The organism is Bacillus sp. AK128 (assembly GCF_053903075.1).
In genome coordinates, this window is record NZ_CP096379.1 from 461,370 (window position 1) to 1,384,115 (window position 922,746).

The 922,746-nt window shown below is 37.5% G+C and carries 860 protein-coding genes, 29 tRNA genes, 3 rRNA genes, 2 other RNA genes, 16 pseudogenes, 8 riboswitches and 9 other annotated features (2 of these 927 running past the window's edge); of the genes and pseudogenes, 733 read left to right on the plus strand and 177 right to left on the minus strand.

Going from position 1 to position 922,746, the window contains the following annotated elements; all coding sequences use genetic code 11:
* Window positions 1-2,111, plus strand: the 3' portion of a protein-coding gene (locus tag M1D60_RS02115; RefSeq protein ID WP_456277577.1) for an S-layer homology domain-containing protein. The gene continues 1,147 nt to the left of window position 1, outside the view; 2,111 of the gene's 3,258 nt are visible here — the last part of the coding sequence; its start codon lies beyond the left edge, outside the window; its stop codon occupies window positions 2,109-2,111.
* A 1,681-nt stretch (window positions 2,112-3,792) separates the two neighbouring features.
* Here M1D60_RS02115 and M1D60_RS02120 read toward each other — a convergent pair.
* Window positions 3,793-5,229: a DDE-type integrase/transposase/recombinase gene (locus M1D60_RS02120; protein ID WP_456277055.1), complete on the minus strand. Its 1,437-nt coding sequence runs from the start codon at window positions 5,227-5,229 to the stop codon at window positions 3,793-3,795.
* 165 nt (window positions 5,230-5,394) lie between these two features.
* Here M1D60_RS02120 and M1D60_RS02125 point away from each other — a divergent pair, with 165 nt between their 5' ends.
* From M1D60_RS02125 to M1D60_RS02135, 3 genes are all read left to right on the plus strand, one after another.
* Window positions 5,395-6,897 carry a YifB family Mg chelatase-like AAA ATPase gene (locus tag M1D60_RS02125; protein ID WP_456277578.1) on the plus strand — a complete coding sequence of 501 codons (1,503 nt, stop codon included), beginning with the start codon at window positions 5,395-5,397 and terminating at the stop codon, window positions 6,895-6,897.
* Window positions 6,857-7,483: a transposase gene (locus M1D60_RS02130; protein WP_456277579.1), complete on the plus strand. Its 627-nt coding sequence runs from the start codon at window positions 6,857-6,859 to the stop codon at window positions 7,481-7,483. Before M1D60_RS02125 ends, M1D60_RS02130 begins: the two co-directional genes overlap by 41 nt.
* A 127-nt stretch (window positions 7,484-7,610) precedes the next feature.
* Complete coding sequence (locus M1D60_RS02135) at window positions 7,611-8,687, plus strand: S-layer homology domain-containing protein (RefSeq protein WP_456277580.1); 1,077 nt, start codon at window positions 7,611-7,613, stop codon at window positions 8,685-8,687.
* 117 nt (window positions 8,688-8,804) lie between these two features.
* Here M1D60_RS02135 and M1D60_RS02140 read toward each other — a convergent pair whose 3' ends face one another.
* Entirely contained in the window at window positions 8,805-10,067 is a 1,263-nt protein-coding gene (locus tag M1D60_RS02140; protein ID WP_456277581.1) for a hypothetical protein, read from the minus strand.
* Between the two features lie 2 nt (window positions 10,068-10,069).
* Complete coding sequence (locus M1D60_RS02145) at window positions 10,070-11,272, minus strand: hypothetical protein (protein ID WP_456277582.1); 1,203 nt, start codon at window positions 11,270-11,272, stop codon at window positions 10,070-10,072.
* Between the two features lie 447 nt (window positions 11,273-11,719).
* Between M1D60_RS02145 and M1D60_RS02150 the strand changes: the two genes are divergently transcribed.
* On the plus strand, window positions 11,720-16,339 hold the full coding sequence (locus tag M1D60_RS02150) for an S-layer homology domain-containing protein (protein WP_456277583.1): 4,620 nt from the start codon (window positions 11,720-11,722) through the stop codon (window positions 16,337-16,339).
* Window positions 16,340-17,371: 1,032 nt separating this feature from the next.
* Here the strand turns inward: M1D60_RS02150 and M1D60_RS02155 are convergent.
* Window positions 17,372-18,976, minus strand: a complete 1,605-nt coding sequence (locus M1D60_RS02155) for an ankyrin repeat domain-containing protein (RefSeq protein ID WP_456277584.1) — start codon at window positions 18,974-18,976, stop codon at window positions 17,372-17,374.
* Window positions 18,977-19,241: 265 nt separating this feature from the next.
* A riboswitch (cyclic di-GMP riboswitch) is annotated at window positions 19,242-19,328 on the plus strand.
* A 135-nt stretch (window positions 19,329-19,463) separates the two neighbouring features.
* Between M1D60_RS02155 and M1D60_RS02160 the strand changes: the two genes are divergently transcribed.
* Together M1D60_RS02160 and M1D60_RS02165 are read left to right on the plus strand one after the other, a co-directional pair.
* Window positions 19,464-21,866: an S-layer homology domain-containing protein gene (locus M1D60_RS02160; RefSeq protein WP_456277585.1), complete on the plus strand. Its 2,403-nt coding sequence runs from the start codon at window positions 19,464-19,466 to the stop codon at window positions 21,864-21,866.
* Window positions 21,867-22,066: 200 nt separating this feature from the next.
* Window positions 22,067-22,157: riboswitch (cyclic di-GMP riboswitch) on the plus strand.
* 173 nt (window positions 22,158-22,330) lie between these two features.
* Window positions 22,331-23,263 carry a S8 family serine peptidase gene (locus M1D60_RS02165; protein ID WP_456277586.1) on the plus strand — a complete coding sequence of 311 codons (933 nt, stop codon included), beginning with the start codon at window positions 22,331-22,333 and terminating at the stop codon, window positions 23,261-23,263.
* Here the strand turns inward: M1D60_RS02165 and M1D60_RS02170 are convergent.
* On the minus strand, window positions 23,225-24,529 hold the full coding sequence (locus M1D60_RS02170) for an S-layer homology domain-containing protein (RefSeq protein ID WP_456277587.1): 1,305 nt from the start codon (window positions 24,527-24,529) through the stop codon (window positions 23,225-23,227). The two genes, M1D60_RS02165 and M1D60_RS02170, sit on opposite strands and share 39 nt — an antisense overlap.
* A gap of 247 nt (window positions 24,530-24,776) precedes the next feature.
* On the opposite strand from M1D60_RS02170, the gene M1D60_RS02175 reads away from it, so the two are divergent.
* The 3 genes from M1D60_RS02175 to M1D60_RS02185 all read left to right on the plus strand — a co-directional run bounded on the left by M1D60_RS02175 (window position 24,777) and on the right by M1D60_RS02185 (window position 29,633).
* Window positions 24,777-25,016: a hypothetical protein gene (locus M1D60_RS02175; RefSeq protein ID WP_456277588.1), complete on the plus strand. Its 240-nt coding sequence runs from the start codon at window positions 24,777-24,779 to the stop codon at window positions 25,014-25,016.
* 151 nt (window positions 25,017-25,167) lie between these two features.
* Entirely contained in the window at window positions 25,168-27,252 is a 2,085-nt protein-coding gene (locus tag M1D60_RS02180) for an Ig-like domain-containing protein (protein WP_456277589.1), read from the plus strand.
* Between the two features lie 200 nt (window positions 27,253-27,452).
* Window positions 27,453-29,633 (plus strand): S-layer homology domain-containing protein, encoded by a 2,181-nt coding sequence (locus tag M1D60_RS02185; RefSeq protein WP_456277590.1) that lies wholly within the window; start codon window positions 27,453-27,455, stop codon window positions 29,631-29,633.
* A gap of 330 nt (window positions 29,634-29,963) precedes the next feature.
* On the opposite strand, the gene M1D60_RS02190 is transcribed toward M1D60_RS02185, so the two are convergent.
* The gene (locus M1D60_RS02190) at window positions 29,964-30,158 is read right to left on the minus strand and encodes a hypothetical protein (RefSeq protein WP_456277591.1); all 195 of its coding nucleotides are present in this window, start codon (window positions 30,156-30,158) and stop codon (window positions 29,964-29,966) included.
* A 276-nt stretch (window positions 30,159-30,434) separates the two neighbouring features.
* Between M1D60_RS02190 and M1D60_RS02195 the strand changes: the two genes are divergently transcribed.
* The 4 genes from M1D60_RS02195 (at window position 30,435) to M1D60_RS02210 (ending at window position 43,377) form a co-directional block, all read left to right on the plus strand.
* Window positions 30,435-33,566: a M14 family zinc carboxypeptidase gene (locus M1D60_RS02195; RefSeq protein ID WP_456277592.1), complete on the plus strand. Its 3,132-nt coding sequence runs from the start codon at window positions 30,435-30,437 to the stop codon at window positions 33,564-33,566.
* A 224-nt stretch (window positions 33,567-33,790) separates the two neighbouring features.
* The gene (locus tag M1D60_RS02200; protein WP_456277593.1) at window positions 33,791-37,819 is read left to right on the plus strand and encodes an Ig-like domain-containing protein; all 4,029 of its coding nucleotides are present in this window, start codon (window positions 33,791-33,793) and stop codon (window positions 37,817-37,819) included.
* A gap of 54 nt (window positions 37,820-37,873) precedes the next feature.
* Window positions 37,874-41,428 carry an S-layer homology domain-containing protein gene (locus M1D60_RS02205; RefSeq protein ID WP_456277594.1) on the plus strand — a complete coding sequence of 1,185 codons (3,555 nt, stop codon included), beginning with the start codon at window positions 37,874-37,876 and terminating at the stop codon, window positions 41,426-41,428.
* 440 nt (window positions 41,429-41,868) lie between these two features.
* Window positions 41,869-43,377, plus strand: a complete 1,509-nt coding sequence (locus tag M1D60_RS02210) for an S-layer homology domain-containing protein (protein ID WP_456277595.1) — start codon at window positions 41,869-41,871, stop codon at window positions 43,375-43,377.
* Window positions 43,378-43,475: 98 nt separating this feature from the next.
* On the opposite strand, the gene M1D60_RS02215 is transcribed toward M1D60_RS02210, so the two are convergent.
* Window positions 43,476-44,345: a PIN domain-containing protein gene (locus M1D60_RS02215; protein ID WP_456277596.1), complete on the minus strand. Its 870-nt coding sequence runs from the start codon at window positions 44,343-44,345 to the stop codon at window positions 43,476-43,478.
* A gap of 76 nt (window positions 44,346-44,421) precedes the next feature.
* Window positions 44,422-44,757, minus strand: a complete 336-nt coding sequence (locus tag M1D60_RS02220) for a hypothetical protein (protein WP_456277597.1) — start codon at window positions 44,755-44,757, stop codon at window positions 44,422-44,424.
* A gap of 220 nt (window positions 44,758-44,977) precedes the next feature.
* Here M1D60_RS02220 and M1D60_RS02225 point away from each other — a divergent pair, with 220 nt between their 5' ends.
* On the plus strand, window positions 44,978-46,873 hold the full coding sequence (locus tag M1D60_RS02225) for an S-layer homology domain-containing protein (RefSeq protein WP_456277598.1): 1,896 nt from the start codon (window positions 44,978-44,980) through the stop codon (window positions 46,871-46,873).
* A gap of 587 nt (window positions 46,874-47,460) precedes the next feature.
* Here the strand turns inward: M1D60_RS02225 and M1D60_RS02230 are convergent.
* Window positions 47,461-49,917: an S-layer homology domain-containing protein gene (locus tag M1D60_RS02230; protein WP_456277599.1), complete on the minus strand. Its 2,457-nt coding sequence runs from the start codon at window positions 49,915-49,917 to the stop codon at window positions 47,461-47,463.
* Window positions 49,918-50,099: 182 nt separating this feature from the next.
* On the opposite strand from M1D60_RS02230, the gene M1D60_RS02235 reads away from it, so the two are divergent.
* Entirely contained in the window at window positions 50,100-52,391 is a 2,292-nt protein-coding gene (locus M1D60_RS02235; RefSeq protein WP_456277600.1) for an S-layer homology domain-containing protein, read from the plus strand.
* A 289-nt stretch (window positions 52,392-52,680) separates the two neighbouring features.
* Here the strand turns inward: M1D60_RS02235 and M1D60_RS02240 are convergent, their stop codons facing one another.
* Entirely contained in the window at window positions 52,681-55,632 is a 2,952-nt protein-coding gene (locus M1D60_RS02240; protein WP_456277601.1) for an SH3 domain-containing protein, read from the minus strand.
* A 160-nt stretch (window positions 55,633-55,792) separates the two neighbouring features.
* On the opposite strand from M1D60_RS02240, the gene galU reads away from it, so the two are divergent.
* Complete coding sequence (galU, locus tag M1D60_RS02245; RefSeq protein ID WP_456277602.1) at window positions 55,793-56,668, plus strand: UTP--glucose-1-phosphate uridylyltransferase GalU; 876 nt, start codon at window positions 55,793-55,795, stop codon at window positions 56,666-56,668.
* 29 nt (window positions 56,669-56,697) lie between these two features.
* Here galU and M1D60_RS02250 read toward each other — a convergent pair whose 3' ends face one another.
* Genes M1D60_RS02250 through M1D60_RS02265 form a run of 4 tightly spaced genes read right to left on the minus strand, consistent with a single transcriptional unit; the run spans window position 56,698 to window position 60,031 of the window.
* Window positions 56,698-57,027 carry an EamA family transporter gene (locus M1D60_RS02250; protein ID WP_456277603.1) on the minus strand — a complete coding sequence of 110 codons (330 nt, stop codon included), beginning with the start codon at window positions 57,025-57,027 and terminating at the stop codon, window positions 56,698-56,700.
* The gene (locus tag M1D60_RS02255) at window positions 57,020-57,367 is read right to left on the minus strand and encodes an EamA family transporter (RefSeq protein ID WP_456277604.1); all 348 of its coding nucleotides are present in this window, start codon (window positions 57,365-57,367) and stop codon (window positions 57,020-57,022) included. Before M1D60_RS02255 ends, M1D60_RS02250 begins: the two co-directional genes overlap by 8 nt.
* Window positions 57,364-59,097, minus strand: coding sequence for a DUF6020 family protein (locus M1D60_RS02260; protein ID WP_456277605.1), 1,734 nt, complete (start codon window positions 59,095-59,097; stop codon window positions 57,364-57,366). Before M1D60_RS02260 ends, M1D60_RS02255 begins: the two co-directional genes overlap by 4 nt.
* Window positions 59,090-60,031: a glycosyltransferase family 2 protein gene (locus M1D60_RS02265; protein ID WP_456277606.1), complete on the minus strand. Its 942-nt coding sequence runs from the start codon at window positions 60,029-60,031 to the stop codon at window positions 59,090-59,092. The genes M1D60_RS02260 and M1D60_RS02265 overlap by 8 nt, the downstream gene beginning before the upstream one ends.
* Before the next feature lie 389 nt (window positions 60,032-60,420).
* On the opposite strand from M1D60_RS02265, the gene M1D60_RS02270 reads away from it, so the two are divergent.
* The 8 genes from M1D60_RS02270 (at window position 60,421) to M1D60_RS02305 (ending at window position 71,132) form a co-directional block, all read left to right on the plus strand.
* Entirely contained in the window at window positions 60,421-62,784 is a 2,364-nt protein-coding gene (locus M1D60_RS02270) for a S8 family serine peptidase (protein ID WP_456277608.1), read from the plus strand.
* A gap of 224 nt (window positions 62,785-63,008) precedes the next feature.
* Complete coding sequence (locus M1D60_RS02275) at window positions 63,009-64,580, plus strand: N-acetylmuramoyl-L-alanine amidase (protein WP_456277610.1); 1,572 nt, start codon at window positions 63,009-63,011, stop codon at window positions 64,578-64,580.
* Window positions 64,581-64,856: 276 nt separating this feature from the next.
* Complete coding sequence (locus tag M1D60_RS02280; protein WP_456277611.1) at window positions 64,857-66,005, plus strand: polysaccharide pyruvyl transferase family protein; 1,149 nt, start codon at window positions 64,857-64,859, stop codon at window positions 66,003-66,005.
* A complete protein-coding gene (locus M1D60_RS02285) occupies window positions 66,002-67,096 on the plus strand; it encodes a glycosyltransferase (protein WP_456277612.1) in 1,095 nt (364 codons plus the stop codon). The genes M1D60_RS02280 and M1D60_RS02285 overlap by 4 nt, the downstream gene beginning before the upstream one ends.
* A gap of 5 nt (window positions 67,097-67,101) precedes the next feature.
* Complete coding sequence (pssD, locus tag M1D60_RS02290) at window positions 67,102-67,581, plus strand: PssD/Cps14F family polysaccharide biosynthesis glycosyltransferase (RefSeq protein ID WP_456277613.1); 480 nt, start codon at window positions 67,102-67,104, stop codon at window positions 67,579-67,581.
* Complete coding sequence (gene pssE, locus M1D60_RS02295; protein WP_456277614.1) at window positions 67,578-68,060, plus strand: PssE/Cps14G family polysaccharide biosynthesis glycosyltransferase; 483 nt, start codon at window positions 67,578-67,580, stop codon at window positions 68,058-68,060. The genes pssD and pssE overlap by 4 nt, the downstream gene beginning before the upstream one ends.
* 11 nt (window positions 68,061-68,071) lie before the next feature.
* On the plus strand, window positions 68,072-69,574 hold the full coding sequence (gene murJ / locus M1D60_RS02300; protein ID WP_456277615.1) for a murein biosynthesis integral membrane protein MurJ: 1,503 nt from the start codon (window positions 68,072-68,074) through the stop codon (window positions 69,572-69,574).
* A gap of 493 nt (window positions 69,575-70,067) precedes the next feature.
* Window positions 70,068-71,132: a glycosyltransferase family 4 protein gene (locus M1D60_RS02305; protein WP_456277616.1), complete on the plus strand. Its 1,065-nt coding sequence runs from the start codon at window positions 70,068-70,070 to the stop codon at window positions 71,130-71,132.
* Between the two features lie 109 nt (window positions 71,133-71,241).
* Here M1D60_RS02305 and M1D60_RS02310 read toward each other — a convergent pair whose 3' ends face one another.
* Both M1D60_RS02310 and M1D60_RS02315 read right to left on the minus strand, forming a co-directional pair.
* Window positions 71,242-72,258 (minus strand): LCP family protein, encoded by a 1,017-nt coding sequence (locus tag M1D60_RS02310; RefSeq protein WP_456277617.1) that lies wholly within the window; start codon window positions 72,256-72,258, stop codon window positions 71,242-71,244.
* A gap of 13 nt (window positions 72,259-72,271) precedes the next feature.
* Window positions 72,272-72,910, minus strand: a complete 639-nt coding sequence (locus M1D60_RS02315; RefSeq protein WP_456277618.1) for a YigZ family protein — start codon at window positions 72,908-72,910, stop codon at window positions 72,272-72,274.
* 312 nt (window positions 72,911-73,222) lie between these two features.
* On the opposite strand from M1D60_RS02315, the gene M1D60_RS02320 reads away from it, so the two are divergent.
* The 69 genes and pseudogenes from M1D60_RS02320 (at window position 73,223) to M1D60_RS02660 (ending at window position 145,256) form a co-directional block, all read left to right on the plus strand.
* A complete protein-coding gene (locus M1D60_RS02320; protein WP_456277619.1) occupies window positions 73,223-74,374 on the plus strand; it encodes a sensor histidine kinase in 1,152 nt (383 codons plus the stop codon).
* A 26-nt stretch (window positions 74,375-74,400) separates the two neighbouring features.
* The gene (locus M1D60_RS02325; RefSeq protein WP_456277620.1) at window positions 74,401-75,081 is read left to right on the plus strand and encodes a response regulator; all 681 of its coding nucleotides are present in this window, start codon (window positions 74,401-74,403) and stop codon (window positions 75,079-75,081) included.
* Between the two features lie 284 nt (window positions 75,082-75,365).
* Complete coding sequence (locus M1D60_RS02330; protein WP_456277621.1) at window positions 75,366-76,208, plus strand: DegV family protein; 843 nt, start codon at window positions 75,366-75,368, stop codon at window positions 76,206-76,208.
* A 43-nt stretch (window positions 76,209-76,251) separates the two neighbouring features.
* Window positions 76,252-77,685, plus strand: a complete 1,434-nt coding sequence (locus M1D60_RS02335; protein ID WP_456277622.1) for a DEAD/DEAH box helicase — start codon at window positions 76,252-76,254, stop codon at window positions 77,683-77,685.
* Window positions 77,686-77,825: 140 nt separating this feature from the next.
* A complete protein-coding gene (locus M1D60_RS02340) occupies window positions 77,826-78,365 on the plus strand; it encodes a ComF family protein (RefSeq protein WP_456277623.1) in 540 nt (179 codons plus the stop codon).
* Window positions 78,366-78,452: 87 nt separating this feature from the next.
* Window positions 78,453-78,848 carry a TIGR03826 family flagellar region protein gene (locus M1D60_RS02345; protein WP_456277624.1) on the plus strand — a complete coding sequence of 132 codons (396 nt, stop codon included), beginning with the start codon at window positions 78,453-78,455 and terminating at the stop codon, window positions 78,846-78,848.
* 92 nt (window positions 78,849-78,940) lie between these two features.
* Complete coding sequence (gene flgM, locus M1D60_RS02350) at window positions 78,941-79,204, plus strand: flagellar biosynthesis anti-sigma factor FlgM (protein ID WP_456277625.1); 264 nt, start codon at window positions 78,941-78,943, stop codon at window positions 79,202-79,204.
* A gap of 58 nt (window positions 79,205-79,262) precedes the next feature.
* Window positions 79,263-79,766 carry a flagellar protein FlgN gene (locus M1D60_RS02355; RefSeq protein ID WP_456277626.1) on the plus strand — a complete coding sequence of 168 codons (504 nt, stop codon included), beginning with the start codon at window positions 79,263-79,265 and terminating at the stop codon, window positions 79,764-79,766.
* Between the two features lie 16 nt (window positions 79,767-79,782).
* Window positions 79,783-81,393 carry a flagellar hook-associated protein FlgK gene (gene flgK / locus M1D60_RS02360; RefSeq protein ID WP_456277627.1) on the plus strand — a complete coding sequence of 537 codons (1,611 nt, stop codon included), beginning with the start codon at window positions 79,783-79,785 and terminating at the stop codon, window positions 81,391-81,393.
* An 11-nt stretch (window positions 81,394-81,404) separates the two neighbouring features.
* The gene (flgL, locus tag M1D60_RS02365; RefSeq protein WP_456277628.1) at window positions 81,405-82,520 is read left to right on the plus strand and encodes a flagellar hook-associated protein FlgL; all 1,116 of its coding nucleotides are present in this window, start codon (window positions 81,405-81,407) and stop codon (window positions 82,518-82,520) included.
* 51 nt (window positions 82,521-82,571) lie between these two features.
* On the plus strand, window positions 82,572-83,150 hold the full coding sequence (locus M1D60_RS02370; protein ID WP_456277629.1) for a DUF6470 family protein: 579 nt from the start codon (window positions 82,572-82,574) through the stop codon (window positions 83,148-83,150).
* A 17-nt stretch (window positions 83,151-83,167) separates the two neighbouring features.
* Entirely contained in the window at window positions 83,168-83,617 is a 450-nt protein-coding gene (gene fliW, locus M1D60_RS02375; protein WP_456277630.1) for a flagellar assembly protein FliW, read from the plus strand.
* Window positions 83,618-83,619: 2 nt separating this feature from the next.
* Window positions 83,620-83,841: a carbon storage regulator CsrA gene (gene csrA / locus M1D60_RS02380; RefSeq protein ID WP_456277631.1), complete on the plus strand. Its 222-nt coding sequence runs from the start codon at window positions 83,620-83,622 to the stop codon at window positions 83,839-83,841.
* A gap of 96 nt (window positions 83,842-83,937) precedes the next feature.
* Window positions 83,938-85,554, plus strand: a complete 1,617-nt coding sequence (locus M1D60_RS02385) for a flagellinolysin (RefSeq protein ID WP_456277632.1) — start codon at window positions 83,938-83,940, stop codon at window positions 85,552-85,554.
* Window positions 85,555-85,717: 163 nt separating this feature from the next.
* A pseudogene (locus M1D60_RS02390) lies at window positions 85,718-86,074 on the plus strand (flagellin N-terminal helical domain-containing protein); the annotation flags it as partial.
* 708 nt (window positions 86,075-86,782) lie between these two features.
* Window positions 86,783-87,028, plus strand: a pseudogene (locus M1D60_RS02395) (flagellin); the annotation flags it as partial.
* A gap of 170 nt (window positions 87,029-87,198) precedes the next feature.
* Window positions 87,199-87,753 carry a hypothetical protein gene (locus M1D60_RS02400; protein ID WP_456277633.1) on the plus strand — a complete coding sequence of 185 codons (555 nt, stop codon included), beginning with the start codon at window positions 87,199-87,201 and terminating at the stop codon, window positions 87,751-87,753.
* Window positions 87,754-87,784: 31 nt separating this feature from the next.
* Window positions 87,785-88,786: a polysaccharide biosynthesis protein gene (locus tag M1D60_RS02405; protein ID WP_456279333.1), complete on the plus strand. Its 1,002-nt coding sequence runs from the start codon at window positions 87,785-87,787 to the stop codon at window positions 88,784-88,786.
* 21 nt (window positions 88,787-88,807) lie between these two features.
* Window positions 88,808-91,717 (plus strand): motility associated factor glycosyltransferase family protein, encoded by a 2,910-nt coding sequence (locus tag M1D60_RS02410; RefSeq protein ID WP_456277634.1) that lies wholly within the window; start codon window positions 88,808-88,810, stop codon window positions 91,715-91,717.
* A gap of 15 nt (window positions 91,718-91,732) precedes the next feature.
* Complete coding sequence (gene neuB / locus M1D60_RS02415) at window positions 91,733-92,806, plus strand: N-acetylneuraminate synthase (protein ID WP_456277635.1); 1,074 nt, start codon at window positions 91,733-91,735, stop codon at window positions 92,804-92,806.
* A gap of 6 nt (window positions 92,807-92,812) precedes the next feature.
* A complete protein-coding gene (locus tag M1D60_RS02420) occupies window positions 92,813-93,451 on the plus strand; it encodes a NeuD/PglB/VioB family sugar acetyltransferase (protein ID WP_456277636.1) in 639 nt (212 codons plus the stop codon).
* A gap of 4 nt (window positions 93,452-93,455) precedes the next feature.
* Window positions 93,456-94,313, plus strand: coding sequence for a sugar phosphate isomerase/epimerase family protein (locus tag M1D60_RS02425; RefSeq protein ID WP_456277637.1), 858 nt, complete (start codon window positions 93,456-93,458; stop codon window positions 94,311-94,313).
* A gap of 20 nt (window positions 94,314-94,333) precedes the next feature.
* Window positions 94,334-95,755: an aminotransferase class I/II-fold pyridoxal phosphate-dependent enzyme gene (locus M1D60_RS02430; protein ID WP_456277638.1), complete on the plus strand. Its 1,422-nt coding sequence runs from the start codon at window positions 94,334-94,336 to the stop codon at window positions 95,753-95,755.
* Window positions 95,752-96,438 (plus strand): acylneuraminate cytidylyltransferase family protein, encoded by a 687-nt coding sequence (locus tag M1D60_RS02435; RefSeq protein WP_456277639.1) that lies wholly within the window; start codon window positions 95,752-95,754, stop codon window positions 96,436-96,438. Before M1D60_RS02430 ends, M1D60_RS02435 begins: the two co-directional genes overlap by 4 nt.
* A gap of 104 nt (window positions 96,439-96,542) precedes the next feature.
* Window positions 96,543-97,631, plus strand: a complete 1,089-nt coding sequence (locus tag M1D60_RS02440) for a methyltransferase domain-containing protein (protein WP_456277640.1) — start codon at window positions 96,543-96,545, stop codon at window positions 97,629-97,631.
* Window positions 97,632-97,764: 133 nt separating this feature from the next.
* Entirely contained in the window at window positions 97,765-99,975 is a 2,211-nt protein-coding gene (locus M1D60_RS02445) for a tetratricopeptide repeat protein (protein ID WP_456277641.1), read from the plus strand.
* A 24-nt stretch (window positions 99,976-99,999) separates the two neighbouring features.
* Window positions 100,000-100,218: pseudogene (locus M1D60_RS02450) on the plus strand (hypothetical protein); the annotation flags it as partial.
* 390 nt (window positions 100,219-100,608) lie between these two features.
* Window positions 100,609-100,762, plus strand: a pseudogene (locus M1D60_RS02455) (DapH/DapD/GlmU-related protein); the annotation flags it as partial.
* A gap of 409 nt (window positions 100,763-101,171) precedes the next feature.
* Window positions 101,172-102,656, plus strand: a complete 1,485-nt coding sequence (locus tag M1D60_RS02460) for a glycosyltransferase (protein ID WP_456277642.1) — start codon at window positions 101,172-101,174, stop codon at window positions 102,654-102,656.
* A 407-nt stretch (window positions 102,657-103,063) separates the two neighbouring features.
* Entirely contained in the window at window positions 103,064-103,411 is a 348-nt protein-coding gene (locus M1D60_RS02465) for a hypothetical protein (RefSeq protein ID WP_456279334.1), read from the plus strand.
* Between the two features lie 278 nt (window positions 103,412-103,689).
* Window positions 103,690-104,811, plus strand: coding sequence for a glycosyltransferase (locus M1D60_RS02470; RefSeq protein WP_456277643.1), 1,122 nt, complete (start codon window positions 103,690-103,692; stop codon window positions 104,809-104,811).
* 16 nt (window positions 104,812-104,827) lie between these two features.
* Window positions 104,828-106,471 carry a glycosyltransferase gene (locus tag M1D60_RS02475; RefSeq protein ID WP_456277644.1) on the plus strand — a complete coding sequence of 548 codons (1,644 nt, stop codon included), beginning with the start codon at window positions 104,828-104,830 and terminating at the stop codon, window positions 106,469-106,471.
* Window positions 106,472-106,500: 29 nt separating this feature from the next.
* Window positions 106,501-108,942, plus strand: a complete 2,442-nt coding sequence (locus M1D60_RS02480) for a hypothetical protein (protein WP_456277645.1) — start codon at window positions 106,501-106,503, stop codon at window positions 108,940-108,942.
* Window position 108,943: 1 nt separating this feature from the next.
* The gene (locus M1D60_RS02485; protein WP_456277646.1) at window positions 108,944-109,951 is read left to right on the plus strand and encodes a glycosyltransferase; all 1,008 of its coding nucleotides are present in this window, start codon (window positions 108,944-108,946) and stop codon (window positions 109,949-109,951) included.
* 15 nt (window positions 109,952-109,966) lie between these two features.
* The gene (locus M1D60_RS02490; protein WP_456277647.1) at window positions 109,967-111,319 is read left to right on the plus strand and encodes a glycosyltransferase family 2 protein; all 1,353 of its coding nucleotides are present in this window, start codon (window positions 109,967-109,969) and stop codon (window positions 111,317-111,319) included.
* Complete coding sequence (locus tag M1D60_RS02495) at window positions 111,316-112,218, plus strand: glycosyltransferase family 2 protein (protein WP_456277648.1); 903 nt, start codon at window positions 111,316-111,318, stop codon at window positions 112,216-112,218. Before M1D60_RS02490 ends, M1D60_RS02495 begins: the two co-directional genes overlap by 4 nt.
* Before the next feature lie 12 nt (window positions 112,219-112,230).
* Window positions 112,231-112,719 carry a glycosyltransferase family 9 protein gene (locus tag M1D60_RS02500; protein WP_456277649.1) on the plus strand — a complete coding sequence of 163 codons (489 nt, stop codon included), beginning with the start codon at window positions 112,231-112,233 and terminating at the stop codon, window positions 112,717-112,719.
* A 53-nt stretch (window positions 112,720-112,772) separates the two neighbouring features.
* A complete protein-coding gene (gene glf / locus M1D60_RS02505) occupies window positions 112,773-113,933 on the plus strand; it encodes a UDP-galactopyranose mutase (protein ID WP_456277650.1) in 1,161 nt (386 codons plus the stop codon).
* 168 nt (window positions 113,934-114,101) lie between these two features.
* Window positions 114,102-114,284 carry a hypothetical protein gene (locus M1D60_RS02510; RefSeq protein ID WP_456277651.1) on the plus strand — a complete coding sequence of 61 codons (183 nt, stop codon included), beginning with the start codon at window positions 114,102-114,104 and terminating at the stop codon, window positions 114,282-114,284.
* Between the two features lie 23 nt (window positions 114,285-114,307).
* Window positions 114,308-114,943 (plus strand): HAD family hydrolase, encoded by a 636-nt coding sequence (locus M1D60_RS02515; protein ID WP_456277652.1) that lies wholly within the window; start codon window positions 114,308-114,310, stop codon window positions 114,941-114,943.
* A 12-nt stretch (window positions 114,944-114,955) separates the two neighbouring features.
* A complete protein-coding gene (locus tag M1D60_RS02520; RefSeq protein WP_456277653.1) occupies window positions 114,956-115,921 on the plus strand; it encodes an ATP-grasp domain-containing protein in 966 nt (321 codons plus the stop codon).
* 17 nt (window positions 115,922-115,938) lie between these two features.
* On the plus strand, window positions 115,939-116,667 hold the full coding sequence (locus tag M1D60_RS02525) for a cytidylyltransferase domain-containing protein (protein ID WP_456277654.1): 729 nt from the start codon (window positions 115,939-115,941) through the stop codon (window positions 116,665-116,667).
* Between the two features lie 9 nt (window positions 116,668-116,676).
* A complete protein-coding gene (gene pseG / locus M1D60_RS02530; protein WP_456277655.1) occupies window positions 116,677-117,720 on the plus strand; it encodes a UDP-2,4-diacetamido-2,4,6-trideoxy-beta-L-altropyranose hydrolase in 1,044 nt (347 codons plus the stop codon).
* A complete protein-coding gene (gene pseI / locus M1D60_RS02535) occupies window positions 117,717-118,766 on the plus strand; it encodes a pseudaminic acid synthase (RefSeq protein ID WP_456277656.1) in 1,050 nt (349 codons plus the stop codon). Before pseG ends, pseI begins: the two co-directional genes overlap by 4 nt.
* Window positions 118,767-118,782: 16 nt before the next feature.
* Window positions 118,783-119,724, plus strand: a complete 942-nt coding sequence (locus tag M1D60_RS02540; RefSeq protein ID WP_456277657.1) for a GDP-mannose 4,6-dehydratase — start codon at window positions 118,783-118,785, stop codon at window positions 119,722-119,724.
* Window positions 119,725-119,749: 25 nt separating this feature from the next.
* Window positions 119,750-120,934, plus strand: coding sequence for a UDP-4-amino-4,6-dideoxy-N-acetyl-beta-L-altrosamine transaminase (gene pseC, locus M1D60_RS02545; RefSeq protein ID WP_456277658.1), 1,185 nt, complete (start codon window positions 119,750-119,752; stop codon window positions 120,932-120,934).
* A gap of 124 nt (window positions 120,935-121,058) precedes the next feature.
* Window positions 121,059-121,433 carry a flagellar protein FlaG gene (locus M1D60_RS02550; RefSeq protein ID WP_456277659.1) on the plus strand — a complete coding sequence of 125 codons (375 nt, stop codon included), beginning with the start codon at window positions 121,059-121,061 and terminating at the stop codon, window positions 121,431-121,433.
* Window positions 121,434-121,548: 115 nt separating this feature from the next.
* Complete coding sequence (locus tag M1D60_RS02555) at window positions 121,549-123,177, plus strand: flagellar hook-associated protein 2 (protein WP_456277660.1); 1,629 nt, start codon at window positions 121,549-121,551, stop codon at window positions 123,175-123,177.
* A 25-nt stretch (window positions 123,178-123,202) separates the two neighbouring features.
* Entirely contained in the window at window positions 123,203-123,607 is a 405-nt protein-coding gene (fliS, locus tag M1D60_RS02560) for a flagellar export chaperone FliS (protein ID WP_456277661.1), read from the plus strand.
* Window positions 123,607-123,960 (plus strand): hypothetical protein, encoded by a 354-nt coding sequence (locus M1D60_RS02565; RefSeq protein ID WP_456277662.1) that lies wholly within the window; start codon window positions 123,607-123,609, stop codon window positions 123,958-123,960. Before fliS ends, M1D60_RS02565 begins: the two co-directional genes overlap by 1 nt.
* Window positions 123,961-124,133: 173 nt before the next feature.
* Window positions 124,134-124,331, plus strand: coding sequence for a cold-shock protein CspD (cspD, locus tag M1D60_RS02570; RefSeq protein ID WP_246942731.1), 198 nt, complete (start codon window positions 124,134-124,136; stop codon window positions 124,329-124,331).
* A gap of 289 nt (window positions 124,332-124,620) precedes the next feature.
* Window positions 124,621-125,169: a ribosome hibernation-promoting factor, HPF/YfiA family gene (gene hpf / locus M1D60_RS02575; protein ID WP_456277663.1), complete on the plus strand. Its 549-nt coding sequence runs from the start codon at window positions 124,621-124,623 to the stop codon at window positions 125,167-125,169.
* Window positions 125,170-125,444: 275 nt separating this feature from the next.
* A complete protein-coding gene (gene secA / locus M1D60_RS02580; RefSeq protein WP_456277664.1) occupies window positions 125,445-127,955 on the plus strand; it encodes a preprotein translocase subunit SecA in 2,511 nt (836 codons plus the stop codon).
* 324 nt (window positions 127,956-128,279) lie between these two features.
* A protein-coding gene (gene prfB, locus M1D60_RS02585) for a peptide chain release factor 2 (RefSeq protein WP_456277665.1) occupies window positions 128,280-129,378 on the plus strand; the annotation gives its coding sequence in 2 pieces (ribosomal slippage) (window positions 128,280-128,342 and window positions 128,344-129,378; 1,098 coding nt in all).
* 270 nt (window positions 129,379-129,648) lie between these two features.
* On the plus strand, window positions 129,649-130,515 hold the full coding sequence (locus M1D60_RS02590) for a YitT family protein (protein WP_456277666.1): 867 nt from the start codon (window positions 129,649-129,651) through the stop codon (window positions 130,513-130,515).
* A gap of 52 nt (window positions 130,516-130,567) precedes the next feature.
* The gene (cccB, locus tag M1D60_RS02595) at window positions 130,568-130,912 is read left to right on the plus strand and encodes a cytochrome c551 (protein WP_456277667.1); all 345 of its coding nucleotides are present in this window, start codon (window positions 130,568-130,570) and stop codon (window positions 130,910-130,912) included.
* 868 nt (window positions 130,913-131,780) lie between these two features.
* Window positions 131,781-132,467: a cell division ATP-binding protein FtsE gene (gene ftsE / locus M1D60_RS02600; RefSeq protein ID WP_456277668.1), complete on the plus strand. Its 687-nt coding sequence runs from the start codon at window positions 131,781-131,783 to the stop codon at window positions 132,465-132,467.
* Window positions 132,457-133,350 (plus strand): permease-like cell division protein FtsX, encoded by an 894-nt coding sequence (ftsX, locus tag M1D60_RS02605; protein WP_456277669.1) that lies wholly within the window; start codon window positions 132,457-132,459, stop codon window positions 133,348-133,350. Before ftsE ends, ftsX begins: the two co-directional genes overlap by 11 nt.
* A 29-nt stretch (window positions 133,351-133,379) precedes the next feature.
* Window positions 133,380-134,624 (plus strand): murein hydrolase activator EnvC family protein, encoded by a 1,245-nt coding sequence (locus M1D60_RS02610; RefSeq protein WP_456277670.1) that lies wholly within the window; start codon window positions 133,380-133,382, stop codon window positions 134,622-134,624.
* Window positions 134,625-134,794: 170 nt separating this feature from the next.
* On the plus strand, window positions 134,795-135,454 hold the full coding sequence (locus M1D60_RS02615) for a cobalamin B12-binding domain-containing protein (protein ID WP_456277671.1): 660 nt from the start codon (window positions 134,795-134,797) through the stop codon (window positions 135,452-135,454).
* Window positions 135,441-136,547, plus strand: a complete 1,107-nt coding sequence (locus M1D60_RS02620; protein ID WP_456277672.1) for a two-component system sensor histidine kinase NtrB — start codon at window positions 135,441-135,443, stop codon at window positions 136,545-136,547. Before M1D60_RS02615 ends, M1D60_RS02620 begins: the two co-directional genes overlap by 14 nt.
* Window positions 136,548-136,564: 17 nt before the next feature.
* Complete coding sequence (locus M1D60_RS02625) at window positions 136,565-136,873, plus strand: antibiotic biosynthesis monooxygenase family protein (protein ID WP_456277673.1); 309 nt, start codon at window positions 136,565-136,567, stop codon at window positions 136,871-136,873.
* A complete protein-coding gene (locus M1D60_RS02630) occupies window positions 136,870-137,226 on the plus strand; it encodes a hypothetical protein (RefSeq protein WP_456277674.1) in 357 nt (118 codons plus the stop codon). The genes M1D60_RS02625 and M1D60_RS02630 overlap by 4 nt, the downstream gene beginning before the upstream one ends.
* Window positions 137,227-137,285: 59 nt before the next feature.
* On the plus strand, window positions 137,286-137,432 hold the full coding sequence (sda, locus tag M1D60_RS02635; RefSeq protein WP_456277675.1) for a sporulation histidine kinase inhibitor Sda: 147 nt from the start codon (window positions 137,286-137,288) through the stop codon (window positions 137,430-137,432).
* 853 nt (window positions 137,433-138,285) lie between these two features.
* On the plus strand, window positions 138,286-139,377 hold the full coding sequence (locus tag M1D60_RS02640; protein ID WP_456277676.1) for a GGDEF domain-containing protein: 1,092 nt from the start codon (window positions 138,286-138,288) through the stop codon (window positions 139,375-139,377).
* Between the two features lie 760 nt (window positions 139,378-140,137).
* Window positions 140,138-140,965, plus strand: a pseudogene (locus M1D60_RS02645) (cache domain-containing protein); the annotation flags it as partial.
* 225 nt (window positions 140,966-141,190) lie between these two features.
* Complete coding sequence (locus M1D60_RS02650) at window positions 141,191-141,961, plus strand: methyl-accepting chemotaxis protein (protein WP_456279335.1); 771 nt, start codon at window positions 141,191-141,193, stop codon at window positions 141,959-141,961.
* Window positions 141,962-142,202: 241 nt separating this feature from the next.
* Window positions 142,203-143,666 carry a S41 family peptidase gene (locus M1D60_RS02655; RefSeq protein WP_456277677.1) on the plus strand — a complete coding sequence of 488 codons (1,464 nt, stop codon included), beginning with the start codon at window positions 142,203-142,205 and terminating at the stop codon, window positions 143,664-143,666.
* A 390-nt stretch (window positions 143,667-144,056) separates the two neighbouring features.
* Window positions 144,057-145,256 carry a PDZ domain-containing protein gene (locus M1D60_RS02660; protein ID WP_456277678.1) on the plus strand — a complete coding sequence of 400 codons (1,200 nt, stop codon included), beginning with the start codon at window positions 144,057-144,059 and terminating at the stop codon, window positions 145,254-145,256.
* Here the strand turns inward: M1D60_RS02660 and M1D60_RS02665 are convergent.
* The gene (locus tag M1D60_RS02665) at window positions 145,253-145,453 is read right to left on the minus strand and encodes a hypothetical protein (RefSeq protein WP_456277679.1); all 201 of its coding nucleotides are present in this window, start codon (window positions 145,451-145,453) and stop codon (window positions 145,253-145,255) included. The two genes, M1D60_RS02660 and M1D60_RS02665, sit on opposite strands and share 4 nt — an antisense overlap.
* Before the next feature lie 62 nt (window positions 145,454-145,515).
* Between M1D60_RS02665 and M1D60_RS02670 the strand changes: the two genes are divergently transcribed.
* The 8 genes and pseudogenes from M1D60_RS02670 to M1D60_RS02705 all read left to right on the plus strand — a co-directional run bounded on the left by M1D60_RS02670 (window position 145,516) and on the right by M1D60_RS02705 (window position 155,943).
* Entirely contained in the window at window positions 145,516-147,636 is a 2,121-nt protein-coding gene (locus M1D60_RS02670) for a histidine kinase (protein ID WP_456277680.1), read from the plus strand.
* Window positions 147,633-148,370 (plus strand): LytR/AlgR family response regulator transcription factor, encoded by a 738-nt coding sequence (locus M1D60_RS02675; RefSeq protein WP_456277681.1) that lies wholly within the window; start codon window positions 147,633-147,635, stop codon window positions 148,368-148,370. Before M1D60_RS02670 ends, M1D60_RS02675 begins: the two co-directional genes overlap by 4 nt.
* A gap of 157 nt (window positions 148,371-148,527) precedes the next feature.
* Window positions 148,528-149,112 (plus strand): HD-GYP domain-containing protein, encoded by a 585-nt coding sequence (locus tag M1D60_RS02680; RefSeq protein WP_456277682.1) that lies wholly within the window; start codon window positions 148,528-148,530, stop codon window positions 149,110-149,112.
* 20 nt (window positions 149,113-149,132) lie between these two features.
* On the plus strand, window positions 149,133-149,603 hold the full coding sequence (locus tag M1D60_RS02685) for a chemotaxis protein CheW (protein WP_456277683.1): 471 nt from the start codon (window positions 149,133-149,135) through the stop codon (window positions 149,601-149,603).
* 142 nt (window positions 149,604-149,745) lie between these two features.
* A pseudogene (locus M1D60_RS02690) lies at window positions 149,746-150,123 on the plus strand (protoglobin family protein); the annotation flags it as partial.
* 345 nt (window positions 150,124-150,468) lie between these two features.
* Window positions 150,469-150,930, plus strand: a pseudogene (locus M1D60_RS02695) (methyl-accepting chemotaxis protein); the annotation flags it as partial.
* A 185-nt stretch (window positions 150,931-151,115) separates the two neighbouring features.
* Window positions 151,116-152,624, plus strand: a complete 1,509-nt coding sequence (locus M1D60_RS02700; RefSeq protein ID WP_456277684.1) for a hypothetical protein — start codon at window positions 151,116-151,118, stop codon at window positions 152,622-152,624.
* Window positions 152,625-152,679: 55 nt separating this feature from the next.
* A complete protein-coding gene (locus M1D60_RS02705) occupies window positions 152,680-155,943 on the plus strand; it encodes a hypothetical protein (RefSeq protein WP_456277685.1) in 3,264 nt (1,087 codons plus the stop codon).
* A gap of 201 nt (window positions 155,944-156,144) precedes the next feature.
* On the opposite strand, the gene M1D60_RS02710 is transcribed toward M1D60_RS02705, so the two are convergent.
* The 3 genes and pseudogenes from M1D60_RS02710 to M1D60_RS02720 form a co-directional block, all read right to left on the minus strand.
* Window positions 156,145-157,605, minus strand: coding sequence for an IS1182 family transposase (locus tag M1D60_RS02710; protein WP_456275424.1), 1,461 nt, complete (start codon window positions 157,603-157,605; stop codon window positions 156,145-156,147).
* Between the two features lie 171 nt (window positions 157,606-157,776).
* A pseudogene (locus M1D60_RS02715) lies at window positions 157,777-157,929 on the minus strand (YjcZ family sporulation protein); the annotation flags it as partial.
* Window positions 157,930-157,993: 64 nt separating this feature from the next.
* Entirely contained in the window at window positions 157,994-158,089 is a 96-nt protein-coding gene (locus tag M1D60_RS02720) for a YjcZ family sporulation protein (RefSeq protein ID WP_246942660.1), read from the minus strand.
* 349 nt (window positions 158,090-158,438) lie between these two features.
* On the opposite strand from M1D60_RS02720, the gene M1D60_RS02725 reads away from it, so the two are divergent.
* The 34 genes from M1D60_RS02725 (at window position 158,439) to M1D60_RS02890 (ending at window position 193,439) form a co-directional block, all read left to right on the plus strand.
* Window positions 158,439-159,188 (plus strand): glucose 1-dehydrogenase, encoded by a 750-nt coding sequence (locus tag M1D60_RS02725; RefSeq protein ID WP_456277686.1) that lies wholly within the window; start codon window positions 158,439-158,441, stop codon window positions 159,186-159,188.
* A gap of 149 nt (window positions 159,189-159,337) precedes the next feature.
* Window positions 159,338-160,438: an HD-GYP domain-containing protein gene (locus tag M1D60_RS02730; protein ID WP_456277687.1), complete on the plus strand. Its 1,101-nt coding sequence runs from the start codon at window positions 159,338-159,340 to the stop codon at window positions 160,436-160,438.
* Between the two features lie 203 nt (window positions 160,439-160,641).
* Entirely contained in the window at window positions 160,642-160,851 is a 210-nt protein-coding gene (locus M1D60_RS02735) for a hypothetical protein (RefSeq protein WP_456277688.1), read from the plus strand.
* A 75-nt stretch (window positions 160,852-160,926) separates the two neighbouring features.
* The gene (locus M1D60_RS02740) at window positions 160,927-162,405 is read left to right on the plus strand and encodes a bifunctional diguanylate cyclase/phosphodiesterase (protein WP_456277689.1); all 1,479 of its coding nucleotides are present in this window, start codon (window positions 160,927-160,929) and stop codon (window positions 162,403-162,405) included.
* Between the two features lie 142 nt (window positions 162,406-162,547).
* A complete protein-coding gene (locus M1D60_RS02745; RefSeq protein ID WP_456277690.1) occupies window positions 162,548-163,501 on the plus strand; it encodes a DMT family transporter in 954 nt (317 codons plus the stop codon).
* Window positions 163,502-163,615: 114 nt separating this feature from the next.
* Window positions 163,616-164,665, plus strand: coding sequence for a D-alanyl-D-alanine carboxypeptidase family protein (locus M1D60_RS02750; protein ID WP_456277691.1), 1,050 nt, complete (start codon window positions 163,616-163,618; stop codon window positions 164,663-164,665).
* A 234-nt stretch (window positions 164,666-164,899) separates the two neighbouring features.
* Complete coding sequence (gene uvrB / locus M1D60_RS02755; RefSeq protein WP_456277692.1) at window positions 164,900-166,882, plus strand: excinuclease ABC subunit UvrB; 1,983 nt, start codon at window positions 164,900-164,902, stop codon at window positions 166,880-166,882.
* Window positions 166,883-166,885: 3 nt separating this feature from the next.
* On the plus strand, window positions 166,886-169,765 hold the full coding sequence (uvrA, locus tag M1D60_RS02760; RefSeq protein WP_456277693.1) for an excinuclease ABC subunit UvrA: 2,880 nt from the start codon (window positions 166,886-166,888) through the stop codon (window positions 169,763-169,765).
* A gap of 517 nt (window positions 169,766-170,282) precedes the next feature.
* Window positions 170,283-170,600, plus strand: coding sequence for a DUF4870 domain-containing protein (locus M1D60_RS02765; protein WP_456277694.1), 318 nt, complete (start codon window positions 170,283-170,285; stop codon window positions 170,598-170,600).
* A 25-nt stretch (window positions 170,601-170,625) separates the two neighbouring features.
* Window positions 170,626-171,747 carry a DUF4097 family beta strand repeat-containing protein gene (locus tag M1D60_RS02770; protein ID WP_456277695.1) on the plus strand — a complete coding sequence of 374 codons (1,122 nt, stop codon included), beginning with the start codon at window positions 170,626-170,628 and terminating at the stop codon, window positions 171,745-171,747.
* Window positions 171,747-171,944 (plus strand): PspC domain-containing protein, encoded by a 198-nt coding sequence (locus tag M1D60_RS02775; RefSeq protein ID WP_456277696.1) that lies wholly within the window; start codon window positions 171,747-171,749, stop codon window positions 171,942-171,944. Before M1D60_RS02770 ends, M1D60_RS02775 begins: the two co-directional genes overlap by 1 nt.
* Window positions 171,944-172,303, plus strand: a complete 360-nt coding sequence (locus M1D60_RS02780; RefSeq protein WP_456277697.1) for a phage holin family protein — start codon at window positions 171,944-171,946, stop codon at window positions 172,301-172,303. Before M1D60_RS02775 ends, M1D60_RS02780 begins: the two co-directional genes overlap by 1 nt.
* Window positions 172,304-172,608: 305 nt before the next feature.
* On the plus strand, window positions 172,609-173,544 hold the full coding sequence (gene hprK / locus M1D60_RS02785; RefSeq protein WP_456277698.1) for an HPr(Ser) kinase/phosphatase: 936 nt from the start codon (window positions 172,609-172,611) through the stop codon (window positions 173,542-173,544).
* A gap of 275 nt (window positions 173,545-173,819) precedes the next feature.
* The gene (gene lgt, locus M1D60_RS02790) at window positions 173,820-174,632 is read left to right on the plus strand and encodes a prolipoprotein diacylglyceryl transferase (protein ID WP_456277699.1); all 813 of its coding nucleotides are present in this window, start codon (window positions 173,820-173,822) and stop codon (window positions 174,630-174,632) included.
* A gap of 20 nt (window positions 174,633-174,652) precedes the next feature.
* Window positions 174,653-175,597, plus strand: a complete 945-nt coding sequence (locus tag M1D60_RS02795) for a nucleoside recognition domain-containing protein (RefSeq protein WP_456277700.1) — start codon at window positions 174,653-174,655, stop codon at window positions 175,595-175,597.
* Window positions 175,587-176,228, plus strand: a complete 642-nt coding sequence (gene ppaX, locus M1D60_RS02800) for a pyrophosphatase PpaX (RefSeq protein WP_456277701.1) — start codon at window positions 175,587-175,589, stop codon at window positions 176,226-176,228. The genes M1D60_RS02795 and ppaX overlap by 11 nt, the downstream gene beginning before the upstream one ends.
* 1 nt (window position 176,229) lies before the next feature.
* Window positions 176,230-176,745 (plus strand): acyltransferase, encoded by a 516-nt coding sequence (locus M1D60_RS02805; protein ID WP_456277702.1) that lies wholly within the window; start codon window positions 176,230-176,232, stop codon window positions 176,743-176,745.
* A 412-nt stretch (window positions 176,746-177,157) separates the two neighbouring features.
* Complete coding sequence (locus M1D60_RS02810) at window positions 177,158-178,354, plus strand: ATP phosphoribosyltransferase regulatory subunit (RefSeq protein WP_456277703.1); 1,197 nt, start codon at window positions 177,158-177,160, stop codon at window positions 178,352-178,354.
* On the plus strand, window positions 178,351-178,977 hold the full coding sequence (gene hisG / locus M1D60_RS02815; protein WP_456277704.1) for an ATP phosphoribosyltransferase: 627 nt from the start codon (window positions 178,351-178,353) through the stop codon (window positions 178,975-178,977). The genes M1D60_RS02810 and hisG overlap by 4 nt, the downstream gene beginning before the upstream one ends.
* A gap of 12 nt (window positions 178,978-178,989) precedes the next feature.
* Entirely contained in the window at window positions 178,990-180,258 is a 1,269-nt protein-coding gene (hisD, locus tag M1D60_RS02820; protein WP_456277705.1) for a histidinol dehydrogenase, read from the plus strand.
* A gap of 3 nt (window positions 180,259-180,261) precedes the next feature.
* A complete protein-coding gene (gene hisB, locus M1D60_RS02825; RefSeq protein WP_456277706.1) occupies window positions 180,262-180,855 on the plus strand; it encodes an imidazoleglycerol-phosphate dehydratase HisB in 594 nt (197 codons plus the stop codon).
* Window positions 180,856-181,485 carry an imidazole glycerol phosphate synthase subunit HisH gene (gene hisH, locus M1D60_RS02830; protein ID WP_456277707.1) on the plus strand — a complete coding sequence of 210 codons (630 nt, stop codon included), beginning with the start codon at window positions 180,856-180,858 and terminating at the stop codon, window positions 181,483-181,485. It begins immediately after the preceding gene.
* The gene (hisA, locus tag M1D60_RS02835; protein WP_456277708.1) at window positions 181,486-182,229 is read left to right on the plus strand and encodes a 1-(5-phosphoribosyl)-5-[(5-phosphoribosylamino)methylideneamino]imidazole-4-carboxamide isomerase; all 744 of its coding nucleotides are present in this window, start codon (window positions 181,486-181,488) and stop codon (window positions 182,227-182,229) included.
* Entirely contained in the window at window positions 182,219-182,977 is a 759-nt protein-coding gene (gene hisF / locus M1D60_RS02840) for an imidazole glycerol phosphate synthase subunit HisF (RefSeq protein ID WP_456277709.1), read from the plus strand. The genes hisA and hisF overlap by 11 nt, the downstream gene beginning before the upstream one ends.
* The gene (hisIE, locus tag M1D60_RS02845) at window positions 182,974-183,603 is read left to right on the plus strand and encodes a bifunctional phosphoribosyl-AMP cyclohydrolase/phosphoribosyl-ATP diphosphatase HisIE (RefSeq protein WP_456277710.1); all 630 of its coding nucleotides are present in this window, start codon (window positions 182,974-182,976) and stop codon (window positions 183,601-183,603) included. The genes hisF and hisIE overlap by 4 nt, the downstream gene beginning before the upstream one ends.
* Before the next feature lie 189 nt (window positions 183,604-183,792).
* Window positions 183,793-185,157 carry a tetratricopeptide repeat protein gene (locus tag M1D60_RS02850; protein WP_456277711.1) on the plus strand — a complete coding sequence of 455 codons (1,365 nt, stop codon included), beginning with the start codon at window positions 183,793-183,795 and terminating at the stop codon, window positions 185,155-185,157.
* 759 nt (window positions 185,158-185,916) lie between these two features.
* Window positions 185,917-186,873 carry a thioredoxin-disulfide reductase gene (trxB, locus tag M1D60_RS02855; protein ID WP_456277712.1) on the plus strand — a complete coding sequence of 319 codons (957 nt, stop codon included), beginning with the start codon at window positions 185,917-185,919 and terminating at the stop codon, window positions 186,871-186,873.
* A 390-nt stretch (window positions 186,874-187,263) separates the two neighbouring features.
* Window positions 187,264-187,722 (plus strand): NUDIX hydrolase, encoded by a 459-nt coding sequence (locus tag M1D60_RS02860; protein WP_456277713.1) that lies wholly within the window; start codon window positions 187,264-187,266, stop codon window positions 187,720-187,722.
* A 62-nt stretch (window positions 187,723-187,784) separates the two neighbouring features.
* Window positions 187,785-188,645, plus strand: a complete 861-nt coding sequence (gene rapZ / locus M1D60_RS02865) for an RNase adapter RapZ (RefSeq protein ID WP_456279336.1) — start codon at window positions 187,785-187,787, stop codon at window positions 188,643-188,645.
* A gap of 1 nt (window position 188,646) precedes the next feature.
* Complete coding sequence (locus M1D60_RS02870) at window positions 188,647-189,621, plus strand: gluconeogenesis factor YvcK family protein (protein ID WP_456277714.1); 975 nt, start codon at window positions 188,647-188,649, stop codon at window positions 189,619-189,621.
* A gap of 183 nt (window positions 189,622-189,804) precedes the next feature.
* Window positions 189,805-190,752: a DNA-binding protein WhiA gene (gene whiA / locus M1D60_RS02875; RefSeq protein WP_456277715.1), complete on the plus strand. Its 948-nt coding sequence runs from the start codon at window positions 189,805-189,807 to the stop codon at window positions 190,750-190,752.
* A 26-nt stretch (window positions 190,753-190,778) separates the two neighbouring features.
* Entirely contained in the window at window positions 190,779-191,036 is a 258-nt protein-coding gene (locus M1D60_RS02880) for an HPr family phosphocarrier protein (RefSeq protein ID WP_456277716.1), read from the plus strand.
* Between the two features lie 290 nt (window positions 191,037-191,326).
* Entirely contained in the window at window positions 191,327-192,211 is an 885-nt protein-coding gene (locus M1D60_RS02885; protein ID WP_456277717.1) for an ABC transporter ATP-binding protein, read from the plus strand.
* Between the two features lies 1 nt (window position 192,212).
* The gene (locus M1D60_RS02890; protein WP_456277718.1) at window positions 192,213-193,439 is read left to right on the plus strand and encodes an ABC transporter permease; all 1,227 of its coding nucleotides are present in this window, start codon (window positions 192,213-192,215) and stop codon (window positions 193,437-193,439) included.
* A 324-nt stretch (window positions 193,440-193,763) separates the two neighbouring features.
* On the opposite strand, the gene clpP is transcribed toward M1D60_RS02890, so the two are convergent.
* Complete coding sequence (gene clpP / locus M1D60_RS02895; protein ID WP_456277719.1) at window positions 193,764-194,351, minus strand: ATP-dependent Clp endopeptidase proteolytic subunit ClpP; 588 nt, start codon at window positions 194,349-194,351, stop codon at window positions 193,764-193,766.
* Window positions 194,352-194,621: 270 nt separating this feature from the next.
* Between clpP and M1D60_RS02900 the strand changes: the two genes are divergently transcribed.
* Both M1D60_RS02900 and M1D60_RS02905 read left to right on the plus strand, forming a co-directional pair.
* Window positions 194,622-194,697: transfer RNA gene (locus M1D60_RS02900), tRNA-Arg, on the plus strand.
* Between the two features lie 142 nt (window positions 194,698-194,839).
* Window positions 194,840-196,399, plus strand: a complete 1,560-nt coding sequence (locus tag M1D60_RS02905; RefSeq protein WP_456277720.1) for a sensor domain-containing diguanylate cyclase — start codon at window positions 194,840-194,842, stop codon at window positions 196,397-196,399.
* A gap of 21 nt (window positions 196,400-196,420) precedes the next feature.
* On the opposite strand, the gene M1D60_RS02910 is transcribed toward M1D60_RS02905, so the two are convergent.
* A complete protein-coding gene (locus M1D60_RS02910; protein ID WP_456277721.1) occupies window positions 196,421-196,750 on the minus strand; it encodes a DUF3817 domain-containing protein in 330 nt (109 codons plus the stop codon).
* Window positions 196,751-196,821: 71 nt separating this feature from the next.
* Complete coding sequence (gene yvfG, locus M1D60_RS02915) at window positions 196,822-197,040, minus strand: protein YvfG (RefSeq protein WP_456277722.1); 219 nt, start codon at window positions 197,038-197,040, stop codon at window positions 196,822-196,824.
* Between the two features lie 118 nt (window positions 197,041-197,158).
* On the opposite strand from yvfG, the gene rpoN reads away from it, so the two are divergent.
* The 13 genes from rpoN to ssrA all read left to right on the plus strand — a co-directional run bounded on the left by rpoN (window position 197,159) and on the right by ssrA (window position 211,646).
* On the plus strand, window positions 197,159-198,457 hold the full coding sequence (gene rpoN, locus M1D60_RS02920) for an RNA polymerase factor sigma-54 (RefSeq protein WP_456277723.1): 1,299 nt from the start codon (window positions 197,159-197,161) through the stop codon (window positions 198,455-198,457).
* Between the two features lie 169 nt (window positions 198,458-198,626).
* Complete coding sequence (locus tag M1D60_RS02925; protein WP_456277724.1) at window positions 198,627-198,878, plus strand: glutaredoxin family protein; 252 nt, start codon at window positions 198,627-198,629, stop codon at window positions 198,876-198,878.
* A 144-nt stretch (window positions 198,879-199,022) separates the two neighbouring features.
* Window positions 199,023-200,042 (plus strand): sugar-binding transcriptional regulator, encoded by a 1,020-nt coding sequence (locus M1D60_RS02930; protein WP_456277725.1) that lies wholly within the window; start codon window positions 199,023-199,025, stop codon window positions 200,040-200,042.
* Window positions 200,043-200,092: 50 nt separating this feature from the next.
* On the plus strand, window positions 200,093-201,100 hold the full coding sequence (gene gap, locus M1D60_RS02935; RefSeq protein WP_456277726.1) for a type I glyceraldehyde-3-phosphate dehydrogenase: 1,008 nt from the start codon (window positions 200,093-200,095) through the stop codon (window positions 201,098-201,100).
* A 525-nt stretch (window positions 201,101-201,625) separates the two neighbouring features.
* On the plus strand, window positions 201,626-202,810 hold the full coding sequence (locus tag M1D60_RS02940) for a phosphoglycerate kinase (protein WP_456277727.1): 1,185 nt from the start codon (window positions 201,626-201,628) through the stop codon (window positions 202,808-202,810).
* Window positions 202,811-202,848: 38 nt separating this feature from the next.
* Window positions 202,849-203,610, plus strand: coding sequence for a triose-phosphate isomerase (tpiA, locus tag M1D60_RS02945; RefSeq protein ID WP_456277728.1), 762 nt, complete (start codon window positions 202,849-202,851; stop codon window positions 203,608-203,610).
* A complete protein-coding gene (gene gpmI, locus M1D60_RS02950) occupies window positions 203,603-205,135 on the plus strand; it encodes a 2,3-bisphosphoglycerate-independent phosphoglycerate mutase (RefSeq protein WP_456277729.1) in 1,533 nt (510 codons plus the stop codon). Before tpiA ends, gpmI begins: the two co-directional genes overlap by 8 nt.
* 22 nt (window positions 205,136-205,157) lie before the next feature.
* Window positions 205,158-206,450, plus strand: coding sequence for a phosphopyruvate hydratase (gene eno, locus M1D60_RS02955; RefSeq protein ID WP_456277730.1), 1,293 nt, complete (start codon window positions 205,158-205,160; stop codon window positions 206,448-206,450).
* A gap of 419 nt (window positions 206,451-206,869) precedes the next feature.
* Window positions 206,870-207,103 carry a preprotein translocase subunit SecG gene (secG, locus tag M1D60_RS02960; RefSeq protein WP_456277731.1) on the plus strand — a complete coding sequence of 78 codons (234 nt, stop codon included), beginning with the start codon at window positions 206,870-206,872 and terminating at the stop codon, window positions 207,101-207,103.
* Between the two features lie 343 nt (window positions 207,104-207,446).
* The gene (locus M1D60_RS02965; protein ID WP_456277732.1) at window positions 207,447-208,187 is read left to right on the plus strand and encodes an alpha/beta hydrolase; all 741 of its coding nucleotides are present in this window, start codon (window positions 207,447-207,449) and stop codon (window positions 208,185-208,187) included.
* A 25-nt stretch (window positions 208,188-208,212) separates the two neighbouring features.
* Entirely contained in the window at window positions 208,213-210,552 is a 2,340-nt protein-coding gene (gene rnr, locus M1D60_RS02970; RefSeq protein WP_456277733.1) for a ribonuclease R, read from the plus strand.
* Between the two features lie 120 nt (window positions 210,553-210,672).
* Window positions 210,673-211,140 (plus strand): SsrA-binding protein SmpB, encoded by a 468-nt coding sequence (smpB, locus tag M1D60_RS02975; protein WP_163179640.1) that lies wholly within the window; start codon window positions 210,673-210,675, stop codon window positions 211,138-211,140.
* 167 nt (window positions 211,141-211,307) lie between these two features.
* Window positions 211,308-211,646, plus strand: a transfer-messenger RNA (tmRNA) gene (ssrA, locus tag M1D60_RS02980).
* 526 nt (window positions 211,647-212,172) lie between these two features.
* On the opposite strand, the gene M1D60_RS02985 is transcribed toward ssrA, so the two are convergent.
* A complete protein-coding gene (locus tag M1D60_RS02985; protein WP_456277734.1) occupies window positions 212,173-212,580 on the minus strand; it encodes an LAGLIDADG family homing endonuclease in 408 nt (135 codons plus the stop codon).
* Between the two features lie 308 nt (window positions 212,581-212,888).
* Here M1D60_RS02985 and M1D60_RS02990 point away from each other — a divergent pair, with 308 nt between their 5' ends.
* Window positions 212,889-213,620 carry a hypothetical protein gene (locus tag M1D60_RS02990; protein WP_456277735.1) on the plus strand — a complete coding sequence of 244 codons (732 nt, stop codon included), beginning with the start codon at window positions 212,889-212,891 and terminating at the stop codon, window positions 213,618-213,620.
* A gap of 482 nt (window positions 213,621-214,102) precedes the next feature.
* Here M1D60_RS02990 and M1D60_RS02995 read toward each other — a convergent pair whose 3' ends face one another.
* On the minus strand, window positions 214,103-214,795 hold the full coding sequence (locus tag M1D60_RS02995; protein ID WP_456277736.1) for a DUF421 domain-containing protein: 693 nt from the start codon (window positions 214,793-214,795) through the stop codon (window positions 214,103-214,105).
* A 145-nt stretch (window positions 214,796-214,940) separates the two neighbouring features.
* Here M1D60_RS02995 and M1D60_RS03000 point away from each other — a divergent pair, with 145 nt between their 5' ends.
* The 4 genes from M1D60_RS03000 (at window position 214,941) to M1D60_RS03015 (ending at window position 219,204) form a co-directional block, all read left to right on the plus strand.
* Complete coding sequence (locus tag M1D60_RS03000) at window positions 214,941-215,855, plus strand: haloalkane dehalogenase (protein WP_456277737.1); 915 nt, start codon at window positions 214,941-214,943, stop codon at window positions 215,853-215,855.
* Window positions 215,856-215,964: 109 nt separating this feature from the next.
* Window positions 215,965-216,531 (plus strand): TVP38/TMEM64 family protein, encoded by a 567-nt coding sequence (locus M1D60_RS03005; RefSeq protein ID WP_456277738.1) that lies wholly within the window; start codon window positions 215,965-215,967, stop codon window positions 216,529-216,531.
* Between the two features lie 179 nt (window positions 216,532-216,710).
* Window positions 216,711-217,079, plus strand: coding sequence for an ArsR/SmtB family transcription factor (locus tag M1D60_RS03010; RefSeq protein ID WP_456277739.1), 369 nt, complete (start codon window positions 216,711-216,713; stop codon window positions 217,077-217,079).
* A gap of 16 nt (window positions 217,080-217,095) precedes the next feature.
* Complete coding sequence (locus tag M1D60_RS03015) at window positions 217,096-219,204, plus strand: heavy metal translocating P-type ATPase (RefSeq protein WP_456279337.1); 2,109 nt, start codon at window positions 217,096-217,098, stop codon at window positions 219,202-219,204.
* 28 nt (window positions 219,205-219,232) lie between these two features.
* On the opposite strand, the gene M1D60_RS03020 is transcribed toward M1D60_RS03015, so the two are convergent.
* Together M1D60_RS03020 and M1D60_RS03025 are read right to left on the minus strand one after the other, a co-directional pair.
* Complete coding sequence (locus tag M1D60_RS03020; RefSeq protein WP_456277740.1) at window positions 219,233-220,111, minus strand: manganese catalase family protein; 879 nt, start codon at window positions 220,109-220,111, stop codon at window positions 219,233-219,235.
* Window positions 220,112-220,252: 141 nt separating this feature from the next.
* The gene (locus tag M1D60_RS03025; protein ID WP_456277741.1) at window positions 220,253-220,771 is read right to left on the minus strand and encodes a DUF3231 family protein; all 519 of its coding nucleotides are present in this window, start codon (window positions 220,769-220,771) and stop codon (window positions 220,253-220,255) included.
* A gap of 219 nt (window positions 220,772-220,990) precedes the next feature.
* Between M1D60_RS03025 and M1D60_RS03030 the strand changes: the two genes are divergently transcribed.
* Together M1D60_RS03030 and M1D60_RS03035 are read left to right on the plus strand one after the other, a co-directional pair.
* Entirely contained in the window at window positions 220,991-221,191 is a 201-nt protein-coding gene (locus M1D60_RS03030; RefSeq protein ID WP_456277742.1) for a cold-shock protein, read from the plus strand.
* Window positions 221,192-221,411: 220 nt separating this feature from the next.
* Complete coding sequence (locus tag M1D60_RS03035; RefSeq protein WP_456277743.1) at window positions 221,412-221,669, plus strand: YciI family protein; 258 nt, start codon at window positions 221,412-221,414, stop codon at window positions 221,667-221,669.
* A 47-nt stretch (window positions 221,670-221,716) separates the two neighbouring features.
* Here the strand turns inward: M1D60_RS03035 and M1D60_RS03040 are convergent, their stop codons facing one another.
* Window positions 221,717-222,250, minus strand: coding sequence for a YceI family protein (locus tag M1D60_RS03040; protein WP_456277744.1), 534 nt, complete (start codon window positions 222,248-222,250; stop codon window positions 221,717-221,719).
* Window positions 222,251-222,387: 137 nt separating this feature from the next.
* On the opposite strand from M1D60_RS03040, the gene M1D60_RS03045 reads away from it, so the two are divergent.
* The 9 genes from M1D60_RS03045 to asnB all read left to right on the plus strand — a co-directional run bounded on the left by M1D60_RS03045 (window position 222,388) and on the right by asnB (window position 231,656).
* A complete protein-coding gene (locus tag M1D60_RS03045; RefSeq protein ID WP_456277745.1) occupies window positions 222,388-222,696 on the plus strand; it encodes a hypothetical protein in 309 nt (102 codons plus the stop codon).
* Between the two features lie 327 nt (window positions 222,697-223,023).
* The gene (locus tag M1D60_RS03050; protein WP_456277746.1) at window positions 223,024-224,190 is read left to right on the plus strand and encodes a M20 family metallopeptidase; all 1,167 of its coding nucleotides are present in this window, start codon (window positions 223,024-223,026) and stop codon (window positions 224,188-224,190) included.
* Window positions 224,191-224,339: 149 nt separating this feature from the next.
* Window positions 224,340-224,969, plus strand: coding sequence for a protein kinase family protein (locus M1D60_RS03055; RefSeq protein ID WP_456277747.1), 630 nt, complete (start codon window positions 224,340-224,342; stop codon window positions 224,967-224,969).
* A gap of 64 nt (window positions 224,970-225,033) precedes the next feature.
* Window positions 225,034-225,360, plus strand: a complete 327-nt coding sequence (locus tag M1D60_RS03060) for a YckD family protein (protein WP_456277748.1) — start codon at window positions 225,034-225,036, stop codon at window positions 225,358-225,360.
* Between the two features lie 209 nt (window positions 225,361-225,569).
* On the plus strand, window positions 225,570-226,322 hold the full coding sequence (locus tag M1D60_RS03065) for a DeoR/GlpR family DNA-binding transcription regulator (RefSeq protein WP_456277749.1): 753 nt from the start codon (window positions 225,570-225,572) through the stop codon (window positions 226,320-226,322).
* Complete coding sequence (pfkB, locus tag M1D60_RS03070) at window positions 226,319-227,230, plus strand: 1-phosphofructokinase (RefSeq protein ID WP_456277750.1); 912 nt, start codon at window positions 226,319-226,321, stop codon at window positions 227,228-227,230. The genes M1D60_RS03065 and pfkB overlap by 4 nt, the downstream gene beginning before the upstream one ends.
* Window positions 227,231-227,242: 12 nt before the next feature.
* Entirely contained in the window at window positions 227,243-229,108 is a 1,866-nt protein-coding gene (locus M1D60_RS03075) for a PTS fructose transporter subunit IIABC (protein ID WP_456277751.1), read from the plus strand.
* Between the two features lie 39 nt (window positions 229,109-229,147).
* Window positions 229,148-229,414: a phosphocarrier protein HPr gene (locus M1D60_RS03080; RefSeq protein WP_456277752.1), complete on the plus strand. Its 267-nt coding sequence runs from the start codon at window positions 229,148-229,150 to the stop codon at window positions 229,412-229,414.
* Between the two features lie 343 nt (window positions 229,415-229,757).
* The gene (gene asnB, locus M1D60_RS03085; RefSeq protein WP_456277753.1) at window positions 229,758-231,656 is read left to right on the plus strand and encodes an asparagine synthase (glutamine-hydrolyzing); all 1,899 of its coding nucleotides are present in this window, start codon (window positions 229,758-229,760) and stop codon (window positions 231,654-231,656) included.
* Window positions 231,657-231,960: 304 nt separating this feature from the next.
* On the opposite strand, the gene M1D60_RS03090 is transcribed toward asnB, so the two are convergent.
* Window positions 231,961-232,161, minus strand: coding sequence for a TM2 domain-containing protein (locus M1D60_RS03090; RefSeq protein ID WP_456277754.1), 201 nt, complete (start codon window positions 232,159-232,161; stop codon window positions 231,961-231,963).
* Window positions 232,162-232,287: 126 nt separating this feature from the next.
* Here M1D60_RS03090 and M1D60_RS03095 point away from each other — a divergent pair, with 126 nt between their 5' ends.
* On the plus strand, window positions 232,288-233,481 hold the full coding sequence (locus M1D60_RS03095; RefSeq protein ID WP_456277755.1) for an MFS transporter: 1,194 nt from the start codon (window positions 232,288-232,290) through the stop codon (window positions 233,479-233,481).
* Between the two features lie 199 nt (window positions 233,482-233,680).
* Here the strand turns inward: M1D60_RS03095 and M1D60_RS03100 are convergent, their stop codons facing one another.
* A complete protein-coding gene (locus M1D60_RS03100) occupies window positions 233,681-234,637 on the minus strand; it encodes an ABC transporter substrate-binding protein (protein ID WP_456277756.1) in 957 nt (318 codons plus the stop codon).
* Window positions 234,638-234,917: 280 nt separating this feature from the next.
* Here M1D60_RS03100 and M1D60_RS03105 point away from each other — a divergent pair, with 280 nt between their 5' ends.
* The 5 genes from M1D60_RS03105 (at window position 234,918) to M1D60_RS03125 (ending at window position 238,964) form a co-directional block, all read left to right on the plus strand.
* Window positions 234,918-235,757, plus strand: a complete 840-nt coding sequence (locus M1D60_RS03105) for an ABC transporter ATP-binding protein (RefSeq protein WP_456277757.1) — start codon at window positions 234,918-234,920, stop codon at window positions 235,755-235,757.
* Window positions 235,732-236,508: a siderophore-iron reductase FhuF gene (gene fhuF, locus M1D60_RS03110; protein ID WP_456277758.1), complete on the plus strand. Its 777-nt coding sequence runs from the start codon at window positions 235,732-235,734 to the stop codon at window positions 236,506-236,508. The genes M1D60_RS03105 and fhuF overlap by 26 nt, the downstream gene beginning before the upstream one ends.
* Window positions 236,509-236,754 (plus strand): YusU family protein, encoded by a 246-nt coding sequence (locus M1D60_RS03115; RefSeq protein WP_456277759.1) that lies wholly within the window; start codon window positions 236,509-236,511, stop codon window positions 236,752-236,754. It abuts the gene before it with no gap.
* 107 nt (window positions 236,755-236,861) lie between these two features.
* A complete protein-coding gene (trhO, locus tag M1D60_RS03120) occupies window positions 236,862-237,788 on the plus strand; it encodes an oxygen-dependent tRNA uridine(34) hydroxylase TrhO (protein ID WP_456277760.1) in 927 nt (308 codons plus the stop codon).
* Between the two features lie 258 nt (window positions 237,789-238,046).
* Entirely contained in the window at window positions 238,047-238,964 is a 918-nt protein-coding gene (locus tag M1D60_RS03125; protein WP_456277761.1) for a proline dehydrogenase family protein, read from the plus strand.
* Window positions 238,965-239,296: 332 nt separating this feature from the next.
* Here the strand turns inward: M1D60_RS03125 and M1D60_RS03130 are convergent, their stop codons facing one another.
* From M1D60_RS03130 to M1D60_RS03145, 4 genes are all read right to left on the minus strand, one after another.
* Window positions 239,297-239,533 carry a hypothetical protein gene (locus M1D60_RS03130; protein WP_456277762.1) on the minus strand — a complete coding sequence of 79 codons (237 nt, stop codon included), beginning with the start codon at window positions 239,531-239,533 and terminating at the stop codon, window positions 239,297-239,299.
* Window positions 239,534-239,629: 96 nt separating this feature from the next.
* Window positions 239,630-241,069: a carbon starvation CstA family protein gene (locus M1D60_RS03135; protein ID WP_456277763.1), complete on the minus strand. Its 1,440-nt coding sequence runs from the start codon at window positions 241,067-241,069 to the stop codon at window positions 239,630-239,632.
* Between the two features lie 130 nt (window positions 241,070-241,199).
* Window positions 241,200-241,937, minus strand: a complete 738-nt coding sequence (locus M1D60_RS03140) for a LytR/AlgR family response regulator transcription factor (RefSeq protein WP_456277764.1) — start codon at window positions 241,935-241,937, stop codon at window positions 241,200-241,202.
* Complete coding sequence (locus M1D60_RS03145) at window positions 241,934-243,676, minus strand: LytS/YhcK type 5TM receptor domain-containing protein (RefSeq protein ID WP_456277765.1); 1,743 nt, start codon at window positions 243,674-243,676, stop codon at window positions 241,934-241,936. Before M1D60_RS03145 ends, M1D60_RS03140 begins: the two co-directional genes overlap by 4 nt.
* A gap of 334 nt (window positions 243,677-244,010) precedes the next feature.
* Between M1D60_RS03145 and M1D60_RS03150 the strand changes: the two genes are divergently transcribed.
* Entirely contained in the window at window positions 244,011-246,173 is a 2,163-nt protein-coding gene (locus M1D60_RS03150) for a beta-propeller domain-containing protein (RefSeq protein WP_456277766.1), read from the plus strand.
* A gap of 59 nt (window positions 246,174-246,232) precedes the next feature.
* On the opposite strand, the gene M1D60_RS03155 is transcribed toward M1D60_RS03150, so the two are convergent.
* The gene (locus M1D60_RS03155) at window positions 246,233-246,382 is read right to left on the minus strand and encodes a YuzL family protein (RefSeq protein ID WP_456277767.1); all 150 of its coding nucleotides are present in this window, start codon (window positions 246,380-246,382) and stop codon (window positions 246,233-246,235) included.
* Window positions 246,383-246,616: 234 nt separating this feature from the next.
* Here M1D60_RS03155 and M1D60_RS03160 point away from each other — a divergent pair, with 234 nt between their 5' ends.
* From M1D60_RS03160 to M1D60_RS03195, 8 genes are all read left to right on the plus strand, one after another.
* Window positions 246,617-248,953: a 3-hydroxyacyl-CoA dehydrogenase/enoyl-CoA hydratase family protein gene (locus tag M1D60_RS03160; RefSeq protein ID WP_456279338.1), complete on the plus strand. Its 2,337-nt coding sequence runs from the start codon at window positions 246,617-246,619 to the stop codon at window positions 248,951-248,953.
* A gap of 261 nt (window positions 248,954-249,214) precedes the next feature.
* Window positions 249,215-250,390 (plus strand): acetyl-CoA C-acetyltransferase, encoded by a 1,176-nt coding sequence (locus M1D60_RS03165; RefSeq protein ID WP_456279339.1) that lies wholly within the window; start codon window positions 249,215-249,217, stop codon window positions 250,388-250,390.
* 27 nt (window positions 250,391-250,417) lie between these two features.
* Window positions 250,418-252,202: an acyl-CoA dehydrogenase family protein gene (locus M1D60_RS03170; protein WP_456277768.1), complete on the plus strand. Its 1,785-nt coding sequence runs from the start codon at window positions 250,418-250,420 to the stop codon at window positions 252,200-252,202.
* A 453-nt stretch (window positions 252,203-252,655) separates the two neighbouring features.
* Window positions 252,656-253,015, plus strand: coding sequence for an arsenate reductase family protein (locus M1D60_RS03175; RefSeq protein ID WP_456277769.1), 360 nt, complete (start codon window positions 252,656-252,658; stop codon window positions 253,013-253,015).
* Between the two features lie 84 nt (window positions 253,016-253,099).
* On the plus strand, window positions 253,100-253,483 hold the full coding sequence (gcvH, locus tag M1D60_RS03180; RefSeq protein WP_456277770.1) for a glycine cleavage system protein GcvH: 384 nt from the start codon (window positions 253,100-253,102) through the stop codon (window positions 253,481-253,483).
* A gap of 57 nt (window positions 253,484-253,540) precedes the next feature.
* Window positions 253,541-253,783 carry a YusG family protein gene (locus M1D60_RS03185; RefSeq protein WP_456277771.1) on the plus strand — a complete coding sequence of 81 codons (243 nt, stop codon included), beginning with the start codon at window positions 253,541-253,543 and terminating at the stop codon, window positions 253,781-253,783.
* Window positions 253,784-253,898: 115 nt separating this feature from the next.
* Window positions 253,899-254,252 (plus strand): toprim domain-containing protein, encoded by a 354-nt coding sequence (locus M1D60_RS03190; protein ID WP_456279340.1) that lies wholly within the window; start codon window positions 253,899-253,901, stop codon window positions 254,250-254,252.
* Between the two features lie 15 nt (window positions 254,253-254,267).
* Window positions 254,268-254,582, plus strand: coding sequence for a thioredoxin family protein (locus M1D60_RS03195; RefSeq protein WP_456277772.1), 315 nt, complete (start codon window positions 254,268-254,270; stop codon window positions 254,580-254,582).
* Between the two features lie 73 nt (window positions 254,583-254,655).
* Here the strand turns inward: M1D60_RS03195 and M1D60_RS03200 are convergent, their stop codons facing one another.
* Complete coding sequence (locus M1D60_RS03200) at window positions 254,656-255,384, minus strand: MerR family transcriptional regulator (RefSeq protein ID WP_456277773.1); 729 nt, start codon at window positions 255,382-255,384, stop codon at window positions 254,656-254,658.
* A 287-nt stretch (window positions 255,385-255,671) separates the two neighbouring features.
* Between M1D60_RS03200 and M1D60_RS03205 the strand changes: the two genes are divergently transcribed.
* The 27 genes from M1D60_RS03205 to yunB all read left to right on the plus strand — a co-directional run bounded on the left by M1D60_RS03205 (window position 255,672) and on the right by yunB (window position 285,178).
* A complete protein-coding gene (locus M1D60_RS03205) occupies window positions 255,672-256,061 on the plus strand; it encodes a GntR family transcriptional regulator (RefSeq protein ID WP_456277774.1) in 390 nt (129 codons plus the stop codon).
* Window positions 256,054-256,953, plus strand: coding sequence for an ABC transporter ATP-binding protein (locus M1D60_RS03210; RefSeq protein WP_456277775.1), 900 nt, complete (start codon window positions 256,054-256,056; stop codon window positions 256,951-256,953). The genes M1D60_RS03205 and M1D60_RS03210 overlap by 8 nt, the downstream gene beginning before the upstream one ends.
* Entirely contained in the window at window positions 256,928-258,880 is a 1,953-nt protein-coding gene (locus tag M1D60_RS03215) for a DUF6449 domain-containing protein (RefSeq protein WP_456277776.1), read from the plus strand. Before M1D60_RS03210 ends, M1D60_RS03215 begins: the two co-directional genes overlap by 26 nt.
* Before the next feature lie 40 nt (window positions 258,881-258,920).
* Window positions 258,921-259,424, plus strand: coding sequence for an RNA polymerase sigma factor (locus M1D60_RS03220; RefSeq protein ID WP_456277777.1), 504 nt, complete (start codon window positions 258,921-258,923; stop codon window positions 259,422-259,424).
* A 238-nt stretch (window positions 259,425-259,662) separates the two neighbouring features.
* The gene (locus tag M1D60_RS03225; RefSeq protein ID WP_456277778.1) at window positions 259,663-260,001 is read left to right on the plus strand and encodes a hypothetical protein; all 339 of its coding nucleotides are present in this window, start codon (window positions 259,663-259,665) and stop codon (window positions 259,999-260,001) included.
* 149 nt (window positions 260,002-260,150) lie between these two features.
* Window positions 260,151-260,263: riboswitch (SAM riboswitch) on the plus strand.
* A 104-nt stretch (window positions 260,264-260,367) separates the two neighbouring features.
* Window positions 260,368-261,450 (plus strand): homoserine O-acetyltransferase MetX, encoded by a 1,083-nt coding sequence (metX, locus tag M1D60_RS03230; protein WP_456277779.1) that lies wholly within the window; start codon window positions 260,368-260,370, stop codon window positions 261,448-261,450.
* Complete coding sequence (locus M1D60_RS03235; protein ID WP_456277780.1) at window positions 261,447-262,760, plus strand: homoserine dehydrogenase; 1,314 nt, start codon at window positions 261,447-261,449, stop codon at window positions 262,758-262,760. The genes metX and M1D60_RS03235 overlap by 4 nt, the downstream gene beginning before the upstream one ends.
* Window positions 262,761-262,762: 2 nt before the next feature.
* A riboswitch (SAM riboswitch) is annotated at window positions 262,763-262,856 on the plus strand.
* 66 nt (window positions 262,857-262,922) lie between these two features.
* Window positions 262,923-264,710, plus strand: coding sequence for a PLP-dependent aspartate aminotransferase family protein (locus M1D60_RS03240; protein ID WP_456277781.1), 1,788 nt, complete (start codon window positions 262,923-262,925; stop codon window positions 264,708-264,710).
* Window positions 264,711-265,019: 309 nt separating this feature from the next.
* Complete coding sequence (locus tag M1D60_RS03245) at window positions 265,020-266,039, plus strand: aliphatic sulfonate ABC transporter substrate-binding protein (RefSeq protein WP_456277782.1); 1,020 nt, start codon at window positions 265,020-265,022, stop codon at window positions 266,037-266,039.
* A gap of 16 nt (window positions 266,040-266,055) precedes the next feature.
* Window positions 266,056-266,910, plus strand: a complete 855-nt coding sequence (locus tag M1D60_RS03250) for an ABC transporter permease (RefSeq protein ID WP_456277783.1) — start codon at window positions 266,056-266,058, stop codon at window positions 266,908-266,910.
* A 22-nt stretch (window positions 266,911-266,932) separates the two neighbouring features.
* A complete protein-coding gene (locus M1D60_RS03255) occupies window positions 266,933-267,667 on the plus strand; it encodes an ABC transporter ATP-binding protein (RefSeq protein WP_456277784.1) in 735 nt (244 codons plus the stop codon).
* A 19-nt stretch (window positions 267,668-267,686) separates the two neighbouring features.
* The gene (gene acsA / locus M1D60_RS03260) at window positions 267,687-269,387 is read left to right on the plus strand and encodes an acetate--CoA ligase (RefSeq protein WP_456277785.1); all 1,701 of its coding nucleotides are present in this window, start codon (window positions 267,687-267,689) and stop codon (window positions 269,385-269,387) included.
* Between the two features lie 130 nt (window positions 269,388-269,517).
* Window positions 269,518-269,633: riboswitch (SAM riboswitch) on the plus strand.
* 164 nt (window positions 269,634-269,797) lie between these two features.
* Window positions 269,798-270,823 carry a methionine ABC transporter ATP-binding protein gene (locus tag M1D60_RS03265; RefSeq protein WP_456277786.1) on the plus strand — a complete coding sequence of 342 codons (1,026 nt, stop codon included), beginning with the start codon at window positions 269,798-269,800 and terminating at the stop codon, window positions 270,821-270,823.
* Window positions 270,816-271,484 (plus strand): methionine ABC transporter permease, encoded by a 669-nt coding sequence (locus M1D60_RS03270; RefSeq protein ID WP_456277787.1) that lies wholly within the window; start codon window positions 270,816-270,818, stop codon window positions 271,482-271,484. The genes M1D60_RS03265 and M1D60_RS03270 overlap by 8 nt, the downstream gene beginning before the upstream one ends.
* Before the next feature lie 27 nt (window positions 271,485-271,511).
* Window positions 271,512-272,387: a MetQ/NlpA family ABC transporter substrate-binding protein gene (locus M1D60_RS03275; protein WP_456277788.1), complete on the plus strand. Its 876-nt coding sequence runs from the start codon at window positions 271,512-271,514 to the stop codon at window positions 272,385-272,387.
* A 113-nt stretch (window positions 272,388-272,500) separates the two neighbouring features.
* Window positions 272,501-272,866: a carboxymuconolactone decarboxylase family protein gene (locus M1D60_RS03280; RefSeq protein ID WP_456277789.1), complete on the plus strand. Its 366-nt coding sequence runs from the start codon at window positions 272,501-272,503 to the stop codon at window positions 272,864-272,866.
* A gap of 1,012 nt (window positions 272,867-273,878) precedes the next feature.
* Window positions 273,879-274,655 carry a Fe-S cluster assembly ATPase SufC gene (gene sufC, locus M1D60_RS03285; protein WP_456277790.1) on the plus strand — a complete coding sequence of 259 codons (777 nt, stop codon included), beginning with the start codon at window positions 273,879-273,881 and terminating at the stop codon, window positions 274,653-274,655.
* Window positions 274,656-274,675: 20 nt separating this feature from the next.
* Complete coding sequence (gene sufD, locus M1D60_RS03290) at window positions 274,676-275,986, plus strand: Fe-S cluster assembly protein SufD (RefSeq protein WP_456277791.1); 1,311 nt, start codon at window positions 274,676-274,678, stop codon at window positions 275,984-275,986.
* Window positions 275,986-277,206, plus strand: a complete 1,221-nt coding sequence (locus M1D60_RS03295; protein WP_456277792.1) for a cysteine desulfurase — start codon at window positions 275,986-275,988, stop codon at window positions 277,204-277,206. Before sufD ends, M1D60_RS03295 begins: the two co-directional genes overlap by 1 nt.
* Window positions 277,196-277,636 (plus strand): Fe-S cluster assembly sulfur transfer protein SufU, encoded by a 441-nt coding sequence (gene sufU, locus M1D60_RS03300; protein ID WP_456277793.1) that lies wholly within the window; start codon window positions 277,196-277,198, stop codon window positions 277,634-277,636. Before M1D60_RS03295 ends, sufU begins: the two co-directional genes overlap by 11 nt.
* A gap of 184 nt (window positions 277,637-277,820) precedes the next feature.
* Window positions 277,821-279,218 (plus strand): Fe-S cluster assembly protein SufB, encoded by a 1,398-nt coding sequence (gene sufB, locus M1D60_RS03305; protein WP_456277794.1) that lies wholly within the window; start codon window positions 277,821-277,823, stop codon window positions 279,216-279,218.
* Window positions 279,219-279,555: 337 nt separating this feature from the next.
* Entirely contained in the window at window positions 279,556-280,401 is an 846-nt protein-coding gene (locus tag M1D60_RS03310) for a DUF72 domain-containing protein (RefSeq protein ID WP_456277795.1), read from the plus strand.
* 13 nt (window positions 280,402-280,414) lie between these two features.
* A complete protein-coding gene (locus M1D60_RS03315; RefSeq protein ID WP_456277796.1) occupies window positions 280,415-281,233 on the plus strand; it encodes a sulfite exporter TauE/SafE family protein in 819 nt (272 codons plus the stop codon).
* 18 nt (window positions 281,234-281,251) lie between these two features.
* Complete coding sequence (locus M1D60_RS03320; protein ID WP_456277797.1) at window positions 281,252-282,643, plus strand: bifunctional metallophosphatase/5'-nucleotidase; 1,392 nt, start codon at window positions 281,252-281,254, stop codon at window positions 282,641-282,643.
* A gap of 59 nt (window positions 282,644-282,702) precedes the next feature.
* The gene (locus tag M1D60_RS03325; protein ID WP_456277798.1) at window positions 282,703-283,005 is read left to right on the plus strand and encodes a YunC family protein; all 303 of its coding nucleotides are present in this window, start codon (window positions 282,703-282,705) and stop codon (window positions 283,003-283,005) included.
* 157 nt (window positions 283,006-283,162) lie between these two features.
* Window positions 283,163-284,278 (plus strand): HD-GYP domain-containing protein, encoded by a 1,116-nt coding sequence (locus tag M1D60_RS03330; protein WP_456277799.1) that lies wholly within the window; start codon window positions 283,163-283,165, stop codon window positions 284,276-284,278.
* A gap of 135 nt (window positions 284,279-284,413) precedes the next feature.
* Window positions 284,414-285,178, plus strand: a complete 765-nt coding sequence (yunB, locus tag M1D60_RS03335; protein WP_456277800.1) for a sporulation protein YunB — start codon at window positions 284,414-284,416, stop codon at window positions 285,176-285,178.
* Window positions 285,179-285,237: 59 nt separating this feature from the next.
* On the opposite strand, the gene M1D60_RS03340 is transcribed toward yunB, so the two are convergent.
* Entirely contained in the window at window positions 285,238-285,369 is a 132-nt protein-coding gene (locus tag M1D60_RS03340) for a hypothetical protein (protein ID WP_456277801.1), read from the minus strand.
* Between the two features lie 280 nt (window positions 285,370-285,649).
* Between M1D60_RS03340 and M1D60_RS03345 the strand changes: the two genes are divergently transcribed.
* Window positions 285,650-287,173 (plus strand): sodium-dependent transporter, encoded by a 1,524-nt coding sequence (locus tag M1D60_RS03345; protein WP_456277802.1) that lies wholly within the window; start codon window positions 285,650-285,652, stop codon window positions 287,171-287,173.
* Window positions 287,170-287,280: a methionine/alanine import family NSS transporter small subunit gene (locus M1D60_RS03350; protein WP_456277803.1), complete on the plus strand. Its 111-nt coding sequence runs from the start codon at window positions 287,170-287,172 to the stop codon at window positions 287,278-287,280. Before M1D60_RS03345 ends, M1D60_RS03350 begins: the two co-directional genes overlap by 4 nt.
* Window positions 287,281-287,661: 381 nt before the next feature.
* Here the strand turns inward: M1D60_RS03350 and M1D60_RS03355 are convergent, their stop codons facing one another.
* Entirely contained in the window at window positions 287,662-288,627 is a 966-nt protein-coding gene (locus M1D60_RS03355; RefSeq protein ID WP_456279341.1) for a M23 family metallopeptidase, read from the minus strand.
* A gap of 310 nt (window positions 288,628-288,937) precedes the next feature.
* Here M1D60_RS03355 and lipA point away from each other — a divergent pair, with 310 nt between their 5' ends.
* Window positions 288,938-289,825, plus strand: coding sequence for a lipoyl synthase (gene lipA, locus M1D60_RS03360; RefSeq protein WP_456277804.1), 888 nt, complete (start codon window positions 288,938-288,940; stop codon window positions 289,823-289,825).
* Between the two features lie 52 nt (window positions 289,826-289,877).
* Here the strand turns inward: lipA and M1D60_RS03365 are convergent, their stop codons facing one another.
* Complete coding sequence (locus tag M1D60_RS03365; RefSeq protein ID WP_456277805.1) at window positions 289,878-290,675, minus strand: YhcN/YlaJ family sporulation lipoprotein; 798 nt, start codon at window positions 290,673-290,675, stop codon at window positions 289,878-289,880.
* Between the two features lie 129 nt (window positions 290,676-290,804).
* Between M1D60_RS03365 and M1D60_RS03370 the strand changes: the two genes are divergently transcribed.
* Window positions 290,805-291,080 (plus strand): YutD family protein, encoded by a 276-nt coding sequence (locus M1D60_RS03370; protein ID WP_456277806.1) that lies wholly within the window; start codon window positions 290,805-290,807, stop codon window positions 291,078-291,080.
* Window positions 291,081-291,099: 19 nt separating this feature from the next.
* Here the strand turns inward: M1D60_RS03370 and M1D60_RS03375 are convergent, their stop codons facing one another.
* Together M1D60_RS03375 and M1D60_RS03380 are read right to left on the minus strand one after the other, a co-directional pair.
* Window positions 291,100-291,411, minus strand: coding sequence for a cytosolic protein (locus M1D60_RS03375; RefSeq protein WP_456277807.1), 312 nt, complete (start codon window positions 291,409-291,411; stop codon window positions 291,100-291,102).
* 52 nt (window positions 291,412-291,463) lie between these two features.
* On the minus strand, window positions 291,464-291,730 hold the full coding sequence (locus tag M1D60_RS03380; RefSeq protein ID WP_456277808.1) for a DUF3055 domain-containing protein: 267 nt from the start codon (window positions 291,728-291,730) through the stop codon (window positions 291,464-291,466).
* 352 nt (window positions 291,731-292,082) lie between these two features.
* On the opposite strand from M1D60_RS03380, the gene M1D60_RS03385 reads away from it, so the two are divergent.
* The 3 genes from M1D60_RS03385 (at window position 292,083) to M1D60_RS03395 (ending at window position 294,689) form a co-directional block, all read left to right on the plus strand.
* A complete protein-coding gene (locus M1D60_RS03385; protein ID WP_456277809.1) occupies window positions 292,083-293,390 on the plus strand; it encodes an EAL domain-containing protein in 1,308 nt (435 codons plus the stop codon).
* A gap of 24 nt (window positions 293,391-293,414) precedes the next feature.
* Window positions 293,415-293,852, plus strand: coding sequence for a type VII toxin-antitoxin system HepT family RNase toxin (gene hepT, locus M1D60_RS03390; RefSeq protein ID WP_456277810.1), 438 nt, complete (start codon window positions 293,415-293,417; stop codon window positions 293,850-293,852).
* Between the two features lie 66 nt (window positions 293,853-293,918).
* Window positions 293,919-294,689, plus strand: coding sequence for a TIGR01457 family HAD-type hydrolase (locus M1D60_RS03395; RefSeq protein ID WP_456277811.1), 771 nt, complete (start codon window positions 293,919-293,921; stop codon window positions 294,687-294,689).
* Between the two features lie 408 nt (window positions 294,690-295,097).
* Here M1D60_RS03395 and M1D60_RS03400 read toward each other — a convergent pair whose 3' ends face one another.
* Window positions 295,098-295,610 carry a phosphatidylglycerophosphatase A family protein gene (locus M1D60_RS03400; protein ID WP_456277812.1) on the minus strand — a complete coding sequence of 171 codons (513 nt, stop codon included), beginning with the start codon at window positions 295,608-295,610 and terminating at the stop codon, window positions 295,098-295,100.
* A 134-nt stretch (window positions 295,611-295,744) separates the two neighbouring features.
* Between M1D60_RS03400 and yutH the strand changes: the two genes are divergently transcribed.
* The gene (gene yutH / locus M1D60_RS03405) at window positions 295,745-296,749 is read left to right on the plus strand and encodes a spore coat putative kinase YutH (protein WP_456277813.1); all 1,005 of its coding nucleotides are present in this window, start codon (window positions 295,745-295,747) and stop codon (window positions 296,747-296,749) included.
* A 67-nt stretch (window positions 296,750-296,816) separates the two neighbouring features.
* Here the strand turns inward: yutH and M1D60_RS03410 are convergent, their stop codons facing one another.
* Window positions 296,817-297,044, minus strand: a complete 228-nt coding sequence (locus M1D60_RS03410) for a NifU family protein (protein ID WP_456277814.1) — start codon at window positions 297,042-297,044, stop codon at window positions 296,817-296,819.
* A gap of 134 nt (window positions 297,045-297,178) precedes the next feature.
* Here M1D60_RS03410 and M1D60_RS03415 point away from each other — a divergent pair, with 134 nt between their 5' ends.
* The gene (locus tag M1D60_RS03415; protein WP_456277815.1) at window positions 297,179-297,505 is read left to right on the plus strand and encodes a YuzD family protein; all 327 of its coding nucleotides are present in this window, start codon (window positions 297,179-297,181) and stop codon (window positions 297,503-297,505) included.
* Window positions 297,506-297,574: 69 nt separating this feature from the next.
* On the opposite strand, the pseudogene M1D60_RS03420 reads toward M1D60_RS03415, so the two are convergent.
* Together M1D60_RS03420 and M1D60_RS03425 are read right to left on the minus strand one after the other, a co-directional pair.
* A pseudogene (locus M1D60_RS03420) lies at window positions 297,575-297,895 on the minus strand (methyl-accepting chemotaxis protein); the annotation flags it as partial.
* 639 nt (window positions 297,896-298,534) lie between these two features.
* On the minus strand, window positions 298,535-299,602 hold the full coding sequence (locus M1D60_RS03425) for an NAD(P)/FAD-dependent oxidoreductase (protein WP_456277816.1): 1,068 nt from the start codon (window positions 299,600-299,602) through the stop codon (window positions 298,535-298,537).
* A 220-nt stretch (window positions 299,603-299,822) separates the two neighbouring features.
* On the opposite strand from M1D60_RS03425, the gene M1D60_RS03430 reads away from it, so the two are divergent.
* Window positions 299,823-300,059 carry a YuzB family protein gene (locus M1D60_RS03430; protein WP_456277817.1) on the plus strand — a complete coding sequence of 79 codons (237 nt, stop codon included), beginning with the start codon at window positions 299,823-299,825 and terminating at the stop codon, window positions 300,057-300,059.
* 62 nt (window positions 300,060-300,121) lie between these two features.
* On the opposite strand, the gene M1D60_RS03435 is transcribed toward M1D60_RS03430, so the two are convergent.
* Entirely contained in the window at window positions 300,122-300,799 is a 678-nt protein-coding gene (locus tag M1D60_RS03435) for a DUF2225 domain-containing protein (RefSeq protein WP_456279342.1), read from the minus strand.
* Window positions 300,800-300,988: 189 nt separating this feature from the next.
* On the opposite strand from M1D60_RS03435, the gene dapF reads away from it, so the two are divergent.
* From dapF to M1D60_RS03475, 8 genes are all read left to right on the plus strand, one after another.
* A complete protein-coding gene (gene dapF, locus M1D60_RS03440; RefSeq protein ID WP_456277818.1) occupies window positions 300,989-301,846 on the plus strand; it encodes a diaminopimelate epimerase in 858 nt (285 codons plus the stop codon).
* A gap of 72 nt (window positions 301,847-301,918) precedes the next feature.
* The gene (locus M1D60_RS03445) at window positions 301,919-302,269 is read left to right on the plus strand and encodes a HesB/IscA family protein (RefSeq protein WP_456277819.1); all 351 of its coding nucleotides are present in this window, start codon (window positions 301,919-301,921) and stop codon (window positions 302,267-302,269) included.
* A 200-nt stretch (window positions 302,270-302,469) separates the two neighbouring features.
* The gene (locus M1D60_RS03450) at window positions 302,470-302,601 is read left to right on the plus strand and encodes a hypothetical protein (RefSeq protein ID WP_456277820.1); all 132 of its coding nucleotides are present in this window, start codon (window positions 302,470-302,472) and stop codon (window positions 302,599-302,601) included.
* An 824-nt stretch (window positions 302,602-303,425) separates the two neighbouring features.
* A complete protein-coding gene (locus M1D60_RS03455) occupies window positions 303,426-304,655 on the plus strand; it encodes an NAD(P)/FAD-dependent oxidoreductase (protein WP_456277821.1) in 1,230 nt (409 codons plus the stop codon).
* Window positions 304,656-304,739: 84 nt separating this feature from the next.
* Entirely contained in the window at window positions 304,740-305,225 is a 486-nt protein-coding gene (locus tag M1D60_RS03460) for an NUDIX domain-containing protein (RefSeq protein ID WP_456277822.1), read from the plus strand.
* Between the two features lie 188 nt (window positions 305,226-305,413).
* Window positions 305,414-305,548: a YuiA family protein gene (locus tag M1D60_RS03465; protein WP_456277823.1), complete on the plus strand. Its 135-nt coding sequence runs from the start codon at window positions 305,414-305,416 to the stop codon at window positions 305,546-305,548.
* Between the two features lie 141 nt (window positions 305,549-305,689).
* Window positions 305,690-306,013 (plus strand): YuiB family protein, encoded by a 324-nt coding sequence (locus M1D60_RS03470; protein WP_456279343.1) that lies wholly within the window; start codon window positions 305,690-305,692, stop codon window positions 306,011-306,013.
* 295 nt (window positions 306,014-306,308) lie between these two features.
* A complete protein-coding gene (locus tag M1D60_RS03475) occupies window positions 306,309-307,034 on the plus strand; it encodes a 3D domain-containing protein (RefSeq protein ID WP_456277824.1) in 726 nt (241 codons plus the stop codon).
* A gap of 27 nt (window positions 307,035-307,061) precedes the next feature.
* Here M1D60_RS03475 and M1D60_RS03480 read toward each other — a convergent pair whose 3' ends face one another.
* The gene (locus M1D60_RS03480) at window positions 307,062-307,874 is read right to left on the minus strand and encodes a cobalamin-binding protein (RefSeq protein WP_456277825.1); all 813 of its coding nucleotides are present in this window, start codon (window positions 307,872-307,874) and stop codon (window positions 307,062-307,064) included.
* A gap of 10 nt (window positions 307,875-307,884) precedes the next feature.
* Window positions 307,885-308,361, minus strand: coding sequence for a divergent PAP2 family protein (locus M1D60_RS03485; RefSeq protein WP_456277826.1), 477 nt, complete (start codon window positions 308,359-308,361; stop codon window positions 307,885-307,887).
* 90 nt (window positions 308,362-308,451) lie between these two features.
* On the opposite strand from M1D60_RS03485, the gene M1D60_RS03490 reads away from it, so the two are divergent.
* From M1D60_RS03490 to M1D60_RS03585, 20 genes are all read left to right on the plus strand, one after another.
* Window positions 308,452-308,835 (plus strand): DUF309 domain-containing protein, encoded by a 384-nt coding sequence (locus tag M1D60_RS03490; protein WP_456277827.1) that lies wholly within the window; start codon window positions 308,452-308,454, stop codon window positions 308,833-308,835.
* A 68-nt stretch (window positions 308,836-308,903) separates the two neighbouring features.
* Entirely contained in the window at window positions 308,904-310,406 is a 1,503-nt protein-coding gene (locus M1D60_RS03495; RefSeq protein ID WP_456277828.1) for a leucyl aminopeptidase, read from the plus strand.
* A gap of 249 nt (window positions 310,407-310,655) precedes the next feature.
* Window positions 310,656-312,011 (plus strand): M20 family metallopeptidase, encoded by a 1,356-nt coding sequence (locus M1D60_RS03500; protein WP_456277829.1) that lies wholly within the window; start codon window positions 310,656-310,658, stop codon window positions 312,009-312,011.
* A gap of 58 nt (window positions 312,012-312,069) precedes the next feature.
* Window positions 312,070-313,284: a M20 metallopeptidase family protein gene (locus M1D60_RS03505; protein WP_456277830.1), complete on the plus strand. Its 1,215-nt coding sequence runs from the start codon at window positions 312,070-312,072 to the stop codon at window positions 313,282-313,284.
* Window positions 313,285-313,418: 134 nt separating this feature from the next.
* Entirely contained in the window at window positions 313,419-315,014 is a 1,596-nt protein-coding gene (locus M1D60_RS03510) for an ABC transporter substrate-binding protein (RefSeq protein ID WP_456277831.1), read from the plus strand.
* A 93-nt stretch (window positions 315,015-315,107) separates the two neighbouring features.
* Entirely contained in the window at window positions 315,108-316,025 is a 918-nt protein-coding gene (locus M1D60_RS03515) for an ABC transporter permease (RefSeq protein ID WP_456277832.1), read from the plus strand.
* Between the two features lie 15 nt (window positions 316,026-316,040).
* Entirely contained in the window at window positions 316,041-316,988 is a 948-nt protein-coding gene (locus M1D60_RS03520; RefSeq protein ID WP_456277833.1) for an ABC transporter permease, read from the plus strand.
* A gap of 14 nt (window positions 316,989-317,002) precedes the next feature.
* Entirely contained in the window at window positions 317,003-317,992 is a 990-nt protein-coding gene (locus tag M1D60_RS03525) for an ABC transporter ATP-binding protein (protein WP_456277834.1), read from the plus strand.
* Window positions 317,992-319,008, plus strand: a complete 1,017-nt coding sequence (locus M1D60_RS03530; protein ID WP_456277835.1) for an ABC transporter ATP-binding protein — start codon at window positions 317,992-317,994, stop codon at window positions 319,006-319,008. Before M1D60_RS03525 ends, M1D60_RS03530 begins: the two co-directional genes overlap by 1 nt.
* A gap of 153 nt (window positions 319,009-319,161) precedes the next feature.
* The gene (locus M1D60_RS03535) at window positions 319,162-320,292 is read left to right on the plus strand and encodes a M20 family metallopeptidase (RefSeq protein WP_456277836.1); all 1,131 of its coding nucleotides are present in this window, start codon (window positions 319,162-319,164) and stop codon (window positions 320,290-320,292) included.
* 43 nt (window positions 320,293-320,335) lie between these two features.
* Window positions 320,336-321,694, plus strand: a complete 1,359-nt coding sequence (locus M1D60_RS03540) for a hypothetical protein (RefSeq protein WP_456277837.1) — start codon at window positions 320,336-320,338, stop codon at window positions 321,692-321,694.
* A gap of 447 nt (window positions 321,695-322,141) precedes the next feature.
* On the plus strand, window positions 322,142-322,711 hold the full coding sequence (locus M1D60_RS03545; protein WP_456277838.1) for a biotin transporter BioY: 570 nt from the start codon (window positions 322,142-322,144) through the stop codon (window positions 322,709-322,711).
* Window positions 322,712-322,856: 145 nt separating this feature from the next.
* Complete coding sequence (locus tag M1D60_RS03550) at window positions 322,857-324,263, plus strand: AMP-binding protein (protein WP_456277839.1); 1,407 nt, start codon at window positions 322,857-322,859, stop codon at window positions 324,261-324,263.
* Window positions 324,264-324,277: 14 nt separating this feature from the next.
* Window positions 324,278-325,420: a thiolase family protein gene (locus M1D60_RS03555; RefSeq protein WP_456277840.1), complete on the plus strand. Its 1,143-nt coding sequence runs from the start codon at window positions 324,278-324,280 to the stop codon at window positions 325,418-325,420.
* 32 nt (window positions 325,421-325,452) lie between these two features.
* Entirely contained in the window at window positions 325,453-326,052 is a 600-nt protein-coding gene (locus M1D60_RS03560) for a sulfite oxidase-like oxidoreductase (protein ID WP_456277841.1), read from the plus strand.
* Window positions 326,053-326,102: 50 nt separating this feature from the next.
* Complete coding sequence (locus M1D60_RS03565) at window positions 326,103-326,258, plus strand: hypothetical protein (RefSeq protein WP_456277842.1); 156 nt, start codon at window positions 326,103-326,105, stop codon at window positions 326,256-326,258.
* A 644-nt stretch (window positions 326,259-326,902) separates the two neighbouring features.
* Window positions 326,903-327,865: an alpha/beta hydrolase gene (locus M1D60_RS03570; protein WP_456277843.1), complete on the plus strand. Its 963-nt coding sequence runs from the start codon at window positions 326,903-326,905 to the stop codon at window positions 327,863-327,865.
* 96 nt (window positions 327,866-327,961) lie between these two features.
* Window positions 327,962-328,231, plus strand: a complete 270-nt coding sequence (locus M1D60_RS03575) for a hypothetical protein (RefSeq protein WP_456277844.1) — start codon at window positions 327,962-327,964, stop codon at window positions 328,229-328,231.
* 44 nt (window positions 328,232-328,275) lie between these two features.
* Entirely contained in the window at window positions 328,276-328,848 is a 573-nt protein-coding gene (locus M1D60_RS03580; protein WP_456277846.1) for a GNAT family N-acetyltransferase, read from the plus strand.
* A 132-nt stretch (window positions 328,849-328,980) separates the two neighbouring features.
* The gene (locus tag M1D60_RS03585) at window positions 328,981-331,056 is read left to right on the plus strand and encodes a bifunctional diguanylate cyclase/phosphodiesterase (protein WP_456277847.1); all 2,076 of its coding nucleotides are present in this window, start codon (window positions 328,981-328,983) and stop codon (window positions 331,054-331,056) included.
* Window positions 331,057-331,293: 237 nt separating this feature from the next.
* On the opposite strand, the gene M1D60_RS03590 is transcribed toward M1D60_RS03585, so the two are convergent.
* Window positions 331,294-331,467: an asparagine synthase gene (locus M1D60_RS03590; RefSeq protein ID WP_456277848.1), complete on the minus strand. Its 174-nt coding sequence runs from the start codon at window positions 331,465-331,467 to the stop codon at window positions 331,294-331,296.
* Window positions 331,468-331,637: 170 nt separating this feature from the next.
* Between M1D60_RS03590 and M1D60_RS03595 the strand changes: the two genes are divergently transcribed.
* Window positions 331,638-332,024: a hotdog fold thioesterase gene (locus M1D60_RS03595; protein ID WP_456277849.1), complete on the plus strand. Its 387-nt coding sequence runs from the start codon at window positions 331,638-331,640 to the stop codon at window positions 332,022-332,024.
* Window positions 332,025-332,058: 34 nt separating this feature from the next.
* Here the strand turns inward: M1D60_RS03595 and M1D60_RS03600 are convergent, their stop codons facing one another.
* On the minus strand, window positions 332,059-333,279 hold the full coding sequence (locus tag M1D60_RS03600; protein WP_456277850.1) for an MFS transporter: 1,221 nt from the start codon (window positions 333,277-333,279) through the stop codon (window positions 332,059-332,061).
* Between the two features lie 101 nt (window positions 333,280-333,380).
* Window positions 333,381-333,761, minus strand: coding sequence for a kinase-associated lipoprotein B (locus M1D60_RS03605; protein WP_456277851.1), 381 nt, complete (start codon window positions 333,759-333,761; stop codon window positions 333,381-333,383).
* A 102-nt stretch (window positions 333,762-333,863) separates the two neighbouring features.
* On the opposite strand from M1D60_RS03605, the gene M1D60_RS03610 reads away from it, so the two are divergent.
* The 5 genes from M1D60_RS03610 (at window position 333,864) to M1D60_RS03630 (ending at window position 336,229) form a co-directional block, all read left to right on the plus strand.
* Window positions 333,864-334,613: a peptidylprolyl isomerase gene (locus M1D60_RS03610; RefSeq protein WP_456277852.1), complete on the plus strand. Its 750-nt coding sequence runs from the start codon at window positions 333,864-333,866 to the stop codon at window positions 334,611-334,613.
* A 30-nt stretch (window positions 334,614-334,643) separates the two neighbouring features.
* On the plus strand, window positions 334,644-334,850 hold the full coding sequence (locus M1D60_RS03615) for a hypothetical protein (protein WP_456277853.1): 207 nt from the start codon (window positions 334,644-334,646) through the stop codon (window positions 334,848-334,850).
* A 97-nt stretch (window positions 334,851-334,947) separates the two neighbouring features.
* Complete coding sequence (locus tag M1D60_RS03620) at window positions 334,948-335,532, plus strand: superoxide dismutase family protein (protein WP_456277854.1); 585 nt, start codon at window positions 334,948-334,950, stop codon at window positions 335,530-335,532.
* Between the two features lie 201 nt (window positions 335,533-335,733).
* On the plus strand, window positions 335,734-335,880 hold the full coding sequence (locus tag M1D60_RS03625; RefSeq protein ID WP_456277855.1) for a hypothetical protein: 147 nt from the start codon (window positions 335,734-335,736) through the stop codon (window positions 335,878-335,880).
* A 91-nt stretch (window positions 335,881-335,971) separates the two neighbouring features.
* Window positions 335,972-336,229: a DUF1871 family protein gene (locus M1D60_RS03630; protein WP_456277856.1), complete on the plus strand. Its 258-nt coding sequence runs from the start codon at window positions 335,972-335,974 to the stop codon at window positions 336,227-336,229.
* A 34-nt stretch (window positions 336,230-336,263) separates the two neighbouring features.
* Here M1D60_RS03630 and M1D60_RS03635 read toward each other — a convergent pair whose 3' ends face one another.
* On the minus strand, window positions 336,264-337,124 hold the full coding sequence (locus M1D60_RS03635; RefSeq protein WP_456277857.1) for an alpha/beta fold hydrolase: 861 nt from the start codon (window positions 337,122-337,124) through the stop codon (window positions 336,264-336,266).
* A gap of 358 nt (window positions 337,125-337,482) precedes the next feature.
* On the opposite strand from M1D60_RS03635, the gene M1D60_RS03640 reads away from it, so the two are divergent.
* The 3 genes from M1D60_RS03640 to yugI all read left to right on the plus strand — a co-directional run bounded on the left by M1D60_RS03640 (window position 337,483) and on the right by yugI (window position 339,708).
* Window positions 337,483-338,034, plus strand: a complete 552-nt coding sequence (locus M1D60_RS03640; protein WP_456277858.1) for an RNA polymerase sigma factor — start codon at window positions 337,483-337,485, stop codon at window positions 338,032-338,034.
* Window positions 338,031-339,224 (plus strand): hypothetical protein, encoded by a 1,194-nt coding sequence (locus M1D60_RS03645; protein WP_456277859.1) that lies wholly within the window; start codon window positions 338,031-338,033, stop codon window positions 339,222-339,224. Before M1D60_RS03640 ends, M1D60_RS03645 begins: the two co-directional genes overlap by 4 nt.
* 94 nt (window positions 339,225-339,318) lie before the next feature.
* Complete coding sequence (yugI, locus tag M1D60_RS03650; RefSeq protein ID WP_456277860.1) at window positions 339,319-339,708, plus strand: S1 domain-containing post-transcriptional regulator GSP13; 390 nt, start codon at window positions 339,319-339,321, stop codon at window positions 339,706-339,708.
* A 53-nt stretch (window positions 339,709-339,761) separates the two neighbouring features.
* Here the strand turns inward: yugI and M1D60_RS03655 are convergent, their stop codons facing one another.
* Entirely contained in the window at window positions 339,762-339,995 is a 234-nt protein-coding gene (locus M1D60_RS03655) for a DUF378 domain-containing protein (RefSeq protein ID WP_163179530.1), read from the minus strand.
* 154 nt (window positions 339,996-340,149) lie between these two features.
* Here M1D60_RS03655 and M1D60_RS03660 point away from each other — a divergent pair, with 154 nt between their 5' ends.
* From M1D60_RS03660 to M1D60_RS03670, 3 genes are all read left to right on the plus strand, one after another.
* On the plus strand, window positions 340,150-341,313 hold the full coding sequence (locus M1D60_RS03660) for an iron-containing alcohol dehydrogenase (protein ID WP_456277861.1): 1,164 nt from the start codon (window positions 340,150-340,152) through the stop codon (window positions 341,311-341,313).
* Between the two features lie 342 nt (window positions 341,314-341,655).
* Window positions 341,656-343,005, plus strand: coding sequence for a glucose-6-phosphate isomerase (locus tag M1D60_RS03665; protein WP_456277862.1), 1,350 nt, complete (start codon window positions 341,656-341,658; stop codon window positions 343,003-343,005).
* Window positions 343,006-343,187: 182 nt separating this feature from the next.
* Complete coding sequence (locus M1D60_RS03670) at window positions 343,188-343,595, plus strand: YugN-like family protein (RefSeq protein WP_456277863.1); 408 nt, start codon at window positions 343,188-343,190, stop codon at window positions 343,593-343,595.
* On the opposite strand, the gene M1D60_RS03675 is transcribed toward M1D60_RS03670, so the two are convergent.
* Window positions 343,592-344,587, minus strand: a complete 996-nt coding sequence (locus M1D60_RS03675; protein WP_456277864.1) for a potassium channel family protein — start codon at window positions 344,585-344,587, stop codon at window positions 343,592-343,594. The two genes, M1D60_RS03670 and M1D60_RS03675, sit on opposite strands and share 4 nt — an antisense overlap.
* A gap of 12 nt (window positions 344,588-344,599) precedes the next feature.
* Window positions 344,600-344,869, minus strand: coding sequence for an atypical membrane-integrating protein (Mistic protein) (locus tag M1D60_RS03680; protein ID WP_456277865.1), 270 nt, complete (start codon window positions 344,867-344,869; stop codon window positions 344,600-344,602).
* A gap of 169 nt (window positions 344,870-345,038) precedes the next feature.
* Between M1D60_RS03680 and M1D60_RS03685 the strand changes: the two genes are divergently transcribed.
* Together M1D60_RS03685 and M1D60_RS03690 are read left to right on the plus strand one after the other, a co-directional pair.
* Window positions 345,039-345,218 carry an H-type small acid-soluble spore protein gene (locus M1D60_RS03685; protein WP_456277866.1) on the plus strand — a complete coding sequence of 60 codons (180 nt, stop codon included), beginning with the start codon at window positions 345,039-345,041 and terminating at the stop codon, window positions 345,216-345,218.
* A gap of 378 nt (window positions 345,219-345,596) precedes the next feature.
* A complete protein-coding gene (locus M1D60_RS03690) occupies window positions 345,597-346,841 on the plus strand; it encodes an EAL and HDOD domain-containing protein (RefSeq protein ID WP_456277867.1) in 1,245 nt (414 codons plus the stop codon).
* Between the two features lie 66 nt (window positions 346,842-346,907).
* Here M1D60_RS03690 and M1D60_RS03695 read toward each other — a convergent pair whose 3' ends face one another.
* Complete coding sequence (locus M1D60_RS03695; RefSeq protein ID WP_456277868.1) at window positions 346,908-347,468, minus strand: hypothetical protein; 561 nt, start codon at window positions 347,466-347,468, stop codon at window positions 346,908-346,910.
* A gap of 127 nt (window positions 347,469-347,595) precedes the next feature.
* Here M1D60_RS03695 and M1D60_RS03700 point away from each other — a divergent pair, with 127 nt between their 5' ends.
* Window positions 347,596-348,474: a GNAT family N-acetyltransferase gene (locus M1D60_RS03700; protein ID WP_456277869.1), complete on the plus strand. Its 879-nt coding sequence runs from the start codon at window positions 347,596-347,598 to the stop codon at window positions 348,472-348,474.
* Between the two features lie 439 nt (window positions 348,475-348,913).
* Window positions 348,914-350,182 carry an ATP-binding protein gene (locus tag M1D60_RS03705; protein ID WP_456277870.1) on the plus strand — a complete coding sequence of 423 codons (1,269 nt, stop codon included), beginning with the start codon at window positions 348,914-348,916 and terminating at the stop codon, window positions 350,180-350,182.
* Between the two features lie 72 nt (window positions 350,183-350,254).
* On the opposite strand, the gene M1D60_RS03710 is transcribed toward M1D60_RS03705, so the two are convergent.
* The gene (locus M1D60_RS03710; RefSeq protein WP_456277871.1) at window positions 350,255-352,294 is read right to left on the minus strand and encodes a molybdopterin oxidoreductase family protein; all 2,040 of its coding nucleotides are present in this window, start codon (window positions 352,292-352,294) and stop codon (window positions 350,255-350,257) included.
* Between the two features lie 331 nt (window positions 352,295-352,625).
* On the opposite strand from M1D60_RS03710, the gene M1D60_RS03715 reads away from it, so the two are divergent.
* A complete protein-coding gene (locus M1D60_RS03715) occupies window positions 352,626-353,246 on the plus strand; it encodes a hypothetical protein (RefSeq protein ID WP_456277872.1) in 621 nt (206 codons plus the stop codon).
* 177 nt (window positions 353,247-353,423) lie between these two features.
* On the opposite strand, the gene M1D60_RS03720 is transcribed toward M1D60_RS03715, so the two are convergent.
* Both M1D60_RS03720 and M1D60_RS03725 read right to left on the minus strand, forming a co-directional pair.
* A complete protein-coding gene (locus M1D60_RS03720; protein WP_456277873.1) occupies window positions 353,424-353,996 on the minus strand; it encodes a hypothetical protein in 573 nt (190 codons plus the stop codon).
* A gap of 523 nt (window positions 353,997-354,519) precedes the next feature.
* Window positions 354,520-354,592 (minus strand) — tRNA-Ala (locus tag M1D60_RS03725).
* Between the two features lie 167 nt (window positions 354,593-354,759).
* On the opposite strand from M1D60_RS03725, the gene M1D60_RS03730 reads away from it, so the two are divergent.
* From M1D60_RS03730 to M1D60_RS03740, 3 genes are all read left to right on the plus strand, one after another.
* A complete protein-coding gene (locus tag M1D60_RS03730) occupies window positions 354,760-355,062 on the plus strand; it encodes a hypothetical protein (protein ID WP_456277874.1) in 303 nt (100 codons plus the stop codon).
* Between the two features lie 97 nt (window positions 355,063-355,159).
* Window positions 355,160-355,477, plus strand: coding sequence for a hypothetical protein (locus M1D60_RS03735; RefSeq protein WP_456277875.1), 318 nt, complete (start codon window positions 355,160-355,162; stop codon window positions 355,475-355,477).
* A 231-nt stretch (window positions 355,478-355,708) separates the two neighbouring features.
* A complete protein-coding gene (locus M1D60_RS03740) occupies window positions 355,709-356,611 on the plus strand; it encodes a DMT family transporter (protein WP_456277876.1) in 903 nt (300 codons plus the stop codon).
* 10 nt (window positions 356,612-356,621) lie between these two features.
* Here M1D60_RS03740 and M1D60_RS03745 read toward each other — a convergent pair whose 3' ends face one another.
* Window positions 356,622-356,810: a hypothetical protein gene (locus tag M1D60_RS03745; RefSeq protein ID WP_456277877.1), complete on the minus strand. Its 189-nt coding sequence runs from the start codon at window positions 356,808-356,810 to the stop codon at window positions 356,622-356,624.
* A 194-nt stretch (window positions 356,811-357,004) separates the two neighbouring features.
* Window positions 357,005-357,565: an energy-coupled thiamine transporter ThiT gene (gene thiT, locus M1D60_RS03750; protein ID WP_456277878.1), complete on the minus strand. Its 561-nt coding sequence runs from the start codon at window positions 357,563-357,565 to the stop codon at window positions 357,005-357,007.
* 480 nt (window positions 357,566-358,045) lie between these two features.
* Here thiT and M1D60_RS03755 point away from each other — a divergent pair.
* From M1D60_RS03755 to cspD (M1D60_RS03910), 32 genes are all read left to right on the plus strand, one after another.
* Window positions 358,046-359,584, plus strand: a 16S ribosomal RNA gene (locus tag M1D60_RS03755).
* Window positions 359,585-359,765: 181 nt separating this feature from the next.
* A 23S ribosomal RNA gene (locus tag M1D60_RS03760) occupies window positions 359,766-362,689 on the plus strand.
* A 125-nt stretch (window positions 362,690-362,814) separates the two neighbouring features.
* Window positions 362,815-362,930, plus strand: a 5S ribosomal RNA gene (gene rrf, locus M1D60_RS03765).
* The 16S, 23S and 5S rRNA genes sit together here with 24 tRNA genes alongside, the layout of an rRNA operon.
* Window positions 362,931-362,942: 12 nt before the next feature.
* Window positions 362,943-363,018, plus strand: a tRNA-Val gene (locus M1D60_RS03770).
* 63 nt (window positions 363,019-363,081) lie between these two features.
* Window positions 363,082-363,157 (plus strand) — tRNA-Thr (locus M1D60_RS03775).
* 8 nt (window positions 363,158-363,165) lie between these two features.
* A tRNA-Lys gene (locus tag M1D60_RS03780) sits at window positions 363,166-363,241 on the plus strand.
* Between the two features lie 8 nt (window positions 363,242-363,249).
* Window positions 363,250-363,334: transfer RNA gene (locus M1D60_RS03785), tRNA-Leu, on the plus strand.
* A 34-nt stretch (window positions 363,335-363,368) separates the two neighbouring features.
* Window positions 363,369-363,443: transfer RNA gene (locus M1D60_RS03790), tRNA-Gly, on the plus strand.
* 14 nt (window positions 363,444-363,457) lie between these two features.
* Window positions 363,458-363,546, plus strand: a tRNA-Leu gene (locus M1D60_RS03795).
* 26 nt (window positions 363,547-363,572) lie between these two features.
* Window positions 363,573-363,649, plus strand: a tRNA-Arg gene (locus M1D60_RS03800).
* Between the two features lie 10 nt (window positions 363,650-363,659).
* Window positions 363,660-363,736, plus strand: a tRNA-Pro gene (locus M1D60_RS03805).
* A gap of 16 nt (window positions 363,737-363,752) precedes the next feature.
* Window positions 363,753-363,828 (plus strand) — tRNA-Ala (locus M1D60_RS03810).
* 43 nt (window positions 363,829-363,871) lie between these two features.
* Window positions 363,872-363,945 (plus strand) — tRNA-Met (locus M1D60_RS03815).
* A 21-nt stretch (window positions 363,946-363,966) separates the two neighbouring features.
* Window positions 363,967-364,043, plus strand: a tRNA-Ile gene (locus M1D60_RS03820).
* 12 nt (window positions 364,044-364,055) lie between these two features.
* Window positions 364,056-364,148, plus strand: a tRNA-Ser gene (locus tag M1D60_RS03825).
* Window positions 364,149-364,343: 195 nt separating this feature from the next.
* Window positions 364,344-364,420, plus strand: a tRNA-Met gene (locus tag M1D60_RS03830).
* Between the two features lie 3 nt (window positions 364,421-364,423).
* A tRNA-Asp gene (locus M1D60_RS03835) sits at window positions 364,424-364,499 on the plus strand.
* Window positions 364,500-364,524: 25 nt separating this feature from the next.
* Window positions 364,525-364,600 (plus strand) — tRNA-Phe (locus M1D60_RS03840).
* A 177-nt stretch (window positions 364,601-364,777) separates the two neighbouring features.
* Window positions 364,778-364,853: transfer RNA gene (locus M1D60_RS03845), tRNA-Thr, on the plus strand.
* Between the two features lie 32 nt (window positions 364,854-364,885).
* Window positions 364,886-364,970, plus strand: a tRNA-Tyr gene (locus tag M1D60_RS03850).
* 34 nt (window positions 364,971-365,004) lie between these two features.
* Window positions 365,005-365,080 (plus strand) — tRNA-His (locus M1D60_RS03855).
* Between the two features lie 21 nt (window positions 365,081-365,101).
* A tRNA-Gln gene (locus tag M1D60_RS03860) sits at window positions 365,102-365,176 on the plus strand.
* Window positions 365,177-365,180: 4 nt separating this feature from the next.
* Window positions 365,181-365,254 (plus strand) — tRNA-Gly (locus M1D60_RS03865).
* Between the two features lie 18 nt (window positions 365,255-365,272).
* A tRNA-Ile gene (locus M1D60_RS03870) sits at window positions 365,273-365,349 on the plus strand.
* A 75-nt stretch (window positions 365,350-365,424) separates the two neighbouring features.
* Window positions 365,425-365,499: transfer RNA gene (locus M1D60_RS03875), tRNA-Asn, on the plus strand.
* Window positions 365,500-365,505: 6 nt separating this feature from the next.
* Window positions 365,506-365,596: transfer RNA gene (locus M1D60_RS03880), tRNA-Ser, on the plus strand.
* A gap of 17 nt (window positions 365,597-365,613) precedes the next feature.
* Window positions 365,614-365,685 (plus strand) — tRNA-Glu (locus tag M1D60_RS03885).
* A 451-nt stretch (window positions 365,686-366,136) separates the two neighbouring features.
* Entirely contained in the window at window positions 366,137-367,285 is a 1,149-nt protein-coding gene (locus tag M1D60_RS03890; RefSeq protein ID WP_456277879.1) for a glucose-1-phosphate adenylyltransferase, read from the plus strand.
* Window positions 367,286-367,306: 21 nt separating this feature from the next.
* Window positions 367,307-368,338, plus strand: coding sequence for a GlgC family sugar phosphate nucleotidyltransferase (locus tag M1D60_RS03895; RefSeq protein ID WP_456277881.1), 1,032 nt, complete (start codon window positions 367,307-367,309; stop codon window positions 368,336-368,338).
* On the plus strand, window positions 368,335-369,795 hold the full coding sequence (glgA, locus tag M1D60_RS03900; protein WP_456277882.1) for a glycogen synthase GlgA: 1,461 nt from the start codon (window positions 368,335-368,337) through the stop codon (window positions 369,793-369,795). Before M1D60_RS03895 ends, glgA begins: the two co-directional genes overlap by 4 nt.
* On the plus strand, window positions 369,782-372,184 hold the full coding sequence (locus M1D60_RS03905) for a glycogen/starch/alpha-glucan phosphorylase (RefSeq protein ID WP_456277883.1): 2,403 nt from the start codon (window positions 369,782-369,784) through the stop codon (window positions 372,182-372,184). The genes glgA and M1D60_RS03905 overlap by 14 nt, the downstream gene beginning before the upstream one ends.
* A 337-nt stretch (window positions 372,185-372,521) precedes the next feature.
* The gene (cspD, locus tag M1D60_RS03910; RefSeq protein ID WP_456277884.1) at window positions 372,522-372,722 is read left to right on the plus strand and encodes a cold-shock protein CspD; all 201 of its coding nucleotides are present in this window, start codon (window positions 372,522-372,524) and stop codon (window positions 372,720-372,722) included.
* Between the two features lie 50 nt (window positions 372,723-372,772).
* Here the strand turns inward: cspD (M1D60_RS03910) and M1D60_RS03915 are convergent, their stop codons facing one another.
* Together M1D60_RS03915 and M1D60_RS03920 are read right to left on the minus strand one after the other, a co-directional pair.
* On the minus strand, window positions 372,773-373,537 hold the full coding sequence (locus M1D60_RS03915; protein WP_456277885.1) for a TraR/DksA C4-type zinc finger protein: 765 nt from the start codon (window positions 373,535-373,537) through the stop codon (window positions 372,773-372,775).
* Window positions 373,538-373,687: 150 nt separating this feature from the next.
* Window positions 373,688-374,620 (minus strand): 1,4-dihydroxy-2-naphthoate polyprenyltransferase, encoded by a 933-nt coding sequence (locus tag M1D60_RS03920; protein WP_456277886.1) that lies wholly within the window; start codon window positions 374,618-374,620, stop codon window positions 373,688-373,690.
* 261 nt (window positions 374,621-374,881) lie between these two features.
* On the opposite strand from M1D60_RS03920, the gene M1D60_RS03925 reads away from it, so the two are divergent.
* The 5 genes from M1D60_RS03925 (at window position 374,882) to M1D60_RS03945 (ending at window position 381,304) form a co-directional block, all read left to right on the plus strand.
* Window positions 374,882-376,288, plus strand: a complete 1,407-nt coding sequence (locus M1D60_RS03925) for an isochorismate synthase (protein WP_456277887.1) — start codon at window positions 374,882-374,884, stop codon at window positions 376,286-376,288.
* The gene (gene menD / locus M1D60_RS03930; protein ID WP_456277888.1) at window positions 376,281-378,008 is read left to right on the plus strand and encodes a 2-succinyl-5-enolpyruvyl-6-hydroxy-3-cyclohexene-1-carboxylic-acid synthase; all 1,728 of its coding nucleotides are present in this window, start codon (window positions 376,281-376,283) and stop codon (window positions 378,006-378,008) included. Before M1D60_RS03925 ends, menD begins: the two co-directional genes overlap by 8 nt.
* A 10-nt stretch (window positions 378,009-378,018) precedes the next feature.
* Window positions 378,019-378,834 carry a 2-succinyl-6-hydroxy-2,4-cyclohexadiene-1-carboxylate synthase gene (menH, locus tag M1D60_RS03935; protein WP_456277889.1) on the plus strand — a complete coding sequence of 272 codons (816 nt, stop codon included), beginning with the start codon at window positions 378,019-378,021 and terminating at the stop codon, window positions 378,832-378,834.
* A gap of 11 nt (window positions 378,835-378,845) precedes the next feature.
* Window positions 378,846-379,664, plus strand: coding sequence for a 1,4-dihydroxy-2-naphthoyl-CoA synthase (gene menB / locus M1D60_RS03940; RefSeq protein WP_456277890.1), 819 nt, complete (start codon window positions 378,846-378,848; stop codon window positions 379,662-379,664).
* A gap of 155 nt (window positions 379,665-379,819) precedes the next feature.
* Entirely contained in the window at window positions 379,820-381,304 is a 1,485-nt protein-coding gene (locus tag M1D60_RS03945; RefSeq protein WP_456277891.1) for an o-succinylbenzoate--CoA ligase, read from the plus strand.
* Window positions 381,305-381,504: 200 nt separating this feature from the next.
* Here M1D60_RS03945 and M1D60_RS03950 read toward each other — a convergent pair whose 3' ends face one another.
* A complete protein-coding gene (locus tag M1D60_RS03950; RefSeq protein ID WP_456277892.1) occupies window positions 381,505-381,663 on the minus strand; it encodes a hypothetical protein in 159 nt (52 codons plus the stop codon).
* A gap of 172 nt (window positions 381,664-381,835) precedes the next feature.
* On the opposite strand from M1D60_RS03950, the gene M1D60_RS03955 reads away from it, so the two are divergent.
* The 3 genes from M1D60_RS03955 (at window position 381,836) to M1D60_RS03965 (ending at window position 383,040) form a co-directional block, all read left to right on the plus strand.
* Window positions 381,836-382,126, plus strand: coding sequence for a DUF2325 domain-containing protein (locus tag M1D60_RS03955; RefSeq protein WP_456277893.1), 291 nt, complete (start codon window positions 381,836-381,838; stop codon window positions 382,124-382,126).
* 2 nt (window positions 382,127-382,128) lie between these two features.
* Window positions 382,129-382,752, plus strand: coding sequence for a hypothetical protein (locus M1D60_RS03960; RefSeq protein WP_456277894.1), 624 nt, complete (start codon window positions 382,129-382,131; stop codon window positions 382,750-382,752).
* A gap of 126 nt (window positions 382,753-382,878) precedes the next feature.
* A complete protein-coding gene (locus M1D60_RS03965; protein WP_456277895.1) occupies window positions 382,879-383,040 on the plus strand; it encodes a DUF1540 domain-containing protein in 162 nt (53 codons plus the stop codon).
* A 139-nt stretch (window positions 383,041-383,179) separates the two neighbouring features.
* Here M1D60_RS03965 and M1D60_RS03970 read toward each other — a convergent pair whose 3' ends face one another.
* Together M1D60_RS03970 and yidD are read right to left on the minus strand one after the other, a co-directional pair.
* On the minus strand, window positions 383,180-384,310 hold the full coding sequence (locus tag M1D60_RS03970; protein ID WP_456277896.1) for a metal ABC transporter solute-binding protein, Zn/Mn family: 1,131 nt from the start codon (window positions 384,308-384,310) through the stop codon (window positions 383,180-383,182).
* 278 nt (window positions 384,311-384,588) lie between these two features.
* A complete protein-coding gene (gene yidD / locus M1D60_RS03975) occupies window positions 384,589-384,807 on the minus strand; it encodes a membrane protein insertion efficiency factor YidD (protein ID WP_456277897.1) in 219 nt (72 codons plus the stop codon).
* 120 nt (window positions 384,808-384,927) lie between these two features.
* On the opposite strand from yidD, the gene M1D60_RS03980 reads away from it, so the two are divergent.
* The 4 genes from M1D60_RS03980 (at window position 384,928) to M1D60_RS03995 (ending at window position 388,929) form a co-directional block, all read left to right on the plus strand.
* Complete coding sequence (locus tag M1D60_RS03980) at window positions 384,928-385,401, plus strand: S-ribosylhomocysteine lyase (RefSeq protein ID WP_456277898.1); 474 nt, start codon at window positions 384,928-384,930, stop codon at window positions 385,399-385,401.
* A gap of 477 nt (window positions 385,402-385,878) precedes the next feature.
* Window positions 385,879-386,895 (plus strand): permease, encoded by a 1,017-nt coding sequence (locus M1D60_RS03985; protein WP_456277899.1) that lies wholly within the window; start codon window positions 385,879-385,881, stop codon window positions 386,893-386,895.
* Between the two features lie 17 nt (window positions 386,896-386,912).
* The gene (locus M1D60_RS03990; protein WP_456277900.1) at window positions 386,913-387,854 is read left to right on the plus strand and encodes a TIGR03943 family putative permease subunit; all 942 of its coding nucleotides are present in this window, start codon (window positions 386,913-386,915) and stop codon (window positions 387,852-387,854) included.
* A gap of 223 nt (window positions 387,855-388,077) precedes the next feature.
* The gene (locus M1D60_RS03995) at window positions 388,078-388,929 is read left to right on the plus strand and encodes a pentapeptide repeat-containing protein (protein ID WP_456277901.1); all 852 of its coding nucleotides are present in this window, start codon (window positions 388,078-388,080) and stop codon (window positions 388,927-388,929) included.
* 88 nt (window positions 388,930-389,017) lie between these two features.
* On the opposite strand, the gene M1D60_RS04000 is transcribed toward M1D60_RS03995, so the two are convergent.
* Together M1D60_RS04000 and ytzI are read right to left on the minus strand one after the other, a co-directional pair.
* The gene (locus M1D60_RS04000; RefSeq protein ID WP_456277902.1) at window positions 389,018-390,487 is read right to left on the minus strand and encodes an amidase; all 1,470 of its coding nucleotides are present in this window, start codon (window positions 390,485-390,487) and stop codon (window positions 389,018-389,020) included.
* A complete protein-coding gene (gene ytzI, locus M1D60_RS04005) occupies window positions 390,484-390,669 on the minus strand; it encodes a YtzI protein (protein ID WP_456277903.1) in 186 nt (61 codons plus the stop codon). Before ytzI ends, M1D60_RS04000 begins: the two co-directional genes overlap by 4 nt.
* A 144-nt stretch (window positions 390,670-390,813) precedes the next feature.
* Here ytzI and M1D60_RS04010 point away from each other — a divergent pair, with 144 nt between their 5' ends.
* Both M1D60_RS04010 and ltaE read left to right on the plus strand, forming a co-directional pair.
* Window positions 390,814-391,254, plus strand: coding sequence for a Dps family protein (locus M1D60_RS04010; protein WP_456277904.1), 441 nt, complete (start codon window positions 390,814-390,816; stop codon window positions 391,252-391,254).
* A gap of 224 nt (window positions 391,255-391,478) precedes the next feature.
* Window positions 391,479-392,513, plus strand: a complete 1,035-nt coding sequence (ltaE, locus tag M1D60_RS04015; protein ID WP_456277905.1) for a low-specificity L-threonine aldolase — start codon at window positions 391,479-391,481, stop codon at window positions 392,511-392,513.
* A 293-nt stretch (window positions 392,514-392,806) separates the two neighbouring features.
* On the opposite strand, the gene M1D60_RS04020 is transcribed toward ltaE, so the two are convergent.
* On the minus strand, window positions 392,807-393,064 hold the full coding sequence (locus M1D60_RS04020) for a DUF6154 family protein (protein WP_456277906.1): 258 nt from the start codon (window positions 393,062-393,064) through the stop codon (window positions 392,807-392,809).
* A gap of 202 nt (window positions 393,065-393,266) precedes the next feature.
* Here M1D60_RS04020 and M1D60_RS04025 point away from each other — a divergent pair, with 202 nt between their 5' ends.
* The 3 genes from M1D60_RS04025 to ytkD all read left to right on the plus strand — a co-directional run bounded on the left by M1D60_RS04025 (window position 393,267) and on the right by ytkD (window position 394,743).
* Window positions 393,267-393,674, plus strand: coding sequence for a phage holin family protein (locus tag M1D60_RS04025; protein WP_456277907.1), 408 nt, complete (start codon window positions 393,267-393,269; stop codon window positions 393,672-393,674).
* A gap of 62 nt (window positions 393,675-393,736) precedes the next feature.
* Window positions 393,737-394,048, plus strand: coding sequence for a hydrolase (locus M1D60_RS04030; protein ID WP_456277908.1), 312 nt, complete (start codon window positions 393,737-393,739; stop codon window positions 394,046-394,048).
* 212 nt (window positions 394,049-394,260) lie between these two features.
* On the plus strand, window positions 394,261-394,743 hold the full coding sequence (ytkD, locus tag M1D60_RS04035) for an RNA deprotection pyrophosphohydrolase (protein WP_456277909.1): 483 nt from the start codon (window positions 394,261-394,263) through the stop codon (window positions 394,741-394,743).
* Window positions 394,744-394,804: 61 nt separating this feature from the next.
* Here the strand turns inward: ytkD and M1D60_RS04040 are convergent, their stop codons facing one another.
* From M1D60_RS04040 to M1D60_RS04050, 3 genes are read right to left on the minus strand one after another with little or no spacing between them, the layout of a single operon-like run.
* Window positions 394,805-395,605, minus strand: a complete 801-nt coding sequence (locus M1D60_RS04040) for an ABC transporter permease (RefSeq protein ID WP_456277910.1) — start codon at window positions 395,603-395,605, stop codon at window positions 394,805-394,807.
* A complete protein-coding gene (locus M1D60_RS04045) occupies window positions 395,595-396,368 on the minus strand; it encodes an ABC transporter ATP-binding protein (protein WP_456277911.1) in 774 nt (257 codons plus the stop codon). The genes M1D60_RS04040 and M1D60_RS04045 overlap by 11 nt, the downstream gene beginning before the upstream one ends.
* A 13-nt stretch (window positions 396,369-396,381) precedes the next feature.
* Entirely contained in the window at window positions 396,382-397,377 is a 996-nt protein-coding gene (locus M1D60_RS04050; protein WP_456277912.1) for an ABC transporter substrate-binding protein, read from the minus strand.
* 106 nt (window positions 397,378-397,483) lie between these two features.
* On the opposite strand from M1D60_RS04050, the gene M1D60_RS04055 reads away from it, so the two are divergent.
* Window positions 397,484-398,263, plus strand: a complete 780-nt coding sequence (locus M1D60_RS04055) for an alpha/beta hydrolase family protein (protein WP_456277913.1) — start codon at window positions 397,484-397,486, stop codon at window positions 398,261-398,263.
* A gap of 14 nt (window positions 398,264-398,277) precedes the next feature.
* Window positions 398,278-398,520, plus strand: coding sequence for a DUF2584 domain-containing protein (locus tag M1D60_RS04060; RefSeq protein WP_456277914.1), 243 nt, complete (start codon window positions 398,278-398,280; stop codon window positions 398,518-398,520).
* 38 nt (window positions 398,521-398,558) lie between these two features.
* Here M1D60_RS04060 and pckA read toward each other — a convergent pair whose 3' ends face one another.
* Window positions 398,559-400,148, minus strand: a complete 1,590-nt coding sequence (gene pckA / locus M1D60_RS04065; RefSeq protein WP_456277915.1) for a phosphoenolpyruvate carboxykinase (ATP) — start codon at window positions 400,146-400,148, stop codon at window positions 398,559-398,561.
* Between the two features lie 253 nt (window positions 400,149-400,401).
* Between pckA and M1D60_RS04070 the strand changes: the two genes are divergently transcribed.
* The 5 genes from M1D60_RS04070 to M1D60_RS04090 all read left to right on the plus strand — a co-directional run bounded on the left by M1D60_RS04070 (window position 400,402) and on the right by M1D60_RS04090 (window position 405,660).
* Window positions 400,402-400,722, plus strand: a complete 321-nt coding sequence (locus M1D60_RS04070; RefSeq protein ID WP_456277916.1) for a hypothetical protein — start codon at window positions 400,402-400,404, stop codon at window positions 400,720-400,722.
* A gap of 421 nt (window positions 400,723-401,143) precedes the next feature.
* Window positions 401,144-401,252, plus strand: a riboswitch (SAM riboswitch).
* Between the two features lie 254 nt (window positions 401,253-401,506).
* A complete protein-coding gene (metK, locus tag M1D60_RS04075; RefSeq protein ID WP_456277917.1) occupies window positions 401,507-402,706 on the plus strand; it encodes a methionine adenosyltransferase in 1,200 nt (399 codons plus the stop codon).
* 393 nt (window positions 402,707-403,099) lie between these two features.
* Window positions 403,100-404,434, plus strand: a complete 1,335-nt coding sequence (locus M1D60_RS04080) for an MATE family efflux transporter (protein WP_456277918.1) — start codon at window positions 403,100-403,102, stop codon at window positions 404,432-404,434.
* Window positions 404,435-404,607: 173 nt separating this feature from the next.
* Window positions 404,608-405,054: a hypothetical protein gene (locus tag M1D60_RS04085; protein WP_456277919.1), complete on the plus strand. Its 447-nt coding sequence runs from the start codon at window positions 404,608-404,610 to the stop codon at window positions 405,052-405,054.
* Between the two features lie 90 nt (window positions 405,055-405,144).
* Window positions 405,145-405,660 (plus strand): hypothetical protein, encoded by a 516-nt coding sequence (locus M1D60_RS04090; protein ID WP_456277920.1) that lies wholly within the window; start codon window positions 405,145-405,147, stop codon window positions 405,658-405,660.
* Window positions 405,661-405,970: 310 nt separating this feature from the next.
* Here M1D60_RS04090 and M1D60_RS04095 read toward each other — a convergent pair whose 3' ends face one another.
* The 3 genes from M1D60_RS04095 to M1D60_RS04105 form a co-directional block, all read right to left on the minus strand.
* Window positions 405,971-407,116: a glycosyltransferase family 4 protein gene (locus M1D60_RS04095; RefSeq protein WP_456277921.1), complete on the minus strand. Its 1,146-nt coding sequence runs from the start codon at window positions 407,114-407,116 to the stop codon at window positions 405,971-405,973.
* 19 nt (window positions 407,117-407,135) lie between these two features.
* A complete protein-coding gene (locus tag M1D60_RS04100; protein ID WP_456277922.1) occupies window positions 407,136-407,690 on the minus strand; it encodes a phosphatase PAP2 family protein in 555 nt (184 codons plus the stop codon).
* Between the two features lie 248 nt (window positions 407,691-407,938).
* Window positions 407,939-408,451 carry a gamma carbonic anhydrase gene (locus M1D60_RS04105; RefSeq protein ID WP_456277923.1) on the minus strand — a complete coding sequence of 171 codons (513 nt, stop codon included), beginning with the start codon at window positions 408,449-408,451 and terminating at the stop codon, window positions 407,939-407,941.
* Between the two features lie 82 nt (window positions 408,452-408,533).
* On the opposite strand from M1D60_RS04105, the gene M1D60_RS04110 reads away from it, so the two are divergent.
* Both M1D60_RS04110 and M1D60_RS04115 read left to right on the plus strand, forming a co-directional pair.
* Window positions 408,534-409,334 carry an alpha/beta hydrolase gene (locus M1D60_RS04110; RefSeq protein ID WP_456277924.1) on the plus strand — a complete coding sequence of 267 codons (801 nt, stop codon included), beginning with the start codon at window positions 408,534-408,536 and terminating at the stop codon, window positions 409,332-409,334.
* A 28-nt stretch (window positions 409,335-409,362) separates the two neighbouring features.
* Window positions 409,363-410,481, plus strand: coding sequence for a tetraprenyl-beta-curcumene synthase family protein (locus M1D60_RS04115; protein WP_456277925.1), 1,119 nt, complete (start codon window positions 409,363-409,365; stop codon window positions 410,479-410,481).
* A 43-nt stretch (window positions 410,482-410,524) separates the two neighbouring features.
* On the opposite strand, the gene M1D60_RS04120 is transcribed toward M1D60_RS04115, so the two are convergent.
* Together M1D60_RS04120 and M1D60_RS04125 are read right to left on the minus strand one after the other, a co-directional pair.
* Window positions 410,525-411,094 carry a class I SAM-dependent methyltransferase gene (locus tag M1D60_RS04120; RefSeq protein ID WP_456277926.1) on the minus strand — a complete coding sequence of 190 codons (570 nt, stop codon included), beginning with the start codon at window positions 411,092-411,094 and terminating at the stop codon, window positions 410,525-410,527.
* Entirely contained in the window at window positions 411,091-412,056 is a 966-nt protein-coding gene (locus tag M1D60_RS04125; protein WP_456277927.1) for a TIGR01212 family radical SAM protein, read from the minus strand. Before M1D60_RS04125 ends, M1D60_RS04120 begins: the two co-directional genes overlap by 4 nt.
* Before the next feature lie 198 nt (window positions 412,057-412,254).
* Between M1D60_RS04125 and M1D60_RS04130 the strand changes: the two genes are divergently transcribed.
* From M1D60_RS04130 to M1D60_RS04160, 7 genes are all read left to right on the plus strand, one after another.
* Window positions 412,255-412,521, plus strand: coding sequence for a YtzC family protein (locus M1D60_RS04130; RefSeq protein WP_456277928.1), 267 nt, complete (start codon window positions 412,255-412,257; stop codon window positions 412,519-412,521).
* Between the two features lie 18 nt (window positions 412,522-412,539).
* Entirely contained in the window at window positions 412,540-412,689 is a 150-nt protein-coding gene (locus M1D60_RS04135) for a glycogen biosynthesis protein GlgD (RefSeq protein WP_456277929.1), read from the plus strand.
* A 223-nt stretch (window positions 412,690-412,912) separates the two neighbouring features.
* Window positions 412,913-413,881 (plus strand): nuclease-related domain-containing protein, encoded by a 969-nt coding sequence (locus tag M1D60_RS04140; RefSeq protein WP_456277930.1) that lies wholly within the window; start codon window positions 412,913-412,915, stop codon window positions 413,879-413,881.
* A 231-nt stretch (window positions 413,882-414,112) separates the two neighbouring features.
* Window positions 414,113-415,300 (plus strand): MDR family MFS transporter, encoded by a 1,188-nt coding sequence (locus M1D60_RS04145; protein WP_456277931.1) that lies wholly within the window; start codon window positions 414,113-414,115, stop codon window positions 415,298-415,300.
* Window positions 415,301-415,373: 73 nt separating this feature from the next.
* Window positions 415,374-415,602: a binding site (T-box leader), on the plus strand.
* Window positions 415,603-415,853: 251 nt separating this feature from the next.
* A complete protein-coding gene (leuS, locus tag M1D60_RS04150) occupies window positions 415,854-418,268 on the plus strand; it encodes a leucine--tRNA ligase (protein WP_456277932.1) in 2,415 nt (804 codons plus the stop codon).
* Window positions 418,269-418,326: 58 nt separating this feature from the next.
* A complete protein-coding gene (locus M1D60_RS04155) occupies window positions 418,327-418,644 on the plus strand; it encodes a rhodanese-like domain-containing protein (RefSeq protein ID WP_456277933.1) in 318 nt (105 codons plus the stop codon).
* 248 nt (window positions 418,645-418,892) lie between these two features.
* Window positions 418,893-420,131, plus strand: a complete 1,239-nt coding sequence (locus M1D60_RS04160) for an MDR family MFS transporter (RefSeq protein ID WP_456277934.1) — start codon at window positions 418,893-418,895, stop codon at window positions 420,129-420,131.
* 111 nt (window positions 420,132-420,242) lie between these two features.
* Here the strand turns inward: M1D60_RS04160 and M1D60_RS04165 are convergent, their stop codons facing one another.
* A complete protein-coding gene (locus tag M1D60_RS04165) occupies window positions 420,243-421,520 on the minus strand; it encodes an NAD(P)/FAD-dependent oxidoreductase (RefSeq protein WP_456277935.1) in 1,278 nt (425 codons plus the stop codon).
* A gap of 114 nt (window positions 421,521-421,634) precedes the next feature.
* Between M1D60_RS04165 and M1D60_RS04170 the strand changes: the two genes are divergently transcribed.
* Together M1D60_RS04170 and M1D60_RS04175 are read left to right on the plus strand one after the other, a co-directional pair.
* Window positions 421,635-422,018 (plus strand): hypothetical protein, encoded by a 384-nt coding sequence (locus M1D60_RS04170; RefSeq protein WP_456277936.1) that lies wholly within the window; start codon window positions 421,635-421,637, stop codon window positions 422,016-422,018.
* A 73-nt stretch (window positions 422,019-422,091) separates the two neighbouring features.
* Entirely contained in the window at window positions 422,092-423,729 is a 1,638-nt protein-coding gene (locus M1D60_RS04175; RefSeq protein WP_456277937.1) for a putative polysaccharide biosynthesis protein, read from the plus strand.
* A gap of 27 nt (window positions 423,730-423,756) precedes the next feature.
* On the opposite strand, the gene M1D60_RS04180 is transcribed toward M1D60_RS04175, so the two are convergent.
* Window positions 423,757-423,969: a hypothetical protein gene (locus tag M1D60_RS04180; RefSeq protein WP_456277938.1), complete on the minus strand. Its 213-nt coding sequence runs from the start codon at window positions 423,967-423,969 to the stop codon at window positions 423,757-423,759.
* 113 nt (window positions 423,970-424,082) lie between these two features.
* Here M1D60_RS04180 and M1D60_RS04185 point away from each other — a divergent pair, with 113 nt between their 5' ends.
* Window positions 424,083-424,802 (plus strand): pseudouridine synthase, encoded by a 720-nt coding sequence (locus M1D60_RS04185; RefSeq protein ID WP_456277939.1) that lies wholly within the window; start codon window positions 424,083-424,085, stop codon window positions 424,800-424,802.
* Window positions 424,803-424,922: 120 nt separating this feature from the next.
* Here M1D60_RS04185 and M1D60_RS04190 read toward each other — a convergent pair whose 3' ends face one another.
* Window positions 424,923-425,144 (minus strand): DeoR family transcriptional regulator, encoded by a 222-nt coding sequence (locus tag M1D60_RS04190; protein ID WP_456277940.1) that lies wholly within the window; start codon window positions 425,142-425,144, stop codon window positions 424,923-424,925.
* A gap of 636 nt (window positions 425,145-425,780) precedes the next feature.
* On the opposite strand from M1D60_RS04190, the gene M1D60_RS04195 reads away from it, so the two are divergent.
* The 3 genes from M1D60_RS04195 to M1D60_RS04205 are packed head-to-tail and all read left to right on the plus strand — an operon-like array spanning window position 425,781 to window position 429,476.
* Complete coding sequence (locus M1D60_RS04195) at window positions 425,781-426,806, plus strand: potassium channel family protein (RefSeq protein ID WP_456277941.1); 1,026 nt, start codon at window positions 425,781-425,783, stop codon at window positions 426,804-426,806.
* Window positions 426,807-426,817: 11 nt separating this feature from the next.
* Window positions 426,818-428,227, plus strand: coding sequence for a dipeptidase PepV (gene pepV, locus M1D60_RS04200; protein ID WP_456277942.1), 1,410 nt, complete (start codon window positions 426,818-426,820; stop codon window positions 428,225-428,227).
* A gap of 37 nt (window positions 428,228-428,264) precedes the next feature.
* A complete protein-coding gene (locus tag M1D60_RS04205; RefSeq protein ID WP_456277943.1) occupies window positions 428,265-429,476 on the plus strand; it encodes an MFS transporter in 1,212 nt (403 codons plus the stop codon).
* A 128-nt stretch (window positions 429,477-429,604) separates the two neighbouring features.
* Here M1D60_RS04205 and M1D60_RS04210 read toward each other — a convergent pair whose 3' ends face one another.
* On the minus strand, window positions 429,605-429,754 hold the full coding sequence (locus M1D60_RS04210) for a hypothetical protein (RefSeq protein WP_456277944.1): 150 nt from the start codon (window positions 429,752-429,754) through the stop codon (window positions 429,605-429,607).
* Between the two features lie 110 nt (window positions 429,755-429,864).
* A complete protein-coding gene (gene cysK, locus M1D60_RS04215; protein ID WP_456277945.1) occupies window positions 429,865-430,812 on the minus strand; it encodes a cysteine synthase A in 948 nt (315 codons plus the stop codon).
* A gap of 92 nt (window positions 430,813-430,904) precedes the next feature.
* Between cysK and thpR the strand changes: the two genes are divergently transcribed.
* The 4 genes from thpR (at window position 430,905) to M1D60_RS04235 (ending at window position 435,849) form a co-directional block, all read left to right on the plus strand.
* Window positions 430,905-431,474 carry an RNA 2',3'-cyclic phosphodiesterase gene (thpR, locus tag M1D60_RS04220; RefSeq protein WP_456277946.1) on the plus strand — a complete coding sequence of 190 codons (570 nt, stop codon included), beginning with the start codon at window positions 430,905-430,907 and terminating at the stop codon, window positions 431,472-431,474.
* Window positions 431,475-431,560: 86 nt separating this feature from the next.
* Entirely contained in the window at window positions 431,561-432,526 is a 966-nt protein-coding gene (locus tag M1D60_RS04225) for a nuclease-related domain-containing protein (RefSeq protein ID WP_456277947.1), read from the plus strand.
* 29 nt (window positions 432,527-432,555) lie between these two features.
* Window positions 432,556-434,673 (plus strand): type I pullulanase, encoded by a 2,118-nt coding sequence (gene pulA, locus M1D60_RS04230; protein WP_456277948.1) that lies wholly within the window; start codon window positions 432,556-432,558, stop codon window positions 434,671-434,673.
* A 396-nt stretch (window positions 434,674-435,069) separates the two neighbouring features.
* A complete protein-coding gene (locus M1D60_RS04235) occupies window positions 435,070-435,849 on the plus strand; it encodes a phosphotransferase family protein (RefSeq protein ID WP_456277949.1) in 780 nt (259 codons plus the stop codon).
* On the opposite strand, the gene M1D60_RS04240 is transcribed toward M1D60_RS04235, so the two are convergent.
* Window positions 435,841-436,119 (minus strand): YtzH-like family protein, encoded by a 279-nt coding sequence (locus M1D60_RS04240; protein ID WP_456277950.1) that lies wholly within the window; start codon window positions 436,117-436,119, stop codon window positions 435,841-435,843. The genes M1D60_RS04235 and M1D60_RS04240 overlap by 9 nt on opposite strands.
* Window positions 436,120-436,297: 178 nt before the next feature.
* Between M1D60_RS04240 and trmB the strand changes: the two genes are divergently transcribed.
* Together trmB and M1D60_RS04250 are read left to right on the plus strand one after the other, a co-directional pair.
* The gene (gene trmB, locus M1D60_RS04245) at window positions 436,298-436,939 is read left to right on the plus strand and encodes a tRNA (guanosine(46)-N7)-methyltransferase TrmB (protein WP_456277951.1); all 642 of its coding nucleotides are present in this window, start codon (window positions 436,298-436,300) and stop codon (window positions 436,937-436,939) included.
* A 78-nt stretch (window positions 436,940-437,017) separates the two neighbouring features.
* On the plus strand, window positions 437,018-437,860 hold the full coding sequence (locus M1D60_RS04250) for a YtnP family quorum-quenching lactonase (RefSeq protein ID WP_456277952.1): 843 nt from the start codon (window positions 437,018-437,020) through the stop codon (window positions 437,858-437,860).
* Window positions 437,861-437,879: 19 nt separating this feature from the next.
* On the opposite strand, the gene M1D60_RS04255 is transcribed toward M1D60_RS04250, so the two are convergent.
* Window positions 437,880-438,191: a PepSY domain-containing protein gene (locus M1D60_RS04255; RefSeq protein ID WP_456277953.1), complete on the minus strand. Its 312-nt coding sequence runs from the start codon at window positions 438,189-438,191 to the stop codon at window positions 437,880-437,882.
* A gap of 180 nt (window positions 438,192-438,371) precedes the next feature.
* Between M1D60_RS04255 and M1D60_RS04260 the strand changes: the two genes are divergently transcribed.
* Together M1D60_RS04260 and M1D60_RS04265 are read left to right on the plus strand one after the other, a co-directional pair.
* Window positions 438,372-439,448, plus strand: coding sequence for a M42 family metallopeptidase (locus M1D60_RS04260; RefSeq protein WP_456277954.1), 1,077 nt, complete (start codon window positions 438,372-438,374; stop codon window positions 439,446-439,448).
* Window positions 439,449-439,725: 277 nt separating this feature from the next.
* Entirely contained in the window at window positions 439,726-440,232 is a 507-nt protein-coding gene (locus tag M1D60_RS04265; RefSeq protein WP_456279344.1) for a DUF84 family protein, read from the plus strand.
* Between the two features lie 106 nt (window positions 440,233-440,338).
* On the opposite strand, the gene M1D60_RS04270 is transcribed toward M1D60_RS04265, so the two are convergent.
* Together M1D60_RS04270 and M1D60_RS04275 are read right to left on the minus strand one after the other, a co-directional pair.
* Window positions 440,339-441,064: a bacteriorhodopsin gene (locus tag M1D60_RS04270; protein ID WP_456277955.1), complete on the minus strand. Its 726-nt coding sequence runs from the start codon at window positions 441,062-441,064 to the stop codon at window positions 440,339-440,341.
* 139 nt (window positions 441,065-441,203) lie between these two features.
* A complete protein-coding gene (locus M1D60_RS04275) occupies window positions 441,204-441,638 on the minus strand; it encodes a YtoQ family protein (protein WP_456277956.1) in 435 nt (144 codons plus the stop codon).
* Window positions 441,639-441,784: 146 nt separating this feature from the next.
* Here M1D60_RS04275 and M1D60_RS04280 point away from each other — a divergent pair, with 146 nt between their 5' ends.
* The 7 genes and pseudogenes from M1D60_RS04280 to murC all read left to right on the plus strand — a co-directional run bounded on the left by M1D60_RS04280 (window position 441,785) and on the right by murC (window position 449,571).
* On the plus strand, window positions 441,785-442,285 hold the full coding sequence (locus M1D60_RS04280; protein WP_456277957.1) for a hypothetical protein: 501 nt from the start codon (window positions 441,785-441,787) through the stop codon (window positions 442,283-442,285).
* 101 nt (window positions 442,286-442,386) lie between these two features.
* A complete protein-coding gene (locus M1D60_RS04285) occupies window positions 442,387-442,695 on the plus strand; it encodes a thioredoxin family protein (RefSeq protein WP_456277958.1) in 309 nt (102 codons plus the stop codon).
* A gap of 218 nt (window positions 442,696-442,913) precedes the next feature.
* Window positions 442,914-443,719: pseudogene (locus M1D60_RS04290) on the plus strand (DUF1444 domain-containing protein).
* 5 nt (window positions 443,720-443,724) lie between these two features.
* Window positions 443,725-444,330, plus strand: a complete 606-nt coding sequence (gene ytpR, locus M1D60_RS04295) for a YtpR family tRNA-binding protein (RefSeq protein WP_456277959.1) — start codon at window positions 443,725-443,727, stop codon at window positions 444,328-444,330.
* Window positions 444,331-444,470: 140 nt separating this feature from the next.
* Entirely contained in the window at window positions 444,471-446,768 is a 2,298-nt protein-coding gene (locus tag M1D60_RS04300; RefSeq protein ID WP_456277960.1) for a DNA translocase FtsK, read from the plus strand.
* A gap of 127 nt (window positions 446,769-446,895) precedes the next feature.
* Entirely contained in the window at window positions 446,896-447,993 is a 1,098-nt protein-coding gene (locus M1D60_RS04305; protein WP_456277961.1) for a nicotinate phosphoribosyltransferase, read from the plus strand.
* Window positions 447,994-448,272: 279 nt separating this feature from the next.
* Window positions 448,273-449,571, plus strand: a complete 1,299-nt coding sequence (gene murC, locus M1D60_RS04310; RefSeq protein WP_456277962.1) for a UDP-N-acetylmuramate--L-alanine ligase — start codon at window positions 448,273-448,275, stop codon at window positions 449,569-449,571.
* Between the two features lie 52 nt (window positions 449,572-449,623).
* Here the strand turns inward: murC and M1D60_RS04315 are convergent, their stop codons facing one another.
* Entirely contained in the window at window positions 449,624-450,739 is a 1,116-nt protein-coding gene (locus M1D60_RS04315) for an aminopeptidase (RefSeq protein WP_456277963.1), read from the minus strand.
* 230 nt (window positions 450,740-450,969) lie between these two features.
* Between M1D60_RS04315 and M1D60_RS04320 the strand changes: the two genes are divergently transcribed.
* The 5 genes from M1D60_RS04320 (at window position 450,970) to M1D60_RS04340 (ending at window position 454,247) form a co-directional block, all read left to right on the plus strand.
* Window positions 450,970-451,431, plus strand: a complete 462-nt coding sequence (locus M1D60_RS04320; RefSeq protein ID WP_456277964.1) for a DUF948 domain-containing protein — start codon at window positions 450,970-450,972, stop codon at window positions 451,429-451,431.
* A gap of 1 nt (window position 451,432) precedes the next feature.
* A complete protein-coding gene (locus M1D60_RS04325) occupies window positions 451,433-451,858 on the plus strand; it encodes a YtxH domain-containing protein (RefSeq protein WP_456277965.1) in 426 nt (141 codons plus the stop codon).
* A gap of 85 nt (window positions 451,859-451,943) precedes the next feature.
* On the plus strand, window positions 451,944-452,270 hold the full coding sequence (ytxJ, locus tag M1D60_RS04330) for a bacillithiol system redox-active protein YtxJ (protein WP_456277966.1): 327 nt from the start codon (window positions 451,944-451,946) through the stop codon (window positions 452,268-452,270).
* Window positions 452,271-452,484: 214 nt separating this feature from the next.
* Window positions 452,485-452,820, plus strand: coding sequence for a hypothetical protein (locus tag M1D60_RS04335; RefSeq protein WP_456277967.1), 336 nt, complete (start codon window positions 452,485-452,487; stop codon window positions 452,818-452,820).
* Between the two features lie 56 nt (window positions 452,821-452,876).
* Window positions 452,877-454,247 carry an amino acid permease gene (locus M1D60_RS04340; RefSeq protein ID WP_456277968.1) on the plus strand — a complete coding sequence of 457 codons (1,371 nt, stop codon included), beginning with the start codon at window positions 452,877-452,879 and terminating at the stop codon, window positions 454,245-454,247.
* A gap of 225 nt (window positions 454,248-454,472) precedes the next feature.
* Here the strand turns inward: M1D60_RS04340 and M1D60_RS04345 are convergent, their stop codons facing one another.
* Entirely contained in the window at window positions 454,473-456,611 is a 2,139-nt protein-coding gene (locus M1D60_RS04345; protein ID WP_456277969.1) for a cell division protein FtsA, read from the minus strand.
* Between the two features lie 172 nt (window positions 456,612-456,783).
* Here M1D60_RS04345 and M1D60_RS04350 point away from each other — a divergent pair, with 172 nt between their 5' ends.
* Complete coding sequence (locus M1D60_RS04350) at window positions 456,784-457,860, plus strand: bifunctional 3-deoxy-7-phosphoheptulonate synthase/chorismate mutase (protein ID WP_456277970.1); 1,077 nt, start codon at window positions 456,784-456,786, stop codon at window positions 457,858-457,860.
* Window positions 457,861-458,413: 553 nt separating this feature from the next.
* Window positions 458,414-459,367 (plus strand): catabolite control protein A, encoded by a 954-nt coding sequence (ccpA, locus tag M1D60_RS04355; protein ID WP_456279345.1) that lies wholly within the window; start codon window positions 458,414-458,416, stop codon window positions 459,365-459,367.
* A gap of 51 nt (window positions 459,368-459,418) precedes the next feature.
* Here ccpA and M1D60_RS04360 read toward each other — a convergent pair whose 3' ends face one another.
* From M1D60_RS04360 to M1D60_RS04370, 3 genes are all read right to left on the minus strand, one after another.
* Window positions 459,419-460,576: an acetoin utilization protein AcuC gene (locus M1D60_RS04360; RefSeq protein WP_456277971.1), complete on the minus strand. Its 1,158-nt coding sequence runs from the start codon at window positions 460,574-460,576 to the stop codon at window positions 459,419-459,421.
* Window positions 460,569-461,201 carry a CBS and ACT domain-containing protein gene (locus M1D60_RS04365; RefSeq protein ID WP_456277972.1) on the minus strand — a complete coding sequence of 211 codons (633 nt, stop codon included), beginning with the start codon at window positions 461,199-461,201 and terminating at the stop codon, window positions 460,569-460,571. The genes M1D60_RS04360 and M1D60_RS04365 overlap by 8 nt, the downstream gene beginning before the upstream one ends.
* A gap of 92 nt (window positions 461,202-461,293) precedes the next feature.
* A complete protein-coding gene (locus M1D60_RS04370) occupies window positions 461,294-461,926 on the minus strand; it encodes a GNAT family N-acetyltransferase (protein WP_456277973.1) in 633 nt (210 codons plus the stop codon).
* A gap of 199 nt (window positions 461,927-462,125) precedes the next feature.
* On the opposite strand from M1D60_RS04370, the gene acsA (M1D60_RS04375) reads away from it, so the two are divergent.
* A complete protein-coding gene (acsA, locus tag M1D60_RS04375) occupies window positions 462,126-463,844 on the plus strand; it encodes an acetate--CoA ligase (protein WP_456277974.1) in 1,719 nt (572 codons plus the stop codon).
* A gap of 41 nt (window positions 463,845-463,885) precedes the next feature.
* Here acsA (M1D60_RS04375) and M1D60_RS04380 read toward each other — a convergent pair whose 3' ends face one another.
* The 3 genes from M1D60_RS04380 to M1D60_RS04390 are packed head-to-tail and all read right to left on the minus strand — an operon-like array spanning window position 463,886 to window position 466,462.
* A complete protein-coding gene (locus M1D60_RS04380) occupies window positions 463,886-464,686 on the minus strand; it encodes an ATP-binding cassette domain-containing protein (protein ID WP_456277975.1) in 801 nt (266 codons plus the stop codon).
* A 15-nt stretch (window positions 464,687-464,701) separates the two neighbouring features.
* Entirely contained in the window at window positions 464,702-465,466 is a 765-nt protein-coding gene (gene ssuC, locus M1D60_RS04385) for an aliphatic sulfonate ABC transporter permease SsuC (protein ID WP_456277976.1), read from the minus strand.
* A gap of 15 nt (window positions 465,467-465,481) precedes the next feature.
* On the minus strand, window positions 465,482-466,462 hold the full coding sequence (locus tag M1D60_RS04390; RefSeq protein ID WP_456277977.1) for a sulfonate ABC transporter substrate-binding protein: 981 nt from the start codon (window positions 466,460-466,462) through the stop codon (window positions 465,482-465,484).
* A 150-nt stretch (window positions 466,463-466,612) separates the two neighbouring features.
* Here M1D60_RS04390 and M1D60_RS04395 point away from each other — a divergent pair, with 150 nt between their 5' ends.
* Window positions 466,613-467,113 carry a DUF3231 family protein gene (locus M1D60_RS04395; RefSeq protein WP_456277978.1) on the plus strand — a complete coding sequence of 167 codons (501 nt, stop codon included), beginning with the start codon at window positions 466,613-466,615 and terminating at the stop codon, window positions 467,111-467,113.
* Window positions 467,114-467,198: 85 nt separating this feature from the next.
* Window positions 467,199-468,413 carry an MFS transporter gene (locus M1D60_RS04400; RefSeq protein WP_456279346.1) on the plus strand — a complete coding sequence of 405 codons (1,215 nt, stop codon included), beginning with the start codon at window positions 467,199-467,201 and terminating at the stop codon, window positions 468,411-468,413.
* On the opposite strand, the gene M1D60_RS04405 is transcribed toward M1D60_RS04400, so the two are convergent.
* Both M1D60_RS04405 and M1D60_RS04410 read right to left on the minus strand, forming a co-directional pair.
* Window positions 468,410-469,024 (minus strand): YitT family protein, encoded by a 615-nt coding sequence (locus M1D60_RS04405; protein WP_456277979.1) that lies wholly within the window; start codon window positions 469,022-469,024, stop codon window positions 468,410-468,412. The two genes, M1D60_RS04400 and M1D60_RS04405, sit on opposite strands and share 4 nt — an antisense overlap.
* Before the next feature lie 161 nt (window positions 469,025-469,185).
* The gene (locus tag M1D60_RS04410; RefSeq protein ID WP_456277980.1) at window positions 469,186-472,131 is read right to left on the minus strand and encodes a transglycosylase domain-containing protein; all 2,946 of its coding nucleotides are present in this window, start codon (window positions 472,129-472,131) and stop codon (window positions 469,186-469,188) included.
* A 176-nt stretch (window positions 472,132-472,307) separates the two neighbouring features.
* Window positions 472,308-472,523, plus strand: a binding site (T-box leader).
* Between the two features lie 61 nt (window positions 472,524-472,584).
* Here M1D60_RS04410 and tyrS point away from each other — a divergent pair.
* Window positions 472,585-473,847 (plus strand): tyrosine--tRNA ligase, encoded by a 1,263-nt coding sequence (tyrS, locus tag M1D60_RS04415; protein ID WP_456277981.1) that lies wholly within the window; start codon window positions 472,585-472,587, stop codon window positions 473,845-473,847.
* A 333-nt stretch (window positions 473,848-474,180) separates the two neighbouring features.
* Here the strand turns inward: tyrS and rpsD are convergent, their stop codons facing one another.
* Complete coding sequence (gene rpsD / locus M1D60_RS04420) at window positions 474,181-474,783, minus strand: 30S ribosomal protein S4 (protein WP_456277982.1); 603 nt, start codon at window positions 474,781-474,783, stop codon at window positions 474,181-474,183.
* Window positions 474,784-475,163: 380 nt separating this feature from the next.
* Here rpsD and M1D60_RS04425 point away from each other — a divergent pair, with 380 nt between their 5' ends.
* Complete coding sequence (locus tag M1D60_RS04425; protein ID WP_456277983.1) at window positions 475,164-477,005, plus strand: diguanylate cyclase domain-containing protein; 1,842 nt, start codon at window positions 475,164-475,166, stop codon at window positions 477,003-477,005.
* A gap of 735 nt (window positions 477,006-477,740) precedes the next feature.
* On the plus strand, window positions 477,741-478,910 hold the full coding sequence (megL, locus tag M1D60_RS04430) for a methionine gamma-lyase (protein WP_456277984.1): 1,170 nt from the start codon (window positions 477,741-477,743) through the stop codon (window positions 478,908-478,910).
* A 233-nt stretch (window positions 478,911-479,143) separates the two neighbouring features.
* Here megL and M1D60_RS04435 read toward each other — a convergent pair whose 3' ends face one another.
* Window positions 479,144-479,623 (minus strand): GAF domain-containing protein, encoded by a 480-nt coding sequence (locus tag M1D60_RS04435; RefSeq protein WP_456277985.1) that lies wholly within the window; start codon window positions 479,621-479,623, stop codon window positions 479,144-479,146.
* Window positions 479,624-479,770: 147 nt separating this feature from the next.
* On the opposite strand from M1D60_RS04435, the gene refZ reads away from it, so the two are divergent.
* Window positions 479,771-480,412 carry a forespore capture DNA-binding protein RefZ gene (gene refZ / locus M1D60_RS04440; protein WP_456277986.1) on the plus strand — a complete coding sequence of 214 codons (642 nt, stop codon included), beginning with the start codon at window positions 479,771-479,773 and terminating at the stop codon, window positions 480,410-480,412.
* Here the strand turns inward: refZ and hisJ are convergent.
* Window positions 480,409-481,230, minus strand: a complete 822-nt coding sequence (gene hisJ / locus M1D60_RS04445; RefSeq protein WP_456277987.1) for a histidinol-phosphatase HisJ — start codon at window positions 481,228-481,230, stop codon at window positions 480,409-480,411. The genes refZ and hisJ overlap by 4 nt on opposite strands.
* Before the next feature lie 205 nt (window positions 481,231-481,435).
* Between hisJ and ezrA the strand changes: the two genes are divergently transcribed.
* The 6 genes from ezrA (at window position 481,436) to M1D60_RS04475 (ending at window position 489,411) form a co-directional block, all read left to right on the plus strand.
* Window positions 481,436-483,124, plus strand: coding sequence for a septation ring formation regulator EzrA (gene ezrA, locus M1D60_RS04450; RefSeq protein WP_456277988.1), 1,689 nt, complete (start codon window positions 481,436-481,438; stop codon window positions 483,122-483,124).
* Window positions 483,125-483,333: 209 nt separating this feature from the next.
* Window positions 483,334-484,476: a cysteine desulfurase family protein gene (locus M1D60_RS04455; RefSeq protein ID WP_456277989.1), complete on the plus strand. Its 1,143-nt coding sequence runs from the start codon at window positions 483,334-483,336 to the stop codon at window positions 484,474-484,476.
* Window position 484,477: 1 nt separating this feature from the next.
* Entirely contained in the window at window positions 484,478-485,689 is a 1,212-nt protein-coding gene (gene thiI, locus M1D60_RS04460) for a tRNA uracil 4-sulfurtransferase ThiI (protein WP_456279347.1), read from the plus strand.
* 91 nt (window positions 485,690-485,780) lie between these two features.
* Window positions 485,781-485,993, plus strand: a complete 213-nt coding sequence (locus M1D60_RS04465) for an alpha/beta-type small acid-soluble spore protein (RefSeq protein WP_163179342.1) — start codon at window positions 485,781-485,783, stop codon at window positions 485,991-485,993.
* A 158-nt stretch (window positions 485,994-486,151) separates the two neighbouring features.
* Complete coding sequence (gene mbcS / locus M1D60_RS04470) at window positions 486,152-487,726, plus strand: acyl-CoA synthetase MbcS (protein WP_456277990.1); 1,575 nt, start codon at window positions 486,152-486,154, stop codon at window positions 487,724-487,726.
* 83 nt (window positions 487,727-487,809) lie between these two features.
* Window positions 487,810-489,411, plus strand: a complete 1,602-nt coding sequence (locus M1D60_RS04475) for an amidohydrolase (RefSeq protein ID WP_456277991.1) — start codon at window positions 487,810-487,812, stop codon at window positions 489,409-489,411.
* A 42-nt stretch (window positions 489,412-489,453) separates the two neighbouring features.
* Here the strand turns inward: M1D60_RS04475 and M1D60_RS04480 are convergent, their stop codons facing one another.
* Window positions 489,454-490,263, minus strand: coding sequence for an NAD kinase (locus M1D60_RS04480; protein WP_456277992.1), 810 nt, complete (start codon window positions 490,261-490,263; stop codon window positions 489,454-489,456).
* Window positions 490,264-490,388: 125 nt separating this feature from the next.
* Between M1D60_RS04480 and sppA the strand changes: the two genes are divergently transcribed.
* From sppA to M1D60_RS04520, 8 genes are all read left to right on the plus strand, one after another.
* The gene (gene sppA, locus M1D60_RS04485) at window positions 490,389-491,396 is read left to right on the plus strand and encodes a signal peptide peptidase SppA (protein ID WP_456277993.1); all 1,008 of its coding nucleotides are present in this window, start codon (window positions 490,389-490,391) and stop codon (window positions 491,394-491,396) included.
* 11 nt (window positions 491,397-491,407) lie between these two features.
* Window positions 491,408-491,908, plus strand: a complete 501-nt coding sequence (locus M1D60_RS04490) for an RDD family protein (RefSeq protein WP_456277994.1) — start codon at window positions 491,408-491,410, stop codon at window positions 491,906-491,908.
* A 165-nt stretch (window positions 491,909-492,073) separates the two neighbouring features.
* Window positions 492,074-492,763, plus strand: a complete 690-nt coding sequence (locus M1D60_RS04495; RefSeq protein WP_456277995.1) for a DUF2953 domain-containing protein — start codon at window positions 492,074-492,076, stop codon at window positions 492,761-492,763.
* Window positions 492,764-492,778: 15 nt separating this feature from the next.
* Window positions 492,779-493,267, plus strand: a complete 489-nt coding sequence (gene ytfJ, locus M1D60_RS04500) for a GerW family sporulation protein (protein ID WP_456277996.1) — start codon at window positions 492,779-492,781, stop codon at window positions 493,265-493,267.
* Between the two features lie 430 nt (window positions 493,268-493,697).
* Window positions 493,698-494,198, plus strand: a complete 501-nt coding sequence (tpx, locus tag M1D60_RS04505; RefSeq protein ID WP_456277997.1) for a thiol peroxidase — start codon at window positions 493,698-493,700, stop codon at window positions 494,196-494,198.
* A gap of 211 nt (window positions 494,199-494,409) precedes the next feature.
* Window positions 494,410-495,393, plus strand: a complete 984-nt coding sequence (locus M1D60_RS04510) for a class I SAM-dependent methyltransferase (protein ID WP_456279348.1) — start codon at window positions 494,410-494,412, stop codon at window positions 495,391-495,393.
* 144 nt (window positions 495,394-495,537) lie between these two features.
* Complete coding sequence (locus M1D60_RS04515) at window positions 495,538-496,728, plus strand: acetate kinase (RefSeq protein WP_456277998.1); 1,191 nt, start codon at window positions 495,538-495,540, stop codon at window positions 496,726-496,728.
* Window positions 496,729-496,759: 31 nt separating this feature from the next.
* On the plus strand, window positions 496,760-497,266 hold the full coding sequence (locus M1D60_RS04520; protein ID WP_456277999.1) for a MogA/MoaB family molybdenum cofactor biosynthesis protein: 507 nt from the start codon (window positions 496,760-496,762) through the stop codon (window positions 497,264-497,266).
* A gap of 221 nt (window positions 497,267-497,487) precedes the next feature.
* Here the strand turns inward: M1D60_RS04520 and M1D60_RS04525 are convergent, their stop codons facing one another.
* Window positions 497,488-497,802 carry a hypothetical protein gene (locus tag M1D60_RS04525; protein WP_456278000.1) on the minus strand — a complete coding sequence of 105 codons (315 nt, stop codon included), beginning with the start codon at window positions 497,800-497,802 and terminating at the stop codon, window positions 497,488-497,490.
* Between the two features lie 135 nt (window positions 497,803-497,937).
* On the opposite strand from M1D60_RS04525, the gene M1D60_RS04530 reads away from it, so the two are divergent.
* On the plus strand, window positions 497,938-498,090 hold the full coding sequence (locus M1D60_RS04530) for a hypothetical protein (RefSeq protein WP_456278001.1): 153 nt from the start codon (window positions 497,938-497,940) through the stop codon (window positions 498,088-498,090).
* Window positions 498,091-498,138: 48 nt separating this feature from the next.
* On the opposite strand, the gene M1D60_RS04535 is transcribed toward M1D60_RS04530, so the two are convergent.
* Entirely contained in the window at window positions 498,139-499,521 is a 1,383-nt protein-coding gene (locus M1D60_RS04535) for a purine-cytosine permease family protein (RefSeq protein WP_456278002.1), read from the minus strand.
* 303 nt (window positions 499,522-499,824) lie between these two features.
* On the opposite strand from M1D60_RS04535, the gene M1D60_RS04540 reads away from it, so the two are divergent.
* From M1D60_RS04540 to ald, 3 genes are all read left to right on the plus strand, one after another.
* Window positions 499,825-500,592 carry an SDR family oxidoreductase gene (locus tag M1D60_RS04540; protein ID WP_456278003.1) on the plus strand — a complete coding sequence of 256 codons (768 nt, stop codon included), beginning with the start codon at window positions 499,825-499,827 and terminating at the stop codon, window positions 500,590-500,592.
* Between the two features lie 73 nt (window positions 500,593-500,665).
* Window positions 500,666-501,037, plus strand: a complete 372-nt coding sequence (locus tag M1D60_RS04545) for a hypothetical protein (protein WP_456278004.1) — start codon at window positions 500,666-500,668, stop codon at window positions 501,035-501,037.
* Window positions 501,038-501,126: 89 nt separating this feature from the next.
* Entirely contained in the window at window positions 501,127-502,248 is a 1,122-nt protein-coding gene (gene ald / locus M1D60_RS04550; RefSeq protein WP_456278005.1) for an alanine dehydrogenase, read from the plus strand.
* Window positions 502,249-502,621: 373 nt separating this feature from the next.
* Here the strand turns inward: ald and M1D60_RS04555 are convergent, their stop codons facing one another.
* On the minus strand, window positions 502,622-503,716 hold the full coding sequence (locus M1D60_RS04555; RefSeq protein ID WP_456278006.1) for a M24 family metallopeptidase: 1,095 nt from the start codon (window positions 503,714-503,716) through the stop codon (window positions 502,622-502,624).
* 169 nt (window positions 503,717-503,885) lie between these two features.
* Between M1D60_RS04555 and M1D60_RS04560 the strand changes: the two genes are divergently transcribed.
* The 8 genes from M1D60_RS04560 to M1D60_RS04595 all read left to right on the plus strand — a co-directional run bounded on the left by M1D60_RS04560 (window position 503,886) and on the right by M1D60_RS04595 (window position 510,523).
* Window positions 503,886-504,392: a DUF4178 domain-containing protein gene (locus M1D60_RS04560; protein WP_456278007.1), complete on the plus strand. Its 507-nt coding sequence runs from the start codon at window positions 503,886-503,888 to the stop codon at window positions 504,390-504,392.
* 14 nt (window positions 504,393-504,406) lie between these two features.
* Window positions 504,407-505,078 carry a PspA/IM30 family protein gene (locus M1D60_RS04565; protein ID WP_456278008.1) on the plus strand — a complete coding sequence of 224 codons (672 nt, stop codon included), beginning with the start codon at window positions 504,407-504,409 and terminating at the stop codon, window positions 505,076-505,078.
* Window positions 505,079-505,217: 139 nt separating this feature from the next.
* Window positions 505,218-505,853 (plus strand): DUF4247 domain-containing protein, encoded by a 636-nt coding sequence (locus tag M1D60_RS04570; RefSeq protein ID WP_456278009.1) that lies wholly within the window; start codon window positions 505,218-505,220, stop codon window positions 505,851-505,853.
* Between the two features lie 22 nt (window positions 505,854-505,875).
* Window positions 505,876-506,271 (plus strand): DUF350 domain-containing protein, encoded by a 396-nt coding sequence (locus M1D60_RS04575; protein WP_456278010.1) that lies wholly within the window; start codon window positions 505,876-505,878, stop codon window positions 506,269-506,271.
* Between the two features lie 26 nt (window positions 506,272-506,297).
* Window positions 506,298-507,848 (plus strand): polyamine aminopropyltransferase, encoded by a 1,551-nt coding sequence (locus tag M1D60_RS04580; RefSeq protein ID WP_456278011.1) that lies wholly within the window; start codon window positions 506,298-506,300, stop codon window positions 507,846-507,848.
* A 268-nt stretch (window positions 507,849-508,116) separates the two neighbouring features.
* A complete protein-coding gene (locus tag M1D60_RS04585; protein WP_456278012.1) occupies window positions 508,117-508,794 on the plus strand; it encodes a metal-dependent hydrolase in 678 nt (225 codons plus the stop codon).
* Between the two features lie 85 nt (window positions 508,795-508,879).
* Window positions 508,880-509,137 (plus strand): hypothetical protein, encoded by a 258-nt coding sequence (locus M1D60_RS04590; protein WP_456278013.1) that lies wholly within the window; start codon window positions 508,880-508,882, stop codon window positions 509,135-509,137.
* Between the two features lie 72 nt (window positions 509,138-509,209).
* Complete coding sequence (locus tag M1D60_RS04595; RefSeq protein WP_456278014.1) at window positions 509,210-510,523, plus strand: DRTGG domain-containing protein; 1,314 nt, start codon at window positions 509,210-509,212, stop codon at window positions 510,521-510,523.
* Between the two features lie 147 nt (window positions 510,524-510,670).
* On the opposite strand, the gene M1D60_RS04600 is transcribed toward M1D60_RS04595, so the two are convergent.
* Window positions 510,671-510,970: a YtpI family protein gene (locus M1D60_RS04600; RefSeq protein WP_456278015.1), complete on the minus strand. Its 300-nt coding sequence runs from the start codon at window positions 510,968-510,970 to the stop codon at window positions 510,671-510,673.
* Window positions 510,971-511,097: 127 nt separating this feature from the next.
* Here M1D60_RS04600 and M1D60_RS04605 point away from each other — a divergent pair, with 127 nt between their 5' ends.
* The gene (locus M1D60_RS04605) at window positions 511,098-512,036 is read left to right on the plus strand and encodes a DHH family phosphoesterase (protein WP_456278016.1); all 939 of its coding nucleotides are present in this window, start codon (window positions 511,098-511,100) and stop codon (window positions 512,034-512,036) included.
* 71 nt (window positions 512,037-512,107) lie between these two features.
* Here the strand turns inward: M1D60_RS04605 and M1D60_RS04610 are convergent, their stop codons facing one another.
* The 3 genes from M1D60_RS04610 to M1D60_RS04620 form a co-directional block, all read right to left on the minus strand.
* The gene (locus tag M1D60_RS04610; RefSeq protein WP_456278017.1) at window positions 512,108-512,302 is read right to left on the minus strand and encodes a hypothetical protein; all 195 of its coding nucleotides are present in this window, start codon (window positions 512,300-512,302) and stop codon (window positions 512,108-512,110) included.
* Between the two features lie 111 nt (window positions 512,303-512,413).
* Window positions 512,414-512,926 (minus strand): sporulation membrane protein YtrI, encoded by a 513-nt coding sequence (gene ytrI, locus M1D60_RS04615; protein WP_456278018.1) that lies wholly within the window; start codon window positions 512,924-512,926, stop codon window positions 512,414-512,416.
* Window positions 512,923-513,264, minus strand: a complete 342-nt coding sequence (locus M1D60_RS04620) for a YtrH family sporulation protein (protein WP_456278019.1) — start codon at window positions 513,262-513,264, stop codon at window positions 512,923-512,925. The genes ytrI and M1D60_RS04620 overlap by 4 nt, the downstream gene beginning before the upstream one ends.
* Window positions 513,265-513,385: 121 nt before the next feature.
* Here M1D60_RS04620 and dnaE point away from each other — a divergent pair, with 121 nt between their 5' ends.
* The 9 genes from dnaE (at window position 513,386) to M1D60_RS04665 (ending at window position 525,621) form a co-directional block, all read left to right on the plus strand.
* Window positions 513,386-516,736 carry a DNA polymerase III subunit alpha gene (gene dnaE / locus M1D60_RS04625; protein WP_456278020.1) on the plus strand — a complete coding sequence of 1,117 codons (3,351 nt, stop codon included), beginning with the start codon at window positions 513,386-513,388 and terminating at the stop codon, window positions 516,734-516,736.
* Window positions 516,737-516,831: 95 nt separating this feature from the next.
* Entirely contained in the window at window positions 516,832-518,073 is a 1,242-nt protein-coding gene (locus M1D60_RS04630; RefSeq protein WP_456278021.1) for an NAD(P)-dependent malic enzyme, read from the plus strand.
* 9 nt (window positions 518,074-518,082) lie between these two features.
* Window positions 518,083-518,700: a FadR/GntR family transcriptional regulator gene (locus M1D60_RS04635; protein WP_456278022.1), complete on the plus strand. Its 618-nt coding sequence runs from the start codon at window positions 518,083-518,085 to the stop codon at window positions 518,698-518,700.
* Window positions 518,701-518,781: 81 nt separating this feature from the next.
* Window positions 518,782-519,645 carry an acetyl-CoA carboxylase, carboxyltransferase subunit beta gene (gene accD / locus M1D60_RS04640; RefSeq protein ID WP_456278023.1) on the plus strand — a complete coding sequence of 288 codons (864 nt, stop codon included), beginning with the start codon at window positions 518,782-518,784 and terminating at the stop codon, window positions 519,643-519,645.
* Complete coding sequence (gene accA, locus M1D60_RS04645; RefSeq protein ID WP_456278024.1) at window positions 519,639-520,616, plus strand: acetyl-CoA carboxylase carboxyl transferase subunit alpha; 978 nt, start codon at window positions 519,639-519,641, stop codon at window positions 520,614-520,616. The genes accD and accA overlap by 7 nt, the downstream gene beginning before the upstream one ends.
* Before the next feature lie 321 nt (window positions 520,617-520,937).
* Window positions 520,938-521,897, plus strand: coding sequence for a 6-phosphofructokinase (gene pfkA, locus M1D60_RS04650; protein ID WP_456278025.1), 960 nt, complete (start codon window positions 520,938-520,940; stop codon window positions 521,895-521,897).
* A gap of 36 nt (window positions 521,898-521,933) precedes the next feature.
* Window positions 521,934-523,688, plus strand: coding sequence for a pyruvate kinase (gene pyk / locus M1D60_RS04655; protein ID WP_456278026.1), 1,755 nt, complete (start codon window positions 521,934-521,936; stop codon window positions 523,686-523,688).
* A 140-nt stretch (window positions 523,689-523,828) separates the two neighbouring features.
* On the plus strand, window positions 523,829-524,215 hold the full coding sequence (locus M1D60_RS04660) for an FxsA family protein (protein ID WP_456278027.1): 387 nt from the start codon (window positions 523,829-523,831) through the stop codon (window positions 524,213-524,215).
* Between the two features lie 440 nt (window positions 524,216-524,655).
* Entirely contained in the window at window positions 524,656-525,621 is a 966-nt protein-coding gene (locus M1D60_RS04665) for a nuclease-related domain-containing protein (protein WP_456278028.1), read from the plus strand.
* 28 nt (window positions 525,622-525,649) lie between these two features.
* Here M1D60_RS04665 and ytvI read toward each other — a convergent pair whose 3' ends face one another.
* The gene (gene ytvI, locus M1D60_RS04670; protein WP_456278029.1) at window positions 525,650-526,768 is read right to left on the minus strand and encodes a sporulation integral membrane protein YtvI; all 1,119 of its coding nucleotides are present in this window, start codon (window positions 526,766-526,768) and stop codon (window positions 525,650-525,652) included.
* A gap of 146 nt (window positions 526,769-526,914) precedes the next feature.
* Here ytvI and M1D60_RS04675 point away from each other — a divergent pair, with 146 nt between their 5' ends.
* The 28 genes from M1D60_RS04675 (at window position 526,915) to M1D60_RS04810 (ending at window position 554,496) form a co-directional block, all read left to right on the plus strand.
* Window positions 526,915-527,370, plus strand: a complete 456-nt coding sequence (locus tag M1D60_RS04675; RefSeq protein WP_456278030.1) for a DUF441 domain-containing protein — start codon at window positions 526,915-526,917, stop codon at window positions 527,368-527,370.
* Window positions 527,371-527,658: 288 nt separating this feature from the next.
* A complete protein-coding gene (gene citZ, locus M1D60_RS04680; RefSeq protein WP_456278031.1) occupies window positions 527,659-528,777 on the plus strand; it encodes a citrate synthase in 1,119 nt (372 codons plus the stop codon).
* Between the two features lie 80 nt (window positions 528,778-528,857).
* On the plus strand, window positions 528,858-530,129 hold the full coding sequence (gene icd, locus M1D60_RS04685) for an NADP-dependent isocitrate dehydrogenase (RefSeq protein ID WP_456278032.1): 1,272 nt from the start codon (window positions 528,858-528,860) through the stop codon (window positions 530,127-530,129).
* Between the two features lie 72 nt (window positions 530,130-530,201).
* Window positions 530,202-531,140 carry a malate dehydrogenase gene (gene mdh / locus M1D60_RS04690; RefSeq protein WP_456278033.1) on the plus strand — a complete coding sequence of 313 codons (939 nt, stop codon included), beginning with the start codon at window positions 530,202-530,204 and terminating at the stop codon, window positions 531,138-531,140.
* Between the two features lie 179 nt (window positions 531,141-531,319).
* A complete protein-coding gene (locus M1D60_RS04695) occupies window positions 531,320-531,796 on the plus strand; it encodes a MaoC family dehydratase (protein ID WP_456278034.1) in 477 nt (158 codons plus the stop codon).
* 125 nt (window positions 531,797-531,921) lie between these two features.
* On the plus strand, window positions 531,922-532,491 hold the full coding sequence (locus M1D60_RS04700; RefSeq protein WP_456278035.1) for a histidine phosphatase family protein: 570 nt from the start codon (window positions 531,922-531,924) through the stop codon (window positions 532,489-532,491).
* 204 nt (window positions 532,492-532,695) lie between these two features.
* The gene (locus M1D60_RS04705; protein WP_456278036.1) at window positions 532,696-533,415 is read left to right on the plus strand and encodes a winged helix-turn-helix domain-containing protein; all 720 of its coding nucleotides are present in this window, start codon (window positions 532,696-532,698) and stop codon (window positions 533,413-533,415) included.
* A complete protein-coding gene (gene pnpS / locus M1D60_RS04710) occupies window positions 533,408-535,168 on the plus strand; it encodes a two-component system histidine kinase PnpS (protein WP_456278037.1) in 1,761 nt (586 codons plus the stop codon). Before M1D60_RS04705 ends, pnpS begins: the two co-directional genes overlap by 8 nt.
* Before the next feature lie 255 nt (window positions 535,169-535,423).
* On the plus strand, window positions 535,424-538,054 hold the full coding sequence (polA, locus tag M1D60_RS04715) for a DNA polymerase I (protein WP_456278038.1): 2,631 nt from the start codon (window positions 535,424-535,426) through the stop codon (window positions 538,052-538,054).
* Window positions 538,055-538,084: 30 nt separating this feature from the next.
* Window positions 538,085-538,918, plus strand: coding sequence for a DNA-formamidopyrimidine glycosylase (gene mutM / locus M1D60_RS04720; RefSeq protein ID WP_456278039.1), 834 nt, complete (start codon window positions 538,085-538,087; stop codon window positions 538,916-538,918).
* 64 nt (window positions 538,919-538,982) lie between these two features.
* Complete coding sequence (gene ytaF / locus M1D60_RS04725) at window positions 538,983-539,618, plus strand: sporulation membrane protein YtaF (protein ID WP_456278040.1); 636 nt, start codon at window positions 538,983-538,985, stop codon at window positions 539,616-539,618.
* A gap of 11 nt (window positions 539,619-539,629) precedes the next feature.
* Window positions 539,630-540,229: a dephospho-CoA kinase gene (gene coaE, locus M1D60_RS04730; protein WP_456278041.1), complete on the plus strand. Its 600-nt coding sequence runs from the start codon at window positions 539,630-539,632 to the stop codon at window positions 540,227-540,229.
* A gap of 270 nt (window positions 540,230-540,499) precedes the next feature.
* Window positions 540,500-541,531 (plus strand): glyceraldehyde-3-phosphate dehydrogenase, encoded by a 1,032-nt coding sequence (locus M1D60_RS04735; RefSeq protein WP_456278042.1) that lies wholly within the window; start codon window positions 540,500-540,502, stop codon window positions 541,529-541,531.
* A 405-nt stretch (window positions 541,532-541,936) separates the two neighbouring features.
* A complete protein-coding gene (speD, locus tag M1D60_RS04740) occupies window positions 541,937-542,317 on the plus strand; it encodes an adenosylmethionine decarboxylase (RefSeq protein ID WP_456278043.1) in 381 nt (126 codons plus the stop codon).
* Window positions 542,318-542,400: 83 nt separating this feature from the next.
* A complete protein-coding gene (locus M1D60_RS04745) occupies window positions 542,401-542,778 on the plus strand; it encodes a cytosolic protein (protein ID WP_456278044.1) in 378 nt (125 codons plus the stop codon).
* 119 nt (window positions 542,779-542,897) lie between these two features.
* Window positions 542,898-543,356 carry a transcriptional regulator NrdR gene (nrdR, locus tag M1D60_RS04750; protein WP_456278045.1) on the plus strand — a complete coding sequence of 153 codons (459 nt, stop codon included), beginning with the start codon at window positions 542,898-542,900 and terminating at the stop codon, window positions 543,354-543,356.
* Between the two features lie 99 nt (window positions 543,357-543,455).
* Window positions 543,456-544,856, plus strand: a complete 1,401-nt coding sequence (locus tag M1D60_RS04755; protein WP_456278046.1) for a replication initiation and membrane attachment family protein — start codon at window positions 543,456-543,458, stop codon at window positions 544,854-544,856.
* A gap of 14 nt (window positions 544,857-544,870) precedes the next feature.
* Complete coding sequence (gene dnaI / locus M1D60_RS04760; protein WP_456278047.1) at window positions 544,871-545,809, plus strand: primosomal protein DnaI; 939 nt, start codon at window positions 544,871-544,873, stop codon at window positions 545,807-545,809.
* A 138-nt stretch (window positions 545,810-545,947) separates the two neighbouring features.
* A complete protein-coding gene (locus M1D60_RS04765; protein ID WP_456278048.1) occupies window positions 545,948-546,790 on the plus strand; it encodes a putative sporulation protein YtxC in 843 nt (280 codons plus the stop codon).
* Between the two features lie 97 nt (window positions 546,791-546,887).
* Window positions 546,888-547,118: a binding site (T-box leader), on the plus strand.
* Between the two features lie 359 nt (window positions 547,119-547,477).
* Window positions 547,478-549,415 carry a threonine--tRNA ligase gene (thrS, locus tag M1D60_RS04770; protein WP_456278049.1) on the plus strand — a complete coding sequence of 646 codons (1,938 nt, stop codon included), beginning with the start codon at window positions 547,478-547,480 and terminating at the stop codon, window positions 549,413-549,415.
* A 57-nt stretch (window positions 549,416-549,472) separates the two neighbouring features.
* Window positions 549,473-549,612, plus strand: a sequence feature (ribosomal protein L20 leader region).
* A gap of 19 nt (window positions 549,613-549,631) precedes the next feature.
* Window positions 549,632-550,162 (plus strand): translation initiation factor IF-3, encoded by a 531-nt coding sequence (gene infC / locus M1D60_RS04775; RefSeq protein ID WP_456279349.1) that lies wholly within the window; start codon window positions 549,632-549,634, stop codon window positions 550,160-550,162.
* A 20-nt stretch (window positions 550,163-550,182) separates the two neighbouring features.
* Complete coding sequence (gene rpmI / locus M1D60_RS04780) at window positions 550,183-550,380, plus strand: 50S ribosomal protein L35 (protein WP_149218201.1); 198 nt, start codon at window positions 550,183-550,185, stop codon at window positions 550,378-550,380.
* 106 nt (window positions 550,381-550,486) lie between these two features.
* The gene (gene rplT / locus M1D60_RS04785; protein WP_163179282.1) at window positions 550,487-550,846 is read left to right on the plus strand and encodes a 50S ribosomal protein L20; all 360 of its coding nucleotides are present in this window, start codon (window positions 550,487-550,489) and stop codon (window positions 550,844-550,846) included.
* Window positions 550,847-551,211: 365 nt separating this feature from the next.
* A complete protein-coding gene (locus tag M1D60_RS04790) occupies window positions 551,212-551,427 on the plus strand; it encodes a DUF1294 domain-containing protein (RefSeq protein ID WP_456279350.1) in 216 nt (71 codons plus the stop codon).
* A 67-nt stretch (window positions 551,428-551,494) separates the two neighbouring features.
* Window positions 551,495-552,070 (plus strand): TVP38/TMEM64 family protein, encoded by a 576-nt coding sequence (locus M1D60_RS04795; protein WP_456278050.1) that lies wholly within the window; start codon window positions 551,495-551,497, stop codon window positions 552,068-552,070.
* A gap of 169 nt (window positions 552,071-552,239) precedes the next feature.
* Window positions 552,240-552,731, plus strand: coding sequence for a dUTP diphosphatase (locus M1D60_RS04800; protein WP_456278051.1), 492 nt, complete (start codon window positions 552,240-552,242; stop codon window positions 552,729-552,731).
* Window positions 552,732-552,804: 73 nt separating this feature from the next.
* Window positions 552,805-553,893: a M42 family metallopeptidase gene (locus tag M1D60_RS04805; protein ID WP_456278052.1), complete on the plus strand. Its 1,089-nt coding sequence runs from the start codon at window positions 552,805-552,807 to the stop codon at window positions 553,891-553,893.
* Between the two features lie 114 nt (window positions 553,894-554,007).
* The gene (locus tag M1D60_RS04810; protein WP_456278053.1) at window positions 554,008-554,496 is read left to right on the plus strand and encodes a GNAT family N-acetyltransferase; all 489 of its coding nucleotides are present in this window, start codon (window positions 554,008-554,010) and stop codon (window positions 554,494-554,496) included.
* A 67-nt stretch (window positions 554,497-554,563) separates the two neighbouring features.
* Here M1D60_RS04810 and sspI read toward each other — a convergent pair whose 3' ends face one another.
* Entirely contained in the window at window positions 554,564-554,773 is a 210-nt protein-coding gene (sspI, locus tag M1D60_RS04815; protein WP_456278054.1) for a small acid-soluble spore protein SspI, read from the minus strand.
* A gap of 129 nt (window positions 554,774-554,902) precedes the next feature.
* Here sspI and M1D60_RS04820 point away from each other — a divergent pair, with 129 nt between their 5' ends.
* From M1D60_RS04820 to M1D60_RS04840, 5 genes are all read left to right on the plus strand, one after another.
* Window positions 554,903-555,655 (plus strand): TrmH family RNA methyltransferase, encoded by a 753-nt coding sequence (locus tag M1D60_RS04820; RefSeq protein ID WP_456278055.1) that lies wholly within the window; start codon window positions 554,903-554,905, stop codon window positions 555,653-555,655.
* A 42-nt stretch (window positions 555,656-555,697) separates the two neighbouring features.
* Entirely contained in the window at window positions 555,698-556,411 is a 714-nt protein-coding gene (locus tag M1D60_RS04825; protein WP_456278056.1) for a YwaF family protein, read from the plus strand.
* Window positions 556,412-556,474: 63 nt separating this feature from the next.
* Window positions 556,475-556,711, plus strand: a binding site (T-box leader).
* A 75-nt stretch (window positions 556,712-556,786) separates the two neighbouring features.
* The gene (gene pheS / locus M1D60_RS04830; RefSeq protein WP_456278057.1) at window positions 556,787-557,821 is read left to right on the plus strand and encodes a phenylalanine--tRNA ligase subunit alpha; all 1,035 of its coding nucleotides are present in this window, start codon (window positions 556,787-556,789) and stop codon (window positions 557,819-557,821) included.
* Between the two features lie 17 nt (window positions 557,822-557,838).
* Window positions 557,839-560,256, plus strand: coding sequence for a phenylalanine--tRNA ligase subunit beta (gene pheT / locus M1D60_RS04835; protein ID WP_456278058.1), 2,418 nt, complete (start codon window positions 557,839-557,841; stop codon window positions 560,254-560,256).
* Window positions 560,257-560,316: 60 nt separating this feature from the next.
* Complete coding sequence (locus tag M1D60_RS04840; protein WP_456278059.1) at window positions 560,317-560,850, plus strand: GNAT family N-acetyltransferase; 534 nt, start codon at window positions 560,317-560,319, stop codon at window positions 560,848-560,850.
* Between the two features lie 759 nt (window positions 560,851-561,609).
* Here M1D60_RS04840 and M1D60_RS04845 read toward each other — a convergent pair.
* Together M1D60_RS04845 and rnhC are read right to left on the minus strand one after the other, a co-directional pair.
* Window positions 561,610-562,514 (minus strand): annotated as a pseudogene (locus M1D60_RS04845) (nuclease-related domain-containing protein).
* 148 nt (window positions 562,515-562,662) lie between these two features.
* Window positions 562,663-563,604, minus strand: a complete 942-nt coding sequence (gene rnhC / locus M1D60_RS04850) for a ribonuclease HIII (protein WP_456278060.1) — start codon at window positions 563,602-563,604, stop codon at window positions 562,663-562,665.
* Window positions 563,605-563,746: 142 nt separating this feature from the next.
* Here rnhC and zapA point away from each other — a divergent pair, with 142 nt between their 5' ends.
* From zapA to M1D60_RS04915, 13 genes and pseudogenes are all read left to right on the plus strand, one after another.
* Window positions 563,747-564,007, plus strand: a complete 261-nt coding sequence (gene zapA / locus M1D60_RS04855; protein WP_456278061.1) for a cell division protein ZapA — start codon at window positions 563,747-563,749, stop codon at window positions 564,005-564,007.
* Window positions 564,008-564,013: 6 nt separating this feature from the next.
* Window positions 564,014-564,556 (plus strand): CvpA family protein, encoded by a 543-nt coding sequence (locus M1D60_RS04860; protein ID WP_456278062.1) that lies wholly within the window; start codon window positions 564,014-564,016, stop codon window positions 564,554-564,556.
* Between the two features lie 274 nt (window positions 564,557-564,830).
* Window positions 564,831-566,496, plus strand: a pseudogene (gene polX, locus M1D60_RS04865) (DNA polymerase/3'-5' exonuclease PolX).
* Window positions 566,497-566,523: 27 nt separating this feature from the next.
* Window positions 566,524-568,887, plus strand: coding sequence for an endonuclease MutS2 (locus M1D60_RS04870; protein WP_456278063.1), 2,364 nt, complete (start codon window positions 566,524-566,526; stop codon window positions 568,885-568,887).
* Between the two features lie 14 nt (window positions 568,888-568,901).
* A complete protein-coding gene (locus tag M1D60_RS04875; RefSeq protein ID WP_456278064.1) occupies window positions 568,902-569,312 on the plus strand; it encodes a DUF350 domain-containing protein in 411 nt (136 codons plus the stop codon).
* Between the two features lie 299 nt (window positions 569,313-569,611).
* Window positions 569,612-571,294 (plus strand): AMP-binding protein, encoded by a 1,683-nt coding sequence (locus M1D60_RS04880; RefSeq protein ID WP_456278065.1) that lies wholly within the window; start codon window positions 569,612-569,614, stop codon window positions 571,292-571,294.
* A gap of 391 nt (window positions 571,295-571,685) precedes the next feature.
* Window positions 571,686-572,279: a TetR/AcrR family transcriptional regulator gene (locus M1D60_RS04885; protein ID WP_456278066.1), complete on the plus strand. Its 594-nt coding sequence runs from the start codon at window positions 571,686-571,688 to the stop codon at window positions 572,277-572,279.
* A gap of 42 nt (window positions 572,280-572,321) precedes the next feature.
* Window positions 572,322-573,095, plus strand: coding sequence for an enoyl-CoA hydratase (locus M1D60_RS04890; protein WP_456278067.1), 774 nt, complete (start codon window positions 572,322-572,324; stop codon window positions 573,093-573,095).
* Window positions 573,096-573,367: 272 nt separating this feature from the next.
* Window positions 573,368-574,141 (plus strand): electron transfer flavoprotein subunit beta/FixA family protein, encoded by a 774-nt coding sequence (locus M1D60_RS04895; RefSeq protein ID WP_456278068.1) that lies wholly within the window; start codon window positions 573,368-573,370, stop codon window positions 574,139-574,141.
* A 47-nt stretch (window positions 574,142-574,188) separates the two neighbouring features.
* A complete protein-coding gene (locus M1D60_RS04900; protein WP_456278069.1) occupies window positions 574,189-575,166 on the plus strand; it encodes an electron transfer flavoprotein subunit alpha/FixB family protein in 978 nt (325 codons plus the stop codon).
* A 195-nt stretch (window positions 575,167-575,361) separates the two neighbouring features.
* A complete protein-coding gene (gene trxA / locus M1D60_RS04905) occupies window positions 575,362-575,676 on the plus strand; it encodes a thioredoxin (protein WP_456278070.1) in 315 nt (104 codons plus the stop codon).
* Between the two features lie 457 nt (window positions 575,677-576,133).
* Entirely contained in the window at window positions 576,134-577,909 is a 1,776-nt protein-coding gene (uvrC, locus tag M1D60_RS04910) for an excinuclease ABC subunit UvrC (RefSeq protein ID WP_456278071.1), read from the plus strand.
* A gap of 78 nt (window positions 577,910-577,987) precedes the next feature.
* Window positions 577,988-578,166, plus strand: a riboswitch (Lysine riboswitch).
* Between the two features lie 94 nt (window positions 578,167-578,260).
* Window positions 578,261-579,493 carry an aspartate kinase gene (locus M1D60_RS04915; RefSeq protein ID WP_456278072.1) on the plus strand — a complete coding sequence of 411 codons (1,233 nt, stop codon included), beginning with the start codon at window positions 578,261-578,263 and terminating at the stop codon, window positions 579,491-579,493.
* A 226-nt stretch (window positions 579,494-579,719) separates the two neighbouring features.
* On the opposite strand, the gene M1D60_RS04920 is transcribed toward M1D60_RS04915, so the two are convergent.
* Window positions 579,720-580,169, minus strand: a complete 450-nt coding sequence (locus M1D60_RS04920; protein ID WP_456278073.1) for a YslB family protein — start codon at window positions 580,167-580,169, stop codon at window positions 579,720-579,722.
* 326 nt (window positions 580,170-580,495) lie between these two features.
* Between M1D60_RS04920 and M1D60_RS04925 the strand changes: the two genes are divergently transcribed.
* The 19 genes and pseudogenes from M1D60_RS04925 (at window position 580,496) to yihA (ending at window position 600,118) form a co-directional block, all read left to right on the plus strand.
* Complete coding sequence (locus M1D60_RS04925) at window positions 580,496-581,104, plus strand: succinate dehydrogenase cytochrome b558 subunit (RefSeq protein WP_456278074.1); 609 nt, start codon at window positions 580,496-580,498, stop codon at window positions 581,102-581,104.
* A gap of 116 nt (window positions 581,105-581,220) precedes the next feature.
* A complete protein-coding gene (gene sdhA, locus M1D60_RS04930; RefSeq protein ID WP_456278075.1) occupies window positions 581,221-582,978 on the plus strand; it encodes a succinate dehydrogenase flavoprotein subunit in 1,758 nt (585 codons plus the stop codon).
* Window position 582,979: 1 nt separating this feature from the next.
* Window positions 582,980-583,741: a succinate dehydrogenase iron-sulfur subunit gene (gene sdhB, locus M1D60_RS04935; protein WP_456278076.1), complete on the plus strand. Its 762-nt coding sequence runs from the start codon at window positions 582,980-582,982 to the stop codon at window positions 583,739-583,741.
* Between the two features lie 443 nt (window positions 583,742-584,184).
* Entirely contained in the window at window positions 584,185-584,658 is a 474-nt protein-coding gene (locus M1D60_RS04940; RefSeq protein WP_456278077.1) for an acyl-CoA thioesterase, read from the plus strand.
* Between the two features lie 119 nt (window positions 584,659-584,777).
* A complete protein-coding gene (gene gerE, locus M1D60_RS04945; protein WP_149218241.1) occupies window positions 584,778-585,002 on the plus strand; it encodes a spore germination transcription factor GerE in 225 nt (74 codons plus the stop codon).
* 206 nt (window positions 585,003-585,208) lie between these two features.
* Complete coding sequence (locus M1D60_RS04950; RefSeq protein ID WP_456279351.1) at window positions 585,209-585,628, plus strand: MarR family winged helix-turn-helix transcriptional regulator; 420 nt, start codon at window positions 585,209-585,211, stop codon at window positions 585,626-585,628.
* Between the two features lie 9 nt (window positions 585,629-585,637).
* Window positions 585,638-586,438 (plus strand): glutamate racemase, encoded by an 801-nt coding sequence (gene racE, locus M1D60_RS04955; RefSeq protein ID WP_456278078.1) that lies wholly within the window; start codon window positions 585,638-585,640, stop codon window positions 586,436-586,438.
* A 310-nt stretch (window positions 586,439-586,748) separates the two neighbouring features.
* Window positions 586,749-587,828: a GerMN domain-containing protein gene (locus tag M1D60_RS04960; protein WP_456278079.1), complete on the plus strand. Its 1,080-nt coding sequence runs from the start codon at window positions 586,749-586,751 to the stop codon at window positions 587,826-587,828.
* 498 nt (window positions 587,829-588,326) lie between these two features.
* The gene (rph, locus tag M1D60_RS04965; protein WP_456278080.1) at window positions 588,327-589,073 is read left to right on the plus strand and encodes a ribonuclease PH; all 747 of its coding nucleotides are present in this window, start codon (window positions 588,327-588,329) and stop codon (window positions 589,071-589,073) included.
* Window positions 589,074-589,085: 12 nt separating this feature from the next.
* Entirely contained in the window at window positions 589,086-589,685 is a 600-nt protein-coding gene (locus M1D60_RS04970; protein WP_456278081.1) for an XTP/dITP diphosphatase, read from the plus strand.
* A gap of 9 nt (window positions 589,686-589,694) precedes the next feature.
* A pseudogene (locus M1D60_RS04975) lies at window positions 589,695-590,209 on the plus strand (metallophosphoesterase family protein).
* Between the two features lie 93 nt (window positions 590,210-590,302).
* A tRNA-Gly gene (locus tag M1D60_RS04980) sits at window positions 590,303-590,376 on the plus strand.
* A gap of 22 nt (window positions 590,377-590,398) precedes the next feature.
* Window positions 590,399-590,475 (plus strand) — tRNA-Arg (locus M1D60_RS04985).
* A gap of 210 nt (window positions 590,476-590,685) precedes the next feature.
* Entirely contained in the window at window positions 590,686-591,693 is a 1,008-nt protein-coding gene (locus M1D60_RS04990; RefSeq protein WP_456278082.1) for a tetratricopeptide repeat protein, read from the plus strand.
* A 198-nt stretch (window positions 591,694-591,891) separates the two neighbouring features.
* Window positions 591,892-593,178, plus strand: a complete 1,287-nt coding sequence (tig, locus tag M1D60_RS04995; protein WP_456278083.1) for a trigger factor — start codon at window positions 591,892-591,894, stop codon at window positions 593,176-593,178.
* A 565-nt stretch (window positions 593,179-593,743) separates the two neighbouring features.
* Window positions 593,744-595,012, plus strand: a complete 1,269-nt coding sequence (gene clpX, locus M1D60_RS05000; protein WP_456278084.1) for an ATP-dependent protease ATP-binding subunit ClpX — start codon at window positions 593,744-593,746, stop codon at window positions 595,010-595,012.
* Between the two features lie 224 nt (window positions 595,013-595,236).
* Entirely contained in the window at window positions 595,237-596,919 is a 1,683-nt protein-coding gene (gene lonB / locus M1D60_RS05005) for an ATP-dependent protease LonB (RefSeq protein ID WP_456278085.1), read from the plus strand.
* Window positions 596,920-597,215: 296 nt separating this feature from the next.
* Complete coding sequence (lon, locus tag M1D60_RS05010; RefSeq protein ID WP_456279352.1) at window positions 597,216-599,516, plus strand: endopeptidase La; 2,301 nt, start codon at window positions 597,216-597,218, stop codon at window positions 599,514-599,516.
* Between the two features lie 2 nt (window positions 599,517-599,518).
* Window positions 599,519-600,118 carry a ribosome biogenesis GTP-binding protein YihA/YsxC gene (gene yihA, locus M1D60_RS05015; RefSeq protein ID WP_456278086.1) on the plus strand — a complete coding sequence of 200 codons (600 nt, stop codon included), beginning with the start codon at window positions 599,519-599,521 and terminating at the stop codon, window positions 600,116-600,118.
* A gap of 429 nt (window positions 600,119-600,547) precedes the next feature.
* Here yihA and M1D60_RS05020 read toward each other — a convergent pair whose 3' ends face one another.
* A complete protein-coding gene (locus tag M1D60_RS05020) occupies window positions 600,548-601,033 on the minus strand; it encodes a LiaI-LiaF-like domain-containing protein (RefSeq protein ID WP_456278087.1) in 486 nt (161 codons plus the stop codon).
* Between the two features lie 237 nt (window positions 601,034-601,270).
* Here M1D60_RS05020 and hemA point away from each other — a divergent pair, with 237 nt between their 5' ends.
* From hemA to ysxE, 8 genes are all read left to right on the plus strand, one after another.
* Entirely contained in the window at window positions 601,271-602,635 is a 1,365-nt protein-coding gene (hemA, locus tag M1D60_RS05025) for a glutamyl-tRNA reductase (protein ID WP_456278088.1), read from the plus strand.
* Between the two features lie 28 nt (window positions 602,636-602,663).
* Entirely contained in the window at window positions 602,664-603,482 is an 819-nt protein-coding gene (locus tag M1D60_RS05030) for a cytochrome C assembly family protein (RefSeq protein WP_456278089.1), read from the plus strand.
* Window positions 603,483-603,531: 49 nt separating this feature from the next.
* The gene (gene hemC / locus M1D60_RS05035) at window positions 603,532-604,464 is read left to right on the plus strand and encodes a hydroxymethylbilane synthase (protein ID WP_456278090.1); all 933 of its coding nucleotides are present in this window, start codon (window positions 603,532-603,534) and stop codon (window positions 604,462-604,464) included.
* Window positions 604,464-605,258, plus strand: coding sequence for a uroporphyrinogen-III synthase (locus tag M1D60_RS05040; RefSeq protein ID WP_456278091.1), 795 nt, complete (start codon window positions 604,464-604,466; stop codon window positions 605,256-605,258). Before hemC ends, M1D60_RS05040 begins: the two co-directional genes overlap by 1 nt.
* Window positions 605,245-606,222, plus strand: a complete 978-nt coding sequence (hemB, locus tag M1D60_RS05045) for a porphobilinogen synthase (protein ID WP_456278092.1) — start codon at window positions 605,245-605,247, stop codon at window positions 606,220-606,222. Before M1D60_RS05040 ends, hemB begins: the two co-directional genes overlap by 14 nt.
* Before the next feature lie 15 nt (window positions 606,223-606,237).
* Window positions 606,238-607,527 (plus strand): glutamate-1-semialdehyde 2,1-aminomutase, encoded by a 1,290-nt coding sequence (gene hemL, locus M1D60_RS05050; RefSeq protein ID WP_456278093.1) that lies wholly within the window; start codon window positions 606,238-606,240, stop codon window positions 607,525-607,527.
* Between the two features lie 770 nt (window positions 607,528-608,297).
* Entirely contained in the window at window positions 608,298-609,416 is a 1,119-nt protein-coding gene (spoVID, locus tag M1D60_RS05055; RefSeq protein WP_456278094.1) for a stage VI sporulation protein D, read from the plus strand.
* A gap of 92 nt (window positions 609,417-609,508) precedes the next feature.
* Window positions 609,509-610,576, plus strand: coding sequence for a spore coat protein YsxE (gene ysxE, locus M1D60_RS05060; protein WP_456278095.1), 1,068 nt, complete (start codon window positions 609,509-609,511; stop codon window positions 610,574-610,576).
* A 67-nt stretch (window positions 610,577-610,643) separates the two neighbouring features.
* Here ysxE and M1D60_RS05065 read toward each other — a convergent pair whose 3' ends face one another.
* Window positions 610,644-610,835: a hypothetical protein gene (locus M1D60_RS05065; RefSeq protein WP_456279353.1), complete on the minus strand. Its 192-nt coding sequence runs from the start codon at window positions 610,833-610,835 to the stop codon at window positions 610,644-610,646.
* A gap of 198 nt (window positions 610,836-611,033) precedes the next feature.
* Window positions 611,034-611,295: a binding site (T-box leader), on the plus strand.
* A gap of 273 nt (window positions 611,296-611,568) precedes the next feature.
* Here M1D60_RS05065 and M1D60_RS05070 point away from each other — a divergent pair.
* The 5 genes from M1D60_RS05070 (at window position 611,569) to M1D60_RS05090 (ending at window position 622,501) form a co-directional block, all read left to right on the plus strand.
* Window positions 611,569-614,214: a valine--tRNA ligase gene (locus tag M1D60_RS05070; protein WP_456278096.1), complete on the plus strand. Its 2,646-nt coding sequence runs from the start codon at window positions 611,569-611,571 to the stop codon at window positions 614,212-614,214.
* A 63-nt stretch (window positions 614,215-614,277) separates the two neighbouring features.
* Window positions 614,278-615,579, plus strand: coding sequence for a bifunctional folylpolyglutamate synthase/dihydrofolate synthase (locus M1D60_RS05075; RefSeq protein WP_456278097.1), 1,302 nt, complete (start codon window positions 614,278-614,280; stop codon window positions 615,577-615,579).
* A gap of 87 nt (window positions 615,580-615,666) precedes the next feature.
* Window positions 615,667-617,388, plus strand: a complete 1,722-nt coding sequence (locus M1D60_RS05080) for a sensor domain-containing diguanylate cyclase (RefSeq protein WP_456278098.1) — start codon at window positions 615,667-615,669, stop codon at window positions 617,386-617,388.
* 149 nt (window positions 617,389-617,537) lie between these two features.
* Window positions 617,538-621,542, plus strand: a complete 4,005-nt coding sequence (locus tag M1D60_RS05085; protein ID WP_456278099.1) for a DUF5057 domain-containing protein — start codon at window positions 617,538-617,540, stop codon at window positions 621,540-621,542.
* A 68-nt stretch (window positions 621,543-621,610) separates the two neighbouring features.
* Window positions 621,611-622,501, plus strand: coding sequence for an ankyrin repeat domain-containing protein (locus M1D60_RS05090; RefSeq protein ID WP_456278100.1), 891 nt, complete (start codon window positions 621,611-621,613; stop codon window positions 622,499-622,501).
* A gap of 32 nt (window positions 622,502-622,533) precedes the next feature.
* On the opposite strand, the gene M1D60_RS05095 is transcribed toward M1D60_RS05090, so the two are convergent.
* Genes M1D60_RS05095 through M1D60_RS05105 form a run of 3 tightly spaced genes read right to left on the minus strand, consistent with a single transcriptional unit; the run spans window position 622,534 to window position 625,416 of the window.
* Window positions 622,534-624,186 (minus strand): hypothetical protein, encoded by a 1,653-nt coding sequence (locus tag M1D60_RS05095; protein ID WP_456278101.1) that lies wholly within the window; start codon window positions 624,184-624,186, stop codon window positions 622,534-622,536.
* A gap of 17 nt (window positions 624,187-624,203) precedes the next feature.
* On the minus strand, window positions 624,204-624,854 hold the full coding sequence (locus M1D60_RS05100; protein WP_456278102.1) for a prepilin-type N-terminal cleavage/methylation domain-containing protein: 651 nt from the start codon (window positions 624,852-624,854) through the stop codon (window positions 624,204-624,206).
* Window positions 624,841-625,416, minus strand: coding sequence for a type IV pilus modification PilV family protein (locus M1D60_RS05105; protein WP_456278103.1), 576 nt, complete (start codon window positions 625,414-625,416; stop codon window positions 624,841-624,843). The genes M1D60_RS05100 and M1D60_RS05105 overlap by 14 nt, the downstream gene beginning before the upstream one ends.
* Window positions 625,417-625,530: 114 nt before the next feature.
* On the opposite strand from M1D60_RS05105, the gene M1D60_RS05110 reads away from it, so the two are divergent.
* The 31 genes from M1D60_RS05110 (at window position 625,531) to M1D60_RS05260 (ending at window position 654,963) form a co-directional block, all read left to right on the plus strand.
* Entirely contained in the window at window positions 625,531-626,223 is a 693-nt protein-coding gene (locus M1D60_RS05110; RefSeq protein WP_456278104.1) for a hypothetical protein, read from the plus strand.
* A 28-nt stretch (window positions 626,224-626,251) separates the two neighbouring features.
* Window positions 626,252-627,535 (plus strand): hypothetical protein, encoded by a 1,284-nt coding sequence (locus tag M1D60_RS05115; RefSeq protein ID WP_456278105.1) that lies wholly within the window; start codon window positions 626,252-626,254, stop codon window positions 627,533-627,535.
* Between the two features lie 21 nt (window positions 627,536-627,556).
* Window positions 627,557-629,218 carry a GspE/PulE family protein gene (locus M1D60_RS05120; RefSeq protein WP_456278106.1) on the plus strand — a complete coding sequence of 554 codons (1,662 nt, stop codon included), beginning with the start codon at window positions 627,557-627,559 and terminating at the stop codon, window positions 629,216-629,218.
* A 9-nt stretch (window positions 629,219-629,227) separates the two neighbouring features.
* On the plus strand, window positions 629,228-630,274 hold the full coding sequence (locus M1D60_RS05125) for a type IV pilus twitching motility protein PilT (protein WP_456278107.1): 1,047 nt from the start codon (window positions 629,228-629,230) through the stop codon (window positions 630,272-630,274).
* Window positions 630,267-631,475 carry a type II secretion system F family protein gene (locus M1D60_RS05130; protein WP_456278108.1) on the plus strand — a complete coding sequence of 403 codons (1,209 nt, stop codon included), beginning with the start codon at window positions 630,267-630,269 and terminating at the stop codon, window positions 631,473-631,475. The genes M1D60_RS05125 and M1D60_RS05130 overlap by 8 nt, the downstream gene beginning before the upstream one ends.
* A 123-nt stretch (window positions 631,476-631,598) precedes the next feature.
* Entirely contained in the window at window positions 631,599-632,036 is a 438-nt protein-coding gene (locus M1D60_RS05135; protein WP_456278109.1) for a prepilin-type N-terminal cleavage/methylation domain-containing protein, read from the plus strand.
* Between the two features lie 65 nt (window positions 632,037-632,101).
* A complete protein-coding gene (locus M1D60_RS05140; RefSeq protein ID WP_456278110.1) occupies window positions 632,102-632,869 on the plus strand; it encodes a prepilin peptidase in 768 nt (255 codons plus the stop codon).
* A gap of 123 nt (window positions 632,870-632,992) precedes the next feature.
* Window positions 632,993-633,964 carry a type IV pilus biogenesis protein PilM gene (gene pilM, locus M1D60_RS05145; protein ID WP_456278111.1) on the plus strand — a complete coding sequence of 324 codons (972 nt, stop codon included), beginning with the start codon at window positions 632,993-632,995 and terminating at the stop codon, window positions 633,962-633,964.
* A gap of 5 nt (window positions 633,965-633,969) precedes the next feature.
* A complete protein-coding gene (locus M1D60_RS05150; protein WP_456278112.1) occupies window positions 633,970-634,584 on the plus strand; it encodes a hypothetical protein in 615 nt (204 codons plus the stop codon).
* The gene (locus tag M1D60_RS05155; RefSeq protein WP_456278113.1) at window positions 634,581-635,561 is read left to right on the plus strand and encodes a LysM peptidoglycan-binding domain-containing protein; all 981 of its coding nucleotides are present in this window, start codon (window positions 634,581-634,583) and stop codon (window positions 635,559-635,561) included. The genes M1D60_RS05150 and M1D60_RS05155 overlap by 4 nt, the downstream gene beginning before the upstream one ends.
* Before the next feature lie 125 nt (window positions 635,562-635,686).
* The gene (locus M1D60_RS05160; RefSeq protein ID WP_456278114.1) at window positions 635,687-636,820 is read left to right on the plus strand and encodes a hypothetical protein; all 1,134 of its coding nucleotides are present in this window, start codon (window positions 635,687-635,689) and stop codon (window positions 636,818-636,820) included.
* Window positions 636,821-637,026: 206 nt separating this feature from the next.
* Window positions 637,027-637,593: a Maf family protein gene (locus tag M1D60_RS05165; protein ID WP_456278115.1), complete on the plus strand. Its 567-nt coding sequence runs from the start codon at window positions 637,027-637,029 to the stop codon at window positions 637,591-637,593.
* Window positions 637,594-637,630: 37 nt separating this feature from the next.
* A complete protein-coding gene (radC, locus tag M1D60_RS05170) occupies window positions 637,631-638,302 on the plus strand; it encodes a RadC family protein (protein ID WP_456279354.1) in 672 nt (223 codons plus the stop codon).
* A 159-nt stretch (window positions 638,303-638,461) separates the two neighbouring features.
* A complete protein-coding gene (locus M1D60_RS05175) occupies window positions 638,462-639,487 on the plus strand; it encodes a rod shape-determining protein (protein ID WP_456278116.1) in 1,026 nt (341 codons plus the stop codon).
* A gap of 431 nt (window positions 639,488-639,918) precedes the next feature.
* A complete protein-coding gene (mreC, locus tag M1D60_RS05180; protein ID WP_456278117.1) occupies window positions 639,919-640,797 on the plus strand; it encodes a rod shape-determining protein MreC in 879 nt (292 codons plus the stop codon).
* Window positions 640,794-641,312, plus strand: a complete 519-nt coding sequence (gene mreD, locus M1D60_RS05185) for a rod shape-determining protein MreD (protein WP_456278118.1) — start codon at window positions 640,794-640,796, stop codon at window positions 641,310-641,312. Before mreC ends, mreD begins: the two co-directional genes overlap by 4 nt.
* A 220-nt stretch (window positions 641,313-641,532) precedes the next feature.
* Entirely contained in the window at window positions 641,533-642,213 is a 681-nt protein-coding gene (gene minC / locus M1D60_RS05190; protein ID WP_456278119.1) for a septum site-determining protein MinC, read from the plus strand.
* A gap of 1 nt (window position 642,214) precedes the next feature.
* Window positions 642,215-643,009, plus strand: coding sequence for a septum site-determining protein MinD (gene minD, locus M1D60_RS05195; protein WP_456278120.1), 795 nt, complete (start codon window positions 642,215-642,217; stop codon window positions 643,007-643,009).
* Between the two features lie 360 nt (window positions 643,010-643,369).
* On the plus strand, window positions 643,370-645,475 hold the full coding sequence (locus M1D60_RS05200; protein ID WP_456278121.1) for a hypothetical protein: 2,106 nt from the start codon (window positions 643,370-643,372) through the stop codon (window positions 645,473-645,475).
* 115 nt (window positions 645,476-645,590) lie between these two features.
* Window positions 645,591-646,382: a peptidoglycan DD-metalloendopeptidase family protein gene (locus M1D60_RS05205; protein WP_456278122.1), complete on the plus strand. Its 792-nt coding sequence runs from the start codon at window positions 645,591-645,593 to the stop codon at window positions 646,380-646,382.
* Window positions 646,375-647,241 (plus strand): site-2 protease family protein, encoded by an 867-nt coding sequence (locus M1D60_RS05210; RefSeq protein WP_456278123.1) that lies wholly within the window; start codon window positions 646,375-646,377, stop codon window positions 647,239-647,241. The genes M1D60_RS05205 and M1D60_RS05210 overlap by 8 nt, the downstream gene beginning before the upstream one ends.
* 286 nt (window positions 647,242-647,527) lie before the next feature.
* Window positions 647,528-649,006 carry an Rne/Rng family ribonuclease gene (locus M1D60_RS05215; protein WP_456278124.1) on the plus strand — a complete coding sequence of 493 codons (1,479 nt, stop codon included), beginning with the start codon at window positions 647,528-647,530 and terminating at the stop codon, window positions 649,004-649,006.
* Window positions 649,007-649,051: 45 nt separating this feature from the next.
* Window positions 649,052-649,137 (plus strand) — a sequence feature (ribosomal protein L21 leader region).
* A 13-nt stretch (window positions 649,138-649,150) separates the two neighbouring features.
* Window positions 649,151-649,459: a 50S ribosomal protein L21 gene (gene rplU / locus M1D60_RS05220; protein ID WP_456278125.1), complete on the plus strand. Its 309-nt coding sequence runs from the start codon at window positions 649,151-649,153 to the stop codon at window positions 649,457-649,459.
* Window positions 649,460-649,470: 11 nt separating this feature from the next.
* Window positions 649,471-649,806, plus strand: coding sequence for a ribosomal-processing cysteine protease Prp (locus M1D60_RS05225; protein WP_456278126.1), 336 nt, complete (start codon window positions 649,471-649,473; stop codon window positions 649,804-649,806).
* A 12-nt stretch (window positions 649,807-649,818) separates the two neighbouring features.
* Window positions 649,819-650,109, plus strand: a complete 291-nt coding sequence (rpmA, locus tag M1D60_RS05230; protein WP_163179212.1) for a 50S ribosomal protein L27 — start codon at window positions 649,819-649,821, stop codon at window positions 650,107-650,109.
* A gap of 315 nt (window positions 650,110-650,424) precedes the next feature.
* Window positions 650,425-650,970 (plus strand): Spo0B C-terminal domain-containing protein, encoded by a 546-nt coding sequence (locus tag M1D60_RS05235; protein ID WP_456278127.1) that lies wholly within the window; start codon window positions 650,425-650,427, stop codon window positions 650,968-650,970.
* A 47-nt stretch (window positions 650,971-651,017) separates the two neighbouring features.
* On the plus strand, window positions 651,018-652,304 hold the full coding sequence (gene obgE, locus M1D60_RS05240; RefSeq protein ID WP_456278128.1) for a GTPase ObgE: 1,287 nt from the start codon (window positions 651,018-651,020) through the stop codon (window positions 652,302-652,304).
* 107 nt (window positions 652,305-652,411) lie between these two features.
* Window positions 652,412-653,257, plus strand: coding sequence for a prephenate dehydratase (gene pheA, locus M1D60_RS05245; protein ID WP_456279355.1), 846 nt, complete (start codon window positions 652,412-652,414; stop codon window positions 653,255-653,257).
* Window positions 653,258-653,431: 174 nt separating this feature from the next.
* A complete protein-coding gene (locus tag M1D60_RS05250; protein WP_456278129.1) occupies window positions 653,432-653,914 on the plus strand; it encodes a DUF2975 domain-containing protein in 483 nt (160 codons plus the stop codon).
* Window positions 653,915-653,925: 11 nt separating this feature from the next.
* Window positions 653,926-654,138, plus strand: a complete 213-nt coding sequence (locus tag M1D60_RS05255; protein ID WP_193533972.1) for a helix-turn-helix domain-containing protein — start codon at window positions 653,926-653,928, stop codon at window positions 654,136-654,138.
* Window positions 654,139-654,171: 33 nt separating this feature from the next.
* A complete protein-coding gene (locus M1D60_RS05260) occupies window positions 654,172-654,963 on the plus strand; it encodes a DUF817 domain-containing protein (protein WP_456278130.1) in 792 nt (263 codons plus the stop codon).
* A gap of 75 nt (window positions 654,964-655,038) precedes the next feature.
* On the opposite strand, the gene M1D60_RS05265 is transcribed toward M1D60_RS05260, so the two are convergent.
* Both M1D60_RS05265 and M1D60_RS05270 read right to left on the minus strand, forming a co-directional pair.
* On the minus strand, window positions 655,039-655,578 hold the full coding sequence (locus M1D60_RS05265; RefSeq protein WP_456278131.1) for a 3H domain-containing protein: 540 nt from the start codon (window positions 655,576-655,578) through the stop codon (window positions 655,039-655,041).
* 9 nt (window positions 655,579-655,587) lie between these two features.
* Complete coding sequence (locus M1D60_RS05270) at window positions 655,588-656,724, minus strand: IscS subfamily cysteine desulfurase (protein WP_456278132.1); 1,137 nt, start codon at window positions 656,722-656,724, stop codon at window positions 655,588-655,590.
* 205 nt (window positions 656,725-656,929) lie between these two features.
* Between M1D60_RS05270 and nadB the strand changes: the two genes are divergently transcribed.
* From nadB to M1D60_RS05300, 6 genes are all read left to right on the plus strand, one after another.
* A complete protein-coding gene (gene nadB / locus M1D60_RS05275; protein ID WP_456278133.1) occupies window positions 656,930-658,465 on the plus strand; it encodes an L-aspartate oxidase in 1,536 nt (511 codons plus the stop codon).
* Window positions 658,466-658,474: 9 nt separating this feature from the next.
* Window positions 658,475-659,329, plus strand: a complete 855-nt coding sequence (gene nadC, locus M1D60_RS05280) for a carboxylating nicotinate-nucleotide diphosphorylase (protein WP_456278134.1) — start codon at window positions 658,475-658,477, stop codon at window positions 659,327-659,329.
* The gene (gene nadA / locus M1D60_RS05285; RefSeq protein WP_456278135.1) at window positions 659,326-660,435 is read left to right on the plus strand and encodes a quinolinate synthase NadA; all 1,110 of its coding nucleotides are present in this window, start codon (window positions 659,326-659,328) and stop codon (window positions 660,433-660,435) included. Before nadC ends, nadA begins: the two co-directional genes overlap by 4 nt.
* Before the next feature lie 162 nt (window positions 660,436-660,597).
* Window positions 660,598-662,166 carry a SafA/ExsA family spore coat assembly protein gene (safA, locus tag M1D60_RS05290; protein WP_456278136.1) on the plus strand — a complete coding sequence of 523 codons (1,569 nt, stop codon included), beginning with the start codon at window positions 660,598-660,600 and terminating at the stop codon, window positions 662,164-662,166.
* Window positions 662,167-662,317: 151 nt separating this feature from the next.
* Window positions 662,318-663,058 carry an NAD(+) synthase gene (gene nadE, locus M1D60_RS05295; protein WP_456278137.1) on the plus strand — a complete coding sequence of 247 codons (741 nt, stop codon included), beginning with the start codon at window positions 662,318-662,320 and terminating at the stop codon, window positions 663,056-663,058.
* A gap of 145 nt (window positions 663,059-663,203) precedes the next feature.
* Window positions 663,204-664,202, plus strand: a complete 999-nt coding sequence (locus M1D60_RS05300; protein ID WP_456278138.1) for a YhcN/YlaJ family sporulation lipoprotein — start codon at window positions 663,204-663,206, stop codon at window positions 664,200-664,202.
* 38 nt (window positions 664,203-664,240) lie between these two features.
* On the opposite strand, the gene M1D60_RS05305 is transcribed toward M1D60_RS05300, so the two are convergent.
* Window positions 664,241-664,621: a hypothetical protein gene (locus M1D60_RS05305; protein WP_456278139.1), complete on the minus strand. Its 381-nt coding sequence runs from the start codon at window positions 664,619-664,621 to the stop codon at window positions 664,241-664,243.
* Between the two features lie 183 nt (window positions 664,622-664,804).
* On the opposite strand from M1D60_RS05305, the gene M1D60_RS05310 reads away from it, so the two are divergent.
* The 7 genes from M1D60_RS05310 to yajC all read left to right on the plus strand — a co-directional run bounded on the left by M1D60_RS05310 (window position 664,805) and on the right by yajC (window position 670,069).
* Entirely contained in the window at window positions 664,805-665,350 is a 546-nt protein-coding gene (locus M1D60_RS05310) for a BofC C-terminal domain-containing protein (RefSeq protein WP_456278140.1), read from the plus strand.
* Between the two features lie 98 nt (window positions 665,351-665,448).
* Complete coding sequence (gene ruvA, locus M1D60_RS05315; protein WP_456278141.1) at window positions 665,449-666,054, plus strand: Holliday junction branch migration protein RuvA; 606 nt, start codon at window positions 665,449-665,451, stop codon at window positions 666,052-666,054.
* Between the two features lie 18 nt (window positions 666,055-666,072).
* A complete protein-coding gene (gene ruvB, locus M1D60_RS05320) occupies window positions 666,073-667,083 on the plus strand; it encodes a Holliday junction branch migration DNA helicase RuvB (RefSeq protein ID WP_456278142.1) in 1,011 nt (336 codons plus the stop codon).
* A complete protein-coding gene (locus M1D60_RS05325; protein WP_456278143.1) occupies window positions 667,070-667,267 on the plus strand; it encodes a DUF2905 domain-containing protein in 198 nt (65 codons plus the stop codon). Before ruvB ends, M1D60_RS05325 begins: the two co-directional genes overlap by 14 nt.
* Window positions 667,268-667,572: 305 nt before the next feature.
* Window positions 667,573-668,622: a tRNA preQ1(34) S-adenosylmethionine ribosyltransferase-isomerase QueA gene (queA, locus tag M1D60_RS05330; protein ID WP_456278144.1), complete on the plus strand. Its 1,050-nt coding sequence runs from the start codon at window positions 667,573-667,575 to the stop codon at window positions 668,620-668,622.
* Window positions 668,619-669,758: a tRNA guanosine(34) transglycosylase Tgt gene (gene tgt, locus M1D60_RS05335; protein ID WP_456278145.1), complete on the plus strand. Its 1,140-nt coding sequence runs from the start codon at window positions 668,619-668,621 to the stop codon at window positions 669,756-669,758. Before queA ends, tgt begins: the two co-directional genes overlap by 4 nt.
* Window positions 669,759-669,808: 50 nt before the next feature.
* Window positions 669,809-670,069 (plus strand): preprotein translocase subunit YajC, encoded by a 261-nt coding sequence (gene yajC, locus M1D60_RS05340; protein WP_456278146.1) that lies wholly within the window; start codon window positions 669,809-669,811, stop codon window positions 670,067-670,069.
* Between the two features lie 43 nt (window positions 670,070-670,112).
* On the opposite strand, the gene M1D60_RS05345 is transcribed toward yajC, so the two are convergent.
* A complete protein-coding gene (locus M1D60_RS05345) occupies window positions 670,113-670,502 on the minus strand; it encodes a TIGR04086 family membrane protein (RefSeq protein ID WP_456278147.1) in 390 nt (129 codons plus the stop codon).
* A gap of 204 nt (window positions 670,503-670,706) precedes the next feature.
* Between M1D60_RS05345 and M1D60_RS05350 the strand changes: the two genes are divergently transcribed.
* The gene (locus M1D60_RS05350) at window positions 670,707-671,996 is read left to right on the plus strand and encodes an ArsB/NhaD family transporter (RefSeq protein WP_456278148.1); all 1,290 of its coding nucleotides are present in this window, start codon (window positions 670,707-670,709) and stop codon (window positions 671,994-671,996) included.
* Window positions 671,997-672,090: 94 nt separating this feature from the next.
* Window positions 672,091-672,738 (plus strand): DUF421 domain-containing protein, encoded by a 648-nt coding sequence (locus M1D60_RS05355; RefSeq protein WP_456278149.1) that lies wholly within the window; start codon window positions 672,091-672,093, stop codon window positions 672,736-672,738.
* Window positions 672,739-672,920: 182 nt separating this feature from the next.
* On the opposite strand, the gene spoVB is transcribed toward M1D60_RS05355, so the two are convergent.
* Complete coding sequence (spoVB, locus tag M1D60_RS05360) at window positions 672,921-674,477, minus strand: stage V sporulation protein B (RefSeq protein WP_456278150.1); 1,557 nt, start codon at window positions 674,475-674,477, stop codon at window positions 672,921-672,923.
* Between the two features lie 168 nt (window positions 674,478-674,645).
* Here spoVB and M1D60_RS05365 point away from each other — a divergent pair, with 168 nt between their 5' ends.
* The 3 genes from M1D60_RS05365 to secDF all read left to right on the plus strand — a co-directional run bounded on the left by M1D60_RS05365 (window position 674,646) and on the right by secDF (window position 677,847).
* A complete protein-coding gene (locus M1D60_RS05365) occupies window positions 674,646-675,140 on the plus strand; it encodes a COG2426 family protein (protein WP_456278151.1) in 495 nt (164 codons plus the stop codon).
* A 68-nt stretch (window positions 675,141-675,208) separates the two neighbouring features.
* On the plus strand, window positions 675,209-675,469 hold the full coding sequence (locus M1D60_RS05370) for a post-transcriptional regulator (protein ID WP_456278152.1): 261 nt from the start codon (window positions 675,209-675,211) through the stop codon (window positions 675,467-675,469).
* Window positions 675,470-675,597: 128 nt separating this feature from the next.
* Window positions 675,598-677,847 (plus strand): protein translocase subunit SecDF, encoded by a 2,250-nt coding sequence (secDF, locus tag M1D60_RS05375; protein ID WP_456278153.1) that lies wholly within the window; start codon window positions 675,598-675,600, stop codon window positions 677,845-677,847.
* A 43-nt stretch (window positions 677,848-677,890) separates the two neighbouring features.
* Here the strand turns inward: secDF and M1D60_RS05380 are convergent, their stop codons facing one another.
* Window positions 677,891-678,760, minus strand: a complete 870-nt coding sequence (locus M1D60_RS05380) for a cation diffusion facilitator family transporter (RefSeq protein WP_456278154.1) — start codon at window positions 678,758-678,760, stop codon at window positions 677,891-677,893.
* A gap of 287 nt (window positions 678,761-679,047) precedes the next feature.
* On the opposite strand from M1D60_RS05380, the gene M1D60_RS05385 reads away from it, so the two are divergent.
* From M1D60_RS05385 to dtd, 6 genes are all read left to right on the plus strand, one after another.
* On the plus strand, window positions 679,048-679,947 hold the full coding sequence (locus tag M1D60_RS05385) for a cation diffusion facilitator family transporter (RefSeq protein ID WP_456278155.1): 900 nt from the start codon (window positions 679,048-679,050) through the stop codon (window positions 679,945-679,947).
* A gap of 14 nt (window positions 679,948-679,961) precedes the next feature.
* Window positions 679,962-680,333 carry a LapA family protein gene (locus M1D60_RS05390; RefSeq protein WP_456278156.1) on the plus strand — a complete coding sequence of 124 codons (372 nt, stop codon included), beginning with the start codon at window positions 679,962-679,964 and terminating at the stop codon, window positions 680,331-680,333.
* Window positions 680,334-680,393: 60 nt separating this feature from the next.
* Entirely contained in the window at window positions 680,394-682,736 is a 2,343-nt protein-coding gene (gene recJ / locus M1D60_RS05395) for a single-stranded-DNA-specific exonuclease RecJ (RefSeq protein WP_456278157.1), read from the plus strand.
* A 15-nt stretch (window positions 682,737-682,751) separates the two neighbouring features.
* The gene (locus tag M1D60_RS05400) at window positions 682,752-683,264 is read left to right on the plus strand and encodes an adenine phosphoribosyltransferase (protein ID WP_456278158.1); all 513 of its coding nucleotides are present in this window, start codon (window positions 682,752-682,754) and stop codon (window positions 683,262-683,264) included.
* 209 nt (window positions 683,265-683,473) lie between these two features.
* Window positions 683,474-685,672, plus strand: a complete 2,199-nt coding sequence (locus tag M1D60_RS05405) for a RelA/SpoT family protein (RefSeq protein ID WP_456278159.1) — start codon at window positions 683,474-683,476, stop codon at window positions 685,670-685,672.
* A 9-nt stretch (window positions 685,673-685,681) separates the two neighbouring features.
* Window positions 685,682-686,122, plus strand: coding sequence for a D-aminoacyl-tRNA deacylase (gene dtd / locus M1D60_RS05410; protein WP_456278160.1), 441 nt, complete (start codon window positions 685,682-685,684; stop codon window positions 686,120-686,122).
* A 286-nt stretch (window positions 686,123-686,408) separates the two neighbouring features.
* Here dtd and M1D60_RS05415 read toward each other — a convergent pair whose 3' ends face one another.
* The gene (locus M1D60_RS05415; RefSeq protein ID WP_456278161.1) at window positions 686,409-688,184 is read right to left on the minus strand and encodes an SH3 domain-containing protein; all 1,776 of its coding nucleotides are present in this window, start codon (window positions 688,182-688,184) and stop codon (window positions 686,409-686,411) included.
* Window positions 688,185-688,688: 504 nt separating this feature from the next.
* Here M1D60_RS05415 and M1D60_RS05420 point away from each other — a divergent pair.
* The 5 genes from M1D60_RS05420 to M1D60_RS05440 all read left to right on the plus strand — a co-directional run bounded on the left by M1D60_RS05420 (window position 688,689) and on the right by M1D60_RS05440 (window position 693,675).
* Entirely contained in the window at window positions 688,689-688,865 is a 177-nt protein-coding gene (locus M1D60_RS05420) for a hypothetical protein (protein WP_456278162.1), read from the plus strand.
* Between the two features lie 55 nt (window positions 688,866-688,920).
* Window positions 688,921-689,177 (plus strand) — a binding site (T-box leader).
* Between the two features lie 55 nt (window positions 689,178-689,232).
* Complete coding sequence (gene hisS / locus M1D60_RS05425) at window positions 689,233-690,507, plus strand: histidine--tRNA ligase (protein WP_456278163.1); 1,275 nt, start codon at window positions 689,233-689,235, stop codon at window positions 690,505-690,507.
* A gap of 14 nt (window positions 690,508-690,521) precedes the next feature.
* Window positions 690,522-692,291 carry an aspartate--tRNA ligase gene (aspS, locus tag M1D60_RS05430; protein WP_456278164.1) on the plus strand — a complete coding sequence of 590 codons (1,770 nt, stop codon included), beginning with the start codon at window positions 690,522-690,524 and terminating at the stop codon, window positions 692,289-692,291.
* A gap of 139 nt (window positions 692,292-692,430) precedes the next feature.
* Window positions 692,431-692,612: non-coding RNA, 6S RNA (gene ssrS / locus M1D60_RS05435), on the plus strand.
* A 301-nt stretch (window positions 692,613-692,913) separates the two neighbouring features.
* Complete coding sequence (locus M1D60_RS05440; protein WP_456278165.1) at window positions 692,914-693,675, plus strand: tRNA threonylcarbamoyladenosine dehydratase; 762 nt, start codon at window positions 692,914-692,916, stop codon at window positions 693,673-693,675.
* Between the two features lie 245 nt (window positions 693,676-693,920).
* Here the strand turns inward: M1D60_RS05440 and M1D60_RS05445 are convergent, their stop codons facing one another.
* Entirely contained in the window at window positions 693,921-694,655 is a 735-nt protein-coding gene (locus M1D60_RS05445) for an RsfA family transcriptional regulator (RefSeq protein WP_456278166.1), read from the minus strand.
* Window positions 694,656-694,908: 253 nt separating this feature from the next.
* On the opposite strand from M1D60_RS05445, the gene M1D60_RS05450 reads away from it, so the two are divergent.
* The 24 genes from M1D60_RS05450 to M1D60_RS05565 all read left to right on the plus strand — a co-directional run bounded on the left by M1D60_RS05450 (window position 694,909) and on the right by M1D60_RS05565 (window position 720,757).
* Complete coding sequence (locus tag M1D60_RS05450) at window positions 694,909-696,192, plus strand: replication-associated recombination protein A (RefSeq protein WP_456278167.1); 1,284 nt, start codon at window positions 694,909-694,911, stop codon at window positions 696,190-696,192.
* Window positions 696,193-696,604: 412 nt separating this feature from the next.
* Window positions 696,605-697,285, plus strand: a complete 681-nt coding sequence (locus M1D60_RS05455; protein ID WP_456278168.1) for a YczE/YyaS/YitT family protein — start codon at window positions 696,605-696,607, stop codon at window positions 697,283-697,285.
* 51 nt (window positions 697,286-697,336) lie between these two features.
* On the plus strand, window positions 697,337-697,753 hold the full coding sequence (gene cymR, locus M1D60_RS05460) for a cysteine metabolism transcriptional regulator CymR (protein ID WP_456278169.1): 417 nt from the start codon (window positions 697,337-697,339) through the stop codon (window positions 697,751-697,753).
* 43 nt (window positions 697,754-697,796) lie between these two features.
* The gene (locus tag M1D60_RS05465; RefSeq protein ID WP_456278170.1) at window positions 697,797-698,945 is read left to right on the plus strand and encodes a cysteine desulfurase family protein; all 1,149 of its coding nucleotides are present in this window, start codon (window positions 697,797-697,799) and stop codon (window positions 698,943-698,945) included.
* 5 nt (window positions 698,946-698,950) lie between these two features.
* Entirely contained in the window at window positions 698,951-700,069 is a 1,119-nt protein-coding gene (gene mnmA, locus M1D60_RS05470; protein WP_456278171.1) for a tRNA 2-thiouridine(34) synthase MnmA, read from the plus strand.
* Window positions 700,070-700,147: 78 nt separating this feature from the next.
* Window positions 700,148-700,810 (plus strand): tetratricopeptide repeat protein, encoded by a 663-nt coding sequence (locus M1D60_RS05475; RefSeq protein ID WP_456279356.1) that lies wholly within the window; start codon window positions 700,148-700,150, stop codon window positions 700,808-700,810.
* 31 nt (window positions 700,811-700,841) lie between these two features.
* A complete protein-coding gene (recD2, locus tag M1D60_RS05480; protein ID WP_456278172.1) occupies window positions 700,842-703,193 on the plus strand; it encodes an SF1B family DNA helicase RecD2 in 2,352 nt (783 codons plus the stop codon).
* A gap of 39 nt (window positions 703,194-703,232) precedes the next feature.
* Complete coding sequence (locus tag M1D60_RS05485; protein WP_456278173.1) at window positions 703,233-703,706, plus strand: PRC-barrel domain-containing protein; 474 nt, start codon at window positions 703,233-703,235, stop codon at window positions 703,704-703,706.
* A 23-nt stretch (window positions 703,707-703,729) separates the two neighbouring features.
* Window positions 703,730-703,918: a hypothetical protein gene (locus M1D60_RS05490; RefSeq protein ID WP_456278174.1), complete on the plus strand. Its 189-nt coding sequence runs from the start codon at window positions 703,730-703,732 to the stop codon at window positions 703,916-703,918.
* A 20-nt stretch (window positions 703,919-703,938) separates the two neighbouring features.
* Window positions 703,939-704,070, plus strand: a complete 132-nt coding sequence (locus M1D60_RS05495; RefSeq protein WP_456278175.1) for a YrzQ family protein — start codon at window positions 703,939-703,941, stop codon at window positions 704,068-704,070.
* Window positions 704,071-704,265: 195 nt separating this feature from the next.
* The gene (locus M1D60_RS05500) at window positions 704,266-705,327 is read left to right on the plus strand and encodes an AI-2E family transporter (RefSeq protein ID WP_456278176.1); all 1,062 of its coding nucleotides are present in this window, start codon (window positions 704,266-704,268) and stop codon (window positions 705,325-705,327) included.
* 46 nt (window positions 705,328-705,373) lie between these two features.
* Window positions 705,374-705,585 (plus strand) — a binding site (T-box leader).
* 70 nt (window positions 705,586-705,655) lie between these two features.
* Window positions 705,656-708,292 (plus strand): alanine--tRNA ligase, encoded by a 2,637-nt coding sequence (gene alaS, locus M1D60_RS05505; protein WP_456278177.1) that lies wholly within the window; start codon window positions 705,656-705,658, stop codon window positions 708,290-708,292.
* 153 nt (window positions 708,293-708,445) lie between these two features.
* The gene (locus M1D60_RS05510; RefSeq protein ID WP_456278178.1) at window positions 708,446-708,709 is read left to right on the plus strand and encodes an IreB family regulatory phosphoprotein; all 264 of its coding nucleotides are present in this window, start codon (window positions 708,446-708,448) and stop codon (window positions 708,707-708,709) included.
* Window positions 708,710-708,750: 41 nt separating this feature from the next.
* Window positions 708,751-709,167: a Holliday junction resolvase RuvX gene (gene ruvX / locus M1D60_RS05515; protein WP_456278179.1), complete on the plus strand. Its 417-nt coding sequence runs from the start codon at window positions 708,751-708,753 to the stop codon at window positions 709,165-709,167.
* A gap of 16 nt (window positions 709,168-709,183) precedes the next feature.
* Complete coding sequence (locus M1D60_RS05520) at window positions 709,184-709,465, plus strand: DUF1292 domain-containing protein (RefSeq protein ID WP_456278180.1); 282 nt, start codon at window positions 709,184-709,186, stop codon at window positions 709,463-709,465.
* A 469-nt stretch (window positions 709,466-709,934) separates the two neighbouring features.
* The gene (mltG, locus tag M1D60_RS05525; RefSeq protein WP_456278181.1) at window positions 709,935-711,077 is read left to right on the plus strand and encodes an endolytic transglycosylase MltG; all 1,143 of its coding nucleotides are present in this window, start codon (window positions 709,935-709,937) and stop codon (window positions 711,075-711,077) included.
* Window positions 711,078-711,218: 141 nt separating this feature from the next.
* Complete coding sequence (locus M1D60_RS05530) at window positions 711,219-711,848, plus strand: O-methyltransferase (RefSeq protein WP_456278182.1); 630 nt, start codon at window positions 711,219-711,221, stop codon at window positions 711,846-711,848.
* A gap of 4 nt (window positions 711,849-711,852) precedes the next feature.
* Window positions 711,853-712,782 (plus strand): peptidase U32 family protein, encoded by a 930-nt coding sequence (locus M1D60_RS05535; protein WP_456278183.1) that lies wholly within the window; start codon window positions 711,853-711,855, stop codon window positions 712,780-712,782.
* A gap of 253 nt (window positions 712,783-713,035) precedes the next feature.
* Window positions 713,036-714,301, plus strand: a complete 1,266-nt coding sequence (locus tag M1D60_RS05540; RefSeq protein WP_456278184.1) for a peptidase U32 family protein — start codon at window positions 713,036-713,038, stop codon at window positions 714,299-714,301.
* Between the two features lie 2 nt (window positions 714,302-714,303).
* Window positions 714,304-714,939 (plus strand): uridine kinase, encoded by a 636-nt coding sequence (udk, locus tag M1D60_RS05545; RefSeq protein WP_456278185.1) that lies wholly within the window; start codon window positions 714,304-714,306, stop codon window positions 714,937-714,939.
* 194 nt (window positions 714,940-715,133) lie between these two features.
* Window positions 715,134-715,610: a transcription elongation factor GreA gene (gene greA / locus M1D60_RS05550; RefSeq protein ID WP_456278186.1), complete on the plus strand. Its 477-nt coding sequence runs from the start codon at window positions 715,134-715,136 to the stop codon at window positions 715,608-715,610.
* 51 nt (window positions 715,611-715,661) lie between these two features.
* Window positions 715,662-717,419 (plus strand): peptidoglycan D,D-transpeptidase FtsI family protein, encoded by a 1,758-nt coding sequence (locus tag M1D60_RS05555; protein ID WP_456278187.1) that lies wholly within the window; start codon window positions 715,662-715,664, stop codon window positions 717,417-717,419.
* A 109-nt stretch (window positions 717,420-717,528) separates the two neighbouring features.
* Window positions 717,529-718,281 carry a YrrS family protein gene (locus M1D60_RS05560; protein WP_456278188.1) on the plus strand — a complete coding sequence of 251 codons (753 nt, stop codon included), beginning with the start codon at window positions 717,529-717,531 and terminating at the stop codon, window positions 718,279-718,281.
* 232 nt (window positions 718,282-718,513) lie between these two features.
* The gene (locus M1D60_RS05565) at window positions 718,514-720,757 is read left to right on the plus strand and encodes a DUF4084 domain-containing protein (RefSeq protein ID WP_456278189.1); all 2,244 of its coding nucleotides are present in this window, start codon (window positions 718,514-718,516) and stop codon (window positions 720,755-720,757) included.
* 51 nt (window positions 720,758-720,808) lie between these two features.
* Here M1D60_RS05565 and M1D60_RS05570 read toward each other — a convergent pair whose 3' ends face one another.
* Window positions 720,809-721,021: a YrzA family protein gene (locus tag M1D60_RS05570; RefSeq protein ID WP_456278190.1), complete on the minus strand. Its 213-nt coding sequence runs from the start codon at window positions 721,019-721,021 to the stop codon at window positions 720,809-720,811.
* Window positions 721,022-721,213: 192 nt separating this feature from the next.
* On the opposite strand from M1D60_RS05570, the gene M1D60_RS05575 reads away from it, so the two are divergent.
* The 5 genes from M1D60_RS05575 (at window position 721,214) to M1D60_RS05595 (ending at window position 725,108) form a co-directional block, all read left to right on the plus strand.
* Window positions 721,214-721,855 carry a class I SAM-dependent DNA methyltransferase gene (locus M1D60_RS05575; RefSeq protein ID WP_456278191.1) on the plus strand — a complete coding sequence of 214 codons (642 nt, stop codon included), beginning with the start codon at window positions 721,214-721,216 and terminating at the stop codon, window positions 721,853-721,855.
* 17 nt (window positions 721,856-721,872) lie between these two features.
* Window positions 721,873-722,577: a 5'-methylthioadenosine/S-adenosylhomocysteine nucleosidase gene (gene mtnN / locus M1D60_RS05580; protein ID WP_456278192.1), complete on the plus strand. Its 705-nt coding sequence runs from the start codon at window positions 721,873-721,875 to the stop codon at window positions 722,575-722,577.
* Window position 722,578: 1 nt separating this feature from the next.
* Window positions 722,579-723,502, plus strand: coding sequence for a PLP-dependent cysteine synthase family protein (locus M1D60_RS05585; protein WP_456278193.1), 924 nt, complete (start codon window positions 722,579-722,581; stop codon window positions 723,500-723,502).
* A 1-nt stretch (window position 723,503) separates the two neighbouring features.
* The gene (locus tag M1D60_RS05590; protein ID WP_456278194.1) at window positions 723,504-724,637 is read left to right on the plus strand and encodes a bifunctional cystathionine gamma-lyase/homocysteine desulfhydrase; all 1,134 of its coding nucleotides are present in this window, start codon (window positions 723,504-723,506) and stop codon (window positions 724,635-724,637) included.
* A gap of 234 nt (window positions 724,638-724,871) precedes the next feature.
* Complete coding sequence (locus M1D60_RS05595) at window positions 724,872-725,108, plus strand: YrhC family protein (RefSeq protein ID WP_456278195.1); 237 nt, start codon at window positions 724,872-724,874, stop codon at window positions 725,106-725,108.
* A 57-nt stretch (window positions 725,109-725,165) separates the two neighbouring features.
* Here M1D60_RS05595 and M1D60_RS05600 read toward each other — a convergent pair whose 3' ends face one another.
* A complete protein-coding gene (locus M1D60_RS05600; RefSeq protein ID WP_456278196.1) occupies window positions 725,166-725,864 on the minus strand; it encodes an OmpA/MotB family protein in 699 nt (232 codons plus the stop codon).
* 8 nt (window positions 725,865-725,872) lie between these two features.
* Complete coding sequence (locus tag M1D60_RS05605) at window positions 725,873-727,390, minus strand: hypothetical protein (protein ID WP_456278197.1); 1,518 nt, start codon at window positions 727,388-727,390, stop codon at window positions 725,873-725,875.
* Between the two features lie 379 nt (window positions 727,391-727,769).
* On the opposite strand from M1D60_RS05605, the gene M1D60_RS05610 reads away from it, so the two are divergent.
* The gene (locus M1D60_RS05610) at window positions 727,770-727,910 is read left to right on the plus strand and encodes a YrzI family small protein (protein ID WP_456278198.1); all 141 of its coding nucleotides are present in this window, start codon (window positions 727,770-727,772) and stop codon (window positions 727,908-727,910) included.
* 131 nt (window positions 727,911-728,041) lie between these two features.
* Window positions 728,042-728,191: a hypothetical protein gene (locus tag M1D60_RS05615; RefSeq protein ID WP_456278199.1), complete on the plus strand. Its 150-nt coding sequence runs from the start codon at window positions 728,042-728,044 to the stop codon at window positions 728,189-728,191.
* 40 nt (window positions 728,192-728,231) lie between these two features.
* Here M1D60_RS05615 and sigK read toward each other — a convergent pair whose 3' ends face one another.
* Together sigK and M1D60_RS05625 are read right to left on the minus strand one after the other, a co-directional pair.
* Entirely contained in the window at window positions 728,232-728,945 is a 714-nt protein-coding gene (sigK, locus tag M1D60_RS05620; RefSeq protein ID WP_456278200.1) for an RNA polymerase sporulation sigma factor SigK, read from the minus strand.
* Between the two features lie 191 nt (window positions 728,946-729,136).
* Complete coding sequence (locus M1D60_RS05625; protein WP_456278201.1) at window positions 729,137-730,873, minus strand: methyl-accepting chemotaxis protein; 1,737 nt, start codon at window positions 730,871-730,873, stop codon at window positions 729,137-729,139.
* A 201-nt stretch (window positions 730,874-731,074) separates the two neighbouring features.
* On the opposite strand from M1D60_RS05625, the gene M1D60_RS05630 reads away from it, so the two are divergent.
* From M1D60_RS05630 to M1D60_RS05640, 3 genes are all read left to right on the plus strand, one after another.
* Window positions 731,075-731,254, plus strand: coding sequence for a YjcZ family sporulation protein (locus M1D60_RS05630; RefSeq protein WP_456278202.1), 180 nt, complete (start codon window positions 731,075-731,077; stop codon window positions 731,252-731,254).
* Between the two features lie 127 nt (window positions 731,255-731,381).
* Window positions 731,382-733,151, plus strand: coding sequence for a M3 family oligoendopeptidase (locus M1D60_RS05635; RefSeq protein ID WP_456278203.1), 1,770 nt, complete (start codon window positions 731,382-731,384; stop codon window positions 733,149-733,151).
* A gap of 544 nt (window positions 733,152-733,695) precedes the next feature.
* Window positions 733,696-734,481, plus strand: coding sequence for a phosphatidylserine decarboxylase (locus M1D60_RS05640; protein WP_456278204.1), 786 nt, complete (start codon window positions 733,696-733,698; stop codon window positions 734,479-734,481).
* A 39-nt stretch (window positions 734,482-734,520) separates the two neighbouring features.
* Here M1D60_RS05640 and mnhG read toward each other — a convergent pair whose 3' ends face one another.
* From mnhG to M1D60_RS05670, 6 genes are read right to left on the minus strand one after another with little or no spacing between them, the layout of a single operon-like run.
* Window positions 734,521-734,910, minus strand: a complete 390-nt coding sequence (gene mnhG, locus M1D60_RS05645) for a monovalent cation/H(+) antiporter subunit G (protein WP_456279357.1) — start codon at window positions 734,908-734,910, stop codon at window positions 734,521-734,523.
* Window positions 734,891-735,199, minus strand: a complete 309-nt coding sequence (locus tag M1D60_RS05650; RefSeq protein WP_456278205.1) for a Na(+)/H(+) antiporter subunit F1 — start codon at window positions 735,197-735,199, stop codon at window positions 734,891-734,893. Before M1D60_RS05650 ends, mnhG begins: the two co-directional genes overlap by 20 nt.
* Window positions 735,199-735,675 (minus strand): Na+/H+ antiporter subunit E, encoded by a 477-nt coding sequence (locus M1D60_RS05655; protein WP_456278206.1) that lies wholly within the window; start codon window positions 735,673-735,675, stop codon window positions 735,199-735,201. The genes M1D60_RS05650 and M1D60_RS05655 overlap by 1 nt, the downstream gene beginning before the upstream one ends.
* A 5-nt stretch (window positions 735,676-735,680) precedes the next feature.
* The gene (locus tag M1D60_RS05660; protein WP_456278207.1) at window positions 735,681-737,174 is read right to left on the minus strand and encodes a Na+/H+ antiporter subunit D; all 1,494 of its coding nucleotides are present in this window, start codon (window positions 737,172-737,174) and stop codon (window positions 735,681-735,683) included.
* Window positions 737,167-737,505: a Na(+)/H(+) antiporter subunit C gene (locus M1D60_RS05665; RefSeq protein WP_456278208.1), complete on the minus strand. Its 339-nt coding sequence runs from the start codon at window positions 737,503-737,505 to the stop codon at window positions 737,167-737,169. Before M1D60_RS05665 ends, M1D60_RS05660 begins: the two co-directional genes overlap by 8 nt.
* Complete coding sequence (locus tag M1D60_RS05670) at window positions 737,506-739,845, minus strand: Na+/H+ antiporter subunit A (protein ID WP_456278209.1); 2,340 nt, start codon at window positions 739,843-739,845, stop codon at window positions 737,506-737,508.
* Window positions 739,846-740,044: 199 nt separating this feature from the next.
* Between M1D60_RS05670 and M1D60_RS05675 the strand changes: the two genes are divergently transcribed.
* Window positions 740,045-740,491, plus strand: a complete 447-nt coding sequence (locus M1D60_RS05675; protein WP_456278210.1) for a hypothetical protein — start codon at window positions 740,045-740,047, stop codon at window positions 740,489-740,491.
* Window positions 740,492-740,620: 129 nt separating this feature from the next.
* On the opposite strand, the gene M1D60_RS05680 is transcribed toward M1D60_RS05675, so the two are convergent.
* A complete protein-coding gene (locus tag M1D60_RS05680) occupies window positions 740,621-740,761 on the minus strand; it encodes a sporulation histidine kinase inhibitor Sda (protein WP_456279358.1) in 141 nt (46 codons plus the stop codon).
* A gap of 486 nt (window positions 740,762-741,247) precedes the next feature.
* Here M1D60_RS05680 and M1D60_RS05685 point away from each other — a divergent pair, with 486 nt between their 5' ends.
* The 8 genes from M1D60_RS05685 to M1D60_RS05720 all read left to right on the plus strand — a co-directional run bounded on the left by M1D60_RS05685 (window position 741,248) and on the right by M1D60_RS05720 (window position 746,313).
* A complete protein-coding gene (locus M1D60_RS05685; protein ID WP_456279359.1) occupies window positions 741,248-741,754 on the plus strand; it encodes a YqeG family HAD IIIA-type phosphatase in 507 nt (168 codons plus the stop codon).
* A 4-nt stretch (window positions 741,755-741,758) separates the two neighbouring features.
* The gene (gene yqeH / locus M1D60_RS05690) at window positions 741,759-742,862 is read left to right on the plus strand and encodes a ribosome biogenesis GTPase YqeH (protein WP_456278211.1); all 1,104 of its coding nucleotides are present in this window, start codon (window positions 741,759-741,761) and stop codon (window positions 742,860-742,862) included.
* 11 nt (window positions 742,863-742,873) lie between these two features.
* On the plus strand, window positions 742,874-743,713 hold the full coding sequence (gene aroE, locus M1D60_RS05695; RefSeq protein ID WP_456278212.1) for a shikimate dehydrogenase: 840 nt from the start codon (window positions 742,874-742,876) through the stop codon (window positions 743,711-743,713).
* A complete protein-coding gene (gene yhbY, locus M1D60_RS05700; RefSeq protein ID WP_456278213.1) occupies window positions 743,714-744,007 on the plus strand; it encodes a ribosome assembly RNA-binding protein YhbY in 294 nt (97 codons plus the stop codon).
* Between the two features lie 74 nt (window positions 744,008-744,081).
* Complete coding sequence (locus tag M1D60_RS05705; RefSeq protein ID WP_456279360.1) at window positions 744,082-744,648, plus strand: nicotinate-nucleotide adenylyltransferase; 567 nt, start codon at window positions 744,082-744,084, stop codon at window positions 744,646-744,648.
* The gene (yqeK, locus tag M1D60_RS05710) at window positions 744,641-745,219 is read left to right on the plus strand and encodes a bis(5'-nucleosyl)-tetraphosphatase (symmetrical) YqeK (protein ID WP_456278214.1); all 579 of its coding nucleotides are present in this window, start codon (window positions 744,641-744,643) and stop codon (window positions 745,217-745,219) included. Before M1D60_RS05705 ends, yqeK begins: the two co-directional genes overlap by 8 nt.
* On the plus strand, window positions 745,220-745,576 hold the full coding sequence (rsfS, locus tag M1D60_RS05715; protein ID WP_456278215.1) for a ribosome silencing factor: 357 nt from the start codon (window positions 745,220-745,222) through the stop codon (window positions 745,574-745,576). It begins immediately after the preceding gene.
* Window positions 745,573-746,313 carry a class I SAM-dependent DNA methyltransferase gene (locus M1D60_RS05720; protein WP_456278216.1) on the plus strand — a complete coding sequence of 247 codons (741 nt, stop codon included), beginning with the start codon at window positions 745,573-745,575 and terminating at the stop codon, window positions 746,311-746,313. Before rsfS ends, M1D60_RS05720 begins: the two co-directional genes overlap by 4 nt.
* A 117-nt stretch (window positions 746,314-746,430) precedes the next feature.
* Here the strand turns inward: M1D60_RS05720 and comER are convergent, their stop codons facing one another.
* On the minus strand, window positions 746,431-747,267 hold the full coding sequence (gene comER, locus M1D60_RS05725; RefSeq protein WP_456278217.1) for a late competence protein ComER: 837 nt from the start codon (window positions 747,265-747,267) through the stop codon (window positions 746,431-746,433).
* Between the two features lie 116 nt (window positions 747,268-747,383).
* On the opposite strand from comER, the gene M1D60_RS05730 reads away from it, so the two are divergent.
* The 3 genes from M1D60_RS05730 to M1D60_RS05740 all read left to right on the plus strand — a co-directional run bounded on the left by M1D60_RS05730 (window position 747,384) and on the right by M1D60_RS05740 (window position 750,950).
* Window positions 747,384-748,001, plus strand: a complete 618-nt coding sequence (locus M1D60_RS05730; protein ID WP_456278218.1) for a helix-hairpin-helix domain-containing protein — start codon at window positions 747,384-747,386, stop codon at window positions 747,999-748,001.
* Between the two features lie 62 nt (window positions 748,002-748,063).
* Window positions 748,064-748,633: a ComE operon protein 2 gene (locus M1D60_RS05735; protein WP_456278219.1), complete on the plus strand. Its 570-nt coding sequence runs from the start codon at window positions 748,064-748,066 to the stop codon at window positions 748,631-748,633.
* 16 nt (window positions 748,634-748,649) lie between these two features.
* On the plus strand, window positions 748,650-750,950 hold the full coding sequence (locus tag M1D60_RS05740) for a DNA internalization-related competence protein ComEC/Rec2 (protein WP_456278220.1): 2,301 nt from the start codon (window positions 748,650-748,652) through the stop codon (window positions 750,948-750,950).
* A 163-nt stretch (window positions 750,951-751,113) separates the two neighbouring features.
* On the opposite strand, the gene M1D60_RS05745 is transcribed toward M1D60_RS05740, so the two are convergent.
* Complete coding sequence (locus M1D60_RS05745; RefSeq protein WP_246940527.1) at window positions 751,114-751,248, minus strand: YqzM family protein; 135 nt, start codon at window positions 751,246-751,248, stop codon at window positions 751,114-751,116.
* A 286-nt stretch (window positions 751,249-751,534) separates the two neighbouring features.
* Between M1D60_RS05745 and holA the strand changes: the two genes are divergently transcribed.
* Window positions 751,535-752,557, plus strand: coding sequence for a DNA polymerase III subunit delta (holA, locus tag M1D60_RS05750; RefSeq protein WP_456278221.1), 1,023 nt, complete (start codon window positions 751,535-751,537; stop codon window positions 752,555-752,557).
* A 187-nt stretch (window positions 752,558-752,744) separates the two neighbouring features.
* Here the strand turns inward: holA and rpsT are convergent, their stop codons facing one another.
* Window positions 752,745-753,011, minus strand: coding sequence for a 30S ribosomal protein S20 (rpsT, locus tag M1D60_RS05755; protein WP_456278222.1), 267 nt, complete (start codon window positions 753,009-753,011; stop codon window positions 752,745-752,747).
* A 612-nt stretch (window positions 753,012-753,623) separates the two neighbouring features.
* On the opposite strand from rpsT, the gene gpr reads away from it, so the two are divergent.
* From gpr to ltrA, 14 genes are all read left to right on the plus strand, one after another.
* Window positions 753,624-754,739, plus strand: coding sequence for a GPR endopeptidase (gpr, locus tag M1D60_RS05760; protein WP_456278223.1), 1,116 nt, complete (start codon window positions 753,624-753,626; stop codon window positions 754,737-754,739).
* 81 nt (window positions 754,740-754,820) lie between these two features.
* Window positions 754,821-756,017: a stage II sporulation protein P gene (spoIIP, locus tag M1D60_RS05765; RefSeq protein ID WP_456278224.1), complete on the plus strand. Its 1,197-nt coding sequence runs from the start codon at window positions 754,821-754,823 to the stop codon at window positions 756,015-756,017.
* An 11-nt stretch (window positions 756,018-756,028) separates the two neighbouring features.
* On the plus strand, window positions 756,029-756,352 hold the full coding sequence (locus M1D60_RS05770; RefSeq protein ID WP_456278225.1) for a YqxA family protein: 324 nt from the start codon (window positions 756,029-756,031) through the stop codon (window positions 756,350-756,352).
* A 201-nt stretch (window positions 756,353-756,553) separates the two neighbouring features.
* Entirely contained in the window at window positions 756,554-758,389 is a 1,836-nt protein-coding gene (gene lepA, locus M1D60_RS05775; protein ID WP_456279361.1) for a translation elongation factor 4, read from the plus strand.
* 520 nt (window positions 758,390-758,909) lie between these two features.
* Entirely contained in the window at window positions 758,910-760,046 is a 1,137-nt protein-coding gene (gene hemW, locus M1D60_RS05780; RefSeq protein WP_456278226.1) for a radical SAM family heme chaperone HemW, read from the plus strand.
* A gap of 140 nt (window positions 760,047-760,186) precedes the next feature.
* Window positions 760,187-761,221 carry a heat-inducible transcriptional repressor HrcA gene (gene hrcA / locus M1D60_RS05785; protein ID WP_456278227.1) on the plus strand — a complete coding sequence of 345 codons (1,035 nt, stop codon included), beginning with the start codon at window positions 760,187-760,189 and terminating at the stop codon, window positions 761,219-761,221.
* A gap of 102 nt (window positions 761,222-761,323) precedes the next feature.
* Window positions 761,324-761,932 carry a nucleotide exchange factor GrpE gene (gene grpE / locus M1D60_RS05790; RefSeq protein ID WP_456278228.1) on the plus strand — a complete coding sequence of 203 codons (609 nt, stop codon included), beginning with the start codon at window positions 761,324-761,326 and terminating at the stop codon, window positions 761,930-761,932.
* Window positions 761,933-761,970: 38 nt separating this feature from the next.
* Window positions 761,971-763,794, plus strand: coding sequence for a molecular chaperone DnaK (gene dnaK / locus M1D60_RS05795; RefSeq protein ID WP_456278229.1), 1,824 nt, complete (start codon window positions 761,971-761,973; stop codon window positions 763,792-763,794).
* Window positions 763,795-763,958: 164 nt separating this feature from the next.
* On the plus strand, window positions 763,959-765,080 hold the full coding sequence (dnaJ, locus tag M1D60_RS05800; protein WP_456278230.1) for a molecular chaperone DnaJ: 1,122 nt from the start codon (window positions 763,959-763,961) through the stop codon (window positions 765,078-765,080).
* Window positions 765,081-765,102: 22 nt separating this feature from the next.
* The gene (gene prmA, locus M1D60_RS05805) at window positions 765,103-766,041 is read left to right on the plus strand and encodes a 50S ribosomal protein L11 methyltransferase (protein WP_456278231.1); all 939 of its coding nucleotides are present in this window, start codon (window positions 765,103-765,105) and stop codon (window positions 766,039-766,041) included.
* 105 nt (window positions 766,042-766,146) lie between these two features.
* Window positions 766,147-766,905: a 16S rRNA (uracil(1498)-N(3))-methyltransferase gene (locus tag M1D60_RS05810; RefSeq protein WP_456278232.1), complete on the plus strand. Its 759-nt coding sequence runs from the start codon at window positions 766,147-766,149 to the stop codon at window positions 766,903-766,905.
* A gap of 1 nt (window position 766,906) precedes the next feature.
* Window positions 766,907-768,271, plus strand: coding sequence for a tRNA (N(6)-L-threonylcarbamoyladenosine(37)-C(2))-methylthiotransferase MtaB (gene mtaB / locus M1D60_RS05815; protein WP_456278233.1), 1,365 nt, complete (start codon window positions 766,907-766,909; stop codon window positions 768,269-768,271).
* A 327-nt stretch (window positions 768,272-768,598) separates the two neighbouring features.
* Window positions 768,599-769,270 carry a deoxyribose-phosphate aldolase gene (gene deoC, locus M1D60_RS05820; protein ID WP_456278234.1) on the plus strand — a complete coding sequence of 224 codons (672 nt, stop codon included), beginning with the start codon at window positions 768,599-768,601 and terminating at the stop codon, window positions 769,268-769,270.
* Window positions 769,271-770,153: 883 nt separating this feature from the next.
* Complete coding sequence (ltrA, locus tag M1D60_RS05825) at window positions 770,154-771,482, plus strand: group II intron reverse transcriptase/maturase (protein WP_456275304.1); 1,329 nt, start codon at window positions 770,154-770,156, stop codon at window positions 771,480-771,482.
* Between the two features lie 323 nt (window positions 771,483-771,805).
* Here the strand turns inward: ltrA and M1D60_RS05830 are convergent, their stop codons facing one another.
* Entirely contained in the window at window positions 771,806-772,726 is a 921-nt protein-coding gene (locus tag M1D60_RS05830; RefSeq protein ID WP_456278235.1) for a Na/Pi symporter, read from the minus strand.
* A gap of 60 nt (window positions 772,727-772,786) precedes the next feature.
* Here M1D60_RS05830 and M1D60_RS05835 point away from each other — a divergent pair, with 60 nt between their 5' ends.
* The 26 genes from M1D60_RS05835 to M1D60_RS05960 all read left to right on the plus strand — a co-directional run bounded on the left by M1D60_RS05835 (window position 772,787) and on the right by M1D60_RS05960 (window position 795,696).
* Window positions 772,787-773,344: a flavin reductase family protein gene (locus tag M1D60_RS05835; RefSeq protein WP_456278236.1), complete on the plus strand. Its 558-nt coding sequence runs from the start codon at window positions 772,787-772,789 to the stop codon at window positions 773,342-773,344.
* Between the two features lie 111 nt (window positions 773,345-773,455).
* Window positions 773,456-773,629: a 30S ribosomal protein S21 gene (rpsU, locus tag M1D60_RS05840; RefSeq protein ID WP_149218444.1), complete on the plus strand. Its 174-nt coding sequence runs from the start codon at window positions 773,456-773,458 to the stop codon at window positions 773,627-773,629.
* A 15-nt stretch (window positions 773,630-773,644) separates the two neighbouring features.
* Window positions 773,645-774,091, plus strand: coding sequence for a GatB/YqeY domain-containing protein (locus M1D60_RS05845; RefSeq protein WP_456278237.1), 447 nt, complete (start codon window positions 773,645-773,647; stop codon window positions 774,089-774,091).
* 170 nt (window positions 774,092-774,261) lie between these two features.
* Window positions 774,262-775,617, plus strand: coding sequence for an NfeD family protein (locus M1D60_RS05850; protein ID WP_456278238.1), 1,356 nt, complete (start codon window positions 774,262-774,264; stop codon window positions 775,615-775,617).
* Entirely contained in the window at window positions 775,617-776,606 is a 990-nt protein-coding gene (gene floA, locus M1D60_RS05855) for a flotillin-like protein FloA (protein ID WP_456279362.1), read from the plus strand. Before M1D60_RS05850 ends, floA begins: the two co-directional genes overlap by 1 nt.
* A gap of 27 nt (window positions 776,607-776,633) precedes the next feature.
* Window positions 776,634-777,071: a hypothetical protein gene (locus M1D60_RS05860; protein ID WP_456278239.1), complete on the plus strand. Its 438-nt coding sequence runs from the start codon at window positions 776,634-776,636 to the stop codon at window positions 777,069-777,071.
* Window positions 777,072-777,217: 146 nt separating this feature from the next.
* Window positions 777,218-777,502 carry a sporulation protein YqfC gene (yqfC, locus tag M1D60_RS05865; RefSeq protein ID WP_456278240.1) on the plus strand — a complete coding sequence of 95 codons (285 nt, stop codon included), beginning with the start codon at window positions 777,218-777,220 and terminating at the stop codon, window positions 777,500-777,502.
* Window positions 777,503-777,527: 25 nt separating this feature from the next.
* Entirely contained in the window at window positions 777,528-778,715 is a 1,188-nt protein-coding gene (gene yqfD / locus M1D60_RS05870; RefSeq protein ID WP_456278241.1) for a sporulation protein YqfD, read from the plus strand.
* Window positions 778,716-778,717: 2 nt separating this feature from the next.
* Window positions 778,718-779,680: a PhoH family protein gene (locus M1D60_RS05875; protein WP_456278242.1), complete on the plus strand. Its 963-nt coding sequence runs from the start codon at window positions 778,718-778,720 to the stop codon at window positions 779,678-779,680.
* Window positions 779,681-779,958: 278 nt separating this feature from the next.
* Entirely contained in the window at window positions 779,959-782,151 is a 2,193-nt protein-coding gene (locus M1D60_RS05880) for an HD family phosphohydrolase (protein ID WP_456278243.1), read from the plus strand.
* On the plus strand, window positions 782,148-782,618 hold the full coding sequence (gene ybeY / locus M1D60_RS05885) for an rRNA maturation RNase YbeY (protein ID WP_456278244.1): 471 nt from the start codon (window positions 782,148-782,150) through the stop codon (window positions 782,616-782,618). Before M1D60_RS05880 ends, ybeY begins: the two co-directional genes overlap by 4 nt.
* On the plus strand, window positions 782,618-783,004 hold the full coding sequence (locus tag M1D60_RS05890) for a diacylglycerol kinase family protein (RefSeq protein ID WP_456278245.1): 387 nt from the start codon (window positions 782,618-782,620) through the stop codon (window positions 783,002-783,004). Before ybeY ends, M1D60_RS05890 begins: the two co-directional genes overlap by 1 nt.
* Before the next feature lie 71 nt (window positions 783,005-783,075).
* Complete coding sequence (locus M1D60_RS05895) at window positions 783,076-783,489, plus strand: cytidine deaminase (protein ID WP_456278246.1); 414 nt, start codon at window positions 783,076-783,078, stop codon at window positions 783,487-783,489.
* Window positions 783,470-784,378 (plus strand): GTPase Era, encoded by a 909-nt coding sequence (gene era, locus M1D60_RS05900; protein WP_456278247.1) that lies wholly within the window; start codon window positions 783,470-783,472, stop codon window positions 784,376-784,378. Before M1D60_RS05895 ends, era begins: the two co-directional genes overlap by 20 nt.
* A gap of 358 nt (window positions 784,379-784,736) precedes the next feature.
* Window positions 784,737-784,880 (plus strand): YqzL family protein, encoded by a 144-nt coding sequence (locus tag M1D60_RS05905; RefSeq protein WP_456278248.1) that lies wholly within the window; start codon window positions 784,737-784,739, stop codon window positions 784,878-784,880.
* Between the two features lie 31 nt (window positions 784,881-784,911).
* On the plus strand, window positions 784,912-785,664 hold the full coding sequence (gene recO, locus M1D60_RS05910) for a DNA repair protein RecO (protein ID WP_456278249.1): 753 nt from the start codon (window positions 784,912-784,914) through the stop codon (window positions 785,662-785,664).
* Window positions 785,665-785,817: 153 nt separating this feature from the next.
* Window positions 785,818-786,456, plus strand: a complete 639-nt coding sequence (locus M1D60_RS05915; RefSeq protein WP_456279363.1) for a helix-turn-helix transcriptional regulator — start codon at window positions 785,818-785,820, stop codon at window positions 786,454-786,456.
* 31 nt (window positions 786,457-786,487) lie between these two features.
* Window positions 786,488-787,300, plus strand: a complete 813-nt coding sequence (locus tag M1D60_RS05920) for a pyruvate, water dikinase regulatory protein (protein ID WP_456278250.1) — start codon at window positions 786,488-786,490, stop codon at window positions 787,298-787,300.
* Between the two features lie 468 nt (window positions 787,301-787,768).
* A complete protein-coding gene (locus M1D60_RS05925; RefSeq protein WP_456278251.1) occupies window positions 787,769-788,242 on the plus strand; it encodes a YaiI/YqxD family protein in 474 nt (157 codons plus the stop codon).
* Between the two features lie 28 nt (window positions 788,243-788,270).
* Window positions 788,271-790,070 carry a DNA primase gene (dnaG, locus tag M1D60_RS05930; protein WP_456278252.1) on the plus strand — a complete coding sequence of 600 codons (1,800 nt, stop codon included), beginning with the start codon at window positions 788,271-788,273 and terminating at the stop codon, window positions 790,068-790,070.
* 38 nt (window positions 790,071-790,108) lie between these two features.
* Window positions 790,109-791,242, plus strand: coding sequence for an RNA polymerase sigma factor RpoD (gene rpoD, locus M1D60_RS05935; protein ID WP_456278253.1), 1,134 nt, complete (start codon window positions 790,109-790,111; stop codon window positions 791,240-791,242).
* A gap of 72 nt (window positions 791,243-791,314) precedes the next feature.
* Window positions 791,315-791,866 carry a hypothetical protein gene (locus tag M1D60_RS05940; RefSeq protein WP_456278254.1) on the plus strand — a complete coding sequence of 184 codons (552 nt, stop codon included), beginning with the start codon at window positions 791,315-791,317 and terminating at the stop codon, window positions 791,864-791,866.
* A gap of 97 nt (window positions 791,867-791,963) precedes the next feature.
* Window positions 791,964-793,103 (plus strand): acyl-CoA dehydrogenase family protein, encoded by a 1,140-nt coding sequence (locus M1D60_RS05945; RefSeq protein WP_456278255.1) that lies wholly within the window; start codon window positions 791,964-791,966, stop codon window positions 793,101-793,103.
* A 250-nt stretch (window positions 793,104-793,353) separates the two neighbouring features.
* The gene (gene cccA / locus M1D60_RS05950; RefSeq protein WP_456278256.1) at window positions 793,354-793,707 is read left to right on the plus strand and encodes a cytochrome c550; all 354 of its coding nucleotides are present in this window, start codon (window positions 793,354-793,356) and stop codon (window positions 793,705-793,707) included.
* A 155-nt stretch (window positions 793,708-793,862) separates the two neighbouring features.
* Window positions 793,863-794,582, plus strand: coding sequence for a tRNA (adenine(22)-N(1))-methyltransferase (locus M1D60_RS05955; RefSeq protein ID WP_456278257.1), 720 nt, complete (start codon window positions 793,863-793,865; stop codon window positions 794,580-794,582).
* A complete protein-coding gene (locus tag M1D60_RS05960; protein WP_456278258.1) occupies window positions 794,575-795,696 on the plus strand; it encodes a Nif3-like dinuclear metal center hexameric protein in 1,122 nt (373 codons plus the stop codon). Before M1D60_RS05955 ends, M1D60_RS05960 begins: the two co-directional genes overlap by 8 nt.
* A gap of 52 nt (window positions 795,697-795,748) precedes the next feature.
* On the opposite strand, the gene M1D60_RS05965 is transcribed toward M1D60_RS05960, so the two are convergent.
* Together M1D60_RS05965 and vrrA are read right to left on the minus strand one after the other, a co-directional pair.
* Complete coding sequence (locus M1D60_RS05965) at window positions 795,749-796,690, minus strand: 4-hydroxy-3-methylbut-2-enyl diphosphate reductase (RefSeq protein ID WP_456278259.1); 942 nt, start codon at window positions 796,688-796,690, stop codon at window positions 795,749-795,751.
* Window positions 796,691-796,815: 125 nt separating this feature from the next.
* Complete coding sequence (gene vrrA / locus M1D60_RS05970) at window positions 796,816-797,289, minus strand: VrrA/YqfQ family protein (RefSeq protein ID WP_456278260.1); 474 nt, start codon at window positions 797,287-797,289, stop codon at window positions 796,816-796,818.
* 204 nt (window positions 797,290-797,493) lie between these two features.
* Here vrrA and M1D60_RS05975 point away from each other — a divergent pair, with 204 nt between their 5' ends.
* Together M1D60_RS05975 and M1D60_RS05980 are read left to right on the plus strand one after the other, a co-directional pair.
* Window positions 797,494-798,801, plus strand: a complete 1,308-nt coding sequence (locus M1D60_RS05975; RefSeq protein ID WP_456278261.1) for a DEAD/DEAH box helicase — start codon at window positions 797,494-797,496, stop codon at window positions 798,799-798,801.
* 29 nt (window positions 798,802-798,830) lie between these two features.
* Window positions 798,831-799,718 (plus strand): deoxyribonuclease IV, encoded by an 888-nt coding sequence (locus M1D60_RS05980; protein WP_456278262.1) that lies wholly within the window; start codon window positions 798,831-798,833, stop codon window positions 799,716-799,718.
* Between the two features lie 267 nt (window positions 799,719-799,985).
* Here the strand turns inward: M1D60_RS05980 and M1D60_RS05985 are convergent, their stop codons facing one another.
* Window positions 799,986-800,243 (minus strand): DUF2624 domain-containing protein, encoded by a 258-nt coding sequence (locus tag M1D60_RS05985; RefSeq protein WP_456278263.1) that lies wholly within the window; start codon window positions 800,241-800,243, stop codon window positions 799,986-799,988.
* 272 nt (window positions 800,244-800,515) lie between these two features.
* Here M1D60_RS05985 and M1D60_RS05990 point away from each other — a divergent pair, with 272 nt between their 5' ends.
* The 3 genes from M1D60_RS05990 to M1D60_RS06000 are packed head-to-tail and all read left to right on the plus strand — an operon-like array spanning window position 800,516 to window position 802,526.
* On the plus strand, window positions 800,516-801,289 hold the full coding sequence (locus M1D60_RS05990) for a metal ABC transporter ATP-binding protein (RefSeq protein WP_456278264.1): 774 nt from the start codon (window positions 800,516-800,518) through the stop codon (window positions 801,287-801,289).
* Complete coding sequence (locus M1D60_RS05995) at window positions 801,283-802,119, plus strand: metal ABC transporter permease (protein WP_456278265.1); 837 nt, start codon at window positions 801,283-801,285, stop codon at window positions 802,117-802,119. Before M1D60_RS05990 ends, M1D60_RS05995 begins: the two co-directional genes overlap by 7 nt.
* The gene (locus M1D60_RS06000) at window positions 802,116-802,526 is read left to right on the plus strand and encodes a Fur family transcriptional regulator (protein WP_456278266.1); all 411 of its coding nucleotides are present in this window, start codon (window positions 802,116-802,118) and stop codon (window positions 802,524-802,526) included. The genes M1D60_RS05995 and M1D60_RS06000 overlap by 4 nt, the downstream gene beginning before the upstream one ends.
* A 28-nt stretch (window positions 802,527-802,554) precedes the next feature.
* On the opposite strand, the gene M1D60_RS06005 is transcribed toward M1D60_RS06000, so the two are convergent.
* Window positions 802,555-803,133, minus strand: coding sequence for a hypothetical protein (locus M1D60_RS06005; RefSeq protein WP_456279364.1), 579 nt, complete (start codon window positions 803,131-803,133; stop codon window positions 802,555-802,557).
* A 157-nt stretch (window positions 803,134-803,290) separates the two neighbouring features.
* Here M1D60_RS06005 and M1D60_RS06010 point away from each other — a divergent pair, with 157 nt between their 5' ends.
* Window positions 803,291-803,737, plus strand: a complete 447-nt coding sequence (locus M1D60_RS06010) for a DUF4190 domain-containing protein (RefSeq protein WP_456278267.1) — start codon at window positions 803,291-803,293, stop codon at window positions 803,735-803,737.
* A gap of 35 nt (window positions 803,738-803,772) precedes the next feature.
* Here M1D60_RS06010 and ispG read toward each other — a convergent pair whose 3' ends face one another.
* Together ispG and M1D60_RS06020 are read right to left on the minus strand one after the other, a co-directional pair.
* A complete protein-coding gene (gene ispG / locus M1D60_RS06015) occupies window positions 803,773-804,861 on the minus strand; it encodes a flavodoxin-dependent (E)-4-hydroxy-3-methylbut-2-enyl-diphosphate synthase (protein WP_456278268.1) in 1,089 nt (362 codons plus the stop codon).
* A 115-nt stretch (window positions 804,862-804,976) separates the two neighbouring features.
* Complete coding sequence (locus M1D60_RS06020; RefSeq protein WP_456278269.1) at window positions 804,977-805,309, minus strand: hypothetical protein; 333 nt, start codon at window positions 805,307-805,309, stop codon at window positions 804,977-804,979.
* A 185-nt stretch (window positions 805,310-805,494) separates the two neighbouring features.
* On the opposite strand from M1D60_RS06020, the gene M1D60_RS06025 reads away from it, so the two are divergent.
* A complete protein-coding gene (locus tag M1D60_RS06025) occupies window positions 805,495-806,127 on the plus strand; it encodes an NfeD family protein (RefSeq protein WP_456278270.1) in 633 nt (210 codons plus the stop codon).
* A gap of 70 nt (window positions 806,128-806,197) precedes the next feature.
* On the opposite strand, the pseudogene M1D60_RS06030 reads toward M1D60_RS06025, so the two are convergent.
* Window positions 806,198-806,527 (minus strand): annotated as a pseudogene (locus M1D60_RS06030) (ArsR/SmtB family transcription factor); the annotation flags it as partial.
* Window positions 806,528-807,020: 493 nt separating this feature from the next.
* Window positions 807,021-807,785, minus strand: coding sequence for a DUF1189 domain-containing protein (locus tag M1D60_RS06035; protein WP_456278271.1), 765 nt, complete (start codon window positions 807,783-807,785; stop codon window positions 807,021-807,023).
* An 81-nt stretch (window positions 807,786-807,866) separates the two neighbouring features.
* Between M1D60_RS06035 and M1D60_RS06040 the strand changes: the two genes are divergently transcribed.
* The 3 genes from M1D60_RS06040 (at window position 807,867) to M1D60_RS06050 (ending at window position 811,152) form a co-directional block, all read left to right on the plus strand.
* Window positions 807,867-808,349, plus strand: a complete 483-nt coding sequence (locus M1D60_RS06040) for a DUF456 domain-containing protein (RefSeq protein WP_456278272.1) — start codon at window positions 807,867-807,869, stop codon at window positions 808,347-808,349.
* A gap of 472 nt (window positions 808,350-808,821) precedes the next feature.
* A complete protein-coding gene (gene sodA / locus M1D60_RS06045) occupies window positions 808,822-809,433 on the plus strand; it encodes a superoxide dismutase SodA (protein WP_456278273.1) in 612 nt (203 codons plus the stop codon).
* Between the two features lie 429 nt (window positions 809,434-809,862).
* Entirely contained in the window at window positions 809,863-811,152 is a 1,290-nt protein-coding gene (locus tag M1D60_RS06050; protein ID WP_456278274.1) for an MFS transporter, read from the plus strand.
* A 139-nt stretch (window positions 811,153-811,291) separates the two neighbouring features.
* On the opposite strand, the gene M1D60_RS06055 is transcribed toward M1D60_RS06050, so the two are convergent.
* Window positions 811,292-812,758, minus strand: coding sequence for an NADP-dependent isocitrate dehydrogenase (locus M1D60_RS06055; RefSeq protein ID WP_456278275.1), 1,467 nt, complete (start codon window positions 812,756-812,758; stop codon window positions 811,292-811,294).
* Window positions 812,759-813,042: 284 nt separating this feature from the next.
* On the opposite strand from M1D60_RS06055, the gene M1D60_RS06060 reads away from it, so the two are divergent.
* The 5 genes from M1D60_RS06060 to phoU all read left to right on the plus strand — a co-directional run bounded on the left by M1D60_RS06060 (window position 813,043) and on the right by phoU (window position 817,553).
* Window positions 813,043-814,053, plus strand: coding sequence for a PstS family phosphate ABC transporter substrate-binding protein (locus tag M1D60_RS06060; protein ID WP_456278276.1), 1,011 nt, complete (start codon window positions 813,043-813,045; stop codon window positions 814,051-814,053).
* 114 nt (window positions 814,054-814,167) lie between these two features.
* A complete protein-coding gene (gene pstC / locus M1D60_RS06065) occupies window positions 814,168-815,121 on the plus strand; it encodes a phosphate ABC transporter permease subunit PstC (protein ID WP_456278277.1) in 954 nt (317 codons plus the stop codon).
* Window position 815,122: 1 nt separating this feature from the next.
* The gene (pstA, locus tag M1D60_RS06070) at window positions 815,123-816,007 is read left to right on the plus strand and encodes a phosphate ABC transporter permease PstA (RefSeq protein WP_456278278.1); all 885 of its coding nucleotides are present in this window, start codon (window positions 815,123-815,125) and stop codon (window positions 816,005-816,007) included.
* A 49-nt stretch (window positions 816,008-816,056) separates the two neighbouring features.
* Window positions 816,057-816,860, plus strand: a complete 804-nt coding sequence (gene pstB / locus M1D60_RS06075; protein ID WP_456279365.1) for a phosphate ABC transporter ATP-binding protein PstB — start codon at window positions 816,057-816,059, stop codon at window positions 816,858-816,860.
* A 33-nt stretch (window positions 816,861-816,893) separates the two neighbouring features.
* Entirely contained in the window at window positions 816,894-817,553 is a 660-nt protein-coding gene (gene phoU / locus M1D60_RS06080) for a phosphate signaling complex protein PhoU (protein WP_456278279.1), read from the plus strand.
* A 24-nt stretch (window positions 817,554-817,577) separates the two neighbouring features.
* On the opposite strand, the gene M1D60_RS06085 is transcribed toward phoU, so the two are convergent.
* Both M1D60_RS06085 and M1D60_RS06090 read right to left on the minus strand, forming a co-directional pair.
* Window positions 817,578-818,096, minus strand: coding sequence for a hypothetical protein (locus tag M1D60_RS06085; protein WP_456278280.1), 519 nt, complete (start codon window positions 818,094-818,096; stop codon window positions 817,578-817,580).
* Window positions 818,097-818,114: 18 nt separating this feature from the next.
* Window positions 818,115-818,330 carry a hypothetical protein gene (locus M1D60_RS06090; RefSeq protein WP_456278281.1) on the minus strand — a complete coding sequence of 72 codons (216 nt, stop codon included), beginning with the start codon at window positions 818,328-818,330 and terminating at the stop codon, window positions 818,115-818,117.
* Between the two features lie 251 nt (window positions 818,331-818,581).
* Between M1D60_RS06090 and M1D60_RS06095 the strand changes: the two genes are divergently transcribed.
* From M1D60_RS06095 to M1D60_RS06125, 7 genes are all read left to right on the plus strand, one after another.
* Entirely contained in the window at window positions 818,582-818,779 is a 198-nt protein-coding gene (locus M1D60_RS06095) for a hypothetical protein (RefSeq protein WP_456278282.1), read from the plus strand.
* Between the two features lie 339 nt (window positions 818,780-819,118).
* On the plus strand, window positions 819,119-819,766 hold the full coding sequence (locus tag M1D60_RS06100) for a DUF4912 domain-containing protein (protein WP_456278283.1): 648 nt from the start codon (window positions 819,119-819,121) through the stop codon (window positions 819,764-819,766).
* A 12-nt stretch (window positions 819,767-819,778) separates the two neighbouring features.
* Window positions 819,779-822,553 carry a 1,4-alpha-glucan branching protein domain-containing protein gene (locus M1D60_RS06105; RefSeq protein WP_456278284.1) on the plus strand — a complete coding sequence of 925 codons (2,775 nt, stop codon included), beginning with the start codon at window positions 819,779-819,781 and terminating at the stop codon, window positions 822,551-822,553.
* A 320-nt stretch (window positions 822,554-822,873) separates the two neighbouring features.
* Window positions 822,874-823,023 carry a 50S ribosomal protein L33 gene (gene rpmG, locus M1D60_RS06110; RefSeq protein ID WP_149218494.1) on the plus strand — a complete coding sequence of 50 codons (150 nt, stop codon included), beginning with the start codon at window positions 822,874-822,876 and terminating at the stop codon, window positions 823,021-823,023.
* Between the two features lie 79 nt (window positions 823,024-823,102).
* Complete coding sequence (locus tag M1D60_RS06115; RefSeq protein WP_456278285.1) at window positions 823,103-823,675, plus strand: 5-formyltetrahydrofolate cyclo-ligase; 573 nt, start codon at window positions 823,103-823,105, stop codon at window positions 823,673-823,675.
* Window positions 823,668-824,456 (plus strand): DUF92 domain-containing protein, encoded by a 789-nt coding sequence (locus M1D60_RS06120; RefSeq protein WP_456279366.1) that lies wholly within the window; start codon window positions 823,668-823,670, stop codon window positions 824,454-824,456. Before M1D60_RS06115 ends, M1D60_RS06120 begins: the two co-directional genes overlap by 8 nt.
* Before the next feature lie 151 nt (window positions 824,457-824,607).
* Window positions 824,608-824,784 (plus strand): hypothetical protein, encoded by a 177-nt coding sequence (locus M1D60_RS06125; RefSeq protein ID WP_456278286.1) that lies wholly within the window; start codon window positions 824,608-824,610, stop codon window positions 824,782-824,784.
* A 442-nt stretch (window positions 824,785-825,226) separates the two neighbouring features.
* On the opposite strand, the gene M1D60_RS06130 is transcribed toward M1D60_RS06125, so the two are convergent.
* Window positions 825,227-826,099 (minus strand): hypothetical protein, encoded by an 873-nt coding sequence (locus M1D60_RS06130; protein WP_456278287.1) that lies wholly within the window; start codon window positions 826,097-826,099, stop codon window positions 825,227-825,229.
* Between the two features lie 153 nt (window positions 826,100-826,252).
* On the opposite strand from M1D60_RS06130, the gene M1D60_RS06135 reads away from it, so the two are divergent.
* The 7 genes from M1D60_RS06135 to M1D60_RS06165 all read left to right on the plus strand — a co-directional run bounded on the left by M1D60_RS06135 (window position 826,253) and on the right by M1D60_RS06165 (window position 834,481).
* Complete coding sequence (locus M1D60_RS06135) at window positions 826,253-827,731, plus strand: spore germination protein (RefSeq protein WP_456278288.1); 1,479 nt, start codon at window positions 826,253-826,255, stop codon at window positions 827,729-827,731.
* 242 nt (window positions 827,732-827,973) lie between these two features.
* Complete coding sequence (locus tag M1D60_RS06140) at window positions 827,974-828,195, plus strand: YqgQ family protein (RefSeq protein WP_456278289.1); 222 nt, start codon at window positions 827,974-827,976, stop codon at window positions 828,193-828,195.
* A complete protein-coding gene (locus M1D60_RS06145) occupies window positions 828,188-829,159 on the plus strand; it encodes an ROK family glucokinase (RefSeq protein WP_456278290.1) in 972 nt (323 codons plus the stop codon). Before M1D60_RS06140 ends, M1D60_RS06145 begins: the two co-directional genes overlap by 8 nt.
* Window positions 829,160-829,466: 307 nt before the next feature.
* Window positions 829,467-831,371 carry an LTA synthase family protein gene (locus M1D60_RS06150; protein WP_456278291.1) on the plus strand — a complete coding sequence of 635 codons (1,905 nt, stop codon included), beginning with the start codon at window positions 829,467-829,469 and terminating at the stop codon, window positions 831,369-831,371.
* Window positions 831,372-831,509: 138 nt separating this feature from the next.
* Window positions 831,510-832,706, plus strand: a complete 1,197-nt coding sequence (locus M1D60_RS06155) for a M14 family metallopeptidase (RefSeq protein WP_456278292.1) — start codon at window positions 831,510-831,512, stop codon at window positions 832,704-832,706.
* Between the two features lie 308 nt (window positions 832,707-833,014).
* On the plus strand, window positions 833,015-834,139 hold the full coding sequence (locus M1D60_RS06160; RefSeq protein WP_456278293.1) for a YqgU-like beta propeller domain-containing protein: 1,125 nt from the start codon (window positions 833,015-833,017) through the stop codon (window positions 834,137-834,139).
* A gap of 18 nt (window positions 834,140-834,157) precedes the next feature.
* On the plus strand, window positions 834,158-834,481 hold the full coding sequence (locus M1D60_RS06165; RefSeq protein ID WP_456278294.1) for an MTH1187 family thiamine-binding protein: 324 nt from the start codon (window positions 834,158-834,160) through the stop codon (window positions 834,479-834,481).
* Between the two features lie 112 nt (window positions 834,482-834,593).
* Here the strand turns inward: M1D60_RS06165 and M1D60_RS06170 are convergent, their stop codons facing one another.
* A complete protein-coding gene (locus M1D60_RS06170; protein ID WP_456278295.1) occupies window positions 834,594-834,767 on the minus strand; it encodes a DUF2759 domain-containing protein in 174 nt (57 codons plus the stop codon).
* Window positions 834,768-834,862: 95 nt separating this feature from the next.
* Window positions 834,863-835,339: a hypothetical protein gene (locus M1D60_RS06175; RefSeq protein ID WP_456278296.1), complete on the minus strand. Its 477-nt coding sequence runs from the start codon at window positions 835,337-835,339 to the stop codon at window positions 834,863-834,865.
* A gap of 87 nt (window positions 835,340-835,426) precedes the next feature.
* Here M1D60_RS06175 and M1D60_RS06180 point away from each other — a divergent pair, with 87 nt between their 5' ends.
* Together M1D60_RS06180 and M1D60_RS06185 are read left to right on the plus strand one after the other, a co-directional pair.
* The gene (locus tag M1D60_RS06180) at window positions 835,427-836,062 is read left to right on the plus strand and encodes an MBL fold metallo-hydrolase (protein WP_456278297.1); all 636 of its coding nucleotides are present in this window, start codon (window positions 835,427-835,429) and stop codon (window positions 836,060-836,062) included.
* Between the two features lies 1 nt (window position 836,063).
* Window positions 836,064-837,170 (plus strand): class I SAM-dependent methyltransferase, encoded by a 1,107-nt coding sequence (locus M1D60_RS06185; RefSeq protein WP_456278298.1) that lies wholly within the window; start codon window positions 836,064-836,066, stop codon window positions 837,168-837,170.
* A gap of 40 nt (window positions 837,171-837,210) precedes the next feature.
* Here the strand turns inward: M1D60_RS06185 and M1D60_RS06190 are convergent, their stop codons facing one another.
* The gene (locus tag M1D60_RS06190; protein ID WP_456278299.1) at window positions 837,211-837,456 is read right to left on the minus strand and encodes a DUF2626 domain-containing protein; all 246 of its coding nucleotides are present in this window, start codon (window positions 837,454-837,456) and stop codon (window positions 837,211-837,213) included.
* A 496-nt stretch (window positions 837,457-837,952) separates the two neighbouring features.
* Window positions 837,953-838,024, minus strand: a tRNA-Gln gene (locus M1D60_RS06195).
* Window positions 838,025-838,257: 233 nt separating this feature from the next.
* Here M1D60_RS06195 and comGA point away from each other — a divergent pair.
* From comGA to M1D60_RS06240, 9 genes are all read left to right on the plus strand, one after another.
* Window positions 838,258-839,325 carry a competence type IV pilus ATPase ComGA gene (gene comGA, locus M1D60_RS06200; protein ID WP_456278300.1) on the plus strand — a complete coding sequence of 356 codons (1,068 nt, stop codon included), beginning with the start codon at window positions 838,258-838,260 and terminating at the stop codon, window positions 839,323-839,325.
* Window positions 839,309-840,346 (plus strand): competence type IV pilus assembly protein ComGB, encoded by a 1,038-nt coding sequence (gene comGB / locus M1D60_RS06205; RefSeq protein ID WP_456278301.1) that lies wholly within the window; start codon window positions 839,309-839,311, stop codon window positions 840,344-840,346. The genes comGA and comGB overlap by 17 nt, the downstream gene beginning before the upstream one ends.
* A gap of 12 nt (window positions 840,347-840,358) precedes the next feature.
* A complete protein-coding gene (comGC, locus tag M1D60_RS06210; protein WP_456278302.1) occupies window positions 840,359-840,667 on the plus strand; it encodes a competence type IV pilus major pilin ComGC in 309 nt (102 codons plus the stop codon).
* A complete protein-coding gene (gene comGD / locus M1D60_RS06215; protein ID WP_456278303.1) occupies window positions 840,651-841,097 on the plus strand; it encodes a competence type IV pilus minor pilin ComGD in 447 nt (148 codons plus the stop codon). The genes comGC and comGD overlap by 17 nt, the downstream gene beginning before the upstream one ends.
* A complete protein-coding gene (locus M1D60_RS06220; RefSeq protein WP_456278304.1) occupies window positions 841,084-841,437 on the plus strand; it encodes a hypothetical protein in 354 nt (117 codons plus the stop codon). The genes comGD and M1D60_RS06220 overlap by 14 nt, the downstream gene beginning before the upstream one ends.
* Window positions 841,431-841,874 carry a competence type IV pilus minor pilin ComGF gene (gene comGF, locus M1D60_RS06225; protein ID WP_456278305.1) on the plus strand — a complete coding sequence of 148 codons (444 nt, stop codon included), beginning with the start codon at window positions 841,431-841,433 and terminating at the stop codon, window positions 841,872-841,874. Before M1D60_RS06220 ends, comGF begins: the two co-directional genes overlap by 7 nt.
* Entirely contained in the window at window positions 841,867-842,241 is a 375-nt protein-coding gene (gene comGG, locus M1D60_RS06230) for a competence type IV pilus minor pilin ComGG (RefSeq protein ID WP_456278306.1), read from the plus strand. Before comGF ends, comGG begins: the two co-directional genes overlap by 8 nt.
* A gap of 255 nt (window positions 842,242-842,496) precedes the next feature.
* Window positions 842,497-842,997 (plus strand): shikimate kinase, encoded by a 501-nt coding sequence (locus tag M1D60_RS06235; RefSeq protein ID WP_456278307.1) that lies wholly within the window; start codon window positions 842,497-842,499, stop codon window positions 842,995-842,997.
* A gap of 157 nt (window positions 842,998-843,154) precedes the next feature.
* Complete coding sequence (locus M1D60_RS06240; RefSeq protein ID WP_456278308.1) at window positions 843,155-843,346, plus strand: YqzE family protein; 192 nt, start codon at window positions 843,155-843,157, stop codon at window positions 843,344-843,346.
* Between the two features lie 29 nt (window positions 843,347-843,375).
* Here the strand turns inward: M1D60_RS06240 and M1D60_RS06245 are convergent, their stop codons facing one another.
* Together M1D60_RS06245 and M1D60_RS06250 are read right to left on the minus strand one after the other, a co-directional pair.
* Complete coding sequence (locus M1D60_RS06245; RefSeq protein ID WP_456278309.1) at window positions 843,376-844,197, minus strand: YqhG family protein; 822 nt, start codon at window positions 844,195-844,197, stop codon at window positions 843,376-843,378.
* Window positions 844,184-845,866 (minus strand): DEAD/DEAH box helicase, encoded by a 1,683-nt coding sequence (locus M1D60_RS06250; protein WP_456278310.1) that lies wholly within the window; start codon window positions 845,864-845,866, stop codon window positions 844,184-844,186. The genes M1D60_RS06245 and M1D60_RS06250 overlap by 14 nt, the downstream gene beginning before the upstream one ends.
* A gap of 310 nt (window positions 845,867-846,176) precedes the next feature.
* Window positions 846,177-846,313: riboswitch (glycine riboswitch) on the plus strand.
* A 222-nt stretch (window positions 846,314-846,535) separates the two neighbouring features.
* On the opposite strand from M1D60_RS06250, the gene gcvT reads away from it, so the two are divergent.
* From gcvT to gcvPB, 3 genes are read left to right on the plus strand one after another with little or no spacing between them, the layout of a single operon-like run.
* Complete coding sequence (gene gcvT, locus M1D60_RS06255) at window positions 846,536-847,639, plus strand: glycine cleavage system aminomethyltransferase GcvT (RefSeq protein ID WP_456278311.1); 1,104 nt, start codon at window positions 846,536-846,538, stop codon at window positions 847,637-847,639.
* A gap of 15 nt (window positions 847,640-847,654) precedes the next feature.
* Window positions 847,655-849,001, plus strand: coding sequence for an aminomethyl-transferring glycine dehydrogenase subunit GcvPA (gene gcvPA, locus M1D60_RS06260; RefSeq protein ID WP_456278312.1), 1,347 nt, complete (start codon window positions 847,655-847,657; stop codon window positions 848,999-849,001).
* The gene (gene gcvPB, locus M1D60_RS06265; protein WP_456278313.1) at window positions 848,994-850,454 is read left to right on the plus strand and encodes an aminomethyl-transferring glycine dehydrogenase subunit GcvPB; all 1,461 of its coding nucleotides are present in this window, start codon (window positions 848,994-848,996) and stop codon (window positions 850,452-850,454) included. The genes gcvPA and gcvPB overlap by 8 nt, the downstream gene beginning before the upstream one ends.
* Window positions 850,455-850,636: 182 nt before the next feature.
* On the opposite strand, the gene M1D60_RS06270 is transcribed toward gcvPB, so the two are convergent.
* Window positions 850,637-851,809: a histidine kinase N-terminal domain-containing protein gene (locus tag M1D60_RS06270; RefSeq protein WP_456278314.1), complete on the minus strand. Its 1,173-nt coding sequence runs from the start codon at window positions 851,807-851,809 to the stop codon at window positions 850,637-850,639.
* A 117-nt stretch (window positions 851,810-851,926) separates the two neighbouring features.
* Complete coding sequence (locus M1D60_RS06275) at window positions 851,927-852,304, minus strand: rhodanese-like domain-containing protein (protein WP_456278315.1); 378 nt, start codon at window positions 852,302-852,304, stop codon at window positions 851,927-851,929.
* 230 nt (window positions 852,305-852,534) lie between these two features.
* Between M1D60_RS06275 and M1D60_RS06280 the strand changes: the two genes are divergently transcribed.
* The 6 genes and pseudogenes from M1D60_RS06280 to M1D60_RS06305 all read left to right on the plus strand — a co-directional run bounded on the left by M1D60_RS06280 (window position 852,535) and on the right by M1D60_RS06305 (window position 859,613).
* Window positions 852,535-853,371 carry a lipoate--protein ligase family protein gene (locus M1D60_RS06280; protein ID WP_456278316.1) on the plus strand — a complete coding sequence of 279 codons (837 nt, stop codon included), beginning with the start codon at window positions 852,535-852,537 and terminating at the stop codon, window positions 853,369-853,371.
* Between the two features lie 341 nt (window positions 853,372-853,712).
* Window positions 853,713-854,501 (plus strand): annotated as a pseudogene (locus M1D60_RS06285) (ribonucleotide reductase N-terminal alpha domain-containing protein); the annotation flags it as partial.
* Window positions 854,502-854,720: 219 nt separating this feature from the next.
* The gene (locus M1D60_RS06290; protein ID WP_456278317.1) at window positions 854,721-855,593 is read left to right on the plus strand and encodes an LAGLIDADG family homing endonuclease; all 873 of its coding nucleotides are present in this window, start codon (window positions 854,721-854,723) and stop codon (window positions 855,591-855,593) included.
* A 73-nt stretch (window positions 855,594-855,666) separates the two neighbouring features.
* Window positions 855,667-857,445: pseudogene (locus M1D60_RS06295) on the plus strand (vitamin B12-dependent ribonucleotide reductase); the annotation flags it as partial.
* Between the two features lie 107 nt (window positions 857,446-857,552).
* Window positions 857,553-858,578: a spore photoproduct lyase gene (splB, locus tag M1D60_RS06300; protein ID WP_456278318.1), complete on the plus strand. Its 1,026-nt coding sequence runs from the start codon at window positions 857,553-857,555 to the stop codon at window positions 858,576-858,578.
* Between the two features lie 150 nt (window positions 858,579-858,728).
* Window positions 858,729-859,613: a patatin-like phospholipase family protein gene (locus M1D60_RS06305; RefSeq protein WP_456278319.1), complete on the plus strand. Its 885-nt coding sequence runs from the start codon at window positions 858,729-858,731 to the stop codon at window positions 859,611-859,613.
* 17 nt (window positions 859,614-859,630) lie between these two features.
* On the opposite strand, the gene M1D60_RS06310 is transcribed toward M1D60_RS06305, so the two are convergent.
* The gene (locus tag M1D60_RS06310) at window positions 859,631-859,984 is read right to left on the minus strand and encodes an SA1362 family protein (RefSeq protein WP_456278320.1); all 354 of its coding nucleotides are present in this window, start codon (window positions 859,982-859,984) and stop codon (window positions 859,631-859,633) included.
* 483 nt (window positions 859,985-860,467) lie between these two features.
* On the opposite strand from M1D60_RS06310, the gene M1D60_RS06315 reads away from it, so the two are divergent.
* The 14 genes from M1D60_RS06315 (at window position 860,468) to M1D60_RS06380 (ending at window position 869,165) form a co-directional block, all read left to right on the plus strand.
* Window positions 860,468-860,980, plus strand: a complete 513-nt coding sequence (locus M1D60_RS06315) for a YqhR family membrane protein (RefSeq protein WP_456278321.1) — start codon at window positions 860,468-860,470, stop codon at window positions 860,978-860,980.
* A gap of 76 nt (window positions 860,981-861,056) precedes the next feature.
* Window positions 861,057-861,515: a type II 3-dehydroquinate dehydratase gene (gene aroQ / locus M1D60_RS06320; RefSeq protein WP_456279367.1), complete on the plus strand. Its 459-nt coding sequence runs from the start codon at window positions 861,057-861,059 to the stop codon at window positions 861,513-861,515.
* Window positions 861,502-862,563, plus strand: a complete 1,062-nt coding sequence (locus tag M1D60_RS06325; RefSeq protein WP_456278322.1) for a M24 family metallopeptidase — start codon at window positions 861,502-861,504, stop codon at window positions 862,561-862,563. The genes aroQ and M1D60_RS06325 overlap by 14 nt, the downstream gene beginning before the upstream one ends.
* A gap of 43 nt (window positions 862,564-862,606) precedes the next feature.
* On the plus strand, window positions 862,607-863,164 hold the full coding sequence (efp, locus tag M1D60_RS06330) for an elongation factor P (protein WP_456278323.1): 558 nt from the start codon (window positions 862,607-862,609) through the stop codon (window positions 863,162-863,164).
* A gap of 409 nt (window positions 863,165-863,573) precedes the next feature.
* A complete protein-coding gene (locus M1D60_RS06335) occupies window positions 863,574-863,855 on the plus strand; it encodes a YqhV family protein (RefSeq protein ID WP_456278324.1) in 282 nt (93 codons plus the stop codon).
* A gap of 73 nt (window positions 863,856-863,928) precedes the next feature.
* Window positions 863,929-864,876, plus strand: a complete 948-nt coding sequence (spoIIIAA, locus tag M1D60_RS06340; protein WP_456278325.1) for a stage III sporulation protein AA — start codon at window positions 863,929-863,931, stop codon at window positions 864,874-864,876.
* Entirely contained in the window at window positions 864,870-865,385 is a 516-nt protein-coding gene (gene spoIIIAB, locus M1D60_RS06345) for a stage III sporulation protein SpoIIIAB (protein ID WP_456278326.1), read from the plus strand. Before spoIIIAA ends, spoIIIAB begins: the two co-directional genes overlap by 7 nt.
* A gap of 23 nt (window positions 865,386-865,408) precedes the next feature.
* Window positions 865,409-865,615, plus strand: coding sequence for a stage III sporulation protein AC (gene spoIIIAC / locus M1D60_RS06350; protein WP_163179007.1), 207 nt, complete (start codon window positions 865,409-865,411; stop codon window positions 865,613-865,615).
* A gap of 12 nt (window positions 865,616-865,627) precedes the next feature.
* Entirely contained in the window at window positions 865,628-866,017 is a 390-nt protein-coding gene (spoIIIAD, locus tag M1D60_RS06355) for a stage III sporulation protein AD (protein WP_456279368.1), read from the plus strand.
* Window positions 866,018-866,046: 29 nt separating this feature from the next.
* A complete protein-coding gene (gene spoIIIAE, locus M1D60_RS06360) occupies window positions 866,047-867,222 on the plus strand; it encodes a stage III sporulation protein AE (RefSeq protein WP_456278327.1) in 1,176 nt (391 codons plus the stop codon).
* A gap of 12 nt (window positions 867,223-867,234) precedes the next feature.
* On the plus strand, window positions 867,235-867,879 hold the full coding sequence (spoIIIAF, locus tag M1D60_RS06365) for a stage III sporulation protein AF (protein ID WP_456278328.1): 645 nt from the start codon (window positions 867,235-867,237) through the stop codon (window positions 867,877-867,879).
* Entirely contained in the window at window positions 867,863-868,285 is a 423-nt protein-coding gene (locus M1D60_RS06370; RefSeq protein WP_456278329.1) for a hypothetical protein, read from the plus strand. Before spoIIIAF ends, M1D60_RS06370 begins: the two co-directional genes overlap by 17 nt.
* Window positions 868,257-868,547 (plus strand): hypothetical protein, encoded by a 291-nt coding sequence (locus tag M1D60_RS06375; RefSeq protein ID WP_456278330.1) that lies wholly within the window; start codon window positions 868,257-868,259, stop codon window positions 868,545-868,547. The genes M1D60_RS06370 and M1D60_RS06375 overlap by 29 nt, the downstream gene beginning before the upstream one ends.
* Complete coding sequence (locus tag M1D60_RS06380) at window positions 868,548-869,165, plus strand: SpoIIIAH-like family protein (RefSeq protein ID WP_456278331.1); 618 nt, start codon at window positions 868,548-868,550, stop codon at window positions 869,163-869,165.
* Window positions 869,166-869,251: 86 nt separating this feature from the next.
* Here the strand turns inward: M1D60_RS06380 and M1D60_RS06385 are convergent, their stop codons facing one another.
* A complete protein-coding gene (locus M1D60_RS06385; protein WP_456278332.1) occupies window positions 869,252-869,950 on the minus strand; it encodes a YetF domain-containing protein in 699 nt (232 codons plus the stop codon).
* Between the two features lie 518 nt (window positions 869,951-870,468).
* Here M1D60_RS06385 and accB point away from each other — a divergent pair.
* The 14 genes from accB (at window position 870,469) to spo0A (ending at window position 885,411) form a co-directional block, all read left to right on the plus strand.
* Window positions 870,469-870,972 (plus strand): acetyl-CoA carboxylase biotin carboxyl carrier protein, encoded by a 504-nt coding sequence (gene accB, locus M1D60_RS06390; protein WP_456278333.1) that lies wholly within the window; start codon window positions 870,469-870,471, stop codon window positions 870,970-870,972.
* Between the two features lie 15 nt (window positions 870,973-870,987).
* The gene (accC, locus tag M1D60_RS06395) at window positions 870,988-872,337 is read left to right on the plus strand and encodes an acetyl-CoA carboxylase biotin carboxylase subunit (protein ID WP_456278334.1); all 1,350 of its coding nucleotides are present in this window, start codon (window positions 870,988-870,990) and stop codon (window positions 872,335-872,337) included.
* A 24-nt stretch (window positions 872,338-872,361) separates the two neighbouring features.
* Window positions 872,362-872,769 (plus strand): Asp23/Gls24 family envelope stress response protein, encoded by a 408-nt coding sequence (locus M1D60_RS06400; protein WP_456278335.1) that lies wholly within the window; start codon window positions 872,362-872,364, stop codon window positions 872,767-872,769.
* A 604-nt stretch (window positions 872,770-873,373) separates the two neighbouring features.
* A complete protein-coding gene (gene nusB / locus M1D60_RS06405) occupies window positions 873,374-873,769 on the plus strand; it encodes a transcription antitermination factor NusB (RefSeq protein WP_456278336.1) in 396 nt (131 codons plus the stop codon).
* Window positions 873,770-873,791: 22 nt separating this feature from the next.
* Window positions 873,792-875,147 carry an exodeoxyribonuclease VII large subunit gene (gene xseA / locus M1D60_RS06410; protein ID WP_456278337.1) on the plus strand — a complete coding sequence of 452 codons (1,356 nt, stop codon included), beginning with the start codon at window positions 873,792-873,794 and terminating at the stop codon, window positions 875,145-875,147.
* Window positions 875,140-875,373 carry an exodeoxyribonuclease VII small subunit gene (locus M1D60_RS06415; RefSeq protein WP_456278338.1) on the plus strand — a complete coding sequence of 78 codons (234 nt, stop codon included), beginning with the start codon at window positions 875,140-875,142 and terminating at the stop codon, window positions 875,371-875,373. Before xseA ends, M1D60_RS06415 begins: the two co-directional genes overlap by 8 nt.
* 47 nt (window positions 875,374-875,420) lie before the next feature.
* Window positions 875,421-876,269 carry a polyprenyl synthetase family protein gene (locus tag M1D60_RS06420; protein WP_456279369.1) on the plus strand — a complete coding sequence of 283 codons (849 nt, stop codon included), beginning with the start codon at window positions 875,421-875,423 and terminating at the stop codon, window positions 876,267-876,269.
* 728 nt (window positions 876,270-876,997) lie between these two features.
* Window positions 876,998-877,609 carry a hypothetical protein gene (locus M1D60_RS06425; protein ID WP_456278339.1) on the plus strand — a complete coding sequence of 204 codons (612 nt, stop codon included), beginning with the start codon at window positions 876,998-877,000 and terminating at the stop codon, window positions 877,607-877,609.
* Window positions 877,610-877,619: 10 nt separating this feature from the next.
* Entirely contained in the window at window positions 877,620-879,512 is a 1,893-nt protein-coding gene (gene dxs, locus M1D60_RS06430) for a 1-deoxy-D-xylulose-5-phosphate synthase (protein ID WP_456278340.1), read from the plus strand.
* Window positions 879,513-879,517: 5 nt separating this feature from the next.
* Window positions 879,518-880,369 (plus strand): TlyA family RNA methyltransferase, encoded by an 852-nt coding sequence (locus M1D60_RS06435; protein WP_456278341.1) that lies wholly within the window; start codon window positions 879,518-879,520, stop codon window positions 880,367-880,369.
* Between the two features lie 191 nt (window positions 880,370-880,560).
* The gene (gene ahrC / locus M1D60_RS06440; RefSeq protein WP_456278342.1) at window positions 880,561-881,010 is read left to right on the plus strand and encodes a transcriptional regulator AhrC/ArgR; all 450 of its coding nucleotides are present in this window, start codon (window positions 880,561-880,563) and stop codon (window positions 881,008-881,010) included.
* A gap of 87 nt (window positions 881,011-881,097) precedes the next feature.
* The gene (gene recN / locus M1D60_RS06445) at window positions 881,098-882,828 is read left to right on the plus strand and encodes a DNA repair protein RecN (protein WP_456278343.1); all 1,731 of its coding nucleotides are present in this window, start codon (window positions 881,098-881,100) and stop codon (window positions 882,826-882,828) included.
* A 125-nt stretch (window positions 882,829-882,953) separates the two neighbouring features.
* Entirely contained in the window at window positions 882,954-884,249 is a 1,296-nt protein-coding gene (gene spoIVB, locus M1D60_RS06450) for a SpoIVB peptidase (RefSeq protein ID WP_456278344.1), read from the plus strand.
* 370 nt (window positions 884,250-884,619) lie between these two features.
* Window positions 884,620-885,411 (plus strand): sporulation transcription factor Spo0A, encoded by a 792-nt coding sequence (gene spo0A / locus M1D60_RS06455; protein ID WP_456278345.1) that lies wholly within the window; start codon window positions 884,620-884,622, stop codon window positions 885,409-885,411.
* A 116-nt stretch (window positions 885,412-885,527) separates the two neighbouring features.
* Here the strand turns inward: spo0A and M1D60_RS06460 are convergent, their stop codons facing one another.
* Window positions 885,528-885,674, minus strand: a complete 147-nt coding sequence (locus M1D60_RS06460; protein ID WP_456278346.1) for a YycC family protein — start codon at window positions 885,672-885,674, stop codon at window positions 885,528-885,530.
* Window positions 885,675-885,952: 278 nt separating this feature from the next.
* On the opposite strand from M1D60_RS06460, the gene M1D60_RS06465 reads away from it, so the two are divergent.
* Window positions 885,953-886,681 (plus strand): glycerophosphodiester phosphodiesterase, encoded by a 729-nt coding sequence (locus M1D60_RS06465; RefSeq protein WP_456278347.1) that lies wholly within the window; start codon window positions 885,953-885,955, stop codon window positions 886,679-886,681.
* Between the two features lie 35 nt (window positions 886,682-886,716).
* On the opposite strand, the gene M1D60_RS06470 is transcribed toward M1D60_RS06465, so the two are convergent.
* A complete protein-coding gene (locus tag M1D60_RS06470; RefSeq protein ID WP_456278348.1) occupies window positions 886,717-886,956 on the minus strand; it encodes a DUF2627 domain-containing protein in 240 nt (79 codons plus the stop codon).
* 141 nt (window positions 886,957-887,097) lie between these two features.
* Here M1D60_RS06470 and M1D60_RS06475 point away from each other — a divergent pair, with 141 nt between their 5' ends.
* The 14 genes from M1D60_RS06475 to M1D60_RS06540 all read left to right on the plus strand — a co-directional run bounded on the left by M1D60_RS06475 (window position 887,098) and on the right by M1D60_RS06540 (window position 905,720).
* Window positions 887,098-889,149 carry a sigma 54-interacting transcriptional regulator gene (locus M1D60_RS06475; protein ID WP_456278349.1) on the plus strand — a complete coding sequence of 684 codons (2,052 nt, stop codon included), beginning with the start codon at window positions 887,098-887,100 and terminating at the stop codon, window positions 889,147-889,149.
* Window positions 889,150-889,333: 184 nt separating this feature from the next.
* The gene (gene yqiS, locus M1D60_RS06480) at window positions 889,334-890,236 is read left to right on the plus strand and encodes a phosphate butyryltransferase (protein WP_456278350.1); all 903 of its coding nucleotides are present in this window, start codon (window positions 889,334-889,336) and stop codon (window positions 890,234-890,236) included.
* A 371-nt stretch (window positions 890,237-890,607) separates the two neighbouring features.
* On the plus strand, window positions 890,608-891,711 hold the full coding sequence (gene bcd, locus M1D60_RS06485) for a branched-chain amino acid dehydrogenase (protein WP_456278351.1): 1,104 nt from the start codon (window positions 890,608-890,610) through the stop codon (window positions 891,709-891,711).
* An 86-nt stretch (window positions 891,712-891,797) separates the two neighbouring features.
* Window positions 891,798-892,913: a butyrate kinase gene (gene buk, locus M1D60_RS06490; RefSeq protein WP_456278352.1), complete on the plus strand. Its 1,116-nt coding sequence runs from the start codon at window positions 891,798-891,800 to the stop codon at window positions 892,911-892,913.
* 22 nt (window positions 892,914-892,935) lie between these two features.
* On the plus strand, window positions 892,936-894,357 hold the full coding sequence (gene lpdA, locus M1D60_RS06495) for a dihydrolipoyl dehydrogenase (protein WP_456278353.1): 1,422 nt from the start codon (window positions 892,936-892,938) through the stop codon (window positions 894,355-894,357).
* Between the two features lie 145 nt (window positions 894,358-894,502).
* Complete coding sequence (locus tag M1D60_RS06500; RefSeq protein WP_456278354.1) at window positions 894,503-895,495, plus strand: thiamine pyrophosphate-dependent dehydrogenase E1 component subunit alpha; 993 nt, start codon at window positions 894,503-894,505, stop codon at window positions 895,493-895,495.
* Between the two features lie 16 nt (window positions 895,496-895,511).
* A complete protein-coding gene (locus tag M1D60_RS06505; protein WP_456278355.1) occupies window positions 895,512-896,495 on the plus strand; it encodes an alpha-ketoacid dehydrogenase subunit beta in 984 nt (327 codons plus the stop codon).
* Between the two features lie 40 nt (window positions 896,496-896,535).
* Window positions 896,536-897,840, plus strand: coding sequence for a dihydrolipoamide acetyltransferase family protein (locus M1D60_RS06510; RefSeq protein ID WP_456278356.1), 1,305 nt, complete (start codon window positions 896,536-896,538; stop codon window positions 897,838-897,840).
* Between the two features lie 505 nt (window positions 897,841-898,345).
* Window positions 898,346-900,364, plus strand: coding sequence for a methylmalonyl-CoA mutase family protein (locus M1D60_RS06515; protein ID WP_456278357.1), 2,019 nt, complete (start codon window positions 898,346-898,348; stop codon window positions 900,362-900,364).
* Window positions 900,351-902,513, plus strand: coding sequence for a methylmalonyl-CoA mutase (gene scpA, locus M1D60_RS06520; RefSeq protein ID WP_456278358.1), 2,163 nt, complete (start codon window positions 900,351-900,353; stop codon window positions 902,511-902,513). Before M1D60_RS06515 ends, scpA begins: the two co-directional genes overlap by 14 nt.
* Entirely contained in the window at window positions 902,506-903,525 is a 1,020-nt protein-coding gene (gene meaB, locus M1D60_RS06525) for a methylmalonyl Co-A mutase-associated GTPase MeaB (RefSeq protein ID WP_456278359.1), read from the plus strand. Before scpA ends, meaB begins: the two co-directional genes overlap by 8 nt.
* Before the next feature lie 70 nt (window positions 903,526-903,595).
* Entirely contained in the window at window positions 903,596-904,033 is a 438-nt protein-coding gene (locus M1D60_RS06530; protein ID WP_456278360.1) for a BrxA/BrxB family bacilliredoxin, read from the plus strand.
* A gap of 180 nt (window positions 904,034-904,213) precedes the next feature.
* On the plus strand, window positions 904,214-905,167 hold the full coding sequence (locus tag M1D60_RS06535) for an aromatic acid exporter family protein (protein WP_456278361.1): 954 nt from the start codon (window positions 904,214-904,216) through the stop codon (window positions 905,165-905,167).
* A gap of 46 nt (window positions 905,168-905,213) precedes the next feature.
* Window positions 905,214-905,720 (plus strand): L,D-transpeptidase, encoded by a 507-nt coding sequence (locus M1D60_RS06540; protein ID WP_456278362.1) that lies wholly within the window; start codon window positions 905,214-905,216, stop codon window positions 905,718-905,720.
* Window positions 905,721-905,758: 38 nt separating this feature from the next.
* On the opposite strand, the gene M1D60_RS06545 is transcribed toward M1D60_RS06540, so the two are convergent.
* Together M1D60_RS06545 and M1D60_RS06550 are read right to left on the minus strand one after the other, a co-directional pair.
* Entirely contained in the window at window positions 905,759-906,580 is an 822-nt protein-coding gene (locus tag M1D60_RS06545; protein WP_456278363.1) for an alpha/beta fold hydrolase, read from the minus strand.
* A 134-nt stretch (window positions 906,581-906,714) separates the two neighbouring features.
* Complete coding sequence (locus tag M1D60_RS06550; RefSeq protein ID WP_456278364.1) at window positions 906,715-906,990, minus strand: hypothetical protein; 276 nt, start codon at window positions 906,988-906,990, stop codon at window positions 906,715-906,717.
* Window positions 906,991-907,263: 273 nt separating this feature from the next.
* Here M1D60_RS06550 and M1D60_RS06555 point away from each other — a divergent pair, with 273 nt between their 5' ends.
* The 3 genes from M1D60_RS06555 to M1D60_RS06565 all read left to right on the plus strand — a co-directional run bounded on the left by M1D60_RS06555 (window position 907,264) and on the right by M1D60_RS06565 (window position 907,902).
* Window positions 907,264-907,479, plus strand: a complete 216-nt coding sequence (locus tag M1D60_RS06555) for a spore germination protein (protein ID WP_456278365.1) — start codon at window positions 907,264-907,266, stop codon at window positions 907,477-907,479.
* 154 nt (window positions 907,480-907,633) lie between these two features.
* Window positions 907,634-907,729, plus strand: coding sequence for a YjcZ family sporulation protein (locus M1D60_RS06560; RefSeq protein WP_456278366.1), 96 nt, complete (start codon window positions 907,634-907,636; stop codon window positions 907,727-907,729).
* Window positions 907,730-907,761: 32 nt separating this feature from the next.
* Complete coding sequence (locus tag M1D60_RS06565; RefSeq protein WP_456278367.1) at window positions 907,762-907,902, plus strand: YjcZ family sporulation protein; 141 nt, start codon at window positions 907,762-907,764, stop codon at window positions 907,900-907,902.
* A gap of 66 nt (window positions 907,903-907,968) precedes the next feature.
* Here M1D60_RS06565 and M1D60_RS06570 read toward each other — a convergent pair whose 3' ends face one another.
* The gene (locus M1D60_RS06570; RefSeq protein WP_456278368.1) at window positions 907,969-908,130 is read right to left on the minus strand and encodes a hypothetical protein; all 162 of its coding nucleotides are present in this window, start codon (window positions 908,128-908,130) and stop codon (window positions 907,969-907,971) included.
* Window positions 908,131-908,314: 184 nt separating this feature from the next.
* Between M1D60_RS06570 and M1D60_RS06575 the strand changes: the two genes are divergently transcribed.
* Window positions 908,315-909,235 (plus strand): EamA family transporter, encoded by a 921-nt coding sequence (locus M1D60_RS06575; RefSeq protein ID WP_456278369.1) that lies wholly within the window; start codon window positions 908,315-908,317, stop codon window positions 909,233-909,235.
* 100 nt (window positions 909,236-909,335) lie between these two features.
* On the opposite strand, the gene M1D60_RS06580 is transcribed toward M1D60_RS06575, so the two are convergent.
* From M1D60_RS06580 to M1D60_RS06590, 3 genes are read right to left on the minus strand one after another with little or no spacing between them, the layout of a single operon-like run.
* Window positions 909,336-909,485 carry a hypothetical protein gene (locus M1D60_RS06580; RefSeq protein WP_456278370.1) on the minus strand — a complete coding sequence of 50 codons (150 nt, stop codon included), beginning with the start codon at window positions 909,483-909,485 and terminating at the stop codon, window positions 909,336-909,338.
* An 11-nt stretch (window positions 909,486-909,496) separates the two neighbouring features.
* A complete protein-coding gene (locus tag M1D60_RS06585; protein ID WP_456278371.1) occupies window positions 909,497-909,703 on the minus strand; it encodes a heavy-metal-associated domain-containing protein in 207 nt (68 codons plus the stop codon).
* A gap of 35 nt (window positions 909,704-909,738) precedes the next feature.
* The gene (locus M1D60_RS06590; RefSeq protein WP_456278372.1) at window positions 909,739-909,924 is read right to left on the minus strand and encodes a hypothetical protein; all 186 of its coding nucleotides are present in this window, start codon (window positions 909,922-909,924) and stop codon (window positions 909,739-909,741) included.
* A 169-nt stretch (window positions 909,925-910,093) separates the two neighbouring features.
* Here M1D60_RS06590 and M1D60_RS06595 point away from each other — a divergent pair, with 169 nt between their 5' ends.
* Complete coding sequence (locus M1D60_RS06595; RefSeq protein WP_456278373.1) at window positions 910,094-911,572, plus strand: SpoIIE family protein phosphatase; 1,479 nt, start codon at window positions 910,094-910,096, stop codon at window positions 911,570-911,572.
* Window positions 911,573-911,796: 224 nt separating this feature from the next.
* On the plus strand, window positions 911,797-912,516 hold the full coding sequence (locus M1D60_RS06600) for a YebC/PmpR family DNA-binding transcriptional regulator (protein ID WP_456278374.1): 720 nt from the start codon (window positions 911,797-911,799) through the stop codon (window positions 912,514-912,516).
* Window positions 912,517-912,583: 67 nt separating this feature from the next.
* Here M1D60_RS06600 and M1D60_RS06605 read toward each other — a convergent pair whose 3' ends face one another.
* Entirely contained in the window at window positions 912,584-912,856 is a 273-nt protein-coding gene (locus tag M1D60_RS06605; protein WP_456278375.1) for a hypothetical protein, read from the minus strand.
* A gap of 184 nt (window positions 912,857-913,040) precedes the next feature.
* Here M1D60_RS06605 and M1D60_RS06610 point away from each other — a divergent pair, with 184 nt between their 5' ends.
* A complete protein-coding gene (locus M1D60_RS06610; RefSeq protein ID WP_456278376.1) occupies window positions 913,041-914,135 on the plus strand; it encodes a threonine aldolase family protein in 1,095 nt (364 codons plus the stop codon).
* A gap of 87 nt (window positions 914,136-914,222) precedes the next feature.
* On the opposite strand, the gene M1D60_RS06615 is transcribed toward M1D60_RS06610, so the two are convergent.
* The 4 genes from M1D60_RS06615 to prli42 all read right to left on the minus strand — a co-directional run bounded on the left by M1D60_RS06615 (window position 914,223) and on the right by prli42 (window position 917,854).
* Window positions 914,223-915,725, minus strand: a complete 1,503-nt coding sequence (locus tag M1D60_RS06615) for a methyl-accepting chemotaxis protein (RefSeq protein WP_456278377.1) — start codon at window positions 915,723-915,725, stop codon at window positions 914,223-914,225.
* A 490-nt stretch (window positions 915,726-916,215) separates the two neighbouring features.
* Window positions 916,216-917,352 (minus strand): CAP domain-containing protein, encoded by a 1,137-nt coding sequence (locus M1D60_RS06620; RefSeq protein WP_456278378.1) that lies wholly within the window; start codon window positions 917,350-917,352, stop codon window positions 916,216-916,218.
* A 62-nt stretch (window positions 917,353-917,414) separates the two neighbouring features.
* Complete coding sequence (locus M1D60_RS06625; RefSeq protein WP_456278379.1) at window positions 917,415-917,609, minus strand: hypothetical protein; 195 nt, start codon at window positions 917,607-917,609, stop codon at window positions 917,415-917,417.
* Between the two features lie 152 nt (window positions 917,610-917,761).
* A complete protein-coding gene (gene prli42 / locus M1D60_RS06630; RefSeq protein WP_456278380.1) occupies window positions 917,762-917,854 on the minus strand; it encodes a stressosome-associated protein Prli42 in 93 nt (30 codons plus the stop codon).
* Window positions 917,855-918,034: 180 nt separating this feature from the next.
* On the opposite strand from prli42, the gene mce reads away from it, so the two are divergent.
* The 6 genes in view from mce to M1D60_RS06660 are tightly spaced (at most 60 nt apart) and all read left to right on the plus strand, a layout consistent with a single transcriptional unit that may run on beyond the window.
* Window positions 918,035-918,436, plus strand: coding sequence for a methylmalonyl-CoA epimerase (mce, locus tag M1D60_RS06635; RefSeq protein ID WP_456279370.1), 402 nt, complete (start codon window positions 918,035-918,037; stop codon window positions 918,434-918,436).
* A gap of 12 nt (window positions 918,437-918,448) precedes the next feature.
* Entirely contained in the window at window positions 918,449-919,996 is a 1,548-nt protein-coding gene (locus tag M1D60_RS06640; protein ID WP_456278381.1) for an acyl-CoA carboxylase subunit beta, read from the plus strand.
* Window positions 919,997-920,014: 18 nt separating this feature from the next.
* Complete coding sequence (locus M1D60_RS06645; RefSeq protein ID WP_456278382.1) at window positions 920,015-921,133, plus strand: tripeptidase T; 1,119 nt, start codon at window positions 920,015-920,017, stop codon at window positions 921,131-921,133.
* Between the two features lie 60 nt (window positions 921,134-921,193).
* Entirely contained in the window at window positions 921,194-921,553 is a 360-nt protein-coding gene (locus M1D60_RS06650; RefSeq protein ID WP_456278383.1) for a cupin domain-containing protein, read from the plus strand.
* 57 nt (window positions 921,554-921,610) lie between these two features.
* The gene (locus M1D60_RS06655; RefSeq protein ID WP_456278384.1) at window positions 921,611-922,261 is read left to right on the plus strand and encodes an HAD family hydrolase; all 651 of its coding nucleotides are present in this window, start codon (window positions 921,611-921,613) and stop codon (window positions 922,259-922,261) included.
* A 25-nt stretch (window positions 922,262-922,286) separates the two neighbouring features.
* Window positions 922,287-922,746 carry the 5' portion of a radical SAM protein gene (locus M1D60_RS06660; RefSeq protein WP_456279371.1) on the plus strand. Its footprint extends 368 nt past the window's final position, so only the first 460 of its 828 coding nucleotides appear in the window; it begins with the start codon at window positions 922,287-922,289; its stop codon lies beyond the right edge, outside the window.

Genomic DNA, 922,746 nt, shown 5'->3' on the forward strand with positions numbered 1-922,746 from the left:
CTACTTTCACTTTAATTCATGCTCAATCAGCTACTACAGCGTCAGCTACTGTAACTGCCGTTTCTGAAGCTAAAGTTTCTGAAGTAGAGATTAAAGGTCTTTATAATAAAGATGCTAAGACGTTAACTGAGACTACTAACCTTTCTGATGATCTTTTCTATGTAGAATTAGAACTTAAAGATCAGTATGGAAACGTTGTGACTGATGCTTCTAAGCTAGGGGAACTTTTAGTAACTGAATCAAACCCAACTGTTGCAGACGCTGCTGCAACTGCTACAGTAATTGAAGTTAATGGTCAAAAGAAAGTTGTTGTTGCACTTACAGGTGCACCTGTAAAAGGAAGTAACATCGTTACAGTTATCGCTAAAGCTTCTGGTAAATCAGACAGCTTCACTGTTGAAGTAGCAGAATCAACTCGTGCTTATAACGTAGACGTTGCAGCTCCTGCAATTGCAGTTGCTGGTGAGACAACTGATATCCCAGTTACAGTTACTGATAAAGAAGGCAACCTAATTACAGACATTAACCTAGTTAAAAATGCAACTCGTGGTATTAAAATCTCTGTTGACGGCATTGATAGAACTAGTTCTCTAGTTGTTAAAAATGGAGCTGTTGTTTTACCACAATCCTTAAATCAAGGTTATAGCTCAATCGTTGCAATTTCAAATGCAACTCAATCAGTTGACACTTTAACTCTTGAAGTTAAAGCTGCTGCTAAGCCAGTAATTGTTACAGGATTAAAGAGTTCTTATAGCACTACATTCAAAGCTGGCCAAACTAAGACAATCGCAGTTGGTGATTTAGTAATTGAAGACCAATATGGTCGTGTTATGAGTGCTACACAAGTGAATAACTGGTTAGATCTTTCAGCTGATAATAAGATTGTTATCACAGAAAATGAGACTTCAAACATTGTAGCAATTTCTAACACTCCTGCAGATACTGATATTGCTGCTACAAGCGAGACTGTTTCTGTTGTAGGTGGTACTACTAAAGGATCTGAAAAAATCACTGTTACACTTCATGACGCAACAGGTGCAATTGTAAGCAGTGCAAAAGAAGTATCTCTACGTGTTACTGATGGCTCCGAGTATGTATCTTACGAAGTAGGTGCAATTGGTACAGTTTATGATGAAGCCGCTGCTACTAAGACTGATAATGCTGCATACGATAAGACTGTAGTAGTTAAGGGAATACTTTCTGATGGAAGCAAAGTTACTCTAACAAATGGCACAGATTATGCTGTAACTTCTACAAATGCGACAACTCAAGCTGATGTAACTGATGGTGTACTAGATGTTTCTTCTGCTTATACAACTTATGGTAACAACTCTTCAATCACAGTTCCTGTGACAGTAACGATTAATGCTACTGGAGAGAAGTTTAACCAAGAAGTGACAGTTTCTAAATCTGCACCAACAGTTTCTTCATTAACAGTTGTTGAAGATGGTAAGGGTGCTGACTTTATTGCTGGTCTAGCTGTAGATACTTTAGATAAATTTAACTTTGATGCTGCTACAAATGGTGTGTTCACATTTGCTGATCTAGATGCGGCTGCTGATGTTGTTGCAACGGATCAATATGGAACATCTGTAATCCTTGATGGTACTGATCAGTTTGCTGATACTACAGCAATCGGAGATATCCTATTAACTTTTACTAAGGTGTCTGGAAATCTTACATTCACTGGTAATGGTACGGATTCTGCAACTGTAGCACAAATTCCAGCGAATTCTGAGTTTAATTTAGTACTTTCTACAGCGGGTGTAACACTTGCTACTAGCCCTGTAAAAGTAACTGCAACATCTCGTCAGCTTTCTGTTGCTTCTTATACACCAGTTACATTAAGTCAAACTGGTACAGTTACTGATGGAAATGTTCAATATGCAACTGCAGCAGCTGTAATTGCTGCTCTACCAACAACTATTTCTGTGAGATTAGCTGACGGTTCAACTGCTAACATCCCTGTAACTTGGGCTGATACAGACACTTATGACAACGGAACTGCTGCTGATTACACATTTACTGCTACATGGGGTACACTTCCAACTGGAGTTAATAATAGCAATAGCATTCTTGCTCCTACTGTAGAAGTAACAGTTGCTCCTTAATAAATTAAATTAAACTTTACTTTATAAGTTCTTTTCTGAATGGAAAAAGTAGAGAAAAAGGTAATTCTATTAAAAGATAACTATCTAAACTTGGTACAAAGAGAATGCCCTCTATTTCTAGAGGGCATTTTGTGTGAAAATAAAGAGACTTAATATTCGGTAAATAAGAAAGTGCATAATATATCATTACAATTATGAAGTTTTTTTAAAATTCTCAAGGAACAAGAGTGTCATGGGATCATTGGTGCCAGGCACCCTCCAGAAAACTGGAAATAGGTTCGGAAGAACCAAAAAAAGGATCAATAGAGATAATACTCTTTGGTCCTTTTTTAATAAATAAAATAGCATTTTCGTTTAAATATCAAAAAGGAAAATGCTAGTTTCCAACAGAAAAATTTAATTTTACATGTACAAACAATACGTAGTGTACTGTGCCAGGCACCCTCCAGAAAATTGGAAATAGGTTCGAGAGAACCAAAAAGAGGATCAATAGAGATAAAACTCTATTGATCCTCTTTTGCTTTATGCCTTCTATTCTGTGATGAAATTTCGGATATATACTGCACGAGGTTCCATACAGTAAATGCCAGCTACATGAGAGGAAGGTTATAGCTCTTACCCGAAAAAATACGGTGCCAGGCACCTTCCAGAAAAAATTGTTAAAGGATCATTAGAACTGAAGTTTTAAGACCACCTGTTTTTTGTTCTATACCGAGATCAAAAGGCACAAGAAAACCGAATTGCACTAGGTGTATCAGTAACGGTATTTATATCTTAATAGCTTTTTCTTGTGTGATATTCACAGTCAATAAGATATAGCAAAAAATCAATTACTCTTTGATCTTCGATGTTAATTTGGTTAAAATCAAAAAAATGCATTGTAGCTACTGATAAAGTAATTGCATGCCTCGTTTGCTTCTCAGTATGTACAACTACAATGTCACCAGGTTGACTTGTTATTTGTTCAATGGAAACCTGGTGCCAGGCACCCTCCAGAAAATTGGAAAAAAAATAAGGTGCCAGGCACCATCCAGAAAATTGGAAATAGGTTCGGAAGAACCAAAAAGAGGATTAATAGTGTAAAACTCTATTGGTCCTCTTTTATTTTGTGCTTCTTTTTAAGGGAAAATACGGTGTAAGGCACTATCCAAAAAAATTGATAAAGGTTCAATAGAACCGGAATAAACCGGTGCCAGGCACCCTCCAGTAAACTGGAAATAGATTCGGGAGAACCAAAAAAAGGATCAATAGAGATAATACTCTTTGGTCCTTTTTTTAATAAATAAAATAGCATTTTTAGTTAAAATACCAAAAAGGAAAATGCTAGTTTCCAATAGAAAATTGAATTTTACATGTACAAACAATACGAAATCTCAATTTTACTATTTTGCGCATAAATACACTAATAGAGTAAGATAAGGCAAGATGTTAGGTAGTGTCAAAAGTTCTATGAAAACTACCTGAAGATTTAAACCCTCTCCTAGTTATTGGGATGGAGGGCCACGCAACCGCTCTTGACAAACACGCCAATGGTTTGATGGTAGTTTAACAAGGGCGAAGGGGACAAAAAGATGGCAAGCCAAATAGCCCTTGGTTATTTCCATTTTAAACCATTGGTAAGTTCGGTTTGTCAAGAGTTCGCTCCGCCGATTGCTGAATTAGGGCTCTGCTAAACAAAAAGTTAGGCAGTCTGTTCTACAATCCAATGTTGTGCTAACTCAATCAATTTTGTCCACCGTGCAGGCATATTAGGAAGCCCTAATAGTTCTGGATTAACGACTGGCACCTTTCCTTCCAAAGAAGCATGTGGTCTTAGAAAGTTAAAATAAGCCACAAATAAGGTGACATAGGATACTGATCCATGTTCCGATCCAAACCCGTGAGTAGATCGATAATTGCTCTTAAAAGTGCGATTAAGTCTCTCAATAATTTGTTTCAATGGTCGGAACTCCTTTGATACTTCATCCTCATTGGTTAGCCCAATAACTTGTGTGACATCAAATGAGATTCCGTGCTGAGCGAAAAAGTGTTGTGCTAGTAGATAGATGGGATTACCATCTACCACGAATGTAAGGTTCTCAGGAATGTCTTTCATTTTTAACAACACTTCATCAATTGCACGAATGGCAGACGTTGTATCTCGGTTTGCTGACACTGGATAGGAAAGGATGATCTTTTTCACCGCGTCAAAGAAAAAGAAAAGGTAGTGCCATCGGCCGTTTACTCTGATGTAGGTTTCATCACCACAGAATTGATCAGATAGTTCATATGGATAATGATCCACATAAGGCTTAAGCATTAATGACACGCTGTTTTCGTAGTTCAATATGGTCTGGTGTGAAATAAGCACACCATGAACATCCTGCATAATGGCAGCTGTTTTACGGGCCGAAAGGCCATAGTTGACATGATAGGTTAATATCAGTCCTAATGTATGTGGCGAAGCATGAAGCCTAGATAAATCAACCTTTGGTCTCTTTGGAGAATCCTTCGACAGTGGTTGAAATTCAATGTGAAACTGACGGAAAATGTATCTTAATTTAAATGCCTGAGGATGTTTTTTAAATTGATTTCTCTCTTTAGATGAAATCGCGTTTAACTTTTTTTGATAATACGGACACTCATCGTTCTTGCATTTGAACACGTGAAAGTCTTTTCTTTCTTTGATCTTTTCAAGATTTTTGGAACAATGCGGGCACTTTAATACGGCTTCTTTTGAAAAACGGTTTTTATCACTGAACAGACAGGAACAGACCTTACACTGATACTGCCCTTTATCTCCATTATTGGTATAAAGGTAAGTAGATGGAGCACCACACTTTGGACAGATCGTAGATTTTGGTACCGTAACCTTTGTGTTCTTATGCCTGCGTACAGGTTTCAAGGGTTTACCATTTTTCTCTACGTATTCCCTGAGGAGAACTTGATAATCTTGTTTTTCTGGAATTTCAATGATCGGCAGATCATCAACCTGGAGTTTACGATAAGGTTTATTTATAGGCTGTTCAGTCGGTTTATCAAACATATTTTTTCCAATAAGTAAGGTTAGTAATGTTCGAATAATTTGTTCTTGGTAGTTTATAAAAGTTAATAAATAGGTTATAATTTGAGGGTACAAATTGTCGCTTCCTTTCTAAGGTTGTTGAGAGTGTCGTAACCTCAATTATCCTTAGAATTCAGGGGGTGGCAATTTTTTTGCTTATAAAGCCCTCTATCACAGTATTCTATAACCTATTTCTTATAAAAGTTTTGACAATACGAGATGTTATAAGGGGGGAGAAGTATGGAAACAAGGGTAATGACAGTCGGTTTAAATGGAATGGATGGTTTTAAGGTGACTGTCGAGGTCAGTGCCAGGACAGGATGGGAATCTTTCATCATTGTTGGATTACCAGATGCTTCTATTAAAGAGTCCAAGGAAAGAGTTTGCAGCACTTTATACTATCATAAGGCAGATATACATTCTAAAAAGATTATCGTAAACCTCTCCCCCTCTGAATTTAAGAAGTTTGGTCCAGGATTCGATGCGGCCATTGTTGTTGCTGTTTTGAAGGCAATTGGACATTTGAATGTAGAGATAAAAGAAGATGTATGTATCATTGGTGCAATATCCTTATCAGGGGAGCTAAAATCATTTGAAGGTTTGATTCCTACCATGACTAACGCAATGAAACTTGGCTTTAAGAAAATATATCATCCCATAATAGATACGAGTTTATTTCCTACCATAATAGGAACAGATCTCATTCCCATTAACTCGATTGATCATTTAATTTCCCATCTAAAAGGGCAAGAAACCTTTCAACTTTCACCCTCTCAAGTAATATCACCAATTAACCCTATTACCCATACTGAAACAAGTGTTGATTTCCATGATATCATTGGTCATGAACAAGCAAAGAGAGCACTGGAAATTGCAGCGGCTGGTGGACATCACATATTAATGACAGGTCCACCTGGATGTGGAAAAAGCATGCTCGCAGATGCTTTTAAAACAATCCTCCCCGATTTATCAGGGCAAGAATTACTAGATATATATGGACTTTATCAACTGGGAAGGGAAGCCTTACCTCAAGTAAACCGTCCCCCACTTCGTCATCCCCACCACTCGGCATCAGCAGTATCACTACTAGGAGGAGGAACCTATCCTAAACCAGGTGAAATTTCATTTGCTCATCATGGAGTGCTTTTTTTAGATGAATTAGCGGAGTTTTCAAGAAAAACAATTGATATGCTTAGGCAACCAATTGAAAATGGAGCAATTACGATTAGCCGTGCTAAGCAGTCTGTTACTTATCCTGCAAAGTTTATTCTTATTGCTGCAACGAACCCTTGCCCGTGTGGTTACTATGGTTCTAACCAAAAGTATTGCACATGTACGATGAAACAGGTGAAAGCATACCAACAAAGAATTTCAGGACCAGTCCTTGATCGCATGGATTTTATTCTTCCCTTAAAAAGTGTACCACTTCATTCAAAAGATAAACGTGGTGAGTACTCTAGAACTGTAAGAAAAAGGGTGGAAGAGGCGAGAAAAAGACAAATTAATCGGTTTGGAGTACTAAACAATCGAGTATCCTATCATTTAATTCAAGAAACCTCAAACCTAACAAATAATCAACTTCAAACTTTTCAAGAGGTTTGTAGAGAAAATGGATGGAGTAATCGTGCTCAAGTAAAAATATTAAGAGTTGCTAGGACAATTAGTGATCTTATGAATACACAAAACATTAATAATGAAGCGATTGAAGAAGCAATTAAATGGAAAAAGGAATCACTTCTTTAAATATATGGGAAGAAAAAGAAGAATCTGGATACCAGAAGCTTATCATCATGTGTATAATCGTGGTCACAATCGACAGAATATTTTCCATGACGAAACGGATATGAATGCCCTATTCACTATACTAGAAATGATTCATCAACAATACACACTCTCCATCTGTACTTACTGTATCATGACAAACCACTATCACTTACTTTTAAAAACGGAGAAAACCCATCTTTCAGCGATTATTCGGATTATGCAAAAGCATTATGCTGATTACTATAACAAGCGTTATAAAAGAAGTGGCGCCGTATTTGACCAACGCTTCAAAAGCAAGCCCTTCACTGACCCATATTCCCTACTCACCGTAAGCCGCTATATTCACCGGAACCCCATTCGTACCAAGATTCCTATGGTGAAACAGATGGAACACTATCCGTATAGTAGCTACAAGTTTTATAAAAATATTCAACCTATTAATTATTTTTTCTTTAATGATACAGATGTTATAAGATGCTTTAATTTACCAGAACAACAAACCCTAGAGCATTATTGCCTGTATATAGAAGAGAGAGGAGAAGAGGAGGACAATTACTTGGAGTGAGTTGGATTATTGCACTACTCTACGCAAAGGGACTTTTTGTTATATTTTAGGAGTAATTAAAGGATAATTCGTATGTATTATAGAATTACCTTTATTTGGTACAGATAAAAAGGAGGAGAATGATTATATGAAAAGATTTAGTTCGATTATACTAGCTCTAATTCTAGCGATTAGTATTTTTACACCAGAACATGCTGGTGCTGCTAAAAGTTTTCCTGATGTCACAGGAGACTTCTGGGCAAAATCAGAGATTGGTTATTTAACAGATTTAAAAGTTATTAATGGGTATGAAAATGGAAAATTTGGACCAAATGACCGAGTAAAGAGAGTCCAAGCAGCAGTAATGATTGTTCGTGCTTTAGAATTAGATACGAACAATAGACCTGATCCAGGCTATACAGATATTCCAAAGGACTATTTTGCTTATAAGGAAATTTCCGCGTTAGTAGATGAAGGTATTTTCCCGAAATCTAAATCTTTTTTTCCGAATGAAGGGTTAACTCGAGCTGATATGGCTATGGTTTTAGCAAAGGCATACAATTTAACTGGAACTTATACAGGTCCTATTGTTGATGTTCCAAAAAACACAGACACTTATACCCATGTTAGTGCGTTAGCTGCTAATGGCATTACAAAAATATATGATGATGGTACATATAAACCCAAAAACATTGTTAATCGTGCTCAGTTTGCAGTATTTTTTGCACGTGTTCTTGATCCTTCTTTTCGACCTCAACCTGAAAACTCAAGAACAATTCCTTCTACAAAAGGAGTAACTTGGACGGTATCAGTTGACGATGAATGGTTACATGGCGAGCATAAATACGAAATTGAATTAACAGATATTATTACGGATGGGAACACAGCATGGTCAATGATAGAAGATGCAAATATGTTTAATGATCCAGCACCTACAGGTAAAAAGTATATTCTTGCAAAATTCAGAGTGAAGTTATTAGAATTAGAGGGTCTAACATACGATTACTATGACGTTAATTTCACTAATTTTGATGCGGTGAGTAAAGATGGTAAAGTTTATGAGGATTATTTTAGTGTAGTAGAACCTGAACCAAGATTTGATGCAGATCTTTATGTTGGGGGAGAAACTGAAGGTTGGGTTGCATTCTTGGTTAACGAGGGAGATGAACCATTAATTGTGTGGAATCGTCAATGGGATGATGTTTTGTGGTTTGCCCTTAAATAATCAAATAGAGTTAGCCCAGGCTGTCGAGAAATTCTCCACAGCCTGGTTTTAGTTATATATTTTATAATAGTTCAAAAATTAGAAGGAAGGTGTCAGGCATTTTCATTCATCTTACATTTAGAACTGCTTTAATGCCAGGTCATATGCATGCTTTTGTCGAAGTTCGATGCACATAGTATAAGCTTGTTGATTTTGTTTAGAGTCATAATACTTCTTACCTAGTTTAAAGATACTATACCCAGCTCTTAGTGCGATTAAAATTCCTGTTGGATCTGGTATAAATGCATCAACGATAAGACCACCTAGTGCCTCAAAACCAATTTCTAATCCTACACCAAGGACGCTAAAAACAATGAGTTCAGCTGTTGCTGTCATAATGGAACTCATATATTTCTTTCGTGCTTCGTCCCTTGTTTCTCCATTTTGTCGATTTTTTATAAAATTTAATGTAGCCAGAGCTATGCTCATGACAAAGAATGTTCCATTGATTGTGCACATTTCTATAAACAGTTCTGAAGCACCAACGAGTGATAAATGAGTTAAACATATAGTTAGCGTTTCATTAGTTATAAAACTGAGAGTACCTAATCCAAGCCCTATAATGGTGTTGGCCTTTGCGGAAAGTAACGCATCAGCTTTCTTTTGTGCCCAAGGACGTGGATCTTTTTTGAGTCGATATAAATTCATTGCTTCGTTAATTGTTAGATACACGATTGTGGAGGAAGCTGAAGAGGCTGCCCCTTCTTCCCAGAAGTTTAGAGTGATTATATCTTCATTATAATCTAAAGTCATTGCGAACTTTTCATCATTTGTTTGTACATATTGTAAATATTCTTCTTGAGTTGGATTTTTTGTATCCCCACCATGAAGATGCTCTCTATGTCCTTCTTTAGTTGCCAATATTATATTATCTGGATCACTTGCTAACATTGTGTCGGTTGGATTTTCACGGACTGTTTCTACGTGATGCCCTTCAATATTTTGAACGGGCTTAGCTGCTCCATCCTCCCAGCTCCGTATATCCTCTATCTCTTTTTCAGTAAAATATGTGTTGTTTCCTTCATCATCAATATAATTAAACACTTCTCTAGGTGCGTTTAAATCTCCATTAGCAAAGAAACGATAGCTTTCCCATTCGTTTGTCACTCCATTAGAACGTGCTGTCTCCATTGAGATGTCTGGATTGTTAGTTTGTGATGCCTGGAATTCTTGATAGTATAAGGTTGCCCTTTCTTCATATTCTAAGTATTCTTCCTCTCGTGGCTCAATGAATAGTTCATCAGCCATCCATGTGCCAGAAATAACTCCTAATAGGGTACCATGGAATTTTGAAGTATCTGAATGAAAAGATCGACGTTGCTGGTGTCGGATTTGTTTCATAGTTAGTTCACCTTTTTAGTGCTTGTATCTAATATGAGTTCTGTCAGTTTTGGTTTTGCATTAGGTGATAGTTTAGCAAAAATATCAGAATAGACGCTTTGGAAATATATTTGAGTTGGGGTTGTGAATAATGAATGCTCCCAACCACCAAGCTCGTTGGATAATTCATTTAATCGTTCCCCCATTTTATAAGTGGATTCGAATTGGTTAAATTTTGAATGCACTCTTTTAAATGCTTGAATAGCACTTTTGTTATATGCCTTCAAACCTTCTTTAGAAGGTTCTTTATTGATATACTCCATTAGTTTAGTCGAGATTAACTGGTATCGGTTCTTTAAACTTGGATAGTGTTTCAGAATATTTTGGTCAATAGATTCATCGAGTTCTTCAACTTTGCTTAAGTCTATTTCTGTATTATTTTCTGAAACGAGCACTTCTAATTGGTTTAATATATGGGTTGTGCGTTTTATAAAAATATTCTCTTGTTCTTTCATAAATTGATTACCCATTCGAAGTGTTTCATCTTTAATAGCTTTAGCACTCAACCAATCTTCTGGCTTACAATTGTCTAAGTGAATCCTTGCAGCATGATTAAGTTTTTCAATGATTTTCTTTTTCATTTTGTCATCTGAGTCTTGGAAAAGGGATATTAAAGTTTCTCGGTAAGATGAGATAAAATGAGAAATCATTGGATACTTATTTATTGCTGTTTCTAATAGTTGAACTTTTTCATTCAATGATTCTGTAATTGTCACTTTCTCAATCCAATATTGAATTTCTTCCTCTTCTTCGTTTAAATATATATGTAATTTATCAACGAGAATTTTTTCAACTTCTTTAAAGTTTTGAGAGAGAATCTCTTTTGCCTCGATATTAAAGTGCGTTATTTCATTTATAAGATCTTCTGCATGTTTTTTTGTCTCTACCTTGCTCTGAGATATTGCACTCATTACAGTCTTATTTAATACTTCTGAAGATTCATAGATTGACTGTACTACTTCTAATTGGAATTCTTCCAGTTTAGCTTCGTTTCTTCTTCTAATTCCATTTAAGCGTTCCCTCTGTTTTTCTTCGTCAATCTTGAATTCATTAGTAAAATCTAAGATCGTTTGTTTAATCCATTTTTGTTGTTTAAGCTGTACATTAAGGATATAGACTAGTAGGAATATTGTAATAATGAGTAGCGTTAATAGTGCATAAGACATGTTAGATCCTCCTAAAATAGTAATTTATTACATAATTATAATGAAAAGATTCGAATATATCATTGTATAGTTATGGAAAACTTCTCTTATTTAATATAAATGCCTCGAATTTTAGACAACTATTTACCTAGTAATTTGATCTTTCTCTATGGATATAAGGAGTTTTATCTATTTATTAAAAAAAGTAATAATAAGTAAAAATATTAGAATAGTATATTACACCTTAATTTAACCCCAGTTCCGTGCAAATATTTACAAAATAATACAAATATATATAAAATTTATACTAACATTAAACATTATTTAAGGAAAAACCACATGTTTTTACAATTTTCTGTAAAAAAATTGTATTTCGGGTTTCAAAATAATAGTTTTACTGGTAAAATATCACTGGGATTGCTTTCCTTAAAAGTAATAAAATTGAACTACTACTAAAGGAGGAATTTGATGAGTTACAATCCAAAGTCTCATAAAAAGTTATTTACCGCTGCAATTTCAGCGACCATGATCACGGGTACATTTGTATCTTTAGCACCACTAGCTGCGAATGCAAACGAGGTAAAGAGTTTTGCTGATGTTAAGCCGAATGACTATTTTTACAATGCAATTACTAGCCTGACATCAAGAAACATTATTAAAGGATACGAGGATGGAACCTATCGTCCCTATGAGTCAGTGACTCGTGCTCAAGCAGCGAAAATCGTAGCTTTATCACTTGGACTTGATACAACGAATGTAAAGAATCCGGGTTTTAAAGATGCCAACCTTACAGATTGGTACTATGGGCCAGTTGCTGCCCTTGTGAATGCGGGGATTATGAGTGGATATGGAGATCAATTTAAACCAAATGAGCCATTAACTCGTGCACAAATGGCAAAGATTATTTCCTTAGGTTATAAATTAGAACAAGGAGAACTTAGCAATAATCCATTTAAAGATGTAAAGAGTACGGATTGGTTTGCACAGTATCTTCCTGGTCTAATTTCTAGTGAAATTACAACTGGAAAAACTCCAGATACATTTGCTCCAAACTTAGAAGTAACTCGTGGCCAAATTGCTGCATTTGTTTATAGAAGTGAGGTTGCAGTTAATCCAGTATCAGTAGAATCTAAGATTGTTAACATCACAAATACCACTCTTGAACTTTCTAGTGGAACATATTCCTTAAATGAGGATCTAAAGAAATGGTTAAACCCATCCAATCTTACAGTGCTTAAAGGGGCAAACGTTAAAATCTCTTTAAAAGATTCTAATATTGTTGGTATTGAATCTCTTGAGATTACAGCGAGTGGAACTTCGAGTGAAGACTCTTCTAACCCATTAAAAAATCATGTTGTATTTGATGGAAAAGGAGCTACTCTTAGTGGCGATTTAACAGTAAATGGTGACTTTGTAACAGTTAAGAACCTTACAATAAAGGGAGATTTAGAGATTGGTAGTGGAGTTAAGAACAGCTTCTATTCCGATAACATTTCTGTAGAAGGTAACACTTCTGTCTCTGATAGTGCTGTTGCAACTGTTAATGAAAGCTCAGGTTATTTCTACAAATCCCTTGCATATAAAGTATCGGCTGAAAATTTAAAGGCAGCCAAGATTCAAGCCTCATCTCCTGTCATTATTTTTGCTAATGCAAATATGAATTCAATTGAAGTATCTAAGAACGGTGTAGTAATTGAATCAAAGGGATCAACAAAAGTAACCGAATTCAATATTTCTTCTAATATCGTATTAAAAGCGGATGAGGGAGTAGTAATTCCTAAGGTAACAGTAAAAGAAGGTGCATCCCAAGTTACTATTGACGCATCAGTAACAGACCTTGCAGTTGCTACAAAAGAAGCACTAACTGTAAATGGTAAAGGGGACATCAAAAACCTAAAAATAGAATCAGGAAAAGAAGTTAAACTAGAAACTGAAGGAAAGATTGAAAAGCTAGAAACAACTTCAAAAGATTCAAAGATTTCTATAGGTGAAAATACTAAAGTCGTAGATTTAGTTGTCCCTGAAGGATCAAGTGCTGAAGATATCATCGAAGATTACGAACAAGTTAAAGAAAATATTGAAAAAGTGGGCGGAGAAGTTGTGACAACGCCGGCCCCTGCGCCTGCTCCAGCACCGTCACCGGTACCTGCTCCGGTGCCAAGTGTTCCGACACCACCAGTTGACACAACACCACCTACAGTAACAATAGCAACTAATACATCTGTAAATATCAGTGAAACAGTTGATATACAAAGTTCAGAAGCAGGTGTTGCTTACCTAATACCAAGTAGTGAAAATCCAACTTCAAATGATGAACTTGATCGATTACTTAACGATGGGGTTGCTAGATACGCAGTTGTGAGTGAAGCTAATACAGATATTCATATACCTACAACAGGTTTGACAGCAGGCGACTATAAAGTGATTGTGATCGACAGTGCTCACAATCTTTCACAGCCGCAATCTATAACTTTAAATGATGTATCTGCTCCTCTTATAATTAGAGTCCATGCTATTGATAATGACTTTAACAACGTATTCAGTAAATATGACCAAATTAATATTACATTTGATGAAGAACTAGCAACTGAATCAAAAGCCGCTGTTCTATCTGAACTCGAGCAAATGACTAACTTATTTGGGAATGGTGTTAGCGTACAATGGATTGAGCAGGATCCCAAAACAATAGCTGTAACCATCATGACAGACGTAGACTCTTCTATTGATCTAGGTGATTCACTGATACTATCTAGAGAAAATGTTTATGATGTATCAAATAACAAATATGACACTAATGTCACATTTACTGTGCCTTCTAAGTTTAAATTAACAGGAGGTGTAATTATTCCTGGAGGGTTATCAACTACTACTTTATTAAAAGTTAGATTTGCTGGAGAGTTACATGAAGATACAAAACTTTTAACAGAGGTTTCGGAGCTAATTGACAATAGTAGAGTTTCTAAGCTGAGTGGAGGTATAACTACTTCTTTAGAAGTAAGTAACGTAGAATGGAATGTTGAAAAGACTGAGTTGTTATTAACAATTCCTGAAACATCATTCGTAAATGGAGATATTGTTGATGTTCCATTTGTCAACGATGCTGTAAAAGATAAAAACTATAATAATGCAACTTTGGGTGGTATAGAAGGACACATTAGTTTAAGTGAAATTCCTGCACCAACTGATACGGAAGCACCACAATTAGGTCAGGTAACAGTAGATGGACCGGAAGGTGTAGAAGCACCCAACTTCGAAACCGGAACCACAGCAACATTGAATCTGACAAAAAGTCAGCTAACAGCAGTGACAGGTGGATCAGTAGTTGTAGATGACGTGAACCTAGATACATCGGAAGTCCGTGCAACTATAAAAAAGGGAACTCAAACACTGGTAACGAAGGATTTAACATATGTGGCCGATGGAAGTAAGTATGTGTTAAACCTAGCAGATGTAACAAGCTTCTTACAAAACGCTGAGGTTGGGACGTATACAATTGAAGCAACATTCAAGGATACGAAGAACAATAGTCAGTCGTATACATTGACCGTTGTTGTATCAGCAGATGATACGGAAGCACCACAATTAGGTCAGGTAACAGTAGATGGACCGGAAGGTGTAGAAGCACCCAACTTCGAAACCGGAACCACAGCAACATTAAATCTGACAAAAAGTCAGTTAGCAGCAGTGACAGGTGGATCAGTAGTTGTTGCTGATGCAAACCTAGATACATCGGAAGTCCGTGCAACTATTAAAAAGGATGCTCAAACACTGGTAACGAAGGATTTAACATATGTGGCCGATGGAAGTAAGTATGTGTTAAACCTAGCAGATGTAACAAGCTTCTTACAAAACGCTGAGGTTGGGACGTATACAATTGAAGCAACATTCAAGGATACGAAGAACAATAGTCAGTCGTATACATTGACCGTTGTTGTATCAGCAGATGATACGGAAGCACCACAATTAGGTCAGGTAACAGTAGATGGACCGGAAGGTGTAGAAGCACCCAACTTCGAAACCGGAACCACAGCAACATTAAATCTGACAAAAAGTCAGCTAACAGCAGTGACAGGTGGATCAGTAGTTGTAGATGACGTGAACCTAGATACATCGGAAGTCCGTGCAACTATAAAAAAGGGAACTCAAACACTGGTAACGAAGGATTTAACATATGTGGCCGATGGAAGTAAGTATGTGTTAAACCTAGCAGATGTAACAAGCTTCTTACAAAACGCTGAGGTTGGGACGTATACAATTGAAGCAACATTCAAGGATACGAAGAACAATAGTCAGTCGTATACATTGACCGTTGTTGTATCAGCAGATGATACGGAAGCACCACAATTAGGTCAGGTAACAGTAGATGGACCGGAAGGTGTAGAAGCACCCAACTTCGAAACCGGAACCACAGCAACATTAAATCTGACAAAAAGTCAGCTAACAGCAGTGACAGGTGGATCAGTAGTTGTAGATGACGTGAACCTAGATACATCGGAAGTCCGTGCAACTATAAAAAAGGGAACTCAAACACTGGTAACGAAGGATTTAACATATGTGGCCGATGGAAGTAAGTATGTGTTAAACCTAGCAGATGTAACAAGCTTCTTACAAAACGCTGAGGTTGGGACGTATACAATTGAAGCAACATTCAAGGATACGAAGAACAATAGTCAGTCGTATACATTGACCGTTGTTGTATCAGCAGATGATACGGAAGCACCACAATTAGGTCAGGTAACAGTAGATGGACCGGAAGGTGTAGAAGCACCCAACTTCGAAACCGGAACCACAGCAACATTAAATCTGACAAAAAGTCAGTTAGCAGCAGTGACAGGTGGATCAGTAGTTGTAGATGACGTGAACCTAGATACATCGGAAGTCCGTGCAACTATAAAAAAGGGAACTCAAACACTGGTAACGAAGGATTTAACATATGTGGCCGATGGAAGTAAGTATGTGTTAAACCTAGCAGATGTAACGAGTTTCTTACAAACTGCTGAGATTGGGACGTATACAATTGAAGCGACATTTAAGGATACGAAGAACAATAGTCAGCTGTATACATTGACAGTTGATATTACTTCCTAGAAAAATGCATAAGGTGAGGTCGACATCCCTCTAGAAGAAAGTTTTAGAAAAAAGCGTTGTGGAGGAGTCTCTACATCGCTTTTTTTCTAGGAAACATCTGTGCCAGGCACCTCCTAAAGTTATTATTGAAGGACTAGAGTATCAATTAATGGCAACATGGGTTGTGACAGATGGTCAAGGAGCCTGGACAGTGAATCCGGAGCAGCTTGTAATAGCAGAGGGAATTCATGCAGGTTCTAACGGGTAATTACAAATAACTGGCTGATTAAAAAGTGAAAAATCACTAAATTGCTCTGTGGAGAATAAATACTCTACAGGGCTTTTTAATCTAAAGCGAATATATCAACAATTCAACTATATATTATTTCATAGAATAGCTATTTTTTTGGGAGCATCGGAGCATCGGTGCCAGGCACCCTCCAGAAAACTGGTAATAGGTTTGAGAGAACCAAAAAAGGATCAGAAGAGGGGAATACCTCCTGATCTATTTTTGCTCTAGTTGGATGGCTCGTACAATTTATGAAAAAACCATTACAGGTCGCTTTCTTAAACTTTAGCATTCATCTTGAATAGCACTTTTTGGAACATTGGTGCAGGCACCATCCAGGAGAGAATCGGGTACCAGGCATCACCCAGAAAATTGGTAAAGGTACAATAGAACCAAGAGGAAAGTCTTTCAGAATATATTCTAAGGTTCAGATGTAATTTGCGTCGTCTAGTGTCATGATTATTCCACTGTTTCGCCTGGCACGATTCAGCTAGCTGGTAAAAGATTCGCAAAAATGAGAAGAAATACAAAGTGAAATATTTCATATAGATTCTCTTTCCTTTCCTCTACTTTTTTTATTAAATCATTTTATCCATAAGTTTTGAGGAAATTCCGGTGCTAGGCACCCAACAGAAAACTGGTAATAGATTTAAGAGAACAACTAAAGAAACAGGAGGAGGGTATCCTCTCCTGTTCCATTTTTACTTAGCTTGGTGTATGCACAATCTATAAAGAAAACCTATACAGGTCATTTTTCTTAAACTTTAATATTCATCCTGTATTGCACTTTCACATGTTCTACATTCACGGGGATAGGAATCCCATTCAACTTTCTGGGTTAATAAATTTACTACTTTAGCATTTTCAAACTGTGAAGCTACTTCTAATGCTTCAACTTTTGTGTCAAAATCACCTATAAATTGATCATTTTGATAAACGCGTGATGGTTTATTATCCCATATAGTAGAGTTTGGATACCAGACTTCCACATTTTCAAATTCTTTCGCAAAATCAATAGCTTCCTCTTCTGTATAGAATCTACCGATTATTTCTTTGTTTTGATAAACCGCAAACTCAGGAATATCATATATTTCATTTTCCTCATTATTTAAGGATGTGTCAGTATTTTGTTGATCTATCGGACTGGACTGATTTGTTTCCGATTTATATAGATTCCTCTCCTGGAGTAGATATTGCTCAATCAACTTAATGATTTCGTCATTATTTTCATCTTCTGCAACCATCAAAGGGGTCCAACCAGCATTGTTTGGTGTATTTTGAGCTCCATAGCTCAATAACAGCTCCACTATTTCACTATTGTTTTGTGAAACGGCAATCCATAGGGGGGTTATACCATTATGATAGGTTAATTCTATATCAGCCCCATGATCCAAAAGTAGTTTCATCATTTCAGCTTCATTAGTAAAAGCCAATTGGTAAAGAATACTATTACCAACCCAGGATTTTATGTTAGGATCAAATCCAGCTTGCAGGAACAACCTCACTGCACCAATTTCCCCAAATGAAATCGATTGTCTGAATGCGTCATCTGAGTTAATTTCTAGTAGATTCAGTGCTTCTAATGCATCCTCTTTCGTTTGGATGGCATCTTCAGCACCTAATTTTAGCAAATAATCAGTTACCTCTTGTTTACCTTCATAATAAGAGAGTAGTAGAGGTGATATTCCTCTATTATTTATAATGTTTAACTCTAGACCACCGATATTTAGTAGGTCAATCATCCGAATAAGATCTTGGGCAGTAGTATCCATCATTCCAAATATAAGCATAATGGGTGTATTACCGTCTTTATCCTTACTATTTGGTTCAAATCCCAGCTCTATTAAATGTTCTACCATATCAAATTTTCCATACCTTACTGCTGCATGTAACATAGTGTAATTATAGAATTTACTTCGTTGTTCTTTATCCAGAGTTGCACCTGATTTAATTAAAAAGTCAAATGTATCAACATGACCATTTTCAGCTGCTACAAATAACGGAGCAGTATTATCAGACGTTATCTTATTAAGTGAAACAGAAGCACCTTCCTCAATTAGTGTGTTTACAATATTAGTGTGCCCTTGATGTGCAGCTAAGAATAACGGTGTTTGTCCTTGATCATCAAAATAGTTAACATTTGCACCACTATTAATTAGCTCTGTTACTTCTTCAACATCACCATCCCACGAAGCCTGCATAAGTGATGTCCATCCATGTTCATCCTTTTGATTAATGCTATTATTATTGAATTTAGATAACAAGCCCTCAATTGTATTTTCATCAACCATATTAAATACTGTTTTCCAAATATAAATACAAATAATACTTATAGTGATTAAGATCCCTATCAATAATTTTTGGTTCATGATGTTATAACCTCCGCTGTAAAAAATACTGCTATATTTCTAGTCTTACTGAAGATATTTGTTAAAAGATCCACTATATTCGACATTATATACTATTAATCTACGTTTAGTAATAAAATGTCTAAAAGGGTATGACTATGGTTTTAATTGGAATAGATGGCTTACTGGACATACCACAATAAAATACTTTCTTCGACACTAAACGACAAAACTTCCGCATCATCTATAGTAGAATTGTAATATGAAATATCTCCTATAAACTAATAACATATAAAGGCAAACTTATTGAAAAATAAGGACGCAAAGCCACGAGTCTAAAGTCATAATAGACAATGATAGTCGGGTTGCCATAATTAAGAAATGATCACTTCTACTATTTTGGCTGCCTAAGGGTGGCTTTTTCAATTGGGATTGGGAAATTAAGGATATCTCGAAGCCTTGAAAGATTTTAATAAATAGGAATTAACAACTAGAGTGGAGGATTCATATGAGAATTAAATCAATTAGCTACAAGCAATTATTTTATCTATCATTAGCAGCAATCTTGGTAATTCATACACTTTTTTCAATTAGTCCAATAGCAGCAAAGGCAAACGGAATCAAAACGTTTCCAGACGTTAAATCAACAGATGTATTCTATGATGCCGTTACAAGCTTAGCATCTAGAGAGATTATTAAAGGGTACGGAGATGGAACCTACAGACCTAATAATTCTGTAAACCGTGCACAAGCAGCAAAAATTATTGCATTGGCATTAGGATTAGACACGAAAAATGTAAAGGATCCAGGATTTAAGGATGTTGATCCTACTAGTGAATACTATGGTCCGATTGCTGCGATTGCAAATAAGGGAATTATGAATGGATATGGTGATACTTTTAAACCTAACAATACGTTAACACGTGCTCAAATGTCTAAAATCATCTCATTAGGGTTTGGATTGGGAGAAACTAGTTTAGCTCACAACCCATTTATTGACGTGAATAAGGGTGACTGGTTTGCTATCTATTTGCCAGCACTTATTGAAAACAAGATCACAACAGGTAAGACGGCGAATACCTTTGATCCTAATGGGAAAGTGACTCGTGGTCAGCTTGCAGCATTTGTGTATAGAAGTGAAAATGCAGTGAGTACTAATGTAATAGAATCTGAGATTGTTAACATTACAAGCACATCTGTGGAATTAGAAAGTGGCACCTATACCTTAGCGGATGAATGGAAACAATGGTTAAGCCCAACGAACTTAGGTGCACTAAAAGGGGCAAAGGTAAAATTTCATGATGAGAACTCTGTTATTAAACATGTAGAGTCCATTGAAATGATTGCGAGTGGAAGTATTGATGCAACAAACCCAATATTTGATGGTAAAGGAGCTAGTTTTAGCGGGGATCTTATTATAAGCGGTGACTATATCACAGTTAAGAACCTTACTATATTGGGAGATTTAGTGATTGGGGTGGATGTTAAGAATAGTTTCTATGCAGATACAGTTATAGTAGAGGGAAACACATTACTATCTGATAGAGTGGCAACTATATCTACCATACACAGTGGTACAACAATCTCTAGTTCATTCGCTTATAATGTTTTATCTGAATCAATTTCACACACTACTATAACGTTTGTAAATACAAAATTAAAGGCATTAGAAGTAAAGAAAGAAGGAGCGGTTATTGAAACACTAGGAACCACTTCGGTTCAAGTTTTTAATGTGTATGCTAATACTGGAATAAAAGCTGATTCGAGTATAGTTATTCCAAAGGTTGTGATTCAAGAAGGAGCAAACGAAGTTACCATTGATGCTTCAGTAAATGAACTATCCGTTTCAACTAAAGAATCGTTTCTACTAAAAGGTAAGGGTAATATTCAGAAGGCAACAATCCTTTCTGATACTCAAATTAATATAGAAACAGCGGGAACGATTGACAAATTTGAAACACGTTCCATTAACTCTAAAATAACATTGGGTGATTTGGCTAAAATAGTGGATTTAATACTCCCAGAAGGAGCTAGAGCAGAAGAGGTTGTAGAAGATTACGAATTGGTTAAAGGTAATATTGAAAAAGTGGGTGGAGAAGCTAGCGCACCAACAATAGAAGTGGAGCCTGGCTCAGGTATATATATATTCAAAGGTGCAGATATCAAGGACGGATTCGTTCATATTCAACAATTCCCTTATACAGAAGAAGATGGCGTTTTTGGGTCCTCTATAAATCCAACCATTGACTATTCAATTAAAAATGGTGAGATTAGAATGGATTTTACTAACTTTGGTGAAGTAACTTTTGAGAAGTATTATTTTACAATTGAAAATTCTGGTGTCCTCTATATTGGAGAATTCACTGCAGATGAAATTCTTAACGGAACAGTAAAAGAAATGGACGTAAGAGGAATGCACACGGTCTTAGAAATATCACATCCTTATACTAATAATGAAATGGAACAAGAATTTATTTCATTACTCCCGGTTGATCGTAGTGGAAACAGTCTCTTTAGCATTCTGACTTATCCAAATACAAAAGTACCGAAGGGTTCTTATCATGTACAATATACAGCAAAGGGTAAGAATGCATCGTATAACTTCCTAGAGAGAAACAAGGATCTTAGTATAAACGGGTTAGTAGACTTTACCTCAAATGAAATTGCAAAGATTCAATTTAACATGTCAACAAGTGGTTATGCATTAGAATTTGTTGCTGCTATACATTCTAACCTGTATGCATTAGGTGCCATGAATGAGTTTGCACCAACTATTAATACTCTTTATTTAACAAAAGGTGAGTATGAGACGATTCGACGAACCTATATTAATCAGAGCGGAGAAAGAAAGGAGTACCTTGGCGAACAAACAACCATCTCTCAAGATTCGACTATTAGTGATAGTGAATGAACTTTAAACTGCTAATTTATACCAGATACTAACCTTTATAGGGCGGTATCTGGTATTTTACCTTTTTTACTAATATTTCTTTCCTTACTAGCTAGTTATTACCATTTTTTAGTCATTTACGAGTAATGCTAAAGTGTTGTTAAATAAAGTTATCTAGTAATTATGTAATAGGTTAATATAACTACAACTTCATATACTTATGTTTTTAATGGCAAACCTATCGAAAGGTAGGGACGCAAAGCTACGAGTCTACGGCTTTTTTTGAAAAGCTATGATCGTCTGGTTGCAAACGTTGAGGAATCTATTTTCTCATTGCAACCTTTATTTCAAGGGTTGCATTTTTTTATTTCGACGAAGGTGGGTAGATTACAACTCAAGAGAATCCCACCTGTTTTTTAAGTCATTTCTTCAATACCATGGTCTTATTCCATTAGTACCTATTAAAGATAGAAGGAGAATTCTTCATGAGCCTAACACATTTTAATGATTTACAACGAAACAAGAAGCTCAAAAAAAGACGGTTATATAGAAAAGTCATTTCATTGGGGTTACTATCTGCTTTACTAGTTTCAAATACTTCAGTATTAGCTAGTGAATTAGCACCAGATTATACAGTAGAAAAAGTAGTGGTGGTATACAAAAATGAGGATGGAAAACAAGCTGTTCTTCAGGAAGGGATAGGAGAAACGAATGAACTTGAAACAATCTCTGCAGTAACTACTACACTCACTGAAAGTGATATAAATAAATTAGAACAAGACCCTAACATTGCATATGTAGAAGAGGAAATAGTATTTAAAACAGTGGGGGATTTTCAAACACAAGCAATCACTAGTGAAGAGTCACAATGGAGTTTCCAAGCCGTAAACGAAAATTCTCAGGCATTTACAGATGGGTATACGGGAACAGGAGTGAAGATTGCTGTTATTGATACAGGTATCGCAGCCCATACCGACTTAACTATTGCTGGTGGTGTATCAACAGTTGATAATACGAGCTCTTATCATGATGATCAAGGGCATGGAACGCATGTAGCTGGAATTATTGGGGCAAAACACAATAATGTTGGTATTGTAGGGGTAGCACCAGATGCTCAAATCTATTCAGTAAAAGTACTCGGGGCAGATGGAACGGGTGTTTCAACTGATATAGTCGAAGGCATTGATTGGGCAATTACAAACAACATGGATATCATCAACCTTAGCTTAGGAACGGACACGGAATCATTGGCTATTAAAGATGCCGTAAATCGAGCAACTAATGAGGGGATTTTAGTAGTTGCAGCATCGGGTAACGATTCTATTCGCAATAAAGGTGCCAGGCACCATCCAATATTTGGGTGGTGCCTGGCACTCTTTTTATTCTACAATATAATTCGTATCCATCGATCTTACTAGAAACACAGCAAATTGTGATCGAGTTGTTTTTAAGTTTGGTCTAAACGTGTTGTCTACTGTATAACCAGTTGTTATGTTAGATGAAACTAATGCATCAATATAAGATTTAGCCCAATGATCATTAGTAATATCTTTAAATGTAGAAGGTGTAGTTCCATTTAATTTTAGAGCAAGCGTTAAAACTTTAGCCATCTGTGCTCTCGTTAAAGGAGCATCCGGATTAAACTTTTCTGCTTTAATGAAGATTCCTGCCTGAGTTAGTTTAGCAATTGCATAATAGGCATCATGTGATTCAGGTACATCAGAGAAACCTGGGTTAGGTGGCACGGATTGTTCTAAAGGAATAACGTTAAGTAGAGCTTTTGCTACATCTGACCTTTTAATCGGTTCAAAAGGAGCAAATTGATTAGCTGTTACTCCGGACATAATTCCTTGGCCAGCTAATAAAGAGATTTCATTATAAGCCCAGTTATCATTTAGAACATCATTAAATTTTGGAGCATTGTTAATAATCATGCTTTTTAAAAATGAATCTGCAATTAACACATACCCTTCCTCAGATGGATGAATATCCGCAGCATTTGGTAAATATGTTGACGGAGAATCATCAAAAAGCCCAAATAATGAAACGAATGTTGCGCCATTTTCTTCAGCAACCTTCTTAATGGCATTATTCAAAGCCATTGTTGCTTGATCGACTTTTCCTTGTTGTGCTTCAGGTAGATAAGGAAATGGATTATAATAACCTGACACATAAACTTCAACATCAGGATTTGCAGCTTTCACTTCAGTGAAAATTTCGTTGTAGTTATCTTGAACAGATTGAATGATCTTTAATACTTCTAATAGATTAAAAGAAATTGTCCCCTTTTCTCTATCAATATTTAAAGCCTTTATTACATCGTTTGCTCCTGCAGTTATTGTCACAACATTAGCATCCTGAAGAGCATCTTTTATTTTTTGCCCATCCACTACTTTGTTGTCCACAAGATCAGTTAATACATTTTCAGTCGTGTAACCTGAAACAGCAAACTTATTAGAATATAATTCTAGTGAACTTTGTGTTTCATAATAATCAGCAATAAAATCAGAAAAGCCCTTTCCAAACGATCTATAAGGAGTTTGCCCTGCTGCTAAGGAATCACCTAATGCTACATAACTAACCGTGTTGGTTTCTGCTTCTGTAGAAGTTGGTGATGCGAACCCACCTAATAATAAGGTGAATACCATGATAAATCCTAATAATTTCTTGCTAAACTTCTTCATCCAATCCCTCCGACTACTTTCTATTTTCTATTCATGTTTTTATTCGAGATAATTTATGGAAATTCCTCTTTAATGAAAAATAATTTTTACCATAATTTTCCTATAATGTATAAAAACATATTAGAAACATGGTGCCAGGCACCATCCATAAATTGTGAATGTAATCATTCCTAGAAGATTGATATAAATATAAGATAATAATAAGTCATAATGATAAAAGAAACTAAAGTGAGGAGGAATCATTTAATTGGACTGGAGACAAATTAGAAGTATGGGTAAACGTAGGTTTGTCATTTTGTCGGGAGTGGTTTTATCTATTCCTTTAGTACTTGATTACTTATTAATTAAGTTCTTAGTGAGTACATTTACAATCAAAATTACTTTGATTGAGTTACTGTTGGTTTGGATAGGTTGTATGTTGATTGGAACTTTATTTTCTTTTTTTAGCTGGAATAAGATGGAGGAAGGTTATTTTTTCAAGAACTAAATTAATGAGTCTGGGTGCCAGACACTATCCAAAAACTGGATGGTGCCTGGCACCTTGTTATATATGCATCCCATAAATTGGCCAACCCTCAGGTGCTGCTAATACGTTATAATCCTAAGGTGAAAAAGCATTATGAAGGGAAGGCAGATAAATGATATTACGAAAATACATTACTATTTTTCTTATATTTATGATTGTTAGTTCCATACTTCCTAGTAATCTTGTTTTTGCAAATACAGGAGCGGGGACAGAGGTACAAGATATTCAGGTTTTAAAACAACCAGAAACGCCTAGTACCCTAGAGGTTAGCGATCAGGACGAAATTATCTCTGGTACTTCGGATCCTGAATCATCTATCACCATAAAAAATGGCGAATTGGTGATTGGAGAAGGCAGTGCGGATGCTTCAGGAAAATATGAGGTACTAGTTACACCACAGCCAGCCAATTCTTTACTAGTTTTATATGCTACAAATTCATCAGGAATGAAAAGTTTTGAACGCACCATTAAAGTAGTAGATATAACAAGCCCTGCTCTTCCAGTAGTTGAGAAGGTTACAAATACTAAAACTACGTTATCTGGAACGGCAGAACCAGGATCGACCGTTCAAATCATAGAGAAAAATAGTTATTTTACTCAGGAAACAGTAGCAACGGAAGATGGGCATTTTTCAGTTGATATTGGTTTAAATCTTTCTGGTAGCGCTTTTGGTATAACTGCTACAGATCAAGCAGGTAATATGAGTGAAGAAATGATTGTAGAAGTAGAGGATGTTGTATCACCTGAATGGGAAACAAAATTAATAAACATTCAAGATATCACCGATCATTTTGTCTCTTTTACTAGTTCAAGTGCAACTGATTTTGAACGACCAGAAGAGGTTAGGTATAGAATTTATTTAAATAATAATCTTGTTATGGACAATATCAGATACCTGATGGAATTTAAACTAACTGGACTAGAACCTTCAACAGATTACTTGATTTCAGTCGAAGCTTTAGATACAGCGGGTAATACATCTGAGCCTTTAGAGGCTGCGTTTAGAACAATGAATCCACCGAAGCAATTTAATGATGTGCAATTGTACACGGAGGAGATTAGCTATTTAAATACCAAAGGTATTATAAATGGCTATCAAGAGGATGATACCTTTAGACCTTCCAATACAATCAAAAGGTTACAGGCAGTTCAAATGATTCTCCGTGAAAAAGGAATTAAAGTCACTTCTTCTGAGTTAAAAGACCCGAATCTTACTGATATGAGGCCGGGTAGCTATGGCTATGAAGAGGTTGCCTTAGCTGTTCAACTTGGGATTATATCTGGTAAAACTGATTCGAAAACAGGTGAAAAGTACTTTGATCCTTGGGGAACTTTAACAAGAGGTCAGATGGCGAAAATTTTGGCAACCGCGTATTCTCTTCATGGTTCGGTGAGTGAACAACCGTTTACTGATATTGAGTATGATTTTTGGGCACAAGATTATATTAATGCTCTACATTACTATCAAATCACAACAGGTTATACAGATGGTACCTTTAGATCCAATTTACCAATCTCTAGACAGCATTTTGCCGTTTTTCTTTCTCGTCACCTAAATGATGACTTCAAACCAAAGTCTTCATTTGATCTAGATAGTATGTTAAGTGATGTAACCGTTGACTCGAAAGCATACGCGAGGCATTCTCTAACACTAACCTATAAGCCTAAAAGAACTTACACTGCAAGTGGATATCAGGATTTATTTAGAGTGTTCTCCCCAATTTCAGGAATTATTTATTCACCTAGCCATTTTGGCTTACCGGGGTTCTATCCTCGAGGAAGGAACGACCATGGCTTTAGTGTTCTAAGTGATAAAAAGGACTTATTAATAATTGTTCGTGGATCCGGTGCAGTGGGAACAGAACAACCAATCCGTTATACACTTTTTCCTATCTGGAGTTTTAGTGGCATAGGTCCTTCTTTCCACTCAGGTGTAAGAATCTATCAAGAGCAGCATATTGCTTTAGCAAGACTGCATACTCTATCAGGAGAAACATATAGCACTGCTCTATCTGGCTCCTTGCAAGTTTATGTAGCAATTCGAGATTACAAAGCTGAATTAGAAGATGTGAATCAACAAAGAGAAAACTGGTTTAAACAAAACCCTGATTACGAAGTGCTAGGAATCAAGATGCCTACTTTCCAACCAGCGATGAAGTTTAAGTTTGTGGATGATATCAAAGAGTATCTTGAATAAAAATGATAATGCGGTGCCAGGCACTATCCATTTACTGGATGGTGCCTGGCACCTTTTCATTGTTTTTCATAACGTTTTAAAGATATTAATCAAACTTAAACCATAATTTTACATACTGTTTACATTGAAATAATAATAGAATGCTAGGGTTAATAATGTAGTTAAAATAATTCATAGTTTAATTTAAAGGAGAGAATTTAATGATTTTAAAAAATGCAAAGGGGATTGTGAGTGTTGCATTAGCTTCGGCTTTAACAATTGGTGCATTTGCAGCTCCATTTAGTCAAACATTTGTAAATGCTCAGACATCTAATATTAAAATCCAGTTAGTAAGTTTAAATGACTGGCACGGTCAAATTGATAAAACAACTACTGTTGATTTAGATGGAGATGGTGAAAAAGAAGCCACTGTAGGAAAAGCCTCTTACTTAGCTACTCATATTAAAAACCAAGAAGCAAAAAATGAAAACACACTAGTGATTCATGCTGGAGATATGATTGGTGGTTCTCCAATGATTTCTTCTACCTTCCAAGATGAGCCAACCGTAGAAATTATGGAAGCAATCGGAGTAGATATTGGGACAGCGGGAAATCATGAATTTGATGAAGGTATAGAAGAATATCTTCGTATGGTTAATGGTGGTGAACATCCAAAAGGTAAAGGTACTGCAGGGTATGATGGGATGAATTTTCCAAATATCATTGCAAATATTTATGATAAATCGACTGGTGAGCTTTTATTAGACCCATATCATATTCAAGAAATTGCTGGAACTAAAATTGGTTTCATTGGTGTTGTAACAACTTCAACTCCAGGCATGGTAAAGCCAGATGGAAATGAGAATTTAGAGGTTCGTGACGAATTAGAAGCAATTAACAAGTACTCAGAGGAATTAGTCGGAAAAGGTGTTGAAGCGATTATTGTTCTTGCGCATAACACGGCAGAAGTAGTAGACGGAGTTATGACTGGTGATGTTGCTGAATGGGAAGCAGACGGTTTACATGAAGAAGTAGACGTAATCTTTGCGGGTCACAATCATAAAGTAGTCGATGGTACTATTAATGATGATGTTGCTGTCGTACAAGCATGGGAATATGGTTATATGTTTGGTGCAGTAGACATCGAAATAGATCCAACTACACATGATATTGTACGTGATAAGACCGTTACAGAATTAGTTTATAACACTCAAGATGTAGAAGAAGATCCGACTGTAAAGTCAATCCTTGATAAGTATGAAGAACTTATCGCTCCGGTAAAGAATGAAGTGGTTGGAGAAAGTTTATACAACTATGATTCAAACCGTTACCCATTTAATGACCGTGCCTATTCTGATCATGCTATTGGAAATTTAATTGCTGATGCAATGGTGTGGTCTATGGATTCTGACTTTGGAATCATGAATGGTGGGGGAGTACGTGCTGGTCTTGATGAAGGTCCGGTGACTTTTGGTGAGTTATATACGATTCAACCATTCCAAAATATGCTCCAAAAATTCACGGTTAATGGTGCAGGTCTTCGTGCAATCATGAATGATCAAATCTCTAGTTATGGTTTAGACTATTCTATCGCTGGATTTAAGTACACATACAAGTTTGACCATGAAGCAAAAACTGGTGAAGTTGTTGACTTAATGCTTCTAGATGGAACTCCAATTGAAGAGGATAAACTTTACACTATAACAACTAATGACTATAGCTTTAAGGCAAAAGGTATGGACAAACTTGCAATTGGCGAGACGGAAATGGGTGACATTGATTCAGATGCTTTAAGAAATTATGTAATGGCTTCGGGTGGTATAATTGATTTGAAACCTGAAGGACGTATCCTCCAAGTATCTGATCGTTTTGATGATGTCCCTTTAAGTGACTGGGCAAATCCTTATGTATTTGATTTAGCTCACAACGGTATTGTGAAAGGAAAGGCCGATACACTCTATCATCCAACTAGTAACGTAACACGTGCGCAATTTGCTTCTATGATTACACGTTCTCTTAACTTAGAAGCTGAAAACAAATCTCCATTTGCGGACACAGCTGGTTTAGCTGACGAAACTCAACAAGAGATTGCAGCTGCTTTTGAGGCGGGGATCATTAAGGGTGCTTCTTCAACCGAGTTCCAACCAAATAAGCCAATCACAAGGATTCAAATGGCTACCATGTTAATGCGTGCATATGAATATAAAAATGCAGCAGGCTATGAAGTAGAAGAAAATCACTTCAAGGATATTAGCCAATATGATACTGAAATGAAAACAGCTGTAAGCGCAGCTGCTGAATTAGGTTTTGTTTCTGGTTACGGTGATGAATTTAAACCAGGAAATAAAGCAACACGTGCCCAGGCTGCAAAAGTATTATCTCTTTTCGGGATTCTAAACTAATCATTTTAAAGAACAGTCACTCAGTAGGCTGTTCTTTTTTTGCCATAAACATTTCGTATTTACTTCTTCCACCGATGGTCCCACCAATAGAACGAAATACATTCAATTCTTTCCTTCCAGAAGTAGAGTATGAAACACTAAGTTTCTAAACAAGCTATTTACTAAAAACAAAATAATGAAAAAGACATTAAGTACTTATCCAAATTATAAAAGAGACGTCCACAATCCTCCTTAAATAAATACTTTAAGGGGGATTGTTTTTATTTAGTTTAGAAGAGTTAGAAACGCAGTTGAGGGAGTGTAGACTTTTTGTAACATAAGGAAAGGATGTTAGGAGTCTTGCTCTCTATGTTTTACGTGCTCTAAGAATGTAAAGATCGTTGTGATTAATAACACTAAACCAATACCGGATTTAACTTCATATAAAGCATGATCAAAACCATGAAAAATAAAAGTGCTGGATAGATGCAAGAGCAATATGGTATTCAGGAAAATAAAGAGTAACCCAAAAGGCTTTATCATCATGTCACCTCCTCATTTATAGTCAAAATTAATATCGGGTGTTTTTCTGGTATTGTTAATGGTAATGTTTGTATAAACTTTTTAGATGTTAACCAATGATTATATATATGGTGCCAGGCACTATCCAAAATCTGGGTGGTGCCTGGCACCACTTCCTTGGCACCCTTCTTTTTCTTTTTTTACTTTTCACAAAAACTACCAATTCAATTTAATACACTCAAATAGAATCAAAAGACTGTATAATAGGTAAAGTAGAAAAATATAAATGGGGGAACAGGATTGAAAACTTCGAGAAATATCTTACACTATTTACTCATTCTAGTTTTAGTATTTATAAGTTTTCCTACTAGCGCATTAGGAAATACTCAAGTATCAGGTCAATACTATTCCGCTAATGAAGATGTACCGATTTCAATAGAAAGTGGAAATGGATTGGAAAAAATCGGAATACTTCATAAAGGTGCAATGGTTAAAAGTGATGCCATAAAGGAAAGTGACCTTTACTTTAAACTGGGTGACCAAACAGCTATTGCGGATTTAAATCTCTTTTCAGAACTTGATGTACAAATAGAAACCATAAGCTCTGACTCAGATACAAAGATTACGCTTCTATCTGATGTACAGTTGTTGAACGAGAGTAATCAAGCAACTTTTGTTACCCTTAACAAGGGCACTAGTTTAACGGCTTATGACATTACTGATTCTACTATTTCCTTTTTAATTGGAAATGAGACTTATAGTATTGCTTTAGACCAAATTCAATATGAATTACTAGAGTCGAAGGAATCTTTAAATTTCGATCAATATTTTAAAGTAATAGAGGATCAGGCTGTATTGTATCTGAAAGATCAGGATGGTGTATTTTCTCCTGTAGGAAGTTTACTAGAAGGCCAGGAGTTTGAAATCATAGAGGATGCTGGAGAGTATCATAAGGTAAAAGTTAATAACTTAACTGGATACGTAACTAAAGAGGGAACGGTACCCTCTGATGGTACAAGCATTGGAAACGGCGATTTACCTAATGGACAAAAAACAAAATCGATATCCATTATTACTCATGTTTCAGTCTATGATAACTCTAGTGGCTCCCTTGTACCCTTTGCAACGTTAGGTGAGGGGACTGTTTATAAGTATTATAATAAATCGGGTAATTGGTATATCGTTGAAGTTGGAGGGAGATTAGGCTATATCTACAAAAGTGGAGTTAGGGAACTCCAAGTAGAACAAGAATCCAACATCAATTATAAATATTTTACCCCTTCTAAAGAAATACCTGTTTATATGAATCAAAATGGAGCACTTACTCCAGTTGGGATGCTTACACAAGGTCAAAGTTACACTTATGTTGCTGAATACGGTAATTGGTATCAAATAAATTTTGCTAATCAGACAGGATTTGTTTGGAAAGCAGCTACAGAAAAAACGAATAATGGGTTTCTAAATAATCAAAGAAACCTTTCACCTATGTTTAGTGTTAAAGTTACGGAACCGTTGAGTGTCTTTGATAATACATCAGGAGCTTTAGTTGAGTATGCAAAGATCAACAGCGGTCAGTCTATCACTGTTATTAGTGATGTAGGTAATTGGTTAGGTGTGAACATAGGTGGCCGTTATGGATTTATATACAAACCAGGAACTCAAAGAAGTTTTACTGCAGAAGATCAGTTCTATAAAGTGTTGGAAGAGGATATTACTGTATATAAGCAGCACAATGGTTCGTTAGCTCCTATCGGAAAATTACTAAAAAATCAAGAATTTACTAGATTAAAAGATTATGGGAATTGGCATCAAGTGCAGTTCGGATCTGATCTTGGTTTTGTATGGAAAGAAGCAACGAAGCCGATTCACAAAATAACAGAAGGTGTTCCTGCAGGTTCATCCTCTCCATTAAAAGTGAGGTTCACACAGGATAGCAGAGTTTTTGACAATTCAACCGGAGAACTAATTCCTTTTGCTGTCGTTTATAAAGGCTCAACCTATTCAGTTATTAAGGATTACGGTAATTGGGTAGGAATCAATATCTCAGGTAAACTTGGATTTGTTCATAAGTCAGGTTTTGTCAGAGAATTTACTCCAGATACTAAATTCTTTACAACCATCCAAGAAAACGTTTCAATCTATCAAACTATTAATGGTAAGTTAGTCCCCGTTGGAAAATTAGAAAAGGGGATGGAGTATAAACGAATGAAAGATGCTGGAAATTGGCATGAAATCCAGTACGGTCATACAGTAGCTTATGTATGGAAAGACGCTACTGTTCCAGCTTCAGGAGTAAGTTATAAAGGACAAAATCATGCAGCACAATTGCAGTTACAGGTTAAGACACTAACGAATGTAACAGTCTATGATAACTCTTCTGGAACATTGATACCATTTGCTTCAATCAATGAAGGGACAACCTACCCTATTATTGAGGAAAGTGGAAATTGGTATAAGGTCTTCATTCTTAATAAAGTTGGATACATTTACAAAAAGGCAACTACTACTGTTGCAGCAAAAATAGTAAATCCAAGACAAGTTTATAGCTATTATCAAATGCAAAAAGATTTAACAGCTCTAAAGATCATGTATCCAGATTTAGTTCAGTTAACCACAATTGGAAAATCTGTCGATGGACGAAATCTATATGCATTAAAGCTTGGTAAGGGTCCTAAGGAAGTCTTTATTAATGGTTCACACCATGCACGTGAACATATGACAACAAATGTAGTCATGGAAATGATTGATTCCTATGCCTTAGCCTATACAAATGGAAAAACAATTGATCAATATAATGTAAAAGACTTACTAGAGAAAACCTCCATTTGGTTTGTACCAATGGTAAATCCAGACGGTGTCATGCTGGTGCAACAAGGACATAAGAGTGCAAAGAATCCAAATGAAGTTCTACGAATTAATGGCGGAAAAACAGATTTTACAGCATGGAAGGCTAATATAAGAGGTGTTGACCTAAACAGACAATACCCAGCGGATTGGGACAATATCAGAAATAATAAAGGCAAACCAAGCTATATGAATTTTAAAGGTTATAAGCCATTAAGTGAACCAGAAGTAATAGCATTGTATCAATTTACGTTACAACATGATTTTAAAACAGCCGTCTCTTATCATTCATCTGGTGAAATTTTATATTGGCATTTCCATCAGGATTCTGCTAGATATGCAAGAGATTATGCCTTGGCTAAACAAATATCAAATAAAACAGGATACAGAATGGTTGCCCCTCAATCTAATCCAAGTGGAGGAGGCTATACCGATTGGTTTATTAGTACAATGAAGAAACCTGGTTTTACACCAGAAATCTCTCCGTATGTGGTAGAACAACCAGTACCACTTTACTATTACGATCGTATATGGCAACAAAACTTTTCGATTGGTTTAATGATGGCGGACTATGCGTCGAAACAGTAGGTTTATTTATTAGGTGCCAGGAACCATCCAAAAAATGGATGGTTCCTGGTGCTTTTTTATCTTCTAATTTTAATACCTTAAAAATATTTACAATGTACCTATAAGTGGTATACTTAAAGTAATGTTCTCTAAATAGAACGAATAAAGGGGTGATTTTCACTTTTAAGAACTATGCTAGGTTTTATATTTTTTAAAGTCTTAAATTAATAGAAAGGGAGTCATTGATGAAGAATTTAAGATTAATAATGATTTTAGTTTCTTTTCTTTTTTATTCGTTATTTCCTACCCAGTTATTTGGTAATCTGACAGCTGTACAAGCAACAGAAACAGAGCCACCGTTGACGATCAATCCAGGACACGATCGAATCAAAATTCAAATGGAAGACAGTGATGAACCGCTTCCAACACCTGTAGGTGACTATATTAAAGTTAAATTAAACTTTGAAAACTTCATCTTGGTGGGTGAAAAGATTGATTTAGTTAAAAATCTAACCATTTTCGAAAATCATGAGGAAATTGACCCTCTTACTGTCATCGATCAAATTAATGTTGTAGTAAATGATTCCTCAGTAGCTACCTATGAAAGCGGTTTAATCAAAGGAAGTAAGCTTGGTGAAACTCAATTTGAAATTACCTATAAAAATATGAGTATATACCTCAAGGTCTATGTAGTAGAAGAAATAGAAAGAACTTATACTATTTCGGTTCCAAAAAGTTTAGAGTCTTCCTATGTAGAAACAATGGTTTATGGATATAACCCGAATTTTAATGGATATAGCTATGTGAGTCACGATCGAAAAGTTGAAAGTATTAATGATTCTACTCAACAAGTTCAAATTACCATTAATGCCGGAAATCTTGAGAGATACAGTGACTTGAGAGCATTAATTAGCTATCAAGGAGCAATTCATTTAGTTGAATTAGATTCAGAATTATCCAAGAAAGTAGAGATTGATGATACCTATACTACTCTTGTTTTTCCTGATTATTTTTTTCGTGGAATCGAGCTAGAACGTTGGGGCTACTCTACATACGTTAATTTATCAAAAGAAAACACTCTTCAATTACCAAAAGGACCTTACACAATAAATGCGTCTTATACGAAAGAGTATCAACAAGCAAATAGAGAATTTTTTATATCTTCTAAAGAGATAAGTGCTTATGAACAAAAGAAAGAAATCACTTTTGAAGATACAAAATTAGGTTCCTTAAAAATTGAGTACCAGGGTAGACACGATTATGTTAATGGATATCTACAACTACGACATTCTTCAAGAAATTGGTCGCTTCCGCACGACTATAAAAAAGAGGATATAATCTATCTGAATCCCGGGAATTATAATCTTGGTTTGCAAGCTTCACTTAATGATTTCCATCTTTTTATGGTCAAAAATTTAGAGATTGATGATAACACTTATATTAAAACATCACCTAATTTTAATACGGAACTAGATCTTAATGAAATTTATACAGCGGGTGAAACATTGGAAATCGATCACACAAACGTTAGCTATATGAATAGCGACGGTTTCCAATTAGAACATTTACATAAAGCAAACTCTTCTTTTACTAGAACTTTGACATTAACGAATGTTAATCAGCCTGAAGAAACGTATTCCTTTACGTTGGATGGTGAGTTATATTCCTATGATGATATCGTCCTACCACAAACAGAGGGGACCTTTGATGTAACATTAACTTTCAACTTTAATGAGCCACCAGGTGAGGAGATTCCTCCAACTGTCCTTTCTTTAGCTGCAAAAGATCTGGTAATGCACAAAGATAATACTATTCCGCTAGAGGTATATGCTAATTATTCTAATGGCACGAGTGAAAACATTTCAGTCGAGGCTACTTATACAGTTGAAGACCCTTCAATCATTGAAATCATAAATGGGCAAGTATCAGCACTAGCGGGGGGAAACACGACCGTATCAATTGAACACCTAGGCAAAACGGCTTCATTTACTGTAACGGTGATAGATGAACAAGGAGAACATAACAATCCTCTTATCGGAATAACAACCCCAGAGACATCCTTTTTTATTGAAGAGGGGAAGTTTACTCCAGTTCAAGTAATTGCTTTCTATGAAAATGGTGATGAAGTAGATGTAACAGAATTAGTGAGCTATAATTCCTCAGATCCTACTATTGCTTATGTTGAGAACGGAAATATATTTGGAATAAATCAGGGTGTAGCTACTATCTTTGTACAATATGAAGACCAAACAATTGAGATGGAAGTGACCGTAACGGCTGAACAAACAGAACCAGAAAACCCAGAGAACCCAATTCAATCTATTATCACCAATCTTAACTACTATTCTGTTAAACCAGAAGTAGTATCACCTCTAAGTGTACAAGCAAAGTATGAAAATGGTGAGATAGAAGATATTACCCAACATGCAACTTATGAAAGCTCAAACCCTGATATTGCGATTGTCCAAGATGGACATATTATTGGGTTAAAATATGGAGAAACATCTATAACTGTTCGTTATAAAGGTTTATCTATAACCTTTGAAGTAAGCGTAGACGAAACTGTTCCTGCGTTAGTTAAGCTAGCTTTAAACCAAGAGAAATATGAGCTCACCCACTATAATTCTCTTGAACACACAGTAACGGCTCACTATGACAACGGAGAAACAAAGGATGTAACCAATGAAGTGAAGGTCACGTCTTCGAACACAAATGTTATCCAAATCATTAACGGTAAAATAAAAGCGGCCAATACAGGTCTTTCCACTCTCAGCTTTACTTATCAAGGTAGTAACGTCCAAGCTGAGGTAAAAGTAGTTCCATATTTATTAAAACTGCAAAGTTCTTCTACAACCTTTGAATTAGAAAAAGGTATGACTACTCAATTAGCCTTAGAGGCCGTCTATTCTGACCGAACTAAAAAAGATATTACTCATTTAGCCACCTATCAAGTGGAGAGTTCCACTATTGCAGAGGTAAGTGAGAGTGGACTAGTTACAGGGATTAGTGATGGAGAGGTACTGATTACAGCAAGTTATGAGGGAAAGGAATTCTCCTTTGAAGGAAAAGTGTTGCTGAATGAAACAGGCTTTGAATTCAATTTAAAAGAATACGGGTCAAATAGTATGATTTCAGGGGCAAAAGTGTTACTTCAACGGCAAGAAAAAACCGAGTTTAATGAACTTGCTGAAAAATCCAGTGGTTATTTTAAAGAAGAGCTGCCAGCGGGACTATATGATGTTCTAATTTATAAAAAAGGCTACCTTCCAATGAAAGAGCAGTTTCTAGTGGAAGAACGAAATATAACTTCAAAAACGATTGAACTAGAAAAATCAGATTTAATTGCAGCAGATTTCGAAGTGAATCGGATGGAACCAGAAGAAATACAAGCTGCAGGAATTGATATCAATGATCCTGATAATCGATGGACATATAAGTTTGAAGCTCACCTTGCATTTCAAGGGAAATTTCATGACGTTGAATTCATGGGTAATAGCAAAGGCAGAATATTTAACCCAGAACCAGTTGAATTAAATGGTGGATATAAAGCTTATCCTTACCTTATTTCAGTAGGAAGTGAGGAAAATGAAGTCATACCAATGCTTGCATATATGGTCGTCCCAGGTGAGGTTAGCTGGTTGAAAGAGTTCTTTAGTGCACAATTAATGATTCAAAATCTTTCTCCAGAGCCATTTAGTCTCATTAATTCTAAGATTACTCTAGAATTGCCTGAAGGCTTAAGCCTAGCTGAAGGAACAGAATCTCAAACTTTAGAAGTAGAACTTGGAGATATTCTAGGAGGAGAAACCATCTATCATGAATGGTATATAAGAGGAGATCGGAAAGGGGATTACCATGTAAGGGCTAATTTTAATGGGACTTTAAATCATTTTAATGTACCTGTCCACGGAGAGTTCATAACTCAGGATCCAATCAAGGTATGGGGAGATGATGCCCTTAAAATGTATATTGAAGCTGAAGGTACAGCCGAAGCAGGTATGGCTTATAGAGTAAGGGTTCGTTTAGAGAATATTACAGATACATCTATTTACTATCTAGATTTTAAGTTATTAGAAGAAGGGAAGAAGAATTATTTCTTCTCTCCTAATACCCAATTGGAGTATTCCTTTAATGAACTAAAGGCCAAAGAAGAAGTAATCCTAGATTTCCTTCTCATCCCACTAATAAGTGGAACACTGGATTTGTCTCACTCTTTTATGCTTAAAACTGGAGGCAATGCTCAAATTGAAACAGTGATTAGTACAATTAATTAAGAATAGAGGGCGCTATATGCGCTCTCCTTAATACAAGAAAAAGGAGAAAAATAAGTGAATAATGTCAAGAAGGTTTTTGTTCTTATAAGTGCAATCATACTTATACATAGTTTATTTATACCAGGAATTAAGGCTATTGCAGAAACTAATGCCCAAGATAAGAATTTTAGTGATATTCAAACACATTGGGCTAAAAATTCAATACAAGAATTAATAGAACTAGGAATTATTAAAGGATATGAAGATGGGACATTCCGTCCCGAGAATGAGGTGACGCGTGCTCAATTTATTGCTATGACTACTAGATTACTAGGTATAGATTCTAATGGTCAAAGTCAAACCTTTAGTGATATCCCTACAGATCATTGGGCTTATTCTTCTATTCAGGGAGCATTAGAACACGGTTTGCTTGATAAGGATAAGAAGTTTTATCCAAATCGATCCATGACTCGTGAGGATATGGCAATCGTCATCTCTAAAGGATTAAAGTTAGTTCCAGTAGATGAGGATGAGCTTAATTTTAAAGATAGCTACAATATAAAAAAAGCTCCAAAGCTAGTGGCAGCAGCTGCTCAAGCTGGATTAATAAAAGGTCACTTAGATGGAACCTTTAAACCCCAAGGAAATCTGACTCGCGCTCAAGCATCTGTTATATTTGTGAGAATGTATCAATATTTAGAAGGTATTTACTTTAAAGATATTGAAAATTATTGGGCGGCTGATGCTATTCATAGTTTAGTAGATTTAAGCATTATTAACGGGTATGAAGATTTGACATTTCGGCCTGAAAATAAGGTTACACGTGCTCAGTTTGCTGCTATGATTATTCGAATGATGGGGTACGAATCGACAAGCTTTGAGCCTTTCTTTAATGATATACAAGCTGATCACTGGGCATTTTCTGTAATCCAAGCTGCTGTCGAACAAGGAATTATCAAGCCGGATGAATCTAATTATGTCTTCTCTCCTAATAAACCATTAACAAGAGAGGAAATGGCGATTATGATGGCTAGAACTCTGAAGCTAACCCCCATTTCTGAGAACGAATTAACCTTTTTGGACAAGGGTGACATACAGAACGAAAGAGGTTTAATTGCAAAAACCGTAAAAGAAGGGCTAATTACTGGACATGAGGATAATACATTTAGACCTAAGAATCCCTCAACGAGAGGCCAAGCAGCTACTATTTTACATAGACTATACAATTATAGTATAAATTCAAGCAGCCCAGATATCCCCACACCTTTACCTATTGATATGTCAGAAGATGAAATTACCCTTTTAGGAGGAGTCATTGAACTTCAAGAAAATGTTATCGAATATTTAGAGGAAATTAAGGACGGAGACTCCACTTTTATTTTTAAAAATTCACCAATAGAAATACTAGAGTTGAAAAAGGATGACATCTTTGTTATTCCTCCATCAGAAACCTATCCTACTGGTTTTGCTGAGAAAGTAATCAGCATCCATACAGCTAATGGGCTTACAACAATTAAAACGGTAGACCCTGAACTAACAGAAGTGTTTAAGGAGATAGACATTCAAGAAGTAACAGATATTAATTTTGAAGACTTAATTCCTATTAAATTAGAAGATGGAGTTAGTTTTCATCCGGTTGTAAACGGAGAGACGGTGGAGAATAACCAGAACTCTACTACCATTCAAAGTGATGACGAAGGAGATTTTTCGCTAGTATTAAGTGATATGGAGTTATCAATCAATAATACGAAAGTATTAGTGGAGGGAGAGGTGAAATTTGAAAACTCAGCATTAGTGACGGATGTTGATTATAGCTGGGGAAGATTGAAAATGCTAAAAGCTGTTTTTGTAACAGAGCCTACATTAGAGACACAACTAACGGTTGAGCAGGAAATTGCATCTGGTTCAGCAACATACAAAGCATTTCAAGGGATCTATACTGACCACAGTATTCCAGCATTTCTAGGTGATTCACCGGCAACAGAACCATTTGAAGAAAAGAAATTGTTAGGAACCTTTTATATACCGGTATATGGGCCTGCAGGAGCAAACTTTGAAGTCTTTGTTCATGTTAGAGCAGACTTAACTGTTGGCTTTTCTGTTAAGTTGGTAGAAGAAGGTGAAATGGAAGTAGGGCTCATTGCTGAGAAAGGGAAGCTTACTAAAGTGAAGAAAATTGACTTTAAAGAACCCACAGCTACTTTATCTGGAAAAGGTGGAATTCAGGTAAAAGCGGGAGCGGGAATTGGAGTTAAAGTAGCTATACTTAAACTTAGTGTCGGGGGGATAGAGGGTGAAGTCGGTTTGTATGGTGAAGCATATGCTAATGCTTTAGTAGGTATTGGTGATACAGATGAGATAGGGAATGATGATAAAGAACTCCAAGGTAATATATGTTATCGACTAGGAATGGGAACTTTCCAGGAGATTAGAGCTACATTTGATGCATTAAAGATTATTAATATGGGTCATACTCACACTCTGTGGGATAACAAAGATGAGCTCGCAGCCCTTACCAATTGTGATGAGCATATGCTAATGACTTCACCTGCGATTGTAATCCTTACTCCAGGAGAAGAACAGACTTTGGATCTTGAGTATTTTAAATTTAGTAAGGAAGACTTAGATTTACAAGACGAGACAAAAAATATGGAAAAAGATGATGTTAGTTTTGAACTTAAAGGCAACGAGATTCTATCTGTCAAACAGAATAGTAGTAAAGGAAGCCACTCGTTTGATGTACTAGCTGATGTATCAGCTCAAGGAGGAGAACTTGGGGAGTTAACCATCACCTATAAAAAAGGTGTAAAGAGATTGAAAAAATCGGTCAACATTATTGTGACTGAACTTGAAAAATTTGAGGTTGAGCCAAGTACCCTGAAACTAGATTCAGGAGCTAGTAAACAATTAAAAACGATGGGAATCTATAAGAAACCAATTGGTATAGACTTAGAAGATGTTCTTGAGGATGGTATCACAATAGAGGAGCTTTTTAAAAGACCTATAACGGATTTTAGTAAACTAACATTCAAGAGTATGGATGAAAGTATTGCAACAGTTGATCAAAAAGGGATGGTTAAAGCTAAAGAATTAGTTCAGGAAGACAGTACAGAAATCGTAGTAACTTATATGGGTAAAGAAATTAGAATCCCAGTTACAGTTAAATCCAAGGCATACAGTGGCGGAGGTGGAGGTAGCTCAGTAAATCAACAATTAGAACTGTTTAGACTAATCATTTTGGAAGCAGAAGAACATGCGAATAACACGTTTAAGCCTGAAGCGGAATCTACAAACCCAGCAAGCTTTGAAGATTTAAAGCCAATGCTAACCGAATTCTATACAGAACAATATTTTGATTATTGGAAAAAGGTTTACGATTATAATATTGCTTGGTTTAATGATCCACATCTACTGTATCCTTTAACTGAAGCTACTGAGAAAGGAACTGGAAATACGTTTAAAATAACAAGTGATTCTACTAACTTAGTGAAAGCGACAGTTAATGTACCACTACGTGAAAATGAAGTTCCAGGAGAACAGTTTAATTATGAATACACATTAGTGAAAGAGGACAATAGATGGAGATTAGATACCATTACATGTAAGAGCTGTGAGAAGCCTGAAGAATAAAATTTTCATATAGTGCCTGGCACCATCCTTAAAAATGGATGGTGCCAGGCACTTCTTTTTCTTTATAAAAAGGGCTTAAGCCACTTTATGGGGATAACGTTGGGAAGCTTTCCAGTGGTAAAGGTTTCCTAGTCTGGTTTTTTCAACATCTTTCACTATAATTTTACAAGTAGTCGACAGTGTTCGACACAAATCCATTCCCTGATTTAGTAATGTATATTATAGTTCTATACTATTAGGTCCAAATTAATAGAGTAGCAAACCAGTGAAAATGAAAAGCTAAGCTACTTGTCTAATTTCGATAGAGACCTTATATTGCTTTGGATTTATAGGAGGGTTAACCTATTTTTTAGGTACTTAGTAAGGAGGTGAATCTGGGAAAAATATAATTACATATAGTGCTAGTTCACATCTTAATTACAAAATGGGGGAGTAATAGAATGAAAAAGTTAGTTAAGCTGTTATTATTAATCTCAATAATCGTAATGATTATTCCAGCTAATTTATCAAATGCTCAATCAAGTCAGTCACTTTTATTTAAAGATATCCCTTCTGACTATTGGGGACAAAAAGCTATTGAGTTTATGGTTAGAGAGGGTGCTATTAACGGTTATCCTGATGGTACTTTCAGACCAGAAGTTAAGTTGAAACGAATCCATGTTGCCAAAATGATTGACCGTATTGAAACCTTCTCACTTAATTACTCATTAGAAGAGCTACAAAGTGTTAAACTCGCAGATGTTCCTACTGATATGGATGGGTTTGAAGCAGTAGCCGGACTTTATTTGAGTGGAAAAGCAGACTTTCTATTTAAAGATCGGAAATTCCAACCTTATACCAATATGACTCGTGGAGAAACAGCTGCTTTACTTAGCGAGGTATTCTATTTATACTCAGATAAAGAGTATCAAATTAATGATGTAGCAAAGTCAAACCCTTTTTATGATGCAATTGCTGGTTTAATTGAACATGATGTTACAAAGCTATATGATGGTGTTGCATTTAAACCTAACAACGATTTAACAAGAGCACAATTTGCTATGTTTACTGCACGTATATTAAATGAATATTTCAAACCTAGCAATCAAGATTTCCTTAGTGAAGATGTATTCTATTGGGGGAACTATGTTAATTTAACAAAAATTGATTATAACAATTTCCGTTCCTATGAAATGAGCCCATTTCCCATCTTAGGTGAAGTATTAGTAGAGGGTGAATGGATTTATTACTTGGAGGATACGGAACTAACTAGTGAGACATTAGATGATTATGATTCTACATATCGTGGTAAGTTGTATCGTGTAAAGAAGGATGGTTCAGATAGACAATTAGTTTTAGATGAACAGTTAACAGCCTTTACAATTATTGATAGTAAGATTTACTTCTCAAAATTTGGTAATCTCCTTGAAGATGGAGAATTTGATTATTCGGAGAAGGTAATTGCCCGAATGAACTTAAATGGTTCAAATAAAGAAATACTTTATTCAAATATTTTTGCAGAGAGTATGAGTTTTTTTGATGGATACATTTATTTTGCTGCCTATGATTTTCAAAATTATGAACTAAATCTAAATAGATTTAATATTGAATCACTAACAACCCCAGAACTATTAACAACTGAAAGTTATGGTGTTGATTTTAAAGTCTTTTCTAATGGTATTTATTTTCTAAACTCAGATTATGAAATTATGTATATGGCTCATAATGGAACTCAACTTGCAAAGACCGATCTACCCAACCTACCTATAACCTATATGAATAATTATTTATATTATGATGATTCGGGAGCAAATTATGAGGTGAATCTATATAAGCAACAGGGGAATGGAAGTGGAGAAGGAGAAATCATCTCAACGCATGGATATGTTCATCCCCTTGGAATAGTGGAAAATAGCCTTCTATACTATGACAAGGAAACTGGAGAGTATTTTACTACAGAATTGAAGTAGTATATATGCTTGAAGGATAGGGCCCAACCTATTAAGGTTATGTCCGTCAATTATAAAAATAAAAAACTCTTTAGATTAATTTCTAAAGAGTTTTTTATTTACATTTCTAAATGCTTGTTAGCTTCTACTGTTGGTTTTATTTCCTTTTGCACTTTGTAATCTGGATCTACAACAGGGATATTCAATGACCTTGCAAGAATACGAGCACCTTTATCATGTGAAGCAAATACTAGAGGATTGCCTGATTCAATTTCATTAAATATTCCTGAAATAATAATTTGATCAGGATTAGTAAAGTTCTTACTTTTTGGATCAATACGTGTCCATTGCAATCTATTAGATTTTTGATAAGTTTCAAGTAAGTCAAAACCTAATTGTGCAGAAGCTCGTACTTCCTTAAAGCGATTTTTTTTCAAACCCTCTAGCTCACCGAAGACATTTGGATGTAAGTATAGATGAACGCTAGAGGATTTATAGAAATCTTCCAATAAATTCTGATAATGCATAAGGAAATTAGTATCAACAGCGATGTTATGTCCTCTATTAATGTAAAAATTCAGATGAGACCGATAAGATTCACATGTTTCAGAGTACTTTGTTTTCCATCTCTTTTCCTTTAATACACTGTGTGCTTTATTTGCGAAAGCAGCACTTGAAAAGGCGGGGACAACAACTGTAATTAAAAATAGGACTCCTGCTACATTGTCACTTACAAAAAGTGGAATAAAAGTAAACACAACGAACAGGAAAACTGTAATTACCGTTCGAATCAACGAACCGCAATAAGCGTAACCAGTTCCAGGAAATATTATCTGTAGTATAAACGCAACAATTGGATACCTGATTCGATCTTTCAAAAGCTTACTAATAAAAAACACAACAAAATTGCTAGCTATAAGCCCACTAAACACAATGAAATACCAAAGCAACTTAGAAAAAGTGAAATCCTGTAAAAAGGTTACAAACAAAGTAGAATCTCCTAACGTTAATAGTCTACAAGAAATAATTATTGAAAAAGGACTTAGTAATAATTAGTTATTCTTTTTAAGAGGCAGAATCGTACTGCTTAGGTAGAGGTATACCCTTAACTAGACGGAATTTTAATGATTTATTTACTTTCATTTTAGTCTCAAAGCTTACTAAAGGACTAGTATAAATGTAGTTGTAAGCTTCACGCATACGATTAAAGTATTTAGTTGTGTACGGAATCCAAAGTACGGTTCTCATACTTTCGTAAAATTTAATTGCGTCTTCTTCGCTAATCTGCTCTTTACGTCTTAACTTAGAAAGAGCCAATTTAATTTTAATAGCAAATACTACTTGGAGCGGAATAAATAACACTAACAATATTGAAATAAGTCCAGCAAATAATGTTTCCACAGTATATTTCCCCCTTTCCATTTTTTATACAATTTATATCGGCAATTTTCCAATAGTTTTTAGAAGAAGACAGTAAATTTTTTGAAAATATTTCTATTTAGAAGTTATATTTGTATTGGAAAAACTAGTTAAAAGGAAATGAAAATGTTATATTTGGAATATAGTAATATAATAGTTTCTGATAGTAATCATAAGACTTATATAAGGAGAGAACACATCAATGAGGAAAGCGATATGTCTTTTTATGTCATTATTTTTAGTGCTTATTCTTGGTAAAGAAGTAAATGCTGAAGTGAATTTAATAGATTTACCCCTAACACATTCAGCTAGTGAAGAAATTCAGTATTTAATTGAGAAAGATGTGATTACTGGGTATCCAGACGGTACTTTCAGACCTAATCAACCTGTTAAAAGAATCCAGGCTATCACAATGTTAGGCCGTGCTTTAAAGTGGGATGCTTCTAATCTAAAAGAACCAGCATTTGTAGATATAGAAAAAGGAACTGAGGCTTACGGGTACATTTCGGTGGCGGTTCAAAAAGGTATCATTAATGATTCTACTAAATTTAATCCAAACGGTACTTTAACTAGAGCTCAAATGGCAAAGGTCCTCTCCAAAGCCTTCGATCTGCCAATCGGAAAAGGAAAGAATTACACTGATGTTGCAAATAACCATTGGGCTAGAGAATATATAGACAAGCTTACTTTTTCAAAGGTAACAACAGGGTATCCGGACAATTCTTATAAACCTGAATTTCCAACAACTCGGGTCCAGTTTTCTTTATTCATTGCAAGAGCATTAGATCCTAAGTTTAAAGAAGGGAATAAAGAATTATCAGTGAAAGCTTCTGAACTTGGATACTATAATCATCATCTTTATAGTTGGTGTGATGGAGATTGGTATGATACCTATGACTATAAGAATTGTGTAATGACTTTGGAAGGAACAGAACATCAAGTGACATCACTTCCAGTAGGAGAGATCGCTGTTTGGAAGGATCAATTTTTCATTCAAACAGAATTTGCAAAAATCATATCTTCAGATGCTGAAGGTAAACAAGTCAGAACCATTGTAGATGCAAATAAATTACCTGAAGAAATGGAAACAATATATATCACGGATATGAATGTTACAGCGAATTGGATTTATTTCTCCGTGAGCTCTAATAGTCAATTTGAAGGAGCTATATACAAAGTTAAGCATGATGGAAGTCAATTAACTAAAATACATAATAAACCCAACATGGAGCTTTTGGTATCCGAAGATGAATTATGGTTTCAAGAAGAGTTTTATGAGGGATGGCTTACAAAGCTGAACACTCAAACTGGGAAGAAAACAGAGTTTAAAATACCTGTAACAAGTTTCACTGTTGAGGATGATCTAGTTTTTTATGTAGAGAATAAGGGAGACCATTATCCTCTTTATAAGATGAATAGAGATGGAAGTGGTAAAGAGCTTTTAGACGTCAATGTTAACCCGAACTCAGATATATTTGCTAAAGATTCTTTTATTTATTATGCAAAGGGCTGGGAAAATCCTACCCTATATAAGAAGCATCTTGTTGAAAAGAAGGAAATAAAACTTGTTACTGCTGATAATGGTATCAACATATATGGAATATGGGAAGATGCCTTATACCTATATACAAATCACGGTGAAAATATGAAAGTTAATCTAGCTACTAATGAGGTCAACGATATAAATTTACATCAGTATATTGAACCTGAAATAACCACCAATTCATTAGTTCAACACTTAAACAATCTATTCTTAGGTCAATATGAGATAGTTGTAGGTGATAATCATCCAGAGACGGATGCCATTGTACTAATTGAAGGGAAAAAGGCAATGAATGTTGCCTTTACTAAAGACGACAGTCGAGAGCTATGGATTAACATATACGATACTTCAGATCAATCACTGAATGCTGCAATTGAGATACTAAGAAGCTATAATTCTAATTTTAATGAAGAAGAAGTAATAGGATTAATGAAATCTTCCTTGTCAGAAACCATAACGAATGAATATAAATTTGAAGATGTAGTTCTCTACTTTCAGCCTGCGACAGAATCAAATGACCTGGTAAAGTTGCTGTTCACTGCTGATTTATATTAGAGTATTAAAACGTTGTCTAGAGATAAGTTCGAATCTGTTGAATCTTCTCAACAGATTCTTTACTTTTACTTATTATTCAAAAATAAATATAGTAAGGAGTTGGTGATAATCAGTGTTTGGCCGAAGGAATAAGCAATTTAAACTATATTTTTTGACTATGAGCAAGATGAATAGTAAATTTAGCTAAAACTTAGAAATCTATAGAAAAATTTTTACAAGTGATAAATCTTATGAATAATTTCTGAATCTTACGGGTATACTCTTAGTAAGGTAAACTTTGGTTGGTACAATTCCTAATCTTAAAAATGAAAAAGGTACCAGGCATCATCTACATTTAGATGGTGCCTGGTACCTTTTTCATGTCTTAATAAAAAAACGAGTCACACAACTTTGGTAGCCCAACTTGAAAATGCTGTGTATGACTCGTCAACCAAAAACTTACCGCAATAAATAATTCGAATTCCTGAGATTTTTTTTGGGGAGTTTCAATTGGTAAAACATACCTAGTAAGTGCCATAAGTAGGTGCCAGGCACCACCCATTTTCTGGATGGTGCCTGGCACCAAATGGAACACTTAAAACTATACATTACTTCACAGTAACCACTGTCTCACCCATCTTATCCACATACATATCTGTATTTGCTGCTTCTACAAGTCCTACTTTTAAATGATAGGTGCCTGCTGTTGCAATCGTTGCTTTAAAGTTAGTTGTCACACCACTTGCGAGTGCAAGATCATCCGTTTTAAACCCTTCTGCTGGACCAAAAAATGCTTCTCCGTCTTCATTGGTTGTAAATGACTCCCATTGTCCAGCTGCAACTTCATAGTCGATGGTTTGATTTGCTACTGGTGATCCATCTTCATTTGTAAAAATAGCCTTATACCGGACAAGCAGATCCTGTGACACTTGAGTTGCTGTTGCGGAAATAGAGAATGGGTTCTCTACACCAGCAGTAAAATCATTGAAGCCAGTAACGAAAGAGAAATCAACTGAACCTGGGTGCGAGACAACAAAGTCTAATCCTGCCACTTCTCCAATTGTTTGTTCCGGTGTTGTCGCATTAACTAAAGATAGTGAAAGACTGTAAATATCAGCATCAGTAAAGGTTGTTTTAAAGGCAGTCGTAATACCATCCTGCAGACCTATTCCCTCTGTTGTGAATCCCGCTTCTGGGCCGAAGTATGCCACTCCATTTTCATCGGTAGTAAAGGTTAGCCATTGATCTGGTTCAACTTCATAGCTAATCGTTTGGTCTGCGACAGGGGTACCATCGTTCCTAACTAGTATTGCTTTATATCTAACAGGAGTGTCTTGGGAAACATTTGTGGCTGTTGCTTTAATGGTAAATGGTGCTTCTTCGTTAGCTTGAATGGTGTTAAATCCTGTTAGAAAATCAAAGTCTACTGTAGCCGCCTGTTCTGGTTGAGTTGCAGTTGCATTTTCATTGTAATCTGGATTTGCTGTATCACCAATCTTGGCAATTCCTGCTTTTACTTCGTCATAGTTAGTAATCATATCACTAGCTTTACTATTTGCTGGTAGGATTAATTGTTGAATTTGGGTGCCAGGAGAAACAGTTAGCTTGGTAGCAGCATCCGTTAGCACTACTTGTCCAATAGTCGTTGCCTCACCCGTAATAGTGGCACTTTCAGAAGCAACTACCATTTTGTTTACAGTTGTTGTTCCTCGTGCCTCGAGTATGACATTTGCACCTTCAATCTGTAAATTTCCAAGAGAAGAATTCTCAAAAATATAAGGGTTCGTGTTTGCTACCTGAGCACCAACTACTTCACCATTAATGATCGTTCGGTAATCAACGGTTACATTATTAGCATAGAATCCGTTCGCTTCAATAATTTCCAATTCATCCGTAATCGATAAATTCTGTAAAGTTACATTGTTATCATATACTTGAATGTTCTTTACTGTATTTCCTCCACCGTCTAAAACCGCATTATTCCCAACCTCTCCACCGGTAAAGATTCTAAGTCGCAGTAGCTCTGTAAACTCATCAATTTCATTAAACATTGCAGAAATCTCAGAGTCAGCTAAAATATCTTTATTAGTAGGATTTAAAATACCCTTTAGTGCATCAGTGACTCCAAGTGTGAGAGTGCTGGTTCCCAAATCATAAATTAATCCATCTGTTGTAATGTCAGTGTGGGGGATAAGGGTACCATAGGCGATTTGTGACTCATACACAAACTTGGCTAAATGACCACGGGTTGTTTTATTTGTTTTTCCAAAGTTCTCAAAGGACATCGTAGTAACTTCAGTATTGATTAATGTCTGGATATATCCATCAGACCAAGTAGCGGGATCATTTGGCTCTTCAATTGGTTCTGCTGAAAGCTCGAATGCATTAACCAACATTTTAGCCATTTGTTCACGTGTAACCGTCTCCCTAGGTCTAAATTCTCGTTCTCCATTAACTGTGTACCCCTTTAAAACACCATCATTTTCTAAAGCAGCTACATAGGGATAGGCCCATGCATACTCTGCATCCGTTCCGTTTTCAACAACATCACGAAAACCAGGATTTTCTAAAGTACTTATATCATATCCTGCGGCTAATGCGATAATCTTGGCTGCTTGTGCACGATTTATTGATTGATATGTACCGTATGTATCCTCAGCAATCCCTTTTATATAGCCTTTTTGAGCTAAGTCTCGTACATATTTATAAAACTCATGTTCATCGTTTATATCTTTAAAATCATTCACATCTTTGGGTGTAAGGGTTGTCGTTGTTTCTACTGCTTGGATTCCACGTTCCTCGGCACCTGCACGATCAACATTTCCTGCACCTAATATAATTGTCCCTAATAACATCGTTCCTACCATTATTTTCACAGTACCCTTTTTCACATTGGGTAGGTTTTTGGAAACATAGGACTTCACAGCATTCTTTAACTCTTGATCATCTCTGTTATGACCTTCCCCAAGCTCCCTTGAAAACTCTGTATCATTAGGGTTCATATAAAGTATAATGATGTTCTCATTATTTTGTTTGGTTAATTCGTGACGGATAAAATGAAGCATATAGTCCCTCCTATTATTTAAAATCTTTTCTATTTTTTACATAAGTGGTAAGGATATGTGTTCGAAATTTTTTTATTTGCATTGAATAATAAGATATCCCACTAATTACCTAAAGCTTATTAAGCTTAATTCCTCTAAAATAATCTTGTTAGAGACAAATAATAATGAAAAAAGGTGGGCATATGAGGAAATTAAAGGCTTTTAGATTGATAATATTTTTCCTTTCACTTACTTTACTTCTGCCTGGCTTAGAATCAACAAAGATTGTCAGTGCGAGTATGCAACAGAACAAATCTGCTTTTACTGATGTAAGTAGCTATAAGAGTGAGATAGAGTATTTAGCTAGTTTGTCAATTATTAAAGGATATCAAGATGGTACTTTTAAGCCATATTCTACAGTTAATCGTTTACAGGCAGTACAGATGATCTTACGCGAACTTGGTATTACGATTGAATCAGAAGAGGATGTTCCTTATATTCCATTTACTGATCTGAAGCCTGGGGAGTATGGGTATGATGAGGTAGCAATTGCGACAGTACTTGGAATTGTCCAAGGAAAAGATGACGGTAAATTTGATCCTTTCGGGAAACTAACTAGAGGACAAATGGCAAAGATATTTTATAACGCCTATAATTTGACGGGAAAAGCATCTAAAGACTTTACAGATGTAAAAAGTGGGCATTGGACATATGAATATGTTCATGCACTTGCTGCTAACGAAATTACAACCGGCTATAATGATGGAAGCTTTAAGCCCAATGCACCTATCCATCGAATGCATTTTGCAGCCTTTTTAGCACGTTATATGAATGATTCGTTTAAACCAGAAGTGACATCCCCCTTAACTCGTAAAGAAATCATAGCTAAGCAGGAAAGTGTCGTTATGGTTGATGTATATGACGAGTACGGGGAGTTATTTTCTCAGGGAAGTGGTTTTGTTACAACGAATGGACTTATTATAACCAACTTTCATGTAATTCATGGAGGGGCTTATTATGAAGTGACAACACATTCTGGGGATATTTATGAAATTGAAGGTGTTGTTGATTATGAAGTAGATCAGGACATCGCCATACTAAAACCTTTTGATCGACTTCCTCTTAAACAGCTGAAACTGGGAACTGTAGGAAAGGTTGATAAAGGGGATGATGTAATTGCCATTGGAAATCCACTAGGGTATCAGAATTCAATTTCTACTGGAATAGTAAGTGGGATTAGAAATCTTGCCGAAGAAGGATTAGATGTTGACATGGTTCAGTTTACAGCCCCTGTAACTTATGGTAGTTCAGGTGGACCTCTATTTAACATGGAGGGGTATGTAATTGGTCTTGTTTCATTTGGTTATGAGATGGGTGGGTTAAATTTTGCTCTAGTTTCTGACCATGTAAAGGAACTATTATCTCCTTATATCGGTGTTCCTTTTTACCAAATGCCAATTATTCCAACTGATCATTTACCAGTCTATGAATATGTGGAAGAAGAAATCATTGAAGAACCAACACCATCAGAACCAACTGGACCAACAGTTCCAGAAGAAGAGATGGCACCTATCGAAACAGTCACAACCGAAAAGTTTTATTTAAGTGAGCGTCTAACTGAAACTGTATTTCATCCTGAGTTACCGATTATGTATGGTATTGATCTATACGGTGATGTGGTAGAAGTTAATTATGAAACGCAAGAGATTAACACTCTCTCTTTATCACTTCCAACTGAACGAATTTTCTATGCTAATAATGAGCTTTACGTTACCTTGCTAAAAGGACAACATAGTCCTTATTGGTGGGATGAAGAACAAGAGGGTGGAATTGCTATCATTGATACGACAGACTTCACCCTAAGGTCTGAATACGATATTTTAATAGATCCTTATGACATAGTCGCTGATGAAAACTATCTTTATGTTTCTTCAGGTTCTGGACAGTGGACGAATCTAAAGAGTTACAATCGAACTACGATGGAAGAAGTTGATTCCATTTCGATATATGATTCAAGTTTTTTGGAAATGAAACCCGGCCAAAAAATGATGTATTCTATTACAACCAGTATTTCTCCAAGAGATGTTCAAGCATACCATATCTCAAATGGAAGGTTTGAAAGTACGTATGATTCTCCTTATCATGGAGAGCATAACTTAGCAATTGGTATGACGGTTTCAAAGGACGGTAAGTATATCTTTAATCATAGCGGAATAGTCTTTAATTCAACTTTGTTAAAATCTACGAACATGACATATTTGACCAAGATTGATTCATTCTCAACGATAGGTTTTGATGTTCTAAACAATAGGTTTTATACTGGGTTAGACAATAAAATCAAAGCGTATGATAATCAAACATTTACAACTACTGATGAATGGTATGTAGACGCTACGATTAACGGTATGACTACTTGGGATGGAAAAGTGATTCTACTAACAACAGAAATGCCGAACAATGTTCCAGTGCAATCTGTGCAAATATTTACACCATAATAAAAGTGGCAGTCTCCTAACATTGAGACTGCCACTTTTTATTTATTAAATCAATAGCCCTTTTTAAGTAAAAATTATAACACAGAATAAATAAAAACCAGCTAACTCTAATCAGAGTAGCTGGTTACCCAATATATAAACTTCTCTTCAGGAAGAATAGTTTATCAACCAAAGTCTCACTAAATATTATTCTGCAATATTCGACAATATTTGTCGAAATGTAAATTATGGAACATAAGCTTTAAATGACATACAAAAAGAGAGCCACTAAGTGACTCTCTTAAGCTACCTATTTATAAACGGGCACATCGAAAACAAGGGTATAGTTATTTAGTAAACCATAAAGATTACTAATATTGTTCACTTGTTTTACAGCCCATCCAATATCTGTTGCATATTGATGATGTCCAGGAACTTGAGGATTCCATCTCATCTTATACAAAGTATTTTGTTTATAATCAGGGTTATTGATATAACCTGTAGAGATATATTCAGCTCCACCAATAATAGCTGCTTCTGGAGTAAACCAGCCGTTTTTGTAAGCAAATTCAGTTCCGCATTTCATTGGACAGCTGTCATATGCTCCCACACCGTACATATTATAGACTATTTTTGGCTCAACTGGTTTCCCGGCAACCTCTGAAACTAAGACACCTTTCGCTAAAGCAGATGCCCCGTTTCCGGTTTCTAATAGTGCATGTGAAATCAAATAGATTTCATTCACTTGATATTTTGTACTTGCATTAATAAAGGCTTGTCCTTGATTTTTTAGAATGCCTTTATTGAAAAGTATACGTTCATTTACTTCCTTAACCGAAATTCCTGCACTTTCAGATAAAAGTAGGAATTGGAAATAGCTTTTATCGCTCGGATTAAAGTTTAAAGGATTAAGATAAGCTAGTACATCATGTTCCTTGGCATTTCTCCAAGCTCCGTATTTAATTTCAAACCAATCTCCACTTTGAGAAAGGATCTCTACTCTATTTCCTTGTCGTAAGGCACCTACTGCCCAAAAAGAGGTGTCTGGGCCTTCACGTACGTTTAAGTGGGTAGCAGTTACCGCTCCATACATTGGAAAAGTAGGTAGTTCAGTTGAAGCTGTGACTGCGTCCAATTGAATAAAATCTTTATGGACGTAAGTTTTATCGTTTCTGTACTTATCAGTCTGTGGACCCTTTTTCATCTGAGTTGCCAACATATCATTCATAGATACAGAATAGTTAGTATATCTAAAGATAGGCCCTACTTGTACACCTGACTTATGGACGTATCCTAATCTACCACCAACATCGACTTTCCACCAATTCCCCGATTCCTCGATGATTGGATAACTTTGACGATCTTTAAGATATACATAAGGAACTAATGTTCCACTAGTGTTATCATAAACTGGGACGCTAGATAGGGTAACAAAGTTTTTATCGCTATTTTTCAATCCGTTATTCAAGTTTTTAATCGATGAGCTATCGGCTGGTCGTGTAGAATCCTTCCAAATATAAGCTAATCGATCTCCAAACCTAATTTGATGCCAGTTCCCCATATCACTAACTCTTGGATATACTTGACCTTTAACCAGTGTTCCAACTGAAACTAAGCTTCCAGAGCTATTATCATATATGGTTAATTTATCTTCTAATACCTCAAAATACTTGTCCGTGGACTTAAATGGAAGTTTAGTAGCTGGTTTATAAACATAGCCATGTCTTCCGGAGAAATCTACCGTATACCAATTCCCAGTTGATGAAATAAGTGGATAGCTTACTCCTTTTTGAATGTTTCCATATGGGACAAGCTTTCCAGAAGTATTATCATAAACAGTTAAGTCAAGCATTGGAATGAAGCTTTCTTTGCCAATAGACTTGTTGTTTTTATTTTTGATAGATTGACCATTAGAAGGCTCAGTTGAACCTTTCCATACAAAGCCAAGCCCTGTACCAAATTTAATTTGATGCCAGTTTCCCATGTCCCCAACTCTAGGGTATTCTTGTCCTTTCATTAGAACCCCAACTTTTACAAGTTTACCAGTGCTATTATCATAGACTGATAAGTGTTCTACTAAAGGCTTAAAAAAACGATCACTGCTTTTAAAGTTGATGCTTATGCCGTTTTTGTGTACGTAGCCAACTCTTCCAGCAAAATCAATCTCAATCCAGTTTCCGTAATCACGAATAATTGGATATTGATTGCCTTTTCCAATATATGCGAAACGGATTAGTGATCCAGTCGAGTTGTCAAACACTTCTAAGGTTTGGTTCGCAGTAAGCGTTCTGTCTTGAGCAGACTTTGAATTTAACTTTAGATTTGCCCCCTCAGCTGGGACGGTTGATGCTTTCCATACATATCCAAAACCAGTACCAAATTTAATCTTATGCCAGTTTCCTAGGTCCCCAACACGTTCAAATACTGCGCCTTTTTCTAGGCTACCAACATATACTAGTGAACCAGAGCTATTATCGTATACAGTAAGTTGATCTGCTGTTACTTCAAAAAACTTTGTACTAGATGTAAAAGATGGTTGTACAGTAGCAGATGTTGTTTTTATCTGTGCTTGCTTAGAGATTTCTCTTACCTGTTCAGTAGTGGAAGTAGAATCATCTTTAGCATCTTGTGCTGCTTCTTCCTTGAGGTCTTTAGTTACCTCTTTAATAATAGAAGGATCTTCTTCTACGATTGTAGCTTCATCGGATTCACCAGAATTTTCAGGTTGTGTATGAAGAACAAGATCATCTGTTTTATTCAAGAATGCTAGGTTATTTCCAACTAAGACAATAAAACGATCTTCGGTTTGGTCATAAACAGGATATTGTTCATTTTCTGTAAGTGTAACAATACTTTGCTGTTCTTCATCATAGAGTGACATTTCTTTACTAATATCAATGTACGAAGAAACGGTATCGTAAGTAGTAATTTGCGTAATTGCAGTTTCTGTTTCTGCAAGTTTAGATACTTTCTGTTCTTCTACATAAGCTATTGAATTTCCCCACTGGAAATATGCAAAGCCCTCTTTCATTTCTAGCACGTGAATTTGTGCGCTTTTAGAAAATGTTCCAACCTTCTCTTTTTCTGTATCTTGCCCAGTATAGATGGTTGTCTCTTCTTCCATCATTTCATACAGACCAAGAGATTGAATTACATCCTTGCTACTTTCTAAGGATTGAGCTGATATAGGAGTTGCAATTGTTGATAATAGCAAGAATACTAGAGTAATAAAACTACTTATTTTATAAAATTTTCTATCCAAACTGTCTTACACCCCTCCCTAATTACTAGTTCGAATTCTATTATACTATCAAAAGGGGAAAGAAATAAGACGAAAATAGTAATATTTTTGTTAAAAATGTTGGAAGATGTCTACTTTTGGATATAATGGTTAGTAGCAGAAATAAAGGAGAGTGTGAGATATGAGAAAAGTGAGAAAGGCGATAATACCTGCAGCGGGCCTTGGTACGCGCTTTTTACCTGCCACAAAAGCAATGCCTAAGGAAATGCTACCCATTTTAGATAAGCCAACCATTCAATATATTGTTGAAGAAGCGATTGCTTCTGGGATTGAAGATATCATTATTGTTACGGGTAAAGGTAAACGTGCAATTGAAGATCATTTCGATAATGCACCTGAGTTGGAACAAACCTTATTAGAAAAAGAAAAATTCGAATTACTAAAGGAAGTTCAACACTCGGGAAATTTAGTTGATATTCATTATATTAGACAGAAATCTCCGAAAGGACTTGGACATGCCGTTTGGTGTGCACGGAAATTTATAGGAAATGAACCTTTCGCTGTATTATTAGGTGATGATATCGTTCAATCGACTACACAGCCATGCTTAAGTCAACTTATTGAGCAGTACGAGAAAACGGAAAGCTCTGTTATTGGGGTACAGCCTGTTTCAGATGAAGAAACTAGTCGGTATGGAATAATTGATCCCTTAAGCGAAAAGGATGGACTTTATCAGGTTAACAGTTTTGTAGAGAAACCAGCAGCTGGAACAGCACCATCAAACTTAGCCATTATGGGACGATATATATTTACACCGGATATTTTTCGCTTTTTAGAAGAACACCATGTTGGAGCTGGTGGAGAAATACAGTTAACTGACGCTATTCAAAGGTTAAACCAATTACAGCATGTTTATGCATATAGCTTTGAAGGAAAACGCTATGACGTGGGAGAAAAGATTGGATTTGTAAAAACGACCGTTGAATTTGCTTTGCAGAATGCAGAACTTCGTGATGAAGTAATGGAGTTTTTAAAAGAAATAATCAGTGAAAAATAAAAAGGCAGGGACAAATCCCTGCCTTTTTCTCATACAACCAGCATAATGGAACCAGCCACAATCAACAAAACACCGACAATCTTTCGTGAAGTTATACTCTCGCTTAACAAGAAATAGGACAAAATCATGGTCCAAATATAAGTTATGGATGTTAATGGGAATACGATCGTATACGGAAGACTTCTTAATACAAGAATATTTAGGACGGCACCTATAAAGTAAAAGGTACCACCAACAAATAAATTTATGATAAATCTTCTATGGATACCAATCCCATCCTGTGTGGCTCTCTTAAAAAAGTACCCGCCAATCGCTCCAGCAAGGGTCATGATTAGTACAAGAATATACCAGCTAATCATCTCCACCTCCAATAAGAATAGCGCCAATAACAATTAACCCAATTCCTATTAACTGACTAAGCGTGATCGTTTCCTTTAAAAACCAGATTCCTAGAAAAAGGGCAAATATATATCCCGTACTTAATAGAGGATGAAGGACAGAGAGACTTCCAAAGCGAAACGCAATAATCATCAAGACAGCTCCAATGAAATAAAATATGAACCCTCCAATAAGAGATATGTTTAGTAACCCGGAGGATAACTTCCAAAGTAACTGCCCGATAGCTGTACTTATAGACGCACAAAGAATAAACAAAATACCTATTTTATTCTTTTCAATGGACCGAGCTAGTTTACTCATGCTTTTTCCTCTTTCTGACTGTAATGGACAAAAGGGAGTAAGATGGCAAGAAAAGTGATTAGCGAATTAGAATATAAATATCTAAAATCCTGTGCTGGTAATCCTAGGAAAACGGTACCTGTATTTAAAACAATCGGTAATATCGGTAAGGCGAACTTCCAATCTCTCTTAATAAAGGCTGCAAAAGTAAAGAATAAAATAATAAAAGAATAGATAGCAGGACGCCATATTACAGGTTTTAGTGTTGTATTTGAGATAGTTAAATAACGCTGTAAATTAGTTGTAAGTGCTTCATTTAAGACAATATTTTCAATATTATATTTGTTTCCATAATAAATATTTGTTACATAAGTGGAAGTATAACCTGGATCTTCAGGCTGAACAAACTGCCAGACTAACGAGGTTTGTTTTAAAAATGCTTCTATTGCTAGGTAAGGGTTTTGCTTACAAAGCTCCAGCCACATTCTAAAATATGTCGCGGTATCATTCATGATGACTTCACTATTATAATCAGGATCGAATTTAATGGGATCTGTTAAATAAGGATGATAGTTTTCAACCCATTTTTCAATCGGCAGAATTTGATTAAAGTATTCTTCCTGTTCATTTGTAACCACACCATATGTGATAATGTTTGCAATTTGTTGTGTTGGCATCCCAAGTGCCTCATTAGGATTAGAGGGTGTAACGTTTAGAACATCAAAAATAGGACCAGAGACAATATAATGTAACGATATCGTGATACTGGAAATAATCATTAATTGCTTCCATTGCATGCGGAAGCTGAATAATAAAACAATCATGACAACCACATATACGGGGAAACCGTTATGTCTAAAAAAGACCACTCCAAGTGAAGCAATAAGAGCAAGTAGGAGGTTGGGTGTAGTCGTAATCCATTTCCCTTTTGTGATCACTAAATTAAAAATAATCATAAAGAAGAAAAGGAGGAAAGCCGCATAGTATACATCTTTCCAGAGAGTAATTACATAAATACCATTGATTGGCCATAGTGCATAAAGGGCTGTAACTACCCAAAGGATTCTATTATTTATTCCAGCTAATTGGAATCTGTACAAGCTGTATCCAATCACGAACGAAATGGTGACTATTTGGGAAAGGCCGATTATAGCAGGTGTATCCCATATTTGAGTAAGTAATAACATATAAATAGTGTAGGCAAATGGATGCCAGTCATTATATACACCAGTGTTTATCTGATCCCAGTGAGAAAATGAATCAGGAGTCATCCCCCCTGGAAAAAAGGCAATCCAGTAAAGGAACCATACCATTGTAATAGGCAGGGCATAGTACACAATATGTAGTTTATTTACAGGTTTGTGTGCAGACCTGTTTATATTTGTTTTTAGAATTAAATAAAGAAGTTGATAGAGAATGACAAAAATTGAAAAGATAGCACCAATATAGGTGAAAATCTGAACAAAGTTAGAGTTATTTAATAAATGTGTTTGTTGGTTCTTTGTAGCCAAGAGAAACCATAAAGAAAGTAAAAGGATAAAAAATACTGAAGTTCTGTTTGTCCATTTACTTGATGAAAAATCCCCATTGTTCTTAAACATTGAATATATAAAGTACCATATCACAATAAGAGTTAAACCAATTAAAAGTAGCGAAACATTTCGAATTGGATAGTAAAAGAAAATTAATGAAAGACTGCTAGGGACAGCCAAGAAAAGGCTTGTCCAAGCAGTTATATTTATTCTATTCATTTAATTCCCTCCGGATTTTTTCCTGAAGGCGATTAATATCTAATTCATACTGTTTCTTATGAACAGAGCTAACAGTATCTAAAATAAGTCCACTAACAAACATAAGCATAGCTGAAATAATCAAGCCAACTGCAAGAATGGCAGAAGGAGTTCTGGTAATAAAGGATGTTTGAACGAATTCAACAATAACTGGGATCCCAACAGCTAATCCTAGAATAGTGAAAATAACCGACCATATTGAAAAGAATAAAAATGGTTTATATTCTTTAAATAAAGTAAAAATCATCTTTATAACCTTATACCCGTCAGAAAAGGTATTAAGCTTAGACTCACTGCCCTCAGGACGATCACGATAATCAATTGCTACTTCTTTCAACATTAATCGCTTATCCAATGCGTGAATACTCATCTCTGTTTCAATTTCAAAACCGGGACTCATAACAGGCATTGATTTAACGAACATTTTGTCAAACGCACGATACCCCGTCATAATATCCATGATATTGCTCTTATATAAGGAATTAATTAATCCTTTTACAAGATTGTTTCCTAAATTATGAAACGGTCGTTTGTTCTCCTGAAAATAGGTACCGTTTGAGAGACGGTCGCCAATCACCATATTTGCCTCACCATTTAGAACAGGCTCAATTAGCTGGTGAACGAATTCGGCTGGATAGGTGTCATCCCCATCTGCCATTATATAAATGTCTGCATCAATCTCTCGAAACATTGAGCGGACAACATTCCCTTTACCTTGACGAAGTTCTTTCCTAACTATTGCTCCATGTTCTCTTGCGACCTCAGAAGTTCGGTCCTTCGAATTATTATCATAAACATAAATAGTTGCTTCGGGTAATTCTCTTTTAAAATCATCAATCACTTTACCTATGGTGAGTTCCTCATTATAACAAGGCAGTAATACTGCGTATTTCATTTATTTTTCACTCCTCTAAACTTCCTATTCCCTATTATGGAAATAATTCCTATATATTATCACTTCACACACAAATTTTAAATTATCATATTTCAAATAGTATTGCTATAAGTATCTTGTTTCCTTTTATTGTTTCTAATCAATTCAACTCCGTCTAAATTGAAAAAAGCTGATTTCTCATAATGAGATATCAGCTGAAAAGTAAGGTTTATATAAAATAAAAAACCTCGGTTGGTAAGGTTAATAGTATCATCGCTGTTTATAGGTGTAACTAAGTAACTTTTGGAAATATATTATTGCAAAAAATGTGATAAAATAATGTTTAAATGCACTGTGTTTAATAGATTCCTACTAGCTAAAATTAATAAATTAAAAAGGAGAATTTTATAATGAGATCACTTATACTTACCTTAATTCTCCTCCTCGTAACTCCTGGAATAGTACCATCCCTACATGTTAAAGCATTGGAAACAATTGATAGATTAGATTTAAAAGTAGAGAATAATAAAATAGAAGATAACCAACTAATAGATGTGGATGACATATATGATCGACGAATTTTAATAAAACTTAAGAACCAAGTGGAGCTGGATTATAAAAAAATATCGCTTATAGAGATTAGCCTAAGTGAACGACTTAGAGAAAAAGGGTACCGAGTTGTCCAAGTTCCAAATCATCTTTCTTTTCTAACTAAGCTAGAAGAAATAAAGGCTCTTGAAGAGGTTGAATTTGCTGAACCGGAATATCTGAACGAAATCATGTACACACCTAAGGATCCCTATTACTCCCATCAATGGTATCTACCTAAGATTAACATGAGCCAAGCATGGGACCTTATGAAAGGAAGTTCAACAACTATAGTTGCCGTATTAGATACAGGAATAAATAGTTCCCATCCTGACTTGTCAGGTAGAATTCTACCTGGATATGACTTTGTAAATAAGGATTCTAATCCTTCTGATGATCACGGCCATGGAACCCATGTTGCTGGGATAATTGCTGCTAACGCTAATTCTATTGGTATCACAGGCATTGATTTTTCTGCAAAGATATTACCTGTAAAGGTTGCTAACCATGAAGGTCTCCTTTCCACTAGTAATATTATTGAAGGCATTTATTATGCAATTGACCAAGGCGCTCACATTATTAATATGAGCTACGGAAGTACAGCTAGAAGTGAGCTAGAAGAAAATGCCTTAAAGGAAGCCTATTCGAAAGGAATAACGCTTATTGCTGCGTCCGGTAATGACGGGAGTTCTACTATACATTTTCCTGCGGCATACCCCTATGTCATAAGTGTAGGAGCTACTGATAAATTAGGGAAGAGAGCAGGGTTTTCGAACTATGGAGAACTAATTGATCTTTCGAGCCCTGGAGTTGATATCGTTAGTACTAACTTCAAGGGTGGGTATGTAAGTGGAGAGGGGACTTCTTATTCTGCACCTATTGTAAGTGGAATTGCAGCCCTTCTCAAGGCTAAAAATCCAATGTGGGGACCCAATGAAATTACATGGGCTCTTCAAAAAGGAGCTTCGGCTGTAAGCAGGGAAGAGTGGAATGGTTCAACAGGATTTGGAATAGTAAATGCTTATCAGTCGTTATTGCTCACCGTACCTGATCGTTCTAACGACATCTCAGATGAAAAATCAGCTGCTCATGTGTTAGATAGAGGTAGTATTCAACAAGATAAAATTGATTTTCCATTCGATGTAGATTGGTTTAAATTAAATGTTGATAACGGATCTGAAGTCAGCATTGAACTAAGTGGATATCCTCTTGAAATGGATGCCGTTTTTGTTAATGAAGAAGGTGCGGTTATTCCCAATCACTTACTAACTTTATCCACAACTGGCTCAACTAAACTATTTACCTATTATACTGAAAGCCCTATTTATGTTGGTTTATTTGATAAATATGGCCACTGGTCAGAAAAACACTATAGCATCAAGTATCAAATGCCCTTGTCATTAAATCAAGGAATAAATCAAGGGGACCGCATGATTTCAGGTATAGCTGACCCTCATTCAGTTGTTTATATTAATAAGATAGGGGGGAACTCAGGTATACTGGGTTCAACCGTTGTGAACAATGATGGCACCTTTTCAGTGGTAATCCCACCACAAATGGCGGGCAATACAATTGAGGTTTACACGATCAATGATTTAGGTCATCAAAGTGATAAAAAGACTCTAATCGTAAAAAGTGCTAATGCTATTACCTTCAAAGATGTTACAGACTATAAGGATGAAATATCCTTTCTAGCAGGTTTAAACATTATTAAAGGATATCAAGATAGTACGTTTAAACCGACCCAACCTGTAAAAAGGCTTCAGGCTGTACAAATGATCCTTAGGGAAATGGGGTTAACTCAAGTAGAACCTACACTTCAGCCATCTTATTCTGATTTAAAACCTGGGGATTATGGATACAGAGAGGTTGCATTAGCAACAGAAATGGGATTTATACAAGGTAAAGATAATGGTTCATTTGATCCTTATGGATATTTAACAAGGGCTCAAATGGCCAAAATTTTATCAGTTGCCTATACCTTACCAAAACAAAAAGGTACAGTATCGACTTTTAGTGATACGCCAGGGGATTTTTGGGGTTTAGATTATATTAACAGTCTTCAGCATGCGGGCATTACGACAGGGTACGAGGATGGAACTTTTCGGCCAACTACAACTATATCTAGACAGCATTTTGTCTTATTTATGACTAGATATATAGATAACTCCCATAATTTAAATTAAAATGATTTGATGAAATTATAAAAAAGGTTTGTTACTTAAACAAGCAGGAATCTAAATATTTGATTCCTGTTTGTCTTTTTATGGATTAAGAGGTATTGATGTTAGCACCTAAGTCTACTAAAATATAAAGAGATTACTAGAGGAACCTTAAAATGTAGTAGAACTACTCTGCATTTTTTATCCTCTTTATACTAACGCACGCTTTAATTAGAAGTAAATGATTCATGGAAAGGGTGAGTATGATGAGAGTGATCCTATCTTTAGTCTTAGTTCTTACACTGAGCATGAATTTATCTCTTGGACGAACAGTCCTCGCTGACGAAAGTAATGAACAAAATGTGCCTTATTTAATGAAGGTTGAAGACTTTGAAGAACTACATAATTCAACAACTACCATTCAATCGGATAAGGTTAATTTATATGATAGAAAAGTCAGTGAGGAGCAGATTCCTACAACTACTATTCCTCTATCCTTTATAGATGTCCAATCTAATTTTTGGGCGTTTGATGAAATAGGTTTTCTTTCTTCCCAATTGATTATCAATGGATACGAAACTGAGGAGGGAATGAATGAATTTCGTCCTAATGCAAAGGTTTCACGTGCCCAAGCAGCTAAAATGATTGTGATTGCATTAGGGGAAGAGGAGCTTTTCGCTGAGAATCCAACATTTAGCGATGTTCCAAATGATCACTGGGCTAATGGTTGGATTGAGCAAGCGTTTCAGTTGAATATATTTACTGGTTATGAAGATGGTACTTTTAACCCTGATGGACAGTTAACTCGTGCACAAATGAGCAAGGTGCTGTCAAATGCCTTTGTTTTGGAACATAAAGCCGTATCAAGTGGAAGTTTTTTATTTACCGATGTTCAAGACCACTGGGCGAGTGAATATATTCAGAAACTTTATATGAACGGGATTTCAAACGGTAGTAATAATCGTTTTATGCCTGAATCTGACATAACAAGAGCACAATTTGCTGCATTTTTATCAAGAACTATTGATGACAAGTTTAAGCTTCCTATAGTAGGTGCAATAATCGTAAAAGGGAAAGTCATTGGAAATACAAACATAAATGTTAGAGCCACCCCTGAAGATAACGGTGCTTTCCTTGGAAGACTTTCTTTAGGAGAAGTAGTTAATATCTACGAATTAAATGGGTATTGGGCCAAGATACTATATAACAATAAAATAGGTTATATTCACAAGTCTTTTTTAAAACTGATAAATATAGATGGACAGTTATTAAAGGACAGAATTATTGTGTTAGATGCAGGTCATGGGGGAAAGGATCCAGGAGCCATAGCAAGTCAAGTGTATGAAAGAGATATTGTTCTGAATGTAACAAAGAAGCTCCAAGAAAAGCTTGTTGCAGCAGGCGCAAAAGTAGTCATGACCAGAACCGATAATACAACAACCCTCGCTCTTTGGGATCGGGTCGACTTTGCAAACAAGAATTATGCTGAATTGTTCATTAGTATTCATGCAAATGCTGCAACTCCAGTAGCAAAAGGTTCAGAGGTGTTTTTTGATTCCTCGATGAATGATAATGGTTACGAAAGCTCAAAGTTAGCTAGGACAGTTCAGAAACAAATTGTTACGAATGCAAGTATGAAAGACAGAGGAGTGAAAGACTCTGCTTTTTATGTGATTCGTAATCAAGATATTGTAAGTGTATTAGTTGAACTGGGTTTCATTACTAATGAAGAGGATGCAGCTAAACTTAAATCTGATAATTTTACTGAAATCTATGCTGAATCTATTTATAGAGGGATAGTGGATTACTACAACCAATAGGAGCGAACCATCGTGTTCGTTCTTTCTTTTTTTATAAGTAAATTAGCTTGTTGATGATTCCGAGGGAAGAATATTTATGGAACTCCAAGTATAGGTTTTATGGATTGGAAATATGATAAATGACTACACTGATAAATAGTGAGAATGAGAAAAGATTCTTTTAAATAAGACAGAAACAATAGTATAATAAAAAGGTTGACACATGATTCGATCTTTTTTTACATTTTTTTCTTGAAGGATTCACGGATTAAAAAATCATTTAAATAAGGTGTTTATATGAAAATCGGAATAATCGGTAATTACGGACATGATAATAATGGAGATGAAGCAATTTTAAGTGGTTTATTAAACCAACTTACTCATCAATTGTCAATTCCTAAAGAAGATATCATGATTTTTAGTAATAATCCAGAAAATACAAGAAGCAGACATCACATTAAAGCAGTCCAACTTTTACATAAAAAAGGGAGTATGATGAAGTCAATTATAGCTACCTTATCCTATCATTATCCGACGTTGAAAGAGCTTGATGTGCTCATCATTGGCGGCGGTGGTTTATTGATGGATATGTATAAAAGGGATGCGCCTTTATATAGTACTCTTGGAGTGATGGGTCATTATGCAGGGTGTAAAGTTGTCATTTATGGTGTAGGTGCGGGTCCCATTACTACTAAAGCAGGGCGCTTTTTTATAAAGCAACTAACAAAGGTTAGTGACTACGTGACAGTAAGAGATGAACCATCAAAAACCCTATTAAAAGAGATTGGTGTTTCAAAACAAATTAGTGTAATTGGTGACCCAGCTTTTTCACTTGAATCACCACCATACAGAGACTTATCTTCTACTATTAGTAAAATTGGTGTTACGGCTGTACCTTATTTTAGTCATGCTTATTGGCCAGAGGCTAATCCTACTAAATATCAAAACTACATAAAAGGAATGGCAAAGTCACTGGATGATGTAATAAACAAACATCATGTGAACATTACCTTTTTTTCAACCAAATATCCTCAGGATGTAGAAGTAACGAGAGACATATATGGTGAAATGGAAAATAAACAGGAAGTCATCATAATAGAAGATAATTTACACCCCAATGAGTTAGTCTCCCTTTGTGCTAAGCAGGATCTTATCATTGGAACAAGGCTACATTCGTTAATTTTAGCTGTTGTAGCAAAGACACCAATTATTGGAGTGGGGTATCATCAAAAGGTACACGATTTTATGGACACGATCAGCAAACTAGATCAGTATATTAAAATAGACGATTTTATCAATCAAAAACTTAATTTGTCCGATATGGTTGAAACAATGAAACAAGATTGGCTTCAACATCAAACAGAAGCAGAGCAGATATGCTCTAAAATGAAGAGTGAAACAGAAAAAGGTGTAAGAACATTGCAAATGATAGGTGAACGTAAATGAAAGCCAAGAAGGTTTTAGTTCTGAGCAATATGTATCCAAGTAAAGCAGCAAAAACATTTGGTATCTTTGTTAAGAATCAGGTGCAGGCCCTTGAGAAAAGAGGTCTCCTTGTAGATGTCATTGCTGTGAAGAATCCAAGTATGCAAAAAAAGAATGTTATTAAAAAGTATATAATATGGATAATTGAATCCTTTTTTAATTTATTAATAAAAGGTCGTACGTATGATATTATACATGTTCATTATGTTTTCCCGACGGGGTTAATTGGGCTTTTATATAAAAAACTCTATCGAAAAAGATTAATTGTTACAGCACATGGAGGAGATCTTGATCGAATGGCCAATAAGTCACCTTTTATTAAGAGGTTGACAACCCGTATACTAATAGAAGCAGATCATATTATTGCTGTTGGCCATGATTTATCGAGGAAGGTGCAAGAGGACTTTGGCATCGATGCAACAAAAGTCTCGATTATTAATATGGGAGTTAACCGCCAAGTATTTAAGGCAATAGATAAAGAACAAGCGAAACAGATTTGTCATATACCCGATCAGCAAAAGCCGATTTTATTTGTAGGGAACTTAATTGAGCAAAAGGGACTTCTCGAGCTTATACAGGCTTATAAAAGAGTGAAAAAGCTAGAGCCAAATGTGAGCTTGTATCTGTTAGGGCCTAAGAAAAATGAAGCATTTTATACTAGGATTCAACATGAAATCTCAGGAATGGATGACGCGTATATACTAGATGCAAAGTCACAAGCCGAAATAGCAAACTGGATGTCAGCCTCAGAAGTATTTGTACTACCATCTTATCTAGAAGGGTTCGGACTGGTTGCATTAGAGGCAATGTCTTGTCATACGCCAGTAGTTGGTAGTGAGGTCGGAGGCTTACGTTATCTTCTAGCTGATGGAGCAGGTGTATTGATTCAACCTAAAAATGTTGATTCATTATACGAAGGTTTATTAAAGGTTTTAAAAAATAAAGATTTAGGAAATCAATTAATAGAAGAGGGCGAGAAACGAGCACAATTAAATGATCAGGAACATTTGATTGAACGTGTGTTGCAAGTTTATTCTCCTACTGGAGGGTAGAAACAATGAGTAGGAAAGAAAGAAAAAAAGTGTTATTTATTGCTTCACTTGGAGGTCACTTAACACAGCTTTTGCAGTTAAAACCTTTATTTGAAGAATTTGATTATCATATTATTACTGAAAAATCAGTAATAACAAAAGAATTGAAAAAAGACTATGAGATTTCTTTTTTAGTGTATGGGGCTCGAAATTATTTGTTTCGATACTTTTTCAAATTCACTTGGAACACCATTTTGTCTTTCTATTATTTTATAAGAGAACGGCCAGATGTTGTTGTAACCACGGGTGCACATACTTCTGTTCCTATTTGTTATATAGCTAAGCTATTTGGGAAAAAGGTTGTTTTTATTGAAAGTTTCGCTAAAACGACAACTCCGACGATGTCGGGCAAAATTGTATATCCAATTGCTGACCTATTCATTGTCCAGTGGGAATCCATGAAGAAGCACTATCCTAAAGCGGTTTATGGAGGTTCAATCTATTGATATTTGTAGTATTAGGTACACACGAGCTACCATTCACAAGATTATTAAACCTAATAGAGGAACAAGTAAAATCAGGAAACATTCAAGATGAAGTAATTGTTCAAATTGGTCATACAAAATATGATTCTCCTTACTTTAAAAAGTTTCCATTCACGAGCTATGAAGAAATGGAAAAGTTATATAAGAAATCAGATTTAGTGATTACCCATGGTGGAACAGGTTCAATCACTACAGGCGTTAAAATGGGGAAAACTATGATTGCCGTGCCGAGGTTAATTAAGTATGGGGAGCACAATGATGACCATCAAATTGAGATTGTGAGCCAATTTGAGAAGGCTGGCCATATTTTATCTTTATATGAACATGAAAGATTAGAGAATGTATTAGAAAAAGCAAAGGTATTTGAACCAACGCCTTTTGTTAGTGGTAAGAAGGAAATTATTAATATCTTACGTGAATTCATACTAAATAAGAAGTAAAGGTGAAGGTAGTGAGTAAAAGAAACATCATTAAAATAATTGGGATTGTCACATTACTAAACCTTGCTTCTAGGCTTTTTGGTTTCGTTAGAGAAATGATTATTAGCTACCATTACGGAACTTCCTTTAAGGCGGACAGTGTTGTTATTGCTTTTACTATTCCTAATTTCATTTATATAGTTCTAGGCGGGGCCATAACCACCGCTTTTATTAGTATTTTTAATAAAATTGAAAATGAAAATGTAAAAAAACAATTTAAAGAATTAATCTTTACTTATTCTTTTGTTGGAACAGCTTTGTTAATGACAATTTTTATGCTTTTTTCAAATCAAGCAATTATACTTTTTTTCCCAGGATTAAGTCCTGATCAGCAATCACTTACTGCTAGTCTATTTTTGGTAATCATTCCATCTATCTTATTTCTGGTTATGTCCATGTTTTTATCTGGATTACAAAATGTAAATGGTCAATATTATAGGTCATCATTAGCTACTTTAGTCTTTAATCTACTTGTAGTAGTGATTGCTGTTTTACTTAACCCTTATCTGGATACCTTTTCATACAGTGTTGGGGGTGTAGTAGGTGCCTTTTTTATGTTTGGGATGCTTGTCTATTATGTGTGGAAAGAGCAACAACTACAATTTACTCTTCGCTGGAAAATTAAGCAACTGCATCTAGTTAAGCGTTTTCTAAAAGTTGGAATACCGATACTATTGGGTGGTGCCACCCTTCAGTTCTACTTTTTGGTTCATCGTATATTTGCGTCACAATTGGATGAAGGATTCGTTTCAGCTTTAAATTACTCTTCAAAACTTGTCCAACTTCCCCAGGTAATTCTCATGACAGCTGTAACAACGGTAATTTATCCTTTATTGGCGAAAAAAAATCCTAAAACAGAACTAGATGCTATTTCTTCCATTTATAGTAGAGGTATGAAGCAATTGTTCCTTTTCATTGTTCCAACCTCTGTATTTGCTTTTTTTTATGCTGAAGAAATCACCACGCTAATTTTTGAATATGGATCTTTTACCAAAGAATCAACGGTAATGACAGCAGGATTATTGAAAATATTTGTTATTGGAATGTTTGCCCATGCAGCAAACTTATTTGTAACAAGGTTTTTCTATGCAATGGAAAGATCCGTTTTTCCAGTTTTATCAGGGGTCATAGCAGTTTTCGGTGTGAATATACTTATCATTTTGTCATTTATGGATCTTCTCGGGGCTAGTGCTATTGCTTGGGGAACCACCATTAGTGCATTCTTCCAGCTATTACTTTTAGTAATGGCAGGAAACTATATGCTGGGTATGCCAGTTGTTACTAAAAGAGGGTTGGGGAAATATAGTGTTGTCCTTGGCATATTAGTGGTTGTTATGTATGGGTGGAGGAGTATCATTAGTTTACCCTTCGAATGGTTAGAACTAGTGGCAAGCTTCCTCGGATTAGGATGTATCACAATCATACTGTTTATTAAATTTAAGTTGGTCAACTTAGCAAGAGGTAAAAAAAATTAAGAATAGAAATTTATAATGAAATTCACTTTCTTACTGTACCCATGAAGGAAGTGAATTTTTTATTTTCACCCTCAAACTAATCAGATAAGGTCCGAATGGTATACTATGAGAATGTTTATATCCTCAAACGATACATCAAAATTCGACAATTTTTCATAAGGTAAAAATTTAATTATAAGTAAAAAAGTTGATAGAATGTTTTGAATTTTCCTATTTTACTTTTTAGCAAAATCTATGAAACTTTCTTTACGTTACATACGTCTAATGGTTGTAGCACAAGTGTTTAAGCCATTTTCTCTGATTGGTCAGAATTATTGGTCTATAAAATTTAATAAATTTATTGTTTCTTAGATTGTATATCTTATGCTATAATGCTCATTGTTGTGATGTTTATGTATTAGACATTATTTGAGGAAATTATTTAAAAAATGCAAGAATCTCATGAAAAAATCTAACTAAAAATGGTTACGCTAATCATATAAGGAGGGTCTATATGCTTTACTTGACCTTAATACTTTGTTTTATTGCATCCGTACTTGTCACTCCACTAGTGAAGAAGCTTGCATTTAAAATAGGAGCAACAGATCGTCCGAACCAAAGAAAAGTTCATCTGAAAATTATGCCGCGATTGGGTGGCCTAGCTATATATATAAGCTTTATTATTGGTATTATCATCCTAAAGCCTGGTAATGAACTATTCTTACCTATTTTGGTGGGAAGTATCATCATTATGATTACGGGGATTTTAGATGATATTTATGAGCTTTCTGCAAAAATTAAACTTGGTGGACAGCTAGCAGCTGCCCTAGTTGTTGTCTTAAGTGGACTTCAGGTGGAATATATTAACTTGCCATTCGATGCTCAATTACAATTTGGTTTCCTAAGTATTCCCTTGACCATCCTCTGGATTGTTGGGATCACCAATGCGATCAATTTAATTGATGGACTAGACGGGTTGGCAGCGGGTGTTTCTTCGATTGCGCTAATTACCATTAGCTTTATGGCAATTTTAAAGGGAGATGCTTTTGTTGCGGGAATGGGATTCATTTTATTAGGAAGCACGCTTGGTTTCCTAGTTTATAATTTCTTCCCAGCTAAAATCTTTATGGGTGATACTGGAGCCTTGTTTTTAGGCTATATGATATCAGTTCTATCGTTATTAGGATTTAAAAATGTAACAGCTATTTCCTTTATTATTCCGGTTATAATCCTAGGTGTACCAATCTCTGACACCTTGTTTGCGATCATTCGCAGAATAGTAAATAAGCAGCCTTTATCTGCTCCGGATAAATCGCATCTACATCATTGCTTATTACGATTTGGCTATAGTCATCGTCAAACAGTATTGATTATCTATGGAATGAGCGCAATATTTGGAGTTTCGGCTGTAATATTTACAAAAGGTACAATGTGGGTCTCATTTTTAGTAATAACGATTCTCCTTGTCGCAGTTGAGCTAATTGTTGAGAAATTTGGGTTGATTGGTAAAGAATACCGGCCAATTCTAAAAATGGTAAAAGATATTCGCTTTGCCTATGCTAAAAATCAAATAAAATAATAGCAAAAGGACTCCGATATTGGAGTCCTTTTGCTTCGTTTAATTCGAAAAAATTAATAATATAAAAAAACTAGGCTTTTGGGGCCTAGTTTTCTTTTGTAATGGATTTTTATGAAGGATCATTATTATCCACCTGAGAATTAGTTGCTTCACTCATTATTTCTAAATGGTTCTTAAGGTGATTAGAAGTATTTTGGACTGAATCTTCATTTAGACGATAGTAATATATTTTATTGATGTATTCATCTACACCTTCTAATTGAAGCGAGTTTATGGATAGACCGGCTGATGTTGTCGCATAATCATGGAAAGATAGCATTTCATTGAACGTCATATTTGTTTTCATATTTGTACCTACTGCATCAATTAGATCACCGTACTTCGTGATGGAGCCGACGGATACTGATTTTTTAATAATTGCCTCCATCACTAATTGCTGACGTTTTCCTCGTTCAATATCGCTGTCAATTTTCCGTGTACGAGCAAGTGCAAGTGCTTCTTCGCCATTTAAGGTCTGTACTCCTTTTTCCAAATGGATCGCACCATTCCGGTCTTGACTGTCCATTTCAGTGAATGTGATTGGAACATCGACGGTAATACCATCTAATGCTTCAACAACATCGATAAATGCATTAAAATTCAATTTAACATAATAGTTGATAGGTATATCAAATAATTCTTCAACCGTTTCAATCGTACCTTTTACTCCTCCGAAAACATGAGCATGATTGATTTTATCCATATCATCGTTAAAGGGAAAATGTACGTAAGAATCTCGAGGGATACTTACCAAGTTGACTGACTTTAATTTCTCGTTAAAAGTTGCTAGGATCAAAGCATCCGTTCTTACAGCATCACCAAAGTCTCTCACATCACTTTCATCAACACCCATGAATAATATGGAAATATTATCACTCTTTGGATTAACAATTTTAACTGCTTCTTCTCGGCCCTCGACTTCTTCAAAGGAACGATCTGCTGTTTCTTTCGCTTTAAAGTAGAGAAATGCTCCATAAGTGGACGCCGATAGTAGTAAAATCAGGATGGGGACTAAAAGATAATATTTTAGTTTCTTCCTTTTTGATCTCTTCACTTTCATAAAGTCCGATCTGTTATTATTATTCATTTAGTATGGCTCCTTAATTATCGCAGTTACTTTCTAAGTAGGTGGTTATACCTTCCGTAATATGAGCTTGACCATTTGTTAATTCAGTCATCCAGTTTAGGAATAGTTCGTTTTGACCCACCTCTACATAAGTTTCAATCTCAACATTTTCCAAGTAATGGATCTCTTTTAATAAGAAATTAGAGGAGTGAAGATGATTCTCAATTTTCCCAAGCCATGTATAATCAATCTTTGTATGAAACACACACATAAGCTTACGGTCAACCATTCCGACGTGATTTATTCCTTCAGATGTTGCTGAGCCGTAAGCACGGATTAGACCACCTGCACCAAGTTTGATCCCCCCGAAATACCTCGTTACAACTATAACTGTATCCTTTAGGTCCTTTTTCTTTAGGACTTCAAGCATCGGTACTCCAGCTGTACCACTTGGTTCACCGTCATCATTGGCCTTTTGTATTTGGTTGTTTTCACCGATTAAATAGGCTGAGCAATTATGGTTGGCATCTCGATGTTGTTTTTTTATTTTCTGGATGAATTCCTGTGCTTCTTCTTCTGTTGTGGCACGATCAACATAGCAAATGAATCGTGATTTTTGTATAGTAATTTCGTGTTCACCGTAGCCTTTTATTGTTTTATAGCTTAACAGCATAGCTTTACCCTCCCTATTTTCAGCGAGGTTCACCGATATAATAGTATTAAAAGATGATCGTCAAAAGAACATACTCTTTTCATTATAATTCGACAAGATTCATCGTTCAATTATTTAATTTTCCCTTTAGGACTTTTTTTATCAAATTACGGACATAAAAGAATCTGGTATTGCGAACTTTTTGTTATTGAATTGTAAATATTATTGGTGTTATGTAGAGCTTTTGTCCTATAATAGAAGCAAGAATAAATGGGTACGAAGTTGCTAGAAATAGAGTGATGGTTTTTGTACTGTTAAGTTGGAGGAATATATATGCCTGCGAAAAAAAAGCAAAAACTTGATGGTAAGATGCTTGATCAGATCTTAGAAAAAATGGTAGATACCGTTGAAGTTAGCAAAGATGAAATATTTCGAATTGGTGAGCAGTCTCGTCAGGAATTCGAGTCTCTTTCTAATGAGTTGAAAGAACTGAAGGCTCAGGTGCTTTTAATTATTGATGAAGGGGACAAGCTTGAGGTTCATACGAAACTTGCTAGGAAAAGGCTATCTGATGTTAGTAAGCACTTTAAGAACTTCTCAGAAGAAGAAATTCGGGAAGCGTATGAGAAAGCACATTCCTTGCAAATGGATCTCACTGTTGTTAGGCAAAAAGAAAAGCAACTCCGTGATCGACGTGATGAAATAGAAAGACGATTAGTAGGCTTAACAGAAACGATTGAAAGGGCGGAAGCGTTAGTCGGACAGATATCCGTAGTGCTCAATTATTTAGATAGTGATTTACGAGCATTTGGAGATTTGGTAGAAGATGCCAAGCAAAAACAAGATTATGGACTAAGAATCATCGAGGCCCAGGAAGAGGAACGTAGACGCCTGTCAAGAGAAATCCATGATGGGCCAGCACAAATGCTTGCAAATGTGATGATGCGCTCTGATTTAATAGAAAAGATCTATCGTGAGCGTAGTGGGGAAGAAGCCATTCAAGAAATTCGTAATTTACGTGTAATGGTCAGGAATGCGTTATATGAGGTAAGAAGAATTATATATGACCTTAGACCAATGGCGTTAGACGATTTAGGGTTAGTCCCAACTCTCAAAAAATATTTAGATACAATCGAAGACTATAATAAGAGTGCTTCCATTCGCTTTGTCCATCTTGGCATCGACAAACGACTTTCCTCAAAACTTGAAGTTGCTTTATTTCGATTAATTCAGGAATCTGTTCAAAATGCATGTAAGCACGCCGATGCTTCGGAAATTACCGTTAAACTAGAAATTCAACAAAAACAGATAACAGTTATGGTGAAAGATAATGGAAAAGGATTTAACATAGGAGAGAAAAAAGAGAAATCCTTTGGTTTAATTGGAATGAGAGAACGAATTGAGATCTTAGAAGGCCAACTCGTTATTAATACTGGTCCAAACAATGGGACGACCATCATGATGAAGATTCCATTAAATGCTTAGTGAATAGCTGTGGGAGGCGAAATTTTTTGAAGAAAACAGAAATTATCATAATTGATGATCACCAGTTATTCCGTGAAGGAGTAAAGAGAATATTAGACTTTGAAGCCAATTTTGAAGTCATTGCAGAAGGTGATGACGGTACACAGGCGGTAGGATTAGTAAAAGAATATCAGCCCGATGTTGTCATTATGGATATTAACATGCCAACTTTAAATGGGGTGGAAGCAACTGCGCAGTTAATTGGCCAGTTCCCGGATACAAAGGTTATTATCTTGTCGATTCACGATGATGAGAACTATGTGTCACATGCTTTAAAAACAGGAGCACAAGGCTATCTTTTAAAAGAGATGGATGCTGAGCAGTTAGTGGAAGCTGTTAAGGTAGTAGCGGACGGCGGATCTTACCTACACCCAAAAGTAACGCATAACTTGGTGAAGGAATATCGTCGTCTAGCTACTAGTAATACAGGGACGCTCAAGAAGGAAGTAGAAGTAAGAAGGCCGCTTCATTTATTAACTCGCCGTGAGTGTGAAGTGCTTCAGCTTCTAGCAGATGGGAAGAGTAACAGAAGTATTGGTGAGATCCTATTTATAAGTGAAAAAACTGTTAAGAATCATGTAAGTAATATCTTAACAAAGATGAATGTAAATGATCGAACTCAAGCTGTAGTTGTATCGATTAAAAATGGTTGGGTTGAGGTAAAATAAGTAGGAAGAGGATAATCAGGGATAAGCCTTGGTTATCCTTTTGTTTTTCTTAAATAATAATTTTAATGAGTGTTTTGAAGTTGATTTTTCATAGACAGCGATAAACATTGCTGTGGCAGAGATGTATGATAGATTTAATTAAACGTTTGTTTAAACTTCATATGAAAATTACTATTTCAAAATGACTGTCATATAAATATGATAAATATACCTATGCACATATGACAAATATCATGTTAATATAGTAGGTATGGAAAAACTTCTCAAATAAGGTAGGTAAACGAATGAAAACAGCCGTCGTGACGGATAGTACTTCCTATATCCCTAAGGAATTAAGAGAAAAATGGAATATACATATGCTCCCTTTGAATGTGGTTTTTGGTAATGAATCGTATCAGGAGGAAGTTGAAATCTCAACAGAGGATTTCTATGAAAAGGTTAGTCGTGGGGGAGAGCTACCAAAGACATCTCAACCTGCAATTGGTTTATGTGTGAAATTATATACTGAGTTATCAAGAGACTATGATGCTGTAATTAGCATTCATTTATCAAGCGGTATTAGTGGGACGTTTCAAGGAGCAATAGCTGCGGGTAATATGGTTGAAGATCTCAAGGTTTTTGCCTATGATTCAGAAATTAGTGCGATGCCACAAGGTTTTTATGTGCTAGAAGCAGCAAGACTTGCTGAAGAGGGCAAAGAGCCAGCGGAGATTATTGCAAGATTAGATGAAATGAAAAAATCGTTAAGAGCCTACTTTATGGTGGACGATCTTTCACATTTACAAAGAGGTGGCCGATTAAGCAGTGCCCAGGCTTTTGTAGGAAGCTTACTTCAGGTTAAGCCGGTTCTTCATTTTGAAGACAAAAAGATTGTACCATTTGAAAAAATTCGTACACGAAAGAAAGCATTAAAGAGGATTTTTGAATTAATTGGCGAAGATGCTAAGGATGGTCAGCCAATTCTAGCTACTTTGATACATGCAAATCGTGTAGAGGAAGCAAATGAGTTGAAGGCTGAGCTAGAGGCTAGCTATACAAATGTTGAAGTGATTGTCAGTCATTTTGGACCGGTCATTGGAACTCATCTTGGTGAGGGTGCTATTGGTTTAGGATGGTATAAGAAATAGAGGCTCCTTTTTTAGGGGCCTCCTTTACTATAAAGGAGGATCTATGTTATCCGTTGAAAGAAAGAAAGTTCCCTCGTCTCAAAGTTATCCTACTACTGTAAATTCCTCATTTTCCTTTTCTCCTGAACTTCAGAAACATCTTCAAGGAAGACGCCTACTTCTAAGTGAAATTCCCTTTTCGACTGAATTATTAGAAGAGCATTATGAACATGGTTATATTGAATACACAGATGGTGTAAGAAAAGAAAAAGGTTATTATTACTGTACTCGCTGTGGAAACCAAGATCTTTTTGCGAGCTTTCCTTGTGGATGGTGTGGGAAGACTTGTACTTATTGTCGAAAGTGTATTGCCATGGGGAGGGTTAGTGAATGTACGCAGTTGCTTATCTGGTCGGGACCGGTAAAAGAGTTTCAGTACTTGTCGCCTCTCGAATGGGAGGGGCAGCTTTCCAAGGGACAAGCTGAGGCTTCTGGTGAGTTGGTTAGGGCTGTTTCTAGTGATTCTGAGTTGATCGTTTGGGCTGTTTGTGGAGCTGGAAAAACTGAGGTGTTGTTTGAAGGGATTTCAAAAGCGCTGAGTGAAGGCAAGTATGTTTGTCTTGCAACTCCTAGGACAGATGTTGTCATAGAACTGGCTCCTCGAATCAAACAGGCTTTTCCACAAGTGGAGGTGAACTCTCTTTTTGGTGGAAGTTCTGATTCAAGAACTCTTGCTCCACTTTGTATAACAACCACTCACCAATTACTTCGTTTTGATCAAGCATTCGATTGTCTCGTTATTGATGAGATCGATGCCTTTCCTTTTTCCTTTGATCCCATGCTACAGCAGGCTGTTCAGCAGGCTCGAAAAGAAAATTCCTCTATTATTTATTTAACCGCAACCCCTGATTCAAAGTGGAAACAAAAAATTGAAAGAAAGCAAATTCCATCTGTAACGATTCCGGCTCGCTTTCATGGTCATCCTTTACCTGTTCCGGATTTTGTTTGGTGTGGGAATTGGAGGAAGGCTATTCAGAAGAAGAGAGTTCCTGCTGTCATAGAGAAATGGATAAAGTGTAAGTTGGAAGCAGGAAGACAGGCTTTTGTTTTCGTGCCTTCGATTGAGCTTCTTGAAGAGTTAATTCCGTTGGTAAAGAAATTCTCCCCATCAATTGAAGGAGTCCATTCAAAAGATCCTTTAAGAAAGGAAAAAGTTGCAAGCTTTCGTAATGGTGAAATTCCAATCCTTCTAACGACGACCATCCTTGAAAGAGGTGTGACGATTCCAAAGACAGATGTGGCAGTACTTGGTGCTGATGATGGAGTGTTTACAGAGAGTGCATTAGTGCAGATAGCGGGAAGAGTGGGGAGAAGTTCACTTGACCCTGGCGGAGAGGTTGTATATATTCATTTTGGTAAAACGGAATCGATGGTTGCAGCAAGAAAGCAAATAATTTCTATGAATAAAGAAGCGTTAGAAAGAGGGATGCTGAAGTGAGTCAATGTTTAGTTTGCCATACCTCAATAGCGACAGTGGGGTGGCGCAGTATTCTATTGCTAGAGCAACCCAAGCTTTGTAACAGATGTGATAAGGAACTGGAGAGGATAGAAAGGCCTATTTGTGAGGGTTGTGGGAGAATGGGGCAATTTGAAGAAATGTGCCCTGATTGTGTTCGTTGGAATAAGGATGTGTACTGGCGAGAGAATCCTGTTAAGAACCGGTCCATTTATCAGTATAACGAAGGAATGAAAGCAATCTTAAATCAGTTTAAGTTTAGAGGAGATTATGAGCTAGTTACTATTTTTGGTGCCGATTTGAAAAGGAAGTATAAGAGAGAGTATGCTTCTATAGATATTGTAAGCTATATACCATTAAGTTCAGAACGGTTAAATGAAAGAGGATTTAATCAGGCAGAAGCATTAGCTACATTGTTAGGCTGTGAAATTGAGGAGCTCTTAATAAAAAGAGATGACATTAAGCAAAGTAAGAAAAATCGAAAAGACCGTCTTTCTAGTGAGAATCCATTTATTTTCACTCCAGAGATAGATGTACGAGATAAGCAAATCCTCCTAATTGACGACATTTACACCACAGGTATAACCCTCAGGCATGCCGCAAAAGTATTAATCCAAAACGGTGCTTCCAAGATTTCCTCCTTAACACTCATCCGAAGCTAAAACATTCCAAAACTTTGCACTTTAAGTATGACGAACTTTGTCGATATAATAGATAACATAGAAAGCGAAAAAAGGAATGGTGTAATTATGGGAGAATTAGCAAATTGTCCTCAATGTGATAAGCTTTTTGTTTCAACTCCAGTTCAGGATGTATGTCCTGCATGCTATAAGGAAGAACAAGATTTATTTAATAAGGTATATGATTTTATCCGCAAGAAGGAAAACAGAACGGCTACCCTTGTTGAGGTTTCGGAAGCAACAGAAGTGGAAGAAACGTTAGTAATTAAATGGATTAGAATGGGGAAACTGAAACTTGCTCAATTTCCGAATCTTGGCTATCCTTGTGAAAAGTGTAAAACGATTATTCGACAGGGGCGAGTTTGTGACAGTTGTGCGAAGGGAATTCAAACTGATCTAAAAAAGCTTCAGGATGAGGAAGAAAGATTAAAAAGAGAGAAATCAGCTACTTTCTTAAGAAGATAAGAAAAAATTTACACTAAATATGTAAACTTTTTACCTTTTCATCCGATACTATAAGTATTAAACCCTTATCGGATTGAGAAGGAGTGCGTATTGTGAAAATAAATAACATTAATAATCTAAATGTTAACCCATATAAGAAAAATGTAGCCAAGTTACAAAATAGTGAAAAGTTAGCAACCAGAGCTGATAAAGTTGAGATATCAACAGCTGCAAAGGAAATGCAGGTCACTTCTAAAGTAGCAACTGAACGCCTAGACAAGGTTCAAGCGTTAAAACAACAGGTTGAAGCTGGTGTTTACCAGGTAGATGCGGAAGCAGTTGCTAAGAGTGTACTTCAATACTATTCTAGAAATTAATTAGGTTTTGGATTTTTCCATTCCTAATTTTTTAATGTAAAGGAGGTAAAGAGATCTCATGACTTCTGAAAAGTTAATTCACTGCTTAGAAAAAATACTAAAACTTCATGAAAGCTTATATAAGATTGCTTTGAATAAAACAGAGATCATTAAAAGTGGAGATGTTGACTCTCTTACCTCTGTTATTCAAAACGAAAATAAACATATAATGGCACTTAATCAATTAGAGGAAGAAAGAAAAACCTTTGTCCTAAAGTTGGCTAGTGGTCATCAATTTGAGGGTGAAGAGCCTACGTTGTCTGATGTGATTCCCTTGTGTGATTCTTCTAATCAACATGCACTACTTGAAATAAGACAGAAATTATCTCATCAACTTCATGAATTGAAAAGGGTAAATCAGTTGAACCAAGAGCTTATCTTTTCATCTCTACAATTTGTAAATTACTCCATTGATTTATTAATGCCTAGAAAAGAATCAATGAATTATCATAACTCAAATCAAAAAGGACAAGCTGGTCAAACTAGTCATGTGAAGCGTTCAATGTTTGACTCTAAAGCATAGAAACGGGGGATATCAAATGGTTTCAACATTTCATGGCTTAGAAACTGCTAGAAGAGGAATGACAACACAGCAGCAAGCCTTATATGTGACGGGGCATAACATTTCAAATGCGAATACACCTGGATATTCACGTCAGCGTGTAAACTTTGAACAAACTGAATCATATCCGGCACCTTCTACAAATAGTCCTATGATTCCGGGACAAATTGGAACTGGGGTAAAAGCTGGATCGATTCAGAGAGTGCGGGACCAATTTCTTGATTCTCAATATCGTTCAGAAAATAATAAACTAGGATATTGGGATAATCGAAGTAATGGAATTCAACAAATGGAAGATATCTTAAACGAGCCTTCAGAGGACGGATTAGCTGCAACACTTGACCGTTTTTGGTCATCACTTCAAGATCTTGCAGTTCAGCCTGAAGATTCCGGGGCACGTTCGGTTGTTAGACAGAGAGCCATTTCTGTAACAGAAACATTTCAATATTATCATAATTCATTAGATACGATTCGTAAGGATCTACAAAAAGAAATAGGTACATCAGAGGATGAAGTTAATACATTACTTCGTCAAATTAATGGAATAAATAAGCAAATTGGGCAGATTGAACCACATGGTTATCTTCCCAATGATTTATATGATGAACGTGATAGATTAGTAGACCAACTTTCACAACTAGTGAATGTTCGCATGGAGAAGGTTCCAAGTGGAGGGATGGCTAATGGGCTTGCTGAAGGGAAGCTTAATATTTATTTAGCAGACCCTCAAGGTGGCCTAGCTAATGGTCCTGTAAAGCTTGTTGATGGTCAAGCCTATACTAATCTTTCTATTAAAGCAAATTACCAGGATCCTACTGTGTCCGATAGCCCGGTCAGCTCTATAAGCTTTTTAGATGAAGCAGGAGATACTGTTCATTCATATAGTGCATCGGAATTCGTAAATAAAACTTCAGGAATTAACGGTAAAATAAATGCATTAGTTGAAATGTATGGCTATCAGAATGGGGCATTTGTAAAGGGGGAGTACCCTGAAATGCTAGATAGTTTAGATAAGATGGCTTATACATTTGCAGTGGCTTTTAATGCTCAACATGCAGCGGGAGAAAGTCTTAAAGAAATCTCTAATCCTGGCACGTTAGATAACTTTGGTTTTTTCACTTTAACAATTCCTGGTGCTCCAGCAAATGATTGGCAAGGTGCTTCTAAAACCATAGCTGTTTCAAATGAGATTCAATCAGATACTGACTTTATCGCAGCCTCTTTTGATGGTAATGCTGGTGATGGTACAAATGCCTATAAACTTGCTGAAGTAAAAGATTTGCCACTAAGTTACACTAATCCTTCGACTACTGGTGGAGAAACGAAATCTCTTCAAGGTTTTTATCAAGAGATCATTGGTCGAATGGGTGTAAATGGTATTGAATCAAACAGAATGAAAAATAACGCTACTACACTTAGAGATACGGTTCAATATAATCGTGATTCTGTAAGTAATGTTTCCTTGGATGAAGAAATGACAAATATGATTAAGTTCCAGCATGCCTATAATGCGGCAGCAAGAAATATAACAGCTGTTGATGAAATACTTGATAAAATTATTAACGGCATGGGTCTTGTCGGAAGGTAGGGTGAATTAAAATGCGTGTAACTCAAAATATGCTAGCAAATACTAATCTTCGCTATATTAGTCAAGGGTATGAAAAGCTAGGTAAAATACAGGAACAGTTGGTATCCGGCAAAAAGATTAATCGTCCTTCCGATGACCCGGTAGTTGCGATGAAGGGGATGAGATACCGCTCAGAAGTAGCAGAGGTCGAACAATTCCAACGGAACCTAAGTGAAGTTTATAACTGGATGGAGAATTCGGATACGACACTTGATAAGGTTACTCTATCGATGCAAAGAATTCGTGAATTAACAGTTCAAGCTTCAAATGACACGTATGAAAAGACTCAACGTGAGAGTATTGCATCTGAAATTAAGCAGGTGTTAGAGCATATTGAAGGATTGGCTAATACGAAGGTTAATAATAAGTTTCTTTTTAATGGTACGAATACAACGAATAAGCCAGTAGATTTAACTAAATTTGATCTACCAGTTTCAGAACTAGTAGCTGACCCTTCAAAACATAATATAATGTTTACAAAAGTGAATGGAGAAGAAGTCCATTTTTCATATGATTCCACCAATGGAACAGATTTAGTTTACAAGAATGGGACAGAAACAATTACCGTAACAGATGCTAATCAAGTTAAATATAATAATGGAACTACAGGTTTTTCAGATATCACACTAAATTCTGAACAATACGTTATCAATCATAATAATGGAGTAGCTATAAATAATAATACTGTCCAAGTCGAGGTTATGAAAGGTATTAAGTTAGGTGTAAATGTTAACCCAAGTCGAGTTTTTTCCACAGGATTATTTAAAGATGTTACTGACTTGATAAACGAACTTAAAACGGCCAATAATGGTGAAAGTATTGATGATTATTTAACAAAGCTTGATAACCGTATAGAAGGTATTGTTCGCGAACGTTCTGAATTAGGTGCTCGTTTTAACCGTGCAGAGATGATCGAGGAACGCGTGGACGAACACGAGGTAATTGCAAAGAAAATTATGTCTGATAATGAAGACATTGATACAGAGAGGGTAATTATAAACCTAACACAGCAGGAAACAGTCCACCGTGCAGCATTGGCAGCTGGAGCTAGAATCATACAACCTAGTCTAATGGACTTCCTACGTTAAAAGCTATCTATAGATGGCTTTTTTCTTTACATAGTTTGAAAGGAGAATCGTATGAACATTCCGTCGCTCCGGTATCACATAAATAATGCTCAGATTGGAATGAACCACTCGAGGCCAAATACTGAAATTCGTCAACGTGAGGCAGATTTAAGAATAGATGTAAAGGAAGGTAACTTTCAAATCAAAACTACACCTGGTCAACTTGAAATCGATCAGTCTCAGGCTTTTAAAGATGTAGGAATTATGGACGTGTTTGAAAGAACCGAGCAATTTGTTTCTAAAGCAAAGGGACAATGGTATGAAGGTGTAGCGAGGATTGCGCGAGAGGGAAATCAAATGATGAAAATTGAAAATGGAGGAAATGCGATACCGAGAATAGCTAAACAGAATTCTCAACCAAATATAAAACAGGCTGGATTGGGGTATCTTCCTTCTTCACATTTTGCGGTTAAAATCAATATTGAACCAACTAAGGTAGATATAAATATTGAACCAAATAAAGTTCAAATAGATTCCAAAACGAATCCGCCTCAGTTTAAATATAATCGTTGGGAGATTGATACTTATTTAAAGCAAGAGCCGTTTATTGATATTGAATATATTGGGAATCATATAGATAAGAAATATTAGAAGAGTGGTGAGTCAGTATGAAGCTTCAAACAAAATATCATGGTGAAATTGAAGTAGAGGATAATTCATTTATCCAATTTGAAACTGGAATTCCCGGATTCTTAGAAGAAAAAAAGTTTATAATCTTACAACTTAAGGATATGGGTGCTTTCTCAATCTTACAATCCGTAGAAACACCGGACTTAGGATTTCTAATTGCAAACCCATTTTTGTTTTTTCCTGACTATGAATTCGAATTAATTGATTCGACAAAAGAGCAACTCCAAATTGAGAATAGGGATGAAGTTGAAGTTTATTCAATACTAACTTTAAAAGAGCCATTTGAAGACACAACGGCTAACTTGCAAGCCCCTATTGTCATAAATAATAATAGGCACTTGGGAAAACAGGTAGTCTTGGCCCATAAAGAGTACCATACCAAACACTTAATTGCACAAAAATCCCTCAAGGTAGGTCAGGAGGGCTAGATGTGTTAGTACTTACAAGAAAGCTTAATCAGTCCATTCAAATAGGTAATGATATTGAACTAACCGTTCTATCTATCGATGGAGAACAAGTGAAGCTTGGGATCAATGCTCCGAAACATATTGATATCCATCGGAAAGAGGTATACCTATCTATCCAAGAAGAAAATAATAGGGCAGCTCAGACACAGGTCAATTTATTAAAGATATTGTCTAAAAAAATATAACTATATAATAGTAAAGCAGTTAGTTTCTTTGGCCGATATAAAAGATGCAGTGATAATCACTGTGTCTTTTTTACTGTTTAGTTGGGAGGTGAAAACATGATTATTAATAACAATATTTCAGCTATGAATGCCTATCGTTTTAACTTCCAAAATAATAAGAATGTTGCTCATTCTATGGAGAAACTTTCTTCTGGTTTAAGAATTAATAGAGCTGGAGACGATGCAGCTGGGTTAGCCATTTCAGAGAAAATGAGAGGGCAAATTAGAGGTTTACAGCAAGCCAATAGGAATGCCCAGGACTCTATTTCACTCATTCAAACAGCAGAAGGTGGATTGTCAGAGGTTCATGCTTTAATTCAGAGAGGGAGAGAGTTATCTGTACAAGCTGCTAATGGCTCATTAACAGCAACTGACCGTAAATCAGTTCAAAATGAGATAGACCAAATTGTAGATGAAGTGGATCGAATTGCGAATAATACTGAATTCAATACGATAAAGTTACTCAACAAGGATTCTTATGAGGGTACCACTGACCAAGAAAAGGTTATTGCTGGCTTGAAAAAGTCTTGGCTTCGTGAGAGTGAAAAAATGATTGAGGATTTATATGGTTTAAAAGGTAACGGAGAAAGCATCACGCTTGACTTAACATATACAGATGGGCCAGATAATGTTTTAGCACAAGCAAATAATACTGTCATAAAAATAGATATGGCAGACTTTACTCCTTCTACAAAAGATAATGCTGGAGGTATCCTGTATGACCGTGTAATTGCCCATGAAATGGTCCATTCGGTCATGGCAAGTGATATTGGTTTCTCTGGTCTCCCTTATTGGTTTATAGAAGGTACAGCTGAATTTATCCATGGTGCGGATGAACGACTTAAAGCTGATATACAAAATGAAGGAAGTACAAGTGCTTTACTAACAAGTCATGCGCTAGGTAATAGTATAGACGAAGCGGGCCCAAGTGCTGAATACTACTCTGTTGCATATGCGGCAACAAGGTATTTACATGAGAATGCATCAGGTGGAATTAAAGGTGTATTGGAAGACTTAAAAAATGGTTCTACATTTGATCAAGCAATCTCAAATCGTACATCATTTGCAAGTCTTACTGGTTTTGAAGCGGACTTTAATACCAACGGAGCAAACTTCATTGAAACCGAAATGAATCTAGACAATGATGATACAGGTGCGATAGGTGGATTAGATGCTGATGGTGGAGCTGAAAAAACGGCGCAGTCTGTTGTTGGAGATACAGAGAATTACGAGGATAATCCTTTAAAAAATTTTAATATAATTTGGCCGAACGGAGAAGCCGATTATAAAGGCTTAACCTTCCAACTTGGTGCTAATTCAGGACAAGCGATGACTCTATTATTCTCAAGTTCGACTAGTGAATCATTAGGTATTGATCAAACGGATGTAGTGGCAGGTGCAGAACAAGCAATTAGTTCGTTTAACTCAGCAATTGAAACGGTATCAGCGAAACGTTCTTATTTAGGTGCATTACAGAATAGATTAGACCACGCTATTTCAGCAAATGAAATTAATTTTGAAAACCTTCAAGCCTCTGAATCAAGAATTCGTGATGTTGATTTGGCTTCAGAAATGTTGAAGTTTACAAAGAACAATATTCTCCAACAAGCATCTCAAAGTATGCTAGCACAGGCTAATCAAAAGCCACAGACAGTTTTACAGCTATTAGGATAAATTTTTAAAAAATAAATTCTAAAAAACTATTAAAAGATTTAAAAGCATGTCGATATATTTAATGTAAGGGACAGGAGGTATAAAGGCGGCCGACTTTTCTACCTCTTAGCTCACAAAAATTAACCACATGGATGTGGATATAAAACTCAAGGAGGAAACACTAATGATTATCAATAATAACGTACCTGCTTTAAACACGTACCGTCAATTAGGATTCAATAATAAGCAAAATGCTGCTTCTATGGAAAAGTTATCTTCAGGTCTTCGTATTAACCGTGCTGGAGACGATGCAGCTGGTCTAGCGATCTCTGAAAAAATGCGTGCGCAAATCAAAGGTTTAAACCAAGCAACTCGTAACGCACAAGATGGTATCTCTTTAATCCAAACTGCTGAAGGTGCATTAAACGAAACTCACTCAATCCTACAACGTATGCGTGAGCTAGCTGACCAATCAGCAAATGATACTAACACTGCAGCGGACCGTAACGAAATCCAAAAAGAAATCAACCAATTAACTTCTGAAATCAACCGTATCGGTAACACTACTGAGTTCAACACAAAGAAAGTGTTAAATGGTAATGTTGGTGAAAATGTAAGTGCAGTTCGTGGTACTTATGACCTTACATTCTCTGGTACTGCAAGTGCAGCTGGAATTAACATTGGTACTCAAGCCCTTGCAAATGGTGAAGACTTTGAGGTTCTTGGTACAGACGGAACTTCAATTGCATCTTTCCAATTTGTCTCTGGTACTTCTTCTAACCCAACTGCTGCTACTGGTGCTACTTTCCATGATGCAGATTCTTTAGTAGAAGCTTTAAAGAACAACACAGCTGTTGCTGAAAAGTATGATGTTCAAATTTCTTCTGATGGAAACATTCGCTTCGTGCAAAAGTTTGGTCAAGAAAATGCGTCAGGTTTAGCTGTAAATGTTAACTCAAATCAAGTTGATACTACTAGTGCTACTGGTATGACAGTTGCAACTGCCGGGGTTTCTGGAACAGCTGTTCAATCATTAAAGATGCAAATTGGTGCAAACCAAAACCAAAGTATGTCTATCGATATCAATGACATGCGTGCACAATCTCTAGGAATTTCAACTACTGGTTCAGGTGTTGGTTTCACAGGCTCTAACACTGTAACAACTGGAACAAACAACACTACAGTTGAAAAAGCTCTAGATGTAACAACTCACGAAAAAGCTTCTGCAGCAATTACTGCAATCAACAATGCGATTGAAACAGTTTCTGCTGAGCGTTCTAAGCTTGGTGCATTCCAAAACCGTTTAGATCACACAATTAACAACCTAGGTACATCAGCTGAAAACCTACAAGCTGCTGAATCTCGTATCCGTGACGTAGACATGGCTGCTGAAATGATGAAGTTCACTAAGACTAACATCTTAGCTCAAGCTTCTCAATCAATGTTAGCTCAAGCTAACCAAAAGCCACAATCAGTACTACAGTTACTAGGATAATAAATAACTTTTAAAAGTGCTACTTCATTTGAGGTAGTACTTTTTTTAATTACAGTCAAGAAATCTAAATAATGACCTTTAAAATTGTAGGATTTTGTCGATACTAAAATTAGTTAGCTATACCGGAGGTTATCAATATGATAATAAGAATAGAAAATGAGACTATGCAGTTGGAAACTAAGAATATACATACTATCTTTGGAAGAATTAATGAATATTTAAATGATAGGAGAATTTTTATTGATCATCTTTTGATAAACGGAAAAGAGATTTATGATCAATTTGAAGAACAGATAGAGGGAAATATCCAAGAAATTCATGAGATTGTAGTGGTTACACAAACGAAGGAACAACTAATATCTGGGACAATTCAATCAATCATAGATTACATTGATGAAGCCATTCCAGAAGTTGAAGCCTTAGTTGAAGAACTATATATTGGTTCTTCTCAGCAAACTTGGAACAAATTTTCTGTGTTTGTTGAGGCTCTACAATGGATTATATCGGCTTTAAATGGTATTGAGGAGCTGATAGAGGATAATGATGCGAATACTTTCTTGATGCCAAATACATCCCTATTAGGAATCTTATCAAGCATATTAGAAGCTATGGAAAATGAAGATACTATTTTATTAGCTGATCTTATTCAATATGAGCTTATGGAGAACTTAGTTGAATTGAAGGATTCTTTAAAAGATTATATAAAAAATATTGATAAAATTTAATTCAGATTGAAGTGATAAATAAATGAACAGCATGTACTTTCAAAGAAAAATTTTAATAATTGGTGGAACGGGAACAATTGGACAATATCTATTACAGGAATTACTAGACCATAAGCCCAAAGTGATAAGAATTTATAGTCGTGATGAATACAAGCAATTCGAGCTTCAAGGAAAATTCGGAGAGTATGATAATATAAGATTCTTGTTAGGTGATATACGTGATGAACAAAGGTTAACTAGGGCAATGGAAGATATAGACTATGTGTTTCATCTTGCAGCTCTTAAACATGTCCCCGCATGTGAATATAATCCCTTTGAGGCTGTAAAAACTAACGTTATCGGAACTCAAAATGTCATACAAGCAGCATTAGCTACAAATGTAAAAAGAGTGTTATTTACGAGTTCAGATAAAGCTATATCACCAACCAATACATATGGTGCAACTAAATTAACTGCTGAAAGACTTATTGCAGCTACCCAATATCAAAAGGGACCTAAACAGACAATTTTCTCTGCAGTTAGGTTTGGTAATGTGATGGGAAGTAGGGGTTCTGTCGTACCACTTTTTAAAAATCAAATAATGGAGAAAGGTGAAGTAACGGTAACTGATGAAAATATGCTCAGGTATATGATGACCCCAACACAAGCTATTTCTTTAATATTAAGGGCTAATGAACAGGCTTATGGTGGAGAGGTCTTTGTGTTAAAAATGCCTATTATCAGACTTAAGGATTTGGTTGAGATTATTATTGAAGAAGTTAAGAAAAAATATTTGATTTATAAACCTGTCAGTATAAGAGAAATAGGTACTAGACCAGGTGAAAAGTCATATGAGGAGTTAATGACGGAGGATGAGTCACGTATTGCGATTGAAACTGATACGATGTATATCATTCCTCCTTCATTTGGAGTTAAAAAAAGCTCCTATTCTAATTCAATAAGAATTGGAACAAGCCTTCCAAAACCAACTGAAAAGGAAGTTATTAATAAAGAAACATTACGAGATTGGGTGCTCAGTGAAAGGTTAATCTAAGACGGTATTCCGGAGGTACACATGTTAAAAAGTAATAGTGAATTTCTGAATTTATATAATCCCAAATTATTGGTTGAATTAAGTAATTATAACCATAATGATAGCGAACCCCAAATTAATGTTGTTGAAGCGAAAAATGGCATGAAGACACTTCAATCACTTGTTGATGGTAAACAAGTATATATCCATAGTAAGTATGATCCTTTAAAAGAAGCTGAACGTATTTTGGCTTCCTATGAAGCAGAATTAAACAGCTATGACCATATTTTTTTTTATGGAATTGGTCTTGGTTACCATATTGAGCTACTAACAAAAAAATATCCAAAGAAACAATATACTATATATGAACCTTCACCATTAATTTTTAAAAATTTTATGGATCAAAGAGAGATATTAGAATTACCACTCGAACGTTTAAAAGGACTTTTTGTAGGAAATCAAAAGGATAAAGGTTATCAATTTTTAATTGAATTCTCTGAGAATATACAAGAGAACGTACTATTGGTTGTTTTACCAAGTTATGAAAGAATCTATAATGATAAGTATCACTGGTTTACTCATGCATTTAAAGAGACAGTTCAACGTCAAAAAATGAACTTCGCTGCAGAACTCGCATTTTCAATGCGTTGGACTTTAAATAGTTTAATGAATTTGTCCTCAAACCTGACGACTCCAAACTTATTAAAAGATAAGAGGAAGTTTTTTGAAAATAAGCCTGTGCTTATTGTGTCAGCAGGACCATCATTACATGAAGAAATGGATAACCTTAAAAATATAAGTAAGCAGGGCCTTGCTTATATCTTTGCTGTTGGTTCTGCCAATAAAGCACTTCTTACAAACGACATTATGCCCGACGCACTTTGTACATATGATCCACAAGAAAAAAATTTTGTTGTTTACCATTCTTTAATTGATGAATTTGTAGACAGTATTCCGATGATCTATGGCTCAAGTGTTGGGTATGAAACGATAAAAAAGTATAAAGGTCCTAAACTTCATGTTATTACAAGCCAAGATAAAATAACACCATATTATCAGGGTGAAGAAATGGATTACTCATTGGTAGTTGATGACGCATATTCAATTGCCATTGTTACTTTACAGATGCTTGCTAAAATGAGAGCAAACCCTGTTATTCTTGTAGGACAAAATTTTTCGTTTCGTGATAATCTGTTTTATTCGAAAGAAATTCCTAGGGATGATGGAAAAAGTGCTGAGGTTCAACAGAGTGATTTAATGGGTGGCTTTCATGTTAGTGATGTTCATGGAGGTAAGGTACAAACTAATCCATCTTTTAACCAAATGCGTTTATTAATGGAGAAATATATTGAAGCATATCCGTTTCTTGAGGTTATAAACACAACAAAAGGGGGAGCAGTAATTACTGGGACAACCTTTATATCCCTCCAACAAATTATAAACGAAAGGTTAAATCAAAAGGTAGTGGATAAAGATTGGTTTAAAACAACTAAAGAGACTATTTTTCATAATACTTTAAAAAAGATAATTGAAATGGAAAAGGAAATGGAAGAGTTTGTCAAGCTATATGCAGATATATTTCAAGTATTTAAGAAATTAGATAATGGTATTGAAAAAAAGAAAATCAACAGCCTACAATCATTATTTGTAAAATTTGATAAAATATTTAATTCAATATTACAAAACGACTTTTACAATATATATGTGTCCCCAGTAACTCGTGTTCACTTAGAAATACTTAAAAAAAATGCTGTTAAATTAAAGGAAATACAGGAAAGTGAAGTGAAAGCTGCGAAGATCATTCAAAGTTTTGGGTCTTATCTACATGTATGTAGGCAAGTATATAATGAACTAACTCCGATTATTAAAGGAGCTTTACATCCGACTTTAAAAAATAAAGATGTTAATAGACATTCGAAGTTATATACACATTCATGTGGAACCTTTACCTATTCAAAAGAATGGTCTTATAAAGAGTATACAATTGATAAGCAAGTTGAAATAGAGTCTGAGGCAATTTTTACATATCATGAAGCAACATCAAAAAACGCTACCATTATATTTAGATTTAAAGGAACATCCTTTAAGATTATTGGTGCAAAACCAAATAATAAATCAAGTGGTATAAGGGTTACAATAGATGGTTACAATGACAAATTTACAATTGGTGGAAGTTTACTTTCACATGAATTTGTTTCAGATTTCCACCAAGTACTATATGAGAGAAAGGGTTTGAAAGACCGGTTACACACTATAAAAATTGAGCTTCTTGATGATAATTTATTTATATTTAATGGTGTCGAGATTAATAAAGATGGCCGTCTTTTCCACTTGAGTGAAGTAGAAAGTGTAAAAGAGCTTGGAATTGGAAAAAGGATTCGGTGTAATTACAAGGCATTTTTTAATAGCCCAGGGATTTTTACTAAAATTGGTTGGGAATCAAAGGATTTCTTGCCTATTGAATCGACACCAGAACCAGATGGAGACTTTTATTTTATTTGTGTTGATGATGAAATAGAGGGATATAAATTAATAGCTGATCGAGTGATTCAAAATTATGTTTCATGGAATACTCTTAGAGATAGTGGTTTTGGAAGTGAAAATGGTAAAGTACTAGAATTATTTAATGATGAGGGTGTCAAGATAGAAGCATGCTTAAGGCTACTCTCGGGTGGAGGAAGTTCAGATGATAAACATAATGAGTGGGATCAATATGTTGTTAGTTCAAATTTACAAGGAAGTATTATTCCTAGCGACAAGAATGTTTGGAATTGGGGGGTAAGAGCAGGGACTTGGGCTAATGCTAATTTAGGTAATTCAATGAAACCTGTTCGCGGAAAAATTCGTGCTTATGGGAAATGGCACGGTATTGATGCAACAAGGTGGGCTCCAGGAACCACCACTGATGTAAGTCCACATACGGGCTTTAGACCAGTATTAATACTAAAGTAAAAAGGGGGGATTAGATTGACCAAGCTAGGATTTTATCTTGGAGATTATTTAATTGATCAGAATTCAAAGGTATTTGTAATTGCGGAGGCAGGTGTAAATCATAATGGAGATATGAGCTTAGCTAAACGTTTAGTTGACGTAGCCTACGAAGCTGGTGCTAATGCAGTGAAATTTCAATCTTTTATTACAAAAAACCTTATTACGGATAATGCGCCAAAGGCAAATTATCAGCTTGTTACTACGAATCAAAATGAAACTCAATTTGAAATGTTAAAAAAGCTTGAGTTATCATCAGAAGATCAAAGAGAGCTTAAGCGATATTGTGAAGTAAAGGGAATTTTATTTTTATCCACCCCCTTTGATGAAGATAGCTTTGAATTGTTAGAAACCTTAGGAGTACAGGCATATAAAATTAGCTCAACTGACTGTACAAATCTGCTTTTTTTACGAAATGTTGCCAAGACCCAAAAGCCAATTATTTTATCTACTGGCATGACTTCTTATGAAGAATTGAAGAAAGCTATTAATGTAATAAGGTATCAAGGCAATGAACAACTCGTTGTAATGCATTGTACAGCAAATTATCCTGCCCTTCCTACTGATTGTAATATTCGTGCTATTGAAACAATTAGTAAAGACTTTAATGTTTTAACGGGGTATTCAGATCATACGCCAGGGATTGGGATTGCTCCATTTACAGTTCCGCTAGGGGTAAAGGTAATTGAAAAACATTTTACTTTAGATAAAACAATGGAAGGTCCTGATCATAGGGCCTCACTAGATCCTATTGAGTTAAAGGAACTTATACAGCAAATTCGTTATGTTGAATCTGCATTAGGAAATGGTGAAAAAGTAAGTGTCAAAAGTGAAGTTGAGACAAAAGAGAAACTACAAAAGAAACTATTTGCTAAAGTTAGTATTCAAAAAGGACAAACTATCAAAGAAGAGATGCTAACAGCTAAGCGTTCAGCAATTGGTTTATCAGCTATATATGGATTAGAAATCATTGATACGAAGGCCAAAGAGGATATTTTAGAAGGAGCAGCAATTACTATTTCTGCTGTTGACCTTCAGAGAGATGCGTTGTAAAAAGTTATGAAGATATTAATTGTTGGCGCAGGGGGACATGGCAGATCTGTATACTCAATAATTGAGAATTCATTCGAAAAATATAATGTTGTTGCTTTTGTGGATAAGTATAAAAAAAGTGAAAATGAACACATTTATGGGAAACCAATACTTACTAAATCCATTGAAGAGATAAGTGGACAGTATGTTGATCATGGTTTTATTCTCGCATTAGGAGACAATCAGAAACGAAAAGAATGCTTTGACTATATTATTGACAACCAATTATTACCTATTTATGGGACTTATCATCGTACAGCAATAATTGACAATACAACCATTATAGATAATGGAGTAGTCATTTCAGCAGGTGCTATTCTGTGTACAATGAGTCATATTGGTTGTAATACCATTATAAATTCAGGAGCAATTATTGAGCATGAATCGGTTATTGGTAAGCACTGTCATATAGGACCTGGAGTTAAAGTCGGGGGAAGGGTAAATGTTGGGGACTCTACTTTTCTCGGTATTGGTTCGGTTGTAAAAGACAATGTAAGTATAGGAAGTCATGTCATAGTTGGTGCGGGGTCTGTAGTCGTTAATGATATCCCAGATTATACAACTGTTGTAGGGGTACCGGGGCGAATAATTAAAGATAGGGGGTAATAATGTGAATGTTTATGTTTCAACTTCAGCAATAAAGAATCCTTTTCAACTAGATACTGTATTAGCGAAGTATAAAGAGAATAATATAAAATTTGTGGAACTGGGTTCATCTCATAAATACCAATCAAATATAGAAGAGATTATAAAGCAAAATAAACAAATGGAATTTCTTGTTCATAATTATTTCCCCCCACACGAGAATCCTTTTGCCCTAAATTTGTCTTCAATTAATGAGGATATTCGTTTTAAATCTATCAAGCATGCGAAAAGGGCAATCGATTTGTGTAAAGAAATAGGAAGTCCCATTTATTCTATACATGCAGGTATGATTACTAATCCTAATCGAATAGAGTTTTTTGAAGGCTTTTCATTTGATAAGATAACTATTTCTGAATCCATGTATCTAGAAGCATTTGAGAAGCTCATTAATTCTTGTCGTGAAATTAATAGGTATGCTAAAGAAAAGGGAATTTGCTTTGCAATTGAAAATTCAGGAGGGCATCCTTCAAAATACCCTTACTTACTAATGACAAAACAAAAAGAATTTAGCTTATTACTGAAAGAAATTAATGACAGTAACTTCGGTATTTTGTTAGATATTGGACATTATAATGTTACAACATCTGTTTATGAAGGAGAAAAAATAACAAATTTTATTGATGAATTTTCCAAACATATTTACCAGGTGCACGTTCATCATAATGATGGAACAAATGATCAGCATTTACCTCCAACAGATCATGAATTAAAACTTATTAGGCGGTTTGGACCTGCTACAAAAATAGTACTAGAATCAATGAAAAATGAAATCGACCAAATTATATATTCTTTAAATAGAATTAAGGGTATATTAGATTACTAGTAAAATATGGGGCGGATAATATGCTTGAAAAAATGATATGTGATTACAAAAGTTCATTATTAGAAGCACTTCTGGTTATAAATAATAATGCAAAGGGTATTGCCTTTATTGTAAATGAGCAGAAACAGCTGCTCGGGGTTGTAACTGATGGTGATATACGAAGACTGTTACTAAAAGGAAATAACCTCGAAACAAAGCTTACAGATGTTATTGGTACAGAATTTATTTTCGCTAGCCAACAAGAAAGCTATGAAGAAATGATGTCAAAACTTAATAGTAAAATAAAAGTTATTCCTATTGTGAATGAAAATAATCAAATTGTAGATTTTTTTGAGTATAGGAATGAGATAAATATACCTGTTTCATTTCCAGATTTAACGGGAAATGAATTGAAATATTTAACTGACGCATTTTTATCAACTTGGATTTCAAGCAGTGGAAAATATATAAATGCTTTTGAAGAGTCCTTTGCATCTTTTTGCAATGTCTCATACGGGATCGCAGTTTCAAATGGAACAGTAGCTCTACATCTTGCTTTAAAAGCGTTAGGTATTAAGGAAGGTGATGAGGTAATTGTTCCAGATTTGACTTTTGCTGCTACGATAAATGCTATTCTACACGCTGGTGCTACACCAGTTATCGTGGATATAGAAGTTAATAGTTGGTGCATTGACCCTATAGAAATAGAAAAAGCTATCACTCCAAGGACAAAAGCCATTATTCCAGTTCACTTGTATGGTCAACCATGTGATATGGATTCTATCATGAAGATAGCTACTAAATATGGTATCTTCGTTGTTGAAGATTGTGCAGAGGCTCATGGAGCCCTTTATAAGGGCAAAAAAGTAGGATCATTTGGAAATATTGGATGCTTTTCCTTCTTTGCAAACAAAGTTATCACTACAGGCGAAGGGGGGATGTGTGTAACTAATTGCTCCGAATTAAGCGAAAAACTACGCTTACTAAGAGACCATGGAATGAGTAAGGATAGAAAATATTGGCATGAAGAGGTTGGATATAATTACAGAATGACGAACCTACAAGCCTCTTTAGGTGTAGCACAATTAGAGCGGATTGATGCTATCATTGGAAAGCGCGAAAAAATAGAAAAAATGTATCGTGAAACAATGAAAAATTTAGAACTGGTAGAATTTCAAAATTGTCTTCCTGATCGAAAAAAAATAACATGGCTAGTAAGTGCCTTGATTTTTGGCGATAAAAGAGATTTTATTTTGGAAAAACTTAAACAGGAAGGCTTTGATTCAAGACCATTTTTCTACCCTTTATCTCATATGGATATTTATAAACAATATACTTACTCTAACAAAAATAGCCAAATAATCTCGAGACAAGGGATAAATTTTCCAACTTATATACACTTAAAAGAACAGGATATAATTCGTTTAAAGAAAATATTAGATAAACTACAGGTGACTAAATGATTAATAACAGAAAAATTTTGGCAATAGTCCCAGCTAGAGGTGGTTCCAAGGGAATATTAAGAAAAAATTTATCGATAATTTCAGATAAGCCACTATTAGCTTGGACGATTGAGGAAGCAAAGAAATCTAAGTATATAGATAGACTAATATTATCTTCTGAAGATTCAGAAATAATTCAGGTTGCTGCAAAATATGGCTGCGAGGTACCATTTACTAGACCAACTGAGTTAGCAAGAGATGACACTCCAGGAGTCTCTCCTATTTTACATGCTATTATGGAACTCCCCTCTTACGACTATGTGATGATGTTACAACCCACATCTCCTTTAAGGACAGTTGAAGATATCGATGGTTGTATTGAGTATTTTATAAATAAAGAAGGTGAGAGTTGTGTTTCTGTGGTTGAGGCTCATAAACCCCCACATTGGATTTATAAAGTTACATCTGATAATCGTTTGAGGCCAATACTAGAAGGAGAAACTGTTAATAGAAGACAAGATGCCCCCAAGACTTATGAACTTAATGGGGCTGTTTATATTGCTTCTAAGGAGTTTTTATTAGAATATGAAACATTTCTGACTGACGATACAATTGCCTACGAAATGCCGAGGGAACGCTCCTATGATATTGACACTGAAATGGATTTGAAAATTGTAAAATTCTTAATAGAAAATAATATATAAGTGTATGCGTCGAATTTTGGGGATTTTAGGAACAGATAGAAGATAATTTTTTGATATGTATAAATCCGATTCTTAATAAGAATTTTTAGGAGAGTGTTGTTGTCTTGACAGAGAGAATAATATTATTTGGAGCATCAAAATTTGGTATTCATGCGCTTCAGTATTTAGATGAAAAGAGCGATGTATTATACTTTTGCGATAATGATTCTAGTAAATGGGGGACTGAAATTAATGGAATTAAAGTAATTCCCCCATCAAAATTAAAAGAAGTTGAATTTGAAAAAATAATTATTACAAGTAGTTATGCAAATGAGATATCTAAGCAACTTTTCAAAATGAATATTAGGAACTATGTAAGAATGGAAATTAATTTTACTGATGATAATGACGATTGTAAGGATCTCTCATTGTATAGTAAGCTTTTTGATAAAAATGCTATAGAAAAAAAGCAGTTCTTTAATATAGGTGCTGGAACTTTTAAGCATAAAAACTGGACTAATGTTGATTATTCTTCCGAGTGGTATTCTAAAAACGAAATTGATATTCAGTGGAATTTATTGGAAAACAAGAAACTTGATGTTGAGGATTCGTCAGCTCATGTAGTATATACAAGTCATACAATTGAGCATATTCCAAATGCAAGTGCACAAAATTTATTTAATGAAGCATTTAGAGTATTAAAAAAAGGTGGAATTTTTAGAGCCACAACTCCAAACATTGAATTGGATTATAGTGCTTTTAAAAGAAGTGATAGGGACTATTATTTTTGGATAGATACCTATAGTGTTAAGGAGAATATGGAAAGAGCACAAATAGCTATTCCTATGAATCAAGTATCTATCCATCAAATATTCTTACATCATTTTGCAAGCCAGACATCTGTTTTACATTCAGATAAGGAAACAGAAAAAATTTCTGATGAAGAATTAGAGGAATTATTTAATACCATGCCTTTTGATGAGGCTTTAGATTATTGTATATCAAAATGCTCAATTGAACTACAAAGTAAATATCCAGGAAACCACATCAACTGGTGGAATGCCAATAAGTTAATAAAGTACATTAAACAAGCCGGATTTCAAGAAGTTTATCTTTCTGGATATGGTCAAAGTAAATCTCCTGTATTGCGAAATACCAAATACTTTGATAATACTCATCCTAAGATTTCTTTATATGTTGAAGCAATTAAATAATAATATTAACACTAGGAAAAGTTGAAAGTTATAGCTTTATCTTCTACAAAGTAAGAATTGCATTCTTTTATGAACTAGGAATAGTAGAGACCTGGAGAATTACATGCAACAGATGTAGGATAGGTGATGAACATTGACACGTATAGAAATTTTTAGGCTGATTAGTGAGATTGAAGAGAAATTTCCAGTTCATAGTTGGAAATCAAGAGGCTTCCTTATTTGGCCAATACTTCGTATATTAATTAGCTACTCATTTTATACAAATAGGAATAGCGGTTCTGTGAATCCCGCAAAGAGTTACCAACAAAATAAAATTGATATTGATAACTTGATAAATCAACAAGACGTTATTTTTCTTACAACTAACCTAGTGAAAATAAAGGTTGATAACATATGGTATGATCGAATTTGTGACCCTATAATCGACAAGTGTTCTGAGCTTGGATATGGTTCTCTGGTTTTAGAGATAAAAGAAGACAATAAATTAAGAGAACCAGCTCATACTGAATCACTATCTATTCAACATCATATAAATTACATACTTGAGAATATTACTTATCCAATATCTGACACAGATAGCTCTATAGAGTTACACGAAGAATTTTTTAAATTTATGAAAGAAAGAGCAGATTTTGATTTAGATATACAAACTCTTCTTAATAGAGTTAATCGGATTCGAGAATTAGCAGATTATTTTAAGCTTATTTTCTCTAAAGTAAATCCCAAACTCGGTTTAATGGTTTGTTATTACAGTGAAATAGGAATGGCCTTTACCCTAGCGTGTAAGGAATATGGTATACCTTCAATTGACATTCAGCATGGACTTCAGGGAGACCTGCATGTTGCCTATGGGCAATGGTCTGCAGTTCCTAAGAATGGATTTGAATTGTTACCAACTTATTTTTGGTGTTGGGGTGGTTATGAAAAAAATGTTATTGAAAATTGGAGCCATAATATCTTAAACCACAAGGTAATAGTTGGAGGAAATCCTTGGGTTAATTTGTGGAAAGAGAAGAATGAAAACTTAAACCCTATTATTTCATTATACGATAAAAAATTAAAAAGTGTAACTAGCTCATCAGAGTATCAGATGAATATATTGATTACTTTACAGCCACTTTATGGACTCAGGGATTGGGATCAGAATTTACCAGAATGGGTCATAAACGTAATAGAAAATTCACCAAGTGATTGGAAATGGTTTATAAGGTTACATCCACAAATGTTAGACAAATATTACTCTGAGACAGAAAGTCTATTAAACAGGTTATCGCCATTTATTGAAATAGGAAAAATAGAGTGGCAAAAGTCTACTGAATATCCACTAATGGCGGTTTTACGCCATATGAATGTTCATATAACTGCCTTTTCAACATGTATAGTGGAAGCAGAAATGTTAGGGGTTCGTTCAGTAGTTTTACATGAAGATGGCGTGTTAAGTTATCCTGTTCAATTTAAATCAGGATGGATAATCAAAGCCTTTACTTCTCAAGAGCTTATAAAAGCAATTAATCAACAATGTAGCTTCACCAAATTCAATAATAAACAAACCGAAATCTTTAAAGATAATATTGAACCAATCCTCGATTCTTTATTAAATACTTTACTTAAGAAAGAAATAGTTAAATGTAATGAGAAATATATAAGAAGTAAGTATGTTCAGATTCTATATATTGATGAGAAATATAAGTTTATTATAGATAACTTCTCGGATGTTAGTGACCCGATTGTTAGTAATTACGTGGGAAAATCTTTGGAAAAAATGGGAGCTTCTCAAAAAGCTTATTATTTTTATAAAAACTATTTAAAATCGTTAGAAGCCGATGAAGCTATTGGATTTTATCATTTAAAAGAGTTAGAAAGAATAATACGTATGTATAAAGAGACTAATATTTACTACAAGGCAAGATACCTACTAATTAAGGTGCTAAGAAAAGATCCTTCCTTAGTTAAATTAATATGCCAAAGGATGTTTAGTTCACAGGACTTTGAGGGTCTTTTAGATATATTTTTAACACTGGATCATAGCTTGGATGTAATATTTTATCTTGGTAGAACTTACAAGTCTCTACAAAAATATGATTTAGCAAATTCTTACCTGAATAAATTTATTCAAAAATATCATAGTATTCATTTTAAAGGTAGTATATCAGTAACCCATTATGAGGAGAAGTTAGTTTCGGCTTATTTTCATCTTGGAGAAGTATCTCTATATAAATCTAATATAATTGAGGCAAAAAAATGTTTTCAACTTTGCCTTACCTATACTCAAAATAATCATACAAAAGCAAGAGAATACATTGAAAATTTCAGTATTGGTAATCATAAACCGCAAGGAGAATAAAGTATGTTGGACTTTTCGAGACTCATGATACTGGCTAACAGAATTGAGGAATATTCAAATGAAAAGAAAATTGTTGTATTTGGAACTGGTAATGCAAATAGACACACCCTATTATCACTAACCCTTATTTCTAAGAGAATTGAATACTTTGTTGATAATAATCTTGATAAATGGGGGAGTTTTCATCGAGGTGTACCTATAAAACCCCCGGTAGAATTACTTAATGAAAATACAAGTGAACTTCTTATACTAGTTGCCAGTTCTTACTATAAAGAAATTAGTAGTCAATTGATGGAAATGGGATTTAAAGAAAACCAACATTTCATTAACACTTTTTTATATCAAGGTAAAGCTCCAAACAATAGATCAAAGAAAGAAATTATTAATGGCGTCGAAGTAGGAAGATATAGTTATGGATTTAAAAAACATTGTTATCCAGGTTCATTATTAAAGAAAGTAGGTTCATTTTGCTCCATCAATGATAATGTAGTTATTGGAGAATTAAACCATCCTGTTGATTTCATTACAACACATCCAATAGCGTATTCTCACGAAGACATGGTGATTGGAAAAGAAGGAGTTACTGGAGTTTTATCATTAGAAGATTCACTTGATATGGCTACTTACTATAAGAATGGAGATATTATAATTGGTAATGATGTTTGGATAGGAACAAATGTAGTGATTCTGCCCTCAGTAAAGATAGGGAATGGAGCAATTATCGCTGCTGGTGCTGTTGTAACAAAAGATGTACCTGATTACGCAATTGTAGGAGGTATACCTGCAAGAGTAATAAAATATCGGTTTACTCAAGAAGAAATAAGCAAACTGAACTCTATTAAATGGTGGAATTGGAGTATAGTAAAAATAAAAAGGAACATTGAATTATTAAGAGATCCGGATAGATTCTTTAAGCATTTTTAATTTAATTTAACAATTCCTGACTAATATTTAGATTAATAAGTTGTGTGGTAGTTGTTTGTGATAAAGGACTAACAAAATATTACTAAAAGATAGGTGTTAACATGAGAGTACTACATCTAACAAGTGGGGATATTAGTGGTGGTGCAGCAAGAGGAGCATTCTTTTTACATTCAATCCTCAAAGAAATTGGCGTAGATTCAATCTTTTATATAAATGAAAACAGCTTAAAAATCAAGGATATCCATTGCTTTACAAAAGGAATTAATCATAATATGGAAGAGTCATTTTCTAGATATTTTGATGACTTCCTTTTATCAAAATATAATAATCGTTCCAATTATATTTTCAGTTTGGGTAAGGGGATATTTGATGAAGATATCCTTAAACTAATTAATGACTTTGATATAGTTCATTTACACTGGATTAATAATTACCTTTTGAGTATCGAAATATTAAGTAAGATCTCTAAGCCAATTATTTGGACTATGAGAGATATGTGGCCGTTTACAGGAGGCTGCCATTATTCAATTGGTTGCATGAAATTTATGAATGGGTGCGGCAAGTGTGATTTTCTCCAAAGTAAAGAAATAGAGGATGTTTCAAAATGGGTGATTACAAGAAAAAAGCTATCCTATTCAGAAAATATATACCCTGTTGCAATTAGTAATTGGTTAAAAGATTATGCGGAGAAAAGCTATTTATTTTCTAATTTTGAAATTAGTATGATACCTAACTGTATTGATAATAGGAATGTATTTATACCCCAAGACAAGCAACTATCAAAGGAAGCACTTGGAATACCTTTAGATAAGAAAGTTTTGTTATTTGGGGCAGTAAATTCCTCATCGGATGAAAGGAAAGGTTTTAAATATTTAGAAGAATCAATTAAAAATATTAATAATCCCGAAGACTTTTTTTTAATAATCTTTGGATCCGATGAGGAAGAAAAATTTGACTTCTCTGTTGATTATAAAAATGTTGGTAGGGTAAATAATGATTTATTACTTGCTAAAGTTTATTCAGCTTCGGATGTATTTATTGCACCCTCAATTGAAGAAGCCTTTGGAAAGACTATACTAGAGGCTATGTCAAGTGGAACCCCAGTTATCGCCTTTAATGCTACTGGACCCAAAGACTTAATAATTCATAAACAGACTGGATATTTAGCAGAACCCTATAAAGCAGAGGATTTACTAGAAGGGATAAATTATATATTAGAAGATAAAGAAAAAGCTTTAATGATGGGTGTAGCTTCCAGAAAAAGAGTAGAGCAAAGGTTTGATAGCATATTAATAGCTACTTCATATAAAAATTTATATGAAAAAGTGATTCAAGAAAAGAAAGTTAAAGCAAGACCTTTGGAAGATAAAAATATACTAGATAAACTTACAAAAGATAAAATAGACCCCTTCTCAAGATACTTAAAGTCAAGGATGGATGAAGGTTTTTTTTATCCCTTTCATAAAGACGAACGAACAGAAAAATTAAAAAGAATCCAAATATCAATTTTCGGAGCAGGTGAGTATGGGCAAAAGATTAAGACAATATTACAAGCAAAGGGGTTTAAAATTGCTTCTTTTTATGACAATGATAAAAGTAAACTAAATGTAAAAGTTGACGATATACCAATTAAAGCTATAGATGACTATCGAGGAGAATTTATCATTATTGCCTCCCTTTGGTATAAAGAAATAGCCGAGCAACTGGAAGAAAAGGGATTAGAAATAGTTGAGGATTATTTAATTGGAATACTATGATTAAGTAAAAATTTTTTAGTTTATATTATTTTCTTTAGATAAATCTACGAAAATTAATAGGGGTAGAGATAAAGATATGAATTTTACAATACGTATATTATTAATTGTAACATATGTTCGAGCTCAATGTATAAAATCGTAACTCATAAAGTTCAGTTTAATATGCCCCTAAAAGTTGTAATTTGTAAAGACTGTGGTTTTATATATATTAATCCGATACCTAAAAGAGAAGAGTTAGATAGTTTTACAAATACGAATATGAAAAATATTATGGATCTCCTTTAAATTATAATGATAAAAACTTTAAACAAAGAGGATATGAGATTTCTTTCTTCATTCATGACTATGTAAATACAGTTGAATCTGTAGTTGAAATCGGAGCTGGTGGAGGAGGGAACTTAATAGGAATTCAAGAGGTTTATAACTCCAAAAAAATAGCTGCTTTTGAACCAGGTGGTGAAAATAACGAAAGCCTAAAGCAGTTCAATATACCAATAATAGGTGACTTCTATGACGTACAAAGCGTAGATTTAAAAGAATACAGATTGGTTATTATGTCCCATGTTTTGGAACATTTTTATCATCCAAAACAAGTGTTAGAAAAGTTATATAAGGAAACTAATAAAGACATATTGGTTTATATTGCAATTCCTAGTCTTACAGCTATTAAGGGAACTAAGGACAGAGATTTCCTTCCTTTAGGGATTACTGGTTTAGAATTGTCCATTTATCATATTTTCATCAACACAATATAGAAGATTTGTTAGCTATAACAGGTTGGGAAGTCATTAAGTTGGAAATAAAAGGTAATGACAAACTGGAATATTTAGTTAAAAAAGCTCGAAAAGATAAAAGGAACCATTCTATCAGAAATGCCTATCAGGACCATTTAAGAGATTTAAACTATTACAGGACAAGAGTAGTTAAGTAATAAGTAATGAAAGTTAAAAAGCAAACAAATAGCTAACGTTATGTAAATAATACTAATTTCAAAATATGAATGAGAAAAATTGTTGAACTTGGGGAGAAAAGAATGGGTAGTAACGGTATCAAAATTTCTGTAATTACAGCTTGTTTTAATAGTGAAAAATATTTAGAACAAACGATACAAAGTGTAATCTCTCAAACATACCCTAATATTGAATATATAATAGTGGACGGGGCTTCAACTGATAAAACAATGGACATTGTATTAAGCCATAAAGATTTTATTAGTAGGATTGTATCGGAAAAAGATAATGGAGTATACGATGCCTTCAATAAGGGTATTGACCTAGCAACTGGAGACGTCCTTTTCTTTTTAAATTCTGATGATTATATACAGGATGAGCACGTCATTGATGACATCGTAAGAGTTTTTCAACAGAATAAAGACCTTCAAATCGTTTATGGCAATGTTCTTATGAAGGATGAAGAAACAGAATATTTCTATTTTCTGGGACAATCTATTCAATTTAAGGATTTTGAGAAGGGTTTAATGCCTCCACACCCCTCAACATTTATAAAAAAAGGGCTCTTCTCAAAACATGGACCTTTTAACGATAATTATCGGATTGCTGCCGATTTTGAATTTCTTCTAAAATGCTTTCAAACAGACGACATTCATTCATCTTATGTTGATCGAATCATCTCAACTTTTCGTTTAGGGGGGCTTTCATCAAATCCTAACACAATGAAGATTGCCAAAGAGGAAAAGAAAGAGATTATTAAACAAAATTTTATGAACTTTGAGGAAGAAATTATAACAGATAACGATCGAAATATTGAATTTTTTAGAATGTGGCTAGAAAAAATATTAGTATATAATGAAGAACCTTCAAGAATCTTGAAAGATGCAAATATTAAAAAAGTTGCTCTTTTTGGGACAAAGCAAGTTGGAATCTTCTTAATGAAAGAGTTACAAAGTAACGGAATATCTATCATTACTTTTCTTGATAATGATGTCCGTAAACATGGGTATAAGATTCAAGGTACACCTATTAATACTCCCCTTTGGCTTTTGGAGAATAGTAATCAAATAGACACCCTGATTTTATGCTTTGAGGGAGATTTTGAAAAAGAGATACGAGAGCAAATATCAAACATGAATCTTAAAACAATGATTAATATATTGTCTTGGAGTGAGATTATATTAAAAAGTTACAACACTCGATAATAACGAGGGATTAATTATGAAAATTGCACAGGTTTACCCCTATTACGGTTTGAATGGTTTGTCGCGGTATATTTTTACTTTAAATGAAGAGTTAGTTATTCAAAATGACCAAAACCAGGTATTTAATTTTATAATTGTAGATAAAGATTCACCTAAAGAGTTCATGGATACAGACCAAATTCACTATAATGTGGTTAAACGAGATTTAGGTATTTCCATCGATCGAAAAAATTTATTAGAGGATTGTAAAATAGAACAAATTGAAGATAAGTTTATTCAGTTTTTGGAAAAATACGAACCTGATATAGTGAATTTTCAACATTTATCTGATTTAGGTGCTTCATTGATATCGATTGCAAAAGAGAAAAGGATCGCTACAGTGTTAACGTTGCATGATTATTGGACTATTTGTCCGATGAATTTTTTAATGGATCGACATTATAACTTATGTTCTGGACCAAACGAGGGAAAGAAGTGTCTAGGCTGCTACACTGATGAGGCTGAACAGAAGGAAATTATTGAGGAAGTTAAGGATGCAAGTATACAACGATATATGTTTATAAAAAATATACTGGAACATAAAGTGGATGTCATTATCGCAGTTTCTAAATCCTTAAAAACTAAATTATTAAAAGAGGGGATTAGAGAAGAAAAAATAAAGGTTATATATCCAGCCCTCCGTACTAATCCGAATTTTAAAAAGGAGGAGCGAGCTAGAGAAAAGCTTATCTTCGGATTTATTGGTGGTTTATATATCATAAAAGGACCACATGTCTTAATTGATGCCTTTGCACGAATAAAAGAAGAAAATATAGAGCTTCATATATACGGTGACTCTTCATCGTCTTTTAGAAGAGGTTTATTAGAAGAGATTGCAAAGCAGGATAATCGAATTATTTTTAAGGGGAAATATCAATCAGACGATTTGGAAAACATATTTAATTCTATTGATGTTTTAGTAGTGCCATCTGTTTGTCCTGAAACAGGTCCTTTAGTTGTACAAGAAGCATTGCGTCACAAGGTTCCTGTGATTGGATCACGAATTGGAGGAATCCCTGAATATTTGCATGATGAATTTGGTGCAATGTTTGAAGTGGGAAATAGTGAGGCTCTTGAAGTAATACTTAAAAGAATTATAAAAGAACCTAATTTACTAACGGAATGGTCTAATAAAATCCCTGATTTACCTCCCACCTCTGTTTTTGGCCAAGAGATTCAAAATATATATAAGGATTTGGTTAGGAAACATCATTCCAAGCAAAGTAAAGATCTCCATAAACGAATTCTGAATAAATTTGACAAAGCATATATGAGGAGAGAAACCATTAGAGAAACTCTTCCAATCCAATTAAACCTCATTTTAGATTTTTTTAAAACAATGGACTATAGTAATATCTTGGTATTTGGAGCTGGGGAATTAGGCAAAACAGTAGCAGCTAAACTCCTAGAACATAATATAAAGGTTATTTATTTTGTAGATAACGATGGTCAAAAGTGGGGAAGTTCCATTGACCAAATCAAAATCATAGGTCCAAAGGATATTCAAACAGTAAACTCTGATGCTATTTTAATTGTTTCAGATTGGGAACTTGAGATAATTACACAATTGAAATATATGGATATTAAGATTCCTTACTATGGTATATACAGTTTTGAATAATAAACCTGATTTAAAGAAAAGGTGAATACATGAATAGCTTAGATGATGGATGGAAATGCGATCGATATTTAGCACTTATTCAAGAGTTAGAAACGGACATAGAGTTACTAAGTTTGGATATCTTTGATACTTTGCTATTTAGAACGTGTGAAAAACCTATAGATGTTTTTATAAAAGTAGGCGAGAAAGCTAAAAATTCCGGAATATTACCGACGAGTTATACTCCTTTTGAGTTCCAACAACTACGTATTGAAGCAGAGAGAGTTGCGAGAACAAAAAAACATACGGAAAATTCCTATGATTTTCAAGAGGTCACATTAGAAGATATATACAAACAATTACCTTTCACACAAGCTACTCAAGATTTCATTTTAGAGATTGAACTAGAAATAGAATCAGAAGTATGTTATTTAAATCCGATGATTTTTGACTTAATTAATTCTTTTTTTAACAGAAAAATACCTATATATTTACTATCTGACATGTACCTATCTAAAATACAGATAGAGAGAATATTGGTAACTAACGGGTTGGATATAAATATGATTAACGGGATTTTTGTATCTAGTGTTGAGGGGGGATCTAAGCAAAGTGGGCTATTATTCCAAAAACTATTAGAGACAGTTCCTTATCTAAAACCTGAATCTATTTTACATATTGGTGATAATTTTCTAGCTGATGTAAAGGTCCCACAGGATTACAGTATAAGAGTTATTCATTATAATGTGCTTTCACAAGAAATTGACGATTTGTTTTCCTTTGAAAAAGTTCGCTATGAAACATTATTACCAGAACTTTTTGCTTTAAGAAGATTATCTAGTGCAATGGTAAATGATAAAAGAAGTGATAAGTTTTGGGTACAGTTTGGAGCTTGTGTATTAGGTCCGTTCTTAAGTCTATTTGCTGATTGGATCTTGGATTTATGCTTGAAAGAGAATAAAAAGAATGTGTTCCCATTAATGAGAGAAGGACATCTACTCTCAATGGTAATAAGAGAAGCAGTAAAGCATAGAGGAGAATCAATTTCTGTAGAGCCTTTATATGTTTCAAGGAAAGCTACATTTTATAGCGTGATTGATGATGAAAACTTAGAAATATTCTTTGAAAAAGTTATAAATGGACACCACCCCTATATTAATTTACGTAATATTACTATTCGTAATTTTTTAGAGATGTTTGGATTCATAGAGACTGAAGCAGCACAAACTCTTCGGCCTTACTTTGAAACAATCATATTAGACGCAAGGAATACTAAATTTAATACTTCATTAACACTTAAGGATTATATTCTTGAAAGCCTCACTGAAGAGAGCTTACTAAACATTAGTAGAGAATATATTCGAGAAAAACAAAAATTCCTCCAAAATTACTTAACTCAAATGATTGAGGATGTAAGTCAAGCAGTTACAGTTGATATAGGTTTTAGAGGAACAATTCAGTATTTCTTAGATAAGGCCTTAGAAAACTTAGATCCTAACGGGAGTCTTCTAACCCACCTCATTTCAATGGGAACAAAGGCAACTACTGAGAAAATGCTGGCTGGTATGGACATTCGAGGATTCGTCGGAAATACTGGGGAAAATAATGATGTTATTCTTTCAATCAAGAGAAGTCCCGAAATCTTTGAAGAATTATTAATGGGAGAAGATGGATCTACTCTTGGTTATCTAGAGAAAAATTGTGGAAGGCTCTATCCTATTACCGGGTCAACTCCTACTACTAAAGATGAAATAGAATGGAAAAAGGCATGTGCTGAAGGTGTTCTATTATTTCAAGATATGTGGTATCACTTATGTAACAAAAAGCCCCAATTAAAAAATTCCCTATTAAGTCAAAAACGACAAATTGGTATGATCCTTTCAAGAGTAGTCGATATACCAACATATAGTGAGGCAATCAACTTAGGAGAATTAACTCATGACGACAATTTTGGTAGTGATCATGTATCTTCAATATGTAGGGATGAAGATACATTATTGATGGGAGAAATGGGTGTTAAGGACTACTTATCGTTCACAAGGAATGGGTGGGAGTATGGAGGTACTTATTGGCCACAAGGAGTAGTGACAAAGAAGTATCCATTTTATTTTTATCAATCCTACCTTCAAGAGAATTATAAAGGAGACTATGCCACTGTCTTAAATGAAATGGTAAGTCGAATTCGTGAAGCTGGTTATCAAACTATTTCAATCTTTGGAGCAGGTGAAGCTGGAAGAAAGTTAGCTGGAATAATCTCACTCCACGGTCTTAAAGTAGAGTACTTTATTGATAGTAATAGCGAATTATGGGGAAAGAATATAGATGGGGTGCCAATTATAGCCCTAAATAAAGCATATGAATTGAATGTAACAGTCTTTGTCATAGGATCATTAGCCTATTTTAATGAAATAAGACAAACAATTAAAGAAAAATATAACAAGGGGGTAGAGCCTATTATATTTACACCATATTCTTTGAAGGATGTGTATTAATATGGCCCCTAAAATCACAGTTTTAATGCCTGTATACAACGGCTTAAAATGGATTGAAGATTCGGTAAAGTCAATCTTAAAACAAACATTCAAGGATTTTGAATTTATAATTATAGATGATGGGTCCTCAGATGGAACGAGTAATTACTTAAAAAGACTTACAGATTCAAGAATTATTATTGTATATCAAGAAGAAAATCAAGGAATTGTAAGTGCACTTAATAAAGGGATTAAATTAGCTAAAGGAAAATACATCGCCCGAATGGATGCTGATGATATTTCATTCCCTACTAGATTAGAATCTCAATTTAATTTCTTAGAACAAAATAAGGAATATGTCCTAGTTGCTTCTAATATTGAAACGTTTACACATGAAACCGATATTAAAGGTGGCATTATACAAGAGTTTCAAGAATGGTATAATAGTGCCCATTCCGATGAAGAAATTCGTAAAACACTCCCTATAGGTAATTGTTTAAATCACCCTTCTGTTATGTTTCGAAGCGAGTCGATATTAGCTACAGGGTTGTACAAACCCCAATTTCAACTGGCTGAAGATTATGAACTTTTTATTCGCCTCTCTGGCTTTGGAAAGATGTATAAATTAACTGAAAGATTATTGAAATATCGAATTCATTCTAATCAACTTTCTTCCACTTATAATCAAAAGCAACGTCTAGTAGACGCTAAGATAAAGGCTACCTACTTAAAGAACCATGTACTATTGGCTAGAGATAGTAATATTCTAATTTGGGGAGCTGGGAATGGTGGGCAATTACTTTATCATGCAATAACTGAAGAAGGCTATAAGGTTAAAGGTTTTGTAGACAAGGATATGAATAAATGGGGTAAAATGATTGAGGGTGTAAAGGTCCATAATCCAGAAGATATTCAAGATTGGTCATTCGACTTTATTATAATAGCATCCCAGCCAGGAAGAGAAGAGGCTACCCATTTTCTAGAGTCATTACAATTGGTATATTCAAAAGATTTTATCCCGTTTTGGTAATAAGGAGAATTAAATGTGAATAAATCTATTGCAGTTGTTATTTGTAATTGGAATAAAAAAGAAGATGTACTAAATTGTATAGAGTCTGTATTAAGCTCTTCTTTTAAAGATTTGGATATCATTGTTGTTGATAACGCATCTTCCGATGAATCTGTCGAGGCAATTAGAAGAACATATCCCACTCAGGTTAAGTTATTGGTAAATAACGTAAATCTAGGGGGTTCTGGTGGATTCAATACAGGCATTAAATGGGCACTTGCTAATAATTATAAATATACTCATTTATTGGATAATGACGTAATACTCGATAAGGATGCCCTCTATAACTCCTTTATGTTCATGGAAGAACACCCTACTGTTGGAGCAGTGGGTTCAAAGCTTTATTCATATTATGAACCAGAATACTTACAGGAATTAGGCGCCGAGATCGATTGGGAAAGGTTTTATATACACCCTTTTTATAAAGGAGAAAAGGACAACATCGGAATTTCAGAAATAGTAGAATGTGACTACGTCCCTGCATGTTCTGTATTGGTTAGAACGGCAGCAATCAAGGATGTTGGTTTATTAGATGAAAGTTGTTTTATTTACTGGGATGATATAGAGTGGTTTTACCGTTTTAAACAGTCTGCATATAAAGTGATAGCTTTGTCTTCATCAAAGGTGTGGCATAAGATGGGGGCAGGGGTAAAGGCGAATACCTTCTCGACATATTATTTTTGGAGGAACCGTATTAACTTTTTTATATCTAATTTAGAAATAGAAAAATTAGACCTCTTCGCAGAGCGGCTAAGTGAAGAGATGTATCAGGCAATCTATATGTGTAACTACAACAAGCAATATAATGTTGCAAAAACAATATTGCTTGCGGTTGAGGATGCTTTGCTTGGAGTTCGAGGAGAAGCAATTTACGGACGCATTTTTGAGCGAGAAAAGGTTGAGGACCGCTTTACAAATTTTATGCGAAACCAATCGTCAGTTATATTAGTAACTAATTGTGCTCCGCATATCTTACGTGCAGTAGTCGAGAAAATTTTGATCAATTTCAATACATCCATTTATCTTGAAGATAAACAATATACCGAATATATATTGGATAAGCAGTGTCACAATATAGATTTACACCGTAATGATATGGATAACACACCAGTTATTAAGGTATGTCAGCATGTTTTAGAAGTAGAATTTTCTAATGATATTAATGTTTATGTGGATCAGTATTTCAATATTATCCTAAATGAAGAAGATGTTCAGTATGTAAAGAGTTATAAGAATATTTACAATTTTAATAAGAATGTGTTTCTACCTGTTTTAAAGCAGCGTTTTATGGAACATAAGCAATCCTCTATTGAAAGGAATCAAGTATGAACAATCAATCTCCTTTAGTTAGTATTGTGATGCTAGCTTGGAACAGAAAAGAAGACGTACGTGAAAGTTTAATTCGAATAAATGAGGTTTGCTATAATCCTTTTGAAGTAATAGTGGTTGATAATGCTTCAAATGACGGCACTCAGGATATGGTTGAAACAGAATTCCCAGATGTGAAGCTTATACGAATGTATAAAAATATAGGGATAGAAGCATATAACATAGGTTTTGAAAATGCCAAAGGAGATTATATCATTATTATTGATGATGACTCATTTCCTGCGAGGAATGCTCTAACTCTAATGGTGGAACAATTTGAACAGGATCCTTACCTGGGGGGAGTAGCGTTTGATGTTAGAAATTTCTATACTTATGATGACATAAGAAGGGACACTAAAGATGAAACCAATCATCCAATAGCTTCAGCTAGTAATTATGTCTTGGGATTTAATGGTGCTGGTGTAGGTATTAGAAGTAATTTATTCAGAAAAATTGGGTACTATCCAGAGGAATTTTTCCTTTATCATAATGAGCTTGATACTGCTTTTAGAATTATGAATGAAGGTTTTCATATCAAATTTTTTTCTACTATTGTCTCCTATCACAAGTATTCACCCGTAAATAGAGCATCATGGAGAGCACCGTACTATTACACAAGAAATGCTTTTTGGATTATATGGAAGTATTACCCAATAAATATTGCTATTAAAGAAACAGTCTCTCTATTTAATAAGTGTATATTCCATTCATTTGAACAAAGAACACTGGTCTATTTAAAAGCATTCTATTCAGCTTATTCGAATACTGAAAAACTTAAGGGGAAACGTAAACCTCTTAGTGCAGAACTTGTGAATAGGATGAGAACTTCATTCGATTTAGTTTTTACATTTTTTAGATAGGAGATATTAAGTGTGAAGAAACTTTTAATTATAAGATCTGTTCCTATGCAACAGCTAGATAAAAATTTGCTAGAAATAAAGAAATCCTTCTCAGGATACACAATTGACCTTTTAACTCACGAGCATGGTGCAAAGCTTGCCGAGAAATATAAAGATATTTCAAATATAATCATATACCCATTTAAGCAATCATTTAAGTACAAGCATAAAGTGAAGCTCCTTCAACAAGAAGGGTATGATGCAATTATCATTCCTGTAACTAATTTATCTGGCAAAGGATTTTATAATGTTTTTTTATTTGCCTTGACTATTCCTGCAAAACAAAGATTTGTTTGTAACTTAGTTTCTGAAATAAGATCATTAACAACTTTAAATATTGTATTAATTGCGCTAAAACACTTTTTGTTATCTTTACTATCTCTTGGTCTAACAATACCCATTTCTATACTTTTATCCATTATTCTACCGTTTAAATTGGCTAGATTAAAAAACAGAGTGTAACATACGTCGAATATTTAATATGAAGAAGACTTTAAAAAAAGGTGGTGTTTCTTGTGATTGATTATATTATTGTTGGTTCAGGTCTAGCAGGAGCTGTATTTGCTGAAAGAATTGCTAATGTTTTAAATAAAAATGTAATTATTATCGAAAAGCGAAATCATATTGCTGGAAATACTTATGACTCATATGATAATGAGGGTGTATTAATTCATAATTACGGCCCTCATCTTTTCCATACTAGATCAAAAGAAGTGTGGAATTATTTGTCTCAGTTTACTGAGTGGCATGAATACCACCATCGTGTTATGGGATCTGTTGATGGTAAGTTTATTCCTATTCCTTTTAATATCCATTCTTTATATGAGGTATTTCCTGAAAGCGTTGCACGTCCAATTGAGGAAAAGCTTATACGTACATTTGGATTTAATGTAAAAGTACCTATTTTAAAGCTAAAAGAAACAGAGGATTCTGAATTACAATTATTAGCTGATTATATTTATGAAAAAGTATTCCTTCATTACACGAAAAAGCAGTGGGGTGTTACTCCAGAAGAACTGGATCCGACAGTAACGGGAAGAGTACCTATTTATATATCTAAAGATACTCGATATTTTCAAGATGCCTATCAAGGGGTTCCTAAACACGGATATACTAGAATGGTGGAGAAACTTCTAGACTCCCCTAATATAAAAATATTATTAAATACTGATTATAAAGATGTACTCCAAGTAGATTTGGAAAAAGGAACAACAAAACTTTTTGACTCCCCTTTTCATGGAAAGATTATATTTACTGGAAAAATTGATGAATTCTTTCAATATGAATATGGAGAATTACCGTATAGATCATTAAAATTTCACTTTGATAACGTCGAAAAGGAATATTTTCAAAGCGTCGGTACAGTCAATTATCCAAATGAATATGATTATACTCGAATAACAGAGTTCAAGCATATTACTGGCCAAGTCCATCCTTCATCGACAATTGTTAGGGAATATCCGCAGGATTATGATAGAAAAGTAAAAGGCAAAGATATTCCTTATTATCCGGTACCCAAAAAGGAGAATCTTGAGCGTTATAATGAGTACAAAAAAAGAGCTAAGGGATTAGAAAATGTAATTTTTATAGGAAGATTAGCAGAATATAAATATTATGACATGGATGCAGTGGTTGCAAGATCTTTAAAGGCATTTAGGGAGGAATTTAGAATGTGAGGATTGCAAACACTGAACAGAAGAATTACGTAAATTTAGGGGTTCTTAGGAAATAAATTCTTATTTATACAGAGCATTTATGTTTTATAGAATTTTAATTATAAAGGTGAAAAAGTATAAAGGTGAAAAAGCTACTAAAAAGACAAATTATTTCAGGAGAGGATAGTTTTGCTTCTAAGAAAAGAAATAAAAACAATAACCGAGAATCTATTTTTCTTTGAGTTTCCTTCAGACACAAAACGTGAAATAAGAATAAATAAAGCCGAACTAACAATAGAAATCATTATCGGTTTGTTTATTGACTTGAATGAGAAAAAAATCAATTTAAGTAAATGTCTAGTAAACCTATGAAGTACAAGGGATATATATTTGACTTGGATGATACACTTTATACTGAACATGAATATGTTATGTCGGGTTTTTATAAGGTAGCTACTGAACTTTCAAAACACTGTGATATAAAGACTTCTTTTATATATGATTTAATTATTCAAGAATGGAAAAAGAATGGAAGAGGTAGAATTTTCAATTCCGTATGTGATTCGCTAGGGATCCTTACTAATATTTCCAATCTAGTTCAAATTTATAGAGAACACAGACCCACTCTTTCTTTATATGAAGACGCAAACATTTTATTAAAACATCTAAAATTAACTAATGTTAAAATAGGTTTAGTTACAGATGGAAATTCAAAAATGCAGTGGTCAAAAATTAAAGCACTAGAACTAGAAAATGTTTTTGACTGCATCATCGTAACAGGTGACCTAGGCGATGAACACTGGAAACCAGCCGAAACTCCATACCGAAAAGCTGTTGAATGCTTAGGTCTAGAATTTTCTGACTGTGTTTACATTGGTGATAATCCTAATAAGGACTTTATTACGGCTAGGAAGCTTGGGATGAAAACGATTCGAATTATTCGGCCGATTGGTGATCATATGGAGACTAGATTGGAACCTCACTATGAAGCGGATCGGATTATTTATTCCTTAGAGGAATTAATGCCCTGAAAGGAAATGCATATGAGAGAAGAAACAAGTAATGTTTTAATCATGAGCATCTCAAAAAAAGTACCCTTAATAAAAGCAGTTAAAAAAGCATTGCATCAAATTGAACCATCAGCTTTGGTGTATGGCTCGGACCTTGATCTAACCTGTATAGGTTATTATTTTGTTGATGGAATGATTCCACTTTCTAAGATAAATGATATAAACATCGCGGACTTTATAACAGCTTGTAAGGACCATGGTATTAAATTTGTAATTCCTACGAGAGACGGTGAACTTACCTTTTTTGCAAAACATAAAGAAGTATTAAAGGAAGCTGGTATTTCCGTTATAGTTTCAAATGTAGAAACGGTAACTTTTTGTTTGGACAAATATTTATTTTATAAAGGGTTAAAAAGCAATGATTTACCTTGTATTCATACGGCTGATAGCATAGATGATTTAGATGAGAGGTTATTTGTCGTAAAGGAGCGTTACGGTGCGGGATCATCCTCAATTGGATTCAATCTAAGTAAAGAAGAAGCTATTGAGTACGCTAAAAAGCTTAATCATCCCATTTTCCAGTCTTATATTAATGGTGTAGAAGTTAGTGTTGATGCATATATCGATAAAAATGGTCTATTAAAGGGAAACATCCTAAGAAGAAGAGAAGTCGTTGTTAATGGAGAATCACAAATAACTAGTACCTTTTACGATGAAAAAATAAATAACATCATACAACAGTTTGTACAAGCCTTCACTTTTTATGGACATATTGTTTTACAGCTATTTATAGATAACAATAATCAAATACATATCATTGAATGCAATACACGGTTCGGGGGTGCTTCGACTCTAAGTATTGAAGCGGGATTGGATAGTTTTTATTGGTTCTTCCTAGAATCTATGGGAGAAGAATTAGAACAATATCCATTTCGTCGATCTGAGAAAGAGATTAAAATGGTCCGTTACCCGTCGGATACCTTTATAAAAGAAGAATAGTTAAAGGGGCTGATTTGTTGAAAACCCTTATTATCATCCAAGCCCGTATGGGTTCATCAAGACTACCAGGAAAGGTTTTAATGCCACTAGGCCAAAGTAAGGTTTTGGATTATGTAATCACTAGGTGTAGACAAGTAATTAACATATCAGACGTCATTGTAGCAACATCAACTTTAGATGGAGACACGCCTATTGCAAAATGGTGCGATGAAAACAATATAACCTACTTCCGGGGATCTGAAGACGATGTTCTTTCACGTTACATGGAAGCTGCCAAGCCATATCAGCCTGACTATGTGATCCGTGTAACCGCTGATTGCCCGTTTGTTGATTATGAAATGGCGAATGAACTAGTTGAAAAGATGAAACTACATCCAGTCGACTATATAAAAGTAGAGCAAGAAAATTTACCTCGTGGTTTAGTAGTAGAGATGTTTTCATTTAAGGCTTTAACGTATATTGATGAAAACGGGAAGGAACCGTATCACCGTGAGCATGTTACATACTACGGATATGAGCATGAAGAGGAGTTTACACATTCAACCTATACACCAGCTGAGCAATTACAAGATCCTTCTCTCCGAATCACTTTAGACACAGAAGAAGACTATCAAGTATGTTCGAAGGTAGCCGAACATTTTGAAGGGGACAAGCTAGTATCTTCAAAAATGGTGATAAAGTATCTTCAAGAACATCCTGAAATAGCTAAGCTTAATGCTCATATTGAGCAAAAAGCTGTCAAATAGGTGATTGTTATGAAAATTGGTTTTCGAGTGGACTCATCCGTTCAAATTGGTACGGGCCATGTAATGAGATGTTTAAATTTAGCACATCAGTTAAAAAAGGAAGGAGTCACTTCCTTTTTTATTTGTCGTCCGTTGGAAGGAAATATTATTAATACGATTCAAGCTAGTGGATTTACAGTATTTTCACTTTCAAATACCGTAAAATTCGATAGTGAGCATGATGCAGCCGAGACACTGCAGATTATAGATAAGGCTAGAATTCAATCAATCATTGTTGATCATTACGAAATCAATCACATATGGGAAGTAATAGTTAAAAGCCAAATTAAGAAACTGTATGTCATTGATGACTTGGCAAATCGAAAGCATAGTTGTAATGTGTTACTAGACCAAAATTATTACGGTAACTACGAGAACAGGTATAAGGGATTAGTCGACCGAGATACTGAGTTAATTCTAGGTCCAACTGGATTAATATTAAGAGATGAGTTTTATAGTAGAAAGCGGTATGTCCGGGAAGGCACTATTAAAAATTTATTAGTCTTTTATGGTGGTAGTGATCCGACGAACGAAACAGAGAAGACGTTAAAGGCACTAGAAATGCTAACTTTTCAACCTATTTCTATTCATGTAGTTGTAGGAGACGCGAACCCTAAGAAGGAATACATACAATCCATTTGCATGAAAAATAATTATCATTACCATCAACAAATTAATTTTCTTTCAGAGCTAATGGAGACTGCTGATCTTTCCTTAGGTGCAGGTGGGGTAACAATGTGGGAACGTTGTTATTTAGGGCTTCCTTCCATCGTCACAATTGTTGCTGAAAACCAAAGAATGTCTTCTGATGCAGCATTTAATTATGGAGCAATCATGAATCTTGGATGGCACGAGGGTGTAACATCTGAGAAAATAGCCGATACTTTAAATGAAGTCATACATCACCGAGATGTATTAAGGAGAATCAGTGAGAAATCACTTTCTTTGATTAATAGTGAAAATAAACAGAGACATCCATTAATACAAGCCATTATGGAGGATTTAATCACATGAAGGAATTTTCAATTGCAGGACGAAAAATAGGTAAAAACCACAAGCCCTTTATCATTGCAGAAATGTCCGGTAACCATAGTCACTCGTTAGAAAAGGCACTGCGAATTGTTGAAGAAGCAGCAAAAGCAGGTGCTGATGCGTTAAAGCTTCAGACATATACGGCTGATACGATGACATTAGACATTGATTCAGGAGAGTTCTTTATTGATGACCCGAATAATCTTTGGAAAGGAAACTCCTTATATAAGCTGTATCAAGAAGCCTATACACCGTGGGAATGGCATGAGCCTATATTTAAGCGTGCCAAAGAATTAGGCATGATTGCCTTTAGTACCCCGTTTGATGAAACGGCTGTAGACTTTTTAGAGGAATTGGATGTTCCTTGCTACAAGGTAGCATCTTTTGAGAACACCGACTTGCCACTTATTCAAAAAGCAGCATCTACGGGGAAACCTCTGATTATATCCACTGGAATGGCAACAGTTGCTGAGCTAGATGAAACGGTAAGAGCTGCAAGAGAGGCTGGTTGTAAAGACCTTGTCTTGTTAAAGTGTACAAGTACCTATCCAGCTTCACCAGGAAATTCTAATTTACATACTCTTCCTCATTTAGAGGAGCTTTTTCAATGTCAGGTAGGGCTATCTGATCATACGTTAGGAATTGGAGTTGGGGTAGCAAGTGTTGCATTGGGTGCTACTGTTATTGAAAAACATTTTACTACTTCTCGTGTTGAAGGTGGAGTAGATTCAGTGTTTTCGATGGAACCAGCTGAAATGAAAATGCTTGTAGAGGAAGCAGAGAAGGCGTGGCTTAGTCTTGGTAAAGTTGCATATGGTCCAACGAAGGATGAGAAGCCATCTATGATGCATCGACGCTCACTTTATATCGCTCATGATTTACAACCAGGAGATCTATTGACCAAAGAAAACCTTCGAGCCATACGACCTGGACAAGGATTGCCACCCAAATATCTTGAGCAATTACTTGGTAAAAAAGTGTCAAAGCATGTGAAGAAAGGAACTCCTGCATCTTGGGATTTGTTCTAGAAGGAGGGGAATTATAATGAACGTATTATTAACTGGCGGTGCTGGTTTCATAGGAAGAACGGTCGCAAAAAAACTTTTGCACGATGGTCATAAGGTTTGGGTACTAGATGACCTATCAAATGGAAGAGAAGAAAATCTTAGTGAGTTTAGAACAGATTTAGAAGATTTTATCCACGGGGATATAAAAGATGAGGGATTGTTAGCCTCCCTCTTCTCGAGCAATACATTTGATATATGCTACCATTTAGCTGCTTCTATAAATGTTCAAGACTCGATAGATGACCCAAGAACCACTTTCAATAATGATACATTAGGAACATTTTATCTGTTAGAACAATGTAGAAAGCATCAGGTTAAAATGGTCTTTATGAGTACATGTATGGTTTATGACAGGTGTTTAGATGAAACAGGAATAACCGAGGCACACCCTATTAAGCCAGCATCACCTTATGCAGGATCTAAAATAGCTGCCGAAAATATGGTGCTTTCATATTATCATGCATATGGATTACCTACTGTTGTCATTCGACCTTTTAATACATATGGACCTTTTCAGAAAACAGGTGGTGAAGGTGGGGTAGTAGCCATCTTTATTAAGAAGAAACTAGCTGGTGAAGGTGTTCAAATTTATGGTGATGGTACGCAAACTAGAGATCTACTATTTGTAGATGATTGCGCTGATTTTGTTGTCCAAGCTGGATATTCAGAAAAAGTAAATGGTGAAATTGTTAATGCTGGTTTAGGTAGAGATATTTCTGTTAATGACTTAGCGATGCTAGTCCTAAGTGACCAGAAAAAAATTCAACATGTAGAACATATTCATCCACAAAGCGAAATTCAAAAGCTACTTTGTAATTTTCAAAAGGCCAGTGAGCTTTTAGGTTGGAAGCCTAAGGTTTCACTAGAAGAAGGAATTCGTAGAACGGAAGAGTGGATGAAGCAAAGTCACCTAATATAGGTGACTTTTTTAGGAGGGTAAAAAAATGCTTGCAATACATGGTGGGAAACCTATAAGAGATTCTTTTTTAAGCTATGGACAGCAGTGGATTGAGGATGAGGATATCGAAGCGGTAGTTGAGACGTTGAAAAGTCCTTACTTAACACAAGGTCCTAAAATTACAGAATTTGAAGAGAAAGTTGCCAAATATGTAGGAGCTAAATATGCGGTTGCTTTTACAAATGGGACGGCTGCATTACACGCAGCCTGCTTTGCAGCGGGGATCACAGAAGGGGATGAAGTTATTACCTCTCCAATTACGTTTGTGGCTAGTGCTAATTGTGCTAGGTATATGGGGGCATATCCTGTTTTTGCTGATATCGACCCTCGTACTTATAATATTGATCCGAAAGAGATTAAACGGAAGATTACTTCTAAAACTAAAGCAATTATTCCCGTAGATTTCACGGGTCAGCCTGTTGATATAAAGGAAATATTGGAGATCGCTCATAAACATAATCTTGTTGTGATAGAAGATGGAGCACATTCTATTGGTGCTGTATATCAGGAGAGAAAAGTCGGAACACAAGCTGATATGACGATGTTTAGCTTTCATCCGGTTAAGCATATAACAACAGGTGAAGGTGGAATGATTGTTACTAATTCATCGGAATATGCAGAAAAGCTTAGACTATTTCGCTCACATGGTATTAAGAATCAAAACCTCTCTAAGGATGAAGGTCCTTGGTACTATGAGATGGTTGAGCTTGGCTATAATTATCGAATGACTGATCTTCAGGCTTCACTGGGGATATCGCAACTAGATAAGCTAGATCAATTCCTTGAAAAAAGAAGAGAAATAGCTACTCTTTATAACGAAGAATTCAGTAATATTGATGGTGTGAATACCCCTCATCAATTAGAAGAAACAGTCTCAGGCTGGCATTTATATATGATTACATTAGATTTAGAAAAGTTTTCAGTAGGAAGAAGAGAAATTTTTGAAGCAATTCGAGCTGAAAACATAGGCGTACATGTTCATTATATCCCTGTACATTTGCAGCCTTATTATCAAGAGTTAGGGCATGTAAGAGGTGAATGTCCTGTCGCTGAAAACTGGTATGAGCAAGCGATAACGGTTCCTCTCTTTCCGAAAATGTCAGACAAAGATATTAAGGATGTTGTTTCAGGTATTAAGAAAGTGTTACATTTTTATTCGTTAAAAATGTAATAGTTAATTAGACCTGTTTTTGTGACAAAAATATATAAAAAATATTCCTTTTGATGTAAAAACTTCCCTTTAAATTTCCGATATATACAAAGAGTGGATAATTTTTCTGAAGGGAGGGAATTCGGTGGAGATAGTAAAGACCCCTATTTTGACAAATGTAGTTCCAAAAACAGACAAGCCAATAATAAACGTTGTGGCTGAAAGTAAACCTCGGTTAGAAGTCTCTCCCCAAAATAACGAAGAGAAAGAAAAGGAAAAAAAGGAATCAAGCATAACTAAATCAAATCTTGAAGATAAGATTGAACAAACGAATAAGATGCTAGACCTTCATTTTACGTCATTAAAGTTTGAAGTGCATGACAAGACAGACCGATTAGCAGTAAAAGTTGTTGATAAAGAAACTGAAAAGGTAATCAGAGAAATTCCAGCAAAAGAATATTTGGACATGATTTCCAAAATGATGGATTTCTTAGGGATCTTGGTTGATAAGAAGGCTTAATGAAAAGAAGGGAAATCCTTCTTTTTTTCTTTTCTATTAAAGATTTAGAAAGAGAAACCGATAGTAAAAATAGAGAAACTATTCGAGATATCTTCCAAAGAGGAGGAAATGATAAATGAGTATGGATGGAATAAGATTTAGTGGGTTAGCTTCAGGCATGGACACGCAATCAATTGTAAAGCAATTAATGCAGGCGGAAAGAATGCCGCTAGATAAACTTGAACAGAAAAAACAAACATTAGAATGGAAACGAGATAATTATCGTGAAGTAAACACTCTATTAGATGAATTAGATAAATTTATTTTTGATGGAGTTGGAAAACAATCAACCTTTTATAAAAAGTCAATAACTAGCTCTAATGATAATATCATCTCTGCAACCTCTGTTGGTGCACCTCCGAATACTACTACTCAACTTGAAGTGCTTAGGTTAGCAACTTCTGAATCTTGGAATTCTGAAGTGGCCCTTAGTTTTCCACCTGTGCCAGCAAAAGCATTTACAGCTAAGTTTAAGGTAGTCGATCCGGATGGGACAGCTAGAACTAAGGACTTAAATTTGAAAGCAGAAGCGACAATAGATGACGTCATTCGGGAGTTTAATAACTTAGGATTGGGTGTAAATGCAGTTAAAGGAAATATTTTGGATAATGAAGATTTGAATGGTGATGGACAGATTAATGACTACCGTGAGATGGTTGTTTTAACCCAAAACAAAACGGGATCTGGAGCAAGTCTTTCTCTTGTAAATGAGGATGCTGTTCAACTAATGAATGAGTTGGGATTTAGAGATGGAACGGGTGCTCAATATGTCCACAATGCAACTACTCCACCTTCATTAGTAGCAGGACAAAATGGACAGCCAGCTGGACAAGATGCCGTTGTTAAAGTAAATGGTTTACAGATGACTTTTAAAAACAATTCATTTGACATTAATGGTATAAAATATACCGCTAAGGACTTAACAAATAATGGAGCTTCAGGTAATCCAGTTACGATTAGTTCAAGTACAGATGTCGATGGTGTAATGGATTCTGTCATGAAGTTTATGGAGAAGTATAATGAAATTATTAAAAAGATTGATGATAAGTTAAAAGAAGATAGATATAAAGAATATGCCCCCTTAACAAAAGAACAACGTGAACAATTATCTGAAACAGAAATCGAACAGTGGGAGAAAAAGGCAAAAAGTGGTCTTCTCCGAAGAGATACGATTCTCCAAAATGGCTTAAGTCAGATCAGAAATGCTGTATATGGTAAAGTTTCAGGGTTAGATCCTAGATATGACTTCTTAGCGGAAGCAGGGATTGTAACATCTCCTAACTATCTTGAGAACGGAAAGCTTTTACTCAATCCTACAAAGCAGGGTGATGATAAGCTTAACGGAGAAGAGCGTCTACGTAAGATTATTGAGGAAGACCCTGAAGCGTTATACCAATTGTTCTATGCGGACGGCTCAACCACTAGTGAAAAAGGGATTGCACGTCGTCTAAGAGACTCTATTAAAAATACGATTTCAGATATTGAGGGACAAGCTGGAAAAACCACTTCTATGGGTAGTCAGTATGGTATTGGTAGAGAATTGAATGGGATTTCTAATAGAATTACAGCCTTTGAAGATCGCCTAACCCGTGTTGAAGAAAGATATTGGGGTCAATTCACAGCCATGGAAAAGGCAATGCAACGTGCCAATGAACAAGCTGCATATATTGCTAATGCTCTTGGTGGCGGAGCAGGAAATGCATAAAAACTGAAGGAGTGAGATTTTTATAATGGCTTTTAATAAACAACCTCATTTAGCATATCAACAAAATGCGATTACAACTGCAACTCCCGAGCAACTAACACTTATGTTATATAATGGTTGTATAAAGTTTATAAAGCTTGCTAAGCAAGGGATGGAACAAAAGAATATAGAAATGAAAAATATGAACCTTCAAAAGGCTCAAAATATTATTAATGAACTGATGGTTACACTAGATCAGACAGTTGAAATATCGAATAATTTAATGCAACTTTATGATTATATGTATCGTAGGTTGATTGATGCGAATGTTAAAAATGATGTATCCATTTTAGATGAAGTTGAAGGATATGTAGTGGAATTTAGAGATACGTGGAAGGAAGCTATGATCATCGCTAAGCAATCACAACCAGTACAAAGCGGACAAGCATAATGAGCCCGATTGAAAAGCTACATCAAGTAACTAAAGAACTTTACAGTTTCTTAGAAAAGCAACCACTCGAGGAAGAAAGAGATGAGTATATCAAATATATTAACTTTCTTCTTGATAAAAGAGAAACTATTCTTCCAGATTTATCTCCTCCGTCTACTGAAAAAGATAAAGCTCTAGTTGAGGAGATTCAAGTCATAGATAACGATGTAAGAATAAAGTTAAAAGCTCTTTTTAATATGATTGGTAAAGATTTAAATAACTTGAAGAAACAAAAGGTTTCACACCAAAAATATGTTAATCCATATGCTTCCACCAATTCAATGGATGGTACCTTCTTCGACAAAAAAAAATAGTCAAAACTACCACCCTGTAGACACGATTCTACAGGGTTTTTCAATCTTTTTTTACGTGTCGAATATCCACATAAAACCACGAAAAGTTAAATTTGACTTATTTGGGTTATATTAGGTATATTCGAATTGTGGACAGAGTTCACAGTACATGATTTGAAGGGAATGTTGTATCAATGCAAGGTAAAGTTAAATGGTTTAACGCAGAAAAAGGTTTTGGATTTATCGAGCGCGAAGATGGAGACGATGTATTCGTACATTTCTCAGCTATTCAAACTGACGGATTCAAGACTCTAGAAGAAGGTCAAGCTGTAGAATTCGAAATCGTTGAAGGAAACCGCGGACCTCAAGCTTCTAACGTAACTAAGCTTTAATTTCTACGATAACTCACTCGCGTAAAAACGATTGTTTTTTCATCGCTTATCATATAAGCACGAAAATTAAAGCAACACCGAAACACTTACTCCGGGCTACGGGGTGAGTGTTTCTTTTTGTGCTTTTAATTTATTTTCTTCTTTCTTCTCTTCTTAGTCATGAACTCAACTTTTTATACATAAACATAATTCACAAAAAATTCACACATTTTAAGATGTTTAGGGAGGAATCGGACAGGGTAAAGTAGAATTATATATGTATAGCTTGTATAAAGGAGGAGTTTCATATATGAAGTTTAACATTCGTGGTGAAAACATTGAGGTAACTCCAGCATTGCGTGATTTTGTCGAGCAGAAGGTAGGAAAACTTGACCGTTATTTTGAGGATGGACTGAACGCAGATGTCAATGTGAACTTAAAGGTTTACAATAACAAGCAAAAAGTTGAAGTTACCGTTCCGATGACGCAGTTAACATTGCGAGCAGAGGAGCAACATGATGATCTCTATGCAGCCATTGATTTGGTGCTTGATAAGCTAGAGCGTCAAATTCGAAAGCATAAAACGAGAGTAAATAAAAAGCTGAGGGATCAGGGATCTCCTAAGTTTATGTTTACCAATGGCGTTGAGCCAAGAACTCCTTACTTAGAAGACGAAGATGAAGAAGAGGTTGTTCGTACGAAGCGCTTTAATCTGAAGCCGATGGATAGTGAGGAAGCGATTTTACAAATGAATATGCTTGGACATAGCTTCTTTGTTTACACTAGTTCATCAACGAATAGTACCAATGTGGTCTATAAGCGTAAAGATGGAAAATATGGAATTATTGAACCGAGCTAAAGCTTATTATGGCGCAGTCGCATTGTCGGCTGCGTCTTTGTGTTTCAGTATAACTTGAGGTGTCCAGTTTTCCTGTAATTATTGGCATCTACTCTCAGTTAATGGTAATATTAATGTTGGATACATATATAATATTAGCAGCATTTTACCTTAAGGATGAATGTTCAAAAAGGTGGACAAAATTAGCTAGCCGACGGAGAAATTCAGGTGACTATTTTTCCTGGACTTATTGAACATCCTATACGGGGAAAACAAGAAAAGAGGAGCGTTTTTCAATGCTTGGAATGTTAAAAAAGGTGTTTGATGGGAATCAACGTCAGATAAATAAATATCAAAAGATTGTCGAGCAGGTAGAAGTACTTGGTCCTGACTTACAAAAAATTTCTGATGAAGAGCTTCGGTTAAAAACTGCTGAATTTAAAGGTAGAGTGGAAGCAGGCGAAACATTGGAAGCCATTTTACCAGAGGCTTTTGCGGTAGTTCGTGAAGCGGCTGTTCGTGTATTAGGCATGCGTCCATTCCCTGTACAGATCATGGGAGCAGTGGCTCTTCATGAAGGGAACATCGCAGAGATGAAGACAGGGGAAGGTAAAACGTTAACGTCTACTCTACCTGTTTATTTAAATGCGCTTTCTGGAAAAGGTGTACATATTGTAACGGTAAACGAATATTTGGCAACTCGTGATGCGACTGAAATGGGTAAGCTTTATGAGTTCTTAGGTTTATCTGTTGGATTAAACTTAAATGGGTTAACTCGTGAACAGAAGATTGAGGAGTATGCGAAGGATATAACGTATAGTACAAATAACGAGTTAGGATTCGACTACTTGCGTGATAACATGGTGCTGTATAAAGAGCAAATGGTACAGCGTCCACTTAATTATGCAGTCATTGATGAGGTTGACTCGATTTTGATTGATGAGGCACGTACACCGTTAATTATCTCGGGATCGGCACGTAAATCGACTGGTTTTTATCTCCAGGCTAATGGCTTTGTTCGTACATTAAAGACAGAAGAAGACTATACGTATGATGTGAAAACGAAGGCTGTTCAGCTGACTGAAGAAGGTATTACAAAGGCTGAAAAGGCATTTAATATTGAAAATCTTTTTGATCTAAACAATGTGACGATTTTACATCATATTAATCAGGCTCTAAAGGCTCATGCTAGTATGCATCGTGATACAGATTATGTAGTTCAGGATGAAGAAGTAGTCATCGTTGACTCATTTACTGGTCGTTTGATGAAAGGCCGTCGTTATAGTGATGGATTACACCAGGCGATTGAGGCTAAAGAAGGTCTAGAGATTCAGAATGAGAGTATGACGCTTGCGACGATTACATTCCAGAACTACTTCCGTATGTATGAAAAGCTTTCTGGTATGACGGGTACGGCGAAGACAGAGGAAGAGGAATTCCGTAATATTTATAATATGAGTGTTGTGGCGATTCCGACGAACCTACCGATTGCACGTGATGACAAACCTGACTTGATTTTTAAATCAATTGATGGAAAGTTCCGGGCGGTAGTTGAGCATATTGATGAATTACATCAAAAGGGACAACCTGTTTTAATCGGTACAGTTGCGGTTGAAACGTCTGAATTGATTGCTAAATACTTAACGAAAAAAGGCATTAAGCATAATGTCTTGAATGCCAAAAACCATGAGCGTGAAGCGGAAATTATTGCAGGTGCTGGTCAACGCGGTGCGGTAACCATTGCAACGAATATGGCTGGCCGTGGTACGGATATTAAGCTTGGTGAAGGTGTAAAAGATTTAGGTGGACTTGCTGTTGTAGGAACAGAACGACATGAGAGCCGTCGTATTGATAACCAGCTTCGCGGACGTTCTGGTCGTCAAGGGGACCCAGGTTTAACTCAGTTTTACTTATCAATGGAAGATGAATTAATGCGCCGTTTTGGTTCTGATAATATGAGAGCCATGATGGAGCGATTAGGCATGGATGATTCTCAGCCAATCGAAAGTAAAATTGTTTCTCGTGCAGTAGAGTCAGCACAGAAACGTGTTGAAGGGAATAACTTTGATTCTCGTAAACAGCTTTTACAATATGATGATGTACTGCGTCAGCAGCGTGAGGTTATTTACAAACAGCGTTATGATGTACTGGCTTCTGAAAACCTTCGTGAAGTGGTTGAAGGGATGATTAAATCAACGATTGATCGCCAGGTGCAAGCACACTGTCCAGGGAATGAAGAGCCGGAAGAGTGGAACTTAAAAGCAATTGTTGACTTCACTGAGGCTAACCTTCTTTCTGAAGGAGAGCTATCTGAGAACGAGCTTCGTGGCAAGGAAGCAGAAGAGATTTCTGAGTTTATTTTTGGAAAGGCAAAAGCTAAGTATGACGAGAAGGAATCACAGCTTGAGCCTGAGCAAATGCGTGAGTTCGAGAAGGTTATTGTGCTTCGTGCTGTTGATAGTAAGTGGATGGATCATATTGATGCAATGGATCAGCTACGTCAAGGAATTCATTTACGTGCATACGGCCAGATTGATCCGCTTCGTGAGTATCAGATGGAAGGCTTTGCAATGTTCGAATCCATGATTGCTTCGATTGAAGAGGATGTTGCCAAGTATGTCATGAAGGCACAGATCCGCAACAACCTAGAGCGTCAGGAAGTAGCAAAAGGTCAAGCGGTCATCCCAAATGCTGAAGGTAAAGAAAAACCAAAGAAAAAGCCAGTCGTGAAGGATGTAACGATTGGTCGTAACGACCCTTGCTATTGCGGAAGTGGAAAGAAATATAAGCAATGCTGCGGACAATAACATATAAAATAGTATAAAATCACGAGCTTATGTCTTTTAATAAGACATAGGCTTTTTACTGAAGGTTGTTTTCGTATAAGTAGTTTTTTGAATGACTTGATTTAAAAAACTAGAGTTGATTGGAGCGGAAGTCGCTTGACTCCTGCGGGAAATGAGGGAAGTGTGAGACCCCACAGGCAAAGCCGAGGAGGCTCACATCCCTCCCCGCGGAAAGCAAGCGACTGTAGCGGAAATCAACGGACCAAGTTTTAATTAGATTTTAGTAAAAAGCAATAAGATATATATGAATACAGCTTTACTGAAATAAAACCATGAGGTGACCAGATGGAATTAGCAGAAATTCGTAATGAATTAGAAAAAATGGAAAAACGATTAGAAGACTTTAGGGGGTCTCTTTGACTTAGAAGAAAATGAAGCCCGCATACGTGAACTAGATGAACGCATGGCTGAACCTTCTTTTTGGGATAATCAACAAGAGGCACAAACGGTTATTAACGAGGCGAATGGTCTAAAGGAATTGGTTAATCAATTCAATGAGCTACAGGAGTCTTATGAGAACCTAGAATTGACTTACGAATTATTAAAAGAAGAGAATGATGAAGATTTAAAGACTGAGCTAGTTTCAGAGGTTAAATCTTTGACAAGTGCTTTTAATGATTTTGAACTTCAACTATTATTAAGCGAACCGTATGATAAAAACAGTGCGATTTTAGAGCTACATCCTGGTGCTGGTGGAACAGAGTCTCAGGACTGGGGTTCGATGCTTCTTCGGATGTATACAAGATGGGCAGAGCGTAAAGGGTTTAAGGTGGAGACACTTGATTATCTACCTGGCGATGAAGCGGGAATTAAAAGTGTTTCGCTTTTAATAAAGGGTCATAATGCATATGGTTATTTGAAGGCAGAAAAAGGGGTACACCGATTAGTGCGGATTTCGCCTTTTGATGCTTCAGGTCGTCGTCATACTTCATTTGTATCCTGTGATGTAATGCCAGAATTTAATGAGGAAATTGATATTGATATTCGAACTGAGGATTTGAAGATTGATACGTACCGTGCGAGTGGAGCGGGTGGACAGCATATTAATACGACAGATTCTGCCGTTCGTATTACGCATACTCCGACAAACACCGTCGTAACGTGTCAGACAGAGCGTTCTCAGATTAAAAACCGTGAACGTGCGATGAAGATGCTTCAAGCGAAGCTCTATCAACGTAAGATTGAAGAGCAACAGGCACAGCTTGATGAAATTCGCGGTGAGAAGAACGATATCGGTTGGGGAAGTCAAATTCGTTCCTATGTATTCCATCCTTATTCATTAGTAAAAGATCACCGTACTAATTACGAAGTAGGGAATACCCAAAGTGTGATGGACGGAGATTTAGATTCGTTCATCGATGCTTACTTACGATCAAAATTATAAAATTAGATTTACTTATATCAACCTCTTATCCGCTTTTAGATAAGAGGTTTTATTTTGTTTTCTTTCATATTGAATGAGACTACCTCCTCTTGTCACAAACTAACGTTAACACACTACTAATTTACCCCTTTACCACGCTAACTGAGTGCCATTCACAAAATAAAATCACCGTGATATACTCACTTCGGCACTTTAAAGCTATGGGGGCCTGGCCCCCATAGCTTTAAAGCGGTAAAGTGTTTGTTGATGTGATATTGGAGGTAGGAGTTTATGGGTAGAAGTCGGAATGAGGTTGTGCTTAATCCTCGGGTTGAGACGATGCTTGAATACATATATGTGTTGGTTGGATCGGCTGTTGTGGCGCTGGCGTTTAATTTGTTTTTATTACCGAACCAGATTGCATCTGGTGGGGTTAGTGGGATTAGTACGATTACGGATACTGTTTTTGGCTGGGAGCCGGCGTTTGTGCAGATGGCGTTGAATGTTCCTTTGTTTATTGCAGGAATTGTGTTTCTTGGCCGCTCTTTTGGAGTGAAGAGTCTAGTTGGGACGATTTTTCTTCCGTTTGTTGTCTTCCTCTCTAGGGATATGGATGCGGCGACATTAGATCCCCTTCTTGGTGCTTTATTTGGAGGAGTCGGTGTCGGTTTAGGTCTCGGCATTGTCTTTCGTGGGAAGGCTTCTACTGGTGGAGTCGATCTCGCGGCGCAAATTATTAATAAGTACACCGGCCTTTCACTTGGTACCTGTGTCGCTCTACTTGATGGAATGATTGTATTAACCGCAGCGATCGTATTTGATCTTGAACGTGGGATGTACGCATTAATTGCGTTGTTTGTTACAAGTAAGACCATCGATCTAGTTCAGGTAGGGATTGGATATTCAAAAATGGCCATCATCATTACTTGTAAGGAAGTTGAGGTTAGAAAGGGGATTCTCACCCAAATTGATCGTGGAGTCACCCGTTTATCTGCATTTGGTGGGTATACCGATCAAGAGCGTCCTGTCCTCATGTGTGTAGTGAACCAGACTGAGTTCACAAAATTGAAACAACTTGTAAAAGGCATTGATCCATCTGCATTTGTCGTCGTTATGAATGCCTCTGAGGTGCTTGGTGAAGGCTTTAAACGTACATAAATAGGGAATAATAGGATAAAATAGTCTTAAGATGATTCTAGGAGGATTTTAGATGAAAAGTAAGGTTATGGTGATTCTATTAGGTCTTCTACTTACTCTAACCGCATGCGGTGGCGGTGGGGATACAGCACAGGAAGAGACAACTGATGGAGGAACGACAACTGGCGGTACAACTGAAGTTTCTGAGGGTGAAAAACTGTATCGACAAAGCTGTGCAAACTGTCATGGTGGAAACTTAGAAGGTAATATTGGGCCAGCACTTGAAAACGTTGGAAGTAAGTATTCAGAAGAGGACATCTTACATATTATCCACGAAGGCCAGGGCTCTATGCCTAAGGGTGTTTTACAAGGCTCTGACGCTGAAGTGGTTGCAGCATGGTTAGCGACAATGAAATAAGAAAAACGATAGTGCGGCTTAATTTGAAGCCCACTATTTTTTTGTTCACTTTATTTAGTTGGCTCTGTTAAAGTTTGTTGTTGATTTCCGTTCCAGGACACTCGCTTTCCGCACTTGCACAGGATGTGCTGGCTTCTGCGTTGCTCACAGGACGTGAGCGACCTTAGCAGAAGTTCCTTTTAACCTCCTCGGCGTTAACGCCTTCGGGGTCTCCTTCGCCACGCTTCTCCCGAGAAAAAGCTCTTTCCTTTTTCCTTGCAGGAGTCTCGCGTCCTTCCACTTCAATCAACTCTGCTAAAGATAAACACTGTTCTTTAACAGAGCAATTTAGTTAAAAGTAATAGCTGGCTTACGTTTCTGATAAACTTCTAATTTCAAAATCACTTTTTCAGCCATAACATACTGTTTAATTACCTTTTCTCCAAACTAAAAACTTATACACATTATCCACCGCTTTATACACAATCCTCATTTCTCGAATCTATCTCATCTTCCTTAATTTCCTTCAAAGGTTTCTTTCCATTTCCATTATTTATCCTCTCCTTCCTCTTTCATAAATAATTTGACGAATGAAACTTCCAATTTACCCAATAATCCCCGGTATTATTACAAAATCTCCCCAATGAAACACAATTGTAATAAAATTTAGTCAAAAAATGGCGGTTGTTGATGGTATAATAAATTTTGTATCTTTTATTTTTTAGTTTTTATGGCAATATTCGTCAAAATGTCGATTGATGTCGAATGTGCTGAACTTCTATATTATAATTAAAAAGTTAAATGTTCGATTAAAATATAAACTTATCAATTTTAGCTTATACACAAACATAAAATATAAATTACTTTAAAAAGTTAGGTGATAATTAACATGATCGAATTAAAGGATGTTTATAAAACATATCCCAATGGTGTTCTTGCTGTTAATGGCATCACCGTTAAAATAAATCAGGGCGAATTTGTATATGTCGTAGGACCAAGTGGTGCTGGTAAATCAACTTTTATTAAAATGATGTACCGTGAAGAAAGGCCTTCTAAAGGTACAATTACGATCAACGATATCAATCTAGCGAAGCTAAAGGAAAGCAAGGTTCCATATTTAAGACGTAATATTGGTGTGGTTTTCCAAGATTTCAAGCTGTTACCGACGCTTACCGTGTATGAAAATGTCGCTTTTGCGCTTGAAGTAATTCAAGAACAGCCAAAAAATATCAAAAGACGCGTCATGGATGTATTGGACCTTGTTCGTTTGAAGCATAAAGCTCGTTTTCTTCCTCATGAGTTGTCTGGTGGAGAGCAACAGCGTGTGTCGATTGCACGCTCCATTGTGAATAACCCGAAAGTAATGATTGCGGACGAGCCTACTGGAAACCTTGATCCAGAAACGTCTTGGGAAATTATGAATATTTTTGAAGAGATAAATAATAGAGGAACAACGATTGTGATGGCTACGCATAACCGTGAGATCGTTAATACGGTAAGGAAGCGTGTGATTGCCATTGAAAATGGAAAAATTGCTCGTGATGAATTGAGGGGTGATTACGGCTATGACAATTAGGACCATCACCCGTCACATCCGTGAAGGTATTAAAAATATATTTAGAAATGGCTGGATGACCTTTGCCTCTGTCAGTGCCGTAACGGTTACGTTATTACTTGTTGGTAGCTTTTTAGCCATCATGATGAACTTAAATCAGTTTGCGAAAACAATCGAATCTGATGTTGAAATTAGTGTGCATATTGCCTTGGAAGCAACTGAATCTGATGTTGCTGGACTTGAAGCCAATATTAAACGAATCTCAGAGGTCGAATCGGTCACCTATTCATCCAAGGATGATCAATTGCAAAGATTGATCGAAAGTATGGGAGATGAAGGAGAGTCCTTTACACTTTTTAAACAGGACAACCCTTTAAACGATGTGTTTATCGTCAAAACAGAGGAACCAACCGATGTTATTAAGGTTGCTACTCAAATTGAGCGTTTTAACCATGCTGATAAGGTACTGTACGGAAAAGGAACGGTTGAAAAGCTTTTTCAAGGAATTGGAATTGCTCGTAATATAGGAATCGGTATCATCGTCGGCTTACTATTTACTGCTATGTTTTTAATCTCTAATACTATAAAAATTACGATTATCGCTAGACGTAAAGAAATTGAGATTATGAAGTTAGTTGGAGCGACAAATGGATTTATTCGCTGGCCATTTTTTATCGAAGGTCTTCTATTAGGAGTAATTGGAGCGATCCTTCCAATCATCCTTACCGTTACAAGTTATAACTATTTATATAACACGGCTAATCCTAAGCTGGAAAATACATTCTTTAACCTGTTACCAAGCACACCGTTTTTATTTCAGTTAAGTGGAATTCTTTTATTAATTGGAGCTTTTATTGGAGTTTGGGGAAGTTTGTTATCAGTTCGTAAGTTTTTAAAAGTTTAATAGATAGAGAGACAAGGAGGAACGATACGTTGAGGAGAAAGTTTGTTGTGCTCATAATGATAATGTTTACAATACTTGGTGGTACCTTGTTACATTTCGAAAGTGCTTCGGCCAATACAAAATCAGAATTAAATGAACAAAAGCAAGAAATCAAAACAAAGAAGTCAGAGATTAATTCTGAAAAAGAAGTGATGGAAGATGAGTATGATCAGCTTGGTAGTGAAATAAATCAGCTAAATGCTGAGATTAAGAAGCTTGATTTAGCACAAGCTGAAACAAACGGGAAAATCCGAGATAAACAAGAGAATATAGAGATTGTCAAACAAGATATTGCCGATTTGCAAGCTGAAATTGTGGTTGTGCAAGAACGAATTGAAGAGCGCAATGAGCTTCTAAAAGAACGTGTTCGCTCCTTACAAGTAACAGGTGGAGTCATTCAATATCTTGAAGTTTTGCTAGGTGCACAAGACTTTAGTGATTTTATTGACCGTATGACAGCTGTCACGACAATTTTTAAAGCTGATAAAGAAATCCTTACTAAGCATGAAGAGGACAAGCTGTTGCTTGAACAGAAAACGGCCGAGCTTAACAATGCTTTAGTTGATTTAGAAACTAAACTGGTCGAGCTTGAGCAATTACTAACTGAGCAAAAGGCCCAGGAACAGACTAAACAGCAAGTGATGGGTAAACTTAAACAACAACAGGAAGAGCTTCAGCATGAAATGCATGAACTTGAAGATGAAGCAGCACTTTTAGCGGCTCAAGAAGCAGCAATAACGAAAGAACTTGCTAGAATAAAACGTGCTGAAGAAGAGGCTGCCCGTAAGAAGAAGGAACAAGAGCAAGCTGGACAAACTGTAACTACTCCAAGTGCAACTGGTTTTATTGTACCAGCGGCAGGCCCGGTTACATCTAATTATGGATCAAGATGGGGTCGTCTTCATGCTGGTGTTGATATTGGGAAAAGGGGAGCTAGTGTACCGGTAGTTGCGGCAGCAGCTGGTACGGTCATTCGTTCTTATTATTCTTCTAGTTATGGGAATGTTGTATTTATTGCTCATAGCGTGAATGGTCAAATGTGGACAACAATATATGCACATCTTGAGAACCGTGAAGTTTCAGATGGTCAGGAAGTTCAACAAGGTCAAAGAGTTGGCTATATGGGGAACACTGGTCGTTCTTTTGGAGCACATTTACACTTTGAGCTTCATAAAGGTCCATGGACGCAAAGTAAATCCAATTCAGTAAACCCAAGAAACTATATAAATTTCTAAACGATATAAACACAGCTCGGTTCTTGTTTAACTAGGCTGTGTTTTTTTATTCCAAAAAAGATAGTCTATTAAGGGTTTACTAGTTTTAAATAATTTTTTATAATTAAATGATTGGATATATTATGGAGCATTTCTCCTTTATTTACTAGATAAAGGTGTGTGAATACATCATGAATGAGCTTGATTTGAAAAAACTAGTAGAGTTCATGCTTGAAGGTGATGAACAGTCCTCTTGGGAGTTAATTGCTAGCTGGAGTGCTAAGAGGGATAGTTTATACTTTTATGAAGAGGTTCTCACCAATGCGATGCGATATGTAGGGGAGCTTTGGGAGTTAAATGAGATTACAGTGGCGGATGAACATATTGCCTCGAATGTCTGTAATTTGTTGTTAGCTCGTTACCAAGTGTTACTTTCAGACTTTCAAGATGACTCAAATTTTAAAGGAATGTTTTTTTGTATTGAAGGTGAGGAGCATTCACTAGGAATTAGAATGGTGTCGTCACTTTTTAAGGAAAATGGCTGGAATACTCGCTATCTAGGTGCAAATCTTCCTGTGAAGGATGCAATTATTTATACGAATCGATGGAGACCAGATGTAATTGGGATTTCCATATCGATCATCTATAATCTCCCTAAGCTTATTGAGTATGTTAATGAACTAAATCAGTTGGACTACCAACCTGAAATATTAGTCGGAGGGAGAATCACATCCTTGTTTCCATTAGAGAGTCATATACCAACGAATGTCCAGGTTATACGAGATTTAAATAGTCTTCATCATTTGCTTGTAGAAAACAAGCTGTGTAAAGAATTACATGGAGTCAGTTAACAAAACAGTTGCCCTTATTCCTTTTCCTCTCTTTATTATTGATTCAGAATTTACGATTTTACAGGTATCTGATGAGTCGCTGGTCCACTTCCCAGTAGTTGATAACTTTTTAGAGCTCATTGATTTTGGGAGCCGTAAAAAAGCAGAGCGGTTTTTGAAACCGGTTTTTGCTAAGACCAAAATTGAATTGAACTTAATGACCAAACACAATTCACTGGTTCTCTATGATATTTATACTCAGTGGGAAACGGATGAACGTTTGTATGTGTTCTGTGTGGAAAAACAAGAGAGTATCCAACAAATTCAGGAAGTTATGGTTAAGCTTCAGAACCAGATCGAAAATGAGAATTTAACGTTGTTGGAAAAACAAGAACAGCTAGAGCTGACGTTAAAGAAGATGGAAAAGATAGTGATGGAGCATGATAATCTAACTAAATTTGGAAAAATTGCTTCAACGATTGCCACTGAGTTAAAACGACCGTTAGTCAGTATTCGTGGGTTTATCCAACTTATAAAGCCCCATCTTAAAGAAACAGGTAAGGCACATTACGCTGATATCGCCTTAGATGAAATTAATCATGCCAATAACTTAATCTATCAATATTTAAGCACCACTGTCCCAGCGATACCCGAGAAAAAACAAGCTAATATCCAAAAAATATTAGCTGATGTGATTACAAGTACAAAAAATGAAGCATCTCGAAATTCCTGCCAGGTAAAATATGTGAAAGAGCAGATTCTTCCTGTTATCGAGGTTGATCCTCTCCAAATTAAGCAAGTTTTACTTAACTTAGTAAAAAATGGCATGGATGCGATTCAGGTTAGCCCGAATAAACACCAAGGTGATATTACGATTAGAACAAGGTTAACAAAAGATACCATCGAAATTTCAGTACAGGATAATGGCAAAGGAATGGATTCCGAAACACAAAGACGAATCTTTACTCCATTTTTTACAACAAAGGATAAAGGAATCGGAATCGGCTTATCTGTGTGCTTAAAAATCATTCAAAATCATGGTGGAATTATTGAAACGAATAGTATCCCAGGTGAAGGGTCGACATTTACGGTTGTTCTTCCAATAGAATCCTAGAATGGGAGTGGTCTTTCATGTATATTGTACATTCAACATTTGAGATTCCAGTTGTTGAGAAGGTTGATGAAGTCATTCAAATTTATAAAAATCGGTCTAGATCGGTGGATCAGGCGAATGGCTTTATTGACTTTCAATTACTACAGAATCAAAAGAAGCCTAATTTCCTAACGGTGCAGATTACATGGGAATCGCGCGAGGACTATATGAATTGGGTTACAAGTGAGGATTTTAAGAGAATCCATGAGCTAGAAAAGAAGTATCCTGATCAAGAGCTTGCCCAGATTGTTCCAAAGGTGGAGCAGTTTAAGGTGGTGGCTACTTGAGTCCGGAAATTGAGTTAATGATTGATGAGGTCGTCGAGGATATTTATCAGGCTTACCCTGAGCTCTTAGAACGCTTTGGCGAGCGGGGCAGGATGAAATGCCGTGAAGATAATCAGCATCATTTTCATCATTTAGAGCTAGCCTTTACATTGAATAATCAGCTCGTCTTTTTAGACTATACGAAATGGCTCAATAGTCTCTTAACCAGTCGAGGTATGAAATCTGAACACATCATTGATAACTTTGCTAGAATCCAAGCTGTCATTCTAGGTAAAGGTCTTGATGGTAAAGAGGAGTATTATCAGCATTGCCTATCCCAGGCAATCTCCTTATTAGAGGAACAGGGTCAATAAGGACTTTCTAATCTTTTTCTTGAGCAGTTAATAGATTAATAAAGAAGGGGTAAATGTAGTTGAAGATATCAGATCAGGAGCTAATCGAGGCCTATTTTAGCGCAATCGAATTAGCATTAGACAATGAATTTATAACCATGCTTGAAGAGGAAATCGAAAAGCGTAACCTTGAAAGCCAAATTAAACGTAGAGTGGTTCAGAAATAAATAAATCCTTGCCAATCAGAAACGAACATTTATCCCTTAAAACAACTGGCAAAAGGTTGAATTTTTAATATGGAAAGTCTAGTGTTCAGTTGAATACTAGGCTTTTTTGTGTTTTTTTAAAATAGTTTTTTGATTGAAAAGTTAGTCCGTTGATTTCCGTTGCAGGCGCTTGCTTTCCGGACTTGCACAGGATGTGCTGGCTTCTGCGTTGCTCACAGGACGTGAGCGACCTTAGCAGAAGTTCCTTTGAGCCTCCTCGGCTTCGCCTGTGGGGTCTCACACTTCCCTCTATCTCCCTCAGGAGTCAAGCACCTTCCACTCCAATCAACTCTGGATTTTTTACTAAGTTAATAAAAGCAATAAGCTTTACGAAATATTTATTAAAATAATCTCCCTACTAAATCAATAGGAACTGCTTCCTATTGTCCGACGACGTCTGTCTTTATATAATTTAACTTATTGTTAACATTGATAAAGGATAGCAACCCTGTTACTTTTCAATGTTAAATTTATTCTTAAGCACTTAAGGTAAGAAAGTAGCGCTCCTGCTAATTCTAAAACGCTTACGCCAATTTTAGCCAATTGGTGTATGGCGTTTATTTTTTTTAAACCATTCCGATATAAAAATAAATACATAGGTTGAGGTGAGCATCATGAAGTTAAAGTACTGGGATTTCGCAAAAGACAACCGTACATTCTTAAAATATAGTGGCATTAGCAGAGGATTTACAAAAGCTAGTGAGTACGTTTAAAGTATAATTGTAGTAGAATGGGTGGATTAGTTTTAGTAGTCCACCTTTTAGATATTTAAAGTTCTGACATTATAAGTTTATTAATAAAGGGAAGGATTTTCATGTTTAGTGATTTAGTTGTTAATATTGCGATTTTAATATCGTTTACATTCATATGGTTACAGCTTTTTCAAAATAAGAGGCTATCATTTCAATCATCCATTCGAGTAAAAGTACTGGATGGAGTTATTGCGGGGATCTTAGGTAACATCTTGATGTACTATAGCATTCAGGTCGGGGAAAGTACTCTTTTAGACCTCAGACATATCCCAGTTATTCTTGTGGCTTTTTACGGAGGATTTCTTCCTACCATAATTGCGGCCATAGTTATTTCAATAGGCCGTTTTATGATCGATGTCAACTTCTCATCTATGATTTCCTTATTTATGATTCTGTTCATGGCTATAGGGGCTAGCTGGATTTCTTATAGAGTAAGATTAACGGATTGGAAAAAATGGATCCTCCTCCTTGTTTTCAGTCAGATGATATACTCCATAGCTCTCTATATCGTGGTAGCTGATTATCGAGCGGTGTTGGACTATGCATTTTTGCATATCATTAGTACGTTAGTCGGCGGAATATTAACATTCTATTTTGTTTTGTATGTAAGGAGAAATAGTGAATTATTTCAACAATATAAAGAAGGCTCACAGCGAGATCATTTAACCGGTTTATATAATGTGCGCTCGTTCGATTTATATTATAATTCAATGCTATCAAACTCTATAGCGAAACAAGAGGACTGTGCCATCTGTTTAGTAGATATCGACCACTTTAAGCAAATCAATGATACGTACGGACATACTGCGGGTGATGAAGTCATTAGGCAGATTGCATCGCTGTTAATGGAATTAACGAGAGAAGGCGACATCGTTTCCAGAAATGGAGGCGAGGAATTTTCGATTCTTTTACCTGGTTGCTCTACTGAAATGGCGGAGGAAATCGCTGAAAGAATGAGAAGGACGGTTGAAACTCGTTCATTTTTATTACCTAATCAAAAGAAAATTAAGTTAACGATATCAGTTGGGGTAGCGGTTCATCAAAAGCAAGAGGAGATCAAAGGCTCAGATGATTTATACCAGGAGGCTGATGATGCTCTTTATAAAGCGAAACAGAATGGTCGGAACCGGGTGTATTTAGGGACGAGTTACTAAGAGGTGGGGAAACCTGCCTCTTTTTGTGTTTTTTTCTGATTGTTAAAGCCAGACAGGGGAGAAGGTCGTTCATAATGTCGATGAACGCCCGAACAAGGTAAAAATCAGCAGAAAAGGTCGTTCATAGCGTCGATGAACGCCCGAACAGGGTAAGAATTAGAAGAAAAGGTCGTTCATAGCGTCGATGAACGCCCGAACAGGGTAAGAATCAATAGAAAAGGTCGTTCATAGCGTCGATGAACGCCCGAACAGGGTAAGAATTAGAAGAAAAGGTCGTTCATAAAGTCGATGAATGCCCGAACAGGGTAAGAATCAGTAGAAAAGGTCGTTCATAGCGTAGATGAACGCCCGAACGGGGTAAGAATTAGAAGAAAAGGTCGTTCATAGAGTCAATGAACGTTCGAACAGGGTAGGAATCAGTAGAAAAGGTCGTTCATAGCGTAGATGAATGCCCGAACAGGGTAAGAATCAATAGAAAAGGTCGTTCATACTGGGCAGCCCCTTACACTAGTATTTTCCATAAAAAAATCTCTGTCGATATTTGTTGAATTTTGCGATAATGGATAGATAAGGGGGATTGAGCATGAGTAGAAAGAAAAAGAGTAATTATTTTACCAAAACGCTACAACGTCAAATCTTAATACCGTTTTTATCTTTAATAGTCATAGCAATACTTATACTGTCATTTGTTTTATATCGTTCCACTGTTTCGATTGTGACAGAAGAATTGGAATTAGTTGTTCAGGATCAAATGTATTCTATGAACAGTACATTTGAATTATTTTTCAAACAAAATGAAAATGTTATTAACCGTTTTGTTAATCAGACAGAGGTTCAGAATTTTAACGGGAATGAGGCACCTTTACTTAAGGCATTCGGTGAAACTGCTGAAGTGGAAGAAGCCATTTCAAATGTTTATTTAGGGACAGTGGATAAGGAAATGATTTTATATCCTCCAACGGATCTTCCGGCTGATTATGATCCGACAAGTCGCCCGTGGTATCAGGATGCCGTCGAAAGTCCGGATAAGGTGATTTGGACAGATCCATATATTGACACGGCGACTAACCAGGCGATTGTAAGTGCTGCTCGTGCTGTCTTTCAAGGGTCAAAGCTTGTAGGAGTTATGTCGATTGACATTTCACTTGATACGTTAGCCACGATGATTAATCAAGAGCAAGTCGGTGAAACTGGTTATGCTGTTTTAATTGATAACACAGGAAAATACTTAGTGCATCCTAATCCTGCCTATATAGGAGAGGATATCACACAAGAGGACTATTACAAGCAAATGCAAGAGCTTGGCTTTGGTGGGATTATTCACTATCAGTTTGAGGGTGAACAAAAGTTAATGGCATTTGTTGAAAATCCGACGACTGGGTGGGAAATTGGAGGAACTGTATATAAGTCAGAGCTTGATCAGAAGGGTGCTACGATATTAACACCAATCTTGATTTCATTTGTCATTATTGTGGCAATAGCTATACTAATCTCCTTTTTAATATCAAGACGTATTACAAAGCCAATCCAGTCTCTTCAAGCGAATATGAAGGAAGTGGAAGCTGGTAATCTATCAGTAGTAGTTCCAGTTAATCGCCAGGACGAGATTGGACAGTTATCCGAGAGTTTTAATGCGATGCTTTTGCAAATGAATGACGTGATGAAAAGTGTTCTAAAGATTTCAACTGAGGTAACAGATGCTTCCCAGACACTAGTTGCTTCTGCCGAGCAAAATACTGCGGCATCCAATGAGGTTGCAACGACCATGGAACAAATTTCCGGTGGAGCTAGTAAGCAAACAGAATTATTTGAAATGAACCAAGAGTCCATTCATTTACTGTCAAGTAGAATGAAACAGGTAGAAGAGGAAGCTCAAGAAATCCGTGTGAATTCAGAAACGATGACAAATTCCTCTGAGGATGGAATGAAGCGAGTTCAATTATTAAAGAAACAATTTGGAGAAACGACTAGACTTTCAGATGAAATGGTTGGTGCCGTTAAGTCATTAGATGAGAATTCTGGTTCAATTAGTGAAATTGTAAAGAGTATTGCACAAATAGCCTCCCAAACTAATCTACTTGCACTAAATGCAGCAATTGAAGCAGCACGTGCAGGTGAAGCTGGAAAAGGCTTTGCTGTTGTTGCAGAAGAGGTGCGAAAGTTAGCAGAACAAACGGAAGGTTCACTACGAGATATTTCTACGATTATTGAAACGATGCAAGGTGAAACGAAGAAAACTGTGAGCTTAATTACTCAAACGAGTGAATCGATGCAGCAACAAGGTCAGGCTGTATCTGAAACCGAAGCTGCATTTACGACGATCTCTGATGCGATTTTATCAAGTCGAAAGCTTGTTACTTCGATTTCGGAATCGTTGGAAAGCATGGTGAAAGAAAAGGATGTGCTCGTTTCAAATGCCAGTAACCTTTCATCCATCAGTCAGGAAACAGCTGCAGGTACACAACAAGTATCTGCATCGATTGAAGAAACAACCGCTTCAATGGAGCAGTTGAATAAACTAGCGTTTGATTTAGAAAATCATGCACAGGAAATGAGTAATCAAATCAAACGATTTAAGCTATAATGTTTGTAGAGCACGATCCAAGTGATCGTGCTCTTCTTTTAGATTAATTTTTCATGATTACTCATAATCGGTACAAGCTTTGCATAAGAATAGTCTAGTAAGCATTTGGAATGTAGAGCGGAATTTTCCAATTTATAAATGAAAGCTAGCTTGGGGGAAGATTCCATGCTAGCTAAGTTTTTCTAAAAGCCTTAAAATAGTACATAACGTGTATCTTGGATCTTGGGTGAGGAGGATTTTTATGAATAAAAGAATTACTGCGTTATTAATGACCGTGTCCTTAATCGTTGGTAGTGGAGCTACATACTTTGTCTTAGATCAGTTTGGTCAACCGAGTTCATCTGTTCTTCAAATTGGAGATAGCGGAGTGGCTGCTTCTGAACAAACAGGCGAAGGAGCTGGACTAACAGCCGAAGGTCTTGAAAAAATCGGTCAAGCATATGAGCTAATTGCTGATAACTATGTAGAAGAGGTAGATGGCAACGAGCTGATCGAAGGTGCAATCCAAGGTATGATTAGTACGCTAGAGGATCCTTATTCGGTTTACATGGATAAGGAAACAGCTGCACAATTCAACCAAACACTAGAATCTTCCTTTGAGGGAATTGGTGCTGAAGTAAGCATGGTGGATGGAAAGGTCACGATTGTGGCGCCGTTTAAAGATTCTCCTGCAGAAAAAGCTGGTTTAAAACCTAATGACCAAGTCATAAAGGTAGATGGTGAAAGTATTGAGGGGCTTGATCTATATGAAGCGGTTCTGAAAATTCGTGGAGAAAAAGGAACAACCGTTAACCTAGATATCTTACGCCCAGGTACTACTCAAGTCATGACAATTCCTGTAATTAGAGACGAAATTCCTCTAGAGACGGTTTATCCTGAAATGAAGGAATACCAAGGCCAGAAGGTTGGTTATATTGAAGTGACATCATTTGGAGAAGACACAGCGCCTGATTTTGAAAAGGCAGTAAAAGATCTTGAAGACCAAGGAATGGAAGGTCTGATCATTGATGTAAGAGGAAATCCAGGTGGATACTTACAAAGTGTTGAACAAATGCTTAAGCAATTTATTCCAAAGGATAAGCCATATGTTCAAATCGAACAACGTAATGGTGAGAAGCAGCGTTATTTCTCCTCGATTACGGAAAAGAAATCATATCCAATCTCAGTTTTAATTGATGAAGGTAGTGCTTCTGCTTCTGAGATTTTAGCGGGTGCGATGAAAGAAGCGGGTGGCTATGAACTAGTCGGTAAAACAACATTTGGTAAGGGTACTGTTCAGCAGGCTGTTCCGATGGGAGACGGCAGTAATATTAAGCTTACTTACTTTAAGTGGTTAACGTCTGATGGAAATTGGATTCATGAAACGGGTATTGAGCCTACGATTCCGGTAGAACAGCCGACCTACTTCTATTCTAATCCAATTTCTACAGAAGAAGACTTGAAAATTGATATGAATAATGAGCAAATTAAAAATGCGCAAGTGATGTTAAAAGGTCTAGGCTTCGAGCCAGGACGTGAAGACGGATACTTCAGTGCAGAAACAGAAGTAGCTGTAAAAGCATTCCAGCAATCAGTTGGGATCGAGCAAACGGGAGTCATTACGAAGGAAACAGCAGGGAAAATTCAGCAAGCATTGATTGATAAGGTTCGTGATGTAAAGAATGACCGTCAACTAGAAACAGCTCTAAAATCATTATTCCAATAAGATAGCAGGACTTAACAGAAAATTGTCGAAAGTATACCTCAATCGGGGTATACTTTTTTGTATGGTCTTAAAATTGAGATTTTTAAAAAATGCAAAGTTAAAGAACTATGTTGATTACTTGCACTGTTGATTGAAGTGGAAGGACGCGAGACTCCTGCGGGAGAAGCGGTACAGGTGAGACCCCACAGGCGAAGCCGAGGAGGCTCACCGACCGCCCCGCGGAAAGCGAGTGTCCTGCAACGAAAATCAACACCTTTGTTTAAAGGGGCGTACTTAATATAACAATAGAATCTTTTTATGACGCTTACCAATAAAAAACAATTACTGTTTGTCAACAATCTGTTAAAATAAATAATAACTATAAGTTCGGAAAATGAAGGTAGAAGAGTGGTGAATATTGTGGACAACTGGATGATTGATGTGTTGAAGGGATTCGGGGTGTTTTTTTTACATCCTATTCTTTACTTATTTCTATTTTTAACACTAGCTATGGGCTATAACCGAGTGAAAAAAGAGAGAAAGCTATTTCATGTCCGGATCTTTGACTCGGTTAGTGAGACGAAGCTTATGTTAACGGCCGGGTTATTTGCGGGCTTACTGATTTCTTTAATTACAGTTGGAGTAGGATTTGTGATCCCTGTTGGAGGGATCGCTCTAATCGGTGTGGTAACCATTTTATTGGGCTTAACCTTCCGACTGCGCTTTCTATCTCCTGCCTATGTTATAGGGCTTTCAATTTTATTATCGATGGTTTTACCACATTGGAGTACAGGGAATACCTTTATCGATTTGTTAATCAACGAGCTCACTCTCATTCATCCGACCACCTTTAGTGGATTACTAGCAATTCTCCTAATAGTAGAAGGAATTCTAATCATGAAGGACGGATCAAGATTCAGTTCACCACGATTAGAAACGAGTAAACGAGGTCGGATTGTTGGTGCGCATGTATCGAATCTTCTGTGGATGTTGCCGGTCTTTATTTTATTGCCTGGTTCACCCGTGTCATCTGTTTTCCCATGGTGGCCGCTACTATCTGTTGGGCAGCAATCGTTTGCGCTCTGCTTACTTCCGTTTGGAATTGGATTTTTCCAAAAAACGAGAGGAAGTCTACCGAAGGAAGCGGTACGGTTTACAGGTAAGCGAGTGGTGGCATTAGGGATTTTTATCGCAATTTTAGCGGTAGCAACCTACTGGGTGCCGGTTATCGCGATTGCTGTTGCTTTACTGGCGATGCTTGGACGAGAGCTGTTAACGATTCAACAACGTGTCCAGGATGATGATTATACTTATTTTTCACGACGTGACCAAGGCCTTGTGATTCTTGGTATTATTCCTAAATCCCCTGCAGAAAAAATGGCATTACAGGTTGGCGAGCTGATTACGAAAGTGAATGGTAACCAGGTTAAAAGTGTTGAGGAGTTTTATATATCCCTACAAAAAAACCGAGCCTTTGTTAAACTTGAAGTGGTCGATCAAAACGGAGAACCTCGCTTAGTCCAACGTGCCCTCTATGACGGTGAGCACCATGAGCTAGGAATGCTCTTTGTCCAAGATCATAAGCTAGCGAATCAAGAGTTAGTTGGCTAGATTTTTAGTTTATATTCATAACGATCAAACACCTTAAAGGGACCACTTTTAAGGTGTTTTTTTAATGCAAGATTTTTTTTAGGGGAAATTATAAGAAGCAAAAACAAAATAGTTCCTTTGATTTTTGCTTTATGGCTGTCGATTTCATCGATGGCTTTTTTATTGAGAATCATGAATTCTGTTTTAAAAATCTTCACTTTATTAAAACCTTGTCGATATTAATGGTAATTCGACATTTTTTTTATTTTATGGGGGTGAAATGTTGGCGTCTACTATTTTATTTGCGTTAGTGTCCTTTATTATTGCTTTTCTAGGTGTATTTGCTGCTCTTTATTTAGCTAGACGTTCCCAACATTCACACTCCTGGTTAATTGGAGCAGCGATTACGTTAGGTCTGAGTATAGCATGCATGCATTTTGTGGGCATGCTAGCGATTCATGACCACGTTTTTACTTATAATATGCTTCAACTAATTTTATCTATAGTGATCGCGGTGATTACTTCTTATGGAGGACTCTATCTTTTATCAAAACCTAAGCAGAAGATTTCCATATTAGCTTTTGCTGGGGTTCTAATAGGCGGTGGTGTATTAGGCCTTCATTATGTTGCACTGCTTGCGATTGATCATATGGAACTTGTGTTTAAGAATAACTCTATGATTCTAGTTCTTATTGGTATTGGATTATTTGCTGTCGCAGGTGTACTTGTGGGTAACAATCCAAATGATCAATTTATTAGGAATAGTCTATTAGGAAGTTTCTTTTTTTCAATAGGAACGGTTAGTGTTCATTATTTCAATATGCATGAAATTTCTGAGCATCAACATACTGTTCCGCCAATACCGTTCTTAGAATATTCATGGGCTATTCTTGGTATCACTTTTTCAATTATCTTTATTTTGTTTTTGGTGCTCATCAATGTGGCTTATTTAGATCGGAAATACGGGGAACAGGTTGCATACAATACGGCAATTAGTGAGGCAAATCACTATTTGAACTTCCTATTAGAGTCAATCCCTAACGGAGTTGTTGTACTTAGCCCAAGAGGAGCTATTACCTTTATTAATAGAATCGGAAAGGAAATTCTTTTTCTATCCGAAGAGGACGTCACAGGTAAGAGCTATACTGAGCCCATATGGAGCTTCTATACTCCAGATGGACAGCCACTTTCGATAGATCAACGGCCTTTTAGTTTAATCAGTCATACAAAAAGACCGATTAAGAATATGGAAGTTCTGTATAAAAAGAATGGGAAAGAACCTGTATTACTGTCACTTAACGGTATCCCTTATTTTAATCAAAATAACGAGGTGCAAGAGATTGTACTTTCATTTACTGATATTACCAATAATCGACAGCAAGAATTGGAGCTTATTGAAAAATCTCATAAGATTGAAGCGATGTTTAACAATACCTCTTTTGGCATTGCGTTATTAGACCATAGAGGACGAATCGTGGAAGCCAATCCGATCTTGGAAGATCTGTTGGGTTATTCTCGCGATGAGCTCAGCCGATTTAGTGAGAAGTATTTTATTGGAAAGATTGTACCCAAAGGCTTTGATGTCAAAGAAGGTGAACGCTATTACCAAGTTGAACGCCGGTTTTTCCATAAGGATGGTACAAGCAGGTGGGCTAAGCTTACCATTTCAGTTCTGCCAGAACCAATCCACTCCTCTTATATTCTATGTATCATGGAGGATATTACGAAAACGAGAGAAATGGAGATTAGTCATCTTCTAAAGGATGCTGAGCTAAGGGTACTTCAAGCACAGATTAATCCGCATTTTTTATTTAATACGTTAAATTCGATTGTCAGTCTTATTCGTGTAAAACCAGAGTGCGCTAGACATATAACCGTTCAGCTAGCTAATTTTATGAGGCTAAATTTAAACTATTCTTCTATTGACTTAGTACCTTTAGTAAAAGAATTACAGCATGTTCATTCGTATTTAGAGATTATTAAAATACGTTTTGAGGATCAAATTGAACTAGTAATCGATATAGCAGAAGATGTGAATCCAGAGCTCTTTTTAATCCCTCCTTTTACAATCCAGCCGTTAATTGAGAATTGCTTGGAACATGGCTTACTCAGTAGAAGAATAGGAGGAGTGGTCAAGGTTTCGATTACAACGAGACACGGTGGTGTGTTGGTTTCAATTGAAGATAATGGGACAGGGATTCATAAGAATATACTAGACCGGTTAGGGCATGAAAAAGTATCAAGCAAGGAAGGAAATGGAGTAGGTATGTATAATGTCAATCAACGCCTATTAATGTTAATCGGATTAAAGGCAGGTCTGCATATCTCTAATATTCCAGAAGGCGGGGCGTCTATTTCCTTCTTTTTGCCTGAAACTGTAGAAAGGATGGAAGCGATATGATTAAGGTAATGATTGCCGAGGATGAAAGACTTGCAAGAGAAGAACTAGAGTATTTACTAAGGCAGGAACCTGATTTGGAGCTTTTACCAAGCGCAGTGGACGGCAAGGAGCTTTTAGCACTTGTTGATCAACTTCATCCTGATGTAATTTTCATGGATATTCGTATGCCTGAGATGGAGGGGACGAAAGCAGCAACGTTATTAAGCTCTAAGCCAGATGGTGGCCCCTTCATTGTCTTTTGTACTGCTTATGAGCAGTTCGCCCTAGAGGCCTTTAGGCTAAATGCTGTTGATTATTTACTAAAGCCATATGAAGTGTTGAGATTGAAGGAGTGTTTGAAACGGGTGAGGGATCGAATGCGGGTTGCAAACAGCCGTATGAGGTCGACCACCCCATCGAACAGTCGAATAATCATTGAGGAAGGCGAAAATATAGTTGTCTTAGATCCTTATGAAATTATTTATGCAGAAAAGGAAGAAAAGCATCTCGTAATTCATACTAACAAGAGGAAAATTAAAGCGAAGATGTCGATACAGCAATTTGAAGATTCCTTTAATGATCAGCAACAGTTTATTAAACCACATCGAAGCTATTTGGTGAATATTGATTATATAAATGAGATCAGACCTTGGATTAATGGCGCCTATAATATTAAGCTAAAGCATGATTCCAAGGCTACTATTCCGGTTTCGCGCAACACAATTAAAACGGTGTTGTCTGTTTTGAATCAATAAAAATTGAAGTATTCAGACCATTTGCTTCTGCATTTCGACCATTCATGTACGTAAAGTGACATTTCCAACCATAATCCGACAAATGAGTGCTTATATACAATAACATGTATATACGTGCAATTCATTTTGGAGAAACGAGGAAGGGAGGAGATGTCATTTGCTAAACTTTTTAAGAAAAGATGTGCGGGTAAAAAACTTACTGCTCATTTTAAAAGATAAAGATTTAGCTACTTACCGGCATTCTGTTCGTGTTGCGAGTATTATAGATTTTATCGCAAAAGAATGGAAACTAGCCGATCGTGAGCTGATTGCTCGGTCTGCCCTTTTACATGATGTGGGGAAACTAAAGATTCCTTCTACCATCCTGCTAAAAAACTCCAAGCTTGATGGGGACGAATGGAACTATATAATGAATCATTCTTTAGATAGTATAGATATTCTTCGTATGCAGTTTGAACCTAATGAAATTGATTATGAAATGGTCAAGCATCACCATGAGAATGAGGATGGAACAGGTTATCCCTCTCGTTTAACTTCAGAGTCGATTTCGTTTCATGCAAAATTGATTAGAATCATAGATAGCTATGAAGCGATGACTGGATATAGACCATACCGAAACCCGTTAACAAAAGATGAGGCTATTCATGAGCTTAGCAAATATAGTGGCACTTATTATGACGATAAAATGTTGAAACGCTTTATAGAAACCGTGAACAAGAAAGATTTAGTAGATACAAAATAGATTGGATGTAGGGGGAAAACATGATGGTGAATCAATATGTAATCTTTAAGTCAGGAAAAGAGGAATTCGGGGTTCCGGTTTCGAGTGTAATCTCGATTGAAAAGATTCAGGCTATTACAGAAATACCAAAAATGCCTGAGTATATGCAGGGGATTACCAATTTCCGTGGAGAAATCATTCCTATATTTGACATGATGCAGATTTTATTTGGACAAGCACTTACCTTGGATGATGATAAAAATAAAATCATTTTAGTGCAACACCATGATGCATCGGTAGGGTTAATTGTCGATGAGGCAAAAGAAATTATTAGTGTGACGTCTGACGATATAAAAGAAGTAACCGGAATGGTTTTTGATGAAACTCCTTATATAAACGGGGTTGTTACATTAAACAATCGACTAGTAACTCTATTAAATCCAGAAGGGCTACTAAATCAGCTTCATGAACTAGAAGCAATTCATAAGCAAATGGAACAATTAACGGTTTAAAATAGAAGGGGATGAGCTCATGATTAAAGGGTTACGAAAATCACAGTCTAAAAAAGAAAACTTATTTGCTCATGCAAATGATTTCTTATCACAAACAAGGATTGAAATCGATACAAAGAGTGATTATCAGACGCAAATTCAAATGATTAGTCTCACGAATGAGCACCTTTCTTATTTGAAGGTTCTACAGCCATATGTAAAGGAGCAGCTATCTCCAATCGTTAATCGTTTTTATCAAAATATTGGCAAGCAACCGTCATTAATGAAGATTATTAATGATAATAGTACGATTGACCGTTTAAAGAAAACACTTGAGAAGCATATTTATGAAATGTTTAATGGTGTGATTGATCAATCGTTTATAAAGCAACGTTATATCATTGCGCATGTTCACGTACGTATTGGCTTACAGCCAAAATGGTATTTATGTGCTTTCCAAGAGCTATATGAATCTATTTTAGCGATTGTTGAAGAGCAGACAGAAAGCAAGTCTGATTATAAGAATGCCGTACTTGCAGTTTCAAAGATTTTTAACTTTGAACAGCAAATTGTTCTTGAAGCGTATGAATTAGAGAATGAAAGAATTCGTTTAGAAGCAGAGGATGCTAAAAACTCAATTAAGCTTAATGTTGCAAAGAATGCAGAAGAGCTAGCTGCAATCAGTGAAGAGACAAGCTCGGCAATTCAGCAAATTGCAGCTAAGACGAAGGATATCGAAGGGTTAACGAAGTCAGGCTCTGCAAGCGCACTTGAGACTGAAGTGAAGTCCAAGGAAGGGATTTCACGTCTTCGTAATCTAGAGTCAGTGATGGTAGATTCCGAGCAAAAGATGAGTAAGATTGCTGCTGATATGGAGAAGTTAACAGCTAGCTCTAAGAAAATCGAAGAAATTGCAACGATGGTCACGTCAATTGCAGAACAGACTAATCTTCTTTCTCTTAATGCTGCGATTGAAGCAGCACGAGCAGGGGAGCATGGTAAAGGGTTTGCTGTTGTTGCGGGTGAGGTTCGTAAGCTTGCCGAGAGTACAAAGGGTGCAGTTACCGAGGTGTACAGTTTAATTAGTGAAATCGATCGTTCATCTGCACAGATGTCTGTGACAACAACAGAGGTTCAATCAGGAATTAAAGATGGTGCCGTTCGTACGAAAGAAACGACCGAATTCTTTGACCAAATTCTAAAGTCAATGGAAGCAGTTAAACAGCAAAACATCCAAATTGCAAAAGAAATGGAAGCCTTAACAGAGATCGTTGTCGATATTAACCAAGCTGTCGAGCAGGTTGCCTACTCGTCTGACGAACTTAACAATATTACCAATCAATTATAAGATTGATGGTTTTTATAAGATTCCCTGCCTCATTGGTGCAGGGAATTTTTTTGTATGAAACCTTTACAGACTTAAGGTTTAATCACCATACAGACAGGTAACTCTATGCATAAGAGCAAAGTCAGGACTTTAACACATTAAAGGAGTGGGGGCCTGTCCCCCAATGCGGTGAAGGGGTAAAGTGGATGAGGCGGTGTGGGATTATAGGTGGTGCTGTGTTGGTGGTTGGTTTTTTGATTTATTTTGGGTTACGTGGTGGAGGTAGTGAGTTTTCGGAGGCTGTTTTGGAGGAGCGGGCTGATCTGTCTTTGGATTGGTTGAGAGGGCAGCAGGATTCGCTTGTTTATCCTGTTGGGGTTGAGTTTTTGGAGGATTATCATGATGAGTATACGGGTAGTGTAGAAGGTACGGTGGATCTGAGAGCATTAGAACAATATGAAAATGGATTAGGTGTTGATGGTCTTTCTGATTATGAGGTGTGGATTTATTCGGTTTCAGAGGTAGATAAGGTATCATCGCCCCCAGTTCTAGAGCTATATGAAAAGCTCTCTATAGATGTTGATGGGACTTTTAAAACAGAGAGTAGTGTCCAGGGGAAGAAGCTGGCTAGGTTGGTTCGTAAGCTAGATGAAGTGGTGCTCGGGACAACGGAAGTACATAAGTATCAACTGATTCGTTCATATTCTGTTCCTGCTGATGACCCCTTAAGTAAGCTAGCAATCCACCGAAGAAGTTGGCTTTATGATAATGCTCTAGCAGTGATTAGTTTTTCCCTCGCTGGAGATCAAGAGCGGGCTTCAAATATTCTATCTTCTCTTGCTGAGCTTCAAAATGAAGATGGCTCCTTTGCTTTTGCCTACGATGTTTATATAGGTCCGATTGATGAAACGAAGCGAAGTGGTTCGATTGCTTGGCTAGGGGATTCTATTCTAAAATATGAAACAGCCTTTGGTGACTCTCAATTTCGTCCAGTTGCAGAGTCCATCGCCCAGTATTTACTCAGTCAACAGGATCATCAAACTGGTAGTATAAAGGGTGGTCCTGATGTGGATTGGTATTCTACTGAACATAATATTGATGCTTATTTCTTTTTTAGAGATTTTGGTATGCTTACTGGTGATGACACCTATAACGAAATATCCGATGCTATCCGGCAAGCTTTATTGACAGATCATTGGAATACAGAAGAAGGTAGATTTAATCAGGGAATTCATGATCAAGCAGAAGCATTAGATGCTAATTCATGGGGGGCAATTTTCTTATTGGCTGTTGGAGAAGAGGAGCTTGCGAAGTCGGCAGTCAGCTACCTAAGTAAATTTGAAGTCCAGAATGCTACAATGATAAAGAGTGACGCGGAATCTACTTATAATATGGCCTATCAAACAAAAGCACCTTTAGTAGGGTATAAGCCTTATGGAAAGGGGTATGAGGAACCACCGGACATTGTATGGACAGAGGGAACATGGGGTGTAATCAATCTTTTCTTACGACAGGAAAAAGATGTGGATCATCTATTAGCCTCTATGTTCGCGATGCAGGATACTGACCCTGCAGGAGGGCTTGTTTACAGCCATTCTAGACAATCGGAGGAGCCATATCTATTCTATGTGTGGCCAGCCGTTGCGAGTACTGCCTGGCAATATATCACGTTGAAAAATCCACGTGCAATTTGGGATGATACAGTAGTAGAATAAGAGAAGATTTATCGTTAGGTTTAAAGAAACGGTGTACATAAGAAAGGTGTCCTTTATGAAAGAAAAAGTTAAGAATAAATTCCGGCTTTATATGTATTTTTTAGTGATGTTTGGGCTTATTGCACTGATTGCTTCTCCATTTTGGCTCTGGTATTTAAAATCAGAAGCAGAATTGAATGTACTAATTGTTGATAAGACAGTTCCTGATTTTTCCTACAGGGAGCATAAAGGTTTTACATGGTTACTTAATCAGAATAAATATGTACAAGCTGATGGAACAGATTACGAATTTACAACCGATTATGTAGGATTTCATCCTAAAGATGATCAAGAGTTTGAGATTAAAGAGCTTCCAGAGGATTTATCAGGCTATGATTTGATGTATATCACAGATGGTTATGGTGTATATGAGGAAGAATTCTACGGAACAAATCAGCAGGGGGCACGTTCTGAAAGCTTGTATGGGGGAATGACGAGTGAAGAGGTGGCTTCCATTAAAGAGGCTGTTACTAAAAACAGAACCCCACTGATTGTCGAGTTTAATACATTTGCAGATCCTACTGAGCAGGCTGTAAGAGAAGAGTTTTACGAATTATTAAACCTACAATGGAGTGGCTGGATTGGTCGCTATTTTATGGATTTAAGTGATGAAGAAGTACCAGTTTGGGTGAAATCTAATTTTCAAACCCAGAACGATCGTGCTTGGGATTTTACAGGTAGTGGTTTAGTATTTGCTGATGAAAATGATCAAATTGTGGTCATCGATGAGCATGGTTTAAAAGAGGGTGGAGTATTATTTAACTACACTGAAAAGGGTCGAGAACAATTGAGTGGCAAAGGGGAAGAAACCTATAATTATTGGTTTGATGTTGTCACTGCCTATAATGAGGATGAGATTCTAGCCACTTATACGTTACCGTTAAATGGCGAAGGGAAAAGGCAGCTCCAGGAATATGATATTCCAGAAGTTTTCCCTGCAATTATTCATCAGGATTCGCTGATTCAAACGTATTACTTTGCTGGTGATTATGCAGACCAGGAAGAGGTCCCAGACTTATATAAAACCTCTGGTTTGAAGCAATGGAGAGAGTATTTTTCATCAAACCCACAAGGCAGTACAGTTCCTTTTTACTGGAAGGTGTATGTCCCGATGATGGATGGGATTTTAAAAGGTATTTTGGACAAGCCGGAAGAACCTATAGAACAAAAAGTTCATGATATTCACACCGAAGATGGGGTTTCTATGATTGGAAAAACAAATGAAACCTATTTACAGGTGTATCGCGATGGGGAATGGGAGGACCTGCTCATTAAAGGGGTTAATATTGGGATGGGGAAACCAGGAACATTCCCAGGTGAAGCTGGTATTTCCAAGCAAGAGTATGCAAGATGGTTTGAGCAAATAGGTGAAATGAATGCGAACTCAATTCGTGTTTACACAATTCATCCTCCAGGGTTTTATGAAGCTCTTTATGAATATAACCAGACAGCTGATGAGCGGATTTATTTATTCCACGGGGTATGGTTGAACGAAGAGGTATTTTATGAAACAATGGATGCTTTCTCAGAGGAGAATGTCGAAGAGTTTAAAGCTGAAATACTTCGAATTGTTGATTTGCTACACGGAAATGCTAATTTACCAGAGCAACCAGGCCATGCGAGTGGAGTGTACCACTATGATGTGTCTCCATATGTACTTGGACTTATGTTGGGAGTCGAGTGGGACCCTGAGGTTGTCTTAGAGACAAATAATAAACATGCGGGTATGGAGGATTTTAAAGGAGACTACATCTACACAGAGAATGCTAATCCGTTTGAGATTTGGTTAGCAGAAATGCTCGAATTCACAATTGCGTACGAAACGGAGACGTATAATTGGCAAAATACAATGAGCTTTACAAACTGGGTAACAACTGATTTATTAGACCACCCAATTGAACCACATCCAAAAGAAGATATGGTAACGGTTGATCCGAATAACATCTACCATACTGAGCAATTAAAAACTGGTTTATTTGCTTCATATCATATCTATCCATACTATCCGGAGTTTTTAAACCTTGAAGAAGAGTATGTGAACTATATTGACCATCGAGGTGAGAAGAACAATTACGCTGGATATTTAAATGATATGAAAAAAGTGCATAGAATGCCGTTAGTCGTTGCGGAGTTTGGGATACCAGCCTCAAGAGGAATTACCCATCGGAGCGTTTACGGCCAGGATCAAGGACATCAATCAGAAACCGAACAAGGGATGAACCTAGTGAAATTGTTTGAAGACATTGTTCAAGAAGATCTTGCAGGTGGGATGGTATTTGTCTGGCAGGATGAGTGGTTTAAACGAACGTGGAATACGATGGATTATGATAATCCTAATCGCCGACCGTTCTGGTCTAATATTCAAACGAGTGAACAAAATTTTGGTCTCTTAAGCTTTGATCCTGGAGAAGAAGGCTTTAAGATTAAAGTAGATGGACAGTTAGAGGATTGGACTGAATCATCTGAGGTTCTCTATCAGGATGAAACGGGAGCTATACAACAAATAAGAATGGATCATGATGAGCGATATTTATATTTGCGGCTAGATTATAAAGAGCCAATCAATTGGAATGAAGACAATTCCTACGTGTTATTTAATACGATTCTTAATCAGGGACAGTCGACTATTCCAGAGACAGATGTAAATGTTTCAGGGATTGATTTTGTTCTTCAGCTTACTGGAGAGGAAACCTCTCGAGTACTCGTGGATAGCTACTATGATCCGTTCTATTTCGATTATGCATATGTTCGTGATATGATTCCTGAAGTGCCAAATGTTGATCAAAAGAATAATGGAGTCTTTTTCCCAATTCGATTAGCTTTAAATAAAGAGTTTATTATTAAAAGAGAGGATGGGACCGAAACCGTATCACCATTTGATCTTGCTGAAACAGGAAAATTACAGTTTGGAAATGGAAATCCACAAGCGGGTGATTACAATTCTTTAACAGATTTTGCTATCAGTAAAGATCGAAAATCTATTGAGGTTAGGTTACCGTGGATGGTGCTTAACTTTAAAGACCCTTCCCAACACGAGGTGATTGGAGATTTATACGCACCTAATGCAGAAGGAATTCCAGATGCTTTCATTGAAGGGATTAAAGTAGGGGTTGTACATTCAAATGATGGAAAAGTTGCTCAAACCTTCCCCGCAGCACTAACTGACGAGAGTGCTTACAGTTTATATCAATGGGAAGAGTGGAATCTACCTAGCTATCAAGAAAGACTGAAAACATCGTATTTTATATTGCAGGATGCTTTTGGAAATATAGAAAAGTAAGAAGAGACACGCTGGAATTATTCTGGCGTGTTTTTTCGATGATATTTTTAAACAAAAAAAGGCTACCCAAGGGGAGACTGCTGAAATTATCGGCAATCTAAAGTTACCGCAATGAAATTAAAAAGATTAGGGGATGATTTTAAACATTCCCTAATCTTTTTTCGTATTTTGTGTTTTGAAAGGCAAAATAAAGGGTTATTTCTAACCCTTTAACGTAATAATTCGTTTCATATTCACTACGAAGAGAGTGGTTGCACTTTGTATGTGCATACCTAAAAGACCATGGGATTGGCTTTTTTTAAAACCATGGCGATTCTTTAACTCTGCATTTTTAGCCTCAATCATATACCTGCTTTTTGCTAGCTCCTTGAACTCATCTGTTTCCTGAAAAAGTTGGTGTTCTTCATGAATTTTATCCTTCTTCAAAGTTACGGTATACGTTTTACTTGCAGCTCCTTCTGTATAACAGCCTTCTCTAAGTGGACAAACCTTACACTTTTCAATATCAAAGTAGTGTGTTTCTCGTAATACTGTTCCTTCAGTCGCATGTTTCTTCTTTCCATGTAAGGCTTTCTTAATCGCCATATGCCCAGCTGTACATACATATCGCCCGGCATCCTTATTGTATTGAAATTCTCCTGATGCCCTTTTGTTTCCCTCTGAAACAGTCTTGCTTAATTTCGATACTAACTTAATTTCTTTCTCTTTCGCATATTCAATCATATCCTTCTCAGAGTAAGCCCCATCGCCAATAAATACTTTTACCTCAATTCCGTTTTCAACAGCTTTCTCAATTAGCTCTTTTGCTTGCTTTCCGTCGTGCTGTTCCCCAGTTGTAACAATTGCCGATGTTACAATACGCTCTGGAACCATTGCGATGTGAGTTTTGTATCCAAAAAATGAAGAATCCGAACTCTTATGTCCTACTTTTGCATCTTTTTCCACCGTTGAATTCAGGTGTTCGATATCATCATTTACGATCTCTTCTAATAAGTTCGCTTTTAATTTCACGTCTTCTTTGATATATAATCTCTCATCTTTTTTAATGATCTCAATTAATTGATTACAATAATTGATATGATCTAGTAGTTCATTCGTACCAGGCTTAGTTGGCATCTTATCTTTATAGGTTTCGTCTTGTTTATAAACGCTCTTTCTAAGTTGTTTGGACTGTTCAATCAATATTTCAATGGGTGATTTAGAGTTAAACATACTGTCCGTATGGGTTGAATCCACAATAATCTGGTTAGATTTAATCAGACCTTCCTGTAAGGCAATCTCAACCGTCTTTTTAATTAGTAAATCTAATAATGAATCGTCTTGTAGACGCAGTTTTCTAAATTTCGTTAGGCTTGTAGGATGCACAATTTTATCTTCGGGTGCTACATCTAAAAAGTATTTAAATGACATATCAAATGTCGCTCTCTCAATTAAATCTCGATCAGACATGGGGTACATTACTTTAAGGAGTAATAATTTAAACATCATAATAGGACATTTAGCTGTAGCACCAAATGCCTCATTATACATATCTTTTAACTCGTCATAGATAAATTCAAAATCAACTAGGTTATTAAATTTCCTCAAGAAATGATCTTTCGGGATTAATATATCATAAAGTGCACTATATGAACTGAGCACTAATTCTTTTTTAGGTAGCATAGTTTCACCAATTTTCTAATGTATTCTTTCACTATGATACCATTTCCCCTCACCAACTGAATCAAATGTATACAAAAAAGGAAGAGTTTCCTCTTCCTTTCAACACAAGGGTATTAATGAGACTTTTTCAGCAGTCTCACCCAAGGGCAGCCTTTTCCTTATATTAATCCATTAGCACCAAGCGGCACCAACGATGATTAATAGAATGAATAATACTACGATTAAAGTGAACGTGCTTCCGCCACCATATGCTGGTGCTGCTACTGGAGCTGTGTAGCCACAACCGCCACCAAATCCTGCACCATAACCTGCGCCATATCCGTAACCTGTTCCGAACATTATAAATTCCTCCTTTATGATTTATATTGATTAGTTTTGAAAACTTAGATTAGTATCCAACGTAAGCTGAACCAACAATAATTAACAAGATAAACAATACTACGATTAGTGCAAAGCCTGCACCGTATCCTCCAACTGCACTCATGATTACACCTCCAAGTCCATTTGTTATACCTTATGTGTTAATTGCCTGTATGGGGAGGGTATTCGCCTATAATATGCAGAAAATGGGCAGAAAAGATTTGTTATACAAGCCTGGATAAGGGTGGGTATACATCTCGCCGGCGGGTGTCGTGGGAGTTTTGTGCGATTTTTACTGACTTTGGTGCAATTCCGCGTCAATCTCGTGCAATTCCACGAAAGTTAGGCTGTGAGTACTCTCTAACTAAGCTTTAAAACGGCAAAGTTCCTACAAAAGATGGGCGCCTCTTAGCCCAACTATTTGTGATTCAACCTAAAAACTGATAGCGTATTACTAAAAAGGAGAGATCTAGATGTCTTTTACTAATAAGGTCGTCATTGTGACAGGTGCTGCAAACGGGATTGGAAAAGGAATCGCGTTGATGTATGCCAATAGTGGAGCGAAGGTAGTGCTAGCCGATCTCGATGAGTCAGCAGGAAATGAAGTAGTAAACCAGATAACTGCAAATGGCGGAGAGGCCACTTTTATTAAGACCGATGTCCGATTAGAATCCGATATTTTAAATCTAATGGCGAAGACAAAGGATACTTTTCAAAAAATTGATATCCTTATCAATAATGCTGGGAAGAGTGAGTTTAAATCTCCTTATGAATTAACGATTGATGAGTGGGATGATATCATTAATACGAATCTTCGAAGTGTGTTTCTTGGTTCGCGTGAAGCTGCGAAGTATATGAAGGAAAATACTGAGGGTGGAGCAATTGTAAACATAGCCTCAACAAGAGCGATTATGTCTGAGCCATCATCAGAGGCCTATGCTGCCACAAAAGGTGGGATTGTATCTCTTACTCATGCCTTAGCAACTTCCTTTGGTGAAAATCATATCACAGTAAATGCAATTTCACCGGGATGGATTGAAACAGGAGATTACTCGAAGCTACGAAAAGTGGATCATGAACAGCATCCTTCACAAAGGGTAGGGGTACCCGATGATATTGCAAGAGCATGCTTATACCTTACTACTAAAGAAAATGACTTTATAACGGGAATCAATCTTGTTATTGATGGTGGGATGACAAAGAAAATGATGTATGAGGAATAATACCTTCGAAGTTAACTGGAAAAATATTTAGGTTTACAAAAAAAACAAGTCTTTTTCTTCATCAGTAATTATTATAAAATTAAGTGAAATATATGTCGAAACTTGACGATACTTAATTAAGATGCTAAGAAGAAAAGGGTGAAGACAGGATGGAACTCAAGGTTGAGAGGATTTTAAAAACGTTATGGGCAATTTGTATAATGGGTGCTCTAGTAGTAACGTCTGTCTATCTGTTCATACTTGGCGAACTTTCTCAGACTTTTTTTATAACACTCGGCGTATTGTTATTTGGTTTCATACCGTACACGGTCATTCATCGATTTTCGCCTAAGAAATATCGGGCAGACTTCCTTTTTATCAACGTTTGCTTTGTGATCACAACCCTTAGCTTGTCTTTACCATTCTATAATTACTTTTTGATGATCTTTTTACCTCTCACATCGATTCTTTTTAATAGACGAAGGATCTTTTACATAGCAAGTGGTTTTACCATATTAGTATCTATCTATACTTCATTTTTTGGTGGGTATCAAATCGCTCCTATCCAAGGAATCATTGACTTAACCTTTTTACTTACTTATCTAATTATTTTGGATTTCGTGGTACGGGCGAACGCTCAGTATATTCGCACATCTTATATTTATGATAAAACGGTTAATACCTTAATTCTTGCTGTTGAAGCAAAGGATGACTATACAAGAGGGCATTCGATTAGAGTTTCGGACTATGCGATGATGATTGGCACGTATATGAGCAAGATTGGTTACAAGGTTGATCTTGAGTCACTTAGAATTAGCTCAATTTTACATGATATTGGTAAAATTAATATCCCTCATGAGATTCTGTCGAAGGATGGTAAGCTTACGATGGAGGAATATGATTTAATCAAAACTCATTCGCAAAATGGAGCGGATTTAGCACAGGACCTTGGATATCCTTCAAACATCGTCGAAGACATTCTATATCACCATGAAAGGTTTGATGGAAAGGGTTATCCCAAAGGAATTGCGGATCATGAAATGCCGATTAACTCTAAAATCATTGCCATTGCTGATACGTTTGATGCCTTAACAAGCAATCGCTCCTACCGTAAGGCGTTCACAATGGAAGAGGCTAGGCAGATTGTATTAGAATGTATGGGTACACAATTTAATCCTGAATTCAAATCTATTTTTGAGTCAGTATATCCACAATTTGTTGACTATCAAGTGGTAAAAAAAACCGATAAAAAGTTTTCAAAGGCCATATAAAAAACAAGAGCTTGCTAAAGGAGTTACACCTTTTGGCAAGCTTTTTTGGTTTTTAGTTTTTTAATAGGAACACCGTACTGTATAGGAGTCTATTCCTATATGGCTTGAAAAATAGGAGTCTAAGGTGATAGATAAACTGCTTCATTTGTTCCAAAATGAGAATATAGAATGATTATATTTTCTATGGAGAGGAGGAAGCAGAATTGTTCTCACATCCAAGGGATTTCAATTATTTTCATGTACTTAAAAAAAGCTCATCGATCGTTTTTGATTTATTGCAAAAGACGGTTGGAATTAATACGTTTTTTATCGCGGTGAATGACCAGAAAACCAACTATTTTATTGATGCTTTTAATCGAAATGAGACATTAGTAGAAGTGGGAACGACTCTTCCCTTTAGCAATGTATACTGAAGGCTTGTCGAAAATCGTGGTCGTGAACCACTTTTCATACCAAAGCTTTCAGAAAATAACCACACAGCCTTTAATGTGATCACTGAACAACTAGGTGGAGAAGGCTGCTATTTTGGTGTTCCATTATTTTCTAAGGATAATCAAATGATTGGCACTTTGTGTGGATTAGATTCTAAGCCATACGTCTTCACGGAAGACGAGATTGAGTATGTTCAATCTTTGGCGCATCTTATTACGCAAACGATCATTATGGAAGGTCTATTAATAAAGGACCAACTAACTGGTTTCTATAACCGAGAGTTTGCTAAATCGTATTTAGAAAACGATCAGCATCATAAAAATGGAGTGTTTGCACTTCTTTACATGGACATTGATCGGTTCAAGTTAATCAATGATAATTACGGACATGAGGTTGGAGATCAGCTGGTTCAACAGCTTGCAGAGAGAATTAATACATTGATTGCCCAGGATGCGATTGCTTGTAGAATGGGTGGAGATGAGTTTCTAATTATTTATCCAAAAACTACGCAGCAGTCTATTAATCATTATTTATTTGAGGTAGAAAAGCTTGCTGAACAAATTATTGAAACAATTGCAAAGCCGGTTAAAATAAATGGTCTAGAAGTATTGGTACAGGTGAGTATTGGAATTTCCTTATATCCGCTTCATGCTAAGGATATGACTTCCTTATTGAAAAACGCAGATATGGCTATGTACAAGGCGAAGGGAAATGGGACGAAGATTGAAGTATATGATCGTCATCATGGGAAGACGCTAGCGAGGCAGTTGATGCTAGAGAATGAAATGCGTAAAGCCCTTGAACGGAATGAATTTATGCTTCATTATCAATCTCAATATGATATACAGACGGGTAAGCTTATTGGACTAGAAGCCCTTATTAGATGGGAGCACCCCATTTATGGGATGATTTCTCCTGGGGAATTTATCCCAATTGCGGAAGAGACCGGGTTAATCGTTGAAATTGGGGAATGGGTCATTGAGCGTGTTTGTCTGGATGGGGTAGAATGGCTTAAACAGGGGAGACGGCCTATCCAATTTTCCCTTAATATCTCTTCTGAGCAGATCAGATCGAAGGAATTTGTTGAGCGTGTAGAGGCTATTATTGAAGGAACGGGCTTTGATCCAAATTGGCTAAAGTTTGAAATTACAGAATCTCTTTTCATGGAGAACATGGAGGTTGCGGTTAAGGTAATTGCCCGTCTGAAAGGAACTGGATTATGGACGGCTCTTGATGATTTTGGTACAGGCTATTCATCCTTAAGCTATATCAAGCATCTTCCTATTGATTTCTTGAAAATTGACCGAGCTTTTATAAGGGAGATTTTGGACAGCAAAGGTGATCAGGCAATTGTAAAAGCAATGATTACCCTAAGTAATGAGCTTGGAATTGGGATCGTCGCGGAGGGCATAGAGGATGAATCCCAGCATGCCTATTTAAAGCAGGTGGGCTGTCATATCGGGCAAGGCTTCTATTATCAAAGGCCGGTTCCTTTTGAGACACTTGTTATGATGAATAAGGTAACGATTAGTTAGGGCTGTTTTGTTTAAGAAAACAGCCTTAAAAAGAGGGGATTCCCTCTTTTTTTGTTCATTTTTATAGCACAATCTTTCATGTGGGTGTATGATAACTAAAAATGGAAATTTCTAAAAACTTAGTCTGAAATGGGGTTTTCCTATGAAGGCATTTTTAATTGGTATCTTATCATCCGCTTTCTTCGCTTGCACATTTATATTAAACCGTGCGATGGAGCTTTCTGGAGGTAGCTGGCTTTGGAGTGCCTCACTCCGTTATTTTTTTATGATTCCTTTTTTAGTGATGATTGTTGCGTTAAGAGGTAATTTGAAGCCACTCCTTAAAGAGTTAATCGCGAAGCCAGTTCCATGGCTAATTTGGAGTTTTATTGGCTTTGGTTTGTTTTATGGTCCGATTACCTTTGCGGCTGCTTCTGGGCCTGGTTGGTTAGTAGCGGGTACTTGGCAATTTACGATTATTGCGGGAATTCTGCTAACACCATTCTTTCTTGATGGCAAAGGAAAACGACAGACCATTCCGCTCAAAAGCTTGCTTTTTTCGAGTCTCATTTTTATTGGAATTATCATTCTACAGCTTGAAAACGCCAAGGATGGACTCACATTACATTTAGTGCTTACAGGGGTGTTACCCGTTGTAATTGCTGCCTTTGCTTATCCATTGGGAAATCGACGAATGATGGTACTTTATACAGGAAAGCTCGATACCTTCCAGAGGGTGCTAGGTATGACGTTAGCCTCGATGCCATTGTGGGTGATTCTTGCCATCATGGGGTATGCAACAGTAGGGGCACCGAGCAGTAGTCAGGTAATCCAGACTATTTTGGTTGCTATATCATCAGGGGTTGTTGCCACACTATTATTTTTCTTTGCTACTGAGTTGGTGAAGGATGATCCAGGGCGTCTTGCGGCAGTTGAAGCCACACAATCATCCCAAATACTATTTGTCATTATTGGAGAAATGCTCTTTTTATCGATGCCGCTTCCATCTATGATCTCGTTCATGGGTGTCACGCTCGTCATCATGGGAATGGTGTTTCATAGTGTATTAAGTAAAAAGCTTACTATAAAGCCCAAGGTGAACAGACTTAGTGTATAGAGTCTGTTTTTTCAAGCACCCCCAAAAAACAAGATTTGCTAGAACTATTTAAGATATACTAGTTTGGTCTACCCTATCATTTTATATAGAAGTGCTCAGGAGTGATTTTGGAAAATGAAGATAATCAAGAGCCTAGTCATTATGTTTTTATTATTTGAGTTTCTGTCAATTGCTCCTACTCTGGCAGATGAACATCTAAATCTCCACAGTGAAAGTGCGATCCTAATCGATGCCAAAACAGGATTAGTTTTATATGAGAAAAATAGTAAGAAGCAGATGTATCCAGCCAGTATTACGAAGCTAGTAACTGGAATCGTTGCAATTGAGGAAGGGCAATTAGAGGACGAAGTGACAGTTAGTGAGAATGCTAGAAATGTAGAGGGAACAAAAGTATATTTAAATGAAGCTGAGGTTGTAACTCTTCATAAGCTCATTCAAGGACTGTTAATTAATTCAGGAAATGATGCGGGAGTGGCGATTGCTGAGCATATGGACTCGACAGTAGAAGGATTTTCAGAGCGGATGAATTCTTTTATTCTTGAAAAGGTAGGGGTGACTGACAGCTCCTTTGTAAATCCACACGGACTCTTTGCTGAAGAGCATTACACAACTGCCTATGATATGGCGAAAATCATGAGATATGCTATGCAAAATGAAGAGTTTGAGAAGATCATACGAACGGTATCCCTCCCGTGGAAAGGGGAGACCTGGGAAACGGTCCTTGTTAATCATCACCGGATGATGCATGAGATCCCATATGAAGGGGTCATTGGCGGGAAAAATGGCTATGTTCAAAAGTCTGGTTTTACTCTTGTAACAGTTGCACAGCGGGGAGAAACTCAGTTGATTGCCGTTACTTTACAAGCAAATGGCAGAAATCAACCGTATCAAGATACAATGGCTCTGTTTGACTATGGGTTTAAGCATTATGACACTAGCTTAATTCCCGAATTTCTTTATATGAATCAGAGTGAGATCATTTTACCTGAGAAATTAAGCCAACCCGTTGATGCTTTGAAAATGGTGGAGAGTGAACGGAAGCTTTTACAATCTAATGAACATCCTGACGTTAGCAGGATTGTTTTCCTAAGTTTGGTTATTGCTGGAACTTTTCTGTTTGTCTTATTTATAAAAATAAGGAAGAACAAGCAGTTTTATTTATAAATAAGTACATTTACGCCTATCCTTAAGGGGAAGGCGTATTTTTGCGCTTCGAATTTTACATAATTTGTATATTAAGAGCAGAAGTGCACGAAACTCAGATAAAATTGCACAAATACATGATTCGACCCTTACAATAATATTAAAAAACGAATATTCGTTCGCATATTTCTTGGTTTTTTATTCGGTAATTGATACAATAGAGTACAGAGAAAAGATGGATAGGAGGCTTCACGAGTGACAGATCAGTTCGAATTAGTCTCAGCCTATTCTCCACAGGGAGATCAGCCAAAGGCAATACAAAAAATTGTAGATGGAATTCGAAATAACCAAAGACATCAGACGCTATTAGGAGCAACAGGAACAGGGAAAACATTTACGATTTCCAACGTGATTAAAGAGGTTAATAAACCAACCTTAGTGATTGCCCACAACAAGACGCTTGCGGGCCAGCTTTATAGTGAATTTAAAGAGTTTTTTCCAAATAATGCGGTTGAATACTTTGTTAGCTATTATGACTATTACCAGCCTGAAGCCTACGTTCCACAGACGGACACATTTATAGAAAAGGATGCATCCATTAATGATGAGATAGACAAGCTCCGACACTCTGCTACCTCATCACTAATTGAACGCAATGATGTCATCATTATTGCGAGTGTATCATGTATATACGGTTTAGGTTCACCAGAAGAATATCGTGAACTTGTTGTTTCCCTTCGAGTCGGGATGGAAAAAGAACGAAATAAATTATTACGCGATTTAGTTGATATTCAATATGCTCGCAATGATATCGATTTCCAGCGCGGTACGTTTCGAGTTCGTGGTGACGTTGTCGAGATATTCCCAGCTTCACGTGACGAACATTGTATTCGTGTCGAGTTTTTTGGTGATGAAATCGACCGGATTCGTGAGGTTGATGCGTTAACAGGGGAGATCATCGCAGACCGTGACCATGTGGCTATTTTCCCTGCTTCCCACTTCGTTACTCGTGAGGAGAAGATGAAAGTAGCGATTGAAAATATTGAAGCAGAGCTTGAGGTTCGTTTAGAAGAGCTCCGTGAAAATGGCAAGCTACTAGAAGCGCAAAGGCTTGAGCAGCGGACTCGTTATGACCTTGAAATGATGAGAGAGATGGGCTTTTGTTCTGGAATTGAAAATTATTCGAGACATTTAACCCTTCGACCATCAGGCTCTACTCCATATACTTTAATAGATTTCTTTCCGAAGGATTTTTTAATTGTCATTGATGAGTCACATGTTACTCTTCCGCAAATAAGGGGTATGTTTAATGGAGACAAAGCAAGAAAATCTGTGCTAGTTGACCATGGCTTCCGTTTACCGTCGGCATTAGATAATCGTCCGTTAATGTTTGATGAATTTGAAAAGCATATCAATCAAATTGTATTTGTATCTGCTACACCAGGGCCGTATGAGATTGAGCATACACCTGAAATGGTGGAACAAATTATTAGACCAACCGGATTACTTGATCCAACCATCGATGTTCGTCCGATTAAAGGGCAAATAGATGATCTTCTTGGTGAGCTACATACCAGAATTGAAAAAAATGAACGGGTGTTAATTACCACGTTAACGAAGAAAATGTCAGAGGATTTAACGAATTATTTAAAGGATCTCGGCATTAAGGTGAATTATCTTCACTCAGAAATTAAAACGCTTGAGCGAATTGAAATTATTCGAGACTTACGTCTAGGTAAATATGATGTTCTAATTGGAATCAATCTTTTAAGAGAAGGATTAGATATTCCAGAGGTTTCACTGGTTGCGATACTTGATGCTGATAAAGAAGGCTTTTTACGATCAGAGCGATCATTAATTCAGACAACCGGACGTGCTGCTCGTAACGCTAATGGACATGTGATCATGTATGCGGATAAAATTACCAACTCGATGGAAATTGCCATTAATGAGACAAAACGTCGTCGTGAAATTCAAGAAGCATATAACAAAGAGCATGGTATTACTCCTCAAACGATTCAAAAGAAGATACGTGATGTAATCAGGGCAACCGTTGCGGCGGAAACAGAGGAGCAATATGATGCAGCGCCATCATTTGCTAATTTATCTAAGCCAGAACGTAAAAAGCTAATGGAAAACCTTGAAGTGGAGATGAAGGAAGCTGCACGGGCATTGAACTTCGAACGAGCTGCCGAGCTTCGTGACTTGTTATTAGAACTGAAAGCGGAAGGAAAATAAGAAATGGCAATGGACAAAATTATTGTAAAAGGGGCACGTGCCCATAATTTAAAAAATATAGATGTTACCATTCCGCGCGATCAACTAGTGGTTCTCACTGGTTTATCGGGATCTGGAAAATCATCTCTTGCCTTTGACACCATTTATGCGGAAGGTCAAAGACGATATGTGGAGTCACTATCTGCCTACGCGAGACAATTTTTAGGGCAGATGGATAAGCCTGACGTGGATGCGATTGAAGGACTTTCACCTGCGATTTCTATTGATCAGAAAACAACGAGCCGTAATCCGCGTTCAACCGTTGGTACCGTAACGGAAGTATATGATTACCTGCGCCTTTTATTTGCTAGGGTTGGTCGCCCGGTATGTCCGATCCACGGCATAGAAATTAGCTCGCAAACGATTGAGCAGATGGTTGACCGAATTCTGGAGTATCCTGAACGGACGAAACTACAAATTTTAGCTCCGATTGTTAGTGGAAGAAAAGGAACCCATGTGAAGGTACTGGAGGATATTAAGAAACAAGGCTTTGTCCGTATCCGAGTGAATGGTGAATTGGTCGAGCTATCAGAGGATATTGAACTAGAAAAAAATAAAAAGCATTCGATAGAAGTTGTAATTGATAGAATCATCGTCAAGGAGGGTGTTGCTGCTAGACTTTCTGACTCATTAGAAACGGCACTCCGACTTGGCGATGGTCGAGTAATGGTTGATGTGATGGATCTTGAAGAGGAGCATCTATTTAGTGAGCACCATGCATGTCCACATTGTGGATTTTCAATCGGCGAGCTTGAGCCAAGAATGTTCTCTTTTAACAGTCCATTTGGTGCGTGTACAAGCTGTGATGGGTTAGGAACAAAGCTTGAAGTAGACATGGAGCTTGTTATCCCAGATTGGGATAAGACTTTACGAGAGCATGCGATTGCGCCATGGGAGCCAACGAGCTCACAATATTATCCTCAGCTTTTAGAATCAGTCTGTGATCACTATGGTGTTGATATGGATTTACCGGTTAAAGATATTCCGAAGCATTTAATGGATCGAATCTTATATGGAAGTGATGGAGAAGATATCTATTTCCGTTATGAAAATGATTTTGGTCAGGTTCGTGAAAACTATGTGCCGTTTGAAGGAATCTTTGCCAATGTGGAACGTCGCTATCGTGAAACAAGCTCTGATTATATTCGTGAGCAAATGGAGAAATACATGGCTCAGCTACCTTGTCCTACCTGTGACGGACATCGACTAAAAAAGGAAAGTTTAGCGGTCTTTGTTGGAGATAATCATATTGGTCATGTGACAAACTACTCAATCACGGAAGCTTATAATTATGTGACAGGACTTACCCTTTCTGAAAAGGAAACCAAAATTGCTCACATGATTATAAGAGAAATTCAAGAACGTCTTGGTTTCTTAATCAATGTGGGACTTGATTATCTTTCTATGAGTCGTGCAGCTGGAACGTTATCTGGTGGAGAGGCCCAGCGGATTCGATTGGCTACTCAGATTGGTTCAAGATTAACGGGAGTTTTATATATTTTAGATGAGCCTTCAATAGGGCTACACCAGCGAGATAATGACCGTCTTATTCATACGCTGCAAAGTATGCGTGATATCGGGAATACGTTAATCGTCGTTGAGCATGATGAAGACACAATGATGGCTGCTGACTATTTAATCGATATTGGTCCAGGTGCAGGTGTTCACGGGGGACAAATTATTTCACAGGGTACTCCTCAAGAGGTAATGAACGATCCCAATTCATTAACTGGTCAATATTTATCTGGTCGAAAGTTTATTCCAATTCCAACCGAGCGAAGAAAGCCGGATGGACGATATCTTGAAATTATTGGTGCGAAGGAAAATAACTTAAAAAATGTGAAAGTAAAATTCCCACTAGGGACATTTATGGCAGTAACAGGGGTGTCTGGTTCTGGGAAAAGTACGTTAATTAACGAAATTCTCTATAAATCTTTAGCACAAAAACTTAATAGAGCGAAAGCTAGACCAGGGGAGCATAAAGATGTCAAAGGAATTGACCAGCTTGAAAAGGTCATTGATATTGATCAATCTCCAATCGGAAGAACACCGAGATCGAACCCGGCTACCTATACGGGTGTATTTGACGATATCCGTGATGTATTTGCTTCAACGAATGAGGCTAAAGTACGCGGCTATAAAAAAGGAAGATTCAGCTTCAACGTAAAAGGTGGAAGATGTGAAGCCTGTCGTGGAGATGGGATCATTAAAATCGAGATGCATTTCCTCCCAGATGTGTATGTACCATGTGAGGTGTGTCACGGTAAGCGATACAACCGTGAAACGTTAGAAGTAAAATATAAGGATAAAAACATATCTGATGTACTCGAAATGACGGTTGAGGACGCGTTAGTATTCTTTACGAATATCCCGAAAATCAGTCGAAAGCTACAAACAATTGTGGATGTTGGGCTTGGTTATGTTAAACTGGGTCAGCCTGCAACCACTCTCTCAGGTGGTGAGGCACAAAGAGTGAAGTTAGCCTCTGAGCTACACCGTCGTTCAACAGGTCGCTCCATGTATATCCTTGATGAACCAACGACTGGACTGCATGTGGATGATATTGCTCGACTCCTTGAGGTTCTCCAACGCTTAGTAGACAATGGAGATACGGTGCTGGTAATCGAGCATAATCTTGATGTCATCAAAGCAGCAGATTACCTCGTTGACTTAGGACCAGAAGGCGGCGACAAGGGAGGAACAATTGTAGCAACTGGAACTCCCGAGGACGTCATCAAGGTAGACGCATCCTACACAGGAAAGTATTTAAAGCCGGTCCTTGAGAGAGACCGTGAACGAACAGTAAAACGGATCAAAGAATTAGAATCAATTGGACAATCCTGATTACATGGGCTCTAGCTTTTGGCTAGAGCTTTTTAAATATGTCCAAAAGCTAGTTATAATTACGACTTTTTGAGTAATACACTGAAATAGAAAAGTTTTTTTGATTAATATTTTACCTTTCTTAAAACATTTAGTTGATTGTAGTGGAAGGCAATCGACTCCTGCGGGAGATGAGGGAAGTGTGAGACCCCACAGGCGTAGCTTGTCTAGTTGCAGTGCCCAACTCCTCGAGGTCAAATAACCCTTCTAGAATAAAAGGGAAAACCATCCTTTTTTTCTAGAAGGAACATTTGCTTATCGGAGCTAAACGGGCACTTCCACTTTTCGTTAGAGGAGGCTCACATCCCTCCCCGCGGAAAGCGAGTGCCTGCAGCGGAGATCAACGGACCCAATATGAATTCAATCTTTTTGTTATAAAGCAACAAAGTTTGCGAAAACATCAATTAGAAATTATTTATTAAATCCATGAAACTTCTGTAATACTTTATCGTAAATAATAGAAAGGAGTAGTGATAACATGGATTCAAACAACACGAATAAGCTTATATCTTCATTATGTTATTTTAGTATTTTCTTCGCAGGATTTATTTTGCCCATTGCGGTTTATTTTATTGTAGATGATGCAGAGGTTAAGCGTCACGCATCTCGAGCGCTAATCTCACACATTATTCCGCTTATTACAATCCCCGTCTTCGTTTTCTTTGGATTTTTAGCTGATGCGGGTGGTGGGTTTGGACTATTTATTTTGCTAGGGTTTTTATTAGCATTTTTAATAAATATGGTCATCATTGTATGGAATGTAATAAAAGGAATTCAAGTGTTAAAAACTTACTAATAGATCAATATTGGGGTGTGAATGTATGCCGATTTTAGAAGAGCGAAAAAGAATCTTAAAAATGGTGGAAGAAGGAAAGTTAACGGCTGAAGAAGCGATGACTTTGTTAGAAAAGCTTGAAAAGGACTCGCAGGAGATGGAGGAAAAACAGGAATCTTTTATAACTGAGCTTTCGACTCAAGTGAATTGGAATGAAGGGGATTCTGCTTATGAATCAAAGTCAGCCAAATCAGCATCCATTAAAAAGACTGTATTAGATTTCGTTGACAAAGCGTTTAAGAAGATTAAGGATTTTGACCTAGACTTCAATTTTGGTCCAGCTATTTCAGTCAACCATATATTCCAGCATGCTGATGTCTATTTAACCGATGTAGATATTGATGTGGCAAACGGAAGTGTACGTCTAGTTCCCTGGTCAGAAAAGGACGTTCGGGTCGAATGCAATGCCAAGGTATACCAGGTAGAGTCCCAAGAAGAAGCTAGAAAGACATTTCTTCAGGATGTTCTTTTCTCAATAGAAGGTGGCAAGCTTCGTTACGCTGTTCAGAAGAAGAAAATGAAGGTGAATGCGGTGATCTACTTACCGCAGGAACAATATAAGGTGATTTCCGTACGATTGTTTAATGGACAAATCGATGGGGAAAAGTTATTGGTGAAGGATTTTAAAGCGAAAACTGCAAATGGAAAGATAACTTTGGCTCATTTCCAAACAGATAAGCTTGAGGTGGAAACAGCAAATGGACATATTACACTATCCAATTTAGAGAGTCAAAAGGTAGAAGCAGAGACGATTAATGGTACGATCAAATTGGATGGATCGTATAAAAAAGCGGATATGCAGAGCTTTAATGGAAATATTATTTGTACCATTAATGATGCTAGATGTGAAACCATATTAATTAAATCCACTACAGGAAACGTAGATATGTTTGTTCCGAAGCATAGAAGTATTCAAGGTGAAGTGAAAACGAACATTGGTAACATTCAATGTGAGATTCGTGATGTAATGAAAAAGGAAGAGAAGCTTGAGGTCGTTCAAAAGTATCTTAAGTTTACAACACTTCCTGTAGAAGGCACGGATCCTTTAGTGGTTGATGTTGATACGAAGACTGGTTCGGTTATCATTCAAGAAAAAGGAGTAAGGTAATGAATAAACTAACACGTTCTAGATCAGACCGAAAGTTAGCCGGGGTAATCGGTGGACTTTCTTCATATACGGGAATTGATGCCTCCTTGTTAAGAGTAATATTTGTAATTGGATTGATTATGAGTTTTGGAACCTTTGCACTTATTTACGCGATATGGATGTTTGTCGTTCCGAATGAGAGGGATGTGATTTCCTAATGAAATGGATTTCCTCTATTCTCGTTAATAGCTTGGTCCTTATTGTTGTGGCAGGCTATTTTGAGTCATTTTATATTGAGGGGATAGGGGCTGCCATTTTGGCGAGCATTCTACTGGCTGTACTTAATGTTTTAGTAAAGCCGATCCTCATCTTGCTTACTCTACCAGTAACGGTGATGACATTAGGTCTATTCTTATTTGTCATCAATGCGATTACCTTGTGGATTGCCCAATCATTAATGGGAGATTCCTTTGTGATCGAAGGATTCGGAATGGCCATCCTAGCTTCGATTATCATCTCGTTGCTAAATTTATTAATTCAAAAATTTGTGGTAGAGCCTTTTAATAAAAAGGGATAACGATTTTAAAACGTATGTTCTTTCATTGGAACATACGTTTTTGCTTTATAATCAAGGGGAAAATTATGCGCTTCTCGTTAGTCTCCGCCCATGTTTCGGCAAGGAACTATTATGATCAGCCTATCCGAAAAGGAAATGTCCTCGGGAATTGCTAGAATATGTGTTAATCCTTATGTGGTTACTAGGTTGTTAATAAAAGCTGATAGGCTTTTATCCGTATCTTAAATAGTGATACAATATCTCTGTACATAGTTTTCGTAAATAATTATCAATTTTGACTATAGAAGTTGCAGGAGGAAGAATTAATGGTAAAGGTTCGAACGAAGGATTTAATTGAAAAGTTTGATCTTGAATTAATCAGTGGAGCAGAAGGCATTAATCGACCCATTACTACGAGTGATTTATCACGTCCTGGTATTGAAATGGCAGGTTTTTTCACCTATTATCCTGCGGAGCGAATTCAGCTTTTAGGTAAAACAGAAATGTCCTTTTATGATCAGCTACCTTTAGAGGAAAAGAGAAACCGAATGGATCAGCTTTGCACGGATATTACGCCTGGGATTATTATATCTCGAGATATGGAAGTACCACAGGAATTACTGGATGCTTCTGAACGCGAAGCAGTGCCTGTTATGCGTTCAGCCACTAAAACGACCAGATTATCTAGTCGTCTCACTAACTACTTGGAAGGAATGCTTGCTCCAACCACGGCGATCCACGGGGTGCTTGTTGATATATATGGAATTGGTGTGCTGATTATTGGGAAAAGTGGTGTCGGTAAAAGTGAGACTGCCCTTGATCTAGTAAAGCGTGGACATCGATTGGTTGCCGATGACTGTGTGGAAATTCGTCAGGAGGACCAAGGTAATCTTGTTGGGACTGCACCTGAATTGATTCAGCATTTATTAGAGATTCGTGGATTAGGGATTATTAACGTGATGACGTTGTTTGGTGCTGGAGCAGTTCGATCTTATAAAAAGGTGACGCTGGTCGTTAATTTAGAGCTTTGGGATCAAGCCAAGCAATATGATCGACTTGGATTAGATGATGAAAAAATGAAAATTATTGATACGGAAGTAACGAAAATCACCGTTCCTGTTCGTCCGGGACGAAATTTATCGGTTATTATTGAAGTGGCAGCGATGAATTATCGTTTGAAGAAAATGGGAGTGAACGCAGCCGAACAATTTTCAAGTCGTTTAACAGATGTCATTGAAGACGGCGATCATGATGATATGTAAAGACTGTTTTCGTATAGATTGTTGCTATACATAAGGCTATGTTAAAGTAGAGTGTTGATTTTTAGCAGAGTTGATTGAAGTGGAAGGACGCGAGACTCCTGCGGGAGAAGCGTGACAGGTGAGACCCCGGAGGCGCATGCCGAGGAGGCTCACCGCACGCCCCGTGGAAAGCGAGTGTCCTGTAACGAAAATCAACAACAATGTTTAACACAGCCATACATAAAGAGAGCCTATGTAAAATTTAGCTAGAGATTAGGATATAGGAGAGTGGGGAAATGGAGAGTGTTCCACAATTAGACCGGGTCTTTTTAGAGCTAGGTCCGTTTACAATTTATTGGTACGGTGTCATTATCGGGGCTGGAGCGATGCTTGGACTTTGGCTAGCGGTTCGAGAATCGCAAAGGAGAGGTCTTGATAAAGAAGTTTTTATTGATCTAGTACTTTGGGCAATTCCAATCGCGATTATTTCAGCGCGATTGTATTATGTTTTATTTAAACTAGATTATTATCTAGCCCATCCAGCTGAAATCATTATGATTCAGAATGGTGGTTTGGCGATTCATGGTGGGTTAATTGGGGCAATAATCACAGCAGTAATATTTGCGAAAAAGCGTGGAATCTCGTTTTGGAAGCTGGCTGATATTGGAGCACCAAGTATTCTTTTAGGTCAGGCAATAGGACGTTGGGGTAACTTCATGAATCAGGAGGCTCACGGTGGTGAAGTTACTCGTGAGTTTTTAGAAGGCTTGTACTTACCTGAATTCATTGTCAACCAAATGTACATAAATGGTACGTACTATCATCCAACGTTTTTATATGAATCTCTTTGGAGCTTTGCAGGGGTCATTATTTTAATCCTATTGAGAAAAGCAAATCTTCGCCGTGGGGAGTTATTCTTAACTTATGTGATGTATTATTCGGTAGGACGCTACTTTATTGAAGGGTTACGAACAGATAGCTTGATGCTGACGGAGTCACTGCGCATTGCTCAGGTGATTTCAATCGGCTTGATTCTACTAGCGGTTGGCTTATTAATTTTCCGAAGAGTAAAGGGCTATTCTAGTCAACGATACCTAGACAACAAGTAGAGAGCAGAAGGGGAGAGACGATGTTAGGTAGTATAAAACGGGGATTAATTGTTGGGCTAACAACCACGTGGACCTTAGGAAAGGTTATTTTTCCCATTACGATTATCGTGTCAATTCTACAATATACCCCGATTCTGCAATGGGTGATTAAAGGGATTGAACCGTTAATGGGTTGGCTTGGTCTTTCAGGTGATGCAGCCATTCCACTGGTACTGGGGAATTTTTTAAATTTATATGCAGCGATTGGCGCAATTCTAACGCTAGATTTAACAGTAAAAGAAGTATTTATATTAGCTGTCATGCTATCATTCTCACACAATATGTTAGTTGAATCGATGGTTGCCAAACGAGTTGGAGTTAGCGTTTGGTTAACGGTAGTCGTACGAGTTGGTTTAGCAATATTATCGGGGCTTGTCATTAATTTAGTATGGAAGGGTGGCGGTGAGCTCGCCAAGTATGGCTTCATCTCTAAACAGGAAGAGGTCATAACTGGCTGGCTACCCATTCTAATGGATGCTGTCTCCAAGGCGTTGATTGGAATTGTGCAATTAGCGATCATTGTTATTCCATTAATGGTTGTGATTCAAATTTTAAAGGATTTAAAATGGTTAGACACCTTTTCAAAATGGATGTCTCCATTTACGAGAGTGCTTGGTATGAAGGAGAATACGTCAACAACTCTAGCAGCTGGTCTATTATTTGGCCTAGCATATGGTGCGGGGGTTATGATTCAGGCAGCAAAGGAAGATGGCGTGAGCAAAAAAGACTTAACACTGGCATTTATTTTCCTCGTTTCATGCCATGCTGTGGTTGAAGATACACTGATCTTTATTCCACTTGGAATACCCGTTTTACCTTTATTATTAATTCGATTAGTTGTTGCGATTATACTAACAGTGGTTGTCGCCGTGATTTGGAACCGAGTACAACCAGTAGATAGGAAGGAAGCCACTTATGAAAGTTAATACATTATTATTTGATTTAGACGGTACGTTAATTGATACAAATGAACTAATTATATCCTCGTTTTTACACACGTTGGATCATTATTATCCAGAACAGTATAAACGTGAGGATGCCATTTCATTTATTGGACCTCCTTTATACGATACATTTGTTGCAATTGATGAGAGTAGAGTGGAAGAAATGATTACGACATACCGTGAGCATAATCTTTCTCATCATGATCAGCTCGTGACAGAGTTCGAAGGGGTCTACGAAACGATTGAAGCTCTTCATAAAAAGGGGTATAAGCTTGGGATTGTGACAACAAAGCTTCGTCACACTGTCAACATGGGTCTTAAGCTTACCAAGCTTGACCAGTTTTTTGATGTCGTTGTGACATTAGATGATGTGGAGAACGCGAAGCCTGATCCTGAACCGGTTGAGAAGGCGTTAGCTCAGCTTGGTGAAAAGCCAGAAGAGGCAATCATGGTTGGAGATAATCATCATGATATTCTTTCAGGGCAAAATGCCGGCACCAAAACGGCAGGTGTTGCCTGGTCATTAAAGGGTGTCGACTACTTACAATCCTTCAAGCCAGATTATATGCTTCATAATATGAGAGACTTATTAGCGATTTTAGAGGAGAACTAATGTGAGAAGGACGACAAGGTATCCCGTACAGGGTGCCAATTCACTTTGGCAAATATATAAAACCGTTTCATTTTGGAAAGTGGTTAAAAATTTCATTGTCATACAGGTGGCAAGGTTTACTCCGTTTTTGTCTGTGAAGAACTGGTTGTATCGAACCTTTCTTAACATGAAGGTTGGAGAGCAAACTGCATTTGCGCTCATGGTCGTTCCCGATATTATGTTTCCTGAAAAGATTAGTGTCGGCCGTAATTCAGTGATTGGTTATAATACAACGATCCTTGCACATGAATATTTGATTAAGGAATACCGTCTCGGTGATGTGGTCATCGGTAGTGAAGTCATGATTGGTGCCAATTCGACGATCCTTCCAGGAGTCGTAATTGGAGACGGTTCGATTGTTTCAGCGGGGACACTTGTTCATCGAGATGTGCCGCCGGGATCCTTTGTCGGAGGTAATCCAATGCAAGTCATTTATACGAAGGAACAGAGAGAAGCAAGAGAGGCTACAAACAATTAGTTTGTGGCTTTTTCTGTTTCGGTTGGGGAAATAGGGAATAATAGAGGTAATAGAATCGATTTCGGGGTTGATTGGGAAAGTAGATAGAGCAGGAGAAAGGACTGAGCTAGTTTTAGGTTTAGTAGTGGTCACTTATTCTAGCGTTATGCACGATTTTCAGGATATATGCACGTTCTTTATAGATTTCTGCACGATTCCAACGAACTTCTGCACGTTTTTTTAAATATATGCACAAATCTATATCCAACAGAGTCAGTGCCAGCAACAAAATCCCACCATAAAAACCTAGCCCAAAACGGTTGACTCTCCTACTGTTAACGTGTAAACTACAAATAACTTCACTTCTCTACCATATTAGCGAACTAAAGCGTTTCGATCGGAAATAGAGAAGCCTATTTTTTACATAGAAAGGATGTGTGATCTTTTGTCAAAACGAAAGATGTTTGAAAAGCCAGTTGGGATGAGAGATACATTACCGAATTTATATAAATTAAAGAAACAAGCCCGTCACCAAGTTAGTAGTGTGATAGAGGGATTTGGCTATGAATTTTTAGAGACACCGACTCTTGAATATTATGAAACGGTTGGGGAGTCTTCTGCGATTTTAGATCAGCAGTTATTTAAATTGATGGATCAGCAGGGACATACGCTTGTCCTTAGACCTGATATGACGGCACCGATTGCGAGACTTGCTGCTTCAAGATTATATACGGGAGGCTATCCGCTACGGCTTGCTTATGATACGAATGTGTTTCGGGCACAGCAGCGTGAGGGCGGTAGACCAGCTGAGTTTGAACAGGTTGGAGTGGAGCTTATTGGTGATGCTTCCTCCAGTGCTGATGCTGAGGTTATTACATTAATGATTCATTCGTTGATTGAGTCAGGACTATCAGAATTTACGGTTGCAATCGGACATATTGGCTTTATTGATGCGTTATTTACAGATGTGCTCGGAAGTGAGCAGAGAGTTAGCGATATTAAGAGATATTTATATGAAAAGAATTATGTAGGGTACCGGGAGCATGTAAAGAGCTTGCCGCTATCCTCCATTGATCAGGATAGACTTCTCGCTATTTTGCAGCTCCGTGGTGAAGGGGATATTTTACAAAAAGCGAGTCAACTTGTTCAAAATGATCAGGCGAAGCAGGCGGTTGAACAATTACAGCAGCTATGGGATGCCCTTGAGGCGCATGGAGTGACTTCTTATGTAAAGCTTGATGTAAATCTAGTACCACATATGAGCTACTATACTGGAATTTTGTTTGAAGGGTATTCTTCAAAGGTTGGATATCCAATTTGTAGTGGTGGCCGTTATGACCAGCTGTTAGAACGTTTTGAGCGACAAGCAGATGCTACGGGCTTTGCAATCCGGTTGGATTATTTACTAGAGGCTCTCGGTGAAACCAGTAGTGAAGCAAAGCTGGAATGTGTCATTTTCAGTCAAGAGCAAAGAAAAGCAGCTATTGAGTATGCAACGGACCGTCGAAACCAAGGGAAACAGGTTGTGCTTCAGGATCTTAAGGGAGTACGTGATATCGATTCGTTTACAACAAAGTTTAGCGAAGTGACTTATTTTATAGGAAGTGCAGGAAAGGAGAAGCAGCTATGAAATCTTTCCTAACGATTGCGATGCCAAAGGGTAGAATTTTTGAGGAAGCTGTTCAATTAATGAGAAAAGCGGGCTATCCTTTACCAGAGGAATTTGATGAGTCGAGAAAGCTCATCTTAGATATAGAAGAAGCGAACATGAGATTTATTTTAGCGAAACCTATGGATGTGGTGACTTATGTGGAGCATGGAGTTGCGGATGTTGGAATTGCTGGAAAGGATGTCATGATGGAGGAAGCGCGCGATGTGTATGAGGTCCTGGACTTGAAAATCAGTAAGTGCCATCTTGCTGTTGCTGGCTTACCAAATACCGTAATTCGTGATGTGGCTCCAAAGGTTGCTACTAAATATCCAAATGTTGCAGCTAGTTATTTTAGAGAGCAGGGCGAGCAGGTTGAGATTATTAAGCTCAATGGTTCAATCGAGTTAGCTCCATTAATTGGGTTAGCAGACCGGATTGTTGATATTGTGTCAACAGGACAAACATTAAAGGAAAATGGGTTAGTTGAGCTTGATCGTTTTGCTGATATTACATCAAGGTTGATTGTTAATCCAGTTAGCTACCGGGTGAAGGATCAAGTTATTGATGAGCTTGTTGAAAAGCTATCAAGAGTCATTGAATAGGAGGTGGAATCAATGAAAGTCGTTATAAATCCAAACACAGCTTCATTAAAACGGACGATTGAGCAAGGGACAGATGAGCAACGTTTAGCCGTTTTAGATATCATCACCGAGGTGAGAAAAAGCGGGGATGAAGCTCTTTTTTCCTTCACTGAAAAGTTTGACCGAGTAATACTAGATTCATTAAAGGTCTCAAAAGCCGAAATCGAACAGGCTTATGAGGAGCTAGATGAAAGCATGCTACCGATTATCCGTGAGGCAGCTGCAAATATTAAGGATTACCACCAGCGTCAAAAACGTGAATCATGGATTACGACGGAGGAGAATGGAACGATTTTAGGACAAAAAATTACGGCTTTAGATTCGGTAGGCGTTTATGTTCCAGGTGGACTTGCCGCTTATCCTTCTTCTGTCTTAATGAATGTGACTCCAGCTTTAGTTGCTGGGGTGAAACGAATTGTTATGGTGTCACCACCTCAACAAAACGGTACATTACCTGCAGGTGTGCTTGTAGCAGCCAATGAACTTGGTGTCGAAGAAATTTATAAGGTTGGTGGAGCGCAGGCAATTGCGGCTTTAGCATATGGAACAGATTCCATCGCTAAAGTTGATAAGATTGTCGGACCGGGGAATATTTACGTCGCATTAGCTAAGCGTGAGGTATTTGGACATGTTTCAATCGACATGATTGCTGGACCTAGTGAAATTGTTGTGCTTGCTGATGAAACGGCAAGAGCGGCTGAGGTTGCCGCTGATCTAATATCTCAAGCTGAGCATGACGAACGAGCTTCTAGTGTTCTTGTTACGACATCAGAAAATCTGGCAAACGAGGTAAAGGAAGAGGTAGAAAAACAGCTTCAAACGCTCCCACGTGAAAAAATTGCTAGAGTATCGATTGAGAACTATGGTGCCATTTATGTAACGGAAACGTTAGAGAATGCGATCCAGCTTGTCAATGAATTAGCCCCTGAGCATTTAGAGGTGTTAACGGCTAGTCCTATGGATGTGTTAGGGAAGATTCAACACGCAGGAGCGATTTTCTTAGGAAGATATAGCTCAGAGCCTGTAGGGGATTATTTTGCAGGACCGAATCATGTTTTACCAACGAATGGAACAGCTAGGTTTTCAAGCCCATTGAATGTAGATGATTTCACGAAAAAGTCTAGTATTATTTCTTATAGTGAAAAGGCAATGCAAGAGAATGGACGGAAAATCGCTGCTTTTGCAAGATTAGAAGGTTTAGAAGCACATGCACGTGCTGTAGAATATCGACTGGAGGATTAAATCATGTCACAAACTCGTCAAGCTCATATCGAGCGAAATACTAATGAAACTCAAATAACTCTTGAATTTAACATTGATGGAGAAGGCCAATCTACTTTAGATACGGTCGTTCCATTTATGACACATATGCTAGATTTATTTACAAAGCATGGCCAATTCAACCTGACTGTTGACGCAAAAGGTGATGTGGAGGTAGATGATCACCATACAACAGAGGATATTGGAATTTGTTTAGGAATTGCTTTAAAAGAAGCATTAGGGGATAAAAAAGGAATCAAGCGTTACGGTAATGCTTTTGTTCCGATGGATGAGGCTTTAGCTCAAGTGGTTGTTGATTTAAGCAATCGTCCTCATTTAGAGTTCCGTGCAGATTTTCCAAGTCAAAAGGTAGGAACGTTTGATACCGAGCTTGTTCACGAATTTTTGTGGAAGCTAGCACTTGAAGCAAGAATGAACTTACATGTAATCGTTCATTATGGCCATAACACACACCATATTATTGAGGCGATTTTTAAGGCGTTAGCGCGTGCGTTAGATGAAGCTACAACCATTGATCCTCGTATTAAGGGAGTTCCATCTACGAAGGGAATGTTATAAATGATTGGCATTATCGATTATGGAATGGGAAATTTGTATAGCGTTAGTAAAGCGTTAGAGCGCTTGGAATATGACTATGTACTTTCTAGTGATGTGAAGGAGCTGGAAAAAGCAAAAGGGCTTATTTTACCTGGTGTAGGATCCTTTAAGGATGCAATGGGGATTTTGAATGAAACAGGTCTAACTGGTTTTATTAAGGAACAGACCGAAGCTGGTAAACCGTTACTTGGAATTTGCTTAGGGATGCAGTTGTTATTTGAGGAAAGTGAAGAAAATGGCTTAACAAAAGGGCTAGGCTTATTAGAAGGTCGTGTGGCTAGATTTCCAGGAGTAACAAACACAGGTGAAAAATATAAGGTACCACATATGGGCTGGAATCGTTTAGCGTTTCACCAAGAAAATCCGTTACTAGCTGATTTAGAGGAAGGTCATGTTTATTTTGTACACTCCTATTTTGTTGACACGGTAGATCCTGTCGTTTTGGCTAGTAGTTCATATGATGTTCAGGTGCCGGCGATTGTGGGACGGAAAAATGTATTGGGGACACAATTTCATCCAGAAAAAAGTGGTGACCTTGGTGTAGCCATTCTTAAAAATTATGCAGCGATTGTGGAGAAGGGAGGGCTTTAATTGACTAGTTTTACAGTATATCCTGCGATTGATATGCGTGGCGGGAAGTGTGTAAGGTTAATACAAGGTGATTATAACCAGGAAACCGTTTATGGGGATTCACCATTTGATATGGCTTCTTTATTTGCAGAGCAAGGGGCTAGCTGGATCCATATGGTGGACTTAGATGGGGCAAAGGCGAAAAAGAGAGTGAATGATCAATATGTACTACAGGTTGCGAAGGAGCTACCTGCTAAGGTACAGATTGGTGGCGGAATTCGTACTCATGAAGATGTTGAGTATTATTTAAGTCAGGGTGTCGACCGAGTTATATTAGGAAGTGCTGCTATTAATAGCCCTGAATTTGTAAAAGAAATGCTACGTACATACGGCGCGAAAATAGCCATCGGAATCGATGCAAAGGATGGGTATGTTGCAACTGAGGGTTGGATTGAGACTTCGACGATTAAAGCAACGGATTTGGCACTTGAATTAGTACAGCATGGTGCGGAAACGTTTATTTTCACGGATATTGCGACCGATGGAATGCTATCTGGTCCAAATGTAGAGGCAGTTTCGGAGCTTGCTAGAATCACTGGGAAAACGGTGATTGCTTCCGGAGGGGTAAGTTCTCTTGCGGATTTAAAGAAGCTAAGAGAGTTTACTTCGGTTGGTGTTGGTGGCGCTATTGTAGGGAAGGCCCTGTATACGAACCAATTTACCGTTGCAGAAGCAGTAAAAGAGGTGGAATACGATGCTCGCTAAACGAATTATCCCATGCTTAGATGTGAAGGATGGTCGTGTCGTAAAGGGGGTTCAATTTGTTGAACTCCGTGACGCGGGTGATCCGGTTGAGCTAGCGAAGTTTTACGATCAAGAGGGTGCTGATGAGCTAGTGTTCCTTGATATTTCGGCTTCACATGAAGGACGTAAAACAATGGTAGAAGTAGTCGAGCAAGTGGCTGCACAACTCGCCATCCCGTTTACGGTTGGAGGCGGAATTAATGCGTTAGAGGATATGAAACGAATCTTAAGAGCAGGTGCTGATAAAGTATCGGTTAACACAGCTGCCTTAGTCAACCCTGACTTAATAAATGAAGGGGCCGATTTCTTCGGATCCCAGTGTATTGTTTGTGCGATAGATGCCCGTTATGATGAAGAGCTAGGTTCATGGCGTGTTTACACTCACGGTGGTCGTAAACCAACGGAGTGGGAAGTTGTCGATTGGGCAAAGGAAGCAGTTCGTCGCGGAGCGGGAGAAATTCTATTAACGAGCATGGATAAGGACGGAGAAAAATCCGGCTTTAATTTGGCATTAACAAAGGCAGTTAGTTCGGCTGTGACCGTTCCTGTTATTGCCTCAGGTGGGGCAGGATCTGCTGAACATTTTGAGGAAGCCTTTGATGAGGGGTTAGCAGACGCAGCATTAGCCGCTTCGATTTTTCACTACAAGGAGACATCTGTGAAGGAAGTGAAGCAGTACTTACGTGAAAAAGGAGTGACAGTAAGGTGAAGATTGATCAAATTAGTTTTGATGAAAAGGGCTTAGTACCTGCGATTGTTCAGGATGCAGTCAGTAAGGAAGTATTAACATTAGCTTATATGAATGAGGAATCTCTTCAAAAGTCAATTGAAAGTGGAGAAACTTGGTTTTATAGTCGTTCTAGACAGGAGCTGTGGCATAAGGGTGCAACATCCGGTCATACTCAAAGAATTGTTTCAATGAAATACGATTGTGATCAGGATGCCATTCTAGTTGGAGTCATTCCAGCTGGCCCTGCTTGTCATACGGGAGCTTATTCTTGTTTTAATGATGTATTGGTTGGAGAAAAGAAGGAAGCTAGTGGTAGTGACCGTTTTTCCATCATCAATGAGCTGGAGCAAGTCATCGCGGCTCGTGAAAAGGAACGTCCAGAGGGTGCTTATACAACCTATTTATTTGAAAAAGGTGTTGATAAAATTCTCAAGAAGGTCGGCGAAGAAGCTGGTGAGGTCATTATCGCAGCTAAAAACCGTGATCATGAGGAGCTTACTTGGGAAGTTTCTGATCTTCTGTATCATTTACTCGTTCTTCTCAGGGAGCAAGACCTTCCACTAGATCGTGTCTTAGAAGCGCTTCAACAAAGACATAAAAAATAAACCGAATGGCCGGTTATCGGCTATTTGGTTTATTTTTTTGTAAGGGGGAAGAATTCACGAGAGAATCGACATTGTTTGACAAAAATCGGGTGGTGACTGGCACTTAAAAAGTGTGTTATAATTAATACTCATGAAAAGGTTCGTGTAGATAAAAAATTTTAGGGTTTTGTAAAGGGAATGGAGGAAGGAATGAGTAAACAGGTTGGAGCAACTAGGGAGAAAGCAAATGCAGTGGTTATTCCCTTCCACTTAGATGGAGATTTTTTTTATAAGAAGGGCTTGCGAGCCTATCGAAATAGAGATTTTGAGCGGTCAATTCAGCTTCTAAAGCGTGCTCATGAGCTAGAACCAGAGGAACCGATAATTCTTTGCCAGCTTGCTGCGGTCTTATCAGAAGTCGGAGAATATCAGCTTTCTACTGAATATTTACGAATTGTCGTAACTGAACTTGATCCTGATATGGTCGAGTGCTATTATTTCATCGCTAATAATTTTGCTCACCTTGGTTTATTTCAAGAGGCTAAAAGACATGCGCTAAAATATATGGAACTTTCACCGGATGGTGAGTTTTTAGAGGATACGGAAGATTTGTTAGAACTTTTATCACTAGATAGTGATGATTCGGAAGATGATGAGGATGACCTTATCTTTTTACAGGACCACGCGCGCGAGCTCATGGAAAAAGGAGATTTTCACGGGGCTATTGATATTCTTCATGAGTTAATTGATGGGCATCCGCAATTCTGGTCAGCCTATAATAATTTAGCGTTAGCTAATTTTTACATCGGAAATTCAGATGAAGCATTGATTATTTTAGAGGATATTTTAGAAAAAAATCCAGGTAATCTTCATGCATTGTGTAATAAGGTAGTCATTCATTTTTATTTACGAAATGATGAGATGGTCAATAACTTAGTTGACCATTTAAAGGTAGTCCATCCGATGTTAATGGAACACCGTTATAAACTTGGTGCTACTTTCGGAATGGTCGGACGCTATGACTTAGCGTTTCAATGGCTTCTTTCCTTGAAAAAGACTGGCTATGACGGTGATGCAACGTATTTTTATTGGTTAGCTCAATCTGCTTATCACATGAAGCATGAGCAACTGGCACAATACAGCTGGAAAAAGGTATTACTCCTTTCGCCTGAAAAGAAGGGAAGCGCCCCTTGGGAACAATCTTTGCCACTTGAAGAAAAAGGCGATGATGAGCTACTTAGCTATTATCTTCAGTTAAAAGAGAAAAACCAAACCGTTTCTGTGAAGTCATCACATTATCAAAAAGGAATTCTGGTAGCAGATCTCCTATATACGAGATATCAGCATGACCGTAGTAATCTCTCAACGATTCTCTCTCAATGGTTTCAGGTGATGCCACAGCTATCTGAAAAGAAGCTAATCAACACACCAGCACTTGCAGCTGCAATCGAGTACTTATTCCTTGATGAGATTGGAAAAGCAACCACACAGGCTGCCGTATCACGTACTTATAATATCTCCAGTGCCACGGTCAGAAAGTACATTTATTTATTAAGTTCATATAGAAATGGGTAAAGAGACTGCCGTGGTGGCAGTCTTTTTATTGTGGATATTGAATGGATGAGGCGGATGAAGGACAATTCGAGCAGGGTGTAGAGGGGGAATGTCCTTCATGAGGTGGATGAAGGACAATTCAAGCAGGAGGAAGAGTGGAATTGTACTTCATGAGGCAGATGAAGGACAATTCAAGCCGGAAGTAGAGGGGAAGTGTCCTTCATAAGGTGGATGAAGGACATTTCAAGCAGGAAGTAGAGTGGAATTGTCCTTCATAAGGTGGATGAAGGACAATTGAAGCCGGAAGTAGGGGGGGATGTCCTTCATAAGGCGGATGAAGGACAAATCAAGCAGGAGGAAGAGGGGAAATGTCCTTCATAAGGCAGATGAAGGACAATTCAAGCAGGAAGTAGAGGGGGAAAGTCCTTCATGAAGCAGATGAAGGACTTTCCAGCACTGAAACAGAGAGAAAATGTCCTTCAAGCTAATAACAAATACCATAATCGCACGACTCGCGTTATCAAAATGAGATATAATCGCACGACTTTGCACGATAATTGCACTCAAACTCAAACTAATTGCACAAAACCAGTTTAGAACCTATCAGTCAGTCATCCTCACAAAACAAGTTTGACTAACACTTCACAAAAAAACTTATCCAACCACCTCTCCTAATTTGAGCATATATATGGACGTTTTCGGCTGTGTTTTATAGGATAATAGTAGAACGTCGAGTTCATATTAAGGTATATGGAGATTTTGGACAAAGGAGTGAGAGTAATGTCTGAAGAAAAAATTTATGATGTGATTATTATTGGAGCTGGTCCTGCTGGAATGACAGCAGCTGTATATACATCACGTGCCAATTTAAGTACGTTAATGCTTGAACGTGGGGTGCCAGGTGGGCAAATGGCAAACACGGAAGAGGTTGAAAACTATCCAGGCTTCGATCATATTTTAGGTCCTGAGCTTTCAACGAAAATGTTTGAGCATGCTAAGAAGTTTGGCGCTGAATATGCTTACGGTGATATTAAAGAAGTCATTGATGGAAAAGAATATAAGACCGTTATTGCTGGGAAGAAAGAGTTTAAAGCAAGAGCTGTAATCATTACAACCGGTGCAGAGTACAAGAAAATCGGTGTACCAGGAGAAAAAGAGCTTGGTGGACGTGGCGTATCCTACTGTGCAGTGTGTGATGGAGCTTTCTTTAAAGGGAAAGAGCTAGTTGTTGTAGGTGGAGGAGACTCTGCAGTTGAGGAAGGTGTGTATTTAACACGCTTTGCTTCAAAAGTAACGATTGTTCACCGACGTGATACATTACGTGCTCAAAAGATCCTTCAAGAACGTGCCTTTGCCAATGACAAAATTGATTTTATCTGGAACCATACGATCAAAGAAATTAATGATCAAGATGGAAAAGTTGGAAGTGTTACATTAGTAAATACAGAATCAGGTGAGGAGCAAAACTTCTCAGCTGACGGTGTGTTCATTTATATTGGTATGCTTCCTTTATCAAAGCCATTCGAAAACCTAGGTATCACAAATAACATGGGTTATATTGAGACAAATGAACGAATGGAAACAAAGGTAGAGGGTATTTTTGCAGCTGGTGATGTTCGTGAAAAGACATTACGTCAAATTGTAACTGCTACTGGTGATGGTAGTATTGCTGCTCAAAGTGCTCAGCATTATGTCGAAGAGCTTGTAGAAGAACTGAAGCAAAAGGTAAGCGAATAAACAGCTTGTCCAAATAATTTACAAATAGTAATGATGTTTTAACTCTCTTGTAACACGAGTGAAACATTGATGGGGTATTATAAAAGTAAGTAATTGACCCCCTTTTATAGATATACTTTGGCACGGGATTATTCCCGTGCTATTTTTTTACCTTTTTACATATTTCCAGAATTATTGCACATTCCGGAGACCTTATTCATTTCGGAGATCTAATCACCAGCGGAATGCAGTGTTCTTGAATAAAGGTCCTTCATTCACAGGTAGTCTACAAAAGTTAACACCATATTCAAGTTTCGTTCATTGTTACAATATTTAAATAATAGTATAATGAATAGAAAAAGCTAAGAGTATAAATAGTATAATAGCACCTAACCTAAAGAGGTGAACGATATGCAAAGAGTGACGAACTGTGTGTTGCTAAAAGGCGACCAAATTCTTTTGTTACAAAAGCCAAGTCGCGGTTGGTATGTAGCACCTGGTGGGAAAATGGAACAAGGGGAATCGGTCCGAGATACGGTGACTCGTGAGTTTCGTGAAGAAACAGGAGTGTTTATCAAAAATCCTACTCTCAAGGGAGTTTTTACGATCACAATTCAGGATCATGGACAAATTGTTTCTGAGTGGATGATGTTTACGTTTCTTGCGACAGACTATGATGGTGAGAATGTAGCTGAGTCTGAAGAGGGGACTGTGTCCTGGCACGATCTTGAACAGGTATCCTCCTTGCCAATGGCACCTGGTGATTATCATATCATTGACTATGTGGCAAAAGGAGCCGGGATGATCTACGGAACATTTACATATACGTCTAATTTCGAATTACTAGCCTACCGTTTAGATCCGAGCTAAAGTGAACTTTACTATCGTAAGGGGGAAAAAAGTTGAGTACAGGGCCGATTCAAGATGTACAAATGGTCATTATTACAGGAATGTCTGGAGCCGGTAAGACAGTCGCCATCCAAAGCTTTGAAGATTTAGGGTACTTCTGTGTAGATAATTTACCACCAACTCTACTACCGAAATTTTTAGAGCTTATGAAAGAGTCAGGGAACAAGATGAATAAGGTAGCCCTCGTTATGGATTTGCGAGGTCGAGAATTCTTCGACAGCCTTTTTGAGGCTCTCGATGATATTGCCGAAAAATCATGGATTACTCCACAAATCTTATTCTTAGATGCAAAGGATGCTACTCTTGTAACGCGTTACAAAGAAACAAGACGGTCGCATCCATTAGCTCCTTCTGGTTTACCTCTTGAAGGAATAGGGCTTGAAAGAGAGCTTTTAGAGGAATTAAAAGGGCGAGCTCAGCTTATTTTTGATACAACTGAATTAAAGCCTAGAGAGCTTCGTGAGAAAATCATTAAACAATTTGCTACTCATAGTAAGCAGGTATTTCAGGTCAATGTTTTATCTTTTGGTTTTAAGTACGGAATTCCAATTGATGCTGATTTAGTATTTGATGTTAGATTCCTACCTAATCCCCATTATATTGAGCATATGAGACCTCAAACCGGGTTAGATGAAGAAGTGTCTACCTATGTTCTAAAATGGAATGAGACCAATAAATTTCTAGAAAAGGTCATTGATTTATTAGCCTTTATGCTTCCACAATATAAACGTGAAGGTAAGAGTCAGCTTGTGATTGCCATAGGCTGTACAGGTGGGCAGCATCGCTCGGTTGCTTTATCTGAAAAAATTGCCCAACACTTTGGTTCTGAGTATCGGACACATGTTAGCCATCGTGATATTGAGAGGAGAAAGGAAAGTCGATGACATGAAGAAAAAACAACCACGAATTGTCATCATCGGGGGTGGAACAGGACTTCCCGTTCTCTTAAGAGGATTAAAGGAATATCCTGTTCACCTTACAGCAATTGTGACGGTTGCTGACGATGGGGGGAGTTCCGGTCGGTTACGAGATGAACTTCAAATACCTCCTCCAGGTGATATTAGGAACGTGTTAGCCGCACTTTCAGATGTAGAGCCTCTTATTGTAGAGCTCTTCCAACATCGCTTTCAAAATGGCGGTGGGTTGTCTGGGCATGCCTTAGGTAATCTTCTACTAGCTGCATTAACCGATATAACGGGAGATTTTATGCATGCAATTAGAGAAATGAGTAAGGTTATGAATGTTAAAGGAAAAGTATTACCTGCCGCAAATCGCAGTATTGTCCTTCATGCTGAAATGGAGGATGGAACGGTCGTTTCAGGTGAATCAAAAATCCCTTATTCGGGGAAACGTATTAAAAAGGTATTTCTTACTCCGGAAAAAATTGAACCACTTAGTGAAACAATCCGTGAAATAAGAAGGGCAGATCTGATTGTCATTGGACCTGGTAGCTTATATACCAGTATCTTACCGAACTTGCTTGTTCCTAAAATTGGAGAAGAAGTAAGTAAATCAAAGGCCCAGAAAATATATGTCTGTAATGTGATGACACAGGCTGGTGAAACATTGGATTATACCGCAAGTGATCATGTTAAAGCGTTATACAATCATATAGGTCCTTCATGTATCGATAAAATTCTTGTTAATGATGAAGAAATTCCCGAATCCATTCAAGAGCTTTATGCAAAAGAATTAGCAAAACCAGTTATTTATGACACATCGAAATTAACTTCTTTAGGTTTAGAGATCATTCATGATAAAATAATTAATTATAATGGAGAAGTCATCAGACATGATACAGGAAAGGTAGCCTCTCTTTTATATAAATTAATAGAACAGCATGAAACCGTATATGAGTAAAACTTTCACCGTATAAGAATAGAGCGTGTTAGAAAAAGAAGAAAATATCGCCGAGAAGTTCGAGGCTGCAAGAATCAAAAGCGAGCCACCTATGAAGTTCGACGACTATTTTCACAAAACTTTTCAAACATCCTCTAATATTCTAATGGATGAGATGGTTCATTAGGTTAAGGGGGTGAAGAGTTGTCATTCGCATCAGAAACAAAGAAAGAGCTGACAAATCTTCAGGTGAAGGATTGTTGTGGTAAAGCTGAGTTGGCTGCGTTAATCAGAATGAACGGCTCCATGTCATTTTCAAATAAGCAGCTCTCACTTGATATTCAAACAGAAAATGCAGCGATCGCTAGACGGATTTACACGCTGTTAAAGAAGTTTTATGATGATGTAGTGGTCGAGCTTCTTGTTCGAAAGAAAATGCGTTTGAAGAAGAATAACGTATATATTGTTCGCTTAGTGAAAAATGCTAGAGGTATATTAGAGGACTTGCATATTCTCAACACTGGCTTTGAATTTATTCGAGAAATTTCACCCGCAATAGCAAAGAAAAAGTGCTGCAAACGCTCTTACCTACGAGGTGCATTTTTAGCAGGTGGTTCCGTCAATAATCCAGAAACTTCTTCCTACCATTTAGAAATATTCTCCCTCTATCAGGAGCATAACGAATCACTTTGTGAATTAATGAACGTGTTTGACCTTAATAGTAAGACGTTAGAACGTAAAAAGGGATATATCACGTATCTAAAGGAAGCAGAAAAAATCACTGAATTTTTAAATGTAATTGGTGCGCATCAGGCATTACTTCGGTTTGAGGATGTTCGAATTGTTCGAGATATGAGAAATTCGGTAAATCGTCTAGTGAATTGTGAAACCGCTAACTTAAATAAAACCATTGGTGCAGCTATCAGACAGGTAGAGAATATTAAGTTTATTGATCGAACAGTAGGTCTTCAAATACTTCCAGATAAACTACGGGAAATTGCTCAGCTGCGTGTAGACTACCAGGATGTGACGTTAAAAGAGCTGGGGGAAATGGTATCGGGTGGTTCCATCAGTAAATCAGGTATTAATCATCGACTTCGTAAGATTGATGAAATTGCAGATAAAATCCGTGCAGGAGAAAATATAAAGTAAACAAAATACAAAGGAGGAAGAAACAAATGGTTGAGAAAAAAATCGAAGTGAAGCTAAAGTCAGGCTTACAGGCACGACCAGCTGCAATGTTTGTTCAAGAAGCTAATCGTTTTTCATCAGAAATCTTTCTTGAGAAAGATGGCAAGAAGGTGAATGCAAAGAGCATTATGGGTCTCATGAGTTTAGCGGTAGGCTCTGGAGCTGAAGTTGTTTTATCTGCAGTCGGACACGATGAGCAGGCGGCATTAGAAGCACTTGAGAAGTTTGTAAATCAGACGATTTAAAATGAATGGCAGCGATGCCATTCATTTTTTTGTGGAAATAAAGAATAGTGGTGTTCCGTCGTAGAAAAAGGTTACTGTATTTCATTATGGTGAACCAACAGTATTCACTACAACAATTGGCCACAATCCACCATTAACTCAGCAATGGTTTTGGTTCAAAGATTAGTCCATTGTCAGTATACTCTTTCTTTTACAATTAAGGAAAATAATGGTTGTATTTTAACTGTTTATTTTTGTAAACTAATAGTGCATATGTACTAAAATAGCCGTTATCAAAGGGAGAAGATACATTGTTAGAAATTGTAGAGTTATCAAAAGCCTATAAAGATAAGAAAGCAGTAGATTCATTAAGTTTTTCAGTATCCTCTGGGGAGGTCTTTGGCCTATTAGGAAGAAACGGTGCGGGGAAAACCACCACTATTAAAATGATGCTTGGACTTGTGTCACCTGATCAAGGGAGCGTTCATTGGAAAAATCAAAAGGGCTTAAAGAATGTCTCGTTTGGATACTTACCTGAGGAAAGAGGACTGTATCCAAAAACAAAAGTAGCCGAGCAACTATCGTACTTTGCTAGATTAGAAGGTTTAAAAAAGGACGAAGTGAAGAAAAGTATAGATTACTGGATTGAAAGATTTGATATTGGAATCTACAGAGATAAATTAGCAGGGGATCTTTCTAAAGGTAACCAACAGAAGGTTCAAATTATCGCCACTTTATTACATAATCCCGAATTAATTATTTTGGATGAGCCTTTTAGTGGACTTGATCCGGTCAATGCAAACCTTTTGTCTGAGGTCATTATGGAAGAAAAACAAAAGGGAAAAGTTATTATTATGTCTAGTCACCAAATGGATCAAGTGGAAAAGTTCTGTGAAAATGTAGTATTGATGAAGGAAGGTCGGGCGGTTATTTCTGGTGAACTTGAGACAGTTAAAAAATCATATGGATTCATGCATCTGTCACTGTATGGAGAGCTTGATCAAATTGCCACCTATTGTACAGACCATAACTATCCGTTTGTACAGGAAGCGAAAAAAATTACCCTTTCATTGCCCCATGACCAGGACCCATTAGATATCTTATCAAAGATAAAGCAAGAGGATATTCATGTGAAAGAAGTTACGTATTTACAGCCAACTCTTCACCAAATTTTCATTGATAAGGTAGGGTCTTAATATGAAGCCATTATGGATTGCATTTTTATTTCATTTTAAAGAACAACTTAGATCTAAGGGATTTAAGATTACTTCTATTGTTATCTCTGCTGTTATTTTGGGATTCTTTGCATATAATCATTTTATGACATCCGAGGAAAATGTAGTAATCTCAGTCGTTAATTCAACATCCTTTGAAGTGAATATAGAGCAGATTGAAGCGGAAATAGAAGGAGGGACTGTCTCCCTCATCGGTTCAGAAGATATTGAGGCGGAAAAGGAAAAAATCAAGGATCAGGATGTAGATCATTTACTTATTATTGAAGAGCAACAATCCGTTCCGGTGGTATCTTATTTCTACAATCGATATCCAGATACAAGTGTCATCTATCCTTTTGTTACCCAGTTACAACAGCAATATATTTCTTCTGTGACAGATAGACATTCTTTATCACCCGAAATTACAACGGAGTTATTTTCAACTATACCAGTAGAGAGAAATATGTTAGCTGAAAATACTGGGAGCTTAGGTATTGTATATGTATTTATTTTCTTAATGTATACGTTTATCTTAATGTTTGGTCAAGGAATTGCGATGAACATTACCGGTGAAAAGTCAACAAGGGTAATGGAAGTGATGATTACGAAGATTAAGCCAATTTATATGTTATTTGCAAAAGTTCTTTCTAATCTTTGTGCTGGATTAATCCAAGTCTCTATCTTCTTCCTAGCGGGCTATGTGGCTCATCTTATTGGTTGGCTTAATGTTGATCAATTTAATATATTTGGGTTTGTATTCGATTTATCGCAAATCGATGCCGGTCTCATTGTAGCTTTTATGTTTTTCTTCTCTTGCGGGTATTTAATGTATGCCTTGTGCTTTGCTGCATTAGGGTCAGTCATTTCAAGAACGGAGGACCTTGGAAGTGTAATGGGGCCCGTTATGATTCTTGTCATTGGGGCATTAATGGTTGGTATGAGGACCATGATGGATCCAACTGGCATGCTTGTCACGTTCTCCACGTATTTCCCGTTTTTCTCACCGATTGTTGCGTTTGCTAAATTTGTTATGGGGGAAATAACCATGATTCAGCTAGTTATTAGTGGAGTCATTTTACTAGCTTCCATCTTGCTAATCGCATACCTGGCATCACGTATCTATGTGAAAGGTGTAATGGTGTATGGAGAGAAGTTTAAATGGTCTCAGTTAAGTGAGCTAGTTAAAAAGGAAAAGGTTCATCAACTTTAATTGATGTGGGTTACTGCAAATTTTGCTGCATTATTAATTTAAATTTAATTAATAATTTGGTCCGTTGGTTTCCGCTGCAGGCGCTTGCTTTCCGCGGGGAGGGACGTGAGCCTCCTCGGCTTTGCCTGCGGGGTCTCACACTTCCCTCATTTCCCGCAGGAGTCAAACGCCTTCCGCTCCAACCAACTCTTGGTTGTTTACATTATTATTATATTGAAAAATCTTTTCAGAAAACAACTTATACAAAAAGAGTAGTAGACTAAATACAAACCCATTATAAAATAAGAAAAAGTGAGGATATGAATTCCTCACTTTTTCTTATCATTACTTATTATCTTTTGTTAGAACCTGGTCGACTAGACCGTATTCCATTGCCTTATCAGCTGTCATGAAGTTGTCACGCTCTGTGTCGCGCTCGATTACTTCGATTGGTTGGCCAGTACGTTCTGCTAGGATTTCGTTTAGCTTTGAACGTAGGAATAGGATACGCTTAGCAGCAATTTCGATTTCAGTTGCTTGACCTTGTGCACCACCTAATGGTTGGTGAATCATAACTTCACTGTTTGGTAACGCGAAACGCTTGCCTTTTTCACCTGCAGCAAGAAGGAATGCACCCATTGAAGCGGCCATACCGATACAGATTGTAGAAACCTTAGGCTTGATAAATTGCATCGTGTCATAGATTGCCATACCTGCAGTTATTGAACCACCAGGGCTGTTAATGTATAAAGAAATATCTTTATCAGGATCTTCAGCAGCTAAGAATAGAAGCTGAGATACGATTGAGTTTGCTACATTATCATCAATTGCAGAACCTAACATGATAATTCTGTCTTTAAGAAGACGAGAGTATATGTCGTATGCTCTTTCACCGCGATTTGTTTGTTCGATTACCGTTGGAATTAAATTCATCGTGAAATCCTCCTTTAAAATCATTCAGTAGTTTATGTATTTATCATAACTCTAAGGTCAATGAAGGTCAAACAAAAGCCCTTGTCATTATATGTATTCAAAGATGAGTCCAATCATACCCTTCACTACCATATTCAGCATAACCAATTCTCATGCTTTTCTAACCCTAGTTACATAAATTTTAACATATGTTCGACTATATCCAATATAATCCTACTTGAAAAGTAGTGATTTCTTTCATATAATAGATAAGTCACACACTAAACACATGCGCTCGTAGCTCAGTTGGATAGAGCGGTAGTTTCCGGTACTACGTCTGCCGGGGGTTCGAATCCCTCCGAGCGCGTCCAATTATGAATAAGTAACGAAAAGCATCCTATTTCTGAAATGGGATGCTTTTATTTTGTATCTGTACATATCAATTAATCTTTAAAAAAGCCGATATATTTAATACTAGCAACAAAGAATCTTCATATGGTGGGACTAGAATGAAACGAAAAATATCTCTACAAAACTTAATTCTAATTTTAATATCCTTCGCAATGCTTGGGACGAGTATTGGTGGACTGGCCTCAAGTATTATTGTAAGTAAGGGGCATCTTGAGCAAAGTTACTTACATGAAAATCAATTTTATGCAGAAAAATTAGCTGATACAACAGATTCTTTATTTAGAAATATGTTTAGAACCCTTGAGGTAGGAGCAAAGAGTGTTTCTTTACTCATGGGAAATCAAGAAACAATGGCTCTAGAAATTAATAAAATATATGACTCTACCAATTTCTTTAACTCTGTTTTTTTTGTAGATCATAACGGGGTTATCGTCTCGACAGCTCCTAATTATGGATTGCTCGGTAAACAGTTACAATCAGTTGGAGTAAAAGAAGCATTAACAAAGAAACAGTCGTTAATTTCTCAGCCGTATATAGGAGTGACAGGTAGATTAATGGTGCTTATTTCTTATCCTGTTTTTAATGATGGTGGGGAATACCTTGGATTCATTGGCTCTACCATCTATTTGGAGGAACAGAACAGTATCAAGGAGACTCTTGGTCTACATCCAGAACATATGAATGATTCCTATGTATATGTAGTCGACTCAAAAGGGAATATCATCTATCACCCTGAAAAAGAACGTATTGGAGAGAACGTTATTCAAAATAATGTGGTTAAGAAGGTCGTTAAGGGAGAGGAAGGCCAAGCGGAGGTTAAAAATACAAAAGGAATTAAGATGCTGGCAGGTTTTTCATATGTCGAGACAAGTAAGTGGGGAATAGTGAGTCAGACCCCAGCTCAGTCTGTAATGGGCCCAACATATGAATTAGCTAATAATGTGGCGAAATATACGATTCCATTTATCATTTTCATCTTTATTATTTCTTTTCTTCTATTGAAGGCCATTGTTAATCCTCTTAAACAGCTTGCCAATTATGCCAGATTCATAGCTGAGAGAAAGAATGTAAGCCAGCCTGTCATACCAGATCGATATATAGAGCTTTCTGAATTAAAAACTACCATGTTTAAGATGGTCAAAGCCCATAAAGAACAAGTGGACCTGGCAGAAAGTCAATCGATTCTTGATTCTCTTACCGGTTTATATAATCGTCGTCACTTTGACAAGGTGATGAACAAATACAAGAACTATTCTGTTTTAATTCTCGATATTGATTATTTCAAAGCGGTGAATGATGAGTTTGGTCATTTAAAGGGAGACGAGGTGTTAAAATTTTTGGCTAATCTCCTAAAAGAGGAAATAAGGGACCTAGATTTATGCTTCCGTTTAGGTGGAGAGGAATTTTTAATTCTATTGCCCGATACGGAGATTGAAGATGCACAACAAATTGCCGAACGAATTCGAGAGAAAGTAGAAAGTACGCCAAGTCCAACTGGAAAGGTAATTACGATTTCAATTGGAATAGGGAATATGCCAAAGACAGCGATCCATTACACAGAATTGTTTAATCTTGTTGACCAAGCCTTATATAAAGCAAAAAGAAATGGACGAAATCAGTCCGCTATTGCAGAGAATAACAGAAGAAGCCATCCGTAACGGAGGCTTCTTCTTTATCTATTACATATCTTTATGTTTTTTTACAAAAATAACGGGATCCTCAAGTGTTTGTAGACGCTTGTCTAAAATGAAGGTTCCAAAAGGTATGAGTGAGGCGATGACCCCACCAAGTCCAAACCAAAATGACTGGCGGTAGGCAAAAAATACATGAGCTAGGGCAAACAAGAAAAGGACAAAAAATAAACCATGAATGGCTCCGGTAATCGTAACCGCAATTGGGAAGTCGGCCATATATTTCAACGGCATCGCAATCCCTAATAAAATGAGATAAGATAAGCCTTCAATTAAACCAATAAGTCGTAAGCGTCCGACAGGATTTGTTAATGTCATAGGAACCTCCAAATGTAGTTGTACTACTATTATAGTATAGAATTAAGTTAATTAACTAGCTCATTCTTTATTTAAAACTCCTGGGACTTAATGGTAGTATAAGCCTCATCTAAATTGCGAATGCGCTGGAGTGTTTCTGAACCTTTCGTCAGCTTTTCTGTAACAAGAGTTGAAACAATCGATCGATAATAGCTATTCATGGCATCCACACGGTCATTAAACTCAGCATGCATCTCCACATGCTTTCTCAAATTCTCCGCAAAGTAATCTACTGAAAACGTATCAGACAAACTAATCCCTCCTAAATTGATTGTCAACAAGTGGAAGGTTCCACCAAATTAAACCGATTTCTGAATTTCATTCTAATATGTAGCCAAGTGATGTAAAATAAGAGTGAGGTGATGAATCGTGAAAACAGGGCTAGTACAGCAGCAAACGACTAAGCTTGCCTTAACTAAAGAGCTTAGGCAGGCAATTACGTTACTACAGTATACTTCGTTCGAGCTTACTACTTATATTAATGAATTATCACTGGAAAACCCGTTTATTGAGCTTCAAGAACCAACCTACAAGGGAAAGTCTCGTAAAATAAAATCAACGAATCATCAAATAGATTTTGAGGTGGCTGCTCCTCATGCACCAACCTTGTCAGAATATGTACAATCACAACTTATCTTGCAATCGATTACATTAGAACTTCATCATAGAATTATGTTCCTTGTTGATAATTTTGATGATCATGGCTATTTACGAGAGTCGTTAGAGGACTTAAGTCTTGAATCCCCCCATACCTATGAAGAACTACTCGAAGCGTTAACCTATATTCAGGACGAGCTAGAGCCGATTGGAATTGGTGCTCAAAGTCTGCAGGGATGTTTACTGATTCAATTAAGAAGAAAGTACCCGAAAAAACTAGTCATTCAAAAGATAGTAGAGCATTATTTCACACAGCTTGCAGAGCGAAAATGGGATTCAATCAGTAAGGCTCTAAAAATTTCCAACGATGAAATTAAGAAATCACTAAATTTAATTCAGACGCTAGATCCAAGACCTGGTTCAGAATATAAGAAGGCTGAAATCAGTTATATTGTGCCCGATTTATTTATAGAAAAACATAAAGGACAATATAAAGTATTCATAAACGAGCGTTCTTATACTTCGTTCTCGATTAATAAAGACTACCTAAATATGAAAAACCAATCGATGGATCAAGCTTCCAATGATTTTTTGAAAAATAAGTTTCAGGAAGCAAATTGGGTCAGGCAAAGTGTGGAACAGCGAAAGCGAACGATGGTTAAAGTAACAGAGTCAATCCTCAAAAGGCAAGAACAGTTTTTTGAAAAAGGAGTTGCCTATCTCGAGCCGCTCACCCTAAAAGAAATTGCAAATGATGTGGAATTACATGAATCAACGATAAGCCGTACAGTTAGGGGTAAATATGTTCAAGCTCCTGCTGGTGTGTTTGAGCTCAAATACTTTTTTCATTCTAAAGTTAAATCAACCAGTAACCAGGAAATCTCATCAGTAAGGGTAAAAGAAATCATTTCGCTTATGACTAAGCAAGAAAATAAACAAAAGCCCCTATCCGATCAAAAAATCTCGAATCTATTAAAAGAGGAACATGATTTAAACGTCTCAAGGAGAACGGTGACTAAGTACCGTGAGCAACTTCATATCCCATCCTCTTCTGCTAGAAAACAATACTAGAACGTGTTCAAAAAGGAGGATGAAAAGGACCGAGAAGTTCGAGGCGGTGAAGCTTTGAGTACCGGAGCGTATGCAATTAATACGTGAGGAACGGAAAAGCAATCCAACGAAGAAATTCGATGTGTCATTTTCACCGGACTTTTTGAACATCCTCTATTAAGGAGCAACTATGAAAACATCTACAATTACATTTTATACGAAAGAAAACTGTCCGCTTTGTGATAAAGCGAAAGTCATCATAAACGAATTAGCTCAGGAATTCCCTGTGATCATCGAGGAGAAGGATATTTATAAAGATGATCAATTATTAGAACTGTATCAGTTGATGATTCCAGTTTTAACACTTGATGGGGAACAAATTGCCTATGGACTCATAGATCGTGAAAGCGTTAAAAAACAATTAATTCAAAAATTAGGCTAGCTACTAGTTGAATGAACCATTTATTCCTGATACAATTAAATTTGTAAAGGGGATAAATTTTTTTACCGCAAGTGGGACATATTAAGTCTATAAGGGACATTATAAGTCCCAACTAGAAAAATATTCCTATTAAGGAGTGGAAAGATGAAATCCTTGCTAGAGGTACAAAAGAAATTATTGCCTGACCTTCTTTCCATTATGCAAAAGAGGTATCAAATTCTGCAGTATATCCGGTTAACAGAACCGATTGGAAGAAGACCGTTAGCTGCAGCATTAGATATTACAGAAAGAGTCCTTCGTGCTGAGGTCGATTTTTTCAAGGAGCAGGGCTTGTTGTCGATGACAACGACTGGAATGAGTCTCACTGATGATGGACAAATGCTACTGCTTGAGCTAGAGGAAATGATGAAGGAAGTTACCGGTCTGACGACTCTTGAGCAAAAATTACAAGAGAAGCTGAATGTTAAGCGTGTAGTCGTTGTAGCAGGAGACAGTGACCACTCAACCCTTGTCAAGCAAGAGATGGGAAGAGCTACTGCAACTTGTATGAAGGAATATATGAGCGATGAAACGATCATAGCGGTTACCGGTGGTACGACCTTAGCTTCCGTTGCAGAACGAATGAGTCCAGATCCAAAGCAAAAGGATATTCTGTTTGTTCCGGCTCGAGGTGGACTAGGTGAGCAGGTTGAAAATCAGGCTAACACCATTTGTGCCAAAATGGCAGAAAAGGCAATGGGGCATTATCGCCTTCTCCATGTTCCTGGTCAACTTAGCAATGAAGCCTACCAATCTTTAATTGAAGAGCCATCTGTTAAGGAGGTACTAGATCAAATAAAATCAGCCCGAATGGTGGTCCATGGTATTGGAGATGCTATTACTATGGCTGAACGGAGGAAGACTTCGTCTACTGATCTAGCCAGCATAATGAAAGAAAAAGCAGTCGCAGAAGCATTTGGCTATTACTTTAATCGAGAAGGACACGTCGTACATAAAGTGAAAACAATTGGCATACAACTCGACGATTTAAAGAATGCTAAATGTGTAATCGCAGTGGCTGGAGGTTCATCTAAAGCAGAAGCCATTCGAGCCTTTATGAAGCAAGGTTATGATACCGTCATTGTCACAGATGAAGGTGCAGCAAAAGAGTTAGTAAAGGGATAACCCTTACCAATAATAAATTTAATTTACATTTTCTTGAGGAGGAAAATAAGATGACAGTAAAATTAGGTATTAACGGGTTTGGACGTATTGGACGTAATGTATTTCGTGCAGCTTTAAAGAACCCTAACGTAGAGGTAGTAGCAGTCAATGACTTAACTGATGCAAAAACATTAGCTCATCTATTAAAATATGATACCGTTCACGGACGTTTAGATGCAGAAGTATCTGTAAATGGCAACACATTAGTAGTTGGTGGAAAAGAAGTTAAAGTATTAGCTGAGCGTGACCCAGCACAACTAGGTTGGGGTAATCTTGGTGTTGATATCGTGGTTGAATCAACAGGTCGCTTCACAGACCGTGCAGATGCGGCGAAACATTTAGAAGCTGGCGCTAAAAAAGTAATTATCTCTGCTCCTGCAAGTAACGAAGATATCACAGTTGTAATGGGTGTTAACGAAGATCAGTATGATGCAGCAAATCATCACGTACTTTCAAATGCATCTTGTACTACAAACTGTCTAGCTCCATTTGCAAAGGTTATTAACGATCAGTTCGGAATCAAAAAGGGTATGATGACAACTGTTCACTCTTACACGAACGACCAACAAATTTTAGACCTTCCACATAAGGACTTCCGTCGTGCTCGTGCAGCTGCTGAAAACATCATTCCAACTTCAACAGGTGCAGCAAAAGCTGTTTCACTTGTGTTACCAGAACTAAAAGGGAAACTAAACGGTATGGCAATGCGTGTTCCTACACCTAACGTATCATTAGTTGACTTAGTTGTGGAGCTTGAAAAGGATGTAACTGTTGAAGAAATCAATGCTGCTCTAAAAGCAGAAGCAGAAGGTAAGCTAAAAGGAATCCTTGCATTCAGCGATGAGCCATTAGTATCTAGCGATTACAATGGTGACCCTCATTCTTCAACAATTGATGGTCTTTCTACAATGGTTCTTGAAGGAAACTTAGTGAAAATTGTTTCTTGGTATGACAACGAGTCTGGTTATTCGCACCGTGTTGTTGACTTAGCTGAGTATATGGTGCAAAAGGGACTTTAAGGTGAACCTTCCATCAATATTCATTTGATGGTTAGTTGAACCAATCGGGCTTTTAGGGGCAGTTTCCTCTATTCTAGTTACTTGCTATTGCTACCAACTAGAATAGGCGATTAATGCCCGTTAATGCCGGATAATAGTTATGGATTAACTCCAAAACAACGTCTATAATAAGATTGGAAAGATTTGGGGAGTAGGGTTAAGACCTTCTCCCCTTCTAGATGTTGGTGGTGTGTTTTATTCTTGGTGTGGGGACGCTTTTTGGGCGGTGGTATGGAATATTTTGTCATTTCGTTGATGAAAGTGCTGTTTTCGTTGATAAAGTGGAAATATCGTCGATAAGTCTAGTTAATTCGTTGATAAATTCACATTTTCGTCGACAAACACTCAATTATCGTTGATAAATGATCTAACGTACATAAATGTAACTATATTTCTCTTCCAAACAAGCCATCTAACAAGGATAAAAGGATAAATGCTAGAACAAACTATCAGTTAGTCTCTTATGAAGAGGGAGGATCCTGTAAAATGAACAAAAAATCAATTCGTGATGTCGAGTTAAAAGGAAAGCGAGTGTTTTGTCGTGTTGACTTTAACGTTCCTATGCGTGACGGTGAAGTAACAGATGATACTCGTATTCGTGCTGCATTGCCAACGATTCAATATCTTACAGAGCAGGGTGCAAAGGTCATTCTTGCGTCTCACCTTGGGCGTCCTAAAGGTCAAGTAGTAGAAGAGCTTCGCTTAGATGCTGTTGCCAAGCGTTTAAGTGACCTTAGTGGAAAAACGGTTGTTAAGGTAGATGAAGCTTACGGTGATGAAGCCGAGTTAGGTATTTCTAAGCTTAATGAAGGTGATATTTTATTACTAGAAAATGTTCGCTTTTATCCTGGCGAGGAAAAAAATGATGCAGAGCTTGCTAAGCAGTTTGCTAATTTAGCAGATGTATATGTAAATGATGCATTTGGTGCAGCTCACCGCGCTCACGCTTCAACAGCGGGAATTGCTGAACATCTACCAGCAGTTGCAGGCTTTCTAATGGAAAAAGAACTAGAAGTACTAGGAAAAGCGTTATCAAATCCAGAACGTCCGTTTACTGCCATCATCGGTGGGGCAAAGGTAAAGGACAAGATCGGAGTAATTGATAATCTACTTGATAAGGTAGACAACCTCATTATCGGTGGAGGATTAGCTTATACGTTTGTTAAGGCACAAGGCCATGATGTTGGGAAATCATTACTTGAAGAGGATAAGATTGATCTAGCCCTTTCATTCATGAACAAGGCAAAGGAAAAGGGTGTAAACTTTTACATGCCAGTCGATGCGATCGTTGCTGATGACTTTTCAAATGATGCAGAAACAAAGGTAGTGGCAATTGATTCGATTCCTTCTGATTGGGAAGCTTTAGATATCGGACCAGAAACAAGAGAAATCTACAAGAAGGTTGTCTCTGAATCAAAGCTTGTGATGTGGAATGGTCCTATGGGAGTTTTTGAATTAGAATCGTTCGCAAATGGAACAAAAGCAGTAGCTCAAGCCTTAGCAGACGCAACGGATGCTTACACAGTTATTGGTGGAGGAGACTCAGCGGCAGCAGCAGAAAAATTCGGCCTTGCTGAAAAGATGGATCATATCTCCACAGGTGGCGGAGCATCACTTGAATTTATTGAAGGTAAAGAACTACCAGGTGTAGTAGCTTTAAATGATAAATAATAGAGGATGATTCCTCTTACATAAGGAAGGTGTCAAATATGCGTAAACCAATCATTGCTGGTAACTGGAAAATGCACAAAGTCCTTTCCGAGGCAAAAGGCTTCATTGAAGAAGTGAAAGGATTAGTTCCTTCACAGGATAAAGTGGACGCAGTAGTATGTTCACCAGCTCTTTTCTTAGAGAGTCTTGTGCAATTAACAAACGGTACGGATGTAAAAATCGGTGCTCAAAACATGCATTTTGAAGATCAAGGTGCATTTACTGGTGAAAATAGCCCTGTAGCTCTTAAGGACCTAGGTGTTAGCTACACAATTCTTGGTCACTCAGAACGCCGTGAGCTTTTTGCTGAAACGGATGAGTCTGTTAACAAGAAAACATTAGCAGCATTTAAACATGGTCTTGTACCAATTGTTTGTTGTGGGGAAACATTAGAGCAGCGTGAAGCAGGACAAACGAATGAGTTTGTAGGTGGCCAGATTGAAAAGGCACTTACTGGATTAACAGAAGAACAGGTAAAAGAAACTGTCATTGCATATGAGCCAATTTGGGCAATCGGTACAGGCAAAACGGCTTCTGCTGAGGATGCTAATGAGGTTTGTGCTCATATTCGCCAAACAGTAGCTTCAAAATTTTCACAAGCTGCTGCTGATTCAGTGAGAATTCAATATGGTGGAAGTGTAAAGCCTTCTAACATCAAGGAATTTTTATCTCAACCCGATATTGATGGGGCGTTAGTTGGAGGGGCAAGCTTAGAAGCTACTTCTTACTTACAGCTACTGGAGGCTGTCGCAAATGACTAAGCCTGTTGCTTTAATTATTTTAGATGGATTTGCTTTACGCGATGAAGTGAAAGGAAATGCAGTCGCTCAAGCGAAGAAGCCAAATTTCGATCACCTCTGGAATAACTACCCTCATCAAATGCTAACCGCATCTGGTGAAGCGGTAGGGCTTCCGGAAGGTCAAATGGGTAATTCTGAAGTAGGTCATTTAAATATTGGAGCGGGCCGTGTTGTTTATCAAAGCTTAACAAGAGTAAATGTGGCCATTAGAGAAGGGCATTTTGAACGAAATGAAACCTTTATTGAAGCCATGAATCATGTGAAGCAAAAAGGAACGAACCTACATATATTTGGCTTGCTTTCAGATGGTGGAATTCATTCTCATATTCATCATTTATATGCACTATTAAAGATTGCTAAGTCTGAAGGAATCACGAATGTCTATATTCACGGTTTTTTAGATGGAAGAGACGTGGGCCCACAAACAGCGAAGCGATATATTGGTGAGCTAGAGGCGCAAATGGAAGAGCTTGGAGTAGGGGAAATTGCTACTTTGTCTGGTAGATACTACTCCATGGACCGCGATCAGCGCTGGGAACGTGTTGAAAAATCATATCGTGCCATGGTGTACGGTGAAGGTCCTGCTTATGCTAATCCATTAGAATGTATAGAGGATTCTTATCAAAATGGAATTCATGATGAATTCGTGTTACCTTCCGTTATGAAAAAGGCAGATGGTACACCTGTTCAAACGATCCAAGATGAAGATGCCGTTATTTTCTATAACTTTAGACCAGATCGAGCCATTCAAATTTCGAATACTTTTACAAATGAAGACTTCAGATCGTTTGTTCGTGGGGAAAAACATCCTAAACAATTACATTTTGTTTGTTTAACCCATTTCAGCGAAACCGTGCAAGGCTATGTTGCTTTTAAACCGTCGAACCTTGATAATACACTTGGTGAAGTATTATCACAAAATGGTTTAAAGCAACTAAGAATTGCAGAGACTGAAAAGTATCCACATGTTACGTTCTTCTTTAATGGTGGACGGGAAAATCCATTCCCAGGTGAAGAACGAATTCTCATTAGTTCACCTAAGGTGGCTACATATGATTTACAGCCAGAGATGAGTGCTTATGAAGTAACAGATGCTTTATTAAATGAAATTGCAGCTGATAAGCATGATGTAATCATCCTAAACTTCGCTAATCCAGATATGGTCGGACATTCTGGTATGTTAGAGCCTACAATGAAGGCGATTGAAGTAGTGGATGAATGTTTAGGTAAGATTGTTAACGCAATTCAGGCAAAAGGCGGAGTTTCCATTATTACAGCCGACCATGGTAATGCCGATGAGGTAACGACGATGGAAGGTACTCCAATGACTGCCCATACAACAAATCCGGTTCCGGTTATTGTTGTAAAAGAAGGCGTTGAGTTAAGAGAAGATGGAATCTTAGGTGATCTCTCACCAACCGTTTTAGATTTACTAAACCTATCACTTCCAAAGGAAATGACGGGGACATCTTTAATAAAAAAATAATTAGAATATAGGAGTGAATATAATGCCATTTATCATTGATGTGTATGCACGTGAAGTTTTAGATTCTCGCGGAAATCCAACAGTTGAGGTTGAAGTTTATACAGAGTCAGGTGCAATGGGCCGTGCTCTAGTACCAAGTGGAGCTTCAACAGGTGAATATGAAGCAGTAGAACTACGTGATGGTGACAAGAGCCGTTACTTAGGAAAAGGTGTAGAAAAAGCAGTTGATAACGTAAATGAAGTCATTGCTCCAGAAATCATTGGTTTAGATGTAACGGACCAAGTAGCAATTGATGAATTATTAATCGACTTAGACGGAACTGAAAATAAAGGGAAGCTAGGAGCAAATGCGATTCTAGGTGTTTCTATGGCTGCTGCTCGTGCTGCTGCTGATTACTTAGATCTTCCACTATACAAGTACCTAGGTGGATTCAATGCAAAAACTCTTCCAGTTCCAATGATGAACATCATTAACGGTGGAGCTCATGCTGATAACTCAGTTGATATTCAGGAATTCATGGTAATGCCAGTTGGTGCAGAAAGCTTCAAAGAAGCACTACGTACAGGTACTGAAATTTTCCATCACCTAAAAGCTGTTTTAAAGGAAAAAGGCCACAGTACAGCTGTAGGTGACGAGGGTGGATTTGCTCCTAACCTTGGTTCTAACGAGGAAGCATTGCAAACTATCATCGAGGCAATTGAGCGTGCTGGTTACAAGCCAGGCGAAGAAGTAAAGCTTGCAATGGACGTAGCTGCTTCTGAGCTATTCAACAAAGAAGACGGTAAGTACCACTTAACAGGTGAAGGTGTTGTGAAAACATCTGCTGAAATGGTTGATTTCTATGAGCAGCTAGTTGCGAAATACCCAATCATCTCTATTGAAGATGGTCTAGATGAAAACGACTGGGAAGGTCACAAGCTATTAACAGAACGCCTTGGCGGAAAAGTTCAATTAGTAGGTGACGATCTATTCGTTACAAACACAGCTAAGCTTTCTGAAGGTATTGAAAAGGGTGTAAGTAACTCAATCCTAATCAAGGTTAACCAAATCGGTACTTTAACTGAAACGTTTGAAGCGATCGAAATGGCGAAGCGTGCTGGTTATACTGCTGTTATTTCTCACCGTTCTGGTGAAACAGAAGACAGCACAATCGCTGATATCGCTGTTGCTACAAATGCTGGTCAAATTAAGACAGGTGCTCCATCTCGTACAGACCGTGTTGCGAAATACAACCAGTTACTTCGCATTGAGGACGAGTTAGGATTCACAGGCCTATATGGTGGTCTTGATTCATTCTATAACTTAAAGAAGTAATTTTGTAGGAGTGTCCCCCTTTGGATGGGGCACTCCTTTGTTTTTTGGTAAAATTTGTCGTTTCGTTGATAAAACATTACTAATCGTTGATAAACATGTAAAAGTGTTAGATAAAGTCCCATTTTCGTTGATAACGAGAACATTTCGTTGATAACACTCTAGTTTTCGTTGATAAGCTTAGTTTTGTATATCTCAAATTCTATTTTTAAGTAGATTTGATCTAGAATTGGATGCCTAGCACAGGAATATTTCGATTCCAAACAAAAAGAACGTACATCTATACTAGAATTGGTTGTTTATCTTCTCGAAGTCTATCTCCAATCAACAACCGACACCGTTTAACATTAATTTTCTTGTCTCTCTTTACTTTTTGTGATACATTTATGATAATGTGAAGTGCGTTTAGGAGGTGTCGTCTCGTGCATGCTTTATTCGTAACGTTATTAATTCTAGTATCGATTGGTTTAATCGTAGTTGTTCTTCTGCAATCAGGTAAGAGTGCAGGTTTATCTGGAGCTATTTCCGGTGGTGCTGAGCAGCTTTTTGGAAAGCAAAAGGCACGCGGTATTGATGCGGTGTTACATCGAATTACGATTGTATTATCCGTTCTATTCTTTGTTCTAACAATTGCAGTTGCCTTCTTTGGCGCTTAAAACTGAATGCTAGGATATCAAGCGTTGGTCACACTCCAACGCTTTTTTATATTATAGCGAAATTATAAAATAAATCATTTGTGGAAAACTCAAGTCTGTGCATTTCAATCTAGCTCCAGCGCCCAGCCCCTCGAGGTTAAATAACCTGAAGAGAATAAAATGGAAAGAGCGCCATTTTTTTCTCTTCAGAACATTTACTTGTCGGGGCTAAACGGGGCGCTTGCGCCTTTTGTTCTATTTACATAGATAGTTCAGTCAAGGATTGTTTAAACTAATATAAACATAATGATCGTAGACATTAGCACTCATTCATGCATGATGAGTAATGGGAAGGGGTAGAAATATGAAGAGAGTATTACCAAAACCGTTCTTTTTTGAAGGCGGAGAACGGGCTGTTTTATTATTGCACGGGTTTACCGGGAATTCAGCAGATTGCCGAATGCTCGCTCGATATCTAGAAAAAAATGGCTATACATGCTATGGCCCTCAATACCGAGGCCATGGTGTTCCTCCAGAGGAGTTTGTTCAATATGGACCAGATGAATGGTGGGAGGATGTAACGGACGCTTATCAATTCTTAAAGGATAAAGGATATGAAAAGATTGCCGTGGCTGGTTTATCCCTTGGCGGGGTATTTTCCCTTAAATTGGGTTATACTGTACCAATAAAGGGAATCGTAACAATGTGTGCACCTATGTATATTAAGAGCGAAGAAGTGATGTACAAGGGAGTCCTCGAATACGCAAAAGAATATAAGCAGCAGGAAGGTAAGTCTTCTGAAGAAATCGACGCCGAAATGGAACAGTTTAAGCAAAAGCCGATGAAAACGTTAAAAGCCCTGCAAGGTTTGATTTCAGATGTACGAAATCAGGTAGATCTAATTTATGCCCCAACTTTTGTCGTTCAAGCAAGACATGACCATATGATTAATACTGATAGTGCCAATATTATTTACAACGAAGTAGAATCAATTGAAAAAAAGATTAAATGGTATGAAGAATCTGGCCATGTTATTACACTAGATAAAGAGCGAGACCAGCTACATGAGGATGTCTTAGCATTTTTAGAGGAAATAGATTGGTAAATAAAACAGTAGGGAGTGACGAATAATGGATGTCATTCAAGATCATATAAAACAATTGCTTTCTTTCATGAAGGAAGAGGCATACAAGCCTTTAACCGTACAGGAATTGGAAGAGGCTTTTGGTATTGAAGATTCAGCAGCTTTTAAGGATTTTGTAAAAGCATTAGTAACGATGGAAGATCAGGGTCTGATCGTTCGGACTAGAAGTAATCGTTATGGATTACCTGATAAAATGAATTTAATTCGTGGGAAGGTCATCGCCCATCCAAAAGGATTTGCATTTGTTGAAACGGAAGAGAAAGATCGCCAGGATATTTTTATCCCACCTTCCGATTTGAAAAATGCGATGCATGGAGATACCGTTTTAGTTCGACTAAATCCTACTTCTTCAGGTTCTAGAGAAGAAGGTCAGGTTGTTCGAATCATTGAACGAGGAATTAAACAAGTTGTGGGTACATATGAACAAAGTAAAAACTTCGGCTTTGTTGTAGTCGATGATAAACGAATTACGAATGATATTTTTATACCTAAAGAGGCTTCCCAAGGAGCGGTAGATGGACATAAAGTGGTTGTTCGTTTAGTGACGTATCCAGAAGGACGAATGAGTGCGGAAGGGGAAGTTATTCATATCTTAGGTCATAAAAATGATCCGGGAATTGATATTCTTTCTGTCATTCATAAATACGGACTACCTCAAGAATTCCCGACTGAAGCAATTCAACAGGCCAACGATGTTCCAGATACAATTAGTGAGGATCAAATTGGGAACCGTCGTGATTTACGTAATGAAACGATTGTTACAATTGATGGTGCAGATGCAAAAGACTTAGATGATGCTGTTACTGTCACGAAGCTTGAAAATGGAAACTATAAGCTTGGTGTTCATATTGCTGATGTTACTCATTATGTAAGGGAAGGCTCTCCTATTGATGTGGAGGCTGCTGACCGAGGAACGAGTATTTATCTAGTTGACCGAGTGATTCCAATGATTCCACACCGCTTATCAAATGGGATTTGTTCATTAAACCCAAAGGTGGACCGTTTTACTCTATCTTGTGAGATGGTTATAAACCAACAGGGTGAAGTGGTTAGTCATGAGATCTTTGAAAGTGTCATCAAGACAACAGAACGAATGACCTATAAGGATGTTAATCACATTCTAGACGATAAAGATGAAGAGGTCCGTGAAAAGTATAGTGGTTTAGTTCCAATGTTTGAGTTAATGGGTGAATTAGCTCAAGTGTTACGTAATAAACGGATGGAGCGCGGAGCTATTGATTTTGATTTCAAAGAGGCAAAGGTTCTTGTTGATGAAGAAAGTAAGCCTTATGATGTTGTATTGCGAGAACGTTCTGTAGCAGAGCGATTAATTGAGGAATTCATGCTCCTAGCTAACGAGACTGTTGCAGAGCACTTCCACTGGATGAACGTACCGTTTATGTACCGTGTCCATGAGGATCCAAAGGAAGAAAAATTAAATCGTTTCTTTGAATTTATCACGAACTTTGGATATGTGGTGAAAGGTTCAGGAAATTCTATTCATCCCCGTGCCTTACAGCAGGTAATAGAAGCTGTTCAAGGAACACCAGAGGAAACGGTGATTTCAACGGTACTTTTACGCTCTATGAAACAGGCACGCTATGATGCAGAAAGCCTAGGTCACTTTGGACTTTCAACAGAATTCTATACACACTTTACTTCACCGATTCGACGCTATCCGGATTTAATTGTTCATCGATTGATTCGTACGTATATCATTGATAAAAAGATTGATGAAAAGACAAAAGAAAAATGGGATCACCTGCTTCCTGATATTGCTGATCATTCTTCAAACATGGAGCGTCGTGCAGTAGAGGCTGAACGTGAAACGGATGAGCTGAAAAAAGCGGAGTATATGGAAGATAAGATTGGTGAGGAATACGATGGAATGATTAGTTCTGTTACTAACTTTGGCCTATTCGTCGAACTACCTAACACGATTGAAGGTCTCGTACATGTAAGTTATTTAACAGATGATTATTACCGATATGATGAGTCGAGCTATGCGATGATTGGTGAAAGAACCGGAAACATCTTTAGAATCGGTGATGAAATCAAGGTCAGGTTAATTAATGTAAATAAGGATGAACGCTCGATTGATTTTGAAATCGTTGGTATGAAGGTTAATAAACGTCCTGAACGTAAAGATCGCCCAACGGTAATTAAAAGCGAAAAGCGCGAGGGACGAAGTGGCACGGGTGCAGGACGTCGAAGTCGTACGAAAAAAGAAGACGACAAGAGAGGCAGTGGCCGTCCAGCAAACAAACAGAAAAAGCATTTTGAAAACTCACCAAAAGCTAAGCGTAAACCTAAAAAGAAGAGATAATGATGTAACGGGTGGTGCCGGTCACCACCCGTCATTTATCGATTATAGTTATTGATTGTGAATGGTGGTTATTTTTGTTAAAATGTAAACTACCATCTGTGAGACGAGGAGGTGCACGCATTGCCAAAGGGAGAAGGTAAGGTTGTTGCCCAAAATAAAAAAGCAAACCATGATTATTTTATAGAAGATACGTATGAAGCGGGTATTGTTCTACAGGGTACAGAGATTAAGGCGATCAGAGCGGGAAAAATTAATCTTCGTGATTCGTTTGCTCGTATCCAAAAGGGCGAAGTGTATTTATACAATGCTCATGTAAGCCCATATGAGCAAGGGAATCGATTTAATCATGATCCATTACGTACTCGAAAGCTATTGCTTCATAAAAAGCAAATTGCCAAGTTAATTGGTGAAACTAAAGAGGCTGGGGTTACACTTGTGCCCATTAAGGTGTATTTGAAAAATGGCTTTGCTAAAGTGTTAATTGGTCTTGGTAAAGGTAAGAAGCATTATGATAAGCGTGAGGACCTGAAGTCGAAAGAAGCGAAGCGTGATATTGAAAGAGCGTTCCGTGATCGACAGAAAATGTAGCAATTGATGAAGGAACTACCAATTGAATTCACTTTTATATATGTTATAATAGGAATTGTCGTCGGGGAAGACGATATTGACAACTGAATAAGCAATAAGCTTATAACTTCCCGTACTACCATTTGATATGAGAATTAACCTTCTCACATCTCTTATAATGGGGACGCTACGGATTCGACAGGGATAGTTCGAGCTTGGGTTGCGAGTCGAGGGGATCGGCCTCGTTAAAACGTCAAAGCCAATAACTGGCAAAACAAACAACAACTTCGCTTTAGCTGCTTAATAACAGACTATAGCGGTTCCTCCCTCCATCGCCCATGTGGTAGGATCAGGGACTCACTCTAAGTGGGCTACGCCGGAGTTCGCCGTCTGAGGACAATGGAAGAGAACAACCAGACTAGCTGCTTTGAAGCCTGTCGATAGGCTGAGAGGTAAGCGAAATACTAATATGTCGACTACACTCGTAGAAGCTTAAGTGGCGATGTTTCTGGACGTGGGTTCGATTAGTAATTAGTCGCCTTGTGTGGTAACACACAAGTGAAAATCCGGCTTAATCGGTGAAACCTAAGTCACTCTAGAGGTGATAAGGCAATGCCGAGCGGTATGTGAAGCAATTCAACAGCCGTGTATCGACTCATAGGCTACCTACATGGTAGTACTAGGATGCAAAATCCTACTCAACCGAGTAAAAAATACATTTTGCATAATACGCCGGGGGACCTTAAACTTAAGGTTCAAGATATAGTCAGTGCCATGACGAAAGCATGGAAGAGCACGTCCCACCGTCTCCACCATACATAGGTGGATCCAAAGATCAACAATAACTTGTTGGTCTTTTTTTATGTCTGTTTTTGTATAGATTGTTGCTTTGTGTAAAAATCCCAGAAGCCGGATTTTTACCTTAGTATCAAGACCTTGCTATACACAAAAAGAGTATCGCTTTTCTAATCTTTACTCAATTTACTGATAATACTGGGTTGTACAGCTATACTCAATGTCACGAAAGCAACAAAGTTTTAGAAAAGAGCCTATTTATAAGTTGAAAAACTCATCTTCGAACAATAGTTTCTCCTCTAATAATTCTTTTGAATATTTTCCATTTCGTGGTGTCACTTTGTTATATTTATCTAGAATAAACAAAGCACGATTTTTTTTCTTAGTAATTCTCAGGAAAGGTACTATGCACTCTAGTGTATTGAATACTTCATCCTTTGTTTTAACAACCAATGTATAGGAAGCCTTATGAATTTTAGGGTTATAATTTTTTTTATTACTAATAACACCTCCGATAGTTGACTGTATAAAAGTAAGTAACTCATAATCTGTTGAGGCAATACTAATACAAGGACGTCGATGTTCTTCTCTATTCATCCTCGTTAAGGAGATACTACCCTCTCCATCAATGATTCCTGCAATGTAGGCTGCTTCCCAAACTTCCATATGAACACTCCTTTTATTTATACAATAATTAATAAAAGTTTACTTTGTAAAGATGATTATTTTAATTGTGTTTAATGAACATTATAGATTTAATCACGAATGTGAAAAGATGAAATCACACATGGAAGGTGGTGGACAATTACTTTTCTTTCCTGAATTCAGGATACATTAGAAAGTCTCTTGATTTGGGCTTTTTCTATTAAAATTAGTAAATTTAACCAATTTGTTCATAAATCCCTAACATTTATTACCATATTACTGCCAATATTTGTAATATACTGGTAGTAATACATAAAGGGGGTAATGAAATGCTACGCTTTAAAACTTGTTCTATTTCTTTGGCATGTATGTTATTGATTGCACTTTTATTTTCAACAAGTGCCATGGCGGAAGATATGACTGCTGGAATAATAGAGGAGAGAGTTATTTCTAATCATTCAAACTATAAGCAAGATTCTCTAAAAATCGTTGATTCTATTCAAATCTCTGGAACCATTAAAGTGGAGGATGAGGTAAAAAAGCCGTATACCGAACCACTAGAGCTTAGTGAAGCTCAACAAGAACAACTAGATGAGATAAGTAAAAGCTTACTTTCTGTAATTGAAGATAGTGGAAGTGAAATTTCGATTTCTAATGAAGATGAGTTAGTGAAATCAATAAAAGAAACTCTGGTAAAGGGAGCAGAACTTGAGAAGAAAGAAAAGGTAGTATCCGAGAATCCAGCTACTATTACGGCAGCTGTTGTCACTTATAAAACAGTAAAAAGTGATTTTGTTACGTTTGATCATCAGGAAATATTCTATTATGACAATGATAAAGGGATGTTTTTATCTCAAAGTAGTATTTCAGGGAATGAAGAGATTGTGAAGTTCACGGAAAAATATAAAGAACCTGTTGGTAACATAGGAATGAGGACCTCTTCTTCTTTAATTGTGACAGGAATGATTCTTATTTTATTATTTGTACCATTTATTATGTCGAGTCTAACGTCAAGAAGTCGAAGTAGTCATGTTAGTAATTACAAGAAATATAACATGTAACAATAAAGGGCACCATTCAATATAAAGTATGGAGTTCTCTTTTAAAGTGCAAAATCATTAATAACAGTACAAATAACATAGTAAAAAGTATGGTGATTAGCAATTTTATCATCATGCTTTTTTCGCTTCCTACTATTATCCGTTGGGAGATCAGTTAAGCACCAGATTTGATAAATAGACGGAAAAATTCCGCTTAAATTAAAAATACCATTGAAAATAGCTTGAATAGACGGAGAAACTCCGCCTAATGACTCAAAAAACGCCAAAATAGGAGGTTTTGCTTGGCATAACAGGAAATTCTTCCCTTATTTAGCCTCAAAAGAGTCCCATTCTTAATTTAACCGGAAAAACTCCGCTTATTTATTTTCGCCGATTGCTTACATGCTAAAAAAATATGCAATAGTTGAGTTGTTTTTTCACGTTCGGACTCGAAAAGAGAGCCGATTAAATATGAAAGGAGAGTTCCTTCGTTTACACATTTTTCAACCAGATTTACTACTATACTTAACCATATATAATGGTTGGTTCTCCTTATATTCTGCATAAAGAACCTCTTTCGCACTACCGATACTTTGCGCAGATAGCTGCTTATTAAGCCAGGTTTGATCTTGGTTGATTTCGGTTAAGTTTTCACTCACCACTTCACCATCTAGAATTAAGGCAATTGGTAGCTGAGCAGGCTGAACGGATAAATTTAAATCACTAACCTTTGGGGTATCATGCTCTGCCTTCGGAAGAACACTTACCTTCCCGTTTGTCTCTAAAACAGCAAATTCAACCTCTGAAATGGAAAAATAGCCTTGCTGTCTAATTAAACTCATTAGCTGGTTAAGGTCAAGTTTCCCCTTCTTTAAGGCATCATATCGAATATTTCCTTTATGAATCACGATGTTGGGATCTCCTTCTAAGAGCTTCCGTGTACGCCTGAATTTTTGGGTTAGCTTTTCTATTGTATAAATTAAGGCACCCCAGACAACAGTACTAAATACAATTTCCCCGATTTTTACTTCATGATCATAAATCGCATTACCTACTAATTCCCCTAAAATAAGGGCTGATATAAAATCAAAGGGGGTAATTTGGGCAAACTGGGTTTTCCCTAAAATCTTCGTTATGATAAATAATAAAACTAAGCCTGCTGCTAGTTCGGTCGCAATCATCATATAATGGTTCATTCTATACACCTACTTTTCCTCTATTTCACCATTATTGACTTTTCAACTAACCCTTCATACTACTAATATTTAATACCTTGTCCGAAATAAGAGGAATTATTGTGGAATTCATAGAATAAGTGAATTGTAAGTTAAAAAAGGAGTGATGATGATGTCTTTTATAAGAACACCAGAAGAACGCTTTTTAGATTTACCGGATTTCCCGTTTAACCCTAATTACATTTCAATAAATGGGGCACGAATCCATTATATTGATGAGGGCCAAGGTGATATCATTCTTTGTCTACACGGTGAGCCCACCTGGTCCTATCTATATCGAAAAATGATACCGACCCTTGCAAAAAATAATAGGGTGATTGCTTTAGATTTTATTGGATTTGGCAAGTCAGATAAGTTTACAGATAAAGATGCCTATAGCTTTCAAATGCATGTGGATACTTTAAAGGAATTTATAGAAAAACTAGACTTACAGAATATAACCTTCGTCGTTCAGGATTGGGGAGGGCTTATTGGATTAAGGACTGCAGCTGAACTCAAGGAAAAAACGGCGAGATTGGTAATTATGAACACAGGTCTTCCGACTGGTGATATTCCACCGACAAGAGGGTTTTTAGCCTGGAGAACGTATGCTGAACGGACTGTTGATTTACCAATCGGGTCACTCATTCAAAAAAGTATGGCAAGCCCCGATCATATAACTGCCGAAGTAATAGCTGCTTATGAAGCCCCGTTCCCAGATGTTACGTATAAAGCGGGTGCAGCAATGTTTCCATTATTAGTACCAATGAAAGAGGATGACGAAGGAGCTAAGGAACTAAGAGCTGCAAGAGAAGTTTTCTCAACATGGGAGAAACCGACACTTGTCATGTTCTCGGATAAGGATCCCATCACTAGAGGTGGGGATCGATTCTTTAGGAAGTTAATTCCAACAGCTCAACAGGAACCTGAGATTACCATTCAAGACGCTGGGCATTTTCTTCAAGAGGAAAAAGGAGAAGAAATTGCCGAACATATTGTAGACTTTTTAAAAAGAAATCCTTTAAAAGCAGAAGTGAATTAGAAATTAACTAAAAGATATGGAAAATGTCGTGTTTCATTTTCCGTATCTTTTTTGTTTGAATACTGAGTTATAATAAGAAGAACTTCTTATAGAAAGTGTAGGTTTTATCGTGACAGATTTCATCACCCAGCTACTGAATAATAATCAAGAAGTATCCTATCTAATAAGCATCTCCATTAATATCATAATAAGTTTATTTGCCTTCATCCCTAGCTTCTTTGTGACAGCTGCGAACATTTATGTATTTGGTTTGTGGGAGGGGATCATGCTTTCCTTAGTTGGAGAGGTGACAGGCAGTATCATTTCTTTATACCTTTATAGAAAAGGAATTAAGCTATTAATAAAAGAGAAGGAACTCAGGTTTCCGCTTGTTAATAGGCTAACAACATCAACAGGAGCCGGAGCATTCTTTGTCATATTCTCACTAAGGCTATTGCCATTTGTACCTTCTGGATTGATTAATATTGGAGCTTCATTTAGTAGTGTGACCCTAACTACTTTTGGATTAGCTACTCTTTTAGGTAAAATTCCAGCTGTCCTAATCGAGGGTTTTGCTGTTAGCCAATATATGAACTGGGAGGGACAAGAGAAAATTTATATGACAATCGCAGGTCTTGTCCTATTTGGAATTTATATTTTAATAAAGAGAAAACAAGCGAATCACTCAAAACCATGAAAGAAACCATCAATAAGGGGTTCTTCATGGTTTATTTTTATGTGAAAACATTCTCACTTATTGTGTGGAAATCCTACTATAGTCATACTTTATATATTGAGTAAAAAATTTTGACAATTTTTAAACCTTTTCATATACTAATATTCAAAAGAACGTTTGAATGATAAAGGGTGATACAAATGGTCAAAGCAGATGTTTGTGAAATTACTTGTTTTGATAATGATAAGGTAAACCGAGTAAAGAATGAGTTAAATCAGCAAAATACAAATGGGGTAGCCAAAATATATAAAGCACTTGCAGACGATACTAGGATCAAGGTTGCTTATGCTTTATGTATTGAAGAGGAGCTATGTGTATGTGATGTTGCCAATATTATTGGGAGTACAACAGCGACTGCCTCACATCACTTAAGATTATTAAGAAATATGGGATTAGCGAAGTATAGAAAAGAAGGAAAGCTTGTTTTTTATTCTTTAGATGACGAGCATGTTAAACAGTTAGTCCAAATCGCCTTTACTCATCAAAAGGAGGTGGCCTTACGTGACTGACACATCAGCTCAACCAATGAATAAATCGGTATATCGTGTCCAGGGCTTTTCCTGAGCAGGCTGTGCCCAAAAGTTCGAAAAGAACGTACAGCACCTGGATGGTGTTGAGGATGCGAATGTAAACTTTGGTGCTTCTAAGCTCACGGTATTTGGCGAAACAACGATACAGAAGCTTGAGCAGGCTGGTGCCTTTGAAAACTTAAAAATCATTCCAGAACATGAACGATTTCAAGAAGTAAGTGAACCGTTTTGGAAAAAGCATGGAAACGTAGTTGTCTCAGCCCTATTTTTATTTATGGGATGGCTCGCAGGTTATTTATATGGTGAGGATAGCTTACTATCGGTGCTTGCATATGTTGCTTCCATTCTAATTGGAGGACATCGTCTCTTTATTACAGGGCTAAAAAACCTAGTTCGCTTCCAATTTGATATGCGAACGTTGATGACGATTGCGATTATTGGGGCAGCGTTTATCGGTGAGTGGGGAGAAGGGGCGATGGTGGTGATTTTATTTGCCATCAGTGAAGTGTTAGAAGTCTACTCAATGGATAAGGCACGCCAATCGATTCGTTCCTTAATGGATATTTCCCCTAAGGATGCTCTCATCCGTAGAGGGCAACAAGAGATCAGAATTCCTGTTGATGAAATTCTGATTGGCGATATTTTAATCATAAAGCCGGGTCAGAAAATTGCTATGGACGGAAAAGTAATAAAAGGGATTTCAGCTGTTAACCAAGCAGCGATTACCGGAGAATCAGTACCGGTGACCAAGGAAATCAATGATGAAGTGTTTGCAGGGACGCTAAATGAAGAAGGTATACTTGAAATCCAAGTAACCAAAAGGGTAGAGGATACAACCATTGCAAAGATCATTCACTTAGTCGAAGAGGCTCAAGCAGAACGGGCACCATCACAGGCGTTCGTAGATGTTTTTGCCAAATACTACACTCCTCTCATTATGCTAGCTGCTTTAGGAATTGCTGTTATTCCACCGTTGTTCTTTCAAGCGGATTGGAGTACGTGGGTATACCAAGGGCTTGCAGCGCTTGTAGTGGGTTGCCCTTGTGCATTAGTTATTTCAACCCCTGTTTCAATTGTGACGGCCATTGGAAATGCTGCTAGGAATGGTGTGTTAATTAAGGGTGGCATTCACTTAGAGGAAGCGGGAGCTATTAAAGCAATAGCTTTTGATAAAACTGGTACCTTAACAAAGGGTTCACCAAAGGTAACTGATTTTATTCCTGTCTTTGATGATTCGATAGCTGAACAGCTAAAGGTGATTGCTGCATTGGAAAATAAATCGCAGCATCCATTAGCGGCTGCAATTATGAAAAAAGCAGAGGAAGAGCAGATTGATTATCAGTCTGTTGAGGTAGAAGCTTTTAGCTCGATTACAGGAAAAGGTGTTCGAGGAACAGTTAACAATGTAGAATATTATGTCGGAAGTCCAGATTTTATTAGGACGATTACAGATGTCATCGATCCAACAGTCATCAAAAAGCTACAAGATGCCGGTAAAACGGTCATTGTTACTGCTACCAAAGATTCAGTTATCTCGATTATCGGGATCGCGGACGAGGTAAGAGAAACAAGTAACCTTGTTATAAAAGCACTTCATGATATAGGAATTGAGAAAACTGTCATGTTAACTGGTGATAATCCTGGGACCGCTAAGGCTATAGGTGACCAGGTAGGAGTGACTGATATCCAAGCAGAACTATTACCTCAGGATAAGTTAGCCTATATCAAACAGTTACGAGAGAAGTATAAGAAGGTGGCTATGGTTGGAGATGGTGTTAATGATGCTCCTGCGTTAGCCGCATCAACAGTAGGAATCGCAATGGGCGGTGCTGGTACGGATACAGCTTTGGAAACAGCTGATATTGCTTTAATGGGTGATGATTTAAGAAAGCTACCATTTACGATTAAGCTGAGCCGAAAAGCATTAACGATTATTAAACAAAATATTACCTTTTCTCTTGGAATTAAACTTGTCGCTCTATTGTTGGTCGTTCCAGGCTGGCTCACCCTTTGGATTGCCATTTTTGCTGATATGGGTGCAACCTTGCTAGTAACCTTGAATGGTCTCAGATTACTCAGAGTAAAGGATGATTTGAAAAAATAGCCAGCTAATTTTAGCTGGCTATTTTTTATTAATGCTGCATAAAGTTTTGGTTTTGCTCCATTTTTCCAGCACCCTGCATGATTCTCATATCTAATGGAGGTGTTCCATGGATAAACGGTGGTGCAGGAATTAATTGTGGAATTTGTCCCATAGGCTTAGGTTCAGCATCATATTCAAAATTAGCTTGTCCATCTAATGTTGGACCATTAGCCCAGCGGCCTGTTCTACTTTCTTCGCCTTCTGAGAAATTCATAAACGAGTACGAAACCTCTTGTTTTTCGTATTCTTGGTTAAAGGTACTAGGCACAACAGCACCTTGAGTTTGTTCCAACTCTTCAATTGCTGCCATCCATTGATTTTGGTGCATCGTATCTCTTGCAATTAAGAAGGAAAGCATGTCTCTGACACCAGGATCAGTCGTCATTTCATATAAACGAACGACCTGTAAACGCCCTTGTGATTCTGCATTTAGATTTGCTCTAAAGTCAGCTAAAAGGTTACCACTAGCAATCGTATAACGAGCAGTCCAAGGGAAACCAACACTGTCGTTTGGTTGTGCCCCTAGGCCATTAACAATCGCATGCTGTGGATTCATACCACCAAGGACAGCCTGAACTGCTGGATCTGTCGCTGCCTGATCTTGATCACCAGCAGGTGCACCATCCAATAACTGCGCAATCATAGTCGCAATCATTTCTACGTGGGCGATTTCTTCTGTTGCAATGTCTAAAATCATATCTTTATATTTATTTTCAGCACGGCAATTCCAGCCTTGGAATAAATATTGCATCATGACGGACATTTCACCATACTGTCCACCTAGAATCTCTTGTAGCTTTTTAGCATAAACCGGATCAGGACTTGTTGGTTTTGCATTATATTGAAGTTCTTTCACATGATAGAACAAATTAAAAACCTCCTAATTGATTGTTATGCTTGATTAGTTTTTGATAATAAAGTACCGTTTACCCAAGTTAGTAATTGGAATGAATGTAATGGAGAAAGCAGTTATCCACTTGGAATAACTGCTTTCTCCATTGTTATTTAATTAAACCGTCGCTAACTCTGGAGTCGATAAATGAAGTGGCGGTGGAATTAACCAGCCCTTTTCTTTATTGATTCTTAGCAAACGAGCTGCAAATGTAGCCTTAGTCGTATGAAATTTACCATACATTAAGGCGATATCTTCACGAATACATTGACCCATGATTTGACTGCAAGTAACCAATCCCTGCGCAAGATTCATTGATACCGCTGCTGCAATTTCAGGGTCAGTAAATCTTGCACCAGCTGGAATATTTTCCACGTTTGCGACTGGTTTTTCTGGAGGTGCAGGAGGTAAAGCAATCCCATTAGTCTTCAATAAGTTTTCGACTTGCTTAATTTCATCCTTCATGGAACGAGTCATATCACGAAGAATGTCGTCTAAGTCATCATCGCCATTATGATTGATATAGGTCTGGTAGCAAGCTAATAGTTGATTAGTCGTTGATAAATAGCTCCATGTTCCAAAAACCTCACCATAATGCATAGGCTCATTTTGTGGATTACCGCTTAAAATACCCATCCTAACATTCCTCCCTCAAATAGTTGATTTATCGGGAATATACCTTGGTCGGCATGTCCCATAAATAATATGTGATTATTGTGAGGAAAAAAATCTCACCAATTAAACCCACATAAGCAATAAATTTCTGATGATTTTTTGGTTTATAACCGAATTTTTGGGACATAATAAGACTGCAACATTAAATTATGTAATTTTTACATATTAGGAGGCAACAAAATGGAACGCGGCAAAGTAAAATGGTTTAACAGTGAAAAGGGTTTTGGATTTATTGAAAGAGATGGTGGGGAAGATGTATTCGTACATTTCTCAGCGATCCAAGGTGAGGGTTATAAGTCGTTAGATGAGGGACAAGATGTTGAGTTTGAAATCGAAAACGGCCAACGTGGACCCCAAGCGACTAACGTACGCAAAATATAATAAACCCATACATGAAAGCAGACTCTAGAATACGGAGTCTGCTTTTTTTGGCTGATGTAATGCGGAAAGTGAATGTCAATGAGGGAAATTAATCAGATACTGAGAAAACTAGGCAAGGTATTAAACTCAAGCGAAATTTAGTTTGAATAAGAATATCTAAATTAAGATTGTCTTCCTTAGCATCCCTAAATTAAAATAGACTTAAAAAGGAGTGATCAGATTGGCTTATTTTGCAGCGATTTTACATATGGAAAAACCTGAGTTAAATGAACAATTTCGTGGACAACATTTAGATTATTTAACAAGTCTAGATGAAGCGGGGAAAATATTTGCAAGAGGTCCTTTTGTTGATGGATCTGGCGGAATGGTAATCTATATAGCAGGTTCATTAGCGGAAGCGAAAGAATTAGCAGAAAAAGATCCTTATGTCATTGAGGGTGTCCGTAGATTAGAGTTACATGAATGGGGTAAATCATAACAAAAAAACTCTTCAAAGAATTCTTTGAAGAGTTTTTTGATATGATTTTAAGCTTCTTTTGCTGCTTGGATTTCTAGAGAAACCTTGATTTGGTCTCCAACTAATACTCCACCTGTTTCAAGAGCTGCGTTCCAAGTTAAGCCATAGTCACTACGATTTAATTTAGTAGTTGCACTGAAACCAACTTTTTCGTTACCCCATGGATCTAAACCAGAACCTTCGTATACTACTTTGAACGTTTCTTGGCGAGTTACACCGTGAAGAGTTACATCACCCGTTACGTTGTACTCATCTTCGTCTGTCTTTTCAACTGAAGTTGCTTTGAATGTCATTGTTGGAAATTGCTCAACATCAAAGAAGTCAGCAGAACGTAAGTGATTGTCACGGTCTTCGTTACGAGTATCAACGCTAGCTAAGTCTACTGAGAACTCGATTGCTGCAGTTGTTAAATCCTTTGGATCTGCTTCAACTGTTGCGCTGTAGCTGTTGAATGAACCTTTTACTGTTGAAATTACCATGTGTCTTACTGAAAATTCGATGCTGCTGTGTGCAGTGTCAACTGTCCATTTCGATACTGTCATAATAAAATCCCTCGCTTTTAATTATTTTTAATTACTATATCTTTAATTTGAGATATATGAACCTGAGATAAATTATAAAACACATAAATGTATTCGTCAATGATTATGTTTCGATAAATTTTATGAGATAGGTTATATTGATTAAAAGAACTAATGAAAGGAGTGATGAACCGATCATTTATTCTCAGCCTTATATAAAAATTGAACGGAAGATCATTAGACTTGAACAACAGCAAATAAAGAGTATTGAGTATATCGAGCTTTACGAGGATAAGATTGTGACTGCCACTAATACCTTTTCTCTTAAGAATGTGTATGACGTATCTTACCGAGAAATGTCAGAGGAATTTGGCTGTTTATACCTACATACGAATCAGGGGGTTTTCCCTTATTATGTAGAAACCACTCCCGACCAGTTTATCGGTCACTTCAGGACAGTACGTTAAACTTATTAAAAGGCTCTTTTGGTAAAGATTGTTGTTATTTGAATAGCATTGTGAAAGCATTGAGTTGATTGGAGCGGAAGGCACTCGACTCCTGTGGGAAATAGAGGGAAGCTTGAGACCCCGCAGGCAAAGCCGAGGAGGCTCAAGTCCCTCCCCACGGAAAGCGAGTGCCTGCAGCGGAAGTCAACGGACCCAATATAATTTCATTTTTTGGTGAAATAGCAACAAAGTATGCGAAAACAGCCTTTTTAAAATAATAATTGCCTTTGAATGACTAACTAAAATAAACTTTTAAATAGAGAGAAAACTTTATGAGGGGGAAGGAAAATGAGAGAACAAATTTTAGCAACAATAGATGAACTACAAAAGGACTTTTATGAGATTAGTGAGTACATTGGAAATAATCCAGAGCTTGGTCATGAAGAAGTTAAGGCATGCAAGATTTTATCGGAAAAGTTAACACAGCATGGTTTTTCTGTAACAGTTGGAACATGTGATTTACCAACCGCATTTACAGCTGTTTATGATAGTGGTAAGCCAGGACCATCGATTGGATTTATGGCTGAGTATGATGCACTTCCTGGATTGGGTCACGCATGTGGTCATAATTTAATTGGGACAATGGCAGTAGCAGCTGGGATTGGATTAACTGCAGCCTTAGCTGAAACCGGAGGAAAAGTATATGTTTATGGAACACCTGCAGAGGAGACACGTGGTGGCAAAGTAACAATGGCTGAAGCTGGTGTATTTAATCATTTAGATGTAGCGATGATGGTTCATCCACTTGATCATTATCAGAAGAGTGGGGCTTCATTAGCGATGGATGCGATTCAATTTGAATTCTTTGGACGTGCGGCGCATGCTGCGGCAGCACCTTATGAAGGAATTAATGCCCTAGATGCTGTTATTCAAACCTTTAATAGTATTAATGCATTGAGGCAGCATGTGAAATCTGACGTAAGAATTCATGGAATTATTTCTGAAGGTGGAAAGGCAGCCAATATTGTTCCTGATTATGCGGTCGCACAGTTTTATGTTCGGGCCTCTAATCGTAGCTATGTAAATGAAGTTGCTGAAAAAGTGAAGGCCTGTGCCCAAGCAGCAGGTATTGCAACAGGGGCTCGTTTAGAGATTTCAAATTATGAATTTTCGTATGATGACATGATTACAAATGAGCTACTTTCTGATACATTTACAGATAACCTGGTTTCACTTGGCGTGGATCCAACGGAGATTATCGTTCAAAATAGTGATTCTGGATCCCTTGATATGGGAAATGTAAGCTATGTTGTGCCATCCATTCATCCTTATATTCAAATCACTACTGAACGTGCAGCTTGTCATACTCCAGAATTCCAACAAGCAGCAATGAGTGAAATGGGGAAAGAAGGCATGATGCTAGGTGCAAAGACGATGGCATTAACAGGTCTTGATATCCTAACGAAGCCTGAATTATTAGAAAAGATAAAAGTAGAATTTAATAATAGAAAATAACAAAAAATGAGGAGAATCTGCGGGTTCTTCTTGTTTTTTTATCTGAAGAGGTATTTCTCTTAGTTGAAGAGTAATTTCACGCGTTTTTCATCATTTATATCATATAATAGAAAATAGAGATTGATTGGCCACAATGCTGGAGGAGAAAAATGAAATCATTTGAAGAGCTTGCTGCTAGCATCGTGTTTTCTGAAGAAAATGGTATAACTAAGCTATGTAAGTATGATTCTAGCTTAGCGTTAATTGGAGAGGGGAGAAGTGCGGTTGTCTTTCGAATCCATCATACCAACTTTGCTTTAAAGGTGTTTTTCCCCTCACTGATCCATATTGCAAAGGAAGAAGCAGAGATATATCAAAAGCTGCAATTAAGTTCTTATTTTCCAAGATTACACGGGGCAGGAAACAATTATATTGTGATTGATTATATTGAAGGAACCACATTATTTGATTGTTTGCGCTTAGGGGTTAAAGTAAGACCTGAGCATATAAAGGAAATTGATGATGCACTTAGACAAGCAAGGGAGTTCGGTTTAAACCCTTCCGATATCCATTTGAAAAATATTATGGTGACTAATCAAGGCGAAATAAAGTTAATCGATGTTGCGCGATTTAGACAAGTGAAAAATTGTAGCCAATGGGATGATATTAAACTAGCCTATTTTAAATTTTATCAGCGTTCATTCTTTCCAAAAAAGATTCCGCTGTCCTTTTTAAATATGATCTCAAAGGTTTATAAGAATGAAAAGATTCAAAGATGGATCACAAACTTCCATCCCTAATGCATAATACCTCCTTTAAACATAAATACTATCAACGTATCTATATAAAAGGAGGTAGAAATAGATGAAAAGAGTTTCAATGATTTTAGCCATGCTTTGCTTATCGTTCGCTGTTTTACTTAATCCTGTCCAGGCTGAAAAGGACGTAGCATCGGAAGAAAAGCCAAAGGTTGTGTTAACTGATAAACAAAAGGAAGAACTTCAAGAGCTTCATGAGGATATGCTAGAAGATAAGAAAGAAATAATTAAGAAGTACATAGAATATGGAGTCCTTACCGAGGAAAAAGGTACAGAGATTATCGAGAAAATGGAAGGTCATTTTAAGAAATTAGAGGAAAATGGCTATATTCCAACTTGGGACAAGCACCATCATCACCACGATAAAGATTAGTAAATTGACAGGCTATCCAATGCATTTTGGATGGCTGTTTTTAATTTATAGAGCTTCATGATAGGAAAAGATTAACATAGATGTGAATTTTGAATGACTAGTTTTGATTGAGTTTGAATTATATTGAACGAAAATGAATGTTTTTGATTGAAAAATGTAAGGGCTTACGGTAAAATACATTCAAGAGTTCAAAACGGGGGTGGGAAAAATTGCTGACTGCTGAGAGACACCGAATCATTTTAGAAATGATTGAGGAAAAGGAAGTTGTAAACCTTCATGAGTTTGTGGAGGCTACCCAATCATCTGAATCTACCATCCGCCGTGATTTAAGTCAGCTCGAAGCGGATAAGAAATTAAAGCGTGTTCATGGAGGAGCAGCTCTTTTACATCAAAAAGGTGAAGAGTTAAGCGTTAAAGAAAAGTCCACTAAGAACTTAAGTGAAAAGGAAGCGATTGCTCGATATGCTGCTAGCTTAGTTCGAGATGGAGATTGTATATATCTTGATGCTGGAACGACTGTTTTTCAAATGATTCCCTATTTAAAGGCCAAGGATATAACAGTTGTCACAAATGGACTTACCCATCTTGAGGCATTACTTGAACAAAATATAGATACGTTCTTAGTTGGTGGGTATATTAAGCAAAAGACAAGGGCGCTGATTGGTGCTGGGGCACTAGAAGGCATTAAAAAATTCCGTTTTGATAAAAGCTTTATTGGTGTAAATGGTGTTCACCCTCAATTCGGATTTACAACTCCTGATCCAGAAGAAGCGTTAATTAAAAGAAAAGCGCTTCACTTGGGGCAAAGGGCATATGTCCTGGCTGACAATACAAAGTTCCATGAAGTGACATTTGCAAGAATAGCTGATATAAATCAAGCTTCGATCATAACAAATGTGATAGAAAACGAGATTCTTGCAGAATATAAAGAAAAAACAAGAATTGAGGTTGTTCCTGAATGATTTACTCTTGTACCCTAAACCCCTCTATTGATTATGTAGTGGAACTAGAGAGTGTTTCCCTAGGGAAGCTCAATAGGACGGATCAAACCTCCTATTATCCAGGAGGAAAAGGGATTAATGTTTCCCGCGTGCTAAAAAGACTTGGGGTTGAAAACAAAGCATTAGGTTTTATCGGTGGATTTACAGGTAGGTTCATCACGGACTTTTTAGACCAAGAGGGAATCTCTCATCAATTCATCGAACTTGAAGAACCAACTCGAATAAATATTAAATTAAAAACAAACCAAGAAACAGAAATAAATGGCAGTGGTCCTTTTATTAGTGAATCTCAGAAGGAGCAGCTATATAACTTGATAGGTGGCCTAACGCAAGGTGATTATTTTGTACTGGCAGGAAGTTTTCCTCCATCGATTTCTCTCGACTATTACAAATCGTTAGCTGCTTTATGCGAAGAGAAAGGCATTTCGTTTGTCATTGATGTGTCTGGTCCACCACTTAAGGAAACATTGAGCTATAAGCCTTTTCTTATTAAGCCTAATCAGCACGAATTAGCAGAGCTAGTAGGCCATGACATTTCTTCTAAAGAAGAAGCCATTTCATATGGTAGAAAGCTATTAACCGAAGGTCCTCAAAACATCATTATTTCAATGGGGGGAGAGGGAGCTGTCCTAGTTAATGCCGATATGACATTAGTCGCAACTGTTCCAAAAGGTACTGTGAAAAACTCCGTTGGAGCAGGTGATTCAACTGTAGCGGGTTTCATGGCTTCTTATTCACAGAATGGAGATATTGCCGAGGCATTCCGGAATGGTGTTGCTTCAGGAACGGCCACTGCATTCTCGTCAGACCTTTGTACTGAAGAAGCAGTTAAACATATAGTGACACAAATACAATTGGAAAAATTATAAGGGGGAAAGGGCATGAAGATTACAGAGCTGTTAAAGAAAGAAACCATCGTTTTAGATTTAAAAGCTACATCTAAACAGGATGTGATCGATGAGTTAGTGGATGTATTATCTACAGCAGGAAGACTATTTGATCGCCGAAAGTTTAAAGAAGCAATTTTAGCAAGGGAATCACAAAGCACGACAGGTATTGGTGAGGGTATTGCCATTCCTCACGCCAAAACTAGTGCAGTTAAGGTTCCAGCGATTGCGTTCGGTAGAAGCACTGAGGGTGTTGACTATGAAGCATTAGATGGTCAACCAAGTCATTTGTTCTTTATGATTGCGGCAAGTGAAGGGGCGAATAATGAACATCTCGAAACATTATCACGCTTGTCATCTTACCTCATGGACCCAGCGTTCAGACAAAGAATAGAATCTGCTAAAACAAAGGATGAGGTTATTCAAGCCATCGATGAAAAGGAACAAGCAGAGGCAGTTGATGAACAACCAATTTCAACGGGCTCAAGGCTAGTTTTAGCGGTAACGGCTTGTCCAACAGGGATTGCTCATACTTATATGGCTGCTGATTCCTTAAAAGCTAAGGCAAAAGAGCTTGGTATCGATATTAAAGTTCAAACAAATGGATCTAGTGGAGTGAAGAATAAACTAACTCCAGAAGAAATTGAAAAGGCAGCTGCGATTATCGTTGCAGCTGATACAAAGGTAGATATGGCTCCGTTTAAAGGGAAGCCAGTTATTGAGGTACCTGTAGCCCAAGCGATTAGACAACCAAAAGAATTAATTGACCGGGCAGTGAGTGGCTCAGCGCCAATTTTCCAAGGATCTGGTGATGGAGATGGAAGTTCAGCGGGTGAGCGGTCTGAACGCACAGGTTTCTATAAGCATCTAATGAATGGTGTATCAAATATGCTTCCATTTGTTGTCGGGGGCGGTATTTTAATAGCGATTTCCTTCTTGTTTGGAATTGAGGCGTTTGATCCAGACCATCCTTCCTACCACCCAATTGCAGAAGCTTTGATGACGATTGGTGGCGGTAATGCATTTGGTTTAATGATTCCTGTATTAGCTGGGTTTATCGCGATGAGTATTGCGGACCGTCCTGGATTTGCACCTGGTATGGTAGGTGGCTTTATGGCAGCTACCGGTGGAGCAGGATTTTTAGGCGGACTGATTGCTGGTTTCTTAGCTGGTTATATTGTCGTGTTACTAAAAAAGATGTTATCAGGTCTACCACAAGCACTTGAAGGAATTAAACCAGTACTTCTTTTCCCGTTACTTGGTATTTTGAAAACAGGTTTACTTATGATGTATGTAGTGATTGAGCCAGTTGTAGCGTTAAACACTGCTTTAACAGGTTGGCTTGAAGGTTTAGGTAATGCTACGATTTTACTTGGTTTACTTCTTGGTGGTATGATGGCAGTAGATATGGGTGGTCCCATCAACAAAGCAGCCTTCACATTTGGTATCGCAATGATTGATGCTGGAAATCTAGCTCCTCATGCAGCGATTATGGCTGGCGGAATGGTACCTCCATTAGGATTGGCTTTAGCAACTACCTTCTTTAAAAGAAAGTTTACGAAGGCTGAACGTGATGCAGGAAAGACAAACTATATCATGGGAGCTTCGTTCATCACGGAAGGTGCGATTCCATTTGCAGCAGCTGACCCAGGCAGAGTCATCCCTTCGATTGTTGTAGGTTCTGCAGTAGCGGGTGGACTATCGATGCTATTTGGTATTGGCTTACCTGCCCCACACGGTGGACTATTCGTAATCCCAGTTGTAAATGGCAACCCATTATTGTACTTATTAGCTATTTTAATTGGTGCAGTCATTACCGCTTTAATGGTAGGATTATGGAAGAAGGAAGTGCAGCAATAGTCATTCAACTATCTTAATTTTTCTAAAGGAGAATGAGCAATGGCAGAAAAGGTTTTTACAATTACAAGTGACTCAGGTCTACATGCACGTCCGGCAACCGTATTAGTACAGGCAGCAGGAAGATTTGATAGCGATGTTAATCTGGAGTACAAAGGCCGAACAGTTAATTTGAAGTCTATTATGGGAGTTATGTCTTTAGGAATCCCAAGCGGTAGTCAAATTAAAATAACAGCAGAAGGCAGCGATGCTGACGCAGCAATCGAAGCCCTTAGTGAAACATTGAAAAAAGAAGGCCTAGGCGAATAATAACATTGAAAAAACGTATCTCGATATTCGGGATACGTTTTTTGTTTGTAAAGGTTCTTTTCTAAAGGTTGTTTTCGCATAATTTATTCTATATTAACAGAAACATGAATTTATATTGGGGCCGTTGATTTCCGCTGCAGGCACTCGCTTTCCACGGGGAGGCTCACCGCACGCCCCGCGGAAAGCGAGTGTCCTGTAACGAAAATCAACACCAAGGTTTAAAACATAGCCTTTAAAAAAAGCAGTCGTTATTTACATTTTTTTACAAAATAAAGTGATATATTGAAACAAAGCACAATAATCCATCGTCAAATTTACAGAATCAAGAAGAGGGTGGAATATTATGTGTGGTTTTATTGCTTGTTTACAAGATACTAATAGATCCGGGGATTCAAATAATCAAGTTACATCCATGAGTGCGGCTATTAAACACCGAGGGCCTGACCAGGAGGGGCATTATCAGGATGAACATATCGATTTGTTATTTAGGCGTCTAAGTATTATCGATTTAGAAGATGGTTCACAACCAATGAGTGACGATAGTGAAAGATATTGGATTGTGTTTAACGGTGAGATCTATAACCACCAAGAGCTTAGAGAAAAGATGGTTTTTAAAGGATACACATTCAAAACAAACTCAGATACAGAGGTTATTGTTGCACTATATAGTGAATTAGGGGATCAAGTTGTTCATGAGCTAAGAGGGATGTTTGCATTTGTGATTTGGGATAGATGGGAAGGGACGATGTTTGGAGCAAGGGATTTGTTTGGAATCAAACCCCTATATTATAAGGAAACGGAAGGTTCAATTGTCTTTGCTTCTGAGATGAAAAGCTTGTTAGTTGGTGAGGGTATAGTAAGTAACCAAATTGATTACTTTTCGTTACAACAATATTTAACCTTTCAATATGTTCCTGAGCCACGAACAATGAGTACTAACATTAGTCGAATTGAACCTGGTCATTATTTTATAAAAAAGCTGGGTAAAGATACGGAGATCTTTCAATATCATAAAGTATCCTTTCATCCGGTTATAAATGACGAGACTCGATTATTAAGGAAAGTAAGAGATACTGTATTTCAATCTGTTGAAAAGCATATGATTAGTGATGTTCCAGTCGGATCCTTTTTATCAGGTGGGATTGACTCCACAATCATAGCAGCTGTTGCAAAGGAATTTTCGCCAAATCTACGGACCTTCTCGATTGGCTTTGAAAACGAAGGCTACAATGAGATTGATGTTGCTCAGGAAACAGCAAGGAAGCTTGGAATCATCAATCACTCTATTTATATAAATGCAGATGATTTTAAGAGAGAGCTACCGAAAATTGTTTGGCATTTGGATGATCCGCTGGCAGATCCCTCAACCATCCCTCTTTATTTTCTAGCAAAAGAAGCAAGAGAGTTTGTAAAGGTTGCGTTATCTGGTGAAGGGGCAGATGAATTATTTGGAGGCTATCGTATTTATCAGGAGCCACAATCCTTAAGAGTGTTTCAATATTTACCTCATTCTATAAAGGTACTGTTAAAAAATATAGTTGATACCCTACCACATGGTTTACGTGGCAAAAGCTTCATTGAACGAGGGTGCACTCCAATTGAAGAGAGATATATTGGCAATGCCAAAATGTTTACAGAAGCCGAGAAGAGAAAGTTGTTAAAAAATTACGATCCTAGTTCTCATTTTAACAATATAACGGCTCCATATTATAACGAGGCAAGAGACTATGATTCTGTTACAAAGATGCAGTATCTTGATTTGCATACATGGCTTCGCGGGGATATTTTAATGAAGGCTGATAAAATGTCGATGGCAAGCTCACTTGAGGTTCGGGTACCGTTTTTAGATCGGGAGGTTCTAAGAGTAGCAGAGAGTATTCCAACAGGATTAAAGATTAATCAGAAGACTACTAAATGGATTTTACGGAAAGCATTCGAGGATCTGGTACCAGACCATGTTGTGAATAGAAAGAAATTAGGGTTTCCTGTACCCATCCGTTTATGGCTTAAAAACGAACTGTATGACTGGGCGAAGCAAATCATACAGGAGAGTGAAACGGGACATCTGTTCAATAAGGGATATGTTAATCAGTTATTAGAGGATCATGTATTAGGTCACCATGATTATAGTCGGAAAATATGGACGGTTTTGATGTTTATGCTTTGGCATCAGGTTTTTGTGGAGGAAAAGTATTCATTTTCTGAAAAGGTCGAACGTTCTAGAGAGTATAATTTTCAATAATATTTCCATTGAGTGTAGCTGTCAGTCATTCTTATACTTTGTTGATATTTTAACTAAAAAATTGAATTTATAATGAGTCCGTTGATTTCCGCTGCAGGCACTCGCTTTCCGCGGGGAGGGACGTGAGCCTCCTCGACTTCGTCTGCGGGGTCTCACGCTTCAATCTATCTCCGAAGAAAAAGCTCTTTCCTTTTTCCTCGCAGGAGTCGAGCGCCTTCCACTCCAATCAACTCGAATTTTTAACAAAGCTTTTCATTATAATGAGAGAGCCTTTTTTATAAAAGGGCTGACAGCATTTAATTTATCATCCGTATTTTGCATGAAATTCTTCTTCTGTTTTTACTAAGTAAAGAATCCCTTCTATCAGGCCAATGATCCCTGGAATTCCTGTCCAGGAGAAGACTAAATATAATAGTCCCATCCAGATTTTTCCTAAATAAAACTTATGTACACCGAAATTTCCAAGTAAGATTCCGAGAACCCCTGCAGCTACTCTGCTTTTCATTAGTTCAATCCCACTCCTTTTATAAAATAATCCTTTTTCCATTATGCGCTAATACCTAACTTCTTATGAATGTGGATGAAACGTAAGCTTCAGAGTCAAGCTAATCCAAAGGGGGTCGGCTATTGTATGTTTAAGACAGACTTTAAAAGCTTGCCAAGATCATTGAAAATACTATTATTTGGTGTGCTCTTATCTCATTTAGCTTACTATATTGTGTTACCATTACTCCCGATTGTTTTGAAGGTATTAAAGGAGCTAACAATCGTGCAGATTGGAACGGTACTTGCTGTTAGCTCTTTTTCATATCAAGGTGGGAGTGTGTTAGGTGGGTTGCTCGCTGATCGGATAGGTCGAAGAATGATTATCGTGATTGGTGCCTTTGTCAAGGGGGTAGGATTAATTGGATTTGCCTTAGCAGAAACCTACTCATTACTATTAGTGGTGGCTCTCATCAATGGATTAGGTGGTGGATTAAATTCTCCTTCCACTAAAGCAGCGATTGCAGCTCTCGCATCTGAAGGGAATCATCGTACCACTGTCTTTTCACTAAGAGGAATTGCAGCTAATCTCGGTATAGCAAGTGCTGGGCTGTTGACTTATTTTTTAATTGGAGAAGAGTCAGTCATTATTTTCTATATCTCCGCAGGTCTGTTTTTTGTTCTTGGAATTATTAGCTGGCTTTATGTTCCTGCAAATTGTGGTGAGGGTGAATGTGAAGATATTACGTTTCAATCATACTTGGAAGTTTTTAAAAATAAAGCCTTTGTGATTTATTCGATCATGAGTATTTTCGTTTGGGGGCTTTTTGCACAATTTGCATTAGCCTTACCTTTACGAGCAGAGTCCTTTATGCAAAATCCAACAGCGGTCTCATTAATTTGGACATTCAATAGTATCCTCGTTGTCATTTTCCAAACAACGATAACAAATCGGATTATCAGAAAAATAAATCCAATGAATGCCCTGGCGCTAGGAACAACTTTCATTGGGGTAGGAATTAGCTCCCTTTATTTTGCCAATCATTTTGGCTTATTAATTGTGAGTGGGGTCATTTTTATTGTGGGTGAGATGATTCTAATGCCTACGATTGATATCACGATTACTCAGCTTGGCACTGCAAAATTAATCGGAACTTACTTTGGTCTAGCCAATTTTGTATTCGGTTTAGGTGAAGGATTGGGTAATTTTGGTGGTGCAAGATTGTTAAGTACCGGAATTCAAACCTACCTCCCTTGGGTTTCTTATCTTACAGTGGCAATTATTGTAGCACTTGTTATTTACCTGATTCGAAATACGAAGCCTATGAAGAGTGTTTTTTAGAAAACAAATCCAGGGGGACCTGGATCTGTTTTAGTTCCAGTTAGGGCATTTACGCAATTATTCTCAATGCAGAACAAGTAAGCTCATGCTTAGGAAATGATACGTAATTAGTCCATCTGAAATGGCACCACTAACTAGCATTTACTAAAAAACGACAGGTTAAAAACTAAACCTGTCGTTCAAGCATACTTTTCATTTTTTATTCAAACAATGCTTCCTCTAAATCTCTAAGCAAAAGTTCGGCTGCTAGGACTCCACCAGAGCGATGCCAAATGCTATCATCTACCTTAATCACCTTTCCGGATTGCATGACTTCTAGACTTTGAAAGGATGAATCATTGATCCATTCTGATTCAAGGTTTTCTGCAAGGTTTTCCTCTGTATCATAGGTGGAATAAAATAATACATCTCCATCTATGGCATTCATTTGTTGAGTTGTGTAAATCATTTCAGCAACATCTGGTATTGCTTGTGCTTCCGGACGGTGTAGCCCGATTTCCTCTATAATTGATGCGGCAAATGATTCCATATGATAGATTCGAACATGATCTGTCATAAATCGAATAACAGATAGTTCTACTTGTAGCTGTTCTCCTGCTTTTTTAGCAAAGTCCTCCAGCTTAGTTTGCCAATCTGCTAGTACTTGTTGGCCTTCTTCTGTTTGGTTGACCACTCGTGAATAAAAAGTAAAATTCGTTTTCCAATCACTATGTAGTGTTTCAGAGTAGACAGTTGGAGCAATCTCTGATAATTCGTCGTAAATTTGTTCATGTCTCATCTTATTTCCAATAATTAAATCGGGTTGGAGAGCTTTAATAGATTCAATAGTGGGGTCATGCTCAAAGCCAACTGGCTCGATCCCACCCATGTCAGATGATAAATAATCGTACCAAGGTTGTCCCACCCAGGAATTAACTGCTCCTACTGGCTTCATACCAAGCTTAAGCAAAGCTTCGGTTGCCTCATTAGTTAGCACAACAATTCGTTTAGGATTACTTGGTACTTCTGTCGTACCTGCGGCATGTTGAATAGAAATAGTGGTTTCTTTTTCGGATTCATTAGGTTCTGGGGCAGTCTTTGTTTGCTCTTTACAGCCACTAAGTAAGGAAGCCAAAATAATGATCATCAAGTATGGAAGTATGAAAGCTTTGTTCATGTAAATCTCCTTTATGTTTAGGGATGATTTTTTATAGTAGAAAATAGAACAACGGTATTGGACAACTTGTCCTTTTCTTATTGAAAATGATTTTCAACATCATTGACAGCATATTGAAACTAAAATAAACTATACATAGTAGTAGACGCCATAATGAAGTACTTACTTTTACATTGAATACTTATATAGTATATACAAATAAAAACAGTAAATCGAACAGTTCTTTTCGATTCGACCGAACTTACGGGACTAGGGAATATATAAAAGGGAGTGAGCCTAAATGAGTGCAATTCGTACAGAATCTTTAACTCTTTCCTATGGCGATAGCATCATCATTAAGGAATTGGATTTGCAGATTCCTAAAGGAGAAATAACGGTATTTATTGGTGGAAACGGTTGCGGGAAATCAACACTCCTTCGTTCCTTAGCTCGATTACTTAAACCACATGACGGGTCAATTCTTTTGGAGGGCAATAGCATTGCCAAGTTACAAACAAAGGAGATTGCTAAGCAATTAGCAATATTGCCTCAAGGACCTAATGCCCCAGAAGGATTAACAGTTATACAGCTCGTAAAACAAGGTAGATATCCTCATCAAAGTTGGCTTAAGCAGTGGTCCAAGGACGATGAAAGAGCTGTAAATCAAGCATTGGAAGCAACGGGAATGACTGAATTTAAGGATCGTCCTGTTGATTCATTATCAGGTGGACAACGACAGCGTGCGTGGATTGCGATGACACTCGCGCAGGAGACTGATATCATTTTACTTGATGAGCCGACCACCTATCTAGATATGACTCATCAAATTGAAATACTAGATTTATTATTTGATTTAAATGAAAAAGAGCAGCGTACAATTGTCATGGTTCTTCACGACTTAAACTTAGCATGCCGTTATGCCCATCAGCTTGTTGCAATTAAAAACCAAGCGGTTTATGCGCAAGGGAAACCAGAGGATGTTATTAACTGTGACTTAGTAAGAGATGTATTCGATGTTCATTGTGAGGTTACTCAGGATCCAATTTTTGGGACACCGTTATGTATCCCACATGGTAAAGGTAGATGTATATTGCCTCAGTTAGGAGAAGCAGTGCATGGTAAGCAAGCAATTACTATCTAATGAACTAGATATCCTTAAAAATTATCGATTAACTCTAGATCATCCAGAAGAACAAACCTATTCGTTTACGTGCAATGGGTTATTAGATCAAGACGTGATTGATGATTTTTTTAATCGATTGAAGAGTATGTATCAAGTATCAGAGCCCTTTGTAGTAGCCTCTCAGTTTATGAAAAGATACGGCTATATGATTACGGTTCCGTTTCTATATTCATTAAGCATGTTTCATAAAAAGCTAGATATTAGCTTACAAACCTCGGTATTTCAATCCTATGAAACTGATGGAGTTTGGTTACCAAAACTGCAGATTGGTACACTTGAGGTTCATGCTGTAGAGGATCAACGCGAGGGCTGGAGAACGGCAGCTTTTGAAAGTTTGTTTAGGGATCACCTTGCGCCGGTTATTGATCAAATTTCTAGTCAAGCTAAGGTCTCAAAACACATACTATGGGAAAATGCCGCGGTATATATTTTTTGGATTTATGAAAGTATGATGGAGCAGGAGCCGAACAATGAATTATTAAAAGAGGATTTTCAAGCGCTTTTAGACGCAGAAGGATCTATGTTTGGTAACTTATCGAAAAATCCAATCAGTAAATTTTATACTGAAAAGAGATATATAAGCCATATGGATAAAGAAATCAGAGTTCGTAAAACATGTTGTATGTTTAATCGTCTTCCAAATTCTGAAGGTGCTTGCACCACATGTCCTCTGACGTGTAATGTTATGATGAAAGAGGAGATGATGTAAGTGGAAGAAAAATTAACTGCCCAATTAAATGGTCTGCTTGAAAAATACACAGAGCTTCTTTTAGGTGAAACAAACGAGGAATTAAAAAAGAAGGTTGAAGCTTGGGTACTCTATAATCATATTGCTAAATCAATGCCTCCATTAGCTAAGCACTGGAATGAAACGTATCCAGAAGCAAAGGACGGAATAAAAGAATTGATTGCAGAGATTAAAGAGCTTAATGAAGCACATCGAGCAAAAAAATAATAAAGTGAAGAAGTGTATACATCGTACACTTCTTTTGTCTTTTACTGGATTACATTTTATAATCAATTTTAGTTATGCTAATAATAAAATTTTTATGATGACAGGTGATGAACATGAACTATCAAGTCTTGCTTTACTATAAATATGTTGAAATTGAAGAACCTGAGGCTTTTATGGAGGAGCAGCGAGCTCTATGTGAACGAATTGGCCTAAAGGGAAGAATATATGTGGCTCATGAAGGGATTAATGGTACGGTGTCAGGTACAGCGGAACAGACCGAGCAATATATGAGCGAAATGCGTCAGGATCCAAGATTCTCTGATTTAATTTTTAAAATTGAAGCATCAGAAGAGCATGCTTTTAAAAAGTTAAAGGTGAAGGTTAAGCCAGAGATTGTCCACTTAAGTCTTGAAGATGATGTAAATCCTAACCAGCTAACAGGGAAACATTTGTCTCCAAAAGAATTTATGGAGGCAATGCAGGATGAGGATGTGTTAATCCTTGATGCTAGAAACACATATGAATATGATTTAGGTCATTTTAAAAATGCGATTAGACCGGACGTAGAGAATTTTAGAGACTTGCCAAAATGGGTGAGAGAAAATTTAGCCCATCAGAAGGATAAAAAAATTCTAACATACTGTACAGGTGGAATTCGTTGTGAAAAGTTTTCTGGTTTCCTTTTAAAAGAGGGGTTTGAAGATGTATCTCAGTTAGATGGTGGAATAGTTACGTACGGTTATGATGAAGAGGTAAAGGGAAAGCTTTGGGACGGAAAGTTATATGTGTTTGATGAGAGAATCTCCGTTCCGGTAAACCGGACTGAGGAAGCAAATGTAGTCGGTAAATGCTACTATTGCGATGAGCCTGAAGAACGTTATGTAAAATGTGGAAACCCTGACTGTAATAAGCATTTATTACTATGCGAAGATTGTGAGCATGAGCATAAACGTTCGTGCAGCAAGGAATGTGCAGAGCACCCACGAAATCGATATGTAAAAGAACATGAACAGAATGAAGAAGTACAGGTGTAAACTTTATAAACCATTTCTAAGTAAAAAGCACTCCTAATATGGAGCGCTTTTTGTGCTTTTTTGGCAATATATCCAAGCTACTCTTAAGGCTTGTTACAAAAACTGACAAGCAATCTTAATATCCGACAAAAATCAAAAGATTTTCATATTCAAGTGATGAGAAAGATGATAAAATAATCTTGGTTTAAAAACATATAGCCTCTTTTCACATAGGATATATTGTTACGTAAACTATGTATGTCTTCAGGAGGGGTATAGATGGAACAGCTTATGCGTAACTTTTTCTTGTTTTTGTCGAAAAATAAAGCGTTAACAAAACTTGCAAAGAAATATGGTCTACACTTTGGTGCCGCAAGATTTGTCGCTGGAGAAACAATTGATTTAGCAGTAAAGGTGATCAAGGGCTTAAATAAAAAGGGATTATCTGTTACGATTGACTATTTAGGAGAGTTTGTCGAACACGAAGAGGAAGCAAATGAGATGGCGGAAGGCTCCATTAAGGCAGTAAAAGCAATTGGGCGCGAGAAGCTAGATTCACAGCTTTCCCTTAAAATGACGTCTATGGGTCTTGATATTTCAGATGAGGTCGTGTTAAGAAATATGCGTCGCATCCTAGAGGCTGCCAAGGAAAATGGTGTGTTTGTAACCATTGATATGGAAGACTATTCTCGTTGTGCGAAAACCCTTGAAATATTTAAGCAATTAAGATCTGAGTATGACAATATTGGTACCGTTCTACAAGCATATCTATACCGAGTTGCAGATGATGTTGCAGACTTAAACCAATATAAGCCTAACCTCCGTTTAGTAAAAGGGGCTTATAAAGAATCTCCTGAGGTAGCGTTTCCTGAAAAACATGATGTGGATGAGAACTTTAAGAAGATTATCAAAATGCATCTTGAAAATGGAAACTATACTGCAGTCGCTTCACATGATGACGCGATCATCGAATATACAAAACAAATTGTAAAGGAGTTAAATATTCCTAATGATCAGTTTGAATTCCAAATGCTATATGGTATTCGTCCAGAACGCCAGCTAGAATTAGCAAAGGAAGGCTATAAGATGAGAGTGTATGTACCTTACGGAAATGACTGGTACGGCTACTTTATGAGAAGATTGGCTGAAAGACCAGCAAACGTAGCATTTGTCCTTAAAGGGATTATTAAGAAATAACGGGTGGGTGTATGATCTACCCTTTTAAAGGTTTCCAAGATGTTGATCTTGGAAGCCTTTTGTTTTTGTGTTTGTTGGTGTGAGAGGTATGAGAAACGCTTGTAGTGTGGAGTTTGCCGATTTATTCAGCAAAGTGGCCGATATTATGGGGGAAGTCGCCGATAAAATAGAAAAGTGGCCGATATCGATGCGAAAGTCGCCGATAAAATAGGAAAAGTCGACGATATCGCCACATAAGTAACTCAGAAGAAGCAGAGGTACACCGGGTCCTTGCCAAGAAGAAGCCGAAAATCATCTACTTTCACCTCATTATTATCCGAACGACTCCTAAACTAACTCTTCGCCTTTAACTTTTTCAGCGATACATAATAAATCAGTGCTGCAAAGATCCCGATTAATGTGAAAGCAAGGATGGTGAGGAACGTATTTTCATATATCTTTCTCGAAACGGGCTGGCCTCTATTCAGAGTTTCCCATACGATCTCTTGGTGTCTATTTTTGATAATCTGTAATGAAACAATAAAACCGATGATAAATTCAGGGATGAGAATAAAGAGTACAATGTCCATGAGTGAAGCCTCCTTGATTTTATTAGTATGTACAAACTTTCCAAGGATTTTTCCATAGAAAAAGCATCTGATCGAATGTGATCAGATGCTTTGATTTTATGCTACGTTTGAAATATCATCCGAAAGCGGGATGTTATTTGATCGTGCTTTTTTAGCTGCATTGAAGAAGATGACAATGACTGCTACAGTAGCCACTGCTGCAATTATATAAGATATATTAATCGATAAGCCAAATCCAATTTGCGCATTTAGAATATACGTAAAAGTCGTCATGGTCATGAACACTCCTGGTATTAAAGAAATCCAGTAGTTCTTCTTAGCAATAAAGAGGTACATCGTAGCTACCCATAGAGCAATTACAGCCGTCGATTGGTTTGCCCAAGAGAAGTATCTCCATAAAAGTGTGAAATCAATTTTAGTAAGAGCAAATGAGATAACGAATAATGGAATCGCAATCCATAAACGACTAGCAATTTTAGTTTGAGCAAGGTTAATATAGTCAGCGATAATCATACGTGCACTACGGAATGCCGTGTCACCAGATGTGATTGGAAGGATAATTACTCCAAGAACCGCTAACGTACCACCAACAGCTCCTAATAGAGCGATTGAAACTTCACTTACAACTGCTCCAGGTCCACCAGCAAGAACTTCTTGTAAACCAGCAGAGCCATCAAAAATACTCATAGCTGCAGCTGCCCAGATCATTGCAATGATCCCTTCTGCAATCATCATACCGTAGAAAATGAAACGTCCTTGACGTTCGTTTTGAGTCGTACGAGAGATGATTGGTGTTTGTGTAGCATGGAATCCAGATAAAGCACCACAAGAGATCGTTAAGAATAATAACGGGAAAATTGGTAAATTATCAGGATGCATATTTGTTAAAGATAACTCAGGAATTGGAGCACCAGTGAAGATTAACATTCCACCAATACCAACTGCAGAGATTAAAAGTAATGCACCAAACACAGGATAGAAACGACCAATAATTTTATCAATTGGTAGTAAAGTTGCTAATAAATAGTAAACGAAAATTGCTGCAATGATTACTCCCATTGTTACACTGCCATCCATTAAAGTATGAAGAAGGCCAGCAGGAGCAGTTACGAAAACAGTACCAACTAAAAGTAGTAATAAAACAGCGAAGAAGTTTACCATATGCTTCATAAATTTACCTAAAAACTTGCCAGCAAGCTCAGGTAAATGAGCACCTTTGTTACGGATTGAGATCATACCAGTTAAGTAGTCATGAACTGCTCCAGCAAAAATACATCCAAGAACGATCCAAAGGAATGCTACAGGTCCGTATAATGCACCCATAATTGGACCGAAAATTGGACCAACACCAGCGATATTTAATAATTGAATTAATGAGTTCTTTTTCTCGCTCATTGGCAGATAGTCTACACCGTCTTTTCGAGTGTAAGCAGGTGTTTGTCGGTCTTCTTTTGGACCAAACACTTTATCTACAAATTTACCATACGTGAAGTATCCCACAATTAATAGCAAGACACCGGCAATAAATGTATACATTATAAATCCCCCTTGAAAGTGATTTTGTATTCGTTTTCACTATCATAAATGAAAACGTTTTCTATTAGGGGGATTTCTGTTTAAGATGTCATAATTTCTGTTTAAGATGAAAAAAAATAGGTCTTACATGCTATAGCTCAAGGAGCGCACGAAGACCTTTTACATAGTTTCGACTAACTGATAAATATTCTTTTACCCCCGTTAATTCAAGCTGATAGGCTCCATTAAACCAAGGTATTAAACGGGAAATATGATCAAGATTAACTAGATAGCTTTTATGAATTCGGTAAAAGGAGAATTGATCTAACCGTGCTTCAAATTCCTTTAATGATAATTTGGAATGATACTCTTTCCCATTTAAGACCACTTTCGTCTCTCGTTCATCTCGATAAAGGTAAAGAATGTCCTTTGGGTCTATATAAATAATTTCATCATTCTCTTCTAGAGCAAGCTTGGCTGATACAGTAGAAGGTTTCTCTACTCTTTTAGGAACTTGGTCTAGCAAAATCCTTTCTAACCGATTGATGGTTTCCGTTAACTGTTCTTCATCAAATGGCTTTACTAAATAATCAATGGCTTGATGGCGAAATGCCTCAACTGCAAAATTAGGATAAGCCGTAGCGAAAACGATTAATGGAGTCTTTCTTAACTCCTTAAAAGATCTAGCTACTTCCATTCCATTTAGCTTGGGCATTTCAATATCAAGAAATACAACATCTGGTTGAAGCTGAAGGGCTTTCATAATAGCTTGTTCACCAGATTCTGCTTCACCTACTACATCAATTACTGGATATTGAGATAATAAATGCATTAATTCATCTCGGCTATAACGTTCATCATCCACTACAAGCGTTCGGATTACACTCATTTCATTTCCTCCATATCAGTTGAAATGGCAAAAGAAACATTCGTACCTTCGTTAACTTTGCTAATTATTGAAAGTGCAGATTTTTCACCTAACATCATGACAAGTCGTCGGTTTACGTTATAAAGACCAATGCCAGTACCTGTTGTAGAAGAAACTTTTTCCGCTAAAAGGTCTGGGTATTTTCTAAAATCAATTCCATTCCCATTATCCTCCACAGAAACGATAATCTGTTGAGCTTCTTTTTTTATTAAGATTCTAATCTGACAATCACTTTCCTTGTCCTTAATCCCATGCTTAATTGCATTTTCTACAATAGGCTGAAGGGTCAAAGGAGGGATGGATTGATTTAAAAGAGTTACGTCAATGTCGTAGATTACTTGAAGCTTATCAACGAACCTTGCTTCTTCAATGGAGAGATAGGCTTTTACATGCTTTAGCTCTTGTTCTAACGTAATCCACTTTTCAGTCGTCCCAGTCAAATTTTGACGAAGAAAGTGAGACAATGCAACTAAAAGATTTCTTGCTTTCTTTTGGTCCGTCCGGATGAGAGAGACAATTATATTCAACGAGTTAAATAGGAAATGAGGACTGATTTGTGCTTGTAATGCTTTGATTTCGGCTTCCTTAGCAAGTTGAAAGGCTTTGTCCGCCTCAGCAATATCTAGTTGACTGCTTAATAAAGAGCTTAGTCCCTTGATTAATTGAATCACAAGTGGGGTAATCTCTTTTTCTGACCTGAAATAAAACTTCAATGTACCAATCGTTTGATCCCTTTGAATAAGAGGGGCTATGACAACTGCATGTAAAGGACAGTTTGTATGCAGACATTGGATTTCATCATGTCCAGCAACTATTAAACTACCTTCGTGGATGACTCTTTTTGTGGCATCTGTCTGGATAGGGGTTAGCTCACGGTGATGATCATCGGCTAACCCAACATGTGCTAGGATTTTATCTTGGTCAGTAATGGCAATAGCACTAGCTTGGACTTCACGGTATAAAATCGTGCAAACTTCCTTTGCTGATTCTGAATATAATCCTTTTCTTAAATGGGTTAAAGTTAGTTCTGCTAAGCGAAGGGCCTTTTGCGCTTGAAAGGCACCAATTTTTTCTTCCTCATTAAATACATTTCGAATAATGAGTAGGAAAAGAGCTGAACCAATTCCATTTGCTAAGATCATGGGAAGTCCAATCATCTCTACTAATGATAATGCTTTATGAAAGGGTTGAGCGATTAATAGGATTATAATCATCTGAACCGTCTCGGCTAAGGCACCGACGAGAAACGCTTTAGTTAGTGTAATGTGTTTATTTTTTCGAAAGAACGCACCTGCTAATATACCGGCAATAATAGCGGATAAACCACAGGCTAAATCCGTAAAGCCACCCATACTATAACGATGAACACCAGCAATGAGGCCAGCTCCAATTCCTACTTTATAACCCCCGAGCAGCCCCGCAAGAATCACTCCGATTACTCTTGAGTTAGCTAATGCTTCCTCCTGAGTAAGGTCATCTGCCCATCGATTGAATTGCAAGGAATCCGTATTAAAGGCAATTCCGGAGTAAGTTCCAATGATTGCGAAAAAACCAAAGAAAAGTATAGCAAGGTACTGTTGTTTACGTCCGATTTTTTCGTGTTGAACCATCTGACGAAAGAAACGAAAACGAGTCAAAATAAAGGCAATGGTGACAAGAATCCCTAATCTTTCTAGCATGGTAAGCATTAATTCAAACATAGGCACTGGATCTCCTGACTCTTAGGTTGGAAATATTGTACCACAAAAGAGTGTGAAAGTTGGAGAGCATTTGAGGCATATAGGATATAGTAGGTAGACGCATATCGCTGGCTTCAGGGGAAAGGTTAGTCCTACTTGGAAGGTGTTCAGAAGGACGAACCGTACCAAGAGTTAAAAATAATCCCACTTCGACCAAAAATGGAATTAATCCAACTGTTTTTTTTTAGTTGAATACAGAATTCCTTCATAATAAGGATACATATACCAAAAATCACTAAATCTTCTGTAACTTTTTCAAGATTCTTTCGACTATCCTTATAAAGGAGGGACGAAAGTGCCAAAGCCTAGATTGTTTATATTGTTTTTGTTTATTTCAATAGGAGTAGCTTTTATCTTTCAATATGCCGTTTATGGAGGAAAACCTAGTTTAGTAAGTGGTTGGGCTCATGAAAATGTCACCCAAATAGTATTATCTAATCATGTTTGGGAGCTTGAATTTTCCGAGAAGATGGATGAGGACACATTAACCTCGGACCAGATTTATGTTGAAGATGAAAAGGGGAACATAGTCCAAACAGATATAACCGTTCATGACGATTTGCATTCTGTTACGATTACTCCTCCAGCTGAGGGCTATAATACAGAGTCAAAATCTTACACGTTACACATAAAAAAGGACATTACATCACTTGACGGTGATCCGTTAAAGTCTGGAAAGAAAATTAGTTTCAGTATATCAGATGGACTCCCTGTTGTAGGAAGCGAAGCAAAGCTACTTGGTCTTTTTCGAGAAGTTTTAAATAGAGAGAGACATTTCCATAGAGAAGGACTTAGTATGACAGAGGAAGAGTCGTCGGCAGTTGCCGAGGATAAAAGTAGTGCTAGTAATGAAGGATCAGGTACTCATTCAGAAACGAATGTTCAAGTACAAGGTGTCGATGAGGCAGATGTTGTAAAAACAGATGGAACGTTTATCTACCAAGCAATAGATAGAAAGCTAACCATTACGAAAGCAGTCCCGGTCGATAATATTGAGGTCGTTTCTAGCATAACCTACACTAACTTTGAACCTTTTCAGTTATTTCTTGATAAAGATAAGCTAGTGGTTCTCGGTCATGCTTATAGTGATTATAACGAAGAGGTCTGGAAGGAAAAGAAAATGGTACCTCTTTATCACAAAGTACAGGCCATAATTTATGATATATCGGATCAGAGTCAACCCAAGGAATTGAAAACTGTTGCGCTAGAAGGTTCCTATGTTACCTCTAGAAAGATTGGGTCGACCGTATATCTACTTAGCAATCACTATCCGGATTATTGGGCGTTAGAAAAGGAAAAGGTGGATTTGCGACCGCGATATTCAGACTCAGCCATTTCTGATGAATTACAGGTGATCGACTATGATGATATTCATTATTTTCCGGATTCTGAGCAAGTAAATTATTCAATCATTGCCGCTTTCAATATTGATCATCCAGAACAAGAAATGAAGGTTACTACTTATTTAGGAAGTGGTTCTGACATCTACATGTCAAAAGAAAACCTTTATATAGCCGTTGCTAAATATAATGACGTTTTAACAGATGACCGGATTGCGTTTGACTCATTTAGACCGTCAACTGCCATGAAAACTGAGGTTTTTAAATTTGCAGTAAGTAATCTTGATGTTAGCTTTGTGGCTTCAGGAATTGTGAAAGGAAAACTGTTAAACCAATTCTCAATGGATGAGTTTAATGGTCATTTCCGAATTGCCACTACTGAAGGTGAGACGTGGAATGAAACGACTCCTTCTAGTAATCATGTCTTTATTTTGAACGAGGGCATGAGCGTCGTGGGAAGCGTAGAGGACCTTGCTCGTGGTGAACGAATTTATTCAGTCCGTTTTATGGGAGAAAAAGCATATGTTGTGACCTTTAAAGAGGTCGATCCACTATTCGTGTTAGATGTAAGTAACCCAAGCAAGCCGACCGTACTAGGGGAATTGAAAATCCCTGGATTTAGTAACTATCTACACCCATACGATGAAAACCACCTAATTGGCTTTGGGCAGCATACTAAACTCGTGAAAGATCAAGGTTCACTCTCACCAAGAGTTATGACAGATGGAGTGAAGATTTCATTATTTGATGTTAGTAATCCATTAGAACCGAAAGAGAAATTTTCCGAGATCATCGGTGGAGGTGGTACGTATTCACCTCTAAATTATGATCATAAAGCGCTTCTGTTTAATAAGGAAAAAAACATCTTTGCCTTCCCAATCACCGTATACCGAGATATGAAGAGAAGTGAGTATGAACAAGAGCTCGTGTTCCATGGAGCAAAAGCCTACAGTATTGATCTGGAAAATGGCTTCAAGCTGGAAAAAGATATCACACACGAAACCGAAAAGACCATCTATGAAACATGGGAAAACCAAATCATAAGAGTACTCTATATAGATGACCACATTTACGCCGTCTCACCAAACAAAATTACAGCACACAAAGTAACATGGTAACGCATTAACGCAATGGGGGCCAGGCCCCCAGTGCGTTAATGTGTTAAAGGGAGTATCGTTTATTCCCCACCCATATTGTCTTTTCCGTATTGTTGGTTGGTGCTTTGGGTTTTTCCAGTAACGCGACCTTTTACAGTTGGACCAGCATTACCCTTTACACTTGCGGCACTTTTTGCTCGTTCAGATGGGTTCTTTTTAAGTTTAGCCATGTTGATCACCTCCATGTCTTAGCGTTTCCCACGTGAGTAAAAAAATGACAGAATAAAATGGTAAGGATGTTTCGATTATATATTGCGAAAATTTCCAAAATGGATTATAGTGAAAGAAGAAGAGGTTATATTTTTTTGACTAAAAAATGAATGAGTATTCATTCAAGGTGAAGAAAGGGGAGATTACGGTTGAGTCGAAACATTCGCAAAGCAGCAGTTTTAGGATCAGGAGTTATGGGTTCAGGTATTGCTGCCCACTTAGCCAACATCGGCATTCCAACGATACTACTAGACATCGTACCTAGAGAATTGACAGAAGACGAGAAAAAGAAAGGGCTTACACTAGAGGACAAGGTTGTCCGTAATCGTTTAAGTCAAACTTCTATTCAAAAACTATTGAAGCAGAAGCCTGCGCCATTAGCAGCAAAAGAAAACATTTCTTTAATTGAAGCTGGAAATTTTGATGATGACTTAGATCGCCTTAAAGATGTAGATTGGATTATTGAGGTTGTAGTTGAGAACTTAAATATAAAGAAGCAAGTATTTACACGAATTGATGAAGTAAGAAAGCCTGGCACAATTGTCAGCTCAAATACTTCTGGGATTTCCATTGAAGCAATGGCAGAAGGTCGTTCTGAGGATTTCCAAAAGCATTTCCTTGGCACACATTTCTTTAATCCACCGCGTTACTTAAAGCTTCTTGAAATCATTCCAACTAAGAATACTGATCCTGATGTGCTTTCATTTATGAAAACTTTTGGTGAAGATGTACTTGGTAAGGGTGTGGTTGAAGCAAAGGATACACCTAACTTTATTGGAAACAGAATTGGTACTTACGGTTTAATCGTAACGGTTAAGCAAATGTTAAAAGGTGGATACAGTGTTGGTGAAGTTGATTCTGTAACAGGTCCACTTATTGGCAGACCTAAAAGTGCTACCTTCCGTACTCTTGATGTGGTTGGTTTAGACACATTTGTTCATGTGGCAAATAACGTATATGACCAAGTAGAGGGAGCTGAAAAAGAAGCGTTTGCAGTTCCAGCATTTATGAAGTCAATGCTTGAAAAAGGCTGGTTAGGTAGTAAGTCAGGTCAAGGATTCTTCTTAAAGCAAGGAAAAGAAATTCTAGAACTGAATCCAGAAACTTTGGAATATGAAGCACGTAAGAAGTTAGCAGCTCCATCCATTGAATTGGCTAAACAAGCTAAAGGTGCTGATAAACTGAAAGCGCTTGTGTATGCTGATGATCGTGCTGGACAGCTATTATGGAGCATCATGAGTCCAGTTCTTGTGTATACAGCTGGTTTAAAAGACATCATTGCGGATGATATCGTAGCGATTGATAATGCAATGAAGTGGGGATTCGGCTGGGACAAAGGTCCATTTGAACTATGGGATGCAATTGGTGTTGAAAACTCAGTAAAGAAAATGCAAGCTGAGGGCTTAGAGGTTCCAGGTTGGGTTCTAGAAATGCTTGAGTCGGGACAATCAACTTTCTATAAGAAAGAAGAAGGTCAAGACTTGTATTTCCAAAATGGAAGCTATGAAACAAAGGTAGTAAACCCTAAAGTTATTCATCTTAAAGGCTTAAAAGAGAAGAATGGGGTCATTAAAAAGAATAGTGGTGCTAGTTTAATAGATTTAGGTGATGGAGTAGCTGGTTTAGAATTCCATTCTCCAAATAACTCGATTGGTCCTGATGTTACGCAAATGATTAACTTCGCTATTGAAGAAGTGGATCGTAATTATGAAGGACTAGTAATCGGAAACCAAGGTAAAAACTTCTGCGTAGGCGCGAACCTTGCGATGATTCTTATGGAAGCACAAGACGACAACTTCTTTGAACTTGATATGGTTGTTCGTCAATTCCAACAAACGATGATGAATATCAAATATAGTCCAAAGCCAGTTGTCGCAGCACCATTCGGAATGTCACTTGGTGGTGGAGCAGAAATTTGCTTACCAGCTGCACAAATTCAAGCTTCTATGGAAACATATATGGGCTTGGTTGAAGTAGGTGTTGGCTTAATTCCAGGCGGTGGCGGAAATAAGGAATTATATATTAGCCACCTTGAGGGATTACCAAATGGAGTAGAAAAAGATTTACAAAAAATCACGAATCAGGTATTTGAATTGATTGCGATGGCAAAGGTTTCTACTTCTGCTCAAGAAGCAAGAAACAACAATTTCTTATCCAATCATGATGGAATCAGCATCAATGGAGATCACTTACTGCATGATGCAAAGCGCACAGTACTAGCGTTAGCAAGTAAAGGATACCAAGCACCTAAGCGTAAGAAGGTACCAGTTGTAGGGGAAACAGGTTACGCTACTTTACTTTTAGGAATTGATTCAATGCTACGTTCTGGCTTCATTTCAGAGCATGATGCGAAGATTGCTACGAAGCTAGCATTTGTTTTAGCTGGTGGTAGAGTCAACTTCGGAACAGAAGTTGATGAGCAGTACTTACTTGATTTAGAAAGAGAAGCATTCTTAAGTCTAGTTGCTGAACCAAAATCACAACAGCGTATGCAACATATGCTTGTGAAGGGTAAGCCGTTAAGAAATTAATAGATTCATAGAGAGGCATTGTCCTCTCTCTCCATAATAAATGGCTCTATTTGTAGAAGTAAGTTATAGATTGTGTTCAAAAAGGAGGATGAAAAGGACCGAGAAGTTCGAGGCGGTGAAGCTTTGAGTACCGGAGCGTATGCAATTAATACGAGAGGAACGGAAAAGCAAGCCAACGAAGAAATTCGAAGTGTAATTTTCACCGGACTTTTTGACCTCTTATACGAAAAGTGCCTAACAAAAAGGAAATGGGGGAGTAATGTGAGAGAAGCAGTAATCGTTGCAGGAGCAAGAACTCCAGTCGGAAAAGCAAAGCGTGGAACCCTTGCAAATGTGCGTCCAGATGATCTTGGAGCATTAGTTGTAAAGGAAACGCTAAAGCGTGCAAATAATTATGAAGGTAATATAGATGATCTAATCATAGGGTGTGCGATGCCTGAAGCAGAACAAGGGTTAAACATGGCAAGAAATATTGGGGGTCTTGCAGGCTTACCAAATACTGTCCCAGCCATTACAATCAATCGTTACTGTTCATCAGGTCTTCAAAGTATTGCGTACGGAGCAGAGCGTATCATGCTAGGTTCTTCTGATACGATTCTAGCTGGTGGAGCGGAGTCAATGAGTATCGTTCCGATGACAGGTCATACGGTAAGACCTAATATTAAGCTAGTTGAAAGCGCTCCTGAATATTATATGGGAATGGGTCATACAGCAGAGCAGGTTGCTCATAAATATGGAATAAGCCGCGAAGATCAAGATGCATTTGCAGTAAGAAGTCATCAGCGTGCTGCAAAGGCAATCCAAGAAGGTAAATTTGTGGACGAGATTGTACCAGTAGAAGTAACGAACAGATTTCTTGATAAGAGTAACAAGCTTCAAGAAAAATCAGTTACTTTTTCACAGGATGAAGGTGTCCGTGCTGATACAACCCTTGAGGTCCTTGGAAAGCTTCGACCAGCTTTCAATGTAAAAGGAAGTGTTACTGCTGGTAACTCATCACAAATGAGTGACGGTGCTGCAGCTGTGTTACTAATGGATAAGGAAAAAGCTTTATCTGAGGGACAAAAGCCGTTAGCAAAATTCCGTTCCTTTGCTGTAGCTGGTGTACCACCAGAAATTATGGGGATTGGACCAATCGAGGCGATTCCAAAAGCATTAAAAATTGCGGGACTAGATTTATCTGATATCGGTTTATTTGAACTAAATGAAGCATTTGCTTCTCAATCTTTAGCGATTGTAAGAACACTTGGTATTGATGAAGAGATTGTAAATGTAAATGGTGGGGCTATTGCATTAGGTCATCCACTTGGATGCTCAGGTGCTAAGTTAACATTATCTCTTATTCACGAAATGAGAAGACGTAATATTCAATTTGGTGTGGTTACGATGTGTATCGGCGGCGGAATGGGTGCTGCTGGTGTGTTTGAATTAATTTAAATTGTCATTTAAGAGGAGGAACATAGCATGTCAAAAACAACTGAAAATTTGATTAAAGGTGGAAGCTTTTTAATCGAGGATCTTGAAGCAAATCGAATTTTTACTCCAGAGGATTTTACAGAAGAACATAAAATGATTGGTAAAACGACTGAAGACTTCGTAGTTAACGATGTTTTACCTCATTTAGAAGATATTGAAAATCATCAGTTTGACAAGTCTGTAAAGCTTTTAAAGCAAGCGGGTGAACTTGGATTACTAGGTGCAGATGTACCTGAAGAATACGGCGGACTTGGACTTGATAAAATCAGTTCAGCTGTGATCACTGAGAAAATTTCACGTGGTGGAAGCTTCTCGTTATCATTCGGTGCTCACGTAGGAATCGGATCTCTACCAATTGTATTATTCGGTAACGAAGAGCAAAAGCATCAATACCTTCCTGATTTAGCATCAGGTGAGAGACTTGCTGCTTATGCTTTAACTGAGCCAGGCTCTGGATCTGATGCATTAGGAGCAAGAACAACTGCTAAACTAAATGCAGAAGGTACTCACTATGTATTAAACGGTGAAAAGCAATGGATTACAAACTCAGGATTTGCTGATGTATTTGTAGTGTATGCAAAGGTAGATGGAGAGCATTTCTCAGCATTTATCGTTGAAAAGGGATATCCAGGGGTTTCAACTGGTCCAGAAGAAAAGAAGATGGGGATTAAAGGTTCATCAACTCGTACATTAATCCTTGAAGATGCACTAGTTCCTAAAGAAAACCTACTAGGAGAGCTTGGAAAAGGCCATATTATTGCCTTTAACATCCTAAATATTGGTCGTTATAAGCTAGCTGTAGGTACTATTGGTGGATCTAAGCGACTTACTGATATAGCTGTACAGTATGCAAATCAGCGTCAGCAATTTAAAACACCGATCTCTAGCTTCTCATTAATTCAAGAAAAGCTGGCAAACATGGCAACGAAAACATATGCAATGGAAAGCTCTGTATACCGTACAGTTGGGCTTTATGAAGAGCGTATGGGCAGCTTGTCTGATGAAGAGGTTAAAGATGGTAAGTCAATGCCAGCTGCAATTGCTGAATATGCAATCGAGTGTTCATTAAATAAGGTATTCGGTTCAGAAACGCTTGACTATGTAGTAGACGAAGCAGTTCAGATTCATGGTGGATACGGCTTCATGGCAGAGTACGAAGTAGAAAGAGTATACCGTGACTCTCGTATTAACCGTATCTTTGAAGGGACAAATGAAATCAACCGTTTACTAGTTCCTGGAACTTACCTACGCAAAGCATTAAAAGGTGAACTTCCTTTATTCCAAAAAGCACAAGCACTTCAAGAAGAGCTAATGATGCTAATGCCTGAAGAAGTTGGCGATGGAGCGCTTGAGCAAGAAAAGTATTTAGTTAAGAATGCAAAGAAAATTGCTCTATTATCTATGGGCTTAGCTGCACAAAAGTATGGCAAGAGCTTAGATAAAGAGCAAGAAATCTTAAGCAATATTGCTGATATTGTAAGCAATGTATATGCAATGGAATCTGCCGTTCTTCGTACAGAAAAAGCTATTAACAAAACGGGTCTTGAGAAGAATAACCAAAAGCTTCTTTACACTCAAGTATATTGCCAAGAAGCATTCAATGAAATCGAAGCACATGCAAAAGAAACATTAATTGCGACTGAAACTGGTGATGCATTACGCATGATGTTATCTGCTCTGAAAAAGTTCACTCGTCACACACCAATCAATGTCATCGCTAAAAAGCGTGAGATTGCTGCTGTAATTATCGAGGGAAATCGTTTCACTGTATAAACTAAGGAGAGAGCTGTTAGCTAACGTTAACAGCTCTTACTTATGGTTTTAGAGGAATAACGGATATATGAATGCTTTTCCTGGAAAAAGCTAAATAATCGTGGAATAATGCAAATTTTCGTGGAATTAATAGAAAAATCGTGGAATTAACGTTATTTTTCGTGGAATTAGCAATATGTTCATGGAATTAGTAACTGACGCGAGTCTGTAAAAGCAATTCTAGCTTGAGCACGCTATAAGTAGTATTTGAATTATAGAAAACAGAAGAAATTCAGTCTGTTTTCACAAAACAAAAAACAAATTTTTAAAGAAAAGTCATGTTTAGGGAAATGACGCAGAAAAAGCTAATATAGTATTGTGCAAAAAAGTAATTCAATAACCCTGTTAGGAATACTTGGGCTAATATGGTAAAATACACTTTGATGTGTATTCTAAATGTGGTGGTGAAATGGTTTGGCTTTAACATTTTATTGGTACCCTAAATGTGGTACATGTAAAAACGCAAAAAAATGGTTGGAAGGGCATGATCTTCCTTTCAATGAAGTACATATTGTTGAAAATGCACCGTCTAAGGAAACCTTAACAGAGTTATACAAAACAAGTGGTTTAGAATTAAAGAAATTTTTTAATACAAGTGGAATGAAATATCGTGAGTTAGGCTTGAAGGACAAGCTTAAAACCGCAACTGAAGATGAAATGCTAGACATCCTTGCTTCTGATGGAATGCTCGTTAAAAGACCGATCGTTACAGATGGTCAAAAAGTAACAGTAGGGTTTAATGAAAAACAGTTTGAAGAAACTTGGCGATCTTAAATAAAGTAATACTATCGATTATCACAGTTGGAATGTTATGATAATACTATCAAAATATTTATACATATTGTTGGAGGGATACGAATGAACACACCTAAAGAACTTCGTTATACAAAAGAGCATGAATGGGTACAAGTAGACGGAAATAAGGTTCGTATTGGAATCACTGATTTTGCTCAATCTGAGCTAGGGGACATCGTGTTCGTTGAGCTACCTGAGGTTGGCGATGAGATTTCTATTGATGAGCCTTTTGGAAGTGTTGAATCAGTAAAAACAGTATCAGAACTATACGCGCCAGTTAGTGGCAAGGTAGTTGAGGTTAACGGTGACCTTGATGATAGTCCTGAATTTGTAAATGAAGCTCCATATGAAAAGGCTTGGATGATTGTCGTTGAACTTTCAGATGAGAGTCAAATCGAAGGCCTTATGACAGCTGAACAATATGAAGAGATGATTAATCAAGATTAATGATTTTTTAAATTCTGGACACTCTAAACACTATACGGTGGAAGGGGTGTTCATATTATGTTAGAACAAAAACGACTTGATATCACTGATCGAGTGGTCGCTAAGTTTAATCAGGATCAAATGGATTTATTTGTAGGAGAAGAATCAATTGGAAGAATGCTCTTGACTGATCAAGGAAATCAGTACGATTTAAAGCCAGGCTATGAGCAGGAAGAAAACAAGATTTTTCACTTTGCAGATGTAACGACTAATCCTGATCAAAAATATACAGATTGTGATGCAGAAGATGGTTGGTGTTAGGCAGTGGAGAAACCCCACTGTCTTTTTATATATATAACGATTGAAAAGGTAATTCCTATCGAATAATCGACATACAATAATTGAATAAGATCAACCTAAAATAAACTTTATGGTGATGCAAATGGAGCTTGAAGTTGAAAAAGTCATTATTGTTGAAGGTAAATCAGATAAAAAGAAGATTGAGACTGTGTTAAACGAAGAAATTGAAATAATATGTACAAATGGAACGATTAGTACAAGCAAGTTAGACGAAATGATTGAAGAGCTCTTTAATAAAGAGGTCTATATTCTTGTGGATGCTGATGATTCAGGTGAAAAATTAAGAAAGCAATTCAAGAGGGAGCTTCCTGAAGCTATTCATCTATATATAGATAAGTCGTACCGTGAAGTAGCTAGCGCACCTGAGCAGCATGTAGCTACTGTTTTGTTAAGTGCTAATATTGACGTACATGCAAATTTTTTACTATAAGGGTTGAGTGATGAAATGGAGGAATGGCTAGAAATAAACAAAACGCTGCTTTTAGAAAGTGATCAGCTCGCGTTGTTTATGTATACACCAATATGTGGGACATGTAAGTTAGCTGAAAGAATGCTGATGATTATTGAAGAATTAATTCCAGAATTACCGATTAAAAAGATTAACTTGAATTTTGTTCCAGATATTTCTGAAGAATGGGAGATCCAAAGTGTTCCTTGTCTCCTTATCTTTAAAAATGGGAAAATGGTAAAAAGAGTTTTTGCTTTTCAATCCGTTGACTATTTATATAAAGAAATCAAATATGTGTGTTCAACTGAGTGATGAGACCTCACTGGATAAGAATTCTAAAAGCATGATGATTAAATTTAAAATCATCATGCTTTTTACATAAGGGTTATTGTTTATTTTTATCTACATACACTGCCATTGCATCACACATGAATCTGGATAAGCCCTCACCAAACTGGTCAATGTTCCTGGTGAATCGCTCATCATCTACATACATTTGACCTAATCCCTTGAATGCATCAAGCGAGTAGTTACCGATTTTGTTTATAAACTGATACCATTTTTCTATTCCATCTTGAGCCTCTTTGGATTTTGGTGAAAGATGACGAATTGTGGCAAGGTTACGATAGATCTCATTGAACTTTTCTTGATCGAACGCAGTCATGTTTTTAACTTTTTCATTTGCAGCTTCTACTGCTTGATCACCCCATTTTTCTTTTGCTTCTTGTTCATATGGATTTTGGCTAAAGTCAAAGCCTTCAAATTTTTCTTGATTTGTCATTTGTATTTCTCCTCTCGAATGTTGAATAGTTTTTTCAATCGTTCCGATCATCTTATTGAGTCGGTTCTTTTTGTCTAGTAGCATTTTGTGCTGCATTCTTAACGCTTCTTGCTGATCAAAAGAAGGATCATCAATGATTTCTTTAATTTTCTTTAAAGGAAAGCCGAGTTCTTTAAAAAATAAAATTTGCTGTAGGGTTTCAAGATTCTTGTCAGAATAAACACGATAACCTGCTTCCGTTGTTTCCTCTGGATTTAATAATCCAATCTCATCATAGTGATGTAGTGTGCGCACACTTATTCCCACGAGATCAGCTACTTCCTTTACTTTCATCTAAAATTTGCCCCCTTCACTAGTTACTATAAAGTATCCCGTAACGTGAGAGTCAATACGACTTATAAAGTATTTTGATATTTGATAAAAGGGAGCAGGATAGTGAATTAATAGATGCATCTGGAACCCCCAGGTGCATCTTATTTATCTTTGAGTAGGAAAGTCAACAACAAAGTTTAACAAGGCCAAAAAAATATTTAAAAAGTTCTTTCCAAAACAAGGAAAAAGATTTATACTAACTGTATTAACACAAATAATACACTTAAGACAGAATAGGGAGGGTTGAAATGTTTGAATTAGACATTAGGAGTAGACAGCCCATATATGAGCAACTAGTAGAAAAGTTAAAGGAGTTAATTATGAACAATATTCTAAAAGTTGATGAACAGCTACCATCAGTACGAACACTTGCTCAGCAATTAACGATTAATCCAAATACCATTCAAAAAGCATATCGAGAGCTAGAGAGACAGGGATATATCTATTCAGTTCCAGGTAAAGGAAGCTTTGTTAGTGAGGCCTCAAATATTATCAATAATGAAAAATTAGAAAAGGTAAAGCAGGAACTTATTAAGGTTTTATCAGAAGCTTTATATCTTGGTTTAAAAAAGGAAGATCTTGTTGAATTGTTTGAGAAGATTGATGAGTCTGTGAAAGGAGGAAATGAGGATGATTAAAGTCCAAAATCTTTCTAAAGCATTTGAGGATCTTGAAGCAATCAAAGAAGTGAATTTAAGTATCAATAAAGGCTCGATTTATGGATTACTAGGGTCAAATGGTGCTGGTAAAACAACCTTACTACGAATCCTTGCTGGAATCTTAGCTCAAGACAAAGGTGTAATCTCTATCAATGAGGAACCTGTATTTGAAAATGAAAGCATAAAAAACCAACTGTTTTTTATACCGGACAGTCCTTACTTCTTTTCACAATATACGACTAACCAAATGGCAAAATTCTATAAAAGCATTTATAAAGATTGGTCAGAAGAAAGGTTCTTAAAGCTTCAGGATGTGTTTGAACTTGACCGGAATAAAAAGATTCAAAAATTTTCAAAAGGAATGCAGAGGCAGGTAGCATTCTGGCTGGCACTTTCTACAATGCCTGATCTACTAATTCTTGATGAACCTTTTGATGGGTTAGACCCCGTTATGAGACGGAAAGTGAAAAATTTATTAATTCAGGATGTTGCTGATCGTGAAATGACGATTATCGTTTCCTCACATAATCTTCGTGAGGTTGAAGATATATGTGACTATGTTGGGATTGTACATAAAGGAACGATGATTTTAGAAAAAGATTTGGATGACTTGAAGTCTGACGTTCATAAAATTCAAGTTGCATTTAATGGCGATGTTACAGATGAGATTTTTAATGAAGTTAGTCTTTTATATAAAGAAGAACGTGGGAGTGTCATTTTATGTATTGTTCGGGGACAGGAAAGTGACGTGATCAAACATTTCCGTAAACACAATCCAGTGATCTTTGACTTATTACCATTAACTTTAGAAGAAATTTTTATTTATGAAATGGGGGATCAAGGCTATGCAATCCAAAACATCTTGGTTTAATAAAGAAATCATCCTCCAAGGATTTAGGAGTACAGGATGGCTCGGGATTATTTACTTCTTAGGCTTGTTCTTTGCTTTACCATTGCGAATGATCATGTATGTGTCAGAAGAAGATAATATTTATCGACATCAATTCTTTCAAAAAAATAATCTGTTTACTTGGAATAATGAATTCCTTACTATCCTATCTGCAGTGGTGCCTGTTCTAATTGGTGTTTTTATATTTCGCTATATCCAAACAAAGGCATCATCCGATTTATTTCATAGTTTGCCTTTAACTAGAGTTCAACTATATAAACATTTTGTTGGAATCGGGGCGTTCTTAGTTGTTTTACCTATTCTGTTAAATACGTTGATTCTCTTGATGATCCACCCAACTTTCAATTTGTCATCGTACTTTACGGTAAATGACATCTTATATTGGGCTGGTGTTACCATCACTCTCAATTTATTAGCGTTTATTGGGACTGTATTAATTGGTATGATCACAGGAATTTCAATTATCCATGGAGTTCTATCCTATATATTCCTATTCTTACCAATTGGTCTTGCCTTATTATTATCATTTAGCTTAGATATTTTCCTGTTTGGTTTTACACCAGAACCATATACAGGTCCAAGTTTAGGAAAACTTTCACCGTTATCTAGGACCGTCATGATTAATGGTAGTCCACTTACTTGGATTGAATTAGGTATTTACATCGGATTGATCGTTGCGTTATTTGTTTTTGCAATTTTCATCTATAAAAGAAGAAGATTAGAAGCAATTTCAAACCCAATCGTGTTCCCAATCCTAAGACCAATTTTTAAATACGGCGTGACCTTCTGCTTTATGCTGTTTGGCGGTTTGTATTTTGGTGAGGTTCAAAACAGTTTTGGATGGACAGTCTTCGGCTATGTAGTAGGTTCAATTATTGGTTACTTACTCGCTGAAATGATTCTTCAAAAAACATGGAGAGTACTTGGAGGGTTTAAAGGATATCTATACTATATTGTTGGTATAGCTATTATTTTCTTGTGCATCCACTTTGATGTATTTGGATACGAAGGAAGAGTACCTGAAGTAGCTGAAATTGAGAGAATCTATTATGGAAATGAAAGTTATTTTTATTTAGATAAAGATATGGAAATCCCCATTGAGTATTTCCATGAGGAAGAAAACTTTGAAAATATCATTAAACTTCACGAAGCTATCATTAGTGATAAGGATAAGCTGAAAGATCAAACGATCCCTAGTCATCCAGAGTCAGTATTTATCGCGTATGAGTTAAAAAATGGTGATAGACTAATCCGTGATTATATGGTGCCTGCTAGTGCGTATGCGCAGTTATTAAAGCCAATTTATGAATCTCAAGAATATAAAGAAGTGAACTTTCGAGCGATGCAGTTAGAAGCTCCTGAAATTGAAAAAATATACTTGAGTCCATCTGGAATTGGTTTCAAGGAAAGAGAAGTTATTATTTCAGACCAAGCTGAAGTTGCAGAACTATTGTCAAAACTTAAGGAAGATATTCTACTACAAGAGTATGAAAACTACACGGAACACAATATTTCTGGTATAAGTTTTGATTTAGTGACAGAACATCCACACTACGAAATTTACCATGGTCTAACAACCTCTTACCCAACAGTAGAAAAGTGGTTAAAGGATAAGGGGCTTTATGAACAGGCTGTATTGACTGGAGAAGACTTTGAGTATGCAATTTTGCTCGAGGATGAGATGATCGACATTAACGAGTATTATTCACTATCAAATGATGCAATGATTGAAAAGGTTAATAGTCTTGAAAATACTACAAAAATCACTAATCCAAAGGAGCTTCTTGAATTATGGAAGGAATCTGATGGGGATATTAGTAAAGGTATAAATGTGGCTTTTAAGTTTAAAGAACAACCATATATGGAATTTAGACGAATTGATGAATAAGCTGCTAGTAGATTTATAAGGGCAGCAAGAGGCGGTCAACATGGATTATACAAATCTTTATAACCAATATTATAAAAAGCTTTATAGTCAAATTTTTTCAATGATAAGAGAGCATTATCTGGCTGAGGACATTCTCCAAGAAACTTTTATTAAAGCTTTTGAGAAAATGGATACGATGGTTGATGAGTCGAAAATAGGCCCCTGGCTAATGACAATTGCTAAAAGAACAACGATCGATTTTATCAGAAAAGAAAAAAGACAGGGCTGCGAATTTGTTGAGGACTATGTCAATATTAAGGAAAATCAAACATTTTCTGTAGAAAAAGTCGTCGAATGGGAAATCTTTAAACATGAACTTGAAGGTGAAATTAGTACACTACGTAAAGAACAGAAAGAAATTATTAATCTGAAAATCAATAATGGCTTAAAAGAAAAAGAAATTGCTAGCTTTTTAAACATGAATCCTGGAACAGTAAAGATTAATCTTTATCGGGCCAGACAGCAGCTCAAAACTAGACTTGAACCAAAACTTTATACTGCATGATCGGCACCCACCTGATTGGTGGGTGTTTTAATAGTGAATTACATAACTATGATGCAGATTAGAGAATATTTTTAAAGAAAATGTTGTTTTTCCTGTGATGTGACATATTTCTCAGGAAATAAATAGAATCATGTATTTATTTGTGGTACTCGAAGGAAACTGTCGAACGATTACTGGGGGAATAGCCTATAGGGGTGTGGAATAGTGTGAGTAGCTAAAAAACGGGAGGGGAAATAATTTGAAGGAGCTACTTGAACAATTCGCTAGTGTTGTACTAAATGAGATAAGGTTAAAACCAATCTTACCTACAACTCCTATATTTGTATGCTTTCAGCTTGAGTATGAAATTTTGATGATTAAAATTTCTAACGAAGGTTATGAAATATTTAATAAGATCCAAGAACGGACAGATGTTTGGATTAAGGGTGATGAAAATACGATTCAATCCATTATTACAGGTAAGGAGAGAATTCGAAAGCTTGAGAGTAGAAATCTGATACGAGTAACCGGCAAGCTAAAGGATCTATTGACGGTTGAAGCACTGTTTTATTTGAGTGAGAAAAGATTATCTGCATAACCGATAGTTATAAACATAGGAATATTATTACGCGAAATAATTTGTTTAAACATAATAATAAAAATTGTTTGACAGTTATAATTTTCCTGTGGTATATTCTTCACAGAATGATTCGCATAGTAAGTTAAAGCGTTAATTGAATAAAGAATTTCTTATCCAGAGTGGTGGAGGGGCTGGCCCTATGATACCCGGCAACCGGTTTTGTTTTTCGTAAAAACACGGTGCCAATTCCTGCGGAGCATTTTGCTCTGACAGATAAGAAGAGATGAATTTACCTATTCACCCTCTTCTTATGAAGAGGGTTTTTTTTATGTAGTTACACTAAGATGGTTAAAGTTCAGCGCGTTTCTTAATTGAGAGGAGGATATGATGCCTAAGGTAAAGGAAGATGTTATGACAGAATATGGAGAGATTCAACTAGGAGCATTTACAACTGAACTAGGCATTACCATTCCCGACGTTCAAATCGCATATGAACGAGTTGGTCCAAAAACTGCCCCGGTCATAATTGTATGTCATGCTCTAACTGGTAATCAGTATACAGTTGGTACGGCCGATCAACCTGGGTGGTGGTCAGGGTTAATTGGAGAAGGGAAGTACGTTGATACGACGAAGTGGCAAGTCTTTACAATGAATGTATTAGGTGGTTGTAATGGTTCAACGGGTCCGTTAAGCCTTAATCCAGAAGGAAAGCCGTATCGTGCCAGTTTTCCATTTGTATCAGTAAGAGATATCGTTAGAAGTCAGTATATAGCATTAAACAGTTTGGGAATTAATCGTGTTCATGCGATTATTGGTGGTTCTCTTGGTGGAATGCAGGTGTTAGAGTGGGGAGTACTTTATCCAGAGTTTGCTCAGTTGCTTTTCCCTTTAGCAACCTCTCCTTACTTAAGTGATTTTGGAATGGCTTATAATTCGATTGCCAGATATGCAATTACGAATGACCCTAACTGGAATGATGGAGAGTATGATGAAAACCCTGAAGTTGGCTTGAGTATTGCTCGAATGATTGGAATGATATCCTATCGCTCTCCAGAATTGTTTAATTCTAGGTTTTCAAGAGAAGCAAGAGAAGGGTTTGGCGAACATCATCAAGAAAAATCATATCAAGTAGATTCGTATTTAACGTATCAGGGTGAAAAGTTTTTAAAAAGATTTGATGCAAATAGTTATCTATATTTATTAAAGGTAATGGACCATCATGATATAGGCAGAGAACGTGGAGATTGGAAGATGGCCATAAAGGCCATTCATTCAAAAATAATTAGTATCAGTTATAAAGGCGATCTCATTTATCCATCTGAGTTTTTGCAAGGAGTTGTAGCGGAGCATCAAGAGGTACATTCATCCTCAAAGCACTATGAAGTGTCCACTGTGTTTGGTCATGACGGTTTCTTAGTTGAATTTGAAAAATGGGGACATCTAGTAGAGGAGGGACTTACTTCATGAAAACGATAAAGGTAGCCTTATTAGGTTTAGGAACAGTTGGTCAAGGTGTTTATCAAACTATCGAAACTCACCAGCAAAAGCTAATAGAAGCAACTGGTACAAAAGTCGAAGTGGTAGGGGTATTAGTTAAAAACCAGGAAAAGCAAAGAGATATCAAACCATCAGTAAAGGTGACAACTAAAATAGATGAAATATTAGCTATTGAAGAGATTGATATCGTGTTTGAAGCAATTGTTGGAATAGAGCCTGCCAATTCCTATATTAAAAGTTTCCTAGATAAAGGCTGTCATGTAATTAGTGCAAATAAGGAACTACTTGCTCATCAAGGAAAGGAATTATCAGAGCTTGCCAAAAGTAAAGGTCGCTTCCTTGCTTTTGAAGCAGCTGTAGCTGGTGGGATTCCATTATTACGAACCATTATTCAATTACTACAGGTTAATGGTATTACCAAGCTAGAGGCAATCTTAAATGGAACAAGTAATTTTATATTAACGAAAATGCGCAAAGAAAAGGCCGACTTTGACGATGTGCTAAAGGAAGCACAGGAGCTTGGTTATGCAGAGGCAAATCCAGCAAATGATATTTTAGGTACCGATGCTTTTTATAAGCTGATGATCTTAAGTGATCTTATTCACCAAGAACAGCCAAATTGGGATCAAGTTGAAAAGCAAGGCGTGAATAAGGTTTCTCTACAGGATCTGATTATTGGTGAGAAGCTAGGACTTCGCTTGAAATTATTAGCTACCCTTCAAAAACAGAATGAAGAAATTGTAGCTGAGGTCAAACCGGTTTTCGTAAACGCAAATCATCCTCTGTATAATGTTGAGGGTGTCGATAATGGTATTGTCATTTCGACTGATTTAGTCGGGAATATTCTTCTACAAGGACCTGGAGCAGGTTCGAAAGCCACTGCGAGCGCAATGATTGAGGATTTAGTTTATATAAGACAACAGGGGAATCCTGTTAATGAATTTAGAAGATCGAGTTATCAACCGATATATCAAAATGGATCACCACAGTCATTATGGGTTTCAATCAGTGAAGCTTTAAATTCTGAGGATTTAAAGAAAAATTATTCTATTACTAGCAAACTTCAAGATTATGAAGTTAAGCTCATCCAGAGAGAGCTTGTTAAAACAGAGGATGGTTATATTGTAGGGGACTTCCTTCAAGGAAGGGAAGAAAATGTATTATTATTTCTTCAACAGCTCAATCAAGATACCTTAAGATTTTATCCTGTTTCAACTACGGGGATATCTCTGGAGCAGGTTCAAACAGAACCTTCAGTACCACGAACATCAATTAAATAATCTTCTTATCAAGAGAGGTGGAGGGACTGGCCCGATGAAACCCGGCAACCGATATACAGGTGCTAATTCCAGCAGAAAAAATCTGAGAGATAAGAAGAGGGTAAAGCATCCTCTTCTTAACGCAGGATGCTTTTTTAATACACAAAAAAGGGAGAGTTATATATGACAAACCATTCTTATGATTTAGAAACATTATTGTTACACGGAGGTCATGCTCCAGATCCTACAACTGGATCTCGTGCAGTTCCAATCTATCAAACTTCTTCTTATGTTTTTCATAATACAGAGCATGCCCAACGCTTATTCGCATTAGATGAGCCAGGTAATATCTACTCTCGTATTGGAAATCCAACGGTAGATGTTCTTGAAAAGAGAATAGCTTTATTAGAAGAAGGTGTTGCAGCAGTTGCTACCTCTTCTGGTCAGGCAGCGATTTCTTTAGCACTTATGAACCTCGCTCATGCTGGAGACGAAATCGTAGCAGCAACCAATCTTTACGGTGGTACCTATAATTTATTCGCCGTTACGTTTCCACGTTACGGAATTAAAGTGAAATTTGTAGATTCTTCTGATCCAGAAAATTTTAGAAAAGCAATTACTCCTAAGACAAAGGCTGTTTTCGCTGAAACGATTGGTAATCCGAGTTTACAAGTTTTAGATATTGAAGCAGTTGCGAACATTGCACATGAAGCAGGCATCCCACTCGTGGTTGACAGCACATTTGCATCACCTTCATTATGTAAGCCAATTAAATGGGGTGCAGACATCGTCGTACACTCAGCAACAAAATGGATTGGTGGGCACGGTACTTCAATTGGAGGAATCGTTGTTGACGGAGGACGCTTTAACTGGAACAGTGAAAAGTTCCCTGGATTCACAGAGCCAGACCCAAGCTATAACGGCATCCGTTATGCTGTTGATTTTGGAACTCTAGCTTTCATTACTAAGCTGCGTGTTCAATTATTAAGAGACTTTGGATCTTGCTTAAGTCCATTCAATGCGTTCTTACTGTTACAAGGGTTAGAGACTTTACAGTTAAGAATGGAAAAGCACACCGAAAATGCAAGAGTGGTTGCTGAATATTTAGCTAGTCATCCAGCGGTTGAATGGGTTACATATCCAGGACTAGAAAATCATCCAACCCATCACTTGGCAAAGAAGTATCTGACAGGTGGAGATGGAGCAGTTGTAGTATTTGGAATTAAAGGTGGAAGAGAAGCAGGTAAGACCTTTATTGATTCCTTATCACTATGGTCGCATCTCGCAAACGTTGGAGATGCTCGTTCATTAGTCATCCATCCAGCCTCAACTACTCATCAGCAGCTAACAGGTGATCAGCTAAAAGCAACAGGGGTAACAGAAGAGCTTGTTCGTTTATCTGTAGGGTTAGAGTCTGTCAGAGATTTAACAAATGATTTAAACCAAGCTTTACTGCAAGCAACTGGCGCATATGACGGTGTAGAAAAAGAGATTGTGATCAATGATGAAGGTGTTATTAAAAAAGCATTAGGATCTCCTACCGAAACCCTAGTGGTGGATGGAGTGGAGCAAACAAGAATAAAGAATGTTGCGATTGTTGGATTGAGTAGTAATCCAGCAAGACCAAGTCACCGCTTAGCTTTCAAGATGAAGAGATTAGGTTATCAAATCATTCCGGTAAACCCAAATGAAACAGAGGTTCTAGGAGAGAAAGCCTATCCAGATTTAAGCTCAGTGCCTGATAAAATTGATATCGCCCAGATCTTTAGAAGCTCGGATGCTGCTGTTGAATTAGCAAAAGAAGCAGCTATTGTCCGACCAGGTATTTTCTGGCTACAAGAGGGTGTCATTTCAGAAGAAGCTGTAAATATCGCAAAAGAAGCAGGCTTAGAAGTTGTCTACAATCGCTGCACCTATAAAGAAGCACAACGCTTAAGAGGCTCGATTTCAACGTATGCTTGTGAAATATAAGAAACCTATTAAAAGAAGGTTATTGTTTAATAAATAGTATTGAAAACAAGGTTGTTTGATTAAAGCGGAAGGTGCGAGACTCCTGCGGGAGCAGCGGGACATATGACAAAGGAGTTCACTTTGTCCTTGGTGAGACCCCACAGGAGCTTGCTCCGAAGAGGCTCACCGCCCGCCCCGCGGAAAGCGAGCATCCTGTAGCGCCAATCAACACTGCTCACATTATTAATACAACGAAGGTTTTTATAAAGAATTTAAAAGAAATTAGAGTCTTCTAAAGAAGGCTCCCCAACAAGGAGTGTTTAAAAAAAAATGAAAAATAAAAAGTTCACCATCTTTCTATCCTTAATTCTTACTATTTATATAGGTTTACTAAGTGCGTGTGGAAGCAGCACGACATCAAACAATACTGAAGTTTCTGGTGCTGCTGAAGAAGCAAAGCCTGAGAAAATCCGTTTAGACTATGCATTCTACTCACCAACAAGTCTTGTATTAAAGGAAAAAGGCTGGGTAGAAGAAGCGTTTGAAGCAGAAGGTATCGAAGTTGAGTGGGTTCAAAGCTTAGGTAGTAACAAAGCGTTAGAATTTTTAAACAGTGATAGCGTTGATTTTGGATCAACTGCCGGAGCAGCAGCTTTAATTGCGAAGTCAAAGGCATCACCAATTGAAACGGTATATATTTATTCAAAGCCAGAGTGGACGGCACTTGTTGGCCCTGGTGGAACTAGTATAGAATCAGTTGCTGACTTAAAAGGAAAAAAGGTTGCTGCCACTTTAGGAACAGATCCATATATTTTCTTACTACGTGCACTAGATGAAGCTGGTCTAAAAAGTACAGACGTTGAAATTGTCAACCTACAGCATGGTGACGGGGCATCAGCTCTTGTTTCTGGAGATGTAGATGCATGGGCAGGACTTGATCCACATATGGCAAAGCTTGAGGTGACAGAGGGTACATCTTATATCTATCGAAACCCTGATTTCAATACGTACGGAACGCTAAATGTTCGCTCTGAGTTTGCTGAGCAATATCCGCAATATGTAGAAAAAGTTATTGAACTATATGAAAAAGCAAGAACATGGACGGTTGAAAACGAAGAGGAAGCTGCTAACATTTTAGCAACTCAAGCACAGTTAGATGAGGAAGTGGCAAAGCTGCAAATTTCTCGAAATGATTTCTCTAGCCCAGTTCCTGGAGACACACAAGTTAACGCTTTAGTCGAGGCAGGTAAAGTATTGCAAAATGGTGGGGTTATTGATGCTGGTGCAGATTTAGAGAAGCTAGTGGGTGAATTAATTCAACCATCATTTGCAGAAAAAGTAATTAAGTAAGTAGGAGGTTGATGGTATGTCACAGCAATCCGAAAGTAACACACTTAAATCCATTCCAAAGGGGTATCGTGTTTCGTTCCCCTTTAAAAAGTTTAATAGATCCGCAGGTGATATCGCGATTGGTAGCATCTTGCCCATTATTTTAATAGCTGCATGGGAAGTACTCAGTAGAACTGGAGTGTTTCCTGTACACCAGCTACCGGCACCGTCAATTATTCTTCAAAAAATAGTGTCAATGCTTCAGGATGGTAGTTTATGGAGCCATACAGGCATTACCTTATACCGAGTGTTGATTGGATTCTTTGTTGGAACAGCAATTGCGGTTCTACTAGGCTCTATTGTTGGTTTTTTCAAGTTTGCAGAAAAATTAATTGATCCTTTATTGCAGGCGTTTCGCTCCATTCCATCTCTTGCATGGGTTCCGTTATTTCTTCTATGGCTTGGTATTGGAGAGGTGTCAAAGGTTACGCTTATTGCAATCGGTGTATTCTTCCCGGTTTATCTTAATATTGTAAGTGGGGTAAAAGGGGTAGACCGTAAGTTAATTGAAGTAGGGAAGATTTACGGATTTTCTACCTATCAATTAATTAAACGAATCATTTTACCAGCTTCACTTCCTTCTTTTTTAGTTGGGATTAGAAGTGGCCTAGGGTTAGGCTGGATGTTCGTCGTGGCTGCCGAGCTTATGGGTGCAAGTAAAGGACTCGGTTACCTGCTCGTCTTTGGTCAAAATATGAGCTCACCAGACATCATTATTGCCAGTATTATTTTGTTTGCCATCCTAGGAAAAGTCACAGATTCAATTTTAAAAGCAGTTGAAAATAAAGCATTGCATTGGCAGGATAGTTTATCTAGCTCAGGCACTAAATAGAGAGGAAAAGGAGGAGGTTTCGTTGGTATTATCAGTGAAGCGAGCAACAAGAAAATTCACGAACGGAAATGTTGCTTTTCGTAACATTAGCTTCTCTGCAGAAGCTGGGGAAATCATCGGACTAATTGGTACGAGTGGCTGTGGTAAAAGTACATTACTTCGAACTATCTCGGGATTAGATCCAAACTATGAAGGTAGTATTCTAGTAGAGAAGCAAGAGGCGAGAGGTCATAACGAGAATATTAGTTTTATGTTCCAGGAGCCTCGATTAATGCCATGGTTAACAGTAGTAGAAAATGTTCTTTTTGGCGTAAAGGATCAGTATAAAAATGAACAAAGCGCGCTTGCTATCTTAGAACAGGTTGGTTTAAAAGGGTTTGAAAAGCAATTTCCAAAGGAGCTTTCAGGTGGAATGGCGCAACGTGTTGCAATTGCGAGAGCGTTGATTACTTCTCCTCATATTCTTCTTCTAGATGAGCCTTTTAGTGCACTGGATGCATTTACGAAAATGCAGCTGCAGGATCTTTTGCTGCAAGTATGGGAGCAAAAGAAGGCGACCATGTTAGTGGTTACTCATGATATAGATGAAGCTTTGTACCTTTGTGATCGAATCCTTATTTTCAGTGGTCAGCCTGGAGAGCTTCGTGAAGAAATCCGCTTAGATCGGTCAAAACCACGTTCTAGAGGTGACGAAGAGCTAGCTAAACAGAAAAAACATATTCTTTCTTTATTAAACCTAGATAAAGTGAATTCATAAGTAAAGGAGTAATCTTTCCATGAGCGAAATTAATCAAGTTTTACAACCACGAAAAGGAACCCATAATTTACCTAATTATGAAGAAATCTATGAGCAGTTTAAGTGGGATTCTGTCCATCCTCATTTTAGTTGGTATAAGACAAATCGAGTCAATATGGCCTATGAATGTATTGACCGACACGTTGAAGATGGGTATGGAGAGAAAGAAGCTCTAGTTTATATTGATGGAACAACGAAGGAAAGTTTAACTTTCTCAGACTTGAAGAGAAGAACCGATGAATGGGCCCACTTGCTCAAGGCGCAGGGAGTAAAAAAAGGAGACCGCGTTTTCACATTCTTACCGAAAAATCCAGAGGGCTATATTGCTGTCCTAGCTGTCATAAAGGTAGGAGCGATTGTAGGACCATTGTTTGAAGCGTTCATGGAAGATGCGGTTTATGACAGGATGTATGACTGTGAGGCATCTGTTCTTTTAACAAATGCTGAGTTACTTGAACGAGTTCCAGTTGAAAAGCTTCCGGAGTTACGTTCCATTTATATAACAGATGATTTGGACCATCCGATTGCAAAATCCATCCCAAGATTGCTGGCTAATTCCTCTTTTGAAGGAGAGGCAGTGGAATGGCTAGGTCTAAATGATGGCATGATTATTCACTACACGTCGGGCTCAACAGGAAAACCTAAAGGTGTTTTACATGCTCATCGGGTCATGATTCAGCAGTATCAAACGGGGAAATGGGTGTTAGATCTACAGGAAGATGATGTGTACTGGTGTACGGCCCATCCCGGCTGGGTAACAGGGAGCTCTTATGGGATCTTTGCTCCATGGTTAAATCGTACAACCATTGTGGTTCATGGTGGGCGTTTTAAAGCGGAAGAGTGGTTCCAAGCAATTGAGGATACTGGTGTCACAGTTTGGTACAGTGCTCCTACAGCATTTCGTTTATTAATGAATGATACCGATCGAATTAAGGATTATAATCTTTCTTCATTAAGACACGTTCTAAGCGTAGGAGAGCCTCTAAATCCAGAGGTCATTACATGGGGACAAGAAGCGTTTGGGGTAAGAATTCACGATACTTGGTGGATGACAGAGACAGGTGCTCAGCTGATTGTAAACTTACCAACTGCTGTGATTAAGCCTGGATCTATGGGAAGACCTCTACCAGGGATTACGGCAGGTATTATTGATTTAGAAGGTAATGAGGTGAAGCGAGGAGAGTTTGGACTTCTTGCCATTAAGAAGGGCTGGCCTTCCATGATGAAGGAGATTTGGAAGAATGAAGAAAAGTACCATTCATACTTTATAAACGATTGGTATGTTTCAGGTGACCTAGCTCGAATGGATGAGGATGGCTATGTATTTTTCCAAGGTAGAAATGATGATATGATCAATTCTTCTGGAGAAAGAATTGGACCATTTGAAGTGGAGAGCAAGTTAATTGAGCATCCTGCCGTTGTAGAAGCAGCCGTTATTGGAAAACCAGATCAACTCCGTGGTGAAATTGTAAAGGCATTTATCGTGTTAACAGATGGGTATGAAGAATCAGCTGAGCTATTGAAAGATATTCAGACATTTGTTCGATTTAAACTTGCTGCTCATGCGATGCCAAGAGAAATAGAAGTAATAGAGGAACTCCCTAAAACGCCAATTAGCGGGAAAATTCTCCGTCGAATACTGAAGTCGCAGGAAATTGAAAAACTAAATGTAAGTGTATGATTTATCTGTGAACAAAATGATTGACGCATAATTTTTATCATGCTAAAATCTCTTTCATAATCAAAAATTCTAAGAGAGTCTGACAGGCTTCGACAATAGATGGTTAGTGAATGAATAAAAATTTATACAACTCTTATCCAGAGTGGTGGAGGGACTAGGCCCTATGAAACCCGGCAACCGTCAACTTAACTGTTGAAATGGTGCCAATTCCTGCAAAGCTTAAGTATTTGCTTTGGGAGATGAGAGAAAGGAAACTTGATCTGTTCCTTTCTGCTTATCTGCAGGAAGGTTTTTTTATTGGCCATCAATACTTATAAATTAAATTCATCTGATCAAAGCTAACACTATATCTATTGAATGAATTCAGAGTAAATGGGTAGGACAACTCAGATATGAAAGAGGTGAGTAGCATGATTACGTTAAAGGATGTTAAAAAGGTTTTTTCATCGAAGAGTGGACCGGTCACTGCAGTAAATGGGATTAATCTTGACATTAATCAAGGGGAAATCTTTGGGGTGATTGGCTATAGTGGCGCAGGTAAAAGTACACTTATCCGAATGTTTAATCAGTTGGAAAAGCCAACAGAAGGATCTGTTATAGTCGCTGGGCGAGATATGGCAAAGATTCAAGGACGAGAATTAAGGAAAGCTCGCCAGGAAACGGGTATGATCTTTCAGCATTTTAATTTACTTTGGTCCCGAACGGTCCGAGATAATATAGCCTTTCCTCTTGAAATTTCGGGTGTTCGAAAAAGTGAGCAACGAAAACGTGTAGAGGAATTAATTGAGCTAGTAGGACTAAAAGGCAGAGAGGATGCCTATCCTTCAGAGCTAAGTGGTGGGCAAAAACAACGAGTAGGTATTGCTCGAGCTTTAGCTAATAATCCAAAGGTACTTTTGTGTGATGAAGCAACATCTGCCCTTGATCCACAAACAACCGATTCCATTCTTGATTTGCTTGTGGATATCAATGAGCGACTTGGTTTGACGATTATTCTGATTACTCATGAAATGCATGTGATCAGGAAAATTTGTCACCGTGTTGCTGTTATGGAAAATGGTCAGGTTGTTGAACAAGGTGATGTGCTCTCGGTGTTCAAAAATCCTCAAGAGGAAATAACAAGACGATTTGTTGGTCAGTTAACAGAACCTGAGGAAACGCATGAAACTGCTGAGCATCTACTCGAAAAATATCCAAATGGAAAAGTGATTCAATTAACGTTTGTTGGAGAAGAAACCGAACAACCTTTAATCACCAACGTCATTAGGAATTTTTCGATTACAGTTAATATCCTTCAAGGTAAAATTGCTCATCTTCAAACCGGTTCATACGGTACATTATTTGTTCATGTTGATGGCACGGATGAAGAGATTGAGAAGGTCATTCAATATATTCGAGATCAAGCCGTTGATGTGGAGGTGATTTCGAATGATTGAACAGCTATTTCCAAATGTTAACTGGGATCGAATGCTAGAAGCAACACTAGAAACCCTTTATATGACGGCTATATCTGTGCTCGCAACATTTATATTGGGAATTATACTTGGATTGTTATTATTCCTAACTGCTAAGGGAAATCTATGGGAGAATGCAGCTGTCAATTCAATCGTCGCAGCATTCGTAAATATTTTTAGATCAATACCCTTTATCATTCTAATTATATTATTAATTCCATTTGCGAAATTTATTGTGGGCACAATGCTTGGTTCCAATGCAGCATTACCTGCACTCATTATTGGGGCAGCCCCTTTCTATGGAAGAATGGTAGAAATTGCCCTTCGCGAAATTAATAAGGGTGTGATTGAAGCTTCAAGAGCAATGGGTGCAACAACATGGACGATTATTTGGAAGGTTTTATTACCAGAGTCTATGCCAGCTCTAGTTTCTGGAATTACCGTAACGGCCATTGCATTAGTAGGGTACACAGCCATGGCAGGTGTCGTAGGCGCAGGCGGACTTGGGAATTTAGCATTTTTAGAGGGCTTCCAACGTTCCCAAGGTGATGTCACGTTCATGTCCACGGTCATTATTTTAGTGATTGTATTCATTATTCAATTCATTGGAGATCGAGTAACTTCAATGCTTGATAAACGATAAAACATACAAAAAGGAGAAGATTATAACATGAAAAAGATTTTAGGGTTTATTCTATTTGCTTTAGTACTAACACTCGCTGCTTGTGGTACAGGTGGTCAAGAAGAAGAAACAACACAAGGTGCAGATGCAACTGAAGAAAACACAGAAGCTACTGAGAATACAGAAGTAAAGGAATTGGTAGTTGGGGCTTCAAACGTTCCTCACGCTGTTATTTTAGAACAAGCAAAGCCAATTCTTGCTGAACAAGGTATCGAGTTAGAAATCATTCCATTCCAGGACTATGTATTACCAAACAAGGCACTTGCTGATGAAGAGATTGATGCGAACTACTTCCAACACATTCCTTACTTAGAGCTTCAAATGTCTGAAAATGATAACTACGATTTTGTAAATGCTGGTGGAATCCACATTGAGCCAATTGGAGTTTACTCTAAAAAGCACAAAAGCTTAGAAGATTTACCTGAAGGTGCTACGATTATCATGAGTAATGCAGTAGCTGACCACGGACGTATTTTAACTATGCTTCAAGACAAAGGATTAATTACGTTAAAAGAAGGTATTGATACAACAGCTGCTACTGTAGATGATATTGTAGAAAACCCAAAGAACATTGAATTCCAAGCTGATGTTGAAGCTGGTCTTCTTCCACAAGTTTATAACAATGACGAAGGTGACGCGGTTCTAATTAACACAAACTATGCAATTGACGCTGGATTAAATCCACTTGAAGATTCTATCGCAATCGAAGGACCAGAATCTCCATATGTAAACATTATCGCTGTTCGTTCTGGTGACGAAGATCGTGAAGAAATTCAAGCTTTAGTAGAAGTACTTCGTTCTGAAGCTATTCAAAACTTCATTAATGAAGAATACAAAGGCGCAGTTGTTCCTGTAAGTGAATAATTTAGGTAAGACGACTTGGGTTAAACCTAAGTCGTCTTTTCATTTTTAAAATTGCATACTCCTTTTAAATTGAATCATACTAACGAGGATGACATTTGATAGGAGTGAAGAACATGGAATTCCAACCACGTAATTCTACAGAAGCTGCATTGCATGATTATAAGCTTGGCCTTGGTACTTTTACCCAGAAGATGCCCGACCTAGCGCATCACTATAATGCTTTTACAGAAGCTTGTTTTACAGAAGGAGCTCTCGATCAAAAACAAAAGCAATTAATCGCCCTAGGTATTAGCTTATATTCACAGGATGAGTATTGCATTATTTATCATACAAAGGGTTGCTTAGATCAAGGGGCAACAGAGCAGGAAATTCTAGAATCAATTGGAGTGGCAGCAGCATTTGGTGGTGGAGCGGCAATGAGCCAAGCCGTAACACTAGTTCAAGAATGTATGACTGAATTAAATGAGTTAAAGCAATAATTGAAGACTCCGATTGGGGTCTTTTTTGTCTGGTTTAAAGGGATTTAGCCGTTTTGGAATTAGATATTTGAACTAATAACATAATAATAAGGAAGAGTTAAGAACTTATAGTATTGTTGCTTCTTCAAATCTGCTTAAAAGTTTGTTTATCGACGAATTTAGTGGATTTATCAACGAAATAATTTTTTTATCAACGATTTCCACATTTTTATGAACGAAAAATCAAGTTTATCAACGAAATCATCGTATTTATCAACGATATTCCTTTTTCTCCCAACTGCCATACCTACGAAAACTCCAAAAATAAAGATACTCGAAAATAAAGGAAGATATTTTAAAGCTTTGTAAGGAAATCTGACCTAATCTTTGCTCATCTCACTTTAAGCTTCTATATAATCTCTCATCCGTTTTGTGTGGACAAGGTATCTACTGATAAGATAATAAAAAAAGGAAGGGATTGATTCATTATTAATCAGCTAGAACTCAACTATACAAATGAAATGGCAAAGGTAATGTACCTTTCACATAGAGTTTGTTATGAAGAGTATAGTACTAAGTTAGCCGCAAGACTTAAAATTGAACAGAAGCGACAGCAAGAGTATAAGGAAAGTCGCCGTATGGTTGAAGAAATAGAGCGCAAAAGCTTTTATCATAACTAGAAAAGAGGCCAGCCCACTGAGGCTGGTTTTTAAATTTGGCTCTTGCAAAACGTCTTTGTATGACTACCTCATAACAAGTAAACAATATACGTGTAAGAATAACTGTTTAAAAAAAATAATAAGAACTAAATTGTTTGGTCTTGTCCACTTACGTTGTTTCAATCTTTTTGTTACAATAAAAAATGTCTCATTTTAATGCTTAGCGGAGTACATAAAAAGTGGAATTAGGACAGTTTTTTAAATTTGATATTATTTTTTAAATAGTATAAGATTAGAATGAGAATAAAGTGAGAATGACAGTTAAATCATTCAAAACGACATAATTTTGTTTAAAATAATGGAGGTATTGCACTATGAGTTCTACTTTAACAATTAAGGATCTTCATGTATCTATTGATGGAAAAGAGATTTTGAAAGGTGTGAATCTTGAGATTAAAGGTGGAGAGATTCATGCAGTAATGGGTCCAAACGGGACTGGTAAATCAACACTTTCATCAGCAATCATGGGGCACCCAAAATATGAAATCACTCAAGGTAGTATTACACTAGATGGTGAAGATGTATTAGAAATGGAAGTTGATGAGCGTGCACGTGCTGGTCTATTCCTTGCTATGCAATATCCAAGTGAAATTAGCGGGGTAACAAATGCAGACTTCTTACGTTCGGCAATTAATGCACGTCGTGAAGAAGGCGAAGAAATTTCTTTAATGAAGTTTATTCGTACAATGGATAAGAGCATGGAGCTTCTTGATATGGATCCGAATATGGCACAGCGTTATTTAAACGAAGGGTTCTCTGGTGGAGAGAAGAAGCGTAATGAAATTCTTCAATTGACCATGCTTGAGCCAAAAATTGCGATTCTGGATGAAATTGACTCAGGTCTAGACATTGATGCTCTTAAAGTTGTATCACATGGTATTAACAACATGCGTGGTACTGACTTTGGTTGCTTAATCATCACTCACTACCAACGCCTGTTAAACTATATCACTCCAGATGTAGTTCACGTTATGATGCAAGGTCGTGTTGTAAAATCAGGTGGTCCTGAGCTTGCACATCGTTTAGAAGCAGAGGGTTATGATTGGATTAAGAAAGAGCTAGGTATCGAAGACGAAACAGTAGAAGCGTAAGCGGTTAGGAGGATTACTAAATGACACTAGAGACGAAACTACCATTCGATCAAGAATATATCCGTAACTACTCTAAGGAGTTAGGAGAACCGGAATGGCTGTTAGACCTTCGCTTACAAGCTCTTGCTAAAGTTGAAGATCTACCTTTACCAAAGCCAGATAAAACTAAGATTGAAAACTGGAACTTTACTCAGTTCCAAAATCATGTTGTAAAAAGCGAAGCAGTTGGAACGATTGATGAGCTTTCGGAAAGTGTAAAAGCTTTAATTGATACAGAAGAAGCAAATAAGAACCTACTAGTTCAACAAGATCAGGGAGTTACTTTTAAGACTCTATCTGACGACTTGATTAGTAAAGGTGTTATTTTTACAGATATTCATACAGCAGCTCGTGAGCATTCTGATCTACTTCGAAAGTATTTCATGACAGATGCTGTAAAGGTCAATGACCATAAGCTTACAGCTTTACACGCTGCTCTTGTAAATGGTGGGGCATTTGTATACGTCCCAAAAAATGTAGAGGTTGAAGTTCCACTACAAGCCATTTATGTGCAAGACAACAAAGAAGCTAATCTATTCAACCATGTCCTTGTAGTGGCTGATGATAACAGCTCTGTGACTTATGTTGAAAACTATGTTTCTACTTCAACAACAAGTGATGCGATTGTAAACATCGTGGCAGAGGTTATTGTTGGAACAAATGCAAAAGTTACATTCGGTGCAGTTGATACCCTAGCGGCTGGAATTACTACTTATGTAAACCGTAAAGGTATTGTAGGTCGTGATGGTCGTCTAGAATGGGCACTTGGATTAATGAATGATGGAAATACCGTTTCTGAGAACGTTACTCATCTAATTGGAGATGGTTCTTCTGCTGATACAAAGACTGTAACAGTAGGACGTGGTGATCAGAAGCAAAACTTCACTACAAGCGTGATCCACTTTGGAAAGCATTCAGATGGACAAATTCTAAAGCACGGTGTAGTAAAAGATGCTGCTTCTTCTATCTTTAATGGGATTGGCAAGATTGAGCACGGTGCTACAAAATCGAATGCTGAACAATCTTCTCGTGTATTAATGCTTAGTGAGAAGGCAAGAGGAGATGCTAATCCAATTCTACTCATAGATGAGGATGATGTAACAGCTGGACACGCAGCTTCAGTAGGACGTGTGGATCCACTTCAGTTATTCTACTTGATGAGCCGTGGTATTCCAAAAATTGACGCAGAGCGACTTGTTATTCATGGTTTCCTTGCACCAGTTGTTAACGAGCTTCCGATCGAAGGAGTTAAAAAACAATTAGTTGAGGTTATTGAAAGGAAAGTACGCTAATGGATATCAAAGATATTCGTAGTCAATTTCCTATTTTGGATCAGCAAGTAAATGGTAAAAAGCTTGTCTATCTAGATAGCGCAGCTACTTCTCAAAAGCCGCTTCGAGTTATTGAAGCTATTGAAAAATATTATAAAGAATATAACTCAAATGTTCATAGAGGTGTTCATACTTTAGGAACACGTGCAACAGATGGCTATGAAGGTGCTAGAGAAAAGGTGAGAAAGTTCATCAATGCATCTTCTATGGAAGAAATTATCTTTACTCGTGGGACGACTACTGCTTTAAATACGGTAGCTGCAAGCTACGCTCGTGAAACGCTTAAAAGCGGAGATGAGATTGTTATCACATATATGGAGCATCATAGTAATATTATTCCATGGCAACAAGTTGCTAAGAAAACAGGTGCTACTTTAAAATATTTACCTCTTCAAGAGGATGGTTCGATCTCATTGGAGGATGCAAGAAGTACGATTACATCTAATACGAAAATCGTTTCTATAATGCATGTATCCAATGTGCTAGGTGTCATTAATCCGATTAAAGAGCTAGCACAGATTGCTCACCAAAACGGTGCAATCATGGTCGTAGATGGTGCCCAAAGTGCACCTCATATGAAGATTGATGTACAGGATCTAGACTGTGATTTCTTTGCATTCTCTGGTCATAAAATGTGTGGTCCGACCGGAATTGGTGTTCTTTACGGTAAAAAACATCTTCTAGAAAAAATGGAACCTGTAGAGTTTGGTGGGGAGATGATTGATTTCGTCGAACTTCAGGATTCTACCTGGAAGGAGCTTCCTTGGAAATTTGAAGCAGGAACTCCAATCATTGCAGGTGCTATTGGACTTGGAGCTGCGATTGATTTCTTAGAGGAAATTGGACTCGACAATATTAATGCTCATGACCAAAAGCTTGCGAAGTATGCTTCAGAGCGTATGGCAGAAGTGGAAGGGTTAAAGATTTTCGGTCCTAAGGAACGTACAGGTCTAGTAACTTTCACAATGGATGATGTCCATCCACATGATGTAGCGACCGTTCTAGACGCAGAAGGGATAGCCGTAAGAGCAGGTCATCACTGTGCTCAGCCTTTAATGAAGTGGTTAAAGGTATCCGCTACAGCAAGAGCAAGCTTTTATTTATACAACCAAGAAGAAGAGATTGATGAGCTTGTCAAAGGTTTAATAAAGACAAAGGAGTATTTCAGTAATGTCTTTTAATAATTTAGATACTCTATATAGACAGGTTATTATGGATCATTATAAAAATCCTAGAAATAAAGGGTCCCTTGAGGACGGAAATATTACCATTGATATGAATAACCCTACCTGTGGTGATCGAATTCAGATTCATATGAAGGTTGTTGATGGAAAAGTAGAGATGGTTAAATTTGACGGTGAAGGCTGTTCGATTTCCCTTTCATCTGCATCCATGATGACACAAGCAATTAAAGGGCAAACTGTAGAGACTGCCTTAGAGCTATCGAAAATATTCTCGGACATCATGCAAAGCAAGGAATATGATGATAGTATAGATTTAGGAGATATAGAGGCTTTACAAGGAGTTTCTAAATTCCCAGCCCGAATTAAATGTGCAACCCTTGCATGGAAAGCCATGGAAAAGGGGATTCATAGTCAAGACAATGAATAGGCTTTAGCTAATTCAGTAAAAAAAATTTAAAAATTAGATTTGTCTAGCTGCAGCACCCAGCTCCTCGAAGTCAAATAACCCGAAAAGAATAAAAGGAAAGTACACCCTTTTCTTCTTTTCAGAACATTTGCTTGTAGGAGCTGAACGGGGTGCTTCCGCTTTTCTAAGAATGGAGGGAACGATAATGGCTAAAAAAGCACCAGAGATCGGTGATTACAAATATGGTTTTGCAGACAAGGATGTTTCTATCTTCCGTTCAAAGCGTGGACTTACAAAAGAAATCGTTGAAGAAATTTCACGTATGAAGAGTGAACCACAATGGATGTTAGACTTCCGTTTAAAGTCATTAGAGCAATTTTATAAAATGCCTATGCCTCAATGGGGCGGAGATATGGCAAGCTTGAACTTTGATGAGATTACTTATTATGTTAAGCCTTCAGAAAAGTCTGAGCGTTCATGGGATGAGGTACCTGAAGAAATTAAGGCAACATTTGATAAGCTTGGAATTCCAGAAGCTGAACAAAAATATCTTGCAGGTGTTTCTGCACAGTATGAATCAGAGGTTGTTTATCACAACATGCAATCGGACCTAGAAGACCTAGGAATTGTCTTTAAAGACACCGATACTGCTCTAAAGGAAAATGAAGATCTTTTCCGCGAGCATTTTGGAAAAGTAATTCCGCCTGCAGATAATAAGTTTTCTGCGTTAAACTCTGCAGTATGGTCTGGTGGATCATTTATCTATGTTCCAAAAGGAATTAAGGTAGATACACCTTTACAAGCATACTTCCGTATCAACTCTGAAAACATGGGTCAATTTGAGCGTACTCTGATCATTGTTGATGAAGGCGCACATGTTCACTATGTAGAAGGCTGTACAGCACCTGTTTATACAACAAACTCTCTACACAGTGCGGTAGTAGAAATCATCATCAAAAAGGATGCGTACTGTCGTTATACGACGATCCAAAACTGGGCAAACAATGTCTACAACCTAGTAACAAAGCGTGCTGTTTGTGAAGCAAACGCAACAATGGAATGGGTTGATGGTAACATTGGATCTAAGTTGACGATGAAGTACCCAGCTGTCATCCTTAAAGGTGAAGGTGCTCGTGGTATGACATTATCCATCGCATTAGCTGGAAAAGGTCAACACCAGGATGCTGGAGCAAAAATGCTTCACTTAGCACCAAATACTTCTTCTACCATTGTTTCTAAGTCAATCTCTAAACAAGGTGGAAAAGTAACATACCGTGGAATTGTTCACTTTGGACGTAATGCAGATGGAGCACGTTCAAACATTGAATGTGATACGTTAATCATGGATAACGAATCTACTTCAGATACAATCCCATACAATGAAATCTTAAACGACAATATTTCACTAGAGCACGAAGCGAAAGTTTCTAAGGTTTCTGAAGAGCAGTTATTCTATCTAATGAGCCGCGGAATCTCAGAGCAAGAAGCTACTGAAATGATCGTAATGGGATTCATTGAACCATTTACAAGAGAACTTCCAATGGAATATGCAGTTGAAATGAATCGTCTCATCAAGTTCGAGATGGAAGGTTCTATAGGATAATATTTGAGAATGAGCTCGCTTCTATATGAAGCGAGCTCATTTTGTATTGGAGTTGTTAAAGCTTGTGTTCAGGGTGATGTAGCTCGTTAGTATGCAAAATGTGCATAAATTCAGAAAGTCGTGCATAAAACCCCATAAATGTGCAGAAATACAGAAAACTGTGCAAAAGAAGCTCGAAAACGGGCATAAACCAAGAAAACTGTGCAAAACCACAAAATACCGGTTCACACACCCAAAAAAGGAGTAATTTTAATCCAAATAGTTTGAACTAAATGCCCTTTACGATATGATATTAGTATAAAAATTGTAGCCAGAAAGTTAAAGGAGTAAATAAACAATGATTTACATTGGTGTAACTGGTTGGGGAGATCATGACTCTCTCTATGTACCCCCTATTTCACCTAGAGATAAATTACAAGCCTATGCTGCTCATTTTCCGATTGTGGAAGTAGATGCTTCATTTTATGCCATTCAGCCACCTAAGAACGTTGAGCGATGGCTACGAGATACGCCAAGTAGATTTCAGTTTATTGTCAAAGCCTATCAAGGTATGACGGGTCATCAACGAGGTGAAATTCCGTTTAACTCGACTGAGGAGATGTTTGATGCGTTTATTGATTCGGCTCTGCTTTATGAGGAGCAGGGAAAATTAGCAATGGTTCTCTTTCAGTTTCCTCCGTGGTTTGAATGCAATAAAGAGAATGTTCAGTATTTACGATATTGTAAAAGTAAAATGAAGGACTTTCCTTGTGCTTTAGAATTTCGTCATCAATCTTGGTTTTCTGGAGAAATGCGAGAAAAAACCATTTCATTTATGAAGAGTGAAGGCTGGATCCATAGTATATGTGATGAACCCCAAGCTGGGTCTGGTTCGATACCAATGGTGTTAGAGGCAACTTCTCAGAACAAAACACTAATCAGGTTTCACGGTCGAAATGTTCATGGGTGGAACAATCCGAATGATGGGAATTGGCGAGAGGTACGTTATTTATATCGATACAATGAAAAGGAACTAACAGAATGGTTACATCGGATTAATCAGCTTAAACATGAGAGTAAAGACTTATACGTTTTATTCAATAATAACTCTGGTGGGGATGCCGCTGATAATGCCAAGCAGTTTATTCATATGCTAGGAATTGATTATGAAGGACTAGCACCACGACAATTAAACTTATTTTAGGACGGATTTATAGATGGAATGGTTCATATTATTTATCGTAGGATGTATTGGTGGCATAATCGGGAGTTTAATGGGATTAGGTGGAGGCGTGATTATTGTTCCTGCCCTATTATATTTAGGTGCGCTTGGGATTATAAGCGAAGTCACTCCACAGGTAGCAGTAGGAACCTCCCTTCTAGCTGTGATTGCCACAGGACTTTCTTCAACGATTAGTTATTATAAAAAGGGAAATGTTGACATAAAAAGTGGTCTACTCTTTTTTATTGGAAGTGGACCAGGTTCAATTGTTGGTTCCTGGGTAAATGGATATCTACATGCAGAGACGTTTTCCCTATACTTTGGAATCTTTATTATCCTGATCTCGCTACTTTTATTTTTACAAAATCGGTTAAGTCCGGTTACTTTATCAACTAGCAATCGTATGATGAAAACATATGTAGATCAGAATGGGACGGAACATGAGTATGGATATCATTTACCACTAGCAGTTGGGATCTCCTTTATAGTAGGGTTCACATCAGGACTCTTTGGAATTGGTGGGGGTGCTTTAATGGTGCCAGCGATGCTGTTATTATTTAGATTTCCACCCCATATTGCAATTGCAACCTCGATGTTTATGATTATTCTTTCTGCCACCACAAGCTCTTTAACCCATTTGTATCTGGGTAATATTGAGTGGATGTTAGCATTACTTCTCGTACCTGGTGCATGGATTGGAGCTAAATTGGGAGCATTCATCAATACGAGGTTAAAACCAGTTACCGTTGTTCTACTACTCCGGTTATTTTTATTAATTTTTGGTTTAAGGTTGATCTTAGACGGTCTTCTTTAACATATTGAGGTGTTAGTGATGGAACATATTCATATATATCATATTAATGATTTACACAGCCATTTTGAAAATTGGCCAAAGATCACTGGATTTATTAAAGAAAAAAGAGTCCAACACCAAAGTAATCAAGAAGAGGTACTCGTGTTAGATATCGGGGATCATATGGATCGATTTCATCCCACAACAGAAGCTACTTTAGGTAAAGCGAATGTACGTCTGATGAATGAACTAGGTTATGACTATGTGACAATTGGGAATAATGAAGGAATTACGCTGTCAAAAGAAGAGTTAGAGAATCTATATGCTGAAGCTAATTTCCCAGTCTTAATCGGTAATTTAATGGAGCCCGATGAATCCATTCCTTATTGGGTCAAGCCTTATTCAATTCATAATACGAAGTCTGGATTTAAAATTGCTTTGGTTGGACTTACGGTAGCTTTTCAAAAGTTTTATGAGTTGCTTGGATGGAAAATAGCACAGCCTTTTGACATACTTCCATCGCTTATCCAAGAGGTCAAAGAACAAGGTGCAGATTTTGTAGTCGTTTTGTCTCATCTTGGCATAAATGAGGATGAGAGAATAGCTAGAGAAATAGAAGGGGTTGACCTCATTTTAGGTGGCCATACTCATCATTTGCTTCCTAATGGTGTAGAAATCAATGGGACAACGCTTTGTGGTGCAGGTAAATTTGGTATGAATGTGGGGTATGTAAGGCTGACGGTTAATAAAGGCTCCAATCAGGTGATTCATGTCGAGCCGACTGTTTACCCTATGGATGAAGAAAAAGAGTGTGTATTGACTGCTGAGTCTCTTAAAAGAGAAGCTGAGCTTGCTTCAATGAAACTTAATGAAGAGGTAGTAAATATTGAGGCCCCATTAGAAATCGAATGGTATAAGCCTTCCGTGTTAGCCGATTTCTTAGCTGAAGCCATTAAAGACTGGTGTGGTGGAGAAATCGGGATGATTAATGCCGGTGTGCTTCTAGATTCATTGCCTAAGGGAAAGGTGACACTTGGAGATTTGCATCGGATATGCCCTCATCCTATTAATCCTTGTAAGGTGATTTTAAATGGTAGTGAACTAAAAGAAGTAATCCTACAAGCGGCGACTTCAAGAATGGAGCAGCTCCAAATGAAAGGATTTGGTTTTAGAGGCAAGGTACTTGGAAGAATGGTCTACGCAGGAGCTATCGTGGAAACAACGATGATGGAGGATCATCTGCCTCATGTTACTTCCATTTTAGTGGGAGGAGAACCAATTAATCCAGACCGTGAATATGTAGTGGCAACTTTAGATATGTTCACTTTTGGTGGCTTGTATCCTGAAATCTCACATTCTAAACAAAAGGAGTACTTTCTTCCTGAAATGCTAAGAGACATCCTACAGTGGAAATTACTTAAAAAAGCCTAATTATATGAACGGTTTCCTTCCTTCATCATAAAATGAAAGGGAGGAAAGGGGTGTAAAGAATGGTTACGATGACACCAATTATAATTGATGGGCACCAATTTACAGCTATTACGGTAAAGCTCCCTAAAACAAATTTTATGGCTGTTACTAATGAGAAGGGCTATATTATGTGCGGGGCATTGGACGTTGGCTTACTAAATGAAAAGCTGAAAGATCGTGGAATTATAGCAGGTAGAGCAGTAGGAGTACGAACAATCGAACAGCTTCTTGAAGCTCCTCTTGAATCAGTTACCTACGAAGCCGAAAAGCATGGAATCTCAGTTGGTACAATCGGCAAAGACGCTCTGCTTAAAATGATTTAATAAAATGAATAAGAACATATAAAACCTGCCAATCCATCTGGCAGGTTATTCCATTTCTATGGGCATTTTAACTTAAACTGCTATTAAATATTGCTACTCAGTTATTTATTTGGTATATACTATTACTAACTATTGTTTTAAGGGTAAGGGGTATAAGATGCGTTTAGTATCAACGAAATATTTAAAACCGGGAATGATTTTAAATAAAGCTGTTTTTAATGATAAAGGAAAAGTTCTGATCAACGAAGGAGTCCCATTAACTAGTCGAATGATTAAGCGATTACATGAAATTGGGATTACTTTTTTATACATTGACGATCGTCGTACAAAGGATATTCACTCTAGGAATACGATTTCCGACCAAACTCATAAAAAAGCAATCCGCACCATTGAAAATACCTTTCAAAAAGTGCAAGCTGGTAACTCAGTTAATCAAGTCTATATTTTGCAAGATTCAACAAAAGAATTCAAAGGGGTCATCCATACTGTTTTATCGGAACTCAAACAAAGTGGGGAGTTATTTTCCTTATTAGCGGATGTAATGATTTATGATCATTATATTTTCTCTCACTCATTCAATGTGACCCTCTATTCTTTAACAATTGGACTCGAATTAAAGCTTAAAGAAAAGCAGCTCGAAGCGTTAGGAATTGGTGCCCTTTTACATGATGTTGGGAAAATGATGATCCCGACTGATATCTTACTTAAGCCAGGTAAGCTAACGGAATCGGAATTTTCGGAGATGAGGAAGCATTCTCTTTATGGGTATGAACTTGTAAAAAACCTTCCTAATGTGCCTCTTACAGCTGCTCATTGTGCTCTTTTACATCATGAGCGTTTGGATGGGTCGGGATATCCTAGAGGAATTACGAGTCCTGATATTCATTTGTTTGGAAAAATCCTTGCGGTTGCGGATGTATTTGATGCGGTAACTTCCAATCGATCCTATCGTCATGCCATGCTTCCACATGAAGGACTTGAAATATTATATGCAGGTGCTGATAAACTCTTTGATGCCGATATTGTAAAAGCGTTTCGAAGAGCGATAGTCGTGTATCCTGAGGGTCTAACCGTGACTCTTCATGATGGTAGATCAGGAGTAGTGATGAGACAAAATGCAGGCTACTGTGACCGTCCTGTTATTCGAATTCTAGAAGAAAACAATATAGAGGTAGACCCATATGAAGTGGACCTCAAAAGAGAGCTAGATATAATGATTGTGAAATGTAGTACATCATCCAACCAAGAAGATCGAAAAGAGACAACTAATTAGCAGTTGTCTTTTTTTGATGCTTTTTTCTCCTAGCCGAATGAATATATTCCATTCGAATGAGAAGAAATTTTTTTAGGGGATGTGGCTTATCTTGTACACCTTGTGCATACATTAGCTTGTAAGGGGGGAATCAGCTTGGCAAAGTTTCGTGGAATTAACCCACCGCGTAAGGGACCACTGCCTTTTCGCTATGTTTTTTTACTTACTTTCGTCATGTTTATGTTTTCTACAGCAGTTGGTATTATCATATTGAATAAAGGAATCGAGCCCGCATTACGGGAATATGCGGAAGTTGAAACAAGGGAAATCGCCACACTGGCTATAAATAAGGCTGTAAATCAGAAGGTTGTTGAAGGGATTGATGTAAAAGAACTTTGGATTACCAAGGAAAATCAAAATGGTGATATAACCATGGTTACTTTGAATACATCGATGGTAAATCGAATCATTTCTGAAACGACTAATCTTGTACAGCAAAATCTAGAACTAGCAGAACAAGGTAAGTTAAAGGAACTTGGTATTTTATCAGATATAGAAATTCAGGAGAATGAGGAAGCTCTTGCAAACGGGATTATTAGGGAAATCCCTGTCGGTTTAGCAACCAATATTGCTATTTTAGGTAACCTCGGTCCTAAAATTCCAGTGAAATTTACAACAGTCGGTGAGACTAGCACAAATTTTATAGATAAAGTACAAGAGTTTGGCATTAATAATTCTCAAGTAGATGTATCTTTAGAAGTAGTCGTCAATGTTCAAGTTATTGTTCCGTTTGCTACTGAAGTTCATGAGTTAAGAAATATTATCCCAATTGGTTCATATGTACTCCCTGGTAAGGTACCAGAATTTTTTAACGGAGCCGGTGGAGAAGGCGTAAGTCCTTCGATTGAACTTTCAAATTAAAAAACTATATAAGTATAAAAGGCAGACATATCATTAGATGACGTCTGCCTTTTAGTATTTCAGTCCTCTTCTGTACTTGCTTTCACACCGTCTTCAACGATGATATGGAGCTCATTCCAAAAATAACGATCCTCTGCGATTGATTCACATAATTCAGTTGATTTATTGTTTTGGTCGTTCTTTTTATCCAACTTGATGACCTCCTAAGTTTAAGTTGGTAATTACAGGGAAGTAAAGAATATACCAATTTATGGAATAATTTTCTGTATATGAGAAACCTTAAGAAACAAGCAGCCTTCTTTATGCATTCGTTAGTTTTTCAAAATAGTGTTGAAAATATTTATTTAACAAGAAAAAATTAGTACTAGCATATTGTCCTATATTTATGATATAAATTAATAATCAGAAAAATAAAAAAATACTGAATACCGTAAAAATAGCGGTATTTGGTATCAACAGGAGGTATTGGAGATGGATAATCGTCCTCAATGGGGAACGAGAGCAGGATTTATCTTGGCGGCTGTCGGTTCAGCAATTGGTTTAGGGAATATTTGGAGATTCCCAGCAACAGCGTATGAAAATGGTGGAGGCGCATTCTTTATTCCTTATTTGTTTGCACTTTTAACAGCTGGTATTCCACTATTAATTTTAGAATTTACAATGGGGCACAAGTACAGAGGTTCAGCACCTTTATCTTATGCCAGAATGAACAAGAATGCAGAATGGCTTGGTTGGTGGCAGGTTGCGGTATCGTTTGTAATCTCTACTTACTATGCAGTTATTATTGCTTGGGCACTATCTTATACGGGCTTTTCTTTTAATCTAAAGTGGGGCGAAGATACTCAAACCTTCTTATTAGCCGATTACTTGCAGGTTGGTCCAGCAGGAGAATTTGGTGGAATTGTTCCTAGTGTATTTTGGCCGTTAGTCATTGTTTGGGCTATAACTCTTGGTGTGTTATTCAAGGGTGTTAAAAAAGGAATTGAAGCTGCCAATCGAATTTTTATCCCGACATTATGTGTGCTCTTTTTAATTATTGTAATAAGAGCTTTAACTCTTGAAGGAGCTGCTGATGGTTTAAATGCCTTCTTCTCTCCTAACTGGGATACCATATTTGATGGTAAAGTATGGGTAGCAGCCTATGGACAAATCTTCTTTAGTTTATCGATTGCATTTGCTATTATGATTACTTACTCAAGCTACTTACCTAAAAAATCAGATATTACAAACAATGCATTCATTACTGGATTTGGAAACTCAGCATTTGAATTATTAGCAGGTATTGGTGTATTTAGTGCACTAGGATTTATGGCATTCCAACAAGGTGTTCCTGTTGACGAAGTAGTAAAAGGAGGGGTGATCCTAGCATTTGTGGTATTCCCGCAAATCATTAATGAATTCCCTGCTTTTAATCAATTCTTTGGATTCTTATTCTTCGGTTCACTTGTATTAGCAGGATTAACCTCACTTATATCCATTGTTGAAACCTTTGTAGCAGGTGTTCAGGATAAGTTCAAGGTTTCTAGAACAAAGGCTGTAGCTTTTGGTGGTGGACTGTCAGCACTTATTTCAATCATTTTCGCAACAAGAGGTGGATTGAATTTCTTAGATGTTGCTGATTATTTCATCAATCAATTTGGTGTTGCATTATCAGGATTAGTTCAAGTTGTGGTCGTTGCTTGGTTTGCAAAAGAACTAAAAGGACTTCAATCTCATGCGAACAGTGTTTCTGATATAGCTTTAGGTGCTTGGTGGAAGGCGTGCCTAGGGGTGATTACACCAATCGTACTTGGTTATATGATGATTGATAATATTAGAAAAAATCTTGATCCAGCAACTTACTATGGTGGGGGAGACTATAGCTTATCTTTCCTAATCACTTCTGGATGGGTGGTTGCAGGTGCGGCCATTATCGTTGGTTTATTATTTACTCGATTCAAGTGGGAGCCAGGCGCATTAAAGGTTCCAGATGAAAAGGAGGTTTCTAAATCATGAGTGGAAGCGCGATAATGATGATGATTATAGGGATGGTAATTATTTGGGGCGGATTAGCAGCAAGTATTACTCATGCTGTTAAAAAGGCAAGACAAAGCGGAAATTAACTAGTTTGAAGCGGCAGGGCCATCTAGGCTCTGTCTTTTTTTGATGTCCGAAATTATTACGCAATACGCAATTATCTTCGGTTCACACGCAATAAAGTCATAAACTCACGCAATCCCCTTGAATTCCCACGCAATAAAACCACAAACTCACGCAATTATCATCAATTCCCGTGCAATTGGGGCTAAAACGCACTTTGGTGAAAGGCAGTTCGCAAGCAAAAAGCCCAAATTGAACTCCATATTGCTTCAGCAAGGTGTAAAAAGCCTTAACCACATGGAATGTTCTATTATCTTCTACGTAATTTCCTCGGTTCTCAAGTAATTTAATCACAATAACAAAAGACGACAGGTTAGAATTAAACCTGCCGTCATAGCATCTCACTATTTTCTTGCTCGTTCTTGTCGTTCCCATGCTCTTAAATGTGGGTAAGGATCAAAGGACCACTCTGTGAAACCATTGTCCTTGTACATTCCGTAATGTAGATGAGGTGGGAATTTACCTGCTGTCCCAGGTGGTCCATAACCGGAACTACCAACCGATCCAATTACGGTCCCAGGTTCAACAATTTGTCCAACCTGAAGCTCCTTGGCAAATCCGTTTAGGTGAGCGTAGTAGTGGTACGTATTATTTAAATCTCTAATACCGACACGCCAGCCTCCAAACTTGTTCCATCCTTTTACCTCGATAATTCCATACGTGGTAGAACGGACCGGCACACCGTAGCTTGCAAAGATATCGGTTCCTTCGTGTGTTCTTCGGCCCCCCCAGCCTCGTCGATCACCCCAAGTATTCTTATAGCTATGATTACTTCTTAGAGGGACTGGAAAGGCATGCTTGTCTAAAACAATCGTGTCAAACTGTTTAAAAACTTGCATGTGTCCCAGTATAATTGATACAGTCTTATCCCGTTGGTAATAATCCCAAAGGGCAATCTTTATATTGTCATGGTCAGTACCATAAGTTTCAATGAAATGAGCCATTGTAAATAAAACATCTTCATCATCAAGGCGATTAGCCTCTCCATCCCCATTTCCATCGAGTCCAAATCCACCAAAGGAATGGATGGTAAAAGGATTTTTATCCTCTTTGTTTGGATTGACTGGACCGCTCCATATTTCTGGTGAAAAGTAGATGCCAATTGCACCCTCTGGTTTCGGTAAATCTTTTCTAGAATAGCGTAGATTACGTTCATATTGGTCAATGGCTGCAATATAATACCAGGGAATATGGGTGCTAGCTTCTGTTTTCTTATATAAGTCCATTCTCCTCTCATAAAGCTTAGCTTGATCCGTTTGATCTGCAGCATGTGTTAATGAGGGGGATAAGATTGAAAAGATAAGTAGCATCACTAAAAACCTTTTCACTAGTTATACTCCTTTCTTTCATGCTCGACAAAAGACAAAATCGTCACTTTGGAACATAATCATTTTTAATAGTTGTACATAAGAGCATTTATAAGAAACTTAATGCTGGTCAAGTTTTCTAAGATTAGTTTGTTGTACTAAGGTGAAAATCATTAATGCGAATTAATGGAAAATCATTTAAACCATTGTTACAGTAGAGAAAGAAGTATATTGGATTAAATGTAATTGATGTGGTAAAGTGGGTTAAGGTGTAACTTAGGTTAAATTAGACATACATACAGGAGTGATTATAATGGCCCAGAATGAGGAATACGTTCGAAAGCCTGATTGGTTAAAAATAAAGCTCAATACAAATGAGAATTATACAGGCCTAAAGAAAATGATGAGAGAAAAGAACCTTCATACGGTGTGTGAAGAAGCAAGATGCCCTAATATTCATGAATGTTGGGCTGTTCGTAAGACTGCAACCTTTATGATCTTAGGGGATGTTTGTACACGTGCTTGTCGTTTTTGTGCAGTCAAAACAGGCTTACCAAATGAGTTAGATTGGAAAGAACCAGAACGAGTAGCAGATAGTGTTCAGTTAATGGGTCTTAAGCATGCAGTCATTACAGCTGTTGCACGTGATGATTTGAAGGATGGCGGTGCTGCTGTTTTTGCTGAAACAGTAAGAGCCATTAGAAGAAAGAATCCATTTACTAGCATTGAGGTTTTACCTTCAGATATGAACGGTGTGTATGAGAACTTAAAGTTATTAATGGATGCGAAGCCAGATATTTTAAATCATAACATCGAAACCGTAAGACGCTTGTCAGACCGAGTTAGAGCTAGAGCAAAATATGACAGGTCATTAGAATTTTTACGTCGTGCAAAAGAAATGCAGCCAGAAATTCCGACAAAGTCAAGCATCATGGTCGGACTTGGTGAAACAAAAGAAGATATTATCGAAACGATGGATGATCTACGTGCAAATAATGTAGATATCATGACGATTGGACAATATCTACAGCCGACCAAAAAGCATTTAAAGGTGCAAAAGTACTATCATCCTGATGAGTTCCTTGAGTTAAAGGAAATAGCTCTAGGAAAAGGCTTCAGCCATTGTGAGTCAGGTCCATTAGTTAGATCTTCTTATCATGCTGACGAACAGGTTAATGCAGCAAAACAACAACAAGCTTAGAAATAGAACTGGAAAAAAAAGGTCCAACTCATCATGAGTCGGACCTGATTTTTTACATTTGATTGTTTCGGTAGTTCGTGTCGTTATCTTGACCTTCTTTTGTTTCATTAAAATCATAGTTTCTGATTCGATTCGTGTCATTGTTGTTGATCCCATTGTGTGGATTATTAACATTGGTTCCATTGTTATAATCCTCATCACCGACACCATCGTTCATTTCGTTGATGGCTTCACCGTTTGCGTTTTCTCCATCGTTTAATTTTCTACCTTGTGGAGCTGCAAGCATTTCTTTAATCGTTACATCCATAATTCGGTCGATGTCACGGCTATTAGAATCTAAGTTACCATACTTTTCTATTTCGTTCATCATTTTTGGTTGATCTGATACATAAACGTGAAAATACCTTGGAACAACCGAAATAGCCGTTTTCTTGACTTGGTCAGCTATCTCAAAACGGTCCTCAGAATCAGTTTCATACGCAACGAGTACTTCCTCATCGGTCACAAGTGTTGCGACATCATTGACATTTGGCAATAAGACAGCCATCTTACTTATAATGTCTGCCACCTGTTCTCTGTTAAATACAGGCATTTCATTTAATTGTGTTTCATCTCCTGGAACAGGGCTTTTTTGATGACGTACAAACCCAAAATTGGTTCCCACATCATCCTTGTCCATACCAGTTAGGCTCTTACTGTCATATGTTTCATTTCTAGTGGTCATATGGACAGCATTTCCTGATTCCTTATAAAATTCCTGATCATCAGAGAAGGCTTCATATTGACAAGCTGTGAGTAGTGATAGTGAAACGAATCCTGCGATTAGTAATGATTTATTCAATTTAGACACCCCCTTAGTTCATAGCTTGACCTAAAAGATTGAATTTCAACTTAGAAATTGTTGGTGAATGGTTGTAATCAGTAGCGATTTTCTCTTCAAGTTATGGTAATATTAAGGAAATAAGAGGTGAGACATAAAATGATCGAAATAAATAATACAAGCTTTGAAATAATTGAAGATTATCGCGAGGGCTTTAATGAAGAGGCATTCCGTAATAGATATAGCGAGATTTTAAACCGATATGATTTTATTGTCGGTGATTGGGGCTACAATCAATTAAGGCTTAGAGGGTTTTTTGATGACCAAAATCAAAAAGCCACCTATGATACAAAAATCAGTACATTAACTGAATATCTTTATGAGTACTGTAATTTTGGATGTGCTTATTTTGTGCTTAAAAAAGTAAAAAAATAGAAATCGGATGAACCGATTTCTATTTTTTATGGCTATCTTCAGGTGAAGTATAGGGAGGTTCCTCATTAACTTCTGGATCAGCATGAACTGGATGGGATCCTGGGTCCTGCCTTGGAATATCCTGATGAAGGTTTTTAAACTCATAATTAAAGGCACTGTATGGTCTCTGCCTATCCTCCCAAGGAGTTTGCTGTTTATTACCAACAGGCTCATCAGCCCCGATAGGACAGCCATAAGGACCTTCTGGCATATGATTTGGGACAGTATACATTCGCATCGTTTCCACATTAGAGAAATCTCTATACATGTCTCTGTCTTTATCATTTTCCATTGATATCACCTCGTTTTAGGTTTATCAACAGTAGGTTTCCCACTAAAAAGAGTTAAGATACAAATTCATATAAAAATGAACGTAATTCCTCTGCATCTTCCTCATTTAAATTATAGGCTTCTTCGATATATCCAGGTTCATCGAGGTCATCCTGGCCAATAATAGCAAATCTTGAGCTTTGTATATCTAAAACAAGAAATTTCCCATAATAACGATCCGACATAATAATCGCTAAATCGAATCGGTGATTCTCACCCATAAAGCTAACAAATCTTGTTTTTGTTTGTACCGTATCATCATATAAATACATTCGTTCCATAAAAATCTCTCCTAACTCAGGTTGTATTATATATATAGTACCACTTTTTCTTTGGATTTTGTAAGCGTATCAAGTTTTTTAAAGAAGTAGACGCGAGTTTTGTCAAAATATGATAAAATAATAAAAAAATGTCTTTTTATGTTTTTGGCTGTATTAAGCCTTGGTGTTGATTTTCGTTACAGGACACTCGCTTTCCGCGGGGCGTGCGGTGAGCCTCCTCGGCTTTGCCTGCGGGGTCTCTCCTGTCACGCTGCTCCCGCAGGAGTCTCGCATCCTTCCACTACAATCAACTCTGCCAGAAAATCAACATTGTACTTTAACACAACCTATGTTTTTAGAAAGGAGAAGCAGCATGCATTTAACAACTTGGTTATTTTATAAAAAGGTTGTAAAAAAATGGGGTAAGCTATTCTTGCCACAAAAGCTTCTTCGATTTTATCCACCATCCTTTACTCTTCGTGATCCGATTGTAGAGGGAGTAGAAACATGTCATAAGCAGGGAAATCAGGCTGCTGTCATCGTTTTTAATCATTCGAATTTAGAAGAACTGGTCCAAACATTTGATATTTATGATTTAAAAGACTATAAGAAAAAGCTGAGAGAAGCATTTTTACAATCTTCCAGACATGTTTTTCCAGATGGAAATATTATTTCTTTACATAATCATAGTAATAATGGCCATGCTTTAATTGTTAAAGTAGAGCATGAGAAAGATCGCTTTTTAGAAATTGAAAGTCTTATGAACGAAATAATAGGTATGGTTTTAGCTAAACTATCCAAACATTATAATGGTACCACTTTTTTATTTGAAACAGGTTATATGTTTGTGGAAAAGTCACAGCTTCCAACAAGATACGCGATTATGAAAGCGTGCCAACATGCAAATATAATGGCTGAGAAAAAAACCTTTTCAAAGTACAATGAGCTACGGTTTGAGATGAATCGGATTATTCATCAAAAGGATATACGTTTAATGGCACAACCTATTTTTGATGTAGCGACGAATGAAACGACCGCATCAGAAATTTTAACTAGAGGACCAAAGGGAACAGATATGGAGAGTCCGCTTCAGTTATTTGCAGTGGCAAGACAATTAAATCTTCTCTTTGAGTTAGAGAATATTGTCCTTGAAAAGGCCTTTAAACAAATGATGAAGCACAATCGACAGCACTCAATCTTTATTAACTTTACTCCAATCACTTTAAGCAACCCTCGATTTGTTAAGGCTGTAAGTAGGATGCTAAGAACGTATCGAGATGTTAACCCTTTTCGCATTATTATTGAAATAACAGAGCGGGATTCGATTGAAGATTACAAGCATTTCACTGAGAACATAAAAAGGCTTAGACAGATGGGCTTTAGAATTGCTGTGGATGATACAGGAGCTGGATATTCAAGTCTCCATACCATTTGTGAAGTTTTACCTGATATTATCAAAATAGATCGATCAGTTATCAAAGATATTGATACGAATACGGTGAAGGAGTCCATGCTAAGAGGTCTGTTATTAATAGCCAAAGAGACAGGCTCTATAGTGGTTGCAGAGGGAATTGAAAAGGAAGAAGAAGCATCTGTGTTATTTCGTAACAAAGTAGACTTAGCCCAAGGGTATTTCTATGCTAGACCAGAGGTATTACCAAGCATGGTCTCCACGATATAAGCTGCAGAAAAGTGAGGGAAATGGATGTATTTTATTGATCGAGCTAAGATGGAAGCAACACTTATTCATTTAGAAGGCCTTACCAGTACATACGAGGGCCAGAATGATTGGAATGGAGAGCTGATTAAGCTTTCCCTTGAAAGAGTGGTTCATGTCATGATTGAATCGATCCTAGACGTGGGTAACGCGATGATTGATGGCTTTATTATGAGAGATCCAGGTAGCTATGAGGATATTATTGATATTCTAGAGGATGAAACCGTTGTGGATAAGGAACAGGCAGATTCCTTAAAAAAAGTTATCGGATTCCGGAAAGTACTAGTACAAGACTATTTGTCCATTAACCATGAGGACTTAGTGACTACATTAAATCAAGAGTTAAAAGCAATTAAGGCTTTTCCACCTGCTATTAGAACCTATTTAGAAAATGAACTAGGGCCTGTCAGTGCTTTTAAAAGCTAATCGCTTCTTTTTAAAAGAGGCGATTTTTCTATCAGTATTATCATAAAGTAAGGGTGATCACAAGAGATGAAGCAATACGAAGGATATTTAATTGACCTAGATGGAACGATGTATAGAGGCAAGGAACGAATTATAGAGGCTTGTCACTTCGTACAAGCTCTTAAGGAAAAGGGAATTCCTTATTTGTTTGTAACGAATAATTCTTCTAGGAGACCTAGTCAAGTGGCAGAAAAATTAAGGGAATTTGAGATTCCTGCTGAAGATGATCAAGTATTTACGACAAGTCAGGCAACAGCCAACTATATTTTTGATCAGAAGTCAGATGCTTCTGTTTATATTGTAGGGGAAGAGGGAATCCGACATGCGGTTTTGGAAAAGGGACTAACCATTCAAGAACAAAACCCTGATTTTGTTGTGATGGGAATTGACCGCGAGATCAACTATGAAAAGCTTGCGCTTGCCTGTATTGCTGTCCGGAATGGTGCAACGTTTATTTCAACAAACGGAGATATTGCAATCCCAACGGAAAGAGGATTACTACCAGGTAATGGCTCCTTAACATCTGTAGTAGCTGTTTCAACAGAGGTACAACCAACCTTCATAGGAAAGCCAGAAAAAATCATTATGGAGCAAGCCTTGAAGGCTATTGGGACACCACCTGAAAAGACACTAATGATTGGTGATAATTATCAAACAGATATATTAGCCGGCATTAATGCTGGGTTGGATACTTTATTAGTTCATACGGGTGTCACTACCAAGGAGCATGTAAAGAGCATTGTAAAACAGCCAACCTATATCATTGATTCTTTAGAGCAATGGATTGATAAAATATAGTATAGAAGAGGCTGGGACAAAACCTTATACACCGATCTCAAAGCCGAATAATCTCTAAATTAGTCTGCCGATTAAATATAATACTGTTTTCGGTTTCTTTCATTCTTATTAACCAGTTAAGCTGAACAAACAGGGTTGTTCCATTGCGCTTCAGGCACTCGCTTTCCGCGGGGCGGGCGGTGAGCCTCCTCGGCTACGCCTGCGGGGTCTCACCTGTCCCGCTACTCCCGCAGGAGTCGAGTGCCTTCCGCTCCATTCCACTAGGTTATAAAAGTAGCATGTAAAATCAACAACTTAATTGAAGATAAAAAATAAAGACCCGAACTAGTAGGTGAAAGATACATTAAAATATCGCCTAATAGTTCGGGTTTATCACTGGCTGAAATACTTATGTCCCAGCCTCTTTCTTTATATTTGACTATCCTCAGCCTTTGCTGCTGCACTATGTGCAAGTCTACTAGAAGCAGCTGCCGCGATAGCCCCAACAATATCATCTAAAAAGGTATGACACTCCCCAGTTGATTTGTCATTTAGACGCTGCAAAATACCAGGTTTCTGCTTATCAATATAACCGAAGTTCGTAAATCCAATAGAACCGTATATATTCACAATGGATAGGGCTATAATTTCATCAATCCCATATAACCCTTCGTCTACTTCAATTGCATTTTGTAGCGGAGCTTCAAGTTGTTTCTTTTCAGCTAGACGATCAAGCTGGATACCCGTTAAAATGGCATTTTGAACTTCGCGCTTAGATAGGACCTTTTCTACATTATGAATACATGTTTCTTTTGTTAAGTCAGGATGGTATTTGACCTGAAGGAAATAAACAAGGTCACCAATATCCTCCACCGTTACACCTCGGTCCTTTAACCATTGTCTTGCTGTTTCTTCCAGTTTTGATCTTTTGGAGTTTTCCATATACTCACCTTTCTATAAAAGTATTAGTTCCTCTTCATATTTTCCGTTGAATATTAATTTATTCAAAAAAACCATACTTTTATTACAAGTTTTGATAATTTAACTCATATAAATGACAATAAGGGGGGCAAGAGATGAACCAACACCTACAAAATTCATATAACCTCAGTTGCCAAAAGTCCGGATTCTTTCGCTCTTTTGAGACGTATAAAAGTCGTGATGAGAATTATTTACTGGTCCCAGTGAATCATTTAGAAGCACAAGAAATTGAAGAGATGTCTTTACTTAGTGATTACTTTTTACATAAAGGTGATCAACAAATTGCCAGCATCGTAAAAAATAAACGAGGTGAAATTGTAAGTAAAGCAGAAGACATTATGTTTGTATTATTAAAATGTCCGTATGAAACGGAAACAAGCAGTAGAAAAAATTCCGTCGGTATGGAGTTAGCTAAGTTCCATAGAAGAGGTAAAAGAATTCCTTTTCCAGTTAATAGTCTAGTCAGAATTGGCCAATGGAAGACCCTATGGGAAAAGAGGCTTGATCAGCTTGAACAATTTTGGATAATGAAGGTTAAGAATCAGCCGAGTGATAAATTCGAGAGGCTTTTTGCTGAATCTTTTCCATACTATGTAGGACTTACTGAAAATTCAATTCAATATTTGGTTGATACCGAATTAGATGAACAACCTACAGAGCTTGATTCTGGTACTGTCTGTCATCATAGGTTTCTGTCCGACAGCTGGGAATTTTCTCGATATATGAAGCTCCCCACAGATTGGGTGTATGATCATCCGAGTCGAGATTTAGTGGAATGGGCGAGATCATCCTACTGGAAAAATCACCATACAATGGATTCTTTTCACCAACTAATTAACGAGTATGAATCGATTAATTCACTCTCACCTTTTTCTTGGAGATTATTTTACTCAAGATTACTTTTCCCTGTTCATTATTTTGAATGCATTGAAGGCTATTACAAATCAAGTACAGAAGAAGAACGAGAGCGTTATCTTCATGAATTACAGGAAATGATAAAATCAACGGATAAATATGAAAAATATTTAAAGGAAGTTCATTTTTACATTAGTTACCGAAATAAAAGAAGAGACTTACCTAAACTTCACTGGATTGGTTAAAAGTTAGTTGTTGGAAAATAAAAAGCGCTCTCTTTACTAATAGAGAGCGCTTGGGTTTATTTAACGATTAGAATACCTGCTCTACTTCAATTACACCAGGAACTTCTTCTAAAAGGGCACGCTCGATACCAGCTTTAAGGGTAATCGTTGAGCTTGGGCAGCTACCACATGCGCCTAATAGTCGTAACTTTACAATACCTTCTTCAATATCTACTAACTCAACATCCCCACCATCACGAAGTAGGAATGGACGTAGTTTATCTAGTACTTCCATTACTTGTTCTTTTACTTCCATTTTAATCGACTCCTTTCCTTACTTCTATTATAATGACTTTGATATAAAAAATCTATTCTGTTGTCTTTAAAATCAACAATGTAGGTATTTTCCAATTAAATCGATTACAATGGAAAGGAAGGGAAGTGGAGAAGGTGTCATTTCAACCAACAGAAATAAGTGTATTTGGTGCTGATGTATTATGTCCTAGCTGTGTGAATTTACCCTCATCTAAGGAGACCTATGACTGGCTAGAGGCTGCCATTAGTAGAAAATTCCCAAATCAACCATTTATCATTACATATGTAGATATTTATGATCCCGTCGATGACGAGGAAAAGAAAGAGTTTGCCCAAAGAGTCATCGAAGAGGACATGTTTTATCCTGTTGTTGTCATTAATGGTGAAATAGTAGGTGAGGGTAACCCTCGATTAAAAACGATATATGCAGAGCTTGAAAAGTTTGGATATCAGCCAGAATAAAAAGCCTTTAGGTTGTCTAAAGGCTTTTTGTTCTGGCGATTGTATAGCCAAACTTGATATAAAATAACTTTATAATTCAGAAGCGTATTTATTTAGTTCCTTACTCATTTTTTCAATGTCATCAATAAAGCTGGAGATCTCCTGCGTTGATAAAGCTTGTTGTTTACTAACAGATACAACCTTCTCAACAGAGTCAGCCATTTCTTTCATGGACCTTTGTAAATCGGTAATAATTACACGAATCTTTTCAGTAGAAATGACTGTTTCGTTTGAAAGCTTTCTTATTTCTTTGGCAACAACGTCAAAACCACGTCCCATTTCACCAGCTCGTGCCGCTTCAATTGAAGCGTTTAAACCAAGTAAATTAGTTTGATCCGCAATTTTTTTAATAAATTTGATTACGTCATCTGTTTTATTCATTTCCTCAGAAGCATGCTTAGATTGATCAAGAAGGATATTACTAATCCCCTCTAGCCCATCTGCTCCTTTTTGGACATCCGTAACACCTGTATTCGCTTGTTCTAGTGAATGAACAATTTGATCAGAGATTTTGCGAAGCTCACGTTCATTTTGCTCTTGCATTTGAATAGCAATTGCACCAATAACTTCGCCCTGATGAATAATTGGATTAGCTAAACCAGTAAATGAAAAGCCGAAAAATTCTGCAGAAACTTCATCTTTAATGATTCTTCTATTTTTAATGCAATCTGCTAAGGGTTCATTCGGGTTGATTCTTGTTCCAGCTTTTACTCCAAGGTTTATCTTTCTACTCGGATAATAAACAAGCCACTGCTCTTTATTCGTAATTCCAATTGCTATATCTGGTAACATGGAAGACAAAATGGAGATGACTTTCATATAAGAATTTAATATTTCTTCTGCACCTTTTGATTCTACTCCGACATTCATTTTAAATCCTCTTTTCTAAAGTTAATCTTTCTTATTATATCATTTAATGAATGATATAAATGAAAATGCTTACAAATAAAAAGAAAAAGCTGTCGAATTTTGACAGCTTTGTGTATTGAATCACCCATTATGATAACGATACATCCATAAAATTCCTGATTTAAGAAGTCTTGGTACTCTTCCCATAAGTGGACGATCAGCTAGTAGACCAAATCCTTGTTTCTTTCCTAATGATCCTAGTACACCTTTGAGCTTAATAGGAGGAAATTCTGCTGGAGGCTCTTCTCCGTCCCAACGCTTTAAAAGTACTTCTACAATTTGTTCTGCTTGTCCCTCTGCTAACTGAGCACTTGGAGCATGAGGTAGGCTTGCACAATCGCCGACGACATAAACATGCTCATCGTTAGGGAGGTTATGCTGCTTCGTTAAGACCACACGACCCTGAGCATCCTTGTCAACTTCTAGATCACGAACGATTTTATTTGGTTGGATACCTGCTGTCCATACAATGGCATCGCAATGAACTGGCTCATCATGGTTAAATATAGTTTTCTCTTCAATACGTGTTATATTTGCTTTATTAATTACTTCTACACCATGTGAATGGAACCAATTTTCAACATAACTACTTAGCCTATCTGGGAACATAGAGAGAATATTTTTTCCACGGTCAAAGAGCTTTACTCTTAAATCAGGACGACTTTCACAGAGCTCACTTGCTAATTCAACTCCACTTAATCCTCCACCGATGATTCCCACTACACTGTTAGCGCCTAAATTATTAAGGGCTTGGTAAGCATTTCTAGAACGGTCTATCGTTTGAATGCTATACGTATATTCATTAGCACCCGGTACATTATGATACTTATCTTCACAACCCAGCCCTATAACTAGATCGTCATAAGGAATTGCTTCCTGTTCATTCAGTTGTACGGTTTTATTATCTATATCAATATGGGTCACTTCACCGTATTTGATAGATAGTCTAGGGTGTTCTGGAAAGGTAACACGAATATGCTGATCTGAAATCGTACCTGCTGCAAGGGCATAGTACTCGGTTTTTAAACAGTGATAGGGGTTACGATCAATTAGAGTAATGTGAACATCCTCAGGCAACTGATGGGGCAATAATCGGAGTAATACGCGCATATTTCCATATCCGCCTCCGAGTAAGACTAGTTGTTTCATACTTATTCTCCTTTATGGAAAGTCTATCTATAGAAAGAAAAAAAATTATACACGCTAAATACCATAGAAAAGTATAACGAAAATACCCAGTAATCACAATATGTTTATGATAATTTGATGGTTATATGATCATCTATTAAGTTTATCATTACTTTATTCATTTTTAAAATTGACGAATTCTTCTAAAAAAGGTAGCCTTTAAATCGTAGAGGTGAAAAGCTTGAAGCCAATTATTGAGTTCTGTATTAGTAATTTAGCAAGTGGAGCACAGAAAGCAAGGGAAATACTAGAGAAGGACCCGAATTTTGATATAATTGAATATGGATGTTTATCGTATTGTGGGAAATGTTACAAATCCCTTTATGCATTAGTAAATGGAGATGTTGTCACTGGGGAAACCCCAGAAGAATTGGTAGACAATATTTATCAGTATATAGAAGAAAATGACATGTTTTAGGTTTGAAAAAGAATACGTTAAAAAAGGAGGATTTGCCTATAAGGTGAATCCTCTCTTTTGTTTTATGTTTTTTGGTTTTCTCGTAACTCTTGCCAGGATTCTCTTGCCAATACAACCATGCGCTTTTCTAATGTTTTATTTTCTTGTTGAATGACTTTTGTTAAATAGGTAATCGCTTGTCGATCATCACCGAGCTTGCGGTATAGATCTCCAATTAGATATAAGAGTTTAATTTCAGTCATATCTGTTTCTTTAAAATCTTCGTTTAAGTAGGAATTTACGTAGGCGTTGACGGCCATGTTCATAAAGCGAAGTTCTTGGTTGTGATCCTGTTCTTTTCTAAAAATCCACACTAGCCTCATATATAACCCAGCTAGCACAATATTCTTTTCTTTTTTTAAGGTTGCACTATAAATGGCAAGCTTATATGTTTCGACTGCCTCTTTTATTGTTCTTTTATGTCCATAATTCTTTGTTACCCAATTGGAACCAATTGATGATTGTATAGACTGAAGTGTTTGTGGAGGAAATGATGATGAAAATTCTTCTGAAACAGAATAGCCACAATCCGGACAAACACTTACATAATATAATAAAGGACTGTTTTCCTCATCCTCATAATAAGAACAAAAATCAGAATCAGATTTAAGTACTCGTAAAAAACGTGAGCGAACCTTCTTTGTTGTAAAAGTATTAGAGCAAGCAGCACATGTTACGGTTTTATCAAATAAAATCTCCATATTTTCCAAAGAGCTCTCCCCCAAAAATTCAACAAATTATCTAATCTAAATGTACTAGAGATTAGATCTTAACTCAATCTTTTTTCCTACTAATGTCCTGAGGAGATCCGTGTTGTTTTACTAGAAAAATGAATTTATACTATTATTATAAATAGTAACTTTAATCAGAATTGGAGTAGATGTTTAACGATGGAACGAATTCCTTTTACAAAAATGCACGGACTAGGAAATAATTATGTATATATAGATGTCTTTAAGACTGAACTGCAAGAAGAAATCCTGGCTGATTTAGCGGTCAAGGTTTCCTCTGTTTATACAGGGATTGGCTCTGATGGGTTAATTTTAATCTGTCCATCTGAACAGGCTCCAGTTAAGATGCGAATCTTTAATAATGATGGGTCTGAGGGAAGAAATTGTGGAAATGGATTACGTTGTGTCGCAAAGTATGCGTATGAAAATGGAATTGTAGAAGAAAACAAATTCCTTATTGAGACTTTATCTGGGTTAGTTGAAGCGACAGTTCATGAGCAGAATGGAGAAGTGAATTCTGTAACGGTAAATATGGGTAAGCCACGCTTATCGAGAGAAGAGATACCTATGCTCGGTGAATCTGCTGAGAAAATTGTAAATGAACCTTTTTTAGTAAACGGAGAGACGTTCAATCTAACTGCGGTATCGATGGGGAATCCTCATTGTATTATGTATGTGGACGATATTAATGTAGCGCCAGTAACAACACTGGGGCCGATCATTGAGAAAGACCCTCGCTTCCCTGAGAGTGTCAATGTTGAGTTTGTAGAAGTCGTGAATGATCAGGAAATCCACTTTAGAGTGTGGGAGCGCGGCTCTGGTGTAACACAGGCTTGTGGAACAGGTGCATGTGCTGCAGTGGTTGCCTCTGTGTTAAATGAAAAGACAATAAGAGGACAAGAGACAACGGTTCATTTAGCTGGTGGCGATTTATTGATTACTTGGGCTGATAGTGGAGAAGTATATATGACAGGTCCAGCTGAAGTGATTACCGAAGGCGTATATTTTTATAAGTAGAGCGACTTATTTGAGACAATGACCAATTGTTTGTATACTATATAGTAAGAGCATGGAAAAGGAGGTTTCATTATGATTACGATTACTGAGGCAGCCGGATATCAGATTAAAGATATGATGAAAGAAGAAGGCAAAGAGATGTTTTTACGTGTTGGTGTAAAAGGGGGAGGCTGTAGTGGGCTTTCTTATGGAATTGGCTTTGAGGAAGAAAAGCAGGCCGATGACGCTGAGCTAGAACAACATGGAATCAAAGTTGTTATTGATAAGGAAAGTGCTCCGATCTTAAATGGAGTAATAATAGACTTTAAACAATCGATGATGGGCGGCGGGTTTACTATTGATAACCCAAATGCGATTGCAGGATGTGGGTGTGGCTCTTCTTTTAGAACAGCTGCAAATGCAGGAACACCAGAGGATTGTTAATAGTATAGGCTTTTTTCTAAGACCTTGTTGCAACAACATAGTTGAAATAAGCTGGCGACTCTTTTTAAAGGAGTCGTTTTTTTGATGTTTTTAAACTTAAGTTATTTTGTCAGCCAGCTTATAGTGTGGAGGTAATTTCCAAGTGAGTGGTAATTTATTTGGAGCAAACTAATGAAGAAAAACAGGTGAGGAGGGAAGTCATGGATCAGAAACAAAATTTGCAGCAACCACCGGACACAGGAAAACTAACTAATTTCCATTATGGCTCTGAACAGGATCATAAAACAGAAAAAATAGAGCAAGAAGCGAAGCGCCGCCAGGGAAATAGGTAAATAGAAGAAGAGGCTGGGACATAAGTATTTCAGTTAGTGGTAAAACCCGAACAATTAGGTGATATTTCGAGTATCTTTCACCTGCTAGTTCGGGTTTTTTTTGTTACTTTTATTGATTTGTTTATAATTGCATTCTTTTTTTAAACTAGTGGAATGGAGCGGAAGACGCTCGACTCCTGCGGGAGATAGAGGAAAGGCTGAGACCCCGCAGGCGTAGCTTGTCTAGTTGCAGTGCCCAGCTCCTCGAGGTCAAATAACCCTACATCAAGAAATGGGAAAGAGCACCCTTTTCTTGATGTAGGAACATTTGCTTGTCGGAGCTAACCGGGCACTTCCACTTTTCTATGAGGAGGCTCAGATTCCTCCCCGCGGAAAGCGAGCGGCTGCAGCGCAATGGAACAACCCTATTTTTCCAGCTTAACTAGTTAATAACATAAAAAAAACGAAAACAGTATTATATTTGATAGGTAGACTAATTTTGAGATTATTCGTCTTTGAGACTGGGTATTAGGTTTTGTTCCAGCCTCTTAATACTTATGTGAAAAACTTACTCTCAAATAATTAATAAACCTAGTAGTAAATCTTCAGTATTTTTAGTAATTGGTAAATGTAATTTATAAAACTACATATATTATCTATAAGTGATTTATATTAATCATTCGAATGTCAAGTTGTAACGAGTTTAAGGGTTGAAAAATCATTTGAAAAAGAATAATATGAGGATAGATATTATATTAAATTTTTATGACATTTTTCGCACAATATTCTTATTTTTTGCACTACTTAGTGAAAAGTATCACAAAGCAACAAACCTAAAATTTTAAATGGATGTGATTAGTTTGAAGAAGCCAAAGGTAGTAATACTAGGAGCAGGCTATGGTGGGATAATGACAGCCGTTAATCTGCAAAAAAAGCTAGGAGTTAACGAAGCTGACATTACACTAGTTAATAATAATGACTATCATTACCAAACAACTTGGTTACATGAAAATGCAGCGGGAACGCTTCACCATGACCGCACACGTATTCAGATTGCTGATATTATTGATCGTAATAAAATTAATTTTGTTCAAGATACAGTTGTGAAAATTGTACCAGAAGAACAAAAAGTAACTTTACAAAACGGAGAAGTTACATATGATTATCTAGTTGTAGGTCTAGGTTACGAGTCGGAAACCTTTGGCATCAAGGGTCTAAAGGAATTTGCATTTTCAATTGCTAATATAAACTCTGCTCGACAAATTAAAGAGCATATTGAGTATCAATTTGCAAAGTATTCTAACATGAAGGAAAAGAAAGATGAGTTATTAACGATTATCGTAGGTGGGGCTGGTTTTACTGGAATCGAGCTAGTTGGTGAGTTAGCAAACCGTATTCCTGAACTTTGCCAAGAATTCGACGTTGATCGTGATAAAGTAAGAGTACTATGTGTAGAGGCTGCTCCTATGATTCTTCCTGGATTCGATGAAGAGCTGGTTGACTATGCAAGAAACTACTTAGAGAGAAAAGGCATTGAATTCCGAATTGGTACAGCGATTAAGGAATGTACAGAAGAAGGAATCATTGTTGCTAAGGATGATCAAGTAGAAGAAATTAAGGCAGCTACTGTAATTTGGGCAGCTGGAGTACGTGGTAATGAAATTGTTGAAGAATCTGGTTTTGAAGCAATGCGCGGACGTGTGAAGGTTGATCCATACCTACGTGCACCAGGTCATGATAATGTGTTTATCGTAGGTGATTCTTCATTGATCATTAACGAAGAAATTAATAGACCATATCCACCGACTGCTCAAATTGCAATGCAGCAAGGTGTTACATGTGCAAATAATCTTGCTGTATTAATCCGTGATCAAGGAAATCTGGAAGAGTTTAAGCCTGATTTAAAAGGAACTGTATGTTCGCTTGGCCATGATGATGCAATTGGAACAGTATATGGTAAAAAGATTGTCGGCTGGAAAGCAGCAGCTATGAAGAAGGTTATTGATAACCGTGCTTTATTTTTAATTGGTGGACCATTACTTGTTATTAAAAAAGGTAAATGGAACTTCATCTAATACATCTTTAACAGAAAAGACAAGGGACAAATCCTTGTCTTTTTCTTTTAGAAATTATATAAAAAGTTTTAAGAGGTGAGAGGCTTGTCTAGTAAACGAGGGAATGTCTGGTTGGCAGTTGCGGGATTAGTGGTGAATGATGCCGGGGAATGGCTAGTTGTTAAAAAGAAGTATGGAGGATTAAAGGGAATGTGGTCGATACCTGCAGGGTTTGTGGAAGCAAATGAAACCATTGACCAAGCTGTCCTAAGAGAAGTGAAGGAAGAGACGGGTATATCCTGTACTGTTCAAGGAATTCTTGGTGTTAGATCAGGTGTAATCGACAATAGAATTAGTGACAATATGATCATTTTCTCACTAAAAATGGTGGGTAACCAGAAAATAATTACTCAGGAAGATGAATTGTTTGAAGCGATATTTAAGAGTCCTGAGCAGTTAAAGGTGGATGACCGAACGTCCGTATTACTTCGATACTATATGGAGATGCAAGAAAATCAGTTAACCTCCATAAATGATACTATTAACCCTGGTAATCAATTTGGTTACACTGCCTATAAGCTTTTTTATTAGAAGCCTTTCAAAAAAAATAAAAATTATGTGGGATTAACGATAATGAAAGGAATTCGGTAAAATCAGTAGATTTAATAAGATGTATTCGCTTTCATCGTAGTATTTTCAGAAAAATGAAACTTTTGTTTTCCTGTAAATAATGATATATTATCAGAAAATTTAAATTATTATTTCAGGAGGGCAAAAAAATGGAAAAGACACTATATGATCAACAACAAGCAGATTGTCCGTATTGTTCTGGAAACGGTTACTTTCAATTACTACTTGGTGGATCTGAGACTTGCTCTTGCTGTTCTGGATCAGGTAAAAAGACAACTAGGTAATTCCGACAATACAGTGAACGTTAGCTGATAATGTTGACCTGCTATAGACAATTCAGTACACTTATCATTAGGTTAAAAGAGGAAAGCTTTATGTATCAATAAGCTAACTGCTTTTGATGTGTGTGCTGGAGGTGAAGAATGATGAATATGAGTGTCCCGGTTTTATTAATCTCTTTATTGTTATTTTTTGTTTTATTTTTTGGTATTGGTTTCTTATTAAATATGCTACTACGAGCTACTTGGGTAATGGCGATTATCTATCCAATTATCTTTGTTTTTATTGTTGATAATATCCGATTCATAGATTATTTTACAAATACACAGGCTTCATTTTCTCAATTAGGGCAAAGAGTAACTTCACTTGCTGTTGCTGATATTACTATATTATTGTTCGGACTATTGGGTGCTATTTGCTCAGGATTAGTTATAAAAACGTTACGATCAAAAGGTTATCAAATGTTTTAATGGTTGGAGCTCACACGTTTCTTAAAAATGTGTGAGCTTTTTTATTTTGTTTCTTGGAGGTAACAAGGTAACAAGAAATTTTGCTGCTTTTTAAATTTATTTGCGACCCCCATTTTACCCGATATACTGTCATATGTCCTTAGAAATCCACTTTTTATAAACCATTCCCTTATGAATTTTTGTTCTATTCAGAAGACTATCTTATCAGAAAATTTCATCTCTTTAACTTTTCTATGAATAAAAAATTCAACAATTGGAAATGAATAGATTCGTGAGAGGAGATGAATCTATAAAAATGAATAGGTACACAACTTTATTAAAAAGAACAATGATGACTGTTTTATTTTTATTAGCAGTTTCGGCAACGTATACTTCCATTTCAGGTGTTCAGGCAGAGGAACTGACAGAATGGTGGGATCGTTATGATCACCCCTTTTATTCAGCCTTTTACGGAGCTAATCAAGGGATTATTGAAAATAGTTCAGTGAGAGATACTAATTTAAGCTTTAAAACGTTAAAAAGACATGAAGCTGAAGCGACTTCCATTTCATCGAGTCATGCTGAATCTAATTCACTTACGTTAGAAGATGCAATTGATTGGACTCAGTATCCATCAACGGTTGTGACAGCAACAGGTTATACAGCAGGGGTAGAGTCAACTGGTAAATCACCGGATCACCCTCAATATGGAATCACATATTCAGGGGTTAAGGTAAAGCGAGATCTATATTCAACAGTAGCTGCAGACCTTCGTGTGTTTCCAATTGGAACGATTCTATTTATTCCTGGCTATGGATACGGTGTAGTAGCTGATAAAGGTGGAGCCATAAAAGGAAATAAAGTAGACTTGTATTACGAAACCGTACAAGAAGTATATGAGCATTGGGGTAAGAAGAATGTTGAAGTATACGTAGTTAAGAAGGGGAATGGCAAGCTAACTGAAGCCGACTTAGCACAGTTAAACGAAAATGAGTCAATGCAGGTGTTCCGCCAGCAATACTTAAAAGATACAAAAAGCTAAAAAAAGCGCTCAGCTGAGCGCTTTTTATCAATCTAGTCGAAGTGGATCTACTCCATCATCTTTTGGATAAATGGATGGATGTAATAAAGGTGCAAGCTTTTTAAGTCCTAATAATAATCGCGGAGAAGGACGACAGTATAGGGGTTCTTCAAGAACATAGATATGGTTATGTTCAACAGCATGTATCAGCTCAGCTTGAAAACGCTTCTTCACTAATTCAGGCTTCATTTTCTGCTGATCAACACCAACCCACGCCATGCATATGTGGTCGGGGTTTAAAGCAACAATTTCTTCCCATTCAGATTGATAGCTTGCTACATTCCGGTGTGCAAAAATATTCGTACTACCTGCCAATAAACTAATTTCAGTCAACCAATTGATTCCACCAGGACTAAAAACCGGCTTTGGCCACCATTCCCAATATACGCTAGGCTTTATTTTAATTTTAGTTGATAGTTCGCGATATTCATTAATAAATTGTTTATATCGATTCACAATGTTAGTGGCAATCTCAAAAGTATCCGTCATTTTTCCGACCAGTAATAGGTCATTTGCAATATCCTCTAAGGATTGTGGATTCAATACAATGTGAGGGATCTTTCTTCTTTCTAGTTCCTCTACATTCTTTTCCATGCCAGGTACACTAAGGGATGCTAATACTAAGTCAGGCTTTAATTCTTCCAACCGATCCATATTAATAGAAAGATCCGGCCCAAGTTTGGGTAAATCTTGAATGTGTAAAGGCCAATCTGAATAGTTATCAATTCCAACTAAAGATTTTTCAAGACCTAAATAGACTAATAGTTCCGTATTACTAGGGCATATTGAAATGAGCCTCATGTTACTCCCCCTAAACGATGAAGTGATAGAGTGCGAGCGTTAAGAGAATACCAGTAAGACCTCCAAAGAAAACCTCAATGGGTTGATGACCTAGTAATTCCTTTAGCTCTTTTCTCTTCTCCTGTTCTTCTTTTTCCTGCCAATGCAAGGCTTCTTCCACAAATTTGTTGAAATCTGTAACTAGTTTATTTAACACCGTTGCTTGTTCACCAGCATGGCGGCGAACTCCTGTTGCATCAAACATAACAATAATCGCAAACACAGTGGCTACTGCAAAAATAGGAGAACCCATTCCTTCTTCAATTCCGACGGCAGTAGCTAAAGCAGTGACCGCAGCAGAGTGCGAACTAGGCATTCCGCCTGTACTTGTAAGTAAAGACCAATCTATTTTTCTTGATGCAATAAATTGAATCGGGACTTTTACAAATTGCGCAAAACCAATGGCGGCAAGCGCAGCCCATAAAGGGAAATTAGATAATAAACTCATATTTTGACATCCTTCCATCGTGTAAGTATTTTCTGTGTTAGTTATCATAAAAATTGATAAGTAAATATGGTACCATTAAATAATGGGGGAATGCTAATGAATTACCCAATGGAATACTATGATTTTTTTATAAAGTTTAATGAAGGTGATTATTACACCTGCCATGATTTATTAGAAGATATATGGATGACGGATAAGGATAACTTGTTCTTGAAAGGGCTCCTTCAAATGACCGTCGCAATCTACCATTATGAATATGGCAATGTAAAGGGTGCTAGGTTAATGATGCAAGCAGGGCACTTATATATACAAAAATATCGTCCAGCTTATTGGGGAGTCAACTTGGAAATTGTTAACTCTTTTATCGAACGGTGTTTAGTTATTATACCACAAAATATAGATCGACTCCCTTATGAAAAGGTAAATACCTTACCACCGCTTCCTAGCCTCTATCTATATCTAGAGGATGATTAGATACTCGAAATATTTTTATAATTTCTTTATAATGAAATAAGTAAGGAATAAATGGAGGTGTACTGTTCATGTTTACCGTTAAAAACGATTTTAAACTTAATGATTCTCGTGACACGCTAGTGGTTGGGATTTTTGAGAAAACAACTTCTTTTGAAGGACTATTAGGAGAAGTGAACCTGGCCCTAGGCGATCAATTGGCATCATTGATTAAAGAAGGAGATATCTCTAGTAAAAAAGGAGAAATCTCAAAAGTACATACGTTAGGAAAATTAGAAACAAAAAGAATTTATTTTGTTGGTCTAGGTAAGGAAAATGATTACAGTTTTGAAGTGGTAAGAAGTGTGTTTGGTAAACTTTTCAAGGTAGCTAAAAAGGCGAAATTAGAAAATGTAGACCTTGTATTAGATACCTTCGTCTCTGAACGAGTAGAAAGTATAGATGTGGCTCATGCGTTAGGAGAAGCAGCACCACTTGCTACTTATAAATTTGCAGATTACAAGCAAAAATCCAATGAACCTGAAAGAGGGCTGACATCTGTTGCGGTGTACACGAACTCTGATGCTGAAGAAGTAGAAGCAGGCATTACGGTCGGGTTTGCATACGGAACAGGTACTAACAGTGCAAGAACGTTAGTGAATACTCCTGGAAATATGTTAACGGCTACTGATTTAGCCAATTTTGCAGTAGAGCTTGCAGGTACATATGATTTTGAATATGAGGTTCTTGAGAAAGAGGACATGGAAAAGCTAGGCATGGGTGCTTTACTTGCTGTCAATAAAGGATCTGTCGAACGTCCGAAAATGATCGTCCTTAAATATCAAGGTAAGGCAGAATGGACAGATGTTATTGGATTAGTCGGCAAGGGGATTACCTATGATTCTGGTGGTTACTCTATTAAACCAAAAGACGGCCTAGTAGGTATGAAATCAGATATGGGCGGAGCAGCTGCTGTGTTAGGCGCAATGGAAATTATCGGTCAGCTAAAACCAGATCAAAACGTCGTTGCTGTCATCCCTTCGACGGACAATATGATTAGTGGAGATGCTTTTAAGCCAGATGATGTCATTACTTCGATGAGTGGAAAGACGATTGAAATCTTAAATACCGATGCTGAGGGTCGTTTAGCATTAGCTGATGCTGTCACCTATGCAAAGCATCATGGTGCCAATTACTTAGTGGACGTAGCGACATTAACGGGTGGAGTGATTGTGGCACTTGGGAATAAAATTACTGGAGCAATGACAAATAATGAAGAATTATTTGAAAAGGTTTTAGAGGCTTCTAATGAAGTTGGTGAAATGATCTGGAGACTACCAATCACAGATTATGTAAAGGAACGTGTAAGAAAAAGTAATGTGGCAGACATGAACAATTCCCCGGGTCGTGACGGCCATGCTATTTTTGCGGGAGCATTTATTGGTGAATTCGTCGATCACACTCCTTGGGTGCACTTAGACATCGCTGGAACAGCAACAACGTCAGCAGAATATGATCTAGGTCCAGCAGGGGCCACAGGTGTTATGTCAAGAACACTTGCCGCTTTTGTTGAGCGATTTGGTGAGGAAGAATAATTTTGTAATGGGACTGGATATGAATCCAGTCCTATTTTTTTTTTGAATCTATCATTGCTTGGATTGAATTTAGAGGAAAAAAATCTATTCCGCAGCATAAATATATTCTCAAATAAAAGAAAGTAAATTAAATGTAAAAAATATTAAGAAAATAAAAGGAATTTGTAAAATTTAGAAGAATATACTAATTTAACAATTTACGGAATATATACGGTCAGTGTCTGTAAATGGAATATTTCCAACAAAGGGGTGATATTTTTGAACAAAATATATCAATTTATTGAGGAAAATAAAGACATGTATATTGAATGGCTGCAGGAGTTATGTCGCCAGCCGAGTGTGGCCGCTCAAAACCGAGGAATGAAAGAAACAGCTGATATGGTTGAAAAATATTTAACTACTTTTACAACCGCAGCAGTAGAGCAATTAGAAACTTCAGGTTTTCCTGTTGTGTATGGAGAAATAAACACTGATAAAAAGAAGACACTTTCTTTCTATAATCATTACGATGTTCAACCAGAAGACCCGATTGAACTTTGGCATAGTGATCCATTCGGTGCAGAAATACGAGATGGAAAAATGTATGCAAGGGGAGTCGCTGATAATAAAGGCAATTTAATGGCTAGAGTTGCAGCTGTACATGCTTATCAGCAGGTATATGGTGAGTTACCAATTAACGTCAAATTTATTTTTGAAGGTGAAGAAGAAATTGGAAGTGTCCACTTAGAAGAGTTTACAGAAAGATATCCTGAAAAATTAAAAGCCGACGGTTGTATTTGGGAATTTGGGTATAAGAATCCTGATGGTAGGCTCCAGGTCAGCTTAGGGGTTAAAGGGATGTGTTATGTAGAGCTAAGAGTAAAGGGGGCCAATATTGACCTTCACTCAGCTAATGCATCAGTAATTGAAAACCCAGCCTGGAGATTAATATGGGCCTTAAACACGTTGAAAAATGAGAAAGAAGAAATTCTCATTGAAGGCTTTTATGATAAGGTTCTTAAACCTGATCAACAGGAGGTTAAGGTATTAGAAGACATGGTCTACCAAGAGGAGGAAACATTAAAGAAGCTCGAACTAGAATCATTTGTCTTAAATCTTTCAGGGACACCTCTTAAGGAACGACTTATTTTTCAACCGACATGTACAATATGTGGAATTGAATCAGGGTATACAGGACAAGGATCAAAAACGGTTTTACCTTCTACCGCAAAAGTGAAAATTGATTTTCGTCTGGTACCTAATCAAGAACCAGAAGAAATTAAAGCACTTTTACGGAAGCACTTAGATCATCATGGATTTGAAGATATAGAGATTATTGATTTATCAGGTGAGTACCCAGCGAAAACCGATTTAGATGACCCTCTAGTGAAAACGGTCGTAGAAAACGTTGAAAGAGTATATGGTCGTCCACCGACAATCAACCGTTTATCTCCAGGTACTGGGCCGATGTATATTTTATGTCAAAAGCTAGGTATACCGGCTGTATCAGTAGGTGTAGGGAATGATCAATCTCAAAACCATGCGCCCAATGAAAATATTAATATTCAAGACTTTATTGATGGAATCAAGATGATGGCCACCATTATCCATGAGTTTGATCAATAGTAGGCTATCGTTTTAATTTTTCTCAGAAAAAGCATGGGTGACAGGGGGAAACTTACTTATGGAAGAGTTAACTAAACAGGTGAATGAAAGAGAACTTCTCCACTATTCAAACCAGCTAGCAGGTGAATTAATAGAGTGGAGACGAACACTTCATCAATTTCCAGAGCTAGGATTTGAAGAGTTTGCTACTGCTAAGTTTGTACAAGAAAAGCTTGAAGAGATGGGATATAGTGTTCAAACACAGATAGGTAAAACGGGGGTGGTGGCAGTATTATACGGTCTATCTCCTGGTCCGACAGTTGGTTTACGAGCAGATATGGATGCCTTACCTATTCAGGATGAGAAGCAAGTAAACTACGCTTCTAAAGTACCTGGTAAAGCCCATTTATGTGGACATGATGCTCATACCACCATGCTACTTGGAGCAGCAAAAGTGTTATCACAACATCCACCAGAAAAAGGTCAAATTAAATTTATTTTTCAACCGGCCGAAGAAGGTTTAGGTGGTGCTGATGCCATGATCAAGGATGGTGTGTTGAAAAATCCTGATGTTGACTTAATCGCTGGACTTCATGTTCATCATACTGCCGAAACAGGCTATGTAACAGTATGCCCAGGCTTAAGTACAGCAGGAACAGATATGTTTAATTTAACGATTTATGGTAAAGGGGGTCATGCAGCCCACCCTCATCTATCGGTTGATTCTGTAACTGTAACCGCTCAAGTAATTACAGCATTACAACATATCACGAGTCGTCAGATCGACCCGTTATCACCTATCGTTTTGACGATTGGAAAGATAGAGGGAGGATATGCGAGAAACGTCATTGCCCCGAGTATACGTTTGGAAGGGACGGTTCGAACATTAGAACCATCTGTACGAGAAACGATTGAAGCTAGAATTAGAAAGGTTGTACTTGGTGTTTGTGAAGCGTTTGGTGCAACTTATGAACTTGATTATCAATATGGTTATCCATCTGTCATAAATGATGAAAAGCTAGTTCCGTTATTAACGGAAACAGCCACTCAAATATTAGGTGAAGGAAGTCTTTCTTTAGCAAGACCATCCATGGGTGGAGAAGATTTTTCTTACTATGTTCAAGAGGTTCCAGGTATTTTCTTTAGGTTAGGAATCAGGAATGAACAAAAGAATACCGCCTATCCACTTCATCATCCTCTGTTTGATATTGATGAGTCAGCTTTACCTCTAGGGACAGCTATGCTCTCCCAATTTGCTTTGAATGCGTTAAAAAAGCTTGAACAAGAATGCTAGAAAGTTAGAATCCTATTTGGGAAGTTAGAATGTAAATCAAACCTTCATATCTAAAAAGGGAAAACCTTTCAAAATATTAAGGAGTGGTTTACTTCTTACTCATATATTTATAAATTTTGAGGGGGTTTTTAATCATGAAACGTTTTCTGTATTTATGCCTATTGATTATGTCAATAAGCGCCTTGTTTTTAGTCGGTTGTACAGGTGGTGGGAATGAAGAGACTACTTCTGATCCTGAAGAAGCAGGAACTGAAACAAATGATGGTGAAGAAACAGCAACGGTAGAACAAGATGGAGTTTTAACCATTGCAATGGGAACGGATATGGTTTCATTTGATATCCACAACCACAACAATACGTCAACTGAAGCCATTCATATTAACGTTTTCAACTATCTTTTCAAGCGTGATGCCCAACAAGTTATTCAGCCTGATTTAGTTGAATCTTATGAATTAGTTAATGACACAACGTGGGCATTTAAATTAAAAGAAGGCGTTGCTTTCCACAATGGTGATGTATTAACTTCCGAGGATGTTAAGTTTACTTTAGAGCGTGTAGCAAAGGATAGTTCTTTAAAAGAGCATCCAAATTACAAGCAAATTTTAGAGGTTAAAGTAGTAGATGAGTTGAATTTTGAAATAATTACAGATGGACCACAGCCTGCATTAATCAATCGATTAGCGCGTTTAGGATCTGGGATTCTTCCGAAGAAATATATTGACGAAAATGGCTGGGATCATTTCCTAGAAAATCCGATTGGAACGGGTCCATATAAATTTGTTGAATGGGTACGTGACGATCGCATTGTATTTGAACCATATGAAAACTATTTTGAAGGTAAAGTAGATGAGTGGGAGCAGCTTGTATTCCGAGTCATTCCTGAATCTTCAACTCGTGTCGCTGAGTTACTGACAGGTGGAGTAGATATCGCAACAAACGTTGCTCCGAATGAATGGGATCGCGTTAATAATAACGAGGGAACAACAGTTATTTCTTCTGATTCAAACCGTACAATTATGCTTGTTGTCCGTCAAACGGAAGGGTTACCAACTGCTGATGCTCGTGTACGTGAAGCGATTGATTTAGCTATTGATGATAAGGCGTTAACTGATTTTGTCCTTGGTGGAGCGGGAGTCCCTACGCGTACACGTGTTACTCCAGGTAACGTTGGTGCAAATGAAGATCTGTTTGATACGTATGTATACGATGTTGAAAAAGCTAAAGAATTATTAGCTGAAGCTGGATATCCAAATGGATTTGAAATGACATTCCATTCTCCACACGGGAGATATTTACAAGATCGTGAAGTTGCTGAATTAATTACAGGAATGCTTGCTGAAGTAGGAATTAAAGCAAGTCTTGAGTTCATGGAGTGGAGTAATTTTGTTGAAATGCGTACGGCTAAAACAAATAAAGAGATGTACATGATTGGATTTGGTAACTCGCTATTTGATGCTGACTTAGCTGTTGACCTATATAACTCAACACGTGCAGCGGGAGAAATTGATTACAAGAATGCTGAAGTAGATGAACTCATTTTAGCAGCAAGAACAAACATGAATGCTGAAGAACGTGAAAAGCAATACCAAAAAATTCAAGAAATTGTTGCGGAAGAAAGACCACATATTCATCTTTACATTGAAAAGAGTAACTACGGAGTAAGCAGTGGGTTAAACTTTACTCCACGAGTTGACGAGATGTTATTTGTTCCACACATCACTAAAAAGTAATCAACAGGGGGCTAAGGAGACATGTCTCCTTAGTCCTTTTTGTATTTTAAAGACTTTATCGTTCAATGTGGATGGTAAGACAGGAGTGAGAAAATGAAGAAATTTTTGATTAGACGATTATTACAGATAATTCCTGTTCTATTTATTATTTCTTTTGTTGTATTTTCGCTAGTTCATTTGGCCGGTGATCCAGTGGCTTTAATGTTACCGGAGGATGCAACAGAAGAAGATAAACAAGCCTTACGTGAGGCATTAAATTTAGATGACCCGTTCTTAGTCCAATACGGAACATATTTGTTTAATATGTTTCAGGGCAATTTTGGTGAATCATTTAAATACGGTCAAGAAGCGCTACCAATAGTTTTAGAAAGGCTACCAGCTACCTTGGAACTAACGATTGCTTCGATGCTTGTTGCGGTGATTATAGCGATTCCATTAGGGATTTGGTCTGCCACAAAACAAAATTCATTCTTTGATCTATTCGCAACGGGTGGAGCAGTTTTAGGGAAAGCCATGCCAAACTTTTGGCTAGGAATCATGCTCATTTTATTACTTGCTGTAAATTATCAAATATTCCCTGTTTCAGGGAGGGGAACTTTTGCACATTTAGTCCTACCAGCAATCACGCTTGGGACAGGAATTGCTGCAGAAATGACGCGACTAATTAGATCCAGTATGATCGAGATTTTACATCAGGATTACGTCAGAACTGCCAAGAGTAAAGGTGTTAAGGATAGCCGGGTTATTTATAAACATGCATTTAGAAATTCATTAATTCCATTCGTGACAATAACGGCACTCCAAGCTTCTACATTAGTGGGTGGTGCTCTAATTACAGAAACGGTATTTGCTTGGCCAGGATTAGGTCAATTGTTAGTTCAGGCAGTTAACTCTAGAGATATGGCAATTGTTCAGGCTTCCGTATTCGTGATTGCCTTTATGGTTATTGCGATGAATTTACTAGCCGATATTATTTACCGATTATTAGATCCTAGGATCAAGTACAACTAGAAGGGAGGAAGTTAAATGTCATCTAATATACAACCAAATGGTCAGTCACCCATACCTGAACCTAGTAGTCTAGTAAAACCAGTTATCGTTGATAAGAGGGCAAGTACTGGTATGCGTTGGCTGAGACTCCTGTTAAGAAGTAAAACTGGAACCTTAGGTATGTTAATCGTGTTATCAATGGCAATTATTTCAATATTTGCTCCATACATTGCCCCCCATGATCCAGCCCAGATGAACCCAGCAGATATGCTAAAACCACCTGTTTGGATGGAAGGTGGAAAAGAAGAGTTTATTCTTGGAACAGATAATCTAGGGAGAGATTTATTAAGCAGAATTATTTACGGTTCACAAATTTCCTTACTAGTTGGAATATGTGCAGTAGTTGTTGCGGGAATTATTGGAATCATTGTCGGGATTGTAGCCGGCTATTACGGTGGTTTTTTAGACAATGTATTAATGAGAATCGTAGACTCTTTCTTAGCAATCCCTAATATTTTATTCATTCTTGTTGTCATCGGGGTATTTGGTCCAAGTTTACTTACGTTAATTTTAGTCATTGGGGCAACAAACTGGGTTACTTATGCGAGAGTAATTCGTGGAGAAGTATTAAGTATTAAGGAACGAGAATTTGTTAAAGCCTCCTACTCCATAGGGGTCCGAAATACCAAAATTATGTATCAGCATATTTTACCTAATGTGTTTTCTTCCTTTATTGTAATTTCAACATTAAGTGTTGCTACAACGATAATTTTAGAAGCATCCTTAAGTTTTCTTGGATTAGGTATTCAGCCTCCGACAGTTTCATGGGGAGGTATGCTAAGTGCAGGCCGAAATTATTTAGCAACTAGCTGGTGGGTCGCAACATTCCCTGGAGTAGCTATTACCATTACTGTTCTAGGTATTATATTTTTAGGAGATTGGCTACGTGATGTACTCGATCCTCGCTCTCAAGCACGTCGCTAAAAGGAGGTATAATTATGTCAAATGAACAAGCTTTATTAGATATACAACAATTAAAAACTTACTTTTATACCGAAAGTGGCATTGTTCCATCTGTTGATGATGTATCATTTCAGTTAAAAAAGGGAGAAACAGTAGCGATTGTTGGTGAGTCAGGATGTGGGAAAAGTGTAACCTCCCTTTCTGTAATGGGCTTAGTTGGCTCCCCAGGTAAAATCGTTGGAGGGAAAGTGTTATTCGAAGGAAAGGATTTAACCAAGGTATCTAAAAAAGAGATGAGAAAGATTAGGGGTAATGAAATTGCGATGATTTTTCAGGAGCCCTTAACTTCACTAAATCCTGTCTTTACAGTGGGAAGTCAAGTAGCTGAAGCAATCATCCTGCATCAAAATGCTAGTAAAGAAGAGGCAAAACAAAAGACGATTGAGCTTCTTAAAAAAGTAGGGATTCCACGAGCGGAGAAAGTTTATTCAAGCTATCCTCACTCATTGAGTGGTGGGATGAGACAGCGTGTAATGATTGCGATGGCACTTTCTTGTAATCCAAAGTTGCTTATTGCCGATGAGCCTACAACTGCTTTAGATGTAACGATTCAGGCGCAGATTCTACATCTTATGAAGGAACTATCTAGAGACAATGAGACGGCAATCATGCTGATTACTCATGATCTAGGTGTAGTGGCTGAAATGGTCGACCGCGTGATTGTCATGTATGCAGGGCAGGTCGTTGAACAGACCGATGTTTTTACTCTTTTCAGAGAAGCTAAGCATCCTTATACACAAGGACTATTAAAGAGTACACCTAAGATACATGAACTAAAAGAAGAATTGGAAAGTATTGAAGGAGCCGTTCCAACCCCGGCAGAGATGCCAAGAGGCTGTAAGTTCCATCCTAGATGTCCATTTGCAATGGAACAATGTATCACAGATGAGCCAAAGCTATCCGATTTAAATGGAGGCCATCAAGTTCGTTGCTGGTTATATAAGGAAGAGGAGGTGGCCGTATAATGAGCATGAATCAAGTGATTGTTGAAGAACAAAATCATGAGGATGAATATCTCTTAGAAATAATTGGTTTAAAAAAATACTTCGATCTCTCCGAAGGTTGGTTTAGCAAGAAAAAGCAATATTTACGTGCAGTCGATGGGATAGATTTTAAGGTGAAAGCTGGAGAAACCCTGGGAATAGTCGGTGAATCTGGCTGTGGGAAATCTACAACCGGAAATGTCATTATGCGTCTACTTGAACCCACAGAAGGGCAAATTATCTTTGATGGTGTTGATATTAGTCATTTGTCAGCTGAGGAGCTTAGAAGGAAAAGAAAGGATATCCAAATGATATTCCAAGACCCTTTTTCTTCATTAAATCCAAGGATGAGAGTATTTGATATTATAGCAGAGCCGTTACGAACCCATAAAATAGCCAAGGGAAAAGAGTTGGATGCTCAAGTCTATGAATTGATGAAGGTAGTTGGTTTAGACCAAAGCTATGCAAAAAGATTTCCTCATGAATTTAGTGGAGGACAGCGGCAACGTATTGGAATTGCCCGTGCCTTGGCTTTAAAACCGAAGCTAATTATTTGTGATGAACCAGTTTCTGCTTTAGATGTTTCGATTCAATCTCAAATTTTGAATCTATTAAGCAAGTTACAAAAGGAGTTTAACTTAACCTTCATCTTTATTGCTCATGGATTACCTGCTGTTAAGCATATTAGTGATCGTATTGCGGTTATGTACCTCGGGAAAGTGGTTGAAATTGCTACAAAGGAACAGCTTTTTACCAAACCCATGCACCCATATACAGAAGGGTTATTGGCTGCCGTACCAATACCAGATCCGACACTAAGAGATATGAAAAAGCATATTTTACTAGAAGGCGATATGCCAAGCCCTGCAAACCCACCATCAGGCTGTCGTTTTCATACAAGATGTACCTATGCCACAGAGAAATGTGCGACAGAGGAACCGAAACTTGCCGCAAGAGAAGATGGTCATTTTGTAGCGTGCCATTATCCACTTAACTGATTGATAAGCAAATATAGTCGATTTTTGTTATGATAATTAGATTGGGATGTAAGTTAAAACTATTAGGTAAAATAGAATAAGGTAAAATAACCTTAATGCCGAGACAGAAGTTGCTAGTTTTTTAGCAATGATAGATAGAGGAGATAGGGAAATATGGACATATTTTTAAAACAAAAAGAATCTGAAATGCTGGAGCTACTTGAAACACTGGTTAATATTGATAGTGGTTCTTATGTAAAAGCAGGAATCGATCAAGTTGGGAAAATACTAAAAAAAGAATACGAAGCTTTAGGACTTCAGGTGGATGTTCACCAACAAGAGGAGTTTGGGAATAACATCACGATTAGACATCCTGAATCCAAACAAGCAGACATCATTATCGTTGCTCATATGGACACCGTTTTTCCTGATGGGACAGCAGCAAGCAGACCTTTTTCAAGGGACGAAAAGAAAGCCTATGGACCTGGGGTAATTGACATGAAGGCAAGTCAAGTCGCTGTCCTTTATGCGATAAAGGCACTTATTGACAGTGGTGATGACTCTTATAAGAATGTTCATATCGTTCTTAATGGGGACGAAGAAATAGGATCTGATTCTTCAAAAGAACTGATTCAAGAGGTAGCGAAAGGAAAAAAATATGCTCTGATTGTTGAACCAGGAAGAGCAGACGGTTCAGTCGTTTCTCAACGAAAAGGTGGTGGGCGCTTTAGTATGCTAATTAAAGGGAAGGGTGCCCACTCAGGAGTTGAACCACAAAAGGGAAGAAGTGCAAATGAAGAGCTAGCTCATAAAATTGTGAAGCTGCATGCTTTAAATAATTATGAGGAAGGGCTAACTGTAAATGTTGGGCTGGTTGAAGGGGGAACCTCTGTTAATACCGTGGCTCCTGTTGCCCAAGGGCATATTGATGTGAGAGTTGTGACTATGGAACAAGCAAAACAAGTTACGAAAGCCATTAAAGAAATATGCTCTACTCCGGATGTTGAGGGCACAACCATCGAATTAAGTGGAGAAATAACAAGACCACCAATGGTTCCTAACGAGGAGAGTAAACAGTTATTAAAAATAATTAGAGAAGTAGGAAAAGAAATAGGGGTAGATGTAAAAGCCACCAAAACAGGCGGAGGATCGGATGGTAATTATATTGCGGCTATGGGAGTCGTCACCATTGATGGACTAGGACCTGTGGGAGGAAATGCTCATAGTGATCAAGAGTATCTTGATATCGATACATTTGTTGAGAGAACCCTTCTATTAGCTAAAACAATTCAAAGATTATCGTAACTTTAAAAATACAGATTGAATATATAGATAGGATGAATGATGTATGAAACTCATATTAGGGATTATTGGTCCAAAAGATTCAACTAATAGAATCAAGGCAGTTGGAGAGAAATACTTTTCAGAAGCTTTTGAGTTTATACCAATTGAATATGAAGTCATTCACGAGTTAGATCAATTAATCCCTGATTATGAGAAGTATGAAATTGATTTTTGGTTTTTCTCCGGGCAGGCACCGTACAGCTATGCCCTGTTACACCAACTTGTGGATAGTGGGGATTCTTTTTATCCTCCACTTGCCGGATCTAGTCTTTATCGTAGCTTGATAAAAATCATCTTAGAAAATAAGGTGCATTGGGAAAGTATGAGTTTTGACACACTCGACCATGAAGATGTAGAAGAAGCATTCAGTGATGCCGGTTTACAGGTAGATTTATTCACACTTCCATATGAAGGTTTTAAAGACAATGAAGAAATCTATCAATTTCATCGTAGTCTTTATGTTACAGGGAAGGTGCAGTTATGTTTGACTTGTATCAGTCATGTATATGAGAGACTGCTTGAGGAAAGAATCCCAGTTTATCGTGTTTCTCCTACTAAAAATGTAATCAAACGCATTTTTCCTAACATCATAAATAAAGCTAAATCAAATGCCTATCAGCGTTCGCAGGTTAGTGTCATTGCGGTAGAAATTGATAGTACGGATTGGCTTACCTTACGAAGAAAGCAAACCTTTGATATAAGGCGAAAGGAACAGAAGCTAGAACAATATCTAGTGGATTTTACCGAGAGAGCAAGGGGCTCGTTTGTACGAATTGGGGATGGGCTTTACTTTATCTTTGTTACCTGGGGAAAATTGGAGGATTTAGAGCATAGTCAAGAACTGCAAAATCTCTCTTCTATGATCCTAAACATGACGGATTACCATATTCAAATTGGGCTTGGACATGGCTATACTGTTAATGAGGCAGAACTCAATGCCCGAAAGGCTCTTCAATATGCTCATGAAAAAAAAGAGCCATGTATTATGAAAGTGCAACAGGACGGAACAGTTGTCGGTCCCCTATCTACTGATAAAAGTATCCGATTTTCTACTCGACACTTAAGTGAGTTTATCGAAAAAAGAATGATGGAATTGAAAGCGGATACCACCATTAGTCTAAGTATGATTTCAAAAGTTTATGCCCTATCGCAGCACAATAAAAAGAAAGAAGTAACAGCTCAAGAGCTTGCCTCTTGGCTACAAGTTACCGATCGAAGTGCACGAAGAATATTAAGAGAATTACATACATTGAGATTAGTAAAGGAAGTTGGAGAAGAGCAGCCTGGGGTGAGGGGAAGGCCGCGGAAAATTTACTTATTTGAATGGGATAGCCTTCAGACCAGCTCTGGGGGAATTATATAAATGATTATGTAGGGCTGGGGAGTTTTTCTCTTCAGTCCTTGTTTTTTGGATTAATCCTGAGGAGAGTGCTGGTTGATAGGGTGGCAAATGCCGATATTATGATAAAAGTGGCCGATAAATGTTTAGAACTCGCCGATATAATTTGAAAGTTGCCGATATGTTTGAGCAAAGCGCCGATAAGATTACACATCTCGCCGATATCGAACCAAACCGGGAATTAAGAGCTTAACTAATGCAATATTCTAAAGGGTTGTATATAGCTAGAATCAGAATAAAGGTATACAATCTATACTTTCTATAGAGAAAATGCCTCCAAAATAAGTAATTTCTCCAATAACTCGAATATAATAGTTAAAAAACTATATGTTAACCAAAATTAAAAACAAGTTGACATATAAAAAGAATTTTACTATATTCAGAGTAGAAACAATACAGGGAGGCCTTTGTATGAAGCTAAAGGATATGATGTACATAGCAATGTTTACTGCTGTAGTGGCTGCACTTGGATTAATTCCACCCATTCCGGTTCCATTTATCCCAGTGCCTATAACCGGACAAACTTTTGGTGTAATGTTAGCAGGTGCCGTTTTAGGAGCAAAGCGTGGGGGATTAAGTCTATTAATCTTTGTTCTACTTGTTGCTGCAGGTGCACCAATATTAGCAGGATTCCGTGGTGGAATTGGTATTTTAGTTGGTAGCAGTGGTGGGTATATTATGAGCTGGCCGATCGCAGCGTTTGTAATTGGTTTTCTAGTGGAAAAGTATTGGAATCGTGTCAACCTTCCAAGTATGATTCTATTTAATATTGTGGGTGGAATTATTGTTGTTTATTTAGGTGGAATTACATATCTATCATTCTTAACGGATACGCCTTGGATCACTGTGGCAACTGGTAATCTTGCATTCATACCAGGTGATTTAGTAAAGGTTGTAGTGGCTAGTGTCATTGCAATAAGATTGAAAAAGTCATACCCTATCATTGAAACAAAAACGAAGAATCATCCGAAAGTTGCGTAAGCTGTCTGCCATTAAGGCAGACTTTTTTTCGTTAACAGCTTAAAATAAAGGAATAATACTGGCTATACACCGAAACTAAATGTTACGAAATCAACAAAGTTTTAGAAAAGAGCCTAAGGAAAGAAACGTAAGGGAGTAGGGTAGGATGACTATTGGGCAAGAGCTTTTGACATATAAACATTCACAACCAAATAAGGCGGCCATTATTTACAAAAATAGAACTATTACATATATCGAATTTATTAATCATATAGAGTCAATTCAAAATTACTTAAAAAGGCTGTACGGCGAACAAAACGATGTGCGGATTGCCTTAAAGCTTGGGAATGAACCAGCCTTCTTGGAGGTTTATTATGCAGCTATTCTTCTTGGGTACAAGTGTATTCCCATTGATCCTAAGTGGACCGCTATCAATCTAGAAAATGTTTTAAAGACCAGTAAGCCAGAATTAATCGTAACAGCAGAAGTTTATGAAGAAATGCTTCGTTCACCAGTTACTACAGCCATTGAAGCTATCGCTCGTCCCCTTGACATATTTTATATTGGCTTTACATCTGGATCTACTGGAACACCGAAAGGATTTCAGAGGCATCACTATTCATGGACAGAAAGCTTTGACGGATGTGATCAGGCTTTTAAGTTAACAGATGAGGATATTTTTAGTGCACCTGGACCTCTTTGCCATTCTTTAACATTGTTTGCAGCTACATATTCGCTTCATATAGGTGCCACTTTTGTTTTAACTGAGAAATTTGAAAGTAAAGAGTTACTTGAATCGTTAGTGACCAATGAGGTGTCTGTCTTGTTTGTCGTACCTACGATGCTACAGGCTGTTATAAATGAAGATATTAATAGCCCAATCCTTTCTTTGAAAAAAATTCTCTCATCTGGTGCGAAGTGGAACACGGCTTCCAAGAATAAAATTAAGAGTCTATTTCCAAAAAGTGAACGCTATGAGTATTACGGTGCATCTGAAACGAGCTTTATCTCGTACCTTGATGAAAATCAAAATCTTACAAAGCCTCAGTCTGTAGGAAGGGCTTTCCCAGGTGTTGAGGTGTTAATTAAAGATAAAGAAGGTAACATCAAGCAACCAAATGAGGTAGGACTTTTATACATTAGAAGTTCTATGATTTTTTCAGGCTATCTTCATGATCTCCAAAATAAAACTCAGCTAGAAGAAATAACGGTTGGAGATCTTGCTTATATCGACGAAGAGGGATTTATTACCCTTGTCGGTAGGGAAAAGAACATGATCATTAGCGGGGGATTAAATATTTACCCTGAAGAAATTGAATTACACTTAAAGAAGCTTGAATTAATAGATGAAGTAGTAGTGACTGGCAAAGAGGATGAGTATTGGGGAGAGCGGGTGGTTGCGTTTATAAAGTGGAGGGATGAACAGAGGCTTGATGATCAATTTCTAAAGGAGCACTGTTTAAAAGAACTACCTGCTTATAAATATCCAAAGGTATTTTATCCTGTAAAGACGATTCCTCTTACATCAAGTGGTAAGGTAGATAGGAATGAACTGTTAGCGACTATGAGGTAAGTGAGGGTGAAAAAATGAGGAAAGTGATGATCGTTTCCGCAAAGCGAACGCCAATCGGAAAAGTTGGTGGGGTGTTAAAGAATATATCACCAGAGCGGATGGCTGCAGCGGTATTAAAACAGATCGTAGAAGAAGTTCAGTTACCTCCAATGGAAATTGATGAAGTAATCTTAGGAAATACAATAGGACCAGGTGGGAATCTGGCAAGATTGGCAGCATTAACAGCAGGTTTTCCACATGAAGTGCCAGGTGTAACGATTGACCGTCAATGTGGTTCAGGGTTAGAAGCCATTAATATCGCAGCTAGGCACATACAAGCAGGTGCAGGCCATGTCTACCTAGCTGGTGGAGTAGAAAGCACAAGCTTAGCCCCTTGGAAAATCGAAAAACCGACCTCTATTTACTCAGTGGAATCACCGCGAATTTACTCTAGAGCTAGATTTGCACCAGAAGATATAGGGGACCCTGATATGGGAATTGCCGCTGAAAATGTAGCTGAAGTATTTGGAATCTCAAGAGAAGACCAAGACATCTATGCAGATAAAAGCCATAAGAAGGCCGTTGAATCAAAGCTTTCTGAAAGGTTTAAACAAGAAATAGTGACAATCAATGGAATCAGTGAAGATGAATGCCCGCGTGAAAGAACAAGTCCTGAAAGATTGGCAAGGTTAAGACCCGTTTTTAAAAGAGATGGAACGGTAACAGCGGGAAATGCCTGCCCAATTAACGACGGTGCAGCTGTTGTACTGTTAATGTCAGAGGAAAAATGTAATGAGCTAGGAATTTCCCCCATTGCTCAATTCATTGATTCAACAAGTGCCGGAGTTGATCCGAATTTACTAGGAATCGGACCAGTCCCAGCTGTTAAAAAGCTGTTAAGCCGAAATAAACTCTCGATTGAAGACATCGATTTAGTAGAGTTCAATGAAGCATTTGCCTCACAGGTGCTTGCTTCACTTCGGGAGCTACAAATTAAAGAGGAAATTGTGAATATGGGTGGAGGTGCGATCGCTCTTGGACACCCATATGGTGCCTCTGGAGCAATCTTAATCACAAGGTTATGTGCGGAACTAACTAGCCTTCAGAAAAAGCGGGGTCTTGCTACATTGGGAATTGGTGGAGGCTTAGGTGTTGCTACGCTAATAGAACGTGTATAATACTTTGTAAAAACGCTAGGAAGGAGAATTCTATGTACTTTGGTAAGCCCAAACCTAAAAATGATGCTTCAAGAGTACCTCCTAATCAAAATGTAACGACTACATTTCCCGTTTTACATAATGGAAATGTCCCTTATTATAAAGAGGATTTGTCAGACTGGAATTTGAAAATTGATGGTCTTGTTAAACAGCCTGCAACCTATACGTTTCATGAACTTAAAGAATTTACAGCCATAAAGGAATTGAATGATATCCATTGTGTAACAGGCTGGTCAAAGCTTGACAATGAGTGGGAAGGCATCTCAACCAAGCTTCTTCTTGAAAAATCGGGGATTCTGCCAGAAGCTAAATATGCCATCATTCATGCGGAGGAAGGCTGGAGTACCAATTTACCTCTTGAGGATTTCATTCGTGAGACAAGCATGCTCGCTCATAGTCATAATGGAAAACCGTTAACGCCTGAGCATGGCTATCCACTTCGAGTTGTCATCCCCCATCTATATTTCTGGAAGAGTGCTAAATGGGTTAGAGGAATTGAACTAACGAAGGACGACCAACCAGGTTTTTGGGAAAAGAACGGTTATCACATGTATGGGGATCCTTGGAAGGAGCAAAGATTTACTTGGGACTAACATTTAGAGGATTTAGAGAATATCCTTAGTGATGAAGGACAAAACAAGTAGTGGAAGCCAGTAGAAAGTCCTTCGTCCCGTTGATGAAGGACCAAAAGAGTAGTGAGTACCTTGAGAAAGTCCTTCATCCGGTTGATGAAGGACAAAAGAGCTGTGAAAACCTTGAGAAAGTCCTTCATCCGGTTGATGAAGGACCAAAAGAGTAGTGAGTACCTTGAGAAAGTCCTTCATCCTGTTGATGAAGGACAAAACAAGCAGTCAAAGCCAGTAGAAAGTCCTTCATCCTGGTGATGAAGGACAAAACAGGCAGTGAAGGCCAGTAGAAAGTCCTTCATCCTGGTGATGAAGGACAAAACAGGCAGTGAAGGCCAGTAGAAAGTCCTTCATCCCGTTAATGAAGGACAAAACAAGTAGTGGAAGCCTGGAGAAAGTCCTTCATCCTGGTGATGAAGGACAAAACAAGCAGTGAAAGCCAGTAGAAAGTCCTTCATTCCCCAGATGAAAGATCTACTTTTGCAACAATGCTTTAAAACCTTTGAAAATAATAACAAAAGAAAATACTAGAACAACAATGACTCCGATTAATACAATAATAGACTTTAAACTGGCAAGGGCGATTCCAGCTACAGGTAAAATGATGAGCGCGTAAGCCGGCCAATATTGAGGCTAAAAATATGATATTCATGGCTTCTTTAATATTACTGTGTATTATTTACCTAATTTTGGTAAAAGTAGACAACCCCCTTTACATAGGATAAAAGATGGAACTTTATTTCCTTTTTTTTCACACACCATTTGAAGTAAAAATAAATTATGATAGAAGTACTATATTAAAAAGCGGTGATCATCAATGAGAGTCTTACTTGTTATTAAGCCTCAGCAGTTTAAACATCTACTGTTAAATTCAATTTTATTACTCTTATTTTTTATCATTGCCATTACTGGCGCCTCTGTTTATGTTGGTTATAAAGTGATGAGCCCAATTAAATTAGCAATTTTAAATTTACCTACCGCATATGAGATGGAATATGAGGATGTTACCTTTTCAAATATATATGATGGAGTGGAGTTAAAGGGATGGTGGATTCCGAGCTCTAGAAAGGATTATATCACCCATAAGGCAGTCATATTTTCCCATAGCTATGGGGATAATCGCGAAAGAATGCCTATTGAAACTCTCAAGTTAGCAAAAAGACTTTCAACAGAAGGCTTTCATGTATTTATGTACGATTTTCGAAACAGTGGTGAGTCAAGTGGGCGCTTTACGACGATTGGTTTAAAGGAAAAAACAGATCTATTATCCGCAATTCACTATGTGAAAAATGACAAAAACATTCATGAAATCGGATTACTTGGTTGGTCAATGGGAGCGTCCACTTCAATTATTGTAGGAAGCGAATCTGATGACATTAAAGCGGTTATTGCCGATAGTCCATTTGCTGATTTAGAAACGTACACAAAGCAAAGCTTCACCTATTGGACAGGGCTACCTAGCCAGGTAGGGGATTATATGGTCAATATTGCTGAAAATATTTTCATTGATTTGAATATATCCGGTATTAAACCTTATATGGCAGCTAGACTCTATGAAACTAAAGGGTTAATGCTGATTCATAGCACAAAAGATGGGGCGATTTCCTATAAACAGAGTGAACTCATTTTTAGTAATGCTCCTAATGCTGAAATCTGGATTACCAAAAAAGGTGGGCATATCCGAAACTATAAGCATCAAAAGGAAAAATATGAGGAAAGAGTCATTGAATTTTTAAATAAATACCTTCAAGATGACAAGCTGATGTTTAGTGGCTTATAAGTAATGGACCGTCAAAATGGCGGTCTTTTTTTAGTGGTAACGAAACCTTGCTTCCGGATATTCGTATAAATATAATAGGAAAGGATGGTGGCTAAGATGATTGTAACCATTTGTGTTATAGCATCTGTGCTTTTACTTTATGCTTGTTTAAGTATGTATCTAAATAGAAAATGGGTGTTATATTCCACTACGTTTGGCTATGAGAATTATTTTAAATTGGTTTCAAGGCTACAGCAGTCTGGGATTCGATATAAGACAAAGACTCCATTGGGAACTCAGCGACATCGAGATTTATTAGGGAATAGAGATAATACACAATATGACATATATGTAAAAAAAGAAGACGAAGGTCGTCCCTTACAATAAATACTGGTAGGGAATGATAAACTATAATATAAGGGGGAATAAGCATGAGTCAAATTATTGAAGAAAATGGGTGGATGACGAAACCACCCATTATTGAAACAGAGAATTATGTTTTGAGAGGTATTTCACTTGAGGATGCTCCTCTATTACTACCGTTTTTATCAAATAAAGATACGATGAAATTTATAACTCCACGTCCGGTTCAAACAATTGCCGAAGTGGAAGAAAGTATAAATAAAAGCTTGCGAGATTTTTCTTTGCAAAAAGAAATTCCTTGGGTCATTATTCATAAAAGTGAGAATGAGTTGATTGGAATGTTTCGTTTTCATAAACTACATATGTGGCATCAGAAGACTGAAATGGGTGTCGTGATAAGGAAGGATTACCAGCATAAAGGAGTTATGAGTGAAATTTTAAAGGATATGCTGGATTTTGGCTTTCATACATTAGGGTTAAACCGAATTGTGGGTGATATTTTTGCGGGTAATCAAGGGTCACAGAAACTGCTCCTTAAGTATGGCTTCAAAAAGGACGGGCAACTAAGACAAACTGATTTTGATGGGGAACAATTTCATGACACGATTGTATACTCCTTATTAAAGTCTGAATACGAGTAAGAGGGGTAGAAACAAAGGGACGTATAGGTCTCTTTTTTCTATGTAAAAATAAACAAAATAGTGATATCATAAAGTAGAATTTTGTCGAAAAGTGTGTGCTTTGTTAGTTTATCTATTTAAGGAAGTGGCTTTGTGGAATTTAGTTCAAACAAACATGATAGATGGATTAATCAGGAAGAAACAAATGTAACTAGTATGATTAATAATGAATTTTCAACCTTTTGGTTTAGGGATATTCAAACGGGAGAACTAAAGGTCTCCAAGGGAATAGAATCCTTATATAAGCGAGCATCAGTCGAGTTTGAAAAGGATCCTACCTTATGGAAACGACTTTTTTATCAAGATGATCAAGCTGTGATTAATTTAATTGAACAAAAATTACTCGAGGGAGAAGCAACCGATTTTGAATACCGAATTATCCTCCCCGATCAGACAACTCGCTGGATTAGAGACCGTGCAATACCTATAAAAGATGAAAATAATCAAGTGATAAGAACATATGGTTTTCTTACTGATGTGACGGATTATAAGAATCTCCAGTTTGAATTAACTCAAAAACAACAGCAGATTCAGCAAATAATTGAGTCAGTTGAAATGATTGTGTGGACACATAACTTCCTTTCAGGAGATACCATTTACTCTGCCAACTCTGAAAAGATATTTGGAGTTCCTCCTGAAGCGTTTCAAGAGAATTCAAACCTTTGGTGGGAGGTTATTCATCCTGAGGATGTTGATACAGCCTTTAGGCATCTAAATACTCTTAATCAAGGTCATGCAACCTCAAACACATATCGGATCATTCGGCCTGGAGATGGACAACTCAGATGGATCAATGACCGTGTTATTGCTACTAAAGATAAAAATGACAAGGTTGTTGGTTTTCAAGGAGTAAAGGTAGATGTAACGGAAAGTAAGATGGCAGAAGAGAAAATGCACTTCATGGCCTACCACGATTCCTTAACTGGTTTACCAAATCGGTATCACCTCAATGAGAGGTTAAACCAACAGCTTGGTTTATATCATGGTACTGAGTTGAATCTTGCCATCCTTTTTATTGATTTAGATCGATTTAAGTTGATTAATGATACGTTAGGACATCATTATGGTGATTTACTATTAAAGGAAACGGCTAGCCGGTTAGAGGGAATTCTTTCTGCAAATGGAATCGTTGCCAGACAGGGTGGAGATGAATTTATCATATTGGTTGAAGAAACCAGTCGGAAACAGGTAGAAGAAATAGCGAGGAAGATTATTGAGGATTTCTCCCACCCGTTTGTACTCGAGGGAAAGGAATTTTTCACAACTCCTAGTATAGGAATCAGCATCTATCCAGAGGATGGTATAGATGGTGAAACCTTAGTTAGAAACGCTGATCTATCCATGTATGAAGCAAAACGAAATGGTAAAAACCGATATCGATTCTTTGAAGCTAATCAAAGTAATCAAGCAAGTAAAACGATCTCCATGGAAATTGCATTAAGGAAAGCGTTAATGAATCATGAGTTCCGTTTACACTATCAGCCCATTATTGACATGAAAACCGATGATGTTGTTGCTCTAGAGGCTCTCATTAGGTGGGAAAATCCAACACAAGGACTCGTGTCCCCGTTAGATTTTATCCCGTTAGCAGAAGAGACAGGATTAATTGTATCAATCGGAGAATGGGTGATGTCAACAGCTTGTTTGCAAACAAAACAATGGCATGAGCTAGGTCATGATGTGCAAATTTCCATTAATGTGTCAATTAGGCAGTTCCAAGAGGAAAACTTCGTGGACACGGTAGAGCATGTATTAAACCAGGCTGGTTTAGATCCAAGCTATTTGATCTTAGAAATAACGGAATCGGTTATGCAGAACACTAGTAAATCTATCACTATTATCAATAGATTAAAGGACCTTGGAGTTCAAATTGCCATCGATGATTTCGGTACAGGCTATTCATCTTTGAGTGTTCTAAGAAATTTAACCTTAGATAAAATAAAAATTGATAAAACATTTGTTAATGATATTGGAACAAAGATGGATCCAATTTTAAAAACGATGATTGACCTAGCAAAAAATCTAAATATGGCAATCGTCGCAGAGGGTGTCGAGAGTATTGAGCATGTTGGATATCTAAAGGAACATCATTGTGATTATGGACAGGGGTATTTTTATACGAAGCCCTTGACGGTTGAACAAATGGAAGTATGGATGAAAAACAGATAAGGCTCTTTTCTAAAACTTTGTTGCTCTCGTGACATTTAGGTTGGCTAAACAACCAGTTTTATAAGCAAATTGAATATAGATTAGAAAAGAGCAACTCTCTTTATGTATAGAGAGATCTTGATACTAAGGTAAAAATCAGGCTTTTGGGATTTTTACGCAAAGCAACAATCTATACGAAAATAGCCATAGATAAAAAGCGAGCTATCATTATGACAGCTCGCTTTTTGAGTGGAATTCCTAACGGCGGTGTTCAACTAAATCAATCGCGCCTAGTACAACATGGGCTAAGCCGAAACCGAAGATAGTATTCGACACCATCGGACTTACTTTGTGAGTCTGTTTTAATGCATAACCAGTTGCTGTTACAGCCGTACCTAAAACAGTTGGTATTAACCCTTCACGAATGTCCATTGTAAGCCCTCCTTGAGTGTTTGGAATTCGTTTATTATCATATCCAAAGCTTGTTCGTGATATGGTTGGAAAAATTTTTAATCCAAGTGTTATTTAACTTATTAGCAGGATTCCAAATCCTCTCTGTAGAAAGAACTATACATACAGCATTTGGAAGGAGATTTCAGAAAATGACTGATCGGAAAACGCTACTTGATTCATTAGGTATTGAGATAACATTACTAGAAGAGGGAAAAGTAACGGCTACAATGCCAGTTGATGAACGTACACATCAGCCTTTTGGGGTTTTGCATGGAGGTGCTTCTGTTGCTCTTGCGGAAACTGTTGCAAGTGTGGGTTCATATCATTTGGTTGATCAACAAACAGAGGGCTGTGTAGGTTTAGAGATTAATGCGAATCATATCAAATCCAAAAGTGATGGAGTGGTAACTGCTCATGGAACGATTCTTCATCAGGGAAGATCAACGATGGTTTGGGATATAAAAATCGTAGACGAACAAGAAAGGCTTATTAGCGTTTCAAGGTGTACAGTTGCAGTAATCAAATTGAAAAACTAAAAAGGTCCTAAGATGGACCTTTCTTAGTTTGAAATCAAGCAGATAATGAGCCCTCTTGTGCCGCATCTACACGTCTTAACATAAACCATAAGATAAATGCAGCAACTAAAAATAGTGAGCCTGTAATAATAAAGACACTAGCAATTCCAAATACTCCGGATAAAATACCTCCAAGTGATGGACCAATTACGTTTCCAAGAAAACGAAAGCTTACATTATAGCCTAATACTTCTCCCTGCACAGATGAGTGAGAAAGCTCTCGAATATAAGCAGTCATACACGGAATCATTCCACCAAGCGCTATTCCAAAGAAAAAGCGTAGTACCACTAACTGCCACATTGACGTAACAAAGGCTTGTGGTATAAAGAAAATGGCAGCAAAGATCAATAGAATTAGTAGGACCTTTTCATATCCGATTTTATCTCCAAGCTGCCCCCACCGTCTTGTTGCGAGTAAATTTCCTAGACCCGTGATTGAAAAGGCAAGACCAGCTAATAAAGCAATGTTCGTACCATTATTTAACTGATTTACGTAAAGAGCAAGAACAGGTTGAATGCTGAAGTTAGCAACTTGAATGATCAAAGAAACAATCATGGTCATAAATAATAACGGTGATTGAACAATTTGTAGAAATACCTCTTTACGTGAATATATTTTCGTATTCTTCGGTTTAATTTTTTCTACTTCTTTTACGCCGAATGTAACTAATAACGCAGCTCCAAAAATAAAGAAAGAAGTCAAAATAAATGTATATTGAAAACCAACAAGGTCCACAATTAAACCACCTAATAGGGGTCCAAGAAGGCCTCCGGAAACGGTTCCTGTTTGGAGTGTTGCCAAGGTTTTACCAGCTACTTCTTTAGAAGTTTGCGAGGAAATGAATGCAATAGAAGTAGGGATAAACCCGGTTACAACTCCCATTATTAACCTGAGGATAAATAATTGTTGCACAGATTCTACAAATCCCATAAAAAAGATACTAATTGAAATTCCAAATCCGGTAATCATTAAAATTCGCTTGTAGCCATGCTTATCGCTCACCCTTCCCCATAATGGAGAAAAGAATAAGGCTGATAAAAAAGTTATACTAAATACAAACCCAGACCACCGTTGAACATAGTCCTCTGAAAACTCACCAAACGTTCCAATATAAAGAGAGAGAAAAGGAAGAACCATCGTTGCACTTGCGGCTACAAAAAAATTTGCAATCCACATAATGATCAAGTTCTTTTTCTTAGTTTGAATTTTGTTCACCTTCTGTCTAATATTTCGTCTCCCTAAATACTATAGTATAAAGTATGTTTTTTCAAGGGAACTGGGTATAAAAAAACCTCCCATTGGGGAGGTAAATAAGATTAGAAATATTCTTTTTCTAGTTGAGTCAACTTTTCTAATGAAAGCAACGCCCATTCGCTTTCGTCCTCTTTGAGCTCTGCCATATAGCCGTCCAATGCTTCTTTAAGTGATTCCTTATATGGTGGGATTTCTCCTTCATATTTTTTCACCATGGCTCTTGGGATATTAGTTTGTTCTCTCTCAGCTAAGGCACGTCTTTCATGGAACAAATCAACATTAACCTGCTTGGGATTATGAAGATCTCCTTGCGTTGGATGCTTGATCACGGCTTGAACTCTAACTAAATAATGTTCAGGTCTAACATTTGTTATTTCACCAATATATACACCTGTTTTATATGGGGCTCTTACAACATCCCCTATTTTAAGCTGTTCGTTCATAAATTCTCCTCATTTCTATAATGGTTTCTCTGTCTTAATACTATCATATTGGACAAGCTTAGATTAAAATGTTGTTATGATTAATAGGAGGTTGAGTGTAGAATGAAGAAGTTTTTGTTTGTAATAATTAGTATGCTTTTTTTAGCTGCATGTGGAACTGAAGAACAAGGGGAAACAACAGAACAACAAGGTGAAACAACAGAACAACAGGGTGAAACAACAGAACAAGGAAGCGTTACTAATTTAGAATGTACTGCAATAGCTGGGGAAGGACTGCGTCAGCTACAAGAAGATAACGGATGTCCAAAGGTTGAAATGGTTACATCGATGGGAACAATTACGATTGAATTATATCCCGATGTTGCACCAAAGGCTGTTGAAAACTTCATTACTCATAGTAAGGATGGATATTATGATGGCTTAACCTTTCATCGAATCATGAATGAATTTATGATTCAAGGTGGAGACCCACAAGGTACGGGTACGGGTGGTGAAAGTATTTACGGAACAGCATTTGAGGATGAGTTCTCTGAAGATGTGATGCATCTAAGAGGAGCTCTTTCTATGGCGAACTCTGGGCCGAATACAAATGGAAGTCAATTTTTCATCGTTCAGAAAACAAGCATAGAGGATGAACTTCTAAAGCAAATGGAGGAAGCAAAATTCCCTGAAGAAATCATCAAGGCATATGAAGAAAATGGCGGAACTCCATGGTTAGATAATAAACATACTGTATTTGGACAGGTTGTAAATGGTTTAGACGTTGTGGATGCTATCGCAGCTGTAGAGGTTGATGGTCAAAGTAAACCAACTGAACCAGTGGTAATTGAAAAAATAAATGTACTAGAATAGGCAAAAGTAAATGGTTGAGGAGTGTGCACGGTGACTTGGATTGTAGGATTGTTTTTATATTTTCCAGAGGATAAATCTGAATATATACCAGCTGCCATCTCTTTTCTAATTTTTCTAATTATGGCTGTAATAGTCATGAGGTTAATTATTAAGGTTTCTAAAAAAGAGCTTCAAAAGGAAAAAGATGCAGAGGAAAGAATGAGAAAGTGGAAAGAGGAAAACCCAGGCGATTCTTAATGCCTGGGTTTTTTCATGGTTTCGAGTCCCTCTTTTAAGTTTAAATGAATTGCTATATGGACAAGCTACGAAAAAAGAGACTTTTGGGGGTAAAAGGATGAAAAAGTGGTTTTTGTTCATAAGTATTATTATTTTTCTAGTTGGATGTGCGGAGACTCGACCAACTAAGATTGATATAGAACTGAAAAATCCTGATGGTGATAGCCATGGAACGGCAACACTGACGGAAAAGGCAGGCGGCTTACAAGTTACCTTAGCTCTTACTGGCCTTGAACCTGGCCCCCATGCCATTCATTTCCATGAAAAAGGTGAATGTGAAGGACCAAACTTTGAATCAGCAGGGGGGCACTATAACCCGGAGGATAAGGATCATGGGTTATTAAATCCAGATGGTGCTCATGCTGGCGATTTACCGAACATCATTGCTGAGCCAGACGGAAGCGTTACAACTGAATTCATGGCAAATGGTGTGACGTTAAAGGAAGGAAAAACAACCTTATTTATCAAAGAGGGAACTTCACTAATTATCCATGAAGGGGCAGACGATGGGATGAGTCAGCCGGCAGGTGATGCAGGAAAGCGGATTGCTTGTGGAGTCATCAGTTTAGAAGAGCAAATGAAGAACAAGGAAAAAGCAGGAAAAGCAGAAGAAAAGAAAGCGGAAGAGGAGAAAGGAAATTAAGGATCATTGTCGAATCCTAGATTTAAGAATGGGGGAATTAATATGAAAATTATTAAAGAAAATCGCGAATACGGGATCTACTTATTAGATGATGGAGTATCCATTATTCATCCTGCTTGACCAACATCACTTTGGAACATCGGGGATGTTCGAGATATCAATACTAGAAGAAGATTAAGTGACGATGAGGTCAAAACTTTTATGGAACTTATTGCACCAGAGCTTCCGTGGCAACAGGCAAAAGAAGAACTTTGGAGAAATTGTGGTGTTTTAGGTGAGCCAGGAACGAAGGAAAAAGAAGTAAATATTCAAAAGGCCATTCTTGAAGAGGGTACGGAGGTCAACTGAATTTTGAGGATTGACTCTTTTAAACCTTTCATTGAATGAAAGATATGCAGATATGTTATGATATAGAAAAAACACGTAAGGTGTGTAATATATGAACAATTTGAATGTTAAGCTATACGAAGTTTTATATGAGTGGGATCCTTTTCAAATTGGGGTTGGAAATTATGACCCTGAGTTTGCAGACATCATCCAGGCCGTTCATGAATTTGATGATGTCTACCAACTTGTGGAGCGTATGGAGGAAATCTTTCAATTTTCCTTTGAACAGATTCCAACTAAAAAGGACTGTTCAACTATCGCCACAGCACTATTTACTCTAAAAAATGATGAATCTTGTACATTAGGTTAAAAAACACTGGAATCGTGGGTTCCAGTGTTTTTTTTTATGTCGACTGTGAAGAAGAAGGGTTTCTCTTAGAAATAAATTGGCGGATATATGAATAGATTAGATTCGGTTTTTCCTCAGGAATTAAATGTCCTGCACGGTCGATGACAATTAGTTTTGAGTTTGGCAGGTCTTCATTTAGTCTTTTTCCTATCTTTAACGGAACAACTTTATCCTCTTTCCCCCAAATTAATAAACATTCAGTATCAATTTGCTGTAGCTCTTCTGAACATAAATCTTCCTCTCGGTGGCGAATAAGTCGGGCAAGTCCAGGGAAAATAAGCTCATTCATAAAAGGTTGCTCATATCCTCTCATCATTTCCTCATCAATCATGGAAGAATCATAAACGACATTTAATAGATTTCGTCTTACTCCTTTCTTGGCAAGCCAACGCTTCAGGTATAAATGGAAAAACGGAATATAAGTTAATACTCTAATAGACCACTTTGAACGTTCTAAATAGGAGGAAGAGCAAAGAAGAACTGCTTGATCTACCAATTCTGGGCGTTGTTTTATGATTTGTAAACAAAGCTGACCTCCCATAGAGTGACCAACTAGGATGGGCTTATTAATTTGGAGAGTTTCTAACAACATAATCACCATACTAGCTATATTTTGAAAGGTGTAGACAAACTTTCTAGACTTATCACTTTTCCCAAAAGGGGGGAAATCAATCGCGATTACATTATAATCTCTAGTAAGAAGGGGGATGAGGCGGCGGAAGCTAAAGGTCGATGAAAGAAAACCATGTATTAATACGATCGTCGGTTGTTCTGTTGATGGAGAAGAGTAAGTTTCATAATAAATATTGGTGCCGTCAATTCGGTTGGTGATATGTTTATTTTCATGTGATGTCATCTGAATTCACCTCAGCCATTTTTTATATAGTTTGCCAAAATGTTAGATATTTAAGTGATAACCGGACTGATTTTTAACGAATTCTCTACTTTTAAGGAGTACTGAAGGCAGCAGAACACAAAAAAAGGACAAGCATTAACAACTTGTCCAATAAAAGGGGGGAATACTAGAAAACCTTATCAACAATTTAACCAATAATCGGGCTGTTTATACAAAAGATATTTTTTTTGTAACAATTGTTAAGAATAATTCGTTATATTTATAGAAAAAAGACTCTCTTTGGTTCTACTTTCAAAAGTACTATAAATTGGCACTTATTGTAACTAATAAAACCTGGAGATAAAGGAGGTACATTCGGTTGAATGAGGATGAATTAATTTTAAAGGCAAAGCAAGGAAACACAGCAGCATTTCAACAGTTGGTCCAACAGTATTACCCCGTTGTCGAACGATTTGCCTTTCAGCTAGGTAATCGAAGAGATGAAATAGATGACATTACTCAAGAGGTATTTATTCGTGTATATCGATTTCTCGATCAGTTCTCAAAAGCAAAATTTACTACTTGGCTGTATAAAATCACTTTAAATGTGACAAGAGATATGGCAAGGAAGAAATCACAGAATGAACGGAAGCTATTCAAAATTCAGTTAGAGCCAGTTGATGATTACCCAGAAGTAGAAGCATCGATTTTACAAAACGAGGAAGATCGAATTTTGCATATCAGTATACAGCGTTTAAATGAAAAATACCGAATCCCTATTATTTTATTTTATTTTCATGATAAGAAATATGAGGAAATAGCAGATATTCTCTCAATTAGTCTTTCCTCTGTTAAAACGAGATTACTACGAGGCAAAACGATGTTGAAAAAAATAATGGAGGATGAAGAAAGAAAGGGTGGTGAAGGGTGATGGATCCATTAGAAAAACGTTTAAATCAACTAAAAAATGCATATGATGAGTTACCAACTACTGATAAGACCGATAAAATCATGAACCGTATAAGAGACACAGAAGTTAAAAAGAAGAAAAAAAGCTGGATGACGACTCAGCTTCCGTATGTTGCGAGTTTTATGGGTGTCTTATTAATAGGATCCATTCTAGTGATTCAATTGCTATCCCATCAGGATTCTCAAACAGGTGATGGTTCAGTTTCTGAAGGTGAGAATACAACTCAGGAAACAGAAACGAATGAGACCATTACGGCGGAACAGATTGCTGAAAAACATCAGGAACTATTGAGTTTTTATAACGAGCAAAAGCTTGCTTTAGAACAAATGTCAGTTATTGATATTGCACTTCCTGAAGAGCTTAACCATATTAGTGAAGCAAAAGCATTGGTAGATCAAGTTGCATCTCGTAATTATAAAGAATATAAAAATGAAGCAGAATTAGAAAAATCATTTAGTGAATATACAGAGTTTGTTAGAGATAAATTTGAAATGCCAAAAACGGATCTGGAACAATTAGATGAAAATACGGATCTGTTCCTAATTATTTCAAAACAAACTGCTCTTTTATCGTTTTTTCAAGATAAAGCTCATTCGTTACCATTACATCAAGTCAGTCAAGACTTTTTCGAAGGGCTAGAACAATTAAATAATCTACAGGTTCAAGATCCAGAAATACTCGAATTTGCAACAGCGGTTGTAGAAAATGGATATTGGTTTATCGATTCTGGTGAGGGTGGATACGATCTAGCTATTAACTATAATAAATTTGAAAACATGGACCTAAAAGAAAATGAGAAGCAATTTGTTAGCCTTATGACAAAACGAATGGCTATGGATGCCGAGTTGCAAATTGATTGGAACGAACTAGCTGATCGGATTGTTCTGCTTGAGGAGCTAAAGAATAGTTACTCAGGAACTAGTAGTGTGATTGGAGATACCTATACAATAGAACTATATTGGTATTTAAAGGGCACTGATAATTCCCGGGCCTTTATAAATGGTACTCTTGCTCCAGAGCTAAAAGCAAGCTATGAAAGATTTCTTGAAACTTACAGTAATACAGAAACCTATGCAACAATAAATGAGTATTATAACTTATTGAAAGAATTCAATTTTACTGAACAAGAGTATAAGGATTTTAATTATTAAAATATAAGTGTTTTTGATAAACATCCGCTCCTATGATATAATTGTATATTGCGTATATATGACAGATAAAAATATATCATTAGGAGTGTTTCGGATGTCTGAGAAAATTGAAGTAGGTAGTGTGTTAACGGGGAAGGTTACAGGGATTCAGCCTTACGGTGCGTTTGTTGCCTTAGATGAAAATACTCAAGGGCTTGTTCATATTTCTGAAATTAAGCATGGTTTTGTAAAGGATGTTAGTGAGCATTTGTCTGTAGGAGATGAAGTAAAGGTTAAAGTTCTTTCGATCGATGAAGCAGCTGGAAAGATTAGCCTTTCTATTCGTGCAACAGAAAAAGCTCCAGAAAAGGCACCATTACAAAAAATCATGAAGCGTAACAGTGAAAAAGCGGATACTGAGGTTCATGGTTTTAATACGCTAAAAGATAAGTTAGAAGAGTGGATTGAACAATCTGATGATCGTGAAAACCTTCTTAAAAAGTAAATAAAATAGTAAAACAGGCATGAGTTTGACTCGTGCCTGTTTTTTTCTTGTTCTTATCTTGTTGGACGTGCTTCTGGGCTTGTTTCTACTTCTTTCCAAGGCTTAAATAAAAGGCCTAAGTTGATTAATCCCGAGATTCCTACAAGACCATACACAATTCTCGAAAGTGCAGCATCTTGTCCACCAAAGATGGCAGCAACTAGGTCAAACTGGAAAAATCCAATTAAGCCCCAGTTAATTGCACCAATTATTGTAAGAGCTAAAGCAAGACGTTGAATTGTACTCACAATATAACCTCCTTAGAATTTAATCATAACTTCTTGTTTATATTGAGTATTTATTTTCATTTTTATACATACTTAGTTAGAGTCACAATTCTTTACAATGACACAGCCTGTCATACATAATAAAAGTAATAATAATTTAGGGAGGTCTATTAAAATGGAAAATTTTGTTTTTAGCAATCCAACCAAATTGATTTTTGGGAAAGACACATTATCGAGTTTAAAGGATGAAATCCCTACATATGGAAAGAAGGTACTTCTTGTTTATGGTGGAGGAAGTATTAAGAGAAATGGGCTTTATGACCGCGTGCTTGCACAGTTAGAAGAAGTTGGAGCAGAGGTTCATGAACTTTCTGGTGTAGAACCAAATCCGCGACTCTCTACTGCGAGAAAAGGGGTTGAGATTTGTAAAACAGAAGGAATTGATGTATTACTTGCTGTTGGTGGGGGAAGTGTTATTGACTGTACCAAATTAATTGCTGCTGGTGCTAAGTATGATGGTGATGCTTGGGATTTAGTAACAAGAAAAGCGGTCGCTACTGAAGCCTTACCATTTGGTACTGTATTAACGCTTGCAGCAACTGGTTCAGAAATGAATGCAGGTTCTGTTATAACTAACTGGGAAACAAACGAAAAATATGGTTGGGGAAGCTCAGAGACATTCCCAAGATTCTCTATTTTGGATCCGGTCCATACTTTCTCTGTTCCAAAGGACCAGACCATTTACGGTATTGTCGATATGATGTCTCATGTATTTGAGCATTATTTCCATAAAGCTACAAATACTCCGCTACAGGATCGTATGTGTGAATCTATTTTAACAACGGTTATGGAGGCGGCTCCGAAATTAGTTAATGACCTTGAGAATTATGAGCTACGTGAAACAATTCTGTATAGTGGTACGATGGCTTTAAATGGTATGGTATCAATGGGTTATCGAGGAGATTGGGCATCGCATGGTATTGAACATGCTGTTTCAGCTGTATACGATATTCCACATGCTGGTGGCTTGGCGATCTTATTCCCAAATTGGATGAAACATACGCTAGACACAGATGTTAGTCGTTTTGCTCAGCTGGCTGTACGAGTATACGGTGTAGATCCTGAAGGGAAGTCGGAACGAGAAGTTGCCTTAGAAGGAATCGATAAGGTAAGAGAGTTCTGGACTAGTATCGGAGCACCATCTAGATTAGCTGATTATGAAATCGGTGATGATCAACTTGAAGTTGTCGCTGATAAGGCAATGTCCAGAGGACCATTCGGAGGGTTCCAAACATTAGAAAAAGAGGATGTTTTAGCTATATTACGTGCTTCATTATAATAAAATTTAAGTCTAATATAGTCCTTTGACTGTATTAGGCTTTTTTTATTGGTAAGTTTCCCTACCGGATGGTAAATTCTTGTGAGTGTAAAGCTTAATTTCGCGGCTTTTCTGGTTATTCCACGATTTTTTCTGTATTTCCATGAAAAACCTATCTAATTCCGCGATTTTTTTCATAATTCCAGTAAAAGCAGTTATTATTCCAGTTTTTCAATGTTTCAAGACGTTTACAATATATTTTATAAATGAATCCGCTTCCACTCTAACATGCTATTGCTTTAAAAGAATGGTTTCAGGTAAAGTGAAAGAGGAAATACTGATACATATAAAGGAGGCAAACATATGACACATATTAAGTTCGATTATTCAAAAGCGTTGTCCTTTTTTGGGGAACATGAGCTTACATACTTAAGTGATGCGGTAAAGGTAGCACATCATTCTTTACATGAAAAAACAGGTGCAGGTAATGATTTCTTAGGTTGGATTGACCTGCCGACAGAATATGATCAAGAAGAATTTTCAAGAATTCTCAAGAGTTCAGAAAAGATTAAATCAGATTCAGATGTTCTTTTAGTAGTTGGTATTGGTGGTTCTTACCTTGGGGCACGTGCTGCAATTGAAATGCTGAATCATTCTTTTTACAATGCTTTGACAAAGGAACAGCGTAAAACTCCACAAGTGATTTTTGTTGGAAACAATATTAGCTCTACCTATCTTAAAGATGTAATGGACGTTCTTGAAGGGAAAGACTTTTCAGTTAATGTTATTTCAAAATCTGGTACGACGACAGAGCCAGCCATTGCTTTCCGTATTTTCCGTAAATTACTGGAAGAAAAATATGGAAAAGAAGAAGCTAGAAAAAGAATTTACGCCACTACAGATAAAGCACGTGGAGCTTTAAAAACCCTAGCTACAGAAGAAGGGTATGAATCGTTTATTATTCCGGATGATGTCGGTGGTCGCTATTCTGTGTTAACGGCTGTGGGTTTACTTCCGATTGCTGTGAGTGGAGCAAACATTGAGGAAATGATGAAAGGTGCCGCTCAAGCGAGTCAAGACTTTGGTCATTCTGAACTAGCTGAAAATGCAGCTTACCAATATGCAGCTGTAAGAAATGCTCTATATAATAAAGGCAAAACAATTGAAATGCTGATTAATTATGAGCCAGGGCTTCAATATTTTGCTGAATGGTGGAAGCAATTATTTGGTGAGAGTGAAGGAAAAGATCAAAAAGGAATCTTCCCATCATCTGCTAATTTTTCAACTGATCTTCATTCATTAGGTCAATATGTTCAAGAAGGTCGTCGTGATCTATTTGAAACGATTATTCATGTTGAAAAAGCTCGCCATGAACTCACAATCGAAGCAGAAGATCAAGACCTTGATGGTCTTAACTACCTAGCGGGTAAGACCGTGGATTTCGTTAATAAAAAGGCATTTGAGGGAACGATGCTTGCACACACTGACGGAGGAGTACCAAACTTAGTAGTTGAGATACCGGCTCTAGATGAGTATACATTTGGTTACTTAGTGTATTTCTTTGAAAAAGCTTGTGCGATGAGTGGCTACTTACTTGGAGTAAATCCATTTGATCAACCGGGTGTGGAAGCATACAAAGTGAATATGTTTGCTTTACTTGGAAAAGAAGGCTTTGAAGAAAAGCGTGCAGAGCTGGAGAAGAGATTAAAATAAGACAGGAAAAAGGACTCGAAAAATCGAGTCCTTTTTATATGTAGTTAGGAAGGTCCCATTTAAGTACCTGGAAAGGTACATTTATATTTAATTCTATATGGAGCATCTTTTACACGGTTTAAAAATATTTTACTCTAGATCTGGTTAATCTAAAGATAGTCTTAATAGAGGAGATGGTATGTATGATTGAAGTTCCTTCTCGGCTTGAAGGGCAATCCTTTAATTTTTATAAACTTGAACAAGAGCTAAAGCAACTAGGCTATGTAATCGGTGGAAACTGGGACTATGACCATGGTTATTTTGATTATAAAATTGATGATGAAGTGGGCTATCAGTTTCTTCGTGTTCCTTTTAAAGCAATTGATGGCCAGTTGGATTCTCAAAATGCAACAGTACAATTCCAAACACCTTTCTTACTTTCCCATAAGTATCAAATCGGACTCGATGATCATGTTTCTGTTTGGAATAAATCGGCAAGTTTTAACCAATTCTCTGAGCCACAAGATCCAGATGCATCATTTCCAACAAAGTATATTGACTTAGGGAAATCGCTTGTAAAAGAATTAGAAGATTATTTGCTTGAAGATTAATGCTTAATGACTAAAAGCTCATCAGATGCTCTAATGATAAAAGTAGGAGATGGATTAATATAGGATTCATCTCCTCTTTTTATACCGATGACTAAAGTATTAGTACTTAATAGCATGTTAATACTTTCTTGATAGGTATGACCTACTTCTTGATTAGTTGCTTTCATATATTCAATTTTATTTCCGGCTAGGTTGTCCAGCATCACTAGTAAGGTATCAGAAATCCCGTGGGAAATAATACTATTGGTCATTACATAGCTAGCGAGTTTATTGGTCTGGATCATTTCGTCCGCACCTGCACGTTTTGCGTTGATAATTTGCTTCTTAGTCAGGATTTCAACGATGCTATAAATGGCTGGATTTAAGCCCTTTGCCGTTACAAGTGTTAGAATCGTTGCCATATCGGCATGCACTTCATTTTTGCTTTGATCCGCTGATATAATAATCATTTCTGCCTCTTCAATATTTGCTCGTTGGAGCGTATCATCGTGAGTAGGATTCCCCTTAATAAAAGTAACGCTTTTATAAGATACAGGACTCATGGACAATGTTTCATCAATTAACACGATTGACAGCCTTTCATTCATTCCATGCAATTGCTGGAGTGTCTCTCTGGCGCGTTCATTCCAGCCGACAAGAATAACATGCTTTTTTCCTTTATAAGAGGATGCTCCTTCTATGTATGAGTTTTGCCTAGTAACAGCTGCGGATGAAAGTGATGCAAAATACAGGGTCATAAACCCTGTACCGACTAAAATAAGCATGATTCCCACCACTCGACCAAGCTTCGATACTGGTGAATAATCCCCGTAACCCACAGTTGACACAGTTACAATTGCCCACCATACACCCTCGAAGATAGTTGGAAATTTAATGGGTTCAATTAAGTGAATGGTAACACCAAAAACAAATATTGATAATAATGCTAGAAGGATCAGTCTCACAAAGATAGGAAGTCTCAAGTAAGAAATTAAGATAGAATGTAAATTCATCAGGGTTACCTCTTATTCTGCCTTCGTTTTCGTGTTATTTGAATGTTCTAAAGGTAGTAGCGAAAGTATTTCTTTTATGAACTTATTAATCCGTTCATCAATTTCATTATCACCATAGGCCTTCTTGGCACTCTCAATGATATTAATCGTATCTTCATCAAAGTTAATGAATGCTTTCTCTTGTTCTGCCTCATTATATAGTTGGATGATAACATCAAGTCCTTCGTTGAGTTTATCAATGGAATCACTAAGTGACTGCTTATCATGTTCATTGACTTTCATACGTTCACCTCATTTTTTATTGTTTCCATTTCTTACTATCCTCATAACATCCGCAATATTTGTCATTTTGTTGGAATGAAGAATGACAGTTGGAAACATAATAAGCATGCATATGGAAAATTAAGGAGGACATAGTGGGATGTCCTATTAAGAAAGAGGAGTGAACAGTATGGAAATGAATAGAGTGAAACAAATTGTATCTTCTCCAGCAGAAATAACGGTTACCTATCACGGGGTTCCTGTATGGATCCAGAGTGTAGATGAAAATGCTAATACTGCTAGAGTGAATACCCATTCAAAGCCAGAAGAAGGAATGGATATTCCAGTAGTAGAATTAGAAGAGGAATAAGTCAATATGAAAGATAACAGTTGATTTAACTTCTGTTATCTTTTTTACTTTGGCTCTGTTAGAGTTTGTTGTTGATTTCCGTTCCAGGACACTCGCTTTCCGTGGGCGGGTTCGGGAGCCTCCTCGGCGTTACCGCCTGCGGGGTCTCCTTCACCACGCTTCTCCCACAGGAGTCTCGCGTCCTTCCACTTCAATCAACTCTGCTAAAAATCAACACTGTACTTTAACACAGCTTTTACTTTAAACATAAATAAGCTATATTTCAGTTGCTTGAATATTAATAGATGATCATCTACGTTAAATTATCATAGGCACAGGTCGATATTTATAATATGATAAAATAGTGAGCAAATACTACTAGGTAAGGCGGGAATATAAATGGAGGTTTATGTTGCAAAACAGCCCATTTTTAATGAAAAGGAAAATGTCATTGCATATGAACTGTTACATAGAAACAGTCAGTACAACGAATATTCCCATACGGATGGAGATCAGGCAACAACTGATGTAATCGTAAATAGCTTTTTGAATATTGGCTTGGGAGAACTATCAAATGGAAAGCCTTGCTTTATCAATTTCACTGAAAATCTACTAAAGCTTAAGGTGCCAACCTACTTTACGCCGCTATCAATCGTAGTTGAAATATTAGAAAATGTGAAAGCAACAGATGAAGTTATCCAAATTTGTAAGGAATTGAAGTCACTAGGCTATACTATTGCCTTAGATGATTTTTTTCTTCTACATGGTGATGATAAAATACTTTCACTATTAAATTATGTGGATATCGTTAAAATTGATTTTAGATCGACTACTAGAGAAGCTAGAAATCAACTAATGGATTATTTGAAACCCTTTAATCTTCAGTTTTTAGCTGAGAAGGTAGAGACAAGGGACGAATATGAAGATGCAAAAAATGATGGATACAGCTATTTTCAAGGGTATTTTTTTAGTAAGCCGATTATTCTGCAAAGCCATGATATCCCGTCCTATTATTACTCTTATTTACTAGTTCTTGAAGAACTTGATATGCCAGTACCTGATATCGACCAGATTACCGAAGTCATTGAAAAGGACTTATCTATATCATACAAATTACTGAAGCTTATTAAATCACCATCGATTCGCCCTAAATATGAAATCAGTTCTATTAAGCAAGCCGTTGTGCTGTTAGGGTTAATAGAAATTAAAAAATGGATTTACGTTCTAGCCATTAAAGGTGTGAACGCAAGTAAAAATGATGTAACATCAAGGGAAATTATTCATTTAAGCTTAACAAGAGCCAAGCTTGGTGAATTAATAGGTAATTATCAAGGAAATAGTATTCATAGTTCAAAGTACTTCTTGCTTGGGATGTTTTCACTCGTTGACTCCATCTTGCATGTACCGATTGAGAAAGTGCTGTCAGACCTACCACTAGCCACTGATATTCGTGATGCCTTATTAGGTGAAGAAAATGAGTTGAAAGAGGTCCTCGATCTAATTAAATCGGTTGAAAGAATGCAACTTGGTAGTAAAGCGGTCATGAATGTAGCTCCTACTATGAAGGAAGATGACTTATTCTCTCTTTACGCTGAAGCAAATGTTTGGGCAAATAAGCTAATGAAGGATGTAGAGGAGCAGTAAGAGAATAAACCCAAGCAATAGTTAGGGACTTTTCTCTAGAGGTGAAGAGGGGAGATTCCCCTCTTTTTACTTTCCTTTCTTAAGGGTTTTGCCCAAAATATTTTGCCCTTTCACATTGACCCAATAACTGAATGTTATCGTTTGGCCACTTTTTAACCCTTTAATTTTATTTGCATTTTCTGTAGTTACTCTAATCACCTTATGGTCTTTACCGATTTTTACTTCAAAAGACTGCTGGTCTGCCATTCCAATGTATTGTCCAGTTGCCTTCGTGCTAGTATTTTTGATACTACCTTTTGTTAACGTATTTCCTAATATGTTTTGTCCTTTCACATTAACCCAGTAAGTAATCGTAATCGAATCACCCTTTTTTAATCCTTTTACTAAATGTTTATTTTTCTCGGGTAGACGAATTACTTTTGTATCTTTACCAAGTTTCACCTCAAAGGACTGCTGATCCGCAAGGCCGGCATAAGTTCCCGTTGCTTTAACACTCGTACTTTTCTTCACCACACTTGTTTTTGCAAAAGCCTCTCCCTGTTGGAATCCCATTGTTCCTCCGAATAAAACTCCAGTTGCCAGTATTGCTATGGTTCCAGCTTTCATTACCTTTTTACCTAATTTCATCTTAACTACCCCTTTTCATTTTTACTTAATTCCTCTTGTTAGACGCAACTATTTGTAAAAATTTACCAATAGATGACGTGAATTAGAAAAGAAGATATAGTTAAATAAATAAGAAAGAAGGGGTCATATGGAAGAAATAAAATTTGTAAGGGGATTTTCTAACAATCGAGAATTGAGAGACAGTTTTAATCAATTGGCTGACTCAGTTTTTGGGATTCATTTTGAGAATTGGTATAAAAGCGGGTTTTGGACATCAAAGTATGACCCTTTCTCTTACATGGTCGGTAACAAAATGGTCGCTAATGTATCTGTGAATCATATTGAATTAGTCATAAATGGGTCTTGTTATCAAGGGTTACAGCTTGGGACAGTTATGACAGATGCTGAATACCGAAATAAAGGATTATCCAAGTTACTCATGACTAAAGTGCTCGATGAATACGAGGGTCTATACGATATTATGTATCTATTTGCCAATCATTCAGTATTAGATTTTTACCCGAAGTTTGGCTTTCATCCTGTTGATGAGTTTCTATACAGTATGAAATTTAAAGAGCGGAAAAACAAACATGATAGGGTTCGACCTTTAGATGTAACAAACAAGAAAGAACTAAACTTCATCTATCAATTTGTAAAAGAAAGAATACCAGTTACAAAGATATTTTCTACAAAAGGTACAGCAGAACTATTTATGTTTTATTGCCTTTATGTGTTTCCAAATCATGTCTATTACCTACCTAAAGAGGATGTAGTGATGATTTATAAGGAAGAAGGAAGCCAGCTTCATTTATTTGATCTTGTTAGTAACAAGGAGGTAGATCTCTTATCAGTCATTAATGAAATAGCATCCTCTGAAACTGAGAAAGTTATCTTTCATTATATGCCTGATATTCAAGGTGTTGATCTGGAAAGTGAACCATATCAAGGTGAACAACTTTTTATAAAAATGAAATCAGATTTACGTTTTCCGGAAGGAATTAAACACCCGATTACATCACAGGCTTAAAGATCTTTAATATAACTTGTATTGGTGTACTAGAAACTGAAGGTAATAAATTTGAAAATATTAAAGAAGAAGCTGCTTAGTGTTTGTCAAATTGACATCAATTCAATTCAAGTTAATACAGAATTTAAAACCATTGCCTTAGAAATAGAAGAAGTAGAAGGATTTGCTTAGTCAAACTTGAGACAAATGCTCCCGTTATTATTGAGTAGTATCAGAACGAATTAGGTCAAAATATACTACTTAAATTACTGTAAACAGTTAAGAAATCAACGGTTTTTTATTTTTCATAAAGGGGCATAAATTAACTAGGAGGATTTAAAAACAAAGTTAAAAAGAAAGCCCTATTTTAAAAATATTTCCATTTAGGATTTAAGCCCTACTTTTTTGGTAGTAAATACTTTACAATAAAAGGTTGTTAGGATTGAAAAATAAGGAGTTCATGATGAAGAAGGCAAATAAGTTAATTGTATTTATCATTTTTAGTTTAATTTGGATTTATGGAACCAATTATTTAATCGACAATAGTTTCTTTTCTGATGCACTTACAAGGATTATTGTCATGTGCAAGGAGTTCATTTATGTCCTTTTAGTAGGTCTTTATCTTTATTATTTCTTAACTAAAAAAGAAGAGTTAAAAGAAACAAGGGAAGCAAAAGAACAGCTTTCCACCCTTATTAACTCTATGGTTGATTTTGTGAATTTTAAAGATGGAGAAGGAAGATGGATTGAAGCGAATGAGTTTGGATTAAAATTATTTCAACTTGAAGGTGTTGATTATAAAGGAAAGAAAGACTCAGAACTTGCCGAATATACTTCTTTTTATCGAGATGCTCTGATTTATTGTGAAACTTCTGATGAGGAAGCTTGGATTAATGGAACGACTACAAGATGTGAAGAAATCGTGCCGATGCCAGACGGTACTGAAAAAATATTTGATTCTATTAAGGTTCCCTTATTTTATGAGAATGGGGCAAGAAAAGGGCTTGTTGTTATTGGACGTGATGTCACAGAACAAAAGCTGAATGAGGAAAAATTAAGAAGAACTGAAAAACTTTCAGTGGTGGGAGAGCTTGCGGCTAGTGTTGGACATGAAATACGTAATCCCCTCACTTCTCTTAAAGGGTTTGTGCAAATGTTTCTTGAGGATAAAACGACAGATAAACATAAAGCCTATTATGAAATTATGTTAAATGAGCTTGATCGAATTAATCATATTGTAGGAGAGCTATTAATTCTCGCGAAGCCACAAAAAATTAGTTATACCAAGCATAGTATTAACCATATCATGACTGACGTAATATCCTTGTTAGAAACTCAAGCAAATATGAGCAATATTAGAATTAACTACCACGCACCTGAAGAAGTTGTTTTAGATTGTAGTGAACATCAACTCAAGCAGTTATTTATTAATATCGTCAAAAATGCCATTGAAGCCTCAAAGGCAAACAGTGAAGTAACTGTTTCTTTGGATAAAAAAGCTGAAGAAGAAGTTCTCGTTATAGTTAAGGACAGTGGAATTGGTTTTAGCGATGACTTTTTAACTAGAATAGGAGAACCTTTCTATTCCTCAAAGGAAAAAGGGACAGGCTTAGGGTTAACCGTTAGTATGAAAATAGTTGAGCAGCATCAAGGAACGATCCAGTTTGCAAGTGAAAAAGATATGGGTACGAAGGTTGAAATCACTCTCCCCATTCACCATGCGGGTTAGAAGTAGAAAAGGATCCAATAGCTTGGATCCTTTTAGCTTTATCGTAATAGGTGTACTAATAAACTATTCTAATTATCGTTTTCTTACATCTACACGACAAGAAAAAAACGTAGCACCATTCCCCATATCAGCTGCACGATCTGGTGTAAGTGAGTTCACTAATTGCTTCGTACCGGGTAGATCCGCCCAAAGCCCTTGTGTCACGACTACTCCAGGTAAAACATTTTCACCAACTGCAACCTTTAGCACACATTCACCTCTAGAATTACTTACTAATACATAGTCTCCTTCAACAATCCCGTTTTTTATTGCATCGCTCATGTTGATATGTAAACGGGGTTCCTTTTCAAGCGAGATATGCTTCTCGTTATTTGAAAAAGTGGAATTTAAGTAATTATGATTAGGACCAGATATAAATAAAAACGGAAGGTCGTTATCATGCGAAATAGGTTTATAAGTAGGAAGGGGAGGATATCCATCCTTCTCCATTTGCTTAGAATATAATTCAATTTTTCCACTAGGTGTTGACAGCTTTCCAGGGAAGAGTGGTTTAACGTCTGCTTTAACAAATTGCTTTTCAACTAAGTGATTATAATCAATATGGTCTATATAGGGGTTTTTCTTATGATCAAGTGCTTGAGCAATCATTTCTGCTTCCGTCTCATATAAGCATGATTCTTGAAACCCCATAGCCTTCGATAATAATTGAAAAACTTCAATATTAGATTTTGATTCACCATACTGTTCTATGACTGGCTCTTGAATTTGAATATAGTGGTGCCAATAGGATGTATAAATGTCTGTGTTTTCAAATGCTGAAGTTGCAGGTAGGATAATATCAGCATATTTCGCTGTTTCTGTCATAAATAATTCATGTACAACAACAAAGAGATCCTCACGTTCCAACCCTCTTCTAACTTTATTTCCTTCAGGGGCAACGACTGCAGGGTTTGTACCATAAACGTAAAGAGACTTTACTGGTGGATGATTGTCAAGTAGGGCATTTCCTAGTTGGTTCATATTTATAATTCGTGTGTTTTTCTTTTCTAATAGATCGAAGCGTTGCAATTTTTCTGCATTATGTGCTAGATATCCACCGTTGCCCTTGATTGCTCCTCCACCTTTTAAAAGCCATTGTCCGGTTAAAGCAGGAAGACAGGCAATCGTTCGGATGCACATACCTCCATTATCATGATGCTGAGGGCCGTTTCCAATTCTAATAAACGAAGGGGAGGTCTCTCCATACATTCTAGCAAGCTTATATATATCACTTATTGAAACACCTGTTATGTCAGAAACCCTAGCCGGATCGTATTGATTCACATGTTCACGAAGTTCTTCATATCCAACTGTATATTCTTCTAAAAAGGAATCGTTTACAAGGTTTTCCGCAAATAAAATATGCATGATACCGAGTGCTAGTGCCGCATCTGTACCAGGAAGAATCGGAATAAACCAATCAGCAAATTGCCCAGTTTGGTTTTTATGAACATCGATTACCACAATCTTTGCTCCGTTTTTTCGAGCCTTCTGAGCTAGTGCCACCTGGTGCATATTTGTACTAACCGCATTAATTCCCCAAAAAATAATAAGTTTGGAATGAATGGTATCCTCTGGGTCAATTCCAAAGCTTCCTCCCATTGTATATTTGTAGCCGATTGATCCTGCTACAGAGCATATGGAACGGTCTAATAAAGAAGCACCTAGTCGGTGGAAAAAACGACGATCCATACCCTCCGCGCTAAGAAGTCCCATGTTTCCATAAAAGCTATAAGGAAGAATACTTTCAGGGCCATCAGTATCAATTAAGTCCTTCCAATGGGTGGTGATTGATTGAATTGCTTCCTCCCAACTAATTCGTTCAAACTTTCCTCCTCCTTTTTCCCCTACACGCCTTAGTGGATATTGTAATCGATTTTCATCATAAATCCTTTCGGTCATATGACGTACTTTATTACAGATGTTCCCCTTTGTTACTGGATGATTGGGGTCTCCTTGTATCTTAACGATTTTTCCGTTCTCCTTATGAACAAGCAAACCACATTGATCTGGACAATCAAGGGAACAAACGGAAGGGAATATCCCATTTTTTTGGCTTGCAAATTTGTGCATAAAACGCAATCTCCTTTCCTAGAACCTTCTATGAAAAATTATTTATAGGTAATCAGGACTCTTTCCTGATTATATTTTAGTAGGATACTAATAGATATGTTAATATTCAGTGTCCTAGTGCTTAATTCCTTTAAAATTTCTTGATTATTGATTTTGTTGTTTTATATTCTTTAGATAAATTAGGAATAGAAGTAACTGGTGTTAGGAATTTTCCATTCTTATTAATATATGAATTTAAGAATTTTTAGTTTATGTGTACTTGGTTGGACTATATAATTAAGAGAAAGAAGTATAGATAAACAGAATATAGACATAGTTAGGAGAAGGTTTTGTGAGGTATGGTGTTACATTTATCATCAGTTTAATAAGTTTTTTTACGCTTCAGTATTTTGAAGTTGATAATGTATGGATCATAGGGACTGTAATGGTTTTAGTATTAGCCATTGTTTTATTACCGACGCTTAATAATGTACTTTGGGAAACGAATATTGATAAAATTGAGAGATTTTTACTGAAAAATAAAAGAAATCCTCATTTTTATATGGTATATGCTATGGCGAATGAGTTGGATGAGGAAGTAAGAAGTATAACAGCGAAACTCCTACAAAAATATAAGCAAAAATCCCGACAAGCCACGTATAAGGTAGGAGAGGCACTGTATTTCAAGGATTTCGTTGTTGTAAAATCCCAACTTGAGCATATTAAATCACCTACCTATCATTTCTATTACCAAGCGATCATTTTATTAGAAGAAAATGATATAGAAGCAGCAAATGAAGTAATTGATAAAATTACAACGAAGTGGATGAAAAATGGCTTATTAGCTGAACGCGAAAAAAAGCTTAACAATATTACACAAGCTAAACAATATGCAGAAACAGCAATACAACAAACAAGAGGCCTTCAAAGATATCTAATGCATAAAACATTTGAGAGGGAATTTGGGAAATAGTTATCTTGAAGGGTAAATCCTGAGAAGTTTTCAGTATATGGTCATAGCGGTACGGAATACATTAATGAGTTACGGTTGTATTAGGAGATTGTATTTATTATACAAAAAAGGGGTTTGCATATTCGCAATTCCCCTTTTAAGTGGATTTTCTTATAGGTAATTTATTCTAGAGGTTTTTTAATCAGATCGACTCTCAGCAAGAAGTTGGATATCATTTTCACGCAATAGTTTAGTGAATTCTTCTCTAACGCCAAACCAGCTACCTTTTATATTATAGTTAACCACCTTATCGGTGTTCTTAATAGTAAATTCTATCGTTTCTGGTCGGCCGCCCCGGTTAATCTGTGTAACAGATTCCACATCCTCCCACTGATAAAAACTCTCTTTAATAGTAAAGATTGGATTAACATGAACTCCTTTTTCATCGATGTAGATATAATAATGAAACGAGAGTGTTATCAAATAACTAGCTATAGCAACAGTCCCGACGGTGCCAAATATTGAAAAAAGGTTAGGTTTCCATAATGTGATTAGTAATGTAGCTACTGCGAGTAAGGCAACTCCAATACAAAACAAGAGATATGCTTTTGAATAAATAGTATGTAGTAGTGCCGATTCAGGTTTAACAACTGTGGTTTGTATGAACGAAACAAATACTATACTCATAGGAAGTGCACTTAAAAAAAGGATTAACGAAATAACAAAGCCATATTTCTTCCTTGTCTCGATAAATGATGCTTCTATAATCAATCACCTTCCTTTATTTTTATAATTATTATTAAATATTTACTTTTATAATTATTATTAAATATTTACGATCGAATTTTAAAAAAGTTTCAGCTTTTGTTTAGATAAGTAATTCAAAAGAAAGGGAATAGAGAATTATAAACCTTAGAATACAGGGGTAGATATTATTGGAGTAGGTTCCTAACTATAGCAAATTAGTTTTGGGTTTAACTCCAAATACTCATTTGCTTGTGAGTTATGTTGACCACAAGTGGAGCGTCTGTGAACTTGCCAAATCAATCCATGAGCAGCTAAATGAAATTTGTATTCTTTATTTTTTTCTGTGAAGGGACTTAAAACGTATATGGAGTTTACTTTCTGTAGTTAGTATTAAACAAGAGTTGATGGGTAAGATATTAGCTGAAAATTTTTTTATGTGAATAATTAACTTACTGTTAATAAATTCTTTATTTAGATTTCATACACACTTACACCAAAATTCTGATAAATGATAAAGAACCCTTGCTACGCAAGGGTTCTTCTTTTATGGAGCATAGCGGGATCGAACCGCTGACCTCTACGCTGCCAGCGTAGCGCTCTCCCAGCTGAGCTAATGCCCCGAGATAAGAAATCACATTATAGCGATATTATACTATAAAATACTCCGAATTCAATAGAAAAAATATTAATAGAAAAACAAAATGGTCATAACCAAAAGTTTAAGTGTTTATTATGTATATCATTTGGATAAGATGGAGACTACCAAAGTATTTTAGGAGGTTCCATTTTGAAAAAGAGATATTATATAGGAAGTATTCTAGGGATTTTAATCTTGTTATTAGTGATTCTAAACCCTGGTCAGGATAGATACGTCTCATGGGTAGCAGATCGTTTAACTGAAGAAAAGGGTATATTGGTGAATATTGGAGTGGACTATGTGGCGAAACCAATTATTGCAACATCTACTACTGAGAAGGATTTTTTCTTCTTCACTGTTTATCATACCAACCTCTTATCAGATAAAGATATGATTACCTTAGGAATTATGAACCAGTTCGTTCCGATAAAGAGTATAGCCTACGAGAAGTAACGAAGTCACCCTAAGACTTCGTTTTTTTATTGTAAAAATAGTCATATCGTCTATTAGGACAATCATAAACTTATACTAGCATGAACGGAGGGATACGGTGAAAAAATTATTAGTAATCGTGCTGATTTTAGGGATTGTTGCCCTTCTTGATACCCCATTGTCCTTAAGTGGTCATAGAGTTGACTTTGATACCTTGGTTCCAGCTATGGCAGAAGTAGAGGGTGAAGAAGCGGAAGTGAATAATGAGTTGATAGCCATACTTGAAATGCAGTTAATAAAAAAGGAAGTCATTGATGGGCATGTGGTGGAGACCTATCAGGAATTTGAAGTGATTAAAGACGAAAGTGGAGAAGTTATTTCAAGTATTCCAACTGAAAAGTTTGATTACTTACGATATTTTATTTCAAAACCGTAAGAAGACACTTTGGATGACCGAAGTGTCTTTTTGTTGTTCTACAAATTCTTAAGCTTCTTTCTCAGGTAGATTTTCTTTATTTATTATTCCAAACAAGGACAGCCCATCTCGTAAAGTTTAAGTGGAATAATGTTAAGAAATTTTTTTTATATAGCCATTTATTTTCATATCCTTTTTGAAAACGGTCATATATAATAAATTTAAAATTTTGAAAATATAGGGAGAAGTGTGATGGGCACAAATTTAACAAAGGCTTATTTGGCATTGGTGTTAGGGATTATTACTGTTTCTAGCTCGGCAATCTTGGTGAAAGTGGCAGATGCACCATCTTCCATTACGGCTTTTTATCGAATCTTTTTTTCTGTGTTAATCATGGCACCGCTTTTTTTTTATAAGCATGTGCAGGAACTTAAAACCATCACTAAAAGGGATTGGACTTCTTCTATTATAGCGGGTGTTTTTCTTGCCCTCCATTTTGTCCTCTGGTTTGAGTCATTACGCTTCACTTCAGTAGCGAGCTCTGTCGTACTGGTAACCTTGCAGCCTATATTCGCATTTTTAGGAACCTATTTATTCTTTAAGGAGAAGTTTACCTTTCGCTCTATCCTTAGTGCAGTATTGGCGGTAATCGGAAGTGTAATTATCAGCTGGGGTGACTTTAGAATAAGTGGTCTTGCCTTATGGGGAGATATTTTAGCGTTAATTGCCTGCTTATTAGTTACCGTTTACTTTTTATTTGGTCAAGATGCCAGAAGTAGAATGTCCTTGGTTACCTATACATTTATTGTTTACCTTGTTAGTGCAATTACGCTATTTATTTATGTAATACTAAGCGGGGCACCATTACTTCCGTATTCATCTGAACAATGGATTTATTTTATCCTATTAGCTATATTCCCAACTTTATTAGGTCACACGATGTTCAATTATGCTTTAAGGTGGGTGAGCACTTCTCTTATTTCAGTGACGATCCTATTTGAACCAATCGGCGCCTCCATATTAGCCTATTATATTTTAAATGAATTAATCTTGGTCCATCAGTTAATAGGTGGGGCTGTAGTAATACTTGGAATCATGTTGTTCCTTGTCTGGAAGAAGAAAGAGGTTATACTTGTTGAAAATAAAATTGCCTAGTGGTTTTCCACTAGGCAATTGTTGTTGAAAAGGTACTAGCGAATATAGCGAATACAAACCCCATTACTAAACAAAAAATGACGGTTTCGCCTCTGACATTCCCTTCTTCATTACTGATTTTAATTGCTTCCCAGTATCCTATTAAAAATAAGAAGACTGACATGATAAAAGATAAAATCATTGTCGCAAAAAATATCATATAGATCCCCCTAATATAAATTCCTCTAGTAAAAGATATGATAGAGTATTTACAATTATGTACAATGTTTTTAGCAAAACTATTATTTTTTTATAGAGTAAATCTTGTTTATCACTAGCATTCGTCTATCGGAAGAATCTATTAGAGCAAAATAAAAGTACCTTTCAAAAATGAATAGGTACTTATATCCTTTATTAATTTGTCTGAAGAAGTCTTTTAGATGATGAAACCATAAGGATTAATACTATAGAACAAAGTATAAATGCAGGTAGCATATATGAGCCATTATATAAAAGCGAGTAAAGGACAACAGGTGTCCCTTCTGGAGCGTAATCAGCAAAGAAAACGATTCCTCCTATAAAGTGAGCAATAAATCTTAGAAAGCTTCCTATAAATGCCCCAAGTAAAATATATGTATTAATCCTACCTTTGTTTCCTGAATGTAATGCATCTTTTATACGCCCTGATACTAAACCAGCTAACCCCAAAACTACAAATGCGACAATATAGTCCATAAACGCTTGAGGGATACTATATATATAGGTGGTTGTAAGTAGTTGAAGACCACCATATAAAAGTCCTGTAAGTAAACCGCCCTTAATCCCCCATCTAAATGCAATAAAGAACACTGGGAGCATCGATAAAGAAACGGATCCTCCTTGTGCCCATATTTTAAATGCTAAAAAATCAAGAAGATACGCTAGTGCAGAAAATATTGAAACTTCTACTAGGAATACTATTCTTTTGTTTCTCAAGATTGAAACCTCCTATATATTGCTTTTCATTATTATTACAACTTTTCTATTATAAATGTTTATTAATTAATTGTCCCATTAAAAAAGCTCTAAAACAATGAGTTGACTTTGTTACTATTATAAAAATTGCATATGACCTTTAATAGTTGAAAAGTGATTAGAAAATATTTTAAAAAAAAGACTTGAAATTAATATGAGGGACATGGTATATTATTTTTTGTCGCCGCTAAATCGAGTGTGACAACACAAAAAAAGTTTTTAAAAAAACTTTTAAAAAAGTGTTGACTTGAAGTTGGGTGATGTGTTAAATTAATAAAGTCGCTTTTGGGCGATGGTGAGTTCTTTGAAAACTAAACAAAACGTCAAGCGTGTTGGTTTTATAACCAACGCAAAGTAATAAATTATTAAATCTACTATTAGTTATTTTCGCTAACGTGAAGTAACTCGGTAGATTGCCGGTGTAATGAGCAATCAAACACTTTATTGGAGAGTTTGATCCTGGCTCAGGACGAACGCTGGCGGCGTGCCTAATACATGCAAGTCGAGCGAATCTCTTCGGAGATTAGCGGCGGACGGGTGAGTAACACGTGGGCAACCTGCCTGTAAGACTGGGATAACTTCGGGAAACCGGAGCTAATACCGGATAATTTCAGACACCTCCTGGTGACTGAATAAAAGATGGCTTCGGCTATCACTTACAGATGGGCCCGCGGCGCATTAGCTAGTTGGTGAGGTAACGGCTCACCAAGGCGACGATGCGTAGCCGACCTGAGAGGGTGATCGGCCACACTGGGACTGAGACACGGCCCAGACTCCTACGGGAGGCAGCAGTAGGGAATCTTCCGCAATGGACGAAAGTCTGACGGAGCAACGCCGCGTGAGCGATGAAGGCCTTCGGGTCGTAAAGCTCTGTTGTTAGGGAAGAACAAGTACCGTTCGAATAGGGCGGTACCTTGACGGTACCTAACCAGAAAGCCACGGCTAACTACGTGCCAGCAGCCGCGGTAATACGTAGGTGGCAAGCGTTGTCCGGAATTATTGGGCGTAAAGCGCGCGCAGGCGGTCCTTTAAGTCTGATGTGAAAGCCCACGGCTCAACCGTGGAGGGTCATTGGAAACTGGGGGACTTGAGTACAGAAGAGGAAAGTGGAATTCCACGTGTAGCGGTGAAATGCGTAGAGATGTGGAGGAACACCAGTGGCGAAGGCGACTTTCTGGTCTGTAACTGACGCTGAGGCGCGAAAGCGTGGGGAGCAAACAGGATTAGATACCCTGGTAGTCCACGCCGTAAACGATGAGTGCTAAGTGTTAGAGGGTTTCCGCCCTTTAGTGCTGAAGTTAACGCATTAAGCACTCCGCCTGGGGAGTACGGTCGCAAGACTGAAACTCAAAGGAATTGACGGGGGCCCGCACAAGCGGTGGAGCATGTGGTTTAATTCGAAGCAACGCGAAGAACCTTACCAGGTCTTGACATCCCTTTGACCTTCCTAGAGATAGGAATTTCCCTTCGGGGACAAAGGTGACAGGTGGTGCATGGTTGTCGTCAGCTCGTGTCGTGAGATGTTGGGTTAAGTCCCGCAACGAGCGCAACCCTTGATCTTAGTTGCCAGCATTCAGTTGGGCACTCTAAGGTGACTGCCGGTGACAAACCGGAGGAAGGTGGGGATGACGTCAAATCATCATGCCCCTTATGACCTGGGCTACACACGTGCTACAATGGATGGTACAAAGGGCAGCAAAACCGCGAGGTTGAGCAAATCCCATAAAACCATTCTCAGTTCGGATTGCAGGCTGCAACTCGCCTGCATGAAGCCGGAATCGCTAGTAATCGCGGATCAGCATGCCGCGGTGAATACGTTCCCGGGCCTTGTACACACCGCCCGTCACACCACGAGAGTTTGTAACACCCGAAGTCGGTGAGGTAACCTTAGGGGGCCAGCCGCCGAAGGTGGGACAGATGATTGGGGTGAAGTCGTAACAAGGTAGCCGTATCGGAAGGTGCGGCTGGATCACCTCCTTTCTAAGGATAAGTGGAAACTTTCGTTTCCATAAAATAGCGCTTGAACGTTTTGTTTAGTTTTGAGAGAATCATCTCTCAGGTTTTTTGCGAAAGCAAAATAACCATCCTTTTGTTCTTTGAAAACTAGATAATAATTCGTATGTAAGAAAGTCAAGAAATTGATCGAATGATCTTTAACAACGGTTAAGTTGTTAAGGGCGCACGGTGGATGCCTTGGCACTAGGAGCCGATGAAGGACGTGACTAACAACGATATGCTTCGGGGAGCTGTAAGTAAGCTTTGATCCGGAGATTTCCGAATGGGGAAACCCACTGCTCGTAATGGGGTAGTATCTTCACCTGAATACATAGGGTGATGATGGCAGACCCGGGGAACTGAAACATCTTAGTACCCGGAGGAAGAGAAAGCAATTCGCGATTTCCTGAGTAGCGGCGAGCGAAACGGAAGAAGCCCAAACCAAGAGGCTTGCCTCTTGGGGTTGTAGGACACTCAACATGGAGTTACAAAGGAACGAGGTAAGTGAAGCGGTCTGGAAAGGCCAGCCATAGAAGGTAACAGCCCTGTAGCTGAAACTTCGTTCCCTCCTGAGTGGATCCTGAGTACGGCGGGACACGAGAAATCCCGTCGGAAGCAGGGAGGACCATCTCCCAAGGCTAAATACTCCCTAGTGACCGATAGTGAACCAGTACCGTGAGGGAAAGGTGAAAAGCACCCCGGAAGGGGAGTGAAACAGATCCTGAAACCGTGTGCCTACAAGTAGTCAGAGCCCGTTAACGGGTGATGGCGTGCCTTTTGTAGAATGAACCGGCGAGTTACGATCCCGTGCAAGGTTAAGTTGAGAAGACGGAGCCGCAGCGAAAGCGAGTCTGAATAGGGCGATTGAGTACGTGGTCGTAGACCCGAAACCAGGTGATCTACCCATGTCCAGGGTGAAGTTCAGGTAACACTGAATGGAGGCCCGAACCCACGCACGTTGAAAAGTGCGGGGATGAGGTGTGGGTAGCGGAGAAATTCCAATCGAACCTGGAGATAGCTGGTTCTCTCCGAAATAGCTTTAGGGCTAGCCTCGAGTTTGAGAGTCTTGGAGGTAGAGCACTGATTGGACTAGGGGCCCTCATCGGGTTACCGAATTCAGTCAAACTCCGAATGCCAAAGACTTATACTCGGGAGTCAGACTGCGAGTGATAAGATCCGTAGTCGAAAGGGAAACAGCCCAGACCACCAGCTAAGGTCCCAAAGTATACGTTAAGTGGAAAAGGATGTGGAGTTGCCCAGACAACCAGGATGTTGGCTTAGAAGCAGCCACCATTTAAAGAGTGCGTAATAGCTCACTGGTCGAGTGACTCTGCGCCGAAAATGTACCGGGGCTAAACGTATCACCGAAGCTGTGGAATGTCTAACGACATTGGTAGGAGAGCGTTCTAAGGGCGTTGAAGCTAGACCGTAAGGACTGGTGGAGCGCTTAGAAGTGAGAATGCCGGTATGAGTAGCGAAAGACAAGTGAGAATCTTGTCCACCGAATGCCTAAGGTTTCCTGAGGAAGGCTCGTCCGCTCAGGGTTAGTCAGGACCTAAGCCGAGGCCGAAAGGCGTAGGCGATGGACAACAGGTTGATATTCCTGTACCACCTCCTCACCGTTTGAGCAATGGGGGGACGCAGGAGGATAGAGAATCGCGCGATTGGAAGTGCGCGTCCAAGCAGTTAGGCTGGTAAGTAGGCAAATCCGCTTACCATAAGGCTGAGCTGTGATGGCGAGGGAAATATAGTACCGAAGTTCTTGATTCCACACTGCCAAGAAAAGCCTCTAGCGAGGTGAGAGGTGCCTGTACCGCAAACCGACACAGGTAGGCGAGGAGAGAATCCTAAGGTGATCGAGAGAACTCTCGTTAAGGAACTCGGCAAAATGACCCCGTAACTTCGGGAGAAGGGGTGCTCTGGTAGGGTGAAAGCCCGAGAGAGCCGCAGTGAAAAGGCCCAAGCGACTGTTTAGCAAAAACACAGGTCTCTGCGAAGCCGCAAGGCGAAGTATAGGGGCTGACACCTGCCCGGTGCTGGAAGGTTAAGAGGAGAGGTTAGCGCAAGCGAAGCTTTGAATTGAAGCCCCAGTAAACGGCGGCCGTAACTATAACGGTCCTAAGGTAGCGAAATTCCTTGTCAGGTAAGTTCTGACCCGCACGAAAGGTGTAACGATTTGGGCACTGTCTCAACGAGAGACTCGGTGAAATTATAGTACCTGTGAAGATGCAGGTTACCCGCGACAGGACGGAAAGACCCCGTGGAGCTTTACTGTAGCCTGATATTGAATTTTGGTACAGCTTGTACAGGATAGGTAGGAGCCTGAGAAGCCGGAGCGCCAGCTTCGGTGGAGGCGTCGGTGGGATACTACCCTGGCTGTATTGAAATTCTAACCCACAGCTCTGATCGAGCTGGGAGACAGTGTCAGGTGGGCAGTTTGACTGGGGCGGTCGCCTCCTAAAATGTAACGGAGGCGCCCAAAGGTTCCCTCAGAATGGTTGGAAATCATTCGTAGAGTGTAAAGGCACAAGGGAGCTTGACTGCGAGACCTACAAGTCGAGCAGGGACGAAAGTCGGGCTTAGTGATCCGGTGGTTCCGCATGGAAGGGCCATCGCTCAACGGATAAAAGCTACCCCGGGGATAACAGGCTTATCTCCCCCAAGAGTCCACATCGACGGGGAGGTTTGGCACCTCGATGTCGGCTCATCGCATCCTGGGGCTGTAGTCGGTCCCAAGGGTTGGGCTGTTCGCCCATTAAAGCGGTACGCGAGCTGGGTTCAGAACGTCGTGAGACAGTTCGGTCCCTATCCGTCGTGGGCGTAGGAAATTTGAGAGGAGCTGTCCTTAGTACGAGAGGACCGGGATGGACACACCGCTGGTGTACCAGTTGTTCTGCCAAGGGCATCGCTGGGTAGCTATGTGTGGACGGGATAAGTGCTGAAAGCATCTAAGCATGAAGCCCCCCTCAAGATGAGATTTCCCATTCTTTGAAGTAAGACCCCTGAAAGACGATCAGGTTGATAGGTCTGAGGTGGAAGCGTGGCGACACGTGGAGCTGACAGATACTAATAGGTCGAGGACTTAACCATATTTAAATGACATTCTTGCATACGATATTATCTAGTTTTGAGGGAACAAAAATTTCCTCTTGTAATTTCTCATAAAATGAGTATAATTAAAAAGGTCGCTAATGTTTCTAGTGATCAAAATATAGTCTGGTAATTATGGCGAAGAGGCCACACCCGTTCCCATTCCGAACACGGAAGTTAAGCTCTTCAGCGCCGATGGTAGTTGGGGCATTGCCCCTGTGAGAGTAGGACGTTGCCAGGCTGTATCAAATTTGGAGGATTAGCTCAGCTGGGAGAGCACCTGCCTTACAAGCAGGGGGTCGGCGGTTCGATCCCGTCATCCTCCACCATAGATTTTTCACGTTAGTGAAAATATTTAATAAATAAAATGTTCTAACAATAAAACTTTATACGCCGGCTTAGCTCAGTTGGTAGAGCAACTGACTTGTAATCAGTAGGTCGTGGGTTCAAATCCTATAGCCGGCACCACTTAATTAGAGCCATTAGCTCAGTCGGTAGAGCATCTGACTTTTAATCAGAGGGTCGAAGGTTCGAGTCCTTCATGGCTCACCATTTTGTGCGCGGATGTGGCGGAATTGGCAGACGCACTAGACTTAGGATCTAGCGCCTTACGGCGTGGGGGTTCGACTCCCTTCATCCGCACCAAATTCAATTAAATAATCTATTGCAATACATTGTTGCGGAAGTAGTTCAGTGGTAGAACACCACCTTGCCAAGGTGGGGGTCGCGGGTTCGAATCCCGTCTTCCGCTCCAAGAGTTCATGTATTGCCGGGGTGGCGGAACTGGCAGACGCACAGGACTTAAAATCCTGCGGTAGGTGACTACCGTACCGGTTCGATTCCGGTCCTCGGCACCATAGTTTTTTTTGAAAAAACTATTTTAGCGCCCGTAGCTCAATTGGATAGAGCGTTTGACTACGGATCAAAAGGTTAGGGGTTCGACTCCTCTCGGGCGCGCCATATTCATGAACGGGAAGTGGCTCAGCTTGGTAGAGCACCTGGTTTGGGACCAGGGGGTCGCAGGTTCAAATCCTGTCTTCCCGACCATTAAAGATTAGACTATGGGGCCTTAGCTCAGCTGGGAGAGCGCCTGCCTTGCACGCAGGAGGTCAGCGGTTCGATCCCGCTAGGCTCCACCAAATTTTTTGCAATAGCAAAACATTCAATAATACTTTTTAATATGGCGGTGTAGCTCAGCTGGCTAGAGCGTACGGTTCATACCCGTGAGGTCGTGGGTTCGACTCCCTCCGCCGCTATTACCATTTAAAAGTATAATTGGACCTTTAGCTCAGCTGGTTAGAGCAGACGGCTCATAACCGTCCGGTCGTAGGTTCGAGTCCTACAAGGTCCACCATTGTAAACACACGGAGGAATACCCAAGTCCGGCTGAAGGGATCGGTCTTGAAAACCGACAGGCGGGTCAAACCGCGCGGGGGTTCGAATCCCTCTTCCTCCGCCATATTTTTATCTGGATATAAAAGTGATTTATAAAAGTGAAACATTTATATTATCGCCGGGTGGAGCACGTTGAATAATCTTCATCGATTCCACATCAGCATACCAATTTTCTTCTTGAACCATCATCTTGTAAAATTGGGATGGTCGTAATAGTAGACATGAAGTGCATTTAGTAAAATTGAATTATTTATATTATCGCGGGGTGGAGCAGTCTGGTAGCTCGTCGGGCTCATAACCCGAAGGTCGTAGGTTCAAATCCTGCCCCCGCAACCAAATGGTCCCGTGGTGTAGCGGTTAACATGCCTGCCTGTCACGCAGGAGATCGCGGGTTCGATTCCCGTCGGGACCGCCATTATTTTAACTAAAACTAAACAGATGGCTCGGTAGCTCAGTCGGTAGAGCAAAGGACTGAAAATCCTTGTGTCGGCGGTTCGATTCCGTCCCGAGCCACCATTTTTGTTTTTTTTTGTTGTAAGTATCGTATGCCGGCTTAGCTCAGTTGGTAGAGCACGTCGGAATAATCTTCTAAGAGATACTTCAGCGTACCAATCGAGTTGCTGCTTGAGTTAGCTTCCTGAGATTGGGACGACATGTACTATAAGAGCAAGAGTTAGAAATACTTTATAAAATGCCGGCTTAGCTCAGTTGGTAGAGCAACTGACTTGTAATCAGTAGGTCGTGGGTTCAAATCCTATAGCCGGCACCAGTTTTTTTCGAGAGAAAAATGTTTGTAATAGTGGAGGGGTAGCGAAGTGGCTAAACGCGGCGGACTGTAAATCCGCTCCCTCCGGGTTCGGCGGTTCGAATCCGTCCCCCTCCACCATAGTTTTATTAAAATAACATCATATAATTTTATGGCGATCGTGGCGAAGTGGTTAACGCATCGGATTGTGGTTCCGACATTCGAGGGTTCGATTCCCTTCGGTCGCCCCATATTTTATTAATTTTATTTTTTGGGCTATAGCCAAGCGGTAAGGCAACGGACTTTGACTCCGTCATGCGTTGGTTCGAATCCAGCTAGCCCAGCCATATTGCGGGTGTAGTTTAATGGTAAAACCTCAGCCTTCCAAGCTGATGTCGTGAGTTCGATTCTCATCACCCGCTCCAACAAGTTATTACTCATTTGGGCCTATAGCTCAGTTGGTTAGAGCGCACGCCTGATAAGCGTGAGGTCGATGGTTCGAGTCCATTTAGGCCCACCATAGTTTTTTCGCACTAGCGAAAATAACTCACCTTATAATGTTTTATAAAGTATCTCATCTTTATTTTTATATTATTCCACCATAGCTCAGCGGTAGAGCATTCGGCTGTTAACCGAAGGGTCGTAGGTTCGAATCCTACTGGTGGAGCCATATTTTGGGGAAGTACTCAAGTGGCTGAAGAGGCGCCCCTGCTAAGGGTGTAGGTCGTTAACGCGGCGCGAGGGTTCAAATCCCTCCTTCTCCGCCAGTCTTATATATTATATCGGCCCATTGGTCAAGCGGTTAAGACACCGCCCTTTCACGGCGGTAACACGGGTTCGAATCCCGTATGGGTCATCACAAAAAGCACTGCACTATGCAGTGTTTTTTTATTTTGTCTTCTTTATTGAACTCTTACTCATCATGAAGATAAATCGGTTCCTATACACTCTTCTAATACATTCCACTCACGTGAACTAATTCTTTACCTCGTATCTACCTAAACTACTAACTCTATTATTCATCATTTATGATCTATCTATACATCTACTCTCTATCATTCACCAAAATTTTATAGTATATCTTTTTATTTGCTAAACTATGTCTTATTCTGTCATACGAAAGATTAGACTCCTTTTCATTTTAGCAAGGAAAAAGCCAGAATTAATTGAATATTTAAGGAATGATGCTATTACTTTCATTTTAATTTTAGGTCATTATATCTACTAAATTTTTGTCATCTAAGCATCTCTCTTAGCATATTTAATATAATTACTATTTATTTTTGGGTGAGAGGAGATCTATGATTATGGTTCAACGAAATTGTGTAGCTATGCTACTAGCTGGAGGAAAAGGGAGTCGGCTACATTCTCTTACAGAAAGCTTAGCAAAACCCGCTGTTCCATTTGGTGGGAAGTATCGAATCATTGATTTTTCGCTTAGTAATTGTACAAATTCAGGAATTGATACAGTTGGTATTTTAACTCAGTATCAACCTCTCGTCTTAAATTCTTATATTGGTATTGGTAGTACATGGGATTTAGACAGGAAGCATGGAGGCGTTACGGTATTACCACCATATGTGGAATCAGATAGTATGAGATGGTATACAGGAACAGCAAGTGCTATATATCAAAACATGAATTACATTAGTCAGTATGATCCTAATTATGTACTCATTTTATCCGGAGACCATATTTATAAGATGGATTATGCTGAGATGCTCTCCTATCACATTGAGAAAGGTGCAGATGTGACTATTTCGGTTAAGGAAGTGGAGTGGGATGAAGCAAGTCGTTTTGGGATCATGAACACAAGTGAGCATATGGATATTCTAGAATTTGAAGAAAAACCAATCTCTCCTAAAAGTAATTTAGCCTCGATGGGAATTTATATTTTCTCTTATTCCGTTTTAAAAGAATTTCTTGAATTAGATGATTCCAATCCTCAATCCAGCCATGATTTTGGAAAAGATGTGATTCCTCTTTTACTTAGAAATCAGAAAAAACTATTTGCTTACCCATTTAAAGGCTACTGGAAAGATGTTGGGACGGTTAAAAGTCTATGGGAAGCCAATATGGATTTATTAAATGATCAATCAGAGTTAGATCTATATGATCAATCATGGAGAATTTATTCAGTAAATCCCAACCAACCACCTCAATATATATCACCAGATGCGGTTATTCAGCAATCATTAATTAATGAAGGATGTGTCATTGAAGGACATGTACAACATTCAGTTTTATTTCAAGGTGTACATATTGGAAAAGGCTCAACTGTGAAAGATTCCGTTATTATGCCTGATGCTATTATAGGGGAAAACGTTTATATAGAACGAGCGATTGTTCCTTCAGGGATGAAAATTGAAAGTGATTCAGAGATACGTTGTGTTAATGATTCAGAAGATGTCATTTTAGTTTCTGAAGAGATGATTGCTGCTTGTAAGGCTGATTAATATATCTAGGAGGAACGTGTTATGAAAGATACAATGATGGGGTTGATTGATGCTTCAACTGTGAGTGATTCCTTATCTTCACTAACTGTTAAACGATCGCTCTCTGTCATTCCATTTGGCGGGAGATATCGTCTGATTGATTTTGCTTTATCTAATATGGTGAATTCGGGAATCCGTAGTGTTGCAATATTTCCCAAGCACCAATATCGGTCACTAATGGACCATATAGGTTCAGGAAAGCATTGGGATTTAAACCGAAAGAAAGATGGGTTATTCTTTTTTCCTCCAACAGAGCATGACAATGAGTGTGAAATGAGCTTTGGTTCTTTCCCCCATATGGAGGCCAATATGGATTATTTCTTAAGAAGCTCCCAAGAGTATGTTGTCGTTGCAAACTGTCAGGTGGTCGCTAATATTGACTTACGTGACGTACTCAAACGTCATAAAGAAACAGGAGCAGATATTACATGTGTTCGGAAGAATGGTCGCTTTTTAAATATGTACGTGTTAAAAAAGGATTTTTTACTAGAATTATTCTGTAAGTATAAAAAATCTGGTTATACCTATCTATCGGATGTGATCAAGGATAACCAGAGTATGTACTATATACAACACTATGACTTTACCGGATATGTTGCTCATATTCAATCCATTGAAGCTTACCATTATCATAGCTTAGAGCTATTAAGGCCAGAAGTATGGAAACAGTTGTTCACAAGTGAACGGCCAATCTACACAAAGGTAAAGGATGAGCCGCCGACAAGGTATGTAGAAGGTGGAACGGTTAAAAATTCATTTATTGCCAACGGGTGTACGATACAAGGTTATGTAGAAAATAGTATTATTTTCCGTGGTGTTACCATTGGAAAAGGTACGATAGTGAAGAATAGTATCGTGATGCAAAAAAGTCAAATCTTTGAAGATTGCCGATTGGATCATGTAATCTGTGACAAAGATGTTAGGATAGGCCCAAACGTTCAATTAATAGGTAGTAGTCAATCTCCTTTTGTTTTAGAAAAAGGTACTGTACAGGGAGAGTTGATGAATTCATGAACATATTATTTGCTGTTTCTGAGTGCCTCCCCTTTGCTAAAACGGGGGGATTAGCTGATGTTGCGGGTTCTCTTCCAAGTGAACTAAAAAATCTTGGTTCAACTGTTTCTGTTATCATGCCTTTATATGGAACGATTTCTCAAGAGCATAAGAATCAGATGGAATACATGGATAGTTTTGATGTTGAGGTCGGTTGGCGAAGGCAATATGCAGGTCTTAAGAAGCTAGTAGAGAACGGAATTACCTATTATTTTATTGATAATGAGTACTATTTTAAGAGGGATTCCTTGTATGGTTATTATGATGATGGTGAACGCTTTACCTTTTTTAGTAAAGCAGTTCTGGAGGCTATTCCCTATTTGGACCATTCATCTACAATTTTGCATTGTCATGATTGGCATACTGGGATCATTCCTTTTCTATTAAAAGAATATTATCATCATCTACCTGTATATAAGCCCATTAAATCAGTATTTACTATACACAACTTGCATTTTCAAGGGCTATTTCCCAAGGAAATTCTACATGAGTTATTAAATGTGGATGAACGATACTTTAAAAAGGATTATTTGGAGTACCATGGACTCGTGAATTTTATGAAGTCAGGTATTAGTAGTGCCGATTTTGTGACAACGGTTAGTCCTACTTATTGTGAAGAAATTAAGACGCCTTATTTTGGCGAAGGACTAGATGGCTTACTTCGAGAAAAGGATGAACAATTAATTGGTATCTTAAATGGGATTGATGATACATTTTATAATCCTGAGGATGATTCGTTTATTCAAGCCATGTACAGTCTTCAATCAATTGAGGTTAAAGCTCAAAATAAACGGGCATTACAACAGCATTTTCAATTACGAGAGGACCCTTCTATCCCCATGATTGTGTTAATTAGTCGATTAACAAAGCAAAAGGGATTAGAGTTGGTCACTCATATTTTTCATGAGCTTTTGAATGAAGATATACAGTTTATCGTCCTTGGTACTGGAGAAGACTCTTTTGAGCATTTTTTCCAGGAGATGTCATACACATATCCTGATAAGGTAAGAGCTTATATTGGATTTGATGAAAAGCTCGCTCACATGGCTTATGCAGGAGGAGATTTGTTTTTGATGCCTTCCAAATTCGAACCATGTGGATTAGGACAGATGATTGCCATGAAATACGGTACTGTCCCAATCGTAAGAGAAACTGGTGGATTAAATGACACGGTTAAACCTTATAATGAAAGCACTAGGGTTGGTAATGGATTTAGTTTTTCCCATTTTAATGCTCATGACATGCTTTTTACGATTAAAAGAGCTCTCGGTTTTTATCAAACCAAGGAGCATTGGTCTACTATTGTAAGTCAAGCAATGAGCGAGGACTTTAGCTGGAGTCAATCAGCGTTTATATACAATCAGCTTTACTCTAAATTGTGCATCCCCGTTAGGAGTGAACGGCATGTTCTCAAGTAAAGAACAGTTTAAGCAGGCATACTTACAGAAGCTTGAAATGATGTATGGTAAACGCTTTGAAGATACGACTGTTACTGAGCAATATCATGCACTTGGGCAATTAGTGAGAGAAACGATTAGTTCAAGATGGATTGATACAAATGAAAAGTATCGAATGAATAAGGATAAGCAAGTATTTTATTTATCTATAGAATTTTTGCTTGGTAGATTACTAGGGAATAACTTATTAAATCTAGGAGTACGAGATTTATGTGATGAAGCTCTTGATGAATTAGGAATTAAATTAAGTGCAATTGAAGAATGCGAAATTGATGCAGGGTTAGGAAATGGTGGGTTAGGCAGATTAGCCGCCTGCTTTTTAGATTCACTGGCAACCTTAAATCTCCCTGGCCACGGATTTGGTATTCGTTATAAGCACGGGTTATTTGACCAAAAGATTGTAGATGGTTATCAGGTGGAGCTCCCTGAACAATGGCTTAAGCATGGTAATGTATGGGAGGTTAAGAGAGCTGATAAGGCTGTTCCCGTTAATTTTTGGGGGATGGTGGAGTCATATACAGAAAGCGGCAAGCTCCGCTTTAGACATGTAGGTGCTGAGACGATATCTGCTGTACCGTACGACATGCCTGTAATCGGTTATAAAACGAATACGGTTAATATGCTAAGGCTATGGAGTGCCGAACCAGCTCCATATCCGGTTCATGCTGATGTGTTGAAATATAAACGTGATACGGAAGCAGTTTCGGAATTTCTATATCCCGATGATACAAATGATGAGGGGAAGATCCTACGCTTAAAGCAGCAATATTTCCTTGTTGCAGCAAGTTTAAAGAGTATCTTCAGCTCGTACCGGAAACAGCACAACACCTTGTTAGAGCTCCATCAGTATGTAGCTATTCATATTAATGATACCCATCCTGTACTGGCTATTCCAGAGATGATGCGTATATTAATTGATGATGAAGGTTTGGGATGGGATGAAGCATGGTCCATTACGACTCAAACCATCTCTTATACGAATCATACAACCTTATCGGAGGCTCTTGAGAAATGGCCGGTTCATATCTTTAGACCATTACTACCACGGATTTATATGATTGTTGAAGAGATTAATGAAAGATTTTGTAGGGATCTTTGGGCGTTATACCCTGGTGAGTGGGACAGAATTGAGAGGATGGCAATTATCTCGAATGATTTGGTGAAAATGGCACATTTAGCCATTGTGGGTACACACTCTACCAATGGAGTTGCTAAGATTCATTCTGAGATCTTAAAGCACCGAGAAATGAAAGACTTTTATGAGATCTATCCAACCCGTTTTAATAATAAAACGAATGGGATTACACATCGAAGATGGCTTATAAAAGCAAATCCTGAGCTAACTAAGCTTATTAAGAAAGCAATAGGAGAGAAGTGGATTGATAAGCCTAGTGAATTATCAGAGCTTGGGATCTATGCAAATGATAAAAGCTTTCAAGAGGAGTTAGCAAAAGTAAAGCAAATAAGGAAGCAGATTCTCGCCCGGAGAATAAAGGAGCAAACAGGCGTAGTAGTAGATGAGCATTCTATTTTTGATGTTCAGGTAAAAAGACTACATGCTTATAAAAGACAGCTTCTGAATGTGTTTCATATTATGTATCTTTATAATCGTCTAAAGGAGGACCCTAGCCTTCAGATCTATCCTCGGACATTTATCTTTGGTGCTAAAGCTTCTCCAGGCTATTATTATGCGAAAAAGGTGATTAAGCTTCTAAATTCAGTCGCTGATAAGGTAAATCATGATCCGAGAGTCAGTCCTTATTTAAAGGTAATCTTCTTAGAAAATTATCGCGTTTCTTTAGCAGAAGAAATAATTCCAGCAACAGATGTGAGCGAACAAATTTCAACTGCAAGTAAAGAAGCATCAGGAACAGGAAATATGAAATTTATGATGAATGGTGCTTTAACAATGGGTACCCTGGATGGAGCAAATATTGAAATTCGTGAAGAAGTCGGTGCTGAAAACATCTTTACTTTTGGATTAACGCCTGAAGAAGTCCTTAATTATTACCAAAATGGGGGCTATCGTTCATTAGACTATTACCATCACAATAAGCATATTCAAACGATTCTAGAGCAATTAATGAATGGGTTCTTTCCAAATACAGGCTCTGACTTTGAAGTAATTTATGATTCTCTGTTAATGCAAAATGATGAGTATTTTGTATTAAAGGACTTTTCATCCTATTGTGATTCACAGGCTAGGCTAAGTCAGGTGTATGAGGATAAAAATGCTTGGCTGGAAAAAAGTGTGATTAATATTGCTAAGTCAGGGTATTTTTCGAGTGATCGAACCATACAGGAGTATGCTGACCAGATTTGGAACTTAAATAAGGTAAAAATTCTTTAGCTATTTAGAGATAAAAATATGCGAATTCTGGTTTTCCTATTCTTAGCTGGTCATCGGTCAGGCCCTATGTATTTTTAATAAAAATGATGATTTATACATTGAATAGGTGCTATATATTTTATTGACGTAAAATTTTACCTATGTTATAGTTGAGGTACTATCGAGCAAGTTACGAAAAGTTAGAAAGTAAGATATCAACCCTTCATGATTGTGTGGTGTTTGGTAAGTTTTTACTTTCAAACACTTCATTCTTGAAGGGTTTTTTATTGTATTTCTTTTCATCTTCTCGGGAGCAATTTTTAGGTACCAAAGTGTGCCAGTTTTAGGAGGCAAAATTATGCAAAACGGTAAAGTTAAATGGTTTAACAGTGAAAAAGGTTTCGGTTTCATCGAAGTTGACGGTGGAGATGACGTATTCGTACATTTCTCAGCGATCCAAGGTGATGGTTTCAAAACTTTAGAAGAAGGCCAAGAAGTTAGCTTCGAAATCGTTGAAGGTAACCGTGGACCTCAAGCTGCTAACGTAAACAAACTATAATTCAAAATATAAAGCAGTCCTAAATAGGACTGCTTTTTTTCATTCAACTTTTAGCGGTAATGATCATGACCTTCCTCTGTATAAGGTTCTTTTTCTCCTGGAGGTAGGTCGCCGAATATAGCCATTGTACCAGCTTCATCTAAGATATCTTCATATGTTTTATGCTGGTGGTTTGGGTATACTGTGATGTTTTTACCTTCGATATCAGTTCCAATAAAGTTCTCATACTCTTCCACATATCCAACTGGATCTTCAGACTCTACATAAGCATCATTGTAATGTTCTACTTCCATATCAATATCAGATGGTGTCTCAGATGTTCCGTAACGGGCTACATCTTGCCAAGAATCTTCCGCGTCATATGCAGTACCCTCAGATTCATCATATTCGAAACGGCCGAAAGCAGGCATTAATACATTCTCTTCAACAGGACGTTCATGTGAAACGAGATGATCTGGAGAATGCTCTTTACAGTATAGTACTGTAGGTAATGCTTCAAGACGTTCTATTGGAATTTCTTTTCCGCATTCCTTACAGGTTCCATACGTGCCTTCCTCTATGGACCTTAATGCATCATCAATGTCCTTCAGTTCTTTTTCTGTATGCTCGTTAAGGGCTATATCTTTTTCACGTTCATATAATTCAGTAGCATTATCGGCAGGGTGATTATCATAGCTAGATAACTCCCCCATTGACTCGTGAATAGCACCACGTTCGAGACCGTAATGGCCTACTTTTTCAAATCGGTCTTCAATGGCCTTCTTATCGGCCAACAAATGATCCTTAAACTTCTTAATTTGGGGAGCAGAAAGCATGGATTTCCCTCCTTTTTAACTTATTAAAATTTAGGTGTAAGTTCGCTATGCGAAGAAAATTAGAAGAAGTCGAAACAACTTCAATTTTAGTATGCACCATGTTATGAAAAACATAGATGAAATAAAAAAACAGCCTACATGAGTAGACTGTTACATAACGTAAGCAAGTATTAATCCAATTGATACTAATAATCCAAATATTGTATTGGTTTGAGCTGTTGCCTTCATTGCAGGCATCATTTGAATAGGTATCGTTTTACCGATGAAGCCTTTGGTTGCCTGAATGGGCTTAGGAACACTCAGTAATACTAATAAAAGCCAAGGAGAGGCAATGTTGACAAGAATTAAAACAATCACCCATAAATAGGAAACCAAAAACATTCCTGCTAGAACCTTAATGGCATTTTGGCGTCCTACAATAATCGCTAATGTTTTTCGGCCATTTTCTTTATCGCCATCCAAGTCCCTGATGTTATTAGCTAAAAGAATGGCCCCAACTAAGATAGAAATTGGCATGGAGACCAACACGCTTTCTAACGATACAGTTCCTGTTTGGACAAAGTAGGATAACAAAATAATGATATTCCCCATAAATAATCCAGCCACAATTTCACCAAAAGGTGTATAGGCAATTGGAACAGGACCACCTGTATAGAAATATCCAGCAGCCATACAAATCGTTCCAATAACTGCTAGCCACCAGCTACTTTGCATACAAATATAAATTCCAATTAAGGTCGCAATGCCAAATAAAACGAAGGCTAACCTTAGTACGGTCTGGGGTTTTACCCCTTCCCTCACAATGGCACCACCAATTCCGACAGAACCTTCATGGTCTAATCCTCTTTTAAAATCATAATACTCATTTATCATATTTGTAGCAGCCTGTATAATTAGGCAAGCTAGCAACATCATAATAAACATAGTTACATCAATATTTGTGTATGGTAAAGCTAATGCTGTTCCAATAAAAACAGGTACAAATGCTGCTGTTAGTGTATGAGGTCTTGTTAAGGTCCACCATACACGCCAGTTACGTTTTCTTGGTTGAAAATGTGTATTTTGATTCACTTCTGTTTGCATAGCTGTTTCACCTCTCTAGAAAGCTATTGTCATCATATAGTTTAGGTAAAGTAGACAAGAGTGTCAACGCTTTTATAAAGGAATATTACACATGTATTTACAATAATTGAAACGTTTTCCTTTCAGCTTTATAATAAAACCTTTACAATATAGATGGAGAAACATGAATGAGCAAAAATGACGATATTGACAGTCCGAATGGACAGGTGTATTTTAGTATAGTTAATGGACTGAGACGAATTAGTGATAGGGGGGAATGTGATGGTAACCATTCAACAAAAATCAATACTGGATACGATCACAGAAGGAATTGATCAAGCTGGGAAGCTTGGACATCCCATTCTTGTAAGTTCAACGATGCGTATAGATTATGTTGATCCCCTTCTGTTTTACCAAACAGGGAAAAACCAATTCTTTGGGGAACGCTTCTTTTGGAAGGAGCCACATGAAGGTACAACATTTGTTGGCTTAGGAGCAGCACAGGTAATAGAGAATTCAGAATCAACCATATATCGATTTAAACATATAGAAGCAGAATGGCAAAAATTAATTCAAACCTCTATTCAATACAGTACGAATGACAAATCAGGTGTTAGGTTATTTGGTGGATTCTCATTTGATCCTGTTAAGAATCGAACAGAATTATGGGAAGACTTTCCGAACTCTAAGTTTTACTTACCTACGTATATGTTATCAATTGAGAATGAACAATCATGGCTAACGGTAAATATTATCGTAACAGCACTCGATCAACCAGAAAAGATTTATCAGTATTTAATGGAAGAAAAGAAACAATTACTACATTTAGAAGATCAAAACAGTCTTCAACTGAACCATTCCTATGAGGAAGAGGAGGTAGAGGTTGAAGAATGGATGAAATCAATTGAAAATGTGATTTCACATATAAATAAAGGAAAGCTTGAAAAAGCAGTTCTAGCCCGTGAATTAAAGCTATTGTCCAAAGAAGATTTTAGTATTGTATCTATCTTATCAAAACTGCAGGAAAAACAGCCCACTAGTTATTTATTTGCGATGGAAAGTGGCTCTTCCACGTTTATTGGTGCTACTCCTGAGCGGTTAATAAAAAAAGATCAGCAATCTGTTTTATCAACCTGTTTAGCTGGTTCAATCAAAAGAGGAAATTCGAAAGAACAAGATTACGAACTTGAGCAGGAACTTCTTCATGATATTAAAAACCTTGAAGAGCATCAGTTTGTGGTTGAGATGATCTCACAGGAGCTAAAACAGGTTTGTGATGAGCTTACGACAGCGAAAAAGCCGAGTATCTTTAAAGCAAAAGATATTCAGCATCTCTATACTCCTATCATTGGGAAGGTTAAACAAGATGTGCACTTGCTAACTTTAGTTAAACGACTTCATCCTACCCCAGCATTAGGTGGGTTCCCTCAGGATAAAGCACTCGTTGAAATTAGGGAGCAGGAACAATTAGATCGTGGCTGGTATGCTGGACCCATCGGTTGGATCGATGGTGAGGGGAACGGTGAATTCGCCGTCGCAATTCGATCAGGGCTTTTTAAGCAAAAAGAAGCTTCCTTATTTGCAGGCTGTGGTATTGTTGGTAAATCAGAGCCAACCAAAGAATATGAAGAAACCCAAATAAAATTCAAGCCAATGCTTACTGCAATTGGAGGCAAGGTTAATGAGTAATAATATTGAATTAACGCATTACTTAGCTACATTTATAGAGGGTTTAGTTAAAGCAGGGGTTGAGGATGTGGTCATTAGTCCTGGATCAAGATCAACCCCGATTGCGATCCTTATGGAGGAGCATCCTACTTTAAAAACGTGGATGAACATCGATGAACGTTCAGCTGCTTTTTTTGCATTAGGAATTGCTAAGGCTTCTAGAAAGCCCGTTGCCATGCTTTGTACATCTGGAACGGCTGCTGCGAATTATTTTCCTGCCATTGTGGAAGCAACTCAAGCTAAGGTACCACTAATTGTGTTAACAGCAGACCGACCTCATGAGCTTCGAGATGTTGGAGCTCCTCAAGCTATTAATCAAATTGAGCTATATGGTAAGTACAGCAAGTGGTTTGTGGAAATGGCACTTCCGGAAAGTAGCACGAATATGCTCCATTATGCCTTTACGGTAGCTAGTAGAGCAGTCACAACCTCATTATCTTCTCCTGCAGGAGTTGTACATATCAATTTCCCATTAAGAGAGCCACTGCTTCCTAATTTAGAAGAACTTCAATGGAATGTGATTGAAATGGAAAAGACGGTTTTATTACCATCCTCAGAGGGTCTTCCGCATAATATATACCCAATACTTCCTCAACTTACAAAGGGGAGAGGGGTTATTGTTTGTGGTCCTCACGATCAGGAGGGTTTTCCAGAAGCTGTCACCACCTTGGCTGAAAAATTAGGCTACCCGGTGTTAGCAGATCCATTATCCCAAGTTAGAAGTGGAAAACATAAAAAAGAAATGGTGATTGACTGCTATGATACCATCTTAAAAAGTAATAAAATGTTCCAAGAGCTGAAACCTGACATTATTATTCGCTTTGGTGCTATGCCAGTTTCAAAGGTATTAATGCAATTTATTACCCAGTCAGCACCATCATATCAGTTGATTGTCGATCAAGATGAAGGCTGGAGAGATCCGACCTTGTCAGCTACTCATTTTATACATATGAATGAAAAGGACTTTTGCCATCAGTTAAGCTTGAATATTGATAAAGCCCTAACAGAAAGTAAATACTTTGAAATGTGGAAAAAAGCAAACGAAATAGTTAAACCGGTTCTTTCATCTGAAGTAGCAGAGTTTCATTTTGAAGGTGATGTTGTTAGACGCCTAATGAATAAGCTAGAGGATGATGTTAGTTTATTTATCGGGAATAGTATGCCTATTCGAGACATTGATACGTTCTTTTTTGTAAGTGATCATCAAACTCGTCTTTTTGCTAATAGAGGTGCGAATGGAATAGATGGGATTATTTCTACAGCGTTGGGAGTTAGTACGAAGGAAAAAAGACTGATTTTACTAGTTGGGGACCTTACCTTTTACCATGATTTGAATGGTTTGTTAGCCAGTAAATTACATCGTTTGCCGATTACGATTATTTTGGTTAATAATAACGGGGGAGGAATCTTCTCCTTTTTACCACAAGCTAAGGAAGAAAAGCATTTTGAACAGTTGTTTGGAACACCGGTTCACTTAGATTATGAAAAGGTAGTATCGATGTATGACGGTCAGTATACAAAAGTAAGCTCTTGGGAAGATTTTGAAGAGGAAGTGGCCAAAGGCTTAAGTCGAGAGCAATTATCGGTAATTGAAGTCCCAACAGCATTACGAAGTGAAAATGTAGTGCTACACCGGGAGCTTTGGAATCAAGCTGTCAAAGAGCTAGACACATTACTCTAGGGGAATGATTATGGAGATAAGCTTGAATGGAGTCACGTATTCCTATATGCTTAAGGGGAAAGGGCCAGCCCTTTTATTGCTGCACGGATTTACGGGATGTAAAGAAAACTGGACCTTTCTAATTGATAGGTTTTCTAGTAGTTATCAGGTCATTGCTCTTGATTTACTTGGGCACGGTAGAACAGAATCTCCACTTTTAGAGGAACGTTATTCTTTTGACAGAGTTTGTCATGATATATATCAGTTGTTGGAACAATTGTCCATATCAGATGTTCATCTCATTGGATACTCTATGGGTGGAAGAGTCGCTCTGGCATTCTCAATTATGTATCCTGAAAAGATCACTTCTCTCTTATTAGAAAGCAGTTCTCCTGGTCTTCTAACCGAGGAGGAAAGACTTACCCGAATAGCTGCTGATGAGTCATTAGCTCATGATATAATGGAGAATGGGATTGAACCGTTTGTAAAGAAGTGGGAGAACATTCCACTATTTGCATCTCAAAAGAAATTACCAGAAGAAACAAAGCGCAAAATACATGGTCAGCGCCTTCATAATGTACCTATCGGGCTAGCTAATAGTTTAAAAGGAATGGGAACGGGAAGGCAGCTGTCTTATTGGGACAAGCTCGAGATGCTAAAGATGCCAGTCCTGTTAGTATGTGGGGAGCTTGATCAAAAGTTTTGTCAAATTGCAAATCAAATGAAAATACGTATTCCTCAAGCTATTATTTGTCAAATTTCGCAGGTTGGACATGCAATTCATGTGGAAGAACCAGATTTATTTGTTAAAATAGTAGATGAGTTTTTACATAGTATACATAATTAAGGAGGATTTTCATGACAGTTGAATGGATTGCTGAAAGAAAGTATGAAGATATTCTATATGAAACACATAATGGAATTGCAAAAATCACCATTAATCGTCCAGAAGTGAGAAATGCATTTCGTCCTAAAACCGTAATGGAGCTGATCGATGCATTTGCATATGCTCGTGATGATGAGAATGTTGGGGTTATTGTGTTAGCGGGTGCTGGAGATGAAGCGTTTTGTGCTGGTGGAGACCAAAAAGTTCGTGGTCACGGTGGCTATGTAGGGGATGACCAAATTCCTCGTTTAAATGTTTTAGATTTACAGCGTTTGATTCGTGTTATTCCAAAGCCTGTTATTGCTATGGTATCTGGATATGCAATTGGTGGAGGTCATGTTTTACATATCGTGTGTGATTTAACGATTGCAGCAGATAATGCAATATTTGGACAAACTGGTCCAAAGGTTGGAAGCTTTGATGCTGGATATGGTTCGGGCTATCTTGCACGTATCGTTGGACATAAAAAGGCGAGAGAAATCTGGTTCTTATGCCGTCAATACAATGCTCAAGAAGCACTCGATATGGGCCTAGTCAACACGGTTGTTCCACTTGACCAGCTTGAGGCTGAAACAGTTCAATGGTGTAAGGAAATGTTAGAAAAGAGTCCTACGGCTCTACGCTTTATAAAAGCAGCAATGAATGCGGATACAGATGGATTAGCTGGTTTACAGCAATTTGCTGGAGATGCGACGCTACTATACTATACAACGGATGAGGCAAAAGAAGGAAGAGATGCGTTTAAGGAAAAACGTAATCCAGACTTTAAGCAATTCCCTCGTTTCCCTTAATGTTGAAAAAGGCTTGATGGTTTAAACCGTCAAGCTTTTCTATTTACATCATCTAGCTACTGTCCCTCTGTCCTTATAAAAGAAGGATTTACTATCAGAGGAAGACGTGCTAGTCTTAGTAGTTTTGTCTTCTAGCTTAGAAAGCGAGGTATTTTATGTTGAATTCAACTCAGGATGTTCCTAATTGGCTCATGCAAAGAGCATATTTAACTCCTGATCGTGTTGCACTTAAAATGGGTGACCGAGAGATTACCTTTTTAGCATTACATAATCAGGTGTTACAAACAGCGGGTAGGCTGTATACTATGGGAATTAGAAAGGAATCAAAGGTTGGGCTTTTATCACATAATAGTGTTGAAATGGTTGAATTAATCCATGCCTTAAAATATGTGGGGGCTGTTACCGTTCTACTTAACACAAGGCTAACTTCTAGTGAGCAACTATGGCAAATGAATGATTCTGGGGTGAACTTCCTTGTAACTGAATCAACATTTATAAAAAGTCTAGAACAAGCTACATCAATTCCTGTTATTTCTTATGCTTCACTATATGATATTGAGGCTTCTTCTGAGGTAGAGACTCAAAGAGAGTTTAACTTGAATCAACCAGATACCATTATGTACACTTCTGGAACAACGGGTAAACCTAAAGGTGTAATCCATACTTATGGTAACCACTACTGGAGTTCAATTGGGTCTGCTTTAAATTTGGGCATTCATCAGGATGATTCCTGGTTAGTTTGTGTTCCTTTTTTCCATGTGAGTGGATTGTCGATTCTGATGAGAAGCGTTATTTATGGGATGAAGGTAGTGATATTGGAACAATTTGATCCAATTAAGGTAAATGAAGTGATTGAGAAGGAGAAAATAACGATGATTTCTGTTGTTAGCACCATGCTGACACAAATGGTGGAACAACTTGAACAAGAACATCTAAGTTATCCAGAAAGCCTTCGTTGTGTATTATTAGGTGGTGGACCAGCACCTAAAGTGTTATTAGAGAAAGGGAAGACATATCAAATTCCCGTTTTTCAAACATATGGAATGACTGAGACTGCATCACAAATTGTCACATTAGCTCCAGAGTATAGCTTATTAAAGCTAGGCTCGGCAGGAAAGCCATTGTTTCACTCTCAAGTAAAGATTCTCAAAGATGGTATAGAGCAAAATAGGCTCGAGCCAGGTGAAATTGTTGTAAAGGGCCCAACGGTCACAGCTGGCTATTATAACCGCCCTGAGGCAACGGATGAGTCTATAATGGATGGTTGGTTACATACAGGAGACATTGGTTACTTAGATGAGGAAGGATTCCTTTACGTCTTAGATCGGAGAAAAGACTTAATTATATCTGGTGGAGAAAATATTTATCCTGCGGAGGTAGAGAGTGTTCTTCTATCCCATCCTTCCATAAAGGAAGCGGGAGTAGTAGGTCTGGAAGATGACAAATGGGGACAGATTCCAGTTGCCTTTATTGTAGGTGATGACCTGACCTTTTCAGATATTTACTCTTATTGTTCAGAGCGAATGGCAAAGTATAAAGTTCCCAAAAAGGTTTACTTTGTAACAGAGATGCCTCGTAATGCTACCAATAAACTACAACGACATAAGCTTCTTGAAATGATAAAGGAACAAGGTGTTTAATTTTAAGGATACCAAATGTTACGAAAGCAGCAAAGTTTTAGAAAAGAGCTTTAACTAAAAAAGAAGAGACACGATTCTCTTCTTTTTTTCGGTGGGTCTTTATATAGGCTATTTTCGTATAAATTGTTGCTCTAATCTATAGACAATCTTCTTTTAATACTGGTTACTCAGCCAAACTCAATGGTATGAACATGAAAGTTTTATATATAAAATGATGTGGATTGATCCTTATATTCATCGAATGGATCTTCGTCAGCCCAATCAAGAGCATCCGCTTCGAAGTAGTATGTATCTTGTGGTGAAAGCTCATGATGCCAAACATTTGTAAGAGAGTCTACATATATAGGGTGTTTGTCCATTTTTATTGCCTCCTCTGCAATGATTACAATACTATAATCTTTCCATTTAAAAAGAACGTTATTCACCTTTTTACATATTGTTATTGATAATGATAATTTTTATCAATTAGCTTGACAAAGATAATCATTCTCAATTAAGATGATAATAAGAAATATATGGGAGGTTAAATGGATGAGATCGTTAATGGTTGTAGGAGCAGATCATTTGGGCTTAATTACTGAAAAGCTAATGAATACAGGGTTTGGGGAAATTCACCATATTGATGGTAGGAAAGTTAATTCCGTTAAGAAGGGGATACCTGAAAATATTGATATTGTGTTTGTATTAACTGATTATGTAAACCATAATTTAGCTAAAGTCATAAAGCAAAAGGCAAAAGAAAAAGAGAAGCCTATTTATTTTGTAAAGCGTTCTTGGAGTTCTATGTATGCTGTAATTCAAGAGTTGAAGGTTGGAAGCTAAGGATGACATTACTTTCTTTACATAAGTATAAGAGTCAACTGAAAATCTCGGATTCAACTAGTGAAGCTCATGTTCTATTTCAGCATACGATGGATAAAATTATATATGATTTTATTCAGCTACAAGAGCAAGAGCGAACTAGTGAAAGTATGTTAGCCTGTATTTATCAGCAAACAAGAAGCTCTTTATTTTTTGAACCCTCTTCTAGACTCGTATCATTAGCGAAGCTCAGCAACCATTTACTTCAATTAATTAATCTGTTTAACCAAGCGAAACTATTTACCCTGACACAGCCTACTACATTTTTCGTTAAAGAGTTAAATCGATATTTGACCATTGAGCTTGAATTAGGTGAGTGGAAGGATCAATCATTTGTAATTAAGAAACTGATTTGGAGTGAAGGTGACAGAGAATTGCTCATTAACTTATTATCTGTCTACTCCCAACACGCTTATATCCAACAACCTTCAGAAATTGAATTAGTTGATATGAATGTAGGGGAGGTATTTAGATATTCGGTTCGTCCCTATACTTCAGCAATCAAAAATATAAATGAATTGCTTGAGTGTTCTAATCAATCATCCATCTACGGCACTTTCTATTCTCTAACGAAAGAAAAGCAGTGAAAATTCACTGCTTTTTTTTATGATTAGGTTCAATCATATGTAAATATAGAAAAATTACTTCGTATCAATTCCTTGTATAGTACCCATAAAAATGGTGAATCCTTATAGTAAGGAGGTGTTTATACAATGGCACAAGACGTATTATGTGAAGTTAGCAGCTGTGTTCACAATATCAATAACGAAAACAAATGTGGTGCAACTCAAATTTATGTAGTCAATCACAAAGAGAAGAACGCATCATCTAGTAGTGAAACTGACTGTAAAACCTTTGAACCTTCAGATCTATAAGTAATAGGAAGGAGACAATCAATCCCGTGGTTGTCTCTTTCTATATTTATTATTGAAAATAATTATCATTATTATTCATCTATATGCTAAAAAATATCAAAAAAGCATAACTCCCAGTGAAGTTATGCTATTAAGAGACTTAATTTAATGCTGTTTTAAGTGTATCAAGATTCTCTTTCATTAAGTTAAAATAATCTTTACCTTCACTATAATCCTCCTCAGATAGCGCCTCGAGGTTATGAAGTGTTAATGCTTCAGCATTAATTTCAGTTCTGATGATTTCTGCAATTTTCGTAGATACATTTTGTTCAAATAATACGTGCTTAATATCATGTTCCTTGGCAGTCTCAATGATCTTGGTTAATTCCTGCTGTGATGGTTCATTTGTAGGAGATAGACCGGAAATACTAATCTGCTCAATACCATATCTAGCTTCCCAATATCCGTAAGCAGCGTGAGAGACAATGATTTCTTTTTTAGCGGATTGAGAGATCGTTTCCTTAAATTCTTGATCTAGCGCTTCAAGCTCTTGTTTTAAAGTCTGGAAGTTCTTCTCAAAATCGGCCTTAGCTTCTGGCTTCAACTCTTCTAAAACATGAAGTATGTTTTCTGATAGCTGAATTGCAAGTAGTGGGTCTAACCAAACGTGAGGATCTAAATCACCATGGTTGTGAGAAGCCTCGTCTTCATGTGCATGGTCATCATGTTCATCGTGAGTAGCTTCGTCTTCATGTGCATGGTCATCATGTTCATCGTGAGTAGCTTCGTCTTCATGTGCATGGTCGTCATGTTCATCATGAGTAGCTTCGTCTTCATGTACATGGTCGTCATGTTCATCATGAGTAACTTCTTCCTCATGAGCATGTTCTTCCTCGCTATGGGTAAGTAACTCAACACCTTCAGCTGCTGCGATGATCTTAACATCTTCATTTTTTAGTGCCTCTTTCATGGCATCAGCAAAGCCTTCAATTCCTGCGCCAGAGTAGATAAAGGCATCAGCTTCTGCTACTTCTACCATTGTTTTGGCAGTTGGTTCATAGGTATGTCCATCTGCTCCAGGAGGTATGATGTTATTCACTTCAATCAAGTCTCCACCAATTCTTTTAGCAAAATATTCTAAAGGGTAGATCGTTGTATATACTTGTAAAGTGCTTTCGGTTGTTTCATTGGTTCCTGCAGTAGTTTCCACTTGTTCTTCCGTTTGATTACATCCTGCAAGAAACACACTTATTGATAATAAAAAAATTAAGCTAATTGATAAACGTTTCATTTTGTTCTCCTCTCGGTAAATCATAATCATTTCGATTTATAAATCCCAATAGCTATTATATCGTAACAATTACGATTTTAAAACTAAAAGTTTGATAAATTTTACTGGTAATTGTAAGTATATAAAATAAATGTATGAAAACCCCGACTATAAAACTAAATATGACACCTCATCTACTATCAGATGGGGTGTCATATCATTGTTATATCAGTTTCTGAATATTGGAATTAGTAGTTTGAACAACTTCTGCAATATGTTGTTGATCGGTTCAATTATAATTACTTAGGGGGGACAGGATCATTTCCTCCTGGATGGAATGGATGACACTTGGCAATTCGCTTGATCGTCAGCCATCCACCCTTTATGGCTCCAAATCGTTTGATTGATTCTAATCCATAATGGGAACACGTTGGATAGAAACGACAAGTGGGGGGAGTAATAGGAGAAATAAATTTTTGATAAACGCGTATGATAATAATAAATAATTTTTGTAGCATTAAGAAGTCCCTCCATCATTTTACATACAATATAATTCTTAGTATTCCAATCTAAATTAGTGAAAAAAGAATGGTTTCGAGTTATTATAGGTATAGAAGACATTTAAGGAGTGAATGAATATGCCATCTGTTGAAAGTTTTGAGTTAGACCATGATGCAGTTGTTGCACCCTATGTAAGACATTGTGGTGTTCATAAAGTAGGTAGTGACGGTGAAGTAAATAAATTTGATATCCGCTTTTGCCAACCAAATAAACAAGCGATGAAGCCTGATGCCATTCATACATTAGAGCATTTATTAGCTTTTAATATCCGTAAGCATTCTGAAAAATATGATCACTTTGATATTATTGACGTTTCACCTATGGGTTGTCAAACTGGATTTTATCTTGTAGTTAGTGGGAATCCAACACAATCTGAAATTATCGACCTAATGGAAGATACAATGAAAGAAGCAGTAGAAACAGTTGAGGTTCCGGCTGCAACTGAAAAGCAATGTGGTCAGGCAAAGCTTCATGATTTAGAAGGAGCTAAGCGTCTCATGAATTTCTGGTTACAACAGTCAAAAGAAGACCTTCACAAAGTATTTGGATGATTGAATGATGAAGACCCTGCAACCACAGGGTCTTTGTTCGTTTTTTAATTCAAGGTGAACTAAAGGTGGATCTTGTTTTCCACTGAAGCCTTGAAGCAATAGGGAAACTATTCTTTTGTAGCACCCGTACTTTACGAAGCACTTTTCTTGAATCTTCTTACTATCTCTATTTCACCTCGCTCAATATTCAAGTAATCGATAGATCCCCTCAATATACATATAAAAAGCCAGAAAAGCAGCCCATAGAATCAAACCGAGAATAACCAAGGTATATCTGATGATTGATTTTTTCATATTAGATATATAGTAACTAAATATATCAATAGTTATTCAAATAGAGTAACCATCGTTTCACAAGAAAGTCAAAAGTAATGTTCATAATGCAAGAGGACAGGCCATATATTACAATTAAATGTCAAGAATCAAGTTACTAGATTTTATGATATAATCTTAAAAGATTACAAGATTGTTAGGAGAATGAGAATGCCCAAACAAGGTATGACTGTATTAAAAGACATCATTGGCTTTGGCCTCATTGCATTGTTTCTGTTTTTATTTTTCTTCATCGATTTCTCGTCATTTGACCCAGCTAATTTATCTATTCCTAGTTCTTGGTTAAATGTAAATACAATGTTCTTAAGTATTGTTCTAGAAGCAATACCTTTTATATTATTAGGGGTTTTTGCTTCAGCGTTGATTCAAACGTATGTTTCTGAGGAAACGATTCAGCGATTTATACCGAAAAATGCTATTGTCGCCTTGCTGCCGGCGGCCTTACTGAGTATCTTATTTCCAATTTGTGAATGTGCGATTGTACCTGTTGTTAGAAGATTAATAAAAAAGGGTATGCCACTTCATATCGGAATTGTCTTATTAGTAGGGGCACCCATTTTAAACCCTATAGTTTTTGCCTCCACCTATTATGCTTTCCAATCTTCTATGGAGGTAGTGTATGGAAGAATGGGACTAGCCTTTATATTATCGATTTTTATTGGCTTAGTTATTTATCTATTGTTCCAAAACTCTAACCAATTAAGATGGTCAAGAGAAGAATTGTTAGGAATTCAACCCATGGAAGTTCCTAAGGTTCAAAATAGATTTAAGTCAACGTTATATCATGCTAGTGATGAGTTTTTTGAGATGGGAAAGTATTTAATTATCGGAGCATTTATTGCAAGTTTATTTCAAACCTTCCTAGACCGAGACATATTGCTAGAATTGGGATCAAGTGAAACAGCTGCCCCTGCTATTATGATGGTATTTGCTTTTGTATTATCACTTTGTTCAGAAGCTGATGCATTCGTTGCAGCGTCATTTGGTAATACTTTTTCACTTGGAGCAATCCTTGCCTTTTTAGTATATGGACCGATGCTAGATTTAAAGAATACGATTATGCTATTTGCTTATTTTAAAGCTCGCTTTGTATTAGGTTTAATTTTAGTTATTACCATATCTGTTTACTGCTTTATCTTACTTTATCAAGCCATCATGTAGTAATAGAGGTGAATTAAATGGGAACAAGAGATTATAGCTTTCACTTATTAATCAGAGGGATTATTTTAATTGGCTTCGCCTTATTGGCCTTTAAATTAATACTAACAGGAAATATTTTCAACTTTATAGCACCCAAAATGATGCCGTTTATTTACTTTGCTACCATCACTTTTTTATTTCTTGGAATTATTCAAGTATGGAGAAGTGGCTCAAAAAAAGAAGAAGAGCTGTATTGTGATTGTGGAGTAGATCATGGACAATCAACTAATATCTTTAAATCAACCATTATATACTCCATCTTCATTATTCCAGTGGTGACAGGGTTTTTATTTTCGGAGGCAACTCTTGATTCTTCTGTAGCTGCTAAGCGAGGGTTCACTGGAAACAGTCCTCAATTAGCATCCGAATATGATCAGGACCGAGTTCTCGATTATTTAGATGATCCTGAGGAGTATGTAGCTGAACTTGAAGAAATATACGGTATTGATGGCTCAGACATTTCTTCCGATGTCCCGTTAGAACATCCAGAAGGGTTTCAGATTCAAGCACCACCGGAAGGTTTTTATGAAGAATTAGAAAAAGAGCTCTTGGCGATGGATACCATTGTTGTTGAAGAAGAGACTTATATTCAAACGATGAACATTATTGATATGAATCCTGATAAATTTGTGGGAAAGAAAATGGAAGTTATGGGATTTGTATTTAGGGAACCAGACTTTACGGAGGATCAAATGGTTATTGCTAGATTCGGTCTATCTTGCTGTGTTGCCGATTCATCTGTTTACGGGACTCTTTCAACAGGAAATATGGTGAAGGATTTAGAGGAAGATCAATGGGTGAAGGTTACGGGTACGATTACAAAAACAGAGTATAATGAATGGATTCTTCCTTATTTACAAATAGAAGAAATTAAATTGATAGAGAAGCCAAAGCAACCTTATGTGTATGAGACGTATTAATGCTTGTAAAAAAGAGTTAGAAACATGAAAACTAGTATATGTTTGAGATCAAATCGCATAGTGATTTGATCTCTTTTTTATGTGGAATTCTGGAGGATTTAAACACCTTTTGTTGAATGTCTTATGAGTGAATTTTAGTAAACTACATCCTCTGCTTTCGGAGTGTTTATCTTTTCATACAAATAAAACATAATGATTATAGAATAAAAGGAAGTGTAACTAAGTGTCTGAGGAACTAATGTTTAAAGGTGATATTCTCAACCAATTACATGCAGACTGTAAAAATTGTTTTGGCTTATGCTGTGTTGCTCTACCTTATAAAAAGTCTGCTGACTTTGCGATTGATAAGGAAGGTGGAGTACCTTGCAGAAATTTACAATTGGATTATCGCTGTGGGATTCATAAACATTTAAGAAGTGAGGGTTTTCGTGGCTGTACTGTGTACGAATGCTTTGGAGCTGGTCAGAAGGTATCTCAAATTACATATAATGGGATAGATTGGAGAGAAAGCCCAGATTCTGCTAAAGAAATGTTTGAGGTATTTCCAATCATGCAACAGCTTTATGAAATGCTTCGGTACTTGAAAGAAGCCTTAAGCTTAGAAGTTACAAGACCTATTTACCAAGAATTGAAGAGGGTTGTTGAGTTGACCGAGCAACTAACAAATCAAAGTCCACAGTTTATCTTACAACTTGATGTACCAAGTCATAGAGCAATTGTAAATGAATTACTTCTGAAAACAAGTGAGTTAGTTCGATCAAAGGAAAAGAAGAATAAACACCAAAGTAATTTAAAGAAGATATCTAGTGGAAGTGACTTAATTGGAGCAAAACTTAGAGGTGCAAACCTTAGGGGTCTTAATTTAAGAGGTGCGTTACTTATTGCAGCTGATCTTCGAGAAGCTGACATGAGATATAGTGATTTAATTGGTGCAGACGTGAGAGACGCTGATTTAAGAGGCACCAATCTTGAGGGAAGTATCTTTCTTACTCAGGCTCAAATAAATTCAGCAAATGGAGATATTCATACTAAATTACCAACTGGTTTAAGTATTCCAGACCATTGGTTATCTTAATTGGATTGATCACTGATAAAGGCACAGTTTAAATTTATTTAATTCTACAGAAAAAGGCTAACGATTTATTTTCGTTAGCCTTATAGTATTACTTCTCTAAATGAGGAGGAACACGGAATTTTGTTTTTTGCTCGAATGCATAAGCCATTTGAATCAAGGTTGGTTCACTAAATGCTGTTCCCGTAAAGGTTAAACCGACTGGGCCGTTATCAGAAGAATAACCAGCTGGTACGGTAACGGAAGGATATCCTGCTTTAGCAGGAATACCTGCACCGAAATTATTAGGGAATACAATCGCGTCTAAATCATGCTCTTCTAACACAGCATCGATCCCTTGTTCGGTTGAAAGGTATTGGTCCTGTTCTAAGCTTTGTAGATATTCAGCTTCAGTTAAAGTTCCACTTGTTTGTTCCGCTTCTAGCATAATTTTTTGACCATATTTCAGTGTTTGTTCTGCATTCTCTTCATTAAAACGAATAACATCTGCTAATGAGCGAATCCCTAAACTTGGATCAATATTTCGTAAGTAAGCATTAAGGTCAGCTTTAAATTCATACACAAGAACATTATAGTCCCATTTTTCTTTTGCAGAAGGAATCGTAACAGAGTCAATGACTGTTGCACCCAAATCTTTCAGAATAGAAATTGCTTCTTCCATTCTAGCCTTTTCTTCTTCAGATAAATATTGAAATACCTCCCTTGATACTCCAATCCTTTTACCCTGAAGACCGTCTTCTTGAAGAAATTCTGTATAATCGTAATCGATTGGATTTTTTAAGGTAGCAGCATCTGCTTCATCAGCTCCAGAGAGAACGTTTAATAGAATTGTGGCATCCTTTACTGTTCTAGTCATAGGACCAGCCGTATCTTGAGTGTGAGCAATGGGGATAATCCCACTACGGCTTACTAAACCAACTGTTGGTTTGATTCCAACTAGAGAGTTTCTGCTAGCGGGACTTAAAATTGATCCGGAAGTCTCGGTTCCAACTGCCACGGCTGCAAAGTTTGCAGCAATTGCGGCACCTGACCCAGCACTAGAGCCACCAACTTCAAACTTTCCAGGTCCATAAGGATTTAGAACCTGTCCACCTCTTGAGCTATAACCTGTTGGCATATTTTCAGCCATAAAATTAGCCCATTCTGTCATATTTGCTTTACCTAAGATGATAGCCCCGGCTGCTCTTAGTTGACCAGTAACAAATGAATCCTCATAGGCATAAGAATCCTTAAGTGCTAATGAACCAGCACTTGTATGTAATTTATCAGCTGTATCAATATTGTCTTTTAATAAGACCGGAACACCGTGAAGAGGTCCACGAGATCCACTCATCGTTCGCTCCTGATCTAATGCCTCAGCAATTTGGAGTACATCTGGATTTACTTCAAGAACGGCGTTAATTCCAACTCCTGCCTTGTTGTACGTAGCAATTCGATCTAAATAAAGTAATACTAGTTCTTTTGCCGTAAGCTCTCCACTTTCCATTGCTGCTTGAATTTGATCAATGGTTGTTTCTACTAACCATTCTTCTTTTAATTTAGCAAGTTTAGGATTTCTCATCTGTGCTTTTCCTCCGCTCTTTCCTTTTCAAATTCACTGTTAGAATCTTGTTCGTTTATGTATGGATTATCCTCCAACTGATCAACGGTTTGTTTATAGGCATAGCCTTTATTAATCGTTAGAACGCTTAGAAGTAATACAATAATAACGACAATAATTGAAATTATGAGAACTGTATACACCTAAGGCACCTCCCTCATACGTCTATTTTAGCATGTGATTAGTCTGAATGGTATGATAACTGAGTTTATCAGAAAAGATGTTTAGAGTGAGCCTGTATGGGGAATTTAAGAGAGTAGAATGATATAAAAGGAGTGTTTTTTAATATGTCAGAAAGATTAACCGAATTAGTAAATGTCCAAGTAGCAAATTGGAATGTGCTTTATGTAAAATTACATAATTATCATTGGTTTGTGAAGGGTCCACAGTTTTTTACATTACATGACAAGTTTGAGGAGTTATATGGAGAGGCACATCTTCATATTGACGAACTAGCTGAGCGTCTATTAGCAATTGAAGGAAAGCCAGTTGCGACAATGAAGGAAGTATTAGAATTATCTTCTATTAAGGAAGCAAACGGATCAGAAGATGCAAGCCAAATGGTTCAAGTAATTGTAAATGACTTTAACATTATGATTGGTGAGTTAAAGGAAGGAATGAATCTTGCCGATGAAGTAGGCGATGAAACGACAGGGGATATGCTTCTTGCGATCCACCAAAGTTTAGAGAAGCATGTATGGATGTTAACTTCGTTTCTTAATAAATAGGAAATATTCTAAAACACGCCGGTAGTGGCGTGTTTTTTCTTTTAATTGATGAATTGAAATGGTCGACTTGAATCTATGCTTTTTCTATCGATTAAAGAGCTTAAAAACGATATGATTAGACTTTTCCTTAAGTCACATAAAGTTCCAAATATTTCGTAACCTGAAATAAAAGGACCGTGATATAATGTTTTTTAAATAGATTAAGTTATAGGGGAGCTGAGTGTATGGTTATAGATTTACGAAGTGATACGGTCACAAAACCGACTGAAAAGATGAGGAAGGCTAGCTTTGAGGCGGAGCTTGGGGATGATGTGTACGGAGAGGATCCAACTATTAATAAGCTAGAAGAGAAAGCTGCGGAGGTACTAGGAAAAGAAGGTGCTTTATTTGTTACTAGTGGTACCCAGGGAAATCAAATCGCGGTACTAACTCATTGTCAGCCTGGAAACGAGATTCTGTTAGAAGCAGAATCCCATTTGTTTTACTATGAGGCTGCTGCGATTTCAGCATTTGCAGGAGTGCAGCCAAGAACCATTAAGGGTATCCGTGGTTCTATGGATCCTAATCATGTCCAGTCGGCCATTCGAGGTGAAGATATTCATCAACCCGAAACTTCTTTAATTTGTTTAGAGAATACACATAATCGTGCAGGTGGCGCCATAGTTCCAATTGAAAACATGGAGGATATTTATCAGGTTGCTACTCAACATAATATCCCTGTTCATTTAGACGGGGCTCGTTTATTTAATGCAGCTGTTGCATTAAACCAGCCTGTCACAGAGTTTACGAAATACACAACGACGGTTCAAATCTGTTTATCTAAGGGATTGGGCTCACCGGTAGGGTCAATTATCGCAGGAGATAAGGACTTTATTCATAAAGCCCGAAAATGGAGAAAGCGATTAGGTGGAGGCTTAAGGCAAGCGGGGGTTATTGCAGCACCAGGTTACCTTGCTTTAACTGAAATGGTTGAGCGTTTAAGTGAGGACCATTCCCATGCAAAACGTCTTGAAGAAGGAATTAGAAATATTCCATCCCTTGAAGTAGTAAATCAGGTAGACACGAATATTTTACTAGTGGATATAAAAAAGCTTAATATGTCTTCTACTGAATTTCTAGAGAAATTAAAATCAGAAGGAATACTTGCCGTAGCATTCGGCCCAACGACTATACGCTTTACGACTCATTACGATGTATCCACCGAACAAATTGACGAGGTCGTTACAAAATTAGCTAAATTATTTACTGTTGCTGTTTAAAAAAGTAGATTTTATTTAGAATAGGCTTTATTTAACAAAGGTTAGGGAGGAATAGCTCCCTAACCTTTGCTGTTTCTAGCTTGAAATATAAGTAATTGCACGAAAATAAATTAATTGCACAAATCCCTTAGCCTGGCATCCACTACAAGGTGCCTCCGCTTTTCGGTGTTGTCTAGCTGCAGCGCCTAGCCCCTCGAGGTCAAATAACCCTCACCAAATAAAAGGTAAGAGCATCCTTTTCTTTGGTGAGGAACATTTGCTTGTCGGGGCTGAACAAGGCGCTTCCGCTTTTCTTAGTGAATCGTCCTTTTTTCGTGGTTTACGTCTTTCATGGAGAGGAGGCCTTCTTTGGCTAGTTTTCCTCGTAGTCCTTCGATTAGGTAGAGTCCTACTAAATCGTACAATTCCTGGTCTTCTAATTCATTTAGTAGGTTAAACATACTTTTTCTGTTTAGCTGTTCTAACACAGAGAAGGCTATGATATCGATGTCTTCTTCGTCTCCTGTAAAATGATGTTTATACATTTCGTACAGTTCGTCTACTAGCTTCACTTTTTCCACCCCAATTTTATTTTTCTATTTATTACAATGCTCAAACGGTGGGACAAATACCCTTCCGGTTTTACCTTTTTCGAATAGTATATGGTATGGACTTGTCTGTAATGCTGGAATTGTGCTTAATTTCATGGTTTCCATTTCAGGTTAGTTGTTTTGAACAAGCCCATAAATCGTTCGGTGAAGGAGGGAGGAAGAAATGAAAGTAGACTTTACGATTACAAGTTTGGTGTCAATAGCTGGTTCTGTGGCCTCCTACATGTTTGGAGGCTGGAGCTCTTTGCTAACTGTATTAACGTTTATGATCGTAATTGACTATCTAACTGGAGTTATCGCAGCAGGGATTGAAAAGAAACTTTGCAGTCGTATAGGGTTCCGTGGCATTGCACAAAAAATCTTAATATTTGCGCTAGTTTCCGTTGCACATATGATTGATGTCATTATAGGGGTTGAACATTTGATCAGAGATGCGACGATAATTTTTTATATTATGAATGAGATTATTTCTATATTAGAAAATGCAAAAAGAGTTGGGTTACCTATTCCAGCTTTTCTGGTTAAAGTAATTGAGCTCCTGAAATCAAAATCTAAATCCAAAAAGAAGTAAAGAATATAATCCTCACCTTCGAGGTAAAGTAATAAAAGGAAGAAGTGTAAGGAGCTGACGACATGAAAAAAACTTATTATATTTCTTTAGCAAATGGTGAGATATCTCAAATTAGTACTGCCTCACCATGGAACTTTAAAATAGAGGCTTCCGATGATGAAATTGTTAGGCTTCGGGAATATTTTGATCAAATTTACTCCTCGGATTGGCAAGGGTTCTTTAGAGCGCATGTACCTTATGTGGAATATCACCATGATCCCACTAATGATGCGTACGATGAGACGATGAAAAGTGTATATGCAATGATCTACGAGCTCGGGGATCAAGAGGCAAAACAGCTTATTGAGGAGCAAGGTATATTACAAAAGGATTAATGAGATAAAAAAGACTTGGCAATGTCCAGGTCTTTCTCTTTATACGGGATTCGTCCGAACACTTTTATGGAATAAGGGTGCTTCCTATCCTAGCTTATGATATTATGTAACAAATGTAGAGGCTGTTTTCGTATAGATATATGTTTTTGTAAAAATGTCGAAAAAAAACAATATCCTAGAAAAGAGCCAATGTAAAAGATGGGGATAGATATATGTTTACCTTTACAGATCATTATAAAAATGAAGTACTTCTTTCTTTTCAAGATCACCCTTTTTCCAATTACCCTAAGCATGTTTGGGTTATTTGTCGTTATATGGATCAGTGGCTTTTAACCGCACATTCAAGACGAGGGCTTGAATTTCCAGGTGGTAAAGTAGAAATCGGGGAGACAGCTGAAGAAGCAGCAGTTCGTGAGGTGAAGGAGGAGACTGGTGGTAAAGTAGAGACTTTACAATATATCGGTCAATATAAGGTCGCTGGTAAAGAGAAGACGATTATTAAAAATATCTACTTTGCAGAAGTAAGCACCATCGAAAAACAACCCACCTATTTTGAAACACATGGACCTGTTTTGCTTCCTTTTCTACCAAGCGATTTATCTCAGGATGGTAGATTTAGCTTTATTATGAAGGATGATGTTTTAAATCATAGCCTTCACTTTATTAAAAAATATGTGAAATCGGTATCCTGGTAATCTTCTAGTCAGCCAAGAGAAGGTGAATAGGGTTCACCTTCACTAATCTCTCTCGTGACTGCTAGTGATGACGGATTAGCTTCTTTTCTAGCCATTCAATTGCTTGATACATGATAGTTGCAAAGCAAGCTATTAATAACAAGCTTAATAATACAAGGGTAAAATTAAAGACCTGAAAACCATAAATAATCATATACCCTAATCCCTTGGAGGAAACTAAAAATTCACCTACGATGACACCTACCCATGATAAACCAACGTTGACCTTAAGTGTCGAGATGATTGTAGGGAATGAAGCAGGGAGAATGGCGTCCTTAAAGCATTGGGTACGACTTGCCCCAAATGTGCGTAATACCTTTACATAATTTTGATCAACCTCTTTAAATGCTGTATAGATCACAATGGTTGTAATGACGATGGAGATAATTGCCCCCATTGCAATGATAGAGGCAAAGCTAGGTCCTAGGGCAACAATCAAAATAGGTCCCAGTGCGACTTTTGGTAAAGCATTTAAAATAACTAGGTAAGGATCAACAACCTTCGAAATCATTGGTGACCACCAAAGGATAGCCGCCGTTATAGTCCCGAGAGCTGTACCGATAATAAATCCTAATACAGTTTCAAATAGAGTAATGGATGTGTGTGTTAGAAGAGTGCCATCGGCAACCTTTGTTAGAAATAGATCAAAGATTTTACTGGGACTACTAAACAATAAAGGGTCAATCCAATGTAACCGGCTAGAAAGTTCCCACAATCCAAAAAACATGATGAAAATAAGAAGCTGGTAAAAACGAACCCAGTGCTTTTCTTTTTTTAGTTTTTGTAGATATTGTTGATGTAGAAGTTCTACGTTATTCTCCATTTTCAAGGGACTCCAGCTCCTTCCAAATGGCTTGAAATAGCTTTGAATAGGATGCATGCTGTCGTGCATCAAAAGGCTTTTGTTCCCGGAGTTCCTGAGGAACTAAAAAGGTTTTCGCGATTCGTCCAGGATTGGCAGCTAACAAAAAGATCCGATCACTCATTGCAATTGCTTCCCCGATATCATGAGTCACGAGCAAGGCAGTTTTATTAAAGTCTTTTAACGTAGTGGAAACGAGATTTTCGAGCTTAAGTTTCGTTTGATAATCAAGTGCTGAAAATGGCTCATCTAATAATAAAATTTTGGGCTCTGTCATAAGCGTCCGTATTAAAGCGACACGCTGTCTCATCCCACCAGATAACTGACTAGGATAAGCTTTTTCGACATCATATAAATCCATTTGCTGGAGAAGTTGATGAGCATTCTCTTTTTTTTCATCCGACATTGTTTTCGTTATAGTCGGTCCAAGGAGAATGTTTTCTTCAATCGTTTTCCATGGAAAGAGATAATCCTGCTGTAGCATGTAACCGATTGAAGCATTTGGTTTTGTTACTTTTCTGCCATCGATATTGATTTCACCCTCAGTGGGGTTAATTAGACCAGCAATGATTGATAGAAGTGTCGTTTTTCCACAGCCACTAGGGCCGAGGAAGGATATAAATTCTCCTTCCTCGATTGAGAGTGAAATATCTTCTAAGGCTGTTGTTGCTGTATCTTTTGAAAAGTAAGTGTGGTTAACATGATGAATCGTTAAAAAACTCATAATGTCATCTCCTTTATTCTGAGATGATACTTTCAGCAATTTCCGTATTAACGAGAATTCCATGATCTACTTCAGTTGGCAACTCTCCAGCTTCATTCATTATTGTTTGGAGATTTAACCATTCATCTTCATCAAGTACTGGATTTGTGGCAAACGAACCTTGTTCCTTGTAACGTTCAACCACGGTTTCAATGAGTTCCACAGAAGTATCTTCAAAGTGTGGGGAAATGGATTCAGCTATTTCCTTAGCTGTATGTGTTTCCACCCATTGTTGAGCCTTGTAAATGGCTCTTGTAAACTTTTCAACGGTCTCTTTATTATCATCAATATAGCTTTGCTTTGTCATGAAGGTCGTATATGGGACATGACCAGATTCTTTACCAAAGGAAGCAATGATATGACCTTTTCCTTCTTGCTCAAAGATACTTGCTGTTGGTTCAAATAATTGGACAAAGTCTCCTGTTCCAGATGCAAAGGCACTTGAAATATTAGCAAATTCAATATTTTGAATAAGCTCCAAGTCCTCTTGTGGATTGATTCCATGTTGCTTTAGTACAAATTCACCAACCATTTGAGGCATGCCGCCTTTTCGTTGACCTAGAAATGTACTACCTTTTAATTGATCCCATGAAAAATCGTCTATTTTTTCACGCGATACTAAAAATGTACCATCTGTTTGCGTTAATTGAGCAAAATTAATGACTGGATCTGTGGACCCTTGTGCATAGACGTAAATGGAAGTTTCGGAACCAACAAGGGCGATATCAATTCCGTCTGATAATAATGCTGTCATTGTTTTGTCTCCTCCGAAGGTTCCTTGAAGCTCAACCTCTAAGCCTTCTTCTTCAAAGAATCCTTCAGAAAGGGCAACATATTGAGGAGCATAAAAAATGGAGTGTGTAACTTCTCCAACCCTTACCTTTTGAACATCATTTTGACTACAGCCACTAAATGCGAATATCAACACAGTTGATAAAATCAACAGAAAAACTATCTTTACATACCTCATTATTTGAACCTCCTATAAATAATTAAATAAGTAACTACTACTTTAGAATATGTTGATGGAAAAAATGTGTGAATGCCTAGTAAAAATAAGAAAGGGAGAGTTGAATATGGATGGAGCCATTATCGAAAAGCAACGGTTTCCCTCACCAAATCCTGAAATCGAACTATACATTGTGACATACTGGTGCCAAGGGTTAAAAATTAAAGGTTTACTTGCAGTTCCAAAAGGTGAAGAAGTGTTTGATGGTTTTCTTTATTTAAGAGGTGGTATTAAGAATGTAGGTAAGGTTCGTGTTGGAAGGATTGTTCAGTTTGCGTCAGAAGGATTTGTGGTCATGGCACCATTTTATAGAGGTAACCAGGGAGGAGAAGGTAACGAGGATTTTGGAGGAGAGGATCGACATGATGCATTTGCTGCCTTGAACCTACTTCAACAACATCCAAAAGTGAATCAAGAAAGGATTCATGTTTTTGGCTTCTCAAGAGGTGGAGTAATGGCCTTATTTACTGGGATTATGGAACCAAGCATTACTTCAATTGTTTCATGGGGCGGAGTAACGGATATGGCGTTAACATATGACGAAAGGTTAGATTTAAGAAGGATGATGAAGCGGGTGATTGGTGGCACTCCAAATAAAGTGCCAGAAGAGTACAAATGGAGGACACCTCTTTTTTACATAGAAAAAATTCAGGCGCCAGTTTTAATCATTCACGGTAGACAGGATCAAAATGTAACGATCGAGCATTCTCTTCGACTTGAAAATAGGTTAAAAGAGCTTGGTAAAAAGGTAGAATCATGGTATTTTGATGAATATACACATTATTTTCCACCTAGAATTAATCGACAGGTTGTCCACGATTTGACAAGTTGGATGAAACAACAATAGAGGAGGTGAATCATATGGGGATGCCATTAGAATTAAACACATTAATAGTAACAAAAGGGAAAGAAAACAGAATAAAGGAAAATCTATTTACGTTAGCCAAAGAAGGATATCGTTTATATCCGATTGATATTCCATTAGAGGTAAGAAAGACTTTGGACAGTGAGCCAAATGGAACAGCGGTTATAAAAAAGCTGGAGTTAGAAAATAAGTCAACCACGATTACCTATGAGTTAGTTTCTTTAAATTCCACAAACTAAAAAACAGCAATCAATAGCGATTGCTGTTTTTTATATGATTACCTAACGGATGGCCCACCTAATACTTCAATTTCCTCTGGTACATTGGAGAATTTTTTGAAGTTTTTATTGAACTTTTCAGCTAGTTCATTTGCTTTTACCTTATAAGCCTCTTTGTCTGCCCATGTTAGCTCAGGACGAAGAACTTCATCAGGAACACCAGGAACATGTAAAGGGATTTCTAAACCAAAGGTTACATCCTTAACGGTTTCCATGCTATTTAGTTCTCCTTCTAATGCTGCTTGAACCATGGCTCTTGTATAGCTAAGCTTCATTCTATTCCCTACACCGTATTCTCCACCAGTCCAGCCAGTGTTTACAAGAAATACTTGAGAATTATGCTCATCAATCTTCTTTCCAAGCATTTCTGCATAAACAGTTGCAGGTAATGGTAAGAAAGGTGATCCAAAGCATGTTGAGAATGTTGCTTGAGGTGAAGTAACACCTCTTTCTGTTCCAGCTAGTTTACTTGTATATCCACTTAGGAAATGGTACATTGCCTGTTCTTTTGTAAGCTTACTGATTGGAGGCAATACTCCAAACGCATCAGCGGTTAAGAAAACAATCGTGTTTGGGTGACCAGCAATACTTGGTTCAATGATATTATCGATCGCTTGAATGGGGTAAGCTGCACGTGTGTTTTCTGTTAATGACATATCATCATAATCTGCTTCTCTTGTTTGATCGTTCAGAATAACGTTTTCTAACACGCTTCCAAAATGAATAGCATCAAATATTTGAGGCTCTTTTTCTCTAGTTAGGTTCGCGCATTTTGCATAGCACCCACCTTCGATATTGAATACTCCGCTATTTGACCACCCGTGCTCGTCGTCGCCGATTAATTTACGATTAGCATCAGCTGATAAAGTTGTTTTCCCTGTCCCAGAAAGGCCAAAGAATAAAGCAACATCACCTTCAAAGCCAACATTTGCTGAACAGTGCATAGGAAGAATTCCCATTTCAGGAAGTACATAATTCATGACAGAGAAAATAGACTTTTTAATTTCACCAGCATACTCTGTTCCACCAATTAAAACGATTTTACGTTCAAAGGAAATAATGATAAATGTTTCAGATTCAGTACCATCTACTTCTGGATTTGCTTTGAAATTTGGTGCTGAAATTACAGTGAATTGTGAATCATGAGAGGTAAGCTCTTGTGCTTCCGGACGGATGAAAAGTTGGTGTGCAAACAAATTATGCCAAGCATATTCATTCACAACCTGAATAGGTAAACGATACTTCTCATCTGCACCTGCAAACCCCTTAAATACAAATAGTTCGTTTTTATTCTGGAGATAATTTAGTACCTTATTATACAGATGATCAAAGGCTTCAACAGAGATTGGTTGATTAACAGAGCCCCAGTCAATTTTATCTTTTACAGAGTCTTCTTCCACAATGAACTTATCCTTTGGAGAACGACCTGTGTATTTACCAGTTGTTGCTCTAACTGCACCTGTTGAAGTAAGTTCACCCTCATTTCGGGAAAGAACCTTTTCAACTAGCTGTGATACAGATAAATTTGTGTATACATTATGCCCGTTTAATAAATCCGTTAAGTTAATGGAGAGATCAATCGAGTTCATCTTCATAACCTGCCTTTTTATGGTTTCTATTAATCTAATATAAATGTATTTATATGCTGCTTTCTACCAATTAGTATAACACATTAAACTAAATAGTCTATACTATTTTTACGGTATTGTACGTTTTTTTGAATAAAGTGTACCAATAATTTTCTTTATGAGTTCAAAAATTTCCTTCATTCTGAGCAAATTAGTTATTCGCCCATTCCTTTTTAAACTTTTGACCATATAGTAAAAAGGAGGAGGGAGTTTTATGATTGATTTTACTCAATTAAGCCATTTCGATTATGCTACTGTTGCAGCGGTAGTAGCGGCATTTGTAACAGTGATAGGTAATGCCTTCTCAATTAATAAGAAGTATCGCGCTCTGTTAGCAATTGCAGTTGGATTTATACTTGTTTGTTTACCTCAGGTTTGGACTGAGAGGCTTCTGACTGGATTAATTATTGGTTTAACAGCTAGTGGGGTTTATAGTCAAGTGAAGCCTAGAGATAATGAGAATGAGCTATTAAAATATCAGACACTAGAAGAATATAGTAAGAAGAAAAGCGACAACGATGAGACTCCTTATTAAGGTAGGAACCTAGTAAATCATAATTAATGTTAGTGTGTGAATAAGGGTGATTTACCTATTAGGACACTCTCAGGATTGGAAACTTTGTGAGTGAACTATTTACCATTTGAACACAATTATCATATCTAAGGTCATCACAGTTCTTTAAAAATATGCTCTGTTAAAGCACAATGTTGATTTTTAGCACAGTTGATTGAAGTGGAAGGACGCGAGACTCCTGCGGGAGCAGCGTGACAGGTGAGACCCCGCAGGCGCACGCCGAGGAGGCTCACCGCACGCCCCGCGGAAAGCGAGTGTCCTGTAACGAAAATCGACAACGAAGTTTAACAGAGCCTAAAAATAATAAATAAAATCAATATTACAAGAAACTTTTGTTGACATCATTCGACTTCTTCGATATGATATGAGCCGAACGGATACTCTCTTATCCCGAGCAGGCGGAGGGAACAGGCCCTATGAAACCCAGCAACCATCATGAGAATGATAAGGTGCTAACCTGATGCAAGGCATTTGGCCTTGAACGATAAGAGCGAAAGGCGAGATTAATGTTTAAACCTTTCCTCTAACAGGGAAAGGTTTTTCTTTTGATTAGGAAGTAGGAATTTTGCATGCAAAATTAGACCTTTCTATAAACCTCTTACTGCCTGGTCAAGGATTTGTCGAAAAAAGCATATTTTCCTCATAAAAATATGTTTTTATTAGAATAATAAGGGAATGAGTACCGTATCAACAAAGGGGTGAAACCATTCACCTATTTATTGTATAAAGGGAGGAAGAACGTTAGATGTCAAAAAAACGCCGTTTATTTACATCTGAATCTGTGACAGAAGGACATCCAGATAAAATTTGTGATCAGATTTCTGATTCAATCCTTGATGCTATTTTAGCTAAGGATGCAAACGCTCGTGTAGCATGTGAAACTTCTGTTACAACAGGTTTAGTGCTTGTTGCTGGAGAAATCACTACTTCTACATATGTAGATATTCCAAAGATTGTTCGTGAAACTGTCCGTGAAATTGGATATACTCGTGCAAAGTATGGTTTTGATGCAGAAACTTGTGCTGTTTTAACTTCAATTGATGAGCAATCTGCTGATATCGCAATGGGAGTTGACCAAGCTTTAGAAGCACGTGAAGGTCAAATGACAGACGAAGAAATTGAATCGATTGGTGCAGGTGACCAAGGATTAATGTTTGGTTATGCAAATAACGAAACAAAAGAACTTATGCCACTTCCAATTTCTTTAGCACATAAAATTGCTCGCCGTCTAACAGAGGTTCGTAAGGAAGAAATCTTACCTTATCTTCGTCCAGATGGAAAAACACAGGTAACAGTAGAGTATGATGAAAACGATAAGCCAGTTCGTATTGATACAATCGTTATCTCAACTCAACATCACCCTGAAATTTCAAATGAGCAAATCAAGCGTAATCTGAAAGAACATGTAATTGACCCTGTCGTTCCTAAGGAATTAATTGATGAAGAGACTAAATACTTCATTAATCCAACAGGTCGTTTCGTAATCGGAGGTCCTCAAGGGGATGCTGGGTTAACAGGCCGTAAGATTATTGTTGATACGTATGGTGGATATGCTCGCCACGGCGGAGGAGCATTCTCTGGTAAGGATCCAACTAAGGTAGACCGTTCTGCAGCATATGCAGCTCGTTATGTAGCAAAGAACATTGTCGCAGCAGGATTAGCTGATAAGGCAGAGGTTCAATTAGCTTATGCGATCGGGGTAGCTCAGCCAGTATCGATTTCTGTTGATACATTTGGAACAGGAGCGGTTTCTGAGGATGTTTTAGTTGATTTGATCCGCAGCAACTTTGATCTACGTCCAGCAGGAATTATCAAAATGTTAGATTTACGTCGTCCTATCTACAAGCAAACTGCTGCTTATGGTCACTTTGGCCGTGCAGATGTTGATTTACCATGGGAGCGTACTGATAAAGCAGCAACTTTAAAAGAGCAAGCATTAAGTTAAATAATAGTTCATGAAAAAAAAGATCAATCCTCCTTTGGGTTGATCTTTTTTTGTGTGTTGGGCCATTGGTAAAAGCAGGGTTTAATAGAGGATCGATCGTAAAAAAAGGCTGTTTTCGTATAGATTGTTGCTTTATAAAAATCCCAAAAGCCGGATTTTTACCTTAGTATCAAGATCTTGCTATACATCAAGAAAGTTGCTCTTTTCTAATCTCTATCCAATTTTACTTATAATACTGCGTTGTACAGCCAAACTCAATGTCACGAAGGCAACAAAGTTTTAGAAAAGAGTTAAAAAAAAGATGCCTTTCTTTTGTTCATCAACAATCTGTTGGGCTACAATTACAGTTACATATCAGTGACGAACGAAAAAGTGTGAAAAGGAGTGTTACCTTTGTCACAGCATGATTTTACTAACGGGACCATTAGCAAACAGTTGTTGAGCTTTGCAGGACCCATTATTTTAACGAATCTCTTACAAGTTTCTTATCAATTTATTGATAGCTTATGGGTTGGAAACCTTTTGGGGGCGAATGCGCTAGGAGCTATAACCATCTCCTCTACCGTCATCGTCACGGTGCTTGCATTTGTCATTGGGATTAATAATGCAACCTTAACGATTTTATCTCAGCAAAAAGGTAGGGATGATAACCAGGGACTAAAAAGGTATGTAAATGCTTTTGTTGTTTTACTTTCTTCACTTTCTATCTTGATTGGTAGCCTCGGTTTTCTGTTTTCTGGTCAGATTCTATTGTTGCTAGGGACACCTGCTGAGATGGTTACAGAAGCGAAAGCTTATTTGCAAATTAACTTTTTGGGAATTCTTTTTTTAATTGGCTATAACTTTATCGGGACCGTATTACGAGCCCTTGGTGATAGTAAGACCCCACTTAAGTTCGTAATGCTTGCAGCCATGTTGAATACAGTACTAGACCCATTATTTATTTCCGTCTTTGATTGGGGTATGCAGGGTGCTGCCTATGCAACAGTACTTTCACAAGGAGTTGCTTTCTTAATTGGCTTAATTTACACATTCAAGCAGGAACTTGTCCCGTTTTCGCTTCCAATCTTGCCTAACAGAGAGGAAGTCTTGTTAATTTTGAAACTAGGTATTCCTTCTGGCTTACAAATGACGGTCATCTTTGCCGGAGTGACTGCCATTATGACTGTGGTTAACTCTTTTGGCGGGGCAGTCGTAGCTGGGTTTGGAGCGTCACAGCGAATCGATAGCTTAATTACTTTACCAGCAACAGCTTTAGGTACAGCAGTTAATAGTATGGCGGGACAGAATATTGGAGCACATCGCTGGGATCGTGTCAGGAGCATTTCAATATACGGAGCTATGTATAATTTAGCAATCATGCTTCTAATGGCTATTATCGTGTTTATATTAGCAGAACCATTAATCCGCTTATTTATTCAGGAAGAACAGGCTGTATCATTTGGTGCAGATTACTTAAGAATCATTTCCTTTTTCTATCTGTTTTTAGGACTAAACTTTATTTTAAATGGAATCGTCAGGAGTTCAGGGGCGATGTATCAGGTACTAGTACTAAATATCATCTCTTTTTGGGTGCTTCGTTATCCACTAACCTTTATCTGTTCAAGCCTATTTGGTCAAAATGGAATCGCAATTGGGATGGGGATTAGCTTCATTGTTAGTAGTATGTTTGCATTTGCTTATTTTAAATGGGGGAAATGGAGAGAGAAAAAACTTTTTGCTCAATAATGTACTGACAAAAAATACAATTAAATAATGATGAAGGATTTACATCATAGAATATAGAACAATTAGTAAAAGGAAGTCAACTAAAGGGGAGAACAGAAAGCTACTTTCTAGAAGGTTAGGATCCTTTGGGAGAAGCATTCCTAAAAAGCTAAATTAGCGGGAGGGGAAGCGGAATGAGTTATAAATATAATTCAATAAGAAAATGGAAGAGGGAAGGTTTTAAATCGCTATTACAAATACTAATTCTTATTTTCTTCAGTTTTTTCTCTTCATTCAGCTCTGGAATAGGTGATCAGACTAATCTGTTTTTCCTTGCTTTTCTACTCTTAGTTGTTATGGAAAGGGTCTATAACGCTATTTATTATTTCACTTTACATAACAAGGATTATTTAATTATAGAAAGCAGTTCTATATCCATCTATAAAGGAAAGCTCTTTCCAAAAAAATATATTGAATATCATAAGGTAAAACATGTGGTTCAAGTCAGCGATATCATCATATTAAAATTACATGATGGGAAAGAAGAGGAAATTTACACTGAAAGGTTATCTCATTCAGATACCAATGAAGTAAAAAAAGAGCTTAAGCATAGGTTGGGCCAAAAGGCGGTTACGCTGTGAAGGTTCCTTTAAATTTAGAACAGAGATCTGGTTTAACATCTTGTGATAAAACACAATTTCTATTCTGAATTTTAGGAGAGGGAGGGTTGAATGACTAAAAATCATATTATAGGAATAATGACTATATTACTCTTCGTGGTAGTATTCAAGAATATGAACCTCCAAGAGCAAGCTAAAAAGTATGAAGAAGAAATTGGGAATTCATATGGACAACTCGTTTATGATACTCGTGATGCGGTTAGACCGATGATTGAAGTAGACATAGCAGAGGCAATAAAAACAGAATATGGGAAGGGACTTATACATAACTTTAACCTGCAATTAAGGAACAAGGCCAGGCAATTTATATTTGTAGGAAATGATATTTCAAAAATTGGTGATTTACTTGATGAAATATCTATCATTCAAGAAAAGGCACTGGATAAAGGATCCATTACGGAAGAAGAACGCCATGTATATTCTACCAAACTAACAACACTTAACTTAATATTAATGGATTTTGAGCACCATTTGAATTCAAGAATAGATCTGTATGAATCTTTTACGAGTATTGAAAATCCCGAGATTGTTAAAAAAATGGAGCAAAGACTTAATAATGTTGACTAGGATGATTTTTTAAAGGCTCTGTTAGAGTTTGTTGTTGATTTCCGTTCCAGGACACTCGCTTTCCGTGGGCGGGTTCGGGAGCCTCCTCGGCGTTACCGCCTGCGGGGTCTCCTTCACCACGCTTCTCCCACAGGAGTCTCGCGTCCTTCCACTTCAATCAACTCTGCTAAAAATCAACACTGTACTTTAACACAGCTTTTTTAAAAAAGAGGAATGGATATATGAGAGGGTACTAATCAAAGCAGGATTAGTACCCTTTCTCGTGGAAATAATGCTTCATGATTAACTTATGGTGAGCAAGTGCAATACACTAGGCGAGTTGACTCTTCTTTAATGCAGTGATGGTGGTTTCATATTCATATAGCAAATCATTAAAGATTGCGTTCCAATTTTGGGTTAACGCATATTGACGGGCTGCTTTACTCATTTGAAGTCTTTTTGTATCGTTGGACAATAGTTCATCAATCGCTTGTACGAAAGAGTCTATCTGTCTTGGTTCACATAGAATACCTGTCTTCCCTGGTGAGACGATGGTTTTTACTCCACCTGAATTTGCTCCAATGACTGGAGTGCCACAGGCGAGTGCCTCTAGAACAACGTTGCCAAAGGTTTCAGTAGGTGACGGAAATACAAATAAATCAGATGCTGAATAGATGCTAGCCAAGCTTTCACCATTTAAATAGCCTGTAAAGGTAACGTTTGCAGGGACCTGATTGGCAAGTTCCTCCTTTAAAGGACCATCCCCAACAATAAGCCAATGGATTTGTTTTTGTAAGTGATTGGGTAAGGATCTTATCGTTTCAGATAGGGTTTGAATATCCTTTTCTGGTGCGAGTCTACCCACATAAGAAAGGATATACTTTTCTTTAATTTGGTATTGCTCTCTTATTGTAGATGAAAGTGGATTGGGCTTAAAAAGAGTGCTATCGACTCCACGGCTCCAAAGATAGAGATTAGTGAAGCCCTGTCGTTTTAATTGTTCCTTTGTTTCTAAGGAAGGTACAAATATCTTAAGAAAGGATCGATGGAACCATCTCATATACTTCCAAAGTAAAGGAGCGAGAAAAGGAAGTTCGTAATAGTCTAGGTATTGATTGAAATCTGTATGGTAGGAACCGACGAGAGGAATGTTTAGCTTTTTAGCATAATGGATCCCACAAAGTCCAACATTGAAGGGAGTTGCTACATGGATAAGGTCGGGTTGGAATTTCAATAATTGCTGCTTAACTTGATTCATATTTGGAATAGCCAAGCGACACTCCGGGTACAGAAAAAAGGGAAGGCTTGTAAAACGGTGTATGTGAGTAGAATAGTGATCTAATTGATCTGAACAATCCGGTGTAAAAACTATACATTCATGCCCTTCTTGTTCTAAAAAGTCGGTAAATCTTTTGAGTGTCTTTGCTACCCCGTTAACTTGAGGTGTATAGGTGTCAGTAAAAATTGCAATCTTCATCTTATCCCCTCCATACCATTTATAGGAAAGCTGTTTGTATAAACAATTGGTTTATATAGGTATAAGAAAGAATTCCTGTAAAGCTACCAAGAAGACTTCCTGCTAATACATCAGAAGGATAATGAAGGCCTAGATAAATTCTTGATAGTCCAACACAACAAGCAAGTGGTAATAATAAAAGGCCTAACATAGGGATTGCACACACAATCGGTACGACAGTTGAAAAAATGGCAGTGGAATGTCCAGAAGGAAATGAGTGATCGATTAAGGGATTTACCGTTACTTTGCTTTCAGTTAGGGCTATGTATGGTCTAGTGCGAGGATAGAATTTCTTAATAAGAGCAACTGGTAGATGACTAACTAATAAAGAGACACCACTAGCTAAACCGATATATTTATAAGGAAATGGGGAGCATATGCTAATTAGAAGCACAGCTGTGAGCATTATTCTCGCTCCACCAATATGGGTAATCAAACGAAAGAATAGATTAAGTGTCTTCAAATCAAAGTAGCGGTTAATAAACCGAAATATACTACACTCCAAATCATAAAGTGTTACAAATATTTTTGCCATTCATGATCAGCCCCAATAAGTTAATATCACTTAATGAATATACTTTTATAGTAAGGGCGAAATGTTTAGGAAATACTAATTGAATGTAAAAATATTGGGTTTTGGTGTAAATTTTAATTATTAAGGATTGAGAAGTGGGGCCAGGGTGCTTTTCCATTTTGTTAGAAGATTGGCTTAGGAACTTGTAACCTACTTGTCTTCTATGGATTCTCTTGCACCCTTCACTTCGATCCTGCTTTTTTTAAGGTTTAGGATTGTAAAGATTTATAATACTGACCTTTTTCAACGTACTCTCGTCTAATTCGTTCCATATCTTTCTGATCTTCTTCGTTTAAAGCTCTAATCACTTTTGCAGGTCTTCCGAATGCAAGACTATGGGGGGGAATTACTTTTCCCTGAGGTACTAAGCTACCTGCCCCAATGAAGGCACCTTCTCCAATTTCGGCACCATCAAGAATGATTGAACCCATACCGATAAGAGCACCTTTTCGAATGATCGAGCTATGGAGGATTACTTGGTGCCCGACTGAAACATCATCTTCAATAATAAGCGTACGGTTAGGGCTTTGATGTAGCACACAATTATCCTGGATATTTACCCGGTCACCAATGATAGTAGGTGAAACATCGCCCCTTATGACAGTATTAAACCAAATACTCGAATACTCACCAATTGTTACATCACCTGACACGGTTACAAAATCAGCAATATAAGCAGTGTTCGCGATTTTAGGTATGTGATTTTTATATGGATAGATCATCAGTTCATGTCCCCTTTAGATTAGATAATTATATTTTAACAAAATAAGTGAGAATCTGTTAAGGCTAGGGAGGAGATTGTTTATGTGGAAATGGGAAGCAGAAGAGGCAAAAGGGGTAGTCGTCATTGTTCATGGAGCAGCTGAGCATCATGGTCGCTATAAATGGTTAATAGAAATGTGGCGAAGTGAGGGCTTTCACGTCATTATGGGGGATTTACCTGGTCAGGGAACAACGTCAAGACGCGACCGAGGTCATGTTGATAAGTTTGATGTATATATTGAAACTGTTGAAGAATGGTACAAAGAAGCATTGTCCTATCAATTACCTATAATTTTAATTGGACATAGCATGGGTGGACTTGCGGTAATTAGAACGATGCAGGAAAAACATTTGCAAATTAAGTGTATGATTTTATCCTCCCCTTGTTTAGGAATAAGTGAGGAGACTACACCATCCACATTTCTTGATTTTGCTTCGAAAGTAATCAATAGAGTGGTTCCTTCACTTCGCATGAATACCGGTTTAACACCTTCAATGGCCACTAGAAATAAAGAGGTAATTGAGCTTGATAGCAATGACTCTCTTTATGTGACAAAGGTTTCTGTCAGATGGTTTAGAGAGCTTATTCATGGTACTCAGTTAGCGTTTATCAACCTACACAAGCTCCCCGATGTGCCCATTTTATTTATGCAGGGCGGGGATGATAAGATTGTTGATAAACATAAAGGGAAGGAATGGTTTGATTTATTAGAGATTACCGATAAATCCTATAAAGAATGGCACGGACTGTATCATGAGATTTTCAATGAGCCGGAAAGGGAAGTTGTATTTGATTATGCAAAGCGATTTGTTGAAACTCAGTTAGCAATCAATGTACAATAAGGAGCATCAAGGCAAAGGAGTCGATTAGATGGTGCCTTCCAATCCCGTAAGCTTAATGATAAAAGTATATCGAGATATTTTTCCAATTGCTCATAAGGAGTTAGACTATTGGCGAAGTAGAGCAGAAAAAATACCTAACCAAGAATTAAAATCACAGGCGTTAGCAAGTATAAACTCAAAGACCTTTCATTGTGAAGGGGGTGCAATTTTAGCTTTACTTTCGAACCATCACCTTGAGTCGTGTATTAAGTTTATTGTTGCTTATCAAACCATCAGTGATTATTTAGATAATCTATGTGACCGAAGTACCTCATTAGATCCATTGGATTTTGAGGCGTTGCATGAATCCATGCCAAATGCACTAACAATTGGTGAGGACCAAAAGCACGATTATTATCGATATCGGTCTGATCAAGATGATGGTTCATATCTTAAAGATTTAGTGACAACCTGCCAGCAGGTATTATTAGAGTTGCCACATTATACGTTAATCAAGCCTTTTTTACTTGAGTTAGCTAATTATTATTGCTCCCTTCAAGTTCATAAGCATGTTGTAAAAGATGAGCGTGTTCCACGACTAGAGAAGTGGTTCTTAGAGTATAAATCGGATTTACCTGAGATGGAATGGTATGAGTTTTCGGCATGCTCAGGATCAACCTTAGGCATCTTTTGTTTAGTGTCCTATGCCTTTCATGACCAACTTCAAAAAGATGACGTCTTGAAAATAAGGCAAGGTTATTTCCCTTATATGCAAGGCTTACATATCCTGCTTGACTATTTAATTGATCAAGACGAGGACCTTGAAGGTGGAGATTTAAACTTTTGTTTTTATTATCCAAACGAACAGGTTCTTCTCAAGCGGTTGTCTTATTTTCTAAAAGAGGCTGACCGTCATATACAAGGAATCCCACAGGAGTCATTTCACCGGTTCATAAACAGAGGTCTTTTAGGTGTTTACCTTTCTGACGAAAAGGTTCATGAGCAGAAATCAGTCCGGAAAATGGGCAAGCAGTTAATTAAACAGGGCGGCTTTATCAGTTATTTCTTTTATGTAAACGGAAGACTTTATAGGAGATTTAAGCAGGGGAAAGATCAGAGAAGACGTTCAGCCTGGGAACGAAAAGCGAATAATGTAATGAGTGATTAAGATAAAAGAAGCCTGTGATTAGCTCCACCTGTAAAGGAGGCTATCACGGGCTTCTTTTTTCAATCGCAATAATAAAAGGCGGATGATTTTGTTGGTTTAAAAATTGATATTGAAGGACGTGTGCTTTCATTTGATCGATATTTGATACGTACTCTAAAAGCTGGTCTCTTTCTGTTTGTCCTTCTGGGTGTCCATGATAGATGACAAGAACGATTATTCCTTCTGGCTTTAGAAGAGTTAAAATCTGTTCGATCGCAGAGATGGTGGTATTCGGTGTAGTGACGATTTCTTTATCTCCACCCGGTAGGTAGCCTAGATTGAAGATCGCCCCACTTACAGGGTTCGCTGGTATTAACTTAGAGATATGTTCATGACCTTGTCGGAAAAGAGTGACTCGATTTTGTAAGCTGTGTTTTTGTAATCTTGCTTGAGTTTGAGAAATGGCTTCTGACTGGATATCAAATCCGTAAACATGTCCTACTTCTCCAACGAGCTCTGCTAAAAATACTGTATCATGCCCGTTTCCAACCGTTGCGTCAATTGCAAGATCCCCCGGTTCAATCACCTTTGTTAGTAAGGTTCTAGCAAAGGGTAAGATTCTTTCAAGCTTCATGTAGTAATCAATTCCTTACGATAAAATTTGCCTTGATAACTATCACGTCTTTTTAATTCATTTTCAATTGAATTAAGAACGGTCCATTTATTTAGGCTCCACATCGGGCCAATCATGAGATCAGGGGGGCCATCTCCTGTAATTCGGTGAATGATCATTTCAGGAGGCAAAATTTCTAGCTGGTCACATACCAATTGTATATATTCATCCAAAGTTAAAAAGGACAGTAGACCTTTTTCATACTGTTTCACCATTGGAGTCCCTTTTAATAAATGTAATAAATGAATTTTAATCCCTTGAACATCTAGCTTAGCTACCTCTTTAGCCGTCTCCATCATCATCTCAGGTGTCTCAAGCGGGAGGCCATTGATAATATGCGAGCAAATTCGGATATTGTGCTTTCTGAGCTTATTCACTCCATCCATATAGCATTGATAATCATGAGCGCGATTGATTAGTAAAGCGGTTCGTTCATGAACGGTTTGTAGCCCAAGCTCAACCCATAGGTATGTTCGTTCATTTAGTTCTGCAAGGTATTCAACCACATCATCAGGTAAGCAGTCTGGTCTTGTGGCAATCGAAAGTCCCACGACGCCCTCTTGCTTTAACACGACTTCAAACTTTTCTTTAAGTTCCTTTACGGGTGCATGTGTATTAGTGAAGGCTTGGAAATAGCCAAGATATTTACCATTTTTCCACTTAGTATGCATTTTTTCTTTCACATCATGAAACTGCTTTTCGATGGATTCTGCACGGTTTCCAGCAAAATCACCAGAACCAGCTGCACTACAAAATGTGCATCCTCCATGAGCAACGGTGCCATCTCGATTGGGGCAATCAAATCCGCCGTCGAGGGCGACTTTGAATACTTTATGTCCAAAGTGATGACGTAGGTGGTAATTCCAAGAATGATAGCGTTTATGGTCGTCCGAATAAAGGAATGGGTTAGGTTGATTAGTCACGATTGCTACCTCCTTTCATGGATTGTCGTCAGTTTTTATCCATCAATTTTAGCATGCTTTCGATTGTAAACCAACAAAATCAAATTTGCAGTAAATGTGGGAAAAAACACCTTTTTAAAAATGTGATAGAACAAAACGAGATGTATAAACTAAAAGATGATGAAGCTTTTCATCTAAAGGTGAAGGAGGTAGGTACTGATGGCAACACGTCAATCCGTTGAAGAGCACCTACAAATGGCGGAGGATACTTTACGCTATGCAGAGGATCAATTCTCACTTGCTAAAAAGCAAGAGCATTATAACCAAACAGAGTATACAAAAGCTCAGCAGCTTTTAGAAACAGCTGTCATTGAATTAGGTCAGCTTGCCCATAGTGGGAATCAGCAGCAAAAGGAACAAGTTGACAGAATGAGACTTCAGTTACAGCGCATTCAAAACGAGATGATTATTTATCCACATCACTAAAAGCTGGAGGGACTAGCATTGAAAAAACGTTCTGACCAAAATAATCCAGAGCAAAAAACAAAGAACGGCATTAACAACCAAGACATGGAAATCGGGCCTGATTATGATCCGGTGAAGGTAGTAAAGAAGGCTAACGCAAAGCGTGCACAGCCGGATAAGTCGAAATAAGTTTATAGTCCCTCTGCCTTTGTGGCAGGGGGATTTTAGGCTTTGTGCATAAATGTTGGTTTTCGTGCAGAAATTTGAAAAATTGTGCATAAATCTATTTTTTTGTGCAGAAATTCTAATTTTCGTGCATATATATTTTTTTTCGTGCAATAACCATCAGCTAGAAGGAAATGGCCTCTTTCTACCGAATATAAATAGCTAATTCAAAGAAAGAGGTGAACAAATGATAGCCAAAGAGCGAGGTTTCCCGATTAAAATAAGAAAGTTAGAAGCGACTCTTAGAAGATTATCTAAAAATCACAGGAAGAGAGCTGATATAACGGATGAGTTAGCCAAGAACTATTCAGGTTACCGTGGAGAACAGTCCATGGACTATTATTTTAGCTACTTGGACAATAAGAGGTACACCATTTTACATAACCTGCGATTGTTTGATCAGCATCATTATTTTCAAATGGATTCACTCATTATATCGCCATGCTTTATCCTGATCGTTGAAATTAAAAATATAAAAGGTACCCTCTTGTTTGAACGTGACTATAAGCAGTTAATAAGAATGTACAATGGAAAAGAGGAGGTCTTTCCCAGTCCCTTAATTCAGGCTAAAATGCACCAGGCAAAGCTAAGACAGTGGTTGCATGCACAAAAACTCCCCGAGATCCCAATAGACTATATGGTCGTTATGAGTCACCCTCAAGCAATTATTAAAACAACCACCAATTATCGAGAGGCATTAGAGAAAGTCACAACTAGCTTTAATTTTATTAATAAGTATGAGGCCCTCGAACGTATTCACCCTCATGAAATATCAAGCTCTCGTGAAGTGAAAAAAATGGTCAAGCACCTTATTGCAAACCATACGGAAGGAAACCCAGAGATTTTAAAGCAATTTGGGATTACCAGTGACGAGCTTGTAGAGGGGATCTATTGTCCTAGCTGTACTTTTATCCCTATGCTCAGAAAATCCACTAAATGGTTTTGCCCTCAATGCTCGTGCTTCTCCAAGGATGCCCACATTCCCTCAATAAAAGATTACTTCCTATTGTTTGATTCCAAAATTACAAGTAAACGATTTCGGACGTTTGCTAATATCAATTCTCGTTCTGTTAGCTCTAGGTTATTGGCTGAAATGAACCTACCCTTTACTGGAGATGGGAAGGCGCGAGTTTATTATGAGAAATGTTCTGAATGAAGGGTTTTGTGCATAAACTTTGATTTTCGTGCAAAAATTTTTAAAGATGTGCAGAAATCTATTTTTTTGTGCAGAAATTCTAATTTTCGTGCATAAATTTAAAAAATTGTGCAGAACGAACGAATATGTTCATGAGACACTCCAATCTAGCACCCTAAAACATTAATATTGCCCCCCACCCAAAAAACGAATACAATGAACGTTGGTGATTATGTTTTTAGGGGGAATACCATGCCAAAGTCGCTGAAACTTTTATTAGTTGGAATGGTCATCAATGTGGTAGGGTCTTCTTTTTTATGGCCATTGAATGCCATTTATATTCATGATGTGTTAGGTAAATCGTTAACAATGGCTGGTATCGTGCTCATGTTAAATTCAGCATCAGGAGTGATCGGGAATTTAATTGGTGGATACTTATTTGATCGTTTTGGTGGGTATCGCTCCATATTAATTGGTGTGAGTACGACTATGGCGGCAGGGGTAGGACTTGTTTGGAATCATAGTTGGCCATGGTATGTTGGATTTCTTATATTGACAGGTTTTGGTTCAGGGATGGTGTTCCCTTCGATGTATGCGATGGCAGGAGCTGTTTGGCCAGAAGGTGGGCGTAAGCCGTTTAATGCGATGTATGTGGCCCAAAATGTAGGCGTGGCAGTTGGGGCAGCTTTAGGTGGTTTGGTAGCATCAGTATCTTTCCAACTAACATTTACAGCAAATGCATTGATGTACGGTGTCTTCTTTTTACTGGCGACTTTAACCTATCATCGAATCCGTGTAGAGAAAATTGAACAGAGAAGCATATTAGATGGCGGGAAAATGATAAAAAATCGAGCCAAGTTTACTTCCTTGCTGATTTTATGTGTCGGCTTTTTACTTTGCTGGGTCGCACATGTGCAGTGGCAAACCAATATTGCATCTTACACGCAATCCTTAAATATATCGTTAAATCAATACAGCTTATTATGGACGGTTAATGGTGCGTTAATTGTGTTAGCACAGCCGGTCATTTCAACTGTTATTCGCTTTGTTGCTAAGACCTTAAAAGCTCAAATTATTATCGGAATTGTCATATATATGATTTCATTTATAGTCGTGGCTAATTCTAGTTACTTTACGGGCTTTCTAGTTGCGATGATTATCCTTACTCTTGGAGAAATGTTTGTATGGCCAGCAATCCCGACTGTTGCAAATCAGCTTGCGCCTAAAGGGCGTGAAGGCTTCTATCAAGGTGTTGTGAATAGTACAGCCACTGGTGGTAGAATGTTAGGTCCTGTACTCGGTGGTGTGATGGTGGATGTATACAACATTAATGCATTATTTGTTTTATTAATTGCTCTCTTATTTATATCGATTTTTACTACCTTGTTCTATGATCGAGCTATCAAAAAGGAGCAGGTGAATCAGCAGCTTACTGCCTAAATAAAAAATACTTTTAAGAAAGACTTGATGTTTGGAAGATTTTTCTTTAAAATACAATACAAAACCTTACAAGAAATAAACAGTGCGAAGGATTAGTAGTGGTAGAAGTCGGTTAAGAGAGTTGACGGTCGGTGCAAGTCAATCCATGACTATCATGAACTCACCTTTAAGTTTCAATGGTGAACAGCTTGATTTGAGCTCACTAATTATTGACGTCCCGTCCGCGTTAAGGATTCAAGTGAATGTATGAACGTGCATTAATTTGGGTGGTACCGCGGGTATATAACAATCTCGTCCCTATTTTAGGGGCGGGATTTTTTTATATATAGGTAAAAAAGTTAAGTTTTTTGAACTTGTGTTTATGTCTAGCTTCAGCGCCCAGCCCCTCGAGGTCAAATAACCCTTGGACAAATAAAAGGAAAACCACCTTTTCTTTGTCCAAGGAACATTTGCTTGTCGGGGCTAACGGGGCACTTACGCTTTTCTACCTTCATGCTGTATGAAAAACATGGAAATTATAAATCCTAAGGTGAAGAAACAAGGAGGAACTGTTATGGCTTTTAATCATCAGGAGATTGAGAAAAAGTGGCAAAGCTACTGGGAAAGCAACAAAACGTTTAAAACGAAAGAAGAAAAAGGTAATCCGAAATTTTATGCGCTAGATATGTTCCCTTATCCATCTGGAGCAGGGCTGCATGTTGGCCATCCAGAGGGCTATACGGCAACAGATATTGTTTCCCGTATGAAGAGAATGCAAGGACATAATGTGTTGCATCCAATGGGTTGGGATGCGTTTGGGTTACCAGCTGAGCAATATGCGCTAGACACGGGGAATGATCCTGCAGAATTTACTGAGCAAAATATTAATACCTTCCGTAGACAAATCAAGGAATTAGGTTTTTCGTATGATTGGGATCGTGAAGTGAATACAACGGATCCAACTTACTATAAATGGACGCAGTGGATCTTCTTAAAGCTTTTTGAAAAAGGGCTTGCTTATGTGGATGAGGTACCTGTTAACTGGTGTCCGGCTTTAGGAACTGTATTGGCAAATGAAGAAGTAATTGACGGAAAGAGTGAGCGTGGTGGACATCCGGTTGAACGTCGTCCAATGAGACAGTGGATTCTAAGGATTACTGAATACGCAGATCGCCTTCTTGAAGACCTTGAAGAGTTGGATTGGCCAGAGAGCTTAAAGGATATGCAGCGTAACTGGATTGGTCGTTCAGAAGGAGCTACTGTTCATTTTGATATTGAAGGTTTTGAGGAAGGGTTCTCAGTATTTACAACTCGTCCGGATACACTTTTCGGTGCAACGTATGCCGTGCTATCTCCTGAACATCCATTTGTTGATAAAATTACAACAGCTGAGCAAAAGGAAGCTGTTGAAGCTTATGTAGACAAGGTGAAGAGCAAGAGTGACCTAGAGCGTACTGAGCTTTCTAAGGAAAAAACAGGTGTCTTCACTGGAGCTTATGCAGTGAATCCAATTAACGGTGAAAAAATGCCAATCTGGATTGCTGATTATGTATTAATGAGTTATGGTACAGGTGCGATTATGGCGGTTCCAGCACATGACGAGCGAGACTTCGAATTTGCGCAAAAGTTCAAGTTGTCAATCGTAGAGGTAGTAGCGGGTGGAGATGTATCAAAAGAAGCCTACACAGGTGATGGAGAGCATGTTAACTCTGAATTCTTGAATGGTTTGAATAAAGAAGAAGGTATTACGGCAGCAATTAAGTGGCTTGAAGAAAACAACAAGGGTGAGAAAAAGGTTTCCTATCGTCTTCGGGACTGGCTATTTAGCCGTCAGCGTTACTGGGGTGAGCCGATTCCAATCATCCACTGGGAAGATGGAACAACGACTGCTGTACCAGAGAGTGAGCTTCCATTAGTACTTCCTAAGACAAAGGAAATCCGTCCCTCAGGTACAGGTGAATCACCACTTGCAGCGATCGAGGACTGGGTAAATGTCGTGGATCCTGTGACTGGCAAAAAAGGTCGCCGTGAAACGAATACAATGCCACAATGGGGCGGAAGCTGCTGGTACTTCCTACGCTATATTGATCCACATAATAGCGAGCAATTAGCAGATCCTGAAAAGCTAAAAGAATGGCTTCCGGTTGATATTTATATCGGTGGAGCAGAGCATGCGGTACTTCACTTGCTTTACGCTCGTTTCTGGCATAAATTTTTGTATGATATTGGCGTTGTTCCAACAAAGGAACCGTTCCAAAAGCTATTTAACCAAGGAATGATTCTTGGTGAAAATAATGAAAAAATGAGTAAATCTAAAGGGAATGTAGTAAATCCTGATGATATCATCAAGAGTCACGGTGCTGACACACTTCGTCTTTATGAAATGTTCATGGGACCACTTGAAGCATCGATTGCTTGGTCAACGAACGGACTTGATGGATCACGTCGTTTCTTAGATCGTGTTTGGAGATTGTTTGTTGAGGAAAATGGACAGTTAAATTCTAAAATTACTGAAAGTACTTCAACGGGATTAGAAAAGGCTTATCATCAAACAGTCAAAAAAGTAACAGAAGACTATGAAGGACTTCGTTTCAACACAGCTATTTCACAAATGATGGTGTTTGTAAATGAAGCTTATAAGGCAACAGAGCTTCCTAAGGAATATGTAGAAGGCTTCGTGAAGCTTTTATCACCAGTGGCGCCACACGTTGCTGAAGAGCTTTGGGAAAAGCTTGGACATTCTGACACGATCACATATGCAACGTGGCCGACGTTTGATGAGTCAAAGCTAGTTGAAAATGAAGTGGAAATTGTTGTCCAAGTGAATGGTAAGCTTCGTACCAAGCTTCTTGTTCCAACAACCGCTTCTAAAGAAGAACTTGAAAACATAGCGATGTCTGAGGACAGTGTAAAGGAATCAATTGAAGGTAAAACAGTTCGTAAGGTTGTTGTGGTTCCAGGTAAGCTAGTTAACATAGTTGCAAATTAATAAAACTAGAGGCAGGTCACACTGCCTCTTTTACTAAGAAAAGGAAGGGTGAAAAGTGATGGAACAAGAAATAAAAATCATTACAACAGCTGAGCTGCAAGAAAAACTAGCTAAAGGTGAGAATCTAGAGCTAATCGATGTACGTGAAGATGAAGAGGTAGCCCAAGGCGTAATTCCAGGAGTTAAGCATATTCCGATGGGACAAATCCCAGAGAGAATGGCAGAGCTCGATCCAGAAAAAGAATACATATTTATTTGCCGTTCTGGTCGCAGAAGTGAAAATGTTTGCTATTACCTACAGGATCAAGGGTATAAATGTGTAAATATGGTTGGTGGAATGCTTGAGTGGGAAGGCGATAGAGAGGTTCAATTTTAATTGAGTGAGTAGATAACAGGAGGGGGACATTTTTGTCTTCCTTTTTTAGGTTAATTTTCTTGTAAAATTTAAAAGGTATTGACAGTTTTTCCTAAATAAGTAAAATTATATTAGAAATGAATAGTTTTAAAGGCTGATAAACCGTGGATTTATTCCACCCTTATGCTATACACATAAGCCGGTCTTGTATCTTACTAAAAGATATGAGACCGGCTTTTTTATTTCTTTTTTAAAGGAGACTGGTTGTAATGCTACAAGTTATTAGAAAGCTTCATCCTATTATTTCAATCCTTTTAGTAGGTGCCTTATTTTCTAGAATTGCCAATTCTATGAGTTTACCGTTCTTAGCCATTTACCTAGATAGGCAAACGGATTTAAGTCCTCTGTTGATTGGTATGATCATTGGGGCTGCACCGTTATCTAGTACCCTAACTGGAATATTGGGAGGTTTTTTGTCAGACAGGTTTGGTAGGAAACTAATTATGCTCCTGTCCATATACTCCTGGGGCTTTGTCTTTATAGGATATGCACTGGCAAAAGAACCTATCGTTTTTTTAGTTCTAAGTATACTTAATGGAGTTTGCAAGGCTTTTTTTGAACCAGTATCACAGGCATTAATGGGAGACCTAACTGAAAAGGATATAAGACCAAAAGTTTTTTCATTGAGGTATACAGTCATAAATATGGGAGTCGCAATAGGTCCCTTGTTAGGTGTGTTTATTGGATTATCGTCTAGTGGAGTTGGATTTATTATTACAGGAATTTTTTATATAATTTACTCCATTGTTTTACACCTATCATTTTCAAAAGTCCAAGTACCATCAAATTGTGGGCAGCTAGAACAGGAGCATTCATTGAAGCAGTCATTTCTGATGATGAAAAAAGATAGAATCTTACTTGCCTTTATTATCGGTGCTTCCATAACTCAAATTGGATTTGCCCAATTTGCACCATTATCTCATCATATAAGTACTACATTTGAAAAGGGTGTGATCTATTTCGGATGGATGATGACAGTCAACGCATTGACTGTGGTAGTCGCACAACTTCCGTTATCCGCGTTATTTGAGCGCTTTTCTACCGTAACCGGAGTATATGTGGGGAACATGCTATACGCATTAGGAGGTCTTGGGTTTGCATTCTCAAATAATTTCTATGAGATGATTATTTCTATGATTATTTTTACATTAGGAGAAGTATTATGCTTTCCAGCTGGCACTATATTAATAGACAAACTGGCTCCGAATCATTTGCGTGGTAGTTATTATGGGGCGATGAATTTTACGGAGTTAGGAAGATTTTTAGGCCCGACTTTAGGAATGTTCTTTTATTCAAACTTAGGAATAACTTGGCTTTTTAGTATAATTTTTGGTTTGTTACTAATAAGCAATTTGATTTACTGGATAGGAGATCGAATGTGGTCAAAGCAAACCAGTCAAGTAATGTTGGTCAAGGGAGATTTAGGAGGAAACCATATATTACGGTAGGTTTAGAGGCTGATCTGAAAAGTAGTTGGTACTATTATTCGGAGGAAATCATAATAAAAGCCACAATGGAAGGATATCCAAAGTGGCTTATCTCTTTTTAGAGTTTGTGTATTAATATTGCTTCTCTGCCATCGCGTTCTTCCCAGCGGTCATGCCGGCAACACGACCGGTTACAAATGCAGCTGTAATATTGTATCCACCTGTGTACCCGTGAATATCGAGTATCTCGCCACAGAAATAAAGCCCTTCGACTAACTTTGAAGACATTTCTTTTGGATTGATTTCCTTAACGGAAACCCCTCCACCTGTAACGAAGGCTTTTTCGATTGAAAGTGTTCCGTCTACATAAAAAGAGAATTGCTTACAGCTAGAAACAAACGCTCTTAGTTTTTCATGTGAGATATGATGATAGTTTAATTGTTCATCGATTTGGTTTTGATTAAGGAGGAACAATAAATATCTTTCAGGTAAAAATCCTTTTAATACATTTTTAACAGATTTATTAGGCTCGTCCTTTAGTGCTTTTAGCATGGATTGGAAAAGGGCTTCCGCTGTTTGATCAGGCACAGCATCTATTCGCATCTCAATTTTTCTCGTCTTAAACTTCTCCTGTGCCTTAACAACATATTGACTGCATCGCAATACGGCAGGTCCTGAGATACCAAAATGGGTGAAAATCATATCCATTTTATGTGTGATAAGGGTTTTTCCTTTAGGGCTAATGACACTCAGAGCTACATCTCGTAGTGAAAGTCCTTGCAATTCCTTATTTTTAATAAACGATTCACTAGATGTCAAAGGTACTTCAGTTGGGTATAGAGTTGTGATTGTATGTCCGGCCTTTTCTGCCCATGCATAGCCATCACCTGTTGAACCGGTTTGCGGAACCGATTTTCCACCTACTGCAATAATGACATGCTGACATTCAATTATCTGTCCATCTCTTAAAGTAACAGATTGTGTTTTTCCATCTTTGTAGTCAATGGTATGAACCGGAGAATTAATCCAAACGGTAACATGTAGCTTCTGAAGTTGCTCTAAAAGAGTATTCACGACTGTTTGTGCTTTGTCGGTAATGGGAAACATTCTACCGTGGTCTTCCTCTTTTAGTTGGATGCCTAAGCCTTCAAAAAATCGAATGATATCTTCGTTATTAAAAATAGAAAATGCACTATATAGGAATCTTCCATTACCCGGAATATGCTTAATAATCTCTTCAACGGGCAAGCGATTTGTTACATTACAACGGCCTCCACCAGATATAGCAAGCTTTCTTCCTAACTTTTCTCCTTTATCAATGAGAAGTACTTTAGAGCCTTTTTCAGCAGCAGCAATGGCTGCCATTAAACCAGATGGTCCTCCACCGAGGACAATGACGTCATATTTCATCCTAAAAACCTCCGTTACAATACAAGCTAAAAGTAGAATAGCATTTTTCTAGCAAAAAGAAAAACTTGGCTCTATCCATATTTTTCTCTATTATAAGGAGTGGAGAGTGATTATATGAGTCATTATATTCCAATGATTAATGAGGGAGTATACCCCCATGATGCGGGTTGGACAGAAGATGAAGGCAATCAATCTATTCTATTGCTTTCCGTTCCAGAGTTAGAGGAACTGGCCAATAAAGTCATCACTAATTTTGATTACGCTTGGCTTTTTGATGCATCGATGAATGCTTATATTTTTTGTTTTCAAATCGAGGAGAAGGAGCATGCGATTATTTTTCAATTTAATCATGCAGGCAAATTCCTGTTAGAGCGAGAGGCATATGAGCCTTTTTCAATTGCCATTACAGGATCTGACTTCTCCAACATGACGGAGCATACACCTTATTTATTGCTTCGACCAATACAGTTAAATCGACAGCCGGTAGCAGGCTGGTAAATCGGAAACATACTTTTATACAATATTATGTTAAAATAAAGCAATTGTTTTAAGTAGTTGTTGGGGGTTTTATATGTCAGGCTCAAGTTTATTAAGAGGGACATTCATATTAACACTAGGTACATATATATCGAGAATTTTAGGGATGATTTATGTTTTTCCTTTTGTTGCTTTAGTAGGGACTCAAGGTACAGCCCTATATTCTTATGGATATCTTCCATATACAATTTTCTTAAGTTTATCGACAATCGGCGTTCCGATGGCCGTTTCAAAATTTGTGTCCCGTTATAATGCGCTTGGAGAGTATCATACAAGCCGAAAGCTGTTTAAAGTTGGTATGCTTTTAATGCTCTCGATGGGTGTGTTATCATTCATCATCCTATTTGTTATGGCACCTGCCATTGCGCCCCTTGTCCTTAAGGAGCAGGATGTTACTAGTCAAGTGGGAGTAAATCATGTCGAGGATGTTGTGTATGTCATCCGAATGGTAAGCTTTGCTTTATTAGTGGTTCCAATGATGAGCGTGATACGTGGTTTTTTCCAAGGTAATCAGTCGATGGAACCTACGGCGATTTCGCAAGTCGTTGAACAATTGTTTAGGATTGTCTTTTTATTAGGCTCTGTTTTTATAATATTGAAAGTGATTGAAGGAGATTTAACGACCGCTATTGGATTCGCGACGTTTGCTGCATTTATAGGTGCTCTAGGTGGACTGCTCGTATTGGCGTGGTTTTGGAAAAAGAGAAAAGCAAACTTAGATTTGCTACTTGTTCAAAGTAAAAAGGAATCTCAACTGTCGTCAAAAGAAATGATCAAGGAATTGCTTACATATGCCGGTCCATTTGTATTTGTTGGTTTAGCAATACCACTATATCAACTGGTTGACTTTTTAACTTTAAACCACACCTTGCAAGATAACGGGATGACAACAAAGAGTGCAGAGCATATTTATTCAATCTTACAATTTGAAGTACCGAAGCTAGTGATGATCCCAGTTTCATTGGCAACAGCTTTTGGTCTAACGCTTGTTCCTGCGATTACAAAGGCATTTACCGATAGAGACCAGAGGCTATTACATACACAGATTGATCAATCCATTCAAATCGTATTTTTCTTAACATTGCCGGCGGTTGTAGGTTTATCGGTGTTGAGTGATGAAATGTATGCTATGTTCTATAGAAACGATGAACTTGGCTCAACGCTTCTAGCTTGGTTTGCACCAGTGGCGATTCTATTTGCTTTCTTTACCATTACTTCTGCTATGCTACAAGGCATTCAAAAGCAAAAGCTAGCCGTGATTAGCCTGGTGTTTGGTTTACTTTTAAAGTTTATTTTAAACGTGCCAATGATCACTTGGTTTGAAGGTATTGGCTCCATCATAGCAACAGCAATTGGATATTTAGGGTCAGTTGTTTATAGTCTTGCGATGATTAAACGGCATGCCCAGTTCTCTTTTAGGTTGGCATTTAAAAGATCTGTTTTAATGGTCATGTTAGCCATGCTTATGATGGTAGGGATTTTGCTCACCCTATGGGCATTATCGCCATTTATAACATATGGTGAAGGCAAATGGGAGGCAGTAATACTAACGATGGTTGGAGTTTCAGTTGGTGCTGGCATTTACCTCTATTTAAGCTATCGTTCAAATTTAGCAGGTAAACTATTAGGAAATCGATTTAGAATGCTAAAAAGACAAAAAGTGAATGGCTAAGCACATTCACTTTTTTCCTAGTTAAATTTAATAGTTATAGCCGTCACCATAGCCTAGACGTCGCTCAATTCTGTCTACACGACGATCTAAACGATCGATACGAGTATTGATTCGTTGAATTTGTCTTTCTAATCGGTCTAAACGTTGATCAACGTTTCCACCACCGCCTGGATATCCTGGAAACCCTGGGAATCCTGGAATTGGAAAACCGTAACCCTCTGCTTGTTGTCTTGGATACATAATGTTAGCTCCTTTGATTTAGAATACGAAATACCATATAGTCTATGTTGGATGGGGCATATGTGGAGAGGGTAAATGCCCAAAAAATTTAAAAAAGTTTAGGTGATTGTCGCATGCGTATCGATAAATTATTAGCCAATATGGGATTTGGAACTAGAAAAGAGGTTAAACAATTATTAAAAACAGGACTGGTCCGTGTAAATGAAGATATCGTAAAGGATGCAAAAACACATGTCGATCCCAATCAACAGCAGGTTACGGTTAATGGGGAACCAGTTGAATACAAGGAATTCGTTTATTTAATGATGAACAAACCGCAAGGAGTCATTTCTGCAACAGAGGATAATCACGATCAAACCGTTATTGATTTATTGGAGCACGAGGATGCTATATTTGATCCTTTTCCTGTAGGTCGACTTGATAAGGATACAGAGGGACTATTAATAATAACAAATGATGGACAACTTTCTCATCAGTTGCTATCGCCTAAGAAGCATGTTCCCAAAATCTATTATGCACATATTAGTGGTGTGGTTACTGAAGAGGATGTAGAAGCTTTTAAGAAGGGTGTAGTGTTGGATGATGGTTATGAGACAAAGCCTGGATTTTTAAAAATCTTAGAATCAGGGTCTATGTCAAAAATTGAACTCACTATTACAGAAGGAAAATTCCATCAGGTAAAAAGAATGTTTGAAGCGGTCGGAAAGCGGGTAGAGTATCTCAAACGGATAAAAATGGGTCCTTTGCCATTAGATGAAACACTAGAACTCGGGGAATATCGAGAATTGACAGATGAGGAAATTGAATTACTAAGAGAAGCTTCTGTAAAGTAAGGGCGATTTTATCCTTTCACATAAGAAAGAAGGACAGATGTCCTTCTTTCTATTAAGTCGTTTCAATAATGGATTAGTTGGATTATTATGTAGCATTTCAACGTATTCATCTGTGGTGTTTTACGAAGTCATCTTCACTTTCTTTTCGGTCGTTGTCCATCTACCGCGGCTCGGGCTTTCGACCAAATCATTATATACTAGAACATTCAGGTCTCTTTGGACTGTTCGTTGAGTCATTCCAAATTCATCAACCAGTTGATCCGTTGTTACGGTACCACGTTCATTAATATACATATATACTGACTTGATCCTATTTATCATCCGAGAAGTTGAAGGCTTCAAAAAACCACTCCCTATTGTTTATTTGTAATTCTCATATAACAACAAAGTATGTTTGTACTCTTTGAACCAACTAGACTAAACAATCCCTCCTTCCTGTTTTTTTAGTTAATATATGTCATGCGTTCAACTGTATATGACCTATTCTACAAAATTCGCTTTATTTCCTCCTTCTTTTTTTTATTTTTTCCACTATTTAGTTAATTGTCTTTAATTCTATTTCTTACTCTGTTAAAGTTTGTTGTTGATTTCCGTTCCAGGACACTCGCTTTCCGTGGGCGGGTTCGGGAGCCTCCTCGGCGTTTCTCGCCTGCGGGGTCTCCTTCACCACGCTTCTCCCACAGGAGTCTCGCGTCCTTCCACTTCAATCAACTCTGCTAAAAATCAACACTGTACTTTAACACAGCTAGTTCTTAAATGTTTTTTTGAATGCTTTTTTGTTTGTTCTGCTTTTTGGGGAGGACTTATATTCATGCCTTCTGCTCCAAAATAAGTTGGATTAATTTATTAGAAAATCAAGTAAAATAACATTATATCTACATAATAATTATGAATTTATATTAGTAAATATTTACTTTTTATCGAACCATTAAGGATTTTTTGATATGCTGTAATAAGTAGATAGATCAGGAGGGTGTTATGATTTTACTCCGAAGAATACTTTTAATGACGATTAAGATGAATAATTGGGTTTTGTTTTGGGCTAGTTTCTGTCTCATCCTTGGTAGTACTTTTGTTATTCATTACCTTGAACCAGAAACATTTACAACACCGTTTGTCGCTCTTTGGTGGGTGATGACAACCGTAACGACTGTCGGCTATGGTGATTATTATCCAACAACCGTTGAGGGACGGGTTTTTGCTATTTTTCTTTACATATTTGGAATTGGTTTAATAGGAGTCGTTATTGGGAAGGTTGTTGATTTCTTTTCTGAATTTAAAAGGAAAAGGGAGGAAGGAAGAATGACATACAAAGGTGAGGGACATCTTGTTATTATTGGATGGTCTTCTAAAGCAAGCTTTGCCGTTAAAGAAATATTAGAATCAACGTTGGATACTGATGTTGTTATTATTGATCAGCTAGAAAAAGCACCGTTAATGCTAGATCGAGTGTATTATATTAATGGTCCAGCCACAAAAGATTTGACCCTTGAAAATGCAAATGTGCTTCATGCTAAAGCTGTCTTAATCTTTGCTGATGATACGATTCAAAATGATGAGTTAGCTGATGGTAAGTCGTTGCTAATCGCCTCATCCATTGAACGATTAGGAAAACAAGTTCATACAATCGTTGAAGTTCTTAATGAAAATCATATTAAAAATTTTCAACACATTCATATTGACGATTTCCTATTGTCACACGAAACTGTTTCGGGTCTTGCTGTTCGTGCAGCCATCTCAAAAGGAATTACCGGTATTTATTCGCAACTAATCAGTCGAAGATATGGTGATGACTTATATCAGCTAAAACCAAGTAAAGATTGGCATACTTATAAGGATGCTTTTCATGCTCTCTTACTCGAAGGAGCTACACTTATTGCAGACAAGGATCAATTAGATATCAATAGACGACTAGATGAGCCTGTAAAGGAAGATTCCTTGTTATATATTATTTGTGATGAGGACACCTTCAAAAAGGTTAAAACAAAGTATACGGTTGTATAGGAGTGAATGGGTTGCATAAGACTAATTGGTTAGAAGAGGTTTTAAATAGAAAAGATGAGTTAATAAAAGATACACAAGCATTTTTACAAATTGAAAGTATCCTAGATGAGGAAACAAAGGGAGATCACTCTCCTTTTGGCTCAGGAATTGACCAAGCTTTACAGTTTTTACTTCAAAAGGGCTCAAATGATGGTTTTACTGTTAAAAATGTTGATGGATATGCAGGTCATATTGAGTTTGGTGAAGGGGAGGAGCTTGTAGGTGTTCTCTGTCATATTGATGTGGTTCCACCAGGTGATGGATGGACTAGTCCGCCTTTCTCTGCAGAAATAAGAGACGGGAAGATATTTGCTAGGGGGGCATTAGACGATAAAGGACCAACAATGGCAGCCTACTATGCTCTTAAGATTGTGAAGGAGCTAAATATTGATGTAAATAAGCGAATTCGTATTATTATTGGTACGGATGAGGAAAGTAATTGGCAATGTGTGGAGCACTATTTTAAAAAAGAAGAAATGCCGAACTTGGGCTTTGCACCAGATGCTGACTTCCCGATTATTTATGCTGAGAAAGGGATTTTAGATTGTGTGTTAAAGCAGGAAAGCACCTCTCAAACAGGAGAATCTACATATACGTTACATAGCTTTAACTCCGGTCGTCGTTTAAATATGGTCCCTGATTTAGCCCTTGCTACCATACAAGGAAATCCTAGTGTAATTAAAGAGAAGTATGAAGAATTCTTACGTAAAAGCGAACTTACCGGGAGTGCAGAGGTAACTGAATCTGCAATTGAATTAAAGCTCGTCGGCGTATCTGCCCATGGAATGGAGCCTAGAAACGGTACCAATGCAGGAACTAAGCTTATTCAATTTTTAGCTGAGCTCGACTTTGATACCCAAGGCCACAGTTTCTTACGAGCTGGAAATACTTATTTTGCAGAGGATTCACGAGGGAATGCTTTGGATGTTACTAGCTCTGACGAAATTTCTGGAGACTTAACGATCAATGTTGGGACCATTTCCTATGATCTAATTGAAGGTGGGAGTTATGGGTTAAATATAAGATACCCTGTCACCAATAAAAGTGATTCTACAATCAGCACTATAAAAGAGAAGCTAGCTCCATTTGGATTTTCGGTAGCAAGTATCTCGGACTCAAAGCCACATCATGTCAACAAAGAGCATGAGCTTGTTAAGACATTACAACGTGTTTATACGGAACAGACAGGAGAAGAGGCTTCTCTACTATCCATTGGTGGAGGTACGTATGCACGTTCTCTTGAAGTTGGGGTTGCATTTGGACCGTTGTTTCCAGGTAGACCAGATATTGCCCATCAAAAAGATGAATATATAGAGATTGATGATTTAGTAAGAGCAACGGCTTTATATGCTCAAGCCATTTATGAGTTAATTAAGAAATAATAATGGATCAGCCCCCGGTTAAACGGGGGTATTTACTATGAAAGAGGGATTTTTTGTGCAAGCAAAGCAACAAGACCGAACAAAGTTGAATTTTCGTATGTTTTATTTCCTCACCTTTTTAGGTTTGGGATCTTTATATCCTTTACTAGCTGTTTATTTAGATGAAGGGGTGGGACTAACAGGGAGCCAAATCGGAACCATTCTATCTATCAGCCCCGTGGTGATGATTGTGATTCAGCCATTATGGGGAATGCTCAGTGACTGGACTCAAAAGCCACGTTTACTGTTAAGTATATCGATACTATTAACCAGCATCACCGGGTTAGTTTATGCCCAAGTGGATCTTTTCATCATTCTTATTGTGATGGCGATTATTCTCGCAGCTGTTCAAAGTGCAGTTACGCCATTATCAGATAGTATTGCGTTGAATTATGTACAAAAAGTAAAAGGTAATTATGGGTCAATCCGTTTATGGGGAGCACTAGGGTTTGCACTTGCGGTTATTATTGCAGGATGGCTTGCAGATTATATAGGACTTTGGATTATCTTTTATCTGTTTTCTGGTATGTTACTACTTGCTTTCTTGTTTTCATGGAGATTGCCTGAAGAGAATCAAGGTCTAAGAAATAACTTGTTTTCGGGTATGTCAACCTTAGCAAAGCGACCGAGATTTATTTTGTTTTTATGTACAACGTTTCTAGTGTTTGGTCCTATTTATGCGAATAATTCATATTTTGGGCTTTTTATCAAAGATATTGGTGGGACACTAACAGGGGTAGGGATTGCCTTCTTATTCGCTGCAGGAAGTGAAGCGCCGTTTATGCAGTTTGCCAATCGGTTTATTGAGAAGATCGGCATGCTTCAGGTGTTGACCTTAGCTGCAGGTGTATCTATGATTCGTTGGTTCTTCTACTTTTTTGAACCGTCTTTATATTTAGTATATGCGACCACAATTGCACAAGGTTTTTCTGTAGGATTAGCGATCCCAGCAGCTCTGCAATATGTAAGGGATATCTCTCCAAAAGAAGTTCAGGTTACTGCGGTTTCTATCTATGCAGCAGTTGGTAGTGGGCTAGGTGCATGGTTTTGCACCTACTTTGGAGGATTAATATTGCAATGGTATACAATCAAAAACGTCTATTTATTTTTCGGGATACTAACAACTTTGGGTATTACCACTCTATTGATTGTCGCGAGACTTGATTTTATTAAAAGAAAGGCAGCCCTTAAGGTAGAGGCCGCTAGATAAAGGATAGGTTTAATTGTAGGGTGGTAACACTAGTATCTTAGTGCTAGTGCGATATAAAAAGTTCATTGAGGCAAAAGTTTTGGTATTACACCGAACGCTTTTGCCTCTTTACTTTTGAGTGTACTTATTTAAAATAAATCAGTTATATAGCTTTGAACCGGTTCGGGTAAAAGTTGATAAAACAACCCTTGAAAAATAAGGTCTAATAGACCAGCAATGATCAAAATGAATAGACCAAAAAACAGAATGAATTTCTTGTTTTTCTGTATCCACCTCAATAAAATCCCCTCCACTGTTCATACGAACTTCTTTGTTAACTCATTCATTTTGCAAAAGTTTCGCTAATTTCTTGAATAACGCAACTATATACATAGACAGAGATTACTGATTAATTAACACTGTCTTCTTCGAAATCAAATAAATCACTAGATAAATAGCGTTCGCCGGTATCACAAGCAATACATACGATTACATCATCTGGTGTTAACCGCTTGGCTACCTCTATTGCTGCATAGCATGCTGCACCTGATGATGGACCTACTAAGATTCCTTCTTCACGTGCTAGTCTTCGGGTAATCAGATAGGCCTGTTCATCCTCGATCTTAATGATTTCATTGTAGATGTTTTGGTTTAATATACTTGGAATAAAGCCGGGACTCGTTCCCACTAGCTTATGCTTACCTGGTTTCCCACCGGAAAGTACAGGTGAGCCAGCTGGTTCCACCACATGAACAGAAAGATTAGGATACTTCTCCTTTAACACTTCTCCAGTACCGGTAATGGTCCCACCAGTACCTGCTGTTGCGACAAAGGCGGTCAATTCTTTTCCGAGCTGTTCCATCCCTTGGATGATCTCCTTAGCTGTGGTATGACGATGTGCATCGGGATTGGCGTGATTATCAAATTGCATAGGTAAAAAACTATTTTCAATGCTTGCTGCTAGCTCTTTTGCTTTTGCAATGGCTCCTGGCATCTTCTCCTCACCTGGAGTAAGAACTACCTCTGCCCCGTATGCCTTCAATAAATTAATTCTTTCTTTTGTCATCGTATCGGGCATCACTAAAATGGATTTATAGCCTCTTGCTGCCGCGTTCATGGCTAGTCCAATTCCTGTATTACCACTCGTGGGTTCAATGATGGTGGAACCTTTAGATAACAAGCCTTGTTGCTCTGCTTGTACAATCATATTAAAGGCAGCACGGTCCTTTACACTTTTACTTGGGTTAAACATTTCAAGCTTTAAATATATAGTTGCTCCACCCTCGGGTGCTAATTTTTGTAGCTTCACAAGCGGGGTGTTACCAATTAATTCACTAATATTGCTCACGACTTTCATTCATTGTCCTCCTTTTTCCATTAGTAATTGCATGGATTTTGGTAAAATATACAATAATGAGACTAATCCATTCGAAAGGTGGAAGTAATATATTGACGAATACCCATTATTTTTTAGCCATCCCTATTCCACAGGCTACGAAACAATTATACTTGGAATGGAGACAACTTGTTAAGGAAAAGCTCCCATTTAAATCCTGGGTTCATCATGAAGACTATCATATTACATTAGTGTTCCTAGGGGATGCCTCTTTTTCTAAAATTCAGGAGGTAAAAACTGAAATGAAGAGAATCTCGAGTGAATATAAAGGATTCCCACTTCAGCTTCGGGGTTTGGGCTATTTCGGAAGAAAGGAAAGTCCACGCGTATTTTGGGGCGGAGTGGAAGTTAGCCCTTCACTGCTACAGCTGCAACAAGAGGTTTTTAAAGCTTGTCAAAATCTTGGCTTTCAACTTGAAAAGAGAAGCTACTCTCCTCATATGACATTAGCAAGACGCTGGGGTGAAAAAACCGAATTTCCTTATCAGGAACTTGAACAACTATTTCAGCCTAAGGACGAGCTACTATCTTTCAATGTAGAAAATATCGTGCTGTATCAAACACACTTAAACCGCTCACCTAAATATCAACCATTAGCAATCTTTCCATTAGATAATGTGTAAAACAAAATTAAAAAAAACCGATTGATTGAATAAAATTAACATACTAGATCTATATGTAAAGCAATACATATAAAAGGGGAAATACAGTGGCACAATTAATCAAATTACAAGATTTTATTTCTCGGTATGAAATGAACGTCTACCGATATCCAAGTCAATACATTCGATTGAAAAAACAGCATTGGAGAAAACTGAAAATGCAATGGGAGGAAGGGACTCTTATAGCACCTGAACTTCTACCGGAAGAAGATATTGGTCAAGAAAAGAAGACGATATTTCATCCTCTTAAAAAAATATTAAATAAAAAAGATCGTGAGCAAGAAATAAGTGAGTCATTCGAAAACCATACATCCAAGGAAAATGATTCAGAATCCACAGAAGAATCAGGCTTTACATTCGAGTATCAGCTAAGACATCAGCCTAGAGATGAGGATGAGCTTAAAAAATGGTTTCTTAATCAGCTATTTGAAATACAGATTAGATGGGCCAGCTCAACTATCAGAGAAAAGTCATTTGTTGAAAGACAATTTTATCATGATTTACATCTTAAATATTTCCTTCAACGTTTTCCAGACAATTATCTCGTTCTTTATCATCCCGTTTTTATTATCCAAAAAGCACCGGTGGAGTTAGAGGTAATTTTAATTAGTCCTATTGAAACATGGTGTATCACTATGGTTGAGAGTGAAGAGGAAAGTGTGTTGGTAGGTTCAAAAGATAGATTTTGGACGGAGAAGCATACAACCAAAGAGAAGAAGATTTTAAACCCATTGATCGGTTTAAACCGAATGGAGAAGATCGTTCAGAGAATTTATCAATTAAACGATATTGAACTTCCAGTAAGGAAGGTCGTACTTAACCGGAATGGATATATTGATTACCCATATGGACCGGTGGATACTCATTTTATTGATAAGCGAAATTATGAGGAATGGTTTGCTGGTTTAAGAAGGCTATCCTCTCCGATTAAACACGATCAGTTAAAAGCAGCTAAAGGACTTTTGCAGCACTGTCAATCAACATTTATAAAACGACCAGAGTGGGACGTATAAATAAAATGATAATAAGCTGGGGGTGTGGTATGGAGGCCGAATTGAGTAGAGACTTTGAAGCTTTTTTAGATGAATTAACCATCATAACCATTCTACTTCCGAGTAACTGGAATTTGGAGGTTGAACCGAGCTTTTCTTTACTTTGTCAAAACGGAACCCAGCAGCCATTAGCTATTATTCTGTATGAAGAGCATGAATCATTTATAAAATATCAATGTAAAGTTGCGGCACCTCTCAATTTACGAGAAGAATATATTGTGTCAACTGGAAGTCACCTGACTGATTTACAGATAGGTTCTGTTGTAAGAACAGCTGCATTTGATGAAGCTTATGCTTATTTTGGAGATGACCTAGGGGTAAGCTATGCTAAAACACTTACAACCTTTAAGGTTTGGGCACCAACAGCCTCAAAGGTACGCTTAAAGCTAATAGATCCAGTTGAAGAAAAAGAATCCATCGTGGAAATGACGAGATTTGCTAAAGGAATATGGAAAAACAACATAGAAATTGATTTAGATGGTTTTTATTATAGCTATCTTGTTTGTGTAAATCAGGTATGGAGAGAAGCGGTGGATCCGTATGCTAAAAGTGTGTCTGTCAACGGAGAATATGGGGTAATTATTGACTCAAGTAAGATCAAGATGAAGAATGCTACCTTACCTAGTCTAGCTCAATATACTGATGCGATTATCTATGAAACCCATATTCGGGATTTCACTATTCATCCTAATAGTGAAGTTGTCCATAAAGGGACATATAAAGGGTTTGCAGAAGAAACTACGGATACTGGACTTAATTATGTCAAAAATCTAGGAATTACTCATATTGAGCTACTGCCAATTAATGATTTTGCGGGTGTTGATGAGGAACAACCTAATGAATCCTATAATTGGGGCTATAACCCTCTCCATTATTTTGCACCTGAGGGGAGCTATGCAACCAACCCTCGTGATCCGTATAAGAGAATTCAGGAGCTTCAGGACATGATTGAGAGGATCCAGTCAAAAGGATTAAGGGTCATTATAGATGTTGTGTTTAATCATGTTTATATAAAAGAGGAGTCTTCCTTTGAAAAAATTGTTCCCGGTTACTATTTCCGTTATGATTTACACGGTTTTCCTTCTAATGGAACCGGTGTTGGGAATGACATTGCTTCAGAGCGACTGATGGTACGAAAGTTTATCATTGATTGTGTTCTTTATTGGACAACAACATTTAATGTGGATGGATTTCGTTTTGATTTAATGGGAATCATTGATATACAGACTATGAATGAAATCAAGGATGCAGTTCATCAAATAAATCCATCTATTATCTTATTAGGAGAGGGCTGGGAATTGAATACTCCCCTTCCTATCTCAAAGAAAGCAACCATTAAGAATTCTGCAAAAATGCCAGGGATTGCTCATTTCAATGATCGTTTTCGGGATACGATTAAAGGAAGTACGTTTAATTTGTATGATCGAGGGTTCTCCTTAGGGAACTACCATCATGTAGAAGAAATAAAAAAATTAATAGCTGGTAGTTCATCGATCTTTAAAAGCCCTAGTCAATCTATTAACTATATTGAAGCACATGACAATCACACGTTTTGGGATAAAGCCATTAAGAGTAATCACTTTGAAGAGGAAGAGGTTATTAGAAAACGACAAAAATTTGCTACAAGCATGGTCCTTCTTTCACAAGGGGTTCCGTTTTTACATAGTGGTCAGGAATTTTATCGGACTAAAAACGGAGTAGGAAATAGCTATCAATCCAGTGATGAAGTCAATCAGTTGGACTGGTCTCAAAGTGTGAAATGGATTAAAGATATCCATTATCTAAAAGGAATCATCGCGATTCGCCACTCACACGGTGCCTTTCGATTTTCTAATCATGAACTAGTTAAACAGCATATGAGCTTTTTAACAACTATTCCAGAAATCATCGCATTTGAATTAAAGGAAGTTTTGCCATTTGGTAAATGGGGACATATACTCGTTATTTTTAATGGTAGTCTCCAGGAACAGCAGGTCGTTCTTACTGAAAAAAATAGTTGGACTGTGTTAGCTGATCATTCAAAGGCATCTGTTACTAGCCTTTATACACTTATCACCAAGAAGTTTATTGTCCAACCGCTCAGTTGTCTGGTAGCCGTTCGAACCTAATATATGAAATTTACTTGACGTCATGAAAAGGTAGACTATAAACTTGATAGCATGTTGTTTTTTTTTTTAGGCTCTGTTATAGACTGTTGTTGATTTCCGTTCCAGGACACTCGCTTTCCGCGGGCGGGTTCGGGAGCCTCCTCGGCGTTTCGCCTGTGGGTCTCCTTCACCACGCTTCTCCCGCGCTTGCACAGGATGTGCTGACCTCTACGTTTGCCACAGGACGTGGCAGCTTTTAGTAGAGGATCGTTATATTCGCGTCCTTCCACTTCAATCAACTCTGCTAAAATCAACACTTTTCTTTAACATAGCCTTTTCTTATATTATTGAATCTTTATAAAATATTTTTCTAACATACTAATAATAACTAGTATAGAGGGCAATGTAGGTGATGGTTTGAAGGATTTACTAGGAAAAGAATGGGAAATATCTCCTGCAGGTGGTGCAACAGGAGAGGCTTATTTTGCAAAATTTGAGGATAAACGATTATTTTTAAAGAGAAACTCCTCACCTTTTTTAGCTGTACTCTCAGCTGAAGGGATTGTCCCTAAGTTAGTGTGGACAAGACGATTGGAAAATGGTGATGTTATAACTGCACAGCACTGGCTTGATGCAAGAGAGTTAAAACCAGCTGACATGAAACAGTCAACTGTAGCAAAGCTACTAAATAAAATTCATTCATCCAAAGAGCTATTGGATATGCTAATGAGAATAGGAAAAGCCCCTCTTATGCCACAGGAGCTATTAAGGGAGCTGGAGAATTCACCATATTTTCAATCTAGTCAATCCAAACACCTCATACAAGATGCCATAGATTTTTTACAAGCAGGACTAGGACAAATTGAATACCCAGAGTTTGTTGTTTGTCATTGTGATATCAATCATAACAATTGGCTTCTCACGGAGCATGAACAATTATTTTTAATCGATTGGGATGGTGCTATGGTTGCAGATCCTGCCATCGATATTGGGATGCTTCTGTATTCCTACATTCCTGAGGAAAATTGGGAAGAATGGCTGAGTCATTATGGGCAAGAATTAAATGACTCATTAAGAATCAGGATGAAATGGTATGTTGTTTACCAAACATTATTGTCCATTCAATGGTTCGATCAAAAGCAGCAAGTTGAGCAAAAGCACTATGCAGAGCATTATTTATCTACGTTGTTAGGATAACTGATGAATATCCTCAATCCATTGAGATAAATCCTGCTGGTGACTTAGGATATGCTCATCTAAATTTTGATTGTATTTTCCACTTTGACTATATTCATATACATCCATTAGTACGTTTTTAGCTTCTGTGGTCACATGTTCATTGGCGAGGAGAGATTTAACAATTCTTTCAAGCTGTTCACATTCGGCAACAGTTCCGCAGCAATCTAACTGTTGGTTTGATAAAATATCCATGAGTACACTTATTTGATGATGGAAATCTAATGGCATTATCTTCACACCCTTGATTTAATTTACTACCTTATCGTTTGTTTTTATTGATTTTTTATACCTGTTTCATAACGGCCAGATGAGAAGCTTCTGGCTGTTTTTATGGCTAAGTTGCAACAGTAGAAGATTTCATGATATTGTTTATTTTGTATATTTTTGTAGAAGAGGAAGTGTAATCATGCGTCTACGCCATAAACCGTGGGCCAAAGATAAACTAGCTGAACATTCTCATTATGTGATTCAAGAACCAACTCAACATAAAGGAAAATGGCATGAAATCTTTGGAAATGATCACCCCATTCATATAGAAGTAGGAACTGGAAAAGGTAAATTTATAACGGGCATGGCTAAAGAAAATCCAAGTATAAACTATATTGGAATAGAGCTTCAGGAAAGTGTTATTATAGGTGCCTTAGAACGAATTCTTGAGGAACCACTTCCAAACGTGAAACTCCTAAATGAAAATGCGGAGGATTTGCAAGATATTTTTGGAGACAATGAAGTGGATCGGGTGTATTTAAATTTCTCTGACCCATGGCCTAAAAACCGCCATGAAAAAAGAAGACTTGTGTATAAGGATTACTTAAAGCTTTATGAAGGGATTCTAGTAAAGAATGGGGAAATCCATTTCAAAACCGATAATCAAGGGCTTTTTGAATACTCTTTAACGAGCTTTTCTCAATATGGACTTATTATAAAGTATGTTAGTTTAGACCTTCATAATAGCGATGTTGAAGGAAATATCATGACAGAGTATGAAGAAAAGTTTGCAAGTAGAGGAAATAGAATTTACCGAGTAGAAGTGCAATATGTTAATTAAATCCTGTCATTGGCAGGATTTTTTTTCATTCATACAGAAGTTAGTGAAAGCATAATGAATGAAAGAGGAGTGATGGGATTGGAAACGCTAAAAATAGGTAAATTAAGTCTTACTTGGTTAAATGGAGGGGTTACTCATTTAGATGGAGGCGCGATGTTTGGAGTCGTACCAAAGCCACTTTGGTCAAAAAAGTATCCATTTAATGAAAAAAATCAAATTGAGCTCCGAACAGATCCGATCTTAATTCAAGATGGACAGAGAAATATCCTGATTGAAGCGGGAATTGGAAATGACCGTATGTCTGATAAGCAAAAAAGAAACTATGGTGTGTTAGAGGAGTCAGCGGTTGACCAATCTTTACAAGAATTAGGATTAACAACGAAGGATATTGATCTTGTTTTAATGACACATATGCATTTTGATCATGTTTGTGGATTAACGAAATGGAGTGAAGGTAAATTAGTTCCTACTTTTGAGAACGCTACCATTTATGTTTCCCAGACAGAGTGGGATGAAATGAGAGAGCCGAATATACGGTCTCAAAATACATACTGGAGAGAAAATTGGGAAAGTATCCAAACTCAAGTAAGGACTTTTGAGGATGAGTTCGAAGTCATTCCAGGCATAAAGATGATTCATACGGGTGGACATAGTAATGGTCATGCTATTATTACAATCGAAAGTGGAGGAGAACAACTATTTCATATGGCTGATTTACTTCCAACGCATGCCCATCAAAATGCATTATGGGTAATGGCTTATGATGATTATCCTATGCAGTCCATTCAATCAAAAAAACTCTTTATGGATCAAGGACTTAAGGATAACGTGTGGTTCAGCTTTTATCATGATGCAATTTATCGTGCTATTAAGTGGAATGAAAATGGAGAGGTTATGGAACAGTTGGAGCGAAAAAAATAATGTCCTACATGGTAGGACATTACACAGATACTTTTTGAACATCAATAATCGTTCCATTTTCGGCATTCACAACAAATTCTAGCTGCTCAGATGTATTTTCTGCCATTCTAGAAATACCACCCTTATAGACACGATAAGAGATATTATTTCTTACAAATGTTTCTGGTTTCATATGAATCCAGGACCCATCGATTGGTCCTTGCTTTTTTATTTCTTGTTTTACTAATTTTAATGCCTGGTCGGATGAGATGTGAGAAGGCTTAAGCCTTTGAATAAGATATGTACCAAGGATTCCAACCGCAACACCAGCTAAAAAGTTACCACCACGCATAACTTTTCAGTCCTCCTTTCGGTATTAAGAAAACATTGCTTTTATATACTATACACAGTATAAACCAGTTTATGCTTTTATCCAACCGCTTCAATTTCAACTGGAAAGGCAGAAGGTATTTCTGTAAAATAAACAATAGAGATATTTAGTATTTCGAAATATTAAGGGGGACACTTACAGATGAAAGAAGAAACTTTGCAATTATTTCGCACGTTAACAGAGCTACCAGGAACTCCAGGTAATGAACATGAAGTTAGAAAATTCATGCGTTCTGAGCTAGAAAAATACTCAGATGAAGTAATTCAGGATCGCTTGGGAAGTATTTTTGGTGTGAAAAGAGGACTTGAAAACGGGCCAACTGTAATGGTAGCGGGCCATATGGATGAAGTAGGTTTTATGGTGACTTCTATTACTGACAATGGAATGATCCGCTTCCAGCCACTTGGTGGTTGGTGGAGTCAAGTATTACTTGCTCAACGAGTACATATCATCACAGACAGTGGCCCAGTTGTTGGGGTTATCGGATCGATTCCTCCACATTTACTTGAGGAATCTCAGCGTTCAAAGCCAATGGACATTAAGAATATGTTAATTGATATTGGAGCAGACAACAAAGAGGATGCAATGAAAAATATTGGGGTTAAGCCTGGTCAACAAATTGTTCCTATTTGCCCATTTACACCGATGGCAAATCCTAAGAAGATTGTTGCTAAGGCATGGGATAATCGTTACGGTTGTGGATTAGCTGTTGAGCTTTTAAAGGAGCTTCAAGGAGAGAAGATACCAAATATCCTGTATTCTGGTGCAACTGTCCAAGAGGAAGTTGGATTAAGGGGTGCGCAAACTGCCGCAACGATGATAAATCCAGATATTTTCTATGCTCTTGATGCGAGCCCTGCCAATGATATGTCAGGAGATAAGAATGCGTTTGGTCAACTTAGTAAAGGTGCACTATTACGAATTTATGATCGTTCTATGGTAACACACCGTGGCATGAGAGAATTTGTATTAGATACAGCAGAGTCTAATAATATTCCTTATCAGTATTTCATCTCACAAGGTGGAACGGATGCAGGGCGTGTCCATACCGCAAATGAAGGAGTACCTTCTGCTGTTATTGGAATTTGTTCAAGGTATATTCATACGGCAGCATCGATTGTTCATGTTGATGACTATGCAGCAGCTAAAGAGCTACTGGTTAAGCTAGTTAAATCTTCTGATCAAGCTACTGTTGATTCGATTCGTTTGGATCAATAAGGAAGAAGAGAGAAGCCATCATTGGCTTCTCTTTTTAGATAGTCAGGTGTAGAGTCTTGGTTTAGCAGCTTTTGTGGAAATAGTGAGTAAAATCGTGGAATTATTCGTTTTTTCGTGGAATAATCGAAAAAAACGTGGAATAAATAGAAAAAACGTGGAATAATCGAAAAAATCGTGGAATTAACACTCGGCTTAAGAAAAATAGCTTTCAATGTTGTACCAGTTTGACTTATTTCTGTAAAATTAGATGTTTTATAAAGGAGCACGTACATATATGTTGACGATTGCTGTTGGATCAAAGAATTTTGCAAAAGTGGAAGCTGTTAAATGCGTATTTTCAGAAGCAACGGAAGTAAAAAGCTTATCCGTCCCTTCAAATGTATCGGAACAACCCTTCTCCGATGAAGAAACATTAGAAGGAGCGACAAACAGGGCCTTGCTTGCAATGGAAGCAGGCGGGACAGATATTGGAATTGGTCTTGAGGGTGGAGTAGTTGAAATGTCATCTGGATTATATCTCTGTAACTGGGGGGCGCTTGTTGATCAGCATGGCTATTCTGCCGTAGCAGCTGGGGCTAGGATCAAATTACCTGAAGAAGTTGCAAGTGAATTACGTGAAGGAAAAGAATTAGGACCTGTCATGGATGCCTATGCCAAAAAGCGAGACGTTAGAAAGTTAGAAGGAGCCATCGGTATATTCACAAACGACAAAGTGAATCGTAAAGAAATGTTTGAACACATCGTTAAACTATTAGCAGGACAGTACGAATATTCAAAGAAATAAAAGATTCTTTTAAGTTAGTAAGTATATCTCCTGTAAAAAGTAGTTGGTAGAAAACTTGAATTGATCTGTTTATTGGCAAGAAAAAACTAGCTCTTGGTTTAAAGAGCTAGTGTATAGTCTGTCCAGAAAATTTTGCATTGTTTACTTTCTGGATGCCAATCTTTCTTAGCCCCCATAAATCTAAAATACTAAATCCTATTTTAGAGAATATAGGTAATACAATAAAAGCCAATACATCCGTACTATTTTGAGTAAATCCTAAACCAGATGGACCTAATAGCCACACTGTTGGATAAGCGATCCAAAAGAGTGTAAGGTATAAAGCTGTTCGCTTATAATGCTTGCCTAAGTCCTTTCCTGAAGAGTGAGCAATTTTTCTTAGTGGATACCAAATAATATAAAGAATGATAAGAAGTGCTATCACACCGAGAGCATACCATAAATATTTTTGATAGCCAGAGGAAAAGTCTGCAATTAATCCAGTTAAAATCATGATTACATCAGCACCAATTAACGCACCGATGAGAGTCTTATCTTTATCTTTTTGGTAAAACATTGCTGTTAAAGCAAGAGCAAGCAATAACAAGGGGGTAGTAACCACCCAATCTAAATACCTTGCATAATAAACCATTCGATCATTTACTTCTAAAAAACCTTGTCCTAAAGCGATGGATAAGTAAGCTAAACCTGACCAACATGGTATAAAAATTGCAATAAGATATTCGTATATAGGCACTCCCTGTGGATTTCTACTTAATACATAAAAATATAAAGCACCTATTGCCATGATAAGAAAATAAATCCAATGTAAAGAGTAAATTATATCTTCCACTTATTCACCTCATACTAATCTTTTTTAATCAGTATGGTTGTTGTTTCCACTTTTAATACGGATCCAGAATAACAAAAAGCAGTCCAAAATTTAATTTTGACTGCTTTTGTTATTATAATAACGATTGTGACGGGTTATCTTATTCAAAAATATAGTTCAAAACTTTTAATGCTTGATCAACGGTCTCGACAGTTACATTAGCTTTATTCGATAGTTCTTTCAATGGGTGATGGAGCTCTTCAGGACGTATTAAAATGAGTGGCTTTTGTAAAGTCAGGGCCTTACTCGCATCCATGGCAGTATTCCACTGCTTATATTTTGAACCAAATAAAGCAATTACTACATCTGCTTTTCCTAGTAGAAGCTCTGTTCGTAGATTATTAATGTTAGAGGCTGCATCATCCTTCAATATACTTGAAGGTTGTTTACCAAGAATCTCCTCTCCAATATTATCAGACCGGTCATGGTCTAACATAGGACCTACAAAGGTCAGTGGAAGGTTCTTAGCTTTCTCCTTAATCTCATTTCTCCAATCACTATGAATCTCTCCTGCTAAATACACCATAAGTTGCATAGTATCATCCTCCTATTTTGGGGTAGGTAAGACTTTCCACTTCATAATATATCATACCCTTTTAGATGAATCTGTTATTTTCCCTTGAAACATGCATTTTAATAGGGTTATTATAGAAGAGTGTGTATGATATAAGGGGGATTAACGTGAAAATTTATAAACTTATATATATAGCATTTGCTTGTTTTTTATTGGTAGGATGTGCCTCAATAGAGGAGCGACTAGCTGAAACAGAAACAGCAACGACTGAGGCTTTTGAAGCAGGTCCCAGAGGAGTTAACATGGAAGAAGATGAATTTACATACTATTTACCTAGTTCCGTGGAAAGAGAAAGCTCAGAAGAATTTAATATTATTCTCACCGAAGGAGATCAAACTTATATTCTATTTGTGAATCCTTTAGAAGAAAAAACTAGTAAAATCGTTTATGAATCATCCTTATCTACTGCAGAGTATTTACTAAATAAAACATATGAAAATGAAGAAAGTTTTGGATTTATAAATGTTCTACCACTTGAAGATGAGCAATATGAGATTGTCGTTGGTGTCGGTGGTACTAAAATAACAACTGTAACGGAAGAAAAAAATATAGCTGAAAGTGCAGAAAAAATGATGCTTATTGTAAATTCAGTCAGATTAAAGCCCTAGTGTAACTAGGGTTTCTTTGTGCCTTTTAAGTCGATAGTTTTGTAAAGGACATATCAGAAAGATATAATATAGTCACTAGTAACTTGAAGGGGTGTATAGGTATGAAGAGACTTGAAAGTATAGAACAGTATAATCAAATTATTAATGAGAATACGGTGTTATTATTCTCTGCTGGTTGGTGTCCTGATTGTCGTGTGATTGAACCATTTCTTCCTGAAGTTGAGAGTGCATATTCACAGTTCACTTTTTATCATGTAGATCGTGATGAGTTCTTGGATCTTTGTAGAGAGTTGGATGTTTTTGGTATTCCAAGTTTTATTGCTTACAAAGAGGGCACTGAAGTTGGTAGGTTTGTTAGTAAGGATCGTAAAACAAAAGAAGAAATTGAAGAATTTTTAGCAAGTTTGTAAGTCTTAAAAGTAGGCTGTTTTCGTATAGACTGTTGCTTTACGTAAAAATCCCAAAAGCCGGATTTTTACCTTAATATTAATATCTTGCTATACATAAAGAGAATCGCTCTTTTCTAAGATCTACTCAATTTACTAATAAAACTAGTTGTACAGCCAAACTTAATGTCAAGAAAGTAACCAAGTTTTAGAAAAGAGCCTGCAAGAAGGAGTGAAACCGCATGAAGATGACAAGTATCAAAATGAAGCAGCTTCTTGAAGAAAGATTACAAAATCCTGAATGGTCAATGAGTTATCATGCTAAGCAGGATACCTTGAAAGTAGTCGACAAGGAGTTTGATAAAGGAGTAACGATCTCATTACCTGGCATTATTAATAAGTGGGAGGAAAGTAAGGAGGCTGCTATTGATGAGGTTGTTTACTATGTAAAGGAGTCTCTAGATGCATTACGTAGAAATGATGATCTAACAGGAAAAGAAAAACAGATTTTCCCTGTCATCCGTTCTACCTCCTTTCCAACAGAAACGAAAGAAGGCAAACAACTTCTTTATACAGATCACACTGCTGAGACAAGAATTTATTATGCCATTGATTTGGGGAAAACCTATAAATTAGTAGATGAAAAGATGATGGCGAAGGAAGGCTGGCAGGTAGAACAAATTAAACAAATTGCGAGCTTTAATGTTAGATCATTACCGATTCAGGCGAAGGAAGATCATGTAGCTGGTAACATATTTTATTTCTTAAATACGAATGATGGCTATGATGCTAGTAGAATTTTAAATGAGTCCTTACTTAACCAATACGAGAAACAAATAGAAGGTAAAATGGCGGTCGCGGTTCCTCATCAGGATGTCCTTATTATTGCAGATATCAGAAATGAAACGGGCTATGATATATTGGCCCAGATGAACATGAGCTTTTTACTAACGGACTCGTCCCAATTACTGCGTTATCGTTTTTATATAATGAGGGTGAATTGGAGCCTATATTCATATTAGGGAAGAATAAGCCAAGGAAAGGTTGAAGAATATGAATGTTTTTTACAATGAGAAAGGTATAGGGGATACACTACTCATTACAATTAAAGATACTCCAAGAGAATTGAAGAGTTTTGAAACAAAAGGAACTGTAGCTCGTATTTTCAACAGTGAGACGAATGAAACAATTGGCTATAATATTTTTCAAGCGTCCACTTACATAAAGGTAGATGAAGTTGGTAGCGTGTCATTAACAAATGAGCTTGTTGCAACTATCCAGGAAATTTTAAAAAAGAATGGGTGGTCTGAAACGTTAGAGGTGGATCTCTCCCCAAGGTTTGTAGTTGGGCAAGTAACAGAAAAGGTAAAGCATCCTGATGCAGATAAACTTAGTGTTTGTAAGGTGGATGTAGGTAATCAGGTGTTACAAATTGTATGTGGTGCTCCCAATGTAGATGCTGGACAAAAGGTTGTCGTGGCAAAGGTTGGGGCAGTCATGCCAAGCGGCTTAATAATAAAAGATGCAGAATTAAGAGGTGTAGCATCTTCTGGAATGATATGCTCAGCAAAGGAACTTAACCTTCCAAACGCTCCACAGGAAAAAGGGATCCTCGTCTTAGAAAATCATTATAATGTTGGACAAGAGTTTACATCGTAATTACCCACTAGTTATAGCTAGTGGTTTTTCTTTTTTATTCAGTGAATTTTATTTGTTCCCCACATAACGATATTTCTTGATAGAATAGAGGAGAAAACTTTTTTTCTAAACGAAAACAGCCTTTTTGAAAGAGTGGTTACATGTTTAAATATTTTAAGGGATTTTATAAATTAATCGTGGGTGAAGGAACTCCTCAAAGGGAGGAGCAACAGAATCCAGCTAAAAAGAAGAATATACAGCAACCACCCAAATCCGTTTCTTCTGAAGAGAGCGATATGAATGCAAGGGTGAGCTATCAGTACCCAAAGGGCAACTTTCGGTTCCCGCTGATTTCAGATGATGAGGTTAAAAATCATATAGAAAGAAGACCAAAAAGAGTAGATAAAGAGGTTAAATCACAGGCGCCAGTTAAAAGAGTTCCTAGTAAACCAAATACAAAGGTTACAAACAAGGAATCCTTTAAAGCAACAGTGGTTCCATCACCTGTTCATGGCTATCAAAGCCAATGGAAGCAGTCACAAGATGTTATAGAGTTTGAATTGCCGTCCACTGTTCAAACACAGCAACAAGAGCTTGTTGAAGAGCAGTTCATAGACACTGATATACTAGAAGTAGACACCATACAGAGTAGTATGATTAATACAGACCCTAACACTGAATCCATCAATCATGTAGAAGCAATGATTGAGGAAGTAAAGGAAGAAACTTTATATTTTGTCGAGGAGGACAAATTAGACGAAGATCAGGTTGATATACAGAACCCTTATTCAGCTGAGAGTGAGCCTATATTGGCAGTATCAGATTCAGCTCAATCTTTTCAAGCTGATGAGGAAGTGATGGGGGAAACAGCCCCTCTCGTACAATCAACCCAATCTCCTAAAAGATATGTACCCTTTAATGTAGTGATGCTGAAGGAAGACCGAGAAAAGCTACGAGAAAAACAACCTATACATCGTGAAGTATCTGAACATCAAAATAGAAAAATTCAAGATGCAGAACTAGAACTAACCCATACTAGGTACCAATTTCCACCACTACACTTTTTAACGATGCCAAAGCATGATGTGAATGTAGATGACCAATGGCTAATTGAACAACAGGAATTACTAGATCTTACTCTCCATAACTTTAATGTTCGGGCAAAGGTTGTGAATGTGACACAAGGACCGTCAGTCACACGTTTTGAAGTACATCCAGAGCCAGGGGTAAAGGTTAATAAAATCACTAATTTATCAGATGATATAAAATTAGCATTGTCTGCAAAGGATATTCGTATGGAGGCACCTATTCCAGGAAAGAACACGATTGGGATTGAGGTGCCAAATAAGAAAAGTAAGCCTGTATTATTAAGTGAAATTATCAGTAGCCAGGAATTTAGGGGTAATCCTTCTCCTTTAACGGTAGCATTAGGTCTTGATATATCAGGTAAGCCGATTGTAACTGATTTGAAAAAAATGCCACATGGTTTAATTGCCGGGGCTACAGGTTCAGGTAAAAGCGTTTGTATTAATGCCATGTTAATTAGTTTGCTTTATAAGGCGTCGCCAAGTGAAGTCAAGCTATTACTGATAGATCCTAAAATGGTTGAGTTAGCACCCTATAATGAAATACCGCATCTTGTCAGTCCTGTCATAACAGATGTAAAAGCGGCAACAGCAGCTTTAAAATGGGCCGTTGAGGAAATGGAACGACGCTATGAGAGATTTGCACATACGGGAGTCCGGGATATCTCTAGATATAATGAATTAGTTCGTGAGCATAATGAGCCATCTGGAGAAATGCCATTTTTAGTTATTATCATTGATGAGCTAGCCGATTTGATGATGGTAGCACCAGGAGAAGTCGAGGAATCGATTTGTCGGATTGCGCAAAAGGCAAGAGCATGTGGTATTCATTTATTGCTTGCTACTCAGCGCCCTTCTGTCGATGTGATAACAGGATTAATTAAAGCAAATATCCCAACTAGAATTGCTTTTTCCGTTTCCTCACAGGTGGATTCAAGAACGATTATTGATTCAATTGGTGCGGATAAGCTACTAGGTAAGGGAGATATGTTGTTTTTAGAAAATGGATCATCAAAACCATATCGATTACAGGGGAACTTCGTCTCAGATCAAGAAATAGAAAAAGCAGTGTCATTTGTAAAATCCCAACAAAAGCCGGAGTATTTATTCGAGCAGGAGGAGCTAATCTCAAGGTCTGCTGTATTTACTCAGGAGGAGGATGAACTATTTCTTGAGGCTTGTGAATTTGTCATTGAACAGGGGGGAGCCTCTTCATCTAGCCTACAGAGAAGGTTTAGAATAGGTTATAATCGTGCCGCTCGACTGATTGAAATGATGGAGGATCAGGGCTTTATTTCTGAACAAAGAGGAAGCAAGCCAAGAGATGTTCTTATAACGGAAGATCAATTAATTGAAAAGCAACAGCATAATTAAGACCGGGTTCTTAATAGTTGAGTATTAATACTGAGTTAGCTAAAATGAAGACAAAAACTTTAAAGGTTGAAATATTTAACAAGAGATTCGTTAAAACTAAGGCTTAAAGGTAGATAGGGGTTTAGGCATGAAAGAAATTGAATTAAAGCTGCAGGGTAAAATAAAACGTCTAACAAACCGTACATTTAAATTTGATGAACGAGTAAGAGATGGCTGGTTTTCGGCAGTCTATTTTTTGAAGACGAAAGAGATTATAAAAAAATATAAGCCTAATAATATTGTAACGATGCAGTTCTTTCAGAAGGAGCAAGCGGTACTTTGTGGAACCGATGAGGTCGTTGCGTTAGTTAAAACATTTGCTGATAATCCAGAGGAACTAGAGATTTATTCTTTAAAAGATGGTGACAAGATCAGTCCGTTTGAAACGGTTTTAACGATTAAGGGTCCTTATCAAAACTTTGGTTTTTTAGAAGGAATTATTGACGGGATTCTAGCGAGACGGACTTCGGTTTCTACTAATGTGTACAATGTGATGAAATCTGCAGGAATTAGCGGAATCCAAAAGCCAGTTATATTTATGGGTGATCGTGATGATCATTTCACTCAGCAAGCTGGTGATGGCTATGCAGCATATATCGGAGGTTCAAAAGCACAGGCTACTCATGCAATGAATGAGTGGTGGGGGAAAAAAGGAATGGGAACCATGCCGCACGCCCTTATTCAAATGTTTAATGGAGATGTAGTGGACGCTGCGAAGGCTTATCATGAAATGTTTCCTGAGGACGAACTTATTGTTTTGGTTGATTATAATAATGATGTGATTACAGATGCACTAAAGGCAGCAAATGAATTTGGTAAAAAGTTAAAGGCTGTCCGGGTAGATACATCTCGTACCATGATTGATCAGTATTTTATTCGCCACCCTGAGCTTCTAGGTACGTTTGATCCAAGAGGGGTTAATCCTCCATTAATCTTTGCTTTAAGACAAGAGCTTGATCAAGCTGGATATCAGCATGTGAAAATCGTTGTAAGCGGTGGGTTTAATGAAAAGCGTATTGAAGAATTTGAGAAACAGCAGGTTCCTGTTGATATGTATGGTGTAGGAGGAAGTTTGCTAAAGATTAACATTGGTTTTACTGGTGATAATGTAGAGCTTAATGGAGAATCAGAGGCAAAAGCCGGTCGAAGACTTCGTCCAAATCCACGCCTTGAATTAGTGGAATAACCCATTTAGGGCTAATGCTAGGTTATTTAGTGGGAAGAACGCGAGAATCCTGCGGGAAACCGCAGGAGAATTGTTCTAAGATTGATACCCATATTTATTTTGTAACCTAAAACTTATTACTTTTGGCATTGTGAATAATAATTAAATCAATGCTATAATATGAAAGTATTTTAATACATATGGATGACGCGAGTACCGGACAATCTCAAAATTAAATGAATAACATATACTGTCTTACAGATAGACCGTTGCATTGATTCAATATTGGAGGTTCTTTATATGACAGTTTACCACTTTGTAGGAATTAAAGGATCAGGAATGAGCCCTTTAGCACAGGTCCTTCACGATATGAACTATGAAGTACAGGGTTCTGATGTGGAGAAATATTTTTTTACTCAAGCAGCACTAGAAGAGCGTGGAATTCCAATTCTACCATTTGATCGTGATAACATAAAACCCCCAATGACCGTAATAGCAGGGAATGCCTACCCTGATAGTCATGAAGAAATAGATGAGGCATTACAAGAAGATATCCCAGTTATACGATATCCAAAATTCCTTGGTGAGTTTATGGAGAATTTTTCTAGTGTAGCAATAACGGGTGCACATGGAAAAACATCAACTACTGGTTTATTAGCTCATGTTATTTCTGGAGCCTACCCAACATCTTATTTAATTGGTGATGGTACAGGAAAAGGCACAGTAGATAGTAAGTACTTTGTGATGGAAGCTTGTGAGTATCGACGTCACTTTTTATCCTACCACCCAGATTATGCAATAATGACGAATATAGACTTCGATCATCCAGATTACTTTAAGGATATTGAAGATGTATTTGATGCCTTTCAACAAATGGCACTACAAGTTAAAAAAGGGATTATTGCTTGTGGCGATGATGAATACCTTCAAAAGATTCAAGCGAATGTTCCGGTAATTTTCTATGGATTCAGTGAAGATAATGATTTCCAAGCGAGAAATGTCGTGAAATCAACAACAGGAACTTCGTTTGATGTATTTGTTCGAAATAACTTTTACGCATCATTTGAAATACCTGCCTACGGAAATCACAATGTTTTAAACTCTTTAGCTGTTATTACTCTTTGCCACTATGAGGGGATGTCAGCTGAAACGATTGCTGAACAATTAAAGACTCATAAGGGTGTGAAACGTCGTTTTACAGAAAAGGAAATGGGAGATCAAATCCTTATTGATGATTATGCTCATCACCCTACCGAGATTAAAGTAACACTTGAAGCAGCTAATCAAAAATATCCTGAACGAGAAATCGTTGCAATTTTCCAACCTCATACGTTTACCCGAACGCAAACCTTCTTGCAGGAGTTTGCAGATAGCTTAAAGCTTGCAGATAAGGTATATTTATGTGATATTTTTGGCTCAGCAAGAGAGAAGCAAGGCGAATTAACGATTGCTGATTTACAACAGAGGATTGAAAACTCAAGTGTGATTGCTGAAGACCAAATCGAAATTCTGAGGAAGCATCGTAACAGTGTATTAATTTTTATGGGAGCCGGAGACATTCAAAAGTTCCAAAATGCTTACGAAAAATCATATGTATAATAAAAAGGCGTACAATCTCTAGATGGATTGTGACGCCTTTTTTGCTACCTTACTATTTTAAATTCTCGGGGTTTAATGCTTCTAGCTCGGCGATTACAAAGCGGCCGTCTTTGCGGATTAGCACATCATCAAAGTAAATTTCTCCTCCACCATATTCAGGACGTTGAATATTTACCATATCCCAATGAATATTAGAGTTATTTCCGTTCCAGGCATCTTCATATGCTTGCCCAGGCGTAAAATGGAAACTACCATCTATCTTTTCATCGAATAGGATGTCCTGCATTGGGTGTAGAATGTACGGGTTCACTCCGATTGCAAACTCTCCAATAAAGCGTGCTCCCTCATCTGTATTGAACACTTTTGTGATACGATCAGTGTCGTTTGCTGTAGCATCAACGATTTTACCATTTTCAAAAGTTAGTTTAACATTTTCAAATGTAAAGCCTTGGTATGGAGATGGAGTATTGTATGTAATGACACCATTTACTGAGTCTCTTACTGGTGCTGTATATACCTCTCCATCAGGAATATTCATTTCTCCTGCACATTTAATAGCTGGGATATCTTTTATTGAAAATGAAAGATCCGTTCCTGGTCCTGTAATTCTCACCTTATCGGTTTTATTCATTAGTTCAACAAGGCTATTCATAGCGTTGCTCATTTTACCGTAGTCAAGGTTACAAACGTTAAAATAGAAGTCTTCAAAAGCTTCGGTGCTCATTTTAGCAAGCTGGGCCATCGAAGCATTAGGATATCTTAACACAACCCATTTTTTTTTCGGAACGCGAATTTCACGGTGAACCTTTTGACCAATCGTTCGCCCATGAATTGCCATTTTTTCACTAGGTACGTCTGATTGTTCTGATATATTATCACCGGAGCGAAGGCCAATATAAGCGTCCATTTTACTCATTACATTTGCTTCGAATTGTGCCATCATGTCATATTGCTCTTCATGTGCACCCATTAAAAGGGTTCGGTCTACACTTTGATCTTTTAGTGATACAAAGGGAACCCCTCCAGCTGCATAGGCTTCTTTTACTAATGCAGTAACAAGCTCACGCTGCAGTCCAAAATTTTCAATAAGAACCTTTTCACCCTTCTGAAGTTTTATTGAGTAATTAATTAAGTTTTTTGCTAATGTTTCTATTCTTGGATCCTTCATTTTCTCACCCTTTTTATGTAATATATCAATATTGTAACCGAATTCTTCATAAAATGCTGTGTTGAACAAAAAACAAGTTAAAAAAGAAGGAAATTTGCGGTTTTATATAGAAGGTGTAAAGAAAGATGAATTCGACAATTTTCTCTTGAATAAAATGTTTCATTTGAATTATTTATGGGTAAAGATAGTATAGACCATGAACAAGTTATACATAGAAAGGGGTAACATAGGTGTGGATTAATTTGCTTTATGTAAGTGCAGCAATTATAGCAATATCATTTTTAATTTTAGTCATTTATGTTTCAAAAACTTTATCGGCTCTCCAGGGTTCACTTCAACAAATGACTGGAACAGTAGCTGATTTGGAAAAGCAAATGAGAGGGATCACGAAAGAAACGACAGAGTTACTGACAAAAACAAATAAACTTGCAGAGGATATTCAAGAGAAGGCCGAATCCTTAAATTCTGTTGTACGGTCGGTTAAGGAAATTGGTGATTCGGTTCATAAATTTAATGTATCGATTAAAAATATGTCTTCCACCATTTCTCAAAAGGCCGAATTAAATAGTGAAAAGGTTTCGCAAGCCATCCAATGGGGAAATGCAGCCATTGATGTTTGGAATAAATGGAAGTTAAAGAAGAAGGAACAGACAGTTAATGAAATTTATCGAGATTACGAAGGGGGAAATTAACATGACAAAAAAACAAGATGGAGCAGGTAAGAAGTTTGTAATTGGTACGTTTGTAGGTGCGCTAGCTGGGGCTGCAGCTGCATTATTTTTAGCACCAAAGTCTGGTAAAGAGTTACGAGAAGATTTAAATGAACAGGCAAGCGTTGTAAAAGATAAAACGAGCGAATATAAAACAATTGCTCTTGATAAAGGATCAGAATTTGCTGAGTATGCGAAGGCAAAAACGATTAGCCTTAAACAAACCGTATCGGAACAGTCTTCCAATTTGGTTGATCAAGTAAAAAATAAAACGGATGAAGTAACAGAAGATGCTGCTGAGTTGGCAGAGGAAGTTACGGAAGAAGTGGAAGAAAAGGCAGACGAATTATTAGAAGAGGTATCTGATCTAGCAGAAAAAACGCAGGATAAACTAGAGAAAAACTCTTAGGAAATAGTATAATAAGTAGAAGTTAAAAAGGTGGAGAAAAACTTCACCTTTTTTGTTGGAAAAAAGAAAGATGGAGGCTTGGATCATGAAAACAAGAGTGTCAGAAATTGAAGAATTTGAAAAATTGAAACAGGAAAATTCTGAATTCCTTTTTGTCAAACATAGTCTAACATGTCCGGTCAGTACAGCTGCTTTTGATGAATATCATCAATTTGTTGAAGAACATCCAGATGTACAAACCTTTTATTTATTCGTGCAGGAGGACCGTCCACTGTCTAATTACATAGCTGAAACATACGGTATTAAACACGAATCACCTCAAGCTCTCTATTTCAAGAATGGAGAGGTAGTTTGGACCGCCACTCACTGGAAAATTACGAGTCAATCATTAAAAACTGCAATTCTGGAATAGTTCTCGTTTGAGGGATAGTTAAGCATGAGTACTTCGACTTTGAAGTGCTTATGCTTTTTTTGTTGTGTCAGGTTAATAACAAAAGATAGCAAGGGTTTATTATATAGTGTTCACGAGCCTCCTTATTGGGAAATTTTAGTGCCTCTGTCCCTGAATGGTAGACCTCTTAAAAGGTAATTATAAACAAGATGTCTATACTATGTGGAGGGATATTATGTCTGTATATGTGTATCAAACTTTTGAATTAAAACAAGATAAATTTAGTGAAGCGATCAAAAATGTAAGAAGTATTCAGAGCTTCCGCAATGAAAATTATGATCATCAAATTGAATTATTATCACCAATCTCAGGTGAGGATTATCAATATGCTTTTTTATCTACCTTTGAAGGCTTAGCTGAGATGGAGCTACAGAGCAAAAAGATGTTTGAGGATGAGAAGTTTAAAAAGCTTATGACTGAGTTTATGACCAAGGATATTGTTCAAGGTAGCCTTCACACTAAATTGTACCGATCGATGCCAGGGTTAAAAAATGAGAAGGATTCAAAATAATACCACCCCTATTCATGAGACTACTATAAGTATTTTCGGGAAGGGAGGAGCTACTTTTGGATTTTTTTATTCCTGACCAAGATTCAGGTAAAGGAAACGAAGGTGGAGCAGGCAAACTGAAATGGTGGCAGTTATCATTAATAGGTGTAGGCTGCACAATAGGAACGGGATTTTTTCTTGGGTCTGCCATAGGTATTAAAGTTACCGGTCCATCTATTGTTTTTTCATTTATATTAGCAGCGATTGGTACTTACATTGTTTACAGTTTACTCGCGAAAATGACGGCACAAGATCCACAGGAGGGTTCATTTTGTTATTATGCAAACAAGGCATATGGAAAATGGGCAGGATTTAGCTGTGGTTGGAACTACTGGGCGTCTAATATATTAATTATGGGGAGTCAGTTAACTGCTCTATCCATTCTATCAAGGTTTTGGTTTCCTAATATACCTCTTTGGATTTTTGCAATTGGATATGCCGTTTTATCTATAATTGTCGTACTAACAGGAAGTAACGGATTTAATCGAGCGGAAAACCTGTTTGCTATAATCAAAACGGCAGCAATTATTATGTTTATTATCTTAGCAGCAGCTGCCTTATTTGGATGGATTAATGGTGATGCCAAATCACCTGGTTTTCCTAACACTAAACAGGAATGGTTTCCTGAAGGGTTTAAGGGTTTTTGGGGTTCACTCATTTATGCGTTTTATGCATATGGCGGGATTGAGGTAATTGGACTTTTAGCAACAAAGCTAAAGAAAAAAGAGGATGCTCCAAAGGCTGGTATAATTATGTTAATTTTACTAGTAATCATCTATGTTTTATCACTTGGGTTTGCTGTAATAATGGCTAAGCACGGAGCCTTTACCCATAAGGAGAGTCCTTTTGTTACTGCATTAACCAACTATGATCTAGCCTTTTTTCCACATGTTTTTAATGGGGCGATCATCATAGCAGGATTTTCTACGATGACAGCGGCCTTATTTGGTGTTACTACCCTCTTAGTTACATTGGCGGAGGATGGGGATGCCCCAGCGGTATTTTCAAAGAAACTTAAAAAGTGGAAGGACCTTCCACTTCCCTCACTTGGACTTGCAACAATAGGGTTAATTGCATCTATCATCACCGCATTCCTACTTCCAGGCAAAATTTATGAGTATATTACGACAGCAGCTGGAATTCTGATATTGTTAAATTGGGCGTTTATTATCATCTCAGGTCTTCGAATCCTAAAGGTGAAGGCTGGTGGAAAGTTCCTGGGGTTTTTAGGAATCTTGCTAATTATAGCTGCTATTAGCGGTACTCTAATGGAAGAGACCATTCGCTTGGGACTTGTGTTTAGTGGGGTGTTTGTCTTCATTCTTGCATTAATAACCATCATCATGCAGAAAAAAGTGTGGAATAAATCCAAATCTAAAGAGGCATAAAACGAGTGATAATGAAGTAAAGGCCGATTTGTTTTGAACAATCGGCCTATATTAATAAAGCTGTATTCGTAAAGATTTTTGCTATTTAAATTGCTTTTGTAAGAGCATTGAGATCTCGCTACACACAAAAAGAGTTGCTCTTTTCTTACTGCTCATTTTGCTTATAATACTGGTTGTACCGCCACACTCAATGTCACAAAAACAAAAAAGTTTTAAAAAATAGCCTTAAAAAACAATGTCAAGCTGATCACCTGGAACAAGAATCTCATCAAATCCTACTTCTTTTTCATTACGAAGAAGCTTGAATCCTTTTATACCACTTGTTGGTACCTCTAAGTCAATAAACCTAAAAATATCTTGAAAGATAAATGGGCTTTCCTGATTGGTTATGGTTTGAAGCGAGTCACCATTTCTAATAACGGACGTTTCTTGCAACACTTCACCATCCCTAATTATCCTCACTTGCTCCTTCTTTAAATCAACCTTTTCACCTTTATAAAAGACAGTGGTTGTATCAGTTAGTAATATTTGATGAAGACTTGCTACATCTTTTAAAAGAATGGGTTGTCCAGTTTTAATTTCGATTACATCGTTATGATTGTAGCTTGAGCTTGCTTGAACTACAACATCATTTCTAAAAATTTTCCCTTTGAATGAAGGAAACGGTACTTTTTTACTGTTTATAAAAATCACAAAGGGTTTAATCATGTTTAGTAATTCTGACTGATTAAAACTCTGCAAAAGCTGTTCAATTGTTTCTGGAAAATGATAGTCAATATGATCGTGATCATGGACCATGTCTTCAAAACTAACCGTTTTTCCATTTTTAATTATCGTAGCTTTTACTTCTAGAACCTTGTTATTAATGGTTACAGTTTTTGCAGGAGGCTCATCGACTAACTCTCTAACTGTTATAGAAGCTGCTTGGCCATCCTCTCCTTTTTTTACCATCAAATGATCCCCATTTTTAACTAGAGAATCAAGTCCACAAGAATCTCCATTAATAAGAATAGTTGGGGCTAATCCGTGATTCCCAGGTATCGTATATTCCCGGTTATTTAAAGTAATCATCATAGCCATACCCGGCTTACCATATAGCTTGTTCATTTGAATCCCAGCAGCGAGTAAACAATCTCCAACGGTTAACTGCTTCATGTCAAATAATCGAACGGGTCGTTCATTTACATATACTGTTACATACTGGACAGGGCTTTGGTTGGAGGCAATGGCAATACCAATTGGTGTGACAAGCTCCGGTCCCTTTAATATGTGATCAGCCATTTGTAGATTTTTAATTGCATCAATACCTCTAATGGCGACCCGGTTTTCAGGAAGCTCTAGCATATTAGCAATTCTTTTAGGCAGTTCAGGAGTTAAGCTACCTCCACCAACAAGCATGACAGCCTTTGGAGCTTTCCTATTTAATCGGATAATTTCTTGGCTAATTGAACTTGCTAACAGGTTAATAGCGTCAGATACTTGATCAATGACATCTTGTTTAGGAATTTCTGTTTCAAAGCCTAAAATATCCTCCACGATAATCACTTCCTGTGAAAGTAGATCACGTTTTGCTTTCTCGGCTAAGTGAAAATCCAATAAATATTCATCACTTATTGCTTCTGTAATTTCATCACCAGCAATCGGGACCATTCCATATGCTACGACCGTTCCCTCATCTGTAATGGCAATATCAGAAGTACCAGCCCCAATATCAACAAGCACCACGTTTAGTCGTCTCATGGAAGGAGGTATCAGTACGTTAATGGCAGCAATCGGCTCAAGGGTAAGAGCCTCCATCTCAAGCCCAGCCCGTTGCAAAGCGGAGAGAAGTGATTCAACGACGATTTTAGGTAAAAAGGTTGCAATGATTTCAACAGATGCTTCCTCTCCTTGTTGGTCCGTTAAATTGCCAATTTCCTCCCCATCTAGTTGATAATGCATAACAGAGTAGCCTACGCAATAATAGTAGTGATTACTTTCTTCGGAGTACTTAGTTGCAAGAGAAAATTGAGCCTGTTGAACGGCACTTAATTCAAGGTGAAGGATATCATCCTTTTGGATAAGCGGCTTTCTTTTAATATCAATGGTCACCTTTGCTCTTTCCGTCTTTAAAGCACGACCTGCTGCAGCTACACATACTTTATGAAGAGGCCCATGTTTTTCTTCTAGTCGATCTTTTATTTGAGAAATAACATTTGAAACGGAAAGTACATCATGAATTTGTCCATCCACCATAGAACGTTCTGAATGTTCAATAGATTCAATATCAACAATTTGATAAATATCATTAACCTTTTTAATAATCAGGCCCACAACGGACCTTGTACCTATATCGAGTGAAAAAATAATAGGCTGCTCCTGCATGAGAATCACCTCTACCTTAGTACATGCATAATATACTTTATCGCTTAAAAGCGTCTAATTAATGAAGTGTCTATTAGTGACAACAAAAAAAAATTCGTTTATAATAAACCCTAATTAATAGAAATGTACCATACTTTCCAAGTTAATTAAACAATTAGAGAGGATGAATGAGATGAGTAATGTTGAGCTAGATCAGCTTAGAGAAGAATTGGATGATGTGAATTTAAAGCTTCTTTCGCTTTTAAATGAACGAGCCAAGATTGTTAAAGAGATTGGTAAAGTAAAAGAAACGCAAGGGGCTAACAGATTTGACCCTGTTCGAGAAAGATATATGTTAGACAAAATAGCTAATGAGAACGAAGGACCATTTGAAACTTCGACCCTTCAACATATCTTTAAAGAAATCTTCAAGGCTGGATTAGAGCTACAAGAAAATGATCATCGCAAAGCTTTATTAGTTTCTAGAAAGAAAAAACCAGAAAATACGATTGTAAACATTAAAGGCGAACTAGTTGGGGATGGTAAACCACATTTCGTCTTTGGACCTTGTGCTGTTGAGAGCTACGAACAGACAGCTAAAGTGGCTGAAGCGGTCAAGGCAAGAGGACTAAAGCTATTACGTGGTGGAGCATTTAAGCCTAGAACGTCACCTTATGACTTCCAGGGGCTAGGACTAGAAGGTTTAAAAATTTTAAAAAGAGTGGCAACTGAGTATGATTTAGCAGTCATTAGTGAGATTGTGAATCCTGCAGATATTGAAGAAGCGATCGAGTATATCGATGTTATTCAAATTGGTGCACGAAATATGCAGAATTTCGAATTATTGAAAGCAGCAGGATCTGTAAATAAACCAGTTCTATTAAAGCGTGGATTAGCTGCAACAATTGAGGAATTTATTAATGCTGCTGAATACATCAACTCACGAGGAAATGGCCAAATTATTTTATGTGAACGTGGTATACGAACTTATGAAAAGGCAACTAGAAATACTCTAGATATTTCAGCAGTTCCAATTCTAAAACAAGAAACACATTTACCAGTGATGGTGGACGTTACTCATTCAACAGGTAGACGTGATTTATTACTTCCTACTGCTAAGGCAGCACTTGCAATTGGAGCAGATGGGATTATGGCAGAGGTACATCCTGATCCGGCAGTTGCCCTTTCAGACTCAGCTCAACAAATGAACATTGATCAATTTAATTATTTCTTAAATGAATTACAATCATTCATGCCTATAAAGGCATAAAGTTGAACCTTTAGTTTAATAAGTAGTAAATAAGAAACATTTATAGAGTTATAAATGTTTCTTATTTTTTTACTGTGGAAGTTTAACGCTTTAAAGGAGTGGGGGCCTGGCCCCCACTCCTTTAAAGCGTTAAAGAGGGGATGCGGATTTGCGGAATTATAGGAAAAAATCGTGGAATTAAGTTATTTTCTACGGAATTATTTATAAAGTTGCTGGAATAAAGGATTTTTTCGTGGAATAACCAATATTTCTGCTGAATTATTAGTTGTGGCAGTTATCCTGTCCTACAATCGCTGTATCTCTTATTTATTATTTTCAAAAAGTAATTGCTGGGTTTCGACGAAATTTGTCATAAATCTGAATTTTTACTCTAAAATAGTATGAAAATAAGGGAAAGACATTGCGGTACAAGGATTTGTATCGTATCATTAGTAGCATATAAAATACTAAAATTATGGTTTTATTTTACATATTCTTTTTTTCATAAATAATAAGGAGGAGCTAAACATTGAATATTACAATATATGATGTAGCAAGAGAAGCAAATGTATCAATGGCGACAGTTTCACGAGTCGTGAATGGAAATCCGAACGTAAAGCCGGCAACAAGAAAGAAAGTATTAGAGGCTATTGAGCGACTGGGCTACCGACCTAATGCTGTTGCAAGAGGTTTAGCAAGTAAGAAGACAACAACGGTTGGGGTCATTATTCCAGATATATCTAGCATCTTTTTTGCAGAACTTGCACGTGGTATTGAAGATATCGCAACCATGTATAAATATAATATTATCTTAAGTAATTCTGATCAAAATAAAGAGAAAGAACTTCATCTCTTAAACACGATGCTCGGTAAGCAAGTAGATGGAATTGTGTTTATGGGTGGAAATATAACAGATGAGCATGTGGAAGAATTTAAGAAATCACCAGTTCCTATTGTATTAGCAGCTACGGTAGAAAAGAGTAAGCAAATTCCTTCAGTTAATATTGATTATAAACAGGCGGCTTTTGATGCGGTAATCGGCCTACTAGAAAAGGGACATGAACAGGTTGCATTTGTGTCTGGTCCTCTTCATGATTTGATTAATCAAGAAGAAAAGCTTACAGGGTACCGCCAAGCATTAGAAAGTAAAGGAATTACCTATAATGATGAATATGTAATAGAGGGCGATTATTCCTATGATTCAGGAATTGAAGCATACGAAAAATTAAGCGAGCTTGCTAGTCCTCCAACTGCAATCTTTGTTGCTACGGATGAAATGGCGTTAGGAGTAATCCATAGTGCACAGGACCGTGGTCATGTTATTCCAGATGATGTTGAAATCATTGGATTTGATAACACTCGTTTAGCCATGATGGTACGTCCGCAACTGACAACAGTTGTTCAGCCTATGTATGATATTGGTGCAGTTGCGATGAGATTATTAACCAAATTAATGAACAAAGAGCAGGTTGAGGACCATATTGTCGTATTGCCTCACCGAATTGAATACCGGAAATCAACCAAATAAATATAAAGCGTACCATGCAATTGCATGGTACGCTTTTATCTTTATTACAGCTTAATCAGAGCGAATTTGGCTTAAAGCTTTGGAGATAATCAGGCTATTTTTTTCAGTGATTTCTGCTTTTCTAGGAATAGGTTTTACTAGATTCGGTTCATCAAACCACGTTGATGGTAAAGGTACAGTAGCATGTGATTGCCATTTTTCACTCCATGCCTTAGGAAGCTCTTTTGTATAATCGACTAATTGTTCTGTCATTTCAAGCCAAATCATTGACCATGCTCTAGGTACGACTCTCCATACGTCATAACCACCTCCACCAACTGCAATCCATCTTCCTTGACAATATTGGTGGGCGATTTTGTGTGCCAATTTTGGTATGGCTTCGTATATTTTCATCGTACAGGATAAATGAGTTAATGGATCAAGATAGTGGGCATCTGCACCATTCTGGGTGATGATAATATCAGGTTTAAAAAAGGCTGCAATTTCATTAAGTGAAGCTTCATAGGCTTCTAAAAAGGACTCATCCTCTGTAAACGCATCTAATGGGATATTAAATGAATATCCATATCCTACCCCATATCCTCTTTCATAAATATTCCCTGTTCCAGGAAAAAGGTATCGCCCTGTCTCATGAATGGAAAGGGTGCAAACATTAGGATCGTCATAAAAAGCCCATTGGACTCCATCACCGTGATGAGCATCTGTATCTACGTATAAGATTCTAAGATTGTATTTTTCCTGTAAATACCTAATCGCAACCGCTATATCATTGTATACACAAAATCCAGAGGCTTTTCCTTTAAACCCGTGGTGTAGGCCCCCGCCAAGGTGAAGGGCGTGTTGGGCTTTTCCGCTCATTACATAGTCAACTGCAGTCAAAGTTCCTCCAACAAGCCTAGCACTAGCTTCATGCATATTAGGAAAAATGGGTGTATCCTCTGTACCAATTCCATAGTTTGATCCAATATCCTCTTGTAGATTCCCGACACTGGCATCCTTTATCGCTTGTATATAGGCTTCATCATGAAATAAGGCTAATTCTTGATCAGTGGCAATCCTTGGTTCTACTATTTGACCGGTGTCAAGGGATTGATTGGAATCAAGTAAATCCTTTGTAGTGGTAACCCTAATTTGATTAAAAGGATGATTGTCATTAAATTTATAATCTTCTACCTTTGGAGAGTGTATAAATATCGATTGTTTACTCATAGTTAACACCTGGAATTCTTGGCCAGAGAACATGATAATTAAGCGTTTTAAGCTTCTCAATGACCAATAAAGGATTCATGGTTTGGACACGTAGTACTAATATCTTTTTCGTATTTTGTTTGGACGGATAGACAACCACACTTAATATATTGATTTTCAGCTCTTTCAGAACTACCGCAACATCTGAGAGTCCTTCACTAATAGAAGATACTTCAATTTCAATTTGAGAACCTGGCTGATCAGCCCCTGTTAATTGAACAAAGGTATGAAGTAAATCAGTTTCCGTGATAATACCAACCAGCTTTTTTCCCTCTACGATAGGAAGACAACCAATTTTTTGCTCGTAAAATATGGCAGAAACCTCTTCGATAAAGTCAAGAGGATGTCCGGTTATAACTTTCGTGTTCATGACATTAGCTACTAGAACTTGATCGGCGTCATCACTATGATTTAAAAAATATTGGTAAATGTCTGTCTTTGTCATAAGACCAATCACTTGTTGTTGATCATCTACAACTGGGAGATGACGAATATCGTTTTCTAGCATTAATAGTTTTGCACGACGAACCGTATCAGTTGAAGATAAGGTAATCACCTTTTTCTTCATAATTTCATCAACAATCATATAGAACCTCCTTCCCGAACCACTGAGATAAGAATATAAACTTTCATCATATATCCTGAAGATAGTGATGATATGTAAAAAGAAAGGACCATTTAATACATAAATCGATGTCTGAATCGAAGTCTATCAAACTGTTGAATAGAATCTGGATCAACACGGGAACCAATCCGAACCATTAAGCAATTAGCTGGATGGGAACTAATCTCTGGATCATCGGTTGCAAACCAGACGAGACCACCAGCATTCATCATTTTCTCCATCACCTTACGATATTCCCAGACATTTAATCCAGTCCCTTTTAAGTCCCAGTGCCAATAATATTCTGTTGTTATAATAATATAGTCGTTCATTGCATCATCCATCATAGAAACAGTTAAAAGGTTTTTCCCGACAGCTTTCCCTCGGAACTTAGGAATTACTTCGATTGCTCCCAGTTCAATCAAGTTCTCCATCTTACCTTCGGACCAACGTTCAAGTGGGTCTGGATATAAATAAGTGACATACCCAACAATCGTATGATGATCCCTTGCCACAATAATCCTACCCTCAGGGAGTTTGGCAATTTCTACAAGTGCTTTTTTCTGCTGTTCAGGTACACGAAATGAGGTTAAATCCTCATGAAATTCATACGATGCTAACTTTTCCGACGGGATTGGTCCTTCTATAATTAAGCTACCATGTTGTGTTTTTAATTCTGTTGCGTTGTATGTTTTTTTATGAAGCATTACATCACCGCCCATACATTTTATTATAGAATCTCTAGCGCTACTTCTATTATTATACTGTTGAGAATAGAAGTAAAGCGTTTTCAGGTGAGAGGAAGGAGAAACAAGTTGAAAAAGGGAATATTTTAAAAATTGAGAAAAACATGTAATTATATTATAATAAAATGGAGCTAAGTACATAAAGGGGGAGAAGAGAGTTATGAATTTGGAAGCGCTTCCTGTAATAAATGGAAATTTTAACCTGAAAAATTATGATGAACAAAAAGAGCAATTTTCATGGGAGGATATTGAGAAGGAGTTTTCTTGGCACTCAACTGGTAGAGTGAATATGGCTTATGAAGCTATTGATCGCCATGTAGATTCAGCTAGAAAAAACAAGGTTGCCCTCTACTACAAAGATTCTTCTCGCAATGAAAAATACACATTTAAAGATATGATGGAATCCTCCAATAAGGCAGGAAATGTGTTAAGGCAGTCTGCTGATGTTGAAAAGGGAGATCGCGTGTTCATCTTCATGCCACGTTCTCCTGAGTTATATTTTATGGTATTAGGTGCCATTAAGATTGGCGCCATTGTGGGCCCATTATTTGAGGCATTTATGGAAGGTGCTGTTAAAGATCGCCTTCTTGATAGTGAAGCGAAAGTGTTAGTAACTACTCCATCACTATTAGAAAGAGTACCGTTAGAGGATTTACCAGCACTAAAGTCTGTTATTTTAGTAGGAGAAAATGTCCAAGAAGATGGAATGTTTGTAGATTATCATGCAAAGATGAAAGAAGCTAGCAAGAATCTTGAGATCGAGTGGCTTACAAAAACAGATGGATTAATTCTACATTACACATCTGGATCAACTGGTAAGCCAAAGGGTGTTCTCCATGTTCAAAATGCTATGGTTCAACATTATCAAACTGCGAAATGGGTACTTGATCTACAAGAAGAGGATATTTACTGGTGTACAGCGGACCCTGGTTGGGTCACAGGAACCTCCTATGGGATTTTTGGTCCGTGGTTAGTAGGTGCTTCAAATGTGGTCGTAGGAGGAAGATTTAGTCCAGAAGCATGGTATGAGACATTAGAAGAATACGGTGTAACGGTTTGGTACAGTGCGCCTACTGCATTCAGAATGCTAATGGGGGCTGGGGATGAAGTCGTTAAGAAGTATAACTTAAATTCTTTACGCCATATTCTAAGTGTTGGTGAACCATTAAATCCTGAAGTTATTCGTTGGGGTATGAAAGTATTTAACTTGAGAGTTCATGATACATGGTGGATGACTGAGACGGGTGGTCAGTTGATCTGTAACTATCCATGTATGGAAATAAAACCAGGTTCAATGGGTAAACCCATCCCTGGAGTTAAGGCAGCGATTGTGGATGACCAGGGTAATGAGCTTCCTCCGAATAGAATGGGGAACTTAGCTATTAAAAAGGGTTGGCCATCGATGATGCATACGATTTGGAATAACCCTCAAAAATATGAATCTTATTTTATGCCTGGTGATTGGTATGTGTCTGGAGACTCGGCTTATATGGATGAGGATGGTTACTTTTGGTTCCAGGGTCGTGTTGATGATGTCATCATGACTTCTGGAGAAAGAGTGGGTCCTTTTGAAGTAGAAAGTAAGCTGGTAGAGCACCCAGCTATTGCAGAAGCTGGTGTCATTGGGATCCCAGACCCTGTCCGTGGTGAAATTATTAAAGCATTTATTGCATTACGACAAGGGTATGAGCCTTCTGATGAGTTGAAAGAAGAAATTCGCTTATTTGTGAAAAAAGGGTTAGCGGCACATGCTGCTCCAAGAGAAATTGAATTTAAAGATAAGCTGCCTAAAACACGTAGCGGAAAAATTATGAGACGTGTGCTGAAAGCTTGGGAGTTAAATCTTCCTACTGGTGATTTATCAACATTAGAAGATTAAAAAATAAGCCTCGATACGATTCATCTTATCGAGGCTTAACTTTACCCATTAATGGACGTTTTTTTGGAATGTTCGTGCACTAACGATATATTGTGATCAAGAGAAACACCCGTAATTTGATTGAGAACTTCTTCAACAATCGAATTGAAGCTTGGATGGGTCCGTTGTCGTGGTCGTGGTAGATTAATAGGTTTATTTAAGGAAATGGTTCCTTCCTCAATGACAATTACACGATCTGCTAATGCGACAGCTTCCTCCACATCATGTGTTACTAAAATGGAGGTAAGTTTCTTTTTTATGCAGATTCTTTCTATTAGGTCTTGCATTTCAATTCTTGTTAAGGCATCTAAAGCACCGAGTGGTTCATCTAGTAAAAGGAGTTCAGGCTGGTGAACGAGAGCCCTTGCAAGAGCAACACGCTGCTTTTGGCCGCCTGATAATTTCCTTGGCCAATCATTCCCTCGATCTTCAAGACCTACATTCCGAAGTGCCTCAATGGCCCCATCTTTCCAGTGTCCTTTTAGACCAATACCGATATTATCAATTACTTTTTTCCATGGTAATAAGCGTCCGTCTTGGAACATAATTCTTGCATTTTTATTTAGGCTAGACAGTGGTTTTCCATTAACTTCAATTACACCACCGTCATTTTTCTCTAACCCTGCTAGAAGCCGTAATAGTGTACTTTTCCCACAGCCGCTTTTTCCAACTATGGCAATAAATTCACCATGATTCACCTTTAAATTGATACCTTCAAGGACGGATCTACCGTCATAAACTTTATAAAGGTCTTTAATCTTCATATAAGCTTTGTTTTGGTGTTTATCTAGATCAGTCATCATTGTTTCCTCCCTATGCTATACATCCCATTGGAACCATCTACGTTCAAAATAACGAGCAATCACATCGGAGAGTTTTCCAAACAGTGCATATAGAACAATCGCTAACACAATCACATCCATTTGCATAAACTCTCTAGCATTCATAGCCATGTAACCAATTCCAGAGTGAGCAGAAATGGTTTCAGCTACAATTAAAGTTAACCACATAACACCTAGTGAAAATCTAACCCCTACAAGGATGGATGAAAGGGCACCGGGTAAGATAATGGTGAAAAATAATCCAATTCCATTTAAGCCGTATGCTTTTCCCATTTCAATTAATCCCTTATCTACCGATTTGATTCCGTGATAGGTATTGATATAAACGGGGAAAAGAACCCCTAGTGCAACTAGAAAGATCTTTGACGTCTCGCCTATACCGAACCATAGGATGACAAGAGGAATTAAGGCTAGATGTGGAATGTTTCTGAGCATTTGGATAGATGTGTCAAACAATAACTCTGATAGTCTAAAGACACCATTTAACAGTCCGAAGATAAATCCTAGCGCCCCACCAATTAGAAAGCCGATTAATGCTCGGTTTAAACTCACCGTAATGTGCTCAACTAATTCTCCAGTCGATAAAAGTGCTCCTGCAGCAGAGAAGATATCTGAAGGTGCTGGTAGGATTCGTGAAGGTATAACTCCGTTCCAAGAAAGAAGCTGCCATAAAAGGAGTAGAAGAAAGGGAATCATCCATGGTAGTACCTGTTTTACAAGTTCTTTTATGGTTGCATTCACGTACGTCCCTCCTTTCTAATCAAGTTTGCTCAATAATTTCTCTTCCACATTTACTTGCTTTGGCAGTATTTTTAATTCGAAAAAGATGTTAGCCTTTTGTTGTTGTTCTTCCATAATTTCAGATGTTAAGGGATCTACACCGTAGACTCTTCTTTTAACGGCCATTTCAATGGCTGCTTCATCAATTTTTAGGATTTCAGCTAACATGGGGATCAACTCATCATGATTGGCATTAGCCCACTCAGAGGAAGCTTGCACCTCTTCTATGACAATATCGAGAATGTTAGCATGCTGTTTTGCAAACTTCTCATTTGCAATAAAGAAGTCACGATCAGTTGTAAGTCCTTCTCCGTCTACTAAAAGAGTGGCTTCAGAACCTATTTGTGTAGAGGATGTAAATGGATCCCATACGGTCCAAGCATCGATATTACCTTGTTCAAACGCAACACGAGCGTCTCCAGGAGAAAGAAATGCTGGTGTTATATCTCCATACGAGAGTCCAGCTTTTTCTAATGCTTTGATTAGTAAATAATGCGAACTAGAACCCTTCGCAAATCCAACTGTTTTTCCTTTCAAGTCTTCAAGTGATGTAATAGATGATCCTTTTGGAACTAAAATACCACTACCATTAAACTTTGATTTGCCTGCTGCCACATAAACAAACGGGGCATCTGCAGCCTGTGCAAATATAGGTGGGGTATCGCCTGTTCTCCCTAAATCAATGCTTCCAGCGTTTAACGCCTCAACAAGGGCTGGTCCTGCTTGGAATTCCTTCCACTCTACTGAAAAGCCTTCTGACTCTAATTTCTCTTCAAGAGTTCCTAATGATTTTAAAATCACAAGGGGACAGTTTTTTTGATAACCAATTGTAATAACTTGGTCTTTTGTTGTGGTGCCGTCAGAATTTGTTGTTCCACAGGCAAACAGTACAGTGATACACATAATAAATAAACAAATGATCGAAAGTGTTTTCGTCATACGGCGTCTTGAGGTCATGAAGTAGCCTTCCTTTTCTCAGATATTTAGATTTAAGAAACCTGTTTTAGACTATGTAGAAAAAAATAGTAGGTTCCTGTCTTGTTATGAGGTTATAAAAAAACCTAACTTAGAGAAACTAGTCTTATTCAGATTGAAGGAGTGATTGGATTGGGAATATTAAGTGGAAAACAACAGGAAGAACCTTTACATTCTGGTGAAGTATTTCATCTATGGTCACACCTTTTTGACACGAAAGCGTACTTAGTTACCTTACAAATACTAATTAATCATACAGGTGACCATGATCTAAAAGTGTTTTTGGAGGACCTGTTGGAAAACTCATTAAAACAAGAGGAACAGCAGGTAGAAGCTATTTTAAAACAAAATGGAATTAGACTTCCACCCGCACCTCCGGCTAGGCCTGACGTCCATGTAGAGGACATTCCTGCGGGAGCAAGGTTTAATGACCCAGAAGTGGCTTCTCTTGTTAAAAAGGAACTAATGGTAGGGAAGGTCTTATTCAGCTACATAGTTGGAATTTGTACTCGGGAGGATATCGGAACGATGTTTGGTGAGTTCCATACACAACGAGCGGAATATGAAGAAAAGCTATTAAAGATTTGTAAAGATAAAGGTTGGCTTGTATTACCTCCTATTAATATTAAATAAAGAGACTCTTTTCTAAAAAGTTTGTTGATTTCGTGACATTTAAATAAAGGAAGTGTGAGTAAAATTGTCATCCAAAAAGAAGGGTATGTCAATTGCAGCCATAGGTTCGATACCATTAATTATGACTCTCGGTAATTCCATGCTGATTCCGATCTTACCTCAAATGAAAAAGGAACTTGAATTATCTCAGCTTCAAGTGAGTTTGACGATTACCGTATTTTCAGTAGCTGCAGCAATTTTTATACCGATTCTTGGTTATCTCTCAGATCGCTTTTCAAGGAAAATCATAATTGTCCCAGCTCTATTATTATATGGAATTGGTGCCTTGTTAGCTGGAATTGCATCGACTGCCTTTTCAAGTGCTTATATATGGATTTTAATAGGAAGAACCCTGCAAGGAATTGGTGCTGCAGGGACAGCACCCATTGCGATGGCTCTAACGGGAGATTTATTTAAAGGTGGAGAACAAAGTAGGGTGCTCGGAATTGTAGAGGCTTCGAATGGTCTAGGGAAGGTACTTTCACCTATAATAGGTTCCTTATTAGGATTACTGGTTTGGTATGCGGTATTCTTTGCTTTTCCGGTCTTTTGTATTTTTTCCATTTTATTAACCTGGATTTTTATTAAAGAGAAAAGAAATCGTCAAGCTCCTCCTCCTTTTGGGAAGTATGTGAGGGGATTAATGAGTGTATTTAAGCATGAGGGGAGATGGCTTTTTACCACCTATTTAGCGGGAGCTACCTGTTTATTTACTTTGTTTGGAATATTATTTTATCTATCTAATGTTCTTGAAAAGGACTATCACATTGATGGTGTAGTCAAAGGTCTCATTTTAGCAATCCCTCTACTAGTTATGGGAATTACCTCTTATATAACAGGTGCTAAGATTGGTAAAAATTTAAAGTTGATGAAAAAGCTTATTGTATTAGGTTTTTTACTTATGACGGTTTCGTATGGCTTATTAACTCTATTTGAAAAAATCGTTCCTTTTCTTATTGTTCTTGCATTGAGTAGTATCGGGACAGGCTTAATTCTTCCATGTATAAATAGCTTAATTACGGGATCAGTAGGTAAAGAGAGAAGAGGGTTTGTTACTTCATTATACGGTTCAGTACGTTTTTTAGGAGTGGCTGTCGGTCCGCCTATTTTTACACGGTTAATGGAGTGGTCACGAGCTGGTATGTTTCTTTCCATTGCTAGCTTAACTCTTCTGGTTGGTATATTAGCACTTACTTTAATCCATATAACATCCCAGGATGGCGAAAAGAAAAAGACGGCTGTTCGTTATAAATATGTTTAAAGTTTCTTACGCCAATCAATGGTATAAACCTCAAGAGAATCTTTATTACAAATATAATCCACAACTCGAGTTGCAATCCATTGACTAAGTAAAGCTTGAAAAATAATATCCCATTTAATAATGGATGCCGTTAATAAGAAGATTAGGCAATTGATTAAGAAGAGAGGTTTCCCAGGTAGAATTTCACGTTTATTGGAAATGACAAGAGCAATTACTCCGATACCACCGTTGGAAACCTTTTCTTTTAATAACATACCAACACCAATTCCAAGTAGGAGTGACCCTATCACTAAATCAACCCATGGGTTTTGATTTGGTAATGGAATATAGTGTTGAACTGCAAATATAGAAGCAGAGGTAATCGAAATAGAGACCATGGTCCAAAGAGTTGATTTTCCGCCTAAATACTTCACAGCTACTGCTAGCATGGAGAAATTAACGAGCCACAGAGCAAAACCCATATCGAGATGAAACCAATGATTTAAGATAACGGCTAATCCACCAGCCCCACCAGATGGTATGGCATGTGGAAATAGGAATAAACCCATTCCAGCACCTTGTATAGCTCCACCTCCAATCACTATGCTATTCTTTTTGAGAAAATTAAACATTCGTATCATCCTGTCATCTTCTTAGATTAAGAGCAAATTTGGATAAGCTATCCTCTTAAACGTATTAATTTTAGAAAGAATTTATGATACAAGCTATAAAAATATAATCTGTTCAAAAGAAAAAAGCCTATGACGTTTTGTCATAGGCTTACTACTTTTATTTATTGATCAGCAGGTGGATCAGGATCAACTGGTTCAGTAGGGTCTCCAGGTGCTGGTTCTACTGGATCTGTTGGTATTTCTGGATCCTTTGGATCACCAGGGTTTGGTTTATCCTCTTCTGGAGGATCAGCAGGTTCCTCTGGTTCCGGCTCTGGTTCTAGTGGTTCTTCCTTCAACCATTCCCCTTTAAGGGCATGAGTGGAGGCTGGACCTTCTTTACCTGCTACATCAACAGCTGTTACGTAATAAGCAGCAATCGATGAGTCGATAGCAAATCCACCATTTTCAGTGAATTCTTTAACACTCATGCTTCCAATCTTCTTAAATTGATTTGAGAAGTTTTCAGCACGATATATACGATAACCGACCACATCATTATGTTCATGCTTTGCCCAAGTTAGTTTATTACCTGAAATACCTACATTGCTCGTAGGACTAGGAGTCGAACCGTTGTCTGCTAATGGTTCAGTTTCAGGAATGACCACATTTTTAAAAGTGGCTTCTTTAGATAGTAATTTCATTAACTCTTCAGCACTTTTTAAATTATTTTCTTCTAGGAATTCTTTCTTAATCATAACTCCATCCTGTGTAAATTCAACCGGTGTAGAGTCTAAAGCACGATAGGCTTTATCACCAACCATAACGAATTTACCCTTTTCAAGAGTATCGTCTTCTTTTCTAGGTACAAAGTTAGCGTTGAAAATGTCAGTCTGGACTAAACCAGCCTCTGAACATAAAGCTGATGGAAGTAGACCTGAAATCGTACAATATGATCTTCTAACAATACCACCTGGCATTTTGAATGTCTCATTAGATTTAACTAACTCTGGTCTAATGTCATAGGCTGCATTCATTAATTGTGCCCAGATCATTTGACCTCTTTTTGAGTAGGAAAGTCCTTTGTAAGCCTCTAATCGTTTTGGAGTATCATAACCAATCCATGTACCAAATGTAACATTTGGATTAGAAGCAACAAACCAAGAGTCTCTATACTCCTGAGAAGTTCCGGTTTTACCTGCCCAATCAGAAGAGAATTTAAGCATCGAAGGTACACCTGAAGCGGTTCCTCCTCGTATTACGTCTCTCATCATATCAATAGTTAGGTAAGCTGTTTGTGGAGAAAATACTTCTACTTCCTCTGTTTCGTGTTGGAAGATGACTTCTCCATCCTTTGTTTCGATCTTTTCAATCATATATCCATCGATGAATTTACCACCATTTGCAAATGTTGCATAGGCGTTTACATTCTCTTCAACGGTTACCCCAGTTTCCATTCCACCTAGAGATAGAGATAGATTGGTATGATCGCCTTCTGTTAGGCTTGTGAAGCCCATTTTTTCTAAGAAGGTAGAAGGTCGCTGATTAATGATCTTAGTATACCCAATAGCAGCAGGTACGTTATGAGATTTTGCAAGGGATGTACGAGCAGAAACAAATCCATAGTGATTTCCACCAAAGTTGCTTGGACTCCATGGTTCATTTCCTGTTGGAATCGTGACATCAACATCTACAAAAACAGTACCTGGTTGGATTTGACCAAGCTCCATACCTGGTGCATACACAACAAGTGGTTTCATCGTCGAACCATTTTGACGCTTTGCTCGTAATGCATGATTCATTTGCTCTCGACTATGATCGCGCCCAGCCACAAAACTAATAATTTTACCTGTCTTATTTTCAAGTAAAACTGCACCAACCTCAACAGGCTCAACTACTTTTTCAACTTCACCAGTATCCGGGTTTTCCTTTTCTTCAGTCTTATCTTGACCGTAGTATTGGAATTCCTCTGCTACTACTTGCATACGGTCATATATGTCTTTGTCTATTGTTGTGTAGATTTTATATCCATTCTGTCTCATTGTCGTGTCTGCTAGAGTCAAATAGGATTGATGTAATTCGCTATCATTTAGTAGATCTTCTTTTTCATAGCCATCCTTTGTCGCGAGCTGATCTGCAATAATTTCCTTTGAACGCAGTTCTATCTCGGCTGTCAGCCAAGGATAATCCTCTGTAGGAGAAGGTTTTGCTGGTGCAAAGCTAGCGACTAAATCAAATGCTATTGCTTCATCATATTGCTCTTGGGTAATTTTTTCTGCTGTAAGCATCCTACTTAATACAGTTTTCATCCGATCTAATCCTGGTTGAAGATTATTTTTAATTTCACCAGCATTAGTAAATGGAGTATAACCAAACGGGCTTTGTGGAAGACCAGCGATGAAAGCCGCTTGAGCTAGATTTAAGTCCTTTGGCTCCACATTAAAAATTCCAAGGGCTGCCGTTTTTACGCCGGCAATATTATCTCCCGAACTATTCCGTCCAAATGTTGCAACATTAAGGTAAGTTTCAATAATCTCTTCTTTTTCAAAGAATTGCTCTAGGCGCATAGCTAGGAGGATTTCCTTTGCTTTACGTTCAAAAGAAACTTCACTAGATAAGATTTGGTTTTTTATTAGCTGCTGGGTAAGGGTACTTCCTCCCGTTTGAGTTTGGGAATTAGTGACCTCCTGTAATAAAGCACGTAATATGGCTTTTGGAACTACACCATTATGTTCATAAAAGTACTGGTCCTCAGTTGCAATTACTGCATCTATTAAATGAGGAGAAATGTCAGATAACCCTACTTCCTCACGATATAAATCAGAACGTAGCTCACCTAAGTAGACGTTGTTTGCAAAGTAGACCTCAGAGGTCTCTTCGTAGTTATAAATGTCTTTTTGCATGCTATCAAAGCTTCGAATTGGCTCGTCCTTAACGAGAGATGCAAAATATCCGGCTCCAACTCCACCAGCAAAGAATGCACTCATTAATCCTATTACTATAAAAACTAAAAATAGATTCCACATGACTTTGTATGAAACTGAGAATACCTTTACTGTCTTTTTGCTAAATAATGCATCTTTAAAGGTTTGTAAGTATTCTTTAATCATTGATTTGTTAATCCTCATAACACTCCCCCTAAATCAAATATATTATAGCACATTATAATTACAATTTTACATACACAAAAAGACATACTGCAGGAAAAATAAACCAATAACTGAATGGGTTATTGAATGGTTGATTTGACATTAGCTTGCTTTCTATGGTATTTATTTGTATAAGAAATTGATTAATTGAATAAAAGTAAGCAATGATAGGAATCAAGTAGTGTGGTTTTCCCTGTTTTAGAGAGCTGATGGTTGGTGAAAATCAGTACAAATTAACACACGAATTACATCCTTGAGCATCTTTTGTGAATGATAGTAGCAAAAGACGGATTAAACCGTTAATGAATCTTGAGTGGAAGGCAATTTGCTTTCAACAAGGGTGGTACCGCGATTAATAACTCGTCCCTTTTTTTGGGGAGGAGTTTTTTTGTGTTCCTAGAGTTGTATTCATGAAAGAGAGGGGTATTTAGAATGGATTTATTAAAAGACTTAGAATTTCGCGGGCTAATTCATCAGGTAACTGATCAAGAGGGCCTAGAGAAGGTATTAGCCGAGGAGAAAATTAAACTCTATTGTGGTTTTGATCCAACTGCAGATAGCCTTCATATCGGAAACTTACTTCAAATTGTGACGTTACGACGCTTTCAGTTAGCAGGACATTCTCCAGTTGCATTAGTGGGAGGAGCGACTGGGTTAATTGGAGATCCAAGTGGTAAGGCAAACGAGCGTACCCTTAATTCTTCAGATGTGGTTGTACAATTTACTGACAAGATTAGAAATCAATTAGCTCGTTTTTTGGATTTTGAACATCCGGAAAACCCGGCAACCATTGCTAATAATTATGACTGGATTGGCAAACTTGACGTTATCTCTTTTCTAAGAGATGTCGGGAAAAGCTTTGGATTAAATTATATGCTAGCAAAGGATTCCGTACAGTCAAGGCTTGATGCGGGAATTTCATTTACAGAGTTTAGTTATATGATTCTACAGTCCTATGATTTCTTAAAACTATATGAAACACAAGGTGTTCGATTACAAATAGGTGGAAGTGATCAATGGGGTAATATAACAGCGGGGCTTGAACTAATTAGAAAATCTGTCGAGGATTCGAAAGCGTTTGGTTTAACGGCTTCTCTTGTCACAAAAGCGGATGGAACCAAGTTTGGTAAAACAGAATCAGGTACGATCTGGTTAGATCGCGAAAAAGTTTCACCATATGAATTCTACCAGTTCTGGATTAATACGGATGACCGTGATGTTATGAAGTTTATTAAATGCTTTACCTTCCTAACAAAAGATGAAATTGAAGCAATTGAACAGGAAATGGCAGATGCTCCTGAAAAGAGAACGGCCCAAAAGACACTTGCAGAAGAGGTAACGAAGTTCGTTCATGGTGAAGAATCACTTAAACAGGCTATCAGAATCTCAGAAGCATTATTCAGCGGAAGTATCGCTGAACTAACTGGAGAAGAAATCAAAGAAGGATTTAAAGATGTTCCATCCTTTGAATTTGCTTCGACAGACCAACCTGTTCTCGTTGATCTACTCGTTCAAAGTAAGATATCCCCATCCAAGCGACAGGCTCGGGAGGACATCTCAAATGGGGCAATCTATATTAATGGTGAGAGAATTCAGGAAATAGATTTTGTTGTTTCAGATCAACACCGTATTGAGAATGCGTACACCGTGATTCGTCGAGGGAAGAAGAAGTATTATTTAATTAAATTTGTTTAAATGAAAGGCCACCTCCAGACCATGGAGGTGGCTTTATTACTTCCATCTAGGGAAGGGGAAATATAAATCATTGCTTTTGCGGAATTAAGAGGGAGAATCGTGGAATAAATGAATTTTTCGCGGGATTATGAACAGAAATCGTGGAATTGCTATATTTATCGCGGAATAATCAAAAAAGTTCATGGAATAGCTTGATTCATTAGCAGGGTTAGGTGTATGATTCAGTATTTATTAGATATTGTATCAAGTTTTTAACAAACTTTTGCAAAATAATAGCTGAAGTTGGGATAGAATAACAAAAACCCCACTGATATTTCAGCGGGGTTCCTCTTATTAACGAGAATAGAATTCTACGATTAATGATTCGTTGATTTCAGCTGGAAGTTCAGAACGCTCAGGAAGACGAGTGTAAGTACCTTCAAGCTTTTCTGCATCAAATGATAAGTAATCAGGTACGAAGTTGTTTACTTCAACTGATTCTTTAACTGCAGATAGGTTTTGAGATTTTTCACGTAGAGCAATAGTTTGTCCAGGCTTTACGCGGTATGATGGAATATCAACACGTGATCCATCAACTAAGATGTGACCGTGGTTTACTAATTGACGAGCTCCACGACGAGTACGAGCTAAGCCAAGACGGTAAACTAAGTTATCTAAACGAGATTCTAATAGAATCATGAAGTTTTCACCGTAGATACCAGTCATTTTACCAGCAGCATCAAATGTGCGACGGAATTGACGCTCATTTACTCCGAACATATGACGAAGCTTCTGCTTTTCTTGTAATTGTAAACCGTATTCTGATAATTTTTTACGTTGGTTTGGACCATGTTGTCCAGGAGCGTAAGGACGCTTTTCTAATTCTTTACCAGTACCACTTAAAGAGATACCTAAACGACGTGATAATTTCCAACTTGGACCTGTATAACGAGCCATAATATGACTCCTCCTTCGTGTTTTTATTTTGCATAAAATAAAAACCGTAACGGGCATTGATTTATGACATTTTATTACATGTTATATCCTCGCTCCAGCAGCAGGGAGTTACTCGATATAGCTCATACTAAAAGAAGATGGGAGAAGAAATTTCGCCACATGATCCTAGTACGGGAATAAAATGAACAACAAATGTACCAATTTAGGCTGCAGTATTTTACACAAATGCTATTATATTATTTTCATAACGTAATGTCAATCATGCAAGCAATACATATTCTGTATTAAAACTAAAAGAAATAGGATTAATTTTTACCAAAAATATTTATAAATGGTATAATTAAATAAGTGTGTACTCAAGATAATATAGGTGATTAAAGATGAATGATGAAAAGAAACTTCTCCTAGATTTAAAAGGAGGACTATTTGACCTCTTATTTAAAAGTCAAATAGCTAGCCGACAAGATATATATAATGAGCTTTTAACACAAATTCGAGAATATTATCATGCTCAGGTAGTTGCTATTTACTCCAAAGATGAATTCAGCAAGAAAGTAATCATGGTATGCTCCACTAGCCCTGAAGTGATGAATAATGCTGACCTACACTTCTCCTCCAGAACTGAGATCCTCGAAGAAGGTAAAGTAAAAATTATCTCCACTTCTTCCAACTATGAAGTATACATACCGGTGTTAGTAAAGAATACGAAACAATTATTAGTAGGAATTACATTTTTATCTGTGAACAAATTACCTGAAGAGTCAAAGTGGGATGAACTTGTTCCAATTTTTTCTAATCTAATCAACAAAATAAACGAGTATGTGGATTTTTCTGAGGAGCATAGGCGTTACGAACAGTTATATCGAGTGACCTCCAAATTCCATTCATCTATGAATATGGATGATGTTTTAAAAGAAGTCATCGAAACCTTGAGAGAAGTTTATCCAGGGTTTACCTATTATTTGCTTTTATCTCATGACTACAACCATCTAAATAATTTACCGATTAAAGAGATTCAATATGATGAATCAAATATAGCTGTAACACAAGCATTTGTTACCGGAGAAATCCAAATGGAGGATAAGGTAGCCGATCGAACTTCAGTACTGTATGCTCCATTAAAAGGAAAACAGGGCGTATATGGAGTACTGCAAGTAATTGCACCAAATACGATTTTATTTCCTCAAGAAGAAATTAACTTTGTTACCTTGCTTGCGAATACAGCTGGAAGTGCATTAGAAAATGCTAAACTCTATCAGCAATCAAATCGGCTAATTGCAGATCTACAACTTATTAACGAAACTTCTCATCAGTTGAACTCTAATTTGCGGCTTTCCGAAGCAATGAATTATATGTCAAATCAAATAATTACATCGTTTAAAGCGGATGAGGTAGGTTTTATATTATTTAAATCTAGTGATGTGTATGAATCTCTGCCTGGTTGTACCGAATTCTTTAAGCAAGAGCAATCCAATATATTGGTCCACCATATTCACTCAAAGGTACAGAATGAGCAGGAGGCCATTTTTGTTGGTGATTTACAACTCGACCTATCTAATCAGCAACCAGATTTCCGGTCATTAATGGTCGTTCCTATGATTCAAGGGAAAGAGCTAAGAGGGGTTGCGATTGTACTACAAAGAGAACCATATGCTTTTTCTTTTGAAAATTTCAAGCTATTACAATCGCTTATTCACCATTCTACGCTTGCTCTAACGAATTCGCTTTTACGAGAAGAGCTGGAAAGGTTGGTAATCACAGATCATTTAACGAAGTTACATTCTAGAAATTACCTGAATGAAACGATAAGTAAGTCTATGATGACCGATGCTTTCGGGACGTTTATTCTAATTGATATAGATGATTTTAAAAAGGTAAACGACACATACGGCCATCAGGTTGGCGACGAAGTTCTTAAACAAGTAGCTGAAGTGATTAAAGATCATATTCGTGAATTTGACGTCGGTGGCAGATGGGGAGGAGAAGAACTCGCTATCTATCTCCCAAGAGTTGATTTAGCATCTGGCGTAGCGGTGGCAGAGCGATTAGTTGAACGAGTAGCTGAATTAACAGAACCAAGGGTTACGATTTCCTGTGGTGTGGGACATTGGCAAAAAGGACAGGCTGATACACCGATTAGTTTATTTAAGCGGGCGGATGTCGCACTTTATGAAGCAAAGGGAACCGGTAAGAACCGGGTACATGTTCAAGAAGATATGTAATTTGCTTTTTATGAAGTTTTCGCATTTAATCTAGGCATGAATTCTAAACAGGAATTCATGCCTATTTTTTTGAGCAATTTGTGAGTTTAAATGGTGTCAGTAGTTCCAGTGTTATTGTTATGGTTTACTAGGCCACTGAAGGACAAAACTAAGGGAAATCCAGAGGAAAGGTCCTTCATAGCGTGGATGAAGGACAAAACTAAGTAGAAAGCCGAGGAAAAGGTCCTTCATAGCTTGGATGAAGGACAAAACTAAGTGGAAGTCCAGGTGAAAGGTCCTTCATAGCATGGATGAAGGACAAAAGTAAGTGGAGAGCCAGGGAAAAGGTCCTTCATAGCGTGGATGAAGGACAAAACTAAGTGGAAAGCCGAGGAAAAGGTCCTTCATAGCGTGGATGAAGGACAAAACTAAGTGGAAATCCAGGGGAAAAGTCCTTCATAGTGTCAATGAAGGACAAAACGAGCTGCAAAAGCCAAGAAAAAGTCGTTCATAAACTCAATGAAGTTAAATAACTCATTATAAAAAATAGTAAAGAATTTAGACACATTCTTCCTATATCCCAATTTGCTAAAATCATGTAAAATGAAGAGGTGGAAAATTAAGGTTATATTGATAAGCTTTACATAGTTTGTTCGTATCGACCATTTTGGACCTAATCAAATACTTTTTTAATTTAAAAAGAAAGCGTTTACATCCGAGTTCTACAGTCATATTTTATCAATAGGAGGCGGGAATATGGGGAAAAATCATAAGTTTGAAACGAACGCTGTTCATGGATCCTATCAGTCAAGTCAGTTTTTAGGTAGTTTGACACCACCTTTATTTCAAACATCTACATTTACTTTCGAGACAGCACAGCAAGGGGAAGAACGATTCTCTGGGAACGAAGAAGGCATGATTTATTCAAGACTAGGTAACCCTACCGTTCAGTTATTAGAAGACAAAATGGCAATGCTTGAGGGTGGCGAAAGAGGATTGGCTTTTGGTTCCGGTATGGCAGCTGTTTCCTCAGTGCTTTTACATTATGTTAGTCAGGGAAGCCATGTCCTATGCTCTAAAGGTATTTATGGTTGCACGTATGGTTTATTAAAATGGTTACAGGAAAAGCTTGGCATCACGTTTGATTTATTAGATATGTCAACGACTACAGAAATTGAAGCAAAAATATCTGAACGGACTGCTTGTATATTTTTAGAGACACCCATAAATCCAACGATGGAGATTATTGACCTTCAGACCGTTGTGAAGGCTGCTAAGAAATATAACATTCCTGTTATTGTCGATAACACGTTTTTGTCACCGTATCTCCAAAGACCTTTGGAGTGGGGGTGTGATTTAGTCATACACAGTGCTACGAAATACATCGGAGGGCATGGGGATGTAGTAGGTGGTATAGCAGTAGGTAAGGAGGATGTAATCAATGAAATTGCCATGCATATTCGAAAGGATATCGGTGGAATTATGTCACCTTTTGATGCCTGGCTACTATTAAGAGGACTCAAGACACTTCCTGTTAGAATGGAGCGTCATTGTGACAATGCAGAAAAGATAGTCAAGAGATTACGAGAACATTCTAAGGTAAATGACCTCATATATCCTCAAGTACAAGCTGGAGCCGAGAAAGGACAAATGACGAGGGCGGGAGGTGTTATATCCTTTACCATCCATGGTGGTAAAGATGAGGCACAAAGATTCCTGAACCAGTTTGATTTAATCAAAGTAGCGGTTAGTCTTGGTGATACAGAAACACTTATCCAACACCCTGCAACGATGACACATGCAATCGTCCCAGAGGAACAAAGAATTAAAATGGGCATTACGGAGCAATTACTGAGATTGTCAATTGGTTTAGAGGCCTGGGAAGATATATGGGAGGATTTAGAGCAGGCTTTAAATACACTTTAAAAGGTTAAATCAAAAGTAAAAGGAGTCGACCGACTCCTTTTTTACTTGTTTAAGAAATTATAAAATAAATCATTTGTGGAAAACTCGAGTCTGTGCATTTCAATCTAGCTCCAGCGCCCAGCCCCTTGAGGTTAAATAACCTGAAGAGAATAAAATGGAAAGAACGCCATTTTTTTCTCTTCAGAACATTTACTATGCCTGAGGCTTAACGGGGCGCTTGCGCCTTTTGTTCCTTATATATATTTAATAAGCACTTCAACAAATTTTTCTAAGGATTGTTGGTCAATCTCATCAAAACGGTCTTTAATAGGACTATCGATATCCAATACTCCGATTACTTCTCCGTTTTTAATTAAAGGAACCACAATTTCAGATTGGGAAGCGGCATCACATGCGATATGTCCAGGAAAAGCATGTACGTCTGCAATCCGTTGAGTTTCTTTTGTTTGGGCTGCGGTACCACAAACACCTTTTCCAAAGGGGATTCTTACACAAGCAGGAAGGCCTTGGAATGGACCTAACACGAGTTCAGTTCCCTCCGTTACATAAAACCCTACCCAGTTTACCTCAGATAAAAATTGATTTAATAGGGCAGAAGCATTCGCTAAATTAGCAACAGCATTACTTTCATCCTCTATTAAGGCTTCAAGCTGCTTAATGACAAGGTCATAGTTTTTTTCTTTTGTTGCATTGTATTGTTCGACTTTAAACAAGGTAATCCCCCTTTTTTTGATAATGATTGATAACTATCATAGCAAAATACATAGGATTTAGCACGAATTTGTCGATGAAAACATAAAGGAATCATAGAAGCCTGACACGAAACAGTAGATAAGACATGAATATGTGGAGTGATCAAATTGAGTCAATCTAAATCTTCATCAAAAGAAAAGGTTATACAAGCATCCATTTCTTTATTTAATACAAAAGGATTTAGTGGAACTTCTATTCGAGATATCGCTGAGAAAGCGAATGTGAATATTGCCATTGTCTCTTATTATTTTAAAAGCAAAAAGGGTCTATCAGAGTATCTACTTTCCATGTATTTGGATCAGTATATTCATGTGATTGAAGAGGTGCTCGTTGCTAATGAGTCACTGACCGCAAAAGAGAAGCTTCAGAGATTAACGAGGGCTCTGCTCTTATATCAGGCAGAAAATCAACATCTGGCAAGATTTGTATATAGAGAAATGACATTGGACAATGTTCTTATTCGTGAGGTAATGGCTACTTATTTAGCTAAAGAAAAATTCTATTTAAAAAAGCTATTTGAAGAAGGAGTTCGGTTGAAGGAGTTTCGGAAGCTATCGGTGCCTTCAGTGATTGTACAATATAAAGGAATGCTGACAATTCCCGTATTACAGCCGCAATATTTTACTGAAGTATTACATATCCCTTTTGACGATTATTACATCAAGCAATTTATAAAGGAAATGGAGAATTGGATTGAATTCTCCATTTGTCATACATCTTCACTTGAGTTAAAGGTGGCTCATTTCTAGCTTGAAGTTGGGGACTGAAAGATCACATTTGGATTCATTGATTCAAGACCTTGCTGTAAGTCCTTTACCTGATGGGCATCAGAACCGTAAATAAGTGGAATTGACAGTTCAATTGCCTTTTTAATAACCCAATCAGGAGGATAGGGCTCCTTGCAAAGGGGTTTATTTACCCCTGCCCCGTTATAATCAAGCTGTAAATGGTGTTCTTTCATTTTGTCCAGTACCTTAATAATTTCCCTTTCAAACTTTTGTTGAATTGGGAATTTTTTTTGGAATTTATGGACGAGAGTGATGTGACCAATTCTTTTAGGTTTATACGGTCCAAGGTCAGCTTGAATGGATTGTAGTAATGTGTCGTAATATGTTTTATAAACATTCTCAATCCCGTTAAAATCCTTAATCATTTTCTGAAAGTTATCTGGACTATAATCCATACAGTAATAAGTTGACTCGTTTTTTAAAAAATGAACTGATAAAATACTATCATCTAATAAGACACCATATTTCGATAAAAAGGTCAGGATCTCACCCTCGTACCCCTCAATAAAATCAACCTCAAGTCCCCTATTAATTTTAATTTGTTTGCTATATTTCTCTTTTAAATATGTAAGCGTCTCAAAATATAAAGCTAGATTATCCATGCTCATCGCGCTATCTCTCTGTGGAGTTGGATCAGAAAAGGTTATTGGCAAAGGAGCATGCTCTGTAAATGAAATTTCTTGTATTCCTAAGCTAATGGCTTTTTCAATATATTGTTCAAAAGAATCATTTGTTCCATGTGGACAAAATGGTGTATGAATGTGACCGTCAGCAATCAAAGAAGATTCCTCCAGATTCAAAATGTAAAAATTTTAAAAAATTTGGTCAAAAATTGTCGTTTACATGGTATCATAAAAACATTGAAATTACATTTAATAAACCATTTATAAAATTAAAGCTCTATCTTTTTTAAGAAAAAGGAAAAGGAAGCTTTTCCAATTAGATAAAGAGATGGTGAAAGTTTGCGTTGGAAAGGGGCTTTTTATGGAATTCATCATCGTTGCAATCCTTTTATTGGTCATCTTTTTCATCTATGGCATGCTTATAAGGAAGAGGATTTATAAGGATGTAGATCGTTTAGAATCTTGGAAGATTGATATTATGAACAGACCTGTCACAGATGAGATGTCAATGATGAAGGGTCTTAACATGGTCGGACAAACTGAACAGTTATTTGAAAAATGGCGTACAGAGTGGGATGAAATCATTACCACTAAGTTACCAAATGTGGAAGAAGCTTTATTTGATATTGAAGAATATGCGGATAAATATCGAATCAGAAAGGCGAAACTCCTCATTAAGGAAATTAACAATCAGCTACAAGGAATAGAAGATGCAATTAAATCAATCTTATCTGAATTACAGGAATTGGTTGGTAGTGAAGAGAAGAATCGGTCTGAAATAGAAGAACTTAAGCAGAGCTACCGAGATGTAAAAAGAACGATACTAGCTCACAGTAATTCATTTGGTAAAGCAGAAGCAAAGCTAGAGCAAATGCTTGACGACATTTCTTCACAGTTTCAAGTATTTGATGAATACATGGAGAACGGTGATATATTACTGGCAAAGGGATTAGTTCAATCGATTAAAGAGCAGCTGGGTCATATGGGTCAAACAATCGAGGAATTACCTTCACTATTAAAAGATTGCCAATATAATATTCCTAACCAAATAGATGAACTTCTACAAGGGGTTAAGGAAATGACTGAAGAAGGGTTTGTTTTAGGCCACCTTCAGATTGATAAAGAGATTTCTAAAATGAAAGAAATGCTTTCTGAGTACCTCATCTATCTTGAGAAGGCTGAAATTGATTCAGTTAAAGCCGGAGTTACCGAGCTGCAAGAGAAAATAGAGAGCTTCTATGATCAGTTAGAAAAGGAAGTCATTTCAAAGCATTTCGTTCATCAACAAGTTACACCACTTCATGTTGAGCTTAGTCAGTTAAATGATGAAACGAAAGAAACGAAAGTGGAGACTGAGCAAGTTCAACTGAGCTATCAGCTTCTTGATCAAGATATTGAATTGCAAAAGAACATTGAATCCCAAATCAATCAGCTACTTAAGAGATTTACTAGTGTAAAAGGGTCGGTTGAAGAAAAGGATATTGCTTACTCTGTCATTCAAAGTGAACTAGAAGAAATTAAGGTCCAAATTGATGCATTAAAGGTATCTCATCAAGAGTTTGTAGATATGCTTCAAACGTTACGAAAAGACGAGTTGTATGTGAAAGAAAAGCTGGGTGAGATGAGAAGAATGCTCTTAGATTCTAAGCGTTTAGTTCAAAAAAGCAATCTCCCAGGCTTACCTGAAAACTATTTATTTGAGATTAAGGAATGTAACAGTCAGGTTTTAATGGTGGCTGAAAAGCTACAAGAGAAGCCTCTTCATATTCAGGCCTTAAATTCATTACTGGAGCAAACGCTAGCAAAGGTAGAGCTACTATCAGCCAATACAGAAGAAATGGTTGAGCAGGCTTATCTAGTAGAGCAAGTCATTCAATATGGAAATCGCTATAGAGGAAAATCTATGCATATGGCTGCAAAGCTGACTGAGGCAGAATTAGCCTTCCGTAATTTTGAATATTCTCGTGCTTTAGAGGAAGCAGCAACTGCACTTGAAAAGGTTGAACCTGGTGCATTAAAAAAAGTTCAACGCTTACTAGAACAAAATTAACAGGCAGATTACTCCTTTTAAAGAGCTAGATTAATTTAGAAAAACACTATAATAAATAAAAGGTTACTCGAGGTTCCTCTGGGTAGCCTTTTATTATGGACATTAAAGATATTGAAGTATGGGGCACATGATGCTTCCGTTGTTTTTGAAAAGTCGTCAAATATGATAAGATTAGTAATTGCATTGGTCGTTAAAAAGGGGAGAAAAACGTGATTTATTTAGATAATAGTGCAACAACTAAGCCATATCCTGAAGTCATCGAGGCTTATGTAAAGGTTGCGACTGAATATTTTGGGAATCCATCGTCAGTTAATGCGCTAGGAAGTGAAGCTGAACGTTTATTATTTCAAGCAAGAGAAAATATAAGTAAGCTCCTCTCCGTGCAACCTAGCGAAATTGTTTTCACATCAGGGGGAACGGAAGGGAATAACGTGGCCATAAAAGGTGTGGCACTGAAATATAAGAATCGGGGAAAGCATATTATTACCACTTCCATTGAACATGCTTCCATCCAAGAAGGACTAAAGCAATTAGAGCAGCATGGCTTTGAGGTTACGTATTTACCTGTGAATGAAAATGGAGCAATTACCATAGAACAGGTTAAGGATGCAATTAGAAAAGATACGATACTAGTGACACTTATTCATGTGAACAATGAGGTAGGTTCGATTCAACCAATAAGTGATATTGGAGAATTATTAAAGGACTATCCAAAAATTCTTTTTCATGTAGATCATGTACAGGGAATTGGAAAAATACCCTTAAATATTTCAACAATTGGCATTGACTTACTCACTGTCTCAGGGCATAAATTTCATAGTGTAAAGGGTACAGGGTTTCTGTATGTTAGAAAAGGAATAAAATTAGAACCTTTATTTACAGGTGGTTCACAGGAAAATCAGTTGCGAGCAGGGACCGAAAATGTACCCGGAATCGTTGCGATAACAAAAGCTCTAAGAATGACATTAGATCGTCAGCAGGAAAAGGTTCAACATCTTGGTAAATTGAAGCAACATATCATCGATTTTTTAAGTGAATTAGATGAGGTTATTATTAATACTCCTATTGAGGGATCTGCTCCACATATTGTTAATTTCTCAGTTCCAGGTATTAAGCCAGAAGTAATGGTCCATGCATTAGAGGAATTTTCTATTTTTGTATCGACAAAATCTGCTTGTTCCTCGAAGCAAACAAGTGCAAGCCGGATCTTACTTGAGATGGGAAAGCCTAATAAAGTAGCTAAACATGCAATCCGGGTTAGCTTATCGTCCGAAAACACAATGGAAGATATCCATACATTTTGTAAGGCAATCGAGGAAATCTTGAAAAAAAATATAGTGATAAAGAGGTAGAATCATGCAATATGATCAAATATTAATACGTTTTGGTGAGATTACGACAAAGAGTAAAAACCGTTCAAAATTCATCGCTGCTCTTAAAGAAAATGTCCTTCATAAATTAAAGGATTATCCTCTCATCAGAATTGAAAAAACTAGAGATCGAATGTTTATTCAATTAAATGGTGAAAACCATCATGAAATTATGGACCTTCTTGAAGGTGTTTTTGGAATTCACTCCTACAGCCTTGCGTTAAGGACAGAGACAGATCTCGAAGAAATTAAGAAAGGTGCCTTATTTGCTTTCCAGGAAGCAAAGGACCAGGCTCGAACGTTTAAGGTGAGTGTAAAACGGTCTTTTAAACAGTTTCCCCTTGATACTCAAGAGTTAAATACTGTAATAGGTGGCTATTTATTAAGTCATACGGAGGATCTTACAGTTGATGTACGAAATCCTGATATCGAGGTAAGAATTGAAGTTAGAGAAAATGATACCCATATATCTTCCTATACTCGTAAGGGAGCGGGAGGGTTACCTGTTGGTTCAAACGGAAAAGCTTTATTACTTTTATCAGGTGGAATAGATAGTCCAGTTGCCGGTTACTTAACGATGAAAAGAGGAGTGGCAATTGAAGCTATTCATTTTCATAGTCCTCCTTATACAAATGAGCGGGCGAAACAAAAGGTATTGGATTTGGCAGGAAAGTTGACTTCTTATTGTAAAAAGATTAATGTACATCTTGTTCCATTTACGGATATTCAGACAACGATTCATAAACAGATCCCAAGCAATTACTCAATGACAGTAATGAGAAGAATGATGCTTCGGATTGCCGAACAAATTGCAGAGAAAAATGAAATCTTGGCTATTGCAACGGGAGAAAGCTTAGGTCAGGTAGCTAGTCAGACTCTGGCTAGTATGAATTCCATCAACGAGGTAACGAATGTTCCAATTATCCGTCCAGTCATTACGATGGATAAGCTTGAGATTATCGAGATTTCGAAGAAAATTGATACGTATGATATCTCGATTAGGCCATTTGAGGACTGCTGTACAATCTTTACTCCTTCCTCGCCTGCAACGAAGCCAAAACGTGAAAAGGCAAATCGATTTGAGAGTTTTTATGACTTCTCGCCACTTATTGAAGAAGCTATAAACAATACAGAAATAGTTGAAATCACTGATGCGAATCCTACATTAGAAAATGAATTTGAGGATTTATTCTAAACAGTTTTGAGAATACTAATAATTACCAATGAATCATTTGCATGAAACCTTGTGATTTATCACAATCTATAATCACAAGGAGGTGATACACATGGCAAACAACAACAGTAATAACTCAAACCAACTTCTAGTACCTGGAGTTCAACAAGCTCTTGATCAAATGAAGTATGAGATTGCTAACGAGTTTGGTGTAAACCTTGGAGCTGATACAACTTCTCGTGCTAACGGTTCTGTTGGAGGAGAGATCACTAAGCGTTTAGTTTCTATGGCTGAACAACAACTTGGTGGTGGCTTCCGTCAATAATCTAATTAAATAGAAATGGCTACAGGGCGGGAATGCTTCCCGCCCTTTTACTTATGTCTTTATATAATATAGATGTAGAAAATCCCTAATTAACTATTGTTTTATTCTAAATTGTCCCAATTTTTGATATAATTAGATATATAAAGGGAGGGATAGTTATGAATAGAGAACAGTTATTAGCTCCGGATTTGTATAATATAACCTCTGAAGTAGAGAAATTTGCTCATGACCCTCAAAAGGTGGCATTAAAGTGGGAAGATCAAGAAGGTAATGAGAAAGAAGTTACCTATCTCGAACTCATTCAACGAGCGAATCAAATTGGAAACGCTTTAAAATCAAAGGGAATGAAACAGGGTGATGCAATATTTGTCATTGTCCCAAGATTGATTGAAGCATACGAAATATACTTGGCTGGATTGAAAAATGGAATGATTGTTATTCCAGGTTCAGAAATGCTACGGAAAAAGGACATTGAATACAGGCTAGAGCATGCTGAGGTAAAAGCAGTCATATGCTATTCTGACTTCACTGAGCAATTCTCTGATATTGATACAAGCAATATGCTGTTATTTTCAGTTGGAGAATCAAGTAATAATTGGCAAGCATTAGACCAGATTGCTGATCAGCAAAGTAAAGTGCTTGAGGCAGCATTGACAAAAAATGACGATATTGCCTTTCTATCCTATACATCTGGTACAACAGGAAATCCAAAAGGAGTAGTACATACTCATGGTTGGGGATTTGCTCACCTTCAAACATCGGCTGCCAATTGGCTTGATATTCACGAGGGTGATGTCGTATGGGCAACAGCGGGGCCAGGGTGGCAAAAATGGGTGTGGAGTCCTTTTTTAGCTACATTAGGATCTGGAGGTACAGGTTTTGTTTATCATGGTAAATTTGATCCTGAACGATATCTACAATTGCTAGGGAAATATTCAGTTAATGTTTTATGCTGTACTCCTACTGAATATAGACTAATGGCAAAGGTGGATGGATTAGAGCGTTACTCACTTCCACAATTACATAGTGCAGTGTCAGCAGGTGAGCCTTTAAACAGAGAGGTAATTGATACTTTCAGAAGGTATTTTAATGTTGATGTAAGAGATGGATATGGACAGACTGAAAATACCTTATTAGTAGGAGTATTAAAAGGAATGGAAATTAAACCAGGCTCGATGGGAAAACCTACCCCAGGGAATACAGTGGCCATTATAAATGAGGATGGAATTCCAGTTAAACCGGGTGAGACAGGGGATATCGCCGTACACATAGAAACCCCGGCGCTTTTTAAAAACTATTATAAAGACCCTGAACGGACAGCTAGGCAATTTAGGGGAGACTATTACATAACAGGTGATCAGGCCAGACTTGATGTAGACGGGTATTTTTGGTTTGAAGGTAGATCTGATGACATTATTATTAGTTCAGGTTATACAATTGGACCATTTGAGGTTGAGGATGCTTTAGTAAAACATCCTTTTGTTAAAGAATGCGCTGTAGTTGCAAGCCCCGATGAAATAAGAGGAAGTATTGTGAAAGCATATATTGTTTTAAAAGAGAGCGTGGATCCAAGTCAGGAAGGACTAATTCAAACTCTTCAAGATCATGTGAAAACTTTAACTGCACCATATAAATATCCAAGAAAAATTGAGTTTATCGAAAATCTTCCGAAAACCTCATCTGGGAAAATTAGAAGAATCGAGTTACGCCAGCTTGAAAAGCAATTAAGCTAAAGCAGCCAATCGGCTGCTTTTTTAATGTGAAAGAGGTTTTTAATTATGGTAGAGTAAAATAAAAAAATAAGGGATGTGGAAATATGGGGGAATTATGGTTTGGTGGCAAAATTAGAACCTTGCAGTCCGAAACTAGTCTTGTTGAAGCAGTTTATGTAGAGGATCAAAGGATTGTGGCAACTGGAACAAAGGCAGAACTTTTGGACAAGTATAATCCTGAGCAATCCTTTGATTTAGAGGGGTCAGTTATGTATCCGGGTTTTGTTGATAGCCACCTTCATTTAATTGGACATGGAGAGAAGCTGATTCGTTTAGACTTGTCAAACATTACTTCATCACTAGAAATAGAGGAAGCTATTAAAAAGAAGGTTGCAGGTACAAAGGAGGGGGAATGGATTATAGGAGAAGGTTGGAATGAGAACCAACTCCCAGACAGAAAAATCTTTCATTCAAAAGAATTAGATGCTCTTTCTCCACATAACCCTTTTGTTCTACATAGAATATGTCGACATGCCCTAGTTGCAAATAGTATGGCATTACATCTTGCTGGTATTTCAAAGGATACAAAAAGTCCTCCTGGTGGAGTGATTGTTAAAGACGATAAAGGTGAGCCAACTGGCTATTTACATGATCAAGCTCAGGAGCTAATTAAGAATGTAATTCCAACAGTATCAAGAGAATATTTAGAGGCTGCGCTCCGAGCATCTATTCAAGATTGTCATCGACTCGGTCTTGTTGGTGGGCATAGTGAGGATTTAAATTATTATGGAGGATTTTTACGTACATTCGAAACGTTTGAAAAAGTAATCAATGAGGATGGGTTGCTATTTAAAGCTAATCTACTAGTTCACCATGAAGTAATCGAGGATATGATTGAACACGGATTGAAGTTCGGAGATAGCAATGGTTCAATCGAAATAGGGGCAATGAAAATATTTGCAGACGGCGCACTTGGGGGAAGAACCGCACTATTAAGTGAACCGTATCAGGATGCCCCTGATACAAATGGTGTTGCTATTTATTCGAAAGATGAGTTGAAAAAGCTGGTTCGTAAGGCCAGAGCCTATAATATGCCAGTAGCAGTCCATGCCATTGGCGATTTAGCATTTGAATATGTGTTGGATGCAATTGAGGAAGCCCCTCCTGTATCTGGACAAAGAGATCGATTAATTCATGCACAAATCCTTCGAAAGGATTTAATTGAACGTGTAAAAACCTTGCCTATTATTTTGGATATTCAACCAAGATTCTTAGCAAGTGACTTTCCATGGGTCATTGAAAGATTGGGAGTAGAGAGAATGACGAGTTGCTATGCTTGGAAAACATTGTTAGACGAGGGTATTCCATGTGCTGGTGGCTCAGATGCCCCGATTGAGCCAGTTGATCCTTTGCTTGGAATTCATGCTGCGGTCACAAGAACTAAACCTAATAGCAATATTTCTTACTATCCAGAACAACAGCTTACCCCTTATGAAGCTATTAAGCTTTTTACAACTGGTAGTGCCTATGCGATCAATCATGAGCATAATCGTGGAATCATAAAAGAGGGGTATGAAGCTGATTTTACGATTTTAGATCAGGATTTATTAATGATTTCACCCGAAGAAATGCTTGAAACTAAAGTAGTAATGACTGTAATTAATGGTCAGATTGTGTATAAAAGAAAAGAACCTATCCCAATGTAATGCTAAAGGCTGTAGGGCACTCCCTACAGCCTTTAATTTAAGTTACTCTTGAAGGAAGGTTCTTTTTACTTTTTCCCAATAAGAATTATCTTTTAATTTCACAGTCTTAATCCTTTTATCAGTTAAATTAATCACAATTTTTCGCACATGGCTGATTCCTAATGCTTCGTTATCCATTCCAATCACCGGGTAATCATTTCCGTCTTGAATTACTTCTAAAGTCAGTGTTCGATTACCACTTAGGATAAAAGGAGAGCCCAATGTCCGGTAACGGTTATTATTTAATGAGGCTAGTTCACTCACCTGCAAGCATGGTAGCATTGGGTCAACGACTGCGCCTCCAACTGATTTATTATAGCCAGTGCTACCTGTTGGAGTGGCCACAATCATTCCGTCTCCTCTAAATGTTTCGAAATGAAGGTCATCAATAAAGACATCCATTACAAACGTTTTAATAATGCCAGATCGAATGGACAATTCATTTAAACAGTAAAATGAACTTGTATCATCAACGGTTGCGGTAAGTACAGGATAGCGCCTAACCTCAATTAGTTCTGTGGTCATCGCCTCAACCATTTCCTGCTTCTCTTCAATGTGAAAATCACAGTATAAGCTTAACGAAGAGTGAGTCGTAATTCCTGCATATAAGCAGTCTTCTCTAAATCCTGTTTTACGAACCGCTTGTAGAAAAGTTCCATCACCACCACCAATACTAATGATGATATTTGCCTCTTTATCATTTGTTACGATGGTGAATCCATATTGCTTCGCCACTTCCTCAAGTTCCTGAACATGAGGAATGAGGTCTGGATCCTTTTTATAGAAAAAATATAGATTTTTACGTGATGTCATAGATTTTACCCCCATAATATGTAAGAATAGTCATAGTGAAGTAGTTAGACGTCTTATATTTATAGTGTATCAAAAACAGGATTCGTATGAAAACTAGTTATAGTTTGTGTTAGGAGGAAGTTTTAATGAATAGTAAACGTTGGATAGCCCTTGGTATAGCGGTAGGGTTATTTACCATTTCATCCATTGTGAATGTTGCGACGTCACTAGCATTTGGAAATTTATCGACATTTTCTGAGGATTTATTTCAGACAGATCAAGAATTTTTAGAAACGGTATTAGAAGAAGGACGTTCTGCTAATAAAATTGCTGTTTTGGATGTAAATGGAGCTATTATGGATTCAGGGGATGTTACTTCGATTTTTCAATCGACAGGCTATGACCATCGAGCTTTTTTACGAATGTTAGATCAAGCGGCTGAAGATACGTCTATAAAAGGAATTCTTATTAGAGTAAATTCACCTGGTGGTGGGGTAGTAGAGAGTGCTGAGGTTCACGACCGAATTATCGAAATTCAAGCGGAAACACAGAAACCTGTTTACATTTCAATGGGGAGTATGGCAGCTTCAGGCGGGTATTATATAGCAGCTCCTGCTAACAAAATTTATGCAAGTCCAGAAACATTAACAGGCTCACTGGGAGTGATCATGCAAAGCTATAACTTTAGCGGACTTGCCGAGAAATACGGGGTGAAACTTGAAACGGTAAAGAGTGGTACCTATAAAGACATTATGAGTCCTGTACGGGAAATGACTGACGCAGAACGTGAGATTTTACAGTCAATGATTGATAATTCTTACGCTGGATTTGTAAATGTAATTGCTGAGGGTCGCGATATTCCAGAAGATCGTGTTCGAGAAATTGCAGATGGCCGAATTTATGACGGACGACAGGCTCTTGAGTTAGGCTTAATCGATGAATTTGGTTATTGGGAGGATGCTATAGAAGGGCTTAAAGTAGATCATGACCTGGGAGATGTCAGTGTTATCCAGTATGAATCGGCTTATGGTTTATCTTCGGTCTTTTCAATGGGAGTACAAAAGTGGTTTTCAAATGATTTCGAAATGACAAGTCTAATGAAACTTCTAAGTCAACCTAACGCTCCTAGACCAATGTATTTATATCAGGAATAGGGGGAGTCTTTATGGATACGATGGATACGCAATTCCATTCAGGGGAGACCATACAAGAAGCAGAACGAGCATCAGTGATCAATAAAAAAATCTACTATGCAGGCTTTTGGATTAGATTTTGGGCCTATCTTCTTGACTTGCTTGTCATTACAAGTATTAATCAGCTGTTGATCTATCCGGTATTCCGCTATTTTGAATTTTCTATGATTGAAGAAACCATGTTTTCACCAATCGCCATTCTTACCGCGCTTACCATGTATGTATACTTTGTATTAATGACGAAATTTTTTAAACAAACACTTGGTAAAATGGTATTTGGGTTGAAGGTAGTGGATATTCATGCAAAGCCGCTTCGCTGGTCAACAGTAATTTTTAGAGAGGTAGTTGGAAAATTCATTTCAAAGACTATCTTCTTTATCGGATTCCTAGTGGTTGCCTTTACACCTAAACATCAAGGTGTACATGATTTGTTTGCTGATACAAGCGTGATTTTAGAACGATATAGTGAATAAAAGAGAAACCTATCTTCCTTAGATAGGTTTTTTTTTATGTTTGCTTCTGTAGTCACCTACTTAAGTAAAATCAAACAAGTCAACAGATTCTATAGAAGTATTACCAATAAAAGGTTTATTTCAACTTATTAAGGGTGATACTGTTTATCGAACGAGGTGATCTAAGTGATCTGGTTATTTATTGGTTTCACTGTCCTTATATTTTTTACTATTTTGTTTCTTTCAACGCTTCATATAAAAATCAATTATCAACATGCGCAGGACAATGATCAGCTTTCGATTATGCTCCGCTTATGGTTTATTCGCTATACGATAAAGGTTCCTTTAGTTAAGGTAGATAAAGAATCCAAAAGTATAGTATTTAAACAAGAATCACAAACAGGAACTCCTAATCAAGAGCATGATAAAAAACAAAAGAAAATAACACCTAATGAAATGCTAAATAGCTTTGAAAATGTGAAAGAAATTCTCCATCATGTCGTTGGTTTACATAGAGTTGTTAAAGCATTTTTAAGAACTATTTCTATTCACAAGCTAGAATGGCATACAAATTTTGGGTTTGGGGATGCTGCTTTAACAGGAATGTTAGTAGGAGCTGGTTGGACGATAAAAGGTAGTATTATAGGGATACTAAGTCAATATATGCTGTTGAAAACAAACCCTACTCTATCAATTACTCCATATTTTCAACAAACTTTTTCTCATACGAAACTAACATGTATGCTTTCATTTAGAATCGGGAATGCTATTTTAGCAGGATTAAGAATCGTGAAATTCTGGAAAGGTGGACTTCCTTCTTTAAAGGGTGGACCTCCATTTCTCAAAGCAAAAAATAATGAAAAGTCAATTTCGTAATTGGGAGGAATCAATATGGCAGAGCATCCGATTCAAGGCTTAATGACGACTGCAATGGAAAGTTTAAAACAAATGATTGATGTAAATACGATTATCGGTGATCCAGTAGAGACCCCCGATGGCAGTGTAATCCTAACGGTTTCAAAGGTTGGTTTCGGTTTCGCAGCTGGTGGAAGTGAATTCCAGGTTGATGCTGGCTCAAAAAAGGAAGGACAAGAGTCACAATCACCTAAGTTACCATTTGGCGGTGGTAGTGGTGGTGGTGTTTCCATTACGCCGATTGCCTTCTTAATCGTAAATGCTTCAGGTGTAAAGATGCTTCATTTGGATGAAAGCACACATCTGTATGAAAAGATTTTAGAGGTTGCACCACAAGCTGTTGAAAAGATTCAGCAAATGTTTAGCAAAAATAGCAATAACAACAACCAGCAAAATAACAACCAAGACCAAAATCAAAATAATGGACAAGGTCAAAACCAACCAAAACAAACACTAGACTTTTAACAAGAAGTTAACCGAGCAGGTTAACTTTTTGTTTTGAAATAAAGGTTATTTTCATTGGGGTTTTTTAGGAGTTTCCTTATAAATATAACCCAATTAATACGCCGATTGATTGAAACGGAAGGTGCGAGACTCCTGTGGGAGTAGCGGGACAGGTGAGACCCCACAGGCTGTAAGCCGAGGAGGCTCACCGCCCGCCCCACGGAAAGCGAAGCAACCTGGAGTGGAAATCAATCTCTTGTGTAAAAACAAAGCTTTCGAAGCAGCTTTTAAAGATGGTTACAATATAACAGTTTAATGTAATAGCACATCTACTTAAATAAAACTACTTTATTAGCAAAAGGAAACATTATCAAGTTTTATATTTGCATTAACGACCTGATGTCGGTAGAATGAGAATGAATCTTACTAATAGCTTGGGAGGAATTTATTGATGGCGTCTGTAACGTTTAAAGGAAATCCAATAACATTGTTAGGTAATGAGGTAAAGGTTGGAGACAAGGCACCTGATTTTACTGTATTAGCAAATGATTTATCTCCTGTTACTCTATCTGATTCAAAGGGTTCAGTTAGACTTATTAGTGTAGTTCCATCCATTGATACTGGAGTATGTGACGCACAAACTAGGAGATTTAATGAAGAGGCAGCTAAGTTAGACAATGTCAAAGTACTAACAATTAGTAATGATCTCCCATTCGCACAAAAGCGCTGGTGTGGAGCTAATGGTATTGAGAATGTTCAAACATTATCTGATCACCGTGATCTATCTTTTGCTGAAGCATATGGTGTTCAAATGAAAGAGCTAAGATTATTAGCTAGATCTATTTTTGTTGTAGATAGCAATGATACTGTCACTTATGTAGAATATGTAGGTGAGGGAACTAGTCATCCTGATTATGACGCAGCGATTGAAGCAGCAAAGGCAGCGAAATAATAGAATTTACATAATGAAATTCCCCAACGCCTCGTTGATTCGAGGCGTTTTTCCATCGTATAAATAGAATTATCTTTAAAAGGTTTCTTATTATAGACTTGTATAACAACGAACAAAATTAATTTTATCTGTTGGAAAAAATAGTGTAGTCTACAGTCGATAATAAGAGGGAAACAACAGAGGAGGAACAAATATCGTGACAATGACAACAATGGAAAGCTGGTTTACTAAGGTAGATCAAACCGCCAGCATCCTACAAGGTGAATTAGAAGTTTCTTATTTAGAAGCAGTCTACCTAACAGGTGTTAATTTTTTTGAAGGTGAGATTGTACAGGAAGAAATTCTGCAAAATGAAATTCTATCGAAGCGACTAAAGAGAGAGTATGAATCGTTTGAATTAGATGGGATTTCTAAGGAAGAACTTCGCAAAGGGTACCAGCTAGCAATCCTAAAAGGAATGAAGGAAGCCACTCAGGCTCACCATCAAATGACTCCAGATGCAGTAAGTCTTTTTGTCGGTTATTTAGTTTCTAAGCTTACCTCAAATGAGAAGCAGATATCAATTCTTGATCCGGCAATTGGTACTGCAAATCTTTTAACCGCTATTTTAAATCACTTACCTGATAAACAAGTGACAGGATATGGAATTGAAATAGATGATTTACTAGTGAAACTAGGCTTCTGTAATGCTAATCTACAAGAGCATCATATTGAGTTTTTTAATCAAGATGCATTGCAAGACTTGTTCATCGACCCAGTCGATTTAGTCGTATGTGATCTTCCAGTTGGATACTATCCAGATGAAATGAGCTCCCAAAAATTTCAATTAAAAGCAAGTAGTGGTCATTCACTAGCCCATCATTTATTTATTGAACAGAGTTTTCAATATACAAAACCAGGTGGTTATCTTCTGTTTATTGTTCCGAATTCTTTATTTGAAGGAGACCAAACCAAGGCATTACATGATTTTATAAAGGAGCATGGTGTGATTCAAGGATTGCTACAGCTTCCTCCAAGCATGTTTAAGAAAAAGGAGCATGCTAAAAGTATATTCATGCTACAAAAAAAGGGACCAAATGTTACACTTCCTAAGCAAGCCTTACTCGCAGAACTGCCAACCTTCTCAAATAAAAAAGCAATGGAAGGGATGATTCAACGTATTGATCAATGGTTTGCAAGTGAGCTAAATGGATAAGTTAATGTTCTCTTATTAATTCTCGACTATTTTGTTTAAAAACTAATTTATAGAATAACCTATAAACAGTATGTATTATAAAATTTTTAATTACATAAAAGTAACTAACATCATGAGTTTAGATAGCAAGAAGGAGCTGTTACTATGTCAAAGATTATCGCCATTAATGCAGGAAGTTCTTCTCTCAAGTTTCAACTTTTTGATATGCCAAGCGAGACAGTTGTTACGAAGGGACTTGTTGAAAGAATTGGTCTTGATGAAGCAGTATTTACCATTGTTGCAAATGGAGAGAAAATACAGGAAGTTACCGATCTACCTAATCATGCAGTAGCGGTCAAGCTTTTGTTAAACAAATTAACTGATCTCAACATTATTTCAAGCTTAGATGAGATAGATGGAATTGGTCATCGTGTTGTTCATGGAGGAGAAAAGTTCACAGATAGTGTAATGTTGAACGAAGAGGTAATAAGCGACATTGAGAAGCTTTCAGAGCTAGCACCTCTCCATAATCCAGCAAACGTTGTTGGAATTCGAGCATTTTATGAAGTCCTGCCTAATGTACCTGCTGTTGCTGTGTTTGATACAGCTTTCCATCAAACCATGCCGGAAAAATCCTTTTTATACAGCCTTCCATATGAGTATTATGAGAAATTTGGAATTCGAAAGTATGGATTTCATGGTACTTCCCATAAATATGTATCGAGGAGAGCTGCTGAATTACTAGGAAGACCAATCGAGCAGCTTAGGCTTATTTCATGTCACTTAGGAAACGGTGCCAGTATTGCAGCAATTGAAGGAGGAAAATCCATTGATACCTCAATGGGATTCACACCTCTTGCTGGGGTCGCAATGGGGACCAGATCAGGAAATATTGACCCTGCTTTAATTCCTTTTATTATGGAGAAGACAGGGAAGACTGCAGATGAAGTTCTTCAAGTGTTAAATAATAAAAGCGGTATGTTAGGGGTATCTGGTTTTTCAAGTGATTTAAGAGATATTGAAAAATCAGCATCTGAAGGTAGTGAGCGTGCGGAGCTTTCCCTTGAAGTATTTGCGGGGCGAATCCACAAGTATATTGGTTCCTATGCGGCTAGAATGTCTGGTGTAGATGCAATTATTTTTACAGCAGGAATCGGTGAAAACAGTGATGCGATCAGAGCTAGAGTATTAAACGGATTAGAATTTATGGGTGTATATTGGGATCCAGCCTTAAATAAGGTACGAGGCGAGGAAGCCTTTATTAATTATCCGCATTCTCCAGTCAAAGTAATGGTAATCCCAACCAATGAAGAAGTGATGATTGCAAGGGATGTATCTAGACTAGCAGGAATTTAGGATTGTTGTTTAGGTAAAGGAGATTTTTAGAATGAGTGTAACGGAACACAAGGCTGAAGCACCTAAAAGTGTAAGTTGTAAAATCATAACGGTTAGTGATACACGAACGGAAGAAACAGATAAGAGTGGAAAAGCAATCATTCAATCTCTGGAGCAAGCCAATCATCAAATCCTGGAATATGTCATTGTAAAGGACGACCAGGGTCAAATTAAAAGTGAAATCTTAAAGGGGCTTGAAAACGAAGAAATCGATGTGGTTCTAACCAATGGTGGGACTGGAATATCTAAGCGAGATGTGACCATTGAAACGGTTCAACAAATCATCGAAAAAGAAATTGTCGGGTTTGGTGAGTTGTTTAGGATGATTAGCTATACAGAGGATATCGGCTCTGCTGCGATGATGTCTAGAGCAATTGCAGGTGTAACAGGGACGACTGCCGTCTTTTCGATGCCTGGGTCAACCGGTGCTGTGAAACTGGCTATGGAAAAGTTGATTATTCCAGAGCTTCCCCATGTTTTACGAGAAATTAGAAAATAACAAAGCATCGCCCACGTGTGGGTGATGCTTTGTTATTGAAAAGTAAAGAAATGATTAGTTTTTTGTGTTATTTTTTAACGATATTTTGTAGTAATCTAGCTTCAGCACCCAGCCCCTCGAGGTTAAATAACCTGAAGAGAATAAAATGGAAAGAGCACCATTTTTTTCTCTTCAGAACATTTACTTGTCGGGGCTAAACGGGGCGCTTGCGCCTTTTGTTCTTATAAATGTGCTTTCGACGATACTTGCTGATTCGCCCGGTACCACAGCCAGAGATCATTAATGATAGAAGCCAGCTCAGATATTTCGGAATTTAGTAGACAAGAACGAGGAAAGTCATTTTCATTATCAAGCTCTGCTTGTTTACTATTAATCTCGTTCTCAAGCTCTCCAATTCGATCTGGTATCCGTCCGCGAATTTTCTCCCATATCATTAAAATTTCTTGTTGCTCTTTATCTGTAAAGGTATCCCATGACTTGGAGAAATCAGGTACTGAAATTCCAAGTCGGTTATTAAACGAAAAATTTTCATTCATTGAACATTCCCCCAACCATCTATAGCTCCATTGTACACAATTTTATAATTACTTTCTAATTCCACCTATTTCCTCCCTCTACAAGAGAATACTTACCTTGGCTACTTCGAACACTATAAAGGGAGGTGTTAAGATATGGATAAAAAAGAAACGCAGGATCCTTCCTTCCAATTCTTCTATGACGAAGTGGGAGAAAAGGAAATAATGGACCAGCTTGTTGATTCGTATCAGAGTGGTTATGAGTATACAGTTACTCAAGAGCATGATCCTCAGCATCAAAAGAAATAAATATTTAGTAGTGAGGCACCCTTGAATGAAGGCTGCCTTTTTCACTTTTTATAAAGAAATCCCTTGATCTCGCTCTATTTGTCTTTTACTGTCTAGCTTTTTGGTACGATTACTCCATTTCTTACTAACGATATAAAGAACTGTACTTAGTAAAAAGGCACAAAACCCTGGTGAATAGGTGTCCTCAATAATAAAGTAACTAATCATTCCCATTGTAATCGTCATAAAAGCAGAAGCATTTAATTGAAAAATAGGGGGTGTCATAATAGCTTCGAGATCTTTTTCGCTAATTTTATTCCCTTTAAATACAATGAAATCTGTAATAATAACGGCAGATAAAGGAATAACAAACCCACCTAAGAGTGAAATGAATTGCTTTGCTTCTGTTACTAAAGATGGAAAACAGCTTATTGCTATTGCAATTACTCCAAACACAATCGCACTTCTAACTCGACCTAAATTAGGTAAGCTATTTAGTAAGCTGAAGGCACCGGTATAAGCATTACTCATATTTATAGATACCATCGAAAATAGTGCTGATACAGTGATGACAAGGATGAGTAGATTTGAGTCTGTCAGCTGAGTAGCTGACACAAACGGATTGATATGATTCATCGCCTGTGCTGAATAGGCGGCTAACAAGGCTGCCATCGTAAAGCCTATAATATTACCACTCAAAAGGCCATAAAAGGAATGCTTTTCTGATTTCGAATATCTAGCTATATCAGCGGACGAGCTCACCCCAGATACATACTGTATAAAAGCAAGGCTAGCAAAGAATAAGAAGCTAGTCGGTGAAAAATCCTGAGATTCTGTGACAACACTTAAAAATGTTTTTTCTAGCTGATCTGTAGTAATGTATAAGTACATAATGAGCATTTGACCAATTATTAAAATAGGTATGAAGAATTTGGTTGCCTTTTTAATGGCATCAAATCCTATGAGAGCTAAAACCGCCATGATTGCAGCTAGTAGTACGGATATTAGTAAAAACGGAAGCTCGATTTTAAATAAACGATAAGATAATTCACTTATTACATAAGAACCACCAATTGTTTGAACAGCAAACCAATATAAAGAAGTGATGGCCCGAATAGGTGAGGCGACAAACCGTGCTCCTTTTACCCCGATGATGGAACGAATAGCGTATTGTGAAGGAATCCCATGGGTGGCACCGGGCAAACTGAGCCAAGCAACAAAGAAGAAAGCAAGGGCCGCTCCAAGAACCGTACTAAGAACTGCATATTGAAAAGAGAGCCCACCTTCTAATACAGCCATAGCGGGTACGAGGAAGTTACCAGCATTGACGGAAAAAGCAATTTGTATAAAAGTATAATCTAGCCATTTGGATGTTCGAAGTTCTTTTGGTACAGGGTCTAGTCCGAATCGTTCAACTAATTCTTGTCTTTTTTTAGGTGTTGCGCTATTCATATGTCGTGCTCCTTTTAGATGACCTATAAGAGGATGTTCAAAAAGTCCGGTGAAAATGACACATCGAATTTCTTCGTTGGCTTGCTTTTCCGTTCCTCACGTATTAATTGCATAGGAACTTCTGCTAAAGTCATGCACGTCCTGTGCATAACGCAGAAGTCATCACATCCTGTGCAAGCCCGGTACTCAAAGCTTCACCGCCTTGAACTTCTCGGTCCTTTTCATCCATCTTTTTGAACACGTTCTATAAGTTATTTTACATGAAAATAAGCAATTACGAGTAAATTTTGGGGAGGTTCATAGATGAAAAATCATGTTTTTATTACCGCTGGCTCAAAAGGTATAGGTCGTAAGGTTACCGAGATGCTTGTGAGAAAAGGTTATTTTGTTACAGTGAATTATCGCCAGGACCAAACTGCTGTAGATTCATTACGAGAGCTTCTATCAACTTACTCAGACCAACTTCTTTTCATTAAAGGAGACATAACGAAAAAAGAGGATATTCAAAGGATGATTAAAGAAGCAGTGATGGCTGCTGGACCCATTGATATTCTTATTAACAATGCAGGACCGTATATTTTTGAACGAAAGAAGTTAATGGATTACAGTGATGGTGAATGGTATGAGATGATTGAAGGGAATTTGAGCTCTGTTTTCCATCTCTTAAAGGAAGTCGTACCAGGGATGAGAAAAAATAAATTTGGGAGAATCATTACATATGGTTTCCAAGGAGCAGACACTGCACCAGGCTGGATTTACCGTTCTGCGTTTAGTGCTGCCAAGGTTGGACTTGTCTCATTGACGAAGACCCTCGCGTTGGAGGAAGCTGAAAATGGGATTACCGCTAATATGGTTTGTCCAGGAGATATAGTAGGAGCTATGAAGGAAGCTTCCATTGATGATGCAAGGGAGCATCCTGAGGTAAATCAAGCACCGATTGGTAGGTCAGGTACAGGAGAAGACATTGCCAGGGTAATCGAGTTTTTATGTGACGAAAATTCAGATATGATGACGGGATCTGTTATTGAAGTAACAGGTGGATTAGATGTAATCAATCGCTTTAGACAATAGTTATACCATATTTTTCTATATTTACTGAATATATTATCCATTTTTTCATCATCATAAGTAATGAGGTGATAAGATGAGAGGGTTATTAATTAGTATCGCGATAATATTACAATTTGTGTTAGTAAGCTCCCAAGCATTTGCTGCTGATTTTACAAATAGTCAACTGTTTAAGGTAACGATCCTTCAGAATAATGAAGAAACTGAATTTGAGTTTGAGAACCCATCCCACTATGAATGGGAAAAAGGATCGACAGTTGTAAAAGGGAAAGAGGCACAAAAGGTAGTAACTGATATTTTTAATGAATTAAGTCTTACAAAACAGACAAAGGTTAATGAAATAAAAGTAAATCTTGAACAGTATGGATTTACAGAAGTGGATCATTTTGTAGTTAGATGGATTGATCAAGATGGAAAGCTCTACACATGGCATTGGGAGAAGGAATAAATGGAAGAATTTTGTTCCACAAATTGTCGTTTGATGTTATAGTTAATACGGTCTTGTTCAAGCGTTATTTATAGTAGGAGGAATGTTAAATGCGTATAGGGGTAGCAAAGGAAATTAAAAACAATGAGAACCGTGTTGCTATGACACCTGCAGGCGTTGTAAACCTTGTTAAATTTGGACATGAAGTGTTCATTGAGGACAATGCAGGTGTTGGTTCTGGGTTTACCAATGAACAATACATAGAAGCTGGCGCAAAAATCGTTGAGTCTGCTGAAGAAGCATGGTCGATGGACATGGTGATGAAGGTAAAAGAACCAATTCCAAGTGAATATCGCCATTTCAGAGAAGGCTTAATATTATTTACATACTTACATTTAGCACCTGAGCCTGAGCTTACAAAGGCTTTAATTGATAATAAGGTAATCGGAATTGCTTATGAAACCGTTCAATTACCAAACGGATCTCTTCCATTACTAACTCCAATGAGTGAGGTAGCCGGAAGAATGTCTTCTCAAATTGGTGCACAATTCCTAGAGAAGCCGAAGGGCGGAATGGGAATTCTTCTTGGGGGAGTACCAGGCGTACACCGTGGGAAAGTAACCGTAATCGGAGGCGGCGTAGCAGGAACAAATGCTGCAAAGGTAGCAATTGGACTAGGTGCACATGTTTCCATTTTAGATGTAAATCCAGATCGTCTTCGTCAACTAGACGATATTTTTGGAACGGATGTAACAACATTAATGTCCAATCCATTAAACTTGGCTGAAGAAATTGCTAGTTCAGACTTAGTCATTGGAGCAGTTTTAATTCCAGGTGCTAAGGCTCCGAAGCTTGTTACTGAAGAAATGATTAAATCAATGAGACCGGGTTCTGTCGTAGTGGATATTGCGATTGATCAAGGTGGAATTTTTGAAACAACCGATCGTATCACTACACATGATGCACCTACGTATGAAAAGCATGGTGTACTACATTACGCGGTTGCCAATATGCCTGGTGCGGTTCCACGTACGTCTACAATGGCGCTTACAAATGTAACGGTTCCTTATGCTGTCCAAATTGCTAATAAGGGCTATAAGCAAGCTTGCCTAGAAAACGAAGCATTATTAAAAGGAATTAACACATTAAATGGATTTGTGACATATAAAGCAGTAGCTGAATCTCATGAGCTACAATATGCAGATGCACGCGAAACTTTAATGTATCTATAATACTAAAAGGATCTTTTACATGGGTTTTCTCCAATATTGAGGGAGAATCTTCATGCGGAGGATCCTTTTTAGTTTTTTAGAGGTGATTAGGAAGCTAGACTAGGCAAGTCCACACATTATAGGTTGAAGTTAAAGGTCAAGTGGTGGTCAAGATAGGTTTTATTGTACACTTTCTGGTGTTTATCAACGAAAATGAAAGTTTATTAAACACTTTATTCAAGTTATCAACGAATCTTAAAATTTATCAAACACTTTTTACTTTTTATCAACGAAATAACAAATATTGGAAAATTGAGACAGCGTTACTAAAAAAGCAGACCCTATCACATGGAAAAGGTCTGCATTATTTTTTTTATTAGAATTAGCGAGTTCCTTATAAAATTTGTAATTCCTTCGGATACGAAGTAAAGGTCTCAAATCCATTTTCAGTAATGAGGACATCATCCTCAATACGAACGCCACCTACACCTGGTAAATAAATTCCGGGTTCAATCGTAAATGTCATACCAGTTTGTAGCTCTTTAGTATTCGTTGCGTTCATGGATGGATATTCATGAACACCAATACCAAGGCCATGTCCGATTCTATGGGTAAAATACTCCCCGTATCCTTTGTCGGTAATTATGGCTCTGGCTGTTTGATCGATGTTGCCGATTTGAACACCTGGTTTACAAATGTTTAAGGCTGCCATCTCAGCTTTCAATACCGTTTCATAAATCTCACGTTGTTGGTCGTTTACTTCTCCAAGAGCAACTGTACGTGTGATATCAGAGCAATATCCGTTAAAAACCACACCAAGATCAAAAAGGACAAGATCGCCCTTACGAAGCATGGATAAACCTGGTTTTCCATGAGGAGCGGCTGTTTTCTCCCCGGTTAGTACCATTGTGGAGAAGGACATTTCAAGAATACCTTTCTTCTTCAACTCGTACTCAATAGTCGCTAGTATTTCTAATTCAGTCCTCCCCTCTTTAATCGCGTTAACTCCGACCTCGACCCCATAATCGGCAAGCTTGCCAGCTTCTCTTAAAAGGGCAATTTCTTGCTCGTCTTTAATAAGACGTAGATCGTTTAATTTTTCCTCAACAGCAAGTAAAGTTGGAGTACCAAAAGCCTCATTAATCTTTTCAACACGTTCATAAAGTACGTGGTCTTTTTCTAGAGCAAGTTTAGACGGCTTACCAATTCTCTTTTCAACCGCTGACTTAACAAAATCCCACGGTTGATCAGTATCTGAATACCCGATGATTTCATATTCCCAACCGGTTGCTTTTACTTGTTCTTTCTCCATGTTTGGCACAACGATAATTGGTTCATGATCAGCGAAGACGAATAATGCAACTAAGCGTTCATGTGGGTCCGTATAAAATTTGCTTAAATAGAAGACATTAGCCTTTGAAGTAATCATGCTAACAGGGATATCTTCTGCCTTCATCCAAGATACTAATTGTTCTAGTCTTTTCTTCATAATTTGCACTTCCTTTATGGCTCTTTTGTACATTACTTTAACAATGTTTGGAAAAGGTGTAAACTTTATTTATAGAAATTAAAAAAATCCTGAAACTATTTTTAGGATGAGACGTATTACATAAGTAGAGGGAGCGTAACAAATAAGTTTTTAAAGTAGAGGTGGAGTTGTGAGTTTTTTTCGTAAATTGTTTACAAAGAAAGAGGAACGCCCAATTGTTAAAGAACGTACCGTATTTAATTTGCAAATGGACGATTTTGTTACGTATGAGCTAGAGGATTACCAGGTAGTGGGAAAGCTTACTTACTCTGATCATGGTTTCACCTGGCATGCTTATCAACTTCAAGCACTTGACCGTGTGATTTGGCTCAGTGTAGAAATGGATGATGAGCTTGATCTCGGTATATATGAAAAATGTAAATTAAAGCTATCCGAACCCATTCCAAAGGAAATTGATTTTGAAGGAACAAAGTACTATCTAGATGAAAAGGGAGTGGCACAAGTATCAGGTATAGGAAGAGGACAAAATGTGAATGGTGCCTCTTGTAAGTATTTTGACTTTTGTGATGAAGACGAAGAAGCCTTTTTATCAGTCGAGATTTGGGGTAGTGAAGTAGAAGTGAGTAAAGGTTATTCCATTGAAGAATATGAACTAAAAATTATTGCATCTAAATAAGGGAGGAATATGATATGTTTCAATTTTTTAAACGAGTTGGTACAGTAGTGAATTCTGAATTAAATGCGATGTTGGATAAGGCTGAGGATCCTGTAAAAATGCTTGATCAGTTTATGCGTGATATGGAATCTGATATTAGAGAAGCGGAAGCAGCTGTTGCAAAGCAGATTGCGAATGAGAAGATGTTAAAGAAAAAGGCTGATGAAGCTGAGGCACTTGTAAATAAACGTCAGGAACAAGCAGTAAAAGCATTAGAGGCTGGTAATGAGGATTTAGCTAGAAGAGCACTTGAGGACAAAAAGCAACAAAGTAAGCAGGCAGAAACGTTCATGGAATCTTATACTCGTGCAAAGAGTGATGCAGATACTCTTCGCGAAAAATTAGATGAAATGAAAAATGAATACCAACAAATGAAGCTCAAAAAGGATAGCTTAAAGGCTCGTGCTGAATCAGCGCAAACCAGAACAAAGATGAACCGGGTAATGTCTGGAATTGGCGGAGATGAATCTCGCCAAGGCTTTGACAGAATGGAAGAAAAGGTTATGAGATATGAGGCTGAAGCTGAAACAAGTGAAGATATGTCATCAAGGAGCAGAAGTTTGGATGATGAGCTGGCAGCTTTAGATAAAAACAAAGGTGTGGATGATGAATTAGCCGCACTAAAGAAACAGCTTGGGAAAGAATAATAAATTCAAATTGTAGCGCCTTATTGCTGGGCGCTAATCTTTTTTTTGCGTAGTATTGAAGTACTTAAGAAAAACATTATTAAAACAGAAGGAATTATATTTTTTTTATTTAATACTCATATAGGGGGTGGTGATCTATATGCAACGGATTTGCTCTGTGATCGTCCTCTGTTTATTACTATCTGCTTGTGGAATGGATAGAGGCATTCCAGGGACAGAAATAGTAACAGGTGGAAGTTTAGAAGAAGGAATGTATCATAGCGCCTTGGAGCTTGCGGATGCAAAGTATCCTTTCGTGGATATGGTGAAAAGTGGTTCAAATCAACAGGACGTGTCAAGAGTGTATGCAGTAGAAGGCGAGTCAATTGACGAAGTGGCAAGTTATATCGAGGGACATGTTGTTAGTCAGCCTATTGAGGTTTCTGAAACTAAGGATCAAAAAAAGGTGATCGTGTATGAGCAACATTTTGTAACATTAACAGCAGATCCTGAAAATGCTACAACTACCTTAATTGAAATTGCAGATTATGGATTTGTCCGAGATAACTATCAGCCAGATTTCTTTGATGGCTTGTTGGTATTGTGGCTTTTAGATGAAGTGTTGGATGTCGATGATTGGAAAAAGAAACAAAAGCAAAGATGTGATCAATCAACAGGTGGCTGCTATGGTAGCTATGGGGGATCAGGTGGCGGTTATAAAGGGCCAATTGGGCAGCCTTCGTTACGAGGAGGGTCTTCTTCAGTAAGAGGTGGAGGACCAGGAACTGGAAAATAATTAAGGTGAGAGGAGATTAGGAATGGGACCGTTTATTTTAACTTTTATGTATTTTATCATTGCAATTGTTGTGGTCTTGATTGGACTATTTGTATTTGAAGCATTAACTAAGAAATATAAGGACTGGGATGAAATTAAAAATGGTAATCACGCTGTAGCTCTATCCATTGGAGGAAAGATTATTGGGATTTGTATTATTCTTTCATTTTCCGTCTATCATAGTGTGAGATTAACAGACACGTTAATTTGGGGGGCATTTGGGGTAGTGCTACAAATGATTGCCTATTTATTATTTGAAGTTTTCACACGGAAATTTTCAGTTGAGGAACAGCTTCATAAAGGAAATATTGCAGTCGGGATTGTAGCATTTTGTGTATCTGTTGGGCTAGCTTTTGTAATTGGAGCTTCTATAACGTAATTAGGGATATTAAAGGGTGAATGACCATGGACTCAACCGATATACGAAAAAGTAAGGCGATTTATTGGGCCTCTGGAATTGTATCCATTTGTGGAATTATCTTTGAGGTATTATTTGGGGCGATTGGCTCCTACATATTAGGAGATGGGGTAAAGCAGTACACCTTAACGATTTCATTATTTTTAACAGGTATGGGGATTGGGGCCTCTTTGAGTGAATATATCACAAAGAGGCTGATTTTATCCTTTGTTTGGATTGAGTATTCCATCGCTCTCATAGGTGGATTCTCTGCCTTTTTATTATTTGGAATCAATGCCTATTTAAGTAGTGGAACAGATGCATTGTTTTTATACAGTATTACTCTCTTGGTAGGTGCCCTAACAGGTGTTGAGCTGCCTATCTTAATTAGGAAAGCAAATGAAATCGGTGTTTCTTTAAATAAAAGTACAGCTAGAGTGCTATTTTCAGATTATGCAGGTGGGTTAATTGGTGGGCTCTTATTTGTATATCTTTTAAGACCACAGCTAGGAATGGTGAAGTCGGCTTTTTTTGTGGCACTGATTAATGCTTCAGTAGCTCTTTGGGTATTATATTATTTTCGAAAGGAAATTAAGCGGACAGCCATACATGCAGTAGCTGGAGTAATTATTATCCTATCCTTAATTGCGGGTTTATTTTTCGGGGAGGAAGCAGCTTTTTCCTTTGAACAGAAAATGTACCGCGATCCCATTTTGTATGCTGAAGAATCTAATTATCAACGGATCATTTTAACAAAGGAACAAGGGGATGTACGTTTATTTTTAGATGGACAGCTACAATTTAGTTCGAGTGATGAATATCGTTATCATGAAATGCTTATTCATCCTACGATGGCTACTGCCACGAATAATCAGCATGTGTTAGTGCTAGGTGGCGGTGATGGGCTAGCGGTAAGGGAATTGTTGAAATATGATTCTATTGAAACGATTACATTAGTAGATTTAGATCCTGCTATTGTCCAATTAGCAAAGGAGCATCCAGATTTAGTTGAGTTAAATAAGCAAGCTCTTTCTAATCAAAAAGTAAAGGTCGTTAACGAGGATGCCTTTGAATTTATGGAGAAAATAGATGTGTTTTATGATGTAATCATTGTAGATTTACCTGACCCGAACAATGAGTCTCTTAATAAGCTGTATACACTAGAATTCTACTCTTTATTAAGAAATCATTTGCACCCAGGTGGCGCCATGATGGTTCAGGGTACAAGCCCTGTGTTCGCTCCAGAAGTGTATTGGACGATTGATCATACAGTGAAGGCAACTGGATTACACACAGAAAATTTACATCTAGACATTCCTAGCTTTGGTAATTGGGGATTTGTATTAGCAAAAAGAGAGCCTTTCCAGCTAGAGGATGCGAAAATTGAGATCGAGACCAAATATTTAACACAAGATACTTTGTTAGCTTCTAACCATTTTGGCAAAGATGAAGATGGAATGTTTTACAATGACCGTGGGGAACAGATTGAACTAGAGGTCAATTCTCTAATCGATCCTCATATCATTGAAAAATACGAGAAGGCTTGGCTTAATTATTAGGTTTTTTCATAAAGATTGTTGTTATTTGGATACCTTTGTTACAACATTGAGTTGATTGGAGCGAAAGGCACTCGACTCCTGCGGGAGATAGAGGGAAGCGTGAGACCCCGCAGGCGAAGCCGAGGAGGCTCACGTCCCTCCCCGCGGAAAGCGAGTGCCTGTAGCGGAAATCAACGGACCCGATACAAATTCTATTTATTAAAAATAACAACAAAGCATATGAAAATACTATTAATAACTATTATTTCATATAAGGGAGAGTGTTAGAATGAAGGTATCTTATCATGGACATTCAGTTGTAAAGGTTGAGGCAAACGGTAAAACGATTTTGTTTGATCCATTTATTAACGGAAATGGTTTAACTGATTTAGTAGCTGATGAAGTTACAGCAGATGTCATTCTATTAACACATGGACATAATGACCATGTAGGTGATACAATCTCGATTGCGAAAAGAAATGATGCTCTAGTGATTGCACCAAATGAGTTAGCTGGCTTATTAGGTAAGCGTGGACTTCGCGTCCACCCAATGCATATTGGGGGAGCATACCAATTTGATTTTGGTAAAGTAAAGCTAACTCAAGCTTTTCATGGTTCTGCTTATGAAGAAGATGGTCAAGTTTACTATACAGGTATGCCAAGTGGAATGCTTTTAACGATCGATGGAAAGACAATTTTCCACGCGGGTGATACTGCCTTATTCTCTGATATGAAATTAATAGGTGACCTTAATCAAATCGATCTTGCTTTCCTTCCGATTGGTGATAATTTTACAATGGGCCCTGAAGACGCGGTCCTAGCTGCAAAGTGGATAAAGGCGAAGAAGGTCGTTCCTATTCACTACAATACGTTCCCAGTCATCGAGCAGAATCCTGATTCCTATGTGCAGCAGTTAGATGAAGGTGTGGGGCAAGTCCTACAGCCGGGAGAAGTAATTGAATTATAAAATTCGTTGAAGCAAATGTTTAGGCATTTGCTTCTTTTTTATTCCCTTCGAACATACATATGAATGAAACAAGCTTTGGGGGGATATGATGAGAAATCGATTAATGCTTTGCCTTTTAATTTGTGGGGTCTTAATGTACTATGCTGTCCCTAGATTAACCATTCATTTTTCAGGGATAGATGGAATATTCGCTGCTGCCTGGTTTGGCTTGGCTTTATTAGTAATCGGTGGCAACTTAGCTGGATTCCTATACACAGCTAAAAAACAAAAGAAGCAAAGAAAACAAGGTTTCAGAAGACTGAAAACCTCAGAAAATGCACGGCGCTACCTTTCACAGCATTGAACCGAACGTTATTCACCTTTATAATAAGAGCTAAGAGAGTTTGTTCTTATGAAAGGTGAAGGGTGAAAAAATTTGGCTACGAAGCATGAACAAATTTTGCAATATATTAATGATCTCGAGGTCGGACATAAAATTTCAGTTAGACAGATCGCAAAGGAATTAAATGTGAGTGAAGGAACAGCTTATCGGGCGATAAAGGAAGCTGAAAATAAAGGATTTGTGAGCTCAATCGAACGTGTCGGTACGATTAGAATTGAAAAAAAGAAAAAAGAAAATATAGAGAAGCTGACTTTTGCAGAGGTTGTCAATATTGTCGAAGGAACCGTTCTTGGAGGAAGAGAAGGGTTATTTAAGACCTTGAATAAATTCGTAATTGGGGCAATGAAGCTAGAAGCAATGATGAAATACACAGGTGCAGGGAATCTATTAATTGTCGGAAACAGGACTAATGCCCATAAGCTAGCAATTGAAGCTGGAGCAGCGGTTCTTATTACTGGTGGATTCGACACTGATGAGGACGTTAAAAAGCTAGCTGATGAAGTTAAACTACCGATTATTTCAACAAGCTATGATACCTTCACGGTTGCAACCATGATTAATCGCGCTATATATGACCAATTGATTAAAAAAGAAATTGTCGTAGTAGAAGATATTCTGACACCTATTGAGGCTACAGCTTATCTTTCTATCAATGACACTGTAGGAAGCTGGTACCGATTAAATGGAGAAATGAACCACAGTCGTTTCCCGGTTGTTGATGAGCAGCTAAAGGTACATGGAATGGTAACCGGCAAGGATGTGTTAGGTACTGAAAATACCACTCTTATCGAAAAGATCATGACCAAAAATCCAATCACTGTTAATGAAAAAACATCAGTTGCCTCCGCTGCACACATGATGATTTGGGAGGGGATTGAGGTTTTACCTGTAGTCGATGAGTACAATAAGCTAAAAGGGATTATTAGCCGTCAGGATGTATTAAAGGCACTTCAGGTAATCCAACGACAACCACAGGTAGGTCAAACACTTGACGATAGTGTGATTGACCAATTTGTTGAAGTGGTCAATGCGAAGGGTGAGGAAGTTTTCCAGTGTGAAGTAACTCCTCAGATGACGAACCATATTGGAACGATTTCATATGGAGTATTTACTACCTTAGTCACTGAAGCTGGTAATCGTGTTCTTCGTTCTTATAAAAAAGGTGATCTAGTAGTTGAAAATATTACGATTTACTTTATAAGACCTGTCCAAATCGAGAGTATTATAGAGATTAAACCAAAGGTGCTAGAGGTCGGAAGAAAATTTGGTAAGGTCGATATTTCGGTTTATAATGAAGGTGTAATCGTTGGGAAAGCGATGATGATGGTACAGTTGATTGACCGATAGAGAGCTAGAATAGGATTCTGTGTTATGATGATGTTCTCAATGAGCTAGCCATTTGTGTAAATTTTTAGCGGTTAGTATTAAGAGTTCCAACTAGAAAACAGCCAATACAAAAGAAAAAGAGCTGGTCTATTTGACCGGCTCTCTTTATTATTTGTTACTTTGTGATTCTTCTGCAACTCTTGGTAGGTAATAGCGATAGGATTTGACTCCTGCCCAAATACTCCCACTACCCACTAAAAGAAAAATCACTCCGATAATGATGGATACTTGTGTCGGTTCTGCAATCATTTGATTTAAAGCAAATGAAATCATGAAGACTCCTAATGCAATACTAGACTTAGCAGATACCCATTTTCTATACATCACTTCTCTTGCTCGAAAATATTTAATCTTAAAGTAAGCATAGAAGGATAATGATAAAATTATTAGAATAACTAGTGTAGGCATAAATTTTCCTCCAAACAAATCTCTTATCTATACTATTTTAATCCTATTAGGGGTATAATGCCACCATTAGCAATCAAATTACATAATAGGTTTTAGTCTGAATTTATATTGAAGTAGGTGAACGGGAATGAAGGAACAAATATTAACGACTATTGAAAGATTTGACACCATCATTATCCATAGACATGTTAGACCAGATCCGGATGCATATGGATCACAATGTGGCTTGGCAGAGGTGTTAAAAGCATCCTATCCAAAGAAAGAGATTCTAGTTGTTGGACGGGATGAGGAATCCTTAGGGCATCTTTATAAAATGGATAATGTGGCAAACGAGGCTTATGAGGAAGCTCTTGTCATTGTGTGTGATACAGCTAATCAAGAGAGAGTTTGTGATCAGCGCTATAAAAACGGGGTTACATTAATTAAAATCGACCATCACCCTAATGAGGATCCATATGGTGATTTGCTTTGGGTTGATACAACGGCGAGCTCTGTAAGTGAAATGATTTACGAATTTTATTTGTATGGGAAAGATAAGGGACTCGTTTTAACTCAAGAAGCAGCTCGGTTAATTTATGCTGGAATTGTGGGAGACACTGGAAGGTTTCTATATCCTAGTACCAATACGAGAACCTTTAAATATGCAGGTGAATTAGTTGAGTATGGATTTGATTTACCAACATTATATGATGGGCTTTACACCACGAAGGCCAATGTTGCTCATCTTACGGGCTTTGTGTTACAAAATTTTACGGTTTCAGAGCATGGTGTTGCCTCCATGTATCTTACAAAGGATATTTTAGAAAAATTTGACGTCACACCAACTGATGCTTCCCAACTGGTTGGTTCATTGGGGAATATTGAAGGAATTGTTTCATGGGTCTTCTTTGTGGAGGAAGAGGATCAAATTCGAGTAAGGCTACGATCAAAGGGACCTGTTATTAATGTAGTTGCGGCGAAATATAGGGGTGGTGGTCATCCACTTGCGGCAGGTGCTTCTATATACTCATGGGAAGAGGCAAAGGAAATCATCAATGACCTTGAGGAACTATGTACTCCGAAATAAACAGGGGAGTACTTTAGTACCCCTGTAAAACGGAGGTTTAACGGATGAGTATGATTCAAATGAGAGAAGAATTATGCCTCTGCCTTTTTCTTTACTGGAATGAACCAAAAGCCTTTATCAGTATCATCAATATAAACCTCGATATTTCGAAGCTTCAATTCTTTTTGTAACATGGTTGCTAGTTCTTTGGTTTCAGCATAGGCGGAATACCCTGCTATTATTTGCTGGAGTTTGTCTCGCATTAATTGTTTTCGATTGATAATCATAGCTACACCCCCCATAGAAAGATTAACAACATTTTCCATTCTTGTATTCATTGTATACAAATTAAAGGGTGTTTGCTATACTTTTCTGAATATTTCATAAAATATACAAATTTACTTCTTATCGTGAAATTTCATGGTTACATCGATTTCAAGCTTTGAATATAAAACATAAACACCACGAACTTCTAACCGATACTGCTTTTCGCCAATAGTAAACACACGGTTCTCAATTGCTTTTTGTATGAGTTCTTTACTGTCATATATGGTAGTAATTTCTTTTGCAATAAGATGATTAATCTCTTGCTTGGCTAATGTTTCTAATTCATAGGTTCTAAAATTATCTAATTTAAACTTATCACCATTTGTTAGACTAACATTTATTTCTTGAAGGGTAAGACCCTTTTGATTTTCTTCATTAAGCTTTTGATAATCCTCTTGCCATATTTTAATATCCTCTTTTAAATCTTTAATTTCTTCAGCTTGTTTTGAAATCCAGAGAATTTGAGTATCCTGATATGTGCCAAACATATAGGCAAAAATAACCCAACTTATGAGACCACCAATCACGCCACCTGCAAAAAAGCGTTGCCAGCTTCCTTTTTCATAATAGGGTGGGATTCTCATAGATTTGCATCCTCTTGGGCTAGCCAATTTATGATTAATGAGCCTGTTTGTGCCCCACCAGTTGCAGAGCAAATAATAAATAGCTGTTTAATGATATCCCGAGTATTAGCGTCAAAAATACCCTTTTCAAAGCTATAAAATGCTTCAAAGGAACCACCAATTGCCGCTACAATTGCCCAAATCTTGAGGTTTCCTGCAAGCCGAACCATTGTAAGTAAGGGGGGATTACCGATAAAAAAGGCACCTAATCCTCCAACAATACAACCACCGAGAATTACACCTAAGGCAATAAAGTAGCTACTGAAAAATAGAACATAGAATCCCTCTCGTACACCCATTCCATTCACCCTTTCTGTTACAATATATGGACAGACTTAGAGAAGTATGTTTTGTTTTGATTTGGACTTTACGAATCTAATATAATGAAATTAAGAAGAATTTGATCGAAGGTGAGAATACATGGACTTTGTTCATCTGCAAGTGAAAAGCTCGTATAGTCTATTAACAAGTAGCTGCAAAATTGAGGAGCTAGTCCAGAAAGCCGTCGAGCTAGGATATACCTCTTTAGCAATCACGGATGATAATAATTTATATGGGGCAATCCCCTTCTATAAGGAATGCCTAAAAAAAGGAATAAAACCAATTATCGGTTTAAGTGTGTCTGTCTATGAGGATGACGAGGAGAAAAATCATTTTCCACTCGTTTTATTAGCAAAGAATGATAAGGGCTACCGAAATTTGCTTAAAATTAGTAGTACTGCTCAAACGATGAACCGGAGCGCTGTTCCTAAAAAATGGTTAGCTGCCTATAAGGATGGTCTCATTGCTTTAACCCCAGGCTTGAAAGGGGAGATTGAGCAAGCAGTTTTAAGTAAGGACATAGAAAAAGCGAAGCAGCTGGCTTCACAATTTAAAGGGATTTATGGAACAGGTTTTTATTTATCTATTCAATCTCATCGTTTAGAGGGTGAAGAAACACTAAATTCGACATTCCTCTCAATTAGCCAAGAACTTGGTATCCCTCTTGCTGTGACAAATGATGTTCATTATCTGCTCCAAGAGGATTCTTTCGTTCATGAATGCTTATTAGCTATAAAAAATGGACAAAAAATTGCAGACTTGAAGAGAGATAAACTCGGTAGCGATGAGTATTTTCTAAAGTCAAAGGAAGAAATAAAGGAACAATTCCAAGGGTATGAAGAGGCGATCCAAAATACATATAGAATTGCTAGCCAGTGTGAGCTTACAATCGAACTCGGTCAACGATATTTACCAAAATATCCAGTCCCAGAACTTTTTCACGCGGATGATTATTTAGAACAACTCTGCCAGAAAGCTCTACAGCAACGAGGGCTTAACAACAAACTGTCCTACATTGAGAGGATGGAATATGAGCTTCAAATTATAAAGCAAATGGAGTTTAGTGATTATTTTTTAATTGTTTGGGACTTTATGGAATATGCTCACAGCCAGGGGATTCTTACTGGACCGGGACGTGGTTCGGCTGCAGGGTCATTGATCGCATATTTACTCAGAATAACCAATGTGGACCCAATTCAATATAATTTATTATTTGAACGATTCCTTAATCCGGAAAGAATATCAATGCCTGATATCGATATTGACTTTCCTGATGACCGAAGAGATGAAATGATCCAGTATGTAACTAAAAAGTATGGAGCACTTCATGTGGCACAAATCATTACCTTCGGATCTCTGACAACAAAGGCAGTTTTACGAGATGTAGGAAGAGTATTAGGGATTTCTGGGCAAGAAGCAGATGCTATTGCAAGGAAGGTTCCTTCACGTTTAGGGATTACATTGTCAGAAGCATATAGAGAGTCAGAATCTTTTCAAACACATATTAAGCAATCCAGTTTAACAAAACGAGTGTTTGAGGTAGCCTTAAAACTTGAAGGTCTTCCAAGACATACGTCTACCCATGCAGCGGGGGTTATTATTAGTGATAAACCGTTAACAGAATTGATCCCGATTCAAGATGGTCATCAAGGGGTGTACCTTACTCAATACTCAATGGAAATACTAGAAGAGATTGGCCTTTTAAAAATGGACTTTCTTGGACTACGTAACCTAAATATTCTTCAAAGGATATTAGAGTTAATTAAATGGGAAAAGAAGGCCAAGCTGTCTCTCGATGATTTTCCTTTAGATGATGAAAAGACCTTTAAGCTGCTAGGTAATGGTGATACAACAGGAATCTTTCAACTAGAGTCAACAGGTATGAGAAGCGTACTGCAGCGTCTAAAGCCGACCCATTTTGAGGATATTGTTGCCGTTAATGCCCTTTATAGACCAGGGCCGATGGAAAACATACCGGTCTATATTGAAAACAAGCATCATAAAGTAAGCTATCCACACCCTGATTTAGAAGGGATATTACGTAGCACAAATGGGGTTATTGTCTACCAAGAGCAAATTATGCAAATTGCTTCTTTAATGGCAGGCTTCTCTTTAGGTGAAGCAGATTTACTAAGACGAGCAGTTAGTAAAAAGAAAATCGAAGTGCTTCAAGCGGAACGAAAGCATTTCGTGGCAGGCTGTCTAAAGGTAGGCTATCCAGAGCAGGTTGCCAATGAAGTATACGATTTAATTGTTAGGTTTGCCAATTATGGATTTAACCGTAGTCACGCTGTTGCCTATAGTATGATTGCCTTTCAACTTGCTTATTTAAAGGCTAATTTTCCATTGTTTTTCATGGCAGCGTTACTTTCTAGTGTGATTGGGAATGATGATAAAATCGCCCAATATATCCGTGAAGCAAAGAATAAAAATATTAAGGTGCTACCACCTTCGATAAATAAAAGTTTCTATGGGTTTCATGTACAAGATCAAGCAATACGGTACAGTTTAGCCGCCATTAAAAATGTAGGCGTTCAAACGGTGAAAAAAATTCTTACAGAAAGAAAAGCTAGGCCGTTTGAGGATCTTTTTGATTTTTGTGCGCGAACTTTACCGAACAGAAAAACGGTGGAATCACTCATTTTTGCCGGCTGCTTTGATGAGTTTGGTGAAGAGAGATCAACTCTACTTGCTAGCATTGATGTGGCACTTGATTATGCTGAGCTAGTTAAGCCTGATGGTGGAGATCAGTTAGATTTTTCCTTTGAAGAGGAGCTTCTTTTAAAACCACAATATATCCAAATGAGTCCATTCAGGGATGAAGAGAAGTTGCAATTTGAAATGGAGGCTATTGGTTTTTATTTATCTAACCATCCTGTGAGAGCATATGAGAAATATTGGCGTGAGCATCAGCCAGTTTCTATCCAATCGGCTAAAGAGGAATATGTAAATAAAAAAGTTACCATTGTTGCATTAGTGGGAAGCGAGCGAACAATTCGAACAAAAAAGGGAGAGCAAATGTCTTTCCTTCACTTAAACGATGATAGTGGTGAAATTGAAGGTACGGTGTTCCCTTCCACATACCGAGAGTTTCAATTACTCTTTAAGGTGGGGAATGTACTACTTCTATCAGGAAAAATAGATGTAAGGAATGGACAGCCTCAATTTATCATCCAAAAGGCAGTTTCTATGGAGGAGCTCAAACAAAATTTCCAAGAACAAGCCCTCTTTATTAAAATTGAGCCTGAATTTGAAAATCAGCATAAACTTGAAGAACTAAAACAGTTGTTTACTGAATATCATGGTCATACAGAGGTTGTCCTTTATTACGTAGAAAGTAAAAAGTCAATCAGACTTCCAAAAGGCTATCATATTCAGCCAGAGCCTGAATGTATCACAAAAATTAAAGAACTAGTTGGAGAGAAAAATGTTGTATTAAAAGCCTATTAGTTCTTTACATATTCCAAAAATTTGTTATCATTGTAAAATAGTCTATGTGGTCAGACCACTTTTGCCACATATGAAAATGTTAGGAGAGTGAGAAGATGTCTACTTTAAAGGAAGAGGCATTACATATCCATCGAATTCATCAAGGAAAGCTAGAATCTAATTCAAAAATCCCAGTTAGAAATGCAAAAGATTTAAGTCTTGCTTATTCGCCGGGTGTAGCAGAACCTTGTAAGGCTATTTATGATGATAAGAATAAGGTTTACGAGTATACCATGAAAGGTAATATGGTCGCAGTCGTGTCTGATGGTACAGCTGTATTAGGGTTAGGTAATATAGGTCCCGAAGCCGCATTACCGGTAATGGAAGGAAAAGCAGTCCTATTTAAAAGCTTTGCTGGCGTAGATGCATTTCCTATTTGTCTTAACACAACTGATGTGGAGAAGATCATTGAAACTGTAAAACTACTTGAACCTACCTTTGGTGGGGTTAACTTAGAAGATATTGCTGCACCTAATTGCTTTGTAATAGAAGAAAGATTAAAAAAAGAAACTAATATTCCCATTTTCCATGACGATCAGCACGGAACTGCCATTGTTACGGTAGCGGGTCTTGTGAATGCTTTAAAGCTTGTAGGTAAAAGCATGTCAGAAATTAAGGTCGTTGCCAACGGTGCAGGAGCTGCGGGTATAGCTATTATTAAGCTTCTTTATTCATATGGTGTTCGTGATGTAATCATGTGTGATTCAAAGGGTGCCATTTATGAGGGGCGTCCATTTGGAATGAACAGTGTAAAAGAGGAAGTAGCTAAATACACAAATCGAAACAAAACCGAAGGTACACTTGCGGATGCGATGAGAAATGCTGACGTATTTATAGGCGTATCTGTTGAAGGGGCATTAACAAAAGAAATGGTTCGAGAAATGAATCAGGACCCAATTATTTTTGCGATGGCCAATCCTAATCCAGAAATCATGCCTGAAGATGCAAAAGAAGCTGGGGCAAAAGTAATTGGGACTGGTCGTTCTGACTTCCCGAATCAAGTAAATAACGTACTTGCGTTCCCAGGAATCTTTAGAGGTGCCTTAGATGTAAGAGCAACTCATATTAATGAACATATGAAAATCGCAGCTGTTGAAGCGATTGCTAACCTTATTGCGGCGGAGGAGTTAAAGGATGATTATGTAATCCCAGCTCCATTCGACCCTCGTGTAGCCCCTGCAGTAGCGGCAGCTGTTGCTAGAGCAGCGATGGAAACTGGAGTTGCGAGAATTCAAGTCAACCCAGAAGACGTAGCAGCAAAAACGAGACAGCTCGCGATTATTGGAAAAGGTGAGTGAGGATATACTGTGTCAATCCCACAGTCAAAGGTTTATATTGAAACAATAAAACAAATTCAATCCATTATTCAATCAGATTCATTACGACCTGGTGACAAGCTTCCTTCTGAACGGGAGTTATCAGACCGTTTAAGTGTTGGAAGGTCTTCAGTTCGAGAAGCTCTAAGGGCTTTGGAGCTTTTAGGGTTAATCGAAACAAGAAGGGGTGAAGGGACCTTTGTTAAAGATTTCGGAGGTCATCACCTTGTTGAACTTATAGGTAGCTTTATTTTACAAAACGAAGGTTCAAAGAGGGATTTAATAGATACGAAGAGAATTCTAGAAGAGCAAAGTATTAGAATTCTTAGTTCAACGGGATCATCTGAACAAATCAATCGGGTAAAAAAACTATTGGAAGAGAAACCAGATTCACTAGATGGGGAATTTATGAAACTAATTATTAACTTAACCCAGAATCGCCTACTTTTAAAAATCTGGCTTCTTCTTTTTGAGTATGCAAATGTTTCTTCCATTCAAAAGAAGGAACATGACATTACTACGTATAAACAACTAATATACCTTATTGAAAAGGGAGATGCCGAAAGAGCTCTTCAGGAATATCGGGTATTATATGATGACATAAGGTAAGACTGTTTATCAGGACTTTCTTAATGGAGGAGTATACTGATCGGATCGGTCAACTCTCAATCATGATAAGGGGGGAAACAAATGCTAAAGGATTTGTTCACGAAAAAGAAAAAATATGCGACAATTCCTTCAGAACAAAGTAAGCAAGAAGTGCCTGAAGGAATCATGACCAAGTGTCCGAGTTGTAAGAAAATCATGTATACAAAAGAATTAATGAAAAACCTACGAGTATGCATGAATTGTGACTATCATTATCCTATGACTGCATTTGAGAGAATCGACAGTCTTTTAGATGAGGGTACCTTTAAGGAATATGACAGAGGTATGATTTCAGAAAATCCGTTAGGCTTCCCTGACTATCTTGAGAAACTCGAGAAGGATCGTAAGAAGACTGGACTTAATGAGGCAGTTTTAACTGGTGAAGGTTACATAAATGGACACCATCTTGCTATTGCTGTAATGGATTCTTCGTTCCGAATGGCAAGTATGGGTTCCGCGGTGGGAGAAAAGATTGCTAGAGCAATTGAAAGAGCAATGGAGCAGAGAATTCCTTTTGTCATTTTTACTGCGTCTGGTGGCGCCCGTATGCAAGAAGGTGTATTGAGTTTAATGCAAATGGCAAAGATTAGTGCGGTCTTAAAGCGATTTAGTGAAAAGGGCTTGCTATATATATCGGTAATGACTCATCCAACAACTGGTGGTGTAACGGCGAGTTTTGCTTCAGTAGGTGATTATAACTTTGCGGAGCCACGTGCATTAATTGGTTTTGCGGGCAGAAGAATCATTGAGCAAACTATACGTGAAGATCTCCCTGAAGACTTCCAGACGGCTGAGTTCTTATTAAAGCATGGCCAGCTCGATGATGTCATTCATAGATTAGAAATGAAGGAAACATTAAGTAATATTTTAGATATTCATCAGCCGGGAGGGAAGCTAGATTGTTAGGAGAATTAGAGTTTGAGCGACCGGTAAACGAACTAAAGAAAAAGATAGCTGAACTAAAAGAGTTTACAAAAAATGCTGATGTAGACCTTTCAAGTGAAATTGAAAAACTAGAGTCTAGGTTAGAAAAGCTAGAAACAGAGGTTTATGGAAATCTAAGACCTTGGGACCGGGTTCAGATCGCAAGGCATCCTGAACGTCCGACTACTCTTGATTATATCAAACATCTCTTTACTGGATTTTTTGAATGTCATGGTGATAGATTCTATGGTGATGATGAAGCAATCGTTTCTGGTATTGCGAAATATCATGGTTTGCCAGTGACTGTGATTGGTCACCAACGTGGACGTGACACAAAGGAAAACCTTCGCCGTAATTTCGGGATGCCTCACCCTGAGGGGTATCGTAAAGCTCTACGATTGATGAAACAGGCTGAAAAGTTTAATCGCCCTATAATTTGTTTTCTAGATACAAAGGGTGCATTTCCTGGAAAGACAGCTGAAGAACGTGGTCAAGGTGAAGCCATTGCAAGAAATCTATTTGAAATGGCTGGTTTAACTGTCCCCATTATTTGTGTCGTAATTGGAGAGGGTGCAAGTGGTGGAGCTTTAGCGATTGGCGTTGGAAACCACGTACTGATGCTTGAAAACTCATGGTATTCAGTAATCTCACCAGAAGGGGCTGCAGCTTTATTATGGAAGGATGCGGGTCTTGCTAAAAAGGCTGCTGAATCTATGAAGATTACTGCACCAGATTTAAAGGAATTAGGAATTATAGATGATATCATTCCAGAGGTTAAAGGTGGAGCACATCGTCAAGTTGCTGAACAAGCAAGTCTAGTTGATGATTATTTGAAGAGATCTTTAAAAGAATTAACCCAATATAGTAAAGAACAACTAGTCGAACATCGATATGAAAAATATAAAAGTATCGGAAAATTCGCGTTTGTTACCGATACAGTCGGGGTACAATAATACAGAAATATGCATTCTCGTAGAATTCGGGAATGCATATTTTATTTAGATGATTAAGACATACTAATCCCCGGTTTCCTCCCTCTATAACACCCTGAAAGTAAGGGATTTACTGGTTCGAGATAACCTATTTAAAAATTTACTCATATATTGGTTGAACAAATAATCAGACTATTGTTTTGTTCATTTCTTCATGCTATTTTTATAACGGTAGAATGAAAGCAATAGCTTCTTTCACATACTATACTTATGAGTCCAGTATTTTAGATACATATTAATATTAGCTTAAAAAGGCAGTTATAAAAGTTAAGAGGTGACAGAATGAAAAAGATTGGTGTATTAACAAGTGGTGGAGATTCACCAGGTATGAATGCAGCTGTTCGAGCAGTAGTTAGAAAGGCGATTTATCATAATGTAGAGGTTTATGGTATTTATCAGGGATACTCTGGTTTAATGACGGGACAAATAAAAAAGCTTGAGCTTGGTTCTGTTGGAGATATTATTCATCGTGGAGGTACTGTTCTATATTCAGCCAGATCCGAAGAATTCAAAACGGAAGAAGGCCAGAAAAAAGGAATTGAGCAGCTCAAGAAATTTGGAATTGAAGGAATCGTCGTAATCGGTGGAGATGGCTCATATCGAGGTGCAGAAAAGCTGACACAGCATGGCTTCCCTTGCGTTGGAGTGCCAGGTACGATTGATAACGATATTCCAGGGACTGATTTTACAATTGGCTTTGATACAGCTCTAAACACAGTTATAGATGCGATTGATAAAATCCGTGATACCGCTACTTCGCATGAACGTACATACATTATTGAGGTCATGGGTCGCCATGCTGGAGACATTGCTTTATGGGCAGGTTTAGCAGGTGGGGCAGAAACAATCCTTATCCCAGAAGCTGATTATAAGATGAATGAAGTGATTGCTCGTTTAGAAAGAGGACATGAACGAGGTAAGCGTCATAGTATCATTGTAGTTGCTGAGGGTGTGGGTAGCGCAGTAGATATTGGTAAGCAAATTGAGACATCTTTAGATATTGAGACACGTGTAAGCATTCTTGGACATATTCAACGAGGAGGATCCCCAACGGCAGCTGATCGTGTGTTAGCTAGTAGGTTAGGGGCTAAGGCTGTTGAGTTGTTAATGGAGGGCAAAGCAGGTAGAGCAGTTGGAATTAAAAACAATCAACTTGTTGATTTTTCAATCTCTGAGGCGCTTTCCCAAAAGCATGAAGTAGATCTATCTATGTATCAATTATCTACAGAGCTTTCTATATAGAAGAGCTAAGGAGAACTAATAAAAGGGAGTGTAACAATGCGTAAAACAAAGATAGTTTGTACAATTGGACCTGCAAGTGAATCAGTAGAGAAGCTGGTTCAGTTAATAGAGGCTGGAATGAACGTTGCTAGATTAAACTTTTCTCATGGGGATTTTGAAGAGCATGGAGCACGTATCAAAAATATTCGTGAAGCGGCAAAGCAAACAGGGAAGACGATCGGAATTTTATTAGATACAAAAGGACCTGAAATTAGAACTCATACCTTTGAAAACGGTTCGGCAGAGCTAGTTGCTGGGCAGAAGGTTATGGTCTCAATGGAAGAAGTTGTCGGAACAGCAACTCGTTTTTCAATTAGCTATCCTGGATTAATTCATGATGTGGAAGTAGGTTCTAGAATTCTTTTAGACGATGGCTTAATTGAACTAAAGGTTATTGGAAAAGGAAACAATGAGATTGAGACGGAAATCCTTAACAGCGGTACGATTAAGAATAAAAAAGGTGTAAACGTACCAAACGTAAAGGTAAACTTACCTGGTATGACGGAGAAGGATGCAAATGATATTCGCTTTGGAGTTGAGCAAGGTGTCGATTTCATTGCTGCTTCCTTTGTAAGACGTGCTTCAGATGTATTAGAGATTCGTGAATTACTTGAGGAAAATAAAGCCTCTCATATTCATATCGTGCCAAAGATTGAAAACCAAGAGGGTGTCGATAATATCGAAGAAATCCTAGAGGTATCTGATGGATTAATGGTTGCGCGTGGAGATTTAGGGGTAGAAATTCCAGCTGAAGAAGTGCCACTCGTTCAAAAGGAATTAATTAGAAGATGTAATGCTCTTGGGAAACCGGTTATTACAGCTACACAAATGTTAGATTCCATGCAAAGAAATCCACGTCCAACACGTGCGGAAGCAAGTGATGTCGCAAACGCGATTTTTGATGGTTCTGATGCGATTATGCTATCTGGTGAAACGGCAGCAGGCCAATATCCAGTAGAAGCAGTGCAGACAATGAACAATATCGCTTCACGTGCAGAACAAGCTTTAGACTTCAAAGAAATTCTACAAAATAGAAGTCGTTTAAGTGGACCAACGATTACAGATGCAATTGGTCAATCAGTTGCTCATACGGCACTTAATTTAAATGCTTCTGCTATTGTCACTCCAACCGAGAGTGGTCATACAGCACGCATGATTTCGAAGTACCGTCCGAAGGCACCAATTATCGCTGTTACATCTGAAGAGAGCGTATCAAGAAAGCTAGCACTTGTATGGGGAGTAACCGCTCAAATGGGAGAAAAGGCTACCACTACAGATGAAATGCTTGATCTTTCTGTTCAAGAATCCATTAATACTGGTTTAGTTAAATACGGCGATACAATTGTCATCACAGCGGGTGTTCCTGTTGGAGAATCAGGTACAACGAATATCATGAAGGTCCATGTTGTAGGTGATATTATCACGAAGGGTCAAGGAATTGGCCGTAAAACAGCATTCGGTAAAGTGGTTATCGCCAAAAATGGTGAAGAAGCGAATCAAAAGATGAAGAAGGGCTCTATCCTTGTTACATTTAGTACAGATCGCGATATGATGCAGGCACTTGAACAAGCGTCGGCTCTCATTACAGAAGAAGGCGGTTTAACAAGCCATGCAGCGGTTGTAGGATTAAGCCTGGGCATTCCTGTCATTGTTGGCGTTGAAGGAGCGACTACGCTTCTAAAAGATGGCCAAGATGTGACAGTTGATTCAGCTAGAGGTGCAATCTATAGTGGACATGCAAGTGTATTGTAATAGAATAAAGAAAATTATGATATAGTGAAGAGAGGGGATTTGTCCCTCTCTTTTTTGCTACCCTGGTTTATTCGGATTTTTTAGGAGTCAGTCCGGTAGAGATTATTTTATTTAGTTCATTGGGGAGGGGAAGGGGAAACATGTATAGATTACTGCTTGCTTTAATTATTATTGTTCCTGCACTTGAGATTGGACTTTTACTTCTTTCTGGGAAAACCTTTGGTGTACCGGTTACAATTTTGCTCATAATTGGTACGGGCGTGCTTGGTGCATGGTTAGCAAAGAAACAAGGACTTCGTGCCATTCAATCAGTTCAATATCAAATTTCACGAGGCCAAGTACCTGGAGATGCCATCATTGACGGTCTCTGTATTTTAGTCGGTGGAGTTGTACTCCTAACCCCAGGTTTTATTACAGATGCCATTGGCTTCATTTTACTTTTTCCGCAAACTAGGCGTTTGGTTAAGCCCTTTATTGTGAATATCATACGTTCGTTGATGAATCGGAATACGATTATTATTAGGTAGATGAACTGTGGGACCCCTCGTCGTTTTTGGAGGGGTTTTTGTTTTTGTGGAGTGGTGTCTCTTGGTGTGCTGTTCCATTCAAGAGCTTGAATGGTGAGTTATTGGATAAAATTGTCATATCGTTGTTAAAAGTAGTCATTTCGTTGATAAACGTAAGTTATCGTTGATAACACTAGTGGTATCGTTGTTAAAATCAAGAAATCGTTGATAAACATCTGTTTTTCGTTGATAAAGGTATTTTATTCGTAAGTTTCAAGTAAGGAGAAGGTGGGTTTTATAAATATCTGGTCCCTGGGATCGGATTTTTATGTATATTGCTTCGGGGGAGTCCCATAAAAACAGTAAAACTGGCATTTAATGTGAAAACTTAATTAATCAGAGGATTTTGCAGGAATTTCTTTAAAAGAAAATGAATTATTATAACTAAAAGGAGTGGTGAAATGATTATAAAAAAGCGAGCCCGCTCGGTAGAGATTCTAAAACTGGAAGCACTTGCGAGAAGATTAACTGTAACACATCCCAAATACTCAATTGTGGTAGAAAATCTATACAAGAAAAAAGCGGGGTACAGGGGAGAAGAGTCCATAGATTATTACTTGAAGTTTATATCAGAGGATCGATACTATATATTGGAGGACTTACGTCTTCAGGATGATAAGGGATATTTTCAAATAGATGTATTAGTTGTTTCTACCTCATTTATATTAATTTTAGAAGTGAAAAATATTTCTGGAACGCTAGTATTTGATCCACAGTTCAATCAGTTAATTCGAGTTGCAGAAGATAAAGAAGAAGCATTTCTAGATCCGATACTTCAGGTAGAGATGCAAAAACAAAGGCTTTTAAAATGGCTTCAAACTAATTTGAATACTCCAAAGTTTCCTCTTGAATCCCTTGTCATTATTAGCAACCCTTCTACCATCATAAAAGCTACATCAAAACCTCATCTAATTGCACAAAAAGTAATAAGAAGTGCAAATCTTCCCTCTAAGATGACTTCCTATGAACAAATCTATTCGTCAGAAATTCTTTCAAGTAAAGAAGTGAGAAAGATGGCGAAACAACTTTCTAAAAAGCATGAGGCAGCAAATGTAAGTATTTTAGAACAATATGAAATAAACAAAAGTGACCTCATAAAAGGTGTTCAGTGTCCTCTCTGTAAATATATTCCGATTATACGTCAACATGGAAGATGGTTTTGCCCTAGCTGCACACATACAGCAAAAGATCTTCATAGATCTGCGCTTAATGATTATTCTTTGTTAATTTCTTCGGTAGCAACCAATCAAGAAATCAAAGAGTACTTATGCCTATCATCTTCTGCAACAGTAAGAAGGCTATTACACGAATTTACTTTTACTGGTTTAAAAAAGGATAGGAAGTATACCCTTACTTTCCATTTATAAATAAAAAAAGAGCCAATCAGGCTCTCCTCTAAACAGTCTTCTTTCCAATAATAAAATTCCAAATATCACGAAACACATTTGCAGTATGCAGGGTTTTGCCGATTACTAGGGTAACCGGGCCAATGATTAAGCCGAGGAAACCAAAGAGCTTGAATCCAACGAATAGAGCGATTAGGGTTGCCAGTGGGTCTAGTCCAATACTAGATGATAGAATTTTAGGCTCCATAATTTGTCTTTGAACAATGACGATAATGTAAAGGACGAGTAATCCGATGGTGAAGGCAACGTCTCCGGTGAAAAATGAATAGATAATCCAAGGGACGAAGATCAATCCTGTTCCCAGGTATGGCAGGATATCCACGATTCCGATGATAAGAGCGACTGTTATCGCGTATTCGACTCGTAAGAAGAGTAAGCCAATTAACACAATGACTGTGGTAATTGAAATCAGTGTAGCTTGGGCTCTGATAAATCCGAACAAAGCTTTACGTAAATCTACAAAAACAGATTTTCCGCTTTCACGTGCTTTTTTAGGCATAATTTTAGAAAAACGTTCATGTAGCTTTTCCCAATCTTTACTGATAAAGAAAGTAGCTAAGAGGGCAAAGATTATAACAGTAGCAGCATTCGGTATCCAAGCGAATGCTCTTGGAATACTAGTTAATATGCTTTCTAGAACTTCTTTTCCTGATGCAATCACGTTGGCAGCAACAGTTTCAATATTGGTGCTAATCGTTTCCTTTTGCCCAGGGTCTAAATTCTCAAAGGTGTTTGCAAGCTGATTATATATTGGGATAATTTGACCTGCAAAAAACTGTTCAATATATGTGATTAGACGCTCGAAGTGCTGTGGGACATTTACAGCCAAATAATTAGAACCATTAATGATTTCAGCAACCAATAGAGTGATGAGTCCAGCAAAGACAGCGAAAACTAAAATAATCACGATAAAGACTCCAAGATATCTTGGCATCTTCACCTTTTTTTCTAGAATATTTACGAGTGGATTAATCATATATGCAATGATTAAGGCAATAATAAATGGGTATGTAATCGTTGATAAATAATAGCAGGCGATGAAACCACCGATGATAACTGCTATAACGAATAAAAATCTTAATACTTGGTAAAGCAGCTTATAATTCAAATAGGAACCTCCTTCAACTCAATTATAGTAATATTTTACAATGAGGAGATGTTAAAAATAAAGAGATAATGATTGTACAAAATTTGCAAGGGCTATTAAAGCCAAACATAGTCAGATAATGCTGTGTGAAGGGGTGTGGTATTAGTTTGGTACAGCCATACTTATTTTTAGGTGTTCTATTACTTATTGGATTACTGGCCAAAAACCAATCACTAATCATTTCGGTTGTTATATTAATAGTTATTAAACTTGTGGGTTTGGGGGATAAATGGTTTCCTCATATACATGGTAAAGGGATTAATTGGGGAGTCACAATTATTACAATTGCTGTACTCGTCCCGATTGCAACTGGTGAAATTGGATTTAAACAACTAGTGGATTCATTTAAGTCATACTACGCTTGGATTGCATTGGCGTCTGGAATACTGGTTGCTTTAATCGCGAGAAATGGTGTTACGTTATTATCAACAGAGCCACATATAACAGCTGCATTAGTGATTGGAACCATTATTGCTGTTGCGGTTTTTAAAGGAGTCGCAGTTGGACCACTAATTGGTGCTGGGATTGCTTACCTTGCAATAAAAGTAGTTGATTTATTCTAAAATCATCCATCTTACCATCTTATTAGATTAAACTGAAAAAGATTTAGCATAATAATATTTTATTTAACGAATTCGTTCATATCGATTCACAAGAATCCGATAATTGTTTATAATAGAGAGTGCGTTAATAGTTTTTATATATAATTATAGAATCATCCTTCAACAGGTCATAATAAACATGGACATACCGTTTATTAAGAATTTTTAATTCATTAAAAATGTAAGCATTTACTTTACTTGTAAGAAAACTAAGGATGAGAAAATTTCTAGCAAAAAGGAGAGGTTAATATGACAGCAACACGTGGTCTTGAAGGAGTTGTAGCAACTACTTCGTCTATCAGTTCTATCATTGATGATGTACTTACTTATGCAGGGTTTAATATCGATGACCTTGCTGACCATGCAAGCTTTGAAGAGGTAGTTTACTTATTATGGCATGGTAAGTTACCGAACCAATCTGAGTTAGATGAGTTAACAAAACAACTAGCTGAGAATGCAACATTACCACAAGGGGTACTAGATTCTTTTACTACATATCCAATTGACAAGGTTCATCCAATGGGTGCATTGCGTACTGCTGTATCACTTCTAGGTCTATACGATGAAGAAGCTGATGTGATGGATGAAGAAGCAAATTATCGTAAGGCGATTCGTCTACAAGCTAAGCTACCAACGATTGTTGCAGCTTACTCACGTATCCGTAAAGGTTTAGAGCCAGTAGCACCTCGCACTGATTTAGGCTTTGCAGCTAATTTTGTTTACATGCTTAATGGTGAAGAGCCAGATGCGATTGCGGTCGACGCGTTAAACAAAGCGTTAGTACTTCATGCTGATCATGAATTAAATGCTTCAACATTTACTGCTCGTGTTTGTGTAGCAACTCTATCAGATGTATATTCTGGTGTTACTTCTGCAATTGGTGCCCTTAAAGGACCTCTTCATGGTGGAGCAAACGAGCAGGTTATGAAGATGCTTTCTGAGATCGGGGAAGTAGAAAATGTAGAAGCTTACATTACAGAGAAATTTAATAATAAAGACAAAATTATGGGCTTTGGACACCGTGTATATCAGAATGGAGATCCACGTGCTAAGCACTTAAAGAAGATGTCAAAAGAACTAACTACTTTAACTGGTGAGCCTAAATGGTATGAAATGTCAGTTAAAATTGAAGAAATGGTAACAGGTCAAAAAGGAATTCCTGCAAACGTTGATTTCTATTCAGCATCTACGTATCACAGCCTTGGAATAGACCATGATTTATTTACACCAATCTTTGCAGTAAGTCGTGTATCAGGCTGGTTGGCTCATATCCTTGAGCAATATCAAAACAACCGTATTATTCGCCCACGTGCTGAATATACAGGTCCTGGAAAACAGACTTTTGTTCCAATTGACCAAAGAGCATAAGTTAGATTAATCTTAAGTAAACAAGAGGTTGGGGAGCTAAGCTCTCTAGCCTCACAATATTTCAAAACGGGGGTAATATCATGACACAAGGACAAAAAATTACCGTAACTAATGGACAACTTAACGTACCTAATAATCCAGTTATTCCTTTCATTGAAGGCGATGGAATTGGTCCTGACATTTGGGCTGCAGCGTCTAGAGTATTAGATGCAGCTGTTGAAAAAGCTTATAATGGAGAAAAATCAATCGTTTGGAAAGAAGTTTTAGCTGGTGAAAAAGCATTCAACCAAACTGGTTCATGGCTACCTGATGAAACATTAGATGTAATTCGTGAATACATAATTGCAATTAAAGGGCCTCTAACAACACCAATTGGTGGAGGATTCCGTTCTCTAAACGTAGCTCTACGTCAAGAGTTAGATCTATTTACTTGCTTACGCCCAGTTCGTTATTTCAATGGTGTTCCTTCACCTGTTAAGCGTCCTGAAGAAACTGATATGGTTGTTTTCCGTGAAAACACTGAAGATATCTATGCAGGTATTGAATATAAAATGGGTTCAGAAGAAGTACAAAAGTTAATTAACTTCCTTCAGACTGAGCTTGGCGTGAACAAAATCCGTTTCCCTGAAACATCTGGAATTGGGATTAAGCCAGTATCTGAAGAAGGAACAAAGCGTCTTGTTCGTGCAGCAATCAACTATGCAATTACTGAAGGCCGTAAGTCAGTAACACTAGTTCATAAAGGAAACATCATGAAATTTACTGAAGGTGCATTTAAGAACTGGGGTTACGAATTAGCTGAGCAAGAATTTGGTGATAAAGTATTTACATGGGCAGAATACGACCGTCTTGTAGAAGCTCAAGGTAAAGATGCAGCAAACAAAGCGCAAGCTGATGCAGAAGCTGCTGGAAAGATCATTATCAAGGATTCTATTGCTGATATCTTCTTACAACAAATCTTAACTCGTCCAAGTGAGTTTGATGTTGTTGCTACAATGAATTTAAATGGAGATTACATTTCTGATGCTCTAGCAGCACAGGTTGGTGGAATCGGAATTGCTCCAGGAGCAAACATTAACTATGAAACTGGTCACGCAATCTTTGAAGCAACACATGGTACTGCTCCAAAGTATGCTGGATTAGATAAAGTAAATCCATCTTCAGTTCTATTATCTGGTGTACTTATGTTAGAACACCTTGGCTGGAACGAAGCTGCTAAGCTTGTAATGGATTCTGTAGAAAAGACGATTGCTTCTAAGGTTGTAACATATGATTTTGCTCGTTTAATGGATGGTGCTACTGAAGTAAAATGTTCTGAATTCGGTAATGCTTTAATTGAAAACATGGCATAATAAAAGGAATTGCTACCTCTGTATGGGGTAGCATTCTTGCATATGAAAAGAAACCGAGGGAGGATTTTTTAAATGGCTGGAATTAAACGTAGAAAGATATCTGTAATTGGTGCAGGATTTACTGGAGCAACAACAGCTTTGATGGTAGCACAAAAAGAGCTTGGAGATGTTGTCTTAGTAGATATTCCTAACCTTGAAAACCCTACGAAAGGTAAGGCTCTAGATATGCTAGAAGCTAGTCCAGTTCAAGGGTTTGATGCAAGTATTACAGGTACGTCAGATTATGCTGATACAGCAGATTCTGATATCGTCGTTATTACTGCAGGTATTGCACGTAAGCCAGGTATGAGTCGTGATGATTTAGTTAGTACAAATGCAAAGATCATGAAGAGCGTTACGCAAGAAATTGTAAAGTACTCTCCTGAAAGTATCATTATCGTGTTAACTAATCCGGTTGATGCGATGACTTATACCGTATTTAAAGAATCAGGTTTCCCAAAAAATCGTGTAATCGGTCAATCAGGTGTCCTTGATACCGCGCGTTTCCGCACATTCGTAGCGCAGGAGCTAAAGCTTTCTGTGAAGGATGTAACTGGGTTCGTACTAGGTGGGCATGGTGATGACATGGTTCCACTTGTTCGTTATTCATATGCTGGAGGTATTCCTTTAGAAACGTTAATTCCGAAAGACCGTTTAGATGCGATTGTTGAACGTACTCGAAAGGGCGGCGGAGAGATTGTTAACCTACTTGGTAATGGAAGTGCATACTATGCACCTGCTGCATCTTTAGTAGAAATGATTGAAGCCATTCTTAAGGATCAAAAGCGTATTCTTCCAACGATTGCTTACTTAGAAGGAGAATATGGATTCTCTGACCTCTATCTAGGAGTTCCGACCATCATTGGTGGAGATGGATTAGAGAGAATTATTGAGCTTGACTTATTAGCTGAAGAGAAGCAAGCTTTAGCAAAATCTGTTGAAACAGTTAAGAGTGTAATGAAAATATTATAGGCAGTTCTTCTAATTGATCATTGTTTTGTAAGTATTCAGAAGCTAGATATTTTACTACAGATTGAGAAAAGAGCCTACCATTAAGGGGATTTCCCCTTTTTTTCTCAACTAAAGATGTAAACGGTTTCATGATTAAATATAGATCTGCATAAAATAAAGATAGGTCAGGAGGGGACTTTATGTTATTAGGGAAAAAAAGAAAGCCAGGAAGAAAAATTGGAGAGATGAGTATTGGTGAAAAACTCACTCTAACTGAAAAGATTGAAGACAAGGATATCCTTCTATATTTAGGTTTAACCAATGATTCCAACCCATTATATATTCAACATGATTACGCATCCCAGACACCATTTAAGAAGCCAATTGTTCCACCAATTATGTTAACTGGTATTGTGACAGCTGCCGTTTCAAAATACTTACCAGGGCCAGGTAGTACCATCGTTGAACAACAGATTAGATTTATAAAACCTGCTTATCATTATGCAACTATCAAGTTTCTGTTTGAAATTACTTCAATAAATGCAAAAGAAAATGAAGTGGAAATGTATATAGAAGCTGTAGATGAAGATCAAGAGATTGTATTAAACGGTAAGCTTATTATATCTCCGCCACTACTTGTTGAATCTTTTACTGGCTCTGCCCTAGAAAATTTTTAATAGAATGCTTGTATATCTCTGACTTGGCACCTGCTAAGTCTTTTCGTTTGGTTTTTTTCTAAAGGTTGTTCGAAATCATACAAACTTTAAAATTGAATATGTCATGTAACTAGGGGAGTGAGAGTATGGTCAAGATAGGAATTATTAGACACGGACAAACACAGTGGAATCAGGAAGGAAGAGCACAAGGAAGTGCAGATATTCCGTTAAATGAAGAAGGATTAAAAGGGGCTCAATTGCTCGCCAATCGACTTAAGGGAGAAGGGTGGGATTATATTTATTCAAGTGATTTGGTTAGGGCAGAACAAACTGCAGCTTTGATTCAGAAAGAACTAAGGATTCCATTAAGAATAGATTCAAGATTACGTGAAGTGGCTGGTGGATTAATTGAAGGGACCACTGAAGAGGAACGAGTTTCCGAGTGGGGTACCAATTGGAGAAAACAGGACTTAGGAATTGAAAAGGATGAATCGATTATTGATAGAGGTCAGTTATTTATACAAGATATGGTGGAACGACATAATGGAGGTCGGATCCTCCTAGTAAGTCATGGAGCATTTTTGTATAAACTATTGAGGGAATTAATCCACGATTCAGTATTAGTGCGGTTACATAATACTTCTTATTCAATTATTAACAAGGAAGAAAATAAGTGGACATGCAAGCAATTAAATTGCACGAGACATTTAGAATAATACGCACTCATTTGGAACAAATAGAGTTGAGTAAAAAGTAGATGACTGAGTAAATTGGACATCTACTTTTTTTATGGTTCTCGTTAATGACAAAAAACTTTGTGGTTACACTTCTTTCATAGTAATATGAAAGTAGAGATAGATATACAAGAGAGAGATACATACATGGTTGAAGGGGAATAAAGGAAAAGGGTTGAGTGAGCTATGAACAAAAAAGTACTTGTAGTTGATGATGAACAATCTATTGTTACGTTACTGCAATACAATTTACAACAGGCTGGCTTTGACGTAATTACAGCCATGGATGGAGAGACAGGTAAAAATATGGCCATGAATGAGCAGCCAGATTTAATGGTTCTTGATTTAATGCTGCCTAAAATGGATGGGATTGAAGTATGTAAACAGCTGCGTCAAGAAAGAGTGATGTTACCAATCCTCATGTTAACAGCAAAGGATGATGAATTCGATAAGGTTCTAGGCCTTGAGCTTGGTGCTGATGACTATATGACAAAGCCTTTTAGCCCAAGAGAAGTTGTTGCTAGAGTAAAGGCGATCTTAAGAAGGAGTCAAGCACTTGCTGAACAAGAGCCGGTTGGACAGGCTAATGATGAAAAGATGACGATATCAGAGCTTGTTATCTATCCTGATCGTTATGAAGCTTATTTTAGTGGCAATCAATTGGAATTAACTCCAAAGGAATTTGAGTTACTTGTCTATTTAGCTAAGCATAAAGGGCGTGTATTGACGAGAGACCAGCTACTTAGTGCTGTGTGGAACTATGACTTTGCCGGTGATACTAGAATTGTTGATGTTCATATTAGCCACCTTCGTGAAAAGATTGAAAGGGATACGAAGAAACCTGTCTATATTAAAACCATTCGTGGTATGGGATATAAGCTTGAGGAGCCCAAGCTAGATGAATAAATTTAGGTCAAGATTAATCTTTGGCTTTATAAGCTTAGTGCTAGTCGTATTATTAGGACTAGGAATCATACTAGGTCAGATTTTTAAAAGTTTTTATACCAATACATTTATCCAAAGACTTGAGAAGGAAGCAAATTTGGTTGCAATGCTTTTCGAGGAAAATGGAATTGAAAATCATACATCACGAGAGCAAGTAAAAGCAATCGGGGATGCTCTCGAAACAAGAATCACCGTTTTACGAACCAATGGTGAAATCATATTAGATTCTGAGCGAGAGCCAAACTTAATCTCGGAAGAAACAAAACAAACTTTTGATCGAGTGATCAATAGTAATTCTGAAAAGGGTGAGGCTTTTTATCAAATTAATGAACAAAAGGAACAATTTTACTATGTTGTTCCTTTACGTGATTCTACCTTTAATGAAGGATTTCTATTATTAAGTGTACCTGTTGATTCAATGAAAAAGCTGAATCAACAAATATGGGGACTCTTGATCAGTAGTTTAGGTTTGGCATTTATTGTTATTTTTATCATTGGAATTAGGATTACCAAGCACTATATTAAACCAATAGAAGCCGCTACCAAGGTTGCAACTGAGCTTGCGAGGGGTAACTATAAGGCAAGAACGTTTGAAGACAATTTAGATGAAACAGGGATGCTAAGTCAATCTATTAATATTCTCGCTCGCAATCTTCAGGACATGGTTCAAGCGCAGGAGATGCAGCAGGATCGTCTTAGCACTTTGATCGAAAATATGGGAAGTGGCTTGATTCTTATAGATGGAAGAGGCTATATCAATCTAATCAACCGCTCCTATAAAGAAATTTTTGATGTCGATCCAGTCGATTATTTATATAGCCTTTACTACGAGGCTATTACGCATAAGGAAATTGTTTCTTTAGTGGAAGAGATATTTATGACCGAGGTAAAGGTACGGAAACAAATGCTTTTGACCTTGCCTCATGAGAAAAAGCACTTTGAGGTCTACGGAGCACCTATTATTGGAACAAATGATGAATGGAAAGGGATTGTTCTTGTATTCCATGATATATCAGAGATTAAAAGACTAGAGCAAATGAGAAAAGACTTTGTTGTTAATGTATCTCACGAGCTTAAAACACCGGTCACCTCTATAAAAGGCTTTTCGGAAACATTGTTAGATGGTGCGATGAAGGATGAAAAATTACTAGAAAGCTTTTTAACGATTATTCTAAAAGAAAGTGATCGATTACAAAGCTTAGTCCAAGATCTACTAGATTTATCTAAGATGGAGCAAGCGGGCTTTTCTATTAGCTGGCAGAATGTGAATATTACAGAGGTTCTTGAAGAAATCATCGTAATGCTTAGAGCTAAAGCTGAGGATAAACAGATAGAACTTGAATTGGATATTAATCATCCTGTTTTCGTAAGAGGAGACCTTTATCGATTAAAGCAAATCTTCATTAATTTAATTAGTAACGCGATTGCTTATACTCCTGCTGACGGGAAGGTAGCAGTGACGATTAAAGAACATAAAAACAGTACTCATGTAAAGGTTGCAGATACCGGAATTGGGATCACGGAAGAGGAACTACCAAGAATATTTGAGCGCTTTTACAGAGTGGATAAAGCTAGGACCCGTAATTCTGGGGGGACAGGGCTAGGACTTGCGATCGTGAAGCATTTAGTCGAAGCACATCATGGATCCATAAATGTTTGGAGTAAGCAAGGCGAAGGGTCAGTTTTCACTGTCAAATTTAAGAGAGAATTGTAGAAAAAACAAAATTTTACAATTGCTTTACAATAGCTATATTTTCTCTTAATAAAAGTCTTCTATTATTAGATAGAAGACCCCTTCATCCAAAGTTGGAAAGACGAGAACAGATTCGTTCTCGTCTCTTTTTTGTTTTCTAGATTTTCCTTTCGTTTTCATCTCATGATAAAATAAGAGAAAATCCGTACTTGTTTGGATGATTAAAATTATTCTTTTTTATATCTACTAAACACAGCTAAAAAAGGGGGACTAGCAATGGGAAATAAAATAGTCTTAATAGATGGAAATAGTTTAGCTTATCGAGCGTTTTTTGCTTTACCGTTATTAAGCAACGATAAAGGTGTACATACGAATGCAGTTTATGGGTTCACGATGATTTTAATGAGAATCTTAGAAGAGGAAAAGCCGACTCATATACTTGTCGCTTTTGATGCGGGGAAAACGACCTTCCGTCACTCAACGTTTAAAGAGTATAAAGGTGGAAGACAGAAAACACCACCTGAGCTTTCAGAACAAATGCCGTTTATTCGTGAATTGCTTGATGCTTATCAGGTTAAACGTTATGAGCTTGAGAACTATGAAGCAGATGATATTATCGGTACATTATCGAAGTTGGCAGAAAATAGTGATGCTCAAATAAAAGTAATTACAGGTGACAAGGATCTACTTCAATTAGTCTCTGAAAAGACAACTGTTGACATTACTCGTAAAGGGATCACAGAGGTGGACTCTTATACACCAGAGTTTTTACATGAAAAGTTGGGGATTTCTTCTGTTCAGGTAACCGATATGAAGGGATTAATGGGTGATACCTCTGATAATATTCCGGGAGTTCCAGGTGTAGGTGAAAAAACAGCTATAAAGCTTCTTAAGGAATATGAAACGATTGAAAAACTATATGAGCATCTTGAAGAAGTAAGTGGGAAGAAACTAAAGGAAAAGCTTGAGGAACATAAAGAAAGTGCCTTTATGAGTAAGGAGCTAGCGACAATCCATCGTGAGGCCCCTATTAGCGTTAGCGTAGATGATTTAACATACGAAGGGTATGACCAACAAGCGGTTGTTTCTCTTTTCAAGGAACTCAAATTCCAGTCGTTGTTAGATAAGATGAACGTTACCGACTCTGTGGAAGAGGTCGAACTACAGGAACTTAGTTTTGAAAAGGTAGAAACTGTTTATAAAGACTTACTAACGAAAGAAGCGGCACTCCTTGTTGAGGTAATGGACGATCATTATCACCAGGCTGATATTCAAGGGTTCGCCATTGTTAATGAAAATGGGCAATATTATATTCCGACTAAAGTGGCGTTGGAGTCTGCTGATTTTAAAGAATGGTTAAATGATGAACAAGTAAAGAAGACCGTTTATGATGCAAAAAAAGCAATAGTTGCGCTTAAATGTAGAGGGATTGATTTACAGGGTGTAGATTTTGATTTGCTAATTGCGTCTTACATCCTAAACTCATCTGATTCCACGGATGATCTTGCAGCAATTGCAAGGAATAAAGGCTATTACGATGTTTTAACCGATGAAGCTGTTTATGGAAAAGGAGCAAAGCGTGGTGTGCCGGCTGAGGAACAACTTAGTGAGCATCTCGTCAGAAAAGCAATGGCTCTACAACAACTTCGCGGAAAGTTTGAGAAGGAACTAGAAGATAATCAACAGCTTGAATTATATAAAGAGCTGGAGTTACCGTTAGCGTTTATTTTAGCTGAAATGGAATTTACAGGAGTAATGGTTGATCAAGAGCGACTTAAGGAAATGCAAGAAGAGCTTTCCAAGCGATTAGAGGATCTTGAAAAGGAGATTCATAAACTCGCGGGTGAAGCCTTTAACATTAATTCTCCAAAGCAGCTTGGAGTTATATTATTTGAAAAACTTAACTTGACGGCTGTTAAGAAAACCAAAACGGGTTACTCCACCTCAGCGGATGTGCTAGAAAAATTAGAAGGTGAGCATGACATTATCCCAGCGATTCTAACCTATCGCCAGCTAGGGAAATTGAATTCCACCTACTTAGAAGGATTACTAAAGGTAGTTAATAAGGAAACGAAAAAGATACATACACGATTCAATCAAGCTCTAACTCAAACAGGAAGATTAAGCTCAACAGACCCGAACCTTCAAAATATTCCGATTCGCTTAGAAGAAGGTCGGAAAATTAGACAAGCTTTTGTTCCATCAGAAGAGGGATGGATTATGTTTGCGGCGGATTATTCGCAAATTGAATTAAGGGTACTTGCCGATATCGCAGGGGATGAAAAATTAATTGATGCCTTCCGAAATGATATGGATATTCATACAAAGACCGCAATGGATGTCTTTAATGTAAAAGCAGAGGATGTCACCTCTGATATGAGAAGGCAGGCAAAGGCGGTAAACTTTGGAATTGTCTATGGAATTAGTGACTACGGATTATCACAAAGTCTTGGAATTACAAGAAAAGAAGCTGGAGTCTTTATTGAGAAGTACTTAGAAAGCTTTCCAGGTGTACAACAATATATGACTGACATCGTTCATGAAGCTAAACAGACAGGATATGTTACTACATTAATGCAAAGACGACGTTATATTCCTGATATCACAAGTAGAAACTTTAATTTACGAAGCTTCGCTGAACGAACAGCGATGAATACACCTATTCAAGGAAGTGCAGCAGATATCATTAAGAAGGCCATGATTGATTTAGCTGAAGCATTGAAGGAGGAAGGTTTAAGAGCAAGACTACTTCTTCAAGTACACGATGAACTAATTGTAGAAGCTCCAGAGGACGAAATTGAGAAATTAAAAGAGCTTGTACCAAGGGTAATGGAACATGCTCTTGAACTTAAGGTTCCTTTAAAGGTTGATTTTGCTTATGGACCTACTTGGTATGATGCAAAATAAATTGACAGACGGTACAAAGGAAGTGAAAGTATGCCTGAATTACCAGAGGTTGAAACGGTCCGACGTACTTTATTAAAGCTTGTTGAAGGTAAGACAATCAAGCAGGTTGAAGTATTTTGGCCTAAGATGATTAAGCAACCAGAACAGGTTGAGCAATTTGTGGATGCGCTTATTGGACAAACCATTCATGATGTCCAACGTAGAGGAAAGTTTATTAAATTTCTTTTAGATGATTATGTATTAGTCTCTCATTTAAGAATGGAGGGGCGATATGGTTTATATGAGGCAAAAGAGCCATATGACAAGCATACGCATGTGTTATTTACCTTCACAGATGACACGCAGCTTCGGTATAAAGATGTCCGAAAGTTTGGGACCATGCATTTATTTAAAGCGGGAGACGAGCTGATTGGAGAACCACTTGCAAAATTGGGACCAGAGCCTTTTTCTTCTGAGTTTACTGTTAAGCTTTTAAAGGAACGGTTAAAAAAGACAAATAGGAAGATTAAAGTGGCTCTGTTAGATCAAGAACTAGTCGTGGGCTTAGGGAATATTTATGTGGATGAAGCACTTCACCGAGCGGGCATTCACCCAGAGCGTGCTGCAAATTCACTAACACCTAGAGAGCTAACAAGGCTTCATAAAGAGATAGTTGATACTTTGCAGGAAGCAGTCAATAAGGGTGGAAGCACGATTCGGTCGTATGTGAATACACAAGGGGAAATTGGGATGTTCCAGCTTGAGTTATATGTGTATGGAAGAAAAGGAGAACCTTGTAAAACTTGCAATTCGGAAATACAAAAGCTTGTTGTCGGAGGACGCGGCACTCATATATGTCCAAAATGTCAAAAGCTCAAGTCATAGTTTTTTAACACTGGATGGGCTCTTTCCATATACTATCATAGCCAAATATGGAAGGAGCTTCATCATGTTACAATATCTATCACTCATACTGCTGGCGTTTGCGGTTAGCTTAGATAGCTTTAGTGTCGGCTTAACTTACGGTTTTCGTAAAATGCAGATTCCCTTACGTTCAATTATTATTATTGCTTTTTGTTCAGCCTTAACATTAATGCTTGCGATGGGAGCAGGTAGTATTATTGCTTCCATATTATCTGTTGAATGGGCTGAGAGAATTGGTGGAATTATTTTAGTTATTATTGGTGGATGGGTCCTTTATCAATTTTTTAGACCAGTAAAGGATCAGCCAGAAGAGATGGGACGTAAACTTCTCGTTAAACTTGAAATTAAATCTCTAGGTATTGTTATTCAAATCTTACGTAAACCAATGGAAGCAGATATAGATCGATCAGGTACGATTACCGGTATTGAAGCTTTATTATTAGGAGCTGCTCTATCTCTTGATGCATTTGGTGCCGGAATTGGTGCTGCACTACTCGGGTATTCTCCATTTGTGATGGCAGCTGCTGTTGCAACGATGAGTTCAGTTTTTTTATATATTGGAATTAAAAGCGGACAATTACTTTCTCACCATACATGGGCCCAAAATTTTTCGTTTTTACCTGGCCTTTTACTTATTGTGATTGGGATTTGGAAATTGTAGTTGGAGGTATTATGGGATTAGTAATAGGTTTAACAGGTGGAATTGCTAGTGGCAAAAGTACAGTAGCAAATATGATAAGAGAATATGGCCTACCTATTGTGGATGCTGATGTGATTTCACGGGAGGTTGTGGAAAAGGGAGAACCAGCTTATCACCAAATTGTTACTGCCTTTGGTGAGGAGGTTCTCCAAGAGGATGGCAGTATTGACCGGATTAAATTAGGCTCAATAATCTTCAATAATGAAGATCAACGAAAAACACTAAATCGTATTGTTCATCCTGCCGTAAGACAAACAATGCTTAATCAAAAGGAGGACTATCTAAATTCTGGAGCTCCTGCCGTTATTTTAGATATCCCTCTGTTATTTGAGAGCAAGCTCACCCATATGGTTGAAAAGACGATGGTTGTGATTGTTGATTACCCAACTCAATTGAAAAGATTAATCGAAAGAAACCATTTTACGGAGCAAGAGGCAAGAGCAAGAATTCAATCTCAAATGCCTCTTCAAGAGAAAAGGGAATTGGCGGATCAGGTTATCGATAATAATGGTTCGCTTGAAGAGACGAAGGCTCAACTTGAGCATATATTGAAGCAATGGAATGTAATCTAAACTTGTCATTTTTGGCAAGTTTTTTCTATTTTTTGGCTATGTTAAAGTACAACGTTTAACAGAATCATTTTTATTATAAAAATATCTATAAGGTTACGAGGTACTAGAGATTTTTTTATGCAATAATCGAACACTAGTATAACTCATTAATAAGCAGAATAATTATTTTCATAAAGAATAAAAATTATAATCACAATTACAACACCTTTATGTTATACTAATTGTAAGATAAATAATAAAAAGTATAACATATATGGAGGAGAAACAGACATGAGAGGAAGAATAGCAATCAATGGGTTTGGCCGTATTGGAAGAATGGTATTCAGACAGGCAATCCAAGAGGACAAATTAGATATTGTTGCCATTAACGCAAGCTACCCTGCAGAAACTTTAGCACATTTAATAAAGTATGATACAATCCATGGGATTTTTAATGGAGATATTATTGCGGTAGAAGGCGCCTTAATTGTAAACGGAAAAACGATCAAGCTGTTAAGCTCGAGAGATCCATTAGAGCTTCCTTGGAAGGAATTAAATATTGATATTGTAATAGAAGCGACTGGTAAATTTAATTCTAAAGAGAAAGCAATGCTTCATGTGGAAGCTGGAGCAAAGCGTGTCATTTTAACTGCGCCTGGTAAGGAAGAGGATAAAACGATTGTAATGGGCGTAAATGATGATGAGCTCGATCTTGAAAACCAATTCGTCATATCGAATGCTTCTTGTACGACAAACTGTTTAGCTCCTGTTGCAAAAGTTCTAGATGAGCAATTTGGAATTGATAACGGTTTAATGACAACTGTTCACTCCTATACTAACGATCAAAAAAATATAGATAATCCTCATAAAGACTTACGACGTGCAAGAGCTTGTGGTCAATCCATTATTCCTACTACCACGGGTGCGGCAAAAGCTTTAGCGAAGGTATTACCAAGCTTACAAGGCAAATTACATGGAATGGCTCTCCGCGTTCCTACTCCAAACGTTTCTTTAGTTGACTTAGTAGTTGATTTAAAACGTGACGTTACCGTTGAGGAAATTAATGAAGCATTTGTAACCGCTTCAAAAGGTTCACTTAGAGGCATACTTGATGTAACCATGGAACCACTTGTATCAATCGACTTTAATACAAATCCACATTCAGCCATAGTAGATGGTTTATCTACCATGGTCATGGGGAATAGAAAAGTTAAGGTGTTAGCATGGTATGATAATGAATGGGGTTACTCAACAAGGGTAGTTGAGTTAACAACACTTGTGGCTACTAAGCTGCAGAGGTTAAAAGAAGTATCAGCATGTTAGAGTTTCAAAACACCTGGGTAACAGGTGTTTTTTTCTTTCCTCCAACAAGCAAGTGATCGGTAGAAGATTACCTTTGTTCACAGAATCAATGCGAAAAAAGCCTACTTTCAAAAAAAATTGGACAAGCGCTTGGGAGCCTATGAATAATGCTTAGAGGGGGTGGTTAGAGTAAAGGGATGTAACTGGCCACATTCACGAGATGAAAAAAATAGTAATTCATAGGTTGCAAAAATGATTTAAACAAAGTATACTATGTTTCGTGAACTTCTTGAAAATTGCTTCGGTAATGTGGCTACTTAAAGGGTTAGGACCTCTTAGGACTAACTTTCCCCCGTGGTAGTGAGGGCATACCATATGCGAAAGAATTCATGTACACCTAAAATTTTTAAAGGGGGAAGTAAGAATATGGATACAATGGGTAGACACGTAATTTCCGAACTATGGGGTTGCGATTTTGAAAAATTGAACGACATGAATTATATTGAAGAAACATTTGTTAATGCAGCTTTAAAGTCTGGAGCTGAAATTCGCGAGGTGGCTTTCCACAAGTTTGCTCCTCAAGGTGTGAGTGGAGTTGTAATCATCTCTGAATCACATCTAACAATTCATAGTTTCCCAGAACATGGCTATGCAAGTATTGATGTATATACTTGTGGTCATCTAGATCCTAACATTGCAGCTGACTTCATTGCTGAAGCACTTGGAGCTCAAACACGTGAGAACATCGAAATTCCAAGGGGAATGGGCCCTGTTCAAGTAAAACAAGCAAAAGTTAAAGCACTATAAGTTAATTCGAACGTAAAAGAGGTGTGATATAGCACCTCTTTTTTTACTAGAAAAAAACATACATAAAAAAAGAGGTGGATTAAATGAGCTTCCAAAAAATTAAGCAATTTTTTTCTAAACATTGTGAAACAAAGGATCATCATGTAGATCCGATGTTAAAAACGCATTACTATAAAACGTCAAAAGCCAATGCTCTTACAACGATTGAAGAGTTAATAAGAGAATTACCTGGACATAAGGTTACTTCGGTTTCAACTGATCACGGTGAGATGAGTGTTGAAATCACTTCTCCTAAAAAGGCTTTTGTTGTTATTTCCGTTATCTCTGTTCGACCTATAGAAACAGCTGTTGATTTTTCAGTTTCTTATGAGGGATTAATTAACCTGGGTTATAGCCGAAATATAGCTATTCAGTTATATCAACAAGTTGATCAAAAGTTAAACCGAATGGGTAACAGTTAAGGATAGAAAATATCATTGGTACTTGTCTAAAGCTGTCGTTTTATATAAGATTAAGGTAATAGAGGAACGCTATAACTACTAATTATGATTTACACAAAGAAGCTTTTGGAGTTGATATCATGAAGTGTCCAAGCTGTCAGAACAATGGAACAAGAGTACTTGATTCTAGACCCGTTGACGATGGTAAATCAATAAGACGACGTCGAGAATGTGAAGAATGCCAGTACCGTTTTACGACTTTTGAAAAGGTAGAGGAGATGCCGCTCATCGTTGTGAAAAAGGAGGGAACACGTGAGGAATTTAGTCGTGAAAAAATTCTCCGTGGGCTTATTAAAGCGTGTGAGAAGCGTCCTGTCCCATTACAGCGTCTGGAGGACATCACTCATGAGGTTGAAGTTGAACTTAGGAATCAAGGAACTTCTGAAGTGAAGAGCGATATGGTTGGAGAAATGGTTATGGATCGATTAGCAAAAATTGATGATGTTGCCTATGTACGATTCGCATCGGTGTATAGACAGTTTAAAGATATAAATGTATTTATAGATGAATTAAAAGATCTTTTAAAAACAAGAAATTAACCACCTGAGCTTAGGCACTTCATTGCTATGAGCTCTTTTTTTCTTACGAGCATGCACATAATGGATAGGTTTAAATTAATAATAGAAAGAGGATCGATTATGCATTCTTGGAAAGAAGTATTACCTAAGGATCAATATTTAGTCAAAACAGATACTGCCTTACATGAGTTTGATCGTAGAGTTCTTACCTTGTTGTATCAGCCCTTAATAGGTCCTTATAGCTTCTCTTTATATATGCTGTTATGGGGGGAGCTTGAGGCTTATAAATATTGGGGTTCTCCGTCAACTCATAAACAATTAATGGAATCTCTGCGAATCAACCTTGATGAAATTTTGATGGCAAGGAAAAAGCTAGAAGGTATTGGGTTATTAAAAACCTATGTTCAGGAAACACCCGAAATTAAGAATTTTATATATGATCTTAGATCGCCGCTATCACCGGATATGTTCTTTGGTTCTGATTTCCCTTATGGAATACTACTAAAAAGAGAAGTCGGTGAACATCGTTATAATAAATTAAAATCTCTATTTATGACAAAAGATGTAAATGTATCGGAATTTAAAGAAATCTCACAAGCATTCTCTGATGTATATCATACGAATGAGCAAGATACTGAACAACCTCTCGAGCAGCTCGAGTCATTTGTGAACCGAGAAGCAGATGGTGATATTAGAATAGGGAATATTAATTTTGATGTTGAATTATTTATATATGGGTTGTCTGAGAATTTTGTTCCGCGAAGTTTGATTACTGATGATGTTTTAAAGCGAGTAAAGCTGTTAGCATACGTCTATGGTTTATCACCAATAGATATGCAAAAGGTCGTTATGGATGCAACATTTGGTGACGAGGATGAGTTGGATTTGGATCTACTCTCTGAAAAGGCCAAAATTTTCTATGAAATTGAAAATTTTGGAAGAATGCCGAAACTGTCCGAAAAAATCCAGCCATTAAAGCATCAGGTCATGAGATATCTTGAGCCCCGTACTGAGGAAGAAAAAAGAATTAGACATTTTGAAACAACCTCCCCTAAAGATTACCTCATTGAGTTAGCTGGAGGTGCACTTCCAACAAGTTCAGACCTTTCTATTGTGGAAAGTATTATGGTTAATCAACAAATCGAGCCAGGAGTTGTCAATGTTTTACTTGATTATGTGGTCAATAAAAAGAAGATGAACCTGAATAAGAAATATATGGAAAATACCGCGAGTAACTGGGCAAGACAGAAGATTAAGACCGTTAAAGAGGCATTAGATCAAATTACTGAATTTGAGAAGGATGTAGCACAATATAAAGAAAAGGAACAAAAGGTTAAGCAAAATCCAGGCTCTGGTTTACGTAAACCAATTAGGAAGGAAATTTTACCAGATTGGATGACAGATCCGGATTATGTAGAAAAGCGTAAGAAGGAAACCTCTAATCAAACAGACCTAGAGCTAGAGCGTAAAAAGCTAAATGAGAGAATACAAAAGTTTAAAAACCGAGAAACACCTAAGTAAAGGGGGGAGAATAAATGAAGTCAATTAAAGATACTCTTAACTCTTTTAACAAGGGGAGATTTGAGTCAGAATACGAGCGCTTTAAGGATGCTATTTTGCAGGATCCGTATGTAAAGGATTTTTTAGATAAAAACCGTCCCTTTTTAAACCGTAAAATTTTTGATCAAGGGATGATGAAGCTTTATGAATATAGCACTGCTAGTAAGGAATGTCAGGATTGTCCTAGTTTAGGCGAGTGTCAAAATATGATAAAAGGTTATCATCCACAGCTTTATTTAAAGGACAAGCAGTCCATTGAAATTGAATATTCAAAGTGTCCAAGTAAAGAGCGACATGATCAGCAAAAAGAAAAACAAAATAAAATTAAATCTGTTTATATTCCATCTGAATTACTACAGGCTTCAATCCATGATATATATGAGGACGATGAAAACCGTTTTAGAATTAAGCAGTTGGTTTGGGAGTTTATTGAAAGCTATGATCAAAACCAACGAGTGAAAGGCTTATACATTAGTGGTGGTTTTGGTGTTGGTAAGACGTTTATACTTTGTGCGATTGCTAATGAATTAGCCTCCATAAAAAATACCGAATCCATGATTCTTTATTTCCCTGAATATATAAGAGAAATTAAGGGAGTCATGGGAAATGATCAACTCTTTAATTCAAAACTTGAGGCTGCTAAAAAAACACCTGTATTAATGCTTGATGACATTGGGGCTGAGTCCATGACAAGTTGGATGCGGGATGAAATTCTAGGCCCGATCTTGCAACACAGGATGTTAGAGAGATTACCTACTTTTTTCTCCTCCAATTTAAGTATGAAGGAATTGCTTCGTCACTATACTTACTCGCAAAAGGGTGAAGAAGAAGGAATTAAAGCACAAAGGATTTTAGAGCGAATCAAATTTCTAGCAAGTGAAATTGAATTAATCGATGAAAATCGCCGAGCGTAAAAGAGCCAGTTCAGGCTCTTTTTTGCGTTCCTTTAGACGATTTAATGGATGAGTTTCCTTTTCTTTACACTAAGTATCATTTTTTGAATTCCCCCTCATATAAATAGAAACAGGTGCCGAAATGGGGGGACAACCAATATGCATATAACATTCACAAAAGCATCCGATTTAAATCACGTTAAGGAGCTTTTATTATCACTAGCGGGAACTGCTTGTCCTGATCTTGAAGTGATGACTGAACAAAATGATACCCTTTACATAAAGATGAATCGGAATGAAGAATATATCATTCAGACCTACATAGTACCAGCGTTAACAAAATTTATTATAAAAGTAAAAGAACCTGAGTATATCCGCCATTTATTATCGACTATTTTCTTTTTCATTGATGAGGCTGAGCAGCAGCAGGTCATCCAAATGTTCTATTCATTAGTAAGTGAGGACGAGGCAAATCTTCATCCGCAGCTTAGAGAAGGCTACAGGAGAGAGGAGATATTGACTCAAGCATTGACGATGTTCTTGTCTCATCATATCTATTTTTCATTTGAAGCCTTCTTGAAATTTAGATTAAAAGATTACTATAATCGCTTACTTGATTACATAGAGGTTGCTATTGATGAATATAAGCTAGAACAGGATTATCAGGATTTTATTGAAAGCTTGAGAAAGTATATCGCTTCTCAAAAACACGGAACCTTCCATCAGGTTCATGTAGTTTACGAGAATGATAGATTTTTATTTTATGACGAGGATTTACAACCATTTACGTACCATGTACAAAAAATGGAAGAGGATGTTATTTCAATAAAGGGCTTCGAGGTAGATCAAGAACTTATTGCCCCATTATTGCTTCTATGTCCTCAAACCATCTATATGTATGTAAGGGATGTTGATCATGGAATCATCCAAATGGTTCTTAATATTTTTCAAGAACGAGTGAAAATACTTCCATACGAACGCTTTATTGAACAACAACATTAGGTTATCATCCTATTTTTTATAAAAAATTTAATTACTTCTTGATTTCTAATTTATTTCTGCATATAATACACTACATAATCAATGAATTCTAATATGCAGATCAGTAATGATGAGGATATGAATTATTTTTACGGTTCCCAGAGAGGGAAGGCTCGGCTGAAACCTTCCTAACACGAGAAATTAATTTACCACCTCTAAACTTTAGTACAGAACAGATTTTTATCTCATTATGTACTAACGGCCCAAACCGTTATGAAGCTTCTAAGCCAAAATAGGTTATTTTATTTTGGAAAGAAGGGTGGAACCACGACTAATACTCGTCCCTTTTCGTATAGGGACGGGTTTTTTTGTTTTCTAAAATGTGTTTTGGTCGGTAATCGGGCAGGATTTGGTTCTATTACGAATCTCCCTAGAAAAAAGTGCTAATTGTTACTTAGAATTGGCAAAAACTGATGCGATTGGTAGTTTTATCAACGAACAGTAACTGTTTATCAACGAAATTTCTTGTTTATCAACGAAATCTTTTGTTATATCACCAAAAATCTATATTTATCAACGAAACTAAAGGTTTTATCAACGAAATGACTTTATTTACCAAAAAACCTTACTAGACAAGCGTATAAAACTTACTCGTCACCGAACGAGTGAGTTTATATAAAAATTAAAATTTTGAAGGAGTGAACAAGGATGTCAGAAGTGCTACACATTACATTTCCAGACGGAGCGGTTAAGGAGTTTAAGAAAGGCACGACAACAGAAGATATCGCGGCATCGATCAGTCCGGGTCTAAAGAAAAAAGCAATTGCAGGAAAGATAGATGGAAAATTAATCGATTTACGTAGTCCAATTGAACAAGACGGAAGTATTGCGATTGTGACACAGGACTCTGAAGAAGCATTGGAAATCTTACGTCACAGTACAGCTCACTTATTAGCACAAGCAGTAAAACGTTTATATCCAGATGCAAACGTAAAGTTAGGAATTGGTCCAGTTATTGAAAGTGGCTTCTACTATGATATTGATATGGATCAGCCAATCACTCATGATGATTTAGCTCAGATTGAAAAAGAAATGCAGAAAATCTCAAATGAAAACTTAGACATCGTTCGTAAAGAAGTATCACGCGAAGAAGCACAAGCGATGTATGAGAAGCTAGATGATCAGTTAAAGCTAGAATTATTAGAAGCAATTCCAACTGGTGAGGCAGTATCAATTTATGAGCAAGGTGAGTTCTTTGACCTTTGTCGTGGGGTACATTTACCGGCAACTGGGAAAATTAAAGAGTTTAAGCTGTTAAGTGTCGCAGGTGCTTACTGGCGTGGAGATAGCAAAAATAAAATGCTTCAACGTATTTATGGAACAGCTTTCTTTAAGAAAGAACAGCTGGCAGAGCACTTACGCTTACTAGAAGAAGCGAAAGAAAGAGATCACCGTAAATTAGGTAAAGAATTAGACCTATTTACAAATTCACAAAAAGTAGGGCAAGGATTCCCGTTATGGCTTCCAAAAGGAGCAACAATTCGCCGTATTATTGAGCGTTATATTGTAGATAAGGAATTACGCTTAGGGTATGAGCATGTTTATACTCCTGCACTAGGAAGCGTGGAGCTTTACAAAACTTCCGGTCACTGGGAGCACTATCAAGACGGAATGTTCCCTGTTATGTCAATGGATAACGAGGACCTAGTACTACGTCCGATGAACTGTCCTCACCATATGATGGTGTATAAAAACGATATTCACAGCTACCGTGAGCTACCTATTCGTATTGCAGAGCTAGGTTTGATGCATCGTTATGAAATGTCAGGAGCATTAACTGGATTACAGCGTGTTCGTGGGATGACGCTAAATGATGCGCATATCTTCGTTCGCCCTGATCAGATTAAGGAAGAGTTTATCCGAGTAGTTCGCCTTATTGAGGCAGTTTACAAGGACTTTGGATTTGAAAACTACTCCTTCCGTCTGTCTTACCGCGATCCAGAAGATAAGGAAAAGTATTTTGATGATGATGCGATGTGGGAAAAAGCGCAAAGCATGCTTAAAGAAGCAATGGATGACCTTGAGCTTGATTATTATGAGGCAGAAGGAGAAGCAGCGTTCTACGGTCCTAAATTAGATGTTCAGGTTCGTACAGCACTTGGTAAGGATGAGACTTTATCAACTGTCCAGCTTGACTTCTTACTACCAGAACGTTTTGACCTAACTTATGTTGGAGAAGATGGTAAGCAACATCGTCCGGTTGTTATTCACCGTGGTGTTGTTTCAACAATGGAACGTTTTGTTGCCTTCTTAATTGAAGAATATAAGGGTGCATTCCCAACTTGGTTGGCTCCAGTTCAAGTACAAGTGATCCCAGTTTCTCCTTCAGCACATCTTGACTATGCGAAGAAGATTCAAGAGGAATTACAGGCAGAAGGCGTACGAGTGGAGTTAGATTCCCGTGATGAAAAAATCGGCTATAAGATTCGTGAGGCACAGATTCAGAAGATCCCGTATATGTTAGTAGTAGGGGACAATGAAATTCAAGAACATGCAGTTAATGTTCGGAAATATGGAAGCCAGCAATCAGAGACAGTTCCTTTCTCAGACTTTCTTTCTTCCGTGCTAGGAGAAATAAAAAAGTAAATAGCTTGACAGTTTCATTTGGGCATGGTAAATTTGTTAAGGTAATTAAATAAGCTTTCATTTAAGAAGGAGCACCCGCTTCTCACCTGAACGACACAATCTTGTAGTTAACAGGTTTCGACGAAAAGAGTTAATGTATAATATATACATTTCGTTTAGTGTGGGTGTTCGAAAAACACCCACACTTTTTTTATTGACTATTATCGGAGGTGGCTTATTATTAGTAAACAAGACATGATGGTTAACGAGGGCATTCGTGCACGTGAAGTACGTTTGATTGGAGCAAATGGTGACCAATTAGGTATCAAATCCCGTCAGGAAGCACTTGAGATTGCACAGAATGTAAATCTTGACTTAGTAATGGTTGCGCCAACAGCGAAACCACCTGTATGTCGAATCATGGACTACGGTAAGTTCAAGTTTGAGCAACAAAAGAAAGAAAAAGAAGCACGTAAGAATCAAAAGATTATTAACATCAAGGAAGTTCGTCTTAGTCCTACAATTGACGAGCATGACTTTAACACAAAATTGAAAAATGCGATCAAGTTCCTTGAAAAAGGTGACAAGGTTAAAGCATCTATTCGTTTTAAAGGTCGTGCTATTACTCATAAAGGAATTGGCCAACGCGTACTTGACCGCTTTTCAGAAGCATGTAAGGATGTTAGTACGATTGAATCGCATCCAAAAATGGATGGTCGAAGCATGTTTTTAGTTCTAGCACCATTAGCACCAAAAAACGATAATTAAAAGTTGAGGAGGAACTCCCTATGCCTAAAATGAAAACTCATAGAGGTTCAGCTAAGCGTTTTAAGAAAACTGGATCTGGTAAGCTTAAGCGTTCACACGCTTACACAAGTCACTTATTCTCTAACAAGTCTCAAAAGCAAAAGCGTAAGCTTCGTAAAGCTGCATTAGTAAGCAGTGGAGATTACAAGCGCATCCGCTTCATGATTGGAAGCAAGTAATTCAAATTAGGATAACACTCATAGGCATTAGTGCCAGAGCATAATTCCTAGCAAACGTTTTAACATGAATTGAAATATAATGGATTGATATATAGGAGGGAACACAATGCCAAGAGTTAAAGGTGGTACAGTAACTCGTCAGCGTCGTAAACGCGTTTTAAAGTTAGCAAAAGGTTATTATGGTTCAAAACATACATTATTTAAAGTAGCAAAGCAACAAGTAATGAAGTCTTTCAACTATGCATTCCGTGACCGTCGTCAAAAGAAGCGTGACTTCCGTAAATTATGGATTACACGTATCAACGCGGCAGCTCGTATTAACGGTCTTTCTTACAGCCGTTTAATGCATGGTTTAAAGGAAGCAGGAATTGAAGTTAACCGTAAAATGTTAGCTGATCTTGCTGTAAACGACGAAAAAGCATTTGCTGAATTAGCAACTGTTGCAAAGTCAAACCTAAACAAGTAATTCTATATAAAGAGTCATTCTCACCTGAGGATGACTCTTTTCTTTTCATTTGGCTGTGTTAAAGTACAGTGTTGATTTTAGCAGAGTTGATTGAAGTGGAAGGATGCGAGACTCCTGCAAGGAAAAAGCGAGTGCCCCGAAACGGAAATCAACAACAAGGTTTAACAAAGCCTATATTCTAAAGAGAAAGGTTGCATTGCAAAAAAACTGAGGTTTTGGAAAAAACGAAAAATAGCACGAAAAAATTTAGAGTTACAAGAAAAGCAGACAGTTCATAAAAAACAAATAAAAAGAGAGTTGAGCCAATTTACATGATGTATTTTCTAGCATATTTACTAATCATCAATCTAGTTTCGTCCATAATTATGTACCGGGATAAACAAAAAGCAATTAAACAAGAATGGAGAACTCCTGAGAGTACGCTTTGGTTCATAGCTCTTATCGGTGGGGCCATTGGGATTTGGATAAGTATGAGGAGATTTCGCCATAAAACAAAGCACCTATCGTTTACGTTAGGGATCCCGTTTATAATCATCCTTCAAATAGTACTTCTCATTTATCTTCTGCAAAAAATGTCATAACGGCTCGTACGATTGTATATATATGAGAGTAGTGCGTCCCAGGTCATCACAACCAGGAGGAATCATCATGGATCAAACGATGACATTGCTTTTTGCGTTTTTGGAGTCAAGTGGGATATGGGCTCCGATTGTATTCTTACTTTTCCATAGCTTACGGCAATTTTTATTCATTCCTGTTACAGTTTTATGTATTGTTGGTGGTATCTTATTTGGTGCGGTTCTAGGTATAGTATATTCGCTGATTGGGTTAACACTATCCTGCATCGTGTTTTATTTCTTGTATCAAACGATGCCAAAGACGTTTGATAAGGTGAAAAAAATGAAAGAAAAGTGGCTTGGGAATCGAGTCTCTTTTACAAATGGACAAATTGCCATTTTGAGATGTGTACCTTTTATGCAATTTCATTTACTCTCCCTTATCATGCTAGAAAGGAAGAAAAACTTTTTTAGTTATTCGAAGCAATCCTTTCTAACAAATATCCCACTCGCTGTCCTTTATACTTACTTCGGACAATCGATTCGATCTTTATCCTTAACGGTAATTTTAGGAATACTCCTTGCATTTGTGTTACTTTTTTATCTACTTAGAGAAAAACAAATTCGAATTAGCTGGAAAGATTTCTTTGTGGAAAAAGCAAGCTAACGGAATCCGTTGAAAAACGGATTTTTTTAATGGGGAATTATTATTCAGGATAATGAAATGTAAGGAGTAGTTCTAGTCAAGCAGAGAGAAATCAGCATCAATGTAAACTAGAAAAAGGTACATAGCTACAATATTTAAATTTGATTATAATAAAAGAGGAGGTGTCGGGATGAATATAACTAGATTATTTGAGATGCAACAGGAGCTAGATGATCGAATAAAAAAAGAACATCACTTGGAAAACGATTCCTTGTTTGAGCGTAAAATTCTTGCTTTGTTAGTAGAGATAGGAGAACTTGCTAATGAGACTCGATGCTTTAAATATTGGAGTAAAAAGCCTTCTTCAGCTCAGAATGTGATTCTTGAAGAGTTTGTGGATGGTGTTCATTTTATTTTATCATTAGGAATTGAAATCAATGTTCACCAAGAATTAAGGGAGGTAAAGATAGAACAAAGGGGAGACGACCTTAACTCTTTATTTATGGAGGTTTATCGAGTAATTATTGACTTTAAAGAGAAACCTACAAAGGCATTATATGGTGAACTTGTCACGAAGTATTTTGAACTAGGACAAGCTTTATTATTTAGTCCTCAGCAAATTGAAGAGGCTTATTTACAAAAAAATATGATTAACCATGAAAGGCAAAATTCAGGTTATTAGTCAGATTATTTTGTACATTTACTTCGGAATCCGATATAATAATAGAGCATACATAATTAGGGGGTAAATTAAGATGGCAAAACAATTAGATGAAACTCTAACGATGCTAAAAGATTTAACAGATGCAAAAGGGATCCCAGGCAACGAAAAAGAACCTAGGGATGTTATGAGAAGATACATAGAGCCATTTGCTGATGAAGTAACAACAGATGGATTGGGAAGCTTAATTGCCAAGAAGGTTGGCGATGCGAATGGTCCTAAGATCATGGTAGCGGGCCATTTAGATGAAGTAGGTTTCATGATCACACAAATTGATGATAAAGGTTTCCTTCGTTTTCAAACAGTAGGAGGTTGGTGGTCACAGGTAATGCTTGCACAGCGTGTAACGATCGTGACCCGTAAAGGTGATGTAACGGGAATCATCGGTTCCAAGCCACCACATATTCTCCCTCCAGAGGCGCGTAAAAAGCCAGTTGAAATTAAAGATATGTTTATTGATATCGGTGCTTCAAGTCGTGAAGAAGCAATGGAGTTCGGGGTGCGCCCTGGAGATCAGGTTGTTCCATTCTTTGAATTTACGGTGATGAACAATGAAAAGATGTTATTAGCAAAAGCTTGGGATAACCGTATTGGTTGTGCTATTGCAATTGATGTTCTTAAAGGCCTTAAAGGAGAAAGCCACCCTAACATCGTTTACGGTGTGGGTACTGTTCAAGAAGAGGTTGGTCTTCGTGGTGCAAAGACTGCTGCTCAAACGATTCAGCCTGATATTGGATTTGGTGTAGACGTAGGTATTGCTGGAGATACTCCAGGAGTTTCTGACAAAGAAGCATTAAGTAAAATGGGCGAGGGTCCTCAAATTATTCTTTATGATGCTTCAATGGTTTCACATAAGGGGCTTCGTGATTTTGTAACTGATACAGCTGACGAGTTAGGAATTCCTTATCAATTTGAATCAATTGCAGGTGGTGGAACGGATGCTGGTGCTGTTCATATGACTGCAAATGGCGTACCATCTCTTGCCATTACTGTAGCGACTCGTTATATTCATTCACATGCTGCTATGTTACACCGTGATGATTACGAGAATGCTGTAAAATTAATCACCGCAGTAATTAAACGACTAGATGCTGACAAAGTAAAAGAATTAACATTTGCATAAAATGAAAAAACAGTGTGACGCTTATCGTCATACTGTTTTTTTGTGTTGTCATATATTCCATTTATTGTTAATCTGAAGACAAGACAGATAAGGATTGATATAGGGGGAGTCATAATGACCATTACTCTTGAAAAAGTAGAGGAACATGAAAAGATAATTCTACGGAATTTATATTCTTTATACCTTCATGACCTTTCACGATTTACAACAAAGTTAGAGATTGGTGAGGATGGTTTTTTTCATTTTAAGGATTTAGACTTGTTTTGGACCATAGAGGGAATCTCTCCTTTCTTTATAATGAAAGAAGAAGAAATCATAGGCTTTATTTTATTATTAGAACGACCATTTCTTAAAAAAGACAATGATTTTAGTATTAATGATCTTTTCATTTTAAATAAATACAAAGGTAAAGGGTACGGGAAACAGTCATTACAGTTGTTATTTAATGAAAAGAAGGGTAGTTATTTTGTCATCGAGCTTATTGATAATACTCCTGCGGTTTCATTCTGGAAAAATGTTTATAGCCATTTTGCGATTAACTTTGAAGAGCGAACTGAGATGGTTGAGGATGAAAAGTGTTTGGTTCAAACCTTTACTATTTAGCAATGCATTAGAGCAAACTAGAAGGGACCATAGCGATTATGGTCCCTTTTGTTTACTACTATCTCCGTTACTTGCTTAGTGCTTGCTCCAACGTCGTAAGCATTTCTTGCTTATCATCATTAGAAGAATTTTGCCAAATGACTTCAAATAATACCCCTAAACCTGGCAGCATTTTTTCTTCGCCACTTTGAATCGCATCTAAAATGGTATCCTGTAGCTCTTGTTGGTTATTGCCTTGCACATTAGAAATAATAGCATTACGTAAATTTAGATTCATCTTGACCCACCTCATAAGAAAATATTGGAGTTTAATCCTTATAAATGTAGTTTCTACAGTGAAGCTTTAATTATGTATAGAGATTACGATATAATGTGTCATACAAAGCCACGTAAAGGAATGGGATGAATGAAAAGGATTGAATCAAAGAAAAACCCACAGGTTAAGCAGTGGAAAAAGCTACAAACAAAGAAAGAAAGAGATAAAACGAATCTTTTTATAGTAGAGGGTGCGCATCTAGTAGAAGAGGCATTAAAATACAAAGGAAATATCACCGAAATCCTATTAACAGAAGGTTTCCATATACCTCATGATTGGAACTTAGATGGATTAGAAGTTTTTATGGTTGCCGATGAAGTATTAAACGAAATAGGTGATACGGAAACACCACAGGGAGTAGCGGCCATTTGCCGAAAGCCATCATTTACTCACCATGCTATAGTCAATTCCACACTTTTAATTGACGCAGTCCAAGACCCCGGAAATCTCGGAACATTAATCCGAACAGCTGATGCCGCTGGAATCGATCAGATTATAATCGGAGAAGGAACTGTTGATGTTTTTAATAGTAAGGTAATTCGTGCATCACAAGGGTCTATCTTTCATATACCTATTAGTAAAGGAAATCTACAGGAATGGGTATTGAAATTGAAAGCTTCTGGACAAACCGTATATGGAACATCATTAGAGGGAGCAGAATCCTATCAAAATTTAACACCTTCAGGGCCTTTTTCACTTATTGTTGGTAATGAAGGAAGAGGAGTTCAGCAGGAACTGCTAGAATTAGCCGATCAGAATTTATATATTCCGATCTATGGGAAGGCTGAGTCATTAAACGTAACCGTTGCAGCAGGGATTTTACTCTATTACTTAAGGGGTTAAATGTAAGCTCAGTGTGGACAAGCAAAGGTGGGGTGAGGGAGCATGTTAGCTTTTTTCTCGTTAAAAGTGGGCAATCCATTTATTGCATTTTCAATTTCACATATTAGCATGTTACTTCTGTTTGGCTTTTTAGCTGTCTTACTATTTACTTATCGAGAGGCGATTAGGCGGAACAAGAAAATAGTTCGATATAGTTTAATTGCTATTTTATTAGTAAGCGAAATCTCTTTATATACATGGTATTCTGTAACGGGCATATGGGATCCTTATGACACCCTACCGCTTCAGCTATGTTCAATCTCCCTTTTACTCTGTATCGTGATGCTTATTATGAATAGCTATCGGATATTTGAGGTGACTTACTTTTTTGGACTGGCGGGGGCAATCCAAGCTTTACTAACACCTGAACTTTTTTATGATTTCCCTCATTACCGGTACTTCCATTTTTTCATTGGACATATTGCGATTATGCTTTCGTGCTTATACATGGTGTGGATTGAAAGATACGAACCGACTTTTAAATCCATTTGGAGAGCTCTAATTGTATTAAATATTATTGCCGTTTTTGTGTTTTTCGTTAACAAATGGACGGGTGGAAACTATATGTTTTTAGCAAGAAAACCATCTAATCCAAGTCTGTTAGATTATCTTGGTCCTTATCCTTATTACATTTTTACACTTGAAGCGGTAGCCGTATTTTTCTTCACTCTCTTGTATCTACCATTTTGGTTAAAAGAAAAAAGGGGAAAAAGCTAATTGGACTTGTTTTTAGGAACACTTTCATGTACTATCATATAGTATAAAAATACATAATTGATTACAAAAACGTGGATAGAGAATAGTAGCTTTTTATTCGCCATATAGGGAGAAGGTGTCGTAGACTGAAAGCACCTTTATGGTAGAAAGAAGTGAATTCACCTCTTGAGTTGACACTTGGACCGATTGTAGAAATCGTAAAGGTGCTCCGGTGAAGAGCCGTTATGACAATGAAGTGACTAAAACGTTCATGTTTTAGTAATTAGGGTGGTACCGCGATATCAAGTCCTCGTCCCTTTCTTGGGAAGAGGACTTTTTTGTATTTGAGTAAAAAACAGGATGCTACTGTTTGTAAAGATAAAGGAGGAATTCAAGATGAAAGATCGTTTATTAGAACTTCAGCAAGAAGCTTTGCAGCAAATTGAAGGAACAAACGAGCTAAAAGAACTAAACAATATTCGAGTAAGCTTTTTAGGGAAAAAAGGGCCAATCACAGAGGTATTAAAGGGGATGGGAAAACTTCCTGCAGAGGAGCGTCCTTTAATCGGGGAAGTCGCAAATAAGGTAAGAGAAGCAATCAGTGAAGCGATTGAAACCAAACAATCTTCATTAGAAAGAGCAGAAGTGGAGAAAAAGCTTGCTTCTCAAAAAATAGATGTTACCCTCCCAGGTAGACCTGTTCGTAAGGGTAATCATCACCCATTGACTGCAATCGTAGAAGAAATTGAAGATTTATTTATCGGGATGGGTTATACCATTGCAGAAGGTCCTGAAGTAGAGAGTGATTATTATAATTTTGAAGCATTAAATCTTCCAAAAGGACATCCAGCACGCGATATGCAGGATTCATTCTATATTTCTGAAGAGACGCTTTTGCGTACTCAAACCTCACCTATTCAGGTTAGAACACTAGAGAAGCATGCCGGGAAGGGACCTGTAAGAATCATTTGTCCTGGTAAGGTTTATCGTCGTGACAACGATGATGCGACTCATTCACATCAATTTACGCAAATCGAAGGATTAGTAGTTGATGAAAATATTCGTATGAGTGATTTAAAAGGAACGCTAACTGTATTTGCTCAGAAGATGTTCGGAGAAGACCGTAAAATTCGTTTACGCCCAAGCTTTTTCCCATTCACAGAGCCATCCGTTGAAATGGATATTTCATGTAAGATTTGTCACGGAGAAGGCTGTAATGTTTGTAAGGGAACAGGCTGGATTGAGATTTTAGGAGCTGGAATGGTTCATCCTAATGTATTAGAAATGGCAGGTTTTGATTCTAAGAAGTATACAGGTTTTGCATTTGGAATGGGTCCTGAACGGATTGCGATGTTAAAGTACGGAATTGAAGATATCCGTAATTTCTATATTAATGACAGACGTTTTATTGATCAATTCAAACGAGCGTAAGAGGAGGGAGAACAATCATGTTTGTTTCATATAAATGGTTAAGTGAATATGTAGATTTATCAGGTGTTTCAGCACATGAGCTTGCTGAACTTATAACGAAGAGTGGAATTGAAGTTGAAGGCGTCGAAGTCCTAAACAAAGGAATCAGCGGAGTGGTTGTTGGTCATGTTGTCGAATGTGAACAGCATCCTAATGCAGATAAGTTAAATAAATGTTTAGTCGATCTAGGGCAGGGTGAGCCAGTTCAAATAATTTGTGGGGCATCCAATGTGGCAAAAGGACAGAAGGTTGCGGTAGCTACAGTTGGAGCCATTCTTCCAGGTGATTTTAAAATTAAAAAAGCGAAGCTTCGTGGAGAAGAATCCAACGGGATGATTTGTTCTCTTCAAGAACTTGGAGTAGAAGGGAAGCTTGTTCCTAAGGAATACTCTGAAGGTATTTATGTGTTCGCAAATGACGTAGAGGTTGGAGAGGATGCACTTCTTAATTTAAACTTAGACGATCAAATTCTAGAGCTAAGCTTAACACCAAACCGTGCAGATTGCTTAAATATGCTAGGAGTTGCTTATGAAGTAGCGGCGATTCTTGACCGTCAAGTGAAGTTTCCAACCATTGAATATAAAGAAGGAGACGGAGCTGCAGCAGATTATATTACGGTAAATGTTGAAGCCAAGGAAGACAATCCTCTTTATGTAGCGAAGGTTGTAAAAGATGTAAAGGTTGGTCCATCTCCATACTGGATGCAAAGTCGTCTAATGGCTGCAGGAATTCGTCCAATTAGTAATATAGTCGATATTACCAATTACATTTTATTAGAGTATGGACAGCCTCTTCATGCGTTTGATTATGACAAATTAGGTTCTAAGGAAATTCTGGTTAGAAGAGCTAAAGCTGGCGAAAAGATTGTCACTCTTGATGATGTAGAAAGAACCGCAACAGAGGATCACCTTTTCATTACAAATGGAGAGCAACCACTTGCTCTAGCAGGTGTTATGGGAGGAGCAACTTCTGAGGTTTCTGGGGACACCACAACCGTGTTAATTGAGTCTGCTTATTTTGCAAGTGGGACCATTCGAAAAGCCTCTAAGGAACATGGACTTCGTAGTGAAGCAAGTACTCGTTATGAAAAAGGAATTGATCCAAAACGTACTCACGAAGCAGCTGAGCGTGCTGCACAGTTGATGTCGTTATATGCGGGCGGTACTGTTTTACAAGGTAGTGTAGAAGCAAACTCTCTTCAGTTAGAGCCAGTAAATGTTACGATCACCCTTTCAAGAATTAATAATGTGATTGGAATGGAACTAACTAGCGACACAGTAGCTGATATTCTTCGTCGTTTAGGATTTGAATACAAGGAAGATAATAGCGAGTTCTCGATTGCAATCCCTACACGTCGTGGAGATATAACGATTGAAGAGGATATTGTGGAAGAAGTGGCGAGACTTTACGGTTATGACCGTTTACCGGTAACTCTTCCAGCTGGTGAGCAGACTCCTGGTAGCCTGACAGAACGTCAAAGTCTACGTAGACAAATTCGTCGTTATCTAGAGGGGGCAGGTTTATATCAGGCCACCACTTACTCTTTAACAAGTAAGGAAAAATCTCATCGCTTCTTAAATGAAGAGGAAAGACTTGAGCCAGTCGAGCTTCTTATGCCAATGAGCGAGGATCGAAGTGTATTGCGACTGAGCTTAGTTTCACACCTTACAGATGTGATTAAGTATAATCTTCACCGACAAGTAGATCAGCTTGGTTTTTATGAGGTTGGCTCAGTCTTTATCCCAACACAAAAAGGTGAGCTACCAAACGAACTTGAACGTATTGCGGGTGCGGTAACTGGTTTATGGCAAGCTCATTTATGGCAAGGGGAAAAGAAGCCTGTCGATTTTTACGTACTCAAAGGTATTTTAGATGGACTATTTGATATAGTTGGAATTTCTGAAGTCGAGTATCAAGCGGCAGAAAGAAATGACCTTCACCCGGGCCGTACAGCTCATATTTTTGTTCAGGGTGAGTATGTTGGTTACATTGGTCAAATTCATCCATCTACCCAAAAAGAGCTTGATCTTCAGGAAACCTATGTATTTGAGTTATCACTAGAAAAGCTTGCTTCATTAAAAGGAGAAAAAGTAGACTATCGTCCGGTTCCGCGTTACCCTTCGATTACGCGTGATATTGCATTAGTGGTTAATCAAGAGATTACAGCTGGTGAAATCGAAAGAATTATTGTTGCCGCTGGTGGGAAACTTTTAAAAGAAGTAACGGTCTTTGACTTATATGAAGGTGATAAAATGGAAGAAGGTAAAAAATCACTAGCCTTCTCATTACGATATCTTGACCCTGAACGTACGTTAACTGATGAGGTCGTAGTAGCGACTCACGATAAAGTGTTAGCGGCAGTTGAAGAAAAGACTGGAGCAGTACTAAGAGGATAACATGAATAATAGGCCTATTGGATTTTCCGGTAGGTCTATTTTTATATGGAGGGATGATCAATGATTGAACTAAAATATTTTACTAGTAGCGATTTCAGGCAGCTCATAGACTGGGTTGAATCACCTGAGTTCAATGTTCAGTGGAGTGGTGATAGCTTTTCCTACCCACTTGATGAAGATCAGTTAAAAGACTATATAAAAGCCGCCAATCATAAGGATGCTCATGACTTTGTGTATAAAGTGGTTCATCAAGAAACAGGGAAAGTCATTGGGCATCTTTCATTAGGAAGAATTGACCGAAAGCATAAATCAGCTAGAATCGGTAAAGTGCTAGTGGGTGACCGTAGCATGCGAGGACAAGGAATTGGTGAGCAAATGATTACCGCGGTTCTTGAGATTGCCTTTAACGACCTAAAAATGCACCGTGTAAGTTTGGGAGTGTTTGATTTTAATAAAGGGGCAATTGCCTGTTATGAAAAGGTCGGCTTTAAGAAGGAAGGATTACTTCGCGACTACCGACGAGTTGGAACAGAGTATTGGAATATGTGGGAAATGAGTATTTTAGAGGATGAGTGGCGTGGGATGAGAGACTAAACAGTTGTTGGTGTGATGAACGCCCGCGTGAAGTGAAAACAGGAGTAGAAGGTCGTTCATAAGGGTGATGAACGCCCGCGTGAAGTGAAAACAGGAGTAAAAGGTCGTTCATTGACGTGATGAACGCCCGAATGAAGTGAAAACAGCAGTAGAAGGTCGTTCATTGGTGTGATGAACGCCCGCGTGAAGTGAAAACAGGAGTAGAAGGTCGTTCATAAGGGTGATGAACGCCCGCGTGAAGTGAAAACAGGAGTAAAAGGTCGTTCATTGACGTGATGAACGCCCGAATGAAGTGAAAACAGCAGTAGAAGGTCGTTCATTGGTGTGATGAACGCCCGCGTGAAGTGAAAACAGGAGTAGAAGGTCGTTCATTGACGTGATGAACGCTCGAATGAAGTGAAAACAGGAGTAGAAGGTCGTTCATAAGGGTGATGAACGACCAAATGAAGCAAAAGCAGCAGTAGAAGGTCGTTCATTGGTGTAATGAAAGCCCGAGTGAAGTGAAAACAGGAGTAGAAGGTCGTTCATAAGGGTGATGAAAGCCCGAATGAAGTGAAAACAGCAGTAGAACGTCGTTCATAAGGGTGATAAACGCCCGAATGAAGTGAAAACAGGAGTAGAAGGTCGTTCATAAGGGTGATGAACGACCAAATGAAGCAAAAGCAGCAGTAGAAGGTCGTTCATAAGGGTGATGAACACCCGAGTGAAGTAAAAACAGAGTAAAAGGTCGTTCATAAGCACGCCGAAATGAAGGCAAACCTATTCATAGTAAGACCATTGGCGTACTCCCATAAATTTAAGGTTATTATCAAGCACCCTTTTGATCCTCTTTTTAGACTTAACCACTTTACACCATTCATAAATCCCATTCGTAGTAATTTTTTGATTTGGAAACAGCAGTTTGAATTCTTCCACAGCTCGCATTATAGCAGCTTCTATAGATTCTTCGCTGCAACATTCTTTACAGATGAATTTCGTATATTCTTCGGAGATTAAAAATGATGAGCAATTTACACAAGTGATTCCTTTTTTTAGTTGGTTGTAATCATAAGTTGGTAAAAGAGTGAAGGGAGACTCTTTTAAATGAAGTGAAAGTAATTTATCTGCGAGGAATTTGTGCCTTCTATCTAACTTTGAGGAAACTGCATTTAAGTTCTTTATATGTCTTTGAACCTGTGTCGGAAAAATAAATGGTTTATTGAGAGGTGCTTGGTATAAGGTGAATTCGGGGTTAATAAAAACGACAAAAGCGGATATAGGAAGATGAACTCCTAGATTTTGGAGTAACTGGCGAAGCAAGGACTCGCTTCTGTTTAATTGGGTCAAAGGATTATTAATTTCAGATTTAGATTTTTGTATAGACGTTCTGAGTCGTAATAATAGTCTCCTTCATAATTTTTCACTTCAAATAAGTAAATGGTTTCTTGAGTGATTACCAATGAGTCGATTTGGAACATGGTGTTATTTTGTGAAAGTAGCAAATCGTTTAATATCATGCATTCGCATTGAAGATTCTCTGTTAATATGTCAAATATCCTCTCTCCTTCATAGCCTTTATTTAGGTTGAAATAGTGCTGCTTATCTTTTTCCCTCAAATTCATCCGAATGTTTAAGGATTTCAGAATTAGCAGTTCGGTTGCTTCAGTACGAGGTTTGAATAGCAATAGTTCACATCCCTTTGTTTTTTTAGTGTTTCATCTCCTATAATATACAGTTATTTTAATATAAATTAAAGCAATTATAAAAGTAGATTATAGAGTCGTTTCTACCATTGTAAAAGACCAATCCTTTTCCAGAATTGGTCTAATCAAACTACCTCACAAGCTTCCGAGCCTTATCTGTATTAGCAAAATGTACCTTAGCGATATCGGTTAGTATGGCTTCCCCTTTAACCTTAATAAGCTGAGCTGCAATTCGATCTACCCCGGGACCTGCTCCTTTTTGTAGAGTAATCCCTGCTTTCTCACTAAGCTTATCAAACTCCTTAACAAATACGGATCTAGCAATGATAGAAGCAGCTGCGACAGATAAATGAACACCTTCAGCCTTTGTGCTAAAGTACACATTTTCTTCAATGATTCTTTTTTCATTTTTTACATGTCGATAATATACATCGGGCTCGGCAAATTGGTCAATTAAGATTCCATCTGGTTGAATGGGGGCGATTTTATCGAGCACATTGGCCAGAGCCTTATTATGTAATAGGGCCTTCATTTTCCCTTGAGTCATCCCTTTTGCCTGAAGGCTATTATATTTAGCATTAGGTAAAATGAGTACACTATGGGTAATGACTTTTTTTATATCGTTAGCAATACTGATGATTTGTGGATCCTTTAAGCCCTTAGAATCTTTCACACCTAACTCTTTTAATAATGGCATATCTTTGGGATGGACATAGGCTGCGACAACAATCATAGGTCCGAAATAATCGCCTGTTCCGACTTCATCAGAGCCGACAATGGCTAGCTGCTCTATATCATTTGGTACAGAATATTGGTCGGTGCGAACCTTTGGTTGTGTGGATTTGCCTTTAGGTTGGACCTCGCTAGACTGCCCCTCCCAAACAGCTGCTTCAGCGTCTGCACCACCACCTTGGAACATGACTTTACCTGACTTATAGCCTGTAATCATACAGGTTGAGAGCTTTGCAGCAAAAACTCCACCTGGTGGAACCTTCTCCAAAATGTTCATTTTATAATGACTTTGGATTTGCTTCATAGTTGCTTCACTTACTTTAATCACCTTTGTTGCCAAAATTAGCTCCCTCCCTAACTTATTAAATCTAGTGACTGCATAATAATTACTCTATCATACCTTACTTATACTAGTTCTTTCCAATCGTAATCGTTCATGTTATCATATATTTTAGGATGGATAGTTACAGGGGGCTACTAATATGTCTGATCAGAAAAAAACAAGGACAACAGTAGATATATATGGTCAACAGTATTCTATTGTAGGTAGCGAGAGTACTAGTTATATTAGGGTAGTTGCCTCAATAGTGGATGATAAAATGAGAGAAATCAGTGATAAAAATCCGACTTTAGATACCAGTAAGCTTGCGGTATTAACAGCAGTTAATGTGGTTCATGATTATCTGAAATTAAAAGATGAATTAGAAGCATTACAGGAAAAAATCAAGAATGAAAAGGGTTGACATAACATGCTAGACCTAGCACTTATTATTATTCTAGGGATTGGTTTTTTAATAGGTTTAAGGCGTGGCTTTATCCTGCAAATTGTTCACTTAACTGGCTTTATAGCTGCTTTTGTCGTTTCATATTTATACTTTGATGACTTAGCTCCGAAATTAGAGCTTTGGGTACCTTACCCAGTGATAAATGATAGTGGTATGATGTCACTTATTTTTTCTTCAGAAGATTTAGAACTGGCCTACTACCGAGCAATTGCCTTTGCCATGTTATTTTTTGGAACTAAGATTATTATGCAAATACTTGGATCTATGCTAGATTTCCTTGCCCATTTACCAATCTTAAAACAGCTTAATGGCTGGGCTGGTGCTTGCTTAGGTTTTGTTGAGGTTTATTTAATTGTCTTTATCTTACTTTATATTGGTGCACTTGTTCCTGTCGAAATGGTTCAAGCACATATGCAGGATTCCTTTATTGCGATGTCAATTGTCCAGCATACTCCGGTATTTTCTGGAACCATTCATGACTTGTGGATTAGCAACTCAAACTTTTAATCGTAAAACCTCTCATTACACATAGTAATGAGGGGTTTTTAGTTGAAATCAAGTAGACTTTTTCTAAGAGGAACGTAAAACGAGTGCCCATGTAAAAGTGGGCTAAAAGCAACAAAGTTTAGAAAAAAGCCAAGAAGAAAGAGATCCATTTGCTAGTTTATTGTACTTTTTGGCTATTTCTTAGTATCATTTTTAATAGAATAGACCCTAGGAAGGTGTTTTCTCATTGAATAAAAAAGATGTAATCAAATTATTAGAAACGATTGCTATATATATGGAGCTTAAAGGTGAAAATACGTTTAAAATAGCAGCTTACCGAAAAGCGGCAAATGCGATTGAGCAAGATGAACGCCCTATTGAGGAAATTGAAGATATTACAGCTTTACCTGGAGTAGGAAAAGGTACAGCTTCTGTGATTCAGGAATTTATAGAGTCAGGACAATCTGCTGTATTAGATGAGTTACGTACTCAAGTACCACAAGGATTAATCCCTTTGTTAAAGCTGCAAGGCTTGGGTGGAAAAAAGATTGCTAAGCTTTATCAAGAACTTGGTGTCGTCGACATGGAGAGTCTCCAAAAAGCATGTGAAGAAGGGAAGGTAAAAGCTCTTCCTGGATTTGGAGAAAAATCAGAACAGAAAATACTTCAAGCTGTAAAAGAAGCAGGTACAAGACCAGAACGATTACCAATTGCGTTTATGTTAAGTATTGCTGAAGAAATTGAGCAACAGCTCTCTTTAATGAAGAATGTTGTCGCTTATTCGAGAGCAGGAAGCTTAAGGAGAATGCGAGAAACAATCAAGGACTTAGATTTTATCATCTCCACCGAGAATCCTGAGTCAATCAAAGAACAATTGCTTCAAATAAAACGAATCAAAGATATCATCGCAAGTGGTAATACGAAAGTATCTCTACAGTTGGAGTATGACTATGAGGTTTCCGTTGATTTCCGGATTGTAGAACCTCAAGCCTTTGCAACGACACTTCATCATTTTACGGGCTCTAAGGATCATAACGTAAAAATGCGACAATTAGCAAAAGAAAGAGGCTTGAAAATTAGTGAATATGGAGTGGAAAATACTGAAACGGGTGAGAATCTAACGTTTCAATCAGAAGAAGAATTCTTTCAATTCTTTGGCCGTACCCTTCATTCCACCTGAATTAAGAGAGGGAGAACATGAGGTAGAAACGTTTCAGGAAAAAGTAAATCTGATTGAGTTGAATGATATCGTGGGCGATCTTCATATGCACTCTACATGGAGTGACGGGGCCCATACGATTGAACAGATGGCGAGAGCATGTATGGCTAAAGGTTATTCATATATGGCGATTACTGATCACTCCAAATATTTGCGTGTAGCCAATGGATTAACGGTTGAGCAGCTAAAGCGTCAGCGGGAGGAAGTTCGAAAATTGAATGAGCAGTTTGAGAACTTCACCATTCTAACAGGTGTTGAAATGGATATATTACCTGATGGAACTTTAGATTATGATGATGAATTATTAGAGGAGATGGATATTGTCATTGCTTCCATCCATTCAAGCTTCTCACAGGACCAGAAAACGATCATGAATAGATTGAAAACCGCTTTAACTAGCTTTCATGTTGATATTATCGCACATCCCACTGGAAGGATTATTGGATCAAGAGAGGGATATGACGTGAATATGGATTTACTTATTGAGCTAGCAAAAGAAACAGATACAGCACTTGAATTAAATGCAAATCCCTATCGACTTGATTTAGCCTCTCAATATATTCAAAAAGCACAAGAGGCAGGAGTAAAGATTGTTATTAATACAGATGCACATCATATTAATCAGTTAGATTATATGGGGATTGGAATAGCCTCTGCTAGAAAAGGCTGGGTAAAAAAAGAGAACGTAATTAATACGTTAGAACTTCCACAGCTTAGAAAGTTTTTAAATAGACATCATTAGGCTGTTGAATAATAGGAGTGAAACGACATGTTAGACCGAACGATTAAGGTTTTAGAATTTATAAAAGTAAAAGAGCAGCTTATGAAACATGCTTCCTCATCACTAGGGAAGGAAAAGGTAGAAAACTTGTATCCAACTACATCCTTTGAAGAAGCTGTTGAGTGGCAGGACATGACAGATGAAGCAACAACTGTGTTAAGACTTAAAGGAAATGTACCACTAGGTGGAATTCATGACGTACGTCCATACGCTAAGCGCGCTAAAATAGGAAGCATTTTAAGTCCACATGAATTAGTTGATATAACGAGTACTCTCTATGCAAGCAGGCAAATAAAAAAGTTTATCCAAGAGCTCTTGGAAGAGGAATTGGTCATTCCGTTCCTTGATGGATTTTCAGAAAGACTTGTTGTGCTCTTGGACCTAGAGAGAAAAATTAACTTTTGCATAGGAGACAATGGAGAGGTTTTGGATGGTGCTAGTGAAAAGCTAAAATCACTTCGGAGTCAGCTTAAAACGCTAGAGTCAAGGGCAAGAGAAAAGCTTGAAAATATGATTCGGTCTACGTCGACACAGAAGATGCTGTCTGATGCTATTATCACCATTCGTAATGAACGATTTGTTATTCCTGTCAAACAGGAGTATCGAAGTTCGTTTGGTGGAATGGTTCATGACCAGTCGGCATCTGGTGCCACCCTCTTCATTGAGCCGCAATCTGTTGTTGACATCAATAACTCTTTGAATGAAACGAAGTTTAAGGAAAAACAAGAGGTTGAGAGGATCTTGGCGGAGCTCTCACAGGAGGTAGCTGCTGAAGCCGATTCAATCCTTGAGAATGTATCAGTCTTAGCTGAAATTGATTTTATGTTTGCTAAAGGTGGATACAGTCAAAAGGTAAAAGGGTCGAAGCCAAAATTAAATAATGAAGGATATATTAAGCTTTTAAAGGCAAGGCATCCGTTAATTCCAAAGGATGAAGTGGTTCCTAATGATGTAGAGCTTGGAAGAGAATACAGAAGCATTGTCATTACTGGTCCAAATACTGGAGGAAAAACTGTTACGTTAAAGCTCGTTGGATTATTCACGTTAATGGCACAATCAGGCCTACAGCTACCTACTTTAGATGGATCTGAGATGGGAATTTTTCAAGCTGTTTACGCTGATATTGGGGATGAGCAATCAATTGAGCAAAGCTTGAGTACCTTTTCTTCTCATATGGTCAATATTGTGGATATTTTAAAAAAGGTTGATGCCAATAGCCTTGTTCTATTTGATGAATTAGGTGCTGGGACAGACCCACAAGAAGGAGCTGCCCTTGCTATTTCAATTCTAGATGAGGTATATAGACGTGGAGCAAGAGTAATTGCGACTACTCACTACCCAGAGTTAAAAGCATATGGGTATAATCGAGAAGGGGTTATTAATGCTAGTGTAGAATTTAATGTAGAGACATTAAGTCCAACGTATAAGTTATTAATAGGCGTACCTGGTCGAAGTAATGCATTTGAGATATCGAAGAGACTTGGGTTAAATCAAAGTGTCATTGAAAATGCCCGAAACCATATTAGTGCTGAGAGCAATCAAGTGGAGAATATGATTGCTTCACTTGAAGATAATCGAAGAAAAGCTGAGCAGGATATGGAAGAAGCCGACCAGATTAGGAAGGATGCTGAGCAGCTTCATAAAGAGTTACAAAGTCAAATCATTGAATTTAATGAAAAACGTGAACGACTCTATGAAAAAGCAGAGCAAAAGGCAAGTGCCTCGATCGAAAAGGCAAGACAAGAGGCAGAAGAAATCATCCAAGACTTACGAAAAATGCAAAAACAACAATATGCAACCATTAAGGATCATGAATTGATTGAGGCAAGGAAAAGATTAGAGGGTGCAACACCTCAATTAACGACTAATAAAAAGTCAAAGACTCAAAAGTCTGGAACTAATCAACAAAAACTGCATCCTGGTGATGAAGTGAAGATTCTATCCTTAAACCAAAAAGGCCACTTAATTGAACATGTAAGTAATGATGAATGGCAGGTTCAAATTGGTATAATGAAAATGAAAGTAAAGGAAAAAAACCTGGAGTATATAAGTAGGCCGAAGCCTGTTGAAACGAAACCACTAGCAACCATCAGAGGTACGGACTCCCATGTAAAGCTTGAACTCGATTTAAGAGGCGAAAGGTTTGAAGACGCACTGCTAAGAGTAGAGAAGTATATTGATGATGCGTTATTAGCCGGGTATCCGCGTGTTTCAATCATACACGGAAAAGGTACAGGTGCGCTTCGCCAAGGTGTGCAAGAGTATGTGAAAAACCATCGTTCCGTCAAAAAGGCTCGTTATGGGGAAGCATCAGAAGGTGGGACAGGAGTTACCATTATAGAGTTTAAGTAAGGGGAGAGGGAAGCTTGAGCGAGTTTTGGGAAAATGTATATATTCAAACGGCAGCCTATTATAGTGTAGCGGTACTATGTGCAGTTTTGTTTTTAACAATCTTTGAGCTTGTGACAAAGTATAAAAATTTGGAGCAAATCCAAAAAGGGAATCTTGCTGTTGCGATGGCAACAGGTGGGAAAATTTTCGGGATCTCCAATATATTTCGTTATTCTATTGAAAACCACGATACCTTACTTACGATGATTGGCTGGGGAGTTTTTGGATTTGTATTACTTCTCATTGGTTACTTTGTTTTTGAATTCCTCACACCTAAGTTTCGAATTGATGAGGAAATCGAAAAGGACAATCGTGCGGTTGGATTTATTTCCATGATGATTTCAATTGGACTTTCTTATGTCGTTGGGGCTGGAATAGGAGAATAGGGGAGAAGGAATGGAAACATTAGCGAAAGTGTTATTAGCACTTTGTGGTGTATTTATGATTATTGGTGTTATTTATATGGTATTTTTTGTTTAAGAGACTGGCTATTTTAGTCTCTTTTTCTTTTGGAATATTTTAGTAAGAAAATAATGGGGTTTAAGTAATAAATGCAACCATGTCGACTTTTCCGTTGTACAGCCCTTCATAATTTTAATTCTGAAAATTAAAATTTATTATAATTGTCATAAAAAACATTGTGTACTATAATAAAGATATTAAAACTTAGAGGAGGAAAATCCCAATGAATAAACCCTGGTTAAATAGTTACCCTCCAGAAATCCCTCAATCAATCTCTTACGAAGGTCAGACAATCCATCAATTTTTAGTTGATACAGCTAAAGAGTACCCAAAAAAGAAAGCGCTTCACTTTTTAGGTAAAGAGCTTACGTATGAGCAATTGTATGAACAATCTCTAAAGCTAGCTAACTATTTAAAGGAGCTCGGACTTGAAAAAGGTGATCGAGTTTCAATCATGTTACCTAACTGCCCACAAGCAGTTATTGGTTATTATGGAACATTGCTTGCAGGTGGAATTGTCGTTCAAACAAACCCACTCTACATGGAAAGAGAGCTAGAATATCAATTAAATGATTCTGGAGCAAAATTTATTCTTTGCTTGGATTTATTATATCCACGTGTACGCAAAGTAAAAGCGGTTACAAAACTAGAGCATATCATAGTAACAGGAATTAAAGACTATCTTCCTTTCCCGAAAAATGTAATCTATCCGTTTATTCAAAAAAAGGAGCACGGTGTGGTTGTTAAAGTAGAGCATGAGGGGAATAATCATCTTTTAACGAAAATATTAGCTTCAAGTCAGGCGAACGAAATAAAGCTTGACCTAGATCCTAAGGAAGATTTAGCATTACTCCAATATACAGGTGGAACAACAGGCTTTCCGAAAGGAGTTATGCTTACTCATGAAAACCTAGTATCCAATACATTAATGAGCGTTAGCTGGATGTATGAATACCGTAAAGGCGAGGAAAAGGTTTTGGGAATCCTTCCATTCTTTCACGTTTATGGGATGACGACGGTTATGAATCTATCCATTAAGCAAGCATATGAAATGATTCTGCTACCGAAATTTGATCCGGAGACGACTTTAAAAACGATTCAGAAGCAAAGACCTACCCTATTTCCTGGTGCACCGACTATTTATATCGCTCTTTTAAACCATCCAGATCTCAAAAATTATGATGTTTCATCTATAAAAGGTTGTATAAGCGGCTCTGCACCGTTACCACTTGAGGTTCAGCAGAAATTTGAAGAGGCAACGGGTGGAAAGCTAGTGGAGGGTTATGGACTAACAGAAGCTTCTCCGGTCACCCATTCTAATAATCTTTGGGCAAAGCGTGTGAATGGTAGCATTGGGCTTCCTTGGCCAGATACAGATGCAAAAATTATCTCTATGGAAACTGGGGAAGAAGCAGAGATTAAGGAAATTGGGGAACTGATTGTTAAAGGACCGCAAGTCATGAAGGGATACTGGAATAAGCCAGAAGAGACTGAGGCCGTTCTTAAAGATGGTTGGCTCTATACTGGTGATTTAGGCTACATGGATGAGGAAGGTTATTTCTATATTGTAGACAGAAAAAAGGATATGATCATTGCAGGTGGCTATAATATTTATCCTCGAGAAATTGAAGAGGTATTATATGAACATGAAAAGATTCAAGAAGTAGTGGTTGCAGGTATACCTGATCCTTATCGAGGCGAAACTGTTAAAGCATATGTCGTGTTAAAGACCGGTGTAGAGTGTACGGAGGCTGAACTTGATGCCTATGCAAGAAAACATTTAGCTGCTTATAAGGTACCAAGAATATACGAATTTAGAACAGAGCTACCAAAAACAGCAGTTGGAAAGATCTTAAGAAGAGCACTTGTTGATGAAGAAAAAGAAAATCAATCAAAGGCTCTATAATAATCAGCCTTTCAAGGTAACCTGCTTAATTATATATCATTTGTGGATAACTAGAGTCATGGATTTGAATCTAGCTCCAGCGCCCAGCCAAGATGAAATTGCGAAGATCTTTGCAATTTCATCCTACCTCGAAAGAAAAAGGAAGTCACTTTTTCCTAGGTCAAATAACCCAAGAAGAATAAAAGGGAAATTTCGCCCTTTTCTCCTTCTTGGAACATTTGCTATGCCTGAGGCTGATCAGGGCGCTTGCGCTTTTTGTTATTGAAAGGCTGAAAAATATCGAATAACATCTCTTGACAGTAAACCCTACTGTCATTTAAAATTAAACCATGAATGAATGGTCATTCATTTTTAGCTTTGCAACATAAAGCTAATTAAGGAGAAAAGAAAATTGAAACGAAATAAACCAAAGTATATGCAAATTATTGATGCAGCGGTTATTGTTATTGCGGAGAATGGTTATCACCAGGCTCAGGTTTCCAAAATAGCAAAAACAGCTGGAGTAGCAGATGGGACAATCTATCTCTATTTTAAAAATAAAGAAGATATTTTGATTTCTTTATTTGAGGAAAAGATGGGAACCTTTGTAGAAAGACTCGAAACTGAAATAAAGGGAATTCCAAATGCGGCTGATAAATTACAATCTCTTGTTAAGCTTCATTTCGAGAATTTAGCATCGGATCATCACCTAGCAATCGTTACGCAATTAGAGCTTAGGCAGTCTAACAAAGAACTTAGATACAGAATTAATGATGTATTAAAAGGGTATTTAAGTGTAATTGACCATATTGTTAAGGCTGGGATGGAGAGCGGAGAATTCCGATCTGACTTAGACATTCGATTAGCGAGACAAATGATTTTTGGAACCATCGATGAAACGATTACTAGCTGGGTTATGAATGAGCAAAAATATAGCCTGACAAAGTTAAGTGAGCCGGTTCATCAATTACTTATACATGGATGTGGCTACTCTCATTCTAAATAATAGGGTGAGAGAATATACTAATCATTGCAGGAGGTGTGAGATTTGGAATTGTTTAAAGTAGAAGTGAAGGACTTAGTTGGAGTAATAACCTTAAATAGTCCTCCAGCAAATGCTTTATCGTCTAAGGTTTTGAAAGAGCTTTCACTTGTCTTAGACGAGTTAGAACATTCTCAAGAAGTTAGGGTGTTAGTTATTCATGGTGAAGGACGTTTCTTTTCAGCTGGAGCTGATATAAAAGAGTTCACATCGGTTCCTGATGGTGAAGCTTTTGAAAAACTTTCTTCTTATGGTCAAGATTTATTCGAAAGAATGGAAGGTTTTTCTAAGCCAATTATTGCGGCCATTCATGGTGCAGCATTAGGTGGGGGTCTTGAACTAGCAATGGGCTGTCACATTCGTCTTGTAACAGAACAGGCAAAATTAGGGCTCCCTGAACTTCAGCTTGGATTAATTCCAGGTTTTGCTGGTACCCAACGTCTTACTAGATTAGTAGGACCACCAAAAGCAGCAGAAATGCTACTTACGAGTGAACCAATTAGTGGCACTGAAGCAGTTAAACTTGGACTGGCTAATCTTGTGGTTGCTGAGGAAGAGTTGTTAGGTGAAGCTCTTAAACTAGCAAAAAAAATCGCAAAGAAGAGTCCAGTGTCAGTGAAGTCAACGTTACAGCTACTAAATTTCTCTAAATCTGAACGCTTCTATGAGGGAGTTAAACTAGAGGCAAGATTGTTTGGAGAAGCTTTTAGTTCCGAAGATGGAAAAGAAGGTATTGCTGCATTTATAGAAAAACGCGAACCAAATTTCAAAGGTAGATAATGAAATAACAAAATATAATATTATCTTAGTTATTTAAATAAGAGCTTTGTTGAAGCATATTGTTGATATTAGCAGGGCTGATTGAAGTGGAAGGACGCGAGACTCCTGCGGGAAAAGCGTGGTAAGGGAGACCCCACAGGCGAGAAACGCCGAGGAGGCTTCCGAACCCGCCCGCGGAAAGCGAGTGTCCTGGAACGGAAATCAGCAACAGAGTTAACAAAGCCTAAAGAAATGATCCCTAAAATCTTGCAAAATTCCGAGGAGGTATATCAATGAATATTTTTGTAATCATGAAAAGAACTTTTGATACTGAAGAAAAAATCGCTTTATCAAACGGAAAAATTGCCGAAGATGGAGCAGAGTTTATAATCAACCCTTACGATGAGTATGCAATAGAAGAGGCTATTCAGCTTCGTGATGCAAATGAAGGTGAAGTAACTGTTGTAACTGTTGGTGGCGAGGAATCAGAGAAAGAGCTTCGTACAGCTTTAGCAATGGGTGCTGATAAAGCAGTATTAATTAATATCGAAGATGATGTAGAGAATGGAGACCAATATACAACGGCAACAGTTCTTGCAAAATTCTTTGAAGATAAAGAAGTAGATATTATTCTTGGAGGAAATGTAGCAATTGATGGCGGTTCAGGTCAGGTTGGACCACGTTTAGCAGAGCTATTAAACATTCCTTACGTAACGACAATCACAAAGCTTGAAGTAAATGGTACATCAGTTCGTATTGAGCGTGACGTAGAAGGTGACTCGGAAGTAATCGAAACATCTTTACCTGTTTTAGTAACGGCACAGCAAGGATTAAATGAACCGAGATACCCATCATTACCAGGGATTATGAAGGCTAAAAAGAAGCCACTTGAAGAATTAGAGTTAGATGATTTAGATCTAGACGAAGATGATGTAGAAGCGAAAACAAAGACAATTGAAATCTTCTTACCACCAAAGAAAGAAGCTGGTAAAGTTCTTGAAGGGGAATTAGAAGACCAAGTAAAAGAACTAGTAGCTCTACTTCATACTGAAGCAAAAGTAGTTTAATAGACAACGAAAATACTTACTTATAATTGTTCAAGGAGGTAATATAAATGGCTAGAAAAGTTCTTGTATTAGGTGAAGTCCGCGATGGTGGATTAAGAAATGTATCTTTTGAAGCAATAAGTGCTGCAACAAAAATTGCTGAGGGTGGAGAAGTTATTGCGCTATTAGTAGGTGACGGCGTTCAATCATTAGGTGACAAGCTTCTTCATTTTGGTGCAAATCGTGTATTGACAGTCGAGGATGAAAAGCTAACTAGCTATACTCCAGACGGTTATTCACAAGCTGTGCTAGCTGCAGTTGAGGCAGAACAGCCTGAAGGGATCGTATTTGGTCACACAGCATTAGGAAAAGACCTATCACCTAAAATTGCTGCTAAGCTTCAATCTGGTTTAGTTTCAGATGCTACTGATGTTGAAGTAGCTGGTGGAAACATTGTTTTCACTCGTCCAATCTATTCAGGAAAAGCATTTGAAAAGAAAGTTGTAACAGACGGATTAATATTTGCTACAATCAGACCTAATAACATTGCACCATTAGAAGAAGATACTTCTCGCACAGGTGAAGTTACATCTTTATCAGTCGATATTAAAGATCTTCGTACCATTGTAAAAGAAGTCGTACGTAAAGCATCTGAAGGCGTTGACTTATCTGAAGCAAAGGTTGTTATTGCTGGTGGACGTGGAGTGAAGAGTGAGGAAGGTTTCAATCCATTGAAGGAGTTAGCTGATGTTTTAGGCGGTGCAGTAGGTGCATCTCGTGGTGCGTGTGATGCAGAGTATTGTGATTACTCCTTACAAATTGGTCAAACGGGTAAGGTAGTTACTCCAGATCTATATATTGCATGCGGGATTTCAGGAGCTATTCAGCATTTAGCTGGTATGTCAAACTCTAAAGTAATTGTAGCTATTAACAAGGATCCAGAAGCAAATATCTTTAAAGTAGCTGATTACGGTATTGTTGGAGACTTATTCGAAGTGTTACCTTTATTAACGGAAGAATTTAAAAAATTAAAAGTTCATTCTTAAAATTAAGAAAGAGCCGCTCATTAGTGGCTCTTTCAAGCTTTTAAAAAGGTTTAAAATTAATACGGATGGTTAATATATATGTGAGCAAAATGTTAGCCAGCCTTATACTGTGATGGTATACTTTGGTTATAATTAGAAACTCTGCTTTAGTAAGGGTTAAAATTATTGAAGTAGTTTATTTTAGGAGGAATAATAATGGCGATTTCAAATGTAACTGATCAAAACTTTACAGCTGAAACAAGCGAAGGTCTTGTATTAGCTGATTTCTGGGCACCTTGGTGTGGACCTTGTAAAATGATTGCACCTGTACTTGAAGAGCTAGATGGAGAAATGGGTGAAAAGGTTAAAATCGTAAAGCTTGATATCGATGAAAACCCTGATACGGCTAGCCAATTCGGTGTTATGAGTATCCCTACTCTACTAGTAATCAAAAATGGTGAAGTAGTTGATAAGGTAATTGGATTCCAACCAAAAGACGCACTAGCTGAAGTACTAGAAAAGCACGTATAAATAATACGTTAAAAAGGCACTCCTTGGGGTGCCTTTTTATTTTTTAGCTGTGTTAAAGTACAGTGTTGATTTTTAGCAGAGTCGATTGAAGTGGAAGGATGCGAGACTCCTGTGGGAGAAGCGTGGTGAAGGAGACCCCGCAGGCGGTAACGCCGAGGAGGCTTAATGGAACTTCTGCTAGGGTCGCTCACGTCCTGTGAGCAACGCAGAAGCCAGCACATCCTGTGCAAGTGCGGAAAGCGAGTGTCCTGGAACGGAAATCAACAACAAACTTTAACAGACCCTATTTTTTAACATATTATTGACGTTTAAATATTTCTTGGGAAATTTGTTGTCGAACTATGTTAATCGATTAACGGCTACTTTTCAGGCCTAGCGAAGCCAAGTTTTTCTAATAGCAGTTAAACGTGACAAATCATGATACAATACAAAAAGAAATGAAAGGAGGTCGTACTTGATGAATACATTGTTGAAAGAAAAATTAGCCATTCTACCTGGACAACCTGGTTGCTATATAATGAAGGATCGACAAGGTACTGTTATTTACGTTGGTAAAGCAAAAGTGTTGAAAAATCGAGTGCGATCTTATTTTACCGGCTCTCATGATGGGAAAACTTTACGTTTAGTAAATGAAATAGAAGACTTTGAGTATATTGTTACCTCCTCAGATATTGAGGCATTATTATTAGAAATTAACCTTATTAAAAAACATAACCCCAAATATAACATTAATCTAAAGGATGACAAAAGTTACCCTTTTATAAAGCTTACGAATGAGAAGCACCCGAGACTGATTATTACAAGACAGGTAAAAAAGGATAAAGGTAAATACTTTGGTCCATATCCTAACGTATATTCTGCCAACGAAACTAAAAAACTACTTGATCGAATCTATCCTCTAAGAAAGTGTGCCACATTGCCGAACAAGGTTTGCCTATATTATCACATTGGTCAATGCTTAGCACCTTGTGTTCAGACCGTTACAGATGAACAAAATAAAGAGATGGTCGAAGAGATTGTTCGCTTTTTAAATGGTGGTTATAAGGAAATTAAAAATGATTTAACGGATAAGATGCTATCAGCTTCTGAGAACATGGATTTCGAAAGAGCTAAAGAGTATCGTGACCAAATCAGTCATATTGAAGCTACGATGGAAAAACAGAAGATGACGATGACTGATTTTGTAGACCGAGATGTTTTTGGATTTTCCTATAATAAAGGCTGGATGTGTGTTCAGGTATTCTTCATAAGACAAGGTAAGCTAATAGAGAGGGATGTTTCACTGTTTCCTGTTTATGCTGATCCAGTTGAGGAGTTTACAACCTTTCTCGGCCAGTTTTATGCGGAGACTCATCATTTTAAGCCGAAGGAAGTTCTTTTACCAGACAATGTGGAGAAGGAATTAGTGGAGCAATTATTAGAGGTGACTGTACATCAACCGAAAAAAGGTAAAAAGAAAGAGCTTGTGGATCTAGCAAGTAAAAATGCACGAATTGCTCTAGAAGAAAAGTTTTCATTAATTGAACGGGATGAAGAGAGAACGATAAAGGCCGTAGAAAACCTTGGAGACAAATTAGGCATTTCTACTCCATTCCGAATAGAAGCATTTGATAATTCAAATATACAAGGTACAGATCCAGTTTCAGCAATGGTTACCTTTATTGATGGTAAACCAGATAAAAGAGAATACCGTAAGTATAAAATTAAGAGTGTTGAAGGACCAGATGATTATGCTTCTATGAGAGAGGTTGTCAGAAGAAGATACTCTAGAATATTAAAGGAGGAACTTCCTTTACCTGATTTAATTATTATAGATGGAGGAAAGGGTCATTTAGCGTCAGCAAGAGATGTATTAGAAAATGAGCTGGGCCTAGAAATTCCGATTGCTGGATTAGTAAAGGATGATAAGCATAGAACCTCAGAGTTAATCGTGGGTGACCCTATTGAATTTATACATTTAGAACGAAATAGCCAGGAGTTCTATCTATTACAAAGGATTCAGGATGAAGTTCATCGTTTTGCCATTACGTTCCACCGACAACTAAGAGGTAAAAATGTTTTTCAATCTACCCTTGATGATATACCAGGAGTTGGGGAAAAACGGAAGAAAGCATTATTAAAGCATTTTGGCTCTGTGAAGAAGCTGAGAGAAGCTTCCATTGACGAGCTTATAGAAATCGGAATTCCAAAACCGACTGCACAATTAATTGTAGATAAGATGAATGAAGAATAATGGATGAACTTTTCGTTGTGTTCAAGTAGGCGTTCTGGTAAAATAGGTGTTAATTTCATATACACTTCAGATTGATGAAGTGAAGGTAGAGGTGCGAACTTCAATAGTACGTAATTAGAAGAGTATGAGCTCTAATGATAATTACGGAAAGGGTAGCGTCGCCGAAGTAAGGGATTACTCATGAATTCTTTGCTGGTCTTGTATTTAATAGATACTAGATTGTCAAACAGTGATCTGTTTGGAGAGCTATCTCACTCGCGCGAACGATTAAAGAAGTCCGTTCAAGCAATGAGATACTCTCATTGCTTTTTTTATATTTTCTAAGACATAAAAGAAAAAAGGATGAGACGTGTGGGAATCATAGTACAAAAGTTTGGTGGAACATCAGTTGGCACAGTGGAAAGAATTCAAAATGTTGCAAATCGAGTAATTCAAGAGGTTTCAAAAGGAAACCAAGTAGTTGTGGTTGTTTCGGCAATGGGAAAAACAACAGATGAGTTAGTTAGTTTAGCTACTCAACTCTCAAAAAATCCAAGTAAGCGTGAAATGGACATGCTGCTTACAACAGGAGAGCAAATATCCATTTCGCTACTTGCAATGGCTTTACAAGCTAAAGGTCAGAAAGCCGTTTCATTAACTGGCTGGCAGGCAGGCATAAAGACCGAAGCTATTCATGGTAATGCAAGAATTGGTGATATTGATCCAACTAGAATGCTTGGGCTATTAAGTGATGGGAATGTGATTGTAGTAGCTGGATTCCAAGGAATTGCCCTTGAAGCAGAAATCACCACTTTAGGTAGAGGTGGCTCTGATACAACTGCTGTGGCAATTGCAGCCGCATTAAAAGCAGATAAATGTGATATTTATACAGATGTAACAGGTGTATTTACAACTGATCCTCGTTACGTTAAGAGTGCGAGAAAGCTGCAGTCCGTTTCCTATGATGAAATGCTGGAGCTTGCTAATTTAGGAGCAGGAGTCTTACATCCAAGAGCGGTTGAGTTTGCCAAAAACTATGCGATCCCACTTGAGGTTCGTTCTAGTATGGAGATTGAAAACGGGACAAGAGTTGAGGAGGAAGTATCGATGGAAAATAATCTAGTTGTAAGAGGAATCGCATTTGATAAGGAAGTCACAAGAGTCACAGTAAATGGTGTAACAAACGGTCTTCACTCTTTATCGACTATTTTTTCGACACTAGCAAAAAATGGGATAAATGTTGATATTATTATTCAAAGCATGACAAGCGCGGATCAGACGAACATTTCATTCTCGATTCAGTCAGCAGATCTTGATGATACGTTATCTGTACTTGCTGCGAATAAGGAAAAGCTTGGTTTTGAATCAGTAGACCATGAAAGTGGATTAGCGAAGGTATCGATTGTAGGGTCAGGTATGATCTCCAATCCAGGTGTAGCAGCTGAAATGTTTGAGGTGTTGGCTCAAAATGAAATCCAAGTCAAGATGGTAAGCACATCTGAAATTAAAGTATCGACTGTAGTAGAGGATGTTCATATGCTAAAGGCTGTTGAAGTACTGCACGCAGCATTCAAATTAGGGGAAACGGCAGAGCAAACTGTTTAATGAATTTTTTGGGCCTGCTAAAATGCAGGTCCTTTTTAGTGGATATGAAATTATTGGGAAAATTAAACAAATGACAAAATTATTCATATTTACGTATACAGATCATGGATAAATTTTTTAAATGTAATTACATGGAATGGCAACTATGAATGTTAGTTTTCGCTATAAAAGTTAGAATGAATACCCTACAAAAGCAAGGAAACCTTGTAGGGCAAAAAAAGCTGAATTAAAGTGGGTCCTTTTTATCCCATCTAACGGTAAACAAAACCTTATTGTTTCGTTTTTTTTGTTCCTCAAAGGCTTCTGTTACGAGTTGTTGGATATGTTCAATTTGTTGGGCTATAAATCCAGCTTCAAGCTGATAGCTTGTGACTTTTCTTGTTTGATTTCTGGCTGTAATGAACTCACCAGTTAGCTCGAATTGAATCTCAGATGTTTTCTCTTCTAGGATTGTTAAGCTACCCCAGCCTGCATCTGTGAAAAATTGAATGATTTCTTCAATACTCGTTAAAGGATATTTTCTTGCTATATTTTTTCCAGACCAGTAGAGAATGGACGGCATCTCAGGTCCTAATAAATCGGGAATCAAAATATCGCGAATAATCTCATAGGCTAAGCCGGAGGTATTTAAATGCTCGAATTGAGAAAGATGTTCTTTTACTGATGATGATTTCATCCTATCCTCTCTCTTTCTTTGTATATGTATAGTATGTTGATTGTTAAAAGCTCCACAAGACTTATTATATTACATAAATTGGAGCAATACTCAACAATTTCAACTATCCGTTAATAATTATAAATGCTAAGATTATACGGAAGCGACAGAAATTTAAAAACAGAAAAGATGTAAATTGTAGCCGTATTCTTGACTCAATTATAGGCTAAGAGTAAAATAAACATGGTGAATTCTTTCATTCTAGTGAAATAATTTGCAAAGGGTTTCATTTTTAAATTTGTTGATCGTGTTTATACGTAGATGTAACTTTTCAAGGGGGGTAAAACATGGCTGGAAATCGTGAGTTTTTTAATCGCAGATTGCATTCACTACTAGGGGTAATTCCTGTAGGTGTTTTCTTAATTCAGCACTTAGTAGTCAATCATTTTGCAACAAAAGGTGCAGAGGCATTTAATAATGCTGCACATTTTATGGAACAATTACCGTTCCGTTATGTACTAGAAGCATTCGTTATTTTTCTACCTTTAATTTATCATGCAGTATATGGACTTTATATCGCTTTTACTGCTAAAAACAATGTGAGTAATTATAGTTACTTTAGAAACAAGATGTTCTTAGCACAACGTGTTACAGGGGTTATTACCTTAATCTTTGTCGTATGGCATGTTTGGGAGACGAGAATTGCTGCTGCACTTGGAGCAGAGGTTAACTATCAAATGATGGAAGCAATCTTAGATAATCCATTTATGCTTGTATTTTACATTGTGGGTGTAGTATCTACGATTTTCCACTTTGCTAATGGTTTATGGTCATTCTTTGTTAGCTGGGGAATCACAGTTACACCACGTTCACAGTTAATTTCAACGTATGCAACAATTGGACTTTTCGTGATCCTTACTGTTGTTGGATTAAGAGCAATCTTTGCTTTTGTATAAACCGAAGCTTTAATAGGATTGTAAGTTTATAGCTAGTAGAATCATAATTTTACAAAAATATCTTTTTGGATTAAAACAATGATGCTAAAAAGATTCCATAAAGGAAGTGAGTCAAAATGAGTAAAGGGAAAATCATAGTGGTTGGTGGAGGACTTGCAGGTCTAATGGCCACTATTAAAGCAGCAGAGGCTGGCGTATCAGTAGATTTATTTTCACTAGTACCTGTAAAACGATCTCACTCAGTTTGTGCACAAGGTGGTATTAACGGAGCTGTTAATACGAAGGGTGAAGGAGATTCACCTTGGGAACACTTTGATGACACTGTGTACGGTGGAGATTTCTTAGCAAATCAACCTCCTGCAAAGGCAATGGCAGATGCAGCACCAGGTATTATTCATTTAATGGATCGTATGGGTGTTATGTTTAACCGTACTCCAGAAGGTTTACTTGATTTCCGTCGTTTTGGTGGAACTCAACATCACCGTACAGCATTTGCTGGTGCGACAACTGGTCAACAGTTACTTTACGCATTGGATGAACAAGTACGTCGTTTTGAGGTAGCTGGATTAGTTCAGAAGTATGAAGGATGGGAGTTTTTAGGATCTGTTCTTGATGATGAAGGAGTTTGTCGCGGAGTAGTTGCTCAAAACCTAACTTCAATGGAAGTGAAATCATTCCCTGCTGATGCCGTTATTATGGCAAGTGGTGGTCCTGGTATTATCTTTGGTAAATCTACTAACTCAGTTATTAACACAGGTTCAGCGGCAGCGATTGTCTATAGACAAGGTGCCTATTATGCAAATGGAGAATTCATTCAAATTCACCCAACTGCTATTCCTGGAGACGATAAGCTTCGTTTAATGAGTGAATCTGCTCGTGGTGAAGGTGGACGAGTGTGGACATATAAAGATGGTAAGCCTTGGTATTTCCTTGAAGAAAAATATCCTGCTTATGGTAATCTTGTACCACGTGATATTGCAACACGTGAAATCTTTGATGTTTGCGTAGAGCAAAAGTTGGGTATTAACGGAGAAAACATGGTATACCTTGACCTTTCTCATAAGGATCCAAAAGAGCTTGATATTAAGCTTGGTGGAATTATTGAAATCTATGAAAAGTTCATGGGTGATGACCCTCGTAAAGTACCAATGAAAATCTTCCCTGCTGTTCACTATTCAATGGGTGGATTATGGGTTGATTACGATCAAATGACGAACATTCCTGGTTTATTTGCTGCAGGAGAGTGTGATTACTCTATGCACGGTGCAAATCGTCTAGGTGCAAACTCACTTCTATCTGCGATTTATGGTGGTATGGTAGCTGGGCCTAAAGCAGTTGAATACATGAATGGTCTTACTAAATCAGCTGATGATATTAGTTCATCTGTATTTGATCGTTATGTGAAGCAAGAAGAAGAGAGAATCCAGAACATCATGTCGATGGACGGTAAAGAGAATGCTTATGTCCTTCATAAAGAGCTTGGTGAGTGGATGACTGATAATGTTACAGTTGTTCGTACAAACTCGAAGCTTCAGAAGACAGATGAGAAAATTCAAGAGCTATTAGAGCGTTACCAGAATATCAATATTAATGACACTGCAAAGTGGAGTAACCAAGGTGCTTCATTTACTCGTCAATTAGAAAATATGTTACAGTTAGCACGTGTAATCACAATTGGTGCGCTTAACCGTAACGAGAGCCGTGGAGCTCATTATAAGCCTGACTTCCCTGAGAGAAACGATGAAGAGTTCTTAAAGACTACAATGGCTAAATTTGATGAAAGTGCACCACAATTCCACTACGAAGAAGTGGACACTTCATTAATAACACCACGTAAGCGTGACTATTCAAAGAAAAAAGAGGGGGAAAAATAAAATGACCGAAACTAAAAAAGTCCGTTTTATTGTTAGCCGTCAGGATAGCCCTGAATCTACCCCTTATACACAAGAGTTTGAATTAGACTATCGCCCAAATATGAATGTTATTTCAGCTCTTATGGAGATTCGTAGAAATCCTGTTGATGTACATGGGAATGAAGCAGCACCAGTAACTTGGGATATGAACTGCTTAGAAGAGGTTTGTGGAGCATGTTCGATGGTGATTAACGGGAAGCCAAGACAATCCTGTACGGCACTAGTTGATCAATTAGAACAGCCAATCCGTCTTGAGCCAATGAAGACATTCCCAGTTGTACGTGACCTTCAAGTTGACCGTAGCCGTATGTTCGATTCTCTTAAAAAGGTTAAAGCATGGATTCCGATTGATGGAACTTATGACTTAGGACCTGGACCACGTATGCCTGAGAAGAAGCGTCAATGGGCTTACGAGCTTTCTAAATGTATGACTTGTGGTGTTTGTTTAGAGGCATGTCCTAATGTAAACAGTAACTCTGACTTTATTGGACCTGCTCCACTATCACAAGTACGTTTATTCAATGCACATCCAACAGGTGCAATGAATAAGTCAGAGCGTTTAGAAGCGATTATGGGTGACGGAGGACTTGCTAACTGCGGTAACTCACAAAACTGTGTTCAATCATGTCCAAAGGGTATTCCTTTAACAACATCGATCGCAGCTCTAAACCGTGATACTACGGTTCAAATGTTTAGAAACTTCTTCGGTAGTGACGAAGTTTAAACAAAAGTTTGTTGCTGTTTTCGAAGAGATTGTTGCTTTTTAATATCATTATGAAAACCTAGAGTTGGTTGGAGTGGAAGGTGCTTGACTCCTGCGGGAGATAGAGGGAAGTGTGAGACCCCACAGGCGAAGTTTGTCTAGTTGCAGTGCCCAGCTCCTCTAGGTCAAATAACCCTTCTAGAATAAAGGGAATATTACCCTTTTTTCTAGAAGGAACATTTGCTTGTCGGAGCTACCGGGGTACTTCCACTTTTCGATTGAGGAGGCTCACATCCCTCCCCGCGGAAAGCAAGCGCCTGTAACGGAAATCAACGGACTAAATTTTTATATGGATCTAAGTTTAAAAAGCACAAAGTAAGCGAAAATAGCGTAGTTTTTTAAGCTCAAACACCTCTTCATGAACGATTGTGAAGAGGTGTTTTTATTAGGAGGATTTAAGTTTAATGAAGAACATTTCTTATATTGAAGATTTTCAAAGCTGGAAAAGTGAGTTTACCTTATCCTGGCCAATAAAAGTGAGATTTACAGAGACAGATATGTTTGGTCATGTGAACAATACGACAGTTTTCACATATTTTGAAGAAGCACGACTAGAATTCTTTAAAGAATTAGGACTAATGCAATTTTGGTTAACGGAGGAAAGTGATTACATCCCCGTAGTAGCAGATCTCCAATGTGATTATTTAGCACAAACCTACTTTGATGAAAAGCTTAACGTTTATGTTAAGATACATAAAATTGGTCGATCCTCGGTAGAGCTTCACTATTTAGTAGAAAAGGAGAATGGAACTCCTGCTTTTACTGGTCGGGGAGCCATTGTGCAAATTTCTAAGCAAACAGGAAAATCGGAGCCTTGGGCAGATACATGGAAGCAAATGCTTTTAGAACAGCAAAATAAGGCCGTTATGAGTTATTAAACTTTTTCTAAGTAAGTTATTCGATTGTGTAACAGCTAACCCTCCCATTACATAGTATATGATGACTAATATAACCATCCCAACATCCAGCTCGAACCTAGCAAGGAGGGTTACATCAATTGAAGGAGAAAGACTTTCAACCAAAGCCATTGCTCACCAAAAGAGAAAGAGAAGTATTTGAACTATTGGTTCAGGATAAAACAACGAAGGAAATTGCCGGAGAGTTGTTTATAAGCGAAAAAACGGTTAGAAATCATATTTCCAACGCTATGCAAAAGCTTGGAGTTAAGGGGCGTTCACAAGCGGTTGTAGAGCTCCTTCGTATGGGGGAACTAGAGCTTTGAAAATGTCCGGCTTTCCGTCAAAAAGAAAGCCGGTTTTCCTACATAAAACAAAGTAATCATATAGAATTAAGGTAATAATAAAGCTTTCTCTTGAAATTTTGTCAAAAAAAGTAGAAAATAAATCTAATAGTAAAAGATTTTATAAATTATTGACTATTTTCGAGGAGGAGAGTGTTATGGTTCAAAGACAAGAAACTGAAATCGACATGATTGTAGGTGAAACCGAGAAATCGTTAAGATATATATCTGCTATTATTAAACAAAAGGGTAGAGAAATACTCAATCAATATACAATCACTCCTCCTCAATTCGTGGCCCTTCAATGGCTCCATGAAAATGGAGATATGACGATTGGTGAGCTATCAAATAAAATGTATTTAGCATGTAGTACAACGACGGATTTAATTGACCGTATGGAAAAGAACGAGTTAGTAGTACGGGTTAAAGATATAAATGATCGTCGAGTAGTTCGGATTCATTTATTAGAAGAAGGTGGTCGAATTATAGCAGAGGTAATAGCTAAACGCCAAGGCTATTTATCAGAAGTGTTATCATCTTTTTCGAAGGATGAGATGGCCGTTCTTGAAAAGCTTTTAAGCAAGTTACATCATGAAATGAAAGAATGAGGCGATTTTTTGAACAAACCTATTGCTGTCATTGACTCAGGTGTTGGTGGTCTAACGGTGGCGAAGGAGATTATGAGACAGCTACCAAAGGAACAAATCATTTATTTAGGTGATACAGCGAGATGTCCATATGGCCCCAGACCACTAGAGGAAGTTAAGAGATTTACTTGGGAAATGACAAATTACCTGCAGGCATTTGATATTAAGATGCTAGTAATAGCTTGTAATACTGCAACTGCTGCCGTCCTAGAGGAAATTCAACAAAGCCTAAGTATCCCTGTTATTGGGGTTATTTATCCTGGTGCACGTTCAGCTGTAAAAGTAACGAAAGCTAAGCAAATCGGTGTAATTGGAACCGTGGGAACTATTAAAAGTCGCGCGTATGAAGCGGCTCTTCATTCTATTAGTAGTCAGTTAGAAGTGAAGGTATTATCCTGTCCTCGGTTTGTACCTATTGTAGAGTCAGGTGATTACGAGACAGAAGAGGTATATAAGATCGTACAAGAAGAGCTGGCACCATTGATAGGGGAAAGTATTGATACCTTAATCCTTGGTTGTACACACTATCCACTTCTCACTCCCATTATTCAAGAAGTGATGGGTCAGCAGGTTCAACTTATTTCTTCAGGTGCAGAAACCGCCAGAGAAGTAAGTACTATTCTTTACTATAAAAAACTATTAACTACGAATAAGGGACCTTGTCATGACCATTTGTTTTTAACAACTGGTTCAAAGGAAGCGTTTCAAAAGGTAGCCAATAAGCTTTTTCAACAAAATATTGAAATGATAAAAGTAGTTCAATTAACGTGATATCAAAAGGTATCATGTTTTTTTTGTTTGGGCAAAGCTGTTTTGAATTCTATGCGATTTCTTTTTTCTCTAATCTTCAAGAGTCGAGTGGCTCCGTTCCATTCAACTAATTTTATAACATAACTATTCAGCAACAATCGTTACGAAAAGAGCCATATAAATATCAGCCGTAAGTTATGCTATATCTATTGTAAATAAGCGTATTAGAAAACTTTTTTAAACTTTGTCCAAAAAAAATGCTGACAAGCGGTCTAAATTTCAAGGTGGGCTCGTATACATGGTAGTACAAACCATCTTGGGAGGGATTATAATGTCTAAATTACCAAAAGCAAGGCTTGCTACAACTGTTATTGCGTCGACTGTATTGCTTTCTGGTTGTGGATTATTTGGGGGAGAGCAAAGTATGGAGGAAATTGATCCACCTCAAATTGTTTCATATGAAGATGAGGTTACAACTGTAGATGAAGGAACTGCTACAGAGGGTACTGAAGTTGGAGAACAAGATGAGGTTATGGCTGAAACGGTAACACGTGAGCTATACTTAATTGATGCCAATGGGCTTGTTGTGCCACAAACATTTGCGCTACCAAAATCAGAAGGTGCTGCTCAACAGGTGCTTGAATATTTAGTTGATGGTGGTCCGGTTAGCAATATGCTACCAGATGGCTTTAGAGCTGTCTTACCTCCAGACACTCAAATGTCAACTAATCTATTAGAGGATGGCACATTAGTTGTTGATTTCTCACCAGAGTTCACACAATACAAGGCTGAGGATGAATCGAAAATACTTCAATCCATTACTTGGACACTCACTCAATTTGACTCTGTTAAAAATGTGAAAATCAAAGTGAATGGTCATGAGCAGGATGTCATGCCAGTCAATAACACTCCAATTAATGATGGCTTAAGTCGTGTTGACGGGATCAATATTGATAACTCAGAGGTTGTCGATGTGATGAAGAGCGAACTAATGACTTTGTATTTCTTATCACAGGAAGGCGACAATGTTTATTATGTACCAATCACTAAACGTGTGAGTGAAATAAATGGAGATAAGATTGCAGCTACGGTTAACGAGTTAGTAGAAGGCCCAAGCTTGATGTCTGGCTTACTTACAGAACTTAACCCTGAGGCGAAACTACTGTCAGAGCCAGTTTATAGTGACGGAGTTCTCACTTTAAACTTTAACGAGGCGATCTTCTCAAACTTAGATAAAACTGAAATTTCAAGTCATGTCCTTAACTCTTTAGTTTTATCTTTAACTGAACAAGAGGGAATTGAAAGTGTTGCCATTCAAGTAAATGGTAAAAGTGAACTAGTTACCGACTCTGGAGAAAATTTAACGGAGCCAGTAACAAGACCACAAACCGTGAATACAGGTGAATTTTAAGAATGGACATTGTTAAATAGCATTGTTGATTTTTGGCACTGTTGATTGTAGTGGAAGGACGCGAGACTACTGCGGGAGAAGCGTGGTAAGGGAGACCCCGCAGGCGGTAACGCCGAGGAGGCTTAAAGGAACTTCTGCTAAGGTCGCTCACGTCCTGTGAGCAACGCAGAAGCCAGCACATCCTGTGCAAGTGCGGAAAGCGAGAGTCCTGTAACGCAAATCAACACCAAGGTTTAACATAGCCTGAAAATTAACTAGGATTGGCTTCTCCCCAACAAATGACATATACTAGAAAAGAGGATCGGCAAGTTGTTGTCGCCTCTTTTCTTATGTTTGTTGCTTTTGTACCTGACTTAAGTAGTAGGGAAAACAAAGCCAAAGGATAACTGATACAACCGAAACATAGGAAATCAGGTTTTATTAGAGAAATCAAATCATTGTTGATATGGTTTATGGTAATACTAGACTGTGACTTACACACTCGAGGAGGAAGATGAAATGCGTTTTGACGGACGTGAGCAACATCAATTAAGAAATATACATATAGAAAAAGATTATATTAAACATGCCGAAGGGTCTGTATTAATTTCAGTGGGGGACACGAAGGTCATTTGTACAGCTAGTATTGATGAAAAGGTTCCCCCTTTTATGCGTAATTCAGGAAAGGGCTGGATCACAGCTGAATACTCCATGCTACCAAGAGCAACTGAACAGAGAAACATTAGAGAATCCAGTAAGGGAAAGGTTTCGGGCAGAACGATGGAGATTCAACGATTAATTGGACGAGCTCTTCGCTCTGTAGTTGATTTAGAAAAAGTAGGAGAGCGGACAATTTGGATTGATTGTGATGTTATACAAGCGGATGGTGGGACAAGAACCGCCTCGATTACAGGTGCATTTGTTGCAATGGTACTAGCCTTTTCAAAGCTGATTGAGAGAAAATCGATTACTACGTATCCAATAAAAGATTTTTTAGCGGCGACTTCAGTAGGAATTGATGAAACTCACGGACCCATCCTTGATTTAAATTATGTTGAGGACTCAAAGGCAAATGTCGATATGAATGTAGTCATGACTGGAAACGGTGAATTTGTTGAGCTTCAAGGAACGGGGGAGGAGTCTACTTTTTCAAGAACACAATTAAATGAATTACTTGAACTTGCTGAAAAAGGAATTAATGAATTAATTCAGTATCAAAAGGAAGCGCTTGGTGAAGAAATTAGTAACCAAATCTCGAATGCGTAAAAGGAGTTCATTGTGAAGAGGATTGTCATTGCAACGAAAAATAAAGGTAAGGTTAAAGAATTTGAATATCTTTTTAGTAAGATGGGGTATGAGGTCATCTCATTATTAGATCTCCCCCATTCACCTGATATTGAAGAAACAGGTACAACCTTCAAAGAAAATGCCATTCTAAAAGCAGAAGGTATTAGCTCGGATTTAAATGAAATAGTAATTGCGGATGATTCAGGGTTAGCTATTGATTTTTTAGAAGGAAAACCAGGAGTATATTCTGCTAGATATGCAGGGGAAGAAAAGAATGATTTACGAAATATGGAGAAAGTTCTAAATGAATTGCAAGGTGTTCCTTGGGAGCAAAGAACTGCACGTTTTCATTGTGCCCTTGCTCTTGCCATCCCTCATAAGCCGACCATAGTGGTAGAAGGCGTTTGTGGAGGTACGATTACAACTAAGGCAGTCGGAGAAAACGGCTTTGGTTATGATCCCATTTTCTTTATTCAAGAAAAGGAAAAGACAATGGCTGAACTGACCAAAGAAGAAAAGAATAAAATAAGTCACAGAGCTAATGCTTTATCTTTGTTACAAAGAGAGCTAAGTACTGAAGATATTTTATAGGGGAATAATATGAAAATATTAATTATTAGTGACTCACATGGGCTTGAATCAGAGCTTGCTGAAATAAAAAAGAAACATGAAGGTGAAGTCCAATTAATGGTTCATTGCGGTGATTCAGAATTACCGTATAATCACGATGCTCTTGAAGGTTTTTCGGTCGTTAGAGGAAACTGCGATGTGGATTCAAACCTCCCAAATGAAGTTGAGCATGAGGTTAAAGAGTATAAATTATTTGCTACACATGGTCATTATTTAATGTAAAGATGAACTTGATGAGCCTAAACTACCGAGCTGAAGAGTTAGGTGCTACTATTGTTTGTTTTGGACATTCACATATTGCCGGAAGCGAACTAATTGGTAGCAGGCTATTTATTAATCCAGGTAGCATTCGATTACCTAGAGGAAGAAAAGATCCTTCGTATTGTATTCTTGAAATGAACAATCAAGAGATTCATGTAATCTTTTATTCAAAGGACCAAAAAGAAATAAATGAACTTAGTCAGACGTATTCAATGCAAGGTTAAAATCTTGCATTGAATTTTTTTATTAAAAAGTGTTGACTTCTATTCTAAATCTATATATAATAAAAAATGTCGCTGATGACGAAAACGTCAAATGCGGGTGTAGTTTAATGGTAAAACCTCAGCCTTCCAAGCTGATGTCGTGAGTTCGATTCTCATCACCCGCTCCAATAATTTTATACTAAACATTATGTCCCAGTAGCTCAGCTGGATAGAGCAACGCCCTTCTAAGGCGTCGGTCGGGAGTTCGAATCTCTCCTGGGACGCCATTACATAATGTCATTAAAAACCTTTTCCGAAACATGAAAAGGTTTATTTTTATTTTAACAGAAAAATCACCTAACTTTCTATGCTAAATAAGAAAACTCATTTCATATATTAAACTTGAGCCAACACTTGTTTTGCCCAATGGATGTTGTTAAACTGAAGATGGCTAAGGCTGCAATGGTGATTATTTAGCATAAATTGAAGGAGACTATATGACAAAGCGGGATAAAGATAGTAACCTTGTACCGTTTCCGAACTTAAAACAGCGTTTATTAGATAAAGGAATGGAAGCTTTACAGAAAAAACAATATCAAGAAGCACTCTCTTTACTTCAACAAACTTTAGACATCGACCATGAGTTAGAGGAAGTACAGCTTGCGATGGTTGTCTGCTTATTTGAGCTTGGTCATTTAGAGGAAGCGCATGAGAAGTGTCAGATGATGCTTAAACAGGATATTGGAGATTATTATGAAGTGCTACAAATATATTTAACCATTCTTGTACAGCTTGGTAAGTATAAGGAAGTAGAATCCACAATTGAGGCTGTATTGCAGGAAGGAAAAATTCCTCCTCAAACAGTTGAAAACTTTTATAGATTATTAGATTTTAGTCGTAAGATGACTGTCAATCATGAGGTGGAACCTGCTGAGCCAGAGGTCAATGTGGAGCTTTTATTAGAGGAACTTACTATTAGTGAACAGTGGAATATTATTCAGGCACTCCGAAGTGAAAGTTATGGGATTTCTTTTTCCTATCCAGTATTGGATCAAGTTCTCCTAGATGAAACAAAACATCCATTAATTAAGACAGCGATCCTTCATATGTTTATGGAAAAGGAAATTGGTCGAAGCTTAGAAGTAGAGAAATTTGGAAGAATCATGACATTCCAGACAAATAGCCTACAAGAGATTACGTCACATCCATTTACAACCCTTGTATTAAGAGTGTTAGATGATACACTAGGTAACGAAAATCCTACTCTCTTTGAAGTGGTAAAGGAAATGTGGTATCGACATATGTATGTGCTCTTTCCCTTTTTACCTCAGCCTGAGGAAGAGATGGTTTGGGCCGCTGGAATTCATAAGGTAGGTTATGAGCTACATGGGATAGAAATAGATCTTGAAGAAGTAGCAGATCTTTATGAAATTACGGCTGATGATCTTGAAAAAGCAAGCAGCCAGATAAAGCAAATAGAAGAAATTTCATTTTTACCCATATAATAATAGTAAGTTTTTTCGGTCATAAAGGTTCCATTATTGAAAGCATGTTATTCTATGGTATAATGGAATGGTTGTAATCAGATACTGCTTTGCCATTACATATTAGAGGTATACGAAAAACACATAGTTACTACACTAGGACAAGTTTCACATATCCTCAGGTGGCTTAGAGAAATAGATGATGGAGGGAAAGTATAAATGTCAGTTAAATGGGAAAAATTAGAAGGTAACGAAGGAGTTTTAACAGTTGAGGTTGATGCGGAGACTGTTAATAAAGGTTTAGACGCAGCTTTTAAAAAGGTTGTAACAAAGGTAAATGTTCCTGGCTTCCGTAAAGGGAAAATTCCTCGTGGTATGTTTGAAAGTCGTTTTGGTGTGGAGTCATTATATCAAGATGCTTTAGACATTTTATTACCAGATGCTTATGAAAATGCTGTGAAAGAAGCTGGAATTGATCCAGTAGATCGTCCTGAAATTGATATCGAACAAATCGAAAAGGGTCAAAATCTTATCTTCACTGCAAAGGTTACTGTAAAGCCAGAAGTTCAACTTGGTGACTACAAGGGCTTAGAAGTAGAAGCTGTTGATTCTAACGTTACAGATGAAGATGTAGAACAAGAGCTTAAGCAATTACAAGAGCGTCAAGCAGAGCTTGTTGTTAAAGAAGAAGGAACGGTTGAAGATGGTGATACAGCTGTTATTGACTTCGAAGGCTTTGTAGACGGTGTTGCTTTTGAAGGTGGAAAAGGTGAAAACTACTCATTAGCAATTGGTTCTGGATCGTTTATCCCAGGCTTTGAAGAGCAATTAATTGGTCTAGAAGCTGGCGGAGAAAAGGATGTAGAAGTTACATTCCCAGAAGAGTATCACTCTGAAGAATTAGCTGGTAAGCCTGCTACGTTTAAAGTTAAAGTTCATGAAATCAAAGCAAAAGAACTTCCTGCTTTAGACGATGAGTTTGCTAAAGATGTTGATGAAGAAGTTGAAACTTTAGAAGCTCTTAAAGCAAAAACAAAAGAACGTTTAGAAACTTCTAAAAAGCAAGAGGCTGAAAACACAGTAAGAAATGCTCTTGTAGATCAAGCAACTGCTAATGCAACAATTGATTTACCACAAGCTATGGTTAAAGCTGAGCAAGACCGTATGATCCGTGAGTTTGAGCAACGTCTTCAATCACAAGGTATGAACCTTGAGCTTTACTTCCAATTCTCTGGAACAGATGAAGCTGCATTACGTGAGCAAATGGCTGAAGATGCTGAGAGTCGTGTACGCATGAACTTAACGCTAGAAGCGATTGCAAAGGCTGAAGATATTCAAGTCTCTGAAGAAGAGTTAAATGAAGAACTTGAAAACATGGCAGCTATGTACCAAACAACAGCTGAAAATATCAAAAACATGCTTGGAAATGTAGATCTTCTTAAGGAAGATATAAAAATCCGTAAAGCAATTGATTTCTTAGTTGATAATAGCAAGGCTACTGCATAATATAGTAATAATAGGATAAAAAGGCGCGACTTAGTTCGTGCCTTGTTTTTACTCTTTGGTTATGTTAAGGTACAGTGTTGATTTTTAGCAGAGTTGATTGAAGTGAAAGGATACGAGACTCCTGCAAGGAAAAAGGAAAGAGCTTTTTCTCGGGAGAAGCGTGGTAAGGGAGACCCCACAGGCGGAAGCGCCGAGGAGGCTTAAAGGAACTTCTGCTAAGGTCGCTCACGTCCTGTGAGCAACGCAGAAGCCAGCACATCCTGTGCAAGTGCGGAAAGCGAGTGTCCTGGAACGGAAATCAACAACAAACTTTAACAGAGCCTACTCTTTAAATGGACTTTACAGCATACATAAGAAATACTGGTAAAAATGGTAAGTGCAAAAAGCACTAATAAAAAAAGCATTTTAGACAAATACATACTTAATAAAGGGTTATCATTACCTCTCCTATCCGCTAATATGTTAAAATGCAAATACATAATAAGAAGTTTGAAAAGTCTCAAAGTTCTTAAAAGAGATTAAATCTTTGAAAAGACATACAGTAGTAACGTAAGGGGTGAGATAGTTGTTTAAATTTAACGACGAAAAAGGCCAATTAAAATGTTCATTCTGTGGTAAAACACAGGATCAAGTTAGAAAGCTTGTTGCTGGACCTGGTGTTTATATATGTGATGAATGTATTGAGCTTTGTACGGAGATTGTGGAAGAAGAGCTAGGAACAGAAGAGGAAGTAGAATTTAAAGATGTTCCCAAGCCAATGGAAATCCGTGACATTCTTGACGAGTATGTAATCGGTCAAGAAAGTGCAAAAAAATCTCTAGCAGTAGCAGTTTATAATCATTATAAGCGTATTAATTCAAATAGTAAGATTGACGATGTGGAACTATCGAAAAGTAATATTGCAATGATTGGACCAACTGGTAGTGGTAAAACATTATTAGCTCAAACATTAGCAAGAATTTTAAATGTTCCTTTTGCTATTGCGGATGCAACGTCATTAACAGAGGCTGGTTATGTAGGTGAGGATGTTGAAAATATCCTACTAAAGCTAATCCAGGCTGCTGACTACGATGTAGAAAAGGCTGAAAAAGGAATTATCTATATTGATGAAATTGATAAGGTTGCTCGTAAGTCTGAAAACCCTTCAATCACTCGTGATGTATCAGGTGAAGGTGTTCAGCAAGCGCTATTAAAAATTCTTGAAGGTACGGTTGCAAGTGTACCTCCTCAGGGTGGAAGAAAGCATCCACATCAAGAATTCATTCAAATTGATACGACAAATATCCTATTTATTTGTGGTGGAGCATTTGATGGAATTGAACAAATTATCAAGCGTCGACTTGGTAAAAAGGTCATTGGATTCGGTGCTGGTACAATTAAGGAAGAAGGAGAAGAAGTGTCATTACTCTCCAAAGTACTTCCTGAAGACCTACTTAGATTCGGTTTAATCCCTGAATTTATTGGTCGTCTTCCAGTTATTGCAAATCTAGAGCCGCTAGATGAAGCAGCATTAGTGGAAATATTAACTAAGCCGAAGAATGCTCTTATTAAACAATATCAAAAGCTATTAGAGCTTGATGATGTTGAGTTAGACTTTGATGAGGCGGCATTGCTTGAGATTTCTAAAAAAGCAATCGAACGTAAAACAGGTGCACGTGGATTACGTTCAATCATAGAAGGAATCATGCTTGATGTCATGTATGACTTACCTTCACGTGAGGATATTGAAAAATGTGTCATCACGCTAGAAACGGTTAAAGGTGATAGTACACCTACGCTTGTTTTAAAAGACGGCACCGTGATATCAGGTCAAGATAAAAAAGATTCTGCATAATACAGAAACGGATAGAGGTTGATCCTCTATCCGTTTTTTTTTTGCTCTGTTAAAGAACCTCTTTGATTAATAGAGGTAACTTGGTTAAAACACAATGTGTAGTTTAGGTAATTCAACCTCCTATAATTCTTCATAAATGAATATACTATTTTTTGGTTTAGTTGAACTCATAGAGGGAGATACTAGTGTGTAACAGACAACATTGGATCTCAGGAGGGTAAAACATGAGTTGGACTGGTATAGCTTTATTTGTTCAATTATTTTTCGGAGTTATTATTGGATTGTATTTTTGGAATCTACTCAGAAATCAACGTACACAAAAGGTTTCGATTGATAGAGAGTCAAGAAAAGAAATGGAACAACTTAGAAAGTTAAGAGCAGTTTCGTTAACTGAACCGCTAGCGGAAAAGGTAAGACCCACTAGTTTTAATGATATTGTAGGACAAGAGGATGGTATACGTGCATTAAAGGCTGCGTTATGTGGTCCGAATCCTCAGCATGTAATTGTATACGGACCACCAGGTATCGGGAAAACTGCTGCTGCACGACTTGTATTAGAAGAGGCAAAACGAAATAACAAATCTCCATTTAAAAAGGATGCTGTCTTTGTTGAGCTGGATGCAACAACAGCTAGATTTGATGAAAGAGGGATTGCTGATCCACTAATTGGATCTGTTCATGATCCAATCTACCAAGGAGCTGGAGCAATGGGACAAGCGGGTATACCGCAGCCAAAGCAAGGGGCAGTGACACATGCTCATGGTGGAGTCTTATTTATCGATGAAATAGGCGAGCTTCATCCCATTCAGATGAATAAAATGTTAAAAGTGCTGGAAGATCGAAAGGTATTTTTAGAGAGTGCCTATTATAATGAAGAAAATACGCAAATTCCAACCCATATTCATGATATTTTTCAAAATGGTTTACCTGCTGATTTTCGTATGATTGGGGCAACAACTAGAACTCCCAATGAACTCCCACCAGCAATTCGCTCAAGATGTTTAGAGGTGTTTTTTAGAGAGCTTGAGCCTGAGGAGCTTGGTGCTGTTGCTAGAAAAGCGGCAGCGAAGATTAATATGGAAGTAACAGATGAAGGAATTAACATCTTATCCTCATATGCAAGAAACGGTCGTGAGGCAGTCAATATGATTCAGATTGCAGCCGGTCTTGCTATATCAGAAAATCGGGAGTTTTTAAAAACAGAAGATATAGAATGGGTGATCCATTCAAGTCAGCTGTCTCCACGACATGAGAAGAAAATCAATGCAGAGCCTAAAGTTGGTCTTGTGAATGGGCTCGCTGTGTACGGACCTAATACAGGTGCTTTGCTTGAAATTGAAGTAACCGTCATGCCTACAAAGGATAAAGGTTCGATTAATATTACAGGGATTGTTGAAGAGGAAAGTATTGGGGACCGTGGAAAATCTGTTCGTAGAAAGAGTATGGCAAAGGGATCTATTGAAAATGTGTTAACGGTATTACGTTCATTAGATGTACCAGCCTCTGACTACGATATACACGTGAATTTTCCAGGCGGTATTCCGGTTGATGGTCCGTCAGCCGGTATTGCGATGGCAACAGGAATCTATTCGGCTATTTATCAAATCCCGGTTGCTCACACGATCGCAATGACTGGAGAAATTAGTATTCATGGGTTTGTTAAGCCGATTGGGGGGGTATTTGCAAAAGTAAAGGCAGCTAAGCAAGCTGGAGCTGAAAAGGTAATTATCCCAAAAGATAATGTTCAATCTATTCTTAATGAGATTGATGGTATTGATATTATCCCTGTCTCACATCTATCTGAAGTGTTTGAAATGGTATTTGGTGAAAAATACTCTAGCAGTATAGTTCCAGAGGCAGTCCCTGCTTCCTCACCAATTATTGATCAAAAGACAGAATCGGTATGAGTAAAGTCTCCGATTTAGAATTCTAAATCGGAGTTTTTTATCATCATGATTGAAAAAAATACGTCTTTGCCTGACTTGGCTCTAGCCAAGTCTTTCTATTGATTGTGAGGTTATCATTTTGCCTAAGGGTGCTTTGGCCTTTTGTTCTGTAAATGACTCATAAAATAGGTAAGTAAAACACACCTTAATAGACAAAGGTAAAACAAATAAGATAGAATTGAACAAGACTCTAAAACCGTTATATAAAAGACGATTGTTACACGTGGAGGTGCAATAGAGTGGCAAAAAATAAAGAAATGATCGTCCCTCTCCTACCTTTAAGAGGATTGTTAGTATATCCGACAATGGTTCTTCATTTAGATGTAGGACGTGAAAAATCAGTACAAGCATTAGAAAGAGCAATGATTGATGAGCATCTCATATTCTTAGCAACCCAAAAGGATGCCGGAATTGATACCCCGGATGAGGATGATATTTATCAAGTGGGGACGTTATCTAAAGTAAAGCAAATGCTTAAACTTCCTAATGGTACGATTCGTGTACTCGTTGAAGGGTTAAGCAGAGGGGAAATTCATTCTCTAATCGATCAAGAAGAGTATTCGTCCGTCGAGGTCACAATCTTTGATGATCCAGCTACAAAGGATTTGGAAGAAGAAGCATTGATGCGATCTTTACTTGATTATTTTGAACAGTACATAAAATTATCTAAAAAGGTATCTGCGGAGACATATGCGACTATTTCAGATATTGAAGAGCCTGGACGCATGGCAGATTTAATTGCTTCTCATTTACCTCTGAAAATGAAGGATAAACAGGACATTTTAGAAACGTTTAATGTAAAAGAGCGATTAAACAAATTAATCAGTGTGATTAACAATGAAAAAGAAGTATTAAATCTGGAAAAGAAAATTGGCCAGCGAGTGAAGCGTTCGATGGAACGTACTCAAAAGGAATATTATTTACGTGAACAAATGAAAGCGATCCAAAAGGAGCTTGGTGACAAAGAGGGGAAAACAGGCGAGGTGTCAACGCTTAAAGAGAAGATTGAAGAAGCGGGCATGCCTGATTCAGTAAAGGAAACGGCATTGAAGGAATTAGATCGATTTGAGAAAATCCCAGCTAGTTCCGCAGAAAGTGCTGTAATCCGTAATTATATTGAATGGCTGGTTTCTCTACCTTGGACGAAAGCAACTGAAGACCAGTTAGACCTTAAACATTCAGAGGAAATCTTAAACCAAGATCATTATGGACTAGATAAAGTAAAAGAACGTGTTCTTGAATATTTATCTGTTCAAAAACTAACGCAATCATTAAAAGGTCCAATCCTTTGTTTAGTAGGACCTCCTGGAGTAGGTAAAACGTCGTTAGCAAAATCAGTGGCGAAATCCTTAAACCGAAATTTCGTACGTGTATCCTTAGGTGGTGTTCGTGATGAATCAGAGATTCGTGGTCATCGAAGAACATACGTAGGAGCCATGCCAGGAAGAATTATTCAAGGGATGAAAAAGGCAGGAACGATTAACCCTGTTTTCTTATTAGATGAAATTGATAAAATGTCTAGTGATTTTAGAGGTGACCCATCTGCCGCAATGCTTGAGGTATTAGACCCAGAGCAGAATCACAATTTTAGTGATCATTATATTGAAGAGACTTATGACTTATCTAAAGTTATGTTCATTGCTACAGCTAATAACTTATCCACTATTCCAGGTCCATTGTTAGATCGTATGGAAGTTATTACAATTGCAGGATATACAGAGCTTGAAAAGCTTCATATTGCAAAGGAGCATTTACTTCAGAAGCAAATGAAGGAGCATGGTTTATCTAAGAGTAATCTTCAGGTTCGTGATGACGCTCTCTTAAAGCTAATTCGAAAATACACGAGAGAAGCTGGTGTTCGTAATTTAGAAAGACAACTTGCGACCATCTGCAGGAAATCGGCAAGAATTATTGTCTCAGAGGAACAAGCAAAAATCGTGATGACAGAGAAAAAGCTAGAGGAATTCTTAGGGAAACCGAAATTCCGTTATGGTCAAGCTGAGTTTGAAGATCAGGTTGGTGTAGCGACTGGACTTGCGTATACGGCATTTGGTGGGGACATTTTATCAATTGAAGTTTCTGTTAATCCGGGTAAAGGCAAGCTGATCTTAACTGGTAAGCTTGGGGATGTCATGAAGGAGTCAGCTCAAGCAGCATTTAGCTATATTCGTTCGCGAGCAGAAGAGTTGAAAATTGATCCTGAATTTAATGATAAGAATGATATCCATATCCACGTGCCAGAAGGTGCTGTTCCAAAGGACGGGCCTTCAGCTGGAATCACAATGGCGACTGCTCTTGTGTCAGCCTTAACGGGAAGAGCGGTCAGACGTGAGGTTGGGATGACTGGGGAAATTACACTTCGGGGTCGTGTTCTCCCAATCGGTGGACTTAAAGAGAAATCATTAAGTGCGCACCGTGCCGGTTTAAAGACCATTATCATTCCAAAGGAAAACGAAAAGGACTTAGATGATATACCGGAGAGTGTTAAAGAGGATTTAAAATATATACTTGTGTCGCATTTAGACGAAGTGTTAAAGCATGCATTAGTAGGGGAGTAAACATGAAAGTTAATACTGCTGAGATCGTAATCAGTGCTGTAAAGCCTGAGCAATATCCAGATGATGGTTTACCACATATCGCATTAGCGGGAAGATCGAACGTGGGTAAATCTTCATTTATCAACAAGATGATTAATCGAAAAGCGTTGGCAAGAACCTCTTCGAAACCGGGGAAAACACAATTATTAAATTTTTATATTATTAACGAAATGCTGTACTTTGTAGACGTACCTGGATATGGGTATGCAAAGGTATCGAAATCAGAACGGGCAGCATGGGGAAAGATGATTGAAACCTATATCAAAAAGGGTCAGCACCTTAAGCTTGTCATACTGATCGTTGATTTGCGTCATGCCCCGTCCAATGATGATGTAATGATGTATGATTTTCTAAAGCATTACAATATCCCAACGATGGTAGTCGCAACAAAAGCAGATAAGATTCCGAAGGGAAAATGGCAGAAGCATTTAAAGGTAGTCAGAGAAACCTTAGATATGGTAAAGGGAGATCCACTTGTCCTATTCTCGTCAGATACCGGTCTAGGAAAAGATGAAGCGTGGTCAACGATTTTTCGATATATTGGAGAAACAACAGAGCAATAGTATGGCGCTTAACTAAAAAGCTAAGGGTACAAATCAGATTTTGATTTGTACCCTTTTTTTTGAATAATGTTATCTAAATATCTCATGAACGACGTTTCTGATGTAAATCTAGCAAGTTCGGTCGTTCATAAGCGTGATGAACGACGAAAATGATGTGATTTGAGTAAATTCGGTCGTTCATAAGCGTGATGAACGACATAAATGATGTGATTTAAGCAAGTCCGGTCGTTCATAAACGGTATGAACGACGTAATGGATGTGATTTGAGTAAGTTGGGTCTTTCATAAGCATGATGAACGACGTATCTGATGTAAATTGAGTAAGTTCGGTCGTTCACATCCGTATCAATAACAATATCTGTTTTAAAAAAAACTGCCAGCATGAATTTATATGAAAATCCATGCTGACAGTTCATTACTATTGTGTATATTATTTCTTCTTTATAAATAACAAATAGATCCCCGCAGCAATTAACGCAACTGGCCAATAGTCTTCTATGAAATGGACGATGTTTCCGAACCAGCCAAGCCAGCCGAGGACTTCATGATAAAATAAGGCAATGATGGATAATACTAATAGTAATAGACCGGGAATGATACCAGATTTGGTTTGCTGATATCTTAGTAAGAAAGCAATTCCCACAATTAAGGTAAACATGGCCCAATGGTCCGGCCAAACTGATAGGAGGCTTAATAAATGAAAATGGATTCCTATTCCTGTTAATATAAAACCTGGGATAATATTTTGGTAATCTCTTGAGGTGTAGGCTTGTGCAAGAAATGCAACACCGATAATGATTAGGAGTGTAGGCCAGGAATAAAATACCTGTAATGCTGGGAAGTGCAGCTGATCTAGCAGAAAGTATAGTCCAATCCCAATGAGGACAATACCTGGGAAAACACTTTGCTTTTTCATAAGATCTCCTTTCTAAGATTGATAGCTTGATTAACCTGTCTCTTTTTGATATTGTGTTTTTTGGAGCTATTTTATTTTTCTTTCTTAATAGGAATGGATATAAATACCTTTGTAACGTATGGCAATCATCTATCTTATATTATCATAGGATTTCATACTCTGTTCACAATTTTAAGCAGGATTCTTTAAAAGACATGTTATAATGAAAATACATTATTTATGGGGGTGAATATACAAATGCATATAATCGTAGTAGGTGTAAATTACAAAACTGCCCCTGTTGAGATTCGTGAGAAATTGACGTTTAATCCAACTGAGTTGCCTTTTGCGATGAAAAAGCTTAAAGCGCAAAAGAGCATACTTGAAAATATCATTGTATCAACCTGTAACCGTACGGAGATTTATGCAGTTGTAGACCAACTTCATACGGGACGTTACTATATTAAAGCATTTTTATCTGAATGGTTTGAAATAGATAAAGAGGAATTTAGTCCATTTTTACGTATCCATGAAGACGAGGCGGCAGTTGAGCATTTGTATAAAGTGTCAGCTGGATTACAGTCAATGGTCTTAGGTGAGACTCAAATTTTAGGTCAGGTTCGTTCTAGCTTCCTTCAAGCACAGGAAGAGCAAACGGTAGGGACGGTCTTTAACCATTTATTTAAGCAGGCAATCACATTGGCCAAGCGTGCCCATTCTGAAACGGAGATTGGTGCAAATGCTGTTTCTGTTAGCTATGCTGCTGTGGAGTTGGCTAAAAAGATTTTTGGTAGCTTAATGAATAAGCATGTTGTCATTCTAGGTGCTGGTAAGATGGGCGAACTTGCTGTTCAAAATCTACACGGAAATGGTGTTCAGAGGGTTACTGTGTTAAACCGTACATTAGAAAAAGCAGATACTCTAGCAGCCCGCTTTTCTGGAGTAGCACGACCGATGGATGAATTAGAAGCGGTCCTAACTGAAGCTGATATCGTAATTAGTTCCACTGGAGCGAAAGAGTACGTGATTACAGAAGCGATGATGAAAAAGGTGGAGAGAAAGCGAAAAGGCCGTCCGATTTTCATGGTCGATATTGCCGTTCCGCGTGATCTTGACCCAGGTCTAGCTAATGTGGAAAGTGTTTTCTTATATGATATTGATGACTTAGAAGGTATCGTTGAAGCAAATATGCAGGAGCGTCAGGCAGAAGCAGAGAAAATTGAACTAATGATTGAACAAGAAATTGTAGAGTTTAATCACTGGCTTCGTACGTTAGGTGTAGTTCCTGTGATCTCAGCTTTACGCCAAAAAGCTCTATCTGTTCAGGAAGAGACGATGCAAAGTATTGAAAGAAAATTACCAAACTTAACAGATCGAGAAAAGAAAGTATTAAATAAACATACAAAGAGTATTATTAATCAGCTTTTACGTGATCCGATTCTAAAGGCAAAAGAGATGGCTGGTGAACCGAACGCTGAGGAGTCATTAAAACTATTCATGAAGATTTTTGATATTGAACAGGATGTTGAGCATCAAAAGGCAACAGAGGCGCAAAGAGCAACTGTAAGCAAGGTAGAAAAGCAAAAGGTAAACTGGCAGGTTTCTACTGCTCAAGAAGTTTAAAAGCAAAAATAGATGAGGAATATGTGAAATGAGTTGGATTTATGATCTAACAGTACTAATATATGCGCTTAGTGTGCTTTTATATTTTATTGATTTTTTACACAACAACCGGAAGGCCAATCGTATAGCCTTCTGGTTGCTTTCTATTGTCTGGAGTTTGCAAACCTTTTTTCTAGTCATTCGTACGATTGACACTGGCCAAATTCCTTTATTTACGATTTTTGAAAGCTTATATTTCTACACTTGGGTTTTAATCACCCTCTCTTTGGTTATCAATAGACTTGTACGGGTTGATTTTATTGTTTTCTTTACAAATGTACTCGGATTTTTTATTATGTCTCTTCATACATTTGCACCAACACAGCATTCATCAACCATTTTGGCTGAGCAGCTCGTATCTGAACTACTCATCATACATATTACAATGGCTATTCTCTCTTATGGCGCCTTCTCGATTTCCTTTATATTTTCCATCCTTTATTTATTGCAATTTAACCTATTAAAGAAGAAAAGATGGGGCAAACGATTACTGCGGATTGGTGATTTATCTAAATTAGATCATATGTCCTATGTGTTGAACGTAATTGGTGTTCCCATGCTATTATTATCATTAATTCTTGGCGTCATTTGGGGTTACATAAAGCTCGATCCTTTCCATTGGTATGATGTGAAAGTAGTAGGATCATTCATTGTGCTTCTTACCTATAGTTATTATTTATATTTACGTGTAGGAAAGGTTATGGAAGGAAAAGGCGTAGCAACATGGAATGTAGCAGCGTTTCTTGTTCTTCTTATTAACTTCTTTTTATTCGGGAGCTTATCTCGTTTTCATATATGGTATTCATAGAACAACTATAAAGACTTGAACACACAGTGTTTCTAGGAGGATTTATTTTATGAGAAAAATAATTGTTGGCTCAAGACGAAGCAAACTTGCGATTACGCAAACTAATTGGGTCATTGAACAGTTAAAGGCCTTAGGTGCCCCCTTTGAATTTGAAGTAAAGGAAATTGTGACAAAGGGAGATATCATTCTAGATGTCACTTTATCAAAGGTTGGCGGTAAAGGTCTATTTGTAAAAGAAATCGAACAAGCGATGTTAGATAAAGAAATTGATATGGCTGTTCACAGTATGAAGGATATGCCTGCTGTATTGCCTGAGGGGTTAATTGTAGGTTGTATGCCAGAGCGTGTTGACTATCGTGATGCTTTAATTTCTAAGGATCACACTCCGTTAATGGAGCTAAAAGAGGGAGCCGTTGTTGGAACAAGTAGTCTAAGAAGAAGTGCTCAATTACTTGCTGTTCGTCCGGATCTTGAGGTGAAGTGGATCAGAGGTAATATTGATACGCGTCTTTCTAAGCTGAAAAATGAAGAATATGATGCCATTATACTAGCAGCAGCAGGCTTGAAGCGAATGGGTTGGGATGATGATGTTGTTACAGAATATTTAGAAACAGATCTTTGTTTACCAGCTGTTGGTCAGGGTGCTCTTTCGATTGAGTGTCGTGAGGATGATCATGAGCTTCTTGAGCTCCTTCAAAAGTTAAACGATGCTAAGACGGAACAAACGGTTCGTGCTGAGCGAGTTTTTCTAAATGACTTAGAGGGTGGCTGTCAGGTGCCTATTGCAGGGCTTGCAAAGCTTACTGATCAAGGACAAATTGAATTAACTGGTTTAGTGGGCTCTCCTGATGGTAAAACGATTTTAAAAGAAACCGTTACAGGTACGGATTATGTGGAAGTTGGCAAACAGGTGGCGTCGCTACTGCGTAATCAAGGGGCAGCTGATTTAATTCAAAAGGTAAAGCAGGAGCTTGATTCCTAGTGGTCACACAGCCATTACAGGATAAAACGATCGTCCTTACTCGGAGTGAGGAAAAAAGTAAAGAGTTAGCGGAGGAAATAGAACGCTTAGGTGGAAGTTCTATCATCCTCCCTCTCATAGAATTTCGACCAATTAAGCTATCTAAAGAAGATGAACAGCTTCTATATAATTTGGATCAAGTAGAGTGGCTTGTTTTTACTAGTGTTAATGGTGTTCAGTACTTTTTTTACCTTATCCACAATCTACGAATCACTCTACCTACTGGTGTGAAAATAGCAGTAGTTGGTACGAAAACCAAGGAAGCTATTGTTCAGCAAGGTCATCACCCTACCCTGCTACCAAAGGAATATGTGGCAGAGGGATTAGTTGAAGGTTTCCAGGAGCAATCTATTAGTAACAAAACGGTTGTTTATATTAAAGGAAATCTGGCTAGGGACATCATTCCAAACGAGCTTTCACAACTTGGGGCTGAGGTGAAGGAACTAATCGTTTATGAAACCTTTTGTCCAACTGAGAAAACACAAATGATCAAGCTATTAGAACAAAAGGTGGATGCGATTACATTTACAAGTCCATCAACGGTTCATCATTTTGTACAATTACTTGAAGGGACTCAGTGGCGCGAATGGCTACATAAAGTGGTCGTTTGTTGCATCGGGCCTATAACTGAAAAAGCAGCTTTAGCGGTAGAGATCGTACCAACGATTGTGCCACATACATATACAATGGACCATTTATTACAGGAACTTATTTCATATTATCAGGAAGAGGGGAATACTCATGACCTATTTTAATCGTCATCGCCGATTACGTCAGTCTTCTAATCTACGTTCAATGGTGAGAGAAACTCATCTACATACAGAAGATTTTATTTATCCTATTTTCGTAGTGGAAAAAGAGAATGTTAAACAAGAAGTTCCATCGATGCCAGGGGTATATCATCTATCACTTGATTTCTTATTAGAAGAAGTGAAGGAAGTAGTAGAGCTTGGGATTAAATCGATTATTTTGTTTGGTGTACCAAATGAGAAGGATGAAGTAGGCACCTGTGCTTATGACGAAAATGGAATTGTTCAACAGGCTATCCGAGTTGTAAAGGCGGAGTATCCAGAATTAGTTGTCGTTGCTGATACATGCTTATGTCAATACACATCACATGGTCATTGTGGTGTCGTGGAGGATGGGTATGTTCAAAATGATTCAAGTTTAGAGCTATTAGCGAAGACTGCTGTTAGCCAGGCAAAAGCAGGTGCAGATATTATCGCACCATCGAATATGATGGACGGATTTGTTGCTGCTATTCGACAAGGGTTAGACGAAGCAGGATTTGTTGATACGCCTATTATGTCTTATGCTGTAAAGTATGCATCTTCTTTCTACGGACCATTCCGTGATGCTGCACATAGCACACCCCAATTTGGGGATCGTAGAACGTATCAAATGGATCCGGCTAACCGCCTTGAGGCAATGCGTGAGGCAGAATCTGATTTGGCAGAGGGTGCTGATTTTCTTATTGTAAAACCAGCATTATCCTACTTAGACATCATTCGTGATGTGAAAAACAATTTTAATGCTCCAATTGTTGCTTATAATGTGAGTGGAGAATATTCCATGATTAAAGCTGCTGCTAAAAATGGCTGGATTTCTGAAAAAGAGATGGTTTTAGAAATGCTTACAAGTATGAAGCGCGCTGGTGTTGATCTAATCATTACATATTTTGCAAAAGATGCTGCCGCTTGGTTGTCTGAGAAAGAATAACAGGAGGCTATACAAATGAAGCAATATTCAAAATCAATCGAGGCTTTTAAAGAAGCAAAAGAGCTTTTACCTGGTGGAGTAAATAGCCCGGTTCGTGCATTTAAGTCGGTTAACATGGACCCTCTGTTTATGGAAAGAGGAAAGGGTTCTAAAATTTATGATATTGATGGTAATGAGTATATAGATTATGTACTTTCTTGGGGTCCACTAATCCACGGTCATGCTGATGACACGGTTGTTGAAGCAATTAAGAAGGTTACCGAGCTTGGAACAAGTTTTGGTGCTCCAACTCTTATTGAAACAGAATTAGCGAAATTAGTTATTGAAAGAATTCCATCGATTGAGATGGTTCGTATGGTTAGCTCTGGAACGGAAGCGACGATGAGTGCTCTCCGTTTGGCAAGAGGCTACACGGGTAAAAACAAAATTATGAAGTTCGAAGGCTGTTATCATGGCCATGGGGATTCATTATTAATTAAAGCAGGTTCAGGTGTAGCAACACTTGGTTTACCAGATAGCCCTGGTGTACCTGAGGGTGTGGCCCAAAATACGATTACAGTTCCATATAATGATATGGAAAGTGTGAAGTATGCATTTGAGCAATACGGTGATGATATTGCCGGGATCATTATTGAGCCAGTAGCAGGGAATATGGGTGTCGTTACACCGTTACCGGGCTACCTAGAGGAATTACGAGAAATTACCTCACAATACGGAGCTTTATTGATTTTTGATGAGGTTATGACAGGATTTAGAGTAGGCTATCACTCCGCACAAGGAAAATATGGAGTAACTCCAGACTTAACCTGTCTAGGTAAAGTTATTGGTGGAGGTCTACCAGTGGGTGCGTATGGTGGACGAAGAGAAATCATGGAGCAGATTGCACCAGCTGGACCGATCTATCAGGCTGGGACGCTCTCAGGAAATCCATTAGCGATGACGGCAGGTCTAGAGACTCTTCGTCAATTAACGCCAGCTTCCTATGAGGAGTTTGAAAGAAAAGCAGATCGTTTAATTGAAGGTTTCACGGCTGCAGCTAACAAGCATGGTATTCCTCATTCCTTAACTAGAGCAGGTTCGATGGTTGGCTTCTTCTTTAACGATGCAGAAGTTACCAATTACGACCAAGCCAAACAATCTGACCTAGGAAGATTTGCAGAGTATTACCAGCTTATGCTTCAAGAAGGCGTATTCCTACCACCTTCCCAATTCGAAGGCATGTTTCTGTCCACCGCACATTCAGACGAGGATATCGAACACACCATCCAAGCAGCAGAAAAAGCCTTTTCCCAATTGAAAAAATAGGCTGATTTGTTATAGTTTTAAAAATCCAAAATTAGTGAACAACCACTTTTCTCTATATGAGGAAGGTGGTTTTTTATTATGCCTCTGTTAACTCTTGTTGTTGATTTTCGTTCCAGGACACTCGCTTTCCGCACTTGCACAGGATGTGCTGGCTTCTGCGTTGCTCACAAGACGTGGCAGTCATTAGTAGAGGAACATTTATAATCGCATCCATCCACTTCAATCAACACTTATAAAAATCAACTATAAAGAACACCTAAATCAACAACAAGATTAACAATGTTTATAAAAGATCTTCTTGTAAAAATTGATGTTGTTATTTGGATAGCCTTGTTAAAATACTGAGTTGATTGGAGCGGAAGGCGCTCGACTCCTGTGGGAGATAGAGGGAAGCGTGAGACCCCGCAGGCGAAGCTTGTCTGGTTGCAGTGCCCAGCTCCTCGAGGTCAAATAACCCTTCTAGAATAAAAGGGAAAACCACCCTTTTTTTCTAGAAGGAACATTTGCTTGTCGGAGCTAATCCGGGCACTTCCACTTTTCGATGAGGAGGCTCACGTCCCTCCCCACGGAAAGCGAGTGCCTGCAGCGGAAATCAACGGACTCAATATAGATTCAATTCTTATATATATTAGCAATAAAATATACGAAAACAGCCTTTATAAAAGAAGTTTGTAAGATTAAGAAAGTTTCTTTCATAAACAAGCGTAGACTATCATAAATTTTAAATGACATCGTAAATATTTAGGAAGGTTTGAAGGGAGGAACGGAACGTGACAATTGAAAACCAATCGTCGATACGATTTTCTGTAGAAGAATCAATCTGGTTTGAAAGAGGACAGGAAGTAGCAGACTTGTTGTCAATGTCATTAGATCCTGAAATTATCATCCAAGAACATGATCAATATATATCTGTTAGAGGTGGTCTAATCTTAACGGGGGAATATCATGCGGATGATTCAGAGGGTGAGAGTACATTACAGCCTGGAGCAAGAACTGTTCAGGAAGTAGAACGTAATGAGGAGGGATTGTCTTTATTACGACATAAATTCCCGATTGACATCACGATACCGAAAAACAGAATTCAGAATCTTAACGATGTATACGTAACGATTGAAAGCTTTGATTATGAGTTACCGCAACGAGGTAATTTATTACTTGAAGCCGAGTTGTCGATTACAGGTATTTATGAAGATCAAGAAAGAAGCGAAGCAGCTCAGCAAGAAGCTCCACCAGCACCTCTACTACCTGTAGAAAATGTAGAAGAAGAGGTTGAGGATCTCGTGGAGGAAGAAGTTCTGGATATACCGCAGCCAGAAGAACTAAATTTACCTGAAGAAACTCCAGCTACTCCAGAAGTGGAAGAAGAAGAGCTAGTCCAACCACTAATGAGAGGCTCCCTTTATGAGGATGAGGAAGTGGATGAGGTAGATCAATCTGAGCAGGAAGATGCCTACACTCCTTTTGTTGTAGAAGCAAAACGTGATCCGGTTGCTGAAGCAGAAGAGGCTTTAGAAGAAGCGGTTGAAGAACTAAATGAGGAAGAGCAAATCCCTGTCTTAGCAAGAAAAGAAGGTCCTCAATTAGAATTCAAGAGTCGTGTCGATCAGCCAGCCAAAACTGCTAAGTCTGAGGAAGCAAATGGGGATGAAAGTTATAGTACACGAGACGAGAATGCTCTATACTTAACAAAAATCTTTGCTAAAGATGATGAGTCAGAGACTACTAGATTAAAAATGTGTATCGTTCAGAAAGATGAAACATTAGAGCTAATCGCTGAAAGATACGAGGTACAGCCGCAGACTTTAATCAGAGTTAATAATCTTGACCGTGATCATTTGGCTGAAGGTCAAATCTTATACATTCCTGTTGCAGTAGGGAGTCTTAAATAAAAATTAGGTACGTGAGAGAGTCTACACTCCTCACGTCTTTCTTTAGTAAGGGAATTTGTTGACGTACTAACTGTTAAAAAGGAAGTGCAGTCATGACTACTACAAAAATAGGTTACAATATTCAACCTTTACTTAATGAGTATGGAGTAGAAGCTGATTATGTAGAGGACCTAGGTTCTATTAAGAAAATATACTCTCAGCAAGGTACACTAGCTTTAAAGAAAACAAAGCTTTTACCTAATGAACTTAAACAATTCGAGCGAACCTTGAAATTTTTACATTATAAAGGATACGGAATGGCAGCTCCTGTTTATACAACGAAAGCGGGATCTTATTTTGTTTTTGACAGACAGCACCAAGCTGCCTATTATGTGATGCCATGGTTATCACCTAATGCTGAGGAAGAACGAAATGATCACCCTTTTAAAATGCTTAAGCAATTAGGAGAATTGCATGTTAAGACGGTAAAAGAGGAAAAGATATCAGAAGAACAGATTTCTCAGCTTGTTGACACTGAGAAGGAAAAGTGGCAAAAACGTAAGGCTGAATTAGAGAAGTTTGTTGAGAAGTGCGAGGATCAAGCCTTCATGTCTCCTTTTGAATTATATTTCTGTACTTATTATCAAGAAATGACGAGAGCTAGTGATTATGCCTTACGAAAGTTAGATGAATGGCATGAGCTGATGAAAGAGAAGAAGAACTACCGAACTGTTTTTACACATGGTAAACCATCCCTTCAGCATTTTTTATATAATGTCGAGGGAAATGGATATTTCATTAATTTTGAACGGGCGAAAAGACTTCCGCCCATTTATGATCTTCTCTATTTTTATTTTCGTTCATGTAAAACCTATCCGTTTCAAAATGATGATCGGTTCCAATGGTTTCAAACTTACCGAAAGCATTTTGGACTCAGGGAGGAAGAACTTACTTTATTTATGGCCCAGCTTGCTTATCCTGAGAGCTTGTACAAGGCTGTAAAGGATTATCGGCAGAGTAAAAGTAAAAAAGAAAAGACAGAAAGAGCCCATGTCCAGCTTTTACAAAGAGGATACTGGCAAATGAAAAATATAGAATATTTTTTAACGAATATCATGATGTATGAGGAGCAGGTCAAACAACAACAGCAGCAAAAAGAATCCCAAATGAATTCTTCATAAGGGATTCTTTTTAATTTTTATGATTAAACTCTTGTTCGGGTATCAAATTATTATAGTTTGATCCACGTCATATCCATTCTAGTTTGAAGCTTACCGCAAGCATGATAAGTATGGAAAGAAGAATGACATCAAAGGTTGTGGGTAAAAATATGGTTCGAATTGCTTGGAAAATCGTAAGTGGGATAATAATTTGAATTCCAACCGCTCGACAATACCTTAACCAAGGGGGAAGCGCATATGGATTATAACGTCTCCTCATCATTTGCCCTCCTAACTCAGTTATCCTACTATTAATCTATGTAATAACCATATAAAGGTGAGTATTTTGCTTGAACAATTCATATGGATATTACACTATACGCATAAGTTTTAAAAAATATGGCAATACTTATTGACGATTCAGTATCAATTTCGTAGACTAAGTTATATATTAAAGTAACTAACTAATAATGAATGATGAAATGCAAAGATAGGGAAGAGTACAGATTAGCTCCTTCAGAGAGAGAAGCCACCGGATAGTCTAAATATCCAATGCTGAAAGGTTTCTTAGGTAAAGCGAGGCTGGAAGGTCGCCCTTAAGCAGCTCTTTTGAACGATAGTAGGGAGAGCCGGTTCTCAGCCGTTACCTGACTTGAGAGTGTAGAACCATAAGCGTGTAAACGTGATTGGGTTTTACAAAAAAAGGTGGTACCGCGAAATTCAGCTCCTTCGTCCTTTTATTGGATGAATGGAGCTTTTTTATTGCTTAGGAAAACTATAAGATTTATCACTTGTGGATAACTAAGCGTAGTGCATAATAATCCGGCTCCAGCGCCCAGCCCCTCGAGGTCAAATAACCCTTGAAGAGTAAAAGGGAAAGATCACCCTTTTTCTCTTCAAGGAACATTTGCTTGTCGGGGCTAACCAGGGCGCCTGCGCCTTTTGTTTTTTTCTTCGGCAAGTGACAAGCACTGCTTGAATTTGGCGAAAATGTGAGTAAGGAGGAAATTGGGATGGAAGCAAATGGGCAAATGTTATCAACAAAGTATGATCCGAAGGCTGTTGAAGCCAATCGGTATGATTATTGGTTAAATGGTAAGTTTTTTGAGGCGAAGCCAGAAGAGGGGAAGGATCCTTATACAATTGTGATTCCGCCTCCAAACGTGACAGGGCGTTTACACTTAGGGCATGCATGGGATACGACTCTTCAAGATATTATGACTCGTATTAAAAGAATGCAGGGGTATGATGTTCTTTGGTTACCAGGGATGGACCACGCTGGAATTGCCACACAGGCGAAGGTAGAGGCAAAGCTTCGTGAAGAAGGTAAGTCTCGCTATGATTTAGGGCGTGAAAAATTCCTAGAAGAAACATGGAAGTGGAAAGAGGAGTATGCGGGCCATATTAGAGAGCAATGGTCAAAGCTAGGTTTAGGACTAGATTACTCACGGGAACGCTTTACAATGGACGAGGGACTCTCTAAAGCGGTTCGTGAAGTGTTTGTATCCTTATATGAAAAAGGACTCATCTATCGTGGTGAGAGAATCATAAACTGGGATCCTGCTACAAAAACAGCCCTTTCAGACATTGAAGTTATCCATAAAGACGTTCAGGGTGCTTTCTATCATATGTCTTATCCTCTAACTGATGGATCAGGTCATATCGAAGTTGCAACAACAAGACCTGAAACCATGCTAGGTGATACGGCAGTTGCGGTTCATCCTGAAGACGAGCGTTATAAGCATCTAATTGGGAAGACAGTAACTTTACCAATTGTTGGTCGTGAAATCCCGATTGTTGGTGACGATTATGTAGAAATGGAGTTTGGTTCAGGAGCTGTAAAAATTACACCTGCACATGATCCAAACGATTTTGAAATCGGAAACCGTCATGACTTAGAACGTGTTCTTGTGATGAATGAAGACGGTACAATGAATCAAAATGCTGATAAATACCAAGGCTTAGATCGCTTTGAGTGCCGTAAACAGATTGTTAAGGACCTTCAAGATCAGGGTATCCTATTCAAAATAGAGGAGCATACCCACTCGGTAGGACATAGTGAGCGTAGTGATGCAGTGGTTGAACCATATTTATCCACACAATGGTTTGTAGACATGCAGCCACTTGCCAATAAAGCAGTTGATTTACAAGCTTCATCTGAAAAAGTAAACTTTGTTCCAGAGCGTTTTGAAGGTACGTATTTACGCTGGATGGAGAATATCCGTGACTGGTGTATTTCACGTCAGCTTTGGTGGGGACATAGAATCCCAGCTTGGTATCATAAAGAGACTGGTGAAATGTACGTTGGACGAGAAGAACCAACTGATATTGAAAATTGGAAGCAGGATGAGGATGTACTTGATACATGGTTTAGTTCCGCGTTATGGCCATTTTCAACGATGGGTTGGCCAGATGAAGATGCGGCTGATTTCAAGCGTTATTATCCAACAAACGTACTAGTAACTGGATATGATATCATTTTCTTTTGGGTATCAAGAATGATCTTCCAAGGTCTGGAGTTTACAGGAAAGCGTCCGTTTGATGATGTATTAATTCACGGATTAGTTCGTGCAGCTGATGGACGTAAAATGAGTAAGTCACTTGGAAATGGTGTAGATCCAATGGATGTTATTGAAGAATACGGAGCAGATTCACTTCGTTACTTCCTATCAACTGGAAGCTCACCTGGTCAGGATTTACGTTTCAGTATGGAAAAGGTAGAGGCAACTTGGAACTTTGCTAACAAGATTTGGAATGCTTCACGTTTTGCACTCATGAATATGGATGGGTTAACGTATGAGCAAATCGATTTAACAGGTGAAAAATCAGTAGCTGATAAATGGATACTAACTCGTTTAAACCATACGATTCAAGAAGTAACAAAGCTTGTTGATAAATATGAGTTTGGTGAAGTAGGGCGTATCCTTTATAACTTTATCTGGGATGATTTCTGTGACTGGTATATTGAAATGGCGAAGCTTCCTTTATACGGTGAGGATGAAAACGCTAAGCTAACAACTCGCTCCATTTTAGCGTATGTATTAGATCAAACGATGAGACTGCTTCATCCATTCATGCCATTTATTACAGAAGAAATTTGGCAGGCTTTACCTCATCAAGGTGAATCGATTACTGTTTCTAGCTGGCCAACAGTTAATACAGAGTTATCTGATGAAGGCGCAGCCGCTGAAATGAAGCTGTTAGTGGATATCATTCGTGCGGTTCGTAATATCAGAGCAGAAGTAAACACCCCAATGAGTAAGCAAATCAGATTACAAATTAAAGCTAAGGATGAGCAAATTAGTGCAATGCTTGAGAAGAACCGTTCATACCTTGATCGTTTCTGTAACCCTAGTGAGTTGATCATTGGTATTACGATTAATAATACAGAAAAAGCAATGACAGCCATTGTAACAGGTGCAGAGCTATCACTTCCTTTAGAAGGCTTAATCAATATTGACGAAGAAGTGAAGCGCCTAGAAAAAGAGCTGGATAAGCTTGAAAAAGAAGTAGAACGTGTTCAAAAGAAATTGAGTAATGAAGGGTTTGTTAAAAAGGCCCCTGAACAAGTAATTGAAGAGGAACGCCAAAAGGAAAAGGATTACACCGACAAGCGTGATACGGTTCGATTACGTATAGAAGAATTAAAACAGCTATAAAAGAAAAAGTGGGGGCGAATTTCGTCTCCACTTTCTATAGTTGAAGGAGATGGAGGCAAGGCGATGTTTACTTCTTATGAGGATACATTAGAGTGGATACATTCACGTTTAAAGTTAGGAATTAAGCCAGGGTTGAAAAGAATGGAATGGATGATGAATCGTCTGGGTCACCCTGAGCGAAGAATTAGAAGCATTCATGTTGCAGGCACAAATGGAAAAGGATCTACTGTTAGCTATATTCGTTGTATTTTACAAGAGGCGGGCTATTTGGTTGGTACGTTTACTTCTCCCTACATCGAACAATTCAATGAACGAATCAGTGTGAACGGACTTCCGATTTCAAATGAAGAGATGATTACGCTAGCGAACAAGATTAAGCCATTAGTAGACGAATTAGAACAAACAGAATTAGGCTCACCAACAGAATTCGAAGTCATTACGGCCATGTCTTTTTATTATTTTGGACAGGTACATCCAGTAGACTTTGTCATTTATGAAGTAGGACTTGGTGGGCGCTTTGACTCGACAAACATTATTCATCCCTTACTTTCAGTGATTACAACGATAGGCTTCGATCATATGGCGATATTAGGTGATACGATTGAGCAAATTACCTTTGAAAAAGCGGGAATTATAAAATCAGGAGTGCCGGTTATTTCAGGTGTTCATCAGCCAGAAGCAATCAAAGTAATTGAGGAAAAATCAAAGGACAAAAAGGCAAAATTATATCTAAAAGATCAACAATTTATGGTCACTAACCAGCTTTCAACACCACAAGGGGAATTTTTTACCTACCAATCAGATCGCAACCACTTCCGGGATTTATTTTTAACAATGAAGGGTGGACACCAGGTGGTGAACGCATCACTTGCGGTGAAAGCGGTAGAGTATTTACAAACCTACTTATCCATACAAATCGATGAAATTCATATCCGAGCAGGACTTGAGAAAATGTATTGGATGGGCAGATTCGAGAAGCTGCAGGATGATCCAACGATTATTATTGATGGAGCTCATAATCCGGAGGGCATGGGCGAGCTAGTGAAAACGGTTAAAAATCATCTGAAGAACCAGCCAATCACGGTAATTTTTAGCGCATTAGAGGATAAAAAGCTTGATGATATGGTGGAGCAATTAGACGAAATCGCAACCAGGATTATCTATACATCCTTTGTTTTTCCAAGAGCAGCCTCTGCAGAAATGCAATATAGTCGTCAACCTTTGGAAAAAGCTAGCGCGGTTGAAGATTTTAAGGATGCAATCGATCAAGCACTAGAAAATAATGGACATGCCATTTTAATTACCGGATCTCTATACTTTATATCCCAGGTTCGACAATACTTGAAGGGCAATCATAAAAAGTAAAATTATTGTAAAGTTTTTATGACAGCTATCTGAATATTTGATAAAATGAAGTATAGTTTTACATTCTATGTAGAAAGAAGGGGGATTATGGGAGTAAAAAAGCCTGTTCGAATAGGCATATGGATGACATGGTTACTAGTGTTCCCAGCAACTAGCTGGTATATCTTTCAACAATTTCCCCCGACTATTTCTGGATTTGAAATAAATATTTTTGTATTCTTGATTTTAATGTGTATCGTGGCTACTTTGCCAGTCATTGTAAATGACACACCGATTTTCTTTACCCATGGTGTATCATTAGCAGTGTTTCTTGTGTTTGGTCTATTTGTTGAGATGATTTTAATGCAAATTGCCATTCTAGTTCTTCTATTAAAAGTGCATGTTACTAGAAACACTATTTATAGATTACCGATGAACTCTTTGATGTTTCTGGTCGTATCAATTATTGGTGCATTCGTTTATTATTTACTTGGCGGAACGAACGACCCTTTAACATTAAATACAGTTGAAGACTTTATCCCTATTTTGGGTTATATCATATCAACATTTCTTTCAAACAACGTCATTATCTATTTGATTAGAAGATCCCTCCATAAAAGTAAAGAAAATTTCTTCAGCAAGGATTTATTATGGGAAGCGATGACAAGCTTACTCGTATACCCAGTTGGAGTCGTTTTGTACTTACTTTATATTGAAATCGGGTTAATTAGTACTTTCTACTTAGGGATTCCATTTATAAGTATTGCGATCATTCTGCAGCTCTATCATTCTAGTCAACAAGTAAACTCCTATCTACAAAAGGTTAGTGAGATTGGCCATCAGTTAACGGAACGGTTAGAGGTTGAGCAAGTATTATCACTATTTGTGGATAAGCTTACTAAGACATTACAAGTAGATTATGCGTATATTGTTAATATTAAGCGTGATTATAATTTTGAAATACTCCGATATTTTGAGCTAGGAGAAGAAAAGGCTGGAGACGGACATACTTTTGAACAGGAAAAAGGGATTAGTGGCTATATATATCAGACAAGTAGGCCAGTTCTGTTCAAGAGTAGTAAAGATTGGATTCACATGGCGTTGCCAGATGTCCCAATTGAGGCGGAAAGCTTGATTGGTGTACCGGTTAAGAGGAACCAAAAAATTGTCGGAATCATCCTCCTACTTTCTAAGAAAAAGAGGGCGTATGAAAGCTTCCACCTAATGATTGTCGATATTTTAGCCAATTATTTAGCCGTAGCGATTGAAAATGCTAGACACTATGAAGAGGCCAAAAAGACTAGTGAACATTGTGCATTAACAAAGCTTTACAACTATCGATTCTTTGAAAATAAACTAGAAGAAGAGTTTAACAAGCTACTATCCTCCAGAACTAGGTTGGAGCTATCGTTAATCTTGTTAGACATCGATCACTTTAAATCAGTCAATGACACATATGGACATCAAGCTGGAAATGAAGTGCTATTCGAATTAGCAAGACGACTAGAAGCGAGCATTAGTACAAAAGGAATTGTGGCCCGATACGGCGGAGAAGAATTTGCAATCCTTCTGCCCGGTTTCGACCGTTTCACTAGCTATCGTCTAGCAGAATCAATCAGACAAGCTATTTCAAGTGAACCATTTACGATTAACCATCACCTAACTGAAACAAGCAAAATTGTAGAAATTACCATCACCGCAAGTATCGGCGTTGCAACCGCCCCTGAGGACGCAGATGACCCAATGACCTTAATCCGTCACGCAGACCGGGCCATGTATACAGGAGCGAAGCAAAAGGGTCGAAATAAGGTTGCGCAGTATGTGAAATAGCAAAAAACTCATATCTTAATAGATTATGAGTTTTTTTGTTTTTAAATAATTTGTTTGTGTTATTTTGTCGAAGAGTTGATATAATGAAGAATAAGTATAAGTAAAAATACCTATTTTTTCTGATTGGCATATAACTGGAGGTGCTCATTTTGAACCGTAAGTCTTTTGTTTCAATAGTTTCTGTAATTTTATTATTGCTTTCCTTAATTTCACCGTATCAGTCAAGTGTAAATGCGGAAGACGAAAATGAGTTTCATCTCTTAGTTATTATTGACCAAGAGGATGATAAAAATGATTTACCTAGTTTCCCTAGATACATAGAAACTACCGTTGTTAGAATGAAAACATTCGTCGCTCAACGAGAGCAGCTGGATGGGAAGTATGATGGGATATATATTCATGATGGTGATTATTCAGGTAATCCTCCAACAATTGACCCGCCTTTGGGTGAAGATACATTGCAGTTTGACAGAGATGAGCGACGAGAAGAGTATAAGACTGCTAATCAGATGAATGATATTACTAGTTTAAAAGCGAATGAAATAATAGAAGATTTTATAAAAAAAGGTCAGCCAGTAGTATTACACGAAGATATTTTTAATCAGACTTGTTCTGATGTATTAGCTGAAGATAGAAGATGTGTTTTGAAGACATCCTTTCTACCATATAAAGATGATTACTCTAATGTGATAATTATTAATGATAGCTTTCCAGAACTTACAACATCAAGACCAAAAATAGATCTAATAGACTCACCTGAAGAATACGTAGATGAACAATCCATGAAATATATAGCCGGTGATGAAATCGAATATACTTTTAGTGTAGAAAGTAATAATACTGATCGTTTACTAGCTAAACTATATATTGATACTGATTATAATAGTAGATTCGATAGTCATGATTTAATTGTTGAGAAGAATGTTAGCAGTCTCCCGAGTGAAAATAATGAATATACGTTAACGTATAAAGTGCCAAGAGGATTTTCGGGAATTAGGATTTGGAAACTAGAGATTACCGATACTGCCGGGCAAAATTTAAAGGATTATGAAACAGGTGTATTCCGGTTTGAAGGGGAAAAAGTTGAGGTTAGGGTTCTTCAAATTACTAAAGATAGCAACTATTCCGGTAGTTTAGAAGATGTTCTAAATAAAGATGTGATTAAAGGTAAAGATGGGAATACCATTGAAACTGAGTTTATGAAAATTACGATTGATGTTACAGATTTACACTCATTTAATACAGGCGGTTATGACCAGATCAACGGTAGATACAATATGTTGATTTTTGGATTCCAGGATGAATATGGAGCAAAAGAAATTAGTGAAGCAGCAGCTCGGAAGGTAAAGCAATTTATTGATACGAACCAAAGTGTATTCTTTACTCACGATACTTTACGTCGAGATCGTGAAAATGGAGATACTTTAGACGAGACAAACAATTGGTTTAGAGTATTTATGGATATTTCTGGTCAAACGGTTCCGGTTTATAATCCGAACAAGAGTAACTCAAGTGAGAACCCAGGTGATTTTTATCTAGAAACGAATCTAGGGAGAAATGGAACAGGAGTAGTTAATGTAGGAAAAGCTAACCAGGTAAATGATGGACTAAGGACTCAGTTTCCTTATGACATTGGGGATATTGATATATCTTCCACTCATGCCCAATATTTTGCACTAGATTTAAATAATGAAGATGTAATGACTTGGTATAATCTCGACAATTCGGGATTGGATAATAAAGATAGCTGGAATCATTATTACGCATATTCCATTGGTTCATTGACTTATTCAGGTGCAGGGCATACAAATAATAGTTTTAGTGAGGGTGAGCAGAAACTCTTCGTAAACTTAATGTATCAATCATTCCTAGGTTCCAACCATGCACCTATGATAACATTGTACACACCTGAAGTTGAAACTGCAGTGAAGCCTACTAAGAACTTAGATGTTGTTTACAAGCTTGAAGACCTTGATTTAAATGATTTTGAACTACAAACGAGAGTCTATGTGAAAGGTCAACAGGACCCAAGAAATATCCAGTTTGAAAAAGCTTATACTGGTGCAGTTATTAATAAGTCATTGGATAAGTCTGTCTTAACCGGTAATTCTATTACACTTGTAATTGAGGCAAAAGATAAATCAGGAGCCATTGCTATTAAAGAAGTGGAGATTAACATAGACCGAAGTGTACCATTAGTTTCTGCAGATCGTTCATTTGATAATAATAGTACCTACCTGAAGGCGGAAACCTTCTCAATAGCCAAAATAAATTATACAATCCATACGCAAGGATTTAATAAAGACAACTTTGCTGGAGATGCACTTTATCCGTTTGCGATTGATTCTGAACCAAATACAGGTTCATTTATTAACCTTCCAGATGAAAGTTCTGACCCTGGTAAAGATCTTATTCTACTCGATCTTGATCTTCAAAATAACACCTTAGAGAATGAAGTACGATATGGTTATCGAGGACCAGAATACAAAATTAATGATCAAGTTACTCATGAAAATGGGAACCGGACAGGGCAGTGGCATAAAGAAGCGATTGAAAGCTTAATAGGTAAAGAAATAATTATTCCAGTTATAGATGGTAATGATAAAATTAAAAAATTTGCTAAGGTTAAAGTTAAAGAAGTTTTTGTTGAAAGTAACGGCAACGGCAATGGTAACGGCAACGGCAATGGCAATGGCAACGGCAACGGCAATAACGATAATAGTGGAGTCAATACTAAAGCGAAAGTACAAGTAATTGGCTATCAAAATGCTTACTACTCTTCTCCGATCGTAAAAGATATAACAGTGAGAGAGGTATTCCCTGAAGGAATTGAAGTTGAGGATGTTCCTTCCGGGTTCACCATTACTAAACAAAATGGAAAAACGGTTGTGACAGGTGCGGTTAATCTATTTACTTATGATGCAGAAGGTAAGCCAACAGGAGAATCTGAACAATCATTTTCGATTTCAATTAAGCCAACAATAGATGATTTATTCACATTAAATAATTCAGTTGTAACATATACGAATCCAAATGGTATAAGAAGCACAACTAGTTTTGATCAACTTAGACTTGAGTCGTATACTGCTGTTGAATCAGTTGAAATAGTAGAAGATAACCTAGTTCTGAATAAAAATTCATCAAAGCTACTTCATGCAGTAGTTAAACCAAGCAATGCTGATCAGGCCGTTATTTGGTCATCTAGTGATCCTAGCATTGTAGCTATCGATCAAAATGGTAATATCACAGCTTTAAAACCTGGAACAGCAACGATTTCGGTGAAATCTGTTGAGTATGATGATGAGCAAGATCCTGTTAAAAAAGCGAAGCTAACAGACTCTATTGAAGTAACAGTAAGAGTCCCTGTTGATAGTATTCAAATAAAGCCAGCTGAGCTAATTTTAAAGCACGGTGAAACTCAACCTATAGAAGCTATTATTAATCCTGAGAATGCAACCAATCTGAATGTTACATGGATTGAGGGAGATAGCAATATAGTAACACTTGAACCATCAGGTAAGAATGCGAAGGTTACTGGAGACAATCTCGGACAAACCACAATAAGAGTCGTTTCTGAAGATGGCGGAAAAGAAGCAGTTATACCAGTTACGGTTGTTCCTGATCTATCTATTACACCTTCTGAGATGACTATACAAATAAGTGGTGAAGGTAACTTTAATATTGATGAACGCTATGAAGAATCGCTTGTCAACTGGTCTATTGATGATCCATCCATAGCCACTATTGATCAAGTCACAGGTAAGGTAACAGGAAATGCGGTTGGTGAAACTAAGGTGAGGGCAACGTATAAAGGAGATTCATCCATTTATGCAGAAGCCAAACTAATTGTAAAATCAAACCTTATAAATATTGGGTTACCTCAGAATGAAATACTGCTTATTGGACAATCCAAACAGTTAAGACCTAGTGTATTTCCTGGAGAACCAAGTGATTATATATTTTCTTGGACTACATCCAAACCAGACTATGCAACAGTTTCAAATAATGGAGTAATAACGGGGAAATCAATAGGAGTAACCTATATAACGGTTACAGAAGTATTGACCGGGATAACTGCCACAACACAAGTAACGGTCGTTAAAGAGTTTACTGAAGAAGATCCACCAATTGATCAAGATGATGTTCGTTGGTAAATGAAAGAAAGAAGCCATAACAATTGATGTTATGGCTTCGACTTTGAGCCGATAAAGGTGATGATGATATGAGTAAGTCAAAACTTAGTATAGGATTAGTTGTTGTTTTTATAGTTGCTGCGATTATATTAACTTGGTATTTAGTGACTGGAAACTCGGTAACGGTTAAAAGTAATCTTGAAGAACAAGCTCAATTGAATCAATTATTAACTGATGCAATTCGTCATAATAATATAGAAGAGGCAAGACGTTTATTAGATGGAGGGGCAAGTCCAAATGTCCAAATGGATGAGGGATTCTCAATCCTCACGTACAGTATAAAGAGTAGCTACACTGAGCTAGCTTCCTTATTAATTGTAAAAGGTGCAGAGCTTGATGAAATAGTCTTCGATGGAAATACATTATTAATGGAAGCGGCTTATGTTGGTGATGAAGTGCTTGTTTCAACATTGATTGAGAAAGGGTTAGATATTCAAGAACCCAACGAAACAGGTTGGACAGCTCTCCATGCTTCTATGTCTTCTGGTTCAATCTCTGTCGTTTCTAAGTTGGTTGATGCTGGAGCAGACGTAAATGTAAAAAACGAAAAGGGCTGGACCCCCTTGATGGAAGCCATTTATCAAAACCATCCTGAGATTGTAACTTACTTAATTGAACAAGGGGCAAACGTTGATGCTATGGAGGAAAACAACCAGACTCCTCTCATGATTGCTGCAATGGTTCCGAATAATGGTGAAGTGCTTAGACAATTAATTTCACTTGGTGTAAATGTTAATCAACAAGATGTAAACGGAAAAACCGCTCTAATGTGGGCAGTTGAATTTGGCTATGCGGCTAATGTAGAAGTTTTGTTAGACGCAGGAGCAGATTCATCAATCCTGTCTCATGAAGGTGAGTCTCCTCTTGATATTGCAAAATATTTTGAAGATCATACGATCATTAATATGCTACAAAACTAAAGACAAGTGAGCTTTTCACTTGTCTTTTTACATTAATCAATATACAAATTATCAGGAACCACTTGAAGTCTTTCCACTCTTGGTAAAGCGTCTAATTGATCTAATATTACATCTTTATCGTAAATAACATTAAAACGAGATGGTTTATCAAGTTGTTCAAGTTCAGTCACAGTTATGGTCTTATCTGCATTTTGGATGGTATTCCCTCGTGTAGCATTAATTACTAGTTGATCTTTAGCAAAAATTCCACCATGAATATAGAATAATGACCCTACTCCATAAAGCTCAGCTTCATCATCTGTGTAAAAGAAAGCTTTCAGTGGTGAAATATTTGTTACATCATTAAGGTTTTGAACATGCCCTTCATAGTCGGTAAATTCATTTATTCTCGTAATGGTTAACTTTCCGAGTGACATTAATACTAGTTGCTTATCATTAATTCCTTCAATATTTGTATTTAGAATTGTTGCCTCGCCTAGTGAATAAATAGTTGAGTCAAAAGATACAACATCGTTTTCACCTTCATTTACTGGCTCTTCATTTCCTGCGATGATGACATCTCCAGTGACAAGTATATTTCCGTTAACTTCCAAAGGGTTACCTGCAGTATCAAAAGGAAATATTGTTAAATCACCATGAACAATAAGCCATGTATGCTTAGGTATAAGTAAATCAGTTGTCAGTGTTAGTGTGGTCTTTTGACCATTCGACTTAGAGTACAATACATATTCAGGTTCCGGTAAAAATTTTAGCCTGAGTTCATCTTGTGTAGTAGCAAGAAAATTCGAATCTTCCACATAGTTTGCAATTATTGTCTCGATTTGTTGGTCACGATTAGGTTCATTGATTGCAGGAATTGACTCCTCCGTTACAGGTCTGGTTGGATCACTAATCAAATCATTAATTTTTTCTGCAAATGATTTTCGAAAGTTAATATCAATAAAATCTTTTTTATCTGTTTTTATGGTAGGTATTGTTTCTAGATAAAATAGCTTTCTTAATTCCTCATCCGAATAGTCTTCATAATTTAATGCGTTCCATCGGTTTTGAACATATAGATTCCCTTCAATAGCAGGGAACTTCGTGTTAGCTGTTTTGGCTGAAATACTATCTATATAGTTTGCTTGGTCTTGGAGATAAATATCATTAGCAAACACATTTCCGTAAATAAATGGTGATCCGTTTAAATATAACCCCTGATTCTCTTCCATTCCTATACTTCCCACCGCATATTCTAAAAAGCTTGGCGTCGGAGAAAGGATAATATTTTGATGCACGCGTTTTCCATCAAGGTCTACTGACAACTCTAGTACTCTAGTAAAATAATGGTCTGTATCGATATAATCATAACTATTACCTGCTAGAGTTAAATCGGTAATTTGTATTTGAGGAGTCGAATACTTGTCCACTATAGATTGTGTGAAAATCTGAAGCTTCTCGTTAAAGTCCATCATGTCGGATTCATCTAAAGGATACTTTGAACGGTTTTGCATTTCTACTCTAAATTCGGCTGTTACTTGTTCAATGGTATTAATAGCATCCTGCGTTGAAATAATCTCAGCATTCCGAAATTCAGTACGTTTCGATCCACCTATACTTGCTGAAATGATAGAAAGACCGAGCACCATGAACACGAGGCTGACTAGTAAGACAAGTAATAAACTTGAACCTTTTTCATTTCTCATTTTTGTCTGATGCCTCCTTAATAGCCGAATTTACTTGTTAAAGTAAGGGGCTTCACGTGTAATTCATTAGATGGTCCGTAATTTGTATTTTCTAGTGTTAATTGAATATTGAATATCCCGTTTATACACCGTTGTTCATTTGAAGAAAGAACAGTCTCATAATTCGTGCACAAAAAATCGATAAAAGAATTATCAGAACTAATTATGTCTTCACCGTCAGTTATGGATATATTCGTCACATTAAGTGGTTCATCGTTTAAAAACACTTGGTTATTTTCTAACTTTAGTTCATTAATAATGACTTCACCAGCGCTCTTCTGGGTTTCTTCCACTAAATTATTATCCGCCGAAGAAACAGTTAGTTTATTGTCGTTTACAAACTGATAACAATTTTCTATGTCTGTCCCTGAAATTTCATCTTTGCAAGGTTTGATTGTATCTGGTGATAATTCATAAATGGAATTCATAATTCTAGCAACTACATAATCAGCTTCATCTCGAATTTGTCCTTCAACTCCAATGACTTTATAGGCTTTTACCCCTGTTAGGAAAACACCATATATAGAGGTGATAATGATCGAAGAAATAGCAAGTCCAGCAAGTAACTCTATTAAAGTAAAGCCCTGTTGATTTTTAAGGGTATTTTTTAGGTGCTTAATTCGTATCATTTGAGATCACCCCTTCCATCATAATAGGTGTTGTACTACCCCAGTGTACCTCGACATCAAAATGAACGATATACTGCGATAAAGGATCTGTTCCACCTGTAAGATGCGCTGGAGTGGGGCGCAGCTTTACGATGACAAAATGGTCATCTGTATTATAGACCTGTCCATTAATTTGAGGTGTTAATACTAGCTCACAGCTGGATTGCTCCTGGAATAATGATAAGTTGTAGGATTTCTCATTTTTTGTAATAGTTATGGTTTCATCACATGAACTACCATTAATTAATATATACTCTCCTGTTTCATCAATTGCAGAATTACCGTTAGTTGTTTGTTCTTCTAAGTAGGTTTTCATATATTGAAAATCTTGTTTTTCTATATAAGTCACGACACTTCTACCAATATTAAGTGCAACTGTCTTATCTTTATTTAAATTAGTATAAGTGTAGGATTGTGTAAAGAAGGCGAGTAAAGTTATGAGTACAACACTTAAAATCGTAATCGAAACTAGTACCTCTAGTAATGTGAACCCTTTGGAATTGTTTTTGACAAAATCATGCATAATGTGACACCTTCTTTCAAATTCCTTACGTTTATTATACAATAAGATTAATAGAAAATAGTAAAATAGTATGAGATCAATTACTAGTTTTTAAAGACAATTGAGGTGCTTTTAATGATAGAATCTTTATTTTTTCTCTTTGGCATTGTCATAGTAGGGTTATTTCTTTTCTTTATACCAAACCAGTTTAGTAAAATGGGCAAAACTACCATACTTTTGTCCTCGTTTTTACTAGCAGGATTCGCTCTAATGGCTAAAAATGTTGTCACCCTATGGCAAGTGGTGTTAGTCATCATCCTCCTTTCTTTTTTGGTAGCGTATCTATTACAAAAGAAGATAGGTAAACAGTTGAGCAAACAAGCAAAACCATTAATTAAGCCTGAACAAGTTTATCTAGAAGAGGAAGTCATTAAAACACTGCCAGCAATGGAAGAAAAGATTGAATTAAAGGAAACGAATGTTCCCCAGGAAATAAATAAGGTTTTTGAAAGTGAACCATTAAAAGAAGAGAAACTAGTAGAAGACATAGAAGAAGAGTTTTTAAGTGCCCGTGCCGAGGTAGCAGCAACGGTGGAGAAAGATGAAGTAACCCTATTTAACTCAAGTGATGAAGATGAGCTACCTGAGCTAACACAATTTCAAGAGGTAAAGGAAACTCATCAGGAGACTAGGATTGACAATGAAGAATTAGAATTATACGAAGAGCTTTATAAGGACAAGCCAACTATTGAAGCAAATGAATTAATTGAAAAAAACAATGATACAGAAATTGAAATAGAAGAATTAGTATTCGGTGATCGAAAATAGGTTGTCGTGATCTGAGGAGGAGAAACAGGTGGAAACCTCAAGTTTGATTAAAATTTTTAGTAGTATTGCGATTAGTACTTTATTTATCTTCTCAATCTCACAGGTAGGATATGCCGTATACCAATCAGTAGCGGAGCAGGGGACCGGCTATGAGGAAAATACGTATTTAGGACCGATTAATATTTCAGGTTTATCAGAGGCTGAAGCTCTAACAAAGGTCTCTGCTGAAGTGAGTTCTTGGCTAGAACAAAACATAGTTCAACTATCCTTTAATGGTGAATCTACGCCTGTACCATCAGACTATTTTACGTTCCTGCTAGACCAAAGCTTAGCTTCTGTAATGAATGGTAAGCAAAATCAATTAATGGTGACAGTGTCAGATGTAGAGTTGAAAATGGCACTTGTTGATTCCATTTACCCTATAGCGGTTGATGAAGTCGATATGGAGAAGTTAAAACTAAATATTGAATTGATTGCCACAGCTCTTTCTAATGAAATAACAACATTAACTGTACAAGATTATTTTACGACGGATGCTTTCTCAGCAAGCACGACCATTTCTGAAGCAAGTCTTAGTAAAATTCCAAATGATATTGACTTACAATCTTACGCTCATTTGTTCTCAACCATCAATGTACCAGCCAATAGTGAGCTTTCATTACATGTAATACTAACCGATAATGGGGTACCACATGAAACAGCAAGTGTACTTGCTACATTGCTTTATAAGACCATTCTACCGACTAATTTTAATGTTATTGAACGTCAGATGAGCGCACAGTTACCTGTATACGGGGAACTTGGGTATGAAGCAAAAGTATCAGAACATCATGATTTTGTTATCTATAATCCCAATTCTACTGACTATGTGGTTGAAATTGAAAACACCTCAGATGGCATACAGGCAACACTAACTGGCTTACCTTTACCTTATCAATATAAAGTTGAAATAGTAGATTCAGAGGTTCATAAACAGAAAGTCATTATCCAATACGATGCCAATTTAGAAATTGGACAGAAAAAAGTATCGGAAGCTGGAAAAGAAGGATTGTCGGCAACAGTTATGAGGCAAAAGCTAGATCAGAAAGGTCAACTCCTAGAAAAGCAATTAATCTCAAAGGATTTTTATCCACCCGTTCATACGGTTGAGCTTCATAGTCTAAAGGTTGCGATTAATTTTAGCTCAATTGAAGAGACAGTAGAGGAAACAGAGGTTAATGACGACTCTTCCGAATTAGGCGAGGAAACTGATGATACTCAAGAAGAAGAGAGTGACTTAGAAGACTCTGAAGAAGAAATTATTGAAAAATAATAGAGTAAAAGGAGGGAATATATGAAGCAGACCAGGAAACGTTTAGGTGATTTGCTAGTAGAAGCGGGCCTTTTAACGGAACAACAATTGGAGCAAACCTTACGAGAGAAAAGTGAAGGTCAAAAACTTGGAGATGCGCTTGTCCAGCAGGGATATGTGACAGAAACACAATTAATTGAAGTGTTGGAGTTTCAGCTTGGAATTCCTCATGTAAGCTTATACCGTTATCCATTCGATTCAAAGCTTAAAAACCTAGTTCCAAAGGATCTAGCGAAAAGACAGCTGATTATGCCGTTGAAAAAAGAAGGAGATAAGCTGTTTGTTACGATGGCAGATCCAATGGATTTCTTTGCGATAGATGATTTGCGTTTATCGACTGGCTTTCAGATTGAAACAGCGATTTCGTCAAAGGATGATATTTTAAGAGCGATCACGAAATACTACGAAATCGATGAAAGCTTAGAAGAGATGCTTACTGACCTTTCACCTGGACAGACTGTGGAAGAGGAAGAAGTAAAGGATCAAGATTCTCCAATTGTTCGACTGGTCAACCAGATTCTCCAAAATGCCGTTCAACAAAAGGCAAGTGATATTCATATTGATCCACAAGAGACGAAGGTTGTGATTCGCTATCGTGTTGATGGCGTGCTTCGAACGGAAAGAATCCTTCCCAAGCATATGCAGAGTGTGTTACTTGCTAGAATTAAAATTATGGCCAATTTAGATATTACCGAGCATCGTATTCCTCAGGATGGAAGACTTAAAATAAATTTGGATTTTCATCCTATTGATTTACGGATCTCGACCTTACCTACAGTTTATGGTGAAAAGGTTGTTATGCGTATTTTAGATTTGAGCAGTGCTCTCAATGACATAGACAAGCTTGGTTTTAATAAGCTGAATTTAAAGCGTTTTTCACAGGTGATTGAAAAGCCAACAGGCATTGTGTTAATTACAGGTCCTACTGGTTCAGGTAAATCTTCAACGTTATATGCTGCCTTAAATAAGCGAAACTCAGAAGAGGTTAATATTATTACGATTGAAGACCCAGTGGAATATCAGCTTGAAGGAATTAACCAAATTCAAGTAAACAACAATATTGGCATGACCTTTGCAAAGGGGTTACGAGCTATTTTACGACAGGATCCTAATATTATAATGGTAGGGGAAATTCGTGATAAGGAAACAGCAGAGGTAGCGATTCGTGCTTCTCTTACAGGTCATTTAGTATTAAGTACGCTACATACCAACGATTCTATTGGTACAATCACGAGACTGATTGACATGGGAGTAGAGCCGTTTTTAGTAGCTTCTTCCTTAACTGGAGTTGTAGCACAGCGTTTAGTACGAAAGGTATGTCGTGATTGTAGTCAGGTGGATGAACCTACGAAACGAGAAATCGAGATTTTTCAAAAGCGAGGACTCTCGATTGAAAAAATTGTTCGTGGAAGAGGCTGTCCTACCTGCAATATGACAGGTTACAAAGGTCGTATGGCCATTCATGAAGTCATGCTCATTAATGATGAAATGAGAAAGACAATCTTAAACTCAGAGTCTATTACAGCTTTAAGAGAGCTGGCGATGAAAAACAAAACGATTTTCCTCATTGATGATGGGTTATTAAAAGTTAAACAAGGCTTAACAACAACCGAAGAAATCTTACGTGTTGTACTTCCAGAGTAGGTGACGATAGTGAAGGATCGAATTGAACATATATTGCGAGCAGCATTTGAACTAAGGGCCTCTGATATTCATTTAACAGTGGGAATCCAGCCGATAATGAGGATTAATGGGGAATTAAAGAAGTACGGAAAAGAAGTACTAAGACCAGAGGATACCGAACAAATGGCGAAGGAAATGATTCCAGATGCAACCTGGGAACAGTTCCTAGAAAAAGGAGAATTGGATTTCTCCTATGGAATTGCGGGGATTTCTAGATTTCGTGTCAATGCCTATTTCCAACGTTCATGTGTGGCAATGGCCGTTAGAATTGTACCAACCACTGTGCCTACTTTAGATGAACTAGGACTACCAGAGTCATTAAAAAAAATCGCCTTAAAGCCACAAGGGCTTGTATTAGTAACAGGTCCAACTGGAAGCGGAAAATCAACTACGCTTGCAGCGATGATTCATTATTTAAATCAAACCGTACGAAAACATATTATTACCCTTGAGGACCCGATTGAATACTTGCATAAGCATGGCAACTGCATTATCGACCAACGTGAAATTGGTTTTGATACGAAAAACTTTGCAAATGGCTTAAGAGCTTCATTAAGACAAGATCCTGACGTCATTTTAGTTGGGGAGATGCGTGATTTAGAAACGATTCATACTGCGATCACAGCGGCTGAAACAGGGCATTTAGTACTTGGAACGCTTCATACATCTAGTGCACCATCGACCATCGATCGAATTATTGACGTGTTCCCAGCCAATCAGCAGCCACAAATTCGAATTCAATTGGCTTCGGTATTAGTATCTATCGTTTCACAACGTCTTTTCCCGAAAAAGGATGGATCTGGACGAGTCGGGGCAACCGAAATTCTAATAAATAATTCAGCGGTCGCAAACTTAATTAGAAATGAAAAAATCCATCAAATTAAGAGTGTGATGCAAACAAGTCGTGCCGCAGGAATGCACACCCTTGAAATGAATTTGAAGGAGTATTTACAAGCGGGCTTGATTACGAAAGAAGTAGCAGAACATTACATGCAGGAGTTTGATATCCATGCCTAGATATAAATACCAAGGTCGATCAGCCTCTGGTAAAGTCAATGGAATTGTTTCAAGTCCTTCGAAGCGTGAGGCGATGTTAAAGCTACGTGAACAAGGATTACGAATTTTTGAAATTCAAGAAATAAAAGAAACCTTACTAACAAAAGAAATTACCTTTGGAAACCCTGTTAAGCTTGAGCATTTTGTCATTTATTTACGTCAGTTTGCAACGCTGCTAAAAGCAGGGATTTCTGTCGTAGATTCAACGAGAATCTTAAGTCAGCAAACGGCTAGTAAAGCCTTAAAGCGAGTACTCCTAAACGTGGAGGAAGACTTACAAGCTGGTCTAGCCCTATCACAAGCAACAGGTAAATATAAAAAAATCTTTTCACCGATGTTTATCAACATGGTGCGAGCTGGGGAGGCAAGTGGTACCCTAGATGAGACATTAGAAAGACTAGCAGACCATTTTGAAAAACAGCATTATACGAAACAAAAAATTGTTTCTGCACTTGCTTATCCAATTGTTGTCGCTGTCATTGCCATTGCCGTCGTTATATTCTTACTTGTACAAGTAGTTCCGACTTTTGTCAGTATGTTTGAAGGCTTTAATGCGGAACTGCCACTGATTACTCAGTTTGTTTTAGGTGCAAGTGAATTCATGCAAAGCTATTGGTGGTTAGTAGTGTTCGGTCTCATTTTAATCTATGTGCTGTTTCTAGTATTAAGACAAGATAAGTCTACTAAATATTATCTAGACTATATCCAACTAAAGATTCCAGTATTCGGTCCGATGTTTCAAAAGGCCGCAATAGCGAGAATGACAAGAACATTAAGCTCGTTATTTTCAAGCTCCGTACCGATTCTTCAGGCATTATCAATAGTCGAAAATGTCGTAGAAAATGAAGTACTTGCAAAAGTAATCAATGAATCAAAGGATTCATTAGAACGTGGGGTTTCTCTAACAGAGCCAATGAAAAAGCATTGGGCTTTTCCGCCACTCGTCACGCAAATGATTGCAATTGGTGAAGAAACAGGATCACTAGATTCGATGCTAGGAAAAGTAGCCGACTTCTATGAAAAAGAAGTAGAGAGCACCACAGATCGACTGAAGTCATTAATAGAACCGATTATGATTGTTCTACTTTCTGGTATCGTTGGCACGATCGTAACAGCAATCATAGTTCCAATGTTCGACATCTTTAACAAAATTAACTATTAATACACAAAATTAATGATTATTCCACAAAAAATGAGTTTTTTCTACAAATCATATGCTGTATAATAGGAACATAGACCTACGAATCTATTAAAAAATCTATTTATTTAAAGGGGAGAATCATTCATGTTACGTAACATACGTAAAATGTGGAAAAACCAAAAAGGTTTAACACTAATTGAATTACTTGCTGTTGTTGTTATTTTGGGGATTATTGCTGCTATTGCGGTTCCGGCTATTGGGAATATTATTGAAAATACGCGAAAAGATGCAGTTGTTGCTGAAGCAATTCAAATTATTAATGGTTCAAAAATTGCTTATGCCTCAACAAATGAAAAACAATTTATAGTTAGAGAGGCAAAAGAAGCTGGAGGGGGTAATTCTGCAGTTACTGAACTAAACCAACTATCTGATTATGTTGATAATGTTGAAGATAAAGAGTTTGTTGTTAACGTTGATGATGATGGTAACTTTTCTATAACTAATCATGATGTTGCGGTTGCTCTAGGTAAGGATGCGGGTGCTGTAGTAACAGAAGCAGAATTGATTGAGGCGGCAAAATAATTTTATGATATATTTGAAAGCCCCCATCCCAGGGGGCTTTCCCATAAACAAAACAGGAGGCAACCATGACACTATTCCTCTACACCTACATCTTCATCATCGGACTTGTACTTGGCTCCTTTTACAACGTAGTTGGCCTAAGAGTGCCACTCAACCAATCCATCGTAAAACCAAGATCAGCCTGTCCCAATTGCCAACAAACTTTAACCCCTCTACAATTAATCCCCGTTTTATCCTTTCTGATTCAACGAGGTAAATGTCGTTCATGTGGTTTACGGATTTCTCCACTATACCCTGTTATGGAGCTTGCGACAGGGCTTTTATTTGTTTTGGCACCTATCCTTTTAGGTTGGCAGCTCGAGCTTTTTGTGGCTTGGACATTTCTATCCCTATTAATCATCGTGTTTGTGTCCGATATTAAATATATGATCATCCCAGATAAGGTACTACTTGTTTTTGCTGTCCTTCTCTTGATTCAACGCTTAGCTCTTTCTCCTTTACAGCCATGGTGGGATTCCCTACTAGGTGCCGCTGTTGGCATTCTACTACTCATGACAATCATCCTTGCTAGTAAAGGTGGGATGGGTGGAGGAGATATGAAGTTGTTTGGAGTGATAGGGATTGTGCTTGGATGGAAGTTAGTCTTACTTGCTTTCTTTATGTCTACCCTAATTGGTACGCTCATCGCATCGATTGGACTAGCAATCGGTAAAGTGAAGCGGAAACAACCGTTTCCATTTGGTCCTTCGATTGTAATCGGTACGATTATTACTTATTTTTATGGTGAATTTTTAATAGAGTGGTATTTATATTTAATAGGCTTTACTTTTTAATGATGCTTTTAGGTAATCTAGCTCCAGCGCCAAGTCCCTCGAAGGAACATTTGCTGGTCGGGGTTTAACGGGGCGCTTACGCCTTTTGTTCGTAAATGGATTTTAATTTAGGAGGTTATACAAATGGTCTTTTCGTTACTACCTGGAGGAAATAAGCCTGTTAATTTGATTTTGAAAGACCATGTGATTCGGTTTATTGAGCTCAAATCTACCTCGCCCGTCTCGGTTTTAAAGCAAGGCGAACGTTTTTTACCGGAGGGGTTAATCAAGGAAGGACGCATTATCGATCAAGTGACTCTACTCATGATCCTTGAAGAATGTATCCAGGATTGGGGTTTAAAGAAACGAAAGATTCGTTTTGTTGTACCTGATTCATTTGTTGTGATTCGTAAAATTGAGGTACCGGTTGATGTCATGGATGAGGAAATCCACGGTTATTTGCAATTCGAGCTTGGCACAAGTATTCACCTTCCATTTGAAAATGCCATTATCGATTTTGAAGTGATTGGAGTTGGGACCGAAAAGAAAACGGTGCTTTTATTTGCCTCTCCTGAAGACGTCATTCTTGAATATTTATCTGTTTTTCAGGAATTAAAGCTTAAGCCCATTGCGGCTGATATTTCACCGCTTGCCTTATACAGATTGTATGTTTCGATGGATCAAGTTGAGGAGAATGAACGAATCCTACTAGCTCAATTTGACCATAAATCTGTTAACTTTAGTATTTTAGAAGATTATAAACCGATTTTCATGAGACATCTTGTCATTGAAAATCCTTCTAGCTTATGGAGAAATGAAGTCGGTACGTTTACCTATTTAGGAAATCAAGAGGAGTTAATCCTCCAATTTAATGATACGTATAAGGAAATCGAACGGATCCTAAGTTTTTACCGCTTTTCACTGAATCAAGGTAAAGAACAAATTACGAAGATCGTTGTAACCGGAGACCATCCATATCTAGATAAAATCCTATCAGATTTACAAGAACGATATGAGATACCGGTCATTTCCTTGGCCCTATCGAATCTTTCAACTGAACCAAAGCTATCGAATGGGTTCCAATTACCCATTGGGTTAGCCTTAAAAGAGGTGTAACACCCATGCTAATTGATATTAATTTACTACCTAAAAAAGAAGTCAGAAACATCGCCAGCTTGGTGTTATTTGTAGTACCTCTTGTCGTAGCGATATTATTGATTACCATTTTCCTTTTTCAACAAATGGGTGCGAAGGAAGAGATCGAGTCTTTAAAGGATTCAATAAGTCAACAGCAGCAACTACGTATAACATACGAAGAAAAGTTAAAAAGCTACGAAGGTTCAGAATCTGTCAATCAATTACAGGAAACGATTTCTTGGATGGATGCCTCTTCTGTTAAATCGGTTCCCATTATTGAACACCTAACTGCGTTACTTCCTAAACGAGGGTATATCCTAAGCTACAATTATAGTGAAGAGGGAAGTTTACAGATTACCATTCAATTTGATACCTCACGGGAATCAGCTTATTATTTAAAGCTACTTAAGAATTCTACCAACTTTGAAGAGGTCAAAATTCTAAGCTTGTTAACAAATCCTTATGAGGATATAATCGAGCAAATTTCAGTTGAGGAATCAGTACCAAATGAAAAATATGTACCACGTTATATAGCTGTGTATGATCTTACGTTGAATGTCCCAACTTTACTTGAACAACAAAAGGAGGGAGAACAATGATCCTCCAATTTTCATCAAAGCAAATTAAAATTTTAATTTTTTCACTAGTAGTAATTGTCCTATCCTATACGGGGATTTACCTGCTTTTTTCTTCAAAATGGGATAGTGAAACAACCTTACTAAACTCATCTCTAAAGGTTGAGGAGCAGCAAACTTCTATACTAGAAGAGAAGTTAAATGCAAGTCAAGAACAGACACTCGAGAGTACGAACACACTTCAACAGAAAATACCAGTGGATCCATTGGTAGAACAGCTTATTCTTGACTTAGAAAAAGCTGAAACGGTCTCTAATAGTTTTATTTCTAGTATGAGTTTTACAGATGGTAGTTTCACTCAATCTAGTTCGCTTGAACAGTACCAACAATTCTTGGCTAAAGATCAAGCACGTTCGGGAACTTCTGATGCTTTAACAGAGGAAGGTGAAGAAACTGAGAACAGTGAACAGACTGAAGTGGTAGAAGAAACTGAAGAACAGTTAACACCATTAGGCTTGGAACAAGTAGAAGTTTCGTTAAATGTAGAGTCACCGAACTTTTTTGACATGAAAACCTTTTTAAATTCGATCGAATCTTTAACACGAATTGTAAGAGTGGATTCTCTATCATTTGCGGGTCTACCAGAACTGACGTCACTAGATCAAACTATTTCGACTTTAAAGTATACAGTTGTCATCTCTACTTACTATTTCCCTGGATTGGATGATTTGAAAGCTGATTTACCTACTATAGATGTGCCGGAACCAAGTAACAAGCTTAACCCTTTTGGTTCAATTACTGAGGATGAAGAAGTTGTAAGTACAACCACCTCCAATGATGAGAATGTAATTGAGCATACGGTTCAAACTGGTGAAAACTTATCGATCATTTCACTGAAGTACTATCAAGATGTAAACAAAGACGGATTAATCAAAGAGTATAATAATCTTTCTAGTGATTTAATTGTAGTTGGACAAATACTAGAAATCCCGTTAGACTAATCTGCAAATATTGACGAAAACCTTTCATAACAAGACGACAAATGTCTTGTTATTTTTTTTTGCTCCTATGTTACAGTTGGAAAAAGTATACTCCCGATTTTCCGACACATTTGGAGGTGTAGCACATGGACAGGCCTAAGGTTCTGATTAAAATTAATGGTAGAGAGCGGTCGTTCTATGAAACGACAACGGACAAACAGGAGAAGGAATCTAGTAATAAGCCAGAAGGTAACGTGGTGGAGAAGAAAGAAGATCATAGAGATCAGTCTGAAGATATCGAGACTCTAGTAGATGCGCAGAAATTAGTAGAAGAGGAAGTTGCTGCAGGAAATGAAGAAAGGGAATTTGACTGGATCTTACCTGAGCGACATCCAGAAAGAGAATCAAGAGAAGAGTTTCCATACGATAAGCTCGTTAAAATCGATCCTAAACGTAAAAAGTCTAATCCAATGATTGGTTCCTTTACGTTCCCGAGTAAGGCAAAAAAGAGTAAAAACCAGCACTTCCCGTTCAAAACTTTGTTTCTAGCTATTATATCTGCGTTAGTGATAGGTACTTCTTTTGGGATGGTGGTTCTTCATCTCTTTTCAGAGGATCTGGCTCAGCCAGCTTTTGATGCAAATCAGCCAGTTGATTCTGAGGGGACTAATGGAGCAACAGACCCTGAGGCAGAGCCAAGCAATGGGGAGCAGGTTGGATCAGCCACACCAATTGCACTTCCTGCCTTAGAGGTATTTGTTGTGCAAGGGGGGATGTTTTCGTCCGCAGAAGCTGCTGCTCCGATTGTTGATGGACTAAAAGGAGAAGGATTTGCCGGAACTTTAATTCATCAAGACGGTAAAAATTTTTTATTTATGGGGATTGGCATTTCTGATTTAGCAAGTAAAGCGATGGCGACAACCTATGAAACGGCTGGTAAGGAAACGTATGTGAAATCATTTTCAATACCTGCTGTCAATACTGAGGGAGACCCTGCTATGGTGACGGCAGAAAAGTTATTCAATCAGCTAGTACTATATAGCTCGAATAAGCATACAAGCATGCCGGAAAGTGTAGCCTGGAATGATATTAAAACTACATACGAAGAACTAGTTGCTCAAAACTCTGAAACAGAATTTGTAAAGGCTGTCCAGAATGCGTATACTTCCGTTGAAGCATACCAAGGTTCATCTTCTAATCAAGATTTCTGGGCTTCCCAGCAAGCACTTTTAACGAGCCTTCAATCCTATCAAAATTGGATTTTAGAACAAAATAACTAATGGAATTTGTCGAAAGAAGACATAAAATATAAAGGAGAAACGTATCGTATAACGTTTCTCCTTTTTTATGATTAAAATAACGATTGCTTGAAAATACTAAAATGTGGTAAAAATACGCAGTTATTATAAATTGTAAGAATTGGGAAGGAATGGTACGATATGGTTGTATCTTCCTTCATAACTTAAAAGTAAAGTAAGGTGATGACATGCAACACCTCATTTTAGCCTCTTCATCTCCAAGAAGAAAAGAACTGCTTACAACCCTCGGACTTTCATTTGATGTTCTTTCAAGCTCCATTGAAGAAATTGTCGATCCATCGGCAACACCTGAGGAAACGGTTCTCTCATTAGCTCAGGAAAAGGCGATGGACGTAGCAAAACAGTATCCGTCCGCTTATGTAATCGGCGCTGATACGATTGTAGTAAAAGATTTAAAAATTTTAGGTAAGCCCAAAAATAAAGAGGACGCAATAGATACGCTTCGAATGCTATCAGGATCTACTCATTCGGTATTAACAGGAGTAGCAATTGTGTATAATGGGAATCCGACCTCCTTCTTTGTGAAAACAGAAGTAACCTTTTGGCCTCTTAGTCAGGAAGAAATTGACCGCTATATCGAAAGTGGTGAGCCATTTGATAAGGCAGGCTCATATGGGATTCAGGGGTTAGGTTCTTTGTTTGTAAAGGAAATACAAGGGGATTATTTTTCTGTTGTCGGCTTACCCATTTCCACTTTAAAAAGAGAATTAGTAAAATTGGGTATTACCTTTTAAAGGGGGAATATGGTATTTGAATGAACGCTCTTCGTTAATGATTAGAGATTTTCCACAAAATGAAAGACCACGCGAGAGATTAGTTAATGATGGGGCAACAAGCCTTTCAAATCAAGAGCTGTTAGCGATTTTACTGAGAACTGGTTCAAAGCAGGAATCAGTTATTCAGCTTGCGAATAAGCTTCTAAGTCAATTTGAAGGATTACGCCTCTTAAAGGATGCAACGATTGAAGAACTCAGTAGTATTAAAGGAATCGGTGAGACAAAGGCGATTCAAATTATGGCTGCTCTAGAGTTAGGTAGAAGAATGGGCAGGCTTCAATATGATGATCGTTATGTGATTCGTTCACCAGAAGATGGTGCGAATTATATGATGGAAGAAATGCGGTTCCTTTCACAGGAACATTTTGTTTGCCTATACCTAAATACGAAGAATCAAGTATTGCATCGCAAAACCATCTTTATCGGTAGCTTAAATGCATCAATTGTTCATCCTAGAGAAGTCTTTAAAGAGGCCTTTAAACGTTCTGCTGCTTCAGTAATCTGCTTACACAATCACCCAAGCGGAGATCCTGCACCTAGTAAAGAAGATATTGAAGTCACAAAGCGTCTCTCGGAATGTGGTAGAATTATTGGAATAGAACTTCTAGATCATTTAATTATTGGTGACCAAAAGTTTGTTAGCTTAAAAGAAAAAGGATATGTGTAAACACTATGCTTTTGAGATTACTTCCTTTATAATACTATCTATGAGTTTTTTCATGAAACAGATAGTATGATAAATAGGAAGCAAACATACCTATAGTTATAGAAGAGCATGTCAGGTGCCATCATCACACACTTAATGGTTAGAAAGGAAGATACATACATGCTTGGTACTCGAGATCTTGGAATCGACTTAGGAACGGCAAATACCCTTGTATATGTTAAGGGAAGAGGGGTAGTTGTAAGAGAGCCCTCCGTTGTAGCTGTTCAAACAAATACAAAACAAATCGTTGCAGTTGGAAATGACGCTAAAAATATGATCGGTCGTACGCCTGGAAATGTAATTGCGACTCGTCCAATGAAGGATGGGGTTATTGCTGATTACGAAACAACGACGACGATGATTAAATATTATATTAGACAAGCCTTGAAAAATAAGAGCTTTTTCTCTGGAAAGCCGTATGTAATGGTTTGTGTACCATCTGGGATTACTGAAGTTGAGGAACGTGCAGTTGTGGAATCCGCCAAACAGGCCGGTGCTAGAGATGCTTTTACAATTGAAGAACCGTTTGCTGCTGCCATTGGTGCGAATCTTCCAGTATGGGAGCCAACCGGAAGTATGGTTGTCGATATTGGTGGAGGAACAACAGAGGTTGCCATCATTTCACTTGGCGGAATCGTAACGAGTCAATCGATTCGAATTGCCGGTGATGAAATGGATGAAGCAATTATGCAGTACATTAAAAAGAATTATAACCTCATGATTGGTGAACGTACCGCTGAAATGCTAAAGGTTGAAGCCGGTTCAGCTGGAATTCCAGAAGGTATTGAGGATATGGACATTCGTGGACGTGACTTATTAACTGGGTTACCAAAAACGATTGCGATTACAGCAACAGAGGTTGCAGAAGCACTGAAGGATACCGTTACAGCTATTGTTGAAGCAGTTAAAGTGACATTAGAGAAAACACCACCTGAGCTTGCAGCCGACATCATGGATCGCGGAATTGTCCTAACCGGTGGCGGAGCATTACTCCGAAACTTAGACCGTGTCATTAGTGAAGAAACAAGCATGCCAGTACTAGTAGCCGAAAACCCACTAGACTGCGTCGCAATCGGAACAGGTAAATCCCTAGACAATATCGACCTATTCAAAAACAAAGCAAAATTCAGCAATCGAAGGTATTAACAGGGTGACCTAAGAACTTTCTTAGGTCTTTCTTGGTGAAAAAAGACTTTTTTTGCGTGCTAATTTAACTGAAGTTTATATAGTGACTTAGCTATTACATACGTATCTTTCAAAAGAAATGGTTGTTGTTTTTTAAGTATTAAAAAGCACAAACAATTGTTATACAGGTTGATTGGAACGGAAGGATGCGAGACTCCTGCGGGAGCAGCGTGTCAGATGAGACCCCACAGGCGCATGCCGAGGAGGCTCATCGCACGCCCCGCGGAAAGCGAGTATCCTGGAGAGGAAATCAACCACCTGGGTTATAAGTAAAAAACATAATAAGATTTTTTAATTTTTCCACTTGAAAGATTTTCCCATGTCTAAGACAATTAAAAATGAATGCTATAGATTTACCGAATAGATTTTGTTGATAAAGAGGGTGTAAGGTCATGCCACAATTTTTTCTAAATAAACGTCTTATTATTCTGCTTGTCAGTATTATTGTTCTCGTGGCATTGATTGGCTTTTCTATGAATGACCGTGAAAAATTAACGTTACCTGAGCAATTTTTAAGAGACTCCATGGGATGGGTGGTTGGATTGTTTCATTACCCTGCAAATGAAATGAAGGGCTTCTTTCAAAATGTAAAGGAACTTAGAAACACCTATCAAGAAAATGAAGAACTCAAAGCAAAGTTAGAGGAATATGTAGAGCTTTCAGTTAAAGTAGATACATTAGAATCAGAAAATAAAGAGCTAAGAGACTTACTAGGTAAAACAGAAAGTATACGTGAGTACACTCCTATACAAGCAACCGTTATTGGCCGTGATCCAGACCGCTGGCATGAAATATTAACTTTGAATCAAGGGAGTAATGACGGTGTTGAAATTAACATGGCTGTTATTACATCCGAGGGGTTAATCGGTAAAGTGCAATATGTATCTCCTTTTACTTCTACCGTTCAGCTGTTAAGTGCACCTGCTAGAACAAACCGAATTTCTGCAATTATTCAGGGCAAAGAGAAGACGCTTGGGATCATTGAAGGGTATGATGACGTTCGAGAGGCATTATTATTTAGAAGAATTCCATATGATGCTGATATCCAAGAGGGTGACATGGTTATCTCATCTGGTCTAGGTGGAGTGTTTCCGCAAGAGTTGATTATTGGATCGGTGTTAGAAGTCTTCCCTGCTGAAGATGGCTTAACTAAAACCGCTTATGTGGAGCCGGCCGCGAATTTATATGACATCAACCATGTGATTATCGTCGACCGTTCTATGGTGAGTGAGCAGGATGTGGTCGAGGAGGAAGAGGTGGAGGAGAATTGAGAAAATGGCTTCTCCCAACCTTAGCTCTCCTATGTTTTATTTTTGAGAGCGTGTTTGTTCAGGTTCTTCCTTCTGAGTTGTTTAATATGGAAAGAATAATGATTCCCCGATTTGTAATGGTCATCATCGTATTAATTACGATGCTTACCTCTGTTTCAAAAGGGATGATTTACGGGTTTGTTCTCGGTCTTTTATATGATTTAATGTATACGGATTTGATGGGGGTCTATATGTTTGCCTATACTTTCTTGGCATATGGTGTTGCCATGATCATGAAGGTTCTACATATTAATATTCTAACCGTCATCCTGATTAGCTTACTGAGTATAGGGATTTTAGATTTTTTCGTATATGGGATTATGATATTATTAAAGATTACGATGATGCCAGTTGAGGAATTTTTAATGGTACGATTACTTCCTACTCTTGTGCTAAATTTAGCCTTTGTTATTTTATTATTTGTACCATTACGAAAACAATTTTTCAAAATTATTGATACAAATAAGGACGAGTAAGGTAAAATAAAACTTGGCGGGTAGCCAAGTTTTATTTTATCGGTTTCATTTCACATAATACTGAAATCGTTAACTTGGCATACTGAAAATCAAAAACTAAGGCTAAAAAAGCTAAACTTTATCATAAGTATACATGCAGCTTTTTCGAAGATTTTTATAAAGGAAAGAGGAAAAACGGTCGGCCTGTCGAAATTTATATTGTATGAGGTGAGCGTAAGTGATGGGGACTAAGCAACAATATGTAACAATCAAAGGGACAAAGGATGGCTTAACGTTACATCTCGATGATCGCTGTTCGTTTCAAGAGCTACTATCAGAAATTGAGGACAAGCTGTCTGCTAATCAACAAACACAACCAGACAGACCACATATAGTCGTTCATGTAAAGGTCGGAACTCGCTACATATCAAAAGATCAAGAGGAAATGTTAAGTACGTTAATTGGGAAAAAGAAAAACCTAGTGATAGGTTCTATAGATAGTGAAGTCATCACTATGGCTGAAGCTCTAGAATGGAAAAAGCAATCTGAGGTTAGTACCGTATGTAAAATGATTCGGTCTGGTCAAATCTTAGAGGTTCCAGGTGATTTAATACTAATAGGTGACGTGAATCCAGGTGGCACGGTTATTGCTGGAGGCAATATATTTATTATGGGTGCCTTACGTGGACAAGCTCATGCAGGTAATACTGGTAATAATGAGGCAGTTGTCGCTGCTTCGATTATGAAGCCGACTTTACTTAAGATTGCAAATGTGATTAATAGAGCACCAGATCGTTTTCAAGAGGAGCGAAACGAAATGGAATGTGCCTATATAAATAAAGATGAGCAAATAATCATTGATCGTTTACAGGTTTTATCACATCTTAGACCGAATTTGACGAAACTAGAAAGGGGAATGTAACGTGGGAGAAGCTATAGTTATTACATCTGGTAAGGGTGGCGTTGGCAAGACCACAACTTCAGCAAATATCGGCACCGCGTTGGCTTTATCAGGGAAACGTGTTTGCTTAGTCGATACTGATATCGGACTTCGTAATTTAGATGTTGTGATGGGACTTGAAAACAGAATTATATATGATTTAGTCGATGTGGTGAACGGACGCTGTAAGGTTCATCAAGCTTTAATTAAGGACAAGCGTTTTGAATGTCTGTACCTACTTCCGGCAGCTCAAACAGTAGACAAATCAGCGGTACAACCTGAGCAAATGAAAAAGCTTATACTAGAGCTGAAACAGGACTATGATTATATTATTATCGATTGTCCGGCTGGAATTGAACAGGGTTATAAGAATGCGGTCGCTGGCGCTGATCAGGCAATTGTTGTTACAACTCCTGAGGTATCATCGGTTCGTGATGCAGACCGTATCATTGGGTTACTTGAGAAGGAAGAGGTTCAACCTCCGAAGCTAATCGTCAATCGTATTAGAAATCATATGGTGAAGAATGGTGAAATGCTTGATGTGGATGAAATCGTATCGGTACTAGCGATTGACTTACTAGGCATAGTTGCTGATGATGATAGTGTCATTAAGGCATCAAATAGTGGTGAGCCGATTGCGCTTGATCCTACAAGTAAAGCATCACTAGCCTACCGTAATATTGCTCGTCGAATTTTAGGTGAATCTGTACCTCTTCAGCTTTTAGAAGAAGACAAGGGCGTACTATCTAAAATGAAAAAGTTTTTTGGAATTAGATAAGTTAATGAACCAGGCTGTAGGGATTAAATCCTTGCAGCCTTTTGTTTTTGGTAAAATTGGAGATTAATAATCTAGAAACATCGTATTCAGGTTATCCAAGATAGAGATCTCGAACCTATTTGCACGAAAATCTGACTTTATGCACGTTTTTAAAAGATTTGTGCACGAAAATTAAAATATATGCACATTTTTTCCGACTTCTGCACGAAATTAAAAATATATGCACATTTCAACTAAAGCTACGATCGTCTTCACTCAATACTAAAACCCCAACCACATAAGACAAATACACAGCTTTTCTCACAGTCTCCGCCACGCCTGAATAGTATATAGGAAACTTATAACCGGTGGTGGGTTGGTGTGAAACTTCCTATTCTTTTATCAGGTCCAATTTTAAGGAGGGTAGATCCCTCCAGTGTGTCAATTTGGATTGCAACCAGTAGACGTTTTCAGATAGGGGCGGAGCTATTTGAAATAGAGCAAACGGAAAACGCTTATCAATATCATTTATTAAGTGAACTTACCGATACAAAGACGGTGAAAATGGGGAAAAGACTGTACATTCATATGATTACAATTAAGCCGATGAAACAGCATTTTCCTACTAATACACTATTAGGCTATAATCTACTATTTAAAAGAAAATCAAAAACAGTAGATTTAAATAGTTTTGGATTACTTGATACAGACAATCCTCAATCGATTGTGTATGGCGGCTTGAAATATCCATCATTTTATATTCAGTCAGGTGCTAGTGGTGGTTTATTATACGGCTCTTGTAACAAGCTTCACGGTAAAGATCATAATGCTTTAGCAAGTGCGGATCTACATCTTGAGACAGCCTATAAAGATTTAAATGACCGACCGCATTCCCTGTTTCTTCTCGGTGACCAAATCTATGCAGATGATGTCGCAGACCCCGTTTTTCCTGCTATAAAAGCACTCAGTAAGAAGTTAGTAGGGAAAAAGGAAAGGCCTGAAGAAGTAGAAGCGAGACTTAATAAGAAACCCTATCAGGATATGATGAATAAAGTTAACGGTAGAAAATATATAATGGAGCAATTTTGTCAATTTACTTCCTTAGATGCTCATAATCATCTGATTACATTTGGTGAATATGCGACTATGTATTTATTATCATGGAGTCCCGAGCTCTGGGGATACGCTGTTGATCGGCGATTGATTCCCACTTTTGAGGAGCTGATTGAGAACGAGCAATTTCACTTTGTGTTTCCAAATGATGATAAAAATCGAACAGAGTATCAGAAGGAACATAGACAATATGAACAACGGTTTAATGAACAGTGGTTTGACATTCAAGAGAATTTACATGTCCTACCAAGAGTGAGGAGATTGCTAGCGAATACACCGACCTATATGATGTTTGATGATCATGATATTACAGATGATTGGAATCTATCACGTAATTGGGTGAAAAATGTTTGGGAGTCGTCACTTGGTCGTCATGTTGTGGCAAACGGATTAGGTGCATACTGGTCCTTTCAAGGCTGGGGAAATGATCCAGAATCGTTTAGTCCGTCTTTTGTAAGAACGATTAAAAAGTATGCTCATTCTTTTATGGTCGGTTCTAGAGAATATCAAAAGTGGGTTAACGAATTATGGAATTATGATTCCTGGCATTTTGTTACTCCGACTGAACCAAAGGGATTATTTTTAGACACTCGGACTCAACGAGCTTTTGATTCGCCGCCACAAGCCATACGTGTAGGGAAATTAATAGAGGAAGCGCCTCGTGGACCAAAGCTCGTGAATGAGCAGGCTTGGGAGAAGTTGACTCAGTCATTACGACAAAGTGGCTGGAAAAAAGGAGACCGTTTAATGATTGCTTCTCCAACACCTCTTTATGGAATTGGTCTTATTGAGTCGGTGCTACATTCATATGTACCTCCGCTCAGGGCGATCGGCATTCCGGTTCATGAGTTAATGGATTATGAGGCGTGGAAATATAATGTGGAAGGCTATACTCATTTTATAAATAAAATTCTAGAATGGAAGCCGAGTGACTGTTTTATTTTATCAGGAGATGTTCATTATGCTTCAAATGTTAAAGCGAGAGTAGAAACAAGTAACGGGGAACAGGCCGATATTATTCAATTCACAAGCAGTCCTGTTCATAATATGAGCTTTTCTGGAATCTGGGGAACTCTCATGAAACGAGTCATCTGGCTCAATGCAGTGAAGAGGAAAAAGAAGGAAATAAACAGGTATTGTGATTCATCATATGAATTTATATTGGATGAACCTCATGAACAAGATCAAGCCTATCATTTGAAAGAGAAGATTCAATATTTATCAACGGATCAGAGCGAAATCATTAAGATAAAAAACAATATTGGCTTGATCTTTTATAGCGAAGATGAAATTCAAAACACTCTTTTACAATATAACCACATGGAAAAGGTGCAAACTTCCTTTGAACGAGTTAACCTCTCGAGAAAAAATTAATAAGAGTATTAGCCCACATTCTGTAAATAGAGTGTGGGTTTATTTTATTTTTTCGCATATATGCTCCGGACAAGTCATAAAATGTACAAACTCTAGCTAAGGGAATGATGAACACATGAGTAAACGTGCGGATGATATTCGCAAGCGAATTGCGAAGCGAAAAAGAGATAGACAACAAATGCCATCCCAGCAATCTTCTAGAAAGAATCAATTACCAACTAGCTTTTATGTGAAGGATGAAGAGCGGTATGGCGTTGCACCGTTTGATTCTTATGAAGGTGGAGGAACGAATCAACACCCGTTATTTAATAAAGAATGGTTTATGTTTAAGGTATTAGGAGCAGCTTGTCTATTGTTATTAGTTGCGATTATGTTTAAGGATGGGAATGCTCGCTTTGAGCCTGCTCGCGACTTTGTAGCCAAAACGATGGAGAGTGAATTTCAATTTGCAGCTGTGACAGAATGGTATGAGGACCAGTTTGGAAGACCACTAGCTTTATTGCCAACAAATATTCAAAAGGAAACACCAACCCAGGATGCACCAAACTATGCTATGCCGGTACTTAGTACTAAAATACTGGAAAACTTCGAGAAGAACGGTCAAGGGATCATGATTGAAACAGGAAATAATTCACAAGCAGAAGCAATTTATGAAGGAACCGTTGAGTATATTGGCACAAAACCTGAAATTGGCGGGATTACGGTGGTGATTCAGCATAGCGATGGATCGGAATCCTGGTACGGAAACTTAGAGGCATCGGATGTATTACTTTATGACTATATCGAAAAGGGTACAAAAATAGGAACGGTAACAGATAGCTCTGATGGAGTGAATGGAATGTTTTATTTTGCAATTAAAAAGGGGGATAGCTTTATCGACCCAATCCAGGTGATTAACTTTGAGTAAAGGAATATGGGTATTAGCGCATAAATTTAAGATACACCCATTATTCTGGTTCATTATCGGAATTAGCATCATAACTGCCCACTTCAAAGAACTATTAATGGTTTTTTTGATTGTGATCTGTCACGAAATGGGCCATGCTTGTATGGCTCTTTTTTTTCGTTGGAGAATAAAAAAGATAGAATTACTGCCATTTGGTGGGGTAGTTGAACTAGACGAACACGGGAACAGGCCGTTAAAGGAAGAGTTTTTCGTGATTTTAGCAGGACCTCTTCAGCATGTTTGGCTCACTGGGTTAGCCTTTCTACTATCAGAATTGGAACTCATATCAGCACACAATTTCGAGCTATTTATGTATCACAATCTCATCATCTTGCTATTTAATTTACTTCCAATATGGCCGCTTGATGGTGGAAAGCTATTATTTCTTTTATATTCATTAAAGCTACCTTTTGCCAAGGCACATCGTTCGACTATTCTGTCGTCAACTTTCATTCTAATAGCTTTGGCCATCATCGCCTGTATCATTGAGCCGTATCAATTAAATATGTGGGTCATCTTTTCATTTCTTGTTTTTTCTCTTTATACAGAATGGAAGCAGTGCTCCTATGTATATATAAGGTTCTTGCTTGAGAGGTATTATGGGAAACATCAAAACATTATGAAGCTAAAACCTCTAGTCGTGAAAGAAGCAGACCCAATCATTGAGGTGCTATCAAAGTTTAGTCGAGGCTATAAACATCCGATCGTGATTGAGAAGGATAAAAAGCGGTATGAGCTGGATGAGAACGAGTTACTACATGCTTATTTTTCCAGAAAACTCACCACCTGCAGCATCGAGGACCTAATCCATGATTATTGACTATCACCAATACAACCAGTAAAGTGAAACTACTAACAGTAGAGTTTCACTTTATTGGTTTTATTTTGTTTATGAAGGCTGTTTTCTTATAGAATGTTGCTGTGCGTAAAAATCCCAAAATCCGGATTTTTACCTTAGTAACAAGATCTTGCTATACATAAAGAGAGTTGCTCTTTTCTAATCTCTACTTAATTTGCTTAGAATACTGGGTATATAGCAAACTCAATGTCACGAAGGCAAAAAAGTTTTAGAAAAGAAAAGAGCCTTATGAAAAGTGGTGTAAGAAATGAAAAGAACGATTGTAATGAATCTGCTTACCTCTGAAAAGCGTATTGCTGTTTTAGAAGATCATCAAACAGTGGAGTTTTACTTTACTCATCCACAGCAAGAGGATGTAAGTGGGAATCTATATGCCGGTCGGATTACTAGAGTCTTACCAGGTATGCAGGCTGTTTTTGTGGATATTGGTTTTGAAAAGAATGGATTTCTTCACCGTGACCAATTATTAGCGTATCATGTGCATCCTTTACCTATTGATGAAAAAAGAAAGAAAAGTGTTAGTGAATTTGCACGTGAGGGAGAGTTAATTCTCGTTCAAGTGGAGAAGAATAGTGTTGGTAATAAGGGACCAAAGCTAACCAATATTATTGAGTTATCTGGTCAATATGTGGTGTATCTACCTTCCGGACGGTATATTGCCGTTTCGAAAAAAATGGAAAGTGAAGCAATCCGAGATTTGTGGAGAGACGAGCTTCAGTCCTTTCTCACCAAAGATGAGGGAGCCATTGTTCGTACCGCTGCAGAGAAAAGCGGGATTTCAGGTGTAAAGGAAGAGCTTCAAGGTTTACGAGAGCAATATGAAGAGCTTCAGCAATTATTTAAGTCGAAAAGCAAACCAGGTTTATTAAAAAGTGTAACAAGTCAATCGGATAAAATCATTCAAGAGGTTGGGATTCATACGATTGATGAGATAATTGTGGATGACTTTTCCACCTATCAAGAGCTTAGTAAAAAGTACGATCAGCCACAAATTACCTATTACCGGAACCGTGAGAATATATTTTCTCATTTTAATATAGAAGTGGAGATTGACCGGTTACAAAAGAAAATTGTGTGGCTTTCAACCGGGGCCTACCTCATTGTTGAACATACTGAAGCACTGACCATTATTGATGTGAATACTGGAAAGTTCACAGGAAAAACCAACCTGAAGGAAACCGTGTTAAAAACAAATGAGCAAGCAGCTATAGAGATTGCAAGGCAAATTAGGTTGCGTGATATTGGTGGAATGATCCTAATTGATTTCATCGATATGAAAACGGAAGAAGAAAAGAATATCGTGTTAAAAGTGTTAAAGGCAGAGCTAACTCGTGACCGAACTAGAACGATTGTCTACGGATTTACCCGACTTGGCATACTGGAAATGACAAGAAAACGCGTTCGAGAAAATGTGGTGGACCAGTTAACAGAGACCTGTCATGTTTGTGGGAATGGACAAGTTCCAGCAAAAGAAGCGTTAGCCTATAAACTTGAGCGAGAATTAATGGAGTTAAGGGGACGAGATGAAGAAGGTGTATGGGTTCAAGCAACTCGTGATATTATCGACATATTCACGAAGAAAACACCACCCCTTCAGGAGCAGTTAGAAAAAAGCTTACAAATGGAGCTTTTGTTTACTGAAAAGTCTGCCGCACAACCAAGCTATGAAATCCGACATATTGGGTCAAGGGATGATATTCATTCAAGAGTAAAAAGGATTGACTAGTTTATTAGCGTATGATAACATTGGTATGTTATTGTTTGTAGCGCACCCGTGCTACAACCGCACAGAACAGGTTTATAAATGATGGTGGTCATACTACCTGAATACCTGCGATGGCGAGTCTGGGTAATATGAGGAGGTGCAAATATGTACGCAATTATTGAAACTGGCGGTAAGCAAATTAAGGTTGAAGAAGGTCAAGCTGTATACATCGAAAAGTTACATGCTGATCAAGGTGAAACTGTTACATTTGATAAGGTTCTTTTCGTTGGTGGTGACAATGTTAAAGTTGGTAGTCCACTAGTTGATGGAGCTTCTGTAACTGCTAAGGTTGAAAAGCAAGGTCGCGGAAAGAAGTTAACAATCTTCAAGTACAAGGCTAAGAAGAACCAACACCGTAAGCAAGGTCATCGTCAACCTTACACTAAAGTTGTAATCGAAAAGATCAACGGGTAAGGTTTACTTATATGATTGAAATTGACATTATCCGAGCCTCTAATCAGCATCTGAAATCGGTAACGATCTCGGGTCATGCTGAATATGATGAGCCTGGAAAAGATATTGTTTGTGCAGGGGTATCTGCTGTTACATTTGGTGCAGCAAACGCAGTTGAAGAACTGTGCGGTATTGCACTTCAAGTAGAGCAAGGGAAGAGTGGATTTCTTCGCTTTATCATTCCATCAGTACATGATGGGGACAAGCTGGAGAAGGTTCACTTTTTACTAGAAGGTATGCTTGTCTCACTTAAGACAATAGAGGAATCCTATTCGGATTTTATAAAGATTACTACATTAGTTAAATAGGAGGTGGAAACAATGTTAAGATTAGACCTTCAGTTTTTCGCATCTAAAAAGGGTGTAGGTTCAACAAAAAACGGTCGTGACTCAATCTCTAAGCGTCTTGGTGCTAAGCGCGCTGATGGACAACACGTATCTGGTGGTTCAATTCTTTACCGTCAACGCGGAACAAAGATTTACCCTGGATTAAACGTTGGCCGTGGTGGTGACGATACACTATACGCAAAGGTTGATGGAGTGGTTAAGTTCGAACGTCTTGGCCGTGACCGCAAGCAAGTAAGTGTATACCCAGCTGCTCAAGAAGCATAAAATATACTCTTTCATAAACTCTAGCCTTTGTAAGGTTAGAGTTTATTTTTTTATAGGAAGGTAAAAAATCATCTGTTGATAACTAGAGTTAGTGCATTTGAATCTAGCTCCAGCACCCAGCCCCTCGAGGTCAAATAACCCTAGAAGAATAAAAGGGAAATTCGCCCTTTTCTTCTTCTAGGAACATTTGCTAGTCGGGGCTAAACGGGGCACTTGCGCATACTGTTCTTTTCTTTCCAAATGTTTGTTATAATTAGCTTTGGAAAAGTCAACGGGCTGGTAAAGATGTACCTGTGACTGATAAGGGGTGAGGCCATGAAAGAGAACGATTGGACAATCGTTGATATTTTACGACATTCCAGGCATGATTGGTTAAATAAATTGCAGCTCATAAAGGGCAATCTAGCATTAGAGCGAATCGACCGTGTGAAGGAAATTATTGAGGAAATTGTAATTGAAACTCAAAATGAAGCGAAGCTAACCAATCTTAATTTGACAAGCTTAGCTGGATATTTAATGACATATAACTGGGATTCACATCATTTTTCATTAGAATTCGAAGTGCTAGGACATACATATAATTTAGAAAAATATGATGCCATGATTAGAGATTGGTGTGAAAAGTTTTTCATTGTTTTGGACCAAGCTGTTGGAAATACAGGAGAGAACCATCTAAGTATTTCCATTCATTCAACTGATGCAGAAGTTCGTTTCTTTTTTGATTTTAGTGGAACAATAACAAATACCGTTTCATTAACTGAATGGCTAAGCTCTTCTTATGGAGAGGAAGCTATTCAAATAACCCAAGCAAATGTGAACGAACAGGAGTTAACAATTGAGCTTCAGGTCACATTTACGTAACGTTTTTATTGTTTTAAATTATTCACATAAAAAGAGTGGTGGTAAGAGTGTTTGTCGATCATGTCAGGATTTACGTTAAGGGTGGTGACGGAGGTAATGGAATCGTTGCCTATCGCCGAGAGAAGTATATACCCATGGGTGGACCAGCTGGTGGCGATGGCGGTAAAGGTGCCGACGTCATTTTTGAAGTGGAAGAAGGCTTACGTACATTAATGGATTTCCGCTTCAAAAAACATTTTAAGGCAAGTCGTGGAGAACACGGAATGTCGAAAAATCAGCATGGTAAAAATGCCGTACCAATGATAGTTAAAGTACCCCCAGGGACAGTTGTCATTGATGAGGATAGTAAAAATGTTATAGCTGATTTAGTTCAACACGGACAACGAGCAGTTGTAGCAAAAGGTGGTCGTGGAGGAAGAGGAAACTCTAGATTTGCTTCACCAACCAATCCAGCTCCTGAAATTGCTGAAAATGGAGAGCCAGGACAAGAACGCTATGTAACGTTAGAGCTTAAGGTATTAGCGGACGTTGGGTTAGTTGGTTTTCCAAGCGTAGGGAAATCCACTCTACTATCTGTCGTGTCTGCAGCGAAACCTAAGATTGCTGAATACCATTTTACAACGATTGTACCAAACCTTGGTGTTGTTCAGGTTGAGGATGGAAGAAGCTTTGTTATGGCAGATTTACCAGGTTTAATTGAAGGAGCTCACCAGGGTGTCGGTCTAGGACATCAATTCCTACGTCATATTGAACGTACCCGAGTGATTGTCCATGTCATTGATATGGCAGCAACTGAGGGACGTGACCCTTATGAGGATTACGTAACGATTAATGATGAGTTAAAGGAATACAATTTAAGATTGACGGAGCGTCCACAGATTATTGTTGCGAATAAAATGGACATGCCAGGTGCTGAAGAAAATTTACAGGCCTTTAAAGAAAAGCTTCCAGAAGATGTTCAGATTATTCCAATATCTGCAGTTACGAGACAAGGAACGAAGGAACTTTTATTTGCTGTCGCAGATGTATTAGACCGGACAGATGAGTTTCCTCTAAACGTTGAAGAGGATACAACAGATACTCGGGTAATGTACAAGCATGAAGCAGATCCTCGTAAGTTCTTTATTTCTCGTGATGATGACGGTGCATATGTGCTTTCCGGTGAAGAAATCGAAAAGCTGTTTAAAATGACCGACTTCTCTCGTGATGAATCCATCAAAAGATTTGCTAGACAATTACGAACCATGGGTGTAGATGATGAGCTTCGTGAAAGAGGAGCAAAAGATGGAGACACCATTAGACTGTTAGATTTTGAATTTGAGTTTGTAGACTAGAAAAAGCTGTCGTCTTCGACAGCTTTTTGTTATATTATTCAGAAAGAAGAAAAAAGCGTCATAAGCAGGGGGACGTTTGCCTTATTGGACTGGAGGAAATGCACGTGATTACGGTTGGTTACTTAGGACCAAAAGCAACTTTTACAGAATATGCAGTTAAGAGTATTTTTAAAGTTGAAAAAAGAATTCCTTACACATCCATTCATGGATGCTTAGATGCCGTCAAAAACGGAGATGTTTCGTTTGGTGTCGTTCCACTTGAAAATACCATTGAAGGTTCAGTTACCAATACATTAGATTATCTTATACACGACCATCCGTTAACCATAATCGGTGAAATTGTTGTTCCGATCCAACAGCATTTAATGGTTCATCCGGATCATGTGGAACATTTACAACAGGTGGAAACGATTTATTCTCACCCTCATGCACTGGCTCAATGCCGAAAGCACCTAGCTACAGCGTATAAGGAAGCAGAACAAATTCAGACGCTATCTACTAGTGCGGCTGCACAATTAGTGGCCAATCACCCTAAACAGGTGTCGGCAGCGATTGCCAATGAACTTGCCGCTGATGTATATGGATTAACGATTGTTGAACGTGATATCCAAGACTACTCCAATAACCACACTCGGTTTATCATCGTTCAGAATGAAGAAAAGCCATTTCCAATGGAGAAAACATCGAATGTAAAAACGACGTTAATTATTACGCTCCCTCTAGACCAATCAGGGGCACTTCATCAAGTCTTATCTGCATTCGCTTGGAGGAAAATTAACTTAACGAAAATCGAGTCGCGTCCTATGAAAACAGGACTAGGAAACTATTTATTCATCATTGATATTGACCAAGCCCTTGATGAAGTATTGATTCCAGGAGCAATTGCTGAACTACAAGCATTGGGCTGTGGAGTAATCTCGCTAGGAAGCTATCCAATATTTGAAGTACAGTAAAACAGAATGATTTAATCAGCATTATTAAGCATTCCTTTTTTAAAGGGGTGCTTTTTATTTTGTTTTATAAATAAAAAACATAAAAAATATAACAATAATCATTAATTATTTATTGTAAAACAATAAATATCATGCTAAAATTCATTTTATACTAAATATGTGAGGTGCTTATTTATGAAACTGGGTTCAACACTTTTTTTGAAGCTAGCTGTAGTTGTTATTGGAATGCCAATTCTTGCGTTGTGCATATTCTTGGTTCCTGAGATTGGAGATTTTGCAGCTGAATTGTATCCGGATTTTGCTTTTATTAAATACTTTGCTTTTATCGTTTTTTATGGAGCTGCCCTTCCTTTCTACTTTGCACTGTATCAAGCTTTTAAACTGTTAAGTTATATTGATAAAAATCATGCGTTCTCTGAATTATCTGTTCAAGCTCTCAAGAAAATAAAATATTGTGCCATTACGATTAGTAGTATATTTGTGCTTGGGATGCCACTCTTTTATCTCGTAGCGGAAAAAGACGATGCCCCTGGAATCATATTAATCGGGATGATTCTTATTTTTGCTTCAATGGTCATTGCAGTCTTTGCTGCTGTTCTCCAACGACTTTTACAAGAAGCGATTCATATAAAATCAGAAAATGATTTAACGGTCTGAGGTGAAAAACAATGGCGATTATCATTAATATTGACGTAATGTTGGCAAAAAGGAAAATGAGTGTAACAGAACTTTCGGAGAGGGTTGGAATCACCATGGCTAACCTATCTATTTTAAAAAACGGTAAGGCGAAAGCAGTTCGATTATCAACCCTAGAAGCAATTTGTAAGGCATTAGATTGTCAGCCCGGAGATCTATTAGAATATCGAAGTGATGAAGAATAACGAATTAACACGAGAATGTTGGAGGTACAAATCATGAGAGCAATCAAACAACTCACTCGTTTTGGGTATGAGCAGGCCCTATCATGTTTGTTTCCCGTTGTTATTTTTGCATCATTGGCTTTTACAAAAATCATACCGCTCCCCTTTCTACCGCGATATGACTGGCTTCTCATCATCTGCCTTCTTATGCAGTGGTGGATGGTCCGATCTGGACTTGAAACTAAGGATGAATTAAAAGTGATTACAATGTTTCACCTAATAGGATTAGCTCTTGAGGTGTTCAAGGTGCATATGGGCTCTTGGTCGTATCCTGAGGAAGGGTATTTCAAGATTTTTGGAGTCCCATTGTATAGTGGATTTATGTATGCTAGTGTAGCTAGCTATCTTTGCCAGGCCTGGCGGAGGCTTGATGTTGAATTGGTAAAGTGGCCACCGTTTTTAGTAGTGGTACCTTTGGCAGCTGCGATTTATTTGAACTTTTTTACCCACCATTTTTGGATTGACATCCGTTGGTGGTTAGCTGGACTTGTCATCATCGTTTTTTGGCAATCTTGGGTCACTTACGAGGTTAATGGCGCTCGTTACCGTATGCCAATTGCATTATCATTTGTGCTCATCGGGTTTTTTATATGGATAGCTGAAAATATTGCCACCTTCTTTGGCGCTTGGGAATACCCAAACCAAACTAGTGCATGGAGTCTGGTGCATCTTGGAAAGGTTAGTTCATGGCTTTTACTGGTAATTGTTAGCTTCCTGATTGTAGCGACGTTAAAGCGGGTGAAGGGGAAGGATTCTACTAGGATCAGCACTAGTCAATTTTTATAGTACCAAGCAGAAAAAACATCTCAGAATCATGTCATCTGAGATGTTTTTATTTTATCCACTAAGTAACAAGGCTGTTTATAACTCAGCCTCGATTAAAAACCCTCGTTTTTTCAAGGAATTGCAGGCATTTTGTATTTTATGAACTGCATCTGCCTCAATCGTATGGAGGTGGAGTCCATCTGTGAGCTGTGACAACAATGGGGCATTAGTTGTTTTTAACTTATTTAAAAACTGCTCGACCTCCATTCGATTACTAACTCTGACGGATGCAGATAAATCACCATAAACAGGATGTTCAATTCTAACATCCTTGACAGAAACTCCATGATCGACAATGATGTAAAGCTCTTCCATCGTTTCCTCAGGTGTATGCTTACAAACAATAACCTCTTGAAAAAGCGGTTGATCCTGGGCTGAGGTCAGATATATATACCCTTCTGAGGTTGCCACAATCGGTTCATCCTTCGCTTTTAAAAGAGAAATATCCTGAACAATTACTTGCCGGCTTACACTTGCACGCTCTGCTAAATCAGAGCCGGTTAAGGGAATATCTGCTGTTTTAAGCCATTGTAATAATAGAGTTCTCCGTTCTTCACCCAATAACTTCTTTTTCATAAGCTTCTCCTAACTAGTTTGGTAGGTAGCAATTATTTTATCTAGCGTATTTAAGGCATGGTCTATATCGGCTTCAGTCGTCCATTTTCCAAATGATAGACGCACAAATTGTTTAGCAGTCGATGCATCCTTCCCAATCGCAAGCATCGTTTTAGAGGGTGCTTGTTTACCTACTGAGCAAGCGCTCCCTGTGGATATGGCTAATCCGTATCGATTACATTCAAGCATCGCATACTGCCCTTCCATACCTTTAATCGATACACCTAATATATGAGGAAGTGTATTTGTTGGATGTCCGGTTACCTCGATAGGAAGGTCCCTTTCCTTCATTCCCCTTAAGAATAGTTGGCGTAGCTTTAATAATCTCTCTGATTCTGCTGTCATTTCTTCATGGATAAGCTGGGCTGCACTAAGAAAGCTGGCGATTCCAGGAACATTAACGGTTCCAGGTCGAAACCCTTTTTCATGAGAAGTCCCTTCAAAGTAAGGCGCCCACTGCAGCTCTGGATTTATATAGCATGCCCCTACTCCTTTTGGTCCATAAAGCTTATGACTAGAAATAGAGAGGCTGTCAATATAGCTCGTTTTAACATTAATAGGTAGTTTTCCAAAGGTTTGGACACAATCACTATGAAATAATACCTTTTGATCATGTAATAGCTTACCGATCTTTTCTATTGGTTGAACAGTTCCTATTTCTGAGTTAGCGTGATGTATGGAAGCTAAAACCGTTGTGGATTTTATCGAGTTTTTCAATTCATCTAGATCAATTTGTCCATTGTGATCGACTGATAAATAAGTAACCTCATACCCCTCTTTTTCTAGCTGTTGAAAAAGATTAAAAACAGATGAATGTTCTATTTTAGTCGTGATTAAGTGATCTCCATGCTTGGATGAACCATGTAGTAAAGATCGAATTGCTAATATATTTGATTCCGATCCACCACTTGTAAAATATATCCCCTGTGGCTCAGCTGAAATGAGCTTAGCTAACTCTCCTCGACATGTGTCTAGCAATGAAGTGGCCTTTGTACCAATATCATGTAGACTACTTGGGTTTCCATAAAATTGCTTTGAGGCTTCTATGAATGCTTGAATTGCTTCATCTCGCATAGGAGTTGTCGCAGCATAATCTAAATAAATCATGACGATCACCCTTTTATTGTTAATAGACTCTACATAAAGTTACTACTATACAGTAGTAAATCAAGGTTTATATAAGAGTTTGTCTCTCTATCATAACAAAAATCATCTAACACCATTGTAAAAAAAGTCTTGTCATTAGTTTAAATATATGTAAATATAGGTGTCAAGACACAAGTAAACACTTTGCTGAATAGGAGGCATTTTTATGCCCAAATCAGATGTTGTGATTATTGGAAGTGGTTTAGCAGCGTTAGTTGCTGCAAATCGTTTAAGTACGGAAAAGAATGTGATTATTTTCACAAAGTCGACGAAACAAAATAGTAATTCAATGTTAGCACAAGGTGGGGTAGCGGCAGCCATTTCCAGTAAGGATGATTGGACCTATCACTTCCTTGATACGATTACTGCTGGTTGTCAGCACAATAATGAACTAGCTGTAAAAACTCTAGTCCAAGCGGGACCCCATTATTTGTTAAACCTAATTGAAGAAGGTATGCATTTTGATCAAGACGAATTAGGACGAATTTTACTCGGTCAAGAGGGGGCTCATTCAAAACGGCGAATTCTGCATGCCGGTGGGGATGCAACTGGAAAAGTACTTGTACAATTTTTATTACAACAGCTTTCAAATAAAGTGGAAATTATTGAGCATGAGTGTGCAGTTGATCTTATCATTACTGACGGTAGTTGTGTAGGTGTGACGGCACGTGATAGAGATCATCAAATAAAATCCTATTATGCAAATCACGTTATTTTAGCAACAGGTGGCTGTGGAGGTCTGTTTGAGCATTCATCAAATGATTCGACCATAGTTGGAGATGGATATGCAATGGCCTATCGTGCTGGTGCTGAATTGATTGATATGGAATTTATGCAATTCCATCCAACACTTCTATATATAAATGGTCAATGCCCAGGCTTAATCTCGGAAGCGGTTAGAGGTGAAGGTGCTGTTCTTGTTAATGAGAGTGGCGATAGAATTATGGAGGGGCAGCATCCACTACTTGATCTAGCACCAAGAGATGTTGTCGCAAGAGTCATTTTTGAGCATGTGAACAAGGGTGAAAACATTTATTTAGATATCACAGCTATTAATGATTTTTCTACTCATTTCCCAACGATCACTGCCTTATGTGAAAGAAATGGAGTTTCTATCAAAAAAGGAAAAATACCAGTTGTCCCAGGGGCGCATTTTATGATGGGTGGAGTCAAGGTAGATACCAATAGTCAAAGCTCCATACCGGGGTTATATGCAGTGGGAGAGGTTGCTTGTACGGGTGTCCATGGTGCCAATCGACTTGCAAGCAATTCCCTGCTAGAGGGAATCGTGTTTTCGAATCTGATGGCTGATCACATCTTAAAACAAGAACATCGTTTTATACAGAAAATATCACTTGAGAATTATTCAAGTTTACCTATAACCATTGAACTCCCAGCTAAAGAGGACATTCAGAAAATGATGATGAAGTCAGTTGGAATTGTTAGAAGAAAACAGGAGTTAGAAGAGATTGTACGAATACTAGAGAGGTTTGTTCATCTAAGACCACAACAGCTACATTTTGATAAAGAAAAAATAAATAGACTAAATATGATTACGACAGCTTGGCTGATTGCAAGCTCAGCTTTAACTAGAGAAGAAAGTCGTGGAGGTCACTACCGAATCGATTTTCCAGATATGGAACCTGTTTGGAATGGGCGGACCATTGCTAGAAGCTCGATAGAACAGGCCGTTTTAAATTAGGGAGGCAATATGAATAAAATTAAACTACGTGAGGAATTAAAGCGATTTTTACTCGAGGATATTGGAGAACAGGATGTTACTTCGACTGCAATCTTTCCAGTTTCTCAGGTTGGTGAGGGAAAGATCTTGGCGAAAGAAGCTGGGGTACTTGCAGGTGTAGAAGTGATTGAAGAGTGCCTTCATTTATTTGATCCTACGATTTCAGTTACTTTATTCAAACAAGATGGAGATTTGTTGGTGCCTGGGGATGTAATTGCTACTGTAAAAGGACCCATCGTCTATTTATTAACAGGGGAACGGATTATTTTAAACTTACTTCAAAGAATGAGTGGAATTGCTAGCTTAACAGCTGTTGCCGTTCAAGCATTAGACAGTGATCATACCAAGATTTGTGATACAAGAAAAACGACTCCAGGTTTACGTATGTTTGAAAAGTATGCAGTGAAATGTGGGGGCGGTTCTAATCATCGCTTTGGATTATACGATGGTGTGATGATTAAGGATAATCATATTGCCTTTAGTGGCTCCATTACAAATGCAGTTAAAGCGGTTAAAGCTGAAACAGGCCATATGATGAAGATCGAAGTTGAAACAGAGTCTAGAGAAGCTGTTTTAGAGGCTGTTCAGGCAGGAGCAGATGTGATCATGTTTGATAACAGAGAGCCTGCAGAAGTAACTGAGTTTGTCGAGCTAGTTCCTAGTCACATTGTAACAGAAGCTTCTGGGGGCATTACGATTGACCGATTAAAGGAATATGGAAAAACAGGAGTAGATTATATATCACTAGGTATGCTTACTCATTCTTATAAAGCACTAGATATAAGCTTTGTTACAGGCTGGAAAAGTGAGGGGGAGAAAAAATGAACATATTAGAAGCCTTAAAGACAACTGATCATCAATTACCTGAGAAATATAGAAGCATGTCGGTGGAAGAGATGGAAAACCGAGTTCGTGAAATCAAGCAGAAGTTTGGCGAAAAGCTATATATACCTGGACATCACTATCAAAAGGATGAAGTGATTCAGTTTGCTGATTCGACTGGAGACTCTTTACAATTAGCTCAAGAGTCAGCTGCTAATACCTCGGCTGAATTTATTGTTTTTTGCGGAGTGCATTTCATGGCGGAGACAGCTGATATTTTAACGACTCCAGATCAGAAGGTAATTTTACCAGATATGCGTGCAGGCTGTTCAATGGCTGATATGGCAGATATCCATCAAACAGAACGTGCATGGGAAAAGCTGATCAGCCTATTTGATGAAACAATCCTTCCATTAACATATGTGAACTCTACAGCTGCTATCAAAGCATTCTGTGGAAAAAATGGTGGAGCTACGGTTACATCCTCTAATGCTACAAGTATGGTAGCGTGGGCTTTCACTCAGAAAGAGCGAATTTTATTTTTACCAGATCAGCATCTTGGAAGAAATACTGCATTTGATTTGGGGGTACCGCTGGATGAGATGGCCATCTGGAATCCAATCAAAGATGAACTTGAATATGATGGTAATATAGAAGATATTAAGGTCATTCTTTGGAAGGGGCATTGCTCCGTGCACGAGAACTTTACGGTAGAGAATATTGCTTCCGTAAGAGCAAATCATCCAGAAATGAACATTATTGTACATCCAGAGTGTAGCCGTGAAGTCGTTTCTTTATCTGATTATGCTGGATCAACCAAATATATTATTGATACAATTGAAAAGGCAGAAGCGGGAACAAAGTGGGCAATTGGGACAGAGATGAATCTAGTTAAACGAATCATTTCTAATCATCCCGATAAAGAAATTATTTCATTAAATCCACATATGTGCCCTTGCCTCACCATGAACCGAATCGACCTTCCACATCTTTTATGGTCACTAGAAACCTTAGATGCAGGGGAGGTTAACAACCAAATAACAGTTGATCAATCTGTCGCTGATTTCGCTATTCTAGCCTTAAACAGAATGCTAGAGCGTCCAAACTAAACTAGGTGAAAACCTAGTTTTTTTCTTTTACTCAAAGTGCCGTCTGTTGCGGTCATGGTGACATATTTTCTAAATTTCGCGCATAAGTTGTGATGAGTAAGAGTGGCAATTAGGCGAATGTTGCATAGACTGATAAAGAATTTGCCATGGGAGGGATAAATCGTGAAAATCCATATTGTTCAAAAAGGTGATACTCTTTGGAAAATCGCTCAGAAATACGGTGTTGATTTTGAAGAGTTGAAGCAAGTAAATTCCCAATTAACGAATCCAGATATGATTATGCCCGGAATGAAAATCAAGGTACCTACTGCTGGGGTTCAAGTGAAGAAAGAGGCTCCGATTGCGAAGGAAGCACCTATTTCACCTATAAAAGAAGCACCAGTATCTCCAATAAAAGAAGCGCCAATTAAGGAAGAAGCTGTACAGCCATTTAAGGATCTATCTCCGGCTCCAAAGCCTGTTGAAGCACCAATCAAGCCGGAAGTTTCAAAAGAAAAGCCAAAATTGCCATATGCTCCTAAACTACCGCAGTTACCACAGCTTGAGATGGACATTAATAACTATTATGTCAATATGGCTTATCAACAAGCACCACAAGCGCCAACTTATGTGCCGCAACAGCCACCAACAGCTGTATCTCCAGCTGTAGATGAAGCGGATGAACCAGTGGTACCAACAGCACCAGGACCTGAGCTGCCGCCACAACAAGTAGCACCACAAGCGCCGTATCCAGCGGGGTATTGTGTGCCTATTACAGGAATTAATCCAGGCTATGGTTTTAATTTTAATCCATATGGTCCTACACCACCCCCGGCACCAGCACCATTTTATGGTCAACCGGGTTATCCAGCTCCAGGGTTTCCAGGACCAGGTTACCCTACTGGTGTAGCAGGTGTAGATACAGACTTAGATGATATGCCAGAAATGCCTGCTTACCCTGGGGTTCAGCCAGGATATGGACAGCAGCCATTTAACCCAGGGTTTGGTGGATATCCTGCTCAACCTGGCTATCCAGCGCCACAAGGTTATGGGGTTCCCAATTTCCCTGTAGGAGCACCTGGAGTTCCGGTCGATGAAGATGTTGATTTTGACGGGGTGCCAGAAGGCTTTACTCCAGGATTCGCTGGCCCAGGCTATCCAGGCGCAACACCGGGGTACGGCGTACCAGGATATGGTGCAGCACCTCAACCAGGTTATCCAACACCTCAAGCTTATGGTGTTCCTGGGTACGGGGCTACACCACAACCAGGATTCCCAGGTGGAGCTGGGTTTCCAGAACCAACGCCAGGGTATGGAGTTCCAGGATTTCAAGGAGCCACGCCAGGGTATGGAGTTCCAGGAGTTCCAGGAGCTACACCAGGCTATGAAGTACCAGGCTATCAAGAACCGGTAGAAGAATTTCAAGAAGACTTTAATCCTGAACTAGCAGGACCAGGTTATGGAGTACCAGGTTATCCAGGAACAACACCAGGTTATGGGGTACCGGGTTATCCAACGGCACCAGGATTTGGCGCACCAGGGTTCCCTGCACCTGGCTTCCAAACAGGAGCACAACCAGGTTACCCGGCTGCACCAGGTTATGGAGTACCAGGGTATCCGACACAGCAACCAGGATTTCCAGCACCACAGCCAGGATACGGGACACCAGGCTTCCCAGCACAGCCAGGATTCCCTGCTCAAGGACCATTAGGAATGCCAGATTTCGATGATGACGACGATTTCAACTTATAAATAGTATTAACGAAGGCGATTCTTTTTGAATCGTCTTTTTTTATTTTGGAATAGTAAAGGTAAGCAATACTATCTTTTAAGGATTATTCTTTTAGTATAATTATTCATTATGGTAAAATATATGTAAGAACATTCTGAAAGGAAGTAAAACATGGAACAAAAAATCGAGAAACTGGTCGAATGGCTTCAAAATAAAGTGAAAGAAGCAGGGTTAAAAGGTGCAGTAGTTGGGATTAGTGGTGGAATAGATTCAGCCGTAGTGACCCATTTAATCAAACGAGCATTTCCTAATCAATCCTTAGGAGTGATCATGCCTTGTAAAAGCAACCCTAAGGACCAACAAGATGCTTTAAAGGTTGTCGAGAGTAGTGGCATTGACCATTTATTAGTCGATCTGACAGAAACGCATCAGACATTGTTTTTAACTATTGAGAAGCAATTAAAGGAAAAGGAACAATGGAATGAAAAGGCTGCGAAGCTTGGAGATGCAAATACTAGAGCACGCTTACGAATGACTACCTTATATGCTACAGCGAATAACTTTGGTTATTTAGTTGTAGGAACAGACAATGCTGCAGAATGGCATACAGGTTATTTTACCAAGTATGGTGATGGTGGAGTTGACCTTGTTCCACTTGTTCATTTTACAAAGGGTGAGGTTCGAGAACTAGCACTTGCTCTAGGTGTACCTGAAGAAATTGTAACGAAAGCTCCAAGTGCAGGTCTTTGGGAAGGACAAACGGATGAAAATGAAATGGGTACCACCTATAATATGATTGACAAATATTTAAAGGGTGAAGAAGTACCTGAAGAAGATCGTCTAGTTATTGAGAAATTACATAATCAATCCCATCACAAACGAGAATTAGCAGCTGCACCGCCCAAATTTTAACATATTGGTGGAATTAGTTCACGCAACTTCCGATATATAACAGTGTAATTGCCCCCTGTTCTTGCCATGATAGTAGAGAGTGTTAAAGTTTTAAATCACACTCAAGGAACGATCATCTATCATCATAAAACGGGGGGTATTTGCGTTGAATAAAAAAATCTTGTATACACTATCAACCGCCTTTTTGTTAAGTGGTCTTACTGCTTGTAATAACAATGCAGATGAAGGTGCAATGGGAACTAACGGCGCAAGACAGGTTGGGTATTACTCAGATGAAAATCATGCAAATGAAAATGCCACTGGTAACGCAATTTTACCAGACCGTGACAATGATGGGCCTGTAACAGAAATGTTAGATCGTGCAGGTGATAACAACAATAATAATAGAGGCAATAACACACGAAATGTGAATAACACGGGTAATATGAATAACAACACACGAAATGTGAATAACAACAATGGTAACAACCATGACACCAATTATCGTAATGCCGGTAATATTGGCACAAGAGATGATGGTTTTATTGATCATCAAAACGATGGTGGACCGAATCGTGGAGAAAGTGAATTTACTGACAACGACAGTCTTACTGGTGTTTGTTACGGTTGTTATGGTGCACCTAATACTTTACAGGAGTTTGGAGATAACACTGGAGTTAATAATCCAACAAGACCAGCTGCTGAGGATCGTGGTTTAAAACGAGATAATCGCTTTGCTCGATCTGACTATAATTATCATGGACAAATGGCTGGGCGAGACAATAACACACGTGCTTCCTATAATAATAATTACAATGGTCGTTTAGCAGAAGAGATTTCTAACAGAGTTCAACAAGTAATAAATGTTGAGGATGTTAGAACCATTATTAATGGCGATGACATATTGGTTGCAGTAGATACAAACGACCGCAATAACAATACGGTAGAGCAGCAAGTGCGTGATGCAATTCGTTCAGTAGCAGCTGGTAAGGATGTTAGAGTGGTAACAGATGAGGGGATTTTCACAAGAGCTCGTAATATTGACAATGAGTTACGCGATGGAGGTCCTACAGAAGATTTAGATACAGATGTTCGTGATATGTTTCGAGAAATTGGTGACGAAGTAGAGGATGCAGTAAGAACGCCTTTCCGTGACACAAAATAATAACTAAAAAGTAATGAATTTTGGAGTAGGTATCATACCTACTCTTTTTTTTCGTATTTCTTCCAAGCTTCATAAAAAATTTTTGCGTCACCATGTAACCAGTTCTGAGCTGCTTTTTTTTCAAAAAGCTCCACATGGTTTTGAAAAATCCGCTTGGCAAACATTAAGTTTGTATCCCTAATGTATTGATTAAACATGTTAAGTGTTTTTCTTTCTGAAAGAGTTAATGATTCAAAAGAACCGTCTTCTTTTTCTGCTTTAATAATCATGACGAATTCTCTCGCATTTTTGTTTAACATCGTATATGTTTTGGACTCAGTTAAGCGATCCCATTCTTTATATATAATCTCACGCGCTTTTGTATATCTAGATTCTTCACACATTTTATTGACTAGTATAACAACACTTTCGATTTTCATTTTTCACCTCTTACTGAGACTATAGACAACTCAATTATTATCGGTAGAGAGAGGATAGTCAATATTTTTATGGAGACACTATAAAAAATAAACCAATTGGATAAATTTTCATTGACTGGATAGACTATATTACTGTTTACCGATCATTACTAAGTATTAAATTGCAAAAAAGAGGTGTATACAATGAAAATAAAAAAACAGTATACAAAAATTCTGTGGTTAGGTCTCTTCCTTTTTAGTCTTACAGGAATTCTAATAACTTCTGCCGAAGAAACCGAAGAGCCGGTTCCAACTGCTAAAACAGAAGCATACGAGGTGACAGGTCCATTAACAGTCACTGTTATTTTAGAGCGAGTTTACTTAGATGGAGAAGTAAGTGAAGAAGTTAAAGAAGAAACGATTTGGTCAATGGAGGATTTTTGGGCGGAATATTCTTCATGGCAGCTGATCGATCAGGATGAAGAATTAATTGTTTTTCAAAAACAAATAGATGATATCTCCCCCTTATTAAAGGCTAATGGATATTTTGGATTAACAGAGAATGGAACATTAACAATTTTTAATGGCAAGCCTAATTCTGATAATGTCATTCAATCATTCTTTCAAATAGATGTGAGTAAGCTAGAAAGTCGTCAACACGAAGAGTTGAAAAAAGGGATTCCAATCCACTCAAAGGATAATTATGTAGAGGTGTTAGAGGTATTTAAGACTTTTTCAATGTCTCCATAACGCGACAAGGTGAACCAAACCAAGGTTCGCCTTGTTTTATGTTGTACGATAAAATTTATGCTAAAATAAAAACAGCTTACTTAAGGGAGAGAGACAAGTTGATTGAGTTTATAAGGGGAAAAATTGTGGATGTAAATCCAGAATATATTGTGATCGACAATCAGGGAATCGGATATTTAATACATACACCTAATCCATATATATATGAAAGTCATGTTGATACCATTGTTTATACGTATCAGCATGTAAGGGAAGATATATTAGCTTTGTATGGTTTTCCATCTAGGAAGGACCGGGCTTTATTCATGAAGCTTCTTAATGTTACAGGGATCGGACCTAAAGGAGCACTAGCCATATTAGCGTTTGGCAGACCAGAGCAGGTAGTTACTGCGATAGAAGAAGAGAATGATTCTTTCCTTGTGAAATTTCCTGGGGTTGGTAAAAAAACAGCGAGACAAATCATACTCGATTTAAAAGGAAAGGTATCTGATTTAGTGGATGCAAATACAGCTGAAGGTCTTTTTGTGATTGAACCGACCAAGCTAGAATCTAATCTTGCACTTGAGGAGGCTCTTGAAGCTCTTAAAGTACTAGGTTATGCAGACCGTGAAATTAGGAAAGTAACACCTCACCTTGAAAAGGAAGAGATGACAACCGATCAATACATCAAAGCAGCATTACTTCAGCTCGTGCAGGGAAAATAAAAGAAAGGAGGGATGGTAGTGGATGAACGTCTTGTTTCGGTAGAAGCAGTTTTTGAAGAAGAGTCCATTGATCAAACACTTCGTCCTCAATTACTTGAGCACTATATTGGGCAAACTAAAGTAAAAGAGAATCTTAAGGTCTTTATTGAAGCAGCTAAAATGAGAAATGAAACGTTAGACCATGTACTACTTTATGGTCCTCCGGGGTTAGGAAAGACAACACTGGCTACGATTATTGCAAATGAGATGGGTGTCCAAGTTCGAACAACATCTGGACCAGCTATTGAACGCCCAGGGGATCTTGCGGCTATTTTAACAGCGTTAGAGCCTGGTGATGTTCTGTTTATCGATGAAGTACACCGTCTACAGCGTACAATTGAAGAGGTTCTATATCCAGCTATGGAGGATTTCTGTCTCGATATTGTGATTGGAAAAGGTCCAACAGCAAGGTCTGTTCGAATTGATTTACCTCCTTTTACGTTAGTCGGAGCTACAACAAGAGCAGGCGCCCTATCAGCCCCTCTTCGAGATCGTTTCGGGGTATTAAGTCGTCTAGAGTATTATAATGAGGAGCAGCTTGCTGGGATTGTCGACAGAGCAGCCTCGATTCTCCAAGTAGAAATCGCCGAGGAAGCGACAGTAGAAATTGCAAGAAGGTCTAGAGGTACCCCAAGGATTGCAAACCGTTTACTCCGAAGAGTTCGTGATTTTGCACAAGTAAAAGGAAATGGAATCATTGATAAGGACATTTCTAGTGAGGCACTAGAAATGTTACAAGTGGACCGACTAGGACTTGATCATATTGACCATAAATTGATTATAGGGATTATTGAGAAATTTAGAGGTGGTCCAGTGGGACTTGATACCATTGCGGCCACGATTGGTGAAGAATCTCATACGATAGAGGATGTGTATGAGCCCTACCTTCTTCAAATTGGCTTTTTACAAAGAACACCGAGGGGGAGAATCGTTACAGAGCTTGCTTATCGTCATTTTCAGTTGGAGGTGCCAAAAAATGGAGATGCCTAAACTATTAATGATAGCAGGAGCTGTTTTAATCATAATTGGAATGCTTTGGCACTTCGTGGGCAGGCTCCCTGGCGATTTCGTCTTTAAAAAAGGAAATATGACATTTTACTTTCCAATTGTCACATCCATTATAGTTAGTGTCGTTCTATCTTTGATTTTTTATTTGATTGGTCGATTTAGATAATAAAAAATAAGCTCCTTTCTAAAAGATAGTTTTGTTCTTTAACGGCGTTATAATACTGAGTTGATTGGAGCGGAGGGCATTTGACTCCTGCGGGAGATAGAGGGAAGTGTGAGACCCCACAGGCGAAGCCGAGGAGGCTCACATCCCTCCCCGCGGAAAGCAAATGCCTGCAGCGGAAAACAACGGACAAAGTTTTTAAGTTCCTACTTGTTGGAAGTGCAACAAAGTATGCTAAGATCTTGTCTTAACTTGTTTTAAAAAATCTATAAAAACAATATAAAAATAAATGAAATAGGTGAAGATCATTGAAGGTTGATTTATTTGATTTTGAGCTCCCGGAAGAGCTTATTGCACAAACTCCATTATTGAACAGAGAAGCATCAAGGTTGATGGTGTTGGACAAAAAAACAGGTGAGATTCAACACGAAGAATCATTTAGAGCGATTCTTTCTTATTTAAAAGAAGGGGATTGTCTTGTTTTAAATGATACTAGAGTCCTACCTGCTCGATTATATGGTGTGAAGGAAGAAACAGGAGCCAAGGTTGAGGTCTTGTTATTAAAGCAGCTTGAGGAGGACCAGTGGGAGACATTAGTAAAACCTGCTAAACGAGTCTCCGAAGGAACTGTTGTTTCGTTTGGAGATGGACAGCTTAAAGCGACATGTATTGGAACCAGTGAGTATGGAGGCCGAATTTTTAAGTTCTCGTATGAAGGTATTTTTTATGAAGTGCTTGAACAATTAGGTGAGATGCCATTGCCGCCTTATATTCAAGAACAATTGGGTGATCAGGAAAGATACCAAACTGTATTTTCCAGGGAAATGGGTTCGGCAGCAGCGCCAACAGCCGGCTTACATTTTACAGAACAACTATTAGACGATTTACGAAATAAAGGTATACATACAGCTTTTATTACCTTACACGTAGGACTTGGTACGTTTAGACCAGTCACGGCAGAGTCCATTGAAGAGCATGATATGCATGCGGAATTTTATCAAATGACAGAAGGAACGGCGAGATTGCTAAATGATGTGCGTGAAAAAGGTGGACGAATTATTACAGTGGGTACTACTTCCACAAGAACGCTCGAAACAATAGCATCGGAAAATGAAGGTAGATTTGTGGAAGCATCAGGTTGGACAAGCATATTTATCTTCCCTGGTTATCAATTTAAGGGGGTTGACGGAATGATCACTAATTTTCATCTCCCTAAATCAACATTGATTATGCTTATTAGCGCTTTAGCGGGTAGAGACAACGTTCTTCATGCCTATCGTGAAGCAGTAAAAGAAAAATACAGATTTTTTAGCTTTGGAGATGCAATGCTTATTATCGAAGGGAGTAAACAGCTATGACAGCCATCCGATATGAATTTATAAAGGCGTGTAAACAAACAGGTGCAAGACTAGGAAAGGTACACACTCCGCATGGATCATTTGATACCCCTGCCTTTATGCCAGTTGGTACGTTAGCAACGGTAAAGACGATGGCTCCAGAAGATCTAGAAGCAATGGGTGCTGGGATTATCTTAAGTAATACCTATCATTTATGGCTGCGACCAGGTCATGACATTATTAAAGAAGCGGGTGGACTTCACAGATTTATGAACTGGGACGGGGCGATTCTAACCGATTCAGGTGGATTTCAAGTATTCAGTTTAAGTGACCTCCGAAAAATAGAAGAGGAAGGTGTTCACTTTAGAAACCACTTGAATGGTGAAAAGCTATTTTTATCACCAGAAGGTGCTATGGAAATACAAAATGCTTTAGGCTCTGATATTATGATGGCTTTTGATGAATGTCCTCCTTATCCAGCTGAATTTGATTATATGAAAAAATCAGTTGAGAGAACAAGTCGATGGGCAGAAAGATGTTTAACGGCTCATCAACGCCCACAAGATCAAGGATTATTTGGAATCATTCAGGGTGGAGAATATGAAGAGCTTCGCAAGCAGAGTGCTAGGGATTTAGTGTCTCTTGATTTCCCAGGCTATGCAATTGGAGGTTTATCGGTTGGGGAACCTAAGGATGTGATGAATCAAGTGTTAGAGTTTACGACTCCTTTAATGCCTAGTGATAAACCAAGGTATTTAATGGGTGTAGGTTCACCGGATTCGTTAATTGACGGCGCTTTACGCGGAATAGATATGTTTGATTGTGTGTTACCAACGAGAATTGCTAGGAATGGAACCTGCATGACAAGTGAGGGGCGTTTAGTTGTAAGAAATGCTAAGTATGAACGAGATTTTGGTCCAATCGACCCGAATTGTGACTGTTATACTTGCAAAAATTATTCCCGTGCTTACATTCGACACCTTATTAAGTGTAGTGAAACGTTTGGAATGAGATTAACGACTTATCATAACCTATATTTTCTGTTAAAATTAATGGAGCAGGTTAGACAAGCAATTCGAGAGGATCGCTTAGGTGATTTTAGAGAAGAGTTTTTTGAAGCATACGGATTTAATAAACCAAATGCAAAAAATTTCTAGTCATGAGCTTGGCCTACTATGAGTATAGAATAGAAAGGGGTGAAAAATAGATGGAAATGTTAACTTCAATTGGTCCACTTATACTGATGTTTGCAATCTTTTATTTCTTGTTAATCCGTCCTCAACAGAAAAAGCAGAAGGCAGTTAGACAAATGCAAGCTGATCTGAAAAAAGGCGATAAGATTGTAACGATTGGTGGTTTACATGGTATTGTAGACAGCATTGATGAAAGTACAATCGTAATTAAGGTAACTGATGGTTCAAGACTTGCGTTTGACCGTGCGGCAGTACGTGACGTAGTACAGAGCTAAAAAAAAGAGCGGATGCACCGCTCTTTTTTCTATCTATCCTCCATTACTGTGAGCTAGGCTTCCCACCAGCAATGTTAACTCCCATGATTCCGCCAATAACCGCCGTTGCTAGATAGCCAAGGTGATAGAATGTTTGCTCAAGTGAAAATCCAGATTCTTTACCAAGGAATTGGTATAAAAGGACAATGCATGTAAACAATACGGCTGTTGCTCCACCCATCATCCAGCCTTTTTCCTTCCCTTTTCCTCCTGAAATAAATCCACCTGCAAATAATGCAAAAAATGATAAAGCCATAATCAACCACTGTAAAGAGGTTTCCTGTAAGTCAGTGAAACGTAAAAGAAGTGAAAAAATCACACTACAACTAAGAATAATCACAAGAACTGTTAACACGCCAAAAATGACTGCAGAGACCATATTTCTAGCATCCATCTTGAATCTCTCCTCCCGGTGATGTATCTGGTTAGCTAGTATATAATACTAGCCAAGCTCTTTAGAACAAGCATATTCAGGAGGTACTTATTTTAGAATGAAAAGAATGGTGAAAGTTATTTAGTTTCGGATAGTTTTAAGCATGTCCCTTCTTTTCTTGTCATAGGATGAGGTAGAGAAACTTGAAAAGTTGGGGTGGCAAAAGTGATTACGGTCTTAGCATGTGTGATCTTTATTTGTAGCTATTTAATTATTATGACAGAGAAAATAGACCGTACATTAGTGGCTGGTATGGGTGGAGTTCTTATGCTGGTCGTTGGAATTTTTGACACGCAGAAGGCATTTTTAAATTATATTGACTGGAATACCATTGCTTTGTTATTTGCGATGATGATTTTAGTTTCTGTTACAAGTAAAACAGGAATCTTTGAGTTTGTAGCGATATATATAGCCAAAGCTGTCAGGGGACATGCTATTCCTTTATTATTCATGATTTCACTTGTTACAGCCCTGGGTTCAGCCTTTTTAGCTAATGTAACGACCGTTCTTTTATTGGTACCCATTCTGTTTAAGATTATCCGAATATTAAAGGTGCCTGCCATTCCTTATTTAATCGGAATTATTTTATCCGCCAATATTGGTGGAACAGCAACCTTAATCGGTGACCCACCGAATATGATGATTGGTCAATCTGTGAAGCATCTGACCTTTAATGATTTTCTGCTTCATTTATCACCTATTGCTCTTATTATCTTTATAACTATCATGGCAGGTGTAATCTTCCTGTATCGAGATAAACTCTATGTAAGTGAAGCCAATAGACTTGAACTATTATCCTTAGATCCCAAGCAGTATATCAATAAAGATTCTGCGCTTATTCCATCGTTAATGGTACTTTTTATCACGATTTGTGGTTTTATTTTAAATCCACTTATACATATTGAGCTGACGAGTATTGCTTTAGCTGGTGCAGTTTTAATATTATTATTAACTCGTCAAACGGTTAAAGTAGAGGAAGTCTTTAAAGAAGTGGATTGGTCAACACTCTTCTTTTTTATCGGACTTTTCCTATTAGTTGGTGGGATTGAAGAGGTTGGAGTTATAGATGAATTTGCACGAGGAATTATTTATTATACAGAAGGGGATTTGCCGAAAACAGCAATCCTTATCCTATGGATTACAGGGCTATTTTCCGGAATTGTTGATAATATCCCTTTTGTTGCAGCGATGATTCCAGTCATTCTCGAGTTTAAAGATTATGGGATGACTAATTTGGATCCACTTTGGTGGTCACTCGCTTTAGGGGCATGCTTAGGTGGAAACGGTACTTTGTTAGGAGCATCCTCTAATTTGGTGGTCGTGGGTCTCGCCTTAAAGGAGAAAGTCCAAATACAGTTTTTAGATTTTATGAAAATCGGAATTCCAGTCGTTCTGGTATCTCTAATTTTGTGTACGGTTTATATATATTTACGTTACTTACTACCATTTTTATAGCATATTGGAAAATCCTTCGGCTCATGAATTGGCGAGGGTTGTATAAACTAAATGAGAATTCATGAGCGTATGTTTAGAAGGGGGATACTTTTAAATGGAGTATGTTTCAATCGTTGCTCGTACTCTGTTTTTATATGCATTAATCGTATTTATTTTCCGGATGATGGGTAAGAGGGAAATCGGAGAACTGAGTATTTTAGATTTAGTTATTTTCATTATGATTGCCGAAAGTGCAGTAGTGGGGATTGAGAATACAGAGAAGCCGATCTTTGAGACTATTTTTCCTATGTTATTGCTCATGATTATCCAAATTTCATTGGCCACCATTTCATTGAAAAGTAAAAAAATTAGAGAATTACTTGATGGTAAACCAACGATGCTCATTGAAAATGGGGAAATTAAAGAAAAGGAAATGAGAAAACAGCGCTATAACTTTGATGATTTGCTTACTCAACTTAGAGATAAGAATATCAATAACTTAGCTGATGTGGAGTTTGCCATTCTAGAACCAACAGGAAAGCTGTCTGTATTCGAAAAGGACAATAAGAAGAGAAGCACCCTGCATTTACCTTTAATCGTCGATGGTGAGGTTCAGGAACAACATTTGAAGATACTAGATCAGACCAACCTTTGGTTACGTCAACAGCTTCGTAAGCTAGGCTATCGTAATGTGAAGGAAATTTCCTTTTGTAGCTATGATAATGGTGTGTTTTATATTGATTTAATTGATAAAAAAAGGTAGACCAATTTTGAAGTAACAATTGGGAGCTACCTTTTTTGTTTGGTCTCTTTTGCAATACTTTGGACTTTATACTAAAGTATGAATTTGGTACGTTGATTTCCAATATAAAAGCAACCAAGTTTAAAGAAATACCAAAAGAAAAAAGTGAGCACAACGCTCACTTTTTTTAAGCTTCGAGTTTTCTATACCCCAAAGTATTTTCCGATATAAGGGATTTTTCTTAGTTCTTCTTTATGAACAAGCTTTAATACGAGTAAAAGAATCAAGTAGACAATTGTAGTTACGCCCACTGCAAGTAATGTTCGCAAGATTAGAGATGCAGAGTCTATGGCGTAGATAAAGAAGTAATGACCAGCAAGTCCTGCTGCAATCATGGTAAAAAAGCTTTTTATATACTCTCTAGCATATATGGTATACGAAATGACCTTAATAACGGTAGAGAAATGTAATAACGTTACAAGCACTGTACTAATGACAATCGCAAGTGCTGCTCCCATAATTCCAAGTTCTGGTCTTGTTGCCAAGGCAAAAATGACGGCAATCTTAACTACTGCCCCGATAATACTATTAATCATGGCTGCCTTTGCTAAATCAAGTGCTTGTAATACAGCCTGTAGTGGACCTTGGAAATAGTAAAAAATAAAGAATGGTGCCATAACCTTTACATAAATGGCTGCATTAGAGGATCCATACATGAGTTGCATGACCGGCTCTGCAAATACATAAAGGATGACAACTGCAAGTCCTCCAGACACAAACGATAATCGAAGAGCCTGCTGAAGGCGATGCTCAATCAATAATGTCTTGTTTTTGGCTGCAGCCTCACTGATAGCTGGGACAAGAGACACAGATAATGAATAAGTGATGAAAGATGGTAAAAATAATAGTGGTAAGGCATAGCCTGTTAACTCACCATATTGTTTGGTTGCAAGTGATGTCGTTACACCTGCGAGTAATAAGCTTTGGGTGACGACAATCGGTTCAAAAAAGTATGCAACAGAGCCGATTAAACGACTTCCTGTCGTTGGTAGAGCAATTGCCATGAGACTTTGAAAAGTCTCTTTTCCTGATTTAACAGACTTAAAGAAGTTTTTACGAACTCGGACCCTTTTTTTCATTTTAAACATCATGATCATATACAACAGGGACGCGAGTTCACCGATCACAACCGAAATCATTGCACCAGCTGCAGCGTATTCGACACCGTATGGTAAGAAGGCTTTTGTGAATACAGCTACTAATGTTATTCTCACAATCTGTTCAATAACCTGTGAGTATGCTGCTGGTCTCATGTTTTGGCGGCCTTGGAAGTAACCCCTTAATACGGCGGAGATAGCGACGATTGGAACAATTGGTGAAATCGCAATTAAAGGATAATACGTTCTATGATCTGTTAGGAGAGTCTGTGATAAAACAGGTGCTAACAAAATCATTCCGGTCGTAAAAATAATACTTAGGATTCCTGTAACCGTTAGGGAAACGACTAAAATCCTCTTAATACGTTTCCTGTCTCCATGTGCTTCGGCTTCTGCTACAAGCTTTGAAATCGCAACTGGTAATCCCATTTGAGTAAGGGTGATGGTTAAAAGTAAAGTAGGCACTGCCATCATGTATAGCCCTACGCCTTCCTCCCCCATAATCCTTGCCACAACAATTCGATTAACGAATCCTAGTACTCTTGTGATTAATCCAGCTAAAATTAATATTAATGTCCCTTGTAAAAAGGTTTGTTTGGACATGAGCTACCCTACCTTCTCAAACGAAGTCTAATCATATACAATATCTATATGCGGTAAGGTGGGCCAAGCATGACAGAAAGAGGACAACATATGTTTTAATTTATTTGAATATAATTCCCATATCTATTTCTTATAGATCGATTACATAAAAAAGGGGATTATAAACAAATGAAAGAGAAGATTAGTGATTTTCTTGTACAGAACCTAACGTTTTTACCTCCAGAGCTACTTGTCATGATTGTATCAGCAATGCCTATTCTCGAGCTAAGGGGTGGTTTACCTCTTGCCTATCTACACTACGATTTTTCACTCGTAAAATCATTTTTTCTAAGTGTGATTGGCAACATTCTACCTGTTATTCCGATTCTCTTATTATTTCAGCCAGTTAGTAAGTGGCTACTACAGTTCAAGTGGTATAATAAACTTTATAATTGGTTATATCATCGAACTATGAAAAAAAGTAAAGATGTTGAAAGATATGGAGCAATAGGATTGATGCTGTTTACAGCGGTTCCATTCCCAACCACTGGTGCTTATAGTGCGTGTATTGCAGCCTTGTTATTTTCGATTAGGTTTCATTATGCTCTTATTTCCATCAGTCTAGGTGTAGTGATAGCAGGAATCCTTGTGAGCCTGGGCCTATTATCAATTTCTATTTTTTAAATGTTAAATCCTTATAGAAACAAGAGAACAATCATTTACGTAAAAAAGTTGGACAAGGAGGAAAGAATATGAACTGGGAAGAAATGCGTGAATATGTCCAACCTGCTATTCAAAGTAAGGTAGAGGAATTTCATATCTATGGATTAAACCGTGCAAATGAAGCGGAGGTTTGGGATTGTTTAATAAAGAAAAAGTGGAAGCGGCTGGAGGAGCCTAAACCCCTTCGCGATACGGTCAATGATATTTTATCTTTATCAACCACTGTCTATATGAGTTTTATTACAGTTGAGGCCTATAAACAACCATTTGTTTTTCCTTCCACTCCATAATATTGCTTGGAAAAATTGACAGAGCATATGGATTCTTTCATAATTAAACGGTACATATATACAATAGCAATTATACTAATCATCAAAACCTGAGTGCTCGCATTTAACGAAGGAGGATTTTTTTAAGAATGGTTAAAAAGGGTCGCATTATCATATTTTTTCTATTAGTTCTACTATTAGGTGGACTAATTGGAGCAACGACAAACGGAGTTACGAATAATATCAAGCTAGGATTAGATCTCCAAGGTGGCTTTGAGATACTCTATGAGGTTCTGCCAGCAGAAGAAGGCGATGTAATTACACAGGATGTTTTGGTCAGCACCGTTAAAGCATTAGAAAAACGTGTAAATGTTTTAGGTGTTAGTGAACCAAGAATTGATATCGAAGGTGAAGATCGAATTCGTGTTCAATTAGCTGGAGTTCAAGATCAAAATAAGGCAAGGGAAATTCTATCCACGGAAGCTAAGCTGACATTCAGAGATGTAAATGATGTGGAGTTATTGGATGGGGCTGATTTAGTAGAAGGTGGAGCATCACAAACCTTTGATTCGAATAATCAACCAATTGTTGCCTTAACCTTGAAGAATGCAGAGGATTTTGCAAAGGCTACTCAGCATGTTCTTGACTTATATCCTCAGAACTTAATGCCTATTTGGCTAGACTATGAGGAAGGGGATTCCTTTACAGAAGAGTCTGTAAAGCCAGATCCAAAGTATTTATCGGCACCACAGGTTAGTGAAGTCTTTAATACAACCACTGTAACGATTACTGGTACGTTTACGATTGAGGAAGCAAAGGAACTAGCAGACCTATTAAACGCAGGTTCACTGCCAGTAGAGCTTGAGGAAATGTATTCTACTTCTGTAGGAGCTCAGTTTGGTGAACAGGCATTACAAAAGACCGTATTTGCAGGAATTATAGGAATTCTACTTGTTTTCTTATATATGTTAATTTTCTACCGCTTCCCTGGGGTTATTGCGGTTATTACGCTAAGTGTCTACATTTATCTTGTGTTATTAGTATTTGACTGGATGAATGGTGTTCTTACTCTACCTGGTATTGCAGCACTTATATTAGGGGTAGGGATGGCCGTTGACGCAAATATCATAACCTATGAGCGTATAAAAGAGGAATTAAAAACTGGTAAAACGGTTATGTCGGCTTATAAGTCAGGTAATCGTCGTTCCTTATCCACTATATTAGATGCGAACATTACAACACTACTGGCCGCAGGTGTATTATTTGCTTACGGGACAAGCTCTGTAAAAGGGTTTGCAACGATGTTAATAGTGAGTATTTTATTAAGCTTTCTTACCGCTATCTATGGGACTCGACTATTTTTAGGCCTTTGGGTGAACAGTCGTTTCTTAAATAAGAAAGTATCTTATTTTGGTGTAAAAGAGTCAGATATTCAAAACATCGAAACAGGGGAAACAGATTATTATATTCCTACTAAGTTTGATAAATTTGACTTTGTAAAACATCGGAAAAAGTACTTTATGTTCTCAGGAGCGATGGTGGTGGTGGGAGCAATCCTACTCTTAACATTAAAGTTAAACCTTGGAATTGATTTTGCGAGTGGAACTCGTGTAGAAGTGATGTCTACGGATACATTAACAGTTGAAGAAGTTGAAACGGAGATTGCCACACTTAATTTTGATATAGAGCCTAGAGATATTACTCTATCTGGCGATCAAAATGAGATAGCGGTCGCTCGTTTTATTGACACATTAACAGAAGATGAAATTGCAACATTAAAGAGTCATTTTATCGAGAAATATGGTGCTGAACCAAATGTTAGTACGGTCTCTCCGACTGTTGGGAAAGAGCTTGCTAAGAATGCCTTTTACTCGGTGTTAATTGCATCAATCGGAATCATCATCTATGTGACGATTCGCTTTGAAATATATATGGCAATCGCAGCGATTATTGCGTTGTTACATGATGCATTCTTTATTATCGCATTCTTCAGCCTATTACGATTAGAGGTTGATTTAACCTTTATCGCGGCTGTCTTAACAATTGTCGGATATTCCATAAATGATACGATTGTAACCTTTGACCGGATCAGGGAAATTATGAAGATTCGTGGCAAAAAGGTTAAAACCTTTGATGACATAGCATCAGTTGTAAATGATAGCTTACGTCAAACACTTGGACGTTCAGTGAGCACGATATTCACCGTCGTCATTGTAACGGTTGCCTTATTACTACTAGGTAGTAGCGCGATTACTAATTTCTCATTGGCTCTATTAGTAGGGTTAGTTGCGGGTACGTATTCTTCCTTATTCATTGCAGCACAGCTATGGCTAATTTGGAAGAGTAAAACATTAGGTAAAAAGAAGGCCCGTCCAGTTGAGGAAGATCTTGAGCCTTAAAGAATACATGAGAAAAGAGCTTGGACCTTGTCCAAGCTCTTTTCTATGGTTTATTTGGTTCAATATGAATATGAGCATTTCGGATGTTGTGCTTTGTGAATAGATTTCTCTCAATTTCTTCAGTAATCCTATGACTTTCACCTACATTTAAATTATGGTCTGTGATAATCGTGATGTCTGCGAAAATTTGGTTACCATGCATTCGTGCTTTCACACTTTTTACACTCTCAATATTTGAGTGATTCTTCACGGTATTTTCAATTTCTTTCAATTCCTCTATCTCAAAACCATCAGTAAGCTCCATTGTTGCATCTCGAAAGACTGAAATCCCTGTTCGGATAATAATTAGTCCTACTAAGATCGCAATAACAGTATCGAACCAGTAAAGGCCGAACTGTGAGGCGGTAATTCCTATAAACGCACCAATACTGACAAGTGAATCTGAAAGATTATCCTTTGAGGCAGCTTTAATGGATTGGCTTTTAATTTTTTCGGCTAAATTCTTATTATACAAATAGACAGAAAACATAATAATAGAACTAGCTAGTGCTACCCAACCCGTAATCATGTCTGGTACTGTATTGCCAGCTTCTGTTAGGTTCTTAATTCCCTCAATAGTAACCTGTATACCGACCGAAACCATGATAAAAGCAGCAATCAGCGATGCAATCGTTTCAGCACGATAATGTCCGTATTGATGATTTTTATCAGGAGGCTTTCTTGCTATTTTTAAACCAATGAGTACCGCAACAGAGGCAATTACATCCGTTGAATTATTTAACCCATCAGCTAGCAAGGCACCTGAATTTCCCCAATACCCAATTACCAGTTTTGAAATGGATAAAATGATATATGTACAAATGCTTAACCAAGCACCCTTTTCCCCCATTTTGAGGTTATCATTTACCTCCAATCCGTACCCCTCCTATCATTTACCTAGTCATTTCCTTATAGATGTATTATGACTAGTTTTAAATTTAATTATCCTTTTCTAATGAATTGTTCTTGTTAGAAATAGCCAATTCCCTCAAATTTTTTAACAAAGTAGGTTACAATAAGGGTATGATTGGTAAATGCCTTTTAATAATTATTACTACTGTTATAACGGATTGGAGTATTTTAACTTGGCTTCTAAGGACTTAGAACCAAATGTAAACATAATTGCAATAAGGGTCATTTTAAGGAATAGGGTGTGTAGGAATGGGGAATGAAAAGGATCGCTTTAAAGAGGCTGAGTTTGCCGCGATGGTGGGTGTCGTTGGGAATGTATTATTGGCCTTATTAAAAGGGATCGTAGGGGTTACAAGTAATAGTAGAGCATTAGTAGCGGATGCTGTGCATTCAGCTTCAGACGTTGTCGGTTCGTTAGCAGTTTATATAGGGTTAAGAGCGGCAAAGCGGCCACCTGATGATGATCATCCATATGGTCATGGAAAGGCAGAATCTATAGCCGCCATTATAGTGGCAGTGCTATTATTCTTAGTCGGGATAGAAATAGGGAAATCCTCTATTGAATCGTTTTTTCTTGAAATAGAAGCACCCAAAATGGCTGCAATCTATGCAGTTGTATTTTCTATCCTTGTAAAGGAATGGATGTTTCGTTATAAATACAAATTGGGTAAACGTATTAATAGTGATGCCATTATCGTAAACGCCTATGAACACAGATCAGATGTGTTTTCATCCATTGCTGCTTTAATTGGTATTAGTGGAGCAATTGTTGGTGGTAAACTGGGGCTTGATTGGCTCGTCTATGCTGACCCTGTTGCAGGATTAATAGTTGCGATCATGATTCTAAGAATCTCATGGAAGCTTGGTGCAGAATCTATACATAATACATTAGATCATGTTTTACATGACGAAGATACCCAGGAAATGAGAGAAATTATCCTAAACGTAGACGGAGTTAAGAAAATTGATGGACTTTTTGCTCGTGAGCACGGTCATTACGTAATTGTCGACTTGAAAATATCCGTCGATCCGTATATCACGGTAGAAGAGGGACATAAAATAGGTAAACATGTTAAGGAACGATTAATGGAGCATTCACATGTACAAGATGTATTAGTTCACGTCAATCCATATAATGAGGATGATTAAGAGGGGGAATCAAAATGAAGGGACAATGGACCTTAATAATTGCATTAGTTTTTGCATTAATTGTTGCGATCTTTGCTGTGATCAATGTCAACCCAGTTAGCGTTGATTATTTATTTGGAACGGCATCATGGCCACTCATTTTAGTAATCTTAGGCTCTGCTGCAATGGGAGCCTTTGCAGTTGGAGCAGCGGGATTGTTCAGAGTCTTGCTTTTACAAAAACGAGTTAGACAGCTTCAAAAAGAAAATGAACAGCTAAAGAAAAAGGTTAATGAGCACCTTCAGAATGAAGATCTGAGAAAACAGAACTATTTGAAGGGAAATGAAAATAAGAAGGAAGATACCCAAGAGGAAGAAGTAGAAAAGGTTGAGCATCCTTCAGAATAATTGTTACCATTGTCACCCCTTTTCCTCTCCTGTATAATGAGTGGGTCAAGGGGTGATTTCATGCTTTCGTCTAAAACAAGATGGATTCATAAGGAAACGAACGAACAGTTAGCTAAGCAGCTTTCAGATGAGCTTTCGATTTCCTATATAGTTGCCAATCTATTAGTTAGTAGAGGTATAACGACTGCTTCAGAAGCTGAGCAGTTTCTAAATATAGAACAATCTACTTTTCACGATCCGTTTCTACTTAAAGGAATGGACCAAACGATTGAGAGAATACAAACTGCCATAGAAAAAGCTGAAAAGATTTTGGTATTTGGTGATTATGATGCAGACGGGGTAAGTAGTACAACGGTTATGCTTCGCGCACTAAGAGCCAAGGGTGCGGATGTTGAGTTTTACATACCTAATCGATTTCGAGAGGGCTATGGACCAAATAGAAATGCTTTTCAGTGGGCATATCAAGAAGGCTACCGTTTAATTATCACGGTTGATACCGGGATTTCAGCATTAGACGAAGCCCGGTATGCGAAGGAGCTTGGTATTGATTTAATCATCACAGATCACCATGAACCAGGACCGGAGCTACCCGTTGCTTTTTCCATTATTCATCCAAGGCTACCGGGAAGTGAATATCCATGCGGAGAGCTAGCTGGTGTTGGGGTTGCACTAAAGGTTGCACATGCACTTCTAGGCGAATGTCCTACAGATTATGTAGGAATTGCGGCAATTGGGACCATTGCAGATTTAGTACCTCTACATGATGAAAACCGGCTTATTGCCGTAAAAGGCATAAAAGCATTAAGAAACACGAAAAATCCAGGAGTTCATGCTTTATTATCTGTTTGTAATGTAAATCAAAAGGAAATAACTGAAGAAACAATCGGTTTTTCAATTGGACCAAGGATTAATGCTGCGGGGAGACTAGGAGATGCGGATCCAGCCGTTCACCTATTTCTTACAGACGACAGTGAAGAAGCAGAGCAAATCGCTTCAGAAATTAATCAAATCAATAAAGAAAGACAGAAAATTGTCAATGAGATGACTGAAGAGGCGGTTGAGCTCGTTGAAGCAAATTATCCACTGGAAGACAACTCTGTTTTAGTAATTGGTAAACAGGGGTGGAATGCGGGGGTAATTGGGATCGTTGCTTCAAGATTGGTGGAGAAATTTTATCGACCAACGATTGTTTTAAGCTTAGATGAGGAAGCGAAAGTAGCAAAAGGGTCTGCTCGTAGTATTGAAGGCTTTGACCTATTTGAAAATTTATCAACTTGTCGAGATGTTCTTCCTCATTTTGGTGGACATACAATGGCAGCCGGTATGACGGTGGAAATTAGTAAAATCGATGAATTAAGAGAGCGTCTCATCACATTAGCAAATGATAAGTTGACCAAGGATGATTTTACTCCGGTCACGTATGTTGATATTGAGTGTAGTCTTGAAGATATAACGATTGAAGCAATTGAAGAATTAGGTAAACTAGCTCCGTATGGGGTGGGAAATCCAAAGCCAAAAGTAACGATTCCAGTTGCTTCTCTTTCTCAGATGAAAAGAATTGGTCAGGATCAAAGTCATCTTAAGCTATTACTAGAGCAATCGGGGACTAGCCTTGACGCGATTGCCTTTGGATTCGGTCATGTGTATGACGAAATTTCAGCACAGGCTAGGTTGTCAATTTTAGGTGAGCTTTCTATAAATGAGTGGAATAACTTTAGGAAGCCGCAAATTATGGTTAATGATATTATGATTAAAGAGTGGCAGCTGTTTGACTGGAGAGGCCAAAAGAGCCTTACCAAGCAAATAGAATCAATGGGCTCGCATAAAAGGAAGATTATTGTCTTTAATGAGTCAACAATAGAGAAGCTTGCTTTACACAGTTTTAAGGAGCATATCTTATTTGTAAATAACGATTACCATACAGAGTTAGATAGTTATGAGGATTATCTAATACTAGCGGATCTTCCTCCGACACTTTCTACGTTGGAAAAGATGATTCAGAAAACAAGTCCATCACGAATTTACACAGTGTTTCATCAAACAGAGTCACATTTTTTCAATACGATTCCTACTAGAGAGCACTTTAAATGGTTTTATGGATTTCTTGGAAAGAACAAACAGTTTAATATCAAAACACAAGGTGACCAACTAGCTAAACACCGTGGTTGGTCCAAAGAATCGATACAATTTATGTTAAAGGTGTTTTTTGAATTAGAATTTGTTACAATAAACAATGGCATTATTTCATTAACTGATCAACCGAAAAAACGTGATTTAACAGACTCAGAAACATATATGTTGAAGCAAAGCCAAATTGAGATCGAAAATATGATGATCTATTCATCGTATTCACAATTAAAGGATTGGTTTGATCATGTTTATAAAGGGTTGGTAACAGTATAGGAGGCAACATCATTAATGGATTATAAAAAATATGTTACAGTCGTTCCGGACTGGCCTAAAGAAGGAATACAATTTAAGGACATTACTACGTTAATGGACAATGGTGAAGCATATAAAAGTGCGACAGACGAGATTGTCAAATTTGCGCAGGAACAAAAAATTGACCTAGTAGTTGGACCAGAAGCTAGAGGCTTTATTATTGGTTGTCCAGTAGCTTATGCTCTTGGTGTAGGATTTGCACCAGTTCGTAAGGAAGGAAAATTACCTAGAGAAGTAATCAAGGTACAGTACGGGTTGGAGTACGGCTCTGACGTTCTTACGATGCATAAGGATGCAATTAAGCCAGGTCAACGTGTATTAATTACAGACGATCTGCTAGCGACAGGTGGAACGATTGAAGCGACAATTGATCTTGTTGAACAACTTGGTGGAGTCGTTGCCGGTATTGCTTTCTTAATTGAGTTAAGTTATTTAGATGGTCGTAAAAAGTTAGGTGGCTACGACGTTCTTACATTAATGACATACTAAAAGCGTGGAAAAAGAGTGTTTATACGACACTCTTTTTTTACAAGGCTTTGTACATTCTCCTGTGTCCTCATTGTAGAAATTTCTGCGAAATCCTTTACATCCATGTCCATTTTCAAGATAATAGTAACAATAATAATTTTAATCTAATAGAGTAAATAAAGAGAAGAAGACACGCTTCTCTTTATTTATCTTATAAATCAGGTGATCTTATGGCAAATGAACAGGTACTAACAGCTGAACAGGTGATTGAAAAGGCTGCTAAATACTTAACACAAGAAAAAGACCTACAATTTATTCAGCAAGCATATGAGTTTGCCAAACAAGCCCATCAGGAGCAGTACCGAAAATCTGGTGAACCATATATCATACATCCCATACAGGTAGCTGGAATTCTAGTAGATTTAGACATGGATCCAGTGACTATTTCTGCTGGTTTTTTACATGATGTGGTAGAAGATACAGAGGTTACACTAGAAGATCTTGAAAATACTTTTAATAAAGAAGTGGCCATGCTTGTTGACGGAGTGACAAAGCTAGGAAAGATTAAATTCAAGTCACAAGAAGAGCAGCAAGCGGAAAATCACCGTAAAATGTTTGTAGCGATGGCTCAAGATATCCGGGTGATTTTAATCAAGCTAGCTGACCGACTTCATAACATGCGAACTCTTAAGCATCTTCCTCAGGAAAAGCAAAGAAGAATTTCTAACGAAACATTAGAAATCTTTGCACCACTTGCCCATCGACTCGGGATTTCAAAGATTAAATGGGAGCTTGAGGATACGGCATTACGATATTTGAATCCTCAGCAGTATTATCGAATCGTCAATCTCATGAAGAAAAAACGAGCGGAACGGGAAGAGTATCTGCACACGGTGATGAATGAGGTCCGGGAGCGATTAAACGAAGTTTCTATTAGTGCAGATATAAATGGTAGGCCAAAGCATATTTATAGTATTTATCGAAAAATGGCCATTCAAAATAAGCAGTTTAACGAAATCTATGATTTATTAGCAGTACGAATTGTTGTGAATAGTATTAAGGATTGCTATGCGATTTTGGGGATTATCCATACGGCTTGGAAGCCAATGCCCGGTAGGTTTAAAGATTATATAGCAATGCCTAAGACAAATATGTATCAATCCCTTCATACGACTGTAATTGGTCCACAAGGTGATCCACTTGAGGTTCAAATTCGTACTCGAGAAATGCACCACATCGCAGAATATGGGATCGCAGCTCACTGGGCTTATAAGGAAGATAAACAGGTCAATGAAGAGGAATCTTTTGAAAAGAAGATTACATGGTTTAGAGAGATTTTAGACTGGCAAAATGATGCTAGTAACGCAGAAGAGTTTATGGAATCTCTAAAAATTGATCTATTTTCAGATATGGTATTCGTCTTTACCCCAAAGGGAGATGTATTTGAGCTTCCGTCTGGTTCAGTTCCGATTGACTTCTCTTACAGGATCCATTCAGAAATTGGAAATAAGACGATTGGTGCTAAGGTAAACGGGAAGATGGTGACTCTTGACTATAAGCTGAAGACAGGTGATATAGTTGAAATTCTCACCTCAAAGCATTCGTATGGTCCTAGTCAAGACTGGTTAAAGCTAGCCCAAACGTCACAAGCAAAGAATAAAATTCGCCAATTTTTCAAGAAGCAGCGTCGTGATGAAAATGTAAGTAAGGGAAAAGAGCTAGTTGAAAAAGAGATAAAAGCTTTTGATTTAGATCCAAAAGAGATCCTCGTTAATGATAATCTAAAACGTGTAGCAGATAAGTTTAATTTTTCAAATGAAGAGGATATGTATGCGGCTGTAGGATATAACGGAATTACAGCAGCACAAATTGCAACAAGATTAACAGAGAAGTGGAGAAAGAAACGAGATCTTGAGCAGGAATCAACGATTGCAGATGCTGTTCAGGACTTGAAGAAGTTTACGGTCACGAAGAAGAAAGAAAGTGGAGTTCGAGTTCAAGGCATTGATAATTTGTTAGTAAGACTATCAAAATGCTGTAATCCGGTTCCTGGTGATGACATAGTTGGTTTTATCACAAAGGGAAGAGGAGTCTCTATTCACCGTGATGACTGTCCGAACGTTCATACGGATGAAGCAAAGGATCGCCTACTGATTGTTGAGTGGGAAGGAAATGCTAGAGAGGGTAAAGAGTATAACGTTGAAATCGAAATTTCTGGCTATGATCGTCGTGGATTATTGAATGAAGTATTGCAGGCGGTTAATGAAACAAAGACAAATATAACTGCCGTGTCAGGACGTTCGGATCGAAACAAAATGGCGACTATTTCTATGGCTATTTCGATCCATAATGTGTCCCATTTACAAAAGGTTGTGGACCGAATCAAACAAATCCCTGATATATACGCAGTTAGAAGAATGATGCATTAAGGTGATGAAATGAGAGTAATTGTACAAAGAGCAAAAAATGCAAGTGTAACGGTTAACCATGAAACAGTTGGTAAGATTAGCAATGGATTTATGCTATTAGTTGGCGTTACTCACTCAGACACGTCAGAGGACGCAGTATATGTTGCAGATAAAATTGCAAATCTACGTGTGTTTGAGGACGATCAAGGGAAAATGAATCATTCTCTACTAGATATAGAAGGTGCGGTTCTTTCTGTTTCACAGTTCACGTTATATGGAGACTGTCGCAAGGGAAGGCGCCCCAATTTCATGGAAGCGGCTAAACCTGACCATGCTAGTATCATATATGAAGCGTTTAATGATGAACTTAGAAACAAAGGAATCCACGTAGAAACCGGAACATTCGGAGCAATGATGGACGTTCAATTAACAAATGTGGGTCCGGTCACTTTAATAGTTGAAAGCAAATAAAGAAGAAGCCTATGGTTGGGCTTCTTCTTTATTATTTTATTTGAAGGCTATGTTTTTAATAATTTTTTAATAATAGTTTTGTTAAAACCTGGAGTTGGTTGGAGCGGAAGGTGCTTGACTCCTGTGGGAGATGAGGGAAGTGTGAGACCCCACAGGCGAAGCCGAGGAGGCTCACATCCCTCCCCACGGAAAGCAAGCACCTGTAGCGGAAATCAACGGACTTAATTTTCACTTGGTTTTACGTTACAGTGCAATAAATTATGCGAAAACAATCTTTTAGCAAAAACTATTTTTTAAACTCATAAGCCAGCCCATTAAAGATGGCTGTTGAGATTTTGTCCTGATAAGAAGCTGTAGTAACAAGCGACTCTTCTGTAATACTACTTAAAAAGCCTAGCTCCAACAAAACAGATGGTCGGTTATTATGACGTAAAATATGATAGTTCCCATACTTTACACCCCGGTCCTTTAATGAAGTTTGTTTGATCAGCTCAGTTTGCAGAGATTCACCTAGTGAGTAATCTTTAGACTTATTATAGTAATAAGTAGTGATTCCATTAGCCGATGGATATACAGAGCTATCAAAATGTAAACTTATAAAGGCATCTGCTTGATAGTAGTGTGAAAGACTTACACGATTATTTAAGCTAACATACACATCTTGATTACGAGTAAGGACGGATGTTGCACCTGCTGCTCTGAGCTTTTCATCTAATAGTTTAGCTGCTCGTAGCGTGATAGTCTTCTCAAGTGTACCTCTTACACCTTTGGCACCACTATCTCTTCCTCCATGACCAGGATCAATCACAATGGTTTTGCCAGCAAAATATTGGTTCATTCCAGGGCGTTCAACTTTAGGTATGCTACCAGTTGTTGAAACAATCCACCCTGCTACATATCCGATCTCCCCATTTGAAAGCGAGATTTTATACCAATCGTCTACCTTTTCAATAATCGTGAAAATATCTCCTTGCATGGCTCTAGTAACAATTGAATCATTCGTAGATGGACCACTTCGAATATTTGTTGTGTTATACAAAATCGTAACAGAAGAGGTTGAATCTGGTGTACCCTCAACTGGAGGTGGTGTTTGTGTCACTTTTTCGATGTACCAGCCAGCAACCCAACCAATTTTGCCATCAGATAGCTTTACCTGACACCAATTATTTTGCTCACTTATTAACTCTAGCTGATCGCCTTTTTTAACCTGAGAAATTACTTTTCCATTTAAAGTAAAGTCATCACGGACATTTAGGAGAGTGGCTGTAACCACAGCTAGTTGACTTGCTTCTGGCTTTTGCTCCTCTTCCTTTTCTTCAGGTTTAGGATTGGTCTCTGTTTGGATGTCTATATAATCCTTATGAACCCAACCGGTTTTATTGTTTAGGTTAATCTCGTACCAATCATATTTTTCTGAATAAACGTCAACCTGGTCTTTTTGTTTCACCTTTCCGATAACAGCTGCATTTAAGGAAGGAGACAAGCGAACATTTAATGTAGTTGCCTTGACATTACCCGTTTTAATAACAGTTTTTTCTTCCTTCGTTGGAGGTGCCGACTCGGATGGTAATCCCTTTACATAATCACTATGTACCCAACCTACATAATTCTTAAAAGAAATCTTTACCCAGTTTTCACTTCGTTCTTGAAACTCAAGCACGTCCCCTTTATCAACAGAACCTACTACTTGAAAGCTTGTACCAGGTCCTTTTCTAATTCTTAGTCCATCAGCAGTAGACTCTAGCTTTTCAATCTTTTCGGTTGTAGATTCATTTGCATTTCCACTACCAGGCTTCTGCTCAGTTACTAACCAGCCAGCAACCCAGCCATTTAACTGGTTCGAAATTTTGATTTGGAACCAGTCTCCCTCTTTTGCTAATACCTCGTACTGCTCATTTTGATTAACACTAGCAACAGCCTTATAGGATAAACCTGGACCAGAACGAACATTGAGTGAATTAACATTAATAACGACTTTGCTATTTTCAGCAAGTATTGGAGTTTGAGGTATAGATACACTTAATAGAGCTAACACTAACATTAAAATAAATCCCTTTTTCATGATGAAAAAAATCCTCCTTTTGTAAAAGGTTTTAGGTAAACTGGGTTGTTTCTAATAAGGCTGTTTTCTAACATATCGTTGTTCTTGTAATGGCTCTTTCCGAAAAGAATGTTGTTTTTGTTTAGGCTCTGTTAAAGTACAATGTTGATTTTCAAGCAGAGTTGATTGTAGTGGAAGGATGCGAGACTCCTGCGGGAGCAGCGTGACAGGAGAGACCCCGCAGGCAAAGCCGAGGAGGCTCACCGCACGCCCCGCGGAAAGCGAGTGTCCTGTAACGAAAATCAACACCATGTTTTAAAACAGCCTTTGTTTAAAGAACAACAAAGTCTCCGAAATTAATTTTTATGTAACCATCTATTTGCACTGATAGTTTCAATAGTACATCAAATATAAATCCACTAGTTATATTTCTAGGAAAATAAATAAATTCCTTGTCATTTTGTGAAAAAAATTGTTGTATTTGGGAAATATAGAATTAGATTTTAATGAGAAAGGAAGAAGTATATGAGATTTAGTGAAAAGGGTGAACATGTTGCTAATGGTTCCCAACATCTATTCGGAGTTAATTTTCATGATTTTATAGAAAAGCAAAACAATTCAGCAAGTATGGAACTGGCTTCTGAGTTTGGTTTATCGTTAAGAGAAGTGAAACAATTAAAAAAACAGCTTGGACGTTCGTAAATCCTCTTGACTTTCAAATTAAACATTCGTATGATATTATCAATCATTATAATAAAATGAACCAATGACCGAGAAAAGTAATTAAGTAACATTTGTCCAGAGAAGAAATGTCTTGGCTGCGAACATTTCTACAAGATGCCTTAATGAAAGACACTCGAAAGGTTCCACCTCGAAAAAGAAATTCAGTAGAGGCTGGACGTGGCAGGCGTTAACTGTCAAAAGTGGAAGTACATAGTGACTCTTTTTACAGGAATACCGAGTCACAACTTCAATTAGGGTGGTACCACGGGAATTATAGCTCTCGTCCCTACTTCTTAGGAAGTAGAGACGAGAGCTTTTTTATATGGTTTTTTAAGGAGGAATAAACATGTCTATTCAAATACCAAGAGGGACACAGGATATATTACCTGGTGATGTTGAGCGTTGGCAATATGTTGAAGAAAAAGCGCGTGATTTATGTAAAAGGTTTAATTATAAGGAAATTCGAACTCCGATATTCGAGCATACTGAATTGTTCTTAAGAAGTGTTGGAGATACAACGGATATTGTTCAAAAAGAGATGTACACGTTCACTGACCGTGGAGACCGCAGCCTTACCCTTCGTCCTGAGGGAACAGCTTCAACGGTTCGAGCGTATGTTGAAAATAAAATGTACGGCCTACCAGATCAACCTACGAAGCTCTACTATATTGGTCCAATGTTTCGTTATGAGCGACCTCAGTCAGGGCGTTATCGTCAATTTGTTCAATTTGGGATTGAGGCATTAGGAAGTGCAGATCCAGCTATAGACGCTGAAGTGATTTCACTTGCGATGGAAATGTATAAAGGATTAGGTCTTAAGAAGCTAAAGCTCATTATTAATAGTTTGGGTGATCAGGAGAGCAGAATTGCCCATCGAACAGCTTTGACTGAACACTTCACGCCACATATTACAGAGTTTTGTTCGGACTGCCAAAAGCGCCTAGAGACAAATCCTTTAAGAATTTTAGACTGTAAGAAAGATCGGGAGCATCCATTAATGGAAACGGCACCTTCTATTTTAGACTACTTAAATGATGATTCTTCCACCTACTTTAAAAAGGTTCAAAGCTATTTACGTAGTATGGGAATTGAATTTGAAGTAGACCCACGATTAGTTCGTGGACTAGACTACTATAATCATACTGCCTTTGAAATTATGAGTGATGCGGAAGGGTTTGGAGCAATCACTACGTTAATGGGTGGCGGCCGTTATAATGGTTTAGCACAGGAAATTGGCGGACCCGAAACTCCAGGTATTGGCTTTGCGCTAAGTATTGAACGTCTATTATTAGCGCTAAATGCTGAAGGAATTGAACTTCCAATTTCAAAAGGAATTGATTGCTATGTTGTGGCACTTGGTGAGGATGCAAAGGATGCTTCTGTTGCATTAGTAAATGAATTGAGAAAATCTAATTTAACAGTGGAAAAAGACTATCTAGATAAAAAGGTAAAAGCACAGTTTAAAGCAGCAGACCGTGTTGAGGCCCAATTCGTCGTGGTCCTTGGAGATGACGAACTAGCAAGAAAGGCAGCTTCGATTAAAAATTTAAAAACAGGTAATCAGCTAGAGGTACCTTTAGATGAAATTGCGACCTACTTGTTAGAAAACCAAGAGAAGTAAGAGGAGGAGAGACAATGATAGAAAGATCTCATTATTGTGGTGAAGTAACAGAGAAATTTGTCGGGCAAACAGTGCAGTTAAAAGGATGGATCCAAAAACGACGTGACCTAGGTGGGCTTATCTTTATTGATTTAAGAGACCGCTCTGGGATTGTTCAAATCGTTTTTAATCCAGAAGTATCGCAGGAAGCGCTAAAGCTGGCAGAGGATGTACGAAATGAGTATGTAATTGCCATCAAGGGTGAGGTTGTCGAGAGATCAGAGCAAACGATTAACACAAACCTTAAAACAGGTAAGGTAGAAGTTAGTGCGGAATCTATTCAAGTTCTAAATACAGCAAAAACTCCTCCTTTTACAATCTCTGATCAAACGGATGTAGCGGAAGATGTACGTTTACGATACCGTTATTTAGACTTAAGAAGACCTGCTATGCTAGAAACTTTTAAGATGAGACACCGTGTAACAAAAGCAATGCGTGACCATTTAGATACAGAAGGCTTTATTGAAGTAGAGACACCTATCCTTACGAAGAGTACGCCAGAAGGAGCGAGGGATTATTTAGTACCAAGTAGAGTGCACCCGGGAGAATTTTATGCTCTACCACAATCACCGCAAATCTTTAAGCAGTTACTAATGGTAGGTGGATTTGAGCGTTATTATCAAGTAGCACGATGCTTCCGCGATGAAGATTTACGTGCTGACCGTCAGCCTGAATTTACTCAGCTTGATATTGAGACCTCTTTTATGAGCCAGGAGGAGATCATTGCATTAACTGAAAACATGATGCAACAAGTATTGAAGGATGCTAGAGGAATGGATGTATCAACTCCTTTCCCAAGAATGTCTTATCAGGATGCAATGGATAGATTCGGTTCAGATAAACCAGATACCCGATTTGCGATGGAATTAACAGATGTTTCAGAGTTAGTTAAAGAATCTGGCTTTAAAGTGTTTAGTGGTGCTGTGCAAAATGGTGGCCAGGTTAAAGCTATTAATGTAAAAGCTGGAGCAGCTGATTATTCAAGAAAAGACATTGATGCCTTAACAGAGTTTGTAAGTAGATATGGTGCTAAAGGGCTTGCATGGTTAAAAGCTGAAACAGAAGGATTAAAGGGTCCTATTTCCAAGTTCTTTAGTGAGGAAGAACAAAAAACGTTATCACAGGTTCTTTCCGTAGAAGAAGGCGATTTACTGTTATTTGTCGCTGATAAAAAGTCAGTAGTTGCTGACAGTCTCGGTGCACTTCGTTTAAAGCTAGGAAAAGAACGTAAGCTTATTAACGAAAACCAGTTTAACTTCTTATGGGTAACAGATTGGCCACTACTTGAATTCGATGAAGAAGCAAACCGATATTTTGCTGCTCACCATCCATTCACTATGCCGGTTCGTAAGGATCTTGAAAAGTTAGATTCCGATCCAGCAGCTGTTCGTGCCCAGGCCTATGACCTTGTGTTAAATGGATATGAACTTGGTGGAGGCTCTCTAAGAATATATGAGCGTGAAATACAAGAAAAAATGTTTGATACTTTAGGGTTTACGAAGGAAGAAGCTAACGAGCAATTTGGTTTCCTATTAGAAGCGTTTGAATACGGAACACCACCACATGGAGGAATTGCACTTGGGCTTGACCGTTTAGTAATGCTTTTAGCTGGTCGAACTAACCTACGTGACACGATTGCCTTCCCTAAAACAGCTAGTGCAAGCGATCTACTTATGGAAGCTCCAAGTACTGTATCAGGTGCACAACTAGGTGACTTACATCTTAAACTAGATGTAAAGGAATAGGCTCTTATTAATTGAAAATACAAATATATGGAACCATCCTTTAGGTAGGTTAGGTTCCATTATTCTTATATTCATCTGAAAGTTATTAACTTGGTCTTCCTTGATAACGCTTTCTAAACATGGTATGATAATGACACATAAAGTCCTGATGTGCTCGTTGCCTTACCTATTGTTTTGACCGAACAATAAGTAAACCGGGAGCCCGGGTTTTCAGACTGCGTACCTGCCTCTTTCTGAGGACTTACAAACGTTTGAAACAGGGCACCCACCTGCCGAGAGCGGGTTCAAAACGAAGGAATAGACGGTACAATTGGGACTTTCCAAATTTAAATATCATACTACCCTATGCTGATGGCATAGGGTTTTTATTTCAAACATTGAAATAAAACCTATTGAAATACTCGACATTAAAGTGTAGTATGATATCGTTAAAAACGGGAAAAACAAGCATATCAATGTTTGTTCAAAATTGGACGAGGTCTCGGTTCGAAGATTTGACACTAGTTTAGGACAGTTTATAGAAGTCGAGTATGATTTGATCAAACGGAAGAGGGACCCAAAAAATTCTTTCGAACGATTGGAAATTAGCAGTTTGGAATAATACATAGAAAGTGGTGCAAATATGTTACATCAGTTTTCCAGAAATGAATTAGCTTTAGGTAAAGATGGAATGAAGCTTCTAAAGGACAGTACAGTTGCTGTTTTAGGAGTGGGCGGAGTAGGAAGCTTTGCTGCTGAAGCTCTAGCAAGGTCAGGTGTAGGTAGAATTTTATTAGTAGATAAAGATGATGTGGATATTACGAACGTAAATCGTCAAATTCATGCTCTTTTATCAACAGTTGGAAAGCCAAAAGCAGATCTAATGAAGGCAAGAATTGCTGATATAAATCCAGAGTGTGAAGTCATCGCGTTGAAGATGTTTTATACAGAAGAAACGTATGAGGAATTTTTCAGTTATGGGCTGGATTGGGTCATTGACGCGTCTGACACTATTTCCTATAAGATTCACCTTATGAAGGAATGCCTAAAACGAAATATTCAAATTATCTCTAGTATGGGAGCAGCTAATAAAACCGATCCAACTCGCTTTCAGGTAGCAGATATTTCAAAAACTCATACAGATCCAATGGCTAAAGTAATTAGAACTAGGCTTAGAAAAGAGCGTATCCAAAAGGGCATTAAGGTTGTATTCTCAGATGAAAGCCCTATTGTGATTCGCGAAGATATTCGCCAGGAGATTGCCCCTGAGGGAGCAAAGATTCGTAAAGCAAAAATGCCTCCTTCTTCTAACGCATTTGTACCATCTGTTGCGGGGCTTATTATGGCAGGCCATGTCATAACGGAGATTACAAAGGAAATTAAGGTTGAGCGCGTGAACGACTAACGGAAGAAGACAATTTGCTTTGGTTTTGAGTCAAATAATAATAGCAATAACACATGGAGGTTAAAGTCCATGTGTTATTTTTAATATCCGAAGATAAGAACAAGGGAGTATTATGTGATAAATGGAGTTAACTGCATAAGAGTCCACTCGAATTGCGTAAATGGCCAAATCAGATTATAACAAACTACATTAAGCCCATAAATAAAAAACTGAGCAAGATTCCTCGCTCAGTCTACTATAAAGATTTATTTTGCAACTTGTTCTAAGTTTCCGTTTTTATCCATTCTAAAAACAGGAGAACTACGGTCCTCTGTGTCCTCGAACATGACCATTCTACGTGCACGGTCCATGATTTGAACAAGTGCTTGATAGTCCTCTTGAATGGTAGTATGCTGCTCAGTTAGCTTTTGAACCTTACGTTCGAGCTCTTCATTTTTTCTTCTCAAGTCATTATTCTCGGCTTTAAGTCTCTCATTTTCAAGCTTAGCTTGGCTTCCTTGTGTTCCTTCTTTTTTAACGGTAGTTAAAAATTGAATGACATCATCAATTGATAGATTCAGATTCGTAGAGCCAGGGTTGGACGGTACCTGTTTAGGAGAGGCCATTGCTGGTGTTGGTAATAGTTCAGCTGCTGTTTCCTCCTGATAGTTCTCAATCTCCTTAGTCTCTTTAACTTGGAATGCTGGTGTTCTAGTAATCACTTCTGTGTTAGTCGTCATGGAAGCAGAAGCAGGTGTTGAATTAGCTAATGCACGCTTTCTCTCTTTTCGTTGCTTTTTTGCAATTGAAATGGCTTGGTCATATTGTCTCCTAACCTCTGCATTCCATCTAAAGCCACACGCTGCAGACGTCCGATTCAATTGATCTCCAACCTCTTCGAAGGCCTGTAACTGTGTACCTCCCTCTCGAATATAACGAAGCACTGTCTCTGCTAATAATAAATCATCCTCATGTGTCCATGCATCTGATCGTACTTTCATAGTATCAACTCCTATCATTTCGTAGCTTACTATTTTTACTATCATTTACCGAAAGATAGGATTTTATACGTTTTAATAGTTTTCAGCATGTTAAAATCTGATATGGTTGAGCGATCATCGCTTTATATTCATAGATTAAAGCTTATTACTCATTAATAAAGATATGAAAGTCATAGCCTGTCACATAGTATGAATTTTTTTGCATCTAGTGTCTTTCAATATATAATAGAGTTAAGATTGGAGGCAGTAACAAATGAGTTTTGAGCCACTAGCTTATCGAATGAGACCTACTACGATTGATGAAATAGTAGGACAGAAAAATATTATTGGTAAACATACTAGTCTATATAAAATGATCAAAAATGGGCATGTTCCTTCCATGCTTTTATATGGTGAGCCAGGCATTGGGAAAACTTCAATTGCCAATGCGATTGCTGGCACGACAAAATTGCCTTATATTGCGTTAAATGCGACTACTGCTGGAAAGAAAGATATTGAGGCAGTTGTAGATGAAACTCGTTTAACAGGTCAGGTATTGTTATTTCTGGATGAAATTCATCGTTTTAATAAAGCTCAGCAGGATTATCTTTTACCTCATGTAGAACGAGGCGATATTATTTTAATTGGAGCTACAACAGAAAATCCTTTTCATGATGTTAATCCCGCAATCCGTAGTCGTTGTGGACAAATTAAACAATTACAGCGTTTAACAGATGAGGATATTTTAGAGCTTTTACAACGGGCACTAAAAGATGAAAAAAAGGGATTGGGCAAGCTCCACATTGAAATTACCGATCAACAACTACAGTTAATTGCCTCTGGTTCGAATGGTGATGCTAGAAAATCACTAACTCTTCTGGAATCTATCATTAAGGCTTCAAGAAGGGAAAATAATCTTTATGTGATTGAGGATGCACTAATAGAAGAATCAATTGAGAATGTAGGAGTGTATGGTGATAAGAAAGGTTCTCATTTTTATAACCTACTCTCAAGCCTTCAGAAAAGCATTAGAGGAAGTGATGTAGACGCTGCTCTTTATTATTTGGGTCACCTCCTTGAAACGGGAGACTTAATCGCTTTAAATCGTAGATTACTAGTCATTGCGTATGAAGATATTGGGCTTGCTAATACAGCAGTTGGTACCAATGTGTTAGCAGCAGTAACAGCGAGTGAACGCTTGGGACTTCCCGAAGCGCGGATCCCTTTATCCGTTTCGGTAGTTGAAATGTGTTTATCTTCAAAGTCAAACTCTGCTTATACAGCACTAGATCAAGCTATTTCAGATATTAGAAGCGGTAGGGTGGGAGATATTCCTAAACATCTTCGTGATGCCCATTATGCCGGTGCGAAGGCTTTAGGTCATGTTGGATATAAATATCCTCATGACTATCCAGTTGGTACATTTGGTGGTTGGGTAAAACAAGATTACCTTCCTAAGGAATTACTAGGAACTCAATATTATGTACCGAAAGAAGCTGGAGAAGAAAAACGATTAGCTGGCATTCATAAGAAGTTAAAGGAATTTAAAGAGAAGTAGGCAAATTGTACCACATAAAATATAGAGGGAACGAGGCTGGGACACAAGAATTTCAGTCAGTGATACACCCGAACTAGTAGGTGATATTTTGATGTATTATTCACCTACTAGTTCGGGTTTTTAATTTGTTACTTTCAATGGATTGGTTAATTTTTCGTACTATTTTTAAACACTAGCGAAATGGAACAACCTTGTTTTTCCAGCTTAACTTTTTAATAACTCCAAACAGAAATTTACTATGCCAAAATGATTAGAAGTGTTCGATCCCAGCTATATATAATAAATCGTCAAGTTATTTTAATCTGTAAAAATGTATTCACTCTAGAAGTATGCTATAATGCTTTATATTTGAATAGTTAAGTAGGTTAAGTATGATAAAAAGACAACTATGTAAGTGAGAGAAGGTACAAACATGAAGCAAACAAAGAGGAACCGCATTGCACAATTATCCGCTAAGTGGTCGGTATTTTTAGTGGGATTGTTAGTGATGGCTTTTGGAATTGTGTTAATGATTAGAGCGGATATCGGTAGTGCTCCTTGGGATGTCTTTCATATTGGACTTTACAAACAATTTGGGTTGACGATTGGGACATGGTCAATTATTGCAGGCTTTTTTATTCTCTTTATTTCCAGTCTATTGTCAAAAGCTTGGCCGCAGCTCGGTGCGTTTCTTAATATGTTATTACTCGGTGTTTTTATTGATTTATTTATGTTGCTTCCCTTTCTCCAAACACCTGATAGCTTAATAGGGAAAGTCTTCATGTTATTAATCGGAATCCTTATAATTGGCTATGGAATTGGATTATATATTTCTGCAAAGTGTGGAGCAGGTCCTCGTGATTCCTTAATGCTTGTTCTAACAGAAAAAACAGGATGGAAGGTTCAATATATTCGTGGAGCAATGGAAATAGTCGTATTAACACTTGGCTTCCTTTTAGATGGGCCAGTGTTTATAGGGACCATTTTGTTTTGTTTCTCGATTGGACCTGTTGTAAGTTTTACCCTTCCACAATGCGAGAAGTTTGTTTCTAAATTATTGACACCACGCTACATGGACCCTACTTTATCACATGATGTTGGAGTAGGTAATTAGTAAAAAGAAATCGGTTTGGGTACTAATGCGAATAAAGGAGTGTATAGAAAAATGAAAATATCTACAAAGGGGAGATATGGCCTCACAATCATGATCGAATTAGCAAAACAACATGGTGAAGGTCCAATTTCGCTAAAATCTATTGCACAAACTCATGATTTGTCAGAGCATTATTTGGAACAATTAATTTCTCCACTACGAAATGCTGGACTTGTCAAAAGCATTAGAGGGGCCTACGGAGGGTACATGCTAGCAGATCTTCCTACATCCATTACTGCTGGAGACATTATCCGTGTTCTAGAAGGACCGATCAGTCCTGTAGAAGTGTTAGAAGATGAGGAACCTGCAAAGCGTGAACTATGGATTCGCATACGAGATGCTGTGAAGGAAGTACTTGATAGTACGACATTAGATGATTTAGCAAGCTATACTGACGGTGAGCAAGATGCTTATATGTTTTATATATAGGAAACAATAGTTGATAATACAACATAGGAAAGGAGTGAAGCAAATGAAAGAGCATATTTATGTAGACCATGCGGCAACCTCCCCCATTCATCCAGTTGTAGCTGATGAAATGCACGCATTTATGACTACTACATTTGGAAATCCATCGAGTATTCACTCCTTTGGACGGAAAAGTCGACATGCACTTGATGAAGCAAGAGAAGCTATTGCAAAATCAATTGGTGCAAAAGAAAGTGAGATTATTTTTACAAGTGGGGGAACAGAGGCTGATAATCTAGCCATTATCGGAATTGCAATGGCTAATAAAGATAAAGGATCACATATCATTACAACCTCGATTGAGCATCATGCTGTTTTACATACATGCCAATACTTGGAACAGCAAGGCTTTGATGTTACCTATCTTCCTGTAGGTGAAGATGGGATTGTAAAAGTGGGAGATGTAGAAGAAGCATTGCGTGAGGATACCATCCTTGTTACGATCATGCTCGGTAATAACGAGGTAGGTGCCATTCAACCGATTGAACAAATAGGATCCTTGTTAGAAGGTCATGGGGCCTATTTACATACAGATGCAGTTCAAGCCCTTGGAGCCATTCCGGTTTCTGTAACGAGCTTAAAGGTAGATGCTCTATCTATATCAGGACATAAGATTAATGGACCAAGGGGAATTGGATTTTTATATGTAAAAGATGGAACAAAGCTTGCTTCGGTCACTCATGGTGGTGAACAAGAACGAAAACGTCGAGCGGGTACTGAAAATGTCCCTGCGATTCTAGGACTTATGCATGCAATCAAGCTCTCTCAACAGGAGATGGAAAAACGAAAGAGTAGCTATCTTGAGTATAAGGATATTATAGTTGAAACATTCAAGACTAGTGGGATTGCATTTGCAATTAACGGGAATCAGGAGAATTGTTTACCTCATATTCTTAATATTCATTTCCCGGGAATAAATGTAGAATCTTTTCTTGTTAATTTGGATTTAGCAGGAATTGCTGCCTCGAGTGGTTCGGCATGTACAGCAGGGTCTATTGATCCTTCTCATGTTCTGGTTGCTATGTATGGAAAAGAATCAGACCGTGGAAAAACATCAATCCGATTTAGCTTCGGCTTAGGAAACACTAAAGAACAAATCCAATTAGTAGCTGATGAAACAGTGAAAATTGTTGAACGATTAGGTAGGAGGTGACAAACATGACAACAACGAAATCCCCAAGTGAAACTCGGGTAGTAATCGGGATGTCCGGTGGAGTGGATTCTAGTGTGGCTGCCCTTCTTTTAAAGGAGCAGGGGTATGATGTAATTGGAATCTTTATGAAAAACTGGGACGACACGGATGAATTCGGAGTTTGTACAGCTACCGAGGATTATAATGATGTAATCAAGGTATGTAATCAAATTGGTATCCCTTATTACGCCGTTAATTTTGAAAAGCAATATTGGGAAAAGGTGTTTACCTATTTCTTAGATGAATATAAAGGTGGAAGAACACCAAACCCTGATGTCATGTGTAACAAAGAAATAAAGTTTAAAGCCTTTCTTGAGCATGCTCTAGAATTAGGTGCAGATTATTTAGCAACAGGTCATTACGCAAAGGTAGCTTTCCAAGATGGTGAATATAAAATGCTGCGTGCCTTTGATCAAAATAAAGATCAAACTTATTTTTTAAATCAATTGGGACAAGCACAGCTTTCAAAGGTTATGTTTCCTTTAGGAGATTTACCAAAGCCTGAGGTCCGAGAAATAGCCGTAAAAGCAGGATTAGCAACGGCATCTAAAAAGGACAGCACGGGAATCTGTTTTATTGGAGAACGTAACTTTAAGGAGTTCTTAAGTCAATACCTCCCGGCTCAACCAGGAAGCATGCAAACTCTCTCTGGTGAAGTAAAGGGAAAACATGATGGACTTATGTACTATACAATTGGACAACGCCAAGGCTTAGGAATTGGTGGTAGCGGAGATCCATGGTTTGTAGTTGGGAAAAACCTTGAACAAAATATTCTATACGTGGAGCAAGGCTTTCATAATGAACTATTATATTCAGATGAAATTACGGCCACAAACATTAGTTGGGTTTCAGATACTCCTTTTGGCACTGAATTAAAGTGTACGGCTAAGTTTAGATACCGCCAAGAGGATCATGGTGTAACGGTACACTATGTGGACGAAAATAATGTAAGAATTGTTTTTGATCAACCGGTTCGTGCGGTAACTCCTGGTCAGGCTGTTGTGTTTTATCAAGATGAGGAGTGTTTGGGCGGAGGTACCATTAATGATATATTTAGAAATGAAAAGGAACTTTGGTATGTATAGAAGCCTCAGCCTCATTGGTTGAGGTCTTCTTGCTTGAATAGGAATTAATAATAATTAATCAGGGAAGGAAGATGGATGATGACAGATAAAAATAAATTAGGAATTCAATATATGCAGGAAGGAAAGCTTGAGGAAGCAGCGAAAGTGTTTACAGAGGCACTTGAAGAAAATCCAAATGATGCAATTGGGAACGTAAATTTTGGTAATCTATTGGCTGCAGTTGGTGAAATAGACAAGGCGCTTTCCTTTTACAAAAGAGCAATCGAAATTGATGATACATTAGGAACAGCCTACTACAGTGTAGGTGCGGTTTATTTTGAAATGGAAGAATACACGAATGCTACTCATTATTTTTCAATGGCAATCGAAAAGGGATTAGAAAATGCTGATGTCTTTTTCATGTTGGGGATTACCTATCTACAGCAAGAGTTATTTAAGCATGCACTGCCTTATCTGCAACGCGCTGTTGAACTGAATGGAGAAGACGTGGAAGCTAAGTTCCAATATGGATTATGCCTTGCTCAATTAGAGTTAATAGATGAAGCAATTAAGCAATTTGAAGACCTAAAAGAAAAAGATGTCGATAACGCTGATGTTTATTTTAATTTAGGAGTTGCTTATGCTCATAAAGATGATGCCAATCAGGCACTTGAAATGTTTAATAAAGCACTTGAGATTCAACCAGATCACTTACTAGCAGGAAATGGGAAACGATTAGTAGAACAAGCGCTTGAGCAATAATAGTTAATGATTGAAGAGGGGAGGGAGCCTCATGACAGATTCTGAAAAATATATAAAAGGTCATCCAATTGTTACAATCTTTCATAATGATTCAAATTTATACACGGTTTTACGAATTAGAATTGAAGAAACAAACGAAAATTATGAGGATAAAGAGGCCATTGTTACAGGATACTTCCCTCTTTTACAGGATCATGAGACCTATACCTTCTTTGGTGTGTTTAAAGATCATCCTAAGTTTGGAATTCAGTATCATGTGAATCATTTTCAAAAGGAAATGCCAAAGACTGAACAAGGAATTATTCTTTATTTATCAAGTGATTTGTTTAAAGGGATTGGTAAAAAGACTGCTGAAAAGATAGTCGATGCTCTTGGTGAGGATGCTATTAATAAGATTTTAAATAACCCGGATGTGTTAAAAGGAATTCCTCAGTTAACCTCTGAAAAAGCAAATGAGCTTGCCAAAACCTTGCTAGAGCATCAAGGTTTAGAACAAGTAATGGTGACTTTATCACAATATGGATTTGGTCCGCAGCTCTCCATGAAGATCTATCAAACATACCGTGATCAAACCTTAGATATGATTAAACGAAATCCTTATCAGCTTATGGCCGATGTAGAGGGAATTGGTTTTGCTAAAGCAGATGAGCTTGGTAAAGCAATTGGGATGACGGGAAAGCACCCTGAGCGTATAAAGGCTGCCTGTTTGTATGTGATTGATCAATTCTGTATGCAAGAAGGACATGTTTATGTTTTAGAAGACCAGCTCACAGAAAGAGTAAAGAGTATATTAGAAGCTAGTCAATACGAGATGATTTCGGGAGAAGATATTAGTCGACAGCTTCATCATTTAGTGGAGGAAGGAAAGCTAATACTCGAAGACAATCGATATTATCTTCCGTCGCTATTTTTTGCTGAAAAAGGCTTGGTTACTAATATTAAACGAATAGTCGAACAGGATGAATATGAGGATTCTTTTCCTGAATCAGAGTTTTTATTAGCTTTAGGTGGGTTAGAGGAAAGATTAAAGGTACAATATGCACCTTCCCAAAAGGATGCCATCCAAAAGGCTCTTTCTTCACCGATGCTCCTACTTACAGGGGGACCTGGTACCGGAAAGACTACGGTTATCAAAGGGATTGTCGAACTGTATGCTGAACTTCATGGCTGCTCATTAGATCCAAAGGAGTATAAAAAGGACGAAGCTTTTCCTTTTTTACTTGTTGCACCAACAGGTAGAGCAGCAAAGCGAATGAATGAGTCGACAGGGTTACCTGCTGTCACCATTCACCGACTTCTAGGCTGGAATGGCATGGATGGGTTTGATCATGATGAGGACAAACCAGTTGAGGGTAAATTGCTGATTGTCGATGAGGTATCAATGGTTGATATTTGGTTAGCTAATCAATTGTTTAAGTCACTCCCACCTCATATTCAGGTGATTTTAGTAGGTGATGAGGATCAGCTACCATCAGTTGGCCCTGGTCAAGTATTAAAGGATTTATTAGATACAGAAACGATTCCAACCGTTCGACTAGTTGATATTTTTCGCCAGTCAGAAGATTCAACGATTGTTGAATTAGCACATGAAATTAAAAAGGGTACACTCCCTCAAGATATGACCACGCCAAAACCAGATCGTTCCTTCTTAAAATGTAATCAATATCAAGTGATTGATGTCGTCAAAAAGGTATGTGCCAATGCTGTGAAGAAAGGGTTTGCCCCAAAAGATATTCAGGTGCTTGCACCAATGTATCGAGGACCGGCTGGCATTGATCGGTTAAATGTAGAGCTACAATCATTATTTAACCCTAAAACGGACCAAAAGCGTGAGATTATTTATGGAGAAAAGGCTTATCGGGTTGGAGATAAGGTTTTACAGCTAGTGAATCAGCCAGAAGAGAATGTGTTTAATGGGGATATGGGTGAGATTGTCTCTATTTTTTACGCCAAGGAAAATACTGAAAAAGAAGATCTCATTGTAATCGCCTTTGAAGGCACGGAGGTTACATATAAGAAACAGGATTTGAATCAGATCACTCATGCTTATTGCTGTTCTGTTCATAAATCGCAAGGTAGTGAGTTCCCAATCGTCATTTTTCCCGTTGTCAAAAGTTATTATAGAATGCTTCGGAAAAACTTAATTTATACGGCGATCACAAGAAGTAAAGAGTTCCTTATTTTATGTGGTGAGGAAGATACCTTATTACAAGGAATTCAACGAACAGAAGACCGTAAACGTCAAACGACGTTAACAGAACGGGTAAAGGGAGTAATTGGTATATCTACTGTGAAGGAAATGATTACCGAAGAGCTAGAACTCTCGGTTGAAGCAGAGCGAGCGGCAATGGTAAACGTTTCTCCGTATGACTTTATGGATTAAGACAAACGATAAAAATGTTCGGAGAGGTGGGGAGTACTTTTGCGAACATTTACATTGTTAAAAGGTCTTCCTGTTTATCAATCATCAACAGGTAAAGCCATAGGAATTGTTTCAGATTTAGAATTAACTAATGATGGATTAATCAAGTCGATTGTTGTAGATGTGAAGGGCCTCTTTGAGCGCGATCGTTCCATCCAAATTGATGACGTGACATCCGTTGGAACAGATGGTGTCATGATTAAAGATGTTGATTTACACCATTCCGGAATTGAAAAGTCCAGTCACTATCTTTGCCATCACCAAGGCTTACTTGGGAGACTCCTTTATTCAACAGAAGGGGAAAAGCTTGGAATAGTGGAGGATGTATATTTTGATGAGAATTTGGGCACTATTTTAGGGTATGAAGTATCGGAAGGTTTCTTTGCTGATCTATCAGAAGGAAAGAAAATTATAAAAACAAATCATCCACTTCAGTTCGGTGAAGATATTGTTTTAGTTGAAATTAACCCGTGAACGAATAAGGAGGCCCCTACAACGTGCAGTGCCCAAATTGTAAAAGCAAGGATATCGGAAAAATAGGTGTAAATCAGTATTACTGCTGGAACTGCTTTATTGAGCTATCTATTTCAAAAGGCATGATGAACGTCCATCAAGTTGAAGAGGATGGTACGTTGAGCTCACTTGATGACTTATTTGGTGAAGATGATCGGATTATAAATATGTAATCAGAGGAGTGAAGGACACCATGAATAGAACTTTAACATCCTTAATCGCTATGGGCCTTGGAGCATACGCTTTTCATAAGGCACAAGAAAATGATATGATGTCAAGCAGACCTATTAGAAAGATCCGTAAACGTGTTTCTAAAATGTGGTAATTAATATTGAGGAGATCTCCGATTTTCGGGGGTCTCTTTTTGTATTCGTCGTTCCATTGCGCTTCAAGCACTTGCTTTCCGCTCCATTTCTATACATGCAAGATTTATACGCTTAAACAAGGATAATCCCCAATTTAACCTCTCATGCATAATTGGGCCATTTCAGCTCAACATTAAGAATGGGAGGGAATGCTTGTGAAAAAAATCAATACCGATTGGCTCATTCGAATTCTCACTTTCTTGCTGTTTTTATTATGTATTTATGTGTTTTTAAAATTAGAGCCATTTTGGGCACCCATTTTTCAGGTGATCTTAGCGATTTTTATCCCTTTCCTGATCGCATCATTTATTACTTATTTACTCCATCCATTTATTGAGAAGGTTCATTCCTATAATATTCCTCGTCCATTTGCCATTCTCATTATTTACATTTTATTTTTTGGAGGAATTGCTCTTGCACTGTATAAAGGGATTCCACAAATTATTATACAAATTAGAGAGTTTGGAAATAATGTGCCGGAGTTATTTGAAAAGTATCGAGAGTGGTCTGCTTCCATTCACCACCAAACAGAACAGCTACCCGAGGGGATTCATGCTAGGGTTGAAGAATCATTAAGTAGTGGGGAGGAAGCCATTGCATCTGTTCTTGCAAATGTCATCACTATTCTAAGGAGTATAATCAATTATTTTCTAATCATCTTAATCATTCCGTTTATAGTCTTTTACATGTTAAAAGACTATGACCAAATTAAAAAAACGGTATGGTATTTAACTCCAAGACGTTATCGTGAATCGGGGATTCGATTTCTTAAGGATATTGATAAGTCACTGGGAAATTATATAAGAGGTCAACTATTAGTTTGTCTTATTATTGGGATGATCTCAACACTTGGATTTTGGCTAATTGGAATGAAGTATCCCTTATTATTAGGAATTATCGTCGGAATTACGAATATCATTCCCTACTTTGGACCGATAATTGGTGCAATACCCGCGGTATTAATTGCAGTCACGATATCGGGTAAAATGGTTCTATTCGTTGTTATTCTAATTTTCACCATACAATTTATAGAAGGTAACATTTTATCCCCATTAATTGTCGGTAAGAGTCTGCATATGCATCCGGTGTTTATTATGTTTGCTTTATTAGCGGGTGGAGAAATAGGTGGTGTAGCAGGTCTCATTTTAGCCGTACCTATGCTTGCTATATTAAAGGTTATTCTGATCCATGCAAAAGCTCATTTTACTAAACGTTGACAAAGGGTAGAGCCATTGTCTATAATAATCGGCATAATACATTGAAATTAAAACGATGAAGGAACGAGTAAGCTACAGCCCATCTAACCAGAGAGGATTTCCCTTGGCTGAAAGGAAATCTAGATGAAGAGTAACTGAATGCTATTCCAGAGTGCAGACTTAAAACCTGCCGTATTTTCTACGTTACAGAAAACTGAGTGATGATTACGCTTTGTAATCATAATCAGGGTGGTACCGCGAGTAACTCTCGTCCCTGTATGTTTCATACATGGGATGGGAGTTTTTTTATTGGCAAAAAGAGTTTTCATTTACATGAGGAGGAAGAACATTGAAACACTTATCATCAGCTCAAGTTAGACAGTTATTCCTAGACTTTTTTAAAGAAAAGGGGCATGCAGTAGAGCCGAGTCGTTCTCTTGTACCACACGAAGATCCATCACTTTTATGGATCAATAGTGGGGTCGCAACCTTAAAAAAATATTTTGATGGTCGTGTTATACCTGAAAATCCACGTATCTGTAATGCACAAAAATCAATTCGAACGAATGATATTGAAAACGTAGGTAAAACGGCTAGACATCATACATTTTTTGAGATGCTTGGAAATTTCTCAATTGGTGATTATTTTAAAAAGGAGTCCATTCATTGGGCATGGGAGTTCTTAACAAGCAAAGATTGGATTGGCTTTGATCCAGAGAAACTATCAGTTACGATTCACCCAGAGGATGAAGAGGCTTATCAAATATGGACAGAAGAAGTGGGAGTACCGAAAGAACGTGTCATTCGTCTTGAGGGGAACTTCTGGGATATTGGTGAGGGACCAAGTGGACCTAATACAGAGCTTTTCTATGACCGTGGTCCGGAGTACGGGGATGATCTGAACGATCCTGAGCTTTATCCAGGAGGAGAAAATGAACGTTATCTTGAGGTTTGGAATCTAGTGTTTTCGGAGTTTAATCACAATCCAGACGGGACTTATACTCCATTACCGAAGAAAAATATTGATACGGGGATGGGTCTTGAGCGAATGGTATCGGTGATTCAGGATGTTCAAACTAACTTTGATACAGACCTATTTATCCCGATTATTGAAGCAACGGAGTCTATATCAGGGCAGAAATATCGTCAATCAAAAGATCTAGATGTAGCATTTAAAGTAATTGCGGACCATGTTCGTACGGTAACATTTGCTGTTGGGGACGGTGCATTACCTTCGAATGAAGGAAGAGGTTATGTACTGAGAAGATTATTACGTAGAGCGGTCCGTTATTCAAAACAGCTTGGAATTCAACGTCCATTTATGTTCGAGTTAGTTCCAGTGGTAGCTGAAATAATGGTGGACTTCTATCCAGAAGTAAAAGAGAAGTCTGAATTTATTCAAAAGGTCATTAAAAACGAAGAAGAGCGCTTCCTTGAAACATTGAATGAAGGGTTAGCCATTTTATCAGCAGTTGTTCGTTCCCAAAAGGAAAAGAATGAAACAGTAATTCCAGGTGCTGATGTCTTTAGATTATACGACACGTATGGTTTCCCTGTAGAGCTAACGGAAGAGTATGCTGAGGAAGAAGGCATGACTCTTGATCATGAAGGCTTTGAAGTTGAGATGAATAATCAGCGTGAGCGTGCAAGAGCGGCTAGACAGGAAACTGGGTCCATGCAGGTTCAAGGTGGAGTACTTGGAGAAATCACGGTAAAAAGTAGCTTTGTTGGTTATGATAAACCTGAAGATATGGCAACTGTACTAGAATTAGTGGCAGACCAGCAATTTGTTAACGAGCTTACTACCGGACAAGAGGGACAGGTTGTATTAAGCACAACTCCGTTTTATGCGGAAAGTGGAGGACAAATAGCAGACCGAGGCCTTCTCCTTGCTAATGGAGTTAAAGTCCTTGTAAAGGATGTCCAAAAGGCACCTAATGGTCAGCATCTACATCAAGTTATCGTTCAAGAAGGTACCATCCATAAAGGAACAGAGGTACAAGCAAAAATTGATGAGGAATCTCGTGGGGGTATCATTAAAAATCACACAGCAACTCATCTGCTACATCAAGCATTAAAAGATGTTCTAGGAGGTCATGTAAATCAAGCGGGATCCTTAGTTACAAGTGACCGCCTCCGATTTGACTTCTCTCATTTTGGACAGATTAAACCAGAAGAGCTTGAACAGATTGAAGAAATTGTTAACCAGCAGATTTGGAAAAGCATCGAAGTAGACATCTCTAGTCGCTCTTTACAAGAGGCTAAAGAGATGGGAGCAATGGCTCTGTTTGGAGAAAAGTATGGTGAAGTGGTTCGAGTGGTTCAGGTTGGAGATTACAGCTTAGAGCTTTGTGGAGGCTGCCATGTTCCAAACACAGCAGTCATTGGGCTCTTTAAGATTGTTTCAGAATCAGGAATTGGAGCAGGAACAAGAAGAATTGAGGCTGTAACAGGTCAAGCAGCTTATGCTGTTATGTATGAGCAAGTAACCCTTCTTAATGAAGCGGCAACTAAGCTTAAAACGAATCCTAAGGATCTATTAACCCGAATTGATACCATCCAGCTTGAGATGAAACAATTACAGCGTGAAAATGAATCTTTAGCATCAAAGCTTGGTAATATCGAGGCAGGTAACTTAATCAATCAAGTAAAAGAAGTAAATGGAATCAAGGTTTTAGCAAGCAAGGTAAATGCTACTGATATGAATAGTCTTCGTTCCATGGTAGATGATTTGAAGGTCAAACTAGGGTCTGGTGTCATTATCTTAGGAGCAGTTGCGGGAGCTGATAAAGTGAATCTATTAGCGGGTGTAACAGAAGATTTACTTCCTAAGGGATATCATGCAGGAAAGCTGATTAAAGAAGTTGCAAGCCGTTGTGGTGGCGGTGGTGGTGGCCGTCCAGATATGGCCCAAGCAGGTGGTAAAGATCCAAATAAACTAACCGAGGCTCTAGAGTTTGTTGAAGAGTGGGTAAAATCTATATAAATTCTGTAAAACAAAAGGCTCTAGTCGGGAGGCTATTTCCCAACTAGAGTCATACATACTAGATATTTTTACTGTTTGCTTTATTATGAATGGTTGATAGTGTACAATAAAGGTAAATGTTGACAAGCTTTTGCTTGGGAGTGAGGTGTAGACATGAGCTCATTTGATAAAACAATGAAATTTAATTTTCAAGAAGAACAGATAGATACGAATGTGGATGATGTTCTTTTTACTGTTTATGACGCCCTTCAAGAAAAAGGGTATAATCCCATTAATCAAATTGTAGGCTATCTTTTATCGGGTGATCCAGCCTATATCCCAAGGCATATGGACGCAAGAAATATCATTAGAAAGCTTGAACGTGATGAAATCATTGAAGAGCTTGTAAAATCTTATTTATCTACTCATAAGAAATAAGATAGTTGGAAAATGAGAATCTATCATCAATGGGGTAACGAATGAGAATATTAGGGTTAGATGTTGGAACAAAGACTGTGGGAGTAGCAGTTAGTGATGAAATGGGATGGACAGCTCAAGGATTAGAAACCATCCAAATAAATGAGGAAAAAAAAGAGTTTGGATTTAAACGTTTAAAGGAAATAATAGAAGAGTATGGAGTAGAATCAGTTGTAGTTGGACTTCCTAAAAATATGAATGGTACAATAGGTCCTCGTGGAGAAGCTTGTCAGGAGTATGCGGATTTATTATCAGAAACCTTTCAGCTACCAGTTCAATTATGGGATGAACGATTATCAACAATGGCTGCCGAAAGAATCCTTTTATCTGCTGATGTAAGTCGGAAAAAGCGTAAAAAGGTAATTGATAAGTTAGCGGCTTCTGTGATTCTTCAAAATTACTTAGATAGCAAAAACTAATGAGGTGAATCGTAATATGACACATGGTGAAAAGCAAATTACAGTTATTGATGAAAATGGAAATGAACAATTATGTGAGGTTTTGTTTACATTTGAATCAGAAGAGTTTAAAAAATCTTACGTTCTTTACTATCCAGTAGGCGCAGATGAGGATGAAGAGGATATTGAGATCCACGCTTCTAGCTTTACAGCTGGAGAGTCAGAAGAAGGCGAATTATCTCCAATTGAAACTGACGAAGAGTGGGATATGATTGAAGAAATGCTAAATACTTTTCTAGACGAAGAGGAAGAAGAGTAAACAGCAGTTTATGGTAAATTAAAACAAACGCACAGAGCTTGAATGCTCTGTGCGTTTGTTTTTTGAATGGCTCTTTTCGTAAAGATTGTTGCTTTCAAATATAATTTTTATAATGAGTAGTGGAATGGAGCGGAAGACACTTGACTCCTGCGGGAAGTAGAGGAAAGGTCGAGACCCCGCAGGCGCAGCCGAGGAGGCTCGACTTCCTCCCCGCGGAAAGCAAGTGTCTGGAGCGCAATGAAACGACAGGGTACTTACATATAACTCACTAAAAGCAACAAAGTATGCGAAAAGAACCTTTTAAAAAAATCTTTGTCAAAACAGATATTGTTTGCTGAAAAATGAACGGAAAATAACGTTAAGGTTTATCACAGCTAAGCGAGTATTTCATAAACTTCTAATAATTTGTATTTAATTGACGAATTATATGGAAACTGTAGTATAATAGGACCGTTGAGGGGGAGTAAATATGTCTTCTATCGGATCTGAATCAAATCAAGATCAAAATAAAAACCAATATAAAGAAAAGCTAATCGAAAAACACCAAGAAGCAAAGCTAGTTAGAAGAATCGTTTTAGTAGCTTCCATCGTGATCTTTGTCTCGCTTGCTGCAGGAATTACATTCGGTTATAAATATATCGAATCAGCGTTACAGCCTGTCAATCCTACTAATACTGAGCCTGTAGATGTGACGATTCCAATAGGATCTTCCAGTAGAGGAATTGCTAACATATTAGAGGAAAACGGTATTATTAAAAACGCAGATGTTTTTCGCTACTTTGTGAAATTCAAAAATGAATCTGGCTTTATGGCAGGCGATTATGTCTTAAATCAATCGATGACGTTTGAAGAAATTATTGCTAGTTTAAAGACAGGTAAGATTCTTCAAGATGTTGTCTTCTCGCTAACGATTCCTGAAGGCAAAACACTTGAACAAATAGTGAAAATTGTTTCTGAAAAAACCGGATATACAGAAGAAGAAGTTATGACAAAAGTAAATGACCCAGAATATTTGACTCGTTTAATGGATGAGTATCCATCCGTTCTGACAGAGGAAATTCTTAATGAAGAAATTCGCTATCCATTAGAAGGTTACCTATTTCCAGCTACCTATCCATTTTATACGGAAAAGCCTTCAATTGAGCAAGTAGTTGAGGTAATGCTAGACAAAACAGAGGACATTCTGTTTACCTATCAAGATGATATGTCGGAAAAAGAAATGACGGCTCATGAGCTACTTACCTTTGCATCCTTAATTGAAGAGGAAGCAACTGCTCAAACAGATCGCGAAGATATTTCAAGTGTTTTCTATAATCGTCTTGAAGCGAACATGCCTTTACAGACCGATCCAACTGTACTCTATGCGCATGGAGAACATAAAGATCGAGTGCTATATAAAGATTTAGAAATCGAATCACCTTATAATACTTACGTGATTCAAGGGTTACCTGTAGGACCTATAGCTAATGCTGGACAAACGTCCATTGAAGCAGCTTTACATCCGTCTGAGACTGATTACTTTTATTTCTTAGCAACTAAGGAAGGCGAAGTCATCTTTACCAAGACACTGGATGAACACAATCGTGAAAAAGCGAAACATATTAGTAATTAAGAAGAAGGGAATGCGGTTTATCGCATTCCCTTTCAACTTTTTCAAAGCTTATAACTGTAATGAAAAAGGATAAAAAAATTAGCATTCCCTGTATGAGTGTGATAAAATATATCGAGTTGTATAGAGATGGAGGCATCGTCAATGATACCATCGGAGCTAGAAACCTATTTAGAGTCATTAATTCCAGAGCGTGAGCCCATTTTAGTGGAAATGGAGCAATATGCAAATAAGCATAATGTACCTATTATGGAGTTAATCGGAATAGAAGCCTTACTACAGTTTATTAGATTAATTCAGCCAACATCAATCTTAGAGATTGGTACTGCAATCGGATATTCTTCTATTCGAATGGCAAAGGCTGTTCAAGGCGTTAAAGTAGTGTCCATAGAACGTGATGAAGAGCGCTATCATAAAGCGCTTTATTATATTGAAAAGGCAAATATGGCTGAGAACATAGAGGTCATCTTAGGAGATGCACTAGAAGTAAATCTAGAGCAGTCCTTTGATGTTATTTTTATTGATGCGGCAAAGGGCCAATATGCAAAGTTTTTTGAGAAATATGAAAAGATTTTGGGAAATAACGGAGTCATTATTTCTGATAATGTGTTATTTAAAGGTCTAGTAGCTACAAATAGTACAGACAATAAACGAATTAAATCACTCGTGAAGAAAATTCAAAGTTATAATGAATGGCTAATGCAGCATTCCTCATACGACACAACCATCTTGCCTATAGGTGACGGTATTGCGTTAAGTAAGAGAAAGAGGTGAAGAGATGAATAAACCTGAATTATTAGTTACACCTAAAAGAGTAGAGGACATTGGACCGCTAATTGAAGCTGGAGCCGATGCTTTTATTATAGGTGAACAACAATATGGACTTAGACTTGCAGGTGAATTTACTCGTGATGAAGTAAAGAAGACAATTGAACTTGCTCATAATAAGGGTAAAAAAGTTTATGTCGCAATGAATGCGATTTTCCATAATGACAAGGTTGATGAACTTGCAAATTATATTTCATTTCTAAAAGAGTCTCATGTAGATGCTATTGTATTTGGAGACCCGGCAGTTCTTATGGTAGCTAAAGAAGTAGATCCCTCAATCCCACTCCATTGGAACACCGAAACAACAGCTACAAACTGGTTTACTTGCAACTACTGGGGACGTAAAGGTGCAAAACGAGCCGTTTTAGCAAGAGAGATTAATATGGATACAATTGTTGAAATGAAAGAGAATGCAGAGGTTGAACTAGAAGTACAGGTTCATGGTATGACCTGTATGTTTCAGTCAAAACGTTCTTTACTTGGTAATTATTTTGAATATCAAGGGAAAACGATGGAAATTGAAAAGGTTAAAGGAGATCAAACTCTATTTTTACATGATAAAGAGAGAGAAAATAAGTACCCAATCTTTGAAGATGCAAATGGTACTCACATCATGAGTCCAAATGATATATGTATTATTGACGAGTTAGAAGAGATGATCGATGCCGGTATCGATTCATTTAAAATTGATGGGATTCTAAAAAGCTCCGAATATATCCTTGAGGTGACTCGGAAATATCGTCAAGCGATTGACTTATGTGTAGAAAATCGTGACGAATATGAAGAAAAAAAGGAAAATTTATTAGCAGACATTGAAAGCAAACAACCACAGAACCGACCATTAGATACCGGGTTCTTCTTTAAAGAAACGGTTTATTAAGACTAGGCTACAACGGTTATATTATTGGCTCTGTTAAAGTAGATATTTAATTTTTAGCAGAGTTGATTGTAGTGAAAGGACGCGAGACTCCTGCGGGAGAAGCGTGTTGAGAGAGACCCCACAGGCGCAGAGCGCCGAGGAGGCTCCCGAGACCGCCCGCGGAAAGCGAGTGTCCTGTAACGAAAATCAACAACAAGGTTTAACACAGCCATATTATTATGAATGACTGAGAAAGAAAAAAGGAGGAGAAAATATGGCGATTGGACAAATCTCAGAAATTAAAAATGGCAAACGTGTCATTACAAAGAAGCCTGAGCTTTTAGCACCTGCTGGGAACTTGGAAAAGCTAAAAATTGCTGTCCGCTACGGAGCTGACGCTGTTTTTATCGGTGGACAAGAATACGGTCTTCGTTCCAATGCAGACAATTTTTCCTTTGAAGAAATGGCAGAGGGAGTTCGCTTTGCTAAAGAATATAATGCGAAAATATATGTAACCACTAATATTTATGCTCATAATGAAAATATCGATGGGCTTGATGATTATTTAAAAGGAATACAGGATGCAGGTGTGCATGGAATCATCGTAGCTGATCCACTAATTATCGAAACCTGTAAAAGAGTAGCTCCGAAACTGGAGATTCATTTAAGCACTCAGCAATCTCTTTCTAACTGGAAGGCTGTCCAGTTTTGGAAGGAAGAAGGATTGGAAAGAGTAGTATTAGCTCGTGAGACAAGCCATGAAGAAATCTTAGAGATGAAATCAAAGGTGGACATTGAAATTGAAACCTTTATTCATGGTGCTATGTGTATTGCTTATTCAGGAAGATGTACGTTAAGTAATCATATGACCGCACGTGATTCTAATCGTGGTGGGTGCTGTCAATCCTGTCGTTGGGATTACGACCTTTATACTTTAGGGGACTCTAATCAGGAGCAGGCTCTTTTTAGTGAGCAGGATTCACCGTTCGCAATGAGCCCGAAAGACTTAAATTTACTTTTATCGATTCCTAAAATGATTGAAATTGGAATTGACAGCTTGAAAATTGAAGGTAGAATGAAGTCCATTCATTACGTAGCTACAGTTGTGAGCGTGTATCGAAAGGTAATCGATGCCTATTGTGCGGATCCAGACAATTTTGTTATTGATCCAGAATGGGTGAAAGAGCTAGACAAATGCGCAAATCGCGAAACAGCTTCTGCCTTTTATGAAGGAGTACCTGGGTATAAAGAACAAATGTATGGAAACCATAGCAAGAAAACCACCTTTGATTTCGCAGGACTGGTTCTTGACTTTAATATTGATTCCAATATCGTTACGTTACAACAACGAAATTACTTCAAGCCTGGTGATGAAGTAGAATTTTTTGGTCCAGAAATTGATAATTTTACACAGAAAATAGATGTCATTTGGGATGAAGATGGCAATGAGCTTGATGCTGCAAGGCATCCATTACAAATTATAAAGTTCAAGGTTGATCGACCGGTTTTCCCTTACAACATGATGCGAAAGGAGAATTAATAATGGGAAGTAAACCCATTGTAATTGGAATCGCTGGAGGATCTGGTTCAGGGAAGACAAGTGTAACCAAAGCGATTTATGAACATTTCAAAGGTCACTCTATCCTAATGATCGAGCAGGATTTTTATTATAAAGATCAAAGTCATTTGCCAATGGAAGATAGGCTTCAAACAAATTACGATCATCCTTTGGCATTTGATAATGATTTACTTATTGCACACGTCCAGGAACTATTACAATATCGAGCAGTTGAAAAACCAGTGTATGACTATAAGCTTCATACACGTTCAAAGGATGTTATCGTCGTTGAACCGAAGGATGTCATCATTCTTGAAGGAATTTTAGTACTTGAGGATGAGCGTCTTAGAAATTTAATGGACATTAAGCTATTTGTCGATACAGATGCAGATATTAGAATTATTAGGAGAATGCTGCGTGATATTAAGGAGCGTGGACGTACCTTAGATTCTGTGATTGAACAATATATATCAGTTGTTAGACCGATGCATAATCAATTCATCGAGCCTACAAAACGGTATGCAAATATTATCATTCCAGAAGGTGGACAAAATCACGTTGCAATTGATTTAATGGTAACGAAAATTCAAACAATTCTTGAAGAAAAAGTGATTTTGTAATAGCATAGATGAAGATAGGTTTTATGCAAAATACTTCCATCATAAATAAGTGTGGTTAGGGGCTCTTATAAGCCCACTAACCTGCCTTAATTAATTAACTAGCTTGTCTTATCTGATGAATGTATTTTATACGCGTATTACATAAGATTACCTCTAGAATAAAGATGCTTTGAACATTTGAAGGAGTGAAGGTCATGTCAGCAGAAAAAACATACCCAATGACGAAAGCGGGTAAAGAGAAAATAGAGCAAGAACTTGAACAATTGAAAACGGTTAAACGTAAAGAAGTGGTAGAACGTATAAAGATTGCGCGTGGATTTGGAGACTTATCTGAGAACTCTGAATACGATGCAGCAAAGGATGAACAAGCATTTGTGGAAGGCCGTATTAGCCTTTTAGAAAATATGATTCGTAAAGCGGTCCTTATTGAGGATGTGGCTGAAGATACAAATTCTGTTTCACTTGGAAAAACAGTTACTTTTTCAGAGCTTCCTGATGGGGAAGAAGAAACATATACCATTGTAGGAAGTGCAGAAGCAGATCCGTTTGAAGGCAAAATTTCAAATGATTCACCGATTGCAAAAAGCTTAATGGGTAAACAGGTAGGAGACCAGGTAAATGTTCAAACTCCTGGTGGAGATATGCAAGTAAAAATAATCTCGATAAAATAAACTTATAAAAAAGTCATACCTCGTCGACAATGTTGACGAGGTGTTTTTTTTATGACGATAAAAAAAAGGGCAATCAGTGTTGCCGTCATTACATTTATAATTTTGTTAGGTCTCATATATCGTTTAGCAGATATTCAACTTCTTCATACAGAATCCTTTTCTCAGCATAAAGTAAATCTAATTGAGGAAAGTGTAAGACAGAGAACACAAGTAATGGTGCTTGATCAAGGAAGAGGCCGTTTTGTAGATCGGGATGGTGATGCTTTAACTCATGATTATCATCCGAGCTTAATTCTATTTCCATTTTTAAAAAATATGGATTGGCCTATTAATGAAGTTGCTTCCATTCTTAAGATATCTCCATCCGCATTATTAAACACGGTTGAAGAAATGGAAGACCCAGTTGTATATGGGGAACCAAAGCCACTTCCACTAACAGAGCAGCAAATGAAGGAAATAAACAGTTTGAAGATCCCTGGAGTATTTGCTGTCTATCGACAATCAAAGGTAGAAGAGATTGTAGCTGAACATTTGATTGGAATCATTCGTGAGGACAAGGATTCAGTTATTGACAGATACTCAGATAAGGTAGAAGAGGGAAATCTATCTGTTCATACCCCCATTGGGATCCTAGGTCTACAAAAGGTATTTGATGAATTTCTGTTACCAGAAGGAGAGTCTAAGCTCTTATATCATGTAGATAATCAAGGAGGACCTTTATTCGGGATTGATGTAAAGTATACGGAGCCTGCAAATCCTTATTATCCAATCTCTATTCAAACTACTATAGACAAGGATATCCAAACTGAGGTTGAAAAAATTGTAACGGAGTCCGGTTTGAAAAAAGGAGGTATTGTTCTTTTAGACATAGAAAAAAATGAAATTCTATCAATGGTTAGTAAACCAAGCTTGAATCATCAAAATCCATTCTCAGATGATGGTGGAGCGTTCAATTATATACTAGAGCCACAAATACCTGGTTCTGTTTTTAAAACCGTTATTGCAGCGGCAGCAATCGAGAATAATATGATTCATCATAATAGTGAGTTTAATTGTAACTTGGATTTATACGGAGAACCAGATCAATTACATGAGCTTGGTGTTCTTAACTTTGAAGATAGCTTTGCAAGAAGCTGTAATTATACATTCGCATCCCTTGCTAATGAGTTAATAAAAAAACAGCCAGATGTGATTGAAACCTTTGCTGAAAAATTAGGGCTTACTCAAGCTGTCGGCTGGAATGGGGACGTATTCCATTTTCAAGAGTTTCATCAATTACCTGAAAATAAGGAAGGGAAAATATGGGGAGACCGCTATGATAAATCCTCAGAGGATGCAGTTAGTCAAACAGCAATTGGACAGAAAGAAGTAAAAGTAACACCGTTAGCTGTAGCGAATATGATGGCAACCATTGCAAGAGGTGGTGAAAAGAAACAGGTAAAGGCTGTTTCGAAAATTCTCTACAAAAATGGATCAACCCTGTACGAGTTTGGTGATCAGAAACTTGAGGGAGATTCAATCGCTCCTTATACAGTGATGAAGCTACAGGATTTATTAAGCAAGGTTGTAACAGATGAAAGAGGAACCGGAAGAAGGTTCCAGTCATTACAGACAAGTGTTGCAGGTAAATCAGGAACAGCAGAAACTGGGAGAGAGACAGAGAACGGAGAAATAGATAACAAATGGTTTGCCGGTTATTTCCCTGCAGAACAACCTAAGTATGCCCTTGTGGTGGTTGAGCTAGATGTAATAAGTAGTCAGTCAGTTACTAACGATGTTTTCTATCGTATTGTAGATTCTCTGAAGTAACCTATCTATATTGATTAAATAAAGCCTATAAAAAATAGTCCTTCATGAATAATCTGAAAAATGGTAAAATGAAAGTCGATGCTTTTATTATTACTAGGAGGACAAAAAGATGCGAGTTAAGCTTGAAGATTTGTATGAGGGACCTCGTTATGAAAAGAGAGCAAAGAATCGTAGATATAATAAACTATTAAACCTGTGTATAGCTCTAGTGCTCCTACTCATTCTCTTTTTTACATATCGACTTATCTTTGGTGGCAATGATGAGGCTACTACAAATGTAACGGAAGAATCTATGGTTAGTAATGAAGAATCATCAGCTGTAGTGGATGAAGAGGAAGAGTCGAGTGAAGCAACAGAGTCCACAGAAGAAGATCGTGCTGAAGAGACGGCGACAGAAAACACAGAAGATACTACAACTGAAGAAGAAAGTACGGAAGACAGCTCCACAGAAGGAACAACTACAGTTTTAGAAAATAGCGATGATCCAAATGTAAAAGAAACAGTCATAAAAGATAATTGGCAACCAGTAAGCACGACTCAGGCAGAACCACATGTAGCAACTTATGACTCAAAATCGGTGGATTGGCAGGAAATGAATAAAGCACTGCAGCAAGCTACCAATTTAAGTGAAGGTGAATACACACTTTGGCGTATTGGTAATGATGGAAGTGAGCATAGAGCTAAGGCAGTAGTCTCATCGAAGGATCAACTATCAGTATACCGCGTGTATATTGAATGGGTCACGAATGAAGGATGGAAGCCTTCTAAGCTAGAAATTCTTCATGAAGTACCTGCAGAATACAAAGGTGGAGGGTCTACTGAAGAGGAAAGCTCTACTGAGGATGAAGAATCTGCAGATTAATAGTTATAGGCAGGCGGGTATATAACCTCGCCTGTCTATTTTTATTTAGTGGTAGTTAAAAGAGACTGGTAGCAGAGATAGATTACATCTCTTGTAAAACAAATCACTTAAGCCCAAAAAACAGTATTTAAATTTTTTTAACCAAAATACAGGCGTCTATAAACCTTTAACGAAAGTAACCGATATAAGGCATAAACGCATCTATGTAAGTAAGAACTGTGAGGGGATTATCTTGAAAAATACAATCACCATTATTATATTCATCCTTCTCAGTTACATTGGCTGGATCTTATTGGTTACAGATGAATTATTGGTATCTATAGGTAGTAGCTGCTTTACTATGCTAGCTAGTTTGTTTAGTAGCTATTGGCTTTTTAAAGCACAGCAGCGAACTAAAGATAATAGTAAGTATTTTTGGGGCTTTTTACAATTTGGAGTATTTTCCACTTTAATTTCTAGCTTGATTTGGTTTTTTTCACAATTAAGCACGCATACGAGTCATTATCCTGCTACTTCCTATCTATTTTGGATGATTGGTTATTTGTTTTTTTTAGTTGCATTAATATATAAAACTAAATTAATTAGTGCTACTTCCCCTAATTATCCTTATTTATTTAATCTTATCGTATTTATGATTAGTGCAATCGCGATTAGTACGTATTTCTTGATTCATCCGGTGTTTTTAATTTCAACAAGCTCATTGGTTAATAGCATCACGATTGCTTATCAACTAGTAGACTTAAGTATTTTCTTTGTCATGATTAATTTATATTATCTATCTAAATTCAGTAAATCTAGAAATCTGTCTCGAATCATCATTGCCTGTTTCTCATTACAAATCCTGGCTGATTCTATTTACGCCTATCAGTCCCTTCATGGCATCAACCAATTCGGTGGACTAAGTGATGTGATTTGGCTGTTAAGTTTATTATTAGTTGGGCTTTCTGCTAAATATTCTTTACTTGATCAGCCAAAATCTCAGAATAAAACCATTAAATATACTAGCAAGGATACCTTTTTTCCTTATATAAGTGTGCTGGTCTTGCTACTTTTATTAATTTACAGCTATCAATGGAAATTTAACGCATTAAGTATTGGCTTTTGTATAATCTTTTTAATGATTATGGTACGGCTTCAATTGATATTGAAAAAGAATGAGCGATTATTAGATGAGTACCGTTTTCTAGCCTATCATGATCCTTTAACAGGCTTAAATAACCGAAGTAGTTTTATCGAGCACTTGCGTGAAATGATGAGAATTCCTGGAACTAAACAGAAATCAATAGGTCTATTATTAATAGATTTGGATGGCTTTAAAAATGTCAACGATTCTTTAGGTCATTATATTGGTGATTTATTACTAAAGGAAAGTGCAGAACGACTTAAAAGTCTAAAAAATACAAGGAAGAAAGTATACCGCTTAGGTGGCGATGAATTCGTTGTCATTGTCCCTAATACATCGAGGCATGAAGTGGAGGAGATTGCCGAAGAAATACTGAAGCTCTTTTTAACCTCCTTCACGATAAATAATCATGAACTATATATATCTCCTAGTATTGGAGTTAGTCTATACCCTCAGCATGGTGTTGATGTGGAGACATTATATAAAGGTGCCGATCTGGCTATGTATCAAGTTAAGGCTAATGGAAAGAACGATTATCATTTTTATGATGCAGAACTAAATGAAAAGATTGTCCGTAAAATGATGATAGAATCAGAAATTAAGAAAGCTCTTGAAAAAAATCAATTTGAACTTTACTACCAGCCTAAATATAAATTGAAAAATAAGGCTATTGTAGGAATGGAGGCTTTACTGCGGTGGAGTCATCCAGAGCTCGGTCATATTTCACCTTTTGAATTTATACCAATTGCAGAGGAAACAGGCTGTATAGATGAAATAGGGGAGTGGGTGCTTAGAACAGCATGCAGGCAAAATAAAGCATGGCAGGATCAAGGTTTACCATCGATATGTGTATCCGTTAATGCTTCAGTACGACAATTCGAATGTAGTAATTTTGTTGGGATGGTTAAAAATATCCTTAACGAAACAAAACTTGAACCCTACTATTTAGAAATTGAAATCACTGAAAGTATCATGCAAAATACCGAGGAATCAAAAAGAGTATTGAATGGTTTGCGAGATTTAGGTGTGAAATCTGCAATTGATGACTTTGGAACAGGTTATTCGTCTCTACATGTCTTAAAGGATCTCCCTATTGATACCATAAAAATTGATAAAACCTTTATTGATGATGTGGATGATTTTAAGCATAGATCTGTTGTGAAATCAATTATTGATATAGGAATGAATCTTAATCTAACTGTTGTAGCTGAAGGAATTGAACTAGAACAACAGGTCCAAACATTAATTGATTTTCAATGTGAATTGGGACAAGGATATCTTTTTTCAAAACCAGTTTCTGCCAAACAATTTGAAGAAATATTAACAAGCCATAAATTAATTGAATATAGATAAAAAGAGGATCTCATGCTTATGCATGGATCCTCTTTTACTTTGTATAGAAACTTACTTATGTTTATTTTTAAAGTGTACGACGGCACTATAGTATGGTTGCCCAGTTTTTGGATCGAGTACAATTTGATGTGATACATGGTGAACGGCTAGTAAAATAGCTCGGTTATGATCTATTTTTTCTTGAATCTTTTTTTCTAATGTATGTAAGCTTGTAGCTTCGAAGAACTCCACTTTATCTTCAATTTGCTCTAAAGAAAAATGCATATAAAAGAACCTCCTTAATTGTCCTAATCCGTATAAACCTCTTTTATATCATACATTAATGATAAGCCTAAAGCCTGATATTATCAAAACAAATTGATTGATGTAAAAAGCGAATTATGATAAATTGATAGCAATTAAAAAAATTAATCATAGTATACAGATAGGAATTATTATAATTGGAGAGTGAGCAGAATGGGAAGAGAATTCCTAGAATTATTTGAAGACTGGGCAGACCATTATGATGACTCAGTTGGCGGTCATGACCAAGAATATAAAGAAGTATTTAGAAATTATGAACAAATTTTAAATACAGTGGTGGAGAAGTCTGTAGGAACGGTCTTGGAATTTGGAGTTGGAACGGGTAATCTTACCAATAAATATATACAAAAGGGCTTCTCTATTTACGGTGTGGAGCCATCTGAACCGATGAGAAGCTTAGCGTTGGAGAAGCTTCCGGATACGATTTTAATCAATGATGGAGATTTTTTAGACTTTCAATGGCCTGAACAAAAGGTTAATACCATTGTTAGTACGTACGCTTTTCACCACTTAACTGATGAAGAAAAAGAACTAGCAATTGCTAAGTATGGAAACTACCTCCAAAAAGGTGATAAAATAGTGTTTGCGGACACAGCCTTTGAATCAAGAGAGGCCTACGTGGAAATAGTAGAAAAGTCTAAAGAGCAAGGATTTCATAACTTAGCAGAGGATTTATTAAGAGAGTATTATACAACGCTAGAGGTTTTGGAGAAGCTATTTATAGATAATGGTTTTTCGGTTACTTTCTCCCGTTGTAATGAATTTGTGTGGGTTATGGAGGCCGTGAAACAGTAGAAAGCGAGGATATATGAATGAAGGTAGCAATCATCGGAGCAATGGAAGAAGAGGTACAAATTTTACGAGACAAACTTGAGAATCGTACAGAGGAAGTAATCGCTAATAGTGAGTTTACAGTAGGAAAGCTTAACGGTACTGACGTGATCCTTTTAAAATCTGGAATTGGTAAAGTAAATGCAGCTATGAGCACAACGATTTTACTTCAGCAGTTTAAACCAGATTACGTCATTAATACGGGATCTGCAGGTGGATTTTTACAATCATTAAACGTAGGGGATGTTGTCATATCAGATGAAGTTCGTCACCATGATGTAGATGTTACAGCATTTGGTTATGAATATGGTCAGGTTCCTGGACTACCAGCAGCGTTTAAAGCAGAGCAATTGCTGATTGATGCTGCTGTTAAAGCCGTACATGAGCTTGCTGATGTTCAGGTAGTACAGGGAACGATTGCAACAGGTGACTCGTTTATGAATGATCCAGTAAGAGTCGATTATGTAAGATCTAAGCTGCCAACTCTATCTGCAGTTGAAATGGAAGCTGCAGCTGTTGCTCAAGTTTGTCATCAGTTCGGTGTACCATTCGTGGTAATTCGTGCATTATCAGATATTGCTGGAAAAGAATCAAATGTTTCTTTTGATCAGTTCCTACACAAGGCTGCTCTTCATTCATCAGAGCTTGTCATTTCCATGATCCATCAGTTAAAGGGAGATCGTTAACATGAAGGTGTATAAAAGCGTTCATGAGTTAATTGGGCAGACACCGATTGTTGAATTGTCTAACTTTGAGTTACCTGAAGGCGTAAGACTGTTTGCTAAGCTAGAATTTTATAATCCCGGTGGTAGTATAAAGGACCGACTAGGGATGGAGCTTTTACAAGAGGCACTTGAAAGTGGCAAGGTTAAAGAAGGCGGTACTATAATTGAGCCAACTGCAGGGAACACGGGAATTGGCCTAGCACTTGCTGCCATAGGTAAAAATGTAAGGGTTATGTTCTGTGTACCTGAAAAATTTAGTATAGAGAAACAAGAATTAATGAAGGCTCTTGGAGCTGAAGTTGTTCATACACCTACTGCTGAAGGGATGAAAGGTGCGATAAAAAAAGCGCAGGAGCTGTTGGAAGAAATCCCTGGATCTTATTGCCCACAGCAATTTGGTAATCCAGCTAATCCAAATACGTATTATAAAACATTAGGGCCAGAGCTTTGGGATCAGCTAGATGGCAACATTGATGTCTTTGTTGCAGGAGCTGGGACCGGTGGAACCTTCATGGGGACAGCGAGGTATCTTAAGGAGCAAAATGCTAATGTTAAAACTGTGATTGTTGAGCCAGAGGGATCCATCTTAAATGGTGGCGAATCTGGGCCTCATAAAACAGAAGGAATTGGGATGGAGTTCCTACCAGGATATATGGAGTCCTCTTATTTTGACAGCATCCATACCGTAACAGATATAGACGCATTTAATCTCGTAAAAGAACTTGCTAGTAAAGAAGGTTTGTTAGTAGGTAGCTCTTCAGGCGCTGCTTTACATGCTGCTCTATTAGAAGCAAAGCAAGCCAAACCTGGAACCAATATTGTCACGATTTTTCCAGATAGCAGTGAACGTTACTTAAGTAAGAAGATCTATCAAGGAGGGATATAGAATGAGAAGAAAAACAAAATTAATACACGGTGGAATTTCAGGAGATCCTCATACTGGAGCGGTTTCTGTACCGATCTATCAAGTAAGCACGTATAAGCAAGAAGCCGTTGGCAAGTTTAACGGGTTCGAATATTCAAGAACAGGAAACCCTACTCGTCATGCACTAGAGGAGCTAATTAAGGATTTAGAAAATGGTGAAGCAGGTTTTGCCTTTGGTTCTGGTATGGCTGCTATTACAGCAGTGGTTATGCTATTTAATAGTGGTGATCATATTGTTTTAACAGATGACGTTTATGGTGGTACGTACCGCGTTATGTCGAAAGTTTTAAATCGTTTTGGTATTGAAACAACTTTTGTTGACACAAGTAATCTTGCAACGGTTGAGGCTGCAATCCAACCAAACACAAAAGCAATTTTCATTGAAACACCGACAAACCCATTATTAAAAATTACTGATATTGAAGCAGCGAGTCAGCTTGCTAAAAAGCACAACTTATTGACAATTGTTGATAACACGTTTAGCACACCATATTGGCAAAATCCAATTACTCAAGGTGCTGATATCGTTCTTCATAGTGCGACTAAGTATCTAGGCGGCCATAGTGATGTGGTAGCTGGACTTGTTGTAGTTAATAGTAAGAAGCTTGCAGAGGATCTACATTTTGTTCAGAACTCAACTGGTGGAGTATTAGGACCACAGGATTCATGGTTACTAATGAGAGGAATCAAAACACTTGGAATTCGCATGGAAGAAACAGAGCAGAACACGAAGAAGCTAGTTGACTTCCTGCAAAGCCATCCTGTAGTTGAAAAGGTTTATTACCCTGGATTAGAAACTCATCCAAATCATGATATTGCGAAAAAGCAAGCAGGTGGATTTGGTGGAATGATCTCCTTTGATGTTGGTAGCGGAGAAAAGGCAGATGAGCTGCTTTCTAAGTTAAAGTATTTCACTTTAGCTGAAAGCCTTGGTGCTGTCGAGAGCTTAATTTCAGTACCAGCTCGAATGACACATGCGTCTATTCCGGTAGAACGCCGTGCTGAGCTTGGAATTACAGAAGGGCTTGTAAGAATTTCCGTAGGACTTGAGGATGTTGAGGATTTAATTGAGGACCTACAGCGTGGATTAGCTTAAATAATAGGGTCAGAGTCTTCCTTTTTAGGAGGGCTCTTTTTTATGAGGAGAAAAAGTTATAGCGGTGGTTGATGAACGCCCGGACCGTGTCAAAATGCCAGCAAAAGGTCGTTCATACGCATGATGAACCACCAAACTTACACAACCAAACGATTGGATTAATTTACATCCAATCTAGCCCTTTTTTCTATGATAAAATAGGTTACAAGATTCATAGAAAAGAGGAAACTAACTGTGAATACTCATGTAAAAGCAATCCAAGAAAAGATTACTGATTTTAATCGTTACGGGATGGTGCTACTAGCTGTAAGTGTGTTCTTGTTTATTGGTGTGTTAATCCCGACTGAAGGTAAGGAATCACTTCAAACTTCTGTGATGATGGTCTCGACTGTTCTCTTTTTAGGAGCATCCTTTTTCTCTTTTAAACGAGCAGTTTCATATAAAAAACAATTAAGTGAACTTGAGGAATAGACTATATAAAAAATAAAAAAGACTAATTAGGGATATGATCCTAATTAGTCTTTTTTATCATTCCTTTTGAAGTACAGCATTCAAAGATTCCTGCCATTTCTGATCATCTAAAATAATTTGAAATGAAATTCTCCGGTTCTTCCTTAGGTCTTCTTCAGAATTCCCCTCGACAATAGGTTTAAATTCAGAATAGCCTGTAGCTGCTAAATACTGGGCATATTCATTTGTAGCAAGCTTTGGGTTTGCTTCCAGTAAATATTTAACAACGGATACTGCCCTCTCCGTTGATAAGGTCCAATTATCAAACGGAACGGAATCGGTATGTCCTTCAATCAAAATAATGTATAAATATTCCTTCAGCTCTGGATCCTCTAGCATCGTTAAAATTCCATCACTTAATGAGGCTAACACATTCTTCCCTTCCTCACTAACAGCAGAGCTACCTGTATCAAATAAAATATCTCCCTCAATCGAAATTGTGTTATTGGGTCCTCTTGTGATCTTATCTTTTCCAACGTTTTCTTCGAGACGTTGCTCTATTAGATCAGATATCTGTTTCTTTATATCTACGGTTTGTTCAAGCTCCTGTTTAATTTCTGCTTGGTCATACGCCGTATAGATGGCCTGCACAAAGGCAATGATTGCGATAAATAGAATAACAAGTACAATCATCGACATCATATCTGTAAAGGAGGGCCAATAATAATCCTGTTGTTCCTCATCAGTCATAAGTGATCTGCCTCTTTGTCTACTCATCTTGGCACCTACTCATTGATCCTTGTTGGAATTTGGTTTCGTCTTGGACCATTTGAAATATACTGCTGTTGTTCAACCATTCGTAGCAGAACCTGATAGACCTCTGTTAAATACTGTTGAATTTGATTTAAATCATATGTCGATCGCTCACTCATCATTTCAATTGCTCGAACGAGTTCTCGATTTTCATTATTCATTGACTGACCTCTGGAACGTGACTGTTCCATTTTGGCATCCATCAAATCACGGCGTAATCTCTCAACAACCTCGTTCCAAGCTTTTTCTAAATGATGAACAGAGGAAGCAAAGTCTTGTGCCGCATGATTGTATTGAGAATACTTATCTTGAAAAGCATAGGTCATTTCTTCCTGTTTCTGATAGAGTCTTCGTTCCATTTCCTCCTGCTTATCATAAGCACGACTCATTTGATCTTCTAGTCCCTTTAAAAAGAGCTGGCTAATTTCAGCGGTTTTAGTAGAGGAATCCTTTAACAGCTGATCAGAGCGTTGAAGCATTTGCTCAAAACGCCTTTGTCCTGTTTCTTGTTTATCAATAGAACCTTGAAGTTGCTTTTCCAGCCCTTTAACTGCTTTTGAAAGTGTATCAAGCTCTGAATCAATCCCAGACCTTACCCCCTGTAATGAAGTAATGGATGTGGAAAGCTCCGTACTAAATACATTCAATCTATCTGCGGTTAGAGCAAAGGTTTCGGTTGCCTTTTCTTGTTGCTTCAGCATATCCCTAACCTGACCTGTTACTTGTTTTAGCTCATCTGTTAAAACGACCATCTTATCCCCAAATGCATGAACAGAAGTTTCAAATGCTTCTTGAACCTTTTCAGAAAAACGATCAAGAATCTTTTCCATCAGGTCCTTAGGCTTATCATTTTGTATTTTGCTCGCAATGGAATGGTCTAATAGACTTTCTGCTTCTGCAAGAATACTTGCCTTATAGTAGCTAATGGAGGTTCCTCCCGATAAAAATCCAGTTTGAAATAAGTTCAATAGTAACGAACTCCCTATTCCGGCAATACTCGTAATGAACGCTAAGCTCATTCCCTGAAAAGGTAGGGCAATTGCTGAAACAATACTATTCATGGTGACATCACTAGTTGGTGAGCTAATAGTTGCTAAAATTTCTTGCATTGAGAACATGGCAATGGTTAAACCGATAAATGTCCCTAGAATACCACAAATAATCGTGGTCATTGGTAATAGCTGTTGTAGCTTTAATACATTCCCAACAGGTGATGATAAAAAACCAAATAAGCGAATTCGCTCTTTTAAGAAATGCTTTTCGACTAAAGAAATCGTATTGATAGGTTCATGCTGTAATTGTTTATAATTCTGATATTCCTTCACTATGTTATTAATCCATCCAACAGATGATGTGGTTAATTGATTTTGATCAAGTTTCTCTAATTCACTTTGCCAGTTTCTGAAGGTAAAAATGATTTGAAAATGACATACAACGCCAAATAAAGTAATGAATCCAATCACTAGTAAGATAATCGTAGATGTTTCCATGGATGTCCCCCCTTACATAATAGGTATGGGAAAACCGTGGTGGATTTGCCTATTTTTGTCCAAAAAAAATTTTTATTTGAAAAGTGGTTTACAGAATTGGTAATTTTGGATATAATTACCACTGTAATCAAAATTAACCAAAAGGAGGTCGAATGAAATGTTATATATCGTATTAGGCTCAGTATCTTCATCAAAATATAATAATAGCTATTCGGCCATATCTGGAACGGTTAAGACGAACTAATAATGTCTACTACTCCACAGGGACGAATAGTCTCCTGTGGATTTTTTATGCCTTTTTAGAGCCACAGGACATACCTGTGGCTTTTTTGTGCCTAAAAGTAGACATTAAGTATCAAGTAATAAGGGAGGTGGTCATATGACGTTTAACATATTGTTTTTTTGCATAACGATTAACAAACGAAATTATTCAGAACAAGAAATTTTTCGAGAACAAAAGATGAACAAGATTTCAAATGAGATGCAAGCACATCGAAATAGCTTCAGACACTTGCAGTAATAGATACAAAATAAAAACAAGGAGGTAGTTAGGATGATTAAGAGTAAAAAGAATGTGATTGTCATTTGGTTATGTGTGGAGAAGGATTCCACCTAACAAAGCTCAAAGTTTAAAAATAGGAGGAATAAAACATGGTACCCTTTCATTTATTTTTGTTTTCCTTATTTGTTAAGAAAACAAACAAGGAAATGACCACTCAGGATTATCAAAATAGTCTGTTCGCGAACAAGCTTCGTGAAACGTCTAAAGATATTCGTTATACAATGAAACATTTTATGTAAATAAAATGGCCCCGTGTGAACGGGGCCATTACTTATATTGCTATGATCTACGACGCTCTTTTTCTGCTCGATAAAACTCATGAAACATCTTCATTAAAGCTCGCTTTTCAATACGAGAGACATAGCTTCTTGATATACCTAGCTCTTTGGCAATTTCTCTTTGGGTTTTTTCCTTTTGTAGATCAAGTCCAAAACGACCAGTAATGACTTCTCTTTCTCGTTCATCCAATATATCAATGTATTCCTTAATTTTTTCTAACTCCATATTTAATTGAATCAATTCAATAATATCCTCTGATTCAGATTTCAAGACGTCTATTAATGAAATTTCATTTCCTTCTTTATCTTGACCGATCGGATCATGAAGTGAGACATCCTTTTTTGTTTTTTTGAGTGCACGAAGATGCATCAAAATTTCATTTTCTATACAACGTGCAGCGTAGGTAGCTAACTTTGTACCTTTACCTTGTGAATAGCTTTCAATCGCTTTAATAAGCCCAATCGTACCAATTGAAATTAAATCCTCAGCATCTTCTCCGGTATTTTCAAATTTCTTCACAATATGAGCCACTAGTCTCAAATTATGCTCGATGAGAAGATTTCTAGCCTCATCATCTCCCTCGGCCATTAGATTTAAATATTTTTGCTCCTCACTTGAAGATAAAGGCTGAGGAAATGCATTGTTCTTAACATATGAGACGAATAATACTAGCTCTTTAACAAAGAATCCGAGTGCAGCTAATAAGCCCGCCATTTCCATTCACCTCCAAAAGGTATGTAGGCATGTGCCTATCTTATACCTATGTACCAATGAGCTTGTTTGTGTCTGTACATGAAAAAAAGGACGAGAATAAGTTGTCAGACTTTTAGAAAAGAAAAGTCTGACATTCTGTCCTTTTGTGTACATAGTAAGCTATAAGAGATGGAAATCGCGAAAAAAATTTTTTATTGAACCTTAAACTTTTTGGTCACACTTGATAAAGAGTTTGCAAGGTTTGTTAACTTAATTCCGATTTCATGTGTCGTTTCCATTTGGTGCATTTGATTATCACTCGTGAAAAGCATTTTTTCAGTGCTAGCCAATGTTTCCTGAGATACTGAAGCAGCATTAACTGTTGCTTGTTCTAGTTGAGGTAATCCTTTTTGTAAGTCTTGCAATACACCCTCCATGTCAAATAATTTAATGTTTACAACATCAATTTCTCTCAACAATTCATCAAACGAATGTCTTGAATCACTTGCGATGGAAAGATTATTCTTTATTTTGCCCAGCATTTGTGTAAATTCAGTAGTAGCTTGAAGGGTGATTCCTTCCATGTTATGTATGGAGTGTACAATCTCTTCAGTAGCAGCTGCTGATTGATCTGCAAGTTTACGTACTTCATTTGCAACAACAGCAAATCCTTTGCCAGCCTCACCAGCTCGAGCAGCCTCAATGGTGGCGTTTAAAGCAAGTAACTTTGTTTGGTCTGCTATACCTTTTATTAAATCAACTAAATTAGAAATCGATGCAGAATTGTTATTAACTTCATGAATGGTAGAGGCCATGTGATCAAAATCAGATTCATAGCTCAGAATGGTCTTAATGAGCTCACTAATTTTTGTGTTTCCTTGTTTTGCAGATTCATTCATATCATTAGAACTATTAGAAATAGCATCCATATTGGATATCAGCACTTCAATCATTTCTTTCATCGTATGAAAGTCACTTACACTGTCTTCAGAGCTACTTGCTGTTTGTTCTGCTCCGGCTTTTACAATCTTGATGGATTCAATCAATTGTCGGCTACTAGAAAGTGTATCTTCAGACGAGTTACTTAGTTCTACTCCGGTCTTCTCTAACTGCATAGTCGTTTCATCCAGTTCGTAAATGACTGAACGCATTTGATCCATCATCATCTGAAAACTTTTTTCCAAAGAAAGTAGCTCAGGTATAGTGGTTTGGATTGAGACAGAATGATTTAAATGACCGCTCCTAATTTCACGCATACTCTTCTGTAAACTAGTTAACGGGTTTGTAAAACTGCGTACAAACAAGAAAATGATAACCGTGGATACTAGTATGCTGACGATAATCGTGATGAGGATCACAAGTGCCATTTCATTTATTGGTTTCAAATAAGATTGGATAGGAACAATTAAAACGTAATGTCCATTTACTTCGTCCATTTGCTGAACAGCTATAGAGTAACTTTGATCCTTAATCATCGTATTAAAAACACCATTATTAACTTGTATAATTTCTTCAATAAGGACAGGAGAAAAAGTCAATGAATGATACTCACTTATATTGAAAGGAGTTACTTCACTTTCAGAAATATAAAAGGCATCAGACTTTATATCATCCTTTTTTAGTTGATCTTGTTGTGTACGAATGGCAATTTCTAATTGCTGTTTAAAGTATGCATCATCACTGACATATAGAAATTTTAGATTCTCTGCCATGTAAGACATAATTTCTGCTTCTCGGTTCAATCTATCCTCAATCGACTTTATGGTGGTTTCCTTCGCCTGTAGGTAGGAGCTGATGCCCACAGTTGTTACTGAGAGAACTACTAGGAGAATAAATAAAAATAATAGCCTATTTCGTAAACTAAACCTAGCCAATATTTTAGTAAATATTGGAGGGGAGTGTTCACTTTTGCTAGTTGACTCGTTCTTTCTTACTCTTATTAATCTCATGATGAACCTTCTTTCGCAAAAATTTACTACCTTCATAATATGACAAATTACAACAAACGAATGTAAAGTTTTTGTTAATATTTCCTAGTCTTATATAAAAAATGATATATAGAATAAGGAAAACTACACGAATGTCCTATACACATTTTCACTAGTTACATAACCTATAATATAAGTATTGAAATAAGGAGTGGAAACAAGATGTCTTACTACGGATATACACCTTATCCAGTTTATCCTGCATATGGTTATCCTTGTTATTCAGCTGGTTCCTACGGTGGTGGAGGTTTCGGCTGGGGCTATGCGTTAATTGTCGTTTTGCTAATTTTGTTAATTGTCCTAGGCGGAGGGTATTACTATAATAATTACTACCGTAGATAAAGCTTATGCTCCTTGGGCATAGGCTTTTGTCTTATTCAAGCTATTTGAAAATTGAGAATGGAATAGAAATTTCTTAGATATTTCGGTATACTAAATATATAGTTTGCCAAAAGGGGGATTTAATTAGATGAGTACATATTCATTAACATGGGATTTAGAAAAGTTTTTTAAAGGTGGTAGTGATTCACCAGAATTTAAAGCATATATTGAAGATTTAGCTAGCAATCTTGAACAGCTTAATACTCAATTAGATACAGTAAAAGAAGTAAATGAGTTGCCAGAAATTATTACATCCATCCAGCAAGTAATGAAGCAGGTTAGAGAAGCTAGTGCATTTATTTCTTGTTTACAGGCTCAGGATGTTTCGGATAAAAAAGCAGGTGAATTACGAGGGAAAACGACGGATTTATCGGCAACGTTTCAAGCGGCATTAGGGAAGTTTGATCAATTCCTATTATCAGTAGACGAGAGTGTATGGGATGAATTTATTAGTCGAGAAGAGGTGCAATCGCTACGATTTGTATTAGAAGAGAGAAAAGAACGTGCAGCTGAAAAGCTAGATACTAATCAAGAAGCTCTAATATTAGGTCTTGGTGTGGATGGATATCATGGCTGGTCTCAAATGTATGATACGATCACTGGCAAGATGACCATTCCGTTTGAAGAGAATGGAGAAATTAAGCAGCTATCGATTGGACAAGCCGCTAATAAATCTTCAGATCCTAATCGTTCTGTTAGAAAAGCGATTCATGAGAGCTGGGAGAAGACTTGGGAGGAAAATGGAGACCTCTTATCACAAACCTTGAACCACCTAGCAGGTTTCCGTTTAACTACCTACAAAAATAGAGGCTGGGAAGAAACACTAAAAGAACCTTTATTTATTAATAGAATGCAGAAGGAAACATTAGACACAATGTGGAGTGTGATTGAAAAGTATAAGCCTGTGTTTGCAGAATATCTAGGGAAAAAGGCATCCTTGCTAGGTGTGGATAAATTAAGCTGGTATGATTTAGATGCACCAATAGCATCTTCTACAAGCACGGTTTCTTACCAAGAAGGAGCAGAATTTATATTAGAAAATTTTGCGAAATTTGGGCCTAAGATGGCTGAGTTCTCAAAAAATGCGTTTGAAAATAACTGGATTGAAGCTGAGGATCGCAGTGGAAAAAGACCAGGAGGATTCTGTACAAGTTTTCCTGAAAAAGAGGAATCTCGAATCTTTATGACGTATTCTGGTACAGCTTCAAACATCTCTACACTTGCTCATGAGCTAGGGCATGCTTTCCATCAGCATGTGATGAATGATTTAGAACCATTAAATCAACGCTATGCAATGAATGTGGCAGAAACAGCGTCAACCTTCGCAGAGATGATTGTAGCAGATGCTGCTGTAAAGAGTGCAAAGTCAGAGGAAGAGAAGCTGGCACTACTAGAGGACAAGGTTCAGAGAAGCGTAGCCTTATATATGAACATTCATGCTAGATTTTTATTTGAAACCTCCTTCTATGAAGAAAGAAAACAGGGTATGGTGAGTCAATCTAGATTAAATGAACTGATGGAAAATGCACAAAAAACGTCATACCTTGATTCATTAGATACGTATCATCCAACATTCTGGGCGTCGAAGCTACATTTCCATATTACGGGGGTACCATTCTATAACTTCCCATACACATTCGGTTATTTATTCTCTTTAGGAATCTATGCGAAGGCTCTTGAAGAGGGGCAAGGTTTTGAAGAGAAGTATATTGCATTATTAAGAGATACCGGAAGAATGACAGTTGAGGATTTAGCACAAAAGCATTTAGGTGTTGATTTAACAAAGCCTGATTTCTGGGAAAAAGCAATTCTTCTTTCTGTACAAGATGTACATGATTTCTTAGAAATGACTAAATAATAGTTGAGCAGAAAGACTGGAACATAAGTATTTCTGCCAGTGATAAGCCCGAACCAGTAGGTGATACTTAGATGTATTTTTCACCTACTAGTTCGGGTCTTTATTTGTTAGCTTCAATTAAGGTGTTGATTTTGCATACTATATTTATTAACCTAGTGGAATGGAGCGTAAGGCACTCGACTCCTGCGGGAGGTAGAGGAAAGGCTGAGACCCCGCAGGCGTAGCCGAGGAGTAGGTTTTTTCACGCTAGTGAAAATAACCTTCTTACCCAACCCGCGGAAAGCGAGTGTCTGAAGCGCAATGGAACAACCTGGTTCTTCTAGCTGAACTAGTTAGCAAGTAACAAAGTAAACGAAAACAGTTATATTTGATAGGGAGACTAATTTATAGATTATTCATCTTAAATATTAGTGTATAAGGTTTTGTCTCAGCCTCTTTCTTCTACGTACCGAGATTTGTATAATTGTGATTGTCTATCTTTCATTGTATGATGGAGATTAATAACTACTGAAAAGTTCTTTACAAAGCAGCAGGAGGAAAGAAATTGATTAAATTTTTCTATCGTTCTCTTATTGAATTAACGAATCAGCCACTTGTATCTAAATGGTTAGAACGACTAACACGTTCAACATTTAGTAGAGTATTCATTCCGTCTTTTTCTCGCGTCTATCGCCTAAACCAAGAGGAAATGGAGAAGCCACTCTCAGAATACAAGACACTTCATGATCTATTTACGCGAAGGCTGAAGCCAACTTCCAGAATAATTGACCAAGATCCGTATACAGTCATAAGTCCTGTCGATGCAGTCCTGGCAGAAATGGGATCCATTTCTAATGAACAAACCTTTATTGTAAAGGACAAAAGCTATTCGATTGCTGAGATGCTTGGCAAAGATGAACTCGTTACAAAATACATAAATGGAACATTTGCTATTCTGTACTTAAGTCCGAGCCATTATCATCGAATTCATGCCCCGATTACAGGCCAGATTCTAGATTCCTGGTCATTAGGAACCTCTTCATACCCAGTTAATAAATGGGGCATTAAATACGGGAAGAGTCCTTTTACGAAAAATTATCGTGTCATAACTGAAATAATGAGTAACAGTAAACATATAGCGATGATTAAAGTAGGGGCGATGTTTGTTAACGGAATTGATTTAACCTATGAAGGGGAATCAATTAGCAAAGGAGAGGAATTGGCGTATTTCTCTTTTGGTTCAACGATTGTATTACTTTTTGAGAAGGAAAGCTTTACTCCCATAAACAGTATAAAAGCTGGAATGGAAATAAAGGTAGGACAAGTACTAGGTGACTTAAAGACAGAATGAAGGCCAACACAATATGTGCTGGCCTTTTTCAATGTTCCGTTATTCCTGTTTTTCTTTTGCAAGTTTTTTTTCTAATCGGTCTAATTCTGCTAGCTCATTCTGTACACTTTTCTCCCAAAGTGGTACCCCGCTATTATAGGCAGCTCTCGCAATCATATGTCCACTAACTGGAAGAGTAAGTAGGACAAAGATGATCCCTAAGATTAAGGAACTACTCAATTCTCCTTCTGCATATAGGAAATAGAGGAAGGTCCCTAATAAGATACTTGCAATTCCAAGTGTAGCGCCTTTAGAAGCGGCGTGTGAGCGTGTATAGACATCTGGTAGACGTATTAAGCCAATTGACGTAGAAAGGATAAAAAATGTTCCAAATAAAAGCAAAAAGCTAATAATTAATGCTAGGAAAGGGTTAAGACTTATCTCGGTCATAATCAATAATCACACCCTTTTCAATAAATTTAGCAATTGCTATGGTTCCTATAAAAGCGAGAATCCCGATTAGCAGGATTACTTCATTAAAAAATGTGGTTCTTAGTTTAATAGCAACTAAAGCAGCTAGAGCTATTAAGATGATCCCTATACTATCAAGTGCAATTGCACGATCAGGATTAGTAGGTCCCTTTATTGCTCGATAAAGCGATAATAAAATTGCAATGGAAACAGTAACTAAAGAAATAATAACTGACCAATGAAGGATTGTATGTGCAATACTTTCCATTACCTAGTCACCTCCATGATCGCAACCTCAAACGTCTCCTTAATCGAACGGATGGTTTCATCCTTATCACGAATATCCATAGCATGGATAAAGATTGTTTGATTGTCATTAGAAACTGTCATCGACAAGGTTCCTGGTGTTAATGTAATTAAATTTGCTAATAAGGTTATTTCCCAATTAGAGCGAAGTACTGTGGGAAGTGCAATAATCCCCGGGCGAATATCAAGACTAGGTCGATAGACGACCTTAACCACCTCTAAATTTGATAAAATTAACTCTTTAATAAAGAGTAGTATAAGTCTGATAATGGCTCTAACCTTTTTAAAATAAAAGGTGCCAGGAATAAACCTTCTAAAGATAAATAAAAGAATAGCCCCAACTAAAAAACCAAGAAAGAAATATCCAAAGGTAAATGTCTCTAAAAGAAACATCCATATAATTGCAATAAGTATATTCAATATAAGCTGAAAAGCCATAGCACCTACTCCTTCAAGACATTCTCAATATAATAGGAAGGACTCGCGAGTGTATCCCCGATATATTGGATATAAGGATAAACTGATTCTGCACCGACTCCAAGGATAACAGAAAAAGCTAATAAAAAGATAATCGGTGCAAGATAACCTGCTGTGGAAATCGTAGGCTTCGCTTTTTCTTCTTCTCTTTCTTCCCCCCAGAATACACCAATAAAAATTCTTATGACAGACAGCAAAATCAACAGGCTAAGAAGGAGTGCGATGATTAGCGCAATATAATTCCCTGTCTCAAAGCCACCTCTGACTAGCAGGTATTTACCAATGAATCCACTAAATGGTGGGATCCCTGCTAGTACTAATGTTGAAAGGAAAAACGTCCAGCCTAATACGGGGTATCGATTAATGAGTCCCCCCATTTTCCTTATATCACTAGTACCTGTAATAGCAATTATGGTTCCTACAAGTAAAAAGAGTGCGCCTTTTATAATCATATCATGAATTAAATAATAGATAGCCCCTGCTAGTGAGGTAACACTGTATACACCAATACCTATTAAGATAAAGCCTACAGCTGGAATGATGTTATAAGCAACAATCAGCTTGATATCATATGTAGATAGAGCACCTGCTACACCAAATAGGATGGTTAATACACCAAGAATAATAAATAGCTGATGTGTGAAATCTGCTTGATGTCCAAATATAAGGGTAAAAGTCCTTAGTATTGAGTAAATACCAACCTTTGTTAAAAGAGCACCGAATAAGGTAGACACAACAGGATTTGGTACCGCATAGGACTTTGGTAACCAAAAGTATAAAGGAAAGATTGCCCCTTTCGTAGCAAATACAACAAAGAGCATAATACCAATACCTGTTAAAATCCCAGATTGTCCGACTTCACCTACACGAACAGCTAGCTGAGCCATATTAACGGTTCCTACAACTGAATATAAAAATGCTACAGTTGTTACAAACAATACAGAAGAAAATACATTAATTAGAACATATTTTATGGACTCTCTAAATTGCTCTTTACGTCCTCCAAGTATAATCAGGGCGTAAGATGCCATTAGTAGAACTTCAAAGAAAACAAAGAGGTTAAATAGGTCCCCAGTTAAGAATGCCCCTGACACCCCAGCGATTAAAAAGTGAAAAAACGTATAGTAATAATACTTTTGTTCCTGTGGTTTAATCGTCTTAAAGCCATAAAATGCTGCTGCTATCGCAATTAAGCTAGTTGTAGTGACTAACAATAATGCAAGTTCATCCGCAACAATGACAATTCCATACGGTGCAGACCAATCCCCAGATTCTAAAACGATCGGTCCGTTTTGAAGCACATATATGAGTAGGCTAAATGACAAGATTGATTGGCCTATGACGACAATCCCAGTCAGCCATTTCGTCAGTTTTGGCTGCTTGTTTAAAAAAGCTGAGAGAATCGCTGCAATAATGGGTAGTAAAATAGGTAAGATCGCTAAGTTTGTTAAATTACTCATGGTCTGTACCTCTTAATTCCTCTAGATTATCTGTCTTATTTGTCCTAAATGTTTTGTAAGCTAACACAAGCAAAAAGGACGTTACACCAAAGCTGATTACAATTGATGTTAAAATAAGAGCTTGTGGAAGTGGATCTCTATACATCTCGACCCCTTCCTTTAAAATCGGTGGTGCTCCTTCAGGAAAACCACCCATTGTTAAAATAAATAGATGTGCACCATGAGATAGTAACCCAGTGCCAATGATGATTCTTAGTAATTGCTTTTGAAGCAATAGATAAATACCGCATGTAAAAAGGATTCCAGAGAGAATCGACATAATGATTTCCATTTATTCCAAGTCTCCCTTCCTGTTGTATTTAATCATAGCAAGTATACCGAGAGCGGCAATACCAAGCACGGCAATCTCAAGCATTGTATCAAGTCCTCTCATATCCACGAGAATGACGTTTACAACGTTGTTTCCGCCACCAAGCGTATACGAGGTTTCAAGAAAGTATTCAGAGATGGAATCAAACCATTTTGAACTATGAGATGCAATCCCTATAAATGTAACTAATAAACCGAATGCTACCGATATAACTAAGTTAATCGTCTTATTACCGGTTGTTTCTTTTTCACGCTTAAGCTCTGGTAAGTGATAGAAACAAAGTAGAAATAGGGCTACGGATACGGTCTCTACACTTAACTGTGTTAAAGCCAAATCTGGTGCTGAATAGAATACAAACAGTAATGATAAGCCGTAGCCAACTACACCTAGGAGTAAGATGGCAGCTACTCTGTTTGAAATAAAGATAATAGATATAGCCGCAGTCATCATGGTAATGGCGACTAAAAACTCTGGTAGAGAGAACGGTGTATTAATCCCGTCAAAAGCAAATCCATTTGTTTGATACATCGTATACAATCCAACCACCGCAATAAATGCGACGATAATTCTAAAATAGGTTCTAAGAGACCCTGTCATATAAAAATTCGTTAACTTTGTTGATCCCTGGAAAAGAGAATTGACTATGTAATCATATGTTTTAGTCATACTCCATCTACCTGGTAAACGATCATACACATGTAACCATTTATCTTTTGTGATATACAGAAGAGAGCCTATAAACAGAACACCTAAAGACATAAATAATGGTGCATTGAAAAATCCATGCCAGAAATAAATATGGGTATGGGGAACCTCTCCCATTACTGCTGTAACAGCTGGCGTTAATAGATATTCATTAAACGGTCCTGGAAATAAGGCAATACCGATAATCAGGATTACTAGAATCAACGGTGATACTAACATCCCAAATGGAGGGTCATGTGGCTTTCTTTCAAGCTTAGATAGCTTTAACTCGCCAGTAAATGTTTTAAAGTATAGAACCATTGAATACACAAATGTAAAAATACTACCTATAACAGCGATAAACGGAAAGAAGGGAGCTACCATTTGATAAATAGAGCCACTTTCTAAACGTAAGTCAACCGCTGCATCAAAGAACATCTCCTTACTTAGAAACCCGTTAAGAATAGGTAAAGGAATTCCTGCCATCGAGAATACACCAAAAATAGCTAGAGTAGCCGTAATAGGCATTAATGTGAATAATCCACCAAGCCTTCTAATATCTCTCGTACCAGTTTCATGATCGACAATACCTGCGACCATAAATAAACTTCCCTTAAAGGTTGCGTGGTTTAAAATATGAAAAATAGCCGCAAACACAGCAATACCTGTTCCAAAGCCGAGCATTGCCATAATCATTCCAAGCTGACTGATTGTGGAATAAGCTAATATTCCTTTTAAGTCTGTTTGCTTTACAGCCATATAGGAGCCCCAACAAAGTGTTAGAAGTCCAAAGCCAGAAACGATCAAGAAGAATTCATCGGTTCCAGCAAATATTAGTGATAATCTTGCTACTAAGTAGATCCCAGCTTTAACCATGGTCGCTGAGTGCAAGTAAGCACTAACTGGAGTAGGTGCTTCCATCGCATCAGGCAACCAAGTATGAAATGGAAATTGTGCTGACTTTGAGAATGCCCCTAATAAGACTAATAATAAAATTGGTAAGAAATATGGACTATTAGTAATGATTTCGGCATGCTGAATTAATCCACGAATACTGCTAGTACCAACCTCGATTGACATCCAAATTAAACCAGCAAGCATACTTAATCCACCAAAAACGGTGATCAGCATTGATTTTTGTGCACCATATCGTGACTTTTCCCGGTGGTTCCAAAATCCAATTAATAAAAATGAAGATAAGCTTGTAAACTCCCAAAACATATAAAAAACAAATAAGTTATCTGAGAATACCACACCCAACATCGCGGACATAAACATTAATAGGTACACATAAAAGCTACCTAGTTTTTCAGTCTTATGTAGATAATAAATCGAATAAAAAACAACTAAAGAACCAATACCAGAAATGAGTAGACCAAACAAGATGCTTAAACCATCTACATATAAGTCATAATTAATCCCCAGTGAGGGCATCCAATTTAGTTGTAATAACAATGGTTTATGTATAACTGACGGAATTAAGGAAACTAAATAAATAAATATAAATAGCGGTACAACTAGGACAAACCAACCTGTGTGGACACTCTTTAATTTCTTATAGAGGATTGGTGCAAGTATAGCTATTAATAGCGGGGCAATAATAAGAAAGTGAAGCATTTTCTGAAATCCTCCTTTTTCTATAATGTCAGAGTATCGTAACTCCTCTTCTCGTCTTGGGGTATAGTATGTGTCTGAAATCACTCTTCTATTAATTGTACCCACATTTTATAAAGAACTTCAACTAATATCTATTGGGTAAAAACTGTATGAAATCTGATTATTTATTGCATATTAAATAAGAAAGGATGTGTAAAATATGAGACATTTAATCATTTATTTTTTTATTCTTACTTTAGTTGGGTGTAATAGTAGCAAAGATCCTGAGTTAGCATTATTGCCTAGAGAATATTATCGACCATTGTTGTCAGAAAAAGATATTGGCGTCGCCTTTTCAAAAAGTCAGGAATCATTAGATGACCTTATTCCGTTGATTGTGCAGCATGAAAAAATAAGCGAAGCAATTTATCTTTCACATGAGGGTGAAACATTAATAGGAGTAAGGCTTATGCCATACCACCGCCTCGCAGGAAATGATGTGATTGAAGAAATTTCTTCATTAACTGCCATCGAGGTAACCAATATTATTCACGATCCAAGGAAATATCGAACGATGGAGAAGCTTTCAAAGGAAAAGCAATTAAGAGGTGTTAATAATAACTGGGTTAATGAATGGTCGACATTAAAAGGAATTACTATACAATAAAAAGAAGAGGCTGTTTTCATGTAGATTTATATTTGGCTAAATCCTAAGGTTCGAATTTAACCTAGTAGTAAGATATTGATTTACAAAAGAAAAAGAGCCAATGAATGGCTCTCGAAACTAATATTTTGTTTAGGATGAGATTTTAATTTTATTTGTTAAGGATCTTCTCTTAATTTCAGTTTCAATCAAGTGAATAAACTCAGGGCTCAAGCTTAACTCTCTCGCTTTGTAGTAGGATTCAATTAGAAGTTCATCAGATAATTTTTTCATAATATCTTGCCGATATGGCAAACCCACCTCCTAATTCTTTTTTAGTTTTTCAGTTCTATTATCAAAAGAATTTACATATCATAGTTAGTTAGGAATTTACTGTAATTTAACTCTATCATGATTTAAAATAGAGAACAACCGTTCTAATTATCCACACGAATCAGTGGATAAGCTGTGGATGAATTGTTTATAAACATAGAATAAGTAGATTTTACAATGTGTATATTGTGCATAAAGTTATCCACAAGTGTTGAAACAATGGTGATTTTGTCGAAAATTATTTATATTTTCTTTCAGATTGTTGTTTTATGAATTGCAGAAGAAGGGCTAGCCATAAAAAATGCTAGTGCATTTAGCAATAAATTACCCCTTTTACCAACATTTATTAATTTACTTTTGAAAGTTTAGGTAAAATCCGATATGATGAACTTCGGTATATGAAATTTAAATGATGCTTTGCTAATGAGGTGTTTTGTTGTGTTAGGGATGTTTTTACCAAATGAACATGTTAAGAGTGTTTTTGATATTAAACCAGAGGAATTAAAGGAAAGAGGAATCAAAGGTATTATTACCGATTTAGATAATACGCTTGTCGAATGGGATCGACCAACTGCGACTCCGGAATTAAAGGAATGGTTCCAAGCTTTATTAGATTCTAATATAACCGTAACCATTGTTTCAAATAATAATAAGGAAAGAGTAGAGGCTTTTTCAGCTCCTATTAATATTCCGTTTATTTTTAATGCAAGAAAACCTATGACTATTGCTTTTAAAAAAGCGCTGAAGAGTATGAATCTAAAAGCTAATGAAGTGGTCGTAATTGGTGATCAACTCTTAACCGATATCTTAGGAGGTAATCGGATTGGTTTACATACTATTCTAGTAGTACCGGTTACCCAAACAGATGGGTTTGTAACTAGATTTAATAGAAGAGTAGAACGTTCAATATTAAGAAAGCTTAAGAAAAAAGGTATGATTCATTGGGAGGATTAATGTAGTGACTGAACAATACAAATGTATAGGCTGTGGAGTATCAATTCAGATTGAAACGCCTGGTGAGTTAGGATATGCACCACCTTCTGCACTGAAAAAGGATTCCGTTATTTGTCAAAGATGCTTTCGATTAAAGCATTATAATGAGGTACAGGATGTTTCGTTAACAGACGATGATTTTATAAAAATCTTAAATGGACTTGGAAAAAAGAATGCTTTAATCGTCAAGGTGGTAGACATCTTTGACTTTAATGGAAGTTGGTTACCTGGTCTACACCGTTTTGTAGGCCAAAATGAAATACTATTAGTTGGAAATAAAGTAGACCTACTCCCAAAGTCTATTAAAACGCAAAAGCTGATTCATTGGATGAAGCAGGAGTCTAAAGAGTTGGGATTAAAGCCACTTGATGTTTTCTTAATCAGTGCAGCAAAGGGACTTGGCATTGAGGAATTAGTAGCAGCCATCGAGAAATATCGAAATGGCAAGGATGTTTACGTAGTAGGTAGTACGAATGTTGGAAAATCCACGTTTATAAATCGTATACTTAAACAATATGGTGGTGAAGAGGAGCTCATTACAACCTCTCATTTTCCGGGTACTACTCTTGATGTAATCGATATTCCAATTGATGAAAACTCTTCCTTAATTGATACCCCTGGTATCATTAATCACCATCAGATGGCGCATTTTGTACATAAGGATGATTTAAAGACTATTACACCTAAAAAAGAGATTAAACCAAAGGTATTTCAATTAAATGAAGAGCAAACCTTGTTCTTTGGTGGACTTGCTAGATTAGACTTTGTAAGTGGGAACAGACAGCCGTTTGTTTGTTATGTATCAAATGATCTTGTTATTCATCGAACGAAGCTACAAAAAGCTGATGAACTCTATGAAAATCATCTTGGTGAATTGTTACAACCTCCAAGAAAGGACGAGCTTGACCAGTTTCCTGAACTTCAAGCCCATTCCTTTACAATTAAAGATGATAAAGTAGATATTGTTTTTTCAGGATTAGGATGGGTAACGCTACAGGAGCCTGGTACTAAAATTGTTGCTTATGCTCCTAAGGGAGTTGGCATCTCGGTCCGTCGATCACTTATTTAGGGGGGCCAGGGATGGATAAAATATATGGAGTAATCGGAGATCCAATTGGTCATTCCATGTCACCGGATATGCATAATGAATCATTTAAGGCTCTTGGTATTAATGGTATCTATAAAGCCTTTCATGTAACTCCTGAGAGACTACAGGGAGCAATTGAAGGAGTGAAAGGATTAGGGATCTCCGGGTTAAATGTGACGATTCCACACAAAGTAACTGTTATGGAATATCTAGATAAGATTGATCCATTAGCAGCCCAAATTGGGGCGGTTAATACAATTGTCAATGAGAACGGTATATTGATTGGTTATAATACGGATGGAATAGGCTATATTACAGGTTTAAAAGAGGTATTAAGGGAAAGAAGTTTAGCATCTAGTTCAATCTTAATAATTGGGGCTGGTGGTGCGTCTAGAGCCATCTATTTTTCCTTATTGGCTGAAGGAGTACAGCAAGTCGATATTGCCAACCGTACCGTTGAGTCGGCTAGAGCGATGGTAGACGCACAAATGTCGTCTTCTTCAAGGGCATTAGCATTAAAAGAGGCTGAGAACTTAATACAACAATATGATATCATTATTAATACTACCTCAATTGGAATGCATCCCTATCAAAATGAGGTTCCAATATCGATCAACCAAATAAAAGAAAATACTGTTATAAGTGATATTATTTATAACCCCTTAGAAACAAAATGGATAAAAGAGGCAAAAGCAAAAGGCGCTATTACGCAAAATGGTGTAGAAATGTTTGTATTTCAAGGTGCACTAGCATTTGAAAAATGGACAGGGATTTATCCGGACACCGACATTATGCGTAACGTCATACTTACTAAACTAGGAGGGGCATCCTAAATGCTTACTGGGAAACAAAAGAGATTTTTACGATCAAAAGCACATCACCTTGATCCAATCTTTCAGGTTGGAAAAGGTGGGGTAAATGAAAATATGATTATTCAAATAAATGATGCACTAGAAAAAAGAGAGTTGCTTAAAGTAAGTGTCCTTCAAAATTGTGAAGATGATCGCCATGATGTTGCTGAACAATTAAGTGAAGGTGCACGTGCTGAGCTTGTACAAGTAATCGGTCACACGATTGTCTTATATAAAGAGTCAAAAGAAAATAAACAACTAGTTCTTCCCTCTTAACCTAAAATCAGTGGTTCATTTTGACCACTGATTATCATTATGTTTAAAGGAACTATTAGGAAGGAATTTTTTTGATGAAGAAAATTGGGATACTAGGAGGGACATTTGACCCCCCTCATAATGGTCATCTACTAATAGCCTATGAAGTACTTCATGCACTGGCACTTGACGAAATATGGTTCATGCCAGCCCATGTCCCACCGCATAAACAGGGGGATCTAATATCTAAAACAGAACATCGTTTACATATGGTGGAGCAAGCTATTTCAGGACATAATAGATTTAAAGTCGAGAAAATTGAACTTGAGAGAGAAGGAAGTTCGTATAGTTATGATACAATTAAGCTTCTAAAAGAGCAGTATGCCGAAGATGAGTTATATTTTATTATCGGTGGGGATATGATTGAATATCTTCCTAAGTGGCATAAAATTGATGAATTAGTGAAAATGATCACCTTTGTTGGTGTTGGCAGAACTGGGTACTCAACTAAGTCCAACTATCCTATTGTATGTATAGAAACCCCTTTATTTGAGGTCTCCTCTTCCTTAATTCGAGACAGAATAAAGAAGGGTGGGAACACAGAACTCTTATTACCAGCCTCCGTAAAAAAATATATAGAGGAGCAGCGAATATATGAATAGGGAGAAAGCTTTGTCTATTGTAAAAGAGCAACTGACAGATCACCGCTATTTACATACAGTTGGAGTCATGAACACGGCTATTGAGCTTTCAAAGCTGTACAGTGGGGATGAAAAGAAAGCTGAATTAGCTGCCATTTTTCATGATTATGCGAAGTTTCGTCCAAAAGAGGAAATGAAGAAGATTATCATGGATCAACATTTTTCTGCTGATCTCCTAGAATTTGATAAGGAACTATGGCATGCCCCAGTTGGAGCCTATTTGGTTGAAAAAGAAGTAGGAATCACTGACTTGGACATACTAAATTCTATAAAATATCATACGTCAGGTCATACTGATATGACGTTACTAGAAAAAATTATTTATTTAGCAGATTATATTGAACCAGGAAGAAGCTTTCCAGGTGTTGAGGAAGTGAGAGAAATTGCCTCAACTGACCTTGATCTCGCAGTCATCTTTGCATTGCGAAATACGATCCAATTTCTGCTCAAGAAAAATCAAGCTGTTTATCCAGTTACCTTTAACACATACAACACGATGATACGTAAATATAAAGAAGGAGGAATGAAGTGAATGAGTGAAAGAGAAACTTTAATACTAGCAGCTCAGGCTGCAGATGATAAAAAGGCGGAGAATATAGTCGCATTGAATATGAAAGGAATTTCCCTTGTTGCAGATTATTTCTTAATTTGCCACGGGAATTCGGACAAACAGGTGCAAGCAATTGCAAAGGAAATGAAAGAAAAGGCAGAGGAAAATCAAATAAATGTTCGCCGTATGGAAGGGTATGATGAGGCAAGATGGATCTTAGTAGACCTAGGTGATGTGATTGCTCATGTATTCCATAAAGATGAAAGAGTGTACTATAACCTAGAACGTTTATGGGGAGATGCTCCAACAGAAGACCTACAAAGTGAACTAATTCGATGACCTATCAGCACTTTGCAACTTTTTACGACCAATTAATGAATGATGTTCCTTATCATCTCTGGATTGATTATCTGTCTTGTCGAGTCACTCAAGAAAATCAGTCAATTCTAGATATTGGTTGTGGGACTGGAGCGCTTTCCATTCCATTAGCTAAAAAGGGCTTTAATGTTACCGGGTTAGACCTATCAGCAGAGATGCTTTCAATTGCAGATGAAAAAGCAAGAAACGAACATGTAAACATTCAATTCATTCAGCAAAATATGACCGAATTAACGGACATGGAGCCAGAAAGCTTTGATGTAATCGTTTGTTTTTGTGATTCTCTTAATTATGTTCTAGAAGAACGGGATGTCCAAGGAACGATAAAAGGTGTTTACGAGTTGTTAAAACCGAATGGGTTGTTTCTTTTTGATGTCCATTCCATTAAAAAGATAGAGAGTATCTTTATGAATCAAACCTTTGTTAGTACAGATGACGATATATCATTTATTTGGAATTGCTTTAATGGTGAGTATCCTCATAGTGTGGACCATGAACTAACTTTTTTTATACAACAGCCTGAGCATGGCCTATATGAGCGATTTGATGAATTGCACTCTCAGCGTACTTTTTCCATTGATTTTTATAAAGAAGCATTAATGGGTTGTGGCTTTTCGGATATAGAAGTAACCTCTGACTTCCAAGATGTATTGACTGAGGATCAAGAGAGAATATTCTTTTGCTGCCATAAAAAATAAACCATCACAAATTGATGGTTTATTTTTTTATTAGTAAACAAGGGAGAAGTGTTATCTATAAAAAATCAATTGTTTTTTCAGAAATTAAAGAGGATATTGAAATGCTAATGTTGAAATTTAATTATGATCCTTTGTATAATCAAATTGGTCAGTAACCTCTCTTATATCCTCGTAGTATTTCTCATGAGTCTTTTGGAACAAATGATTAAAGACATCTCCTAGTTCACTTTCGAGTACTTTTATTCCTTCACCTGTTACTCCACCTTTTACACAGACCTTATCCTGTAAGGTTGGTAAAGTAAAGACTCCTTTTTCAAGCAACTTGCCCATCCCAATAATCATGCCGCTAGCTAGTTCTGTAGCCTGCTCACGTGAAATCTCTGTTTCATCAACAGCACTATCAATAAAACGTTGAAGAAGATAGCTGAAAAAAGCTGGTCCACAGCTGACAATATCTGAGGCAACCCTTGTCACTTTATCTTCTATCATGACTGGTAAAGAAATTTGCTGGAATAACTCTGACAAGTAATCCTGGTATTCACTTGAACAATGCTCACCAAATGTTAGGAGTGAGACTCCGGATAATGCTCGATTAGTGATACTTGGAATAGCTCTAGCTACATTACAATTTACCGCTGATTCAAGCTGCCTCACACTTAGTGGGCTTGTAATGGACACTATACATTGGTTAGGTTTTAGAATCGGCGCTAATTTTGTAAGTAATGGATATATATCTAGTGGCTTAATGCAGATGAAAATGACATCAGCTTGGGCAACGATATCCTCCGGACATGTTTTTACTGTAACCTCTGGATGGCTATTCTTTAATCGCTCAGTTTTGGAAAGTGTACGATTCGTTAAAAACAGATTAGAAGGTGGAACGGCTCGAGATTCTATGAAGGATTCAGTTAAGATCGTCCCCATGTTTCCTGTTCCGATTATCCCTACGTTCATTACAATTCCCTCCTCTACTCTCGGTTCTCTCATAAACATATATGTTATTGGAATCAAATTTATGTTTCTAGTTGCATTCTCAATATGATATTTAAATAGCCCTGGAGGTGTTACAAATGTTCTTCGAAAGAAGAAAATGGATAATTATTTCCATTAGTATTTTGTTAATCATTTTGGCTTTATTTTCTACATTGAATGGTAATTCCAATCAGGAAGAGGAGTATCTAAACTGGGAGCAATCTTCGATTATTCCACCGGAGGAGCCTGAAGAAGAAACTGAACACATAGAAGAGGTGAAGGATGTTACTATGTTTGTTGATATAAAGGGGGAGGTGATGAGCCCAGGAGTTTATGAAGTGGAGGATTCGAGTCGAGTGAAAGACATCATCATGCTTGCCGGCGGATTTACAATGAATGCAGATAAGAATAGTGTTAACCTTGCACAAAAGGTAACAGATGAAATGGTGATTTATGTCCCAACTGAAGGGGAAGTTCAGACGATTTGGACGACACCAATATCCAATCAAACTGCAGACCAGCAATTAGTCAATATCAATAAGGCTGAGCAAGCCGAGTTAGAAACCTTACCTGGGATCGGACCAGCAAAAGCAGCGGCAATTATTGCTTATCGAAACGAGCATGGTCTGTTCAAAACAGTGGATGATTTAGGAAGTGTGTCTGGAATCGGGGAAAAGTCTTTAGAAAAATTAAAGGACTTTATTACAATCAAATAGATGTGATATTGACTAATATTTCAAACAACCAGTACACTATTGAAAAGGGAGGCTTCATTGTAATGAATCGAATTTCTTGGGATCAATACTATATGGCACAAAGTCATTTGTTGGCTTTAAGAAGTACTTGTACACGACTGGCTGTAGGAGCTACGATTGTTAGAGACAAACGAATTATTGCTGGTGGATATAATGGGGCAATTTCAGGGGGTACTCATTGTATTGATGAGGGATGTTATGTCATTGATAACCATTGCGTTAGAACGATCCATGCGGAAATGAATGCAATTATTCAATGTGCTAAATTTGGCGTGCCAACTGAGGGGGCTGAAATTTATGTCACCCATTTTCCTTGTCTTCAATGCTGCAAAGGGATCATTCAGAGTGGAATCAAAACAGTTTACTTTGCCCAGGATTATAAAAATCACCCTTACGCCATCGAGCTATTTGAAAAAGCCAACGTCAAGGTAGAACAAGTAGAACTTGAGGAAATGGTAATTGATACGAAAAATAAAGAGAAGCTGCAGCTACTAGCAAGCCTTATTGAGAAGTTAGCAGAAGCTGGAGTACCAGAAGAAGAAGTAAAAGATCTGTATCATCAAGCCAATACATTATTTACCTCCTATACATAAGTGTAGGGGGTTACTTTTGAAAAATAAATGGGTTTATATAGCTGCCTCAGGTGTCTTAGGTTTTCTCTTTATTATTCACCACCTGTCTATTTTAATCTTCTTAATCTCCTTACTAATTCTTCTATATATTACTTTCCGAGATAGAAAAGTTGGCATCATTTGTATGGTAACACTTGTTTTGTTTTCAGCTATTTTTTATCTACATGATCAAAAAAATGAAACGAAGTTAAGTATCAATCATACCTACTTTACAGGTAAGTTTATCTCGACGCCCAAAATTAATGGGGACCGTTTCACTTCATTATTTCTTTTAAGTAACAAAGAAAAGTTGTATGTTTCATATCGCATAAAAAGTGAACATGAGAAGGAAATTCTTGCAGCAATTAGTGATAGAACGACCTGTAGGTTTTACGGGGAACTTAAAGCACCTAACCCTACTCGAAATTTTTACAGCTTTGATTTCAAACAGTATTTATATCGAAAGAATATCCACTGGATCGTCACCCCTACCACACTTTCCACGTTACAGTGTATAAAAACAAAACCCTCCATTCTGGACCGGTTGTATCTTTTCCGTGAACATACCTTAAAAGAAATAGAGACTTTGCTACCGAGTCCATTAGACGGCTTTGTTCAAGCGCTTGTATTTGGTGGTAGAGCAAATGTAGACGAAGATGTATTAACTGCCTATCAGGAGCTTGGCTTAATCCATTTGTTAGCCATCTCCGGGATGCATGTGGGATTAATTTGTGCGGCATTATTTTATATGTTAGTTCGAATTGGTTTCACTAAAGAGAAGGTAATCATGATCATTATGATTTTGTTACCACTTTACGGTTTACTAGCAGGAGCAGCCCCTTCTGTTATCCGCGCGTGTATCATGAGTTTCCTCGTCCTTCTGAAGGTGCGTTTTAGGAGTTTTCCATTAACCACTGTTGATTTAATAAGTATCGCCTTTCTCATCATGGTGATTTTAAATCCATACTATATTTTTGATGTTGGATTCCAACTCTCTTTTTCGGTCAGCTTAGCATTAATTCTATCGAGTCAAACTATTTTATTGAAAGTGACTAATCCAATTGTTCAACTATTTATGGTGAGTACTATTTCACAGATTAGTTCGATCCCTCTTATTCTCTATCACTTTTATCAGTTTTCACTAGTAAGTGTACCGTTAAATTTGATCTATGTCCCCATTATCACCTTTATCCTCTTACCTATTTGCATATTCTTTTACTTCACGTTAAGTTTTTCTGTTCCTCTATTATCAACACTTATTGTTAAATCTAATGAAATGCTGCATTTATTGAACAGTTTTGCTGTTATGATGACTGAACAAAAATGGCATATTTTAGTTTTTGGAAAGCCGAATATACTTCTCTTATGGTTGTATATTTTAGCTGTTATTCTAACTTTTATATGGCTTGAAAAAGAGATAAAATGGATTTCCTTCATGCCGATCTTCCTTGTATTAGTAATTCATTATTTTCTTCCTTATATAAATCCTCAAGGGGAGATTTCAATGATTGATGTTGGACAAGGGGATTCTATTTTAATTGAAATTCCTTTTCGAAAAGAGGTTTATTTAATTGATACAGGGGGAACAGTTCCTTATGATTTGGAAAAATGGCAACAACGCTCTAATCCTTTTTCTATTGGTAAAGACACAATTTTACCTTATTTAAAGGCAAAAGGGATAAGAAAAATAAATAAACTCATTTTGACACATCCAGATTTAGATCATATTGGAGAGGCTTCTTATTTATTGAAGAATATAGAAATAGATGAAATCGTAACTGGTGCCTATCATTCCAGTGAAGGACTAGAAGCGGAAGTGTTAAACCTTGCTTCGAAACTAAACGTGAAGGTGCGCAGGGTAAAGGCTGGTGACCATTGGAAAGCTGGTGATTTATCATTTAAGATATTAGCTCCTAGTACATCTTACTCAAAGAAAAACGATGGATCAATCGTACTGACAGCCTTTCTAGACGGGAAATCCTGGCTATTTACTGGTGACATTGAAGAAGAAGCTGAGGAAGATCTACTGGAGAGGTATCCAAATTTAAAAATTGATGTACTTAAAGTTTCCCATCATGGAAGTCTTACTTCTACATCATCTCATTTCTTAAACACTGTACGGCCTAGGGTTGCACTTATTTCTGCTGGGCTAAACAATCGATTCGGTCATCCTCATCCTGATGTCCTTTCGCGTCTGAAAACCTATGATACGGTTATTTTTCGGACGGATCAACATGGAGGTATTCGTTATAAATTTTCATCTTTTAAATCAGGAACCTTTTACACCAAACTGCCATAAGCTATGGCTAGATATCCCTGCTTCTCATACATTGCTTTCAACTGAGGCCAACTAGCCTGACCGATCTACTATCCCACTAATCACCACTACTTAAATTTTTTCAAGTAAAGGAAACCTTTTCTAAAAAACTCCAAAAAAAAGAGACTGTATGTATACAGTCCCATTAGGCAGCCACTAATTTAATAACGGTTGCAATGATAAATAATGTAGCAAAGAAACCGAAGGAAACGACAAATCCAACGCCAGAATCAACAGCGTCATTACGTTTACTTTGTACACTCTTTTCAAATTGATTCACTGTAACCCCTCCTCATTCGTACTTAGTATAAGCTAAACCGGAAAAAAAATCTACACTTCAGTCCTTATTTCCTATACTGACAAGAGTTAACACAAATACATGAAAGTCAAGTGGACATTCTAAATAGTACAGCATGAATATCGTTACTGAGAATGTAAACCCGGGACTTTCTCAGTGCGTTAACATAAATGAGGGGGCTGCTCTTTTAGCAGCTCCCTTACTTGCAAAAAAATACTTTTCCTTTTACGATTAACGTAGTTAATGTAAGGGAGAGTTTTGACTTAAGATGAATATTGATATACATAAGAAAATAAAGGCAAAGAAATTTGCACCCTTGTATGTGTTATATGGGAAGGAAACCTATTTTATTGATGAAACGATCCAATTACTCATTGAACATATATTAAAAGATGAGGAACGGGACTTTAATTTATCTGTTTACGATATGGAAGAAACCCCTATTGATCTGGCGATTGAAGATGCCCAAACTCTTCCTTTTTTTGGAGACAAACGCGTGGTCATCGTGAAGAATGCTCTGTTCTTAACTGGGACAAAGGATAAAGTTAAGATTGACCATAATCTCCAACTCCTTGAAGAATATATTTCCTCTCCTTCTCCAACTGCTGTTTTTGTGATCGTCGTAGACAGCGAGAAGTTAGATGAACGAAAAAAAATCACCAAGCTTTTGAAAAAAGAGGCAGAGGTCTTTGAAGCCACTTTAACTGACGAAAAGTCATTGGTTACTTGGATTCATTCAGAAGCTAAACAATTAAAGGTTGGCATTACCGATGATGCAATGGGAATGTTGATTCAATATGTAAGAGGAACGGTTACGTTGTTGGTACAAGAGTTACATAAAATGGCTCTATATGTTGGTGAGGAAGGAACAATCACACCAGAGGTCGTTGGGCTCCTCTCATCGCGGACGGTAGAGGATAACATATTCGAATTAATTGATTGTGTATTATCGCAAAATATTTCAAAATCATTAGAAATATATCATGATTTATTAAAGTTAAATGAAGAACCAATTAAAATTCTTTCCCTGTTATCAGGGCAATACCGGCTATTGTATCAGGTAAAGGATTTTTCAAGGCGTGGTTATAGTCAACAGCAAATTGCTAATCATCTAAAGATTCACCCTTATCGAGTAAAGCTAGCTTCTCAGAAGGCGACACAATTTTCTAATGAATATTTATTGCAATCCATTAACGCATTAGCAGAAATGGATTACCAAATAAAAAGTGGACAACAGGAAAAGCGACTGGCATTAGAATTATTTATCTTAAAACAATATCAACGATCGTAAGAAAAATTTTTTATTTAACCTTGTTGTTGATTTGCGTTCCACTTTCTGAGTTGTTTGTTCAATAAATTTTCCTAATAAAAAAGCTGGCTCGTTGGATCATGAGTGTTCAGCTTTTTCTATTGTAAAAGATAAAAAAAACCTAGCTAGACTGAGTGATCAGTGTCGCTAGGTTTTCTTTATTAGAAAATTATGCGTTTAATTCGTTAATTTTCTTTGTTAAACGTGATTTTTGACGAGCTGCAGCATTTTTATGGATTAGACCAGTGCGAGCAGCTTTGTCAAGCTTCTTGCTAGCTTCTACAAGAGCAACTTTAGCTTGATCAACATTGTTAGTTGTTACTAGTGCTTCAACGTTTTTAACAGCTGTACGCATAGAAGACTTAACAGAGTTGTTTTGTGCACGGTGCTCGTTGCTTGTCTTCACGCGCTTAATAGCAGATTTAATGTTAGGCATTTACTTTCACCTCCCTAAAATGTCAATAGAGAACTTTTCATAGCTTGATGTTCATATTACATCACAGTCTTCTTTAAGCTCAAGACTAATTATTACCTATTTTTTGGTCAGACTAAATAGAAAAATTCTGAAGTCAGAACAAGAAGTATTCTATCAAACCATAGCTATAATTGCAATAGAAGTTTCATGAAAAGCTCGTAAAGTGTCAAGCTAAATCCAAGTTTTAATTGAATTTTATAAGCAAACTTTTTTTATCGAAAGCATTGTTAATGTTCAATCTTGATATCTAGCAGAGTTGATTGTAGTGGAAGGATGCGAATCTAAAGGAACCTCTGCTAAAAGCTGCCACGTCCTGTGGCGAATGCAGAGGTCAGCACATCCTGTGCAAGCGCGGGAGCAGCGTGACAGATGAGACCCCGCAGGCGTAGCCGAGGAGGCTCAGATTCCTCCCCGCGGGAAGCGAGTGTCCTGTAACGAATATCAACAACAAATTTTAAGTCAGCATAGTTGAAAGTAAAGTAATTACCTACTTTACTATAGCCCCACATGAATGAATTCATTTTTAATTGGAAAAACTAAGCAATAAAGTACATAAAAGGGGGACTTGAAATAATGTCTGAAAAACTAGACTTAAGTAAGTATTCAGTAAGAACTGATTTAGCTGTTGAAGCTAGAGAAATGGTAGTTGAGAAAAATCAACAGACAAAAAAGGAAGCTAGTGAAATAGAGGGTGTCATTGTTAAAGAAAAAGATGTTCAGGGTGTAAAGGTTTCTTATGTTGAAATAACTGATCAAGGTGCACAGTTAATCGGCAAGAAGAAGGGAAGATACTTAACACTAGAAACTCAAGGTATTCGTCAGCATGATTCTGAACTACAACAAGTGGTTGAAGAGGTATTCGCAAAAGAATTTTCTAATTTTATTTCTGAAAGTGGAATTAAGGACGATGCAAGCTGTCTAGTCGTTGGTTTAGGGAATTGGAATGTTACGCCTGATGCCCTTGGGCCGATGACGATTGAAAACCTGTTAATTACTAAACATCTATTCGATCTTCAGCCTGAAAATGTAGCAGATGGCTTTCGTTCAGTAAGTGCCATCTCACCAGGTGTAATGGGGATAACAGGAATCGAAACAAGCGATATTATTCATGGTGTAATCGAGAAAACTAAGCCTGATTTTGTGGTTGCCATAGATGCTTTGGCAGCAAGGTCTATTCAGCGTGTTAATTCGACAATTCAAATTTCAGATACTGGTATACACCCAGGCTCAGGTGTTGGTAACAAACGAAAAGAATTGAGTCAAGAGACACTCGGCATTCCCGTAATAGCTATCGGAATACCGACTGTCGTTGACGCGGTATCCATCACAAGTGATACGGTAGATTTCATCTTAAAGCATTTTGGAAAAGAAATGAGAGAAGGTAACCGTCCATCTCGTGCACTAGCACCGGCTTCGATGACATTTGGTGAAAAAAGAGTATTAACCGAAGAAGATCTACCTGAGGAGAAGGATCGTTCGACATTTCTGGGATTGGTTGGAACTTTACCAGAAGAGGAAAAAAGAAGGCTAATTTATGAGGTCCTTTCCCCGTTAGGTCATAACTTGATGGTAACACCTAAAGAGGTTGATACTTTTATAGAGGATATGGCTAATGTGATTGCTGGTGGACTAAATGCTGCACTCCATCATGAGGTGGATCAAGATAATTATGGGGCTTACACGCACTAGAATAATAAATAATAATTCAGGGTTCTATTCTTTATGGCTTGTTCATAATGTTTAAGTAGACAAGCTGTAAGGAGTGGAAGCATGAATTATAATCGTAGTCACAGTATGATGGTTTCGCTAAATAGGACAAGCGTTATAAAAATTATGTTAGGATTTGCATTTTGTTTAATTACGATGTTTACATTAACTGGTATTTTAACTTCCTTAAAGCCAGAATATAGAATTTCTTCTTCCTCAGTTTATTCTTTAACGAGTAGTATAACGGAGAGTTCACTTGTCTATTTACTTGGATATGAAAACCGATATTTTCTACAGGCTATTCCGGAGGGGCAACAACCGCCTCAAATTACCCATACACTTTTTCAAAAGGCAACAAGTATTAACCTAGATGATCCACGTAGCCTATTAGGAGGGGAATTGCCTGGTTTCCAATATTACGACGGTGAACTTTTAGTCGCAGGGGATGGAACCAATTACACAGATATACCGATGGAATCAGCACCACCAATGGAAGTGTTATTAGCAGAAAGAGAAGCAGCTGTTCAGGCTGTAGAGAATGTGGACAAGTCAGAAGAAGAAAAACCAGTACCGCCTGCTGTTAGCACAAACGGGAAGAAGGTTGTGTTTCTTTATCACACCCATACAAGAGAGTCATTTTTACCTATGCTTAAAAATGTGACAAAACCCAACGAAGCCTACCATTCATCTGCAAATATAACACTGGTTGGTCAAAAGCTCGCAGAGGAACTTGAGGAAAGAGGAATAGGTACTGAAATAGATAAGACTGATTTTACAAATATGCTAAATGAAAAAGGCTGGAAGTACGGTAAGTCGTATGATGCTTCAAGACCTGTCGTTCAAAGTGCAATGGCAGCAAATCGTGATATCCAATTTTTATTTGACCTTCACCGAGACTCTGCAAGAAAAGATAAAACAACTGCGACCATTAACGGAGAGGCGTATGCGAGAGTGTTTTTTGTTATAGGTGGTGAGCATGCTAAATTCGAACAAAATTCTAAAGTAGCTGATGATCTCCATAAACTAGTTGAAAGTAAGTACCCAGGTATGAGTAGAGGGGTTCGTTTGAGCAGAGGTGCAGGAACGAATGGTAAATTTAATCAGGACTTATCAGAGAATGCCCTCATTATTGAATTTGGTGGAGTGGATAACACCATGGAAGAGCTAAATCGATCTGCAGAAGCAATTGCTGATGTGTTTAGTGAATATTACTGGCAGGCAGAAAAGGTTAACGGAGAATCAGAGACAACAGAACAATAAGGTGTGAGATCATGATAAAATTTTCTTTTAAATTCTTCTTGTTATTCACGATATTATTTCTCGGAGTATTATTAGGGATGCAGCAAGCAAATGAGGGAATCCGAGATATGAAGGGATATGACGATCCTGAATTTAAAGGAGCCTTCCATTTAACTGCTGGACAGTCGGGAGGACTTGAGGCAGCGGTACTTGGGAATAATATTACGAGTCATGACATTCGTGTTAAGCAGGAGAAGTTAGAGAAAATGGAAGCCTTTAATTTCTTTTCTTCAATGGGGCATAAGCTAGCGGATGGAATTACTTCACTATTTCAAAAGCTGTTTGATTTGATATAAATGATGTGCTTGACTTGACCTGTGGTAACCACAGGTTTCTCTTTTTGTTTGAGAATTTGATTTTTATTTTAGTTGATTGGAATCCCTCATCCGAACTAGAAGATGGAGTGTTAACATAGTTTTCATTGAATCTTTTTTTCGGTATTGCTATAATCAAAGCTAATGTATGTTGGTAGTAATGTAGGAGTGATAAATATGACGATGAGTAGTGAAGATCGACGTAATAGACAAGCTAGAATAAGAAATTTCTCCATCATTGCTCACATTGACCATGGTAAATCAACGTTGGCTGACCGGATTTTAGAAAAAACGAGCGCCTTAACAGCTCGTGAAATGAAGGACCAATTATTAGATTCAATGGACTTAGAGCGTGAGCGTGGAATCACCATTAAATTAAATGCAGTACAACTACAATATAAAGCGAAAGATGGAGAAATCTATACATTCCATCTTATTGATACACCTGGGCACGTAGACTTTACCTACGAAGTTTCTCGTAGCTTAGCAGCGTGTGAAGGAGCTGTCTTAGTTGTAGATGCTGCTCAAGGTATAGAAGCACAGACTTTAGCAAACGTCTACTTAGCACTTGATAATGACTTAGAGATTGTTCCAGTCATTAATAAGATTGACCTTCCTAGTGCGGAACCAGAAAGAGTTCGACAGGAAGTTGAGGATGTAATCGGACTCGATGCTTCTGAGGCTGTTTTATGCTCGGCGAAAGCGGGTATTGGAATTGAAGAGATTTTAGAACAAATCGTTGAAAAGGTTCCTGCTCCTCAAGGTGACCCAGATGGTCCACTAAAAGCTTTAATCTTTGACTCCTTATATGATCCATATCGTGGTGTAGTTGCTTACATCAGAGTGGTAGAGGGAAGAGTTAAAGTAGGCGACAAGATTAAAATGATGGCAACAGGCAAGGAATTCGAAGTCAACGAAATCGGGGTATTCACTCCTAAAGCAGTGATGAAGGATGAGTTAACGGTTGGAGACGTAGGTTTCTTAACAGCTGCGATTAAAAATGTAGGTGACACTCGTGTGGGTGATACCATTACAAGTTCCAAAAATGGAGCTACAGAAGCTTTACCTGGTTACCGTCGCTTAAATCCGATGGTATTCTGTGGTCTATATCCAATCGATTCAGCTAAATTTAATGATCTTCGTGAAGCGTTAGAAAAGCTTGAATTAAATGACGCTGCCTTACAGTTTGAGCCTGAAACCTCTCAAGCACTTGGGTTTGGTTTCCGTTGTGGATTCTTAGGATTACTACACATGGAAATTATCCAAGAGCGTATTGAAAGGGAGTTTAAGATCGACTTAATTACGACAGCACCAAGTGTTATCTATCATGTATTCCTAACAGATGGAGAAGAGCTTCGTGTTGATAACCCATCAAATATGCCAGACCCTCAAAAGATTGATCGCGTCGAGGAGCCATATGTTAAAGCGACCATGATGGTACCGAATGACTATGTAGGTGCGGTAATGGAGCTTTGTCAAGGTAAGCGAGGAAACTTTATAGATATGCAATACTTAGATGAAAATCGCGTAAGCATTGTCTATGAAATTCCATTAGCTGAAATCGTGTATGATTTCTTTGATCAATTAAAATCAAATACAAAAGGCTATGCTTCTTTTGATTATGAGTTGATTGGCTACAAGGAATCTAAACTAGTGAAGATGGACATTCTCCTTAATTCTGAAAATGTAGATGCTCTATCCTTTATCGTTCACCGTGATTCTGCCTATGCTCGTGGTAAGGTCATTGTTGAAAAGCTAAAAGAATTGATTCCGAGACAACAGTTTGAGGTGCCAATTCAAGCAACAATCGGTCAAAAGGTAGTGGCTAGGTCAACCATAAAGGCAATGCGTAAAAACGTATTAGCAAAATGTTACGGTGGAGATATTTCACGTAAACGTAAGCTATTAGAAAAGCAAAAAGAAGGAAAGAAGCGAATGAAGCAAGTTGGTTCTGTTGAAGTTCCACAAGAAGCATTCATGGCTGTCCTTCGTATGGATGATACGAATTCTAGTAAATAACATGAAAAATACCGCAGACCCCTCTGCGGTATTTTATTTAATAGCATAAAATTTAGTATGCTAGCTATTTTAGCTGATGTATCATGTGCAGTTTTATGCACGGAAATTTTAATATATGCACCGTTTTCTAGATATACGCACAGAAACTAGAAAATATGCACCATTTTCAAGATTTATGCACAAAAACTCATTATTACTAGGAATTTCATCACACTAGCCAAGAATGGAATTCAACAAAATGAAATTAATAAAAGGCTGTGTTGAAGGTACAGTGTAATTTTTAGCAGAGTTGATTGTGGTGGAAGGATGCGAGACTCCTGCGGGAGAAGCGTGGTGAAGGAGACCCCACAGGCGAGAAGCGCCGAGGAGGCTTAAAGGAACTTCTGCTAAGGTCGCTCACGTCCTGTGAGCAACGCAGAAGCCTGCACATCCTGTGCAAGTGCGGAAAGCGAGTGTCCTGTAACGGAAATCAACAACAAACTTTAACACAGCCTAATAAAAAGAAAGCAGTGGTACACAAATGATTCAAGCAGCATATATCCACATTCCTTTTTGTCACCAAATTTGTCACTACTGTGATTTTAATAAAGTATTTCTAAAAGGTCAGCCTGTTGACGAATACTTAGATCATCTAGAGCTCGAAATGAAAAGGACCCTTAAACAGGTACCAACCGATTCAATCAAAACCATCTTTATTGGTGGAGGAACTCCGACAGCCCTTAATGAAAAACAATTAGAAAAATTATTAAAGATGATTAGATTACATCTGCCTAATTGGACTGATGATGTTGAGTTTACCATTGAGGCCAATCCACAGGACTTAACAAAGGAGAAGCTCACCGTTCTAAAACAAGGTGGGGTTAATCGGTTAAGTATTGGTGTTCAATCTTTTAACAATGAGCTTTTACACAAAATAGGTCGGACGCACGAGAGAAATGATGTGTTTGAAGGAATTAAGCGGGCGAGAGAGATTGGCTTTAATAATATTAGTATTGATTTGATCTATAGTTTACCGAATCAAACCATAGATGATTTTAACGATACCTTAAAGCAAGCATTTAGTTTAGATATTGAACATTTTTCAGCTTACTCTTTGATTATTGAGCCGAAGACAGTCTTTTATAATCTGATGAAAAAAGGGAATCTCCCTCTTCCCTCTCAAGAAAAAGAAGCGGCAATGTTTGAATTACTCATGGATGAGATGGAAGCACATGGTTACAATCAATATGAAATAAGTAACTTCTCTATAAAAGGGTATGAAAGTAAACATAACTTAACTTATTGGAACAACGAGGAATACTACGGTTTTGGCGCGGGAGCCCACGGCTATATTTCGGGTAAGAGAAATGCTAATGCAGGTCCTTTGAAAAAATATATGAACTTAGTTGCCGAACAAGGTACCGCCTATACGGAAGAACATATTGTAACAAAAACAGAACAAATGGAAGAGGAACTATTCCTTGGGTTACGAAAAACAAAAGGAGTTTCGATTACGTCCTTTAACAATAAATATCAGATTTCACTTGAGGAAGCATTTCGAGAGCAAATCGAAGATAACGTGAATCGAGGACTGCTAGAACAACAGAACGGGCAGCTCTTTTTAACAAGAAAGGGAAAGCTATTGGGGAATGAAGTGTTTCAGTCCTTTTTAGGATAGTACTTACAGATTACCAAGTTTTTCTAACAATAACTTTTAATGTCTACAAGGCTTAAGCATTGACATATAGATTGAGTTTTGATAATTTATTATTAGATTTAGCACTCGTTCGATTGGAGTGCTAACAGAGGTGATTATGGATGCTAACTGATCGTCAGCTTTTGATTCTTCAAGTTATCATTGATGATTTTATCCGTTCAGCTCAACCTGTAGGCTCAAGAACTTTATCAAAAAAGAATGAGATTACGTTTAGCTCTGCGACAATTCGGAATGAGATGGCTGACTTAGAAGATCAAGGCTTTATTGAGAAAACTCATACTTCTTCAGGGCGAGTTCCTTCTGAAAAAGGTTACCGCTTTTATGTTGATCATTTGCTTGCTCCACAAATACTGCAGCAAGAGGATTTATTTCGTGTGCAATCGCTTTTTGCTGAACAAATCGTTGAAATGGAAAAGGTCGTTCAAAAGTCTGCTCAGATTCTCTCAGATATAACCAACTATACTTCGATTGTTCTTGGACCTGAGGTGGATCAGCATCATTTAAAACGGATACAAATTGTTCCGTTAACAAGTCAAACAGCAGTTGCTGTTATCGTAACAGACACGGGACATGTAGAGCATAGGGCCCTTACTATACCTGAGAATATTGACATGTCTGATATTGAGAAGCTTGTAAATATCTTAAATGAACGACTCATTGGTGTACCTTTAAATCATTTACATGATAAGATTTATAAGGAAGTCGCAACTGTACTGAGAGCGCATATAAAAAATTACGAAAAGCTCTTAAAGGCTTTTCAATACCAAGGGACATTTTCTATTAATAATGCAGAGAGAGTCTACTATGGTGGTAAAATAAATATGCTTTCCCAACCTGAGTTTCATGATATTGGGAAGGTTCGTTCCCTGCTTAACATTATTGAGCAGGAGCAAGAAATTTATAAATTGTTGCGTGCAAAAGAATCGGGTATTCACATAACGATTGGTAAGGAAAATCAGAATGAGGCCATGGAAGATTGTAGTTTAATAACAGCTAGCTATTCCTTTGGTAATGAAAAACTAGGAACGATTGCCATACTTGGACCAACACGGATGGAATACTCCAGAGTGGTTAGTCTATTACAACTAATTTCTAATGATTTAACAAAAGCCTTAGAAAAATTGTATCAAAAGTAAACCAATGGCCTACAATAATAAAGTTTTAGGGTAATAAAAAAGAAGGGCCAGTCCCTTCTTTACATAAAAGTATTAGTAAGGCAATTTTTACATTATGGAATTATGAGAGGACCTTTAAGGGAGGTGAAACTAGTGACTAACGAAAAAGACATACTAGAAGAAGAAGTAAAAAATGAAGAAGTAGAATCAGTTGATGCTTCAACAGAAGAATCTAGCAACTTACATAATCAAGATGTTGAAGTAGACGAGCTGACACAAGCTTTAGAAAAAGTAAAAGAACAAGAAGCAGCGCTAGATGAAAAAGAAAATAAACTTTTACGACTTCAAGCTGATTTTGATAATTACCGCCGTCGTGCAAAACTCGATATGGAGGCGGCTCAAAAATATAGAGCGCAAAGCCTGGTTTCTGATATTCTGCCAGCACTAGATAATTTCGAGAGAGCTTTAAAGGTAGAAACAGAAGATGAAAAAATGAAATCGTTACTTCAAGGTATGGATATGGTGTATCGCCAACTTGTTGAGGCTCTTAAGAAAGAAGGAGTCGAAGCAATTGATTCTGCTGGTCATCCATTTGACCCACATTTACATCAAGCGGTTATGCAAGTTGAAGATACAAGCTTTGAATCCAATACTGTCATTGAAGAATTTCAAAAAGGCTATAAGCTGAAGGATCGAATTATTCGCCCTTCGATGGTAAAAGTAAATCAATAAAAATATGATATAAACACGTAAAGAGGAGGCCTACTAAAATGAGTAAAATTATTGGAATCGACTTAGGAACAACTAACTCATGTGTTGCTGTATTAGAAGGTGGAGAGCCAAAGGTTATACCAAATCCAGAAGGAAACCGTACAACACCATCAGTTGTTGCTTTTAAAAATGGTGAGCGTCAAGTTGGGGAAGTAGCGAAACGTCAATCAGTAACAAACCCAAATACTATTATCTCCATTAAGCGTCACATGGGAACTAGCCATAAAGTTGAAGTAGAAGGAAAAGAGTATACTCCACAAGAAGTATCAGCAATGATTCTACAATATCTAAAATCATATGCTGAGGACTATTTAGGAGAGCCGGTAACTAAAGCTGTTATTACTGTACCTGCTTATTTTAATGATGCAGAGCGTCAAGCAACGAAAGATGCAGGGAAGATTGCAGGACTAGAGGTTGAACGTATCATTAACGAGCCTACTGCTGCAGCACTTGCTTATGGGTTAGATAAGACAGAAGAAGATCAAACGATTCTTGTATATGACCTAGGAGGCGGAACGTTTGACGTTTCCATTCTTGAACTAGGGGATGGCGTGTTTGAGGTTAAATCTACTGCCGGTGACAATCGTCTTGGTGGAGATGACTTTGACCAAGTGATCATCGACTTCTTAGTTGCTGAATTCAAGAAGGAAAATGGAATTGATTTATCAAAAGATAAAATGGCGTTACAACGCTTAAAGGATGCTGCTGAAAAGGCGAAAAAAGACCTTTCAGGTGTAACATCTACACAAATTTCATTACCATTCATCACAGCTGGAGAAGCAGGACCACTTCACTTAGAAGTTTCTTTATCACGTGCTAAGTTCGATGAGATTTCTGCAGGTTTAGTGGAAAGAACGATGGGACCTGTTCGCCAGGCTTTATCGGATGCTGGTTTATCACCAAATGAGCTTGATAAAGTAATCCTGGTTGGTGGTTCTACACGTATTCCTGCTGTTCAAGAGGCTATTAAAAAGGCAACAGGTAAAGAACCACATAAAGGAGTAAATCCAGATGAGGTAGTTGCACTGGGTGCTTCCATTCAAGGTGGAGTTATTACAGGAGACGTTAAAGACGTAGTTCTTTTAGACGTAACACCTTTATCACTTGGAATTGAAACAATGGGTGGAGTATTTACAAAGCTGATTGATCGTAACACGACAATCCCTACAAGTAAGTCACAGGTGTTCTCAACTGCCGCAGATAACCAAGCAGCTGTAGATATCCATGTACTTCAGGGTGAACGTTCAATGGCAGCCGATAACAAAACGCTTGGACGCTTCCAATTAAGTGATATTCCTCCAGCACCAAGAGGAGTTCCACAAATCGAGGTTACGTTCGATATTGATAAGAACGGAATTGTAAATGTTCGTGCGAAGGACCTTGGTACGAATAAAGAGCAATCGATCACTATTAAGTCTTCTACAGGTTTATCTGATGAAGAAGTAGAACGCATGGTGAAGGATGCTGAAGCGAATGCTGAGGCAGATAAAAAGCGTAAGGAAGAAGTAGACTTACGTAATGAAGCAGACCAGCTAGTATTCACTACAGAGAAAACATTAAAGGATCTAGAAGATAAGGTTTCTGAAGAAGATAAGAAAAACGCTGAAGACGCTAAAGAAGCGTTAAAGGCTGCTATTTCTGAAAATAACTTAGAAGAAATCCGTACTAAAAAAGATGCTCTACAAGAGATTGTACAACAACTTTCCATGAAGCTTTACGAAGAAGCTGCAAAGCAAGCACAAGGTGCTGAAGGCGGAGCAGGTGGCAAAGATGACGACGGTGTTGTTGATGCAGAATTTGAAGAAGTAAAAGACGATAAATAATAAAGTAACAAGTTTAAAAGTCTTAGTCAGGCCTGTCTTGGCTTAGACTTTTTTCTATGTAGTAAGTAATAAAGTTTGTTCTGCCTTTTTAATTAGTGATACAATATAATTTATGTGAATGCGGGAGTCTATCTTCCAGGACTAAGCATGGGAGTGGAAAAAACATGAGTAAACGAGATTACTATGAAGTACTTGGATTAAGTAAGGGTGCATCAAAAGATGAGATAAAAAAGGCGTACCGAAAGCTATCCAAGCAATATCATCCAGATATTAATAAAGAACCAGATGCTGATGTGAAGTTTAAGGAAATTGCTGAAGCATATGAGGTTTTAAGTGACGAACAAAAGAAGGCTCAATATGATCAATTTGGCCATACAGATCCAAACCAAGGCTTTGGTGGCGGTGACTTCGGCGGGTTTGGCGGCTTTGAAGACATCTTTGATACGTTCTTTGGTGGTGGCGGACGTAGAAGACGTGATCCAAATGCTCCACGTCAAGGTGCAGATTTACAATATACCATGTCACTAGGCTTTGAAGAGGCTGCATTTGGAAAAGAGACAACCATTGAAATTCCTCGTGAAGAAAACTGTGAAACCTGTGATGGTTCTGGAGCAAAGCCTGGAACTAAACCTGAGACATGTTCGCATTGTAATGGTTCAGGTCAGCTAAATGTTGAACAAAACACACCATTTGGTCGCATAGTCAATAGACGAGTTTGCCACTACTGTAGTGGTACTGGTAAGCAAATTAAGGATAAATGTTCAACCTGTGGTGGATCTGGTAAGGTTAAAAAGAGAAAGAAAATTAACGTTAAAATTCCTGCTGGTGTCGATGATGGTCAACAACTAAGAGTTACTGGACAAGGTGAACCAGGAACTAATGGGGGGCCTGCAGGGGATTTATATGTAGTCTTCCATGTTAGAGAACACGAATTCTTTGAACGAGATGGCGATGATATTTACTGTGAGATGCCATTAACATTTGCACAGGCTGTCCTAGGGGATGAAATTGAGGTTCCTACACTGCATGGCAAGGTTAAGCTGAAAATTCCTGCTGGTACTCAAACAGGAACTAAATTTAGACTTCGTGGAAAAGGTGTACCGAATGTTCGTGGATATGGGCAAGGTGATCAGCATATTCAAGTTCGTGTCATTACCCCAACTAAGCTTTCACCAAAGCAAAAGGAATTAATTCGTGAGTTTTCATCACTAAGTGGAGTAGAAGCTCCAGATGAACAGCATGATAGCTTCTTTGCAAAGGTGAAGCGAGCAATTAAAGGCGAATAACTTGGAATGGAGTTGGTAGATTTTGAAGTGGTCGGAGATAAGTATTCATACAACAAATGAAGCTGTGGAGCCTATTTCTAATATATTACATGAGGCTGGTGCAAGTGGAGTTGTGATAGAGGATCCAGATGAATTAATCAAGGATCGTGAACAACAATTCGGCGAAATCTACCAACTCAATCCGGGGGATTACCCTGATGAAGGTGTAGTGGTTAAGGCCTACTTACCGATTAACAGTTTTATTGGAGAAACAGTTGAAGAAATTAAAGAGGCAATCAATACACTGGTTTCGTATAACATAGATGTCGGGCACAATAAAGTAACAATCACTGAAGTTAATGAGGAAGACTGGGCAGATGCTTGGAAAAAGTATTATAATCCAGTTAAAATTTCTGAAAAATTCACCATTGTACCAACCTGGGAAGACTATGAAAAAGTCAGTACGGATGAATTAATTATTGAACTAGATCCAGGTATGGCATTCGGAACGGGGACCCATCCTACAACGGTGATGTGTATTCAAGCACTTGAGGATACAGTTAAACCCGGAAACACTGTTATTGATGTTGGAACTGGCTCAGGTGTGTTAAGTATTGCTGCAGCATTACTAGATGCTAAGGAAGTACGAGCATTTGACTTAGATGAGGTAGCTGTAAAAACGGCTATTGAGAATACAGCAATTAACAAAGTAGATCAAAAGATTATTGTACAACAAAATAATCTATTAAATGATGTTACAGGCTCGGCTGATATTATTGTTGCTAATATTTTGGCTGAAATTATTTTACGCTTTGTTGACGATGCTTATAAGCTTGTAACACCAGGTGGCTATTTTATCACTTCTGGTATTATCCAGCAGAAAAAGCAGGTGGTAAAATCAGCTCTTCTTGAAGCGGGATTTGAAATCGAAGAAACCTTGACGATGGAGGACTGGGTGTCCTTTATAGCAAGACGTCCTTAAATAGAAAATGATTCTTAGGGAAAGGACAAGGATGAACCACCTTGTCTTTTTTTCCTAATTGTAGATTAGTAATTAAAATTTAAGCTTTTAGGTAGGTGACTTTATTTGCAACGTTATTTTGTACCTTCAAATCAATTTACAGAGGATTCCATTACTATAGTAGGTGATGATGCTCATCATATAAAACGAGTGATGAGGATGAATGAAAAGGACCAGGTACTATGCTGTAATGACCAAGGCAGGGTATGCTTATCAGAAATTACGGAATTTACCAATGAAGGGGTCAGCCTTAGTATTGTAGAATGGTTGGAGGAATCAAAAGAACTGCCTATACAGGTAGCAATAGCGAGTGGGTTGCCTAAAGGGGATAAGCTTGAGCTAATCATTCAAAAGGCCACGGAACTCGGTGCTGATCGGTTTGTCCCTTTTAATGCTGCTCGTTCTATCGTAAAATGGGATGAGAAAAAAGGTGAAAAAAAGCTTGAACGCTGGATGAAGATTGCTAAGGAAGCCGCTGAACAATCCCATCGGAATCAAGTGCCAGATATATTAAAACCTCACTCCTTAAAAGAACTACTAGACTTAAGCGAAAGCTTTGATTTCAAAATAGTTGCTTTTGAGGAAGAGGCAAAGCAAGGGGAACGGTCAAAATTCGCCAGAGTATTGGCTGATATGAAGCCAGGAAGTTCTTTACTTGTTGTATTTGGGCCAGAAGGTGGGTTAACGGATCAGGAAATTAGTAAGCTAGGCAATCACGGCTTTGTTGCCTGTGGCTTAGGTCCAAGAATTTTAAGAGCAGAAACAGCACCACTTTATGTGTTGTCTGCAATTTCGTATCACTTTGAATTACAAGGGGTGAAGTAGTATGCCATCAGTGGCTTTTCATACATTAGGCTGTAAAGTAAATCATTATGAAACTGAAGCAATTTGGCAATTATTCAAGGAGTCAGGCTATGACCGTACTGACTTTGAACAAGCTTCAGATGTATATGTTGTTAATACCTGTACAGTAACCAATACAGGGGATAAAAAGAGTCGCCAGGTAATTCGTCGTGCAATTAGACAAAATCCTGATGCGGTTATTTGTGTAACTGGTTGTTATGCTCAAACGTCACCTGCTGAGATTATGGCGATTCCTGGTGTAGATATTGTTGTAGGGACTCAGGACCGAGTGAAAATGCTTGAGTATATTGAACAATTTAAAAATGAACGTCAGCCTATTAATGGGGTAGGCAATATTATGAAGGCTAGAGTTTATGAAGAATTAGAGGTACCCACCTTTACAGATCGAACTCGTGCATCTTTAAAGATTCAAGAAGGCTGTAATAACTTCTGTACATTCTGTATTATCCCTTGGGCACGTGGACTAATGAGATCACGTGATCCAGAAGACGTGATCAAACAAGCTCAGCAGTTAGTAAATGCAGGCTATAAAGAAATCGTCTTAACAGGGATTCATACGGGTGGATACGGTGAAGATATGAAAGATTATAATCTTGCTATGTTACTCAAGGAATTAGACGAAAGTGTAGTAGGACTAAAGCGAATTCGTATCTCTTCTATTGAAGCAAGTCAAATTACTGATGAAGTGATTGAAGTGTTGAATAGCTCTGACAAGATTGTTCGCCATCTTCATATCCCACTTCAATCAGGATCTGATACTGTCTTAAAGCGGATGCGTCGAAAATACACAATGGAATTCTTTGCTGAACGATTAAATAGATTACGTGAGGCCTTACCGGGTCTTGCAGTAACTTCTGATGTCATCGTAGGTTTCCCTGGTGAAACAGAGCAGGAATTCTTAGAAACTTATAACTTTATTAAAGAAAATGGATTCTCTGAGCTACACGTGTTCCCTTATTCAAAACGTACGGGTACGCCAGCAGCTAGAATGGAAGATCAGGTAGATGAGGAAGTGAAGAATGAACGAGTTCATCGTTTAATCTCTCTATCAGACCAACTAGCAAAGGAATATGCTTCGCAGTTTGAGAACGAGGTTCTTGAAGTTATTCCAGAAGAGCGATATAAAGATGGAAATAATAAGGATTTATTTGTTGGTTACACTGATAACTATTTAAAAGTTGTCTTCCCAGCAACAGAAGAAATGATTGGTGAAATTGTAAAGGTAAAACTAACAAAAGTAGGATACCCTTACAATGAGGGACAGTTTGTTCGTGTCATGGACCAGCAAGAATGGTTAAAAGAAGATAAAGTTAAACTTAGCTCATAAAAGCCCGTTTATGGGCTTTTTCTTCGTTCTTTTTGTAAAGATTATTACTGTTTGAAAAAGCTTCGTAAAAATCATCGAACCTAGTAAAACTTCATTTTCTTATTAGGGCCTTGTTAAAGTAAAGTGTTGATTTTTTAGCAGTGTCGATTATCCAGGAACGGAGATCAACAACAAGCTTTAACATAGCCTGTTGTTAAATTAGCACCATTTTTATTTCTACATGTAAAATATATTGATTGGTAAATACTAATCAATACTAGCTAATTTTTTTATAGAAATGATATGATAGAGATGTACGGACAACTAATATTTGGGGGTAATTTTAGAATGGTACAAGATGTAGCTAAAATGATTGATCATACATTACTAAAGGCTGATGCAAGGAAGGAAGAAATAGAAAAGATTTGTGAAGAAGCTAAAGAATATAAATTCGCTTCAGTTTGTGTTAACCCGACTTGGGTTAAAACTTCAGCTTCTCTTTTAAAGGGTACTGAAGTAAAAGTATGCACTGTAATTGGCTTTCCATTAGGTGCAACAACATCTGAAACGAAAGAGTTTGAAACGAAAAATGCGATTGAAAACGGTGCAACCGAAATTGACATGGTCATTAATGTGGGTGCATTAAAAGATGGACAAGATCAGCTTGTAAAGCAAGATATTCAAGCTGTAGTAGAAGCAGCAAAAGACCAAGCACTGGTTAAAGTAATTATTGAAACAGCTTTATTAACAGATGAAGAGAAGGTCCGTGCTTGTGAGCTTTCTGTTCAGGCTGGAGCTGATTTTGTTAAAACCTCAACTGGTTTCTCAACTGGTGGCGCAACTCTTGAGGATATAACTCTTATGAGAAAAACAGTAGGTCCTTCTATTGGAGTAAAAGCTTCTGGTGGAATTCGTGATGCAAAAGCTGCATTTGCAATGATTGAAGCCGGTGCAACTCGAATTGGAGCAAGTTCAGGTATTGCCATTGTAAAAGGCGAAATAGGAACTTCTTCTTATTAAAGGGCTCTTTTCTAAAACTTTATGGTTTTTGTTACATTGAGTTTGGCTGTAAAACCAGTTTTATAAGCAAATTGAGTAAGAGTAGAAAAGAGCAACTTTCTTTATGTATAGGAAGATCTTGATACTAAGGTGAAAATCCGGCTCTGGGAATTTTTACGCAGCAATAATCTATACGAAAATAGCCTATTAATCATACCCTACATAAAGAGCTGGGACATAAGTATTTCAGCCAGTGATAAACCCGTACTATTAGGTGATATTTTGATGTATCTTTCACCTACTAGTTCGGGTCTTTATTTTTTATCTTCAATTAAGTTGTTGATTTTACATACTATTTTTATAATCTAGTGGAATGGAGCGGAAGGCACTCGACTCCTGGAGCGACCGAGCCTAGGTCGTAGCATATAGCGGGTGGGATTCCCGTCGAGAAAGAACTAACCATTCGCTCGTAGCGAGTCTTGGAGAGTAATTGGTAACAATTACTTTTAAGCGTAGACAGCTAGGTAATGGGCCGTAAGCCGAGAGGTTGAAGGGATTGAGCTTCGAAATGAGTGTGAGTTGGGAAGGCCGATGCGTTCAGGGGTGCAGAAGGCAATATTGTAATTTTCGCTAAGGTGAGAGGATTACAACTTCCTCGGAGTCGATGACCATGGCACGTTATACATTGATATGTTACGGCAACTCGGGAGAACCTTTAGGTCTTATCTGTCAAGGATAAGTAATGACGAACAAGCGATAACAAAGTAAGGGCTGTCAAATGCCTAAAGGTAGTCGGATAGTGTCATAGTACCAATGAAGTTCGGTAATTCGAACGGAGGAAAGGACACTACCCGTCATCACCCTTGATTGGGAAACATTAACTACACGTAGAGGTAGGGGAATAATGGAAACAAAACTTGATAGGATAGCAGAATTAGCAAGAACCAATCATGATATGAAGTTCACAACTCTTGCGCACTTATTAACGGAAGATAATCTCAAACAATGTCACCATGAACTAAAAAGTGGCAAAGCTACAGGTATAAATGGAGTCACTAAAGAGAAATATGGCGACAAGTTAGATGATAACATCAACAGTCTAGTAAAACGATTAAAGAGTAAGAGTTATCGACCTGTACCTGTTAAAAGGACATACATTGATAAGCCTGGGTCGAAGACTAAACGACCTCTGGGTATTCCAGACCACGAGGATAAAATCGTTCAGCGTGCGGTAACTAAAATCTTGAACGCTATTTACGAGAATGACTTCCTTGATTGTTCTTTTGGATTCCGACCAAATAGAAACTGCCATGATGCGTTAAAGATTCTGAATGTCTATATAGAAAACAGATTTACTAATTATGTAGTTGACGCAGATATAAAAGGATTCTTTGATAATGTGGATCATGAGTGGATGATGAAATTCCTAAATCACCGTATTAATGACCCGAGCTTCCTAAGGATTATCCGCCGTTTCTTAAAGGGAGGGTATATGGAGGAAGGTAAGTATATTGATACAGACAAAGGAACACCCCAAGGGGGTGTCATATCACCCATTCTCGCTAATGTATATCTTCATTATGTCCTCGATTTATGGTTTGAGAAGGTGGTCAGAAAGCAGTGCAAAGGTCAAGCTTATATGGTTCGTTACGCTGATGATTTTGTGTGCTGCTTTCAACTGCGTAGTGATGCTGAAAACTTCTACAAAGCTTTAATCGAGCGACTTGAAAAGTTTAGCCTTGAAGTAGCGGAGGATAAAACCAAAATCATTACCTTCGGTAGATTTGCCGAAAGTGAGTTTAGAAGAAATGGTCAAGGCAAACCACCTACATTCGACTTTCTAGGTTTTACTCACTACTGTAGTAAAAGTAAAAGTGGACAATTCAGAGTCAAACGTAAAAGTAGTCAAAAGAAGGTCAGAGCCAAATTAAAGAATCACAAGGCTTGGTTAAAATCTCATCGTACTACCGACATAAAAGACATCATGTCTAGATTGAGTAGGTCTCTAACGGGATACTACACCTATTACTGCATTACAGACAACACTACAACAGTAAGTGGGTTTCTAGAAAGTGTAAAACGTCTGTTATTTAAGTGGATGAACAGAAGAGGTCAAAGGAAATCGTTTAGCTGGGAAAAGTTCAGCTTATTTCTAACAAAGTTTCCTTTACCTGAACCGAAGGTTAAAGTGAGCATTTATAAATTGAGAAAAGACATTAATTATATTCTGTGAATGGTGATGGGAAGAGCCGTGTGCGTTAGTAGCGCAAGCACGGTTCTGTGAGGAGTGAGGCTTGAGTTCTGAGTCAGAGAACAAAAGCCCGCTTACTCGACCGGGAGTAGCGGGACAGGTGAGACCCCGCAGGCGAAGCCGAGGAGGCTCACCGCCCGCCCCGCGGAAAGCGAGTGCCTGAAGCGCAATGGAACAACCCTGTTTTTCCAGCTTAACTAGTTAATAAGTATAAAAAAACGAAAACAGTATTATGATAGGTAGACTAATTTTGAGATTATTCGTCTTTGAGACTGAGGTATTAGGTTATGTCCCAGCCACTTTCTCTATCTGTATACCCTCATAATAAATTTGGCAAATAAGTTAACAAAAGGTAACGCAAGTAACGAGCATGCGATATTGAAAATCACACTACCATGAGCTAGCTGCTTCTCAAGAGAAGGAGTTAGTGTGGATAAATATTGTGAGAATACATCAATAAAAGGTAGAAATAATAGCACACCAAAAACATTTAACCAAACATGGGCATAAGCAGACCACTTTGCTTCCTTTGATGTTCCAATACTAGCCAGTAATGCTGTAACACATGTTCCAATATTCGCTCCTAACATGATCGCAATACTAGCGTTAATAGTTAGATAGTGATGGTGGAGAAAGCCCATTGCGACCCCAATTACTGCTGAACTGGATTGGATTACTCCTGACATGATCGTCCCAACTAATACCCCAAATAAATTATTCTCTGTAGAATACAATAAAATAGACTGAACAAACGGATAGGCATAAATAGAATCAGCGAGTGAGGTGAACCCCCTCATTGCCACGAAAATACACCCTAAGCCTAAAAGACTTGTGCCTATTGAAAAAAATATTCTTTTTCTTAATAAAATGAAAAGGATGCCAATAAGGACAATGGGAAGTGATAATTCTCCAACATCTATAGTCATTAGCTCGGCTGTAATAGTAGTACCGATATTAGCTCCGAGCATAATTCCAATACTTTGTTTAAAACTTAATAGTCCAGCTGTTACAAAGCCAATTGTAATAACCATTAGGGCTGAGCTACTCTGAAGAACGGCTGTTAATAGTGCACCAATCACTAGACCTTGAACCGGATTGTTTGTGACTAAAAGTATGTGTTTTTTTAATTTTTCACTTGAAAGCTGGTCTAGACCAATCCTCATGACTGTTAATCCATACATAAAAATGGCAATAAAAACACCAAACCAAATTAAATCCTTAGACATAGACTCACCTCTAGTATATCTTATGGACAAGACATTAAATAAAGAACTAGGAGTGAGAGAATGTTAAAAAGTACGAAAAAAACGATCATGCATAGTTACCCAGGTATGGTTGCTCTTGTAACAAGTAGATTACAAGATGAAATAAACGTGATGTCAGCCGGGTGGCATACCTATATTTCTTATGATCCACCGATTTATGGGGTAGCAATTGCAAAGGAACGGCATAGTCATAAATTAATTACATCTTCGAAAGAGTTCGCTATCAATTTTTTACCTGGTCATATGGCGAAAATTATCCAGGAAAGTGGAACACAGTCAGGGCTGAATGTAAATAAGTTTGCTAACCTTGATTATTTTGAGGGTGAAACGATAAACAGTCCTGTGCTTAAAGATGCTTATGTTGCCTATGAGTGCAAGGTGATTGATATAAGAACATATGGAGACCATGATTGGATTGTCGGTGATATTACAAACTTTTACCGAGATGAACAAAAGTTTTTAGAAAATGGACTTCCTGATTTTAACCAATTAACAATCCCACTCTATTTAGGAAGATCGCAATATTTAATGGCAAATAGTAATTCAGTGGTAAAGAACTGTTATGAAGAACCCAGATAAAGTTGACGCTTAGAATATGATATATTATAATGGCAAAAGACATGTTTTAAATATAGTCTACATGTCTTAATCTATTCATTGCACGTGATTGTTCGGAGGGAGGGAAATAGAATGACTAAAACAGTCGTACGTAAAAACGAGTCTATTGAAGATGCTCTACGTCGTTTCAAACGTTCCGTATCAAAAACGGGTACACTTTCTGAAGCAAGAAAGCGTGAATTCTATGAGAAGCCTAGCGTAAAGCGTAAGAAAAAGTCTGAGGCAGCTAGAAAACGTAAATTCTAATAGAGGGTGTAATTAATGAGTCTTCTTGAACGTTTAAATAACGACATGAAACAAGCGATGAGGAACAAAGAGAAGGATAAACTATCGGTAATCCGAATGGTTAAAGCTTCAATTCAAAATGAGGCCATCAAGAATAAAATTGATGTGTTATCAGAGGATGATGAGTTGACAGTACTTTCTCGTGAAGTTAAGCAACGTAAAGACTCCCTCCTTGAGTTTATAAAAGCTGGTCGTGAAGACCTTGTGGATAAGTTAAAGGCTGAATTAATTGTTTTGGAAGAATATCTTCCAAAGCAATTAACTGAAGAAGAATTAACGGACATTATAAAAGAAACGATTTCAGAAGTTAATGCGACTTCTAAAGCAGATATGGGTAAAGTGATGGGGGCAATTATACCAAAAGTAAAAGGTAAGGCTGATGGTAGTCTTATTAACCGCTTAGTCCAACAGCATTTATCCTAACACCTTCATTTTGAAGGTGTTTTTTGCTTTTATAGGGATATGTTTGACTTCTATGTGTCAAATTATTAGAAACGAATAAATAAATATGTAAAAAATGAAACTTATTTCTACATAATCCGTATTACAAGAGTGGTTATTTATGTATGTTGAATTAGGAAAGGGGGTTAAGGATGAGGATTAAAAGGTTTATATGGGTTATATTTTCTATACTCCTATTTGCAGTATTTTTTGCAGAAGTACAAACAAGAGTAGCGGCTGAAACAAATGAGAAAGTTGTCTATGTTATTCCAGTCCACGAAACGGTCGAAAAAGGATTATTAGCTTTCATCAACCGTTCCATTGAAGAGGCGGAGGAGATGGGTGCAGAACTTGTCATCTTAGATATAAATACTCCTGGTGGAGCTGTTGATGCTGCCTCAGAAATTGCTAAGAGTATTACAGGGACTAGTATTCCATTAGTTGCATTTGTGAATAAGCAGGCACTTTCAGCAGGTGCATACATTGCTCTTAATGCAGATGAGATTTATATGACTCCGGGTTCTACAATGGGTTCAGCAGCAGTAATTGATGGGCAAGGTAATGCAGCAGGAGAAAAAGCTGAATCCTTTTGGCTAGCTGCAATGGAAAGTGCGGCGCAGTTAAATGACAGGGACCCAATATATGCTAAGGCAATGGCGGATAAGGATATTGATTTGCCCCAATTAAATGCTGGCAAGGGTGAATTGCTTACATTAACACCGACACAAGCTCTGGAGGTTGGGTATTCAGAGGGAACGGTTTCAAGCCTAACAGAGCTATTAGAACAATTAAACGTAACTGATCATGAAATTGTCTACTCTGAGGTAAGCTTGTCTGAAAATATTGCTAGATTTATCACCCATCCAGTAGTGGTACCCATATTACTATCCTTAGGAAGTTTAGGTCTGATTCTAGAGCTTTACTCACCAGGATTCGGTATACCAGGATTCGTTGGAGTTTCCTCCCTGTTGCTATTTTTCTATGGACATACCGTTGCTGGATTAGCCGGAATGGAAGCCATACTTTTATTTGTAGCTGGATTTATTCTATTAATTATTGAGTTGTTTGTTCCTGGTGGTATATTAGGGATTATTGGACTTGCAGCCATCTTAATTAGCGTATTTCTTTCAACCGAGAGTATTGGGCTTGCAGCAATATCTGTATTGATAGCCTTCCTTGTTTGTGTAATTGTCTCCGTACTCCTATTTAAAGTATTTGGAAAGAAAGTTAGAATGTTTGATCGTTTGATTTTAAAGGATGCGACTCACACCAATCAAGGCTATGTATCAAATGTTAACCGTAAAGAACTAATTGGGCTTGTAGGAACAACAAGTTCTCCTCTAAGACCATCAGGTACTGCAGTATTTGGTGAAGAATTCTTACATGTTGTAACAGAAGGTGTATATATTCAAGAAAATATCTCTGTTAAAATTGTAAAAGTAGAAGGACCTCGAGTGGTTGTTAGAGAAATAAGTAAAGTGGAAGAAAACAAGGAGGAAACGAAATGATCGATCAAACAACAATTTTAATATTGTTAGCAGTAGCAATTGGTTTTATTTTATTAGTTGTATTATTAACTTTTGTACCTGTTATGCTCTGGATATCTGCATTAGCAGCAGGAGTAAAAATTAGCATCTTTACGCTAATTGGAATGAGATTACGTCGAGTAATTCCTAATCGTATTATTAATCCGTTAATTAAGGCACATAAAGCAGGACTTGATGTTACCATTAACCAGCTTGAGAGTCACTATTTAGCGGGTGGTAATGTTGATAGAGTCGTGAATGCTCTAATCGCTGCACATCGTGCAAATATCGAATTAACATTCGAACGTGGTGCTGCAATTGACCTTGCGGGAAGAGATGTATTAGAGGCTGTTCAAATGAGTGTTAATCCAAAGGTGATTGAAACTCCATTTATCGCGGGTGTAGCAATGGATGGTATTGAAATTAAAGCAAAATCAAGAATCACCGTACGTGCTAATATCGATCGTTTAGTCGGTGGTGCTGGTGAAGAGACCATTATTGCCCGTGTTGGGGAAGGAATTGTAAGTACCATCGGTTCTCAAATCGATCATAAGAAGGTTTTAGAAAATCCAGATATGATCTCTCAAACTGTGTTGAAAAAAGGTCTAGATGCTGGTACTGCCTTTGAAATCCTATCGATTGATATTGCAGATATTGACATCGGTAAAAATATCGGGGCTGTACTACAAACTGACCAAGCAGAGGCAGATAAAAATATTGCGCAGGCCAAAGCGGAAGAAAGACGCGCGATGGCAGTTGCACATGAACAAGAAATGCGTGCTCGTGTTGAAGAGATGCGCGCTAAAGTTGTGGAAGCTGAAGCTGAAGTACCCCTTGCAATGGCAGAAGCTTTACGTTCAGGTAATATTGGTGTTATGGATTATATGAACATAAAAAATATCATGGCTGATACGGATATGAGAGATTCGATCGGAAAGATTAACGAAGAATCTGAAGAGGATGAAAAATAATGATTTGCAGTAGAGGAGGAACGCTAGATGGGTGAATTTCTTCCAATTATTGTAGCCATCATATTCGGACTCTATAGTCTCTTTAAAAGAAATATGTCTGACCAAGAGGGAGAAAAGAAAAAGCCATTCTTACCTCCTAATCTGGACCCGATGCATCCAAAGCATTTTGGAAAGCAAAACGCACCTGAGGCTCCATCTCAACCACAACAGATTGAGAAGCCTAAAGTTGAACTCATGTCTAATCCGGAAGAACGAATTGGAAGACAAGATTATCAAACAAAAGCTAGAGAGCATACATTTAAACAAGAACCAATAAAAATAAATAAAGTAAAAAAACTAAATCCAACTATTCAAAAGTTAAATAAACAAAGGCTTGTGGAAGGCGTGATCATGGCGGAAATTCTTGGCTCCCCTCGAGCTCACCAACCACATCATACGAGAAGTGCAAAAAAGCTGTCGAAATAATCGACAGCTTTTTTCTTTTTGTGGCTATACCTATACGATTTCTGGGATTGTGATGCTTAATTACAAAACTAATAGCGTTTGAAATGAAAAAGCTGTGATACATAGCTCCTTTTTATCATAAATATGAGATGAAAGGGGGTCCATTTATGAACAAATGGGGAAATAAGATGAAACGATGGATCACACATCAAATGGATTTACCTGCTGATGTAACAATGGACTTACCGAGAATTACGATGATCGGGCAAATACATATATATATTGAGAATCACAAAGGCTTACTTGCATTTTCAGATAAGGAGTTACGGTTACTTTTAAAGCAAGGACAGCTACTTATAAAAGGCAAGTCCTTTGTCATCAAAACGATTCTTCCAGAGGAAATCTTACTTGAAGGAAAAATCGATCAGGTTATTTATCTAGATCAGGCTTAATCTTTAGAGGGGGAGTAGTTTTAGGATGAAAAATCATTGGACAATCTTTTTTAATGGTCATGTCAAAATAAAAGTAGTTGGAACTGGGATTGAGCGTTTTATCAATGAATGTGTGCGTCAGAACATTTCCATTTGGGAGGTAACAAGACATCCTGATTCCAGTGTTACGGGTTCTCTCCCTCTAAAGGATGTTCATAAGCTGAGAAGAATTATTAGGAAAAGTAATTGTAAGCTTAGCTTTGTAGGAGGAAGAGGTCTACCCTTCCTCTTCAAAAAAGCTCTCTATAATAGTGGCTTTGTGATTGGTTTTGTTTCTTGCTTACTCTTATTATTTATACTGTCTAATATGGTGTGGGGTATTGAAATCCAAGGTGCAAAACCGGAAACAGAGCACTTAATTAAAAAAGAATTACAGTCGATTGGAGTTGAGACTGGAAAGTTTCAATTCATGGTAAGTAATGCAGATGAAATTCAGAATCATTTATCAGAGACCATTAACGCGATTACATGGGTAGGTGTGGAGTTAAAAGGGACGACCTTTCATTTTCGAGTGGTGGAAAAGAATCAGCCGAAGGAAGTAGAATATTTTAGCCCACGTCATTTAGTCGCTACCAAGACGGCAGTCATTACTAATATGTTTGTTGAAGAAGGACAACCAATGGTTGCGATTCATGATTATGTTCAAAAAGGGGACTTGCTTGTATCCGGATTTATAGGGCAAGAAGGTAAGATAGAGGTGGTAAGTGCTAGAGGTGAAATAATGGGGGAGACTTGGTATGATGCAAAGGTTACTGTCCCATTAAAAACAACCTTTAATGTGTTAACAGGTAAGAGCAAAACTACTCAATATATACAGCTATTTAATTGGGACATTCCATTTTGGGGCTTTGGAAAACATGAATTTAAAGAATTTGAAACGACAAGTGAAGAAAAGCCGTTCTATTTCTTAAAATGGAAACTACCAATTAGCTATAAAAAAGTAATCATTAGGGAAAGTGAAAAAGTAGATCGTACTTATAACAAGCAAGAGGCTATAGAAGTGGGATTAGAAAACGGAAGAAATGAATTAAAAGAGCAATTAAATGAACAAGCTAAGATTAAGGGTGAAAAAGTTTTGCACCAAAGTATGGAGAATGGTAAAGTTAAGTTAACCATACATTACCAGGTGATTGAGGAAATTTCGACAGTACAACCAATTATTCAAGGAGACTGAGAATGCCAGAAGAATTCATAACAATCAATCAACAAGTAGATAATCCAAATGAAGCCATTGCATTATTTGGTAATCAAGATTCACACTTAAAGCGAATTGAAGAGCTTCTAAATGTATCAATCGTTACAAGGGGCCAATCTGTTCTAGTATCAACTGAATCAGAAAAGCATGAACTTGTGGAAGAGGTTCTTGATGGTCTACTAACCGTCATAAGAAAAGGAATTACGATCTCAGAAAGAGATGTAGCTTATGCTGTACAATTAGCATTGTCGGGTAAAATGGATCAGTTTATTGAGCTTTACGAGGAAGAAATTACGAAAAATGCCCGTGGTAAATCTATTCGGATTAAAACACTGGGTCAAAGACATTATATAAATGCAATTAAGAAAAATGACTTAGTATTTGGAATTGGACCAGCTGGTACTGGAAAGACTTATTTAGCTGTTGTAATGGCGGTCGCAGCTTTAAAAAATGGACAGGTAAAAAAAATTATCCTTACTCGCCCTGCTGTTGAAGCGGGTGAAAGCTTAGGTTTTTTACCAGGGGATTTAAAGGAGAAAGTAGATCCTTACTTAAGACCCTTATACGATGCATTACATGACGTCCTAGGACAAGAGCATACTCTACGTATGATTGAACGAGGAACGATTGAAATTGCCCCATTAGCTTACATGAGAGGAAGAACGTTAGATGATGCGTTTGTTATTCTAGATGAGGCTCAAAATACAACGGCTGCTCAAATGAAGATGTTTTTAACGAGACTAGGTTTTGGTTCAAAAATGGTTATCACTGGAGATGTCTCTCAGGTTGACTTACCAAAAGGGGTTACATCTGGTCTTACTGTTGCACAACGAATATTAAAGGAGATAGCTGGAATATCTCATATTTATCTAGAGCAATCAGATGTGGTTCGTCACCCGTTAGTACAAAAAATTATAAAAGCATATGAGGATACAAGCGAATAAAGGACCCAGTTCGGGTTCTTTATTTTTTATGGAAGGGAAATCAACTGATAAATAAATTTACCGGTAGTAATTCACCAAGATAAGGAGTATATAGCCATAAACAAGATATAGTCGAAGACTATAGTCAAAAGCATTTTGCCAATTTGGTAAAACACTACTATAATAGAGAAAAACCGTAGACCTTAGCAATTTCTAATATTATCCAAAAAAGAGTGGAATTGAATCGTTAACATGTTATCCTTGTACTATGGAAAATGGATGTAAGGAGGTAGGCTCCAATGAAAGAACTAAAGAAGTTACTAAAATATGTGAAAGTAATTAAAAATGAACATTTTTTAATTACAATCCTATATTTATTGTTTGCTACTATTTTATTCTTCTCGATGTATAGTAACATCCGGCCGGAAAAATTAAATCTAAAGCAGTATACAGAAGCGGAAAAAACCATTGTTTCTCCTGCTTTAATTCAGGATGTAGAAAAGACAGAAGAAAAGAAGAATGATGCCATTCAACAGGTTAGCGATGTTTATACCATGAAAAAGGGTTATGCACAAAACCAAATTGATATCATAGATGTAATTTTCAAAGAAATTCAGGATGTTGAAAACGATATTATTGAGCAAGGAATGTTGGAAGTAGATGGGGAAAATACTGAAGAAACCGTGCCTTCGAGAGAAGAGCTTCTTGCGAAAGTGTCGAATGATGAAAAAATAACTAGGTTGAATGAGGCTCTACCTAGTGAAGTTTTACTTCATAAGGAGCTTTCTAAGGATACCATTATTGCTCTTTTTTCAGCTACCCCAAAACAACGTACATTAGCAAGGGATAACGCTGTTACAGCTGTAAATAATATTATGTCGCAGAGAATCGAAACACAAGAGGTAGATGCTGCAAGAGAACGTGTTACTCAGGAGCTTCGTTATATTAACGTAACTAATAGTCTTAAGCAGGCAACTATTGAGTTGTGTAGGTTCGCTATTGTTCCGAATGTTGTTTTTGACAAGGAAGAAACAAATGCGAAAAGACAAGTCGCTGCTGAGACAATTGACCCAGAATATATTCTACAAGGACAGATAATCGTAAGAGAAGGTGAGCTAATTGACGAAGAGGTCTACCGTCAATTAAGACTAGCAGGCTTTTTAGAGGATACTGATACAAACCAGCCATTTATCGGGTTAGTAATCCTCATATTGTTGGTTGTAAGTGCGGTTTATTTTTATTTTAGAGATGGTAAAAAGAGTGAGCTTAAATATACAACTATTTATATTTTAATTTGTTCAATAACCATTATACTAATGAAAATTATTAGCTTGTTTCAACAAATTAATTTCTCGGAAATTGGTTATGTTGTTCCAGTGGCTATGGGTGCTATATTAATTAGATTATTAATTAATGAACGCTTAGCTATGCTAGCTAGTGTAATCCTAGCTATAAGTGGTAGCATCATTTTTAACGGAGGGATTTCTAGTGCCTTCAATTTTTCAATCGGGATTTACTTTTTAATTAGTTGTATTGCAAGTATATTATTTCTCGGGAAACATAACCAAAGAGCAAAAATTTTACAGGCAGGTTTATTCGTTGGGATTGTAAACTTTATATTATTGACAGCTTTAGTTATGCTGAAAAATGGGCATGTTGTTAGTTTTGAGTCAACACCATACTTTATAATGGCACTATTATCTGGAATTGTTGCTGCCGTTCTCGCAATTGGACTCCTGCCATTTTTCGAGGCTGGATTTGGAATACTTTCTACAATGAGGTTAATTGAACTTTCTAACCCAAATCATCCATTATTAAGAAAAATCTTAACTGAAACACCTGGAACGTATCACCACAGTGTCATGGTTGCTAACCTTTCAGAAGCAGCTTGCGAAGCCGTCGGTGCAAATGGGCTTCTTGCAAGGGTGGGATCATATTATCATGATATAGGAAAAACAAAGCGTCCACAGTTCTTTATCGAAAACCAAATGAACAGAGAAAACCCACATGATAAAATTTCACCTCAGTTAAGTAAAACGATTATTATTTCGCATGCAACAGATGGTGCAGAATTACTAAGACAGCATAAAATGCCAAAGGAAATAGTTGATATTGCAGAGCAACATCATGGAACAACCTTATTAAAGTATTTTTATCACAAGGCAACACAAAATACTGAGAAAGAAATACAAGAGAGTGAGTTCAGATATGTTGGACCAAAAGCACAGACAAAGGAAATTGCTATTATCGGAATTGCAGATAGTGTAGAAGCGGCAGTCCGCTCGATGAATCACCCGTCTCCACATAAAATTGAGGCGATTGTAAATTCGATTATTAAGGATCGTCTACAAGATGGTCAGCTTGATGAATGTGATATTACAATGAAAGAATTAGATATCATTGCAAAATCATTTTGTGAAACGATGCAGGGAATTTTCCACTCAAGAATTGAATACCCAGAAGTAACAAAACAGAAGGTGAAGGAAGCATGAAACTAAATATTGATTTTATAGACGAAACTGAATTAATAGAGGAGCCCCTTTTAAACCAATTAGAGGGGCTGCTACAATTGGCTGCAGAGCTAGAAGACGTTCAAGATCAAACTGAGCTATCGGTAACGTTTGTTAATAATGAACGTATACAAGAAATAAATAAAGAATACCGTGGCAAGGATCAGCCTACTGACGTTATATCTTTTGCAATGGAGGAAATGGGACAAGGAGAAATCGAAATATACGGTGACCAACTTCCTAAGCATTTAGGGGATTTGATTATTTCGATTGAACAGGCAAGACTGCAGGCAGAGGAATATGGACATTCTTATTCAAGAGAATTAGGCTTTTTAACAGTACATGGTTTTCTGCACCTACTAGGCTATGACCATATGAATGAAGAAGATGAAAAGAAAATGTTCTCAAGACAAGAAGAAATTTTACATGAATATGGTTTAGTAAGATAATGATTAGGGATTGGGGTAGGTTAATACGAAGCTTTAAGTATGCCTCAGCAGGAATTATACATGCCTATAAAACTGAACAAAACATTCGGATTCACACATTAGTCGTTTGTATTGTGTTTGGTTTAGCTTTCTTCTTAAAAGTAAGCAAAGGGGAATGGTTGATCCTCCTCCTTTTAGTTGGAGGAATTATCTCACTGGAATTAGTTAACACTGCGATTGAAAGAACAGTTGACCTTGTCACCAATAAGGAGTTACATCCTGTAGCTAAACAAGCAAAGGATGTAGCAGCCGCAGCTGTTTTTATTTTTGCAATCATATCCGTTATAATTGGTCTCATTATTTTTACAGGAAGACTAGTTAATTTTTTAAATTTTCTCACTATTTAGGGTGAAATTTTCACTTTTTTAAGGTAAAATAAAGATAGTCGTTCGCGATTAGTTGAAAGGAAGTAAAAGTATTGAATATTGACCAGTTAATTTTAGAAGCAAAGAAAGCAAGAGACCTTGCCTATGTACCCTATTCAAAGTTTAAGGTTGGAGCAGCACTTCTGACAAAGGATGGAAAGATATATAGAGGCTGTAATATTGAAAATGCGGCTTATAGTATGACGAATTGTGCTGAACGAACTGCCTTATTTAAAGCGGTTTCGGAGGGAGAACAGGAATTTGTTGCGATAGCGGTAGTTGCAGACACAGATAGACCCGTTCCTCCATGTGGGGCATGCCGACAAGTGATTTCAGAGCTTTGCTCGGGTGATATGAAGGTATATTTAACAAATTTACATGATGACATACATGAACTAACAGTTGCAGAATTACTACCAGGAGCTTTTTCAGCGGAGGATTTAAAAGATGACAAAGGAAACGTATAATTCAGGATTTGTATCTATTATTGGTCGCCCAAATGTGGGAAAATCAACATTTCTAAACAGAGTAATTGGTCAGAAGATTGCCATTATGAGTGATAAGCCTCAGACTACCCGAAATAAAATTCAAGGGGTATACACGGAAGAGAACTCACAGATTATCTTTATTGATACACCAGGGATTCATAAACCAAAGCATAAACTTGGTGATTTCATGATGAAAATGGCACAAAACACGCTAAAAGAAGTAGATATTGTTTTGTTTATGGTAAACGTTGAAGAAGGTTATGGACGCGGGGATGAATTCATAATAGAACGATTAAAAACAACGAGTCAGCCTGTTTTTCTCATCCTAAATAAAATCGATCAAGTTCACCCAGATAAACTGTTAAACATCATTAACCAGTATAAAGAGCTTTATTCTTTTGCTGAGATTGTTCCGATTTCGGCTTTACAGGGAAATAATGTTGAAACATTAATTGAACAGATTAAGAAATACTTGCCTGAGGGCCCGCAATACTATCCAGAAAATCAAGTGACCGATCATCCAGAACGATTTATTATTACAGAATTAATTCGTGAAAAGGTGTTGCACTTAACAAGGGAAGAGATTCCCCACTCAATTGCAGTTGTCATGGACTCAATGGAAAAAAGAGAAGGCGGAGAAACAGTCTTTATTAGTGCAACAGTCATTGTTGAACGTTCCTCTCAAAAAGGCATTATTATTGGAAAACAAGGATCTATGCTTAAGGAAGTTGGTAAACGAGCTAGAGAAGATATAGAAGCATTACTTGGCTCTAAAGTTTTCTTAGAATTATGGGTAAAGGTCCAAAAGGATTGGCGGAACCGCTTATCCAATCTCCGTGATTATGGATTTAGAGACGACGAATATTAAAAAAAGAAACTCATTCCTTAAGTAAAGATTATGTCTTTGAATACTTTACCTTGTGGAATGGAGCGGAAGACGCTTGACTCCTGCGGGAGATGAGGAAAGGTCGAGACCCCGCAGGCAAAGCCGAGGAGGCTCGACTTCCTCCCCGCGGAAAGCAAGTGTCTGTAGCGTAATGAAACGCCACGTTAATATCCGCATTCTTAAACAACAAAGTTTGTTACCTGCATGTAGTATGCATTAGTAGCCAAAAAGATAATTAACAAAATTTATCTCACATGAAACTAGGGTAGAAGGGTCATCATAAATGCTAAGGATTTGGATTTAGTAGTTGCTAGTTTAAAAACAGAAAGGTGGGGTTCTTATGCTACATTTTACTTGGAAAGTGTTTAGTGAGACAGGTAACATTGACACATACCTTCTTTTTAAAGAGCTTGAAAAGGATCATGAACCAAGAACCGAAGATTTTAGTGAGGAGCTAGCAGAATTAGATTCACCGATTTCCTGACCCTTCCATAAACTCTTGGAAGGTGAAAAATTTGCTTCAAAAAGTTGAAGGAATTGTTGTAAGGACGAATGACTATGGTGAAACAAATAAGATTGTCACCATATTTACAAGAGAATTAGGGAAAATCGGCGTAATGGCAAGGGGTGCTAAAAAGCCAAGTAGTCGACTATCCTCTATTTCTCAACTATTTACTTATGGATATTTCTTAGTGCAGTCAGGTAAAGGACTGGGTACTCTTCAGCAAGGTGAAAGTATCTCGAGCATGAAATATATCAAATCAGATATTATTGCGACTGCTTATGCCTCCTATGTGGTAGAGTTAACAGATAAGGGAGTAGAAGAAAGGCAAGGAAACCCTTATTTATTTGAACTACTTCATCAGACTCTTAACTATATGAATGAAGGCTTGGATTTAGAGATATTAAAAATGATTTTTGAACTCAAGATGCTTCAAGTGATTGGTTTATATCCACACTTATCTAGCTGTGTAAGTTGCGGACAAACAGAGAGTACATTTTCCTTTTCCATTCAAGAAGGTGGATTCCTATGCCAGAATTGTTCGGGAAAGGATCAAAATCGGTTAAACATATCACCAGCTACGGTCAGGCTTCTCCGTCTTTTTTACACATTTGATCTAAATAGACTAGGTAATATATCTGTAAAAGAAGAAACGAAAGCCGAGCTCAAAATGGTAATTAGTCGATTTTATGATGAGTATTCAGGATTAATGTTAAAGTCAAAAAGATTTTTAACACAATTAGAAACGTTCAATAATCCTCTTTAACCCATACTTAAAAATGAAAAAAGCTCTCGGAAATAAGCTCCCGAGAGTTTTTTGTATTCATATTTAAGATGTATTTTGGTAGCCAAGTTTTATATATATGCTATATAATAACGTTTAGTATAGCACATTTAAGAGGGCTGCACACAAAAGGTGGTGTTACCAATAGAACTTAATAAAAGACAAGAGTTAATCGTACAAATCGTAAAAGATAATGGACCAATAACAGGAGAAAATATTGCTGATCGATTGAATTTAACGCGGGCTACGTTGCGACCGGATTTAGCAATCCTAACAATGGCTGGTTATTTAGATGCAAGACCACGCGTTGGTTATTTTTATACGGGAAAAACAGGGTCCCAATTGTTAACAGAGAAAGTAAAAAAACTACAAGTAAAAGATTACCAGTCCATTCCTGTGGTAGTAGATGAAAATGTCTCGGTTTATGATGCTATTTGTACGATGTTTCTAGAGGATGTCGGAACATTATTTGTCGTAAATAAAGAAGCGATTCTCGTCGGGGTTTTATCAAGAAAGGACCTACTTCGTGCAAGTTTAGGAAAGCAAGAGCTAAATTCTATCCCAGTACATATCATTATGACGAGGATGCCTAATATAACGGTATGTAAAAAGGACGACTTAATGTTAGATGTGGCCGTAAGATTAATTGAAAAGCAAATTGATGCGGTCCCTGTAGTAAAGGAAACTGAAAAAGGGCTAGAAGTTGTCGGTCGATTAACTAAGACGAATATGACAAAGGTTCTTGTGGATTTAGGACATGACGAAATGATCTAATATATAATTTTGATGGCGATGGAGGGATGAGATGAATAACCAAATCATCTATGTAGTTTCTGATTCAGTTGGAGAAACAGCAGAATTAGTCGTAAAAGCAGCAATCAGTCAATTTCAGACCACTGACACGTTGATCCGGAGAATTCCATTTATTGAAGATAAGTCCACATTAAAGGAAGTTATTCATCTAGCGAAGCTTAATAATGGAATTATTGTATTCACTCTTGTTATTCCTGAATTGCGTCATTATTTGATGGATGAAGCAAAAGCAGAAGGGGTCGTTGTCGTTGATATTATAGGACCTCTTATTGATCGAATCCAAGAGACAACAGGGTTACCTCCGTTATGCGAACCAGGGAATGTTAGAAAATTAGATGAAGATTACTTTAGGAAAGTAGAAGCCATCGAATTTGCTGTAAAATATGATGATGGTAGAGATCCAAGGGGAATTTTACGTGCGGACATCGTATTAGTTGGAGTTTCGAGAACATCGAAAACACCTTTATCACAATATCTCGCTCACAAGCGACTCAAAGTGGCCAATGTACCAATTGTACCTGAAGTTGATCCACCAGAGGAATTATTTAAAGTACCACCAACACGTTGTTTCGGTTTGAAAATTAGTCCAGATAAGCTTAATGATATACGTAAAGAAAGACTGAAGGCATTAGGATTAAATGATGAAGCAAGCTATGCAAATATCGAGAGAATAAAGGAAGAACTAGAGTATTTCGAGAAGGTTGCTGATAAAATTGGCTGCAAAGTAATTGATGTATCTAGTAAAGCTGTTGAAGAAACTGCAAATGTGATCTTAAACATTTATCAATCCACTTATAAAATTTAAAGAAAACCACACCCAAATTGTTACAGGGTGTGTTTTTTTGATTAAGACTATTAGTATTGATAGAAGCCTTCCCCAATGTTCCCATCTGATTGCCAAAAGGACGATACATTATTTTAATTTAAATTATTTGTTTTATTAATTTTGCTCACAGGAGAAATTTTAGTTATTTAAGAAAAATAAGTTTAAGTGGCCAAAAAACAATGGATATTTAACGAAAACTATACTATAATGAAAAATTGTTGACAAAAAAGAATAAAATAGGTTTAGAGTTGGGTAAAACCGAATAAACTAAATGTATAGCATTTGTCAAGAGGAAAAGTATTTTTTTTGCCCGAATAAGAAGGGAAAATAGCATATCATGTTAAATAGTATGGTATAGGCCTTTTATTATCCATATGACAAAATTCTGAAATTTAAAACTTGCATATAGATTGAAGGATTATTCGGAGGGATGTAGAATAGTGAAATATGACGAAAAATAATGAAGAAATTTATGTGGACGCAGATGCGTGTCCTGTTAAAAATGAAATCTTACATATTGCGAGTACATATCAAATTAATGTCATATTTGTAGCCTCTTACTCCCATATGATGACAAATACTATTGGTGGTACATGGGTATATGTTGACGCTAATAAGGAAGAGGTCGATATGTACATTACTAATCATGCTAAGAGAGGTGATGTCGTAATTACTCAAGATATAGGGTTAGCAAGCTTATTATTAGGTAAAGGAATTATAGCGGTTTCCCCTCGTGGAAAACAATATCTTGAGGAGACGATAGGATTCGCCCTAAATATGAGGTATATATCGGCAAAAGAAAGACGGAAAGGAAACTTTTCAAAGGGTCCAAGTCCGTTCACCAACCAAGACCGTCAACAATTTGTTTTAACTCTCGAAAAAATTTTGTCGAATCTTGAAGGAAATCGCGATTCTATATAGAAATATAAAACAATGGAGTTGTTAACTAGTGAATCGAATTTCAGAAGATATTATCGAAAAGATTCGCAATACAATAGACATTGTAGATGTAGTTAGTGAATATGTTCAATTGAAGAAACAAGGCAGGAACTATTTTGGACTGTGTCCCTTTCATGGAGAAAATTCTCCATCGTTTTCTGTATCTACAGATAAGCAAATTTACCACTGCTTTGGATGCGGTGCAGGTGGAAATATATTTTCATTCTTGATGGAAATAGAAGGGGTCTCTTTTATAGAAGCAGTTCAACAAGCAGCTGAAAGAGCCGACGTTGAGCTTCCTCATTCAATTGAACAAACAACTTCATCAAAACTTTCGACACATGAAGCCAAGATGATCGAAGCTCATGAGCTGTTAAAGAAATTTTACCATCATTTGCTTGTAAACACAAAGGAAGGTCAAGAACCTTTAGAATATTTAACTAACCGTGGTATTACAAGAGAAACCATTGATATGTTTGGAATTGGGTATTCACCGTCTTCGTGGGACTTTGGAACAAAGTTTTTACAAAAAAGAGGATTTTCTCTTGATTTGCTTGAAAGTGCTGGAATTTCAATAAGGAATCCAGAAGGGCGTTATTTTGATCGCTTTAGGAATAGAGTAATGTTTCCTCTTTGGAATCTACAAGGTCAGGTTTCAGCATTTAGTGGCAGAGTGATACAAGGTGGAGAACCTAAATATCTAAATAGTCCAGAAACAGATATATTTCAAAAAAGCAAAACTCTGTATGGCTTTCATTTGGCTCGGTCACATATTAGAAAAAAGCAGCAAGTGATTCTTCTCGAAGGGTTTGTAGATGTTATCGCATTGCACCGTGCTGATTTTACTAATTCTATTGCAACAATGGGGACTGCTTTAACAGAAGAACAAATCAAAATCATCAAACGGAATGTTGATCATGTCACAGTTTGCTATGATTCTGATAAAGCTGGAGTTGAAGCCGCCTATAGAGCTTCTTCAATGCTAAAGGCAGCCGGCTGCGAAGTAAGGGTTGCGATGATGCCAGAGGGTCTTGATCCTGATGACTACATTAAAAAATTTGGTGAAGCCAAGTTTAGAACCGATGTAATAGGGGCAAGTTTAACGTTGATGGCATTTAAGCTTCAATATTTTAGAAGAGGTAAAGATCTCCGAGATGAAGCAGATCGGATTTCTTATATCGATGATGTACTTAAGGAAATTTCTCACTTAGAAAAGCCAGTTGAAAAAGATCATTACTTACGACAGCTGGCTGAAGAATTTTCCATTTCATTGGATGCACTAAAATCTCAGGAATTACAACTAAGTAAGCAGGTTAAAAAAAGGGATAATGAGCATACATCAAGAAATAATATAGTTAATAGACCTATTTTGCCAGCTAAGAGAATGTTACCTGCTTATCAGAATGCAGAGCGTTTATTGATTGCCCATATGTTAAAAGACCAAGATGTGGCCTTTAAGGTACAGGAAACATTAGGTGGTTTATTTAATATAGAAGAACACAGTGCTATAGCTGCCTATTTGTACGGCTTTTATGAAGAAGGGCATAGGCCAGATGTTAATGCTTTTTTAAGTAGAATTGAGGATATTCCCTTACAGCGAGTAATTTCGGAAATTTCAATGCTTACAATTAATGAGGAAATCTCATCACAAGAGCTTAACGATTATGTAAAGCAGGTTTTGAATTATCCGAAGACGCTGAAAATAAAAGAAAAAGAAGTAGAACGTAGAGATGCTGAACGGAGGCAAGAGTTCGTTAAAGCTGCTCAAATTCAAATGGAAATTATCCAAATGAAGAAAGACCTCAAATAATCACGAAAAGTAGCACTAATTGGAAGGAGGGATCTTATATGGCTGAAAAACCAACTCAATCAAAACAAGTTGAAACAGATACGGATGAATTAACCCTTGACCAAGTAAAAGAACAGCTTACTGCTCTAGGAAAGAAACGTGGAGTTCTGACGTATGAAGAAATAGCCGATAAGATGTCTGGATTTGAAATAGAATCGGATCAAATGGATGAATATTATGAATTCCTAGGTGAGCAAGGTGTTGAAATAATTGGTGATGGTGAAGAAGAAGATCCCAACATTCAACAGTTAGCAAAGACGGATGAGGAATTTGATTTAAACGATTTAAGTGTGCCGCCGGGTGTGAAAATCAATGACCCTGTAAGAATGTATCTAAAGGAAATTGGTCGTGTAGACCTACTTTCTGCAGAGAATGAAATTCAATTAGCGAAGCGAATTGAAAAGGGTGATGAAGAAGCGAAGCGTCGTTTAGCTGAAGCTAATCTTCGTTTAGTTGTTAGTATTGCAAAACGTTATGTAGGCCGAGGTATGTTATTCCTAGATTTAATTCAGGAAGGAAATATGGGCCTCATAAAAGCTGTTGAAAAGTTCGATTATGAAAAAGGGTATAAATTTAGTACGTATGCAACATGGTGGATTCGTCAAGCAATCACTAGAGCAATAGCTGACCAGGCAAGAACGATTCGTATCCCAGTTCATATGGTAGAGACTATAAATAAATTAATTAGAGTTCAAAGACAGTTACTCCAGGATTTAGGTAGAGAACCTTCACCTGAAGAAATTGCAGAAGACATGGATCTGACTCCTGATAAAGTAAGAGAAATTTTAAAAATTGCCCAAGAACCAGTTTCATTAGAGACACCAATTGGTGAAGAAGATGATTCTCATCTTGGAGATTTCATTGAAGATCAAGATGCAACTTCTCCTTCTGAACATGCAGCCTATGAATTGCTTAAAGAGCAATTAGAAGATGTTCTTGATACGTTAACTGATCGTGAAGAAAATGTGCTACGTCTACGTTTTGGATTAGACGACGGACGTACAAGAACATTAGAAGAAGTAGGGAAAGTATTTGGTGTTACCCGTGAGCGTATTCGACAAATAGAAGCTAAAGCGTTAAGAAAGCTTCGCCACCCAAGTCGAAGTAAGCGTCTAAAAGACTTTTTAGAATAAATCTATTTACATGTAGTAGTTTACTTCTTACAATGAAGTAAACTATTTTTTTTGGAAGTATAGGTGATCATCATGAATTCTGAACGAAAACAAATCATCATTAAGGAAATCGAATATTGGAAAACAAATCGTTTACTACCAGAGCAATATTGTAATTATTTATTAACCTTGTACTCTGAAGGGGAACATGTAGATCAAGAGACTAAAAGGGCCCGTTTTGGCAAGTTTTTTAGCAGTATGCTTCCTACAAGTTGCTTGTTATTTATCTTAGTGGCACTTCTTGCTACCTATTTTACTGAAATGTCTATTCATTTGCAAATCACCATAAATGTAAGTTTATTAGCTATAACCTCTTTATTTACTTGGTATTATCGCAACAAAACAAGCTTTTATTTCAAAATTTACATAATTTTATCATTTTTACTATTTTTTATTACCACGATTGAGGTAGTTGATTTTTACGTTAAGGGTAATCCCCTTACTCTAGGCACTTTAGTTTTTAGTCATTGTCTGCTTTGGTATGTTGCCGGAAGAAAACTACAATTAACCTATCTAAAAGTAGCGGGAGTAAGTGGTTTAGTCATTTTAATCGTTTTTTTGATTAAAGATATATTTCTCACTTAGAGCGAATAATTATTATAAATGTTTTAAATGTTGTGAAAACTACTTGTTTACATTTATAATAAATGAAAACGCATACAAAATCTAGGGGGAACGAAAAATGAACTTTGATTTAAATTCAGAACAAATCCTTTTACAAAAGATGATTCGTGAATTTTCAAATGAAGAAGTTGCTCCAGAAGCGGAAAAGCGAGATAAAGAAAAGCGATTCCCAATTGAGATTATGAACAAACTTGGAAAGCTTGGTATGATGGGACTGCCATTTGATGAGGAATATGGAGGAGCAGGTGCTGACACTGTAAGCTTTGCAATCGTGGTAGAAGAGTTAAGTCGTGCTTGTGGCTCAACAGGAATTACATATTCGGCCCATATTTCTTTAGGTGGGGCTCCGATACATATGTTTGGTACAGACGAACAGAAAAGTAAATACTTACCAGCTATCTGTTCAGGTGAATCATTAGGAGCATTTGGATTAACAGAGCCCAATGCAGGGTCTGATGCCGGTGGTACCCAAACCATGGCTAGGGAAGAAGGGTCTGATTTTCGGATTAATGGAAATAAATGCTATATAACGAATGCAAGTTATGCAAAATATTTGGCTATAACTGCGATAACAGGTCAACAAGACAACAAAAAAGAAATAAGTGCGATTATCGTGCCTACAGATGCTCCTGGCTTTACAATCATTGATCAATACGAGAAAATGGGCTTACACTCTTCCAATACTACTGAATTAGTTTTAGAAGACGTTATAGTACCCCAAGATCATCTATTAGGTAAACGTGGTAATGGCTTTAAACAATTCCTTCAAACGTTGGATGGTGGAAGAATCGGAATAGGTGCTATGGCAGTTGGAATTGCGCAAGCTGCATATGATCAAGCACTTGGGTATGCTAAAGAGCGACGACAATTTGGCTCTCCACTGAGTAAATTCCAAGCAATTCAATTCAAACTTGCAGATATGGCTATGAAAATAGAATTGGCCAGGAATATGGTGTATAAAGCTGCCTGGTTAAAAGATCAAGGTAGGTCCTATTCAAAGGAAGCTTCGATGTGTAAGCTTTATGCTTCAGAAATATGCATGGAGATTACCAATCAGGCAGTTCAAATTCATGGTGGTAACGGCTATATGCGAGATTATCATGTAGAACGGTTCATGAGAGACGCAAAATTACTTGAAATTGGTGAAGGCACTTCTGAAATTCAGAGAATCGTAATAGCTCGTGAAATTGGATGTTAGATAGAAAAAACTTCATCAATTGATGAAGTTTTTTTTGTCGAAATCGTGAATTTATGAGTATCTTGTACATTAGGACTTTTACTTCTCGTCAATTTCAAGTAAAATAGAGATTGTTTGTATAAAATAAAAGATGAACACTAGGTCTTGTAAACAAATGGATTATTCATTTGGAACCTAGAATCGCTCGTTTTAGTGCACATGCATTGAGATGATTATGCATAGTTAAATTTACATAAGGGAGGAAAAACTGATGAATCGTAATCCATTAATACCGTTTGCACTTATTGCAATTTTAGGAATTGGAGCAATGTTTCTTTTTTCATTCGTAGGTCTTGATAATGCGGATGAAATGGCACATGGTGGAGAAGAGGAACCAGCGGCGGAAGCTTCGACACCTGAAGAGCTTTATGCTGCTAATTGCTTAAGCTGTCACGGGGATCAACTACAAGGTGGATTTGGTCCTGCACTTGCTAATATCGGTAGTCAATATGACGCTGAACATATTCAGGGAGTTATTACTAATGGGCAAGGCTCAATGCCAGCTATTGCTATAGATGCTGATAAGGCACAAGCTTTGGCAGAATGGTTAGCAGAAAAGAAATAGAAAGTTTCTTGGGTTTTTGCGAAAGCAAAAGCCTTTTTTTTATATGAGTAGCATTAACAACTTATAATGTTTAAAGTGGTGAAGTTGAAACCTCTCTGAGGAATGATTATGATGAGAAGAGAAGTTTTTTAATGTGTTGAAAGTGGTGAAGGATCGTGAATGAATTAAAACTATCAAAAAGGCTAGAAACCGTCGCAAGTGTTATTTTGGAGGGATCAACTCTTGCTGACATTGGATCAGATCATGCTTATCTTCCTATATATTGCTATTTAAAAGGAATCGTCCCTTTTGCGATAGCAGGGGAAGTAGTGGAGGGTCCTTTCCAAACTGCTAAAAATCAAGTTAATCGATTAGATTTACATAAATGGATTGATGTAAGAAAAGGAGATGGCTTGGCTGTTATTTCTAAAGGAGAAGTGAATGTTATTACCATTTGTGGAATGGGGGGAGCACTGATTGCCTCGATTCTTGAAGCCGGTAAGGAAAAGCTGGCTGGTGTGAACAGACTCATTCTACAGCCCAATATTTCTGCGATATCTGTTCGGAAGTGGTTACTCCAAAATGGTTGGAAATTAGTTGATGAGAAGATTCTAGAAGAAGATGATAAAATCTACGAAGTTCTAGTTGCTGAACCCGGAGAACCGACGTTTTCCTATACGACTAATGACTTAACCAAACAATTATTATTGGGACCGTTTTTATTAAAGGAACATAATCAGGTGTTCATAAAAAAGTGGACGCTTGAGAAGGCAAACTGGGAAAGAATTCTCAATCAATTAGAGAGTGCTGCTCCTTCAGTAGAAGTGGATGAAAAGAAAGAGGAGCTATTATCCTATTTACAATTTGTTAAGGAGGAGTTGGATTTACATGACTAAGATCCCAAATGGGTTTGAAGTAATTGGGTTGTTTGAGAAATTTTCACCAATGTCTTTAGCCTTAGAGAATGACAAGTATGGACTTCAAATAGGATCGTTAAATAAGCCAATCCATCATGTTATGGTTACTTTAGATGTATTAGAACCCGTAATCGACGAAGCCATTGAAAAAAAAGTGGATTTAATTATTTCACATCATCCTCCAATCTTCAGACCGATTAAGCATGTTCGAACGGATTCAGCAACAGGTAGAATTATTGAAAAATGTATGAAACATGATATTGCTGTATACTCAGCCCATACTAACCTAGATATTACCCAAGGTGGAGTAAATGATCTCTTAGCAGAAGCATTACAGCTTAAGGATGTTAAAATACTTTCAACGACAGAAACAACTCCTTTGAAGAAGCTTGTTGTATTTGTCCCTGACACTCACATGGAAGTAGTTAGAATGGCACTTGGTAACGCAGGAGCTGGTCATATTGGCAATTACAGCAACTGTACATTCATTACTAAGGGAGTTGGGACTTTTAAGCCTGAAGAGGGCTCAAGTCCCTTTATCGGTGCAGAGGGACGCCTTGAGGAGGTAGAGGAGGTTAAAATTGAAACCATCTTCCCTGCAGAACTTCAACGGAAAATCCTATCTGCCTTAAATAAGGCTCACCCATATGAAGAGGTTGCCTATGATATTTATCCTCTTGAAAACAAAGGAAAAGAATTTGGCCTTGGACGAATTGGGGTACTTCAGAATGAAATGACGTTAGAGGAATTTGCTCAATATGTAAAGCAAACCTTTAATGTTGAGGGATTGCGTATAGTCGGTGATCTTTCTAGTAAGGTTAAAAAGGTCGCTGTACTTGGTGGAGATGGTAATAAATATATTCATGCAGCACATTTTTCTGGAGCAGATGTTTTTGTAAGTGGAGATATTTATTTTCATTTTGCACATGAAGCAATGAATCTTGGACTGAATATTGTTGATCCTGGTCATCATATCGAGAAAATTATGATAAAAGGAGTTTCACAAGTACTGGAAAGAGGTAAGGTGGATCATTCTTTTGCTTTTTCTATTCACCAGTCTGAAACTAATACAAATCCCTTTCAATTTAGATAAGCTTTTGATTAGAGCATAAACAGAAAACAAAGAAATAGCATCCATCCGGATGCTATTTTACTTTCACCTTTGGTAAAATTTTATTTAAAGGAATAGAAGGTTTTTTATTCCATGTGCTTTCGTTAGTCGGATCATATTGCTCAAGGAATGCAATGACTTCTTTTGTAATTGGAGTAGGTGTTGAAGCACCAGCTGTTACAGCTACCTTGTTTACCCCATTTAACCATTCAAGCTCAAGCTCAGAAATGTCAGAGATTCGATAAGCCTTTGTACCTGCTATCTGCTCAGAAACTTGAGCAAGTCTATTGGAGTTGTTACTTTTAGGATCCCCAACTACAATGGTTAAATCAGCTTGTTTTGCCTGTTCCGCAACGGCTTCCTGTCTGACCTGAGTGGCTACACAAATTTCCTTGTGGACCTCTGTGTGTGGATATTTTGCTTTTACCTTTTCCATGATATCTTGAACATCCCATTGACTCATCGTCGTTTGATTGGTTACGATGATTTTTTCACTTGTAATAGAAAGCTGATCTACATCCTCTACATTCTCAACAAGATGAACTATTTCTGGTGCAATCCCAACAGCACCCTCAGGCTCGGGATGCCCCTTTTTGCCAATATAGATAAATTCATACCCATCTTCTTTTTTATTGCGGATTAAATCATGTGTAACAGTCACATCTGGACACGTTGCATCAATCGTAGTAAGACCTTTATCTGCAGCAATTCGTCTGACCTCAGGTGACACTCCGTGTGCTGTAAAGATAACTGTTCCTTTTTCAACTTGACTCAATATTTCAAGTCGATTAGGACCATCGAGAGTGATAATTCCTTCCTCTTCAAATGCATCTGTTACATGCTTATTATGAACAATCATCCCTAAGATATAAATTGGTCTTGGTAGGCTTTTATCTAAAGCTGCGTTTCGAGCAATGACCATGGCATCTACAACACCATAGCAATATCCTCTTGGAGCAATTTTCAGTACTTCCATTACATTTGTCCCCCTTATTAAAGCAAGCATAGCTACATCTATATGATTAATCAGATTTCACTTTAATTTATGAAGCTTACTCCTTTATTATATAGCATGTAGACTAGGGTGACAAAAAAAGAAACCTAAACGTATAACTTTGGCTTAGAAATTCCTTTTTCAACTACAGGTTTGTCAGTTGAATTTTCTTTTGCAACCGGAACTTCTTTTTCTTCTACGACTTCATCTGTTTTGGCGTCATCACTTGAGTTGAATTCCTTGTAAAGTTTAATTAATGAAGGAATATTTCTAACCATTGGTCCGTATTGCTGTACCATTGGTCCGACCTGATTGGCAACACCGATCGCCTTTTGAACGTTGTTTAGCATTCCGCCTGGATTTGCTAAAAGGTTTGATAAAAATCCTCCAGATCCTTGTTGTAAAGACTGACCAGCTACATTGTTTAAAGCACCAGCAGCCCCAGCTCCTTGCTTTGAAAATAGCTTTGATAATAAACCACCGGCACCGCGCGTTGGAGCTTGTGGCATTTGTGCAGCTCCTCTAGCTAATGATTGAAAAGGTGAGAAGCCATTCATATTATTCATCGGACCCATTGGCATTCTTGGTCCTCCTGGGAACATATAGATCCCCCTTTCTATACACGTAGTCATTTATACAATATGCGAGAACCGCTCGATATGTTTGAAATGAAGGTAATAAATAGGCTTCATACATGGAAATCATTCTTCTGTTAAACTATAATAAGAGGATGTGGTTCGTTAAGTACCTGATCCATTGTAAAAATTGAGCCTTGAGGTGATGCAATGAGTAAGACATTATTTGAACAGTTTGGATTGAAGGAGTTTGTAATAGAGGCAATTTTGAAATTGCAGTTTCATCAACCAACAGATATTCAATCACGTTTAATTCCAGCTATTTTAAAAGGGGAAAGTGTAATTGGACAATCTCAAACTGGTACAGGAAAGACACATGCTTTCCTTTTACCGTTAATTAATAATATAGATCCAGAGCGCCAAGAGGTACAGGTAGTGATTACAGCACCTACTAGAGAACTTGCTCATCAGATTTATGAAGAGGTCCAAAAGGTAATATCATTTAATCCAGCCATAACGGCAAAGAATTTTATCGGCGGAACGGACAAGCAGAGAACCATTGAACGCTTAAAAACACAGCCCCATATTGTCGTGGGTACACCAGGAAGAATCAATGACTTAATTAAAGAGAAAGCATTGTTAGTTTATACAGCAGATGCGATGGTTGTAGATGAAGCAGATCTAATGCTAGATATGGGCTTTATTTTTGATGTTGATCAAATTAGTTCAAAGATGAAGGAAGATTTACAGATGCTTGTATTTTCTGCGACCATTCCAGAAAAGCTTAAGCCCTTTCTTAAGAAGTACATGGAGAATCCAAAATATTCTCATGTCGAGCCTAAGCAGGTTACTGCGGCAAAGATTGATCATTACTTAATTCCATTAAAGCATAGAAATAAAAATAAATTATTGGTAGAAGTATGTAAATCGGTTAACCCTTATTTAGCGATCGTCTTTACCAATACAAAGAAAATGGCCGATACTGTTGCTGATTACTTAAGCGAAAATGGAATTACAGTTGGAATTATTCACGGCGATTTACCGCCACGTGAACGTAAAAAGATGATGAAGCAAATAAATGATGCAGAGTTTCAATATGTAGTAGCAACTGACCTAGCGGCTCGTGGAATCGATATCAAAGGGATTAGCCATGTCATCAATTATGAGCTACCATCAGATCTTGATTTTTATGTTCACCGTGTAGGACGGACAGCAAGAGCGGGATTATCGGGTATGGCCGTAACGATCTATGAACCAAGTGATGAGGACGCCTTGAATAAACTTGAAAAATTGGGGATCACATTCTCAAATATCGATGTGAGAAATAATGAATGGGTTGAAATTGGCCCAAGAGAAAAGCGAAAAGGAAGAAAGAAAGAACAAACGGAGATTGATAAAAAGGCTAAAAGCTTTATACAAAAACCGAAAAAGGTTAAGCCTGGCTATAAAAAGAGACTCCAACAGGAAACACAAAAATACAAAAAGACTTTACAAAGGAAAGATTCAAATAAAAGGTAAAGGTGTTAAGTAAGGAGAGGAAATATATCATGGTCAAAATTGGATCACATGTATCAATGAGTGGAAAAAAGATGTTTTTAGCGGCTAGTGAAGAAGCTGCTTCCTATGGTGCTAATACATTTATGGTATATACAGGTGCGCCTCAAAATACGAGACGTAAAAAAATCGAGGACTTAAATATTGAAGCGGGATTACAACATATGGCAGAGAATGGAATTTCTGATATTGTTGTACATGCCCCTTATATCATCAATATAGGTAATTCACAAAATCCAGATACATTTGACTTAGGCGTTCGATTCTTACGTTCCGAGATAGAACGCACAGAAGCTCTAGGTGCTAGGCAAATTGTACTACACCCAGGAGCTCATGTTGGAGCAGGGGCTGATGCTGGGATTTTAAAAATCATTGAGGGATTAAACGAGGTCCTCGATTCTAAGCAACAGGTACAGATTGCATTAGAAACAATGGCTGGAAAAGGATCAGAATGTGGAAGAAACTTTGAAGAATTAGCTAGAATTATAGACGGGGTAACACATAACGATAAGCTTTCCATCTGTTTTGATACGTGTCATACACATGATGCTGGTTATGACCTTGTTAATGACTTTGATGGAGTATTAGAAGAGTTTGATAAAATAATCGGAATTGACCGGATTAAGGTCCTACACATTAATGATAGTAAAAATGAACGCGGGGCTTCGAAGGACCGTCATGAGAATATTGGTTTTGGCCATATCGGCTTTAAAGCCTTAAACTACATTGTTCATCATCCTTCATTAGTGGAAGTTCCTAAGATTTTAGAAACGCCATTTATTGGTGAGGACAAAAAGGACAAAAAACCACCATATAAGGTAGAAATTGAAATGTTTAAAAATCAATCATTCAATGAAAATTGGATTACTGAATCTGAATAAAAAGAACGGGAGAATAGCTTCTCTCGTTCTTTTCTTTTTACTAGGCTCTGTTAAAGTTAGTTGTTGATTTCCGTTCCAGGACACTCGCTTTCCGCGGGCGGGTTCGGGAGCCTCCTCGACGCTTCACGCCTGCGGGGTCTCCTTCACCACGCTTCTCCCGCAGGAGTCTCGCGTCCTTCCACTTCAATCAACTCTGCTAGAATCAACACTGTACTTTAACACAGCCTTTTACTAAGTAAAATGAAGTATGTCGATGCTAACCGATGATTAGTTTCCTGTAAAATCCTGAAAAATTCGATTTATTTTTTTGGCAACGTCCGGACTTGTTATTTTAGCAATTTCTTTAAGAAGACGTGTTCTTTCACTTGAATTAAATATATTTATATTTTTACCTCTTATAAGTACAACGACCTGCTCGGCCTGCTGGCTTGTAATTGAAATTTGATGCTTTTTAGCTAGTTTTAATAACTCTTCTTTTGTTATCCGATTTAACTTCTGATTGACAATCTGCTCAATTAATCTCATGATGTCCCTCCTCTTTTTTCACTGTCATTATACGAATTCACTTTGAAATCTGTGAATGTAATAGCCCATGTTATTGATTTTTCAGTGGGAATTGAATAAAACTGGAGGAGGATCATCTTACAATAGACAATAGTCAGGATGTGTAACAGGGGAGGTGGGGATTGGAAGTCTAATAGTGGAGATTTTAGCTTATTTCCAAAATCATTTATCTTGTGTTTAAAATTTACCTCATGTATACTAAATCGGAATGATTCTTAAAGTTGGTGAAAAATATGACGGTACAAACAATTGTAGACATAGAGCATTTATCCTTTTATTATAATCAGCAATTAGTCTTAGATGATATAACACTACAAATTCCTAGAGGAGCTTTTATAGGGTTAGTTGGACCTAACGGATCTGGGAAATCTACATTACTTAAAAGTATTTTAGGATTATTAAATCCCTCTAATGGTACGATCAAGTTATTTGAAAAGCCGATTGGTCAGTTTAAAGAATGGCATAAAATTGGTTATGTATCTCAAAAAGCTAATAGCTTTAACACGGGTTTTCCGGCCACTGTATTTGAGGTCGTTTCAACTGGGCTTGTTTCGAAAAAGGGATTGTTTAAGAGAATAACACGGCAAGATCGCCAAAAAATTGAGGATGCCATTCGATCAGTTGGGATGGAGCCATATATGAGAAGAAATATCGGAGAACTTTCAGGTGGCCAACAACAGCGGGTGTTTATAGCGAGAGCTCTAGTAAGTGAGCCAGAGCTTTTAATTCTTGATGAGCCAACTGTCGGAGTAGATGCAAAGACTGTTCAAAACTTCTATCAGATGCTGGAACATTTAAATAAAGATAAGAATATTACCTTACTATTAGTCACACATGATGTTGGGACGATTACAGATAAGGTGAGTCATGTTGCTTGTTTAAATAGACATCTGCACTTTCATGGTGATACAAAAGAGTTCTCTGAACAAAAAGGGATATTAGCGGAGTTTTATGATCATCACGTTCATGTCCTAACCCATGACCATGGAGGATGTGACAAATGTTAACAGCAATCTTTCAATATGAGTTTATCCAAAATGCATTTATTTCTGGAGTGTTAATAGGAGTACTTGCTCCATTACTTGGGGTTTTTATTGTAGTGAGAAGACAAGCACTTATTGCGGATGCACTAAGCCACATTACATTAGCTGGTATTGCTGCTAGTCTGTTAGTGGAAAAGAAATGGGGGGCTTACACGGTCAATCCTCTCTATATGGGAATGGGTTTTTCTGTGTTGGGTTCTTTATTTATTGAACAGCTTCGCAAAGTATATAAATTTTATCAGGAATTAGCTATTCCAATCATTTTATCTGGCGGGATTGGCCTTGGAGTTTTGCTTATATCATTAGCCGAAGGATTTAACACAGACTTATTTAATTATTTATTTGGAAGTGTGAATGCGGTTAGTCGCTCAGATATGTGGACAATCGTGGGCATCACGATCTTTGTTTTAGTCATTATTGCTCTAATCTATAAGGAGCTCTTTGCTCTTTCCTTTGATGAAGAGCATGCTGTTGCTTCAGGTGTAAAAACGAAGTTGATTAATTTTATCTTTATTGTGATGGTTGCCCTTGTTATTGCGGCTTCTATGAGAGTAGTAGGAATCTTACTTGTTTCTTCGCTTATGACTTTACCTGTTGCAGCAAGTATGAGAATTGCAACCGGCTTTAAGCAAACGATATTCTTATCAATCCTATTAGGAGAGATTGCGGTTATTGGTGGTTTGTTTTTATCATACTTTTTAAATTTAGCACCTGGTGGAACCATTGTTATTTTAGCAGTAATTATTTTATTAGTAACAATTACTTTACAGAAATGGAAGGTGATTAAGCGATGAATGTGGAAGAAGCTATTAGCTTGATGAAAGAAAAGGGATATAAGCATACTGATAAAAGGGAAGAGATGCTTCGAATCTTTTCATCCTTTAATAAATATTTAACGGCTAGAGATATTTTAGAAAATATGAAGGAAGACTTTCCGGGTTTAAGCTTTGATACGATTTATCGGAACCTATCATTATTTGCAGAAATGGGAATCTTAGAATCAACAGAGCTTGAAGGGGAGAAACACTTTAGATTTACATGTAGTACAAAAGAACATCATCATCATTTTATCTGTATGGAATGTGGTGGAACAAAAGAGATTAAGGCATGTCCAATGGATCGTATGGTGAATGATTTATCAGGCTATGATATCACTGGACATAAATTTGAAATTTATGGAAAATGTCCAACGTGTATATAAAAAAACACACATTTGCAATGTGTGTTTTTTATTTTGTAGATTGAAAATGCTGTTCTACCCAATCCTTCGCTTCTTTCCAATTGTTTACCCTAATAACGTTTTTAGGTATAGGTTCTTGGTTATAGGGGGTATTAAATAGAAGGACTGGTATGTTGCACTCTTCACTAATTTCACAGGCATTATCATGTTTATCCTCAAAAAACACTTCTACTTCGTGCTTTCTAACAGCTTCTAGCTTATCGTGTTTACCGATCAGTTCGATATGATGATAAGGAACCTCTCTATTGGCAAACCAGCTTTGGGTTATATCAAAATATTGATTGTTTCTCGCACTTATAAAAATAAGCTGATGTTCATCATACCACTTGTTTAAGACTGACATTACATAGTCATCGACCATTTTTGCGTTTGTATAAATGGTGGGCTCAGCAGTCTTCATCCATTTATAAAACTCTTCACTAGATATTCCAATAATAGTGGCAAGGTCATAAACAGTTAGATCCTTTAAAGTTAAATTCAAATTAAAGGATTGATTTATATAGGGAATAAAGGAAGTTGGACAGGTAATCGTCCCGTCTATATCAATACCAAGTTTTCTCTTTTGCATCATTATAAAAGCTCCTCTTAGTTATCTAATCTTAGTGTACCATAAATTCAAAAAAGACTGCGTTATATGTGGTTTGTAAATATTTACACCTATAAAAACAGTAAAACCCTCCATACTAATAAATGCTCCTTAACCAAGGAAAGCGAGGGATTCAAAAATGGCAAACGATAAGAGTAAGACAGAAGATATCCAAATCGATGAGAATATTGATGACGCTAGTATGGATGAACTCAATTCTAATGCACAATCTGCTGATCCCTATAGGGAAGAGTATGCAGCAGAGGTAGCGCCGAATGTAATTGATTTTAATCGTCGTGAAGCAGAAACTACTCGTCCAACCGCTACTTTTAGTAAGGATGTTAATAGAGACCTTACTGCTACCGAGACAAATGTTGATGATGTTACAGGCGGGAGAGGGATTGCAGGTCTAGCACTTGCATTATCCATTCTGTCGTTGTTCGTAATGCCTATTATCTTGGGAGCAGCTGGGATTATCATCGGTTTCATTGCAAGAAGACGTGGCTCAACTACATTAGGAGCATGGGCAATTGGTATAGGAGCCATTTCAATTATCGTTGGGATGTTTATATTACCGTTCTTTTAAAAGTGAATGAAAAAAGCTTGACACGTTTATTCGTGTCAAGCTTTTTGTTTTAGCTTTTCTTCAGCTATTTTATCAATTTCTTTCTTTAGTTCTTCCACCATTGTTGCTTCTGGGACTTTCCTAACAATTTCTCCATGTCTAAATAACAAGCCTTCTCCACGAGCACCAGCAATTCCAATATCCGCTTCTCTTGCTTCACCAGGTCCGTTTACAGCACATCCTAACACGGCCACTTTAATGGGTGCTTTAATCGTAGAGATATATTCTTCTACTTCATTTGCAATGCTAATTAAGTCAATTTCAATTCGACCACAAGTAGGACAAGAAATTAAAGTAGCAGCATTTGCAGCCAAACCAAACGATTTCAATAATTCTCTAGCTACTTTTACTTCCTCAACTGGGTCAGCACTTAATGAAATTCGAACGGTATTTCCAATCCCTTTACTGATAATGGCTCCAAGTCCTGCGGCACTTTTTACAGTTCCTGCAAATAGGGTTCCTGATTCAGTAATTCCAAGGTGAAGTGGATAGTCAAAGGCACGCGCAGCTTTTTCGTAAGCCTCAATGGCTAGATTCACATCAGAGGCTTTCATGGATACGATAATATCATGGAAATCAAGGTCTTCTAAAATTTTTATATGGTGAAGAGCACTTTCAACCATTCCATCTGCAGTAGGATAACCATACTTTTCAATGATTCGTTTTTCAAGGGAACCTGCATTTACTCCAATTCTAATTGGAATACCCTTTGCTTTTGCCGCATTTACAACAGCCTCAACCTTTTCTCTTCGACCAATATTACCAGGGTTAATCCTAATTTTATCAGCGCCACCCTCGATCGCTTTTAATGCAAGTTTATAGTCAAAATGGATGTCAACAACAAGTGGAATAGAGATGCGTTTCTTAATTTCAGAAATAGCGTTTGCAGCACGTTCATCAGGACATGCCACACGAACAACCTGGCATCCAGCCTCTTCTAATCGTTTAATCTCTGCAACTGTTGCTTCAACATCATGAGTTTTTGTAGTAGTCATACTTTGAATAACAATCTCGTTATTCCCACCGATCGTTAAATTTCCAACTTTAACAGGGCGTGTTTTCGAACGATGTACAATTTCACCCATGTTTAATCGCTCCTTTTGGTTACTTATGTATAACCATTTTTAAGCTTATCAAAATACATAAGCCAAATCTATTGTAACAATGTAGCTCAAAGAATTACAAGTAGTTTGACTAATCTCATTGTTTATAGAGAGGTACTTTATACTCTTTGCCAATTTGGATTTTTTCAGGGGCTACCCCCTCATTAAGCTGTTTAAAGTCATTGACTACCTTAGAAATTTCAACTGGTAATGAACCCTGTTGATGCTGTTCAACCAATGATAATACTGTATCTCCAGCTTTAACTTTTACCTTGATAAAATTACTCTCTGGAGCTTTTGTGGATGAATCAGTGACGGATTCCTGTGATGCGGCACTGACATTTATAGTTGGTAAGGTTCCTTTACTTAAATCATAATATATACTATAAGAGACTAACAAAATTAGAAATAAGGTAACAAGCTTTTTCAAGATTAAACACCTACTTTTCACATGTTTATCTATACATATGGCTTGTCCTAAAAAAATATTCTAATTTTAATGACGGGAAAAGAAACTTTTTTATTGCTAACCCGTAAATAATGTAGGGTAAATGAACGAGATGAATGTCTTATAAACAAATATTAGAATTATGATTTTTAAAAGGAGAGGAAAATATGGATTTCTTACTAATTCCATCAGTTGGGTTTCTTATTTTATTGATTGGTACGTTATTTCTTGTAGGAGAAATGCTTGTTAGAGCAAGAGGGATATTTGGAATTCTTGGCCTAGCATTAATCGCAAGCTACTTTACCTTTCACAATACAGGAGAAAACTTTATTATCATTTTGGGACTTTATGTTGTAGGTTTGTTATTTGTCTTTATAGATGGAAAATTTGTAAACGATGGGACTTTAGCCATTGTCGGAATGATCTTAATGACAATTTCTGTTGTGATTCCCGCCCCAACTATTATTTATGGAGTTTTATCTGGATTTGGTTTAATTGTTGGTGGATTACTTTCACCACTACTTTTAAAGGTCCTACCGAGTAGAGAGATGTGGTCAAAAATGGCCCTTAAAGACCGCCTTACCTCAGAGGAAGGCTATAATTCTGTTAATTCGGCTTATCTAGAACTGGTTGGGAAGAAGGGAGTTACCTCTACTCCATTTAGACCTGTTGGGACCATCGAAGTAGATGAAAAACATTATAGTGCAGTATCTGATGGAGAGTGGATTGAAGGTGGTGTTGAAGTAGAAGTTATCAAAGTTGAAGGAACTAGAATTTTGATTAAGAGAGTGGAGGATTAACTCCTCTCTCTTAACAGCAATTTTCATCTTTTTCCGATGCCATTCCATGGAGTGCTGACTCATTAGAGTCACAGCAAGTATTGTCAGCTGACCTAAAAAGGCAGCACAACTCTTCTGATAGTAGGTGACTTACTTCTTCCTGGTTCAAACTATAGTAACTCCAGGTTCCTTCGGTTTTCTTATGAATCATATTAGCATCTAAAAGAATCTTTAAATGGTATGATAACTTTGACTGTGGCATTTCAATGAATTCTGTCATGTCACATACACAAACCGAACCTTTTTCGGTTAATATATTTAGGATTTGTAGTCTTTTTTGATCAGCTAATGCCTTAAATTGCTTTTCGTATTTGGAGAAGAGAGTTTGTTTGGAAAGATCCTCTACCGCTAATGGTTTCATTTCTTCACTCCTAAATCAAGATTTATTGATTTAATTTTATTATAAATATAATAACCATTCGAATCAATAGGTTCCTCGAGGAGATAGTAAAAGAGGCTGGGACAAAACCTAATACCGATCTCAAAGTCGAATAATTTCTATTTAGTCTACCTATCAAATATAATGCTTTATTTGTTTACTTTGTTACTTGTTAAACAGTTAAGCTAGAAGAACCAGGTTGTTCCATTGCGCTTCAGCCACTCGCTTTCCGCGGGGAGGAATCTGAGCCTCCTCGGCTACGCCTGCGGGGGTCTCAGCCTTTCCTCTACCTCCCGCAGGAGTCGAGTGGCTTCCGCTCCATTCCACTAGGTTTTAAAATTAGAGTGCAATATCAACAATTCAATTGAAAGTAACAAATAAAGACCCGAACTAGTAGGTGAAAGATACATCAAAAGATCACCAAATTGCTCGGGTTTATCACTGGCTGAAATACTTATGTCCCAGCCTCTTTACATTACTTTTTTATAGGAATCTCTTTTAGTGTGAGGTATAGCATGATTAAGGTGACAAACCAATAAACAAAATAAGATGAAATGACGTTAATTTTCATAAGGTTCATGAGCATTAAAAAGGTTACTGCAAGTGTTATACAATAAGCACTTAGTACCCATAATCTTCGGTATGGAAGATTTCTTTTCAACAGACTTGCGATACTAAGTCCAAACAACGCAAAAATTGAGATTTCAATAAATTTGATGGCGGCAGCAAATAAATAGGATGCCAATATAATTAATGAAAGCAGGATAGGTAAGATACCTGAAAAAGTTTCTACATATTCTGATAATGTATCCTTTGTAAGTGGGAGGTCCCCAAGCATGTCATACGGTAAGGATTGAGTAAATTGATTAGAGTGGTATGCAAGCTCAGAAGAAAGAAATCCAATACTATTTTCGTATTTCTCTAATTCTTCTACAGTCCACTCGCCAGTTGGATCAAATAGTACATAAATCCCGTTTACATTATATAAGGTTGGTTCCTCAATATTGGATACAAGCTTTTCATCCTCTATAGAGAAATCTGGAAGGGTTGTGTCAATTATTTCGTCAAAGACATTTACTGCTTTTACGATATCCATACTATTATAGATAGAAGTAGGGATGATTGATAAAAACGTGAGAAGAAAAACATATAGGATTGTTTTTCCTATCGTTTGAAAGCGGAGTTTTGCAATATCCTTTGGTGAATATAAACTTTTAATCCATTGCTGTATTATGCCCATTCATGTTCCTCCTTTGAAGCTACACCCTTCATTTTAACGGAGCATTTAAATAGAAACAAGAAGAACAAGGAGGTTATTTTTATGGAGTTTGTATATTGGAGTATTATTATCTTACTTTTTCTGGGTTCATTTGTAGGGTTAATCTTTCCCATAATTCCTAGTGTGTTGTTTATCGGACTAGGTTTAGTGTTATATGGAGTTTTCTTCTCTTTTGAAGCACTAGGAGTTTGGTTTTGGGTTATACAAGGCTTGTTTGTAGCGCTTTTATTTATAGCTGATTATGCTGGTAATTTAATTGGTGTAAAAAAATTCGGAGGTTCAAAAGCAGCTGGGTGGGGAAGTACCATTGGTTTATTAGTTGGCCCTTTTGTTATCCCATTTGCAGGGATTATTCTTGGTCCATTCATTGGTGCAATTTTAGCGGAGTTATTAATTGCGAAAAAAGGATTTAAGGAAGCTGTAAAAGTAGGGGTAGGTTCAGTAATTGGATTTTTAAGCAGTACGATTGTTAAGTTGATCATTCAGACTTTAATGATTATCTACTTTTTTATTGTTATTTTTTAGTTATGGTCTTTTCTAAATAGTATAATCGACACGTTCCATTTCGCTCCAAACACTTGCTTTCCTCTATCTCCGAAGAAAAAGCTCTTTCCTTTTTCCTTGCAGGAGTCAAGTGTTTTCCGCTCCATTCCACTAACGTATTCTTAAAAACAGCAACTTTAAATATTTGTTGAAATTTAGTTGATCGGTAGGTTATTTCATACTATTGGAAATAACTTCCAAACAACCCGTAGAAAGCGAGTATCCTGGAACGAAACTTCGTTAACAAACTTGCAGAGCCTTACTGAAAGAACTTTTCCAAAAGAATGTTGTTTTTAAGAAACTTTTTAAAAATAATGTCATGTTTTTAGGTTATATTTGGATATAATACTTGAGGTAAGTCTTATTGATTGAAAGAGACGGATTATTTTGGTAATCTAAAATCAAGCTGAACATTTTAGATGTTCAAACATACATATTAAGGGAGGAAATTAACATGGCAAAATACGAATTACCACAATTACCTTATGCATATGATGCTCTAGAGCCTCATATCGACAAAGAAACAATGAACATTCACCACACGAAGCACCACAATACTTATGTAACAAATGTAAATAATGCATTAGAAGGAAACGACGAGCTATTAAGCAAGAGTGTGGAAGAGCTTGTTTCTAACTTAGACGCAGTTCCTGAAAATGTTCGTACAGCTGTACGTAACAATGGTGGTGGACATGCAAACCATAGCTTATTCTGGACAATTCTTTCTCCAAATGGTGGTGGCGAGCCTACTGGTGAGCTAGCTGATGCAATTAATGCAAAGTTTGGTAGCTATGACAAGTTCAAGGAAGCTTTTGCTGCTGCAGCTACAACTCGCTTTGGTTCAGGTTGGGCTTGGTTAGTAGTAAATAACGGTGAACTTGAAGTAACTAGCACGCCAAACCAAGACTCTCCATTAATGGAAGGTAAAACTCCTGTTCTTGGTCTTGATGTTTGGGAGCATGCTTACTACTTAAATTATCAAAACCGTCGTCCTGACTATATTTCTTCTTTCTGGAATGTAGTAAACTGGGATGAAGTATCAAAGAGATTTACTGCAGCAAAATAAATTAATGCATAAAACGGCTCACCGCTTAGGTGGGCTGTTTTTATTTCTTTTTATGACTCTGTTAAAGTAGAGTGTTGATTTTTAGCACAGTTGATTGTAGTGGAAGGACGCGAGACTTCTGCGGGAGCAGCGTGACATATGACAAAGGAAATCACTTTGTCACTGGTGAGACCCCGGAAGCGAAGCTGGGAGGCTCACCGCACGCCCCGCGAAAAGCGAGTGTCCTGTAACGAAAATCAACAACAAAGATTAACAACCCTTTTTTTAGATATTTAACCACCCAAAAAAAGCCTGAATTCAAATCGGTTTTATGAATAACCCTAAATTATAATTCTTTATCTTCACATGGAATTATTAGCTAGTTACCTTTTTACATATCTCTCCCCTTTATGAGAGAAAATAGGAAACATACAAAAGGGGAGTAAGGATATGAAAATAAAAAAGATCATTGGTGATGTCGAAGTAAATAAAGATCTTATCCTACTACTAACAATTGGTGGGTTATATGCATTAAGTATTTCTCTGTCCAACACGTTTGTGAATGTTTATCTGTGGAAACAATCAGGGGAGTTTTTAGACATAGGCATTTACAATTTATCAATTGTTACACTTCAACCGATTACCTTTATTTTGGCTGGAAGATGGGCCAAAAAAATAGATCGGGTTATTGTTTTGAGGCTAGGGGTTTCTTCTTTAGCTATATTCTTTTTATCCGTATTATTTATAGGGGAGCATGCAGCTGACTACTTAATTCTACTAGGTGGCTTATTGGGAATCGGATATGGCTTCTACTGGCTTGCCTTTAATGTATTAACCTTTGAAATAACTGAGCCTGAGACCCGAGATTTTTTTAATGGCTTTCTAGGGTTGCTAAGCTCTTTTGCTGGCATGATTGGTCCTATTTTAGCAGGAACGATCATATCTAATATGGCTAAGTTCACTGGATATTCCGTCATCTTTACAATTTCCCTTATCCTGTTTTCTGGAGCGGTTGTTCTTAGCTTCTTCTTAAAAAGACGGCCTGCTCAAGGGAACTTTGATTTTATTCGAGTTATTAAAGAGCGAGCCCATAATAAAAATTGGCGAATGATTACGAATGCGAATTTTTTCCAAGGATTAAGAGAAGGAACCTTTGTTTTTATCATTTCAGTATTTGTCTTTATCACGACAAATAGTGAATTAGCATTAGGGAAATTCGGATTAGTTAATTCGGTTGTAGCGTTCTTTGGGTATTATATAATTACAAGAACAATAAAAGAGAAACACCGTAAAAAATCTATCTTAGTAGGAGGACTCCTCCTCTACGCTGCGATTTTTCTTATTGTTTTTGAACTATCCTATGCACGTCTTATCACGTATGCTGTGGTAATCGCAATTGCTTATCCACTTTTACTGGTTCCATATATGTCCTTATCTTATGATGTCATTGGGCAGGGATGGAACGCTGCAAAGATGAGAATCGAGTATATCGTAGTGAGAGAGCTGTTTTTAAATACCGGTAGATTTGTATCGATATTAACCTTTCTCTTTAGTGTTAATTTTTTTGATGAAACGAAAAGCATTCCAATCCTACTATGTGTTTTAGGTGCAGGCCATGCGGTCATTTATTTATTCATTAGACATGTTGAAATCAATAAAGACAAGCGAGATAAAACAAGTTATAATTCCACTGTTTCACAACGGAAGCTTACAGATGGTGAAGGTGGATCAACTGTATAGGATTTGCAAAAGAGAGTTTGGGGATTTTCCTGAGCTCTTATTTTTTATACATGCAGAAAATTAATGGACTTTACTATCTCAACATTGCTTACCAATACAAAAGACTTCTCCTTTATTTACGGAGAAGTCTTATCTACTTTTATTGCCCCTGACCTAAAGAGTAACCTCGTTCGTCATTAAATCTATATAGGTTTTCAATTTTAATAAAGTCTAATCCTGTTTGTTGAACTCGATCTAAAAGCTTAATAATGTCATCATTTGTTATTTCTGAGTTGGCGGCACTCATTTGGAAACGGCATCGCCAGTGATCGGTTGTAAACGTTTCAGGGAATCCGTTTGGATATACTTTAACGCCTCGGTTTGTGATTACTGCTAATGAAAACTCAGGTTCTGCAATTTTAACTAATTTTTCACCAATCTCATCAGCCGTTAAGTCATTATTAAATAAGAATACATCTACACCATCTAGTTTACGTACTACATCACTGCCTTTCCGGTCCTTACCTAACGGTGGCAGGGTTGATACCACTTCCGCTGAGTCTTTGTCGACATTTTTGTACTGAACAGGAGTATAGGTTGTTGGAGTTTGCCCTAGTCTTTCAATTACTGCTTCTGCAAATTCCATCGTTCCGACAGAGCCTCCCCCTTTTGCAATGTCTCCTGTATGGATACCATCTTCAATAGTTTTAAGCCATGCGTTATGAATTTTAGTTGCAACGTCAGCTTGATCAATATGAACCAGCATCATAATAGCTCCCTGGATTAATCCTGAAGGATTAGCAATTCCTTTTCCAGCAATATCTGGAGCACTTCCATGAATAGCTTCAAACATTGCAACGTGGTCTCCGATATTAGCTGAACCAGCGAGTCCAACACTCCCGGTTATTTGAGCAGCAACATCAGATGCAATATCACCATATAGGTTAGGCATGACAATCACATCAAAGTCTTGTGGAGTATCTGCTATTTTCGCCATTCCAATATCGATGATCCAATGTTCAGTTTCAATTTCGGGATATTCAACCGAGATTTCCTTAAACACTTGATGGAAAAGTCCATCTGTTAATTTCATAATGTTATCTTTTGTAAAGCACGTTACTTTTTTACGGTTGTTTTTTCTAGCGTACTCAAATGCATAACGAATAATTTTTTCAGAACCTGGCCGAGTAATAAGTTTTAAACATTGTACAACCTCAGGTGTTTGCTGGTGCTCAATACCTGCATATAAGTCTTCTTCATTTTCACGTATAATGACAAGATCCATATTGGGATGCTTTGTTTTTACAAAAGGAGCATAAGATACATTCGGTCTTACATTTGCATATAACCCTAATGTTTTTCGAATGGTAACATTTAAGCTTTTATAGCCCCCACCTTGTGGTGTTGTGATGGGACCTTTAAAAAATACTTTATTATCTCTAAGTGATTCCCAAGCATCATCAGGTATTCCAGATGAGTTTCCAGATAAATATACTTTTTCACCTATGTCTATAAATTCAGGCTCAATTCTAGCCCCTGCATATTCCAATACCTTTAAAGTAGCATCCATAATCTCCGGGCCGATACCGTCTCCTCTAGCAACGGTAATCTTACGTTTTTGTTCCATAATCAAATCTTCCTTTCCTTAATTGTGTGAGTCTATTAATAGTGTACCCCTACAATGGTATTCAAATTAATAGTAGAAGTAAATTGAAACACCTTTAAGAATCAAAAACAGTAATGTGACAAATACTATTTCTAGATATAGGTTAGAGATTCGTCTTACAATTACAAAATTCCACATGAATTTACAAAACCTTTACAAATGGTTTATACAAGGTTAATACTAAACCTTTATTCTAAAACACGTAGGACAAAACAAACAAAACACTCTTTAGGGGGAATAACGAAATGAAGAGCTTAAAAAGCTTACTATTACTTTTAGTTATGGCGTCATTAATGGCATTTGCTGCTGCTTGTGGCGGAGGAGAAACAGAAGAAACTACTGAAGGTGGTACTGAAGAAGCTGCTGAAGGTGAAACTGGTTCTGAAGAAGTAGAAAACACTGAACTAGAAGGTAGTGTTGTAATCGACGGTTCTGGTACTGTATATCCTTTCATGGCTAAAATGGCTGAAAACTATATGACAAATGAGCAAGAAGGAGTTTCAGTTGAAGTAAGCCGTGCTGGTACAAGTGCTGGTTTCAAGAAGTTCTTAGTTGCTGAAGGTGGAACGGATTTCAACGATGCATCACGTGCAATTAAAGATGAAGAAAAAGCTACTGCAGATGAGCTTGGAATTGAAGTAAAAGAATTAAAGGTAGCATTAGACGGATTAACTTTCGTTATTAATAAGGAAAACACTTGGGCAGCTGAACTAACTGAGCAAGAGTTAATTGATATCTTCCTAGCAAGCGCTGGTAAGAAATTATGGTCTGACGTTCGTGCAGATTTCCCAGCTGAAGAAATTAAAGCTTATGGTCCAAACGAAAACCATGGTACTTACGAGTTCTTCTTTGAAAATATTCTTGATGAGCAAGATCTAGTTGAAGGAATTAATCTACAACAAGACTACTCTACTTTAGTTAACCTAGTTGCTGAAGACAAGAACGCAATTGCATTCTTCGGATATGGTTACTATGTTAACAACCAAGATAAGTTAACAGCTGTAAATGTTGACTTTGGAAATGGTCCAATTGCACCATCTATCGATACAATTAAAGAAGATGGCGATTATGCAAACTTTACTCGTCCAGTATTCACATATTTAAATGTAGGTAATGCTAAGGAAAAGCCACAGGTATTAGATTATGCAATCTACACAATGAAAAACGCTGCTGATGTGGCTGCTGAAACTGGATTTGCTCCATTAACGGATGCAGAGCTAGAAGCTTATGTTACTGAATTAGAAGCTTTAAAATAATATTAATAGCTTGAAGATGAGAGCCTTTATATGGCTACTCATCTTCTTAGCTGTTTATTATAGGTATTAAATGAGTCCTTACTTAAGGTAAAGGATGAAAGGGGCTTTAAAGGAATGGGAAAATCCATGGTTGAAGATAAAGATAAAACCAATATCAGAGAACTAATAGATAAAAATAGAAGCACAGTAAGCTTTTCAACAATTGTTGAAAAAATAATGCCAAAATTACTACTAACAATAGCCATTATTTCGATTCTTACAACAATAGGTATTATCTTTACATTATTATTCGAAACGGTTGAGTTCTTTAAGCTAGTACCTTTTGTAGAATTCTTTACAGGAACGGTATTAAAACCATTAGGTGACAATGCTCAATTTGGAGTACTACCACTATTAACGGGTACGATTATTTCATCTACAATTGCTATGTTTGTAGCAATTCCAGTTGGGTTAATGACAGCTATATATTTAAGTGAGTATGCTTCAAATAATGTTAGAAAATTTTTAAAGCCAATGTTAGAAATACTTGCAGGGATTCCAACGATTGTTTATGGATTCTTTGCCTTCACTTTTGTCACTCCTCTTTTACGTGCGATTATACCAGGGCTAGAGCCAACAAATATACTTAGTCCGGGAATTGTGATGGGGATCATGATTATTCCAATGGTAGCTTCATTATCTGAAGATGCAATGAGTTCTGTTCCTAATGCTATGAGAGAAGGAGCATTAGGGCTAGGTGCAACTAAACTTGAAGTTACTTGGCGAGTTGTCATTCCAGCGGCTATGTCTGGTATAATTGCCTCCTTTGTACTAGGGATTTCTCGTGCAATTGGAGAAACAATGATTGTAACAATTGCAAGTGGAAGCTCTAAAAATTTCACATTTGATATTACCCAATCTATGCAAACCATGACTGCTTATATTGTAGAAGTAACTGGTGGAGATGCTCCAGCAGGATCGACTCTTTACTATAGCTTATATGCAGTAGCGATGACATTGTTTGTGTTTACACTTATCATGAATTTAATCGCACAGTATATCTCTCGTAAGTTTAGGGAGGAATATTAAAATGAAATATGTTAATGCAGAACAAGTTCAAAAGAAAATGAATAGCCGACTGCTAACGAATAATTTAGCTAAGTTCTTGTTTTTCTTATCCACAATTTTTGGTTTAATTGTTTTAGTTGTTTTGTTTTATCGTGTAATTTCCCAGAGTATGGGCTGGATTGATATGAATTTCATTACAAATAAACTTTCAACAGATCCTGAAAAGGCTGGAATAATGGGAGCCATTTTAGGTACACTTTGGTTAATGGTCGTAGTTGCGCCAGTGACAATGTTACTTGGGGTAGGTACTGCAATTTATTTAGAAGAATACGCAAGAAAAGGAAAACTACAAGCTTTTATCCAAACGAATATTTCTAACCTAGCAGGTGTACCTTCTATTGTGTTCGGTATTTTAGGTCTGACAGTCTTCGTGAGAACGATGGATTTAGGTTCAATCGTACTTGCAGGTGGACTAACCATGTCATTATTAGTTCTTCCTGTAGTAGTAGTAGCTAGTCAAGAAGCAATACGTGCCGTTCCACAATTCTTAAGAGAAGCTTCATATGGAATGGGAGCAACGAAATGGCAAACCATTAAAAATGTTGTGTTACCAGCTGCTTTACCTGGTATATTAACAGGTGTTATCCTAGCATTATCTCGTGCAATTGGAGAAACAGCACCATTAGTTGTAATAGGTATTCCTGCATTACTCATTCCTCTTCCAGAAGGTGTTTTAGATAAATTTACGGTTTTACCGATGCAAATTTATTATTGGACGATTGACGCTGCTTTAGTTGAAGAGTATGCAAACTTGGCTGCTGCAACGATTGTTATACTATTATTAGTGTTATTTGTTATGAATTCTATTGCAGTCATAATTAGAAATAAGTTTCAAAGAAGATTCTAAATTTGGAGGGGGTTTTAGTATGTCAGTTCTTACAGATAAAGAGAATAAAATGAAACCTGAAGTAGCACAGAAAGAAAATACACCGACCCAACAGAGTAAAAGGATTGTGTATGATACAAAGGATTTAAACCTTTGGTATGGTGAGGATCATGCGTTAAAAAATATCAACCTGTCTATACATGAAAATGAAGTAACGGCAATTATTGGACCATCTGGTTGTGGAAAATCAACATATATTAAAACATTAAATAGAATGGTGGAATTAATTCCTATTGTTCGTATTTCTGGGGATATTTTATATAGAGAAAGAAGTATTTTAGACAAGTCTTTCAAAGTGGAAGACTTAAGAACGAGAGTCGGAATGGTTTTCCAAAAACCTAATCCATTTCCAAAATCTATTTATGAGAATATTGCTTACGGACCAAAGATCCATGGAATACGTAATAAGAAAATTTTAGATGAAATTGTAGAAAGAAGCTTACGCGGTGCTGCAATTTGGGACGAGGTAAAGGATCGACTACATGAAAATGCATATGGTTTATCCGGTGGACAGCAACAGCGTTTATGTATTGCACGTTGTTTAGCTATTGAACCTGATGTAATCTTAATGGATGAACCTACTTCTGCATTAGATCCAATCTCTACATTAAAAGTAGAAGAATTAATTCAAGAACTTAAAAAGAATTACAGCATTATCATCGTTACTCATAATATGCAGCAAGCAGCTCGTATTTCAGATAAGACAGCATTCTTCTTAAGTGGAGAAGTCGTAGAGTACGGGGCGACTGACATGATATTCTCAAACCCTCATGATAAAAGAACAGAAGATTATATTACAGGTCGTTTCGGATAATTCAAAAAGAATAATATAAAGTTGGTGATTGTATTGACAGTACGTGAACGTTTTCAATATGACTTAGATAAGCTTACAGAAAAGCTTCTAGAGCTTGGACGGTTGGCTGAGCAGGCACACGAATCTGCGATGACCTCTCTTCTTGATCAAGATATTGAGAAAGCCTTAATGGTAATTGAAAATGATAATAGGATAGATAAGCTAGAAGAAGAGATTAATGATTTTGCTATCCTTTTAATCGCAAAACAAGCACCGGTTGCAGTGGATTTACGAAGAATTATGGTTGCTATTAAAATGGCGACAGATATTGAGAGAATGGCTGACCATGCTGTAAATATTGCCAAGTCGACAATAAGGATCGGTCCTGAAAAGTTAATAAAGCCATTAGAAGACATACCTAAAATGCATCGTCAAGCTTTAGAAATGCTCAGAGAATCATTAAAGGCTTATAAAGAGTTAGATTTACTTTTAGCAAAGAAGATTTCGGAACTAGATGATCAAGTAGATGATCTTTATGGTGGGATTACAAAGGAATTGTTATCCATGATGCCTAACCATCCAGAAGCAATTTCACAAATTACTCAGTTGGCTTTCGTAGCTAGGTATATTGAAAGAACAGCTGACCATGCGACGAATATCTCTGAAAATATTTTTTACCTTGTAAAAGGTCAGCATTACGATTTAAACGAGTAGGAAAAAGCCTTAGTCATTTATTGACTAAGGCTTTTTTGTAATCTTCCGGGCGATTTCTTCAATACTCATTGTACTTGACAGCTCAAAAGTGCCGATTTGAATTGAGCCTTCCCAGCCTTTGTTACTCAGGAAATCCGAAAGCTCAGTGCTACTTTTTATAATGTTTAGTTCTTCTAGCTTCTCACTAATTTCTGGCCCGGTCATACCCGCTTGAATCTCAAATAAGTAGATGACTTCTGGGGCATTGGTTGAGTCTTCCTCAACAGTTTCTTCATTTGTAGCTTCTAATAATTTTTGTTCAGTTTCTGCTAATTGACTGGATAGCTGATTAACCTGGTCCTCTAATCCTTGCAATTGCTGGTATTCCTCATTGGAAATAGTAGTCTGCTCAGCTTCTGCTAAATAATTTGCGACAGATTCGTCAGTTAAGGCTTGTCCTATATCTGTTTTGGAATCTCTATCAAACGTATAATAAGTTGCTGTAAGAAGCGCTGTGGTGAAGAAAATACCGATAGAAAACCCTTGTATGAACCCTTTACTCATAAATTACCTCACAATACTTTATTTCTTAAATGTATGTTGAAATTCCTCGTCATTAAATAATAGCTCTTCCTCGAGAACCTTCAGTCTCTTTTTCATTTGGTAATTTTCTTGCATAACTGTTAAGGATAATTGCTCTAGCTGAGCCTCAACATCTTTTATCTTATCTCGTTTGAAAAGGGATAGAATAAATAAAAGAATGGCGAACGAGAAAAGGCCAATAAAAATATATAGCATGGTTTCACCTCTAACTAAAAAAATTCACTTTAATTTCTTTTATATCATATAAGCTAACAAACAGAAACTTTATTATTTGACGATGTAGTTTTAAATATAGAAGGAAAAGTACTTTGTATCTATTTTACGCAATCACAGCACTTTTATCTATAAGTTTGAGTTAAAAACTAACATTCGGTCCAGGTGAGGGTATTTACATGTATGTAAACGTCACACGTATCTCAAACTAAACAGAAGGAGGGAAGTTAATTATGACTGATAAGAAAAGTGTAGGCAGTGAAAATTATATGGGTGATCCTAAAGCTGATTTGGCCAATGAAAAAATAAATAAAGATTTTTATGAAAACAAGAGAAACCTAGCAGGAGTTTCACCAGCTTTATTATTAAATAATGCACCAATCGTAGACAACGATGACCTTTATTATTTAGATCAAAGAAAAGAGCGGTAATTCGCTCTTTTTTTATTGTTTACCAGGAAATTATAAAACATCATTATTGTGGATAACTAGGCATAGTGCATTTTAATCCGGCTCCAGCGGCCAGCCCCTCGAGGTTAAATAACCTGAAGAGAATAAAATGGAAAGATCGCCATTTTCTTCTCTTCAGAACATTTACTTGTCGGGTCTAAACGGGGCGCTTGCGCCTTTTGATTTGTTATGAGAAATGTTTATACAAAACGCCATAATACGACAATTTGCGTTTATTGTAGAGTATTGAGGCAGGTGTTAAGATGGTAACAAGACAAGATTAAACGTGCAATGATTGATAATAAGAGGGGTGGTTAACAAGTGATTCAGGATATTATTAAGCTTAGAAATGAAGGACTTAGCTTTAGAGAAATAGCAAAAGAATTAGATTCTACGGTAGGAAAAGTACATTACCGTTGGAACAAGCATTTCAAGGATGGAACAGAAAATATTGAAGTTCAACCTCCTAAGCCATTAGCTCTCCTAAACGAACAACTGCCCTTTGCCTCGTATAATCTAGATACTATGTGTTTAATGGTTAAAGACTACTCTTCATTATATGTTTATTGGGAACTTTCAGATGTCAAAAAGAAATTCCTGGAACATATCTGTCAATTGAGTTGGAGTGATCTTCCTAAGTTAATAAAGGTTTATGATGTTACCTCATTGCTCTTTAATGGCTCCAACGCCCATCGTGAATGTGAAATTCCTATCCCTGAAATGACTAATAATTGGTTTATCACTGACCTTGAACCAAATAGAACGTATCTTACAGAATTTGGCATTAAAAGAGAAAACGGTAGCTTTTTTTCTATTCTTCGCTCCAATCCAATTGATACACCTCGTAATTCTCCGCATCAAGTTGGATTGTTCTCACATAACGTCCATCAATGGAAAACCGGTAAACAATCAACTCCAGATTGGCTTGAACAATTCTCTACCTATTCCTATTATGAAAAAATTAAATAGAGGGGTGATGTAATGAGTTATATGTATATAAATTTTGTCCTTCATGCCCATTTACCATATGTAAGACACAGAGAAGCAAACCGATTAGAGGAGAGGTGGCTGTACGAGGCGATTACAGAAACTTATATTCCTTTACTTTGGAATTTGGAGACTGGAGGGAATCAGTTGTGGACGATTTCTTTTTCCCCTCCTCTAATGGAAATGCTCGCAGATCCCTTAATCCAAAGGAGATACCTACATCATTTAGATAAAACAGATTCTTTAATTAAGAAAGAATTAGAGAAGACGAGTAGTGATAAGGAATTAAAAGTAGCACATTTCTATCAAGAAAGGTTCCTCGCCATTCGAGAAACGTTTTTAAAGTGGAATCAAAATCTCCTAACAGGTTTTAAGTATTACTTTGAACAGGGGAAGATTGAATGTATTACATCTTCAGCCACTCATACATTTCTTCCATATCTACAAACTGAACAAGGTTTACATATGCAAATTACACATGGAATTAGCTGCTTTGAAAAGCATTTTGGAGTAAGACCCAAAGGTATGTGGTTACCCGAGTGTGCCTTCACACCTGGAGTTGATAAGAGATTACATTTAGAAGGAATCAATTTTACATTTGTTGATGAACATGCCTTACTACATGCTGATCCGACACCTAAAAATGGAGTAGGTGCTCCTGTCTACTCTCCACATGGAGTGGCTCTTTTTTCTAGAAATCAAGCTTTATCTAATTATATATGGAGTTCTTCATACGGCTATCCTGGGGATCATGATTATCGAGAGTTTTATCGAGATATTGCCTATGATCGTGACTGGGAATACATTTTACCGTACATACATCCAGAAGGGATTAGAGTAGATACAGGTTTGAAATACCATCGAATTACTGGCAATACGGAAGAGAAAGAGTTTTATGACCCTGATATTGCGAGGAAAAAGGTGGAGGGACATGCTCACCATTTTAGATCCATCCTTCAACAGCAGCTTAACGATTATGGAAATCAAGCTTTTCCACCTCATATTGTAACGTTACCCTTTGATGCTGAGTTATTTGGTCATTGGTGGTTTGAAGGCCCGAAATGGCTAGATGAACTACTTTCCCATGAAATTAATCGAGTGGAGGCAATTACTCCGACTTCTTTTTTAAAGCGACATCATCAGGATTTAGAAACTGCCCATGTTTCTTTTTCAACATGGGGTCGTGATGGGTACGGGGATGTTTGGTTAAATGAAAAGAATGAGTGGATGTATCGACATTTGCATTGGATGGAAAAGAAACTAATTGAAATCACTGCTACAGAAAAAAGAGATGATGGGTTAACGAAACGAGCAATTCAACAATTAGCAAGAGACTGGATGCTAGCGACTAGCAGTGATTGGGCATTTATCTTAGATAATGAAAGTGCGAGTCATTATGCTGATCGTAGGTGTAAAGAACATATAAACCGATTCCATTTTCTAATAGAGAATTTGAATAATAAGACTTTGTCAGAAGAACTATTAGTAAACCTCGAAGCAGATTATCCATTTTTAGAAGATATCGATATAGAACCTCTATTGTCGGTTCATGATCAATACGTAGGGAATCAACTTCACTCAGAACCATCAAGGAAAGTACTGATACTTTCATGGGAATATCCCCCTCGTATTATTGGAGGACTTGCAAGGCATGTTTATGAATTATCAAAGTCTATCGCTGAGCAAGGATATGAAGTATTTGTTTTGACAATGAATGAAGCGGATTGTCCCTTTTATGAGTATTCAGAGGGAGTTCATATTTACCGAGTCGACCATTATCAGGCCACACAGGAGAACTTTCTTAATTGGATTGATAGCCTGAACTTATCATTAATTGAACAGGCGTTAGAGCTTTCGAAAATAATAAAGTTCGATGTTATTCATGCCCATGACTGGTTGGTAGAAGGAGCGGCTATAGGTTTAAAGGAATCATTTGGAATCCCATTAGTTGCAACTATTCATGCAACTGAGAAGGGAAGAAATAGAGGGATTTTCACATCTCTTCAGAACACGATACAAAATAGAGAAATCTCTCTAATTAAGGAAGCCTCTTCCATTATTGTTTGTAGTGAATATATGAAGGGTGAAATTGGTTTGCTAGACTCACAATCTGAAAATAAAATTAGAGTGATTCCAAACGGAGTGGATTGGTCATACTTTCAGCAATTAGATGGACTAGATGAAAAGTGGACCGAATATATCGGTAATCCTGTTGTGTACTCAATAGGAAGAATCGTTCCAGAAAAAGGGTTTCAAACCCTGATAGAAGCAGCCCCGTTAGTTTTACAAAAGCACCCCAATGTAAGTTTTATGATTGGTGGAAAGGGCCCTTTAGAGAAAGAGTATGATGATCTCATTAGTAAAAAAAATTTAAGAGACCATGTCCGATTAATTGGTTTTATTAATGATGAAGAGCGTAATCAGTTATTGAGAAATTGTGATGTGGCTGTATTCCCAAGTCTGTATGAGCCTTTCGGTATTGCAGCTTTAGAAGCAATGATTGCTAAAAAACCGGTAATCGTATCCGATACAGGGGGACTGACTAGCTTTGTTAAAAATGGTATAACAGGCTTAACAGTTAGTCCAGGATCTGCTGAAGAGCTAGCTAAAGCCATCTGTGTATTGCTCAGTAATCGCCCGCTAGCAATGAAAATGGCTCATAAAGGCCAACAGGTGGCACTTAATGAATATAACTGGTCTACAATTGGGAAGAGAACGGTGGAATATTATGAAAGTCAACTGAATCTGGAGGCGAGTATAAGGAGCTGATAGTTGAAGGCAGAGGTTATTCTAGCGGGTGGAACAGGTATGCAATGATGAATAGCCTCATTTATTGGAACAAATACAGTTATATCTCGTTAATGACTCAAACTCTAAGAACAGGGTTATACTAAAATTAGATAGTGTCATGGGTGAGAATTGTGATATTATGACAGAAATATTACCAAGAATGATGATTAGTTTCACTAGTAAACAATAGATTTTACTAACATATTTTAAACAACAGAAATATAGCTGGTAATTCATTTTAAAAAATGATATCATAGTAAAGTCTGATTGAATGTATTCACAGTTTGGAGGGATATATAATGCGCGTAACTGTTACTCTAGCATGTACAGAAACTGGCGATCGTAACTATATTACGAAAAAAAATAAGCGTAACAATCCAGAACGTATTGAGCTTAAAAAATACAGCCCAAGACTTAAGAGAGTTACTCTTCACAGAGAAACTAAGTAATGATTACTTAGCATAGCCGTAAGCCTTATAAAAGGTTTACGGCTATTTACATTCATAAAGAAGATAGAGAGGTCTTATTATGATGAAAACAAAAAAAGAGTTAAGGCTTGAAATTAAGTCCAAACTTCAAAGCTTATCTACATATGAATTTGAACAAGCTAATAAACGAATAGTCGAACAGTTTTTTAATACGGAGTCTTGGAAGAAAAGTGACTCATTAGGATTAACCATTTCCCGGGGAAGGGAAATTGAAACAAAAACGATTATAGAACGAGCCTGGGCAATGGGGAAAAAGGTAGCCGTTCCAAAGTGCTTTCCAGAAGAAAAACGAATGTCTTTTTATTTTATTACTAGTAATCAACAATTGGAGGAAGTTTTTTTTGGTCTAAAAGAACCCATTCCTTCTATGACCGAGCCTGCTTCAGAAATAGACCTTGATCTATTAATTGTTCCAGGTATTTGTTATACCAAGAAGGGGTATCGAATTGGCTATGGAGGAGGCTATTACGACCGTTACCTTGAGAATTATCATAACTCCACTCTTTCTTTATTGATGGAATGTCAGCTTGTCCCAAAAATTCCAATCGAACCACATGATTTCTCTATTCAACAGATGATTACAGAAGAACGGATTATTACATGTGATGAATAATGTGTTATTTGTTTTTTTATTTATTATGGTCGTTTCTTTAATGGGTTATAGGATTAAATCACTGACCATTAGTGGTGCTATAGCCGCTTTTATGGTTGGATGCCTAGTTTCAATAGGGTTTGGTATTAATGGACTTTTACTTTTAGGTGTATTTTTTTTAACCTCTAGTTTATGGAGCAAATATAAACGAAATGCGAAGAAATCGATGGATGAGATTACCGAAAAAGGTGAAACAAGAGATTTTACCCAAGTGTTGGCAAATGGCTTGGTTCCAGCTTTATGTGGACTGTTTAATTGGCTTTATCCTTTGGATTATTTGCTTATCGCTTTTATCATCTCTATTGCTGCAGCTAATGCCGATACCTGGGCATCTGAACTAGGAAGCTTGAGTAAAAAAAATCCTGTTCATGTATTACAGATGAAACGAGTCAATCCTGGAACTTCTGGTGCTGTTTCAACGTTAGGGATAATTGCATCTATTTTAGGAGCAGGGGTAATCGCTGGGACTTCATTCTTCTTGTATCCAGTCTCCTTATTTACCCTTCTGATTATCATTGGATTAGGTACGATTGGTTCACTATTTGATACGATTATTGGTGCAACGATTCAAGCAAAATACCGTTGTGCCTCCTGTAACGTCTTAACCGAAAAAAGAGTTCATTGCGGAACCTCTACTTATCTGGAAAGAGGATGGAGGTTGGTTAATAATGAGGTAACCAATTTAGCCTCCATTCTAGCTGCTACAGCACTTGGTGTAATGGTATATTTTTTATACCATTGATAAGGAGAAAACTTAAAGTCTACTTAGACGAAATACCATCATTAGCGAAACCTATTTTCGACTATTAAGTACTAAACAACATAAAACAGTGCTAAAAATAAACGGATAAAAAAACACCTTCTGCTACAAATTATGAGTAGGAGGGATGACTTTGCGTAATTCAATTCTCATTACAACCATCGTATTGTTCTTGTTTACCTTAGTAAAAAAGCGTTATAAAGTATTGAACTCTATTCTCCGTAACCCAATGATTCGTCGTTTAGTCGTGAAATTCGCTATGCAATTACCTTTTATTAGACAACAATTTCTAAAGCAAGCATTTAGATGAGTAAAGGCTGGGACATAAGTATTTCCAGCCAGTGATAAACCCGAACAATTTGGTGATATTTTGATGTATCTTTCACCTACTAGTTCGGGTTTTTATTTGTTACTTTCAATCGATTTGTTAATTTGCATACTATTTTTAAAACCTAGTGGAATGGAGCGGAAGACACTTGACTCCTGCGGGAGATGGAGGAAAGGTCGAGACCCCGCAGGCGCAGCCGAGGAGGCTCGACTTCCTCCCCGCGGAAAGCAAGTGTCTGCAGCGCAATGGAACAACCCTGTTTTTCCAGCTTAACTAGTTAATAAGTATAAAAAAGACGAAAACAGGATTATATTTGATAGGGAGAGTAATTTTGAGATTATTCGTCTTTGAGACTGGGATGGTAGGTTTTTTCCCAGCCTCTTTGTATTTGTTTGTTCTAAAGGCTAAGTTTGCATTCGAAGTATTATAATTCTTGAACAAGTTTGATCTTCTCCCCATTTTTTCCTTCTATGAGTACGTAAATATGAGTTAAGTCTTTGCTTAATAAAATGAGCGGTAACTTACTTCCTATTGGTGAGATTGTCTCATTAGGTGATAGCTGAATGCCTAGTAGGTAGTTCTTATAAAGGCCTTCCCATAATTGGCCCACTACCTTTTGTGAGCTTTGTTCGTCTAAACCAGGTAGAGCCTCCTCATTAAACTTCAACAGCTCTAATATTGTAAATTCATGATACTGTTCACGATTTATTTCAAAATGCTTGATGAGTTCATTCCAGCTATATTGCAAATGCTGAGCAATCACATGCTCCAAAATCTTTTTCCACTCTTCCTGCTCTTTATTTTCTGGTGTTCGAAAAGATTCAAGAGGAGTAAAGGAAGAATCAATGACGTACAAATAGTCTCCAGTCATTTTTTGGGCACTCTTAATTTGATCATCTTGTAAGTGAACCTCAGCGTGGTGAAGGGAGATTGTTTGAAGTAAGCTGCTATCTTCCCCTTTTATTTTCTTGTCTTTTTCCATTAGAGCTACTTCTTCTTTCCAATCAGATAGAGTCTCTGTTAACACACCATCTACATATAAAAAAGAAATATCCTGTCTAAGATATACTTCTTTATCCGTTTCTGAAACAGCCTCCCATTCAACAGTATACTCATCATCATCCTTTTCGTTTAATAACGTGAGTTTAGTTTCAGCCGTTAAAAAGGCAAGGGAAGGATCAATCGGAAAATAGGTTAAGCTTTCTCTGGACTCTTCAGGATATAAAAATTTAGAAATCGTTAGTGCTAATAAGGACATAATAATAAGGAACATGAGTAATTTGGGGTTTAATTTCATTTCTCCCTCTCATCCTTTCTGGGGACAACCTTTAATAAAACCTATGAAAGGATGAGCCATATCATTCCACTATAATAGGAAATGAATGAATGGCAGGTATGTTTCTATCATATTTCGTTAATGATGGAATTAGATTGCATAGATTGTGAATCTATGAACCATGAGGTGAGAAGATTGAATAAAGTGAAAAAACAAGTTTCTAATAAGATAGATGAAAATCTTACATATCTAAAACAAGAGCTTGGCGTTGATAAGAGCTTTGACGTCATTCAATTAGATCAAGAATATGCTGGCAGAAAGATGTCAATGTTCATGATTGACGGATTTGCGAAGGATGATATTTTACATCTTATTATGAAGTTTTTAGTTTCTCTTGAACCTGAGCAATTAGAACCAGATCCATTAGACAAACTTTTAAAGAAATATATTCCTTATGTTGAGGTTGAAAAGGTCGATGATTTAGACGCTGTAGTGGATACTGTATTAGCTGGTCCAACAGCATTAGTAGTTGATGGAATTAACTATGTCATTATTATTGATGCTCGTACGTATCCAGTAAGAGGACCCCAAGAGCCCGACACAGAAAGAGTAGTAAGAGGAGCAAGAGATGGTTATGTAGAAACGATTGTCTTTAATACGGCCTTAACAAGACGTAGAGTAAGGGATCGAACACTACGAATGGAATATCAACAGATAGGTCGACGAAGTAAAACCGATATTTGTATATGTTATATAGAGGATATAGCAGATCCTGAGCAGGTTATAGCCGTAAAGAATTCGATAAGCAAAATCGATACAGATGGCTTACCTATGGCAGAGAAAACAATAGAAGAATTTATTTCAGGGCGGCATTTCAATCCTTACCCTGTTGTGAGATACACAGAACGACCTGATACGGCAGCTGCTCATTTATATGATGGACATGTCCTTGTCATTGTGGATGGGTCACCGAGTGTGATTATTACTCCAACCACCTTTTGGCATCATTTGCAACATGCCGAAGAATATCGAAATAAGCCTGTAGTAGGAGGATATTTAAGATTAGTTCGTTTTATCGCTGTCTTTGCATCTATGTTTATATTGCCATTATGGTACTTATTTGCAGCCAATCCAGAATTACTCCCAGAAGGGTTAGGTTTTATAGGCCCGAATGAAGAAGGGCAAGTCCCATTATTTCTACAAATTTTAATCATTGAAGTTGGTCTCGATATGCTGAGGATGGCAGCCATACATACACCCACCTCACTTGCTACAGCACTTGGCTTGGTTGCAGCGCTAATGGTAGGACAGGTTGCTGTTGAGGTTGGATTGCTATCTAATGAAGTGATTCTTTACTTCTCTATTGCTGCGATTGGTACATTTGCTACACCTAGCTATGAACTAAGCTTGGCAAATAGAATTATCCGAATCCTTTTATTAATCCTTACTGCAGTTGGTGGTGTAATAGGGTTTGTTATAGGGACTACAGCATGGATTTTACTTCTTGCAAGAATGAAGTCCTATAACGTTCCTTATATGTGGCCATTTATCCCATTCTCTTATCGTGCGATGCGAGATATTCTATTCCGAGCACCAATTCCGCTGAAGCATAGAAGACCAACTGCCCTTCACCCTAAGGATCCTGACAGATAATAATTTAATTGAAAGCTTAAGTACGAGGTCTCTATAAATGGACTAAAACCAAAAGTAGAAACCATTTTATTAAGAGGTAAGCCTACCGTACTTGGGCTTTTTTTGGTTTGGTATCAATGACAAAGGAGTTTCACCCAACCAACTCAGTTGGAAATGAGGTTTTCTATTGACCAAACATAAAATCATCTATAATCTAAATTATGGATTACTTTAATTGAACTTATGTTTAGTAGGTGATGTGGTTGAACACAATTTATGATGTGCAAAAATTATTAATCCAATATGGTACGCTAATCTATATTGGCGATCGTTTGGCTGATTTAGAAATGATGGAAGATGAGCTTCGGGAGTTATATGATTCCAAAATCCTACAAGCACATGATTATAAATTAGGCCTATTAATTGTTAGACAGGCTGCAGAGGTAGAAAAAGAAAAGAGAAAAAGGAATGAGAGTAATGACTAAAAAATGGCTAGCTGGAATAGATATTGGTGGAACAACGATTAAAATGGCGTTCATCTCTCTTAGTGGAGAAATTGAATATAAGTGGGAGATCCTAACAAACGTTGAAAATGGTGGAGAGGCAATTATCCCTGATATTGCATATGCTCTAAAAAATAAGCTGAAGGAGTTCGAAGGCCAAAACGAACTAATAGGAATTGGAATCGGGGCCCCTGGGCCAGTTCAAATTGAAACCGGCTTAATTTATGAAGCTGTTAATCTTGGATGGAAGAACTACCCACTAAAGAATAAATTAGCAGAAGCCACTGGACTGCCAGTGATGGTTGATAATGATGCAAATCTTGCGGCACTCGGCGAGATGTGGAAGGGTGCGGGAGAAAAAGCAAAAAATGTAGTAGTTGTTACGTTAGGTACTGGTGTTGGTGGTGGAATTATTTCAAATGGCCAAATTATCCATGGAGTCAATGGGGCTGGTGGAGAAATCGGTCACATTACCTCCGTAACTGTAGGCGGAGTACCATGTAATTGTGGCAAGACAGGCTGCTTAGAGACAATTGCATCAGCAACGGGAATTGTTAGACAGGCATTGGATGAATTGAATAACCATGTGGAATCCAAGCTTTATCACCTATTTGATTCGAATGGAAGTATTTCAGCTAAAGATGTGTTTGATGCAGCTAAGGAAAGTGATTCGTATGCCCTACATATTATTGATCAAACTGCATTTCATTTAGGACTTGCACTTGCGAATCTTTCTAATGGAGTAAACCCAGAGAAAATTGTCATTGGCGGAGGTGTATCCCGAGCAGGTGATGTATTAATTAATCCAATTGAGGAATATTTTAGAAGATTTGCTTTTCCAAGAGTAGCGATAGCGGCTGAATTATCAGTAGCGACATTAGGAAATGACGCAGGTGTAATTGGCGGAGCTTGGTTAATTAAGGAAGAGCTTGGTCGAGAAAAATAAAATATTTATTTCACCATAATAAATCGAGGTCTCTAGAGTAAGGAATAGAGATCTCTTTTTTTATGGAATATAAGAACAGATAAAAAAAAATGAAACTTTTTATCACTTTAATTCGTCTTAATAGACGAGCCTAAAAAAATAGGCCGACCATATTTTATTATAAAAAAGATAATAAAAATTAACCATTGATTTTTTGTTAAGAAGATATTAAGATTAACTATGTTTCCTTTTCAAAATGCCCAAAAATTGTAAAATTGACTGCAATATTCTGATAAAATGGATTAGTTTTTATTGAGGAGGTACCAGCATGAATATTAAATCTACATTCATAAAAATGTGGCCATTATATTTAACCATTATTATGTTATGGCTTAAAACGTATATAGTCTATAAGACTAGCTTCGATATAAAAATAGAATCTTTGATGCAGGAATTAATCCTGTTTATTAACCCCTTAAGCTTCTTATTATTCTTTTTTGGAATAGCTTTATGGGTTAAAGAGAAGTCAAGAATTCGTTTATTATTTATATTTAGCTTTATAACAAGCTTTATTCTGTTTGCCAATGTAGTCTATTATCGATTCTTTAATGATTTCTTGACGATTCCAGTTTTATTCCAAACTAGTAATATGTCAGATCTTGGGAATAGTGCTTCTGAATTAATACATGTTTCAGACATATTAATTTTTAGTGATCTATTCATTCTTTGGGTTGTACTAGCCTTTGCTAAGAAGAACAACCTAATGTCTAGAGTACAACCATTGCTTAAAAGAGAGAAAATCTCTTATATTTTATTAGCTACGATTATCTCTGTTGTAAATCTTGGTCTTGCTAATGCTGAAAGACCACAATTATTAACGAGAACCTTTGACCGTGAAATGTTAGTTAAAAATATTGGAACTTATAATTTCCATATATATGACATCATTTTACAATCAAAATCATCAGCACAAAGAGCTTTTGCTGATGGAAGTGAATTTGTTGAAATTGAGAACTATATTAAAGCAAATATTCGTCAACCTAATGATGAATTATTTGGCCTTGCTAAAGACAAAAATGTTATCCTAATTTCCATGGAGTCAACTCAAAGTTTTGTCATTGGAGAAACGATTGATGGGGAAGAGATCACTCCATTCCTCAACGACTTCATCGAAGAAAGTTATTATTTTGATAATTTTTATCACCAAACAGGTCAAGGGAAAACCTCTGATTCTGAGTTTCTTGTAGACAATTCTTTATATCCATTAGGGCGTGGTGCTGTTTTCTTTACACACGGATCAAATGAGTACCAAGCAACTCCGGAGCTTATTAAGGAGTATGGGTATTATTCATCAGTCATGCATGCGAATAATAAGAGTTTCTGGAATCGCGATATTATGTATCAATCACTTGGTTATGATCATTTCTTTGAAATCGGCGATTATGAAGTAAATGAAGAGAATTCAATTGGTTGGGGACTAAAGGATAAAGAGTTCTTTGAACAATCAATTGAGCTTCTAAAATCCCAACCAGAGCCATACTATACGAAATTCATTACACTAACCAATCACTTCCCGTTTGAATTAAATGAAGAGGATAAGCTAGTTAATGAATATACGTCAAATAGTCGTACTTTAAATCGCTATTTCCCGACTGTTCGTTATACGGATGAAGCCTTAAAACACTTTATCCAACGATTAAAGGATGAAGGAATTTATGATAAGTCAATCATTATCCTTTATGGTGACCACTATGGAATTTCAGAGAACCACAATAAAGCAATGGCACAATTTTTAGGAAAAGAAGAAATTACACCATTTGATAGTGTACAGTTACAACGAGTTCCACTAATTGTTCATATTCCGGGACAAGAAGGTAAAAAGATCTCTAATGTTACGGGGCAAATTGATTTAAAACCAACGATCCTTAATCTAATGGGAATTAGCACAAATGACCATGTTCAATTTGGATCAGATTTATTCTCAGACAATAAATTGCCATTTACTGTGTTAAGAGATGGTAGCTTCATTACCGATAAGTATGTATATACAAATAATCAATGTTATGACAAATCAACTGGAGAGGTAACAGACGCTAGTAGCTGTGAGCCTTTTATGGATAAAGCTAAGAAAGAACTGGAATACTCCGATAAAATTGTCTATGGTGATCTACTTCGCTTCTATAACGGAAATGACTATCTCGGAGAAGAAGCCATTATTCAACAACAAAATTAACACAGCAAAAGACCTTGATTACATATCAAGGTCTTTTTGTTATCAGTATAATTACAAAAGGAAAAGCCGGTTTATCTATTAATATTCCTTCACTTGAACTCATACATTAAATCAGCAATGTAAAAGGAGGTAGAGGTTATGGAAGTTACCGTCAGACAAGGAGACACACTATGGCATTATTGCCAACTGTTTGGGTTGCCTTTACATTTGTTGTTGGACTCGAATGAAATAGAAGATTATCAAAACTTACAAGTAGGAGATCACGTCAAAATCCCAGGCTTTATCATGGAACCCTATAAGATTAAATCCGGTGACACGCTTTGGACGCTCGCACAAGAAAGGAATTTGAGTGTGGATGCACTCTTGCTATTAAATCGGCAACATCCTCATTCTTCACATTTACAAGAAGGTGAAACGATTGATCTTCCCCGAAGGATTACAGAGCGTGTTATAAGTGGGAATCAAGAATATCCATATACAAGGTTAGTAGAAGACGTTCATCTTTTACAAAAACATTATCCATTCATTACCTTGGATACTGTAGGGAAATCGGTATTAGGGAAAGAACTGATCGAAATAAAAATAGGTAACGGTCCTAAAAAGGTTCATATGAACGGTTCCTTTCATGCAAATGAATGGATTACAACAGCTGTAATTATGCAGTTTATCAATGACTATCTTTATACATTGACCAATAATGGTTCCATCAATGGAATCTATATGCTTCCTTTTTATCATGAGGTGACTCTGTCTATTGTACCAATGGTAAACCCTGATGGAGTAGACCTTGTATTAAGTGGGCCACCTACCGAAGAGCCTTATCAATCAATGGTAAAGGACATTAATAATGGGAGTCTTGATTTTTCTAATTGGAAGGCCAATATCCAAGGGATTGATCTTAATAACCAATATCCTGCCAACTGGGAAATTGAGAAAGAACGGAAAGTGCCAAAAAAACCAGCACCAAGAGATTATCCAGGAGATGAGGCGTTAACTGAGCCTGAAGCAATTGCAATGGCTAACTACACTGAAAAGAATGATTTTAATAGAGTCCTAGCGTTCCATACACAGGGGAAAGAAATGTACTGGGGCTATTTAGACTTAGAACCTTCTGAAGCAGGCCTAATTGCAAAAGAATTTGAACGAGTCAGTGGCTATAAGGCAATCCAACATATCGACAGCCATGCAGGGTATCGTGACTGGTATATCTATAAGTGGAAGAGACCGGGCTACACCATTGAATTAGGGGAAGGTGTAAATCCTTTACCACTTTCCCAATTTAATGAAATTTATAAAGAAAGTATAGGGATTTTTTTAGCAAGTCTATATATGTAATGATTACCTGCCAAATACAGTCGCAAATTCGGCTGTATTTTTCTTTTTGATTGTCTAAAGTTAAGGCTATATCTCTTTAAACTCTCCCTTTAAGAGGACTACTTACAGAAATTTTCTTATAATTATTCCATTCAAAATGTAGTAGTTTCTTTTTAATAATTGTCACGAGACAGGTAGCATGGATCATGTTTATATTCCTTTGGTTATGGTACGATATGAGTAGATTTATAAAATTTCTATGTGAAGAATTGTAACCTTTTTCTGTCAATTGCGTAAGTACATATGAGGTCGTTTTTGGGGGTGAGGGCATGGTAAAGGGAGTTATTACGGTAATTACAATTTTATTAGCAAGTATGTTCCTTTCAAGCTGCTCCTCTACTAAGTTTATTGGGACCGAACACGCAAATGAAAGACAGGTTCAAGTAGGTGAAAAGACAATACCCTCAGGGAAGTTTATGGGGGAGGTCGATGTTAAACCCATTGACTTAGAGGGGGAGCTGTTTCATTCCATAGCGGATTGGTATAATCAGAATAATATTTTATATATTGTAAATAATGCTAATCAGAAAGGTTCTAAGATCATCCGGTATCATATCTATACGGGCGAAAAAGAAGTCTTTTATGAAACACCACATCAAATTATCTCCCTAGAGGGTAGTGAAAATGGTACATATTTTGCCATCCATACATCGATCTCTAATCTTGAGGCTAATATTGTGATAGTTGATAAACAAGGTTCGAAATTAATGAGTTCTACCTTGCAATCTACAGAGCTGCAATATATTTGGAATCCATTTTCAGAAGGTAAGCTGTTTATTACCAGTTTTCAGGAGGACTGGTCCTTTCAAAACTATCTAATTGATATAGAACGATTAGTGACTGAGAAAAGTGAAATAGATCAGCCTTTTATTCAATGGATGAATGAGTCAAGTGTAGCTTACCTAAAATGGGAAAACGAACAAAGTGGGAATACAGCTCCTCTTTATGTATATGATTTGGAAGAGAAGACTGAAAAGTTAGTGAAAGAGAGTATAGTTGGCTTTCATACCTATAAAGAGTTATTAGTTACGATAACACCATTAGAACAATATTCTTTATACGAGTTTATTGACCCTAAAACGATGGAACCCATTCAGAGTCTACAGCTTCCTAATATAACCACCTACTCAGATCGATGGTGGGTACCAAATTTTGATCATAATTCCAAAACAGAAAGCTTTGTTTACTATAAGCCAATCATGAGGGAAACTGACGTAGAGGCTTTGCAATTAATGAGCTATTCATTACCAACTGGTCAAGAAGCTATACTACTAGAAGGAGTTGATGATTTACCAGTTCTTTTATCTCCTGATGGTAGCATTGGTTTAATTGGCTACCAACATGAAGAAATACTTAACTTAGAAACCAATGAACTTAAATTTTTAATTCAGTAAATGAAGAGGTGAAGAAACATGGCAATAGTGGATGTGACGGTTATACCAATTGGAACAGAGACACCAAGTGTTAGTAAATATGTTGCTGAGATTCAACAGATCCTTCGTCAATACGAGCAGGATGGCTTGATTTCTTTTCAATTAACACCGATGAGTACGTTAATTGAGGGTGATTTAAAGGTATTATTTGAGGTGATTCAGGCAATCCATGAAGCTCCATTTCAAGAGGGTATCCAAAGAGTAGCAACGAATATTCGAATTGATGATCGTCGAGATAAAAAAGTGAAAATGGATGATAAATTAGCAAGTGTGAAGAGTCAACTAGAAAAGCCATCAACATAATGTTGATGGCTTTTACACTTGGTTCATCACTTTGATTCGCAATAGTTGTTTAGAAAAAAGGATCATATCTATTTTTTCTATTTCTATTTACTCGCCTACAAAATAGTTAGTATTAATGTGCAACAGGGAATCCATGATGAATTAAAGTCATGACAGTAAACCAACCAAATACAACTAATGTGCCTGCAGCAAATCCTAAACCTAGAATATTCTTTTCACGTAATGAACGTACCAATCCGACTACAGATAATAAAGTTACTAATGCAAAAATAATAATTAAGCCCATGAAAAATACCTCCTTTTGCTAGTTTTTACATGAGAGGTTTATTTTCGACCTATCGATAAGACCTCTAGCATATGTAGTCATTTACCAATCTTATTTTAATCGTTTTCTTGCAATTTGTCGAGTTCAAATAAGTTAATTGCAATGTTATATGAACTTGCAATTTTTGTAATTAAATCATGATGATGGTGATCTATAAAATAATTGCGACCATCATGAGCGATGAGATGTTCAAGAAATTGTAACAAAGCCATTTCTTTTTCAACTTTACCGGCCTTTGTGATCGTGAATCCTAAAGTCATACTAGTAAATAAATAGTAGTTAGAATTAGTGGAAAACCCATAATCATTAAAAGCGTCGTATAAAATGGGATTTTCTAATTTAAAAAGGGTATGAACGGACTCGATAATTGAAAATTCTACTAGTTCTTTTTCCAAGATAACAATGTCCACAATAGATGAAAAAATATAAAATTGTTGGTGACGTTCTTTAAATGAAGGTGTAATTGATAAAAAAGGCTCGATTATATCATGGTGGTCCTCATTTTTTAACTCAATTGCTATTAAATTATCCATTTGCTTCCTTCCTCATACACGACTCTTTTAGTTTCCCTTCTTTTTAGTGTAGAATAATGGTAGTCATTTGTAAACGGAGGTAAAAACATGAAGTGGAGAAGAATGCCTTTAGGGCCTATTCAAACGAACGCTTATTTTATTTGGAATGAACAAAAGGAATGCTTAATCATTGACCCAGGTGCTGAGCCACAGAAAATAGCAGCTTTTATGAATGAGTTTAAATTAAAGCCGATTGCTATTTTACTCACACACGCTCATTATGATCATATTGGAGCAGTCGACGATGTCCGGTTTAAGTGGGACATCCCAGTTTATATACATAAAAAAGAGAAGGATTGGCTTGTGGATCCGCAATTAAACTTATCAGCACGGACACCATACTCAGATGAAATAGTTTTGAAAAAAGCTGATCATCTTATAAGTGCAGAAGGAGAGTTACAAGTAGGTTCATTCCTATTTCATATATATGAAACACCTGGCCATTCACCAGGTAGTGTTTCTTTTTATTTTGAAAAGGAGCAGCTTGTGTTCTCTGGTGATGCCTTATTTGAAGGGAGTATCGGGAGAACGGACTTACCAGGAGGTAATCAGGATGTACTCTTAGCTAGCATTCATAAAAAACTTCTTGTCCTTCCTGAAGAGACATTAGTCCTCTCAGGGCATGGTAGGGAAACAACAATTCAGCAAGAAATGGATTCCAATCCATTTTTAAATGGCTATTAATATGCAAGAAGTGTTTGAATCTATAGAACAGGCTGAAACCCATTCTATTTCCTATTCAGCCTTCATGAAATTAGCATTATATCACCCGACAAAAGGGTATTACATGAAGGATCAGACAAAAATCGGAAAAACAGGTGATTTTTACACATCTAGCTCTGTTTCTCCGATTTTTGCGGAAATGATGGCTTCACGATTCATCAAGCTTATTAACGAACAAGTTATTGAGCCGGTTATTATTGAAATGGGTGGTGGGAATGGTAGGTTTGCAAGGCAGGTTCTCAAGACCTGGCAAAGCGAATCAAATGATACATATAAAGAAGGACACTATTATATAGTTGAAAGTAGTCCTTACCACCAGTCATTAATCCAACAAGAGGTCAAAGAATTTCAAAATGTAACGATCGTTTATAGCTTGGAGGAAATACAAAAAATATATGAGAAGTATAACGGAATCATCTTTTCTAATGAATTTTTTGATGCCTTTCCCGTTGATGTTATTAGAATGGTTGATAACGAGGTAGTGGAGGTTCGCATTTCTGCAAATGAACAGAACAAACTGGTAGAAACCTTAGTTCCTCTTAATAAAAGCCTAACCAATTTCATCGATGAATATCAGATTACTGTATCAGAAGGGCAAACCTATGAGATTCCTAAAGAGATGTGTTCGTTTATTAGAGAATTAGGTGAATGGATAGAAAAAGGGATTGTGATTACGATTGATTATGGGTATCTAGATGAGGAATGGAGCTTACCTTTTCATAAGGATGGTAGTTTACGAGGGTACTATCAGCATCAGCTTATTGAAAATCCATTAGTTCATGTAGGTGAGATGGATTTAACTACTCATATTCACTTTGATAAATTAATAAGAGCTGGACAGGAAATTGGACTTGATTTTTATAAAATGTATCGTCAAGACGAATTCCTACTGAAAGCTGGAATCTTAGAAGAGCTAAAGGAGCATGATGACCGGAATCCTTTTTCTGAAGCTAGTAAAAGAAACCGTGCGATACGCTCTCTTCTTGTTCAAGGTGGGATTAGTAGTTCATTCCATGTTGTAATCCAAACAAAAAATGTCCAAAAAGAAGTAGTCGAGGAAATCATATAAAAAGCGATGGGGGTTAGCCCATCGCTTTTTATATACAGTATTAGTGACCACCTGTTCCAGGGACCATCATAAATGTTGTCCAGTACGTAAATCCAATAAAGAAAACGGTCAAATAAGCACCGAAAATATAAATATACATACGTTCTGAAAGATTTAAAAAGCCTAATAATACAAAAAATGCAGTTTGTCCGAAGAATAGTAATGAGGTTTGGTACATATCACCAAGATAGAACATGACTGCAAATATACCAGTCCAAAACCCCATAACACGGTACATACGATCCATATGTATCCCTCCTTTTGCCCTTATCCATATACTTTTCCATTATAATGGACGTTCTCCCGAATGTAAATATAAGAAGCATTCATGATTGTGACTTATTTTTGAAGTTTCTTCTAAAATTGTTAATGGCTTTTCGTAAAGTGATTAACTTTCTAAAACTTTGTTGCTATTTTAACAAAAAAAATGGATTTATACTGGGTCCGTTGATTTCCGCTGCAGGCACTCGCTTTCCGCGGGGAGGGATGTGAGCTTCCTCGGCTGCGCCTGTGGGGTCTCACACTTCCCTCATCTCCAGAGAAAAAGCTCTTTCCTTTTTCCTTGCAGGAGTCGAGTGCCTTCCGCTCCAATCAACTCATTGTGTTAACAAAGTTGTTCAAATAGCAACAATCCACGAAAATAGCCTTTAAAAAGAGTCGCTATTTTAATTGTTACAAAAATTTAGCATCTTCCGTAGAAATGAGCTAAATAAAAAGGAGGTAAAAAATACCTCCAATAGGAACTGGGCTAGCTGGATTCGAACCAACGCATGACGGAGTCAAAGTCCGTTGCCTTACCGCTTGGCTATAGCCCATCGTTACTAAATATCATTCCCGGTCTATATAAAAATATGTACTAATTTTATTATCTTTCTGTCAGGCTCCAGGATTATGCTCAATATTCAGTAGATTAGTGACCCTTCAATACCCTGTTAGAACCTAACATGCTACTTAAGTAGAAATTTAAAAAAATTTTTATGATTAGCAGGAATTAGTCGAAGCTTGTAGAAAATTACCTATGTAAATAAATTGAAAGTTGGTGATGTACTTGAGCATGGTAGAGCATCATGCAGAGAGAATCATTCACGAAGCCTTTAATGAAGGGATTACAGACATCCACTTTGTTCCACGTAAGGATGACTGTCAAATTAAGTATCGCTTCGGGAATGACCTTAGTATTAAAGAAAATGTATCAAAATCTCATGCAACAAAGTTGATCTCTCACTTTAAATTCCTTGCCTCGATGGATATTGGTGAAAAACGAAGACCGCAAAACGGTTCCCTTATGCTCTCTGTCTATGAAAAGTTGATCAACCTTAGACTTTCCACCTTACCAACTCCCTATGATGAAAGCTTAGTCATTCGCCTTCTTCCTCAAGAAGACCCCTTTCCCATTTCAGAACTTTCTTTGTTTCCAAAGACCACTACAATCCTTCAGTCATTAATGCTGAATAAGCATGGATTAATTATCTTTACCGGTCCAACTGGTTCAGGTAAAACGACTACTCTTTATTCACTTCTTCATGCTTCGAACAAAGCCACCCATCGAAATGTCATTACATTAGAAGACCCTATTGAAAAGCATACTGATCATTTATTGCAGGTACAAGTAAATGAAAAAGCTGGAATCACGTATTCTTCAGGTTTAAAGGCAATTTTACGACATGATCCTGACATTATCATGGTTGGTGAAATAAGAGATGAAGAAACTGCTCAAACGGCTATTCGAGCATCGCTTACAGGGCATTTAGTTTTAACAACTATGCATACAAAAGATGCGAAAAGTGCCATTTACCGTTTAAAGGAATTTAATATTTCTTTGCAGGAAATTGAGCAAACCTTACTAGCAGTTGCAGCACAACGACTACTTGATTTAAAATGCCCATTTTGTGGCGAAGATTGTAAGTCTATGTGTAGGAAATTAAGAAAAAGTAAGCGAATCAGCGTCTATGAATTATTATATGGCCAATCTTTACTTAGTGTAATGAATGAAGCAAAAGGGATTGATTCCGTTTATTCTTACCCGACTTTTCCATACTTAATCAATAAAGGAATTGCTCTTGGATATTTACCTTTTAACAGTATGGAGGGATGGAAGCATGAACAAAAGGTCTAATGTGTGGACCCGTAATGAACAAGTGAAGCTTCTAAAACAGCTGAGCCTTCTCTTAGAGCGGGGATATCCTTTGTTAGAGGCTTTACCTATACTGATGATTCATCTGCCGCTAAATAAACAAACACGACTTAATGAAAGAATACAGGAGATGAAAGATGGTATATCCTTTCATGATGCATTAGTGAAGCTCTCTTTCCACCGGGATGTACTAGGTTATCTGTTCTTTGCTGAAAAACATGGCGACCTAAGTTTCGCGTTAAAAGAAGCAAGTCAGTTACTAGAAGTTAAGGTTAGCTACTATAATCGCTTGATAAAAATTTTACAATACCCATTAATCTTAATTGGGATTACCCTCACCTTAATTTTCATGATTAATCACTTTTTACTCCCACAGTTTTCACATGTATTCGAAACAATGAGTATTCAAAATAACCTCTTCCTGTTCTTTGTGATGATGATCTCCACATGGCTTCCACGTATGTTCCTTGCTTTGCTCCTTTCATTGCTCATTCTATCTCTCATATTCGCGATTCGATTTAAAAGAGTAACAGTTGTAGAAAGATGGAGGTACCTTCGTCGATTACCAGTTTATGGGTCAACCCTTTGTAAATTTTATTCACAATATTTTGCTATGCAGCTTAGTCAGCTCCTAAAAGGAGGACTTTCAGTTAACGAAGCTCTTTCTCTATTTGAAAGCCAAAATTATTTCACTTTGTTTAAAGAGGAAGCTAGTCAAATAAAAAAAGAGTTAAGAAGTGGGGAGTCGCTAGCAGCAATTATCCAGTCTCGGGATTATTTTGAAGAGGAGTTATCCAAATCCATCGCATTCGGTTCTCTTAATGGAGAACTAGCTCGAGAACTTTACCATTATAGTAAGCTCTCTTCGGAAGCTTTAGAGGAATATATCAATAAAAAAATTGCCATCATTCAACCAAGTATCTTTATAGCAATTGGGCTTATGATTATGGGGATTTATATGGCAATTATGCAGCCGGTTTTTCAAATGCTAAATGATTTATAGGAGGAAATATAGATGAATGATAAAGGATTTACATTAATTGAGATGATGATTGTGTTATTAGTTATTTCCATTTTAATTATTATTACGATTCCGAATTTAACGAAACAGCAAGCGGTAATCAGAAACAAAGGCTGTGATGCTTATATAAATATGGTTCAAGCTCAAGTAGAAGCCTATAAAATGGAAAATGAAACATCTATAAGCCCGACAATAGCTGAAATGAAGAGTGGAGGCTATATTCCTAGCATTGAATGTCCAAGTGGAGAGACGTTACAGATTACAAGCAGTGGAGAGGTAACAACCATTGTTACGGTTCCCTAAGGAAGATGGTTTTACATTAATGGAAATGTTGATCGTCTTGTCGATCATTATCATGTTGGTGAGCTTTTCATTCTTTCATGTTCGGGCTGTCTATCAGGCTAGGGTTATCCAACAGTTCTTTGAGCAGCTACAACAGGATATATGGCTTGGTCAGCAATATGCAATCAGCCACTCTAAAGGTGTGGAGCTAACATTTTATGAGACTGAAGATTTCTATGATATAAGGGAAGGCGGCGTGCGGTCACTAATTGTAAAACGGACGATAAAGAGTGAGGTTAAACTAAGACCTTTAACGATTACGAATCCAATTAAGTTTAATGCTGGAGGAAACATAAATAGTCCTGGGTCCATGTATGTGACTTATCATCACCATACCTATAAGGTTACTTTTTTATTAGGAAGAGGGCGCTTTAGAATTGAGAAACTCTAAGGGAATAAGTTTATTAGAGACAGTAATAGCCAGCGGAATCCTATTCTTTGTGATTATGCTAGTGCTGCCCCAGCTTTATTTAATTTCGATTGAAAGAAAGAATTTAGTGTTGGAAAATTTTGCACGGAAAACACTTAATGAAAAATTATTTACTCAATCCATCAATAGAGATACTGAATTAAATGAAATCGTAATCTTCAACCGAATCCCACTTGAGTTAATGATTAGAGCAAAAAGAGAGGAAGAAAATAACGAAATTTGGACTTATCATGGCTGTATAAAGTGGACTGATTTATTAAAACAAACAAAGCAGAAATGTGGGAGTATTTCAGAGTGGTGAGCTTAAAACGTAATGGATATACCTTACTTGAGATGTTACTTGTCCTTTTGATCATCATTACCATCTGCTCTCTTATTCCACTTGTGTTTTCCATCCTAGAGAAGTGGATTGAAAAGCCTAGTAGTCTTCATCCTTTTGAGTGGGAGGTTGCTACAGCTCAGCTTGGTTTTGATATCAGAGAAGCGAATATAATTAGAATAGAGGGGGAGAGGTTAGTGCTTGTGGACATAAACGGCTATGAAACCTCTTATGAATCTTATCAGAATAACGTAAGAAGAAGAGTAAACGGAACGGGCCATGAAATTATTTTACAAAATATAAGAACGGCAAGGTACCACTATATTGATAGTGGTATTATGGTTACCGTGGAGGATCTTGATGGAACTGAATATACGGTCAAACTTTTTCGTTGGAATGAAGTGGTGAACAGTGAATAATGAAAAAGGATATATTCTACCCTTTGTCTTAGTACTTAGTCTGTTGCTATTCTTTCTACTTTCACATCAAGTTTCAATTTATATAACTGATGTACGGTTTTATAAAGAAAAGTTTGAATGGTATCATCTTGAAAGATTAATTCAAAAAACGATGGCTGGATTAGAAGTGTCCGTTGAACATGGAGATTTTAAAAACAAGGAAATGACGTTCGAAGAAGGGAAAGCTATCATTCAATTCTCTACAGTTTCTACTACTGAGAAAAGGATTGATATAACTGTCCAAACGAACAATAGGAGAAAGAGTAGTGTCATTCTACATTATCATTTATTGGAAAATAAGCTAATTAAATGGACAGAAGCCAGATAATTTTGTAGCCAATGACTTTTGAAATTTGATACGATTATTAAAATTAAAGCTGTGTTATAGTACCGTGTTGATTTTTAGCAGAGTTGATTGAAGTGGAAGGACGCGAGACTCCTGCGGGAGAAGCGTGGTGAAGGAGACCCCGCAGGCGGAAACGCCGAGGAGGCTCCCGAACCCGCCCGCGGAAAGCGAGTGTCCTGAAACGGAAATCAACAACTAACTTTAACAGAGCCAAAATTAAAAACATAAGGTGATGATATGAAAACTATTTACTTAACAGGATTTATGGGATCAGGAAAAACAACAATTGGTAGAGAACTAGCTAACTACTTACAGCTACCCGTTATTGATACAGATGAGCATATTGTTAAAGATACTGGTTTATCGATCAGGGAAATTTTCTCAACATATGGAGAAGCGCATTTTAGAGATTTAGAGGTGAAAACCCTCAAATTATTACCAACAACCAATTCAGTGGTGACTACAGGAGGGGGAATGGTTGTAAAAGATGAGAACAGGAAGTGGATGAGGGAGAACGGGTTATTGGTTTACCTTCATTGTGATTTTGAGGTGATCTGGGAAAGACTAGCTCATGATCAAACTCGACCGCTAGTAATTAATTCTGAAAAAGCGCAGATTCAAAATCTGTATAACCAGAGACAGAGTGCTTATCATGATTATGATTTTAAGATTGATACAACATCTATGCATAAAGATGAAGTTGTTAAACAGTTGGCTGAAATGATTAAAAAGCAATGATACAGACTATACTAGTAAAAGTTTACCTCTGTCCTGTCCAGCTTTGCTAGCGATAAACATCTTAAAGAAGTTAGTAATGACCTGGTTCAACGGACTATCAATCATGAAGGAAAACCCTTCTAGATTGAAGTTTCACTTTGAAAATTAGGTGGTTTGTATGACATTAAATGATTTTATTAAATACCTAACACAGCAATTTGTTTCTTATTTGGATAAACCAAAGCAACAACGAAAACAAACAAAGCAAGACCGTAAATCTACACAGCCTCCATTACTATCCCGTTGGTTTGGAATCGTACCGCTTGGATTTATGTTGTTTATGAAAAAGGAAAAAAAATCAAAAAAATAAGAAAGCCCATTCTTGGGCTTTCTTATTTTTTAATTATTCTGCTTAACCTTCACGGCCTCTTGGGATAAGTAAAAGATTCCACCATTAATAATCGATACCTTTACCTTAGGTTCATACTGTTCTTTTAACGCCTGCTTTTCGACTTCATAGGATTCAGGTTTTTCCTCGATGTCCTCATAAAAATGATTCAGTAGGCGAAGGTCCTGGTCCCAACGTTCTCTAGCCTCGTTTGCCCATGTATGGTCATCATGATCGATGATGGAACGAATCGTTTGTTTAACACGTGCAACGCCACTTTGAGGCTTAATGATCGGTGTTAAAGTAAAGCAGAAATCTGGGATTTTAGGTGTTAAAGATAAGTGGTTGAGCTGGTCCTGAAAATGATCAATAATCATTCCATTAATTAGACTTAAACCTACTGATAAGATGACATCTCTAGTTTGATCGGATTGATAGGATATTTTTAAATTTAACCCCAGCCAAGGGTGGAGCGGTACACTATTTTTAGTAAAGGTAGGTTGCTTCACCTCTTCATACAATCTAATATGACTAGCTAATACTTTAGTGGACTGGAATATTTGGTGTAAGCGGGGAGAACCAAAATAAATTGCTTCTCCTTTATTATCACCTGTAGTAACTTTTGTAGGATCGGTTAAAAATGCTAGTGTGGCTGGATTGGGAGTCCCTCCTGTTTTTTCTAGGTAATGCCAGTAAAAGGGACGGTTCATTAATTCCTTATCCATGTTAATTGTAAGCTGTACATTAAGGTAGCCTGCTGAATTTTCAACAATCTCACATTCATTTGCAATAAAATATCTCTCTAAAAATTGGTGGATCTCATGTTGCTGCATAATTCTCATCCTCTTCCACGTCTTGTTGGGCAAAATCAATATATGAAGCTAGATTCTCCATCTTCACTCTTATTTCTCCATCTGTTTTTGAGTGAGACAGAATATCTTGAATATGGTCTTCAATATTGCCGAAATCAAGCCTTGTCAATATTTCATCTAATTCTCCAACGACTCGCTCAAACAGGTTGATTTTTTCATATAGAAGCTTCAATATATGCTCTTCGACAGTGTCTTTAATGGTAAAATTATAAATATGAACATCCTTCTCTTGACCCAGTCTATGAATACGACCAATTCGTTGCTCTAATCGCATCGGGTTCCATGGTAAGTCATAATTAATGATATGCTGACAAAATTGAAGGTTAATCCCTTCTCCACCAGCCTCTGTAGCTATTAGAACTTGTGCCTTATTCTTAAATAGCTCCTTCATCCAATCCTTTTTGCCCCTTTTAAATCCTCCTCGAAAAGGGACAGAAGAAATTCCATGCTGCTGAAGAAACCACTGAAGATAAAGCTGAGTGGCCCGATACTCAGTGAAAACTATTACCTTTCCATTTATCTCCTTGACAAGCTCCACTACTTTTTCAGCCTTTGCATTAGTAGATATTGCTCCAATCTTTTCCATCAAATCCTCTACCAAAGTTTCCACATATGAATTTCCTTCACTTTTGGATAGCATGTTCTTTAACGTATAATATACGGCTTCGCGGCTGCTACAAGCTTCACGTTGTAAGGTTATCAAAGAAAATTGACTTCCAATCTGGCCTTGGGCATTACGTTTATGTGCGTTAATGGTATCGTATAAATCTCGTTCTTCCGACGAAAATTCAATAGGTATCGTTTTGACATGCCTTTTTGGCCATTCAATGCCTGTATCACCACGTCTATTTCGAATCATCACTTTATTAACTAGTTCTTTTAGATGTTCATCATTATTTAACGAACGGTCTTTAGCATTATAGGATTCTTCAAAATTACTTTGACTACCTAGGTGTCCGGGTTTTAACAGAGAAACTAGATTGAAGATCTCCTCCACCCTATTTTGGATGGGGGTTGCTGTAAGTAATAGGCAAAATTTCTTTTTTAACATTTGTACAAATTCATAGTTTTTCGTTTTATTGTTCTTTAGTTTATGTGCCTCATCAATAATAATTAGGTCATAGTTCTGGTCAAAAATAATATCCCGGTGTGGAGCTCTCTTGGCCGTATCAATGGAGGAGACAACAACGTCACATTGCTCCCAGACATAGCTTTTCTTCTGCCCAACAGCAGGAATGAAAAATTTCTGATTAAGTTCTATGACCCACTGAGAGACAAGTGAGGCAGGAACAAGGATTAACACCTTCTTTACTAAACCACGAATCATATATTCTTTTAAAATTAAACCAGCCTCAATCGTTTTTCCTAAACCAACCTCATCTGCAAGAATCGCTTTTCCATTCATCTTTTCTACTACATTTCTTGCAACCTCTAATTGGTGTGGCAATGGTTCTAGATTAGGGAGATGCTTTGGTGCTTGTAATCCTTCAAATTCAGGAATAGCGAGATGCTGCTCAACTTCATAAGCCAACTTATAAAGGTCCAAATGCGCCCATGGACCGTCATCTTCAAAGCGTTTATAAAAATCATCTTCCCATGTCTCATCAAATATGACCTCGACTTGATGCATCAAACACATTCCTTTCATAAAATAATCTATTTTTACAATGGAATAGTTAAGAGCTATTAGGGATATTGATCAGAATGAACATTCTATAGACTAAACCATATTCTTTACTGTGTGAAATTCAAATGAAATCAGTCTGTCATTTCCTAAACTCGAACAAAAAGACATAAAACTTAAAAATAGTTTGTCTTTACGTTTAAAAGTATATTGCCCTGTTGCTAGTTTTAATGGTAGGATAATTATAGTTTTTACAAGTAAAATTGCTCACTTTTTAATTAGTATAGCCATAAATTAGCAAAATTATATAAGGCGAATGAGAATAAGAGGAGAGACTACAAAAACCAAAGGGATTGAATCATCGAAGTGATGTAGATTTTGGTTATAAATGTAGCGCCGAAGGAGCAAGCGAATCATCGTGAATCTCTCAGGCAAAAAGACTCTTGTTTGACGCTACTCTGGAGAGCGTTCGTAAGGCTTATTAGATGAACCACCAAAGAGGAAATGCGAAAGCAAAACTTTCAGGTGCCCAGGACAGAGATTATTCATATTTTTATATGGATATCTCTGTCCTTTTTTTGTCTAGGATTAATAAGACTTATTTGGATAGGATATAACATTGCTTTATGGCTACCCTAAGAAACTTTGTTTGTTACATATAAAAGGAGGAAGCATATGTCTGAGCTTAAGCGAACACCTTTATTTGAAGTATACCGAGAATTTGGGGGTAAAACGATCGACTTTGGTGGTTGGGACTTACCTGTCCAATTCTCAAGCATTAAGGAAGAGCACGAGGCAGTTCGAGAGCGTGCAGGATTATTTGATGTCTCTCACATGGGAGAGTTTGAAGTAAAGGGTTCGGACAGTTTGGACTTTTTACAAAAAATGATGACAAACGATGTTTCAAAGCTAGTAGTTGGAAAAGCTCAATATACCGCTATGTGTTATGAAACTGGAGGTACGGTTGATGATTTGCTAATTTATAAAAGAGCAGATCAAGATTATCTTCTCGTTGTTAATGCTTCCAATATTGATAAGGATTTTGACTGGTTACAGTCTCACTTATCTGGTGAAGTTGAATTAACAAACGTATCTGAGCAAACTGCTCAGTTGGCGATTCAAGGCCCGTTAGCAGAAACTGTTTTACAAAAACTTACGAAAACTCCACTTCATGAAATTGGCTTCTTTAGCTTTAAAGAAGGTGTTGAGATTTCTGGTATTCCCGCGTTAGTTTCGAGAACAGGCTATACAGGTGAAGATGGCTTCGAAATCTACTGTAGTACGGAAGATGCCGTTGCTTTATGGAACGCCATTTTAGAAAATGGTAAGGAAGAAGGAGTTCTGCCTTGTGGTCTTGGGGCTCGTGATACCCTTCGATTTGAAGCAAACCTTGCTCTATATGGACAGGAACTATCGAAGGATATTACCCCTCTAGAAGCAGGAATTGGCTTTGCGGTCAAGCTTCAAAAAGAAGCAGATTTCTTTGGTAAAGAGGCAATGCTAAAGCAAAAAGAGCAAGGGTTAACAAGAAAACTTGTGGGTATCGAAATGATTGAAAAGGGTATTCCACGTCATGACTATGAAGTATATGCCGGGGATCAGCAGATCGGGTTTGTCACAACAGGAACTCAGTCTCCAACACTTAAAAAGAATATTGGTTTAGCACTACTCGATACTTCCTACACAGAATTAGACACAGAGGTTGAGGTACAAATTAGGACGAAGCGATTAAAAGCAAAGGTCGTCCAAACACCATTCTATAAGCGTCCAAAAAAGTAACCGGGAGGAACCACTATGAAGCATCGCTATTTACCGATGACTGAGCAAGACCAGCAAGAAATGCTAAAAGCAATTGGTGTCGACTCAGTTGATGAATTATTCCAAGATATTCCTGAGAGTGTCCGTTTTAAGGGTGAGTATAATATTAAGCCTGCCAAATCTGAAACGGCGTTAATGAAGGAACTAACGGAACTAGCAAATAAAAGTTTGAATATTAAAGATAATCCATCTTTTTTAGGAGCTGGGGTATACGATCATTACATTCCCGTTATTGTAGATCATGTTATTTCTCGCTCTGAATTTTATACAGCTTATACTCCATATCAGCCGGAAATTTCGCAAGGAGAGCTTCAAGCTATCTTTGAATTTCAAACGATGATTTGTGAATTGACAGGAATGGATGTTGCGAATTCTTCTATGTATGATGGAGGAACTGCATTAGCAGAAGCTGCTACTTTGAGTGCTGGGCAAACTAGGAACAAGAAAATTCTTGTGTCAGGTGCTGTTCACCCAGAATCTCGTGCCGTTTTACAAACATATGCAACCGGACAGCGACTAGAGGTTGTCGAAATTCCAGTTGTAAATGGAGTAACGGATTTAGAAGTTCTTAAAGAACAAATGAATGAAGAGGTTGCAGCAGTAGTGGTTCAGTATCCGAACTTTTTTGGTCAAATTGAACCTCTTAAAGACATTGAAGTCATTGCTCATCAGCACAAAGGGATGTTCATTGTATCAAGTAATCCTTTAGCACTTGGTGCATTAACACCACCTGGTAAGTTTGGTGCTGATATTGTAGTTGGGGATGCACAGCCATTTGGAATTTCAACACAGTTTGGCGGTCCTCACTGTGGTTACTTTGCGGTTTCTTCAAAGTTGATGAGAAAGGTACCAGGTCGTCTAGTTGGACAAACGACTGATGAACAAGGTAGACGAGGCTTTGTTTTAACATTACAAGCTCGTGAACAACATATTAGACGGGATAAAGCTACTTCGAATATTTGTTCAAACCAAGCATTAAATGCATTGGCTGCCTCTGTTGCAATGACAGCTCTAGGTAAAAAGGGAATAAAAGAGATTGCTATACAAAATATTCAAAAAGCACAATACGCAAAAAGAGCATTCCAACAAGCTGGTTTTGAAATCGCATTTTCTGGACCGTTTTTCAATGAATTTGTTGTAAAGCTTCCGTTGTCAGTTAGAGAGGCTAACCTTCAATTGTCTAAAAAGGGATTAATTGGTGGATATGATTTAAAGAGAGATGACGAGAACTTAGCGAATCATATGCTTGTCGCTGTAACAGAATTGCGTACGAAAGACGAAATTGACCGATTTGTAAAGGAATTGGGGGATTGTCATGCATAACGAAAACCAACCACTTATTTTTGAATTAAGCAAATCTGGTCGTGTCGGATATAGCCTGCCAGAATTAGATATCGAAGTCGTAAATGTAGAAGAAGTCATTCCAGCGGAATATCTTCGTACAGAAGAAGCAGAACTACCTGAGGTTTCCGAGCTTGATATCATGCGCCATTACACAGCGTTATCAAGAAGAAATCACGGTGTTGATTCTGGTTTCTATCCATTAGGATCTTGTACGATGAAGTACAACCCGAAAATTAACGAGAACGTGGCAAGATTCCCAGGATTCGCACATGTTCACCCGCTTCAAGAGGAAGAAACAGCACAGGGTGCAATGGGACTATTATTTGATTTACAAGAGCACTTAAAAGAAATTACAGGTATGGATGAGGTAACTCTTCAACCGGCTGCAGGTGCCCACGGGGAATGGACTGGATTAATGATGATTCGTGCTTACCATGAGGCAAACGGTGATTTTAACCGTACTAAAGTAATCGTCCCTGATTCAGCTCACGGAACAAATCCAGCTTCAGCAACAGTTGCCGGTCTTGAGACGATTACTGTTAAATCTGATGAGAATGGTCTAGTGGACTTAGAGGATTTAAAGCGAGTTGTTGATTCTGATGTTGCGGCTCTAATGCTAACGAACCCTAATACTTTAGGATTGTTTGAACAACATATTCTTGAAATGGCACAGATTATCCATGATGCTGGTGGGAAGCTCTATTATGATGGAGCCAACCTCAACGCAGTGTTAAGTAAAGCTCGCCCAGGAGATATGGGATTTGATGTTGTACACTTAAATCTTCATAAAACATTTACAGGTCCACATGGTGGTGGCGGTCCGGGTTCAGGTCCGGTAGGGGTAAAGGAAGACCTTATTCCTTATTTACCAAAGCCTGTATTAGTTAAAACGGAAGAGGGCTATCACTTTGAATATAACCGCCCACAATCAATAGGAAGAGTAAAGCCATACTATGGTAACTTTGGAATTAATGTTCGTGCATATACCTACATTCGTTCAATGGGTCCAGATGGATTAAAGGCAGTAACAGAGAATGCAGTTTTAAATGCAAACTATATGATGCGTCGTCTTGAGCCATATTTTGATCTTCCATATAAGCAACATTGTAAGCATGAATTTGTTCTATCTGGTAAACGACAAAAGAAGCTGGGTGTTCGTACATTGGATATCGCGAAGCGCTTATTAGACTTTGGCTATCACCCACCAACAATCTACTTCCCATTAAATGTGGAAGAAGCAATGATGATTGAGCCGACTGAGACCGAATCAAAGGAAACATTAGATGAATTTATTAACATCATGATTCAAATTGCGGGAGAAGCAGAAGAAAATCCTGAGATTGTTCAAGAGGCCCCTCATCACACCGTTGTTAGTCGACTTGATGAAACAACTGCGGCTAGAAAGCCGATTTTACGTTACCAAAAACAATAATTAGTAAGTAATAATAGCAAAAAACCTCATCTATCATGATAGATGAGGTTTTTTCGTTGTTTAGAAAGTTATAAAATTTATCACTCGTTGATAACTTGGGCTAGTGCATCTGAATCCGGCTCCAGCGCCCAGCCCCTCGAGGTCAAATAACCCTACATCAAGAAAAGGGAAAGAGCACCCTTTTATTGATGTAGGAACATTTGCTTGTCGGGGCTAAACGGGGCGCTTGCACCTTTTGTTCTTATGCTGTTTACCTGGTTATGTAATTGTATAGTAAAGGAGGTTCGCTCATCTGTTGAAATACAGGAAATGTTCCCCTGATGTTTCTCGATAATTTGCTGGCAAACAAAAAGGCCAAGTCCAGTGCCGAGCTTTTTGTCTGTAACAAATGGCTCAAAAATCGATACGATCTTCTCTTGAGGAATCCGTGGTCCGTTATTATGGATGGATAAGAATATATCATCATTTTGTAAATAACTATGGATTGTAATTCTTCGATCATTCTGTATTAGTTTTAGTGCATCAATGGAGTTCATTAGTAAGTTTAAAAACACTTGCCGAAACTCGTCACGGTATCCATAAAGGTTTACTTCTGAATCAATCGTGACTTCAATAAGTACGTTATTATCAACAATGGTTGGATAAAGAAACATTTCCACTTCTTTTACTAGGTATTCAAAGGAGAAGGATTCCTTCTCCTTACCAATCACTTCTTTTTTGGAGACTAGAAGGAACTGAGAGATTTGGTAATTTAGTTGCTCAAGCTCGTGTTGAATAACATGAAGATACTCAAGGGTAGGATTTTCTCTTTGTAGGAGTTTTATAAATCCTGTTATCGAAGTAAGTGGGTTTCGAAATTCATGTACGAAACTAGAAGCCATTTGTCCTAGTAATGTAAGTCTATCTTGATGTGTTTGTTGGATAAACGATTTTTTTTCATTTAAATCTTGATCCCTTAGCTCTGTATATCTCTTAACAGCGTGGTAAATAAATTCATCAAAACAGGAATTCATTCTATTAATGGTTGGCTGTAGGTCAATTAATGATATTTGCGAGTCGTATAGATGCTTAAAAATTTCACTTCTACCTAAATTTACATTGTAGATAAATTCACTGATGTTCACATTGGCTGTAGCTCTTTCCTCAGCTACCTTATAAGCAAGCGCTTGTAGTTGTTCTTCATCAAAATCATATCTTAAAAACAAAATGACGAGCTGAATCATTTTTCGGCCATTTGAAAATAGTTCTTCTTTATAAGGATCGTTATCAGCAACCAATACATTTTTTGACCATTTTTGCAGAAAATCCTCATAATTAGTTTCTAAAAATTCACAAAGTCTTTCTTCTACAGTCATTCTAGCACCACCTGAGATTTCCCGAAATAATATATTATAAATACTACATTTAACTTCAAAACCCTTTTATTTTCCAAAAAAAATAAACCCTTTATCAAAGGTTTATTTTAAGAAATCCTATTTACCTCGTTTTATTTTCCCACTCCAAAGGCGATAGCCGCCTTTAAGCTGGTATAAATCCTTTGCTCCTTTTCTTCTTAGAATCGAAGCAGCACGACCACTACGAATACCATTTTGACAATAGATATAAACGGGCTTATCTGGTCTAATTTCCTTATGACGCATTCTTAATTGAGATAATGGTATATTACGTGAGCCTAATATATGTCCACCTTCGAATTCCTTGGGTTCTCTAACATCTATTAATTGTGCTTTACGATAACCCTCTCTAAATTCCTCTTCAGTAAGCGTTTTTAATATTTTTCTTTGATATAGAAAAGTTACAACAGAATAAGCAATAATGGCTCCTAGTAAGATTAACAAAGCTGCTAGCATGAATCATCGACCCCTTTTTTATATATGAAGTACCTTGTAACGATTGTCGTTCTATAGCACTTTGTTCCAACTTAATGTTGGTAAGTGCTAAGAACTTGGTTTCTTTCGTTTTCCCTCTTCTATTATAGTAGGGCGGGACCAAAGATTCAAAGAACTTTTATATTTTCTTTTAAATTATTGGTTTCTTTTGATAGACTAAACATGCAAATAAAATAAAGAGGGTTATAAGTATGAATAAAAAACAATGGAGATATATTTATTCTGGGAGCTGTTCGCCATCATTCAATATGGCTTTAGATGAAGCTCTGTTAGATTGGCATAGTAAAGGACTCATTCCACCAACTATCCGCTTTTATGGATGGAATCCGGCCACCCTTTCAATCGGCTATTTTCAAAAAGTTGAAAAAGAAATTGATTTAGATATGGTCAAAAAACATAATCTTGGTTTTGTGAGAAGACCAACCGGTGGGAGAGGGGTCCTTCATGATCAAGAGCTAACCTATAGTGTGATCGTATCTGAAGAATACCCAGGTATGCCAAAAACTGTGACAGAATCCTACAGGGTCATTTCTGAAGGAGTGCTAGAAGGGTTTAAACTCCTTGGACTGGATGCCTACTTCGCTGTACCGCTAACAGATGATGAACGGGAAAGTTTAAAAAATCCACGGTCAGCAGTTTGTTTTGATGCCCCGTCCTGGTATGAGCTTGTTGTAGAGGGACGTAAGGTAGCGGGAAGTGCGCAAACAAGACAAAAGGGTGTTATTCTCCAACACGGATCAATCCTACTAGATATTGATGAGGATTTGCTTTTTAACCTGTTTAAATATCCTAGTGAAAAAGTAAAGGAGCGTATGCAACGTAACTTTAAAAACAAGGCCGTTGCAATTAATGCCTTACGAGACACCCCAGTTACAATTGAAGAAGCGATTGGAGCTTTTAAGGCAGGGTTTGAAAAAGGGTTAGATATTGAGTTAGAGCCTTATGAATTATCTGATGCTGAACATCAAGCCGTATTAACTATAGCGAATGAGAAATATGAAAGCGATGAATGGAATTTTAGAAGATAGTGGGGAAGTAGCTGGTTTAATGACTAGCTACTTTTTTATTGCTTATTTAATTTGATTTAATAAAAGAGATTGCAAGGACGAAAATAAGCCAAAATTCGTCATTAACTAACATTTTCTATCATATAGCTCATTTTCTCTCTTTTTTATCATCATTTTTATGTTTGACAAAATAAAGCTAATTTGCATTTACCACAATATATAGTATTGTCGAAAATTAAGTATATACTATATATTGATATTTTGTTTGAGAATATGATAAAGTATCAATATCGAAATTCGAGTTTGAACTAGATTACTAGAATTCTAACTCGATTAGTTTTAATAAGGGAGTTGTGTGAGAGTTGACTGTTGCGCTTGAAAAAACAATGAAAATTAATGTAGAAAGACTGAATGAGGATATTCGAGTTTTTCCACAAGTACATCCTATAACTGCTGATATGAGCATTACACATAAGGGTGTTTCACGCTTAGTTATGCTAGATCGTTATACCTTTAAGGATACGGAGAAAATTACATTAAGTAATGGAGACTTTGTTGTCCTGACGATTAAAGAAGATCCAAAATTTCCGGCTAGAGGATTAGGCTATATTGTAAGTATTGATTGGGAAACAAAAATGGCAAAGGTTCTAGTAGAAGAAGATTATCGTGATGTGTTGGACAAGCCAGAGGAAGTCGAAACGGGTATAATTAATCGCTCCTTAGACGTTATTGAAAAGCCACTAGAAGTATTTTATGAGCAGATTGCCAAGCGTAATGCCACAGGTCTTGCATCAGTAGAGAAAACGGAAGAGAAAAGACAAGAGTGGTTTGAGAAGTTCTATCATGAACTTGTCACAATGAACTTCGTACCGGCAGGACGTGTTCTTTATGGGGCTGGTGCTGATACAGATGTAACGTATTTTAATTGTTATGTGATGCCTTTTGTAAAGGATTCACGTGAAGGGATTTCAGAGCATCGTAAACAAGTAATGGAAATCATGAGTCGCGGTGGTGGAGTTGGAACAAATGGGTCCACATTAAGACCTCGTAACACATTAGCAAGAGGAGTAAATGGGAAATCTTCAGGTTCGGTTTCTTGGTTAGATGATATTGCTAAGTTGACACATCTGGTTGAGCAGGGTGGGTCCCGTTAACACCATGGCGGGATAAAAATCTCGTGAATTGCTGGAACACCCTTAGAGCTTTTTTCACTACAACGTGACTGGCAACAGTGAGCGTGAATGTTTGAAAAGAAGAAAGATTGGGCAATCAGCAGCGAAGGATCTTTGGAAACAAAGATCAACGTTCAACGACTATTGAAACTTCCTAAAGTCCCAATCATTAGAAACCCAATATAAGGAGGGTGTCATATGGGAACCATGGAAGAAGTAAATCATAACAAACGGCAACGTGGTTATGGGGCACGAGACAAAGAAGAAATGATAGATTCGATTATTAATCTCCATAAAGATGGTTATAGCCAAGTAGATATAGCAAAAACTCTAGGTATAAACCGAGGAACCATCAAGCGTTGGAATGATGAACTTCACTTTATCGATATTAGAACTCCAGGCGAAGCAGGGAAATTAAAGAGCAAAATATATAATTATGATGAAAATTACTTTAAAAGTATTGTTACGCCTAATCAAGCTTATATTGTAGGATATATCACTGGTGATGGTACTATTTTTGATAGGATAAAGTCCAAAAGATTAGTATTAACTCTAGCTGAAAATGATAAGCAACTACTATTCGATATTGGTGAAGAGATGAATATGATGAATGCAATAAAATTCAGAAGGAAAAGCACTGAAAATGAGCAAAACAAATATTCACTAGTCATTAATTCCACAAAAATGTGTAATGACTTGATTGCATTAGGAATAGGCCCAAGGAAAACAGGTTTAGAAAAATGGATTAACTTCAACAATGAAGAACTTCAGTGGGCTTATATTAGAGGTTTTTTTGATGCAGACGGTCATATAAGAGTTTTCAAAAGAAATGGATACTGTAAAGCTAGACTTGGCTTTACTGGTAATACTGAAATGCTACTATCCATATTATCTTATTTAAAATCTTGTGGATATGCTAAAAATGTAAACTCAATAACACATAAACAAGGATGTTCTGATTTATATCTTAGTAGTATAAAAGAAATCAAAGTGCTATTTAATCAGCTATACAGGTATGGAGATATAAAATTAAATCGAAAGTATCAAGTATTTCTTTCTTTGATGAGATAGTCTGACCTTACATGAAAGTGTAAGAGTGTGGCAGAAATGACCACACCCCTCTGCATGAGGAGTAACAATTTTGCGTGGAGCACAGATGATTATGCTAGCAGATTGGCATCCAGATATTATCGACTTTATTATCTCAAAAATGCAAAATCCAAGAATTCTTCGTTTTTTAATTGAAAACATAAATGATGAACAAATAAAGAAATCCGCTCAAGATAAGCTAAAGTTTACTCCAATGACCGATCAAGAGCGAGTCATGTATCAAGGAATAACTAATTACAAGCATATTCCGGGATATGGTGGTTTTAGTGATAGAATAATCAAGGACGCAGAAGAGAAACTACGAGTTGGTGGAACATATTCTGTTCATAACTCTGAATTCTTAACGGGCGCTAACATTTCAATCTGTTTAACAAATGATTTCATGAAAGCTGTTGAAAATGATGAGGAATATGAACTACGCTTCCCGGATGTAGAAAGCTATGATGCAGATGGAATGAAGGCTTATAACGAGACATGGCATGAAGTTGGCGATGTAAGAGAATGGGAAAAGCTCGGCCATAAGGTAAGAGTATACCGTAAAATTAAAGCGAAAGAGTTATGGAATCTAATAAATATTTGTGCGACGTATTCTGCTGAACCAGGTATCTTCTTTATCGATAATGCAAATGACATGACGAACGCACAAGCTTATGGTCAAAAGGTAGTCGCAACAAACCCGTGTGGGGAGCAGCCTTTAGCACCATTTTCCGTGTGTAATCTTGCTGCTGTTAACCTTGCAGAAATGGCAAATAAAGCGACTAAAACGGTTAATTTTGAAAAACTAAGACAAACAGTCGAAGTTGGTGTTCGCATGCAGGATAACGTAATTGATGCGACTCCGTACTTCTTGGAAGAAAATAAGAAGCAAGCACTTGGTGAGCGCCGTGTTGGTTTAGGCGTAATGGGACTTCATGATCTATTAATATATTGTGAAACAGAATATGGTTCTGAAGAAGGAAATAAGCTAGTCGACGAAGTATTTGAGGAGATTGCAACAACAGCTTATCGTGCTTCTGTTGAGTTGGCAAAAGAAAAAGGAAGCTTCCCATTCCTTACTGCTGATGGAGATGAAGAGACGAATCGTCTTCGTCATGCATTCACTGAAACAGGCTTCATGAAGAAGATGCCTGCAGATTTAAGAGAAGATATAAAGACATATGGTATCCGTAACTCTCACTTACTGACCGTTGCGCCTACTGGAAGTACCGGAACAATGGTAGGGGTATCAACAGGGCTAGAGCCATATTTCTCTTTCTCCTACTTCCGTAGTGGTCGACTTGGTAAATTCATTGAAGTGAAAGCTGATATTGTTCAGGAGTATTTAGACAATCACCCTGAGGCTGATCCTGATCATTTACCGAAGTGGTTTGTATCGGCGATGGAATTAACAACAGAAGCCCATGCTGATACACAATGTGTAATCCAAAGATGGATTGATAGCTCAATCAGTAAAACGGTAAATGCACCCCGTGGATATACAGTCGAGCAAGTAGAAAAGGTATATGAGCGTCTTTATAAGGGTGGAGCAAAAGGTGGAACCGTTTATGTGGATGGTAGCCGTGATGCACAGGTACTAACGCTAAAGGCAGAAGAAAATAGCTTTGATGAAGAGCAACAAGAGCTATTCCCACAAGAAGAAAAGAAAAAGCCAGTTGTACTAGTAGACACAATCCAGGATCTCCGTTCAACAACTGTTACCTACGGTTCAGAGGTTGGAGACACTTGTCCTGTTTGTCGTCAAGGAACAGTAGAGGAAATTGGTGGGTGTAATACGTGTACTGATTGTGGTGCACAGTTAAGATGTGGATTATAAAAAAGTAAATAAAGGGATGGAACCCAGCAATTGGTTCCATCCCTTTTTCTATCTTTAGAGCTATTTTTGTTCATACTAACACCAATGTTTAGATTTGGGGTGAAAATATGAAGGCGTTTGTTCCACAATTAGTTTATTTTGAACCGCAGGCTCTTGAATATCCACTTGGCAAGGAGCTTAAAGATAAATTTGAAAATATGGGTTTAGAAATTAGAGAAACCACCTCGCATAATCAAGTGAGAGGTATACCAGGAGACAATGAATTACAGCAATATCGTAATGCGAAATCTACTCTAGTAGTAGGCATTCGAAAGACACTAAAATTTGACACATCTAAGCCCTCTGCAGAATATGCCATTCCACTTGCAACTGGTTGTATGGGGCATTGTCATTACTGTTATTTACAAACAACACTTGGAAGTAAGCCTTACATTAGAACTTATGTAAATTTAGATGACATTTTTGAGCAAGCAGAGAAATATATGAAAGAGCGTGCCCCAGAAATCACAAGGTTTGAGGCAGCTTGTACCTCTGATATTGTTGGGATTGATCATTTGACCCATTCCTTAAAGAAAACCATTGAATTTATGGGGCAAACAGATTATGGACAGCTTCGTTTTGTAACGAAGTATCAACATGTGGACCATCTACTGGATGCGAAGCATAATGGAAGAACGCGTTTCCGATTTAGCGTGAACTCCCGTTATGTCATTAAAAATTTTGAACCAGGTACTTCCTCCTTTGAAGAGAGAATAGAGGCTGCTCGAAAAGTTGCAAATGCGGATTATCCACTTGGTTTTATTGTAGCGCCAATCTACATGCATGAAGGATGGCGAGAAGGGTATTTAGAGCTATTCCAAAGGTTATCAGATTCACTAAAGGGTGTTAATTTAGATGGATTAACCTTTGAGCTTATTCAGCATCGTTTCACAAAGCCAGCTAAAAATGTAATTCAAAAGCGTTATCCTAAAACGAAACTAGAAATGGATGAGTCGAAACGAAAATATAAATGGGGACGCTATGGAATCGGTAAGTATGTATATCAAACAGAGGAAGCAGATGATATTGAGACGACATTAAGACGTTATATCCATGAATTTTTCCCTGAGGCTGAGATTCAATATTTTACTTGATAAACTTACGTTGTCTAACTAACCCATAGTTTGTTTGCTTTTCCCTATACTTACGAAACTTTTGCATAGACTTGTAAGCGACAAAGGTATTAATATTTGATCCACCTTCTTAATATGTATCTTATAGACCATATTAGGTGAGGTGACTAAGTGAGAATAGATGGGGTATTCTCGGGTGGAGGCATTAAGGGGTATGCGCTGATAGGGGCCGTAAAAGCAATTGAGGCACAAGGGCATTCCTTTGTTAGAGTGGCTGGGTCAAGTGCGGGTGCAATTTTAGCCTCTTTAGTTGCGGTGGGTTATCAAGGAAATGAAATAGAAGAATTAATGGGAGAAGTAGATCTGAAACGATTTTTAGATCCAAAAAATACATGGTTTCCTGAAACTATCACGAAGTGGTTATTCTTATATTGGAGATTAGGATTGTATAAAGGTGATGTCTTGGAAAAGTGGTTAGAGGCCAAGCTACTGGCAAAAAATATAAGGGTGTTTGGAGATTTACCTAAAACATCCTTAAGGATTGTCGCCTCTGATTTGACGAACAGTCGAATGGCTGTATTCCCAGATGATTTGCCGAAATATGGATATGAGCCTGATTCTTTTTCAATAGCAAAAGCAGTTCGAATGAGTGTTGGAATTCCGTACTTCTTTGAACCCGTAAAACTGGGGAAAAAGAATAACCGATCGATTATAGTGGATGGTGGGTTGTTGAGCAATTTCCCCTACTGGTTGTTTCAGGAGACAAGAAATGAGCATAAACGACCACTGATTGGTTTGCAGCTTAGTCCTAATTTTCATAATAGAGAGCCCAACCAAATAAAAAATGGAATTCAGTTATTTAGGGCTCTCTTTGAAACCATGATGGATGCGCATGACTTAAGGTACATATCACGAAGTCTTGAACAGAACATCATTTTCATTCCAGTGAATCAGGCCAACTCAAGAGAATTTAATTTAAATATTAATCAAAAAGTTGAGCTAATAAATATGGGCTATAAAAAGGCAGAATCGTTTTTGAAAACTTGGACCTATTAAAAAAATCGAACACTTCATCAATGAAGTGCTCGATTTTTCTTTTTATTATTCTTTTTACCTTCAATAACAGTAAGATGTGAATTGCTTTTTCGTTTGAAACTTGAAGGTGTTGAAGATTTTTTCCCTTGCTGATTTTTAAATCGTTTCTTAGACTGTACGGCGGCTTTTCTATATCTTGAGTTTTCCGACCAATTCGTCCCATTTCTTCTTTGAATATATCTAAATGCAAAATAAATAATAACACCGAAAAGAACAGCAAATCCGACCATCCTAACAATTTGCATTGGATCAGATGCTAAGGTAGTTAATAATCCAATCGCTGCAAGACTGACAAAAGCTATAAAAATCAACTGACGACCTTTTGGTTTCACATTCAGCACCTCCTAAACGAAAAGCAAGCATTATTATTTACAATAATATGTTTATAAAAATGATATGTTGTCACTTTTATACAATTCATGAAGCATTCTTTTACCAATCATCTTTTAACAGTATAACTGAAGGGAAGTTATTTGGATTCTTATGTAGTAGTTTAAATTCCTTATCTCTACTATTATTGTACTAAAAAGTTACATAAAGCTCTAGGTTGATGTCAATTATTTTACTGTTTTGGGGTACTTTATTGCTTAAAAAGGAATTTATATTGGGTCCGTTCATTTCCGCTACAATCAAATCTTAGGTTTATTTTTATCTCAATAAGTTAAAATAGCAACAAAGTTAGTGGAAAATCCTGTATTAGCTAGATGTTTTACTTAAACTTTCAATAGTATAGACAAGTTTTCAGAATGATAGACGTAACTCAAAAAACTTCTTTATATTATTGGCTAATATGGAAATACTACTAGTGGAGGTGGATGATCGTGGAAGATAAAAAGCTAGAACAAAATAAAAAAGAAGAACCGATCTCTCCTGGAGCTAGAACGGCCATTACTGGAATATTTGGAGGGCTGCTCTGGGCATCCCTTGGCTACTTAGCATATCTTTTTAGTTTTACAAAGATTCCCCCCAATGTGATATTGGAACCTTGGACCATTGGTAATTGGAAGAGTGGAGTACTAGGACAGTTTATTGCCATCTTCTTGATTGGACTTATATCTATATTAGTAGCGTTTGGATACCTCGCTACGCTAAGAAAGTTTGATAAAATTTGGATGGGTGTTCTATTCGGAGTTGTCTTATGGGGAATTGTGTTTTTTATCCTTAATCCTATATTTCCGGGGATTGATCCAATCAGGGAGTTGGATGTTAACACAATAGTAACAACGATTTGCTTATTTGTACTATATGGTACTTTTATAGGCTTCTCGATCTCCTTTGAAGCATCAGAGCTTACAAATAAGAGTGAGCCGAACTATTCAAATGAATAGGACCTATGATAGAATGTTCAGTGAACATTCTATTTTTACATATTGAACAAATTATTGGTAAGGAGTCTGCTATATGATGAAACGCATTCTCTTATTAAATGGACCCAATTTGAATCGATTAGGTATACGCGAGCCGAGTACTTATGGAAATGTGACGTTACAAGAGCTTGAAAATAATCTTCATATACTTGCTCAACAGCATCGATTAAGCTTGGATTGCTTTCAGTCGAATCATGAAGGAGAACTTATTGATCAAATACATCATGCGGATTCATCTGTAGATGGTATTATTATTAACCCAGGAGCCTTCACACATTATAGCTATGCGATTAGAGACGCAATTGCAAGTATTTCAATACCCGTAATTGAAGTCCATATATCAAATATCCATGCTCGTGAAGAATTCAGACATCATTCAGTAATTGCTCCCGTCACACAGGGGCAAATTGTCGGTTTTGGTGTTTTAGGGTACCACTTAGCCTTATTAGCCTTAAAAGAGAGATTAGGGGAGGAGATTACACATGACAAAAATTGAAAAACTTCGAAATCATTTTCAAGAGCATGATGTCGATGGTGTGCTTATTACAAGTGAATTCAACCGCAGATATATGACCAATTTCACAGGAACTGCGGGTGTTGCCGTTATATCTAGGGAAAAGGCTGTGTTTATCACAGACTTCCGTTATGTTGAACAAGCAGCTAGTCAGGTTGAGGGCTTTGAGGTGGTTCAGCATAAGGCAGCAATCATAGATGAAATTGCCAATCAAGTCGAGAAATTAGGAATAAAGAGACTTGGCTTTGAAGAGGATCATGTTACATATAGTACATATAAGACTTATCAAAACGCCATTTCTGCAGAACTCATCCCTTTATCAGGAGTGATTGAAAAGTTACGCTTGATTAAGACTGATTCTGAGATTAAGATATTAAAGGAAGCAACCGAGATTGCTGATGCAGCATTTGAACATATTCTTACGGTCATTCGCCCAGGTAAAACTGAGATTGAGATTTCAAATGAACTGGAATTCTTTATGAGAAAGCAAGGCGCAGCTTCATCTTCTTTCGATATTATTGTAGCTTCAGGCTATCGATCCGCACTACCTCATGGTGTTGCTTCAGATAAAATCATACAGTCAGGGGAATTTGTGACATTAGATTTCGGTGCGTATTATAAAGGGTATTGTTCAGATATTACAAGAACTCTAGCTGTAGGGCAACCAAGTGACGAGCTTAAAAATATTTATGATGTTGTCCTTGAAGCGCAGTTGCGCGGGATGGCTGGTATAAAGCCAGGTATGACAGGTAAAGAGGCAGATGCCTTAACAAGAGATTATATTACTGAAAAAGGCTACGGGGAATATTTTGGTCATTCAACTGGTCATGGTATTGGTTTAGAGGTACATGAAGGCCCAGGATTGTCCTTCAAGTCTGATGTGAAGCTAGAACCTGGTATGGTTGTGACAGTTGAACCTGGAATTTATGTGGCAAATGTTGGTGGAGTAAGAATAGAAGACGATACAGTGATTACGGCAGATGGAAATCAATCACTGTCATTCTCTACTAAGGAATTAATCATACTATAGAAATACACTAAATTAATTAGATGTTTTTAGGAGGATCTTTTGAATGATTTCAGTTAATGATTTTCGTACAGGTTTAACAATTGAAGTGGATGGTGGTATCTGGCGAGTTTTAGATTTTCAACATGTTAAGCCAGGTAAAGGTGCAGCGTTTGTTCGATCAAAGCTTCGCAACCTTCGTACAGGAGCAATCCAAGAGAAGACTTTTCGTGGTGGAGAAAAAGTAGCGAAAGCACAAATTGAAAATCGCACGATGCAATATCTATACGCTAATGGTGATATGCATGTCTTTATGGATACTCAGTCATATGAACAGTCAGAGCTTCCTGCAAGCTCGATCGAATATGAATTGAAATTCCTTAAGGAAAACATGAATGTATCTATCCAGACCTATCAAGGTGAAACAATTGGTGTCGAACTTCCAAACACAGTTGAGTTAAAAGTTGCTGAAACTGAGCCAGGTATAAAAGGTGATACTGCATCTGGTGGGACAAAGCCTGCTATACTAGAAACAGGTTTATCCGTTCAAGTACCATTCTTCATTAATGAAGGTGATGTGTTAATTATTAACACGGTTGAAGCAAAATATATTTCAAGAGCATAAGAACAAAAGGCGCAAGCGCCCTGTTTAGCCCCGACAAGCAAATGTTCCGAGAAGAAGAAAAGGGCGAAATTCCCTTTTATTCTTCTTGGGTTATTTGACCTCGAGGGGCTGGGAGCTGGAGCTGGATTCAAATCCACTGACCCTAGTTATCCACAAATGATTTATTTTATAATTTCCTTTAACATGAAAAATTGTTAGGAGCAATTGCCATAATGGTAATTGCTCCTTTTGTGTTTTCAAGAGGGTGATCAGTTTTGTCTTAAGGCTTTTTAATTTTCCGATTCTAGTAAATGTCTCTTTTCCCATCCTATTTAATTTTTGTTTTTATTAAAAATCAATAGTCTAAAATCCCCTAAACCATGCATAGGTTGTACATATAGAATGATTCAAACAGGTAAGGGGAATCGATATGAAAAGATGGCTATCAACAATTGACACAACGATTTTATCGATGGCTGGACTTCGCTTTTTGTCAGCGACCATTGAATTAACGGCTGCTATTGCGATGCTTATGCTTAATGATGTAAAGAAGGCGGTTGCACTAAATGCAATGCTTGCACTAGTAGGGCCTTTTATCTTTATTGCAACCATGACGATTGGTCTATTGAGCATGACTGATGATCTATCATTTTCAAAGCTATTGTTTATTGGGCTGGGGGTCGGCTTTATTTTAATAGGAATCTACAAGTAAACGGATTGCCCGGTCATAATATGTCCAAGCCTGCATACATTGGAAATATACAGACAAATTGGGAGGGGAAAGTATGGAGGAAATAATCAATCTTTTATCATCTAATATACGAACCATTTTGGAGCGGTATCCTTCCCATCTATTTGACAGAATTGAGGAAATTCGACTAAGACTTAATCGCCCACTAGAGATCATCATAAGAGGGAAACCTGACTACCCAGGACTAACCTCTATTCCTTATATCGTATCAGCAGAAGATACCTTGCAGCTAATGAATCGTTTAAGTCAATATTCCATTTATACATTAGAGGAAGAGTTGAAAAGGGGATATATAACGATTCAAGGTGGGCATCGAGTTGGACTAGCAGGTAAAGTCATTACCGAAAAAGGCGAAGTAAAAGCAATCCGTGATGTCACCTTCTTTAACATCCGAGTAGCTAGGCAATGTATTGGAATAGGTAAGCCTTATCTACCAAGCTTAACATCATCTGGAGAATGGAAGAATACGATGATCATCGGTCCCCCTCAAGCTGGTAAAACTACCTTGCTAAGGGATTTAGCCAGATTAGTTAGTGTGGGAAATGAAGAGTATGCACTTCCCCCTTATAAAGTAGGAATTGTTGATGAACGATCTGAAATTGCGGGCTGTGTCAAAGGGGTCCCACAGCTTGAGCTTGGTTGGCGTGTAGATATTCTTGATGGATGTCCGAAAGCAGAAGGAATGATGATGCTTATTCGGTCCATGAGTCCTGATGTTATTGTTGTGGATGAGATTGGAAGTAAGGCAGATAGTGACTCTGTAATGGAAGCAGTAAACGCTGGAGTTAATTTAATCGTAACCGCCCATGGTCATAGCTTATCTGACCTTGAAAAGAGACCTAGTTTAAGACCACTCCTTGATTTAGGTATATTTTCACGTTTTGTTATTCTTTCTAAGGAAAATGGCCCCGGTACATTTAGTCAAATTGTAGATTCATTGGGGCAAAAAGTAGAAAGGGAAACGGAGGTAGGACAATGGTAAAGCTTTTCGGGGCTTTATTCATCTTATTAGCGACGACGTGGACAGGTTTTGAAGCTGCCAAGCATCTTAGTGAAAGACCGCGACAGCTTAGACAATTAAAAGTTGCTTTACAATCTCTAGAAGCAGAGATCATGTATGGACACTTACCTCTATATGATGCATGTCTAAATATATCAAAACAGCTTAAGAAGCCTTTAGCTTGGTTCTTTGAAGATTTTGCTAAAAGGTTAAAAGAAGGTCAACCAAATGTAAGAGAAGCTTGGCATGAAAGTCTTCTAGATGTTAAAAGATTCACAGCCTTTAAGCAAGGGGAAATCGAAGTGTTACAGCAATTTGGGGAGACTTTGGGACAGCATGACCGGATATCACAGCAAAAGCATATTTTACTAGCTTTGACTCATTTAGATCGAGAGGAACATGATGCTAGAGAGAAGCAGGCCAGATACGAAAAAATGATTAAGAGCTTAGGTTTCCTATCAGGCTTACTCTTGATTGTATTGCTGATGTAAAGGAATGAGGGGAGTAGGGAAAGATGGAGATTGATGTTGGAACAATATTTCAAATTGCAGGAGTAGGAATAGTAGTTGCCTTTCTTCATACCGTACTGAAGCAAATGGGGAAAGAAGATTACGCGCATTGGGTGACACTAGTTGGCTTTGTTTATATCATTTTTCAAGTAATCACCATTATGGATGCGTTATTTAAAAAAATTAAGGCTGTCTTCCTCTTTCAAGGTTAGGGGGAGAAGGTCATTCAAATTTTACAGATCGTCGGTATTGGTCTTGTTGCCACCTTTCTTGCGTTAATAGTTAAAGAACAAAAACCAATTTTTGCATTCATGCTTGTTGTTTTTGTGGGTTGTAGTATCTTCTTCTTCTTAATTGGTCAAGTTCAAGAGATTATTACGATGCTTGAACGAATCGCGGTAAATGCAAATGTTAATTTAATGTACGTTGAAACCATCCTGAAAATCATTGGAATCGCTTATATCGCAGAGTTTGGTGCTCAAATTACACGAGATGCTGGACAAGGTGCCATTGCTTCTAAAATAGAGTTAGGTGGAAAAATCCTCATTATGGCAATGGCTATACCCATCCTCACCGTTATTATTGAAACCATTATAGGCTTACTTCCGTCGTAGAAAAGCGGTTTGAAAAAAGAGGTGAATAAATGAGTTCACGGTTGATCACTGCAATAATAATTCTTCTCATTTTTATTTGTTCTCCTTTGAGTGTACAAGCATCAGCTCCATCCATCCAAGACAAAGTGATCGATGAACAGTTAGACCGTTTAGGGATTGAAGAAATAAGAAAGTTTTGGGATGACATCGTTGAAGACTATGGAGGCTATCTACCAGAGAGTCAAAAAGGAAGCTTTATGGATTTTGTAAAAGGAGAGAAGAAATTCTCTATTGAGCAATGGTTACAAGGGATTGCAAAGTTTTTGTTCCATGAGCTTATTGCTAACGGAAAGCTATTAGGAACACTAATTATGCTAACCATCTTTTGTATGATTCTTCAATCACTGCAAAATGCATTTGAGCAAAGTACAGTAAGTAAAGTCGCATATGCATTGATCTATATGGTGTTAATTATATTAGCACTTAATAGTTTTAGAGTTGCGATCACCTATACAGAAGAAGCCATCCAAACCATGATTAGTTTTATTATTGCCTTAATTCCGTTATTACTTGCGTTAATATCTGTATCGGGTGGTGTTTTATCTGCAGCATTCTTTCACCCAATCATCATTTTTTTAATGAACACGAGTGGATTGCTTATTCAATATGTGATATTACCCATGTTGTTTTTGGCTGCACTTCTTAGCATTGTTAGTACCCTCTCAGATCACTATAAAGTTACCCAGCTAGCAGAATTACTTCGTAAGACAAGCATTGCCCTACTAGGAGTATTTTTAACCGTTTTCCTTGGGGTTATATCCGTCCAAGGAGCATCAAGCGCAGTAGCTGATGGGATTACGATTCGTACAGCAAAGTTTGTAACGGGTAATTTCATTCCAGTAGTAGGTAGGATGTTTACTGATGCTACTGATACTGTAATTAGCGCATCTGCTCTATTAAAAAATACGGTGGGAATTGTAGGAGTGATCATGCTTCTATTAATAGCAGCATTTCCAGCTATCAAGATTCTATCCTTAGCGTTCATTTATAAATTTGCTGCCGCCATTCTTCAGCCATTAGGTGGAGGCCCGGTTATTCAATGTCTAGACATTATTGGTAAGAGTGTCATTTATATTTTTGCCGCCCTGGCGATTGTTTCGCTGATGTTCTTCTTAAGTCTAACAATCATAATAGCAGCAGGTAACATTACGATAATGATGAGGTAGAGAGGTGGTACTATGGAGTTTTTAACAGGATGGATTGCTAATATTATTGTCTTTATTTTACTGGCTACCATTGTGGACATGCTTCTACCGAATTCGAATCTTCAACGGTATGCCAAGATGGTTACCGGACTATTATTGATTGTGATTATATTAACACCACTCTTTAAATTTTTTAGCTATGACTTTGAAGAAGTCCTTGCTACAGCTACATCTGGACCACAATTAGAAGAAGAAAATATAGAAAATTTAATAGAATTTAAGAAAAAAGAAATACAAGCATTAAATCGTGCATATAGTTTAGAAGAAGTGGCTGTCCAAATGAAAGAAGCGGTAGAGGATGAGATGATGGGGCGTTTTGGTTTAAGCGTTTCTCATGTGTCCATTGAAGTAGATGAATCTATTGACCCTGCATCTGATTCAACAGAGCACTTCTCCGTAAACGTTCAGCTATCAGAGCAAAAGGAAGAACAAGAAGCTGCGATTCCTGTTGTAAAAGAGGTGAAGATTGATACGAGCAATGAGCTGCCCAAAACAGAAAGTAAAGTAGATGAGCAAAAAATAGTATCTTACCTTGCAACAGAATGGCAACTCCATTCACAACAGATCAATGTAGCATTGGAAGGGGGGGAGAGCGATCTAGATGGAGAAAAAGAATAATCAATTCTTTCATTGGCTCCAGTCATTATTTAAAAAGCCAACTAATGAACAGCAGTCATCAGATAAAAAACTATCGAAGTATCATTATGCGATTGCCATTTTTGCAGTGGGTGTTGCGTTTATGCTAGTAAGCAATATTCTCACGGATTCTTCTTCATCCGCTCCTGCAACTGAGCTAGAGGTTTTTAATCAGGAGGCATCTAAGGACCAGCCAGCATTCGGTCAAAAGAGTAATGATAGTGACGATGTCCTCCAAGCGGTTGAGAATCACTATGAAAATCAGCTGAAAGAGATTCTTCAATCAGCTGTGGGTGTCGATGAAGTTGAGATCATGGTAAATCTAGATGCAACAGAATCCAAAATTTTTGAAAAAAAACGTGACAACTCAGACACAGCATACAGATGAAACGGACCGGGAAGGGGGAAAGCGTAAAGTAGAAGATACTTCAAAGGACGAACAACTGGTCATTATCCGTAATGGAGATACAGAAACGCCAATCGTAAATAAAATTGAAAAGCCTGAAGTTAGAGGAGTTTTAATCGTTGCAGCTGGTGCTGATAACATTCAGGTTAAGAAAAATATCATTGAAGCTGTTACCCGTGTACTCGATGTCCCGAGTCATCGCGTGTCTGTTTTACCAAAGAAAAAACCTAAGGGGGAATCATAAATGTTATTGAAAAAGCAAACAGTATGGTTATTAACAATGTTAAGTTTGGTTGTAGTATTATCGGTTTATTATGTAACTTCACCAGAAACTACTGGAGACGATTTAGCTTATCAAGAAACAGCAACTGAAGAAACAACTGAAGGAACAGAAACAGAAGAAACTACTGAATCTGCGGCAACTGAAGGAGATGAAGTTGTTGTTGAAGAGTCAACTGAAGAAGCTACAGAAGAAGCAGAAGAAGGCACTGTTGTTTCAAGTGTAACAAGTGACGAGCTATTCACGGCACTTCGACTAGAGATGGACGATCAACGTAGTAAACTAGTAACAGATTTACAAGCGATTATGGCATCAAGTGATGTATCACCAGAGCAAAAGAGTGATGCGTATGACAAAATGATTGAAGTACAGGAAGTATCTGCTAAGGAAAGAGTGTTAGAAACGCTAATTAAAGCTGAATCTGACGAATACAATGATGTACTTGTTCGTGCAGATGGTGATTCTGTAAGAATCATTGTAAAAGCTGCAGATCATTCACCTGCTCAAGCTAATAAGATTATTCAATTGGTTAGAACAGAACTAGGCAAAAAAGACGTAGCGGTTGAATTCTCTAATAAATAAACCTCTTTAAAATACCTATTGGCCAAAAAACCAGTAGGTATTTTGTTTGTTTACTATGCCATTTCACCTCGTTTGCTGGTAAAGATTTAATGAACAACATCATCACGTTCATCAACATATAATGAGCCATCCTGCTGTACCTCCGCATAAAAAACATCTGAAACGGATTGAATTCCAGAGCTTTTTAACTGCTGGCTAAGCCAATGCTGATCAAGATTTAACTTACTAAGATTTTGTTGATTAATCTCGCCGTCAAATATTACTCCTGTTGCAAGCGGATATTTTGTCTGCATTTTCGTATTATTTCCCATATCACTTTTAGTTAAAGGCTGTTTTGGTTGAGTTTTCATAACTGAGAGTGTTCCATCCGTTTCAAAAATAGCATATTCAACATCCGTTAATGAGAAGACATTTTTCTTACGAAGCATAACTGTTAACTCATCGAGATCTAAACGGACTTCTCGAAGTACTCCCTCCAAGATTTTTCCTTGTTTAATAACAATCTTGGGTACTCCTTCAATAACCTTGCGGGCCTTTTTTGATTTAATATCGATTATTCCCATGGCTAATGTTAGGAGTCCCCAACCTACTATGGCTAGAACACCATTTCGTATACTAAACGCATTACTAGTAACTAGAGCCCCCCCAATTGTCCCAATCGTGATGGCCGAAACAAAGTTGAAAAAGGTCATTTGACTAATTTCTTTTCTTCCAGTTACTCTAGTAACAAGTAATAAGATTGAAAATGCCAATATCATTCTTATAGCTAACTCTGCAATACTCAAGAAGGACACTCCTTTGAAGTTAATACTGTCTATAGTATTACAAAGGAGTTGAAGTTTTATTAATTATTAACCAACATAAAAGAGATATTACTCGTAAGCTGATAGATTTGTTGAGTGTTTGCAATTGCACTCAATGGATACAATTTCAATTAAAAAAATTGTAAAAAAGCATCACAAAACAAGAAAACAGTCTTTATATATTAAAATAATGTTTCTACTTGACTAGTAAGATGGGGAAATAAAAGGTATGGAATTTGGTTGTCTAATCCTAAGGGAATTATGATATACCAATAAAGTAAAAATAGTAAATCGATGGTAAAATCTATGATAATGATTTTTATATGAAAACTAGCTTTCGTAAAAAAAAGGATATTTCGGTAGCATTTTACTATCGTTTTCTTATAGAATACAGATAAGGACAAACTTTTAGGAGTAGACTATAATTTCTCATCTTAAAAGGATTGTATGACTTAAAAATTATTATCCTGAATAAAGTATTAGGGTAAAGGAGAGTTATCATGTTAAAAATCCAAGAAATCCGTGAATTAATAAAATTGATTGATCAAACTTCAATCGACGAATTTAGTTATGAGCATGACGGCTCAAAGATTAAGATGAAAAAACATCAAAACGAAACAACGGTTGTTAGCCATACCCCAAGTGTTGAGCAAGTCGTTCAACCTGTAGCTCCTGTTCAACCTACTACGCAGTCAGCAACCTCAGCTGAAGCTGTTACTGCACCGAAGGTAGAAGAGGCTGTGACTTCTAAAGTGGTGGATGAAAGCTTACATAAAATTGTTTCACCAATGGTAGGAACCTTCTATGCTGCACCAAATCCAGAGTCTGGTCCATTCGTTAAAGTAGGCGACAAAGTAGGTAAAGATAGTGTTGTATGTATTGTGGAAGCAATGAAGCTCTTTAATGAAATCGAAGCAGAAGTAACTGGAGAAATCGTAGAAATATTAGTTGAAAACGGACAACTTGTTGAGTATGGTCAACCAATGTTTCTGGTAAAATCGTAGTAGGGAGCGTTTTTAATGATAAAAAAGTTATTAATTGCAAATCGGGGAGAAATAGCGGTTCGTATTATTCGAGCATGCCGTGAGTTAGAGATTGAAACAGTCGCTGTATTCTCAGAAGCTGACCGAGAAGCTTTACACGTCCAGCTTGCAGATGAAGCCTATTGTATTGGTCCTACGCCATCAAAGGAAAGCTACTTAAATATAACGAATATTATCAGTGTTGCTACATTAACAGGCTGTGATGCGATTCATCCTGGCTATGGATTTTTAGCAGAAAATGCAGACTTCGCAGAGATTTGTAGAGAATGTAATATTATATTTGTAGGGCCAAGTCCAGAAGCTATTACAAAGATGGGGACAAAGGATATTGCAAGGGAAACTATGCGAGAAGCGGGTGTTCCAATTGTACCTGGTTCAAAAGGAATCATTAAGGATGAAGAGGAAGCGATTAATCTCGCCAATGATATGGGGTATCCGGTCATCATCAAAGCTACAGCTGGTGGTGGTGGAAAAGGGATTCGTGTTGCTAAAAATGAGCAAGAATTAGTAAAAGGTCTACGGATTACACAGCAAGAAGCTGCTACGGCATTTGGTAATCCTGGAGTCTATATTGAAAAGTATATTGAAGACTTCCGACATGTAGAAATTCAGGTATTAGCCGATAGTCATGGGAATGTCATTCATTTAGGTGAACGTGATTGTTCGATCCAGCGCCGATTACAAAAGCTTGTTGAAGAAACTCCTTCACCTGCCTTAAGTAGTGAAGTGAGAGAACAAATGGGTGACGCTGCAGTAAAAGCAGCGGAAGCAGTTAATTACACAGGTGCGGGTACTATTGAGTTTATCTTTGATCACCATAAACAAAATTTTTATTTTATGGAAATGAATACTAGAATTCAAGTAGAGCATCCTGTTACTGAAATGGTAACGGGAATTGATTTAATCAAAGAAATGATTAAAGTTGCTTCAGGTGAAGTGCTTTCTGTTAAACAAGAGGACGTTACGTTTAATGGGTGGGCAATCGAATGTAGGATCAATGCCGAAAATCCTGCTAAGAATTTCATGCCTTCAGCTGGTAAAATTGAAATGTATTTACCCCCTGGTGGACTCGGTGTTAGAGTAGATTCGGCAGCTTATCCAGGTTATACGATTCCTCCTTATTATGATTCTATGATTGCAAAGCTGATTACGTATGGTGCAACAAGGAAAGAAGCGATTGCTCGTATGAAGCGCGCATTAGGAGAGTTCGTTATCGAAGGAATCCATACAACCATTCCATTCCACTTACAGCTCATGGACCATGAAAAGTTTGTAGAAGGTGACTTCAATACAAAGTTTTTAGAAATATATGAAGTCATGAAATAGTAAATTAAAATAGGAGGTGCCAATATGAGTGACAACAAGGTACTAGAAATGAATCAAGAATATACAAGCCTAGGTAAAGTTGAAATTGCACCTGAGGTTATTGAAGTAATCGCAAGTATTGCTTCGTCAGAGGTAGAAGGAGTTGCTTCTATGAGAGGTAATTTTGCTTCTGGAGTTGTGGAAAGATTAGGGAAAAAGAATCACGGTAAGGGTGTTAAAGTAGAATTAACTGATGAAGGAATTACCCTTGATGTATACGTTACAATGAATTTTGGAGTATCAATCCCTAAAGTAGCAAAGAACATCCAGGACAATGTACGTCAAACATTATCAACTATGACAGCGTTAGAAATTGACGAGGTAAATATTCATGTTGTAGGTGTTCAGTTTGAAAACCAAAAACATGAAGTAGAAATTGAGCAAGAAATGTAGTAGCTATTTCTAATTAGGCTGGGACATAAGTATTTCAGCCTGTCATAAACCCGAACTAATAGGTGATATTTTGATGTATCTTTCACCTACTAGTTCGGGTTTTTATTTCTTTCAATTGATATGTTGTTTTTGCATACTATTTTTAAAAACTAGTGGAATGGAGTGGAAGACACTCGACTCCTGCGGGAGGTAGAGGAAAGGCTGAGACCCCGCAGGCGTAGCCGAGGAGGCTCAGATTCCTCCCCGCGGAAAGCGAGTGTCTGGAGCGAAATGGAACAACCTTGTCCTTACAGCTTAACTGGTTAATCAGTAACAAAGTAAACGAAAACAGTATTATATTTGATAGGTAGACTAATTCTGATACTATTTGTCTTTAGACTGGTGTATTAGGTTTTGTTACAGCCTTTTCTCCTTTATGGAAGCCCCCACTTCCTTATACCTTTCAACTTTTTAATGTTCACTTCCCTCATGTATAATAAGAGTAAAATAATTTCAAACCAGTCCGTAAAAACTAAAGATAAGTGAAATCTTCTAGGGATAAAAGCAAACTTGTGTTATGATTTCTTGTAGAAAAAAATGGAGTTAATTAAAGGAGTAATGAATTATGAATAGAAGACAAGCAAGAGAGAAAGCACTTCAAGTCCTTTTTCAGTTAGATCTGAACGAACAAGCACCTCAGGCAGCAATTGCTCATGTATTGGAAGAGGAAGACACCAATTCTTTTTTAGAGGAGCTTGTCTTTGGGACAACCTCTCATCAGGAAGACATCGACACGATCTTAAAAAGTAATTTAGAGAATTGGACCATAGAGAGAATCGGAAATGTAGACAGAGCAATCCTTCGCTTAGCGATTTATGAAATGAAACACGAACCGACGATCCCAATGAATGTTAGTATGAATGAAGCAATCGAACTGGCTAAGGTGTTCGGAGATGACGATTCAAGTAAATTTATAAATAGCGTATTATCAAAGGTAAAGGACCAGTTACCTGCAAAATAAGACGTTGATGAGGGGGAGGACAATGTCTGAAATCCGGTATTTAACCGTGACTGCACTAACTAAATACATAAAAAAGAAATTCGATGTGGATCCACATATGCAGACTGTCTTATTAAAAGGAGAAATTTCAAATTTTAAACAGCATAGTCGAGGACATATGTATTTTACCATTAAGGATGAAAATGCCAGGATACAGGCGGTCATGTTTTCTACGAATAACCGGTTCATAAAATTTAAACCTGAAGATGGAATGAAGGTTTTAATCAAGGGTGAAATATCGGTATACGAACCGAATGGGAATTATCAGCTTTATGTGACTGAAATGGAACCAGATGGTATTGGCAGTTTATTCTTAGCTTATGAGGAACTTAAAAAAAGACTGGAACTAGAAGGATTATTCTCACCTGCGCATAAAAAAGCTATTCCTAAATACCCCAACCGAATAGGTGTTATTACATCGCCAACAGGAGCCGCCATTCGAGATATCATTATTACCATTAAGAGAAGATATCCGATTGGTGAAATTATCATCCTCCCTACTTTAGTCCAAGGAGAGCATGCGGCACCTTCTATCGTTAAATCCATTCAAAAAGCAAATAAGTTTGGAGATTTAGATGTTCTAATCGTTGGTCGTGGTGGAGGTTCAATTGAAGAGTTATGGGCTTTTAATGAAGAGTCTGTAGCACGTGCCATATTTGAATCAGCTATACCTATCATTTCTGCAGTTGGCCATGAGACGGATTTCACCATTGCCGATTTTGTTGCTGATTTGAGAGCCCCGACACCAACCGGTGCAGCAGAATTAGCCGTTCCCCATATCGAAGAATTAATGGAGAGAATCAATCAACGGCGTAATCGATTAACTCGTGCAATGAAGGAAAAGCTTGTCGGGGAGCAAAAACGGTTGACCAATATCCAAAAATCCTATGCTTTTCGGTATCCCAAGCAACTTTATAGTCAAAAAGAGCAGCAACTAGACAGATTGATTGATGCTCTCCAAAGGGAAAGCATTCGATTTATTGAGCAAAGGAAAAATCAGCTTGAGAAGGTAAGCGCAAAACTAGTCAAGCACCACCCTGCTTCGCAAGTAAAGCTTCAATCTGAAAGACATATTAGACTAGACAAAGAACTCCAAAAAATAATGTCTGGAGTTCTTGAGAAAAAAGAACAGCAATTTTCATTTTTTATTTCAAAACTACAGGCATTAAGCCCATTACGAATTATGGACCGTGGTTATAGTATTGTTTATAGTAAAGACCAACAGATTGTTAAAACAACCGACCAAGTCACTAAAGGGGACCAGCTAAACGTAAGGCTGAAGGATGGAACCCTAAATGTTGAGGTTAAAGGGTTAGAGGGGGAGAAGGGAAATGAGTAAGGAAAATAAGATGTCCTTTGAAGAAGCAATGGAAAAGCTTGAAGAGCTTGTAGACAAGCTAGAAGAAGGGGATGTGCCATTAGAAAAAGCAATTGCTTATTTCCAAGATGGGATGGCACTCTCAAAGCTATGTCACGATAAGTTGAAAACTATAGAAAAGCAAATGGACAAGCTACTTCAGGATAATGGAGAGCTAAAGCCTATTGAAGTACAAGAGGAGGAATAAGATTGAACGAGAATAACTTTCAAACCTTCTCCGTTACATATAAAACGATGTTTGAAGAACGACTGACAACAGCACTAGCAAGGTTATCTGCGCCAACCAGCTTAGTGAAGGCAATGGATTATTCACTTCAAGCAGGAGGGAAACGGCTACGCCCATTATTATTATTTGCCACACTACGCGGTTTTGACAAAAATCCAGAAGTGGGAATACAGGCTGCTTTATCTTTAGAAATGGTTCATACCTACTCCTTAATTCATGATGACCTTCCTAGTATGGATGATGACGATCTCCGCCGAGGGAAACCAACCAATCATAAGGTATTTGGTGAAGCACATGCCATATTGGCTGGAGATGCTTTACTTACCTATAGCTTTCAAGCGATTGCTGAAATAGAACATCAGGAAATTACGGCCGAGATGAAACTGCGATTAGTTAAAGAGTTATCTCGAGCAGCAGGACCAGAGGGAATGGTTGGAGGACAGGTTGCGGACTTAGAGGGTGAAAATAAAAGCTTATCTATTACTGAATTAGAATATATTCATGAAAGAAAAACGGGAAAACTACTCGAGTATTCAATTATTGCAGGTGCCATTTTAGCAGATGCTGATGAGGAACAAATTAATCATTTAAGAAGTTTTTCGTACCATTTAGGACTAGCATTTCAAATCAGAGACGACATATTGGATATCGAGGGTACGGTTGAAGAAATTGGGAAACCCGTTGGTTCAGATGAATCCAATCATAAAAGTACATATCCGTCCGTACTAACTTTGGATGGAGCAAAGCAAAAATTAGCTCGACATATCACTCAAGCAAAAGAAGCGTTAGTTAAAACAAGCATGGATTATTCATACTTAGAGGAAATATGCAATCTTATTGCTGAACGGAAAAACTAAAGTGATTTACCATTAAAATAGGCGGTGTGTTTCGTTGAGCAATAAGCAATATTATGTTATAGTAAGCTTAGTATGGGGTGGTGCAGTATTCTAGTCAGTCTCCCGTTTCTGAAGGCGGGCCTAAAAATCCGCCAAAGGGCACATCGATGAAGTTCCTTGTGTCGGCTTGAGGCGCCCAGCCTTGGGTTGATGCTGGGAGTTAAGGATCAAGGGCGATCCACAATGGCATGTGGGCGTAGACCCTTCTTCCGCGGAGGACCATTCTTTTGAATAGAATAATAGTCTAGTTCAAAAATGGTTATAAACCTGTATTGTAGTTACATTATTAGCTACAAGCAGCGTAGCCTGCCTTGAGTGGTATTAGAGGGGATTATGGTTAAGTCAATTACCAAAATGGCCATTGGTAGTTGTACTAGTAGGTCTATATGAAATCTTTACTGCAAAAGAGGCTAGGGAATGTAAAGAGACTGCTCGAGGAAAACTCCTAGACTGTTCGAGTGTTGACAAGTAAAGGGGATTATAGTGCGGACTAAGTGGTAATCCAGTCTAGTAATTGGCGACAATACTAAGGTGGGTTTAAAGGGAAACCGCCAGAGTGGCAACATTCGGTACCTGCTTGGGAAAACCTACTGGACCTAAGCCGCAGTTTTTACTCTTTACTTGACCACTTCCTTTTATACATAATTAAGGGGAAATATATAATTTGTGTTAAAGGTGACGATGTTTTCATGAATGAGACATTACGTAAATCGATAAATTGGAGTTTAGGAATTGCCGTTATCACTTTTGTGCTAGCGGCTATTTTTTCTATCGTTTCAACTTATGCACTAGGCGGAGTTTCCTGGGCAATGGGTATGCTCATTGTTTTAATCATTGTATTTGTTGGGATTTTTTTTGACATGCTCGGTGTAGCAGCAACTGCAGCAGATGAGGTTCCATTTCATGCTATGGCTTCAGAGAGGGTTAAAGGTGCGAGACATTCTATACTAATTGTTAGAAATGCCGATCGCTTTGCAAGTTTTTGCAATGATGTAATTGGGGATATTTCTGGTATAATTAGTGGAACAGCCTCTGCTATAGTGGTAATTCAAGTGGCACTTGCACTGGATGCTGATGAAACGGGTCCTATCCAATTTACTATCTCTGTAATATTTACAAGTATTATTGCAGCATTAACAGTAGGTGGGAAAGCACTTGGGAAAACATTTGCTATACACTTCTCAACAAATATTGTCTATCAAGTAGGTAAATTGTTTTATTTTGCAGAAGATAAGTTAAAGCTGAAAGTATTGAATGATAAACGTGATAAAAAGAATAAGCAAAATACGAAACGAAAGTGAGTGATTCTAGTTGGATCTCACAACCATTAAAGACCCTTCCTTTTTAAAGGATTTATCAATAAATGAATTAGAGCAGCTAAGTTCAGAGATTCGTGACTTTTTGATTAACGTTACCTCCAGAACTGGTGGTCATATAGGTCCCAATTTAGGTGTGGTTGAATTAACAGTTGCCTTACATAAGGTGTTTAATAGTCCCAAAGATAAATTAATCTGGGATGTTGGACATCAGTCCTATGTTCATAAAATATTAACAGGACGTACAAGCCAATTTGAAACTTTAAAAAAATATAAAGGTTTATCTGGTTTTCCAAAACGTAATGAAAGTGATCATGATGTCTGGGAAACAGGCCATAGCTCAACCTCTTTGTCTGCTGCAATGGGAATGGCTGTTGCCAGAGATTTAAAAGGATCTGGTGAGTTTATCTTGCCTATTATTGGTGATGGTGCGTTAACAGGTGGAATGGCATTAGAGGCTTTAAATCATATAGGGCATGAGAAGACGGATATGATCGTGATTTTAAATGATAATGAAATGTCAATTGCCCCTAACGTTGGAGCCCTTCATAATATTTTAGGAAAGCTTAGAACAGCTGGGAAGTATCAGTGGGCAAAGGATGAGCTTGAATATATCTTGAAGAAAATACCTGCTGTAGGTGGAAAGCTAGCTGCAGCTGCAGAACGTATAAAAGATAGTATGAAATATCTATTGGTAACTGGTGTGTTCTTTGAGGAGTTAGGATATACGTATTTAGGTCCAGTCGATGGGCATAACTATGAAGATTTAATTGAGAATTTACTGTATGCAAAGAAAACAAAAGGCCCCGTTCTTGTTCATGTTATAACAAAAAAGGGGAAAGGCTACCATCCAGCTGAATCTGATCGAATCGGGACATGGCATGGACCAGGACCTTATAAAATCGAATCTGGTGACTTTATAAAGCCATCCAGTGCACCACCTGCTTGGAGTAAGGTAATTAGTGAAACAGTTAGAAAAATTGCACGAGACGATCAGCGTGTGGTTGCCATTACACCAGCTATGACTGTTGGCTCGAAGCTTGAAGGATTTGGTGAGGAATTCCCTGATCGACTGTTTGATGTGGGAATCGCTGAACAACATGCCGTAACCATGGCGGCTGGTCTTGCAACTCAAGGGATGAAACCTTACTTAGCAATTTATTCAACATTTCTTCAACGCGGTTACGATCAAGTAGTACATGATGTTTGCAGACAAAACTTGAATGTCTTCTTTGGAATTGATCGAGCTGGGCTAGTTGGTGCTGATGGGGAAACTCACCAAGGTGTGTTCGATATTTCCTTTATGCGTCACATTCCAAACCTTGTACTTATGATGCCAAAGGACGAAAACGAAGGACAGCATATGGTGTATACAGCGATTCAGTATGATCATGGGCCGATTGCACTCAGGTATCCAAGAGGAAATGGACTAGGCGTGACGATGGACGAGGAATTAAAAGCGATTCCAATTGGTTCTTGGGAAGTGTTGCAAGATGGCACAGATGTTGCTATTTTAACTTTTGGAACGACGATCCCTATGGCATTAGCCGCTGCTGAACAGTTGCAAGTAGAAGGAATCTCAGTAAAGGTTGTCAATGCAAGGTTCATTAAACCTTTTGATGAAGCGATGCTAACTAGTATATTTGAACAAGAGATGCCAGTGATCACAATTGAAGAATCAATGCTACAGGGTGGATTTGGTAGTGCCGTCTTAGAATATGCTCATGATCATGGTTTTTATCAAAGTAAGATAGATCGTGTTGGTATACCTGATCAGTTTGTCGAGCATGGAAGTGTCAATGAATTATTAGATGAAATTGACCTAAATGTTGCTGCTGTAGTAGCAAAAGCGAAGCGTATCACAAAACAGAAACAACAAAGGGTCTAACATATATGAGTAAAAAAGAACGAGTAGATATACTTTTAGTCGAAAGAGGTCTTATCGAAACTAGAGAAAAAGCAAAACGGGCGATTATGGCGGGTTTGGTTTATTCGAATGAGAATAGAATGGACAAACCCGGAGAAAAAGTTGATCGTGAGCTACCACTTGAGATTAAAGGAAAACTAATGCCTTACGTAAGTAGGGGGGGCTTTAAGTTAGAAAAAGCCTTAAAGGAATTTCAACTAACTGTCGAGCAAAAGAAGATCATAGATATTGGTTCTTCAACGGGTGGATTTACAGATTGTGCCCTACAAAACGGAGCTAAACTTTCATACGCAGTGGATGTAGGCTATAATCAGCTAGCTTGGAAATTGCGTCAGGATGAACGAGTTGTAGTAATGGAGAGAAGGAATTTTCGTTATGCAAAGCCAGAGGACTTTTCAGAAGGAATGCCTGAATTTGCAACCATCGATGTATCCTTTATCTCATTACGCATCATTCTACCTGTGTTAAAGACCATTTTAACTCCTGACAGTCATATTGTTGCGTTAGTAAAGCCTCAATTTGAAGCGGGACGTGAGCAGGTTGGAAAAAAGGGAATCGTCCGCGATCCAAGAGTGCATGAGCAAGTTCTTGAGGATATGATTTCATTCTCTATGAAAGAAGGATACTGTGTTAAAAATAGTACTTTTTCACCGATAACGGGTGGAGATGGTAATATTGAGTTTCTTCTTCACTTATTTTGGTCTGGTGAAGAAAATGGTGAAAATGACCTCGTTCAATCACCAAAACAAGTTGTTGCAATAGCTCATCAAGAATTGAAGCAACAAACAGCTCAAGTCGAAAGTGTCGAAACAGAATAATAAAAAGTACACTCAGTGAAAAAACTGGGTGTTTTCTTTTGTCTTTTTTCTGTGAAGTTTTTGGAAAAACAACTAAGATTGAAGGGCAGATTAAATAAAAACAGTATTCTTACATAAAATGATTGTACAAGCATCTATTCATCATATAACATAATTCATAGAGAGAGTTTGCCCAGGAAAGAGGTATAGAAGTGAATAAAGGTCAAAGACATATAAAAATCCGAGAAGTGATTACGTCCAATGAAATTGAAACACAGGATGAGCTTGTAGATTTATTAAAAGCAGAGGGTTTTAACGTAACACAAGCAACGGTTTCAAGAGATATAAAAGAATTACATCTTGTAAAGGTGCCAATGATTGATGGCCGATATAAATATAGCCTGCCTGCTGATCAACGCTTTAACCCTTTACAAAAGCTTAAAAGGGCTCTAATGGATGCATTTGTGAAAATTGATTCTGCAGGGCATATGCTTGTTATGAAAACGTTACCTGGAAACGCCAATGCAATAGGAGCGCTTATAGATAATTTAGATTGGGAAGAAATTTTAGGAACGATCTGTGGAGATGACACGATCTTAATTATTTGTAAGTCAGCAGAACAAACAGAAGATATTTCAAATCGATTTATCGAAATGCTCTAGGGTCGAGCTATAACTTATAGATTTGTAAAATACACAAATAAAAATTTTTATTAATCAAAGAAAAAGAAAATTAGAGGTGGATATTTTTTGCTAGCAGAATTATCAATCCGGAATTTCGCTATTATTGAGGAACTAACCATTTCCTTTCAAAAAGGATTGACCGTATTAACAGGTGAAACTGGAGCGGGGAAATCGATTGTCATTGATGCAATAGGTCTATTGGTCGGAGGGAGAGGCTCGTCTGAATTTGTCCGATTTGGTATGGAAAAAGCTGAGATAGAAGGCTTGTTTTTATTGGATGATGATGAGCATCCTTGTTATGAAAAGAGTAGGGAACTAGGAATCGATGTATCTGAAGGCAGTTTTGTTCTTAGGCGTGATATTTTAAAAAATGGGAAAAGTGTTTGCAGGGTTAATGGAAAGCTTGTAACCTTAGGAATTTTAAGAGAAATTGGGCAAACATTACTTGATATTCACGGACAACATGAGCATCAGCTATTAATGGATCAAGAGCATCATATCCATTTATTAGACCAATATGGTGAAGATCGCATCTTTCCTGCATTAGAGGAATATCAGGACCTATATAAGACGTTTCAAACACTAAATCAACAACTGAAAAATCTAACGGAAAATGAGCAGCAATTAGTTCATCGTTTAGATTTATTACAGTTTCAGTTGCATGAAATCAGCTCAGCTGAGCTAGAACCAGGTGAAGATGAAAGACTCTTTGAGGAGAAGTTGAAAATCTCAAACTTCGAGAAGATATATCAATCGATTAATACTGCCTATCATGCTTTACATGGTGATCAAAAAGGGTTAGATTGGGTCGGTCTTGCCATGAATCAGCTCGAAACTATTTCGAATATTGACCCTGAATATAAAACCTTATATGAGACGTTGTCATCTAGCTTTTATCAGATAGAGGACGTTACGTATTCACTTAGAGATCAGCTTGATGGATTAGAATATGATCCTAATCGTTTAAATGTCATTGAAGCAAGATTAAATGAAATCAATCAATTAAAGCGGAAATATGGACAGACGGTTGAGGATATTCTGATTTACGCAGCAAAAATTGAGGATGAAATCGATGAAATCGTTAATCGAGATTCACATATCAATAAAGTAAAAAAAGAGCTTAATCAAATTTCGAAGGATTTGTTAATAGAAGCTGAAAATATTTCAGAAATCCGGAAAGATAGCGCTAAGACATTAGAGAAAGCAATCCTTCAGGAATTAAAAGAACTGTTTATGGAAAAAGCTAATTTTAAGATTCAGTTTACTGAGAGGATGGGGACTCATGAGGACCCTGAATATAACGGTAAAAACATTAAGCTGCATAAAAGCGGCTTTGATGTCATTGAATTCTATATTTCGCCTAATCCTGGTGAACCGTTAAAGCCTCTTACGAAAATTGTATCTGGAGGAGAATTATCAAGGATTATGTTAGCACTAAAATCAATATTCTCTAAGCACCAAGGAGTCACTTCAATTATATTTGATGAGGTCGACACGGGTGTAAGTGGAAGGGTAGCTCAAGCTATTGCAGAAAAAATCCACAGGGTTTCTATAGAATCACAAGTTTTATGTATTTCACATCTACCACAAGTAGCAGCCATGGCTGATCAGCATTTATTTTTAGAAAAAACAACTAAAAATGAAAGAACAAAAACTTCTATAAAAAAACTTAATAATGAAGAACAAGTGAAAGAAGTAGCAAGAATGATATCTGGAATAGAAATTACAGAACTTACTATTCAACATGCAAAAGAGCTCTTAAGCCTTGCTACTCAGTCAAAAGGAAATATAATTTGAAATGCTATCCATAATGGGTAGCTTTTTTTGTCCATATGAGGTTATAAATGAGATGGTCTAAGGCAAAATTAAAGATGTAGCCAAACAAGTGGTATGGTGTGGGTAGGAGCGAGGAGAGTGAAAACATGACAACAGACACAATCAGAAAAATAATTGGCGCAATTCTCCTTGTTTCTTTAGTTGCGATGGGTTTTTCAGAATCAGTTCAGAACTATGTAGAGATACCAAAACAGCTTGTCTTATTTGAAAATCAAGAGGAGCACATATCGATTCCTGCTACAGCAACTGTAGAAACTTTTTCAACAGAACAGTTAAATACTGAACAAGAAGAAGAAGGTACGCTTTCCATTAACGGTATAGAAAGCGGGGAAAGTGATATGATTGTTGAAATGGCTGGCTTTCCAATTAAGAAGGTAGATGTAGAAATCCTATCTGATTTTAAAGTAATCCCTGGAGGACAGTCAATTGGAGTTAAGCTCAACTCTAAAGGGGTCTTAGTTGTAGGGCATCACCAGATAGAAACGGAAAAGGGAAAGCAATCTCCGGGAGAAATTGCTGGCGTTCAAGTGGGTGACATCATAAAGAAAATAAATGGCAAGACGATAGATAAAATGAGTGACGTCACACCGTTTGTACAAGAAGCTGGAAAGACTGGAGATCCTTTAAACTTAGTTGTGATTAGAGAAGAAAAAGAAATCGAAACAAAACTTATCCCTTTAAAGGATAAAAATGAACATTCATATCGAATTGGCTTGTATATCCGTGATTCAGCAGCGGGTATTGGAACAATGACTTTCTTTCATCCCGAATCAAAAAAGTATGGAGCACTCGGTCATGTCATTTCTGATATGGATACAAAAAAACCGATTGTTGTAGACGATGGGCAAATCATTAGATCGACAGTTACTTCTATTCAAAAGGGAGCAAATGGAACCCCTGGAGAAAAACACGCGAGATTTTCTTCAGAAAAAGAAGTTATTGGAGATATCTCCAGAAATAGTCCTTTTGGAATTTTTGGTGCTTTATCCAAAACCATGAAAAATGGAATTATGGACACGCCAATGCCAGTAGCTTTATCACATCAGGTAAAAGAAGGACCGGCGCAGATCTTAACAGTAGTTGATAATGACGAAGTTCAATTATTTGATATTGATATTGTAAGTACTGTTCCTCAAAAGTTTCCTGCCACAAAAGGAATGGTCATTAAAGTAACAGATCCCGAGCTCTTAGAAAAAACAGGTGGGATTGTTCAAGGTATGAGTGGGAGTCCCATTATACAGGACGGGAAATTAATTGGTGCAGTGACACATGTCTTTGTAAATGACCCAACCTCAGGATATGGTGTTCATATTGAATGGATGCTAAATGAAGCTGGATTAGATATATATGAAAAAGAAAGTGAAGAGAAAAAAGCGAGCTAATCCAGCTCGTTTTTTCTTCTATTTACAGAATTTTTATACTATAATAGAGTAAAGTAAAGATTTTTCGACAAAGATGATTTAAGTTTGACGTAATTAGTCGAAAAGAGAAGTAATGTGGAGAAAACGAAAGAAAAACAAAGATATTAACGATTTTTTTAAAAAAATAGAGGAAATTTAGTTGCGTTGTCGAAAACTTCATTTAGAATAGAATTAGAACTAATCATTATTACTATTTATTCCCTTGTACAATCGGCCGATGGAAAAGAAAAGTGTCAGTTAGAGGTTTATAAGGTTTGGTGGGTTTTCATCCATCGGTATACTTGTATAAAAAATACTTAACTCGTTGAAAAAGTACTGAGGAGGAAATGTGTTGAAAAAGATTAAGGTTTGTTTAGTGGATGATAATCGTGAGCTAATTGGATTATTGGAGGATTACGTATCAGCTCAGGAGGATATAGAGGTAATTGGTGTTGCTTATAATGGACAGGACTGCTTAAACCTTTTAGAAGATAAAGATCCGGATGTGTTAGTGTTAGATATTATTATGCCGCATTTAGACGGCTTAGCTGTGTTAGAAAGAATGCGCGAAATTAAAAAGGATAAGCAACCAAATGTCATTATGCTAACTGCGTTTGGTCAAGAGGATGTAACCAAGAAAGCGGTGGAACTAGGTGCTTCCTACTTCATTTTAAAGCCATTTGATATGGAGAATTTAACAAGCCATATTCGTCAGGTTAGTGGTAATGGTGTTTCACCTCTTAAGAGGATTTCCTCAAACAGTCTAAGATCTCAGGAATCCAATAAACCTAAGAACCTTGATGCAAGTATCACAAGTATTATCCATGAGATTGGGGTTCCTGCCCATATCAAAGGATACTTATATTTACGCGAAGCTATTTCGATGGTATACAATGATATTGAGTTACTTGGTTCGATTACAAAGGTTCTATACCCTGATATAGCCAAAAAGTTTAACACGACAGCAAGCCGTGTAGAGCGTGCTATTCGTCACGCTATTGAAGTAGCATGGAGTCGTGGAAATATTGATAGTATTTCAAGTCTGTTCGGTTATACAGTAAGTATGACAAAAGCAAAGCCGACTAATTCGGAGTTTATTGCAATGGTAGCTGATAAATTACGTTTAGAGCATAAAGCTTCATAATTAAAAAAAGCCCAATAAATCATTGATTTATTGGGCCTTTTAGTATAAAGGAGCCCATTTTACATAATAAAGCTCCACCAAAATTAAAACCTGATAAAGGGTTTTTTAGGTTTTAGTTATTTGTTTTCTTTTTGTTCAGTTTGTAATTCCATAAGCTTCTGGACTAGAATATGCTGTGGCATGTGCATGATCTGCTCAAGTGGGACTCCTAATTTTTCCGAAAGCTTAATGGCTGTGTCTGGTGAAATTTGTAAAGGTTTCATATGGTCTCCTCCTTACTATGTAGAATATAGTAAGAGAGGAGGATTCACAAGTGTTGAATTTTACTTAAAGTCTCTGTTAAAATTTGTTGTTGATTTTCGTTACAGGACACTCGCTTTCCACGGGGCGTGCGGTGAGCCTCCTCGGCTTACGCCTCCGGTGTCTCACCTGTCACGCTTCTCCCGTAGGAGTCTCGCGTCCTTCCACTTCAATCAACTGTGCTGAGAAATCAACACTGTACACTAACAGAGCCTACTTGAAAAAAATAAGGGGTGAGAGTTTGACTAACATATTTGGTCATAGAGGAGCCGCTGGAACTCATCCAGAAAACACCATGATCTCCTTCCAAGAGGTCGAAAGAGTGGGAGCATATGGAATTGAGCTGGATGTTCAATTGTCAAAGGACGGAGAAGTCGTAGTTATTCACGATGAAACATTGGAAAGGACAACAAATGGTCAAGGATGGGTAAAGGATCATACCTTACAAGAATTAAGAAGGCTTGATGCAAGCTATAAGTTTCCGCAATATGGTGTTTGTAAGATACCATCGTTGGATGAGGTCTTTAGTTGGGCTTTGTCTAACTCGCTTACGATTAATGTTGAATTAAAGAATTCATTAATCCCGTATGAACATCTCGAGCAAAAGGTCATTAAGCTTATTCGAAATTATCATTATGAGCATCGTGTTATTATTTCTTCTTTTAATCATTTTAGTTTGGTTGAATGTCATAAGTTAGCATCAGACCTTGAACTGGCGATTCTATATAGTGAGCCTTTATATGAGCCGTGGATTTATGCAAAAGAAGTGGGAGCTAGAGCCATTCATCCTAAGCATAAAGTTGCATCAGATTCCATTATTGGATTGTCTCAGGAGAATGGAATCGTAGTCCGTCCTTATACAGTGAATAAAGAGAAAGATATGAAACGACTGTTTTACGTGGCTAGTGCAGCCATTATCACTGATTTTCCTGAGAAAGCTATTCAATTAAGGAAGGAAATATTTAAATAAGGGAAAAAGAAATAAGCCTTGCTTCATCAGCAGGCTTATTTCTTTTGTGAAAAACGTTTTTGGATTTTATCTCTTTTTCGATCTCGATGAAAGATAAAACCACCTATTAAATACATTCCTCCTATTAGAAAAAGGACTCCTATTATAAATTGAAGCCAGAGTGCTGGAATAGGTGGTTGTAATATTCCAAAGGTCATATCTCTGATCAGCTTGATCCCTAAGACAGCAAGAGCGACAGGGATTATAACAATTAGTAGTGCGATTAATCGTTGCATAGCTTTAAACCCTCTCTTTATAAGCTATATCTATTATAGACTAAAAAAAGCTAACATGGTAATTATCAAATTGTCAAAACAAGATAAAGTGTGTAAAATAATAATAGTGTGCAATAATTTGCAGATGAGGTGCTCGAAGGTATGCAAAAAGTGTTAATAGTTGGTGCAGGAAAAGGTGGAACCTCTATTTTAAGATTGGTAAAAGAAACTGAAATAATGGAAATTGTTGCAGTGGTGGATATAAATCCTCATGCTCCTGGTTTACAGTATGCAAAGTCTCTAGGTATAACGGTGGGGAATAACTGGGAAGATTATTTGACAAAAGAAATAGATATTGTAATTGAGGCAACAGGAAAAGAAAGTACTTTTAAACAGATAAGAGAAAAAAGGAGTAAACATACGGTTCTGATTCCTGGATCTGTTGCGTACTTCATATCGGAATTGATGGAAGAGAAAGAAACGTTAATTAATGAATTAGTGAATCAATCTTATAAACATGATTTAATTTTTAATTCAACGCATGATGGTATGGTTGTTATTGATATTGATGAAAATATCATCCTTTTCAATCGTAGTGCAGAAAAGATGACGGGGAAGAAAAGTAAGGATGTTCTTGGCCAAAATGTTAGCCTTGTAATTGGGAATACACAACTACCTAGGGTATTGCATAGCCGAGAGGTTGAAAAAAATCATGAATTAATACTTGAAAACGGAAAGAAGATTATTACGACGAGAATTCCAATAGTGACTGAAACAGGAACTCTGCTTGGAGCCTTTGCTGTCTTTAAGGATATAACAGAAGTGGTCAATCTTGCTGAGGAACTGACAAATGTAAGAGAGATTCAAATCATGCTTGAAGCCGTTATTAATTCTTCAGAAGAGGCAATATCGGTTGTGGATGAAGAAGGAAAAGGAACCTTGATCAATCCAGCCTATACGAAGATTACTGGTCTAACAAAAGAAGAAATTGTTGGTAAGCCTGCAACTGCTGATATCTCAGAGGGAGAAAGTGTCCATATGCAGGTATTACAAACGAGGAGGCCTATTCGAGGAGCTAGAATGAAGGTAGGTCCTAATCATCGAGATGTTATTGTCAATGTAGCACCTATTATCGTGGATGGGAGACTAAAGGGGAGTGTTGGTGTCATCCATGATTTATCCGAAATCCAGTCCCTGACACAGGAATTAAAAAGGGCTAGACAAATCATTCGGACGCTAGAGGCAAAGTACTCGTTTGATGATATTATTGGTACTTCAGATGAGATGAAGTTTGCGGTAGAACAAGCAAAACTAGGTGCGAAAACCCCTGCAACTGTGTTGTTAAGAGGGGAGTCAGGAACAGGAAAAGAATTATTTGCTCACGCTATACATAATGGAAGTGACCGCAAATTTAATAAATTTGTAAGGGTAAATTGCGGAGCGATTTCAGAATCACTCTTGGAAAGTGAATTATTTGGTTATGAGGAAGGTGCATTTTCTGGAGCTAAACGTGGTGGGAAGAGAGGGTATTTTGAAGAAGCGAATAACGGGAGTATTTTCTTAGATGAAATCGGAGAGTTATCTTCAGCTATGCAGGTGAAATTGCTCCGTGTTCTACAAGAAAATGAAATTGTTAGAGTAGGTGGAACTAAACCAATAGCCATAAATGTTCGAATCATTGCAGCGACCAATCTAAATTTAGAAAAGGGAATTGCGAGTGGGACATTTAGAGAGGATTTATACTATCGTCTAAATCGATTACCTATTCAAATCCCTCCTCTAAGACAGAGGAAACAAGATATACCTCTCTTGTGTGAGTTCTTACTTCACAAGATCAACCGTGATTATGGAAGGATGATTGAGACAATTGATTCAGACGCCCTTCAATACCTTATCTCCTATAGTTGGCCTGGAAATGTAAGAGAGTTAGAAAATATATTAGGACGAGCAGTGATATACATGAAAAATTCAGAAACGGTAATTGGATTATCACATATTCCGAAATTAGAAATTAACAGACAATCTCTTGCTGATGATAGTGGAAGTAAGATAGTAGCCAAGCCGCTATCTGAAATGGTGGAAGAATATGAGGCGCGAGTATTAAAAGAGGTATTAAGGCAAAATAACGGAAATAAGACTGCAGCTGCAAAGCAGCTTAATATTTCACTTAGAAGTCTGTATTATAAACTTGAAAAATTCCAAGTTGTGCAATAATAAGCATGCAAAATATTGCGTAGTTTGCAATGTGTTGCAAGGTTGTAGAACAGGAAATACATTGTATAAAAGGATATAATAATTGGCATGATTCTTGCTTATTAATAAAATAGCTAATAAAAAAGATTAGTTAAAAGATTAAAATTTGAGAACAGAGCTGAATGGAAAAGGAGAAGAGTATCCAATGAAGCTAGAGACAATCGTAGAACAAGCAGCTCAATATGAAGGAAAGGTTGTAGCTGTTGCTGCTGCTGAAGATGAAGAAGTAATAGAAGCAATAGCCATTGCTATTTCAAGGAACTTAGCTTCTTTCCAATTGTATGGAAACGAGCAGGAGATCAAATCTCTCCTAGCACATAAAGGACTAGAACGTCACGAATCAATAAAGATTTTTCAGGCTAATACAAAAGAAAGAGCAGCAGAACTTGCTGTGAAAGCAGTAAGCTCACTAGATGCAGATGTTCTAATGAAGGGGAACCTTTCTACCTCCATCATTCTAAAAGCCATATTAAACAAAGATTTTGGTTTGAGAACTGGTAATGTTTTATCCCATGTCGCTGTATTTGAGGTACCGGGGTTTGATAAGTTTACAATCGTTACAGATGCAGGAATAAATATTGCGCCGGATCTTCAAGAAAAAGTTCAAATTGTTCAAAATGCTGTAATGATAGCTAAAGCTATTGGAATTAGTGAACCCAAGGTGGCCCCTTTAGCTGCTGTTGAGGTTGTCAATCCTAATATGCAAGCAACTCTTGATGGTGCTATCCTTTCGCAAATGCAAGCAAGGGGACAAATTAAAGGTTGTATTGTGGATGGCCCATTGGCGTTAGATAATGCAGTTTCACTTGATGCTGCGAAACATAAAGGTATTTCAAGTGATGTAGCAGGTCATGCTGATATTTTACTTGTTCCTACAATCGAAGTAGGAAATGTATTATATAAATCGCTTATTTACTTCGCTAAGGCTAAGGTTGGTGCAGTAATTGCTGGAGCTAAAGCTCCAATCGTGCTAACCTCAAGAGCAGATTCTGCTGAGAGTAAATTATATTCACTTGCCTTAGCCGTTTGTTCTACCACACATCGTTAATAATTAATAAAAAATGGCTTTGTTAATGTACAATGCTAATTTTCTAGCAGAGTTGATTGTAGTGGAAGGACGCGAGACTCCTGCGGGAGCAGCGTGACAAGTGAGACCCCGCAGGCGCATGCCGAGGCTAGCTGCAGTGCCCAGCCCCTCTGGGTCAAATAACCCTACATCAAGTAAAGGGAAAAAGCACCCTTTTCTTGATGTAGGAACATTTGCCGGTCGGGGCTACCCAAGGCACTTCCGCTTTTCAATGAGGAGGCTCACCGCACGCCCCGCGGAAAGCGAGTGTCCTGTAACGAAAATCAACAACGAAGTTTAACACAGCCTAAATAATAAACAATATACAGTTAACACTGGGGAGGATTTTACAAATGGAAATGTTTAAATATATGGAAACTTACGATTATGAGCAACTAGTTTTATGTCAGGATAAGGAATCCGGATTAAAAGCGATTATTTGTATTCATGACACAACCTTAGGACCTGCTCTTGGTGGTACAAGAATGTGGACGTATTCTTCTGAAGAAGCTGCTATTGAAGATGCTCTTCGACTTGCAAAAGGTATGACTTACAAAAATGCAGCTGCTGGATTAAACCTTGGAGGTGGGAAAACCGTCATTATCGGTGACCCACGCAAAGACAAGAATGAAGCATTGTTTAGAGCATTTGGACGCTATATACAGGGTTTAAATGGTCGCTACATAACGGCTGAGGATGTAGGTACAACTGTTGCTGATATGGATCTTATTCATGAGGAGACTGACTACGTGACTGGTATCTCTCCTGCATTTGGTTCATCAGGAAATCCTTCTCCTGTAACAGCCTACGGAGTATTCCGTGGTATGAAGGCAGCCGCAAAGGAAGCTTTCGGTTCTGATTCCCTTGAAGGAAAAGTGGTAGCGGTTCAAGGTGTTGGTAATGTAGCATATACCCTTTGTAAGTACCTTCATGAAGAGGGAGCGCAGCTAATTGTAACAGATATAAACAAAGAGGCTGTTGCAAGAGCGGTTGAGGCGTTTGGTGCAAGAGCAGTAGACCCTAATGAAATCTATTCAGTTGAGTGTGATATCTATGCTCCATGTGCACTTGGAGCTACAATCAATGATGAAACCATTCCTCAATTAAAGGCTAAGGTTGTAGCAGGGGCAGCTAATAATCAGCTAAAAGAAGTGAAACACGGTGACATCCTCCATGAGATGGGGATTGTATATGCACCTGATTACGTAATCAATGCTGGTGGTGTCATTAATGTGGCAGATGAATTATATGGCTACAATCGTGAAAGAGCAATGAAAAAAGTTGAAACGATTTATGCAAATATTGAAAGAGTCATTGATATATCAAAACGAGATGGGATTCCGACCTATGCAGCCGCTGACCGTCTAGCGGAAGAAAGAATAAATGCAATGAAGAACTCTAGAAGTCAATTTCTCCAAAATGGTCGTCATATTTTAAGTCGCCGACTTGGCCGTTAATTGGTTCATTAGTAATAAATAAGAGAGAAGTATAGGTATGAAGTTTCCAGTTCATACCTTACTGACCTCTAATGGAGGTTTAGATTTTGCAAGAAAGAGACTACCGAATTTTAGTGTTGAATCCAGGTTCAACTTCCACGAAAATTGGAGTTTTTTCAAACGAAGTTTCAGTTTTTGAAAAGACAATCCGTCACGATGCGGCATACATTTCTACTTTTCCTTCTATCATTGATCAATATGAATTTAGAAAACAAACCATTTTAGAAGCACTTGATCATGAGGGAATAAATACATCAAAGCTTAATGCGGTTTGCGGAAGAGGAGGATTGCTTCGTCCGATTCAAGGTGGTACGTATGATGTAAATGACCAGATGCTAGTGGATTTAAGAAAAGGTTATTCAGGTCAACACGCATCTAATCTTGGAGGAATTATCGCATATGAAATTGCTTCAGGATTAAATATCCCTTCTTATATTGTTGATCCAGTAGTAGTCGATGAGCTTGATGAGATCGCTAGAATTTCTGGAGTACCCGAAATTGAAAGAAAAAGTATATTTCATGCACTAAATCAAAAGGCGGTCGCACGTAGAGTAGCAAGAGAACTTGGAAAACCTTATGAAGAGTTAAATTTGATTGTGACACATATGGGCGGTGGGATAACGGTTGGCGCTCATAAAAATGGAAAAGTTATTGATGTAAATAACGGTCTACATGGTGATGGTCCATTTAGTCCAGAACGAGCTGGAACTGTTCCGGCTGGAGATTTGGTATCGCTTTGTTTTTCTGGCGAGTATTATCGTGAAGAAGTCATGAAAAAGCTAGTTGGGAATGGTGGACTTGTAGGATATTTAGGTACAAGTGATGCTGTAAAGGTAGAGAAGCTAATAGAAGCTGGAAATGAACAAGCTAAGATTGTTTATGATGCAATGGCTTATCAAGTAGCAAAGGAAATTGGTTCTGCCGCTGCAGTTTTATTTGGAAAGGTTGATCGTATTATATTGACGGGTGGTTTAGCTTACGGTAAAGAATTCGTTAAGAGTATCACTGACCGAGTAAATTGGATTGCTGATGTAATCGTACAGCCTGGAGAAAATGAATTACAGGCGTTAGCTGAAGGAGCCCTAAGAGTCTTACAAGGAACTGAACAGGCAAAAATATATCCAGGTACAAAAATAGACGAAGCAATGAATGTAAAAAGTTAAAGTAGAAAGGAGTGGAGTATGAATGGCAACAGAATATGATGTGGTAATCCTAGGTGGTGGAACCGGGGGCTATGTAGCAGGGATTCGCGCTTCCCAGCTTGGTCTTAAGGTAGCTATTGTTGAAAAGGGTAAACTGGGTGGTACATGTCTTCATAAAGGTTGTATTCCGAGTAAAGCATTGCTAAGGAGTGCAGAAGTATTTGCAACGATGAAAAAGGGTGAAGAATTTGGGGTTCTTGCAAAAGAAGTTGCCCTTGATTTCGTTAAAGTGCAGGAAAGAAAGTCTAAAATTATTGACCAGCTTCACAAAGGAATACAGCATCTCATGAAGCAAGGTAAGATTGACGTATATGAAGGGCTCGGGAGAATTTTAGGACCTTCTATCTTTTCACCAATGCCAGGTACAATATCCGTGCAAATGAACAATGGGGAAGAGAATCAAATGCTTATTCCTAAGAATGTAGTGATTGCAACAGGCTCTAGACCAAGAACCCTACCTGGACTAGATATAGATGGTGAATATATTTTGTCATCGGATGAAGTGTTGGAATTAGAAAAGCTACCTAACTCGATTATTATTGTTGGTGGTGGAGTTATCGGAATTGAGTGGGCTTCCATGATGGCGGACTTTGGTGTAGAAGTGACTGTGCTGGAATATGCAGACCGGATTATCCCAACAGAAGATCTTGAGATTTCTAAAGAAATGCAACGACTCATGAAGAAAAAGGGTGTCAAAATCGTTACAGGTGCCAAGGTATTGCCTGAAACAGTAACAAAAGGTCAAGGTGTTACCATTCAAGCAGAGCATAAGGGTGAACAAAAATCGTTCCATGCTGACCAGTTACTTGTCTCTGTTGGTCGTCAAGCCAATGTAGAAGGAATAGGGATTGAGAACACAGAAATACAGATTGATAAAGGCTTTATACAAGTTAATGATTCATACCAAACCAAGGAAACTCACATATATGCAATTGGGGATGTAATTGGTGGTCTACAGCTTGCGCATGTCGCTTCCCATGAGGGAATTACGGCTGTTGAACATATCGCGGGAGAAAAGGTCGAACCAATTGATCCATCATTAGTTTCAAAATGTATCTATAGTAATCCAGAAGCTGCAAGTGTTGGCTATACTGAGGCAGAAGCAAAGGAAAAAGGCTTTAAAGTGAAAACAGGGAAATTCTCATTTAAAGCAATTGGAAAAGCACTAGTATACGGAGAATCTGATGGATTTGTTAAGCTTGTTGTCGACGAAGAAACTGATGATCTATTAGGTGTCCATATGATTGGTCCACATGTTACCGACATGATATCCGAAGCAGGTCTAGCTCGTGTATTAGATGCTACACCTTGGGAAATTGGAAAGACTATTCATCCACATCCAACACTTTCTGAAGCCATTGGTGAAGCAGCTTTAGCAGTACAAGGAAAGGCTATTCACTCCTAGTGAGTTGAATGTCTCTCTTACATAAGGCTGATTTATTGATTTATAAGCGTTTCTCTCTTACATAGAGAAAGCGCCTAACAAAATAAAATAGTAACAAAATACTCTATTAAAACAGCCTTAACATTTTAATATAGGGGGTACTAATATGGCAGAAAATCGTCATCAAGCATTAGGTTTAAGTGATGATCATGTACTACAAATGTATGAGACCATGCTATTAGCTCGTCGACTTGACGAAAGAATGTGGCTGTTAAACCGTGCAGGGAAAATTCCGTTTGTTATTTCTTGTCAAGGACAAGAAGCTGCTCAGGTTGGTGCTGCTTTTGCTTTAGATCGTGAGAAGGATTATGTTCTTCCCTATTACCGAGATATGGGCGTAGTCCTAACCTTTGGCATGACAGCTCGTGAACTAATGCTTTCAGGCTTTGCAAAAGCTGAGGATCCAAACTCTGGTGGAAGACAAATGCCAGGACATTTTGGTCAAAAGAAAAATCGGATCGTAACAGGTTCTTCTCCTGTAACAACCCAGGTTCCACATGCTGTTGGTGTCGCTCTTGGAGGTCGATTAGAAGGGAAAGACCTTGTTACGTTTGTTACGTTTGGTGAAGGATCGTCCAATCAGGGAGATTTTCATGAGGGAGCTAATTATGCATCTGTGCATAAATTACCCGTTATTTTTATGTGTGAAAACAATAAGTATGCGATATCTGTCCCTTATGAGAAACAAGTTGCATGTGAGAAAATTTCTGATCGAGCAATCGGATATGGAATGCCAGGAATCACAGTAGACGGCAACGACATCTTGGCTGTTTATGAAGCGGTGAAGGAAGCTGCAGATCGTGGAAGACGTGGGGAAGGACCAACATTAGTTGAAACTATTTCATATCGTCTAACCGCTCATTCCAGTGACGATGATGACCGTACCTATCGTTCAAGAGAAGAAGTAGAAGAGGCTAAACAGAAGGACGGTCTTTTTGCCTTTGAAGTCTACCTGAAAGAAGCAGGAATTCTAACTGATGAACGACTAGAAACAATTAAAGAGCGCGTGAAACAAGAAGTAGATGACGCAACTGATTATGCGGAAAATGCTCCATATGCGGATCCGAGTGAAGCATTAACGCATGTCTATGCTGAGTAAGTGAGGGGGAAAACAGATGCCGGTAATTTCTTATATTGATGCAGTAACATTGGCAATAAGAGAAGAAATGGAAAGAGATTCCAAGGTGTTTGTACTTGGTGAAGATGTAGGTAGAAAAGGTGGCGTATTTAAGGCGACACACGGTTTATATGACCAGTTTGGGGAGGAACGTGTAATTGATACCCCACTTGCGGAATCAGCTATTGCTGGTGTAGCGATAGGTGCTGCCATGTATGGAATGCGACCAATTGCCGAAATGCAGTTTGCAGATTTTATCATGCCTGCTATCAACCAAATTATTTCGGAAGCTGCCAAGATTCGATACCGTTCTAATAATGATTGGTCATGTCCGCTAGTTGTACGTGCACCATATGGTGGAGGTATTCACGGTGCGCTTTATCACTCACAATCTGTTGAGGCCATTTTTGCGAATCAACCAGGTTTAAAAATAGTAATGCCTTCAACGCCTTATGATGTTAAAGGATTACTAAAGGCGGCAATACGAGATGAAGATCCTGTTTTATTCTTCGAGCATAAGCGTGCTTACCGACTAATCAAGGGTGAAGTACCTACTGATGACTATGTATTACCGATTGGAAAGGCTGATGTAAAGCGCGAAGGTGAAGACGTGACTGTCATTGCCTACGGTCTATGTGTGCATTTTGCTCTTCAAGCTGCAGAAAAGCTCGCAAGCGATGGAATCTCTGTTCATGTTCTTGATTTACGTACGGTATATCCACTAGATAAGGATGCAATTATTGAGGCAGCATCGAAAACCGGGAAGGTCCTCCTTATTACAGAGGATACGAAAGAGGGAAGCGTCATGAGTGAAGTTTCAGCAATTATTGCTGAAAACTGCTTATTTGATCTGGATGCACCTGTTAAAAGATTAGCTGGCCCTGATGTACCAGCGATGCCGTATGCTCCAACAATGGAAAAATTCTTTATGATTAATCCTGACAAGGTTGAAAAAGCCATTCGAGAGCTAGCTGAATTTTAAGGCTGACCGGATTTATTTGAGAGAAGGAGGTTGACACATCTTGGCAATTGAAAAAATTACCATGCCACAGCTTGGTGAAAGTGTGACCGAAGGAACCATTAGTAAATGGCTCGTTTCACCTGGAGATAAGGTAAATAAATATGACCCAATAGCAGAAGTAATGACGGATAAGGTAAATGCTGAAGTCCCGTCATCCTTCACAGGAGTAATTAAGGAGCTAATTGCAAAAGAGGATGAAACCTTAGCTGTCGGTGAAGTGATTTGCTTAGTTGAGGTTGAAGGTGGAGCAAATCCAGAAGCTTCTAAGGAAGTACCTAATACAGAGGTACAAACAGGGGGATCTACTGCCTCAGATTCACAGGGGGCTAGCAGTGAGGATCAACCAAATAAAAGACGATATTCTCCAGCTGTACTAAAGCTTGCTGGGGAACATAATATTGATCTTGAACTGGTTTCAGGAACTGGTGGTGGCGGTCGAATTACCCGTAAAGATATTCAACGAGTGATAGAATCGGGACATATTCCAACAGCTCCATCGAAAGTTGAAACAGCACCTCAACAAGAGGTGAGCAAGCCAACTACAAGTACAAGTACAAGTACAACTACAAGTACACCTGCACCACCACCAGTTACAACACAACATGGTGATCTTGAAATTCCAGTAACCGGTGTACGTAAGGCAATTGCGGCTAATATGCTACGTAGTAAGCACGAGGCACCTCATGCTTGGACAATGGTTGAAGTCGATGTTACGAACCTAGTTAATTATCGTAATTCAGTAAAGAATGAATTTAAGAAAAATGAAGGGTTTAACCTTACTTTCTTTGCCTTCTTTGTAAAAGCAGTTGCACAAGCGTTAAAGGAATTCCCGCAAATCAATTCGATGTGGGCAGGGGACAAGATTATCCAGAAAAAGGCGATTAACATTTCCATAGCCGTTGCTACTGATGACGCATTGTATGTTCCAGTCATTCGAAATGCTGATGAACTCACCATTAAAGGAATTGCACGGGAAATAACAGAACTGGCTCAAAAAGTTCGTACAGGAAAATTAAAGTCAGAAGAAATGCAGGGTGGTACGTTCACGGTAAATAATACGGGTTCATTCGGCTCTGTACAATCCATGGGCATTATCAATTATCCACAGGCAGCCATTCTTCAAGTGGAATCTATCGTAAAACGTCCAGTTGTAATGGAAGGTAATATGATTGCCATTCGAGATATGGTTAACCTCTGTATGTCACTTGATCATAGAGTACTCGATGGATTAGTTTGTGGACGATTCCTAGCCAGAGTAAAAGAAATTCTAGAGAATACTTCAAAAGAAACAACAACCATTTACTAGTTTTTACAAGGTTTATAAAGCTGGTTTTATGACTTTAATTTGTATAACTTCATTTAGAAAGAAATCAAAAATCTTTTAAGATTTTGTCTTTTAATGATGTCTATTAGTTAGAAATTAGAGTTTATTGGAGTGGAGGGCGCTTGACTCCTGCGGGAGATAGAGGGAAGTGTGAGACCCCACAGGCGAAGCCGAGGAGGCTCACATCCCTCCCCGCGGAAAGCAAGTGCCCGAAACGGAAATAAACGGCCAAAGTTTTAAAGTGTCTTTTGTTAAAAAAGCAAAAATGCAACAAAAGCATTTGAAAAAACTAAAAGCTAAATATAAAGAGTACATTTGTAAAAGCAGTCCTGAATCAGGACTGCTTTATTAATGAGGACAACCAGACTATTGTACAGAAAATAGGATTTATAATAAAATTATATAAGAATAGAGTATTTATATTAACTGTAAGAAGTTGGAATTAAAAGAAAAGTGTAAGCGTTTCCTGTATAGAGGAGGAATAAACATGGGGGAAAAACGATCGACTGAATGGATTCTACAATTAGATGAGTTTTTAACGCCTACGTACGAAGAGTGGGAACAAGTCACCATTTCATCATTGAAAGGCAAATCAATGGAACGGTTATTTTCATCTACACACGAAGGTGTGTTGTTAAAGCCGATCTATACAAGTGATGATGAAGATTTACAGCAGGAGCAGGATCTTCATCTAAAGAGAACGAGTGAAAACAGCTGGTTAATTAATCAAGAATTACATGCTTCTTCTGTTCAGGATTTAATTGCTGCTATTCGTCGTGCTTCTAAGAATGGTCAATCATCCATTCATTTTAAGGTGAAAAGTGAAGGCTCCGATAAAGGTGTAGAAATTGTACATAGTGAGGATTTACTTGCATTAATAAAGGAAATGCCTAACCAAGACCAAACTTTTTTTATTGATACAAATTTGAAACAAAGCTTCTTTTTAACCGGATTGCTTTTATTTAGTGAGAAACAAAATAAGCAGTTAAAGGGTGTTATTGGGAGTGATCCCATTGCTGAATGGGTAAGTAGGGGAACACTACCAACCCCATTGTCGTTTTATTATGAAGAAATGGCGATTATGGTAAAGGAAAGTATGATATATCCCGAGTTGAAAACGATTGTAGTGAATAGTCAGCCTTACCATAATGGAGGAGCAAATGCGGTCCAGGAATTAGCTTATACTCTTTTGGTAGGTATTGAATATATAAGGCAATGCATGAATCGAGGATTAAAAATAGATGAGATTGCTCCTAAAATTTCGTTCTCCTTCTCAGTTGGATCTAACCTGTTTATGGAAATTTCAAAACTAAGAGCAGCTAGATATTTATGGGCTTCTATCATTCATGAATTTGGTGGTACAACTGAATCACAGCAAATGTGGATTCATGCAAAAACGTCTGATACAACGAAAACGAAATATGACCCTTATGTCAATATGCTTAGAGCCACTGTTGAATCATTTGCTTCTGTTGTCGGGGGAGCAGACAGCTTGCATACAGCCCCATTTGACCATGCTTTTCAAGATACAACTAATTTTTCAGAGAGAATTGCTAGAAATGTTCAATCGATTTTATTAGAGGAATCTCATCTTGGTAGAGTTATAGACCCTGCGAGAGGTTCATGGTATGTCGAGAGCTTGACAAAGCAAGTAGCTGAGAAGGCTTGGGGAATTATTCAGCAAATTGAACAGTCAGGTGGCATGGTCGAGGCACTCGTAAGGGGATCCGTACAAGAAGAAATAACCAAGGTAAGGAATCGCCGATTTAATAAAATAGACAATCGACAAGAACGAATTGTAGGAATCAACATGTACGCCAATGGAATGGAAAAGGAACCGCCTCAACCTAAGGTTGACCAATTTGAAACAGGTTCATTAAAAGAGAAGAAAAATAATAAAATCGAATTGTATATTGAAGACCAGAAATTTATAACACTCTTAAAAAGTGAACTGACTAAAGGTGTATCCTTTAGTGAACTAAATATCCAACAAGAGAATCAAAAAAAGGAAGAGGAAATTGTAGTAATTTCCTCTATTCGATGGTCAATGAAGTTTGAAAAACTACGTGAATATACAGCAAGCTACCAAAATAAAACGGGTGACAAGCTTGAGATTAGACTTGTTAACATAGGTGAGTTGATTCAGCATAAACCACGAACTGATTTTATAAGAGGATTTTTTGAGGTCGGTGGCTTTATGATTAATGAAACAAGAAGTCTAAAAACAATTGAGGAGCTAACAGAAGAACTTCCTCAAATAAAAGAAAAAGTAATAGTGTTATGTGGGGATGATGCAACGTATCAAAACTTAGGTAAAGAGGTTGTTGCGTTAATTAAAAAAGAAAATCCAGATGTTTCATTATTTATTGCAGGACGTCTTGAAAATCAAGAGCTTGCTGAATATAGAGAAGTGGGCTTAACAGATTGTATTCATATCAAAACAAACTGTTATGAATTTTTATCAAGCCTGCAAAATGTATTGGAGGTTAATCATGAAAAAGCCTAATTTCGCTTCCATTCCGTTTGAACAGTTAACTTTTGATCAGCAACCTGTAGCTCAAAGTAAAACCTATGAAACCAATGAGAAAATCTCCATAAAAAATAGTTATCAAAAAGAGGACATCGAAAACTTACCTTTTTTAAATTTTATGCCAGGTATTGCGCCTTTTACAAGAGGTCCTTATCCTACCATGTATGTGACCCGTCCATGGACGGTTAGGCAGTATGCCGGATTTTCGACAGCCGAGGAGAGCAATGCCTTCTATAGAAGAAACCTTGCTGCTGGTCAGAAAGGACTTTCTGTCGCATTTGATCTAGCTACTCATAGAGGCTATGATTCTGACCACCCTCGAGTCGTTGGTGACGTCGGTAAAGCGGGGGTAGCGATTGATTCAATCGTCGATATGAAAATTTTGTTTGATGGAATTCCACTTGATGAGATGTCCGTTTCAATGACTATGAACGGTGCAGTATTACCGATTATGGCATTTTATATTGTCACAGCCGAAGAACAAGGTGTATCAAAGGAAAAGCTATCAGGTACGATACAAAATGACATTTTAAAGGAATATATGGTTCGTAACACATATATTTACCCACCTGAGACATCAATGAGAATTATTGCTGATATCTTTGAATACACGTCTAAAAATATGCCGAAATTCAATTCAATCAGTATATCAGGTTACCATCTTCAAGAAGCTGGTGCTCCGGCTGATCTGGAGTTGGCCTATACACTTGCTGATGGACTTGAGTATGTAAGAACGGGTTTAAAGGCTGGTATTGATATCGATTCATTTGCACCAAGACTCTCTTTCTTTTGGGCAATCGGGATGAACTACTTTATGGAAGTAGCAAAAATGCGAGCTGCTAGATTATTATGGGCAAAATTGATTAAACCATTTGACCCTAAGAATGAAAAATCATTAGCACTCAGAACTCACTCTCAAACATCAGGGTGGAGTCTGACGGAACAAGATCCTTTTAATAATGTAACAAGGACATGTATGGAAGCTTTAGCTGCTGCTCTCGGTCACACTCAATCCTTGCATACGAATGCTTTAGACGAAGCAATTGCACTTCCAACTGATTTTTCTGCTCGGATTGCTCGTAATACACAATTATATTTACAGGATGAATCGGGTATCACGAATGTTATTGATCCGTGGGGAGGCTCCTATTATGTTGAATCATTAACAGCCTCGTTAGTAGAGAGAGCATGGGAGCATATCCAAGAAATTGAAGAGCTTGGTGGAATGGCAAAAGCCATAGAAACAGGCTTACCAAAGATGAAAATTGAAGAGGCTGCAGCAAGAAAACAGGCTCATATTGATTCTGGTAAGGAAGCAATCATTGGTGTAAATAAGTATCGCTTAGATCAAGAGGAAGAAATAGAGACATTAGATATTGATAATACGGTTGTTCGAGAAAAACAGCTTGCAAGACTTAAGAGTCTCAAAGAAAACCGAGATGAAGAAAAAGTTAAAGTCGCATTAGAAGCAATTACAAATGCAACTGAATCAGGAGAAGGGAATCTGTTAGAGCTTTCTATTGAGGCTGCTCGGGCAAGAGCAACGCTTGGAGAAATCTCAGATGCCATTGAAAAAGTGGCTAAACGTCATAAAGCAGTTATCCGTTCGATTAGTGGAATTTATAGCTCGGAGTACTCCAATGAGGAGGAAATCGATAAGGTGAAAAACTCAACTGATCAATTTACTGAAGTAGAGGGAAGACGTCCTCGTATTTTGATTGCTAAGATGGGTCAAGATGGCCATGACAGGGGAGCAAAAGTCATCGCAACTGCTTTTGCGGATTTAGGCTTTGACGTGGATATTGGACCACTTTTTCAAACACCTGAAGAGACTGCACTACAAGCAGTTGAAAATGATGTTCATGTAATCGGAATGAGTTCTCTCGCTGCAGGACATAAAACCTTGTTGCCACAGCTAATGGAAGAACTGCGAAAACATGATCGTGATGATATCGTGGTTATTGTTGGAGGGGTGATCCCTTATAAGGATTATGAGTTCTTATTAAGTCAGGGTGCTTCCGCCGTGTTCGGTCCAGGGACGGTTATTCCGGTTGCAGCTGAGAAGGTTCTAAAAGAGGTTTGTCAGCGCCTTGGTTATGAAAATGTGGTGGGTATGAATGAGTGACACGCAAGCTAATCACCGAAGAAAAAAGGAAAAAAAAGTAGAAGAACTTGTTCAAGGTGTTCGTCAAAATAACAGAGCAGTTTTAGCCCAAGCGATTACACTAATAGAGAGCAATGCGAGTAGACATTTTGAAAAAGGGCAAAATTTGATTAACCAGCTACTTCCATATACCGGGAAATCGATTCGAATTGGAATCACTGGGGTGCCGGGAGCTGGGAAAAGTACTTTTATTGAAGCGTTCGGGACATTTTTATGTGACCTAGGTCACCGTGTCGCGGTCTTGGCCGTTGATCCATCTAGTAGTGTGACAGGGGGAAGTATTCTTGGTGATAAAACAAGAATGGACCGTTTATCAAAGGATCCGAGGGCTTATGTTAGACCATCCCCCGCAGCAGGAACTTTAGGTGGCGTAGCTAGAAAAACGCGTGAAACGATACTCGTCTGTGAAGCAGCTGGATATGATATCATTATTGTTGAAACGGTTGGTGTTGGCCAAAGTGAAGTTACGGTTAGAAGTATGGTTGACTTCTTTCTGTTACTAGCGTTAACTGGTGCTGGAGATGAGCTTCAGGGGATGAAAAAGGGAGTCATGGAGCTCATTGACCTACTGGTGATCAATAAGGCAGATGGTGATAATGAGCAAAAGGCAAAACAAGCAAAAGAAGAATTCACTAGAATTCTCCACTATTTAAGACCTGCAACAAAAGGCTGGACGTCAAAGGCCTTAACCTGCTCCGCTCTTTATGAAAAAGGAATCCCAGACATTTGGCAGACGATAAAAGAGTATGAAGGAATAACAAAGGCACAAGGGATATTCGAAGAAAGACGAATGTCACAAATGAAGGATTGGTTTTATACATTAATCATCAATCAGCTCGAAACAAGCTTTTTTTCTAATCAAGTAGTTAAGGAGCATCTCCCACAGTTAGAGAAAGATGTTATTTCAGGTCAGCTCTCAGCAAGTCTCGGGGTCACTCAGTTATTTGATCAAGTAAACAAGACAGAAAAATAGAAAACTAGTTATTTGTATATGTTGGTCTAGCTTGATAATATTAATACATAAAGAGTAAGGAGGAACAACGATGTCGATGAATTTTAATTTTTTTATAAATGATGTAGTAAAACAGGCTAGAGAGGATATGGTTCAAGCGGGTTATACAGAACTTACATCTCCTGAAGAAGTAGATGGAGCACTCAAGCAAACTGGAACTACACTAGTTATGGTTAATTCAGTTTGTGGTTGCGCAGGCGGAATTGCTCGCCCAGCTGCAACTCATGCTATTCATTATGATAAGCGGCCAGATCAATTAGTGACTGTATTTGCAGGCCAAGATAAAGAAGCAACAGCTCAGGCACGCTCTTATTTCGAAGGTTATCCACCTTCCTCTCCTTCTTTTGCCTTATTAAAAGATGGAAAGATTCAGATGATGGTTGAGCGCCATGAAATTGAAGGTCATGACCCTATGCAAGTCATTCAAAAGCTTCAACAGGCTTTTGATCAATATTGTGAGGAAGTATAAAAACATCAGCTATAATGAGTGGTAATCAGTGATTACCACTTTTTTTCGTATAAGAAATCATTAATTTTATACTATACTAAATTAGAACCTGAAAACCACTCTTAATAAAGAAGCTAAAGCTTAGGATGAGTAAAGTTTTGTCGTTCATAAGCTTTTTTATTTTACATAGGGGAGCTATAGATGAAATTCAAAATAGGTTATCGGACAATTAAAACAGCATTAGGAGTGACTGTTGCAGTATGGATTTCTCAACTCCTTGGACTTGAACATTATTTATCAGCAGGCATCATAACCATCCTTTGTATTCAAGCAACGAAGAAGAAATCTCTACAAAGCTCATGGTCACGATTTCTTGCATGTACAATTGCTATGATTTTTTCAATTTTCTTTTTTCAAATACTAGGTTATGAACCTTGGGTTATTGGGTTTCTATTGCTCTTTTTTATACCGGTTACCGTTTACTTTCGAATTCAGGAAGGGATTGTAACAAGCAGTGTCATTGTATTTCATCTTTATAGCGAAGGTACATATTCACAAACCATCATATTGAATGAATTTGCCCTAATTATAATTGGAATCGGAGTGGCACTCCTTATGAATCTCTATATGCCAAGTGTTGATCAACAGTTAAAGCAATTTCAGGTAGATATTGAAGAGTGCTTTGCTGGGATTTTTAAGGAGATTGTAAATTATGTTCGTTTAAAGGATTCAGATTGGGGTGGAAAGGAGATAACTGAGGCACATCGCATTCTTGAACAGGCAAAAAGCTTGGCCTTTCGGGATGTGCAAAATCATTTTCTAAGAAATGAAAATGTCTATTATTCCTATTTTAAGATTCGTGGGCAGCAGCTTGAAATACTAGAAAGAATCTTACCACTCGTCTTATCATTAAATCATTTTGGCGATGAGGGAGAAATGATTGCGGATTTTATGGAAGACATCGGTAAATCGATTCATCCGGGAAATACAGCGAAACGATTTTTAATTAGACTTGAAGAGCTTAAGGCTGAGTTTAGGAAATCTGAACTTCCCAAGACAAGAGAAGAGTTCGAAGGAAGAGCTTCACTTTTACAGCTACTAAAAGAAATGGAACAATATTTAATTATTAAGAGCTATTTCCGTCCAAATGAATGAGAATCATCTCCTTGTTTAACACTATCCATAAAGGGTGGTGTTTGAGATGATTCAAATACTAGTAGCTATTATTCTAACGGTTTCACCCATTTGGCCTTTAGGCCCTAATCCTCTTCATGGTGACCCGTATATCATAGTTAATAAAAGCACAAATGAGTTAGCCTTTATAAATCAAGGTGTGATACAGCAGGTATACCCGGTCGGAACAGGTATATACGATGACTATACTCCGGAAGGAACGTTTTCCATAACGGTTAAAGCAAAAGATCCGTATTACCGTAAAAAAAATATTATGGGTGGAAGACCAGATAATCCACTTGGGAGTCGTTGGATTGGTTTTAATGCGCTAGATACAGAGGGAAGAACCTATGGAGTTCACGGCACAAACAATCCTTCGTCAATCGGTAAGGCTGTATCGCAAGGTTGTATTAGAATGCATAATCAGCATGTGAATGAACTATTTGACTGGATTCCAATCGGAACGAAGATATTCATTACGTCCAGCCAAAAATCATTTGAGGCGATTGCTCAAGAACAAGGAGCAATCCGTTGAAAAAGCCCACTTAAAAATTTTAGGTGGGCTAAACCTATTTAACTTGATCGATCTAAGTGCTCAATTAGTTCGGAAGCTACTATACTTGGTTGATCAATCATTGAATAGTGGCTCGCATTAGGTATAAGTTTAAATACAGAGTGAGGAACTGCTTTATGGAGCATTAATCCCCAATAAGGTACTAAATAGCGATCATGCTGACCCCATAAAAACGTAGATGGGCACTTGATGCTTGGCAAATAGGGAACAAGGTCTTCGGTTTGATGGTGATTTAACGCGAAAGAGGCTTGTTGGAGTTCGGCTGGTCCTGTTGGGGTACTAAATGGTAATGTAAACATACTAAGTAAGGAAGGTGTTAAATTTGTTGGATAATAGACTCCTTCACGTAGCATCCGTTCAATAAAAAGTGGTGAGGGAACAAATTCTTCAGATACCGGGTACCTGATCGAAACAACTTTAGGTAGTGGCCAATTGGCAAAACATACACCATCAATCACAACTAAACTCTTTACCCGTTCTGGGTGTGTAACAGCGAGGATTTGGACGATACCGCCACCAAGATCATGACCAACAAAATGAGCATTAGGAATATTAAGCCTGTCTAAAGCTGATCGTATATATTCTGCTTGTTTTGGTAATGTCAAATCATTATAAGGTCCCCGATCTGATTTACCATAACCTATAAGCTCCACCGCTAAAACAGCATATTTTTTCTTGAGTATAGGAATTACATAATCCCATAAATGTGAATTTGTAGGAATCCCATGAACTAACACAACTACCTCAGACGAGTTAGCCTCATTAAAAAAACGGACGTTCATTTTATACTTGCCAATATCTATTCGCTGTTCTATGTTCATATTTATACCTCCTCGTTTTACCTTGCAATGTATGCATTCTAAAAATTTAATTGCAGGTCCAAGAGAAGTATTTATGGAGAAGATTGTCTCAAATTTTTCTGAGAGCAACTTCTCCATAAAATCGTCTTTCATTCTCACAGTATGAATTTTAGTAATCCAGATAGGATTGCCACAGAACTAATTCCAGTCCCCACAACCCATTTAATCATTGCGAGATGGTTTTTACTAAGCTTTTCTTCGAGCTCAGATTGAGTGATCAGTCTTTTCTCCGCTATAAGTTCATCGAATAAAGCATGAACATCATTTTTATCTAAAGGATCATTAAAAGATTCTTGAAAATTATCCTGTGAACTCTCTAACTCATCTAATTTTAATTCTAATTCCTTTACTTTCAGTTCAAGATCTTCCAATCATTTCCCCTCCTTGATTACTTTTTCTATATTTTATTCATGAAATGGCATGCTGAGCAGGACAGACGTACAGAATTGGTACAAGATAGGCTAACCACTCAACATTTTTTTCGGAATTAGTAAACAAAGAAACGGAAATCAACAACTTTAACAGAGCTATCGAATTAGAAATGAATGTTCTATGTTTTACCTAGATCTTTATGGTATAAAAGTAGTTCCAATCAAATCCATTGTACATAAACTAAAGGAAGAAAAAACAAAGGGGTGTTCTGTATGCCATGTGTAATCTTAGGCCCTGTTATATTTAATAGTAATGAGGGGATTATTGCAGGAGCAGCTTTAAATGTATCACCAACTAGCACAAGTAAAACAGTTGCTGGCTCAGGTGGATTTAATACTGGATTTTGGGTTGCGACAAATAACTGGATGAGCTCCGCTAACTCGCTTGATCCAGATACTGCTGACTCTAATATAAATGAGGTCGTATAAGTGTAATAAAGAGCCACTAAAACAAGTGGTTCTTTTTTTATATTACTGAATTTTTGAGGCTGATTTTCTAAATAAACATATATATAGGCACCTGCCCTTCCGAGACGAAGTGTCCCTACATATAGTGTTAACAAATGATCAGGGAGGTGTAGTTATGGGTGAAGTAACAGGATATGGTTCAGGATTCGCGTTAATCGTCGTGTTATTCATTTTACTGATCATTGTGGGATCAGCTTATATTGGATACTAATGTAAATAATTAAAAATAAAGGAGGAACTATAATGTTTGGAACAGGATTCGGTTGCGGTGGTTACGGATATACAGCACCAGTAGCAACGACTGGTTATGGAACTGGTAGTTCATTTACGTTAATTGTAGTTCTATTTATCTTATTAATTATTGTTGGGGCTTCTTGGGCTTAACTTAATAGGATAATTATTGTAAACTCCTTACTTCGTTTATGAAGTAAGGAGTTTTTATATTCAATCTTAAGCATTTCTACCTGTTAAACCTGGTGATTTATCAGTTTCCTCATTGTTATTATAGTTTGCATCGTTGGATGTCTGTTGATGTTGATGATCACTACCAATGTAGGTTGCTTTATGAGCTTGTTGTTCCTTCTTAAATCGTTCAAAATCTTGGTTGACCAAAATAATTCCTCCTGAAATATAAATTGGAATCGCAATTCCAAAGATAGTATGTTCTCTACTAGTAAGATAAAAACAGTTAATACATACCAAAACTAGCTTCCAAGCTCTTTTAAAATAAATATAGTGACTTTTTATTTTTTTCTGATAAATTAGGATTAGAAACTAAATAGAGGACGTGAAAAGGATGCAGCCTTCGATTGCAGTTCAACCCCAACCAACTCAGAAATTAATGGGAGTCGCGCTTGTGCTAATTGCTGCTATTTTGTGGGGAGTCTCAGGGACTGTTGCACAATATATGTTTCAAATGAAAGGCTTTAATGCAGGTTGGTTAGTTGTGATTAGACTTCTTATGGCAGGAATCCTAATGCTAATGATTTCTTATCCTAAACATAAACAAAAGATATGGAAGGTTTGGGCTAATAAGCACGACCGTCTTCAGCTTTTATTGTTTGGATTATTAGGTATGCTTGGTGTTCAATACACCTATTTTGCAGCAATCGAAGCAAGCAATGCTGCGACCGCAACGATTTTACAATATTTAGGTCCTGTTGTGATTCTATTTTATCTAGTCTTAAAGGCAAGAAGAACTCCTACATATAAAGAGTTAATTGTGATTATACTTGCTTTGTTAGGTACATTTTTACTCGTTACCAATGGTACCATTGATTCACTAAGTCTTTCGAAGGAAGGTTTATTTTGGGGACTCACCTCAGCCGTAGCATTAGCCTTTTATACACTCCATCCAGCAGGATTAATAAAAAGATGGGGGACTATGCTTATAGTGGGATGGGGAATGCTCGTCGGAGGAGTTGGATTTAGTTTTATTTATCAGCCATGGGATATCCAGGGGACATGGGGGATTTCCTCTATACTAGCGATTGTGTTTATAATCATTTTTGGAACGATCATTCCTTTTTATTGCTACTTAGAGAGTATGAACTACATAAGCCCTTCTGAGACCAGTACATTGGCTTGTGCAGAGCCATTGTCTGCAGCGATTGTCTCTATTATATGGTTACATGTCACTTTTGGTTGGGTTCAATGGATAGGTACGTTACTAATCATAATCACAATTCTACTCATATCCAGGTGGCGGCATCAATGAAACCTCTTTAAAGGGGGCTTTAAATAACAGGAGTATCTGTATAAACATACAAAAAAGTCCCCTAGGGGACTTTTTTGGTGAGTGGAAACCAAATGGACCGTTAACTTGGATCGTTCTCATCTAAGGATAATGTCGTTACTTCTGTATAATCCCCATTATTTACTTCGGCTCTTGTTGCATCTTCATTTAACTCATCTTCTGTGTCAATACCTTCAGCTATTGTGGGTTCTTCATTCTTCTTATACAACATAATTCCTCCTTCTATTGTATACTAAAGCCTCGCTTACTTATAATGTCAGCAATTTTCCTTAGTTCGATTGTTTTTTCATCATATTCAATCTTAATTTCATTATCTGTAGTATCCATTAAAACCCTTTCAATTCCAGGGACACGTGATAAGCTTTGCTCTAGGCTCTGAATATCGTGCTCGCCTTCGATTCTTCCAAGGAAAAATGTACTAATACTCAATGTGTGCATGCTCCCTTCCAATCCACTTTTATGTCTTAATAGCTGTTATTCTGATCTATTTCAACATGTTCCCGGGTCCAGGTGGTGTCAGTACCACTGATTGGACAGACCGGAAATGATTCTCTTTCACCTAACGATAAGCTTTGTCCAGATTGACATCTGTACTCCCCGTTTACAGGAACACCTTGACCGGTACGATAAACCTCAATATTTTTATTCATTCATGTACACCTCCACAAAACAAGTAATCTTAACAATAGCTATTCCCCAAAATGCTTAAATCCTTCTTATTTATAAAGTGGAAATTAATGGTGTCCTCCATGTATATTACATTTTAAATCTTATTTACCGATAATAAAGAGAGGGGTTTTTTAGAGGAGGACAGATTATATGAGTAAGCCTAGCAACTTAGAGATTAATCAAATTTTAGAGAGTCCTTTCCGTTCTCTATTTGTTAATAATCCCGATTTATGCTACATGCTTGACCGTAACGGTTATTTTATAGAGTTAAACGATGTTGCATTACATGCCCTAAAATATGCAGAATTAGAAATCATGAATCAATCGTTTTTAATGATTATTCATCCGGATGATTATGAAAGGATATCCAATATATTTATAGATGTTATGAAGGGGAAATGTGTCTCATTCGAAGTATCAGTTTTAACGAGTCATTCGGTTGTAATCCCGTTGTCAGTTACAGCAATGCCAATTGTCAATAATGATGAAATAGTAGGAGTTATTGGTGTAGCAAAAGATATGACAGAAATTATCACTTCCCAGAAAAGAATAATGGAGAGTAAAAAAAGATATAAGAATCTTGTTCTTACAGCACCCTATCCCATTATAGTTAGCTGTAATCAACAAATTGTATTAATTAATGATGAGGCAGTAACCGTTTTCGGAGGAAGTCACTTTTCCGATTTCCATGGAAGAAATGCCTATGATTTTTTCGACTCATATATGAATGAAGAAGGTGAACGCGTCCCTTTAGAAAGCCTTAAAGATTTAACCCCTTTCCTAGAAAAACAAGGTGAGTTAACCATACAAACCTTGCAAGGTACATTGGTGGATCTAGAGTTTTCTTTTACTGAGATTGACTGGGATGATGAAGTTGCGTATATTGCAATTTTTCAAGATATTACTAAAAGAAAGCAGCTCGAATTAACCCAAAAGCAAGAACTGTTGCTTGCCCATCAAGTTCAACAAAGCATTTTTCCTAGTCCTTTAAAAGATCAGCAAATTAAAATTGACTCTTTCTATTCACCTTCAACAGTTTTATCAGGTGATATGTATTTTTGGATGAGGCTAAATGAACACTCCTATGGAATTTTAATTTTAGACATTATGGGACATGGAATTCCTTCATCACTAGTTACCATGTCAATCCAATCATTATTGCCAGGGATTTTAACTGATGTGAAAGAACCACATCTTGTTATGGGAAGGCTTAACCAGCATATGTATGAGTTTTTTCATAAGATGAGCTATTTTATGACTGGAATTTATTGTTTTATTGATACAAATAAAAGATCGGTTCAGTTTGTAAATTCAGGTCATCCTTCTGGATTACTAAAAGATGCTAATGGGCTAATCAAAGAGTTAAGAAGTGAAAGTATCCCACTTGGACTTATAGATAGAAACCATTATCAAACTGAAATTTATGAGTATAGCCCGTCATCCAAATTAATTTTATATACAGATGGTATATTTGAGTCTCTTCAATTGTCTCCAAGTAAAGGTGTAGACTTTTTAAAGGGAATTCTGGAAGATTATCCATCTCGATTGGTATTAGAAGAATTAGTAAAACAACTAAAACCATACTCTCAAACAGATGATATTTGTATAATTAGTATAGATCTTTTATAAAGGCTCTTTTCTAAAACTTTGTTGCTTTCGCGACATTTAGTTTGGATGTTTTGAGTATCCAATCTGAATTCACGGTAGTATGATCATCAATCTATTTGCTCTTTTTGTGTTTTGCTTTTTTATAAACTCGAAAGATTAATAAAGATGAGGTATAATAGACTAGGTTATTATAGTATGTAAAAGATCATATAAGAGATTTAATGTATTGAAAGTGAGTGTTCATAATGGGACGTAAGTGGAATAATATTAAGGAAAAAAAGGCATCTAAAGATGCTAACACTAGTCGTATTTATGCTAAGTTTGGGCGTGTAATTTATGTGGCCGCAAAGCAGGGAGAACCAGATCCCGAACTGAATCAAGCCTTAAAGGTCGTGCTAGAACGTGCCAAAACGTATAATGTGCCAAGGGCTATTATTGATCGAGCAATTGATAAAGCAAAGGGTGCTTCCGATGAAACCTTTGATGAGCTTCGTTATGAAGGATTTGGTCCTAATGGTTCGATGGTTATTGTCGATGCCCTAACAAATAATGTAAACCGTACAGCTGCAGAGGTTCGTGCCGCATTCAATAAAAACGGTGGGAATATGGGTGTCAGTGGATCAGTTTCATATATGTTTGATGCTACGGCTGTTATTGGATTAGAAGGGAAAACAGCAGAAGAGGTACTTGAGCTTCTGATGGAGGCGGATGTCGATGTTCGTGACATCATTGAGGAAGATGAGTCTGTTATTGTCTATGCAGAACCAGAACAATTTCATGCTGTCCAGGAGGCCTTTAAACAGGCAGGAATTACAGAATTCTCAGTGGCTGAATTAACCATGCTCGCACAAAATGATGTAAGCCTTCCTGAAGACGGACAAGCGAAGTTTGAAAAACTAATTGATTCATTAGAGGATTTAGAGGATGTACAACAAGTTTATCACAACGTTGACCTAGGTGAATAAATTAAGCGAAAAAGCAGACCTGCATATTAAATAGGTCTGCTTTTATTTAAACATTCATTAAACTTCTTTACTGATGACCTTTTACAACAGGATGATTTGCAATCAACTCTTGATATTCTTTAAACTGTGTAGGCTGAATAAAAATCTGAAAAGCATTTTTTTCATCATTACGATAATATATGTAAGCTAATTCATCTAGCAACCAGTCGGCCGCAACAGAATCCTTGAAAAGGATAAATTCAAACGTATCTGTTTCCGTTAAGCCATGGACAACGATTTCCTTTGAATCTCCACCCAGGCTTGTTGATTTAACTACTTTAAGTTCTACAAATTGAATCATGCAGGTCCACCCCCTTAATCAGTATTTTAAACAAAAAACTTGGTTTTAACTACTTTTAAGACTAATACCTAGTCAAATAAGTATTTTAAAGATTTTGGTTGTACCAACGGAATAATTATTCGTTATACATAACAAAGGGTCAAGTGTACTTCAAAATAATTTAGTTGAGAGGAGTTAATTTGAGATGACAAAAGGAACTTTAATGGACGCATATAAACAAACTACCTACCAAATTTCAGGACATGGACTGAGAAATGTTGAGGTGCTTAAACAAGCCTTTCAAAACGTGGAGGGTGGGATAGAAAGTGACTTATACGGAGAGGGGGAGGTTATTGAAGCCTTTCAGGAGAAAATGGCTGCTTTTTTAGGCAAGGAATCTGCGGTGTTTTTCCCAAGTGGTACTATGGCCCAGCAAATTGCTTTAAGGATTTGGTGTGATCGCGAAGGTATCATGAAGGTTGCCTACCATCCTTTAAGTCATCTAGAAATCCATGAAGAAGATGGGCTCAAACAGCTTCACCAGATTGAAACAATCCTTCTGGCTGAACGTGATCGAGTCATTGAGCTTGAAGATATTCAAGATATGGAGGAAAAGGTTTCTTCAATCCTAATTGAGCTTCCACAACGAGAAATTGGTGGACAGTTACCTTCCTACGAAACACTGGAGAAAATCTCTGCCCATTGTCGGAAAGAAGGAATTAGCCTTCATTTAGACGGAGCAAGATTACTAGAGGTGTTACCATATTATAAAAAGACGGCTGCAGAAGTTAGTAGTCTATTCGATAGTGTGTATATGTCGTTTTACAAAGGTATTGGTGGAATAGCAGGAGCAATTCTAGTAGGAAGCAATGATTTTATTAATGAATCGAAAGTTTGGAAAAGACGCTATGGTGGTGATTTAATTAGTCTTTATCCGTATATCATTAGTGCGGATTATTACTTTGATAAAAGAGTAAATAATATGGCGACCTATTATGAACAAGCATTAGAGCTTTCTCATCTATTTAATGCTTGTAGAGGCATTTCAACCAAGCCGACTGTACCGGTATCCAATATGTTTCATGTTCACTTTGAAGCTCCAAAGGAGAAGGTAGAAGAAATATTAAAGGAGCTTTATCATCAAACAGGAATCGGTTTAACAGGTAATCTTCGAGAGTTTACGAAAGAAGAGGCTTATTATGAAGTTAGTATAGGCGATATCTATGAAAAGGTTCCGAGAGATCAACTACGTGAACTGTTTAGACTGCTTGATCTAAAATTAGCAGCTGCTATTCAATAAATGAAAAGGGAAGCTAGGATCATAGCTTCCCTTTTATAATTTGGGCAATAAAGAAGAAAAGTCAACCCATAATAGGCTGACCCATGTTTATTCTTCCTTTTGCAGATTCATAAGTTTAGTCGTTGCATCATCTGTATTTTGAATGAAGGAAACAAGTTCTGCATTTGATTCACTATGATTTTCTATAGAAGCTGATATTTCCTCAAGAGAAGCAGTTGTTTCCTCAATAATGGCAGCAAACTCAGAAACGGATGTCTCTATCGTCGAGGTGGATTGAGAGATAGAAGAAGTAACTCCTTCATATTCTTCAACGGTGGTATTGAGCTGATGAACGGCACGGTTAATGTCACCAAATACCTTTAATGTTTCTTGTGTTAATGCTACACTCTCGTTCATCTTCACAGCATTATTAGTCATTTGTTGCTGTGAAAAACTTGTATTCTCGTTAACTTTTGTAAGATTCTCAGAAATTCGATTTGCCGCATTTGTTGTCACATCTGATAGCTTACGGATCTCCTCAGCTACAACCGCAAATCCTTTGCCACTATCACCGGCACGCGCTGCTTCAATAGAGGCATTTAATGCTAGTAAATTAGTTTGTGACGCGATATCACGAATACTATCTGAAAAAGTAGTGGTTTCTGTTATTTTACCTGCAAGCTCTTCCATCGTAACAGACATTGACTGGATGGAATCTTGAAATTCCGTAATCTTGGAAAGAAGGGCTTCAATTGTTTTTGTACCAGCATCTGAGGCACTGTTTGTTTCGGAAACCTGCTTAGTTAAAGATTGTGCATTAGATACTAATTTTGTCACCATTTGATTTAAATTCTCAACTGACTCAGAAATACTGCTTGCTGATTCACTTTGAGTTTGCATCCCAGATGAGATTTCACCCACTGCGATTCCCATTTCTTGAAAGGAATATAGTTGCTCCTCACTTTGTGATCTAACCTTTCCGATATTCTCACTAATGGTTTTTGTTCCGGCACTTAAGTGCTCAGTATATGTGTTTTGTTTTTCAGCTAAAAGCTGTGTCTGATACTGTAAATCATTCATTTCCTGTTTCATTTTTTCAGAAACCTTTAGCTGGAAAAATAAAGTTAAAATAATTAAACCAAATATTAGATAATAGGCTAGTATTCTAGAAGAATCTAACTGAAGTGCTTCTTGGGCGTTCATAAAAAACAATATACTTATAATAAGAGCTGCCATCATACCAACAATCGTTGTCTTTCTTCTGTTGTAAATAGCAATAGTTGATAACAAATAGAGGGGCATTAAAATCATCGTTATACTTTTTGTACTAATCATGATTAGATAAATAACAATCGATAGCCCAATAATAGTAAAGTATGGAAGCTGCATGATCATATATTTCTTATAAATAAAAAATGAAAGTAGAGATATAAAAATAAGTCCGCCGATACCGATTGTAAGAATTAATACTAATGGCTGTTTTAATCCAATTTCTACTACAATAGCTAAAAGTACAGATAATAGTGAAACAACTAAGACAAGTTTGTTTTTTCTTTCGATATCTGCAACTAAAATTTGCTTTAATTGACTCTCGTTGTTGTTCATACTCATATGTGGACAGCTCCTTCAAGAAATAATTTCCTTTATTAATATCGTCAGAATTTTTATGTTTTTAATAGAATTTAGGAAAAATTAACAAAAAAAGAAGAGGCTGGGACATAACCTAATACCTCAATCTCAAAGACGAATAATCTCAAAATTAGTTTACCTATCATAATACTGTTTTCGTTTTTTTATGCTTATTAACTAGTTAAGCTGGAAAAACAGGGTTGTTCCATTGCGCTGCAGCCGCTCGCTTTCCGCGGGGAGGAATCTGAGCCTCCTCGGCTACGCCTGCGGGGTCTCAGCCTTTCCTCTATCTCCCGCAGGAGTCGAACGTCTTCCGCTCCATTCCACAAGTTTTAAAAAATAGAATGCAATTTTAAACAAATCAATAAAAGAAAAATAAAAAGACCCGAATTAGCAGGTGAAAGATACATCAAAATATCACCTAATTGTTCGGGTTTTTCACTAACTGAAATACTTATGTCCCAGCCTCTTCTTATTGACTAAAGAATTTTTGGGTGTAATAAGGCTGTGATTTTTCATTGAAAGCTACACCAACACCTAAATATTCAAAGTCCTTTTGCAAAATATTTTCACGATGCCCTAATGAATTCATTAATCCTTCATGGGCAAAAATACTACTGTACTGTCCATATGCTAGATTTTCACCAGCCATTGTAAACTGAATTTCATCCTCAAGCATTCGATCAAACGGTGATTGCCCCTCTAAATTCTCGTGACTAAAATAGTTGTTAACGGCCATATCTTTACTATGCTTTCGGGCGGTTTCTTTCACATAATCATCCCATGTAAGGACAGATAAGCCAAACTTTACTCTTGTAGCGTTTGATAAATCAAAAAGCTGATATTCAAACCCTTCTTTAAGGGAATCACTTGCATTTGTATAATAATCCTGACGCTGTTCTTCAAGAGATTTGCTAATGATCTGAAGCGCAGTGATGGTGTTATTTTGATGCTCGTCATAGAAAACAGTAATATAAGTATCATCCTTGAGAAACATTTCAAATTCTCTTTCTTTATCAAATTGATAAAATACCATTCCTTTATTGATACTAGTTAGAGGATCACCTAATTGCTCGTTAACCAATTGTCTAGTGCTTCCGAATTTGATTCCTGTTGCGGAAGAGATAAGGTCTTGATTAGTATAAATGGCCGCGACACGATTTTGGTTATCATATCCTACCATGATGAAATTTTGATAAGCTTGATGGTAGGTAGTCCACTCAATTCCGTATTCATTTAAACTTGACCTCTGAGGAGCACCTAAAATGGACTCGACCTTTTCTTTTGTATCATATAGTTCAACATTGTGGATAGAAAAAATCTGCTCGCTTGGGGTAGCCAAAACTGGCTTTTCAACTACTTCCACATCAGGGTTAGTTTGCTGTTGATCTAGAAAGGTGATTGATAAATGCTTAGCCATTTCATCAAAAGTAACCAATAAATTTGTAATAGATTTCTTGATTTGCTCATTTTCCTTAAGTGTATCAAGAGGTTCTTCAATTATATTCATAATTTCAGCTTGCTGAAGGGCTTCAGGTTGTTTTTGCCATACTCCCCAAAATGTATAAACCAATAGACAAAATGATAAAAGAAGAAGTAGCCGTCTCATTATTGCTCACACTCCATTTCTAGTATCATTCTAGCCAAAAATGATAAAATTAAAATCAGAGATTACCTAAAGTATACATAAATAGAAAAACCAACTACGACAATGATCCCTAATAGTAAATAAATTAACGTAAGTCTCGTTACATTGCCTTTAGTAGATTTCATGTATTCTTTATCACCTTTACCTGCAAGAGCAATTGTTCCAAATAATCCTGCAAGTAATATGAGAATACCCAAAATTGACAAAATTAAAACCATTTCAATCATCACCCCATATATAGACTAAAGAGAACGACCATTAGTCGTTCTCTTTTTCTCACTGCTTTAAAGACTGCTTTTGATAGTTTTGTAAAAATCAACGGACTAATTTTTGAGAATTACCTTTTCGAGAACAGCCTTTTTAAAAAGAATTAAAAGAACATAGCAGCTCCAGTAAATAGAGTAGTCAATAACATTGAGGCAATCATTAAATAAACAACAATTCTTTGAGTTTTACGTGACATTCTTATTTTCCCCCTTATAAGGTTCCATTACTTTTTATTTTAACCCGACACCTAAAACAGGACAAGTCATAAATAGTGGCAGGAATAAGAACGAATGTAGAGAAATACATAGATGGATACCTCTATCTATTATACTATAAGTGTATGCGTTTTCTTTTAATGTATGAGGGGGTTGTGATGATGATAAAAAAAATTGACCACATTGGAATTGCTGTTAAATCCATAGAGGATTCGTTGAAACTCTATATAGATATTCTACAGCTAGAGCTTATCGGAATAGAAATGGTAGAATCAGAACAAGTCAGAGTAGCTTTTATCAAGGCTGGAGAAACGAAGCTAGAGCTTTTAGAGCCAATGTCAGAGACTAGTCCAATTTCGTTATTTCTAGAGAAAAGAGGAGAAGGTATTCACCATGTTGCTCTGGGTGTCACTTCTATTGAAGAACGAATTGAACATATGAAGCAAAATGGAATTAAAATGATCCATAATGAATCCAAACCTGGTGCGGGAGGAGCTCAAATTGCCTTTATGCACCCAAAATCAACAGGCAATGTTTTACTAGAGCTTTGTGAAAAGAATTAGGAGGGAATAGACTTGGATATTTATCAAAAAATAGATGAGCTATATGACAAAAGACGTGAGGTGGAATTAGGTGGTGGTGACGACCGCATCGATAAGCAGCATGAGAAAGGTAAGCTTACCGCTCGGGAAAGAATTGATTTATTAGTTGACCCGGGTAGTTTTGTTGAATTAAATCCTTTTATTGAGCATCGTTCACAGGACTTTGGATTAGCAAACAAGCAGGGACCAGGTGATGGAGTTGTAACAGGGTACGGTAAGGTAAATGGTCGTCCTATTTACTTATTTTCACAGGATTTTACCGTATTTGGTGGAGCATTAGGTGAAATGCATGCGAAAAAGATTTCTACCATTATGGATCTTGCTGCAAAAAACGGTGCACCGATTGTTGGCTTGAATGACTCGGGAGGAGCCCGGATCCAAGAAGGTGTGGTATCATTGGATGGATATGGTCATATCTTCTATCGAAATTCTATTTACTCAGGTGTGGTACCTCAGCTATCAGTGATCATGGGTCCTTGTGCGGGTGGAGCTGTTTATTCTCCTGCTATTACCGATTTTGTATTTATGGTGGAGAAAACAAGTCAAATGTTTATTACTGGACCAAAGGTTATTGAAACGGTTACTGGAGAAAAGATATCCTCCGAAGACCTTGGTGGTGCTACCGTACATAATTCCATTAGTGGAAATGCACATTTTTCTGGTTCTACTGAGCAGGAGGTATTGGAGCAGGTTCGTCATGTGTTAAGCTACTTACCACAAAATAATGAAGAAAAGGCGCCAATTCTTAACGTAAGTGAAGAGGAAGACTATCGTCCTGATTTAACTGAAGTCATTCCATTTGATGCTGTTAGACCTTATGATGTGCGAAAAGTAATTGAGCAGGTAATGGACGAAGGTTCATTCACGGAAGTACAAAAGGATTTTGCGAAAAATATTGTCATTGGTTTTGCAAGAATTAAAGGAGAAGTAGTAGGATTAGTATGTAATCAGCCGAAGGTAATGGCAGGAGGATTAGATATTGATTCATCGGATAAGGCAGCGCGCTTTATTCGTTTCTGTGATTCCTTTAATATTCCCATTATCACCTTTGAGGATGTCACCGGTTTCTTTCCGGGTATTAAACAGGAGCATGGTGGAATTATTCGTCATGGTGCAAAGATTCTCTATGCGTATTCAGAGGCTACTGTTCCGAAATTAACCGTTATTTTACGGAAGGCCTATGGAGGAGCCTATGTTGCTTTAAATAGTAAAGCAATTGGAGCCGATCTTGTTTATGCTTGGCCAAATGCTGAAATCGCGGTGATGGGACCACAAGGAGCAGCAAATATAATCTTTGCAAGAGAAATTGCTGAAAGTGAGAACCCGGACCAAACGAGAGCTGATAAGATTGAAGAATATCGTGAAAAATTTGCAAATCCATATGTTGCCGCTAAAATGGGTATGGTGGATGATGTCATTGATCCAAGAGAAACTAGAATTAAACTAATTCAAGCACTAGAAATGCTTCGAAATAAAAAAGAAGAGAGACCAAGAAAAAAACACGGAAATATCCCGTTGTAACAATAGGAGGAAACAGCAATGGTTAATCAAGAGCGTTTGTTAAACGAATTTTTAGAGCTAGTTCAAGTAGATTCAGAAACCAAGTATGAGGCTGAGATTTCAAAAGTATTAAAAGAAAAGTTCAGTGCACTTGGTGTAGAGGTATTCGATGATGAGACGACAGAAGTAACGGGACATGGAGCGGGTAACTTAATTTGTACCCTTCAAGGTACGAAAGACGGAGTGGACTCTATCTACTTTACTTCCCATATGGATACCGTTGTTCCTGGTAAAGGAATTAAACCATCGGTACAGGATGGGTATGTGGTTACAGATGGAACAACTATTTTAGGAGCGGATGATAAAGCTGGCTTAGCAGCGATGCTAGAAGCAGTTCGAGTGCTTAAAGAAAATAATATTTCTCATGGAACCATTCAATTCATTATTACAGTTGGGGAAGAATCAGGACTTGTAGGGGCAAAGGCGTTAGATCCAGAAAAGTTGATTGCTAAGTATGGTTATGCTTTAGATAGCGATGGAAAAGTAGGGAATATCATCGTAGCGGCTCCAACTCAAGCCAAAGTTAAGGCAACCATCCTTGGTAAAACAGCTCATGCCGGAGTAGCACCTGAAAAAGGAGTTTCTGCGATTACAATCGCATCAAAAGCAATCGCTAGAATGCCTCTTGGGCGTATTGATGAAGAAACGACTGCGAATATTGGCAGATTCGAAGGTGGACAGCAAACGAATATCGTTTGTGACCGTGTAGATATTCTTGCTGAGGCTCGTTCTTTAGTAGGTGAAAAGATGGAAGCACAGGTTCAAAAAATGAAAGAAGCTTTTGAATCAGCAGCAGAGGAAATGGGAGGACGTGCAGAGGTTGATATAACCGTAATGTACCCTGGCTTTAAGTATGGCGAAGGTGACCATGTTGTTGAAGTGGCACGTCGAGCTGCAGCTTCTATTGGTCGTACCTCTGAATTGCAAAAAAGTGGCGGTGGAAGTGATGCCAATGTTATTGCGGGACATGGAATTCCAACAGTTAATCTTTCAGTTGGTTATGAAGAAATCCATACAACCAATGAAAGAATGCCAATTGAAGAGCTAGTAAAAACGGCTGAATTAGTTGTAGCGATTATAGAAGAAGTAGCGAAGTAATGAAAAGAGGCCATTAGAGCCTCTTTTCCATTCTTAGAGATTTTTGAAAGGGTGTTAGAAATGGAAAAGGTAAATATTAAAGATAAATTTTCTCTATTTAACGAGCATTGGAGTCCTAAAATAGCTGGAGAAATTAATGATCTCCATGTTAAATTTGCTAAACTCAAGGGAGAGTTTGTATGGCATCATCATGAACATGAAGATGAAATGTTTTTGGTCATCAAAGGAGAATTACTTCTAAAGTTCAGAGACCGGGATGTAACGATTAATGAAGGTGAATTTATTATTGTGCCAAAAGGGGTAGAGCATTTACCAGTTGCTAAAGAAGAGGTACAAGTCCTCTTATTCGAACCCAAGTCTACGCTAAACACAGGAACAGAAGTTAATGAAAGAACAGTTTCTGATTTAGAATTGATTTAAGTTAACCTGCCTAAACAAAGAAAAGCAAATACTTTTACTTTAAGGGAGTCAGTTAAGATGAAAAAGTATAAAGTTCTATTATTCGATTTAGATGGTACGTTAACTGATCCTAAAGAAGGGATTACGAAATCCGTACAATATGCTTTAGCTGAAATGGGGATTGAGGAAGACAACTTGGCTAATTTAGAATGCTTTATTGGACCTCCCCTTCAAGTTTCTTTTAAAGAATTTTATTCGATGAATGAAGAGGAAATTTCAAGTGCGATCTCTTATTACCGAGAGCGCTTTAAGATTGAGGGTTTATACGAGAATACGTTGTATAATGGTATTCCCTCACTATTAGAAACATTGAAAAACCAAGGCTACCAATTAGTAGTGGCTACATCTAAGCCAACTGTCTTTTCTGAAGAAATTTTAAAATTTTTTCAAATCGATCATTTCTTTGATCTAAATATTGGTAGTCATCTGGATGGGACTAGAAGTTCAAAAGCAGAAATCATTCAATACATACTTGAACAATTTCCCCATTTTGAGAAAGCTGATTTTGTGATGATTGGGGACCGTAAGCATGATCTAATTGGTGCGAATACGATTGGAATTGATTCAATTGGAGTAACATATGGATATGGTCACATGGATGAACTTAAGAATGAACGACCTACTCATATAGTAAACAGTGTAGTAGAGTTAAGCACATTACTTACATAACGTGATAAAGGAGAGAGTCAGAGTGATAAACATAACTGATAAAAACACCAAGCAATTACTCACTCCAGCAAGTGGATATCTAGATGGCTATACGTTCTCTCTCAATCCTTATATTGGCTGTAGCTTCGGCTGCAGCTATTGTTATGTAAGAAAAATGCCCGTTAATTTGTTTCGAAAAGAAGAGTGGGGATTATGGGTTGATATAAAGCGAAATGCCCAAGAACAGTATAAGAAGGAAATGAAGAAGGCAAGGAAAAAGTATGACTCCATTTCAATTTTTATGTCCTCTAGCACGGACCCATACCAACCAACAGAAAGTGATGCCGAAATCACACGTTCTCTATTAGAGGCGATGGAAGAAGAACCGCCAGATTTTTTGTTTATTCAAACACGGAGTCCCTTGGTAAAGCGGGATCTTGATCTTATAAAAAAATTAGGGAATCGTATCTTACTAAGTATGACGATTGAGACAGATTTAGATGAAA

Coding starts and splice junctions, on each gene's coding strand:
- M1D60_RS04535 (WP_456278002.1), bottom strand. CDS start 499,521: ATGAATAGCGCAACACCTAAAAAAAGACAAGAATTAGTTGAACGATTC.
- uvrA (WP_456277693.1), top strand. CDS start 166,886: ATGGCAATGGACAAAATTATTGTAAAAGGGGCACGTGCCCATAATTTA.
- rpmA (WP_163179212.1), top strand. CDS start 649,819: ATGTTAAGATTAGACCTTCAGTTTTTCGCATCTAAAAAGGGTGTAGGT.
- M1D60_RS05530 (WP_456278182.1), top strand. CDS start 711,219: ATGATACCATCGGAGCTAGAAACCTATTTAGAGTCATTAATTCCAGAG.
- M1D60_RS03160 (WP_456279338.1), top strand. CDS start 246,617: ATGGGTTCAGGTATTGCTGCCCACTTAGCCAACATCGGCATTCCAACG.
- cspD (WP_456277884.1), top strand. CDS start 372,522: ATGCAAAACGGTAAAGTTAAATGGTTTAACAGTGAAAAAGGTTTCGGT.
- M1D60_RS04810 (WP_456278053.1), top strand. CDS start 554,008: ATGACCATTACTCTTGAAAAAGTAGAGGAACATGAAAAGATAATTCTA.
- M1D60_RS04590 (WP_456278013.1), top strand. CDS start 508,880: ATGATGAGAAATCGATTAATGCTTTGCCTTTTAATTTGTGGGGTCTTA.
- nadB (WP_456278133.1), top strand. CDS start 656,930: ATGCCCAAATCAGATGTTGTGATTATTGGAAGTGGTTTAGCAGCGTTA.
- tig (WP_456278083.1), top strand. CDS start 591,892: ATGTCAGTTAAATGGGAAAAATTAGAAGGTAACGAAGGAGTTTTAACA.
- sufD (WP_456277791.1), top strand. CDS start 274,676: ATGACACTAGAGACGAAACTACCATTCGATCAAGAATATATCCGTAAC.
- M1D60_RS02870 (WP_456277714.1), top strand. CDS start 188,647: ATGAAGAAAAAACAACCACGAATTGTCATCATCGGGGGTGGAACAGGA.
- M1D60_RS05235 (WP_456278127.1), top strand. CDS start 650,425: ATGAAAGAGAACGATTGGACAATCGTTGATATTTTACGACATTCCAGG.
- sppA (WP_456277993.1), top strand. CDS start 490,389: ATGAATAGTAAACGTTGGATAGCCCTTGGTATAGCGGTAGGGTTATTT.
- M1D60_RS05850 (WP_456278238.1), top strand. CDS start 774,262: ATGAGGATTAAAAGGTTTATATGGGTTATATTTTCTATACTCCTATTT.
- M1D60_RS05475 (WP_456279356.1), top strand. CDS start 700,148: ATGACAGATAAAAATAAATTAGGAATTCAATATATGCAGGAAGGAAAG.
- M1D60_RS05420 (WP_456278162.1), top strand. CDS start 688,689: ATGAGATTTAGTGAAAAGGGTGAACATGTTGCTAATGGTTCCCAACAT.
- M1D60_RS04805 (WP_456278052.1), top strand. CDS start 552,805: ATGGCAAAACAATTAGATGAAACTCTAACGATGCTAAAAGATTTAACA.
- ltrA (WP_456275304.1), top strand. CDS start 770,154: ATGGAAACAAAACTTGATAGGATAGCAGAATTAGCAAGAACCAATCAT.
- M1D60_RS05675 (WP_456278210.1), top strand. CDS start 740,045: ATGAGACATTTAATCATTTATTTTTTTATTCTTACTTTAGTTGGGTGT.
- M1D60_RS05630 (WP_456278202.1), top strand. CDS start 731,075: ATGTCTTACTACGGATATACACCTTATCCAGTTTATCCTGCATATGGT.
- M1D60_RS04925 (WP_456278074.1), top strand. CDS start 580,496: ATGGCTGGAAATCGTGAGTTTTTTAATCGCAGATTGCATTCACTACTA.
- M1D60_RS02795 (WP_456277700.1), top strand. CDS start 174,653: ATGTTAGGTAGTATAAAACGGGGATTAATTGTTGGGCTAACAACCACG.
- M1D60_RS03075 (WP_456277751.1), top strand. CDS start 227,243: ATGAAGATTACAGAGCTGTTAAAGAAAGAAACCATCGTTTTAGATTTA.
- metX (WP_456277779.1), top strand. CDS start 260,368: ATGATGCCTAAGGTAAAGGAAGATGTTATGACAGAATATGGAGAGATT.
- M1D60_RS03670 (WP_456277863.1), top strand. CDS start 343,188: ATGATTGAAGTTCCTTCTCGGCTTGAAGGGCAATCCTTTAATTTTTAT.
- recJ (WP_456278157.1), top strand. CDS start 680,394: ATGCTTTCGTCTAAAACAAGATGGATTCATAAGGAAACGAACGAACAG.
- lipA (WP_456277804.1), top strand. CDS start 288,938: ATGGCCCAGAATGAGGAATACGTTCGAAAGCCTGATTGGTTAAAAATA.
- M1D60_RS03950 (WP_456277892.1), bottom strand. CDS start 381,663: ATGGACAAACACCCTATATATGTAGACTCTCTTACAAATGTTTGGCAT.
- acsA (WP_456277974.1), top strand. CDS start 462,126: ATGAATTTGGAAGCGCTTCCTGTAATAAATGGAAATTTTAACCTGAAA.
- M1D60_RS02625 (WP_456277673.1), top strand. CDS start 136,565: ATGTATATTGTACATTCAACATTTGAGATTCCAGTTGTTGAGAAGGTT.
- M1D60_RS05130 (WP_456278108.1), top strand. CDS start 630,267: ATGCCTAGATATAAATACCAAGGTCGATCAGCCTCTGGTAAAGTCAAT.
- bcd (WP_456278351.1), top strand. CDS start 890,608: ATGGAAATGTTTAAATATATGGAAACTTACGATTATGAGCAACTAGTT.
- M1D60_RS03465 (WP_456277823.1), top strand. CDS start 305,414: ATGGAAAAGACACTATATGATCAACAACAAGCAGATTGTCCGTATTGT.
- gcvT (WP_456278311.1), top strand. CDS start 846,536: ATGTCTGAGCTTAAGCGAACACCTTTATTTGAAGTATACCGAGAATTT.
- M1D60_RS02430 (WP_456277638.1), top strand. CDS start 94,334: ATGCTTGAAAAAATGATATGTGATTACAAAAGTTCATTATTAGAAGCA.
- M1D60_RS03490 (WP_456277827.1), top strand. CDS start 308,452: ATGCTAATGAATTACCCAATGGAATACTATGATTTTTTTATAAAGTTT.
- M1D60_RS04425 (WP_456277983.1), top strand. CDS start 475,164: ATGAATGATGAAAAGAAACTTCTCCTAGATTTAAAAGGAGGACTATTT.
- M1D60_RS03905 (WP_456277883.1), top strand. CDS start 369,782: ATGTTCTCAAGTAAAGAACAGTTTAAGCAGGCATACTTACAGAAGCTT.
- pseI (WP_456277656.1), top strand. CDS start 117,717: ATGAAGGAATTTTCAATTGCAGGACGAAAAATAGGTAAAAACCACAAG.
- lpdA (WP_456278353.1), top strand. CDS start 892,936: ATGGCAACAGAATATGATGTGGTAATCCTAGGTGGTGGAACCGGGGGC.
- M1D60_RS04085 (WP_456277919.1), top strand. CDS start 404,608: ATGAGTTATAAATATAATTCAATAAGAAAATGGAAGAGGGAAGGTTTT.
- M1D60_RS05985 (WP_456278263.1), bottom strand. CDS start 800,243: ATGAGATTAATTGAGCAGATTGTCAATCAGAAGTTAAATCGGATAACA.
- M1D60_RS06050 (WP_456278274.1), top strand. CDS start 809,863: ATGAAAATAAAAAAGATCATTGGTGATGTCGAAGTAAATAAAGATCTT.
- M1D60_RS02185 (WP_456277590.1), top strand. CDS start 27,453: ATGATTTTAAAAAATGCAAAGGGGATTGTGAGTGTTGCATTAGCTTCG.
- M1D60_RS04585 (WP_456278012.1), top strand. CDS start 508,117: ATGAAGGTATCTTATCATGGACATTCAGTTGTAAAGGTTGAGGCAAAC.
- M1D60_RS06130 (WP_456278287.1), bottom strand. CDS start 826,099: ATGAAATTAAACCCCAAATTACTCATGTTCCTTATTATTATGTCCTTA.
- M1D60_RS06655 (WP_456278384.1), top strand. CDS start 921,611: ATGAAAAAGTATAAAGTTCTATTATTCGATTTAGATGGTACGTTAACT.
- radC (WP_456279354.1), top strand. CDS start 637,631: ATGATTAGAGATTTTCCACAAAATGAAAGACCACGCGAGAGATTAGTT.
- M1D60_RS05890 (WP_456278245.1), top strand. CDS start 782,618: ATGATTAGGGATTGGGGTAGGTTAATACGAAGCTTTAAGTATGCCTCA.
- M1D60_RS02345 (WP_456277624.1), top strand. CDS start 78,453: ATGGGAGAATTAGCAAATTGTCCTCAATGTGATAAGCTTTTTGTTTCA.
- M1D60_RS06155 (WP_456278292.1), top strand. CDS start 831,510: ATGGAAGTTACCGTCAGACAAGGAGACACACTATGGCATTATTGCCAA.
- yutH (WP_456277813.1), top strand. CDS start 295,745: ATGAACCAACACCTACAAAATTCATATAACCTCAGTTGCCAAAAGTCC.
- ytaF (WP_456278040.1), top strand. CDS start 538,983: ATGTTACAATATCTATCACTCATACTGCTGGCGTTTGCGGTTAGCTTA.
- M1D60_RS05875 (WP_456278242.1), top strand. CDS start 778,718: ATGCCAGAAGAATTCATAACAATCAATCAACAAGTAGATAATCCAAAT.
- M1D60_RS04365 (WP_456277972.1), bottom strand. CDS start 461,201: ATGATTGTTGATGAAATTATGAAGAAAAAGGTGATTACCTTATCTTCA.
- M1D60_RS03125 (WP_456277761.1), top strand. CDS start 238,047: ATGGAACAGCTTATGCGTAACTTTTTCTTGTTTTTGTCGAAAAATAAA.
- M1D60_RS04110 (WP_456277924.1), top strand. CDS start 408,534: ATGTGGAAATGGGAAGCAGAAGAGGCAAAAGGGGTAGTCGTCATTGTT.
- M1D60_RS03185 (WP_456277771.1), top strand. CDS start 253,541: ATGTTAGAACAAAAACGACTTGATATCACTGATCGAGTGGTCGCTAAG.
- mtaB (WP_456278233.1), top strand. CDS start 766,907: ATGCCATCAGTGGCTTTTCATACATTAGGCTGTAAAGTAAATCATTAT.
- M1D60_RS06475 (WP_456278349.1), top strand. CDS start 887,098: ATGCAAAAAGTGTTAATAGTTGGTGCAGGAAAAGGTGGAACCTCTATT.
- pheT (WP_456278058.1), top strand. CDS start 557,839: ATGTTTGTTTCATATAAATGGTTAAGTGAATATGTAGATTTATCAGGT.
- zapA (WP_456278061.1), top strand. CDS start 563,747: ATGTCTGATCAGAAAAAAACAAGGACAACAGTAGATATATATGGTCAA.
- M1D60_RS06040 (WP_456278272.1), top strand. CDS start 807,867: ATGGAGTTTGTATATTGGAGTATTATTATCTTACTTTTTCTGGGTTCA.
- rplU (WP_456278125.1), top strand. CDS start 649,151: ATGTACGCAATTATTGAAACTGGCGGTAAGCAAATTAAGGTTGAAGAA.
- ltaE (WP_456277905.1), top strand. CDS start 391,479: ATGGTTATAGATTTACGAAGTGATACGGTCACAAAACCGACTGAAAAG.
- M1D60_RS03545 (WP_456277838.1), top strand. CDS start 322,142: ATGAAGCTAAAGGATATGATGTACATAGCAATGTTTACTGCTGTAGTG.
- aroQ (WP_456279367.1), top strand. CDS start 861,057: ATGAAACGCATTCTCTTATTAAATGGACCCAATTTGAATCGATTAGGT.
- M1D60_RS05610 (WP_456278198.1), top strand. CDS start 727,770: ATGACGTTTAACATATTGTTTTTTTGCATAACGATTAACAAACGAAAT.
- pheS (WP_456278057.1), top strand. CDS start 556,787: ATGAAAGATCGTTTATTAGAACTTCAGCAAGAAGCTTTGCAGCAAATT.
- vrrA (WP_456278260.1), bottom strand. CDS start 797,289: ATGCCAATGGGTCCGATGAATAATATGAATGGCTTCTCACCTTTTCAA.
- M1D60_RS04490 (WP_456277994.1), top strand. CDS start 491,408: ATGGATACGATGGATACGCAATTCCATTCAGGGGAGACCATACAAGAA.
- M1D60_RS02890 (WP_456277718.1), top strand. CDS start 192,213: ATGAAGCCATTATGGATTGCATTTTTATTTCATTTTAAAGAACAACTT.
- M1D60_RS04755 (WP_456278046.1), top strand. CDS start 543,456: ATGCATTCTTGGAAAGAAGTATTACCTAAGGATCAATATTTAGTCAAA.
- ytkD (WP_456277909.1), top strand. CDS start 394,261: ATGTTTACCTTTACAGATCATTATAAAAATGAAGTACTTCTTTCTTTT.
- M1D60_RS06420 (WP_456279369.1), top strand. CDS start 875,421: ATGTTTGAAGAACGACTGACAACAGCACTAGCAAGGTTATCTGCGCCA.
- M1D60_RS05535 (WP_456278183.1), top strand. CDS start 711,853: ATGAATAAACCTGAATTATTAGTTACACCTAAAAGAGTAGAGGACATT.
- M1D60_RS05365 (WP_456278151.1), top strand. CDS start 674,646: ATGAAAGAGAAGATTAGTGATTTTCTTGTACAGAACCTAACGTTTTTA.
- M1D60_RS04545 (WP_456278004.1), top strand. CDS start 500,666: ATGAGAGGGTTATTAATTAGTATCGCGATAATATTACAATTTGTGTTA.
- M1D60_RS03250 (WP_456277783.1), top strand. CDS start 266,056: ATGTCACAGCAATCCGAAAGTAACACACTTAAATCCATTCCAAAGGGG.
- rpmG (WP_149218494.1), top strand. CDS start 822,874: ATGCGCGTAACTGTTACTCTAGCATGTACAGAAACTGGCGATCGTAAC.
- M1D60_RS02930 (WP_456277725.1), top strand. CDS start 199,023: ATGAAATCCTTGCTAGAGGTACAAAAGAAATTATTGCCTGACCTTCTT.
- M1D60_RS03740 (WP_456277876.1), top strand. CDS start 355,709: ATGGGCACAAATTTAACAAAGGCTTATTTGGCATTGGTGTTAGGGATT.
- M1D60_RS04240 (WP_456277950.1), bottom strand. CDS start 436,119: ATGCCATTAGATTTCCATCATCAAATAAGTGTACTCATGGATATTTTA.
- mltG (WP_456278181.1), top strand. CDS start 709,935: ATGTCTTCTATCGGATCTGAATCAAATCAAGATCAAAATAAAAACCAA.
- M1D60_RS05520 (WP_456278180.1), top strand. CDS start 709,184: ATGACACATGGTGAAAAGCAAATTACAGTTATTGATGAAAATGGAAAT.
- M1D60_RS03965 (WP_456277895.1), top strand. CDS start 382,879: ATGGCACAAGACGTATTATGTGAAGTTAGCAGCTGTGTTCACAATATC.
- M1D60_RS04000 (WP_456277902.1), bottom strand. CDS start 390,487: ATGAGAAATCCTAAACTTGCTAAATTAAAAGAAGAATGGTTAGTAGAA.
- M1D60_RS02385 (WP_456277632.1), top strand. CDS start 83,938: ATGATTATTAATAACAATATTTCAGCTATGAATGCCTATCGTTTTAAC.
- M1D60_RS03580 (WP_456277846.1), top strand. CDS start 328,276: ATGAGTCAAATTATTGAAGAAAATGGGTGGATGACGAAACCACCCATT.
- M1D60_RS03060 (WP_456277748.1), top strand. CDS start 225,034: ATGAAAAGAGTTTCAATGATTTTAGCCATGCTTTGCTTATCGTTCGCT.
- M1D60_RS02340 (WP_456277623.1), top strand. CDS start 77,826: ATGGGGCAATTTGAAGAAATGTGCCCTGATTGTGTTCGTTGGAATAAG.
- M1D60_RS03235 (WP_456277780.1), top strand. CDS start 261,447: ATGAAAACGATAAAGGTAGCCTTATTAGGTTTAGGAACAGTTGGTCAA.
- M1D60_RS06380 (WP_456278331.1), top strand. CDS start 868,548: ATGTTATTGAAAAAGCAAACAGTATGGTTATTAACAATGTTAAGTTTG.
- M1D60_RS04170 (WP_456277936.1), top strand. CDS start 421,635: ATGAGTCATTATATTCCAATGATTAATGAGGGAGTATACCCCCATGAT.
- M1D60_RS03485 (WP_456277826.1), bottom strand. CDS start 308,361: ATGAGTTTATTATCTAATTTCCCTTTATGGGCTGCGCTTGCCGCCATT.
- M1D60_RS03370 (WP_456277806.1), top strand. CDS start 290,805: ATGATCGAAATAAATAATACAAGCTTTGAAATAATTGAAGATTATCGC.
- M1D60_RS03700 (WP_456277869.1), top strand. CDS start 347,596: ATGGAAGAAATAAAATTTGTAAGGGGATTTTCTAACAATCGAGAATTG.
- M1D60_RS06605 (WP_456278375.1), bottom strand. CDS start 912,856: ATGATTCAATTTGTAGAACTTAAAGTAGTTAAATCAACAAGCCTGGGT.
- M1D60_RS06580 (WP_456278370.1), bottom strand. CDS start 909,485: ATGTTGTATAAGAAGAATGAAGAACCCACAATAGCTGAAGGTATTGAC.
- M1D60_RS03530 (WP_456277835.1), top strand. CDS start 317,992: ATGAGCATGAATCAAGTGATTGTTGAAGAACAAAATCATGAGGATGAA.
- M1D60_RS04055 (WP_456277913.1), top strand. CDS start 397,484: ATGGATGGAGCCATTATCGAAAAGCAACGGTTTCCCTCACCAAATCCT.
- M1D60_RS06060 (WP_456278276.1), top strand. CDS start 813,043: ATGAAGAGCTTAAAAAGCTTACTATTACTTTTAGTTATGGCGTCATTA.
- M1D60_RS03040 (WP_456277744.1), bottom strand. CDS start 222,250: ATGACAGTATCGAAATGGACAGTTGACACTGCACACAGCAGCATCGAA.
- M1D60_RS06250 (WP_456278310.1), bottom strand. CDS start 845,866: ATGCATCAAGTCGAGGTCATATTTGATGAGACATGGGAAGATGATTTT.
- M1D60_RS03205 (WP_456277774.1), top strand. CDS start 255,672: ATGTTTGAATTAGACATTAGGAGTAGACAGCCCATATATGAGCAACTA.
- acsA (WP_456277785.1), top strand. CDS start 267,687: ATGAGCGAAATTAATCAAGTTTTACAACCACGAAAAGGAACCCATAAT.
- M1D60_RS05650 (WP_456278205.1), bottom strand. CDS start 735,199: ATGGAAAGTATTGCACATACAATCCTTCATTGGTCAGTTATTATTTCT.
- M1D60_RS02370 (WP_456277629.1), top strand. CDS start 82,572: ATGAACATTCCGTCGCTCCGGTATCACATAAATAATGCTCAGATTGGA.
- M1D60_RS04820 (WP_456278055.1), top strand. CDS start 554,903: ATGAAAAGGATTGAATCAAAGAAAAACCCACAGGTTAAGCAGTGGAAA.
- M1D60_RS04325 (WP_456277965.1), top strand. CDS start 451,433: ATGACAAAAAAACAAGATGGAGCAGGTAAGAAGTTTGTAATTGGTACG.
- spoIIIAF (WP_456278328.1), top strand. CDS start 867,235: ATGGAGTTTTTAACAGGATGGATTGCTAATATTATTGTCTTTATTTTA.
- M1D60_RS03385 (WP_456277809.1), top strand. CDS start 292,083: ATGCATTTAACAACTTGGTTATTTTATAAAAAGGTTGTAAAAAAATGG.
- M1D60_RS03515 (WP_456277832.1), top strand. CDS start 315,108: ATGAAGAAATTTTTGATTAGACGATTATTACAGATAATTCCTGTTCTA.
- M1D60_RS03895 (WP_456277881.1), top strand. CDS start 367,307: ATGAAAGATACAATGATGGGGTTGATTGATGCTTCAACTGTGAGTGAT.
- M1D60_RS03610 (WP_456277852.1), top strand. CDS start 333,864: ATGAAGAAGTTTTTGTTTGTAATAATTAGTATGCTTTTTTTAGCTGCA.
- M1D60_RS04275 (WP_456277956.1), bottom strand. CDS start 441,638: ATGCAACTTATGGTGTATTTAGCAGGAGAGATTCATAGTGATTGGAGA.
- dnaK (WP_456278229.1), top strand. CDS start 761,971: ATGAGTAAAATTATTGGAATCGACTTAGGAACAACTAACTCATGTGTT.
- hisS (WP_456278163.1), top strand. CDS start 689,233: ATGTCTATTCAAATACCAAGAGGGACACAGGATATATTACCTGGTGAT.
- M1D60_RS04050 (WP_456277912.1), bottom strand. CDS start 397,377: ATGAGGTATGTAAAGATAGTTTTTCTGTTGATTTTATCAACTGTGTTG.
- M1D60_RS06400 (WP_456278335.1), top strand. CDS start 872,362: ATGAGTGACAACAAGGTACTAGAAATGAATCAAGAATATACAAGCCTA.
- M1D60_RS02700 (WP_456277684.1), top strand. CDS start 151,116: ATGAGGCGGTGTGGGATTATAGGTGGTGCTGTGTTGGTGGTTGGTTTT.
- M1D60_RS02405 (WP_456279333.1), top strand. CDS start 87,785: ATGTACTTTCAAAGAAAAATTTTAATAATTGGTGGAACGGGAACAATT.
- M1D60_RS05660 (WP_456278207.1), bottom strand. CDS start 737,174: ATGAGTAATTTAACAAACTTAGCGATCTTACCTATTTTACTACCCATT.
- M1D60_RS04520 (WP_456277999.1), top strand. CDS start 496,760: ATGAGTGTAACGGAACACAAGGCTGAAGCACCTAAAAGTGTAAGTTGT.
- lepA (WP_456279361.1), top strand. CDS start 756,554: ATGAGTAGTGAAGATCGACGTAATAGACAAGCTAGAATAAGAAATTTC.
- megL (WP_456277984.1), top strand. CDS start 477,741: ATGGGGAAAAATCATAAGTTTGAAACGAACGCTGTTCATGGATCCTAT.
- M1D60_RS06180 (WP_456278297.1), top strand. CDS start 835,427: ATGAAGTGGAGAAGAATGCCTTTAGGGCCTATTCAAACGAACGCTTAT.
- M1D60_RS02280 (WP_456277611.1), top strand. CDS start 64,857: ATGAAAATCGGAATAATCGGTAATTACGGACATGATAATAATGGAGAT.
- M1D60_RS06600 (WP_456278374.1), top strand. CDS start 911,797: ATGGGACGTAAGTGGAATAATATTAAGGAAAAAAAGGCATCTAAAGAT.
- M1D60_RS03480 (WP_456277825.1), bottom strand. CDS start 307,874: ATGAGGCTCATTTCAATATGCCCTAGTAATACGGAACTATTAGTCTAT.
- M1D60_RS02990 (WP_456277735.1), top strand. CDS start 212,889: ATGCTACGCTTTAAAACTTGTTCTATTTCTTTGGCATGTATGTTATTG.
- fliS (WP_456277661.1), top strand. CDS start 123,203: ATGGCTTTTAATAAACAACCTCATTTAGCATATCAACAAAATGCGATT.
- M1D60_RS05680 (WP_456279358.1), bottom strand. CDS start 740,761: ATGAAAAAATTATCTGATGAACTTCTAATTGAATCCTACTACAAAGCG.
- hisG (WP_456277704.1), top strand. CDS start 178,351: ATGAAATCTTTCCTAACGATTGCGATGCCAAAGGGTAGAATTTTTGAG.
- era (WP_456278247.1), top strand. CDS start 783,470: ATGACAAAGGAAACGTATAATTCAGGATTTGTATCTATTATTGGTCGC.
- sodA (WP_456278273.1), top strand. CDS start 808,822: ATGGCAAAATACGAATTACCACAATTACCTTATGCATATGATGCTCTA.
- M1D60_RS04600 (WP_456278015.1), bottom strand. CDS start 510,970: ATGCCTACACTAGTTATTCTAATAATTTTATCATTATCCTTCTATGCT.
- pseC (WP_456277658.1), top strand. CDS start 119,750: ATGCTTGCAATACATGGTGGGAAACCTATAAGAGATTCTTTTTTAAGC.
- hemB (WP_456278092.1), top strand. CDS start 605,245: ATGACCTATTTTAATCGTCATCGCCGATTACGTCAGTCTTCTAATCTA.
- M1D60_RS05345 (WP_456278147.1), bottom strand. CDS start 670,502: ATGGATGCTAGAAATATGGTCTCTGCAGTCATTTTTGGCGTGTTAACA.
- M1D60_RS04130 (WP_456277928.1), top strand. CDS start 412,255: ATGGCAACACGTCAATCCGTTGAAGAGCACCTACAAATGGCGGAGGAT.
- M1D60_RS02200 (WP_456277593.1), top strand. CDS start 33,791: ATGAAGAATTTAAGATTAATAATGATTTTAGTTTCTTTTCTTTTTTAT.
- M1D60_RS06565 (WP_456278367.1), top strand. CDS start 907,762: ATGTTTGGAACAGGATTCGGTTGCGGTGGTTACGGATATACAGCACCA.
- M1D60_RS05390 (WP_456278156.1), top strand. CDS start 679,962: ATGAAGGGACAATGGACCTTAATAATTGCATTAGTTTTTGCATTAATT.
- M1D60_RS06115 (WP_456278285.1), top strand. CDS start 823,103: ATGATGAAAACAAAAAAAGAGTTAAGGCTTGAAATTAAGTCCAAACTT.
- M1D60_RS05205 (WP_456278122.1), top strand. CDS start 645,591: ATGAGTAAACGTGCGGATGATATTCGCAAGCGAATTGCGAAGCGAAAA.
- M1D60_RS02810 (WP_456277703.1), top strand. CDS start 177,158: ATGTGTGATCTTTTGTCAAAACGAAAGATGTTTGAAAAGCCAGTTGGG.
- M1D60_RS03350 (WP_456277803.1), top strand. CDS start 287,170: ATGAGTGGAAGCGCGATAATGATGATGATTATAGGGATGGTAATTATT.
- M1D60_RS05440 (WP_456278165.1), top strand. CDS start 692,914: ATGTTACATCAGTTTTCCAGAAATGAATTAGCTTTAGGTAAAGATGGA.
- M1D60_RS04165 (WP_456277935.1), bottom strand. CDS start 421,520: ATGAAATATGACGTCATTGTCCTCGGTGGAGGACCATCTGGTTTAATG.
- M1D60_RS04610 (WP_456278017.1), bottom strand. CDS start 512,302: ATGATTATCAATCGAAAACAATTAATGCGAGACAAACTCCAGCAAATA.
- M1D60_RS06025 (WP_456278270.1), top strand. CDS start 805,495: ATGGATTTCTTACTAATTCCATCAGTTGGGTTTCTTATTTTATTGATT.
- M1D60_RS05615 (WP_456278199.1), top strand. CDS start 728,042: ATGGTACCCTTTCATTTATTTTTGTTTTCCTTATTTGTTAAGAAAACA.
- M1D60_RS03410 (WP_456277814.1), bottom strand. CDS start 297,044: ATGGAAGTAAAAGAACAAGTAATGGAAGTACTAGATAAACTACGTCCA.
- M1D60_RS04555 (WP_456278006.1), bottom strand. CDS start 503,716: ATGAAGAAAAGACTAGAACAATTAGTATCTTGGATGAAGGCAGAAGAT.
- M1D60_RS02460 (WP_456277642.1), top strand. CDS start 101,172: ATGGAAGAGTCATTTTCTAGATATTTTGATGACTTCCTTTTATCAAAA.
- M1D60_RS04070 (WP_456277916.1), top strand. CDS start 400,402: ATGATTGATTTTACTCAATTAAGCCATTTCGATTATGCTACTGTTGCA.
- M1D60_RS05655 (WP_456278206.1), bottom strand. CDS start 735,675: ATGGCTTTTCAGCTTATATTGAATATACTTATTGCAATTATATGGATG.
- M1D60_RS04305 (WP_456277961.1), top strand. CDS start 446,896: ATGAAAGAAATTGAATTAAAGCTGCAGGGTAAAATAAAACGTCTAACA.
- trxA (WP_456278070.1), top strand. CDS start 575,362: ATGGCGATTTCAAATGTAACTGATCAAAACTTTACAGCTGAAACAAGC.
- M1D60_RS02725 (WP_456277686.1), top strand. CDS start 158,439: ATGTCTTTTACTAATAAGGTCGTCATTGTGACAGGTGCTGCAAACGGG.
- M1D60_RS02190 (WP_456277591.1), bottom strand. CDS start 30,158: ATGATGATAAAGCCTTTTGGGTTACTCTTTATTTTCCTGAATACCATA.
- M1D60_RS02705 (WP_456277685.1), top strand. CDS start 152,680: ATGAAAGAAAAAGTTAAGAATAAATTCCGGCTTTATATGTATTTTTTA.
- icd (WP_456278032.1), top strand. CDS start 528,858: ATGACACAAGGACAAAAAATTACCGTAACTAATGGACAACTTAACGTA.
- M1D60_RS04410 (WP_456277980.1), bottom strand. CDS start 472,131: ATGAGGATTAACAAATCAATGATTAAAGAATACTTACAAACCTTTAAA.
- M1D60_RS03745 (WP_456277877.1), bottom strand. CDS start 356,810: ATGATATTTTTTGCGACAATGATTTTATCTTTTATCATGTCAGTCTTC.
- tyrS (WP_456277981.1), top strand. CDS start 472,585: ATGGATTTATTAAAAGACTTAGAATTTCGCGGGCTAATTCATCAGGTA.
- M1D60_RS06595 (WP_456278373.1), top strand. CDS start 910,094: ATGAGTAAGCCTAGCAACTTAGAGATTAATCAAATTTTAGAGAGTCCT.
- M1D60_RS06000 (WP_456278266.1), top strand. CDS start 802,116: ATGAATGTGGAAGAAGCTATTAGCTTGATGAAAGAAAAGGGATATAAG.
- M1D60_RS05995 (WP_456278265.1), top strand. CDS start 801,283: ATGTTAACAGCAATCTTTCAATATGAGTTTATCCAAAATGCATTTATT.
- rpsT (WP_456278222.1), bottom strand. CDS start 753,011: ATGCCTAACATTAAATCTGCTATTAAGCGCGTGAAGACAAGCAACGAG.
- mreC (WP_456278117.1), top strand. CDS start 639,919: ATGCCACAATTTTTTCTAAATAAACGTCTTATTATTCTGCTTGTCAGT.
- nrdR (WP_456278045.1), top strand. CDS start 542,898: ATGAAGTGTCCAAGCTGTCAGAACAATGGAACAAGAGTACTTGATTCT.
- M1D60_RS02475 (WP_456277644.1), top strand. CDS start 104,828: ATGAAAATTGCACAGGTTTACCCCTATTACGGTTTGAATGGTTTGTCG.
- asnB (WP_456277753.1), top strand. CDS start 229,758: ATGTGTGGTTTTATTGCTTGTTTACAAGATACTAATAGATCCGGGGAT.
- fhuF (WP_456277758.1), top strand. CDS start 235,732: ATGGTAAGCAAGCAATTACTATCTAATGAACTAGATATCCTTAAAAAT.
- M1D60_RS04335 (WP_456277967.1), top strand. CDS start 452,485: ATGTCTGTATATGTGTATCAAACTTTTGAATTAAAACAAGATAAATTT.
- rsfS (WP_456278215.1), top strand. CDS start 745,220: ATGAGTGAAAGAGAAACTTTAATACTAGCAGCTCAGGCTGCAGATGAT.
- M1D60_RS06535 (WP_456278361.1), top strand. CDS start 904,214: ATGAAATTCAAAATAGGTTATCGGACAATTAAAACAGCATTAGGAGTG.
- M1D60_RS05255 (WP_193533972.1), top strand. CDS start 653,926: ATGGCGATTATCATTAATATTGACGTAATGTTGGCAAAAAGGAAAATG.
- ftsE (WP_456277668.1), top strand. CDS start 131,781: ATGATCGAATTAAAGGATGTTTATAAAACATATCCCAATGGTGTTCTT.
- M1D60_RS02140 (WP_456277581.1), bottom strand. CDS start 10,067: ATGAAACAAATCCGACACCAGCAACGTCGATCTTTTCATTCAGATACT.
- M1D60_RS02135 (WP_456277580.1), top strand. CDS start 7,611: ATGAAAAGATTTAGTTCGATTATACTAGCTCTAATTCTAGCGATTAGT.
- M1D60_RS04120 (WP_456277926.1), bottom strand. CDS start 411,094: ATGAAGCTTGAAAGAATCTTACCCTTTGCTAGAACCTTACTAACAAAG.
- M1D60_RS02565 (WP_456277662.1), top strand. CDS start 123,607: ATGAGCCCGATTGAAAAGCTACATCAAGTAACTAAAGAACTTTACAGT.
- M1D60_RS03140 (WP_456277764.1), bottom strand. CDS start 241,937: ATGAGTGTAATCCGAACGCTTGTAGTGGATGATGAACGTTATAGCCGA.
- M1D60_RS05845 (WP_456278237.1), top strand. CDS start 773,645: ATGAGTCTTCTTGAACGTTTAAATAACGACATGAAACAAGCGATGAGG.
- M1D60_RS03920 (WP_456277886.1), bottom strand. CDS start 374,620: ATGCAAACAGAAGTGAATCAAAATACACATTTTCAACCAAGAAAACGT.
- holA (WP_456278221.1), top strand. CDS start 751,535: ATGAATATTGATATACATAAGAAAATAAAGGCAAAGAAATTTGCACCC.
- spoIIIAC (WP_163179007.1), top strand. CDS start 865,409: ATGGAGATTGATGTTGGAACAATATTTCAAATTGCAGGAGTAGGAATA.
- M1D60_RS02150 (WP_456277583.1), top strand. CDS start 11,720: ATGAGTTACAATCCAAAGTCTCATAAAAAGTTATTTACCGCTGCAATT.
- flgL (WP_456277628.1), top strand. CDS start 81,405: ATGCGTGTAACTCAAAATATGCTAGCAAATACTAATCTTCGCTATATT.
- M1D60_RS03540 (WP_456277837.1), top strand. CDS start 320,336: ATGAAACTCATATTAGGGATTATTGGTCCAAAAGATTCAACTAATAGA.
- M1D60_RS02125 (WP_456277578.1), top strand. CDS start 5,395: ATGGAAACAAGGGTAATGACAGTCGGTTTAAATGGAATGGATGGTTTT.
- M1D60_RS02775 (WP_456277696.1), top strand. CDS start 171,747: ATGAATAAACTAACACGTTCTAGATCAGACCGAAAGTTAGCCGGGGTA.
- M1D60_RS02745 (WP_456277690.1), top strand. CDS start 162,548: ATGAAGGCATTTTTAATTGGTATCTTATCATCCGCTTTCTTCGCTTGC.
- M1D60_RS04790 (WP_456279350.1), top strand. CDS start 551,212: ATGTACCGGGATAAACAAAAAGCAATTAAACAAGAATGGAGAACTCCT.
- M1D60_RS03955 (WP_456277893.1), top strand. CDS start 381,836: ATGAGATCGTTAATGGTTGTAGGAGCAGATCATTTGGGCTTAATTACT.
- ybeY (WP_456278244.1), top strand. CDS start 782,148: ATGAAACTAAATATTGATTTTATAGACGAAACTGAATTAATAGAGGAG.
- M1D60_RS06185 (WP_456278298.1), top strand. CDS start 836,064: ATGCAAGAAGTGTTTGAATCTATAGAACAGGCTGAAACCCATTCTATT.
- hpf (WP_456277663.1), top strand. CDS start 124,621: ATGAAGTTTAACATTCGTGGTGAAAACATTGAGGTAACTCCAGCATTG.
- sspI (WP_456278054.1), bottom strand. CDS start 554,773: ATGAATCTAAATTTACGTAATGCTATTATTTCTAATGTGCAAGGCAAT.
- M1D60_RS05270 (WP_456278132.1), bottom strand. CDS start 656,724: ATGATTTATTTAGATTATGCTGCGACAACTCCTATGCGAGATGAAGCA.
- M1D60_RS03435 (WP_456279342.1), bottom strand. CDS start 300,799: ATGGAGATTTTATTTGATAAAACCGTAACATGTGCTGCTTGCTCTAAT.
- mutM (WP_456278039.1), top strand. CDS start 538,085: ATGCCTGAATTACCAGAGGTTGAAACGGTCCGACGTACTTTATTAAAG.
- M1D60_RS02210 (WP_456277595.1), top strand. CDS start 41,869: ATGAAAAAGTTAGTTAAGCTGTTATTATTAATCTCAATAATCGTAATG.
- M1D60_RS05135 (WP_456278109.1), top strand. CDS start 631,599: ATGTTACGTAACATACGTAAAATGTGGAAAAACCAAAAAGGTTTAACA.
- M1D60_RS06515 (WP_456278357.1), top strand. CDS start 898,346: ATGGGGGAAAAACGATCGACTGAATGGATTCTACAATTAGATGAGTTT.
- hepT (WP_456277810.1), top strand. CDS start 293,415: ATGTATTTTATTGATCGAGCTAAGATGGAAGCAACACTTATTCATTTA.
- M1D60_RS04900 (WP_456278069.1), top strand. CDS start 574,189: ATGGCTAGAAAAGTTCTTGTATTAGGTGAAGTCCGCGATGGTGGATTA.
- M1D60_RS05405 (WP_456278159.1), top strand. CDS start 683,474: ATGGCAAATGAACAGGTACTAACAGCTGAACAGGTGATTGAAAAGGCT.
- M1D60_RS06530 (WP_456278360.1), top strand. CDS start 903,596: ATGTCGATGAATTTTAATTTTTTTATAAATGATGTAGTAAAACAGGCT.
- M1D60_RS05155 (WP_456278113.1), top strand. CDS start 634,581: ATGATCCTCCAATTTTCATCAAAGCAAATTAAAATTTTAATTTTTTCA.
- udk (WP_456278185.1), top strand. CDS start 714,304: ATGGGAAGTAAACCCATTGTAATTGGAATCGCTGGAGGATCTGGTTCA.
- M1D60_RS05635 (WP_456278203.1), top strand. CDS start 731,382: ATGAGTACATATTCATTAACATGGGATTTAGAAAAGTTTTTTAAAGGT.
- M1D60_RS03450 (WP_456277820.1), top strand. CDS start 302,470: ATGGATCAGAAACAAAATTTGCAGCAACCACCGGACACAGGAAAACTA.
- sigK (WP_456278200.1), bottom strand. CDS start 728,945: ATGGCGGGCTTATTAGCTGCACTCGGATTCTTTGTTAAAGAGCTAGTA.
- M1D60_RS02270 (WP_456277608.1), top strand. CDS start 60,421: ATGAGATCACTTATACTTACCTTAATTCTCCTCCTCGTAACTCCTGGA.
- M1D60_RS03080 (WP_456277752.1), top strand. CDS start 229,148: ATGGCAGAAAAGGTTTTTACAATTACAAGTGACTCAGGTCTACATGCA.
- M1D60_RS05455 (WP_456278168.1), top strand. CDS start 696,605: ATGAAGCAAACAAAGAGGAACCGCATTGCACAATTATCCGCTAAGTGG.
- aroE (WP_456278212.1), top strand. CDS start 742,874: ATGGATAAAATATATGGAGTAATCGGAGATCCAATTGGTCATTCCATG.
- sufU (WP_456277793.1), top strand. CDS start 277,196: ATGTCTTTTAATAATTTAGATACTCTATATAGACAGGTTATTATGGAT.
- M1D60_RS05965 (WP_456278259.1), bottom strand. CDS start 796,690: ATGGAAGTACTGAAAATTGCTCCAAGAGGATATTGCTATGGTGTTGTA.
- M1D60_RS03375 (WP_456277807.1), bottom strand. CDS start 291,411: ATGGAAAATGATAAAGACAGAGACATGTATAGAGATTTCTCTAATGTG.
- M1D60_RS05860 (WP_456278239.1), top strand. CDS start 776,634: ATGGGTGAATTTCTTCCAATTATTGTAGCCATCATATTCGGACTCTAT.
- M1D60_RS03295 (WP_456277792.1), top strand. CDS start 275,986: ATGGATATCAAAGATATTCGTAGTCAATTTCCTATTTTGGATCAGCAA.
- M1D60_RS05770 (WP_456278225.1), top strand. CDS start 756,029: ATGATAAAATTTTCTTTTAAATTCTTCTTGTTATTCACGATATTATTT.
- M1D60_RS04660 (WP_456278027.1), top strand. CDS start 523,829: ATGTATAGATTACTGCTTGCTTTAATTATTATTGTTCCTGCACTTGAG.
- comER (WP_456278217.1), bottom strand. CDS start 747,267: ATGAACGTAGGGATAATCGGAACAGGAAACATGGGGACGATCTTAACT.
- M1D60_RS03455 (WP_456277821.1), top strand. CDS start 303,426: ATGGATGTGATTAGTTTGAAGAAGCCAAAGGTAGTAATACTAGGAGCA.
- M1D60_RS06545 (WP_456278363.1), bottom strand. CDS start 906,580: ATGAACATAGAACAGCGAATAGATATTGGCAAGTATAAAATGAACGTC.
- M1D60_RS05325 (WP_456278143.1), top strand. CDS start 667,070: ATGGAGATGCCTAAACTATTAATGATAGCAGGAGCTGTTTTAATCATA.
- M1D60_RS03620 (WP_456277854.1), top strand. CDS start 334,948: ATGAAAAAGTGGTTTTTGTTCATAAGTATTATTATTTTTCTAGTTGGA.
- clpP (WP_456277719.1), bottom strand. CDS start 194,351: ATGAATTTAATTCCAACGGTAATCGAACAAACAAATCGCGGTGAAAGA.
- M1D60_RS05730 (WP_456278218.1), top strand. CDS start 747,384: ATGTTCTTCGAAAGAAGAAAATGGATAATTATTTCCATTAGTATTTTG.
- coaE (WP_456278041.1), top strand. CDS start 539,630: ATGGGATTAGTAATAGGTTTAACAGGTGGAATTGCTAGTGGCAAAAGT.
- M1D60_RS03280 (WP_456277789.1), top strand. CDS start 272,501: ATGGAATTCCAACCACGTAATTCTACAGAAGCTGCATTGCATGATTAT.
- M1D60_RS06315 (WP_456278321.1), top strand. CDS start 860,468: ATGATCGTGGAAGATAAAAAGCTAGAACAAAATAAAAAAGAAGAACCG.
- M1D60_RS04010 (WP_456277904.1), top strand. CDS start 390,814: ATGTCAGAAAGATTAACCGAATTAGTAAATGTCCAAGTAGCAAATTGG.
- M1D60_RS03605 (WP_456277851.1), bottom strand. CDS start 333,761: ATGAACGAACAGCTTAAAATAGGGGATGTTGTAAGAGCCCCATATAAA.
- scpA (WP_456278358.1), top strand. CDS start 900,351: ATGAAAAAGCCTAATTTCGCTTCCATTCCGTTTGAACAGTTAACTTTT.
- fliW (WP_456277630.1), top strand. CDS start 83,168: ATGAAGCTTCAAACAAAATATCATGGTGAAATTGAAGTAGAGGATAAT.
- M1D60_RS04260 (WP_456277954.1), top strand. CDS start 438,372: ATGAAAGAAGAAACTTTGCAATTATTTCGCACGTTAACAGAGCTACCA.
- M1D60_RS02520 (WP_456277653.1), top strand. CDS start 114,956: ATGAGAGAAGAAACAAGTAATGTTTTAATCATGAGCATCTCAAAAAAA.
- M1D60_RS04175 (WP_456277937.1), top strand. CDS start 422,092: ATGTCAGGCTCAAGTTTATTAAGAGGGACATTCATATTAACACTAGGT.
- M1D60_RS03425 (WP_456277816.1), bottom strand. CDS start 299,602: ATGAAACAACTAGTCTTACTCGGAGGCGGATATGGAAATATGCGCGTA.
- M1D60_RS03590 (WP_456277848.1), bottom strand. CDS start 331,467: ATGGACATTCGTGAAGGGTTAATACCAACTGTTTTAGGTACGGCTGTA.
- M1D60_RS06005 (WP_456279364.1), bottom strand. CDS start 803,133: ATGCAAAAGAGAAAACTTGGTATTGATATAGACGGGACGATTACCTGT.
- pyk (WP_456278026.1), top strand. CDS start 521,934: ATGCGTAAAACAAAGATAGTTTGTACAATTGGACCTGCAAGTGAATCA.
- M1D60_RS05560 (WP_456278188.1), top strand. CDS start 717,529: ATGCGAGTTAAGCTTGAAGATTTGTATGAGGGACCTCGTTATGAAAAG.
- M1D60_RS02910 (WP_456277721.1), bottom strand. CDS start 196,750: ATGACATTAACAAATCCTGTCGGACGCTTACGACTTATTGGTTTAATT.
- M1D60_RS04180 (WP_456277938.1), bottom strand. CDS start 423,969: ATGTATCCAAGACAACAAGCAGAGGGTTACGGTTTTCCAATTCCAGGA.
- yqfD (WP_456278241.1), top strand. CDS start 777,528: ATGAAAAATCATTGGACAATCTTTTTTAATGGTCATGTCAAAATAAAA.
- M1D60_RS03705 (WP_456277870.1), top strand. CDS start 348,914: ATGATGAAGAAGGCAAATAAGTTAATTGTATTTATCATTTTTAGTTTA.
- M1D60_RS03990 (WP_456277900.1), top strand. CDS start 386,913: ATGGGAACAAGAGATTATAGCTTTCACTTATTAATCAGAGGGATTATT.
- M1D60_RS04100 (WP_456277922.1), bottom strand. CDS start 407,690: ATGGCAAAAATATTTGTAACACTTTATGATTTGGAGTGTAGTATATTT.
- M1D60_RS05590 (WP_456278194.1), top strand. CDS start 723,504: ATGAGAAGAAAAACAAAATTAATACACGGTGGAATTTCAGGAGATCCT.
- trmB (WP_456277951.1), top strand. CDS start 436,298: ATGCGTCTACGCCATAAACCGTGGGCCAAAGATAAACTAGCTGAACAT.
- yihA (WP_456278086.1), top strand. CDS start 599,519: ATGAAAGTTAATACTGCTGAGATCGTAATCAGTGCTGTAAAGCCTGAG.
- M1D60_RS03025 (WP_456277741.1), bottom strand. CDS start 220,771: ATGGGTATTTTAAGCGGTAATCCACAAAATGAGCCTATGCATTATGGT.
- M1D60_RS03695 (WP_456277868.1), bottom strand. CDS start 347,468: ATGAAATTAGGTAAAAAGGTAATGAAAGCTGGAACCATAGCAATACTG.
- M1D60_RS05920 (WP_456278250.1), top strand. CDS start 786,488: ATGAATAACCAAATCATCTATGTAGTTTCTGATTCAGTTGGAGAAACA.
- M1D60_RS02995 (WP_456277736.1), bottom strand. CDS start 214,795: ATGAACCATTATATGATGATTGCGACCGAACTAGCAGCAGGCTTAGTT.
- rplT (WP_163179282.1), top strand. CDS start 550,487: ATGCCAAGAGTTAAAGGTGGTACAGTAACTCGTCAGCGTCGTAAACGC.
- M1D60_RS03690 (WP_456277867.1), top strand. CDS start 345,597: ATGGAGGTTTATGTTGCAAAACAGCCCATTTTTAATGAAAAGGAAAAT.
- M1D60_RS05400 (WP_456278158.1), top strand. CDS start 682,752: ATGGATTATAAAAAATATGTTACAGTCGTTCCGGACTGGCCTAAAGAA.
- sufC (WP_456277790.1), top strand. CDS start 273,879: ATGAGTTCTACTTTAACAATTAAGGATCTTCATGTATCTATTGATGGA.
- M1D60_RS03675 (WP_456277864.1), bottom strand. CDS start 344,587: ATGAATTTACATTCTATCTTAATTTCTTACTTGAGACTTCCTATCTTT.
- M1D60_RS06175 (WP_456278296.1), bottom strand. CDS start 835,339: ATGGATAATTTAATAGCAATTGAGTTAAAAAATGAGGACCACCATGAT.
- M1D60_RS02985 (WP_456277734.1), bottom strand. CDS start 212,580: ATGGAAGTTTGGGAAGCAGCCTACATTGCAGGAATCATTGATGGAGAG.
- M1D60_RS06575 (WP_456278369.1), top strand. CDS start 908,315: ATGCAGCCTTCGATTGCAGTTCAACCCCAACCAACTCAGAAATTAATG.
- M1D60_RS03310 (WP_456277795.1), top strand. CDS start 279,556: ATGATTTACATTGGTGTAACTGGTTGGGGAGATCATGACTCTCTCTAT.
- M1D60_RS05020 (WP_456278087.1), bottom strand. CDS start 601,033: ATGAAAAAGCAAAGTGTTTTCCCAGGTATTGTCCTCATTGGGATTGGA.
- ysxE (WP_456278095.1), top strand. CDS start 609,509: ATGACTACTACAAAAATAGGTTACAATATTCAACCTTTACTTAATGAG.
- M1D60_RS02145 (WP_456277582.1), bottom strand. CDS start 11,272: ATGTCTTATGCACTATTAACGCTACTCATTATTACAATATTCCTACTA.
- M1D60_RS04360 (WP_456277971.1), bottom strand. CDS start 460,576: ATGAGTAAACAATCGATATTTATACACTCTCCAAAGGTAGAAGATTAT.
- splB (WP_456278318.1), top strand. CDS start 857,553: ATGAAGGCGTTTGTTCCACAATTAGTTTATTTTGAACCGCAGGCTCTT.
- M1D60_RS04045 (WP_456277911.1), bottom strand. CDS start 396,368: ATGAGTTTTTTAACGATTCATCATGTTAACCACACTTACTTTTCAAAA.
- M1D60_RS02420 (WP_456277636.1), top strand. CDS start 92,813: ATGAAGATATTAATTGTTGGCGCAGGGGGACATGGCAGATCTGTATAC.
- M1D60_RS05945 (WP_456278255.1), top strand. CDS start 791,964: ATGAACTTTGATTTAAATTCAGAACAAATCCTTTTACAAAAGATGATT.
- M1D60_RS04370 (WP_456277973.1), bottom strand. CDS start 461,926: ATGCTTCATAAAAAAACATACAACGCAACAGAATTAAAAACACAACAT.
- M1D60_RS03660 (WP_456277861.1), top strand. CDS start 340,150: ATGGAAAATTTTGTTTTTAGCAATCCAACCAAATTGATTTTTGGGAAA.
- M1D60_RS04140 (WP_456277930.1), top strand. CDS start 412,913: ATGATAGCCAAAGAGCGAGGTTTCCCGATTAAAATAAGAAAGTTAGAA.
- pnpS (WP_456278037.1), top strand. CDS start 533,408: ATGAATAAATTTAGGTCAAGATTAATCTTTGGCTTTATAAGCTTAGTG.
- M1D60_RS04315 (WP_456277963.1), bottom strand. CDS start 450,739: ATGAAGGATCCAAGAATAGAAACATTAGCAAAAAACTTAATTAATTAC.
- M1D60_RS04870 (WP_456278063.1), top strand. CDS start 566,524: ATGTTAGACCGAACGATTAAGGTTTTAGAATTTATAAAAGTAAAAGAG.
- M1D60_RS03475 (WP_456277824.1), top strand. CDS start 306,309: ATGAATAGGTACACAACTTTATTAAAAAGAACAATGATGACTGTTTTA.
- M1D60_RS03270 (WP_456277787.1), top strand. CDS start 270,816: ATGATTGAACAGCTATTTCCAAATGTTAACTGGGATCGAATGCTAGAA.
- M1D60_RS05625 (WP_456278201.1), bottom strand. CDS start 730,873: ATGAGATTAATAAGAGTAAGAAAGAACGAGTCAACTAGCAAAAGTGAA.
- mdh (WP_456278033.1), top strand. CDS start 530,202: ATGGCTGGAATTAAACGTAGAAAGATATCTGTAATTGGTGCAGGATTT.
- M1D60_RS05120 (WP_456278106.1), top strand. CDS start 627,557: ATGAAGCAGACCAGGAAACGTTTAGGTGATTTGCTAGTAGAAGCGGGC.
- M1D60_RS06150 (WP_456278291.1), top strand. CDS start 829,467: ATGAATATTAAATCTACATTCATAAAAATGTGGCCATTATATTTAACC.
- M1D60_RS05080 (WP_456278098.1), top strand. CDS start 615,667: ATGGGAGTAAAAAAGCCTGTTCGAATAGGCATATGGATGACATGGTTA.
- M1D60_RS04115 (WP_456277925.1), top strand. CDS start 409,363: ATGGTGCCTTCCAATCCCGTAAGCTTAATGATAAAAGTATATCGAGAT.
- M1D60_RS05095 (WP_456278101.1), bottom strand. CDS start 624,186: ATGAGAAATGAAAAAGGTTCAAGTTTATTACTTGTCTTACTAGTCAGC.
- M1D60_RS05305 (WP_456278139.1), bottom strand. CDS start 664,621: ATGAAAATCGAAAGTGTTGTTATACTAGTCAATAAAATGTGTGAAGAA.
- sufB (WP_456277794.1), top strand. CDS start 277,821: ATGGCTAAAAAAGCACCAGAGATCGGTGATTACAAATATGGTTTTGCA.
- M1D60_RS05150 (WP_456278112.1), top strand. CDS start 633,970: ATGCTAATTGATATTAATTTACTACCTAAAAAAGAAGTCAGAAACATC.
- ispG (WP_456278268.1), bottom strand. CDS start 804,861: ATGGGTGAAATTGTACATCGTTCGAAAACACGCCCTGTTAAAGTTGGA.
- M1D60_RS06035 (WP_456278271.1), bottom strand. CDS start 807,785: ATGGGCATAATACAGCAATGGATTAAAAGTTTATATTCACCAAAGGAT.
- hisF (WP_456277709.1), top strand. CDS start 182,219: ATGCTCGCTAAACGAATTATCCCATGCTTAGATGTGAAGGATGGTCGT.
- M1D60_RS03400 (WP_456277812.1), bottom strand. CDS start 295,610: ATGGAAAACTCCAAAAGATCAAAACTGGAAGAAACAGCAAGACAATGG.
- M1D60_RS04620 (WP_456278019.1), bottom strand. CDS start 513,264: ATGGGTGTACGAGAGGGATTCTATGTTCTATTTTTCAGTAGCTACTTT.
- M1D60_RS05940 (WP_456278254.1), top strand. CDS start 791,315: ATGAATTCTGAACGAAAACAAATCATCATTAAGGAAATCGAATATTGG.
- M1D60_RS03970 (WP_456277896.1), bottom strand. CDS start 384,310: ATGAAACGTTTATCAATTAGCTTAATTTTTTTATTATCAATAAGTGTG.
- M1D60_RS02330 (WP_456277621.1), top strand. CDS start 75,366: ATGAAAACAGCCGTCGTGACGGATAGTACTTCCTATATCCCTAAGGAA.
- M1D60_RS04665 (WP_456278028.1), top strand. CDS start 524,656: ATGATTATAAAAAAGCGAGCCCGCTCGGTAGAGATTCTAAAACTGGAA.
- M1D60_RS05110 (WP_456278104.1), top strand. CDS start 625,531: ATGATAGAATCTTTATTTTTTCTCTTTGGCATTGTCATAGTAGGGTTA.
- citZ (WP_456278031.1), top strand. CDS start 527,659: ATGACAGCAACACGTGGTCTTGAAGGAGTTGTAGCAACTACTTCGTCT.
- M1D60_RS02260 (WP_456277605.1), bottom strand. CDS start 59,097: ATGAATAGAATAAATATAACTGCTTGGACAAGCCTTTTCTTGGCTGTC.
- M1D60_RS04380 (WP_456277975.1), bottom strand. CDS start 464,686: ATGATGACTGATCTAGATAAACACCAAAACAAAGCTTATATGAAGATT.
- pstB (WP_456279365.1), top strand. CDS start 816,057: ATGAAACCTGAAGTAGCACAGAAAGAAAATACACCGACCCAACAGAGT.
- M1D60_RS02480 (WP_456277645.1), top strand. CDS start 106,501: ATGAATAGCTTAGATGATGGATGGAAATGCGATCGATATTTAGCACTT.
- M1D60_RS02780 (WP_456277697.1), top strand. CDS start 171,944: ATGAAATGGATTTCCTCTATTCTCGTTAATAGCTTGGTCCTTATTGTT.
- M1D60_RS06290 (WP_456278317.1), top strand. CDS start 854,721: ATGGGAACCATGGAAGAAGTAAATCATAACAAACGGCAACGTGGTTAT.
- M1D60_RS06415 (WP_456278338.1), top strand. CDS start 875,140: ATGAGTAAGGAAAATAAGATGTCCTTTGAAGAAGCAATGGAAAAGCTT.
- M1D60_RS02285 (WP_456277612.1), top strand. CDS start 66,002: ATGAAAGCCAAGAAGGTTTTAGTTCTGAGCAATATGTATCCAAGTAAA.
- M1D60_RS05570 (WP_456278190.1), bottom strand. CDS start 721,021: ATGCATTTTTCTTTAGAGCAAATTGAAGATAAAGTGGAGTTCTTCGAA.
- M1D60_RS05735 (WP_456278219.1), top strand. CDS start 748,064: ATGAATCGAATTTCTTGGGATCAATACTATATGGCACAAAGTCATTTG.
- M1D60_RS02555 (WP_456277660.1), top strand. CDS start 121,549: ATGAGTATGGATGGAATAAGATTTAGTGGGTTAGCTTCAGGCATGGAC.
- M1D60_RS02235 (WP_456277600.1), top strand. CDS start 50,100: ATGAGGAAATTAAAGGCTTTTAGATTGATAATATTTTTCCTTTCACTT.
- cspD (WP_246942731.1), top strand. CDS start 124,134: ATGCAAGGTAAAGTTAAATGGTTTAACGCAGAAAAAGGTTTTGGATTT.
- M1D60_RS02905 (WP_456277720.1), top strand. CDS start 194,840: ATGAAACGAAAAATATCTCTACAAAACTTAATTCTAATTTTAATATCC.
- gcvPB (WP_456278313.1), top strand. CDS start 848,994: ATGCATAACGAAAACCAACCACTTATTTTTGAATTAAGCAAATCTGGT.
- M1D60_RS04880 (WP_456278065.1), top strand. CDS start 569,612: ATGAATAAACCCTGGTTAAATAGTTACCCTCCAGAAATCCCTCAATCA.
- thrS (WP_456278049.1), top strand. CDS start 547,478: ATGTCAGAAGTGCTACACATTACATTTCCAGACGGAGCGGTTAAGGAG.
- M1D60_RS06590 (WP_456278372.1), bottom strand. CDS start 909,924: ATGAATAAAAATATTGAGGTTTATCGTACCGGTCAAGGTGTTCCTGTA.
- M1D60_RS04745 (WP_456278044.1), top strand. CDS start 542,401: ATGAGCTTCCAAAAAATTAAGCAATTTTTTTCTAAACATTGTGAAACA.
- M1D60_RS03575 (WP_456277844.1), top strand. CDS start 327,962: ATGATTGTAACCATTTGTGTTATAGCATCTGTGCTTTTACTTTATGCT.
- M1D60_RS04060 (WP_456277914.1), top strand. CDS start 398,278: ATGGGGATGCCATTAGAATTAAACACATTAATAGTAACAAAAGGGAAA.
- M1D60_RS04095 (WP_456277921.1), bottom strand. CDS start 407,116: ATGAAGATTGCAATTTTTACTGACACCTATACACCTCAAGTTAACGGG.
- M1D60_RS04400 (WP_456279346.1), top strand. CDS start 467,199: ATGTCAATTGCAGCCATAGGTTCGATACCATTAATTATGACTCTCGGT.
- M1D60_RS04825 (WP_456278056.1), top strand. CDS start 555,698: ATGTTAGCTTTTTTCTCGTTAAAAGTGGGCAATCCATTTATTGCATTT.
- M1D60_RS02965 (WP_456277732.1), top strand. CDS start 207,447: ATGAAGAGAGTATTACCAAAACCGTTCTTTTTTGAAGGCGGAGAACGG.
- spoIIIAA (WP_456278325.1), top strand. CDS start 863,929: ATGGAGGAAATAATCAATCTTTTATCATCTAATATACGAACCATTTTG.
- M1D60_RS05605 (WP_456278197.1), bottom strand. CDS start 727,390: ATGGAAACATCTACGATTATCTTACTAGTGATTGGATTCATTACTTTA.
- M1D60_RS04040 (WP_456277910.1), bottom strand. CDS start 395,605: ATGGAGAATAACGTAGAACTTCTACATCAACAATATCTACAAAAACTA.
- yugI (WP_456277860.1), top strand. CDS start 339,319: ATGTCTGAGAAAATTGAAGTAGGTAGTGTGTTAACGGGGAAGGTTACA.
- dnaI (WP_456278047.1), top strand. CDS start 544,871: ATGAAGTCAATTAAAGATACTCTTAACTCTTTTAACAAGGGGAGATTT.
- M1D60_RS04860 (WP_456278062.1), top strand. CDS start 564,014: ATGCTAGACCTAGCACTTATTATTATTCTAGGGATTGGTTTTTTAATA.
- tpiA (WP_456277728.1), top strand. CDS start 202,849: ATGCGTAAACCAATCATTGCTGGTAACTGGAAAATGCACAAAGTCCTT.
- mnmA (WP_456278171.1), top strand. CDS start 698,951: ATGACAACAACGAAATCCCCAAGTGAAACTCGGGTAGTAATCGGGATG.
- M1D60_RS02275 (WP_456277610.1), top strand. CDS start 63,009: ATGGAAAGGGTGAGTATGATGAGAGTGATCCTATCTTTAGTCTTAGTT.
- uvrC (WP_456278071.1), top strand. CDS start 576,134: ATGAATACATTGTTGAAAGAAAAATTAGCCATTCTACCTGGACAACCT.
- M1D60_RS04350 (WP_456277970.1), top strand. CDS start 456,784: ATGAGTAATGTTGAGCTAGATCAGCTTAGAGAAGAATTGGATGATGTG.
- M1D60_RS04030 (WP_456277908.1), top strand. CDS start 393,737: ATGAAAAAAACTTATTATATTTCTTTAGCAAATGGTGAGATATCTCAA.
- cccA (WP_456278256.1), top strand. CDS start 793,354: ATGAATCGTAATCCATTAATACCGTTTGCACTTATTGCAATTTTAGGA.
- recD2 (WP_456278172.1), top strand. CDS start 700,842: ATGACAGATTCTGAAAAATATATAAAAGGTCATCCAATTGTTACAATC.
- spoVB (WP_456278150.1), bottom strand. CDS start 674,477: ATGTCCAAACAAACCTTTTTACAAGGGACATTAATATTAATTTTAGCT.
- M1D60_RS05090 (WP_456278100.1), top strand. CDS start 621,611: ATGAGTAAGTCAAAACTTAGTATAGGATTAGTTGTTGTTTTTATAGTT.
- lonB (WP_456278085.1), top strand. CDS start 595,237: ATGAGTTGGACTGGTATAGCTTTATTTGTTCAATTATTTTTCGGAGTT.
- accD (WP_456278023.1), top strand. CDS start 518,782: ATGCTAAAGGATTTGTTCACGAAAAAGAAAAAATATGCGACAATTCCT.
- ytfJ (WP_456277996.1), top strand. CDS start 492,779: ATGGCAGAGCATCCGATTCAAGGCTTAATGACGACTGCAATGGAAAGT.
- mbcS (WP_456277990.1), top strand. CDS start 486,152: ATGAATAGAGAACAGTTATTAGCTCCGGATTTGTATAATATAACCTCT.
- hemW (WP_456278226.1), top strand. CDS start 758,910: ATGATTCAAGCAGCATATATCCACATTCCTTTTTGTCACCAAATTTGT.
- pckA (WP_456277915.1), bottom strand. CDS start 400,148: ATGAACTCGATTGATCTCTCCATTAACTTAACGGATTTATTAAACGGG.
- accC (WP_456278334.1), top strand. CDS start 870,988: ATGATAAAAAAGTTATTAATTGCAAATCGGGGAGAAATAGCGGTTCGT.
- meaB (WP_456278359.1), top strand. CDS start 902,506: ATGAGTGACACGCAAGCTAATCACCGAAGAAAAAAGGAAAAAAAAGTA.
- M1D60_RS05830 (WP_456278235.1), bottom strand. CDS start 772,726: ATGTCTAAGGATTTAATTTGGTTTGGTGTTTTTATTGCCATTTTTATG.
- M1D60_RS03190 (WP_456279340.1), top strand. CDS start 253,899: ATGCAAATGGAGCTTGAAGTTGAAAAAGTCATTATTGTTGAAGGTAAA.
- M1D60_RS03560 (WP_456277841.1), top strand. CDS start 325,453: ATGTACTTTGGTAAGCCCAAACCTAAAAATGATGCTTCAAGAGTACCT.
- M1D60_RS02305 (WP_456277616.1), top strand. CDS start 70,068: ATGCTTTACTTGACCTTAATACTTTGTTTTATTGCATCCGTACTTGTC.
- M1D60_RS02670 (WP_456277680.1), top strand. CDS start 145,516: ATGTTGGCGTCTACTATTTTATTTGCGTTAGTGTCCTTTATTATTGCT.
- M1D60_RS02180 (WP_456277589.1), top strand. CDS start 25,168: ATGATATTACGAAAATACATTACTATTTTTCTTATATTTATGATTGTT.
- M1D60_RS06160 (WP_456278293.1), top strand. CDS start 833,015: ATGGTAAAGGGAGTTATTACGGTAATTACAATTTTATTAGCAAGTATG.
- murC (WP_456277962.1), top strand. CDS start 448,273: ATGACAGTTTACCACTTTGTAGGAATTAAAGGATCAGGAATGAGCCCT.
- M1D60_RS02925 (WP_456277724.1), top strand. CDS start 198,627: ATGAAAACATCTACAATTACATTTTATACGAAAGAAAACTGTCCGCTT.
- M1D60_RS03630 (WP_456277856.1), top strand. CDS start 335,972: ATGAACAATTTGAATGTTAAGCTATACGAAGTTTTATATGAGTGGGAT.
- comGC (WP_456278302.1), top strand. CDS start 840,359: ATGAATGATAAAGGATTTACATTAATTGAGATGATGATTGTGTTATTA.
- M1D60_RS03320 (WP_456277797.1), top strand. CDS start 281,252: ATGGAACATATTCATATATATCATATTAATGATTTACACAGCCATTTT.
- M1D60_RS06610 (WP_456278376.1), top strand. CDS start 913,041: ATGACAAAAGGAACTTTAATGGACGCATATAAACAAACTACCTACCAA.
- M1D60_RS03525 (WP_456277834.1), top strand. CDS start 317,003: ATGTCAAATGAACAAGCTTTATTAGATATACAACAATTAAAAACTTAC.
- M1D60_RS02310 (WP_456277617.1), bottom strand. CDS start 72,258: ATGAATAATAATAACAGATCGGACTTTATGAAAGTGAAGAGATCAAAA.
- M1D60_RS04840 (WP_456278059.1), top strand. CDS start 560,317: ATGATTGAACTAAAATATTTTACTAGTAGCGATTTCAGGCAGCTCATA.
- M1D60_RS03265 (WP_456277786.1), top strand. CDS start 269,798: ATGATTACGTTAAAGGATGTTAAAAAGGTTTTTTCATCGAAGAGTGGA.
- M1D60_RS03685 (WP_456277866.1), top strand. CDS start 345,039: ATGGAAATGAATAGAGTGAAACAAATTGTATCTTCTCCAGCAGAAATA.
- M1D60_RS05225 (WP_456278126.1), top strand. CDS start 649,471: ATGATTGAAATTGACATTATCCGAGCCTCTAATCAGCATCTGAAATCG.
- M1D60_RS05310 (WP_456278140.1), top strand. CDS start 664,805: ATGAAAATAAAAAAACAGTATACAAAAATTCTGTGGTTAGGTCTCTTC.
- M1D60_RS03195 (WP_456277772.1), top strand. CDS start 254,268: ATGGAGGAATGGCTAGAAATAAACAAAACGCTGCTTTTAGAAAGTGAT.
- M1D60_RS06325 (WP_456278322.1), top strand. CDS start 861,502: ATGACAAAAATTGAAAAACTTCGAAATCATTTTCAAGAGCATGATGTC.
- M1D60_RS05705 (WP_456279360.1), top strand. CDS start 744,082: ATGAAGAAAATTGGGATACTAGGAGGGACATTTGACCCCCCTCATAAT.
- nusB (WP_456278336.1), top strand. CDS start 873,374: ATGAATAGAAGACAAGCAAGAGAGAAAGCACTTCAAGTCCTTTTTCAG.
- accB (WP_456278333.1), top strand. CDS start 870,469: ATGTTAAAAATCCAAGAAATCCGTGAATTAATAAAATTGATTGATCAA.
- M1D60_RS04515 (WP_456277998.1), top strand. CDS start 495,538: ATGTCAAAGATTATCGCCATTAATGCAGGAAGTTCTTCTCTCAAGTTT.
- M1D60_RS04285 (WP_456277958.1), top strand. CDS start 442,387: ATGAAGAGACTTGAAAGTATAGAACAGTATAATCAAATTATTAATGAG.
- M1D60_RS05835 (WP_456278236.1), top strand. CDS start 772,787: ATGTTAAAAAGTACGAAAAAAACGATCATGCATAGTTACCCAGGTATG.
- sdhA (WP_456278075.1), top strand. CDS start 581,221: ATGAGTAAAGGGAAAATCATAGTGGTTGGTGGAGGACTTGCAGGTCTA.
- rpoD (WP_456278253.1), top strand. CDS start 790,109: ATGGCTGAAAAACCAACTCAATCAAAACAAGTTGAAACAGATACGGAT.
- M1D60_RS05450 (WP_456278167.1), top strand. CDS start 694,909: ATGAGTTTTGAGCCACTAGCTTATCGAATGAGACCTACTACGATTGAT.
- yajC (WP_456278146.1), top strand. CDS start 669,809: ATGGAAATGTTAACTTCAATTGGTCCACTTATACTGATGTTTGCAATC.
- M1D60_RS02750 (WP_456277691.1), top strand. CDS start 163,616: ATGAAGATAATCAAGAGCCTAGTCATTATGTTTTTATTATTTGAGTTT.
- yidD (WP_456277897.1), bottom strand. CDS start 384,807: ATGCTACAAAAATTATTTATTATTATCATACGCGTTTATCAAAAATTT.
- M1D60_RS03055 (WP_456277747.1), top strand. CDS start 224,340: ATGAAATCATTTGAAGAGCTTGCTGCTAGCATCGTGTTTTCTGAAGAA.
- M1D60_RS06460 (WP_456278346.1), bottom strand. CDS start 885,674: ATGAAACCTTTACAAATTTCACCAGACACAGCCATTAAGCTTTCGGAA.
- M1D60_RS03345 (WP_456277802.1), top strand. CDS start 285,650: ATGGATAATCGTCCTCAATGGGGAACGAGAGCAGGATTTATCTTGGCG.
- pfkB (WP_456277750.1), top strand. CDS start 226,319: ATGATTTACTCTTGTACCCTAAACCCCTCTATTGATTATGTAGTGGAA.
- minC (WP_456278119.1), top strand. CDS start 641,533: ATGGGGACTAAGCAACAATATGTAACAATCAAAGGGACAAAGGATGGC.
- nadA (WP_456278135.1), top strand. CDS start 659,326: ATGAACATATTAGAAGCCTTAAAGACAACTGATCATCAATTACCTGAG.
- M1D60_RS04570 (WP_456278009.1), top strand. CDS start 505,218: ATGCAACGGATTTGCTCTGTGATCGTCCTCTGTTTATTACTATCTGCT.
- M1D60_RS05030 (WP_456278089.1), top strand. CDS start 602,664: ATGAGTTGGATTTATGATCTAACAGTACTAATATATGCGCTTAGTGTG.
- M1D60_RS02165 (WP_456277586.1), top strand. CDS start 22,331: ATGAGCCTAACACATTTTAATGATTTACAACGAAACAAGAAGCTCAAA.
- M1D60_RS04565 (WP_456278008.1), top strand. CDS start 504,407: ATGTTTCAATTTTTTAAACGAGTTGGTACAGTAGTGAATTCTGAATTA.
- M1D60_RS04765 (WP_456278048.1), top strand. CDS start 545,948: ATGCATATAACATTCACAAAAGCATCCGATTTAAATCACGTTAAGGAG.
- rpmI (WP_149218201.1), top strand. CDS start 550,183: ATGCCTAAAATGAAAACTCATAGAGGTTCAGCTAAGCGTTTTAAGAAA.
- pfkA (WP_456278025.1), top strand. CDS start 520,938: ATGAAAAAGATTGGTGTATTAACAAGTGGTGGAGATTCACCAGGTATG.
- M1D60_RS05510 (WP_456278178.1), top strand. CDS start 708,446: ATGAGCTCATTTGATAAAACAATGAAATTTAATTTTCAAGAAGAACAG.
- M1D60_RS03570 (WP_456277843.1), top strand. CDS start 326,903: ATGAGAGTCTTACTTGTTATTAAGCCTCAGCAGTTTAAACATCTACTG.
- M1D60_RS04705 (WP_456278036.1), top strand. CDS start 532,696: ATGAACAAAAAAGTACTTGTAGTTGATGATGAACAATCTATTGTTACG.
- M1D60_RS06170 (WP_456278295.1), bottom strand. CDS start 834,767: ATGGGCTTAATTATTATTTTTGCATTAGTAACTTTATTATCTGTAGTC.
- M1D60_RS02160 (WP_456277585.1), top strand. CDS start 19,464: ATGAGAATTAAATCAATTAGCTACAAGCAATTATTTTATCTATCATTA.
- pstA (WP_456278278.1), top strand. CDS start 815,123: ATGAAATATGTTAATGCAGAACAAGTTCAAAAGAAAATGAATAGCCGA.
- M1D60_RS03535 (WP_456277836.1), top strand. CDS start 319,162: ATGGACATATTTTTAAAACAAAAAGAATCTGAAATGCTGGAGCTACTT.
- ezrA (WP_456277988.1), top strand. CDS start 481,436: ATGGAATTCATCATCGTTGCAATCCTTTTATTGGTCATCTTTTTCATC.
- M1D60_RS06120 (WP_456279366.1), top strand. CDS start 823,668: ATGAATAATGTGTTATTTGTTTTTTTATTTATTATGGTCGTTTCTTTA.
- M1D60_RS03635 (WP_456277857.1), bottom strand. CDS start 337,124: ATGACATCACATGAAAATAAACATATCACCAACCGAATTGACGGCACC.
- M1D60_RS05670 (WP_456278209.1), bottom strand. CDS start 739,845: ATGCTTCACTTTCTTATTATTGCCCCGCTATTAATAGCTATACTTGCA.
- menB (WP_456277890.1), top strand. CDS start 378,846: ATGACAGTTGAATGGATTGCTGAAAGAAAGTATGAAGATATTCTATAT.
- M1D60_RS03220 (WP_456277777.1), top strand. CDS start 258,921: ATGGATTATACAAATCTTTATAACCAATATTATAAAAAGCTTTATAGT.
- M1D60_RS03915 (WP_456277885.1), bottom strand. CDS start 373,537: ATGCTTTCTGCTCCCCAAATTAAGAAGTTTAAGGATCATTTGTTGGCC.
- glgA (WP_456277882.1), top strand. CDS start 368,335: ATGAACATATTATTTGCTGTTTCTGAGTGCCTCCCCTTTGCTAAAACG.
- M1D60_RS05685 (WP_456279359.1), top strand. CDS start 741,248: ATGTTTTTACCAAATGAACATGTTAAGAGTGTTTTTGATATTAAACCA.
- M1D60_RS02675 (WP_456277681.1), top strand. CDS start 147,633: ATGATTAAGGTAATGATTGCCGAGGATGAAAGACTTGCAAGAGAAGAA.
- hprK (WP_456277698.1), top strand. CDS start 172,609: ATGGTAAAGGTTCGAACGAAGGATTTAATTGAAAAGTTTGATCTTGAA.
- M1D60_RS05495 (WP_456278175.1), top strand. CDS start 703,939: ATGAATAGAACTTTAACATCCTTAATCGCTATGGGCCTTGGAGCATAC.
- rpsU (WP_149218444.1), top strand. CDS start 773,456: ATGACTAAAACAGTCGTACGTAAAAACGAGTCTATTGAAGATGCTCTA.
- M1D60_RS03985 (WP_456277899.1), top strand. CDS start 385,879: ATGAGAATGCCCAAACAAGGTATGACTGTATTAAAAGACATCATTGGC.
- M1D60_RS04990 (WP_456278082.1), top strand. CDS start 590,686: ATGACAAAGCGGGATAAAGATAGTAACCTTGTACCGTTTCCGAACTTA.
- M1D60_RS06505 (WP_456278355.1), top strand. CDS start 895,512: ATGCCGGTAATTTCTTATATTGATGCAGTAACATTGGCAATAAGAGAA.
- spoIVB (WP_456278344.1), top strand. CDS start 882,954: ATGACAACAGACACAATCAGAAAAATAATTGGCGCAATTCTCCTTGTT.
- M1D60_RS05880 (WP_456278243.1), top strand. CDS start 779,959: ATGAAAGAACTAAAGAAGTTACTAAAATATGTGAAAGTAATTAAAAAT.
- M1D60_RS06650 (WP_456278383.1), top strand. CDS start 921,194: ATGGAAAAGGTAAATATTAAAGATAAATTTTCTCTATTTAACGAGCAT.
- flgK (WP_456277627.1), top strand. CDS start 79,783: ATGGTTTCAACATTTCATGGCTTAGAAACTGCTAGAAGAGGAATGACA.
- M1D60_RS06645 (WP_456278382.1), top strand. CDS start 920,015: ATGGTTAATCAAGAGCGTTTGTTAAACGAATTTTTAGAGCTAGTTCAA.
- M1D60_RS02410 (WP_456277634.1), top strand. CDS start 88,808: ATGTTAAAAAGTAATAGTGAATTTCTGAATTTATATAATCCCAAATTA.
- ytpR (WP_456277959.1), top strand. CDS start 443,725: ATGAATGTTTTTTACAATGAGAAAGGTATAGGGGATACACTACTCATT.
- mtnN (WP_456278192.1), top strand. CDS start 721,873: ATGAAGGTAGCAATCATCGGAGCAATGGAAGAAGAGGTACAAATTTTA.
- M1D60_RS04510 (WP_456279348.1), top strand. CDS start 494,410: ATGGAAAGCTGGTTTACTAAGGTAGATCAAACCGCCAGCATCCTACAA.
- M1D60_RS03550 (WP_456277839.1), top strand. CDS start 322,857: ATGACTATTGGGCAAGAGCTTTTGACATATAAACATTCACAACCAAAT.
- M1D60_RS04390 (WP_456277977.1), bottom strand. CDS start 466,462: ATGACCTCAAGACGCCGTATGACGAAAACACTTTCGATCATTTGTTTA.
- M1D60_RS02720 (WP_246942660.1), bottom strand. CDS start 158,089: ATGAGTGCAGTTGGAGGATACGGTGCAGGCTTTGCACTAATCGTAGTA.
- M1D60_RS06470 (WP_456278348.1), bottom strand. CDS start 886,956: ATGCAACGATTAATCGCACTACTAATTGTTATAATCCCTGTCGCTCTT.
- M1D60_RS04735 (WP_456278042.1), top strand. CDS start 540,500: ATGAGAGGAAGAATAGCAATCAATGGGTTTGGCCGTATTGGAAGAATG.
- gcvH (WP_456277770.1), top strand. CDS start 253,100: ATGAACACACCTAAAGAACTTCGTTATACAAAAGAGCATGAATGGGTA.
- M1D60_RS03135 (WP_456277763.1), bottom strand. CDS start 241,069: ATGTATACATTTATTGCCGGTGTCTTGCTATTAATTGTGGGATACTTC.
- pilM (WP_456278111.1), top strand. CDS start 632,993: ATGGTCTTTTCGTTACTACCTGGAGGAAATAAGCCTGTTAATTTGATT.
- M1D60_RS06280 (WP_456278316.1), top strand. CDS start 852,535: ATGAATAAAAAACAATGGAGATATATTTATTCTGGGAGCTGTTCGCCA.
- M1D60_RS02335 (WP_456277622.1), top strand. CDS start 76,252: ATGTTATCCGTTGAAAGAAAGAAAGTTCCCTCGTCTCAAAGTTATCCT.
- M1D60_RS02620 (WP_456277672.1), top strand. CDS start 135,441: ATGGAGTCAGTTAACAAAACAGTTGCCCTTATTCCTTTTCCTCTCTTT.
- lon (WP_456279352.1), top strand. CDS start 597,216: ATGATCGTCCCTCTCCTACCTTTAAGAGGATTGTTAGTATATCCGACA.
- M1D60_RS04950 (WP_456279351.1), top strand. CDS start 585,209: ATGATTGTAGGTGAAACCGAGAAATCGTTAAGATATATATCTGCTATT.
- M1D60_RS05140 (WP_456278110.1), top strand. CDS start 632,102: ATGACACTATTCCTCTACACCTACATCTTCATCATCGGACTTGTACTT.
- M1D60_RS03050 (WP_456277746.1), top strand. CDS start 223,024: ATGAGAGAACAAATTTTAGCAACAATAGATGAACTACAAAAGGACTTT.
- M1D60_RS03090 (WP_456277754.1), bottom strand. CDS start 232,161: ATGAAAAGCAGAGTAGCTGCAGGGGTTCTCGGAATCTTACTTGGAAAT.
- M1D60_RS06165 (WP_456278294.1), top strand. CDS start 834,158: ATGGCAATAGTGGATGTGACGGTTATACCAATTGGAACAGAGACACCA.
- trhO (WP_456277760.1), top strand. CDS start 236,862: ATGAACATGAACTATCAAGTCTTGCTTTACTATAAATATGTTGAAATT.
- comGB (WP_456278301.1), top strand. CDS start 839,309: ATGAACAAAAGGTCTAATGTGTGGACCCGTAATGAACAAGTGAAGCTT.
- M1D60_RS06270 (WP_456278314.1), bottom strand. CDS start 851,809: ATGACTGTAGAAGAAAGACTTTGTGAATTTTTAGAAACTAATTATGAG.
- M1D60_RS02470 (WP_456277643.1), top strand. CDS start 103,690: ATGGGTAGTAACGGTATCAAAATTTCTGTAATTACAGCTTGTTTTAAT.
- M1D60_RS06625 (WP_456278379.1), bottom strand. CDS start 917,609: ATGGTTTTAATTTTGTCAATTTTGGGTATTCTCATATTACTTGCAGGA.
- M1D60_RS04895 (WP_456278068.1), top strand. CDS start 573,368: ATGAATATTTTTGTAATCATGAAAAGAACTTTTGATACTGAAGAAAAA.
- M1D60_RS05980 (WP_456278262.1), top strand. CDS start 798,831: ATGGTCAAAATTGGATCACATGTATCAATGAGTGGAAAAAAGATGTTT.
- M1D60_RS03925 (WP_456277887.1), top strand. CDS start 374,882: ATGGTAACCATTCAACAAAAATCAATACTGGATACGATCACAGAAGGA.
- M1D60_RS03245 (WP_456277782.1), top strand. CDS start 265,020: ATGAAAAATAAAAAGTTCACCATCTTTCTATCCTTAATTCTTACTATT.
- M1D60_RS03980 (WP_456277898.1), top strand. CDS start 384,928: ATGCCATCTGTTGAAAGTTTTGAGTTAGACCATGATGCAGTTGTTGCA.
- M1D60_RS06435 (WP_456278341.1), top strand. CDS start 879,518: ATGAGTAAAAAAGAACGAGTAGATATACTTTTAGTCGAAAGAGGTCTT.
- M1D60_RS03520 (WP_456277833.1), top strand. CDS start 316,041: ATGTCATCTAATATACAACCAAATGGTCAGTCACCCATACCTGAACCT.
- M1D60_RS05415 (WP_456278161.1), bottom strand. CDS start 688,184: ATGAAAAAGGGATTTATTTTAATGTTAGTGTTAGCTCTATTAAGTGTA.
- spoIIIAE (WP_456278327.1), top strand. CDS start 866,047: ATGAGTTCACGGTTGATCACTGCAATAATAATTCTTCTCATTTTTATT.
- M1D60_RS03680 (WP_456277865.1), bottom strand. CDS start 344,869: ATGAAAGTCAATGAACATGATAAGCAGTCACTTAGTGATTCCATTGAT.
- M1D60_RS05585 (WP_456278193.1), top strand. CDS start 722,579: ATGAAGGTGTATAAAAGCGTTCATGAGTTAATTGGGCAGACACCGATT.
- metK (WP_456277917.1), top strand. CDS start 401,507: ATGTCAAAAAAACGCCGTTTATTTACATCTGAATCTGTGACAGAAGGA.
- M1D60_RS06135 (WP_456278288.1), top strand. CDS start 826,253: ATGAACCATGAGGTGAGAAGATTGAATAAAGTGAAAAAACAAGTTTCT.
- M1D60_RS05385 (WP_456278155.1), top strand. CDS start 679,048: ATGGGGAATGAAAAGGATCGCTTTAAAGAGGCTGAGTTTGCCGCGATG.
- M1D60_RS02640 (WP_456277676.1), top strand. CDS start 138,286: ATGTTTAGTGATTTAGTTGTTAATATTGCGATTTTAATATCGTTTACA.
- M1D60_RS04695 (WP_456278034.1), top strand. CDS start 531,320: ATGTTATTAGGGAAAAAAAGAAAGCCAGGAAGAAAAATTGGAGAGATG.
- eno (WP_456277730.1), top strand. CDS start 205,158: ATGCCATTTATCATTGATGTGTATGCACGTGAAGTTTTAGATTCTCGC.
- nadE (WP_456278137.1), top strand. CDS start 662,318: ATGGAACAAAAAATCGAGAAACTGGTCGAATGGCTTCAAAATAAAGTG.
- M1D60_RS04800 (WP_456278051.1), top strand. CDS start 552,240: ATGAATATAACTAGATTATTTGAGATGCAACAGGAGCTAGATGATCGA.
- M1D60_RS02265 (WP_456277606.1), bottom strand. CDS start 60,031: ATGAAATACGCAGTATTACTGCCTTGTTATAATGAGGAACTCACCATA.
- xseA (WP_456278337.1), top strand. CDS start 873,792: ATGTCTGAAATCCGGTATTTAACCGTGACTGCACTAACTAAATACATA.
- M1D60_RS05465 (WP_456278170.1), top strand. CDS start 697,797: ATGAAAGAGCATATTTATGTAGACCATGCGGCAACCTCCCCCATTCAT.
- cymR (WP_456278169.1), top strand. CDS start 697,337: ATGAAAATATCTACAAAGGGGAGATATGGCCTCACAATCATGATCGAA.
- gap (WP_456277726.1), top strand. CDS start 200,093: ATGACAGTAAAATTAGGTATTAACGGGTTTGGACGTATTGGACGTAAT.
- M1D60_RS03510 (WP_456277831.1), top strand. CDS start 313,419: ATGAAACGTTTTCTGTATTTATGCCTATTGATTATGTCAATAAGCGCC.
- tgt (WP_456278145.1), top strand. CDS start 668,619: ATGACAGCCATCCGATATGAATTTATAAAGGCGTGTAAACAAACAGGT.
- rapZ (WP_456279336.1), top strand. CDS start 187,785: ATGGTCATTATTACAGGAATGTCTGGAGCCGGTAAGACAGTCGCCATC.
- M1D60_RS05070 (WP_456278096.1), top strand. CDS start 611,569: ATGGAAGCAAATGGGCAAATGTTATCAACAAAGTATGATCCGAAGGCT.
- M1D60_RS06240 (WP_456278308.1), top strand. CDS start 843,155: ATGACATTAAATGATTTTATTAAATACCTAACACAGCAATTTGTTTCT.
- polA (WP_456278038.1), top strand. CDS start 535,424: ATGGGAAATAAAATAGTCTTAATAGATGGAAATAGTTTAGCTTATCGA.
- ald (WP_456278005.1), top strand. CDS start 501,127: ATGCGTATAGGGGTAGCAAAGGAAATTAAAAACAATGAGAACCGTGTT.
- M1D60_RS02495 (WP_456277648.1), top strand. CDS start 111,316: ATGAACAATCAATCTCCTTTAGTTAGTATTGTGATGCTAGCTTGGAAC.
- mce (WP_456279370.1), top strand. CDS start 918,035: ATGATAAAAAAAATTGACCACATTGGAATTGCTGTTAAATCCATAGAG.
- M1D60_RS04090 (WP_456277920.1), top strand. CDS start 405,145: ATGACTAAAAATCATATTATAGGAATAATGACTATATTACTCTTCGTG.
- M1D60_RS04405 (WP_456277979.1), bottom strand. CDS start 469,024: ATGTTTAATTTTCTCAAAAAGAATAGCATAGTGATTGGAGGTGGAGCT.
- M1D60_RS06055 (WP_456278275.1), bottom strand. CDS start 812,758: ATGGAACAAAAACGTAAGATTACCGTTGCTAGAGGAGACGGTATCGGC.
- M1D60_RS02540 (WP_456277657.1), top strand. CDS start 118,783: ATGAACGTATTATTAACTGGCGGTGCTGGTTTCATAGGAAGAACGGTC.
- M1D60_RS05960 (WP_456278258.1), top strand. CDS start 794,575: ATGACTAAGATCCCAAATGGGTTTGAAGTAATTGGGTTGTTTGAGAAA.
- M1D60_RS05555 (WP_456278187.1), top strand. CDS start 715,662: ATGACGATAAAAAAAAGGGCAATCAGTGTTGCCGTCATTACATTTATA.
- M1D60_RS02685 (WP_456277683.1), top strand. CDS start 149,133: ATGATGGTGAATCAATATGTAATCTTTAAGTCAGGAAAAGAGGAATTC.
- ruvX (WP_456278179.1), top strand. CDS start 708,751: ATGAGAATATTAGGGTTAGATGTTGGAACAAAGACTGTGGGAGTAGCA.
- gcvPA (WP_456278312.1), top strand. CDS start 847,655: ATGAAGCATCGCTATTTACCGATGACTGAGCAAGACCAGCAAGAAATG.
- M1D60_RS06235 (WP_456278307.1), top strand. CDS start 842,497: ATGAAAACTATTTACTTAACAGGATTTATGGGATCAGGAAAAACAACA.
- M1D60_RS03010 (WP_456277739.1), top strand. CDS start 216,711: ATGGTCAAAGCAGATGTTTGTGAAATTACTTGTTTTGATAATGATAAG.
- M1D60_RS03030 (WP_456277742.1), top strand. CDS start 220,991: ATGGAACGCGGCAAAGTAAAATGGTTTAACAGTGAAAAGGGTTTTGGA.
- M1D60_RS06085 (WP_456278280.1), bottom strand. CDS start 818,096: ATGAGTAAAGGGTTCATACAAGGGTTTTCTATCGGTATTTTCTTCACC.
- M1D60_RS02880 (WP_456277716.1), top strand. CDS start 190,779: ATGGTTGAGAAAAAAATCGAAGTGAAGCTAAAGTCAGGCTTACAGGCA.
- M1D60_RS06190 (WP_456278299.1), bottom strand. CDS start 837,456: ATGGATCGTATGTACCGTGTTATGGGGTTTTGGACTGGTATATTTGCA.
- pstC (WP_456278277.1), top strand. CDS start 814,168: ATGGGAAAATCCATGGTTGAAGATAAAGATAAAACCAATATCAGAGAA.
- ytrI (WP_456278018.1), bottom strand. CDS start 512,926: ATGAGAATCCCACCCTATTATGAAAAAGGAAGCTGGCAACGCTTTTTT.
- galU (WP_456277602.1), top strand. CDS start 55,793: ATGAGAAAAGTGAGAAAGGCGATAATACCTGCAGCGGGCCTTGGTACG.
- hemC (WP_456278090.1), top strand. CDS start 603,532: ATGAGAAAAATAATTGTTGGCTCAAGACGAAGCAAACTTGCGATTACG.
- M1D60_RS03200 (WP_456277773.1), bottom strand. CDS start 255,384: ATGAAAGTAAAGGAAGTAGCTGATCTCGTGGGAATAAGTGTGCGCACA.
- M1D60_RS02315 (WP_456277618.1), bottom strand. CDS start 72,910: ATGCTGTTAAGCTATAAAACAATAAAAGGCTACGGTGAACACGAAATT.
- M1D60_RS03210 (WP_456277775.1), top strand. CDS start 256,054: ATGATTAAAGTCCAAAATCTTTCTAAAGCATTTGAGGATCTTGAAGCA.
- M1D60_RS02770 (WP_456277695.1), top strand. CDS start 170,626: ATGCCGATTTTAGAAGAGCGAAAAAGAATCTTAAAAATGGTGGAAGAA.
- M1D60_RS05600 (WP_456278196.1), bottom strand. CDS start 725,864: ATGAGTAGACAAAGAGGCAGATCACTTATGACTGATGAGGAACAACAG.
- M1D60_RS06275 (WP_456278315.1), bottom strand. CDS start 852,304: ATGCTAGCAGCTTTGTTAATCTTACTAGGAGCCATTATTGCTTATTCT.
- M1D60_RS06620 (WP_456278378.1), bottom strand. CDS start 917,352: ATGAGACGGCTACTTCTTCTTTTATCATTTTGTCTATTGGTTTATACA.
- tpx (WP_456277997.1), top strand. CDS start 493,698: ATGGCGTCTGTAACGTTTAAAGGAAATCCAATAACATTGTTAGGTAAT.
- menD (WP_456277888.1), top strand. CDS start 376,281: ATGAGTAATAATATTGAATTAACGCATTACTTAGCTACATTTATAGAG.
- M1D60_RS05355 (WP_456278149.1), top strand. CDS start 672,091: ATGGAGTATGTTTCAATCGTTGCTCGTACTCTGTTTTTATATGCATTA.
- M1D60_RS05075 (WP_456278097.1), top strand. CDS start 614,278: ATGTTTACTTCTTATGAGGATACATTAGAGTGGATACATTCACGTTTA.
- M1D60_RS02615 (WP_456277671.1), top strand. CDS start 134,795: ATGAATGAGCTTGATTTGAAAAAACTAGTAGAGTTCATGCTTGAAGGT.
- M1D60_RS05975 (WP_456278261.1), top strand. CDS start 797,494: ATGAGTAAGACATTATTTGAACAGTTTGGATTGAAGGAGTTTGTAATA.
- M1D60_RS04465 (WP_163179342.1), top strand. CDS start 485,781: ATGGCAAACAACAACAGTAATAACTCAAACCAACTTCTAGTACCTGGA.
- M1D60_RS02250 (WP_456277603.1), bottom strand. CDS start 57,027: ATGATTAGCTGGTATATTCTTGTACTAATCATGACCCTTGCTGGAGCG.
- M1D60_RS06500 (WP_456278354.1), top strand. CDS start 894,503: ATGGCAGAAAATCGTCATCAAGCATTAGGTTTAAGTGATGATCATGTA.
- M1D60_RS03960 (WP_456277894.1), top strand. CDS start 382,129: ATGACATTACTTTCTTTACATAAGTATAAGAGTCAACTGAAAATCTCG.
- M1D60_RS04300 (WP_456277960.1), top strand. CDS start 444,471: ATGTTTAAATATTTTAAGGGATTTTATAAATTAATCGTGGGTGAAGGA.
- M1D60_RS05720 (WP_456278216.1), top strand. CDS start 745,573: ATGACCTATCAGCACTTTGCAACTTTTTACGACCAATTAATGAATGAT.
- pseG (WP_456277655.1), top strand. CDS start 116,677: ATGAAAATTGGTTTTCGAGTGGACTCATCCGTTCAAATTGGTACGGGC.
- pssD (WP_456277613.1), top strand. CDS start 67,102: ATGAGTAGGAAAGAAAGAAAAAAAGTGTTATTTATTGCTTCACTTGGA.
- M1D60_RS06425 (WP_456278339.1), top strand. CDS start 876,998: ATGAATGAGACATTACGTAAATCGATAAATTGGAGTTTAGGAATTGCC.
- M1D60_RS06370 (WP_456278329.1), top strand. CDS start 867,863: ATGGAGAAAAAGAATAATCAATTCTTTCATTGGCTCCAGTCATTATTT.
- ppaX (WP_456277701.1), top strand. CDS start 175,587: ATGAAAGTTAATACATTATTATTTGATTTAGACGGTACGTTAATTGAT.
- yqiS (WP_456278350.1), top strand. CDS start 889,334: ATGAAGCTAGAGACAATCGTAGAACAAGCAGCTCAATATGAAGGAAAG.
- M1D60_RS04940 (WP_456278077.1), top strand. CDS start 584,185: ATGAAGAACATTTCTTATATTGAAGATTTTCAAAGCTGGAAAAGTGAG.
- M1D60_RS03625 (WP_456277855.1), top strand. CDS start 335,734: ATGGAACTTATTGCACCAGAGCTTCCGTGGCAACAGGCAAAAGAAGAA.
- M1D60_RS02710 (WP_456275424.1), bottom strand. CDS start 157,605: ATGCTACCTAAAAAAGAATTAGTGCTCAGTTCATATAGTGCACTTTAT.
- M1D60_RS06540 (WP_456278362.1), top strand. CDS start 905,214: ATGATTCAAATACTAGTAGCTATTATTCTAACGGTTTCACCCATTTGG.
- trxB (WP_456277712.1), top strand. CDS start 185,917: ATGTCTGAAGAAAAAATTTATGATGTGATTATTATTGGAGCTGGTCCT.
- M1D60_RS06560 (WP_456278366.1), top strand. CDS start 907,634: ATGGGTGAAGTAACAGGATATGGTTCAGGATTCGCGTTAATCGTCGTG.
- M1D60_RS05540 (WP_456278184.1), top strand. CDS start 713,036: ATGGCGATTGGACAAATCTCAGAAATTAAAAATGGCAAACGTGTCATT.
- hemA (WP_456278088.1), top strand. CDS start 601,271: ATGCATATAATCGTAGTAGGTGTAAATTACAAAACTGCCCCTGTTGAG.
- M1D60_RS03275 (WP_456277788.1), top strand. CDS start 271,512: ATGAAAAAGATTTTAGGGTTTATTCTATTTGCTTTAGTACTAACACTC.
- M1D60_RS04105 (WP_456277923.1), bottom strand. CDS start 408,451: ATGATCTATCCATATAAAAATCACATACCTAAAATCGCGAACACTGCT.
- M1D60_RS05165 (WP_456278115.1), top strand. CDS start 637,027: ATGCAACACCTCATTTTAGCCTCTTCATCTCCAAGAAGAAAAGAACTG.
- M1D60_RS04160 (WP_456277934.1), top strand. CDS start 418,893: ATGCTACAAGTTATTAGAAAGCTTCATCCTATTATTTCAATCCTTTTA.
- M1D60_RS04540 (WP_456278003.1), top strand. CDS start 499,825: ATGAAAAATCATGTTTTTATTACCGCTGGCTCAAAAGGTATAGGTCGT.
- M1D60_RS05905 (WP_456278248.1), top strand. CDS start 784,737: ATGCTACATTTTACTTGGAAAGTGTTTAGTGAGACAGGTAACATTGAC.
- M1D60_RS06145 (WP_456278290.1), top strand. CDS start 828,188: ATGACTAAAAAATGGCTAGCTGGAATAGATATTGGTGGAACAACGATT.
- cccB (WP_456277667.1), top strand. CDS start 130,568: ATGAAAAGTAAGGTTATGGTGATTCTATTAGGTCTTCTACTTACTCTA.
- M1D60_RS02225 (WP_456277598.1), top strand. CDS start 44,978: ATGAGGAAAGCGATATGTCTTTTTATGTCATTATTTTTAGTGCTTATT.
- M1D60_RS06010 (WP_456278267.1), top strand. CDS start 803,291: ATGGCAAACGATAAGAGTAAGACAGAAGATATCCAAATCGATGAGAAT.
- M1D60_RS02170 (WP_456277587.1), bottom strand. CDS start 24,529: ATGAAGAAGTTTAGCAAGAAATTATTAGGATTTATCATGGTATTCACC.
- M1D60_RS03505 (WP_456277830.1), top strand. CDS start 312,070: ATGGAAGAGTTAACTAAACAGGTGAATGAAAGAGAACTTCTCCACTAT.
- yhbY (WP_456278213.1), top strand. CDS start 743,714: ATGCTTACTGGGAAACAAAAGAGATTTTTACGATCAAAAGCACATCAC.
- grpE (WP_456278228.1), top strand. CDS start 761,324: ATGAGAGGACCTTTAAGGGAGGTGAAACTAGTGACTAACGAAAAAGAC.
- rph (WP_456278080.1), top strand. CDS start 588,327: ATGCGTTTTGACGGACGTGAGCAACATCAATTAAGAAATATACATATA.
- M1D60_RS04795 (WP_456278050.1), top strand. CDS start 551,495: ATGGATCAAACGATGACATTGCTTTTTGCGTTTTTGGAGTCAAGTGGG.
- M1D60_RS03710 (WP_456277871.1), bottom strand. CDS start 352,294: ATGCACAAATTTGCAAGCCAAAAAAATGGGATATTCCCTTCCGTTTGT.
- leuS (WP_456277932.1), top strand. CDS start 415,854: ATGGCTTTTAATCATCAGGAGATTGAGAAAAAGTGGCAAAGCTACTGG.
- M1D60_RS04960 (WP_456278079.1), top strand. CDS start 586,749: ATGTCTAAATTACCAAAAGCAAGGCTTGCTACAACTGTTATTGCGTCG.
- M1D60_RS03330 (WP_456277799.1), top strand. CDS start 283,163: ATGCGTTTAGTATCAACGAAATATTTAAAACCGGGAATGATTTTAAAT.
- M1D60_RS03945 (WP_456277891.1), top strand. CDS start 379,820: ATGTTGAATTCAACTCAGGATGTTCCTAATTGGCTCATGCAAAGAGCA.
- M1D60_RS04255 (WP_456277953.1), bottom strand. CDS start 438,191: ATGCGTGGTGGTAACTTTTTAGCTGGTGTTGCGGTTGGAATCCTTGGT.
- M1D60_RS03380 (WP_456277808.1), bottom strand. CDS start 291,730: ATGGAACGAATGTATTTATATGATGATACGGTACAAACAAAAACAAGA.
- M1D60_RS03325 (WP_456277798.1), top strand. CDS start 282,703: ATGGTTACGATGACACCAATTATAATTGATGGGCACCAATTTACAGCT.
- M1D60_RS03555 (WP_456277840.1), top strand. CDS start 324,278: ATGAGGAAAGTGATGATCGTTTCCGCAAAGCGAACGCCAATCGGAAAA.
- M1D60_RS06095 (WP_456278282.1), top strand. CDS start 818,582: ATGACTGATAAGAAAAGTGTAGGCAGTGAAAATTATATGGGTGATCCT.
- M1D60_RS03145 (WP_456277765.1), bottom strand. CDS start 243,676: ATGTTTGAATTAATGCTTACCATGCTAGAAAGATTAGGGATTCTTGTC.
- speD (WP_456278043.1), top strand. CDS start 541,937: ATGGATACAATGGGTAGACACGTAATTTCCGAACTATGGGGTTGCGAT.
- M1D60_RS04155 (WP_456277933.1), top strand. CDS start 418,327: ATGGAACAAGAAATAAAAATCATTACAACAGCTGAGCTGCAAGAAAAA.
- hisH (WP_456277707.1), top strand. CDS start 180,856: ATGATTGGCATTATCGATTATGGAATGGGAAATTTGTATAGCGTTAGT.
- M1D60_RS04480 (WP_456277992.1), bottom strand. CDS start 490,263: ATGACATCACGTAAAAATCTATATTTTTTCTATAAAAAGGATCCAGAC.
- spoIIIAB (WP_456278326.1), top strand. CDS start 864,870: ATGGTAAAGCTTTTCGGGGCTTTATTCATCTTATTAGCGACGACGTGG.
- spoIIP (WP_456278224.1), top strand. CDS start 754,821: ATGAATTATAATCGTAGTCACAGTATGATGGTTTCGCTAAATAGGACA.
- cysK (WP_456277945.1), bottom strand. CDS start 430,812: ATGAAAGTCGTGAGCAATATTAGTGAATTAATTGGTAACACCCCGCTT.
- M1D60_RS05250 (WP_456278129.1), top strand. CDS start 653,432: ATGAAACTGGGTTCAACACTTTTTTTGAAGCTAGCTGTAGTTGTTATT.
- M1D60_RS03395 (WP_456277811.1), top strand. CDS start 293,919: ATGAAGCAATACGAAGGATATTTAATTGACCTAGATGGAACGATGTAT.
- lgt (WP_456277699.1), top strand. CDS start 173,820: ATGGAGAGTGTTCCACAATTAGACCGGGTCTTTTTAGAGCTAGGTCCG.
- M1D60_RS04475 (WP_456277991.1), top strand. CDS start 487,810: ATGGGGGAATTATGGTTTGGTGGCAAAATTAGAACCTTGCAGTCCGAA.
- M1D60_RS03105 (WP_456277757.1), top strand. CDS start 234,918: ATGAGTGCAATTCGTACAGAATCTTTAACTCTTTCCTATGGCGATAGC.
- M1D60_RS02590 (WP_456277666.1), top strand. CDS start 129,649: ATGGGTAGAAGTCGGAATGAGGTTGTGCTTAATCCTCGGGTTGAGACG.
- M1D60_RS03495 (WP_456277828.1), top strand. CDS start 308,904: ATGTTTACCGTTAAAAACGATTTTAAACTTAATGATTCTCGTGACACG.
- M1D60_RS03095 (WP_456277755.1), top strand. CDS start 232,288: ATGTTTAAGACAGACTTTAAAAGCTTGCCAAGATCATTGAAAATACTA.
- M1D60_RS05260 (WP_456278130.1), top strand. CDS start 654,172: ATGAGAGCAATCAAACAACTCACTCGTTTTGGGTATGAGCAGGCCCTA.
- dnaE (WP_456278020.1), top strand. CDS start 513,386: ATGGACTTTGTTCATCTGCAAGTGAAAAGCTCGTATAGTCTATTAACA.
- M1D60_RS04025 (WP_456277907.1), top strand. CDS start 393,267: ATGAAAGTAGACTTTACGATTACAAGTTTGGTGTCAATAGCTGGTTCT.
- M1D60_RS03100 (WP_456277756.1), bottom strand. CDS start 234,637: ATGAACAAAGCTTTCATACTTCCATACTTGATGATCATTATTTTGGCT.
- M1D60_RS03665 (WP_456277862.1), top strand. CDS start 341,656: ATGACACATATTAAGTTCGATTATTCAAAAGCGTTGTCCTTTTTTGGG.
- M1D60_RS02650 (WP_456279335.1), top strand. CDS start 141,191: ATGAACCAAGAGTCCATTCATTTACTGTCAAGTAGAATGAAACAGGTA.
- M1D60_RS02850 (WP_456277711.1), top strand. CDS start 183,793: ATGAGTAAACAGGTTGGAGCAACTAGGGAGAAAGCAAATGCAGTGGTT.
- M1D60_RS06615 (WP_456278377.1), bottom strand. CDS start 915,725: ATGAGTATGAACAACAACGAGAGTCAATTAAAGCAAATTTTAGTTGCA.
- gpr (WP_456278223.1), top strand. CDS start 753,624: ATGTCTGAAAAACTAGACTTAAGTAAGTATTCAGTAAGAACTGATTTA.
- M1D60_RS03355 (WP_456279341.1), bottom strand. CDS start 288,627: ATGCTACTTATCTTTTCAATCTTATCCCCCTCATTAACACATGCTGCA.
- yqeK (WP_456278214.1), top strand. CDS start 744,641: ATGAATAGGGAGAAAGCTTTGTCTATTGTAAAAGAGCAACTGACAGAT.
- M1D60_RS03240 (WP_456277781.1), top strand. CDS start 262,923: ATGACAAACCATTCTTATGATTTAGAAACATTATTGTTACACGGAGGT.
- ytxJ (WP_456277966.1), top strand. CDS start 451,944: ATGAAAACAAGAGTGTCAGAAATTGAAGAATTTGAAAAATTGAAACAG.
- M1D60_RS03445 (WP_456277819.1), top strand. CDS start 301,919: ATGATTACGATTACTGAGGCAGCCGGATATCAGATTAAAGATATGATG.
- nadC (WP_456278134.1), top strand. CDS start 658,475: ATGAATAAAATTAAACTACGTGAGGAATTAAAGCGATTTTTACTCGAG.
- hisD (WP_456277705.1), top strand. CDS start 178,990: ATGAAAGTCGTTATAAATCCAAACACAGCTTCATTAAAACGGACGATT.
- M1D60_RS05990 (WP_456278264.1), top strand. CDS start 800,516: ATGACGGTACAAACAATTGTAGACATAGAGCATTTATCCTTTTATTAT.
- M1D60_RS03890 (WP_456277879.1), top strand. CDS start 366,137: ATGGTTCAACGAAATTGTGTAGCTATGCTACTAGCTGGAGGAAAAGGG.
- M1D60_RS03315 (WP_456277796.1), top strand. CDS start 280,415: ATGGAATGGTTCATATTATTTATCGTAGGATGTATTGGTGGCATAATC.
- M1D60_RS04700 (WP_456278035.1), top strand. CDS start 531,922: ATGGTCAAGATAGGAATTATTAGACACGGACAAACACAGTGGAATCAG.
- M1D60_RS02435 (WP_456277639.1), top strand. CDS start 95,752: ATGATTAATAACAGAAAAATTTTGGCAATAGTCCCAGCTAGAGGTGGT.
- M1D60_RS03215 (WP_456277776.1), top strand. CDS start 256,928: ATGCAATCCAAAACATCTTGGTTTAATAAAGAAATCATCCTCCAAGGA.
- M1D60_RS06090 (WP_456278281.1), bottom strand. CDS start 818,330: ATGCTATATATTTTTATTGGCCTTTTCTCGTTCGCCATTCTTTTATTT.
- M1D60_RS05445 (WP_456278166.1), bottom strand. CDS start 694,655: ATGAAAGTACGATCAGATGCATGGACACATGAGGATGATTTATTATTA.
- dapF (WP_456277818.1), top strand. CDS start 300,989: ATGGAACGAATTCCTTTTACAAAAATGCACGGACTAGGAAATAATTAT.
- M1D60_RS05575 (WP_456278191.1), top strand. CDS start 721,214: ATGGGAAGAGAATTCCTAGAATTATTTGAAGACTGGGCAGACCATTAT.
- M1D60_RS05100 (WP_456278102.1), bottom strand. CDS start 624,854: ATGATACGAATTAAGCACCTAAAAAATACCCTTAAAAATCAACAGGGC.
- rnr (WP_456277733.1), top strand. CDS start 208,213: ATGGATGTCATTCAAGATCATATAAAACAATTGCTTTCTTTCATGAAG.
- M1D60_RS03130 (WP_456277762.1), bottom strand. CDS start 239,533: ATGGACATTGTACTCTTTATTCTCATCCCTGAATTTATCATCGGTTTT.
- prli42 (WP_456278380.1), bottom strand. CDS start 917,854: ATGTCACGTAAAACTCAAAGAATTGTTGTTTATTTAATGATTGCCTCA.
- M1D60_RS04145 (WP_456277931.1), top strand. CDS start 414,113: ATGCCAAAGTCGCTGAAACTTTTATTAGTTGGAATGGTCATCAATGTG.
- ftsX (WP_456277669.1), top strand. CDS start 132,457: ATGACAATTAGGACCATCACCCGTCACATCCGTGAAGGTATTAAAAAT.
- M1D60_RS04525 (WP_456278000.1), bottom strand. CDS start 497,802: ATGAATGAAAATTTTTCGTTTAATAACCGACTTGGAATTTCAGTACCT.
- M1D60_RS05925 (WP_456278251.1), top strand. CDS start 787,769: ATGACGAAAAATAATGAAGAAATTTATGTGGACGCAGATGCGTGTCCT.
- M1D60_RS03595 (WP_456277849.1), top strand. CDS start 331,638: ATGACTGATCGGAAAACGCTACTTGATTCATTAGGTATTGAGATAACA.
- M1D60_RS04630 (WP_456278021.1), top strand. CDS start 516,832: ATGTCTACTTTAAAGGAAGAGGCATTACATATCCATCGAATTCATCAA.
- aspS (WP_456278164.1), top strand. CDS start 690,522: ATGATAGAAAGATCTCATTATTGTGGTGAAGTAACAGAGAAATTTGTC.
- M1D60_RS05065 (WP_456279353.1), bottom strand. CDS start 610,835: ATGAGGAGACGTTATAATCCATATGCGCTTCCCCCTTGGTTAAGGTAT.
- M1D60_RS02860 (WP_456277713.1), top strand. CDS start 187,264: ATGCAAAGAGTGACGAACTGTGTGTTGCTAAAAGGCGACCAAATTCTT.
- deoC (WP_456278234.1), top strand. CDS start 768,599: ATGGTACAAGATGTAGCTAAAATGATTGATCATACATTACTAAAGGCT.
- M1D60_RS05105 (WP_456278103.1), bottom strand. CDS start 625,416: ATGCATGATTTTGTCAAAAACAATTCCAAAGGGTTCACATTACTAGAG.
- M1D60_RS06555 (WP_456278365.1), top strand. CDS start 907,264: ATGCCATGTGTAATCTTAGGCCCTGTTATATTTAATAGTAATGAGGGG.
- M1D60_RS02155 (WP_456277584.1), bottom strand. CDS start 18,976: ATGAACCAAAAATTATTGATAGGGATCTTAATCACTATAAGTATTATT.
- dtd (WP_456278160.1), top strand. CDS start 685,682: ATGAGAGTAATTGTACAAAGAGCAAAAAATGCAAGTGTAACGGTTAAC.
- efp (WP_456278323.1), top strand. CDS start 862,607: ATGATTTCAGTTAATGATTTTCGTACAGGTTTAACAATTGAAGTGGAT.
- M1D60_RS04530 (WP_456278001.1), top strand. CDS start 497,938: ATGGATAAAAAAGAAACGCAGGATCCTTCCTTCCAATTCTTCTATGAC.
- secA (WP_456277664.1), top strand. CDS start 125,445: ATGCTTGGAATGTTAAAAAAGGTGTTTGATGGGAATCAACGTCAGATA.
- hisB (WP_456277706.1), top strand. CDS start 180,262: ATGTCACAAACTCGTCAAGCTCATATCGAGCGAAATACTAATGAAACT.
- pulA (WP_456277948.1), top strand. CDS start 432,556: ATGGAGGCCGAATTGAGTAGAGACTTTGAAGCTTTTTTAGATGAATTA.
- secDF (WP_456278153.1), top strand. CDS start 675,598: ATGGTTAAAAAGGGTCGCATTATCATATTTTTTCTATTAGTTCTACTA.
- M1D60_RS02485 (WP_456277646.1), top strand. CDS start 108,944: ATGGCCCCTAAAATCACAGTTTTAATGCCTGTATACAACGGCTTAAAA.
- hemL (WP_456278093.1), top strand. CDS start 606,238: ATGAAGCAATATTCAAAATCAATCGAGGCTTTTAAAGAAGCAAAAGAG.
- dnaJ (WP_456278230.1), top strand. CDS start 763,959: ATGAGTAAACGAGATTACTATGAAGTACTTGGATTAAGTAAGGGTGCA.
- M1D60_RS04195 (WP_456277941.1), top strand. CDS start 425,781: ATGATTTTACTCCGAAGAATACTTTTAATGACGATTAAGATGAATAAT.
- M1D60_RS05160 (WP_456278114.1), top strand. CDS start 635,687: ATGGACAGGCCTAAGGTTCTGATTAAAATTAATGGTAGAGAGCGGTCG.
- M1D60_RS04580 (WP_456278011.1), top strand. CDS start 506,298: ATGGACTCAACCGATATACGAAAAAGTAAGGCGATTTATTGGGCCTCT.
- M1D60_RS03470 (WP_456279343.1), top strand. CDS start 305,690: ATGAATATGAGTGTCCCGGTTTTATTAATCTCTTTATTGTTATTTTTT.
- M1D60_RS05175 (WP_456278116.1), top strand. CDS start 638,462: ATGCTTGGTACTCGAGATCTTGGAATCGACTTAGGAACGGCAAATACC.
- M1D60_RS06105 (WP_456278284.1), top strand. CDS start 819,779: ATGAGTTATATGTATATAAATTTTGTCCTTCATGCCCATTTACCATAT.
- M1D60_RS02355 (WP_456277626.1), top strand. CDS start 79,263: ATGACTTCTGAAAAGTTAATTCACTGCTTAGAAAAAATACTAAAACTT.
- M1D60_RS02320 (WP_456277619.1), top strand. CDS start 73,223: ATGCCTGCGAAAAAAAAGCAAAAACTTGATGGTAAGATGCTTGATCAG.
- M1D60_RS04920 (WP_456278073.1), bottom strand. CDS start 580,169: ATGAAATCATCATCAGTAAAAGAACATCTTTCTCAATTCGAGCATTTA.
- sdhB (WP_456278076.1), top strand. CDS start 582,980: ATGACCGAAACTAAAAAAGTCCGTTTTATTGTTAGCCGTCAGGATAGC.
- mnhG (WP_456279357.1), bottom strand. CDS start 734,910: ATGACCGAGATAAGTCTTAACCCTTTCCTAGCATTAATTATTAGCTTT.
- M1D60_RS04605 (WP_456278016.1), top strand. CDS start 511,098: ATGAAGGAACAAATATTAACGACTATTGAAAGATTTGACACCATCATT.
- M1D60_RS02255 (WP_456277604.1), bottom strand. CDS start 57,367: ATGAGTAAACTAGCTCGGTCCATTGAAAAGAATAAAATAGGTATTTTG.
- M1D60_RS04575 (WP_456278010.1), top strand. CDS start 505,876: ATGGGACCGTTTATTTTAACTTTTATGTATTTTATCATTGCAATTGTT.
- M1D60_RS05265 (WP_456278131.1), bottom strand. CDS start 655,578: ATGAAAAAGAAGTTATTGGGTGAAGAACGGAGAACTCTATTATTACAA.
- M1D60_RS02230 (WP_456277599.1), bottom strand. CDS start 49,917: ATGCTTCATTTTATCCGTCACGAATTAACCAAACAAAATAATGAGAAC.
- M1D60_RS03155 (WP_456277767.1), bottom strand. CDS start 246,382: ATGGCTAAACTTAAAAAGAACCCATCTGAACGAGCAAAAAGTGCCGCA.
- hrcA (WP_456278227.1), top strand. CDS start 760,187: ATGCTAACTGATCGTCAGCTTTTGATTCTTCAAGTTATCATTGATGAT.
- M1D60_RS04205 (WP_456277943.1), top strand. CDS start 428,265: ATGAAAGAGGGATTTTTTGTGCAAGCAAAGCAACAAGACCGAACAAAG.
- greA (WP_456278186.1), top strand. CDS start 715,134: ATGTCAGCAGAAAAAACATACCCAATGACGAAAGCGGGTAAAGAGAAA.
- M1D60_RS02655 (WP_456277677.1), top strand. CDS start 142,203: ATGAATAAAAGAATTACTGCGTTATTAATGACCGTGTCCTTAATCGTT.
- ccpA (WP_456279345.1), top strand. CDS start 458,414: ATGGCGACAGTTTCACGAGTCGTGAATGGAAATCCGAACGTAAAGCCG.
- M1D60_RS03000 (WP_456277737.1), top strand. CDS start 214,941: ATGATGATGTCTTTTATAAGAACACCAGAAGAACGCTTTTTAGATTTA.
- M1D60_RS03170 (WP_456277768.1), top strand. CDS start 250,418: ATGTCAAAAACAACTGAAAATTTGATTAAAGGTGGAAGCTTTTTAATC.
- M1D60_RS06335 (WP_456278324.1), top strand. CDS start 863,574: ATGAAAAGATGGCTATCAACAATTGACACAACGATTTTATCGATGGCT.
- M1D60_RS02940 (WP_456277727.1), top strand. CDS start 201,626: ATGAACAAAAAATCAATTCGTGATGTCGAGTTAAAAGGAAAGCGAGTG.
- M1D60_RS02730 (WP_456277687.1), top strand. CDS start 159,338: ATGGAACTCAAGGTTGAGAGGATTTTAAAAACGTTATGGGCAATTTGT.
- M1D60_RS05370 (WP_456278152.1), top strand. CDS start 675,209: ATGAACTGGGAAGAAATGCGTGAATATGTCCAACCTGCTATTCAAAGT.
- M1D60_RS05665 (WP_456278208.1), bottom strand. CDS start 737,505: ATGGAAATCATTATGTCGATTCTCTCTGGAATCCTTTTTACATGCGGT.
- M1D60_RS06245 (WP_456278309.1), bottom strand. CDS start 844,197: ATGCAGCAACATGAGATCCACCAATTTTTAGAGAGATATTTTATTGCA.
- M1D60_RS04185 (WP_456277939.1), top strand. CDS start 424,083: ATGCGTATCGATAAATTATTAGCCAATATGGGATTTGGAACTAGAAAA.
- M1D60_RS05215 (WP_456278124.1), top strand. CDS start 647,528: ATGAAAAGAACGATTGTAATGAATCTGCTTACCTCTGAAAAGCGTATT.
- rpsD (WP_456277982.1), bottom strand. CDS start 474,783: ATGGCTCGTTATACAGGTCCAAGTTGGAAATTATCACGTCGTTTAGGT.
- yqfC (WP_456278240.1), top strand. CDS start 777,218: ATGAACAAATGGGGAAATAAGATGAAACGATGGATCACACATCAAATG.
- gpmI (WP_456277729.1), top strand. CDS start 203,603: ATGACTAAGCCTGTTGCTTTAATTATTTTAGATGGATTTGCTTTACGC.
- M1D60_RS02765 (WP_456277694.1), top strand. CDS start 170,283: ATGGATTCAAACAACACGAATAAGCTTATATCTTCATTATGTTATTTT.
- M1D60_RS04345 (WP_456277969.1), bottom strand. CDS start 456,611: ATGCAGGAGCAGCCTATTATTTTTTCACTCGATATAGGTACAAGGTCC.
- menH (WP_456277889.1), top strand. CDS start 378,019: ATGGAGATAAGCTTGAATGGAGTCACGTATTCCTATATGCTTAAGGGG.